Source organism: Pseudoalteromonas sp. ATL1, from assembly GCF_058933015.1.
Genome location: NZ_JBZYXL010000001.1, coordinates 1,202,672 through 2,125,417, shown reverse-complemented (window position 1 = coordinate 2,125,417; position 922,746 = coordinate 1,202,672). Strand labels below are relative to the sequence as shown.

The following is a 922,746-nucleotide window of genomic DNA, read 5'->3' as shown; positions in this document are numbered from 1 at the left end:
TCGCTGATGATCAATCCTGAATCAGCTCTGCGTGCATAATACGAAGCCATTGTGTCCGTCGGTACCAATCCCTCGTCAGCCATACAACGAGTTAAAGGCGCCATTAAAATACGGTTATTCAACGTGAGTGTGTCGTTGAGCTTATATTGCTCAAATAAAACTGCTGTCATAAATCCTCGCTATTGTTCACTGAACAGGTCTTTTTCTTGAATGTACGCTCAAGATACACATTCTTGAATAAACGTTCAAGAAGTATTTTTGAATAAACAATCAAATTAGGTTAAGATCCTCTGAGTAAACCAACTAAACTCCCCCGTATGAGAAGCGCAGAATTCGATAGAGAGCACGTTTTACGACAAGCCATGACGGCTTTTATGCAATATGGCTACAGTAAAACCAGCATGCAAAAATTAACTGAAGCCACTGGACTGCATCCCGGTTCAATTTATTGTGCGTTTAAAAACAAGAAAGGGCTTTTGCTCGCGTCAATTGAGCAATACCAAAAGGATAAGAACGCGCAATTTGAGCAGCTTTTTTCCAAGCATAGCAATTTAAGAACTGCGCTAGATGCCTTTTTGAGTGATATTGCACAGCCTTGCGCTAGCAATGAAGCGACCAAAGTATGCTTACTGACTAAAACCTTATCTGAGATAGACGGGCAAGACGATGAAGTCACCCAAGTTTTGGCGAACAACTTAAGTGCCTTTGAGCAATCATTAGAAAACGTGTTAAGTAAAGCGATAGCATCTGGTGAAATAAGCGCTCAGCCTAGCGCTAAAGATAGAGCCCAGTTTTTAGTGATGGGCATTTATGGATTAAGAACCTATGCCAGTACGAGTAATGACAGTCAAGCGTTGATTGGACTAAGCAAACAGTTACTTGATCATGTATTGAGATAACACAGACAAACTTATGCCAATCCGCTTAACTAAATGATCTATTTTGAGGCAAAAATTTCGTGATTCAGTTGTTCTAAATAATTAACTGTTATTGCGGATTAGTATTAAATTTCAGACACAAAAAAAGCGCTTATTTAGCGCTTTTTTTGATTGCTCAGCAAGCAAAGAATACATGGCGGAGAGGGAGGGATTCGAACCCTCGATAGGGGTTAGCCTATACACGAGTTCCAGTCGTGCGCCTTCAGCCACTCAGCCACCTCTCCGCAAGCACCTAAAGTGCGGGGCTAATACTATGAAAAGCAACACACTTTAGCAAGCTGTTTTTCCAGTTGAGCGCTTAGTTGCTCAACTATCGAACATTATCTTTGTAAATTTGCCGAAAAATCCAACATACGGTTTAATGAGCGAAGTGCACCTTCACGTAATTCCATGTCTACAAACACTTCTTTTCCTGTCGCATCAAGCAATGCTTCTTCGATAGCCTTTAAGCCATTCATAGCCATCCAAGGACAATGCGCACAACTCTTACACGTCGCACCTTCACCCGCCGTTGGCGCTTCAAAGAACTCTTTCTCTGGGCACAACTGCTGCATTTTGTAAAAAATGCCTCTGTCGGTCGCTACAATAAACTTTTTGTTGTCCATTGTTTGCGCTGCTTTGATCAGTTGGCTGGTGGAACCCACTGCATCAGCAAGATCAACGATCTCCGCTGGCGATTCTGGGTGAACCAGCACTGCGGCATCAGGGTGAAGCCCTTTCATGTCTTTTAATGCTTTGGTTTTAAACTCATCGTGAACGATACATGCGCCATTCCACATGATCATATCAGCACCGGTTTTCTTTTGAATGTAAGAACCTAAGTGCTTATCAGGGCCCCAAATGATCTTCTCGCCTTGCTCGTCTAAATGCTCAACAATTTCAAGCGCACAAGACGACGTCACAATCCAATCAGCTCGTGCTTTTACAGCCGTTGAGGTGTTGGCATACACCACCACTTTTCTGTCTGGGTGTTGATCACAAAAGGCTGAAAACTCATCAATTGGACAACCCACGTCAAGAGAGCACGTTGCTGCCAAAGTGGGCATAACAACCGTTTTATTCGGCGTTAAGATTTTTGCCGTTTCGCCCATGAAACGAACACCAGCCACAACGATGATATCGGCATCATGTTTTGCGCCAAAACGCGCCATTTCTAATGAATCGGCAACACAGCCGCCTGTTTCTTCAGCCAAAGCCTGAATTTCAGGGTCAGTATAATAATGTGCCACTAAAACCGCGTTTTTTTCTTTCAACAACGATTTTATACGCGCTTTGTACTCTGATTTTTCTGCATCATTTAAAGGCGCTGGCTTAGGAGGAAAAATGTAATCCTCAGGCATGATTTGTTCAGCTAAACTCATTTCTCGACCACTATAGTCACATTGCATAATTGCGGCGAATTATACGTAAATACGCGCAATAATCCTAGTGAGTGACGGTTATAAGAAGAAATAATTAAGAATATATGAAGGCAAAATATGAATGGTGGGTCATGATGGACTTGAACCATCGACCAATGGATTAAAAGTCCACTGCTCTACCAACTGAGCTAATGACCCGCTCTGAGTAAAAGTGCCATTTAATTCGTCCTGAAGCTTGGGACCGGCTCGTCGTCCTGACTCGCGTTCTCAACACTGCGAAACTTTGTTTCGGTTGTTGCTCACCCAAATGAGCTAATGACTCGCTCTGGAGTATCGATAAAAGAATGAATGGTGGGTCATGATGGACTTGAACCATCGACCAATGGATTAAAAGTCCACTGCTCTACCAACTGAGCTAATGACCCGCTCGGGAATATCGATAAAGTATTGAATGGTGGGTCATGATGGACTTGAACCATCGACCAATGGATTAAAAGTCCACTGCTCTACCAACTGAGCTAATGACCCGCTCGATATCAATAAAATTTGTAAATGGTGGGTCATGATGGACTTGAACCATCGACCAATGGATTAAAAGTCCACTGCTCTACCAACTGAGCTAATGACCCGCTCGGGTTATCCTAAAAACGTTAATAGTGGTGGGTCATGATGGACTTGAACCATCGACCAATGGATTAAAAGTCCACTGCTCTACCAACTGAGCTAATGACCCGCTCTGTAATATCGAAACTCATTGAAGTGGTGGGTCATGATGGACTTGAACCATCGACCAATGGATTAAAAGTCCACTGCTCTACCAACTGAGCTAATGACCCGCTCGATATAAAACGTTTTTGTAAATGGTGGGTCATGATGGACTTGAACCATCGACCAATGGATTAAAAGTCCACTGCTCTACCAACTGAGCTAATGACCCGCTAGGATAACATTTACAAATTAAGTGGTGGGTCATGATGGACTTGAACCATCGACCAATGGATTAAAAGTCCACTGCTCTACCAACTGAGCTAATGACCCACTTAGTGCAGCAGTTTGATTTGAACCAATCGCCTGCTGCGGGCGCTTATAATACTTATTTAAAAAATGAGTGCAACTGAAATACGTAGTTTTTTTCAGTTTTTGTGTCTAAGCGTCTAATTTTAAACCATTGTGACACAAATTCATGCTATTTATATCTTCGCCAAGCGCTCTGTTGCTAATTTAGCAGCAGTTGTACTTGGGTACTCCGCTATTAAAGTATTCAAAATTTGTTTTGCTAAATCTAACTTTTCGAGCTTTTCATACAAAGTGCCTAACTTGAGCATTGCATCTGGACGCTTGTTTGATTCTGGAAACTTCTCTACCACCAGTTTAAAGTGTTCAAGCGCATTTACATCGTCGTTCTTTATCGTCAACAATTGACCAAGCCAGTAATGTGCATTTGGAATATAAACCGATTGCGGGAACGATGTTAGAAAGTTTTGGAATTCTGGGATCGCCGCATCATAACGCTTATCCTGCATGATCAAGGCAACAGCTCTATCGTACGCTTCATTCTCAGATAAATCATCGCTCACAGCTTGTGACGTATCGATTGCACTGGTTGCAGCAACAGATGTGTTGTTTTGCTCGTAAACCTTGGATACACGATTTTCAATTTCTTGATACAGCTCACGCTGGCGTTGCAATACTTTTTCAAGTTTATAGCTTTGTTCTTCAGTTACACCACGAACTTGGCTCACTTCATCTTGTAGTAAGTTAAGCTGTTGCTGCAACTCAATTTGCAACAAGTTACGCGTTTTCATCATACGCTCTAATTGCGCAATACGTTCTTCTAATGTACCTGCGGAGGTATTTGCAGCTTCAGAAACAGGAGCGGGAGCAGCCCAAACATGGGTGCTCCCGCTCAGTAACAGTAGAGCTGCCAAAATAGTATTCGGCTTCATAATCTCTCTTTACTTTATTAGTATACAAGCACCGCTCGACGGTTTTTAGCAAACGCTTCTTCAGTGCGAGACTTAATCATCGGCTTTTCTTCACCATAGCTCACAACAGAAATTTGGCTTGCTGATACGCCTAAGCTTTGAAGATACTTAGAAACAGCGATACCACGGCTCTCACCCAATGCGATATTGTACTCAGGTGTACCGCGCTCATCGGCATGACCTTCAATCAATACTTTTACGCTAGAGTTTTTAACCAAGAAATCTGCGTGTGCTTGTAGAAGCTCAGCATATTGGCTTTGGATTGTCGACTTATCAAAATCAAAGTAAACAATTTGCTCTTGGCGTAGTGCTTCATATTTCTCACGTAGCTTTTCTTCTGCTGATTTTTCACGCGAAATAGTGTTTACATCTACTTGATTGTTTGCGTCAGTTGCAGCTTGGTTGCTTTCATTAGCAGCACCTTCATCAACACTTGATGATGAGCTACATGCAGCTAGCGTCATTACTGGTAAAGCTACCAATAGCGCTTTTAGAGTTTTGTTAAGTTGCATCGAGTATATTCCTATTTGTAAATTTCAAACCAGCAAAATTGTTATAAAAACGGCGACCAAGCCGGTGCCTTAACCTGTCCATTTGATACTGGAAGTCGTGCTTTAAAACGACCGTCCATAGACACTAAAGCTAATACCTGCTTATTATTGTGTAACGTACTATAAATAATCATTGAGCCATTTGGTGCAATACTTGGAGACTCATCTAAACGAGTCCTAGTTAACACTTGAAACAACCCCGATCCTAATTCTTTTTTAGCAATATGATATTTGCCTAATGTTCTATTTACCATCACCAGTTGTTGCCCATCCGGTGTGATTGAACCCGCTAAGTTCATATCGCCGTCAAAGGTAATTCGTTTTGACCTACCAGTTTGTAAATTTAACTTATATATCTGGGCATTACCACCCCTTTCAGACGTATACACAATTTCTTTGCCATTTGGATGCCAAGATGGCTCAGTATCTATGCTACGGTGCTTAGTTAAACGCCTTGTTTGTTTGGTTTTAAGGTCCAGTAGGTAGACTTCTGTTGCACCACCTGCATCTTTGGATAGCACAATCAATAATTGCGTACCATCCGGCGAAAATTGTGGCGCACCATTAATGCCTGGAAAACTCGTCAAGATTTCTCGTTTCCCGGTGTACAGATCTTGCAAAATAATCTGTGATTGACGATTTTCAAACGTGACATAAGCGAGCTTATTACCATCAGGTGACCATGCTGGTGACATTAATGGTTCTTTAGAACGCAACAATACTTGCTCGTTATAACCATCGTAGTCAGCTACCACAAGTTGATATGGCTTTTCTTCTTCCTCGCGTACAATCACATACGCGATTTTAGTACGAAAAGCACCGCGCTCTCCTGTTAACGCCTCATAGACAACATCACTGATTTGGTGTGCATAGCGTCTAAAACCATCGCTGGTAATGATGCTCTGCCTCGCTTCTTGAATATGATCTTGGCTTTTCATAAGCTGACCATTAGTCATCATACGTGTTTCGCCACCGGTAATTTGTGCGCGAATAACGTCAATAAGCTCATACTTTACAAGGTAGCGACCACCTGGCTGTTGCTGAACACTTCCCACAACGATTGCTTCAACGCCTTTAGAAACCCATGCGTTGTAGTCTACATCTTCATCACTGGTTGGCATTTGCGGCATATCAGCCAACGCCAATGGCTTAAATTTACCACTACGCGTCAAGTCTGCAGCAATCACATCGCTTAACTGCGAGGGTACTTGACCAACACCATCATATTGGAAAGGGACAATGGCGATTGGACGTGCGCTATCAACACCTTCTGTGATGACAATCTCAAGCACCGCATGTGCAACGCCTTGCATGCCAAACGCGGCTATTATCAACAAGGTTTTTAGTCGGTTAAACATGAATATCCTTTATAGTTCTGGTTTAATTGTTAGATTTATATTCTTAAGCTTTTCAAACACGTCTTTTTCTTTCGAAACAGGTAACGTATCAGCCATGCGTACTGCTCTTAACGCGGCGTCACACACTATCTTATCGCCACCCAACGAGGTTACACTGGTTACAAGACCGTTAAATGCCAAACGAATATTCACTCGACATTCTTTGCCACGCATTTTCTCATCAGTTAACAAGTTTTGCTGTATACGTTGTGTGATCAATGCTTGATACTTTTCAACTTCTGTCAACACTTGTTGTTGTCTGATGCGATTACGAGCAGCCTGCTCTTTTGCTAACTGTTCCTGAAGCGCTTTTTCTTCAAGTGCTTTTTGTCTCGCTTGTTCAGCCTCTTCAGCTTTACGCTTTTCTTCAGCTTCTCTGCGTTTACGTGCTTCTTCAGCTTTGCGTAACGCATCTTCTTCCGCCTTACGTTTATCAGACGCCGCTTTGGCTGCTTTTTCTGCCGCTAGCTTTTCTTCTTTCGCTTTTTGCGCTTGCTCACGCTCTTTTTTCTCTATTTCTCTGGCTTTTTTCGCTTGCGCTTCAGCTTTGCGTTTCTCTTCTTCTTTTGCTTTACGTTGTTGCTCTAGCTTTTTGATCCTTCTTGCTTCGGCTTCTCGCTCTTTACGCGCTTGTTGAGCGCGCTGCTCAAGATCTCGAATACGCTTCTCTTCCGCACGCTTCTTGGCGTCTTCTTGCTGTTTAAGCTGTGCAATTTTTTTCTCTACCGCTTGCTGATCCACAGAAATAGCCGACACTATTTTTTCACTTTGTTCGTTTTCTGGGACGTTCAGCTTCACTTCCATCACTGTTGGTTTTGACGGTTTAAAAGTAGCAGTAGCGAAAAGAAAACCACCGATTGCCAAATGCAAAAGCAAAGATTTGATTAACCCACTTTGTATCGACTCCATGGTTATTCCTCAAAAGACTTTGTCATTAGGCCAACGGAAGGCACACCGGCATTCTTCAAAAAGTCCATGAGCAGCAAAACTTCTTGATAGGATACTTTGCCTGACCCCTTGATCATTACCGGCGTATCTGGATTTTGTTGTAATTTTAATTTGATAACCGCAGCCACTTCCACGGCATCCATAGGTGCCTCAGGATCTGTGCCCACACTCACGTAGTATCGACCTTGAGCATCAATACTAGCAATGATTGGCGGCGCATCTTTGGTTTCAACCAAATCAGACTCTTGCATCTGAGGCAGATCTACTTTTACGCCATGGGTAATAAGTGGTGCCGTCGCCATAAAAATAATAAGCAATACCAACATCACATCTATATATGGAACAACGTTTATCTCAGCAACTGGGCGACGTTTCTTACGCACATACATATTACTTGCCCTCTACTGAACTCACTTGACGGTGTAAAATGTTTGAGAACTCTTCCATAAAGTTAACGTACTGTGTTTCTGCCTTTTCTACATTTTTTGCATAACGGTTATAGGCCATTACCGCTGGGATCGCCGCAAATAGCCCCATTGCAGTTGCAATAAGCGCTTCGGCAATACCTGGTGCCACCATCTGTAAAGTTGCTTGTTTCACTTCACCCAAAGCAATAAAAGCGTTCATAATACCCCAAACCGTGCCGAATAAGCCGATATATGGACTAATTGAGCCCACTGTTGCAAGAAAAGATAGCCCTGATTCCAGTTTTTCAAGCTCTCGAGATAATGCAACGCGCATGGAACGGTGCGTACCCTCTATCACTAAACCAGTCGATTGAGTATTTTGTTTTTGATGACGAGCAAACTCTTTAAATCCTGCAATAAACATAGCTTCTAGACCCGAAGCTGGTGTGCCTTTCGCATTGAGTTCGCTATACAGTTTGCTTAAATCCATACCTGACCAAAACTTTTTCTCAAAGTCCTTTGCTTCGTTTACAGCGCGTCCAATCGCACCTTTACGTTGAAAAATTATGGCCCAAGAGGCAATCGACATCCCAACTAATGTAAGCATCACTAACTGAACTAGTAAGCTTGCTTTTAAAATAAGATCAATAAAATTGAGTCCCGATTCCACTTTTTAATACTCCTAATATGATGTGTTTCGACTAGTCAGTCTGTAATTCACTAAATTGACTGTAAACGACTCTAAAGGTTCATTTAGTTTACTCACACATGCAGGTGCTTACAATCTCATTCCCATGAATTACGGTTAATTGACGACAAAGCGTGCAAAAAAGTAACAACAGTCTTAATGACTATGAAAAACTAGTTATAAAGAATTAGTTTAATAATTAATCACCAGCCAAAGGGTGCGTATTTATTATTAATAAATGCATAAATCTAGCAGTTTATGCAAAAACACCGAATAAACTCACAAAACCAAATTGGTAAGACCATTTAACAACAAATAAACTAATGGTCACAAAAATACGCAAAAACAAAATAGTTTATATTTTTCATTGTGTTATACAATCATGATGTGTGAATTTTCACCACATTAAAATCATCAAAACATTCTTGATATTAGTTTTTTTAATTTGAAAAAACAATTTTTCTAGTTTGATAGAAATCACAAACCTCTTTAATATACACCCTGTACTGAGCAAGCAGCATGAATCATGCAAAAGCACAGTTATTGGTAATATGATTTCTGATTTGTCGTATTACTTTTGATAGATGAGCTTGGGATAAAACCTAAGTGCATTTATCAGTTCCCTGGATTACTTCCTTCAACTTGTTGTTTTGCCCGCTTTATTAGCGGGCTTTTTTTTGCCTGAAATTAGCCGCAAGTGTACCTCAGTAGTCTTAACGCCCACTGAAAATAGAGGGAAATGGTTGGGTGTTCCGGGTGGTTTAATTAAAAAAAACCCAGTTTTCACTGGGCTTGAGGTGTTAAATTAAAGTGCAGGTAAGCTGCATTTGAGGCAATCCGCCCTCTTGGTGTGCGCTGAATAAACCCTTGTTGGATCAAGAAAGGTTCTATCACATCTTCTATCGTTTCGCGTTCTTCACCAATGGCTGCCGCCAAGTTATCTAAGCCAACAGGGCCACCAGTGAATTTTTCAATAATGGCGAGCAAGTACTTTCTATCCATGTAGTCAAACCCACATTTGTCTACATCGACCATATCCAGTGCCTGTTGTGCGATTTCGGCAGATACTTTACCATCCCCTTTTACTTGGGCAAAATCACGCACACGCCTGAGCAACCTATTAGCAATTCGTGGCGTTCCTCTAGAGCGCTTTGCCACTTCATCTGCACCTTCAGGGCTAATTGTTAAATCTAAATAATAAGCTGAACGAGAGATTATTTTGGATAAATCAGCTACAGAGTAAAACTCTAAGCGCTGCACAATGCCAAATCGATCTCTTAATGGCGATGTCAAAGAGCCTGCGCGAGTCGTTGCACCAATCAAGGTAAATGGCGGCAAGTCTAATTTTATGGAACGCGCAGCGGGCCCTTCGCCAATCATAATATCCAGCTGATAATCTTCCATCGCAGGATATAAAATCTCTTCGACTTGTGGACTTAATCGGTGAATTTCATCAATAAAGAGTACGTCCCCTTCCTCTAGGTTGGTCAGGAGCGCAGCTAAATCACCCGCCTTTTCTAATACCGGGCCTGAAGTCGTTTTAATATTCACTTCAAGTTCGTTGGCAACTATATTCGCCAACGTGGTTTTACCAAGACCTGGCGGTCCAAATATCAACAAATGATCAAGCGCTTCTTCACGAGAGCGTGCAGCCTCAATGAAAATCTCCATTTGTTTTTTAACATGTGGCTGACCCGTATAATCGCTCAGTAACTTTGGCCTTATTGCCCTATCGACAACATCCTCGTTACCTTGTACTTCTGGTTCTATTAATCTATCGGCTTCAATCATAAGGTTACATCATCGATTTTAGGGCTTCTTTAATCAGTGCCTCTGTACTCATATCAGGCTGTGACACATTTTTCACCGCTTTTTGTGCTTGAGCTAGTTTATAGCCTAATGCGAGCAAAGCGGCAACCGCATCATCTGCGGGGGTGTCTGCTACCGTTGGGTTTTGCATTGGCTCAAGCACTGTTGCATCGCTAAACGGGGTTAGTAGATCGTGACCAAAGTCTTTCAGCCTATCTTTCATTTCAAGCACAAGACGTTCTGCCGTTTTCTTGCCTACACCCGGGATCTTAACCAAGGTGGTTGCATCTTCATTGTTTACACAAGAGATGAATTGCTCTGCCGACATGCCCGATAAAATAGCTAAGCCAAGTTTAGGACCAACACCGTTCGCTTTAATCAACTCACGAAACAAAGCTCGCTCTTTTTTATGATTAAAACCAAACAACAATTGTGCGTCTTCGCGTACAACAAAGTGCGTGTATATTGCGGTCTGCTCACCTACATTTGGCAATTCATAAAAACACGTCATCGGCATTTGCACTTCATAGCCAATGCCAGATACGTCTAGTAGTATTTCTGGCGGTTGTTTTTCTAATAGCGTACCACTTAATCTTCCGATCATGCGTTTTCTACCTTAATCTGCGTCGTACGGTTTTCGTTGCGCTACCCGCTAAACGAATTAAATTTTGTTCTGAGTGAGCATGACAGATTGCGATGGCCAGTGCGTCTGCCGCATCAGCTTGAGGGGTACCAGGTAACTTTAAAATACGTTTTACCATTTCTTGCACTTGCGCTTTTTGTGCGCCGCCTGTCCCAACAACCGCTTGCTTGACCTGTCGCGCTGAGTATTCATGAACAGGCACATCTTGCATCGTGGAAGCAACTATCGCAGCACCTCTTGCTTGTCCAAGTTTCAATGCGGAATCGGGATTATGCGCCATAAAGACTTGTTCTATGGCAAAGCTGGTCGGATTAAACTGTTCGATGAGTTGGCTCACACCTTGATAAATCATTTTTAACCGTATTGGGAAGTCATGCTCCCCCAACTTGATACAGCCACTCCCCAAATACCTAAATTTACTGCCTTGGTGTTCTATCACCCCATAGCCAGTAAAACGAGAACCAGGATCTATACCTAAAATAATCGCCAATATAATCACTCATTTATTGGTTTTTTAGCATAATGCCAAAATACTGTATGAATTACCAGTTATATTGTTTATGTGCATCTTGGTATCAGCCCGACACTATGCTGTAATAATTCGTTCTTTCAAGGTTGCTCAAACCCTTCTCTATTTCCCTCAAACAGCTTATCTAGCTCGTCTAAACCGTCCAATGCCATAATGAGCTGTTCTTTTTGTGTTTTGGCGACAAGCTGCCAGCTTTTATCTTCAATGGCCCCCACTAAAGCATAAAGTAAATTCAGACTAGGCGTTGACCCTGTGTGTTGCTTTACTTTTTGAAAAGCACCTATCGCACCTAGCTCTATTAATTCAGTAACGGTACTCACCCCTGCTTCTACAAGCATTTGTTCTGATTTTACGCCAAGTCCTCGCAGCTCTCTTAATTTTTTCATGACTCCACCCAAATTTGGTTTGCTCTTTTCTTCATACTCATGACCAATCTCTAGCACACAATGTTTTGATGACTTACTGATAGGTCGAGCCATCAAAACATTTAAACTATATTAGAAGCCAACAGTAACAGAGATACCTTTGTGCTAATTGCTATCCTCAATCATGACATGCTCCCAAACTTTTAACTTCATCAACCCACCGCTGTTTGACTAATGCTGTCTCAGAAACGACAGAACCAAACATCGCTACATTGGCCTTTTTAACACCACAAAATTGGAGAGTGTAAACATCCAATTGCGCTAAGACAGGCTCTGTTTGACTTTGCATATACTCTTTAGGGGCATCCATGGTAATAATTAACCTTGACGATTTTCCAGTCAGAAGTTGCTGCGGGTAAGGGTTCTCTTTTTCATATTTGAACGCAAAATCGGGTAACAGTGTACGGTCAAACAACCCTTTAAGCTTTGCTGGTAACCCTCCCCACCAAATAGGCAAAACAATCACGATATGCTCAGCCCATAATAGTGCCTTTTGGAACTCAACTAAGCACGGCTCAAGAACTTGCGTTTCATCATATCCATATTCAAGGTTTTGATTAAATTCCATATCATGTAAATCAAAACGCCAAACTTCCGCGCCCTCTTTTGCTGCAATGTGGTAGGTATCTGTCAGCACTGCACAAAAGCTCGATACTTTAGGGTTACCGTTTAAAAGTAGTATGTGTTTCATTGCTATCTTCCTCTATTAATAACAATGAAAGCTTACGGTCTTCCCTTAGGGGCAGAGTCAAGCACTTTTCGGGCATGATTGTATCTCACTCATGCAACGCTCAATTTTCTCAACGTTATTAGTCAAAATTGCGATTTTTGCTTGTTACTCGCTTTTTAGCGCTTCTAAAAATGAATAAACTCTATTCCAATCAATACCTTGGTCTTGATACACAATCACTCCTTGTAGCCTAGATAGTGTCACACCTAGTGATTTTGCTTCTTTTATGAGGGTGAGCACCTCTACATCTGATTTTGAGTAAACGCGATATCTACCATGACGTGCAGGTGGCTTAATTAACCCTTTTTCTTCATAGAGCCTAATCGCCTTCACCGACAATCCTGTTTTTTTGCCTACTTCACCTATGTACACAAGCGACTTCCTTATTAATTGAGTGACTTTGCCTAATTTCTCTTTTTAAACACACAAAAAAGGCGACCTAAGTCGCCTTCTTAAATAGCTTTATTCACTTACTCGCTTTCTAGCTGTGCTTGCTCAACACTAATCGCAAGCTCTTTAAGCGCATCTGGATTTGCAACACTTGGCGCATTGGTCATCAAACATGACGCCTGCGTAGTTTTCGGGAATGCGATAACGTCACGAATGTTATCAGTACCGCAAAGCAACATCACTAAACGGTCTAAACCAAACGCAAGACCTGCATGCGGTGGTGTACCGTATTTCAACGCGTCAAGTAAGAAACCGAACTTGTCTTGTTGCTCTTGCTCATCAATTCCCAAAATTCTGAATGCCGCTTGTTGCATTTCGTTATTGTGGATACGTACAGAACCACCGCCCACTTCATAGCCATTTAGCACCATGTCATAAGCATCTGAGATAGCACCTGCTGGATTTGCTTCTAACTCGGCAGCATTGATATCTTTTGGTGCAGTGAATGGGTGGTGAACCGCGTGCAATGTACCTTCATCGTCTTCTTCAAACATTGGGAAGTCAACAACCCAAAGTGGGGCCCACTTGTTTAAATCAGTCAATTCAAGATCTAAACCTACTTTTAGACGAAGTGCACCCAGCGCTTCATTTACAACATTACGCTTATCGGCACCGAATAGAATGATGTCGCCGGTTTGCGCATTGGTACGCTCAAGCAGCGCAGTGATCACAGCTTCGTTTAAGAACTTAGCGATTGGAGATTGAACGCCTTCAACGCCTGCATCACGGTCATTAACCTTCATCCACGCCAGACCTTTCGCACCGTAAATACCGACAAACTTAGTGTATTCGTCAATTTGCTTACGAGAAAGCTGCGCACCACCAGGAACCGTTAGCACTGCTACACGACCTTTTTCGTCGTTTGCTGGCGCTGATAAAACTTTAAATTCAACGTCTTTAACTAGGTCAGCAACATCGACTAATTCCATAGGGTTACGTAAATCTGGCTTGTCAGAACCAAAACGGCGCATCGCTTCGCTGTATGGCATTACAGGGAATTGACCCAAGTCTACGTTGAGTAGCTCTTGCCACATTTCACGGATCATTTGCTCCGTAATTGCACGCACTTGATCAGACGTCATGAATGACGTTTCCAAATCGATTTGGGTAAATTCTGGCTGGCGATCAGCACGTAAATCTTCATCACGGAAACATTTTACGATTTGGTAGTAGCGGTCAAAACCTGACATCATTAGCAACTGTTTAAATAGCTGCGGAGACTGAGGCAATGCGTAGAAACTACCTTTATGAACGCGGCTTGGTACTAAGTAATCACGTGCACCTTCTGGCGTTGCTTTTGTCAGTACTGGTGTTTCGATGTCTAAGAAATCGTTTTTGTCTAAGAATCGACGCACAAAGCTACTTGCTTTTGCGCGTAACTTAATACGATCGCTCATTTCTAAACGACGTAAGTCTAAGTAGCGATACTTAAGACGGCGCTCTTCTGAGTTTTGCTGGTTGAAATCCAGTGGTAAAGGCTCTGCACGGTTGATGATAGTCAAACCGGTGCCTAAGATTTCCACTTCACCGGTGGCCATATCTTTATTCACTTGGCTCTCAGGGCGAGCTCGAACGACCCCTTTAACCTGAACACAGAATTCTTGACGCAATGTATTTGCTACATCCATCAATCCTTCAACTTCAGGATCAAATACAACTTGCACTAAACCTTCACGGTCACGCAAATCGATGAAAATTAGGCCACCTAAATCACGGCGCTTGTTGATCCAACCGCATAGTTCTACTTCTTGTTCAACGTGGCTTTTGTTTAAGTTTCCGCAATATATTGAGCGCATAGTCTTCCTGTCTCTCAGTTACACCAAGCGGTAACTGGCATTAATATGAAAAATTATCGGCGATTATATAAAAATACCCGACTTGATGTCATCCTTGATCCCGTTTTGTTTCTAAATTTCGTGAACTTTATTACACTGGCGTCATCATTTAAGCAAAACAAGCTCAATTATGTTATACCTTGGCTGCCCACAGTGGAGTTCAGCGCACTGGAAAGGACGCTTTTTTACGACTCACTGCCAAAGCAATAAAATGCTCCAAGAATATGGGCAAATATTCAACTCTGTTGAGGGCAACACCAGCTTTTACGCTGATCCCAAACCTAACACCATTGAAAAGTGGCGAGATGACGTACCTGAGCACTTTCGTTTTACCTTTAAAATTCCTAAGCGCTTTTCCCATGAAATGGCGCTGCAAAACTGTCAGCAAGGCATAAGCCACTGGTTGCAGCTATTTGAACCTATTTTCGACAAACTGGGCATGGTGATGTTACAGCTGCCTAAAGCATGCGGTCCAGAACATTTGCCTAAAATCATCGATTTTTGTTCACTACTGCCTAAAGAGCTGACACTAGGCATAGAAGTTCGTCATTTAGGGTTTTTCGACAAGTCGGATAACGAACGACATTTTAACCAATTTTTAATGGCAAATGGTTACAACCGCATCATGATGGACACACGACCTTTGTTCAGCGAACCTGCAAACACCCCTGCAATCATCGATGCTCAACAAAAAAAGCCGAGAGTGCCGTTACATGTGATAGCAACAAGTAACTCGCCATTGATACGTTATGTTGGTTGTTCAGACTTAGAAGCCAATCGCGCCTTTTACCACCCTTGGCTCAACAAGATAAATCACTGGTTGGATGAAGGGAAAACACCCTATGTGTTTTTCCATACCGCGGATAATTATGACGCCCCTCTTCTGGCACAGCAGTTTGTGAGCGACTTAAACAGAGAAGACATCAGGCTTGGCTTGTTTCCCGCTGACCAGCAACCTCTGCAAAATAGCTTTCTTTGAGCTTTCGCTTTGTCTTTTTAAACTAGTGTCAAAAATTACAGCTTTTTCGATGATTAGAAATACGCACAATGGAGTTGTCTTAAACCAAAAGGAAATAAAGATGCTAAAAATAAACAAGAAAAAGTTAAAAACTCTGTCAGAAGACAAACAAACATTACCTAATAATGCCACTCGCAAAATTGCTGGTGGAATATCTGGAGATCATGTGTGTTGTTTTTCAGAAGATTGCCAGATACAACGTGTTGGCGAAAGTGGAGGTAACTCACGCGCTTCAGATTGTTGTGCGGCGTTATAAAGCCATTTGATCGTGGAGTAAGAGCGTCTCTTGCTCCACTTTTAACACGATAAACACATTTTTCAATAGGTTATTTAACCTCAGCTGCGGATAACAGTTTTGATAGCTCGGCTAGGCTCAAATTCTTCGTAGTGAGGTAAACTTGCATCGAGGTCTTCCCAATTCGCCTTACTGGTAACAAAGTTGTGAGACATAGGTCGCTCAACGATATCCGAGTCTAATATGCCTAATCGTAATCTTAATTTATTTGGTAAATCGTCATTAGAGCTAAACAAAGGTGAAGCGCAGTGCGCACAAAAATGGCGCTTTCGGCCAGGCTTGAATTCAAAAGACTTCACGTGTTCAGCCCCTTTTACCACGTTCAATTCATGCGTATTTACAAATCCATTAGTCGCATAGGCAGTACCGGTAGACTTACGACACAATGAACAGTGGCAGTGGATTATATCGCTAATTTTACCGGTAATTTGTAGCTCAACTTGACCACATAAACAACTCGCCTGATACATCGGCTCTCCTTGAAATTACTCGTGTTTGTTTATTAATGCATTATACTGCTCGACATTATTTGTACCAGAGGTAACCACATTGGATTTCACACGTTATTTTGCTCACTATCCAAGCACCATCCAATCACAAGTTGAACAACTGATTTCCTCAGGGCAAATTAAATCATACTTCGAGCGTAAGTATCCTCACGGCCACCAATTACAAAACGAAAAAGCCCTATATGAATTTACCAATCAGCTAAAACAGCGTTATCTGAAAAATGCGCCAAAACTGAGCAGTGTTAAGTACAAAAAACAACAAGACTTAGTGAAAAATGCACTAGGTACGCATACTTTTAAAAGCCACCAGCACGGCGGAAAACTAAAAGCCAAGCATGAAATTGCCATTGCATCCCAACTAAAGCAGGCGCCTGAAGCACTATTGAAAGTACTGGTTGTGCATGAACTTGCCCATTTCAAAGAAAAAGATCACAACAAAGCGTTTTATCAGCTGTGTTGTCATATGGAACCTGATTATCACCAATTGGAGTTAGAGTTGCGTTTATTTTTGGTATTACAAGAGTTAGATTTGAGCTTTTACTGAGGCTGGCGTCAAACCAAATAAGCAATACACGCTCAGATAACCTTTACGATATACCAAACAAGCCCTTACGCCAGCACCGAGCACAAAACCCAAGCTAAAGGCAATCACTAATCCAATAAGGCCAAATTGCGATTGTAACAACCAGGCTAACAAGACCGTGATAGACGTAGCGATTATCAGGACCCACAAGTTATAAAGCGGCTCACCAATTAGCTTGATAACATTGGTCGTGCACATTCTTAAGGGTGTCACGAGTTGTGACAGCAACAAGATCATCAGCAGGGTGTGGCCTGAGCCGAGTTCTGGCTCTTTATATAAAGCCAATAACGGATATGCAATTAGCATGAGTAGTAACACAAAAACTAAGTTACATAACCAAAACAAGCGCATTAATTGACTGACTTTGTGCTCATCTAATCGCTCTGACAGTAACATTGGCTTTAGCAATATCGCGAAAGCATTCGACAAAATGGCCATCAATCCCGCAATCACAACAGCAGGATAAAACACGCTTACGGCCTTAGGTCCTAACCAGTGATGAACTAACAATACATCTAACTTAGCAACTAACGCAGCCCCTGCACCACTAGCTAACAAGGTGAGTGATGACTTGCACCAATGCTTAGTATGATATGCGGGTTTTTGTTTTTGTAGTAAAGGTAATATCAAGAAAAACTGCAATACGACCACTGTTCCTACGCTAATCACCAGAGATTGGCATACCGTTGCCAAATGCAACTGCCCTTGCTGCCAATACAAATAAGCACACGTTAAAGCGGTCAATATTTCAAATAAACATTGCTGTGTAAGCAAACCTCTGCGTTTTTTATCAAGCGCCAGTAAAAATGCGGCCTGACACTGCATCAGTGCCCCCAAAGGTACAATTAGAAGTAAGTATTCCAAATGCTCCTTGGTCAGTTGATGAGGAGAAAAATAAGCGTAACCTAGCACCACAAAGGCAGCGAAAATAATACCAAAAACTAAAGCGACTGAAAGATAGACGCGTTTGAGGCCTTGCAACATGGCATGTTGCTGATCTTTATAAAGCGGATGCGCTAAGCGCATTAACGATGAAGAAAAACCCATACTGGCAGGTAATAAAAGGACTTCGCACAGAGCGAGTAAAGCTGCAAAGGTACCGAAATGCTCGGCACCCATAAACTTTGCGAGCAGCAAAGTCATAACAACTCGACTTATGTGATTAAGCCCTGTGAATGTGCTCAGTGCTAAAACTTGCTTTAGTACGTCCATGTATCAATGTGAGGTTATAGACCCAACTCCGACATAAAGTCGTCATCAGCCATGTCGTCGGCATTTTCTTGCGCTTTTTTCTCATCCTTTTTAGCATCTTTTGATGCTTGGCTTGCAATGATGGTGTCAGGGTCAACCGACTCAGCAATGTCAAAATCATGCAGCTTAATAAACTCGGTTTTATCCATAGCAAGCTCAAGATAGAAAATGTTCTGATTTTGCGTGGTAAAGGTAACGCGACGAGCCTGAGGTCTGTCCATCGTGGTATCAACTGATATCTGAACCTGTTTATTAATCGCCATCATTTTTGGCTGGTTTTGCGTAATTGATGTGTGCAGTTGTTCACGTACTTTACTTGTAAAATCGCCCACAATTTGGTTCATCAACTCACCCATTACATTGGATACGTCGTCCGATAAATGGCTGTTTGCAATTTCTTCTTCAGGCATGCCCATATTGCGCATGTAATCTTGATATATTTCCATTGCCGCTTGCGCGGTAAAATTAGTTACCACCAACCCTGTAAAACCGCCATCAAATAGCACAAAACACCCAATATCTGGACGCATACAAGTACGGGTGATCTTTTGTACCATTGCTGAATACGCAATTTGATTTCCACTTGCTGATGAGAGTACTTCAGTCACTGAACGACATAATGTTGAAAGTATGTCTTCGGTACTAACCACTTTATTTTTCGTCATTATTTGTCTCTTTGCTTACTTCTTTTTATTAATAGTAGCCAAGCTACTCAATTTATCACTGACTATCCAGCATAAAATGTTAAAATAGCATGATTATTTGGCAAGAGAGACAAAATTGTGACTGGCAAAGACAGTATTTATGCCACTGAGCAACAAGTAAAAGACTTCAGCTTTGATGCCAACGTCGTTGAAGTATTTCCTGATATGATCCAACGCTCTGTTCCGGGCTACGCAACCATCGTCAGCACCATGGGTAAGCTGGCGGGACAATACGCACAAAGTAATTCAAATTTGTATGATTTGGGCTGCTCTTTGGGCGCCGTAACGCTCAGCATGCGCCGTAATATCGCAAAAGAAAGTTGCGAAATCATCGCTGTTGATAATTCGAAAGCCATGGTTGAACGCTGCAAAATGCATTTAGGTGGCTTTAAGTCAGATGTACCTGTCGATGTGCAATTGGGTGACATTACCGAGTTAGACATTGAAAATGCCAGCGTTGTGGCAATGAATTTCACCTTGCAATTTATTCCTAAAGAGCAGCGTGAAGCGGTACTAACGAGCATTTACAAGGGCCTAAAACCGGGCGGCGTTTTACTATTGAGTGAAAAAGTAAAAGGCGAAACCGATCAGCAAGACAATTTGCTCATTGACCTGCACCATGATTTTAAACGCCACAATGGCTACTCTGAGTTAGAGATAAGCCAAAAGCGTACAGCGATTGAAAATGTGATGAGACCGGATAGGTTAAGCACGCACATGGCTAGGTTAGAAAAGATTGGGTTTAAGCAGACCCAAGTTTGGTATCAGTGTTTTAACTTTTGCTCAATGGTAGCAATTAAATAACGGAGCAAAAATGCACTCTTGGTTTAGCGATTTTTACGCAGCGATTGCGAAAAGCCCTCTTAGTCATTGGCTTGATACGCTGCCTGCACAATTAACACACTGGCAAAATGAAGCGCAGCACGGTGATTGGCCGAAATGGGAAAAAGTACTTAAAAACTTGCCAGAATCAACTACTGAGCATATCAACATAAAGGACAAAGTTGAGTTTGGTCTTGCTGAAGAGCTATCTGAAGGCCATATCAAACAGCTGTCGCATTTACTTAAGCGCATGATGCCTTGGCGCAAAGGGCCATTTAATATTCATGGTATTCATATTGATACCGAATGGCGTAGCGATTGGAAGTGGGACCGACTTTTACCACATATCAGTGACTTACACGGGCGAACTGTATTAGACATTGGCTGTGGCTCGGGTTACCACCTTTGGCGTATGCGCGGCGCTGGCGCTAACTTCGTGGTGGGGATTGATCCCTCCGATCTATTCTTATCTCAGTTTCAGGCTATAAAACATTTTAACCCTGATCCTAATGTTCATCTGCTGCCGCTAGGCGTTGAGCAGCTACCACAACTAAAAGCATTCGATACGGTATTTTCAATGGGTGTACTTTATCATCGTCGCTCTCCGATTGATTTCTTGGCACAGCTCAAAGCCCAGTTGCGCACAGGTGGTGAACTTGTGTTAGAAACCTTAGTCATCGAAGGTGATGTAAATACGGTTCTGGTGCCCACTGATCGCTATGCAAAAATGCGTAACGTGTGGTTTATTCCAAGCACCGACGCACTCTCTTTATGGCTAGAACGTGTTGGCTTCAAAAACATCAAAGTCGTTAATAAAGATATCACATCGCTCGACGAGCAGCGCCGTACGCAATGGATGGAAACTGAGTCATTAGCTGATTTCTTAGATCCAAATGACCCGAGCAAAACAATTGAGGGTTATCCTGCACCATTGCGTGCAATTTTGACCGCTCAAGCTTAGTAAAACACAACGCGAAAAGGCCCTCTATTGGCCCTTTCGCACTTTACCTCATATCACTCCTTCACTGAATTTGTCATATTTCAGCTAGCCCCAAATTGGCAATTGTTGTAAAATACGCGCGTTTCTAAGCAACCCATAAATAGCAATTTTGAGGAAAACCTGTGAGCGAACAAAAACAGTCTCTTAGCTACAAAGACGCAGGCGTAGATATTGATGCGGGTAACGCATTGGTAGAACGCATTAAAGGCGTAGTGAAAAAAACTCGCCGTCCAGAAGTCATGGGCGGAATTGGTGGTTTTGGTGCACTATGCGAACTTCCAACTGGTTACAAAGAGCCTGTATTAGTTGCTGGCACTGATGGCGTGGGCACTAAGCTTCGCCTTGCTATTGATTTGAAAAAACACGACACGGTAGGTATCGACCTTGTTGCTATGTGTGTAAATGACCTAATTGTCCAAGGCGCTGAACCCCTATTTTTCTTGGACTATTATGCAACAGGTAAATTAGACGTTGATGTTGCCACGGATGTTGTAACCGGTATCGGTAAAGGCTGTGAGTTATCGGGTTGTGCCCTTATCGGCGGTGAAACTGCTGAAATGCCTGGCATGTACGAAGGCGATGATTACGATATGGCTGGTTTTTGTACTGGTGTCGTTGAAAAGTCAAAAATCATCGACGGCACAAAAGTCGCGTCTGGTGACCAACTTATCGCATTAGCTTCTAGTGGCCCACACTCAAACGGTTACTCACTGATCCGTAAGGTACTTGAAGTATCAGGCGCTGACACAAATGCTGAATTTGAAGGCAAAACGCTCGGTGAGCACCTATTAGAGCCAACGCGCATTTATGTTAAATCGATTCTTGAACTGCTTAAAGATGTGGATGTGCATGCGCTATCTCACATCACAGGCGGTGGTTTTTGGGAAAACATCCCTCGCGTATTGCCTGAGTCTGCAAAAGCCGTTGTAAAAGGTGATAGCTGGGAATGGCCTGCGATTTTCAACTGGTTGCAAGAGAACGGTAACATCAGCACGCATGAAATGTACCGCACATTCAACTGTGGCGTTGGTATGATTCTTGTGGTTCCAGCAGATAAACTGACGCAAAGCCTTGAGATCTTAACTGCACAAGGTGAAAACGCTTGGCACATAGGCGAAATTCAAACTGCCAATGCAGGTGAAGAACAAGTCGAGATCTTAGGTGGAAAAGCCTAATGTCTAATACTCGCTTAGTTGTATTGATCTCTGGTAGTGGGTCTAACCTGCAAGCAATTATTGATGCTTGCCAGAGTAATCAAATAAATGGCGAGGTAGTGGCGGTTATTAGTAACAAAGCCAACGCATATGGCTTAACGCGTGCAGAAAATGCAGGGATAAAAACACAAGTGTTAAGCCATAAAACGTTCGCAACTCGTGAAGATTATGACGTTGAATTAGCGTCTTTAATCGATTCTTTTGATCCAGATTTGGTTGTGTTAGCTGGATTTATGCGTATTCTAACTCCTAGCTTAGTGCAAAAATTTAAAGGAAAAATGTTGAACATTCATCCTTCTTTGTTGCCTAAGTACCAAGGGCTGAACACCCACCAAAGAGCGATAGATGCAAAAGATGACTGTCACGGTGCGAGCGTACACTTTGTAACGGAAGAGCTAGACGGTGGTCCGGTGGTATTACAAGCTAAGGTGCCTATCTTAGCGGACGATACTGCAGACACACTGGCGCAGCGGGTACATGAACAAGAGCATATTATCTATCCTTTGGTGGTCCAATGGTTCAGCGAACAAAGACTAACAATGGAAGCAGATTATGCCGTTTTTGATGACCAACCCCTTCCAGTTCAAGGCGCGAACTACCCACAATAAAAAATTAAGCGCTTGGCTGATTGGCTTGAGCGCTATTTTCTCTTGCTCTGTTTTTGCTAACCCCCTTGTTCCATATAATGCAGAGTATCAAGTGTCTCGTAAAGGTTCAGTGCAAGGCTCAGCTCATCGCGAGCTTAAGCAACTTGACCAAAACACCTATCAATTAAAATACAAAAGCGATATTGAATGGATGATTTTCTCGGATGAACGCGAGGAAACCTCCAAGTTCAATATGCACGAAGATACACCAATCCCACTTGAATACAGCATGGTACGCAAAGGAACTGGGCCTGATCGAGATTATAAAATTACCTTTGATCGTAAAAACCAAGCTGTCATTTCCAACCAAGAAAAGTACCCGTTAGATGTTAAGTGGATTGAGGAACAGCAAGATTTGCTCACCTATCAATTACAACTTAGAAATGAATTAAAAGCTGGCAAACAAAAATTCAGCTATCCAATCATTGATAAAAAAGGTGGGCAAAGAACCTACGACTTTGAAGTAGATGGCAAAGAAACCATCACCTTACCGATTGGCAATGTCGAAACCGTTCGTATCAAGCGTCTTTATGATGACGACAAACGCCAAGTAATGGTGTGGCTTGCACCGGATTACGACTATATCGTGGTGAAAATGTACAAGGGTAAAGAAGGCATAGAGCAGTTTCAAGTTCAGCTCACAAAGTATGAAAAGCACAAACCAATGTAACAAAACAGGTGGGTAGCAAATGCATTTGCTACCCACTTAATCATCTGATTAAATTTTCTCGCCCATTTTAAACAACACAAACTCTCCTGCTGCCATTTTCTGCCATTGCTCGTCATTAGTGAGCGGTCGCGTAGCGATAACCGTAACAACGTCGTTCGGCGTCGTTTCTTTTTGAAAATCAACCACCATGTCCGCATCAATCAGTGTTGCTTTACCAAAAGGTGCACGACGCGTGATCCAATGCAAGTTGTTGGTGCAATAAGCAAGCACAAACACGCCATCTGTTAACAGCATATTGAACACCCCTTTTTCACGCAACGTATCGGCAAGCTTCGCCGCATAGCGAAACACAGACGCCATATTAGAAGGCCGTTTGGGGTATTTTTGTCTGATCTTGTCGAGCAACCAACAAAATGCTAATTCACTGTCGGTATTGCCTACCGGCCGATAGAACTCAGGCTTTAAGTCACTGTAATTAGACAGTTGACCATTATGTGCGTAGGTGATCTCCCTGCCCCATAACTCTCGGGTAAACGGATGCGTATTCTCTAAACACACTCGCCCTCTATTGCCTTGGCGAATATGACTGATCACTGACACACTTTTAATTGGATAGGCTTTTACCAGTTTGGCAATTTCTGATTGGCAGCTTGGCTCTGGATCTTTGAACGTACGACAGCCTTTCCCCTCATAAAAGGTGATCCCCCAACCGTCTTTATGGGGACCTGTGTTACCACCGCGTTCCAACAGCCCTGAAAAACTAAAACAAATATCTGTTGGGACATTTGCAGACATGCCCAGCAATTCGCACATAATAAAATAAACCTATGTCAGTTTGAGTCGTAGGGAGTTGATAGTGACTCATACTTCCCGCCGATTAATCACAAAAGTTCATATTGTTAGGCATATAGGTAAGAAAAACAAGTTGTAAAAGACTGTCAAAATTACAGATCAAATTGATTTTCAATATCTACGGATTAGACAAGCACGACATCATCTAACAGCAGCATAAGACACTAGTTCATTTCACACTAACAACTATTGATTACAAGTGTAATTTTAATTACATTAGATTACACCTGTAATCATCAAATGAAATCATGAAAAACTTTTTATATATACTCATGCCACTTTGGCTTGCGGCTTGCCAGAGCCCGGTCATTCATATCTATGCGAATGATTTGCCTCAATCGAAACAATCACAAATACAAACCTTGCTTGAAGCAGAGCAAATTCGTTATGAATTCACAAATTTACAATCACCTGAACGGTATAACCAACCACATTTGCTGTATCACCCTCAAGACAGCGATCAGGCGCTTATCAGTGCCGTGGAGCGCGTAGTGAAAGGTGTGGGTTATGAAGGTATAAGCGCACAGGTGTTTAGCAAAGATAACCATTACTATACACAAGGTCACATGGGGTTATATTTTCCTGGCAAAAAGCGTGAAGTCACAGTACCTGAGTTATTGTTTACACATGAATGTGCTGACACCGATATGCAAATTCAAATGAAGCGAAGTGGCCAATGGCTCGCCCGAAATCAAACAGATGTAAAAGGTAAATGGCAATATGTGGAACCCTATTTAACTTTGTTTTGGTTTGATGGCACTGGGATGGTACAGCAAGCATATCAAGGTCGAACCCATACTGTTACCACGAAATTGGGGCCAAGAAACGCGGTAACCTTTTCAGTACTTGGTCACCGGAGCTATCCACTTGCCGTATTAAATTGTGACTTGCAGGCAATTTTCATGTAATGAGAAAAATGGGTTAGATAAGCGAAACGCCGTTTAACAAATTAAGGGCACCTCAAGATGCCCTTTTTGTTACGTTAAGCCATAAACAAGAAGCCAACAAATGCGATAACTGCCGCTATCAGTGCGTAAGGTAATTGTGTAACCGCATGGCTAATTAAGTTACAACCAGAGCCTTGCGCTGCTAATACGGTGGAATCGGAATAAAAGCATGCTTGGCTACCGAATGACGAAGCAGATAACAACGCACCAATGACCAGTGGTATATTGGCATCAACCGCCACCGCTAAAGGCATAACAATAGGGATAGTCACCGCAAATATTCCCCAGCTAGAGCCCGTAGCAAACGCTAAAATTGCCATTGAAAGGAATACCATTGCAGGTAATAGTTGCGCCGTCATATAGGGGCTGAGCGAGTCAATCACGTAACGTGGCAGCATGAGCTGATCACAGACATCTTTGAAGATAAATGCGGCGATAACGGTACCGATTGCTGGCAACATGCATTTAAAACCATCAATCATTTGCTCTAACATTTGCGCCAACGTCATGAGTCTTTGCACTAAATAAAAAGGAATAGTTACCGCCAATGTAGCAAGCAACCCTTTCCACACATCAATATCAAAATAAACAGTAAACGCAACCAGTAAAGTAATGGGCACCAAGAAGTTATAGAGCTTGCCTTGTTCATCAGCATGTTCAAACTCTTGTTCAATCGCTTTAGCAGCATATTCGTCAGGCGTTTGTACTTGTTCGAGATCTACTTGTTCCAGCGCTGGCTGGCCTGTTTGAACCGCCAATTCAGCACGCTTCATCGCACCAAATAACGGAATAACCCCCATTACCACCAGTGGCACCATCAACACAGCAACCCACGCATAAAGCATATATGGTATGGCTTGAATATAAGTGCTGATGCCCTGTCCCTGCTCCGCAACGCCGTTATCAACCAGCAAACCACCGAAAAATACCGCCCAGGTTGATAGAGGTACCAATACACAAATAGGCGCTGCTGTTGAGTCAACGACATAGGCGAGCATTTCTCTTGAAATTTTGAACTTGTCGGTAACGCGTCTCATCGTTTCACCAACCGTCAATGCATTGAGATAGTCATCTATAAAAATGACTACGCCCAATAAATAAGTCATCAGTAATGAGGATTTCCTTCCGTGTGCAACCTTGAATGCGCTTCGACCAAAAGCGAGCGCACCACCTGTACGTACTAACAACGCAATCAAAGCACCAAAGCTACCACATACGAGGATCAACCAGCCAATGGTTTCATCCGCCATTACTTTTAATGAGGTTTCCGAAAATTTAGCAAGGACCTCAGCAGGCTCAATTAACGCTAAACCGGTCAGCGCACCAATAACAAGCGCAAGAATTGGGCGACGAAGTAACACGGCAAGGAGTAACACCACAATAGGTGGAATTACGCTTATAACACTAGGCTCTGACATTAGAAATTTCCCAATATTAGATTCAACAAAAAGTTAAAAACGTAACCTAAGGCTACGAATATCTGCTTAATATTGGGTTGACCGTAATGCTGTAGTATGGCCCTTCTTGAAACATCCGCGAAAAAATAAACATGAATTGAGTTTTCGTCAATTTATTTTTTCACAAAATACATCAAGGCACTTCGTCGTGTGTTCATACGGTGCTTTTATCTGTGGCCGTGCCGATAAAGATGCGCACTCTTAGCCTATATTTTCTTATGATTTTATATGGTTAACCTATGAATCAATTAACAAATCGGGGGATCAATTTAAACTTATCAATAATCATTTTATTTGCTCTTTACGAGCAAATAATTTCGTTTTTCATCTATGATTATTTAGTTTAAAAAGTGCTTGTCCAATTAACTTAAGGCAAAAAAAATGAAAAAATCACTTCTTGGTATGGCAACAGTAATCACTTTATTCGCTGCTAATAGCTTCGCAAATGACGTAACTGCTGCACCTCAGGAACTGGTACAAGAGTACACACAAATGTGTGCTGAATGGGCAAGTGACGACGGTGTTGAAGCCAAAGATCTTAAAAAGTACGTACTTGATTGCGTCAATGAAGAATTACAAAGCAACAGCTATCAAACAGTGACATCTGTTGAAATCTAATATATTCGTGATCCTCATTCTCACGAATTAAAAAGCCGGGTTAACCCGGCTTTTTATTTAGTCACTATTTTGTGCTTTATTTTTTCTTTTTACTGGCTTTGTCTTCAACGACCCATTTGCCACTTTCATAAGTTGCTTTCCAGCCAGTCGCTTTCCCCTCTACTTCAGTCATCACATACTGAGTTTTGGTTTTTCTCGAATAACGAACAACAGCCAAATTACCATCGCCGTCCATTTCTGGTGCATCAGCTAAATAATAAAACTTAGGCGAAATCCTGTCTTTAAAGCGTTTTAATTCAGCAACCTTAGGTGCGCGCGTTTCCCGAGATTTAGGGAACGTATGTGCGGCTAAGAAAATGCCTGACGCACCATCACGCAATACAAAGTAAGCATCTGACTTTTCACACTCAAGTTCAGGTAAATGAACAGGATCTTCTTTTGGTGGCGCTGGCTCACCATTCTTAAGTAATTTACGCGTGTTTTTACACTCTTCATTACTACAGCCAAAGTACTTACCAAAACGACCAGATTTAAGCTCCATGTCTGAACCACATTTATCACACTCGATAATTGGTCCATCGTAGCCTTTAATTTTGAAGGTGCCTTTTTCAACCACATAACCTTTACAAGCAGGGTTGTTACCACACACGTGAAGTTTGCGCGATTCGTCAATTAAATACGAGTCCATCGCGGTTTCACAAATTGGGCAGCGCTTCATTTGCATGAGAGTTTCTGTCTCAACGTCTTCCACATCTGCTGTGATTGCTTCATCACCAGAAACCAAGTTCATGGTTGTTGTGCAACGCTCTTTGGGTGGTAGATTGTAACCTGTACAGCCTAAGAAAACGCCTGTTGAAGCTGTTCTGATCCCCATTTTGCGGTTACACGTTGGGCAATCAATATCCGTCTCAACCATGGTATTTTGACGCATACCGCCTTCGGCTTCATCGCCTGCAGCAACTTCTAACTGTGTTTTAAAGTTATCATAGAACTTATCAAGCACTTGCGTCCAAACACGCTCACCTTCGGCAATATCATCCAATCTGTCTTCCATCTTGGCGGTAAAGTCAAAGTTCATTAAGTCATTGAAGTTTTCAACCAAGCGGTCAGTCACAATTTCACCCATTTTCTCGGCGAAGAAGCGACGATTTTCAACGCGTACATAACCACGGTCCTGTATCGTTGAAATAATCGATGCGTAAGTTGACGGACGACCAATACCACGCTTTTCAAGCTCTTTAACTAAGCTTGCTTCACTGAAACGTGCCGGTGGCTTGGTAAAGTGTTGCTTAGGATCAAGTGCAACGAGATCAATCACATCCCCTTCAGCAACAGCAGGCAATGATTGGTCTTCTTCATTTTTCTTACGAACCGATGGCTGAACTCTAGTCCAACCGTCAAAACGCATTACACGGCCTTTGGCTTTTAGTGTGTAATCGTCAGCGGCAACTGTCAGCGTTGTCAAATCGTATTCAGCTGCAGTCATCTGACAAGCAACAAATTGACGCCAGATCAATTCATATAGCTTCTTAGCATCCGCATCAACGCCTTCTACATGACCAGAAAGCACATTCACGTCTGAAGGACGAATAGCCTCGTGCGCTTCCTGAGCGTTACCTTTAGCGCTATATTTTACCGCTTCTTTAGGCAGATATTTATCACCAAACTGGTCTGAAATGTAATCGCGGCACATGGCCACAGCGTCATTTGACAAGTTTGTTGAGTCCGTACGCATATACGTGATGTAACCGGCTTCATACAAACGCTGAGCAAGCATCATGGTTTTCTTAACGCCATAGCCTAAACGTGTACTCGCAGCTTGCTGCATCGTTGAGGTAATAAATGGCGCGCTTGGCTTACTCTTACTCGGCTTTTCTTCAACTTTTACAACGCGATAATCACACTTTTCAAGCACTGAAACAGCCTGCATGGCTTGTGTTTCATTAATCGGCTTGAAGGCTTCGCCCTTGTGTTTTGTCACTTCTAGGCGAATAGGCTGTGTTTTTGCGGTTACGTCTGCATGAATGTCCCAAAACTCTTCAGGAATAAACGCTTTAATTTCTCTTTCACGCTCAACTAACAAACGTACAGCAACAGATTGAACACGACCAGCCGATAAGCCTCGGGCGACTTTTTGCCAAAGCAGTGGCGAAACCATGAAGCCCACAACTCGGTCTAGAAAACGACGCGCCTGCTGTGCGTACACCATGTCCGTGTTTAAGTCACCCGGTGTTTCAAATGCTTGTTGAATGGCATTTTTGGTAATTTCGTTAAATACTACGCGCTTATACTTGTCTTTATCACCACCGATGATTTGCTCAAGGTGCCAAGCGATGGCTTCCCCTTCTCTATCCAAATCGGTTGCGAGATAGATTTGGTCAGCGTTTTCAGCAAGTTTTTTGAGCTCTTGTACAACCTTTTCTTTGCCCGGCAGTACTTCATAGTGTGGTTCCCAGCCTTTCTCTGGGTCAATACCCATGCGAGCGACTAGGTTTGCGTAGTCTTTGTTCTTTTTATATTCGGCTTTTTCTTCAGGCGACATTTTGCGCACTTCAGCGGGGCTTTTCGTTGCCAGCCCTTTTGTCTTACCTGCACCAGAGGTTGGTAGGTCGCGCACATGGCCGACACTGGACTTTACAATGTAGTCCTTACCTAAATATTTATTAATTGTTTTTGCCTTCGCGGGAGACTCTACAATTACTAGCGATTTGCCCATAGCTGCCTATTTTTGACCCATCTTGTCTGAGTTTACTGCCCATCTAGGGCGATTAATATTTATAGGTATATCTACAAACACCTATTGTTACAAGCTTTAAATACAATCTTTTAGCTGATTAATGATTAATTACACAATTACTGTTGCTATTTTATACAAAAAGTACAAAGCCAAATTTGAGCTGCGCAATATAAAGGAATCAATACAAAAATGCCAACCCGAAGGCTGGCATTTTTGGTTTCTCATTAGCCCGCGTCGACTATTTCCAATGTGACTGGCGTTATCACGCCACTCGGAGTAGTGAATATAAACGAAACCTGACCTTGCTTTTTCTGGTTAGGTTCAATTTCACGTGAAATAGTGAATTTTATTCTCGAAGCGGCAACATCATTCTGGCTAGGGATAACCACATCTGATACCCCTGTATATAAACCATTATCCGTGCTGATCGCAATTTCTGTTCCTTGCGGGAGTGGGTTATTGTTGACATCGCTGTAGTATAAATAAACTTCCGCACTGTCAATTAAGCTTGTCTCGTCTTCAGTAGCAAATACAATTTGCGTCACATCACAATAAGTAGAATGACCTGATGGCTCTAAATCTAACGCTTTAACACCATTGACGAAGACGTCTGCACATGAGCTTGGTACCGTTCTACCGTTCCCTAAGGCGCTACCTTTTCTTACTACAAAACGATAAATAGGCACACTACCAGACATAATGATTTCAGCCGTATCAAATACATCGATAATCGATTTGGTACACTGACCGTTTTGCTGCTGAGCAACCGTACAGCTTAAGCCGTTGTATTTGCCATCTCTATCAGTAAATGAGCCATCGCCATTGCCGTCCCATAATTTCTCAAAATGACCAGCATTGGTGTTGGTTGGCGAACAAGGATTAGTTGCACTACTCGGAACGCAATTTATTCCCTCATAATTACCGTTTTCATTGTCATCTCTAAACACCTCTGGCACATCGTAAACTAAACTAAATTCATTTGAATCGAATAAACCATTGCCATTCACATCGTTGAAGTTTTCTTCGCCATCGGTAATGGCTACCAGAGTTGCCCTACCAGCTAAAGGCACGCCATCACTGTGGTGAGCAGCATTAAGAATTCCGTTTATGCAAGGTGCAGAAAGTGGATCATCGGAGTCCTCAAAATACAGATTACAATTTCGAGTGCTTTCAAGCACCGAGGCATTTAACTGATTATTACCTACATTAAGAATTTGCTGATGCGATGGATTAGAGTTACCTTGCCCCACAAGGTATGACTTTTTCGCCGCATAGAGCTTCTTCGGATTATACGAGTCAACGCGATTTCCCCAGTAGTTTGTTGAGCAATTAACCTGATTTGGCAACTCACAATCTACTGGACTACGTGGATCACTTGCGGGTTTGTTCGTCACAAATGGAATAATATTTTGGCTCACCCAAGTAGCGCTACAACGACCATCTGTCGTTTCACATTCTAATTCTGCATTAAACTGCGTGCCATCCACTGTACCCACAGCACCACCTTCAGCACTAATATAAACTTTGGTGCCATCATGCACGAAATTGCCATATCTATCGGCAACATTGACAGTAATCGGAATTTCTTTGTTACTAATATTTAAAGTCTCAGTGTTCAACGTCCCTACCGACAAAGACATCGTTGAGTTAACAGGCAAACCACTGGTCACACTTAAACGGCTAGATACTGACATAATTGCTTGGTCTTGCTGCACGAGTGTGATGGTTCCCGTTGGGCAATCAGCGGGTTTTGAATCGGCTTTGCACGCATCAAAACGTTCCTGCCAACAAGTTACCTCGTCATTACTGTTTGCTGGGATCAAATCATTTGGGATATAACAAGCTTGCACCACAAAGCTCGACGATACGTTCCCTGAACTCACAATCACTTTCGCTTCACCTTGTGAGTCTGTTCTAACACTCGTAGGCACCAATGTGGCGTCACTGTGTTTGGCTCTTAGTCTAAAATCGATACGCTGGTTGGCTGCACCACCGCTTAAACTATTAATTAATTTAAACGACAATTCAGATGATTCTTTTCGTTGTGGCCCACCCGTGCCTTTTAACGCCAATAAGCTTTCACTGGCATTTAAAAACTCTATCGATTGAGGTTTTGCCGGAGAAACAGGAATAACCACTTGTTCAGTTTCCGAATTACCACCTTTAGAGACGGTCACAGAGATGGTATCGCCCATCGCGATATCACAGCCCAAGTTTTTATAAGTTGAATAAGCAATACCACCTACGCTTGTAGATGTGCCATCAACCTGTGCTTTTTCACTCTCAGCACAGCCTGATGAAAATGCCACATCCAAAGGTGTGGTAATCAATTGACCATTTTGATCTTTAATCTGAACAGTTAATAGCGTGGTTTCACCTGCGCCTAATGGGATCGTATTACCTTGACTGTCTTTGCGAAGACCATTATCAATCGTTAAAGACAGATCCTCGGCACCGCTGGTAAATGCAAAGCTGGTAGAGGCATCGTTAAATGTCGCCGTTAATTGACCAGCGCCACCTTGCAGTGGCGGACGATACTTGAACAATGCAAAACCAAAGTTGTCAGTAACACTCTTGTCACCCGACAGAATTGTACCTATATCAGCCGCTAAATTAACTAATACGCCAGATACACCCTGTCCAGATTTGGTACTGGAAGCTCCAACTAACACATCGACTTCTTCAATCGCGTCAATTTTGTTAGAAGTTTGGCAGGCTGATGACAACGTATCTAACGATACATTATCTCTTTCACTTTCCCACCCTGCTGGGCAATCTGTTAATACCTTAATGGTGAGTTTCGTATCGTCATCTTCTGCATCAGCCTCGTCACCAGAAGAGTAAAAAACCGTTTTATCTGTGTAAACAACACCTTCACCATCTGTATAGGTTGCAATTAACTCGCCCCAACCACGGCTTTCACCACTGGCGATTGTGATTGTCGCGATACCTTCAGAATTAGTTGCGCCAGTGCCTGACTCAGGGCTCAAGCGTCCAGCATGATTAACTTGAAATTGAATAAGCTTGCTGGTGATGGCATCGTTGCCTTTTTTAAGTGTTGCCTTGGCTGTACCTTGTCGTTGGCTCGAAATAGGATTGTCTTCGTTCAATGCGTTGCCATCAGCATCGACAACTTGCACGGTAAAAACGATGTCTTTGTCTTGCCCAGTTGTACCATCGGTACCACCATCTGTACTTTTCTCTATCGAACCACCCCCGCCACAAGCGGTGAGTAGCAAGCTTAGCATCATCATGCTGAACCAGCGCATTAAAGGCATTAACCTCTCTCCCTAGCACAATTTGAAGTTGAATTTTTTGTCATCTTACCCTAGAAACTGCTCAAAAATCACAGTTTTTTCGTATTTCTCGGCGAAAATTTTTGCCAAATTAATTTGGCCTGTTAGGCTATGCAGATCATTAGCTATTAATCCAAATTTAGTCATATGCAAAAAAATAACAAAATGAGCCTCACGTCTCGTATTATGCTGGGCATGGTGTCCGGCATTATATTGGGCCTGCTTCTTCAAGCGCTCTTTTCTGGCCAAGAAGAATATTTAATTCCACTGGGGTTGTTCGACTTCCCGGTTAAAAGCTTTATCGTCGATGGTTTATTTCACGTGGGTGGGCAAATTTTCATTGCCAGTTTGAAAATGCTAGTCGTCCCTCTCGTTTTCATTTCTTTAGTCTGTGGTACCTGTAGTCTAAGCGACCCTAAAAAGTTAGGGCGATTAGGCGGAAAATCTATCGCCTTATATCTTGTAACAACTGCGGTTGCTATCACTGTTGCAATCACACTTGCTTTAATCGTCGCGCCCGGCGTAGGTCAAGAGCTACCAACCAATGCCAGTTTTGAAGCAAGTCAGGCCCCTACGCTTGCACAAGTTATCATTAATATGTTCCCAACCAATCCGATTAACGCAATGGCAAATGGAAACATGCTACAAGTTATTGTATTTGCGCTGCTGTTTGGTGTTGCTATGGCGCTCAGTGGTGAACCGGGTAAGCGTGTCGCAAAAGTGTTCGACGACTTAAATGTGGTTGTATTAAAACTGGTTACTTTACTTATGAACTTAGCGCCTTACGGCGTATTCTGTTTAATGGCAAAACTATTTACCACAATTGATGTAGGCCTGATTTTCAGCTTAGCTAAATACTTTTTAGTAGTACTTGTTGCTTTGTTTATTCACGCCTTGGTTAACTATTCAATCATTTTAAAAATGCTCACAGGTTTAAACCCGGTTATGTTCCTGACCAAAATGAAAGACGCGTGTATGTTTGCGTTTAGTACCTCTAGTTCAAGCGCAACAATGCCAGTGACACTTGAAACGGCAACAAAAAAACTGGGTGCGCATAATTCTGTAGCTTCTTTCACTGTACCTTTGGGCGCAACTATTAATATGGATGGCACCGCAATCATGCAGGGTGTTGCAACCGTATTTATTGCCCAAGTCTTTGCTGTTGATTTGACAATCAGTGATTATCTAATGGTTATTTTAACCGCGACGCTCGCCTCAGTTGGTACAGCTGGTGTACCAGGCGTTGGCTTAATCATGCTCGCCATGGTACTAAACCAGGTTGGCTTACCTGTTGAAGGGATCGCAATCATCATTGGTGTGGACCGCCTTCTTGATATGACTCGTACTGCAGTCAACGTAACAGGAGACTGCATGGTCACCTGTATAGTGGCGAAATCAGAAAACGAATTTGATTTAGATGTATTTAACGACCCAAATGCAGCAAAAGAGCTAGAGGAAAAAACTTCTCTCTAAGCACGCGTTTTCACAAATAATAAAGGGAGTCCAAATAGGCTCCCTTTATTATTTCACCCTTATCAAAAAACGATTACCTCTCACTTTGTACATGAGGTTAAACCACATATCTCATAGGTATGTGGTTTAACTTGCGTCATTCATTCCACTGCGCGATAATTGGATAAAAGTCGGATATTTTTCGGAGTAATTATGGCAGTGGAACCAACCCAAACAGAAGTAAGAGTTGCGATTGACGCTAACTTTCTGAAAAACTTGCAAGCAAGGCTGGGTCTAAAGAAATCCAGTGATGTAACACGCGTCGCATTATCTTTATTAGACTGGGCTTCCGACGAAGCAAGTCACGATAGAACCATTTTATCCGCTACAAAAGACGGTAAAGATATACATAGACTGGTAATGACTGAACTATCTAATGTGAGGAAAGTAAACCCAGAGCCATAATATTAAAGGCTATAAGGATATTAAGAATATGAATGGGGATTTAGATTTAACTAAAGCAACGGACACAACCCCCAAAGATGCGCCTGTTAGCGAACCTGAGCCTTTAACTGGTAAAGAAAAAGCCGGAGTCTACCTCACTTGGGGAATTCTAGGCGTATTAATTGGGTTTCTACTCATTATTATTGGCGTATTTGTCTGGGGTGAGCTGGAATTTTTCCGAACAACTTCTGCGCTACACTCTTTAGAAAAAGGCGCTTCAGCAGAGTCATTAGAAAAAGTAGACTCACTACTGTCAAGTGTCGCTTCACAAAGAACTGCATTTAGAACATTCTGGTTTGACACTCTGCAATTAATATTACTTAATGTCCTTTTTCCGACGCTTACAGCATTGCTTGGGTATATTTTTGGCACAAGTCGAAACAACAATTAATACATGCCTATTCACAGAAACTTCGAAAACGCCCACAGCAAAAAGTGGGCGTTTTCATTAAGCTTTAGCAATGAGACGCATATTGTTCTAATGCTTGCTCCAAATCTGCTATCAAATCTTCAACATCTTCCAACCCGATATGCAATCGAATGATAGGCCCTTGAGACCAACCAGTGACACTACGTAGCCCTGCCACACTTTTTGTCGCGGTCACTAAGCTCTCGTAGCCCCCCCATGAAAAACCCATTTTAAAATGCTCTAGACTGTCCAAAAATACATTAATGGCCTTTTGCGTACCACTTTTCATCACAAATGAGAATAACCCGTTACTACCAGCAAAGTCGCGAACGAAATATTCATGTCCCGGACACGAGGCCAGCGCAGGATGTCGCACGTGATCTACCAATGGGTGCTTAGTCAACCAGTTTGCTACTTGCAGTGCCGCTTTTTCATGCTGCGCAAGTCTCACTGGCATGGTACGTAAACCTCGAAGCGCCAAATAGGCATCGTCCGCTGACGTGCACTGTCCGAGTAAATAAGAGTTTTCACGCAAAGTTGGCCAGTGCTGTTCGTTTGCCACTGCAACCCCCATCATCACATCCGAATGACCAACAATATATTTTGTTGCGGCTTGAATACTAATATCTACACCATGATCTAGGGGCTTATAATGCCAACCATTACCATACGTATTATCTAGCATAGTGATCACATTATGCGCTTTTGCAGCTGCAACTAAAGATGGCACATCTTGCACTTCCATCGTGATTGAACCGGGTGACTCTAGAAATAGAACTTTGGTGTTTTCTTGAATGAGAGACGTAATATTTGCACCAATCATTGGATCGTAATAAGTGGTCGATATACCTAACCCTGCCAAGATTTTATCGCAAAAGTCACGAGTTGGTTCGTAAGCCGTATCAACCATCAATAAGTGGTCGCCAGACTTTAAAAATGATAGCAGTGACTGACTAATCGCAGCAGCACCACAGGGATAAAGCGCACAACCGGCACCATTTTCAAGCTCCATAATCGCATCTTGCAGCGCATAATGTGTATTGGTACCACGACGGCCGTAAAACAAAGTACGATTGCCACGCTCTTGCGCAGCTTGCTGCAAGTCTGCCACTGACTCAAATACCACGGTAGATGCACGTTGCACAACGGGGTTAACAACGCCCTGAGTATATTGTGACTTGCGCCCTGAACTCACCAGTTTTGTGTTATTTTTCATTTAGATACCTTTACTTTGCTCGCCAATACTCTACTAGGTAGCGAGATATCGAATCTGTTCGCGTCAACTTGTTACCTGGGCGCTCATCCCCCCACTGACCAAATTGATTTAGCTCTTCTTTACTAAACCATTGAGCATCTTCTAAATCATCCTGATCTATGCTGATATCAGTCGTACTCGCTTTACCAATAAAACCAAGCATCAATGATGAAGGAAATGGCCACGGTTGAGAGGCGATATATTCAACCTCACAGACATCAATGCCCGCTTCCTCTTTCACCTCTCGAATGACAGCCTGTTCTAAAGTTTCACCGGGGTCGACAAAACCAGCTAAAGTTGAGTACACGCCTTCTGGCCAGCTTGCTTGGCGACCCATTAAGCAACGCTCTATCCCATCATCAAAAGTGTGAGTGATCAACATGATAACGGCAGGATCCGTACGTGGAAAAGTCATATGGTCACATTGGCTATTTTCACACTTTCTTGCGTGACCTGCCTCAACACTTACGTTGGTATAACCGCAGCGACCACAAAAACGATGAGTTTTGTGCCAATAACATAAACCTCGCGCTAAAACGCCCACAGACGCCATCTGCTTTTCTAGTTGTGGGCCTATACGACGCATATCTACGAACTCAAGCTGTGTGTCTTGCATCAAACTAATGACTTGTTCAGTGCCGCTTACATCAAGTGCAAAATAACTATGAGCGTCATCCAGCCCTAAAAATATTGCCGTCTTTAAGTTAAATGGTGTGACTTGTTCAAACGAGAGAAAATGCAACTCGTTGCGCTCGATATTGATCAGATTTCTATCTTTATCTATCAAAAGCCACCGGCTGTTTTTGGCCATTTGTTGTTCGATCCACTGCGGATCTTTGCGTTCATTTGAAGCACGGTTGAGGTGCATATGCGTGTAATGCAGCAAAGCCTAATCCTTGTCGAAGTTATTTGCTTAAAGCTACCATATGCAACGCGAAAGCTAAACAGTTTGCCTAACCTCGGACTAAAATGATTATCTTTGAGTGTCTGATTTTGAATAAAAAAAAGCCCTTTCGGGCTTTAAACTATAGTGTAACTCCACACTACAGAGAGGCAAGGTAATCTTGAAGCTTTTGATTTTCAGCTTCAATATGTTGATAAAACTCGATGTCTTTCAGCTTACTCGCTGCGGCCAAATCAATGACAATAACCGCATCTCTATGCATTTGTAGTGCTGATGCTGGACAAGACGCGGTCAGCGGTCCTTCGACCATTGCTTGCACAGCCTCTGCTTTATTCTCGCCGGTCGCGAGCAAAACCACTTTTTTAGCATCTAAAATAGTACCAATGCCCATAGTAATAGAAAGATGAGGCTGATATTCACCTTCTGCAAAAAAGCGTGCATTATCTTCAATTGTTTCTTTTGTGAGTGTTTTAACGCGAGTACGTGAGGTTAAACCTGACGATGGTTCATTAAAACCAATGTGACCGTTACGACCAATACCTAGTAGCTGAACGTCAACCCCACCCGCTGCGCTCATACGCGCTTCATAGTCTTGGCATGCTGTGATTGGGTTTTTAGCATCGCCAGGAGGTACGTGCGTGTTATCAATATCAATGTCGATATGGTTAAACAACTGCTCATTCATAAAATAGCGGTAACTTTGTGGGTGCTCGCCATTTAATCCTAAGTATTCATCTAAATTAAATGTTGTTGCATCTTTAAAGCTTACCAAACCTTCACGGTTACGACGAATAAGCTCTTGATAAAGTGCCACAGGCGTAGAGCCTGTCGCTAAGCCCAATACTGATTCAGCTTTACGTTTAAGCTGAGAAGAAAAAATGTCGGCACCATAGGCTGCGACTTCTGCGGCATCATTCAAAATAACAATTTGCATAGTATTGGCTCAATGTTGATTACTGGAAAAATGGGATCTGAGCCCTACTTCGCGTGCAATCAAAGCAAGGCCAGATCTAACCTAATTGGGATACACTTTATTAGGTATTACCATTATGACAACGCTGTCATTATTATCAGAATAAAAAGTTTTGTAAAGTGAAAGTGAAGAAAAATTTCACTATTTTAACTCCAAAAATACGAAAGCCCACGTATATCGCGGGCTTTCGTTGCTTAAAATAATTTCAACTCAGCGTTAAACACTAACAAAAATCTTGCGTTTATACATCCAGTGCAATACTAAAAGCTGCACTAATAACAAAGCGATAACTGCCAACAAAGGCTGCAAATTGGGTGATGCACTGGCAATAACACCACCAAATACACTTTTGCTAATGTACTGCCAATTAACCAAGGACGAGGCGAGATAAATGATAATAGAGTTAGCACCAATAATCACAAACGGATAGGCCAGTTTTTCACCATTTACAATGTCAACTAGCGCATAAAAAACTGCAAATAATATGGTACTCCAACCGACAGTAACGAGTACAAATGAACTCGTCCACAGCTCTTTATTTACCGGAAAGTGCAAATCCCATACCCAACCCAGTATCACACATGCAACACCAGCAAAAAACAGTGCGGCCACGCTTTTCCACTGCCCGAACTGCTGTGCTTTTGCAATAAATCGACCAGCAAAAACACCTGCGATGGCATTTACTATGGCTGGCAGGCTTGATAATACCCCTTCAGGGTCAACAACTCGGTTTTGATAGCTGATCCCCGGTAGTAGGTATTTATCAAACCATGCGTTCCAACTGCCTGTGGCCGATAAATCACCTGCGACACCGCCCGGCACGGGAATAAAGCACAAAAGTATCCAATAAAACAGCAAGATGCCAGTACCCACTATCGCTTGAACACGAGCCGAGGTATGCCACACGAGTAAAACACAGAAGAACCAAGCAATTGCAATTCGCCCTAAAACACTGGCATAACGAATTTCGTCAAGCGCAGCAGGAATGCCGGTACCCCAACCATGGTTATACAAAATGCCAAGCAAACATAACAACAACAGTCTTTTTAAGGCTTTTTGGTAGTAAGGTCGCCTTTCGTTATAAGGCAAGTGATCGATGCGCTTAGGTGATAGCCCCATAGCGACACCAGACAAAAAGATAAAAAGTGGAAAAATTAAGTCGTAAAAGGTAAAACCATGCCATGGGCTATGCACTGTATGCGCTTCAAAAAGTTTCCACCCCTGCCATCCTGTGAGCACAAACAACGCAGCAAATATCGATTGGCCACCCAAAATCCAGAACATGTCCATACCGCGTAACGCATCTAGCGACGCCAATCTCTTTTTTGTTGTTTTTATTGTCATTTTTACACCTTCTAAAACAAAAAAGCCCCGTTATACTGCAACGGGGTTTTTATTCAGGGAAAATCTAAAGCTTGTAGCCAGCAATATAGGTCGCCGTCGCAAACAAATCGTCATCGAGGACAACAAAGTCCGCGTCAGCACCTTCTAGCAAATGACCTTTGTTATTCAAGCCCAAGTATTGAGCAGGGTAAAGTGACGCCATTCTTAAGCTTTCAGGCAATGCAACATCAAGGTCGCGAACCGTATTTCGAACAGCACTGGCCATATCTAACACACTTCCAGCCAATTCACCGGTTGTGGAATTGAGCCTATCTCCTGTGCGGATCACTTTACGACCATCAAAAAAGTCGAACTCAGTGTCATCCGTGCCGACTGGCGGCATTGCATCCGTCACCAATAGCATTTTACCTCGCTGCTTTGTGCGGATAGCAAGTTTCGCAGACGTAGCGTGAACATGGTGACCATCCACAATCAATCCACACCAGCTGTTGTCGTCCCACAGTGCCGCACCTACTACACCCGGTTCTCGAGACGTAAATGCCGACATTGCGTTGAATAAATGCGTAAACCCGTCAGCGCCAGCTCGAAGAGCTGCATTTGTGGTGTCATAGTCTGCGTTTGAGTGGCCAATACAAACCTTAACACCCAACTCCACTAGGCGTTCAATATCCGCCAGTGGTATCGTTTCTGGTGCTAAAGTCACCATTTTGATACCTAAGTCTTGACGCGCATAAATTGCAAATTCTTCTTCCGTGATAGGACGAATATATTGCTCACTATGAGTGCCTTTTTTGGGATGTGACAGGTGTGGCCCTTCAAAATGAACGCCAACAACCCCCATTTGCTTGCTAGCAATCGCCTCGGCTATCGCATCTGCCGCAGCGTTCATGACTTCAATTTTATCGGTGATCAAAGTAGGCATCAGCGCAGTTGAGCCATACTGCCCATGGGCCAATACCATTTTGTTCAAACATTCAGTGCTTTGGTCCGCGTTAAAAAACGCACCACCACCACCATTGACTTGAACATCAATGAAACCTGGGACAACTAGCCCCTTTAGTTCAACCACATCATTTTCTAGCGGCTTTGATAAAATGCGTACTTTTCCCTGCTCGACCGAAAAAAGTACATTTTCCTTAAACTCATAGCCATCAAATAGACGTTTGGCTCGGTACGTTTGCTTACTCATCAATTGGCCTTAATGTTTTGTTCAATATTTTGAATGGCGTAATAAATAGCACCCATTTCTGGAGGTTGTTTAGGTAACTCTACTTTCGCAGCAACCTCTGGCTCTAACCACTTTTTGAGTGGCTCAGCAAGACCACCAATCATCGACAATCGTGGCGGGTTATTCTCGAGTAAACGTTTAGCAAGGCGGCTAATATAATCAGCGCCTTGAGTTACGATAGCCAAAGCAACTTCATCTTGTTGCTCTGCAGCTCCAAGTACATAGCGCGCTAATTTTGCATATCCGCTTGAAGGTTGACCCGCCATTTGTTCCGCAACCCCCATCGCTGTCGTGGTATTGAAGTGTGTTTTGAACATCTCACTCATCGCCGTCGAAGGGCCTAAGCCATCCAAATCGAGTAAAGCGGCCTTAATCGCTTCAAGACCCATCCACGCACCACTGCCGATATCACCTTGTGCAAAACCATGGCCACCATAATTCACCGATTTACCATCGACAATAGCAAAGCCACATGAACCTGTGCCTGTGATGATCACGGCTCCATCTTCACCCTCGTGGGCACCGATACACGCCGTATGTAAATCAGTCGTTAAAAACATATGCTGAAATGGGTGGTCCCACTGCATAATTTTGTCATACAAGGCAGGCAAATTTACACCCGCTAATCCCATACCCGCATTCAGCTCGTGAACTTGTTCAACTCTCAACCCTGCATCTTGTAAAGCAAGCTGAGTAGACACCATGATTGACTCTAAGGTACGTTCGAGTCCATGAAGAGGATTTGCTGGACCGCCCAGACCAGTACCTAACACACCGTGCTGTTGAGAGTAGATAGTAGCGCGGCATTTTGTTCCTCCGCCATCTATACCTATATATAACTGGTCTTGTTGTACCTGTTTAGCCATCATATAGTGACCTCTATCGATTTGGTTTGGCTCATTTTTATTAGTAATTGCTGAGCATTCAGTCGTGTTGAATTAATGTTACACACAAAATGACAGCGTTGTCATTATTTTTTTTGCCAATTTACTCGACAATGAAAAATTCTAATATTGCACAGAATAGCGAAGTTGTCAGCGAAATTTTGCTAACAATATTGAGTATTTATAAACAAAGGATGTGCTGAAGTAAATGTATATGTTTGTTTTGCATAAAAAAAGCGGCCTAGCCGCCTTTTTTATTTAACACCAAGTTCAGTTAATCGTTCTTGGAGGTAACTATCCGCAGTGTAACGCTCTGACAACACGACGTCTGGTCTTGGATGTAAAAATAACGGTAATGAAATACGCGATTTCGTTGACGCTTTACCCGTTGGGTTGATTACACGGTGAATTGTCGATGGGAAATAACCACCCGACGCTTCTTGCAACATGTCACCTATGTTGATGATCAATGACCCAAAATCACATGGTACATCTAACCAGCCACCATCTTGAGTTTGCACTTGCAAACCAGGCTCATTCGCAGCAGGTAATACAGTGAGTAAGTTGATATCACCGTGCGCCGCGGCACGAATTGCGCCTGGTTCTTCATCACCCGTCATTGGTGGGTAATGCAATATACGCAGTAATGTTTGATCTGAATCTGCAATCATATCTTTTAGATCGATAGAAAACTTAGCGCGTACATCTTCAGGCGCTTGTTCTTGAACCCAACTTAATAATTGCGCTGCAAATTCGTTTGCTAAACGGTAGTATTCACGAACCTCAGCTTCTAATTGTGCAGGTACGCGACCCTTCGGGTAAACGTGAAAGTACTCTTTAATGTCTTTTACTGTGAAACCTTTCGCTACCTCAGATACTTCTGGTGGGAAGTAGCCGTCTTGAGTCTGTTTGTCGTATAAGAACTCGTGCTTTTGCTCAGAGTCAAAAAACTCCTGCCAGTTCTTATAGATAGACTCTACAAGCGATTGAGGAATTGGGTGGTTCTTTAAAACACCGAAACCTGTGTTGCGTAGAGACTCGACAAATTGCGCTGCTGCATCTGGCGCTTGATAATCGACCGTAGGTAATTGTTGCATATTGATTCCACTTGATTATTGCATGAATTCACTTGTACATAAGCAATCGGTATTCAACCCCGCCTATCTAAGTGCACGTACTGTGTAGATAGCTGGCGAGCATAGAGAAATAAGGCTTTTTGGATAAGGACTTTTGTCCTCCCCCACTTTTAGTTACACACTATTTTGAGCCAGATCAAACTTCTTAAAATACGATGCTGCCAAATCTATGAGCAACCCTAAATATAGCACTTGAACGAAAAAGCATGCGCCTTGTGGCGCATGCTTTTAAATACTCTAGGCTCACTGACACATGGGTTTTCGCCCAGCTTGCCAAGCCGCCTGCTTCAACTCATTCGCACTTGCCATGCCCTGCTGTAAATTTGCAATACGGCTTTGTGGTGCTGGGTGGGTTGACATAAATTCAGGTGGACGTTCACCCGATGCGGCTTCCATGTTCTGCCAAAGATCAACAGAACCTTGCGGATCAAATCCCGCTTTAGCCATTAAATCCAAGCCAATAATGTCCGCTTCGCTTTCATGAGAGCGACTAAAAGGCAATGCCACACCAAATTGGGCACCTAACCCTAAACCTTGCATAATGGCGTCGCGATATTGCACATCCCCCATCTGTAATGCCGCATTGCTTGCTTGCAAACCAAACTGCAACAAACTATTTTGCGACATCCGCTCATTGGCGTGCTGAGCAATGACATGCCCAACTTCATGGCCCATTACAGCCGCTAACTGATGTTGATTCTTGGCAACCTCTAACAATCCAGTATGCACACCGATTTTTCCACCCGGTAAAGCAAAAGCATTTGCACTGGGTTCTTTGAAAACCACCACTTCCCATTGTTGATTTGCGTAGTCAGCGGGTAGCTGTGCTATCAACTGATCTGCAATACATTTAACGTACGCATTGGTTTTTTTGTCCGATTCAATGGCTTGTTGCTCTTTCATTTGTTCAAAGCTGGCCACACCCATTTCATTCATTTTCTGATCTGAATAGAGCGCAATTTGCGTGCGCCCAGTTGGTGAGGTTTTACATCCAGATACGGCAAGCGATATCACCACCGCACTTGCTAAAGTCGTCAGTACTCTTTTCATACTGTTAATTCCTAATAACATAAGCTTGCTGCTAGTTTAAAACATCTTTGCGATGACTCAAGAGCAGGCCTTGGCAATTGTGCACATTTGCCTTAAATATTTGCCGTTTAACTATTAACTTAAGCTTAATTTCAGCGCTCACGCTATAATGAGCAAAAGTTCTTATAATGGATCCTCGTGCAACATTCACATTCTTTAGGCCGCTTGTTTTTACCTTTATTGGCTAGCATCGTCGCGCTAACGCCACTGGCGATAGATTTATATTTACCCGCAATGCTCGCCATTGCTGAACAATTAAATACTTCACTAGAACATGTTCAAGTTTCTTTAAGTTGTTATTTAGCTGGATATGCACTGGGCATGCTGGTTTTCGGACCTCTCGCAGACCGATACTCTCGTACGCTACTGGCACGCATTGGTTTATCGGGCTTTGCTATAAGCTCTGTGATGTTAGCTTTAACGACCAATATTGAAATATTTAACCTATTGCGTGTTATACAAGCCTTTTCTGGGGCAGCAGCCAGTGTCGTCGTACCAGGTATCATCAGACATTACTATCAGCAAGATACAGCAAAAGGCATGTCTTATGTGTCAATGATCATGATGCTAGCACCTTTATTGGCGCCCAGTATCGGTGCGGGCCTGATGCTCATTTGGCATTGGAGTGCGATATTCTGGAGTCTGGCAATCTATGGCTTTATCGTATTGGCCTGTTGCTCTGTGAGTAATATCGATGTGCCCAATTTCAACACTAGCAAGCTATCCATCTCGTTTTTCCTGAAAAACTACCACACCGTACTGTCAAATAAAATGAGCCGCTTTGACATACTCACTTCCATGGCTTCATCGTTTGCATTTTTCTGCTTCTTAACCTCGGTGCCTTTTGTATACCTTGATTATTTTGCAGTATCGGAGCAGCTATTTGGTATTCTATTCGCCTTAAACGTCATGGCACTGATGTTTGGCAACTTTTTAAATACACGGTTGGTACCAAAGCTAGGATCTCGGCGAATGCTCTATTTAGGTCTAGCTATCGGCTTAGTTGCTGGCAGCGTTCTGGTGGTTGAAAGTACCATGTCGGTTAATGTTTGGATATTTGCAAGTACGGTAGCACCACTGATGATGAGTTTAGGGATCATCGCCAGTAACGCCGACGCGCTTATTTTACTCGCTTTTGAACAACACACAGGCACAGCCACAGCTGTGATCGGTACACTACGTTTTGGCAGTGGTGCCCTTGTTGGTCCTATATTAGCTTTTATTAAGCCCGCCAGTGCACTGCCCTTCGCAAGTTTAATGCTTGCGGCAGTTTTGCTCAGTGTCGTTTACCAAGTAGTGCAAAAAAACCGCATAAAAAAAGCCGATTAACATCGGCTTTTTCGTCTAAATATCTACTTATTCAGCTTCTTTAGATACCATAACCATCGCAGGTCGTAACAAACGGCCATTTAATGTATACCCTTTTTGCATCACTGCAAGTACGGTATTTGGCGATACATCATTACTTGGCTGAATCGACATAGCTTGGTGTAATTCTGGATTAAACGCTTCACCTTGAGGGTTAACTGTTTCAACGCCAAATTTAGCAACTGCGTCAGAAAAGCTCTTAAGCGTCATATCAATGCCTTCAAGAATAGGCTTCAATGTTTCGTTTTCTTTATCAGAGAACTCAATCGCACGCTCTAGGTTGTCAATAACAGGTAACAGCTCGTTTGCAAATTTTTCTAGTGCAAACTTATGTGCCTTCTCAACATCCTGTGCTGCACGACGACGCATATTTTCAACGTCAGCCGCAGCTCTTACAACACTGTCTTGCTGATCTTTAATCGTTTGCTTAGCCGCTTCTAATTCAGCGTATAAACCCGCAATTTCTTCTTCAGGGCTTAATTCACCTTGTTCTGCTTGTTCTTGCACTTCTTCTTGCACTTCTTCTTGCGTTTGCGCTGCTTGTTCTACTTGATCCACAGCTTCTTGTTCATGTTCAGGGGCATTGGTTTGCTCAGACATGTAAGATTTCTCCAATTCTTTACAACTGTCGCTAATTATGGGGATTGAATTTTTAGTTTCAACCCCTTGATGGACTGATTTGAGAAAATTGTGTGATGATTGCTTCAATCGGCGCATTTGCAGGGCAAATAACGCAAAAGCGACTTTGGTATTCACCACTTTGAAAATAAGGCAAGCTCAAAACAAGCGCTTGTTTAACATTCAATGTGCTTAACTCAGAGCCCATCAAAACCGATAATCCGTTTTTAAACGCTAATCTGTCTTCTACTTGATGTAAAAATGACACCCCAATATTGAGTTCCTTATCGATACCCAAGGCTTGGTACAGGTAACGTTCTCCAACCACAATACTATTATCAGTACCAAGCTGTTGGTTAAGCTCCCGGGTCCATTGCGTCAATTGCTCTCGACAACTTTCAGGCGCACTATGTGCCATGGCGCGCATTCTATGTAGGCCTTCAATCAGCGTTTGCTGGCTAAAAACCGTATTCATCCAAGCGGCAAACAAGTATCTGTGTTTATCGCTGTCATCTGCCGGTTTGTTGATACAGATGTTCTGCGACTGACCTGCTCTATCAATGAGTAAAACTAACCAAGATGCACTGTCAAAAGCGAGTACCTCAACACGAAAAACCAACTGAGAACTCGCCTGCGGTAACCCTACACAGCAACAAACGTTAAATCGTTGGCTCAAGCTATGTGCAAGCTCCACCAACTGGTTTTGCTCAGGCTGCCAATAATTTGCAATATCTGGTAACGAAAAATACTCATCAAGCCAATACCTTAGGCCTGAGTCTGTGGGAACACGTCCGGCTGACGTGTGCGGTGAATACAAAAGCCCTTCTTTTTCCAACCGAGCCATGGCATTGCGAACTGTAGCCGAGCAAACTGCCATTCCTTTTTGCTTGGCAATTTTACTCGAAGCAACAGGATGCCCTTCACCATTACAGTACAAGCTCATTACGGCTGAGAAGATTTGTTGGTCGCGTGCTGTTAATTTCATATTATTTAAGTAGTGACATCATTTGCCAGTTTCAAGTCGTAACTTTTTAAGTTAGTCTTGCGCTATATTTTTCAAGGACACTCAACATGACGACTCCCTTCAAAACCATAGGCTTAATAGGAAAGCCTAACCATGAAGGCGCGGCGTTGACCTTACAACGCTTATATACCTTTTTGCAAGCACTTGGTTACACTGTGCTCGTTGAATCACGCGTTGGTGCACAAATTTCCAATGTTGATAACAATGTACTCACCGAATTGGTTGAACTGGGTAATCTATGTGATTTAGCCATTGTGGTCGGTGGTGATGGTAACATGCTCGGTGCCGCACGTGTCCTTGCCCGATTTGATGTCGCCGTGATTGGGGTTAACCGAGGTAATTTAGGGTTTTTAACCGACTTAAATCCGGAAGGCTTTGAAGCAAGCTTGGAAGAAGTGCTACGTGGTGAATATATTTCAGAATCACGCTTCTTATTAGAAGTCGAAGTGTATCGACATGCTCAGCTTAAAAGCGCTAATTTAGCCGTCAATGAAGCAGTGTTACACGCAGACAAAGTCGCTCACATGATTGAATTTGAAGCATTTATTAATGGGGATTTTGTCTTCTCGCAGCGTTCTGATGGCCTGATTGTATCAACGCCGACCGGCTCAACAGCCTATTCTTTATCTGGCGGCGGTCCTATTCTAACACCTGAACTCAATGCATTGGCGCTCGTCCCTATGTTTCCCCATACCTTATCGAGTCGTCCTTTGGTTGTGGATGCTGATAACGAGGTTCGCCTGAAGTTAAGTATTGAAAATACAGCCAGCTTACAAGTAAGCTGCGATAGTCATGTAGTCTTGGCCGTACTACCGGGTGATGAAGTGGTCATCAAAAAAGCTGATAAGAAGCTGCGTTTGATCCATCCTAAATCTTACTCGTATTACAATGTGCTCAGACAAAAATTAAATTGGGGCAGTAGACTTTACTAATGCCACATTTTTGCCGCAAAATAGGGGCAGATATTTTTCTAATTTAGGAAATTTTAGCATTTATGATCAGTTACATTGTTTTTTTCACGCTCATACTACTTATCACCTTGCTAGGTGTGTATGTAGTTATTGAAAACAACAGAAAAAAAGCACGCGAAGCGGAGAAAAAAATATTCAACGACCGTCTAAAAGAGATCACCACGCATTTTAAAATAAGAACGCAAGAGTACGTGGATGCCAAGATCCTTCGCCCTAAATATGCGCCTAAGATCAATGCCATTGTGGGTAACTTTTTTGTGGTCCAAGCACATACTGAACAAAACTTAAATCAACTCGAGCAAGTGAGCGCACAATTTACTCGCACAGTAGGCGCTGAATTGGGTAAGTGTCATGACGTGGGCCGTCTTGATTTACTTGCTGAACAATTGCAATATTTTGTCGCAGAGCTACCAACGGCCGGTATCGCCTATAACAAAGACTTTTACTACGAAATTTTGCCAGCACTTATCACATTGATCAAAACACCAGACCTACCCGCAGAGCTTCAACAAGAAGATTCCGATGCAGATAGCGAGGAGTCTAGCGATGAAGAAAGTCAGCAGGATATCAACAAAACGCAACAACGAATGAGCGCCGCGAGACAAAGACTGACAACCAGCTAAATTCTCAGCTCACAGTTAAAAATTCAAGTTGCTTTTAATAAGCATACTGTATAGATTAACAGTATAACCACTGTTTGGATGCACAGTATGCTTATTAACTTAGAAATTAAAAATTTTGCTATCGTAAACGCACTTCATGTTGAATGGCATGAAGGTATGACCGCTATTACCGGTGAAACGGGCGCAGGTAAATCCATTGCTATTGATGCCCTATCTTTGTGTCTTGGTGAACGCGCTGACCCATCCGCTATTCGCCCAAATACCGATAAAGCGCAACTTAGCGCCCATTTTGATGTTTCAAAGTTACCCATCGCTCAACAATTTTTAAAAGAACACATGCTCAATAATGAAGAGCACGACTGCATTTTACGCCGTGTGATCAGTAAAAATGGTCGCAGCAAAAGCTACATTAATGGCGTAGCGGTTACCGCAAGCCAGTTAAAAGAGCTTGGCCAGTATCTGATTTCTATCCATGGACAACATGCCCACCAACTGCTGCTCAAACCAGAGCATCAACTGCATTTACTCGATGCTTACGCAGGGCACAGTACTTTACTCAACACCGTAACCGCGCAATACAGCTACTTTAATAAACTGCAAAAAGAGTACAACGAGCTGCAAAAGCAGCAACAAGCGCAAGTTGCCAAGCAACAGTTACTTGAATATCAAGTTGCTGAGCTTGACGAGTTCGCACTTGAAGACGGTGAGTTTGAGCAAATTGAAATGGAACACAGTCGGTTGAGCCACAGCCAAACCATACTCGAAACATGCCAGCGTGAACTGCAACATTTGTATGAGCAAGATGACCAAACTGTACTGAGCCAGTTACAACACAGTGCCCAGCAGTTTTTTCAACTTGCAAGTTACGATGCACAGCTCAACTCCATTGCGCAAATGCTGGAAGAAGCGGCTGTACAAGTTGAAGAAGCGTGCCGTGAAGTACGCAGCTATGGTGAAAATATCGAGCAAGATCCCATGCGATTGCAAGAGCTGGAAGAGCGCTTATCAAAAGCCATGGACTTAGCAAGAAAGCATGCAGTTAAACCCGATGAACTATTTGCTTTTCACCAACAACTTAAATCTGAATTAGATGAGATCAGCTCAGATTCACAAAGGCTAGATGCCTTGGAAGTCGAGATAGCCGATGCTATCCATGCCTACAATATTGCGGCAAAAGGCCTGAGTGAAAGCCGACAAGCGGCCGCAAAAACACTCAATGAGTTGATCACAAAAAGTATGTGTTCGCTGTCGATGGAAAATGGCCAATTCGCTATTGAGCTGTCGCAAAAGCCACAGCAAAAACCCGCAGCTAAGGGCTTTGATGAAATTGAATTTTTGGTAACAACCAACCCAGGGCAACCACTGCAACCATTAGGCAAGGTGGCCTCCGGTGGTGAACTATCGCGTATTAGTTTAGCCATTCAAGTGATCATTGCTCAACGAGTTACCACGCCAACGCTTATATTCGATGAAGTCGATGTGGGGATCTCAGGCCCCACCGCATCACAAGTAGGTAAGCTCTTAAGACAGCTTGGTAAGTCAACTCAAGTCATTTGTGTTACCCACCTACCTCAGGTTGCGTGTAGCGGGCATCAGCAATTTTTTGTCGCAAAGAAAGTCGAAGATGGCGAGACCTTTACCTCTATGAAGACACTCGAACACGATATGCGCGTAGAAGAAATTGCCCGGTTGATTGGTGGTGACAAAATAAGTGCAACCGCCAAAGCCAGTGCACAAGAGCTGCTTTCAGTGCAAAGTGCTTAACGGTTAAATGTAGCATTGATAAACCTTTAGAACAGCTTAAGCTAAGTGCCATCCGACGTGTTAAGTATATTTACGTTAGATGGCGCTGACTCACCGCTTACCCACCCTATTCGCTGTACTTATCAATGACGTAAAAGACACGAAATAAATTGTTTCAAAAGGGAGCTGAAAGACCAATTTACACGGTGTATTTTTAGTGCAAATATTAACCGCCAGCCCCGTTTTGTCAGTCTGTTTGTCGACACTTTGGGAGAGGATTAGCGTTAAACCTAGTAGAAAAGGAAATTATATGAACTCGTTAAGCTATATATTCTCACAGAACGCAAAATACGATGGTATTCGCCCTATTAATATCTACGCGATGCGACTGATTTACACCCTGATGGCAACAATTCTAGCCTTTGATGTTTGGTCGCATATCGTTTCATATGACCAAGCGTGGGACCCTAGTGATGCAATGGACTGGAGCGTATGGGCAGCATTTTCGTTGTTCGCCCTGATTGGCATATTTAAACCGGTAAAAATGATCCCCATTTTGCTGCTAGAAATTGTTTACAAGTGTATTTGGCTTGCACTGGTTGCGCTACCGCTTTATCACGTGGGTACACTCTCTGAAGATACAACCGATGGTATGTTGTTTCCATTTTTGCTGATTGTGTTACCCATCCTTGCTATGCCTTGGGGTTATGTCATTAATACATATTTAAAACCATCAAATAAAAAGCATGCTTAGTGCTTCAAAGCGCTTCGCGAGAGAATAACGAGGCGCAATTCTTTATGCCACGCTGGTAGCACAGCTTATCCAACCTGGCTCAACTCACTTAATCATCGTATGCTTGGTGCTAGAGGTCTCTTTTGAAAATTGCTCATATACTCATAATCATTTTTTTGTCGTTTCCCAAACTCTGTTGGGCCATGTTAGCACCAAGCGAATGGTCTGAACTTGAAACGGAGTCTGAACTTATCGTTTATGCTATTGCAAAAGAGATCAAACTGACAGATTTAGGCGACGGGTACGCAAAGTTAAAAGTTCTAAACAATCTTCGAGGCGAGCACGTTGACAAATATGTTTTCGTCGAATGGACTAACGGGGTACACGACCAAAGGATTTATGAAGCCAACGCGAGATTTATTCTTTTTCTTAAAAAAAGTAACAATGCGCGTTATATCGGCACTTCCTACGGGCGCTCTTTTTGGAAGTTGTCTTACAATTACCAAAATGAAGATAGAAGTTTTATCGATTTAAATGGTCCTTTAGGGCTTATTAAAAATACCCCAAAAAGCATCACTCACTCTTTTTATAAATCGCACTGCGCCATTAAAGAGACTTTTGAAACGCGTCGAATTTATTTAGATGATTTAATCACTTACCTTAATAAACCGCATTAATTTTCACTATACCAACTCACAAACACCGCGTTGGTGGGCATAACCGAAGCGCCATCCGACGTTGTAAATTATAACTCGGATGGCGCTACTTCGCAGCTTAATCAGCCTACAAAGCACACCACTAACCCACTATTCCCTCTTTATTTGCAGAGTTGTTGAAGCGTATAAAACAGCTGTCGTGAAATAGCCGATCTTATTACTCAGCCTAAAACACTAAACGCCAAAAAGTAAAAACTGCATTCGGTACTACACCTTAGCCTCCCTAGCTAAGCCATAACTAAAAAAACAATTGATAACCAAATGTTGCCAGCCTGATAAATTTAGAACTAATATTCAATTGTCTATCTCGCGAGTATAGAAAGCACCGCCCTTTATGGGTACTCATCCTTCACAAAAATAAACACAGCTATGCCAAACCGCATGGCCTAGGGATTTGTATGACTTTTTATAACTCAAAATATGCATGCTGGCTGAAAACACTCGCCAGCTTTGCTTTGTTGCTCCTAAGCTTAGTTGCAAAGGCAAATAATGACTGGATCATTGGCACGGGTATTTACGATATCACCGGACCCGCCGCCGACAGGGGTATGGTCGGCTACGGAGATGTTGCACAAACAACCAAGGGCATACACACAAGGCTCTGGTCTCGTGCGTTTGTAATTGGTACACCCACTAATAACCGATACATTGCCTATGTGAGTGCCGATCTACTAAGCATTACGCAAGGTGTTCACCAAGGTGTGTTAAAAAAAATTGCGAGCGATCCATTACTTGCCCCCCACTTCAACCAAAATAACATCATGCTCAGTGCAACCCATGTCCATGTTGGCCCCGGCGGTTATGATCATAACATTATGCTCAATATGAGTGCGCTGGGTTTTGATAGGGATAACTACAACACTATCGTCAACGGTATTTACCAGTCCATCCGTAATGCTTTCATCAGCAAAGGGTTTGGCAGTATAAAGGTGAATGAGGGGCAACTATCTGGCGCGTCGATTAACCGCAACCCAACAGCATACGGTCAAAACCCAGATGCAGATGATTACGCCAACAACATCAACGAAACCATGACACTACTCAAGTTTGTGAAAAGTAACGGGCAAGAAATCGGCATGCTGAACTGGTTCGGTGTTCACAATGTATCGAGCAGTCAGAGTCAAAGACTCATCACAGGCGATAATAAAGGGCTTGCAGCGCAATTATTTGAAAAGCAAAAAGGCGCAAATTGGCCGCTATCAGGCCAGTTTGTTGCAGCATTTGCTAACAGTGAAGAAGGTGATGTGTCACCGAATGTATGCGGGCAAGAAAATGGATGTGCAGGTAAAGGCAACAATGAAGGCAATGTAGCGCTATCCGCACAAAAGCAATATAGCAAAGCCATGAGTTTATACAATTCTGCGTCTGAAGCATTAAGTGGCCCTTTAGATTTTCGTTTTCAATACGTAAAAATGCCCGGCTATAATGTTTCAAGCCACTATACAGGCGACAGCAACCAAGCGCTTTGCGAAGGTGCCATTGGCTTTTCAATGACCGCAGGCGCAACTCATGATGGCCCGTCTGGTCAAGCAGGCGTATTTGAAGGAATGACGCAAGATAACGAAGGCTCTGCATGGGATCGCAACACAGTAATTGGTGCTGTCAGCGGTGCATTTAAGTTCATCAATGATTTTGGTGGTTTACTTGGATTTGATAAAAACGTGCTGGGCAGTAAAACCCATGAACGCTGCCAGTATCCCAAACCCACCTTTTTACCAATTAAACTCGGCGGTGCCGCACACCTCTACACAGATATTTTACCGTTCCAGTTATTTCAAATAGGCAATATGGCATTAGTGAGTGTCCCTGGTGAAATGACCACCATGGCTGCACGCAGGTTGCGAAATGACCTACAAGCCACACTTGCTACTAAAGGCATAACAAGAGTTGTATTCGCAGGCTTAGCGAACGCATATAGTGGATATATCACCACCAAAGAAGAATACCGTATCCAATATTACGAAGGCGCGCATAATCTTTTCGGTCAGTATACGCTTGCAGCCTACCGTCAAATCTATTCAGGTCTCGCAAGTGCTTTGAGCAGCGGCCAAAGTGTGAACGTAGGCCCTACTCCACTTGATTGGTCAAACAAGCAAAAAGTTCATGCCATTGGTGTGGTTTATGACGACAAACGCTTGTGGGAATCGTTTGGCCAAACTTGGCAAAATGCAAATAGCCATTACAGCCGAGGGAACACGGTAAAGGTCAAGTTTCGCTCTGGACATCCGCAAAATAACTTTAAAACGATGTCAAGCTTTATGGAAGTTCAGCGCTACAGCAACGGTAATTGGACAAATGTTCTAACTGACAATGACTTTAGTACCAAGTTCACGTGGATAAGAGATACTGCGCCCGATTGTTTGGCGTGTTCATTCGCACAACTAGAATGGACCATTGATGCAAATATGCCATCCGGCACCTACCGCATCAAACATCAAGGGCATTGGAAAAGTGGTTGGGATAGCAAAATACGCAGTTATTCCGGCTTCAGTCGGTCATTTTCAGTAAACTAACCAATAACATAAAGAGGCCTAGAATACCTAAGCCTCTTTTTTGCGATATTCTTTTTGCGATATTCTTTTTGCGATATATAGTCAAACCAGAATTAACCGAACATCTATCGCTCATCGTTAAAAGCAAACGGTGCCACAAAATAGGCATTGGCCAGATCCAAACACGCCCCCATGTGCTCTTGCACCATAGTTAAATAGTGAGACTTCTAAACAATTCCATTTATTAAAATAGCACTGTTTTTATAGCCAGTAGTTTGTGATTTGTCCAATAACATTATTACGGCCCGTTTTGTCCGATTTTGACGGTGGCAGTTTTTTAGTGCTGCTTAAGATTTGTTTACATTGAACTTTTTGCGTGAGAAGATTGAAGCACGTAATATAACCCGTTTTGTCGGTATTTATACCGACATTTTGGGAGAGAATAAGCTGTTATGTCTCTAGGAGTTTTTGTCATGTCAATTAGTCCAATTACTGAAAACTCTTGGGATGACATCATAAAAATCCAAGAAGAAGCCTATGTAGATATCGCTCCTGAAGATGTAAATATTCTAAAACATAAATGGCGTTCATCACCTCAAACTTGTGCTATATATTCAGACCATAAAGATAAAGTATTAGCTTACTTATTAGCACACCCATGGGCGAGTGAAATCCCACCAAAGTTAAATGAAAAAATATCTATAACTTACAGCCCTACTTTATTTGTTCATGATCTAGCTTTAGCTATTGAAGGAAGAGGGAAAAATATAGGTAAAAAATTAGTACAGAACCTAATTGATAATGCCCAAGCTCAGAATTTTGTAAGAATACTATTAGTATCAGTTCAAAACACAACTGGCTTTTGGGCTAAGTTTGGTTTTATCAAAATGCCTAGTGAAGATATTTGTTCAAGTTATGGTAAAAATGCACAGCTAATGGTGTTAGAGTTAGAGACATAATCGGGTAGCCGAGGGTATCTAGCCCTCAGCCCCCACAACACCCTGCATGCGGGTCCGCACAGGGCGTTTCATCTAACAGATTACCCGTTTGGGTAATGCACTTTTATCCATCCGTCTCTGAGTGAATATAGTCCCTCATTTTTCAGATAATTTAAGCTTAAAGCCTGTTGAATACCGGGTGTTTTGGAACTGCGCCAAGGTCCTTTACTTGTGATGCCACAGGCAACAGCTGCTTGCACATGAACTCCACGCTTCATCAGGTTTCTTACTTTAGTTCTCGGTTTTCGCCATTGTCGCCAGTAACACATCCTGATCCTGCGCCTTATCCATTGGTCTAGGTCAACACATTGCTGGTATGTGTTCGCAATACCAAAGTAATTGATCCATCCGCTTAGATATTGGCTTAATTTAAACAACTGATATTGCATGCTCACGCCCCAATTACGGTTAGTTAAAATGCGTACCTGTCGCTTAAATTTATGCAGAGTTTTGTCATGCCATTTGATTGCTCCACGTTTAAAGGTAAACCCTAAGAATTTACTTTGTGTGGTGTTAACCACCTGACTTTTATCCGTGTTAACAAGCAATTTGAGTTTAGTTTCAAGGAACCGAGTAACGCTGGCAAGTACACGTTCGCCCGCACGTTTTGATTTTACTAAGATTATAAAATCATCAGCGTAACGGGCAAATTGGTGACCTCGTTGCTCCAATTCTTTGTCTAAATCATCCAACATAATGTTGGATAATAAAGGTGAAAGAGGGCCGCCTTGCGGTACTCCTTCTAAACTCGGAATTAGCGTGCCATAGTCATCAATTCCAGCTCTCAAATAACGGCCAATGAGTTTGAGCAAGCGTTTATCTTTGACATGACGTGATAAATTTCGCATCAATAAGTCGTGATTGACTCGGTCAAAGAACTTTGACAAATCGACATCTACCGCAATATTGCGTTTAGATTTAATAATTTGTTGAACTTGCTTCACTGCTTGTTGGCCGTTACGGTTAGGACGAAAACCAAAGCTGTTATCTGAAAATGTGTTATCAATGATGGGCGATAAAACCTGAGTAATGGCTTGCTGGATAACCCGGTCGACCACTGTGGGTATGCCGAGTTGCCGTTTTCCACCATCGGGTTTATCAATTTCAACGCGTTTGACCGGTTGTGGACGATAAGTCCCATTTTCGAGTTGAGCTTTGCACTGTTGCCAGTGTTGTTTTGCCCAGTCGATAAATTGGTCTATTTTCATACCATCTACACCCGCTGCGCCTTTGTTGGCTTTAACCTGCTTCCATGCGCGTTGAAGATTATCGTTTGATAAAACGTGTTCGAATAAATCAAAGTTGAAGGTTGATTGCACTGCATTACGCTGCATATCAGAACCACAGGGCTGTGGCGTATAGTTATGTAAGTAAGACATGAAGTATTCCTTCGGTTAAATGTTCAGGCCTTCACCGTGTCCCATCCATTACGATGGGTGTTTGGCTACTATGCCGTCTGCTGACTGCTGGATAATCACAAAATAAATTGCTCTAAATTGCGCTGCGTGCGTATCGGTGGGTGTTGCAGTGGTTTCGCTCGTAGTCTATTTCGCAACCAAATAGCACGCCAAGGGGTTGATTGACCAGCCACTTACTGGTATTTTCCGCAGCGATAGCGCAGGCCGCATGTTATCCAGCTCTCCCCGAATAAGAACATTAACTTTCATTGCACAACTGCATCATTTACGGTGGCCGTTAGATCACGTGACTTCGTTATCTTGTGCTAACTCGTCTTCAGCCTACGCCTAGTATGATGTTTTTGTTCATCAGCTCGCAATTTTGCTAGCGGCTTCCTCCATACAACCCCTCGCGGATTTGCACTTGCCATTCGCTAGTAGTTATCGTTTAATAACAATCAGTTATTTAAACGGTGATCTTCCTACAGAGGACTTTCACCTCATTAGTTAATGCCCATGTCGGGCGTACACAAGCTGTTAAACAAGGACAAAATACAGTTGGCTTTTGCTCCTTCGTCGCTTATTCTAGCCAACTATATTTAGCCTGTTAACAGGGCGTTAGAGTACTTATGAGAATTGTCATTGCAACCATCCTTACAATTTGCTCAAGCTCTTGTTCTAGACCATATGATGAAATTATAAATTTTGAATCTGCGTCTAAATATTCATCTGACGTTGGTCATTTTAAATTCATAAATATTGTCCCAAGAACGATTGATGGTAAACCATGCAGTTACCCTGTCAGGAAATATAAAGCGGTTAAAATTTTTAAAGGTTCGTTACGTGTTGGTGACGTAATTGAACTGCATGGTGATGTTGACTCATCTGAGAATATGGAAAGCGAACGTATTCTTTTTATCCGAGAGACTTCTAAAGAAGATACTTTTTCTACGGATAAATGTGACATTGAAATGTTTGAAAATTACAAAGGCATAAATAATTGGTGCTGTAATATCACCACAGATTTAAAAACAAGCAAAAAATTCGCGGTTTTATATAAAATGCTTAACTCAGAGCAGAGAGGCTCAGATATTCTAGTTCCTTTAAACTCTGTTTATAAAGAACTGGAAAGGTTGGAGTAATCGTACTCTAACAAGGCAATTATGTGTGGGACGTCTAAAGCTTGGCTGGCGCTCATTCTTCGCTAATTTTAGCCAAGCTTAATACGCCCCATATTGCGGCGTTAGGAATATGGAGCTCAATTTGAACATTGATGGAATATTGAAAATTAGCTTCATGCCTCGTGACTATAGTGGCGATGAGGCCTATATGCGTAATATAGATATTGAAGCCATTAAACAACTTGCACAATTGTATTCATCAAACATTATTACTTGGGATGAGGTTGAGTATAAGTCAACTATACACTGGGTTACGTTAGTTGAAATTATCGAAGAGAGCTATGATCCAAATGGACGCTTTTATACTGAGATCGACGGAAGTATTTACAAAGTTATAGCAAAAATTAAAACAGATGAAGACAGTAGTGAACTTGCCCCGTTAGAGTTGCCTGTTAAGGTCGCTATTACTGACAATGAAAATCACCATAAAGATATTCTTGCTTTTAAAAAGCTACTAATGGATATTTTTCTGATTGCGAACTTGAGTGTTCCTGGCCTTTTAGATTTTTTTAATGCGCGATTGGAGTTGGATGGAGAAGAGTACAAATTACAACTTTCCAATTTTTATTTCCAACATTCTGTAAATGCAGAGTTCGAAAAGGCTATTGCATTCCCAACTATAATTCAGATTCCTCAAGTAAAGTCTTGGTTTGACAATTTAGATATTGGGTTGCTGATGAAATCTGAACATTCAATTGAACGTTCCCTATTTTCTCTACTACATATATGCAGAATGGATGCAGATATCAGTATGGTTACATGGATTTTCCATGCATTAGAAGCTATTTATGGAACCAAAGCTGGTAGAGGCTTTAATGATATTAAAGAAAAAGCAGTATTTTTATTATCTGTTCCAGTCAATAAACAAAAAGCATTAGGTAAAAAACTCCGCGAGCTTAATGACTTACGAAGTTCATTTGTTCATGGGGGCTATAAGGTTGCGCATCCACTAGACTTTGAAACAGAAGATAGAATTTTCGATTTAACGAATTTTGGTGTTGCATTAATTATATGTAGTATTCAGCAATTGATTTCCAAAGGCTGGGTCGAACTAACTGTTACAGAAGTCTACGGTGGAATAAGTCAAGAATATTCCTAATCGGGTAGCCGAGGGTATCTAGCCCTCAGCCCCCACAACACCCTGCATGCGGGTCCGCACAGGGCGTTTCATCTAACAGATTACCCGTTTGGGTAATGCACTTTTATCCATCCGTCTCTGAGTGAATATAGTCCCTCATTTTTCAGATAATTTAAGCTTAAAGCCTGTTGAATACCGGGTGTTTTGGAACTGCGCCAAGGTCCTTTACTTGTGATGCCACAGGCAACGGCTGCTTGCACATGAACTCCACGCTTCATCAGGTTTCTTACTTTAGTTCTCGGTTTTCGCCATTGTCGCCAGTAACACATCCTGATCCTGCGCCTTATCCATTGGTCTAGGTCAACACATTGCTGGTATGCGTTCGCAATACCAAAGTAATTGATCCATCCGCTTAGATATTGGCTTAATTTAAACAACTGATATTGCATGCTCACGCCCCAATTACGGTTAGTTAAAATGCGTACCTGTCGCTTAAATTTATGCAGAGTTTTGTCATGCCATTTGATTGCTCCACGTTTAAAGGTAAACCCTAAGAATTTACTTTGTGTGGTGTTAACCACCTGACTTTTATCCGTGTTAACAAGCAATTTGAGTTTAGTTTCAAGGAACCGAGTATTTGAATTAAGGTCGCTTGAACAACACGGTAATTCGGGTTGTTTCAAAGTAAATATATAACTTTTTTCGGATGGCGGCACTGCGCGCCTTATACCGACCTACACCAAAAGGTAGGTTGGTTAAGCCGAAGGCGCCACCCAACAAAATTTCAGATTTACGCCTTGAAGCTCCACTTCTGGCACTTTCCAACCCAAAATTCAGCTCCAATTGTCGCTTTTAACCAAGCGTTTAGATAAGTGCTTCACAAAACTCACCTACAAACCCCAACAAAAAAGCCCGCTGTTGCGGGCTCGATGGTCTTACTACTTAGTTTGAAAACTCGTCTTCAGAGTTACTAAACATCCAAATAATCTAAAATACCTTCCGCAGCATTACGGCCTTCGAAGATGGCGGTAACCACTAAGTCGGAGCCGCGCACGGCATCACCACCGGCGAAGATTTTTGGGTTGCTGGTTTGATGGGTAAATTCGCCTTTTTCTGGTGCCTCTATGCCGCCCCAGTGGTTAATTTCCACATCGTATTGCGCTAACCACTCAAGGCTATGTGGTTTAAAACCAAATGCCATCAATACCGCATCCGCTTCTAACACATGCTCAGAGCCTGCCACCTCTTCGGCGCGACGACGACCATTGGCATCGGGCTCACCGAGTTTGGTTTGCACCATTTCAACGCCAGTGACATGACCTTGCTCGTTCACCAAAATACCTTTTGGTTGCAGGTTAAATTTAAACTCTACCCCTTCTTCTTTGGCATTTTTAACTTCGCGACGAGAGCCGGGCATGTTTTCTTCATCTCGACGATAGGCACACACAACCGATGCGGCGTTTTGTCTAACAGACGTACGCACACAGTCCATTGCCGTGTCGCCACCGCCGAGTACCACGACCTTTTTGCCTGCCATATCAATAAATGGCTGTTTTGACTCGTCATAGCCCATCACACGGTTGGTATTGCCAATCAAAAATGGCAGTGCGTCATACACCCCTTGTGCATCCTCATTCGCCAGTCCACCGCGCATGCTTTGATAAGTGCCCACCCCCACGAATACCGCATCGTATTGCAACAACAACTCATCCATGCTGATGTCTTTGCCCACTTCCGTATTCAGTTGAAACTCAATGCCCATTTCTGTGAAGATCTCTCGGCGTTTTTCCATCACCGATTTTTCTAGCTTGAACGATGGAATGCCAAATGTTAACAAGCCGCCAATTTCAGGGTTGCGGTCAAACACGACTGGTTTAACGCCGTTTCTAACCAGAATATCGGCACAGCCTAAGCCCGCTGGGCCAGCACCAATGATCGCCACTTTTTTATCGCTCCACACCACATACGACATGTCAGGCTTCCAGCCTTGTGCAAAAGCCGTATCGGTGATGTATTTTTCGATATTGCCTATGGTGACCGCGCCAAACTCTTCGTTCAACGTACAAGACCCTTCGCACAGTCTATCTTGTGGGCAAACGCGGCCGCACACTTCCGGTAAACTGTTAGTACGATGAGACAGTTCCGCCGCCTCAAAAATACGTCCAGTGCGAATTAACTTCAGCCACTGCGGAATATAGTTATGTACAGGACATTTCCATTCACAATATGGGTTACCGCAATCTAAGCATCGGTCAGATTGCGAGTTAACTTGGCTTTCTGAAAATGGCTCATAAATTTCTACAAATGACTGCTTACGTGTTGAAATCGGCTTTTTACGCGGGTCAACACGCTGCACGTCGATAAATTGATATACGTTCTCGCTCATACTTCCCCCTATTGAGCCTGCACACGAAGCTCAGCGCTACTGCGCGCTCTATGCCCTAATAGGCTTTTTACATCACTAGACTTTGGCTTTACCAATTTGAACATCGGCAGATATAAATCAAAGTTTGCTAAGATCTGCTCAGCTCTCGATGAACCAGTAAAATCAAGATGCTCTGCAATGAGTCCACGTAAATGCTCTTGATGTGAGGCCAGTTCGGTTAACTCAACCACTTCAACCAGCTCCGGGTTGATGCGCTTTTCAAAGTCGCTATTTTCATCCAGCACGTAAGCAAAACCGCCGGTCATACCCGCACCAAAGTTCACACCGATTGAGCCCAGTACGCATACCACACCGCCAGTCATATATTCGCAGCCATTATCGCCCAAACCTTCCACCACGGCTTGAACACCAGAGTTACGAACCGCAAAACGCTCGCCTGCTCGCCCTGCCGCAAACAACTTACCGCCCGTCGCTCCATACAAGCAGGTATTACCCATGATGGTGGCTTGATGACTGGCAAAACTTGAGCCCATAGGCGGACGGATCACCAGCTTGCCACCAGCCATGCCTTTACCGACATAGTCGTTGGCATCGCCAACGAGTGTCATTTCAAGGCCACCGGCGTTCCACACACCAAACGATTGGCCTGCGGTACCGTGCAGCTCTATTGCAACTGGGTCAGCCGCCATCCCTTGGTTACCGTGCAAACTTGCAATATAACCAGAGAGCATCGCACCAACAGAACGGTCGGTATTGCTAATACGATTAACCAATGAAATGCCCGACTTGCTATCAATTGCCTGCTTAGCTTTATCAAGTAGCAACTCGTTGAGTTCCCCTTGGTAATGCGACGTGTTAGGTGCAGAACAATAAACCGTTTCACCCGTTGGATTGTTTGGTTTAGCAAGTAAGCCTGACAGGTCTAGTTTGCTCTGCTTGGCTGTACGCCCTTCGATCATTTCAAGTAAATCAGTGCGGCCAATTAAATCAACTAACTTAGTTACCCCAAGCTCAGCCATTAATTCACGCGCCTCTTGGGCAATAAACTTGAAGTAGTTCATCGCCATTTCTGGTAAGCCGTGATAATGCTTCTGACGCAGTGTTTCGTCCTGCGTTGCGACACCTGTCGCACAGTTGTTCAGGTGACAAATTCGCAGATATTTACAACCCAGCGCTACCATAGGGCCTGTACCAAAGCCAAAGCTTTCAGCCCCCAAAATCGCGGCTTTAACAATATCTAAACCGGTCTTCAAACCACCGTCTGTCTGCAAACGAATTCGATGACGTAAACCGTTTTCCACAAGAGCCTGCTGTGTTTCTACTAGGCCAAGCTCCCACGGGCTGCCCGCATATTTCACCGAGGTGAGTGGGCTTGCGCCCGTGCCACCATCGTAGCCCGCGATGGTGATCAAATCCGCGTAAGCTTTTGCTACACCAGTGGCAATCGTACCCACCCCTGGCTCAGACACCAACTTAACGGAGATCATCGCACTTGGATTAACCTGCTTGAGGTCAAAAATCAACTGAGCCAAATCTTCAATTGAATAAATATCATGATGTGGCGGTGGCGAAATTAAAGTCACCCCCGGTACCGAATAACGCAATTTTGCAATGTAAGGCGTTACTTTTTCGCCAGGTAATTGACCACCTTCGCCCGGTTTTGCGCCCTGCGCCACTTTAATCTGGATCACATCCGCACTTTGTAGGTAATGGGGCGTTACCCCAAATCGACCAGACGCGACTTGCTTGATACGTGAGTTTTTCTCGGTACCAAAACGCAGTTTGTCTTCGCCGCCTTCGCCGGAATTTGAACAACCGCCTAAGCGGTTCATCGCGATCGCCAAAGCTTCATGTGCTTCAGGCGATAACGCGCCAATACTCATGGCCGCAGAATCGAAGCGTTTGTATAACTCAGTGGCGGGTTCAACATCGTCAATGCTAACCGGCGTTTGTTTTTTCAGCGCCAGCAAATCACGCAAGTTGGTGATCGGACGGTTGTTCACCAAGTCAGCGTATTTTATGTAATCGTCGTAATTGCCCGAACGTACAGCCACTTGTAAGGCCTGTACTACATCTGGGTTGTACGCATGGTATTCACCACCATGCACATACTTGAGTAACCCACCATGGCTGAGTAGTTTGCGCTTGCTAAAGGCCAATTTGTGTAATTTAGCTTGGTCTTGCTCAAAGTCTTCAAAGCACGCACCTTGAATGCGGTTTGCAACGCCTTTAAAGCACAGCTCAACCACGTCATTCGACAAACCCACCGCTTCAAACAACATTGAACAGCGATACGACGCGATGGTGCTAATACCCATCTTCGACATGATCTTGTACAAGCCTTTGTTGATGGCGTTACGATAAGCAAGCGTAACTTCACGGTAAGTTTTTTTGATCACCCCACTATCACACATGGCAACGAGTGATTCGTAGGCCAAATACGGATAGATAGCGGTAGCACCAAAGCCAAGCAACACAGCAAACTGATGTGGATCTCGTGCACTGCCCGTCTCAACAATAATGTTCGAGTCACAACGTAAGTTGGTATTCACCAAACGTTGTTGCACCGCCCCTACAGCCATTGCGGCAGGAACTGGTAGCATATCTTCACTGACGTCACGGTCGCTCAAAACAACCATCACACACCCTGCGCGCGCCTTTGCTTCAGCTTCATCACAAATGCGGTTAATTGCAGCTTTTAAACCCTCTTCAGGCGCGTAGTTAAGCGACACTTTACAAATTGAGTAGTGCTCATCATCAGCGTTACGCAATTGCTGCATGTCAGAATACGACAATACCGGCGAATCAAATTGCAAGCGCTTGGCATGCCCTGTCGTTTCGTTAAACACGTTTTGCTCACGACCAATACAAGTGGCCAAAGACATCACATGATTTTCTCGAAGCGGATCAATCGGTGGGTTAGTTACCTGCGCGAACTTCTGTCTGAAATAATCAAACAGTGAACGATAGCCTTCAGAGAGCACGGCAAATGGTGTGTCATCACCCATTGAGCCCGTGGCTTCTTGACCATTTTGTCCCATGATACGAAGCACTTGATCAAGCTCTTCGTTGCTATAGCCAAATAGTTTTTGATAAGTAAGCAGCATGGCATCATCAATGTCACGCCCGCCCGCTTGTGTTTCATCAAGCTGTTCAAAAGGCGTGAGTCGTTTTACGTTTTGCTCAAGCCATGCTTTGTAAGGATGGCGCGCTTTGAGGTCTTGATCGATCTCATCCGATTGCCAGATTTTACCATGTAGGGTATCAACGACTAATAGCTCACCCGGACCAACTCGGCCTTTGTCTATGACTTCATCGGCGGCGTAATCCCAAATGCCCACTTCCGATGCAAGCGTAATAAAGCCATCTTGAGTCAATACATAACGCGCTGGGCGCAGGCCATTTCTATCAAGGTTACAAGCAGCGAATCGACCATCTGACATCACGATACCCGCAGGGCCATCCCAAGGTTCCATATGCATGGAGTTAAAGTCATAAAATGCGCGTAAGTCTTCATCCATTGCGCGATTTTTCTGCCAAGCTGGTGGCACTAACATGCGCATCGCTCTGAACAAGTCCATACCGCCAGATAAAAACAGCTCCAGCATGTTATCCAAACTCGACGAGTCAGAACCTTCTTCATTTACAAATGGCGCAGCCGTTTGCAAGTCAGGTAATAATGGAGACGAGAACTTATAAGCACGCGCTCTGGCCCATTGACGGTTACCCGTAATGGTATTGATCTCGCCATTATGCGCTAAATATCTGAACGGCTGAGCTAGCGGCCAACGCGGTTGCGTATTGGTCGAGAAGCGCTGGTGAAACACGCAAATCGCACTGGTCATACGCATGTCTGCCAAATCCAAATAGAAGTTTGGCAAGTCGGCCGGCATCATTAAGCCTTTATAAACGGTTACAAGACCTGACAAGCTAGAAACATAAAATTGCCTATCATGCTCAAGACGCTTCTCAATTCGACGACGTGCAATATATAAACGGCGCTCTAAGTCTTTAGGACGCCAACCTTCAGGAGCGCTAACAAATATCTGCTCAAACTTGGGTAGCTGCTGCTTGGCAATGGGTCCTAGCATTGACGGTTCGGTAGGCACTTCTCGCCAGCCAACAATAGTCAGCGTTTCTTTTTCGAGTTCTTCATTAACTACTTTTTTGGCGGCGCTTGCCAATTCATGCTCTGCGTTTAAAAACAGATTACCAACCGCATAGTTTTTGCCTAAGTGCCATTGTTGCTCTGCCGCTATTGCACGGAAAAAGCTATCTGGCTTTTGTAATAATAAACCGCAGCCATCACCCGTTTTACCGTCTGATGCAATACCACCACGGTGCTGCATTCGGTCTAAACCTTGAATCGCTGTTCGGATCAATTTGTGGCTGGCTTGGCCGTTGATATGTGCTATCAGACCAAACCCGCAATTATCTTTTTCTAGTGCTGAGTCATATAACATGGACTCCTCCCCTTGCTACAACTGCCTGTTGATTACACTTCTAACGAGATTCTGGCAGATACTCAAAACTAGCGAGGTTTTAAAATGGAGTCAACACAATTATGAATACATATTCACAAACTTGAATATTTCTCATTGGTAAGACAAGTTAGCCTAAAACAATAAAAACACACTAATCGTCGTAATAAAAGCTTAAAAAAGCAACATGACACCAGTGTCATTATGAATAAACAGTAAACAAAATGAACTCGCGATTCCAGTTTACGTAAACGTAAGGGTTGCAAAGATTGAATAATTATTCACTCAACATTCCTGTTTCTATAAGGGTAAGGCAAAGAGGGTTGCATATTATTCAACTCATCGATTGCAAGTTTATCGAAGAAAGGCAAATAAGAGATAGGACATGAGTGACGCGCACGTAATAGGAAATAAGGATGAACCTAATGCTTTTCTTCAGGCAATAAAAAGCCCAGCTTTAAACTGGGCTAATATCAAAATTCAAAAACTCACGAATTATTCCGCTGAGTTTTCTTCTTCCGTTTTGTACTTAGCTGCTGTTTCTTGGATCAGTGGCTGTAACTCACCACGTTGGAACATTTCAATGATGATGTCACAACCGCCAATCAACTCACCTTCAACCCATAACTGTGGGAACGTTGGCCAGTTCGCATAGTGAGGTAGCTCAGCTCGGATATCTGGGTTAAGAAGAATATCAACATAAGCAAATTGCTCACCACAAGCCATTAAAGCTTGAGAAGCTTGTGAAGAAAAACCACAGTTTGGTAATTTAGGAGAGCCTTTCATATATAAAAGAATTGGGTTTTCAGAAATTTGCTGTTTAATTTTATCAATGGTTTCCATCTTTAACCTCAAAGTGACGATAACGTTTGGTCGATGATACTTTCACAAGCTTGATTTATCATCAGTAAGACCATATTTACGAATAGTATTAAGGCAACGCCATTGCTGTTTGCCAAAACTTGAGTAAAATACTCGGGAATTATAGTATCATTATAATGCTAGCAGGTATAGAACAGTAGGCTGCAGTCGACTATGTTTCGTACTCTTGCTGACATTTAAACAACAAAATGGAGATTAAAATGGCATTTGAACTACCGTCACTACCTTATGCAATCGATGCACTTGAGCCACACATTTCTAAAGAAACACTTGAGTTTCACCACGGCAAACACCACAACACTTACGTTGTAAAACTTAATGGTTTAGTTGAAGGCACTGAGTTAGCGAACAAAACCCTTGAAGAAGTAGTATGTAGTTCAGAAGGCGGTGTTTTCAATAACGCAGCACAAATCTGGAACCACACTTTCTACTGGCACAGCCTATCACCAAACGGCGGTGGCGAGCCTACTGGTAAAGTAGCAGAGCTTATCAATGCTAAATGGGGTTCATTTGCGGCATTCCAAGAAGCATTCAATGACAAAGCAGTGAACAACTTCGGTTCAAGCTGGACTTGGTTAGTACAACTTGCTGACGGTTCTTTAGATATCGTTAACACTTCTAACGCAGCAACACCACTAACTGATGCAGGTGTTACACCTATTCTGACTGTTGATTTGTGGGAACACGCATATTATATCGACTACCGCAATGTTCGTCCTGACTACCTGAAAGGTTTCTGGGCACTTGTTAACTGGGAATTTGCAAACGCGAACCTAGCTTAACAATTGATGGTGAAATCACCGTCATTATTATTGCACAAAAAGGCACTTTAGGTGCCTTTTAATTTATCTCATCCCACTCCCCCAAATGCATTAAATATTTGGAATTTTTAGGCAAATTCTAAATATCAAGACTAAGCTTAAAGTAACCTTTTTCCTTTCCTAGATTAAACAGCTTTCTTTAAATAAGCAGGTTACTGGAGGTCGTCATGACGATATTTGAACACTACCAAGCCAGATACGAAGCAGCGCAAGAAGAAGAGTACACAATCGCTGAATTTCTTGAGATCTGTAAAGATGATAAATCGGCTTATGCAAGCGCCCCTGAACGATTGCTCATGGCGATCGGTGAACCTGAAATGGTAGACACAGCCAGTGATGCCCGCTTAAGCCGGATATTTTCTAACCGTGTTATTGGCCGCTACCCCGCGTTCAGCGAATTTTATGGCATGGAAGATGCGATAGAGCAAATTGTCTCTTACCTCAAACATGCCGCACAAGGCTTGGAAGAATGTAAGCAAGTGCTGTATTTACTCGGTCCGGTAGGTGGTGGTAAGTCTTCCATTGCTGAAAAACTTAAGTATTTGATGCAACAGGTACCAATCTACGCTATCAAAGGATCACCCGTTAACGACCACCCTTTGTCACTATTTAATCCAATTGAAGACGCTGAATTACTCGAAAAAGAATATGGTATTAAACCTCGTTATCTAAAAACCGTCATGTCGCCTTGGGCAACCAAACGCTTGCACGAGTTCAATGGGGATATCAGTAAGTTCAAAGTCGTGAAACGTTATCCGTCAATATTGGATCAAGTTGCGATTGCAAAAACGGAACCGGGTGATGAGAACAACCAAGATATTTCAGCACTGGTTGGTAAAGTGGATATCAGAAAACTAGAGCACTATGCTCAAAACGACCCTGACGCATACTCCTATTCGGGCGCTTTATGTTTAGCAAACCAAGGCCTTATGGAGTTTGTTGAAATGTTTAAAGCCCCCATCAAAGTGCTACACCCGCTTCTTACCGCAACGCAAGAAGGCAACTATAACGGGACTGAGGGTATTTCTGCATTACCATTCAGTGGCATGATTTTGGCGCACTCGAACGAGTCGGAATGGCAAACGTTTAAAAACAACAAAAACAATGAAGCATTTTTAGATCGTGTTTATATCGTTAAAGTACCTTATTGTTTGAGAGTGTCTGAAGAAGTTAAGATCTACAATAAGTTAATTGAGAATAGTGAGTTGTCTGTCGCGCCTTGTGCGCCTGGCACGCTCGAAACTTTAGCAAAATTTGTAGCACTTTCTCGTATCAAAGAGCCTGAAAACTCTAGCATTTACTCAAAAATGCGTGTGTATAATGGTGAAAGCCTCAAAGACACCGATCCGAAAGCAAAGTCATATCAAGAATACCGTGACTATGCTGGCGTTGATGAAGGTATGACCGGTCTATCTACACGCTTTGCATTTAAAATACTATCTCGTGTATTTAACTTCGACCATGCTGAAGTTGCAGCCAATCCAGTTCACCTATTTTATGTACTTGAACAACAAATTGAACGTGAGCAATTCAACGCTGAAGTACAAGAGCGTTATTTAAGCCATTTGAAAGGTTACCTCATTCCTCAATATGTAGAGTTTATTGGTAAAGAGCTGCAAACAGCTTATCTTGAATCTTACTCTGAATATGGCCAAAACATCTTTGACCGCTACGTTACGTATGCTGATTTTTGGATCCAAGACCAAGAATATCGTGACCCAGATACTGGCCAGCTATTTGACCGTGCCGCGCTTAATGCAGAGCTTGAAAAAATCGAAAAACCGGCAGGTATTTCAAACCCTAAAGACTTCCGTAATGAAATTGTGAACTTTGTGCTACGTGCCAGAGCGCATCACAATGGTCAAAACCCAGTTTGGACAAGCTACGAAAAACTACGCACTGTGATTGAGAAAAAAATGTTCTCAAATACAGAGGAGTTACTACCTGTCATCTCATTCAACGCAAAAACATCTGCGGAAGATCAGAAGAAACACGAAGACTTTGTTAATCGTATGGTTGAGAAAGGCTATACACAGAAGCAAGTTCGCTTACTCTCTGAATGGTATCTAAGAGTTAGGAAATCACAGTAATACGATTAGAGACTGAGAGGGTGATTTATGGCGCATTTTATAGACCGTCGCCTGAACGGTAAAAATAAGAGCACGCTGAACCGACAACGCTTCATTAGACGCTATAAAAAGCAAATAAAAGAAGCCGTGTCGGATGCGATAAACAAGCGAAGTGTCACCGATGTCAGCAGTGGAGAAAGTATTTCTATTCCGCAACGCGACATCAGTGAGCCTGTTTTCCACCAAGGTAAAGGGGGGGATCGAGAAATGATCCACCCCGGTAATGACCAATTTAGTACAGGGGATAAAATTCAGCGCCCACCTTCTGGCCAAGGTGGTGGTTCTGGCCCTGGTGATGCTAGCGATCAGGGTGAAGGTCAAGACGATTTTGTGTTTTCAATTTCAAAAGACGAGTACCTGGACCTACTCTTCGAAGATTTGGAGCTACCTAATCTACAACAAAGTCAGTTAGACAAGTTAGTGCAAATGAAAACCCATCGAGCTGGCTTTTGTAACGATGGTATGCCGAGTAACTTAGATATTGTGCGTTCGTTGCGCGGCTCTCTAGCTCGAAGAGTAGCCATGTCAGCGTCGAAAAGACGCAGGCTCGCAGAAGCACAAGAAGAGCTGGCCGCATTATTAGAAGAGCCAGTACCTTCACAGCAAAAAATTGAAGAGCTAAAAGCTGAGATTGAAGAGCTTAAACAGAAAATAGCCGCAGTGCCGTTTATTGATAATTATGATTTAAGATTCAGAAATTATGAGAAGCGCCCTCACCCCACCAGTAAAGCTGTCATGTTTTGTTTGATGGACGTTTCAGGGTCGATGGATCAAGCCACTAAAGACATGGCAAAGCGCTTTTACATATTGCTATATCAATTTTTAACTCGCACCTACAAAAACATAGAAGTGGTTTATATACGTCACCACACTCAAGCCAAAGAGGTGGATGAACAAGAATTTTTCTACTCACAGGAGACTGGCGGCACCATTGTATCGAGTGCATTAAAGTTAATGGATGAGATCGTAAAAGAACGATACTCGCAAGGTGATTGGAATATTTACGCAGCACAGGCATCTGATGGTGATAATTGGGCCGATGATTCTCCACACTGCACCGACATTATGACCAATAAGCTACTTAAAGCAGTAAGATACTATGCATATATAGAGATCACAACGAGGGCGCATCAGAGCCTATGGCGCGAATACCAAGCAATCGCTAACACCCATGATAACTTTGCTATGCAGCACATACGTTCGGTTGAGGACATATACCCTATCTTTAGGGAGCTGTTTAAAAAGAACCGTCAACAACAAGGCGCTGCTTAGCGACATCGGAGGGAGCTTATGAGTTATAACCCAATGAATGATGGGCCAGATTGGACCTTTGATTTACTTGAGGAATATCAAGCAGAGATAGCGAGAGTTGCACAGCACTATCGATTAGACACTTATCCAAATCAAATAGAGGTGATCACTGCGGAACAAATGATGGACGCGTATTCAAGTGTTGGTATGCCTATTGGATACAGTCACTGGTCATTCGGGAAAAAGTTCATTGCAACGGAACAAAACTATAAACGCGGACAAATGGGTCTTGCTTACGAAATTGTCATTAATTCTAACCCTTGTATCGCCTATTTGATGGAAGAAAATACATTACCAATGCAAGCCTTGGTGATGGCACATGCATGCTATGGACATAATTCATTCTTTAAAGGCAATTATCTATTCAAAGCTTGGACTGATGCATCGTCCATTATCGACTATTTGGTATTCGCCAAGAACTACATTACGCAGTGTGAAGAAAAGCATGGTATTGATGAAGTAGAAAATCTTTTAGACTCATGTCATGCCTTGATGAATTATGGTGTAGACCGCTATAAACGCCCGCAACAAATTTCAATGTATGAAGAACAAAAGCGTCAAAAGGAGCGCGAAGATTACCTCCAGTCACAAGTGAATGAACTATGGAAAACAATTCCGGTTAGTCAACAAGAAACACAAATGAAAAAAGTGCACTTCCCAAGTGAACCGCAAGAAAACATCCTTTATTTTATTGAAAAAAATGCGCCTTTACTTGAGTCTTGGCAGCGAGAAGTGATCCGTATTGTAAGGAAAATATCGCAGTATTTTTACCCTCAGAAGCAAACCCAAGTCATGAACGAAGGCTGGGCAACATTCTGGCACTACACGATTCTTAATCACCTATACGATGAAGGAAAGGTGTCTGATGCGTTCATGCTGGAGTTTTTACAAAGTCACACCAATGTGGTCTATCAGCCACCATACAATAGCAAGTTTTACTCTGGCATAAACCCTTATGCTTTAGGCTTTAATATGATGGTGGATATACGCCGCATCTGTGAAAACCCAACGGATGAAGACAAAAAGTGGTTTCCTGAATTTGCCGGTAGCAATTGGTTAGACACACTCCACTTTGCTATGGAAAACTTTAAGGATGAAAGCTTTATCAGCCAGTTCTTATCGCCTAAGTTAATTAGAGATTTTAAACTGTTTACGATTGTCGACAAACAAAGCTCAGCACACTTGGAAGTAGGCGCAATACATAACGATGAAGGCTATCAAATGGTACGCTCATCATTATCTGCACAATACAACTTGAGTAATCACGAACCTAATATTCAAGTGTACAACGTTGATATTAGAGGTGACCGTTCGCTGACTCTGAGATATGTACCTCAGAACGGTATTCCGTTGGCAGAATCAAAACAGGAAGTATTAAAACACCTTTACCGGTTGTGGGGGTTTGCCGTCAAATTAGAGCAAGTTGATGACAGTGGGGAAAAACAAATTATTGCTCAATGCCCTAATGAAGATAACAATGCTCAGACAAATTGACTCTTTGTTGCCAATTAAGCCTTCATACGCTTAATTGGCCTTTGCTCTCGCGTGGTTCTTTTTAAGCTCTTCTGTGTATTCACTTACTTGGTTTCGGCCTGTTGTTTTTGAGTGATACAACGCCATATCGGCCGCTTCAATCCATTGTTCATGTTTAGAGAACTCAGGGCTGTAGGTCGCAAAGCCAACACTCACCGTGATTTTTATCTCTTGCTCTTCATAGAAGATTGAAGACTTTTCAATGAGTTTACGTAGCCTTTCAGCAAACACTTTGGCACCTTCAGCATCCGTATCTACCAAGGTCACCGCAAACTCTTCTCCACCATATCGACCTGCGGTATCTGTTTCGCGTAGTGTTTTCTTTAATAGATCAGAAATATGTCGAATCGCTTCATCACCACCGCCATGACCATATTCATCATTGACCTTTTTAAAATGATCAATATCGAACATTAATAATGAACTACAGCCGTTATTTCTGCGAAGACGCATAAATTCGTTTCTCAAACCCGCTTCCCAGTAGCCCCTATTTGCAAGCTGTGTAAGGCTATCTGTGCGACTAATACGTTCCAGTTCGTGATTGGCTCTTTCCAATTCAACTTTGTTCATTGCTTCATCGGTTACATCATAAATGATGATGCATATGTGACCCACATCACCAGTTAACGTTGATAATGGAATGATTGTAGAGTTTTGGTACATATAATCCGCTTTGCCAGTAATAGGCCTGTAGTTTTTGAAGCGAAATATATAGGGTTGCTGCTCCCAGATGGTAAAAGAGCGGTTTTTTAACACAAACACCGCCTCTGCTTTAGAGCGAAACCACTTTTCGTCAATGCTCGGAAAAATATCAAATATATCTTTATCTTTCACTGCGCTCGGTAATAGGCCTGAGTGATTTTCCATAAACCCATTCCAAACACACACTCGGTATTCCCTATCCAACACCACAAGCCCAACGTCAACAGTGTTGAACATGTCCATTAACCAGTGTATTTCGTTCATTTCAAAATCGGCAGCAGGCATAATTCTAATCTTCTAATAAATAAGCAACTTTATATTTTAAAGTTTTCAGCGAGTCTTCTGTAAACAGTAGCATTAAATCGCAATTAATATCATGGTTTTCAATGCCGTAGCTAATTTCGATAGCGAGCGTTCTTTGCCAACGGTTTTTGTTGGCTTTAACCAAATCTGAAACATCACAGTGCTGACCTAATACAACGGGGTGCCCTTGGCTAAATGGCATGTCTAATTGCTTTGACAAGCCAGTCAAAATGGCGCCTATTAGGATGTTACTAATGTCCATCAAAAGCTCTAATTCTACTTTGTCGTTAAGCTCGCCCTGATAATTCATTAGCGAAGCAACTTCTTTAAAACTAGAATCGTTGAGCAGCAACAGCGCTTCGCCAGAAACACCTCCCCCGATAAAGCCCTGACAAACCCCAGATGTACTCGCGTTCGCGTCGATTGCTTGCAGTGCCATGTGAAGTTCGCTCACTTCCAAAACGTTAACATTTGGGATAGGTAACTCAACAAACACATTCAGCAAACGCGCGAGTAAATCGCCCGCTTGGCCCATGGCAACATTGGTTAATTCTTGGTATATATCTCTGATCTCTGGCTCTAATTGCTCGCCCAATTTATGAACTAGGCTCTCTCGGATCGCTCTGTCCCGAATGCCATGATGTTCAATAATTTCGACCAGTTTGTTGGCATCACAAGGCTTCCTAATAAAATCAATCGCGCCCAACTCCATTACGCGTTGATGCGCGTTTGGCTGAATATCACCAGACACTACCACCGTTAATACATTAAGCCCTTGCGTTTGAATCTCTTGTAGTACGCCGTAACCATCTAATTGCGGCATATTAAGGTCGAGGAATAATATCTCTGGAGAGAATTGTTTAATTTTCTCAATACAGTCAATACCGTGCTCTGCAAACTCTACTTTTATGTCCCAGTCACTCGGAAGCGAACGAGCTAATTGTCGTCTCGCTAATTTTGAGTCATCACATATTAAAACCAATGTTGACATAAAAACTCTCTTACATTGACAAACCACAATATTAATGAGATGTTATTAAATGGTTGCATTTATTATTTTTGGCATTTAAGATTTAAAATGCCGGCTATTTTTAACGCACATGTTAATAAAGTCAGCCCTGATTTACAACGAAATTCCCGTCACGTGCTTGGTGCATAGTTAACAGTATAATACACTCTTTAAGATTACGATAACCGACAGTAGGACTTGATTTATGATTAAATCAGCACTTCTCGCAGCGACCCTTTTTACAACGAATCTATATGCACTAGATATGCAAGAGAACCAATTAGACATCGGTAAGGTGATGGCCAATGGCAAACCGGTTACCTTGCTAGGCAATGGTATTAAAGTGGGCGATCAAGCCCCCAGCTTTAAAGTTGTTGATAGCGCATTCGTTCCAGTTTCACTCACTGAATTTGCTGGTAAAGCGGTATTGATCAGCGTAGTCCCTAGCTTAGATACTGGCATTTGCAGCTTACAGACCAAATATTTCAACGAAAAGGTAGCGACTGAATTTAGTGATGTGGTTATGCTCACGATTAGTGCAGATCTGCCATTTGCACAAAAACGTTTTTGCCAAACTGAAAATATAGACAAAATCAAAACCCTTTCGGATTCGGTATGGCACAATTTTGGTGAAAATTATGGCTTGTACATCAAAGATATGGGTCTACTGAGTAGAGCTGTGTTGATACTAGATAAAGATCATAAGGTGATATACAAACAACTCGTTAAAAACTTAGCGACTGAGCCAAACTACGAGAGCGTGATTGAAAAATTAAAGTCACTTTAATAAACGAAGTGTCAGCTAATAGGCTGACACTTTTGTAATGAGAAATAGGGTGCACACTTTCAAAACGATTAAAGCTTGCGAAACTTTAATACACTGCGATCTGTGTTATATCTATTTTCAGGCAAAAATACCGATTTACTTAAATCATCGTTGGGGTTACGTAAAAACTCCCCTTGTGACTCTAACTTAAATCCGGCCGCTTCAATGTCTTTTATCACTGCGCTTGGGTCGACACGATGAATTGACTTACCTATTTTTTCGTTGTCTGCACCGCTCTGTGCATTCGCATCGATCACACCGAATACAGCACCTTTATTTAATTTACTGTAAATGCCTTTTAAGAACTTGTCTTTGTCAATTTTTGGCCAGCCATTTTCAGGGTGGGCATAATATAAATCATGCATGCCTAAAATAAAGACCGCCGCATCATATTGTTCTTTGATTTCTTGCAAGTCTTCAGGTTTTACAATCAGTGTTGAGACGTTTTTCAAACGATTGTCTTTTAACCGCTCATCTACCGCCTTTTGCACAAACTGTTGCCAAGGTTGATTGTTATACATAGTCACATGACCTTTATCAGCGACCACGTAACTCATTAGTTCGGAATAATATCCGCCACCAGCAAATACATCGAGTACTTTCATACCTGGTTTGATCTCGAAAAAGCGCATGACATCGGCTGGCTTGCGTCTTTCGTCTAGTGATTTATCTTTTTCAGAACGTGCTGCATTGTTAACAGCATCATTGTATACATCCGCATAAACGACTGTACTTGCCATTAAAGCTCCGCCAAGCAAAGCACTCAAAAACGTGGTTTTCATTATTGTTCTCCATTTGAGTGAACCAAACAGAGTTATACTAGCGCGAAAAGTAATTTGAGGGTTGTTTATTTTGTAACTAGGTATGACAAGGTGATTAGACGATGTGCTTAATAGAGGATGCTGAGTATGCGCCTTTGAGGCACACACTCAGTTCAGGTAATTAGCCTAGTAGCTCAGCTAATTTTTGGCTTACCGCGTCAACCGCTTGAGTACCATCCAGTTTATGGTACTGCGTGTTACCAGCATCCGCTTCAGCTTGATAGTATGATACCAGTGGCTTAGTTTGGTCGTGGTAAATACCTAAACGTTTACGCACGGTTTCTTCAACGTCGTCATCACGAATGATAAGATCTTCACCTGTTACATCGTCTTTACCTTCAACCTTTGGTGGGTTGTACACAACATGGTAAACACGGCCTGATCCTGGGTGTACGCGACGACCGCCCATGCGCTCAACGATAATTTCGTCAGCAACATCAAACTCAATAACGTGGTCAATGCTGATGCCATTGTCTTTCATTGCATCGGCTTGTGGAATAGTACGAGGGAAACCATCTAAAAGAAAACCTTTAACGCAGTCTTCTTTTGCAATGCGCTCTTTTACTAGGCCGATGATGATTTCATCAGAAACCAATTGGCCAGCATCCATCACTTTTTTCGCTTCTAGGCCTAACGGTGTGCCCTCTTTGATCGCTGCGCGTAACATGTCGCCAGTCGAGATCTGTGGAATACCGTATTTGTCCATTAAAAACTGTGCTTGAGTGCCTTTACCTGCACCCGGCGCGCCTAAAAGGATAATGCGCATAATTATGTTCCTCGTATCGGAGTTTATTTGAAATTGTCTAAATTTTTTCACATGCGCTCAAGATTCTCAAGCGACTTATACTAATTGCTAAGGTTTCTCGGCCATGATATACGAAAAAAGGGGCCTTAGGCCCCTTTTTAGATAAAATTCACTGATTACTTGCTTAAATCAAGCATCAATTTGTTTAAACGAGTTACAAAGCCCGCTGGATCTTTTAAGCTTCCGCGCTCCGCTAGCAAGGCTTGGTCTAATAATACTTCTGACCATTGCGCAAACTTGTCTTCATCTTGCTCAACATTTAAATGCTTCACAAGTTGGTGCTCTGGGTTTAGCTCAAATACAGGCTTTTGCTCAGGAACCGCTTGCCCTACAGATTCCATCAGTTTTTGCATTTGTGAGCTCATATCATGCTCATCAGCAACCACACACGCTGGCGAGTCAGTCAAACGGTGCGTAAAACGTACTTCTTTTACTTTGTCGCCAAGTACTGTTTTAACACGCTCGATAAGACCTTCTACTTCTTTTTCGCTCTCTTCTTGTGCTTTCTTAGTTTCCTCGTCGTCCAAGTCACCTAAGTCTAAATCACCGCGAGTGATTGATTGCAGTTGCTTCTCTGCAAATTCAGTTAAATGACTCATCATCCACTCGTCAACACGATCTGAAAGCAATAGTACTTCAATGCCTTTCTTACGGAAGATCTCTAAGTGCGGAGAATTTTTCGCGGCTTCAAAGCTGTCTGCAACCACATAGTAGATCTTGTCTTGACCTTCTTTCATACGCTCAATGTACTGCTCTAAAGAGACATTTTGCGTGCTTTCGTCAGTGTGTGTTGAGCTAAAACGCAATAGTTTTGCAATTGCTTCTTTGTTTGCAAAGTCTTCCGCTGGGCCTTCTTTCATTACTTGGCCAAACTCATTCCAAAAAGTTTGATACTCTTCTGGTTTGTTTTTACCCATGCGCTCAAGCATTTTAAGTACACGTGATGTACAGCCTTTACGGATAGCTTGTGTGATCTTGTTGTCTTGTAAAATTTCACGGGACACGTTCAGCGGTAAGTCGTTTGAATCTAAAAGACCTTTAACAAAACGCAGGTAGCTTGGCATAAACTGTTCAGCGTCATCCATAATGAATACGCGTTGTACATACAGTTTTAAGCCGCTTTGACGCTCACGATTCCACATATCGAATGGCGCTTTTTTAGGGATGTAAAGTAGGCTTGTGTATTCAGTTTTACCTTCTACTTTATTGTGCGCCCAAGTAAGTGGTTCTTCCCAGTCATGACCAACATGCTTGTAAAATTCTTTGTATTCTTCATCGCTTACTTCAGACTTATCACGCGTCCAAAGTGCCGTTGCGCGGTTAATTGCTTCCCACTCACCAGGCTTTGCTTCAATCTTTTCGCCATCTGGGCCTTCCGACTCAGGTACTGGCTCTTTGTACATTTCTACAGGGATAGAGATGTGATCAGAGTACTTAGTGACGATACCACGCAATCTGAAATCATCTAAAAACTCTTTTTCATCTTCACGAAGGTGAAGAATAATGTCGGTACCACGGCTTTCTTTTTCTACTTCAGCTAGCGTGTATTCGCCTTCGCCTTTCGAGTGCCACTCAACCGCTGTTTTCTCACCCGCTTTACGGGTAACTACAGTAACTGCGTCAGCAACGATGAAAGCTGAATAGAAACCAACACCAAATTGACCAATTAATTGCGAATCTCTTGCTTGGTCGCCAGTCAAGTTTTGGAAAAACTCAGCAGTGCCAGACTTAGCAATCGTACCTAGTGAGCTGATCACTTCGTCGCGCGTCATACCAATACCATTGTCTGAAATGGTAATTGTATTGGCATCTTTGTTTACGCTAACACGAACGCGAAGCTCTGCGTAGCCTTCATATAAATCGCCATTTGAAAGGGCTAAAAATCTGAGTTTATCCGCTGCGTCAGATGCGTTTGACACCAGTTCACGTAAAAAGATCTCCTTGTTTGAGTACAAAGAGTGGATCATCAGGTTTAATAGTTGTTTGACTTCTGTTTGAAAGCCTAATGTTTCTTTTTGAGCTGCGGTCATTGTTCTCTCCGGTATAACCAATTGATGCAGTAATAATATGCTTAGAGATATGGGGCGGAGATTTTTAACTTCAAGGGGAGAGCTACAATTTTTCTTTTTTTGAAAATAAATTTTAACTTTAAGTGACTTATTTTGAGTAAAGCGAAGACTACATCAACCGTTTGTTCTGTCTCTGCCTATTTTAAAAATGCTGCAATTTCTATTACAACATTTTCTATCATGAGAGGCGTTATCTTCGCCAATAATCATAAGTACCAGCAAAGTAATAATACTCTTCTGTTACTTGATAAGTCACTTTGATGTTGCATGCCCCATCCATGTTGTATTTTCTAGAACGTGTTTTAGCAACTGTCAAAAGCTCATCGAAAAAATCGCTGTACGCTTCTTCAAAAGAAATATAGCGTTTACCTTCTTTAGAACGAGTAGTTCCAGCTCGGATCAGCTGCGACTTTGCATATGAGTCCGTGGTGACCAACTTCATAAAACTGTGATCAGGTGGAGATGTTGTGACAAAGACAGAGCGCTCTTCTTTCGCATTTAATAAAAAAGGCGCAATAAATAAGAGAATGAAGCATTTTTTCATACTTAATCCTTGTATTTGATTGTTATTATCCAATGCCGAAGCCAACGTCTTCGGCTTAATCATCAATAATGACTTAACTTAACTCAATTTGCGTCTACCCGAAAACGCGTGCATCAGTGTCATACCATCCACTAAATCAAGCTCTCCACCCACTGGCATACCGTGCGCTATTCTAGAGGCTTCAACCTGATACTTATGACAAAGCTCCCCAATAAAATGCGCCGTTGCCTCCCCTTCAACCGTTGGATTGGTGGCTAAGATCACTTCATCAATATTGCCTTGAGATAGCTTTTGTTCCAATAAATCTAAACCAATCTCTTTTGGTCCAATACCATCAATGGGTGACAAATGCCCCATAAGTACAAAATACAATCCTTGATATTGGCCCGTTTGTTCAATCGCTAACACATCTGTTGGCGACTCAACGATACACAATAAACGGCTATCTTGGCGCTTAATACTTTGGCAAATATCGCAATGCGCATTTTCAGTAAATGTTCTACAAGACTGACAATGACCAATGACTTGCATCGCTTTGGTTAATGACTCACCTAATTGAGTGCCGCCATCTCGATCTCGTTCCAACAGGTGAAAAGCGATGCGTTGTGCCGATTTTGGGCCAATCCCCGGTAAGCAACGTAAGGCTTCGATTAATGCGGTTAAGCTGGGTGATAATTGCATAAAATACGTTCGATTTCCGCTGAATTTTAAATTACATGTACGCTGGTGCGTGATGTGCAAAATTAGCATAACTCATATGCACAGTACACTTAAGATTCCAAACAGCAGTCGAAAAGGCATTTTAAAGCGGAGGTTTTGAGGGTATTAACAACAAAAAGTGGCATGTGTGTGCCACTTCATTTGGTCTGTGATCTACACTCTCGTTGCAGATCACTTGTTATCACGGCTTAGTGAACTTGACAGCCCTTATCATAACAACCAGTACCTGTTGGATAGCCGCCTGCAATTTTTCTTGTCGCATTAACATCAATTTCTACAGGGTTTTGGCTATTTAGTTTTTTTAGATTTTGTTTTTTTAGTTTTAAAGTCATTATTTTTATCCTTTTTATGTGTTTACCCTCTTCTTGGGCCAAATCAAAATCCCAAAGATTAAAAGCAAAGTCAAGCATTTATTTTTAATTTAAAATACTACTGCATATAGCATTTCTATTATTTATAAAATATGGATAAATTAAATTACCTTAAGGTAATTTTTAACAAAAATATAACACCTAGCCGTTGAGCCAATTAGCTTGGCCCAACCTGTATTGAAACGGTTACTGCACCGAGAAGCTCGTTTGTGCCAACAGTGTATAGCCATTGTTTTCAAACACTCTGAGTAAATACTCCCCAGCTAGCAGCCCGTTAAATGTTCGGCTGCCTGATGTTTCACCATTAATATATTGCCAGTCTATGGAATAAACCGAGCCATCACTTGGGTTACCTTTATGATAAATACCTATCCAATCTTTAGCGTTACCTGGGGCGTTATTAAAATTAGCAATAATGTTTTCATTCACGCCATAAACACTTTTTGAAGGGCTAATAGTTACCAGATTGTTTGCATCAAAATCAATAAGGGCTTTGATATCAGACCAACTTAAATTGGCTACTGCATCCACTCTAGGTGATGCACCATTGTTATGAAATAGGCGTAGCTGCACGGTGTTTTTATCTAATTGACTTGCTAAAAAAGACTTGCCGATCACCAACTCATATTGCTCGCCTGCATTTGCCGTTACAGCCACACTGCCACCGTTATAATTTGAAGGGCTGGCGTTATGGGCCGCAGCGTTCACACTGTAGTTGATATTGGTGCCCATAAATTGCTTGTTATCCAGTGTAAACGTCACTTTTAGGTCATTACCCACGGCGCTTAAAGCAACATTGCTGAACTGAGCGTTGTGATCGAGTGATTGAGTGGTGCTTTTATAAAAAGGCGTTTTAACCACAAAGGTGGTTTGATACCACAAATGGTCCGACGGGAAGTCATAAATGCCGTATTCTGGCTCTTGTGTTGTGCTATTGACTAAACGCCCAACATGAGGGTCGTGCCAGCTATAATTGGCGTCTTGCCCGTCTGGGCCTGTAAAGTAGGTGCTAAAACGCGGGCCAACAAACGCGGCGCTTTGCAAGGTCACGTCTTGCGCATGTTTGTTGTAATAAATAAAGTCGATTCTATCTCTGTCATCCAGCGCACGGCTACACTCTTTGTCGTAAGACGCACCTTTGGCCCAGCTATCTTCTTGACGAAATGGCCATGACGCGCCGGGGTGTGTTACTGGGTTGGGATAAAGATCTCTGTAGCTGTCGGTTAGGCCACCAGCGCGAATAACTCGGTGCGATTTATAATCATGAACCGTGCCCTTGTGGTCAAACATATTGGCGGTAGCCGCTGTCCAATCAAGGCCGCTTGGCTCATTGGTGTCGCCCCCGGTGATCACGGGCACGCCTTGCTCAAGGTAAGGCTGTATACTTTGTAGCAAACTCGCTGCCTGCATGGGTCGCTGTGATTTGTCATTTAACGCGTCTAGTTCACCACTGTCACTCACCGCTTGACAATGCTTGCGTGCCGCCCATGTTGTACCGTTGCCACCACGTGCATCGTACGTCACATATTGCGTGTAATTCCAATGATTTGATAACACCAATACATCACGGCCGTTGACATCTAAAACAGCACCAAGATGGCTACCTGTAGCATCGGTATCCAACACTTTTTTAATCGGGAACTTAGATAAAATACCTATTGAGCTGGCTGAGTAATTCCCCTGCCAAAAGTACATACCTAAATCATTCGCCAACCTCGCGTTCACGCCATCTGATTCTTGCGTAAAAATAACATCCGCATCAAGGTGCTTAAACTCAGCCACGCCCACATCGTAATAATGCGCTTTGGCGCTCAAATCATGCCATAAATTGGCACTTACCACTTTTACTTGCGTGTTGTAGCTAAGCTGCGCTGCTTGTAGTGATTGACTGACAATTAAACCCGATAATGCTAGCGCGGCGGCTAGGCTTGTTGAGAGGATGCTATTCATCGTTATTTCTACTTCTGAGTAAATGACTAAAATTAACCAGAAGCGGATGCTACGTTCGTAATATTACCAATTAGGCAACAATCAATGACGAAATGGCGATAGTATGGTTAAGGAATTATGACTGGTTTCAAAAATCTGATAACTGATATTAAATAGCGTCGAATAAAATCGCGTTCAAAATCAGTCTCTCATTTGAGTTAAAAATGTATATCAACGCAATGCCAATGGTTCAGGAGATCCTGACCTTCGTCAGGATGACGGCAGACACATGTTTGAGCGCAGTAGCCTTGCTCATTAGCCCATAATTGAGCCTAGTTCGTCATTCTGAACTTGATTCAGAATCTAACTACCTTAGACAAGTGACGTTATATTTCAACTGATGCGATGCGCCAAACGACGCACCGCACACTTTACTCAAAAAAGATTACTGTTTAGGCCGCAAGTTTTCTATCACTTTGGCATCCACCCAATAGCTTCTACCAACCCAGTTTTTGCTGCCATCTTCTTTACGATGCCAATCACCACGAGAGAAAAACAAATATTTGCCGTCATGGCTCACCCATGGCGCACTCTCATCTAACTCAGTATTAATATGTTCACCCATATTGACTGCGGGTAACCAAGCCCCTTGTTCATTTTTAAAGCTGATATAAATATCAGAGCCACCATAGCCTACATCGCGCACCACATCCCATATTAAATAAGATTCATCAGGCGCAATGTAAGGGTGCGCTATCCACTCACCGGTGTTGATCTGCGGCCCCAGCTTCACAGGGTCTTGGTACTGACCATTTACCTTACGCGAGTAGCCAATATTGCCATGACCATTATCTTGCTTTTTATAAAATGGAAAATAGTAAGTACCGTTTGCTGACACCGACAAACCATGCCCCTGCTCTTGTATAAAAGAGCCTAGGCTTTTTGTCTCAGACCAACCAGTTGCGGTGCGCTCTTTGTATTTTTTGCCAAGGCGCATCACTTTGCCATCGGCAGAAAACTGCGGCCACCTAAGATCCGTTTCAGCTTCTTGACCCCAACAGCCATTTTCATAGCGGATCACAAAAAACGTGCGCCTTTTATACTGGCCATTTTTACGGGTGAAATAGAATTCCGTCATCTCAGGGTTAAACATACCGCTTTCAAAGCGCCCCTCTGGAGCGACTATTTTAGGAGCGAATAATTTGGGGATGAGGCTCGGAGGCTGCTCACCAAAGTAATCTTGCTCTGCCAAACATGGCTTATCTTGAGCCAGACTTTTTGCACTCATCGTGAGCATGCAAAACAATGGCAGAATGGGCATAGCTATATAACGCATCACTTATCCTTTTTATTCGTATGTGTGAATAAGTAGCCAAGTTATATAAATTGATTTTAAAACACCTGACGGCCGTATGGTGTTTTTCTGATTTTGTGCTGAAAGTATCAATAGACGAGCTAACACTGCCTATAAGTTAAAGATAACCATTTGATTTTGAAACTAATAATAAATTAATAAAATGATACAGTGATGCTCACCTCTCCTATACACCCGTCATCCTGACGAAGGTCAGGATCTGGTTATTTGGTACACTAACGCATCAACTGCAAAGACCCAGAGGCAAGTTCAGGGTGACGAATAGGGTTAGATTGGTGATTAGGTTCAGGACCTCGAATAAGTTTGAGGTGCAGTTCCCCCTTCTAGACATCCGTCATCCTGACGAAGGTCAGGATCTTTTATTAATCACTACCCCAAAAAACAGCCATATTCATCTTTCATGACTACTGCAAGCGCAAGCTCAATACTCTTCGCTGTTGGCTCTGGTTCATAGCTATGCCATTTTAGGTTTTGCCTCAACCAATAAATCTTCCAGATTTTTTGCGACTTAACATAAGTGAATTTAACATTCTCAAACTCGTGGTATTGGCTTTGATCACGCCAATCAGGGCGGCGCTCAAATATAAACACCGATTGCTTATCAATACGAAAGCCAATATCACGTTTATTGCGCAGCTCTACTAGCGGACGGCGCTTTTCAACGGCCCCACCCACTACTTTTTCGATTCGTTTTATTTCAAATTCACTGAATGCCATAGGTTTTCTCTTATTCTTTACGACTGGGCTTAGTGCCTCAGTTCACTTACTCTTTAGGTTATCGCTTAAACCCATACAACATATCAAATACCACTTTTGCAAACTGAGCGGTTTTAGATGGGTCAGATAACAACTGCATCATTTGCTCTTGATGAGCTTCATTGCTATCTAAGATGGCATCATCAATTGCTTTTGGAAAATCGCCAAGCATCGCTTGTTCACGGGTATTATTGGCAATTTGACTCATCACCGTTTCGTTTTCAGTCAACTTGTCGCGTACTGTGAAGGCATAATTGATCATGTCTTTGTCAGTGAGATTATCGGTAATAAATACCTCATTCAGGCGAGCAAGAATGTTAGACAAAAACTCTTCTTTTTTGTCTTTGGCCTTTGCACTGCCCACATCACTGCTTGGTTCAAGTTGATACTCCGCCGTGTCTTCTTTGAGCTGAATATCTTGCTGGCGAATTTTAGACAATCGGTAGTGGCTCATTACAACGTTATCAAGGTCGATATCATCTTCTTCAATCACCTTTTCACGTAATAATGGGCGCAGGTGTCGGGCGTATAAGCTTAGCTTCTCCAGCTCTTTATCGTCGTAGTCCACTATCTGCGACATAAACTCATAAAAACGGGTAAAGCTGCCTAAGTCCTTTTTAAATATTTCTAGGCGGTCTTTTTCTTGCTTACACGCTTTAAAGCTATTTTCAGCATTTGCTATCAGCACTGCATCACCCGTTTTTTTGGTGCGCTCAAACATTTCTTTTGCTTGAATGTAGGCTTCTACTGATGAGCTATAGCGCTTTTGCCAACGCTCCACTGCGGGCTTACAAATGTTACTAATAGCCGCATTCGATTTGTTTTTGGTGAAGAACGCTTCAACAAACTGTTCAACCTCATTCCATAAGAAAATGCCGCTGGTTCGCAGCTTTTCAAACAATTCAAACACCACGTCAGGATTTGTCACGTCAGTCAGTTCAGCCGTTTGATAGTAAGGTTGAAATGCCTCTAAAATATCTTGCGGCTCATTATAAAAGTCGAGCACAAAGGTGCCGCTTTGGGCTTTGCCCGGATAAGTACGGTTTAAGCGTGACAGCGTTTGAACACACTCAACACCACCGAGCTTTTTATCCACATACATAGCGCATAGTTTGGGTTGATCAAACCCTGTTTGAAATTTATTCGCCACCAGCATCAATTGATAACTATCAGTATCAAACGCCTCACGCATATCTTGCTTAAGGTCTGTGTTCATGTTTTTTTCAGTAAACTTTTGATCAAGCAAAGCAATTACATCAGGGTCATTTTGGTTAAATTCAACTTCACCTGAAAACGCAACCAAGGCGCGAATAGATTGATAACCGTTTTCAGCCACATATTTATCAAAAGCTAACTTATAGCGTACTGCTTCTTTACGTGAGCTGGTTACCACCATCGCTTTGGCTTGACCGCCCAATAAGCCCATCACGTTATCTTTAAAATGCTCAACAATCACTTTTACCTTTTGTGAAATGTTGTATTCGTGCAAACGTACCCATTGGCTCAATTTCACTTTGGCTTTTTTACTATCTACTTCTTGATCTGCCGCTTCGATTTTTTGCGCAAGTTGATACGCCACTTGGTAGTTTATGTAGTTTTTCAATACATCTAGAATAAAGCCTTCTTCAATGGCTTGGCGCATAGAATAAACATGAAATGCTGCTGGTTTATTCTGTTTAGATGCCGGCAGTTCTGGGTTAGGTAAACGGCCAAATAGCTCAAGTGTTTTCGCCTTGGGGGTTGCTGTAAAGGCATAGTAATTTAAATTGGCACTACCACGTCGAGCGGCTATCGTTGCATCAAGAATATCTTCAGAAGTTAGCTCTGTATCATCGTCAGCTTCGTCTGTCATCAGCACTTCTTTTAACTGACGCGCCGTTGAACCACTTTGCGATGAGTGTGCTTCATCAGCAATCACCGCATAGTTACGGGTTTTTAAACTGGTACTGTTTTCAATCGCACGTAATACATACGGGAAGGTTTGAATAGTGACTATGATTATCGGCTGTGAATTATCTAGTGCTGACGCCAATTTTTCAGATTTAGAGCCATCACCTTCTTTATTATTGATACGGCCAACTACACCATCGGCATGTTCAAATTGATAAATGGTATCTTGTAGCTGGTCATCAAGAACTGTTCTGTCTGTTACTACAATCACAGAGTGAAATTGCTTATTGCCGCTGTCATCATACAAAGTTGATAACTGATGCGCTGTCCAAGCAATCGAGTTTGACTTGCCCGACCCTGCACTGTGTTGAATAAGGTACTTATTACCCGCGCCTTCTTCTATTGCCGCATCAATTAGCTTGGTGACCACATGCCATTGATGATAACGCGGGAATATCAGGGTTTCTTTTTTGCTTTTTAGCCCTTCCCAATCCTCTATTTCTTCAATCTGTAAATGAATAAAACGGCCAATGATATTCAGTAGGTTAGCTGGCGTTAATACCTCATTCCATAAGTAATCTGTGGCATAGCGGTTTAGATCCCTTTCATTAGAGCGCGTTGGTATATCATTTCCCGCGCCACCTTCACTTGTACCTTTGTTAAACGGTAGGAAAAAGGTGTCATCTCCTGCCAATTTAGTTGCCATATACACTTCATATTGGCTTAGCGCAAAGTGCACTAACGCACCACGTTTAAAAGTTAATAGTGGTTCTGGCTTTTTCGTGGCAGGGTCTTTAGGTAAACGAGTACGTTTATATTGCTTAATGGCATTTTCAACTGCTTGCTTAAATTCAGACTTTAGCTCTAAGGTTGCAACGGGCAAACCATTCACAAACAGCACCAAATCAATACGCCACCTTTTTGCCTTTTTACCCGTAGTAGTTAAGTGCGCTTGCGTGGCACTTTCTTTGGAAATATGGGGGCTGTAAATTAGCTCAGGCACAATACGGCAAATATTCTGCTCGTAGCGAGCAAGGGTTTCAGGGTTTAAATCATGCTCTGGCTTAAACTGGCATAATGAAAAACGCGCATTGCGAATTTTTAAGCCATGACGCAACACACCTAAAGTGCCATAGGTGCGGGACACTTTATCGGTGGCATTAATATCAGCCTTTTTTAGCTGAGCAACAAGCGCATCAATAAAGTGGCGCTCAGAGTCAACAGGGTAAACCTTACAAAACTTTTGCCACTCTTTGCCTTGCGTTTCTTTTATAAAGGTCAGTACATCTTGTTCGTACAATGCCAATTCACGATTGTAGTGCTCAGACTGGCCTTGCACCCAACCGTTTGCCACCATTTCCCTGATAATATCGTTCTGGAATTCCTGCTCTTTCGTGCTGTCTGTCATAGTTTTAATCTTTATTGTTATTGGTTTGCGCTATATCTTTATGTACTAAGCGCTGCTTAGCGGCTTGTGTGGCATGTTGCAATCGTGCTTTTAATACCTCAAGTGGCGGCAATACCGTCAAGTACTCTGCCACATGAATACCCGATTTATCCAGTTCAAGTAGCTCAATTTGTTCTTGTTTTTTGCTACTACATAAAATGATACCCAGCGGCGGCAACTCGTCGGCTTCTTGCTCGTGTTTTGCCAACCAACGTAAGTACAACTCCATTTGGCTTTTGTGCGCGTGTTTAAATTTTTCGGTTTTTAAGTCAATGGCTACTAAACGCTTTAACTTGCGGTTGTAAAACAGTAGATCAATATAAAAATCGTCTTCATCTATTTGAATACGTTTTTGCCTTGCTACAAAGGTAAAGCCTGCGCCCATTTCCAGTAAAAACTGTTCAATGTCGCGCAAAATGGCATCTTCAAGGTCTTTTTCTAAATAGCGGTCGTTGAGATCTAAAAAGTCGAGTAAATATGGGTCTTTGAGTAACAAGGTTTCGTTTAACTGGCCTTGCTCTCGCAGGGCTGCCAATTCGGTGGTGATCGTGCTATCGGGTTGCTTTGAAATGGCGGTGCGCTCAAACAGCATCGCGCCAATACGTTCATCTAATATGCGGGTAGACCAACCTTCGGTAATGGCCATTTGGCTATAAAAGTCGCGCTTAAGTGGCTCATCAATATAAATCAAGGTTTTGATATGCGTCCAACTTAATTGTCTCCGCAGTGCAGAGACAATGTGCTCATCGGTATAACACTGTGCAAACTTCATACAATGGCGCAGTTGTTGCGCGCTCCAGCCTTTACCAAATTGCAAAGTAAGCTGCTTTGCTAAGTTAGTGACCACCTGCTTGCCATAGTCTGCTCTGCTGCCCTTGAGCACTTCTTGATTAATACGTTGCCCAATATGCCAATACAGTAAGCTTACTTCACTATTTACCGCCACAGCAGCGCGTTGTTTAGCTTGCTTAATCAGCGCTATGACGTCTTGTTCAAATACAGGGGTTGGCTTGCTCATTTTGGTGCGTCCTTTACCGTTGCTTGGCTTACATTAGCATAAAGTTAAATTCATTAAGCCACGCCCTCTTCTTGTGCCTTGGGTTTTTGCCAACTACGCACATCAATTTTGCCAGTGACTGCGGCTGATATTAGGGCTGTGCGGCGTTCCGTGAGATAATTAACTTGCTTGTTAGCGAGTTCTACCGTTTTGTCTAGTTTTGATAAGGCTTCATTTAAGTAAGCCAAAATTTCTTTTTGCTCTTCCAAAGGGGGAATAAAAGTCTTAACTGCTCTAACTCTTCCAACACTAACCTGCTTTAGAGCAGCCCCTCTAGTTTCAGCTCCTAACTGTGATTCAAATAAGCTAGAACGACATTGTTGATAAAGAAACTCATACAGAACTGTTTCACCGCAATTGATAACACATACGGAGTCAAGAAGAGCAAAGCGAATTCCATGAGGTAAAATCCTCACGGCACCGATAGTTCCTTTTCTAGAAAATGCTATTGAGCCTTCCTGGAAGTTACATCGTTTTTCTTGTTCTAGCACAGTTTCTTCTGCAACACGTCTCGGTGTATTGATCTCGACATTATCAATACCAGTGAACTCAACTGTAGATATAAAAGGAAAGCCGTCATCTGTATATTTAGGATTTCGATGGCTAGGGTTTGGATCAATAACATCCGCTACCCCAGCCAAAGGAGTAACACTCCAATGCGCTGGCACTTCACCTAACCATTCCACTCCTGAGTCTTTCATTGGTGCATCTGGGTTCAAGCCTTTAGTCACCGCATGGCTGATCACCGCTTGGCGCTTTTCTTTTAACAGCTTAATAAGCTGTTGCTGCTTTTCGATTAGGGTATCGATTTGGGTTGTTTCGTAATCTAAAAAATTAATAATCGCTTGGATGTCTTGTTCTTTTTTAGGTATCGCTACCTTGATACCACCAACGGTATCAGTATTTAAATTAAGCTGGGTTCCCATTTTACCCAAGCCCTTATATGCCTGTTCACCTGCAAAGACATAAAATAAGAACTTGTTTGGAATTTTTAGATCTGGGAAATATACAAAACCATCGTGAATGCAGGCTGTAATTTTATTAATACATGGCTTTCCCACCGTACCAGCGATACTCAAAAAAAGTTGATTTGGCTCTAACTTTACGCTCAATGAACTACCGAGTTCAGACATTTTTTGAGTAGTCTGGTAAAGATAGGTATCTGAAGCAGAAACATCCGCTATGCGAACCCATGAATAACCGCCTTCTTCATCAAAATACTTTGGGTCATCAATTGGCCTAGGGGATGCACCTCTCTTTACAGGGCTAAGATGTTTAATTTTTTTAATATCCCAGTCTAAAGGTACTTTTCCTAACCACTCTACTTCAGAGTTTTTATATTCCTGATATTCTTTATACCTACCCATTATGAATGCACCTCTTGAAGCAGCTTCATTATATCGGCACTAACGATATCTAAGTCTTCATCAATCTTTTTTAGAGGTCTAGGCGGAAGGTATTTGTAGAATAGTCCTGTGAGTGGGATTTCATACCCGACCACACCAATTTCACCGTCTTTTTCATCGCACTTAGTAGCATTAATCCAAGCATCGGTCACATGTGGTGCTACTTCTTTGTTAAAGTAAGTTTCGATTAAATCAGATGTGGTGATATTTGGGGTGCTTTGACCTTTTTCATAAGCGCCGCTTAATGGCACGTTTTCGTTATCGCGCAAATCACCATCTTGCTTGTATGCCACCACTTTACCTTGCCACTTTGTGACATTACCTTGATATGCAAACGCGCCGTAAAGTGCATCGGCATCCGTTTTTAGGGCTTTATCCACCACAGGTTCCGCCGCAGGGTTTTTAGTGGTGATAGCCTCTAAAAATTGCTTTGTTTCTTTGACGTCAAATTTTATGTCTAAGGCTTTAAGCGCCTTGCGGTAATCAATATCAAACTGGTTAAAATCATCTGAGCAGTTTGAGCTGCCGCCTAAAATATCCCCTGCCTTTTCATCAAAGTAAGTTTGCAGCTTTTGCGCTTTTTCCATCAGTGCTTTTTGGAATAGCCATGTATTGCTATCGAGCACATCTTTAATTTGCTTTTCTTTAAGCTCACTAAACTGGGCTTTAATCAGTGCGCGCACTTGGCTTTCAACCTCACCTAACTGCCCATAGGTTTCATCTGTCCATGATGAAGCAAAGTCTTGATAAATACGCTGCATCACCGCGTTAAATGGCTTAGGCGCAAAACGCAGCGATGCAATGGCGTCATCAGTGATTTGTGCCGATAGTCTTAGTGGTCGCTCAATGGTAATACGGCGATAGCCAAACTCATAAGTGTTAAAAATTTTGCTGGCAAAGGTTTTTGGTGCCTCTGTTTTAGCAGTCGTTGACTGACGACCACGGTTAGACTTTTCTTGCCCTTGTGAAGAAAGGGGGTTATCTACAGGACGTGCATCTATCACTTCAAAGTTACCAAAGGCTCGGGTGATGGTTTTAATATCATCATCGCTCATTAGGTTACGCTTAGAGCCAAGGGATTTACGCATTTTGCCGCACAAATTAGTGCCATCGATTAACTGTACTTTGCCTTTGCGTTCAGCTTCTTTTTTATTCGACTTTTTATTCGATAAGACCCAAACATACGTGGCGATACCTGTGTTGTAGAACATATCGGTTGGCAAGGCGATAATCGCTTCGAGTAAGTCGGCTTCTAGAATATGGCGGCGGATCTCGCTCTCGCCACTGCCTGCACCACCAGTAAAGAGTGGTGAGCCATTTAAGATAATACCAATACGCCCACCATTACGGCTAATACCATCAACCGCATGGCTGTCGATTGGAGAAACTGGTCGCATTTTGCTGATCAAGTGCATTAAAAACAGCAATGAGCCATCTGATACACGCGGCAAGCCTGCGCCAAAGCGGCCATCAAACCCTTTGAGAAGGTGTTCATCTTTTATATCACCTTCGATCTTTTTCCAATCTACGCCAAATGGTGGGTTAGACAGCATATAGTCAAACTTATCTGCGGGTAGTTGATCGTTCGACAAGGTATTCCCCAGCTTAATGCGGCTGACGTCTTGGCCTTTGATCAACATATCGGCTTTACAAATAGCGTATGACTCAGGGTTTAGCTCTTGCCCAAAGGCACGCATCACCGCTTTTGGGTTTAGCTCATGAACATACTCCATGCCCGATGACAAAAAGCCACCCGTACCCGCCGTTGGGTCGTAAATGGTGCGGATAATACCATCAACGCTTAAGGCATCATCGTCTTCCATAAATACCAACGAGGTCGTTAAACGCACGATATCACGTGGGGTAAAGTGCTCTCCTGCGGTTTCGTTTGAGCTTTCCGCAAAGCGTCGAATTAGCTCTTCAAATACCAACCCCATATCATGGTTTGAAATGGCCTTTGGGCTTAAGTCTGTGTTAGCAAACTTTTCAACCACTTTGTAAAGCAGGTTGGCATCGTTTAGTAAGCCAACAAACTCATCAAATTTAAAGTGTTCAAATATTTCACGGGCATCTTTTGAAAAACACTGAATGTAGTTTTCAAGGTTGGCTTTAATATCGCTTTGGCCCATTTTGCTCAGGTTCATTGGCGAGGTATTGAAAAATGATAATCCATCGGGCTGTACAGGTATTTGCGTAGCGCGCAGCAGGAATTTTTCCTGCGCTTCTTCTGGCAGGTTCATAGCACTAATACGCTGGTATTCTGCAAGTACAGCCTCTTTGCTTGGTTCAAGCACACATTCGAGGCGACGTAACAAAGTAAACGGCAGAATAACGCGCCCATATTGAGATTGTTTAAAGTCACCACGCAGAAGATCTGCAACCGACCAAATAAAAGCAGCAGTTTGAGAGAAATTGTTGTTGGTCATGTTAGTGTTCCAAAAAATAATGATGAGTGACTTTTAAAGGCGCAGCGGCACCATAAATTAAAATAAGATGTTTAGAGAAGATCATTGTTTATTATTTGCGTAAAAACGGTTATCTATATCCCTATTTATCGTGGTGAGAAGCTAGCATTTTTGAGCTGCGTTGTCAGTAGCTTGTAATGGGTACGCAGATTTTATATCAGCCTTTTTAGTCCTCACGTTGTATACGTAGAAAACCTTAAATGGTTTTTCTTCAAGAATTCATGCTCAGATCCAAAGTCCCCTCACCCCAATGAGTAGATTTAAAAAGGCTCTAAACCCACACCCGTCATCTTGACGAAAGCCAGGATCTGATGGTTCGGCGCCCTTATCATTCTATACCCCGTCTTCCTGACGAAGGTCAGGAGCTGATTGTTTGGCACACTAACGCATCAACTGCAAAGACCCTGAAGCAAGTTCAGGGTGACGAATAGGGTTAGGTTGGTGAATGAGTTAAGAGACAAAACCAAACCATTAAATGTAAATGACTTGTTGATTTTCAGTGCTTTTTTTAATATCCTTTCCTCTGCTTGTTTTTAAAGCAGTTATTGTATTCTGCTCAAGCATTGACAACGTTGACATGTCCTTCTCGTTTTAACATCTGCACTTCGTTGTTAACATTATGTATATCTGTAGAAAAATCTCCCCAACAATAAAAAGGATACGGATGTGATAGAGGGTGATGATTTAAAAGCCATGCGAGTCAATGCAGGAATATCCCAAGACGCAATGGCCAAAAAGCTAAAGTGTGACAGAAAAACCATCATAAATTACGAATTAGGTGTGAGTGATATTCGTTCAAAACAGCTTTTTTTGTGGTTTTTATATTGTAAGATAGATGCTGGATCGTTATTAAACGAAATAAAACAGATCCGCGACATCACCAACAGTAAAGAAAAACCCAACTTACAGGATGAAGAACCATGAACAAATTTAGCCTACACCGTGTGTTTAGCTCTATGAATTTATTTATAAAGGCAAATGGAAAGCAAAAGGAAATCGCAAAAAGGGAGTGTGGTTTGGTGTATGGTGGCGCTTTGGCTATTAAGCCTCCTAGAGCTGAAGAAAATGTATCAATACGCTCTCTTCCTAGCAATACTTATGCTTTTGTATTTGGGGGCACTTCTATAAAGCGACCAAGAAACAAAAAACCTATATGCAAGCTTTCTATTAATAACTGCGCTTTAGTGTCTGGTGGCTTACCGATAAAACCTCCTAGAGAAATGATTGCCGGTGCCTGTGCTTTTCCATTATTTCATCAAGGATAGATAATGAAACTTTCAAACTTAATCTTGCTCAGTATTGTATCGATTGCAATATTTTACATACAGCTTTGGGATCATCGCATAGTTATCCCACTTTATTTTTGCTTACTTGCTATTTGTGTCGCCTATGGGACATATACAAATAACCCCAACATGGCTCATATTGCAGGCTTCATTTTTTTCACATACGGTGTAAATTACTTTGTTTTTAAGGCTGGCTTCATAAATTATTTAACACCTGATAACAATAAACTTCTGCAAGGTACACTTATTTACGGTACCCATTTACTGTTTAGTCTAATGCTTGTTCTTGTTTTAATTTTTAGAGTGCAACTATCCAGGCTAATTTCCAAATCAGAAAATATTAAGCTAACGCACTTTGATGGCGTTTTTCATTGGATATATATCTACACATCAATCGTCTACTTATTGGCTTTGCTGGAAAACGTAGCTTGGTCCTATTTTGAGTTGAAATCTTGGACACTCATCTACGACAACTTTGAAGGGCTTATATATATTGCGTGGGCTGTATGCTGCGGCGCATTACTCACCATGATGATTGTTGAAGCCAAAACAAACCATTCAGATAAAGCTAATGCGCTTTAATAAGCGCTTTAGCGTATGACTGAGCAGAATACATGATTGACGGTGATGATTTAAAAGCGGTACGAGTACGCGCCAATATCACGCAACAAATGATGGCGCGAAAACTCAATGTGGATAGAAAAACCATCATAAATTATGAGTTGGGTGTAAGTGATATTCCCGCTAAAAAGCTTTTTCGCTGGTTACAATACTGCAAGTTAGACTTGGCCGTGCTGTTTAGTCAAATTAAGACCATACGTGAAGAAGCAAATAGCAATGGTAAAGCCAAGTTACTCGATATTGTGACCGTTGCATTTATTTTTAGTCAACTTTGGAACGCTAGTACAGTGACCTACATGTATTTATTGCTATTGGGTGGAACCATAGCGGTGAGTACATACACAAAAAACATCAATATGGCACATATATCAGGCTTTATATTGGTGATGACAGGCCTTTCTACCATCATTTTTGAGACAGGTTTAATCAATGTAGTAACACCTGAAGAAAATGCATTACTACAAAGTTCGTTGATCTATGGTACACAGCTGCTACTTAGCCTATTAACGGTTCTAGTACTTATTTTTAGAGTACAACTGTCACGTCTCATATCAACATCAAACCAGATAAAGCACACTCACTATGATGGCATTTTTCATTGGATTTACCTTTATATGGCAACAATTTATCTTCTAGCCTTTACCGAAGATATAGCGTTTATTGTCTTTGACATGACATCTTGGACCCTCATTTATGATAACTTTGAGGCACTAATCTATCTAGCATGGGCACTTTGCTGTGGTGCTTTACTCACCATGATGATTGTTGAAGCAAAGTCGAACCGTTCAGATGAAGCTAGCGCGCTGTAAATTTGCGACTGAAAAGCATCGGCTGGTCGCAATAGCTACCAGCTAAAATCCATTGTCACCACTTTCTAATTCCCTCTCTTTCTTTATTTTCAGTGCTTTAAAACCTGTTCCTACAAATTTATTCGCTTATTTTTTACCGTGTGGAGATTTTTTCACACCATTCTAACCATAATGCTAACTTATCGTAACCAATTAGAGAGAGCACTATGGATGGTATCAACTTACTAAACGGCATAAATGGCACGGTGAAACCAGTGAATGGTTTTAAAAATATTTACATCTATCAAAAGTACAAGCAGGCTGTTTATATTAAACATGTATTTGCTAATAAACTCGCAAGCAACCTAAAACCCAATATGACTGCGCAAGACATTGATTTAATACGTCAACTTGATACGCTTCATCTTCGCTGCTACGTATTGGTACATATAAAAAGCCATAACAGTAAGCAATATGACCTAGCGCTCTTTTTAGATGATTATGAGGCGATACAGGGAGTATCTAGCGAAGTTGTGCAACACAGGGCGATGCCACTTAAACAAGCCGTTCACTTGATCAACACCATTTTGCTTTAAGGAGACGGCGATGAAACACAATACCACTCGCAGACAAGCGGTTGTTACGCAGTTTAAGAATGAGCTGCAAATCATGATACGCAAGCTCAGAAAAGAGCGTGGACTCACACAAAAACAACTCGGGGCTTTACTTGGTGTTGATCAAGCCACTATCAGTAATTTTGAAAGCGGCAAAACGGTTATGAACCTAGTCCAAGCCTATGAAATATATTTGATATTTGGCCGTAATCTGACAAGCTTGCCAGCCTCTAGTGCGACGATTGAAGCTACCCAACTAAAAGAGCAGCAACAAAACTACAGCGCTCAACACACATATTATTAATATGCTAATTCGCTTAATATCCCGTCACAAGCTATAAATTCGCCCCTGATATGGGAAACTGCAAACAAAAAAATAGCGCCATTAGGCGCTATCTTAAAACTCGTTTTATCTAAAACTTAGAACGGCATTTTGAAGCCTGGTGGTAATTGCATACCGCCAGTGATAGCTGCCATTTTCTTTTCAGACTCTTCAGCAACGCGGCGTACTGCGTCGTTTACCGCGGCTGCCAGTAGGTCTTCAATCATGTCTTTGTCGTCTTCCATTAAGCTTTCGTCAATTTCAACACGACGTACGTTGTGGCTACCAAGCATGGTTACTTTCACAAGGCCTGCACCTGCTTCGCCAGTTACTTCTAGGTTTTTAATGTCTTCTTGGGCTTTTTGCATGCGCTCTTGCATTTGCTGCGCTTGCTTCATCATGTTACCCATTCCACCTTTAAACATAATATGCTCTCTTACATCAATTCAATTGGGCTAAAAGATAAGGGCTATTGTACTTGATTACAATGCCTGAACGGTATTTTCATCCACCGTTGCGTCAAATTCTTCTACAAACTGTACCACGTTTGTGTCTTGATTAATTACATCTACCGCCTGCTGATAACGGTCAGCGTCGATTTTTTGCTGTATTAAATACGGTGAGTCAATTACACCCGGTGCAAAACTTATGTCGAGTTGCACTTCGTAACCGTATATCTCGCACAAAGAGGCAGTGAGCCTTTGGCGTAGCATTGGGCTGTCTAAGTGTTGTTGACTTTGATCCACTTCCAATTTAAATGTGTGACCGTCTTTGCTAAAAATGGAGTGCAGCGCAAATTGACGCATGCGACCACCTAACCCCATACGTTTAATTAAGTGCGCCCATTCGTCTTGCTGATGGGCAAATTTGATATCGCTGATCGGGCTACTAAAATCTTCCGGCACGGGAATATTGGGCGCTTGTGGTTCAACGTCTTTGCTTGGCGTTGACGGCGCGATCTGCTCCAATAATTCTGGTGCTAAGTTTTCTTGTTTGGTTTTATGGCGCTCTTTAAAGTCGACCTTTTTTTTAGTCGACGGAGTTGTCTGGCTTGCTGGCGCTTGTTGCGCCTGAGGCTTTTTTGCCTCATCACCCTGCCCTTGCATTAGCTGCCCAGCGCCCGATATTTTGCGATTTTGCAAAATACGCGCAATGGCAGATTGTGCTTGTTTTTCTTTGTCAGCAATGTTGGCCGATTGTGGCTGACTTTGCTCGGCTGGTGCTTGCGGTGCTTGCGGTGCTTGCGGTGCTTGCGGTGCTTGCGGTGCTTGCGGTGCTTGCGGTGCTTGCGGCACAAAACCTTGCTCGCTTGCTTGTGTCAATACCTGTTCGTATTGCTCTGCAAATATGGTTTCTTGCTGCTCATCTGCAAAGTCGTTTTGAGCATGCTGGGCTTGGGCGTCATCTAATTGTGGCTGCAACTGCTCGTTTGCTGGCGCTTGCTGCTGCAGCTGAGCCTCATTTTGAGCAACCATGCGTTGTTCTTGTGGCGACTGTGTTGGCTGCGGCATTTGTTGCACTGGCAGGCTTGATGCTGGCGCATTCGTAATGCTGCTGGTTTGGTTCGATTTATTTAATAACGCCCTTAATCCATCAACCTTTTTGCTAGGTGGCTGTGCTGGTGTGGATTGAGCCGTTGGTGCATTGGCTTGTAAATTGATTTTTTCAAACGCCAATAAGCGCAGCATGAGCATTTCAAAACCCAGTTTTTGCTCTGGCGCCCATTGTAAGTCGCGCTTGCCATTGAGCAACAACTGATAGTACAGCTGTACTTTTTCCGCCCCTATTTGTTCGGCCAGCATAGCCACATCTTGCGGGTCAAAATCACTGAGCCGCGCCGCTTGAGGCACCAATTGCGCAAGCTGCATTGCATGGGTCAGCGCAATTAAGTCATCTAACACACTGACAAAGTTGCCATTTTGCGTGGCGATATTATCAATACTTTGCAATAAGCTATCGGGCTCTTGGCAAATTATGGCTGATAACAAGCGCACAGCATGGGCGCTGTCCATGAGGCCTAACATTTGCTGAATAGCGGTCAACGAAAGCGCGCCATTGGTTTGCGCAATGGCTTGATCGGTCAAGCTTAACGCATCACGCATACTGCCATCCGCCGCTTTTGCTAAGGCTTGTAGCGCCTGCGGCTCAAAACTGACTTGCTCTTGCGGCAAAATGTCACTGAGCTGCGTAATGATCTCATTTTGCGACATGGCATTGAGATTAAACTGTAAGCAGCGAGATAAAATGGTAACAGGCAGTTTTTGCGGATCAGTGGTGGCGAGTAAAAATTTAACATGCAGTGGCGGCTCTTCAAGGGTTTTAAGCAAAGCGTTAAAGCTGTGCTTTGACAACATATGCACCTCATCGATGAGATACACCTTGTATCGACCCCGCGTAGGCGCGTACTGCACGTTATCTAAAATTTCTCGGGTGTCTTCTACCTTAGTACGAGATGCGGCATCAATCTCGATAAGGTCAATAAATTTGCCTGCTTCTATGTCCTGACAACTACTACACTGTCCACAGGGCGTTGAGGTAATGCCTTGATCGCAATTTAAACTTTTGGCAAAAATACGGGCGATGGTGGTTTTACCAACGCCCCGAGTTCCAGTGAACAAGTATGCGTGATGCAATCTCTGTTCATTCAATGCGTTGACTAACGCTTGCTTTACATGCTGCTGGCCAACTAATTGATGAAAAGTTTGCGGACGCCACTTTCTCGCTAGAACTTGATAACTCATATTATTCGCCTTCGAACTCTACGAGTTTCAGTACGTTAATACCCATATCAACGATACGCTTTTCGCCACCTAATTCAGGCAGAGAAACTACGAATGCAGCGTCAGTTGCATTACCGCCAAGGCGTTTAACTAGGTTTGCTGTAGCTTCGATGGTACCGCCTGTTGCGAGTAGATCATCAACCAATAGTACTTTATCGCCTTCTACAATTGCATCTGAGTGAAGCTCAAGTGTGTCTTCACCGTACTCTAATTGATAAGACTGTGAAATTACTTCTCTAGGCAGTTTGCCTGGCTTTCGTACAGGAATAAAAGGAATGCCTAATGCGTAAGACAGTGGCGCACCAAAAATAAAGCCGCGAGATTCAGTACCAATGATTTTGGTAAAACCTTTGTCTTTATATGCAGCTACAAAGCTGTCGATGGTGGCCTTAAACGCTTCTGGATTAGCCATTAGGGTTGTTACGTCGCGGAACATGATGCCCGGTTTTGGGTAGTTCTCAATAGTAACAATACTTTCTTTTATCTTTAACGAATTAACTTGTGTCATTTTGGCACGCTTTGTTAAATAAACTTTCAAAGAAGCTGATTATAACAAGAATGACCAAACATGGAACGGTAGGGAGTGGGATTATGCACGAAAGTGCTCAGAGCGTTGCTAAAATGTACAAAAAAGGCTGCATATGCAGCCCATTACAATCAAGATTAAGCTTATGCAAGTGCAGTTGCCCAACCTAAAATTGCATTTAGGCACCCAATACCAGCAAAAACAGCTAGAAACGCGATAAAGTAAGTTGCGTTGAACGGGTCTTTAAATTCACCTTTAGACATAATTACTACCTTCATTATTAGCACGACAAAACGGCGCACATAATAATCGAAATGCCCGAACGGTTAAAGCCCTATTGCGCTTTTTTGGTTGCGATAATACCCAGTTCAACAAATGCAGCCAACGTTTGTTTGGCACCAGCAAATAACTGTTCTTGGCTAAACTGCGGCAACTGTTGGTGAATGTGTGATACGAGTACGCGTAATTGAATATTCGGTTGTTGTTCTATGGTTTGCAACAGCAAAGCGGTCATTGCATTGGATGAAATAAAGGCCACTTCGTCTTCATCATCACGATATACTAAAAAATAGTGTGGCTGCTCACTCATCTGGGTAGGTTGAAAATCTACGGATATTTGGTGTACAGGAAACTGGTAGCTTAAGTTACGCGCGGTATCTCGCAAGTAAAGACCATCTTGCTCTATGTCCATTAACGTATCGTAGTCGTCGGTGCTTTTACACACGGCAACATCTAACTCTACCCACTCATAGTGCGCAAGCTCGAGCATAAAAGGCGGATCAATTTCGGTTGGTTGATATTGCGTCTGCAAATAACTCAGAAACTCTTGGCTTATCTCTAAAAAGTAAGGTGAAGTACAGTCGTGTTGAATAAAAAACTGTCGTACTAACGCGTACCAATTCTCCTCTTTGTACAAGCTTTTTAGAACCGGAAAGGCCGATGAGACAAATCCTTCAATGTTGTTGAAAAAAAGTTCTCTGTACACATTGAGTCGACGATCTTCAATTCCTAGAGGCTGAGGTGCATTTTCTGGGTCGCGAATATGTGCCATAAATGCATTTTGCACTTCAATAAATGACATTATGCTACCCCTTTTATTGATGTCATAAATGGTTTTTGCAATGCCGCTATATGGGCCATTTCGCTTTCAAGTTCATCCGTTGTGGGAATATTAAAATCTCTTTCTAACAAGGTCGGAAATACGCCGTGATGTTGATAGGCGTTACCGAGTAGCTGCCAAACCGGATCGCACACCGGCGCGCCATGCGTATCAACTAATAAATCTTCTGCTTCTTGATAGTGGCCAGCAACATGTCCGTAGGCAATACGTTGGGTTGGCATGGCTTGTAAAAAGCCTTGCGCATCGTAGCCATGATTAACGCTATTAACGTATATGTTGTTCACATCAAGCAGTAAATCGCAGTCTGCTTCTTCTAAAACCGCTAAAGTAAATGCTTGCTCCGTCATCTCTTGACCAGGAGCTGCGTAGTACGACACATTTTCAACCGCTATGCGCTGTTCTAATATATCCTGAACTTGACGTATTCTCTGTGCAACATGCGTCACAGCCTCTTCAGTAAAAGGGATTGGCATTAAGTCATACATGTGACCCGTACCTGAGCAGTAGCTCAAGTGCTCACTATATAACTTGATGTTATGTGTTTTAAAAAACGATTTGAGTTCTTTTACAAAAGCGACGTCTAAGGGCTCGGGTGAGCCTAAAGACAAAGATAAACCATGACAAATAAACGTGTGTTGCTGGGTGAGTTGCTCAAATTGCTTGCCAAACTTGCCCCCCATTCTCATCCAGTTCTCGGGTGCTACCTCAAAAAACTTGGCTTGTGATGGTGGCGAGACTAAAAACTCGTCTAGCATTTCCCTTCTCAACCCTAAACCAACATTACCCAACTCATTTACTTGCATTGTTTACCTCTAAAGCAATGGAGTAGCCACAGGCTACTCCTTAATCAAAAACTAAAAATTAGTGTGAACCACATTTACCTTCGCCACACTTACCTTCTTTTTTAGCTTTTTTGTCGCCGCCACATTTGCCTTCACCGCACTTGCCTTCTTTTTTAGCTTTTTTGTCGCCGCCACATTTACCTTCGCCGCACTTGCCTTCTTTTTTGCCTTTGTGCTCGCCGCCACATTTACCTTCGCCGCACTTACCTTCTTTTTTGCCTTTGTGCTCGCCACCGCATTTACCTTCGCCGCACTTACCTTCTTTTTCAGCTTTTTTCTCTGCGCCGCATTTACCTTCGCCACACTTGCCTTCTTTCTCAGCCTTTTTTTCACCGCCGCATTTGCCTTCACCGCACTTACCTTCACCACCATCTAGTTGGTAACCAGCAGTCATAGCTTCAAACGCAAATGGGTTAGCTTGCGCATCAGTTGCTGTTAAACCAGCGGTACCAACTACGACAGCGCCTAAAGTTAAAGCGATAGAGTTTTTCTTAATTGTATTCATGATGGTTCTCTCTGTTGAAATAAACGATTCTGTGTACAAGACCAAACTTAGCTTAAAAGTATTTCAACAAAAAATAAAAAAAAGCAAATTTCTACTTAGCATCGTCTAGCTGCTCGTTTAAAATGGCGGCCCTTTTGCACATGAGTCGAGCAGTATGAAACTAGTATTAGCCCCAATGGAAGGCGTCGTTGATTTTAAAATGCGCCAGTTATTAACCGATATTGGTGGCTTCGACTTATGCGTAACTGAATTTATTCGCGTCGTTGATTTAACCTTGCCGCGCAGAGTTTTTATGCGCTATTGCCCAGAGCTATTCAACAAGGGCTACACACGTGCAGGCACGCCCGTAAGAATACAACTGCTGGGCCAAGTTCCGCATGTACTTGCAGCTAACGCAAGAAAAGCCGTTATGCTTGGCTCCCACGGTGTAGACCTCAATTTTGGCTGCCCAGCAAAAACGGTCAATAAAAGCAAAGGCGGTGCAGTTTTACTAAAAGAGCCAGAACAAATCTACCAAATTATCAAGGCCGTTCGAGAGGCTGTGCCTGAAGAACACATTGTCAGTGCCAAAATACGCCTAGGCTTTGACGATGATAGCAACAGTAGTGAAATTGTTGATGCCGTACAAAGTGCTGGCGCATCAAGCTTAGCCATTCATGCTCGCACTAAACGCGATGGTTATAAGCCACCTGCGTACTGGGAAAAAATCCCACCTTTATTAGCGCGTTTGACAATACCGGTTGTTGCCAATGGCGAAATTTGGCAAGTTGAAGATGCGCTATTGTGTCAAAAACGAAGCGGATGTGATGATTTGATGTTAGGCCGAGGTGCGCTGGCGATGCCAGATCTGGCAGCCAAAATAAAAGCTAAGGTTCATAACACGCACCATCAAACTCTGAGTTGGGAAAATGTGATTTATCACATACTTCATTCATCGATGCATCAGGACCCGAATGTAAGTGAAAAGTACTTTTCCGCACGTACTAAGCAATGGTTAGGCTATTTAAAACGTGAATACGCACAAGCGCACACCCTCTTTGATGAGATAAAAACTCTAAAGCGCAAAGAAGATGTTGTTAGTGTGCTCGAGAAATATGCAAAATGTCCGACACTTGATTCAAATCATAATAGCGCTCGTTAAAGCTGATGATAATAGACACTCACAGGAGGGGCTATTATGAATTCAGAACAAACAAGAAACTTTCAAGACCGATTGGAAAATGAGCTTTTACAAGCTCGTAACTCATTTTTGACTGAGTTAAAGCATTCTGGTCATCAATTTGCAGATGAACTTGCACAGCAGTTAGAGCAAAGTTCTCCAACTGATTGGTTGGATATCGCTGCAAACCAACTTAATCCACAGCAATTCCCAAATTTTAAGCGCTTATTAAAGCTAGAGGCTGCATTGTGCCAAATTGATATTGGGCAATTTGGCTATTGTTGTGACTGCGAGACACAGCTAGATCTTGAAGCGCTAAAATCAGATCCCACGATCCAGCGGTGTCATCATTGTTACGACAAAAACCACCACGTTTAGATTTTTGGCAATAACGCTAAAATGCTGGCAGGATGTAAAGCAATCCCTTCAATCAGCTCATATGCTTGTTTGTCTGTCAGCTTTAATCTAGATTGTAGCGTCACTTGTGACTGCTTAAGAGACCACCCCTGATAATGCACACCTAAGTCCACCTCCATCAAAGCTAATACTAAAGCTTGCTCTTTCTTGCTTAAGCGCAGCTCACAGTTTGCCAGTGTCGCGGGGACGTTAGTATAGCCATCCAACCAATTAAGACCTTTTTCACGCGCTTTGCAGCGCATTTGCGTCAACGTTAGAGTCAGGTTGTCTCCCTGCTCTATGATGCGAGCAGCTTCTTCACTCGCATCAACAAACTTATCAGTTAAAGACTGCTGGACGGTGTTAAGTAACTCGCTAGGCGAAGTGGCTTTGGTATAATAAAAATTAAGCTTACTTTGGTACCACTCTTTTCCGTTTGGTAACTGATAAAGGCCAATACCATTTCGTGGTTTATAGTTTTGGAGATACGTTAATAGCGAGGTGCTTTTTGGCTTTCCATCAAGATAACTTGTCAGCCTGGATAGCTCAATGCGAGACAGCGCTATTTTACTCTCTTTTGCTTCTTTTAATTTAGCAACCACATCAGCAAGCCAAGCTTCAATCGTTTGATTATCCAAGTTCAGTAGCGCAGCATTTTTGAGCACATCTACGTGTGCAGGCCACATTATGTATCGCTCAGGGTATCGCTCCTGAATTTTTAAATAGTTGAGTTCGTCCAACTGAGCAGCATTGAGTGATGCGGTGTCGATAAGCTCATAGGTTACGTGTCTTTTCTCTAGATACGCTTCAGAGAATGGCATGATGACATGCTTGTTAGTTATTTCTTGCGGTGCAAGTAACTGATTTACTTCTTTTATCGCTGTTTCAGCTGATTGATAGCTAACGGCTGCTGGCGTATTTGCTTTTTCACAGCCTGCTAGATATAAGGTACTCGCGAAACACAGCGCAAGTTTCAGGAAATTTGAACGGTATATTTGCATATTATGAAAATACTGTAGGTAATAAAAAAGCCCCGATTGGGGCTTTTTTTGTTAGATCTTAACGCCTTTGCGTTGTGCTTTGTCCTTAATGAACGTTGCCCAACCACGTGCAAATTTGCGTGTTCTAGGATCCTCTTGAGCTTTAACAATCGCTTGGTACGCTTGCTTATACTTTTCTTGGTATAGGTAAGCTTCAGCTAAGTCAGAGTACGTTGTACCTTCCTTATCTGTACCAAGTTCAAGTGCTTTGTTTAAACGTTCTACCGCAGCACCGAACTTTTGCTCTGTTAATAGTAAGCTACCTGCTTTTCTATAAAGCTCTGCATCGTTATCGAACTTTGCAGCTTCTTCATAGTATTTTGCAGCAGTTACCAAGTGTTTAGCTTGGTGATAATAACTTGCTGTAGCAGTCACATTTTGCTTAGTACGCTCAACTTGACCCGCTTTTAGCGCCTTTTCGAAAACAACGGCTGCTTTATAAGGGATCTCGTTAAGTGAGTAATAGCTGCTCAAAATCTTGTAATGGTTTTCTTTCTCAAAATAGCCTTTGTTATAAGCTACTTCCATGATAGACAAGCCTTTAGAATAATCTTCAACTTGCATGTAGAAAGAACCCAGTTGAGTCCACATTTTTGGATCTTCTGGGAATAGTTTTACAAGTGTCTCTGCAACTTTTACTGCTTCTCTGTACTTCTTAAGTTCAAAGAACGCACCAATTTTAAGCATGTGGTATTGCTTATTTGGCTCTTTATCAAGCTTGATGGCTTTATCCGCTGGCTCTTCAACTTTGTTGTATTGCTTCAGCTCATAATAACCCTGAGCGATACGAGCGTATACTTTTGCATCTTCTTCACCAGTGAAGTCCATCCAATCGCTATACACTTTAATCGCTTCATTAAACTTACTGGTACCCGCATAAAGGTCACCAAGAAGCTTATATAAGTCAGCTTGATCTTTGAAGTTAAGTGCATCAGGAGCAACAGCTAGGCGAATATATTTAATCGCTTCGGCATACTGCTCTTTTTGTGCGTACATGTTACCTAAGTAACGGTTAACTGTTGCTTTATCAAAATCATCAGAAGGATCTAATTCTTTAAGCAATGCGATTGCTTCGTCTATTTTATCCTCATTGTACAAGTCGAAAGCTTTAACCACTTTCTTACCTGTACGCTCACCCATGATTTTGGTTTTGGCGTTCTTACGTTCTTCAATCTTAGCGTAATCCGGCGCTGCCATAGCTGCACTGCTGTAGATAGTGCCAGATAGAGACATAAGTAGCGCAAGAGCTGTTGCTTTTTTAAACTGCGTCATATTTAGCCTCCTTAACCTTGATTGAGTTTAAAGTCTAACTGAACTGTAATACCCTCTTGTTTCTGAGGTTTCCCATCAACAATCTTAGGGCGATATTTCCACTTACGTAATGCTCGAATGGCTTCACGGTTGAAAATACGCTTTGGTTCAGCATCAATAACTTCTACGTCATCAACACCACCCAGCTCATTGATAGTAAATGAAAGCTGTACCCAACCTTCTTTACCGTCACGTGCTGCTTGAACTGGATATTTAGGTTCAATACGTACAATAGGTGTCGCATCACCATCGCGGCCAAACTCACCAGGACCGCTCAAACCACCTGCTGTACCACCTAAGTCGATGCTAGGCATATTAAAGCCAATTGCACCAGCTGCAGGGTTAGCAGTTTCAGGCTGAGGCGGCTGCGGCTTAGGCGGCTGCTTCGGTGGAGGTGGCGGCGGAGGCGGAACACGCTTCCGCTCCTGCACCTCAGATTCAGGTGGATTCGTCAAAATTTCGACCACAATCTGTTCTTTTTCTTCGTTAGCCCTATCAGCTCCTCCGGAGATTAGATAGGACATGAAAAAGAACAAGCCGAAAGTAACTGCCCCACCTGCAATCAGTGAAAACAGAAAACGAATCATTACTTAGCTCCAGCGATTGAAATCTTCAGGCCATCGTCAGTCGCCTTGATTTGGTCCATTACTTTTACAACCACACCGTGCTTAGCGCCTTTATCCGCTTGGATAATAACAGTCTCAGTTGGTTGTTCAGCAAGAATACTCTCAAGGTTCGCACTTACACGCTCAACATCAACTTGACGCTTATCCATCCAAATTTCGCCATTCTCACGAATTGCGATAAAGACGTTAGCATTCTTCGTTTGTTGAGCTTGAGCAGCCTTAGGCTTCTTAACTTCAATACCAGCTTCTTTTACGAAAGAAGTGGTAACGATGAAGAAGATCAACATGATGAATACGATGTCTAGCATCGGCGTCATATCTACTGCTGCTTCTTCCTCTTCACGAAAACGTTGTTTACGTGCCATATTTATATCTCTCTCTAGTGATGTGGCAAGCTGTCAATCAACTGCTCTTTAGCCATTTTCGCTCTTGCTTCAAGGCGAGTGCTAAAGAATACACCTGACAGTGCCGCAACCATTCCTGCCATTGTTGGTATCGTCGCCATTGAGATGCCTGATGCCATCAAACGTGCATTACCAGTACCTTGAGTAGCCATGGTTTCAAATACTGAAATCATACCTGTTACTGTACCTAGTAAGCCGATTAATGGACACATTGCTACCAATGTTTTGATAATCAACATACGCTCATCTAATTTCTCAGACGCTTCAGAAATCCATGCATCGCGGATTCTGTGTGCGTACCAAGACGTGGTGTCTTGGCGGGCGTCCCACTTAGCGACGATATCCTTTTTCATTTTTGGATATTCGGCTAGTAGGAACCAATAGCGCTCAATCATTAAAACCCACATAATAAAGAGTGCTATCGCGACCACGTATAAAACCTGGCCGCCTGTGCCAACAAAATCCCTGATAGATTCCCAGGTCTCCATCAGGACTAGCATTAGGCTTTCTCCTTCTCCGCATGTGCAGCAACGATACCTGCACTTTGCTCGTCAAGGATGTGTAGTACTGATTTACTACGACCTGAAACGATAGCGTGTAATAGGATTAGAGGTAGAGCTGCAATCAGACCTAGAGCTGTTGTTACAAGCGCTAGAGAGATGTTACCAGCCATGATCTTCGGATCACCAGTACCAAATAGTGTGATTGATTCGAAGGTTAAGATCATACCAACAACCGTACCTAGTAGACCTAGTAGTGGTGCAATAGCAGCCAAGATCTTGATGATGTTGATACCTGCTTCGATACGTGGAGTCTCGCGAAGGATAGCTTCATCAAGTTTCAATTCTAGGTTTTCAACGTCTTGGTTCTTGTTGTCATGGTAAACTTTCAAGATACGACCAAGCGGGTTGTTTGTGTTAGGCGTGTTGATGTTTTTGATTTGCGCCTTGATTTTCGCACCAACCAACATTAGGTCAAGGAAACGAACAAGTGCAAGCAATGCACCCACTGCTAATAGTGCAGTGATGATGTAACCAACCGTGTCACCTTGGTGCCAACGTTCTTCAACAGTTGCACGCTGCGTGTTTAGACGCAAGATTGAACCACGAGTTGGGTCAACATAAAACTTAGTGAAAGACCCTGCTGAAGTACCGATTAGTGAATCAACTGTGTCTAACACGTAACCGTCTGGTTGCTTACCAAGCGGTGTGATTGCTTTGTTAGCTGCATCGTAAAGAACATAGCCATCTTTAGTTACAAGGTTGAAGTTACCAACACGAGTAACCTGCTTAACGTTGATTTCACCGCTAAGTTCAGCAACTTGAGCTTCAAAAGTAGATACTTTTGCAGACTCTGTCATTTCAGTTTGGAATGCAATCCAAAGTTCTTCTAGCTCACGAGTAGTCGGTAGCTCTTTTGCAGCAGCAAGAGAACGAAGTACTTCAGCGCGTCCTGGTTTTTCAGCAGAAACAAGTGATGCTTCGATAGAACCGATAGCTTCAGATGCTGAACGACGTACAACACCGAACATCTCACCTAAAGTACCTGTTGCGTTTGCAAGCTCAACTTCTTTCTCAGCAAGTGTGATTTCGTTTTGCTTGAACTCTTTATTCAAACGCTCGCCACGTGCTTTTTCTGCCGCTAGGTCACTTTTTGCTTTGTTAAGAAGCGATTGTTGATTTGCGCGAGAAGAAAGGAACTCTTGCTCACGTTGCTTGTTGATTTTACCTTCAGAAATACGGTTTTGTTTTACTTCTTGTAGGATTTTATCAAGAGCTGCTGTATTTGCGTGTGCATTTAGCGCGGCACCTGCAGAAACAGATAGTGCAGCGGCTACTGCAAAGCCTTTAAATAGTTTCTTCATTTTCACTTACTCCGCGCCAAAGATTGGTAATGCAACTAGATCTGGGGCAGCCTGACCACGTGCAATACGGATCATATCTTTAACAGGCTTAAGGTATTCTTCACCTAATTCATCCCACTGTTTAGCAGTATTGTTCCAAACCCAAGCATGCTTCAGGTCAAAAGACTGAGCAACGTAAGCAACACGACCAAGACGTGCAAAATCAACGTTGATGTTTTTGCCATTGATTTCTAGAGAGCCTTGTGACGCAGCCATTACTGAGCTGTAATCAGTCTCAATAGTGTATGCTTCAAGCACTTGGCGGAATTTTTCTGAAGTAGTTACTTTAGAATTTGAAAGTAAGTCACGTAGTTTCTCTACGCGGCCCATACGTGTTTCGGTCTCAAACGGAACGTCCGCTTTGATGAATTGCTCAAGCGTATCGATCATGCGATACATCAAAGGCACAACGTCCTGTTTTGTCTTTTCGATTGTTCCGATTTGGCGATCGAATGACTCGATACCAGCTCTTTGGTCAGCGACCAAACGAGCAACGTGGTCGTTATAAACTTTTAGCAGTTCAGTTTCGTCAACAACGCTGCGGTATTCGCCGATCATCTCTTGCGTTTGACCGAAGATGTTGTCGATTTTTTCTTGAGACTTTTTAGCAGCCTTTTGAGTTTGTTGACCTACTTTTTGTACGTCGTTCAAAGGATCTGCAATCACATTGCTGCTTGCAAATGCTGTTGCGCCAAGAAGCGCAGTAGCTACAAGACTCTTTCTGATTTTAACAGACATAGTTCCCAACCAATTAAGTAATGTTACTTTTATAATTTTATCACCCCTTTAAGGGGCAACCCTGATATCTTTTAGCAGATACCAACTGTCCAATAATGCTAAATGCAAGTCGATGTGTCAACTTCACTATCAAAACAAATTTATGAAGCTAAAAAAAATAAACTCGATACAAAACAAAAAATTAACATGATTTTTTAACCTCCCTCTCTATAGCCTTTGATAATAAAGAACTTAATGCAATATGTTTACAATTAATTACAACGCAAGAGATCTTTGTAATAGTCTCTTTAAAACTGCCAACAATTTACGCAAGACAATGAATTTAAAAGAGAATAAAAATTTTACGCACAAAATAATTGTTAATTTTGCATCACTTAAGCAATTTACATCTAATTGCCTATATTTCAACCTCTTAATTTTGTGGTTGACGAAATAACATCCCTAAGTGTAGTCAAAAATTGAGCAACATGAACACCATCAAACAAAGCATGATGCACTTCTATGTTTATAGGCATCATCCCCGTACCTTTATCATATTTGCCAAAAACGAATTTCGGGATCCCCGCACATTGGGCACTATTGTTAGACGCATGAGTAAAGCTACTGAAATTAAACCAAGGCAGTATCGAAACATGTATCTGAGCTACGTGCGTTTCGCGAAGTAAAAAGTTTTCATCCATCAACGTTTGTTCTAAGTAATGCGCTTTTTGCTTTGCACTGTGGAGACAAAATTCGGCGATGCTCTGTTGGGGCTTTAAAGGCACAAAACGAAATGTCTCATCATTGCGTAAAAAAACACAGCTTGCCATTACATCGTTTACTTCTACTGGCGCATCATCAACAATCCTTAACTTCATCGGCTTATATGCATTGACGGCGGTCAATAAGCAATAAAGGTAGCAGTCTGTAAAAGAGTAACCTTTCAATTTTGAGAAGCGATATAAACTAGAAAAGTCTAACGATGTTGTAATGTTGAATTGGGGCTTGTCAAATGAATTAAAAAAACGGAAGTGATCAGCTCGAGGCCAAGTTTTGAGGTCGATTTTCTTCATACTACGAACAAAAACAAAAAAGGGTATGCAAAGCATACCCTCTCAATGTTTTTTCGCGAACTTTTTGCGATTACAAGCCGCGTTCAATGATTTCTTGCGCTAACTCATCGGCGATAATATGCGTCGATTTTTGCTCTGATTCAGAACGAGCGAAAATTTCAGTTAACGTATCATAAATACCTTCAACGTGTTTTGTTGCGTCCGCTTCTTTATAACCTTCAGGCTTAGTCTCATAATACACATTGATGATACCACCTGCGTTAATAACGTAATCTGGTGCATAAAGTACGCCTTTTTCACGTAAAATCTCACCGTGACGAGATTCAGCTAACTGGTTGTTAGCACATCCAGCAATGATAGTTGCTTTTATACGTGGGATTGTATTGTCATTGATTGTTGCCCCTAAAGCACAAGGCGCGTATACGTCAACGTCTAAATCATAGATCTCGTCAATACCCACCGCTGTAGCGCCAAAATCGGTAACAACTCTATCTACTGATGCTTGATTAATATCAGTTACAAATAATTCAGCACCCGCTTCGTGGAGATATTTACAAAGGCCATATGCAACCGCACCTAAACCCTGCACAGCGACCTTCACACCTGATAGTTCTTGATGGCCATGCTTATGTTGGTAAGCGGCCTTAATACCTAAAAACGTACCTAGTGCTGTAAATGGCGAAGGGTTACCACTCTTACCTTCAAGACCAAGTACGTAGTTAGTCTCTTTGTGCATCATCATCACATCACCTGTGGTGATGTTTACATCCTCTGCTGAGTAGTAACTACCACCTAAACGCTCTAGGTGCTTACCAAATGCTCTGAACAAAGCTTCTGACTTAATTTCTTTTGCATCACCGATAATAACCGATTTACCACCACCAAATGGTAAACGTGCAACCGCATTTTTATAGGTCATACCTTTAGACAGACGCAATACGTCATAAACGGCATCTTCATCTTTGGCATAGTTCCAAAGTCTACAGCCACCTACAGCTGGTCCCAGCTTAGTGCTGTGGATAGCGATAATTGCTTTTAAGCCAGATGCTTCATCTGCACAAAATACCACTTGTTCATGATTATCAAATTCAACTTGGTTAAATACAGCCACTTTATAGTTCTCCGAAATGTCTCACCTATGATGGTGTTGATAGCGCTGAAGTTCGCCAAACTCTATCACTAACTTAGCATGCACGCCACAAAATGAGATGATCATCCTACTAAATACAATTAATTTAAATAATTTAGACTTAAAACTTTAATATGCAAAATATAACACCCATTTATAGCTAAAATTAAAGCTAATCTAGTTAAGATATTTTAATTATGGGCAAGGTATGTTTACGTAAACGTAAAGCCTGAGGTGGGTGTACATGTATGATTACAAAAAAGCCGCATATTACATGCGGCTTTTATTTCTAGCGTATAAACCAACTTACTTCAGTTTAGCGTCTAGTTCTTCAATCTTTGCTTTCCAAATAGCAGGGCCTTGATCGTGCGCGTTAGCACCCGTGCTATCAACTGCAACCGTCACAGGCATGTCTTCTACTTCAAACTCATAAATAGCTTCCATACCTAAGTCTTCAAAAGCAACAACACGGGCTTTCTTGATGGCTTTAGCCACAAGATATGCCGCGCCGCCTACAGCCATTAAGTAAATTGACTTATTGTTTTTGATTGACTCAACCGTTGCAGGACCACGCTCTGCTTTACCAATCATGCCAACGATACCTGTATTTTCTAGCATCATATCAGTAAACTTATCCATACGTGTTGCAGTCGTCGGGCCAGCTGGGCCTACCGCTTCGTCGCCTACCGCATCAACTGGGCCAACGTAGTAGATAAATTTATTTTCAAAATCTACGCCTTCAGGTAAACCTTCACCTGAGTTGATCATGTCTTGTAAACGCTTATGCGCCGCATCACGACCCGTTAAGATCTTACCTGATAAAAGTACTGTTTCACCCATCTTCCAATCTTGAGTATCTTCTTTTGTCAGCGTATCTAAGTTAACACGACGAGTATCTTCACCCACTTCCCATGTTACTTCTGGCCAGTCTTCTAACTTAGGTGCTTTTAGATCAGCAGGGCCTGTACCATCCAAAGTGAAATGTACATGGCGAGTCGCTGCACAGTTAGGGATCATCACTACTGGCTTTGATGCTGCGTGCGTTGGCGCTGTTTTGATTTTTACATCAACAACGGTCGTTAAACCACCTAGGCCTTGTGCACCGATACCTAGCTTGTTTGCGCGCTCAAAGATCTCTAAACGTAGCTTTTCTTCAGCAGTCTCTGCGCCGCGCTCAATCAATTCGTGAATATCAACTGGGTCCATCAAAGACTCTTTTGCCAGTACCGCTGCCTTTTCCGCAGTACCACCAATACCTATGCCTAACATGCCCGGTGGACACCAACCAGCCCCCATGGTTGGTAGTGTTTTTTCAACCCATGCTGCTACGTCATCTGACGGATTCAGCATCACCATTTTAGTTTTGTTTTCAGAACCGCCACCCTTAGCGGCAATCATCACTTCCACTTCGGCACCCGGTACCAAATCGATGTGAACAACTGAAGGCGTGTTGTCTTTGGTGTTTTTACGGCTGCCAGCCGGGTCTGCCACAATAGACGCTCGTAGAGGGTTGTCTGGGTTCAAGTACGCACGACGTGTCCCTTCATCAACCATTTGTTGAACCGTTAGATCCGTTTTATCCCATTTAACATCCATACCCACTTTTACAAAACAAGTAACAATACCGGTATCTTGGCAAAGCGGGCGTTTGCCTTCTGCAGACATACGCGAGTTAATCAAAATTTGTGCAATAGCGTCTTTTGCCGCCTTGCTTTGCTCTTTGTGATACGCTTTTTCTAAAGCCTGAACAAAATCCAATGGATGATAAAAAGAGATATATTGCAAAGCGTCTTCAATGCTATCAATGAAGTCTTGCTGACGGATCATACTCATGACGGTTCCTTAGTTTGGTTATTTAACCCGAGGTAAATAACTGAATACATCTAAAAATAGTGACCATTTTAAGCTATAGGCTAAGCCGCTATAGAAAAATAGATAAGTATGATAACCTCCCCGCCCGTTTCGGGCTAGTTTTCAGGTTCAAGTAAATGGGAAATGAACAAATTTACGTCAAAAAATTGAATATTACTTTACCGACAGAAGTGGTATTTGAGCACTTTGCGCACCTACCTAACGCAATTTTATTAGATTCGTGTAATGCAGCCCATGTTAATAGTCATTTTGATATTATCAGTATTGAGCCAGAACACCTTTTAACAGCACAACATGGACACGTTTTTTTAAATGGCTCAGTGCAAAACAAAACCTGCTTTGAGATCATGAAAACGCATCTCTCTGAGCTATCAACCCAAAAGGCCCCAAATGACTTGCCTTTTAATGGTGGTTGGCTTGGCTATTTTGGCTACGATCTAGGTCGTTATATCGAGTTATTGCCTGAACATTCAGAGCAAGATATTGATTTACCAGATTTACACATCGGCTTTTATTTAGACGCGTTGATTTACGACAATCAACTTCGGCAGTGGTATTACATCAGCCAACCTAATGCACAGCGATTTGAATTGTATGAGCGCTTTTTAAATGCCAATGTGACTGACTACAGCAATTTTAAGCTAACAAGTGATTGGCAATCGAATATGAGCCAATCACAATATAATGCGCAATTTGACCAAATTCAGCAGTATTTAAAAAGTGGCGATTGTTACCAAATCAATCTGGCTCAACGCTTCAGTGCAAACTACGAGGGAACTCCGTGGCTGGCTTATAAAAAGCTACGAGCACAAAACAAAGCCCCATTTTCGGCATTTATGAATTTGCAAGATAGTGCCATTTTATCAGTCTCTCCTGAGCGCTTTTTATTGGTCAATGACGGTCATGTAGAAACAAAACCAATCAAAGGCACTTTGCCAAGATTAAGCACCCCAGAAGCCGATAAACAGCAAGCCGAATGCTTAGCAAACAGCAGTAAAGACTGCGCCGAAAATGTTATGATTGTAGACTTGCTACGCAATGACCTAGGTAAAGTAGCCAAACCCGGAAGTGTTGAAGTGCCGAGCTTGTTCGCTATTGAAAGCTTTCCTGCGGTCCATCATCTTGTGAGTACGGTGACGAGCGAGCTGGCAGACGGAAAATGTGCCGTTGATCAGTTGGAAGCCGCTTTTCCTGGTGGTTCCATCACGGGTGCCCCAAAGATCCGTGCTATGGAAATAATCGAAGAACTTGAACCGCATCGACGCAGCGTATACTGTGGTTCAATTGGATATGTGAGTGCCTGTGGCAGAATGGATACCTCAATCACCATTCGAACTCTAGTATGTAACAATAACAAGATACATTGTTGGGCAGGTGGAGGAATTGTCGCGGATTCTAAACCAGAGCTTGAATATCAAGAGACTTACCACAAAGTAAATAAAATACTCCCTATATTGACTAAGTAAGAGCCAAGCTTTGAAACTAGATGACGTGATCACCCGCTTTCATACCAGCGCGATGCAAGTGCAAACGGCACAAGTGCCAATTAAACGCGCGTTTAAGGAAAGCGCGGTACTCATGCCATTGATTGAAACTAACGGGCAGGCTGCCCTACTATTTTGTAAACGCTCCGCCTATTTAAAACATCACCCAGCACAAGTTTGCTTTCCTGGTGGTAAAGCTGAGCCAGAAGATGTGAGCTTAGTTGCGACAGCCATTCGCGAAACGCACGAAGAACTTGGCATTACCCGGAGCAAGATCAAGCCGATTGGCGTATTAAATCAGCATGCAACCTTAACAGGCTTTTCTATCTGCCCTGTTGTAGCGGTGTTACCAAACAATGTGCAGTGGCACACACAAAGTGCGGAAGTAGAGCAAGCCTTTACTCTGCCCTTGGAAACACTGGCGGACCAAATCAACTGGCAAAACTATCAGCTGCAATTAGCGGGACAAGTACGTACTCTCCCCGGATTAATGACCCCGCATGGCCTTTTGTGGGGCGCAACCGCAAGCTTAGTCAAAAACTTTATACAATTAATCAAATCGACATAGTTAATTCATAGCACAACGGGTTACAAGGCACTGTTTTAGCGTTATGATGTGCGCCCGTTCAAAGGCAATGTTGAGTAAAGTATATGATTAGTGCATTTGATATGTTTAGTATCGGTATTGGCCCTTCGTCGTCGCATACCGTCGGTCCAATGCGCGCTTCTAGGCTGTTTGTAAAAGATTTGCAAGACAAAGGTTTGCTATCACAAACAACTGAAGTAAAAGTTGAGCTGTTTGGCTCACTAGGACAAACAGGTATAGGCCACGGCTCAGGTAAAGCCGTCATACTTGGCCTAGCTGGCTATGATCCAGAGAGCATTGACGCAGATGCAGTACCAGATATCTTGGAAAAAATCGAACAAGAACAAGTTATCTATTTGGACCAAAACTATAAAGTTAAATTTCCAAAGCAAGGCGCCATTGTTTTCCATCGCCGTAAAACACTACCTAAGCACTCCAACGCAATGGAGATCATTGCGCTAAATGGCAAAGACAAAATACACAGCCAAGTTTACTACTCGATTGGTGGTGGTTTTATTGTCACTGATGAGCAATTTGAGCAAGAAAAACAAGCGGCATTAGATATTCGTGAACAGAATCCTGCCCCTTATCCGTTCGATAACGCAGAGCAATTACTGAATCTGTGTAAAGAGTCCGGCTTAAGCGTATCGTCATTAATGATGGCCAATGAAAAAACACTCCGTACAGGTGCAGAGATCAAATCCGAGCTATTTAATATTTGGCAAGTGATGAAAGCCTGCATTGAGCGCGGTATGCGTACCGAAGGTATTTTACCCGGTGGCTTGAAGGTAAAACGTCGTGCGCCAAGCCTGTATCTGAAGTTAAATGTAGAGAATAACAACGACCCGCTTCGCGCTATGGATTGGGTTGACCTGTACGCATTGGCGGTTAATGAAGAAAACGCAGCGGGTGGTCGCGTGGTGACTGCACCAACAAACGGCGCAGCCGGTATTCTTCCAGCAGTACTCATGTACTACAACACCTTCATTCGAGAAGTTGACGAAGAAATCGCCACACGTTATTTGTTAACGGCTGCCGCAATCGGTATTTTATACAAAAAGAATGCGTCTATTTCTGGTGCCGAAGTAGGTTGCCAAGGTGAGGTCGGCGTTGCCTGTTCGATGGCTGCGGGCGCACTGACTGAAATTATGGGCGGCAATGTGGTCAACGTTGAAAACGCGGCAGAAATCGGTATGGAGCACAACTTAGGCCTTACCTGTGACCCTGTTGGCGGCTTAGTGCAGGTGCCATGTATTGAACGTAATGCAATGGGTGCCGTAAAAGCGATTAACGCGTCTCGTTTGGCCATGCGTGGTACCGGTGAGCAAAAAGTATCGCTTGATAAAGTGATAAAAACCATGCTCGACACTGGTAATGATATGAAAACCAAATACAAAGAAACCGCTCGCGGTGGCTTAGCGGTAAATATCATCGAGTGTTAATAAACGCGCACATTTAAAGCTTATACCCAAAATAGCTGGGTATAAGCTTTACGTTCAATTTCTCTTATAGCTTCTCGATAAGATCGTTCATCGCAAACACGATGGGTTCCCCGGCTGCATCACTATTGCCAAGCACTGCAAGTATATAACCCTTATCACGATAAATATTTAACTGTGCACTCATACCTAAGTGACTACCGTTGTGCCCTATTACTTGATTACCCGCAGAACCTCGCACAGAAAAGCCATAACCATATCTGGGTGAATGTAACTCAGGCTTTGCCGAGGTCGTCTCTGCAGTCAGTGTTGAATTGAGTAATTGATTATTCAATAAAGCCTGAGCAAAATGGTGTAAATCACCGACCGTTGAATACCCGCCACCTGCTGGACCACCTTTCACACCTTGCATCACTAAGTTTTCGGTAAGCGTTTTAGTGTCTGTCGAATACCAATAACTTCTCGCAGTATTTTTGATTGGCACATCAATGTCGAAGCTACCACTGTTTGTCATGCTGGCTTTTTTGTAGATATGCTGATCGATGTAATCGTAATAACTCTGTTTAGACACAGCCTCAATCACATGACCCAGCATCCTCATTCCAGTACTACTATATTGCCAACGGCTGCCTGGCTCAAAATTCAGTTTTACATCTTTGTATAATGTCAGCGAGTCATTCAGTGTTCGGATCTTTGATTGATGACTAATCATATTCGGAATGCCACCCAACCCTGATGTATGCGTCAGTAATTGTCTTATCGTAATTTTATCAAACTGCCCTTCACCAAAATACTTTCTGTCCATGTACTGAGTCAGTTTGTCTGTGAGTGATAGCTTGCCAGCTTCTACTAATTGCATAATCGCCACGCCGGTAAACATTTTATTCATAGAGCCAATCTGAAATTTTGTATCGATGTTATTTTTGACATCATAACGCCTTGATGCTAGGCCATAAGCTTGTTTAAACAACACTTTATCGCCTTTAGCTAACAACACAGTGCCTGAAAAAGCCTCATTACGCGCAAGGTGTTCTGTCAGTGACTTTAGCGTTTGAAGTACTTCTTCCTCATTTGGCGACTGTACTGCAAATATCCCCAAATTGGTTGGTGTAATATACCAACCGGTGATCTTCAACTCGTCATTGACATTAATCACAAGTGAATACTCTAGCCCCGTTTTAAGAGAAGAAACTTGGCCCGTTATTTGGGTCTGCTGATTATCTTGCGTACGCTTCACATGCTTTAGAGTGAGAGCTTGATGCAACAGGGCTGTATTCATCGTATACCCTATGTAACGTTCCCTGCCCGAATTATCCCAGCGAGCTAAAGCCTCTTTCGTAAAATTTTTATCCACATAGTTCGTAATGCGCTCAAGGCTGTTGCTATTAAGTATATGAATGAACTCTTTAACCAAGCGCTGGTCTTGAGGTAAGGTTGTGCTCTCTTTTGCAAGTGTATGCACACTTATAAAAATAAATAAAAATATCTGTAAGTAACGCATCTAATTCTATTCCTTCTGTCTTTATGTATGATAAAAGTGAGTTAACTTACTGAATTTAATAACGTTCAAGACGACACAAAGCGATGAATTTGCACTTAAAAAATAATTAAGAAAGAATTAAGAAAAAATGAGCTTAAATAACAATAAGTTAAAAAGTGAATTAGACAACAAGCTATTCGCTAATGTGTTTTATATCGGTCAAACATGCGTAAAACCACATACTGGCGAAATTACTGTCGATGGCAAAACACATATTCTTGAACCTAAAGTGATGGACTTGCTCATTGCACTATGTGAGCGCAAAAACACAATTATCAGTGCTGAGAGCCTATTTGAACGTGTTTGGCCGCACTCCATTTACAGTCCAAACTCAGTGAGGCGCAATATCGCACTGCTACGCAAATTGTTAGGTGATGAGGATAAATCTCTAATAAAAACACACCCCAAACGTGGCTACAGTTTACAAGCCACCATCACATTTGAGCAGCATGACACACCAACAAACACCATAAAAGAAACAACACACAAACCCACAATGCATCGTTTAGCCTTAAGCGTAATTGTGCTGAGCATTTTGAGTTTGCCATTCTTTTACTGGCACATGCACAACAGCTCTAACACTACCTTGAGCAACATTAAGCCCATTACTTCTAGTAGCGAACTAGAACACTACATGCGGGTAAGCCCCGATGCCCGTTACATGGCTATCGTACGTAGTCGCGCAGAAAAAGACACTGAGAAACAAATTTTTATTCAAGACTTGAAACTAAACAAAACTTGGCAGGTGAGCGCACTTTCAAAGCCTTACCGGTATTTAGCTTGGAGCGACACACATACCCTTTTGTACTCCAGTTTAAATGGCAGTCATGTTGAGTTTGGGAAAATTGTATTAGACGAGCAGTATCAACACGCGCATCAAGAAGCACTGCGCTTAAGGGATGACATTAATTGGAGCAGTCCCTTCTTTGTCGATAGCGCCAACAATTTATTGTATTTAGCAAATAAAAACGCCTCTGAGCAGAGTCGCAACGTGTCACTTTACAAACACAATCTTAACTCAGGGGAAGTCATTACCTTACTTGCGCCCATCGACAAATTTAAGCCCTACAAAATCAGTCTATCCGATGACCAAAACACGCTTGCTCTGGTTGGCTTTAACGAACAATCAAAATCCGTGGTGAAGCTGCTTGACCTAAATACATTACAACAGCAGCAAATCGCAGAATTAAATCATGACTGGTATTTTTTAACCTGGCACGCAAATACGGGTTCGTTCTTACTGAGCAATGGTAGTCAACTTTCTAAACTAACAATTGATGGCCATTGGTCTATGCTACCTTATAGTAACTACCACTTTTTACAGTATATTCAATCCGTTAATAATAAGCTCTACTTCATTGAAAACCGTATTGACGAGGATGTGTACATTACCTCTCAAGACGACTTTACAAATTTACAGGAAGTCGCAAATTCTAACGGAGCTGACTGGGGCGCTTCACTCTCCCCCGATGAAACAAAAGTCGCTTTCATTTCAACTCGAAATGGCTTTTCTCAACTATTTACACAGCATTTAGGCTCAAAGGCACAAACGCTTATTTTCGAAAACAACGCAAAAGAGCTGGCCATCGCTCCGCCAATTTGGCGAAACAACCACCAACTGATCAGCGCTTTGAATAATCGTCCTTTTTTATTGGATATATCGAAAAATGGTACGCAAGTGACATGGCTCAAAAATATAATTGGTGTGCCACTAGCATGGCTCAACGAAGGCAACGCTATTGTCTATATGGACAAATCTGCGCAAGGTGACAGTTTGCATGAATACAATCTGGCTAGTTCAAAAAGTAGCGCGCTTAACGTACATTTACAAAACCAGCAATTGGGAGTGAACGACAAAAATCAACTTATCATTGCCGCTAATAATGTCATTCAAAACATCAGCACTAAAGCAACGCTCATAAACACCACAGGCTCAAATATACACTTATATACAACGCAATCTGGCATGTATTATCGCGTAAAAGATATAAATGGTTATTACTTGAAATTTTATGACTATCACAGTGGAAAAATTCAAACAACCCAACCTCAGGACGAATTTTGTGAGAAGTACTGTAGTCAACTTACTGAAATCTCAAATAGTTACTATTTATTGACGAAAAAGCAAAGGCAATCTGATGTTTTGTCATTGGATATTCATTGAACAATAACCTAACCGTTGAATCACTCGTTACTGATTCGATAACTTTTAAACTGACGATTTTGGAGCCCGTTGTGACTTTTGATACTTACCTTACTTTATTTAGCGCTATGTTTATTGTCGCTATTGTCCCTGGCCCCGCCGTCTTTGCGATAACCACAGCATCCATGGCAGGTGGTTTTCGCCGTGGTATGTTTATGAGCATGGGTATCGTGCTTGCCGATTATATTTTTATCTTGCTGGCCGTATCTGGTCTTTCTCATCTTTCTGAATATATGGGCAGTGCTTTTATTGCGATAAAATATCTGTGTGCCGCTTATTTGATTTGGATTGGTATCAACTTATTCTTGTCAAAGCCACATGATGCAAAACCAACTATGCTCCCTCAAACACGTAAATTTGATGTCCTTTCAGGCTTTTTACTAACAATGAGTAACCCAAAGGCCATTGTTTTTTATCTCGCCCTATTTCCTGCGTTTGTGAATTTTCAGGACATAACAAACCATGATATTTTAGGGATCCTCCTATGCGCCACTTTAGCATTTGGATCAGTTAACTTGGGATACGCGTATATCTCTTCAAAAGCAAAAACACTGGTATCAAATACTAAGCGTCAAAGCATATTTAACAAACTCGCTGGAACAGTTTTATCTGCGACGGGCGTCGCTATCGCTATGCGAAATTAAAAGGCGTTACGATGAATACAGAGCAGCATTGCTGCTCAATTATCTGAGCGAATGATATGACCAACTGCCCTTATCGACATGGCAATCGCCTGATACGGTAAATAAATAATAAGCTCCAATAACTCATACCAAGCACTCTCTTCTTTTTCACCCTCTGGCCACAAATTCTTTGCACAAATATAGCCAACGGCTGCACTCACTAATACGTAGATATCAAAGTTATTTATTAATAGGTCTAAAGCCAAGTAGCTACTTATCACAAATACAAAAACGGATAAAACCACGCGAAGAGCAATCATACTTCAGCTGTTTTCTCTAAAACGAGGCTTTTTATAAGGCACGCCCCTATTCCTGAACAAAAAAGCGGCAAAGCCCCCACTAATAAAACCAAATAAGTGACTTGAAGCACTGATGTTTTCACCAAACGAGAATAAAGTGCCCAGTAGATTAATTTGAAAATACTGCGTGCCCGCAAGCAGTGCGAGCGCAATCACAAAGCTCCATACATTGCGCCTAAAAATAGCACTGCCCATGATAAAGCCAAAGTAACCCATAACGATGCCAGACGCCCCAACGTGGATTGCATAACTTGCCAATAGCCAAACCAGAATGCCTGTGAGCAAAAAAATAACAGCCGTAGAACGTTTAAAACAAGGTAATTGACTCGCCAAATAGCCACTGACGAGCAAACCCAAGGTATTACCAATTAAGTGCTGCCAGTCGCCGTGTAAAAATGGATAGGTAATTATACCCAGCAAGTGCGATTGACTGTGTGGCACCAAACCGAGCATGTCCAACCTCAAGCCCGTAACAACCTTAAAAACGTGTACCACCCACATCATTGTGAGCATTGCCAAAATGAGCTTAAAATTGCTCATCGCGCTCAAGTAACGTACCAAAACCCTATCTTTTAATGCCATGATTTACTCAAAGTCTATTGCCCAAAACCGTGGAGGTACCTTGCTGAAAACGCCTCGTTTTCTCTAAAAAGGAAAGCGTGAACTTACCCCTTTGGATAAAAACGTCTTGCAGCACGTTAATCCTTTGCGAATGTTAACTGCATAATGTCCGATTCTACATTGTTCCAAAATGAATACACTAAAGTTTGGCAGTTATTCGTTAAATCAAACTTTAAACGCGCCGTTGTAGGCATACTTTTCACCACAGAACGCTCAGCGCTTTGTGTATCATATCGCCAAAGAACGGCCTTTTGATCTTGAGTTAAATAAAAGAGAGAGCCGGTACAAACCGCAAAGTTATCACTTCGACTCACATCAGGCACCACCAAACTCTCTTCCATTGTTAATAAATCTAACTTCCAGATACCCGATTTTCGGTATTTAGTAAAATATATCTCATCTTGATTAAGTGAACGTCGACTTTGATAACCACCTTTTTGTGTTATTTGTTGCGATTTTTTACTTTCCATATCATATCGCCATAGCTGCCAGTCACCGCTTTTGTCTGATGCAAAATAAAATGCACGACCATCATTTGAAAACGCTGGAAAAGCCGCACTCGCCGCACCCAAGCGCAATGCTTGCATCGTGTCTTTTATTACATTTACGAGATATAAACGCTTATCGGCAGAGGCAACCAGCACGTCAACGCCATTTGGTGACCATGAGTAAGTTTCGATCTGAATATCGGATGGCACTGAAGCAATGACCTTAAGTACATCTTGTGTATGTAACCACAATTGCTCTGTACCATTTCGTTTGGATAGAAAAAGCAGCGATTTACCGTCTGGAGAATACGCAGGTTGTTCATCAGAACGGCTTGAGTTTAACGTCAGCTTTTCCCCAACCGCACCCGATATCTTGCTGCCACAGATCCACAGAGGCGCTTTGGGTGGAATAGATAACCTTGCTTTGTGATTTACTGAGTTCTGGGTAATGAATAGGCTGAGGCGACTGATAAAGAGCGGTGATCTCACCCGAATTCACATTCAAGCGTTTTAACTTACCGCCAGAGCGATTATCACTAAATACTATTGACTGTTCATCCGACGTCCAACTAGGATTCCAAGTTAAAAACCGCAACTCGGTAATACGTCGCTCTTGACCAGTCTGAAGATTTTTAACAAATACCTGATTATTCCCCCAATATTTATTGCGTAGAAACAGTAACCATTTTCCACTTGGTGATAATGCCAGTTCATTATCGCCATAGTAGTTGTTTTCTTTGGCTGTTACTTCATCTAATTTTGAGATATTCAAATCGAGGTGAAAGATCTGATAAGGCTGTGCACTATTCTCTCTATCCGTAAAATACAAAGATTGATCATCCACAGACCATTCAACATTGCTATAGTGCTCTATTGCACCACATTCATACACCGTTTCCATCTCTTGTGGCTGTCCATTTGGACTAAGGTGCAAAATGTTTAACTGACAACGACCTTTGCCTTTGCGAAAAAAACCACCTTGCGTTTATCATGGGAAAATGAGGGAGCTCGGTCATCAAACAAAGAGTGTGTAAGCTGTACTATTTGCTGGGAGTTAAGTTTTTTTAGGTATAAATGATATGGCGTGTCAGCCTGTTCTCTATGTCTATAAACAAGCCATTGTTCATCATCAGACAATGATGCATCGTATTCAAATCCGGGCTCACTGGTCAAAGGTTCAAACACGGGTGTATCTATTTTGAAAACTTGCCCGCCACGCGGCAAGTACAAAAACAGTACTGTACTAAACAACAGTACAATCCCCCCAAACCACAACCCTTTTTTTGCATCGTAGCGTCGAATCTTTGGCTTAGGATTCGTTTGTGCAACTGGCGCTCCATCCGTATTCTCAACACGCACAGCCGCAATAAACCGATAGCCCTTTTTGGCAACCGTTTGAATGTACCTTGGCGTTTCTACATTATCCGCAAAGACTTTCCTTAAGATGCCAACCACTCTATTGATGGCACCTTCACTCACTTGCGATGACCAAACATCGGCCATGATTTGCTGGCGAGATAACACTTCACTGGCATGGCTCGCAAAATAGCAAAGCAATGCCATTGCTTGCGGTTCTAAGGTATGCACGTCATTACCCATCACAATTTAATTGAGCGTTTTTTCGACTCTAAATTCACCTACAAAAAACACATTGGGTAATGCATCACTCACAGTTCACACCATTTATTAACTAAATTCAGCTACACAACATAGCATTTAACTCATTGATAATGAATAACATCATAGAATCATCATCAAATAATAAAGAAGATATAGCCACCGAAATCTTGAGATACTTAGGGTAACTGGTCATTAATGCACTTGTTTACTAAACAGGAGCTCATAATGAGAAAAACAATTTTAACACTAAGCTGTTTTGCTGCACTTAATTTACCTTTATTTTGCCAAGCCAATCACTTTGAAAGTGTGCTAAATCAAACTGACAGACCCGCAACCGATAAGTTACGTGATCAGCACAGAAAACCCGAGCGTATTCTTGAACTGGTTGATATACAACCCAACATGACCGTAGTAGATTTTATCGCAGGGCGCGGTTACTACACCGATATTTTTGCTCGAACACTCAATAATTCTGGAAAACTCTTTTCCGTCAAAGCCAAGCTCGCTGAGCGAGATTTGAGTAAATTCAAAAATATTACTGTTTTACAAGAACTTGAACTTGGTGATCTTACAGTTCAGGCTGACAGAATATTCACCGCACTTAACTACCATGACCTTGTTAACAAAGATGAATTAGATCGGCAAAAGCTACTTGCTACTATTTACCAAAAACTCAAAGATGACGGCTACTTTATCGTGATTGATCACAATGCAGCACCGGGCTCGGGTATTTCTTCCACCAAAAAACTACATCGCGTTGAAAACACCTTTGTTTTGAACGAAATACTTGGCGCTGGATTTATCCTAGTGCAGTCATCTAGCGCATTGGCCAACCCTAACGACGACTATCAACAAGATGTATGGCAAACCAGTACAAAAGGCCAAACTGATAGGTTTGTATATAAATTCAAAAAGCCAAAATTGGTAAAATAAGGAGTGATAACAATGAGTCACGTAATTCGACTTATATTATTAGCTGCGGCAATTTACAGTAATGTGATCTTTGCCAGCAGCCACAATCTCCAAGAAAAGACAAACATACTTTTCATTGGTAACAGTTATACTGGCGCCAACTATTTACCTTCCGTGATACAACAAATCGCTAAGGCAAATGGCAAGCAGCTTTCTTTTTCAGCTGAAATAAAAAATGGTACGCCGCGCTATCAGCATTGGCAATTAGGTAATGCACAACAATTGATACTGTCTAAAAAGTGGCACTACGTTGTGCTACAAGATGCCAGTGGTAGTGCATTGGAGCACCCAGAAAAAACCCTACAATATGGTAAACTGTTTGTCGATTTGATAAAGCAACAAGGTGCAACACCTTTGTTATTCAATACATGGGCCTACAAAGGGATACCTAACTGGGTAACTGAGTTACAAGACGAAAGCCTAAAGTCAAAGTTTATACAGTTTATTCCTCATATGGCTGATAAAACTAACGCGCTTTATCAACAGCTTAGTGAGGTATCGGGAGCGACTGTGGTAAAGGTGGGACAACATTGGCAGGCATTGAGTCAAATATCCGCAGATATTCAGTTACACTCGGCGGATAAGTCTCATCCGTCCCCTACAGGTACATATTTCACTGCTATGCTGTTTTACCAAAGCATTTATGGTGAGGCCCCTAGCTCGCTACCAGATAGTATAAAAACACATTATAATCAAACAAAAATGGATCAAATACTGACCATCAATATCCAACGAAACCTGGCTGATTTAATGTTAAACGCCATGGCTAAGCAAGTATAAAACTGCTTTGGTATTTCCTAACACAACAAACCGAGCATTTGCTCGGATTGTTGTTTGTACTTCGCTTTATCATTAGCAATAAGATTAAGGTAGCGGTTGTTTTGGCAACAGCGACTCAACCTCTTTTTGATAACTCTCTTTTTGCTTGTTCAGTGGCTTTTCTTCATTCTCTATTTGATGCGTTTGACTCACCGTTTGCGTACTGTGGCTCTGTACATTTGAGAGTGAATTGAGCAAAGCCATTAGTTGCCCATCACTGACACCCGCCCCAACTGCTTCCGTTTTATTCTTTTGAACTTCAGCAAGTTGCATCACTGCATCAGAAATTGCGCCCAATGCAGTAATACGTGCACTGTCTTGCTCAACCACTTCCTTTGCCCGAGTCTGTTGCTTCAGTGTCTGACCTAATTCTAACGTTAATGCCTGAAGTTCTTGCTTAATATCGTAACCTGACACGGCAGTGGCAATTTTATCCATACTCTGGCTCAGCAAGTGAATATACAGCTTAACCGACTTTCTTAAGGTCTCATTTTGCGCTTTAAGCGCTTTTTCCATTGTTTGTTCTTTGTGCTTTGATGTTGCTTCTACTGACTTACTGATTGCGTGAATCGCACCGGATTGTTGTTCCCTACTTTGGCTAAGTGTTTGCGTGTTTAAGTCAATAGACGCGGCTAACTTGTCAAAGCCACTTTGATATGGGGAGGCGTTCAACTCACTAGCCAAGGTGCGATTTATTTCATCTAGTTTTTCAGCCACATCGTTACTGTTCGACTGTGCAAGCCATTGTTCAAGCTGATGCGTGTAGTCATGACTGAGGTTAGTTTTGCTGAGTTTATTAGCAATACCGCTGAGCGCATCATGTACTAGCCCAAGTTGCTCAACCGCCATCATCACCGGACTGCCCGTACTGTCTAACTTATTGGCGCGATGGTATTCTTGTTTAATTTGCGCCCAGCGCTGCTGCTCTTGCTCGCTCAGCGTGCCACGCAACTCGGCTAATTTTAACAAGTTCTCTTCGCTGCCCTTACTAAGGGTTTGCGCCTCACCTCGGTAGTGATCTTGTAATAAGTTTTCAAGTTCTTGGTCGTTCATCGCCGCAACCACTTTTTCCGCCAACTTATTCATGTTGCGGTAACTTCCTTGCAGCTTAAATGGCGGCTCCTCGCGATACTTGTCGTCTTGGGCCGCCGATGCGATGTACTGTGCATTGACTTTTAGCACCGTATCTCTGAGCCAAGTCAGCTTTTTAAGTACCGCTTTAATCTCGTTGGCTTCCGCTTGAGAGTAGCCATATTCAAGTTCATTAAGGGAAATATCTTCCCCTTCGACCATGCGAATAAGCTTATACAAATCTTGCATATTACGGTTTGCTAACGGTGCCAATACGCGATTAGATGTTAGGCTGTTTTCGATAAAACTCATGGCAAATTCCTGTTCACAACCCGTCAGCGTGTCACCCAAATTGTAGATATCAGCGCGGTTGGCGAGCATGTCTGGAATTTTGAAGCTTTCTCCCGACTCCGTATAAGGGTTACCGGCCATGACCACGGCAAACTTTTTGCCACGTAAGTCATAGGTCTTACTTTGTCCATTCCACACACCATCAATACGACGCGAGCCATCACATAAAGAGATAAACTTTTGTAAAAACTCTGGGTTTGTATGCTGAATATCATCCAAGTACAACATCACGTTGTTACCCATTTCAAAACTTTGGTTTATTTTTAAGATCTCTTTGGCGGCCGTTGCATTGATCGCCTGTGCGGGGTCCAACGACACTTGATCATGACCGATGGATGGACAGTTCACTTTAACAAAAGTCAGGCCCAAACGATTGGCAACATATTCTATCAAGGTGGTTTTACCGTAACCCGGCGGAGAGATCAGTAACAACATCCCCATCAAGTCGGTACGTTTGTTTTTACCTGATGAGCCAATTTGTTTTGCCAAGTTATCGCCAATCAATGGGAAGTAAACCTTATCAATCAATTGGTTTCGGACAAACGAGCTGAGTGGTCTGGCCTTAAATTCATCTAGCTGCAAACGCTGTTTTTGCTCAGCTAAAATATCACTTCTTAGTTGATGGTAACGCTCAAATGCCGGGACTTGCTGCGTGATATATTTTGAAGTACGGGCATTAAATTCCGCATAATCGACTGGCAGAACTTGCGACTCAATAAGGCGATGTTGCCCCATCAAGTTCTCGACTTGACGCGTTGCATTCGCACTCAAGGTGCGAAACTGCGCGCGCTTTAAGTGCTTTAACAACGCATAGTTCGCCGCTTCTACACTGACATGTGTGGTCAGCTGTTGTTGTTTAGCAAATGCGCCAAACCAATTGCAATACAAGGTCGCTTGTTGATCGATATCTGTCAGCGCCTCACATGCACTGATGAGCTGCATTTCAAAGCCTTTTACTTTCGCCTCATTGGCAAATTTTTCGGCATATTCTTTTGCGCTCGCTGACAACACAAAGCTTGCTTGGTTGCCCTCTCCTTGTGCAGCCAACTCATGTAACAAATATTCTGCAGCTAACGAAACACTTAAGTCAGGTAATAGCGGAACATAATTTTTTAAATCACTCACAAACTCATTGAGTTGTGCTGCAAGCTGCGCACAAAATGACTTTATAAAATCACCCGATGCAAAATGTTGTTCCATCAGCAAAGCATTGCGCGCTTGGTGGCACTGCACGGTGAATGTGTTGTCGCACAGTTGCAGCGCATAAAGTTGCGCAACAACACGGCAACTGGCTGGATATATCAATAAATCTAAATGTTTTTTCTGTTCCAAAAGTACCGTTAAAATTGCATAGGCATCGTGGTCGTGAATGCCCTTTTCATAGCCTTCTTGATAACGAGGCTCAGCAAATTTTTGTACCATGCGCAGCAATTCGTCTTGCTCAAGCGCATCAAATAAGTCTTTAAATGTCAGGGTATTATCAGGGTCATTCGCAGCCGCTAAAATCTGCGCTGCCAAATACTCACCGCGATACACCTCATCACTTTCAGACACTAAAGTCTGCTGCCACAAGTGACGTGTTGCCTCTAAAGTTTCTAACGCTGCTTGACCTTTAATTGGCTCAAAATAATCGGTGCCGGTAAGGTGTAGCATCAATTGCTCATCACGGGGCAGCAAGGTTAAATCCAGCACCTGCTTGTTCACACTAAATGCGTGTTTACCAATAGTGACGGTGTTACCACCATCTGTATAAATATCTTGCTTATCACGCAGTGAACGTATGCCTTGATCTTTGCATGCTTTAAGTTTGGCCTGAATGTCTTCAGCGCGAACTTCATCCCCCAATGCTTTGAGTTCGTCGGTCAGTGAACGCAATTTGCTGATCATGGGATCGGCCGCAAAGTAGGTATTTAACGCATCCAACTCGTTAAAGCTGAGTGTACGACGCGCTACCCCCTGCAATATCCGCTCAGCTGCATTTGCTAGATTAAGTGCCCGACGCTGCCTTTGGTCAATCAGGCTTTGTTTATGGGCTTCAAAACTTTCATATACATCGTCACGTTTAGCGACAATTTCCGCTAAAAATTCATCAAAGTCACTAAACTGCGACTCTAACTCTTCAAGTTGGATCAGTAAGCGAGAAAGTTGCTCGTCACAGCTCTCAGGCGTTTTTGCATTGTTTAGCCCATTGGTAATGCTTTGCGAGAAAAGTTTAAAACGCGCTGCAAACTCGGCTTTTGCTTCTACGCTGCCAAGGCTCTTTTGTTTTATTTGAATATTGGCTTTTGCTCGGTTCACCAGCGCATAAACTGCACTAATATCCTCTAAGATTTTGGTGCGAATGCGACTGTCTTCGATTTCTAAATCGAGCATCGTATGATTGAGCAAATCAAGCTCTGCACTTTGCTCATCCAACTCAGACACATACTGCTTTAATTCAGTCACACTATCGCTTTGCTCGCTCAGCTGTTCAAGCTCAGCGAGTTTTTGATGATAAGGTTGCAAGGCTTCATCAGCTTGCAAAAACTTGGCGGTGGCTAAACTTAAAGAGTCAAGTTGCTCATTAATGCCTGACTTAATGGTGTTTAACGCATTTACATCGATGAATTTAACATCTTCAAGGCCAATGACTTTACCTGTCAATAACTTAAGCGCATCTAACCCAGCAACAAACTGTGCCGCATCTTTAAAGCTGTCTGGACGAATATCTCTGCTTATCGATTGATATTCTTTTTCAATGTCGACAACCGCTTGTTTGGCTTTGTCTTGGATTTGAGATATTTTTTCAAATTCATCCAATACCTGCTCGGATGTTTCAAATATTTGATGCAGCGTTTGCTGGATTACTGCAAATGCCGCTTCGCTCAACCAGTGATATCGGTCAAAAATGTTACGTGATAACGAGATCAAATCTTCATAATGATAAGCACTTGGGTTTTGTTCATTGATGGCTTTGTGCACACTGTAAAGATCAGAAAGTCCTCGGACCAAGTCTGGGTTACCTATCTTACCGAGTATTGAGGTCGCAGCCGGCGCATTCGCGGCAAATTCCGCCGACACAAAGGCACTATGCCAAATTTGAATGGGATGAATACGCTCCGGCGCTTCGCTATCGGCTTTGAAGGTGAGCGCTGTACCATTGTCATATAAGCCATAACCATGGCAATAAATTGGATTCTGTAAGTTCTTTTCTATTAAGTTGTAGGCATACAGTGCGTAACGGCCTTCCTGAGGCTCGTAAAACACATACAATACATCTTCTCCATTGGGAGATTTTATCTGTCGATGAAACTCTAAATTTTCAGTTTTGTCATCAAAATAACGCGTTTGCCCCGATTGTAAATAATAGCCACCAGGATAAATAATACCGTGGTCGTCAGGCAAGCTAATACAGGCATCACCGATGGCATCTTGGCGTAGGACTTGGTTAGAACGACTATTAAAAATAAAATATCGCCACGCTTTTTCTCTGTATGGCAGTACTTTGATCAATACAAGCTCACCGAGCAGCGCGTATTCAATGGCACAATCCGCTAACGATTGGTTTTTGTCTTCGACCGGTTCTTGATAAACCCCTTCACCATCTTCAGTATTGTTTTCTACTTTGATGGTCAGGTTTCCGCCTAACGTTTCAACAAACACTTTATCGGCAAGGTTTACGTGAGGAAAGCGCCCCTCTACATGATTTGACCTATCCGTTGAGTGCCACTCAAAGTCATAATCCTGACCTGATTTAATATCTCTTTCACCACGATTATCGATATAGTTAATGGTGTTATCTGGGTCGATTTGCCAACGAAATACTTTAACATCGGTGAGTTTATCGCCAATTTGAAACAGCGCGAACAACTTGCCATTATGCTGATATAAATGCTGTAGTTTTGCTTCTTTATAGTAAGTGTAAAGCTCTTCAAAATCCCTTAAAAAACGCGCGTCGGTTAAAAAGCGAGTTTCCTGAGGATAAGGCTCAATTTCAAAATGTTCTTCTTGCGATATCAGTTTATGAACGCTAAACACGTCGCTGATATGAATGTTTTTCTTTAAGCCAATAAATACGTTGTAGGCAAAAATGACCTTATCGCCCACAATCACAATATCTCGTGGAATACAGTTATGCTCAGTGCGTACGCGTACCCTACCCGCCACTTTTAATTCACTATTGCCAAATTCGGCTACTCGCTGCTTGTTCAGCTCGTCTACGTGTGTTTTTAGCTCAGAACCAAAGTTACTCAAGCGCCTTTTGATCAAGTCATAAGAGCCTTGTTCAAGGGCTTGTTGTTTCGTTGCGTCCGTCATTAGTACATTCCTGTCGTCGATTAGTGATGGGGTTGATTGGCGTGTTGCCACCTAATTACTTAGGTGGCTGTTGAGATAAATGCGATGATCACTCTTTCACTTCAATTGGTTCAGCACCGTTGCTCAAACCACCGTTTACTTTGAGTAGGTTCATCAATTGGCTTTTTTCCGCATCTGTGGTGTTATTTGCAAGTTGACTCAATAACTTGCTCATATTGAGGTTTTTCAAGGTTTCTGCAGAACCATTTGCGCCTGCCAGCAAGCCTTTCATATCCTCAATAAAGTTGCGCTCACCTGATAAGTGACCCTTAAACACTTTTTGTACCGTGTCACTTTCTTCCACAAGGCCATCTATTGATTTACCTAACGTGATAGCCCCCATGAACTGTTTCAAGAACTGGCCGTCACCACCCATGATATTGATATCTGCATTGCTTAGCGCATTGCTCAGTACCTGTGCTTGATGTTCAGCGATGTCTTTGTTTGCACTGATCTGTGCAAGCGTCAACTCTCTTTGCTGATTCAGCTGCATTGTGAAGCTCTCGTAATCACGCGCTTCTTGGTTCATTGCATTAAGTGCTGAAAGCTTTTCTTCTAGACCTTTGGCTTCGGCCGACATTCTACGCTCAAGCGCAGCCGCTTCTGCTTCACCTTGTTTCTCCAAAGCTTCAGCCATCGCCGTTTGGACTTGTGCATCAGCAAGACCAATTTCTCGCTTACCTTGTGCTTCCGCTTCAAGCTTCTTGCGTAACACTTGTGCTTCGGTATCACCATGTGCTGCATTTGCTTCTGCTTTTGCTTTGATCACATCCGCTTCTGCCAAACCTTTCGCCGCGGTTTCAGCTTGCTCCGCTTGCGCTAAAATCTTCTTCGATTCCGCTTTTTGATTGGCTATGCGCAGCTCCGCTTCAGCCATTTTCTCAAGTTCACGGGCCTTAAACTCTGCCGCTTGTTCTTGCGCTTTAGCCGCTTCAATGTCTTTAACCAGCGCTTCTTCTGCTTCTGCTTTTGCACGAATGATTAGGGCTTGCTTCTCACGCTCAGCGGCAGCGATCACTTGCACGTCTTTAATGCGTTCTTGCTCTTCCGTTACCGTCTTTTCAACCATCACGCGGTCACGCATCACATCCGCTATTTCTTTACGTTCAACTTCTAATGCTTTTTCTTTGTTAATGCGTAAAATCTCGGTTTCACGCTCGCGCTCAATCACTTCGATTTCGCGAGAACGCGCTACTTTTTCTTCTTCAATAGCCAAAACACGCAAACGGTTTTGCTCAGCAATGTCTAATTCACGCTGTTTATTTTGCTCTGCAATTTCAATTGCCTGCTCGGTTTGCAAACGTGCTTGCTCTGCTTTCAAACGCTCTTCTTGGCGTACTCGCTCAGCTTCTGCGTGTTCACGTGCTTTGACCGTTTCTATCTCACGCTTTTGACGTGCCATGGCATCTTCTTTTTGGCGTTCAATTTCAAGCGATTTTTCAGTGGCCGCTTGGTTTTGAATTTCAATTTTTGCCCGTTCGTCACATTTTAGCTGGTTGGTTGATACGTTTTGTTCCGCTGTCATTTCTGTAATACGGCGAATACCTTCTGCATCAAGGATATTTTGTGGATCAAGTTTTGTAATAGAGGTTTGCTCTAAGTAATCAATCGCCACATCTTCAAGCGTATAACCTGATAAGTCTTGCCCTATTACTTCCTTTATTTTGTCTCTGAACTCATTACGGTGTGTAAATAACTCAACAAAGTTAAGCTGCTTACCCACTGTTTTTAGTGCTTCAGAGAACTTAGCTTCAAACAGTTCTTGCAGCGTTTCTGGCTCTGATGCACGTGCACAACCTACTTGCTTAGCAACGCGTAAAATGTCTTCTTTATTTTCGTTAACACGGATGTAAAAAGTGATGGCAATATCAGCTCGGATATTATCTTTACAGATCAAGCCACTCTTATCACGACGTTCCAACACCATACGTTTGGTCGAGATATCCATCACTTCCATTTTGTGAATAACGGGGTAGACGATACCACCCGTTGTGGTAACGTCTGGCTCATTTTTCATTTTATTGATGATAAGCGCCTGACCTTGCTCTACCTTGCGATAAAACTTTCCGACCATAAGCACGATTGCAAAAATCACTAATAAGGCGATCCCTGCAACGGTAAAAACTGGCGTTAAATTACTAATAAAGTCCATGTTTTAATCCTAACTAAATTGTTAATTTCAGAATTACGTACAAACTACCAAGGCTTGGCAGCAATCACGTAACTGTGGGTGTCTTTGTTGTGTTCTATCAACAGTGCGGTATCACCGAGAGTAAAAGCTTGTTCATCGTCATCGACTCGCACTTCTATCAACTGTTCAGCACCTTGGAAGGTCAATCGCGCTTGACCAAATGAATTGGTCACTTTCGAGGTAGCAATGATACACTCCATACCAAGCATGTCATTCTTACTGGCTGTTTCTTTACTATCGAAAAAACGACGCAAAGGCCTTGCAAAGATCACCGCGAGTGGCAATGCAATAAATACACTCGCAACTATCATCCCAGCGCCGACTAAATAAAAAACAATGCCATCGCCTAAGAGGTAAGAAAATAGCTTATGTATGTAAATACTAACCAACCAGCTCAGCATTACGACCAAAGACAGTGATACCGTTAGTGGTAAATCGCCAAAACCAAATTTAAATACTGAGTTTGACGAATTAGCGTCTCCATCTGTTGCTTCAACTTCTAGTTCTACATCACCGTCCAGCAAATCAATGTCGGCAAAGCCAAACAGCGTTATTAGCCAGAAAAACAGGACAATAATTAGTAAAACGCTCAAAACAACCGTAGGAAAGGTAAAAGCAGTATTGATATAGTCCATAAATCTTGATTCCTAGTTCCATCTCATTCACTCACTAAACCTTGTGAGGGACTAAGAATTGTACTGAAAATTTCACGCAATGCTAGATAAAATTAGTCGTCGCTCACGACGTCTAATTTTTTGTCAAAGCAACGGTGGAGACATATTATGTCTGTCCCATAAATTCGCACAAAGTCCCATATTGGTCAAGTAAAAGGAGGGCGTTCAGAATTCTGTGTCAGCTAATTTTGGCTAGATATCTAAGACATCATCCAAGCGCCCATCAAAATGAATCGCCAGTTGAGACAATGTCATATTCCAGTTTTGAATTGGCATTGTCCATTTCTTAGAAGCATTCAATATCCCAGCATACAGTAGCTTAAGCAAGCTGTTTTCGTTTGGGAAGCCACCTTTCGTCTTGGTCAGTTTACGGAACTGGCGATGTACAGCCTCAATAGCGTTCGTGGTATAGATGGCCTTGCGAACGTACTCTGGATACTTAAAATAAACGGACAGGTTTGCCCACTTGTTTCGCCAAGAACGGAGCACTATCGGGTAATGTTGACCCCATTTGGACTCTAAACGCTCAAGTTCCATCTCTGCTGCTTCTTTGCTCACAGCGCGGTAAACTGGTTTTAGATCAGCCATGAACTCCTTTTGATGTTTGGAAGCGACGTACTTCATAGAGTTGCGGATCTGATGAATAACGCATTGCTGAACTTCTGTATTTGGGTAAATAGTTGCAATAGCTTCAGGGAAGCCTGTCAGGCCATCCACGCAGGCTATCAGGATATCTTCAACGCCACGGTTATGCAGATCCGTTAGTACAGATAGCCAGTAGTTCGCGCCTTCTGACTCGGATAGATACAGACCAAGCAGCTCCTTCTTGCCTTCGACGTTTAAGCCTAAGATAGTGTACACCGCTTTGCTGACATAGCGGCCATCTTCCTTAATTTTGTAGTGGATAGCATCAAGCCAGACGAACGGATAGAGCGCATCTAATGGTCGTTGCTGCCATTCTTTCAATTCGGGTATCAAACAGTCGGTAACGCCTGTGATGGTAGCCTCAGAAACGTCAATACCATACATATCTTCAACATGGCCGCGGATATCACGATAGCTCATGCCAAGCGAAAACATGGATAAGATCTTGCGGTCGATCTCATCAGTTAACTTAGTCTGGTTTTTCTTAACTAGCTTTGGCTCAAATGAGCCTGCACGGTCACGCGGGGTATCCAGTTCGAAAGTGCCCACTGAAGACTTAACGGTTTTCTTACTAGAACCATTTTTACGGTTAGGCTGCTCGTCATCTACAAGGTGCTGTTCCAGCTCTGCTTTTAAGGCAGCTTCGGTGATCTGTTTGATAAGAGGGGTTAAGAAGCCATCTTTGCCTGTCAGATCTTGCCCTGACTGAAGGGCTTTAATGGCTTGTTCTAAATCGAAGTCTTTGGTCATGTGTCATTCCTGTTTTCTTAATGATACTGAAATGACACAGATTTCTAAACACTACCAGTAAAAGTGGTGTTTGTCTGCGATTTTCGTGTATTCGTCGACACAAAGATTTAAAAACTCTAAGGGCTATTTTTAAATTAAATTGATTTATGGCAATGTGCTTAACTATGAGGTCTATTTTGAGGCAAGAAAACTTTGTCAGTAGCACCGCTATCGCGTCCTGCTAGCGTCAGATTTAACCTCCAAAATGATTAAGTGTTATTACCCATTGGTGTTATGTAGCTCATGTTAAAGACATAAAAAAACCGAGCCTAAGCTCGGTTTTTATCTAAGAAATGAGTAAGTTAAATATACTCAACTTCGATGATTTCAAACTCAACGGTGCCGTTTGGTGTTTGAATGTTAGCGGTATCGTCTAACTCTTTACCAATTAAGCCACGTGCAATCGGTGAGTTAACTGAAATTAAGTTGTTCTTAATGTCCGCTTCATCATCACCAACAATGCGATATTTTACTTCTTCTTCAGTGTCTACATTACAAATAGTCACTGTTGAACCAAAAATCACTTTGCCATTGTTTTGCATTTTAGTTACGTCGATCACCTGAGAGGTTGAAAGCTTTGCTTCTATCTCTTGGATACGACCTTCACAAAAACCTTGTTGTTCGCGCGCCGCATGATATTCAGCGTTCTCTTTTAAGTCACCGTGTTCACGCGCGTCGGCGATATCGGCAACAATTTTAGGGCGAACAACCGATTTTAAATGGTTAAGTTCTTCACGAAGCAACTGCTCGCCTCGTACTGTCATCGGAATTGATTGCATAACTGTCTCACTTGATGCCAAGGCCGAATGGCCTTGGCGTTAGTCCTTAGTTCAATCGTTGGTGTAGCTCTTGTACAGAATTTACTGTGCTTCTGTCATCGGCCGCATGGGCAATACAGTTAGCAAATGCTGCATTAAGCGTGGTGGTATAATTTGTCTTATGCTGCAATGCACCACGACGCAACACCTTCGAGTCTTCGATCGCTTGGCGACCTTCAGTGGTATTTACTATGTAGCTGTACTCGCCATTTTTGATTCTATCAAGAATGTGAGGACGGCCTTCGTATACCTTGTTTACACGGCGTACTTCAATGCCTGCGGCTTCTAGCGCTTTGGCTGTACCATTTGTTGCATCTAGCTCAAAACCAATCTCTCTCATGATTTTAGCGAGTTCAACAATACGTGATTTATCACTATTACGCACAGATAGTAGCGCGCGACCACCGCGTGGTAAAGCGTTACCCGCACCTAATTGGGCTTTTGCGAACGCTTCGGCGAAGTTTTCACCAACGCCCATGACTTCACCCGTTGAACGCATCTCTGGACCACGAAGTGGATCAACACCTTGGAACTTAGCAAAAGGTAATACAACCTCTTTAACACTGTAATAAGGTGGGATCACTTCTGAAGTCACACCTTGGCTTGCCAGTGACTGACCCGCCATACAACGCGCTGCAACTTTCGCTAGTGCAACACCGGTCGCTTTCGATACAAAAGGCACTGTACGTGCTGCACGCGGGTTAACTTCGATTAGGTATACTTGGCCATCTTTTACTGCAAACTGCGTATTCATCAAACCTATTACGCCAAGTTCAAGTGCCATATCAGTCACTTGCTTACGCATAACATCTTGAATCTCTGCAGATAATGAATGTGCAGGCAATGAACATGCAGAGTCACCTGAGTGAACACCCGCTTGCTCGATGTGCTCCATGATACCGCCGATGATCACTTGCTCACCGTCACAAATCGCGTCAACGTCTACTTCGATAGCGTCATCTAGGAAACGGTCTAGCAGTACTGGCGCTTCGTTTGATGCCGATACCGCTTCTGTCATGTAACGACGTAAATCGTCTTCGTCATATACGATTTCCATCGCACGACCACCCAGTACGTATGAAGGACGTACAACCAGTGGGAAGCCGATTTCTTGCGACTTAGCGACCGCTTCTTCAAGTGAAGTTACAGTTGCGTTTTCCGGCTGAAGTAGGTTCAAACGCTCAACCATTTGTTGGAAACGCTCACGGTCTTCAGCGCGGTCAATCGCATCTGGTGAAGTACCAATGATTGGCACACCATTCGCTTCAAGCGCACGCGCTAGTTTAAGTGGAGTTTGACCACCATACTGAACAATCACACCTTTTGGTTTTTCAACACGGACGATTTCTAGGACGTCTTCAAGGGTAATTGGTTCGAAGAACAATCTGTCAGACGTATCATAATCTGTTGATACTGTCTCTGGGTTACAGTTCACCATGATGGTTTCGTAACCGTCTTCACGCATTGCTAATGCTGCGTGTACACAACAGTAGTCAAATTCAATACCTTGACCGATACGGTTAGGGCCGCCACCGATAACCATGATCTTGTCTTTGTCTGATGGATTTGCTTCACACTCTTCATCGTATGTTGAGTACATGTAAGCAGTATCAGAGCTGAACTCAGCCGCACACGTATCAACACGCTTGTACACCGGTACGATGTTAAGTTGGTGACGCTTTTTACGAATTTCTTTTTCAGACACACCCGCAATTTCAGCAATACGTGCATCGGCAAAACCTTTACGCTTCAAGCGGCGTAAGAAGTCTTTGTTAAGACCCGCAAGGCCCACTTCGGCAATCGTTGCTTCGTCTTTGATGATGTCTTCGATTTGAACTAGGTACCAAGGGTCAATTTTGGTCAGTTCAAACACATCGTCTACGCTCATGCCGTGACGCATTGCATCAGCAACATACCAGATGCGCTCTGCGCCTGGCTCACGAAGTTCGCGAATAATGGTTTCTCTTGCTTTGGGGTCATCTAGTGCCACAATTGGATTAAAACCCGTTGCGCCCACTTCCAAACCGCGTAGTGCTTTGTGCAGAGATTCTTGCTGATTACGACCAATCGCCATCACCTCACCCACAGACTTCATCTGTGTTGTTAAACGGTCATTAGCACCCGCAAACTTCTCGAAGTTAAAACGAGGGATTTTCGTAACAACGTAGTCAATTGACGGCTCAAATGACGCCGGTGTTGCGCCACCTGTGATGTCATTTTGTAACTCATCAAGCGTGTAACCAACAGCAAGCTTTGCTGCGATTTTTGCAATCGGGAAACCAGTCGCTTTAGATGCAAGTGCTGACGAACGTGATACACGCGGGTTCATTTCGATGATAACCATACGGCCATCAACTGGGTTAACACCAAACTGTACGTTTGAACCACCTGTTTCTACACCGATTTCACGCAAAACTGCCATCGAGGCGTTACGCATGATTTGGTATTCTTTGTCTGTCAGTGTTTGTGCAGGCGCTACCGTGATTGAGTCGCCTGTATGTACACCCATTGGGTCAAAGTTCTCAATTGAACATACGATGATGCAGTTGTCGTTTTTGTCACGAACCACTTCCATCTCGTACTCTTTCCAACCGATTAAGCTCTCGTCGATTAGCAGCTCGCTGGTTGGCGAAAGATCTAGACCGCGCGCACAGATCTCGTCAAATTCTTCTTGGTTGTAAGCAACACCACCACCGGTACCACCCATGGTGAAAGAAGGACGAATAATACATGGGAAGCCGATGCGCGAAAGTACATCGTGTGCTTCATCCATTGTGTGAGCGATTTCAGCGCGAGGACATTCAAGGCCAATGTTCTTCATGGCCGCATCAAAACGCTCACGGTTTTCTGCTTTATCGATTGCATCAGCCGTTGCACCAATCAGCTCAACACCGTGCTTTGCCAGCACACCATGCTTGTCTAAATCTAGTGCACAGTTCAATGCAGTTTGACCACCCATAGTTGGTAGTACCGCATCTGGCTTTTCTTTTTCAATAATTTTTTCAACAACTTCCCAATGAATTGGCTCGATGTACGTCGCATCCGCCATTTCCGGGTCTGTCATAATCGTTGCAGGGTTAGAGTTAACGAGAATAACTCGATACCCTTCTTCTCGTAGTGCTTTACACGCTTGTGCACCTGAGTAGTCGAATTCACACGCCTGGCCGATCACTATCGGACCCGCGCCTAAGATAAGAATGCTTTGAATATCAGTACGTTTTGGCATTATAACTCCACTCTCAATTAGGCTTTACGCGATTGCATTAGGTCGATGAAATGGTCAAACAGTGGTGCCGCGTCGTGCGGACCAGGGCTTGCTTCTGGGTGACCTTGGAAACTAAATGCAGGCTTATCGGTACGGTGAATACCTTGCAATGTACCGTCGAATAGTGACTTGTGCGTTGCGCGCAAGTTAGCAGGTAAGCTATCTTCATCTGCTGCGAAACCGTGGTTTTGCGCAGTGATCATCACAACATTACGCTCTAAATCTTTAACCGGGTGGTTGCCACCGTGGTGACCAAATTTCATTTTTACTGTTTTTGCGCCCGATGCCAAAGCCAGAAGCTGATGGCCTAAACAAATACCAAAGATAGGGGTGTCTGTTTCGAGGAATGATTTAATTGCTTCGATTGCATAAGTACATGGCTCAGGGTCACCAGGGCCATTTGATAAGAAGATACCGTCAGGATTGAGTGCCAACACGTCTGCAGCGGAGGTTTCTGCAGGCACTACGGTTAATTTACAGCCACGATCTACAAGCATGCGTAAGATGTTTTTCTTCACACCAAAGTCATACGCTACAACGTGGAATTTTTCTTCTTCTGCCGTTAAGGTTTTATAACCTTGTCCAAGTGTCCAACTTGATTCATTAAATGTGTACTGCTCTTTAGTACATACTACTTTAGCTAAATCCATGCCTTTTAAACCTGGGAAAGCTTTCGCCGCTTCCAAGGCTTGATGCTCATCAAGCGAATTACCCGCGATAATACACCCGTTTTGCGCCCCTTTATCACGTAAAATACGTGTTAGTTTGCGAGTATCGATGTCTGCAATACCTAAGATATTGCGAGCTTTTAGGTAATCACTTAATGATTGCTCATTGCGGAAATTACTGGCTAGTAAAGGTAAGTCACGGATCACTAGGCCTTTAGCCCAGATCTGGTCCGCTTCTTCGTCTTCACTGTTAGTGCCGGTATTACCGATGTGCGGGTAAGTCAAAGTTACGATCTGTTCCGCGTATGATGGGTCTGTCAAAATTTCTTGATAACCAGTCATAGACGTATTGAATACTACTTCACCGACTGACATACCGTCAGCACCGATAGCAGTACCGCGAAACACCGTGCCGTCTTCTAGGACTAACAGAGCGGATTTAGTCAAGTTAACCTCCTAATGGTAAAAAACGGGAGCAAGCTTTTACGCTTTTCATCCCGTTCACAAAGCGCTTGGTAACACGCAGTTATTAATTTTTGGCAAATTCGTTATAGTCTACAGCAATTTGATAGATTCGTCTAACCAAAGACACAAAAACATTAAAAATAGTGCCTTTTATAAAAAAATTTCACGAAAGCGCCAAAAAAACACATTTACTTCTTCAAACCAAGCACATCTTGCATGTCATAAAGTCCATTTGGTTTATTTCTCAACCACTTCGCAGCCCTTACTGCACCAGATGCAAACGTGAGTCGAGAAGTTGCTTTATGGGTTAATTCAAGCCTTTCGCCCATAGTTGCGAAGTAAGCTGTGTGTTCACCTACTATGTCACCAGCTCTTAGGACCGAATAACCAATTTCATTTTGAGATTTCGCCTCTTCTACCGACGTTCTGTCGTAACGTGCAACTTGGTCGTGATCCCACCCTTTTGCATCAGCAATTGCTTCACCAATCGCCAGCGCAGTACCCGATGGCGCATCAATTTTATGGCGGTGATGCGCTTCAAAAATTTCAATGTCCATCTCATCTGCAAGTTTTGTTGCCACCGTTTGTACCAGATCTAGGAGTAAGGTTACGCCCACGCTAAAGTTGCGTGCAAAAACAATGGGGATCTGCTTCGCAGCATCACGCAGAATTTGCATGTCTTCGTCTGTTAACCCCGTTGTACCTATCACCATAGGCAGCTTTTTCTCGACCGCTATCGCTAAATGGCTTTTCATGCCTTCAGGCAAAGTAAAATCAATTAATACGTTTGCACCGGTTTGTGCAACATTTGCTTCATCACTGAACAACAGTGCTTGTGACGCACTCGGTTGCTTGTTTGAAACAGGCGTTGCCAATAAATCTGAACTTGAACGCACCGCAGCCGCTGCGATTTGTGTATCTGGCACAAGCGTACAAGCTTCAACTAATGCCAAGCCCATTCGGCCATTAGCACCAAAAATTGCAATATTATCCATGTGTTAACTCAGTATTGAAGGTTAGCGTTTTGTTATGAGCTATAGAGTTTATCAATTCTCTATGCCATAGTCAGTGAAAGAAGACTAATAACAGAATACCATAGACTTTAGACGTCTAAATGTATAAACTTCTCGATTCGCCGATTTACTTATTGCGGGCGTTTGAAGTTTAAATACAGCTAATAATGGATCTCATGGCTGTGGTACATATTTTCGGGGAGCACAATGCAGCCAAACACTCTACATGCGAAGCTTTCGCTTTTACCTTTATTAACCTTTGTGGGCCTTTTTTTGGGAGCAGGTTTATACCTTCAATCTCAAGGAGTTAATTACGCTTTCTACCAATTGCCAGCACCTGTAGCCATTTTACCCGCTATTGTTGTTGCCTTTTTGATAAACAAAGCAAGTATTAATCAAAGCGTCGAAACCTTTATTAAAGGTGCAGGACACAGCAACATCATTACCATGTGTTTAATATACCTGCTAGCGGGTGCGTTTTCTGCCGTAGCCGGTGCAACGGGTGGTGTTGATGCCGTGGTGAATGCAGGTTTATCATTGATCCCTGCATCGTTCTTACTGCCAGGCCTCTTCCTAATTTCTGCCGTTGTGTCTACAGCTATGGGCACGTCAATGGGTACTATCGGTGCGATTGGTCCAATTGCATATGCGGTTTCTTTAAAAACGGGTATCGACCCCGCTCTGATGGCAGGTACCATTGTTTCTGGTGCAATGTTCGGTGATAACTTATCGATTATTTCTGACACCACCATTGCGGCAACACGTACTCAAGGCTGTGAAATGAAAGACAAGTTTAGAGAAAACTTGAAGATTGCCTTACCAGCAGCATTGCTCACCGTTATTTTACTTGTTTTTCTAACGCCAGAGCCTCAAGCCGTTGAAACCAAGCCTTTTGACTGGCTTTTGGTACTGCCTTACATTTTTATTCTCGTATTAGCCGTTGCTGGGTTAAATGTATTTGTTGTGTTGTTTAGCGGCATCGTATTTGCAGCAGCTATGGGCTTTATGGGCAGCTATGAAGTCGGTAGTTTCGCTAAAGATGTATACAAAGGATTTAGCGACATGCAGGAGATCTTTTTACTGTCGATGTTCATTGGTGGCTTGTCGGAATTTATCCGTGTTAATGGTGGCTTAGATTATTTAGCTTCAAAAATACAACGACTGACGGCCGTGATAGCCAAATGGCACCGTAAAGTGGCCGATCAACTTGGTATAGCCGCTTTAGTGCTAACCAGTAACCTATGTATTGCTAATAACACCGTCAGTATTATTGTGGCGGGACCCGTCGCAAAAAAATTGGCGGACGATGGTGGTATATCAGGTAAGCGCTCAGCCAGTTTGCTCGACATTTTTGCCTGCGTGATGCAAGGGTCGCTACCTTACGGTGCGCAAGCATTGTTGCTTGGAGCAACTTTTGAAATCAGTCCTTGGGATGTTTCAACCTCTTCATTTTATTGTTTTATTTTAGCATTTACTGCAATTGCTGTAATTTGTTTGCGAAGAAATAAAGCGTAACCTTCCTTAAAAATGCGCCCTTTCGGGCGCTTTGTCTATACTCGTTACATTGTTGCGCTCAAGGAAATGTAATGATGTATAAAATTAAAGTGGTATTGGCTAGCTTGATAGTCATCACTCTTTCATTTACTTCGCACGCTGCCAATTGGAGCAAAACACAACTTCATATCAATCGAGGGGTTTTCGACCATCCCTTTACCAAGCAAAAAGCCATGACCGATGTGATTTCTCTGCAACACGCATCGTCCAACAATTATGGTGATGTATTCTTTTTCGTTGACTATCTAGATGATGATGTCATCGATGGCTTTAATGATAAGGACTTTTACTCTGAAGGTTATGCCACCTTCAGCGGCAAAGCACTATTTGATTGGCAATATAACTTTTGGCGATTAAAAGATATTGGCTTTGTTATTGGCTACAACGCAGCGGGTGATGCCAAAATGCTCAAATATTTGCCTGGGATAAAATTAAGCTGGGATATCCCCGGTTTTGATTATTTGACCACAGCCGCAACAGCCTATTTCGACGATAGCGCTGGCCTTGCTGAACAAGGTGCGCCGCAAACCAACAATACCTTCATGTTAGATTTAGCTTGGGGATACCCCTACCAACTAGGCAATCAAAAGTTTTATTTTACAGGCCATGCGGAGTATATCGGCTCAAGACGCAATGAAATAGGTGTCTATGTGAACGACTGGATTTTGGCACAAATGGCCTTTCAGTGGGATTTAGGACATGCCCTAGGTAATCATACTGATACACTTATGGCCGGTGTTGAATGGCAAGTATGGCGCAATAAAATGGGTACATCTCACAACGAGTCTGCGACCCAGTTACATATTGTTTGGACTTTTTAAAATGCAAATATTAACAATAAGATATACCGACTATACACAGTCCTAATCAACCAAAACCTTCTGCATATCTTTGCGAATTAAGGAACTCCTGTAATGGTGGGTAATTTCCAAAATGACATATTTAAGCTTATATAAACTTTACCGTTAGCGAATGACGCTAAATTGAATAAATGTCAGATACTCAAAAGGAGAAGGCAATGTCGCATGTATTAGTTAATCAAACCAAACCCGATTTTGATGGCGAGACACTTAAAACATACCGTGAAAGGCAAATGGAGGAAACTCGCTGGGAAAAAGTAGATATAGACGTAGAAGAAATGGATTTTATTAATAATTTCGAATTTTTAAACAGCGCGGTGTTAAATCGTGGTGTGGTGCATAACGTTGCTGGCGTGGAACAACAAGAAGTCTTGATGACCACAACCGGGTTATTTGGGCCTATTCGCCCAGGAACAATGGTCCACCTAAACCCTGATGCTCGAACTAAAGATGACCCAACTCACCTCGTTGAACAAAGTGACTACGCTCCTCCTAAAGAGCAAGAAACCTTAATCGATCGTTTAAACAGATTGCATGACGAAAACACCAATAATCCACCAAAGGACGACTATGTACTCGCTGTCAAAGGTTTTTGGGCCGCAGCAGTCGATGGGGCTGGTATTCCATGTTTGGATGGCTCGTCGAACGTCTTTGGCAGTACCGGGCAATTAATTTGCTACTCTGTGGAAAGTTGTAAAAAAAACGAATGTAACGTGGAAAGCCTCAATTTTCCGTTGCTTCAATACGGTTCAACTGAAGAATCTCAAAAACTTTACCTCAACACCCTTGAATACTATGGTGGTACGCTGTTAAGCCCAAACGAAGAATTTACACTTGGGTTTAGTCAAGACTTGTGGGGGATACAATACGACCAAAAGTTACCTCAATACATTACCGAGTATCAATTTGGCCCAACAAAAGGCGGCGGACTATTTGTAGAGCACCACCCTTTCCCTCATATTTGGCTACCTTCAAAAGGGGAAGATCCAAAGTTTCATAGACAAACCATTTCAAGGATCTTACTTGGCAGAAGAGTGGATACCGCTTTGGAAGATGGCTATTTCCGTACTATAGATAGTCAACTATATCATTTTACCATGTTTGAGATCCCACTTGATGGGAGCGCACTGGCTATCCGTCCACAGTGCATACACAACGATAGTTTTACCAGTGGCGCACAAACCGTATTTTTAGCGAATACGCCAGCAAATACAGTGGCATTACGCCATAGCTTACCCATTAACCAGATGTCTGTTAACAACGTGCCCGTTTCTGACTTACCTAAATAAAGTCAGAGAAAACGTTATAGGAAGCTGAAACTCAAGGATGAGTAATGGTGAATAATGTTAAATGCTTACCAGAATCGCAATATTTGAAATTCTTTTATATGAAAATGAATAAAATGGTGCCCGGGGCCGGACTTGAACCGGCACGCTGTTACCAGCGAGGGATTTTAAATCCCTTGTGTCTACCAATTCCACCACCCGGGCTTCGGGTTGCTTTCGCATGTGGAGAGTGTGATAAATGGAGGCGGAACCCGGAGTCGAACCGAGGTAGACGGATTTGCAATCCGCTGCATGGCCACTCTGCCATTCCGCCTTATTATCTAAAGTTTGGAGCGAGTAACGAGGTTCGAACTCGTGACCTCGACCTTGGCAAGGTCGCGCTCTACCAGCTGAGCTATACTCGCATCACTAAAATGCGTTCTGACTTAGTTGAAATCGATTCTGACGAACTCGCGTCTTATTAATTCCAGCTTAGCTATACTCGCAAACTTTATAAAAAGTTGACCTGATATTTGATTGGAGCGAGTAACGAGGTTCGAACTCGTGACCTCGACCTTGGCAAGGTCGCGCTCTACCAGCTGAGCTATACTCGCATCTCTAAATGCGTTCTTACTTAGTTGAAATTAAATAAGACGAGGTTGCGTCCTTCTAATTCCAGCTGAGCTATACTCGCAATCAAATGGTGCCCGGGGCCGGACTTGAACCGGCACGCTGTTACCAGCGAGGGATTTTAAATCCCTTGTGTCTACCAATTCCACCACCCGGGCATCGGGTCTACAAAAGCGTTAGATTGGAGCGAGTAACGAGGTTCGAACTCGTGACCTCGACCTTGGCAAGGTCGCGCTCTACCAGCTGAGCTATACTCGCATCACTAATGCATTGTTAACTAGTTGAAACCATTAAGAAGCTAGGTCGCGTCTTTCTAATTCCAGCTGAGCTATACTCGCATCGTTTTCTTCAAACGAAGAAAGAGAAAAATCTCTAATCTAAATGGTGCCCGGGGCCGGACTTGAACCGGCACGCTGTTACCAGCGAGGGATTTTAAATCCCTTGTGTCTACCAATTCCACCACCCGGGCATCGGGTTTGCTTTCGCATGTGGAGTGTTGAGAAATGGAGGCGGAACCCGGAGTCGAACCGAGGTAGACGGATTTGCAATCCGCTGCATGGCCACTCTGCCATTCCGCCGGTCTAATTAAAGATTGGAGCGAGTAACGAGGTTCGAACTCGTGACCTCGACCTTGGCAAGGTCGCGCTCTACCAGCTGAGCTATACTCGCATCATTAATGCAATTTTAACGGAGTTGAAACTTTTTAAGACTTGGTAGCGTCTTTCTAGTTCCAGCTGAGTTATACTCGCAATCTTTAATTTCAAAGGCGTGCTGCCCTCTCAACACGGACGCATTCTACAGAAGTTACGAAACGCGTCAACATAAAAAATGAATGTTTTTAATCGTTTGTTCAAAATTTATCTAAACTGCTCTGAATATAAGCACATAGAGCTAAGATTTAGTCAGTTCTGCCTTCGCAGCATACAAATATGCAAGCATTGAGGTGACCGTTAGCAAAGTAGCAATAGCCAAAAGTACATAACTAAGTGTCACCATCCAAGGCGCGTATTGCCAGATTAAGCCGATAATGGCCAGCATTTGCGCAGCTGTTTTAAACTTACCTAATGATGACACCGCCACTTCACTACGTTTGCCTAATTCAGCCATCCATTCTCTCAGTGCAGAGATAACAATTTCTCGACTGATAATGATCACAGCGGCAATCGTAACAAAATAGTTTTGGTAATAGGTTGCCAAAATGACTAATGCAACGCTCACCATCACCTTATCTGCGACAGGATCGAGAAATGCACCAAAAGGCGTTGACTGTTCTAATTTGCGAGCAAGGTAACCATCTAAAATATCGGTCACCGAAGCAAGCCAGAAAATAAATGCAGCAGCAAAAAAAGCCCAAGAGAAAGGCAAATAAAACAAAACTGCAAATACAGGAATGAGAAACAACCTAAATGTTGTAAGCGTGTTTGGAATATTCCACATAACTACTAAGTGAGATCTTTTTCTTTATGTTCGCATGAATGCTTAAGCTTTGTCATGCAAATGATTAAATATCTTTTCAGCCGTTTGCGGGCTGATCCCTGGAACTTGTTTAAGCTGGTGGATATTAGCAGACTTTACGCCTTGCATCCCCCCCAAGTATTTTAACAACGCCTGACGACGTTTGTGACCGACTCCTTCTATTTCCTCCAGCACAGACTGAGTGCGTTGTTTTTGCCTTTTATTACGGTGCCCCGCAATAGCAAAACGGTGAGATTCATCACGAATGTGTTGTATCAAGTGCAGCGCCGGTGAATCGCTATCCAAATTGACCGTTCTTCTTCCGCCGTCGATGAGTAAAGTTTCTAAACCTGGCTTGCGACTGGTGCCTTTAGCAACCCCGACGAGCAATGGTAACTTATCGAGTGACCAATCGGCAAAAAATGCTTCCGCTCTGCCCAACTGCCCTTTACCACCATCAATAAATATCACATCGGGTACTTTGTTTTCATCCTGCAACTTGCCATAACGCTTATTAAGCGCAAAGTCCATCGCCGCGTAATCATCCCCCGGCGTGATCCCCGTTACATTGAAGCGTCGATACTCTTTGTTATTTGGCCCTTGTGCATCAAAAACGACACATGAAGCCACGGTGTTTTCCCCCATGGTATGACTAATGTCAAAACACTCCATGCGCTGAATATCACTCAATTGCAATGCGTCTTTGAGCAAGGCATAGCGTTTGTTAATAGAATCTTGGGCACTTTGTTTTACAGCGATACTATTGGCGGCATTTTTATTCGCCAGCGCCAAATATTGTGCTCGCTCTGAACGTACTTGAGCCTTCAATTGTACTTTTCTATCCGCAACTTCGCTAAGTGCGTCGCTAAGCTCTTGCTGTTCGGTTAAAGCAAATGGAAGAACAATTTCTTTCGCAATACGGCTATTGCTACCACCACTCAAATAATATTGTCCAATAAATGAGGTTAAGATCTCGTCTGTTTGTGAATCTTTCGGTACTTTAGGGAAATAAGTTTTAGTGCCAAGCACCTTATGTTCTCTGATCATCAACATGTGAATGGCACACAAACCATTTTGTTGCACAAAGCCAATCACATCCATTTCCGCAAAGTTACCGGCAACGGATTGCTGCTCTTGCATTTGTCTGAGCAACGCAATCTGATCTCTGTATTTTGCAGCCAATTCAAAGTTCAGTGCCATGCTCGCCGCTTCCATTCTTGCAACTAACGTCGCAATCACCTGCTGTGATTTGCCATTTAGAAATTGACGCACCATATCAACTTGATCTTGATACTCTTCGTCCGTGACTTTATCCACGCATGGTGCTGAACAGCGTTTTAGCTGATACTGTAAGCATGGACGACTACGCGCACGATAATAAGCATCTTCGCATTGGCGTACAGGGAAAATTTTTTGCATTAGACGCAGGCTTTCGGAGACGGCAGCACTACTCGGGAAAGGGCCAAAATATTCCCCTTTGTTTTTTCGCGCACCACGATGAAAAGCAAGCCTAGGGTGTTTATGCCCACTTAAGAAAATATAAGGATACGATTTATCGTCTCTGAGCAATATATTGTATCTTGGCTGGTACTTTTTGATCAGATTGTTTTCGAGTAGCAGCGCTTCTGTTTCTGTGTTCGTTAAGGTGACTTCGATATGCCGGATATTGCTAACCAAAACGATCGTTTTGCTATCAGTCAAATTGCTGCGAAAGTAACTAGAAACGCGTTTCTTTAGATTTTTGGCTTTGCCAACATAAATAACCTGACGTTCATCGTCATACATACGATAAACACCAGGCTCTGTGCTTAGGGTTTTGAGAAATGCTTTGTGATCAAATACGGCCATCAAAATGATAGATTAGTGTGTAGTATCAATGTCTATCATTTTATGACGAATTGCTAAATGTGTTAACTCTACATCGCCACCCACGTTCAATTTTTCAAACATACGATAGCGATAGCTATTGACCGTTTTAGAACTGAGATTCAATCGCTCAGCGATGTCTTGAGCTTTTTCACCTTTGGTGATCATCAACATAATCTGCAATTCACGCTCCGACAAAGTTTGAAACGGATTTTCATCATTACGACCGCTAAATTGCGCAAGAGCTATTTGCTGTGCAATTTCAGGGGCAATATACCTCTGCCCTGCGTTTACCGCTCGAATCGCATTGATCATTTCATCCGGGCCTGCGCCTTTTGTCAGATATCCGTGAGCACCAATTTGCATTACTTTGCTGGGGAAAGGGTCTTCACAATGTACAGTTAAAACTATCACTTTCACATCAGGGCAATAACGACAAATTTTCTTTGTTGCTTCTAATCCGCCAATACCTGGCATGTTCATATCCATTAACACAATATCTGGTTCATTCTGGCGACAAAATGTCACTGCTTCTTCACCAGTTTTAGCCTCACCGACCACTTTGAAGCCACGCACATCGTCCAATATGCGTTTAATACCTGTTCTCACAAGCTCATGATCATCAACTAAAAGTACGTTAATCAATAGCACATCCCCTTACTGTTACATTTGTATATATGGCCCCGAAAAACAACTTGTTCAGAGTACCATATAAATATATAAATTTATAAATATTCATGCACTTAAACGTAATAAATTTACAAAGCAATGACGTGTCTTTGACACGCACTTTACCATTGAGTTTAGTGCAATATTTTAGACTATGCGCGCTGAGAAAAACGATTCACCCATAAAGCAATCACCCCATCACCTGTTACATTACAAGCTGTACCAAAACTATCTTGCGCTAAGTACAGTGCTATCATGAGCGCAACGGCCGCTTCATTAAATCCAAGCATAGAAGTTAACAGGCCAAGTGCTGACATCACCGCGCCGCCAGGAGCGCCAGGCGCGGCAATCATCACAATACCTAACATGAAAATAAAGGGTAACATTTGCACAATTGAAGGCACTGCCATCGAAGGAGACAGTAACATCACTGCCATCGCACAGGTGACGATAGTGATGGTTGAACCTGACAAATGAATAGTTGCACAAAGTGGCACAGAAAAATTGGCTACTTCGTCTTTTACACCATTTGCTTTACTTGCTCGCAGTGAAACTGGAATGGTTGCGGCACTCGACATAGTACCGATAGCAGTAAAATAAGCGGGCAACATATTTTTTATAAGCTCTATTGGGCTGCGTTTAAGGAGTAAACCAGTAACAACATAAAGCACTGTGAGCCATAACCAGTGCATTAAAATTGCCGCGATAAGTACGATGCCGAACGTGCTCAGCGTATCAACAACAGTACCTGCCACCGTCATTTCAGCAAACACACCTGCAATGTAAAATGGCAACGCTGGAATAATCACCTTAGCAAGCAACGCGTCAATCACATCGCGACCTTGATCTGTCACGTCTTTAAGCGATGTAAGATTTAACTGACTGATACCAATACCAAAAATAAACGCACTCACTAGCGCAGTCATTACCCCCATTAATGGAGGGATCTCAAGGTCAATAAATCCTTTTAGCTCTGTTGCCGTTGTTGCTTCATAGCTTATTGCACCATCAAAAAAAGGTATGAAGGCATTGACTAAAAGTACCGCCAGCGTACCAGCAACAATCGTTGAGCCATAGGCAAAACCAACTGTCTTTCCTAATAAATGCCCTGAGCCTTTAGGTAACCCAGCAATACCAGAAGCAATGAAAAATAGAATTATCAAGGGGATAGTAAAGCTGATCAGTTGTCCAATGATAACCTTTGCTGTATATAACAATTCAACCAAAAACGTTGGAAAGTAAAATCCAGCAATGATACCGCCTACAATACCAGCAATAAGTTTAAGAATTAACGACATAATGATTCTCTAACTAAAATGATGCGTTGTTTTATCACGTTTCACTGCGTGATTGCCATAATTAGAGTCGTAACTCGTGTAAACTGTTGTAAAAGCCGCAGCATGTATGGTTAAAATCATTTAACTTGTTAAATAGCAACCTATCGCGAATACTCTATTAACATAAACAATAAATCATTAAAATGGGCGCTAGAGTCGCTGCTATTCAAACTAGAAAAATGATAAAAAAGTTAATATTTACAATAAGCTCAGCATTCTCGCTGGCCGCAAATGCAAATTCACCGATACCAACAACCTCAATCCCATTTGTAAATCATTCAGCAATAATTGATGGCAAGCTAGATGAACCTCACTGGCGTTTGGCAAAAAAGATACCCATCGACAACATTACTTGGCCGCAAGAAAACTTACCCAGCCCAGTCAAAACCACGGCCTATGTTTACGAAAATGGGCAATCTCTTTTTGTGGCATTTGATGCAAGAGATCCCCGCCCCGAGCAAATTAGAGCATTTTTTAGAGACAGAGATAAAGGATGGAATGACGATCTTGTTGGGATCAAAATAGACTCTTTTAACAACGCTAAGAGCGCCTACCAATTTTTCATCAATCCATTTGGTGTACAAATTGACTCCATTGAAAATGAGCTTAACAAAACTGAAGACAATTCTTGGAATGGCATTTGGGGTAGTGCTGGCGAGGTTAACAGTCAAGGATATACTGTTGAAGTCGAAATTCCTCTACGTGTACTCAACTTCAATGATAGCCAGCAAGTTAAAACTATGGCTATGGAGTTTGTACGATTCTTGCCGCGGGATCAGCGCTTGCGTTTATCGAGTATGCAACTCTCGCACGCTAATAATTGTTGGATCTGCCAGATGCCGCAATATTCAGGATTTGAGCAAGCAAAACAGGGGAATAACATTGCGGTGATCCCGTCATTAGTACTGAGCAAGTCGCAAACAAGAGACATTGATGGCAGTAGTATCGAGCCATGGAAAGATGACGATAAAACAGAGCCAGGCCTTGATGTAAAGTGGGCAATAACACCCGACACCACACTCAATGCAACACTCAACCCCGACTTCTCCCAAGTTGAAGCCGACACGGGCCAATTAAGTGTCAATGATAGTTTCAGTTTATTTTTCCCTGAAAAACGCGCCTTTTTCCTAGATAATGCCGATTACTATTCATCACATTTAAACCTCATTCATACCCGTAATATCGCAACACCCGATTACGGCTTAAAATTATCAGGCAGCAAATCAGGTCATACTTTTGGCGCTTTTGTGACGAACGATGAACATTTGAACGTCATGGTCCCAGGCAACTTAGGATCGAGTATTGTGTCTTTAGAGCAAGACAGCAGCAATGCAGCGCTTCGTTATCGCTTTGACATGGATAACACATTATCAATTGGTTCCACCGCTACATTACGTGATAGTGACGGTTATCGTAACCATGTACTGAGTTTAGACAGCAAATACCAGCCCACTGAAGCCGATACATTCAAACTCCAATTTGTTGGTTCAAAAACCACATACAGCGATGCATTTATTAACGAGCTTTGCGACGGAGACGAAGGCGACTGTGCTCAGCCCCCCGCCGAGCGCTGTATTCAAAGTGAAGAGTGTGATTTTAATGAAAGCGTATTGCGCGTTTTGCATAAAGATTCATTGCAAGGCATTGGCTATTTTCTTAATTACGAGCACAACACAAAGCATTGGCGGGCCTTTACGAGCTATCAAAGCTACGATGATCAGCTTCGTACTGATTTAGGTTTTCAATCGCAAGTCGATTTCAATAAATTTCTGACTGGATTTGAATACCGCTGGTATGGTGACAAAAGTCACTGGTGGAACAGAGCCCGCTGGTATACCGACTGGGATATCACCCACAATGACAAAGGTACTTTGTTAGAAAAAGAGATACAAACTAACCTTGCAATCGATGGACCTTTACAAAGCTTCCTAGACTTTGGCGTTGAACACCGAAAGCGCACGGGACTTAGACATAATAAAGCCGATTTAAGCATTGAAAATAACACCGACTTATTCAGCGAAAATACACTATGGACCTATCTTGAGTTCAAACCAATCTCAGGGTTATTTGCTAGCTTGAACCTGCGTACTGGTAATAAGGTGGATTTAGCTAACAATCGAGTAGGACAAATGCGTTTTGCCCGTCCAGTGCTAAATTGGAATTTAGGTAAACATTTTGAAGTCAATCTGCGTCACAGTTACGAAACACTGGATGCCGAAGGCGCCAACGTGTATACAGCCAATCTGACCGACTTAAGGCTGACTTACCAATTCGATATTAATAGCTATCTGCGTATTGCGGTTATCAATACAAAGATTGATAGAAACGTCAGCAACTATTTAGATGAAGTTGATGCCACATACAAAGGCTTGAGTACACAATTACTTTATTCATATAAGTTAAATCCACAAACCGTGTTTTTTGCGGGCTATGCTGATAATGGCTATCAAGATGATGACTTATCAAAAATAACCAAGGACCGGAAAACATTCTTTGCCAAGTTTAGTTATGCGTGGCTTATGTAAAGATATAAAAAAACTTGTTTATATTACATTTGGCTATAAGCTTAATTGATATATCTTATAGCCATTCTTTCCTTCAATTTTGCTATAAGCTAAGTAAAGTGTGATGTTAAGTAAAACCTAGAGCACCTAAGGGAACACAATGTCAAAAGTATTCGCAGATAACAGCCTAAGTATTGGCCAAACTCCGATTGTAAAACTAAACCGCGTTACAGGTGGTAACGTTTATGCAAAAATCGAAGCTCGTAACCCTAGCTTCAGCGTAAAATGCCGTATTGGTGCTTCTATGATCTGGGAAGCAGAAAAAGCTGGCCTACTGACTGAAGGCAAAGAACTTATCGAACCTACGTCAGGCAACACAGGTATTGCATTGGCATTTGTTGCGGCTTCTCGTGGCTACAAGCTCACCCTAACAATGCCTAACACAATGAGCCTTGAGCGTCGTAAGTTACTAAAAGCACTAGGTGCAAATTTGGTACTTACCGAGGGTGCTAAAGGTATGAAGGGCGCGATTGAAAAAGCGAACGAGATCCAAGCAAGCAACCCTGAAAAATACATCTTGTTACAACAGTTTGAAAACCCTGCGAACCCTAAAATTCACTTCGAGACAACTGGCCCTGAAATCTTCGAAGCAATGGAAGGTAAAGTAGACTACTTCGTAGCAGGCGTTGGTACTGGCGGTACAATCACCGGCACAACACGTTACCTTAAGCAAGAGAAAGGCTTAGATGTTAAAGCAATTGCTGTAGAGCCTGTAGACTCTCCAGTTATTACGCAAACCCTAGCAGGTGAAGAAGTAAAACCAGGTCCTCACAAAATCCAAGGTATCGGTGCAGGCTTCATTCCGGGCAACCTAGATCTTGAGTTGATCGATGGTACTGAACTAGTGTCTAACGAAGATGCCATCGCAATGGCGCACCAACTCATGAAAGATGAAGGTATTCTAGTAGGTATTTCATCGGGTGCAGCGGTTGTCGCGGCTAAGCGTATTGCAGAAAAACCAGAAAATGCAGATAAGAACATTGTTGTTATTTTACCAAGTGCAACTGAGCGTTACTTATCTAGCCCACTTTTTGCGGATGAATTTTCTGAACAAGAGTTAGTACAGTAATCATAACTGTTTCGAAAAGCCGGCTAGTCATGCCGGCTTTTTTGTACCCGTATTTACGTGGCAAACTCATCGTGATTCTCTACACTACGGGTATGCATGTTAAAAAAGTGGTGACTCAAACTATGCGATTTGTTCTTGCTCTATTGTGTGTTTTTATCATACCAACCTATGCCAGTGATGTTGTAAACGTCGGCTACTTTAAAGACTCAAGTTATCACCTCGTTCAGGGCAATCCATATAAAAATGGTTATTTGTATAATGCACAAGGCAATAAAACAACATTACATTTGGTAACGCTAGATTGGCCGCCTTATATCGGGCAAGACCTGTGCAACAAAGGCTGGGTCTTTCAATTTTCAGTATCGCTGCTTGCCGATCAAGGCTATCCCGTGTATGTCGAATTTTTACCTTGGGCTCGCGCAGTCAGAGATGTTGAAACAGGCAAAGCCGATATTCTCATGCCCGAGTATTACATTGAAGATTCAGCCCCTTCGGACTACATCAACGGCAAAACCCGCCGAGAGGTGCTCGCGCTTTCCAACTCTTTTCCCGGCGGTGAAATTGGCTTTTTAAAAAGAAAAGGCGATAAAGACCGTTTTGATGGAAATCTGCGCTCTTTAAAAGGCACCAAAATTGGTGTTGTAAGGGGCTATCAAAACACACCCGAGTTTGACGCCATGATGGACAATGGAGAGTTTGTCATTGTAGAAGCCGTGGATGACTTACAACTGGTTAAGTTGTTGGTCGGAAAGCGCGTTGACTTAATCATTGGCGATCCAAAAGTGCTGCGTTTCACCGTTAACTATTCTGATTTATCAAAACCGGACAAAGTCACCCTACTGAGCAACATTGAAAACGAAACTAAGCCTTTGCAATATAACCACCTATATTTTGCTTTAAGCAAGAAAAAAGACAACTGGCGTGAACTACTGGAAGATATTAATCAGAGTCTATACAAATTTAACAATAGCGGTGAAACAAGCAGAATCATCGAAATGGGCAATACCGAATGCTACTAAAAAAGCGCCATTACGGCGCTTTTTTAGTCACTTGTTGCTTTATAATTCTGACTGTACTTTTTTAAATAGAGCAACAATGGGTTCTTTTGGTTCAGACGTCGCCAAGCTGACACTTATAATAGCCAACGTTGATACTATAAACCCAGGGACAATTTCGTAAATAATTGCGCTCAGCGCCTCACCATTCACTGTGATTGGCGCATATATCCATATCAATACCGTTGCAGCACCACTCACCATGCCAGCCAAGGCACCCGCAAAGTTCATACGCTGCCAAAACAGGCTAAGTAAAACTAACGGTCCGAACGCCGCGCCAAAGCCTGCCCAAGCGTTACTTACCAAGCTTAAAATTGAGCTGTCACGATCATACGCCAAATAAATTGCACACAAGGCTACCGCCGCAACACTGATACGACCAACAAGTACAAGCTCTTTGTCTGTCGCGTCTCTACGAACAAAAATTTTGTAGAAGTCTTCCGTTAGAGAGCTTGAACTCACTAACAATTGCGATGAAATAGTACTCATGATTGCTGCCAAAATAGCTGCCAACAAAAAGCCAGCTATCAATGGATGAAATAGCAGCTCTGACAAAATCAAGAATATGGTCTCAGGATCATCAACAACTATGCCTTTTTCATAAGAATAGGCTGCGCCAAACAATCCGGTGCCAACTGCGCCCAATGCTGCGATGATCATCCAACTCATACCAATGCGACGCGCCGTCGGCATATCTTTCACACTACGTACCGACATAAAACGCACGATGATGTGCGGTTGACCAAAATAACCTAACCCCCAAGACATCGCAGAGACAATTCCGATCGCCCCACCCGCGCCAACCCACGTGAGCATATCTGGATTAACCGCATTTAAAGTAGATGATAAAGGCGCATCAAGAAGCGAATACGTAACAACGGGTACCAAGATCAGTGCCACAAACATGATGCACCCTTGTACAAAGTCCGTCAGGCTCACCGCTAAAAAGCCACCAAACAAGGTGTACAACACCACAACACCAGTGGTGATATAAAGCCCAGACTCATAACTCATACCAAACGAGCTTTCGAATAACTTACCACCAGCAACAACACCCGACGAAGTATATAATGTGAAAAATACAATGATGACCAGTGCTGATACAATGCGCAGTGCATTGCCTTTGTCTTCGAAGCGATTTGCAAAATAATCTGGGATGGTGATCGAGTCGTTTGCAAGCTCAGTGTATACACGTAAGCGTGGTGCAACTAAGAAGTAGTTCAACCAAGCACCAATGATTAAGCCTATCGCTATCCATGTACTGCTAAAACCACTCACAAACATAGCACCTGGTAAGCCCATTAAAATCCAGCCACTCATATCTGAAGCACCTGCCGACAATGCAGCAACACTCGGTGGTAAACTACGACCCCCTAACATGTATCCCGATACGTCGCTGGTAGACTTACGATAAGCATATAAACCTATGCCTAACATAACCAAAAAGTACAAGACTAACGAAATAATCGTGCCTAATTCCAAAGTTACCTCCTTCGTTATTGACACTCTACCCAATGACAATTATCCAGACTGCGCTTTTCTTATTGCCATTAAAAAGAGTACCTTATTAGTTTGCCAAAACTATATCATGAATCGTCAGCACACCCCAGCCTAGTCGTAATGACACTAAACATTGTTCAGCTCAAGTACATCATCGTTAGCATAAAAAAGAACCAGCAGTTCGAAGTTGAAATAATGAATTAGAACTAATTTTGACCTATTATTAACATGAGCAAGGTTCGATTTTGTGGTTTTTATGAACTTTTACGCAGCGCGACAACCAATTTTTGATAAGGCCAACAACCCGTTTGGCTATGAAATTTTGTTTCGCAATGGTCCCAATAATGTATTTCCTGGGATCAATGCGGACACCGCGACGTCACAACTGCTTGAGGGAAGCCAATTTTACTTTGAGCTTTCTGAATTAAGTAATAACAAGCCTGCATTTATCAATTTTACCCTGAACACCTTGCTGCTCGGTTATCCATTCATGCTCAAACCCGAGAATATGGTGATAGAAATCATAGAAACAGTTGAGCCCACAAGAAAACTGCTTAATGTCATTAGAGCGTTGCATATTGAACGCTATCGTATTGCGCTAGATCACTACCAACATCAAGCGTCTTGGCGGCACTTTTATCCCTATGTGAAATACCTGAAAATCGACTTAAACACGACGCCTTGGGCAGAAGTCAGCCTGATAAAAAAAGAAATACAAGATTACCCGCATATAAAGCTGATTGCAGAAAAAGTCGAAACCCATGAGCAACTTGAGCTTGCCAAAAAACATGGTTTTGAATTATTTCAAGGTTTCTACTTTGCCAAGCCTGAAATGCTCTCTAGTAAGTTACTGAGCGCTAGCGAAATATCTATCACTCGGCTACTCAGTGAAACCACCAATGAATATGTAGACATTAAAAAGCTGACACCTATCTTTGAACGTGATGTTAACCTGTCATACAAGTTGCTTCGCTATACTAACTCTGCCATTTTCAAACGCAGGGCTAAAGTCAGCACCATAAAACAAGCACTTATCACACTTGGCAATAAAGAGCTTAAAAAGTTTTTGTCATTGATATTCGCGGCACAAATTTCCCCAGAAAAGCCCGCAGAACTGGTTAAATTATCACTTTTACGCGCACGCTTCCTTGAGCTACTGGCCCAAGCAAGTAACAACAAGCGCCTCGAAGGCATGGCCTTTCTCACTGGCATGATGTCTTTGATTGATGCCATTAGAGATGAAGATATGGCATCTATTATGGAAAAGCTGCCACTCGTGGATGATATTAAACAAGCCTTGGTGAATGGCTGTGGTGATTTAGCGCAGCTATTAGCGGTTGCAAAGTGTTACGAACAAGCAAATTGGTATGAAGCACAATTGATTTGCCAAACACTCGACATTGACCCAGAACAACTTGGCGCATTTTATAACGATGCGGTGAGCTGGAGTCACGACCAGATGCAAGTCGTCTCTATGGTATAAAGTGTTCGTTAAATTTAAACATTTAATCAGTTGGCACGTCACATAAAGCGCGAGGTGCGACAATCTGTCACATCCCAACGTATTAGAATCTCTATAAAATTCTTCCCATACTAATTTTTGGGGGAATACATGAAAAAGTCTCTTCTTTACATCGCACTCTTTTGTGCAGGAAGTGCGTTAGCACATGACAATAACTTGGAGCACATCGTTGTGCTCGCACCAATGCAATCACCCATTTATGTGCAGACTGACCCAAAACTGCCCAGACAACCACTACCTGCACAAGACGGCGCAGATCTACTCTCGAGCATTTCGGGATTCTCTCTCATTAAGAAAGGCGGCGCTAGCGCCGACCCTATGTTTAGGGGCATGGCCGGCTCGCGATTAAACATCATTGCCAATGGCGGACCAACTCTTGGGGGCTGCGGCAGTCGCATGGACCCGCCAACGGCGTATATCACTCCTCAATCTTATGACTCGTTGAAAGTAATTAAAGGTCCACAAACTGTTTTATATGGCTCTGGCAACAGCGCGGCAACCGTTGTATTTGAGCGTGAGCAAACACGCATGGATGAGCAGCAAATTGAAGGCTTTGTGAATGTCGTTTTGGGCAGCGCACAAAGACAAGGCATCAATACAGACGTAAAAGCGGGCAATCGTGACTACTATGTACGCGCAACGGGCAATATGACGCATGCAGATAATTACGAAGATGGTAGCAACACCGTTATTCATTCTAATTACAAACGCTGGAATGGCGATATAGAGCTTGCTTATACCCCCGAAGATGACAAAACAGTGAGTGTCACGTATGGCCGAAGTGATGGCGAAGTTGCCTATGCAGATCGCATGATGGATGGCAGCTTATTTGATAGAACACATGCAAACATCAAAGCGGATTGGGCAATTGAAAGCAATTTTATCAACAATATTGAGGCACAAATTTACTACAACTATGTTGACCACATCATGGACAACTATAGTCTTAGAGCATTTTCACCAACCATGATGATGGCAAATCCAACAGCCTCTAACCCAGATAGGTTGTCTCTAGGTGGCAAAGTGATGGTGACCGCTGACGTTCGCAGCAAGCATCACATCATAATGGGTTTGGATAACCACCAAGACCGTCATAGAAACCGCGTGAGCCGCTCACAACTTATATCGCCCGTCGAGCAAATGCCGCGAATTAAAGACGGAGAATTTGAAAAAACAGGTATTTTTGCTGAATATGAATATCAATTAGCGCACGACCAACAAGTTGTGAGTGGCCTACGCATTGATAGATGGCAAACAACAGATCACCGCAACAGCATCGCAATGATGAAAAAAGCCATGCCCAATCCAACCGCAAACCTCACGCGTAAAGAGACACTATGGAGTGGCTTTACACGCTACCAACTGCAATCTTCAGATACGAGCTATTTTGCAGGCTTTGGCTTAACCGAACGCTTCCCAGATTACTGGGAACTGATCGGCGGTAGCCGTCAAGCAGTAGATAGCATTAGCACCTTTAATACACGCGCCGAGCAAACCCGCCAATTAGATTTGGGCCTTACTCATGAAAAGAAACAATGGCTAACCTCAGTCTCTGTGTTTTTTAACCGCATAGAGGACTACATACTCATTGATAATGCTTACGGTTCAGCTGGTATGACAAAGTCTGTGGTGCGTAACATTGATGCAAAAACCTATGGTTTTGAAATAGACAGCAAGTTAAACCTGACCAAAAACTGGATAGCAGGCACCAGCATTAACTACGTCAGAGGCCGCAATTTATCGGATGATGCACCGCTTGCACAACAGCCGCCATTACAAGGGCGCTTTACACTGGACTATCAAGCAAAAAGTTGGCGAACAGGTTTACTTTGGCGACTGGTAGCAAAGCAAGATCGCATAGCGATTAATCAAGGCAATATTGCAGGGCAAGATGTCGGCACATCAGCAGGCTTTGGCGTGTTATCAATTAACGCATCATACAGTCAATCAGACAACTTAGATTGGAGTATCGGTATTGATAACCTGCTCGATAAAACCTATGCAGAGCATTTAAGCCGCTCTGGTTCCATGGTTAATGGTTACGAGCAAATTGCAAAAGTGAACGAAGCAGGCATGACACTTTGGGCAAACTTGAATTGGCGCTTTTAACCGAGTACTTTACAGACCTAAACTCATACTTACGAGTTTAGGTCTCACGTTTTGCTTGCTACAATCAGCCCATTATGGAAATTGAAAGAAACCACATGCAAGACCAACAAGCGTTGATGGATGCCATCAACACCAAGATGCCATTTGGCAAATACGCTGGTACTCCCCTACTTTTGCTCCCAGAGCCCTACGTTGTTTGGTTTAAACAAAAAGGGTTTCCAAGTGGCAAGCTTGGCGAGCAACTGGCGATGATCTACGAAGTGAAATTAAATGGTCTTGAGCAAATGCTCATGCCATTACTGCGCTCACAATAATTAGGGCTCGATTCTATCTTTACTGGCTTGCTTTACGATTTTAGTTTTTGGTAACAAGGACAACATTGCCTGTTTAAACGGCTTTAGATAAATAGCTGCTAACGAATCATGGCCCGCATCGTACTGACCCACGCCAATGTTAATATCTTTAGCCTCTGATGCTTTGATGAGTGAGCCATACATGCGGTCCCAAATCGCCAATGCGGAGCCAAGATTAGTATCAAAATGCGCCGGGTTGTCGCTGTGATGAATTTGATGCTGTGCAGGGCTGATAAACCAACCTTCCAAGCGGTCTCCCCAACTAAAGCGAATATGCGAATGACGCAAATTCGCGCCAAAAATATTAAATAGAAAAACAAAAGCGTTGGCACCGAGAATGTCGTACATGCTTAAACCGGTACCGAACAAGTGATAACCCAGACCCACCACCATGCCCTGAGTAAGCGCCATGCGACATGCATACAAATAACTTTCTACTGGGTGAGAACGATAAATGGTAAACGGCGTTAATACCTTCGCCGAATGATGAACTTTATGAAACTCCCACAAAAAACCCACTTTGTGGAGCAGCAGATGCAAAACAAAGCGGGTTAGGTCGTCGACCAAGAACAGTAAAAAAGTAAAGATAGCAATCACAGAGAACTCTGACCAAGCCAACTGTAAAGGCTGCCCGAAAAACCACTCCAAAAGCTCAGTCGTTGCCATTGCGACAGGTACCATAGTCAATACAATGGGTGCAAACAGCGCAGCTTTAAGTAATACGTTACTCACTAACAGGCAGTAATCTAGTCGCGCGCTTTGACACAACCACACATCTTTGGGGAACAAAAAGCGGATAAAACCCATTAATGAACGTTGATGAACCGCAGCAAAATACACAGGAATGGCCATCAAAACGGCACTGAGCAAATAAGGAATATAGATACGCTTGTTCGCATCCAATAGGTAGCTCGGCAAGGAAATAAAGCTTTGCCACATATTTTCTAGCATGTTTACCTCAAAAAAAGGGCCATAAAATGGCCCCATCGTTTTTTCTAATAGTGTATCGCCTTAGAACTGGTATTTATAACCAAGCGTGACCTGTCTTGGTTTACCAGGGCGCGCACCATATGGACGGCGGCTGACAATTTCTGTTTCATCAAACAAATTGTCAACTTTTGCATAAATACGGCCATATTCTCCCAGTTCATAGCTTGCTGACGCATCTACAACTACGTGAGATGGCACCTTTTTACCCGAAAGTGTCACACCTTGGCCTGCAGCTTCTGACATTGAACCAACGTATTTAAACGCAAATGATAATTTCCAATCAGACGTGGCTAGACCAATGTTAAAGGTTGCTTGATGATTAGGCAAATAAGGTAATTCATCTCCTTTTTCTACCTTGCCCCACTGATCAAAATCGGAATCAAAGCTATGGAGAAATTCACCCTTGGTGTAAGTATAAACAAGGCTATAAGGCATTTCTAAGTTCATACTTAACGGATAGCTCTGTGCGAATTGTGCTTCAATACCATACACATCCACTTCACCACCATTGAACTCTTGATCTATCTGGCTTCCGATACCACAGTTTGACTGACTACAACTCTCTTTTAAGTTGCTGTAATCACTAAAAAAGCTTACTAGTTCAAGCTGAGTTACACCATCATTAAAGCGACCACCAAATTCATAGTTGACACTTTTTTCAAGCTTAACATCATTTTTTTGAGCAGGAGAGAAAGGCACAAAACCTTGGTGTACACCAAATAATAAACCTGACTCTTCGGAAAGTTTGTAAAAACCGCTCACCCCTGGTAACCAAATACGCGTGGTTTTTTCTCGCCAATCAAGCGCATCTTTGTTGTTTTGATAGCGCATGTCCATCAACTCACCGCGCACACCAAGGCCAAGCGTCAGTGCATCTAAGGTCACTTGATCTTCCAAATATACAGACCAAGCGTCGGTCGCTTCAGTGTCTAGCGTGGTAAACGCTTTTTCTTGTCCAGTATTTGCAACAAAACCATTGCTCATTGCATAAACTTGCTCAAAGTGCTTACGCTCAATTTCATCTTCGTGATAACGAACACCCGCAGATACCTTATGCTGTAAGTCAAACCAGTTGAACGTCATTGTGGCATCAACTTGTACACCCTGAGAGAAATACTCACGGTCATTGGTACCCATGATCAAATTGTGTGCGTAGTTTCGTCCTTCAATGCGTGAATCCGCTTGCCCTGAGATAACGGCATACTCATCTGCATAAGTGTTCGGATCAGCCAAAATGGCGGATAATGAGCTAGTACTACTCGTCACCCCATTGAGTTTGCGCCATGCGCGTTCATAATCGTTGCGATACACACGCGTCGTCACTTTGACGTTTTCACCATCAAGATAATGCGAGAACATCACCGTTTGGTGTTTAGTATCCATTAATGCATCTTGAGAAGCGGCATAACGACGGTATGGCGTTTTAGCAAAATCTTCATCTGTTAAGCCAAGATACGTCTCATCCGACTCTTCGTCGGCATACGATAACTTTAAGCCAAAGGTGTGATCAAACGCGCCGGTGCGCATTTTATAATTAAATTTGGCCAACAAATCATTTTTGTTGAATCCAGTATCCCCACCGCCGTCTAAGTCTTTAAAGCCGTCAGCTTTAAGGTTTACACCTTCTAGCAAAAAGCCCACATTGTTCACAACTGAGCCAAAGTAGCCGTGCGCTTTTTGATAACCATCGCTGCCAGCGGCAATATCAATGCCGCCTTCTGTAAATTCTGGCACAGCACGCGTAACCAGGTTAATCGTTCCCGCAACGGTTTGTGGGCCATATTTAATGGCTGCGGGGCCCTTGAATACTTCGACCGCAGTCATTCGTGTGGTGACAGGGAAATAATAAGCCGCAGGCGCAGAATAAGGTGATGGACCAATTAAAACACCGTCTTCTAAGATGGTAATTTTTTTACTACGCTCGGGTGTTACACCACGAAAACCAATATTTGGGCGCAAGCCATAGCCATCTTCCTCACGAATATTGACACCTGGCACGGAAGCTAAAATACGATGAATATCGTCATACTCATACTTGGCAAGCTGCTCTTCAGTTAACAAAGTCGCAGATCCTGCTTCAGTACGGAGTTTGTCGTAATGGCTTAGGATCTGAATGTGCTCTAGCTCATTGTCGTTATCAGCAGCCACAGCCGTCGGCATCGCAATAGCAACCGCCAAAGCTAACAAAGATTTTTGCATAAGTGGTCCTTTAGTCATTGTCACCTGCCGATGTTTTTGGCAGCTCTAAAGCTAATTTATTGATAAAGTCATTTTTTAGCTGATCGGTCACAGCTTTAACGTCACCGTGTGTTTTCTCAACGCCTGCTTTGTCAGCAATCAGTGCCGTTTGTAAGTTGCCTTCAAGGGCATTAGCAGCAGCCTTGGCTTGCGCTATTCCTGCTAACATTTTCTCTTTGGTATCTGATGCTTGTTGTTCATCAAGAAAATCATCAAAGCCAACGTTACCCGCTTCATTGCTACCACCAAGGAAAATCTTCTCAAAGGCATCAATGTTTGCTTTGATATTCTCAATAGAGTGTTTGGCGTAAACTGACTCCACCGCTTCAGGGCAGGCTTCTAGACCACACTGGTTATCAAATAAGCCTAATGGCGTCGCCAGTTTGTAATCTTTTAGCTCTTCCGTCATATAGAAAAGCGCATCCGAGATCTCGTTAACTGCTTTAGTTTCAGTTGCAAATTTATTGCCCGGTTGACCCGCATTTTTTAGCACCTGCGCGTAACCTTGTTCACCTTTCCATTGAGTTAATAAAGTCTGCGCAGACAGATTTAGATCGTTGGCAACTTCAACCGCAAATTTACAACGTGCCACCTTTCTCGGCTGCTCATCACGGATATTCCAATCCGCTAAAATATCGCCAGCAGTCAGGCTACCACAGCTATACGCCAGTTTATCATTGAACAATAGATACTCTAGGGCATCTAAGCCTCGACGCTTATCTGAGCGATCACTGATTTTATAGGGGGTACCGTTAATATTGCCTTGCTCGAAATACACAACATCTTGGTCAACACTACAGGTATTCGCTTTCGGCCACGAGTAAATGTCATTTCTTAAATGCTTGTCATTCTCTAGCAAAGGTCCGACTATCATCAACTCCGCATGCTGCCAACTGACCATCGTATTTCGCCATGCATTTTGTGCTGCGAATAAAGCTTCATCTCGAGCCACTATCGTTGCATCTTCTTGCATCGAAGGGTCAAAGCTCGTTTCCAAATCACAATAGCCTTTCACTGCGCTGGGGAGTGACTGAGCCTGACTTGCAAATGCTTCAAAAGTAGGCGTTATTACATTATCAGTTAGATTAGCGATGAGCTGTTTCTGATCAAACGTGCTCGTGCCTGGCTCTGTCACAGTGCCTGAGTCGCTACCCGTGTCTTTATCCGCATTTGGCCCTGCAGAACTCGATGTACTTTCACCACACCCGCTGAGCAGTGCAGCAATAAGACCTGCTAATGCCAATGGTTTTAATGCTGGTGTCATCAATCACCTCATTTTATTCGATTTTATATACGACAAAAGGCTAGCTTCGAAAAGCTAACCTTTTTTGACAAAGTTTGATTTATACGATTACCAAGCCGCTACAACGGCCGCATCGAAACCATATACTTGTTGTAAAATATCACGTGCCGCTGTTAAGTCAGCGATGTAAGCTTCAACGTCAGCTTGTGCACCTAATACTGGCTTGTTACCCATCAAAGCGTGCATTTGTGCAAACTTGCCTGCATTTTCTGCGATGTTGAATGGCGACTCTGGATTAAACTGAAGATTCAGTGCAAAGCCTTTCATTTCAGACCAGTGTTTAGCAAGCGTTTCAAATTTCGCTGCATCGTACTCGCCGGTTTTCATTTCTTCTAAATCTTTAGACGCATCATTGATGTAGTGTACTACCGTCGCAGAAATTGATTTTTCCCATGCATCAGTCGCTGCAACAGCATAAGCTTTCAATTGCGTTAACTGATCGCCCGTCAGTTCAGTGCCTGCATTATCAGCGATTAATTTACGACCAGCGAAGAACGCATCAAATGCTTCTTTGCTATAATCCGTTGCGCCATCTGAACCTAAATCACGCTTTGCCGCATTGGTTGAGTTACCAAAGTTGTACTCAGCTTTTACGTCGATTTTGCCGTCTGCGTTGTAGTCGTTATAACCTTGCCAGTTGTCACGACCGCCTTTACCTGCAACTTCTTCATCAGAGTAAGCTAGGTAGTTACGCGCAGCACCAAAGTAGCCAAAACCTTCATCCCACTGGTGCTCTAAATCGGTATAAGCACTATCAGTCAGTGCGTTACTCGTATTTAATCCCTTACCAGCGTTTGCATTATCTAGGTAGTCATCAGTGCCTTGAGAAAACGCCACCGCACCATATAGGAACTTTTGAGTAAGCTGCTTCAGATCAACACCACCAGCAGTCACATAATGTGTTTCAACTTCTTTACCGTTTGGTGCCAAAACAGAGGTCTGCTGAACACGTTCAACTAATTGCGCAAATAACGTATTCATTAAACCTTCAGGCGTATTGGTTTCAAGACCTGCCCAGCCTTCAAAGCTATTCGCATCATTCCAGTCTTTATGCTGACCTGTCGCATCATTACCAGCAATCTTGCCGCTTAAGTCTTTATGGCTACCTGAAATATCAGCTAGAGTCGCTTGTTGTGCATTTCCAACAAACGTTAAATTCATATTGCCTGCAATCACTTCATAATCGGCGTCTGAAATCTTGTAGTACTGCATTAATTTAGCAAGTAGCAGATCCGCAGTCATGCTTTGAGCGTCAGTCGCGAAATTACCGCCAATGTAGTTGTATAGTTCTTTGATTAATACGTGGCGCGCGATTTGGCCAGAGTATGATACGCTTGATTCGCCTTGTGCGTTTCTAAAGTCGTAGTCTTTCGAATCAGTCACGTTAAATGTCACTGATTGAGTGAAGGTATTATTTGCGCTGTCTGTTACAGTCACATCTAATGACACTTCTGATTGGCTTTCATAGTCAAAAGTCACTGAATCCTTCAATTTCAGTGTCGTTGCATCAATTTCAAAAAGTTCACTGTCAACAGAGAATGTAAATGTTTCACCGGCATCTGAGTCAGACGCACTCAAAGTACCAATCACTTGGCCTGCCACATTTTCATGAATTTGAGCTTCAACCGCTAACGCAATCGCTGTAGGTTTGCTATTAGTTGTACCGCCATTGTCGGTATCTGGTGTTTTAGGTGCATCATTTGAACTAGAACCACCGCCACAAGCGGTTAAGCCCAATGTTGCAACTAAAATTGAAGTAGCGAGCAGAGACTTTCGTAAAACCATCAATGAGTTCCTTTGAAAATTGTTAAAATTGTATTTCTTTTTCTAGCGCCAAAGTATACACATATCTAAATGACAATCAATATTATTTGCGTTGCCTGCATAAAGTTGAGAATTATTATCACTTTCTTTGACCTGAAACAAATAAGTATTAAAAGCCATAAATAAAGGCTTTCTGGCACATATCGCTGATTTTAGGAATAAAATAATCAAGGGTTACTCAACCAACTGAGTAACAGTAAAGTTGCAATAAACTAAATAAATAACTCTGGTGTCACAAAAATAGTTCTTCCGCTGTCTGCCACAAAGCCTTTACAACAGGGTCATGCAAGCGTTTACTTTTCGTTATCAAACCGATTTCAATGCCTTCCACCTGCTGTGCCGTCTTTAACTGTTGCACCTGCTTTTTAAATGGACTTTGATCTAATACGATTTTTGGCACGCAAGCGACACCAAAACCAAGACTTGCTAATGCCACCATGGCTTCGTGCCCCGACACATGTGCATACACTTTAGGAGTTAAATTCTGTAACAAACAAAAGGCATCCACGCGTTCTTTCAAAACACCGTGCTCTGGCATAATAAATGGTAAGCGAGACCATAACTCAGCTTCAGAGTCGTGAGTGCTAATCAGCTCAGTCAATGGGCAATCCATCACGGGTCCTATAAGCATCAATTCAGTTCGGCCAAGTGGCAAGTACTCAATACCTTGCGGCAAGCTAGCAGGCTTTACTGCAACCGCTAGATCTTCCTTACCCGCTTGCACATGATTTATCGAGAAAGCTGGGTCACCGGTATTAAGGTTAAGCTCAACCGCAGGGAAACGTTTTCTAAATAGCGCAAAAAGTTCATAGGTAAAGCTATAGGTAGCGGTAACAGAGCAATACATACTGAGTTCGCCGCTCAAAGGTTCGTCATCGTTCTGACAACGGCTTTTAAACTGTCTCCATTTCGCCAGCGTTACTTGCGCGTATTCCACGAACGCCTTGCCATGCGCCGTGAGTGCCACGGTTCGGTTGTCACGTAAAAACAAAGTGGTACCAAGCTCCTCTTCCAGTTGCTTGATCTGACGACTTAACGTCGGTGCACTGACGTGACAAAGCTCACTGGCTCTTGCAAAGTGCAATGTTTCCGCCAAAGTCAGGAAGTAGTTGAGTTGCCTATGATCCACAAGTCACCTTTCAAAAAATGAAATACAGTGATTCAAATATATCATTTTACGTAATCAACAACAGCCCGTATGCTCAATTCAAATCATTTTTCTAACGATAACAGAACAATCAAAGGTACTAACATGGCGAACTACTTCAATACTTTACCTCTTAGAGAGCAACTAGCTCAGTTAGCTCAGTGCGAATTTATGGACCCACGCGAATTTGACGACGGTGTAAAAGTTTTAGAAGGTAAAAAATTGGTTATTGTGGGCTGCGGTGCACAAGGTTTAAACCAAGGCCTCAACTTACGTGATTCAGGCTTAGATGTAAGCTATGCACTACGCGAATCTGCAATCTCTGAAAAACGTCAATCATTTTTAAATGCATCCGAAAACGGCTTTACGGTTGGTACCTATGAAGAACTGATCCCAAGTGCTGATTTAGTTTTAAACCTAACGCCAGACAAGCAACATACCTCAGTTGTTAATGCCGTAATGCCACTCATGAAGCAAGGTGCAACCCTAGCTTATTCGCACGGCTTTAACATTGTTGAAGAAGGCATGCAGGTACGTGAAGACATTACCGTTATTATGGTTGCACCTAAATGTCCTGGCACCGAAGTACGTGAAGAATATAAACGTGGTTTTGGCGTACCGACGCTGATTGCTGTTCACCCAGAAAATGATCCAGAAGGCAAAGGTCTTGCACAAGCCAAAGCCTATGCTGCTGGCACCGGCGGACACAAAGCGGGTGTATTGCACTCGTCTTTCATTGCAGAAGTAAAATCTGACCTAATGGGTGAGCAAACTATTTTGTGCGGTATGCTACAGACTGGTTCACTATTGTGTTTTGACAAAATGGTAGAGCAAGGCGTTGACGCTGGCTACGCATCAAAATTAATTCAATATGGTTGGGAAGTGATCACTGAGGCACTAAAACATGGTGGTATCACCAACATGATGGATCGCCTATCAAACCCTGCAAAAGTTAAAGCGTTCGAATTAAGTGAATCACTAAAGACGATAATGCGACCGCTTTACAACAAACATATGGACGACATCATCAGCGGCGAATTCTCAAAAGGGATGATGGCCGACTGGGCAGAAGACGACGCCAAACTTCTTTCATGGCGCGCAGACACCGCTAATACAGCGTTTGAAAAACAGCAAAATACTGAGGCTGAAATCTCTGAGCAGGAGTTTTTCGACAAAGGCATTTTAATGGTTGCTATGGTGAAAGCGGGCGTTGAGCTTGCATTTGAAACAATGACAGCAGCCGGTATTATCGACGAGTCAGCTTATTATGAGTCATTGCACGAAACACCGCTTATCGCTAATACCATTGCACGTAAAAAGCTATTTGAAATGAATAGAACCATTTCAGATACCGCTGAATACGGTTGTTATCTGTATAACCACGCATGTTTGCCACTACTACAACCGTTCATGCGTGATATTAATACTGACGTGATTGGTAAAGGCCTTGATTTACAAAGCAACTATGTAGATAACCAACAGCTGATCCAAATTAATCACGCTATCCGCAATCATCCGGTTGAAAAAATTGGGGAAACACTGCGCGGCTACATGTCTGCAATGAAAAAGATTGTATAAGCCATCAAGGGCAAGTTATTGCATTGTCTTGCCCTGTTTTTAACAGTTCGCTTGTTAGAAACCAAGCCCATTCGCATCTGCAATGGGCTTTTTCGTTATCTCGCACTTTCCTAAAAAGTCCACCTGCCACTATACTGGTTAGAGTATTATATCTATTTAAAAAAGTTGTATAATATATAATCAATTAACATTATTATGTTACTTTCTCGTGGCGTAGAAATAATATACCCCTATTATTGTGTATGCTAAGATAAATAATTCAGTTTGGTAAAAAGATCATTAAATGCAGATGTACAATCTAACTATCACTCAAAGGATCACGCTACTCGGTAGCTTAATCGCGATTGTTGTAGCCAGTTTCATTGGCGCAACAGCGGTTTATAGTGCTAAAACCATGACTGAAAAAAGGATGTTAGAGTCAGAACTACCCGCAAAGGTAGAAAGTATTAATAAATCGATAACCCAGCAAATTTTGCAATTAAAAAGTGCAGCACAACAATTGTCGAGTAATTTGCTTATTATCGATATGGCGAAACAAGGTGCGATGAATGAGCAACTGCTTATCAGCGAACTAAAGCGCATTGCACAGCAATATGATTTAGTTACCGCATCTTGGGCTAACCGTGATACGGCACAATATTGGAACCAAAATGGTTTTTTGAGAGTGCTCAATAAGCAACAAGATGGCTGGTTTTTTGGCTTTACGCAAAGTGGCAATGCATTTTCTATCAGCATTTACCAAGAAGCGCCTGGTGATGTGAAAATGTTTGTAAATCATCAACAAACAAGTGGTATTGGCCTCGCTGGACTTGCCAAGAGCATTGATGATATGCAGCAGATGCTCAGTGACATGAAGATAGAACAAACTGGCTTTGTCTACGTTGTTAATAATCAAGGTAAAGTGCAATTACACCCGGATGCGAGCAAAGTTGCCAAGAGCAGCTTAAGCGACTTCTATGGCAGCGATGCTGCAAGTTTACTCAATGGTCGCGCCTTTAAAGTTGATACCATAAAACTAAAAGGCAAAGACACCATTGTTGCGTCTAGCCCTATTCCTGAAACTGACCTTTTCGTTATTGCACAAGTGCCTGCCAGTGAAGTGTATGATGAGATCAACGCACTACAGTGGAAAATCGTTTTATTTGCCTTAATCACCGCACTCGTTGCAAGTTTTGTAAGCCTTCTAATGGCTAAGAATCTCAGTGCCCCGCTTTCTAATATGGCCCAATTATTTGCGAGCTTGGGCAGTGGTGATGCACGCTTGGATTATCGCGTGCCAAATTCAAACCAACCCGAGCTACAAGCGCTGGCCGATGGCTTCAATCAGTTTATCTCTAAAATTGAATCGGCAATTAAAATGGTGGCCAGTGAAAGTCGCGATATTCGACAAGCCAGTGAACAAGTGTTTGAACAAAGCCACAATAACTCACAAGCATTAGACGATCAAAAATCGCAAACCCTGACGGTTGCCGCTGCGATTAATGAAATGGGTGCTACGGTGCAAGAAATAGCAGGGAGCGCCAACAACTCGGCCAAATTGACTGAACTGAGTAAAGCGTCTTCAGAGCAAAGCCACCACACAGTGCAAAAAAGTCAGGAAACGCTGCAGTCTTTGGCTTCTGACATTGATGCTATGGCAACAGAGGTGGAAACGCTGGCGAACAAAACACAATCGATTGCTAACATTGTTGATGTTATCCGTGGTATCTCAGAACAAACGAACTTGCTTGCGCTCAATGCAGCGATAGAATCAGCAAGGGCTGGAGAACATGGCCGTGGTTTTGCCGTGGTTGCGGACGAAGTAAGAGCACTTGCAAGCCGTACGTCAAAGTCAACCGATGAAATTCAATCGACAATTACAGAACTAACACAATCATCCGATGCGATTGTGGCACAGATTAATCAGTCTAAGCAGCAAGCTGAGCATTGTGTAGATAGCATGCAAACATCCGTTGAATTGATGGCTGATGTGACAGAAACCGCAAATCAAATCAACGATATGACAACGCTCATTGCTGCAGCAACCGAACAACAAAGCAATGTTGTAGCGGATGTTGGACGCAGTATCGAACATATCAGTTCAATCAGTGATGATGTGATGAATGCGCAACTTAATACCGAACAAGCCATTCAAGCACTCGCAGCCTCTGCTAAATCTCTTGATGACCTAGTTGCAAGCTTCGAGAAAGAATAATCCACCCCGCAGCGGTGTCTCACCGCTGCCCCCATCTGCTGTGCAACTTTTTCCTGCACCGAGGAAATATTTCTTCACTTTAAGCGGTCTGCTTTACCAGTGATATGAAATAATTTGTAACTTTTAAATGCGCTTCGGGCACAAAAAATAGGCTATGCTAAGTGTATGTAGCTGTATCAGGAAATAAGTTATGCTGAAATTTAGATTTTTAATTTGTTATGCAACACTCGTCAGCACACTTGCAATTACGGGTTGTAACAGCACTCAAAACTCTGTGCTGGTTGATGAAAGCCTCGCGGAAAACAACGCTTTCAAGCGCCAAGCCGTAGAAAGTGAACACGATGTATTTTATCTAGATACTGATATCACATCTCAACTGGCTAACTACTTTAGAAAAGATACGCCACAGCTAGGTCAAACCAAAGCGCTGATGCAATTTTTAGTGGATAACGGAGAAGCATCTCTGTCTTACCAATCTGATGCAAACCTCACCGCCTCACAAGCCTATTACAATTTAAACGCGAATTGCTTATCGCTTTCCATATTGGCATATAGCATGTCGAAGTACCTTGGCTTTAACGTTCAGTTTCAGCGTGTTCATATTCCTGAGTATTGGGATCAGAGTCAGGGATACAGCTTGTTAACTGGACACGTCAATTTAGTGGTATCGGAAGCCAATCGAACAATAGATAACAGCCAAGTGATGTACACTCGCCCTCGGTCGATAGTAATAGACTTCGATCCGAATAGCCGACGCCAATTTTTCCACACCTCAAACATTAGCAAAAAACGTATTTTGTCGATGTTTTACAGTAATAAAGGCGCAATGGCTCTCGTCAGTGGCAAAGGCGACCTTGCCTACAGTTACTTGTATGAAGCAGTGAAGGCTGACCCTTTATATTCGGGTGCTTGGGGCAATCTTGGGATCCTCTACCGCATGGGTGGGTTTTATGAGCAAGCGGAGAAAACCTACAATCAAGCGCTGGCGCTCAACCCAGAAAATAACAATGTACTCGGTAATCTAGCCATTTTATATAAATTGACAAACCGAGTAGAGGCTGGTGAGCAAATAATCGCGCGCTTAGATGAGAAACGTAAAAACAACCCTTACTATTCAATCGTCAAAGGTAATGAAGCACTCAATAACAACAATCTCACAGAAGCGTTATCACACTTTCGCAAAGCAAGAGATCTTGATAGTAAGTTACATGACAGTTATTTTGGCATGGCTAAAGTATATTTCTTAAAAGGTGACCATGAACGCGCTAAACAATACCTTTCAAAAGCTTATGAGCACTCAGATTTTGAGCATGACCGCAACCGCTATCAAGGCAAACTACAGTGGCTTAACGCTGTGGCTAAAAATTAGTTTCTCGGTTTTATGTTGTGCATCGCCCATGGCGATGTCACAACCGCTTTATGATGATTTGCAAGCGCTAACAAGCGTCAGTCACGCAGGCAGAGAAGCCGGAAGCGAAATACCAAACAAAAGCGCGCAATACCTTTTCGAGCGTTTCAAACAGCTGGGCATCGAAAGCGAATTTCAAAGCTTTAATTTTAAATCTGGCTTTTTTACACAATCTAAGGGGCATAATGTCATTGCCCGTTTGCCATGCAACATGATGTCATGTGGTAAAACAATTGTGATCACTGCCCATTATGACCATTTAGGCCGTAATGGCAGCAAAATTTATGCGGGTGCCAACGACAATGCGTCTGGTACAGCGGCGCTTGTGGCTATTGCAACACGGTTAAAAAACATTCGCCGACAACACGACGTGGTTTTTGTGGCAACTGACGCGGAAGAAAAAGGCCTTTTAGGGGCCAAACATTATACCAGTCTGATCAGTGACAGTACCCAGTATGCGCTCAATATCAATTTAGATATGCTGGCAATAAACAGCAAAAACACCCTGTATGTTATGCATTCCAAAACAGCGGAACCATATACTCAGCAGCTAGGCCAATTAGATAACAAAAGCTTCAAGCTGAAATTAGTCGGCTCACCAAGAAGGATGCAACGCTTACTCAAAGATGACCGCATCGACTGGCTAAAAGCGAGTGATCACTACGCATTTTACCGCGCGGGTATCCCCTATCTTTATTTTGGGATGGGAGACGATAAAAATCATCATAGCGTCAAAGATACACTTGAAGCGATGGACTTTAACAAATATCAACAAGTGGTAATGTTCATCAGTGACTTTATGGTCTCGTTGCTAGAGCGTCCATCAAAATTAACAAGTTGAACTTTTTTGGCTTTTGGCAGTTTCTTTATCTGCCACTCCAATTTACTCGCTTGGCTCTTATCGCCCACTTCATAGCTGTAAACAAGCTTTAAGGGACCTTTACCACGTAAGTTTTTTGCACCTTTACCACTGGAATGTGCTGCAACTCGTGCAGCAACATCAGTGGTTATGCCCGTATACCAATGGCCATGCTTAGTCTCAATAATATAAATAAACCAAGGTGCTCGATTTTGGGCTTGTGCTGTCATATCAAAAACTCTTAATGGAAACTTTTTACTTGTTACATGGTCGAAGTTCGACAAGAAGCTTTACCTTCTGCGCTTAATCAGTATCATGCAAATAACACAAAATAAGGATACACAAATACATGCTGTCTAATAAATCCCTTTCTGTATGGCTCAGTGCTGTTTTAATTACTGTGATGTTATCTGGCTGCTCGAGCTGGGTGTATCGCATTAATGTGCCACAAGGTAACTTTTTAGAGCAGTCAGATGTAGATAAGCTACGTGTCGACATGACTCGCGAGCAAGTTTTGTTCGTACTAGGCACTCCAATCGCAAAAGACGCTTTTAACGAACAACAGTGGCATTATGCCTATGTTTTCAACATTGACCGTCCATCTGAGCAACGTAAATCACTTACTGTGCATTTTGAAGGTGACAAACTAAGCAAAATTACAGGTGACTTTGATCAGCCAGCCGAATTTAACGTGCCACTTGATCAATAAGTGAAACTCAAAAAAAGGGCAATATGGCCCTTTTTTCATTTCTGTTACTTTAAGTGGTAAATTAGCTCAGCGGACGCCCACCCGTTATCTTATTAGCTCGGCCTTCTTCTTTTGCCTTTTCAGCCCTGCGGCGTCTAACATCTTTTGGATCGGCGATCAGCGGTCGATAAATTTCTATTCTGTCCCCTTCTTTCACCACCTGATGATTTTTCACTGTGCGATTCCAAATGCCTAAGGTGAGTGCAGTAGCGTCAATATCAGGACATTTATCTAAAATACCTGACTGCATCACAACTTGTTCAGCCGAGGTTCCTTCAGCGACATCCAACTGTAGACACGTTGCTTTGTGTGGTACTGCATAAACAACTTCCACTTTAATCATTATCGAACTCCGTATACGGTTTTAGCACGTTGCGTAAACGCAGCAACCATGCTCTTAGCAACTTCGTTGAATACCTTTCCAAAAGCCATTTCGATGAGCTTACTGGCAAACTCAAATTCAAGTTTCAAACTTACTTTACAGGCTTGTTCATCCAATTCGGTAAATTGCCAATAGCCATGTAAAGATTTAAACGGTCCGTCAACTAGCTGCATATGCACTGTGTTGCCGTCAAAGCTGTTTTTGGTAGTAAACCATTTTTTAAGACCGGCTTTGGAAATTTCTAAACTCGCGGTCATGTTATCGGCATTTGCTTGAATTATTTTCGCATTTGAACAATGTGGTAAAAAAGCCGGATACGCGTCCACATCATTAACCAAATCAAACATTTCTTGGGTGCTATACATCACCAACGCACTTTTTTCTATTTGTGGCATAGTTACTCCAATTCATTTGCGCCGATTTTAGCAAGCTTTTCAAGAATTATCTTGTGTGCATTCCCTGTGTAAGCGAAAATAAGCGGTAAAATAAAAAAAGCGCTGTTTTCCACCCTCTTTTCTAGGTAAACTAAGCCATTATGGCAAAGAAAAAATCATCAAAATCAACAAGCAATACTATCGCGCTTAATAAAAAGGCGCGTCACGAGTATTTTTTAAACGATAAATTCGAAGCAGGTATTGAACTTCAAGGCTGGGAAGTTAAAAGCATCCGAGCTGGTAAGGTTAATATTTCTGATACTTATATTCACCTAAAAGATGGCGAAGCATTTTTGCTTGGCAGTCAAATTCAACCACTTAATAGCGCCTCCACGCACGTGATTTGCGACCCAATGCGCTACCGTAAGCTGTTGCTCAACAAACGTGAGATTGACCGATTAGTTGGTGCTACCGAACGTGAAGGTTATTCACTGATAGCCACTGCCATGTACTGGAAGAAGTGCTGGGTTAAGCTCGAATTTCATTTGGCCAAAGGTAAGAAAATGCATGACAAACGTGCTGATACCAAAGAGAAAGATTGGTCGAGAGAAAAAGAACGTTTGATGAAACACAAAGCCCGATAAAAAAAGCCTCAATTGAGGCTTTTTATTTATACCAAAAACGTAAAAAGCCCCGCTAATGCGAGGCCTCAATCAGGTGTGACAATTAGCCTTTGTACTTTTGCATGACTAACGTTGCGTTAGTACCACCAAAACCAAAGCTGTTTGACATCACTGTGTTAAGCTCAACATCACGACGCTCAGTCACAATGTCTAAGCCTTTTGCTTGTTCATCCAGCTCATCAATGTTGATAGATGGTGCAACAAAGTTATTTTCAAGCATAAGTAACGAGAAAATCGCTTCATGAACGCCAGCAGCACCCAGTGCGTGACCGGTCATTGCTTTAGTTGCACTGATCGCAGGCGAGTTATCAGCAAACAACTCTTGGATTGCACCCAGCTCTTTCACGTCACCTACTGGCGTAGAAGTACCGTGCGTGTTTAGGTAATCTACCGGGCCTTGAACACCTTCAAGCGCTTGTTTCATACAACGCACTGCACCTTCACCCGATGGGGCAACCATGTCGTAACCATCCGAATTCGCGCCGTAACCAATAATTTCAGCATAGATGTGCGCACCACGCGCAAGGGCATGCTCTAGTTCTTCAACAACCACGATACCGCCACCACCAGAGATCACAAAACCATCACGATTTGCATCATAAGTACGTGATGCCTTTTCTGGCGTTTCATTATACTTGGTAGACAACGCGCCCATCGCGTCAAATTCCATCGCTAAGGTCCAGTGAAGCTCTTCACCACCACCTGCAAAAATCACATCTTGCTTACCTAGCTGGATTTGTTCAACGGCATTACCAATACAATGTGCAGATGTGGCACATGCTGAACTAATTGAATAGTTCACGCCTTTAATTTTAAAAGGTGTTGCTAAGCACGCTGATGCCGTACTACCCATCGTACGAGGAACCATATAAGGTCCAACACGTTTTACGCCTTTTTCGCGCAAAATATCTGCTGCTTCTACTTGGTTTTTTGATGACGCGCCACCAGAGCCAACGATAAGGCCCGTACGCTCATTTGAAACTTGCTCTTCTGTTAGGCCAGCATCTTCGATTGCTTGAGCCATTGAAATATATGCGAACGCTGCCGCATCGCCCATAAAGCGCAGTGCTTTACGGTCAACAAATTGAGCAACATCAATGTCAATGTTGCCAGATACGTGACTACGCATCTTCATGTCAGCAAATTCTTGATTAAATACAATACCGCTTTTGCCTGATTTTAGTGACTCTAGTACTTCTTGCTTGTTGTTACCGATGCTAGAAACAACACCGATCCCCGTAATAACGGCTCTTCTCATGGGTAAATTCCCTTAGTCTTTACTTTATTGCTGCTATTCTACGCTGAAATCAACAACTAAGTGGTCAGCTTTCCAGCGTACACACGTACTCTGAATTAATTTTGCAAAAATTACAACGGACGAAGACATCTAAATCACGTAAAATATAGCAAATATTTTTGCCGTACTGACTTTGTTTTATGATCAAGAATGCACAAATTCACTTCAATGACATGGGCACGCCTGTAGCCGATGACTTTGATGATGTTTACTTTTCGAACGATGATGGCCTTGCCGAATCTCATTATGTTTTTTTTACCCAAAATCATATCGCCGCGCGCTTACAAAATCATGACCAAAAACACTTTGTGATCGCAGAAACAGGTTTTGGTACTGGGCTAAACTTTCTCAACGCTTGGCAACAATTCAACTGTCTTAAACAAACTCAAACGGTGCCTCGTTTGCACTTTATCTCTTTTGAAAAATATCCGATCAGCCTTGAGGATTTAACCAAAGCATTAGCGGCATGGCCGACACTTGCGCATTATGCTCAGCAGCTATGCGCGCAATACCCAATGGCATTGGCGGGTTGCCATAGACTTGAATTTGACAATGGGCAAGTTACGTTAGACTTGTGGTTTGGTGACGTACATGACTCAATTCCGCAGATCAGCTGTCAATCCCAAGGCCTTGTTGATGCTTGGTTTTTAGATGGCTTTGCGCCAAGTAAAAACCCCGATATGTGGCAACAGTCTTTGTTTGATGCCATGGCGAATCTCAGTCGACACAACGCCACATTCGCAACCTTCACTGCTGCAGGTTTTGTACGACGAGGATTGCAGCAAGCTGGGTTTGAATGTAAAAAGGTCAAAGGCTATGGCAGAAAGCGTGAAATGGTGGTAGGTACTTTCACTCACGCGAATGAGTATTGCAATACGCCACGATACTACTCTGTAGAACCAACAAAGCTCGATAACGTTGCTATCATCGGCGGCGGAATTGCCAGTGCCTGCTTAGCATACCAGTTGAGTAAACGCGGTATTACGAGTACGCTTTTTTGCCAAGATGAGGCGCTTGCAAAAGGCGCTTCACATAACCGCCAAGGCGCTGTTTATCCAAACTTACAAGCAGATCATACCCCGTCGAGCGAGTTTTACGCCCACAGCTTTTTATACGCTAAGCGCTTTTATCAAAACATACTTGCCGGTGGTTTTCATTATGATCATCAATGGTGTGGCGTGTTACTCCAAGCAGTCAACGACAAAAAGCAAACCATCCAAAAAAACTTCGTCAGCAAAGGGGTATGGCCAAGTGCTCTCATTACACCGCTTGATAGTCAATCTGCCAGTGAAGCTGCAGGCGTTGACCTCCCCTATCCAGGCTTATTTATTCCAGAAGCGGGATGGGTGAACCCAGCACAACTTACCCAAGCTGTTTATGATGCAGCCAACCAGCAACACAATCTAGATATCCATCTAAATACCGATATTGATAAGTTAGACAAAACTGACCAAGGTTGGATACTGCACAGTGAGCAACAACGTTTTGGTCCGTTCAGCGATGTGTTTATTTGCGCAGGAGAACATAGCGACCGCTTTGAACAAACGCAATCGCTACCGATACAGGGCGTTAGAGGACAGGTGTCACATGTTGAAAGTTCCGACACATCGTCCAAGCTAAAAACGGTGATTTGTCACAAAGGCTATTTCACACCAGCGGACAATGGCTTGCATTGTATGGGCGCTACATTTGAGAAGGACACCAAAAGCAAAACAGTCAAAGAGCAAGACAACGAAACCAACCGAAATCAGCTCAATAAGTTTTACGCTGAAAGTGAATTTGCGCAATCGCTAGGTGCTATCACGGATGCGAAAGCTGCGGTACGATGCTGTTTTGCGGATCACCTCCCCATGCTAGGTCAAGTGCCAGAGTTTGACGACCTAACAACCGCTTACGCAAATTTGCGCAAAGGAAAGCACTATGGTTTTGGCACGCTGACACAACCTAACAAAGGTTTGCATGTGGTCACAGGTTTCGGGGCTCGAGGACTGTGTAGCGCCCCACTGACAACAGAACATTTAGTTGCCAGCTTATGCAATGAGCCTCGCCCATACAGCGAGCGAGTGCATCAAGCACTTCACCCAAATAGGTTCGTGGTACGAGATTTGATCCGAAATAAAGTTTAAGCTCTAATCTTTCAATTTTAAGCAATAAAAAAGCCACATTTTGTTGTGGCTCTTTTTTTTAAGCGAACACTTGTAAGCTTAAGGTCTAGAAATTTGAATAACAACTCGACGGTTTCGGTTTCGACCAATTGCATTGTCATTTGGTGCCACATGGCGTTTCTCACCAAATCCTTCTGTTACTATTCGGTCAGTCTCTACGCCTTTACTGGTCATATAATCTTTTATTGCCTGCGCACGCTTTCTCGACAGCTCCATATTAGTCCAACGCCCACCATGACTATCAGTGTACGCTGAAATATAAATGGACTCGATATTGGCATCATTATTTAAATATTCACCAATCATATCCAAACGTTTTCTAGACGATTTAGTGAGTTCGCTAGAGTTCTTTTTGTAGTTCATCACTGTAAAGGCTATGTCTTCAAAGCTATATGCAAGCAGCTCGTCTCGGCATTGTAAAAAGGCCCAATACGCTTGTTTAAAATTGACTGACGAAAGCGCAACCGAAATTTGGTCTTGGCTATTTTGCCAATCTTTATAATAAAATGTGGGAAAATAGCCCTTTTCCAATTCACTTAACATCTCCCAAGACAGTTGATTATCAAGCTCACCGTCAAATTTTTTGAGCAGTTGCATTTTACCTATGTCTCTTGCCGGAATGCCCGCTCGCCATACAGGTGGTACAGATTGCAAGCCAGCAAAATCATAAGTTTCTGGCCTTACAACCATATCAAGATTGAATGTTAGATCCTTATTTTTACTTGCTGCAACCGAGAAAATCGCATCACCGTAATAAGGCACTTCATGGTGTAGCGTACACTCAAGGCGCTTGTTCTTTTGCAAAGTCCAATTTGACATATCGGCATCGGCGCTATATTGCCGCATTGCCGCATGCGCTTGGCTCATTGCAATCATCAGCAAACTTATTGTTAATAAATAACCTTTTGTACTCACAACCCTACTCCGCTTTGCCAACTTTTTGTCGTGGCCCACAACTCAGTCTTAAAATGCAATAATCATGCCTTGGTAAGGCATGCAAGACTAAACTCCGATTCGCTTATTTACGCTCACCTTGTATAATAGGCGGCTGAAATTTAGCAACCTATAAGATTATGGCAGATCAAGAGCAAACTCTATACTCGAAACGTTTTCGTGGTTTCTTTCCTGTAGTTATCGACGTGGAAACCGCAGGCTTTAATAAAGATACAGATGCCCTCCTAGAAATCGCTGTTACTACCTTAAAAATGGATGATGACGGCATACTTAGTTTGGACCAAACCATACATTTTCATGTTGAGCCATTTGAAGGCGCAAACATTGAGCAATCTGCCATCGAATTCAATGGTATAGACCCATTTTCTCCTCTTAGAGGTGCTGTGGCAGAAGCTGATGCCATTAAAGACATTTGTAAAATGGTCAGAAAAACACAAAAAGCGGCCGGCTGTTCACGCTCGGTTGTGGTTGCCCACAATGCGGCATTTGACCACGGCTTTTTAAATGCCGCAATTGAGCGTAACAATATTAAGCGCACGCCATTTCACCCATTTGTGAGCTTTGATACAACCTCATTGGCAGGCCTTGCGCTAGGTCAAACGGTACTTGCAAAAGCGTGCCGTACCGCAGGAATTGAGTTTGATAACGCACAAGCGCACTCTGCGTTATACGATACTGAACGCACCGCGGAATTGTTTTGTCATATCGTCAACAAATGGCAAGCACTTGGCGGATGGCCGTTGCCTAAACCAGAGCAAGAGGACACTACAGAGTAATTACGTTTCAGTAGTATCAAAAGCACTTTCTATTTTTTAGTTGAAAGTGCTTCACATGCTTTAGCTAAATTGCGTTGACATAAACCCTCATAGAGTTTTCTAGCACGAGCCTTATCAACCTGTACACCGTCTCCGAACTCATACAGCAGAGCCAGTTCAAACTCACTTTTAAGATGGTTTTGCTGAGTCGCCAATTCAAAGTAATAGCGAGCTCTATCATAATTTCGCGCAACATATTTAAAGTATCGACCCAAACTATATTGGCATTTGGCTAGTTTTGAAAGTGCACACATCCCATACCAAGCTACAGCAATCTCATCAGATTCTTTGGCTGGCGAAATGCCATGAAAGTAATATTGTCCTAATTTCCACTGTGCACTAGGGAAAAGTTTATACGCCGCTTTTTCATATTGTTCAAAAGCAGCAACATAATCAGCTTTAGCAAAATAGCCATATTCAAATGCTTCACCTTTAAGATAATACGCATCGGGATGCTGCGATTTAACCGCTTGCTCTATCCAATAATATGCTTGTTCACGTACTCTTTCTTCCCCTTTTTCATCCCAAAGTAATTTTCGTGCAAGCTTCAGTTGAGAAGGCATATGGCCTTGTTCAGCTAGCTTTGTAAGTGTGTTGATTATTTTGTGCGCTTGTTCTGGATCATTATTTTTTGAATCCGTTAATATTATTCTATATTGAGCATCTAGGTTACCTGCCTCTGCTGCTTTTTTTAGGTAGTATTCTTTACGATTTCCGTCAACAATATAATCGACAGTGGCAAGTCTGTACCAAATGTCATTAACTGAACTTCCTTGCTGCGCTAACCGAAAAGCTTCTTTAGATTTAGTGAGGTTTTTGTCAACCGTTAAGCCATTTCCATACATGTAAATTTGCAAGATGTAACCATCTATTAATCCTTGGTTTGCGCTTGCCATCGCATACTCTTCACAACTTTTTGAGAGCACATTTTCCGCAACGCCTTTCAAACAAATCAAACCCAACTTATAGTTAGCTACTGCACTATCTCGCTGTGCTACATCTTCAAAAAGTGAAGCTGCTTCTTGCCATTGTTCTTGTTCTGCAAGCTCGCCCGCTTTTGACATTTTTATAATAGAGTCATCTTTTGATAGAGGGTCTACAACTTTCAGCTCAAGGCTTTTATTTAGCGCCGCAAAGGGAAATGGAATTTCTAATATTCGGTGTAGCAATCGATTATTATCAAAACTAAGTTCTTTTTGTAGCCCTGTCTGTGGCTCATTTACGACAACCTGTAAATAGAGAGCTAGGCTTCCCGTAAATGACTTGGAATAAATATCAACCACTTCATAATCAGATTCCTCCAAAAAATCAAAAGCATCAGTCCAACTCAACACTTCATACGAAGAATATGATTGATCTCCGACACCACTATCTAAAATCCCTTCTTTGATGAACTTAATTGCTTTTTCGTGATACTTTGCGAGTTCTAGATGCCCTGTTGCTTCAAAACAGGATTGGGCTGATAAGTGTGGTTTGATCGAGAAAAAATTATTTGTCGTGTAAAAATGCCAGTCGACTTTGTCGCACTCAAGCTCTCCACGAACAACAGCGTCTAATTGAGCTTGGTATTCTTTATTCAGCTCATCTCTTGAATGAATTAAATCCGATTCTAAATATGCATCAAAAAGCGTTTTGTAAGAAACAGCTCGACTCGCGTCCTTATATTGATCAATTAATCGCGTGAAGTCAGTTTTTTTATCAGCTTCCATAGACGTCGTCGAAGCACAGCTCGATATTAAAAACAAAATTAGGAATATAAACGTTGTATAAAAACTTCTGTGCACCACTAGCCTAACCACTATTCAGAAAAAGGCGCTCATAATAGCACTTCAAAAATCCATGTAACAGGGACAAATAATTTCTACACTAGCCATAACAAAAAAGCCGCTAAACAGCGGCTTTTTTAAATTTTTATGCTTTAACGTATCAATTACAAAAACTGACCTAGCGCTTTTACTTGGTCAATCATACGGTTTGAGAAGCCCCATTCGTTATCGTACCAAGCCATTACTTTGACAAGTTTGCCATCCGCTTTAGTTTGTGACGCGTCAAATACTGATGAAGCTGGGTTGTGGTTGAAATCAACCGATACTAAAGGCAGTTCGTTGTACTCAAGAATACCTGCCATTGAGCCCTCAGATGCAGCTTTTACCACTTGGTTTACTTCTGCAATCGTGGTGTCACGCTTAGCGACGAACGTTAAATCAACCAAAGAGACGTTGATGGTTGGTACGCGTACCGCCATGCCGTCTAGCTTGCCGTCTAACTCTGGTAAAACTAGGCCAACCGCTTTTGCAGCGCCCGTTTTAGTTGGGATCATTGACTGCGTTGCACTACGCGCGCGGTATAAATCTTTGTGATACACATCACATAGGTTTTGGTCATTTGTATAAGCATGAATGGTTGTCATGCTGCCTTGTTCGATACCAATCACATCGTTTAGTGCTTTAGCAATTGGCGCTAAGCAGTTTGTTGTACATGATGCATTTGAGATAATATTGCTTTGTGCGTTCAACACCTCGCTGTTTACACCGTACACAACAGTCGCGTCCATATCAGTACCTGGTGCTGATACGATTACTTTTTTAGCGCCCGCTTCAATGTGCTTTGACGCCGCTTCGCGTGATGTGAACAAGCCTGTACATTCTAAAACGATATCGACGTTCAAAGCTTTCCAAGGCAAGTTTGCAGGATCACGCTCTTGCGTTAGTGTAATTTCATCGTTACCCACAACTAAGGTTGTGTCATGTAAAGAAACAGTTTGATTAAAACGACCATGCACTGAATCAAACTGTGTTAAATGTGCATTTACGTTTGCTGGTGCTAAATCGTTGATGGCAACGATGCGAATCTGTTCGTTTTGGCCTGACTCATAAAGCGCTCGTAAAACATTGCGACCGATACGTCCATAGCCATTAATTGCGATATTGATCATGATGCTATCCCCTTGATTATTTAACTTCACTTGCTTGTTTTGCAAGCGCTTCAATGGCTTGCCAGTCTTTGTTAGCGATAAGCTGTTTATCAAGCATCCAGGTTCCGCCAACACAAATTACGTTGTTAAGCGCCAAGTATTTAGGCGCACTTTCTAGTGTGATCCCACCAGTTGGACAAAACGTTACCTGCGGCAACGGCCCACCAATTGATTTAAGCATTGGCACACCACCGGCAGCCTCTGCTGGGAAGAATTTCAAATATTTAAAACCATGCGAAGCGAGTTTCATCACTTCACTGGGCGTTGCCGCACCAGGTAAAAACGGAATATCCGACGCTTTCGCTAATGCTAAAAGTTCATCGTTAATGCCCGGGCTCACCATAAAGTCGGCACCAGCGGCTACTGACGCTTCAAATGTGGCTTTATCAACCACAGTCCCCGTGCCTACATAAGCCTCTGGCACGGTTTCTTTCATGATTTTTACCGCTTGCGCAGCTACAGGTGTACGTAAAGTAATTTCTAATGCTTTTAGGCCACCGTTGTATAATGCTTGTGCTAAAGGTGCGGCGTCTTCTAAGTTATCAATCACAACCACTGGAACAACTGGTGCTGATGATAAAATTTGTTCAATACTCATATTCGTCCTCATTCCCAATGCTTGTATTATTCTTCTAAACCAAAGGCGCTTGCGCCTAGGTCTGCACTGCTAACAATATTTCTAAATCCGGTAAACAGCTCACGGCCGGTACCGTAAGTCATACCACTTTGAGAAAGCTGCGCATCGCGCGATGCAATTTCTTCATCCGACACATGTACCTTCAACACACCCGCTGGTGCATCTAAGGTGATTAAGTCACCATCATGGATCTTCGCGATAATGCCGCCTTCCACCGCTTCTGGCGCTAAGTGAATCGCCGCTGGCACTTTACCTGAAGCGCCCGACATTCGGCCATCAGTCACGATAGCCACTTTATAACCTTGGTCTTGTAGCGTTGCCATGACCGGTGTCAATTTATGTAGCTCTGGCATGCCTTTGGCCTTAGGGCCTTGCTCTTTGATAACCGCGATGAAATCTTGATTCAGCTCACCTCTTGCAAACGCATCTTGCAATGCACTTTGAGAGCTAAACACCTTCGCTGGCGCACTCACAACGCGATGCTGTTCTTGTACTGCTGATACCTTAATAACCGCTTTACCCAAGTTACCGGTTAATAATTGCAAGCCACCTTGTTTGCTAAATGGATTGCTGACTGGGCGTAATACTTCTTCATCTAGCGAGTTTTCTGGACATGCTATCCATGTCACTTTGCTTGGGCCAGTGCTGTCAGTCATGATGACATTGGCATCATTGGCTAGCCTCGGCTCTTGGGTATACGCATCAAGGCCTTCACCAACAATCGTTTTTACGTCATTGTGCAGGTAACCTGCATCGCGCAGCTCTCGCATTAAGAAGCCCATACCACCAGCGGCTTGAAAATGGTTAACATCCGCAGAGCCGTTGGGGTAAATACGCGTCAGTAATGGCACTACTTCAGACAAGTCAGCCATGTCTTTCCAGTTAATTAGTACGCCTGCTGCTTTCGCCATGGCAACTAAGTGAATCGCATGGTTCGTCGAACCACCGGTTGCTAATAAGCCAACTAAGCCGTTAATCACCGTTTTCTCACTCACTACATCGGCAAGGCAATTAACGTTTTGATTTTGAGTTAACTCTTTGAGCATATGCTCAACTGCATTACCAGTTAAACCATCTCTTAATTCAGTGTATGGGTTAATAAACGAGCTACCTGGAAGGTGCAAGCCCATAATTTCCATCAACATTTGATTCGAGTTCGCAGTACCGTAAAACGTACAAGTACCTGCACTGTGATAAGACGCACTTTCCGCTTCAAGCAATTCTTCACGGCTGACTAAGCCTTGTGCAAACTTTTGGCGAACGCGTGCTTTTTCTTTATTTGGAATGCCCGACTGCATTGGACCAGCAGGTAAAAAGTACACAGGTAAGTGGCCGAAAGACAAGGCTCCAATTAAAAGACCTGGGACAATTTTGTCACACACGCCTAAACAAAATACGCCATCAAATACGTCGTGAGACAATGAAATGGCCGTCGACATGGCGATCACGTCGCGAGAAAACAACGACAACTCCATACCATCACGTCCTTGCGTTACACCATCACACATCGCAGGTACACCACCGGCCACTTGCGCAGTCGCATCGTATTTTTGGGCAATTTGTTTGATTAAATCAGGATATTCTTTGTATGGAACATGGGCTGAAAGCATATCGTTGTATGCATTGATGATAGCTAAATTTGGCTGCTCATCTTCTTTCAGTCTTGCTTTATCTGCACTTGAACACGCCGCCATGACGTGTGCAATGTTGCCGCATCCTAGGCCTGCTCGTACGCGCGTTTGTTTTTTTGCTTGATTTATGCGGTCTAGATAGGCTTGGCGTGTTGCTTGGCTGCGCTCAATAACACGTTCAGTAACTTCTTTAATTCGAGGATGCAACATATATTCGACTCATTTCTCTATATAGGTTAGAGGAAAAAGGCTCAGCGCGACCAAAGACTCCACTCCAATCTTTGCACTGAGCACATTTTGATTTACCCGTTCAAAGGTACGCTGTCAGGTTGTCTCTCACCCCAACCTGACACCGGTGTCACTTTATTAACGCACATCCATGACACCGGTGTCAACCTTTACCCATAAAATTAGACTAAAAAACACAAATGACCAAATAATGACCTAAATTGATTTTTGCTAAGAAATAGCAGAAAAAGTATTGCTGGTTATGCTAGGGCCTTGGTTATTAAGCGGTAATGAAAATACCGCTGTAAAAGAACATGTACCAAGCCTGTATATTGAGAAAATATAATGCTAATTACTGAGCATTAAACTCTTGAGTAATTTTACCTTCGTCCAATTTAACCATGTGAGGAGGATAAATACGGGTAAATTGCTTGCTGTCTTTGGCTATCGTGACTTCAATGCCAGGATGCATTAATTCATTCACTTTGACTCGGCAAGTATGAAGTAAACGAGACAATTTTTGTTGAACTAATTTAATATTGCGCTGGTTACGCTTGTAATGCATGCTGAGTTGCTTCTCACTCGCCTCAAGTTTTTTTAAAAACGCGTCTCTTTGTGTTGATTGAGGTGATTTACATGCTTTTGCTTTCGCTCTTGATAGTTCAAGCACCTTATCGCTCAAACGTTTTTCAAAACTCTTAAATTCTTTTTGCTTTTGTTTTAGCTCATGCCAATTTTGTGCAATCGCGATACGGGTTTTCGTACCTGATGGCGCACCCAACTCACCTGTTTCAATGCGTAATGCATTAAGTACGTTACCACCAATCAATTTACCTCGGGGTAAATCGCCTTTGCCGACTCGGATCAAACGTCCCGCCGAAAGGTCGCAATGCAAAGCTTGACGCTCTATAAACAAGTCTTGTTGAGTTTCGATGTGCGTATATTGCGCATAGCCAATTGAAATCGTGCGCGCTGACTTGATATGACATGAGAATGCGTCATTATCCACACGCTTGCGACCAATCGCACCTTTGATAACCGTCACTGCACTGGCACTTTCCAGAAAAGCACACTCAACAAAACCCAGCACTGTGATATCACCCGTGGCTTTTATGCGCATGCCTTCCTTTACATCACCGCTAACGATCACACTGCCATCAAATTCAATATGACCCGTACTTACGTCCACATCTTGATAGCAAAGTACGTCATCAACACGCATACCGCGAGGCACTGCAACAGGCACACCTTTGGCGTCGGCAACTAAAATATTGGGGTCATTCTCATCAAGTTTAGTACCTTCAAGCACTTGCATTTCGAAGTCACGACCGGGTTTTGGCTCAAGTACGTCACCAAATACGGTATACCCGGTTTCACCTTTCGTTGGCGGAATACGCTTCATTAAGGGTGCACCGGGTTTCACGGTAATGATGGCACCTAAGTCGCGCATATCGACTTTACCACCGTCTTTTTCTTGCGGGGTCAGAACTCTGTCCTGCGCTGTCATGCACAAGCGTACAAATTTGGCATCATCGCCATTTTTCGCGCGTCGTCCATGCGCCACAATCTCACTATAAACTTCGCCTGAAGGAAGCTCTAATTGCTGCGCTAAGAATTTTTCTAACACGGTTTTGTTAATGCCATGTTTAACGCCTGCGTCTTTTAACGCTTGCAAAGCCATGTCCATTGTTACCATATTACCACCACGCGCGGTGCTAATTCTGGCCTCTGCAACCATGTTATTATCATCTACACGAATGGAAATATCGGCGCTAATCGCCATAGCTATGACTAGAGATTCGTTATCAGAATCTTTGCTGGTGAATAATTTTCCTATATTTGCATGAATAATGTCGAAATCGGCATACTCAGATTGCTCAAGCAATTCAACGAGCTGTGAAGCGCTCGCGGGGAAGCCCGATTCTGCTGGGTGCGAAAATAAATAAACCGCGCCCATATCTTTATCAAAACGAAATAACGACATCGACTTTATATCCTACAAAAACAAATCCATTTTGTTATTGACAACGTAACCTCTCCATTTGAGCATAACCTTGTTCGGATGTTAAGCACTATATTCGTATATCAGCATACAAAATATAAACGATTGTAAATGCAATTTGTACAATAATCAGCCAAGCGTTTCATATTTAATGATTTATGCATAAAAGTTCCTTGAGGTGATTGTGCTTGCTGGGCTATACTGGCGCCACTTACTGAATGAAAGTATTCAGGGGCTGATTAGGATTCGACGGGATTCATGAAGCCTAAGGTGCATGTCGAGGTGCGGCTGGCCTCGTAAAAAAGCCGTATTTAAAGTAATCGCAAACGACGATAACTACGCTCTAGCGGCATAATAGCCCGCTAGCACTCCTCCATGAAATGCTTGTGGTTCTGGTTCTGGAGTGTCACCCTACACAAGATCGCTACGGAAACCCTGGCCGGGGTTGAAGGGCTAAAACTAAGCGGCCTCGCCTTTACTTATCGTGTTCGTCCGAGATTTAAAGGTTAACCAATAGACGATACTAAACATGTAGGACCGAAGGTCGACGCTTTCCGGACGGGGGTTCAAATCCCCCCAGCTCCACCACATAGCGAAATAAAAAACCCATCAAATTTTTTGATGGGTTTTTTGTTGCCTTAAGAATTTACGTTTCAATTACTTAGCACTTTACTCGCAAACAATAAGCAGTATTCTTCTGCGTTCGGTTATAGACGTTTACTCTATACAGGATAGTCCAAGGGCAGGTATACATATCTGCCGATGTCTAACCATTAAAACACTGCAAACTGTCGGTGTATGCTGCCTAAACTCACTTTGGCATTACTTGTACATTCATTGATGCTTGCGATCACCACATCGAGCTTAGCTGTTAACCCTTCGACATCTTGCCAATGTTCAAATGCATCTTTAACAAGCTCCACCTCTTTCGCTGAACAGGCTGTCAAAAAGTTATATGGAAACCACTGTAGCTTTTCTTCAGCAATACGCTTTTGAATTCTAACTTTATTGTTTTTAATAAACTCAGCCACAAATGGGCGATGTTTTGGTGTAAAGGCGGGATATTGAAAGCGGTAATCGATCACAAATTCTTGCGTTTGCTCGCTGAGCAGCAACTCATAAAATTGTGTTATTTGCGCTTGAGTTTGCGCATAGCCCAAGGAGTCGAGTAAATCTTCTTTTATGCTGGCGCTGTCGGGGAAACGGGCGAGTAAAGCGCTATATTCTTGATCGTTTGCATTAGCGGCGAGCACTCTAATTACTGATGTGCGGTGTTCTAATTTATCTAATGATGTGCTTGCATACGCATTTTTCGCGGCTTGAATTGCATCTGCGTTTTGCAAATATACGCCATAAAGCTCCATCCATAAGCCACCGTTTTTGTCTTGTAACTTATCTTGCCAATTTGTCACAACCGGGAGCTGCTTTGTTAAGTATTCAACATAGCGCGCTTTTAGGCCTTGTGGGATCAATTGGATAAATGTATTACGGATCACATCTAGTGCGCGTCCGGTTTCTTCGCTGTCACTGGCAAACGTATTAATTTGACTAATTTGTCCTTCTAAATAACGCATGTAATCAAGATAACCTGCGCTGGCTAACGCTGTTTGATTATCAAAGTAAGCTGCTTTCTCTGAGCCTATGAGTTTATCCAATGGAAATGGATGATTACCAGAGTTATCTATGTACCTAAAATATCCAACTCCTCCTGCATCCAAGAACACAGAAGCATCACTGGCTATCTCTTTTAATACCTTACGCGGTTCATCAAGCTGTACCTTGTATTCACTCACCTGCTCGCCTTCTAATACCTTAATATGCAAAGGTATGTGCCACAGTTTACTCGGCCCTTTTAAGAAACTTTGCTGAGAAACAACTAGCTGATTGTCATGCTTTTCAAGTGAAACAAGTGGAAAGCTAGACTGGTCAATAAAAGAATGAACAAACGCTTCAAAGTGAGGGATGTCCGAAAAAGCCGATAAAAACTGCGTAGTTGAGGTATTTCCCTCTGCGACTGAAGCAGCATATTTACGAAAACCTTGCTTAAACGCTTGCTCACCGACGCTTTTCTGCGCCATTTCTAACACCGCGTGCCCCTTTGAGTAAGCCAATCCCCCGATAGACTCAATTTCGCTCTTATACTTCACATCCGCTCTAAGCGCTCTGGACTGATGATTGTCATCACTAAATGCGCTCAATTGAGGTGCATAAGTGCAATTAGCGTTATCGGGGTAATGATGCTGAACAATTTTTGCTGCAAAAAACTCGGCAAACGACTCATTCATCCAATAGTCGTCATACCAAGCAATGGTCATATCATTACCCACCCACATGTGTGCTACTTCATGTGCTATCAATTTTCTAAACCGACAAATATCGTCGTTCGAAGAATGCTGATCAGGTAATTGGTTTTGGTGCACCGCAACAAGGCCTACATTTTCCATACCGGCTAGGGAATCAAACGGCGCCACGAAAAAATCGAGTTTATCGTATGGGAATGGATAATCGAGATAGTCAGTCATAAAGTTGACTGACTTATTCACCAGTTCCGCCATGCCTTTTGGCATGCTGACAGGGCTTTGTTGTGGGAAATAAATTTTAGATTTAAAGCGTGTATTAGCAATTTCAACCTCATCAAAATACCCAACCGCAAGTGCTAATACATCGGTGTTTATTTTTTTCGTTGGTGCAAATTCAATATGCTTTTGCTCACCTGTAATCTGAGTAGAGATGGCTCTGGTGGTATGCAGTGCGCCCATATCTTTTGGAATATTAACACTGAACTTGAAAATTGCTTTTTGGTCAGGTGAATCAAAGCTTGGGAATACACCGCGCGCTTCCATCGCTTGAAATTGGGAAAATAGATAAGGTTGTTGCTGAGCTTTGCCTTGTACAAACAGCCCTGCCACTTTGTTCTTGATGGTCCCTGTATATTTAATTCTGAGGATCGCATCACCTGTGACAGGCTCACTGATGTGATGTTTTACTATATCGAACTCATCCGCCTTTGCAGCCCCTAACGCCTGCACTCTTGCGTTTAGGATAAGTTCCACTGAGCTAATATCCAGTCCGTTTGCATGATAGGCAACGACAGTACTTGGCTTATCAAAACGGATATATAACTGCGTTTGCCCACTGAATTGCGTTTCGAGAGGCGACAGCGAAAGATCAATACTTTGATAATCTAAAGATATGTGTGCTGGCAGGCGGTAAGCAAATACGCTTGGTACAAAGCAAAGAATCGCGCTTAAAAACGTGATAAATAATAGACGATACAACACAGTGTTTGTCCCTAAATTGTTAATTAATCATTCTCAGCGCTCAATAATTTGGCACTAAACCTAACACTCATAGCCATTGCATGTTTCAAACAAAATGTCGTTGTTAGTCAGGCAATTTACATCACCTTATTCTAGACTCTTGGTAAATCACAAGTAAATCTTGAGTCCAGACTATGAGTACGCTCTCTCCTACTATTAAATACTGGGGTAAACTCAGCACGCGCCTGTTTGCCCCTCTCGTTATTGTGCTTGTTGTCGTGCTGATTATTTTGGTGTTTTATGTGCCACGCGTTACCGAAGATAATGCAATCAAAATGGCAATTGCTTCTGCACAAAGTAACGTAAAGCAATATAAAGCAATTCGCGGTTACTATACTGAGAATGTAATTAAAAAAGTATTAAAAACAAGCGAACTAACGCCGCACTTCAACCATAAGAGTAACGAGAATCAAATCCCATTACCTGCAACTTTTATTCACGATATCAGCAGTGAATTTACGAAACAAAATATCGTCTCGCTCAAACTTTATAGCCCTTATCCATTTCCTAATCGTTCGAGCAGGCAACTAGATGGTTTCGCAAAACAAGCTTGGGAAGAACTTAGTAACAATGCCAACAAAAGTTTTTCTCGCGTTGAAACAATCTCGGGGAAAGAAGTTGTTCGAGTCGCAATGGCCGATGTGATGACGGCGCAAGGCTGTGTTAATTGCCATAACACTCACCCTGACACCCCCAAAAAAGGGTGGAAACTTAATGATATTAGAGGCGTACTCGAAGTTCAGGTACCTATCGACGAGCAACTCAGCGCAGCCAATAAATTGAACCTCACCATAGCAATGCTTGTTTCCCTCGCTTTAGTCGCCACGGTTGGTCTACTGTTCTTCTTATTTAGAAAGCTGATCTCCAGTCGGTTACGCCATGTGTATAACGCCTTGTCAGACATTGCCGATGGTGACGGCGATCTGAGACAGCGATTAATTGAAGAACCGAAAGATGAAATTGGACACATTGCCATTGTCTTCAATCGCTTTGTTTCACATTTATCCGTGACGCTATCCCAAATTAAGCAACAAGTAGAGCAGCTCGTAAGTACCACAAGCTCGATGGAGCAAATCACTAAACACACCCAAACAGATGCACATAAACAACATGATGCTACCGCAAGAGTTGCATCAGCCATTCATGCTATGAATCAATCAAGTCAAGAGATGAGAGATATTGCCAGCTCAACCTCAGAGCAATCTCAAACCACCCAGAAATTGGCTGCAAATGGCAATCAAATCGTTGAGCAAAGCTTGACGTCTATCAACGAGCTATCTCAGATGATGCAAAACGTATCGACTGTTGTGAGCAGTTTAGAGTCTGATAGCCAAAACATTGGTGGCGTACTCGATGTCATAAGAGGCATCGCAGAACAAACCAATTTACTGGCACTAAACGCCGCCATTGAAGCGGCGAGAGCTGGCGAACAAGGTCGAGGGTTTGCCGTTGTTGCCGACGAAGTCAGAACGTTGGCCAGCCGCACACAAGAGTCGACCGAAGAAATTAATAAAATGATTGAGCAGTTACAAAACGGCGCTAAAAGTACCGTATCTGCGATTGAACAAAGCCACTCAAGCATCACCACCAGCCAGCAAAAAGCGGATCAAACCAATGATATGATCGCTTCAGTAAGTAAAGCGGTGTCAGAAATTGAAAACAAGAATAACCAATTATCCTCTGCCATTGACTCGCAAGCAGATATCAGTATGGAGATTAACACCAGCATTGATCATATTAATGCCCTGTCAGATGAAACCTCACATAGCGCGGAACAATTGTTGTCGATTGCACAAGACATTAACCAAGCCGTGTTATCAATTAATGAGCAGTTAAAGCGATTTAACATGTATCTTCAGCAAATTTAATTCAACTTATTAATTTATAAATAAGCATATAAATTAATAAGTTGAATCTATCAAAAAGCTATTTGTTCATTTTTATAGTTTTTTGGTAAGACAGTCTCTTGTCAATTTTTGCATGGTGTATAGGCAAATAAAACAAGAGGAAAAACCATGCAGAATAAAACATTAGCACTACCACTAACGTGCCTATTTGCCTTTAGCAGTACATCAGTACTTGCAGGTAAGAAAATGAGCGAGACATTCATCGAGCCTCCTATGGTCGCCATTCCTGCCGGTGAATTTAACATGGGTAGCAAAGATGGTAGAGCCGATGAGCAGCCCGTTCGTAAAGTCACAATGCGTGCCTTCCAAATGGGCAAGTACGAAGTCACCATAGCAGAGTTTAGAAAATTCATTGAAGCCACGGGCTACCCTGCACCACAAAATTGTACGCATCGTATCGGTCAGAAATGGTTTCGAAGTGGTCAAAAAGACGGTAGCTGGGACAATAACACCTATGCGCAAAGCGAATTTCACCCTGTAGTCTGTGTTTCCAGAAAGGATGCGATAGCCTACGCAAGCTGGTTGTCAAAACAGTCTGGTAAACATTATCGCCTACCAACTGAAGCTGAGTGGGAATATGCACTGAGAGGCGGCACTCAAACTCGTTACTTTTATGGCGAAAAACCTCTCAGTGGCCAAGCCTGCCAATACGCCAACTTATCAGATTTATATGCTAAAGCGGAGTCTCCAAAGCAATATAACGCAACGTATTCTGACGGCTACACCATCGAGCCTTGTTACGATTATGAGTTAACCAGTTCCGTCGTTGGCTTATTTAAAGCAAACCCGTTTGGTGTTCATGACATGTTAGGCAATGTGGTTGAACGGCTGGCTGATTGCTATGTCGATAATTACAAAAACGCACCGACTGATGGCACGGCGGTAACCAAAGAAAATTGCGATGCCTACGTGGCCCGTGGCAGTAGCTGGCACTGGGAAGCCAGTACAAGTAGTGAAAGAATGAAAATGAGCGATAGCTTTCTTGCCGCATTAGAGGGGTTTCGCCTCGTACTCGATACAGAAGGTAAAGCACTACCCAGTGATAACGGCAATAAAACGTTTGTTAAGCTGCTGGCTCATGCACAAAAACATGCCAAGAAAAACTGGCTAAAAGTAAGTGCACGCTAACCACTCAGCATTTTAGCGCTTGCGCCTAAAGGTCACTAAATATCTATGTAGGTGTTTACATCAACACCTACATTTTGCAAACGTGCTTTATGTTTTTTTAGCCAACCTGATTTAGCTGTGTTCAAAATATACCTTTTGCTTAGCATGACTTGTGCTGAACTCGCATCGTTTTGATGCAGCTCTAACAAGGCGAGTGCCATATCTAAACCAATCCAATCTATGCCCTGCGTGCGCGCCAAATTAAATGCATTCGCTGCATGCTGTTTTGCTTTTTCAAGCTCTTGCTTAGCAGTATAAATTTGTGTGAGCAAAAATGACTGTCGAGCTGAGTCTGTAATATTTTCAGCAAGCACATGTGCCCGCTCCCAGTTGCGGCTTTCTATCGCTAGCTGGATTAGCTGCTCAGTTACACTAAAAAAAACCCACAGATTGTCAGGCGTAATTGGTCGGCTCAGTACTCGTTCGTAGTGTGATACTTTCTCTAATTGGGTTTGCGCGAATAACGCCCAGTGATAGTCTGTTAGCATGCGATGAGAATCATCAAGCTGATAATCCTCTATCAACAACTCTGCTTGTCGTAAATAGTCATATTTTTCTTTATTGAGTTTAAGCTTCGCGGCTTTAATTGAGAGCAATGTATACGCCCTGACTTCTTGTGTGGGCCGATTAGCCAGTCGCGCTTGACTGGCAGATTGCAGCAGATAACGCTGTATTTGCGCAAAATCTTCTTTGGCAGCAGCGACATCCGCTTGAGATTTACTGACTTCGCTCTGCATTGCCAGTAAGTTTATCCCTTGTAATTTATTTTGTGCCCGCTCTAATTGTATTAACGCTAAGTCATATTGCTCAAGTTCAATGAGTAAAGTGCCTTTCAACCAAAATGCGTAGGCTTCATAAACGGGTTGCGATTGTGCTTTGGCCAGTACGGTGAGCTTTGCAATTTGTGCATCAGCGGTGTCGTAGTTGCTTTGATCGATTTGACGCGCGATCAGATGTTGTAACAAAGTTAAGTTGTCGGGATTTTGATTCACGAGTAACTCAAGCTCTGCGGTAGCTGCAGCTTCCGACGATTCATTGAAAAAATTAGATTTACTTAACGGCTGTAAGTTCTCAACCAATGTGTGTTCTAGTTGCTCGGGTGTTGATCCAAATACATAGCCTTGCCAACGTCGAATTGGCCCTTGGATCACATAATCTAGTACGTATTGCGACTTTCCCTGCTCCTCCCCTTGATTGGCGGGATAAATCACGCCAGAAATCAACACGCTATTTTCAGTTTGCGCCACACTTTGTGCTTTCATGTAAGGAGATGATAAAAATTGCCAAGCGTCATAGATGTAAGAGTCTGACGCAACAGGTTGGAAGTAGCTCTGTAGATTGGCATTTAACTGCGCCAATCGTTCACCTTTCGCTTGCGACTCCCGACTTTGAAAAGGAATAAAATACCAATTCGAAAACATTTGAACATGGCTATTTTGCGTTTCTACAACGCGACTCTGAACGAGGTTATAAATGAGTACACCTGAAACACACAACAACATTATTATTAGAACGATGTTGCGTGAGGCCTCTTGGGCTTTTTTGTCTTCTATGACGGCATTTAGCGAAGGCGTATCACTTAAAGTTACTTGCCATTGATAGCCTCTTTTTGGAAACGTCTTAATCACGTCGTCCCCTAAAATAGCCCTAAGCTGACTAATTGTTTGAAACACAACTTGATCAGACATGATTTTTCTTGCCCAAACTGCCGCAAGAATATCGTCTTTACTTAATAACGTATTTGGGTTTTCTAAGAACAACGCTAGCAGTTTAGCCTGATTAACATTAAGACTCTGTGCTTCCCCATTTTTATAAAGAATAAGCGTTTGTAGATCGAAACTAAAATGAGAAAAATAAAGCATGGAAGTTAAAACTGTGTCATACGGCCAAGCAGTGTAGCCTTATTGAGTTTATTTGCAAACCTGTACCCAAGTACAAATCTAAAAACGCCTATACGTTTGCAAGGTTAGCACGCCTAGCGTACCAACCTCACAGTTCAGGTTAGCTCCGACTATTTAACAAAGTACAGCAGCTGATCTTGATGGTAACGAGAGCTCTCGTCATTGCCATATGGCCAAACATCGAACTTAGTTTTTGAGTTAGGCGCTTGTATTACTGAGGCCCCTTGATAGGTGTAAGTTTCAACACGCGTCGAGTCTTTGTCGCCCAATATCACGCCAGAGAAATCCCTTGATACATCGCAGTTGGTATCTTCATGGTGCCAAATTAAGCCGTAGTCACCTAGCGTGGATAGTTGCGCTAAGTCATCTTCCGTATAGATGTTTCGACAGTTCGCATTTTGTACTTTAGCCTGATAAATTTGACTAATTTTGCCATGTTCATCTTTGAACATCATACCACCCGTTACAGTGGCTCGCAGTGCCTGCCATCGTTCAGCTTTCATAACTGAAAATTCATTAGGTGAAATCAACTCACCCGTCTGGATGTTTTCAATTTCGTCTTTATGGTTTGCAAACAACGTCCAGCCGCCACCTTGGTAATCCATATCACACCATACTTTAAACGCCTGCACGCCAACGTCAGCTCCATCTGGATCGATCAAATAAAACCCGGTTGTCGCTTGAGGTGTCTGCGTAATAATATCTAGGCAGTTGCGGCCTGTAGAAGTAAGCTTATCTTCCAATGCTTGGATACGATCTAACGCAATCAAAAGTTGGTTAGATACAGAATCATATCTATCGTTCAAACTCCCCACATAACCTAAGAGAGTTTGGAACCTTAGATTTAAGGTGTCGTATTGCGCTTTCAGATTGGTATATTGCTCTGATAATTGCTGACTAGAGTCGTGTAGCTCTTGCACCGAACCATCAAGATAACGTTTGGTGACCAAGTGATTATCTTGCAACGGGTCATCCGCTATCGCATTACCTAACACATGTAATGCTTCACTGGGCGAGGTCGTGCCAATACCGATATTTTTACCTGTCACGATGCTACTTGGTTGCTCTATCCATGATGAAACAGTTTCGGCTTGGGCCGATATTGATATCATGCCAAACAAAGTCGCCAAACATACTTGGTTAAACTTATGTTTATCTAATTCCATAACTATCTTCCTAACTTTATATTCTTTAAGTAAAAATGCGCAAATACTCGATAAAGATAATGATATTAAACCATGTAAGTTGCACTATCTAAACTTGTAAAATGCAGGTAAGAACTGTCGAAATGTAAACAAAATTTTGATGAGAGAAGGTCGGATACAAAAAGGTGAAATAAGCCTTTATCAAAGTAGCTTATCTCACCAGCGGAATGCAGCGTTTATGCTGCAACAGGTACGAGAACTCGGGGGCTTGTACTTTGGCTTACACCAAAGTACAAAAAACTGTTGTTGAAGATTAGGCCGATTGCTTTTCTTCCATCATATCTGTTTGTTCAATCAGAGACAGAAAGTTAGGCTTCCCAAAAAGCATCATAATATCAAGAAGTTGACAAGCAGTTAATTCTGTTTTGCCTGATTCCCAATTGGAAATAGTCGCTTGATCAACTGGCGTTACTAAACTCTTGCCCAACTGAGCCTGCGTTAGTTTCATGTCTCGGCGCAACTTACGAATCGTTGCTGGAATATATTGTCTTGCCGCCATGGTTTGCGCTCTGCGCATGCGTTCATTTCTTCGTATCGTATTCATTACATATCCGTATCTGGTAATGATTAGCGCTTGTACAATTACTTGCTACATTACAAATCGCTAATAGCTAAACAATCCTGTCGCCGTGAATGTATTACAAAACAGTTAACACACATCTATTTCACAGCCCCCTTAACCCTATCATTAGACAAGCTTAACTAATTGATGTAGCCTATCTGGGTCAACTGCTGAAATAATTGATCGGATTGGGTCATATGTCAAATAATTTTGCAACAAGATTAAAACAATTACGGATCTCTGTAGATGAATCTCAGGTGAGTTTTGCCGACATGCTTGAAATTCCAGTGCCTTCATACCGCAAGTATGAAAAAGGAGAACGAGAACCGACGCTATCCGTCATCAGTAAATTTTTTGAGCACCCAAAAACTAAATGCTCAGCACATTGGCTCATCACTGGCGAAAACCAACCCAATGCGACCACTAATAACCCAATTAGTCCCTCTCAAACTGTTTCTCAACTCTCTGAGTCTGAATTCGAAGAAAAGTTTACAAAAACAGCAAAAGAAACCTTATTATTTTTATGTCATTTAGGTTGGTTTAAGTCGACCAAGAAAGTGAATTTTGATACCAGTGCGCAGTTACTTTTAAGAGATTTAAAACCTATGCTTGATGGCGCATTTAGAAAAATAAAAAGAGCTTAATCGTATACTTCTGTATAAATTAAAAAGTTCTACAAGGCTTAAACTAGCCACTTCCTAATTAGATTGCCTGGCTAAAAGCTTATTCAGTCGCGTCAGATTATCAGTAACTTAATATAACGTTATCTTTATAAAATATTATAGGCTCACAAACGATAACCTACTCAGGTGTGATTGCTACTAAAGAGGGCTTTCGCCCTCATAATAGATATAAGTGAATTAAGGGAACAACGACCCCGTTGAGCCACAGGGCAAGATCATGAACTTTACCTTGACATAAATTTATGATCTTATACTGCTTTTCAGATTAAACAGCACAATTATGTCAGCCAATAAGTTGTTCGAACACTTTTCTTCAATTGATGACCCACGCCAGCAAGGCAAAGTGCAACATCCATTATTTGATATTCTGTTTCTAACTATCAGTGCCGTGATCGCAGGTTGCCAAGGTTGGGAAGAAATTGAAGATTTTGCCCATGACAAGCTATCTTGGTTACGTAAATTTATAGCACTATCGAACGGTGTGCCTCGGCATGACACGATTGCAAGGGTTATAAGCCGTATCGATATGACCCAGTTTCAAGCCAGTTTTTCTCAATGGATGCACAGCTGTAGTGAACTCACAGACGGCAGTGTGGTTGCCATTGATGGAAAAAGGCTAAAAGGTTCATTTAAACAGCCAGATAGAAAAGATGCGATCCACATTGTCAGTGCGTTTGCCTGTGAAAATGGCGTGACGTTAGGTCAATGCAAGACCGACTCGAAGTCCAATGAAATCACCGCAATCCCAGAGTTGCTACAGTTACTAGAGCTAAAAGGTTGCTTAGTGACGATTGATGCGATGGGCTGCCAAAAGGAGATTGCGAAGCAAATTATAGAAAAAGAAGCAGATTATTTGCTGGCTCTCAAAGCCAATCAAGGCAACTTATTTGAACAAGTGAAACAACTCTTGCAACCAGAAATATCACGCCAGATAGCGACTGATAGCTTATTAAGTGAAGTAGATTATCAACGAGGTCGAGAAGAATTCAGAGCGGCTGTTGTCTGTCATGAAATGGCTCAAATACCCGCAAGAGCTGGCTGGCCCAATTTACAAAGTGTAGGCGTGATAGTGTCTTACCGTAAATCGGATAACCAACAGCAAGGTGAATTAACCTATCGATATTACATAAGCTCAGCGAACTTGAGTGCGCAAAGACTAGCAGAAGCCACGCGAGCACATTGGTATATTGAGAACAGTCTTCATTGGTGTTTGGATGTGGCGATGAATGAAGATGGTTGCCGTATACGCCGTGACGGAGCAGCAGAAGTGTTGGCTGGTGTAAGACATATTGCATTGAATTTATTGAAGAAAGAGACATCCTTTAACAAAGGTGTACGCGCTAAACAGCTAAAAGCAGCTAGAAACGAGAGCTATCTAGAAAAGGTATTGAATAGCAAGTGATTTTTCATGCTCTTGCCCTGCGTTGAGCCACAGTTATTCAAACGCGCATTTTTAGAGTACGAGTCACTAGAAGTACTGCTTCTACGTGTGAAAACCCATGACGCATAAGTCCCATAATCACTGATGTAGAAATCGCTTATATATTCTTTGATGATAATATCCGAATGAGCAACAGAAGTGATTGCTTCAAGCCCAGGATATCGACCATCTAAACACTGTTGGTAGTATGCAACGTCAGAATTACAGGCGCTTCCACAGTTGTTCCCAGCATCCTCAAACTTCCATACGGCTTTGTTGTTTTTGACTTGGAATTCCTTAATAGACTCACTCTCACTGAAGTTACTATCCGCGGTTTGTGTGATTTGTGTGCGATTTGTACCGTTAATATTATTACTATAATAGCTATGGTAAAAACGTGCGGTCGTACCAGAAGAGCCATTATGGTTATAATAGCGCCAAGTTACGTATCCTTTATGCACCTTAAATTCAGTAATTCTACTTCTTGGATTCATAAAAGTCGCAAAATCCTGAGTTACCTTATTACCACCGCACGAGTAATAAGAGCTGCCATTAGTGACTAGTTTACATTCTGGGTTTACATAAACAGTCAAAGTCCTATTACTACCACAACGGCTACCCGCACAAATCTCAAACTTATGCTCACCTACATCATTTAATGTTGGAGATGAATATGTACCGTACGAGCTCAAGTTAGAGGCTATTTTGCTTTTAGAACCATTTGGCTTTGTTAAATAGATATTTGCTATCGGATTAGGATAAAACTGAGATGGGGACCACTCCGAATATGATATTGACACTTTTTGCCCAACAGTTATCGCATCATTATTTGCTTTGAAAGTCTCAACAGCATGCCCAGCAGTTGACATAGAAGCCATTGCAAATAATGGCAAATAGAACTTAAGTTTCATAAATTCCCTTTTATTTATGTTGAAAACATCAACATCAAGTTAATCAATGATCAAAATAAAGTATATTTTGTAGTGGTTTAATTACTTTCCACGTTGTATTTTTGTAATTTATAAATTGTAACTTAAGTAATCTAACGTTTTTGAATAAGTATTTAACCGTTTGAAATTCACACAAAGTGAACATCTATCATTCAAACAGCCTCGATAAATAGGCAAATCAGTGAACTTTTCAACTGAATACACTATTATCCGCGCGCACAATTTGGATAATCAGGACAAATACATGAGTAACTATTCTCAGGTAACAGCTACAGAGATGCCCATATCTCATCCAAGTAGCTGGACAACACATGACACACATTGGGTATTGAGTTTATTTGGTACAGCCGTCGGTGCGGGCATTTTATTCTTACCCATCAACATCGGTATTGGCGGGTTTTGGCCGCTTGTGATCATGACGCTTCTCGCCTTCCCTATGACTTACCTAGCGCACAGAGGGTTAGCTCGATTTGTATTATCATCCAAACAAGCTGATGCTGATTTTACAGACGTTGTAGAAGAGCACTTTGGACCCCGTGCCGGACGCTTAATTTCCTTACTCTACTTTTTTTCCATCTTTCCAATTTTACTTATTTACGGAGTCGGACTAACCAATACCGTTGATAGCTTTATGACTAACCAACTTGGCCTTGCTTCAATGCCTCGTGCCGTTCTGTCAGGCTTGCTCGTCACGGGTATGATAGGCGTGATGCTTGGTGGTGAAAAGTTATTGATGCGTGCTTTTGCGATGTTGGTGTATCCGCTCGTTGCTATTTTGCTGTTCTTATCTTTATATTTGGTGCCAAACTGGCAAATGCCGGTGATTGAAGCCCCCATGGCAGACGATTTAGCCACCACACTTTGGCTGTCGGTGCCTATTGTGGTGTTTTCATTTAGCCATGCAGCTGCAATTTCTAGTTTCGTAAATGTGCAGCGTCGCCATTACAAACAGCGTGCAACACATAAGTCAGAACAGATTTTAAAATACACATCTCTCATACTGATTTTGTTTGTTTTACTGTTTGTTATTTCATGTGTGTTGTCACTTAACCCTGAGCAAATGCAGGCCGCTAAGCAAGCCAACGTGTCTGTTTTGTCTTATTTAGCCAATGAATATGACAACCCATTCATTGCCTTGCTTGGACCATTGGTGGCTTTTATCGCTATCACCTCATCGTTTCTAGGGCACTTTTTAGGGGCCAGAGAGAGCTTTAATGGACTCGTTACCAAACAATTAAATCTACCTCTTGGTAGAACCGATAAGCTCGGTATTGTGGTGATGTTTATCTCGATTTGGCTATGCGCCGTGCTTAATCCAAGTATTTTAGACATGATGGGGGCGATTTCAGGCCCTATTATCGCCATGATCTTATTTATCATGCCGACCATTGCCGTATTTAAGGTACCAGCACTTCAAAAATACCAATTTCACCTTGGCACTTACTTTGTGCTGATGGTGGGTTTGCTGGCAGTATCCGCATTGCTGTATAACATGCTCAGATAAACAACCTAATATAACCTGCGCGAGAAGGCGCAGATTATAGCTTAAAGCGCCCTACAAGGGCCTGCAAGCGATGATACTCTGCTTCCACCTCATCACAACAACCCAACGCTACATGCACACTTTTGCCGTTATTTTCAGCCAAATTACTAATGCTTGTAACTTGGTGCGCCATATCTCGGGCAACCGAACTTTGCTCAGAGGTCGCAGTAGCGACTTGTGAGTTATAGCCATCAATCGCACACACTTGCTCATTTATTTTTTCAAACGAATTCGTTACATGGTTCGTTGTAGTAAAGGTTTGCTCGACACTCGATAAAGCACTTTGCATTGAGTTCACAGTTTGCCCGGAGCCACTTTGTAGTGCTTCTATAATTTTATGTATTTCTTTGGTGGAATCTTGCGTTTTTTGCGCCAGTGCCCTCACCTCATCGGCGACCACAGCAAACCCTCTACCTTGCTCTCCTGCTCTTGCCGCTTCGATAGCTGCATTCAATGCTAATAAATTGGTTTGTTCAGCAATGCCTTTTATCACTTCAAGTACAGAGCCTATCTCTGCACTGTCTTTTGCTACCTTATCAACGTTTTCAGAGGTGAGTGTGATCACATCTTTTAACGCTTTATTGTTTTGTACGTTGGCCTCAACATTGGCTTTCCCTTGTGCAACTTGATCGACCGCTGTACGCGTTGCACTATTAGATTGCTCCGCCGATTGTGCCAGTGACTCTGATGTCTGCGCCATTTGCTCAATTGCCGCTGACAGCTGTAAAGTCATACTCGATTGTTCTGAAGATTGATTTGCTACTTTATTAAAATTGCTCCGTAGCGACGTAACTGAACGATCTAAATTGGTCGACGAATCCGCCACCTCGCACATGGCTTCATTGATACTTTCCATCATAACGTTTAACGAACGACCCACTTGACCAATTTCATCATTATCCGCTTTATCAAACCGCAAGTTGGCACGCAGCGACAAGTCTAAGGTTGTGGCTACTTTCATTACAAAGTCATTGATAGTCAGCACAGGCTTGGCAAGGTAACCACCTAAAACCCACGCAGTAACTAACCCAATCAGGATCAACACCACACTCAACACGATGGCCACCATTAGCATTGAATGCACCAGCTTTTGACTTGCAGCAAAGCCCTCTTTAACACTGATCTCACTAATAATAGCCCAATGTAACCCGACTAAATTAATCGGCGCATATGCTGAGACCACATCAGTGTTCATGTAATTCTTTATTTGCACAACGTCAGTTTGCCCTTGTAGCGCATTGTCAACCGCTTTAGTATCCACCTTAGCCAGCCCTAAAGTTGAATCTTTTGCTTCAATTTGTGACAGTACAGCACTTGAAACCCCCTGACTTTTAAGCTTGGCAAGATACTGGGGCTTGTTCTCTAGAAAAGGACGACTGAGAGAACGCATAAGGCCATCTTCACCAACAAGGTAGGTCTCGCCGCTTGTGCCTAAACCCCTTTGCTGCCACTGCTCAGCATAGTTCATTATGCTGTTAATGTTATCGACGGGCGCTTGAAAGATGAGGACGGCAGTACGCTGAGATTGATTAAAAATGGGGACGGAAATAAACGCAGCAGGTGCGTCATAGGAGGGAACGTAAGGTCTAAAGTCAATCATTGAAACCTCACCTTGCTGAGCTTGCATTGCTTTACGGTATGCATCCCCCAGCCCAGAATCACGATAAGGGCCATTGCGTAAAGAGGTAGCAAAATCAAGTTCCTTGAATACCGAATAAACTACATCACCACTTTGCGCATCGACTATAAAAATGTCGTAATAGCCGAACGCTTCAAGTAGCTGTTTATATGAACTGTGGTACTTAATATGAATATTTGCATAATCACTACCGTCTTTAGCATCATGCAGTTCACTTTTGCTTCCTAATGGATGAGCATTGTGGGCAATATAGGTGTATTGAAGCGCCTTAGCATTGCCAGATAACCCCGATAACAAACGTGATGTATCAATCTCTTTATCATCATTTAAGGTGCGATAAGTAGCCGCAAATTGTTGGCCATAAAACTGGTTCAGCGCCGAGTCAATTTCGTTAGCAGAGGCACCTGATAACTGTTGTTTGTAACGCGCAAAGCTCTGAATAAAACCTTCACTGGCCTCCAGTGTTAAGGCTGAAGACGCTAAGGTCTTTATTTGTTGCTGCATCATTAGAAAGTAGCTTTCGACTTGCTCACTCTTAGCGTCTCGAATTCCAACTAGCCTACTTTGTAATTGTTCTTGTAGTGCGCTGTTGGCTGTAGATTTGGCCAAAGCGGTCAGGATTGAAGCGGTCGCAATAACTGCCACTGCAACAATGATTGCTACATTGAGTATTATCTTACTTTTAATTCTCACAGTGACCCCAAACTACCATAGTGATTAACGGTTATACCGTCTAAACCTAGCAGGTCTGTCGACAAAAACCACTAACTTATATCAATTATTACTTATCAAAAAGCCTAACAAGGTTGTTTATAAATATCAGGCACTGTGATTTGCATAAACGGTGTTGGATCAGTCACTTTCTCAAACTCGAATTGCTCATATAATGAATGGGCATCTCGTGTCGCAAGCATCATTCTGCGCAGCCCTTGCAATTCAGGATGAGACTTTACCGCTTCCATAATACACTTACTTAAGCCCTGTCCTCTAAACTCAGGTAGTACAAACACATCGGCAAGATAACCAAATGTGGCTTTGTCAGTGATCACACGCGCAAAAGCTTGTAAACCTAGCTCGTTATTAATAATTGCGAAATTAACACTATTTTCAATTGCTTTTTCGAGTAAAGCTTTAGGAATATTTTCGGCCCAATAAGACTGGCCGATATAACCATGGATCGTATCTAAATGCTGAAGAATGTCAGAAAGTTGACTGGTAACATGAGGTTGCACATCAGGCTCCTTGCATATGCTTTAAAGTTCATAAAACATACCATAGTTTGGAGCCTGAGCAATTGTGTTTTTGTAAAAAGTTATGAGTTTATATATTCATAACTTGCTTGTAGCCCTAACGGAATATCTAAACCCCAATAAGCTAACAAAAATAAGCTCCAACCGATTAAAAACGCAATTGAATATGGCAACATCATCGCGATAAGTGTGCCTATGCCCGTACCTTTAACATACTTTTGACAGTACACCACCACGAGTGGGAAGTATGGCATCAAAGGCGTAATGATGTTTGAACTTGAATCACCAACACGGTAAGCCGCTTGGCTAAGATCTGGTGAGATCCCAAGCTGCATCAGCATAGGAACAAAGATTGGGCCTAATAGTGCCCATTTCGCTGAACTTGAGCCTACAAAAAGGTTAACAAACGCAGTTAAAAAGATAATACCAACCACGGTTACACCACTTGGTAATGCGAGTGCTTTTAGTACTTCAGCGCCTTTGATAGCCAACAATGCCCCCAAGTTAGATTGTGCAAAAGCCGATATAAACAAAGCACAAAAGAACGCCATAACGATATAGTACGCCATGCTATTCATAGATTTACTCATGGCATCAATCATGTCTTTTGACGTTTTGAACGTACCAACTATGAAACCAAATACCATGCCGGGGATCCAAAACAGTAGGAAAATCAACGGCACAATAGACTGCATCAATGGCGCGCTAAAATCAGTAAGCGAGCCGCTAGGGCTTCTCAGCGCTGAATCTTCACCACTTGCCGCATAAGCTAATAACGCTAATCCTGCTACCATTACCGCACTTGCTATATAAAAGCTTTTCCTCTCTAAATCCGTTACTTCATGGAATTGTGGAAGGCTATCGGTATCTCCATCAACAGGTGTGTTTTTTAATCTAGGTTCAATGATCTTATCTGTAATGTACCAACCTAAAAGAATAATAAAGACACTCGATGCCGAGGTAAAAAACCAGTTATTAAGTGGGTTAACAGATAAAGTCGGGTCAATAATGTGCGCTGCGCTTTGTGTAAAGCTCTGTAGCAACGGGTCGATACCCGATGGTATAAAGTTAGCGCTGAATCCACCACTTACACCTGCAAACGCTGCGGCAATACCGGCTAACGGGTGACGGCCCATGGCGTAATAAATAACCCCAGCGATAGGAATAACCAACACATAACCAGCGTCAGTCGCAGTATGGCTTACAATCGCTATCAAAATAATTGAAGGCGTTAACAAGGCTTGCGGTGTACGCTTTAGCATTAGCTTAAGACCGGCATTAATATAGCCAGAATGCTCTGCGACACCCACACCCAACATAGCAACTAATACAACACCAAGTGGTGCAAAGCCAGTAAACGTTTTAACCATGGATGCTAAAAAGCCAGCTAATGCATCCCCGCTGAGCAAGTTATGCACAACAATGGCTTGCCCCGTTCTTGGGTCTATTGAGTCAAATTGAGTGGCAGAAAACTGCCAAGACAATCCCCATATCAACAACATTGAAAATAAAAATATCATGGCGGGATCTGGCAACTTATTGCCTACCCGTTCAATAAAATTCAAAAATCGAGCCACTGCGCCATTATTTACTTCACTATTCGCTTGTGAGTCCATAATCATTCCTTAGTCAAAAAATTGCCTAACCATACCGCAAGTTTTGCTTTTTGAGCAACTTAGTAAGATGAAGTTATTGTAATAACTTTCTTAACGTGAACTGTTTACCTATAAATCAAAAAAGTGAGCTAAGCTTACAGATAACTCACCAAACATGGCTGACTCAGGGGACTTATGATAGACATAAACGAAGCAGTTATTAATGATTTAAAAAAGGGTTTTAATCTTCCCCCAAAACCGGAATTATTAGAAAAACTGCAATCGGCGCTGCAACAACCTGAACCTGAACTCAATGATATAGCTAATTTAATCGCAACGGATATTTCTACCTCGGCAGCTGTGTTGAAAGTAATTAATTCACCCACCTATGGCATGGCACGTACTATCACAGATATAAGACAAGCTGTGATGATTTTAGGTCTAGACAGTGTCACGCAACTGGTTACTTGCTGCTTATTACAACAGGCATTTGACCAAAATAGCTGCTGTATCAGCCTTGAGCGCTTTTGGGATACATCCACAGAAATTGCCTCAATTGCAACACTCATAGGAAAAAAAATTAGCTCAAAGGTGCCTTCGGAAAACCTGCATATGCTGGGTTTGTTTCATGATGCAGGCATTCCCGCCATGGCGGTGAAATACCCCGAGTATGCCAAAATGCTAGATCTTGCAAACACCAAACATGAAGTGCCGCTCACTAAGTTTGAAGATAAACTTTTCAAAACAAATCATACGGTTGTGGGTTATTTCATGGCAAATAGTTGGCATTTGCCCAAAAACATTTGCCAACTTATTCTGCGCCATCATGACTGTGAGTTTTTATTGGAAGACCACCCTCTAGAGGACCACCTCAGTTTCGCTACCTTAAAAATGGCTGAAAACTTAGTACATATGCAAAAACGTTTTAGCCCTTCCTCAGACTGGCATAAAGTCAAGCAAGAAGTGCTGTATGCTCTGGAACTTAATGAAGACGACTATAACGATATCAAAGAAGACAGCGAGGAGTACTTTCAATCTAAATTTGGCTAAACACAGACCACTTCATCATAAAGCGTTGGAAGCCGACACAATGTAAAATAATTTGTTTGGCTTTTACGTATCAAACGCTACTATGGCACAAAAAATAAAAAGGATATGTTGTGCTATCAGATTTAAAAAATAAATTTAGCTCATTGGGTCCGGGGATCTTAATGGCGACCGCCGCCATTGGTGGTTCCCATTTAGTTGCAGCCACGCAGGCTGGTGCCTTGTTTGGTTGGCAATTACTTTGGCTTATCATTGCCGTCAACTTGTTAAAATACCCGTTTTTTAGGTTTGGCGTTGAATATACGCTGATAAGCAAGCAAAGCCTTGTGCAAGGCTATCATCAACAAGGTAAAGCAATCTTCATTGCTTTTGCCATCCTCAACATTATCGCTGCGGTTGTTAACACTGCTGGGGTACTTTTACTCACGGCAAGTCTATTACATTATGCCTTGCCTTGGTCTATTGATATAACCGTGCTTTGTTTTGGTATTTTAGCCCTGTGTTTACTGATCTTACTGTTAGGTCATTATCGAGTATTAGATAAAGCCAGCAAGCTCATTATGGTCACATTGACTATCTCAACTATCGCAGCTTTAGCCGTTGCAATTTCTCAAGGCGCGGCTAACCCTGCCCCATTGGATCCGCCACAACCTTTTCAGCTCGCAATGCTGGGCTTTTTAGTGGTGTTAATGGGTTGGATGCCTGCCCCTATTGAGATCTCTGCCATCAACTCACTGTGGCTCAAAGCAAAATCTAGAACGACCGAGTTGACACTTAAACAAGGCTTATTTGATTTCAATTTAGGCTACGGGCTCACCGCGTTGTTAGCTGTGGTATTTTTTGCTTTAGGGGTATTGATCCAATATGGCAGTACAACCAAGATTGAACTGGCCGGTATCGCCTTTAGCCAACAGTTGATCAGTATGTACACGCAAACCATAGGGCAATGGTCTCACTCATTAGTCGCCGCAATCGCTTTTTTATGCATGTTTGGCACCACGCTCACAGTGCTTGATGGTTACGCTCGCACACTGAACGAAGCATTACATATCACGCGCAAAACGACCCCAAAATATGTGTTATCAGCACTTATTTTGCTGCAATCAATATTAGGTATGACAGTGGTGCTATTTTTTAAAGCCAACTTGAAGGACATGCTCACGTTTGCCATGACTCTGGCTTTTGTCACCACACCGATTTTTGCATGGTTTAACTATCGTTTGATGAGTGTGATCGACAATCAGCCAAAAGGCTTTATGCAAATCCTAAGTTGGTTGGGTTTGGCTTACTTATTTGGCTTTACGCTACTGTTTTTATATTGGAAATTTTAATCAAGGCATTCAAGTAGCCGACCTATTTGGCGGCTACTTAATTAAGCGGATTTGTATTGCTTTTGAGCTATCTCATCTTGTAAATCATTTTAACCTGTGATTTTGCTTCTACCGCTTGTCCATCCACAAACTTAGGCGCAAACCGCCAATCTTTTACCGCCTCAATAGCACTGCTTACAAACAATTTTCGATCTTTATCAAGTACTTCAACATCATCCACAAACCCTTCTTTTGTGATGGTAAATTCAAGTGCAACCCAGCCCTCTTGTCTAGCCCGAGCCGCACTTCTAGGGTAAGTGGGTGATTTACGATACAAAGGGGTTTGCTCTATGTTGTCTTCCCAAGGTCGCATTTGCGCAATAGCCAAACAATGGCGGGTTGCCTGCTCGCTTTTACCGACGCGCTCATATAAATTAACCAGTCGAGAGTGTGCGATCAGCTCAATAGGATGCTCAAAGTCTAGTTGCTCATCGAATATGGCGACAACCGCCTGAAGCTTCTCTATGGCACTTTCGTACTTCTTTTTACTCGTGAGTAGTTCTGCCATCCAAAGATCGACCGTCAATCGATGAATGGAATTTTTAGGTAAATGCTCTTGGTTGATGCGATTAGATTTGTTTAAGTACTTTTTGACTTTTTGGTAGTCACCCGCGATATTGAACAACTTCGCCGACTCAAAATATACCGTTGATTCAAGCAACTTATCTTTATGGTGGACTGCTATTTCCAGTGCTTTGCTAACAACCTCTCGTGCACCAATACGTTGTGTTGGCAAAAGCAGTTCTATCTTTGTTAAGTAAGGCTCAACCAGCTCTATGCCATGTTCTCCATAATGGCTTTCTAGCACATTAATGGCATCATTAAGAATTGGCAAAGCTAAATCTCTATTCTTTCCACCGACAAGTGCTTTTGCATAGTTAACACCAAGATTCGCTCTGTTGACACTCTGCGCGTCATATATGCCAAGCCCTCTCTCGTAGGCTGTTTTAGCGTACTGCTCAATTTGTACTGGGCTCTCTTGGTTTTCAACGGCTTGTTGATATTGCTGATAAGCGTCAGAAAACTCATTTTTTGCGTTGGCAGCGGCCATTAAAGGGGTGCTACATAGAACACTGGCCAAAACCAGTGCGATTGATTTGACTTTCATTAGGGATCCGTCCTTAATCATTATCTAAGATGATGCGTTTCATCTTAGCGAAGTTTTAGACATTAACTTAGACGACTTCTTTACTACCATCAGAAAAATGTGCAGCTCATACTTAGCTGCACTTGTGAGTATAAATTAGACTAGAGAGAACGCTTATCAAATTCAAAATTCATTCTGAACTTTGTTCTCGCACTCACCGCTTTTCCATTTTCGAATTTAGGAGCATATCGCCACTCTTTCACTACATTCAGTGTTTCTTTTACGAACATTTCGCCATGCGTATCGTCAAGTACTTCAATATCTTCAACACGACCATCCGCAGTAATCGTAAATGCTAGGTCGACCCACCCACCTGTTTGCGCTTGTGTTGCTCGCTCTGGGTATATTGGCATTTTACGATATAACGGCGTTTGTTGAATATCGTCTTTCCACGGTTGCATTTTGGCTATGGCAAGACAGTGACGTGTCGCTTCATCACTTTTGCCTAGTTTTTCATACAAACTGACTAGACGTGAGCGCGCCGTGATCTCCATCGGGTGATCAAAGCCCAAGTTATTTTCGAACACGCTAACAACGTGCGTCAGTCGTTCAATCGCTTCATCATATTGTTTTCGGCCATTGAGTAGCTCTGCATACCACAAATCAACATTTAGACGGTGAATCGCGTTTCTTTCCAAGTGCTCTTGGTTAATACGATCAGCATGACCTAATTAGCTTTTGGTACGAGTATAATCGTTGATCCTATTAAACTTTTGCGCAGCCTCGAAATATACTCTTGACTCAAGTAAATGGTTTTTATGATGCTCTGCCACTTCCACAGCCAAAGTGACATGCTTTCTTGCTTCTCGATTTTTTGCTGGTAGAAGCCTTTCAACTTTGTACATGTAAGGGTCTATCAACTGCAAGGCATGCTCACCAAATTGCTTGCGATAGATGTCAATAACAACGTCCATCGCCGCGATGGCTTCATCACTTTCACTAAACGGCAACGACTTTGCGTAGTTAAACGCAAGGTTTGCGGTGTTTTCACTTTGCTCGCCAAATACTGACTTGCCCTGTTCATAGGCTTTTTTCGCCAACAAGGGGACTTGCTTATAATCCTTATTCTGCAATGCACGTTGATATGCATGATAAGTTTGTGAAAACTCAGTCTGAGCATCCACATCAGCCACCGCAACTGAACACATTAGAGCACTTGTTAAAGCAAGCGCAACACGAGTAATAGACATAACGCGTCCTTTCAAAATAAATTTCCTTTAATAGTAACAAGTACGAGGTTTAAACACGAGATAATTAAACGGTCAGCCCTTTCACTTGTTCCCAAATATCCACAACATGTGCTTTATCTTCTTCGGTCAATTCACCGCTTCGGTATGCTTTTACTAAGCTTTTTTCGACGTTCTCGTTCAGCTCTTCTGCGCTGATAACTTCGCCGTTAACTTGTGCATAACCAACCGCTAAATCAAAGTGACCACGCAAGTAGCCACCTGCAAACAACTCATCGTCGCTCGCTCTGTCGACTAGGTTATCAAAAAACTGCTGAGCAGCATCTACGTATTCTTGAAATGACATAATTATTTCCTAATTCAAATCTGCATGGCCTACGGCATACATAACATGGTCGTTGTAACCCGTTACAACGTTAATATATCCACTGAGTGCTTGGTCGAGTTGCTCATCCCCAGTGTCTGCAATAAGCGGCCTGCCATTGAGTGCCTGCAACTTAGTTTTAGTCGCAATCACAATGATGTTCTCTTTACCTATTTTATTAATCAGTTCGGGGCTGAGTTGCTGGTTGCCACGCCCGAAAATATGCCCTTGCCCACCGATAAGCGTTATCACTAATTTAGTAGGCGCATCATCCGCCCGCTTGAGTAACTCTGCAGCAGTCATATCATTCGCTAACAATTCATGATCTTGGATTAAATCAACGCCTAACAGGGTATTGTTTAAACCCAGCTCTTCCATAATAGCCGCCACTGTGGAGCCCGACCCCATAATATATTGGGTGTCCGAGTCCATTTCACTGATCACGTAAGCAGCAATGTCTGCGAGTACGAGCTCATCACTTTCTTTTCCGCCATTTTTAACGCTCTGAACGTAGCGAAGCTCCGAGGGCACTTGCATTTCGCCATAGCGTTTTGCTTTCACAGTGCCTTGTCTAAATGCCTCTTCATCAATGTCCATCACATCGGCTTCAGAAAGCGTTACCAGCTCACCTGTCACCAACATTTCAACGACTCTACCCGCCGCTTTTGGCGTGATGGCATACACACCCGAATGAATTTTGCAGCCAGCAGGCACACCGAGTACAGGTATGCTGTCATCAATCGCCGCACAAATATTTCTTGCCGTGCCATCACCACCCGCAAACAAAATCATGTCAACACCGTGAGTAAGCAACACTTTTGCCGCTGCTTCAGTATCGTCAGGTGTAGTTGGTTGAGCACTTTGATAAACCACATGCGTGTTAAAACCAAGCTTACGTGCTAAGGTTTCGCCCATGTCGCCATTCACCGTGAAAACCTCAATCTGCTGATGGTGCTTTACTAATTGCTCAAGCGCGAGCTGTGTCCGGGCGTTGGATCTAGGCTCAGCACCCAGTTCAATGGCTTGTTGGGCCGTATCAGCGCCATCGCTGCCTTTTAATGCAACACTACCACCTAATCCAGCAATAGGATTAATGATCAGACCAAGTTTAAACTGCATCGAGAAGCTCCTGCGGACATTGCCAAGTAAAATGTTCTTCAGATAAAGGCCAAGGGGTTTGATAAAATTGACTTAACGCTTTGAGTAGTTGTTCTGTTCTGCTGTTGAAGCCCGTTTTTAATAATGCCAGCACTTTATGATGTACGCGTTGTTGAAAACTAAAACGGCATGTTTGCTCGCCATTTAAGTTATCTACTGACACATTAAATGCAAAACCTGCCGCCACGCTGAGCGCCCATTCAATCGCTTGAGGTTTAACTTCTACATTTTCAAACTCAAACTGCTGCGCTTTACTGCGTCCGTCAGGACAATACCAATAGCCGTAATCTTCTTGTTCTCGCCGTGTGTTGCCTGCTACTAGCCAATGAGCAATTTCATGTAATGCACTGGCGTAAAAACCGTGTGCAAATACCACTTGATGATATTGACAATGCTCATTAGCTGGCAAGTAAATAGGCTCACCATCGCCTTTAATCAAGCGAGTGTTGTATTGAGAAAAGAATTGCGTATCAAAGATCTCGATAAGATCACTAATGTTGTGCATGGATAACGAACAAACTACTTCAAACTAATGGCCGCTGATTGTACGTACTTTTGTTCGTGAAGTAAAAGTAGCTATGTATGAGAATGAACGTTCAAAAAATCGGGTTGATACATAACGGCTTGATTTCTTCCGTTACTTTTTGCTTTGTAAAGCGCTTGATCTGCTTGATCAACACACTCATCCGCTGAAAGTTTATCACTGACAAAATCATAGGCAACCACGCCAATGCTCAACGTGAGGCCATGCTCTGCTTGTTGTGCGTAATGCTCAACTAAGCGTCGAGCAAAACTCATGACACTATGGTGGCCAGTTTCCGGGCAAACGAGTATAAATTCGTCCCCCCCCCAGCGACCAATAATATCCGTGGGACGCGCTGATTCTTTTAAAAACTGGCATAACTGCTTTAAGGCAAGGTCTCCTGCAAGATGGCCTTCATTGTCGTTAAGCGGCTTAAAGTTATCTAAGTCTACGAGTAACACTGATAAAGGCCGATGATAACGATTAAGCCGTGCCAGTTCACGTTCTAATAAATTATACACTTGCCTACGGTTATAAACCCCCGTGAGGTAGTCCAAATGTGCTTTTTCCAATAAAGCTTGTTCTTCGCTTAAATCATGAAAAACCGCAATGTAGAATTCGCCTTCACCAGTAGCAACATTGGTTGCCGTGATCCTAAAGCGCTTTTTTGTGCCATTTTTATGAATGCCTACCACAGTGCTGATGTTCTCTTGCTCACGGTGATATGCATGACTGAGATGCTTCTTAACACTTCGGATATAAGATGCGCCTGTAAAATGATTTGGCAACAAGTCAGACATCGTCATGGTCAGAAACTCCTTTCTTGAATAGCCAAATTGCTTTTCAGCGACTTCGTTTACCTGCCAAATCTTACCGAATTTATTGTAATAAACGATTGCATCAGGGGTGATCTCTATCAGCGCATTACGCTCACGTAATAGCTGCGTCATTAACCACAGCATGAGCATGTTCAGTATTGCCGTTAAACAGACTATCGGTGATAAAAAGTAAGCGCCAAGCTTTATATATAAGGTTGTTTCATCATGTAATTGCGTTTGTTGAGCTAAAGTTTGCTGATAACTAACGTGTAGGCTCTTTCTCAACACATCAAGTGCTTGTTCGGCCGCGCTATCATCTACTTTCACCTCCTTATCTAATTGACCAATGTCTTCTCTATCTTTGTCGACCACTCTGGCATCCAATAGTTTATGCGCATACAACTCAACTGTATTTCGAATGGCATTAATTGCTTGCTGTTCTTGAGTAGATAAATCAAATTGCTTAAAGGTATCGATGTAGCGATAAATGTGAGTAAGCTCGTGCTGAGCACGCCGAAAATAGAGCTCATCGCCGCGCAATACGAAATTTTTGAAGTTGTGAATAAAGCCACCATAGCCCATGCTACGTTCAAGCTTCGCGAGTAAAGAGGCTTTTTCGATGGTGATGTAAGTTTCTTGCTGCCAATTTGCGTTTAGTGCATTCGACTTATCAACTACTTGAGCATTCCAGTAAAACAAAGCCAAATTAATTAATATCGTCAACGCCAATAACGCGCCAAATTGCAGGTAAAATCGCTTGCCCATGACCGAAACTCACTCGCATTCATGGTTAAATTGTAGTCAACAATCTTGTTTGAGCAAAAAAAGCTTGCGTTTCAGAGCTATAAAAAAAGCGCGCCATATGAAGGCGCGCTTTTTATACGAAAATCAATTATTAAACTACTGTGCTTCGCTATGCTCTTCAGTGGGTGTTTCCTCTGAAACCACTTCACTTAGCTGTGCTTTTGGCGCATCGTAAAACTTAGCGCCTTTACTCGCCATCGCCATCAACGACTCAGCCGGCGTAAATACTGCGTTATCGGTTGCATAAGTTGATAGCTCAGAACACACTTTGTTCACGCCTCGTTTGTCCATATAGCTAAATGGACCACCTAGGAATGGTGGGAAGCCAATACCGAAAATAGCACCAATGTCGCCATCTCGCGGACTCGCAATAATGCCTTCATCTAAACAACGTGCCGCCTCGTTAAGCATTTGTGCCACACAGCGACTCGCGATTTCTTGCTTGTTCAAACGAGGGCTGGTGGTGATCCCCAGTAGCTCGTACACTGACTCATCCACTTTCTTACCTTTTTTCTCGTAAGAGTAGAAGCCACGACCCGTTTTACGGCCTAAACGTTTTGCATCAATCATGCGATCAAAAGCATTCGGTGCCTTAAAACGCTCGCCCAGTTCTTTTTCCAAGATAGGCGCAATTTTAGAGCCAATGTCGATCCCCACTTCATCAAGTAAAGCAAGTGGACCCACAGGGAAGCCAAATTCAACCAATGCTTGGTCTATTTTCTCGATTGGCTCGCCTGCAAGCAATAAATTAGCGGCTTCATTTACGTACGGCGCTAGGATACGGTTAACATAAAAACCCGCTTTGTCTTTAACCACAATCGGTGTTTTACCTTGCTTGCGAGCAAAGTTTACCGTGCGTGCAATGGTCTGCTCAGAAGTGCCTGCGTGCGGAATAATTTCAACCAGCGGCATTTTCTCTACTGGCGAGAAGTAATGTAAGCCAATGACATTTTCAGGACGCTTTGCTTGCTCCGCAATTTGTGCAATCGGTAATGATGACGTGTTGCTGGCAAAAATGGTGTTCTCTTGGCAGTTTTGTTCAATATCCGCCACCATGCTTTGCTTGAGTTTTAAGTCCTCAAATACGGCTTCAATCACCATATCGACATGTTTAAAGCCCGAGTAATCCGTACTACCCGTAATGCGATTCATGGTTTGTTGTAGCTCTGCCTTGCTCATAATGCGACGCTTTTGGCGCTTCGACAAAATCTTAAAGCTGTAGTTCATGGCATTGCTAATACCTTGATGCGCGACATCTTTTACGCGAACCAACGCACCTGCTTTCACGGCACTCACATGAGCGATACCCGCGCCCATCAAACCACCACCCAGCACGGCGGTGCGTTCAATCGGTGCCACATCATCATTTTTGTAGTCTTTTTTCATTTCCGTGGTGGCAAAGAAAATACCACGTAATGATTTAGACACATCCGTCATCACCAAGTCAGCAAAACCTTCAGCTTCCGTCTTATATGCTTTAAGCTCATCAAGCTCAATTGACGCACGTACGGCTTTAATGATGCTCAATGGTGCAGGATAATGGCCGCCCGTCTTTTTAAGCACATTTTCTTGCGCTTTTTTGAAGATAATGTTTCGACCAAACGGGTTAGACTCTAATAGCTGACTGATCTTGTCTAAACGAGGCTTACTTACTTTAGCTTTACCTTTGGTGGCCATTTCAGCCGCCACGCGCTCTAAAATGCTGTGTGGTACACAATCATTCACAAGGCCCGCTTTTTTGGCTTGTTTTGCACGTACTTGCTTGCCCGTTAGCATCCATTCCAGCGCTTTTTGAATACCCACTAATTTAGGCAAACGTTGCGTACCGCCACCACCAGGTAATAAGCCCAGTTGCACTTCAGGTAGGCCTAGTTTAGTGATGTCACTGTCAGTACAAACACGATAATCACAGGCTAGTGCAAACTCCAAACCACCGCCCAATGCTGCACCATGGATCGCTGCCACTGTTGGGTATGGCTGCTTTCTCATGGTGAAAAATGCTTGTTGGCACATTTCAGACAGGGCTAATGCGTCTTCACGCGTTTTGGCACTGTCCAACATTTTGATGTCAGCACCGGCAATAAAGTTATCACTTTTGCCGCTGATGAATACCATACCCGTGATGTTGTCATCACGGCCTTGCTTTAAAACTGCTAACAAATCGTCGGCAAAACTGTCACGCAGGGTGTTCATCTTTTCGCCCGGCACGTCAATCGTGACGATAGCAACACGTCTTTCGTTTAATTCATAACTAAATACTGACATTACGCGCTCTCCAATACAAAGGCTGCACCTAGACCACCTGCCGCACAGGCTGTGGTCAATGCTAAGCCGCCGCCACGACGTTTCAACTCATGCAAACTTTGCGTGATCAAACGTGCACCCGTTGCCGCAAATGGGTGACCATATGCCAATGAGCCGCCGTTAACGTTAAATTTATCCATATCAATTTCACCGATCGCTTTTGAACGGCCTAATTTCTCTTGCGCAAACTTATCAGAGCCGAACATCTTCATGTTGGCAAGTGCTTGCGCCGCAAATGCTTCGTGCATTTCGATTAAGTCTAAATCTTTTAAGGTAATACCCGCTCTGTCTAACGCTATAGGCGTTGAATGAGCTGGGCCCATTAACATGTCTTCGTGTACACCAATGGCAGAAAACGCAAAGCTACGTACATAACCTAGAATATCGTAACCTAACGCTTTGGCTTTACTTTCACTCATCATTAACACAGCTGCCGCACCATCAGTCAGTGGAGTTGCATTTGCCGCTGTTACAGAGCCGTGTACTCTATCGAATACCGGCTTCAACTTCGCATAGCCTTCAATTGATGAGTTAGTACGAATATTGTTGTCTTGTTCAATGAATGATTTATAAGGTGGCACATGCGCGGCCATCACCTCGTGAGCTAATAAACCATCGGCCCATGCTTTGGCTGCAAGTGTGTGTGAACGATGTGCCATTGCATCTTGATCAGCACGGCTAATACCGTGCGTTTTGGCCATTTGCTCTGCAGTTTGGCCCATCGATAGACCGGTTGAATACTCAGCTACCGCAGGTGGCACTGGCATTAAATCTTTAAAACGTAATTTAGATAGAATTTTAAAACGCTGACCAAAGGTACGTGCCTTGTTTAAATCAACTAAACTACCCGCTAGCTTTTTGCTTACACCAATGGGTAATACTGAAGATGAGTCTGCACCACCGGCAATACCGACTGTCGCAGAGCCCGCGATAATTGATTCAGCCACGTTAGCAATTGCTTGAAAACTGGTTGCACACGCTCGTGATACCGAGTACGCATCTACAGACACTGGCATGCCAGTACCCAGTACTATTTCACGTGCGATGTTGGGCGCTTCTGGCATTTGCACTACTTGGCCAAACACCAACTGATCGATTTCTTTTTTATCAAAATTTAAACGCTCAAGCATTTCGTTGACGACCAGCTTACCTAAATCTAGTGCTGGTACGTGATGAAACGCCGTCGCTTGCTTCGCGAACGGGGTACGTAAACCACTCACAATCGCGATACGGTCGCCTTTTGTTGTTTTTAGAATGTTTTGCTCAGACATTGATATGCTCTCCCGCTGACAGGTCTGACCTGTTAAATTTTACCTGATTCTAAACAACCCCTTCCACAATGCCAATAGTAAAATCAAAATTGGTTACAAAAGAATCAAACACACACTACCCTAGTTGTTTTTTTGAACACTCGCAAAAGTTATTGAAAAAACTCGGGAACTATTCGACAAACCGAGGTCTAATTATGACGCAAAAATGTCAATCTAGACTTGAACTAACTACACGAGTCCATATAACTTAGAGCACAAATTTGTCACAACAAGGACAAAGCAATGGCAGTAAATGAATTTTCACAATTAAAACGTTATCTTGATACCCAAATTATTGGTCAGCCCGCTTTAACACAAGCACTTCTAATCGCTATTTTGGCCGATGGCCACTTGCTCGTTGAAGGTCCTCCTGGGCTTGCTAAAACGCGTGCAGTCAACGCCCTTGCTAAAGGTATTGAAGGCAGTTTTCAACGCGTACAATTTACACCAGACTTATTACCCGCGGATGTGACCGGCACGGATATATACCGCCAGCAAACTAGCGAGTTTGTTTTTGAAAAAGGCCCTCTATTTCACAACCTCATTTTGGCGGATGAAATAAACCGTGCCCCAGCTAAAGTGCAGTCAGCTTTATTAGAAGCCATGGCCGAGCGCCAGATCACAGTCGGCAAGAATACTTATCCGCTTAGCGACTTATTTATGGTTATGGCCACACAAAACCCGCTAGAGCAAGAAGGTACATACCCATTACCTGAAGCACAACTTGACCGCTTCTTGTTGCATCTGAATATTGACTATCCAGAAGCACAAAACGAATTAGCGATATTGCGACTCACACGCGGTGAAGCGCTTGCGCAACACCAAGAACACTTTAGCCCAATTAGCCAAGCTACTTTATTTGCGGCACGCAAGAGCGTGCTATCGCTGCACTTAGCCGAGCCTTTGGAGCAATACTTAGTACAGCTTATTATCGCCACCCGTCAAGCCGCCAAGCTTGACTCACAATTAGGCGCTTGGATTGAGTTTGGTGCCAGTCCACGTGCCACGATCGCGCTGGATAAATGTGCCAGAGCGCACGCATGGCTACATGATCGTGAGTTCGTAACTCCCGAAGATATTCAAGCGGTGATCCACAATGTATTGCGTCATCGCATTATTTTAAGTTACGAAGCGCAAGCCGATGGCATCAGTAAAGATGAAGTTATCAGCAAAATTGTCGAACTAGTACCAGTACCTTAACAATGCAAAAAGCTCAGTTATCAACCCAAGCTTGGTTAGAGCAATGCCATAGTAATGGCGCACAATTGGGCTTAAAAGAGTTACTTTACTATAAGCCCAAAGCAAATTTGTTATCGCTGAAGCCGCGTGCCCGAGTTAAAAGTGCACAAGCAGGCCAATATCTTGCGCCTCATAAAGGCAGAGGTATGGAATTTGCTGAAGTGCGCCAATATCAATATGGCGATGACATTCGCGCCATCGATTGGCGCGTCACCGCACGCACCGGCGAAGCGCATACCAAGCTCTATCAAGAAGAAAAAGAACGCCCCGTTTTTATATTTACGGATCTGTCTAATAGCATGTTATTTGGCTCGCAGTTATTGCTTAAATCTGTGCAAGCGGCCCATTTGAGTGCCTTAGTTGCTTGGTCTGCGTGCCAACGTGGCGACAGGCTCGGTGGTATTGTGTTTAGCGAGTATGGTCATCACGAATTAAAACCGACCGCGCGAGATAAAGGTGTATTGGCACTTTGCCATCAACTTTGCGATATTCATGAGTTGGCACTAAGCAATCGCGAAAACATCGCACCAAATCGATTTGCAGATAATCTTAAGCGCCTCACACATTTAGCTAAACCCGGCAGTTTAATTTATTTAATCTCCGATTTTAGCAGCTTGGATGATGCCAGTTTCAAACAGCTAGAACGCTTAGCAAGGCACTGCGAGTTGATTGGCTGCCAAGTGAGCGATCCATTTGAGCATCAACTGCCCGCATACAAAGATGCAATCACAGTTGAGGCAGGTAGCAATGCTTGGACTTTACCGCTCATGGATAAGCAGTTTCGGGCCAAATTTGCACAAAAAGCGGCTGATGCATTTGCTCAGCGTTTAGCGCGCTTAAAGCGTGCTGGCATGACAATGCAGTCATTCAGCGCGGCGACCCCTTTAGAATCACAGTTGTCGAGGTATTAACGGTTATGCAAGCTTCTCCTTTAGCGGCATTACATGACGTCATGCCCCCCAATGAAGTGTCATGGTGGCCACTTTCACCAGCTATGTGGTCGCTGATTGTCCTAAGCCTACTGGTTTTGTTAGCCCTAGTTGTATGGCGCTTTAAAGCATGGCAACTACAACGGGCAAAACGTGAAGCCATTGAGCAATGCGAACATATCGCACAAGACCCACAGCAACTGCACATCCTCGTAAAACGGCTAGCCAAGCATTACTATGGCAACCGCGCCGTATCGGGATGTAATACGCAGTGGTCAAAACGACTATCACAACTTAGCGGTCAAGAGTTTGGCGCCAAAGAATTAGAGAGTTTGTACGGTCCAACGCCCAATATTGAGCTGGCCAACAAACTACATACAGCTATTAAAAAGTTTAAATTAAAAGAGGCCATCGATGTTTGAGTTTTCATGGCCATGGGCCTTTTTACTACTGCCGTTGCCTTGGTTAATTGCCAAATTGAAACCCGTGCAACACAGTGCCTCGCAACGACTACGTATGCCCAGTTTTGCCAGTCTTGCTGCTCTTGCACCAAAAGAAACCGTTCAAAGCCGTGGCACAAATTGGCTAGAAATGCTGATTTGGTTACTTTTAGTAGTCGCAGCGGCCAATCCAAAGTGGCTTGATGACCCTATTGCCCTACCCAATGAAGGCCGCGACATTATGCTCGCAGTTGACTTATCAGGCTCCATGACTGAACAAGATATGGAATATCAAGGGCGCTACATTGACCGACTTTCCGTGGTGAAAGCGGTACTGGGCGACTTTATCGAACAACGTCAGGGCGATCGCCTTGGGCTTATTTTGTTTGGTGATACCGCCTTTTTACAAACACCATTAACACGCGACTTAAACACGGTTAGCCAAATGCTCAACGAAGCACAAATTGGCTTAGTCGGGCGCGCAACCGCCATTGGTGATGCGCTTGGTCTCACGGTGAAACGCTTCAGTCAAAAACAACAAAGTAACCGCATTCTCATTTTGCTGACCGATGGTCAAAACACCGCGGGCAATTTAAAACCAGAAGATGCACTGATCCTTGCTCGCGAAGAAGGCATCAAAGTCTACACCGTGGGCGTTGGTTCCGATGGCAGAGGTGGATTTGGCCTCTTTGGCATGGGTGGCCTTGGCGGTGGTGGCAGCATTGATGAAACGACATTGAAACATATTGCCAAAGAAACTGGTGGTTTGTATTTCCGCGCCAAAGATGTCGCGGGCCTACAAAAAATTTATCAAGAATTGGATAAGTTAGAACCAGTTTCTGACGAAGCCCAAACATTTCGCCCGCAACTCGCGCTTTTTTACTGGCCTTTACTTGGCGCACTGGCACTTATCGCACTAGCGCTATTCGTAAAAGCGGCAAAAAATTTAAGCTTAAGACAGGAGGCGTAGCATGGAGTTTATGTTTATTCGTCCCGACTTACTTTGGTTGTTAATCCCGTGGCTTGTGGTGACGAGCATTCAATTTACCAAGCAAGCAAAGCAAAAACAAAGCCCGCTGATCGCACCGCACTTAGCGAATGTCATGCTGAGTGAAAATAAGCAACAGCGTAAACAAGCAAGCCCGTTGCTTATCAGCCTATTTTTACTGGTAGGCATAATCAGTGCAGCAGGTCCTAGCTTTGAAAAGCAACAAGTCCCCGTCTTTCAAGCAAAACAAGCTAGAGTGCTGTTGATGGACATGTCTTATTCCATGTACTCCACTGACATCACGCCTAACCGCCTGACGCAAGCACGCTTTAAGGCACTCGATATGATTGAGTTGTTTAAAGAAGGCGAAACGGCTTTGGTTGCTTACGCGGGTGATGCCTTTACCGTATCACCACTAACCAGCGATGCTGCTACTTTAGCTAACTTAATCCCGAGTTTAAGCCCCGCAATTATGCCAAGCAAAGGTTCAAATGTGCTAGCAGGGATTGCGCAAGCCGTTGAGTTGCTCAAGCAAGCCGGATACGCACAAGGTGAAATTATCTTGCTTACTGACGGGCTTGATCAAGCGGATATAGACGATGTAAACGGTGAGCTTAGCGCTAGTAACTATGCATTGAGTATCTATGGCATTGGCACAGAGCAAGGCGCGCCAATTGCACTGCCTGAAGGCGGCTTTTTAAAAGACAATTCTGGGCAAATCGTCGTTCCTAAGATTAATTTTGCGCGTTTAGATGGGTTAGCCAAGCGTAACAAAGGGCAACTTGTGCGCTACCAAACCAGCGGAAGCGATATTAAAGCCTTTACGCCCAAACTAGCCGACACGCAAGATTTACAGCAATCAGAGCAAAGTCAAACACTGTGGCGCGTTGATGCGGGCCAATACGGCTTGATTTTGCTACTACCTTTAGCGCTGTTAATCATGCGCCGCGCCGGGATCAGCCTGCTCGTTGTGCTGTTTATGTTCAACCCTGCAGAGCAAGCTATGGCTGCTGATTGGCAAAGTTGGTTTAAAAACACCGACCAAAATGCTTTAAGCGCCTATCAAAGTGATGATTATCAACAAGCAACCAGCGCCCAAAATGCGGAGCTTAAAGGCGCAGCCTTTTACAAACAAGGTGACTATAAGCAAGCCGCTCAAGTGCTTGAAAATACCACTTCAGCCATCGGGCAATACAACTTCGGGAATGCGCTCGCGCAGCAAGGTGAGCTGGATAAAGCAATCGAAGCCTATGAGAAGGCATTAGCCGCAGACCCTGACTTTAGCCAAGCAGCCGAAAACAAAGCACTTGTTGAACAACTCAAGCAGCAACAAGATAAACAGCAAGGTGACCAGCAACAGCAAGGCGACCAACAGCAGCAAGGTGACCAACAGCAACAAGGCGACCAACAGCAACAAGGTGACCAACAGCAACAAGGTGACCAGCAACAGCAAGGCGACCAACAGCAGCAAGGTGACCAACAGCAACAAGGTGACCAACAGCAACAAGGTGACCAACAGCAACAAGGTGACCAACAGCAACAAGGTGACCAACAGCAACAAGGCGACCAACAGCAACAAGGCGACCAACAGCAACAATCTGATGGGGAACAAAATAACCAGCCCGACATGCAAAGTGAGCCGAAAACTGAGCAGCAAACGCAGCAAAGTATGAGTGATCAACAAAAAGAGGCTGACGAGCAAGCACAACAGCAAGCAGCCATGGCGCAGCAAGCTCAGCAGCAGCCTAAAGAGGGCGAATCTGAGCAAGGCATGGCACCTATTTCAGCACAGCCTCTTACCCCTGAAGAAAAAGAAAAAGCGCAGCAGCTTAATCAGTTACTTCGAAAAGTACCTGATGACCCTGCCATTTTGTTACGCAATAAAATGCAATTAGAAGCGCAACAACGCGCACAACAACGCCGTCCACAAGGAGTTGAAAAATCATGGTAATACGTTTGTTAGTTTCCGTATTCCTTTTAATGCTTATGCGCCCTGTTTGGGCCTTTGATAATTTAACCGCCAGTGTTGATAAAAACCCCGTATTGGTCGGTGAGTACTTTACGCTCACCATCGAAGCTGATGGTAAAGTGTCTGGCGAGCAGCCAGATACCAGCGTACTCGCTAAACAATTTGTAACAGGCCCTGTGAGCGTTGGCTCTCGTACCAGCATCATCAACGGCAGTGTAAGCAGTCAAACCACATGGCAAATGCAGGTGATGGTACGCTCTGCTGGTACGTTCACCATTCCAGCCTTTGAGGTGGATGGTAAGCAGTCTGCGCCTATCGAGCTAACAGTGGTACCAAGGAGTGACAGTGAGCAAACGCAAAAAGATATTTTTGTCACCGGTGAGCTCAAACCAAGTAACTTATATGTACAACAAGCGGGTCTATACACGGTCAAACTCTACTTAGCAAAAGATCTGCTTGATGGCCAGTTGTCACCACCAGAAATGGAAGATGCGCAGATCACAGCGCTGGGTAAGCAAAAAGAAGGCTACGAGGTTGTGGACGGCCGTCGCTACATGGTGATCACCCGCGAGTATCTAGTACAACCACAAAAAAGTGGTGAGTTTACTATCTCTGCACCGGTGTTTAATGGTCAAGTTCGCGAAAATTACCGTCGCATGGCGGTATCAGCTATGGCCGACAATGTCGATATTAGCGTAAAGCCCATCCCCGATAACTATCAAGGCGCTTGGTTACCGAGTGAGTTGGTGAATTTAAGTGAAGAGTGGCAACCTAGTGGTGAGCAGGTAACGGTTGGCACCCCTATCACGCGTACAATCACACTGACTGCTTTAGGCGTCACGCAAGAGCAATTGCCTGACATCAAATTAGATACAATCACGGGTATTCGTAGCTACCCAGATGAAAGTGAGCGTAATCAACTGGCCAGAGATGGCCGCGTGATCTCACAATTAGTCTCATCATACGCTTTAGTGCCACAAACACCGGGCACGTATACCCTACCGGAAGTCAAGGTGCCTTGGTTTAATACCGTAATCAACAAAGTAAACTACGCCACTTTACCGGCGCGCACAATTACGGTGGTGGCCGATCCAAATCAGCCTCTTACCGCAACACAGCCGGTCGTGCCAAACATGGCAACTCCCGCAGTTGTCGAGCCAGTACCTAGTGTGGTGCCTCAAATTGTTGATACATCTAAAACGCTTACCGATTGGCTAGTTATGGGCTCTGGCTACATTTTATGGCTCATTACATTGCTACTTTGGTGGTTACGAAAACCAAACAAATCTGCGCATGTAACCAATCCAAAAGCGAGCACAAAGCGTCAGGTTCCAAGTGAGTTACTCAAAATCGCAGCCAAACAAAATGATGCAAGCGGCTTTTACCAAGCACTGCGCAGTTACGCTAAACAAGTACAGCCAGAGTCAGGGTTTGATGCATGGCTCGTCCAGCAAGACGAGCCACAGTTAAGTGAAGAAATTGCCGCATTGCAAGCTTCACTGTACAGTAATGCAACGCAAGCAGCTGATTTATCCAAGATATACCAGCTACTTATGTCTGCACAGAAAAAACAAGCAGCCAATAAGAATACCAATCTAGCTCAGCTATACTGAGCTAGATAAAATAAATTGCAAAAAAGATGCAAGAAAACTGCTAACCATAAGGTCTTACTAGCATGACCATAAAACAAAAGCGCTACGAATCTTTGGTACAGGTCTACCATGTCGAACTCTATCGGTTCGCCTACTGGCTTTGCCAAGACCCGACCATTGCCGAAGACTTAGTGCAAGAAACCTTTTTAAGGGCTTGGCGTTCACTTGATTCATTACAAGATGACAATGCCGCCAAGCCTTGGTTGTTAACAATTTTGCGTCGCGAAAATGCGCGCCGCTTCGAACGTAAGCAGTTCGATTACGCCGATGTAGATAACGACACACTGGTAGACAACCAAAGTGTTGAACTTGACGACAAGATGGAACAAACCGTCATACAAAGGCAAATTAGTAAACTCTCTGCTGAGTACCGCGAGCCCCTGCTACTGCAAGTTGTAATGGGTTGCTCGGGTGATGAAATAGCAGACATATTGGAGCTGAACAAAAATACCGTGATGACACGCTTATATCGTGCACGTAACCAGCTAAAAGAAGCGCTGACTGAGCACCAAGAACCACTTAAAGGGGCACAAAATTGATGAATGATTTAGAATTTCGTCGTCGCCTGTTTGCAGATCCACACGATACGGACGTTGCGCAAGAAGCTGCAAAAGACCCTGAACAACAGGCCTTATTGGAAGACTTACAAGCTTTTGACGCCCAGCTCAATGATGCTTTGCAGGTTGAAGTACCTGAAGGCTTGGCTGAGCGCATACTGGCAAAGCAACAGCAAGACAACAGTCATAATGTCCTGCAAAGAAAGTCATGGTTTCGCCGCCATAAAACGCCGTTTGCAACCGCAGCTAGCGCGACGTTTGCATTGGGGTTGTACTTTATGAGCGCCACGCAATCGCCATTGCTTGCCGGTGACCATGCGCTGTCACACGTGCGCCATGAAAAAAGCGCGTTTGCCAGTGACAAAGAAATCGCCATGCAAATAGTGAATGAAAAACTCGCTAAGTTTGGCGCAACGTTGAGTAATCTGCCCGGCAAGGTGACATATGCCACATTTTGCCACTTTCAAGGGCAAGAAAGTTTGCACCTTGTTTTTCAATCAGAATTTGGGCCTATAACGGTATTTATCGTGCCCATCGACAAGAAAAACAGCTTGGGTGGCAACGGTCAATTTAAAGACGAACAGTATTTGGGCATTATCGATCAAGATAAACACGGTGCAACGGTACTGGTGGCGAACTTAGGCTCCCCTGTTGAGCAATACCAAAAGCAGGTAGTCAACGCGCTTAAGTGGTTATAAATTCTGTAAATAAAGCGGTACGTTCACCACGTACCGCTCATCGACTCTAGCCCCCCATCAACCTCATTTGTATTTAACTTAGCGACACCTTTCTTTACAATTTCGTCAGTTTTAGTTCTATAGGAAAGTTATGAAAAACTTTATCGTATTTTTTTCACTGATCTCGCTCTTATTTGTCAGCAGTTTTGACGTTGAAGCCAGAAAAAAGTTTGGCAGTAAATCAACTGGCAAAACCCAGCAAACCAGCACCACGCAACAAAAACAGCAAACGGACACCAAATCGATTGCCCCCACATCATCCGCGAAGCCTAAATCAAGTAAAAAAGGTATTATGGCGGGCGTGTTAGGCGGCTTACTTGCTGGCGGCTTGATCGCGGCAATGTTGGGTGATGATTTTGAAGGCTTCCAATTTTTAGAGATGATTTTACTCGCCCTTGCCGCATTTGTGATTTTTAAATTGATCAAAGGCATGATGCAAAAACGCCAACAACCGCATATGGCGGGTGGCCCACAAATGGGGAACCCTGCAATGGGTGGCCAACCACAGTTTGAACAACCGCAGCAATTCCAAACGCAATCAGCGTCCGCAGGCGGCTTTGCTCAGCAAGACTCTGTGCCTTTTAACCTGCCAAAAGACTTTGATATAAACAGCTTTTTACACGGCGCACGCCAGCACTACCACACGCTACAAGAAGCTTGGAACAACAAAGACTTTGCGACAATGGCAGAATACCTAAGCCCAGAGTTAGTTGAAGAGTTTAAGCGCGAGCGAGAAAGCCATGACGACGTTGCCACTGAAGTGATGTTTATTGACGCACAATTAGTGCGTGCTGATACGCAGCCGGATGTGTGGGAAGTGAGTATTTTATTTAAAGGCAAATACCGCGACCTAGGCGATAAGCAAGAAGAGCCAATTCACGAAATTTGGCACCTAGAGCGTCAAACACAAGGCAATGCACCATGGTTAATCGTTGGCTTGGAAGATTTAGCGGATAGTTAATCGATTAACATTTAAATTGATACGTAAAAGCCGCAGGCACAAACCTGCGGCTTTTTAATGTGCGATGCTTTCTATTTGAATAGAGCCTGTGAAAACACACTCCCCTGCTCGCTTGGCGAAATAGTTTGCATCTGAGGTTTGCTGTAGCTCACTAAAATTTGCCCCAATTCCTTAGGGAAATAGCCACTCAACACTTTGGGTCCATCAGTCATTGGTACAAAGCCATCCACCTCAATTCGCAAATAATTTTGCCTGTCAGCGTGGTGGTTTTTAGCGCCGGGAACAGCGCTTAATATATGCTCGGCGACCTCTGCTTGTAGCAGCTTTTTAAGCTCAGGCGTATTGTGCATTTTCAGCCGTATCGATTGAAGTTTTTTATCTGCCACCGAAAATTGCAACCGCGACTCAAACAACTTAAACAATGCGGAGCGAAATTGCTCAACTTGCTCATCAGGCCCATTGGCAAGGTGGATAATCGATGTGGGTTTTCCTTCATACTCGATTTGCTGATACAACTTCGCGATAGAGGTAGAGATAGTAATAAACACGTAGTTATCTTGTCGCTGCACGATTTGCGCTGTGGTCATCTGCAAGCCGTGAGCTGACGTTACGTCAACCCACAACGATAGCATCACCATAAAAGCAATTTGTAAGCGTTTACAGCTTATTATCCCTTGCGCACTCATCGGCAATGCTCTGAGTAAGTATCATTGGACCCAGCAGTATCTGTGCTATCCAAGCGATATCTAAAGGCATAACAGTTCGCGTTTGGATTGTAACCGCTATCACCTGAAACCAGTTGACGGTACATGAGCAAAGCCGTCTTGCCGCTTGGAATACGGTTGTTGCTTGCACCCGGTGTGACTTCAATAAACTGCCATGTTTTGCCGCCAAAACTCATGGTGTCGTAGTCAGTCAAGGATACATCATTGCCCGTCCAAGAGAGGTCGCGCTCTTGCGTCCAGTGCGGGCCAGCGGGAACAGAGCCAGCCTGATCGGCCTGAGCGCGGAAGCAGCCGATGCTGTATGGCGCATCTGTGGTACTGTAATACACATACTCGCTGCCATCACCGTGCAAGTCATACGCATTACATGCATCCAGCGATTTACTCCCCTGCTGCACGTCTTGCGGCAAATAATTAAGCTCAGCATAACGCCCGGAACCATAATCTGTGCCGCCAGTGGTTTTAACGCCACCACCGGTACCAAAATAAAGCGGTAAACCGTCAAACATGTAAGCCAGAGGTTGTGATGGGTCGTGGCTGTCCATTAAACAAATAGGTGCCATATGGTAGTGATAATCTTCACCGTTACCGGCATGGCCACCACATTGGTCAATTTCACCGAGTAACACGGTATCGCGGTCGCTGTAGTCCTGTCCTAATTGTGCAATTTCATCGGGTTGGCTTTCTTTGGCATAGTGCAAAATCGGCACGCCTTCGACGGAAATGCCTACCGCGTGGTGAATATTGATATTGCTTTGCACAGAAGATAAATAGGTCGGTGTAATCGGCAATGTCCACGTAGCTTGCTCAGGAATAGGCACACGCCCAATCCAAGAACGAATACCGACATTGGCTTTATCGCCATCCAGTTTCGAGCGGTATGGCAACATCGTATTGGTGGTAACACTCAGAGTATTCCCATTACAACTTACCGACACATAATCGCTGTACGGTGCAAACGCAATGGACTTATCGGCGCACGTTTTGGCTACGCTGGATGGGAGATGATCGCTGTTTTTGGGGTTATATCGCTTACGTGTTAAGGTCATCGTTGACGTACCAAGTGTATGTGGTGCGATGGTGTTGCGCAAAGTGACGATGTCCGTTGAACTCCCTGTTAAACCTAACGAGCCCACCCCAGCAGATAGTGCGTACAAGGTGATAGTATATTCGTGCTCACTGGGTCCTGACGAGCAAGGTGCTGAGTATGCTTGTTGATCGTTTACACTATTTATACCAAACACACCCACCGAGGTATCACCCGTTGCAAGGCTTGATGTACTTGCGGGTAAGTCGTACATGGTCCAATACGAATGGGCTTTAGAAAAATCTCCTGCATCATTCGGGTTTGGAAAATGATGCATAGACAGTGCAAATGACTGCGTTCCCGACGGCGCACCAGACCACTCAAGCGGTATGGACATCCCTTGGCTAACTCCATCACAGGTCGCTGAGAACGGGATAACATTGTCACTTTTTACCGCCTTGCTACTCATCGTAAAGCTGCCATTGTTGCCATCATCCGGGGTTGTGCCACCGCTAGAACCAACCGTGCCTCTAACTAATACTTCGTTATCAAGGACGAGGTTAGAACTCCAAATAAACTGTGCATCGTTACTCGCATCATCAAACACATTGGTAAAGTTGGTGTAGGCTTGCTTGTTATCAACGCCCACGGTGTCATTGGTGAATGTATACGCGCTTGGCCAGCTGCTATCATCATAACTTTCACTCATCCAGTTAGCTGGACGCGCCCAATGTATCGCATTCACATTGGCAATATCACTCACCGCTGATGTACTACAGCTTGTTGATAATCGCTCATTACCCGATGTACTTAAGCACGAAGTATCAACAATAGGCGCGGTGTAAAAAGTTTGAGCTTTCCACTGATTGTTTGTCACGCCAATAATTTGCTCATTGCTGTCTTTGAAAACGGCAACCATGCCACCATCACCTGGAGAATAGGCACTGCCTTTGTTATTTTCAGTGCCTGTACCTAATGTTTCTTCCCAATCAACTAAGGCCATAGCAACGGTAAAGGGCTGCTTCACTTTGAAACGAACAATGTTTGAGTTGAACTCGGTAAATGGTACGGGATCTTTTCCAACTGCAACGCCATTTACATACATTTCAAAGTAATTATCCGCAAAAATATACGCAGTGATCACTTCACCGTCGGCATCAATTTCAATGATATCAGTGCCATTAAGCGCCGCTTTTGCACTCGCCGCATCAGCATAATTGTGACCCGCTACATAGTTGTTATATAAATCGGAAGCAAATGGCATGCTAGCGTCTTGGAATAAGTTCTCTGCTGGCACTACCCATGTTTGCTGATCACTATCGGTAATACTCCCTACCGCAGCAACACGGCTGCCCTGAGCGAACAGGTTGCTGATTGTGGTCGTTGCGACCCCTCTCGTCAAAGCGCCTGTTTCGGGGGTTGGATCTGGGTCCGGCGTCGGGTCCGGTGTTGGGTCTGGGTCCGGTGTTGGGTCAGGGTCCGGCGTTGGGTCAGGGTCCGGTGTTGGGTCTGGGTCCGGTGTTGGGTCTGGGTCCGGTGTTGGGTCTGGGTCCGGCGTTGGGTCTGGATTGTTATTACTGTCATCCGTTGGTGTTGTTGTTTGAGCAGAATCTGAACCAGAGCCGCCGCAGCCACTCACTAAAGTGAGCGTAAATAATGCCACAGTTAACGCTGAACAAATGCGCAGAATTAGTTTCATCATGTTGAGCCTCATCTACCTGAGTTAGGTTATTATTGAGCCTAAACATAGATTGTGGATGAATTATGCACAGCCAGCAAAAAAAGCGTCTAACTTATTGATATTAGGTACATGATAAAATACTTCATTTGCAACTCCCTACGTGCATAGTTGCCGAAGAGGCCACCATAAACTCCTTAAATACCCGATACTTTTTGAGTTGCCATTGATCCTTTTTAGCAAGCAAATACAAACGCTTTGTAGGTAAACCATGGTCGCAGAACAGCGACACAAATTGACCGCTCGCCAATTCATTGGATACTGACACATCCAAAAATAGTCCAATACCTAGACTCGCCTGCGTTAGTTGGTAAATGCCTTCAATATCATTACTGTAATGAGCAACTGATTTTCCAAAATCAAAGCGATGCTTATTTAAAAAAGCTTTTAGTTCACCGTTTGGGTTTAACGACGACGGTAATATAAATTGGGCGCTTCCTAAGTCTGAAAAATCAGTTGGCGTGCCATGCTTCTGCAAATATTGCCTTGTGGCACAGGCAACCAATTGAAGATCAGCTAAAGGTTTAGCCACCATGTTACTATCATCTAACTGACCTAGTCTAAATGCAAAGTCAATATCGCTTGCGTATAAATCCGCAAGTTCGTCGCTATAATGCAAATGCAACTGAATTGCAGGAAAATGGTGTGCAAAATCAGCTAGAATGGTCATAAGTTGCGAACGACATAACGATTTTGACAAAGTAACCCGCAACTCACCACAAACCACACTTTGCTCCGAAAGGAGTGCTTCTTCAGCCTGTGACACAGAAGCAAGTATTGCCTTACATTTGGGATAAAACTGTTTACCCATGTTCGTGATGTCTAATTTTTTATGAGCGCGATAGAAAAGCTGAGTTTGCAGGCTCTCTTCTAACTGCGATAGCTGCTTACTTATCGCTGGGACAGACAAATTCAGTACGTTCGCAGCTAGTGTAATGCTCCCTTGCTCAACCACAGTGATAAAAGTCCGATATTGGTTAAATTTTGACACATTTAGTGCCCTCCACTGCTTTCCATTTGGTTAATTAGAATCAAGTTTTAATTCAATTTATTTTAATCACTTACCTTTGTACAGTCATATTTATAAACAAAAACAAGGAGTAGCATAACAATGATTGAACTTAATAAAACCATAGCGACGATTACAGCGCCCGTGGAGTACGTTTTTAAATTCATAACAAATATGGAAAATTATGGCAAATGGTTTCCGGGGGTAGTGGCGATTGATTCTAAAAATGATCTGCCCCACGGTGCTATTGGCAAAACCTATCAAGAAACCCTCATACTCAATGGTGTCGAGCAAGCATTCTGCATTGAAGTAATTCAATGCCAAGAAAACCAACTATTTCTAACCCAAGGAGAGCTAGCAGGCGTCTTACCTCAAATGACCATAAGGTTTACGCAACATTGCGACAATACTTGTGAGATGATATTGCAATACCATAGCCGTTGCACGAGCCTAGATGAGCGTAGTGAATTAATTCAAGCTTTGAAACAAGACTTGCTTGCAAGAGCATCCGAAGGAGTCGCAAATTTAAAAAGGCTGCTAGAACATACTAATGAAACGCACCAATTTGATTATTGACCATACAATTGAGCCAGATGCTTATCTGGCTTAAACCATTTGAGAATCCAAACCACCATATCGACTACACTTACCCAGAGCGGCGATTCTCCATTCTTTAGTGAGTTCATAAAATGACGACAAAAATATCATCTCTTGGTCAACTGGCCATCACAGTGAGCAGCGTGGCACACGCATTATGCTTTTACCGAGAAATACTTGGGATTGAATTTCTATTCTCACCCAGTGATGAATTGGCTTTTTTACAATGTGGTGAAACACGACTGATGTTAAGTACCCCACAAGGCGCAGGAGACATAGGCAAAAACTCCATTCCTTACTTCAAAGTAAAGCACATTGAGGTTTTTTTTAGTGAGGTTATAAACAAAGGGGCCAAAGTCGAAAGAGTCCCTCAACTGGCAGCAAAAATGGAAGACCATGACCTATGGATTGGTTTTTTAAAAGATCCCGACGAAAACTTAGTTGGAATTATGGAAGAGAAGCGATAGCTAAAAGCACCCATTTACCTCAAAAACCCCTTGGCATTTTTTGCCCCTTGCAACACACTAAACACGATAGCGTGTTGATGCTTTAAAAGGAAAATTATGAGAATACCTAACCTCGTGCTAACAGCCTTTGTATGCACAATGATGAGCGCTTGTTCACTCACTCCATCACTCAAGTGTGCTAATGGCTTGCAATCACAAATACAAGAATCGCTGTACTTCGGTACGGGCACACCTGATGGCTTTGTCACCAAAGAACAATGGACATCTTTTTTGCAGAAATCCGTGACCCCTAAATTTCCTGACGGCTTAACTGTGGTGGATGCTTCCGGACAATGGCAGGGAAAAAACGGCGTTATCGTCAAAGAGCCTAGCTATATTCTCACGCTCATTCACAACAATAGCCAACAAAATATCACGAATATTAACGAAATCATCAATACATACAAAACCCAGTTTCAGCAAGAATCTGTGTTGCGCGTGCAATATCAAAGCTGCGTCTCATTTTAACTAGATTGGAGTTTTAAGTGCCATGAAATATCAAGGAAGCTGTCATTGTGGACAAATCAGTTTTGAAGTAGAAGCACCAGAAGTGATTGAAGCCGAACGCTGTAATTGCTCTATTTGCCAAAAATCGGGATTTATCCACCTCATTGTGCCCAAAGATAAATTCAGGTTACTCGACGGTCAGAAAAAGTTAGCCTGCTACACATTCAACACACATGTCGCTCAACATTACTTCTGCAACAAATGTGGTATTAAACCTTTTTACATACCTCGATCCAACCCTAATGGCGTCGATGTTAACGTTAATTGTATTGATACTCAGATCCCAAAGCTCATTATCACTGAATTTGATGGCCAAAATTGGGAACAAAATGCGCATACACTAGCCCATAAAACCGAAACAATTTAAGGATCAAAGATGCATAAAAGCCGCCTTGCCGCACTCGTGATTGACAGTAAAGTAGATGATATTGAACACGCTAACTCATTTTGGGAGCAGGCATTGGGCTATGCTCGCATCGATTCTGATGAAGAATGGTCATCTAGATACACGCATTTAGACACGCCCGATGATCAGCCTCAGGTACTCATCCAAAAAACACAGCACGAAAGCAGAGTGCACTTAGACATTGAAACCGACAACATCCAAGCAGAAGTAGCGCGCCTTGAGGAACTTGGTGCCAAAGTAGTCAAAACCATGGAACGCTGGGTGGTCATGGAAGCGCCGACAGGGCATAGACTTTGCGTGGTGCACCCACAACGCAAAGATTTCGATAACGCTGATAATGTGAATGTCTGGGAGTAATGCTCCCAGGATACAAAACTGATTTAATAGATAAATGACTATTTTAAAATACAATCAAACGTATAAAAAACAATGTATTGAGATATTTGACAGCAACATTGGGCAGTATTTTGCCCAATCTGAACGAGCTGAGTTTCTATGCTTCCTCAATAATGTTTCGAGCAATGATCATTATTATGTTTATCTGCAAGATGAACGGGTGATTGCCTGTGGGGGCATTGAAATACACGATAATATTGGCGGTTTAACTTGGGGAATGGTACATCTAGAATTTCACGGAACAGGTATCGGAAAAGCACTCACCACATACCGATTATCACGCCTTAAAGCCTATAGCACAGTGAAAAGAATTGACATAGACGCGTCACAGCATACGCAAGGATTTTACCAAAAGTTAGGTTTTTCAGTGGTTAAGATCATTACCAATGGCTTTACCGATGGGCTTGACTGTGTCTTCATGCAACAGTTGATCACCTGCTAAGATGTAGCGAGCATTGCCTCCCACCTTTGGAAAACCGCCTTTTGAGCGAAAGTATTAAAGTATGTACTTTGAGGTTCGGCTCATCTCATTGCCGACTGCCTAACAGTACCCACAAGCTAGGCAATAGTTTAGCTGATGTTTTACCAGCATTAATTTTTTATTCTGCCTCCCCCTTACTGTGACTACTTTCTAAACACAATCAACACCTAGAAATCACCAACATTTTATTACACTTTTACAACAGAAACATATCACTAAGGCCACTACACTCTTCCACCAGGCCATCATGACTTATTCACGAGCATTTCCATATCTGCGATGGCCTATTTTGGAAAGCGTTAAACTCAAAAAGGATTAAACATGAGAAACATAGCCGCACTCACATTTTCAATTATTTCATCAGCCTCAGCATGTTGTGCCAGCGCAACGGAAAGTGCCAGTGATAACTTTTATGTGGGTGGATTGTATGGACATCAAAATGTATCTGACACAAGTGTAGACTTTAATACAATCGGTATTCTAGGTGGGTATAAATTCAACGAATATTTGTCTGTAGAATCCAGATATTTAACAGGTACCTCAGGTTACTCAAGGAACTATTATACGCCAGGCTTTTCAGATCAGCGCTACAAAGAAGACCTCGAATGGCAAGCTTCGATAAATTTAAAAGCCTCTTATCACATCTATGACCAACTCAAAGTGTATGGCCTACTCGGATACACCAAAACCCGTCTTGAGTACTCTGGGCTATGGTTTTCTAACTACAACCCTGAAGACGGCACTTATGCTAATGCCCATTCATACTCCAAGCACCGATTTGAAGATGGATTTAACTATGGTGCGGGTATTTCATACTCATTAACCGATACTGTTGAGCTATTTGCTGAATATCAAGTGCTTCCTAAATATTCCCAAAACAGCTGGAGTAATACATCAATTGGTGTTAACTATCACTTTTAATATTAGGTAATCAAGTTGCGCTAAACATCGCCCTGTTTAGCGCTAGTAGATTTTATTACTCATATCACATAGCTATGAACTTTTGCTAATAGGCGCACCATGCTCGACAAACTTTTTAAGTTCCGAGGTGGAGCGAATAATATGCAGCGATTTACCCGCACGAGATAATGCGTTAAGGGTCGTTAGAAAATCGTCATTCCAAAACTTAGGGCAAAGTCGCAGTGTTTGATAGCTTTGGATTGTGCCTTTCAAAATAGAACAACCTTCGGGCCAACCTTCAGGCTTCACAAATAATCCTTTTATAAGCCGCTTTGTTACGAGCCAATAGCTAACAGCATAAGGCAAGTCGATATAAACAAGGGTATCTGCCACTTCAATCCTTTGTTGGAATGAAGCAAGTGGACCCAAGCCATCTATGATCCAGCACTCTGAGCGAATAATTTCATTGTGCGCTTTATCAAATACCTCTCTAGCGACGGAGTTACCCGCTTTGTCGTATTGTAAAGAGTCGAGCTGATATAGTGGAATGCCGGTTTGCGCAGCAATCTGTTTACTCAAAGTCGATTTACCGCTGCCGGGCTTGCCAAACACGGCTATTTTTTTCATAAAAAAATCCTTTTCTTATCTATAGACCTTCAACCTAGCACAAACTATGAGCGATAAACACTACGTATCATCAAACTCGCACATAAACCTATGCGCTGCATTGACGGATATAAGCAGATCACATTTTTTAGGCAGTGACGACATCCCCCATTGAGTTAAACGTTGAAAAAATTTGATAAAATGTTCAACTTGCTGCTCACTCATACCCATTCCTGTTCGCCCAATAAGTTGCCGCTCTTGTTTTAAACGCCACGCAAAAACCCGTTCAAAAGTACCTACATCCAAATAAATAAGTGAGTCAATGTGAGAAAAAAGACGCTGGTAGTCAGCAGCCAAGAACGAATTAACACGTTGCCTAAAAGTACCTTGAGGGTCTAGCTCTCGCTCCAAGTCGTTAATGGGATTATTAAGTCTATTTTTAGGCTCAGGAGATATGCCTACACACCATCCTTCAAAAATCAGTACATCCAATGGCTGTTTATGCGCATGCCAGTACTGTTTTGCAAAAGGCTCATCGCTCGATTTATCAAATCGAGGTATAGTTACGCTCTGACGTTGTTTAAAACGAACCATTAAGCTCGTTGCTAATTCGGTATCATGCGTACCCGGCACGCCTCTTGTCGCAAACAATGGATGATAGCGTTCGGCACGTAGTTTTCGCTCTTGTGAACTCAGATAAAAGTCATCGATTGATACACAATCAGCCCTATAGCCTTCACTTTTCAAATACTCAATCAGGTACTGTGACAACGTTGATTTACCGGAACCTTGCGCGCCATTAATAGCCAAGCAATATGGCTTAGACGAGCCTGAAACAGCTTTGTTTAGCCAGCCTAAAATTGGCTCAGCATCATAAATATACTGCGCGGATAATTGATGTTGATTTATAAACTCTTGTTGCCAAGCGTGCATCACTTTGCTTTCCAGACAAAAAAACGGCCACATAATGTGGCCTTAAACATATCATGTGATAGTTATGCTTGTCTTGCTTCTAACATTAAACGCTTCATATCGCGAACCGCCTTTTCTAAACCATCAATCGCAGCACGAGCAACAATTGCATGACCAATATTCAGCTCATAAATTTCTGGCATCTGCGCGATGGGTTTCACATTGTGATAATGCAAACCATGGCCAGCATTAACGATAATGCCAAGACCATGAGCGTATTGCACGCCGTCACGAATGCGCTCTAGTTCTTGGGCTTGCTCTTTGTCATTTTCAGCATCGGCATAAGCCCCAGTGTGGATCTCAATGTACGGCGCGCCAGTGGCTTTAGCAGCATCAATCTGTGCTTTGTCTGCATCTATGAATAAGCTTACTTTAATGCCCGCAGCGGCAAGTGTGCTTACCGCTTCGGTAATTTTTGCTTGATTACCAATTACGTCCAAACCACCTTCTGTTGTCAACTCTTCACGCTTCTCAGGTACTAAACACACGTATTCCGGCTTAACTTCTTGGGCAATCGCCAACATTTCATCGGTCACGGCAATTTCAAGATTCATGCGCGTTTGGATGGTCTTAGCCATTACGTACACATCTCTGTCTTGAATATGGCGTCTATCTTCACGCAAATGAATGGTGATCCCATCAGCACCCGCGTGCTCGGCAACGCTTGCTGCATGCGCCGGATCAGGATAAGTCGTACCGCGTGCTTGTCTCAGTGTTGCAATGTGATCTACGTTAACGCCCAATAAAATGTCTTTCATAGCCCTACCTTGATATAAATAATTCTCGGCTTTTTAACGCCTTGTTTCCTAATAGAGGTTTTAATAAGTAACGACTCAAATGCTTTGCAGGAGAGCGTACTGTTGCTTTAGCAAAGTCATGCTCTGCCATTGCCAATAAAACGGCACCTGAAAACCCATACTGCGGTGTATCGGTGGGTTCAAAACCCAGTTCAGGCACATATTGATAGCTTAAATTCGCTGTTATCGGCTCACCATTGGCGTCCATATCAAATTCAACACCAAAACCCAAAGCACTGAGCAATTGAAATTCATAACTTCGTAAAATTGGCTCCACATCGGCGTTTTTTGATAACGACATTAAATGTGTTTGATACAACTCAAATACCTGCTCTAAAGGCTCGTTACGCGGCACAATGCGATAAGTCAGCTCATTTAAGTAGAAGCCACAATATAACTGCTTACCTTGCAGTGCTAAAGGATTTTGCGCCAATTCAAAGGAATTTAAATATTTTAAATCGTAACGGCCGTTGTATTGAGCCAAAATGGGGGTGAAGGGTCTGAGGTGAGCGTTATGTTTAAGTGATTGTTTGCCTTTAATGCGGGCGATCATGCTGATATGACCAACTCCTTCGACAAGCATATTCAACATCAGCTGAGAGTCGCTATGGGCTCTACGATGAAGTAAATACACCTGCCGAAAGTCGTTGTGCAATCAGTCTTCTCCGTAACCTAAGCTACGCAGCGCACGCTCGTCATCAGCCCAACCTGATTTCACTTTCACCCAAAGCTCTAAGAATACTTTGTTATCCAACATGTTTTCTAAATCTTTGCGTGCTTCACGACCAATCACTTTGAGCTTTTCGCCTTTGTTGCCGATCACCATACGCTTTTGAGATTCGCGTTCAACTAAGATCAATGCATTTATCTGCCAAACCCCATTGTCTTGCCATTTAAACTGTTCAATTTCTACAGTCACTGAATATGGTAACTCGTCGCCCATAAAACGCATGAGCTTCTCACGCACGATTTCTGCGGCCAAAAAGCGCATTGAGCGGTCTGTAACATAGTCTTCAGGGAAGTAGAATTCACACTCAGGTAAACGAGCGCGCACTTCTTTTTTCACAAGCTCAATGTTTTTGTTCTGCTTGGCCGACACAGGCACGATGCCCACAAAGTCACCTTGCTCAGAAAGCCATTGCATGTGCTTTAGCACATCCTCTTGCTCTTTCACTTGGTCCACTTTGTTCATCACCACCAGTACAGGGCGACCACTTTGCTTAACCTTATTAAGCACCATGTCGTCATCACTGTTCCAAAGCGTCCCTTCAAGCACAAAAATGATCAGTTCAACATCACCGATAGAACTCGAAGCGGCACGGTTCATTAAACGGTTAATGGCGCGCTTTTCTTCAATGTGCAGTCCGGGAGTATCTACATAAACAGCTTGGTAGTTGTCTTCTGTATGAATACCCATAATACGGTGACGGGTAGTTTGCGGTTTGCGTGAGGTGATACTCACCTTTTGCTCTACAATTTTGTTTAGTAACGTTGATTTTCCTACATTAGGGCGACCAACGATGGCAACCATGCCACAGTGTGTGTTAGGCGTCATTTTTTAAAATCTTCAATGCTTTTTCGGCAGCTTTTTGCTCAGCTTTACGACGAGAGCTACCTACAGAAATTATGCTCTCCATACCTTCCACAATACATTCAACCGTGAATGTTTGGTTGTGTGCCTGACCTTTAGTATCAATAACCGTATAACCTGGTAATGGCAACTTACGCGCTTGCAAGTACTCTTGTAACAGCGTTTTTGGATCTTTTTGGTTATGGCCGGGAGAAATAGCTTCTAATCGAGTCGTATACCAAGTAAGGATCAACTCACTACACGTATCAATATCAGAGTCTAAAAATACTGCGCCAATAATGGCTTCAACGGCATCAGCTAATGTTGACTCGCGACGAAAACCACCGCTTTTCAATTCACCAGGGCCCAAGCGAAGATAATCACCTAAACCAAACTCAACACCAAATTCAGCCAGAGTTTGACCTCGAACCAAGGTTGAGCGCATGCGGCTTAAGTCACCTTCACGCGCTTTTGGAAATTTATGATACAAAGCATTGGCAATCACGAAGCTTAGGATTGAATCTCCTAAAAACTCCAATCGCTCATTGTGCTGGCCCTTATGACTACGGTGTGTCATAGCCTGCTCTAACAATGCCTCGTTATTAAATTGATATCCTATCTTACTGTATAATTCTGCTACGTTTCTTTTCATTGTTACTGAATATTACCTAGGCGTCCAAAACGAACACCAGTTGGAACCCAACCTGGAAGCAGGCTATCTGGGCCATTTTCAAAATCAAAACTCATCCATATGAAGACAGCTTTACCGACCAAGTTTTCCTTAGGAACGAATCCCCACATGCGGCTGTCTTGGCTATTATTGCGGTTATCACCCATTGCAAAATAGCTTCCTTCTGGAACGACCCACTCATCACGACGTGTACCTTCTTGCTGGAAGTAGCGTTCAACCATTTCAATCGCTTGCGGGTTAATTAAAATGTCATGTTGTACATCAGGTAGATCTTCCGTTAAGCGCACCAATGGCATAGAGCCTTGCGTAAACTCATCCTGATTCACAATATCAAGCTTTATCTTATTATACTCGCCACACACCAAATTGCCTTGTTGTTGCTCACCCTCAGCACAATTAGGTTTGATGAACAACTGGCGGTTACGATAAACAATATGATCGCCTGGTAAACCAATCACACGCTTAATAAAATCAATTCTCTCATCTAGCGGAAACTTGAAAACCATGACATCGCCACGCTGTGGCGTGCCAACTTCAACAAGCTGTGTGCGCCAAACTGGGTCTTTGATGCCATAAGCATATTTCTGAACCAAGATGAAATCACCATCTAGCAACGTTGGCATCATTGAACCTGAAGGAATTTGAAACGGTTCAAATATAAACGAACGAAAGATGGTGATCGCTGCAATCATAGGAAAGATTGACTTAGCGCCTTCAATAATCGCAGGTTCAGGGGCTATTTGCGCAATAACATCTTCGTCTAAAGGCTGCTCTGAAGAACCTTGAGCCAATGCGATGCGCTCTTTACGCTTTGGTGCATAAACCAAGTGATCAATCAACCACAATAATCCTGATCCCAGTGTTAATAACACCAATAGTATTGAGAAATAGCCTGCCATGAATTAATTCCTGTTATTTTCCAACTTTAAGTATGGCTAAGAACGCATCTTGAGGTACTTCAACATTACCTAACTGTTTCATGCGTTTTTTACCTTCTTTTTGTTTTTGAAGTAGCTTTTTCTTACGGCTTACGTCACCACCGTAACACTTTGCTATTACGTTTTTACGTAATTGCTTTACTGTGGTACGCGCAATAACATGTCCGCCAATCGCGGCTTGAATTGCAATGTCGAACATCTGACGTGGAATAAGTTCTTTCAATGCATCTGCTAGTTGACGTCCGCGGCTTTGCGCACCATCACGGTGTGCAATAATCGCCAAGGCGTCAACACGGTCACCATTGATAAGAATATCAACCCTAACCATATCAGAAGCTTGGAAGTACTTAAAGTTATAATCGAGTGACGCGAAACCACGGCTGGTTGATTTCAGTTTGTCAAAGAAATCCATCACCACTTCTGCCATTGGCAGCTCATACGTTACCGCTACTTGCTTACCGTGATACGCCATCTTCGTTTGTACGCCGCGCTTCTCGATACACAGCGTAATAACGTTACCCAAGTACTCTTGAGGTACCAAGATATTGGCTTCAACAATCGGCTCTCGAATCTCTAGAATATCATTCACCGGTGGCAAGTCTGACGGATTGTCGATCTGGATAGTTCCGTGCTTCGTTTCTATCTCATAAATTACCGTCGGTGCCGTGGTGATCAAATCCATATCGTATTCACGCTCTAAGCGCTCTTGGATGATCTCCATGTGCAACATGCCTAAGAAGCCAACACGGAAACCAAAGCCTAACGCCGTCGAGTTTTCTGGCTCGAAGAACAATGAGGCATCATTTAGACTTAGCTTGTTCAGTGCATCACGGAACGATTCATAATCATCCGATGCGATTGGGAACATACCCGCATATACCTGAGGTTTAATGCGCTGAAAGCCTGGTAAACGCTGCGGTGCAGCATTTTTTGTTAATGTGATTGTGTCACCCACTGGTGCACCATGAATATCCTTGATACCCGCGATCACATACCCTACTTCACCCGTTCTCAATATTCCTGTGTCTTTTTGTTTTGGCGTGAAAATACCCACTTTATCAGCGATATGCGTTTGATCGGTAGACATGATTTTGATCTTGTCACCTTGGCGAAGCTCACCATGTTTGATGCGAACCAAAGACACAACACCTTGGTAAGAGTCAAACCACGAATCGATGATCAATGCTTGCAATGGCGCGTCTGGGTTGCCTTCTGGTGGCGGAACATCACGCACGATGTTCTCTAGCACGTCTTCAATACCAATACCGGTTTTCGCACTACATTGCACCGCATCAAGCGCATCGATACCGACGATGTCTTCAATTTCTTCTGCAACACGAAGTGGATCGGCTTGAGGTAAGTCAATTTTGTTCAAAATTGGAATGACTTCCAAATCCATTTCGATCGCGGTGTAACAGTTAGCCAGTGTTTGTGCTTCTACGCCTTGACCGGCATCAACAACGAGCAACGCACCTTCACAGGCTGCAAGCGAGCGAGAAACTTCATAAGTAAAATCTACGTGTCCCGGGGTGTCGATGAAGTTCAACATATATGTCTCACCATCTTTCGCTGTGTAGTTCAGCGTTACACTTTGTGCTTTGATGGTAATGCCGCGCTCACGTTCGATGTCCATAGAATCCAGAACCTGCTGCTGCATTTCTCGGTCTGTAAGGCCACCGCAAACTTGAATTAGGCGGTCAGAAAGTGTTGATTTGCCATGGTCAATGTGGGCGATGATAGAAAAGTTACGGATATGCTTCATATACTGGATTCTAAACTTCTATAAGTCACTAAATGGATTAAAGCGCCGATTTTACCTTTTATTTATCGCAATCACCATCTATTTGCGTCACGCTCATGCTAATTGGGTAAATTTTTATCACTTTTACATCGTGTCTTAGTCCTTGCACACGCCATTTTGCACTTAAGTAACCGAGAAAACCGCCCAGCGCGGCACTCAGTATTTGCAGTGGTTCACTCAACTCTAGCGCTAATGCACTGACAAACATAAATAAAAATGCGCCTAGTAGCGGTAACATGTAGACATGAAAGGCATTACTCACCACTTTTGAGTCATCTAGGCTCAGTTTGACTTTTTGCCCCACTTGTAGAGGGTGTTCAACTTTGATAGGAAAGGTTTTTTTATGAGTACCAAATAATTTGGCGAAAATTTGTGAGCCGCATTTACCATTGCAACCTTCACAGGCTTTTTTTTGCTCAGATTGCAGATATGCCGTAGTGCCTGAGCAAGACACTACGGTTAGGGTTTGTTCTATCATAACGGTCGTTTAACTGACTCAGCAATACTCTTTGCGGTCATCGCTGGAATATTACCAACCACAGAAACATCATACGCTCCTGAGTTATGTACATATACCGTTGTCGCCCCAGAAGATAGTGCACCATTTGGACGTTGCCCAGGTAGAGGACGTTGCACAAATACGGAAATATCCACTAGACCATCTGAAAACAAGTAGTAATCGGCCAGTTCATTATTTAAATCTAACTTATGTCTGTCCGATTTTAACAGCTTAAAGCCTTCTGGCAACCAACCGATTTGCCAATTGTTTTGCAACTTTTCATTACTGTTCAATTCGATTGTTGGCAATGGTGACGGGAATTCACGCTCTATTAGTTCAAGCAATTGTTCAGCAGGCTCTGGTGTAACGCTAATGTGAGTTAACTGCAGTTGCTCTAATAACTCACCTTGCTGGTTCACGTAAGCTGCTTTTAACAACAAAGATGATTGCGTATCAATCCATAACCAATAGTTATACTTAGAATCATCTTTGGCTTCGACGCGTACTAGCTGAGCTGGTCGCCCCGCTATACGGCCTTTACCACCCAAAACAAAGTCATAGTGCGCCAATAGTGCACTCACATCTTTGAATAATATTTCTGGTATGGGCCCCGCAATTGAGTCTGTTTTTACTGAGTAAGGTGCTGACTGCGGCTCGTAGTATGTAACCAAATCATCAACACGGACAATTTCTAAGCCCGCGCCATTGAGCAAACTCAGTAACTCAAGCTCTTTGTCGCCGTGTTTGGCATGTACCCAGCGATAGGGCTCCATACCCTTTCCCTTCAATACCACAAAGGAAGCATCAAAGTTACGAGTATGAACGGCCGACGCCATGTTTTGTAATAATTGCTTTGCGGAAACAACCTCTTGGGCATGGACGATCGATGCCAAAAATAAACCTAAAATACAGGCAAGTAATCTCATTTAACTACTTCTTTTCCTCTGATTGTTCAGACACTTCTTTATTTTGCTGTTGCAACGCGTAGGCTACGCGAGACTGTCTTTGATGCTCCAATACCAAAGCACCAATGCGCTGTTGCTGCAAGTCACGAATGCCTTGTTCAGCATTTTGCAGAGCTGGCTGTTCTGTTGAGAAGCTCACAGGTGCAACACCACCAGCTAATGGGCGAGATTGCAATACGGGTAATTCATCCCCAGCAGGCGCACTGTTTTGTGGCATCGTGTTAACACCAACCACCGCAACCAATGCCACACTCGCGGCGATTGCAATTTGTGAAAACGGTTTACGCCAATTGCTGAGTTTTACAACTTTACTGCTACCTACGGTTTCTACCGTTGCTTGTGCGTCGCTTTCTACACTGTGGCACGGTTCGTGTTCTAGCGCAGCCGCAACACTCGCGGTAATATCGATACTAAAACCACCTGAATGCCCTTCTCGCATCACATCACCAATTTGGGCATAGCGCGCAAACTTTTCTGCGTCAAAATGACTCAGTGATGATTGTTCAAGCTTCAAGTCTCCATCAATAATTCTAGATGTTACTTCATTTGAAGACTGTATGGGGTTCACTTTTGTCATGTTACGACTCACCTATAAGTGGGTTTAAGTTATTATCTATTGCTTCGCGCGCTCTAAAAATACGAGAACGAACGGTACCAACAGGGCAATCCATCACCACTGCTATCTCGTCATAGCTCATCCCCTCAATTTCTCTTAAGGTGATCGCTGTTTTTAAGTCATCAGGTAAACCATCAATCGTTGAAAATATAACGGCCTTTACCTCATCACTTAGCAATAAATTCTCCGGAGATGCATTCGAGCGTAACTGCTCCGCGCCATCATAAAACTCGGCTTCTTCCGCATCTACATCATTGGCTGGGGGTTTGCGCCCTTGAGCCACCAAATAATTCTTTGAGCAGTTAACCGCAATACGATACAACCAAGTGTAAAACGCACTCTCGCCTCGAAAGTTAGGGAGCGCTCTATACGCCTTGATGAACGCCTCTTGGGCAACATCTGCTACATCGCCTTGATTTGACACATAACGTGAAATCAACGCCGCTACTTTATTTTGATACTTGGCAACTAAAAGGTTGAAGGCGTTTTTATCTCCTTGCTGCACCCGCTTAACCAGTTCTAAATCCAAATCCTGCTCGCTCATTCGAGCCGGTACTCCTCTTTGTTATAGTTATAACTCAATGCTTCGTTGCCATTATTTACAGCTACTCTGACTGAGCCAAGAATAAAAAGTTCTGTTTTTTTGATATTTTTTTTAAAATAACGAAAAAAGTAACGTTTTACACACAGATCACATTGCGTTGAATGCTCGTATAAAGCGCACCAAGTAAATCCAATTTGGGTGTATAATAGCAAACAATGTTACACCTAGCTGTATGTAGCGCATATAAAAGCGAAGATCCAAATACATGAATTCATTAAAACACCATAGCACAGATGTTGTTGTCATCGGCAGCGGCGCCGCTGGCTTAAGCTTAGCTTTATCATTAGCCAATCATTGTCACGTTACTGTGATAAGTAAAGGCGCGTTGAGAGAAGGCTCCACTTTATACGCGCAAGGTGGCATTGCAGCCGTTTTTGATAAAAAGAACGATAGCATTGAATCTCATGTTGAGGATACATTAGCTGCTGGTGCTGGCTTATGCGATAGAGAAGCCGTGCACTACACAGCAAGCAATGCTAAAAACTGCCTTAAATGGCTCATTGAGCAGGGCGTGCCTTTTGATATGGAGTTCGACAGTAAGGGGAAGGAGCGTTTTCATTTGACCCGTGAAGGTGGCCATAGTCACAGACGAATCTTACACGCTGCGGATGCCACTGGTAAAGCAGTACAAACAACCTTGGTGAATCAAACACAAGCGCATAAAAATATCACGTTGCTTGAACAGCACAATGCCATTGACCTTATCGCCGATAAAAGTTCCGATCAAAAGCGCATTAATGGCGTTTACGTCTACAACCGTGACAAGAATCAAGTAGAAACCATCTCAGCCAAGTTTGTAGCATTAGCAACCGGTGGAGCCAGTAAGGTTTATCTATACACCTCCAACCCTGATGTATCGAGCGGCGATGGCATTGCAATGGCATGGCGTGCGGGCTGTCGAGTTGCCAATATGGAGTTTAACCAATTCCACCCAACCAGCTTATACCACCCTGAGCTGCAAAACTTTTTGATCACCGAGGCGATGCGTGGCGAAGGTGCTCATTTGAAGCGTCCAGATGGCACGCGTTTTATGCCCGACTTTGATAAACGTGAAGAACTTGCACCACGAGACATCGTTGCGCGTGCAATCGACTATGAAATGAAGCGTTTAGGTGCAAACTGCGTCTATCTCGATATTTCACATAAAGATAAAGACTTTATCATTGAGCACTTCCCTACTATTTACGCCAAATGTTTGAGTGTTGGTTTAGACATAACCAAAGAAGCCATCCCGGTTGTACCAGCTGCACACTATACCTGTGGTGGTGTTATGACTGACTTTAACGGCAAAACCGACATAGATAACCTCTATGCAGTGGGTGAAGTAGCTTATACAGGCCTGCATGGCGCAAATCGTATGGCCAGCAACTCGTTACTAGAGTGTATTGTCTTTGCGCATGCTGCCGCTAAAGATATTTTGTCAAAAATTAAAGACAGCCCAACACCACCACAATTACCTGAATGGGATGAAAGCCAAGTCAACGACTCTGATGAGGAAGTGGTGATCACCCACAACTGGCATGAGCTCCGCCTATTTATGTGGGACTATGTTGGCATCGTACGTTCAACGAAACGCTTGGAACGTGCACTTCGTCGCGTAGAATTGTTACAGCAAGAAATCCAAGAATATTACGCGCACTTTAGAGTGAGCAATAACTTGTTAGAACTACGTAATTTGGTTCAAGTAGCTGAACTGATTATTCGTAGCGCGCTGGCAAGAAAAGAAAGTCGTGGCCTACATTACACAATTGATTACCCTGAGCAAACGAGCGAGCCAAAACCAACCATACTGCAGCCTTAATCGTTTGCAGCCAAAGCAACTCGGCACAAGCGCGACCACGCCTGTGCCGTTAATGCTGATTGCATAAACATCAGCTTTTTCTTTTCACCTTCATGTGTGCAGATCTCAATACACAAAGTATCCAAAAAGCGATGCGCATTTATGATTTTGCCGTAAAATGCTGTCTGTGCATGTACTTCCAAATAGTGATCTTGATGGCTTAGCAATATATCGCCCGCGAGCGGACAAACTTTTTGACACTGCCTCAAGAGAAATAGATATGCAGCAACGCAGAGGCAACAATTAAGTACAATTGACTCGATGGTAGGAAAAAGAGCGGCTAATACAAATGCCAAGCAAGCAAACAAGACCACAAAGGGTTTGCGGTCTTGTTTATTGTTTTCGAAAGTTAATTTATACGCGAACTCGGTCAAGGATCAATTTCACCATCGCGTTTAGTTCTGCATCTGGACAGGTCTCATGGCCCATAAACCACGCAAATAAATCTGGGTCTTCAACCGCTAATAAACGTTGAAATACAAATTTATCTTCCTCACTCAACGCATCATAAGCTTCATCAACAAACGGCCCTAATAAAACATCTAATTCCAACATACCACGGCGACATGCCCATTTAGTGCGCGATTTAGAATACAGCTCAGCCATTATAATTACCCTTATCACTGATTATTTTAGATTTTACGACGCAATTATATCTCAGTTTATATACAGACTCACGATCCTTCCTGCAAAACTCGCAAATCTCGTGCGTACATTACTTTTGTGTCATTTGGGCGTTTAAGCATTTGCCAATTTGCGATACCATATCAGCACTATTCTTATGCAAGGATTAAGTTATATGCCACTCGCAAGCGCTGTTATGCTGCCCTACCAACTTATTGCCGTTTCAGGTGTTGAACAGCTCAGTTATTTACATGGTCAGTTAACGCAAGACATGAATTTGATTAACGAGCAAACCTTTATGTGGAGCGGCCATTGCAGCCCCAAAGGCAAGCTTTGGGGAATCTTTCGTGTATTTAAGCACCAACAGCAGTTTTTACTTATGGGTTCTGCTGCTGAGGTACTTGCATCAACCAGAGAGCTTAAAAAGTATGGCGTGTTTGCAAAGGTAGACATAGCGCATATTGAAGCGCCAAAACTAGTTGGCATCCAAAGTACACAATTGAACAATGTGTGTGATTTGCTAGGCTTACAATTTACAGATAGCAATGCTTGTGACTTTGGTAACAACAAAGCATTGAAGCTGGATGACAAAAGGCTAGTTTTGTATATCACTGACGATTTTGAATTACCAAGTGAGATTGAGTGCATAGACGACCCTAGCACTTTTATTGAAGCGAGCATCAAAGCTGGTGAACCTCAGCTCAGTGAACAAACCATCGAAGAGTTTGTACCGCAAATGGTTAACTTGCAAGCACTCAATGGGATCAGCTTCAAAAAAGGCTGCTATACGGGGCAAGAAACCGTTGCACGCATGCGCTATCTAGGTAAAAACAAGCGTGCAATGTACATCGTGCAAGGCCAGAGCGAACAAGCCCTTGATGAATCTGAGCTTGAAATACAGCTAGGAGAAAACTGGCGTCGTGCAGGCAAAATAGTGCAGCAAGTCTTTAACAGCGAGAGCAAAACATATAGCGCACTGGCCGTATTACCAAACGATACTGAGCAAGACTCAATGCTACGTGCCAAACATTCGCCTGAGGTAACTTTGTCAATTTTGCCTCTACCTTATTCTCTAGACGACCAATAAACGGGAAATATTATGAAAGTAGCACCAAATAAAGTGGTAACCATGCATTATTCTGTTTTAGATAATGACAAAAACACCATTGATAACTCATTTGATGGTGAACCACTGGTGTTTATCGTAGGCACGGGTTATTTGATCCAAGGCCTTGAAGACGCTTTGCTTGATAAGCAAGCGGGTGACAAATTAAGCGTAACGGTTGAGCCTGAACAAGGCTATGGCGAGCGCCACGATGAGTTAATGCAAGCAGTACCTAAGTCAATGTTTGAAGGTATGGAAATTGAAGTGGGCATGCAATTTCGTGCAACCACAGATGATGGCGACCAAATGGTCATGATCATCGATATTCAAGACGAAGATGTCATCGTTGATGGTAATCACCCACTATCAGGTATTACCTTAAACTTTGATGTGGAAATTTTGGAAGTGCGTGATGCAACAGAAGAAGAGTTAGCGCACGGCCACGTGCATGGCGAAGGTGGTTGTGGTCACCACCACTAATCTCCTGTAAAAACAAGCGCCTATTCGGCGCTTGTTACTTTTTCGTCTAGTGCTTTAAGTAGATTACTTTGATCGTTCGTACCTAATCGGTACTTGGTGCCGTCTGGTAAGCTGACTTCTATCGCTGAAAAGCCCGCAGCCGCATAAACCCAACCATCATGGGTAATACGTATACCCACACCATGACGCAGTGAATTAGTCACCCCTTTCACTTCAACAATGTCATCAAAGTTTAGCGTTTTCTTTGCCACACCTGGCCCAAACCACCAACTTAGTTCGCGCTTATTGGCGTCAACTTTAATGGTCAGCCCATAAAATGCCACAACCAACAAAGCAATCACACCAGAGAAAAACACAACCACGACGTTATACCCAAGTAGCACGGTTGCTAAAATTAAAAAGCTCGCAACCCATGCGAGTATTCCCATGATCACCCATGAAAACTGTGTATGCTGATACATGTTTATCCTCATTAAAAACTGTAGACTAGTGTCGCACCAAGCTCTGTATCGACTTTTTGCTTATTATCTTCCGGCTGAGAGTTATACCGATAGGTATATGAAACTTTTAAAGATATTCCACCACGCACTTGACTCACAATTGCGGTTTCACTGATCATCCTATCATTCAAGCCGGACAACGAAACTTCCATACTCATGTCTTGATTGAAGCGGGTTCTCGTGGAAATAGTACGTTCCCACTGTAGTGCAAGACGCAATAAGTGACCTCGTTTTAGCCTAGACTCCCCTTCAGTGACTTCTATTTCGCTGTCAATCCGTGATAAATACAAACCCGGACCAATGTCAAAATCGACCGTGTTTTTCTTACCCTCGAATAAACGATTACCATAACCTATCGCCACAGTTGTCGTGTATTCATTACCACTAAATTTATCATTGGTATAGTCGCCATACATAAAGAACGACTCATTATCTTGACCAACTTTATAGTTACTCTGACCAGAAATATAATAGCGAGAAGCAGATACTTCATTTTTACCCGAGTCACTATTTTCATCTTCACGGTACAGGGCGTCAATTTTGAATTGATTACGCCACTGTGTAAAATCTTGATAAATATTGCTTTTCAGCTTGAAAGCAGTGTTGTCTGAATTACCTTTGTTGGCAATCAAACCAAACTCGACATCACCGTAAATCAATTCCCCTTGATGGAGCTTATGGATCTCATCATCTGGCAACTCGCCATAATCATGAAAATCTTCAAATGGGTCTTTTGCATGGCTTGCTAAAGAGACAAACAACAATGCATAAAAAAAGTGTCTATACTGCACGACTTACTACTCTTTTTGAAAATTATTCCGACTCAGCTTGTTTCCACAAAATATGGCAAAACGGCGCATCTAAATCACGACTGATCAATATCTTGGCCAACACCTCGTCGCCATCTTCATACTCAATTCCCACAGATACTTGCAAGAACGCCTCGGGTTCAATTTCTAACGCAACAAACTCTTGCCAGCTGTCGTCGGGCTCTGCATCTTCAATAAATCCATATTCTTCATGATGTAAATTGAACTGTGCTATATCTTGCTCAGCCAAGTTATCTGGTGCAAGTTGTTGAAAAATTTCATAGGCTTGATGGGTTGCTTCTTCTACACTACAAAGACGAGCGGACATGATTGTGGTTCTCACTATTTATGTGTTAGCCGTATCATAACAAAATCGTGAAATTGAAGGCTATGCTGATCGGCCAAATAGACAAAAATCTTGGCTGAAATATTTCAATTTGGAGCATATACTCTACAAGATACGTTTTTATAAAAATAACAAGGAACTAAAATGCTATCTCTCGAATATCGCAACAATGTCGCCTGGGTGACTTTAAATCGACCAGACAAACAAAACGCTCTGACATTCGAGATGTTCCTTGCGATAGACAAAACAATAAAAACACTTAAAAAAGATAAAACACTGCGCGCTGTGGTGTTACAAGGTGCGGGCGATAATTTTTGTTCAGGTCTCGATGTAAAGTCAGTTATGAAAAGGCCTTCCGCTATACTGAGATTGCTTTTCAAATGGCTACCTGGCAATGCCAATTTAGCACAGCGAGTGTGCTTGGCTTGGCGACAACTTCCAATTCCCGTTATTGCACTAATCAAAGGAAATTGTTTTGGCGGCGGTATGCATATCGCCCTCGGTGCAGATTACCGTATCGCCCACTCACAAGCGAAACTAGCCATTATGGAAAGCCGTTGGGGGTTATGCCCAGATATGGGTTCGGGTCCATTACTGCCCAGTTTAATGGGCTATGACCAAGCAATGATTTTAAGTATCACAGCGCAGCCCATCGTGGCTGAACATGCTGCAAAAATAGGCTTAGTCAGCAACATCAGTGATGACCCTGAGGCCGACTGTGAGCAACTACTGACGACGCTGTTGCAGCGCTCACCAGATGCATTGGCGGCAATAAAGCGTGTTAATCAAGCCGCTTATGGTATTAACTTGCGCAAAACGCTCGCTAAAGAAACTTGGTCACAAATAAAGCTGTTATTAAATAAGAACACACGTGTTGCGATGCATAACGCGACCAGTGAACAACAAAAAACCTATCAATCCAGAGCAAGATGGTAAATTGGTCCAATTGCTAATTGGTCACTATCGAAATAATGTACTGGCATGGATAACATATAAGAAAATATTGATGCATCTTAAAAACGCGGTACTGTTTGCTCTGTCATTGGGGCTTCTATTTGCTTGTTTGCTAAGCGCCAAATTTATCGTTTTGGTTTTTAACATGTCCCTACCTGCACCATTGCTTGCGATGTTCATGGTGCTTGCTTTACTTTACGCAAACATTATCAAACCACATTGGCTCGCCCCTGCCTGCACGCCCATTTTAAAATATATGGCGCTTTTTTTTATCCCTGCGGGTGTAGGCGTTATTCAATATGGTTCATTACTCACTCAGTTTTGGCCTGCCCTTTTGGCCGTTCTCACCATAGTGCCAACTATCGGTTTAATTTTGGTTGGACTTTTAGCCAACAAAGGGCAATTCCATGACTAGCATGTTACTTGGCTGCCTAGTTGTGATCGGCATATTTGCGTTGAGTCGTCAGTTATATAAAACGTGGTCATGGCCTATTTTTAACCCTCTTTTGATTTCTATTGTTAGTACCGCAACATTACTATCGACACTCAACATCAACTATTCAGCTTTTGCTATCGCCATACAACCTATTCACTTTATGCTTGAAATCGCCGTTGTTGCTCTTGCCTATCCTTTATACGTGCAGTTCCATACTATCAAACGTTACGGTTTACTCATTGCTTTGTGCAGTTTCATCGGCGTCAGTAGTGCAACCATTATTGCATTTTTACTTAGCTGGCTGTTTTCTCTCAACGCATCGGTCAGTGCATCGCTGGCAGCTCTATCCGTTACAACACCTATTACAATTTTGATCAGTGATAGCTTGGGTGGTATAAATGCGCTCGCTGCTATTATGGTCATTTTGGTTGGTGTGTTTGGCGGTATGTTTGGCATCACGCTTTTAAATGCTTGCAAAGTACACTCCGAGCAAGCCAAAGGAATTGCGCTCGGCGTGTCTTGTCATGCTATTGGCACCGCCAGCGCACTGGAACACCACCCAAGTGCAGGCGCGTTTGCATCAGCAGCAATGACCATTAGCATAATTACAACTGCGCTGTGGGTGCCAATACTTTATACTTGGCTTGACACTTTTCGCTAAGGAAGACACTTGTGATCGAACAAGAAATCAAACAATTTGAACACTATTTTAATTTAATCAGAGACTACTTGGTGACTTACAGCATGCAAGTTGTCGGCGCAATTTTGATCTTGTTACTTGGACTGTGGGTATCGAATAAGCTATCCAAAATGGTCGAATCATTAATGTTACGCCACAATATCGACGTCACATTAACCAACTTTGTCAGCAACTTAGTCAAAGTCCTCTTGATTGTCATGTTTGTGATCATTGCGCTTGGCAAAGTGGGCATTAGCGTAACTCCCTTTGTTGCAGCAATAGGTGCCGCCTCTTTAGGCGCTGGCTTGGCCTTACAAGGTATGCTGTCTAACTATGGATCGGGACTTGCTATTATTGCTACCCGACCATTCATTGTAGGTGACACCATTCAAGTAAAAGGTGTCAGCGGTCAAGTTAAAATGATAGAGCTTGGACACACCATTCTCGTCAACGAGGAAAAAGTAGAGATCACCATACCGAACAAACATATTATTGGTGAGATCTTACACAATTCTTTTGAATACTCTTTGGTAAAAGGTGAAATTGGTATTGCTTATAGTACCTGTAGCGACACCGCAATCAACGAAGTAATGAATGTCATTATTAACCATGAATGTGTTGCTAAAAGCCCGCTGCCACAAGTGGGTATCGAACAGTTCGCCGACAGTGCGGTGGTGATTAGTTATCGCTATTGGGTGCCCACCACTCAAATTATTGAAACAAAGTTAGCAATCAACAGGTTGGTTTATAGTGCCATTAAGGCAGCCGATATTGAAATTCCATTCCCACAGCGAGTGGTCACTTTCACTAACAAATAGCCAATAAAAAGGCACCTTTACGGTGCCTAATAGTTGGGAATAAAGCTCAAATGGCCAATGGCACAGCACACTAACAAGTGCACGGGCGACACTTATCAATTTACCGCAGTCTCAGACTTTCCATTGCATTACACTATATTAACTATAATTCTAATTTCAATTTATGCAAAATTAAATTTTAACACTGTCGCAACGCCATTGTGCTCTGCGGAATCATGCTCACATCTAGTCGGCTGATTATTATCATATTAAGCTTCATTTTCGCGAGGTCATGAGTGAGTCATAGCCTATGACAATTTTAAGACAGCACCTTTAAAATCCACTAATTATTCCGTTAATCGACATAATTAACTTACTTCGCGGGAGTGCGAATATGAATATCCCGTTGCGGAAAGGGGATCTCGATATGGTACTTTCTCAACGCGTCATCAATGGCCCACAGATAGTCAGACACGAGCGCCGTTGGTCTCTTTACTTGCTCAGGTTGTACCCATACACCGAGTGTAAAATTCAAACTGCTATCACCAAAACCCGTCATCCATACCGTGGGCTCTCGCCCTTTGCTGCTGAGTGTATAAGGTACATTATCGGCCGCTTCTAATACGGCTTGTTTTACCATCGCTTTATCGCTGCCGTAAGCAACAGAAAAAGAAATGCGAAAGCGCCTGACTCTCTCAGTGAGCGTCCAGTTGGTAACCAGCCCCGATACCAGCTCGGCATTGGGGATCAGAATATCCACATTGTCATTCGTTCTTATTAAGGTTGCACGCATATAAATAGCGATCACTTCGCCCACCACATCATTTGACAACTCAACAAAATCCCCCACCTTGACAGTTTTTTCAAGCAGGAGCACTAAGCCAGAAACAAAGTTATTCACCATGCCCTGCAAACCAAGGCCTATACCAACACCCAAGGCACTGGCGATCAACGCCAATTCCGTCATTTTCATACCAAGTGCGGTCAACGCAATGATGAAGCCAATAAACAGCACTATGTAATGAATAATACGGCCAATTACATAGGCAGATGTATGGGCTATCACCCCCTGTCGTGTTGCAAGACGCTGAAATGCCGCCCGCAATATTCTTGATAAAACAAACGTGCCTAATAACACCAAAAAGAACGACAGTAATTCTCCCACTAACAAAGAAAAGTCACCTACTTTTATAAGCTCTTTATCGAGCCAACTCATATCCATTAATTTTGTCCTCAAAAACAAAAACGCCACACTCATTGAGTGTGGCGTTTGCAAAACCAATTAGCAAATATTTAAGCTTTTCGCCAAGTTGTCTTTCCAGCGCTATCTTCTAACACCACACCCATAGCAGTCAACGCATCACGTGCGGCATCTGCGGCGGCCCAGTCTTTGTTAGCCCGTGCTTCGTTACGTTGCACGATCAAAGCCTCTATTTTAGCCACTTCATCGTTATTCTGATCGCCTTGCAAAAATTGCTCTGGCTGCTGTTGCGCAATACCTAGCACGCTAGCAAGTTTAACCAGCACATAGGCGTGTTCAGCCGCTGCTTTGTCGTCTTTACCTTTAAGTAAGTTCACTTCTTTAGCAAGCTCAAAAATAACCGGCAGCGCTTCAGGCGTATTGAAGTCATCATTCATTGCCGCTTCAAAACGCTTAACATATTCGTTATTTTCCAAAGACACAGCCACAGGCTGAACATCACGAAGTGCAGTATAAATACGCTCTAGTGATGAACGCGCTTGATCTAAGTTTTCTTGAGAATAATTAAGCTGACTACGGTAGTGGCCATTGATCAAAAAGTAACGCACCGTTTCACGGTCATACTGTTTCAATACTTCGCGTACCGTAAAGAAGTTACCTAACGACTTAGACATCTTCTCTTTGTTGACCTGAACCATACCAGTATGGATCCAAGTATTTACGTATTTACCATTGTTTGCGCAGCAAGACTGCGCGATTTCGTTTTCATGGTGCGGGAATTGCAAATCTGAACCGCCACCGTGAATATCAAAAAACTCACCTAAATGCTTAGAGCTCATCGCGCTACATTCGATATGCCAACCAGGTCGGCCTTCGCCCCAAGGAGAAGTCCACGACGGCTCACCCGCTTTGGCTTTTTTCCAAAGTACAAAGTCCAATGGGTCGTCTTTATCGGTGGCTACCTCAATGCGAGCGCCTGCTTGCAACATATCTAAATCTTGTTGCGACAACTTGCCGTATTGCTCAAAGGTCGATACGTCAAACAACACATCGCCACTTTTAGCAACATAAGCGTGCCCTTTTTTAATTAAGGTTTCGATCATAGTGATGATCTCGCCCATATGGCCCGTTACCGTCGGCTCAATATCGGCGGGTAAAATGTTCAGTGACTCAAAGTCTTCATGCATGGCTTTGGTCATTCGAACGGTTAAATCGTTAATGTCTTCGTTGTTTTCTGCTGCGCGCTTAATAATTTTATCGTCAACATCCGTGATGTTACGTACGTAAGTGACATCATAGCCAAGATGACGTAAGTAACGGTTCATAACGTCAAACGATACATAAGTGCGGGCGTGTCCCACATGACAGAAATCATAAATGGTAATACCACACACATACATGTCGACCTTGCCTTCGACTAGAGGTTTAAACGGCGCTTTTTCGCGAGTAAGTGTGTTGTATATCTGTAACATGTAGCGTTATTCCTAAACAAATTTGACATGAGTTGGCATCATATCACTTGCCCAGCCCCCGCTCTATACCCAAATGGGTCCAATTTACATTAAATGCGCCAGTAAAATTGTCAGCTCACCTGCTTGTGCTATAGAATACCTCTTTTATGGTCTAGAGATTAGGAAACCGAGATGGTTGTTCTACACACTAATTTTGGTGAAATCAGCATTAAACTTTTCGCTGAAGACGCCCCAAAAACAGTTGAAAACTTTTTAAACTACGCAAAGTCTGGCTTTTATGACGGCACTATTTTCCACCGTGTTATTGATGGCTTCATGATCCAAGGCGGTGGTTTTGCATCAGGTATGGAGCAAAAGTCTGTACAAGCGCCTATCCAAAACGAAGCAAACAACGGTCTGAGTAATAAAACTGGTACGCTTGCCATGGCACGTACACCAGATCCACATTCAGCAACGGCACAGTTTTTCATTAACGTGAACGACAACGACTTTTTAAACTTCAGCAGCGAAACATCGCAAGGCTGGGGTTACTGTGTATTCGCAGAAGTGGTTGAAGGCATGGACGTAGTCAACAAAATTAAATCTGTTGCTACTGGTTCATCAGGCTTTCACCAAGACGTGCCACTTGAAGATGTGATCATCGAAAAAGTGACCGTAGCTTAATCATTTACTTCAAGCGGGCTTTGCCCGCTTTTTTCTACAAATTGACTTACATGCGCAAAACTTATTTTATCTCCGATCTACACTTAAGTGACGACCACCCCACTATCACACACGCATTTTTCAACTTTCTTGAACAGCACATGACCGCTGATGTTGACGCTTTATACATTTTGGGTGACTTTTTCGAGGTATGGATAGGTGACGATGAACAAAGTGCACTGGCCAACCAAATTGCAGACAAACTCAGCGCTGTGTCAAAAAACGGTATCGACATATACTTTTTACATGGCAATCGTGACTTCTTACTCGGTAAGCGCTATGCCAAACAAGCGAATATGACTCTGTTACCAGAACAACATGTTATCAATTTATACGGTACCCCGACTGTGTTACTACACGGCGATGAAATGTGTATTGACGATATTGCCTATCAGAAATTTCGTAAAAAAAGCCGTGGTTGGTGGTGGCCTAAATTAATTTTGTCCTTGCCGTTAAGTGTGCGCCGTAACATTGCCAAAAATGGTCGTGCAAAGAGTAAAGCCAAGCAAATGAATCAAGCTGCCGAAATTTTAGATGTAACGCCCAGTGCAGTCCTTGATATGTTCGCAAAATACCAAGTAAGCAATATGATCCACGGTCATACCCACCGTCCTGATGTGCATACTTACCAACAAGATGAACAAGCTCTCACCCGTACCGTACTGGGTGACTGGTACAATAAGGGTTCATATTTAGTGGTAAATGAACTCGGTGAGCCAACGCTCATTAAAGATTGCGCTGTCTAGTAAATTGATATTGCCTACACAGCCTTGATACTTGTCTTTAGTTGGCTTTGGGCACGCCACTGTGAAATTTAAAATCTTCATCTGGTGAAGAAATCAGCTCGGCTTCTACTTTGCCAAAATGCGCTATACGCTCACTAATATCTTGTCCGGCAATTTCTTCCGCTAAGGTCAAATAATCTTGATAATGACGTGCTTCAGAGCGCAGTAAAGACACATAAAAATCCCCTAAGCGTTTATCCACATGCGGCGCTAACTTCGCGAATCGTTCGCATGAGCGCGCTTCAATATACGCACCGCAAATCAGTTTATCCGTCAATGTATATGGCTCATGATTGGTAACATGGGTGAGCATACCTTTAGCATAACGACTCGAAGTGATGTTGCGATATTCAATACCGTACTCATCCATGAGCTCTAATACTTGATAAAAGTGATGTAACTCCTCTTTTATCAAAAGCACCATTTTATCGATTAAATCTTGCCCGTAAGGCGTGCCTGACTTTGGTAACATAGCTTTGGTTAGTCGGTTATGTTTAACCAACTCTCGCCAGTCACCTTCTTTTCTGTAGGTATAAGCTTCAAAAGGTTGTAACCAGCTCAGCAGCGCATCACCGCTTTCTTTATCTACCGCATATTTACGAATTAAGTACATGGCACTTTGCGCCGCTTTTAATTCGCACACGAGGTGATCTAACAAAACGACTTCCAAGTTTTCTTTTTTGATTGCTTCGTTGATCCACGCATCGGGCGTTTCACATTGCAAAAAACGGTGAATCGGGGCTAATAGTTCGTCCAACTTTTAAATCTCTTAATGTGTATTGTTACGCTAACCAGCAAAATACGGGTACTCATATTGGGGCATTGTATCACACTCACAATTGGAGTTGCATTTGTACCCATTTAAATTCCAACCGCATAGCTCATGCCTTTTCCTCTATGCTAGTTCTTTGCAATATCAGTATAAAAATGCTCCAATTTAGCTGAACTTGAGTGATACAAAAAGTAGATAAAGGGTACAAATGAAATTACAAATCGATATCGTCGATGCGTTTACAACAACGCGCTTCAAAGGTAACTCTGCGGCTGTTGTCATCACACAGCAGTGGCTTACTGATGATTTAATGCAATCTATCGCGACAGAAAACAACTTGTCAGAAACCGCATTTTTAGTGAGCACTGGTGACGGACATGCAATTCGCTGGTTTTCGCCACTGACCGAAATCGACTTTTGTGGTCATGCAACACTTGCCGCTTCATTCGTTTTATTTGAACGATTCCCCCAACAAACAGAACTCAAGCTCTATGCCCAAGCGGTTGGCGCCATGACTATCGTCAAATCGGATGATGGTAAAATCACCATGGATTTCCCAAATCGTAAACCAGAGCTAGTCGAACATATACCTGAGCCACTGCTCAAAGGGCTATCCATTACGCCCGACAAAGTACTCAAAAATAACCAAGCGTATTTTGCCATTTACAAATCTCATGAAGACGTGCTCGCTGTTCAGCAAGACAAAAATTACCTAACGCAGCTTGGGCCTCTAGATGTTGTGGTAACCGCTTTAGTCGGCGAAGAGCAACAATATGACTTTGTGTCTCGCTACTTTTGGCCTGCCAATGGCGGAGATGAAGACCCTGTTACGGGTTCTATTCATACGGGGTTGGCACCCTATTGGTCTGAAATTCTGAGAAAAGATAAATTAGTTGCGTTTCAGGCTTCGCACCGTGGCGGCTTACTTTACTGTGAAGTTAAAGATAACCGTGTTTTGATATCTGGTCACGCCGTTCGCTACCTTCAAGGGTATATTGAAATTTAACGGCCCTCTTTTGCTGGGTCTATGCATACTACACGGGCCCAGCACACGCGAATTTAAGTGCCAGATCGATACCTAACTATTCAAAGTAAGTAAAAAAGCTATTTATTCCGTTTTACAAACTAATTAACAGATGCATCGCGTTTTCACGCTTTTTTAACTTGCTGTTCCAACAACACTGAACATAGAACACCATGAACCGCTAACTATAACGCTCCTACCCCGTAATTTAGTTGTTTCTGAAATTTTCAATTAGACGAAAGTTTAACCTATTCTTGACAAAAATCGGACCGTCTCTCATAACTAAATTGACGCTGTATAAAAATAACACAACAATTATTATGAGGGGTTACTTATGATTTTAAATCATCTATGGGGCTTATATGCTCACCCACTCGAAGAGTGGCAAACTATCGATAACCGCCATGAAAGCATCAAGTATAGCCTTTCACACATTGCGCTTATCGCCTTGATCCCATGCATTATGGGTTACTACTCTTCGGTTTATTTAGGGTGGAAAATTGGTGCGGGTGATGCAGTTTACTTAACCCATGAGAGCGCCCTGCTTATCGGCGTAGCTATGTACACGGCATTGATCATAGGCATTTTTGCATTATCCTATTTATCTCACTGGATGGCAGTCACATTTGGTGCGAAACCGACTTTTACGCAGACGCTGGAGCTTTCGGCATATACCGCAACCCCCATGTTTATGTCGGCGTTTTCCGCTTTTTACCCTGAGCTATGGTTTGTGGTCAGTGTTGGGTTAGTCGCTTTAGCTTACTCGGTTTACTTGCTTTACACTGGCGTGCCTATTCTCATGCATATACCAGAAGAACGCGGCTTTATTTATGCAAGCTCAGTAGTCACGTGTGGACTCATCTTATTAGTCATCATACTTGCCGCAACTGCGATTTTATGGACCAATGGCATAATTAGCCCGACTTTTAGTTAGTTTCATTTTTTAAACGTCTAAAAACTAAAAAGGAGCGAACCTCGCTCCTTTTTATATTTAAGGTAAAAGGTTACTCACCATCACCCGTTTCTTGATTGTGTAGCTCTAAGCTCGCTGACATCGCTTTTTCACGTGTCGATTTAGCCGAGTCATTACGCAGTGCATCAACGCGATTCAAATAGTTTTGATCAACATCACCTGTGATATACAAACCATCAAACACCGATGTTTCAAAACGTGTGATCTCTGGGTTTTCTTCACGAACTGCGGCAATCAAATCAGGTAACGATTGATAAATCAAACCATCAGAGCCAATGCTATCGTTAATGTCTTCCACTTCACGGCCATGCGCAATTAATTCTGCTGCTGAAGGCATATCAATGCCATATACGTTCGGAAAACGTACTTCTGGTGCTGCTGATGCAAAATATACATTCTTAGCGCCCGCTTCACGTGCCATTTCAACGATTTGCGCAGAAGTAGTACCGCGTACAATTGAGTCATCTACAAGTAGTACATTTTTGCCTTTGAATTCACTATCAATCGCATTTAGCTTGCGGCGCACTGACTTTTTACGCTGCTCTTGACCAGGCATAATGAAAGTACGACCAATATAACGGTTTTTCACAAAGCCTTGGCGGTAAGGTAAGTCAAGCACTGAAGCGATTTCGAGCGCGATATCGCACGAAGTTTCAGGGATAGGAATAACCACATCGATTTCTTTGTCAGCCCACTCTCTTGCGATTTTTTCGCCCAACTTGGTGCCCATATTTACGCGTGTTGCGTAAACCGACATATTGTCAATCACAGAATCAGGGCGAGCAAAATATACAAATTCAAAAATACACGGTGCATGTGCTGTTTTAGCCGCACATAATTGCGAGTAGAACTCACCGTTTTCAGTGACGTAAATCGCTTCGCCTGGTGCAACATCACGCACAAACTCATAGCCATCAATCTTAAGCGCAACGCTTTCCGAGGCAAACATGTACTCCGTGCCTTGTTCAGATTCACGCTTTCCAAATACCAATGGGCGAATACCATTTGGATCTCTAAATGCCAAAATACCGTGACCGATGATCATTGCAATACTTGCGTAGCCACCCGTCACTTGCTGATTAACTTGCTCGATAGCGGCAAACATATCTTCAGGCTCAAGCTTCATCTTTTCTGACTTACCAAGCTCATAGGCCAAGATATTAAGTAAGATCTCTGAGTCAGAAGTGGTATTAACGTGGCGGCGAGCCTGAGTAAATAAGCTTTCTTTTAACGCTTCGGCGTTGGTCAAATTGCCGTTGTGCGCAAGCGCGATACCAAACGGAGAGTTAACATAAAAAGGCTGCGCTTCAGCTGAGCTTGAAGAGCCTGCAGTTGGGTAACGCACATGGCCAATACCGATACTGCCTTGGAGTCGCTTCATATGACGCGTATGGAACACGTCTTTTACTAAGCCGTTTGCTTTGCGCAAACTAAACGTATTGTTGTCAATGGTAATAATACCAGCCGCATCTTGGCCACGGTGCTGCAAAACAGTTAAGCCATCATAAATCGCCTGATTAACAGGAGACTTACCGACTATCCCAACGATACCACACATTAAAATTTCCTCGCCGATTAACGGTTTACTGAATTTATAAAGCTAGAGTTATTTTCCAAATAGGAGAAAAACCACTCGATAACAAAACCAAATTCAGGGATCAAAGTAGACGCTGGCCACCATTGCGTGCTTGGTGCATTGGTGAACGCATCGAGAAAAAACAATAAGGCGCTAACGACCAACACGCCTCGTAACGCACCAAATACTAGACCAAAGATCCGATCGGTACCGGTTAAGCCTGTGCGCTGCACAATCTCACCTAAAATATAGTTAACAAACCCACCTAACAGTAAGGTCGCAAAAAATAATATGGCTATTGCGGCTGCATTTCTTAAAAGGGGTTCTGAAATGGGAGTCAGGAAGGTTGCTAGATATTGATAAAACAAACTGGAGATGAAGAATGCGCCAATCCAAACGGCTAGTGACATCGCTTCTTTTACAAAGCCGCGAATTAACCCGAATAATGTCGAAAGTCCGACAATACCAAGAATTGTGTAATCAACCCAGATCATATTAACCAATAAGTCGTTAATTTGGGGCGCATTCTATAAGAGCTGTGGGCCAATTACCAGATCAATTTGCAATATTGAACTGAGTCAAGCGACCATTAAGCTTGGTTAACTTCTTCAGTTCGGGCAGCTTAGCCTCTAGTTTTTCTTTGCTAAGATCAGGCCCTACAAACACTTTTGTGAGCGTACCGTTGGGTGTTTTGACTGGTCGAGTAAACACATCGAAACCACTTTTTTTCAGCTTTTCAACCAAGGCATCAACATTGGGTTTATGTGAAAAACTGCCCAGTTGTATCACATAAGCCATTTCGGCAAGATTAGAGTTTGGCGATCTTTTGAGTTCCGTTGGGTTATCTTTCTTTGCAGATAACTCAACAGGCTTTTCTTGGGATGCCACATTTGTGGAGACGCTTGAAGACGCTTCATCAACATCGCCCGTTGCACCATCGTTGGTCTGTGCCTCCACGAATTGATGATCATCACTCACGATGTCTTCTATTGGCTCCCCTTTGACTTCTGGCGCCATCTCAACTTTTTGGTCTATGGCAGATTGTAAGTCAACAGTTGTGAATTCAGGACGCTCAGGAATTGCTTTAAACCCTTCTTTGTAGTGAACCTTTTCACCATCAAGAATATTAGGAATAAATATAATGGCCGCCACCACGACAATGCTGGTGCCCACTAAGCGGTTAATAAATCCTGAATCCACGTTACTACTCTCTATTTTTGCCAATATTGAATGGCTTCAGCCACGGTTAAAAAGGAGCCAAATATAACTAATGCGGTGTCATTTGGCTGCGACTGCAAAATATCATCCAATGCAATTGTTACACTTGCATATGCATTACTTGTCTGTTGAGCATGTTGAGACAACAAAGGCTGCAAATTCTCTGCGGTCTCGGCACGAGGACCCGATAAAGAGGCACAAGACCATTGTGTCACTTCATCAGATAGCGCATTGATCACACTCGCTTTATCTTTGTCTGCAAGCATAGCGATTAATGCGTGGATTTTAAACCCTTGAGATTTTAACTGAGCAATTTTTTGTTTTAGGTAACGCGCAGACTCGGGGTTATGCGCCACATCGGTATACACCAGCGGTCGATCGCTGAGCTTTTGGAAACGCCCTTCAACCTGCAGTGCCTTTATGCAATTCTCAATCACACTATACTCAGGTAAAAGATCCAGCTTAGCCAGCGTGGTTAAAGCCGTCGCAACATTCTGCACAGGGATCGCGGGCGTAGCCAACTCTAGACTATGTTCTTGATATTGCCAAACAAAGCCAGATCTAGTCACCTTATGGCTAAAGTCTCTATTGGCAAGTACCATATCTGCGGCAATTTCTTTGCCATAATCAGTTACAGTGTGAGGTATGTTTAAATCCCCCACTATTGCAGGCGTGTTAGGCCTGAATATGCCCGCTTTATCGTAACCAACGAGTTCGCGCGTATCTCCCAAATACTCTTTATGATCTAAATCTATGGTGGTGATCACACTGGCATAAGGTGTGACAATATTCGTGGCATCAAAGCGCCCACCCAGGCCCACTTCAAGCAAAACAAAGTCGACTTGATGACGTTTAAAGATAGCAAGTGCACCCAAGGTGCCATATTCAAAAAATGTGATTTGCGTATCACCACGGCCCTGATCGAGCATGTGAAAGGCATCAATGTGCTCTTGATCATCAACAGTTTTACCATTGATGCGAACACGTTCGTTGTAATGAATTAAATGCGGTGATGCGTAGGTACCGACACTGTAGCCTTGTGCTAGCAGAAGTGATTCTAAGCAACGGGCAGTGGTGCCCTTGCCATTGGTGCCGCCAATAAGAATTATTTTGCTAGACGTATCGAGTAATTGGGTTTGCTGCGCGACCAGTTTTACACGCTCTAATCCCATTTCAATGCTAGCAGGGTGCACCCCTTCAATGTAACAAAGCCAATCATCAAGAGTCGACGATTGGCTTAGTGTTTTTTCAGTCATGAACAAAAACGCTTAAATTATAAAATTTACGCTACTCTATGCTCTTGTTCAGTAGAAGGCAAGTTCATAAACTTCGCCAAAATTCGCGCTAAGGTATCGCGCATTTCACGACGATCGACGATCATATCGATTGCACCGTGCTCTAATAGGAACTCACTGCGCTGAAAACCTTCTGGTAATGTTTCACGCACGGTTTGCTCAATAACGCGAGGGCCAGCAAAACCTATTAGCGCTTTAGGCTCAGCAACGTTAATGTCACCCAACATTGCCAATGAGGCAGAAACACCACCCATTGTTGGGTCAGTAAGTACTGAAATAAACGGTAAGCCACGCTCTGACATCTTTGCTAAAGCCGCACTTGTCTTAGCCATCTGCATAAGTGACATAAGTGCTTCTTGCATACGAGCACCACCTGACGCTGAGAAACAAACAAGTGGCATATCGTGCTCTAAACACTCGTTCACCGCCTCAACAAAGCGCGCACCTACAACAGATGCCATTGAACCGCCCATGAATGCAAATTCAAACGAAACTGCCGCAACAGGCATACCTTTAAGGCGACCTTTCATTGCAACTAACGCGTCTTTTTCACCGCTGACTTTTTGCGCTGCAGTGATACGGTCTGTGTACTTTTTCGAGTCTTTAAACTTCAATACATCTTGAGGTTCATGATGCGCACCTAATTCTTGGCGGTCCGCTTCATCTAAGAACAATTCAAGGCGCTTTCTCGCACTTAAACGCATGTGGTGATCACACTTAGGGCATACGTTTAGTGACTTTTCTAATTCTGCTTTATATAAAATAGAATCACAATCTGTACATTTAGCCCAAACACCTTCAGGGATCTCTTTCTTTCCTGAAGATTTCGTGGTTTTAGGTAAGATTTTTTCTAACCAACTCATTGGTAACTCTCTTAATCGCTAATTCTGTTTTGTTTAGTCTGATCTATACAGACAATTTGATTAATTAAAACATGATTTAGTCATCAACGATATAAAAAACTGGTCTTAGTAGTCTAATAATTTCGCGCACTTAAAGCATGGATTAGCGTGATTATTCAGGTAAAAACAACGGCCCCAACGGAGTTGAAGGTATCTGCCATTTGTCTGGATAATCAACATCAACCAAATACAAACCGTTTGGCTTAGCGGTTGCGCTTGCTTGGGTTCTATCTTTAATTTTCAATAAATGCGCCATCCATTCCGGCGATTCTTTCCCCGTGCCGATATCAAGTAAACAACCCGTAATATTGCGAACCATATGATGTAAAAACGCATTGGCTTTAATATCAATCACTATGTAGTTGCCAACTCTTTCAACACTTAAGTGATGAATATTACGAAACGGCGTATTAGATTGGCAGTGAACCGCGCGGAACGAGGTAAAGTCTTGCTCGCCTATCATCACAGGGCAAGCAGCCTGCATTAAGGTTTCATCTAATGGATGGTGATAATGGGTCACGCCACTGCGCAAAATAGCGGGTCGATAAGGGTGATTATAAATGACATAACGATAGCGCCTTGCCGTCGCACTAAATCGCGCATGAAACTCATCATCAACCGGCTGGGCGTATCGTACGGCAATATCATCGGGCAATTGCGAGTTCATACCCAATGTAAATGCGCTCATATCACGCTCAGCATGTGTATCAAAGTGCACAACTTGACCTGTTGCATGTACACCCGCATCCGTTCTGCCAGCACATACAATTTCTACCGGATGATTACAGATCCGAGACAGCACTGTTTCCAATTCTTGTTGGATGCTATTGACGTGAGACTGCCTTTGCCAGCCGCTATAATTTGCACCGTTATACTCAATGCCCAAAGCTACGCGCATAGTTACTACTTACCATTATTCACAATAGCCGAGCATTTTATGCGATTGGCCGCATGAATAAAAGCATCATCAAGTAAAGGCGCTGGGAATGGATAGTAAAAATGCATCCGATAGCGCTAAGTACGACAACATGCGCAAGCTCTGGTACTCAAACACAAAAAGGATTTAGTTACTCTACATGGGTCACATCAAAGTGCGCTATTTTGTTTCAATTGCGCAATAAATTCGGGCACCTGTGCATCGCTGATTGGTGGGCTGAAAAAATACCCCTGTACGATAAAACAGTTATTTCGTTGTAGAAAATCGATTTGCTCTTGTGTTTCCACCCCTTCAGCTATTACTTGCAGCTTTAACTTTTGTGCCATAGCAATAATCGCAGCGGTGATCTCCATATCATTCGAATCATCAGGAATATCCTGAACAAAAGAACGATCCACTTTGAGCATATCAACTGGAAAACGTTTCAAGTAACTTAAGGATGAATAACCGGTTCCAAAGTCGTCAATTGATAGAGCAATACCTAAGGCTTTGATTTGATGTAATTGCGCAATAGCAGCTTCTACATTACCCATGAGCATGCTTTCGGTGAGCTCTAAATGCAGTAACTCTGGTGGCATCTGGGTTCTATTGAGGACTTCCGATAACGTAGATATTAAGCTGTCGTCTTTAAATTGACGTGCTGAGAGATTAATGGAGACATTGGCAGCTTCACCTTGCTGCTGCATCTGCATTGAAAAACGGCAAGCTTCTTCAATCACCCACTCGCCCAACTCAACGATCAATCCAGTGGTTTCTGCAATATGAATAAACTTATCCGGTGGAATAAAGCCTTTCTCTGGGTGATACCAACGGATGAGCGCTTCGTAACCTATCACTTCCATTGTTCGAATATCAACTTGGGGCTGGTAATGAAGTTTAAACTGCTGCTCTTTTATCGCTAATCGCAGTTCATTTTCAATATAGAGTCGCTCGTTTGCGGCTTCGTTCAGTTCCTGTGAGTAAAAATGGAAAGTATTGCGTCCCTTGGCCTTCGCTTCGTACATCGCCAGATCGGCGTGTTTGAGTAATTGTTCTTCCTCTTGGCTGTCAAAAGGTGCCATCGTAATCCCGATACTCGCACTGACTATGACTTCATTGTTGCCGAGCATGATCGGTTTGTTGATGGTTTTTTGGATCATGTGCGCAACTTCCATGGCATTATCTTTGCTATCAATACCGCTCAATAGCACCGCAAATTCATCACCACCTAATCGTGCTATGGTATCTTCCGCTCTTAATCTATTTTTTAATCTCTCTGCAACCTCTGTCAGTAAATTATCTCCGGCATCGTGCCCCAAGGTATCGTTAATGCGTTTAAACTCATCTAAGTCAAAATAGAACAAAGCAAAAGCATAATGGCCTCGCCCTGCAAGAGCCATGGATTTACGCAGTTGCATTCTAAAAAACGTGCGATTGGCTAAGCCCGTCAAGGTATCAAAGTAGGCCAGCTCTTCCATTTTCTTCTGGCTTTCTTTCACAAATGAAATATCCTGCGCGGAGGCAACGTAACTTGATATGCGTCCGTCTTGCTCTCTAATAGGTGAAATACTCAAACTCACCCAAATAGGATCAGGCCCTTGGCCTGCCAGTAGCGTATCTCCACGCCAATAATTGCGGCTTCTCAAATCAATATCAATGTCATCAATCAAGATGGCCATATCGCTGGAAATAATGCTAAGTAGTGGCGCACCGATAAAATGCTGCGCATCAAACTGCGTCATTTCAACCATCTTGGGGTTTACATAGTCAATTTCAAAATCACCATTTGTAATAGCAACAGCGGTGCCTGAAAAAGATACAGCCTTCGAAAGACGGTTTGCTTGTTTTTCTGCCTTTTCTTTTTCCACAATGCGCTGTTTAAGGCCTTCAACAAGCGTTTTAATTTCACGGCTCATCTTATTGAAAGCTTCATTAAGTAAACCAATTTCATCATTGCTACTGGGTAACAGAGGTGTCTTCCATTGCCCTTTCCCAAAGCCGCTAACCGCCCCGACTAAGGCATTAATCCGAGACAATACTAATTGATATAAAACTTGATGAAGCAGTAAAGCGACAAATGCGGCATACAAAATAAATAAGCCAAAAAATTTCAGTTTTAGGGCCTTAAGTGATGACAGGCTCGTATCCCTTTTTTTGTATGTGCCTATGTACCAACCTAATTTTTTAAGTGCTGTAATATTGATAATATGATGGTGGCCACCGCGCACAAATTCGCCTTGATATTGGTTTAATTTCGCACTCAAAACCGGCGTGATCACCCCTTCTAAGTCGCTTAAAATATCGAGATGAGGTTTTTCTTGGTGTGTTCGTAAATTATCAATATTTAAATTAGGCGCTGAGATCACTCTGCCCTGCGCATCAAATATGATGATCCCTTGTTCATCATTGGAAATCGGTAACTGAGCGATCATTTTTGCAATTTCAACATCAGTGCCAGTAAAACCGACATATTCGTTATCAAAATACATGGGCACATAAACGCTTATCACCCATTTATTCCAGATACCATCAAAATGCACAGGAGACCATAGAGCCTCTCTGGTTGGGTTTAGCTCTTCCCTAAGTAATGGCAATGCATGCGCGGCAAACATTGCATTGTTAGATTGGCTATTGATCAAGGCATTGGGTGGTGCGACGCGGATAAAATTATCAGAGGTCACCACATAAAAGTTAAAGAAGTCTTGTAACGTAACTGGCGCAAGTACATTCCACAGTGATTCTGAGTTTGCGAATAGTTGTTTATGAACGGCACTCAGTTCATCGGTTGCCATGTAGGCTGCCGATAGTCCATTATTAGCAATACTCGAATAAGCACCATGGTCGAAAGTGATTTCAGAACTTCTCTGCGCTTGGGTATTGTACCCACTGCCAAACAACTCGCGTACAACAATGACATTCGCTTGTTCGGCCAGTTTAGTTTTATGCTCAACATACTGATCAAACTGCTTAACGGCTTGTTCACTGGTTTGTTTTAATGCTTCATACTCGCTATTGAGTAGTTGTCTTTCTTCAGATTTCAACATAAGGGCTGCTGCAAATATACCTGCGATCACGCAAACCGCCGAGATAAGAACGGACAACTTAACACTCAGAGAGTGAATTCCAAATCGTGAAGGGGGTCGGCGGTTGACCAAAACTAAGCCCTTATATTAGTTTATTATTTTTGTATACTTAGGATGGCGAATATAACAGAAACTTAACCTATACGCCAAGCTCACATTGTTGCCTAAACCGTAAAACACGCCCATTAAACTATTCCGCGCAAAGTTATGCTTGAATTTAAGAAATAAAGTATGCTACTAATGTAGTCAAGTAATACTACAAACTTACATCATTATGAATTTATCTGTTACTCGCATTTATGGTTTTTTCTTTTTTAGCTTCTTTAGATGAGGAGGCTTAACTGTTTGCGCGTAACACCAAATAGATAAGCCTCCCAACTGGGAGGCTTTTTTTTTGCCAATGGGAATGAGGACCTATGACTGAAACCGCTTTAGATGCTTTGAGAAAAGACATTAGTGAAATTGACTCTGATTTAATGGTGCTGTTAGCAAAGCGCCGTCGAATTAGCCACAGCGTATTGGAATATAAAATTGCCAATAACAAACCTATTCGTGATGAAGAGCGTGAACAAGCGCTGCTAGAAAAACTGATCCGTTATGGCAAATCACTTGGCCTAGATGCTTTTTACGTCAATAACGTCTTTCAAACTATATTGGAAGATTCAGTGTTAAACCAACAGGCACTGTTACAAAAAAGCCTTAACCCAGAGGCCGTTGGTGATACACACCGCGTTGCATATTTAGGGGGGCCGGGCTCTTACAGTCAACTTGCTTGTCACAAATACTTCAGTCGCCGACCTGGTCAAGTGATTGAAATGGGCTGTCAAAGTTTTGAGCAAATCACCGAGCAAGTTGAAAAAGGCCAAGCTGACTATGGTGTACTCCCCATTGAAAATACCAGTTCTGGCAGTATCAACGAGGTATTTGACTTACTGCAGCATGCGCAAGTGTCAATTATTGGTGAAGTCACCCACACCGTTGATCATTGCTTACTCGCACAACCTGATACACAGCTCATGGATATCAAAAAAATCTATGCACACCATCAACCATTTGCACAATGTAGTAAGTTCATTCAGGGACTGGATAACGTGTTACACGAAACCTGTGATTCGACTTCGAGTGCGTTACAGCAAGCATTGAACACGCCAGCAAGCGCAGCCATTGGCTCTGCACAGGCTGGTAAAGAGCTAGGTTTAGAAGTCGTAAAAACGGGTCTTGCGAATCAGGCTGAGAACCACAGCCGTTTCATCATTGTTGCGCGTAAAGCACTTCAAGTCTCAACACAGATCCCCACCAAAACTAGCTTGATCATGGCCACCAAACAACAGGTGGGCTCTTTGGCAGATGCATTAATGGTGTTTAAACAGCACAACATCAATATGGTGAAATTGGAATCTCGCCCAGTGCCTGGCAATCCATGGGAAGAAGTATTTTATGTTGACCTAATTGCCAACCTAGCCTCTGCTGAAGTCCAAAAAGCACTTGAAGCGCTAAAAGATCACACTCAGTATGTGCGTGTACTTGGTTGCTATCAAAGTGAGTCGATGAAGGCGGTTGAGGTACTATAATATTGAACAGGCAAGTTGAGGTATGACCTTAACTTGCCCATCTTAGTCGCTTAATCCAACACCTTGGCGTCATTGGCTTTATTTAATAAGCCACGACTTTGCGATAAGAAATGTTTAGCGCTATCGGAGAAGTAGTGCTTAGCTTGTGAAAACGCCTCAATCAAACCATCTTTATCTGCGTTCTGCAGTTTTTCGATGGTTGCCGCAAAGGTTTCCTGATAACTCGCTAACAACCCTTCCACATCATCAAACTGCGCGAGCATAATGTCTGAATATAACTCGGGTGACTGTGCGAATAACCTACCAACCATCATAAGCTCAAGTTGATAAATGGGTGACGAACAGCTGCGCAATTCATCCAACGTATGGCACTGCTTTGACAAAAACTGCCCATAAACAAACGTGGTTAAATGGCGCATAACCTGAATAATTTGCATTGCTTGGTCATGTTTTTTGGCATCGATCTCTACCAATTGACTCCCCCAAATGACCAACTGCTTGAGCAATCCCTCACAGGCTTCATGATTTCTTCCAGCACACACAACCACGGTTTGCTTCACCCAGTGGGATATGTCTGGGCCAAACATGGGGTGCAAACCAACGACTGGACCACAGTGCTTTGCTAGAAGCACTTTGAGTGGACGCTGTTTAACAGAGGTAATATCAGCCAGAACGCAGTCCTCTGGCAGTGGCGGTAAATCGTTCACGACCTGTTCGAGGGCATTGATCGGCACACTAATGAGCACTAATTTAGCATCTTGTAATAACTGCTCTGCGCGGTCCGCATCTTCTCGATCTATGATCCTGACTTCATAGCCAGAACGTAAAAACTGTTTAGCAAAAAGCTGACCCATTGCACCTTTACCACCCACAATCACAACTGGGGATAATTCAGGTGCGGCACAAGCCAATTTACCTTGCTGGTTTTCGTACGCTTCTCGCATCATACGGCGCAAGATGTCTTCTACCAAGTCGGGGTTTACATTAAGATTTTGCGCTTGCTCGCGTCTTGAGGCTATGAGTGCAGCTTCTCTATCGGGTGCATGTAAAGGCGCGCCCGTCTGCTGCTTGATAATTCCGATTTGTTCGGTCAGCGCACTGCGTTTGGCAAGTAGGTTAACTAATTCTGCATCGCATTGATCGATACCACTTCTCAATTCATTTAAATCCATCAGGCTCGCCATTACTGTAAATTCAGGTTTACATCAGTAAATAATTTAATACAGCCAGTCTATCAAGTTCCTACTGTGGAGAAAAGTGAAAGAAATATATATGTTAGTCAAAAAGTGTAGGACGCCAAACCAAAACAGGCCACTCAATGAGTGGCCTGTTTTTTTAGCGTGGTAAAAGCGCGTATTAGTTAAGTTTCTCTTTAATACGTGCTGATTTACCTGAACGCTCGCGCAAGTAGTAAAGCTTAGCACGACGAACTGCACCGCGACGCTTAACTTCAATGCTGCTAATTAGAGGGCTGTGCGTTTGGAATACACGCTCAACACCTTCACCGCTCGAGATTTTACGAACTGTGAAAGCTGAGTGTAGACCACGGTTACGCTTAGCGATTACAACACCTTCAAAGGCCTGTAGACGCTCTTTTTCACCTTCTTTTACACGAACCTGAACAACAACTGTGTCACCAGCGCCGAATGCAGGTACGTCTTGCTTAAGCTGTTCAGCTTCAAGCTCTTTAATAATATTTTGGTTTACTTTTGCCATTTTATTTCTCACATTCCTAGGTGTAACTGTCTTCTAGCCACAAGCTTTTTGGTACTCGTGCTGAAATTCAGCGAGTAGTGTCGCTTGCTCCTCAGTCAGAGCTAGGTTACGCAACAAGTCTGGACGTCGTAACCAAGTTCTGCCTAACGACTGCTTTGTGCGCCATTTGGCTATCTCTTGGTGGTTTCCACTGAGTAATACAGCAGGTACCTGTTTGCCATCCAATGTTTCTGGCCGAGTATAGTGAGGGCAATCTAACAAGCCATCCGAAAATGAGTCTTGCTCCGCAGATTGATTATGACCTAACACCCCTGGCACTAATCGCGCTACTGCATCAATTAATGTCATGGCTGGTAGTTCACCACCACTGAGGATAAAATCACCGATGGACCATTCTTCATCTACATGAGACTCGATGATCCGCTCGTCTATACCTTCGTAGCGACCAGCTACTAAAATCAATTTTTCTGACTTGGCCAATTCGGCCGCGCCTTGTTGATCTAGTTTTCGCCCTTGAGGGGACATATAAATTACTTTAGCGTCTTCACCTGCCGCCGCTTTGGCTGCAAGTATTGCCTGCTGTAATGGTTCAACCATCATCAACATGCCAGGACCACCACCGTAAGGTCTGTCATCCACAGTTCTATGCTTATCAGTGGCATAGTCTCGTGGATTCCAACAGTTAAAATCGATTAAACCGTTTTTAACCGCGCGGCCTGTAACGCCTTGTTGGGTTATTGCATCAAACATCTCGGGAAAGAGTGAAATCACTCCAACCCACAATGGTTTTTGCTGGCTCATTAAAAGCTTGGATCCCAATCAACAATAATTTGTTTGTCTTCGTGTTTTACTTCTTTAATAACTGAATCAGTTAAAAAAGGAATCAAACGCTCAGATTGGCCAAATGCATCTTTTTTGTTTGCTTTCACAACCAAAACATCATTTGACCCAGTCTCCATCAAGTCATCAACTTGTCCCAAGTCATAACCTTTGTCGGTTACAACAGACATGCCGATGAGATCTCGCCAATAGAACTCCCCTTCAGGAAGCTCTGGCAGTTGCGCAGAATCTACAGAAATTTCCGCATTGGTAAAAGCCATTGCTTGATCTCTGTCGTTTACTTGCGCGAACTTGGCGATAAAGCCCTTGTTGTGGCGACGCCAGTCGCTTACTTCAAGGGTTTGCCATTTACCTTGTTGCCCTATCAACCATGGGCTGAAATCGAAGATCCCTTGGGGATCATCAGTAAATGAATGCACCTTAAGCCAGCCCTTAATACCATAAGGGGCACCAAGCTTACCTACTACAATAATCGAGGTGTTTTCTTGACTCATGGTTACACTTACGCCTATTAAGCCGCTTTACGAGCGTCTTTAACTAACTTAGCTACGCGATCTGTTAGAGATGCGCCTTGACCTACCCAGTGTTCAACACGAGCTAGATCTAAACGGATTTTCTCTTCTTGACCCTGAGCGATTGGGTTAAAGAAACCTACTTTCTCGATGAAACGACCGTCACGCGAGAAACGGCTATCCGCAACCACAATTTGATAGAAAGGACGCTTTTTAGCGCCACCACGTTGCAAACGAATAGTTACCATACCGTCCTCTGAATAGATTGACTGTTTTCATTAATAAGATTTACTTCCCACTATTGGGAAGCTGGGGAATTGTACGAGTTTTTTTCAACAATGCAAGTAAGAATTGAGTTTTCTCGTCTTGTCACTTGAATTCGGCGCATATTAACGATGATTCGTTCATATATCGTGTACAAAACGCCTGCGCCGAGCATTTATGCGTGAAGCGCTTCTTTAAAAGCGCTTCACTATGATACTACAGAGTGTATTTAATGTTTAACGCGAAGTGGCGACCAGGCTGCGTAAACTGGCTTAAATTGGCCTCTACGCTTTGTCCAGCCACATTGTTATATTGTAAGTACTGCTTATCCAATAAGTTGAATACCCCGCCATTAAGCTGCCAGTTACCAAGTTTATATTGTGCAAATAAATCAACAGTACTCCAACCGCTGGTTTTCACGTTGCTCTCATCCGGCACCTTATCCATTTTTTGTGTCGCTTTTAAAGCCGCTGTAAGCGACAGGTCACCTAACTCGTATCTTGCTTTAACATAGCCGTTTAATGGATTGATCGACTCTAAGTAAGTATTGCTCTGCTTATCTTTACCATGCAAGTAGGTAATGCCGCCATCAATCGCAAACTGATCATTCACCCATAGAGTGTAAGTCGCCTCTGCTCCTTCTATTTCTACATCTGACAGGTTGTGATACTGGTAAAAAGCTTTATTCACCCCAGGGATCCGTGTGGCTTCACTTCGCACTAATTTCGACGCAATAAAACCATCAAACTGGGTGTTAAACGTGGTGAGGACAAACTGGTGATTATCAAAGTCACCTCGAATTCCCAACTCAACACCTTTACTATATTCAGGGTCTAAGTTTTCGTTCGGCAGTATTTGATAGAACGGTTCAACGCCATGGCTTTGATATGCCTGATCATGAGGTGGGATCTTAAACCCTTCAGCATATTGCGCATACACACGTAAATTATCAGTGAATGAATACACCAGACCAACTTTTGGCGAGAACGCAGTTTCATCAATGTCTTTAAACGCCACATTATATAAGTCACTTTGTTTCGCTTGCATATCATAGCTATCCCAGCGCAGTGCCACCTGTAGGTCTAGCGTATCTTTAAGTAACGCCATATTGTTTTGCACAAATACGCCTAGCATGTCGGTGTCGGCACCAGGAAATGCTTTTTGCGCTTCATCAGCAAACATGACTTGCCCCGTCACATCAAAACGAGACTTGATGCGCGGTCGAGTGGTGTCGTATCGTTCAAAGTCAAAACCATAAACCAATTGATGTGCAACACTACCGGTTGTGAGTTTTTTATCTAGCACCAGTTTGGTACCCAATATTTGCTGCTCAAAGCGATAGTCGTTGTGATCGACATAAGGACCTGAACGACCGTTACCTGAGCGAATTTGTGCACTCTTTTGCTCAAAGTCTGTCAAGTAGACTTGTGCACTTAAATTGTCGTACAAAGTAGTTGCGTTGCTCGTGTTATAAGCCAAAGAAAATGACACATTGCGGTTCTCATCTAGCGTTTCATGGCTACCAATCGTGATCTGTTGTTCTGTTTCTTGTTCAAAGAAATCTACCGTGGCTAATAATGAGTTTGAGTCATTCAAATCATGTTGTGATTTTAATACTACGGCATTTGAGTGGTAATCCAGCTCAGGTAAGGTTTCATCATAGTTTTGTGTTTCTTTGCCATCACGACGTGTCAGTTGCACAGAGATGGCGTTTTCGCTAAAGCGCTGAGCAAATACCCCTGATAGTGATGTTTCGTCGCTTAAACCGTTAAACCCGGCCTGCACGCTGGCGTATTGATTGGCGCGCTTAAGATAGTCTGTGGGTGTTTTGGTGGTGATCACCACGATGCCACCCAGCGCATCAGAGCCATAAAGCGACGATGCAGCCCCCTTAGCGACTTCGATTTGGCGCACCCCATCAACATCAAGGTAGCCACGACCGATCAATAGTCCTTGTCCACCTTCATATGCATCGTTCATTCGACGACCATCTTTAACATAAACAACACGGTTACCGCCCATGCCACGAATGTTTAACGCCTGCGCTTGGCCTGCGTTACCCGTCGCACTGACACCGGTTTGATAACGAAACGCAGTGTTTAAATCTAGCGCTAGTTCATCTTCAAGATCTTGCTCAGTGACCACATTCACACTGCCAGCAACATCACCCAGCGCCTGCTCGATACGAGAACCGGTGACAACGATCACATCTTTGTTTTTCTCAAACTCTTCAGCCTGCACCTGAGTTGCTCCAGAGCAAGCCGCTAAAATACCCAAAGAAATTGCCGTGTGTCTTATTACCATTTTTTATACCTCAAAAAGGGAGAGCGTGATTTTTTGTGCACTATAAAATCACCTGACCCCAATTGCAAATGAAAATAGTTCGCATTTTTATATTTATGTAGATTTACCCTTTTCGGTTCGGTATTATTCGTCTACTTAACGCATATCTGACAGGTGCTTTGCTCAATCGCCAAGCATCTAGAGAAACTTCTGTGAAAAAATGAGAGACAGCATGAAACTACGTTTATATTTGCTAATCGCCTTACTTGCTCAGAGCTTTGCAGCTCAGGCACAAAGAATTGTGATCGCTGGTGGTACATTAACTGATATTGTGTTTGCTATTGGCGCAGGTGATCAGGTTGTCGCAATCGACACCTCCAGCACATCGCCAAATGACGCACAGCATCTACCTAAAGTGGGCTACTACCGTGATTTGGCTGCGGAGGGCGTATTGTCTCAATCACCTACGCTGATCTTAACACTCGAAGGCAGTGGTCGCCCGGAAGTACTGACTCAGCTAAGAAGTACCGGAGTTCAAGTCAACCACTACCCTAAACCCACGCAAGTGAAAGAGCTGTTTGCTCTCATTGAAAGATTAGGTAGTGACTTGGATAAACAACACAATGCACGTGCACTCATTCGTCAACTACAGCAACAACTCCCTGATAAAAACGCGCCCGTAAAACATAAAGCCATGTTTGTTCTCTCGGCAAGCGAGCGTGGTATTTTGGTCGCAGGAAGTGATACCGTGCCCGATATTCTGTTTCAATATACTGGCGTAGAAAATCTTGCCACTGAAAGCGGTTTTAAACCTTACAATACTGAGTCTATGGTGGCAGCAAACCCAGACTTTATCGTAGCACCAAGTCATACGGTGTATTCACTTGGCGGCAAAGATGCTTTTTGTAAACTGCCCTCACTTGCACTTGTGCCGGCGGCTCAAACATGTCGAGTTTTAGTAATGGACTCTTTAATTTCCATCGGTATGACCTCTCGCTTACCTGAAGCAATCGCCCAGCTTGGGGCTTATCAACAAGAGATGTTATGAACACCTTAGTATCACCATTTATGAATAGCGAGCGTCACATTCAATGGTATTGGATCTGCAGTGCCCTGTTGGGGCTACTTGCGTGGTTATCGCTCAGCAGTGGTGCCATAGGGTGGGATTGGAAAATGCCTATTGTTTGGATGCTACCTGACTCTATGACTCAAGACGTGCAACCGCTGCACCTAACAGTAATGACGCAAATTCGCTTACCCAGGTTAGTGCTGGCAATTTTAGTGGGAGCGGTGCTCGCAAGTGCTGGTGCGGCAACGCAGGCTTTATGCCGAAATCCTTTGGCCGACCCAAGCTTAATGGGCGTCACAGGTGGCGCTGCCGTTGGTGCTGTGTCAGTTATCGCACTTTCAGCACAAGTGAGCTTTATCCACGAAGCCATGGTAGCGCCCGCTGCATTTATTGGCGCTTTTGCGGTGACTGGACTGATTTACAAAATTTCCAACAGCCATGGGCAAATTCAAATTACGACCTTATTACTTGCTGGCGTCGCAATTAACGCCATGGCCATGGCAGTGATTGGGTTGTTTAGTTTCTTTGCTGATGATAGCGCTTTGCGGTTAATGACTTATTGGCAAATGGGCTCTATGGGTGGCGCTAGCTGGTCAACATTACAATATGGCGCACCATTGATATTAGTAAGTATTTACGCACTGTTCATTCGCCGTAAAAAAATCAACGCCTTGATGCTGGGTGAACTGGAAGCGCGCCATTTGGGTGTGAACGTAAAACGTTTAAAGTCAGAAATCGTATTTATTGTGGCATTAGGTGTGGGTGGTGCCGTTGCCATGTCTGGTATGATTGGCTTTGTTGGCCTACTCGTCCCCCATATTGCACGGTTATTAGTAGGGCCAGACTTAAGACGTATGCTACCACTGAGCATGTTATTAGGCTGCTTAGTTATCCTACTTGCTGACTGGATCTCGCGCTTAATTGTTGCGCCATCGGAGCTACCTATTGGTATTGTGACCGCATTGTTTGGCAGTCCATTTTTTGTTTACCAGCTATTAAAACAAAAGCGAGGTTTGCATGCTTAAGTGTGAAAACTTGTCTATTCAACGTGGCAGCAAAGCAATCTTAAGTCATGTTCACTTTAGTGCAAATCAGGGTGAACTAGTTGTGTTATTGGGTGAAAATGGCGCTGGAAAGTCAACGTTACTCAGTGCAATCTGTGGCGATATTCCATTTACTGGAAACATCAAGCTCAATGATCAGCCCATGCAAAGCATGGATGAACACACACTCGCCACGAAACGAGCCGTGCTTTTGCAAAACAATCGGGTAAACTTTTCATTTAGCACCAATGAGCTGATCGCGATGGGCCGCTATCCTTATCACGAACCTATCGCTGAACAGTCACGAGTGGTTGAGCAATTGATTGCACAACTTAACCTAGAAAAGCTTGCACATCGTGATGTCACTAGGCTTTCTGGTGGTGAATTTCAGCGCATACAATTTGCCCGCTGTATGGCTCAGCTAGATGCGCACAAACCAAGTACACAAGGCAAGTTAATGCTACTGGATGAACCCACATCAGCCCTTGATATGCATCACCAACACCTTACTTTAAGCAAGGCGAAGGCATTTGCACAGCAAGGCAATACGGTCATTGCGGTGTTACATGATTTAAACCTGACCTCTTTATATGCTGACCGTGTGTTACTGCTCAGCCAAGGGCAACTGAGCCATGACGGTTCACCCCAAGAGGTGCTACAACCTTCGGTATTACAACCGATTTATAGAACAACGATACAAATAACTACGCATCCAACTTATCAAATACCTATGATATTTTCAGAACCACAACGAGGAGTTACCCATGCGTGAACAAGCTGCTTTTGAAGCACGAACTTTAGTCAGACAATCCAATGTTTGCGTTATTTCAACCATATCCAAAAATTTAGCTGGTTACCCTTTTGGTTCCGTTTCCCCTTTTATGAGCGACAATGAAGGACGTTTAGTTTTTTATATCGCCGGTATAGCGCAGCACTCTCGCAACTTGTCTGAAGACAGTAAAATGTGTGCCACCGTATTTGATGCCGCCGAGCAAGGCGATCAAAATGCCCATGCCCGTGTAACGGTAGTAGGCGATGCAGCTCCTGTTCCAGAGGAAGAGCATGAAGCTTTACTTGAACGTTATGAGCGCCAATACCCCGAAGCTGTTAGCTATCGTCAAGCGCACGACTTCCAGCTATGGCGCATGGAAGTAAAGCGTGTGCGTTATATTGGTGGCTTTGGGCATATTTTCTGGATTGAAAAAGACGAATGGCGCCAAACGCAACCACAATGGGATCTGAATGATGAAGCCCATATGGTTAACCACATGAACGACGACCACAGTAACGCAAACCGCCTAATCTTAAAACTCACTCATGGCATTGAAGCAGACAAGGTTGAAATGACGACCATCGTCAGCGATGGCTGTTACTTGCGTGCTAACGAAAAAAACTACTATGTGCAATTCGAAAAGTTGTGTTTGGATAGCACCTGTGTACGTAAAGAGTTGGTGAGATTAACTAAAGCGGCCAGAGAACAACTCGCTGAGGAAAGTGAAGTAACTACAGAGTAATGCAACCTCAGCTTTAGTAAATTTTAAAGATAAAGCCCGAGCAAATAAACTTGGGTTTTACCTCTTCTTAAGCAATTATGACAACAGCAGCTTACACACCTCATTGCAGTGATAGACTCTGTGCAAAGTTACTTTCCTGTTCATTAAAAAACATAGATTACTTACATCCCTACCACCCATTTTTAAACTTTCCCGTGTAGACTACCCTTCTGATTTATAACGATTCGGTGAGCGATGAAACGTACTCTCTTTACTCTTATTTTCACTGCAACATTATTAAATTTGGGCTGCCATAGCCTTCACAACACCCCAGTGAACTTGCCCCCAAAGACAAACCAACCATCAGAATTGCCACATTTAATGTCAGCATGGAAGCAACCAACTATATCACTGAGCAACACTTAGATGCATCAGGCAATGCTTTAACAAAAGCCTGAATGGGTGGTCAGTTTGAACAAATTAATAATATTGCACAGATCATCCAGCGCACGCGCCCAGATGTGATTTTGCTCAATGAATTTGATTACATCACCAACCCAGAATATGGGATCAACTTATTTCAAAAACTGTATTTAGAAAAGTCACAAAAGGGATATGACCCAATCTCGTATCCTTATGTTTATTAGGCCCCCGTAAACACGGGCGTAAAAACGCCCTTTTCAGACAAAGACGCGCGCTTGACACTCTTTGGCTTTGGCCATTACGCCGGACAATACGGCATGGTTTTGCTATCGAAGTTCCCCATCGATAAACAAAACATACGTACATTTCAACACTTTTTATGGCAAGACATGCCTAATCACTTAATGCCTGTAGAACCGGATGGAGATAGCTGGTACGCGGCGCATGAACGCAAAATCATGCGATTGTCTTCAAAGTCTCACTGGGATGTAGCAATTCAAGTATGTGGCCAATCCATCAATATACTGGCCAGTCACCCAACGCCGCCTGTATTTGATGGACCTGAAGATAGAAATGGTCGCAGACAGAAGCGCTTCTTCTGATCATCGATTAGTGTGGGTAGATATTGAGCTGCCAATGAATGCGCCACAATGCGAATAACCACCAAAAGGATTAATGCGGCGCGGTAGCTTGTCGCTATCGCGCTAGTTTATGCGCTAAAAAATCATAAACAGCTCTAATACGCCTGTTGCTGCGTAGCTCGCGATGGGCAACCAGCCACTGTTCACCAACTAAAGCGGAAGGAGCTTCAGAAGCTGAGAGTTCGACATTGTCTTTAATAGGATCAGATTGCCCTAACGCTGCGAGCGAAAATAAATTGGCAGCTTCGCTCATCGCTTCTACATGTTCAACTCATTTCAACCCAATTGCTGTTAAGCTTAACCCTCTCCCACCCTGTCAAACGATTTAGCGAGCTGCGGGTTGATATACCCCACCTTTGGCAAGATAACGCTGTGACCCTTTTTGCATATGCGTTTCATCATATGTAAAAGTTTGCCTAGCATAACCGCTCCAAGCGTCGTTAACTAAAGTGTCATGTTCATCAGTATTACGCATTTCAATTAACAAGCCGTGCATATTGTAGATAAAGTGAACTTTAGCTACGCCGTCGATGTTGCGCGTTAAATGATTATTTTTGTCATAGTACTCGTGGCGCAATAGCGTTAACCCAGTGGGGTCCCACACTGACACTCGTTTATGATAACCGTACTTCCCGTTAATAGGCTGGCCTTGTGCATCCGTAAACCAACGCTTAGTTAAATTGCCATACTGATCATATTGCGCGTGCCAATGTACCGCCCCCGAATCATGTATTGCAGGTTGCCCGTTAACGCCAAAAAACGTAATTTGGGTCCAAGTGTTATTATCAAACGTATAGTGTTCACCCGCTGTTCCTGTTGGACCTTGCGTGGCCTTTCCTTGTGTATCCAGCACCTCCCAGCGCTCAAATCCCTGACGAGCGTTATAAAAGTAACGATATTGCGCAGCCCCAGAGGCCGATGCTAACAAGTTGTGCTGCTCATCCACGTTCTGCATTAAGCGTAAACTTCCCCGTTCATCAAAAAGCAATCTAATACGCTTAAATTCAAAGCCAGGCCGATGAGGTTTAAGCTCGCCAGATTGGCTTACTCGGGTTTCAACAACACTGCCGTCACCAGGATGCGACCAATGGTAAGCCGCCACCCCCCAGCTGTTTTCAATAGCCTCATTGTCTTTATTAAAGAACTTAAGGCTCAGATAGCGTCCTTTGCCATCTTTTTGATAACGCTTTTCCCACACATCGCCCCATACCGTGACTTGGTTGCCAAACGAATCAAAAAAGCGATGTATTTCAAAGCTATCCTGATAAGAAATTCGAGTGTGAACCGCGTGCACATACAAAGATGGAATGCTTTTATAATGCTTACCCAGCTTAGTTTTGATTTCGACCAAACGATTGAATCTATCATAACCTGCCTGAATATGAATACGCTTTTGTGCATCTGCTTCGCTAAGCGGTGTCGTGCCAATGAAAGGCTGATAAGGCGATTCCCAAAAATGAAAATCAGCATAATACTCAGTGCGATAAGGCTGCGACCAAACATCCGCGCTCAACGTTAAAAAAAGCCAAAAAATGATTCGAAACATGTAAATACTCCGGGTTAAATAGTGCCCTTAACGTAACGCTCTCAAAGAAAGAGGCACAGTCATTTGCGAAATTCGGTCGCCCTTTTGCGGTTTTCGGTTTTTAACCTAAGGCCCTGCGCGCTATGATGCCGTCAGGCCAAGATCATAATGAGGATAATATGTTCACCAGTCTTTTTGTTCGTCGTTTCGTTTGGGGACAATTACTGCTATGGGGAGCGTTAGCGCTGTTAACCCGCTTTACTTGGCTTGATGTAAAACCCCCCGAGTGGATATGGATCTTCAGCTATATGGCGTTAGGTGCGCTTTTTTCATCTTTATTATTCGTTGCTTTCCAGTTAATGCTGCGATGGCACGTAACTGCTCAGCTTGCCATGGCCTTAGCGCTGTCAGTATTAGTTGGGCTCGCTTGGCGAGCTAGCTTCAACGCGCTTGAGTATCATGTACTGGAATCTGCCAATAACCAGTTTCATTTTTGGGGCTATTTTCATAATGGTAAGTCAGCGATCACGCAATTATTACTGTGGAGCTGTGGTTTTTGGCTTTGGCATTATCAAAAACGTACACAACTTCAATCTAAACAGCAGGAGAAGTTACAGCAGCAAACGCGTGATGCGCAGCTAAAGCTGTTACAATTTCAAATCGATCCGCACTTTTTGTTTAACGTGTTGGCAAGTGCAGACACCCTACTACTCAAAAAAGACAGCAACACTGCACGTAACATGTTGAATAAACTCAGCAGCTACCTAAGAGACACTTTGACACTTGAGCCTCCTCTTACTCAACCACTATCAAAAGAGCTAACGCGGTGCAGACACTATCTAGACATTGAAAAAATGCGCTTTGCCGATACCCTCTCGATAGAATGGCACGTACCTGAACCCTTACCACAAGTGACACTACCGACAGGCATACTTCTGCCGCTATTAGAAAACGCGGTAAAACATGGTGCAGCGGCACAAACGGCACACTCAAGCATTGGTATTACACTCGAAACTGAGCCTCATTCCCTTACAATAAAAATGAGTAATCCATGTGCTTCACTCGGCGCAGCCAAAGACATAAATAATATAAGAGGGACAGGCATGGGACTGTATAACACCAAGCAAAGGTTACAGACCTTTTATGGCAATTCGGCAACATTGACATGTGGCCAAGAAGGCGACCTCTTTATTGTGACCATGACGGTGCCACTATGAAGCACCTAAAAGCCTTAATTGTTGACGATGAACCATTAGCCCGTGATGCGCTGCGTTTGCGCCTAGAAGTTACCAACGATATAGAAATAGTCGGCGAGGCTGACAATGGTGAAGACGCCTTATTATTAGCCGCTCAGCAGCAGCCCGATGTGGTATTTCTAGACATCAATATACCCAGGCTCTGTGGCATAGAAGCGGGTGCACTGCTTGCACAGTACTGCAATGCACACATCGTATTTGTTAGTGCCTATCAAGAACATGCTATAAAAGCATTTCGCCTCAATGCAATTGATTACCTGACAAAACCGATTAACGATGAATTTTTTGCACAAACGCTTGATCGTCTAAGACAAAGTCAACTAAATCATCCTGTAAATAAGCAGATAACAACTCCTAGGCACCAGTATCTTAAACGAATAGCATTAAAGGAGGGGAGTGAAACTCGCATGGTAGATACGCAAAGTATTATATCTGTGGAGTCCGCTAATGATTACCTGTGTATCAAAATCGCAAAACAGACCTTAGTAATACGTAAAACCATGAAACAGTTGAGCGCATTGTTAGACCCGCAACAATTTATACGATGCCACCGCTCCCATTTACTGAATATCAGCATGATAGAAAGCCTGCAGCACACAGACGAAGGTGTATATCTGTGTTGCCAAGGACATATGCACCCAGTTAGCCGACGCTATCTTGGGCAGGTCAAAGCAAAATTGAAGGCTTTTTTCCCCTAGTTAACCGGAGATCTGTTTAATAATCAAAGCCGAATAACCTTGATGTGTGGCTCTTTGCCTGTTTCGAGCAAGTGTGCTGCCATTGAGGTATAGAGCACTAAAGCGTTTAGTTCATTTTCTAATGTGCAGCTTAGATTATCCAAGACCTATCTGCGATATAATCGAATCCGTGGGTACGGCTGTGATCTTACCTGCAAAGCTGCCAATCGCCGACAGTGTGGCATTATGATGTGCTCTGATCATCTCACCTGACATATGTTGTTTATCTTGGGTTGTATGTGCATCAGCAACAAGGCTAACGGTATACCCTAAACTCGCTGCTTTTCTCGTCGTTGTATCAATGCAAAACTCAGTTGCATAACCGCACACTATCAAATGCTCAACATCGAGTTCTTTGAGCTGAGCGCCTAAATCGGTTTTCAAGAATGAATCGGGCGTGGTTTTTCTAACAAACCTATCGCCAGCAACTACCGTTAACGAAGATTGCAACTGCCAGCCACTGGTGCCGTATTCAATTGGAGTACCTGCTTGTTCATGCTGAACATAAATAACTGGCACGTTGTTCGCTCTCGCCCACCCCGTAAGTTGATTGATTTTTTCTAACACCAAGTCTCTTTCATAGGGTTGAGGTTCGGGGTCAAACAAGATGCTTTGCACGTCAATAACCACAACTGCTGAATTCATAAACTTCCTTTTTATCTATATCGAAGATTTAACTAAACAGGAAAACGTTTGTACAATAGAAAAAGAACGAAAAGCAATAAAAATCAAAAAAATACATTCATTTTCATTAAACGAGTGTACCTTGTTGTTGAGCGCTTATCTTTCACCATATCGTAGTTTATCTAGGTGAAAGCACTTTCATTCTATAACGATAGAACTACTGTAAGTTTCTAACATCAAGCGTATCACGCTTAATCACTTTGCCGCTCAATATGACACTATCTATGTCATCATAAGCGTCTACGCTTACCAACGGATTACTATTTAATAATAGTAGGTTAGCTTTAAACCCTACCGTTATTTGCCCATATTTGTGGCTCAAGTTATATGCTTTGGCATTGTTAACAGTTGCCGCAGCCAAGAGTCCTACCAGATCCACACCAGCATCATGCATCAACTTGAGTTCTCTATTTGTCGATAAGCCCGGCTGTGAGATGTAAGTCGGTGCAGGTGGAGTATCCGAGCCGAGCAATACTAAACCGCCATGGTTATATACATATGTAAGCGCTTGCTTTGCCTTATTTTGAATACTTTGAACTTTTCTTTTGACTAGTTCGTTGGACTTTACACGCCAACTAGACTGCATTTCTCTGGCAAACCATTGTCCAGCATCAGAACGGTACCAATCTAGCTGAGATGCTGGTACCACAGAGTGGTAGTCTTTGGTTAAAGTATGCTCATTGTTGGAAATTTCTCCCAATGAATACATGACTTCCAAGGTAGGCTGAAATACTATTTTTTGCTCAATAATCTTATCAAGTACTTGTTTTACATCCTGTGGCAATTTGTCACTTAGCTGACTATTGCTATTACCAATCCAATTCCATAGACCATGCCCCATGATGTTTACTCCTGCTTTGACAGCTAGCTGTTGCATGTCCGTCGCATTCGCATGAACCATAATAGGTAACCCCAGCTGCGCTGCATATGACGTAATTACTCGCCCATCGTCAACGGATAAATTTGGAATATCTGACGACTCACCAAAGCCATCTTCATAGTAAATTTTTCCGCAAATTGCACCAGCACTTTTCATCGCTTCAAGCACTTGCTTACTTTGATGTTCATTCGCGATTAACGCTTCTTGCTCACTATCAATAGGATCACTTGGCTGGTACAAAAAATAGGGTTTTTCCTGCTGAAGCACGCCATAACTCCACTCTTGAACGCTATACCCTTTATAAATAGGCATTGCACCGCAAAAATACGCATCAGGACTTAATTCAAATGCATTAAATGCATCAATGCTCGGCTTCGTACTTGACGGGTCAACAACTTGAGTCACACCGTAGTATAAATAGTTACGACCTTGGCGATTCAGAAATTGAGCTTGCATTTGCTCCGCCATGGGACTTTTCGGATCGAGTCCTGGCATAGTACGTAAATGTGTATGGCTATCGGTCAAACCTGGCATTAAGAACTTACCATGAGCATTTAGGTACTTTTTTGCCTTTGGCCTAACGCTAGCGGATGAAACTTCAGTGATCATGCCATTTTTGATAGCAACCCAATGCTTCGTTTTCACATCAATGCTGTGTGCGTCTTTTGCAGAGAGTATCGTTGCATTGTCGATGACTAAATCAACCTGTGCAATGCAACTAAAAGCGTTCATTAATAACGTAAGAAAAGCTGTTCTAAGTGTAAATTTCATTGCGACCTCAAATTTAAATAATCCATATTCCTCGATGACGCCCAATGTAATTAAAACGCAGACAAAGCGTTTGAGACTTGTATAATATAAACTTAAAATTTATTTAAATTATTTTATAAGTATAAAAATCAATGGGTAACAATTTGGAAAGTTATAAAATAGGGAATTGGATTGTTTATCCGTCATTGAATCAGCTAAGCCTTATCTCTGGATCTATTACGCATACCATTACACCCAAGCTAATGCGCCTGCTACTTGTACTTATAGAACATCAAGAACGACCACAAAGTATTGACGAGTTAATTGAACAGATTTGGGCACCCAAGGTTGTGTCTGATCACTCGGTATACCAAGCAATTGCCCAGCTGCGAAAAGTATTGAATGAAGACAGTGAATATAGTGATTATATAGAACGTATTTCAGGGCAAGGCTATCGATTAACCGTCAGTACTGCTAAACCTATTTTTGCACAGCACAAACCCGCAGCCGAAATATATACCCGTTACACATTGAGTGCTGTCATTGCCACTATCATCGCTTTACTCGTGCTCAGTTTATATATTGTGTTCAAGCCGACAGATCAAGGTAAAAACCATACCTCCCTCTATTTTGAGCAAACATCTTTAGCAGATCACTTATTGAATTCCAACAGTATTGAAAAACTACAACGAGCAAAGCAGATTTATTTACAAGTACTCGCACAAGAACCCAACAACCTAGACGCATTGATCGGGTTATGTAACACCTATATGGCATTAACCGAATATGGCGACATGCAAGAAAAAGATCTCAATCCACTATGTAGTTCACTATTAGACCGCGCACGCGAAATCGATACGAATAACGTTAAAGTGCTTGCCGCGATGGGTCGCTTAGCAACGATGGATAATCAATATGAACAGGCAAAAACGCACTTCGAGCGGGCTCTGGAGTTAACTGAGAACTACGCCATGTTATGGCACTGGTATGGGCGATTTCTTCGAAAAACAGCGCAACCCGCAGCCTCATTAAGTGCTCATCGAAAAGCATTCGAATTAATGCCTAATGACCCAATCGTAATGCGTGGTTTAGCCTATGCACATCTAGTTAATAGAGATTTAAAAAATGCGCGAAAATATTTTGAACGAAGTGTAGAAATAGCACCACATCAACGTAATATCGCACTTTACCGACTCGATTTTTACCCTTTTACTGATAACGTGGCCAATGATTACTTGCTTTGGTATAGCAAGAATCATTCAGCTCATGAGGCACTTTTCCCAGCACACAAACTCACCCATGCTTTATTGTTACTGAACTTAGGGCAAACAGAGCTGGCACACGAGCAATTTATTGCCGTATCTAAAAATAACTATATATCAGAAGCATTTAAACTGTACGTTAGCGCGGCTATTGCATGGCAGGAAAATAGCAAACAACACACTGTAGAACAATTAAAACTACGATATCATTTAGCTACGCACGCCAACCATTATGTGATGCCCTATATTATGGCGCTGAGTGCAACTGAACAGGCTGACCTTGCCTTAACATTATTTGCCAAACACTTTCCCGATATTTATACGCTAGACATTGCTCCCGCCAATGCGTCGCCACAATACTTAACGCTCGCACTGTTACTGAAACAAACTGGTGAGAATAATAAAGCAGCGCAAGTGCTCGCACTGTTAAACAACATCCAATTAGAGCCCTCTCAGCTACCATTATGGTTTTCATTAACCGCACAGCCTGATATGGCCAAACAATCGTTAAATGCGTTGCTAGACAATGGGTGGTTGCCAGATAACAATGACAACATCTTTGCTATAAACCTGTATTTTATGTTCTTGAACGATGACATGTTTCAAAAACAGTGGCTATCACGGCTGAAACAACTGCAAAATGAGATCTGGTTAAACAGCGACAGTTGAAACGACTCAACCATCGCCATCAAAACGCTTTGCGTCTTGTGAGTTACTTGATAGCTGCGTTATTTAGCTTTGGTATAATATTCTCTTATATGACTGTTGCCATCGTTACCCGAGCTGCCCATGTATTCCCAATAAGTATTATCATTTTCAAATTGCAGTTTTGAAATGTGTGCTTTTCCATATCTTTCATATTGCAAAACAATGTCTTTATCCGTACAACCTAAAACATTAAAGCGCATTCGCTCTTCTTTTGGGGGAAGGGTTATTGATCTATCACCTACTTTTATCTTTATTTCTGGCGTAGATATACGCATTTCATTTCCTTTGAATACGATGGTTTCATAGCCCTGATTTTGAGACATAAAAGACCATGCTTTTTCTTCTACATTTGCCCATTTTTTATTAAATGACTCAAATTTCTCTTTAGACGAAGACCATGTCCCTTCTAACGAAGGGCATGCAAAGGCAACACTTGGGATCAAAAAAAACAAACCAATAAATAACTTTTTCATACGTCAATTTTCACACTTATATTTGTAATAATATTAACGGCACATAAACTCGACCAGACGTTTTGTGCCCCATAATTTAAACTCTTTTTTACGCTAAAAATCCCCGAATGCATACCAGTCGAAATGTATCTTGAAATTCTCTAACCATTCCACATACAAGTTTGATAACCCGATCGCGCTAAAATTCAGTAACTCTATGGTTTAGAAAGCAAGACCTCAAAATCCTTCACAATTAAGAACTAGTCCATAACTAAAGCAGCTTCATGACCATAACATAATACTGGGGCCCTTAAGCCCCGCTGTGTTACACACTATTTCTAACGTTTCTTCAGTGACAGACAATCTACCAGCGCGCCTTTTTAGCATCTCCCGTTATACCAACATACCTCACTCAAGTGCATGGTAGTTGTATCTGTTTTTTGTACTTGTGACTTTCTAGACTCGCACTGAGCAAATAACGTGGTGCTATATATGACTAACTATGATTTGTAACTCGCCTTCAACGTTTTGAATTGGGCGCTTGACCATGAAAGCGAAGGTATAATTTTTTTAAACTCGGTGGAAGAAGTGGCCAGCCCGCCGTGATCCCTGCATCCGTCCCTATCCAAAATAGATGTTCTACAAAATAAACATCAATATATTCTAATTCTAATTCACTGGCTGTTGTGAGCTTACGCTCAATATAATCCAAATATCTGAGGCCTTTTTCAATGTCGCCTTCATTAAACGCACGAGTCGTTAAATTCGCGAATTCTTCCATATGGGCCGTATACGCTTGCGCATCGTGTTTATCCATTAATGGACACACCTCAGGAAACGATAAACGTATATCCAATAAAAACGCATTAATCCATCAAAAGTGCTGCCTTACAGCACATGTATTAATCTCCGCCACCACTATCACCACCAGAAGAGTCGGAGTCATAAGGGTTAAAGTTTGTCGTTGAGCTAGATGAACTAGTCGATCTGAACGAGCCCCCTTTAGAGGTATCAACAACCATAAAAAAAATACCCACCACTATCAAAATTAACCCGATGGCAAACTCCCCAAAAAAAACTTGATAAAGGCCTAATACTGCACACACAGTAGCCGCGATTATCCGTCCCATATTATTAGCTCCTTTGATTAAAACTGTGGGCTTGGCGGATGAACCAGAAGTTCTGAGTCCCCAATTTATCATTCAGTACATTATATTAAGTGCCGAAATCAAGATACTAATAGATATAACTTAGTTCGCTATCCAATGATGAATAGAGCAATGTCCTCAACTCATCAAAATCCAACCCACCACTTTGATTGGTCATAAAAACAAGCACTTCGTCTTCGCTCATATTTCTATGAATGTATGCTCTAAAACCAACCCAATTCCCAGAATGCGCAACGATAAAAGGCGACTCATCATCAATCGACCAACCAAAGCCATAATAAGAAAGCGAACCGTCGTTTAGCACGGTTGGGGAAAATGCTTCACGCTGCAGAGTCTCAGGTAAAAGTTTATGATCGCGTAACCCGTCATGCCATTTAAGCAAGTTATCCACGGTAGAATATACCGCTCCATCTCCTGTCACCCCTTCTAGGTGATACAAATCTTCTAATTCATCTTTAAACTGCCCATAGACTCTATTTTTAAAATCTTGATTTTTAGATAAAACAGTAAAAATACGCGTATTTTCCATATGTAATGGTTGAAAGATATATTGTTGTGAAAACGCTTCTAATGATTGCTTTGATATTTTTTCAACAAGGTGAGCAAGCACCACATAACCCGTATTGCTGTATTCAAACTGACTCCCAGGGCTGAATTCTAAAGAGGGTGCATGCTTTGCAAATAACACCATCATATCTTGATTGGTAAAATCTCTTTCATCCCAATACTTATCGGTTAATTCCTCATAGTCCACCATACCTGAGGTGTGCGTCAGTAGGTGCCTGATAGTGATATTTTTATAGGGAAATGTTGGTAAGTAATGACTGACCCGTTCATCATAGTTAAGCTTGTCTTGATGATGAAGTAGCATAATCGCCATGGCGGTAAACTGCTTAGATACAGAGCCCAGATTAAAGGCAGAGTGAGCGGCTAACTTGTCGGTTCTACTTGGATGGATTTTACCTATTGTTTTTTTAAATAGTATTTTTCCTTTGCGCGCAAATAAAAAGCTACCACTGACTTGGCCACTATCGCCCAAAACATCCAGCTGTTGTTCTAGTGCCTTTAATTTTTCACGCTCAGTCACTGTGGCAGCAAAACTCGTACTCGAAAAAGCGGATAAATAAAAAAAACATAAAACGACAATGGCCAATACCCGTTGCATACAATCATCCTTGCGATTTAATTCTTAATTTCTCTTATTTTAAGTCGATAAACTACGCAGTCTTTTCATAACTGGCAATAATCGTCGTATTTGCGACGGACGAGTCAAAATACCTTGCCTTTACAGCCATATAATCTGAGTCTGAGAAAAAGCTTTCAGCTTTACTTTGGCTTGGAAAATGAATGGTAAAAACGCGATTAATTGGTGTATCAACCTGAGATAGCAAAACCTCAGACACCTTAAAGTCAAAACCAAACCCACCACCATAGTGACTTAAGATTGGTTTCATTGCAGCCCGGTACTGAGCATAAACTTCATCATTTGACACGTCTAACCCAACTAAAAACTCATACATATATTTCATTCCTTTATTAAAACTAGCTTGCTCAAACTATGCATCTCGTGTCTATATACCACTTTGTTAGCAACATCATAATGGTACGCTCGTTATACGAGGTTTTCACTATTTCAATTAGATACTTGGTTGATTGTCCATCAACTGAATACTCACTGCGATTAAAAACGACAGATTACTTACCTCTCACCCACTTCTTTTTTAAAGTTTCCATGTAAACTATCTCTCCCATTTATTAGAACTCGGTTAGCGATGAAACGTACTCTTCTCCCTGTTATTCTGGCAGCAACATTATTTAACTTAGGCTGTCATAGCCCGCAAGACGAGCTTAGTAAACTAGCCCCAGAGGATAAGCCAACAATAAGAGTGGCTACTTTTAACGTCAGCATGGAAGCAACCAACTACAAATTGGCAAGTGGCCTTGATGCCTCTGGCAATGCTTTAAGCACAGCATTGCAAAGTGGTCAGTTCGAACAAATAAACAATATTGCCCAAATCATTCAACGCGCACGCCCCGATGTGATTTTGCTGAACGAATTTGATTACATTGCCAATCCAGAGCAAGGGATAAATTTATTCAAACAACAGTATCTCGAGGTATCACAAAACGGTTTTGCGCCTATCTATTATCCCTATATGTATCTAGCGCCCGTCAATACTGGCGTTAAAACACCATTTACTGACAAAAATGCTCGCTTAAAACATTTCGGTTTTGGTCATTATTCAGGCCAATATGGTATGGTGGTACTGTCTAAATTTCCTATCCAATCAGAGCAAGTGCGCACCTTTAAGCACTTTTTATGGCAGGATATGCCAAATAACCTCATGCCCACCGATGAAGGTCGCAAACCTTGGTATGCCCAACATGAGCGCGACATTATGAGACTGTCTTCAAAATCGCATTGGGATATTCCTATCAACATCTGCAATCAACAACTCAATGTATTAGCAAGCCACCCGACGCCGCCTGTATTCGATGGACCGGAAGATAGAAATGGACGCCGTAACCATGATGAGATCAGATTATGGAAAGATTACATCAGCACAGCTGGTAATAATTATTTATATGATGATAAAGGACAGTACGGTGGCTTTGAAGGTCAGTCGTTTGTGATTTTAGGTGACTTAAATGCCAGCGCCGTTGATGGTGATGCCCACCCAAATGCAATCAAGCAACTATTAACTCACCCGCGCGTTAATAATTACCCGGCACCAAAGTCACAAGGTGGATTGCTTAATAAGCCAGACAACACCAATGGCCCAACACACACTGCTCATTGGGGAATGAGGGCTGACTATGTCTTGCCATCAAGCGATTTAAAGGTTGTGCAAAGTGGCGTATTTTGGCCGGCCAAATATGAAGATGGCGCAGAACTGGTTAGCAGCAGAGAAGCCTCTTCAGATCATCGTCTTGTTTGGATAGATATTGAATGGCCAAACGCGGGCACACAATGCCAATAAGGTTATGAGATAAAACAGAGGGCCAGCTTAAGTGGCCCTTTGTTTTATACATTCAGATCATAAAGTGTCATCTAGCCACTTAAAGAATTCACGTTGCCAAACAATGCCATTTTGTGGGCTTAGTACCCAATGATTTTCTTCAGGAAAGAATAAAAAACGACTTTTTAAACCGCGTAGTTTTGCCGCTTGGAATGCTTGAAGCCCTTGCTCTAATGGTACACGGTAGTCTTTACCACCGTGGATCACGAACATAGGCGCATCCCACTTATCAACAAAGTTGATAGGGTTAAACTCGGTGTAAATTTTACTCGCAGCCTGATTATCTTTTTCCCAATAGGCACCGCCAAAGTCGTGATTAACAAAAAAGACCTCTTCCGTTGAACCATACATACTGCGGGTGTTAAACATACCACAGTGAGCAATAAAGGTTTTAAAACGCCCATCATGATGGCCTGCCAAATAAAACGCGGAATAACCTCCATAACTTGCCCCCACAGCGCCTATGCGCGCCTTGTCAACATAAGGGGCTTTAGCAACATCATCAATCGCATCGAGGTAGTCTTGCATTACTTTGCCACCCCAATCTTTGCTAATCGCCTCATTCCACGCCACACCATGGCCCGGCATACCACGACGATTAGGGGCAACCACAATGTAACCTTGTGACGCCATAACTTGGAAATTCCAACGGAACGAGTAAAACTGAGAAAGCGCTGATTGTGGCCCGCCTTGTAAATACAATAAAGTGGGATATTGTTTGTTTTTATCAAAGTTAGGTGGGTATATCACCCAAGTCAGCATATCGTGGCCATCTTTGGTTTTGACCATCTGCTTTTTAACGGTTGGTAAATCAAGCTTGGCATATAGCGCATCATTAACTTGGGTAAGCGCGCTCATGCTTCTGTCGCTTAAATCAAAACGATATATCTCCGTTGCACGGTTCATGCTGCTACGGGTGATCACTAAACTATCTTTTTTCGCTGCAACAATCCCCGTCACATCGAACATCCCTTGGCTGAGCTGCTCAATGGTAGGCTTGGATTTACCATTCACTGCAACACGGAATAGCTGAATGGTGCCCTCTGTTGGGGCGACAAAGTAAATATGCTTGCCATCATGGCTCCATTTAAAACTATTAACCGTTCCATCCCAATGTTTGGTTAGGTTGAGCGATTTATTGTTAATTTGCACAATGATGTCGTTTTTGTCAGCCTCATACCCGGCTTCGTCCATCTGTAACCATGCAAGCTGGCCCGTCACAGAAAACGCGGGATATTTATCGTACCCAAGATTGTCTTGTGTCAGATTAGTGGTTTTTTTAGTAGCGAGATTGTAGCGATAGATATCCGTATTCGTGCTGGTCACAGCCTGAGCACCGGTAAGCTTTTTGCTCACATAATAGATATTCTCGCCTTTAGGTCCCCAAATATAATCTTCAGCCCCACCATACGGTTTTGTCGGACTGTCGAAGGGTTCGCCCTTCATAATGTCGATTTTTTGTTCTGTCTCTAGGTCTTGATAAAACACGTGGTTCACACTGCCATCGCGCCATGTGTCCCAATGACGGTAGTTCAAGTCATCAAATACGTAGGCGTTGGCTTGTGCCAAATCTTGGTGCTTATCGGTTGCTAGCACCGTCTCTACCTTCACGGTGTCATCGAATAGCTTTTTACTTCCATCAGGAGAAATATGCGTGTCCGCCAAAAGCCCTTGATAATCGCTTAAGAGCCGAGCTGTTCCACCTTTTAAAGGCACTTGGTACACTTTGCTGTCAAACTTATTGTTCGCAACACTGGGTGTAGTCACTGTATAAATGACGTGTGTTTGCGCTTTGTTTAGACCCAGCGCACTAACACGCTTTACTTGCCACAGCTTTTCAGGCGTCATCACGTCACTGGCCATAGCACCAGCGCTCAGTGATAACACCAGCATGACGGAAAACAAACTTTGTTTCATCGCATTTTCTCTTTGAAATTTTAAACGCGCCTAGATTACATAATTCGAACTTGTCATAAAAGTAATCGCGATAAGAAGTGAAAGGCTGATAATATGGTGTATCTGACAAACTGATTTGCCGCTTCCTTGCTAATCCCATCGTTCACTCTTTGAACTGAGAATTTGAAATGATTTTGAAGAGCTAAAAGCTTAGACAAAACAGCTCAACATGCAAATTGGAATGGATGTCTATTTAAGTTTGGAATGGATGTCCATTTAAGTTTATCGTTATAACTTTAATACCCCTTAACCTTAAGCAACTTGAATGTTTCTTTTGAAAGTCGAGAGTTATCAAACGCTTTATCATCATCTGTTTTAAAAGCGCCTAAAAATGATAAGGTTAACAAGTTTTTACTTATACTTTCAAACCGAGTAAAACTTGGTGCTATACCAAGAATAACCGCAAGAAAATGAGGTGTTATTGAATAATAAGATGACCTATATTTTGCCATTGAAAGTCTAATGTCATCTTGAGCTTTATAGTAACGATTTTTATAGTCCTCGGAATCGTCATAGCGAAGACGAGAGTCGAGCATGTTAGAATAAAAAGTGAGGTGTGTGATTACATCAGCCCTTGCTTTCTTGTACTCAACACAAGGTTCTAAAAAAACCTTAATAAACATTTGGGAACAAACATGTAATAACAACCCACCTAATATCGTTAATGCAGAAGAAATGAGTATTTTGTCTAAATCTGCCATTGCCAAGACAGGAGCTACTTGATTTAAATCTGACACTACACTTCCCTAAAGTTATAACGCTTGCCGTAAACGGCACAAAATAGCAGGCTAAAATTAGCGACGAAGGAGCACAAGCCTGCTGTTTTGTGTCCTTGGTTTTACGGCCTTGATACTTATTGAACCTTCTCCCCGAAGTTTAGCGAACAGCTAAACTTCAAGGCGACCAAACCAAAAGGAGAAAGCTCAATGAAATTCTATACTACTTTTCACAAATATTATTGTGGAATTGACCTGCATGCACGCATTTTATACGTTTGCATTCTTGATGAGCGTGGTAATAAAGTGGTTCATCAGAAAATAAAAGCTGATAAACATGAATTACTTAAACTGATTTCACCCTATCTAGAAGATATTGTTATCGGTGTTGAATGCATGCATTGCTGGTATTGGGTCAGTGATTTATGCGCTGAACATGATATCGGCTTTGTACTTGGTCATGCGCTGTACATGAAAGCCATTCATGGTGGCAAAGCCAAAAACGATAAAATTGATTCTTATAAAATCGCTAGCCTATTGCGTGGTGGCAACTTTCCACTGGCTTACAATTACCCTGCTAATATGCGTTCGACCCGCGATTTACTGCGCAGAAGAACACGACTGGTTCAACATGGCGCACAACTGAAAGCGCATATAGTTAATACAAATAGTCAGAAATACCCTTTGGACAGCCACTTAAAAATAGCAGCAAGTTAACAGTCGAAGCCCCATCGCTCAATGATTCTTCAAGGTTATCGCCAATAAATGTGCTTGATACCGATAATTGCTATCTTAAATCAAACTCTTACGCTCAACCTTTCGGCTTTTAAGCACAACTTTCCCTGCCTAGGTATAAGCATCAAATTTTATGGCCATGCTAGGTTATTGTTAGCTTAATAATGCTTCGCTAGTTTTGATACTTCGTCGTCGTTTGTGCTCTCGTCGTTCACAATAAGCATTCAAATTGTATGATTTACCTACTGCGCCGTGAAATACCTCTTCAAACTGTGTGGTGAGTTTTATCCAGTTTTCTGCCTTGATATTCAATCTCTTAAGAATAGGCGCCTGATTGCTTTCGATATAGCCTCGTTTGTCTGTGCGAATACATTTACCTGTCAACTCCACTAATTCTAAGTAGGATTTAAGCTCAAAAGGCATGCCTTTTGGCATATGTTTTCTTGGGCTTCCAACAAACCGTGCTAGTTGCTTTGGTTGTTTACCTTCTTTTGTCTGTTCACAGCGCTTTTTTATGCTGGTATGGACTGAATTTTCAGGTGTTTTTGCCATCTTGGCCCTGATGGGGTTTAAATCTACGTAGGCCATACATGCCATCAGTGCCGCTTCATCTAAAAGCGCTTGGCTTTTAAAACGTCCTTCCCAAAACCGACCTGTGCAATCATCTTCTCGGTTCGCTTGACGTGCTATCCCTTCGTTCAACACCCGCATAAACCAACTGATACTCGATAGCCGGTTTCGGTATTCTTTTATCTCTTTATTTAAAAAGTAGCGTTGGCCCTTGTCGAGTTGCTCGCCTTTTAAATACCTGTGGGTAAACATCGAGCCTTTGAACAGTTTGCACCAACGTATTAATACTGCTCTATCACTCAGTCTTTGGGCTTTTTTATCATCAATATACAACACAACATGAGTATGGTTACTCATCACAGCATAAGCGCACACATCAATACAAAATACGCTTGCCAAATATAGCAAACGCGCTTCCACCCACCCTCGACGATGCTCATACGACTTGCCCGTTAGTTTATCTTCACCGCACAAAAACGCCCGTCGAACACAACGTGAAACACAGTGATAATAAGGGGTATCTGACAAACTGATTTGCCGCTTCCTTGCTAATCCCATCGTTCGCTCCTTGAACTTAGAATTCGAAATAAATTTGATGAACTAAAAGCTTAGACAAACCAACCCAACATGCAAATTAGAATGGGTGTCCATCGAAGTCTTGTTTGACAAACTGATTTGCCGCTTCCTTGCTAATCCCATCGTTCGCTCCTTGAACTTAGAATTCGAAATAAATTTGATGAACTAAAAGCTTAGACAAACCAACCCAACATGCAAATTAGAATGGGTGTCCATCGAAGTCTTGTTCCATTTTATCTTTCATTACTTCAGTTTCCATACGGACTCATTGCCACATAACGCCGCAAATAAACGGCAAAAATTAGTTGGCTAAAATTTGTGAGTCACGAACAAAGCCAACTGGTTTTTGTCCGCCCTTTTTAATTTGCTTTGTTATGTTGCGACTTTATATTTCTCGTATTTTTTAGCATGCTCAGGACGATTCATTAACGTGGCAGCTTTTATTAAATGCTCCCAAAATAGATGGCCAGGGCTTTTATTGTCCTCCATTACACCATCCAATTCTTCCATAGCTAGACGAAGCTCATTTACGGATAAGTACTCAAGAAAGTCTTCTTCACTATAACCAAAGTCAGATTCTTTGATTTCAGCCGGAAGCAATTTATATGCTGCTTGTAACTCCGCTGATATTAGCTCCCATTTGTCACTGATACTCATAATTTCCCTAGCAACATAACGCCGCCAGAAGCAGCGAGTTTACGAGTCCGACTTGCTGGCCTTGATACTTATTGAACCTTCTCCCCGAAGTTTAGCGAACAGCTAAACTTCAAGGCGACCAAACCAAAAGGAGAAAGCTCAATGAAATTCTATACTACTTTTCACAAATATTATTGTGGAATTGACCTGCATGCACGCATTTTATACGTTTGCATTCTTGATGAGCGTGGTAATAAAGTGGTTCATCAGAAAATAAAAGCTGATAAACATGAATTACTCAAACTGATTTCGCCTTATCTCGAAGATATTGTTATTGGTGTCGAGTGCATGCATTGTTGGTATTGGGTAAGTGATTTATGTGCTGAACATGATATCGATTTTGTACTTGGTCATGCGCTTTACATGAAAGCCATTCATGGTGGCAAAGCCAAAAACGATAAGATTGATTCTTATAAAATTGCCAGTTTACTGCGTGGTGGCAACTTCCCGCTGGCTTACAATTACCCTGCTAATATGCGTTCAACCCGTGATTTACTGCGTAGAAGAACGCGGCTGGTTCAGCATGGTGCACAACTGAAAGCGCATATAGTTAATACAAATAGTCAGTACAACTACCCACCGCTCGAATTACACATGAAAAACAAATGCGTTCGCCAAGAATTCCAAACGCGTTTTGACGATCAAGCCGTTCAACGCAATGTTAACTTTGACTTGGCCATTCTCGATGCCTACGCAGAAGAGCTTAAAAAGCTTGAATATTATTTAGAAAGCAAAGCTAAAAAGCATCAAGCAAACTATTACGCACAGCTGCGTACCATACCAGGTATTGGGCTTATCTTAGCCATGACCATCTTGTATGAAATTGGTGATATTAATCGCTTCGAGTCTGTACAAAAGTTTGCATCTTATTGTCGACTCGTTAAGTGCAAAGCCGAATCTGCTGGTAAAACCTATGGCACCAGTGGCAATAAAATTGGTAATGGTCACTTAAAATGGGCATTCAGTGAAGCCGCAGTGCTTTATTTACGTGGCAACAACAAAGCTCGGAACTACTTAAACAAATTACAAAAGCGCATGAGTAAAGCCAAAGCACTCTCAGTGCTCGCCCATAAGCTCGGGCGCTGTGTTTATTTTATGTTGAAGAATAAAACGGTATTCGATGATGAACGTTTTTTAAAAAGTTAAGTCGCACAATGGGGTGAGCTATACACCTAACTAGATAAGCATGAACAACCATGTACTATTTGTGTTTAAGTCAGCAAAAGCTGAATTTTACAGGTAAGTGTTGTCGAAGTAATAAGCTATTTCGCCTTGATTAGACACCCCATTGCTGCGCATTAATTTAAGCAATGAGTTAAATCGTTTACACCTTAGCTGAGCCTTTAACTAACTGGACGAATGAGCCATCCCCTTGAGTAGCGCCAGATTAAGGTTAACCGATGAATGTCTAGTGGCCCTAAACGATAAGTTGTATCGACTGATTTAGGCAGCGATGAGATCGCATTAAGAGACCCTCAATATGTGTTTGCCGTAAACGATTTTAACGGCTATCCGACATAGCGAAGTGAACAGATTTAAGAATTGCAGATACAAATTAGCTGCTTAAAAGCAGCTAAAAAGAATCATTATGCTTACTTGACCCGAGAAGGTTCATATGTGTTAGAAGCCGCTTCTCCGTTGTTCTTTTAAAGGATCGTGAGGCTTTACATTACCCCCTTGAGTAGCCTTATTTACATACCCTAAGTCAGTTTCAATTTCTACTTGAACTAAGTAGGGTTTGCCTAAAGCTGAGCGCCAGTAATGATATTTTTCCTGATAATCTTGATTAAAGCTAAATTTAGCTGAAATTGATTTCACCCATTCATCGGGTAGCTTATGTGCTGTAAGTATTCGCGTAATTTCAGAGCTCATGTACTGGCACATATCTTCTAATAAGGGTGACCTGATATCGCCTTTACAATTTATTAAATCAAGCGAGATCATATCTACTTCATTCTCTTGAGCCAATAGAAATAGCTGACCTACAGCCCAATAGCCTAAGTAATCATTATTGCGACCACTCAATAATTCAGCGAGGTTATTTACGATTCCTTTAAATTCTCTACGACGAGGCATAAGTTTTCATCGGCTTCTAACGCCGCGCTCTGCGGCAAATTTGGAGCGCAGCGGGAAATTTGGCCGGCAGCAGCGCTTTGTTAGGCATTTTAGATTTTAGAATACCTTTTTCCATAACGACTCGAGCCTTGTGCCAACTATGCCTTTTCCAATGTTATCTAGGCCACGAACCATCACATATAAGCCACCTAATATTTGGATGCCTTCAGTTACTCCCAAACCCGAATAGCTAAATTCTGGGAAGAAAACGTAATAAGACATAATTACTCCAACACAGAACTCGAAAGCACCGTAAGAAAGGCGAAAATTTTCTCTGTACCAAAATAACAACAAGCCTAAAATGGGTAACCCGACCATCGTCCCCCAAACTGTAATTGTAGATATCAGTAGATCTATGTTGGAGTAAACGATGTTAGCGGCTGCCGAAGCAATAACACCAAGTACAAAGCTGGTTATCAGGTAACGCCTTTGAGAGGAAACAACTTTATCAGCTTTTTCTTCTATCTCTTTGTTTAAAGTATCGCCTTTGCTCTCACCGATAAACACAGAGCCAGTAATAGATGTGATATTTCGACTAGAAAGAAAGTATGCCAGCGCCTTATCATTTGTTACAACGCAAGGAGCTTCGACTCCTTGTTGTTCTGCATAAGCGATAGCTATTCGTGCAATATCAAAGTCTGCTCCACTCAAACGCTGAGCATTTCGATCAGATTGAATAAGATCATTTTTTAACTTTTCAGGCGCTTCAACTATGTGCACGCCAGCCGGGATGGACGATGCAACCAAGTCAGCTATATCTGACCATTTGCTGCCTTTGCCTCTATATGAAAGCTCATGCATCACAGCCTTTGGAATAACTATTTTCCGATTTCCAGCTCTGGATAATATCTGTGGATGCTGTAACAGAACACTAGTATCTATTATGTATCTACTTGGCATAAACCTTCCTGATGCCTAACGCCGTAATAAACGGCACAAAATAGCAGGCTGTAATTGGCGACGAAGGAGCACAAGCCTGCTGCTTTGTGTCCCTTGATTAATTACTTTGTTAGGTAATCGATTATTTCACTAATTGAATCTTGAGATGATTGTGTATAACTATTTTCTCTCATAGCGTTAAGAGCATTTTCCCAATCTTTGACTTTTTTAGACTTTATAGCTTTGAGGATGGCAGCTGTAACCGGGGAGTGCTCTTTATACATGCTTGTAAGCTCTAACGTCTTTATAAACTGATCAAGATCAGTTGCTTCATTGGTTTCTACTATGACTTTTAAAGACTTCCCGTTGAGCAATTCATAATATTCAAACCCTCTTTTGGATTTGATTATAAATGCATTCTTATTTTTTACTTGGATTGCATCAGTAGAACCATAAGGAGCAACTATTGATTTCAATGTGATCAAAGCGACTTTTTCTGCAAGAGCTTCAACACTATTTAGATCCTCAGGTGCTAACTTTCCTTTCTCACAGACAATATCATCAGATGAGATATCTAAACTTTTTTTCAGTGCTTCAAAAACGTTACCTTTAAGAATGGATGGTTGCTCAGTATTAAGGTTTTTCAATAGATTTGAATTCAGCATAACTATTTGGCTTTTATATTGCTCATTATCTTCTGTAGAGGAAAAAAGGAGCTCTGGATTTTCACCAAATAAAAAAGCGCTTTCTTCCATATTTCCCGTGACTACAATTGGGATATCAAACCCATCAAATCTAATTTTATCTAAACTTGTAAAATTACCTACTGTGTAGCTAGACCACATTAAATCAGCATTTGATTGAGCTTTTATATTGGCTTTGACTTGTTGGCACTGACTGTAAATATCAGTTGCATTAACAACTTCTGAGAATAGAAGAATACTTAAAATTAAACTACGGAGTCTCATTGATTACCTAACAGCTTATTCTCTCCCAAAATGTCGGAATAAATACCGACAAAACGGGCTATATTACGTGCGCCAATCTTCCCACGTCAAAAGTTCAATGTAAACAAATCTTAAGCAGCACTAAAAAGCAGCCTCCGTCAAAATCGGACAAAACGGGCCGTAATAATGTTATCGGACAAATAACAAAAAACCCGAGCTTGGCTCGGGTTTTTCTCATTCATTACTTATTAAAACTTCGGGCCACCGCCGCCGAACATGCCCGGTGGCATCATGCCTTTCATGCCGCGCATCATTTTCATCATGCCGCCTTTGCCTTTCATCTTCTTCATCATTTTTTGCATTTGCGTGAATTGCTTCAGCAGCTTATTGATGTCTTGCACCTGAGTACCAGAACCTGCTGCAATGCGCTTTTTACGCGAGCCTTTGATAAGCTCAGGGCGAGCACGTTCTTTGGGTGTCATTGAGTTAATAATGGCTTCCATTTGTACAAATGTTTTGTCACCTACTTGGCCTTTCACTGCGTCTGGTAAATTATTCATACCCGGCAGTTTTTCCAACATTGACATCATGCCGCCCATGTTTTTCATTTGGCGCAACTGCTCAGCAAAGTCTTCTAAAGTAAAGCCATCGCCTTTAAATACTTTTTCAGCGACTTTGGCAGCTTTTTCTTTATCAACCTTCATCTCCACTTCTTCGATAAGTGACAAAACGTCACCCATACCAAGAATACGAGACGCAATTCGATCAGGATGGAATGGCTCAAGCGCATCGGTACGCTCACCCACACCCATAAATTTAATTGGCTTGCCAGTAATATGACGAATTGATAAGGCAGCACCACCACGGGCGTCACCATCAGTTTTGGTTAAGATTACACCGGTCAGTGGCAGCGCTTCATCAAATGCTTTTGCGGTATTTGCCGCATCTTGACCCGTCATTGAGTCAACAACAAATAACGTTTCAATTGGGTTGATGGCCGCATGTAGCGCTTTAATCTCGTCCATCATGTCGCTGTCAACGTGCAAACGACCTGCGGTATCCACAAGTACCACATCAATGAATTTTTTCTTGGCGTGACTGATAGCACCCGTTGCAATATCAACCGGCTTTTGTGAAATGTCACTAGGGAAGAACTCTACGTCCACTTCACTCGCTAGCGTTTCAAGCTGTTTAATAGCCGCTGGACGGTATACGTCAGCACTCACTACCAACACTGACTTTTTCTTGCGCTCTTTTAAGAACTTGGCAAGTTTACCCACACTGGTGGTTTTACCCGCACCTTGAAGACCCGCCATCATCACAACGGCTGGCGGCTGCGCCGCTAGGTTAAGCTCTTCATTCGCTTCACCCATGGCTTTTTCAAGCTCTTCACGCACAATTTTAATGAAAACCTGACCTGGGCTTAGGCTTTTTGTGACTTCAATGCCTACGGCACGCTCTTTTACTTGTTTAACAAACTCACGAACTACAGGTAAAGCGACATCGGCCTCAAGTAGCGCCATACGTACTTCGCGCAGTGTTTCTTTTATATTATCTTCGGTTAGGCGGCCCCTGCCGCTGATGTTTTTAAGCGTTTTACCTAAGCGTTCTTGGAGGTTTTCAAACATGTATTAGGTTCCAATAAATCGTAATTGTCGAGCATTATACTGATATGGTCCCGACTAATACAGTGTTCAAGTGCATACAAAGTTTCTTTTTGGAAACTCTTTGCAACGAGCAATGCTTAAAATACAATAGCTTCATAAGGGAAATTTATTATTAGGTCACACTTTGATGTTGATTATTAGCTTGTCTTTGTTCGCCAGCCTATTTTACGTGCTTGCCACTGGCCACGTTTTATCGCGACTATTCCATAAAGAAGGGCCAAATCAAAAGCTCACTATTATTTTGAGCACCTTGGCAATTTTGTCGCACATGTTATTGCTTGTGAACTCGGTATTTACCCATGACGGACAAGACTTAAGCACCGTTAATGTCGCCTTGCTCACTTGTTGGGTCATCGTGGTCAGCGTTACCACCGTGTCCTTAAAATTTCCTGCCACCTTGTTACTCCCTGTTGTGTATGGCTTTGCCGCTATTTTACTCACAGCAAGCCTTTTTATTCCTCATCACATTGTAATGCAAACAATTAACGTTGATTTAGGGTTAGTCATACATATTTCCTTGTCACTGCTGGCCTACTGTGTGCTGATCATTGCCACGCTTTACGCGGTTCAGTTTTACTTTATTGATAAACGCTTAAAGCAAAAAGACTTAGCTATTATGCACAGTCATTTGCCGCCACTTATGCAGGTAGAGCGTCAGCTGTATCAACTACTCACGGTAGGCACAGCATTGCTCACGCTGGCTTTACTCTCTGGCTTTGTGTTTTTAGAAGGCATGTTCGCCAAAGAGTTTATACACAAAACTGTTTTATCTTTAGTTGCTTGGGCTATTTTTGCCGTTGTAGCGGTAGGCCACCACCAGTTTGGCTGGCGGGGTAAAGCCGTTGTTTCGTCAATCATGGGCGCATCCGCACTTATAACGCTGGCTTATTTTGGCAGTCGCTTCATTCAAGAAGTTATTCTGGGTAAGTTTTAGCTTGACTCTTTAGGCTGGCTAACGCTTAATACACGTTCGTAAGAAAGAAAGGGATCCACTGTTGGACGACATATCAACAAGCACCTTATTTATAATATTGGGCTTGCTAATCATGATCTCGGGCTATTTTTCTAGCTCTGAAACGGGGATCATGTCAATCAACCGCATTCGACTGCGTCACCTCGAAAAAGAAAACCACCGTGCAGCAAAACGCGTAAGCCGGCTGTTACGTCGCCCTGACAGGCTCATTGGCCTGATCCTCATCGGTAATAACCTCGTGAATATTGCAGCAGCTCAAGTTGCCACCATTATAGGTTTACGATTATACGGTGATATGGGTATTGCTATCGCAACTTTTGTGTTGACCCTCGTGGTACTTATTTTTGCCGAAGTGACACCCAAAACACTCGCTGCTTTATATCCGGAAAAAGTCGCGTTTCCAAGTTCCATTATCTTAAAAGGCTTGTTAAAAGTACTCTTTCCTTTGGTGATCACTGTGAACTGGATCACAAATGGCATGCTGAAACTATTTGGTATCTCCTCAAAGCAAATTGAAGAACATAGCCTAAGTAAGGAAGAGCTAAAAACCGTGGTGAACGAATCAAGCGCGCTACTGCCGTCTAACCACCAAAACATGCTGACCTCGATTTTAGACCTTGAACAAGTGACCGTTGAAGACATCATGATCCCGCGTAACGAGATCAATGCCATTGATATCAACGATGATTGGAAAGACATTTCAAGAAAGCTCACCAACGCACAACATACTCGCGTATTGTTATATCGTGATCAAATTGATGACGCGGTTGGCTTTATTCACGCCCGTGATGCTTTACGTCTACTAACTAAAGAGCAATTCGACAAGCCGTCACTGCTGCGGGCTGTACGTGAGATTTACTATATACCAGAAGGCACTTCACTGAACACGCAGTTGCTTAAGTTCCAGCAAAGTAAAGAACGTATCGGCTTGGTGGTTGACGAATATGGTGATATTCAAGGCCTAGTAACACTTGAGGATATTCTCGAAGAAGTGGTCGGTGACTTCACCACCACGCAAACTCCAGCCGCTAGCGATGAAGTCGACGTACAAAGCGATGGTTCTGTTTTAGTCGATGGCGCAGCCAACATTCGCGACATCAACAAAGAGATGAACTGGGAGCTGCCAACCGAAGGCCCTAAAACCCTTAGTGGTTTGATTGTAGAGCATTTAGAAGATATTCCTGATGCACCGCTTAGTTTGATCATCGCTGACTACCGTATGGAAGTCGTTGAACTCAAAGAAAACATGGTCAAACTGGTTAAAGTATTACCAGTCAAACGCAAAGCTCAGTAACCCATAGCCCACAGTGTTACGCACTGTGGGTGTTCACCCCACCCGTTAGCCTCTCATTAAAACCCATCGGCTGTGTCACAGTAATATAACCGACATAAAAAAGTAACCCAAAAGTCATCAAGCTATGTTTGACTGTTCCCATTTTTACAGCAATTAAAAAAAGGTTACTCATGTTAAAACGTTCTCTGATCACGCTATCAATTATTTCTGTGCTTTCGGGCTGCTCATTAGATGGCAATGACGGTGCCGCCGGTCCCGCTGGACCACAAGGCGTCGAAGGCAAACAAGGTGAACAAGGCACGAACGGACAAGATGGCAAAGACGCGAATGCACTTTTAGAGATTAACTTGGTTGGCCGTGCTGTATTGAACGCTCAAAGCCCAGAAGGCGCTGCGGAAATTGTTGCATATCAAGCAAGTAAAAAGTGGATTTATGCCATTAACAGCTCAGGCGATAAAGCTGTTGTTAACATCATCCCAGCTACCTCATTCGATACTGCCGCGCTGGCTAAAAACAATGGAGGTGTGATCACCACCACCAACCTGAGCAGTGCCATCACACTTGAACTAAACGAACACACTGCAGGCGATGCAAACAGTATTGCCGTTGATGAAAACAACCAACTTTTAGCTGTTGCTATGGCCGCAGAAAAAACCGGTGATTTAGGTCAAATTGCTTTTTACGATATTTCGGGTGATAGCCCCACGTTTGTTAAAAATGTAACAGTGGGCGCGTTACCTGACATGGTAACCTTTTCACACGATGGCAAAAAAGTCGTGGTTGCTAACGAAGGTGAACCAGCGGGTGATTACAGCGTTGACCCTGAAGGTAGCATCAGCATCATTGATGTAAACGATGGCGCGGTAGCGAACACGGCAACGCAAATTGACTTTAAAGCATTCAACGATAAGCAGGCAGAACTAGAAGCACAGGGCATAGTCTTCGCCAACCCAGCTGGACGCACCATCAATGGTAAGCTCATCAGCACCACAGTGGCCATGGATTTAGAGCCTGAATATGTGACCATTTCTAAAGACAATCGTTATGCGTACGTGTCAATTCAAGAAAACAACGCATTAGCTGTTGTCGATTTAAGCGATAACAGCGTGAAACTAATGGGTTTGGGCTTTAAAGATTGGTCAAACTTAAAAATGGATGCCTCTGACAAGGACGGCAAAATTAACTTGCGCACTTACCCGGGTCTTTACGGCATGTATCAACCAGACACCATATCAAGTTTCACTTGGCAAGGTGCTAACTTCATCGTCACCGCCAATGAAGGTGATAGCAGAGAATACTTTTTTGACGCAACTGACGAAGCTGACTGTACGGCCAAAGGCGGTTTAGAGTTTGACGAAGACGACGGCTGCTTAGCCTACATCGATGAATCGCGAGCAAAGGATCTCACACTTGCAGATAACTTCTCGTACCTGAATAACGATAACGACGATATCGGTCGATTGAAAGTGACCACCGTTAAAGGTGACATCGATAACGACGGCGAATACGAGCAGCTTTATGCCTATGGTGCGCGTTCGTTTACCATTTGGGACAGCAATGGTTTAGTGGTCTTCGACTCAGGCGATGACATAGAACGCATCACAGCATCCATTCACGGTGCGGCATTTAATAACGACGAAGATACTAACGAAGGCGATACACGCTCCGACGCCAAAGGCCCTGAGCCAGAAGCACTTGCACTAGGTAAAGTGGGTGAACGCCTGTTTGCCTTTGTTGGCCTTGAGCGCATGGGTGGCGTCATGGTGTACGATATCACCAACCCTTACAATGTAAAATTTGCTGATTACTTTTACAACCGAGGCTTGATAGAAGGAGCTGATATTTCAGGTGATTTAGCCCCTGAAGGGATGACATTCGTGCCAGCTGAGCAAAGCGCAACAGGTAAGCCGTTACTTATCATAGGTAATGAACTTTCAGGTTCAATCGCTGTGTGGGAAGTGGCAATTAAAGACGCGTAAGCTTTACGCGCAAACTGGCAAAAAACGCGGCCTGAGCCGCGTTTTTTAATTACTAGAATTACGATAAATGACTGCCTTTGAGTAGCTCAATAACCGCCTCTGAGTGATGTTTCTTGGGTAGAGAAATCGCGTAAAAATGTTCATAGGCGTTGGGTAGCTCTTGATACTCCTCCAACACACCACTTTTCAACTCATCTAAGATGACCAAAGGCGGAAGCACTGAGCAGGCCCCACTATCACGACTCAGTAGTCGCAGCATCGCCATATCATCGGCTTGCGCAAGTACATCAGCCTTGTATTGATGAATTGCACAAATGGAGTCAAATGCCGAGCGTATCGCCGTATTGGTAGTTGGTAACACCCATTTCACGCCATCATAGCCAGTTGGAAAGGTGCTCGCAGGCTTTTTACCGTGAGGGCCCACAATGGAGATTGGTTGACGCCTTAACAGTTGATGCTGCCAAATCTGCTGACTGTTTTCATTACCCACTGTGCGATTGGTCAGCACAAAGTCGAATTCATGATTTACTAAACCGTCGAGCAGATTGGCCATCCCTCGTGTGGCAAGCTTCAGTTCAACATTTTGTTGGCTAAGCAGTGGCGCAATAAAACCCTCGACGAAGTTTCGTGACAAATGCGTCAAAACACCAATAGACACCGAGTGTTTAATGGGCACCACTCCCTGCTTAAGTACTTGCTCCAATTCATCGCCCGTGCTGAATATATCTTGCGCATAATTCAACACCCGTTGGCCTGCGTCGGTTAAGCGCAATGTACGCCCCACTCTATCAAAAAGCGCGACTTCATAGCGCTGCTCAAGTGCACGGATCTGAGTCGATAAAGCCGACTGTGACAAATGCAGCTCTTTAGCCACTTGAGTCAAGTTACCTACAACAGCTACGCGCCAAAAATAATACAAATGATGGTAGTTTAGCTTGCTCATAATCGTTCTCTTATATAGAACGTTTAATTAAAATATATGTATTTTATTTTATCAATAGGGCTTAGGCATAATGTGTCGACTAATTAGGAGACACGACATGCTTGACTATCTCATTGCTAGCTTACTGTTAGCCATTCCCATAACCCCTATGTTGACAGGGTTTTGGGCTGGTTGGACATTACAAAGTGACGAGCAAATCGCCAAAAAATCTCTCTCAACCATAGAATTCAGCCTGTGTGCTTTATTGATACTCGCGCTACTTGACCAAGCCTTCTTCGATACTAATATTCCTGCGCTTTTTCGCCTTGCCCCACTAACTTGGTTGATGCTTGTGCTAGTGCTCACCATTGGCTGGGTAGTGACACGATTTAGCCAACAATATATGAATGGAGAGCCTCGCATAGGCTACTTTTATCGCTGGTTGTTGATGACATTATCAGCCGTGTTAACGACGATTATGTCTAATAACCTGCTGCTGCTCTTTATTGGCTGGGTGTTGATCAGCCTGTCATTGCACCGTCTCTTAACATTCTATCCACATCGCCCTCGCACTCAGTTAGCAGCGCATAAAAAGTTCATTATCGCTCGCGTAGGAGAGTTAAGTCTTGCAGGCGCATTTTGGGCGCTTTATAGCTTAACTGGTAGCACCAATATCACAGATATACTCAATGTTCTGTCCGCTGAGTCTGCAAATGACAGCCCGCTCTTTTTACTCGCCACCTGCTTATTAGGCTTTACTGCATTTTTAAAATGCGCTCAGCTTCCTCTTCATGGCTGGCTTATACAAGTGGTTGATGCACCAACACCTGTCAGTGCCTTGCTGCATGCGGGGGTTATCAACCTAGGTGGCTACCTGCTGATTTTGTTTGCACCTATCATGCAGCACGCGCCGGCTGCAAACACCATATTATTGATAAGTGCCGGAATAAGTTTGGTACTGAGCGCGCTTATCATGCAAACTCGCGTTAGTGTGAAAGTACGTTTGGCTTGGTCAACAAGTTCACAAATGGGCTTTATGTTGGTTGAATGTGCGCTTGGTTTTTATGAATTAGCGCTACTGCACTTAATCGCGCACTCTTGCTATAAAGCACATGCGTTTTTGTTCTCTGGCAACGCAGTGCGACAACATCAAGCTAACTTACTTGCTGCTACCAACGAGCCGTCAACCGTCGAAGTTATTGCCAGTGGGCTCATTGTGGCCTTTTTAGTTGGCGCTGCGGTGCATGTCGTACATGGCTCACTAGCATTATGGACTTTGCTAGGTATTGCCATGACCTACTATCTTGCCAACGCAAGACCCAGCATAAAAGTTTATACAGCCGTACTGTGTAACATTGTTCTGATGGTGATATTTATCGCCGCATGGAAGTCATTTGCGCCGGGTTGGTTTATGTTGCCTAAGGTTGCCCCTCCTAGCCTCGTGCTAGAAGCGTTTCTATTTGTATTGGTGTCTGCGCTGACTTTCACTGCATATCGTTTGAATAATCAACGTGCACCACAGTCAAATTCTCAACTTCAGTATGCGCTATTTGCAGGGCTTTATCTTGATGAGTGGTTGACTCGCCTCACGCAGCGCATCTGGCCAGCAGATTTGGTTAAAGCATCGCAACACGCGTCACCCACTCGCGGTCACTAAGGAGCCAACGATGAACCTTGCACAAAATTCCATCTCATTAGCGACTGATAAGTCAAATGCTTTGCTAGACGCTTTAGCGCAGGTCAGCGATTCCGTAGCGCCTAGCTGGCCGCTCGATCAAATGATTGCGGTTAACCCATGTTGGCAAATGCGCGACAAACCCATCACACACGTCGCCGCAAAGCTTAAAACCACCAGCGATATTGATTTGCTGTTACCTTGTCGGCATTACATTGGGCAATTTAGAGATGGAGATATTTCTCGCCAAGCACTCGAGCAAGCACTGGCACAGAGCGATCGCTTTAAAAACTGTTCGATTGACGCCTTTGTCGCACAAAGCGAAAGCTTAGGGGAAATGACCAAACCGACATTGACCGTGGTTAAACAACTCGTGCTGACCAGTAGCCCGTTACAACTGAATATTTGCGATGAAATAAATTCCCATATTAGCCAATTCTGCGCTTGGTATTTTCAGCACCACGATAGCAAGCCAAACGGTAGTACTTCGGGACATTTGTATGAGCAATATCAGACGTTTACTAAGCAAGATCCTGGAATATCGCTGCTGCTCGATAAAAAGGGGCTACATAAAATGTATGCCAAATTGCCTACAGATATTCACGCCCTAATCCAAACCTGCGAGCAAGATTTTGCGCTTTCCATGCAAGCGTGGTCACATTATGCTCACAGTCTTTTGCGCCAACTCAATGGCTGGGCAAGTTGGATAGCCTATTTAAACTGGCAAGCCAATTTATATGGCAAACCCAGTGCCTGGCACCTTGACCTTATCGCCATAAAATTGGGCTGGGAATATGTATTGTTACAACACTTAAAATCAAGCAATGAAGCGCAATACCAGCACACTAAACAACAGTGGATGAGCGAACTTGCGCTAGTTGAACAACGTTTGTCTGTGACACAAACTTACCAAACACATCAGTTCGTATGGTGGCGCGCGAAGGAAATTGAATACCAAACAGATTTACGGGCACAACTTGGTGCTTCAACGGTCAATTCTGCCTCCCCTAACCCACCCCGGATGCAAGCGGTATTTTGTATCGATGTGCGCTCTGAAGTGCTGCGCCGTCATTTGGAACAACAAGATGAAGGAATTGAAACATTTGGCTTCGCTGGATTCTTTGGCCTGCCCATTGAGTTCAACCTAAAAGAAAGCCCACTCAAACGCCCACAATTACCCGGCCTCTTGGCTCCCGTGATCTCGGTATCTCCAATTGGTGATACACATGCGCTTGCATGCGGCCACAAAAAAGGACACTGGGAACAAGTGCACAAGCACCCCACCAGTTCACTGCCCATTGTTGAATCTGCGGGCTGGCTGTCGCTAGTAAAATTACTGAAAAAGTCACTTATGCCCAAAGCGACTAAAACCACATTATCGGATGCATCCAAGGCAAAGCAATGGTTGCTGGAACAAAATAACCAACCATTAACCACGGAGCAAAAAACCGATTTAGCTGAAAAAGTGTTGCACCTGATGGGGATCACACAATTTGCGCCTGAAGTACTGATGGTTGGGCATGCTAGCCACACTGAAAACAACCTACATGCGGCAAGTTTAGATTGTGGCGCATGTGGTGGGCAAAGCGGCGAAGTGAATGTGAGGGTATTGTGTTACTTATTAAATGACGAGAACATACGTGAAGCACTGCAACAACGTGGCATCAATATTCCCAATAGCTGTCAGTTCATTGCTGCACTACACAATACAACCAGCGATGAAGTGCGCTTTCTTGATGACGTATCCGATGAGGTTAGCCTATGGTTTTCAAAGGCGACCACACAGGCGCAGCAAGAGCGCGCTATCAGGGAGCATGAACAATCACCGGAGTCATTAACTCATTGGTCAAAACGCTTAGCCCGTAGACAGGTGGATTGGTCACAAACTCGACCAGAATGGGGCCTTGCCAATAATGCCGCCTTTATCATTGCACCGAGAACTCATACAAAGCATATCGACCTAGCCGGACGCGCCTTTTTACATAGCTATGACGAAACGCTTGACGAGGATGGCTCAACCCTCGAGCTATTGCTAACAGCCCCCATGCTAGTAACAAATTGGATCAATATGCAATACAACACCTCCGTTACCGATCCATTAAAATTCGGTAGTGGTAACAAGGTTCTGCACAATGCCGTTGGCGGCCACATCGGCGTATTTGAAGGTCAAGGGGGTGATTTGCGTATTGGTTTATCATTACAGTCCGTGCACAACGGTAAACGCTGGATGCATGAGCCCATGCGTTTAACGGTGATCGTGCATGCAAAACAAAACACCATACAATCCATCATCAACAAACATCCCGATGTAAAACACTTAATTGAAAATGGTTGGCTGTATTTATGGCAATGGTCTGACGCTGGTATGCATGAGTGGTGTGATGGTAGCTGGAAACGACTGCCATAGCTGTCGTTAACACAACAAAAAAATCTCAGACTTAGGCACTCATTCGGTTCCCGTACCGAGTGCCTATTCATAATCGCCATCAAGTAGTTTCGATTAATAGGACTCAATCAAATCTGTCAATCGCATATGTGACATGAGCGGACTTTCAACGCGTGCACCAGACACTTTGTTGGGTGGCGCCTTCGGCTTAACCAACCTACCTTTTAACGTAGGTCGGATAAGGCGCGCAGCGCCGCCATCCGACTAGAAGCAAACCGACTTGCCGCGTTTAATTTGAACTACCTGATTGATTTGTCGGACTCAAGCAACTCTGTCAGTTGCATATATACCAGCTGCTGACATTCATGTTTAACTTATTTCTGCTCCAAGATGAGTTAACGTAAATGTTTTAAAGGTCTGTTTTGAGCGAGAAGCCGACGTTAATAGAGAGCAAAGTTATGCTGCTTTTATAAAAAGTGCCTGATTTTGTCGTATAACATGAATACTCGCCGTTTTGGGGTAAGTGGAAAACATGAGTTTAACACTGTGTTACACACTTGTTTACAATGGCAATTATTGGTGGAATTATAAAGGTATGTAATATGAGCCGCTTTGGTGTGTTGTAAACTACCAAGTGGGACAGAATAAGCTGTTATACGAATAATTGACTTCAGGAGAAAGTAGTGTCAGATGCATTTAATTTGGCAGGCTTAGGCCCGTTATACAATGAGGCCTTCGAACGGGATGAAAAAACCCTTGCCTTTGAGGTGAAAAATGGTCGAGGTCGTTTTTTATTCTTGATGTTTTTTGATGAAAATGACACTGATACGAATGACCAACTTTTTGTTTATCTCCGTAATATTAGGTCTATGCTGCGGATTAAACTGTACGGAAACCACTCGAAAGGTCAATTTGATTTATATATCAAACCTTGGCAAGAAGAAAAGATTAAGAAAGAACTTGGGATAGAAAGCGGCGGGGTCTCCTCTCCATTTAATATCAAGGATTTTCTTAGTGGCCTGAATGCATCATTCCCTGCTTCGCTCCCATTAAGTGAGAAAATCGAAAATTTACGAAACAACTGGAAGGAGGTTAGGCCCGAATTGCCGAGTCGAATTGTCAGTGAAGAGGATAAAACGGTTTTGATCGGCGAGAAGAGAGTACCTAAAGGTTCTCCTCAAGAGAAAACGCTAAGAAAATTGTATATTCATACTGAAGGCAGTGCCAGCGATATATCTATGCTAATAAAATGCTTAAAAGCAGCTAATATGACAGTGGCATGGACCCAGGGTGAGAGCATACTTCGTTAACAACCATTAACCGAAGATAAGCTCTGCCCTAAATTCATCGTCAAAACTAGCCCGAACGCATTTACCACGTATCGAATCTTTACGGCCTGTGTGCTGTTTTACCAGATTGCGAACAACCCGTCTGAATAGCGCCATATTTTCCGCAGAAATCGGCTCACTTATCTGACAGGCATCTTCTTTAAACACCACGTCCAACACCCAGTGCTGTTGGTTCTCGATGTGCCAATGATGGCGGATGGCTTTTTGCAACATCTGCGCATCTGGCTCGACAGAAGTAACATAAAAGTGCGTATCTATTTTTGTTGTTGAGCCGGACTTGTTGTGTCTTTCAACCGCAACCAGTGAAGTGAGTCCAGGCCATTTTGCTTTTATCTCTTCAGGCAGTTTATCTGCTTTCAGTGCATAAGTGATGCGCGTTTCCTGACGCCCATGACCACTGCTGACTTGTACATCTTCAGGTAAATTCTCCTCTTGGGCAAAGGCAGTTTCAAAACACGAAGTGACTGCTTTATAGAGTGTTTTCTGGTTTGCTTTAACCTGAACCAGATAATCAGCCCCTCGTGAGGTAAGTTTTGATAGCGTCGCTTTTTGACAATGCAACGCATCCAATGTGACGATTGAATCTGAAATATCTAGTACATCCAATAGTACTCTGACTGCGGGAATTTCATTGGATTTATTCTCAACCGTGCGCTGGTATAAGGTTAGGCCGGACTCACAATCAAAGGCGGACACCAAGTGTAAGTTATCCTCACGTTTTTTACTGGCACCGCGCAAGGTTTTACCATCAAACGCAATGATTGGCTTATCAGATTGAGACCGTTGCTCGTTGACCCAACTGAACAAGGCCAAAACCAATGAATCAGTCTCCACTGTTTTAAGAATTCGTGCAATGCTATGTCGCGTTGGAATACCGTGTTTAAAGGCTCTGAACTGTCTGAGCCAAGGGAGTTTACTGTGCCCGAACACTTCAATATCTTTCCAGCCCTCACAACCGGATAAAACCGCCGAGATGATAAGAAACAAAACATCAGTAAGATCATGATGTTGATTGATAGAAGAACGCTTATCTTCAACAAGTTCAAGGTGGCTAAATAACGACATAATTAACAAGTAGATAGTGACAATGTGGGCGTTATTAGATCAGAAAAGAGGCGGGTGTTAAAGCCTTTTTACAAAGTGCGATCCCGCCGTGGGCATGGACCACAGAAGGTAGCGGTATTAGATCGGCAGAAATTAGAGAGTTAATTGGTAGGATTCGTTGAGTAATTATATAACAATCGCGTCAATTAGGACGCTAGCAGCGCGCCTATTACGCGGGTGTTATATTTTCTTCTTATTGGGTAGCATATGAAAATTTTATACAAATATTCATCTTACAGAAAAGGATATTTTGATAATCCAGTGTTGAGAATTACTCAAAGGTGCGCACTAAACGACCCATTTGAGAGTTTGCCACCAGCAGTGCAAGTGGAAAGTTTTATACAAAGTAATTTAGATAACGAAATTGAAATAAATAACTCCAATCATATTTCATTTACAGGTGATTTGGATGCTTATGGTGTCGTTTCTTTAAGTCAAACCTTTGATAACTTGTTGATGTGGAGTCACTATGGAGATCAACATTCAGGCTTCGTTATTGAGTTAGATCATCAAAAAATAGGTTTGAGAAATAGAGTGTTACATAGCTCATATTTAAGTGATGACAATGGGTTGGCTAAACCAGTAATATACTCAAATAACAGGTATGTAAATTGTTATGAGGTAAGTCATAAAGATGCCATTTTTATGAAGTCAGAACAATGGATGTATGAGAAAGAGTATAGAATTGCTGAAAGGTTAATGTTCGCTGATCAGATAAAAATTAAAAACTCAGCTATTGAGGGTTTTGACCGTTTTATAAATACAAATGAACCATATTTTAATTTTATCAAAGATTGTAATAACTATTATATTTTGGAGATTAATAATAACCACCCTACTTGGCTTAATTTTAAAAGTGAAACCTGTCTAAAAAATATTAAAAAGCACTTTTTAATGAATGCTTGCAATAAACTATCTAGATTGAGCGATTCTTTATTTTTGTATCAAATACCCAAGGAAGCAATTACTAAGATAATACTTGGCTGCAATATGAGTTCAGAAAATGAGCAGGAAATAATTACGTCGCTAAAAAATTATGAGCATAGTATCGAGCTTTTAAAAGCTCGACAGCACCCAAATAGATTTGAATTAGATATGGTGCCAATGAAAATATAACAAGCTGTTGTGAATCAATGGGGTCAACTGAATCAATGGGGTCAGAGTTGTTGATTTTAATAAAACTATTTAACGGCTGCTTCTGGCACGCCGCTGTCCTTAGTCTCTAACGCGTTTCTGTCCAAAAGTGAGTTAGAGCAATGTCGGTTAACCGCTTACTTTTGCAACGACGTTAAATCGGCGATTAAATCATCTAACTCTTCGAGTAAATGATTGCGTTGCTTATCGGTTAAGCTGTTGAACAATGCAACGGTAAGTTGATAGTCCAACTGGGCATTATGCGCATTGCGTTGATTTAGCTCATCTGGGCGAAACTTTTCTGGTGCAGTGAGTAATGCCAATAACGGTGTTTTAAGCCCCTCTTGACCAGCTAAATCGGTCAATACGTTTTGCAACTGGGCTTGATAGGTTAAACGGTATTCATACCACAGGTCGGCGGTACTTTGTAACTTGCTGTATTGCGCTTCAACCATGGCTTCTTGCTCATTGGTCAGTTTACCTAGCCACCTTTTCAGCTGCTTCTTGTTGCGCTTCACCCATCGCTGCTGCTTTTTCTCTGCCGATAACTTGGCGCGTTGTTCTGCCCCTTCATCTTCTTGCTGCTTGAGCGACTCAAAGAGCTGGTTCACCTGTTCAGGTTTCAGCATAGGCGCCATGGCTGCCAAGTCGGGTGCTATTTTATCTCTAAAACTTAACCAATGTGAGAACGCTTTTTCGCGGTGATATGCCACCCGTTCAAGGGTGATTTGATTTGTTTGTATATCTGTTTTTAATTCATTGAGATGACTAATGTAATTGCTCAGCTCTTGCGTTCTGTGCCAAGTTAACCACTGTTGTAGGTGTGCATCAAACCGCTTTTCTTGCTCATCCGTCAACTCAATGTAATCATCTAAATACCAATAAACGAGCCAATCCGCGTTGCGATAAGCAAACTTGGTTGAACATCCGGTCATTGCCAGTAGTGCGATCAGGATTATTATTTTTCTCATTGTGGTTCCTATTCGATCTTTGAATACTTATTCTATACGTCTCCTTGCCGATTGAAGATTAAGAAAGTGTCTGAAATTGTTTCAAAATAAATCACAATGTAATTCACGACTTATTTTGCAAAAGTGCGTTTAGTTCCACCATGCTTGGCATAGTGTCATATTGCACACCGTTATCAGCAATGCAGTCCCACTGGGCTTTTGAATCTACATAAAGGTGCGCGACGACCGCGCTGCTGCCTACCTCATCAAGTAAACCGGCAGGCACCCACACTTGTACACCATTTTCCATTAGGTGCGGCACCGTACTGCCACACGTTTTGCAAAAGTCGGAGCGATACCCTGAAGGTAGTTTAAAAGAGCTGATGTTGTTTTGCCCAGCTCGCCAAGAAAACTGCTGCGCATTGAGAAATGTTGCGCTGTCGGATGCGGATCCCGATAATTTTCTACACAACGAGCAATGACATTGATAAAGGTTGGGTAACTCACCACTAATTTCAAACTCAACTGCCCCACATAAACACTGCCCACTGAGCATATACTCTCTCCTTAATTAAATACGCGCCCCTATTTAAGCGCCCTTTATGGTGTAATGTCGAGTCACATTCGCCGTGACTCTTCCCCACTCAGAATTTTTAACTCGGTTTTGATGAAGTTCGAATGCTTGCTTGTCGCTAAATTCTTCGTACACATCAAACCGCAAAGCCTGATGGGCATTTTGCGTCACTTCAAACACCAAACAGCCTGGTTCATTTCGCGTTAGGTTAATATGCGTGTCCAGCACCAACTTTACCGTTTCAAGCTCATCTTCGGGGACAAGAATATAACCCTCGAGCGCAACTAAACTCATCACCACTTCTCCAAAACGAATTAATCAAACTCTTGTAATGCAGCCAAAGCCAATTGTGCTTTATCTTGCTGTATAAAAATATGGTCATGAAAATACCCAGCAACAACATTTGCGCTAAGCCCTTTTTCCGCCAATTTATTCGAAAATGCCGCCGTTAGCCCAACCGCATCCAAGCTTGAATGTACCTCTAATGTAATACAGTTAAACACTGAATCATATCTAAAAGCAAACTGATCAGCCTTGGTCTTGGGGACGATAAGGGTCATGCCTTCTTGCTCTAAATACATACCAATTGGTTCTAGTTCTGTGCCGTCGCCATACCGCCCGTTAGCAAGGGTAATAAAAACGTACTCACCATCCAATAATTTTGGCTGCATTGACTTGAGTAATACGTTTAAATTGGTTTCTCCTGACATGAAAAGTCCTCCTAATTAATGATTGAGCTTTAAGCCAACTATACCTATTAAGATGATGGATAAAAAAACAGCTCTTGTGCGCTTATAGTTTTACCAAGCAACCCATAGTGAATCACCATTACACAAAGAGTACCCGCCTCGAGCCAAATAATATAAGCGAGGGTTGTCGGAATGTCTTTGAGTGATAGAGAAAACAAATATAGGCTAATGGCCATTGAAGCAATCGCCAACAAAACATAGTGGCCGTTTGAAAAGGCTGCAGATTTATCCAAAGCAACTCACAATAGCGCTTCAAAAACACCTGCAACTAGTAAGTAAAACCAAGACATATTCACTCCATCTGTGGGGCCGTCCCCGAATGAGATAGAGCGGTGAGGTCGTCCTCACTTCATTGAAATGAAGTGCAAGGTTAAATGACCAAAAACAAGGTGTCAACAAGCCGAACTTTCAAACATTAATGAGAGTAAGTAAGCACCTAAAACAAGGACAAGTTGTACACGATTTGCTATCATGGCAAAAACTTATTCATTCGAAGCGCCGTATTAAAAATGTTAAATAAATCTTTGCCCCTCGCCCTACTTTTTATCAGCACAATAGCGAACGCTGCATTTCAGCCCGCTGAACTTGCTAAAAATAAGAACTCGACACTTTTGTCGGATGCCAAGAACGGTACTCGTTCAGAAGCGTGGGTCAAAGCGGATTTTATGGTTGATGCTCAAGGTCAACCTACACAGCTTATGTTTGAGACATCCAACCCCGATTATTATTCAGATGCCGAGTCGTACTTGAAACAACTAAGCTACACACCTGCTCAGCTAGATGGCAAAACTCAATCCAGTGCAGCCCATTTTACGGTTAAATTCAATAAAGTGATGGCTGGGGTGAGCAACGATAGCCTGTCTTCAACATACGCTAAGTATTTTGATCAAACTAAAAAGCTCGTGGTTAACGCACAACCACAAGCAAAGCAAGCGCTTGCTGATTTAGCAGAGGATCACACTAAAAATCTCACCGAAAGAGCTTATACGGCATGGCTCTACAGCGTGTACTATTCAAGTGTAAAAGACTGGTACCAATACGGTATTTATGTTGATGAAGCGGCACTCCTGTTTGAGCATTTAACACCCGATTTGGCGCTTATGGCATTGCAAAATTTGATGAATTTACAGGTGTATAATTTACATTTTGCGGACGCAAAAAAAACGCTACTTCAAATGAGTCAGATAAAATACAAAAGTTTATCTCAACAAACGGTTGATCAATTCACGCAGCAATTAGAGCAACTCATGCAAGAGAACCCAAGTATTGAGATTAACGCACGGTTAGTTGGTCACAGAACATGGCGTCATACAGTAAATCGCAACACCATTGCGCTGGCTACAACGCAAGGTAAAGTGAGCGCAGCCACTTTGTACTGCCAAAATGGTTACCACCTTTTCAAACAGCAAACGATTTCTTCGTTTACCGTACCAACTCATTACGGTGAGTGTTACCTTGCCGTACAAGGTGACGCTAACACCCATATCAAATATACCGAAAGCGGAGATTCTCGTTTTGGTATGACACTCTAAGTGTTCAATACATAGGCGCTCAACACTCAAAGAAGAGCGCCCTCTTAAACTCATACTTGAGTTTATATGTTGGCTCTGCACCTACAAACGCATAAAAGAAACAAACGCTTGTGCCGTTTGTTTAGGACTCTCAATCATAGGTAAATGACCAATATTGGGCATGATCACCACCCGAGCCTGTGCAATATTTTTGCTTAAGACTTGCGCACCAGAGACATGTAAAGCCCTGTCGTTATCTCCCCACATTACTAGCACCGGCGCATTAAACGTACCAAGCGCATCCTCTAAAGGCAGTTCCGGTTGCACTCGACCATTTTTAATATAATGAATTTGTTCAAACACCTTTTTATTGATGGGGTTTGCTTTCACTGCTTGCGCAGCAAGGTGCTCAACAACAGCTTTGGGCATATAAGGCGGTTCAACAAACAAAAACTCAAACAGTGCTTTAAATTCTTGCTCGTTACGTGGCAACACCATGGCGTTTTCACCCTTAACTACACGCGCAAACATCTCACTCGTTTGCCCACCGGCAACACCAAATGGATTAAGTAACCATAATGCATCAACTTGCTGCGGGTATTGCGCAGCAAAATGTCCAGCTACATAACCCCCCATCGAGTTACCTGCCAACACAAAATGTTCAAGCTGCAGCGCATCCACAAACTGTTTTAGCCGCTCTACTTGTGAGCTGACATCATAATCCGCTTCCATTGGCTTACTGCTATTTCCAAAGCCAGGCAAATCCAACGCAATCACATCGTAGCTATCGGTTAGATAAGGTGCTATACGATTCCAATTTTCCTTATTGCCACCCAAGCCGTGCAGTAGTATCAAGGTCGTACCTTCTCCACCGCGCTGATACTCAATATCAAAACCATTAATTTGAGTTTGTTGTACTTCAAGACCTGCTATCGTTCGTTCAAGATTAACGATTAAATTGAATAGTTTTTCAGTCGGGGTCAGTGCATATGCAATGTATAAAACTGAGGCCAAAACAACTAAAGCCATGCCCATTTTTTTAATCATAGTTCGCGTTCCTTGTTTCATGTTTAATCACGATTGCGCCAAGCAATGAAGCGAGTAACCAAAAACTATGAAACCTGCAACTTCGATATCCCGAAATCAGGCCATTTAAGCCATGGCGACAAACAACCTACATCGCCCGCATAATATACAAATTAAATTTACAACTTAGCAACCAAAAATAAACACCAAAAACGCGAGTGCACAACGCCAAGACGACTATTTCTAAACATGTGGACACAATAATCATCTATCGTACCCTCCGAAGAGATATGCTCTGCCTGCCATTTTGCACTTGTCAAAATATATGAATCCCTCTATTGTGGCCCGTTGAAAAATAGCAACTTAATTACCACACTCAAGGGAGTTTATATGCGCATCTTGATAGTCGGAGCTGGAATAGCCGGTTGTAGTTTATATCGACGCCTCAAAGAACACACTATTGAAGCCGACATAATAGAAAAAGAAAGCATATTAACAAGTGAAGGTGCCGCTATTTGCTTACCCGCCAACGCGATGTTGGAACTACAAAAATTGGGCCTCAGTGAGCAAATCAAAGAACATGCACATCAAGTCAACGAGATTGAATATGCATTAGCAAATGGTACAACTTTAGCAAAAGCTTCTCTGCACGAGCCGCCACTTAACAAGGCCCCGTTTGTATCATTGAAACGAGACTCGCTGATGAAGGTACTAAGACAAGACATTGAACACGCTATTCAACTTGGCACATGGCTCACCGATTTAACACACACCTCCTCTCATACACAGGTCACATTTAATAACGGTCAGCAAAAAGACTATGACTTAGTCGTTGCTGCCGACGGCATTAATTCTCAAGTTCGCTCTTTTGTGCAGCCCAATACACCATTAATTAAGCCATCGGTTACAAACTGGCGCTTTATCACAACAAAACCTGAAGCGAGCACTGAGCCTGTCTATTACGTTGGCAACGATGCACTATTTATGATTTATCCAATGAGTAATAATGAAGTGTATTGCTATGGTCATATCATTGATAAGTCAGGTAAGTACTATGCAATGTCGCCCAAAAGCGCAATTACACAAGTGTTCTCTAATTACGCACCGCCTGTGTTGCAATGCATTAATACCCTGACCGATGACACACACATTGTCACCGGAGAGCTAAAAAGTGTTGCCTGTACAAACCCTGTTTTTGGCAATGTCGTGTTAATAGGTGATGCGCTGCACGGTTGCCCACCAAGCTTGCAACAAGGCGCTGGCATGGCTTTAGAAGATGTTGATTGTTTGACGAATTTAATCACCAGCGGAGATGATATTCCAAGCATACTAGCGCAATTTAAAAACAAGCGTGAAGAGAGAGTTACTTGGACCGTAAACGAATCAAATAAAATCATTAAACTGGCTAGTTTAGGCCAGACTTTTTTAGGGCGCATTCTACGCAATACTATCATTCGCAACAAAGGACCTGCTAACGTTGTTGGGTGGCGTAAGTTACTGAGTTAAAGAATGAAGTTAGGTGTTATTGGTTTCCCCACAAACACCTACCTCAAATTTTTCGCAGCTCTGTTGCAACCTTGTTCGCTATTAAGCGCGACGTACTTTGAGCACCATCAGCGCGCTGAAGAACAAAATAACAACGCTGATAACTAAAACCAGTATCGCTATCTTGTCGATATCCGCTTTAGGTTTTGCTGGTACTTCGTAACTATCACCAAAGGACAAATTTAATGCTGAGCCAATTGGAAAGCGCATTACTTTACCCTCGCGAGTGCCAAATTCCGCAGAAGTAATTTTAACAACCCCTTCTTGCGCACTAGTTGTCGCTTTAAACTTAACACGTGCAATACGGCCATTACCTGCTACTTCACTGGCAGGCGCAACTTGGCTAACCACATATTCTATGTTGCCCATATTGGGGTCGGCAAAGTTTCTCAATGTGAACAACGTTTCATTCTTGAAAAAATTACCACTCTCAATTTGTACCCCTTCTTTTTTATCGTCTTGATCCAGCACTTCAGTCGCCTTAAAGTCGTACTCCATCTTAAGCTCTACACTATAAAGTTTTGGCAATCCCTCAACTAACACATCAACATAAAACTCACTGCCAGATTTGATTTGCGTACTGGGTGTAGACAGATACACACGCGCTTCTTGCGCCTGAGTAGGCAAAACATAGAAAAGTAATAAAGAAAAAAGAAAGGTAATATTTTTCATAACGTTATTTATACCAATAAAATAAAAAAGGCTCTAATACAGCGTGCATAGAGCCTATTATTAACCACTAAAAATTACCAGCTTTGTATGCCCGATTTACCGTAATTACGACCTAAAATGGTTAAATCTTGAAATTTGCACCAGCCAAGCAAAACAAACGGGATGAAGATACAAAATACACATTAGATAAACTCAAGCTTATAATGCATTAACGGTGAACTCTCCCTTGTCGTATAATTCATGTTATACATTACCCAAGCCACTTCAACGTGAGATGATATGGACAAACTTGAATTCATCCCAAAAAATGAATGCGCACCAAAGCACATCAGGGCCAGTTTATCCAATTTAACGAATATTGTGCTTAGTTATCAACAAGATGAACTAAGCGAGCAAACCGTATTAGAGGCGTTAAACGCGTTAAAAAACACCGAGTACTATCAAGGCTCAGCAAAAAGCTTTGCGACTATGCTATGCATCGACTTAGACGCTGCGTGCTATTTTTGGGAAGAGCCATGGCGCTTTACGCTATGCTGGCCAAGCATCGTTAAACTGATACCGCGTTTAGACTCTTAGGCGAGACAAACAGAAATTGTACTAAGTGTTGTGCGTTGTGTTGTGCGTTTTCTTTTTCCTTGGGAACAGTTTTAACCAAAACGCCGCTTCAAACGCAAAACCCAGCAGAATAAATACAAAAGCCCCTGTTTGCCCACCATGGCTATAACAGGCCAATGCCGCAGCCAGCAGAGCGAGAAGAATTAAGTAGCGATATAATGTTTTCATGTTTTACGACTCCGACGCTTTACACACGTTACAATCAAAATGTTTCTATTTAACTATATTGATAGCAAACAAAGCAGGAGCATGTCTAACGCTACAATGTTACTTAATGTGTATTTTGTGCTTCTATGCGGAGCCGTTGCTCAAATTTCTTTCTATTCTCTTTCGATATAGCAGCGCATATCGGTGAACAAAGGCGCTGCGACAATGGCTACAGAGTTTAAACCTTAGGCCTGAGCTTCTCTATCACTTGCGCATCGACCCAGAATATATCGGTATTATCGGACGTGCCCATATTTCGATCACAGAACAAGTACTTTCCATCTGGCGTTACCTTGGCACCATACTCAGAAAGTGGTGTATTAATTTCATCGCCCAATTTTATGGCTTCACCCCACGCACCATCTTTTTGCCGAAAGCTGATAAATATATCCGCGTTGCGTACCGGGCTATTTCGTTGTCCATCCCATATGATGTATGACTCGTCAGGCGCAATAAAAGGATGTGCGTTATATTCCCCCGTGTTGATGTTTTTACTCAAAGGTGTTGGCGCTTCACGTTTGCCATCAATTAAGCGTGATGACCTGAGCAGGCCCACACCATTTTTCGCTTCATCGAACACGTAAGTGCCTTGCTTCGATACTGTTAAGCTCATGATGCGTATATCAGAAAATGGCGACTCAAGACTTTTTATCTGTGACCAACCCGTTTGTGTACGAGATTGATAATGCTTGCCCAAGTGCATAGTTTGCCCATCCGGTGAGATAAAGGGCTGCCCAATTCGCTCAGACACAACACGCTCATGCCACGTGTTCTCGCTGAGTGTAAATACCACAAATTCTTGCTTGAAGCCGTTGGCTTGCTTAACTGCCCTTATGAAATAGAACTCCGTTAAATCTGGCGAAAACGAGCCCCCATCTCCCATCCTTGCGTTGATACAAAACCTGGCGCAAATGGTTGAGGCACAAGTCCTGGAGGCGTTTGACCATGGTAAGGCCCGCGCAGCATTGAATGTTTATTATTGCCATAACTGACCGAATTCGTACCTAATGCAATCAATAAGGATTTTTTGTCTTTCCCAGATAGCGCTTGATTTAAAAGGTGATATTGGATGGCGTTTACGTTAGAGAACCAGCCATCGCATTACTTGACGTCATGATGACTTTTCGCTGATTTTACCTTGTGCTACAACAAATGGGCATGTTGTAAAAAATATAACGAATTGAATGAAAAGAATAAAAAATAAAAAAGGGCTTGCAAGGCCCTTTTTAAGAAATGCTTGGTTCTAGCCTAATGAGCGGCTTGTGATAAGTTTTTTACAAACTCATCCAGTTCATTCCAAGCTGATTTGGCTACTTCCAAATCAAGCTGCTCTAGAATAATCAATACATCTTCATTGGCGGCTTGGTTAAGCGCATCGATTACCGCTGTGAACTTTTGCTTCACCACTTCCCACTGCTCTAGCACTAAGCTGAATACCTCTTGCACATTGACATTTTCCGTTTGTAGTCCAGTAAATACATCTTGGAGCTGTGCTATTTGAATACACTGTTGATGCGCATCATTGTATTGTGACATAAGTTGCTTTTGTTTATTTTTTAAATCACTGATCTCTTTTTCAATAACTGCAATTGCGATGGGCCCTGCAAGCCACATATAGCTGAGTGATTTCTGCTTTGAGCTTATTTGACTGTTGATGCTGTCAATTTGTGCTTTGAGCGACTTTTCATTGGTTTGGCTATCATTCAGGTAACGCTGAATATCTGCATTGGAGTTATTCAGGCTTTTTTGGTCTTGTTCCAACGATTCATTAAATGCCACCAGTTGCTGTTGAATACTATCAAGCTCACTGACTTGCTGCTCGACTACGCCCAATAACCCGTTAAGTTCATGGCTTAACGCATCTCTTTGTTGCTGTGTTGGTTCACCTTGTTGCTGACGGATTTGTTCCATCGTTGCAATCATCGTATCCGCCGCTTGATTAAATGCCGGTGTTATCTCAATGACCTGATTGGGGAAGGTTTGAACAACTTTCGGGCCTAAATCATTGAGCCAAGTTTTAGCGTGGCTTTGTACTTGATTTAAAACCTGACTCAGCTCTTGATAAAGCGCACTGGGTATAAAGTTTGGGTTTAATTCAATAGCCAAAGCACGAGAGGCATACAAGCTCACTTGGCTTGCGGCGCTCATGGTATTATTGATGGCCTGTTGACTTGCCTTAGTATCAGGCATTAAGGAGAGATGGCTATAATCTGGCATTTTTTTACCTTATTTGATTACCTTGGATTTGCTCGCATTGTTCACGCAACTGCACCAGCTCTTCCAAAGCGATTTTTAATTGTTTTACAACACCACTTAATTCAAATCGATTACTCACTTTAGGCAAGTGATACTTTTGTTCTTCAAATATCTTTATCCATAGCCGCCAGTACATTTCCATACTTTGTAACGCATGCAAACCCGCAACTAAGTGAGCATGTTCCTGCGTTTGCTCTGGAGTATCATCAAGTAGAGATTCTAAATGGCGTGTGATTCTCTGATGGTGCTCAACAAGAGACTCAACTTTTTGCTGTAAACGAGCAAACATCACTAACGCGTTTTCAATGTGCTGCCCATCCAATTGATCGCGCGCGAGCCAATCTATAAAAGTGGGCATATACGCATCAAATTGATTAACTAAATGAATGATAGCTTGGCTCAAATCGACCCGAAAACTGCGGCGCGCCTCTGCCCAATGTGCATTGTGTGCAGTTGTGTTGCCGCGACTTAAAGTGTGATTGAGCTGATTTATCCAAGCTAGGTCGAATACATGCTTTTCTGTACTCATCTTATCTCATTACTTGTCGTAAACACGCCCTAACCCCTGCCACAGCAGAGCTTAGGGCTAATCAGTTAATTAAGCCGCCGATGTCTCTTCTTGCGGCGCATCAATGGTGCCTTGGTTCGTGATCGACAGTGCCTCAACCTTTTCAGCAAACTGTTCCAGTTGACCCCACGCCGTTTGCGCAGACTCAATATCCAGTTTTTGCAAGATGCCGCCCACTTCATCTGCTTGTGCTTGTTCTAAGTCAGAGATAACTGATGTCATCTTCTGGCTCAGCGTTTCATACATGTCTAGAATTTGCGACAACGCCGTTTGCGCAGACTCATTCAGCGTCACCAAACCTTCTACTGTACTAATGATGGTCTGTAGCGCAGAAACCTGAGCTTGCTCCGCATCTAGTTCATTTTGCGCGTCATTAATGTCTTTTAGATCTTGTGTGATGTCATCATTCCAAATGACTGTGCCAGCTATCGCTGCTCCGGTGGCAACCACACCCACAGCACCTACAACTAAAGGCGCTGCCGCCCCCCCCGTTGCGACCGCTAATGCAAAACCCGCAACCGCTAAAAAGATACCCACACCAATGCCAATTTCAGATACTGTTGCAAGGGTCTTATCGTTCGCTAATTTCTGATTAAGCTCGCCAATTTTACCTTGAATTTCAATCACTTTATCTTGATCTTCATGTAATGCCGCAATCGCGCCATTGTTCCCATCAAGCAGGTTATTGTGATCCGTTTGGATGTCTTCTGAGAAAGTCACCAAATCAGATTGCGCTGTGGTGATAGTGCTCTTTTGCTGATCTAAACGCGCCAAAGTCGCCTGTAGTAACTCTATGATGGAGTTTTTCTGTGCATCCGTTGGATTACCACCCGCATCTTTAATAATGCCTAAAATATCATTGGTCGCATTTAAAAACGTGTTGTTATAGTTGATGATTGATTGCGGAATAGTCGCAAATAAACGCGGCCCTAAATCTTCAACCCACGAATCCGCGTGTTCTTTGGCGGTTGTTAGATTGGTTTGCATGGTATCAAACCAATCTGGCTGCGTGTCTAACCCTGGGATTGGGTTAAGTTGTACATTGAGCATGGCATGTGCGTATGCAGTCACAATGGTGTTGGCGTTTAAGTTGTCCGCTAAGTTTTGTTGCGTTTGATCTGTATCTGGAGCAAGTGTGTTAGTTGTATCAGTCATGGTTTTTCCTTAGTTTACTGATGGTTATATTATGAGTATCCACAAAGTGCGTGTTAGTTTGCTGGGGTACTCAAGGTAATTTTTTCTTGGCTTCTTGTAAGTAGTGACTCTTGAGCTTGCGTTGCGAAGGTGATCAACTCTTGCCAATTCGCCTCTGCCGCTTCAAGCGTAAGCAGGTTCGGTATTTTGCTCCACTCATTGCTTGGCTGAGCCAATGCAACAGAAATATTTTGTGCTTCTGCAGACAAGGTTGAGAGCAAAGCCTCAATGGTCGGGAACGCATCTTGATAATTCATGTTTTGGTATAACACCGTGTCAATGGATTGAATGAGCGAGCGCATTGCCATCATTTGGAAAGTCTCGTCGTTCGCTTCAACCATCAGCGCATTGATGGCATCAATATCTTGCTGCACTTCTTTGCTGTTGATCACCTCTTTGATGGTGTTAAATGCCACCTGCACTAAACCCACCGAAATAGAGATAATGGAACCCAATCCACCGGTTGCCGCTATCGTGACTGCAGACACAACAATACCAAACACAGCGGTCGCCGTGCCGACTTCTTCATGATTAAGATCTGACGACAAGCGCGCAATTTTTACTTGCAGTGCGCTGATCTGCGCCTCAATTTGCTGTAATTGTGTTTCGTCGTACTCAAGTACCGCTTCAGCTTCATTAACGGCATTGACAAGCTCCGTACGCGCCGCGGTAAAGTCGCTGATCACCTGGCGTAATTGCGTGTCATAGCCCGCTAACTTAGTGTTCGCTTGGCTACACATTTGACTGATCTCATTGCAGATTGCACTTAAATCAGCAACCTGAGTACTGCTTAATGATGTTGCGCCAGACTGCTTAGCTTGGTTAATAATTGTCTGCATTTCTGAGCAGGTATTAACACAAAAATTGCCTAAGTCCAGGACGCTTTGCGGTACCACGGAAAATATGGCAGGTCCGATTTGCGTTTCCCATGAGGATGCTTGAGTTTGCATGGTAGTAAGTGCTGAAGAAACAGCTGGATACCATGACGGCTCAACTTCTCCAGCATAGGGTAACGACAGTGATTTAACAGCAAGCTCACCCATTCCAACGGCATGTACCGTATTTAGGTTATCGGTAAGCGCTTGCTTGGTTAAAGAATTATTTAGACACAGCATGATGTTACATCCTTGCGAGTTGAGTTGTGGATAATTGGCGCAATCTCGATATGTTTTGTAGCTTCATCGCCTCAAAACACATAACTGCCTATTCAACATGCCAGTAGTATTAGGGCCAGCACGTTGTACCTCTTTCTCTATAAACCACTGACTTAAAATAAAAATTTTAATATCAGTGCATTGGTAAGGAAGAGTCTAGCAGGAATTTGCCATCACGCAATTACACGCAATTACCAATAAATCAACTTTTGATTTACATCACATTTGGCTACTCTAATATTGGATTAAAGTTTTTGCGGGACGCCAATAAAAAAGGCGTTGTAGAAAGTATTGCTGGCCGTTTACGAACTCTCGACTTTCGCCAGAACAACAGCAGATATTAGTTTGAGCACTGCCACCTTCCATTTAATAAGTCTCATCGCCTTAAACGAGTGGCGTTAGCTGTATGCAAAGGGATCACAAGATACGGTCCCTTCACTAGAGCTGTTTGTGAGCAATTTATAACTCGTACTTAAACACTCCCCTGTGATTCAATCACCAATATTCTCGCTTCACCTTTAGGATGCGCAACGTGCTCAGTGCCGACAGACGCATAAAAAATATCGCCAGTATGAAGCAAAGCCGATTCTTCTACTCCATCAACTTTGAAGAACATTTCAACCGTGCCATCTAACACCACAAACACCTCTTCACCATCATTGATATGCCATTTGTAGGGTTGGTCGGTCCAATGCAAACGTGTGGTAATACCATTCATGTTGGCAATGTCCTTTGCACCCCAAGCACGTTCAGCTGTGAATTCTTTACTTCTGATGATTTCCATCCTGTCCCCTATAGTTTGATCCTTAGTTATCCATGTTCTTACTTCGCTATCGTGTCAGTGCTAGTAGATGTTAGATGACAAGCAACATGGCCGTGTGCACGACTCGCGTTTTTAAATAAATATTATACCTAACGCTCGTGCCCAGCATTATTGTCATCCCACTTTGCAAAATACTCTAATAAAAAGTCAATCGCGAGGCGCGCTCTAAGTGGCATAAACTGTTTATTTTGATAGACAATCCAGCTAGTCGCGCCCGAAGTACAAAAAGATTGCAATATTGGAACTACCCTTTGCGCTTTAAGCGACTCGTTAAATGTGCTTTGTGGCATATAAGCAATACCTAAGCCCATTTCACAAGAAGCGACAACCACGTTTGAGTTATTACTTCGCCAGTTACCCGATACTTTTATGCTCTGCTTCGCTCCATCAATATTGAATGTCCAATGATCATTATTGGCAATAATACAGCGATGGCTTTTAAGCTGATTGGGATGATTGGGTGTACCGAACTTTTCTAAATAGTCAGGGCTTGCAACCGCCATCATTGAGCGGCTAATCAATTTACGGGCGATCAAATTTGAATCATTAAGTTCCCCATAACGAATTGCGAAATCAATACCATCTTCCACAAAGTTGACCATTCGACTATTAAAGTCCATATCAATGGTCAGCTCTGGGTGTGCCTTGGCAAACTCCATCAACGCTGGCGCAAGAAAACTCTCTGCAAATCCACCTGCCGCGCTGACTCTAAGCGTGCCATTAAGATTAAATTGTTGCTGATTCAAACGTTCATTTGCTTGTTGTAAACCAGTGACCAATTGCTTGCATTGCTGGTAATAAAATGCCCCATTTTCAGTCAGGTTGATCTGCCTCGTTGTACGAGCCAGCAAAGTACATCCAACACGTTTTTCAAGGCGCGCAATTTGTCTGCTTATGTGGCTAGTGCTGCAATCTAGCTTTTTGGCAGCGGCAGTAAACCCACCACTTTGTGCAACCGCTACAAATTCAAATATCCCTTCAAAACTGTTCATGGTGGCCCTTTGTCTGTATTCAATACAGAAATTATTGCTATTTAGCAAAAGAGTTTACCATAAAATGGTTATTATCATTAATTTGGAAAAGATATAAAGTAGCCCCACTTAAGTTTGCAACAATACAGCACAAGGCAACCATGATGAAAAAAGTTCTTATTCCTGTAACCAATCACGCAACATTGGGCAGCACCAATCAAGCAAATGGCACTTATGCACCAGAGCTCACCCATGTGATCCATGTGCTGAATGAAAACAATATTGCCTATGACATTGCATCAATTAGCGGCGGGAAAGCACCGTTATATGGTACAGATATGGAAAATGATAACGTTAATAATCAGATCCTAGGCGATGAGTCTTTTCAAACTCAAATAAACAACACCATTCCAGTGTCTGATATCAATATACAAGATTACGACGCCATTTTTTACCCAGGTGGTTTTGGCTTGCTTTCAGATTTAGCCAATAATGAAGCCATGGCACAGCTTGCTGCTACACATTTTGAAAACGGCGGTATTATCGCTGCGGTATGCCATGGTCCTGCAGCACTATTACCCATTCAGTTAAGCAATGGCCAAGCATTGATAGCAGATAAATCTGTTACCGCATTTACCCGCGAGGAAGAAATCGATTTTGGCACCATTAACGACATTCCATTCTTACTTGAAGAGGCACTGACACGTAAAGCCCAACAATATCGCAAAGTGCAACCATGGAAAGAGTTTGTCATTGAAGACAAGCGTGTTATCACAGGTCAAAACCCAACGAGTGCACACGCGGTGGGTGTCGCTCTGGCCAAATTATTAGCGTAATAATCGCTGCTATACGTGGTCTTTTTTGACACGAGAAATAACAAACAGAAACTCAAACTGGTTAAAGTATGAATCAAAACCGTAACACTAATCGCCAAATCACTTTGGCATCGCGTCCAAGCGGCGCACCCACTGCTGAGAACTTCAATTTTATCAGCACTGATATTCCCATACCCAATAAAGGTGAGATGCTATTAAGGACTGTCTATCTCTCACTTGACCCATATATGCGTGGACGCATGAATGACGCGAAGTCTTACGCTGAACCTGTCGCAATAAATGGCGTAATGGTTGGTGGCAGCATCTGTCGCGTTGAAGAATCAAATCTGGCCGGATTTGAGCAAGGCGATTTAGTGGTTGCTTTTGGTGGCTGGCAAGACTACAGCGTATCCAATGGTCAAGGCGTAGTTAAACTAGATAATGCCGTGGCAAATCCATCCTATGGTTTGGGTGTGCTTGGCATGCCAGGGCTAACCGCTTATATGGGGTTAATGGACATTGGCCAACCACAGCTGGGTGAAACACTGGTGGTTGCAGCAGCAACCGGTGCGGTAGGCAGCCTAGTTGGCCAAATAGGTAAACTGATGGGTTGTAAAGTCATTGGGATTGCTGGCAGCAGCGAAAAATGTGAGTACGCAGTCAAAGAGCTCGGCTTTGATGCATGTTTAAACCACAACGCCGACAACTTAGCCGAACAATTAGCCAACGCCTGCCCGCAAGGTATTGATATCTATTTTGAAAACGTCGGTGGCAAAGTATTTGATGCCGTCATGCCATTACTCAATGCCAAAGCGCGCATTCCACTGTGTGGCCTGATCTCTCAGTACAACAATACAGAGTTACCACCTGGACCAGATCGTATGTCTTTGCTCATGGGCAACTTGCTGGTTAAACGTATTAAAATGCAGGGTTTTATCGTATTTGACGACTATGGTCATCGTTACAGTGAATTTCAACAAGCTATGATGCCATGGATTCAATCGGGGCAAATTAAATACAAAGAAGACAAAGTCATCGGACTTGAAAACACGGTGTCCGCATTCATTGGCTTATTACAAGGTGAAAACTTCGGCAAGCTCGTCATACAAGTTGGCCCAGAGCATCTAGATTAAGGGGAAAAACCATGTTTAAAGTACATCACCTAAACCAATCTCGCTCTACGCGCGTCTTATGGCTATTAGAAGAATTACACATCCCCTATGAAGTAGAGCATCATCAACGCGACGCTCAAACTCAGCTGGCCCCGGCCAGCTTAGGCAAAGTGCACCCGCTTAGTAAAGCGCCAGTAATTGAACACAACGGCCTAACCCTTTGCGAATCAGGTGCAATAATTGAATATATTCTTGATCAGGATGAGCTTAGTCGACTACGTCCAGAAAAAAGCTCTACTGAATACTACAAATATTTGGAGTGGCTGCATTTTGCTGAAGGTTCTTTGGCTCTACCTGTGATCATACATTTGTTGATGCAAATGGAAGAACGCAACGGCTCACAAGCAATGGATAACTACATATCGAAAGAGTTAAATTTAGACTTTTCATACATTGATAACACCCTAAGCCAACAAACGTACTTTGCTGGCGCACAATTTACCGCCGCAGATATCATGATGACCATCATATTAGAAATTGCTGAACGCTTAGGACTTACGAAAAACAGGCCACATATAGAACGTTTCTTAACTCGCATGAAAGAGAGGGAAGCATATAAAAAAGCCCGTTCACTGGGCTAAAATTTACCCGCTAATAACCAACCATGTAAGCTTTGTATATTCATAAACTGACAAAGCTTACATTTAGCAAATGTGACAGCTTAAACTTAGCCCTCTCGCTAATATAAGTTGTAGAGCCTTTAAAACCCCGCTCTCATGTTTAAGCAGCGCTAGGGTAACCTAATCGAATCAAGCGGTTTTGGAAGCGTGCTTTATCCGCATTAGCTAGCCATAAACCGCTGTAAACGCGGTTTTACCAACAACGACATAAATAAAGAAATTATCAGACCAACAGGCAGCGCGATTAAAAATGCTTGCCACCAAAAAGGCACAAATTCAGACCAAGACGCGTATGTCACGTTATTCAACGTGGTGACAAAAGCCATCACACTTTCCATGATCACCGCCATAGAAATACCGATAACCATATTTTTTACCGCCTCCTTCACCGATGGTAACAATAATCCGACGACTTTACTCACCCCCATCATAAGTAAAAAACCGACGGGTGCAACGGTCAACGCGGACCATAAAGTGGATGATAGCCATTGTGTAAAAAAGCCTTCAGCAAACCCTAAATTTTGATAAGTCATCACAAATGTTAACGTCCCGATAAGTGTAAAAATCAGAGACACCAACGCCAACAGTTTCTTAATCAATTTCATACATCACTCCAAACCAACACTTAGTTGACAAAGTCAACAATAGACAGGGGCAATGCTATTTGCTATTGTTGATAATGTCAACCATTTGGAGTATCAATTTTGTACAAAGAAATGCCTCATACCTTTTTAACGCTCACGTTTAGTTTTAAATCTTTGGTATTTAAAGCGATTAAAGAATCAGGTATTGATGTCGTACCGATGGAGATCCAATCGCTACATTTGATCAACAAAGTAAAAAACTGCACTGCGTCATTCATGTGCGAAAAAATGTTGAGAGATAAAGGGCAGGTAGCACGATTAATTCGAGAACTTATCAATAAAGGTTTGATAGAAAAATTACCCAACCCTGAAGATACGCGTAGTCAACTTATTCGACTCACACAGCATGGGCAGGATGTACTTAGTCATGTGCAAAAAGTTGAAAATGTGATAGTTGCAAAGATGCAAAAAAACATCGCGCAAGATCAGCTAGAAGCATTTAATGAGATCGCTTCAGCGATGATAGGCAACCTCAGAGAAGATGGCTTATCACCCTAAAGCGGTCCAAAAATGTGGCTGTTACGCACCTTTTGGCATGAATACCATTTCCCAATTCACTTCCCAGGTTTTGCCCTCATCCAGTGAAAAAGCTTGCTGCCAGGTTGGCTTTTTTGGATTGGTTGAATTCCAAATAAACCGAACCTTTATGGTGGCGTCATTAAACGTATCATCGGCATAAAAACAGCCGACGCCCTCTTTAAACTGACCAACGACAGGCGTATCTAAAACACTCGGATTGCGGCCATCTAACCACCAAATAGACCACTCGTTAGTTTGTGTATTATAAGAGCGGATAGCTTTGGCACGTACTGAGCCGCTCGGCATGTGTAGATGATTGTCTTCTACATTACCCAGCCCACCTAATGTTTTGACTGTTGACGATTGCCCCTCAAATTCATACCACTCATCTGAGCCGCTTAAGATGTGCTTCAAACGGCGATGTTTAACCACCCAATCACCAATAATAAAGTCAAAGTCTTTAGGTTCATTGGGCTCTAAATGATCTAGCATACATAGTCCTGTTGTATTATTTTTGTAATTTCCCGTAAACACTAACACAAAAACTGTATAAATAAACAGTTAAATTCCTTTGTATACTAAACAAGCCCTCTATGTAAAAACCTGCTTTATCGGTCAATCTGTTTGGCTATCACCAAAGTACTGAAAAACAACAAAACGGGATAGATTAGAAATAGCTCAAAGCGAATATTACAGCCCTCAGGACAAAGGTAACCGTATTTCATCAACACTTCGTACACACCATAGGCAAACCATAAAACAAGGGTCAGCTTAGCTGTTTTTGTGGGGTTGCATTTATGCAAAAAAACATAAATACCGCAAATTAAAAACGCGATAAATGGAAATGGTATGAGTAGTTTGGCCAACAACTCGATTGGGTAAGTCATGATCTCCATATGTAGCATCTAATTTTCCTTCGTTCTGTTCATATCATTCTTGAATCATCGCATTAAATACCATACTGGGCATCTCAAAACCTTTATTTTGAATGAGACAGCGGAAAAGTAAGTACTTACAAAAAATGAAATCGTTTCTTCATCCATGTGTGACTAGTCGTTACTGTTTGTCTTGCTCTTGAGAGCTTGCCCAGAAAACGACACGCCTTGCCAACCAAACTGAATAAAGTTTCGAATGTTGCCGTGATCGCTCCTCTCGGGATTTTGCAATACATCCTCACGATAGAATCGGCCAAAACAATGTAAGGTTGCTTGCTCGGATAAACCATGCAACTTCGCAAATGCTAAGATTTTGCATGATCCTAAGTTCGTACCAGCTTCATTAACTTGCTCGCCATTGCGAAATGCCACGGGCGAAAAGTTATAAAAACGGTCGATCAGTGAAATGGTTTGCTCAAACTCAACATTTTGCCCATTGGTATTAAGCAGTTCAATAAATTGACTGATCTCTGCCTGTTGATTTTGGTTTGTCATTACTGCGCTCTCAATAAAAGAAAATACACTAGCATTTATGAATATTAATGGCGAAGTTTTTTCCATCAATAGCGCTGTTATTTAAACATTTTCATTTACTTAGCCAACCTAGCCCGGTTGACTTGTGCTACAATAACAAGGTCACTAATTCGGAGGTCGAGCATAAGAGTGAGCAGAGCAACATTAAGCCAAGACGAAAACTTATCTTTTAAAATCCACTATCAACTCCTTCCTAAAGAGACAACTCAGCTTGACCTTTATTTTTCCATCCCAACCGACATGGGGATCAATGAAAACACGCTCAATGAAGTAGATTTTTTTAACGCCAACATCAAAAGCCACAGTGCGTACTACTCTGAACAACTGCATTTACCACTCGTTCACAGCCGCTTTATTAGTCAAAATAAAGGGCAAAAAACTGGCTACCGCCTTAATTTAAATCTGTATTGCTATCAAATCCGCATTGCGCTAGAAGCCGATGTAACAGCCACACTGCAACTCAAGGAGCCTGAAGAGTTTTTTCCTGCTGCCGCCTTGTTGGTTGAGCAAACAGACAAATTATTAAAAATGCTTAGACGCTATACACCACCCGACAACAAGCTTAAATCTTACTTTCAAAATGCAGACAACTACTTAAGTTGGCATACTGAACAAGCCTTTTTAAAACTCCTTTCGAGCGGCCCTAAATCAAGTGAGTTTAGTGATGAACGCGCAGTGCTTATCGAGTTTTGCCAGCAAGAAAACCAATACCGAATTGAACAAACGTATAACTCTCAAGTCACGCTGGATGATCCAAACCGGATCACGAATAAGATGAAACTGCTCGAGCGCCTGATCGAATATGGCGTGGTTTTCAATAAACAAACTATTGATTTAACTTTGAATCTAAAGCGTCTGGTCAAAGGGCTGGTTACAGGCGTGATCATGGCATTTGTGATGTTTATCGTGCTCAACGCGCGGTCAAACTTTCAGGAAGTGACCCTTGCCCTTATCGCTTTACTTGGTGTTATTTACGGGCTTCGAGAAACATTTAAGGAAGACCTTACTCAATGGGCTTGGCGACTTATTCAGCGTGGCCGTCCTAAATGGCGCAATAAATTTAAAAGTTCAGTCAGTGATGACATAGTCTGTACACAAACCATATGGCTTGAGCATATTCGTAAAAAAGACCTACCCAAAGAAGCTGTTAAATTGCTCAAACAAAGACGACAGCAAAACAAACAAGCGGCTCATTTGATGCATTTTTGCAGTAAAAACCACGTCCACCTCAGTGAGTTTTTACCGGGGTACGATGAAATACAACAACGCATCACTTTTAATATGGCGTCATTTGTTCGCTACCTAAAAAAAGGCGCGGGTAAGCTTTACACCTTAGATGGCCAAAAGGTGTCAAAAAGATCCGTTGAACGCCGCTATCAAATTAATTTGGTATTGCGCTTTACTAGCAACCAAGATGTGCAATTAGAGCGATACAAGTTAACCATGAACCGCTCAGAAATCGTTGCCATTGAACTGATGGAAGAAGAACTTAAAGAAGCGACGTCTAAGGTTTAATTAACCGTTTACCGACTAAAGTCAGCATAACCCCAGCGCAGAAGCACAATAAGCCAGCAAATTGCAGCCATGCATTTTCTGCTCGCTCACTCAATTTAGGCCCTTGAAAACGATAATGCCTTCTGCCATCTGTGACTGATTCAGTAAATGAACTCCCTTTATACTCTGAAGAAAATACCGTCTTTATATCTAAGCGTTTCGCCATAGCCAGTTCAACCTGGTCAAAAAATTCACGGTTGCTACGCTTATCATGAGGGATAAGATATACCTGCCACCTGCCATACAACTCGACCGGCTCATCCGCTTGCAACACACCTTGGGATTCATATTCAAACAGCTTTTCACTAAAAAATAGCTGTTTGTAACCACTCCAAAATAACCCGACACCAAGAGATACTAACAAAATGGCTAATATTGCCAGTTGTTTAGTTTGCTTTTGTTTTGATTGTTGATTTTGCTTATACCAATATTCGATGTCTGGAATTTGGCTTAACTCTGCGCGTTTACCTTGCACCGAAAGCGTTTTCATACACTCATCTAACGATAAATTGAGTGCTGTCAGTAACTTTCTAAATACCTCGTTGGAAGGTACCGACTTGTCGTTTTCTAGTTTAGATAAATAGCTTTGCTCAACACACATTTGCTCTGCTAACTGTGGTTGGCTTAAGCCTTTTTGTGTGCGGATCTGTTTAATAAAGTGTCCTAATGTCATCACGGTCATCCTCGTTTATTGTTGTTGCGACCCGGCACATTCTTGGGAATTCCTTGATAAATACCAAGGTGAATATTCAGGAATAAGCATGAATATCATAACATTACATAAAAACCATGTCTTACATTGAATGTCCAATCAAAACTTAAAATAGGCAATGAAGATCTAGCTCAGGTCAATACAAGGCTTTTTGACGCAGTCGTGCACGAAACTCACTGGGCGTACACGCTTTCAACGCTTGAAACCGACGATTAAAGTTTGAAATATTATGAAAGCCACATTGATCCGAAATCACACTAATGGGTGACGCGGAACTAATCAGCAGTTTACATGCCTTAGCAATGCGCAGCTGATTAATAAATTCCGTCACCGTCCGCTCCGTGCGCTTTTTAAAGAAGCGGTGAAAGTGATTAGTGCTCATGTGCACCTGCTGCGCAAGCTCATCGGCGCTTAATTTGTCGGTGTAATTATCATAGATATAAGCAATCACTCGATCGAACTTGTCTTTCGCAGGGTCATGGCGCGCATCAAAACGAAAGCCACTACTCGCCAAATGTTGATACTCCGACGTTGTCATCAGCGTTAACATTTCGAGTAGCAGTACAAAGCGCATTAACGGCTCAGCATCCGCTATTTGTTCAAACCACACTTTCGCTTGTTTTGCGACCTCCACAGAAAACTTAACGCCACGGCGGGCTGCATTTAACAATTCAGATAGGCCATGTAATTCAGGATGCTGTGCCACCAAAGACTCCAACCAGTGCGCAGGTATTTGTGCAACATGAACAACATGAGCGGAGTGATCTGAATTAGGTTTTGACTGCCAAGTATGCGGTAAGTCAGGGCCCAATATTACTAAATCCAAATCATCGTAGGGCGCAATATGATCGCCCACATGGCACACACCAACACTATTAAGTGTCAAACAAATCTCATACTCCGGGTGATAATGCCAATTAAACGGGATTTCAGGTAATTGATAAAGACAATAGCGCCATGAACACCCGGGGGATGGCAGTACTTTTTCGTACATCGCTCGCACAGTAATTTCCTTTTACGTTTAGGTCTGATGACGCTTGCTGAAGGTCAACACACCATGTTAAACCTTTTCAAGATCAGAATGTTATAAAATCAAAAGCGAACAGACGTTACACTATTTTGCATATCATGCAAATTCAATCATTCATCAGTATTAATCTATCAGAATATAACGCTTGCCATAAATGCCTTGAAGTATTTCTGCCAAAAAATCATCACTAAAGCGTGAAAAGTATCACTAGTAGATAGAAATATACCGCTTAAAAAACACACAAGGCGATACGCTAGATTCTGCTAATAAAAAATAGGAACAATGGGCAGAACAATGAAAACAACTAAATTGAAACAATTTAAACGCAATAAACTTGCCGCCATCGTAACAGCAAGCACCTTATCACCCGTTTTACTCGCCGCAGCACCATCAGCATTAGCACAGGAGCCAAGCGCAAATGAAAATGTCGAAGTGATTGAAGTAAGAGGCATTCGTCGTTCACTTGAAGCGTCAATGAACACCAAGCGCTTTGCGGATGGTATTGTCGATGCCATCACCTCGGAAGACATTGGTAAGTTTCCAGACAAAAACATTGGTGATGCGCTACAGCGTATTTCAGGGGTCACGGTCGACCGCCAATATGGTGAAGTGAGCGGCGTTACGATCCGTGGTACAGCACCAGAACAATCACGTATTTTGTTAAATGGTCAATCTGTTGCCAGTACCGATTGGTATGATTTAGGTCCAGCAACACGTACTTTTAACATGGAGTTATTATCTGCGGAGCAAGTTTCAGCGGTTAACGTCTACAAAACGCCAGAAGCAAACATTGAGGAAGGCGCACTGGGTGGTACGGTAAATCTTGTGACCCGTAAACCACTCGACTTAAAGGCGCACACGTACATGGTGTCGGCAGAAATGGGCCGCTCCACTTTGTATGATGAAAATGATTTAAGTGGCTCATTTTTAGGCAGCTGGAAAAATGACGATGAAAAGTTTGGTGTTCTAGCGGCTTATTCTATTGAGAACCTAACTTCGGGCCGTCATGTTATTGAGTCCATCGGTGGCTACTATGAATATTTTGCAGCCAATCAAGATACAGGCCAAGCATCCACAGTAGGCGCTTGGGCTATCGGCTCACAAGCATTCAGAGCAGAACGTGAGCGTACCAGCGCGCAACTCACGGCACAATTTGCACCAAGCGATAACACGGAGTTCACGGTTGACTACTTCCGCTTTGAATTTGACAACCCGCATGTAAACCATAACTTTCTTACCGTAAGTGCCCGAGGTGCAGGTACCGTTGATGTGCAAAACAACGCGGCTGGCGGTACGCAGCGTGCACGCATTCTGCCAGCTTATGCGAACATCATATACAACCCAGTTGTGCGTAACGCCGTTAACATGAAAGCCGATGTATTAAACTTAAGCGGTAAATATATTGGAGAAACCTTTGAGGTAAGCGGTGTAATTGGTCACTCCGGATCAGAAGGTGGCACACAGTTTGGCTCATCAAGTTGGTGGATACCGGCTACTGATGAAGGTGGTCGCATTGACGATCCCGCATTCCCTGATGGCCAAAACAGCACCGACGGCGGCTTTACATACGACGCGTCAGGTCCTTATCAAATCTGGTTTGATTCATTAGACCCAACTAATGCGAGCCAATTTAAACACGCTCAAGAAGCTAACTTCCAAACAACGGTACAAGAACACGATGTTAGTTACGCACAAGCAGATGTAAAGTGGACGCTAGATAATGCTTATTTCACTAATATTCAAGCCGGTGTAAAGATAAACCAAAACGAGTTTTCACGTGTTGCGTTGCAGCGTAACCCTGCAGAAATATTAGGCTTTGTACCCAATCCAAACCTTGCCGACTGGAGTAATGGCGTATTTACCGATCTTCATTCACAAACTGGAGGCCACATTCTTAACTCTTACGCTAAGTTAGATGAAGATAAATGGTGGCACTTTATCAAGGGTAAGTATGAAGCGGGTGAATTAGTTGAAGTGAAAGCGCTCGGTAACACGTTTAACGTTGAAGAAGATATGCTCGCTATCTATGTGCAAAGTGACTTCAGCGGTGAAAACTTCCGCGGTAATATCGGCTTACGCTATGTGGATACCGAGCAAAAGTCGCTTGGTTACGTCGATAATCAGAAATTTGCTGAAACCGTTCATTATGATAACTGGCTACCTAGCATCAACTTTGCCTACGATTACAGCGACGATGTTATCATTCGTGCCGCCGCATCTAGCGTTATGTCTCGCACAAATTACAGCGACTTAAAGCCAGGTCTGTCCATTGATGCGAACTTTGGTTCTGCCACAGGTGGTAACCCCAACCTTAAGCCATACGAGGCAGATCAAGCAGATATTGGTGTGGAATATTACTTCACCGAAGCGTCTTTGTTCTCGGCAGCGGTTTTTGTGAAGAAAATTGACAACGTTGTTTTTTCTGCTGAAGCCATTGAATACGTAGACGGATGCGGTACTGATCCATCTAAATATGATCAGTGTCGAGTCACACGTCCACGTAGCAACGGCGATGGTGATGTAACCGGGGTAGAACTTCAGCTTCAACATAGTTTTGATAATGGCTTTGGCTTTATTACTAACTACACCTATGTGGATAGTGAAACCACCACGCCCGAAAATACCAAAGAAATGGTGCCCGGTGTCTCTGAGGACTCATTCAACGGTTCACTGTTTTTCGAAAATGAGCAATTTAGTGCACGTATCGCCTATAACTGGCGTAGTGAATGGATTGGCGTTGGTGCAGCGCAAGCCGTGCGTAATGACAGCTATCAGCAATGGGATGCATCTGTGGTATGGCATGCGACGGAAAATCTGGATGTCAGCTTAGAGGGTGTGAACCTGACCAATGAGGTTATTCAATCTTACGACACCAACTACAACTTAACGCAGAACACCATTGAATTTGGTACTCGTTATTACCTTGGCGCTAGCTATAAGTTCTAACCTTGGAGCCCCAGTCGTTAGACGGCTGGGGTCGTTTGCCTATGAAAAAAATACATTCACTCACCATTCTTGGCGGCGGCACCGCTGGTTGGATGTGCGCAGCCTATCTTGCCAAGCACCAACCCAATTTATCAGTCACGGTGATTGAGTCATCGAGTATTGGCAGAATTGGCGTTGGCGAAGGCTCAACGCCACATTTGCAACTTTTTATGCAAAGTCTTGGCGTAAAAGAGCACGATTGGATGCCTGCGTGCCAAGCAAGCTATAAAACCGGGATCTATTTTGATAACTGGAATGGCGACAATGACCGCTATTTTCATCCCTTTTTCAGCGAAATGGATGCAAAAACGGCGGAAGTCTACTTTGTCAACGCCAATGCCAGACGTCGTGGCAGCGAACGTATAGATAAACCAGAGCATTACTTTTTAGCGGCCGTACTTGCCGACAAGCAACAAGCGCCACTGCCACAAGGCCCGTTACCAAGGGCAATAGAATACGGCTATCACTTTGATGCGCAAAAACTAGCCGATTGGTTAAGAGCATTTAGCCTAGCGCGAGGCGTAAAACATATTCAAAGTACGGTGAGTAGCGTACAGCATCATGCCAAAGAAATTAATGCACTGACACTTGAGTCGGGTGAGCAGGTGAAAAGCGATTTTTACGTTGATGCCTCAGGATTTAATGCACTGTTGATAGAAAAAACACTGAAAGTGCCCTTTATTTCCTTTGCCGACCAGTTACTCAATGATTCAGCTGTCGCGATTGCCGGCGATAAAATAAACCCGCTACCTTCAAGCACTTCAGCTATCGCGATGCCGTGCGGCTGGCGCTGGCAGATCCCACTGCAAGGCAGAACCGGACATGGTTACGTGTACAGCAGCGCACATACCACCCCCGAAGAGGCTGAGGCTCAGCTGCGTCAAGCCGCGCAACTCGATAAAGGGCAAGCTAAACACCTCACCATGAAAGTCGGCATGATGGCACGTAGTGTTGAAAGTAATGTGTTTGCCATCGGTCTCGCACAGAGTTTTATTGAGCCACTCGAAGCCACTGCGCTGATGGTCACAGGGTTTAGCATCGAATTGCTAAATAGGCTGCTTTCGCAGCAACTTGAGGCAGAAGCTATCAATCAACAGCTGTCTGATCTTGTGCTCGGCATCAAAGAGTATGTACTGGCCCACTACGCCACCAGCAAGCGCGCAGATACGCCGTATTGGCAAGATGCAAAAGTCGCAGCGCTGAGTTTGAACGAACTTGATGCGTTACTCTCACACTGGCGTGCTGGCGGCGACTTTGATGCTTGGCTCAACCAACATAGACCAAGGTCACCTTATATTCGTCCAAGTTGGTATTGCTTACTTGGCGGCATGGATCATCGTGATAGCGCCTGCCAAATGCCCTTTGATCAAGCGCCACAGCATATTGAACAAGCGGCAAAGGCCTATCTTGCGAAGCTGTGTGACGAACATTTTATTGCCCATACAACCGCACTGGAACAATTACAGCGAGCAAACGCAATCAGTGCATAACCCAATTGCGGGTGGTGGTGAGATTCCCCTTGATCTTTTTGTTTGTCTGCCCACAAGCGAGATCGCCATACCATCACCCGCTTTTAATTAAAGGTGGAATTACAACATGAAAAAAAGCGACCTAGTGATAGCCTTAGTATTGGCGACTTTTTTCACCGTGTCCTTTATCACCAATATTTTAGGCGCGATTTTTCCTGCATTAATCGAGAGTTACAACATAGGCCTAACGCTCGCGGGGCTATTCCCGTTCGCTTTTTTTATCGCCTATGGTGTGATGTCTATTCCTGCGGGACTGCTCGTTCAGCGCTTAGGTGAAAAAACTGTCATGCAGCTGGCATTTGCCCTTGCAGCGGTTGGTGCAACGACCTTTGTGTTACTGCCAACGTTTATTATCGCCATGATTGCGCTGTTTATGTTGGGCTGTGCCATGGCTTTGCTGCAAGTGGCTATCAATCCACTGTTGAGGGCGAGCGGTGGCTCGGAGCATTTTGCCGTGCTGTCGGTGCTTGCGCAGTTGATGTTTGGTGCAGCCGCAACGCTCGCGCCTCTGGTGTATAGCACACTGCAATCTCAGGTCATCACCTCTGAAGGATTGGGCGGTGCGCTGTCTGCTATTATCCCAACTGATAAAACGTGGCTAAGCATTTATGCCGTCTTCGCGCTCCTGAGCGTGGTTATGCTGTTACTCTCGCAATTTACGCCATTTAGCGCCGTACCTGAGCAAAAAAAGCAGCAACTAAGCTGGTCGCAAAGTATCCGTTTTTTTAGAGATAAAACTGTATTGAAATTTTTTGCTGCCATCGCCGCTTATGTTGCTCTTGAACAAGGCGTTGCCAACCTTATCTCCGTCTTTTTGCTGCAATATCATGACCTAGATCCAACCTCGGAAGGCGCAAAAGTCGTGAGCGAATTCTGGCTATGCTTAACCTTAGGTTGCTTACTTGGGCTAGTACTGCTTAAATTTATTGATGCACAAAAGCTGTTGATTTTATTCAGTCTTGGCGCCGCTATCGCGCTGTTGAGTGCATTATTTGGCACTACCGCAGTGGCGCTTACGGCCTTTCCCGTTGTGGGGTTTTTCCTCTCCATTATGTGGTCAGTTATATTTGCTCTGGCATTAAATTCGTTCAAAACCGGCCATGGCGCAATCACAGGTATCTTATGTACTGGGATCATTGGCGGTGCCTTGATGTCTCCCATCATAGGTTTTGCGGCCGAATTGAGTGACGACTTACAACTGGCTGCCCTACTGTTGCTATTACCACTTAGCTATATTCTGAGTGTTGGTGTATGGGCTAAACCTTTGATTAAGAATAAAACTGTTGGCAATAGCCAAAAGGCGTTATCTCAACCTATCAATGAAAATAATTAAATGACAATGAATCACTCTTTGTTATGCATCGACTTGGGTGGCACCAAAGCCCTTGTGGCGTCTGTTGTGCGTACTCAGGTTGAGCAAGTGCGCCAGTATGCAGTGCCTAATCGAGCTAGCTTCGACCAAGTGAATGCCTTTGTTATCCGCTTAATCGAAGAAAACCTATCGGCTGAAACAACCGGCATTGCGATTGGTGTACCCAGCACACTGGATGTGTACAGCGGCACCGTACTGAATACACAAAATATTCCCCACTGGCAAAATGTGCCTTTAAAGCAATTGTTAGAACAGCGTTTTTCGTTGCCCATTGTCGTGCACAACGACGCGAACTGCTTTGCATTTGGTGAATACTTATATGGTGGCCACCACGCCAAAAACCTGATTGGCGTGAGCCTTGGCACAGGTATTGGTGCCGGTTTTGTGTTAAATGGAAATTTGTATACGGGTAATCATAGTGCCGCCGGAGAGTTAGGTAACTTAAGTTATCTTGATGGTATTATTGAAGATTATGCTTCTGGGCAGTTCTTTGCTCGACAAGGAATTGAAGGAAGAAAGCTGGCCGAGCAAGCACAGTGTGGCGACTCGTTCGCATTACAACAATTTGCGACGTTTGGTAGTCACGTTGGTCATGCGCTCGCTCAAGTTGTGATAGTGCTGAACCCTGATGTTATCGTACTTGGTGGCTCAGTGACACAGTCATATGACTATTTTAAAACCACGCTTGATGCAAAGATGCAGCAGTTGCTTGGTGATACTTTATACCGTTCCGTTCACGTCATGCCAAGCACCTTAAATCATGCGCCGCTTTTAGGGGCATACGGATTGTTTCAACACAATAAAATAAACCACGATAACAAGGAACCAGCCAACGAAATTTAATCGACTGATTCCTCCAATTTTTTGGGGTTGTTGCCCTTTTATTTTCAATCCGTTGAGCGATGTAATTTCATCGCTCAAACTTTAAAATTAAAACTCAAAGTTAACCTGTACTGGGTAGTGATCGGATAATTCATTGTAATAACCATTGTGATAATAACGGCCACTGCTTAAATTCCAGTTCCCTTTCAAATAACTCCAATACCAGTTGTTTGGCGCTTTTGGGTAGCGAACGGCCATGTTTGGGTTGTTTATTGGCTGCTTGTGATCGCGGTGCCAAAATACATAATCAAGTGTGTCGTTATACTCTAGGCTGTACTCAAAATAGTAGGCATTCGCTTTGGTAAACCAGTTGTGCTTTGCTGAATACGAACCTATCTCTGGAGTTGCAAAGTTTAAATTTGCGCGTGCCGTGCTCAGCATCTCGGCAATTTCGCCTTGTTTGCTCCATTCCACATTCATATCACCGCCGATAATCACGGGCTCATTGGCTGGAATGTTTTCTTTCTCAATAAAAGATTGAATTTCGCTTAGCTGCCCCATACGAACACGGTGTTCTTCTTGGGTATTATCATCGTGCGTCGCTTGTAAATGCGTACCAATTAAATGATAGCGCTGTGCCTCTTTTTCAATCTCAACATAAGCAAACCCTTTGTTTGCCATGTGATCCCAGCTACCACTTAAACTGTTATTAAACACATGCGCTTTTTGCGAAATGATCGGGTATTTAGAAATAATTACCACCCCACCACGAATAACAAATGGGCTATTTGAGCAATTACCCGTTAACGCATCCCAGCCGCTACCACTACAGTTTTGCCCCACATTCGGCGTTTGGTAAGGGTATTGTGCCGCCAAAGCTGCCAATGCTTGCTCGCCCTCACTATTAAAAACTTCACTCACCAGAATAACATCTGGGCTGTCACTTAATGATGTAAGCACCGCAGGTAAACGTTCTGCCCTATTATCTTGATCCCAGTCCTGAACACTCAGTTGCATAATGTTATACGCCATCACTTTGAGTGAGTCAGCCATACTGTGTGCACTCACCAACATCAACGAACTTAGCAAGGCGTGCTTTAGTTTTAGTTTCATTTACAGCTCCAATCCAGTGTTATTTTTTTAGTCATCATGGAAAATTCACTCGCGGCAGTACTAACATGGTGCTGTCATAACGAGTAAAAATTAGGAGCTAGAATCTAATGATGAAACGTGTCGGTTTAATTGCGTTAAACCGCACTTTTTATGAAGCTTTTCTTTGATTTATATTGCTTTTTTATGTCTTTTAAAATTGATGAGCATGTATGAGGGAATAAATATTGGCTTGCGAAAAACGCTTTGATAGCAGGTTTTGAGCGATAACAGCTTTCGACAGAAATAACTGCAAAGTGTGACTTGGTGTAAGTTATCGGAAACTAGCAACCGCGTGCTTAGTCATAGCTTTGAAAACCCACACCACCTTAGTTGTTCACGGGTTACGTAATTTTGATGGAACCGCTTTGAACACTTATTTCACTGCGCCTTCGTATCGCTCAACAATGGCGTTGGAAATGTCATTTAACGCTTCCTGCATATCACTAGTTGCTATATTCGTAGCCATAAAAATACCGACTTTTTGTTTAGGGTAAATTGCCAACCAGCTGGAACTGCCCATCGACCCACCACTGTGATAATACATTGGCTCGCTTGAGTTATATTGGTAGGTATTCCAAAAAAAAGCATGCCCATGACTTCTAGCACTTCCAGCAAGCAGTGTTTGGGATAAGGCAATCTCTAGTGAAGAGGTATTTAGTAAATAGCGCATATATTGAGACATTGACGCAACGGTGGAGGTTAACCCTCCTTCAGCTGAGGAATAGCGACTGAGTAACGGCTGTAATTTACCTTGCTCATCCATGCCGACTGTTATCTCACTAATTTCAGGCTCACTAAGGCGAAACTGCGTATCTTGCTCACCCGATTTATTCGTAATAAATTCAGCAACTAGCGCAGGCAGTGGCTTGTTGTAAACCTGTTCTAAAATGTACCCGACAAGCACAGTACCCACATTTGAATACCGATATTCATCTCCAGGTACTGAAGTAAGTTGATATTGCCCTAAATCCTTAAAAAATTGTGTTTTAGAGTACTTAGCAATCTTCTCAAACACCCGACCATTGCGCCTATCTTCATGGGAATAAGCGAAGTCTTGCGGTAAACCGCTTCGATGTGTGGCTAAATGACGCAAAGTGATGGGCGTATTTGAATATTGCATATTGTCATAACCGTCACGCCCCAAGTACGCTCTGATATCGTCATCTAGCTGTACTTTTTTATCTATCACCGCCTTTGCAAGGAGTAACCCAGTATAGGTTTTTGTAATGGAAGCAATTTCATATACAGTATTACTATTAGGCTTTTCGCCATTGGGCAATTGACCAAAATGCGCCTGATAAGTGTGCTCACCACTAACAATGACAATAGCCGCTACCTGCGAGTTTTTGTGCTTTAAAAGATCATTCAGCTCATCAGCAACAAACGACTCTAAGTCTTGCTCAGTGCCATTCTGACACGCGGTTAATAGAGACATTGAAATAACAAAGGCAGTCGCAATGATGGGTTTTATAAAGTGTGGCAGCACGGTCATCCTATTTGTGCAAAATTCAGTTCAATCGCTTGAGCTTAATGCTTTGGCTTTATTAAATAAATGATTATATTGTAAAAATCTATTTCTTCTGCCAACATTCTGCATATTGCGGATGCTTTTTTTTGAGGCCGAGAAAAGTAGTTAATTCAAATAACACGACTGGTTAAAGTTACTCCATCATATTCTAGTTATGACAGAGTAACGAGAGCCCGCTGGCAAGGGACGATATTAGTTAGACCAAGCGATATTGACAGTAAAATAAGTCAGGCGTGAGTTTTTGGTTCTGCATTCATCTCTAGGAATATACGAAGGACAGTCGCTGTTCACTTCAGGGTTTATAACGCGGCTTCTTAGCTCCAGCTCTACATCTCTCAACAACTTGCCATTTGCCAATGCACTTACCCCCGCGCCATTAAGCGGAATGCCTGAGCCACGACGAAATCCCCCGCCTCTTTTAGACTCGTTATAAAATCGATTAGGCGACGTAAAAAAGCCAATCAATATTTCATAATTTGCCACCAGCACCGCTTCTTCAAACGTGTAGCTGTAACTCACGCTATTAATTGTGGCGTTATAAGGTGCCCCTAAATATTTGATACAGTTACTAAAAGGCAAACGGATCCAGTGACCAAATTACACCACCTAAATTAATGAAAACGATATATCAATCGGCGAGCAGTTCTTCATACAAAGAGCTGGTATCACTAAAAGGCGCAAACCATGGGGAAAGTTTAGATCACATGCAATTTCAGCCAACGATTAATGCATTTTTCAAACGTGTGGCAAACATCAAAACGTCACAAGCGGCTGGAAGAGTACTTCGCTAAGCTAGTAGGACTGGCTCAAAATGCACCATCTGCTGAGCACACCTGAACACTTCTGCTGCAAATTGCTGCTCGGGTTGCTGTTCAGCTTGTTCTGATTAAGTTAAACACTCGGAGCGAACGCTACTCAAGTTCTCTATTCTCTAAGAGTGTCTACGTTAATTTTCTGTGCGAGCTGAACAGCGTTAAACAACAAAGCAAATATATCCTCGCTTAATCCACTTGCTCTGTTATTAAATTGTTCCGCAGCTTTCTTCATATAATATTTGATACCACCAGTTTTAGAAATAAAACCGCCATCCTTTGGTGATAGAATGAAAACAAAATCCAAATCGAGTCCTAACAAGTAAACATTATGCTCTAAAAACTCTAATAAGAATGATTGCAAACCAGTTTCATCAATGTAAGCTGAAATACAGCTCGCATTAAATTTCAGCTCTCTACGTTCAAATACTTCAATCTCTCCAGATTCAATACTAATATCACTTAGAGCTATGCTCGAGCCTTGAAACATCGAAAGCAACCTATCCAACAAATACTTAGGAATCGGTTCATAAACTTCATCAATTATAGAAGTTGCAATTACTAATTCATAAGACCTACACAGGGCTATGCTTTGAGGCAACTGCGATAAGTCGATAATTTTTTTCAAGTCAATCATGCCACTTAACCCTCCGTTTTTCTATATTTTCTAACCTGCCCGCCATTACTGCCTTTTGGTCTTGCAATTGTAATAGTTTTAGCTCCACTTCCATCAGAATTTTTTGTCGAAGTTGAACCGTGCGTACCTATATTACCGCCTTCTGCCGTTGCTTTTCGTCCATTTTTTGGCTTTGCCTTGAACATCATCTGCTTTTACACCCGGATTTAATACCCTCACTTTATCATTACCGGATTGTGATTCAGACATCCCATCAAGCTCTTTTACAAATGAGTCAACTTCATCTGCTGTACCTTCATTATCTGACATATCAGTTAAATCGGACGACTCATTCAAAACACTAGCAATTTCGACTGCGGCCTTAGCAAGCATTACCCCTGGGTGCCTAGAAACAGCCATACTACCAGCTTTACCCATCGCAGCTCGGTGTTGACCAACGGATACACCGCCGGGTCGATTTAAGTAGCTTTCTGCTGCTTGGCCATCAGGATCTGTATACTTATACGGATTGTTATTCGCATAAGCATAACGGTTAAAGCTATGTGCATCACGGAATCCGATTGGATCATTCGAATAGAAGCGTCCTATAACTGGATCATAGTATCGTGCCTGCATATAAATTAGTACTGGCTACGATACAAGCATAAACCGCTTAGGTTAAGTTATCGCGTCGCTAGAGTTAGGATTTTGTACAGTGAGTTTAAATTACCGTAATAACCATCGATATTTGCTTGAACCCATTCATCTTTTGATATGTCAGGCTGTTCTGGTCTAATTCAATCGGACACTTAATTTTGAGACAATATCGTCAATAGATTAAGGAAATGATATGAGCCTAAAAAAATCACATAAAAGCTACCCTCAAGATTTTAAGGATGAAGCCGTTTTGATGGTGACAGAGCAAGGTTATAGTGTTGCAGAGGCGGCCAAGTCACTTGGCGTTGGTACCAGCCTGCTTTACAAGTGGAAAGAGAAGTTCGAAGCACAGCAACAAGGTAAAGCTTTAGAAGAATCTGAGCTGGATGAACTTAAACGATTGCGCAAAGAAAACAAACAATTACGCATGGAGAAAGAAATTCTAAAAAAGGCCAGCGCCTTCTTTGCAAAGGAAATGAAGTAAAATTCAGTTTTATTAAAAAACAGTCTGGTCAGTTCCCTGTTATCTTACTCTGTTCCGTTATGGGAGTGAGTAAGTCCGGTTATTATGACTGGCTTAAGCGCCCTGCAACAGTCATTAGCTTGGATACGTTGAAGTTATATCGACGCACCCGTCGCCTTTTTGAAAAAAGCCGTGGCAGCTTAGGGAACCGTGAAATGGTAAAAAGATTGCGCAAAGAAGGCTATCAAGTTGGTCGTTATCTGGTTCGTAAAATTATGCGTCGCTTACGCCTTAAAGTCACACAACGCTTAGCTTACAAAGTGACAACAAAGCGTAAGTACTCCGATTCAGTGGCTAACAATCTACTGAACCAGAATTTCAATCCCACGGCTGCCAACCAAGTTTGGGCGGGCGATGTGACTTACTTAAAAACAGGTGAAGGCTGGATGTATTTAGCCATTGTGATGGATTTATATTCGCGTCGTATCGTAGGTTGGTACGTCGATAACCGCATGACGACAGATTTGATAAGTAAGGCATTAATGAAAGCTTACAATCTGCGACAGCCACCGAAGGGGCTGGTTTTTCACAGTGATCGCGGTTCACAATATACCAGCAAGCAATTCCGTAAGTTGCTAGCGAGCTATGGAATGAGAGCGAGTATGGGGGATGTTGGAGCGTGTTGGGATAATGCCGTTGTAGAGCGCTTTTTTGGCAGTTTAAAGCACGATTGGCTATTCAAAGTTAACCAGCCAACAAGGGAATTTATGAAGCAAGATGTGGCCGCTTACATGAAGTATTACAACATAGAGCGGCTGCATTCAGCTAATGGTGATCTATCCCCAGTGGAGTTTGAAAATTATCAACTAAAAGTGTCCAGTTATGGTTGACCAGAACACATGTCTCATGTTAAGGGAAGTGGACACAATATAAGCATGCTAAACAAGCAGCTGAACATTTGACGCTTGCACGCCTTTTCTACCAGTAATAACTTCATACTTTACAAATGTTCCCTCTTTGCGCTTAACCCAAGGCACTTCACTTAGCCCTGTAACATGCACAAATATATCCCCGCCACAATCTCTATCAATAAACCCATAACCTTTAATATCATCAAACCATCTCAGAGTTCCTTTTTCAGATGTTCCAGCTTTTGGTTCAGGCTCAAGCGCCACAGCATCTTCAGGTATATGTCTAAAGTTCTTTAGTAATATCTCAGTGAACGATTTTAAACGATCTGGTGTATTACCATTCATTCCCGGCTTTGAAGTATGAAGAGCGCTACTAATCACCGAAACTATATTGCAACAAACTTTTGAAAACTCTTCTTCATTCCTAACTTGTTCGATCATCTCCATGCTAATCGGAGTTATTTTATTACTATTCATCTTAGGTATGGCTATACCCATATAGTGCACTCTCAGTAGCATCAAAATATGATAAATGTACTTTCTCATACTCTTCGAAATTACCCTTTTGTTAATCAATCTATTAACCATCACAAAAGCTAAGCCTGCAGCAAAATAGGGAGCTGGTTTATGGTCCGATACAAAAAGCTTACTCTCATATGCTTTCAACAATTCACCATAGTATCTTGGATGACTGTGGGGCTCGTTTAGAAACATTGCAACAAAAGCTTTTGTTTGAGTGGTAAGAGAAACTATATTGTTTTGCGGAATTGGATCAAAATAATACTGTTTTGACCTCCTCTCATAATAAACTCTAGACTCTTTGTTTTGAATAGCCTCATTGGAGTTGTAAAAATCTTCAATATCTTTATGAAATGGAGAGAGCGATTCAAGAGCTTCTGGCATAACAGCTGTTTGCCAATTCGTTGCTTTAATGACTTCAGTAATAATTTCACTATCATTTGTTGCGACAAGTTTAATAGGTATAAATGTCTCAGAAGTGATGGACTCTTTATGCTCAAATAAAACGTGTGTTGTTTGACAACCATTTACAATCTGGAAATCCGAAATTCTAAAATTGTCACCCGTTCTTGTTATATTTCTCGCAACTATAGTTACACCATTATTTAATAGAGGAAATCTTCCTATCGTTTTCCCCCCTATAGTACCTGCAATATCTCTATTTACAGGGTTATCTCCCTGGTAATCTCTCACATTATCGTAAAAAAGGTTTCGGTTTAGCTCCCCATCATCGCTGGTTATTAGTTTTAAATATTCTTTACCACTCAATAAACCCAAATAGGCCTCATCTACTCCATTTATTGATGGAAAAGTAGCAGTCTTGTCGAATCGGATCTCCCTTGAAACCCCCCTTTCTAGCTCTCTATATACTTCTTTGAGCATACTAGCATCTATAGGTACAGCCTCAACATTAGAAAATAAGTTCGTTTGTTGAAGAGTTTCTTGTCCACTATGCAAACGAGCTGAGGGCTCAGGTTCGCTATTCCAGCAACCAGTCGTTACGTAGTACACGTAGCAAGTGGGGTTGTCATCCATTGCTATACTTAGATCGTAAACGTGATTTTTCAAAGTTCTTAGTAATTCAACTTCTTCATTAAATCTGATTTTGGGTTCATTTGAAAAAAACTGTGTTACACCATATAGAAATGTACCTATGCCTCCAGCATCAAACTCAGGTGAGGTTTTGGCTTGAATAAATACGAACTCGAAATTGAGCCTCCTCAGTCGACTATTAAAAAAACGCAAATCTTCAACACTCCTTACAGGACGACCGTTTACTAAAATTGCAATACTGTCAATTCCACCATCATTTCCACCTCCCGTTTTACAGTCTTCAATATCTATAACTTCACACGCGTGAAATTTTTTCAAAACAACCGATGTCGCAAATGCTTCAAAAATTTCAGAACTTTTTTCATTTGCTATGCTTGATGCTTCAGCAAAGCTCTTAACAAACCCATTGAGGACCAAATCTTTCATAAAGGAACTCCTTTTTCACAATTTTATTAACTTTATTCTTGTCAATCAGATTGAATAGTCATTGACATTTTTTGATAAATAACTCTGTATTTCATCTTGCTCTTAACTCTTACACTTATTTTCATATTTGAGCATAAGCCATCTATAACTGCATGGCTTTAGCTCAACTAAATCAGCCTCACGCCTTTCAGCGTTGAGCGTATCAAGCTGCTCAAGAAACAGGTCATAAACCTTTTGATACCTCACCACCGTATGAGTGCGAAGGTATTCATTAATCACGTCATCAATTAGGTCATGTACTTCTTGAGGCAATTGCTTGGTGCGATTGCCTTTGGCTTTATGCCTTGGCATCAGTGCGTGTTTATCCCAGCCGCTTTCCACAAAGGTTTTGTTCCAATGAGCTAGCGTGCGCCATGATGGTGGGCTGCTATCGTTTATCTCCGCCGCCTTTTGGGCAATAAATGGGGTTAACCATTTCTCGGTATAGGCTGGAACGCTTTGCTCAATTGCGCCTTGCACATACTTATAGCGTCGCTCCATTTCTTTTCTGGATGCAACATCTTCGGCAGTTTCAGCTTTTGGCTTTTTAACATTACTGAGTGGTTTAAAGGTTAATTTGGTTGGTAGCTCACGCCGTGCGATGGTTCTGAGCTGGCCGTTTGACACCAGTTGCTCAAGCCTTGGCTTCGCAAAATTAAAACGCCCGCCGCTTTCAATGTCCGTCAACACCACATCAGTTCCCGCAACGCTTTCAACCGCAAAGTAAGAGCATGAGTGTTCTGATAGGCGTTTTACTAAAATCAGGTCGGGGTTTTGCAAGTCCATTGTGATGGCGTTTCCTAAAACAGCGGCAAATCATAGTTCAAATAGCGTATACCCTAATTGAACATCACCAATACCAATTAAAAATGTTCATTTAGGGTGGTTTAAGGCGTTAGTACGCACTATGTTTATTTAGTCTAGATGCTAAATGAACAATTGCCATGAGTAAGATTGGATATGCGCGAGTTTCGACCACAGATCAGTCTTTAGATTTACAAGTAGCCAAACTTGAAGAAGCAGGTTGTGACAAGGTGTTTACCGATATGGCATCAGCGTCGAATACCAAACGCGATGGGTTTCAAGCCCTACTTAGCTACCTTCGTGCTGGTGACACGTTAATTGTGACTCGAGTCGACCGCATCGCTCGTTCCGTACTCGACTTACAAACCTTAGTGAACCTCCTAAAATCCAACGATATTCAGCTACAAGCGCTAGAGCAGCCCATATCAACCGACTCAGCCTCAGGCAAAGCTTTTCTAGATATGCTCGCCGTGTTCGCAGAGTTTGAGCTCAATATCAGAAAAGAGCGCCAGCTCGAGGGTATTGCAGCTGCTAAAAAAGCGGGTAAATACAAAGGCCGCAAGCCAATATCTGAAAATGTAAAACTTGATATCCACCGCTTACACAAGCAAAATCAACCTATTACAACAATCGCTAGAGAGTTAAAGCTCTCTAGGAATACGGTTTATAAAGCTATTAAATCAAAAGAATAGCTTTTAGCGGCAGACAATCATAAGGAAAATTTAGTGATTTCAAGTGTGGGGCAATTCTTAGATCTGATAGCAGACCATGATATCGATTTTTGGTACCGAGGTGTTGGTGATCTAAACTTCAAACCCAGTTCACAAGTTGAATGGCGTGGACTAGATAAGACGAAAGAAGACACTGTTTCATACAGGTTTCTCCGTGATTACGGCAAATACTCAGAAACAGAGAGCCACAACCCATGGAAAGTTTACGCTCTAATGCAACATCATGGTCTGCCAACTAGGCTACTAGACTGGTCACGTTCGCCTCTGGTTGCATTGTTCTTCGCCGTTACCCAAGAGCCTCTATCTGAAAAAGGTCAAAGGGCAATATGGGTTCTTGATCCACACGCCCTAAATAAATTAGTGACAGGATTGAATTTGATATATTGCCCTTCGCAAATGGGCAACAGAAGAGTTTTTAACGCTCATGAAGTAGGAAACCCTGACTATATCGCTGAAGGAGGATTGTTATGGTCTAACTTTGCAAAAAGTGATGACGAAACAACTGATATTGAATCGCACTCTTTAGATGAGTATTTACCATATCCCCTCTTTTTGCTTTCACCATCAAATTCTTTAAAGTCATTTACTTGGGAATATCCGCTGGCAATTGAAGCTAGCTCTTTAGATGGTAGAATGGATTTGCAGCACAGTGCCTTTACGATTCATGGCAATAATAATGAACCATTAGATACGTTTTTAAAAAGGCACAACCGAAGCGATATTTTGAAATGTATACATATTGAAAAAGGGGCTGAACACGCAATCCTAGCTCAGCTAAGCAAATGTGGGATCAATAGAGAAAGCATCTTTCGTGATTTGGATTCCCTGTGCAAAAGAATTATTTCTGATGTTTTATTTTAAGTCAGGAACTGCCTTTTCAAACTGACTTAGTCTAATATTCACAATATATTAGTAAAATCAAAAATTTATATAATGAGAAACGAACGGTGTCATTATGCTACAAATCAATTCAGGGAAGCTGTTTAAAAATGAAGTAGAATATAGAAATAACTTGAGAGGTATGATCTATACAAACCTTCGGTTTCCGAGAGATGTTATAGTAGAAACAGCAGCTGGCAGACTCCTTCCTGCCATAACAGCAGATTCTACAAACGCGCTAGTATATGAGTTAGAGGAGTTGATTGAGAAAAGGGGAGAACAGCGAGGTATTTTAGTTTCGCATTCAATTACTCCCTATGCGTTAGATTTCTCCGTTATAATATCTTTTGCTTTAGATTGTACGGCCTCCCCAAGCAACTTTTTAGTGGAAAGGTTGCTTTCTGAACGCCCGAACCTTTCTACTAGGACAGCCCCCAAAAGTATAGTGAAACGAACTTTTGATTCGAATATATATTGCACTAAAGAAGATATTTCACATTTTACTTGCCTAGTATCAAAGCTTATAGGCATGAAAAGGAAGAGTTATCTAAGCATAATGAAATCATTAAGGTCATACGTGACAGGAATGCAGCGTATAAGTGATGATCTTGAACTTGCTTATACTTTGATCGTCGCATCTATTGAATCTTTGGCTCAGGAATTTGATGGGCACGTCGCTGCGTGGGAAGATTATGACCAATCAAAGAGAAGTAAAATAGACAAAGCCCTCAAAGATGCTTGTCCAGAAGTGTCAAAAAATGTTCAAAACGCTATTCTAGAAATAAACCATACTTCTCTAGGCCGCAGGTTTAAAGATTTTTCACTATCTTATACTAAGCCTTCATTTTATCGCTTAGAAGCAGAGCAAGCTCTCGCTCCAATATCCTCCTTCGATTTATCAGCTTCTTTATCAAATGCTTATCAAGCTCGCTCGCAGTATATCCATAATTTAAGAAAGCTACCCAATGAGGTTACTTCTTCAACTCCATTTGCTGAAACCTGCATGGTAAACAATAAGCCATGGATGACGATTCAAGGACTCTCCAGGCTTGCTCGACACGTGATAACTGAGTTTATTATGAGCCAATCAACAATTGAGCATGAAGACTATGATTACGATCTAGAGCGTGCAGGAGTAGTTCTTCTTCCCTTGGCACCGCAATATTGGATTGGAAATCCCGTTAACTATGAGAATAATGGAACAAAAAAACTAGGAGCATTTCTAACTCAATATGTATCGTATTTAAGACAGTCACCTGATGCGATTGTCACTGATTTGAAAGAGCTGCTCTTAGTTGTCGAAAAGAAAATCTCTGAAATGCACAAAGATGACAAGCGCGCTTATGCGACACTTTACATACTTTATAACTGTTTTGTTGGTACCAACGATAGAATGGCTAACGCGGAGCGCAATTGCTCTGGTTTTGACAAATATATTCCAGAAGATTCTATCGAGTCATTAATTATTTGGTGCCTTTTAGGTCATAAGCCGGATATAGGTGTAGATGTATACTACAAATCACTCATGGAATACTTTAAAACTAGAAATAACAAGCTGACATTAAGAGTTCCAAGCATTATTGAGGCTATATTAGTCTTAGAGCTAGCTGAGTTATATCGCCAATCAGAGCAGATGCAACAAGCAAAGGAAATGATATCTATTGCCATTGAATGTATGCCAGGAAATTCGCAGTTACTAAACCTTGAACACAATTTCATATCTATTGATAATTACGTAATTAACTGGAAAAACACTTTATTTCCTGCAAACAAATTGGAGGGTTAAGTTGTACCAGATTCAAACGAGTTCATCGCCCATTCTACACCACAGTATTACTTTGTAGCTCTTTTAGAAAGAAAACAGAATTAAACCATCTTCCTCAACCCATTCACGTACCCGCGCTTATAAATTTCACTCCCATCAGCGTCTTTGACTTGACCTGTAGGCATAACTTCCCAGCCTTGTTTATTGAAAAGTTCATCCGAAATTGCCGCTTTAATGGCTTCAACTTCCAGCGGTACCAGTTGTTTGTTTTCAATTGTGGTGTTGGTTTTATCGCCTTTGGTTCTGTCTATAAACAAGTCTGAGTTGGCTTTTAGCGTATTAAGTTGGTCACGGTATTTGTTACGTTCGGCAATCAGTGAGCCTACTACGGCTCTAATCACAGGGTCGTCGATGGTATCAAGAATATGTTGGTCATTGCTGTTCAATAACTGCTTTTGGCGCACTGAGAGTGGCTTTTTACATGTTGTGCCTGCATAGGCTGCCCAAGCCTCAATTAATTGCTGAAAATGCTTACCTGTGCGATTACGGATGGTTTGTGTTGATGGGCCGCCTTGCTCTTTGGACAGCCGCCCGATCGTTGCCATAGAAAAGTCGAGAGGCGTTATTCTACTTTGTTGCTCAAGCACAGCATTCAATACCGTTAAAGCATTGGCGGTTCTTGTGGTGGCGCTTGCGCATAGCTCTTGCAGCACTAGGGTTGGGTCAACTGGTTTAGCCATTTTTCTTCACTCCTAAAGTGGCTGTTGCCATGTTTGCTAATGTTCTGATGCTAATGCCTGTGTTACTTTCAATCGCTTGTACACCTTGCTCGAGTAGGCCTGCGTCTTTCAAGTAAGCTTCAGTATCAAGGTAAGTTGAAAGCATTGTCATGGCTTTGCTTTTGTCTGGCTCTTTAGTGGCATTTAGCATGGCATTGACCATCACATTACCAAGCTTAAGCTGCGCTTCGTCGTCGAGCTGCATCAGGATTGGTTGGTAGCCCATGCGCATCAGCATGGTGTTTAGCATGTTTGATCTGTGATTAATGGCCGTGGTTTTCTTTAAATCGTCTTTTAAGTCTGCAAATACTTCTGCGTCATCGCAGATTTGGATCAGCTGCCTAAATTCAGGTTTCGTGTCTAAAAAACTAAAAAATGGTGATATGTCTTGTGCCGAGCCAAGCGCAATCACTTTATCTTTGCGGTCGTGCTCTTCCCTATTTTGCTCAATACTTAGTACCTTACGGATCACCTGAAAACACGCAACTAAGTCTTTACAGTATTCATCGGCTTCAGATTTTTGTCGCTCAATACGCCTGTCTATGCTGTTTAGCTGGTCACGCTTGTTAAATGGTGTGCCATTAACCTCACAGAAATACTCTTCATCCAATAAGCTCGCTTGCTCGCCCTCGAGTTCCGCAGCAATTTTGGCCGCTTCTGTGGCGTGATAACTTAGGTTGTTAAAGTGAGCCGTAAGCGATTGGATGTAGCGAATGCTGGTAATAAACCAGCGGCAGCGAATACAGTTTTCAATACCATGGGGCACTGGCGCGTGTAGATCGGCTTGGTTTCGATTCGCTTTTTTGAGTTTATCTCCGCCATTCCAACACCCAGCAATTGAGGCATGTTCAACCAAGGGCGAGGTGTTGCCTCCAGCTAAACAAATGCCTATCGACTTTTCTTGCCACCCAGCTGGGTTACGCACTCTCAATGCAGTTTGTAGCGATTCAATGTCTTTGAATGCAGCTTGTAAGCCGATTTCTTCAATGGATTTATTGGCCAAGAATGACTGTAAACTATCGTCTTCTTTGTCGATTATTTTGCCTTCGGCCTCGCGCATTTTCTTGGCCATCATCACAGGCGTGAGCTTGGTGTAGTGCAAAGTCATGATCAAACGACTGTGGCCAACCAACAGCTTTGACAATATCGGTGTGGGTATTTCCCCCTCAATGGCGTAGCAAGTGATCAACGAAACGCGTAGTGCATGCAACGGGAATAGCGGCCTTCTGGCATTTTGAGGGTCAACAAAATGCACTTTGGCACCATCTCTTAAAGTATGCTCTTTTTTCGCCACATCGTGCTCGAGTTGGGCAAGCAAAGCCACCCAAAGCGCGTTAACATAACCATCTGTAATTGGCATGCGCCGTTCGCGCTTACGATACGCAGCGGCATTGCGAAACAAAAAGCAAATATCACCAATTTCACTGCGCTGAATTTTGGTCTTGGTGCTGCCAAAGTGTTTGTAATCTAAGTCATAAATAGAAGTTGGCTTGTTGATTGGATTGTACTTTTCTTGCCAGTTTCTGAGCTTTTCTAACCAATACAACACCTCTTCGTGTTGCCATGGGATCACGTATCCCCGAGTTATTTCATCTTTGTTTCTATCTGCGGTTTTATTGGTATTTATGTACATACCCGTCATCACATCACCAATATCTGGCGTAATAATGCGGTGGAATACCCCTTTTTGCCATGGGCGCTTATCGCTGCCTTCAGCAAAATGATGTTGCTCATTCATTCGCCACTCGCCATTGCTGTAACGCCATGTATCAGCCTCGCCCGAATCCAGCATTCGCACTTGAAAAGTTCGCAAAGGTAGCTGCAATTTAAGGTATAAAGCCATGGCACGAACAGGTGACCAAATTAAGTAAATACTGTCACCCTTTTCTAAGGTTCTAAGTGCACCATCTATTCTTATTTGCCGCTGTTTATCTAGCGTGTGTTTTTGCCAAACACAATCGGGGTCTGCTTTGTCTATCACCGACTCATCAACCAAAATCCAGTCTTTTAAAAAGCGAGCGTTGGTGAAGAAGATCTCACTGTAGTCGATGGCCCACTTCCATTGCTTAAAGTGACCCCGAGGCGCGGGGCATAATATGCTGCGCAGTTGCTTAATATAGGCGTAGGGTAAAGCGTTGTAGACAGTCTCCTGTCTTCTTACAGGGCTTTGTTCTTTATCAAAGGGGTTTTGAAATAGCGGCACAAGATCGCCATTATCATCTAGCTCTGAGTAGTAGGTATCAATTATCCAATCAATAAAGCGGCATACATCGTTGTTTTGCCTAACACGGTAGCCTTCGTTCAGCTCAAACGACATAAGAAATTTGTTGTAGTCTTGATCTGCTAGTGTAAATAGCTCAATGGGATCGGTAATAAATCGCGGTACCAGGTATTCATCTAAAAAGCGAGCGATTGCGGCGCGTGAATGATCAATGCCGTATTGCTTTTGTTCAAGCCAAGTTGAGGCCAGTTCCCGCCAAGTCTCCCAGCCAGAACCGTTTTTCTTGATAAACCAATTGAACTCATAATCCTGTGTTTTCATGGTTTATATCTCCTTAATTTAGGGTACTTACCGCTAAATAGCCCATCAGGATCTATATCTTCAAAGCCCGATTCCATCACGTTTTGCCAGCTCACGCTGACGTCTTCTTTAAACTCGGCATAGTGTTGGCCATCAAGGTTTTTTGACGCTCTTTCACATGCCAACGTCACATCTCTAATACTCGGTTGGGTATATACAGCTTGTGATAACAACGAAGCGTGGTGGAGTGCCTTTTTGATCAGCCTTGGATCAATGCCCGCACTCGACATACGTCTGCCATAAGCATGACGATGGGCATGTGGGGTTCGTCCTTCAGGTTTTGATACAACAAGGTTGATACGAGCCATGGCCGCTTTATAACTTTGGTTAAACGCATTTAGGGTAAGCGATTGACCTTCGTGTGTTTGTGAAAACGATACAAATGCGTAAGGGTGCATTCTTGGCAACGGTAATAGGTAAAGTAAGTATTGCTGCCACAACTTGACAAATAGCTCACCGTAAAAGGCTGGAAACCAGTGCAGTTGAATGTAGTTTTCGTCATCATCAACCACTTTGGTTTTCCAGCCAACTCGAGCGGTACCCGTCATGCGGTTACGAGGAATTAAGTTGAAGTTCTCAGCCAAGTACGCTGCGCGTGTTTTTTGTCGTTTGCGGCCAGTCCAATTATTTGGTGCTCTGCCATCTTCAGGATGATACAAGCGTACTATCACACCGCTTGGGTTTTCTGGGTCGTAAAACACATCATCCACCCAAAGGTGCAAAGCATCGCTTTCGCGTACACCAGTGCCATGCATTAGCAACACAATAAGCTGGTCACGCAGTGCCACGCGTTTATCTCTGGCTTTGCCCAAGCCTTGAATAAAAAAAGGTTTAAAGAGCTTTTCTGGAAATGAAATGGCATCACCATCAACCTTGAGCACATCCTTTTTACCGCATACCTTGCGCACTGTTTTAAGCACACTGGGTAAAGGGTTACTTTTGATATGGCCTAAAAAGTTGTACTGATTGCGCTTGTACCATGCAGCATAGTTAAGGCGTTCTTGATGAGAGCTGGCTTGTTCAAATGGATTTAAGCTAGTTGTATTTCTGTTATTGGCGAGCCAATCCGTTAAGCCATTTAGCGCAGATAAAAGTTGATTTACGTTTGCTGTAGAGCGAGGTAACCAATATAAACCCGATGGATCATTCCCCTCAGGACTAATGGTACCCAACGATAAACGCATTACAAATGATTGAAATAACTTACTGGCGTCTGAAAATAACCCTGTGTTGGCTTCCATGTACTCGAGAAAAAGCTGGCAAGCAAACGTAATGCGATTCATCCATGGCAAACTTTTAATGTGCGACTGACTTATAACGTAATCAAGTAAGGGATCGAATACGCCATATTCGCTAAGCAACACAGGTACTTCAATCAATAAACCTGAATTATCTGTTTTAACTTGCGCAAGAACTTTGACTAACACGGTAACTAAACCAATTAGTGCTGAAGAGTTTTAGTAGATTAGTATAAGAAATGCTATTGATCTAATGAACTGAGATCTAGTTTTTTACTTTAAAAAGATAGGAATTAGTATGTTTTAGTATAGTTTTAAGTACTATTAATAAGACTTACACTTCAAACAACAAGAAAAGAATTTGGGTGGTAGTCTTACCAGCCACATCCCGGCACACAAGTCATCCGCTGTGGCTGCTCCCTTCCGGGCCTGACCAGGTTCACGAACTATTGTTGCGAGAGGACCAATAAGACCACCATAGTGGGCCTTGTTCGGCGCGGTGAGGATTATCTCTAGTTTCGCCTTGGGTTGCAAGGGGTAACTCGGTAATTACTGACTGACTGCTTAAACATCAAACAGTCAGTCGTGTTTTTGGGGTTAGTTTAAAGACTTTTTCAAAGCTTCTAAGCGTTGTTTTACTTTTTTCATGTTCTCTGGGCCCATGCGTAAAAACTGCTTTTGTGCTTGAGACAGCTCTTCCCACTCTGGGTATGCATAGCGATAAGTCACGGAGTCTTTAATCAGTGGGATATTGCTTTGTGGGATTGGCGTATCAAGTAACTCATCGATTGCTTCACTTAAAGTTGTATTGAATTCAGCACCTTCGTAGCCAATTTCTTCATACGCTTGTGTAATTAGTGGTTTAAATTGATTCATTAAACGAACAATTTGGGCGGTGCTCATGCTGGAAATCATATCTACATAAGGGGTGTAACGCTCAAAACTATTGGGATCGGTCACGACAATGTCGCCCTCGAGTGCCATAAATGGTTCAGCTGGCTTTGTGACTGGCGTATGCTTTTTGGCTATTTTGCCTTTGGCAAGGTTATCTACAAACACAACGCCACGGCGAACCATGTCATCACTTACAAGCAATGCCAGCGCTTTTTCGCTCATCAATTCTGCAAGGCTTGCTTTTATGGCTGCGTCACTGTCATCAAGCTCTGGTAATTGTGGCTCACTCGGCGCTGCCACAGCCACTGTAACGGGTTGTTCTGTACGTGTGGATTGCTCTGGCATAGTCACAGTTTGAGGCGCTTCTTTCGTTTCTTCCTGTGGCTGTGTTGTTGCCGTGTTTATTTGTTCAGTTGTTTGTGTTTGCTGCGCAACGACATCTTGTGAAAACTTGCTGTTGTTGCTGTGCTGTTGCTCATTTTGTTTTGATAGTACAAAAACCACCACAATCACTAAGGCAACAAGCACAATGGCAGCAAGTAGCATTTGGCTGTGAGAAGGTTTGCTATTAGCGTTGTGCTCTGAACTGGGCTGTGACATAGCTGCTCCATAAAAAATTAGCTTGAAAAACAATATTCTTTTGAATATTTGAAAATTAAAACATAAAGTAAAACTTATAGCACTTATAATGCGATGATAGCAGCGCTAATTTTACTGACGAGCGATTTTTAAAAAAGTTCATTGTTTTTTAGAGGTTTTATGAATTTAAAACAACGCATGGCCAATCAACCCAAAACCGCCTTACTTTTAACAGGTGGTGGCGCTCGAGCTGCTTATCAAGTGGGAGTATTAAAAGCCTTGGCGTTAAGTATGCCGCGTACCGCCCCAATTCCCTTTCAAGTGATCAATGGTACCTCGGCGGGCGCGATTAATTCTGCCGCCTTGGCGTGTTACGCCTCTTGTATGCATTTGGCTGTGCGCAAGGTTGAGTGGGTATGGCGCAACTTTCATTCGCACATGGTGTACCGCAGCGATTTTTTAGGTGCCTTTGGTTACTTGCTGGCGAATGCCATGCGCAGTTTTCAATCGAGTCATATCAATCACCCACCTGCGAGTTTGTTGGACAATGCCCCGTTGCGTAAATTACTCAACGAGGTGTTGGATCTTACGCGTATTGAACGCAATATTCATAAACAGTTTTTAGATGCCGTGTCGGTTACGGTATCGAGTTATTCAACGGGACGCTCAGTGGCTTACTACCAAGCAAAAGATGCACAGCCATGGCAAAGAGCTAAGCGTGAGGGTGTACCTGGGCGAATTTCGCTTGATGTGTTAATGGCATCTAGTGCCATTCCTATGGTTTTTCCGAGTGTGCGCGTTAAACATCATTACTATGGTGATGGCTCTATTCACCAATTATCTCCGTTAAGTCCATCGATTCATTTAGGGGCTGAGAAGATTTTTGTGATTGGTGTCGAGCAGCCCAAAATACGTGCACCACTGGGCTACGAGCCTCATTTTCCGGGTATGTCGGCCGTTGCCGGTCACTTACTAGACAGCGTGTTTAGCGACACCTTGCAGTCCGATCTAGAACGCTTACAGCGGGTTAATCGCACCATTGGCCTATTGCCTGCCAAAGCAAAAGACAAACACAAAGAGCTTAAGCCCATTGAAACGCTGGTTATCAACCCCACAGTTAATTTTAGAGATATTGCCGAGCAGTATTACGACGATATGCCCTTGGCCATTAAGTTACTGCTGCGTACCATTGGTGTTAAACGACACTCATCTTCAAGTTTAACAAGCTACCTCTTGTTTGAGAAAAACTACACTCAACGGTTAATTGATATTGGCTATCAAGATGGTTTGGAACGCCTTGACGAGATCCGCGTATTTTTGGGGCTTGATCAGTAAAGCAAGCAATGCCCTGCCGCTAGGCTAGCCTTTTAATAAAAACTGTTCGGCCCGCTCTACTCTCCTTGGCTTGCCTTTGAGCAATAAAATATCATTTGCTAATAGCACTGTGCTTTTATCTGGAGCTTCAAGCTCTTGGCCGTTTCTGCGTAGTGCTGTGATTGCTACCTTTTGTTTATCTAACTCGAGTTCATCAATGCGTTTATTTACCGCAAACGCAGAGTCTGGCAATGCAATCGCGTGTAAATACTCCAACCTATCTAAGTTGGTTTCACTCGCCTCTTGCTCATCGCCGGCAAAAAAACCATGCAAGTACTCATAACGATTATGCCGCTCTTTACTCACGCGACGAAAGATGCGGCGCATGGGCACACCTGACATGTGTAACACATGTGCCACCAGCATTAAACTCGCTTCCAGTGCTTCTGGTACCACTTCTGTTACACCCAATTCTTTTAGGGCGTCTAAATAACTATCGTCCGTTGAGCGGGCTAAGATTTTTACCTCAGGGGCTACACGCTTAATGGCATCAATCACTTCATGACTTTGGTTAAAATCAGAACACGTTATGATCACTAAACGGGCTTTATCCACATTGGCTAACTTCAGCAGCGCTTGTGATCCCGAGTAACCAAACATCACCGGCTCACCCACAGTTTGTGCTTCTTCTACAATTCTTGGGTTACGCTCAATGGCCACATAAGGAATAGCTTCTGGTTTTAAAAAACGCGCAATGGTTTGCCCAACGCGGCCATAACCTAAAATCACCACATGGTCGGTTAACGTGTCTGTTGGAATCATTGTGCTGTGTTCTTGCCGATAACGCTCCCCATTCACATTCAACTTTTGTAATATTTGTGATGTCCGCTCTATTAAATAAGGTGTGAGTGCCATGGACAGCACACCAAGTGCAATCAAAAATGAGGCACTGTTTAAATCAATTAAGTTATGTTTGCTAGCAAGCGCTACCAGTACAAAACCAAACTCCCCCATTTGCCACAATAAAATACCCGCAGCCAGCGCATCTTTTTTACGCTCTCCCATCAACTGCGCCAGTAATGAAATGATCAGTACTTTAAGGAGTAGCAGCACTGCAAGCGCAAACAAAATGTAGCCAAGCTTGTTCAACACGTAGGAAACATTTAACTGCATGCCCACGGTAACAAAAAATAGCCCCATTAAAATGTCGCGAAACGGCCTGATCTCCGCCTCAAGTTGGTGACGATACTGACTTTCACCCAGCATCATGCCCGCTAAAAAAGCACCTAACGCCATTGATAAGCCAAACAAGTGAGTCAACCCACCGGCACAGAGCGCAACAACTATCGTGGTCAGTACAAATAACTCATCGGTTCTTACCGAGGCTACTTCATTAAAAATTTTAGGTAATAGCCATTTGCCGATTGCCCAAAGCAATAAGCACACAAATGCCCCTTTAGCTAAAGCAAAGGCAAGCGCTCCCACGAGTACCTGATTGTCAAACTGGGCGATCAGCGGTAAGGCAATAAGCAGCGGTACGACCGCAATATCTTGAAACAACAACACCCCAATCGCGAGCTGCCCACGTCTGAGGTTGAGCTTGCCACTTTCTTTGAGCATTTTGACCACCACAGCGGTAGACGAAAGCGCCATTAAGCTGGCAATAATAAAGGCGGTGAGCCAATCGTAGTCCAACGCTTTCACCACAAACATGCCAACAATTGAGGTAATGAGTACCTGTAAGCTGCCTAAACCAAACACCAAGTTACGCATTGCCATCAGTTTGGGCACCGAGAATTCTAGCCCTAAGCTAAATAACAAAAACACGATCCCCAGCTCGGCAATAAAATGCATTTCATAGCTTGAGTTCATCCAGCCAATGCCGTGACTACCCGCAAGTACGCCAGTGACTAAATAGGCCAAAATCGCGGGTAATCCAACGCGTTTGAATAACCACACTAAAACCACGGCGGCAAGCAATAGGGCAAATACCTCGGCAAAAATACTCTGCAAACGGCCTCCAGGGTGTCAAAAACTCGAGAATGGGTGAAAGGTGCTCGTCATTAAATATAGCAAGCAACTGTTTTTCAGCCAGTTTAATTTATTGGCACATTTCTCGCTTATGCAATAACAAAGTAGTAGTTTAGGGGATTGCTAGATGGAAAATGTCCATATTTTGGCTCAGCGAGTATCAACACGCGGCGATTTTTTGCCGTTCGATACCGAGCATTTTATTCAGAGTGATGTCGATCCGATCTTTAAATTAGTTGAGCAACTGCAAACAACGTTGCATCTTGACGAATTACTGACTGTGTTTGCTGATCATGCGCAGCGTATTATTAAGTTGTCAGGCTTGCAATTTCACTCGCCTTTGGGCGTTGCGCAAATGCACAAAAGCGATAACCAGCATACACCATTTAAGTTCGACTTAGAGCTCAACGGTGAGCATCTTGGCCAACTTGTGTATTTTTGCCAATATCAGCTAGGCGATGGCGTTATGGCAAAATTATGCCGCCTGCATAAGGCGCTGCTTTATCCACTGAGAAATGCACTGACCTATAACCGTGTTTTAAAGCTAGCTACAAAAGACGCGCTTACTGGACTCAATAACCGCAGCCAATTTACCGACAACTTAACGCAGTTAATTGAGCGAAACCGTCGTCTGCACAGCAACTTTAGTTTAATGCTGCTAGATCTGGATAACTTTAAGCAGGTAAACGACAAACAAGGGCACAGCGTAGGTGATGAAGTACTGATCAAGTTTGCAGATATATTAAAGCAGTCGGTACGCAGCACGGATACCGTGTTCCGCTTTGGCGGTGATGAGTTTGCGGTGATCATCGATGACCCTCAGTTTACCACCAACAAAGTAATTGCTGAGCGCATAATGAATACGGTGCGTCAGTGTCACTTACTGTCTAAGTATGATGTGACAACCAGTATCGGTTTTACTTTGTCCAACGTGCAAGATTGTGAGAACAGTATTTTCGCCCGCGCAGATAAAGGCCTATACAAGGCCAAAGCGGCAGGCAGAAACTGTGCGCGCACCATCTAAAAGTGACAAACATTGGCTCAGCCTCCCTAGCTGAGCCAATCGTTATTTTTTTAACCAAATAAAGCGATAACCGCTAAGCAGCAGTGCAAACCCTGCAAAAAAACTACTCACCACCAGTAGCAACGCTAAAAAGCTTGGCAGCTCACTCACTACAATTAAAAACAGGGGCATAAGTAACCCTAAAATAAAGAAACTCCCCCCTTTGCCATGCCAATAGCACAGGAGTAGCGTGGCACTGGCACAACCAAACGCAATGGCACTCAATATGTTGCTGTACACAGGCGTGGTATCAACGCCCACTACCACGGCAAGTATGAGAGCGGTAAACAACACAGCCCAAGGGGCTTTGTTTGCTAACGACTCACCGATTTTTTGATTATTCATCACTACATAACTCCCACTTTATGCCATTTTCAGGCTCATAAAGCGTATGTTCAAAAAAGTAACCCACTATTTGTACCAACGTGTCATCATAAAAAACTAAAGGAACATGGTTTCGTCGCCAACTTGGCACACCTGCTTCTTTCAACCAGTGTTTTACGGTATTACGGCCCGGTTTATGACGGGGACGGATCTTCTCATTCAGTAAACCAAACCGAATAGAAACCTTTTGCGCAGGTTCTGGGCGTCTAATACCTTCGCCTTCTAGCATCTCCATGCGCACCTGTTCATTCAGTTGCACTGAGGCTAGGGCAACATTAATTTGGTCTTGAGGTAGGGGCATTTCTTTTACGCAAAACAGTTGCTTGCGAAATCGTCTGATCTGTGCGTTTTTAAACACGATACGAATCTGCGCATCTTCTTTACCCGTCAGCGCTTGATGAAGTAACTGCTCTAGTTGAACTTTCGATGGCATTTCTACCTTGTGCGTTGCCAGCCAAGCGCGGATCACATTGGCTTGTCTTAGCGAACTGAATTGCGACAAACTATCAACATCAATACTGCATTGAAACTTCTGTAAACATTGTTTGAGATCTTGTTCTGTGATTTCGTCAATCAAAGCTTGCTGTTGCTGTAGCAGTTCAATACTGCGCAACGCACTCCCTAAAAAACCATTAAAACGATTTTTCAGTAGTGGCACGACTTGGTTGCGTAAAAAGTTACGATCAAAGCGGTTGTCTTGGTTGGAGCCATCTTCAATATTATTGAGTGCGAATTGCTGCGCAAATGCCTCTATGTCTTGACGACTTACCGACAATAGCGGGCGAATGCATACTCGCCCAGCGTTAAGCACTCGACGCGCACGCATTGCACTTAAACCACTGAGACCTGAACCGCGCTTTAAACGAAGCAAAAAGGTTTCTAATTGGTCGTCACCGTGCTGCCCAAGCACTATCATGCTCACGGGCTGTGCTAGTGCATCTAACGCTCGATAACGTGCTTCTCGTGCTTGTGCTTCAAGGCTATGACGGCTTTTTTGCTCAATGGTCACACGCGTGGTTTTAAATCGAATAGCCAGACTTTCACACAACTGCTCGCAAAACTCTTGCCAACGCACTGAGTCTGCCGACAGCCCATGGTCAACATAAATCGCTTCGAGTTCTAAGCTCGGCTGTTGTTGCCTCAAGGCATGACACAAATGGAGCAACACAACGGAATCGACCCCGCCTGAGAGCGCAATACTCATTGGCGAGTGCTCAGGGTTGAGTGTATTGAGTGCGGCTAAAAACTGCTTATAAAGTGTTGTATTTATCATGGTTCATAACGTAAAAAAGCCGCAAAATGCGGCTTTTTTAGTGTATCACTTTATTAGCAGTAACCAAAAGACATCAGTCTCTGATAACGCTGTTCAAGCATCGTATCAACACCTAGCGCTTCTAAATCAGCAAGGTCGCGCTTTAGCTGTACTTTTAAGTTTTTAGCCATGGTGTCGTAATCACGGTGTGCTCCACCTAACGGCTCATCAATAATATTATTGATTAAGTCGAGTTCTTTAACACGCTGTGCTGATACACCCATTGCTTCTGCTGCCAATGGTGCTTTTTCAGCACTCTTCCAAAGAATTGATGCACAACCTTCTGGTGAAATAACTGAGTAAGTACTGTATTGCAGCATGTTAACGCGGTCACCCACGCCAATTGCTAGTGCACCACCAGAACCACCTTCACCAATAACCGTACAAATGGTTGGCACCTTCAGCGCCGCCATCACTTTTAGGTTACGTGCAATCGCTTCACTTTGACCACGCTCTTCAGCGCCAACACCCGGATATGCACCTGGTGTGTCGATAAACGTGATGATTGGCATTTTAAAGCGCTCTGCCATTTCCATTAAACGCAATGCTTTACGGTAACCTTCTGGTTTTGGCATACCAAAATTGCGCTTAATTTTTTCTGCCGTATCACGACCTTTTTGTTGGCCGATGATCATCACAGGTTTTCCATCAAGGCGTGCTACACCACCAAGAATAGCGGGGTCGTTTGCAAAAGTACGATCACCTGCGAATTCGTCAAACTCGGTAAAAATGCGCTCGATATAATCGCGAGTGTATGGACGAAGAGGATGACGTGCTAATTGAGAAACCTGCCAAGCACCCAAGCCTGAAAAGACTTTTTGAGTTAACTCAACGTTTTTCTCTTTTAAGCGCGTAATTTCTTCTTCAAGGCTCAGATCTAAACTGCCCGAGCGGCTAACATTTTGTAACTCTTTGATTTTTGCTTCCAACTCTGCGATCGGAAGTTCAAATTCAAGATAATTGAGGCTCATGCGCTAAACTACCTGTTTAGTTAAATTCTAATTCTATTTCTTGCGCCGCCAACTGCGATAACCGCGTGAGTAGGTCATCTGTTGGCGTCACACACCATTGGGTTCCCAGCGTTAGCTCAGCTAATGCATCCGGACGCTGATACATGATTTTTATTGGACATGTACCAAATTTATAAGGTTCTAGGACTTTTCGTAAATTATCGAAGAAGTTAGCTTCTATTTGCACCATATTTAGCGTCATTTTTATTGCTCTAATACGTTTTTCACGTGCTTGAGCTATGGTACAGACATCTCTGGCGGTCATTGTAATGCCACCGGAGAAGTTATCAAAGCTGACCTGTCCCGTTATTACCAAGATTTGGTTAATTTGCAGCAATTCTTGGTACATTTCAAACTGTTCGGGGAATAAGCGTACATCAATTCGGGCGCTCTTGTCATCTAAAGTTATCAAGCCCCAACGATTGCCTTTTTTGTTTATTAAGGTTCTTGCATTAATCACCAAACCCGCAGCGGTGCACATCACATCACGGTTTGTTGGTTGTAAGTCAACAAGTCGACCTGATGTGTAGTATTTAAGCTCTTTTCGGTACTGATTGATTGGGTGGCCCGTTAAATACAAGCCGAGCGTTTCTTTTTCCCCGTCTAACCATTGATTATCTGTCAACGGTAAGGCATTGGTAAAAGCTTGTTCAACTTGTTCTGGCTCAACCGCAAGTAAACCAAATAAATCTGATTGCCCTAATGCTTCCGCTTTATGATGTTGCTCTGCTGACTTCATTGCATCCGTCAAGCTGGCTAGCAATATCGCCCGCCCCGGTTGATTTTTCTCTGGCCCAAGCTTATCCATCGCACCTGCATAGATCAGCTTTTCTACAACCCGTTTATTGAGGCGTTTTAAATCAACTCGAGCACAAAAATCGAATAAGTCTTTAAACTCGCCGCCTTGCGCACGCGCTTCTAAAATGGCTTCAACGGGTCCTTCACCCACCCCTTTTATCGCGCCGATGCCATATACGATTTCACCTTGACGGTTCACCGTAAACTTATACAAGCCTGCATTGACATCCGGTGGCAGAAGGGTCATTTTCATGTTTTCACATTCATCCACCAAGGTCACGATTTTGTCGGTATTATCCATATCCGCGGACATTACCGCAGCCATGAACTCGGCTGGATAGTGTGTTTTCATCCACAAGGTTTGGTAAGATACCAGCGCGTAAGCAGCCGAGTGCGACTTGTTAAAGCCATATCCCGCAAACTTCTCTACCAAATCGAAGATTTTCATTGCAAGTTCGCCGTCTACGCCATTTGCAATTGCGCCTTCTTCAAAGGTTGAACGCTGCTTCGCCATTTCTTCTGGCTTTTTCTTACCCATGGCACGACGCAGCATGTCGGCGCCGCCGAGCGTATAACCTGCAAGAACCTGCGCTATCTGCATAACTTGTTCTTGGTACAAGATAATACCGTAGGTCGGCTCTAAGATTGGGATAAGACTATCGTGCTGCCACTGCACATCGGGGTAAGAAAGCTCCTCTCGGCCATGCTTACGGTCGATAAAGTTATCTACCATGCCCGATTGTAATGGACCCGGTCGGAACAAGGCCACCAGTGCAATCATATCTTCAAAGCAGTCGGGTTTAAGGCGGCGAATGAGGTCTTTCATGCCGCGTGATTCAAGCTGGAACACCGCGGTGGTTTCAGCGCGCAGCAACAGCTCGATACTCTTTCTGTCATCCAGCGGAATGGCATTAATGTCGACCGGCTCTTTACCTTCCCTTGCCAAGCGCTCATTGGTCATATCCAGCGCCCACTGCAAAATGGTCAGGGTTCTAAGGCCTAAGAAGTCGAACTTAACCAAACCGGCCGTTTCTACGTCGTTTTTATCAAACTGGGTAACCGGGAACTTACCTTCTTCATCGCAATACAATGCGGCGAAATCAGTGATGGTTGTCGGCGAAATAACCACACCACCGGCGTGCTTACCCGCGTTTCGTGTACAACCTTCCAAGATCCGACACATGTCGATTAGATCTCGAACTTCCTCATCACCATCGTAGGCTTCGGGTAGTCTTGGTTCCACATCAAAAGCTTTGGCGAGCGTCATCCCGGGATCGCCCGGAACAAGTTTAGAAATACGGTCAACAAAACCGTAAGGGTGGCCAAGTACTCGACCAACATCTCGAATTACCGCTTTGGCCGCCATGGTACCAAAAGTGATGATCTGTGATACCGCATCTCGGCCATACAACATGGCAACGTGGTCAATTACTTCGTCGCGTCGGTCCATACAGAAGTCAACGTCGAAGTCGGGCATCGAAATACGTTCAGGATTCAAGAAACGTTCGAAAAGTAAGTCAAACTCCAGCGGATCTAAGTCTGTGATTTTCAGTGCATAAGCCACTAAAGAACCTGCACCCGAGCCCCGTCCAGGACCGACTGGAATATTGTTATCCTTACTCCACTGGATGAACTCCATTACGATCAAGAAGTAACCGGGGAATCCCATTTGGTTAATTACGTCGAGTTCAATCTGCAAGCGATCGTCGTACTCTTTTCGCTTTTCCTGTCGCTCTTGCTCATCAGGGAATAAAAACTGCAAACGCTCTTCTAGACCGTCTCGTGATACTTTGACGAGGAATTCTTCAATTTTTAAGTCGCCAGTTGGGTAATCGGGCAGGAAGTACGTGCCAAGTTGCACCGTAACGTTACAGCGCGTAGCAATTTCAACCGAGTTTTCTAACGCTTCAGGAATGTCACTAAACAATTCCAGCATTTGTTCAGGTGTTTTTAAATATTGCTCTTTTGAAAAACGCTTTGGCCTACGCTTATCTTCTAAGGTGTAACCATCATGGATAGCCACGCGAATTTCATGGGCTTCAAAGTCATGTTCGTGTAAAAACACCACTTCGTTGGTGGCAACAACGGGTAAATCACGTTCGGCGGCCAATGCAACCGCAGCATGTAAATATTCTTCTTCTTGTGCACGCCCAGTACGAATAAGCTCTAGAAAGAAATGATCGGCAAAATGTTGCTCGTAAAAAGCTAGGGTGTCTAAAGCAAGCTGATGGTTACCCTTAAGTAACGCTTTACCCACATCGCCGTCTTTACCACCAGAGAGCAAAATCAAGCCACTTTTATGCTCTGCAAGCCATTGCTTATCAACCACAGGACGATGAAATACATGGCCGCGCTGATAGGCTTTAGAGATCAGCAATGTCAGGTTTTTGTAGCCTTCATTATTTTTAGCCAGCACCACAAGACGGCTAGGCTCATCGGGAAATTCATCACTTTTTAGCCAGATATCAGCACCAACTATGGGTTTGATCCCCGCACCATGTGCAGCGCCATAGAAACGAACTAAGCCACATAAGTTCATTTGATCTGTGATGGCAAACGCAGGGAGCCCAAGTTCTTCCGCACGGGCAACGATTGGCTTCGTTTTCGCTAAGCCATCCACCATAGAAAAATCACTATGAACGCGTAAATGTACAAACTCTGGGGCAGCCATTGTTAGCTTTCCCTCATTGCCAAAATACGTTGTACTGGTTTAAAGCTCTTGCGATGAAACGGCGTAACACCATGTAACTCAAGTGCTTCAAAGTGTGCTTTGGTTGGATAGCCTTTGTGCCCTGCAAAACCAAACTCAGGAAATTGCGCATCTAAGTCTAACATTTCTTGGTCACGGGCCACTTTTGCAATAATTGACGCAGCACTGATCTCAGCAACCAAGCTATCCCCTTTCACCACACTTTGTGCAGGTATTTCGAGCTTGGGTAAGCGGTTGCCATCTACAAAGACAAACTCAGGTTGAATGCTCAAACCTTCCACCGCTCGGCTCATCGCCAGCATCGTCGCATGAAGAATATTAAGCTCATCAATTTCTTCAACACTCGCTCTGGCAATGCAGTAACACAAGGCTTTTTGTTTGATCTCTTCGGCCAGCGCAATGCGCTTTTTTTCTGAAAGCTTTTTCGAGTCTGTGAGCCCGTCGATGGGGTTGTTTGGGTCAAGGATCACCGCGGCCGTTACGACTTCCCCCACAAGCGGGCCTCGACCCACTTCGTCTACACCGGCAATCAGTTTTACATTTGGGCGCTCAATCTGCATTAATTAACTCCTCTACAGCTTTGGCAGCTTGTGTGCTGGCATCTAGGCGAATGTTGTTATGGATTTCATAAAACTTGTTCAAGAGCTGTGTATTGTCACCCTTTAGCATCGGATACAAAGCGTCTGCTAGCGCATCAGCATTACATTCGTCCTGCAAAAACTCTGGTACAAGACGCTGATCAGCTAATAAATTCGGTAACGAGAAATATTTAATATTAAAAGTAAAAAAGTTCTTAAAAATCCAGTAGCTCAATGGTTTGAATTTATAACCAACCACCATCGGCTTTTTATATAGCATGGCTTCCAATGTCGCCGTGCCAGATGCGAGTAACACTGCGTTAGCAGCCGACATGGCGGTGCTAGACTGTCCGTCTAATAAAATTGGCTGAAGATCTGGCGCGACCTGTTGCAAAATGCTTTCGAACTGCGCTCGGCGTTTGGCATTGACCAAAGGAACAAGGATTTTCAGCTGTGGGATTCTATTTTTTAGTCTCACCGCTGTTTGTAGATAAGTTTCGCTCAATAATCCGACTTCTGAGCCACGACTTCCGGGCAATAAAGCCAACACTAATTCATCGTCGCTAAGACCCAATTCCGCTCTTGCTGCGCTGCCGTCATGTTCAAGCGCAATTTCATCTGCCAACGTATGACCAACAAACGTACATGGCACTTCATGTTTGTCATAAAAAGCTTTTTCAAACGGGAGTAGAGACAGCACCAAGTTGGTCGCTTCAGCGATGGTAAATATGCGCTTTTGTCGCCAAGCCCATACCGATGGACTCACATACTGAACCGTTTTAATGCCCGCTTTTTTTAGCGGTTTTTCAACTCGAAGGTTAAAATCGGGCGCATCAATACCAACATACACATCAGGCGGATTATCAATAAAGTACTGTACCAGTTGCTTACGGATCTTAAGGAGTCTGGGTAGTCGGCCAAGTACCTCAACCAAGCCCATAACGGCCAACTCGTCCATATCAAACAAGGTGCGACAACCTGCCGCTTGCATCTTCGGCCCAGCTACCCCAACAAACTCAGCATTTGGATAGGTTTTTTTTAATGCTGCAATTAAGCCCGCACCTAAAATGTCTCCTGATAGCTCACCCGCTACCAAGCCTATGGTCATTTTTTTGTTATTGGTCATTGCACTAATCTATTTATAAATAAAAACGCCATACAAAAAATCTGTATGGCGTTCATCAGCATCTTGCTACCGCAGATATTTTTAACGAATAATACCGCGATCTGAGGTATCTAAAAAGTCTATCATTTGCTGTACAGCAGCAAACTCAGAAGCATCTTGTTGCATTTGCGCAACGGCTTCTTCTAAATTTAAGCCTTTACGATACATGGTTTTATATGCTCGACGCACGGCCATCACTTCTTCACTTGAGAAGCCTCTTCGTTTCATACCTTCCGTGTTGATTGCCGCCGGCTTTGCTGGAGTACCCGTAGTTGTTACAAAAGGAGGAACGTCTTTATTCACACCTGAGTACATACCAATGAACGCATGTGCACCAATTTTACAAAATTGATGAACACCGGTATTACCAGCCAAAATAACCCAATCACCAACATGTACGTGACCCGCCACACTCGCGTTGTTAGCAAAAATAACATTGCTACCAATAACGGCATCGTGTGCGACATGCGTATATGCCATAAATAGGTTATTGCTGCCAATTTTGGTGATACCTTGATCTTGAATTGTGCCACGATGGATCGTTGCACATTCACGTATGATATTGTTATCACCAATAATTAATTGTGTTGGCTCATCCTTGTACTTCTTATCTTGGCAAGCTTCTCCCACTGACGCGAACTGGTATATATGATTACCAGCGCCGATGGTTGAAGGTCCCTTTATTACCACGTGAGATTCGATGATACAGTTATCACCAATCACTACATCATTCCCGATGTAGCTGTAAGGACCCACAGAGACGTTATCGCCTAACTGTGCACCTGATTCAATAATCGCAGTAGGATGGATCACTATTTAAAACTCTCTTCTTGCACACATAAGGTCAGCACTACATACCACTTTGCCATCAACCCTAGCTTCGCCGTAAAACTTCCAGATATCGCGACGCTCTTTCACAAAGTCGATGTGTAGGTGCATCGTATCGCCTGGTAATACAGGTTGCTTAAAGCGCGCATTATCAATTGCTGCGAATAAGTATAGCTCGTTCTCGCTGCGGTTCTCGACTGTTTTAAAGCCTAGTAAACCCGTTGCCTGTGCCATAGACTCTAAAATCATGACGCCTGGGAAAATAGGCTGGTCAGGGAAGTGTCCTGTGAAAATTGGCTCATTCATCGTAACATTTTTAATGCCATGCAAATATTCGCCAGCTTTATAATCAACTACTTTATCTACTAACAACATTGGATAGCGGTGAGGTAGTAACTTTAAGATTTCTTGGATATCAAAACCATTCAGTTCGTTTGCCAAAATAGCGTCCTTTTTTATTCGTCTGTCGTTTTTAGCTGTTCTGTAAGAGACTCTAAAGCTTTCAAACGTTCTTTAAAATCAGAAAGATTGCGTAAATGTGCCATATTACGTCGCCACTCTTTGTTCGTGCTATGTGGCATCCCCGAAGAGTATACACCTGGCGATTTGATTGCTTTGGTGATCATGGACATGCCCGTGATCATCACACCATCACAAATTTCCATATGGCCGTTGATACCAACTAGTCCCGCTATTTGGCAATGTTTGCCTATTTTGGAACTACCAGCAACAACCGTTGCACCAGCTATCGCCGTGCCTTCACCAATCTCAACATTGTGTGCTATCTGGATGAGGTTATCTAGAATCACATTATCATGGATCACCGTATCATCCAGCGCACCACGGTCTATTACCGTGTTTGCACCGACTTCAACACTATCACCTATGATCACGCGTCCCACTTGCGGGATCTTCACCCACTTACCAGCTTGGTTCGCGTAACCAAAGCCGTCACTACCAATTACGGCTCCAGATTGGAACAAACAGTTTTTACCAATTTCAACTTCATGGTAAACACTGACATTTGCCCAAAGTTTTGTGTTCGCACCTATTTTTGCACTGTTACCGATAAAACAACCGGCACCAATTTGAACATTGTCACCAAGTTCTACATTTGCTTCAACGACCGCATTTGCAGCTATCGCAACGTTCTTGCCAAGCACCGCAGACTCATGAACAACCGCACTAGGATGGATACCTTCAGCAGCCTTAGGCGTTGTGTCCATTAATTGTGCAAGTTTGGCATAGGCAATATACGGGTCTTTTACTACCAATTTATTGCCATCAAAATGCTCAGCGTCAGATTCAGATAAAATTACAGCTGCTGCTTCAGTGGTATTTAACTGAGAGCGATACTTACTGTTTGCTAAAAAGCTAATATCTTTATCTGTCGCTTGGATGAGCGTCGCAATTTTTACAATTTGACACTCACCGTCGCCAACTAGCTTGGCATCAATTGATGTTGCTAGTTCGGCTAAACTATAATGTTTGGTCATTATTTCTTGCTTACCGCTTCAACAATTTTGTCAGAAAGGTCCGCTACTTTATCAGGATTGAAGTAAATTGTCGTATCTTTTACTTTCACTTCATCAAACTTACCGCTTTTAGCAACATCTTCAATTGCATCAATAATTAGCTTCTGAACTTTTGCTAATTCTTCATTTTGACGTTGCTTAATTTGCGCCTCTAACGGACGACCTTTTTCAGCAAGTTCTTTTTGCATACCTTGAATTTTGTCGCGTAATGACGTTTTTTGATCATCACTCATTGTTGCGCCTTCGCGTTGGAACTTTTCCATCTCGAAGCGAATATCACCTTGTAACTTCTCAAGTGCTTGGCGAGGCTCTGCAAATTCATTTTTAAGCTGCTGCTCAATTTTTGCCATTTGCGGTAATCTTTTATAGATGCTCTGCATATCGACAACACCCACTTTATGAGCAAATGCGCTTGCTGACGAGCCCATCATAAGTGCAGCCATTAAACCCATTGCCGTTGTTTTTATAAGTTTTTTCACAATTAACTCCTTAGAATGTATTACTGATATTAAAGCTGATTCTCTTCGTTTCGTCGTCGTCCTCTTTTTGTAGAGGGTAAGCAAAACTGATCAGCATTGGGCCCATCGGCGAAATCCACTGGACAGATAAACCTGTCGAAACCCTAAAACGGCTTGGATCAGAATAATCCGATAGTTTTTTGTATTGATCTTCATGTAAGTGTGAATATCTATCCACATCAAATTCAGTGTCCCATACGTTTGCGGCATCCACAAACAAACTAGTGCGCACTGAACTGGTATTTTCTTCATCAAGGAACGGGGTTGGTACAATTAACTCAGCGCCAAGTGTAGCCTTTGCGTTACCACCGATACGGCCACCTGCAACAAGTGAATCAAATTCGGTCTCACCGCCAATATTTCCAGTGGTTGTACCATCTGGCAGCGTAGAACCCGGAATTTCTGTCATGCGACGTTGTACGGCTCGCGGTAAAATGGTGTTTCTTTCAAAACCACGTAACTCATTCTCTGAAATTCGGAAGAACTCTTGGAACGGCAATGTTTGCTCAAAGCCATTTGTTTTTCCGTAACCGTTACCATAAGCAAATGCGGCGCGCGTTGAGAACACCCACTGGTGATCGTTACTGATTGGCCAGTAAAAACGTGAGTCGTAGTCAACTTTAAAGTAATTTAAATCCGAGTTAGGCGTTGTCGCTCTAAGCGTGACACTTTGGCGAGAACCGTCTGTTGGGAACATACCACGGTTTACCGTTACACGTGACCAACCCGCACTTAGTTCATATTTCGTAAAATCATAGGCACCATCAGGGTCTTCTGGATTTAAGAAAGCCAAACGCATAATACGAGTCTGCTCATAGTCAGCAATATAGTCGAGCTTCTCGTCTATCCAACGAGCACCAAAATTAATACGGTTAATCGCATTAACTGGGAAGCCAAAGGTCGTACCCACACCATATTGACGTGAGTCATAACCAATTAGACCGACTTTACCACCATCAAAGCTAGTGTAAAAAATACTACTACCTTGCGATACACCATCCGGTGTGAAGTAAGGGTCGGTGTAAGAAACGCTGTAACTGTCAGAGCTTTTTGACGTACTGATATTAAACGCCAGCTGGTTACCGGTACCAAGGAAGTTAGACTCGCTCACACCCACGTTAAACTGCAAACCACCATATGAGCCATAAGCAACACCGGCTTGGAAGCTACCTGCAGGTTGCTCTTTGACGGTAAAGTCAACATCCACCATATCATCAACGCCCGCCAGAGGCTTCACTTCAAACTCTACTTTTTCCATGTAGGGTAAACGCTGGATTTGCAATTTAGAACGCTCTAGGCTTTGATTTGATAACCATGCGCCTTCTAATTGCGTCATTTCACGACGCACTACTTCGTCAGCGGTGACTTGGTTACCATTCACTAGAATACGGCGCACGTATACACGTTTACCCGGATTCACCGATAGGGTTAGTTGAACTTCTTTTTTCTCATCGTCAATTTCAGGAATGGTACGTACTTCTGCATTGGCATAACCAAAGCGTGCCAAGTAGCCTTTGATAAATTCTTCTGATGAGGTAACAATTGACCCGTTATATAATTCGCCAGAACGCAGTGGGATCACACTTTTGATTAGCTCTTCGCGACCGAGTAAGTCACCAATAAAGTCAAAGCCTTTTACTGTGTATGTATCACCTTCGGTGATATTTGCCGTCACGTAAACAGATTCACGCTCTGGGCTCACTGACACTTGGGTAGAATCAATATTAAAGCGTAGGTAACCTCTATCAAAATAGAAGCTACGGATCTTCTCTAAGTCACCTTCAATTGTTTGCTTTTGGTAGCGGTCGTTTGACATAAACTTCCACCACGGTAAATCTTGCTGTGAATCCACTAACTTTAATAATTCTTCATCAGAAAACAGCTCGTTACCAACCAAGTTTATTTGACGAATTGACGCAGCATCGCCTTCGTCAAACTTCAGCATCAAGCGCACACGGTTTCGAGGCAGTTCAATGATGCTGACATCAATCTTCGCGTTATATTTACCGATACTGTGGAAGAAGTTAATTAAGCCTTTTTCAATGTTATCGATAACCGTTTTATCTAGCGGCTCGCCCGTTCTGATATTTTGCTGATCTAAACTTTCATTGAGCTGCTCATCTTTGATGTCTTTGTTACCATCAAACTCAATGCCAGCAATCGTAGGACGTTCTTGAACCTTGAAAATAACTTGCGCACCATCGCGGTATGCAACGATATTGTCAAAGTGACCAGATTTATACAGGGCTTTAATTGTTTGAGAAATCGTATATTGGTCGACAGAGTCACCAACATTAATTGGAATATGCGTTAACGCTGCACCTAATGCAACACGCTGTAACCCCTCAACTTTTAAATCTTCAACGATAAAGGAGTTTTGCCCCAAAGCGGCAAAACTAGCGCCAAGTAAACTAGTTACTGCAAGATGTTTTTTTATAGGCATTTTATTATCTTTATCCTTTACAACAGTTAGCGCTCTTCGCGCTTTGATGGGCGTCGCTTACGCCATATTCGAGCTACAGTCTCGAGACATCGTTTAATAATGCAAAACAAGTTAAAGCAATAAGGAGTAACGCACCCACCTTAAAACCTAACTCTTGTGTCTTTTCAGAGACTGGTTTTTTGCGAATTAGTTCAATTAAGTAATACATTAAGTGCCCGCCATCTAAGACTGGCAGTGGCAATAAGTTAAAAACACCAAGATTAACGCTGATTAACGCCAAAAAGCTCAAAAATGCAACTATGCCATAACTTACACTGTTTCCAGCGCCGACTGCGATCCCCACTGGACCACTTAAATTTTTTACCGATATTTGGCCTGTGAGTAAGTTACCAATCATATCGAAACTCAAGCGGATCAACTCAAAGGTTTTCTCAGCGCCAAGCACCATACTATCCAAAGGACCATAATGTCTAGTTTCAATGTATCCGTCTGGCCACTTTTCCATCAACGGAATTACACCTAAAAACCCTTGTGTTACACCGTTAGCATTAGCACGACCTTGTGGAGTTATTGTGACATCAAGTTGCTGATTGTCTCTTTTTATACTGAGTAATAAAGGCTTATTAGGCGAGTTTTGTATGATCTTAACAAACTGTTGCCAGTTATTAATCCGTTCACCGTCTAGCGCTTGAAGCGTGTCGTTCACCTGCAAGCCAGCCAGTTGTGCCGCTGAATCTTCTGCAATATGGCCCAACGTAAGCGTCAATGCGGGTCTATATGGAGTAATGCCGACGCTCGTCAATGGTGCTTCATCTTGTTTATCAAGCTTCCAACCATTGAGGTTTATTTCACGTATCGCTATTTGCTGCTGCGCATCTTGCACTTTGACTTCAAGTCGTTGTTCGCCAAGATGACGCATTAGGCTAAACGTAACGTCTTGCCAAGTATGCACCTCTTGACCTGACATAGTTAGGATATGGTCGCCGCTTTGTAAGTATGCTTGCTCTGCACGAGAGCTTGGCTGCACCTCTCCAACGATAGGTTTTGCACTTTGCACACCTATCATGTACATGGCCGCGAGTACTAAAATGGCAAATAAAAAATTGGCGATGGGGCCTGCCGCAACTACGGCAATTCTCGATAATACGGGTTTATTATTGAAAGCGAGGTGGCGTTTATCTAGCGGTACTTCATCTACTCGTTCATCGAGCATTTTCACATAACCACCGAGCGGGATCATCGCAATGACGTACTCGGTGCCTTGTTTATCGTGCCAGCGACAAAGCGGCTTACCAAAACCGATTGAAAAACGCAGCACTTCAACACCCGCACGGCGTGCAACCCAAAAATGTCCATATTCATGTACGGTAACCAAAATACCGAGTGCGAGTATAAATGACGCTAAATTCCAGAAAAACTCAAACATATTTATCCTATACGGTTGACGAACTCATTAGCCAGTTGCCTTGCTTGCCCATCTTGGGCCATGATCTCGTGTACCGAGTTTAAAGAATGTAAGCTCGCTTTTTCAAGTACTTCAGCGTTGACACGATAAATATCAGTAAAGCCTATACGTTTATTCAAAAAAGCCGCAACAGCCACTTCATTGGCCGCATTCACTGTGGTCGTCGCTGCTTGTCCAGCTTTACAAGCATCAATCGCCAAAGCTAAATTCGGATAACGAGTAAAGTCAGGCTTAGTGAAGGTGAAATCAGCAATGGCCGAAAAATCGAGTGGTGCAACGCCTGCATCTATTCGCTCGGGATACGCTAAGCCATAAGCAATGGGCGTGCGCATATCTGGTTGTCCCATTTGCGCAATAATAGAGCCATCAATGTACTGAACCATTGAGTGGATCATGCTCTGAGGATGGATCACCACTTCAATATCATCAGCATCACAGCCAAATAGCCATTTTGCTTCGATAAACTCCAAACCTTTGTTCATCATGGTTGCTGAATCAACAGAGATTTTTTGCCCCATCGACCAGTTGGGATGGGCCACAGCTTCTTCAACCGTCACGTCTTTCAAAGTATTTAATTCACGTGTTAAAAATGGACCACCTGAGCCAGTAAGTAGTATTTTGCTGACACCAAACTTGCCCAATGCTTGATTACTGTTTTGCTGAAGTTGATGAGGCAAGCATTGGTAAATCGCATTATGTTCGCTGTCGATTGGTAGTAAAGTAGCACCGTGACGAGCCACTTTATCCATAAAGATTTGGCCAGACATGACCAAGGATTCTTTGTTCGCGAGCAACACTTTTTTGCCCGCTTCTACCGCGGATAAGGTGGGAATAAGACCCGCCGCACCAACAATCGCAGACATTACAATATCAACATCAACATGGCCCGCAACCTCTGCCATTGCTTTGGCACCCGCCAGTACTTGGGTTGTTTGACCATGTAAGTTGTCATTTAGCTGCTTAGCAGCTTGCTCACAATCCATGATGGCATATTTGGGTTTGTGCTCAAGACACAGTTTAGTCAACAACTCAACATTACGACCTGCAGCCAGCGCAAACACTTGATAGCGTTCACTATTGCGCGCAATCACATCTAGCGTTGATAGACCAATAGACCCCGTCGCCCCTAGGATAACAACTTGAGCTTGATCACTCATAGTGTCACCGTCCAGGCGTAACATAATGCAAATATGGGCGCAGCTGCGGTGAGGCTATCAATGCGGTCCAAAATACCACCGTGACCGGGTAAGCACGAGCCTGAATCTTTTAGACCGACTTCACGCTTAAACATACTTTCAAGCAAGTCACCAATCGCGGAAAATAGTGCGATGAACATCGTCATAAACGCATACACTGGCCAGAGTTTTTGTTCCACTTGCGCAAAATAGCAAAATATAACCACGAATATCATTGCGGTGATCACACCACCAATTAAGCCTTCAATGGTCTTATTTGGGCTCACGTTCGGCATCAACTTATGTTTGCCGAAGTTCTTACCCGCAAAGTAGGCACCAATATCGGCGCTCCATACAATACCCAGCACGACCATTATTAAAGTAGAGCCGTATTGGTGCGCCTGTTGGTACTCCGCGCTTCTCAGTACGTTGAGCGCTAGCCACAGCGGTACCAGTGTTAACAAGCCTGCCACCGCTCGCATAACCACGCCATCACTCCAAGCTTTCGCCATTCGGGGATATTTAAACACAAGGAAGGTTGCGACCAGCCACCAAGCAAAGGCTAAAGTGAACACATAATTGGCATCGGCTTGTAGCAAACCATTTTGCCATAAATGCGTAATAGGCCAATGGACATGAAGTAATAACAACACACCTGCAACAAAAGCGACAAAACCGCCTCGTTGCTTAAACGATGATAGACCCATGAAAGCTGACCATTCCCACGCACCGAGCAACACAATGGCGCCAGCGATGAAACTGAAAAGCGCTAAAGGTGTGTAAAACACCAACAGCAATGCCAGTGGCGCGAGAACCACTGAGGTTAAAATTCGTTGTTTTAGCAAACTAATTTACCTTTAACTTGTTGTGTTGGACGCAGCGAGTAGTTGTTTTATTTGATCGCCGGTGCAGCCAAAGCGCCTTTCTCTAGATACATAACATGCGATGGCTTGTGAAAATGCTTCATCATCGAAATCTGGCCATAAAGTATCTGTAAAGTAAAGCTCAGCATAAGCTGCCTGCCAAAGCAAAAAGTTACTGATCCGGCAATCACCGCCGGTTCTGATAAGTAAATCTAATTCGCTCTGGTTTGCCATTGTAAGATGTTTTGATAATTCATCTTCCGTGATTTGCTCTAATTCCAATGTCCCAGCAGCTACCTGCTGTGCCATTTGCTTAGCCGCCTGAGTAATATCCCAACGTCCGCCGTAATTAGCAGCAATATTAAGTTGTAGTCCAGAATTATTTGCCGTCAACTGGTGCGCGGCCGTCACACGCTCTTGAAGCGAGCTTGGAAAACGCGACAAGTCACCAATCACTGTCAGCTTAACGTTATTTTTATGTAGTTTCTTCACCTCTTTGGTCAATACGAAGAGGAATAACTCCATTAACGTACTGACTTCATCTTCCGGGCGACGCCAATTCTCACTACTAAATGCGAAAAGTGTCAGCGACTCTATGCCCAGCTTAGAACAAAATTGGACCGCGTTACGAACCGAGTCTACACCCTTTTTGTGACCGTAAGTTCTTGGTCGATTACGCGACTGTGCCCAGCGGCCATTTCCATCCATAATGATGGCAACATGCTTAGGCAAAGATTGCTGTGAAATCGTTTCAGCGTTTAAAACCATAATTCCAATTTAGATAAAAAAAAACGCCGCCTAGTATACCCTAGACGGCGTTGCAAAACTAATAAATTTGAATTGCTTAGATTTCCATCAACTCAGCTTCTTTCGCGCTCAATTGTGTATCCATTTCTTTAACAAATTTATCTGTTAGCTTTTGAATTTCTTCTTCTGCTTGACGTGCTTCGTCCTCAGAAATCTCTTTGTCTTTTAGCAATGACTTGATGTCACCGTTCGCGTCACGGCGAATGTTACGTACTGCAACACGGCCACCTTCAACTTCACCACGCACGATTTTGATAAGGTCTTTACGACGCTCTTCCGTTAGTGGAGGAAGTGGAACACGAATAATCGTACCCGCAGACATTGGGTTTAAGCCTAAATCTGAAGACATAATCGCTTTTTCAACAGCTTGCGCTAGAGACTTATCAAATACGCTGATAGTCAATGTACGCGCGTCTTCTGTAGATACGTTAGCCACTTGGTTAAGCGGTGTATCTGCACCGTAGTAAGATACAGTAATACCATCTAGCAATGCAGGGTGTGCACGGCCAGTACGGATTTTTGATAATTGGCTAGCAAGTGCAGCTACGCTTTTTTGCATGCGCTCCTGCGCATCTTTTTTAATATCGTTAATCACAATTCAATCCTAGTCTTGACTGTTTATTCCGAGGCGGCTGAAGAGATCAGAGTGCCCTCTTCTTCGCCCATAATTACGCGCTTCAACGCGCCAGGTTTGTTCATGTTAAATACGCTCAAAGGCATATTATGGTCACGAGCCAGCGTGAAAGCCGCTAAGTCCATCACCTTTAATTCTTGTTCAATCACTTCATTATACGTCAAATGACGGTAAAGTGTGGCGTCTGGGTTTTTCACCGGATCGTCACTAAATACACCATCCACTTTGGTCGCTTTAATCACAGTATCGGCTTCAATTTCAATACCACGCAAACATGCGGCTGAATCTGTTGTGAAGAATGGGTTACCAGTACCCGCTGAGAAAATCACCACGCGGCCAGATTTAAGCAGGCTAATCGCCTCTGCCCAGTTATAAGCATCACACACGCCATTAAGTGGTATTGCCGACATCAAGCGCGCGTTTACAAAAGCACGGTGCAGCGCGTCACGCATTGCTAGGCCATTCATTACTGTTGCTAGCATACCCATGTGGTCACCCACAACACGGTTCATACCCGCTTCAGCTAAAGAACCGCCACGTAAGAAGTTACCACCACCGATAACTAAACCCACTTCTACGTCGAGCTCTACAAGTTCTTTGATTTCTTGAGCCATACGATCCAGTACTTTTGGATCGATACCAAAGCCTTCATCTCCCATTAAAGCTTCACCGCTTAATTTAAGAAGAACGCGTCTAAAAACAGGTTTTCGATTGATAGTCATATTTTCCGGGCCATTTGTGAAAGTGAGATAAAAAATAACCGCGCTTATGATATTCATAAATGCGCGGTTATTTTAAAGAATTTTCAGCATCGACGCAAAAGCAAATCGAGGACCTGCCATCGGTATTTGCTTTTGCTACTGAACAAAATTATTCGCCTTTTGCAGCAGCGATTTGTGCAGCAACTTCAGCAGCGAAGTCTTCTTCTTTCTTCTCGATACCTTCACCAACTTCTAAACGTACGAAGTTAGATACTGTCGCGCCTTTTTCTTTAAGAATTTCGCCAACAGTTTTCTTAGGTTCCATGATGAAAGCTTGACCAGTAAGAGAAACCTCACCAGTGAACTTCTTCATACGGCCAACAACCATCTTCTCAGCGATTTCAGCAGGCTTGCCTTCGTTCATCGCGATGTCGATTTGTACTGCTTTTTCTTTTTCAACTACGTCAGCTGGCACGTCTTCTGGGTTTACGTACTCAGGCTTAGATGCAGCAACGTGCATTGCAACGTGCTTAAGTGTTTCTTCGTCAGCTTCACCTGCAACAACAACACCGATACGCTCACCGTGACGGTAAGTAGCTAGGTTTGCACCGTCGATGTACTCAACGCGACGAACGTTGATGTTTTCACCGATTTTAGCAACTAGTGCAACACGTGCTTCTTCGAACTGTGCTTGTAGGTCTGCAATCGTAGTTTTAGATGCAGCAGCAACGTCTAGTACAGAGTTAGCGAACGCTAGGAAGTTTTCGTCTTTAGCAACGAAGTCAGTCTGACAGTTAACTTCTAATAGTGCAGCGAAACCTTCGCCTTCTTTGATAAGGATTGTACCTTCAGCAGCGATGTTACCCGCTTTTTTAGCAGCCTTTGCAGCACCGCTCTTACGCATGTTTTCAATCGCTAGCTCAATATCACCATTGGTTTCAGTTAGCGCTTTTTTACAATCCATCATGCCAGCGCCAGTACGCTCGCGTAATTCTTTTACTAGGGCAGCAGTTACAGCCATTAGAATATCCTCAAATATGAATTCTGTTTTAGGGAAGCGGTATAACCGCTCTTCAAGAATATCAAGTCTTCATCTCAGTAAGATGAAGACTTGATGACAGCTAATTACTCAGCTTCTACGAAATCGTCGCTTTCTGCTTGAGCAACGATGTTGCTTTCACGACCTTCAGTGATAGCAGCCGCTACAGCGCCAGTGTAAAGCTGGATAGCGCGGATAGCGTCGTCGTTACCAGGTACGATGTAGTTAACACCATCTGGGTTAGAGTTAGTATCAACAACAGCTACTACTGGAATACCTAGGTTGTTAGCTTCGCGGATAGCGATGTGCTCGTGATCAGCGTCGATAACGAAGATAGCGTCAGGAAGACCGCCCATATCTTTGATACCGCCAAGGCTCTTTTCAAGCTTTTCCATTTCACGAGTTAGCATTAACGCTTCTTTCTTAGTTAGTTTTTCGAAAGTACCGTCTTGGCTTTGAGTCTCAAGGTCTTTAAGACGCTTGATTGATTGACGAACTGTTTTCCAGTTAGTCAACATACCACCTAACCAACGGTGATTTACGAAGTACTGATCACTTTGAAGAGCTGCTTCTTTAACTGCTTCGCTTGCAGCGCGCTTAGTACCAACGAAAAGAATTTTACCTTTGTTAGATGCAGTGTTCTGTAAGAACTTAAGTGCATCGTTGAACATAGGAACAGTTTTTTCTAGGTTGATGATATGTACACGGTTACGAGCGCCGAAGATGAAAGGCTTCATCTTAGGGTTCCAGTAACGAGCTTGGTGACCAAAGTGAACACCAGCCTGAAGCATATCGCGCATTGAAACGTTTGCCATTTTAATTTCCTCTAATAGTTAGGGTTAAGCCTCCACATATCCCATAGCACCAACATGCTCAGTAATTGACCGAGACATGCACCCAAGTGTATGTGTCGATATGTGTGTGTGTTAATATGAATAAATGTGTTTGCCTTAACTACAAACAACCCAATAAGATTTATTTGTAAAAAGACGGCGCGCTTTATACCATATAAAAGCGTAGAACTCAACGATAAGTACAAAATTTGTGCGTTGTTGCTAACTTAAAAATACCGACTTGGAGTCTCAATGAGTGCAGTGATTAAAACCCCTGAAGAAATCGAAAAAATGCGTGTTGCTGGGCGTTTAGCCGCAGAAGTATTGGAAATGATTGGGCCTTATGTAAAGCCTGGGGTCACTACAGATGAGCTAAATACAATTTGTCACAACTATATTGTGAATGAACAAGACGCGATACCAGCGCCACTAAATTATCACGGCTTTCCAAAGTCAATTTGTACGTCTGTGAATCACGTTATTTGTCACGGTATTCCAAACGACAAACCGCTAAAAGATGGCGATATTATTAATATCGATGTCACCGTGATCAAAGACGGTTATCACGGTGATACTTCTAAGATGTTTAACGTGGGTACCCCAAACATTCAAGGCAAGCGCTTGAGTGAGATCACGCAAGAAAGCCTATACTTGGCGATTAAAATGGTTAAGCCGGGCGTGCGTTTAGGTGATATTGGTGCAGCGATTCAAAAGTTCGCGGAAGGCTTTAACTATTCAATCGTTCGAGAATACTGTGGCCATGGTATTGGCGCAGAATTCCACGAAGAGCCACAAGTCATGCACTACGGTAAACCAGGTACTGGCGATGTGCTCAAAGCAGGTATGTGTTTAACTATTGAACCTATGGTCAATGCCGGTAAGCGCCATTGTAAGTTATTGAAAGACGACTGGACTGTTGTAACTAAAGACCGTAGTCTATCAGCTCAATGGGAGCACACACTGCTGGTCACTGACAATGGCGTTGAGATCCTGACACTTCGCAACGATGAGTCAATTGACAGAGTGATCGAACACTAGGAGCCTTAGGTGGCACTGCCTAACAAAGTAAAAAAGCTGCTCGATACTGCCGAGCAGCTCCATGATTATAAAGATTGTTCTGCTTATTTTTATAAATGGCTTAACAACGAGTTTTCAAAACAACCCGTTCGTAATTTAATCAATGCCCGCGCCGAGTTTATCGACCGTTTACTGATCAAGCTTTTCAATGATACTGAGCTTTCACTCGTACCTGAAATAGCGCTTATTGCGATTGGCGGCTATGGCCGAGGCGAACTTCACCCCTATTCTGACATCGATTTTTTATTGCTGGTACAAACGCCGCCTGATGAGCAACTCCAGGGTAAAATCGAGGCATTTGTCACCATGTTGTGGGATCTTAATCTTGAAATTGGTCATAGTGTCAGAACCCACGAACAGGTACTTGAACAAAAGCAGCAAGACGTTCACTTCACCACAAGCTTACTTGAAAGCCGTTTGATCTGCGGCAACCACATTGAGTTCGAGCGCTTAAAAAGTCACATCGTTGAGACACCCATTTGGCGCTCCGACGACTTTTTTATTGCTAAAGTGAATGAACAAAAGGTACGCCATAGAAAATGCCACGGTACAGCGTATAACTTAGAGCCGAACGTAAAAGAGAACCCCGGTGGATTGCGCGACTTGCAAACCATTTTTTGGGTGGCCAAAAAGCACTTTCATGCCGAAACTCTGGAAGAGCTGATTAGTCATGGTTACCTGACCCATGAAGAATACCAAGAGTTACTCGAATGTATTGAAAACCTATGGAACATCCGCTTTGCCTTGCATTTAGCTGCTGGGCGAAACGAAAACCGCCTCTTATTTGATCATCAACCAAACGCCGCTGAATTACTGGGCTTTGGTGCCGAAGGTAAAGCGTCTGTTGAACGCATGATGAAACGCCTGTTTCGGATCATGAGCCGCGTGCGGGAAATGAACCAAATGTTGCTGTCGTACTTTGAGCAGAGCATTTTACCCGATGAAGCAGAGCAGGCTGCGATCCCTCTGGATAGAAATTTCGAGCGTGTTGGCAACAAAATTCGCGTAAAGAACCCATCGGTATTTTTTAGGCGTGAACAGCTTTTTGTGTTGTTTGAGCACATTGCAGACAACCCTGAAATCGTCAATATTGATCCCAGCACCATTCGTACTATGCGCCAAGTGCGCCGCCGTTTGTTGGGCGATTTGCAAGACTATGCAGGCTGTAGAGATGCATTCTTACGATTATTAAAGCATCCCAATGGCATGGGACGCGCTTTTACTTTGATGCATAAGCACGGCCTTATTGCTGCGTATTTGCCGCAGTGGCGCAACATTTTTGGGCAAATGCAGTTTGACTTATTTCATGCCTACACGGTGGATGAGCATACTCACAAACTGGTCAAAAACATCTATCAGTATTTTGATAAAACACAGCCGAGCGAATTCCCTATCTGCAGTGAAATTGTCACGCGTATGGATAAACCCGAGCTGCTGTATTTAGCGGCCATTTTCCATGACATCGCCAAGGGGCGTGGTGGTGATCATTCAGAGTTGGGTGCCGTGGATGCCCTCGCATTTTGTAAAATGCACGGTTTTACCACCTCGGATTCTCGCCTTGTTGCTTGGTTGGTGCAAAGTCACTTACTCATGTCGGTCACTGCGCAGCGTAAAGACATCAATGACCCAGATGTGATCAACGAGTTCGCGACGCAAGTAAAAAATGAGCGTCAACTCGATTATTTGTACTGCTTAACCGTGGCGGATATTCGTGCGACCAACGATAACTTGTGGAATGATTGGAAAAACACCCTGCTAAGAGAGCTGTATCTGCATGCGCAACGTGCGCTTCGATTGGGCCTTGAAAACCCGATGGATATGCGTGACCAAATCCGCGATAAAAAGCACCAAGCAAAACAACGCCTGATCAACAAAGGGTTTGATGAAAGCCTGATAGATTTGAGCTGGTCGCGGTTTAAAGCCAACTACTTCACCGCATTTAGTGAGCAACAAATCTCATGGCATAGTGAACACTTGCTTAAGGCCAGCGACTTAAGTAAAGCCAGCGTGGTCGTGAGTGAAAAACCAATGCATGGTGGCACACAAGTCTTTGTTTATAGCCCCTATGAAGCATCCTTGTTTGCCAAGCTAGTGAGCGTTATCGGCTCTAAAAAAGCACAAATTCAACACGCGCAGGTCATGACAACCAAAGACGGTTATGTGGTGTTCAGTTTTGTGATATTGGAAGTGAACGGAAACCCAATCGCCAGTGCTCGCGCCAATTCAATCCACAAAGGGCTTGAGGCGATCTTACAAGATCCAAAGAAAAAGATCCGTCTGAAGAAAAACCGTTCACAAAGGTTTAAAGACTTTAATATCAAACCAAAAGTCATCGTGCGCCCCCATGCGCGCGAAGATAGAAACTTAATTGAAATTCAGGCCATCGATATACCCGGCTTACTGACCAAAATTGCCGAGGTGTTTCAGGCCAATTCACTTCATATTCATGCCGCTCGCATTACAACCGTTGGCGAACGTGCAGAAGATTTCTTTGTTGTATCCGATGATAAGTACAAGGCGTTGAGCGAAGAGCACAAAGCTGGCTTGCATCGTGACTTAATGAAAAAATTAAACGCAGAAACAGAATAAATGAGGACACTATGTCAGATCTTAAATTAATCATTGAACAGGCTTGGGAACAGCGCGATAGCATTACACCTTCTCAAGTATCTGAGCCTGTAAAAAATGCCATTATTCAAGCGTTGGATTTACTCGATTCAGGCGCTGCCCGTGTGGCAGAAAAAATCAGCGGTGAATGGGTTGTTCACCAGTGGCTAAAAAAAGCGGTGTTACTGTCGTTCCGCATTCGTGATAACCAGCCTTTGCACGACGGCGTGAGCCAGTACTTTGATAAAGTACCGCTTAAATTTAGTGATTACACACCAGAGCAATTCCAAAAGGGCGGTATGCGTGTAGTACCTAACGCAGTAGCACGTCAGGGCAGCTTTGTGGGTAAAAACGTGGTGCTCATGCCTTCGTATGTAAACATTGGTGCCTACGTTGACGACGGCACTATGGTGGACACATGGGCGACTGTAGGCTCTTGTGCACAAATTGGTAAAAACGTGCACCTATCAGGCGGTGTAGGTATTGGTGGTGTACTTGAGCCACTACAGGCTAACCCAACCATTATTGAAGACAATTGCTTTATCGGCGCTCGCTCTGAAATTGTAGAAGGCGTGATTGTTGAAGAAGGTGCGGTCATTTCAATGGGTGTGTACATCTCACAAAGTACGCGCATTTATGACCGTGAAACCGGTGAGGTGCACTACGGTCGCGTACCAGCGGGTGCGGTGGTTGTGCCGGGTTCTTTGCCTAGCAAAGATGGCTCACACAGCTTGTACGCTGCCATTATCGTCAAAAAGGTTGACCAACAAACCCGTGAAAAAGTGGGGATTAACGCCCTACTTCGTTCAATCGACGAATAAAGCGCCCCAGCTGAATGCTAGCTGGAGCATTCACTACACATGCTCCAGCTATAAACGAAGCGAGGCCCGGCCTTCTCGCCCCGCTCAATTAGCAATTAATCGCTTTGCAATGCTTGGATAGGATCAAGCTTTGATGCTTTTACCGCGGGAAACACACCAAACACGATACCCACAAACGCACAAATGCTGAACGACAATATGATAGCGCTAAATGACCAAGAAACTGCCCAATTTGAATAAAAAGCAATCACTTCAGAAAGAATAATGCCAAAGATCACGCCCAATAAGCCGCCAAAAATGGAGATGATAAAGCTTTCAGTCATAAACTGTATTTGAATATTTTTTCGTGTTGCACCAATCGCCCGTAACAAGCCAATTTCTTTTGTTCGCTCAAGCACGGTCGCCAACATAATATTCATGATGCCGATGCCACCAACCAGCAGCGAAATACCCGCCACACATGACATGACTATGTTGAAAATCGCCTGAGTCTGCTTTTGCTGCGCCAATAGCGCCGCAGGGACTGTCACTCGGTAATCATCAACCTCACTGTGCCTTATGGATAAAATATTGGTGATAGCATGTGACGCGATAATCGGGCTATGTGTCTTTTCCACTGCAAGTTTAAGTTCCGTGATCTCCGGTGCCAGTAAACCACTATTGAAGCGATTAGTGGCGGTTGACAGTGGAATAAAGATACGGCTTTGCTCACCTCCTAGCGTCACCCCCTGAAACTCTTGCTTGTTGTAATAAGGTGCCGCCAAGATCCCAACCACTTCAAACCATAAATGGTTAACCTTTACCTGCTGCCCAAGTGCATTACCGAGTGGAAATAAAGCTTTTGCCGCATTGGCCCCAAGCAATGCCACCTGTCGATATGTAAGACTGTCATTGTCACTCAACATTCTTCCGCTGCTTAGTTGATAATGTGCCAGCTTAAAATAGTTATCTGTCACCCCGACGGCTTCACCAGCAAAGCTACTAAATTCACTGAACACTTGATAAGTATCTATTAATTTAAGTGCGGCAAAATCACTCACAAACGGGAGCGCATCAACCACAGTTTGACCATCTAATAGGTTCAACCCTTGTGAATGTTTACGCTGTTCTTTGAGGTCTGTATCATCAATATCTTTGGCATGAATAATGACATTACGGATCCCCATTGAATCTATCATCTTAAGTGCTTCACGCTCAGCCCCTTCACCAATATTAAGCATTGCTATAACGGCACCCACGCCAAAGATCATTCCCAGTAACGTTAAAAACGTTCTGAGTTTATGTTGCTTAAGCTGAGCGATTGCGTCTAAAAATAAGTCCATATACTTCATTACCACTCCTGCTTAGTGACTAACGCTATTTCCTGTCCAGCCTCTAACCCAGACAATACTTCAACATGGCTCAAGTTACTCAAGCCCACCGTTATTTTTGTTCGCTCTAGTTGCTGCCCTTTATTCACCAATACAAATGTCTCGTTATTGTCATTGATAAGGCTGTGTTTTGGCACTGTTAAAGCCATTTTCTCATCTTGCACTAACAATGACGCCACCACCTTATTACCCGGTTTGAAATGTGCAGCGCCATTTTCTATGCTGGCGATAATTTCATAATACTTTTGTGGGTCGCCCCGGCTTATCGATTGCGGGTAAGCAGAAATACGCTTTATTTTGCCTTGGTAAGACGTCGCTCTGTCTGATAGCAAAGTCAGCTCAACAGACTGCTCTTCTTTTAAGCCAAACGCTTCTTTTTCATGCACATATAATTTGGCTTGCAACGTCGATACATCCGGTAAACCCGCAATTTTTTGACCAGACCACAATGTTTGCCCCGGTTTTGGCTTATCGCCTCGCCAATCCGCACTGTGCGTCAATAACCCATCATGAGGCGCAACGACCATTAACCCTGACAAATTGGTATCGTACATTTTGATTTTGTCTTCGTGGGCTTTAGATTGGAGTTTTAGCAACTCTATTTCACCGAGTGCGGTGGTAGAAAACTGCTCTGTTTGCCAATCAAAGTAAGCTTCTTTGGCATTCAAATACTCGACATTTTGCAGTTGGTCTAGAATGTCCAACTTCGAGCGGATCCGCTCATCCTCAATCGAAAACTTTTCTGCAAACACTTTTTCTTCATTCACAATGATTTGATCTTGTTCTAAATGAGACTTGCGTGTAACAAGGCCAATATCGGTGACCTTAATGTCTTGCGATACCTTATTTTTATCAAATTCGCTAAAGCGTTTTTGCCGTTGCATATATGTGCCATCAAAACGAGCGATAACATCCCCTTTTTTAACGTGGGAATATTCGGGCATAATCCAAGCTAAAATCTGTGGTCCCCTCGATGAAGTGGGTGCTGAAATCACAGTTTCACTTGCAGCTTCCAATGCGCCCTCGGCACTCACCGTAATAACAAAGGGCTGCTTCTGTACTGTGTATAACAAGTCAGTTTGTTGCTCTTCATCGCTTTGGCAGCCTAACAACAGTGAAGTTAACAATAGCGATACGAGTGTTTTGTTCATAACCTCACCTCCTGACCTTGACTAATACCCGAAGCGATCACCGCTAGCACCGGTGTAGTATGTGATACAGAAACTTCCTGTTCACCATCCGTTGTTTCTAGAAAAGTTTTCCCCTCTTTATGCGTAATCGCAGCTAGTGGTACCGCCAGCGCGTTATCAATTCGCGCGGTGACGATTTCGACTCTGGCACTCATGCCTGGCCGCAGTTTATCGGTATTTACCTCATGCAACTCAATAATGGCATCAACAATATGACTTTTATCTTGATAGGACTTTTCTCTAAATGCTTTGCCTATTTCAACAATTTTGCCCTCAACAACAATACCTTCCGCACTATCAACTATCACTTTCACATCTTGCCCTGAGAAAATACGTCCAAAGTCAGCTTCCTTTATTTGTGCTTTCACCTGCATTTGTTCAATGACCGATAACTCGATGACAGGCTGCCCGAATTGCACCGATTCACCAACACTTGGTTTTTCTCCTTGCCAGTTTGCATGGTAGGCGACTAAGCCATCCATCGGCGCTTTGACTTGAAGCCTTTCTATATCACGCTCTAACTCTTTAACTTCGGCATCAAATCGAGCAACTTTGCTTTTCGCAATTTGAATGCTCAACCCTTTATTATCCACGTGAAATGCTAATTTGCTTTTAGCAAGTTCCAATTCACTGACGGCTATTGAATAGTCTATTTGTGCTTTTTTGCGGTCATTGTCGGAGCGGGAGTTGTCAATGATCTCTGCGCGACGCTTTGCCTTATCAAAATTCATTTTCGCTTCGGCAAGCGCGAGTTTGAGTTCTTCCTCTTTTTTGATGATTTGCGCTTGTTCATTTTCCAGCTCTTTTTTGGCTTGGACGAGCTTTGCTTGTGAGTCCTGCAAGCGCTCACGCACAGATTGGTCATCAAATGCGACTATCACTTGACCTTGTTTCGCAACGGTATTCTCTGGGACCAACTGCTTAATTTTGTACTGCCATATGCGTGTTATCGATGGAGGGGCGATTAAGGCTCGGCGCTTCGACTCTAATTCGCCATTCGCTTCTACCGTGAGTAGTACAACTTGCTCTTTGACTTGGTAGAGCGCTTGTTCCTCAGCGCAACCGCTTAACAACCACATCGTTATCAGGCTAAATAAGATCGCTTTCATTTTCCTTCTCCTTGCATCGTTAAGCTGCCACTCATCCCTGGTAACAAAGGCAAATCAGTATCAGAAAAAGTGAATTTCGCTCTGTAATACATGCCTTGACCCCAACTTTGTCGCTTCTCTGGCTGTGTGGAAAGCTCAACCAACTCACCTTGCAAACGCTTACCACGAAACGCATCAAATTGAAGTGTCGCAACTTGCCCTTGTGCAATGCCAAATGCGTCAACCTCATGAACCCATGCTTCTACATACAGCCCGTTTGTTGAAGGGATCTCAGCCACTTTCCAGCCCGGTTGCACTGTCGCACCCGCAAATAATTTATTACCTTGCCAAGGGTGTTCTGCGTAGAGAATCGGACCACTATTTTGGGCAGTTAAACTCATATTTTTTAACTGCTCTTGGTTGTGTGAAAGGCTTGCTTCAAGGCGCTCGATTTCGAGCTTTTGCTTTTGTGTACTCGCTTTGGCTTGCGTTTGCGCCTGCTGCAAACTTGCTTGTGCTTTATGTTGCTCGATAATGGCCTTTTCCAGCGTTAATTGGTGCTGTTCGTACTCATAATGACTTAAGTTAGTGCTGGGAACACTGGCATCTATTTTTGCTCTAGTAACAAGTAATCGCGCTTTGTGTAATTTGAACTGCGCTTCAAGGATGTTTTGTTCTCCTTCAAGTTTTAGCCGAGTAAACTCATCTTTGGCCGCATCTAATGCAACACGGTCTTGATCTATTAGCGTTGCAATGGCACCTGAGTCATACACCACCACAACATCACCCGCCTTGGCAACTTCGCCTTCCCCCAGCATCCACTGAATTTGCGAGCGCCAGCTGTCGCTCATTGGCGCATAAAAGACTTGCGTTTCTCCAGCCTTAATCACGCCTGAAATGGTTATGGGTTGAGCAATGCTACATCCCGATACGAGTAACGTCATATAAACTAAAGCGCTTCGCATAAATGATCCTCCACTTTCTCCCCATCTCTCATACGTACAACACGTTGCGCATACGCAGCGATATCGCTCTCGTGGGTAACCATCACAATGGTGTGGCCTTGCTCATGCAATTCGCAAAGCAAGCTCATGATCTCGTGGGAAGTTTTGCTGTCCAAGTTACCCGTTGGCTCATCGGCAAAAATAACTTTTGGATGATTGATCAGGGCTCTAGCAATGGCGACTCTTTGCCGTTGGCCACCTGACATTTCGAATGGCTTATGATGCGCACGTTTTTCTAACCCCACTTTTTCAAGCAATGCCAACCCTCGTTGCTGAGCTTGCGCTGCTGAAACGTCACTATACCTAAGCGGCAAAACCACATTTTCAAGCGCGGTGAGCCTAGTAAGCAGATGAAATGTTTGGAAAATAAAGCCTATTTTTTGATTTCTGATAACGGAGAGCGCTTCGTCTTCCATCGTTTGAACTTCCTGCTCAGCCAAGAAGTAAGTGCCTGTCGTCGGTGAATCCAAACACCCTAAAATATTCATCAAGGTCGATTTGCCCGACCCTGAAGAGCCCATTATTGCAACAAACTCCCCTTCATCAACATCCAGTGAAACACCTTTTAATGCCTTCACTTGTGTTTCACCACTGCCATATATACGGCTTAAATTTCTTACCTTGATCATTCGCTATCCATTGCTCCTTTTTCTTATTTTTTATTGAGTCTGCATGTCACCGATCCGCGTGTAACGTACTAACGTAGAGCACAAACTTATTAAATTTGTACCTTTTAAAGGTTTTGAGTGTAACGCCCATTTGTCAATTGGTAAATAGGATAATGTATACCCAACTTTAGGTTATTGTCATATTAAAGACATAACTATCAACAAATCGGAAGCACAAAACATAGGATAAAGGGTGTTCAAAGATAGAATTTTAAATAAATAAATCAAATGGATAAAAATAAACCAGTGCATAAAAGAGACGCTCAGCATAATAATCAGCCAAGTGGAATAACAAACAACCAAATCAATGTATACAATATACCAAAATAATCATAGTATTGTTTCTGCATCTTTCTAAGCAATTGTAGAGACACAGAATGATAAAAATAAAATATACATCGCTCGTACTCACGTTAGGCACGCTACTTAGCGCATGTCAAAGTCCAAAGCCATCTCATGTGCAAACACACAATATGACAGCGACGTTGACCAATAAAGATTACCAACAGGCTGAGCAATTCTTACCTCACAACTTAAAGCCGTTAGTTAAAAATAGCTGGCTCGAAGCACATTGGCTGTCGGAAAAAGCCATGTTTTGGTTTCGCCAGCAAGTTAGCAATAACGGTCATCAGTTCATTCTTGTCGATGCTAAAAACAACCTACAAAAAGCCGCTTTTGATCACTCTAGATTAAAAGAAGAACTAGAAAGGCAAGGTGTTGAAATCAGCTCACCTTTGAGCCTACCACTCGAGCAGCCGAACATTACGCTCGAAGCGATCACCTTTAAGCTCAATGAAAAACAGTGGCAATGTAGCCTCACAAGCTACGCATGCGAGCACAGTGACGAGATTAAAGTTGACGCTAAGCCCGAAGGCATATCACCCGACGGTCAATGGCAAATCAAAGTGGTAAACTATAACTTGGTATTACACTCAATCAATGAGGGCACCGACAAACAGCTCACCCAAGATGGCAGTGAACAACAGCCCTATGCTTTGACTCACCCCAATCCGAGCGCGAGTTTCTACAATAAAACGCCTTTTCCAGAAAACGCGTTCGACGTCAGGTGGTCTGACGATAGCCGCTATGTTATCACCCATAAATTAGACAGAAGTCACACCGCTAAGCTGACTTTAGTCCAAGCAGATACGGGGGAAGGCTTACGCCCAAGAGCAATAAGCTATTATTATCCCATGGCGGGCGATGAGCAACTACCGATGGCTGAACTGGTTTTAGTCGACACGAAATCAGCTAAAGCAACCGTACTCGATGCGCCAGCCGTGATGCAAACCTATTATGGCAGCCCCATTTGGGGGTGGTGGCAAGACAATGGTCGCTTCGTTTACCATCATAGGCAGCGAGGCAATCAAAGCTACTCAATGCGAGAGGTTAACCCAGAAACACAATCTGTACGCACTTTGGTCACAGAGACGGATGATAAATTCATTGACCCTTGGACGCAGCAGTATTGGCATGTTCCAGAACTTGATGCGTTTGTCTGGAGCGCGCAACGCTCTGGCTACCAGCATTTATATCTCTATGACGCAAAAACCGGCGAGTTAAAAAACCCAATTACGCAAGGCGAGATGACCGTGCGTGTCATTCGCGCTATTGATGCGAAAAACGGCCATATTTATTTTGAAGCATCGGGACATGAACCGAATCGAGATCCCTACTACCGACATCTTTATCGTGCCAATTTAGATGGCACCGGTTTAACCTTGCTCACACCTGAAGCGGCAGAGCACAGCACTCAGTTGTCGGAAGATCACAAGTATGTGATAGATACTTACTCCACCCCCACCACCGCGCCTGTCACGGTATTGAGGCATAGCCACAATGGACAAATCATACGTGAATTACAAAAGGCAGATACCAGTGAGCTATTAGCAACGGGCTGGCAGCCACCTAAGCCTTTCACCGTTTTGGCTGGCGACGACAAAACGCCGCTTTATGGATTGATGTATTTGCCATCAAATTTTGACCCGAATAAGCAATACCCAATCATCGACGACATCTACACGGGCCCACATAACTTTTTTACACCCAAATCGTTTTATACCTATGGCTCACAGGCGAATGCACTCGCACAACTGGGCTTTATTGTGATCAAAATGGATGGCCGAGGTACGAGCAAGCGTGGTCGAAAGTTCCACGAATATTCATTTAAAAATTTAGGCGGCGGAGTGGACGACCATGTAGTGGCTATCAAGCGCTTGGCAGAGCAATTTGATTTTATTGATATTGATAGAGTGGGCATCTTTGGTTTTAGTGCCGGTGGTTACGACACAGCTCATGCCATGTTCAAATACCCAGAGTTTTTCAAAGTGGGCGTGGCGGCTTCAGGGAATCATGACTTTAGAGTGGATAAAGCGGGTTGGAATGAAATGTGGATGGGTTACCCTGTGACCACTCACTGGGATGAACAATCAAACCTCAGTATCGCGTCACAGTTGCAAGGTAAATTATTATTAGCCCATGGTGAGCTTGACCCGAATGTTCACCCTGCTGCCACGATGCAACTCGTATCCAAACTTATGCAGGCAAACAAAGATTTTGATTTGATGATTTATCCCAACATGGGACATGTTCTTGATAAAAACCCCTACTTTGTGCGCAAGCGCTGGGACTATTTTGTAGAGCATTTACTACAAGCGACGCCACCAAAAGAATACAACTTATCTTGGTAGTAGGACATAAACAAAAAGGGCCTCATGCGAGGCCCTTTTCAAGATAAGGTGTGCTTATAGCGCAGCGAATACGTCATCTGTTTTAGCCGCACACACAAAGTCGTTTTTGTGTAAGCCTTTAATTGAATGGCTCCACCAAGTCACAGTCACTTTACCCCATTCAGTCAATAAACCTGGGTGGTGGCCTTCTTCTTCCGCCATAGCACCTACTTTATTTGTGAACTCTAGGGCTAGCTTGAAGTTTTTAAATTTAAATACGCGCTCTAACTGCATAATGCCGTCACGTACTTCAGGTACCCAATCAGGAATTTGTTTGATCAGTACCGCTAACTCTCCATCTGACACTTTAGGCGCATCAGCACGACACGCTTCACATTTTTGTGCACTTAAATCAGACATTTAATAAATCCTTAACTTGCTAATTTTTCTTTAGGGGGAAATTTTGGCTCAAACAAGCCTAACTCTTTTGCTTTTTCAACCAACGACATGATATCCATTTGTGAAATATCGAACAAATCATGGATTGAGTTTATGGTGTAGTACACGGGTTGCATAATATCAATGCGATATGGCGTGCGTAGTACATCCTGCACTTCTAACGGTGAGATCTCTGGTTTATCTGAGTAAACATACTGAGTTTCGCCTGGGCTTGATAGAATACCACCGCCGTAAATACGTAATCCGTCTTTGGTTTGCATCAAGCCAAACTCAACGGTAAACCAATATAAGCGCGCAAGATATACGCGGTCTTTTTTCGCAGCAGCATAACCAAGCTGACCATATTTGTGCGTAAACTCAGCAAAGTCAGGGTTTGTGAGCATCGCACAGTGACCAAAGATCTCATGGAAGATATCTGGTTCTTGTAAGTAATCAAACTCTTCACGCGAACGAATAAATGTCGCCACAGGAAACTGCTTGTTCGCTAATAAGCGGAAAAACTCATCAAAATCAATCAATGCAGGCACAGGCGCAACCTGCCAGCCTGTTTCTTTGCCGAGCGCTTCGTTTAACTCGTGCAATTGTGGAATTCGGTCATGGGGAAGATTAATTTTTTTTAGGCCTTCCATATACTCATCACAGGCTTTGCCTTCAATGCATTTGAGCTGACGAGCCACGAGCTCTGACCATATTTGGTTCTCTTCATCACTCCAAGCAATGATGCCATTTGCATCTGGCTGCTTTGAAGTATATTTGCTTGATTTAGCCATTTTAACCTTCTTATTACATCAGTCGACCTAACAAGATCGCACTTCAACTTGTGATCTAGATACTATGTAAAAGTAAGGAAAAGTTTAATAGCAAGCCCAAACAACACCATTGACACACTATGTCAACTCGTAATCTTATATTTACAAATTTGGAGCAAAAACAAAACACCCACCATATAGGCGGGTACGAAGTGCCGAGTGTAACCTTTTCGTTACACTAAAAGGCAGAAAAAGCGTTTTTCAGGTCATCTATGATGTCATCGGCATCCTCAAGGCCCACTGAAATACGGATCAAGCCATCCGATATACCCGCAGCTTGTCGCTCTTCTGGCGTATATGGTGAGTGGGTCATTGATGCAGGATGTTGAATTAACGTTTCTGGGTCACCTAAACTCACAGCAAGGGTACAAAGCTCGGTGGCATTAATGAATGCTTCACCATCTTTCAAGCTGCCAGCAATTTCAAACGCAATCACTCCTCCGGCGCCTTTCATTTGTTCACCGAGAAATTGATAGCCTGGGTGAGACGGCAAACCAGGATAAAACACTTGGCTCACTTTTGGATGACTCTCTAAAAATTCTGCGACTTTTTGCGCACTTTCACAGTGACGCGCCATACGTACTGATAGCGTTTTCAAACCACGATTGATCAACCAGGCATCATGTGGGCTTATCGTTGCACCGATGTCTTTTAAAACGGTGAGTTTTATCAACTCAATGTGTTCTTTACTACCACACACAATACCAGCAACGACATCGCCATGGCCATTTAAGTATTTAGTCGCGCTGTGGATCACAATATCAATGCCAAAGTGCTTTGGTTTTTGTAACAGTGGCGTCATGAAGGTATTGTCGATAACACTCAACAAATTATGCTGCTGCGCGAAAGCACCTAACATCTTTAAATCTAAGACCGTCATATTTGGATTGATGGGCGTTTCCGCAAACAGCATTTTACTGTTTGGCTTAACAGCCGCTTTCAGCTCATCTTCATTGGTCATATCAACAAATGTGACTTCTATACCAAACTTTGGCAGCATGTGCGCAAACAATGCAAAGCTACAGCCATATAACGCACTCGAAGCAATCAGGTGATCGCCTTGCTGCAAAAAGCTCAATACGGATGCCGAGACGGCACCCATACCGGTCGCCGTCGCGGCTGCATCTTCCATTTGCTCAAGCTGTGCCACTTTTTGCTCTAGCTCGCGAGTTGTAGGGTTACCTAAGCGCGTATAAATGTAACCGGCTTCTTCACCTGCAAAGCGCGCCGCCCCCTGAGCTGCGTCTTTAAACTGAAATGTCGAGGTTTGGTATAATGGGGCCGTTAATGCACCGTGTGGATCATTGAAATGCTCAGGGCCGTGAATACATTGCGTGTTGTCATGGTACTTCTTCATAAATTAACCTGTTAACTTATTATTCTTAAATTGATTTATCTAATAAATAAGTCAGCAGGAACAATTTAACAAGCAAGCCAGACGCTAAGACGGCTACCTTAGCAAACTCATACTAAGGTAGGTGTACATAATAGTTGTCACTACTCTTTTGGTTGTTTCACATGCACACGAGTTAGCAAGGTACTAAATACTTGCTCTACCGTTGATTTGAGCAAACTAGGTTGATGCTGGAGTTGTGGCAATGGACGACACAAAGCCATTGTTTTATAACCCAACCGAGCGGTAAACACCCCCGCACTGAGGCCTTGCCCAGCACGCGCTGATAACTTACCTAGCAACTCTGCGCCTAAGCTGGTTGCCGCCAAATCTGAGACAAGCTCTGCAGCCCCCGCAAACACCATTTGCCTCAGCAACATTTTGTACAACGAGATACGGCTTTGATAACCCAGTTTAATGCCATAATGTTTGCTGATGGCTTCAATTAAATGTACGCCACGCCACAAAACAGCCAACATATCTAACAGTGCCATTGGGCTCATTGCCACCAGCATGGCACTGGTTGTGGCATGTTGATTTATGATTTTTTTCGCTTGATTGTCCTGATTTTCAAGTAAAGTCGACTCATATAATTGCAACACTTCTTTGTCGGTGTGATGCGGTTTGATACTGGCTTTAAACGCAGTGACTTGTTGCTTTGGATGACTCACCAGTAAAGGCTTGAGCCACGATTGCGCTTCACCGATTTGCGTGCTGTTTAGCAGTCTTTCACCGTCTTGACGATGGTGTTCATGGCGTTTTAACTGTCTTAATGCCTTGGCTTCTTTGACAAAAAATACGCCCAAACTCGCTATCGCCAAACCCAAAACGGTGCTGTAAAGTCCCGCTAAGAGCCAAGAGTTTTGCAGTGCATCAATAATGCTATAAACCGTTTCTACCAATATCAAAATCACAAAACTGAAAAAGAACAGCTTGGTTAAGCTCCAGCCACCTTTTCGCTTGAAGACACTGTCAAGCTCAACGTTATCCGCTGTTTCAACAACTGACAAATCCATCTGTTCTTCGATAATGTCGCCTTCTAAGCGTTTACCATTTGGCTGATCAAACATCTCTTGTTTTGGCTGTTCATCATCGGTTTTAATGCGTCGGCCCGGCTGCAACTGATTCTGTTCGCTCACGCTAACTTGTCTCCTATCAAAAACTGCAAAGCATGATCCAACCGGACATGTTCTAAGTTACCTTTTTGTGCCTGAGCGGGGTTAAATGACAAAAACTCAAAGCCTTGTTTTGGCCAATTTGCTGCATTCAGGACATGATTTGGTGGCTGTGGTGGCAAATAGGTTGTCCACGTATCCTCACCTAATACCTTGCCATAGATACAGTTAAGCACACTGCCCCCTTCACTGACTTGTTTGGCGTGGGTGCTTTGTACTGACGAAATAGCCATCGTATCAACCTCCACCCCCGCAAATCTTAGATCGTTGTTTGCATGACCTAACATATCATTGAGCAACAACGCCATATTCGCTTGATGATCGGCGCTAACATGATCACATTTATTAGCCGCAAACAATACCTTATCTATTTTTGGCCAAAATAAGCGCTTTAAAAATCCAGACTTGCCATAGTTAAACACTTGCATCACATGCTCTATCGCTTCTCGCTGTGCTTGCAAAGTTTGTGGACCATCATTCAATGCGCTGAGCACATCAACGAGTACAAGCTGCCTATCAAATTGACAAAAGTGCTGCTTATAAAACGGTTGTACAACTTGCTGTTGGTACGCTTCAAAGCGAGATTTTAGCTGCAGGTACTGACTGTGCTCCCCACCTTGCTTCTCCTGTTCAACCGGGAAAAACTGAATAATCGGCGCGCCTTCAAGATCTCCGGGGATCAGCATTCTACCTGGCTGTAACTGAGCCAATTTTGTTTTGTGTTTTAAAGTAACTAACAGCTTTTGATAACTGTGTGCCAACGCATTTAATGCACTCTCATCAACGTCATCTTCGGGATTAAATTGCGCAAGCTGCTCCAAAAACTCATTGCTATATACCCGATAGGCATCGTGTTTCAGTAAAGTAAGTGTTTGCTTACTCCATGCCTGAAAATCCTGTGACAACATGGGTAAATCGACTAGCCACTCACCGGGGTAATCAATTAATTCTAAATACAAAGTGCTAGTTGGCGACAAGTGCTGCTTGATCCCATGGTCCGTTTTGAACTTAATTGCCAAGGTCAGGGTATTGATGCGCTGCGTAGATGCGGGCCACTGGGGATCCGCATCAAGTAAACAGTCTACGGCTTTCGTGTATTCAAAGGTTGGAATATCTAACGCACTTTGTGGCACCTGTTTAGCCGCAATGAGCCGCCCTTCTCGTACCACATCAAAAAAAGGTAAATTTTCACGGTTGGCCTGAGTCGTTAAATGCTTAACCAGTGCAGTGATAAATGCCGTTTTACCACTGCCGCTAAAACCAGTAACAGCCAGCTTAACATGTTTGTCTAAGGTGCGATTGAGCGCTTTTTGAGTGTTAACTTTGAGTGTACTGAGGGCTTTTTGCGTGAGAAACTTTGCTTTCATTTTTATTCTGAGTCCCTCTAGAAATAAGTGAAGCGCTGTGGCGTTAAGACGCCACAATTGCTTATAAAATATGGAGGATTTGTATTACAGCTTATTGATTTCTCGACTCACTGTAAATTCAGCCGATGTGACATACGTTTCCATACTTTGGATGCGATCATCCAAGCGTGTCAATCTGTCTTTTAAATCAAATAATGCACGTCTTGGTGGCTCACCTTTTTGCCATACTTTAAATTTCACCGAAATCGGATCTTCTTCAACCGTCGTATTTGTGTGCGCTGCAGACACCGGCTTTGTGTCTAATATGAACCAGCAAGCGATGTAAGCGACGATAAATAAAGGGCCACCAGATAAAAGCACAGCGGTGATAACCAGTATTCTTACAAGCCAAAGTTCCATATTAAAGTAGTCACTTAGACCTGCACATACCCCCGCTATTTTACCCCGTTTGGGATCTCGATATAGCTCTCGCTTTACGCTGCTCATACTTTACGTCTCCATTCAGGCGCCTCTTGGTCCAACAAACGCTCTAACGTTTCGACTCTTTCAGCCATCTTCTCAGCTTTACTTGCAAGCTCTAAAAGCTGACGGTGTTCATGTTCGCTCAAACCTTGGCTTACCTGTTTTTTGCTACGATAGTGCAAAACTAACCATAAAGGCGCAACAACAATCATAAATATAATGAAAGGCGCAACTAAAAACTCTAAGTCCATAATCTTGTACTCCAAACAGTGGGCAAATGCGGTTCATTGGCATCTACAGGTCAAGTGCTGTAGATGCCACTTAAGTTCACTTATCTTTTGCTAACTTCTTCTTAAGTTCAGCTAGCTCATCATCGATTTTTTCGTTCTTTTGCAGGTCTGCAATTTCATCTGCAAGAGACTTCTTACCCAAATCGTAAGATTCTATCTGAGATTCTAGACCATCAATTTTGCTTTCGTAGCGCTCAAAGCGATTCAACGCGTCTTCAACTTTTGAGCTATCCAGCGCCTTTTTCACTTCCAAACGAGACTCTGCTGAACGCTGACGTAACACAATCGCTTTTTGTCTTGCTTTTGCATCTGCTAGTTTTTCTTGCAGTGTCGCCACTTCTTGTTGCAGCTTTTCAATGTGCGTTTCTACATGCTCAAGCTCAGATTTCACACTTTGCACTGCATCTGCTGACTTTTGCTTCTCAAGCAATGCCGCTCTGGCTAAATCTTCACGCTCTTTGCTCAGTGCTAACTCGGCTTTTTCTTGCCATTCTTGTGTTTGCGCATTGAGCTGCTCAACACGACGCGTTAACTCTTTCTTTTCAGCCAATGTTTTTGCTGATGTAGAACGCACCTCTACCAATGTATCTTCCATTTCTTGGATAATAAGGCGAACCATTTTTTCTGGGTCTTCCGCTTTATCTAAAATGGCATTGATATTAGAATTTACGATATCTGCGAAACGAGAAAAAATTCCCATAATCTTTACCTCTTTTGGTTTATAAATTTAAATAGCTGACAATACTGTAATCAAATTGCTTGCCAACTTTTAAAAACACATAAAACCATTAAAATTCATAAAGTTAACCAAATACAAAAATCCCTTTAGTTCAACCCATTTTTGAAATACACTAACAGTTAGCAAAAATAACTAAGAGTTAGGCAATATGAGCCAATTCCGCCAACAGGATAATTTACTGGGTCAATCTGATAGCTTTTTAGCCGTGTTAGACCAAGTCTCTCAGCTCGCGCCATTAGAAAAACCCGTCCTCATCATTGGCGAGCGAGGAACCGGTAAAGAGCTTATCGCTGCGCGCTTACATTATCTGTCAGAACGATGGGAACAAAACTATATTAAGCTAAATTGCGCAGCACTCAACGAAAACTTATTGGAGAGCGAGCTATTTGGTCACGAAAGTGGCGCATTTACCGGTGCCAGCAAACGTCATGAAGGTCGCTTTGAGCGAGCCAATGGCGGCACTTTATTTTTAGATGAATTAGCCAATACCTCCGCAATGGTGCAAGAAAAGCTGCTTCGCGTCATTGAGTATGGTGAATTTGAACGTGTCGGTGGTAAAAGCACAGTTAAAGTAGATACAAGACTCGTATGTGCAACCAATGAAGACTTACCCTCTCTGGCTGACAATGGTGAGTTTCGCCATGATTTACTCGACCGCTTGGCATTTGACGTGATCACACTGCCGCCGCTTAGATCAAGACAAGAAGACATCATGCTGCTTGCTGAACAATTTGCGATTAACATGGCGCGTGACTTAGATTGGTCATTATTTAGCGGTTTTACCCGTAAAGCCACCGACAAGTTGCTTGAATACGATTGGCCCGGCAATATTCGAGAACTTAAAAATGTGATTGAGCGAAGCTTGTACCGCCACGGGAGTGAAAGTTTGCCCGTGCACAATATTGTTTTAGACCCTTTTGAAAGTCCGCATCGACCAACGCAGCGCGTCAAAGCCCAAGTTCATAGTGCGCCAAAAGTTGTTGCAACACCTGTTGCATCTGATAACAACGACAAAGCTGAAACCATTGAGAGTCGTGCAACAATTCAGTTTCCATGCGACTTAAAAACTCTTTCTAACGAATTTGAGATCGATTTATTACAAAAAGCACTAGAACATAGCCAATTTAATCAAAAGAAAACTGCACAAATTCTTGGTTTGACGTATCATCAGCTACGTGGATATTTGAAAAAATACAATCTATTAGACTCGGGTCAAAAACAAGAGGCATAGGTGTGCGTAATTTGCTGTTGGGTGCGTATTGCATCTACTTGCTAGGCTGTGTAGATGCTAGCCAACAAACCATCAAGAAAACACAAGGGTTGGTGTATTGTGCTGAGGCAAACCCTGTCTCATTCAATCCACAAGTGACGACAACTGGGTCAACGATTGATATTATTGCCAGCCAATTGTACGACACCTTACTGAGCATCGATCCCGAAACAGCAGAGTTTCAGCCAGAGATAGCCGAACGTTGGGAAGTCAGCGACAATGGCAAAGCGGTAACTTTCTATCTGAGAAAAGACGTACAGTTTCATCATACCGATTATTTTGCGCCCACTCGCTACCTTAACGCCGACGACGTGGTGTTTTCATTTAGCCGCTTATTTGATGTGTACAACCCATATCACTTCGTGGGCGATGCAAATTATCCTTACTTTCAGAGTGTTGGACTCGATCAACTGATAAGACAAATTGTTAAAGTAGATGATTACACAGTTCGATTTGAATTATTCAACGCGGAGAGTAGCTTTCTATCTAACCTAGCAACTGACTTTGCGGTGATCTTATCTAAAGAATATGCAGATCATCTTGCCACGTTAGAACAAAAGCCGCTATTTGATATGTACCCTGTTGGCACTGGGCCTTTCAAATATAAAGATTTTTTACGTGATAACCTCATTCGTTACCATCGCAATGACCATTATTGGAAGCATAAAGTCCCCATGCAGCAGCTGGTGTTTGATATAACCACCAATGGCACTAGCCGCATTGCAAAAATGTTAACTAAAGAATGTGATATCACCGCGCACCCAAGCGCAACTCAACTCAGTGTACTGAATGAACGTGAAGACATTCGCGTTGATAAGGCGCCCAATCTCAACATTGGCTATTGGGCTTTCAATACTGAAAGACCCCCCTTTGATAATCCACTTGTTCGTAAAGCGCTGGCCCATTCCGTCGATTTTGAAAAAATCATGCAAGCAGTTTTTTATGGCAATGGTATTCAAGCACGCTCACATTTACCGCCGTCTTCGTGGGCATATCAAGCACAGCCGAATATGCCAACTTACAACCCTGATTATGCAAAACAGCTACTCACTGAAGCGGGTTTTGAAAAAGGCTTTAGCATGACTTTGTGGGCTATGCCCGTGTCACGCATATACAATCCCAATGCTCGGAAAATGGCAGAGCTAATCCAAAGCGATCTCAAGGAGATTGGCATCACGGCGCAAATTGTTGAATATGAGTGGAATACTTTTTTAGAGCGCGTAGGACAACACGAACACGATAGTGTGCTGCTGGGCTGGGCAGCGGATACACCCGATCCTGACAACTTTTTTAGTCCATTACTCAGCTGCACAGCCACGTTTAGTGGTAAAAACCCAGCCAACTGGTGCGATCCTGAATTCGATTTATTGCTGACGCAAGCCCTAGACACAACCGATGTTGAACAGCGCAAAGTGTATTACCAACAAGCACAAGCAATGATCATGGAAAAATTGCCACTTATCCCGATCGCACACGGCATGCGTTATCAGGCAACAAGTACCGATCTTACCGATATCTCATTACGCCCGTTTGGCGGGATTTCTTTGGGTAGAGCGAGGCGCCAATAATGCTATTTGAGTACCTTCTTCGACGCTTTAGCTTACTGCTGTTTATGGTTTTCACTTTAACCGTTTTTACCTTTTCACTTAGTTATCTGTTTCCTGGCGAATTGATTAGTAACGTCAGTGGTATTTTGCATCCAACTTATGAGCAAAACCAAGTACTCACACTAAAATACCACTTAGACGATGGCATTATTATTCAATACGCCGCATTTTTGAACCGAATATTACACGGTGATTGGGGACTCTCGCTATCATCGGGTCAACCTGTGTTTGAACATGTTGCTACGCTATTTCCAGCCACGCTCGAATTATGTGTGTATGCGCTAGCCGTTGCTATCATGTTCGGGATTCCGGGTGGGATCATCGCCTCCGCATACCACAAAAAATGGCCTGAAAAGTTTATTAATGCCATGAGTTTGCTTGGCTTTTCGGTACCAATATTTTGGCTCGCTCTGTTGTTGATTATGGTATTTTGCTTGGGTCTGGGCCTATTTCCTATGTCGGGACGTATTGGCCTACTCTATGAAGTTGAGCCTATCAGCAATTTCATTTTATTGGATATCGTTTTACAGGGCTTCCCTTATCAAGGCTTAGCCTTTGTCGATGCATTGCATCACTTAGCCATTCCAACCGTTGTACTGGCCATGTACCCAACAACTGTGTTGATCCGCTTTACCCGAGATTCCATGCTCGATGTAATGGAGCAAAACTACATCAAAACCGCGCGAGCCAAAGGACTCAATCGGCGTCAATTGGTCATGCACCACGCACTGCGCAATGCTTTACTGCCGGTGATCAAGCAAATAGGTTTGCAGTTTAGTACGTTGATCACGCTCGCCATGGTGACTGAGGTTATTTTTTCTTGGCCGGGTGTGGGCCGCTGGTTAATTGATAGTATTTATCAAAGAGACTACCCAGCGATTCAAGGTGGGCTACTTGCCATCTCTATGTTTGTAATTTTGGCGAATATGTTGGCTGAATTCAGCCATACCCTATTTGACCCATTATCGAGAAATCAGGCCCATGGCAAAGTTTAATTTATTCAGTGAAGAGTCAAACCGCTCTCCGTTATCTCGATTATGGCGTAAGTTTAAATCTAATCACCCTGCTTTAGTTGGGTTATGGGTGTTTGTTGCGCTGACTTTGCTTGCTATCACCGCACCTTTCATCGCACCTTATGGCATCAATCAGCAACATGGTGATGCACTATTGCTGCCCCCTTCATGGCATGAATTGGGGGATGTGCGCTTTATTCTTGGTACCGATGATTTAGGGCGCGACGTACTATCTCGGCTTATGAATGGTGCAACTTACACCTTTGGCTTATCTATCATCGCTGCTTTAGTCACCACCTTAATTGGTGTGATACTTGGCACTTTTGCAGGGATAAGTCGGGGCGTACGCTCTAGTATGCTTAACCATGTTTTAGATATCACCCTTTCGATACCCTCGTTATTATTGGCGATCATTATTATTGCGGTGCTAGGGCCCGGGCTTTTAAATACCGTATGGGCGATTATTTTCGCACTCCTCCCTCAGCATGTGCATTCAGTGCGTAATCTCGTGGTAGAAGAGCTAAGCAAAGACCACATCACGGCATTTCGTTTAGATGGCGCATCACACTGGCAAATATTAACGCGGGGTGTATTGCCCAATATTTACGAGCATATTGTGGTTATTTTTACCATGGCACTGTCTACCGCAATACTGGATATCGCCGCGCTGGGCTTTCTAAAGCTGGGTGCACAACCCCCAACGACCGAATGGGGGGCTATTTTGGCTGAGAACCTAAGCTTAATCTATCTTGCTCCTTGGACAGTTGGTTTGCCTGGGGTGTTACTGTTCATTGCCGTGTTATCAACCAACTTAGTGGGTGATGGTTTACGTCAAGTTCTAAAAGGGCGAAAGGTGGACTAATGCAGTTACTTGATATTCGAAACTTAACCATAGAGCTGCGCACCGAAGATGGCGTGATCAGAGCGGTGGACAAAATTAACTTGAGCCTCAAAGAAGGCGAAGTGCATGCATTGGTCGGCGAATCTGGTTCAGGTAAAAGTTTGATAGCAAAAGCGATTGTTGGAGTGTTAAATCAACGTTGGACGGTAACCGCAGATCGAATGCATTGGCAAGGCGAAGACTTAATGCGCTTAAGTCCCGAGAAGCGCCGTAAAGTAGTCAGCCGTGATATTGCAATGATCTACCAAGAGCCAAGTCGAAGCCTCGATCCAACAGCCAAAATCTACGAACAAGTGGCAGAGTCTCTGCCCGATAATTGTTTCAAAAAAGGCTTTTTCTCCCGTAACCTTGAGCGTAAAGAGAAAGTAAAAGCCCTGCTACACAAGGTAGGTATTCGCGATGATAAAAAGGTCGCCAGCAGCTACCCACACGAACTCTCTGAAGGTGTATGCCAAAAAGTGATGATCGCCATGGCCATTGCGCGTAGCCCTAAGCTACTCATCGCTGATGAGCCAACCACCGCCCTTGAAAGTGTGGCGCGCGCCCAAGTATTCCGCTTGCTGAAAAGTTTTAACCAACTGAAAAACATGTCGGTACTGATGATCTCGCATGAATTAGAAGAGATCACTGATTGGTCTCACGCCATGCATGTGCTGTATTGCGGCCAGATGGTTGAAGCAGGGCCGACAGACAAAGTATTTCACTCACCTAGGCACCCTTATACCCAAGCTTTGGTGAAAAGCTTGCCGGATTACGCACAAGGGCTTGCTCACAAAGAACCATTTTATGCCCTAAAAGGCACTATTCCACCATTACAGCATTTGCCCATAGGTTGCAGGCTTGGCCCTCGTTGCCCGCAAGCACAAAAACAATGTGTTGTAACACCACCACAAAGCCGTGTGCATGGCCACAGTTATGCCTGCCATTTCCCACTCGTTAAGGAGCCAACGAAATGCAACCGCTCTTAAAAGTACAAGCACTCAGCAAATCATTTTGTACCCGTGCAGGCGTGTTTAAACGTAAACATGCGCAAGTACTGCGTGATATTTCCTTTGCGGTGGGCCATGGTGAAACCTTAGCTATCATTGGTGAAACGGGCTCAGGAAAAAGCACCTTGGCAAGAGTATTGGCTGGTGCTGATCATGGAGATAAAGGACAAATTTTATTGGATGGGGATACCATTGAAGACGACGGACTTCGACAAACCCAATGCCGTCATATTCGTTTGATATTTCAAGACCCAACTCGCTCGCTCAACCCAGGTTTAACCATTGGTGATATGCTCGATGACTGCTTAAGTCTTAATACTGAATTAACGCCGCCACAGCGCAATAAAAAAATCAAACATACACTGGTTCGCGTTGGTCTGTTGGCAGAACATTATGACTATTACCCCCATATGTTCAGTGGTGGGCAGTTACAACGTGTTGCGCTGGCACGCGCTTTAATACTCGACCCTAAAGTGGTCGTACTCGATGAAGCTTTATCATCACTCGACCCGTCCGTTCGTGCGCAAACGGTGAACTTACTCTTAGAATTACAACGCGAGTCCAGTCTCAGCTATATTTTGATCACCCACCACCTGAGCCTTGTAAAACATATGTCGGACCAACTGCTGGTACTAAACAAAGGTAAAGTAGCGGAATATGGTGATACGCGCAGTATTTTTGCGTCGCCCAAATCGCGTGTCATGCAAAGACTTTTGAACGTGTAAGTTACAAACGAGCAGCTGTAGTGGCCAATGTCTTTGACCACTACAGCCACTCATGGTTAAACGGTGAGAATAGATTAAAAGCCTGCTCATATTTGCCAGAGACTGGATTCTGTTCAAGGGGCGTAAAGATAGATAGTAGGTGTCACATTGATGACCGCTGCTGCGACTTTAAACGCCTGAACTCTTTGCGCCTCGTCCATGTATTGCTTGTGGCCAAAGGCATCGGCTTTTCATCAATCGCAAAGCTTTGAGTGCCTGCCCTTCATAATTATTCTGCTACCACAGCTTTGAGGATCCGAGCGATGGTATGGCGCTTTGGAATCCCGTTTTTAAATGGCCGATACTGCCGCAACCAATCTTCCTTCGACTCGCCATAGAGCTGAATATCTTGCCAACCTTCAGCACCTGTCATGATGGCACTAATAACAAGGAAAACGACATCAACTAAGTCGTGCTTTTGTTAATATCAGAGCGACTTTCTTCTACAACTGTAAGGTGTTCATTCAGATTCGCGCCTAGCAATGGGATTGTCGCTATTTGATCATAAGTGCGATCCCGCCCTAGGGGCTAACGTCCCCTGTCTCTTGTTAAGGGAAGTGGACATTAGAAACTGCGCCTTGATTTCAAAATTTAATCGAGTCTTTAAATTTAAAAATGCAACAAAGCAATAGATCCAACAAAGCTGGAGCAATAGAGATACGAATAAATTGCGGAAGGATCAGAATTACAATAACAGCACTAGCAAGTCCATATACATCAGTGCCAACGACAGCCATCCATATCATTAATGCGATCCCAGACAATAATGCAATATTCCGTACTGTTGCTAGGGACTTGCTTGATTCTAAACGCACCTCATTTGAAAAAAATCCATTCTCCCAAAAAGCAGTCTTTTTCAGAAATTGAAGCTTTTTACTGAGCTCATACACTTCTAAATATTGGCCCCGAGTAACAGAAAACTCATTGTACTTAGATAGTTTTCCTTGCGTAATTAATGTGCGCTTAAAGTCTTGCCAATAAACAAAGCGCATAAAGTATATACTCGAGTACACTATCAGAATAAAAATAAAAGCAGCACATAAAAATAGCCAGCCATTAAAATAGAAAACTTGAAGCGGATAACTAACGAACCCGGCACAAAAGAATAACTCAAGGAAAAAACGCCAAAATACAATTAGTTTAGACACCGTTTTTAGATAAAAAACACATCCAAATACTGCATAACCAACAAAGTATAAGTAGTATTCTTCCAACAAAAAGTACACTGAACTATTTGGGCTTAAATCTGTGTATGCAATACATGCCAACCACAAAAAAAATAACAACCCAGTCCTTGTTAATATTTGAACCCCAAATCCATTCTCATTATAACTATTGTAATACATTAAAAACCTTCAAAAAAACGCCTCTAGTTAGAGGCGTTTATACTATTAAAATCAAAAAACGTCTTTAAGTTTGTTTCTAGTCCAATCACCACCCCATTCGTCAAACACATGCTCTCCAAATAGGTAGCCTGCAACGAATCCTGCCGCTACGCCAGCTGCGACAACAGGCGCCCCCACGGTTACACCTGCAATCGTCGCTAAACCAACCACTGCCGTGGTTGCAAGTCCACCTACAGCACCAGAAAACCCGCCTTTAACTGTGTCCACTGTGGCATCTATAGCGAAATCTGACGACAAGAACTCTTTTTGGTCATTGAATGTATATTCAATAGCCGTTCCCACTGGCCCCAGTTTCACTCCTATCGCACCACCTCCTTTTAATGCATTGGCAAGAATACCCGTTTTGACCATCGCGTTGGCTGTATTTGGAATCGTTCTGGCTACTTGGTTCGGGTTAACACCCGGCTTTTGATTTCCGTCCAGTACAACCATATTATTTCCCAAGCTAAATACGTCAGCACCTCGATTAGCAAGTGCGCCTATCCCATGAGCCCTAGCATCTTTTATGTCTTTTGCTAAGTAACCCCAAGCAGGAAGTAGCTGAGCTGCACCGATAGGAGTAACAGATTGGCTACTGTATTCTATATAGCGCTCGAACAACGACGGAACTTTTGGTCTAGGTTCTTGAGGTCCATTAGGATCTTTAGGTTCTGTGGGATCAACCGGGTCAACCAAAGTCACTTCTACAGGTTTATCACCGCCCAACAACCACCTGCTTTTAGCTAATGTTTCTTGAACACTAAACATCTGCTGCTGATGCCTATATGTCATATCAGCTAACTCTGTCGCATACTTCTGAGTCATTGCATTAGAGCGTTCGGCAACTTCTAAACTTCGCGCTCGCCATTTAGCCATATCAGCTTCATTTTGGCCGTTCAGACGTGCTAACTCAGCATCTAATTTAGACTGCGTCGTTGCATCCAACTCAGTTGCCATTTGAGCTTGTGCATTCTCAAGGGTTTCATTAAGTTGAGCATCAAGTTTAGCATTCAGCTTTTTGTTTACTTGCTGGTTTAACTTGGCCGACATTTCATCCAGCTTAGCTTGTCTTTCAATGTCTGATTGTGACGGCTTGCTGATCCCTTGAACTATACTGTTACCCAGCGCATTGCCAAATGCATCAACGGCGACATTACCAAAATTCCAACTCGCTTGGTTACCAAATAGCTTATCGGCACCATAGTTCACAGCCGAGTTCAGAATGCCATTGATAGGGTTCAGTGAGCCTTGGCCTGCTTGGCCTGCATCTATACCAATACCGGATGTTAAGGCTGACGCAGCCACATTGCCCCATCTGAAGCTAGCGTCGTTACCCACCAGCTTATTTGCAGCTACTGAACTGATAGACGCTGTTGCGCCCATCACGGCGCGACCTTGCCAAGATAAGTTCTTCAGCTTAGTCATTGCATTGACTGACTCAGAACCTTGGTTTGCCCAACTCGCACCTTGTAAGTACTGTCCTACGCCCGCACTCGCACCCGCAGTTAAACCGGACGCTAACGCATTTTTAAGCGAGAAACTGTCAATTGCGCCAATCGCTTTGCCCACACCTTGCGAAATGACCGACCCCATAAAGCCACCCACCGCAGCTGCGCCAATTCCCGCAACGGCTCCCGCTATAGCTACGCCGCCTATGGTCGCGCCCGTGACGGTTGCGCCACCAAGAACAGCCATGCCCGTAGCCATAGTACCAGACACACCAGCTACAGCCCCGCCCATCGCAGCAACTGCGGCACCCGCTGTCACAATAGTGGCGACGACCGCTACCGCGATCATAATGATCGATGCAACCGCATTACAGCCTGCTTGCGGCGGTGGCGGCACATATGGCATTGATGGATCGGTGTTGCCGATCACTTCACCTAAGTTAATTGGCTTAAAGCTATCATGACTGTTAAAGGAGTTTGCTCTTGATGGTATATCAAGCGTCACGCCTTGCACTAAGTCTGAACCAGCACCTAAACCATTCATATCGGCAATTATGTACCATAGGTCTTCATTACCGTAATACAGCTTAGCAATACCTTTTAATGTATCGCCTGACTGTACTTGGTGTCTCGCCATAACGGTAGAACTGCGACTGTCTGGTGCACTAAAATGCTGCTCTTTAATCGAGTTGGTACCCGACTTGTTGATTTCACCAAGGTAATTGCCACTGCTGTATAAATAGTAGCTGCCCGTTTCACGACCTAGATACGTTGTATCTTCTTTAAAGCCAACATTTTTTGCGACCGTGGTTTGCCAATCAATCACCTCGCCCGTATACGGGTTGTAATAGGTACGCGTGGTATTTAAATCTGCCGCGCTAAGCAACCTTGTTTGCTTACCCGTCACTTTTGAAATGATCTTGCCTTCCGCATCGTAGCGCATATAGCGCGCATTAACGTCTTTATCGCCTTTATAACGATCATCGGTTATGTGCTCTTCTATGCGTGTACGATTGCCGTTCACATCGTAGGTTGAGCGCGTTTCTGCATCTTGTAGATTTTGGCTGTCTTTGTGTGATGCATCACCGCGTCCTGTTGTTAGCTGTTCTAAGTAAGTATCTCGCGCTTCATATTGCTTATTGAAGCGATGGATCAACTGAGTGACACCCGAAGGTAGATCACTCTTTTGATAATAGGCATAAGACTTCACCATGCCCGCACCATCATAGACATAATTTTGCGTTATAGACTGTACTTTTAAGCTCGATTCAGTCCACGGCTCAGACGCATAAATGACGCGAGAACCACCGCCTCCAAATTCAGGCACGTATGACTTTAATTGATCTTTGATATTAAGCTTGAGTGCTTTTTCTTGCACCCAAGTGACTTCACCCGCTGCGTTGTAGCGCGTTTCTGTGTGGTGTTTAATCGCACCACCATAATTAACTGACGCCCCATAGCCTGGATCGCCACCTCGCCCTTCGATGTAAATATAAACCGATGAGTTAGCACCATAGTACTCTCGCTTATCGGTTACACGACCCATAGCATCGTATTCAAACTTACTACTTGAAGTCCAATTAGCATGAGTTGGCGAGTTTGCAAGTGTGGCACGTGAGCCATACAAATCGATGTCGCCCTTGTTCAAATAGCTATCTACAAATGCAACTTGGCCCCAACTATTATATATGAACTGCTCCGCACCTCGATTATTGGCAGAGATAAGCAACGACTGCTGCCCCACTTTGTTATATCCGATGAACTGGCCTTGTGTGCGTGTCGTGATTGTTCCGCTTACTAAGCTACCACCGTCATGTACCACTCGGTTGTTGCCATCATAAGTGAACCAATATTCTTTCACACTGCCATCATTTGAAGTGGCCGAGCTAGTAGCGGTTGCAGTGGTGCTCGCCAAGCTGGCCGTTTGCAGCTCATTATGCGGTGCTAATTTAGCTTCACCTGCCGATACAAGCTCAGGCGATGCCGACAATGAACGCGCCGCCATCATCGGCTCTGGTGCAAAAAACGGCTCTCTGTCTCTTGGATCAAACTCATTCGGCTCGACGTTCAAATAGAGCTTAGTCGTCGCTGTTAACCCTTTAGGATCTTTCGCTGTGATGGTAATGGTAAAATTGCCCATCCTGTTCGATGTGCCACTTAGTCTATTACCGCTAAAGCTCATCCCTGAAGGAAGACCAGTTGCGGAGTATGTCAGCGTATCACCATCTGGGTCGGTAAATGCGTTGCTCGGCACGGTATAACTCATGTATCTACCTTGAAACGCAAACGCATTAAGCGAACGATTAGCAACTGGCGCACGATTGCTCGCTGTTGCGCTGGTCACTGTGATTGTCTTGGTAACCCAGCCACTCCACGCACCATCATCGTCTTTAACGCGCACTTTAACCCACTGGCTACCCGTTGTAAGGCCTTTAATTGTGACTCGGTTACCACTGCCACTTAAGCTTAACCCTGAAGAACGTTGCCATTCGTACTGCTGCACAGAGCCATCTGTATCACTACCTGTTGCTGTAACTGTGATACTGCTTCCACTTTTAACCGAGCTTGCAGCACTCAGTGTCACGGTTGGGGCTTTGTTAGGTACAACATTCGCAATGGTTAACGTAAACTCTCGAGACGCAGAGAGTTTGGTCGACTTCTGCTCTGTCGCTGTTACCACAACCTTATAAGTGCCACTGGTTGTGTAACCCGGTGTGCCACTGAGTACACCCGATGAGCTAAAACTCAAACCTGCTGGTTTTGAAACAAGCTCATACACCCAAGTGCCACCCGCTGCTGCCGTTTCTGTCGATGGCACAGCTTCTAAGCTTTGAATTCTTGATGTCGATTCTAGCTGCAAGAAGCGATCTCTTGGGTCAATCGGATCTGGCCTAAAGACGCGCTTGTAGAACTTCGCCGTATAGGTCAGTGCATCGCCATCTGGGTCTTTAAATTTAGACGCCACATTGTGAGAGAATGCGCTGCCTTCAGACGCTGATTTATTGTCAATACTGCCTGTTGGCGCTCGGTTAGGGGTTTGCGTATCACGCACGATCACACTGTATGTTCTTGTGCCGTAGGTAATATTGCGTTTTAGCTCTGGATCAAACTCACTCACCGTTAATGTGAAAGTATACGCGCCAGAGCGGCCTGCCGTTGCATTAGGGCTAAGTACAATGTACTTCTTATCGCTCGATACCGAAGCCCAAGACGGAGCACCACTCAAGCTTTTATTGATCAAGCTATGTGTGCCACCAAATGAAGCAATATCAATACGATGTGTTTGCCCTTCATTTAAGGTGATGTAATCAACATTTTTCACACTTAACGTGAAGGTCGTGCTGACTTTGATACTACTGTTATTTTTATCAGTGGCATAAACGGTGATTCTATGGCTACCGCCTGTTCCATCTTTCAATGCACCTGAGCTTGAAATCACCCCTGTAGTCGAGTTAATTGTTACCCCACTTGGCAATCCTGTTGCGCTGAAGGTTAATACTCGGCTCGTTGTATCAGGCGTGAAATAACCAGAGACATTGTACGACAAGGTTTGCCCTTCTTCCGCTTGCTTTGTCGGGATCGCTGATGCCGTGATCGGTGGTTTAACATTTTGCACTGTCAGGGTGATTTGCGCCGTTGCGCGGTTTGGTGTGCCGCGTTCAGACTCTACCGCTGTTACATCAACTCGATATGTGCCCGATGCTGAGCTACCCAGCTGACCTTGTAAGTGCCCTGCACTATTAAAAGAGATCCCCTGTGGAGGACTAACCACCACCCAGCGACGCACCAGATTCGGTTCCATTCTATCTTTTGATATATCAACCCATTGCTCTTGGTAGAAGGTTGCCGTGTAAGTGAGCTTATCGTTATCCGGATTAGTGAAATATTTCTTCAGATCTCCATTTGTACTGCTAAGTGATTGCCCCTCTTTAAATGTCAAAGTGCCGTTCTTAGCTGTCAAAGGTTGGTTGGCAACTTTGGTATCAGGTACCAAAATATGATACTCGTAGTCGCCAAGCTTTATTTCTTTCCTGAGTTCAGGCTCATACATGTATTTTGCATATTTAACAATATAAGCTGCCTGCCTACCATCAGAAGCGCTTGGCGTTATCACTAACACATTAGAGCTGTTAATTTGCGCAAAGCTAGGCCCACTGGTTTTTCGTATACGAATTAGGTTGTCAGTGCCAAGACTGATTTCTTTTCGTGTTTCTTCACCAACCGTCACTACAGGCGTATCCGTGATCCGTAAGCTAAACGTTTGTTCACGGCGGATAGCACTATTATTCTTGTCGGTGACCACCACTTTAACACTGTAGGTGTTGGCCGTTGAGTATCCTGGGGTGCCACTAATCACACCCGTGCTACTGTTGTAACTTACCCCTGAAGGCAGACCCGTAACCGTGAACTTCAACTGACGTGAACTTGAGTCCGCAATGAAGTAACTAGCCAAGCTAATGTTAACTGACACGCCCTCTTTACTGGTGTGCGTAGAAATTGGCTTAATCTCAATTGGTGCTACCACATTACTGATATTCAGCTGAATTTCACCCGAGAACGTGCTCGCTGGTGTTTTACTCTTATCTGTTGCAACAACATCAACTCGATAAATCCCCGCAGACTCATACGATGGGGTGCCTGTCAGTTTACCTGTTGAACTAAACGATACGCCCTGCGGCTTATCTATTGCCACCCACTTGCTTGGGTTGGCAGAGTCTTGCTTGTAAAACTTGGCTGTATACTGCAGGTTGGGGATTTGCAAGGCTTCGAAAAAGCTAGCAACATCACCCGTACTATCAGTGAACGCCGTATTTTCAGCCGTGCTGATCGTACCGTAGAACTTGTAAGATGGGTCAACTGACAAGTCTCCAACAATACCATTTTCAACTTTCATACTACGTCGGTTGCCTACCGCGTCGTAGCGGTATGTGACACGAGATAGAATTTTGCCTTCTACCCAGTTTGGCTCACCCGTCGTATTGGTGTTGTTGTACTCTTTGGTTTGCGTCAGCGTTATGCGACCATGGCTATCGTATTGTGTCGTTGTCTCATGACGGATAACGCGTTGTAAGTCATCCCAAGACTGACGTAACTCAAGCGTTCTTCTACCGGCTTTATCATACTCGAAGTACACATAAGCGTCTGTCGCTTCATCACTGATACTCTTCAACCAACCATTTTCATAGTAGGTATATCTAATATCTTGACCGTAATCATTTTGTTTTCTGATCAGGCGGCCAATATCTGTTCTCGTCGTGTTACCACCTACATCGGTTAACGAGCTAACGCTATTGCTCGCCCCCCAACTTCTACCGTAAGTATACGAGAAACCTTTCCCACCCAAATCATTACCAGATTGCAAGTTACCAAAGTCATCGTAAACACGGCTGTTTTTGTGCTTATCAGGTGCAGAGCTGCTATACAAATTGGCATAAGTTTCAAACTTTTGTGCCCCTTCGCTGTTGTATCCATACAACTTTTCTCGGCCCATTTCATCTCGTGCGTATGTCACATTACCGTACACATCAAATTTATATGACTTTACGCCACCCATTGCATCACGTTCATGCGTGCGGTTACCTAGCTCGTCATATTCATAAGAGTTATTGACACGATATTGACCTGCTTGGTTATTGATAACACCAAATTGGCCTGTTTCTGTGACTCTATCCACTTTGTCGTAGCTGGTTGTAAAGGTTCTATTTTCAGCATCTTTGGTGAGTACTTTGCGGCCAAAAATATCGTACTTGTACTGAGTCTGGTTATTTTCCCCATCTTGATAAATGACTTGGTTTCCTCGCCCATCAAACTTAAACGTTTGCTTGTGGTTGTTGCCATCTATCTTTTGTACCAAGTTACCATTTTCATCATAATGATAAATGTTCACTGGGGTAGTGCTACTGGTTTGGCCATTTTCAGCAGTTACAGCAACAAGCGGCAATATTTCTTTCACCACTTTGTTATCATGGTTGTATTGTGCTTGCGTGATAAAGCCTTTTGCATCTTTAAGCTCAATCACATTGCCCCAACGGTCATACTTTTGCTCAAGTTGTGGTCTAATACGCACACCTTTTTGCGTAAAGTAAGGCTGCTTAATTAACACTGCATTACCCAGCGCATCACGCTCAATATCGGTCAGGCCATTGAGGGCATGAACCGTGCTCGTTAACCGACCGGCTTTATCATAACCATGCGTTTTTAGAACACCGTCACCTTTGGTGGTTTTCCAAAGTTGTCCTTCTTTGTTGTAAACATATACACCATCTTTATCGCGTTTTACTTCACCAAATGCGTTGTAATAGGTGTACCAAGTATGCTTGCTAACATCTTGAGTCCCTGTGTTCTGGCCAATCGTTTTGTGGCTAATTTGGCCATTACGATCATAACGGTACTTGATAAAACGCGCCTTAGCGTCATCGTTACCATTATGCGGTAGGCGCCATTCTGCAAAAGCCGTTGCCGTAGTTTGGCCATTTTTGCTACTAAACGAGCGTGTTTGAATTTTAGCGCTATCAGAAGACAAATAGCTGGCATGCAGAGTTATCACTGCAGTGGTATGCCCTTGCGCACCATCATCTGGCCAAAAGTCAAAAATGCGACCGCTTAATTTACCCGATGCTTCATCAAATGAAATACCGGCTGGTAAACCTCTTTGCTCACTCGATGAACCTCGGTATTTTCCATAAGAATCATAGTGGTATAAACGATATGTAAACGAGTATGACTCATTCTCATGGTTCCATTCGTTATATGCTTGACGTGTTTCTTCCAACTGGCCTAACGCATTGTATTTATGTAACGTTTTGTTGCCCAGAGCATCGTACTCAGCAATTAGCTGTCCTCGACTGTTGTATTCATGGCGAGTCAGCCTATCATGTGGACTACTTGGTGGTGCAGAAATGTCTGAAGTTGTGGTATTGAGCGACCCTCTATTTGCGTACTCTTTACGTCTCACTAAGTTACCAAACACATCGTAGCCCAGCTCTGTAACTTGTCGCCCTGTCGCGGTACTCACTGCACCACTTAAACTCTTACTCAAATCAAGTGATGTTGTTGAAACAGAGGCGGTCGCCGTGTTGATCAAGCGCCCAACTGCATCATATTCCCACGCTTGCACATCTGCTGTTGGCAAAGAGAGATTATTCACATTTGAGGTGTTTTCTGCGCTTACTTGTGCTTGAACTGTATTACCCAATTTGTCGTACTTGTAAGCAGTGATCAAATTATTGCGAGTTTGCAGGTTCATGCCTGATGTAAACTCTGCCACTTTAACATTTGAACGTACTTCAAACGTCACTCGACCCATGTTGTCGTAATGATATTCTACAACTCGATTTTGTCCGTATGTATCATTTCCTGCGGTACCATTTGGGATTGAGTTTTCGTTGATAGTACCTGTAAGTGCAACTGCGTACTCGGTTTGGGTATGAACTTGACCAAATGCATTATACGCCACTTTAGTTAAGTACTTGCCAGCATCGACAGAGGCAACTTTCTGCCCAAGCTCATTGTAATAACTATAACTTGTTAGCGCTGTATAGCCCGCTGTAGAGAAGCTACCAGATAATAGTTGCTCCCGCTTAACTTCTTGACCAAACGCGTTATAGGCATACTGAGTACTTTGGTTGCCGATATTAACGAGTACTTTTCTACCCAGTGCGTCATAGCGGGTATCAATACGTCTATCGTTGGTTGATGAAACGTTGAGATTGGCAGAGTTACCAGACTTAATATTGCCGCTTGCATCTACCAGATCTGATAAAACAAGGGCTCGATTTGGCTGCCATGTGGTTTCATCCGCATACTTAATCAGTGTAACTAGCTGGCCCAGAGCATTGTAACGCTTCTCTGAAACATTGCCTTCGCCATCGATTTCAAAACGCACATTACCGACATTGTCGTACACTTTAATTTGCGTAATGCCACCCTTGGTTGAACTGACCGCTCTGCCAAGTGCATCGTATTGTGTAGTCGCTTCGGTTGCTGGTGCATTGGTTGTTGCACTTTGACGCATAGAAATTTGACGGCCAGCATTGTCATATCCAAAGTAAGTAACCGCTTTTGGCACACCGCTGATCCAAGCGTTATTTCTTTGACCACCTTCAGTGATTGAAATAACGTTACCTAAACCATCATAGGCAAAAGCCTTTGTAACACTGACATTGGTCACATCACTTAAGTTGCCGTTAGACCAATTGTAAATCGTGCGGGCAGGGCCTCGTTCATACGCTAAACGACCAGCATTGTCGTAATCGTATTGCCATGTCGCCCCATTTTGATTGGTGTAACTGGCTTTCAAGCCATTATCGTAATAGGTGTAAGACTCGGTGGTGCCATCGGCGTGACGTTGCCATGTTACCCGGCCCATTGCATCATGCTCAGTACTGGTGATCCGTGCACCACTAATCACATTATTACTGTAGTGTGCCTTTAATTCAGAGTACTGTAGCTTACCTGCGGTGAAATTCGCTTTTAATGATGACTCATCATTAATCGATGTTTTGTACTTAACTGTGCTAATGACATCGTTTACCTCGTTATATCGATGCTCAATAACGTAACCTTTGGCATCTATATTGAATCGTAATCGACCCGCATCATCATAATATAAGTGATTAACTCTGTCGTTTGCAGAAGCAACGGCCTTTGCCAACGCACTGGCTTCATTCGTCACTTCGCTATAGTTAACCGTATTGGCGTAGGCTACTGTTTTGATAAGCTGCCCAGCTTTGTCATAAACACTTTCTTTAATGCTGGCTTTGTTGCCTTCGAGTAGCGTTAACGTGAAACGAGCACGGCCATTGGCATCAAATACGGTCTTCACTTTACTGTCAGCGTATACTGGGCCTACTTTGCTCAGTTCTGAAGGCGCTAAGCTACCCGACGCTAGTTTTTGCTGCTGACTTTGATTGAGTGGCGCTACTTTTTGTCCCCACTGAATTAATTCGTTAACACGGCCTTGGGCATCGTACTGCCACTGTGTGACTCCACCTTCTGCATTGATATGTAATGACTTTCTGCCATTGACGTCATACGCTGTGCGCTCTGTGACATACTCTGAGCTATGCCCCTTAATACGAGACACAATTGTACTGTGTTGACTGGTTAAAAAGTCCGCAAGTGAACGTTCATTTGACACAGCTTGTGCATTGATCAGATGAAGCGTATTAACCGCACTGGAGCTGGCTATCAACTGACCATTAGCATTGTAATCAAACTGCTTAACACTACCGTATAGATGTACTTTGTTGGTTACACTGCTTGAAGGTACTAGTGCGGCAGAACTCACTTCGGATGCTGATACCGACATGATCGACGTTGGCGGGTCCACAGGCTCAACCACAATAGGTTCACCACCAAAACTCGCCTGCTCAACCGCAGCGGCTCTGGTACTCACAAACTCATGCGTAACCTGTCCCGCTTCGTTGTAGACGTAATAAGTAACTTTTTGATTGTCGATACCAATCGAGGTGTTTCTATTGTTCTTAACACCGCTACCTAATGATTCAGCTTTAACAATCAAATTGTCATTTGCGTCATATTGATATTGAGTCGTGCTGTTACCAGTTTGCTTAACGCTCAAACGGCCTAATGCATCATAGGTATACTTTGTTGAAATTGCCTTCGCGCCGACACCTTTGATTTCCTCCAGTGCACGACCATCCGAATCATAGCGATATGCAATTTGGCTCTGTAGTTTATTGCCTTGACGCACAACCACAGAAAGCGCTCGACCTGCCCCATCCAATTCGGTTGTGGTTGTCTGTAAGGTACCAGATGTTATGGTACCTCCACTGACGACAGTATTTAAGCGCTGAGTTTTAATGATTTGACCACCATGTTTTGCATAAGCAAACTCGGTGCTAATTCCCAGTCCATCAGGGTCAACAATGGTTGCTTTAACACGGCCAACTGCGTCGTATTGGGTTTCAATTTGTTTGCCATTCGCATCAACCGTGCTCACCAAGCGATTTTCTTTGTCATAATCGTTTAGTGATTGCACCGTGCCATTTGATATAGCTTTAGTAAGATTGCCATTGTGATCGTAATGATACAGCGTCTCACTCACTGATTTACCGTCTTTATCAAAATAAGTCACAGATGCCGTTTTGCCCAACGCATTGCGAATTGTTTTGACTGAACTACTATCCGGCTGTATGACTTTTACGCTGTTTTGCTGCTCGTCATATTCATAGCGCGTTACGTGCCCTAACCCATTTGTGACAGATAAAACGCGGCCAAGCATGTCATATCGCGTCACTACTTCTCTTGTTGTGCCAGCGACAACTTGCGTCGTGGTGACAACTCGACCGATATTGTCTTGTGCCGTATTTAGCTCATGTTTTGTGGAAATAACCTTTTGGTTTGCATCGGTCGTGGTAACAACACGGCCAAACGCATCATAGTCTTTGACTATCGTTTGTGTAACGCCACCCGCACTGCGTGTGGTTGTTTCAAGCAAACCTCTTTCATCATAATCAAAGCTGGTGTGTGTTGTCGTTAATCCAGCCGTACCTTTTGCTTTGTCGGCCGCACTTAAATGTGTTTTCTGAGTTTCTTTAATTAACTGTGCGAACGCGTTATAGGTAAAGGACTTTTCATATCCTTGCGCATCAACTTGGCGTTCCACCTGACCTCTTTGATCAAACTCAACACTGTCACGATATGAACTACCGCCACCAACCAACGCATTCAAATGCGCAGCGACAGTTTGTCCATTAGTGACTTTATTGGTGATCAACCCGCCTTTTAGGCCCGCTTGAGTTATTTGAGCTTCACTTAATTGAGTGTGATAACGAACTACATCAGTACGCTCATTAAAGGCATTATAGATATACTGTTTTACTTGCCCTTGAGCATCGATTTCAAAACGTGTATTGCCCTGAGCATCATAGTAATAAAGCGTTTTTGCACCTTCTTTGTCGGTGTACGACTGCACATTGCCCAGCACATCATATTGAGTGTGATCACCCTGCGCTGTAAACATGCCATCAAAGCGCTCTCGTTTAACCGCCCCCGTTTCATAACCACGATTTTCTAGTTGAGTTTGCGTTAAGTCTGTCAGCGAGACTTGGCCAATTCTACCTGAGCCCCTGACCAACATAGCATTGACATTCTTAATGTCATTATCGGGTTCTACAGATTGCAGGTCGGCAACTAAATCACGTGTGATTGAATACCAATTTCCATCGGTTGTACTTGGTGGCAAAGCAATGTGTGCATACTGGCCACCTAGTGATGATCCGTGTGTACCCGGCGTGTAGGTTAAATATCGATGACCTTTGTTTGTGTCTACACTGATGTACACCGTGTACCCTTCAGTGTATTTCATGTCCCAGCTGATGGTTTTATCCAGTGCATCCCAAGGCGCTAAATTGGGGTTTTGTAAGCGATAACCATTGTTAGTAGCATCACCTTTGAGCTCTACGACTTCCCCACCATATTGCTCATCATACACAGCCGTCATGGTTGCCCCTGCCGGTGTTGGGTCATAAACATCCCAACGCTCAGTATCAACCGGATAATTTAAGTTATTGCCTAGTAACTGATTACCATCCAGCGAAGCAACTTGACGACCGAGCAAATCATATTGATAACGCGTACTACTTAACTCATTACGAGAGCGCATTTTAAAGTTATCAACGTAGACTTCAGTACCTACAGCGCCTGGGCGAGGGTTGTTATAAAATCGCAGGCGTGCCGCACCACTCCAATCTTGGCTTGATACTTTGATTGACGCTGCTTCATGTGGCTTATTTTTTGGGTGTACTGTCAATATCGTATGATCTTGATCAGTTTCCCACTTCACAACGTAAGTGGTATTTGCTTCAATAGACAGCAGTTTTTCACGGCTGCCAGCTTTACCATCTCTGACAACATCCGAGTAAATCGCATTGCCATCAAAATAAACTGCGTGGCGGTCAAGTGAGTTGTCTGACCAAGAGCCTGAGTTATCAATACCGCCATAGAAATAAAGCCCATTTAGGCTCTCACCCGTTGTAACCTCTAAGCTTGTTGTAACATTATCTTTAAAATCAAAAGTTTGTTTAGATACTAAACTTGGCCATTCGCTTTTTTCACTGTTGAGTCGTTGGAAACGAACACGTTTATCAACAACATCGATGGATGTTGCTGAGCCGTTTGAAATGGTAAATGCGTTTGATACATTGGTATCAAAATCATCGCTGCTATAAACTGATTTTGCATCTCTAGCCGATGCAGAGTCGAACGTTTGCTGATGTATGAGGTTACCCATCTCATCATAGCTGTACTTCAACAATGAACCATCTGTGTTCGTTTGCGTTTCAACTTGACCCGTTGCCGTATATGTCCAGCTGACGGTCGTTTTTCCACCACTTGGCAACGTGATAGGTGAGCCGATTGGATGGTTTGCAATTTGCTTATGGTAGCGTGTTTGCGACGATTTCAATCCATCTAGATTATAAGTGTATGTCGTCAGTGCGCCATCAGCAGACAAGGCGGCTGTTAATCGGCCTTGGCCATCATAAAAGTTATGGCTAATTCTGTCTTTGCTCGATTCTGCTATTGAACCTGGTGTACCGGTATTAAAATAGCGACGCTGTGCAATTTCGTTACCCGCTTGATCATAGTAATAGCGTGTCGTGTAACCCGCACCATCTGTCTTATACTCCAATTGGCCGCTGGCATTGTACGCCATTTTTGTGCTTTGAGACGCAGCAGCCGCTCTTTCGTCATTCAGTCCAGATAAGCGTACTTCACCTACTTTACCAGAACCGCGTACTAAGAAAGCATTAATGTTAGTAATGGTTACGTTTGGCTCAACAGCAGATAGATCCGCTTGCAGGTCTCGCGTGATGGTTTGCCACTGCCCATTCGTTGTGGTCGTAGATAAATAATGCTTTGCATACTCGCCACTCAAGTGCGGAGCACTATCACCCGCGTAATAGGTAATATAACGATGTCCGGATGTGGTATTGACACTAACAAAGATGGTATAGGACTCAGCATATTTCATATCCCAAGAAATCGTGCGGTTATCCGATTGCCAATTTGCAGATGTGGTGTTTCTTAAGCGATAACCATTAGACGTGCCACTCCCTTTAAGCACCATGACTTGCCCGCCGTATTCAGCGTCTTGCTCTGGCGTCATCGTGGCCCCAGCCGGATCAGCATCATATACCTGCCAATCACTCGCAACGACTGGGCTATTGAATGCCTGATATGCCACATTACCCAATGGGTCATTGTAGCTTTTTTGCTCTACTAATTGACCTTTGTCATTGTAAATATATTGAGTAACGTACCCCTTACCATCAATTTCATACTCTGTTTGGCCAGCCGCGTTGTACAAAGTACGCGTACTTCTATTATCAACATTTGTCTCACGCGCGCTCATGTCAACCATTAACTGAGCTAATGTTTTAGTCACTTGACCATTGCTATTAAGCCAACTGGCTGTGCTGATCTGCTGTGCATACTGTTTAGTACCTGTCAGTCTACCCGCTGTATCATAGTCAAAACGCGTAATTGATCCTGTGTTACTTACTGTCGCAACTTTTAAGCCCGCAGGATCGTAGAATATATAGCTGCGAGCACCCTGTGCATCTTGTTTTGCGACGAGTCGACCCTGTGAGTCACGGTAAAAGCGCTCAATACCTAAGGTACTGTCAGCCAGCGATGTACCACTTGCTGACGAAACAAGTGCACCCGTTTTGTCGTAATTTTGCGTTTGCCACAGGCCATTGGCGTATTGCGTCGCGATACGTCGGTTTGCATCATCATAGGTAAATATCGTTTGTGCTTTATTTGCATCCGTTTTAGTCAGCACTCGGCCTAAGCCGTCATAACTATATATTGTGGTGTAGTCTTCTGGCGCTGAGGTTTGCACACCACGGGCCGTCGTTTCTTGCAGTAACTTACCCTGTGCATCATACACATACTTGGTTGAACTCGTTTCACTAACGATGCCCCCCTCGGTCGTTGTATATCGCGTTACAAGGTTTAGCTGGCCTCTAAAGTCATAACCATAAGTGCTTTTTTGCTGTTGACTTTGATCTAATGTCGATACGAATTGTTCCAAAGCTGAGAGCGACAAATTACTACTCGTGTACTGCGCCTTGGTATAGACATGCTGGCTAGTGCGTTGTCCTAAACTATTGTAACGATATTCAACAAGCCCATTTTGAGCATTCACGCTAAAGCGTAACCGCTGCTTCGCATCGTAAACAAAGTGAGAAATGTCATCGCCAACTTGCTCTTCAATGACTTGGTTTGCCGCATTATGCTTGCGAATGACGCTCACACCATCCGCATTCGTTTGTTTGGTTAGGTTACCTTTGGCATCGTAGCTGTACGACGTAATATTACCCACACCATCTGTGATGTGTTTCAGTCTTCCAGCACTATCGTAACTATAATTCTGCTGAATAACTTGGTTGTCACCAATTCGCTTAGTACTCACTAAGCGCTTTTGGCTATCAAAGAAATAATCTACATGATTATTGCCGATACTGACTCGAGTATGCGTTGCGCTTAAATATTTGTACTCAGTAAGATTACCTTCTCCATCTGTCAGTGTTTTAACTCTGTAATCACCATTATGACTTTCATAGGCAATCGTGAGCGCCGTGCCGTCAGACTGTTTTATCGTTTCAACACGCTTACTGGTTCCGTGATAGGTATACTTGGTTTCGTAAACCTTACCGTCAGTAATACTATTATCATCGGGCGTCAAATCGACTTTTACTGAAGACAATCGTTTTTGCGAATCATATCCATAATAGACATGAGTATTAGGTGTGTTATTGCCTTGCGCGAAACTCAGCTTTTCCAATAAGCCTTGTGCATTGTAAATTAAGTCGGCTTTTTCTGTGCCTGTCGACGTGGTTGTTAGGATACTTGTAACACGAGTTCCTGAGTACTGTATGCTGGTTTTATGATTGTTGTTATCTGAAATAGTAGTCAGCTTACCAGACGAATTATAATGCTCAGAAATTGTTGAGTCGTCTTGCTTATAAATAGCGCTGCCATCTGTATTAAACTTTAACGTATCATCAGCCCCAGAACCTGATTTGCTGACATATAAGCCTCGAGCAGAGTCATACGAAAATACTTGTTCATAACCATCAGCGGTTGTTCTAACCACCTTACTGCCAGCTTGGTTCGTTTGGCCCTCAAGCTTTATTTGTTTTAAAAAGCCCAAACGCCATTGGTCATTATTATCACCATCGAAGTTACCTAAACTGTTGTAAGTTCTAACAACACCTAGTCCAAGGCCAAGACCTTCTAACTGTTCATCTTTTCCTTGTATAAGCAAGTTACCCGTTGCAGCGTTAACAAAAACACTCTCATTAGATTGACCAAGCGCAGCACCACTTGATTGCTTGCCTAACTGAGACGATAAACTATTAAATAAACCCAATCCATCGTTAGAGATCACAGTACTCATTCTTTAAACCTCATTTCTTTTTATTCTTTGCCTATATACCTCTTCCTGACTTTTCGAAAAATGTTTAATAAAAATTACATTTTTTTTTCATTTTTATCGTTTTCACTCTTCTGACTGTCTGCTATTACTGCGAAAAAGCCACCAACAGAAATTATTAAGCCAATAACATTTAAGGATAATTTTGAGAATTTTCAGTATCAACGAAGAGTTTGCACAGTTTCTTATTAGGGACGTGACTGATAACATAAGTTAGCTAATGGTTTTAAAAGAATGAACTTCAGGTTATGAGGACATATTTAAGTAATTTTGTAGGTTTGACGTTTACGGATTAGCCCTTTAAAAGAACTTACTCATCTGATTTGGGCATATTTGTATTTCTAGAGTCACGTTTAGTGACCAAACAATAAGGAAAATTAACATGAAAACGAAACTATCATTGGCCATGCTATTTCTGGGAGGCGCTCTATCTGCTCAAGCGGCGGAACCAGACAAGTCTAAAGGATATGCAGATGATGATAACTTTAATGCACATGGCACATGTAGTTATAACAATATAGGAATTAATTATGACGATGATTCCAACTACAATTATTTACACCACTTTAAAAATAAAACCTCTCAGTTTGATTACCTGAACTATAAGCCGAGTTTTAACAATCGCGCGCTTCGGGGTAACTGGTACAGCTTAGACAATCAACTTTTTAAAGTTGGCACTCGCAACATCCCAAAATATTCAGGTGAGACCGCCACAGGTTCAGCAAAAGCGGCACCAATGGCAGTTCAACAAGGTGACTGGACATACGTTGTTCTAAACGGTGCACATTCAGATTGTGCGGTTCAAGGCACTCCCCCAAACAAAGGTTATGAAAGATTAGTGGTCGCAGTTTCTGCATATAATCATAAAACTGGCGAAGTTAAAGAGCCAGCGATCATCCATGTAAAAAATACCAGCGATTTCCATGATACCGCTGTAATTAATATGGATAACAATGGCTATTTATATGTGTTTATTTCTGGCAGAAATACGTCTCGTGGCGGATTAATTTACCGCTCTAAATACTCACACTTAAATGGTGCGCAGGATCTAAAGGGGTTTACACTAGTTGATGCCGAAAATAACTTGAGTAAAGAACTCGAACCAAGCACCAACTGTGGCGACACTGAAAAATGTAAATACATTGGTTTTTCATACCCTCAAGCTTGGTGGACACGCGATAAATTTGTCTTACTTAATACCCGCTATATCCAAGTGCCAAGCACGATTAGTAACACATACAGACAAACCACACGACGTCAAATTTACATGACCGAAATCACACCTACTGGTACCTCGGTAAATATTGAAAAAAGCAAAAAGCTAGTCGCTATTAATGATGATGTTGCTTTTGGACACTATGCCGTAAGTACCGAACGCAACGGTGTTATTGCTATGGCCTTTAATGTGCACGTTCCAGATAAATGTACTTTAAACAGAGGGTATGATGATAGTTGTAAAATAGCGGCGGGAAGCCTCGGAGCATCGTTAAACCGTCATTTCCCAAATGATAATCGTACTAACGTTTACTTTATGTACTCTAAAGATGGCGGTGATACCTGGTACAATCGCTTAAATCAAAAGCTAATTGATACTCGATACGGCGATTATATTTCTGACTTCAATACCCTGAACAAAGCGCTACTTTATAAATCAGACTCAAACGTAGACATAGTGAATGGCTATACACCAGAAGAGAATTTGATTCAAAAGCGTGCTTATATGAAAGACATTGACTTTTCGATGGGCACAGACGGCAAACTCGCTGCGCTAAAAGTATTATTTGTCGAAAGTGATGGTATTCACGGCTTTGCCCCTAAGTCAGCGACTGAATCAAAAGCCCTTATCCGCGCTAAAGTCGTTGATGAAAAAGGCACCGCCACTTATGTCGGGTGTTACGATAGTGGTAATTGTGCGACCGATCATGCTTATTCCGCAGGTGCAGTAAGAACAATTAATCGCTATGGCTATAGCGAAATTGCTTTTCCAATGCAGACACAAGGCGACAGCTTAGCGGGTGGTAAAGTACACCTGTATACAAGTCACTTAAAGTATAAAACTGACATTTATGTTTGGAGTTATAATGGCGCTCAGCACTACGCAGATCCGAAAAATGTTAACTTTATTCGTAAAGTGCATAATGCAGCTTGGGGTTGGAGTGGAGAACCTGTGTACTTCTGGTCACAAAGTGCTTCCGACAACAAAGTCGATTTTGTTTTAGCCGGTAAAAGTGGCTCTCAAGTGATCCTGAATGATCACTTTGGTACAAATAAAACAATGAGTTGTCCAACTCAATATCTGTTCAATAAATGCCAATAAGTAACAGCAAATCAGTCTAAGTGAACAACTATTTTAATGTAGCTGTTTAAGAGAAATTAAAAAAATTGGCCCAGTTTTGGGCCAATTTCAAATCAAAATAAACTCAGTTTATCTAGACGTATAAGTCACGTTGTACGTTCCTGTTATTTTCGCTCTGACTTCAAGCACAACATCTCCAGTTGTTTGCTTTAATCTTTAAATCGAACGGGTGCAAAATATGAAACTTTTAATCTTTCTTTTTGAACATGTACACAGAGATTTGAGCATCTCACCAAAATAAAATTAACAACAGTTGATTGTTTGTTAAAACTACGTACTATAAATCGGTAATTGAGGGTCTGACTCTGTCTACATTCAAACACGAAGTCATCGACCTAAACATGGAATGGAACCAAGCGGGTGTCACCCCGCTAAATAAAAGGATTAAAACAATGACATATCGATTAAACTCACAACAACAGCCACTGTACGAGTAGTAACGATGTTGGCTTATTATTTTAAACTTGCGTTTTTGGGGATACGTAAAACCCCTTTATTAAGCTTTTTGATCATTATCATGATAGCGGTTGGGATTGGTGCAACCATGACTACCTATACCGTAAGTTATATGATGTCTAAAGATCCGATCCCCTCAAAAAGTCATACGCTTTTTAATGTGCAATTGGATAGCCTAAGTAAAGAAGAAGCCGCTAAGATGGGTGATAAACTCTACTACACAATCACCTATCAAGATGCTGTTAACCTGCTTAAATCTGACATCCCCCGTTATCAGGCTGCCTTAAATGCAAGTGAGGAAATGCTCTCGAATCCTTTGCGACCTGACGTAATAGCACAAAGCGTGATGGTGAGAACAACCACTCCTGATTTTTTTAGGCTATTTGAAGCGCCCTTTGCTTTTGGCAATGGTTGGGACCAACAAGCAGAAACTGACGCCGCCCAAGTGATTGTGCTGAGTAAAAAAATCAATCAACAATTATTCAATGGTGAAAATTCGGTTGGAAAAACTGTGCGTTTCGCAAACAAGGTATTTACCGTGACAGGCGTTTTAGATCATTGGGTGCCCATTCCCAAATATTACAGTCATGCTTTGGACACATACAACGAACCATTCGATGTCTTCATTCCTTTTAACACACAAATGAAAAACGCGTTCTTCTCCACTTCAACCGCCGATGCCTTTTGTTGGAAAGACCCTGACGATGGCACCTTTGCTGCGTTGTTAGCCTCAGAATGTATGATGATAAATATGTGGGTTGAATTACCGGATGCGCAAGCACAAGCTGAATATAAAGACTTTCTCACCAACTATATGATAGAGCAGCAGCAACTTGGACGCTTTCCAAATAGTACTCGCTCTAAGTTACTCAACGTACAAGAGCGTTTAATTGACGATGAAATGATTTCGAATGACAGCAAGTTGGCCGTATGGCTTGCGGTGCTCTTTCTTATCGTATGCTTACTCAATTGTATGAGTTTGATGATGGCAAAATTCTTCGCTCGCGCCAATGAGATAGGCCTGCGTCGAGCCGTGGGCGCCAGTCAGCAAGCTATTTTTACACAATTTGCCACCGAGTTGGTGCTACTTGGTCTCTTTGGGGGCGTATTAGGGCTTTGTTTGACACAACTTGGACTAAAAGCACTGCACAGTGTGTATTACTATATGCCTGTAGATATTATGCAAATGAGTTTTTCTCTGGCGATAGTTACGCTACTTCTCGCCCTTATATGTAGCTTGTGTTTTGGCCTTTTCCCGGTATTCAAGGCAGCTCAAACAACCCCTTCCAGTCAGCTTAAGAGCCTTTAGGAGCACACGTGAAAGACCTTTACCCCATATTAAAGTCTCTAAAAAAACAAAAAGTTGCCCCCATTCTATTAGCATTACAAGTGGCGATCACCTTTATGGTGCTGGTTAATACCGCCTATATGATCAGTGAACGTAGTAAAAAAATGCAGCGACCCACGGGCCTCGATGAGGCAAATACATTTTATATTTCCGCGCACCTGCAAAGTGAAGGAGAGCAACTGATTGGCGAAAAAAACGAGAACTTGCGCCAAATAAGAGAATTAGATGGGGTTATCAGTGCCACAGCCCTCAATAGCATGCCGCTACTTGGGTGGGGTAATTATCTTGACTTATACCTTGACCCAAAAGGTGAAAGTATTGCAATTGGCGGATATTTTGGCGCAGATGAACATGCTTTAACAGCACTAAACCTAGAGTTAATCGCGGGTGAATGGTTTACCCCCACTGACATAGTACCCACTACCAGTGACGGGACCTTTATCGCAACACAAATTGTTGTCACGCAAACGCTCGCAAAACGGATCTACCCAGATAATTGGCGCGCAATTTTAGGCTCAACACTGTACTACAACGACAGCCCTCACCGGGTTAAAGGCGTTGTTAAAACGCTGCAAAATGCATGGCAATTTTGGCATTCGGTCGATGCAACCGTGATTGCAGCAGTCAACGATGCATCATCCGTTAGTGCGCATTACTATGCCATTCGTACCACCTCAGAGCGACTTGATGACGTGATGGCAAAAACGGTTGATTTATTTTTACAAAAGCCGGGGATTAAAATAGAAAAAGTTGAAACCATGTCCCAAGTTCGACAACGCGCTTACCGTGAAGACCTGTCGAGTAACAAAATACTCACCGCGATTGCCCTTAGTCTGGCTTTGATCACCGGACTTGGCATATTTGGCCAAGCGCGCTACAACGTGAGCCGACGCACTAAGCAAATAGGCACCCGTCGTGCACTTGGCGCCAATAAAACGGATATTGTGCGCTACTTTATGACTGAGAACGCCATTGTGTGTGTCACAGGTGTGTGTATTGGCTGGATAGGCGCGGTGATATTGAACAATCAATTTGTTACTTTGCTCACCATAAACCCAGTACCCATGCACTATTTGTTAGCGGGTACACTGATGATCATCGCTTTAGGCCAACTGGCCGTTGTCTACCCAGCAACCAAAGCAAGCAACGTATCACCCGCGATAGCCACACGAGGGGCTTAAACAAGGCGTTTCACTTATCAAAATCACATAAAAAAGCCACAACACCCGTTGTGGCTTTTTGCATCTGTGTATGCGCTTAAACAATCCTGAGCTTCGTCAGGATGACAAAACCCAGAATCTTTAAGTGCTTTGCACTATTTGAATTACTGTTCGAAGTACATTTTATCGCGTGCTGATTGACCCACTTCATTCATTGTCGCTGCGTCGAATAGACGACCATTGATCATGGTGTAAGTGACCTTGTCGGTATCACGGATATTGCTTAGCGGATCGCCGTCAATGACCACTAAATCCGCCAGTTTACCCGCTTCAATCGAACCTATGTGCTTATCTAAGCCAATATACTTTGCTGAGTCTAGGGTTGCTGCGCGGAGTGCTTCAAGTGAAGACATGCCGCCTTGTGCAAACATCCAAATTTCCCAGTGTGCCGCCAAGCCTTCACGCTGGCCGTGCGCACCAAGGTTCACCAAAATGCCTTGATCTTGCAGCTCTTTAGCTACACGCGCGTTGTTAAAGTGGTTGTAGTGATACTCTGGCGCTTTAGTACGGCGTAACGAGCTTGGTAGTAATTGATTCTTAGGCACAAACTTGCTTAGTCTTGGGTGCTTCCACACGTCTGTTTTGTCGTACCAGTAGTTTTCACCCCAAATACCGCCATAGGCAACACCCAGTGTTGGCGTATAGCCCACTTCAGTTTGTGACCACAGCTGCTTAATGTCGTCATAAATGTTGGCCACTGGAATAGAGTGCTCTACACCAGTATGACCATCCACCACCATGCTTAAGTTATGCTGTAGTAGTGAGCCTCCTTCAGGTACCACCATCATGCCCAGTTGGCGAGCCGCTTCTACCACTTGCTGACGTTGTTCACGACGTGGTTGGTTGTATGACTTAACACTAAACGCACCCACTTTTTGTAAGCGTTCAATATGGAATTTAGCATCATCAAGCGAGTCAATGTGCGCCGTATAACCCGGTACATTGGCACCATACAGAATGGTTCCCGTAGAGAAAATGCGTGGGCCAACAATTTTACCCGCCTTTTGCATTTCGCTTGCCGCAAATACTTCTGTAGTATCGTTAGATGGATCGTGAGTCGTGGTGACGCCTAAAGCAAGCTCTGCCAGGTTACGCCAGTTCTGCTGTGGAATAATTTCTTCACTGCCTTGTCCGCTGTGCGCGTGCACATCCACAAGCCCTGGAATAATCGTTTTGCCAGCTACGTCAATGACTTTTGCATTGGCTGGGATCGTCACCTCAGACGTAGAGCCAACCGCTTTAATGTGTTTACCATCAGTGAGTACCACACCATTTTCAATGACTTTATCACCTTGCATGGTGACGATGGTCGCGCCTTTAAGTGCGATCATGCCTTTCGGCGCATCCATTTTTTGCTTAAAGCCAATGTCAGTGCCGCTTTTCACTTTAAAGTCAGCCTCTTTATCCTGCTTAATGTCAAACATTCCGTCTAGGCTAGCGTGGTAAAGCTCAGGTCCTAAGCTCCAATACAACTTGTCACCTTTTGCACTCCAACTGATGTTCTCACCGGCACGCACTGACAACTGCTCAACTGGGAACTGTTTATCCGTTGGAGAAATTGAGATCTTGCTACCCGCTTTTACAAACGGTGTGACAAATACTTTAAAGCGCTCTGCAAAGGCAAGGTATTTGCCGTCTGGCGACACGCGATATTCCGTTGCATGCTTAGCGTCATAAAGTGTTTTTGACTCTTTGGTGTTCAAATCTATTGAGCGCAGCTCAGGATCTTGACCTTGCGCCATCACGTAAATCGTGTCGTTACTGTCAGCAAATTGCGCTTGGTAACCGTCTTCACTGATAAGCTGTACATCACCGTCTTTACTCGGTACTTGATACAAGCCCGGCTTTAACGACCATTCAGGTGCGAGTAACGAGCTACCGCTGCTCTTACGGAATACCACTGTTTTCCCATCAGGGCTAAAGGTTGGCTCTACATATTTACCCGGCTCTTTTGTAATCGCCTTACCCGTTTTACCACCACCGATAGAGATGACACGCACATCACCTTGCTTGTTGTCATCCCACGTGGTGTAAACCAGTTTTTTGCCGTCGCGAGAAAACTGCGGGAAAAACTCAAAGTGATCATTTTGTGAGGTTAAACGCACTACTTTGCCAGATTCAAGATCGCGCTTGTAAATATGCCCCATGGCTTCAAACACGGCCGTGTCACCGTTTGGTGAAACCTGCACATTACGGAGCATTTTTACGTCAAACTGTTCTTGATCGATATTTTGCGCAAAACGCAGGGCTTTTTGTACTTTTTTGGTGGTGTTGACACTAAATTCAATGGTGTCAATTGACTTGTCAGCCACCTTGATTTGATGAATTTTACCACCCGCCCAGAATACAATTTTTTGGTTATCTGGTGTCCAAGCCATAGTTGGGTATACACCGTGAATAGCCCAAGTTTCCTGCATATCACGCTCTAGGTTGCCGTATAGTTTGGTTTCTTTACCTGACTCTAAATCATACAAATACAAGCTTGATTGGAAATCATCGCGCTTAACATAAGCAAGGGTTTTGCCATCCGGTGATGGCGTGGGGCGGATCGCACCACCCATGCCCGATAAGATCACTTTGATCTCACCCGTTTCACGGTCAAAACGCTTAATTTTGTAAATGCCCGATACAGAATCTTTTGAATAGTGGAAAGTTTTACCCGGTGTCGCGTCTTGTGAGAAGTACACGTAACGGCCATCTGGAGAGAATGCTGGTTCGCCTAAATCTTTTTGATCGTTCGCACGGGCTGTCAGTTTTACGCCTGTGCCACCTGATTTGTGATACATCCATACTTCACCAGCACCTAATGAACGTGTTGCCGTAAAGTGCTTACGCGCCACAATGAAATCACCGTCTGGGCTCCAAGCTGGGCTATTCAACAAGCGGAAAGTTTCGTTGGTCACCGCTTTTTGCTCTGAACCATCGGCCTTCATTAACCAAATATTATCGCCACCGCCCTGATCCGAAGTAAACGCAATGTACTGGCCATCTGGGCTAAAGCGTGGCTGCATTTGCCAACCAATATCGCTCGTGAGTTGTTTGGCTTCGCCACCAGTGATTGGCATGGTGTAAATGTCACCCAATAGGTCAAATGCCAGTGTTTTGCCATCAGGGCTAATATCCACGTTCATCCAAGTGCCTTGTGACACCGAGATTTTAGCGTCAGAAAATTCACCTTGCGGTGCGTCTACTTGCCATTTTTCTGATTTTTCTTCTGCTTGAGCCGTGCCCAAAGCTAATGCAATAGAGAGCGACAGCGCGCTGTAAAACTGTTTTTTCATATTTCTTATTACTCTCAACTTAAAGTGGCCACATCTCAACAAAAAATCAGCTCAGTTACCAGTAAAATGCCATCAATAACGGAATTACGCGGCGATCTTAGGCCGATTAAGCACGATGTTGCCAAGCTGTCGGGTCGAATTGAAAGTAACGAGTCAAAAGGCGAAAGAGTTCTGGATCATAGCTTTTGAGCTGAGTTGGCTTTTCAATAAATGTTTCTGTCAATACCGCAAAAAACTCCGCTTCATTGGTTGCGCCATAACTATGGATCACATGAGGCATTTGGTAAGCAACATGGCTTTTTAAATTGGTAAATGCGCGACTAAATACACGAGACCAATCGGCATAATCCTGCTTAGTTGCTAATTGAGGCGTGCCATTAGTTTGCCCAGTTTGTTGGTCCAATTGATGGGCAAATTCATGAAACACCAAGTTGTGCCCATCTCCAGGTAGGCGATTGCCCTCCAGCACATCATGCCAACTCAACACCAGTGTGCCACCCGGCCAAGACTCTCCTTGACGGATAGACGTATGGTAATTCACAAGGCCTGCGCTGTCAGTGCTGGTTTGTGGTGCGTAGTAACTACTTGGGTAAAGTAGCACTTCTTTGACGTTTGGATACAAAGGCCATGCTTGTTTGAGCACGAGTAGGCAGGCATCTGCGGCCACAATTAGTTCCATCGCGCGATTGACCTTTAAACCGTCACGTCCGATGATACGTTTTTGATCTAAAAACCAAATAATGTGCTTCTCTAACGCAGCTCTATCGGCATCCGTCATTGCTCTGTAAATTGGCATGTAGTTGAGCAGTACGCGCTTATCCTTGTCAGACAAAGCATGGTCTTGATATTTCTTTGCCCACAATATGTTTTGGATGTCTTGCCAGCGCCAATACGTCACCACAAAGGCCACCAGCGCGATCAGTAAAAAACCGTTTATCATATTTGATTACTTATTCATCTTTTTAAACATAGTTGGTACAAACTGCGGCATTTTCAATATAGCTTTGATAATATTTGTGTTTGTTTTACAAACCTGTATTTGAAGTTATGACCTTACCCATTGAAGCCATTAAGTCTGAATTTTTAACCACTCTCGAACAAAACAATATCGTTGTGAGTGCGGCTACAGGCTCAGGTAAATCAACCTGTTTGCCTTTGTGGGCAAATAAACAAGGTAAGGTCTTGGTGATTGAGCCAAGGCGGATTGCTTGTACGTCTTTGGCAGAGTTTTTAGCCGCTCAAGCGGGGCAACGCATTGGCGAAAAAATTGGCTATGCCATTCGATTTGAGCACCATTTTGACGAGCGCACGCAAGTGGTGTTTGCCACGCCCGGTGTTGCATTGCGATGGTACTTTGAAAACCAATTGAGCGACTACCAAGTGGTGATGCTCGATGAATTTCACGAGCGCCGATGGGACATGGACTTACTACTTGCGCTGCTAAAAACGCATGACCAACATCGTTTAATTGTGACTTCAGCGACGCTGAATACCACCCCACTTTTAAACTATTTGCACGCTAAAGCACTGTACAGCGAAGGCAAAATGTACCCGGTTGAAGAGCTATTTATTGCCACGGACACCCGTGCAATGCCAAGCAAATATGATTTAAGCGAACGTATTTGTGAGGCGTGCGACTACGCGCTAGAGAACACCAGTGGTGATATTTTGGTGTTTTTACCCGGCAAAGGGGAAATTCAAGCCGCTGCGGGTCAACTTTCTCATCTAGATGCATTGGTCGTACGCTTATATGGTGGCTGTAGTGCAGAACAACAAAAGTTGGCACTCAATGTTCAAGACAAGCAGCGTATCATCCTAGCGACCAATGTGGCCGAAACCTCGTTAACAATCCCTAATGTCAGTTGTGTGATTGACTCGGGTCTTGAACGTCGCACCCATTTACGCGCGGGAAAAACCGTACTCAATTTAGAGGCCATTGCCAAAGACTCGGCTAAACAGCGTTTAGGCCGTGCTGGACGTACACAATCAGGTTTGTGTATTCGCCTGTATGGTGAACATGCGCCATTGATTGACACGACACCACCAGAAATACATCGAGAAAGCCTCACCGAACTGGTACTTGCCGCGGGTTGTTCAAGCGATGGAGTCGACAGCTTGACGTTTATCGAGCCACTGCCCCAAGCTTCAAAGTCGCAAGCCATTGAAAAGCTGATACGCATAAACGCGATTAATAGCAGTCAAAAAGCAACGACACTGGGCAAAATGCTCTACCCACTCCCCGTCGATGCCGAGTTAGCCTATTTAATCCAAACGATGCCAAGTAAAGCTTTGCAACAAGCGATGGTCGATGCCATTGCTGTACTAAGCGTACCTGCTCGCGTCTATCAATTGCCTAATTCACCAGAACAAGTGGATACTTTAAATAAACAACTGCCAAACCACTGCGATCTTGAATTGGTCATTGCGCTGGTGCGAGATCAGCTAGACTGCGTCAAAGCTGAGCCTGATGCGCTCAACGAGGCGAAACAATTTAGTGACCAATTACGCATCGCATTTGACTTACCCGAACGAAAACACGCCGCAAGTTATGACCGAAACTTGCTTGTTGAAGCCATAGCCAAAGCAAAACCTGATTGGTTATATGTAAAACGCGCCAATCGTCGTGGTGCATTTGGTAACGGTCAAAGCGAAGTTGTGCCTGCTAAAGAAACCCGAATAAATGATCATTGCCAAGCCATGTTGGTGCTCGATACCTATGCACTCGCGGGAAAAGGCACCAAGCAAGCCATGACACTCGCCACCTTAAATGCCCCTGTAAGCTTGAATCTCGTCTCCAATCTTGGCTTGGGCGAGCAACAATTTGTTGATGCATGCTTGATTGATGAGCGAGTCATGGCAAAAATACGCTGCGTTTACGCGGGCCTTGAGTTAAACGAACAGCTTGTTGAAGCATCAGGAAAATTGCTCATCCCCGCCTGCGTCGAACTGATTTTAAAGGGCGAACTGCTTGCGCCAGCTGGCGAGCAAATTATGCAATCTTTAGCCCAACATCAGCTCTATTACCAAGCGCAAAACACACCGTTTGAGGCGCTAACACCAGAGCAATATTTAACGCAAAAGCTGCAAGAGATTGGCATTGCAGATCAGGATGATTTAACACTGATAGAAGCTGTGGATCTGTTTTATCAACAAGTTGAGCCTTGGGAGTTAGACCCGTTTATCGAAAAGCACCCTTTGCAAGTGCAGTTGAACGATATGCTTATGCAGGTGGAATACTCGTTTACCGGTAAACGCATCCTCTTACATCATATTGGCGGGAATAGAAAAGAAGCGCCTAAAAAATGGGAATTGCCCGCATGGTCTGGGTTTAAAATTAGGTATAAAAAAGCCAGTAAAGTGGTTGATGTGAAATAACGGTTTTATAAGGGCTCTACCTTGCTGACTCCGGTTACCTGGGTTGATGATGCGTTTTGCTTGAACTGATAATAAGCCTCAAGCGCCTTTGGTACTGAAATATAAGGGTTCTCTGTATGACTTGCTCCTTCACTATAACTGAACGCAGACACTAAATTGCTGGGCGCTTGCGAACTTAATACCGCCAAGAGGCCTTCAAATGAGCTTGTGATAATATCGTTTTCCGCACCACCTATGCTCAAATATAAAAACCGCGCTGCACCTTCTACATCTTTGATATCATGCTTAAACTTGCGAACTACAACCGAGTCGTCATACCAAGCGGCAGGACTAAAAGCAAAGTAACCAGTAAAAAGTGTCGGTTTTTTGGTAAGTGTATAAAGCACAAAGCTGCCACCAGCAGAAAAACCACTAAGTAAACGGTTGTCATTAATCGCATAGTTTGCTTCAAGGTATGGTAGAAGTTCAGATTCTATGAAACGCAAAAACACATCTGCTTTGCCAAATATCTCAGGCGCATTGTCCGACTCTGGCCTCGCTTGAATTTGCACGTCTTTGCGCGCATACGGCGGAACTAAGTCTCTATTTCTCGTATCTGTCCAAAACAAATTGGGGATCGCAACCAAAATAGAATCATCAACTTTACCTTGTACTGCGTAGTCAGAAATCACTTCATCCCACCTTGATAAATTGAAGTTGCCATCAGTTTTAATTATCAAAGGGTAACGCTGACTAGGGTTATAATTATCAGGTAAACGTATAAAGATTTTTCTGTCTTCATCGAGCTGCTTAGAGTAAATCGTTCGATCAATAAATTGACTGGTATACTCTTTTGTATAGTTTGAATATGTCCTCACAAACACCACCAAACAGACAATTAGCATAACGCCTAGGCACAGCTTTATTCTTAAAGTTCCCATCCAAGCTCCTTTTACTTTTATTGTGTTAGAAAAATCATCCATACTACTCAAAGGAGTGAACAAAAGCATCTCAGCTTTAAGATTTTTTACCCTTTTTAGACCCGAAATTCCCAATACCCCGCCATATTTCTCAATCAAAACTCTAATTACCAGAAAAGACAAGAACATAATATCCTCAACATACAACAAAAATGGAAAATGTATTCAAAAAAGGCACTTGCAGAGAAAAAACGCCCTCTTTTTGGGTTGCCAAATTTAGAAAGTACAATGTATAATGTCCTCCCAATCGAATAGCAGCTTTTCGCTGACCTTTCATTTTTGTAATTGCCGTTAAGTAAAATAAAAATACGTAGCAGTCTCCCATGGATGATTGCGTTTTTTTGCGCGCGCGTTTTACAAAAGAATGGCCAGTGGTTGCATTCACGGTTGGCGAGTTCCCGCACAGCGAGTTTCTTCGCATGAAACCAACACACACGAGATTTAAAAATTTAACCGTTTCTGAGGAACAAATATGAGCATCACTGTACGCAATTTATCCCCTATTGCCGGCGCTTTGGCAGTAGCACTAGCAAGCTTATCTTCTACATCAGTAATGGCAGAAGAAGCACAAGCTGAAAAGTCAAAAATTGAAGCAATCACAGTAACCGCTACTAAGCGTTCGCAAGTAATTTACGAAGTACCGATTGCAATGAGTGCATTTTCTGGTGATGACCTTGATTCTCAAGGTATCTCAGACATCACTGATGTGGGTAAATTTGTTCCAAACCTGAATATCACTGGCTTCTCAGCAGGTCACAACTCTTCTGCAAACCCGTTTATTCGCGGTATCGGTTTACAAGACCACCTTATTACGACTGATCCGGGCGTGAGTGTTTACGTTGATGGTGTTTATCTTGGTCGCCAAGTTGGTCAAAACTGGAACCTAGCTAACATCGAGCGTATCGAAGTATTGCGTGGTCCTCAAGGTACGCTTTATGGCCGTAACTCAATTGGTGGTGCGATTAACATCATCACTAAACAGCCAGATCAAGCAGCCGTAACCAAAGTAAGCGCAGAAGTGGGTACTCGCGGTCGCTTAAAAGGTAGCATCTTCACTAACCAAGCTGTGACTGAAGACCTTGCATTTAACTTTAACATGGGCTTTAACCGCCGTGGTGGCTTAGGTGAGTTTGTTAACTTGCCGAATGCCGAATACGATGTGGGTGAAAACCAAGAATTCCACGGTCGCGTGTCAATTAAGTACAATGCAAGTGAAGACTTACGCTTAGTGTTCACCGCTGATGCAAACGATGGTGAAGGTGGTACACGTCCTTACACTACACTTATTGATGAGTTACCAAATGGCCGTTTATACCAAAATGGCTTGCGCAACGCGGATACCACAACAGATCCGTACGATAACGCAACAAGCACGATGGAAACTGCGACTGTTTCTAACAAAGCCAATGGTATCTCATTAACAGCAGAGTACGACATCACGCCTGATTTTGGCACTAAGTTTATTTTCTCTAAACGTTCATCTGAGTATAAAGCAGGTTTAGATGACGACAGCACTGCAGTTGCACTTGATCATTACCCAGAGCGTGGCACAGCGGATCAAACTTCTGTTGAGTTACAGTTAACTGGTTACTTAGGTCGTGCGGACTTTGTTACTGGTGTGTACTGGTTTAATGAAGAAGGTTCAAACCGTCAAGATTCATCTGAAGCTAGCTTTGATGGTGGCCCAACTAAACTTGAGCTTGACCAAGAAACAACCAGTCGCGCAGTATTTTTCAACCTTGGTTATGACGCAACTGACGACTTACGTATTTCGGGTGGTGTACGCTACACCGAAGACGAAAAGTCTGCGTCAACCAATGTATTTGACCCAGTTGGCACGATTTCTTCAAGCCGTGATTGGGATGAGATCTCTTGGGAATTAGCAACTAACTACACCTTTGAAAACGGCTTAAACTGGTACACGACGGTACAAACGGGTTACCAATCTGGTCAATACCCCGCGCGTCCTTATTTCTTAATTGGCCAGTTCTTCGGTGCTGGTGGCTTTGATAAGCAAGAAGAAGCTGCGGCAGCTGTACGTGCAAACAACGCATTTATGGCCAGCGACAACATCAGTGCTATTAACTACGAAACAGGTTTCAAAGGTCAGTTAACTGACGACTTCAGCATGAGTGTGGCGTTTTTCAACACTGAATATGACGATTTACCATACCAAGTTAACGTAGTAACCGACGCTGGTTTTGATACTAACAACTTGATTGTTGAGCAAACATCACGCGGCGTTGAATTTGAAAGCACTTACTATGTAACAGATAGCTTTACCCTGCACTCAAGCTTTGGCTTTATGGACGTAGACGTTAAAGAGCAAAACGGCGTTAAACCTGTGGCACCGCTAACGCCTGAGTGGACAGCCTCAATCAGCCCATCTTATGAGTTTGAATTAAGCAGTGGCGCAACGGTTAGCGCGCGTATGGATATTTCATACCGTGATGACATGTATGGTGAGCCAAGCTCAGATCCTCGTCGCATGACGCAAATTGACTCACGTACAACCACTAACTTCGACATTACCTATTCACCTATGAATGCCAACTGGGATATCTCTTTGTATGGTCGTAACATCTTTGATGAGCGCTATGATGATGCCCGTTTGAACACAGGCGATTACATCCTAGTGATCAAGAGCAACGACGCCAGCGAGTTTGGTGTACGTTATAAAGCGACGTTCTAAGTTCACTACTCAATGTAAAAATGCCAGCTTCGTGCTGGCATTTTTTTATCTAATTACAATTTCAATAACGATAAAGCCCTTGCTAACGCGGGATCACCGCCTTGCTCATCTCTATCCGCTGAGTCTAAGCGGATATGCGGAACAAAGTCTTCTCTGAAGCTGCCATTAACATGATACAAACGCTCAAACCCTAACTCTAGCCAAGTGTCACTTTGTGCCAGTTGCACCGTCTTAATTCCACCGAGTAAATCAGCCATAGGCGCGCCAATTACGGTTTTAGCACCAATGGCATCAAAACCTATTGTCATGCCCTCTCCCATACTCCCAGTCCAATGACCCGCCAGCACGACAAACGGTTTGCTGTAGTGAGGTAAAGTGGGTTCGACATAGGCGGTGTCCTTATTTGCTTGAGCATAAGGGACACCGATTTGTTGGGTTCGATAACGCTGATATGCCGTTTTTTGTGTTACAAAGTGACCCAAGATAGGTTCAGCTACACCCGTGTTTCCGCCACTTGGTGTATTGCGTAAGTCGATGATTAACGCTTTAGTGTCGATAAGTTCAATTAAAGCTTGTTTAAACTCATCGACAGTTGCCGTATTGCCAAGTGTATTATTGAAACGGATATAACCCAGTTTATCTATTTGCTTAAAGCTGACGGTCGGGCCATCTCTAAAAGCATTTATCGCCTCATAACTTGCTCCAAGACGATATTGTTTACCACCAATTTCATGTTCAATCGTAATTGTACGCGCTACATTTCTAAAACCACCTAGGCTGACATTGGCTGCAAAGTTGACTTGCTCTAACATCAGCTGTGAGATATCGCGCCCAAGTACTTGCTCAACAGCCTGCTCCATAGGTAAACCATTCACCGCTGTCACTCTCATATTTGGGCGAATGCCTGCCATATCAGCGGCAGATCCTGCCTTAACATCAACAACCACAAACTGTTGATTTTGATAGTTCACATAAATATCTGAGCCGGTTGGATATACACTAAAGTCGAGTTCATTATAAGGACCAAGATTCAAGTGCGGGTCGTAAAAGTTGCGCAATAACTGCTGAGCAGTATCGGCAAATGCCTGCTTGGATTGCGCGGCCATGAGCTTTGGCGCAAATAAATCAAATAGCTCACCTTTATCCACCCCGCTTCTATCGAGGTAAGCATATTGTTGCTCTAAGGTAGTGCGCAGCTCCGACCATGCCGCACTTGCATTAAAATCTTGAGATGCGTTTTGTACCGTCGATTGCTGACAAGCGGATAAGCTCAAAGCTAAAAATCCGGCAAAAACTCCGTTTAACATTTTGTTTTTCATTATTCTTTACATCTATATGACGTCAGTGTTCCGATAATTACATATCGGGTAGGTAAAAGAAAACAGATAACACAAAAAGGCTGTTACATTTGCCATTTGCACAACAAACCAAGTTGCCAGCTTTTCAGGCAACTATTACCGAAAGTCAGTGCTTTCCTATAAAATCACTCATTTTGTCTGCTGCTTGGTGCTTTTGAGCACTCATCATAATCGCGTGAGGCATATCACCGAAAACTTCCAGTTGATAGTTTAGCTTTCTTTCAAACAACTTAATGTGTGCTTTAGCACCATCGATGTGAGTTTTTGGGTCTAAGTCACCGTGTAAAATAAGCACAGGCGTATCTGATTTGGGTATTTTTGCAAAGAACTCGTCTCGCTCATAAGTCGGTAGGCTGTTCTGTGCGATGAGTTTTGGCAACGGGCTCGTAAAATATAATGCCGCCTCTTCCTCTTGATGCTGTGCTTTCGTTTTATTTAATCGCAGATTGTTCTCCGATGAGGTGATAACTTGGCTTAACATAATTGACATACCTACATTGGAGAAGTCTCCCGCAAGATTTTGTGACCATTGCGTGTAGTCTGAAATTGCCCGATTTAATGGGGTATAGTTTTTGGCTATTACCCCATCAACAATAGCTGGAATTTGAGCACGCAGAGATTCATTATCCAAAAACAATCCTAACATTTGTGATAAGGGCACTTTTGGCAACTGTGTGTCTGCGTCCGATAACAGCGCGTAGTTACTTTGAAATTGCGTTATTTTGTCCAACACTGACTGACTGTTAGACATGATCCGCGACAAATACGTTTTTCCCACAGAATTGACGACTTGCGAGCGATTTGACAGGTCATGCTTATCATCTAGCTGATGAGGCACAAGAGAGTCAAGCACTCCCCCAGTCAACTTAACTTGCCCTAATTGCATTACACGTAAGGCTAATTGAGTACCATAAGAAACGCCGTAAACATAGGTTTTTCCGGCGCTATAATGTGAAATAAGCTGGCTGACATCATGTGCTGCGTTAGTAACACTGAAGCTTTTTACATAGTCTGGGTTTTTAAATATATGCTCAAAACACTGCGGCCACTCTTGCGCGACTAACTCACCGCCTCCCACCGAGCTAATTTCCTCTTGAGGGCAGATCCGAGAGGAAGCCCCCGTGCCACGGTGATCGGGTATGTAAATGTCTAAATTGGGGAAGGCTTGTCTGTAAAGTGCAATATCATTGTAAAACCCAGCGCCAGACTCCCCCGGTCCACCTGCCAGTAACCAAACAGAGCCTTTTGAGTTTTCTGCCGGAAACTTACGGATAAATAAAGAGAGTGTGTCGTCTGATTTGCCACCATGATGCAACGGCAATTGCGCGGCTGTGCAGACAGAGTTTGCTAATTTGCTATTTGTAGAATCAAGCTCGCATCGACTGAAATTTGGAAAGTCTGCCGCTGTCCCCACACTAAGCGCCGCACTGAATAGAATTGATAGCACTGTGTACCTGATTTATTATTATTTTCACTCAAGTGTACACACCGTAAGTTTAAACTACAACTTGTAAGCATTTGATCTGTAAATAAACTAATGTACAAAAATACTACCAAACCGTTATGCGAAAACCAACTTAACACGCTATGTGCATAGCTACTTTAAAAACAATAACTGAGTGATTTTATTGATGAAACCAGAAACAAAGTGGCCGTCTGCCTCCAAAATGGAACTCCTTACATAGCGTGAATTATCATGTTAGATGGAAATCGGAAAGAACAATATTCATTAACAAGGAAAATAAATAAAATTACAATTAAAAAAGAAAAAGAAAAAGTTAGCGAAACCCTCAAAAGCCTAAAGTAAACAACAAACGCATGATATAGCGGGAGGAACTGGGACGGCGTCACCTAATATCACTGGCGATCCACAGGCCTGCCCAGATTATTATACGCAGGTATGTACTTTCATTTGCTAATTATGCACTGAAAAACATACATAATGATAAGGGTAAACTATCCTGCTTACCCTTCTAAAGTTTCAAAACAATTCAAAATAAACGCCATAAAAACCATAAAGCTTAAGCCAAATTTAACTTATCACAATCCCAACAACTGTTGCTGCAATTCATGAATTTGGTCACGCACTTTGGCCGCCTGTTCAAACTCCAACTCTCGAGCATGCTGCATCATTTTTGCTTCTAATTCACTTATCTGTGCGGCTAACTGTTTAGGATCGTCGCTTGTACTGATGGCATATTTCGAGCCTTTACTTGACTTAGGCTCCGCAACTTTAGCATCAGAGACGTCCTCGCCCACATCCATCACATCGGTGATCTTCTTAACCAGAGCTTGTGGTTTGATGCCATGTTTTTCGTTGTAAGCATGCTGAATTTCGCGACGGCGCTCGGTTTCCTCAATGGCCTTTTTCATCGATTTAGTGATCACATCACCGTATAAAATAGCTTTACCATTTAAATGACGTGCGGCACGGCCTATTGTCTGAATTAAAGAACGCGCTGAACGTAAGAAGCCTTCTTTATCGGCATCTAAAATAGCCACCAACGATACCTCTGGCATATCCAAACCTTCACGAAGTAAGTTAATGCCCACTAACACATCAAATACACCTTTACGAAGGTCACGAATGATCTCCATACGCTCTACGGTGTCGATGTCAGAGTGAAGATAACGCACTTTAACGTCGTGATCGTTGAGGTAATCAGTGAGATCTTCCGCCATGCGTTTGGTCAGCGTAGTAACCAGCACCCGCTCTTGCTTCTCAACACGCAAATATATTTCAGAGAGTAAATCGTCCACTTGCGTAGAAACAGGACGCACTTCCAACTGCGGGTCTAAAAGGCCTGTGGGGCGAATCACTTGCTCGGCCACATCACCATTCGATTTTTCAAGCTCAAAATCACCAGGTGTTGCCGATACATAAATCGTCTGCGGCGCAATGGCCTCAAACTCATCAAACTTTAAAGGGCGGTTATCCATGGCTGAGGGCAATCTGAAACCATACTCCACTAAGTTTTCTTTACGGCTTCTATCACCTTTATACATAGCACCAATTTGCGACACAGTGACATGAGATTCGTCGATGATCATCAACGCGTCATCGGGTAAATAGTCCAATAAGGTTGGTGGCGGCTCGCCTGGTGCCCGGCCAGATAAGTAGCGGCTATAGTTTTCAATACCTGAGCAATATCCAAGCTCGGTCATCATTTCAATATCGTACTGAGTTCGCTGCGCTACGCGCTGCTCTTCTACAAGCTTGTTGTTTTCAAGCAATTGCGCTCGACGGTCTTTAAGCTCTTCTTTGATTCTATCAATAGCACCTAAGATTTTTTCGCGCGGCGTAACATAGTGAGTTTTTGGGTAAATTGTCGCACGGATCAGATGCTTTTCTACCGCGCCTGTGAGCGGGTCAAACATACTGATACGTTCGATTTCATCATCAAACATTTCCACGCGAATAGCATATGAGTCAGATTCGGCGGGGAAGATATCAATAACTTCGCCACGCACTCGGTAAGTGCCTCGACTGAAATCCATGTCATTGCGGGTATATTGCAGCTCTGCTAAGCGACGAAGCATATCTCGTTGGTTAATGGTCTCGCCGACTTTAAGCAACAACATCATTTTCATATATGAATCGGGATCACCCAAACCATAAATAGCAGAAACGGACGCAACAATGATGGTATCGCGCCTTTCTAACAATGCTTTCGTGGCTGATAAACGCATTTGCTCAATATGTTCGTTAATTGAGGCGTCCTTTTCAATAAAGGTATCACTGGCAACCACGTATGCTTCCGGCTGATAGTAATCATAATATGACACAAAATACTCAACCGCATTGTCAGGGAAAAACTCTTTCATTTCGCCATATAACTGCGCCGCCAACGTTTTGTTATGCGCCATAATAATGGTTGGGCGATTCAAATTACTGATGATATTGGCCATGGTAAAGGTTTTACCTGTACCTGTGGCCCCTAATAAAGTCTGGTGCGCAAGGCCGGCTTCTAAGCCTTCGCATAATTGCGCGATTGCAGTCGGCTGATCACCACTTGGAGAAAATTCTGAAACCAGTTTAAATTCATCACTCATTACGCATACTCCCTCGCAGAAGCGTTGTGCATTTTCGCAACACTTGAGTTAAACCAATTAAATGCAACCAAGGCGGTGACAAAGTTGCCAATTGCAGCACCAATAAATAATCCTGTAAGCCCGCCAACCAGCGATCCTGCATACGCAAAAGGTACATAGAAAATAAACAATCTGACGACACTTAATGCCAGCGCATTCATTGGTTTGTGAAGGGCGTTAAAAGAGGAGTTAGATAGAATAATCACGCCTTGTAAGCCGTAGCTCAGCGGCATGATATAGATAAATAGTTCTATTACGCGTACCACTTCCGGTTCATTTCCGAATGTGCGACTGATCAAGCCTGAAAATAATAGCAGAACAAGATAAATGACCAACTGCCAGATCATGACAAACTGTAAGGTCTTTTTGTAGGCATCTTGAACTCGCTCATACTTACCAGCCCCAAAGTTTTGACTCACAAACGGAGGTAACGTCATCGATAACGCCAATACGACCAAACTCGCTATCGACTCAATGCGACTGCCCACCCCAAATGCTGCAACCGCTTCAGGGCCATAGCCTGCAACAATTGCCGTCATCACCGCCATCGCTAACGGCGTAAGCATGTTTGCACCAGCCGCTGGAAAACCAATTTTGAGTATTTTCTTACTGGCACTCAATACCCCTTGCTTACCACTGTGTAAACTCAGCAAACGTTTCTCAATCGCTAATAGGTATAGAATAATCGCCACCGCCACAGACCAAGCTATCACGCTCGCGATTGCCGCCCCTTTTATGCCTAGCTCAGGAAAAGGACCGACACCAAATATCAATAAGGGATCAAGCACTGCATTAATTAACCCAGCAAAGCCCATAATAAAGCTGGGCGTTTTGGTATCACCACTGGCGCGCAATACCGAGTTGCCAATCATAGGGGTGATAAGAAAAACACTACCTAAAAACCAAATTGAAATGTAGTCATAGATATAGGGCATCACTTGCTCATTGGCACCTAATAAATAAAATATAGGTTCAATAAACACGAAGCCAACCGCAGAGAGCGAAAAAACAAATACAGCCGATATCAGCAAAGCGATAGTTGCATCAAAGCGCGCTTCTTCTATATTGTTCGCGCCAAGCGCTTTAGCAATCACCGCCGATGTGCCAATGCCCAAACCAATCGCTAAACTGATCACGGTGAACGTCACTGGAAAAGTAAAACTAACCGCAGCGAGCTGTTCCGTTCCCAACATACTAATGAAAAAAGTATCCACAATATTGAACATCATGAGTGTGATCATGCCGAATATCATAGGAACGGTCATTCTTTTGAGTGTAGCGGCAATGTCCCCGCTTAAAATATCATTCTCTTTACTTGAAGTGTTTGTTGACGACATAGTTGTGACCTTCATTTATGAGCTAGGCATTTTAGATCATCCCAATCTTGAAACCCAGCCAATTTCGTAACGAATTTTAACGGTGTCGAATCTCTATTAAATAAGGCATAAAACACGCGTTACCTTCACTAGACCGGCATATACAGCAAAAACACACCTAAACTCCTTAAATGACAAATTAGTTACATCTTTAACAGATACTCGTATTTTTTTGCACAATAAAAGTGCGTTGTGGTCATAAAAACTTCACTTTTATCAAAAACCACGCCAATTCTACGTCAAATTATTAAACCATTGATTTTAAATGAAAAAAATAATTTAAAGAAACATATTGAAATGCTCGAAGGGCTCTATTTTCATAGCTTTGACACACTTCTCAAATATTAATAAACAATGTTATCCACAGATTCCGTGGATAAGTTGAGAAACACCAATAAAATAAGGGCCTGCAGATAGATCGTTTCTTGTGTAGGAATAATTAATTGATGATCTTGACAAATTCAAAGGCTGGATCACCCTTTTAAAAAGGGTTTTACTGGGACTATACCTCGTCCCAAGCTAGAAACAGCTTTATTCCATTTATAAGAATAAAAGTATAACAATATGTTTTTAAAAGGGTAAATTAAAAAAGTGGAAAATATATGCAAATAAATCGCAATAAATAAGCAGAAGCCGCCCTACAACTCCCATGACGCGCAAGAAAATTAACCTTTTGACTGGCGATCTTTTTATCTGGATCAAATAACCGTCATAATGATCAAAAAGAAAAGCGTGAAAAAATAACAGTTCGCCCAATTTTTAACTTAAACGCTCATTTATTACACTTTTTGTGTTCCATTGAAGATTTCCATCAAGATGTAAATTCACTATAAACATCCGTCAAAGCCAATCTTTTTGGAATAAATTTCAACAAATCGAGTATAAAAGCAGCGAATGACACAGTTTTTTAATTTTATGACGTTTTATTTGTTGACACCTTGCAATGGGGTCATTAATATTTCGCCCCGTTGAGAGACACACGCTTCCCCCTTAGCTCAGTTGGTTAGAGCGACGGACTGTTAATCCGCAGGTCCCCCGTTCGAGTCGGGGAGGGGGAGCCAAGTTTCTTGATGAAAACGATTCCCCCTTAGCTCAGTTGGTTAGAGCGACGGACTGTTAATCCGCAGGTCCCCCGTTCGAGTCGGGGAGGGGGAGCCAAATCGTTTTAGTAATTGTTCCCCCTTAGCTCAGTTGGTTAGAGCGACGGACTGTTAATCCGCAGGTCCCCCGTTCGAGTCGGGGAGGGGGAGCCAAATTACACCACATCTTATTATTGCTCCCCCTTAGCTCAGTTGGTTAGAGCGACGGACTGTTAATCCGCAGGTCCCCCGTTCGAGTCGGGGAGGGGGAGCCAATATCACATTGATATAGACTTTCTCACGCTTTTGCACTACCCTATAACTGCTTGAATACAAACAAAAGTAGTTTGATTTAAGGTAACTTTCTTACCTCATTCACAGATAAATTGATGGCTGAATAATGGCTAGTTTCAAAAAGCTTGTACTATTACAATTTTTTTCTTGGTTGGTGTTTTCACTTTTAGGCATCCTATTTTTTGCAGCGAGCTTTGATTCTGCGATCAGCAAAGCCCAGCAAAGTGCACAGTTAATGGTTACCCATTATATAGAAGATAAAACCATGGCTGGAGTGACACCTCAGCATATTCAGGCAGCCCTTAATGATGGCAACGTGTTTTCTACATTTATTGTTAGAGACTTTAGTGGCGAAACAATACTGAATATTAGCGAGCCAGATCCCCTTCCCTTGCTTGCGCAAATTATAGAATCGTTTGTTAATGCTGTACGACCACAGTTTGCCGTTAATAAAAGCAAAGACATCAAAATTGAGTTTGTTATAAACGCACAAAGCCAAGGGCAACTCCTGCAACAAGCCATGTTATTGACGTTTGCTGTTACTGCCCTGCTTGCATTTATACCCATTTTTTATATGCGCGTGATTTATCAAAGGTTGATCCGCAACGTAAGCACCACAGTTGCTGATGCGGTCGATGTCTACATTACACGCAACCAAGCCAGCAATAACATTGACAGTGAATTTGATACTGAAGAAATGCAATCTTTGGGTGCCGATCTCACACCTTCTTTTAAACGCCTTGCTCACTTCCTTAAAAGCAAAGAACACGATATTAAGAGCGCCGCACAAAGTATTAAACAAGAAGCCTATAAGGATGTCATCACCGGTTTGGGTAACAGAAACATGTTTGTTGAATATTATGAGCATCATGTGGAGGCAGCGACAAAGAAAGCGTTTGGTAGTCTTGCGATGATCCGTTGTAGTGAATTGCAAATCATTAACCAAACCCGTGGTTACCAAAAAGGTGACGAATATATTAAGTCTGTGTCTGATATCATCAAGCATGTCAGTGGCACTTATACGGGTAGTCAGACTTTTCGTTTAAACAGTTCTGATTTTGCAGTTATCTTGCCAAATGTCCCTTCAAAAGAAGCCGAACATTTTGGTGAAACGCTACAAGCGCGTTTTACTCAGTTCCAACAAAACCAAGAGTTAAGCTCGGTAGCCAACACCGGTATTGTCCCTTATGAAACGGGTAAACCACTAGGCGAAATTTTGTCTGTTGTTGATAACGCCATGAGTATGGCGCAAAGTAAACAAGCGAATGCCTGGCACATTCAACGAGAATCAGACCTAGTCAACAATGTGGGTGCTGGATTTGGTAATCAGAACTGGCGCAAAGTGATCACAGAAGTGATCAGCTCGAAGCGCGTCGCGTTGATGATGCAAAATATTATGCCTGTTGGCAAAAACACCAAAGCCTATGCAGAAATTCAAGCGCGTTTTAAAACCGAAGAAAATCAAATGCTGCCAACCGCTTCTTTCTTAGCCATGGCAGAAAAGTTAGAAATGGCTATCGACATCGATAGGCTCATTATTGATACCTCCCTTGAACTCATTAAAACCCGCAATTTTACTGAAAAGTACTTTGGCATTAATGTTACGGCATCAAGCGCCCATAGCGATCAATTTGTGATCTGGCTTGAACGTCGCTTATTAAAAGATGCCAATATTGCGTCAAAACTAGTATTTGAAGTGAGTGAGTTTGGTTTACAACAAAATATTAAAGCCAGCAAGCGCTTTATCGACATGGTTCACCGTGTTGGCGCACGCGTGACCGTAGAGCGATTTGGTGTGGGCCTCACCTCGTTTAAGTTCTTTAGAGATTTAAAACCTGACTTTATTAAAATGGATGCCAGCTATACTCGCGGTTTAGAAGAAGATAAAAACAATCAGTACTTTATGCGCCTGATGGTTGATTTAGCGCATAGGATTGGTGTTAACGTTTTCGCAGAAGGTGTTGAAACACAAGAAGAAAAACATATTGTCGAAACCTTATGTTTAGATGGTGTTCAAGGCTACTACATCGAAAAACCAAAAGAAATCTAACTCTGAGATTTTGCACACGGGGGCATCGAAAAAGCCCCCTGCTTATCTAAAATTCCGAATATCACTTAAGCGTGTCAACAAATCTAAGCAATTACGCAAAGGTATGCTTCGGTAGTTTTGATTTTTACTATGACCTAACGATGAAAACTTGTTAAAATTACCGTCATTTAGCGCACCTTACTCAAACACCTTAGGACTGTAATGACCGAATATATCATGCTGCTTATTGGCACGGTGCTAGTCAACAACTTTGTATTGGTAAAGTTTTTGGGACTATGTCCATTTATGGGCGTATCTGGAAAGCTCGATACTGCTGTAGGTATGTCTTTAGCGACCACATTTGTACTTACCCTCGCTTCCGTTGCCAGCTATTTAGTTTATCAATACATATTGCTGCCGCTAGATCTCACTTTTTTAAGAACCATGAGCTTCATTTTAGTGATAGCCGTTGTGGTTCAATTTACCGAAATGGTCGTGCGTAAAACCAGCCCGACACTCTATCGTTTGCTTGGGATCTTCTTACCACTTATCACAACTAACTGTGCCGTTTTAGGTGTCGCACTGCTCAACATCAATAATGATCACACTTTTATCGGCTCAGCCGTGTTTGGTTTTGGCGCTGCTGTCGGCTTCTCTTTGGTGATTGTTTTGTTTGCGGCGATGCGAGAACGCTTGGCAGCTGCCGATGTACCTACCCCATTTAAAGGGGCGTCGATAGCAATGATCACAGCAGGATTAATGTCACTTGCCTTTATGGGCTTTACAGGATTGGTGAAGTTGTAGTCATGACGGTTTTTTATGCTTTGATAGCGCTGGGCTCACTGGCGCTTATTTTTGGTCTACTACTGGGCTATGCCGCAGTTAAATATAAAGTAGAAGGCGACCCGATCGTTGAGCAAGTAGACGCGATTTTACCGCAAACACAATGCGGACAATGTGGCTACCCTGGCTGTCGCCCTTATGCGGAAGCAATCGCCAATGGGGATGACATAAACAAATGTCCTCCAGGCGGCGAAGCCACCATGAAGAAATTGGCTGATTTAATGGGCGTCGATCCCAAGCCAATTGGTGGTGAGCAACAAGCTGAACCGATAAAAACCGTTGCTTATATTCGCGAAGACGAGTGCATTGGTTGCACCAAGTGTATTCAAGCCTGCCCTGTCGACGCCATTGTGGGTGCGACAAGGCAAATGCATACGGTTATTGAAGCCGAGTGTACAGGGTGCGATCTTTGTGTAGAGCCTTGCCCTGTAGACTGTATTGACATGTTACCAGTCGAACAAACAAAACAAACTTGGAAATGGCAGCTCGATGCCATCGCCGTAAAACAGATAGATTAAGAGGTTTAAGTGGATCCGTTACTCGAACAAATTGAGCGAGGCACCCTGTGGCAGTTTCCAGGCGGCATACACCCACCTGAACAAAAATTCTTGTCTAATCAGTTACCCATTGCACGTTTACCATTACCAGAGAAAATCGTTCTGCCGTTGAAGCAGCACATCGGTGCCAATGGACAATTATTAGTCAACATTGGTGATCATGTACTGAAAGGTCAGCCGTTGACCAAACCCAGTGGCAACTGGTCGTTACCCGTTCACGCACCCACTTCTGGGCAAGTGATTGAGATCAAGCCAATGCCATCAGCACACCCTTCTGCTTTGCCAGAGCTAAGCGTGATCATCACGCCTGATGGCAATGACACATGGTGTGATCTTAGCCCCGTTGAAGACATCTCAACATTGAGCCACCAGCAACTCGTCGATATATTGCATAATGCGGGCATCGCTGGGATGGGCGGCGCTGGCTTCCCGACTTATGTCAAGGCAGACAGCCAGCAACCTATTGAATACTTGGTTGTAAACGGCGTTGAGTGCGAGCCCTATATTACCGCCGATGATTTACTAATGCGTGAACATGCACAAGAGATTGTGCAAGGTATAGAAATTATGCAGCAATTGCTGCAACCAAAGCTGGTGTTAATTGGTATCGAGGATAATAAGCCTGAAGCGATAGCCGCCATGCAGCAAGCATGTGCGCACAATAACGCCTTGCTCGTGCGCTCGGTACCAACCAAATATCCGTCTGGCGGTGAAAAACAGCTTATTCGTATACTCACATCAAAAGAAGTGCCCAGTGCAGGGATCCCAGCCGATATTGGCGTGCTAGTACAAAACGTGGGAACACTGTTTGCGATCAGTGAAGCAATCTTAAAAGGTAAGCCGCTGATTGAGCGTGTGGTAACCGTAACGGGTAATACCATTTCTCAGAAGCAAAATGTCTGGGCTTTGATCGGCACAGAGATTAAACATCTACTTGATAGCCAAGGTTTTACACCCGTTGCTGAACAGCGCGTGGTAATGGGCGGTCCGATGATGGGCTTTACACTGCCAACCGTGCGCATTCCCGTGGTGAAAACCACCAACTGTATTTTGGCACCGGATAGTCAAGAACTGGCAGAGCCGGGAGAAGAAAAAGCCTGTATCCGTTGCAGTGCTTGTGCCGACGCGTGTCCGCAAACCCTACTCCCCCAACAATTACAATGGTTTGCCAAAAGCAAAGAGTTTGACAAGCTCGAAGAATACAACCTGTTTGATTGTATTGAATGCGGCGCTTGTTCTTATGTTTGCCCAAGTGAAATTCCACTGGTGCAGTATTACCGCGTTGCAAAAGCACAGATCCGTGAACAAAAACTCGATCAAATCAAAGCTGAACGCGCCAAAGAACGCTTTGAAGCGCGTAAAGAGCGCCTTGAAAAAGAACAAGAAGAGCGTCAAAACAAACATAAACGCAGCCCATCTCGCGCAGCCAAACCTGACGAAGAAAAAGCCAAGGTGGCGGATGCCCTTGCCCGCGTAAAACAAAAGCAGGGCGATAAATCAGCAGTGCAAGCGGCGATAGAACGTGCAAAAGCGAAAAAAGCCGCCGATGGCAGCTTAGAGCCAGATAACAGCGAAGTTGCACTCGAAAGAGCAAAGCGTAAAGAGCAAGCTCGCCAGTATAAAGAGCAAAAACAAACGAGTGATGATCCTGCTGTCGATAAAAAAGATGCAGTCGCGCAAGCCATTGCCAGAGCGAAAGCTAAAAAAGCAGCCCAAGCAGAGGGTAATATCGAACAGCCAGCTACATCAGATGGCACACAAGACAGTAAAAAAGCCGCAGTTGCAGTCGCAATAGCTCGCGCTAAAGCGAAAAAAGCAGCGAGTCAGTCTGAGTCCGTACCGGATGGGTCTGAACAAGCGAAAAACCAAGACGCCGATAGCGCCGAAGATCCACGTAAGGCGGCCGTCGCAGCAGCAATTGCTCGTGCTAAAGCGAAAAAAGCAGCTCAGCAAGCCGAGCAAGTGTCAGAACAAACAGAGCCTGTGGAAGCGCAAGATACTGAAACAAGCGATGATCCACGCAAAGCAGCAGTTGCTGCCGCCATCGCGCGTGCTAAAGCGAAAAAAGCAGCTCAGCAAGCCGAGCAAGTGTCAGAACAAACAGAGCCTGTTGAAGCGCAAGATACTGAAACGAGCGATGACCCTCGTAAAGCAGCCGTTGCTGCCGCCATCGCGCGTGCTAAAGCGAAAAAAGCCGCTAAGCAAGCCGAGCAAGTAGCAGATGAGCCTGAGCAAATCACAGAGCAAGATGCCGACACCAGCGATGACCCACGCAAAGCGGCAGTTGCAGCAGCGATCGCGCGTGCAAAAGCGAAAAAAGCAGCTCAGCAAGCCGAGCAAGCCGTAGAACAAACAGAGCCTGTTGAAGAGCAAGAAACTGAAACGAGCGATGACCCTCGTAAGGCCGCAGTAGCTGCCGCCATCGCGCGTGCTAAAGCGAAAAAAGCAGCCAAACAAGCTGAACAAGACTCTGAACAAGACGGTCAAAGCGAGCCAGATACATCGCAAACGGGCGAGCCCAAAACACCAAGTGAGCTTACACCAGAGCAAAAGAAACAAGCTGCAATTAAAGCGGCAATAGCCAAAGCTAAAGCCAAAAAACAAGCTAAAGAACAAGAAGGAAATGACCCGTCATGAAATTAACCATGGCCTCATCGCCCCACAATCACAGCCATAAAAGTGTTAGCAAACTCATGCTGACAGTTATTGCTGCGTGTATTCCGGGCATTATTGCACAAGTTTACTTTTTTGGATTTGGCGTCATTGTCCAACTGTTTTTAGCTTTAGTGGTTGCAAGCTTAACCGAAGCCCTGATGTTAAAAATGCGCAACCGCCCTATTTGGCCCGCACTCAGTGACGGCAGTGCATGGCTAACAGCCGTGCTGTTGGCCATTAGTATTCCGCCTTTAGCACCTTGGTGGATCATTGTTATCGGTACTGCTTTTGCTATCGGCATGGTTAAACAGCTATATGGTGGTTTAGGATTTAACCTCTTTAACCCAGCCATGGCGGCCTATGTTTTATTACTGATCTCTTTTCCAGTGCAAATGACGAACTGGGTACCTGTGAGCCAGTTTATCGCTGAACCTATGAGCATGGCCGATCAACTGTCGTTGGTTTTCTTTGAAGTAACCAACAACGGAAGAGACATCTTACTGGCAACAGCATCTATTGATGGCACGACCATGGCTACTCCGTTGGATGAAGTAAAAACCGCCGTGTCACAAAACCTCACAGTATCAGAGGCCATGAATGGCGCACAATTTGGCGAATACGCTGGCATTGGCTGGCTTTGGGTGAACCTTGCATTTTTGGCAGGCGGCCTGTATTTAATCAAAAGCAAAGTGATCAATTGGCACATCCCGGTAGCAATGTTAGGCAGCTTAGCATTTTGTGCGGCTATCGGTTTTATTGTTGCACCAGGCAGCCATGCGGGTAGTATTTTCCATCTGCTCAGTGGTGCAACGATGCTGGGCGCATTTTTTATCGCCACCGATCCGGTATCAGCCTCCACGACCAATAAAGGCCGTTTAATTTATGGTGCATGTATCGGTTTGTTGGTCTATGTTATTCGCAACTACGGCGGTTATCCTGATGCGGTAGCTTTTGCAGTTTTATTAATGAATATGGCCGTCCCTTTAATTGATCATTACACTCAGCCACGTACTTACGGGCAAGGAGCAGCGAAATGATTGCACAGTCTATGTATAAAAATGGTGCCTTGCTGGCTGTATTTGCACTGGTAAGTACCGGGGGGGTTGCTGTGATCCACTCCATGACCGCCGATAAAATCGCCGTCAATGAAAAACAAAACCTGATGCAGTTACTCTCTCAAGTTTTACCGCAGAGCGAATATGACAACAAGCTCTATTTAGACTGTATTAGCAGTAATGCACCGGAACTTGGCCCCAACGGACCACATGTTATTTATCGCGCGATGAAAGACGGTAAGCCATCTGCTTTACTACTTCGCCACATCACACCCCGTGGCTACAGCGGTAATATTGATATTTTAACCGCTGTGAAAGCCGACGGACACATTGCCGGTGTGCGCGTTACACGCCATAAGGAAACACCGGGACTAGGCGATAAAGTTGAACTTGCTAAATCCCAATGGATGTTGACATTTAATGGCACAACTGTGAGTCAGGAAAACGCCAGCCATTTTGCGGTAAAAAAAGATGGCGGCCAATTTGACCAATTTACCGGGGCAACCATTACCCCTCGCGCAGTGGTCGGCTCAGTCAAACAAGCCACACTATATGCCCAAGAGAACTTTGATACCTTATTTGCACGTACCAATGAGTGTGACGGAGATGCGCTATGAGTGACATGAAAACCTTGTTTAAAGACGGCATGTGGACCAACAACCCAGCCCTTGTTCAGCTACTTGGTCTTTGCCCATTACTTGCCGTAACCAGTACCATCACCAACGCGCTTGGTTTAGGGATCGCGACGTTACTCGTACTCGTGGGTTCAAATGTCACCGTATCGCTTGTTCGTCAGTGGGTGCCTAAAGATATTCGTATCCCCGTATTTGTGATGATCATTGCGGCATTTGTGACCGTGATCCAACTGTTGATGAACGCCTATACCTTTGGCCTGTATCAGGCACTTGGGATTTTTATCCCCTTGATCGTGACCAACTGTGCCATTATCGGCCGTGCGGAAGCCTTCGCATCAAAGAATAATGCGCTATTATCCGCTTGGGATGGCATCACTATGGGCTTGGGCTTTACGGTCGTGCTTGTGCTACTGGGCTCGATGCGAGAACTCATTGGTCAAGGTACCCTATTTGATGGCGCTGATTTACTGCTTGGCCCTTGGGCAGCCAGCCTGCGAATCGAAATTTTTAGCTTTGATAGTCAATTCTTGGTGGCAATATTACCACCGGGTGCATTCTTAGGCATGGGCTTACTTATCGCTGCGAAGAATATGATTGATGCGCGTATTAAAGCCAATGCCGCACTAGTAGAAGACACAGAAAAAGCGCCCAGAGCACGTGTCACCAGCTTAGCTTAACTAAAAACAATAACAGTATGAATAAAGCCAAACGTATAGAAATACTCACACGCCTGCGCGATGACAACCCACACCCTGAAACGGAGCTGGAGTACAGCTCCCCTTTCGAACTGCTGGTTGCAGTAACACTGTCTGCGCAAGCCACTGACATAGGCGTGAACAAAGCCACACGTAAATTATTCCCGGTAGCCAACACCCCTCAAGGTATTTTAGATCTCGGACTCGAAGGCCTACGCGACTACATCAAAACCATTGGTTTATTTAATTCTAAAGCCAATAACGTCTACAAGATGTGCCAAATTTTAGTTGAAAAGCACAACAGCGAAGTACCCGAAAACCGCGAAGCCCTTGAAGCCCTACCCGGCGTTGGCCGTAAAACCGCCAATGTGGTACTTAACACAGCCTTTGGCTGGCCCACCATAGCCGTCGACACCCATATCTTCCGCGTTTCAAACCGCACCAAGTTCGCCATGGGCAAGGACGTGGTAGCGGTGGAAAAGAAGCTCGAAAAGGTCGTGCCCAAAGAGTTTAAAGTGGATGTTCACCACTGGCTGATCCTGCATGGCCGCTACGTTTGTACCGCCCGCAAACCAAAATGTGGCAGCTGTATTATTGAAGACTTGTGTGAGTTTAAAGAGAAGACTGATTAGCCTTCTCTTTTTATAGTGCGTTAATTTATTTAAAAAATAATTAATCTATAGCTTCAATTGGCCGATTGATTTTGTCATGGAAGTAACTGAGATAGCTTTCGTTCGGTTGAACTAAAATAAACTCACCTAAATTTGTTTTTATAATATAACCGTTTCCTAAATTTATGACCTCTGAAACGCCCTCTATTTGATTAATACCATTTGAAAAGAAATCTGCATCTAACTCTCTTTCGCTATCATGGTCATAATAAGTCATGAGCTTATCTTCTTTATCCGTAATTAGCATAAAATTGTCTACTAGGTTTACATCTTTAACAGAAGATAATGTCTGTGGATTGTTTTGTGTAATAAGTAAAGCCGAACCATCGTCTTTAACAACTACGCCATTGGAATGCTCTGAAGGAACACTATATGCTATGTTATCAAAAGAAAACTCTGGGAACTGTTCAGGTAAGTATTCGCTCCAATAGCTATCTAAATAATGAATATTACCTTCAACATCCAACAGAACATACATCCAACTAATTTTAAGTAAGTCTTTTACCTTAATCTCAGTGTTTAGACTCGAAACACGGTAGGTTAAACCAGAACCTCTGATTGAAAAGCTACCATCTTTTTTTATCGCAAGAATAGCTTTTGAATCTAAAGGACTGATTATTCGGGCTACATTTTGTAAATCTCCAAACCCTGTAGCATATTCTCCACTTTCTTGAGTAGAAAAAAACGGCTCATTACTGCACGTCCAAACTTCTACATTATCTTGTTCATCAAATATTGCTACAGCATCGTATCCTCCACCACCAGCATAGCTAACAGCTTGTATCTTACTAACACCCGTTTTTTCTACTCGCTTATAACTATGTTGGTGCGAGCCTTCTTTATCCCACCAAAATCCGTCGATAACAAGAAGTCCAGAGTTGTACAGCACTGCTGAAGTATTTGCAGAGCTGCTACAGTCATAAAGTGAATGCAGAACTTGTTTTACATCGTTAAGCTCTGTTTGGGATAATTGGGCTTTACTGTATTCAAAATTACCTGAATCATCGAGAGTGTTATCCCAAGTAATAACTTTTCCATCACCTGTTAAAACGTGCTCACCGTAGAAATCTAACCAGTAACTTTTCACGTTGTTTATTTTTTCTTTTATATCTTCAAAGCTACTTTCTTTTTCATGAGAATAAAACTCTCTGCCGTCACCATATTTAAAAAATTTCCCTTTAGTATCTTGAGCTAAAACAGTCCCCCATACATGTTTTCCATAATAAGCATTAACGAAGTCACTCTTGCCATCTTCCGGCTGTATTCCATTGGTACTATCAAAAATTAGCTCGCCGTTAGACATCAAAATATATTTATCTGATAGGTCTATATTTCCACTGATTGGAGTCGGCTTGATAAAGTCAAATGAAGCCGTTTCACTAACAATTTTATCAATACTAGTCACCTTTGCTTTTATAGTGATTGGTTTATCAAAGTTATTTAATTCTGGTGTAAACGACGCGCCGGTTGCAACTAACTGGTCGCCTATAAACCATTGCATTGATATTGTTTCCGACAAACAATTATCACAGGTAAAATCCGCAAGGGTTGTCGTGTTTGGAGTATGTTTCCCTGTAAGTTCTAGCGATTCGACTTTGGTTTTACGTGAAATAATCTCAGCCTGATAGGAAACTTCATCACTCATCACCTGATCAATACTTGGTACTTGAACCGTGATCACAGCCGTCTTATCCAAATGCTCAAAATCAGGAGTAAATGAACTAGATTGACTCACTACAACATTATCAATTTTCCAGCTATAAATGGCTTCATCCTTCAAACAATCAACACACTCTATTATTGCGCTGGTACTTTGGCCCCTTATCAGTTCAGAGTTTAAGCTGATTTTGTCTATTTTAGTTGTAACTTTAGGTTCATCCGAAGGCGAGCTACCTCCACAAGCTACCAAAAGGAGTGTGGTGATTAATATAATATATTTGGAAAGTTTCATATCTAATAGTCCATTACAGCAAGTAAATAGTGTGCGAATCCGGTTTATATCTTTAAGGCGGTTGAGTGTATATTTTTATTAAAAAGTTGACAATGCTCATACATTTAAACAGGGGATTACGAGCTTAATTATCTACTTTCCTTATACTTTGGCTGGCCAACCATCGCCGTTGACACCCACATTTTCCGCGTTTCCAACCGCACCAAATTCGCCATGGGCAAAGATGTGGTTGAAGTTGAGAAAAAACTCGAAAAGGTCGTGCCCAAAGAATTTAAAGTAGACGTTCACCACTGGCTTATTCTCCATGGCCTCTATGTCTGTACTGCTCGCAAACCTAAATGTGGCTCATGCATGATTGAAGATTTGTGTGAGTTTAAAGAGAAGACGGAATAAAAATATCCTGTGAAGAACGAAAAACAATCGTTCTTCACAAACGCCTCATAAATGAAGTTAGCAATCGCTCTTGTCTGGTATTTGCCTTGCAGCTAAAAGCCGTTTTGCTAATATGCCATCCCCGATAGATTGCTTTACTTGCATATACCAGTTAGTGAATAACACCCTAATTAACCAATAAAAAAGAATGCCTATCATTAAATAGATAAGCGCATTACTATTAATAAAATCGGGCCAACGGTCGGAGGTATTAGCCGAAAAAGACATTACCGCCCCTAATAGCGCATAGCAAGTTCGCCATGCATGTCGAGCGACTCGATGTTTTCCTGACAAGCCACCACGTATGATCATATTGAGATCTAAAAACGCGGCCATCGCTGCGATAGTTGCGTGAATTGTAAATATAGCCTTAAAGGTCAATGGAATGTCGCTTGTGGTAAAAACGAAATAAAACAAGTCTGCGCTTATATAAACAATCAGTAGCATGGCAAGTATGTCAAAAATACCTGTCGAATTCTCTTTTCTTAACACAATGGCCCATGCAGTCACGCCATAATAAAAAGTAAGCAACGCCATCGTTAAACCATCACTTAGCATTGCTGCACTACCCGTCATGAGTAGCATAGAGAAAAAGAAAAGGTTTCCAGACCATCTATGTTTAGTAGAGCCTTTAGTAAAAGCTAACGCACCTACCCCAAATAATAATAAAAATGAACCGGCGATTATATGAAGTATTAGCATTACAACTCCCTGTATCATAAATGAATTCGGTGCTCTTCATAACCGCATCAAGAAAATGGCCCGTGCTCATGGGTCACTGATACGAAAAGCGTTAAACGTCTATCTTTAATGACTGGTTAAAATAGAACACTTTCAATACAACGAAAACAGGTTAATTGTTACAAAGCGTGATAACCAACAATGTGGTTATCCAATTTTTGCTATAACTCTGCCATTGGCCCTTAATTTCGGCCCGTCAGATTGTTGGATGGCGCCTTCGGCTTATCCAACCTACAAATGCATGAGTGTAGGTCGGTTAAGTGGCGAAGCCACGCCACCCGACATAAGCTAACACCTTAGTGACGTTACATTCCAATGCTCGGCCGTTAAGTGCCGAGATGGGGTGACAAGCGGATTGTAAAGCGTCTTTTAAAGCACCAGTCACTTTTATCATATTCTCAATATTGTCATATATTATTCCCGCTCAGTGCTTTGGTACTTTGTCCATACAAGTAATTTACGCTAATCTCAAACCTATTGCTTAAATAAAAAACAACCTAGTTCCCAAAATGGTAAGAATAATATTGGACACTTTGGTGTGTTTAAACACACCACTTTGGGATCTATTAAGCTGCTAGGGCTACATTCAACAGGAGAGTTTACGTTGAAGAACCTTTTTATTGATACAAATGTATTTTTATCTTTTTTTCATCTTAGCAATGACGATCTTGAAGAAATTCATAAACTAGCTGTTTTAATAAAAAATAAAAAGATAAAGCTTTGGCTTACTGAACAAGTAGAAGATGAGTTTCTAAGAAATCGTGAAGTAAAAATACAAGACGCAATAAAAAAACTTAAAGAGCATAAAATTAAAGGCGCATTTCCTCAGTTTTGTAAAGATTATCCTGAATATGAAGAATTAAAAGAACTTCAATCAGCTTATGCCCAGGGCAAGATCATGAACTTTACCTTGACATAAATTTATGATCTTATACTGCTTTTCAGATTAAGCAGCACAATTATGTCAGCCAATAAGTTGTTCGAACACTTTTCTTCCATTGATGACCCACGCCAGCAAGGTAAAGTGCAACATCCATTATTTGATATTCTGTTTCTAACAATCAGCGCCGTAATCGCAGGTTGCCAAGGTTGGGAGGAAATTGAAGAGTTTGCCCATGACAAACTAACTTGGTTACGTAAGTTTATAGCGTTAGCTAACGGCGTGCCGCGGCACGACACGATTGCAAGAGTTATAAGTCGTATTGATATGACCCAGTTTCAAGCCTGTTTCTCTCAATGGATGCAAAGCTGTAGTGAACTCACAGACGGCAGTGTGGTTGCCATTGATGGAAAAAGGCTAAAAGGTTCATTTAAACAGCCAGATAGAAAAGATGCGATCCACATTGTCAGTGCGTTTGCCTGTGAAAATGGCGTGACGTTAGGTCAATGCAAGACCGACTCGAAGTCCAATGAAATCACCGCAATCCCAGAGTTGCTACAGTTACTAGAGCTAAAAGGTTGCTTAGTGACGATTGATGCGATGGGCTGCCAAAAGGAAATTGCAAAGCAAATTGTAGAAAAAGAAGCAGATTACTTGCTGGCTCTCAAAGCCAATCAGGGCAACTTATTTGAACAAGTGAAACAACTCTTGCAACCAGAAATATCACGCCAGATAGCGACTGATAGCTTATTAAGTGAAGTAGATTATCAACGAGGTCGAGAAGAATTCAGAGCGGCTGTTGTCTGCCATGATATGGCTCAAATTCCCGCAAGTGCTAGCTGGCCCAATTTACAAAGTGTAGGCGTGATAGTGTCTTACCGTAAATCGGATAACCAACAGCAAGGTGAATTAACCTATCGATATTACATAAGCTCAGCGAACTTGAGTGCGCAAAGACTAGCGGAAGCCACACGAGCGCATTGGCATATTGAGAACAGTCTTCATTGGTGTTTGGATGTGGCAATGAATGAAGATGGTTGCCGTATACGCCGCGACGGAGCAGCAGAAGTGTTTGCTGGAGTAAGGCATATTGCATTGAATTTATTAAAGAAAGAGACATCCTTTAACAAAGGTGTACGCGCTAAACAGCTAAAAGCAGCTAGAAACGAGAGCTATCTAGAAAAGGTATTGAATAGCAAGTGATTTTTCATGCTCTTGCCCTGGCTTATGCCAAAGCACATTCAAATTTGTTGAAAAAAACGACTGAGGATGCGCTGAAACGCCAATTTAAAGCTGATGAAAAAATTAAAGAGTTATTTGAAGCATCAAAATACATAAAAACTTCTAAAGAAATTCTCAAATCTGCAAAATTAAGGTTGGATGTTGGCAATCCTCCAGGTAAAAATGGTTCTTTAGGTGATGCCATAAACTGGGAAGCACTTCTTTATGAAGTTCCCATAAAAGAAGAGCTACATTTTGTTGCTGATGATAGGGACTACTATTCGGTTTTGAACGAAGATCAGCCAAAAGACTTCCTAGTCAATGAGTGGCAAAAAGAGCAAGAGTCAGATATAACATTTTACCGCCGTTTGTCCCAATTTTTTAAGTTACACTACCCTGATATTAAACTCGCTAGTGAGCTTGAAAAAGAAATAGAGATAAAAGCTTTAGCGAACAGTAATAACTTTGTATCAACACACAATGCAATCGGTCGCTTATCAAAGTTTGGTGAGTTCAGTGTTACTCAGGTAAATCACTTAATTGAAATATGTTTGGATAATAATCAAGTTTGTTGGATTTTTAGTGATGAAGATGTTTATGAGTTTTATTCAAACTTAGTATCCAGTAACAAGAGCAAAATAAACGAAGATTTACTTGAAAAAATAGAGAAACTAATCGATGAACATTCGGAAGATTAGTAGTCCATACAAACTGTTTAAAATCGGACAAAATTCAGTAAGCTGGTTTCGCTCCGCTTCAAATTATAGCCAACCAAATTTTGCCTTTTAACATAGGCGTTATAACTGCCCCATAAACTGGTTCGTCAAAACCAAAAAAACAGCAGCGCCATCCTGCTAAAAGTACAATGAATAAAACATTTTCAAACTATTCATTTCACAACGCTCAACACTTTGTTTATGCTACTGAAAGTCTAATAATTTTAATGCGAACATACCTATGTTACCTATCCTTCGTATCTTATTAATTGAACAAGAACCAACGGTTTTACAAGCGCTTGCAACCAATTTGTCAAAAACGATCCCTAACTTTGAGCGAGAAGATGTGCATATCGATATTATCGAATGTCTCAGCCTTCCTAAGGCCTTGGAACATGTTACGGAAGATGGTGATATTCAGGCGGTGGTACTAAGCTGGGACGTACACAACAAAAGCGGTGAGCAAACGTATAGCCGTTTTATCGATCAATTGAAAAGCATTCGTCTTGAATTACCCGTGTACGTTATCGGCGACGACACCAAGGGACTTGAGATAGTCAACGAATCCGAAGAAATCGAGTCTTTCTTTTTTAAAGATGAAGTGATCTCAGACCCTGAAGCGATTTTAGGTTATATGATCAACGACTTTGACGACCGCTCAGAAACCCCATTTTGGACGGCGTACCGTAGTTATGTGGGCGAAGCGAATGACTCATGGCATACCCCGGGCCATAGCGGCGGCTCTAGCTTTAGAAACTCGCCATATATCAAAGATTTTTATCAATTTTATGGTCGCAATGTTTTTGTGGGTGACTTGTCGGTATCGGTAGATTCATTGGGCTCATTGTCTGACAGCACCAACACCATTGGCCGCGCGCAAGAATCGGCTGCCGCAACATTTGAAGTGAAGCGCACCTATTTTGTTACCAATGGCTCGTCCACCTCAAATAAAATCATTTTGCAGACCTTACTTCGCAAAGGCGATAAGGTGATCATTGACCGCAACTGCCATAAATCTGTGCACTACGGTATTTTGCAGTCTGCTAGCTTTCCCATTTATTTATCAAGTATTTTAAATCCGAAATACGGTATTTTCGCGCCGCCATCCCTTGCTGACATCAAACAGGCAATTGAGCAAAATACCGATGCGAAGTTATTGGTACTCACAGGGTGTACCTACGATGGCCTGTTGAGCGATTTGAAGCAAGTGGTTGATTTTGCCCACCAGCATGGCATCAAGGTGTTTATTGACGAAGCGTGGTTTGCCTACTCGCTGTTTCACCCTAGTTTACGCTATTATTCTGCCATTCAAGCAGGGGCTGACTATGTCACCCATTCGGCGCACAAAGTGGTGTCAGCATTTTCCCAAGCGTCTTACATTCATATTAACGACCCTGATTTCGATGCCGACTTTTTCCGAGAGATTTACAGCATCTATGCCAGCACATCACCAAAGTATCAGCTAATCGCATCACTCGATGTATGCCAAAAGCAATTGGAGATGGAAGGCTATAAGTTACTGAATGCTTTACTGAACCATGTAGATGAATTTAAGCAACAAATGGCCTCGCTCAAGCATATTAAAGTGCTCTCTAAACAAGACTTTATGGAGATATTTCCACACTTTAGTGGCGATAATATGGGTCATGATCCGCTCAAGATTCTTATCGACATCAGCGAATTACCCTATTCATTAAAAGATATACATAAATTCCTACTGGACGAAATCGGGTTAGAGATCGAAAAGTACACCCACAGCACCATCTTAGTGTTACTCACACTAGGCGGCACGCGCTCGAAGATCATTCGTTTATACAATGCGTTAAAGAAACTCGACAGCGGTAAAGTGAAGTTGTCTAAATCGACGCGACGCGCTCGCCTGCCTGAGAATTTACCTGCCATAGATTTGGCGTGTATTCCAAGCGATGCGTTCTATGGCGAGCGAGAGTCAGTGCCTATCGGTAAAGCCAACAAGCGCATTTGTGCCGGGTTAGTCACGCCCTATCCACCGGGCATTCCACTGTTAGTACCCGGTCAGCACATTACGCAAGATCATATTGACTACCTCAAAGAGTTGGCAGGCCAAGGCTTAACAATCCAAGGTAGTTTTGATGGCGAGATCTACGTGCTTAAGAAAGAAGACTGAATGCTCACGCTTTTTAGGTAACTAGCCACTGCCGGATTTTTCCCGCTAAAAAAATCCGGCAAGTTAAATACTTGTGATTCATTTTTTCTTTGTTGGTGGACAGTAACGATCGCCTTTATCAAATATTACTTTCCAGCTGTTATCTGACTCTCTACGCCAAATTGAAGTGTAAGTATGAAAACGCCCCTTGTCATCCCAGACTGGCCCCGTGCTTAAAGCCAGTGTGCCGTTGTCCAACACTTCGACTCGCTCGGGCTTCCAAGCAAATGGTGCTTTCGCGTTTTCAAATAGAGGTGCCCAACTGCTTGCTACCATCTGTTTACCACGATTCACCTTGCTGCCCCCACCCATAAACACCGCATCTTCAGCAACAAACGCAATAAAAGCCTTATGATCACGATCTGCCATAGTTTTAGCAAAGGCCAACTCTGCGTCCCATACCTGCTTTTTTAGTAATTCTACATCTGTTTGCGCCTGTATTGGGGTCATCAAAATACTGGCCAAAAGCAATAGTATTTTTGAGCTTAACTTGGCAACTATGTGAGGTATTTTAATCATTGCAATTCGCTCCGTTTATTTATCTTTACTGACCACTTTTCGATAGTCAATGTGCATAGATTTAATCCACTTATCATTTTTCAGAACGTACATGACGAAATCCCGATGCGATGGGGTTTCATAAACCATTACGTTTTTCCTTTTCTGAATTTGACCCGATGGATCGGTAGTCTGATAAAACAAGGTTAAGGTGTTTGTCTCAAAATCAAAGTCACCATGCATTTGCAAAATTTCAGGCGACATGGAATCGATCCAAGTGCCAACAAATTGTTGCTGCTTAGGGTCATATCCCAAAGTGGCTACGCCTTTATAGGCTTCACCATCCAAATCACCGTATAAGCTACCAATAGACCAAAGCTCACCTAACATAGAATTACTCTCGTGCCATTGGTATTGACGTTGAACCTGACCCTTCGCAAAGAAACTCAGTTTGGCGGACCACTCACCTTCGTCCATTTTCATTACATTATACTCGGGTAACTTCTGCTCACTGGCCATTAAAGCTGTATTGCAGATCAGCAACAGTCCACAACACAATTTGCTAAATATATTCATTTTAATTCCCTATAATTTTGTTAAATTAAAAAACAGTACTCTGAGCGAGATCTAAATGAAATGTACTAACCTTCGACAACTCTTCTCGCGTAGAATCCAGTGAGATAGGTTTGAATGAAAGCTTAGTCAACAACTCAATAGAACGCTGATTGTGAGGCTTTGTAATGGCTAACAGTTCATTTATTTGAAAGCGTTGACGACAGAAATTGAGCACAGCTTTAGACGCTTCCAGTGCAAAGCCTTTTCCTCCATACTGACTTAACAAAGCAAATCCTAAATCAGGATTGCCTAGATAATCTCGCTTGACTAAACCACACAAACCAATCTTTTCACCGCTGGATTTCAATTCCATTACATACAAGCCATAACCATGAGTTTGGTAGCTGGCTTGCAAGTTTTCTCTGATGTATTGCTCTGCAAGTGCTATGTCTGTGAGCCCTTTATCACCAATAAATTCAATACATTCTGGTTGATTAAACAATTCAAAAATAAAACTAGCAGCTTCTATCTGGCATTCATGTAATCGCAAGCGTGGAGTCTCAATCATTTGCATTCCTCAAATAAAGTAAATTTAAAGCAATCGCTTAAACAGTCATTAATTAACATTGACTCTAAACTAGCCGATTCATTATAAATAGTGATATAAAGTCATCACATAATTATAAAAATTAATACTTGAATGAGCCATAAACTGCCCCCACTGAAACCCTTGAAAGTTTTTGAAGTCACCGCAAGACACAAAAGCTTCAGTCGTGCAGCGGAAGAACTGTGTATTACCCAAAGTGCAGTGAGCCATCAAATCAAACAGCTGGAAGACTTCTTTGGTAAACCTTTACTGAACCGAGAAAAAAAACGTACAACTTTGACCCAAGAAGGCGATATGCTTTTAGCTGTGGTGTCAGACAGCTTTCAACGACTTAGCTCAATAACCAGTCATTTGCTTAGCTCTGACAATCTAACCTTAAAAGTGATGGCGCAAACCTCTATTGCGGCAGATTGGCTTTCGCCAAGACTTGCGGACTTTGCCAATCAATATCCCAACCTTGAATTAATCTTAGGAATGGAGTCTTATGCCGCTAATTTTAACGCCAGTGACTACGATATCATCATCGGTACTTGGCCCACGCCAGAGGGTTTTGTCACGCAAAAATTGAGGCATGAATACTGGTTTCCGGTCGGTACGCCTGAATTAATCAATAGCATAGACATTACCAATCCAGAGTCTTTACTAAATTTACCTTTGTACTCTTCAGAAAAGTCTGAAGATTGGAACTTATGGATGCAGCAGCACCAAATTCGCAAACCGGTGAATTTACACATACATACATTTGAGCTTGCTATGCTTGCCGTTAGAGCAGCATTAGGAGGAAAAGGCATTGCTTTAACTTGTGGATTCATGGTGGACGATCTTATCAAACTAGAGCTACTGAAAGCGTTACCCCAGTTCAGCTATGAATTACCTTGGGGGCATTACCATGTTCACTTTCGCTCCAACAGCCTAGCAAGTGATGCTATCGAGAACTTTGTAAAATGGTTAATAGAAAACGTTAAATTCACTTAAGCAATAAAGCTTAAAGCGAAACAGTTATCGGCTTCATTTTGAAAATTCAGCATCACCAGAATTTGATCTAGCAATTAAAAGTGAAGACCTTCGAATCGTTCTATTATTTTATTCAGTGTTTAATTTTTTCGTTTTAAAAAGACCCATTGCTTACCTCTTAACTTATACCCGTTAACTTAAGAGGTAAAAACCAATCAAAGTTAAGGACGTAAAAAATATGTGTCGCTTCATAATTTATAAAGGCAGTGCAATCACTATGAACAAATTGGTGATCGAACCTGCAAACTCTTTGATTGTACAAAGTAAAACTGCCAAAAAACGGGCTATGCCGGTCAATGGTGATGGTTTTGGGGTTGGCTGGTATCCATTACATGACGACCCCGAACCTGCTCGAATCGTCAGCGTCGAGCCTGCATGGAGCAACCAAAACCTGATCCAATTAACCTCTAAGGTAAGCAGCCAGCATTTTTTTGCGCATATTCGTGATGCGTCTGTCGGCATGCCAGTATCACAAAGTAATTGTCACCCATTTACTTCAGGCCGTTACATGTTCATGCATAATGGTCGACTAGACCAATTCCCTAAATTTAAGCGTGATATTTTAAATAGTTTATCTGATAGAGCTTTTAACCTGATAAAAGGCAATACCGATTCTGAATATGCGTTTGCTTTGTTTATGGATACCATTGAGTTTGCAGAGGAATTATCGGCAAAAGAATTAAAACAAGGGCTCTATAAAACCATCAAGCGCATTATTAAGTTTAGAGTGGACAATGATGCCAATACCAATGCGTTCATCAATTTCGCTGTTAGCGATGGCATCAATACCATCGCCACACGTTTTGCAACGGACGCCAATAGCCAACCTGCATCGTTATTTTATACACAAGGCACGTTTAGCTATGATCAACCAAATGACGATATTCAGATCAGCCACGATCCACATGGCGATATTATTATCAGCTCCGAACCACTGAGTGACACCTCTCTTGGCTGGGTTAAGGTCGAACGAAATCATGCGGTAATCATTGGCGAAAACAACACCATCACCGTAGATAAAATTCCAATCCCTTTTCAAAGTTAGCGCGGTATGTTGCCCTCTTAAAAGCACATCATCGTCAGGCGCATTTCAATTATGCTTTTTACTTACGAGTGTGCTTTTTTATCATACGATTTTCGCGCTTTATTAATGGCATCATGATGCTCATCCGCCCAACTAACCAGTTGATATAAAGGTTTGACTATGCCTTTACCCATTGCTGTGAGTTCATATTCAACTCGCGCTGGCACTTCAGGGAACACCGTTCTTTTTACATAGCCTTCTCGTTCTAGGTCACGTAGCGTTTGCGTGAGCATACGTTGTGAGATCCCCAAAATTCGCGACTTTAAGGAGTTAAAACGATCCGCGCCATCGACCAAAGCAAATAAAATCAGCATTGACCATTTATCCCCAATTTGCGCCACCACGTTGCGGATTGGACATGTGTCATCATTATTAAATTTACGCCTTTCTTGATTGCTTTTTGCTGTCATTATTTCACCTTAACCCTATGTAAAACATATAAATATATAACGAGGTGGTTACCTATTAGTAACTAGGGCTGGTTAATGTGCCTAATTGCAAAGGTAGTTACTAATAATTACTATAGTTTCACTTGGTAACCACTTTTAGATTCTAGGAAATATTTATGTTTAAAGCCATCACCTTTTGTTTGTTTGCTTTAATTAGTATGAGTACACTCGCGCAAGGTACTGATAAACCAAGCATTGATTTTAAATCACTGCAGAAATCAAATTGGACAGAGCAAGAGCTAGACAATGCACTTATTATCAAAGACTTTGTACAGAGTCTGATGAATGACCACTATTTTGAGTATGTATTGACTAGATACGACAATAGCGCGTACAAGCAACACAACCGCAACCTACCAGATAAAATGACCGGATTAGTGAGTTTTTTGAAAAACTTTGTAGAGGATTACCCCGAGTATTCTTATGACGTTAAGCGTATTCTGGTCGATGGCGATTTTGTAACCTTTCACTCTCACGCTACTTTGTACAAAGATGATAGAGGCAACGACCAAAAAGGCATGAATATCATTGATACGTGGCGAATTGAAGACGGCCGTATCGTCGAACACTGGGACTCAGTTCAAGCACTAGACGGCTTTATGCGTTTTTATTCACTCATAAGCGGCGGGACGATTCGCAACGACAATGGTGTGTTTTAACGATTAACAGCTTGTAAGTAGAATAGTGAACGCCTAGCTAGCGACTATTCTACTGTTTACCCATCAAATCAAACTTACACACGACACGCTCGCTTAGCCTTTCTTTTTATATGATGCTATAGCAAATAAATGACTTTTCTCTATAAACAACAGGCAAGTTCCCTCTATACTTAGCAGACTCAGTTGAAATATTTGACGGACCTATGCAAGAAAAACTCACATTACTGGAAGAACGAGTTAACCAGCTAGAGAGCCAACTGGCACAGGCGAATGCAGAACGAGCAAAGTATAAAAAGCTATTTGACGTATCCGCAGATGCCCTATCGATCATTGATTTGGATACTGAGCGCTTTATCGAGTGCAATCAAGCAGCTGTGACGCTCCATGACGTCGGAACCGCAGACCATTTTTTAAACCTACATCCATCCGATATATCGCCAAAATATCAACCCTGTGGTCGGCTATCTAAAGAGATGGCCAATGAATATATCGAAAAAACCTTTACTGAAGGACCACAATTATTTCAATGGCTCCACAGTCGTTCTGACAACTCAACATTTCCGTGTTTGGTTTCACTGACCGCCCTGCCTCTGGCAAATCAAAACCTTGTTCTGGCTATTGGTAGAGACATTAGTGAACTGAGCGAAACCCAAACGCAACTAGAAGATGCTGTTTCGGATATAGAACGCTTTCAATCAGCCTACTTAGAAGAAAAAGAAAAGTTTGAGCAGTTCGTCAACTTAGCGCCGGTCGGCATTGCCATTAATCGTTTGTCTGATGGTGTATTTGAATATGTAAACGATGAGTTTAGTCGCTTTACAGGCTATGAAGTTGATGAGCTTAATAACATGGATTATTGGCAACTCACCCCTAAAACCTACGAAGTACAAGAACAACAGGTACTGGAGCTGCTAGTTAAAGACGGTCGCTATGGCCCATATAAAAAAGAGTACGTGCATAAGCAAGGACATACCTACCCTGTTTTGCTACATGGCGTAAAAATCGCTAAAAGCGATGGTACAGAATACATCTGGTCTGTTATTCAAGATATATCCGCTCAACAGCGGATTGAAAAACAGCTGCAAGATACAAAGGACGAAGCTGAACTCAGCGCATTCAGAATGCAACTAGCCAATGATTCTGCTGGCATTGGCGTGTGGGAATGGGATGTGCGTACCAATGAACTGATATGGGATGATTGGATGTACACGCTCTATGGTATCGCTAAAGCCGATTTTTCCGGTGCCTATGAAGCATGGGAAAACAGCGTACATCCAGATGATATTGAACACGCTAAAGCGCTACTATTCGATGCCGTCGAAGGCAAAGGCGTTTATGACCCTGAATTTAGGGTGAATCATCCCGATGGCAAAGTGAGAACCATGAAAGCCAGCGCTGAAGTGATTAGAGATGACAATGGTCAAGCACTAAAAGTCATTGGGGTTAACTATGACATCACCGATAAAGTTAATTCTATCAGTGAGTTAGAACGGGCCAAGCTAGCCGCAGATGACGCCAGTCGGGCCAAAAGTGAGTTTTTGGCCAACATGAGTCACGAGATCCGTACGCCAATGAATGCCATACTAGGTGGTCTGCAGCTATTACAAAACACGCCGTTGACGGATGACCTAAAAACAATACTTTCCAATGCGTCATCTTCGGCCAATTCTTTGCTCACGCTCATTAACGATATACTGGATTACTCAAAAATCGAAAACAACAAATTGGAATTAGAACAACAACCTTTTTTATTTTCTGAGGTGGTAAAATCAGTTCAATTTGACGTCGATGCCTTGGTGAGTAACAAAGGAATTGACTTACTTCGTGTTGTTGATCCGAGCTTTACCGATGGTTGGCTTGGCGATATTGTCCGAGTCAAACAAATACTGCTCAACTTGGTCTCAAATGCTGTTAAGTTTACTGAGCAGGGGCATGTTGAAATAACGCTAGGCTGTATAAAGTACCAAGGCAAGCAAGCCGTCAGTATTCGTGTTAAAGATTCAGGTATCGGCATGAGCGAGACTGCGCAGGCGCGGATTTTTGAGCGCTTTGAACAAGCCGATAGTTCAACGACACGCAAGTTTGGCGGCACGGGTTTAGGCATGTCTATCACCATCAGTCTTGTCAAACTAATGGGTGGCACCATTCACTTAGATAGCCAATTAGGCCATGGCACAACCATAGACGTTGTTTTGCCGTTGGAAAAATCAGATAAAAACATCACTACTCAAGTACATAAAGCCGTTATTGCACCTGATCTGTTCGGTAAAAAAATACTCGTGGCAGAGGATAACCCAATTAATCAGGTGCTGATTAAATCAATGCTCAAAGACACCCAAGCAGATTTAACATTGGTAGACAATGGCAAACTCGCGGTAGAAGCGGTCAAACAAGAGGACTTTGATCTAATCCTGATGGATATCCAAATGCCAGAAATGGACGGCGTAGAAGCTCAACGAGAAATAAGTAAAATAAGTAAAGACATGCCTATCATTGCACTGACAGCCAATGTCATGTCAGCAGACGTCACGCGCTATTTACAACAAGGGTTTGTGGCGCATATTGGCAAGCCAATCGATATGAATAACTTATATGGCGTTTTGACACGTTACCTAAACTCAGAGTTCAACAAAGAGAAAAGCTGAACCGCTCTTTCAAATTGAAAAGGGGATATAATATCCCCCTTTTCCTATCACGCTTTTATTCGCTGGCCAGTGCAAACACAGGCCTTGCATGCACCGCTTTTAGTGCGATAACCAAAATCGTGATGTAGGCGATCGCGAGGCTTAGGAGCAAACTCAAAGCAAATGCGCTGATTGGCAGTTCCATTCGATAAATGAAGTTGTTGAGCCAATCGTTTATTTGCCAAAAAGCGATTGGCAGTGCCAGTATGTTGGCCAATACAATCAATACCGTAAATGGGCTCAGTAACATGACACATAGCTGTCGGTTAGACGCACCCAACACTTTACGTATGGCTATTTCTTTGGTCTTGCGTTGTGTCGTAAATGCAGCTAAGCCCAATAGCCCTATACTTGTCACCATAAATGCCAATATGGTAAATACATTCAGCAGCTTAGTTTGCAATATTTCATTGCGATAAGAAGCCGAAAATAGGTCACTCAACCAGTCATACTTGAACGCCACATTGTTATCCAAGCTTAACCAAATACGCTCAAGACTTTTGACTGTGTCTAAACTGGCATTATCAGTCAAGCGGATAGACAACCAACGTAATGATAGATCTTGAGGCTGCTCAGAAAGCACATAAAGCATCGGTGGCACTTGGTTTTTAGCGTTGATATAGTGGGTATCCTGCGTAACACCAATAATTTGATGAGTATGCAATCCTTCATTACTGGCACCGAGTATTAAACTCTTGCCAATTGCTTGCTCGGCACTCCAACCAAGCGTATTCGCTAACGTTTGGTTGATCACCAATTTACCAGTACTGTTCCCTAGATTCTGTTTATCTTCTTTATACGCATCGTTTACGTAAGCTTTTGAAAAGCCGCGACCTGCAAGTAGCTCAATACCAAAAACCTTAAAGTAGTCGTAGCTAACCGGGTTATTTCCCACCCAAATTTCATTGTCTATCTCACCGAGTTTTCTGACCATATGCGATGTACGAGTTGCTTTTGTCGGCACGGTATGAGACATGGTGACGTCTTCAACCTCGGCCATTTGCATGGCTTGAACCTTAAATGCGTTATATAACTGAGCGCCACCGTTGACCACCAAGACACCAGATTTGTCATAGCCTTGTGGCATATTTTGCACATAGTTCATTTGCCAATTCACCACAAGACTCGTCACCAATAAAAAAGCGGCAACAGAGAATTGCAATACAATTAAACATTGCCTAAAAAGCACGTTACTGCGGCTAGTGTTGACCACCCCCTTCAACACAAGTGCTGCAGGTTGATTACTTAAAAAGAATGCGGGATAACCGCCAGCAAGCACGGATACCAGCGCGCAAATAATCACGAGTTCGAACACTTCTCGGTTGCCAAGCACCAGCTTAATATCAACATTCATTAACTGATTAAACCAAGGCAAACTGGCAGATATTAGCAACAATGCCAATACTGTCGCCACGAGAGTAAGCAAAGTAGACTCGAATAAGTACTGCACGATTAATTGCAGACGGCTCGCGCCAATCGCTTTTCTCACACCCACATCTTTACCCCGGCGCATTGCCGCAGCCGTTGCCAAATTGGTAAAGTTCACACAGGCTAAGAATAAAATGAGTACTGCAATAACGCTAAACGCGGTGACCATCAGCTTGCTCCCTGATGGTACCAGTGAACGAGTGGTTGTATTGTTTAAATACACATCGAGCAGCGGCTCAAACTCCACACGAAAACGTTTATAAGAGGTCAACCCTTTTGCTCTCTCATCGTAAAAGCGACTCACACTGGTATTTAAAAATGAGACATCTTTACTTTGAGCAATTTTGGCAAAGGTAATGGTGGCATTAAAGTTCCATAACTGCGTCCACTGAATATTGGGCAACAAGGTAAAATAGCTTTTGAGCGGCAGCAGCAATGTTTCAGGCAGAGTATGTGGGGTCACACTTTTTTTGATCACACCTGTCACCAAATACTGTTCACCGTTGACTGTTAGCGACTGCCCGATAATGTTCGTCATTCGACCAAAATATTTTTGTGCCAAAGCTTGATGTAGCACCACACTACTTGGTGAATTGAGCGCGGTATAAATATCCCCTTCGAGTAACTCAAAATCAAAAAAAGCAAAAAAGTTACTGTCGACAAATGTGGCTTGCTCAGCGTAAACCCCACCGTTTTGCTTGACTGATACTGAGGATGAAGAAATGCGCGTCACATCTTCTATTTGTTGGAAATTACTCGCCAGCTCGCTTGCCAATCTAATTGGCGTCAACGCCTGTGGTTTATTGTCATCACGAAATAAGTTAATGCGATAAATACTTTCGGCATCTGTAAACTGCGTGTTGTAGCTGTATTGGTGGGCAACATATTGTCCTATCAGTACATAGCAAGCAATCCCTATCACCAAACCAAACAGTTGAATAACACTCGTCAACTTGTCACGATAAAAGTTACGAAAAGCCACCAAAATAAAGAGTTTAAGCATGCAAGCGCTCCTTAGTTGACGTGTTATATGCGTGCTCAACCAAGCAATCTTTTTGTACTTTACCATCAAGCAATTCAATTACTCGTGTGCCAAAGCGTACATGCTCAGGGGCATGGGTCACCATTAAAATAGTGGTACCGTCTTCTTGGTTAAGCTGGCGAAGCAACTGCATCACTTGTGACGAATTATTAGAATCTAAGTTACCCGTTGGTTCGTCGGCTAAAATCAGCTTAGGCTTGCTTACAATGGCCCTCGCGATGGCGACACGTTGTTGCTGTCCGCCTGATAGTTTTGCAGGTAAATGATCGCGACGATGTAAAATATCGACTCGACGCATGACCTCTTCAACACGTGCTTTGCGTTCTTGTTTACCAACCTTGTGGTAAATCAGTGGTAGCTCAATATTTTGTTCAACCGTCAGCTCATCTAACAAGTTAAAGCTTTGGAAGATAAAACCAATATATTGTTTTCTTAAATATGCTTTTTTCGCTTCTCTAAGCTGCTCTACCTGTATATCCATGAACGTGAATTCACCTTCGTCGATGTTATCCAACATACCCAGTACATTCAGCAAGGTTGACTTTCCGCACCCAGACGGGCCTAAAATTGACACAAACTCACCTTGTTCAATGCCCACACTCATGCCGTTTATAGCGACCGTTTCGACCTGCTCTCCAATAAACGAGCGAGAAATATTAGTTAATTTGATCATGATGTTACCTTTTTAATTTTGATTAACGATTGCAAGGTGCTCTGCATCTGCAAAGCTGGCATATGACGAGGTGATCACCCGCTCTTGTGCATTTAAACCTGATAGAACTTCAATGCTCTGAGGGTTTTTTCTGCCTGTGCTGATCAACCGCTTTGTGGCGCGCTGGCCATCTTCTGATAACACAAACACCCAGTTACCCGCGGTGTATTGCATAAATCCACCATTGGCGACTTGTAACTTTGTTTCACTGTCTGAAAGGTTAAATTTGAGCTGCAAACTTTGTCCCAAACGCAGTTGCGACATGACATTTGCGTCGTCAATGTTGAAGTCGATTTTAAAAGTCCCTTGCTCAATACCTGGGTAAATCTTGGCCACTGACAGGGCAATGTCATCTTGACCCAATAAGAAGGTGGCTTTCTGCGCTTTGTTGACACGGCTGACATAAAATTCATCCACCAGCGCTGAAACTTTGTATTTTTCAATTAGATCTACTTGCCCTAAGCGCTGACCATTACTTTTGGATTCGCCGACTTTGGCATCCAAAAAAGTTAATTGCCCAGCTCTTGGCGCTTTGATCACGAGCTTGTCTAAACTTGCCCTTGAAATGGCCAAGTTAGCTTCCAGTGTTTTAATACTTTGCGACAACTGCGCTAATTGCTGAGTCTGCAACAGCGCTTCTTTTTGTTGGCTTTCTTTGACCGTTTCTCGGTACTTGATTTGATATTGCAGTTCGTCTTGGGTTTGCTCAAAGGCTTGCTGTGATAGCAAAGCTTGCTCAGCCAAGCGTTTATTACGCGCAAACTCCTTTTCAAGTTTTAAGACTTCGTAATCTAGCTCAATGACATCACGTTTGAGCTTGAGCTGATTTTGCTCAAGCGCCAAGCGAGTGTTGCGCATGTTGTTGATCTGCTCCGATACCTCCGCTTCACGCGCAAGTACATTAAGCTGCAAATTGGTATTACTTAATTTGAGTAGTGCTTGGCCCTGCTCAACCAAAGCACCTTCTTGTACAAACACCTGCTCCACCCGGCCACCATCTATTGCGTCAATAAAAATAGTGTCTTGTGGCTCAACGATGCCTCGCAAGGGAAGGTACTCCGTAAAAGAGGCTTGTTGAGCCGTGCTCACGGAAATAGAACTTGCAGCTACGTTGTACGTTTTCCCCTGCATTGGTCCATTGCCCGCTAACGTTATTGCGCCATATAAGCCCAGTGCTGCTACGGCAACGCCAGCCAACTTAAAATAAGGCACTGCATTGGTTTTTTTTGAAATTGGCCTATCCATACATCCTCCTGCCAAATTGAATTGGTTAGAGCATGTTGGTGCACAGATAAAAAGTAAGGAAACAAGCGTGATTTAACGATGATTTGTTTGGAAGAAGTTGTGACCAATTACTGGTCACAACTTTTATAACGATAAGTTACAAAGAGTTATATGATTTTGCGGTGTTATTTTTCAGACATTGTGATCATCACATCGGCAATGGCTTGGGTCATTTTGGTCATCAACATACCACGCTGATTGATACTAAAATCAAGTGACTCCGGTTGCACTATCCAATCAGGGCTTGATGGCACACCATCAGGTAGTGCTAATGCGTGTAGCTTTGTTCCATCGCCACTGGGACATAACAGTGTGGTCTCTTCAAATATATGCCCATTGAGTTGTCTTTCACTCAAGGCTGGCGAGCAACTTATTGGCAATGCTTTTAGTCGTTCGCCTTTGTCAGACACTAAAAAGACGGCACCTGTTTGCTGCTCTATCAAAGCGTAATAACCAAACTTGGGCAAATACACACCACCCACATAATCTTGCGCAACGTCAGTCACTTCTTGTGATAAAAGATCATACAACTTGATATGCCAACGATTATTGTTCAATGAGCTAAATAATAATTTACTCTGTGAATGCCAGCTCACGGCCTGAATAGATTGATTGTTCAATGGCAACTGGGTCATATTATGTGTATTGATATCAATAACAAACAATTGATTGTCAGCTAAAACTAACAATTGAGTATCATCTGGTGAAAATGCCAAATGATACAACTTAACGTGGTGATCAAACGAAGAAATAGCAATTGCTTGGCTGTGACCCTGCGCAGTTTCTTTGACCAAGTAAACTTTTGCACCCGTTGAGCGCTTTGATACAAAAGCATAATGCTCCTCGTGGTTGGCAAGCGCGGGTAAATAGTCCATCACCGAAGAATTATTTTCTTCTACCGTCGAAGTCAGTGATTTGTTTTCTCCATCAAGGCCTTGATAAACAAGATCTCGATTAAGCAAGTACGACACAAATACAAAATCCTGCCCATTGTTCACTCGCTGCATATGCTTTACGCGAGAGGTATTACTCGCAACGATTGATAGCTTCCTCCCAGCCAAGGAGCTTTGCCAAAGTTCATAGGCAGGATGTGGAGAGGGGTGCACAATACTTTCACCATCATGGCTAAACACAGCCGAACGCATCAAATAATCGAGCTGTCCCGTTTTAATTAGTTTGGCACCATCCAGAGACAGCGTGTACAAAGCCGTGACTGGCGAAAACTCGCTATTGAGCATCAGCAAAGTGTCACCACTTGGCGAAATATCAAACGCATAATTACCTTTGCCAGCTGTGATGGGCTGATTCAAAATTTCCTTGGTGCCAGTTGTGAGATCTAACTTAAAGATTTGATAGCCATGCGTGGCCACGGTTCTATCGTTGAAAAACAATGTGTGCTCGCGTGGCGAAAAAACGATATGAGGGGTGCTTTTGCGCCCACAAGTAGCTACCTGACGCCACGTTTGTATATCCTCAATTTGTGCAAGAGATGTGAAGTATATACCGCATTCTTGCTCCGATTTAGCTAAAAAGGCAACGTGTTGATTGTCGCTTGCCCAAGCCAAGCGAGATAAACTAAACCCCGGTTTACTCAGCGTAATACGCTCTCCCTGTGCTAAACGCTCAATTACTATCTCTGATTGACTTTCAGCCTTCATTTTAGTGTAAGCAATGCGTGTAAGATCCGGTGACATAGCTGGAAATAGCTCCTGACCAACGTCACGCGTCAGTGGTTTTATAGACAAAGAGTTTGGCGCATTAGGGGCCGAACGCATCACTGAAAATAAACCAACAATGATCAGCACTGACAGCGCCAAGGTGAAGCCCAATACTCGCGGTTTAAATCTAGTCTGACGCAATGACTCACTGTTGTTTTCAGCCTGTTGGTACCTTGGTGAATCACTTGCCACAAACTGTTGTGTTAAGCGATAGCCCCGACGCGGCACCGTAACAATAAACTGAGGCGCTTTAGGATCATCTCCCAACGCCTTTCTGACTTTGACTAAAGTGCGACTAATGGCATTTTCAGTGACAATACTGCCCGCCCAAACATGGTCCATTAATTCGTCTTTGCTAATCACTCTTTGCGAGTTTTGGCAAAAATACAGCAAAAGATCATACACTTTGGGTGCTAGTGTAATTTGTTGACCGGCGCAACTTAGTCGCTGATTATGCGTGTCAATTTCAATATGTCGACAGTGAAGGTAGCGCAATCTCAACCCTTATTATTTTTTTAAACATGACCACTACAGCCGACCTTAGGTGAGAATATAAGGTAGGCGATATTAGCTTTATAGACGCGCCACGAACCAGTTAACCAGCTACCAAACATGGCGCTAAGTTCAAAATGTTTTAGCACGCGTTTTAAAAGAAGCTAACATGCTTTTCACTGGGTATTCAGCTAAAGCTGCACTCGCCAGCAAGTTACACACCCAAGCGCCAAATATATAGATAAACCCCGTTTCATGGTAATCAAAATAGCCTCGAGTCACCAACTCCATCATTAACAGCCACATGTAAGCAAATCGCGTATAAATACAAACTCTCGCCGCTTTAGAAAAAGCATATCCATACATTTTGTGGAATGAATATAAAACCAGCATAAAGATGAAGTGAATTATAATGGTAGAGAAATAAAACAACTTGATTCGATCAACTTGGTCCATCATCAATGATAAAAAGTACATACCCTGCTCTGAAGCAATAATGTGATAGAAAGCATAAAGAGTGGTTGTAACGAAACTCGAGTGCAACGCCTGCTGTTCAAGTGATAAATCATGAGTACGACGCGTAACTAGTTTTGACCATTGAAGCCTTGGGAACTGTGTAATCAAAAACCAAAGCACGAGGATCAACTCAAAACCTTTTAACACCCAGCCTAACCGGTATAAAAATTCATTTAACACGTGCGGTTTTCCTTGCTTTCTTATTTTTGTATCTGAGCTGTTTGTCTCATCATAGCGTGTCTTCTATGTATCATAAAGAGTATATTTTCCCCATAGTTAAAACGCTTAAAGTATCTGATATAAATAGCTTTTAAAAGCACCATGCGATTAAAAAGCTGACAGATTTTATCTTTATAAATAAGGTGAAAGCCTTACGTTGGCACTCACGATTAAGAACTTTTCCGGCATAATGTGGTCTAGAAGCACAGAATTCCTATTCTTGTCAGCTTATTTCTCAAGTTCGTAATAATTGCCCTTTAACTTGTACCGCTTCTAGCGCATAATTTCTGGTCATTCAATTTTATTTATCGCTGAAAGAATAGAGAAAGTAAGCAGACACTTACACAATAGCTAGCATAACTAATAAACTCCTAACGTAGGCAAAATTAAAGTGACGACATTCTTAAAAAATAACGTTAGCCACCTAAAAGATTATCAACTCATGCTATTGGGTTGGGTCGTTGTACTCAGTATCATGTGTTTAAATTGCGCCTTTCATAGCATGTTTATCGCCAACGAGCCTGTTGATTTACTTTCCTCCATTGAATGGTCATTACACAGGTTTGGAGGGTGGCTGTTTATCACGCCAGTTTTATGTAATGCCCTAAATAACATTCCTTGCCAAAACCGCATCAAGCACTTTAGTGTAATTGCCATTTATGCTATTGGCTTTACCTTATGTGTCCATATTCTGCTTGATGTCATTTTAGACTCAGTTACCTGGCAACAAAGCTTATTCTTCAATTGGCATACTCATGTACTTACTTACCTAACCATTGCTTTAGTGTGGCAGGTAAAAGCTTATGTATTTGATAAATGCGATACGCCGAAAAATGAGCCTCAAGAAGAGCAAATATCTACACACGCGCCCAATCATAAATCAACGTCAGACAGCATTACCTTAGATGGCATAAACGTGAATCTTGATGACGTGTTATTTTTTAAGGCATCAGGCAATTACATTGAGATCATGACGCAACATAAAACACTGCTCGTGAGGGCAACCATGAAGGAAGTAGAAAACCTACTGCCTAACTCCCAATTTTTCCGCTGTCACCGCTCTTATTTAGTTAATTTAGCAGTGAGTCAAGGTGTTATTAATGCTCGTTCCGGCCACGGTCATATCGAACTCAAGACTCAGCAACAAATTCCGGTAAGTAAGAGCAAGCGCAAAGAAGCGCACATGCTGATCAGTGCTTAATCCAATGGCTTTGGGACGAATGGCGGATCGAAACTGCTAAACACAAAGTGCCGCCATTCGTCCCAGAGCGCTAGAAATGCTAACAATTGATAAGTAATCTAGCAACTCTAGATCACAAGGAGTTATCAAAATGAGTACACAACCACTTTCCGTAACAACCCGTTTACTACATTGGCTAGTCGGTTTTACCGTGCTGGGATTAATTACCGTGGGTTTTGGCATGGCAAACTTTGAAATTTGGGCACTCTATCCAATTCACAAAGCCTTTGGTGTGCTGGCATTATTACTTATTTTGCCACGCGCAATTTACCGTATAAAAAGCGGCTTTCCAAAGCCCGTAGCAGGCACCTCAGTGAATATGCAAAAAATCGCGTATGTTGCTCACTGTCTACTACTGCTAGGCACCTTAGCAATGCCAATCAGCGGTATGTTATATTCTGGGTTTGGCGGCTATGGCATTGATGTGTTTGGTTTAAGTTTGGTGAATGAACATATCATGGGAGATGAGATAGTGCCTATTAACGAGCAAATATTTATCGTTGCCAAAAATGCTCACAGCCTCATTGGCTACGGTTTAAGTACCCTTATCGTCCTTCACATTGCTGGTGCCATTAAGCATCACATTATTGATAAAGATGAAACACTCAAACGCATGCTGGGCCGAGCGTAATCAACTATTAAAAAATGCATCGCAAAAAGCGCAGATAGTAAAGTAACGCACTTGAAACTTGATGCGCTTTTCAGGACAAAAAAACAGTTCCAATTAAACGAAGTCTTACCCCACCAACATCGTCGATTTCAATGGATAAACAGATCCGGACAAGCGTTCACATTCACGCCAAAGCCATAACGCTAGTGTCTTATCGCTACTCAGTGAACTGGGGCGCTTTATTTTCTTATCTTTAAAGTATGCGCCTGAGGTACTTACATTTTTCTCATCACATAAAAACACGCCTGTTTGCGCCCCCTTTTCAACAGAGCGCGCAATCATCGCTTTTGTAATTGGATACAAAAACGAGAGGTGCTTTGGAAATGCTTGTTTGAGCATAGGCGTATCTACCATGCCTGGGTCAAAGCAGTTTACCAATACTTGGCTATCACTCAGCAACTGTGCCAAATGTTTGGTAAATAAAATCGTGTATAGTTTGCTGTTACAGTATGCTCGTTCAGCGTTAAAGCACGATACTAACTCGATATCTTGTTGATTTATTTTTGCGTCAGAATGCCTAAAAGAAGCCGTATTGACGATGCTTGCACGCTTTGAACGATACAACAAAGGCAGTAATTTCCCTGTTAGATAATACGGCGCTAACACATTCACAGCAAAAGTCAGTTCAATATTGTCGTCTGACAGCTCTAATGCGTCGCCTGGCCATATGCCTGCATTATTCACCAATACATCAATCCGCTCGGCCTGTGAGAAAATATACTGGCAAGCAGCATCAATTGATTTCATCACACTCAGATCACACTCTACAAAGTGCACTGTGCTTGTCAGGCCGTATTGCTGAATAATCGAATGCAGTTTGTTTTTATTTCTTGCAAGCACAAAAAACTCAGCTTGGTGGTTTTTATCAAGCTCCGCCAACCACGCAGCTCCAAACCCAGATGTTACCCCAGATATAACAATTTTTTTCACGCTACTATCCTTAGCCAGTTTAGTGTTGGTCATGTGACTCTAATTTAACCAATTTGGAAACACAATAGCTCTTTTACTGATTTAAAATTGTTCGCTTTGACAACATTACGCACGAACACTATGAACAACTAATGAAATTTAGAGATGAATTGATTCACCAGGCTTGCTTGTGCGGATAGGGAGCCTTGCGTTTGATCAATGGTTTGTAAACCTTTTCTCGCACTATTCAGCGACTCCTCAGCGAGCTGAGAAATACTTTCAGCGTTACTGTTTAGCTCGTTTGAGACGTCCGACATTTCTTCCGCAGCAGTTGCAATTTGATAACTTAGACTTGATATATCCGTCACGATGTCACTTATGCTCGTTAGGCTATGCTTCATCCCCTGTGCTTTGCCCACACATTGCGAAGACTTCTCTACGCCATTTTGAATGGCTGCAACCACAGACTCAGTGCGCAGCTTCAAGTTCGCTACTATCTGATCGATTTCTTTTGTGGACTCCTGTGTTCTCTGAGCAAGCGCGCGTACTTCATCGGCGACAACGGCAAAACCCCTGCCTTGCTCGCCAGCTCTCGCTGCTTCTATCGCCGCATTTAAGGCCAATAAATTGGTCTGCTCAGAAATAGAACGAATAACATCAACAACACTCCCTATATTTGCAGTGTGTTCACTTAACTCTTCAATATCTTTTTGCGTCTTTTGCAGTTCGTGAGACAAGCTTTGATTGGTATGAATATTCTCTTCAACAGCATGATTTCCTTCAGCGACCGATAGTAATGCATTTTCAGTTTGCTCAGCCGCGGACTGTGTGTTGCTTGCAACTTGCGAGATACTGTATGTCATTTGATTTAGAGCCGTTGCCAAAGAGCCTGTTTGAGTTTGCTGTGTTTGTAAGAGCGCAGAACTACCTTGACACTCTGATGCCATGATTGTGGCATCTTGAGTAACTAGCTCGCTGGCGTCTTTCACTCTTCCTAATACAGCCCTTAATTCAGACTCTCTTGCAAATAACGCCAACTCAATTGCACTGATATCATCAACCCTGTTTAAGTATATTTTTTGCATAAGTGGGTTATCGTAGATTTTTCGCGCTTTTTGACTTAAATGATGAATTGGTGCTAACAGCTTGTGGGTCGCGATCGTTATGAAGATCATCAGTAGTGTTTCCAGAAGATATGACCACGGACTCGCCCAATAGGTAACGAGTAAAGTAAGCGCGAAAAAAAACGCTAACATCCCCCAGATTTTTGTTGATAACGACCAAGAACGAATAACGATTTTATCTAACTGAACCCCTTGATTGAGCTGCTGATATACCTTGTCCGCTCTCTCAACAACTGAACGCTCAGGCTTAGTTCTAACCGACTGATATTCGATGGTGTTACCGTGACAATCTTTTATTGGAGTGACATACGCATTGACCCAGTAATAATCGCCATTTTGGCACCGGTTCTTTACCATTCCCATCCAAGATTTGCCCTTAGCTAGATAGGACCATAGATTTTTAAATGCCGCTGCGGGCATATCCGGGTGGCGAACTATATTATGCGGTTGCCCAACTAGATCATGGAATTGATACCCTGCCACCTCACTGAACTGTCGATTTGCGTATGTGATGGTGCCCGTTATATCTGTGGTCGAAAGTAAGTTGTAATGTAGCGGGTAGTCATTCTCTTTACCTGTACAATTTGGTCGCCTATTGCTCATTTATTTTTCTCTAAAAGTAAAAATGCAATAGTAAATTATTAGGTTTTTAAGATGGTTAGAATATTTGCCAAGAACTTGTTTGCGATCAACACAACAATGAAAGTGTTCAAAAAAAGAACATCGGCTTGCATTTCTGAGAAATTAGAAATTGTAGGTAATAAAATGAATAAAAATAATCGGAGATTAAGTAGGAAAATAAAGGGAGAGATAAAAATAAAGTGGCGTCCCCTAGGGGATTCGAACCCCTGTTACCGCCGTGAAAGGGCGGTGTCCTAGGCCTCTAGACGAAGGGGACGCAGAAATTGTTTTGCAAATCTCTGATTCGCTATTTCTGCGTTAGATGAGACCGAGCCTGCGAGGCGAATGGCCTAATTTAAAACAGAAACTTGTTTCTGTGTCACTAGGACTGGCTGTTTTAACTCGCACCATATGAGTTTTTGTACTTTACCTAAAGTAAAGTGGCGTCCCCTAGGGGATTCGAACCCCTGTTACCGCCGTGAAAGGGCGGTGTCCTAGGCCTCTAGACGAAGGGGACGCAGAAATTGTTTTGCAAATCGCTGATTTGCTATTTCTGCGTTAGATGAGACCGAGCCTGCGAGGCGAATGGCCTAATTTAAAACAGAAACTTGTTTCTGTGTCACTAGGACTGGCTGTTTTAACTCGCACCATATGAGTTTTTGTACTTTACCTAAAGTAAAGTGGCGTCCCCTAGGGGATTCGAACCCCTGTTACCGCCGTGAAAGGGCGGTGTCCTAGGCCTCTAGACGAAGGGGACGCAGAATTTGGTCTATTAAACCTCTGTGTCACTAGGACTGGTTGTTTTAACTCGCACCATATGAGTTTTTATACTTTACTAAAAGTAAAGTGGCGTCCCCTAGGGGATTCGAACCCCTGTTACCGCCGTGAAAGGGCGGTGTCCTAGGCCTCTAGACGAAGGGGACGCAGAAATTGATCTATTAAACCTCTGTGTCACTAGGACTGGTTGTTTTAACTCGCACCATATGAGTTTTTATACTTTACTAAAAGTAAAGTGGCGTCCCCTAGGGGATTCGAACCCCTGTTACCGCCGTGAAAGGGCGGTGTCCTAGGCCTCTAGACGAAGGGGACGCAGAAATTGATCTATTAAACCTCTGTGTCACTAGGACTGGTTGTTTTAACTCGCACCATATGAGTTTTGTTACTTTACAAAAGTAAAGTGGCGTCCCCTAGGGGATTCGAACCCCTGTTACCGCCGTGAAAGGGCGGTGTCCTAGGCCTCTAGACGAAGGGGACGCAGAATTTAGTTTATTAAACCTCTGTGTCTCTAGGACTGGCTGTTTTAACTCGCACCATATGAGTATAATATCTAAACACTACTCGAGAGTTTTTAGATAACATCACTTAGCAAAGTAAGTGGCGTCCCCTAGGGGATTCGAACCCCTGTTACCGCCGTGAAAGGGCGGTGTCCTAGGCCTCTAGACGAAGGGGACACTAAAATGTGTTCTAGGACATTGCACTTAGAAATGGTGGAGCTATGCGGGATCGAACCGCAGACCTCTTCGCTGCCAGCGAAGCGCTCTCCCAGCTGAGCTATAGCCCCATTCCTTAACGAACTTAGCAAACAAAACTGTTTAACCGTATCGCTGAGTGCGGGGCGCATTCTATGCAGGCACACAAACAAAGTCAACAATTTTTCACTAACTTTTTGTCAGACGTTTTAAAAATCGTCAATTAGGCGACAATATAACCACATAAAGAGTAATAAACAATAAAAACCCTTGTTTTTGTTCAAAAAAAACACAAACCTTTATGTTGAGGTATTATCAAAGTGCTGTAATTCATTCTGCAATATACGGTTGCCCTGCACCCTACTCGCATTACCCCCTACTTATTCCTCCATTCATGAACAACCTTATTACCTAAATACTGCGATACGCCCTCTCCCATTTTCATGCGAAAGAGGTTGAATTGATATAGAGGAAAGATCAAAACGAAGGGGAATAAGGATGAAAACACAATATTTATCCTATGCCTTTTACCGTTCAAGAATTTTTAGAAGGCAATTTTTTATTTAGGTATATAATGAAGAGCCATTACCTTATTGGTGATAAAATCCGCACCTAAACTAAATTTGTAACTTCAAGTATTGACACTCTTTCAAGTCTCCCTATAATAGCGCTCCACAACGACGCACCAATGTCGTTGAAAAATTTAGATATGGGTCGTTAGCTCAGTTGGGAGAGCATCGCCCTTACAAGGCGAGGGTCACTGGTTCAAGTCCAGTACGACCCACCATTATCTAAAATTCTATATGGGTCGTTAGCTCAGTTGGGAGAGCATCGCCCTTACAAGGCGAGGGTCACTGGTTCAAGTCCAGTACGACCCACCATGTAGAACAATGTTTAGGGTGATTAGCTCAGTTGGGAGAGCATCGCCCTTACAAGGCGAGGGTCACTGGTTCAAGTCCAGTATCACCCACCACTTTTAAGTGATGCAGTTGGGAAAGCATCGCCGTCCTTCATAACGAAAGGCGAAGATAACTGGTTACTTCCAGTATCACCCACCATCATTTTTTGATGGTCTATATCTAAATGGGTCGTTAGCTCAGTTGGGAGAGCATCGCCCTTACAAGGCGAGGGTCACTGGTTCAAGTCCAGTACGACCCACCATTTAGATAATTCTTTGCGGGTCGTTAGCTCAGTTGGGAGAGCATCGCCCTTACAAGGCGAGGGTCACTGGTTCAAGTCCAGTACGACCCACCATTAATTTGGTGACGCAAAGATAGATTACTTGGGGTCGTTAGCTCAGTTGGGAGAGCATCGCCCTTACAAGGCGAGGGTCACTGGTTCAAGTCCAGTACGACCCACCATGTAATCAAATATTACTTTAGTGGAGAGCATCGCCGCCCTCTTTAGACAAAGGCGAAGCTAACAGGCAAAGTCCAGTACGACCCACCATGTAATCAAATATTACTTAGTGGAGAGCATCGCCGCCCTCTTTAGACAAAGGCGAAGCTAACTGGCAAAGTCCAGTACGACCCACCATGTAATCAAATATTACTTTAGTGGAGAGCATCGCCGCACTCTTTAGACAAAGGCGAAGCTAACTGGCAAAGTCCAGTACGACCCACCATGTAATCAAATATTACTTAGTGGAGAGCATCGCCGCCCTCTTTAGATAAAGGCGAAGCTAACTGGTCAAGTCCGGTATTATCCACCATGTAATCATAAAGTAACCTCTTTATATGTGGGTGATTAGCTCAGTTGGGAGAGCATCGCCCTTACAAGGCGAGGGTCACTGGTTCAAGTCCAGTATCACCCACCACATATAAATTCATACTTCTTCCGTCCTAATTTTTTCATTAATTACATTCAAACTAATTTGTCTTACAAATAAAAATGCAATAAGCAAAATATCGCTGCAGATTTATACACAATTTTATCAGTTAGTTGCATCTACACTTAATACAAAAGAATTAGTTTTATATTTTACTAAACTCTCGTCACACAAACCGATGTACGCTCAGAAAACATTTTAAAAACAGCAATTACCGTCTAGACTTGAAAACAAGTTTGTAGTCAAAAGATACTCTAATACGTGGCAATACAACCCTTCGCAAATGCAAAGATCCTGATTATTGAAGAGCAAGCTCTCGCAATGAGTTATATGAAGCGCTCTTTGGAACAGCTCAGTTTTCGAGATATGCAGTTTGCCGAAAATAGCTCGGTCGCGAAGGAACTATGCAAACTCAATAACTTTGAACTAATTATCTGTTCGTTTGACCTAACAAATGGACAAGATGGCTACCAGCTATATGAAGAGCTAAAGCACAAAAAACTCATTAAAAAAAGTACCGCATTTATTTTTGTTTCAGCAGAAACCAGCCCTTCAATCGTTCACAGCATTATTGAACTTAATCCTGATGAGTTGTTAGTTAAACCCTTTTCAATCAAAGAGCTAAAGACTCGCATTGAACGAGTGCTCAAAAGAAAACGCGCCTTAAAAAATATTTACGCACTCATAGATGATGGCAATGACTCAAAAGCACTCAAGTTGATAGATGAAGACCTTGATAAACAAGATCATGCCTACAGCCCTATTTTACTCAAATTAAAAGGCGAAATACTTTTGCGTTTAGCAAAAGCAGTCGATGCCAAACATTTCTATCGCTCCGCATTAGAACTGCAAAAGTTTACCTGGGCCAAAATTGGGCTCGTAGAAGCGCTGGTCATGAATAATGAGGATACGCTAGCACAAAAGATGCTAGCTGAGATGCTAGAACTTCCTGAAACGCGCCTCATTGCCCTCGATTTGTTAAGTAAACTTGAGATAAAGCTGAATCGCCTTGAACACGCTCAAAAAGCCTTGAAAGAAGCATCGGACATTGCACCTCGCAATTTAGATAGACAGAAGTCACTTGGTCGCATCGCGTCTTTGAACCATGATTATGAAGTTAGCTACAATGCAATGAAAGAAATTGCTCAGTACGCAAAGAACTCAATACATGATGGGCCCGATGTATACCTCAATGCCGTGCGCGCTGGGATCGATTTTGCACTCGCCACCGATCAGAGCGACCAAATTCATAAAATCACCAAACAGTCTCAAAAATATCTTGGCGATTTAAAAAAGCAATTTCCAGATGCCGATAACCAAGCACAAATAGACGTATTAAACGCGCGTATACACTATTTAAAAGATGAAAGTAAAAAAGCCAAAAAGCTCATAGAGCAGCTTGATGATGAACCAACAATACGTTCTATTGATGCATCACTCGATAAAGCAAAAGCCTTCCACGAACTCGGCTTTCATAGCAAAGCCCAGAACCTCTTTGGTCAGATAATTGACCACTGTAAACGTCATGATAAGGTAAGTGATCCCATGACGGTGAGATATATCGAGCAACAACAAAGCGAGCGTCGTGATATTACAATGGGCCCTAAAGAGCTTAACAACCACGCGGTGAACCAATATAAAAGAGGCCAACTTGACGTCGCAGTTGAGGCATTTACTCAGGCGTTCAGGATCATGCCAAAAAACCCGAGCATCGCACTAAACTTGTTACAGTGCATGCTCGATCATGCAGGGAAAAGTGGTCAAACGTTTAATTCAGCGCTAGCTAGAAAATGCTATGACACGCTTAGTAACCTACCACTCGATGCGGAGCAACATACCCGATTCGCAAAAATCCTCGCACATATGCAAGAGCTGGGTCTTTCCATTAACTGACCTCAGCTGAGGTTAACTAAGCCTTCACCATTGATAATGCATTTACACAGTAGCGAAGTCCACTTGGAGGCGGACCATCTGGAAACACATGGCCCAAATGTGCATCACAAACATTACAGACAATTTCGACACGCTCCATTCCATGGCTGCTATCTGAAACATAGGCAATTGCATTTGGCTGAGCTGGTTGTGTAAAAGATGGCCATCCAGAGCCACTTTCAAACTTTTCGTCGCCATCAAAAAGCACTTGCTCACAACAGACGCATCGATATTCTCCCGGCTCAAAAACACTGCAACTAGCGCTACTGAAAGGCCTCTCAGTGCCTTTACCACGGGTTATGTAGTAAATCTCATCACTGAGCAATGCTCTCCACTGCTCTGCCGATTTTTCAACTTTAAAGGGAGCTTCAGGGTTTCCCTTGTTCGCAAAATCTAAAATATTCTGCCAAGTAAGCATACGGGTTCCTTTTCATTCAAATTCAGTATCAAGGTTTACTATCACTTTCTGGCTCTGGCCAATCGTTAAAAAAGTGGCCTAGATACTTACTTTTTATCAAATATAATATGACCCAAAGCAGCATCACCATCTGTATCGCAATGTAACTCGAAAATTGATAGTGGCTATGTGCCGCTTGTAAACTCAACCAAGCCAGATCGGCTATTGCCGTCAATAACAAAGGCCAACGCATAAAGCGCCAATACTTTGCAAGCTTGGGTGAACTCGTCGGCCTACGTAGTGAAAATATAATCGTTGGCACTAACGCAACAGCTCCGATGCCCAAAGCAACGAAAAAATGGCTTTTTGAGGGGAAAAACATCGATAGCAAGTCTAAATCAGGACGTCTGGTTACTGCTGAAAATATCCACAACAAATAGGCTCTCAGCAAAACCAATATCGTTAAGTTAAACCCTATTGGGGTTTTATAAACACCGTATTTATCCCAATATTCAGGACCAAACCGCTGCATAAATCTCTCCATTGATGACTCAACTTAGTCACCGAGAATGCGCACTTCATGTAGTGCCCTAATGTACGCTCCTTCCTTCTTCGGATCAATGATTTGAATCCGACTCTATTATTGTGTATGTAAATTTTGTTAAAGACACTTTACAAATACAATATATTTATTGAAAAAAACAACACAAATCATTGTATAAATAATCCATCACTGCATATTATAATTAGAAATAAAGAAACCAAAAATAAAAATAAAACATTATAAAAAACACGCTTGACCATAATAAAAAATGACTATAGTGTGAATTATGACCACCCGGTCAAAATAGATAATTCAACAGGATATGATTATGAAAAATGTAAAACCTTTCGCATTTGCGTCAGCAGATAAAAATACTGTAAAAAATAATAAAAAATGGCAAGCAAACGACAAAGCTGCAACAGCTGGCTGTTCTGGCCCATGGGCTCGTAGCAGTACTCGCTGGGGTCGTGATGATGGCATTTGGTGCTAATCAATAATTAAAAGTAATAAGCGGCCAAAGTGCCGCTTATATTAAAAAATAGTTTAGATACCCTTGAAACTTTTAAACAAATCACTAAAAACCTAATTTCCACCCATATATCTTGATAAAAGACATAAAAATAATGACATATATAAGCAACACTTTTAGAACGCGTATTCTAGTTAAAATCGATTAATAATAAGTTTAAAAATTGTTCGAGCCAGGTCTAGAATTTACCCTACAGAAACCAAATTGGCATGCTATGTAAATTTACTGCATGCGTGACTCGTCATTGAATTTGTTGAAACAGCACTCAAGGAAGGCTAAATGAAAGAAATACTTATCATTAGTCACAGTGAAGATTACCACGTTAATAAAATAATCTCGGTTCTTCAAAAGAAGAAAACCCCTTACTTCACACTTTATTTCGATCATTTCCCCAAAGGCTATGACTTTAGCCAAGTGTTTATTAATGGTTGTGATAAAACTCAATTAAGAAACATTGAAACAAATCAAAAACTCAACTTCAGTGATATTGGCGCTGTTTGGCTGCGAAAACCAGCTCCTTTCTCCTACATTGATGCCGAAATGGATGCTGGGTTTCAAGCATTTTCCGATAAAGAAACCGAGCATGCCTTATTTGGCGCTTTATACGGCTTGCCCTGCTTTTGGATAAGCCACCCTAGAGATTTACGTGCATCAATGTGGAAAGGTGAGCAGTTACAAAGAGCTGCAAAACTTGGTTTGGCCATTCCTGATACTATCATCAGTCAAGATCCAAATGAGATAAGGGCATTTTATCTCGCTCACAAAAAGGTCGTGTACAAGGCAATGTCGAGTGATGTGATCAGTCACTCAAACGGCAATGAACAAGGTATCGCAACCACGTTAATCGATGAAGGCATGCTTGAAGATAGTAATGCGTTAACCTTAACTCCAAATATGTTTCAGGCTTATGTTGAGAAAGCATACGAACTCAGGGTTACTGTTATAAATGGACGGGTTTTTGCCGCGAAACTTGAATCTCAAATACACCCAGAAACACAAATTGACTGCAGAAACCTAAATGTTGATATGCCTATGTCAGCGTACACTTTACCTAAACACATTGAGCAAGCATGTCAAACATTTGTAGCAAGTTATAACTTAAATTATTCCGCCTTGGATTTTATCGTTACCCCCAGTGGAGAATACGTATTCTTGGAAAACAACCCAAACGGTCAGTTTATGTTTGTTGAGGAAAAAGTGCCTGAACTTGGCCTACTCAACGCTTTAGCAAACGAACTTCATAGGGCGTGCCAATGAGAGACATCATAGACAACCATCAAAAAGAATATCTGCATGACAAGTTAAATAAGCTCAAAGCACAGTATTTCTCGCGCATAAATCATCATTGCGAAGCGGATGCGACAATCACCATAGCAGCTTCGCACCTTGATATGGAACTGCTGCCAGAGCTCTATCAGCACTTAACAGAAATAGGACGAGTTGATAAGTTATTAGTCACACTTTTCACACGTGGTGGAGACGTGGATGCCGCACGTAGAATCGCATTATTACTGAGAGATTTTTGCCAACACTTAATTTTGCTCTGCCCTTACTACTGCCAATCTTCAGGTACTCTTTTGGCGCTATCGGCCGATAAAATATATTACACGCCAATAAGCGTTTTCTCTGCTTTCGATCCTTACTTGCATGGTGGTACTGATGGTGAGTCAAGTTCTTTGTCAAGTGCTGATGTAAAGCTATTCAGTACAATGGCCCAAGATTGGTTTAACTGTGACGCATCGGACCAGAGTAATATGTTAGGCATGTTATGTGAGCATATTTTCCCTCCCACCTTAACTTCATTTTATAGAACGGTACGCGAAGTAGAGGCAATCGCACATGAACACTTACGTTTATCATCTCATCCTTATGAAGGAAACGAGGCTGCAATTATCCAACATTTAATGTTTGGTCAGTATAGCCATGAATATGCGCTCACAGGTCAACAACTCAGTACCTTAGGGCTACCTTTCACACAGCAAAACAATCTCAACCAAGCTGCATTAGAAATTGGGCAAATATGTCATGATCATATAGGTGCTGGAAATAGAGCTTCCCTTGATGAAAGTTGGTGCGATGCCATTGTTTTGACCGAACAACGGACAAGCACACGCTGGAAAGAGATGTCGGGCCTTAATCCACAGTGGGCAAAACAGGAGTTGAAACCCTATGGCGCTTCTTAGTACATTTTGTTTGATGATACTCGTTCTAACCTTCGTTTATGCTCCGCTGAGAAAGTTATTTGAGTTGAGTACTTTCTACTCAACATTGGAGCTTTCCTTTAAGTTACCAGCGCAGCTTTCTCGACCCGCTGCAGCCCTTATTATAACGAGTGAACTTGCATTGGGCATCAGCTTACTCATGATGCCTGAGCAAGTTTGGCTACAACTAGCAACACTGTTCATTACTGCTTTATTTTGTGCATTGCCTCTCTATGCTTTGGTCGCTAAAAAAGAAATTCGATGTGGGTGTTTTGGTGAAGAGAGTCTCCTTGGCTGGCATGAACTGGTGAGAAATATCTTACTATTTATATGTAGCTGCGTGCTTTATCTTTACCCAAAAAGTAACCAATTTGATTTATCTCTGGTTATTATCACATTACTCTCCTACTCAACATTTTTAATAATCATTAACTCAAAACAAATTACTTACTTTATAAAAGCACAATAAAATGATTGAAGAAAATATAATAACTATAACGCTAATTTTATCCTGCCTGGTTGCAATCAGCATTTCATTAAACATTTTAACAATTAAAAAAATGGTCAAATCTCGTCAAGAAATGGAGCTAGGTATGCTTCCTATCGAATCTATTCCAGATTTAATGGCGCACAACCTTATTTCAAAAACTGATCAGCTATTAAATAAAAAAGAAGAAAAGGTATACATTTTTTTAGCCACTAACTGCCCAAAATGTAAAAGTAAACTAAACATGCTCGATAAGTTGAGCAAGGCCGCATTACAACATGGTATTTCGCTTTACATTCTGCTACACGACAGGATGCAAAATATTGAGGCATTTTTCCAAGCAACCCAGTTACACAATCAAGTTTGGTTATTGTGCCATAGTGAATACTTACAACTGAATCCAAAAGAAACATCCCCTGCTTATCTATTTATTAACGACGAGAACCAAGTGGAGGGCCAAGGGATGATTGGTGATCAAAATTGGCAGTACTTTACATCACAAGTTTTCGAGGAAGCCGCATGATCAGCTTTGAAAACAAACAACGCTTATCTCTTCTCATTCCCTTCAAGGGTCATTTGGCACTCGCGTTGCTAAGTATGCTCGTCACTGCGATTGCCCAGCTTGCGCTTCCTCAAATAGCCAATTATTACATTGATGGACAAGCTCCCAGCGAGCTACTTTCAACTTTTCATCTCTACGTATTTATATTTGTTGTGGTATTTGCGCTATTGAGCGCTGTACGTTTTTACTTATTTGAAAGTTTAGGCATTAAGGTCATTACGCGTTTGCGATGCACCATACATCATGGTTTGCTAAATAAACCTGCCAGCTATTATGACGAAATTAATGCCGCAGAGTTAACGAGTCGTATAAATGCTGACACGCAAATGCTAAAAGATGTACTGACTACCGATGCAGCCTTATTTCTGCGCTCCTCGGTAGTCGCTTGTGGCTGTATCGTCATGATGATGAGTATTTCGTATGTACTTGCATTGTCGTTATTGCTATTGATCCCTGCTTTTTTTATCGCAACTAAGTTACTCACGAGAAGGATTGAGCAACTTGCTGAACAAGAGCAAACAACATTGGCAAGCACAAATAAAGTCGCGTTTGACAACCTAAACTGCCATACCCTTATCAAATTATACAATTGGTATACCTCTAGCCAGCAGCGCTATATCAAAGCATGTCAGCAATATAGCCAATATGCGAATAAAACAATTACTGCGATAGCTGGATTTCAAGGTTTTTTCAATTTGCTCATTTATAGCTGTTTAATCATCATGCTTGTATTGGGTAGCCACTTGATCCAACAAGGTACGTTAAGCGTGGGAGAACTGACCTCTTTTGTACTTTATTTGGGCATGGCATTTACAAGCTTAAATACCTTGTCGGGCTTTTGGGCCAATTGGAAGCAGTCGATGGGGGCGACAAAATACTTATTTGCACTTGACCGTTCTGAGGATCAAGAGGCAACTCAACAACCCACAACATCCACACAAATGGATGACATTCTTTTTGAAAATGTATCCTTTGCTTATCCTACAAGCCAAGATAAGAATGTGCTTAACGCGCTCTCTTTTAAAATAAAAAAGGGCGAAAAAAACGTTATTGCAGGCCCATCAGGCAGCGGAAAATCCACAATCGCAAAACTCTTGCTCGGCTTCTACACACCAACAAGCGGTCAAATATGCATTGGCAACCAAGTGTTAAATGCAAGTAATATGGCCAGTTTTAGACAAAATATCGCTTATGTTGAGCAAGAGCCGCTCTTCATGTCTTTATCTATCATTGATAACTTACTTCCTGAAGCACTCTCAGCGCCTGATGACGCGCAAATGGAACGCATTATAAATGCCTGCAAACAAGCACATGCCCATGACTTTATAATGCAATTACCACAAGGATATAACACACAAATTGGTGACAGAGGTAGTTTGCTATCTGGTGGACAAAAACAGCGGCTGGCAATCGCTCGAGCGTTACTAAAAAATCCAGAGTTTGTTATTTTAGATGAGTTTACCAGCGCCTTAGATCAAGAGAATAAAGCTAATATTGAGCAGGCACTTAATAACTTGCTGAAAAGTAAAACCGTGTTAATGATATCTCATCAACAAGCGCATATTGAGCAAGCTAATCATTTAATCCAGATCTAGAATCACGCTATGTAAAGGATTTTGCCAACACTACGCAGCATTGGGTGCAGCGTTAACGATCGTTTGAGCTGTTACTCTTTTTTACAACTCTTACCCTGTGAAGAAAAAGCAATACCAAGTGCAGCGCCCAGTGCGATACCGACACCGACATTACCAAAAAGCACTTCGCCAAACACGACGCCTAGCCCTACCCCAATGGCTATCCCCAGTCCTCTATTATTTTTGTTGTCCATATAGTCACTCCTAATGTCACCCAGTTAATTTCGGTGTACAAAATTACACCATCTTTTTGTACCACTTTTTTGGTGTTGTCCCAAAACATTTTTTAAATTGTCGATTTAAATGACTTTGATCGGCAAAGCCGCATTCTAAAGCAATATGTGACCCCGCGTGACCTTGCTCAATGAGAGTGCGGGCTTTTAGGAGTTTCTTTAACAAGAAATAGTGGTAGGGTGTCGTTCCATACAACGACCTGAAATCACGCGTCACTTGCCATTTACTGTAGCTCGCAATGTGTGCCAGTTGATCTAGCGATACCTGTGTTTGCTCAACCAAGCTGCTCGCTGACAAATCGTCTAAATATTCCCTCACTCGGGCAATGGCTGCGTAGTTTTCACGCGTGTGTGGTATCGGCTTGCCCACCAAACATTGTAACTGTGTTGCAAAGCTAAAAATAAGCTCTTGATAGGCTAGCGTTTCAAGTGGTTGGTCAAGCTCAGCGAACATGGCTTGTGCAGTTGCAAGCAACAGCGGATCGGATGTCACGCCCTCTTCGAAAAAAGGCAAACTGCGACCTTGTAAAATCTCCTGCACTTGAACTGGATCGATGAGCATTCCACGATAAGTAAAGTGTGCCTCAGGCAGTGTTGTCCCATCGTGCATTTCATCAGGGTGTAATATTAACACTTGCCCAGGCAATGCATACCTCTGGATTCCCCTATAATGAAAGCTTTGAACACCTCGTAAGGTCATTGCAAAGGCATAAGCTGCATGCTTATGGGGCGCGTAGGCAAAATCATATAAATGTTCTTCGATACGACCAGTACCATCACTCGTACGTTTTACCCAACTTGACCCACTCATCAATACTCAGACCTCTAACTAACACACTTTTATATTCGCCAACACGGCGACTTGGTCATGCACATTTTTGCGCAATATCGTTCAATAAATTCTGATCATCTATTGCTACTATAACCTAAAAAGCCTCGGAGACAGCTATGCAGGAAACTATAAGACTCAATATCATTAAACTTGTCCCTTTAATGGTACTCATTGTGCTGCTCAGTGCTTGCCAAGCAAAAGGTTTACTCAACTTACAAAGTGGTAATGTGCTAGCTTCGCAGCAATGGCAAGGCGTGAGTGACGAGTTTTCGCTCCCATTCGTTTGGCATGATGGGCACATCATCATTGAACTGAGCCTCAATAACAGTGATCCGCTGCGATTTGCCCTTGATTCGGCTGCATCCGCAACGGTTATATTTGAAACCTCTAGAACGCAAGCTACCCCTTTGAAAATTGAAGGCCAACTCGAGCTGAATGGCAAGCAGGTTAATATCGTTAATAACACGCGTGTAGAACTAGGCAATATCACTTTATCTGATCTCACTGTCGTTCATGTGCCGTTATCACAAAACCCATTATTCAGCGATTTTGATAGCGCCTATTTTGATGGTGCAATTGGTTACGACTTGTTTAATCACTACAACATCACAATACACTATGCAGACCAACTCATTGTATTCTCGAAACCAACCACCGACATACAAGTGAGTAAAAAAGATTGGCAGCAGTACCCTATCGCCTTGCAAAGCAGGATCCCATACCTAAAAGCCAACCTGAGTACCCAAAGCGATGCTAACGCAACTTATCAGTTTGCTATAGACACCGGCGCGCCAGATTACATTTATGTAAATGAGCATCTCGCTCAAGGATTTAATTTTCCCAACACAACGTTTCGAAGTCATTTTGAAAACTTTGATGGTGTTCAACAAATTGAAACGGGCCGAATAAAGCAATTTGACTTGTTTGGTGAACGCTTTACGCAAGTCACCGCACACAATCTACCCAAGCTGGAGGATGAGCAAGGCATAGGTTTGGTAGGCAGCGCGCTCTTAAAAAACTTTGATATACACTTTAATTATCAACAAGGTTTTGTCGCTATTCGCAAAAACAAGTTATTTAATACCCGCTCACTACTCGACCGCAGCGGTTTAGTGCTTGAACCACACACCCGAGGTGGCATAGTGAAACAAATCGCGAGCGACTCTCATGCTAAGAATCTGCAATTAAGTGAAGGGAGTATTATCACCCATATTAGCAAGCAAGCCCTTACGGCAAATAACTTTGATGCGTTGCGCAACCTGCTTAGCAGCGAGCAAGCATCCGTTAATATTTGTTGGCTACAAGGACAGCTGCAAAAATGTGCAGATTTACCACTTTACTCACGTATATAAAATGACACTGAGTGAGGTAAGCACGCCTCACTCAATAATTCCTGAAATTAATCACTCATGCTCTGCAAGCAAAGCAATAAGCGCATCTTCATCCAGTACATCAACCCCCAGCTCTTGTGCTTTGGTTAGCTTAGAACCGGCCTTTTCACCCGCAACCAGTGCATGGGTGTTTTTTGAGACACTGCCAGACACTTTCGCACCAAGTGCTTGTAACCGCGCTTTGGCATCATTGCGATTCAGCAGACTCAAAGTACCAGTCAACACGTAAGTTAAACCAGCAAGCGGTTGCTGCTGCTCTGATTTTTTCTCAATTTGTGGCCAATTTAAACCCACTTCAAGTAATGCATTCACCACTTCTTGATTGTGCGGTTCGGCAAAAAATGCATGCAAATGCTTGGCAACGATCACACCGACATCGCTCACTTCCTGTAAGGCATCGACGGATGCAGCCATCACATTATCCAGTGTCATAAAATGATTAGCCAAGTTTTGTGCCGTTGCTTCACCCACTTCTCGAATACCTAATGCATACAAAAACTTAGCTAATGTGGTTGTTTTTGCAGCTTCAAGCGCTGCGACCAGATTTTTGGCCGATTTAGGTCCCATCCGTTCCAGTGACTCAAAGTGACCTTGTTTTAAAATAAACAGATCGGCAGGAGTACGCACTAGCTCACGATCAACGAGTTGCTCTACAATCTTGTCACCTAGTCCATCTACATCGAGCGCTTTACGAGAGGCAAAGTGTTTAATAGCTTGTTTACGCTGCGCCTGACACACTAAACCACCTGTACATCGCGTAACCGCCTCCCCTTCCACGCGTTCCACATGCGATTCACACACAGGACATAACGATGGAAATTCAATCTCACGGGCATCTTCTGGTCGCCTATCCAGTACCACTTGTGTTACTTGCGGGATCACATCCCCTGCACGGCGCACAATCACGGTATCGCCAATTTTTACGCCAAGACGCTCTATTTCATCTCGATTGTGCAACGTCGCATTTGAAACCGTCACCCCGCCTACAAATACAGGCTCTAAGCGAGCAACCGGCGTGATTGCCCCCGTTCGACCTACTTGAAATTCCACATCCAGCAGCTGGGTAATTTCCTCTTGTGCGGGAAACTTAAACGCGATTGCCCAGCGCGGTGCTCTGGCAACAAAGCCAAGTTGCTGTTGTTTATCCTTGTCATTGACCTTAATCACCACGCCATCAATTTCATAGGCAAGGTCTGCACGGCGATTTAAAATATCTTGATAATATGCAAGCACATCTTGTGTCCCTGTCACTAAGCGAGTTTCAGGGCACATTGGGAAACCCCAATCGGTCAGCTTTTTTAGCTGTGCAAAGTGCTCTTGTGGCAGTTCTGCCCCTTGCACAATCCCCAGCGAATAGGCATAAAACATCAATGGACGCTTTGCGGTAATTTTAGAGTCAAGTTGACGCAAGCTACCCGCAGCCGCGTTTCTTGGATTAGCAAAGGTTTTTTCACCTTTGGCCGCAGCCGTTTCATTCAAACGCGCAAATCCAGCACTGTCCATAAACACTTCACCGCGCACTTCCAGTTCTTGTGGAATATCATCGCCACGTAAACGCAGCGGAATATTGCGAATGGTTTTCACATTTTCGGTAATATTTTCACCAACCTGACCATCACCACGAGTCGCGGCTTGTACCAATACGCCGTCGCGATACAAGATTGATACCGCTAAGCCGTCAAGTTTGGGTTCACAACAAAATGTCAACTCTTCAGATTCTAATAGTCGCTCTTTGATACGACGGTTAAATGCGTTGAACTCGGCTTCATCAAACGCGTTATCCAGTGACAACATCGGCACTTGGTGCGTTACTTGCTCAAATTTGCCTAATGCTTGTCCGCCCACTTTTTGCGATGGAGAATCTGGGGTCAAAAACTCTGGATGCTGTGACTCAAGCGCTATCAGCTCACGCATTAAACGGTCATACTCTGCATCAGGAATGCTTGGGTTATCTAACACATAATATTGATAGTTATGCTCTTCTAGCTGCGCTCTTAACCCTAAGATCTGCTCGTTAATTTGCTCTGACATTAAAACCTCTAAAACACAAAAGCCATGAACTTTGATTTAAAGTTCATGGCTTAAAATTAATACTAAGCTGGCCTCATCGCCGCTTAGGCATATTCTCTCACTTTTTCAACATACGCACGTACCGTGTTCACGGAAAGTGGTTCACGCTGGCTATCAAGTACTGTTGCACCAAATTCATCCGCCAGTTTTTTCGCGGCACCATGTAACATGTTAAACGCAGCTAAGCCATCGTCACCTTCACAAGGTAAAGTCATAAATAAACTCACACCAGCGGTGCTAAATTGTTCCATGTTATCAATATCGAATGTACCCGGGTTAAACATGTTTACCAATCGGAATAACACAGGGCCATTACCCGATGGTTCTACATGGCGATTGAAGAACCCTTCTTCTGAATATTTGAAACCTAGGCTTAAAACAGAGGGCAATAAACGTGAGCCCGCCATGCTTAAACCTTCCGGCATTTCGATGTGTAAAATAATAAAATCTTCTGGCTGTGACGCGGCTTTGGGTTCATCCGCCACATCGTCTTGCGTTGCGTCTTTGTCAGTTTCTAATGATGCTTCTGCTGGTACATGTGGCTCATCATCGGTTGCCGCAAAACTTAACTCACCAATTTCTGGTTCATCATCTAAGGCAGAGCGAGTGACCGCAGCCTCACTAGGTTCTGGCTTATTGTCTGGCTGCGTGCCAGCTGGTTGCTCGTCGCTGCCCTTTTTACGCACCGACCATAATCCATGTATCAACAACCCACCAATCACTAATGCGCTGATCACAATTAACGCCCATCTTAATTCTGTGGCCATCACTCACCTTTTTTATTATTACGCTTGTGCCATTTGCACTGCTTGTTCAATATCAACGGCAACCATACGCGAAACACCCGGTTCCGCCATCGTTACCCCCGTCAATCGCCCAGCCATTTCCATTGCTATCTTGTTATGACTGATATAAATAAATTGCACCGTTTGCGACATTTCTTCCACCAAGCGGCAAAATCTGCCCACATTGGCATCATCTAACGGCGCATCGACCTCATCGAGCATACAAAATGGTGCCGGATTGAGTCTAAATATAGAAAACACCAATGATAATGCGGTCAGCGCTTTTTCTCCACCACTTAACAAGTGAATTGTGGAGTTTTTCTTACCTGGCGGCCGCGCCATGATGGTAACACCACTTTCTAACAGGTCATCACTGGTCAATTCTAGGTACGCGCTTCCGCCACCAAACACCTTAGGAAACAGCTCAGCCAAGTCTTCATTGACCTGATCGAACGTTGTTCTAAAGCGTGTTTTAGTTTCCTTATCTATTTTTTTTATTGCCCCTTCCAGGGTCGCGAGCGCCGCAGTTAAGTCATCCAATTGGGCGTCCAAATACTCTTTACGCGCTTTTGCTTGTTCAAACTCTTCAATGGCCGCGAGGTTAACGGCACCAAGCTCGACTAAGCTTTGACTGACTTTGTTTAACTGAGCTTGATGTTTGCTTTGCTCTGCATCGTCGGCCAACTGTTCTAAAACGACTTTCAGATTTTGCTGTAACTCTTGCAAAGGTTCCAAAGCACCCTGTGCTTTGATCATTAAACCTTGTTCGTCGAGTTTAAGCTGTTGAAGTTTCTCGTTAAGTTGTTGAACTTCAGATTGCGCGTTTTTCAAGCTAGCTTGTTTGTTGTGTAGTTGTTCTTTTGCTTTGCTCTGCCCAGCTTGTAAGTCGGTTAATAATTGCTGCTGCGTTTCATGAGTTGCCAACAGTAACGCAATTTTTTCGTCTATTTCAGCTAACGGCTCTTGCAACAGCATTTGTTCTTCTTGCTGCGTATGCAATCGTTCCTGCGCATGATTTTGACTTTGCTCCAAATGCTGCGCTTTGGTTTGGCTTAATTGCCAAGTGCTCGTAGCTTGTTGCTGAATCAACTTTGCGTCATGCCACGCTTGCTGCGCTTGTTGTTTATCTCTGAGCGCGCTCTGTTGCGCTTGCTTGGCCTCAGAAAATTGCGCATTAAAATGCGCATGCTGTTGTTCTAAAGAGGCTAATTGTGATTCTTCCTCCCTTAACAACTGCTGATATTGGGCATATTTTTGACTATCTTGCTGCTGTTTTATCTTACTGGCTTCAAGCTGCTCGTGTAGCGCCTGTTGGTCACTTTGCCATTTTATAATTTGCTCTTGCAGCATATCAATGCGTGTTTTTACACTCGCCATTTCTTGCGCAAGTTGATGTATACACTCTTTATTTTCATTTTGTGACTCTACTAGAGCGGTATGTTTTTGCGTTAGTTGCGTTAATTCACCCTGTGCCGCTGACTGCTGCTCTTCTAGTGTTGGAAGCTGTTGCTCTAACTCTCTCAGTTGTGCATGTTGCAGCAATACTCCCGAACTTTGTTGCTGACTTTTGGCGCTGGCATGCCAGTTACGGCCCATTAAACAGCCATCGCTGTCTATTGCAAACAGCCATTCTTGCGGTTGATAATGTTCTTCTTTTTCAATTAATTGGATTTGGTTTAAAAAATCTGGATAGTTGCCAGATTCAATCACGCTTGCGACTGAGCCCGCTTTACTCGCAGCAGACGAAAGCCAAACAGCATCATGGGCTTTTTCATCGCTTGCCTGTAGGTTAACGATGCCTAACAGCGCTGCTTCAACCCGCGCTTCAAAGCCCTTCTTCACTCGCAATTTGGTGATGAAGCTATCGATGTCTCCCGTTTGCTGTGGCTTGAGTACTTTTAACAATGCATCGATATTTGCGGCACAGCTGGCATACTCAGCTTGTTTTTGCATACAGTCGCTTTGTTGCTCACTGATGTTCGCTGTGCTCAAATCAACTTGGTCACTGAATGTTTTGGCATTGGCCTGCAAACGAGCCATCTCTTGTGCTTTGCGGCTATATTGCCCTTGAAGGTCGGTTAATTCTTGCGTTAGGTCTTGCGCTAATAGTATGTCTAGCTGTGCTTCTATTGCAGTGTATTTTTCTAGATTATGGATCTCGACTTGCTGCGCTTGTGACACATTTTGCTGCGCTTGGTGTACACGCTTTTGCGCCAACGCTTGTTGTTGCTGTAGCTGCGCTTGTTGTGCTTCAAGCGCATGAAATGCGTCAACTAAAGACTGATGTAATTGCTCATACTCTTGAAATTGCGCTTCACACACAAGTGCTTCTTCGGCGCTTAACTGTACCGCTTCTTCATGCTCATTCACGTGTTCTTTTTGCGCCACCAGCAAGTTACTGGCTTCTCGATATGCCTGCTGCTGCTTATCAATATCACTTTGTAACTGGCGAAGCTTGTCTACCAGATGAATTTTTTGCTGTTCACTGCGCGTCAGTTCAGTATGAGTCTGATGAATGCTCTGCTGCTGTGCTGCAATGCCATCACCAAAATGCAACACTTCATTTTCAAGACTAGCCAGCACATCATCGTGGCCACCATGCGCACTATTAAGAAACTCAATTTGTTTTTGTAGCTGCGCTATTTGCTCTGATTTTTGCAGTTGTTTTTGATGAAAACCTTGCCATTTCAATACCGCCAACTCACCTTTTAATGCGCGCTCTTGCGCCTTTAAAGTACGGTAAGATTTGGCATCTTGCGCCTGTGTTGCCAGTTTATCCAGTTGCGCTTGTAGCTCTTGGCGCACATCCAATAGACGTTCTAGGTTCTCGCGGGTACTTTTGATACGCGTTTGCGTTTCTCGACGACGTTCTTTGTATTTAGAAACGCCAGCGGCTTCCTCTAAGAAGATCCTAAGCTCTTGCGGCTTACTCTCAATCAGACGCGAGATCATGCCTTGTTCAATAATGGCATAGCTGCGAGGTCCGAGACCCGTCCCTAAGAAAATATCGGTAATGTCTCGTTTTCGGCATTTACTGCCATTTAAAAAATACAGCGATTGTCCGTCGCGCGTTACCAAGCGCTTAATGGCCACTTGGTTCCTATCTGCTAGTGTCCCGGGTAATCGGCCCGCGGCATTGTCAAACACCAGTTCAACAGAGGCTTGAGAAATGGCTTTTCGATTGGTTGATCCGTTAAAAATAACATCCGTCATGGCATCGCCACGCAGATTTTTCGCAGAGCTTTCACCCAACACCCAACGCACCGCGTCAATCACATTGGATTTGCCGCAGCCGTTCGGACCAACAACACAGGTCATAGGATCGGGAAATGGGATTTTGGTGGGTTCAACAAACGACTTAAACCCGGCCAATTTGATACTGCTTAGGCGCATATTGTTATTTTTATTGGTAACTTAAACAAAACATAGCAAAGCGAGCAGCAAAAATTAACTACCACGTTTGATGTTATCTAAAATAATACCGGTTGCCATCGCCACGTTCAGCGATTCAGCACCACCAAAAGCAGGAATGGTGATTGGCGTATTAACGTATTGTCCCGCTTGTTCACGAATACCGTGGGATTCACTGCCCATTACCAACACACCTTTTTTTGCAAATTCGGTGCTATGTACACTTTGCCCATCAAGGTATGCGCCATAAATAGCACCGTCATACTGCGACAAGAATTCGTTTAATTGAGTACGCACAACATTAACGCGTACAAACGATCCCATGGTCGCGCTAATCACTTTAGGGTTAAGATGATCGGCACAGTCTTCGCTCACCACAATTTGCTTGAGTCCATACCAGTCCGCCACCCGAATAATGGTACCTAGGTTACCGGGGTCCGATACACCATCTAATGCTAACACAAGGCCTGATGTATCAATGGCTTGCGATTCTGGTGTTGGCACAACGGCAATCGCCGCATTGTTACTCACAAGCGTACTCGCTTTAGTCAGGCTTTCTGCATCCGCTTCGACACATGAAATGGCTTTGAGTTTGTCGCTATGCGTTTCAATAAATGCAGCCGTGGCAAATAATTGGCTAATCTCAATGCCCGCAGTGATCAGCTCTAGTACATTTTTTTCACCCTGTACCAGATATAAACCATGTTGCTTACGGTATTTTTTTTGTGCCAAAGAACGTAACAGTTTTAGTTGGTTTTTAGAGATCATAGCCACCCCAGTTTACAGAAGAGGTGATTATACCTGAGGGATTAAAGAATGCGAGAATAAGCCTTTATTTACTGAACCTTGTAAGAAGATTAAAAAAGGGCTCAATGAGCCCTTTTTATGCATCATAAATATTGATTATTCAAAAGAAACCGTTACTTCTTCAGAACAAATATTTTCGCCTACACAAATTTTGTAAATATACTGGTTTTGCGTCGCGTTACGGATGAAATCTCTGTAAGTACCCGTATTAGCCGTCGTGTCAATCTTCGCGCCATCACGGAAAACATCTACCGTATCTGACGATGCGCCTTGGTATGACAACTCAACTCGTGCGTAGTCTAAGCGTGTTTTGTTGGCACGTTTAAGTTTTAGCTCAAGCACGTCCACTGAAACAGTCACAGATTGAACTTTAGTGCTTGTTAAACCGGTTTCGTCTGTGACTGTTAATGTCACATCATATGTGCCAGCCGCTGCAAATGCGTGTACTGGGTTTTGTTCAGTTGAAGTATTACCATCTCCAAAATCCCATGCCCAACTCACAATGTCATTGTTTGCATCAGAGCTTGAATCGCTAAATGTCACATTGAGTTTATCTGCTGCGTACGCAAAGTTTGCTTCTGGTGCACTTGGTGCAACGTCGCCTAAACCTGTTAACGTCAGAGACCACTGATTCAATGTACCTGTATCTTCTGCATAGGTATCTTCTACTTTTAATACCCAATCACCCGTTGCAACTTCGCCATTGAATACATCAGATTCAAACGATTGCTTAATGTCGTCCGCATTACCGCCCGCTTTATTGTGCAATGTTGCTACAGTACCTGCTGGTGAAGTGAGCGTAACCACTAGGTCACCGATGTAAGTATGCGTAATATCTAAGAAAGTGCTTGAACCAAAGATAGTTACTTCATCAGGCACAGTGATCACAGATGTAATACCCGCTGGATCGTTATCAGGAATATCCGCACTCGTGGTATTGCTGTAGTTGAAGTCGTTTAGACCCTGTGGCAACACATATACCGATACTTGCTTGCTCTGAACGAGTTCGCCGCTTGTTGCAGTTACGTTGAATGAGTATTCACCCCAACGCGTATCATCCTCTGTTGCAACTGAAAGCGAGAAGCTTTGACCCGGCTGTACGATATCCGTAGATAAAGTCGCGCCTGGTAAATCACCGTCTACTGTTAGTGCAATTTCACCTGTCCAGTCTGCTACAGACAATACATCAAAGTTATAAGTTGCAGTGTCACCCGCCACAATTTCTTGAGATTGAGGTGTTACTGACATTCTGAAACCTGGCTCTGGATCAGCATATTCAAGTGCTCTTGCTGCGTTCAAACGCTTACCTGATACCACTTTGCCGTTTAATGCTTCGTTTTCATCACCCGAGTCCATCAGCACAGCTTTCAACTCTTCAGTTGTCAATGTTGGATTCACTGACAACGCAAGTGCTGCCACACCAGCAACATGAGGTGTTGCCATTGAAGTACCTGAGTATGTGTCATAGCCACCACCCGGCACGGTTGACAAAATAGCTGAACCCGGCGCGCCCAAGTCAACACTCGTTAAGCCCCATTGTGAGAAGCCTGACATCGCATCTGTGTGTGTGGTACTTGCAACAGACAATATAGACGCATGCTCATAGCTTGATGGATAATGTGGGTTAACATCGTTATCTACCGCGCTGTTACCCGCTGCCGCAACAAACAAAATACCCGCTTCTTCAGACGCTGTTAGGGCATCAGCCATCGCTTGGTTGTAGCCACCGCCACCCCAACTGTTGTTTGACACGCGCACATCAACACCCGCTTCACGTAAACCAACAAGGTAATCGATACACTTGATCGCATCAGATGTAGAACCACTGCCTGATGCATCTAAGAATTTACAACCAACAATAGAAACTTGGTGGTTAACACCCACTACACCCGTGCCATCATTACCTACCGCACCAATAGTACCCGATACGTGTGTACCATGGCCTTGGTCGTCCATAGGGTCGCCCACATTAGTAATCGCATTAATACCGTGAACATCATCAATATAACCATTGTTATCATCATCGATACCATTACCCGCGATTTCATTTGGGTTAGTCCAAATATTTGCAGCGAGATCAGGGTGAGAATGGTCAACACCGGTATCAATAACCCCTACCACAACGTCACGGCTACCTACAGAAATATCCCATGCTTCCACCGCATCAATATCCGCATCCGCTGTACCACCTGTTTGACCAGTATTGTGCAGACCCCATAATTCACCAAATCTTGGGTCATCAGGTGTACCCATCACACTGACTTTGTAATCCGGCTCTGCATATTCAACCGCTGGGTGAGAATTAAGCGCATTCAATGCACCTTTAACGTCTTTGTTGTCGAGTTTGAATTTTGCAAGACGGCCTTTTAGTACATGACGATATGCGTCATCAATTTCATCTTGGTTAAGGTCAGAGATTTTAGCGGCAACTAATTTACGCGCCGAAATACGCTGCGCTTTGGTTGCATCTTTTTTGTATACAACAATTAACGCATCGCTTACAGCTTCAATTGTATTTTGTTTTTCAACGTGAAGCGCCGCTTGCGAAAGGCAAGGAAGAATAGCAAGAGTTAAAGCAGATAATTTTAGTTTCATTTTGTTGGTGTCCATTAAGTTCTTATTAGTTAACAAGCGTACTGACAGCTCGCTTAACCAGATTGTTAGCAGCCACAAAGGAGGCTACTGGCTAATGAATCCCACCAATTTCTATGAGTAAATTACTCCAAACATGCCGCTCACGCACAATGAGGCAACATGCAAAACACTTTATTTAAGCAACGCATTTAGAAAACACTAAAAATAGGTACTCTGCAATAGCCAAATGTTAAAACCATACAAATAGACTAAAAAACCTCATCAACACAAAAAATTAACAATAATGTATGAAAAAACCTTAACCCTGCCCAATGAAAATACTCATACTTTTTAAGTGAATTAATATAACAACCCGTTTCTAAAATCACTATCCATTGATATTAAACAGAAAAATTTTCATTAAAATTTCGTATTCCCTATCAACTCGCTCTTGTCTAATGTGGGGTACAAGGTCGTTTGAAGCAAAAGTGAAACAAAATGCTAACAGTGCAAAGTGTCTTGTGTACCTCTAAAGTTTGTAACATTTGTTCCTCTTTAGGGCTGTTAATTAGCACTTTTTTAGTTAGTTATGAAGTTTTCGCAGGCTCCGTCGACCTAAAAGAGTCCCCCTTGTCTTTGAGTATTAGTCCATCATTGTCTGTGCATGCACACCTGCAGGCAACGATTATGCAAAGCGGAACACTGAATAAAGCAACGATAAACCAAATAGGTGACGAACTAAACTTGGTGTCTCTCGTGCAACTCGGTTCAAACAACTTGGCCGACATTACACAAGCAGGCGCTAATAACAGCGTTAATTTAGTGCAGTATGGTGACAATAACTTTACATCCATAGTGCAACAAGGTGACGCCAATGTCGTCAATTTAACGCAGTTAGGTGAGCAATCCCTCATGATCCAGCAACAAGGTAATGACATGGTGCTCAATATCAGCGTTACAAAAGACCAATGATAAACAAGGAAAATATCATGCTAAGAAAATCTCTCATTACCTGTGCCATTGCAATGGCATTGGGTTATGGCAATGCCGCGCTCGCTGCTGAACAAACCAAGAATACTCAAGGCACCATTCAATCAACTTTCCTAGTGGGTGCAGAACAAAACAAAGTTGAAATTTCTCAGCAATCAACAGGCACTGCTGGAAATGAAATCAACCTGACTCAAGCTGGCCAAACTAATGGGGCTCAGTTATCCGTAACGGGCGATGGCAACCAACTAGTCGGCGAGCAGTCAGGCACTAAGAACCTGCAACTGGCACAAGTAACTGGCGACGGAAACCAAATAAGCAGCTATCAAACTGGTAATGATGCTGCGATGGATCTTAACATTAGTGGTAGTGCTAACATGTTATCGCTTTCACAGAGCGGCGATGCAGGCTCATTTGGCATTCAGAATGAAATCATTGTTAAAGCACAAGGCGATGACAACAGCATTAATGTAACCCAAACCACTGGCGGTCAATGGGCTTTTATTCGCGATCTTCAAGGTAATCGCAACAGCATTACCATTGAGCAAGATGGCGAGTGGGGCGAAGTCAGACTGAAAGAAGTGATTGGAGACGGTAACCAGCTTGAGTTTCAACAAGATGGTTATTGGAATGTCGCAACGGTCGCAGAGCTTGAAGGTAACAACAACACCATAAAAGCAAGCCAAGAAGGTGACCAGAATAATATTCAGCTGGACTTAATCCAAGGCGACTCAAACAATTTTGCGCTGACTCAACAAGGTAACGAAAATGGCGTCGCCGTTGTAGAGTTTACGGGCGAAAACAACACATTGAAGTCAACACAAGCTGGCGACAATAATAGTCTTAATATTGATTTGATCAACGGTGACAGAAATAGCTCAAATTTCGATCAAACGGGCAATGGCAGCACTATCTCCTATGCCGTGGTTGAGGGGGATGATAACTACCTTAGCATGACTCAAAAAGGTGATAACAACACTTTCAAAAGTGGTCTCATTGTAGGTAACCAAAATAGTCAACTCACTGATCAATTCGGTAATGACAACAGCATAGAAATGGATATGGTTGGCAATGGCAACACCATGACGTCACTCCAGTTAGGCAACGAAAATAGCTCGTATGTCGGTGCTATTGGTGACAACAATACGCTTACCAGCCTACAAATCGGCGATAAGAACTCAAGCCATATCGCTAACTTTAATGGCTCGGACAATGACTTCACTTTATTTCAAGATGGTGATGCCAATGTCGCACAGATCCAAAACTCGTACCCTGATACTTCGTTAGACACCTCTTCTAATGATATTTTGCTAATGCAAACGGGTAATGAGAATGAGGCAAGCGTCACGCTCAGTAATAGTGTCGCAAGCCTAGGTAACGATCTATCGCTTACGCAAGTTGGTAACCTGAACGCCATTGATTTAATGGTCGATGGCGCAAACAACAGCATCGATATTGCGCAAAATGGTGATATGAACATGGTGGTTGGTTTGGACCAAGGCGCGTTTGCGGTTGTCGGTAGTGACTTATCGCTTAACATCACGCAAACAGGTACCGGCAACTTAGTTGAAGGCGGTATGTCACAGTTAAATGGTGACGTGTCTATCACTCAGATGGGCGACTACAATACGACTACCGTCGTCCAGCAGTAATTTTAAGTGTGGCGCGTTGTATAGCGCGCCACGTCTTCCATTTTTATCATTCACTATCTCCTATTTTTAGCGATGAAGTCGAGCTGTTTTATGATGACTATATCAATTAAAACCATCACGGTAGCCTTGTTACTGACACTGAGCCCGATTGGCAAAGCAATGGAGATCAGTGGTTTTTTACTAGATCAAAGCATCAGCCGCTCAGGACATGAGTTTTATCGTCAACTCAGCATGCTTTGGCAAGATATGCCTAATACTGAAGGAGTCACCGTCACAATAAGAGAAACACTTATACCAAAAGCGGGTACCGCACTGAGGGTCGACTTAAACAATAAAACTGTTTACACCACCTACTTAGGTCGACGTCTAAAACCCATTGATGATCAGGTGGAGCAAGCAGCCTTAGTGCTTATCGAAGTTCTTGCGAGCAACCGCTTTAGCAAGTTTAGTGATGACTTATCGAGCAGTGGTCTATAACTATGAAAAATATACTTTTTGTTTTTTTGGGACTCAGCTTTGCATCTTCTGCAAGTGAGTTAGTTTACACCCCTATTAACCCGAGCTTTGGCGGCAACCCGCTCAATGCCAGTATGTTAATGAATAAAGCGCAGGCGCAAAATAAACATAAAGCGCATACCGAGCCAAAGAGTTTCTCAGAGAAGATGCAGGACTCATTAGAGCGTGCATTCATTAACCGCATTGTCAGAGAGATCACAGATGAAGTCTTTGGGGAAAGTTCTGATGACACCAATATATTTGACGGAGACTCCATGTTCGTCAGTGGTGATCACCAGATAAGAATGCTCACCAGCAACGCCGACAGTATTACGATTGAGATAACCAACCTTGTCTCGGGAGAAGTCACCACCATTGAAATACCGAGGTATGGTAACAATGCAACACCTTAAAATTATAATTATAACTCTATTTTTCAATATATTAGGTGGGTGCTCACATTTAGCAAAAACACTCCCACCCGATATAAAAACGGCTCAATCATTGGTGCAGACACCCACCTATGAGGAACTCAAGTCTTTGCCTGCTCCCATGGGCAGTATCCCTGTTTCCGTGTATTCATTTCGCGATCAAACGGGCCAATATAAGCCCATTGCCAATGTCAGTTCCTTTTCTACCGCAGTCACACAAGGCGCGACCGCCATTTTAGTACAGGCGCTGAATGAAACAGACTGGTTTGTTCCTGTCGAACGTGAAGGGCTGCAAAATATTCTAACCGAAAGAAAAATTATTCGAGCCGCAAATGAAACCAACGGCGATACCAGTCAACTTCCACCACTGACTACGGCTAAAATCATTTTGGAGGGCGGTATCATCAGTTATGACTCAAACACCAAAACCGGGGGCCTAGGTGCTGAGTACTTTGGCATTGGTACCTCTGAACTATACCGAGAAGACGTTATTTCTATTTATATGCGCGCTGTGGACGTCAGAACGGGCGTCGTATTAACCTCCGTTGCCACCACCAAAACCGTCTTAAGTTATGAAATGCGGGCGGGTTTTTTCAGATATGTGAGCTATAAACGCCTAGCAGAGGCCGAAGGCGGGTTCAGTGATAATGAGCCCATGCATATTTGTGTTAAACAAGCCATTGAGAAAGCCCTTGTAGATTTAATAAACAGCGGCATCAATAAAGGGCTCTGGGCTGCTAAGCGCGCTACTCAGAGTAAGAACGGTGTAACGCATCAGGAAAAAACTGTCTCGCCCAATTAAGTAACTCTATACGGTTTCTTGAGTTAGTTTTTCTAAATGCGCTGTAAAGATGGGTTTTTACCGTATGATCGCTAATATGCAACTTATTAGCGATCTCTTTATTTTGTGCGCCTTCAGCTATTAGTTTAACAATGGTTTTTTCTCGTTTTGTTAGGCTTGAAGTTGCATCCTCTAATTTGGACATACATTTTGGGCTGCTAAAAATAGCATGCTCGCTTAAAAGCTCTGAAAAGGTACTGCTAATAATGCTACGACGAAACCATAACTCCCCTTCTTTCACAGCTTTAATTCCTTTGAGTTGCACGTCAGGCTCATCTTTGGCGTAAATAATCCCTTTAACTCCTGCAAGTAACGCTTGGCGCTCATCTATTTGCCCGTCTACAGCATTAAAAAGTATGATCGATTTCTTTTTAGCAAGCACAGCAACATCTAACGACAACGCTTCTTCCTCGCTATAACCCCCTAAATCGATAAGCACAAGGTGATTATCAGGTAACTCCTGCAATACACTTTGGCTGTGCGCAACAAAGCTCGATATACCTAAAAGCGTGAGTAAGCTTTGCATAAATGCAGTGTGTTTTGATGTGTGATTCATAGTCGGTCGGGTTACGACCGTCGCGTTGATGATCTCTCTGCCCATTGTTATTTCCACTTTACTAGTTGACCGGCACACCCTTGTGCCCGACTTGTTCCCATGAACCTTCAAGCTACACAAATCGCCTTTATATGTAAATATTATGTTTTATAATTAAATAAAAATGTTAAGCGTCAATGAAATAAAAACTTTTATATCAATATGATGTAGACAATAAAAAATTCACAAACAAACTTTATTATTTAACAACTAGTAAAGCGCACCGTTTAATTCGAAGAATAAACTCGATAGAATGGAAAAATAAAATGTAATTGCAGTTAAAGTTATATCGCATGCTGCCGATTTCAAAGCAATACAAAAGTTTTGGTTCTCTACTCGTGGCATGTCCCATTATCGACATCACAATTAATGTAGTAGTCCCCAGTTAGTTACAGGCCAAATTATGGGTATTGAATTTAATGTGATCATATTAAATATGATTGTTTTGAGCACCGCATATGGGCTCATTTACCCCTACTGTGCGAATACACTGAAAAAGATATCAGCACAAGACATGTTGGGTGCAAGTATTTCGTTATGCGTGGTGGGTTCAGTATTTCATGACAGTGATGTCAGGTTTAGCTTTGCTTTGTTCGACGTAAATTGGTTTTGGTTTACGTTAATCACTTACTTGGTTTTGCAGATCCCATTATTTGTTTGGTACGCAAGGCGTTACCATCTACCTTTTTTGAAGTAAAAAAATGCCGAGTTAAACTCGGCATTTTGCATGTATGGCATATAACTTATGGCCGATGTTTTACTGCCCAAAGGTGTAGCAACTCATGAGCGATAGTCGCTGCCGCGATTGCTGTAAGTTCACTTTGGTCGTATGCAGGAGATACTTCAACTACATCCATACCAACCATGTTTACACCTTGTAGTGCGCGTAAAATCTTTAATACTTTATCGCTGGTTAACCCACCACATACAGGCGTACCTGTACCTGGTGCAAACGCGGGATCTAAACAATCGATATCAAACGTCACATACACGGGCAAATCACCCACCGTATTTTTGATATGCTGAGCAATCTGCTCGGCACTCATGTCGTTTGCTTGCATCGCATCAATCACTGAAAACTCATGCCCTTCCTGCGTATACTCGGTTCTAATACCGATTTGTACGGAGTGCTCTGGGCTGATCAATCCTTCCATCGGTGCATGATAAAACATGGTGCCATGATCATAGCGAGAGCCTTGGCTATAGGTATCTGTATGTGCGTCGAAGTGCACTAAAGCCATCTTGCCATGCACTTTGTGGTGTGCACGCAACAGAGGTAAAGTCACAAAATGGTCACCACCTAACCCCAGTAACGCCTTGCCTTGCATCACAATTTGCTGTGCAGCCAACTCGAGCTGTGCAGTAAAGTACTCGGGGTCGCCAACAGGGTAAGTAAAGTCGCCCGCATCTGACACACTGATTTTGTCCCACAGCGTAAACGTCCAAGGGTACTTCTTGCTTTCCCAAGCCAAATGGACAGACGCGCGGCGAATAGCATCAGGGCCAAGGCGCGCGCCAGGGCGACCAGACGTCGCCAAGTCAAACGGCAACCCTAAAACCACCACATCACTATCAATATTGGTCATATCTTTAACCATGGGCTGACGCAAAAACGTCATCCCATTTGAATATAAAGAGTGATCGGTATGATCAAACAACTGGCTCATTTATCAAACATCTTCCAAATACGTGTAACCATCTAAACCTTGCTCTAATTCAGCCAAACAAATTGCTTGCTCATTTTCTGGCAGCTTGCTTTTCACTAAATTTGCAAAATTACTCTTAAACTGAGCAACATCTAAGTGCACATAACGCATCATATCTGCGACCGTGTCACCAACATCAACCTCACTCAGGTTTAGCATGCCGTCGGCATCAAGTGTTGCCATCACGCTATGCGTATCACCAAATAGGTTGTGCATATCGCCTAAAATTTCTTGATAAGCACCGACCAAGAAAAACCCGAGTAAATAAGGTTTATCATTATGAAACTCAGGCACTGGTAAAGTACTTTCAATACCTTGTCCGTCCACATAGTGCTCAATCGTGCCATCTGAATCACAGGTGATATCTAAAAGCACAGCACGTTTTTTGGGCGCTTCAGTTAAACCGCTCAACGGTAACACTGGAAACACTTGTTCAATACCCCATGCGTCTGGCAACGACTGGAATAAAGAAAAATTAACAAAGAACTTGTCCGCTAATTTTGCGCTCAACTCATCAATAATGGGGCGATGAAAGCGGTTTTTATTGTCCATGCGTTGATTTAATTCATAACACACACGCAAATTAGTTTGTTCCGCCCAAGCACGTTGCTCTAGGTTTAATAGACCCATTGCGAATTGACTGTGTACTTCAGCCAAGTCACCTTGCGTGTCGTGGTAAATTTCTATCAAAGCGCGGTCATCGCTTTGTCCACTCAATGCTTGCCATGAAATCCACATATTGTGTAACAACCTTGGTGCATCGTCGCTTGGCGCTGCAACAGCCTCTGGCTGATAGCTTTCAGTCCCGATCACATCCGTTACCAATACCGCATGATGCGCGGTCAACGCACGCCCCGACTCAGAAATGATCCTCGGCATTGGTTGTTCATATTGCTTACACGTATCACCAATGGTGTACACAATGTTGTTCGCATATTCGGCCAAACTATAGTTCATTGAGTTGTGCGACTGACTGCGTGTGCCATCGTAATCAACAGCTAAACCACCACCCACGTCTAAACACTGTAAATTAGCGCCTAAGCGACGCAACTCACAATAGAACCTAGCGGCTTCACCCACACCGAGTCTTACATCTCTGATATTGGCCATTTGCGAGCCAAGATGAAAGTGCACTAGTTGAAGTGCACTTAACATCTGGGCCTGCTCTAGCTGATTTATCACCGTCAGCACTTGTGACGCCGACAAACCAAACTTAGACTTTTCTCCGCCACTGGCTTGCCACTTACCTTTACCTTGTGACGCTAAACGAACTCGCAACCCAAGTCTTGGTGTTACGTTAAGTGCTTTAGCTTGCTCAAGTACAATGTCTAGCTCTGAACGCTTTTCCAACACGATATAAACTTGGTGTCCTAGCTTTTCACCCAGTAATGCCAAACGAACATACTCTTTGTCTTTGTAACCATTACATACGATCACTGCTGACGTTTGCTCGCTTAACGCTAACACCGTTAATAGTTCCGCTTTACTGCCCGCTTCAAGTCCTAATTGTTTTTGTTCTTTATCAACTTGACTGGCGATCAGCCCTTCAACAACTTCTTTTTGCTGATTCACCTTGATTGGGTAAACCAATAAATAGTCTTTTGGATACTGATAGTCGGCAATAGCTTGATTAAATGCATCACAAATACTGTTCACTCTTTGGCTGAGTATTTGAGGAAAGCGCACTAACGCCGGTAGTGTATAACCTTGCGATTTAATTTTTTGTGCAATCTCAACCAAAGTAACAGCATGCTCTGGCTGTGCGAGTTTAGGGGTTGCAGTAACCTCTCCTTGATCATTGATGCCGTAAAAGCCTTGGCTCCAATGGCGCACGTTGTAACATTCGCGTGCTTGTTCAGAGGAGGTGGTATTGGTCATTAAAGTTCCTTAAAAAAATGAATAGTGGGGGTATTTATTTTGCGCATTAGAAATAAATTGTAGGTGTGTGTCTAACGAAAAATATCACTCTTCAAGAATAGAAATATTACTCAAAGTCGATATATTTTTGGCATGAAAAAGGCACCTTTTATGGTGCCTTGGTTTCATTAACTTTATTACTTAGGAGCTTCTAATTATCTTACTCCAAAAGAGCAAAATAACCGGAATTTGGTTAAATCTCGGCGTGGTGCCATAAGCTATCTACAATCTCACTGAATGTATTCGCTTGCTTAACTTGGTTAAGGGGATAACCCACCATCCGACTCATATCAATCAAATCAAAATATCCGCATATGCGCTCGGGTGCTTGACTAACCACCAGCAAATATTCTTGACCCGCATTTTCCATACTTTGTAGCACGTCCCCAACCCGAGCAGTACGCATGGCTAGCTCACCAATGCTGCTCAGTGAAGATAGCGGGATCATGACATCTCGAACCGTAAGGTCCGCGCGATTGACACCTGTTTTAGCGGAAATTTTTAATACATAGCTGCTGGTTAATCTCGCTTTTGAAATAACACCGAGCATATTGTTTTTTTCATCAACAACAAAACTTGTACGCATGTGCGTTTGCTGCATAATCAACAGCGCATCATCGAGGCTTGTACGCTCGTCTACTAACTGAGGAGGTACTTGATGAAAACCACAAGTTGCAGGGCTATCAAGCGACACCGTAACACAGCTATCAAGTGATGTGTTAAAACGTGTATTTAGCGCAGCTGATTGGCTGCGAAGAGTATGATATTTAGACATAACAACACCTCTGAATCCATAAACTGACAACAAAAAACTTTTATTTGTTTAGATAAGTTTATAAAACAGGCGGTGCGCGGATACTTAAGTGGAATGATTTAGAATCTGCAACCGGCGAAACATCGTTCGCGATTGGCTCAGAGACAACCACATCAAAGCTGTATGCAGTTGTGTCAACGATGAGGTCTTGAGGATCATGATCAATCGGATCAGAATCAATAAATACTGATTGCTGCTGCTCGTAGTGGTCTTGTACTTTGGCATAGCTCATCGGCGCGCTGGTTACCGAAAGGAACAGCACACACAAACAAGATATAACAAACCACTTACTTAATCGCATTTGATCTCCAAAAAGTTAGGCACAAAAATTTAAGTACCTAACTTCAGTGTATGGGCATGTTGCGCATTTATCAAGTGCTAAAGTTTTAGCTCGGGGTGTTCATCTTTTACTCTGCTCACCAACAGCTGTTCAACGCGCACACCTTCTATATCAATTGCCTCAAATTTATAACCCGAGCAAAAAATATGATCGGCTCTTTTGGGTAAACGCTTTAAGCGGTAGATCAAAAAGCCTGCGACTGTTTCATATTGGTTTGCTTCTGGCACATCTTCCCACCCAAGTACTTTACACAAATCAACCATAGGCGTACTGCCATCCACTAGCCAAGAATCACTATCACGCTGCACAATTTGCTCTTCACCGTGCACTGTCACTAAGTCACCCATAAAGCTCGTCATGAGATCTTTAATTGTGACAATACCGACTATCAAGGCATATTCGTTCACTACCACGGCAAATTGACCACTGGTTGTTTTAAATGCATTCAACGCCTCTGAAAGTGTGAGCGTTTCTGGCAAGTAAAACACTTCCTTTTCGATGATCTGTTCACTTAAATGAAGCGCTTCACCACGCAACAACTGCTGTAAAATTTGCTTAGTATCGACATAACCCAATAACCTATCGAGATGCCCCTCACAAACCAAAAAATTGTTGTGCGGATTGGCCAGTATTTTTTGGTTAATGGTTTCACTATCATCTTCAATATCGAAATACACAATCGATTCACGCGTTGTCATCGCCATAGGCAACGTTCGACATTCAAGATCTAAAACATTGCCAATAAGTTGATATTCTTGCGCTTGCAAGCTGCCGCTTTGAGCGCCTGCGTCCATGATAGCAACAATTTCTTCGGTCGTTACTTCATCCTTACGCTCAGTGGGCAACCCAAGCAACTTCAAGATTAAATTAGTAACGCCGTTAAAAAATGCCACAAGTGGCTTAAATGCCGTTGTGACACCATTCATTAGCCCGACAATTCTAACTGCCACCGCTTCAGGCATAAGCATTGCAATTCGCTTAGGTAGCAAATCAGCAAATAAAATAAAGAGAGAGGTGATCACCAAAAAAGAGATTATAAAGCTAATTTGCCCTAACATCGGGCCTTGGTAAATCAAACTAACATAAATGCTTATTTGATCGGTTAGCGCTTGCTCACCAAGAATACCACCCAAAATGGCTATCGCATTTAATGCTATTTGGATCATGGCAAAGAATGCACCTGGGTTAGCTTGCAGCTTTAATACCTGCTCTGCGCTATGATGGCCTTCATCTACCATGATTTTAAGTTTAATTTTACGTGCAGCCGCAATCGCTATCTCAGACATAGCAAATAGTGCGCTGATCAAAATTAAACATACAATACCAAGCAATTCGCTCACTCAATTTCTCCAATAGAAAACTGTTTTTTGCTTTTTAAAAATAATAAAAAGTGAGCAATTGTAGCTTAACCTCTTTAGTAAGCAACAAAAACAAGGTATTAAATTTCAACAACTTAAAAAATAAATTATCGAATACCTCAGGTCTCTGGTTTGACGTGCATTTTATTAGTAATAGTTTGTTACTTCTTTGGGTTTATTCGTTATAAGAGCCAGCTTATACTGTGATCAATACAATATTTTCAAAAGAGGTTTTTTGTGCAACTAGGCCAAGGCTTTGAATATTTTTTATCGGGGTTTTCACTTATCACCCAAAAAGGACTAAAACGCTTTGTTTTTATTCCTCTATTTATCAACATTGTACTATTCGGAAGCTCGTTATTCTTTTTGGTAGACTGGCTTACGCAAGGCTTTGACTACTTAAATTCTCTCTTACCCAGCTGGCTAAGTTGGCTCGAATGGTTAATGTGGCCCCTTGCCATTTTGGTTATTCTGTTCAGTTACAGCATGGTATTTACCGTAATAACCAATTTCATTGCGGCACCATTCAATGGTTTATTAAGTGAAAAGGTGGAAATGCACCTCACTGGCCAAAAAATTAATGATGATGGATTTGCTGATCTGATAAAAGATGTTCCCCGAATGATTGGCAGAGAGTGGACAAAACTTTGTTATTATCTACCCCGCGCCATTGGCTTTTTTATCTTGTTATGGATCCTACCAGTGATTGGCCAAGTACTCTGGGTGCTATTTACCTGCTGGATGTACAACGTTCAGTACAATGACTACCCGTTTGACAATCACAAAATTCATTTTAAGCAGATGAAAGAAGACTTAAGATCTAAGCAAGGCTTGTCATACGGCTTTGGCTTTGCCGTCTTTTTATTAACGTCTATCCCTATTGTTAACCTCATTGTGATGCCCGTCGCTGTATGTGGCGCAACCCGTTTATGGGTGGATAACTACCGTTCAAATTACCGCTAGAATACAACAACCCATAAATTAGAGCTGATAACCTAAATCAGCTCTAACCTCTTTAATGTCATAGCCTTATAATATTTTCGTCATTTATTACTGTTAACGTTTGTTTTCCTTTTATAAACAGACGAAGTACTGACATGAAGTTCAAACTATTACTCTCTATGACCGCGTTACTCGCGCTGAGCGGCTGTGATGACGACACCAAAATAAAAGAAGTCACCAAAGAAGTCGTTGTTGAAAAACCCATTACCGTGATCGAAAAAGTAGAAGTACCGGTCATTGTAGAAGTGGCCAAAGGCACAGTAAAAGACATCCAAATTGGTACCCGCGCACAATTTTTGGTTAATCAACTTGAGTCTGGTGCACTTAAAACCAAGTTAGAAGCCTGTCAGGACGGTCCATTTTACAAAACTGATTTCTCGATTGGTCACCGTGGCGCGCCAATGCAATATCCAGAGCACACCAAAGAATCTTATGTTGCTGCAGCAAAAATGGGCGCAGGTATTCTTGAATGTGATGTGACCTTTACCAAAGACAAAGAGTTAGTGTGTCGTCACTCGCAATGTGATTTACACACCACAACCAACATCCTTGCCATTCCTGAGCTGGCTGCAAAATGCTCAGAACCATTTACGCCTGCCGATAAAGCATCTGGCACCCCTGCAAGTGCAAAGTGTTGTACATCTGACATCACGCTTACCGAGTTCAGACAGCTAAAAGGCAAAATGGATGGTGCAAACTCGCTTGCCACCACCATCGACGAATACCTTGCGGGTACACCCAACTTCCGTACCGACCTTTATGCAAGCCAAGGTACTTTGTTGACACACAAAGAAAGCATTGAGCTATTCAAATCGTTAAACGTGAAAATGACGCCTGAGCTTAAATCAGCCAGTGTTGAAATGCCGTTTGATGGGATGACGCAACAGATGTACGCCCAAAAAATGATTGATGAATACAGAACGGCTGGTGTTGATGCGAGCGAAGTTTTTGCCCAATCATTTAATCTTGACGATGTGAAATACTGGATTGGTAACGAAGCTGAATTTGGTGCACAAGCAGTGTATCTGGATGACCGCTATGACGTTGCTGGCTTTAATCCAAACAATCCTGATACTTGGCAACCAACCATGGCAGAACTAAGCAATGATGGCGTGAAGATCATCGCTCCACCTATGTGGATGCTAGTGACGCTAGATAATGACAAGAAAATTGTCCCCTCGGCCTATGCAAAAGCAGCCAAACAAGCAGGATTGAAAATCATAACTTGGACACTAGAGCGCTCAGGCCCTCTCGCTTCTGGTGGCGGTTGGTATTATCAATCAATTACAGATGCAATTGATAGCGATGCCGATGCATTAGTATTACTGGATGTATTAGCACAAGAGGTTGGCGTCATTGGCGTATTCAGCGACTGGCCTGCTACAACCACTTTCTATGCAAGCTGTATGGGCATAACACCGAGTATTTAATAATGTTTGCCGGTAAGGGCCGAATGGCCCTTACAATTTTATACGGTTTAAATATGACTCTCTTTGCATCTATCGTCTGACTTTTTTGCCGCCAATGTCGGAGACAATTTTTCCACGAACTGCCAAGCACTAGAATAATCCACATAGTCAATTCTTTCGACAACATGGCTACCATTTATTTTCAGCACCATCACAAGTTCCATAGTGCCCGTATAAGATTTAGTCGGATGATTTAAAGCGACTTCGCAGGTGGTGACTGTTGAATCAATGTTGGCAATTACAAAAGGGGGTTCAACCAACATTCTGGTGACTTTATTTTTTACTTCCAACACACCATAATCTTTACCCGTCTTTTCAAAAAAGTCAGCAATGTTATCCCCCATTAATATCCCACATTGGGCCGAATTGAGCGGACGTTGGATCTTTAAAGTGCGTGTTTTGAGTGTAAAAAGTGCGTTGCTTGGGATAGTCATTATCAAGCGTTGCGATATATTCAACTGCGACTTGCTGTAGCGCTTGCTTAGTGGGTGGTATTTTCTGGTTGCTATGTGCTGCGCTCGACACTAACACAACGGCTGTCGTGATTAATTGTATTAAACTTCTCATTTCCATTCATTTAACTGATAGTTGATTGTCAAAGCTGTCACCTGTCGGGCAGGTCATCTTAAGATCTCACGGATCTGTGTATAACGCCCTGTTTCCTTTAATCTCTGTAAGGCAAAATTGAAACTATCCCTTAGCTGTTCATCCCGAAAGCCCGCGTAAAACCAAAGCGGATTGTTTTCAACAGGCAACAAAACCTTTCCCCAGTTCCAATTTGCATAGTTTGCTCTCCCCTCCCTGAGTTGCATTAAATGCCAACTCAATAACGTGTCGTCAATCAAGATAACTTCACACTTGCCCGCCAGCCAATCGATAACTTGTTCTTGTTGCTTTGGGTACTCAAAATAATCAGTCTTGCTAGCAAACACCTGTGGCAACGAAAGGTGTTCACGGGCATTTTGCCAAGCACAAACGCTATAGTTCTGCAATTGAGCCATAGTCGTTAATTTAAATTTGGCATGATGGCTATGAACCGCGTAATTGCTGTACGAAATAAAGGGCATAGAGTAATACAGCTTGCTATTTGTTTTTTGCACTTCAACCGCAATATCAACCTTACCTTCGGTCAACAAGCGTTCCATGCGTTTATTCGACACGTAAACGGGTGTATAGCTCCATTTTAATAACTTGGCGACATTATCAAATAACTCGATGCTGATCCCTGATTGATTTTTTTCATCAACATAAGGTGGGCGGCTCTGCCCAAATGCGACAAGCAAGGGCTCATGTTGTGAAGCGCGACAGGGGAAAAAAGTACTCAGAATGAGCGTCATGTATGCCAAACACGCTAATTTACATCGAATAGTAATAACCAACCCCTCGCTTAACGTTATTGTTTACCATTTTAGCACAGACAATCACTTTAAGTGGCCCTCTGATAGCCTAAGAACTGACGTACGCGACCACTTGGCGTGTTTAAAAAGTGATGTTGATATTTGATTGCTAGAACTCAATCATTCACGCTATTAGGCTAGAAAAATCAGTCTTAGTCTAATTTGCAGTAACTGCTAAGTAACTTTTCAAGCTCGTCCATTTTAAATGGTTTACCTAAGTAACCATTCATGCCAGCAATCGTGTACTTGTCAATTTCAGACTCCATGACATTTGCCGTTAATGCAATAATAATTAACGACTCAGGAGAGTATATCTGCCGGATCGCCTTCGTCGCTTCAACGCCATCCATAATGGGCATTTGAATGTCCATCAGTACCAGATCAAATTCCCCTTTATACGCAATTACTGCCTCCACAGCGTCACGTCCATTCACAACTGTCGTGACTTCTACGCCCAAATCACTCAACATTTTTATGGCAACTATTCTATTTATTTCATTGTCTTCCACTAACAATACTTTGCTCTTATTTGAGCGCTGTTTGTTTGGAACTGGTTGCACCATTTGCTTCCCTGCTTCGCCACACTTGCTATGCAGATCACCCTTATTCAATGCGTCCAACAGATCTTTTTTTAGTAACGGCTTAGACAAAACCGGATAATCAACATAATGATTTATCAGCTGATCTGAATGTGCGGTATAGATAAGCACCTGTTCAGGTAATCGTGATACACGCCGTAACGCTTCCAGCAAACTGTCTGCTTCACAGTCTGGTAATACCCAGTCAACTAAAAGCACATCAAATGGCTGAACCGATAATAGGGCTTGTGCACAGGCGCCATTAGAAGCGCCCGTTACTTTATATCCGATTGAGCTGGCAATGTTTGCACTTATCTCCATGTTGATTGGGTCATCTTCTACGATGAGCATTGAACCACGGTCCTTGACCGGACTATCCTGACGGTCATCTATTCCAACTTGCAGCGGTAACTTGACCGTAAACTTAGATCCCTTTTCATACTCACTTTCGACAGCGATCTCTCCCCCCATTAGCTCAATAAGTAATTTGCAAATCGTCAACCCTAAACCAGTACCGCCATATTTTCGTGTTGTCGAAGACTCCGCTTGCGTAAAGCGTTCAAACAAGTGCGTTATCTTTGACGAGTCAATGCCAATACCTGTATCAACCACGGATATATCTAGCCATTCAAAATCAGGCATGTTTCCATGGGGAGTTGTTATGATCTTAAGTGTTACGGAACCTTTTTCCGTAAACTTCACTGCATTTGACATTAAATTCAGCAATATTTGACCGATTCTAACTGAATCCCCAAAATAGAAAGCGTTTAATTTCGGGTCTATATCAAAAATGAGCTTAATGCCTTTGGAGTTTGCGAGCGGGGAGATTAAAGAGCGCACATTGTCCAATAAATCTTCAAACTGAAAGTTGACCCGCTCTATGTGCAACTTTTTCGATTCAATTTTTGAAAAGTCTAGAATGTCATTGATGATTGTTGTTAGTGCATTTGCAGAAAAGCGAATTTTCTCTAGGTAGTTTCTTTGTGTTACCGACAGAGATGTTGAGAGCAATATATCTGTCAGCCCAACGATACCATTCATTGGGGTCCTTATTTCATGAGACATATTCGATAAGAACATAGACTTTGTTTCTGACGCTTGTGTTGCCAATTGATTCGCACGTTTGAGTTCAAACATGAGCCTTAACATGGCGACAATCACTAAAGCAAAAACCAAGACGAAAGATAAAAGTATGTACTTGGTGACATGCCAATATTCTTCGTCCTTGGATTGATTCATCGACTGTATTTCTTGCAAAATAGAGTGAGACAATGTGTTCTCTTGAATCGGTTTAAGCAAGTTTGATGCATGACTCGCATTGGCAATAATAAACTCAATATGCAAGCGCATGACCCTAGCAGTTGGCATGTGTATCTCTATCTTTTCTAGCTCGCTAAGCTGTTTATTTAATTGTGCTTTTACCGTATTGATTATTGATGCTGAATTTGTCACTTGTAAGTTAGAGACCAGCGCAGCACAGCGATGAAGGACATTATTGATTGGACTCTCGGTTTGATTGCTGGTAATACTTTGCTTAGCAACATATCTAAAAGATGTTTTTAGCATTGAGGCCAATTGCATATAGGTATCTACTGCAATTTCAAACTGGGCCATTTGCTGACTCATATGGTCATTGATAAAGCCTTGCTCATTTAATTGTCGAGCAATCTGCTTATACTCAAGTTGTTTTTGCGCATGTTTATCAAAGTGGTATACGTTAGGGTCCATCGCCGACATGGTTTCCAATGACAACTCAGTAGCTAAACGGTTCAATTGCGTTTTTAGTTGCAATTGCGTTTGTAATGAACCCAAGCGAAAATAATGGTCAATGGCCTGATTGCCAAAAAACCAAATCAAAGCCAACAGTGCCACCTCTATTAAATATTTCACTCGCTTAAAGACCTCGGTAGCTTACCTTCAAATGATTGGAACAAAGCGATGATATCGGCCACATCTTCGTCTTTTAAACTCAGCCCTAACTGCCCCGTTGCCATGATCCGAATTGCATCAGACAGCTCATCGACTGAGCCATTGTGAAAATAGGGTCCGGTCAATGTGACATTACGCAGGCTCGGCACTTTAAACACATGTTTATCATGCTCATTTTTTGTTTGATTATACCTGCCCAGATCTGCCAATAACGAGGCTGGAACTGCATCTAACCGGCCAATTTTTTGATACAAGTTTCCCCCAATATTTTTACCTTGATGGCAAGTCACACAACCGAAGTCGACAAACTTTTTGTAACCTCGTTTTTGCTGTTCCGTTAGTGCGGTGTCATCGCCAAGCAAATAGCGATCAATGGGGGTATCTTCCGAGATGAGCGACTCCTCAAACAATACAATGGCTTTAACAATATTACTTATTGTGATCCCATCATTCGAAAGCTGCTTAAAACTGGTTACAAACACAGGCTGGGTTTTGAGCTTATTGATAACCTCTTTCCAGTTAGTGCCCATTTCAATGGGGTTATGAATAGGCCCATGTACTTGCTCGGAGAGGTTGGCACTACGCCCATCCCAAAATTGCCGAAAATTAAACACCGCATTGATCACGGTTGGGGAATTTCGCTCACCAAGTTGCTGTTTTACACCTAAAGAGACTGGAAAACCGTCTTCACCACCGTGATAGAGGTCATGACAGGACGCACAAGACACTGAATTGTCACTCGATAACAATGGGCTTTTGAATAAAGCTTTACCAAGTTGCACCCATTGCTCATCAAACGTTGCCAATAAAGGAAGGGGTTGAATAGCGGCATCAACTTCTCTGGTCACAAATGTGTGGGCTACGAAGCTTGCTTTTTTGCTCATTTCTGGCCAGTTTGCTAGGGAGTCCACTGATTTAAACTGCACCACAAAGCTGATAAAAATACCTAACAATGCACTTAAAACTATCAATACGTATTTGACGCCCATAAGTACTTTGATGCCTAAATTTAGATAGAGCTTGTCATTGAGTATAGTAGACAATGAGATGCTACCAATACGTTAAAAAAATTGCATTTTATGCAACCTCCCACAACTTGTGCCCGTTCACAACGATAAAGCCCGCACAGCGCAAACGCGTGTGTTTACCTGAATTACAGAATATTGAATAATAACGATAATCTCACTCGCAAGAGTTACTGCATGGTTGTTACGTTTAACACATTTCAATTTAACACGCTCACTGGTGTTTTGACGCACCAAGGCCTAGTCATAGAGCTTCAGCCTAAACAGCAAGCTTTACTCGCATACTTTGTCTGTAACCCTGGAACAATACTGAGCAAAGAGCAAATTCTGGATACAGTGTGGCAAGACCGAGTTGTGTCTGAGCAAGTGGTATTTCAAACCATTAGCCAACTCAGGGCTATTTTGGGAGAACGCGCCATTCAAACTTATCCGCGAAAAGGATACCAATGGCGATACCCAATCACGAATAACGACGAACAAGCACCTTCCCCCCCGCTTGTGAATAAGCCAACTAAATCAGTAGGCTATGCAATCAGTGCGGTGTTAATTTTAATACTCATTGCGGGCTATGGTATTTGGAGAGACGCCAGTTATCAGCCATTACAAATATTTTATTTATCGCACGATGACAGCCAGCACGTTTTAAGCCAGTTGCACGACGACACCATGAATTTTGAGCCGCTATCGCACAAGCAAGCCACACCACTTGAATTTATGAACATGCCTGAGCTGGCCTATAAGGAACTCGCGGTAGAAGACAATGCCTGGCTAATAGGCACCCGTGTTTTTCAAACTCCTGAAGGACAATATTTAGAGTTTAAATTACAGAACGACGATATTCTGTGGCATGACTATGTGTTCGCCAAAGACCCCAAGGAACTAGCTTCACAACTGCATAAGCAGCTGCATAAACTTTCGCAAATAGGCTTATTCGATAGGGCTGACCAAGTCAGTCATTGGGTTAACATACTTGAACGCTCTGCTGAATATAACGCCCAAAGTAAAACGCTATTTTTAGCTAGCTACTACCGCCGTCTTGGTCATATTGATGCTGCTTTGGCCCATCTTGATAGTATTGAAAAGCAGCCCATCAGTATACAGAACATGCCTATTCGTATTGAAGCCGCGTTACTAAAAACCTCAATTTACAAGCACAATGGTCAATACACTCTCGCAAAAAGCACGTTAGACAAAGCCGAAAATGAACTCGCACAGAAAATTTGGCCATTACAATTTGAACTAATCAAAAAACAGGCATTTTTGGCCTATGCGATGCGAAACTTGCAGCAAGTTGAAGTACAGTTAAAACGGGGGGCACAACTTGCCCAGCAAAACATTGATGCCGAAGGTCGCTTTCAGCTGCATATTTTGGATTCTATTCTATCGGCAAAGTTAGGATTGAATGAGCGAAAATATCTACAACTCAATGAAGCACAGCAGCTTGCTAACGAAGAGAACCTTCACCCTTCCCATCTCGCATTTGTTTATTTTCACTACGCACTTTTTTCGACTGAGGAGGATATGCAGCAGAAATACTTAAAAAAAGTACTGCCGCTTCCCCGTAGCCAAACAAACTTCTGGGTGATTGACGATGCTTTTGAGCGACTTTTTGATTTATATGTGCAAACGGGCAAATTCAAACAAGCACACACCTTGCTTACAAGCAAGATAGACCACACGGTTAACCGCAACCTACTGCAAGCAAGGTTGCTATTAGCACAAGATCAAACACAACAAGCCATCACTTTTTTAGAAGACGCGTATCAGCAAGCACAAAAAACATTTGATAAAAACGCCAGTATTGATGCCGCTCGAGCGCTATACCTGCATTTGCAGGAACAAAATCAAAACCGGCAGATTTATTATGACTTTTTAAAACGCAGTGGCGAACACCAATGGTTAAAAAATCACGTAAATAATGGCTAGTATGCTAAAAATCACAATGAGAATAGCAGCTGACGCTGCTATTGGATGGAAGGACGATTGGCTAGCCTTCGCGATATATTTTAACGTATACGTGTACCACCTAAAACCTAACGTAGCTTAAACTCCAGCCAGTCAAGTTCAAACCAGCTTGACTGGTCTAGTCGAACTTCTAGCGGCTCATTACTTTTAATTAAAGTGGCCAACCCCTTATGAATCGCAAGCTTATCTCCCGCAGGGATCATGTATCGCCCCACTAAATGTGTGCCTTGCCAAAGCTCAAACCTGCTACCTTGTTCTGATTCTGCTCTGAATGTCAGCTCTGCGATGGTCCCTTTTGTAGCGTCAAACGCTAATCTAAGCCATGCGGGTTTATGAGGTGTAATACCCGTTGGAAAGTGATCAGGGTTGCTACTAAACCCTGCGACGGTTGCTTCATCACGCTTACTTATCCAAGTATAACGTTCACTAAAATAATGTTCGGCCTCTATGCGCTCACCCATTATAAAGGTTTTAGGTTCACCATATGTGACGATGCGACTGCCTAGCCCTTCTCCAATATCGTTATATGAAAATACCTGATATCGTGCAAAGGCACCCGTTGGTACACTTTCGTCGATAAATTCAGGAACACTTAGTTCATCCACTATTTTGGAAAAACGTGTCGCTTGCGCCCCTTTGAAGTCACTTAACGCTCGGTAGACAGTATATTTCACCTTATTACCACTCACTGCTAACCAATTAATTTTGGGGTTTTTATTTTCTAGTAATTGGAGTGTTACGCCTTGCGGAGTCGCAGGGATAGTTTTTAGCTCGGCGTGCACACGACGCTCGCTTTGCTGTGCCTTTTTAAGCTTTTCCAAAAAAGAAAGTGTTTGCTTAGTCATCGGCTCAGCATGTTCCGCTTCAAGGGCAAGTCGAAACCCCTCGATACTCCCTTGAAAGTCAGCTTCTATCCAATCTGGTGTCATCACACCTCTTGGCTGCCAGTGCCAAGCTTCTCCTACGGCAACATATTGCTTGCACGCTTTGGACTCTGAGTCGCTATATGCATGACATGTACGAGTATATTCTCTGACATTCCCCATCATGTCATACAATCCATATTGGTTAGGTCGGTACATACCGACCACGGTGGAATATATCGCACCATCGTTACACTGAGCACTGCGCTTATAACGTACTTGGTGATGTTTTTTCATTCCAGCAATATTGGCGATATCCTCGGTATTTTCGTATTCACATATCTCGCTTTGGTCGTGATCATCGGCAAATGCCATACGTCCGGTTTTACCTGCCAGTGCGGCGTAGCGCCATTGCTCTGCACTCGGTAACTTATAGGCCTTGCCGGTTTTTTCTGATAACCAGTTTGCATAATCAAGCGCCCCTTGCGCACCGACACATACCATTGGACGATATGGGTTTTCAATTAATGCCGGTAAATTCCATTTTGTCGGGTTGTCCGGATCGGGCCAAAGTTCATCTGTAAATGTCATACACTGGTTAGGTAGTTGGTAGCCTGTTTCATTCACAAACTGCATAAACTCAGCCACGGTCACTTCATATTGACCCATATAAAAGCTGGCTAAGTTTGCTTGGTCGCCGACAGGAACCTTTTGTAAAACGGGCTCGATGACACTTGTATCAATGGCGTATGTTATACCACTTATCATAAAGTGGCTGGCTAGAATAATGGATGGGAATTGAGTTTTCATTGTTTGCTCCTCTATGTTTGAGAAGCACTTTAGGTTGGTGAAAACAAATCGTCTTATTTTATCTCTATTTTTAGAGAAAAATAAAAATTAGCTTTTATAACAGTAAATTAAGATACTTTCTATTTTTCTATTTCAATGCCATCGCTGCTAAAACAGCTTAAAAATGACTGAGGCAACAGCACAGCCGCTGACAATAACTCAGTGACTGTGGCTTTCTCGCTTAGCTATATAACTTTTCTGGCACTTTGTTAACCTGAATATGCACGGTCACTTCTTCGCGGTCGTGATATAAGTGTTTTGCCTGTAGCGTATAGTCAATTTCGTACTTTGCTAACTCTTCATGGATCAAGGTTAAGCATTCATAAACACTGTCAAAACGCTTTTTCATAGGTAATTTAAGGTTGAATATCAGTTCTTTAGTGAAAGCATTAACTATCCAATCAAGCATTAAGTTCGTTACCTTCAAAGGCTTTTCAACCATGTCACAGACCAACCAGTTGATGTTGCGCTTTTCAGGTAAGTACTTAAAGCCATCTTCTCGAAAATGCTTCACCTGACCGGATTCCATCAACGCATCGTTCATCGGACCATTATCAATGGCTGCCACAAACATACCACGACGAACAAGTTGATACGTCCAGCCGCCAGGACAAGCCCCTAAATCGACTGCGCGCATGCCTGGTTGCACGCGTTTCTCAACTTCGTCTTTAGGCACAAACACATTGAATGCTTCGTCTAATTTTAAAGTTGAGCGACTTGGCGCATCCGATGGCATTTTTAAACGAGGAATACCCATAAAAAATGGCGAGTTGTTATTGCTAAATGAATAGCCAACATAAGCGGTATCATTGGCTAAGAACAACACATGCAATACCGGTTTAGCTGGTTTGTGATCACGAGTGAGTTTATTTAGTTTTTCTAGACTCTTTGCCAATGGCGTAGAAAACTTCTTACAAAACTTCGACAGCTCTTTACCTTCGTTGGTATCTGGCGTTTCTACGCGTAAGTCGCCACACTGCGGGAACTCACCCACGGCAGCTTTCACTTCACTGACCCTGTCTTCAATAGGCATGTTGCTCAGTAACACACCAGCAAACCATTGCCTCGCAAATACGAGGCTTTTAAAGTCAACTTGCTTAATCAGCCGCTGTGAATCATCAGGCGAAAAACATTCAAAAGTCACAAAGCCCGTATTAGGTTTAGCTTTTACGTAACCTGCTACACCTTGCAAAGCAGCGTGATGATTGATCTCTGCAGCGGCATCATTTTCAAACCCACTACGACAATAAATTACAACACTCGACATCTGTGCTCTCTTTTAAAATGAATGCTTATAAATCTTAACGATGAGTACTACCCATGCGGCAATAAAACACATGCCACCTATCGGTGTAACCGCACCCAACCATTTGATACCCGTCACAGCGAGTAAGTATAAACTACCACTAAATAGGGCAATACCCGCTATTAGCAGCCAACCTGACAGGCTCACTTTTACACCCCATTTGAGTAAAATGGCGACTGCGATTAAAGCAAGGCCATGAGTCATCTGATATTCACTGGCGGTCTTAAAAATACCGAGCGCGTACTCATCTAAGTGCCTCTTTAGACCATGGGCTGCGAATGCCCCCAGTGCGACTGACAACATGCAAAACAGGCTTCCAGTAATTAAAAACAACTTAACCATGACTATGCTCCTGCATAAACTGTGCTGCATGTTTTGCTGCATCGAGTAAATGTTGTTGCTCGCTAAAACCGCTTTTTTTACGCGGTTTGAGTGAGTGATCACCATCGCCAAGCCAAACTAATTTCGGCGCTTTATCAAAAGTCATTTGCGTTATTTCAATTTGATTACCGAAGGTGTCTCGCTCACCTTGTAATATTAAAAAGGGGTATGAAATATCGGCAAAGTGCTCTACTCTGAGCTTATCCGGTTTACCTGGTGGGTGAAACGGATAACCCATCGCAATGACGCCGCGAATTGATATGTCACTTTCTGTGGCTAGCATCGAGGCCATTCTCCCCCCCATTGATTTACCACCAATAAACAAAGGCAGCTGAGGGTCAGCTTGTTTTAGTTGCTCAGCAAAATACGCCAATAGCTTTGGTGCTCTATCGGGTGGGCGTCGCTTATTCAGTGCTTTTGCTTGTTGCATATATTCAAAATCAAACATGCCCACTTGAATATTCAAATCATACAAATGCTTGGCCATGACTTGCATAAAGTCTGAGTCGCTACCCGCACCGGCACCATGGGCAAAAATAAATTGCGCTATCGGCTTTGTTGGTTTCAACCATTGTATTGTCATTATAATTGCTCTTGTTCTACGAGACTGAGCATCCAATCCCTAAATGATACGATTTTACCTAGCTCCGCTTGCGATTCCCTGAGCACAAGGTAATACGCATTTTTACTTTCAAGCACATGATTAAATGGAATAATAAGTCGGCCTGAATCGAGGTCAGGTTTTGCTAATACGCTATTTCCCAGCGCAACACCTTGACCATGTACTGCGGCCTGTAACACCATAGATGAGTGACTGAATATTGGCCCTGTGTTGACTTGCACATTGCGGACACCGGCTGTTTTCATCCACGCCTTCCACGCTCTCCTTGAAGTGTCGTGCAGTAGCGTGTGATGCGCCAAGTCGCTTGGTTGATCGAGTGGCTTAGGGCCATTTAGCAATAAAGGACTACATAAGGGCACAAAATACTCCGTATGGAGTTTATGGGTTTGTACACCACTCCAATGGCCTCTGCCGTAGTAAATCGCCACGTCCACGTCATCGGTCAGCGAGTTTTCGTCATGATCTTGCGCTTTAATCCGCACATCAATTTCTGGATGCAGCTCATGAAATTGACTCAAACGGGGTACCAGCCACTGAATTGCAAAACTCGGCGTTAAACTAACCGTCAACGAGCCTTTTGCGCCTCGCGCCAACAGCTTATCCGTTGCATCAATCAGCTGAGAAAATATTTCTTTTATATCAAGAAAGTAGCCTTGGCCTTCTTCCGTAAGCAACAATGAGCGGTTTTTCCGTAAAAACAGTTTTAAACCTAAATGCTCTTCTAGTATTTTAATTTGATGACTTACCGCAGCTTGAGTTACGTAGAGCTCTTCAGCGGCCTTTGTAAAGCTTAAGTGGCGTGATGCAGCTTCGAATGCTTTAAGCGCGTTGAGAGGAGGAAGTCGTCTAGACATGAAAAAGCGCCTTACAAATTACTTAAGCCCAACCCATGTTGGGCTCAATGTATTGCCTACTATAAATCTGCCGCGCTGGTATCAAGCGCAGGAAAGCTCTTAACCAATTCGTCAACCGCCTTCATTTGCTGTAAGTAACCTTCGAGCTTTGCCAGCGGCAACGCGCAAGGACCATCGCATTTCGCTTCATTAGGATTTGGGTGCGCTTCAATGAATAAACCAGCTAAACCTAAAGCCATCCCACTGCGAGCCAACTCAGCAGCTTGAGCACGACGTCCATCCGCAGAGTCAGTGCGTCCACCTGGGCGCTGAAGTGCATGAGTCGCGTCAAAGATCACAGGTGCCATGTGTTTCATATCATCCATCCCCAGCATGTCGACCACCAGGTTGTTGTAGCCAAAACTGCTGCCACGTTCACATAAAATCACTTGGTCGTTACCCGCTTCATTAAGCTTTTTAATGATGTGACGCATTTCATGCGGCGCTAAGAACTGTGGTTTTTTCACATTGATCACAGCCCCCGTTTTCGCCATTGCCACAACTAAGTCCGTTTGACGCGCTAAAAACGCAGGTAATTGAATAATATCAACGACTTCAGATACAGGCTGCGCTTGATATGGTTCATGTACATCGGTAATAAGTGGCACATTGAAGGTGTTTTTAATTTCTTCAAAAATTTTCAGACCTTCGTCCATACCGGGACCACGGTAAGAGTTGATTGACGAGCGATTCGCCTTATCAAAAGACGCCTTAAAAACGTAAGGAATATTGAGCTTGTTGGTCACTTCAACATAATGCTCGGCAATGCGCATCGCCAAATCGCGAGACTCAAGCACATTCATGCCGCCAAACAGCACAAACGGTTTATCGTTTGCGATTTCAATATTAGCTAAGCTAATTGTTTGTGTATTCATATAATTTCCAAATTAACTACCAACAATGCGCAGCAACTGGCCACACAGCCACGCCATGTATGTACCCAACGCATAGCCAAGTACCGCAAGTAATACACCCACTGGTGCAAGGGCGGGATGAAATGCCGAAGCAACCACAGGTGCCGACGCCGCCCCACCAATATTCGCTTTACTGCCCACAGCCACATAAAACACGGGGGCTTTGATCAACTTCGCGACTAAGAATAGCAAGCCTATGTGGATCAGCATCCAAATTGCACCAATAATCATATATTTCGGTGCTTCAATAATTTTAGCGATATCCATATGCAAACCAATGGTTGCAATTAGAATATATAAAAAGCTAGCACCCACTTTTGACGCACCAACCGCTTCATATTGACGAGCCTTAGTAAAAGATAAACCAAGACCAACCGTTGTGACTAACACAATGATCCAGAATAGTTTGCTATGTAATGAGAATTTTTTCAGCTCGGGATAATTTTCAACAAAAAATGGCACCAGAAGATCTGCGGAGAAATGCGCCAAACCCGTTGCACCAAATGCCAAGGCAAGCATGATCATAAAGTCTTTTAACTCTGGCTTTCGTGCATGTTGCGCTTCAAATTGCTGAACTTTATCAATTAATCGATCAATGGAACTGGTATCCGCGCCCGTTCTTGCGTCAATTTCTTTATGCCTTGCGGCTATCAATAATAACCCCGCCATCCAAAGGTTTGCGACGACGATATCGACAGTCACCATCACAGTGAAAATTTCGCCACCAGCACCGTATATTTCTTTCATGGCGAGCATATTGGCGCCGCCGCCTATCCAACTGCCCGCTAATGCCGCCATCCCACGCCACAACGCGTCAGGTCCACTCACACCGAGCAAATCAGGCATTATCGTCGCGACAATCAATAAGGCGATTGGCCCCCCTATCACAACGCCCACAGTACCGGTTAGAAACATAATGATCGCTTTTTTACCCAAACCAAGAATCGCCTTTAAATCGATACTGAGCGTCAACAGCACCAAACACGCGGGTAATAAAAAGTACTTAGCTACAGTATAAACTTGGTTATTGCTGCCATCGACAACGCCAAAGGTATTCAATAGCGATGGCAAAAAGTAGCACATAAGTAAGGCGGGAACGTATTTGTAAAACTTAGCCCAAAAACCTTGCTTTAAATTTGACGTGTAAAAAACAAATCCCAATATCATCGCCAACAAGCCTAAAATAACGGCATTGTTGGTGATTAAAGCTGACCCTTCTTGCATAGCCATCCTCGTTATTATTATTAGTGGAGTATGTTGTTGTGATCGGCCAGTTCCGCAATTTGATGTTGAATGATCTCAATCGTTGGATCATCCGGGCACTCATCAACGAAAAACTGTAAATCTTCTTTTGCCATTTTAGGGCAATTCAGTTGGTTAAGAAGGTACCCTCTATCACGGCGTTCATACGGGTCATCACCAATCAGGTCCATTAGCAATTCAACACAGCTCAAAGCATGGCTGAATTTATCGACCGCAATAAATGCCCATTTTTGCTGCGCTAGGTATAACTTAACCGCCTCATCGCCAATAACGAGCTCTAGCGGCTCTTCCTCTTTCTCACTCTCGTTTTCAGCTTGAATGAACCATGTTTGCTGACCGCTATTTGGATCAATGAGATAACTTTCACAACCACTCATTGCGACATTGACCATCACCTCGCCTTGGCTGAGCGCCATGTGCGCGTCATAACCTGCTCGTTTCAATAAATGCGTAAGAATAAGAGCCAGTGATGTTGGAGAACCACTACGCATATTCAATGTGTAACATACACTGTTTAAGGCGTGCTCTGGCACGTTTTGATCGCTGCCGCTAAATAACCATAAAGTATAAAATGCATCTAATAATACGTCTAAACGTTCATGTAAGTTGGTGTTTTTAGTGCAAATCTCATCCACTTGCAGTTCTAGCTCTGCAAGTTGGCAGTAACTGGTTTCTAATTTAGCTTGTGCATCCCAGTGTCGCTCTGCATCGATACAGCGCAACAAGGGTTCTTGAGGTATGTAATCTGTACTACCGTCTTGTTCGTTGAACCAGAGATCAGTCATATCCACCGAGTTAGTTTCTGTTTTCCATTAATCGAACAACTAGTTTACCACTTTTTGCTAAAGACCCAAACACCCTTCAAAGCAGCATTTTGGCTGTGGACTGCTTTTTTAGACTTTAGTTAGTCAATCTATTGCAAAAAACAAAAAAGCGCACATGGGTGCGCTCTTTTTTGCGTCAGGTCAAGATTACAATATAAACGCTGACTTGGACCCGGCTAAATAGCCAATCCCCAGGAGAGTAACTGTACCCAGTCCTAAGGTAATTGCTTTTAGCTGACGCGACGTCGCTTTGGCCCCTATAATGCCAAGTGCAATGTAAGCGATCACAAGCACTATTTTTTCAAGTAACCAAGGCTGACCAAGCGGGTTGATACTGCCAACAATGAGTAACGCTGCAGCAGAAATAAGCAATAACGCATCAACACTGTGACCAACAATAAACACGCCTTTGTTCGATGCCAATTTCCCCGTAGCTAGACGAGAGATTGCGCGAGTATAAAATAACAAAATACTAAGTACTACAAACAGCAAATGTGTATGCTTTAAAGCTAAATAATCCATAATTTTTCTTCTTAATGATCCGGGAAGCGCGCCAATATCGCCTCTATATCTTCTATATGTTCATTTAAAATATCAACCAGTTCTGGGTCAAAGTGCTTGCCCTTTTGGTTGTTTATTTCAGCCAGTGCTTGTTCTTTGGTCCATGGTGCTTTGTAACAACGTTGATGGCGTAGTGCATCATAAACATCTGCCAACGCGACGATACGTCCAAACACATGAATATTTTCACCTTTTTTCCCTTCGGGGTAACCCGTACCATCCCATTTTTCATGGTGTTCTTTGGCAATAATAGCCCCAGCGTTGACAATCTCTCGACGAGAATCTTTTAAGATTTTGTAACCCTTGAGTGTATGGGATTTCATCACATTCCACTCATCGTCATTTAACTTGCCGGGTTTATTTAAAATCGCGTCAGGAATCCCCACTTTACCCACATCATGTAATGGTGATGCCATACGGAGTAGTTCTACATCATGATGGCTCAAGCCTTTCTTCGCACCAAATAGCTCACACATATACGCAACGCGCTTGACGTGATTGCCTGTTTCAGTTGAGCGTTGCTCTAGCGCTTCACTGAGTCGGTACACAAGTTCTTGTTGAGTGCTTTCAATCTCGGCTTGAAGCTGGACATTTTCGTATGCCAGTTGCACGTTTTGCGAGAAAATTTTGATCAGGTGCTTTTGCGTATCACTGAGAGACTCTGGTATCCCAGATACAAATAGCATGGAGCTATGATTATATTCGCTCGAGCAGTAGGCAAACAGGTAGTTGTTTTTATAAACAATGCCTTTGTCATGTAGCGCTTGGTTACACGCCTCAAGTTGTTCAGGCGTCAGAACTTCAGTGATGGGCTTACCTTCACAGCGCTCAAACTCGCCACGACCGGTAAACACAACCAATTGCTCATGTTTTTGATTACACTGGTTACTCGCAACCAATGACGTCGCGTACATGGCCTCATCAACGGTACCAAGTAATGACGTAAGTTGCTGCATCACCCCTTGAATAAAGTGCTCGATGGAGTGCGTCGAAAAGATATCGCGAGACGCGCAAATAATTTTCTCAAGTCCCTGACGAGATTGCTCAATGGCGAGAATATCGCGGTAAGAGCGTAAACTCGACATCACCACAGTAAATAGCTTTTGCGCCGTTAGCTCGGTTTTAGATTTGTAGTCGTTAATATCATAGTTAACGATGACTTGACGCTCAGGCGCTTGTCCTGGCTGGCCGGTTCGTAGAATAATTCGGATATGGCCGTTCTTTGCTTCTTCACGAATGAACTTGGCGACTTGTAAACCCGCATCGTCCGTTTCCATTACCACATCAAGCAGTACAATTGCAGCATCTGGATGTTCGTTAATCACTTTGCGCGCTTCTTCGCCCGAATACGCACTTAAAAACTCCAAACGCTTCTTTTGGAATTCAAAGTCACTCAGTGCAAGTTTGGTAACCGCATGAACCTCCGGCTCATCATCAACAATGATTACCTTCCACTTGCCACCTTGCTCAGGTTCAACAACTTCATTGGGTTCATCAGAAAACAAAAAATCATCCATAGAGGGATCCTTCAACTACTTGCCAACTTAAGGTTAAGCGCTATTCACCCTGCCATTGTGCTAAGGTGACTCTATCACAGCCTGCCATATCTTTAATGGTAAGTATATTGTTATACGCCATTTGTGCAAAATACTGCTGTAATTTAGTAGCTTGCCTGAAACCGTGTTCAATCAGTAAATACCCCCCCGGATTTAGGTGTGCTCTACCTTCACAAATAATCGTTTTAATGTCTGCCATACCATCGTCAGCGGCCACCAAAGCACTGAGCGGTTCGAAACGCACATCTCCTTGGGTTAAATGGTGATCATCCTCTTCTATGTACGGCGGGTTGCTCACGATCAGATCAAACTTGTTACCTTGTACCGCTTGATACCAGTTACTTTGTGCAATACTCACATTGTTAAAACCCAGCTTCAACTGGTTCCGTTTTGCCAGCAAAACGGCTTGCTCGGAAAAATCGACGGCGGTAATTTGCCATGCTGGCATTTCTGATGCTAGGGCAAGTGCAATGGCACCTGTACCCGTTCCTAAATCAAGCACGCTAGCATGACTTGGTAATGACAAGCCCAAAGCATATTCCACTAAGGTTTCAGTGTCTGGTCTTGGAATTAAGGTACTTGGATTAACCTCTAAGGGTAAACTCCAAAACTCACGTTCACCCACAATGTGTGCAACAGGTTCACCCGTATGGCGCCTTTGTACAAGCTCATTGAATTGATTACATTGGGCTTTTGTCAATTCGGCATCGGGCCATGCAAATAAATAGCTTTTAGGTTTGTCGATGACGTGAAGGAGAATAACTTCGCTATCAAGTTTTGCGGTGTCGGAAGTGTCTTTAAGAAGTTGAGTAGCCCAAGCGATCGCTTGGGCAACGGTTTGTGTGGTCACAATTATTCTTCACCCATAGCCGCAAGCAAATCAGCTTGATGCTCTAGTAACAGAGGGTCAATAATCGCGTTTAAATCCCCAGCCACAATTTCGTTTAAACGATATAACGTCAAATTGATACGGTGATCGGTAATACGACCTTGAGGGTAGTTGTAAGTACGAATACGCTCCGAACGGTCACCACTGCCCACTAAGTTTCGACGCTCTGACGCTTCTGCCGCTTGACGTTTTTCATCTTCTGCTTGCTGTAAACGCGCACCTAATACCGATAGCGCCTTGGCTCGGTTTTTATGCTGTGAACGTTCATCCTGACACTCTACAACCACACCAGTTGGCAAGTGTGTGATACGAATTGCTGAGTCAGTTTTGTTAACGTGCTGTCCACCGGCACCTGACGCACGGAAAGTATCAATTTTTAAATCAGCCGGGTTTATTTGAATGGCTTCGGCTTCTGGGATTTCTGCCATCACCGCTACCGTACATGCAGATGTATGCACACGGCCTTGAGACTCAGTTTCTGGCACTCGTTGTACACGATGCGCACCCGACTCAAACTTTAATCTGCCATAAACTCCATCACCACTGATGTTTGCGATGATCTCTTTATAACCACCATGCTCGCCTTCATTGGCACTGACCACTTCCACTTTCCATTTCTGCGTTTCAGCATAACGGCTGTACATACGGAACAAGTCACCAGCGAAAATAGCCGCTTCATCACCACCTGTACCCGCTCGCACTTCAAGGAATACGTTGTTGTCGTCTTTGGGGTCTTTTGGCAACATCAATACTTGTAAGTCATCTTCAAGCTGGACGATCGCTGCTTTAGCTTCTTTATACTCTTCTTGCGCCATTTCACGCATATCAGGATCGGAGTCTTTCAGCATTTCTTCTGCTGTCGCAACATCTTCTTGTGCTTGTTGGTATGCCGCAAACGCTTTTACCACATCCTCTAATTCTGAGTACTCTTTTGACAATGCGCGAAAGCGGTTTTGATCCCCAATCACTTGTGGATCACTTAGCATCGCCTGAACTTCTTCATAACGCTCAGCCAATGTTTCTAACTTTCGATATACCGACTCTTTCATTAACGTATTATTCCTGCTCAATTCCTAATGTTTGTTTGAGTTGTGCCAGTTGCTCAACATCCCCTGCTTTCGCGGCCTCTTGAATTGCGCGAGTGGGAGCATGTGTTAAACGATTGGTTAATTTATTGGCCAACTCTAGCAATACCTTGTCTGAAGGTTTGCCTGACTCCAGTTGGCTGAGTGCTTTTTCAACCAACTCTGCTTTAATTTGCTGCGCGCTATCTCGATATTGTCTGATCACATCAACCGATTTAAGTGAACGTTGCCACTGCGCAAATTCTCTCGTTTTCTCTTCGATTATAGCTTGCGCCTGTCGTGCTGCCTGCTCACGAGAGGCCATATTCTCGCTGACTATCGCTTGTAAGTCATCAACAGAATACAAATAGGCGGCGTCTAAATCCCCCACTTGGCTTTCAATGTCGCGCGGCACTGCGATATCGATAAACAGCATGGGCTTGTGACGACGTTGTTTTAGCGCCTGCTCCACCACCCCTTTACCAATGATGGGCAACGTACTGGCAGTGGAAGAAATAACAATGTCTGATTTATGTAACTCTTCGGGTAACTGCGCAAGTGAAATCACGTTGCCTTTTATTTCGGAAGCTAACCCTTGCGCACGCTCAATGGTGCGGTTCGCAACCGTAATTGATTTTGGGTGATGTTGAAACAAGTGTTTAGCAACCAGTTCTATAGTTTCACCAGCGCCAATTAACAACACTCGTGTTTTGTCTAATTGACCATAAATGTGCTTTGCGAGATTCACCGCGGCATAAGCCACAGATACCGCGCTAGCACCGATATCCGTTTCAGTACGCACTTGTTTGGCGACAGAAAATGTCTTTTGGAACAAACGTTCAAAAGTCGGTTTAATGCCGTTGTGGTGCTTAGCAGTATTATATGCCTGTTTGATCTGCCCTAATATTTGCGGTTCACCCAACACCAGTGAATCAAGGCCACACGCCACGCGCATGAGATGATTAACGGCATCTTGATTATGATGAACATACACATTGTCGCTAAGCTGAGCTTCTTCAATTCGATGAAAGTCAGCTAACCACGCGAGAAGCGCTTGGGAATTCTCGCTCTCAAGGCTACAATAGATTTCGGTACGGTTACAGGTAGACACGATAACAGACTCTTTAAATTGGCTAAGATGCGCCAATTGAGTCAGTGCCTCAGAGAGTTGCTCAGGTGAAAAGGCGACTTTTTCGCGTAGTTCTACCGATGCCGTTTTATGATTTATACCAAGTGCTATGATGGTCATAGATGCCTAGAATTGCCCGAGCCCTGTTTTAAAGCTCGCAATTTTACCAAAAATCAATCGAATATGGAAAGTAAGGAACATCAATTGAAACGATTTCATTTGATTTTGCTCATATTTTTTTTATTTCTTAATGGATGTGCGCAAAAAATCTCCCAACCAACATCGCAAAATGACGATTGGAGATCTCAGCTTAAAGCTCAAACGAGTTGGCAGGCAAGTGGAAAACTCGCATTTATGAGCGACAAAGATCGTCAATCTGCCAACTTTAATTGGCACTTTAGTGACAACAAACAAAAATTGGTGCTCACCAGCTTTATTGGCACACGTATTTTATCGCTCACCGAGCAAGATCAATACAGTGAATTAGAGTACGATGGCAAAACCTATATAGATAATAATAGCCAACAACTCGTGAAGCGACTCAGTGGTTTAGACCTGCCCGTTTCACAAGCACCTCTGTGGTTAACCGGTATCGCGGATAACGACAGTAATCAATACGATGCTTTGGGTCGCCTCACATCGGGCACGTGGACCGACAGCACAGGCCAACAGTGGCAAGCAAAATATCAGCAATTTGAACAGGTAAATGGCATGTGGTTGCCAACCCGTATGGACCTAAGACACGATTCATTACGTTTAAAAATTCAGCTCAATTCATGGCAGTTTTAATATGACTTCACTCTCTTTAATGGCCCCCGCCAAACTCAACTTATTTTTGCATATCAATGGCCAACGAGAGGATGGCTACCATGAGTTAGAAACCTTGTTTACGTTTTTAGATTATGGTGACGAGCTTACGTTTACCTTAAGTGATACTGATGGCGTGCGCATTCACGACACCCAATCAGCTATCCCACTTGAAGAGAATCTTATTTATAAAGCAGCCATGGCACTGATGCCTTATCGGCACTCAACACAGGGATTAGACATCAATCTTACTAAAAAATTGCCGATGGGCGGTGGCGTGGGTGGCGGTTCTTCCGATGCCGCGACCACATTGTTGGCAATTAATCAATTATGGCAATGTAATTTGAGTCTCGAAAAACTGGCTGAATTAGGGCTGAAACTGGGCGCGGATGTGCCGGTTTTTGTGAATGGCAAAACGGCTTTGGCACAGGGTGTGGGTGAACAGTTAACGCCCTATACCCTAGAGCAACGCTGGTTTTGCGTAGTTTTCCCTAATGTACATGTGAGTACGGCTCAAGTATTCACACACCCTGAATTAGTCAGAAATACCGCTAAGCTTTCTGACCCGTGGCAACTGTCGCAAACTCGAAATGATTGTGAGGCTTTAGTTAAAAAGCTTTACCCCGAGGTTGAAAAGACCCTAGGGTGGTTGCTAAAATATGGGCCGTCTCGTATGACGGGAACCGGAGCGTGTTGCTTTGTTGAATTAAATTCAGCGGATGCGGCACAGCGTGTGCTCAGTTCATTACCGTCATGCTGGCAAGGGTTTATAGCCCCAAGTACCAATATCTCACCTGCCCATATGCAGCTTGATAGTTGGCTTAAAATGTAGAAGTAAATTTGTTTAAGTTAGCCTGTTTTGACCCTGTCATTGCATGTTAGTCCAAAAATTCAGTGCCTGAGGAACCCTACCGTGCCTGACATGAAGCTCTTCGCTGGTAACGCAACACCTGAGTTAGCTCAAAAAGTTGCAAAACGTTTATTCATTGAGTTAGGTGATGCTGTTGTTGGCCGTTTTAGTGACGGCGAGATCAGCGTTCAAATCAACGAAAACGTACGCGGATCGGATGTTTTCATTATCCAGTCAACTTGTGCCCCTACGAACGATAACCTAATGGAACTTATCGTTATGGTCGACGCGCTACGTCGCGCCTCTGCGGGTCGTATTACTGCTGTTATTCCATATTTTGGTTATGCTCGTCAAGACCGTCGTGTACGTTCTGCGCGTGTACCAATTACAGCTAAGGTTGTTGCTGACTTCCTATCTAGCGTAGGTGTTGACCGTGTACTAACGGTTGATCTTCACGCAGAACAAATCCAAGGATTCTTTGACGTTCCAGTAGATAACGTATTTGGTAGCCCTGTGTTACTAGACGATATGAAAGAGCGTGAATTTGAAGATGTGGTAGTGGTATCACCAGATATCGGTGGTGTGGTACGTGCACGCGCTATCGCAAAGCTACTAAACGACACTGATCTTGCGATTATTGACAAACGCCGCCCACAAGCGAACGTGTCGCAAGTTATGCACATTATTGGTGATGTAGCTGGTCGTGACTGTATCATCGTTGACGATATGATTGATACGGGTGGCACCTTATGTAAAGCCGCAGAAGCGCTTAAAGAACACGGTGCTAAGCGTGTATTTGCCTATGCAACTCACCCAGTTCTTTCTGGTGCAGCAGCTGAAAATCTGCGTAATTCTGTAATTGATGAAGTCATTGTCACTGACTCAATTCCACTTACTGATGAGCTACGTACGCTTGATAACATCAAAGTGTTGACTCTGGCAGACATGCTTGCTGAAACGATCCGTCGTATTAGTAATGAAGAATCCATTTCGGCAATGTTCCAGCACTAATCAGTTGATGTAAATAAGCATCAGCTAAGCAAAAAGCACCTACGGGTGCTTTTTTTGTACTTCTATGTTTTATTTATCAACTAGCAATGGTATAGTGGCGCGCCTTTTTAGGTAGGGTGTTTGGTCGCGAGCACCCTCAACATTAAACTTAAAATATTTTTGGAGACATTATGTCTAACGAATTATACACATTGAATGCCGAAGTACGTGCTGATTTAGGTACTGGTGCGAGCCGCCGCCTACGCCGTGAAGAAAAGGTTCCAGCGATCCTATACGGTGCAGACAAAGAAGCTTTAGCGCTAACTCTTGACCACAACAAAGTAATCAAAGCACAAGAAGATGAAGGTTTCTACAGCCACATCCTTACGCTAAACATTGCTGGTGAGTCTGTTGAAGCTATCCTTAAAGACATTCAACGTCACCCATACAAGCCTAAGATAACTCACTTAGACTTCCAACGTGTTGACGCTAACCACAAAATCCACACTAAAGTGCCTGTACACTTCTTAAACGAAGAAAAAGCAACTAAAGGTGGTAACACTATCGCTCACCACGTTACTGAAATCGACGTAACTTGTTTACCAGCGTCTCTTCCTGAGTTCATCGAAGTAGACGTAGCTGCTCTAGAAGTTGGTGCAACTGTACACCTTTCTGACATCAAACTTCCAGCGGGTGTTGCTTCAGTTGAACTTGCTAAAGGTGAAGGTCACGACCAAGCGGTTGTTACTTTAAATGCACCTAAAGGCGCTGCATCTGAAGAAGCAACTGAAGAAGCTGCAGAATAATTATTAAGGTGTCAGCACCTTGAATAATATTCAAATGCTTGTGGGCCTGGCTAATCCAGGCCCCGAATATCAAAACACACGTCACAATGCTGGTGAATGGTTCATTCTCGAACTCGCCAAACGCTACAACTGCCAACTAAAACCAGACGCTAAACATCACGGTCTTACAGGAAAAGTACTTATCAATAATCAAGAGTTTAAACTTTTGATCCCAACCACCTATATGAATTTGAGTGGTAAAGCGGTAAGTAGTCTCGCTAATTTTTATAAAATTCCCGTGGAAAATATCCTAGTCGCCCATGACGAAATGGATTTAGAGCCTGGTATCGCCAAACTGAAAAAAGGTGGTGGTCATGGTGGTCATAATGGCCTCAAAGACATTATTGCGAAAATGGCCAACAGTAAAGAATTCATGCGTTTGCGAATTGGCATTGGTCACCCTGGACACAAAGATAAAGTGACAGGTTGGGTGCTTGGCAAAGCGCCAAAAGAAGACCAAGAGAAGATTGACGCTGCGGTTGATGAAGCCGTACGTTGCATGGAAATTTTAGCAAAAGACGGTGTGTTAAAAGCACAAAACAGACTACATTCATTTAAGCCGTGATTTAAAGTATATTGCGTTTATCTGAGTCAAATTAGGGTTCAAAACTATGGGTTTTAAATGTGGCATTGTTGGTTTACCAAATGTTGGTAAATCTACCCTTTTCAATGCGTTAACTAAAGCGGGTATCGAAGCCGCCAACTTTCCATTTTGTACTATCGAGCCAAATACGGGTGTAGTGCCGGTTCCTGACAGTCGCCTAAATCAATTAGCCGAAATCGTGAACCCACAACGTATTTTGCCAACAACCATGGAATTTGTTGACATTGCAGGTTTAGTAAAAGGTGCATCTAAAGGTGAAGGCCTTGGTAACCAGTTTCTAGCTAACATTCGTGAAACAGATGCTATTGGACACGTAGTTCGTTGTTTTGAAAACGAAAATATCGTTCATGTTGCAGGTACCATTGACCCTGCCGATGATATTGACGTGATCAACACCGAGCTTGTGCTAGCAGATATGGATGCAGCCGATCGCGCGATTCAGCGCAATGCTAAAAAAGCCAAAGGCGGTGACAAAGACGCTAAATTCCAAAATGTTGTACTTGAAAAAGTGAAAGCCCACTTAGATGAAGGTTTGACACTGCGTTCATTACAGCTAGAAAAAGAAGAAAAAGAAGCAATTAAGCCTCTAAACTTCTTAACTATTAAGCCAACCATGTACATTGCAAACGTCAACGAAGACGGTTTTGAAAATAACCCTCACCTAGATAAAGTACGTGAAATCGCAGCGGCTGAAGATGCCGTTGTGATCCCTGTATGCGCAGCGATTGAAGCTGAGTTATCTGAGCTTGAAGACGAAGATAAGCTTGAGTTTATGGAAGATCTTGGTTTAGAAGAACCAGGATTGAACTTAGTGATCCGTGGTGGTTACGAGCTACTAAAACTGCAAACTTACTTTACAGCAGGCGTAAAAGAAGTACGCGCTTGGACTATTCCTGTTGGCGCAACTGCACCACAAGCTGCTGGTAAGATCCACACCGACTTTGAACGTGGTTTTATTCGTGCACAAACCATCGCATTTGATGATTACATTCAATATCGCGGTGAAAGCGGTGCAAAAGATGCGGGTAAATTCCGCCAAGAAGGTAAAGATTACATCGTAAAAGATGGCGACGTATTGAACTTCTTATTTAATGTGTAACTCATATTAAATTGCAAAAGGGCCTATGTTGGCCCTTTTTTGTTTCTATCGCTCAATGAAATCTAACGGCAAATCAGAATTCATTTTACTGAATCGGTCAAAATAGCAGCGAGCAATGACATTATCATGACCAATTCGGCTATTTAATCTGCAAACAGACACACTTCGGCAGTTTTTTGCAAAAAAGGTGTTGACGACTTTGGGGCATATCAGCATAATACGCCCCGCATCAGCGATGATGAGAAATAAAAAAAGATGGCTATGTAGCTCAGCTGGTTAGAGCACATCACTCATAATGATGGGGTCCCCTGTTCAAATCAGGGCATAGCCACCATGTTTTTTATTGCTACCAAACTCATCAATTTTAGCTGGTCAACCTTGCGGGGGTGGCGGAATTGGTAGACGCGCTGGATTTAGGTTCCAGTATCTTCGGGTGTGAGAGTTCAAGTCTCTCCCTCCGCACCAACTTCTCGATAAGAAGTAAAATAATCAACGCTAAGTAAACGTTGTTGGAGTATCGCCAAGCGGTAAGGCAGCGGGTTTTGATCCCGCCATTCCCAGGTTCAAATCCTGGTACTCCAGCCATCGGCTATGTAGCTCAGCTGGTTAGAGCACATCACTCATAATGATGGGGTCCCCTGTTCAAATCAGGGCATAGCCACCATTTACTTACCTCCTGTGCGGAGTAGAGGAATTGGCCAGATGTTGAATTAGACGCTGGATTTAGGTTCCCCTAGAAAACACAACCTCCTGTGCGGGGGTGGCGGAATTGGTAGACGCGCTGGATTTAGGTTCCAGTATCTTCGGGTGTGAGAGTTCAAGTCTCTCCCTCCGCACCATCTCTTAAAGATGTAAAAAATTAAGAATTAATCGTTGGGTATCGTCTCGCTACGAAGTAGAAGCGGTAAGGAATAAACTTGTTTATTCCCAGATTCAAGTCTCTGACCTAACAATGATTTGAGTTAATCGTTGGAGTATCGCCAAGCGGTAAGGCAGCGGGTTTTGATCCCGCCATTCCCAGGTTCAAATCCTGGTACTCCAGCCACTCTTTCTACCAATAAGAGTGGAAGATTAAAATTAGGATTTATTTAAAATCCCTCTGTGCGGGGGTGGCGGAATTGGCCAGATGTTGATTAGACGCTGGATTTAGATTCTTCTAAAATATGCACAACCTCCTGTGCGGGGGTGGCGGAATTGGTAGACGCGCTGGATTTAGGTTCCAGTATCTTCGGGTGTGAGAGTTCAAGTCTCTCCCTCCGCACCATCTTTTGAAAGATGTAAAACTATCTTCTCTTTAGTTGGAGTATCGCCAAGCGGTAAGGCAGCGGGTTTTGATCCCGCCATTCCCAGGTTCAAATCCTGGTACTCCAGCCATGCGGGGGTGGCGGAATTGGTAGACGCGCTGGATTTAGGTTCCAGTATCTTCGGGTGTGAGAGTTCAAGTCTCTCCCTCCGCACCATCTTTTAAAGATGAAAATTAAAGATTTGAATAATCGACTGTTGGGTATTGCCTCGCTGTGAAACAGAAGCGGTAATAAAGAACAAAGTTCTTTCCCACGATTTTTATTTCTTGCTAAAGATTTGAATAATCGACTGTTGGAGTATCGCCAAGCGGTAAGGCAGCGGGTTTTGATCCCGCCATTCCCAGGTTCAAATCCTGGTACTCCAGCCACTTTATCTACCAATTAAAGTGGAAAGTCGAAATCTGAGTAGTTATTCACTACTCAATTATGCTTACGAGCATATCCTGTGATGCGGGGGTGGCGGAATTGGTAGACGCGCTGGATTTAGGTTCCAGTATCTTCGGGTGTGAGAGTTCAAGTCTCTCCCTCCGCACCATAACTTCAAAAGTACATTTCCTTGTAATACTTCTTATATTTAATCATTCCCTATTTATTTTTTCTACATGTTAACCATTCCATTTTTTACTCATAAAAAAACGGACCTAAGCCCGTTATATTCGTACTTAACTGTACCTTACCAGCCTAAAGCATGTTCCAATACTTTACGTTTGATAGGGCCTGCATTATTTGCCACTTTTAAAATGCCATTTCGTATAAGCTTAAGTGGGGTTATTTCATTTGAGAACCCAAAATAACACGCATCCATCATACTCATCATGGCTAAGTTATCTGATCTGCGCTTACGCTCATAACCCTTCAGCGCTTTGCTGTCACCCAAATCATCTAGGCCCTGTAAACACTCTGCCAACGCTGCAACATCTTTAAAACCAAGGTTGACGCCCTGCCCTGCTAATGGATTAATGGTATGCGCCGCATCGCCAATTAACACTAAGCGCCCTTGGCTGTACTGGTTGGCATGCTGCCGTGCAAGTGGAAATAGCGCTTTTTGTTCTACGCTGAAGTCACCAGGAAGCTCAAAAAAATGCTCTAGTATTTGCTCTTTTAACTGTTCATTTGACAAGCTCACAAACTTGGCAAGGTCTTCAGCATTTTGGTACCAAATTAAATTCGCATAGGGTGCTTGCATAGGCAAAAATGCGATAGGGCCAGATGGCTTAAATTGCTGCCAAGTTTTGTATTGCTGCGGGGCATCGAGTTTGATCAATATCCCCATGCATGCCTGCTGATATTGCCAACCCGTGACACCAATCCCCGCTAGCTGACGTACTTGTGAACGACCGCCGTCGGCCGCAATCAGCAAATCTGCTTGATAGCTTTTCTGTTCGTATCGCAGTGTAATTGAATCCAAGTTTTGCTCAACCGCAATGGGCGTTGAATGTACCGCCTCAACTTCTACTCCATGCTCGGCAAACTGGGCCCATAAACTAGCTTGGATCAGCTTATTTTCGACTAAATGTCCTAAATGAGTTTGTGAGACCTCTGCTCGATCAAACAGTAATGCATTGTTTGCTTGTTCAAACGCTTCGAGTTGGTGGTAAGGTGCGACACGACTTTGACGAAGCAGTGACATAGCGCCCAATTCATCTAACAGGCTTTCTGAAAAGCGATTAATCGCTGAAATTCGAATATCAACTTGCTCACTCGCGAGTATTTCTTGAGGGTCAATCAGGTGTTGCTCAAGCACTGTTACCCGTGCCCCTTGTTTAGCGAGTTTCAACGCAGCTGCAGCACCAACCATGCCACCGCCAACAACCACTACCTTGTTTTTCATATTGTTTGCCCTATCAATTTGGAACCCAGATATTGTATCGCAACTTTAGCATGCTTGTCCGTTTGTAATCGGTGCAATACGCTTCACCTTGATCCACCTTTTTAAAGTTAAAATCTATACTTGGCTAGTGACCTTAGGTCATATAAAATACGCGTCCTTTAAGCTTTGCAATTGCATAGCGAACTTACAATTGCGCGACGTTGTGCATTAAAACCGAATTGAAAACGAGGCAATATTTCAATGAGTAAAAAGTTGCATATTAAAACCTGGGGTTGTCAGATGAACGAGTACGACTCTCAGAAAATGGCTGACCTACTAGATGCCACAAACGGCTATCAACTAACAGAAGAAGCCGAGCAAGCCGATGTTATCTTACTCAACACTTGTTCAATTCGTGAAAAGGCACAAGAGAAAGTATTCCACCAACTAGGTCGTTGGAAGCTACTCAAAGATGACAACCCAGACTTAGTGATTGGTGTGGGTGGCTGTGTGGCATCACAAGAAGGTGACACTATTCGCCAGCGCGCGCCATTTGTAGACATTGTGTTTGGCCCGCAAACACTGCACCGTCTACCTGAGATGATCAAGCAAGTACAAAGCAAGCAAGGCGCCGTGGTTGATATTTCATTTCCAGAAATTGAAAAGTTTGATCGCCTTCCTGAGCCTAAAGCGGAAGGTCCTTCTGCGTTTGTGTCAATCATGGAAGGCTGTTCAAAGTACTGTACTTTCTGTGTAGTCCCTTACACGCGAGGTGAAGAAGTAAGCCGTCCACTAGACGACGTACTGCTTGAAGTTGCGCAACTTGCAGAGCAAGGCGTGCGTGAAGTTAACCTACTTGGTCAAAACGTAAATGCTTACCGCGGTGAAACACACGACGGTGAAATTTGTTACTTCTCAGACTTACTACGTTATGTTGCAGCCATTGATGGTATCGACCGTATTCGTTATACCACATCGCACCCAGTAGAATTTACACCAGACATCATTGAAGCTTATGCAGAAGTACCTGAGCTAGTAGATCACCTGCATTTACCAGTACAAAGTGGTTCTGATCGTATTTTGAACCTGATGAAACGTGGTCACACCGCCATTGAGTACAAATCAACTATTCGTAAGCTACGTAAAATTCGCCCGAATTTGAGTATGTCGTCTGACTTCATTATTGGTTTCCCAGGCGAAACAACAGCAGATTTTGAAGCGACCATGAATCTAATCAACGATATTGGTTTTGACATGAGCTTTAGCTTCATCTATTCAGCACGCCCAGGAACCCCTGCTGCAGATCTACCCGATGACGTATCTGAGCAAGAGAAAAAAGAGCGCTTATACCTTTTGCAAAACCGTATCAACCAAATGGCACAAGACATCAGCCGCAAGATGTTTGATACCGAACAGCGTATCTTAGTGGAAGGCCCTTCGAAGAAAAATCCGATGGAGCTAAGAGGCCGTACCGAAAACAACCGCGTAGTTAACTTTGAAGGCCCACACTCAGTGATCGGTCAGTTTGTTGATGTACGTATTACTGAAGCTTTACCAAACTCTTTACGTGGCGAACTTATTCGTACAGAATCAGAAATGAATTTGCGTAAGGATGTTGCGCCGGCTGATATTTTAAACCGCGCACCAGCAGAACCGGAAGCTGATGAGCTAGGTGTAACCACGTTTACGCCTTAAATCAGATTGATGACGCCAGCCTATGCTGGCGTAATTATTACAGGAAGCTATTTTGAGTAGTCAGTTAAAGAACCTTGAATTTTACCTAGAACCCGCCGACAACAATCGTCTTTCATCATTGTGTGGACCTTTTGATGAAAACATAAAACAAATAGAGCGCCGCTTAGGGGTAGAAGTTGCCCATCGTGACAACTGGTTTAAAATAACGGGTCAGCCGTTACAAGCCAAAGCCGCAATGGACATAGTAAAGTCTTTATACGTTGATACTCAGCCTATTCGTGGTCAGCTTAATGAAATAGAACCTGATCACGTCCATTTGGCCATTACCGAAGCAAACGTACTTGAACAAGATGCGCCTTCGGTATGGGAACAAGAAGTTTACATCAAAACTCGCCGTGGCGTAGTCAAACCTCGTAATCCAAACCAAAGCCAATATGTCGCTAATATTCTTACCCATGATATTTGTTTTGGTGTAGGCCCCGCTGGTACAGGTAAAACTTACCTTGCTGTTGCTGCCGCGGTTGATGCGCTAGAACGTCAAGAGATCCGTCGTATTTTGTTAACCCGTCCTGCGGTTGAAGCGGGTGAAAAGCTGGGATTTCTACCAGGTGACCTCACACAAAAAATTGATCCATACTTGCGACCGCTTTACGATGCGCTATTCGAAATGTTGGGTTTTGAAAAAGTCGAACGACTGATTGAAAAGAACGTCATCGAAGTCGCACCGCTTGCCTACATGCGTGGCCGAACATTAAATGATGCGTTTATTATTTTGGATGAAAGCCAAAATACCACCACAGAGCAAATGAAAATGTTCTTAACTCGTATCGGTTTTAATTCAAAGGCAGTGATCACCGGCGATATTACTCAGGTCGACTTGCCACGCGGAGCCCGTTCAGGCCTTCGCCACGCCATTGAAGTACTAAGTGATGTAGAGGAGATCTCATTTAATTTCTTCCAGTCTCACGATGTCGTTCGTCACCCTGTGGTGGCTCGTATTGTTGAAGCATACGAGAAAAAAGAAGAAGCAGAGCGCAAAGAAAAAGCAGCAAAAGAGCAAGCGTATAAGCTGACTAAACAACAAAAAGAGCAAGAATAATGAGCATAGAATTAGACCTGCAAATTGCCTGTAACTTTGATGATTTACCATCAGAGCAGCAATTTACGCTGTGGGCTGAAAAAGCTCTGCTCCCATACAGAGAGCAAGCTGAGCTTACTATTCGCATTGCAGACGAACAAGAGAGCCAAGAGCTAAACAGTCAATACCGTGGCAAAGATAAATCTACTAATGTGTTGTCATTTCCATTTGAAGCACCACCGGGTATTGAGTTGCCACTTATCGGCGATTTAATTATTTGTCCACAGGTCGTTAAGCGCGAATCAATCGAGCAAGAAAAGCCATTTCATGAGCATTTTGCCCACATGGTGATCCATGGCTGCTTGCATTTGCTTGGCTTTGACCATATAAATGAACAAGACGCCATGGAAATGGAAAGTCTTGAAAAAGAGTTTTTAGCAGAATTGGGGATAAGTGACCCCTATCGTGATGATATTTAAAAACTTATATCACGCATTCTGTGCACAGATTTTTATATTTACGGAGTAAAACACGACAATGAGCGACGATAACTCGCAGAGTAGCCAGGGTTCTTCTGGCAAAACCTGGTTGGGACGCATCACACAGATGCTGCAAGGGGAACCCCAAAACAAAGAAGAGTTGGTAGAGGTCATTGCCGATGCGCAAGAAAGAGCGCTGATCGATCCTGAAACCAAAGACATGATGGAAGGCGTACTGGGCGTATCTGAACTCAAAGTACGAGATATCATGATCCCACGCTCACAAATGATAACGCTTGATGTAGATGAGTCATTAGAGCAACAATTACCGACCATGGTAGAGTCATCACACTCTCGTTTTCCAGTGATCTGCGAAGACAAAGACCATGTTGAAGGTATTTTACTGGCAAAAGACTTATTGCCCCTGATCTTAAATAAAGACGATAGCTTACCCGCGTTGCGCGATTATTTACGTCCAGCGATTGTTGTACCGGAAAGTAAACGCGTCGATGCTCTACTTAACGAATTTCGTCAAAAGCGCTATCACATGGCGATTGTTGTGGATGAATACGGTGGTGTGTCAGGCTTAGTCACCATTGAAGATATTCTCGAAATCATTGTGGGTGAAATTGAAGATGAGCACGATGATGATGAAGATCAGCATGATATTCGTCAATTAGCTAAGCATACCTACACGGTACAAGCGCTTACACCATTAGATGAGTTCAATGAATTCTTCAAAACCGGTTATGACACGCAAGAGGCTGATACCATTGGCGGCATTATTTTACATGCCTTTGGCCACATGCCTAGCCGTGGTGAAACCATTGATATTGAACCATTACAGTTTAAAGTGACGAACTCGGATAATCGTCGTATTATTCAGCTTCAAGTAACTGTACCTAAATCAGAAGATGGCGACGACGAAGCTGAGTAAACTCGCCCTTTTATGCAAAGATAGACGCGCATGGTTGGCTTTATTGTCAGGCTGTGCGCTTACTTTTGCCTACGCACCTTTTAACATCTGGCCGCTGGTATTTATTACCTTAATGTTGGCAAGTTATGTCACCGATACGCCTTCAATCAAACGAGCAGCCAAGTATGGTTTTATTTTTGGCTTTGGCTGGTTTGCACTAGGAATAAGCTGGGTACATGTCTCCATTGCTCAATTTGGTGGCTTACCCTTACCTATTTCATTGCTGTTAATGGCCCTACTGTGCGGTTACCTCGCGCTCTATCCGATGTTTGCCTTTATGCTGGCCAGCAAGTTTCAGCATAGTGCATGGCAGCGAACCGCTATGTTGGTGGTCGGGTTTGCCCTTTTTGAGTGGTTACGTGGCAAGCTATTGACTGGCTTCCCCTGGCTCAGTTTTGGTTATACGCTCACTGATAGCCCCTTAAATATTTTTGCCCCTATTATTGGTGAAGCGGGCCTTACATTATTGTGTGTGTTGGTAGGCGCAGCTCTGTACTACACAATGAAACTAAAAAGCGCCAAGCCTTTCTTACTCTTAACCATCCCATTCGCAGCGCTTTTGTCAACCAACATACTGATTGAAAAACCAAAACAGACTGGCCAACACATTTCAACATTGCTCGTGCAAGGAAATATTCAACAAAGCTTGCGCTGGGAGCCTGAACACTTTTGGCCAACCATGTCTAAGTACCGAGACATGACAAGACCACTTTGGCACGATGTGGACCTTGTCGTTTGGCCAGAAGCGGCAATCCCCGAAATAGAAGATTTTGCCACGCCGTTTTTAAATGACTTAGATAAAGCCGCGGCGTTCAACAACACCGCACTAATCACAGGCATTCCTGACTATCAACTCAATAGTAAAACGGTGTTTAATACCTTAATTGTGTTGGGTAAAAAGAACCGCGAAGACGCACAAGGGCATTATCAGTATTTGCATACCAACCGTTATCAAAAACACCAATTGCTGCCCATTGGTGAGTTTGTCCCCTTTGAAAATATTTTGCGTCCACTCGCCCCTTTATTCAATCTAGCCATGTCGTCGTTCACACGCGGCGAACGTGTTCAAGCTAATTTGATTGCCAATGGATTGCATATACTTCCCGCCATTTGTTACGAAATAGCATTTAGCGAACTTGTACGCGATAACTTTACTGAACACTCTGATATTTTGTTTACGGTGAGTAATGACGCATGGTTTGGAGATTCTCATGGTCCACATCAACACATGCAAATTGCCCGTATGCGTGCTTTAGAGCTACAACGCCCCTTGATCAGGGCAACCAATAATGGCATCACAGGTGTTTATGATCCCATTTCAGGGGAACAGCACGTATTACCTCAATTCGTTGCCGATACATTAAAAGTCGATGTTAATCTCATTCAAGGTTACAGTATTTATAGTCAATATGGACAATCGCCTATATGGGCTTTAGTTGCGCTATTACTGGTGCTTGTGGGCTTAGCGCAAAGCAAAGCTCGGCTGTTAAAACGTATTGAGCGAAACCTACTGTAGTGATTTAATAAACTGATACCGTGCATTACTTTAGTGCAGCAACCTCTGTATTATCCTATTTTTGGTGCAAATCTTCTCAAACAGACCAACAAACCAGAATTAACATTTTGAAAAGTAATAAATTTATTAGTTGGCACACTTCTTCCTTTAAATCTGTCACCCAGTAAATATTTCATCGGTGATCAGTATGTTTCACTTCTATCAAACTCTGTACATGTTATGGCATTTGGACATTAGCATTTGGCAAATTCATGATATTCAGCATCCAGTTAAAGTTGCGGGAGAAAAGCAATGAGAACGCTATCTTTACAACATCCGCTTATGTTAGAGGCGGTACATAAAGTACTAAGTGAGCAGTTTTCAATTTCAGATGCCGCAGAGCAATACGCGCTGCCTAAACGCAGTGTTTATCAAGCTGTTCGCTTGGCTAGTGCAAAACCTAAACAACAAACCAAACGATTAAAAGCGAGCAAACGGTTACTGGAGCAACACCTTTTGGATATCGAACATTCATTAAAAGGACTACAAACTATATGAACTCAGACACGTTCGAAGTTATTGAGCTAGAGAGCATCTCATCATTACATACATCGCTTATCGAGTTACTAGCACTGTGCGTGAACGATGGCGCCTCTTTAGGATTCTATGTTCCTGCTCAATATGAGCTTATCGCAAGTTTTTGGCACAATGTTGAAGCTCAGTTGCAAGCCAAACAGCGTCGTGTATTTGCGATTTTAAACAACCAACATGTTTTAGCTGCTGTGCAATTAGTACCTTGTCAAAAGCAAAATGGTCAGCACAGAGCTGAGATAGAAAAATTGATTGTGCATCCAAAAATGCAAAGAAGAGGCCTTGCACGAGCATTAATGTGCAACTTAGAAACGCACGCGAGACAACAAGGTTTATCACTGTTATTTTTGGATACCCAAACAGGCGATAAATCTGAATTTTTTTACCAAGCGCTCGGCTACCAAAAATCTGGCCAAATCCCCCATTTTGTGACCAATGGCGAAGGTGTTTTTAGTAGCACAAGCTATTATTACAAACAACTTACTACATAGTGCATTCGCTATTAATGTAATGCGCTGTCACGATACTCTAACTTATCGTTTGGTTAATAGCTAAGGCAGGTGAGTTCTTTACCAAACATTAAATAAACTTCGTAAGCTTGGGTGATACTAATGACCGTTTTGCCACTTTCAAAGTTGCTGATAGTGGCCTGATCGACTCCCAATAATGACCCAAGCTGTTTTTGCGTTAAGCCTCTTTCTTTTCTCAACGCGCGAATGCCTGTTTGTAACTCCAATTAAAATTTATCGACGAGTGCTTTTCTACGCTGTGTATTGTTTCTCATAACCGACTCCTACAACAGAAGCGAGTTGATCATGTGAATGGCCATGGGCAAAGGCATCACCCGCTGCGCTGCCACTTCTTGCGTAATGCCCTGTATCGCTTCATAGTCATCTAAAAAGAGCGCCAAATCAAACTGGCTACTGTTAGCACTTTTGATATGTACAAGCACGTAATAGCGTAAATTAAGCCCATCAAGCTGGCGTATAAAATCAATATCACGCGCACTAATCGTAGGCTTAAGGCATTGAGCAACCTTATTGGCAAACACATGTTTAATGTAAACACTTTGCTCTCCCTTTCTGTACACTAAAATATCATTAAATCCGCTAGCAGCCTGCACAGAAGCCTGAAGTCCATTTATCATATTTAATCCATCCATAGCCTTATCTCAAAATTATTACCTTGAGTTAACATTATGCGGACGCCTGTGTGGAAAAATCTCCCCACATCAAAAATTTAGTTAGATATTACTGAGGTAGACGTTTAAGCGCAGCAACTGCTTTAAGGAGAGTATGAAGTGTCACGTTTGAAATAAACGGTGGCTAAAAAGAAACAAGCGTGGCATGTTTCACAATTCACATTATTAATAGCGCTCCTGCATCATCACTTCCCTATTCTTTTTAATTATGGGGAGATTTTTCCACATCGAGATAGACACAATGTTAATAATGTAGAAGAAGCGTTAGCACAATAGATATGTCAACGATATCAATTTTAAAAAAAATACGAGTCTCGGCCATACAAGGCCATGGACTCAAGGATATTTGCAAATACACAAAAAACCGACGCAGCATTTACATCAAACACCTGTACATCCCCAACTTAACTCATTCTTTTAATCCAACGCTTAGTGCAGAAGAACACAGCTTAATGCATGCATTAGATTGCGAATCCGCGAATTGCTATGTGTTAGTTTATGTGCGAGCACAGCATTCAACACAAAAAGACAGCGCCGCACTCATCAGGTATACAGAATTACATGAAGGGCTACATAATCATGATGTAGACGCACGTCTGGGGAGCCTGCAACTAATCGCAAAGACAATTCAGACATTGCTATCGTAACGCTTGAATACAGTACTAATAAGAGGCTTGATCAGCTACTTACCACCAGCAAGATCGATAAAACTCCCGGTCACATAACTGGCTTCATTGCTAAGCAACCAAGCAATCGCGTTTGCAACTTCTGCGCTGGTACCACCGCGTTGCATAGGCAATAGCGAAGCTAAACGGTCAACACGTTCAGGCTCTCCACCATCGGCATGTATATCGGTATAAATACAGCCAGGCCTAACGCAATTAACACGAATTCCACTGCCTGCTAATTCGAGTGACAAACCCGTGGTAAACGAATCAATAGCGCCTTTAGAAGCTGCATAGTCAACATATTCATTCGCACCACCTAAACGAGATGCTGCTGACGACACATTAACAATGGCGCACTGCCGTGGGTCATAATGCGCTCTGAAATGCTTAATGGCTTCGCGAGCACATATAAAGTAAGGCGTCACATTTTGCATTAGAATGCTGTTGATACGCTCGGCCGTCATCTGTTCTACGCGCATTTGCGTTTGTAATACGCCCACATTGTTTACCAAATGGCTCACAGGTCCTAGTCTTTGTAGGATCTGATTAAAAAGGGAAACGACAGCGGCTTCATCACTGATATCAGCTTGAAACAACGCGCCTTCCCCACCCTGTTGTTGAATGTGTGCTAATACATGCTCAGCGGCTTGATAATCTTGTTTGTAGTTAATGGCAATTTTATAACCTTGCTCTGCCAACTTAAGCGCGGTTGCAGCTCCGATTCCTCGACTGCTTCCGGTTACCAACACAACTTTATTCAACATATTTCCTTAATCATTCACTGCTGAAAGTACGCATAACAATAACAGTTAAAATTGATACCTCAAACTTGCTGATACCGCCGCTTCATTTTCTTTGCTGTGTTTATTTTCCCCATAGCCTGCTACAAAGCGGAACTTCCACCCTGCATCTTGGTATCGTTGCGAAAATGAATAACCATAACTGGCACCAGCACCATACACACTGCCCCAATCAAACGCAGACGCTAACGATTTGCCAATCACACATCCCAACGTATCTGTTGCACCAGATTCATTCTCACAGTTCACTTCTGGCGAACCTTCACGAACCCCAACGGCGCCTAGTACCAGCCCTAACGAGTGTTTTTGATTGTCACTGATAACTCTTTCCCAACCAAGGGTCAAGCCAGCGTCAGGACCTTGTCCTGCACTCAAATAAAAGCCGCCTTGACTCGAGTAACTGCCAATCTCGGCATTTAAAAAGTAAGGAACCCCCGTTCCCAAAGCATATCTTATCGTGCTTCCTTCTTCGGCATTAACCTGTGTACTGACTAGATTTGAACATGCGCCAAACAATAAGCCCAACGTGATTAAACGTAAATTCATAAACATCCTTATAAAAAATTAACAGACCAATATAGGTACAAATATAGTAGCGTTTTATTGAGACTACAATCAATTAAAAATCTGTAAAATCAATAAGATTAAAAATTATTTAATATTAATTCTTGCACCATTAAAAAACACACCCTAATATCCATTTGCTTCTTGATGATAGCCAATCCGAGTACATCACACTGCGCGTGTGGCAAGGCGATAGAGCAACTATCCAAGAGTGACTTTGACTGCGTATTTACGCGCTTATTGACGCTCAGCTTTTCAACTTGATTGAAAATAGTTTGGAAAGTTTGTTTCTATTTATTGGAGGCTTTTATGGCTAACTCGGCGTTGGATTTTTCTGCTTTTTCACCTTCAGCTCTTAGCGCTGAACAAGTTCACCTTATCGAAACTTCAGTAGCGCAATTTGGTGCGCCACTACTTTTACTCGACTGTGACATTGTTCGTGAACAATACCGTGCACTTGCAAGTGCTTTACCTAATGTCACCTTACATTTTGCGCTAAAGCCACTTCCTCATGAAGCGGTGGTACGTACATTGTTAGCAGAAGGTGCCTGTTTTGACTTAGCCACCAGCGGTGAAGTGGATTTAGTTGCAAGCCAAGGTGTACCTGCAGATAAAACCATTCACACCCACCCAATTAAGCGCGATAAAGATATTCGTGATGCGCTTGATTACGGCTGCACTGTGTTTGTTGTGGATAATCTCAATGAATTAGACAAGTTTGTTGCCTACAAAGCGCAAGTTGAATTGTTAGTGCGTTTAAGCTTTCGTAACGCAGACGCATTTGCTGACTTATCGAAAAAGTTTGGCTGCAGCCCTGCGATGGCCATTGAAATTATTACTAAAGCACAGCAACTCGGCATTCGCATTAAAGGTTTATCATTTCACGTTGGCTCGCAAACCAGCAGCCCACAAAAATACGTGGATGCTATTTTTGCTTGTAAACACGTTATGGATGATGTGGTGACGCTTGGTTTACCTGCGCTCAGTACGCTGGATATTGGCGGTGGTTTCCCTGTCAGTTACACCAAACAGGTAGCGCCTATCGACGAGTTTTGTGCGCCCATCAACGATGCGCTGGCATTCCTGCCAGAAACGGTGCAAGTGTTGGCTGAACCAGGCCGCTATATTGTCGCCCCAGCGATGATGAGTGTGTCATCTGCCATGGGACAAGCTGAACGCGAAGGTAAAACTTGGTATTACTTGGATGATGGTATTTATGGCTCATTCAGTGGTTTAATGTTTGATGAAGCGAATTACCCGATTGTCACTCTCAATCAAAATGCAAAATGTTATGCGAGCGTCCTCGCGGGTCCAACCTGTGACAGTATTGATGTTGTTGCAGAAAACATCATGTTGCCTAAGCTGGTTAATGGCGACTTGATTGTGGCGCGCATGATGGGCGCATATACAAGCGCCACCGCAACCGACTTTAACTTCTTCAAACGCGCACAGACTGTGGTGCTCAATGAAGCATCTCTGACCGTGCAAAAGCTAGGTTAAGCTTTTTAAGGCAACGTATAACGCATATACGTTGCCAATTGTAATCAACAAGCTCAAGTTCCAAACAAGCTAAAGCACAGCCTCTAAGGTTGAAATATTTCGCACATAAACTTTACACAAGTACCCATTTTATGTAATTTGAATAGGAAATTTATTACAAAAAGGAAACTTATAATGAAAGTACTATTAAAAAAGAAAATGCTAAAGCGTCTTGTGAACAATGATAAGAAATTAGATCAGCGCGCAACACCATTGGTAGGTGGCGGTAATGGTACTTGTCGCGAAAATGGCACAGTGGCAGCTCAGCCACATGACACAATTTCAGATGTAGGAATTACATTTTAATAGCCAATTACAACACCAAAAAGCCTGAAGATACCCTCAGGCTTTTGCAACTGTCGTTAAGACTCAATCGCCAATAACTCTACCTCAAAAATTAGTAACGATCCTGGCTCAATTTTGCCCGCAGCTCTGTCGCCATAACCTAAATCTGGCCCGATGAAAAAGTGGAACTTATCCCCTTCTTTCATTAACTGCACCCCTTCTGTCCAACCTTGGATCACTTGGTTTAAACCAAAACTAATTGGGCTATCACGCAATACTGAGCTGTCAAACACACTGCCATCAAGTAAGGTGCCGTGGTAATGCACTTTTACTTTACTGGTTGCTGTTGGGTGGGCCTCTCCACTACCGCTTTGCAAGACTTCATACTGCAAACCTGAGGCCGTAGTTTGAATACCTTCTTTTGTGGCGTTTTGTGCTAAAAAGTCCTGTGCCGCATTACGATTAAACTGTGCTGATTGTTTTTGCGTTTTAGACTGCTTATACACCAGCCCAGCTAACACCAAAATCACCACTAATAAAATGATATTTGTCGTCGACATTATTCACCTTTTTGTTTTTCGTTGTCTTTATCGTCTTCTTTGTCTTCCCCATTAACCACATTGGCAATATGGGCCAATCGCTCCAGTGCAAGCGCGTTAATGCTACCTTCAGGGTACTCGCCCTCTTTGAGCTGCCCTGCTGGCTTATCCATCAGCAACGTGAGTGCTTCATCAACGCTTTCAACCGCATAAATATTAAATTTGCCATTAGCAACCGCGGCGACAATTTCATCATCCAAAACTAAATTTACTCTGTTTGAATTAGGAATGATCACTCCTTGCTCACCCGTTAAACCACGCATTTTGCACAATTTAAAGAAGCCTTCAATTTTCTCATTCACACCACCAATAGCTTGTACTTCACCATGTTGGTTGATTGAACCTGTTAACGCCAAAGACTGGTTAATAGGTAGTTGAGTAATGGCGGATATGAGACCACACAATTCGGCCAATGAGGCACTATCACCATCGATATAACCATAGCTTTGCTCAATAGCGATATTAGCACTCAAAGTCAGCGCAAAGTTTTGCGCGTATTTATTACCAAGATAACCGGTTAGTAGCATTACCCCTTTTGAGTGAATGGATTTACCCAGCTCAGCTTCACGCTCAACGTCAATCACGCCATCAGCCCCTGCGTACACAGTTGCCGTAATACGTGCTGGCGTACCAAAAGCCGTATCACCGATATGCAGGACGGTTAGGCCATTAACCTTACCCACCGCTTTACCATCAGTGGCTATCAAGGTATGGCCTTCTTGAATATCACTGAGCATATTTTCGCTTAACTGACCTGTGCGATACTGCTTACCGGCGATGGCTTCATCTATATGTTCGGCTTCGATTTGACTGACTTCGTCCTGTTTTGCGTAAAAACTGGCTTCTGCCACTAATTCCAAAACATCCGCAAAGCGTGCTGACAACTTAGTATGATGCTCTGCTTGGCGATAACTAAATTTAAGTAAACGAGCGAAAGCTTCAGCACTGAGCGTACAGTTGAGCGTTTGCTGTGCATACTCTTGCACCTTAGTGACAAATTGGTACTGCATTTTGTCAGAACTTGGCAAGTAATAATCGAAATCAGCCAATACTCTAAACAACTCGCCAAACTCTTCATCGTATTCACCAATGGTGTAATACAAATCACGAGAGCCTAACAAAATGATTTTCACATCCAACGGGATAAGCTGTGGTTTTAGAGTAAAACTGCTGCCCACCGAGTTATCTTGGTACGGTAGGTCATTTTTAATTTGATGCGTTTTAAGCGACAACTTAAGACCATCCCACACTTGTGGATTGGCCAGTACCTTTTCAGCATCCATGATTAAGTAACCGCCATTTGCACGATGCAATGCGCCCGCTTGGATTGAACGGTAACTAGTGATCAGTGTGCCTTGCGATGTGGCATATTCCACCTTGCCAAAAATATTGCCAAAGGTTGGATTTGGCTCATACACCACAGGTGCTGGATCATCGTCTTTATATTCCACCAAAATATTGGGGGCAAAAAAGTCACTCAACATACCTTTGGCATCAAAGTCATCTTTGCTGTCTTCGCTGTTCACATCGTCATCGAGCCATTCAAGTACAGCGTCGACAATTTCTGTGCGTAGATCTTTGAGATAACGCACAACACCAATGTGGCTCGAGTATTTATGCTCTAAGGTTTTAAGTAATGGCTTGGTGGCCATTTCCACCGTCGATTTTTTCAGGTTACGTAGCTTTTCCGACGATTCTCGTTTCCATCGAGGCAACTCTAAAAGTGCTTCAATGAGCGCATCTTCTAGTTGCTCAATGGCGTTAATAAAATGCGCCTGCAAATGTTCATCTAACGCCGCAAATTCATTGTCATCCAACTGTTTACCGTTCACCACGGGAGCAAAACCAACGAGGTTATTTTCTTCAAGCAACGCAACGCTCTTCTCCGCCGCTAATTGCTCTACCGCAGTTAATGCAGCGTTGTACTTGTTGTCAAAATCGCGATCAATAGACTTTTTCTTGCGCTGGTAACCTGGGTTATCAAATGCAGCTGGAAAGGTGTCAGCCACTTCATCTAAAAACTCATCAATATCATCAGCCAGCTCTTTGCTTTGTCCAGCTTGCATAAACATCGCGATTGGTTCACGGTGGTCATCGTAATTGTTCACGTACAACCATTCTTTAGGCGTAGGACGCGTTTTACTATGTGCTTCCAGTTTATCTTTCACCATGGTAAATCGGCCCAGTGCCGCTTCACCCATAACAAACACGTTGTAACCCGGCAGCTCCATGCCCAGCGCAAAATCTAACGCGCTTTGCGCTCGTTGTTGACCAATGAATGGCAGCGCTTCTGGATAGGGGTTATGCATGCAAGATTGAACATGAGTAATGGAAACCGAAGGGGCTAGCGCCTCGGTAGGTAATGGCGATGTTTTTTTGGTCATTCCTAACTTCTTATTTCTAAACACTAACGCTTTATTGGTTAGGTTTTATGGAGATAATGCCTTACGCACGAATTCACCGTGACCACACTCGGAGCAGGGCATAATTTCACTGGCGTAAAATACATCTGTTTTATTGCCACAATTTTTACATACTAATTGGCCCATGGCTATCCATTCTCCCTGCTTGTACGTGCCTCGGTGCTCAAAATCCTGTAATAAGGCATGCCACTCTAGTTGAGTTCTATCTTCTAGCTGTGCTAATTCGTACAACATGCTGGCTTTAAATTCGTTCCATGCCAGATCATCATAATGTTGGTAATTGTCTTTAAGGTGGGCTAAATCTCTTTTTAAGTAACGCTTGTAAGCCGCTAACTTCTCTTGAGATAAATTTTTGAGCGCTTGTTGATGTGCAATAAATTTTTCAACCAGATCATCGATTTCATGTTTTTTAACGTCTTTTAGCCAATCAGTGAATTGACCAAGCCACTTCTGATAATCTGCCATTTCTACACTCCTCATCTCCTGTAACTATTAGTAAGTGTAGACTAGTTATATTATTCAATGTATTGAGGTTTGCTGAACTCGTCCTGCAAACCTCAATTTATTCGCAGCCAATGTAAATAAAGAAGATTACAATTCGCTCTTCAAAATTTATCTACCACCGTGAAACTAATTAAAAGCGATACTTCATACCCAGTGTCACGGTTGTTCCTAGGCCTTTAATATTGTAGCCACCGTAAGTGTATGATTGCGCGCGCGCGGGAAAGTAATCGCTATTGAGTAAGTTCTCAATGCCAACATACCCCTGCCAATGCTGAGAAAACTGGTACTGACCACTCACATTGAGCACATTATAGCGATGCACTGGCGCTTGGTCGCCGATGTATAAGCCCTTTTCATTCACACTGAATCGCTTGCGATCACCCACATGCAACCAACTTAATGCCATTGATAACGCATCACTTGGTTGCCAATTAAGGTTCGCGGTCAATTTTGGAGGACTAATTTGTCGAGAGCCTAAGTACACATCCGCTTCGGTATTTTTGCCTTCTACGTAACTGTATGTCGCCAACAACTTCAGTGTATTGCTAATTTTATAGTCAACAAGCGCTTCATAGCCCCACATTCGCTGCGGAGCACGCACAGGTTCATAGACACCCGTCGTTTCATTAAACTTATTCGTGGTGCCTAGTTCTGAAGTACTGCGATAAACTGCAAACTCAAAACGCAGCTTATCTAGTTGTGAATTAAAACCCGCTTCATAGTTATCGATAATAGATGCTTCAGTCTGAATGAGACCAATATCTTCGACTGTTGCACTGCGTAACAAACGGCCAATGTCAGCAATATCAGACCCTTGTGAATAACTGAAAAACGGGCTGAATTTCTCATTTGCATTGTATTTAATACCGACGTTATATGTCGTCGCATCATAATCAATGGTATCGCCTTTTACACTAAACGGTACTGAACACACATCCACAGAGCGACAAAGCTTTAAGGTGCGATAGTCGGCAACGCCAAGGTCGATACTTTCTTGCCTTAACCCTGCTTTTAAGACGAGACCATCCGCAATAATCCATTTGCTTTGTAAGTAACCTGCAATGCTTTGCATATCCATCTCAGGCACCCAAATACGGCCATCAGCCAAAGGTTGTGAGGTCACATCATTGAGCGCATCAACACCGTAAATCAACGTCGCTTGCACATTGTCAAAGTCGATTTGTGTGTTAAATGTGGCTCGAGCCCCTTTTTTCTCTGATCTGATTATGGATTGGCCACCCGTATAACCTTCATCTAAATTGGCAAGACTGGGTGAATAAAAAAATACATTTTCGATGTCTTGGGCATACGCATCGAGTGTCAGTTGGGTATTTTTGAAAATGGCGTGATCGGTATATTTTAAGGTAAAGTTCTCGTTTCCATCTGGACCCTGTGGTTTACCTCGCTTTTGCAATTCAGCTGGCATGTGAATAGCGTATGACTTCTCTCCAGAATTAATGTCTCCAAATACGTCGCCTAAATCCGTTTTTTGCTGTGAACTATAGAAGTTATAACTAAACTGCAGCTGCTTATTTTCGTCAAACTCATAACCAAGCTTGGTAAAATAGTTTTCTGTGACGGTATCTGATAAGCCGTATTGTAAGCCTAAAATATCGCCCTCGGCGTCACGCTGAACCCCATTTTCTTCATAGCTGGCTGTGACGAGATAACTAAGTTGGTCGATGCGACCTGTCACAGCACCAGCAACACGCGTTCCGGCACTTTCTGCGAGTTTTACAGCACTAAAACGGCTAGATAGACTAACTTCACCCTCAGTTTTTCCATCACTCGCTGCTTGTTTCGTGATGTAGTTAATAATACCACCAGATGCACCATTGCCATAAATCGAGGTTGCGCCTTTGATCACTTCAATACGCGCAATCGCACTCGGATCGAGTGTTTTTATTCCTAATGAACCATTACGCAACGGCGTAGACTGAGGAACCCCATCAATCATAACCAGCGGAGCACGGCCTCGCAGTGATTGCCCCGTATTACTTGAGCTACCTGTGTCTGGTGCCAAGCCTGGCACTATTTGCGACAACAAGCTTTGCAGCTCTGGATTCACCTTTAAGTGTTCTTCGATTTGTTTTTGATTGATAACAGTAATTGACGCGGGCACTTCATCAATGCTTTCAAATACTCGACTTCCAGAAACAACGATGCGTTCAACGTCCAAGACCTGTGATTTTTTAATGCTTGTTTCATCTGCTATGGCTGCTGTACTAACAGACAACGCAATCATACTGAGCGTAGTTTTTAACATGGGTATCCTTGCTGGATTTAGAATAATAGACAACATAAAAACAGCGGCATTGTATGGCCGATTGAACCAAACATCAACACAAATACGAATCAATCTCACTAACATTAACAAAAACATCTCATTCTTTGTCTTGCTTCATGCAACTATAAATCGGGGCAAATACGCAGTTCAGATAAGGTTACTGATGAATATTTAAAGTTTCAGCTGTGTGCTCATTAAGCGGTCTTCCGGTCTTTTGCTTTTCTGTTAGAACGAATAAGTTTTGCAGTCACAACATCAAATTTCGGACAAATTAAGTGCCCATTACCCTACCCTCATGCTAGCTAACATAAGCCAGCAGCTTAATTACCCAAATCGACTAAAATAATTCCGCTTCAGGTGCTGTGATTGCTGGCTAAATTCGGGTATGCTATCGGGCAATTTTCTATCAATTTGCAAGAAGTCTGGAAACGTAGATGCAAGAGCAATATAACCCGCAAGACATTGAGTCAAAAGTCCAACAATATTGGGAAGAGAACAAGACATTTAAAGTCGTCGAAGACGAGAGTAAAGAGAAGTACTACTGTCTCTCTATGTTCCCATATCCAAGTGGTCGTCTGCACATGGGTCACGTTCGTAACTACACCATTGGTGATGTGGTATCACGCTTCCAACGTTTGCAAGGCAAAAACGTAATGCAACCAATGGGTTGGGATGCTTTTGGCCTACCAGCAGAGAATGCCGCAATTAAAAACAACACTGCGCCTGCTAAATGGACCTATGAAAACATCGATTACATGCGTAACCAATTAAAGCAATTGGGCTTTGGTTATGACTGGGACCGTGAAATTGCCACCTGCCACCCTGAATACTACAAGTGGGAACAATGGTTCTTCACTAAGCTATACGAAAAAGGCTTAGTGTACAAAAAAATGTCTACGGTAAACTGGGACCCAGTTGATCAAACCGTCCTTGCCAACGAGCAGGTTATTGACGGCCGTGGTTGGCGCTCAGGTGCTATCGTTGAGCAAAAAGAAATTCCACAATGGTTCATTAAAATCACTGACTACGCGCAAGAGCTACTTGATGACTTAGATAAGTTAGACGATTGGCCTGAGCAAGTTAAAACCATGCAGCGTAACTGGATTGGTCGCTCTGAAGGTTTAGAAATTGACTTCAAACGTGCTGATAACGGCGAAACCTTCACGGTTTACACTACTCGTCCTGATACGTTTATGGGTGTGACTTACGTAGGTATCGCTGCGGGTCACCCAATTGCCCAAGAAGCGGCTAAGAAAAGTGACGCCATCGCTAAGTTTGTTGAAGAGTGCAAAAACACCAAGGTTGCAGAAGCAGACATGGCAACCATGGAGAAAAAAGGCATTGCGACTGGTTTAACTGCGATTCACCCACTAACGGGCAAAGAAGTCCCTATCTGGATTGCAAACTTTGTATTGATGGATTACGGCTCTGGTGCCGTGATGGCAGTACCAGGTCATGATCAACGTGACTTTGAATTCGCCACGGCCTACGGTCTTGAAATCAAGCAAGTAATTGCACCTGAAGCAGGCTCAGATCTGGTTGCTGATTTAGGCAAAGAAGCATTCACAGAAAAAGGCGTGCTAATCAACTCTGGTGAGTTTGACGGCCTAGATTTTGAAGGTGCATTTAACGCCATTGCTGACAAACTAGAAGCGCAAAATGCGGGTAAGCGAAAAGTAAACTTCCGTTTGCGTGACTGGGGTGTAAGCCGTCAGCGTTACTGGGGTTCGCCAATTCCAATGTTAAGCGATGAAAATGGCCAAGAACTTGCTGCCACTGAAGATATGTTGCCTGTACGTCTTCCTGAAGACGTGGTTATGAACGGGGTTACATCACCTATCAAAGCAGACCCTGAGTGGGCGAAAACAACCGTCAATGGTCAGCCTGCTTTCCATGAAACTGATACGTTTGATACCTTCATGGAATCATCTTGGTACTACGCGCGTTATTGCAGCCCTCGTTACGATGAAGGCATGTTAGAGCCGGGCGCAGCAAACTACTGGCTACCTGTAAACCAGTACATTGGTGGTATTGAGCACGCTATCTTGCACTTATTGTACTCACGTTTCTTCCACAAATTATTACGTGACTTTGGCTTAGTAAACTCTGATGAGCCATTTGAGCGCTTACTGTGTCAAGGCATGGTATTAGCCGATACTTTCTATCGTAAAGACGAAAAAGGCGGCGATATCTGGATCTCGCCAACAGACGTACAAACTGAAACAGATGACAAAGGCCGTGTTACTAAAGCGTGGCATAAAGAAGACGGTCAACCGGTGTTCTCTTCGGGCATGAGTAAAATGTCTAAGTCTAAGAATAACGGCATCGACCCGCAAACGGTGATTAAACAGTACGGTGCTGACACCGTTCGTTTATTCATGATGTTTACTGCCCCACCAGAGCAAACGCTTGAATGGTCAGATTCAGGCGTTGAAGGTGCACACCGTTTCCTAAAACGTGTTTGGAAATACGCTGTAGATGTGAACGCTGCTGGCAAGGCTGAGCTAAATATGTCAGCACTTAATAGCAACCAAAAAGCATTGCGCCGTGAAATTCACAAAACAATTGCGAAAGTAACGGACGATTTATCACGTCGTCAAACGTTCAACACCGCCATTGCCGCGATCATGGAGCTATCAAACAAGTTAGCCAAAGCACCGCTTAGCAACGAGCAAGATATTGCTTTAGCCAATGAAGCGCTTAACGCAATGATTATTATGCTTGCGCCAATCACGCCGCATATGTGTCATGAACTTTGGGCTCAATTGGGCAACAACAGCGATATTCTTGACGCTGCGTGGCCTGTCGTTGATGAAGCTGCGTTAGTAGAAGACGAAAAACTCATCATTGTACAAGTGAACGGTAAGCTTCGTGCTAAGTTAACGGTTGCTGCGGATGCTAGCCAAGAGCAAGTTGAAGCGCTCGCGTTTGCTGATGAAAATGTCACTAAGTTCACTGACGATAAAACAATTCGTAAAGTGATCTACGTGCCAGGCAAACTACTTAACGTGGTAGCAAACTAAGATGCGCTTAGCTGCTTTTATCAAACACGGATTAGCGCTTGCGCTAGTCTGTGTTTTGTTATCAAGCTGTGGCTTTCATTTAAAGAAAGCCTCGTATTTATCTGAAGATTTACGCACGCTGGTATTGAGTGCCGATGATGATCGAGCAGCACTGTATGCGCTTTTAGAAAACGACCTAAAAAATGCAAAGGTGACCTTGGTTGAACCAAATACATCAAGCAAGGTCGTGCAATTGCACTTATATCGCGATTCACTTGAAAGACAGACATTGAGCTTGTTTAGAAATGGCCAAGTCGCACAATATCAGCTCACTTATAGCGTGTCTTATCGAGTCACAAAACGAGGCCAAGAGCCTGTTGAGCAAAGCTTTGAACTGTATCGCAACTATCAAGATGACCCTGATAATGCACTTGCTAAAAGCAAAGAGCTTGAAATGCTACTGGGTGAATTACGCCAACTAGCCAGCAAACGCATCATCCGAGAGCTATCACAACTGTAATGCGCTGCTACGCCAATCAACTAAAAGCACAACTTAAGCAATCACTTGCGCCTTTTTACTTGGTGTTCGGTGAAGAGCCGTACCAAGAAGCTAACTGTGTTTTAGACATCAAACTCAGTGCAAAACGTCAGGGCTTTGATGAGGTCATTAAATTTACACTTCTACCTGGCTTTGACTGGCAAGAATTGGTTGCCCAGTACAACAGCATGTCATTGTTCAGCACACGAACGCTGATTGAGCTCGATCTCAATCAACAGAAACCGGGTACACAAGGTAGCCAAGTCTTAAAATCTCTGACCGAACAAACCAATCCTGACGTGATACTCATCGTTAAAGGACAAAAAGCGGGGCTAGACGTTCAGCGTGCAGCTTGGTTTAAAGCACTCGACGCACAAGGCGTCTTCATTCCTTGCTACCCTCTTACGGGTAACCATTTGCAACGCTGGTTTGATGAACAATGCGCCGCACTGAAGCTGAATATCGACCAAGATGCTAAACGTAGCCTATTGGCCGCCACAGAAGGCAACCTGCTTGCCACAAATCAAGAGCTTGAAAAGCTATCGCTACTCTATAAGTCGGAACCCATAGATCAAACAAAGGTACTTACCGGTTTATTAAATCAAGCGAAGTTTGACATTTTTGACTTAATCGATGCGTTGCTCGTAGGTAATACAAAAAAAATCATCAAGGTGATGCTCAAATTGGCGGATGACAATGTGGAAGCCACCAGCATCGTATGGGCGCTAAACAAAGAAGCTCAAACACTTCTTGCGCTTAAACAAGGCATGCAACAAGGTAATACTTTGCCACAACTGTTCAAACAACATGGTGTTTGGAAAAATCAACAAGGTGCGACAACGCAAGCATTGGATCGCCTCACAATCAAACATATTGAACACATTATTGGCTTATTGGCTGAGTTTGACCGTGCATACAAACGAGCAACGATGGTAGCTCCCTATCAAGCATTGGCGCATATCGCGTTGGCCTTTTGCCAACATGTGCCTTTCGATTTACCTTATCAACACTCGAGTCATTAAATTATGATCACCCTATTTGGTGGCACGTTTGATCCTGTTCATCTTGGTCATATCAATATGGCAAATCAATGCATAGAAGAACTTGAATTAGACGATTTGTATTTTCTTCCTTGCGCAATACCAGTCCACAAATCACAGCCGGGTGTCACCGACGAGCACAGGCTAGCGATGCTGTCGCTGGCCATTGAATCGAATCATAAGTTTAAAATTGACCACCGTGAGTTAGTCAGAACTGGACCTTCCTACTCTTTACTGAGTCTGCAAGAATGCCGAGTGGTCAACCCTAATACGCCAATATTATTTTTAATGGGTATGGATTCGTTTAACAACTTACCCCATTGGTTTGAATGGCAAACCATTACACAACTTTGCCATATTGTGGTGTACCAACGACCTGGGGAACAACAGGCGCATTGTCCACGACTTCAAGAGTACCTAACAACATCCCTCACTCACGATAAATTGGCACTGCAACAACAAGCCGCGGGTCTCTGTTATTTTCTAAACGGTACCGAGTTTAATGCGGCATCCAGTGATATTCGTAAACATTTAAAAAATAGAGAAAATACGGAACATTTGCTAGATAACAAGGTCCTAAACTACATTAATGTACATCGCTTGTATGCTGAATAAGCCAGTTCACTGTGTTAGAATCGCCGATTATTTTATTTAGTGAAGAGAAACAAATTTGAATTCTGAACAACTTTTAGACTTTGCACTGGACAAAGTTGACGATATGAAAGCCCGCGATGTAGTAAAACTAGATGTTCGAGGCGTATCTTCGATAACCGATTATTTAGTTATTTGTTCTGGCAACTCAAAGCGTCACGTTCAGTCTATTGCAGAGCATGTTGCAAAAGAAGCCCGCCATGCAGGCGAGGAGCCGCTTGGCCAAGAAGGACAAGATGTGGGTGAATGGGTGTTAGTCGATTTAGGTGATGTGGTTGTACACGTAATGCAAGATCAAACACGTAGCCTATACGACCTAGAAAAACTTTGGGGCTAACCCTTGAAGATCCAACTTGTTGCTGTCGGAACAAAAATGCCCGCTTGGGTTGAAACTGGCTTTAAAGAATACCAACGTCGCTTTCCAAAAGATATGGCGTTGGAATTAATTGAGATCCCCGCTGGTAAGCGGGGTAAAAACGCCGACATAAAACGTATTTTACAAATTGAGGGAGAAAAGACCCTCGCTGCCATACCCAAAGGCAATCGCATTGTTACGCTGGAAGTCACAGGTAAGGCATGGGATACGCATGAGCTGGCAGACAACATGCAAAAATGGCAGCTCGATGGGCGTGATGTGAGCTTACTGATAGGCGGCCCTGAAGGGTTAGCGCCTGAATGTATCGCCGCGTCAGAGCAAAAGTGGTCCTTGTCTAATTTGACTTTGCCTCATCCATTAGTGCGCATCATTGTTGCAGAAAGCCTCTATCGTGGATGGAGCTTGAATAACAATCACCCTTATCACCGAGAATGATTAGTAAACAATGATAAAAAAAAGGCCAACGATCCGAGACCACTCAGCCGAAGCAAACCTCTTTGCGCGTCGTGCCTTTGTTGGCTTTATTTTTGTTGTGTCGCTGATTGGCGTTTTGCTTTTTAATATCTACAACCTACAAATTGTCGATTACGACGCCTATAAAACACGTTCAAATGACAACCGCATCAAAGTGATCCCAATCGCACCGAATCGAGGGCTCATTTACGATAGAAATGGTGTTTTACTTGCCGAAAACCGACCGGTTTACAATCTTGAAGTCGTACCTGAAGAGGTCAAAAACCTTGAGGAAGACTTGCAAAAACTCAGCAAGCTTATTGACATCTCTGAACAAGAAAAAGCAGAGTTTTTAGAGGATATCCGCAACAATCGACGCTTTAAAAGTCAAGTGCTCAAAGCTGGTTTAAACGAAACCGAAGTGGCTGTTTTCTCTGTTAACCAGCATAAATTTCCCGGTTTTAGCGTTGAGGCGCGTTTATCTCGCTACTACCCCTATGGTGATACCCTAACCCACGCACTCGGTTATGTGTCTAAACTCAATAAAAAAGAACTGGCCGAGTTAGAGGCTGCAGAGTTAGCAACGAATTACCGCGCGACCCACGACATAGGTAAGTTAGGCATTGAAAAATATTATGAACAGCAGTTACATGGTAAAGTTGGTTCACAACGGGTCGAAATCAACAACCGTGGCAGAATCTTAAGAACACTCAGCGTTGAACAACCTGAACCCGGTCAAGACCTTGTTTTAACCCTCGATATTGGTTTACAGCAAATTGCGCAGCATGCATTAAAAGATACCCGCGGTGCAGTTATTGCCATCGACCCTAAAGATGGTGGCATATTGGCACTGTACTCAAATCCAAGCTACGACCCAAATATGTTTGTACAGGGCATCAGCTCGCAAGAATATAAAAAACTTCTTAATCAAGATCGTCCGCTGATAAACCGTGTTACTCAAGGACGTTATCCGCCTGCATCCACAATTAAACCTCTGATGGCGATTTTAGGTTTAGAAGAAGAACTGGTCACGGAAGAATCAACAATTTGGGACCCGGGTTTTTTCCAAATCCCCAATGTTGACCACAAGTGGCGAGACTGGCGACCATGGGGACATGGGCACGTCGATATCTATCAAGCGATTGAAGAGTCATGCGATACGTACTTTTATAATATTGCCTACAAGTTGGGGATCAGTAAAATCAGCGATTTTATGGATCAGTTTGGCTTTGGTGACTTATCTGGCATCGATATTCATGAGGAAACCACTGCCATTTTACCCACAGTGGATTGGAAACGCGCTCGTTTTAAAGAAAACTGGTGGCCAGGTGATACTATCTCGGTAGGAATTGGACAAGGTTACTGGACTGCAACCCCCATTCAAATTGCCAACTCATTGGCAATTTTAGTCAACCGTGGCATTTATCGGCAGCCACATTTAGTGCAAGTAGCCAGACAAGAACAAACGGTCACTCAGCTTTTCACAGAAGAAAAACCGCCCATCCAACTGAACAACCCAAAGCACTGGCAAATTGCATTGGATGCCATGCACAATACGGTGTTACGCGGAACCGCCAAAAATGCATTTATCGGCGCAACATACGATCCAGCTGGGAAAACTGGCACGGCTCAAGTGGTTAGCATTGCTCAAGGTGAAAAGTACGATGTTAAAAAGCTCAAAGAGCGTCATAGAGATAACGCCGTTTATACTGGCTTTGCGCCATTCAATGACCCGCAAATCGTGCTAGCAATTGTTGTTGAGAACCAAAAAGCGGGAGGCAGCCACATCGCAGCACCAATCGCAAGACAAATGATGGACTATTACTTTTCAGCCTACCCATTGGAGTCAAACACACCATGACGCCGCTACACCAAAAAAGAACTATTTGGCAAAAAGTACACTTAGATTTGCCTTTGTTGGCTGCGTTAATATTGATGATGATAGGTAGCCTCACTGTTGTATACAGTGCCAGTGGTCAAGATATGAATATGATGGTTCGCCATGGTACGCGTATGGCTGGTGCAGTAGTGGCAATGTTGATCATGGCCCAACTGTCACCTAACACCTTAAAGCGCATTGTGATCCCGATGTATCTAGTGGGTTTAGGCATGCTCGTGGCAGTACTGCTTGTAGGGGTAAGTAGTAAAGGCGCACAACGTTGGCTCGATTTAGGCGTAACACGATTTCAGCCCTCAGAAATAATGAAAATCGCCGTGCCCATGATGGTCGCTTGGTATATCGGTCAAAATCGCCTCCCTCCATCAATGTGGAACTTGTTTTTAGGTTTTACCATTGTGATGGTCCCAACCATTTTAATTAAAGAACAGCCAGACCTCGGCACCGCAATTTTGATTGCCAGCTCTGGTATTTTTGTGCTGTTTTTATCTGGCCTGAGTTGGAAGCTTATTGGCATGCTTGCATTGCTGGCTGGACCCGCTGGATTCGCGTTTTGGCATTACGGTATGCACGCTTATCAAAAGCAGCGAGTGCTTACTTTTTTAAACCCAGAGAGTGACCCGCTTGGCTCTGGTTATCATATTATTCAATCTAAAATAGCCATAGGCTCTGGTGGCGTAGAAGGTAAAGGCTGGTTGCAAGGCACGCAATCACAACTGGAGTTTTTGCCCGAACGTCACACCGATTTCATTTTCTCGGTATTGAGTGAAGAGTTCGGCCTTTTTGGCGTTGTTTTACTGCTTTGCGTGTATTTATTTATTATCGGCCGAGGCTTATATATTGCCGTTAAAGCACAAGAAGCATTCAGTAAACTTTTGGCCGGCGCACTGACACTCACATTCTTTGTCTATGTGTTTGTGAACATCGGTATGGTTTCGGGTTTATTGCCTGTTGTTGGCGTGCCTCTGCCATTGATCAGCTATGGTGGTACTTCAATGGTCACACTGATGGCTGGATTTGGTATTATTATGTCTATTGCAACAGATAAGAGGATGTTACTGAAGTAATGGTGTATACAAAACAATCCATCTACTTATTGTGCATTTTGCTATTGGCTTTATTGAGTGGCTGCACTAGCCGTTATCATATAAAACATGACAAAGCACCACTACGTGCCCCAACAGAGCTTGAAATGCAAGACGCTGTCATAACGGATGAACCAAAAAGTGTCAGTGCAAGTCGCCCCTACACGGTTTTGGGTAAGCACTATACGCCTATGTCGGATGAACATGGTTATCAAGAGCAAGGTACCGCCTCTTGGTATGGAAGAAAGTTTCATGGTTACCATACATCGAATGGCGAAGTATTTAACATGTTTGATATGACAGCCGCCCATAAGACTTTGCCCTTACCCAGCTTTGTACGCGTTACCAACCTTGATAATGGCAAAAGCGTGATTGTAAGAGTGAATGATCGTGGACCCTTTCATGAAGATAGGTTAATCGACCTCTCGTACGCAGCAGCCTATAAACTAGGCTACCACCGAAACGGTACAGCCAAAGTTAAGGTAGAAGCCATTACAATAGATAGGCAAACACCTAGGCTAACTTATATTCAGGTTGCCGCTGGCAGCCAGTTAGACAAAATCAAATTAATGGCAAGTACACTCAAAGAGAAGTTAGCGATTGAGCATGTCATCAGTCATGAAAATGGATTATATAAGCTGCGTCTGGGACCAATGCAAAGTGATGATCATGCCCAGACCATGCTGAATCGTTTGCGAAAAGGTGAATTTGCCCAAGCCTTCTTGCTTTATAGTGAACAACAACTTTAGAATATTGCGGTGACGCTGACTAACTCAATTAAAATTGCGAGCATAATGACTTTATTAAAATCGAAATTTATTACTCAACTGTGTGGATTGGTATGCTCTGCGACAATTTTTGCAGCCAATGCGCAAATCTTACCAGCCCCCCCTCAAGTAAACGCGAAAGGTTATTTCTTAGTTGATTTCACCACTGGCAAAGTCATCGCCGAAGGTGAAGCAGACACGAAACTTGCACCTGCCAGCCTGACCAAAATGATGACCAGTTATGTGATTGGTACCGAGATCAAAGCAGGCAACATCGCTAGTAGTGATATGGTCACAATTAGTGAAAAAGCATGGGCTAAAAACTTCCCAGAATCTTCAAAAATGTTCATCGAAGTTGGCAAGCAAGTAAGCGTAGAAGATTTAAACCGAGGGATCATTATTCAATCGGGTAACGATGCATGTGTGGCGATGGCCGAGCATATCGCAGGCAGTGAAGGTGCTTTTGCAGACTTAATGAATGCGCACGCACAAAAACTGGGCATGACCAATTCTCACTTTATCAACAGCCACGGCTTAGATACAGATGAGCACTACACCACCCCTCGTGATATGGCGACCTTAGGTGCGGCCCTTATTAGAGATGTGCCTGAAGAATATGCCCTGTATAAAGAAAAGTCGTTTACCTATAACGGCATTAAACAGTACAACCGTAATACCTTGTTATGGGATGCAAGCCTTGATGTAGATGGCATCAAAACAGGCCACACATCAGAAGCAGGCTATAGCTTAGTGACATCAGCAACCAAAGACGACATGCGACTTATCGCGGTAGTCATGGGTACCGCTAGCGAGCGTGCTCGTAAAGTTGAGAGCAAAAAGTTACTTAACTATGGCTTCAGATTTTATGAAACAATCACACCTTATAAAGCAGGTGATAGCTTTGCCGATCAACGCATCTGGATGGGTGATAAAGAAACGGTTTCTTTAGGTATTTTACAAGATACGCCAATCACCATCCCTCGCGGACAACGTAAAAATTTAAAAGCGACTTTTGAGCTAGATAAAACGCTTGAAGCACCGCTTGCAAAAGGCAGCAAAGTGGGCACGCTATTTCTACAGATCGAAGGCGAAGAAATCGCTCAATATCCACTTGTTACGTTAGAAGAAGTCGCTGAAGGTGGTTTCTTTAGCAAGATATATGATTATTTACGCTTACAAGTGATGCAGTGAATAACACGACTATAAGTGAACGCCTCCAAGTGAGGCGTTTTTTTTTGCAATAAAAATGATAGAATGCCGCAATAATTCTGGGTTAGTCACGCTAACCTAATGATCAGTACTTGCAGCGAATGCAAGTCAGTGCCAGAAGTGAGGATACCGTTGTGGTAAAGCTAGTAAAAGATACTAAGTTTGACGAGTACTTAGAGTTTCCATGTCCGTTCACCTTTAAGATCATGGGAGTTGCGAATGTAAACCTAACTGATCAGGTGTTGGTTAAACTACAGAAAATTGCCCCAGGTGATTATGCCCCGAAGATCAAACCTAGTAGTAAAGGCACCTACGAATCAATCACTGTCGTTGCGACCGTGACTTCAAAAGAGCATATCGAGCAAATTTACACAGAACTTGGCTCACTAAAAGATGTGCGTCACGTTCTGTAAAGAGCAAGGTAGTAATATGAGCCAGCATACAGTCATTGTTCGCCAACTAGGACGTCGCAGTTACGAGCCTATCTGGCAAGAAATGCAGCAATATACCGATAAGCGTGACGAGACAAGTCCTGATGAGATTTGGTTAGTTGAGCACGAGCCGGTTTTTACTCAAGGCCAAGCTGGGAAAGATGAGCACCTTTTGGCTCCAGGCGATATTCCCGTCATCAAAGTCGATCGTGGTGGCCAAGTCACTTACCATGGCCCTGGACAACAAATGATGTACGTATTGTTTAACTTACGTCGTCTTAAAATTGGTGTACGTGAGCTGGTCACTTGGTTAGAAGAGTGCATCATTGACTATCTTGCAGAGCACGATATCGACGCGTATGCCAAAGCCGATGCGCCCGGTGTGTATGTGAATGACAGCAAAATTGCGTCATTAGGTTTACGCGTTCGTCGTGGCAGCTCATTTCATGGCCTTGCGTTAAACGTAAACATGGATATGTCGCCTTTTTTACGCATAAATCCATGCGGATATGCTGGCATGAACATGGTTCAAACAAGCGAATTAAATGGTCCTGACAACATGAAAGATGTTGGAAATGGGCTGGTGAAACACATGTTAAAGCGACTCAACGCTGAACATGTTGAGCAAACTGAAGGGTTTGAGAACGAATGAGTAAACCAGTAAAAATGGAGCCAGGGGTAAAGCTTCGTGATGCCGAAAAAATGGCATTGATCCCAGTAAAAGTACTGCCAACTGAACGCCAAGAAATGCTGCGTAAGCCTGAATGGCTGAAGATACGTCTACCTAAATCAAGTGAGCGTATTGACGGCATAAAACAAGCGATGCGTAAACATGGTTTGCATTCGGTATGTGAAGAAGCCTCATGCCCGAATCTATCAGAGTGTTTCAACCATGGTACAGCTACGTTTATGATTTTAGGCGCGATCTGTACTCGCCGTTGCCCGTTTTGTGATGTTGCACATGGTCGTCCGTTAAAGCCAGATGCCGAAGAGCCTGAGAAGCTTGCACTTACTATCAAAGATATGAAGTTAAGCTATGTCGTGATCACCTCAGTTGACCGAGACGACCTAAGAGATGGTGGTGCACAACACTTTGCGGATTGTATCACCGAAATTCGTAAGCACAATCCTGACATCACCATTGAAATACTAGTGCCTGATTTCCGTGGCCGTATGGACAGAGCGCTCGAGATATTAACGCAAACACCACCCGATGTGTTTAACCATAACCTAGAAACTGCGCCACGCTTATATAAATTGGCTCGTCCTGGTGCTGACTACAAGTGGTCTTTAGAACTGTTACGTCGCTTTAAAGAAGCCCATCCAAATGTCAAAACCAAATCAGGTTTGATGGTGGGCTTGGGCGAAGAGATGTCTGAAATTGAAGAAGTATTGAGAGACTTACGTGAGCACAACGTTGATATGCTTACTGTTGGTCAATACTTACAGCCTTCAAAACACCACCTGCCAGTAAAACGCTATGTACCACCCGCTGAATTTGATGCATTGAAAGACTATGCAGATGAGATCGGATTTACTCATGCAGCTTGTGGGCCTTTTGTGCGTTCAAGTTACCACGCGGATCAACAAGCCGCAGGCAAAGAAGTTAAATAACTTCGTTTAAGTTAAAAAAGCGCCTAAGGCGCTTTTTTAATGCACTGAAATCAATGGCCCCGTGGTAAGACCATTCTTTTTACCTAAATTTGATACATTGTCGTCTGCAATTACGACTTCGTAAAACATAAATTACAATCGTTAACATTGATTTGTGGCAAAACTATTTCATTTTTTTAGTTGCCAGTATATCTTGCAAAACTCTCTCACACACAAGGGGCAATTTGTGCTTAAAAATAAAACACTGGGGAGTATGCTGATCGTCGCCGGTACCACGATAGGTGCTGGCATGCTGGCCTTACCGATTGCATCGGCTGGGCTCGGTTTCACGACGGCATTAATACTAATCGTTCTTTCTTGGCTACTCATGACTTATACCGCGCTATTGATGCTAGAACTTCATCAATATGCCAGCGCCGAAGCAACACTGAATACACTCGCAAAATCCATTCTTGGTAAACGCGGGCAGATTGTTGCAAACTTTGCCATGGTGTTTTTATTCTACGCCCTTTGTGCCGCCTATATTGCAGGAGGAGGTGCACAACTGCAGGAGAAGCTAAACAGCTTAGTCGGCATGCGTGTCGCGCCACAGGTGGGGTCGATTCTACTGGCATTTATTGTCGCAACGATTGTTACTGCGGGTACCAGTACCGTCGATAAACTCAACAAAATACTTTTTACCGTCAAGATCATCGTGCTGGGTAGTTTATTCTTTGCTTTAAGCCCCTATGTACACGGCCAGCACTTGCTGGATATGCCGATAGAACAAGGCTTGGTATTATCCGCAATTCCAGTAGTCTTCACCTCTTTTGGCTTTCACGGCTCAATCCCATCTATCGTTAAATATGTTGGTTTAGATATTAAGTCATTGCGACGTGTAATGATGTTTGGCGCAGCCCTTCCATTGGTCATCTACGTATTTTGGCAGCTACTTAGCCAAGGTGTAATGAGCCAGCAAAGTTTAATGCAAAGTGGTGGCTTAACGGGATTCGTTAGCAGCATTTCAAATATTGCGAATAATCCAAGTGTAAGTACTTTTGTGACCATCTTTGCCGATTTGGCACTTGCCACATCATTCTTAGGCGTTAGTCTTGGCTTGTTTGACTTCTTCGCAGACGCCTTTAAAAAAGGGAATGGCCGCCTTGATAGAACAAAAACAGCCGTGATCACATTTCTACCCCCTCTGGGCTTTGCGCTTTTCTACCCGCAAGGTTTCATTATGGCGTTAGGTTATGCGGCAATCGCACTCGTGGTGCTGGCTGTATTTTTACCTGTTGCTATGGTTTGGAGACAGCGACGCCAAGGCGAACTGGCCGGCGGCTACCAAGTAAGAGGCGGAGACATGGGCCTGATCATTGCTGCACTGTGTGGCATATTGATCATCGCAGCACAAACACTGCAAATGGCCGGCGTTATCCCCGCTTTGGGATAACCGATTCAAACAATAAAAAGGCCATTAAGTGGCCTTTTTATTGTTGTTTTGTCCCAACTTCAATGGGATCTGATTCTTGTGGCTTACCCTGCAATATAGAAATTTCCACCCGACGATTACGCCTTCTATCTGCGTTGGTTTCATTCGGCACTAACGGGCGAGTATCCGCATGACCCACCACCACTAAACGGTTTTTATCAAAGCCAGGGGCTTTTACCATCTCACTGGCCACAGCAACAGCGCGCGTCGCCGATAAATCCCAGTTATTGCTATATAGCTCGTTACTGACTTGATAATCATCCGTATGTCCTGAGACGGTTATTTCCCCTGGAACGTCTTTGAGCAAGTCCGCTATTTCCAAAATAATGGGCTGAAATTTCGGTTGTAAAAATGCACTACCGGAAGGAAAAGCACCATTTTCTTGAATCCGAATAATGATCTGTTGCCCTAAAGACTCAAGCTCAATCGCACCATCCATAATCTGCTTTTCTAACTGCTGCGCTATCTTTTTAACAAGTTCATTCACTTGTTCTTGCTCAGCAGCAGAAATTGCTTGTGTCATAGCCTGTTCTTGTGAGGTACTTTGTGACTCACCACCGCGCTTGTTACCACGTTGCTCTTGACGACCGCCTGCCGAGCTTTCTTCCCCTGCCTGAAACTCCAGCATCTGCTGCGTCATTTCAACCGTTTGTTGCTGAATTGTCTCAATTGGAGTCGGTTCTGGTTTACCTGGCGTAAACTCCATCGCAATGACGCTAGTCCCTTTTGGGATATCTTTCACTTCAATTTTATTCTGCACACCAAAAGCAAATTTCATGGAGCCCGCAATTTGCTTGAACTTGAGTACATCCATCTCGGAGAAAGCGAGCAATAGTACAAAAAAGCACATAAGAAGCGACATGAGATCAGCAAACGTCCCCATCCAAGCGGGCAAGCCGGGAGGTGGGCATTTACACTCTTTTTCGTCAGACATTCTGCCTATTCCTCTTTCTCATGAGCACGTTTAGATTCGGGCAGGTAATTTTTCAAGATCCCTTCAATCACTTTTGGGTTTTGCCCGTCTTGAATGCCCAAAATAGCATCAAGAATGAGGCGTTGATTAAGCTCTTCTTCGTCTTTTCGAAGTTCAAGTTTTGCTTGAATTGGGATAGCGACTACGTTCGCTAAGAATGCACCATATAAAGTTGTTAAGAGCGCTACCGCCATGGCTGGACCAATGGCCTTTGGGTCATCCATGTTTGATAACATGGCAACCAAACCAATTAGCGTACCGATCATCCCCATCGCGGGTGCAATATCGCCTAAAGTCTTAAATAAAGATGAACCCATTTCATGTCGGCTCGTTGTCAAAGAAATGTCTTTTTGCAAAGTTGCCCGCACCACATCAGCGTCGTGACCATCAACGAGCATATCCACACCCTTGCGCATAAAACTATTCGGTATGTCTGCTTCTTCCAACGCCAAAAAGCCACCCTTTCTGGCAGAATCAGCTAACTCTACCGCTTTTTCAATTAATTCTTCCGGCGTTTCGATTTTAAACATAAATGCCTTGCCAACGACTTTGCCGATTGCAAAAAACTTCGGCATGGAAAAATTAGCCAACACAATAAACAACGAACCACCAAACACGATCACACCTGATGCCGCGTCCGCGAACATGACGATTTCACCGTCACTACTCATGAACATGGACATCACAATCAGACCTATCGCGCCTAGGATCCCAATAACGGTTGCTAAATCCACATACCCTCCAGAGAGTTCTATCTATCGTTCTACTTATAGCCTAAGGTGTTCATCGTTTGTTTTTCAATCAAGATACGTGCCAGTCTTTATTGAAAAGATTACAATGTCTTCGTAGGACATTTCATTATCGGCAAGCTACTGAATATCTTAAGTCAATTATATTAAAAAGCGTCAAAAATGCGAGCGCCAATAACACGCTAGTAAGCCCATTTGATGACAAACATATAACAAAATACGTCCACAAACTTTGACCTTGCGTCGCAATCCCCCTAAAATTGCCCTCTAAATTTTACTTAATGACCAGTCTATCAGGCTACGAGATATCATCATGGCGGCAAAAAAACCAGATAACCTGAGCTTTGAAGAAGCGATGGGTGAACTAGAAGAAATCGTTCACTCTATGGAGCAAGGTTCCCTTAGCTTAGAACAATCTTTGAAGCAATTTGAGCGCGGTATCGCACTGGCAAATGCGTCGAGTAAAAAGTTGCAACAAGCAGAACAAAAAGTATCCATCCTCATGGCAAACGACGCTCAGAGTGAAGCTGTGCCCTTTCAAGGTGATTCGGAATAGATCGTGGATTTAAAAATTCAATTAAAGCGCGCGCAAGAACGTGTTGAAGGCTTTATAAACAATTACTTCGATGCTCCAATTGATACCGAGCAGACCATAAAGCAAGCGACTTATTACAGTATCAGCAACGGGGGTAAACGCCTCAGACCTTTTCTTGTTTATGCAACGGGTGAAATGCTGGGGGCAAATCAAGCCGATCTCGACGTAGCCGCCGCCGCAATTGAGTGCATACACAGCTACTCGCTGGTACACGATGATTTGCCTGCAATGGATGATGACGACTTACGCCGAGGTAAACCGACTTGCCACATTGCCTTTGACGAAGCACAAGCTATCTTAGCAGGCGATGCGCTGCAAACACTCGCGTTTGAACTGTTAAGTGGGCATCACTTTAATGTCCCCGCTACGCAGCAGCTAAAAATGATAAATGTGCTCGCTAGCGCATCAGGTTTGCAAGGTATGGTTGGTGGCCAAGCTCTTGATTTAGCTGGGACCGATAAGGAAATTTCCTTACCTGAGTTGGAGCGCATTCATCGCATGAAAACCGGCGCATTATTAAGCGCGGCTATCGAGCTAGGTGCTTTATGTGCAAGTAATATCAGCGAGAATACTCACTCTGCTTTACAACGTTATGCAAGCAATATCGGCTTGGCATTTCAAGTACAAGATGACATTTTAGACATCGAAGGCGACACCCAAGCATTGGGTAAACCTCAAGGTTCAGATGTTGAAAACAACAAATCAACTTACCCCGCCTTGTTGGGGCTCGACGGCGCTAAAAGTAAAGCCTCTGCATTAATTAAAAGTGCGATTGACGCGCTGGACGATATTGAAGAAAACACCGATGTATTAGCAAGCTTGGCGCACTACATCATTGAGCGAAAGTACTAAACTCGCTCAAATAATCGCTGTTCATGACAAATTAATGGCTAATTTGTATAAATAAATAAAATTAACCGTATCCTTTGTATATAATTGTGCGAAGTTTGCGTAGGACACATAATCGAAACCATGAAATTGGATAGTAGCAAATACCCTTTATTAGCTTTGGCAGATGAACCACAGCAACTGCGACAGTTACCGCAGAACAAACTAACTGCACTCAGTGATGAACTACGAGATTACTTATTAAATTCCGTGTCACAAAGTAGTGGCCATTTTGCTTCAGGTTTAGGCACCGTCGAGCTGACGGTTGCTCTACATTACGTGTATAACACGCCTGAGGATAGACTACTTTGGGACGTAGGCCACCAAGCCTACCCACATAAAATACTCACAGGGCGTCGAGAGAAAATACATACCATACGCCAAAAAGATGGTCTGCACCCTTTCCCATATCGTGAAGAGAGCGAATACGATACATTCAGTGTAGGTCACTCAAGTACCTCTATTTCAGCGGCTTTGGGGATGTCTATCGCCGCACAGAAAGAAGGTAAAGGTCGTAAAACTGTGGCTGTTATTGGTGATGGTGCGATCACTGCAGGCATGGCGTTCGAAGCGATGAATCACGCGGGTGACGTAAAATCTGACATGCTGATCATTCTTAACGACAATGAAATGTCGATTTCCGAGAATGTGGGCGCATTAAACAATCATTTTGCACGCATTCTTTCAGGCAGCTTTTACACAAATATCCGTGAAGGAAGCAAAAAGCTCCTATCCGGCGTACCGCCAGTAAAAGAACTTGCAAGCCGAATGGAAGAGCATCTGAAAGGCATGGTGATCCCAGGTACCTTCTTCGAAGAACTAGGACTCAATTACATCGGCCCAATTGATGGCCATGATGTCAACATGTTGGTCGATACACTGCGTAATATGCGCAATCTGAAAGGCCCACAGTTACTGCATATCAAAACGCAAAAAGGAAAAGGCTACAAACCAGCTGAAGCCGACCCTATTGGCTATCACGCCGTGCCCAAGTTTGATCCTAGCGTTCACAGCTTACCTAAATCCAAGCCAAGTGCTGACACCTTCTCCAAAGTGTTTGGTGATTGGCTATGTGATCAGGCCCAACAGGACAAGCGCTTAATGGCGATTACGCCAGCAATGCGTGAAGGCTCTGGCATGGTTAGGTTTTCAAAGGAATACCCTGAGCAATATTTTGACGTCGCCATTGCTGAACAACACGCCGTTACACTCGGCGCGGGTTTTGCTTGTGAAGGTCTGAAACCGGTCGTGGCTATTTACTCTAGCTTTTTGCAACGCGCTTACGATCAGCTTATACACGATGTGGCGTTACAAAATCTCCCCGTATTATTTGCCATTGACCGCGCTGGCGTTGTAGGTGCTGATGGCGAAACTCACCAAGGGGCTTATGATTTAAGCTTTATGCGCTGTATTCCAAACATGGTGATCATGGCGCCAAGCGACACCAATGAATGCCGTCAAATGCTGCATACCGGCTACCTACACAATGGTCCAGCGGCTGTTCGATACCCTCGTGGTAGTGCTGGCGACGAAAAAATTGAGCAAAACATGCAAGCAATGCCAATCGGTAAGGCCCGTGTTATTCGTGAAGGTAAAAACATCGCTATCTTGAGCTTTGGTACGCTATTACACAATGCGAAACTTGCCGCTGAACAATGTGATGCAACGCTTGTTGACATGCGCTTTGTGAAACCGCTCGATACGGCTCTGTTGCAAGAGTTAGCGAGTACACATACGCAATTCGTGACTATTGAAGATAATGCGATTGCAGGTGGTGCAGGCAGCGCTGTAAGTGAATTCTTTAGCAGCATTGGTGTAACCAAGCCTGTTTTACACTTAGGCTTACCTGATGAGTTTATCAAACACGGAACGCAACAAGAAATGCATCAAGAAATGAGACTCGATGAACAAGGCATTTTGCATTCGCTGAAAAAGTTACTATAAAAAGGAGCATACGCTCCTTTTTTTATACAAATAAAATGGCTAAAAAATTTACTTCGTTTGCTCAGTTCTACCCTTATTACCTACAACAACATCAACACCCTCTTTGTCGAGCATGTCATTACCTAGGTAGTTCATGTGTTTTGGTAAACCTATTTCTTGGCTTGTATTTTAAGTCTGCCGAGATGTTGCTCATGCTACCTATTTTTGGCTACGGCTTTGCGTGGCTTGGGCATTTCCTATTCGAGCGCAACCTCCCAGCCACATTTTCGCACCCTTATTATTCTCTTCTGGCTGATTGGGTCATGTACTTTAGTTGGCTGAGTAAACGCCGTTAACGCATCCAGACTTTGAATTCTGCAAGACCGCTGCTTTGCAATATTTCAATTTGCGCATCAACATTGCTGCTTTGCTCAAATTCGAAGGCGTCTAATTGCTCATCAAAGGTAATAGTTGCTGCACCGTCTCCGCCGCGTTGTTTTACCTGATGCAGTGCAATATCAGCCAAGTTGACTGATGCTTCCCAACCTATGACCTGACCACCCAGCAGTGGCAATGGATAAAACGACCAGCCCATAGATACTGCCATTGTCGTCGGCTTTCCATTGGGTAGCTTAAAGTCAAAATTAGCCACCGCTTTACACAGTTCACTCACATATTGCTCGACTTCATCTCGCTTAAAATCGCGAAGTAATAGTAAAAATTCATCGCCACTCCACCTAACAACATAATCAGAGCCTTGCGTGCGAGCATTAAGCAAGGCGGCCATTTGTTGCAAACAGCTATCCCCACCGATTGGGCCATATGCGTCATTGATTTTACTGAACTTATCGATATTCAAAATGATCAATACCAAACTCTTATTTTGCTGCTGCAATGACTGCGCATTGCGCTGATAGTGCTCAACGTCTTTGGGTAATTGATCAAATAAGAAGCGTCGGCTACGCAGCCCGGTTAATTCATCGGTATGGCTAACAAGCTTAAGCTGAGTGTTCACCTGATTTAACTTGTCATTGGCTTTTCTAAGCTCAGTGGTGCGTTCTGCAACGAGATCTTCAAGTGCTTGTTGTTTACGTCGCTCCTGCGCACGGATAACCCAGAAGATGAGATAGAACAAAAATACAAAACCACAGGTGATCAACAACCTAAAGTACATAGTTTCATCAAAGCGCCTTGGGATAAACACTGTCACATTCTTTTGTGTCGCATCTGTCCAGTCTTGCCCACGCCTTTTAGCTTGCAACTCGAATACATATTCGCCAGGGCTTAAATTAGTATAAATAGCATCTTGGCGATGCTGGGTTTCACGCCAGTCAACGCTTTCCCCCTTGCTCGTCAGCAGACGATATCTAAATTCGACACTCTGAGGCGCATAGAAGTCGATGACAGTAAACTGTAACGTCAGATCTCTTTCTGATGTTTCAAGATAAATATTGCTACCTACTTTCTCAACAGCAATACGACGTTTAGGCGTAAACATCGCTTCAATTTTAAGTGCCAGCTCATCGCTACCAAACAACTGCATATCTTTGGGGATCTTAACCACCCCTTGAGAACTCGGATACCAAATTGCTTGCTCAGTTTCCATGACTGCATCATGTCCAAAACCAGAGCAGCAACGACTCGCCTTACCATCCAATTGCCTATCAAATTGACTGATCACTTGGTCAACTTTTAAGTTGCTGATAGGTCCTGAAAATTGTTGCACAGGCATACGATAAACACCTTTTTTGGTGCTCACCCAAACTTGTTTGAGCAACTTATCAAAATGCAATGAAGCAATTGACCCATAAGGCACGCCATTTGATGCATCAAGTTGATACCAATTACCATCAGGAGTTCTGTAGAAAAGGCCATCGCTCCACGAGCCGACCAATGTCGCAACACCTTGAATATGAAGAATGCTCGTTATATAGGCCGTTTCCAATGACGTGCGACCACCTAACTTTTCAATTCCACGATTATTGTAACGATATGCCCCTTTATTCGTACCAATAAAACCAAACTCTGGAAAATCAACAACAAACGTTACGAATTGGCTGCCAAGAAATGCATTGTAATTAAATGGAGTGAGTTCTGAATACTCTAAACGATATAACCCACGTCCAGTACCAAACCACAAACCACCTTTATTAGATGGACTAATCGAAAAGACCGGGTTTTGACGTAACTCGCGATGCGGTAACGTTTGTAGTGTGCCATCTTTGTAGACCAAGACGCCTCTGTCGGTGCCCATCAGCAAAGCACCATCTTGGAACTCAAGATCATTAATTGCCGAGCGCTGCAACGTTTTCATATCAATCACTGAATGATATTGATTCGCTGAGTCAAACGTGCCCAAACCGTACCGATTAGCAACCCAAATTTGTCCGCTGGGTGACTTAGCCAACGCAGTGATCCCTTGATTCGTATCACGCCCCACCGAAAAACGCTCAACCTTTCCTGCGTGTGCAAACCAGAGCCCTTCGTTGAGACTAGCTAACCAGATATTATTCTCTCTGTCTTTAAAAATGTCAGAAAACCACACGCCTTGTTCGGACTGAACAGGGCGAACCGATTGCCACGGACCACCCACTTCTTTATACATCAAACTGTTTGAGGTCGAGACCCAGATCCCCCCCTCGCCATCACTTAAAAACTTGTAAACCGCAGCGTTGCCGATATCGTTATAGCGACGTAATACCTCGTCAATATCTAAAAAGTAAGCGCCTAACTCGGTCGCCAAGAACAAACGACCATCTATCCACGCAAGATCATGCAAAATGGTTTGCGCAAGTTGTTGAGGTAATGAAAGTCGACTAGACAACTCTAAGCGAAATGAATGTGCTGTCGATGAGCTGGCTTGCTTGATTTTCAGCAAGTGCCGTTCGTTAACGAGCCATATACCATCAGCGGCAAGCGCCATCTTAGTCACAGCACCTACAATTTGGTTTACTTTAACGGCAGTTAGCTTTCGAGGTTGAGAAGCTTCAGGTGTACTCGGTAGGTTAAGATTTGTGTGTGACACATAGTGCAAACCACTGGCTGCAACCCAGATACTACCATGCTCATCCTCCAAGATATCGCGAACGGGGCCAGCAATATCCAACGACTCAACATCCAATGTCTGAGGGTCCAATCTGTGTAAGCCTCGGCGCGTTCCGACCCAGAGCTTACCATCACGACCCACTAAAATTTTATGGATCGCGTTTGTGCGTAAAAAGTGCGTATTTTGCGTCGTAAAATTTGTAAACTTGGTGCCATCAAAGCGACTCAGACCAAACTGAGTTGCCAGCCAAATGTATCCATGATGGTCTTGGGCAATACTTTTGATAGATTGTGAAGGTAGGCCATTTTGTAAGTTCCATTGTTTAACCACATAGTCATTAATCGACGCCTGTACAGGTTGCGCAGTCACTGCAGCTAAAACAATAAATATAAAAGCTATCACTCTATCCATAGTTGACACTATTTCTGCCTAATATCAAACGGTTAAAAACCCAGTTTTAAACAAAGCTTGAATACAAATCAATGAGAAAATGCCAGCGAGAATATCGTCGGCCATAATTCCAAAGCCGCCATGAAGTCGTTTATCAAGCATTTTTATTGGACCCGGCTTTACAATATCAAAAAAACGAAACAATAAGAAACCCACAATCAATGATTTCCAACTAATTGCTGCGCCAAGCATGGTGATATAGAAACCAGCCACTTCATCCCACACAATCGCAGGGTGATCATGCACTTGTACATCTTTTGCAGTCTGTCCACATACCCATAAGCCAAAGATGCTGATCACGACTGCAAACACTATCTGTAACCATAAAGGGTAATTGTAAGTAATAAAAATCAGCGGAAGCGCACCTAAGGTCCCAAATGTACCTGGCGCCACGGGTGATAAACCTAAACCAAACCCTAACCCAAAGAACTGATGAGGTCGTCGAATATCAAACTTATACTGCTTAGCCAAATTGACTCCTAGCTAAAATGTTCAAAGCCAGTTTCTGGAATTGGCCATGGTTTATTGTCATTGAGTAACTCTAATGAGCCATCATTATTTACAATTTGCCCAATGCAAACTGGCTCGACGCCATACTGGCGCAACTTATTCTCTAGTAAATTTTTATTATCGTCAGAAACCGTGTACAGCAGCTCATAGTCATCACCATATGCCAGAGCTAACTTAAAACGAAGCGCTTCATCTTCCAAGCTATTGAGCGCGTCTGAAGTAGGCACCTTATCAACATGAACCACCGCTCCCACTGCAGATTGCGATAATATGTGCGATAGATCCGCAATCAGCCCATCTGAAATATCAATCGCAGCCGTCGCGACGCCTCTTAATACTTGCCCTGCAGCGACACGCGGGGATGGAAAATTAAATCGCTCATTGGCGCTTTTTAGGTGCTCTGGTGCAATAGACCAGTTTTGCTTTCTGGCTTCAATTGCTAAACCAGAATCACCTAACGGACCAGTTACATAGATCCAATCACCATTCTTTGCCCCTGAACGGGTCAGCGCTTTGCCAGTTGGCACAATGCCTTTTGCACACACAGTGATCGTTAACGGGCCTTGTGTTGTGTCACCACCAATGATCTGCACATTGTAGTATTCGGCAATTTCATGCATGCCTTCGGTAAATTCCTCAAGCCAATCTGGATCAATTTTGGGCAAAGTAAGGCCGAGGGAAACCCAGGCAGGTTCTGCGCCCATTGCCGCCAAATCACTTAAATTTACAGCTAAAATACGGTGTCCAAGCGCACGGGGAGGAATATCAGAAAAAAAATGTACGCCTTCAACAAGGGTGTCTGTTGTTACCGCTAATTGACAATTTTCAGGGACACTGACAATCGCACAATCATCCCCAATGCCAAGCGCTACATCACGACGTGAAATACCACGTCCGGTAAAATAGCGATTGATAAGTTCAAATTCCTTCATACACAAAAAAGCCGGCCAATGCCGGCTCTCCAAGTTATTAGCCCTACTTGCGAATGTCTTTTACAGCTTTATCTAAAACGCCGTTAACAAACTTATGGCTATCTTCGGCACCGAATATTTTCGCCAGTTCAATGCCTTCGTTAATCGCAACTTTATAAGGTACGTCTTCTCTGAACTTTAGTTCATATGCACTGACTCTTAATACCGCACGTTCAACTTCATCTAAATCGTCAAATGGACGAGATAAATGTGGCTTCACAATTTCGTCTAATTGCTTTTGGTTTACGGCAACACCACGCGCTAAGTCCTTAAAGTACTCAACATCTACCTTTGATACATCATTTTCGATCAACATTTGTTGCTCGATATCTGCAATCGGGTTGCCACTTAACTGCCACGAATATACGGCTTGTAAAGCCAATATACGTGCTTTACGTCTTGCTGCTGGTTTCACAGAGGATCCTCTTAAATTTGCTCTAGCACGTTCACCATTTCTAATGCGCCAAGTGCTGCTTCGCCGCCCTTGTTGCCCATTTTGGTGCCCGCACGTTCTATGGCTTGCTCAATGCTTTCAGTGGTCAGTACGCCAAAAGCGACTGGGATATCATAATCTAATGAAACGTTTGCCAAGCCTTTGTTTGACTCATTGGCAACCAGATCAAAGTGTGGTGTACCACCACGGATGATCACACCTAGTGCAATGATTGCATCAAACTCTTTTTTCATTGCAATGCGTTTTGCCGCTAAAGGTAACTCAACTGCACCTGGTACATAAACCACAGTGATGTCTTCATCTTTTACACCACCTGTACGCTTTAACTCGTCTACTGCACCTTCTAAAAGTGAACTGCCGATAAAATCGTTGAAACGAGAAATAACGATGGCAAATTTTTTGCCCGGTGCAAACTTGTTACCTTCAATAATGTTCATTAGATGATCCTAATCTTTTAAATACCAATGCTGAAGCATGTACCGAAATATCGGTCCTGCGATTGCCAAATTGGAGCGCATAATAGCACAGTTTTGAGTATCCCCAAACAACTTAAAACGGGCCAATTATCGGCCCGTTAAAATGCTTAGCGTGGCGGTTCGATGTAGTCGACCACTTCTAAATGGAAGCCGGAAAGCGCATGATATTTTTTCGGCATACTCATTAAGCGCATTTTCTGAATACCTAGATCAGCCAAGATTTGTGAGCCGACACCCACAGTGCGCGATGTCCCTTGGAACTTACGAACACTCACTTGCTCGCCTTCATCTTGGGCTGCAAATGCTTTGACCATGGCCTCTATTTCACTACTTTGCTCTTGCTTGCCAAGCACCACTAACACACCATTGTGTTCACTGATATATTCCATTGCGCCGTGCAAACTCCAACTTCTATCAGCACCGCGATCCGATAATAAAATATCGTTAAAGGTGCTTTGTAAGTGAACACGTACTAAAGTGGTATCACCCGATTTAACCTCACCTTTTAGTAATACATAGTGCAGTTGATTATCAATGGTGTCTTTGTAAGTCACCAAGTCAAATTCACCAAATTCGGTGGGCAACTTGCATTTAGCCACTTTTTCTATAGTGGTTTCATTCAAATTACGATATTCGATTAAGTCTGCAATTGTGCCAATCTTAATACCATGTTCTTTAGCAAACACTTCAAGCTCTGGACGGCGCGCCATTGTGCCATCCGGGTTTAATATCTCCACGATCACAGACGCAGGCTCTAATCCTGCTAAGCGGGCTAAATCACACCCAGCTTCCGTATGCCCTGCGCGAGTTAACACTCCACCTGGTTGCGCCATAATAGGGAAAATATGACCAGGCTGCACTATGTCGCTTGGCACAGCGCCTTTTGCGACTGCGGCTTGCACGGTCCGGGCTCTGTCCGCCGCTGAAATCCCAGTGGTTACCCCTTTGGCCGCTTCAATTGACATGGTAAAGTTCGTAGAGAACTGCGCGCCGTTGTTGCGCACCATTAACGGCAAATCTAACTGCTGACAACGCTCTTGTGTCATTGTTAAACAAATCAAACCTCGACCATAAGTCGCCATAAAGTTGATGGCATCTGCCGAGATATGCTCAGCAGCAATGATTAAATCACCTTCATTCTCACGGTCTTCATCATCCATTAGGATGACCATTTTACCGGCTTTAATGTCATCAATGATTTCTTGTGCGCTGTTTAAATTCATAATTTACCTACTAAATTAAGGTTCTGGGGTTATTTTATAAAGCCCGCTTTGGCTAACAAACTGGCTGTGAGAGTAGATTCATTAGCACTGGGTTGTGCGCCTTGAACGAGTCGCTCTAAATAACGGGCAATTTGATCGACTTCTAAATTCACTTTACTGCCAACTTTAAAATCAACAATGGTTGTTTCTTGTGCAGTATGGGGCACGATTGTTAGCTTAAACTGGTCGGCTTTTACTTCATTTACGGTCAGGCTGATACCATCAATGGCAACCGAACCTTTGTATGGAATGTACTTCATTAATTCTGCTGGCGCTTGCAGCCAATACTCTGTTGCGCGCGCATTTGGCTCTATCGCCACAACGGTCGCAATGCCATCCACATGGCCTGATACCAAGTGACCACCTAAACGAGAGATAGGTTGTAGTGCCTTTTCTAAATTGACTTTCTGCCCTTGTTTGTAGTGAGCAAATTGAGTCAACTTAATGGTTTCATTAGATAAATCCGCTTTAAAACCGTCACTGAACTTTTCAACAACGGTTAAACAAACACCATTGGTGGCAATACTGTCGCCCAGTTTCACATCATTCATATCAAGCGTTGAGCTAGTCACTCTCACCACTAAATCACCTTGCGCCGCTTTCAACTCGCTCAGCGTACCTGTCGCTTCAATGATTCCTGTAAACATATTGCCTCTTATTTGCTTGGTTTAGCGATAATACGAATGTCGTCACCCACTTTATCTACATCGACAAATTCAAGTTGGGTAACGTCGTCCATTGCTGTCAGTTCGGGTAAGTTGAATAAGCTTCGTCCAGTCGAGCCAATTATCTTTGGTGCAAGATAAAGTACATATTCATCAATTAATGACTGTTTTGCAAAAACGCCCGCAAGCGTCGCCCCCGACTCTAACCACACATGGTTGACGCCACGCTGTGCTAACGCAACAAGTGCGGCCTGACATGATACTTTGTTTTGCTCTGACTCTATCAATACTTGCTCAACGAAATGCGGCCATTGTTGTTTATTATCAAGATGAGTACGAAAAATTAATATCGGGGATGGCTGTTGAAATAAAGCAAGATCTGGCGTTAAGCGATTTTGAGAGTCAATAATCACACGCAAGGGTTGTCTTAACGTCATCCCTTTTGGTAACTCGATGTCACACTCGCTTTCACGCACATTTAATCTGGCATCATCCATAAGTACGGTATCAGCACCAGTTAAAATTGCACAACTTTGTGCTCGAAAGCGTTGCACATCTTTGCGCGCATCAGGACCTGTGATCCATTTACTCACGCCATTTTTTAACGCAGTTTTACCGTCAAGACTCGCAGCGAGTTTGCAGGTTACGTAGGGTAACCCCTGCTCCATACGTTTTAAAAAGCCTTTATTAAGTGCTTTTGCCGCTTCTTCAAGAAGCCCATGTGCGGTTTCAATACCAGCAGCTTGTAACATTGCGAGGCCTTTTCCTGAAACTTGTGGATTAGGATCAACCATGGCTGCGATGACACGTTTAACACCCGCCTTGATCAAACCTTCTGCACACGGTGGCGTACGTCCGTAATGGCTGCAAGGCTCCAATGTCACATAAGCGGTCGCACCTTGTGCTTCTTCTCCTGCCGCATTGAGAGCATGTACTTCTGCATGCCCTTCACCAGCGCGTTGGTGAAACCCTTGGCCAACAATGTTGCCATCTTTGACAATGACACACCCCACATTCGGGTTTGGGGTTGTAGTGAATCGGCCCTTTTTTGCCAATTCGATTGCCAATGCCATATACGCTTGGTCTTGCTTAGAGAGCATGGTTAATCACCCAGCCTTGCGATTTCTTCGCCAAATTCCCGTATGTCTTCAAATGAACGATAAACTGAAGCAAAACGCACATAAGCCACTTTATCTAATCTTTTCAACGCATCCATGATGCATTCACCAATTAGGTGACTCGACACTTCTCGCTCTCCCGTGGCACGGATTTTTGATTCAATCTCGTGGATCACTTCATCGATTTGTTCTGTACTGACAGGGCGCTTTTCTAATGCTCGAGCGAGACCATTGATCAGTTTATCTTCATTGAATGGCTCACGAGAACCATCTTGCTTGATCACGCGTGGCATAACCAACTCTGCACCTTCAAACGTGGTAAATCGCTCATGACATTCGATGCATTCTCTGCGGCGACGAACTTGATGGCCAGAGCTCACTAAACGAGAGTCGATTACTTTAGTATCTTTTGCGGTACAAAAAGGACAGTGCATATTGGTTCACTTCAGAAGTCATACAAAAAAGGCCGCTATAAAAGCGGCCTTAATCATAACAAAAAATGGCGTTTTTGTGAGTGAAATTATGCGTAAACTGGTAATTTTGCGCAGATAGCTTTCACTTTTTCTCTTACTTGAGCTTGTACAGACTCATCTTCGATGTTGTCTAGTACATCACAGATCCAACCTGCAAGCTCTTTAGATTCTGCTTCTTTAAAGCCGCGGCGCGTGATCGCAGGAGAACCAATACGTAGACCTGATGTTACAAACGGTGAACGAGGGTCATTTGGTACAGAGTTTTTGTTTACTGTGATGTAAGCATTACCCAGTGCAGCATCTGCCGCTTTACCTGTGATGTCTTTATCAATTAAATCAAGTAAGAATAGGTGGTTATCGGTTTTACCAGAAACCACTTTGTAGCCACGCTCTTGCAATACTTCTACCATTGCTTGTGCATTCTTAACAACTTGCTGCTGGTACGTTTTGAATTCAGGCTGTAGAGCTTCTTTAAAAGCAACCGCTTTAGCAGCGATAACGTGACAAAGAGGGCCACCTTGACCACCAGGGAATACCGCGCTGTTTAGCTTTTTGTAGATGTCTTCATCGTTACAAGCTGAAATGATTAAACCGCCACGAGGACCCGCTAGCGTTTTGTGTGTTGTGGTTGTTACAACGTGTGCGTGTGGTACTGGGCTTGGGTATACGCCTGCTGCAACAAGACCTGCCACGTGCGCCATATCAACCAATAAGTAGGCACCTACTTTATCCGCGATTTCTCTAAACTTAGCCCAATCAACAATGCCTGAATAAGCAGAAAAGCCACCGATGATCATTTTTGGCTTATGCTCAAGTGCAAGCGCTTCAACTTGTGCGTAGTCAATTTCGCCCGTTTCTTCATTCAAACCGTACTGCACTGCATTATACGTTTTACCTGAAAAGTTAACGTGAGAACCATGCGTTAAGTGACCACCATGCGCTAGGCTCATACCTAGCACTGTATCGTGTGGCTGTAATAGTGCTTGGAATACCGCTGCGTTTGCTTGAGAACCCGCGTGCGGCTGAACGTTTGCGTAGTTAGAACCAAATAGCTCATTTGCACGGTCAATTGCTAATTGCTCAACCACATCTACGTGCTCACAACCGCCGTAGTAGCGCTTGCCAGGATAACCTTCTGCATACTTGTTTGTAAGCTGAGAACCCTGAGCCTCTAATACGCGTGGGCTACAGTAGTTTTCAGAAGCAATCAGCTCAATGTGTTCTTCTTGACGCTGTGTTTCAAGCGCAATTGCTTTTGCTAATTCAGGATCAAAATCTGCAATATTCATGTTACGTTCTAACATGGGGTCTCCTAGGTGCACGTAAGATAATAAAAGCCGTATTGTACGCTCAAAAGCGCTCAATGCCTATGCTATTGGTATGAGCATATTTAAACAGGGATTGAAATTATTTCACAGTATTAAAGTAATGATATTTTTTTATTTTAACATTTGAAATATTTATGAGTAATGAAGAGTTAAATTAACTATTTAAATATGAGTAAAACAGGTGGCAGTCGAACAACTGCCACCGTAAAACAATTGAATTAAAGTAACTTAGCAAATATTGCAGCCTTTAATTTGTCATAATCGGCAGTCATCGGTTGTGCCAAGCATTCTTGATCTAACGCATCTTGCAGTACCTTAGGCATTTCAATTTGCTGTCCAAGCACTTGCTCTACAGACTCTTTGAATTTTGCAGGATGAGCCGTCGCAAGGAAAATCCCTGTGCGATGTGCTTGTTTATCTTCTGACAGTCCCTCATAAGCAATCGCTGTATGTGGTTCAGCGATATAGCCTTTTGCAGCCACTTCACGCATGACTTCTTGCGTTCTTTGCTCAGACACTGAACTTGAATAAAAATCATGTTTATCGAATTTATCGTTATCCAACATAGATTGCACACGAGGCCAATTATTAGGTTTACTCACATCCATTGCATTGGACAATGATTCAATTGTTTCATTGGGTGCCCACTGCCCTGATGCAATGAAACGCGGTACGGTGTCATTTTGGTTCGTTGTGGCCGACAACTTACTCACCGGTAAACCAATGACCGAAGCAATCATCGCCGCACAAACGTTACCAAAGTTACCGCTTGGTACAGACACATGTACATCCGCTCTTTTCTCTTTAGGCAATTGTGCAAGCGCTTCAAAGTAATAACACACCTGAGCAAGCAGGCGGCTGATGTTAATTGAATTGGCTGAGTTTAAACCCAGCTTTTGCTTTACTTCGTCGTCTAAAAACGCCTGTTTCACTAATGCTTGGCAATCATCAAAGCTCCCTTCCACGGCATAACAATGAATATTTTCACCCAACGTAGTAAACAGCTTTTGCTGCGCTAGCGAGATTTTGCCTTCAGGGTAGAGGATCACCACATCAACATTTGGCTTTTTATAAAAGGCATGCGCGACTGCGGCCCCCGTGTCACCACTGGTTGCAGTTAAAATGGTGACGCGCTCTCCTTGATTGAAAAGGCCGATGCACTCAGCCATAAAGCGACCACCAAAGTCCTTAAACGCAAGCGTGGGGCCATGGAATAACTCTAGGCAATAATTATTTTCGTCAACTTGTGCTAATTTCACAGGGAAATTAAATGCGCGTTCAACCATCGACGCCAACGTGTCTTTAGGTAACTCATCGCCAATAAGGTGTGACAATATTTGCGTGCTACGCGCTACAAATGGCAAGTCCAATAAAGCCTCAACATGACTCATCGCGGTTAAGTCTGTTGGAAAGAACACCCCTTGATTACGACCTAGGCCAGTTTTCACCGCTTCTGTAAAGGATACTTTTTGAGATTCATCTTTTAAATTAACCAATTGCATTGTTATTAAGCTCCTTGAGAAATGGCACGCGTGCCTAAGTTATCGAGTTTACAGATGTGGCTAAAGCCAAGTTCATTAATGTAGTTTTGTTCAAGCCATTGCTGACATTGCTGGGCACTTTCTAGGGTTTTGCAAATAGTGAATAAAGTAGGACCTGCGCCTGAAATACTCACAAGCTCTGCACCATACTGTGGTAATGCCGCTTTGGCATCACTAAACCCAGCGATTAGAGACTGACGATGCGGCTCGGCAATATCATCTTGCATTAACGTCAGCGCTTCATCAAAACGCCCACTTTGTTGCAACAGACAAAAACTGGTGAGGCGTTGAGCAAATACCACAGCGTCATGTGTTGCCAGCTGCGCGGGTAACACGCCTCTCGCCTTAGCGGTATTGAGCGCAAAGCCTGGGTACGCCGCTACATAATACCACTCTTCATTGACTGGTAGCGCCAGCGCCTTGTTCGGTACCACGTCAGCCGTTAACTGCAACCCGCCCAAATAACAGGGGGTGATATTGTCATAGTGACGTGCGCCGCTGACCTTGCCTTCAAAATCGGCCATCAATTCAATCATGGCTTCTTGTGATAAATTCGTTTGCGCGAACTTATCCAAAGCAACAAATGTTGCCACTACTGAGCAAGCGCTTGAGCCAAGCCCCGAGCCAATCGGCAAACGCTTTTCAAGCGTAAGTAGTGCGGCGGGCATATTGGGCGCAACCTGTTCTTTAAAGTGTTCTAAGCATTGAAATGCCAAGTTGTCTTTCGCATCTCCCGGCAACTTATCTGCATATGGGCCAACACACTTAAATGCGTCTTGCTGCGCGGCTTCAATGTGCACCACGTCACCGAGCAATGTGCCATCAATGGGTGCCAGCGCGGCTCCCAAAGAATCAAAGCCAACACAAAAATTTCCGACCGATGCAGGTGCGTAAACAGTGATCATCAATACAACTCCTAGCGTGATAATGTTTTGAGAATGTCTGCGAATACGCCTGCAGAAGTAACCTCTGCACCGGCGCCATAGCCACGAATAACAAAAGGACGAGGTTGATAATATTGGCTCAAAATCGCCAAGGCATTTTCACCATCACGAATATCATAAAGCGCATGCGCCTTATCTACCGCCTCAATACCAACACGGCAATGACCGTTATCGATGCTGCCTACGTAACGAAGTACTTTTCCTTCATTCGCAGCACTTTGTACTTTGTCGGCAAAAGCCGCATCAAGTTCTGGTAAGCGCGCCATAAACTCTTCAACCGAGCTACCCTTTGCAAATTCTGCGGGTACGACGGCTTCAACTTCAATATCACTCAGTTCAAGCTGAAGGCCTGACTCGCGTGCGATGATCAGCAGCTTTCTCGCCACATCTGTACCCGATAGGTCGTCTCTTGGATCTGGCTCTGTAAAACCATTGCTTTTTGCTTTTTCAGTCGCTTGTGACAAAGTTAAGCCATCTTGTAGCGCGCCAAACATATAAGACAATGAACCAGACAGAATACCGTTAAATGACAGTAATTCATCACCCGCACCAAATAGTAGTTGTAGGTTGTCTAACACAGGCAAGCCTGCACCCACGTTGGTTTCATACAAAAATTTGCGCTGCTTTTTTTGTGCCGCAGTCATGAGTGCCTGATAGTATTCATAGCTGCCCGTATTGGCTTTCTTGTTCGCGGCAACAACATGAAAACCCGCGTTTAAGAAATCACAGTATTGATCTGCCAAGTGTTGTGACGAAGAACAGTCAACTAATACAGGGTTAATCAAGTGGTTCGCTTTAACAAATGACTCAACGCGCGCCAAAGAAAACCCTTCCTGCTGCGCTTCAAGTTCTGCCTGCCATGAATCAAAAGGGACACCTTCATCATTGAGGTAAAGTTTACGAGAATTAGCAACACCGTATAAGTTCAGTTTGATATTACGGGCTTCTAACCACGTTTGCTGCTTTTCTAACTGCTTTATTAATTCCTGACCAACTAGACCACAACCTAATAAAAACACGTCGATAGATGGAATATGCGTGAAAAAGTTCTCATGACACACTTTGACTGCGTCATTGCACAGCGCTCCGTCCACCACAGCTGAAATCGCGCTTTCAGTCGAATCCTGTGCAATCGCGACAATATTCACTTGCGCTTGTGCTAAAGAGGCAAAGAACTTGGCTGCTAACCCTTTGTGCGCCTTCATGTTGTCGCCCACGAGTGTGACAATAGCCAACTCTCTTTGCACTTGTACAGGTTCAATTAGACCAGCCTGCGCTTCCAGTTCGAACGCCTGCTCTAATGCATTCAGCGCCAGCTCTAAATCAGCCTCATGTACACAGAAGCTAATACTAAATTCACATGATGATTGCGTGATCAACACAATCGATACGTTATCATTCGCCAATGCACTAAATACGCGAGCGGCCATACCAACTTTGCCTTTCATACCGGGGCCAGACACAGTCAACATCGCAAGTTCTTCTAAGCTAGAAAGCGCCTTAACCGCTTCGTCACCACGACGTTCATTGCTGATCACAGAGCCGGCAACATCTGGATTATGCGTATTTTTGATTTCACAAGGCACTGAGAATTTCGCACAAGGTAAAATAGTTTTTGGATGCAACACTTTGGCGCCAAAGTACGATAACTCCATCGCCTCTTTGTACGATAGCCAATCAACCTTACTGGCTTTTTTAATAAAGCGAGGATCGGCATTATAAACGCCATCTACATCAGTCCAGATCTGACACACTTCAGCCCTCAAGCAAGCTGCTGCAACAGCCGCAGAATAGTCAGAACCATTGCGGCCCAAAGTTGTTAACTCACCGCGTGCGTTACTCGCCGTGAAGCCAGGCATTATGTAATATTTGTTTGGCTTTGCGTTCATTGCCGCTGCAAACTTTGGTTGGCTCAACTGCAGATCTACTTCGGCATCTAGATACCCACCATGGCTAACAATGCAGTCTGTCGCTTCAAGGTAGCTTGCTTGGGATGACCCCAACATGGTTTGCATCAAAGCCACACTGACACGCTCACCAAAACTGATCACATAAGCGCGAACTGAATCTGGACAGCTTTTAAGCAACTGTACACCACGCAACTTGTCAGCTAACTCTGCCAATGAAGGCCAATAAGTCACTGAACCATACAAGCTTTCAACTTGTTCAAGTAGGCCTAGAGCGCGCGCCTCTAATGCTTGCCATTGCGCGTCAAAGCTCAACCCTTGCTCTGCCACATGAGCAAGCTCAACGAGTTGATCCGTCATCCCCCCAGGCGCTGACAACACGATCAGTGCTTCGTCGCCCGCTTGATTTAATATTAAGTTTTGTACTTGTTTAAGACACTCAAAATTCGCCAAAGACGAACCACCAAATTTCAGAACACGCATGATTAATTTTTCCTCATTCCTAAAACGAAAAAAGGCCTGTGTTCGTAGTGAACACAGGCCTTTTCTATTACGCACCGACCTATGCCACTATCCAGATTGGATGGTGGTTGTAATAATGGTCGTAGTGTTAAAATTTGTTTTCATGTTATTTAGCTTGCCCCAAAAACAGGCACCGTGTCAACAATAAAAAACAGCATGTAATATGCAAAAATATCAAGTTAATTATTTCTCAATGAAATAATTATGCAACAAAGTGTAGGGCGGTAATTTTGACGGGCTGAAAAGTTATTTAGATGTAAATGTACTGCTTAACGTATGCCGTATTGATGCAATAGTTTGATCAGCAACTCGCCATGTACAGGCTTTTCAAAAAACTCTATTGCTCCGAGTTGTTTCACTCTCTGCTTCATGGTCGATTGAATGTCTGCTGAAATAACCACAACAAAGGTCTCGATACGGGGGTCTGCTTTCATACTGTGAAGCACCCCAACGCCGTCCATTTTCGGCATTGTGAGGTCTAAGCACAGTAAATCGATAGGCTTATTACGCAAAATTTCTAGCGCCTCAAGTCCGTTACTGGCTTGCTCTATATTTACATCAAGCGCTTTTGTTAGACTACGCATAACTTGCTTGCGGGCAACTACGGAATCGTCACAGACTAAAATTGAATAAGCCATTATTTTTTATATCTATTATTAGCAAAACATACCTCTTATAACATAATTCGTTTGCATCGGTAATCACAATAAGAAACATTTACAGCAATACAGCATTTATCGCTAAAAAGGCAAATATTTATTTATTTTTAAACCTTTATTAGCTAAGTTTATCAATAGCCAGACTACAAAAACCCTAACTTGTGGAGCCAAGGTTCATTCATGCTGCAAAAAAGCCTATCAAAAAAGCTACTCACGAATGTGCTATCGGTTTACTTCCTACTTACGTTTGTCGTAACCTGCGGACAAGTCATTGCTGAGTATGTCAATACTAAAGACTACATTCGCAATGAGCTGACGATGCTACAGAAAACATTTAGCCGCAGCCTTACACGCGCGATTTGGGAGCTAAATACCAAACAAACGGTGACAACCGCCGAAGGGCTATTAGCTATTCCAATGATTGAAGGGATCATTGTTCGTGATGATAGCGGCGAGATCATATCGCAACTAGGCCGTTCGCTAGATATTCACGAACTGTATAGCCAACAGCTCGTGCAAGAAGAAGCCATTATCGAAGATACCCCGTCGGGGTTATTTGGCTACACATTTCCGCTCATATTTGAATTTTCTGGACGCGCGACTCAAGTCGGTGACGTCACGCTTTTTTCGTCACGTGAAGTTGTTTTTAGTCGGATCATGATATCCATCTACTTCTTAATTGGGAACGCGATGATCAAAACCACATTTCTGATCATTCTGTTTTTAATCGCGTTTCGCCGCCTTCTTACCGAACCACTGACCGATCTAACCGATCAAATCGAAGACATTGAACTGGATGATATTGATGGCAGAAAGATTGATATCGGCACCACGGAACGCAATGAGCTAAAAGTGATGGAGGAGGCGTTTAATAAACTGATTGATAAGGTCTCGGAGTACCGAAAACAACTTGATCAAACGCAAAAAGAGCTGCTCATCAGTAATGAAAAGTTGGACCAACATAACTTGCAGTTAGAGCAAGAAGTGGCGCGTAAAACATCCAACTTAAGCCAAGCGATGATGGACTTACAACAGCAAAAATATGAGCTTGAAAAGCAAAAATTAGTGCTAACCGAAGAAGTCGATTTACGTAGTCAAACAGAGAAAGAGTTACTGACAAAACAAAAAGAACTTGAACGCTATGTCGATGAACTTAATATGGCGCAAGAGCGCTTGGTTGGCTCGGAAAAAATGGCTGCGTTAGGGGGCCTTGTTGCGGGTATTACGCACGATATTAACACCCCTGTGGGGATTGGTGTCACCGCAACGTCGTTCTTGCAAGAACGACTCAATAAACTTGAAGAAGCATACCAAAACAAAACGTTATCCCCTAAAGCGTTGGAAGAATTTATCAATGAGGCCAAACAAAGTACAAGCTTGTTAACAACCAACCTTGACCGTGCATCTGAGCTGGTTGCGAGCTTTAAACAAATTGCAGTAGACCAAGCCAGTGAGGCGGTTAGAAAGATTAACTTTAAAGAATATTTGTCTGAAGTAGTGCGTTCGCTGCACCCAAAAATCAAAAAGACCAAACACAGTATTAATATCGACTGTCCTGATGATTTAATCTTAAACTTACCCGCTGGTGCCATTAGCCAAATATTCACGAACCTTATTATGAACTCGTTGATCCATGGTTTTGACGGCATAGATAAAGGCGAAATTGATATCAAAATTACTGATGATCACCAAGATGTTAAAATTGTTTATAAAGACAATGGCCGCGGTGTGAGCCAAGCTCAGCTCGAAAAACTATTCGACCCATTTTTTACCACTAAGCGAGATCAGGGTGGTAGTGGTTTAGGTACTCATATTACGCTGAACTTGGTGAAACAAACACTGAATGGCGAAATAGAAGTCAGTAGTGAAGAAGGCAAAGGACTAACTTACTACATCCAATTCCCCAAAAACATGCAAGCTCCTATGAGTATGTTTGAGTAATCAATTTAGGTGCGAAAAACAAAGTTTGTGTTTCGCACTCCCCTTTGGGCAAAAATTATTGCTATCATGCACCCTTATTTTCAAGCACGGATACTCAATATATGTGGTTTAGTAACCTGATCTGTTATCGATTTAAGCAAGACGTTTCATATAATCAAGAAGACTTTGAAAAAGCGTTAGAGCAAGATGTATTTAGACCTTGCGGCAGTCAAGATATGAGTACATTTGGCTGGACCAAAGCACTTGGCAAACATGGTAATAGCTTGTCGCACTTTTCGCAAAATAGCATTTTAGTCTGCGCCAAACGTGAAGAAAAAGTGCTACCTGCATCCGTCATTAACGACTTAGTTGCTGAAAAAGTGGAACTGATTGAGCGTGAAGAAAACCGCCCGGTGAAGAAAAAAGAAAAGGATGAGCTTAAAGAAAACATTTTAAGCACATTGCTCCCACAAGCATTCAAGAAATCAAGCCTACAGTTTGCTTTCATCGATCAAGAAAACGGTTGGGTTATAGTTAACAGTGCCAGCTTCAACAAGGCCGAAGAACTCCTTGCATTATTACGAAAGTCTCTGGGCACGTTACCGGTTGTACCCGCGTTTGCGAACTATGACTTAGATGTATTCCTGACTGATTGGCTGACAAAATTCGAATCACCTGAAGGGTTTGCCATTGGCAACGATGCCGAATTACAAGAACCTGATGACAACGGTGCACAAGTTAAACTGAAGCAACATGATCTCTCTTCGGAAGAAATTAAAAGCCATTTAGACAATGGTAAGCGCGTTACTAAACTTGCTTTTGATTGGCGCGAGCGCGTTAAATTCATACTGCAAAACGACGGTTCTTTGAAGCGACTCAGTTATGCTGATGCGCTGAAAGAGCAAAACGCGGATATCCCAAAAGAGGACATGGCGGTCAAACTCGACGCCGACTTTATTTTGGTGAGTGAAGAGATTAAAGAGCTGCTTGAAGAACTGACTCAGAGCTTAGGCGATAGCGCTGATATGGAATAAATCAATGGCCAGCCCGGTATACACTACCGTTGCTGGCCTATTTTCATAGTTAAGCGAACATAGTTTTCACATCTTCGAGTATTTCTTGGTACTCATCGGTTGTAAACATATCCACTGAGCGGATAATGCCTTTCTCTTCATACACTTGTAAAGAAGCTGTTTTATCAGACACTTGTAGTATCCCTTCCAAAATCGCCCCCACACGTATGAAATCTACATAGCAATCGTGCTCTGGTTTGTAGTTTGGGTTTGACCAGCTTTCTGCAACTTCAACAAAATCATCGGTAAAGCCCCACTCTCGCATAATCGCTCCACCAATTTTTCCCGCTAACTTTTGTATCGCATGAGCTAGAAAGCTTGGGTTGGCAAACACTTCAGGGTGACGCTCTGCTTCTGTCAAAATAGGCAATACGCCAATGTTAAACACCAAGGATGCCAAGGTAATCGTATCTTTATTTAACGACGTGTGTTTATGCACTCTTAGATAAAACGTCATCGTGGTGATTGCTTGGCAAGCAACTTTCAAGGTTTTTTGCCATGCTTTATCCATATAGGTTTTGATCAATTTATTATTTGATACAAATAGCTGCTCCATCGCCATTGCCGTCGCGATATTTTTGATTTGTCGCAAACCAATGCGAGTCACCGCTTGGTTCAACGTGTTCACCTTCACCGCGCGTCCCATGAAGGCACTATTTGCCACCTTTATCATGCGTGCCGATAACGCCGGGTCATGAGAAATCACATCAGCCATTTGCATCAAATTAACCTCAGGATCATCCGCAGCCTGGCGCACACGCACAGCAACATCGGGCAAGGTAGGTAAAACCAAAGTATCATTATTGATTCTATCGATAAGAATTGTAAGTAAGGCATTCTCTGTTGACATAGACTCTTTCCAAACTCGTTAGGAAGCATTAAATCGTTTTTGTTATATGCCTTTAGTATCGTCTAACATCTCGATAAAGTTAAGAAAATGGGTCAAAAATATTGCTACCAAATCGTGCTCTGAGAAATTTCGCAAAAATGCATCGCGACCTTGCAGAATATTTATCTCGAATAAGGTAAAGTAAGTGCTCTTAAATTTACTCCAATAACAAAAAGAGAGCAGCATGAAACTTTCGAAGATCAGCCTTGCATTCATGGTAGCGGGTACAATGGCACTGAGCGCTTGCTCAGATCCGGCAACTAACACCACCGCTAAAGCTTCAAAACAACAAGAACAAACAACTCAATACACCCTAACGAACACGCCTCAATCACGTTTAGATATTTATACCGAAGTAACGTTAAATACCGACCTTTCGCATTTATCTGACAATCAAAAAAAGATGATTGGTAAACTCATCGATGCCTCTAAAATTATGGACGACCTATTTTGGAAGCAAAGCTTTGGTATGGACAAAGGTACTTTCTTAAGTCGCATTCAAGATAAAAAAGTTCGCACTTACGCTGACATCAACTATGGTCCGTGGGACAGATTAGACGGCGATAAAGTGTTTTTAACTGGCTTTGAAGAAAAAGCACTAGGCGCAGAGTTTTATCCTCATGACCTAAGTAAAGAAGAACTCAATAACGCAGACGTTAAAGATAAAAACGGCCTGTATTCAATCATCAAACGTGATGAGCAAGGTAAATTATATAGCACCCCTTATTCAACGATTTACAGTGATGAACTCAATGCTGCAGCAAACCTGTTGCGTGAAGCAAGTGCCCTAGCAGAAGACAAAGAGTTTGCGAACTACTTAACATTGCGCGCTGATGCACTCGTTAACAACAGCTACCAAACTTCTGATTTCGCTTGGATGGATATGAAAAATAATCCAATCGATGTGGTGATCGGTCCAATTGAAACCTATGAAGATCAATTATTTGGCTACCGTGCAAGCTTCGAATCCTATGTGCTAGTCAAAGACCTTGCTTGGAGTGAGCGTTTGGCTAAGTTCGCAGCTTTCTTACCCGAACTACAAACAGGCTTACCTGTCGATGACAAATACAAGCAAGAAGTACCTGGTTCAGATGCGGACCTTAACGCTTATGACGTGATTTACTATGCCGGTCACTCAAATGCGGGTAGTAAAACAATCGCTATCAACCTACCAAACGATGAGCAAGTACAGCTTGAAAAAGGCACTCGTCGCTTACAGTTAAAAAATGCAATGCGTGCCAAGTTTGACAAAATTATGCTACCAATTGCTGATCAGCTTATTGTCCCAGAACAACGTAAGCACATCACTTTTGATGCATTCTTTGCCAATACGATGTTCCATGAAGTGGCACACGGTTTAGGTATTAAAAATACCATCACCGGCAAAGGCACAGTTCGCCAGTCACTACAAGAGCATGCCAGTGCACTTGAAGAGGGCAAAGCCGATATCTTAGGTCTATACATGGTTGAGCAGCTACTAAACAAAGGTGAAATCACCGAAGGCACCATTGAAGACTATTACATCACCTTCATGGCAGGTATTTTCCGTTCAGTTCGTTTCGGTGCTTCAAGTGCACACGGTAAAGCCAACATGATCCGTTTCAACTTCTTCAAAGAGCAAGGCGCATTTTCTAAAAATGAGCAAGGCCTATACAAAGTAAATATGGATAAAATGGCTGTTGCAATGAAGAATCTATCAAACTTGATCCTCACTCTACAAGGTGACGGCGATTATCAAAAAGTTGACCAGCTGATAGCAACACATGGCGACATTAAAGCAGAGTTACAAGCTGACTTAGAAAAGCTATCACAAGCTAACATCCCTGTAGATGTGACGTTCAAGCAAGGTAAAGACGTGTTAGGACTATAACTCTAAGCACAGTTATCACGCATTAAAAAAGGGCACATTCAGTGCCCTTTCCTTTTTAGTTACTTCATTACAAACAGTAACGCGCAAACAAGCTACTCACTGTTGCCGCTGTTGGCTTGCCATGTTGCCAATCTCCGCCTTCTACACCGCTACCTGCAATGTCCATATGAACATACGGGATCGGTAGCTCAGAGTCACATCCATGCTTATCCAAACCACCCACAATCGCCAAAAACGCCATTGGGAATTGGTGACCTCGAGCGGTCACCGCTGAAGGCGCATTGTTACTTGATAATACGTCATCCGCTAACGTGCGAGGCTTCACAAAGTCATAGTCCTCACGACGGCTGCGCGACAGTTCAGCACCATCAGCCCACAGTTCGCCAATATCCGCCAATTGGCGAGACACTTTTGCCACACGAGCTGGACCATTTTCGACATAAGCACTGTAAGGGCCTACAGCGCGCGCGGCATGACCCGTTAACGTTGCCACCGTAAATAGCTCCGGATTAACTTCGGCTTTCGCTAAGTCTTTCATTTCACTCAACAAGTCACCCATTGCCAAACGCCCTTCCGCATCGGTATTGCCAATACGTACTTTCAAGCCCTCACGACAGGTAATGATTTCATCGGGCACAAAACAATCAGAACCAATTGAGTTACGCACAACAGCAAGATAGGCAATCACTTTCACGCCCTTTGGCTGATAATCAGCAACGGCTTTCATGAACCCCGCAACAGACGCAGCACCGCCTTTATCGCGGCTCATACCCGCCATAAAACCACCTACTTTAAGGTCCGCACCACCGGTGTCGTATACCAAGCCTTTACCAACGAACATCAAAGTGCGAGTCACTTCATCACTCGGTGTATAAATCAACTTAACAACACGCGGATGATGACGCTCGACAGCGTAAGATGCGCGCGCAACGGTGGCAAGCATGGGATAATTTTGCTCAATCACGTTGAGATCTGAAACAACCTCCGTTGTGACATTGGTATTTTTGAATAACTCAACACAATAATCAGCAAACTTAGGTGGTGCCATACGCTCGGGCTCAGTTCCACATAAGTCACGCGCCGCATATTGGCCGGCTGCCAAGGCATTCAATTGCTGGCATTGTTGTTCTGACGCCCCAACCAAACTAATTTCTTTGACAGGTTCAATGCTTTCACCACGATATTCACGCGCTTCTAGTGGTTGCCACAACGCCTGACACATACCTAAATAAGCCACTTCCAAAGCATTTTTGTATCGGCCATCTTCAGGCATACCAACCACTAACAAGGTCGGCGCAGTCACACCTGCCGCTTTCGCTTCAGTGATGGCACTTTTTGCCGCATCAAATACACGACGTACATCATCATAATCGCGATTAAGCGGGCCAGTTGGTGAGACAATCAGACGCTTGCCTGGCAATTCGTCTGCCAACACTAACGATGCCTTACTGGCAATACGCGCATCAACAGCAAGATAAGGCGCGATGGCTTTATTTAGGCGCTCGTCGCCTAAGTTATTAATATCTGAGGTAATAACGATGAGCGCGTCGGATTGCGCATTTAGATAATCGTTACAAGAGAGTGCACGAGGAAAAGACATAATCGAGCCCTTGGTTATCATTGTTAAAGGCCCGATTATGGGGGATCTAAAATCAGTTTGCTAGTAAACGCGCTTATTGTGCTGTTTGCGTTTGTGTACGCTTGTGTTGACTGATCACAGACCATGCTTCAAGCATCACAAGTACGCTTACCACCAACACGATGACATCAAGCCCGACCAACAGCCACTTACTTTGCTGATAATATTCAACCAGTTTAATCAGCCCCGCAAAAAACGCCATGAGCAATACAAAGGTCATGGGGATCAACGTATATTTAGCCGGACGACCTAGCTTAATTAAATACACCGAGATCACCAGTAGCGTTAAACTTGCGAGGATCTGATTTGTTGACCCAAACAGTGGCCAAATGATCATGCCACCACTACCCGATGCGCCACCGGCGCCAAACGCTAATAGCAAACAACAGCCAACCGCAACAAATGTCGCCACAATGCCATTTTTGAGTAAGTTAATTTGATAAATATCACCCCACTCTTGAATAATGTAGCGTTGTAAGCGCACCCCAGAATCCATGGTTGTGCCTGCAAATAACACGACCATCACCGCCAACAAAGTCGCCGCAATTTCAGCAGGAATTCCCCAGCCGCTACTGATCAAATTAGAGCCACCTGTGATAAATGCGCCCACACTACCTGCCCCTAAATGACTGTAGATCTCATGCCATTGCTCAGGCGATACTGCTAACATCACGCCACTGACCGCCACCAGCGTGATCAAGGCCAACGAGCCTTCGCCTACGGCTCCCAAGTAACCCACAAAGCGTCCATCGGTTTCTTTGTTCAACTGTTTTGAACTCGTGCCCGAAGACACAATACCGTGAAAACCCGACACTGCACCACAGGCGATAGTCACAAACAGGAGTGGAATAATACTCGGTGTTTGCGCTGCCACTTGCGTATTAAAGGCAGGGGCCGTGATATCCGGCATCACCACAAACACCGCACCGTAAAGTAGTACTAAGCCCACCAAAAGCTGCATGCCATTAATGAAATCGCGTGGTTGTAGCAACATCCACACAGGCAGCAAAGAGGCCACCGCCGCATAGATAAATAGGATCACTATCCAATTTGCTTTATCCGATAGCCCAAACATTTCCGTTGGCAACGCCAGTGGCATGCCTGATCCCATGTAAATAGTGGCATATAAGATGGCCACACCAACCACACATAACGGAATCAAAGGCACCTGTCGCTTTAACAATTGACCAATAATCAAAGCCACCGCAATCGCTGCCCAAGCAGGGAACACCGCGCTCGGATTAGCAACAAAAGAGTTAGCTATGACCACCCCAAACACAGCGTTAACCATGAGTAAAACAAGAAAAACCACGATCATGAAAAGCGCGCGAGTGCGCTTGCCTATTACACTCTCAGAAAGTGCACCCATTGACTTACCCTTGTGACGAGCACTCGCCCAGAGCGCGCCCATATCGTGTACACCTGCAAAAAAGATGGTGCCTAATACCACCCACAACACGGCGGGGACCCAGCCCCAATAAACGGCAATAGCAGGCCCTACAATCGGCGCAGCGCCAGCAACAGATGTGAAATGGTGGCCCCAAAGTACCACTTTGTTTGTTGGCACAAAATCAACACCATCATTGAGTTCATGGGCTGGAGTGACAAAGTTGTCATCCATCTTGAAGATTTTTTGGGCTATAAATTTGGAATAGACAAACCAGCCAAACAGCATACCGACTAGGCCGAATAGCACTATCATAATTGACTGCATTCAAGGCTCCTGCATTTTATTGTTATATGAATTAACTTTCGAAATTAACACAGTTAACAAATAATGCACTCACCTTTTAGTCGCAATCAAAAAGCCCCAATTGTCCTTGATTGTCTTTTTCTTGTGATAACCCCACATTGATACCGATTAGGCGTACAGGCTTGTGGGGGTAACGCTCTAGCAAATCACACAGCAACGTACACAACATATCCGCATCTAGGTAGGTCAGTTGGCATTCCTTACTCACTACCTGAAAATCAAAAAATTTTACTTTCACCCCCAGCTTGTTCATTCCCCTATCCTGTAAGTAGGATTCAGCTCTGCGAGTCAACTCTGGATACAGCTTTTGTGTGAGTCGCCGTTTAAGTTCTTCAATGTCATTGGTATCTTCACTAAAGGTTGTTTCCACTCCGACAGATTTGCGCACCCGCTCAGTTTCGACTTGCCGTTCATCAACACCATGACAACGCCGCCACAGCACCAAACCAAATTTACCAAAACGTTGATACAAAAAGTCTTCACTACTGGCTTTCACATCGCAACCATATTGCAAACCTAAAGCAAGCAACTTCTGCTGAGTGACTTTGCCAACACCGGGGATTTTCTTCAATGGCAGAGTATCAATAAACTCGTCCACCTCATTAGGTGTTATCACAAACTGGCCATTGGGCTTATTTTCGTCGCTCGCTATCTTCGCTAAGAATTTAATCGGCGCGATTCCAGCCGAGGCCGTCAGACCAGTTTCATTTTCAATGTCGGCTCTAATTTGCTGTGCAATCAGTGTGGCACTGCCGTGGAATAGCTCGCAGTCCGTCACATCTAGATAAGCTTCATCTAGTGAAAGCGGCTCAATTAATTGTGTATAGCGGGCAAAAATCGCTCTAATTTGTTGTGAGATCTCTTTGTACACAGCCATTCGTCCTGGCACTATCACTAAGTGTGGACAAAGCTTCTTCGCTTGATAATTAGACATAGCAGAGCGAACACCGTACTCTCTAGCAAGGTAGTTAGCGGTCGAAAGTACACCTCGATGGCTATTTCCACCAATCGCCATGGGGACATTGGCAAGCTCTGGATTGTCGCGCATTTCAACTGCGGCATAAAAGCAATCCATATCAATGTGAATAAACTTACGCATCACCAATCAACTGTAATTATATACAGTTAAATATCATCATAAATTTAGCGAATGTGCAACTTTTACTCGCGCTCAGGATCAACTAAACTGGGAAAATCTTGGTCAAAACACCAATTAAAATAAAACAAGGATTTAACATGCTATATAGTCGACTAGGCAGCAGCCAAATTGAAGTATCTCGCGTCTGTTTAGGTAGTATGACCTGGGGTTTGCAAAACAACCAGCATGATGCAGATGAGCAAATCAACTATGCCCTTAGCCACGGTGTTAACTTTATCGATACCGCTGAAATGTATGCGGTACCGCCTTCATCAGATACCTATGGAGCCACAGAAAGCATCATTGGCAATTGGTTAAACCGCCATCAAGAAAAAAGAAAAGACATAGTTTTGGCGAGCAAAATTGCGGGCCCTGGACTTAGCTGGGTAAGAAAAGGGGCACCAATTACTGGACAAGCGGTTATCGATTCTGTAGATGCTTCGTTACAGCGCTTACAAACCGATTATATCGATTTATACCAGCTACACTGGCCAAATAGACTTTCACCGCATTTTGCTAAACATTGGCCGGGCATATTGAAGTTCTCTGACGTCGATAAAGCGCAAGAAATAGCATCAATGATCGATATTCTCGAAGCGCTGCAAACTTGTATTCATGCCGGCAAGATCCGTCATTGGGGTTTATCTGATGACACAACTTGGGGGATCAATACCTACCTTCGACTCGCCAATGAGCACAATCTCACCAAGCCTATTTCAATTCAAAATGAATTTAACTTACTACATACCAAAGATTGGCCTTATCTGATTGAAAACTGTGTGCATGAAGACATCGCTTATCTACCTTGGTCGCCGCTGGCGGCTGGTTCACTGACGGGCAAATATCTCAATGGTGCAAGACCAGAAGGCACAAGGTGGAGCATGATGCAGCGTAATGGCCTATTTAGAGATACACCAATGGCGAACCAAGCAATCGCGGCATTCGTTGAACTTGCTCAGGAAGTGAACATTTCTCCCGCGCAGCTCGCTCTAGCTTGGGTTAACCAAATGGATGGTGTCACGTCTACAATAATCGGGGCAACCTCAATGATGCAGTTAAAAGAAAACATGAATGCCTTTAATTTAGAGCTCAACGAGCATCAACTCACTGCGCTGGACACTTGGCTGAGACATTATCCTTCGCCATTTTAAACAAACGTGTTGCTGTGCAGCGCAACCGCAAAGTCGCTGCACAATTCCCCCTACTTTATAGAGCGCTTGTCGCGTATAATGACGATATCAATCACTGACCATAACCCTGAATGCGCCCGCTTAATAATACCCCAGAAAAACCCCAATCCGGAACTTGCTTCACTCGTCACACCGCTCGTGCCATCGTCTTGAATGGCAACCGTATCTTACTGCTTTACACGCAACGATATGATGATTATTCGCTCCCGGGTGGTGGCGTTGATGACAATGAACACATTGAACAAGCCTTAGCAAGGGAACTAAAAGAAGAAACAGGCGTTAAAAGCATTCTCAATGTGACGCCATTTGGCCGCTACGAGGAGTATCGACTGTGGCATAAACCAGAGCACGACTATATTCATATTGTCTCTGATTGCTTTGTTTGCAAAATTTGTGGTCAATTTGATCAGCCGAAAATGGAAGAATATGAAAAAGCCAATGGCATGAAACCTCTCTGGATAGAGATAGACGAAGCAATTGCGCATAACACACGTACTCTCGAACAAAGCGAAAAACAGGGGCAGTCACTGGTTCGTGAATTGTTTTTGCTACAAGAAATCAAGTCTAAGTTATTGTAAATTATAAACTGTGCGCTAGCTTGGACAAGCTATGTGCACAATCCCCATTATTCATATACCTCTGCGCATAATTTATCTACAATGGTTGTTCTCATAACGGAGGGTGTATGTCGTTTAAAAGTATTGTTTGTCTCTTTCTCACTGTATGGGCTTTTCTCAGTACACCCGCGTACGGCCTGACTTTTTATGCCGAAGACTTACCGCCTTATCACTTTAAAAATGCACATGGAAAAACCACCGGCGCGTTGGTCGAAATAGTACAAGAAGCATTAAAAGCGGCACAGCTACACGGCCAGTTTCAAATAGTACCGATGGCCAGAGCCTATAAAGAGTTACAAACAGTACCCGATGCACTAATGATCTCTTTACTCAGAACGCCCTCTCGGGAAACGCAATTTCACTGGCTCGCTCAAACGTATTTTGCCGATGCATATTTGGTTGGGTTAAAAGAAGCTGTGCACGCAGTGGATAGTTTACAAGGGGCGCAAAAATACCGGGTTAGTACCATACGCGGCTACTCTAGCGAAAAATATTTGCGTCAAGTTGGTTTTTCCGAGGACGACACGCTTGTACTGGTGAGCCATTATCAACAGCTTTGGCAACTGTTATTTAAAAAGCGCACTGATTTAGTGATGACAAATACACTGACACTCAATTATGAGGTGCTCAACAGTGGGCTTGACCCCACTTTGCTGGAAAAAAAGCTGCACCTTGACGACTTTCCTTCTGAACTATGGTTAGTCGCCAATCTGAATTTACCTGCCGATATCGCCAAGGCGCTGAGCGCAGGAATGAGTACCATCAAAAGCCAAGGTATCTACACCAAGATCCTTGAACGCTGGCAACTGCCCTTACCTCAGTCAGACAAATAATACTCAACGCTGGTTACAACACGAACCGTTTTAATTTGCGGGTTATTACTGTCTCTGTCGCGAATACTAAATTGTCCTTGTCTCGCTGATTTAATTTTCCCCAACTGCGAGTCTGAGTCTTTTGCAAATTTCATCGCCACTTCTCGCGCTTTTTGTGTCGCTTGTTGGACCATTTTCGGCTTAATGTCATTCAAGCCCGTAAACATGTACTCTACGCGATTTTGATAATCATCTTGTGTAATGGCAATACCCTGTTTAGCAAGCTTGTTTAGTTCAGCTAACGCCAGTTTCACTTTCTCTGGTTGCTTGCTAAAAACCGTTATACCTGACTTTGCCACATACCTAAAGCCACGTTCATTTTGCCCATATTCTTGTGCAAACTTATCGGTAATAGACGGTGCTGACAGGCTCAACTCTTGCTCATTAAAACCATGCAAAGTTAAAAAGGCACGGATCGCTGAATTTTTCTCTTCAATACGTGCGACCAATGCCTCTAAATCATTATCTGCATCTTTATAGAAAACGGGCCAAATGACCGTATCGGCGGCAACTTCTAGCTCTGCCAAACCTTTTACCTCTACAGTACGTTCCATTGATTTCATATCTTTGAGTGTGCCTGAGAGCATCCATGTACTCACAATCGCTCCCAAAGCCAACACACACGCCGCACCAAAATGTTTACTGAACGCCTCTTTCATAGCGTATTACTCCAAGAAAAATAAGTGATGAGATCAAAGTCTCATGCGTTACAACTCGACCATTCGTTAAAAACTGATTAGAGTGTAAGTAGTTGAGTTTTAATATGTTGAATAACTTTTTATGCAAACGATACAGACGGCTCCCTGAACGCATGATGTATACCCTGTTCAACAAATTAACCCCATTACCATCAATTTAGACTGAGTTATCTCGAGTTCAGGTTAGTAGGACATCACATGAGCATAAAGCAAATTGGTCAGTTTTTTAATCCCCGTTCTGTTGCAGTTATCGGCGCCTCGAATACACCGGGGCGTGCAGGCTATGTGGTCATGCGTAATTTGCTGCAAGGCGGATTCAAAGGTCCTATTATGCCCGTCTCGCCTAAACATAGCGCCGTACATGGTGTACTGGCTTATCCAGATATCAATGCCTTGCCCAAAGTGCCCGATCTGGCCGTAATATGTACCAATAAGAACACCCTAGAAAGCCTCATTCATGCGTTAGGTAGCCTAGGTTGTAAGCATGTCATTATTATCGCTTCTGGGTTAAGTAATCAGCAAAAAAATGCGCTACAACACGCAGCTAAACAACACGATATTATCATTTTAGGCCCTAACTGCTTAGGTTTACTGATCCCACATATTGGCCTCAATGCCAGTTTTTCACACACGGTAGCCTCCGTGGGTAAACTGGCTTTCATTTCTCAGTCCGCAGCGGTCTGTTCAACAATTTTAGACTGGGCACAAAACAAACGAATTGGCTTTTCTTATTTTGTGTCCGTTGGTGACTGCCTTGGCATTGATTTTGATGAATTACTGGATTTTTTAGGACGAGACGCCAAAACCAAAGCGATTTTGCTCTATATTGACAACATAGACGATGTACGCCGCTTTATTTCCGCAGCAAGAGCCGCCGCCTTTAGTAAACCCGTGATTGTGATAAAAACAGGTAAAACACTGGCCGGTGCCGAGGCTGCTTACATTCATACTGGCGGAAGAACATCGGATGACGCGGTATACGATGCCATGTTCCAACGTGCAGGCATGCTGCGCGTAAACGATCTAAGAGAGCTATTTGCAGCAACGCAAACCTTGGCACTGCATCCAAAGCTATTGCAAGTTGAGCAACTGACCATACTCACCAATGGTGGTGGCCCGGGGATTATGGCGGTTGATACGCTACTGCAAAACTCAGGTAAGCTAGCGCAACTAGAGGACAAAACCCGAGATGCACTCAATGCCGTGATCCCGCAATCCGATGTGACTTCCAACCCAATTGACTTATTTGGTGACTCATCACCGTCTCGTTATCAAAAAGCATTGGAGATATTACTCAAAGCATCCGAAGTAAGAAATTTGCTGATCATTCATACGCCATCAGCATTGGCACCGAGCGAAGAATACGCACAAATTATTACCGACACTTTGCAAAAAATCCCCAAAATGTCGCGCCCCTTCGTGATGACCAATTTTATGGGCGAACAGGCAGCTTATGCGGCGCGAGATATTTGTGCCGATAATGCCATTCCCACCTATCGCACCCCAGAAGGGGCCGTGGGTGCTTTTATGCATTTAGTTAGTTACCGCCGTAACCAAAAACACTTAACACAAACGCCTGAGTCCACCAGTGATAGCGCAAATATCGACAGCAAAAGTGCCAAACGCCACATTCAAACTTTGTTGAAACAAGGTCACAAACAGCTCTCCACACACCTTGCCAGTCAATTACTCAGTCACTATGAGATCAACTGTATTGAAACGCGGGTGGCCATGACCCCAAGTGAAGCCAAAGAGCAAGCCATTGAACTGGGCTTTCCCGTCGCGTTGAAGTTGCTCAGCCCAACCATAGCGTCAAAATCGGAAGTGGGTGGTGTCGTCTTAAATCTCAACGACGCTGATGAGGTAGAACAAACGGCATTTGCCATGTTACTGCGCATTAAGCAAACCTACCCTGATGCAACCATAGAGGGCTTCTCATTGCAAAAAATGGCACCAAGGGCGGGGGCACAAGAGCTGCGTATTGCGGTTAAAACAGAGGCCAACTTTGGCCCCGTGATCTTGCTCGGTGAAGCAGGAACCGGACTGTCATTTTCACAAGCTGCGGTCGCTTTTCCTCCTTTGAACATGAACCTTGCTAAATACTTGATTGCTGCGGCACAAGACAAAGGCTTTCTTAAAGAGCGCGCCCTTCCTGACAAAGTAGATAAATATAGATTATGTGACTTACTCACGCGGGTGTCACAACTGGTGATAGATCAACCTGATATTGTCAGTCTCGAGCTTAATCCAATCCTAGCCAGTGCAGGTCAGTTTTTAGTGCTAGACGCCAATGTTACATTGGCACCATATCAGCCTCAACTTGGTAAAAAACGACTGGTGATCCGCCCTTACCCGAAAGATTTAGTTAAGCCGATCACCCTTAAAAATGGCAGTCGCGCCGTACTTCGCCCTATTCGTCCCGAAGACGAGCGGGCGCATCAAGAATTTGATCAATCTTTAACTAAAGAAGACAGATACAGGCGTTTTTTTGGCGAACTCCCCCAGTTCAACCATGAGCAGCTAGCAAAAATGACGCAAATAGATTACGACAGAGAAATGGCATTTATTGTCAGCGAACCGCATAAAAGCAGTCACAGAACACTGGGCGTATCACGGATACTCATTGAGCCCGATAAAAGCAGTGCTGAATTTGCGGTCGTCGTGCGTTCTGATTGCCAAGGCTTAGGACTTGGCACAATCCTCATGTCGGCGATTATCGACTATGCTAAACAACAAGGGCTCAAGCTGATCTCTGGCATTACCTTGCCTGAAAATACCGGTATGATTGAGCTATCAAAAAAATTAGGCTTTAGTGTGAGCCGTGACTTCGAAGAAGGCACCGTTAACATGCAACTACAACTAACACCATTATGCTAACTACCCATTGTGAAAAAATGGCTGCACTCTTAGAGGGCAGCGGAAAATATCAAAAACTGGGTCATTACATCGATTTATTTTTGATCACACTCATCATGATCAACGTGGTGGCCATTGTGCTTGAGTCTGTGCCAAGCTTAGCCAAAGAATACCACCAGCACTTTCTTAATTTAGAGTTAGTGTCTGTCAGTATTTTTTCCATTGAGTATCTGCTGCGCTTATGGTGTTGCGTGGATAAAATCGACTATAAGCATTTAGAGTACGGGGCGATTAAAAAGCGCATACATTACTTTTTTTCTCCTTTGGCGTTGATTGATTTAATCGCCATTTTACCGACCTTGCTGATGATGTTTATCACCTTCGATTTACGCTTCTTACGTGTTATTCGTTTACTGAGAATTTTTAAGCTCACTCGGTATTCTCGCGCCATGCAGCTGTTGCTGGCTGCATTTAAAGAAGAAAGCAGCAGTTTACTGGCCGCGTTTTTCATTATGTCAGTGGTGCTGATCATGGCGTCATGTGGTATTTACCTACTAGAACACGACGTACAGCCCGATAAATTTGGCTCAATTCCGCAAGCGATGTGGTGGGCAATGGCAACACTCACAACCGTGGGCTATGGCGATGTGGTTCCGATCACTGCCGCAGGACGCTTCTTTGGTGGCGTGATCACCTTACTCAGTATGGGCATGGTGGCCATTCCGACTGGTCTATTGGCTTCGAGTTTTGCCGACCAGCTACGAAAACGTCGCGATGCGTTTAACGAAGCGGTGCTGCATAGTCTCAGTGATGGGGTGGTGGATGAAGCCGAGCGCGAGCACTTAGAAATGCTGCGCGTCGAGTTAGGATTAAGTCATGCCGAAGCGAACCAGGCCATAAAAATCATGAGTAGCCAACGCGCGCATGCGCTTTATTGCAAACATTGCGGAAACAAGCTCTGATCTGTCCCTGCTCTTGTATTAACTAAATATAGGCTGCCAAGTATTTTCCAACATGGTGGCCACGAGCTCTCCACCTAGGGCCTCGCCAAACAATGGCCCTTGAAAATAATCGCAATCATGCATACGTAAAAAGCGTAGCTGCGCTTTTGTGGAAACGCCTTGTGCCACACACTGCATGCCTAAACTATGAGCGAGTGACAAACTCGAGTGAATAATGACTTCATGCTCTTTATCTACGCCAATATCAACCACAAAGTTATGAGCCACTTTAAGTACGTCAATGGGGAATCGCTTAAGTTGCGTCAATGAGGCATAGCCAGTCCCAAAGTCATCCATAAACAAACGACAACCGAGTACTTTTAACTGATACATTGCTTCAATAACATGCGCGGTATCCCCCATCATCAACGACTCTGATACTTCAAAAGCGACGTATTTCCCCTGCATATCTAAGCGACTGAATAATAAGCCAACTTTCTCTACTAAGTCGGCTTCAAAAAGATCCAAACTAGACAGATTAAGCGATATGTACAACTCTGGGTGAGTACAATGCCACTGTTTGAGTTCAATGAGCGCTCTTTCAAGCGTGTATAAAAAAATATCTTTGCAAAGACCAGTTTGTGCAGCACATAACATCGCATCTTGGCTATTGAAGCGCGCAATTTCAGGCCACTTAATTGACACTTCAAAGCCATCAACCGTCTTGCTCGTACCATTAATGATAGGCTGGTACAAGTTCGAAAACTCGCCTTCATATAAGGCTTGACGCAAGTCTTTTTCTAATACAAAAGTTTTTTGAACCTGCTGATTCATTTCTTGTCTGAAAAAATGCACGCCTGCGCAAGACTGCTGCATCGCATGATTAAGCGCCACCTTCGCATTTTGGCACAACGCAAATGCTTCTACACCATCCTCAGGCGCATACGCGACCCCCACAAAGGACTGTAATGTCAGCGATTGATTTACAATTTTGATGGGTTGTTCAAACTGTTGCAGTAAATTACGAATACATCGTGTTGGGTCTGTTAAATCTTTAAGTTGCTCAAGTAAAATATAAAACTCTTGTCCACCTTCCACACCAATACTGTCTTGCGCACGAAAACATTGACGAATCACTCCCACTAAATGTCTAACCACAAGCGCATATAATTCCGGCGATAGACTTTCTTGATAACGAGATAGTGCGCCAAAGCGTACCGAAACAATAACCACAGGTGCATTCTGTGTACGCTGTGACAAGGCATGTTGAACTCTATCGATAAACAAAACTTTATTCGGCAGCTGTGTGAGTAAATCGTAGTTCGCCAATTGGTACAGTTCTTTTTCCGTCCTCTTTTGAGAGGAGATATCTGTCAGTACGACAACATAGTTCTCTAATTCACCATTCGCGTCAGCCACTGCACTCACCTTAATAAGCACGTAACACACTTCTCCGCTAGGCTGTGTTAGCTGCTCTTCTGAGCTGTAGTGCTCGCCTGGTTTAAGTTCGGTCATCGCACGTAAGTAACGCATGCGTACGTGACGACTCAAACCGAGACTCAGTTTGGTGCTCGATACAGGTTCAGCTTCAATGCCAAATGCTTGCTGCAGTGCGGTGTTACACGCTTGGATTCTCAGGTTTTTATCTAATATAAATACCCAGTCTCGAGTTTGCTCGAAAGCAGCACCAAATAAGCGTGCACGCTCTTCAAAAATACGTTCTCGGGTTAGATTGGTATATGTCCCTGTCACACGTTCAGGTATTGTATCTCGCCACGCCATGACTTTCCCATAGTCCTTATACCAACGCCAGTGGCCTTTATGATGTTGTAATCGATAGGTGCAGTTAAACACCCCTTTATTGGTCGACACAAACTCGAGCCATTCAATGCGAAATAAGGCCCGATCATTGGGGTGAACAATATGGAGGTACTCATCTAATGTCACATTATCATGGGGATAGCCCAATTCAGTGGTCAAGCGCGGCTGATAAATCAAGTGATTGTCTAGCTTCCAATCCCACACCCCTGAACCGCTACTTTCAAGCGCGAGCTTAAGTCGTGCTTCACTGTTCTGTGTTTCTTTGTGCGCGGCAATGATCATCTGCTCTACTTTGTTCTTCCTATACATCCAAAGACTCAGCGAGAACAGGATAAAAAGAACGTAAGCAGCCAATGCCATAGGTGAGCGCCAGATGGGGTACTTAACGTTAATATTGAGCTTAGCTGGCTCTGTGTAGTCACCTGTCAACGGGTCCTTTGCCCACACTTTTAGCTGGTAATGACCAGGATTGAGCTTAGGAAATACCACGCGATTATTATTGCGGGTCAAGGTTTTTTGCCCACCCGATATTTGATATTCAAATACAACGCGGTCTCGGTGGTTGAAGATCATGGCCGAAAATGACACTTCTAGTCCAAGATCATCATGATTTAATTCAATTTCTTCTATAGCCTTTAGGCCATGATGCTCAAGCTTTCTCGACATTAGCTCAACAGAGGTAATATTCACCTGAGACAGCAAAGGTTTAGTTGGCCGATTGACCGAGGGGTCAAAAATGGTGAAGCCCTTTAAAGAACCGTACGCCAAGCGGCCATCATCCAACTTGGTAGACGCCCCCCAATTAAACTCATTCGCGTATAAGCCATCTTCAGTTGTAAATTGCTGCATGTGCAAATTATCAGGGTCTAAGCGCCAAATACCTTTATGAGACGACATCCATACCATACCCTTCTCATCAGAGTGCATCTCATACATGGGGGTATCAAGCTTAAGCTTCTTTAAGTCAATCGTATGTAATACTTCATAGCTTTTCGAGTCTAGGCCTACTAAGCCCATATTCGACATTGCGAGCCACAAAATGCCATTTTTATCTATGGTATAAGACAATAAGTTATCTGGAGAATGCTCATTCGCATTTGGCACGGCATATATTTTATCAAGCTTTTCAGTTTCAGGAACAAATCGATACAAAGTACCACCACTGAAAAACAATGGCTGGCCAGGTTTATCAGGCAGAGGCGTGCGAAATCCAAACGACAAAAATGGGTCCTCGCCTATCAGATCACCCTCTATTTTTTGCAATGATTGGTTTTCAATATTGTAGCGGAAATAGCCCTTATCACTGCTTACAAAATACAGATCACCATTGGGTAACAAAGTGACTCCAAATACGAAATCCTGCACGATTTCTTGGTCGCTTTTTGTCTTTGCATAGGGCCGTCTTATTTCATGTGTTTGTGGATCAAAGACAAATAACCCGCGATTTGTCATAAGCCAAAAGTCATCTTTGTACAAATACAATTGGGCGACGGCAAATTCGGGTAACACGGCTTCCCCCAAATATCCTTTGAGAAAGATGCCGGTCTTGCCTGTTTTGAGGTTGTAACGGGTTAATCCATCATGAGTCGCCGCCCAAATATCCCCTTTGTAATATTGTAGATCCCACACATTACTATGAGAAAATCCGTCCCCCTTTGCCGTTACCGGACTTACATTGGTAAAGTCAGCCTGTATCTTGGGTAAATAAAACGCACCATCCGTTCTTGTTGCGACCCATAAAGAACCTTGTTGGTCTTCAACAAAATCAATAATACTGCTGTCTGTGAGGCTCTTGTAAGTACTATTGGCAATACGCTCGTCTCGATGCAATTTTTTCGTGCCAATATCGTAATACATTAGTCCTTTATTGGTACCCAGCATGAGATATTCACGCTCAATCGCGATTTTCCAGATATTTAAGTCATCTATCAGTGTTTCAAATTGCCAACGGTTTTCTGAATATTCGAACTGCTCTTCTAATTGACTAATATCAACCTGATACAAGCCTTGCACTGCACCTATTAACAATGTTTGCGGATCCAGCAATGCTAATGACTTGGTATGAACCTGATACTCATGTTCTTCAATTTCTAAATGCTGTATTTTTATTAGTTTTTGTTTTTTATCGTGATAAACAAACGTTCCTTCAGAAGTCGCGATGAACAAGTAGTCACCCGAGCTCATAATGTCTCTCACAACGCCCGTTTCTTTACTGATTGGCAGTGGGATCTCTTTGGAAATATTGCCACTGTGAATGTCTAATACGGCGACATTGTCGCCTCGCGCAAGCCATAATTGACGGTCATTTTTCGTGAGCATCCGATTGACCGCTGTTCGCATAAACTCTTGTTCATTGCGCGGCGCATTGATGTACTTGCGAAACTTGTCTTTTTCGGGGTCGTAGCTAAACAAGCCAAAAGCTCGGGATGCGATCCAAATCCTTCCTTTGCTGTCTTGATAAATTCTGTCAATAATGTCTTCATCCAGTATGCCATCGGGTCCTTTGACTGACATAACTTGATAACCATCGTAGCGATTCAGTCCACCTTCCGTAGATAGCCAAAGGAAGCCATTTTTATCAAACATCAATGTGTTGACATAACTTTGCGATAGACCTTCGGCGGGGGATAAGCGCTCAACCTGAGCTGCATTGGCATTGTCTAAAGACACAACGCCCAACAAGATAACTGATAGGAAAAAAGCAATAAACTTGTAAATAATGCGACTCATACTTCTGAACATGAATTATTTGAATAGACACATTGCCACAATATCACGTTTTTGCGCAACATAACTGTTGAAATAGGGCGCTAAGCTTTGCGGAGTATCGCACTCTTGGAACCCTAATTGCTGATAGAATTGACATAAATGCCGATAAGCGAATGTATACACTGTCGTCTGCTGCTCTAGCAGTACTTTGGTTAATAATGCTCTGGCAATACCTTGACCACGATATTGTGGGGCCACTAACACTGAAGATAAAAACAATACCCCAGCTTTTTGCTGAACTCGGCATGCCGCAATAATATGCGGTAATTTAACCACCCAATTTTGATCTTGCTTGGTCGTTCTACCCCGCCCTCGGTACTGCTGATAAAATTTATTCACTAATGGCGTGGCAACAGCGGGAACTTGAGTAACTAACACCCTAGCCCGCGAGCATGATACTTAAGTAATATTCAAAGCGTTGTTTGAGGGTCGCTTGCTCTGACATGGGACGATTATTAATCGCTTCATAAACCGCTTCTCGCGTGTTTTTACCTCGCTTGATTTGATACGCCCAAAACGACGACTCATAATCAAGTTGAATTTGGTATTTTTCTTGTCTTGGCAATTTACACAGGTTGTAGCTCATAACTGTCACATTCAAATCACATGGGAAAGCGAAATTGTATCATAACTCATTGACGAGCGCGGAACATGAGACAAACTAAAAATCGAGTGATTGTTGATCCGTTGGCGTATTGTTTTCACTTTCTTGTTGCTTTTTCTTCGCCAGATAACGTTTGTAGCGCTGCTGGCACAAAGCAATCACTTTACGCTTTTGCGCATTACTGAGCGTATTCCAAGCAAAACGTTCCTCTCGGCTGCGATAGCACCCTTTACAATAACCACGATCATTTACTTGGCAGATCCCCTTACATGGACTGGGGATCTCAAAAATTTCTATTTGTTCCATAACATTCACACGACTTAGCTTCAGTGAGTATAACGCGAATATATGGACAAATAACAAACAAAAAAGCACGTTCCATAAACGTGCTTTTGTTCGTTACTATTTTTACCACTACAAATGGGACGCTTTGCGCTTAAATGGTTCGGCGTACATAGCCAGTACTTGCTCTTTAAGTTCTTCTGGCACTTGCTCTAAGCGTTTTATAAAATCTTGTTGCTCCGTGTCCGAGGCTTTGGCGACCTCACCCGCCGCAATATAGTTTGTTGGGTGAAGGTAGTATTGTCCAACTATCTGCTTATCAATACTCACAGCAAGCTCATCGGGGGTTTCACAACCAGCCTCGATTGGCTCACCAAAAGCAACATGAACATGTCCTTTATCTGTGCGAATACCTTCCAAAATGCTCTCAATATCTTCGCCTTGCGCTTTTACATACTGGCCAAACTCGCGCTTATGAACAAGTTCCTTCGCTTTAGCAACGGCACATGGCTCAAACTGATATGAAATCGAAACAGGCACTATCTTCAATTTACGCACATAGTCGTCAAACGGCATTTTTAGCTTACGCCCATGTAATTGCAGCATTTTTAACAGTGCCGGATCGGTTTTATCCACGCCATCCTTTGCACGCCCTTCTTTTTGCGCAATCCAAATCGAGTGCCCTGTATCTAATGAGTCATAAATGTAACTTGACAGTTCACTCAATGCTTTGAGCATTTCTTTAGGTGCTTTTGCTGAGCGATTCACGATAAAGCTCTTATTAAGTCTCATAAGCTCAGTGATATAGGGAACTTGCAACAGGTTGTCGCCAATGGCGATACGCACCGTATTCATATTATGCTTATGCAGGCCCCAGTTCATTAATGCTGGATCAAGTACGATATCGCGGTGGTTAGAAATAAACAAATAGGCTGCATCGTTGTCGAGTCTTTCTAACCCTGAGTAGGTCACGTTGCTCGTCGTATTATTAATCAGCATTTCAAGATAATAAGCGACCTCGTGCTGAACCTGCTCGACCGTAGAAAACTTGCCCCATTTCACCTTTAAACGAGCACGTACTAATGGACGAGCAACTGTAGACCAACGACTTAGCCACTTTGGTAAGTTATATTTGGCAATAACATCAATAAAGCTGTCATCATCCAATAAACGCTTTAGTGCGGCGGGTACTTCATCATCATTGTAAGGTCTTATTTGTGCGTACTTATCCACTAAACAACTCATTTTTAAAAGGATTAAATTACAAAGCGCGGTATTTTATCGCGCTTATCTTGTTTACGCCAAGATTATCAAGTCTGACCACCTTTGCAACTAGACAGTACCTTATTTGAATTTATTTTTCCCAATATGGAAATAATCACTAATCGAGCCATCAAGGCAAGTAGCAATAAGCCCGCTCCCATGCTTAACCAAGTTGGTAGTACTTCATGATGCATTTGTGTCATCGGCTCTACGGCGAAATCAAATTTAGAGACCAAAAAGTCAGTTAAAAAGCCAAACACGATAGCAACCCCAATCACCCCTGATAAATAGGCTATCACGGCACGTCGCCCCAACTCTTTCGCAACTACCCCTAAAGTGGCAATGTTGGTTGCTGGACCTGCAAGCATGAACACCAAAACCGCCCCGGGTGATACGCCGGCCATCAACAAACCAGCTGCAATAGGCGTGGAGGCTGTGGCACAAATGTACATCGGAATACTCACTAGGATCACCACCAGCATGGCCAGCACACCACTGCCCCATTGACTTAGAAACGATTCAGGCACATAAGTTTGCACCAACGCTGCGAAAAACAGCCCTATCATTAACCAAGTCATAGTATCAGAGAGCAATTTATTTGAACTGTATTTCGTGGCTTGCCATAGCTTGCTGGCTAAAGACACTTGCTCTGACGGGCTATCACTATCGCAACACGCACTTGAAGTTGTTTCACGCTCACAACAGTTATCGGAGGCTATCGATTGCTCGTTCATTGAATCTGGCGCACAACAACTTGAGGTGGTTTGCTGTGCCACTTCCTCTTTACTTGCACAACAGCTAGCTTTGGATTGGCTCTCGGCAACGGGAGCAGCCGCAGAACAGCAACTGCTGGTGCTATCGCTCTTTGCTTCAGAAGCCCTGACATGCTCGTGTTTATCTTCTCGGCCAACCAATACGCCAGCCACAATCGCACTGCAGACCGCTGCGATGGGCCTGATCACGGCCATAAATGGTCCAAGTAATACATAAGATACAGAAATAGAATCGACTCCCGTCTCTGGCGTAGAGACTAAGAATGCCGTTGTCGCGCTTTTTGAGCTTCCGGCCCGACGTAAACCAACGGCTGCGGGGATCACCCCACAAGAGCACAGAGGCATGGGCGCACCAATCAATGCAGCTTTGACCGTTGTCCAAAATCCTTCTTTGCCAAGGTGCTTTTGTAGAAAATCTTTGGGTATGAATACATTGATTAAACCGGCTAAAAGTAGCCCTAGCATGAGCCACGGTGCCGACAGCAAAAATAGCTGCCAAAAGTTATTGAGTAGTTCCATCGATATCCTCCAATGCCGTCAATATTGAGCAAAAATCAGCGCTTTCAGGGCCGCCGCAACAACGCTTTGCTAATTTAGCAAGCGATTGTTCAAAACGTTGTAGCTCCGCGATGCGCTCTCGTACCAGCGCTAATTTTTGTAAGGTGATCGCTTTGACCTCCTCACAACTATGCTGGTGCTTATCAATTTTTATTTCTAACAGTTCTTGAATTTCCTTGAGACTAAAACCGACCTCTTTGGCCCGTAAAATAAATTGCATCTGCTTGAACTGCGCTTCATCGTATACACGGTAGCCAGCATCACTGCGCCCTGAGGGCGTGAGTAATTGATGTTGTTCATAATAACGAAGCGTATCTGTTGATACACCTAATTGCTTTGCTAACACGCCGATTTTCATCATTCTCTCCTAAGTTCATGGTAAAGTATAAACCTTAGAGTAAACACCAAGGTCAAGCTTTTTAGAGAAAAATATGAATATTGTATTATTAGATGCACAAACCCTCGGCGGAGTCTCTTTGGAGCCACTTCAACAGCTAGGACAACTCACAATATACGCACACACACAAAGTGAGGAAGTGGTTGAGCGCTGTCAGAATGCACATGTCATCATTACCAATAAAGTGGTGATCAGTGCACAAGTCATGCGACAGTTACACAATCTAAAACTCATTTGCGTTGCGGCCACGGGCACTAACAATATTGATTTAAACGCGGCCAGCTCACTCGCCATCGCAGTAACGAACGTTGCGGGCTACTCTACTCCTTCAGTGGTACAGCATACTTTTGCACTGATTAGCAACTTACTCGGTAACGTACATCGCTACACACATGATTGCCAAATGGGCGAATGGCAAAAAAGCACGATGTTTTGTCGCCTCGATCATGCGATCACTGAAATTTATGGCAAAAAAATGGCAATTATTGGCTTTGGCACACTCGGTCAAGCGGTCGCTCATGTCGCCGAAGCTTACGGCGTACAGGTGCTGATAGCTGAACAGCGTCAACGCCTCAATACCCGCGCTGGCAGACTGCCATTTGTTGAAGCAGTAAAACAAGCCGACATAGTCTCTATTCATTGTCCACTCACCAGTGATACCGAGAATTTATTTGATCTTGATACGTTCGCACTGATGAAACCATCGGCTATTTTAATTAATACCGCTCGAGGTGGTATTGTGAACGAGCAAGCCCTCGCAGAAGCACTAAGCAAAAACATGATTGCTGGGGCCGCCACCGATGTACTGAGCCAAGAGCCAGCAAGCGCTGATAACCCGCTCATTCAATATCAAGGTGACAACTTGTTGATCACACCGCATGTGGCGTGGGCCAGTAAAGAGTCTATTACTCGACTAGTAACGGGCATTGCTCAAAACATCACTGATTTTTGCAATAAAAAACAGACCAACAGAGTGGTGTAATTTACTAAAAATTGGTATTTTAAGCGAAATTTTAAATTTAAGAACACTGTCAAAAACAATCAAGCTATTGATATTTAAATGATTTCAATAATTGGCAATGTATTTGCTTAGTAACAACTATATTTACGAAGGAAGTTATTATAATGAAAAAATTACTTATTGTTGCTGCGCTCGCTGTGCCTATGTTATCTGGTTGTGTTGTTGCTATCTCTGATGGCGAAGTAGAAAGTGGTTGGGCAAACGACCACAACAACTGGCAAAAAACGCAAAGAGACAATCGTCAAAAAATTTCTCAGCTAAGCATGGGAACCAGTTATCAAGACGTTTTAAATCGATTTAATACCCCTGATTTTACTGAGTTGGTCAAAAAAGGTGACGATGTTTATCAGGTACTATTTTTTGCAACCAACAGCAAACACTCAGATGGTAAAGTAACCAAAGATGAGTGCACGCCTTTAGTATTCAAAAATAATCTACTCGTTGGTTTTGGCGACACCGCAATGACAAATATTTTATAAACCGACAGAATACGCCGCTGACTGCTCGGTTAGCGGCTTTTTAATACCAGCCTTTGTTGATTTGTTTGTGCTTCAGACAAAGCATCATTGACATACTGCAAGCAAGCATTCACATCCGTCCCAGCTTGGCTCGCGATGAAAGCGACGCCAATACTAATACTCACATGCGCGCAAATGGGCGAACGTTGGTGAGGCAATAACAATTGATCAACTGCATCATGCAAAGCATTGGCAAGTTCCGAGACCACCTCATGACTACTACCAATAGCCAGCACGGCAAACCGAACACCATCAAAGCGCGCTAAAAAGCCATTATATTCATTCACGACTCGAGCGAGTGCGTGGGCAACCTTAATTAAGCACTCGTCACCCAAAGCATAACCATAGGCGTCGTTGTAATTTTTAAAAAAATCGATATCAATCAGCATTAAAGTTAGGCTTTGCCCTGATGCGTGACAGGTGCGACAACTTTTGGCTAAGCGCTCATCGAACAAGCGCCGATTAGGTAATTCAGTTAAGCCATCAATAGAGGCTAATTTCTCGAGCAAGTCTCTTTTTTTCTTCAGTGACAAATGGATTTTCACTCTTGCTCTGACAATCAAAGGACTAAAGGGTTTTGTAATGTAGTCAACCGCCCCCATCTGTAACCCTTGCGCTTCATCACTGTAGCTATTGCTGGCTGAGATGATGATCACGGGGATCATATACGTCGAAGGCGCATCTTTGAGTTTTTGCAACAAGACCGTGCCTTGTTGGTCGGTTTGTTTGATATCTGTAATGATCAAGTCAACATGATGCGTAGCAAGAAAGCTCATCGCTTCTTCACTCGACTCGAGCAAAGTTAGGTCACACTCATCGGACAAAGTGTTTTCTAGCACGACTCGGTTCAAGGGATCACTATCAACGACTAATACTCGTCCTTTGTCTTGCATCTATGCTCCTCGATATCTCATAGGTATAAACTGTTTTACCTGATTTAATCGTTTAGCTAATACTTCTTTCAAAGCTGGCTGTTGTAAGGAGCCAAATTCTTTCAAATGCCACTCGAGCGCTTTCGCCGCTTCTGATAGTGCAATAAAACCAATTCCTCCAGCCGCTCCTTTTACACTGTGCGCAATAGTTTCAAGTTGCTTGTCATCACAGTCTCGCTCGAGTTTGGATAAATACTCAGAACACATTAGCGCAAATTTATCTAGCATGCTATCAAGAAATTTATCATTACCCATCATTTGCTGCAAAGCTAATTCACTGTCAAAAAAGACATCCTCGGAATGAATGTAGGTTTGCAATGCCGTATGCAGTTGTGTTTGCGAAATAGGCTTTGTCAAGTAGTCATTCATGCCCACTTCAAGTGCGCGCTCTTTTTCACTCAGCTGTGAATTTGCGGTGAGCGCAATAATAGGACTTTCAAACTCTCGCAATACATCTCTAATGTCACTGGTTGCCTGATAACCATCAACGCCAGGCATATGAATGTCCATCAGTACAATATCGGGCTGCAAAGTGGCAACCAGCTCGGTGAGCGTTTGCGCTGACTGCTGCACAACGACATTGACGTGCAACACCTGCAACATATTGGCTGCAATATCCAAGTTTAAATTATTATCATCTACCACTAAACATAATTTCCCTGCGATCTTATGATCCAAGGTCTGAAATGCCTTAACTTCAAACTTACTACCTAAAAGGCATACCGCGCCTTGCATAAATACATCTGCATTGATAAAAGTAAGTCGCGAATGGGTGAAATGAGCAAGTGAATCTGGGGCGATGATTTGCTCCAAAGTATGCAAAGTAGCATCATGTTCATTTAACAACACAGCAGCATCGGGCATATCTGTCAGTACGAGAGATTTGTAAGCCCCGTGTTTAAGCGCTTGCAATGCTTGATTTGCACTGCAAACGACCTGAATTTGTGGATGTGAAAGAAAAGGCATCACATGCTCTTTTGCGCACAAGCAAAGTATCGGAGCATTGTCGTCAAAAATATGCGTTGGCACTTTATCTAACGACAGCGTGAAGAAAAACTGGCTCCCTTGTCCAAATTCACTTTTCAGCTCAATTTGGCTGCCGAGCAATGCCACTTCATGTTTCACAATAGCCAGCCCAAGCCCGATGCCTTCATGATAACGAGAGAAGGACTCATCACCTTGCGTAAACGCATCAAATAAACGATTTTGATCCTGCGCTTTTATCCCCACACCTGTGTCGCTAACGCAGAAGCAAATGTCCTGCTTTTCATCACTTTCATTGAGTACTTTCATACTCAAAGTGATCTGCCCATGTTCGGTATACTTAACCGCGTTATTCAATAAATTAATCAAAACTTGTTTAATTCTATTTTCATCGCTGTTTAAGGTAGGCCAAACGCGTTCATCAATTTGAGTAGTGAGCTGCAACTGTTTTTTCTCGCTCAATGGCGTGATGAGCTCTAAGCAGTCTTTTACAAGTGTCGCAACACAGAATTCAGCCACACACGGCACCGACACCCGCCCCTCAACTTTGGCATACGACAAAATACTATCAAGCATACTGAGTAGCTGATCCGACGCATGCTCAACCTGACCAAGGTGCACTTGCTGTTGTTCCGTCACGCCCTGTTTTTTAACGATATCCACCAGCCCTTGAATGACATTTAATGGTGTGCGTATCTCGTGGCTAATATTGGCAATAAAGCGGCTTTTCGCCAGCGTCGCACGTTCTGCATCCAGCTTAGTTTGTGTGAGGCTGGTTATATCTTGAAGGTGCAATACGTAGTACTTAGGCGTTTTGTTTTTATCCCAGACGAGTGACGCACTTAAGTGCAGCCACTTAAACGGCTCGGGCTGCGATAAACTAAGCTCGAGTACTTTTTTTGAGTCTTTCAACAGCATGTTGAGCAGATGAGATATTGCTAGATAACTGTCTGAATTAAACATCGACGACAAATGTACATGGGATTCATTATGTTGCTTCCCTAAGTAACGCTTAGCCGCTTTGTTCATTACCAACACGGTTTGCTTGAGCGAGACTAAAATAACCCCATTTGGCGCATATTCCATGGCCGCTTTGAAGTTTTCTTCAGAAGTTTGCAACGCACGCATGGCTCGTTGTTGCTCCGTAACATCCCGGGCAACTCCCAAAGTCCCCAACAACCCCTTTTGTCCATCAAGGAATGGGGCTAGCGTCAGCATGTAGCTTTTCTCATCGAGCTGTAATGTCGTGGTAAATGCATACTGTTGATCACGCATTTTTTGTTCCAGCTCAAGTAGCTCAGGATAGAGATCGGTAACCTCTTGATGTTCGCGTCCAACTAATTGAGCTTTTTCAACACCCAAAAATTGTTCAAAAGCACGGTTACAACCAATAAAAGAGCCATCGATATTTTTGAAATAAATCAGATCTGGCACCGTATCGAGTACTTTATCGAGCAGCGCAGCTTGTCGTTCTTTGGCATCGAGAGAACGAGATAAAGCACGACGTTGCTTTTGTACTTCCTCATCCAGTTCTTCGTTATGTGATTGTAAGCGTGAAAGCAGCGACTCCTTTTGCATGACCACTTGCTTTACCTGTGCAAACCACGGTTGCCAATCAATGGGGATCACATAATCAAAGGTACTTTGCGGCGACTGTTCTTGGTGCGTCAAATAACGGACAAAATAACTCACTGGTTGAATGAAAATACGATGACACAACCAACTGAGCATCATGTAGGTCGCTAACACAAACAGTAAAATAAAAGCAAATTCTAGAATTAGTTCATACACAATGGGTTTACGAAACTGAAATTCTTGCTGCACATACACCAAGTCTAACGGGCGCTGAGATTTAAGCTCATACAGTTCAATGCGCTCAGACCATGGAGCGGCCTCTTGTTGTTGTATGGGTGATTTAAACTCAAATCTCTGTGCATCGAGTATGTTTCGTTTATCTTTATTGATTAACAGCACTTGGCTTTGTGGTAACGATACGCTATCAAGCCAGTCGGCTACGCGCTCAACACTATAAACCAGAATGACATATTCATTGTGCGCACTACCACGCTGTTTAGCGATACTAAAAAATCGCTCGCCATTAATCATAGCCGTACGACTACTGCTAAAATTCGTCATGCTAAAGTCGGGCTCTAGGGCCCCCTCTAACAGTGCACTTAGCATATGGCTAGTATCACTTGCCCTTCTCTTTACAAATGCATAATGTCCCTCTTTTACATAAGCAATCGCCTCAACAGACGACATTAAAGACAATACGGTGTTAAATGCCGGTGCTAACGAGGAAAGTTGACGCCATTGAGATTGCTTCGTTGCCACATTGCTAAAATGTTTAAACCCCACAAATTCGGCACCAGAATGGGGCAGTTTGTGGTAAACATAATCCGCATCCGCATTTTTTTTTGGGTCAATTGACTCAAAAACATCATCAACCGGCGCTTGCTCTAGGCTGAGAAAAATACCATCTATCACACTGCTTGCTTGCGCCATTCTTTGATCAAGTTGCGCATCCAAAGCTTGGAAATGCGCTACGCGTTCCTCATATGCTCGAGTGAGCTTGAGGTGATAAAAATGCAAACACAGAAAAGCCGCGACCAATATCGAAATACACAACCCAATCACGGCTGCTCTGCGATATTTTTTAAGCGGTATGAAGTCGAGAGTCGTGTCCATTAAGATGGCATAGTTATTATGTTATAACGCAAACATTACCAGCAATCTGGCTTATGTCTATCAAAATGAGAGAGCAGGCCACCTTAGTGGCCTGATTGATTACTATAGATTTTCTTCTGCAAAAGAGGCTAAGCGACTGCGCACCACGCCGTTAAGATTGATGGTTGCACTGCCTTCAAAGTGTTTAAAACGTTCAACTAAATAGGTTAAGCCTGAAGTAACAGGGGTTAGATAGTTGCTATCAATTTGCGCTAAGTTACCAGTACAAATTAACTTAGTCCCTTCCCCACAACGCGTAATGATTGTTTTTAGCTGTGATGCCGTTAGGTTTTGACTTTCATCCAAAATCACCACTGCATTTTGGATACTGCGTCCACGCATGAAGTTAACCGACTTAAATTGAATATTCGCCTTTTCCATAATGTAATTGCGACTAGAAATTGGGCTTTCATCATTCTTATGAAGCACTTCTAATGTATCGGTAATTGCCGCCAGCCAAGGCGCCATTTTCTCTTCTTCTGTGCCAGGCAAAAAGCCAATACTTTCTGCTATTTCTGGCGTATTTCGCGTCACGATGACTTTGTCATACACGCCTTTTTCAATGATCATTTCCAGCGCACTGGCCAACGCTAACAGCGTTTTACCACACCCAGCTGGACCCGTTAAAATAACCAGTTCAATGTCTGGATCAAGTAATGCGTCCAGTGCCATTCCTTGATAAATATTCTTCGGTTTAACGCCCCATGCCATTTGATGCATCAATCGCTCTCGGCTTAAATCTTTGAGTGTGATCAGATGCTCATCATAAGCGGACACGCGAGCTGCGAAGTGCTCACCATCGTCTATCAAATATTCATTACAAAACACATCCGGCATTAACGAAGTTGGCACATGATGTACCGTATATCGACCTTGTTGCTCCGAAGTGCAGTCCCCCACGTTTTGCCAAAAATCTCCTTCTATCTTTTTAAAGCCTGTGCTAAGCAATTGAATATCATCAATAAGCTGATCGGTACGGTAATCTTCAACAAACTTTAATCCTGCCCCTTTCGCTTTCAGGCGCATGTTTATATCTTTAGTAACCAGTACCACCTTTTTGTCACTGTACTGCTTTTGCAATTGTACTGCGCAGTTAATAATCCGATGATCGTTCTCATTACCCGGTAAGCCCGAAATGCTATCGGGAAACAAGTGATCGTTCACAATAACCAACTTGCCGCGGGCAAGCGTATCTACCTCTTTACTGGATTGAATACTTGGTAAAAGTACCCCTTCTAACATTTGTTCCGGGGTTGCATCTTTCAATACGCCATCTAGGCTGCGAATTGCCACTCGGGCATCACGACTTACATCGCTCTTTCTATCTTTAATATGATCTAGCTCTTCAAGCACTGTCATGGGAATTACCACGTCATGTTCTTGAAAGGAAAGATAAGCGAGGGGTTCATGGAGTAGTACGTTGGTGTCAAGCACGTACACTTTTCTGTCGAGGTCTTGATCTTTTCCCATAGCGCATTCCTGTCGTTTGCAATGATATATGCTATACCCATTAGATTCATTGATGGTGGCATCAACAACCCTATGGCTATAAACCAAGTTTAGTCTATTTGTCCTGAAAGTCTGTTTCATGACAACTGACTGCGCATTTTTTAGCCAAACCATGGCTTCGATTGCGCGTTTCATATACTGCAAATTCACATTGCCAGATATGCACATTCAACGTCAATAAACAAGATTGAACAACGCCATGTGAACGGGTAACATAGCCGCCTTTTTCTGCTTAGACGAGACAAACATGAACTTTTCTTTAGGTCAACGCTGGATCAGTGATACTGAATCAGATTTAGGATTGGGTACCATCGTGGCTATTGAAGGCCGCCAAGTTACTATATTGTTCCCCGCCAGTGGAGAAAACCGAGTTTATTCAATGCAAGAAGCGCCAGTAACTCGTGTTGTATTCAATCCAGGAGATATCATTCGTCACGTTGAAGAATGGGAACTTCAAGTAGAGACGGTTGAACAACAGGGCGACCTACTTTGTTACCATGGCACTCGTCTAGATACACAAGAAAAAACCACGTTAAAAGAAATGTTTCTTGATCACTTCATCAAGTTCAACAAACCGCAAGATAGACTTTTTGCGGGCCAAGTGGACCGTTTTGACCGTTACACGTTGCGTTACCAAACATGGCAGCACCAATTCAATCGTCAGCAGTCACATTTGAAAGGGGTTGTAGGACAACGTGCCAGCCTTATTCCGCACCAATTGTATATCGCCGATGAAGTCGGTAAGCGTTTTGCACCGCGTGTTTTGTTATCGGATGAAGTGGGTTTAGGTAAAACCATTGAAGCGGGTATGATTTTACACCAGCAGATCTTAACGGGTCGCGCCAACCGTGTGTTGATTGTTGTGCCTGAGAACCTACAACACCAGTGGCTTGTTGAAATGCTACGTCGTTTCAACTTACGCTTTTCTATTTTTGATGAAGAACGTTGCGACGAAGCTTTTGCTGACTCTCCAAATGTGTTTGAAACCGAGCAACTGGTTTTAGTCAGTCTTGAATTTATTACTAAAAAGCGCCGCTGGTTTGAACAAGCAACATTGGCTGATTGGGATCTACTAGTCATCGACGAAGCACATCACTTAACGGTGACTAAAGACAAGCCTAGTACTGAATACATGCGCATGGCTGAGCTAAGCCAAGACATTCCGGGCTTAATCTTGCTCACAGCAACTCCAGATCAACTTGGTCACTACAGCCACTTTGCGCGCTTACAGCTGCTAGACCCTGACAGATTCTACGACTATGACAAATTTGTCGAAGAAGAAAGTCATTACAAAGAAGTGGCCGATGCCGCTAACCAGTTACTGCAAGATGGCGCGTTAGACGACAAAGGCGAAGCCACCATTACACAGCTGCTAAAAGAAACCGACATTTCTGCGTTGTTAAAGCAAGCACAGTCAGGTGACGATGCTGCCAAACAAGAAATCTTATCTATGCTGCTAGACCGTCACGGGACAGGGCGTATCTTGTTCCGCAACAGCCGCAGCGGCATTGAGGGCTACCCTAGCCGTAAATTACACAGCTACCCGGTTGAATTACCAAAACAATACAAAACTGCGATGTCGGTACTTGGCAGTATGGCCGGTATCCAAAGTGCAGAAAAATCCGCATTACGCGCGTTATTCCCTGAAAAAATCTTCCAAGAATTTGAAGGGGCTGGTAGTAGCTGGGCAACGTTCGACCCACGTGTAAATTGGCTAATCGACACGCTTAAAACATTAAAACACGAAAAAGTACTGTTGATCTGTGCTGAAGCACAAACCGCCATCAGTCTTGAACAAGTATTGCGTGAGCGTGAAGCCATTAAAGCCGCGGTATTCCACGAAGGCATGTCAATTGTTGAACGTGACCGCGCAGCGGCGTTTTTTGCCGATGAATACGACAGCGCACAAGTCTTGCTATGTTCTGAAATTGGTTCAGAGGGACGTAACTTCCAATTCTCGCATCACTTAGTTTTGTTTGATTTACCACTCAACCCTGACCTACTCGAGCAACGTATAGGTCGTCTTGACCGTATCGGGCAAAAATTTGATGTGAATATTCACGTGCCATATTTTGAAAATACCGCACAAGAAGTTTTACTGCGCTGGTACCAAGAAGGCTTAGATGCGTTTGAAAGCACCAGCACGACGGGCCAATTGCTTTATAAAGAGTTCTCAGAAGAGTTGTTAGAATTCATTGGTGAGCACAATTGCGACGAAGAGAGCCTAGACCCGCTACTAGAACAAGTGGCTAAGCAAAACCGTGTGCTACGCTCGCAAATGGAGCAAGGCCGAGATCGCTTGTTAGAGTTACACTCAAGCGGCCAAGGTAAAGCACAAAAGCTGGTTGCTGAAATTGAGCAGCTTGATGATGACGTGGTGCTACCTGCATACATGATCAATGCCTTTGATATTTTTGGCGTATCGCAAGAAGATAAAGGCGAAAACACCATTATCTTAAAGCCGACTGAGCACATGCTAAACCCGTCATTCCCTTGTTTAAAAGACGATGGCATTACCGTGACTTTTGACCGTGCGACGGCCTTGTCTCAAGAAGATGCGCATTTCATCAGCTGGGATCACCCTATGGTGCAAGGTACCATGGATATGATCTGCGATGATGATTTTGGTAGCGCTTCTGTTGCCCTGCTGAAAAACAAAAAGCTACCCGCAGGTACCTTCTTCGTTGAATTGATTTTTATCGCCGAAGCGTCAGCACCAAAAGCACTGCAGCTAGGTCGTTTCTTACCACCTACACCTATCCGCATTTTAATGGATAAAGCAGGTAACAACTTAGCAGCTAATGTGGCGTTCGATGCGTTTAACAATCAGTTATCGGCAGTAGGTCGTCAAACGGCGAGTAAACTAGCCAATGCTTTACAAAGCGCAATTCATCCGTTAATCGCCAAAGCCAACGAACTGGCTTCAAGCGAATTGGATAGCATTCAAACGCAAGCTCAGCAAAAGATGCTGAATGTCATGGACGATGAGCAAAGCCGCTTAACCGCGCTCAAAGCCATCAACCCAAACATTCGTGATGAAGAAATCAAAGTATTTGATAAACAAAGAGAAGCACTGACTAGCCACATCGCCAAGGCGCAATTAAAGCTTGATGCAATTCGTTTAATTGTGGTCACACACGAGTAATCATACCTCTTGAGCCGTATGCCAATCACTGGCATACGGCGCTTTCTTAACTGCCATTATTTGCTAATACATAAAACCCCGTTAAAATAGCGCGCTGAGCGATTCAAAGGGCTTTATTGTGCTGTTAAATTATGCGCCACCGCGCGACCCCTATCTAGAGATTTTGTATCAAGACGACCACATGCTAGTGATCAATAAACCAAGTGGCTTGCTCACGGTGCCTGGTAAAGACCCCAAACATGCAGACAGCGCGATCAGTCGAGTCAATACTGTATTTCCAACCGCGCGTATTGTGCACCGTCTAGATATGGCCACCTCAGGCGTCCTGTGTCTTGCTATGAACAAAGAAGCCCATCGATTTTTGAGTATTCAATTTCAAGACAGATTAACGCACAAGCACTATATTGCCCGAGTTTTTGGCAAGCTTGAACAGCCAACCGGGTCTGTCGATTTACCCCTCATTTGCGATTGGCCAAACCGACCTAAACAAATGGTATGCCATGAAACGGGTAAACCTTCACTTACCCACTTTGAGGTACTCAATTACGAGGACAAAGCAACGCGCGTTAAGCTTACGCCAATCACCGGCCGTTCACACCAATTGCGCGTACACATGCTGTCTTTAGGCCATGTGATTTTGGGCGACAGACTATACGCCAAAGACGAAGCGCTAGCTGCGGCTTCCCGTTTGCAACTGCATGCCGAAATGCTGCAAATAAGCCATCCAATAACTGAGCAGTTAATGACTTTCGAGGCTCCAGTGCCGTTTTAACCAGCCGCATTGGATTAAATAATATTGCTGCAAACGTTACGCTTTCGCATTGATTTGGGGCGCCAATTGGTACCCTTGATAGTGATTGAGTCGCTCTAAGAAATGTTCCAGTTTTGCGGTATCCGCTCCACGGGCGCGTTCAAACGCAATTTCTTGTTCAATTTGTGCTAAAAAATTACCGCTTGATTTACCCTTTAGTTCCCCGTTTTCGAGTACAAAATGGTCGACAGGCAGCCGAAAAAGCAAACTGTCATCGCCCGTTTCACGGATCAATGCATTTAGCTCATCAAGGCCAATGTTACGCATATCAATCGCTCGACGACTGCTTTGAACAGCGGAAGGCTCAGAAGGCAAAGTATTGCCTTCTTGGTGAGACAATTTAGCACTACCATAACGGTTAAACATGCCTAAGACGTTAGCTACTTGCATTATCAAAGTCCTTTTGTGAAGTTAAGACATTACAATAAGCAAAATTCATACACAAACGACTTTGCACTGTGCCTTTTAAGCTTACTCAACCTCAGCTGAGGTTACTGATTAAACAACCCCAATGCACTGGTGGTCATCGCTCTGACGCCGGTATGAATAGCTTTAGGATAGTCCGGTGCAAATTTGCTTGAATGCAACGATGGCAGTGTATCCCCATTGTCTTGTGCTTGTTGATACAAATTAGGCTCAACCCCACCTAACCAGAAAATAGTGATAGGCACGTCTTCATCCGTTAAACCATACAAACCAAAGTCTTCACCCGCCATAACTGGCTCCGACTGCCAGACGTTGTTTTCACCCAACTCTTTCTTGATTGACTGGGTTACCTGTTCAGCGAGATTGGGATCGTTGAAAGTTGAAGGAATAGTTTCCTCTTCATGCACATACACCACAGGCGCTAATTCTTCAGGCAAACCCGCACTGAGCGCTATACCCTTGGTAAGACGGTCGAGAGTCGCAATTTGTTGTGCTCTGACTTTCGGGTCGTAAGAACGTAAGGTTAGTTGCAGCTTCACTTCGTTAGAAATGATGTTGTGCTTGGAACCTCCATGAATTGAACCGACTGTGATCACCGATGGCTGCAGCGGCGAAATTTCACGGCTGGTTATCGTTTGCAATGCCAAGACAATACGCGACGCCAATACCACGGGGTCAACCGTCGTATGTGGATACGCGCCATGTCCGCCTTTACCTTTGACGGTGATATCAACCGAGTCGACGTTGGCCAATGCATAGCCTGGTGCAATGGCAACTTTACCGGCAGGCACCGATGCACTCACGTGCAAGCCCAATACATGATCAGGCTTAGCAAACTTGCTAAACAGGCCATCCTTCAACATGGCTTTCGCCCCCGCGCCTACTTCTTCGGCGGGTTGCGCCACCATCATCAAAGTACCCTGCCAGTTATCTTTTTGCGCTGCGAGTTGTTTAGCCGTACCAATGAAACTGGTCATATGAATATCATGACCACAGCCATGCATCACGCCCACTTCGTTGTTGTTTTTATCCAACGTTTTAACCTTTGACGCATAAGCTTTACCGGTTTGCTCGATGATTGGCAAACCATCCGTGTCGGCACGGATCATAACAGTTGGCCCATCGCCATTTTTTAACAAACCCACAACTCCGTGGCCACCCACGTGCTCTGTTACTTCAAAACCAAACGCTTTCAATTCTTTAGCAAGACGCGACGCGGTGTTTTTTTCCTGATACGACAGTTCAGGATTTTGGTGCAAGTGTAGATACAAGCTTTCGAGCGAAGGCATATCAGCCATAACACTGCTGTCTAATGATGATGCATTAGCAAAAAAAGTACTGATCAAAGATAAGGTCAAAAGCGATTTTTTCATTATTATTCTTCAGCTACAAATTAACGAGGCTTCAAGTTAGCAACATCTTCTTTACCGTACAAGCGCCATAACGCTCGACTCAATGCTGGTTATGAATATTTACCAGCAACTTAGCAACCGTTTTGGCGTCATTCGCCGCTTTTTTGTTGCCATTTACATGGGCATCCACAATCGCGCCTTCCATCAACAACATCAGTTGCTTGGTTAAAACGTCGGGTGAAATAAGCTTAGCGCGTTCACACAAACTCAATACCCAATTGGCAATTCGTTGCTTGTGCGCTGCACACAATTGATGGCAAGGATGCTCAAATTGAGAAAATTCACCAGCGGCGTTAATGAACATACAGCCAAGAAAATTGTCTTGGTTAAACCATTCGTCTAAAACATCAAATAAACCGATGAGCTGCATTTTAGGGTATTCACTGTTAGCCACTGCACCGCTCGTTAGAAAATCAAAAAAGTCATTATCACGCTTCTCTAAAACCGCCGCTATCAATGCATCTTTCGATTCAAAGTGGTTATAAAGTGTTTTTTTTGACACCTTGGCAGTGGCGATGATCAAGTCGATACCAGTTGCATGAAAGCCATGGCGATAAAACAGCTCTAAGGCATGCGCAATCAAATGCGCTCGCTTGGAAACCGCGGGCATAACCTCTCCCTATTAAGGTAAACAGATAAGTTTAGTATCAAATTAGATTATCCAACGTCCTTTTCAGAAACTCAACATAAAAAACAGTTGTGAAAGGAAACAGATCTGTATACATTTAAAGGTAAACCAATCTGTATACTATGGAGAAACTGATGACACAACCACTCATCCCCCCGTTCACGCTTGAAACCGCACTGGCAAAAGTCAAAAGAGCAGAAGATTTATGGAACCGTAAAGAGCCCAGTGAAGTTGCACTTGCCTATACCATTGATTCTAAATGGCGAAATCGCGGTGCATTTATTCAGGGACGAGAACAAATCGAATCCTTTTTAGCCCAGAAATGGCGAAAAGAGCACAATTACAAACTGAGAAAAGAATTATTTACCTTCAGTGATGATCGCATTGCCGTTCATTTTCAGTATGAATATCAAGATGAGGCGGGCCAATGGTATCGAGCGTATGGCAATGAGCATTGGCAGTTTGATGCGCAGGGCTTGATGCACACTCGAGACGCCAGCATTAATGAAACCCCTATCACCAGCACAGAGCGGCAGATACTGTAGTTGCGTATGTATGAGTAAATTTATGGTGTGCCAATTGGTTCACCATAATTGATGTGAAAATGCAGATGCTTTGAATCTTGATAATCACCCAAGTTAGTTAAAACACGACAGGCCCCAAAACGCTTTTCTACATCCTGAGCCACAATGCGCACTATCTCGAGTACTTGATGCAACTGCTCTGCTGTGCCTTCCCCAAGATTGGTCAGAGAGGGAATGTGTTGCTTTGGAATGACAACAATATGTACGGGCCAAAATGGTTGAGTATGATGAAATGCCAGCACGTTTTCACACTCATAAACAATATCGATTGGCGTTTTACCACTCAACGCTTGCTCACAGTAAAAGTCACTATTCATCAATGTTTCCTTTAGATTATGCGCCGTACTCTTTTTCAGTTAAGCAGAAAAATTGGCATACAGTAAAAGTAAATTATCACCGAATTACGCATGGGTAAAAAACCACTCAAACCGCATATTTATACCTAACAAGATCTGCAAATAGAATTAAATTACCAAATCAAACCATAACAAAACTCATTTATGCACCCAGAAGGGGAAATATGAATTTTTTATCATTTCAACTTTGACAACTGTTAAATTATGTCTAAATTTGTAAACAGCCTTTAACAAAGGTTAAAAAATCTAATAATTATAAATAGGAACAACATGATGAAAAAATCTCTTCTAACTTTGTCTATCGCTTTTGCTATGTCTAGCACAACTTCATTTGCTCAAGATGCAAGTTTCCAAGGTGCAGCTGCGGATATCGAAATCGCAAATACCTGTATCGTGCGTTTCAATGACGGTATCTCAAAGTTTGATGTGGAAGGAAAAGCACGAGGCATGGTGGCAAAAGCCAATGCGCAAGCCAAACACATTTATAAAAACAGCATCAAAGGTATGGCTGTGAACATGAGTTGTGACAAGGCAAAAGCATTATTTGCCGACAGTGGCGATGTAATGCGCTTTACACCTGATGGTAAAGTGTATGCAAACCCTGCAAACATTCAGGCAAAACCAGATGTTAATATCAGTGCAGCGCAGCAAACGCCATGGAGTGTAACGCGTGTGGGCGGCCCTGTTGATGGCAGCAATCATACTGCGTGGGTTATTGATACGGGTATTGACCTTGATCACGCCGACTTAAATGTCGACGCGAGCAAAGGTTTTTCAGCATTTACAAAAGGTCGTAATGCTGGCATGGATGATAAGAATGGTCACGGTACACATGTTGCGGGCACAATTGCCGCGATAGATAACGGCATTGATGTTGTGGGTGTTGCCGCTGGCGCCACAGTGGTACCCGTTAAAGTACTCGATTCACGTGGCTCTGGCAGCTGGTCTGGCGTATTAGCCGGTATTGATCATGTTGCTGCGAATGCAAGTTCTGGTGATTGTGCGAATATGAGCTTAGGGGGAGGCTTTAATCAGGAGCTAAATGATGCTGTAGAAAATGCAGCACAGCAATCGGGGGCATTTTTTGTCGTGGCGGCAGGTAACGAAAGTCAACATGCAAGCAATGTATCTCCAGCGAGTGCATCACATAATCGCGTATTTACCATTTCAGCTACAGACTCTAACGACAATTTTGCTAGCTTCTCAAACTATGGCAACCCGCCAGTTGATTACGCGGCACCAGGTGTAAGCATTCTGTCAACACGCAGCGGTGGTGGCACAACCACGATGTCGGGCACATCAATGGCATCGCCAGCAGCTTGTGCTGTGATCATGATGAGCAACGGCAACCCTAGCACTGACGGTAAAGCTAACGGTGATCCAGATGGCAATGTCGATAGCATCGTTCATTTATAATCCCCAGTAACACCACGGTGTATCATTATGATACACCGTTTTATGCCAGATCCTTTCCTATCCACACCACCTTACCAATGATTTCAAGTTGCTCTAATTCATGTGGTTGAACATGTTGATCAACATACTCTTTATTGTCACTGATCAGTCTTACCGAACCATCAAGATACTGCTGTAATCGCTTGGCATAGAGTTCTTCTCCTAAACGAACAACATAGATCAAACCTTCGCTGAGCTTTTTATCGGATAGATCCACTAAAATAGTATTATTGTTATGAATGGTTGGCTCCATAGAGTCACCCTTTGCAAACACCACAGCCAACTGGCTTTTATCTAGTCCTTTATAGTCTATCCATTTTTTCCTGAACGCCAGATGCCGTTCGATACGTGCCGCATCATTAAATGCGCCGTGTCCTGTACTCACTGAAATATGATAGCCAGGGACCAAAATAAACTCTTCTTCAAACTCATCGACGCTGACGACGCGCTGGCTTAATAATGGAGAAGTGCCTTGAGTTTGTGCTTCACCCATGCCCTTAACTAGCCACATAAAATCAACACCCGCTTGCTCTGCGATCCGTTCAATCACACTCAGTTTGGGATCTTCACCCTTTAAAATTCTACGCAGAGTACCTTCAGAAACACCAATTTTCGACGCAAATGTACGAATGCTGTCTGGTTTAATGGCCTGCTCAACGCGCGTAGAAAATGATGTTGAACCAGAGTCTGCGCCATCTGCGCTATTGTTTAAATTATCAGACATATCAATTATCCCTTCATATTAGAGAGTAAAAAATTCCGCGCTCTTAGACACCAACCAGATCAAAAAATGGTGTAAAAGTAAAAATAACATTTGAAATGCGTAATTTTTAGATCTAAAATTCAATTTAATACGCACCCATGCAGTTGAGAAATCCATGTATGTCTCCGCAAGCGCGTATTTATCGATGCATTGTACATCAGATAATGTAACTTTTCACTGAACAATCGAAAAATTGCGTAATAAATGAAGGAAATTATAAATTATGCTGTCAAAAGTTGATATTCAATCATGTCGTACGCCTAAAGGGTCTGATATTTTAAAATTTGCGCGTAAATGCCGTGGCTACACACAAGCGGAGTCCGCCGCAAGCTACGGCATTGAAGAGCGTACTTTAAGACGTTGGGAAAACAATGAGTACAATCCGCGCTGGAATGACGTGATCGGTCTGCTCGAAGATGTATACTTGATGAATGTTGCTAATGTTATCTTGGGCATGCAACATGTTGATATGTAAAGTAGCATTTGCAATCTCACTCCATATACTCTGTCCAATGACGATTAAAATAAGAATACAAACATGACGAACATCCCAAAACAAATCCCTCGAACAAACAGTTTTTTAGGGAGAACCATTGGCAATGCCCTACTTAGATTGTTGGGCTGGCAAGTCCAAGGACACTTTCCAGAGCATCGTAAATTTGTCGCGGCAGTTGCCCCGCATACATCAAATTGGGATTTTTTTATCGCCATCGCCGTCAAACTCAGTCTAGATATTGAAATCAAGTTTCTGGGTAAGCACAGCATTTTTGTTGGTCCTGTTGGTTGGCTGCTAAAAAAGTGGGGGGGGATCCCCGTCGAGCGTAGCCATGCGCACGGTATGGTTGGCCAAATCAGTCAGGTATTTACCAGCCAAGAAGCGCTGATCTTAGGCATTGCGCCTGAGGGAACCCGTAAAAAAACAGCGAAATGGAAAACTGGCTTTTTGCATATCGCAAAATCGGCCCAAGTGCCCATTGTGCCTATGGCGCTAGATTATCGCAGCAAGCGGTTCATTATCATGAATGCAATATATATCACCGGTGATATAGACTCTGAACTCGAAAGAGTCACAGCATTATTTGATAAAGAGATGGCCAAATACCCACAACAGGTATCAGGCAGCTAAGCGCATGTTACTTGAGCTTTGTCGCAACTTTGTCACGGTGACTAATTGCTCTCCTATACTGAGCAATCCGATGTAAAAACTAAGAATGAAAAACAATGAAAAAAATACTCTTAACATCATGTGCAACTTTGCTGTTAAACGCCGCCCATGCACAAGCGCAAATGACCGTGCTCAACGCCAGCGCATATATAGATGTAGAAACTGGTAAACGTATTTCCAACCCAAGCGTTGTCATTAAAAACAATCACATTGTTAAAATAACCAAACAGGGACAGATGACCATCCCAAGCGATGCAAAAGTCATTAATCTTTCAGGAAAAACGCTACTTCCCGGCTTGATGGATATGCATGTGCATCTCACCAGCGATCCAACCGACAACTTTTTAGCCGCTAAAAATTATTCAATTCCCAGAAAAACCATTAAAGCGGTTAAAAATGCCCAGACAACGCTGATGGCTGGCTTTACAACCGTGCGTAATTTAGGCGCGCCAGGATACAGCGTTATTGCAGCTAGAGATGCCATTGACGCTGGTGAAGTAAAAGGTCCAAGAATTTACAGTGCCGGACACTCGATCTCGATAACTGGCGGTCATTGCGACGACAACTTCAGTGCGCCAGAGAAAAAATCCGTTGCCGAAGGGGTTGCAGATGGCCCATGGGCAGTGCGTGCAAAAGTGCGTGAAAACATCAAGTATGGCGCCAATACAATAAAAATCTGCGCGACGGGAGGCGTATTTTCCAAAGGGACCAAAGTCGGTGCACAGCAGTTTACCGAACAAGAACTGAGAGCTGCAGCCGAAGAAGCACACCTTCGAGGCCTGATCATCGCAGCGCATGCACACGGTACAAATGGTATCAAAGCTGCGATTCTTGCGGGTGTTGACAGTATCGAACATTGTAGTTTTTTGGATGAGGAAGCCATTGCGCTTGCCAAGCAACATGGTACCTTTTTATCCTGTGATATTTATAATACCGAGTACACCTTAGCGTTTGGTGAAGCCAATGGTGTGCCAGAAGAAAACCTCAACAAAGAACGTCAGGTCTCTGCAGCGCAACGCGAAAGCTTCCGAAAAGCAGTAAAAGCGGGCTTGAAAATGGTCTTTGGTTCAGATGCAGCTATCTATCCTCACGGCGATAACGGCAAACAATTTTCACGTATGGTGGAGTTTGGCATGACACCATTACAAGCTATTCAAGCTGCAACCATTGATAGCGCGACCCTTTTGCAACATCCTAAGTTGGGTAGAATTGCCGAAGGCTACTTGGCAGACATCGTTGCAGTAGAAGGCAATCCATTGGACAATATTGCAACGATGGAAAATGTCACCTTTGTCATGAAAGACGGGCAAATATTCAAACAATAAAATTAAAAGGGCCAGTTTACTCAGGCCCTTTCAGTGTTTGCTTAATGGTTTTGCTAATTATCCGCAGCTTAGGTTAATTACAAGCGCCCAAATCGGTCCATACTTGCCAAGCATTGCCAACATTTGAATACTCTGCTGGGTTCTTATTGATATTCCACCAATTACTTCGATATTTTTTGCCTTGATAAGACACCAAAGTACCTTTAATTGAGTAGGTTTTAGATGCAGACCATGCTTCTAAGCCATCACAGCCACTGTCGGTATTTCCTTCAGATACTGTCACAGTCTTTGCAGCAGTCGCACTCGCCGAACCATTATCTGTCACAGTGAGAGAAACCGCATAACTACCCGATTGTGCAAACTGGTGAGTGACTGTCTGACCTGTGTAGGCTTGGCCCTCAACTTGCCACTCGTAACTCACAATTTGGCCATCAGGATCGGTGCTGTTTCTGGCGTCAAAAGTACAACTTAACGCGTCACAAGATGCGGTAAATGCAGCTTGTGGCAATTGGTTTTGTGTATCACCACCACACCCTTTTGCGTCTAAATAGTCAGAAGCCGCTTTAGCCTGTACCAAGCCATAACCAAATTTGTGGTCGCGACCCGCATCACCCAAATCAATAGCTGTTGCTGTTAAGGCTTGACGCACTTCTACGTTGGAACATTGCGTATGCTGACTCCAAACAAGTGCCGCAACGCCCGCTACATGAGGGCTTGCCATTGAAGTCCCCGACTTTTTGTCATAGTCAGAGATGGCTTCGAGTTGCGCATTGATTTGCTGCCCAAGATACGCTTTCAAACGTTGGCCATCCGCTTGCGAAAGGCCCAGCACTGGTATAGTCACACCGCTGTTGTCGTCACCTAAGGTGCCCGAAAATGCTGCGGCAACATTGTTGTAAATAAGTGCAGCGACGCCACCACCTGATTGACAGTTTTTCGCTTTTTCTGCAAACGATGCACCACCGCGTTCAATCAAACAAATACTCGAAGGCGCTGTGCACACCGCTAATCCATCACCACAGTCACTGAGTGTTGCAGTAACATTGCCTTCAAAAGAGTGCGTCATGCCGCTGGCTTCAAATGTTTGCCCCGCAACACTCACACCAGCAACCACCCCAGTACCTCTAGGTACCGTTGATAAAACGTCACTGCCCGGCGCGGCGATCTCTACCTGCGCATTATATTGAGATGACTCTGATTTTTCTCGTTGCGCGTTAATGTTTGCTACCGACATCACACTATCGTAGCTTGCAGGATAGCTGAGTGACTCATCGCCATCATTACCTGCAGCCGCAATAAGCAAAACACCTTTGTCATAGGCTGCGTTGAGGCGTTCTTCTAAATATTGACTCTTACCAGCTCCGCCTAAACTCATGTTGATCACATCGGCCCCATTTGACACACAGTTATCTACCGCTCGGCCAATTCGTGAGTTATACCCTTTTTTACCGTTATCATCGAATACGCGAACCGCATGAATTGCCACTTTGTCATTTGGTAAAACCCCAATCACGCCTTGCGTGTTGTTGAGCGCTGCAATGGTACCCGCAACATGTGTACCATGGCCGCTGCCATCTCGGTACCAAACACCCACTTCGGCGTCCGCAAAACCCGTGGCATTTTGTGGTAAATCCGGGTGACCTAAGTCATATCCAGAGTCGATGATACATACTTTTAGCAGATCAGCGTTGCTGTCAGACAGTAAATTTGCCTGAACTTCCGCTATTCCATAAGGACTGACTTGCCCCGTAGAAAATGGTTGATATTCGAAATCTTCTTCGATGTATTCAAACTGCCCAGAGTTACGCAATATTTGCGCTTGCTCAGCACTCAAAGTAACAGTACTAATTTCTGCACCCAGCGTTGACGAGAGAGTTTGTAACTTATTGAGTTGAAACAGACTGTCCACTTGTTGCGCCATTGCGCTATGCTGGCCCTGTTGAATTAAATGACTGCGCTTAACAATATACGTTTTTTCTTCGCTTGCTACCGCGCTATTGCTGCTGGCCGCCAAAAGTGAGAGTGCAAGCGCACTCAAGGCAAATTGTTTGTTCATGTTGTATCCAAAGTCGCTGTTAATTATTGTTATAGCACCACTTTATTAGATGCTTGCGTGATAAGTTTTTGGCAGCAATACCCCGCTTTCCAAAAACCCTATACAGGTACAACGTAACGAACGAATTTCAAAAACGCAATATAAATTTAACGAATATTATATAAATAATGACATAAAACTCAGGTAAGCATATGAAAAAGAGGAACAAAGTTTCTCTCGTTTGTTCGAGTTTATTTTCTTATCACTCGTTCACATTAACAACTTGTTCCTTTGCAATGAGTTTGCTAGAAATAAGAGTATATTTAAAAAATTGGGTCTGCTTGTATGCACAAAGATCACGCGCTTGATGACTTTTCTTACACGATGGAGATCCACCACACAATTGGCTATATCCATGTGATCGCCAAAGGCCGCTGCAATCCACAAGACATAGTGACCATGTATGAGTGTATTGCCAACACTACCAAAACAACACAAATCAATCGGTTACTACTTGATGTGACCTTACTTAAGCTGGAATACCACAGTAGCGATGTGCTTAAAGTGCTAAAGCAAGTGCGACGCATGTTTAAAACATTAACACTGGCCAGAATTGTTGACCCTGCTGATTTCAAAAGCGATTTGATTGAAACCTTTGCCATCAAACACAAACTCAATGTAAAAAGCTTCTTTAGTGAACAACCCGCACTTGAGTGGCTTATCGCACAAAATAGTGCGGCACACCCCAATTAAAAAACTCAAATTTAAACAAAAAATTTACATTTAAACCTCATTACCTACACTCTTAAATACACAGCAAATAATAAAAACTGAGAGTGGGTAAATATGGCAAACGTGACTCGTCATCATTCTAAACGATTAGACTCAATCGACATTCTGCGCGGTTTGATCATTATTTTAATGGCATTAGACCACAGCAGAGCATTTTGGAGCGCGACTAGTTTTTCGCCAACCGACCTCACTCAAACCGATTGGAGTTGGTTTTTTACCCGCTGGATCACCCATTTTTGTGCACCTCTCTTTATCTTTTTAACGGGCGTTAGCGCGTTTTTGTATGGCCAGAAAGTCAGAGACAAGACGCAGCTCAGGAATTTTCTTTTTAGCCGGGGTGTATGGCTTATCATCCTTGAGATTGCGATCATCACGCCTAGTTGGCAAATAAGCTACAACCTTTTGATATTACAGGTTATGTGGGCTATTGGCTGGTCCATGATATTGCTGTCATTACTTATTTATCTCAGCAATACTTGGATTTTAATTGTCTCTGTACCATTTTTGCTACTTCACAACGCCTTCGATGATCAGTTGATGATGACACTACTTGGCACTCTGAGCGGGGTATGGACCGTATTACATTTACCCGGCATGCTCACGATCTCCTCGTTGAACATTCAATCCTATGTCGCGTACCCAATCGTGCCATGGTTTTACGTGATGTCTATTGGTTATGTCACGGCACATGTTTACCTGTGGTCGCAGCCACAGCGCATTCAATTCTTAACTCGGCTCGGTATCGCTATCACCTTGCTATTTATGCTATTACGCGCCACCAATTTTTATGGTGACAGCAGCCTATTTGAGATCCAAAATGATGGGATCGGATCAATTATGTCATTCTTAAATACCCATAAATACCCGCCATCATTACAGTATGTGTGTATGACCTTAGGCCCAGGTTTAGTATTACTCGCACAACTCGAACGCTTAGGCGCACATCACTTTTTTTACCGCCACTTATTGTGGCTTAAAGTATTCGGATCGGTGCCACTATTCTTTTATGTTGTCCATGTACCGATTATTAATGTCGGGGCACATCTTTACACCTGGTTGCAATATGGTGAGCCACTCAATCTCTTTTTCGCAAACAACTTACCAAGTAATTATCAAGCCAATCTGATGCTGAGTTACGTGGTTTGGATCTTACTCATCGCAATGCTCTATTACCCTTGTAAGCAATATGCCGAATTAAAGCGTCGCTCTAACAATCTCGTGCTGAGCTATCTGTGAGGAAAAACTAGATACAAAACAGGTAAATTTGATACAAAAAACCACTCAAAGTAAAAAATTTGTAATATTAATAAAAATGATTTAGTGTCTCTTCGATAAAACATTCTAGGATGAATGTTCATAAAAATAATAAGTTACACACGGGAGATCCTATGAAAGCAAGCAATCTTGCTCTAATCATTGCATTAACAACTAGCTCATCGAGCTTTGCCTTTACCCAACTTGGCGGCAGCGGTGTCATGCCTATGGGGCACGAATGGCTCACTCGCACAGCGGCATTGGAAATACTAGATGCTGAACATATCATTGCCCCCGACCCCAACGACCCTCGGATCACTTGGCAAAAGGGGCTCGCGAAAAATACTGATTTGAGCAGTGCTTACAGCGAAATTGAAAAGATCAGCGCACAGGCAAATAGTAATAAACTTTACCAACCCAGATTTGACCGTGTTTATGCAGCAATTGTCGGCGAGCGCTGGGTAGATATTGCTGGGTTCAATGTTTCCAATGCCAGTGTTGACCCAACTGGCCCTAATTGCTTTAGCGCCATCTCCCAAGAACCTGCGGATCTGCAACAAGATCACTTCATGCGACGCTACGATGATGTGGGAGGTCAAGGTGGTGTGGATGCGGCGCAGCGCGCACAACAACGCTTCATCCAGCATTTCATCGATGCTGCGATGGCAGAACAAAAACGTATTAAAGTATGGGATGGCGGCGGTTATTCTGCATTAACAGAGGTTGATCATAACTACTTTTTATTTGGTCGTGCCGTACATTTGTTCCAAGACTCTTTTAGCCCTGAGCACACAGTACGTTTACCCGCAGACAACTACGAAAAGGTGTGGCAAGTAAAAGCCTATTTATGTTCAGAAGGTGCGGAACAGCATAGCCACGATACCAAAGATGTATTGAACTTCATCAGTGGTGATGTCATTTGGAACGAGTCAACCCGCTTAGAAGCTGGCTGGGATAGCTATAAAGCAAGTAGCATGAAGCCCGTTGCACTGGTTGCCCTAGAAGCCAGTAAAGATCTTTGGGCCGCATTTATTCGCACTATGGCAATACACCCTACGCAAAGAGAAAGTGTCGCCCGATCAGAAGCACAGCAGCTGGTCAACAACTGGTTATCTTTTGACGAGCAAGCGATGTTGCACTGGTATGAGCAACAAAATCATCGCGATCATACCTACGTACTTGCACCCGGCGAGTCTGGGGTTGGTAAAACGCTCAGCGAGTGTATGGGCGAGTTGAAGGTCGGAACACTCAGCCAATCAGAGCGCGTCGCACAACTAGAATCTGATCGACGTCAGTGCTTATACAATATTGAGGCACAATCGGGATACCAAGATCTATTCGACCCACACATGAATATGCCTTACAACTGGCGTTGGAAATCACTGACTTGGAAAACACCACCGAGTGATTGGCAGCCGACAGCTCAACCCGCTGACAAAGGACAAGTGATCACCATCCAATCGGCTGTAAACGGTCAGGCGGTTAGCAGCGGATCAGGCTTGAATAATAATGCCAAGCTTTTTGCCGACGACCCACAAGCAACTGAGTTTATTAAAGTTCCAACAGAAGATAATAGCTTTTACTTACGTAGCAAAAATAATCCAGAGTTATTTTTTAGCTATAGCAGTCGCAGTTCGGGCGATGCAAAGCTGGTTGATTCAGCGCGCCAGGCTGCTTATCAACTGATTTATCAAGGAGGTGTATGGAATATCAAAAATACGCATTGGCAACAGTACTTTTGGCTAGATAGCAGCGACAATAGTATTCACCTCAATCGCCATGGTAAGCCAGAAAAAGACTCTGCTAAATGGATAATTACCCAACCCTAAGTCGCTTCCAGTGACTTTGGAGCCAATAGCTTAAACCGCTATTGGCTCGCTTTTTAAAATCTGAGTGAAAATAGCTACTTAATTTCTACTTCTATAGAAGTGCCAATATTACTACCATCGCCAATAGCAGAAATAAAGTACCAGCCTGGTGCCAGTCCATCGAGCCTTAAGTATTCATGATTTCCGATATTTTGAGATGCAAAGTCATAAAAATTACGGCTTGGCCAAAACGGTCCAACATAAATATCAGTGTTACCCAATCCATGATCCGTTCGGATCACAATTTGGCTATTAGGCTGTTCAATTTTGACATAGAAGCTAGCATTTCCGGGCGCAATACACACCGCTTGCTCATCGAACAGTTGTCCGTACCCAATGGGTGGGGAAGATATACAAGCGTTTTCGATAAGTTTTGGTTTTTCGCCAGGCTCTCGTAACGCACTTTCATAGCTTGCTGCCACCATCATTGACTCATAATGATGTGGATCTGACACTGTCAAATAATGAGTGCCTTTGTTCACCGTCACTTTTAATACTTGTTCACCATTAACAGACTTAGAACTTACCTGCACATTTTCAGGAGATGCCCAAGTCTTGGCATTGTAAAGTAAACGCGTACTCGCTTGAGCACCACGGGTACTAAAATATAGCGTGGTATTATCTTGCTCTACCTGTACTTTGAAATACTGCTTCTTACCGCTAATACAGGCTGCTTGATCCAACGCTAAGGTATCGCCAGAACTTGCCGTATCTCCTTCTAAGCAGTTTGCCGGTAAATACAACGGGGCGCCTAACTCATTTTTAGCACGTAATTGTAAACCATCGGGGTCACCCTCTTGCGGTTGCGGTAACCAAGCTTGCAAGCAAGCTGCGTCTTTCACACAAGGATCGGTGAGTGCTTTCATAAAGTTCACCAAGTCGGTCAGCGCTTGCTCGTCTAGCTCTAACGGCACGAGCACGGGTGCACCATCTTGAATTTCAAAATCAACGATCTCAGCCGCTTTTTCGGTATTTATTTCTGCGTCAGGAAACAAGCTTTCACAATCAGCACGGTGCTTAAACTGAGCCTGCTTACACCAACCTTTGTTATCAAAGTAGTCTTGCAGCACTGGGCGATAATCGTTGTAGTGATCCATGACCTCTCTGAGCGTATCGTAATTGCCCGCGTGACCATATGGCCCGGTTACTTCGATATTCAGTAACGTGCCAGAGCGGAAGCTAAAAATGTCAGCTTCACTACCGTTGCGGTGCATTCGACCAAGGTCGTTGGTCTTGGTTTCACCCGAGTTAGTACCGGGTCCAATTTGTGGAAATGCTAGGCGATGATAGTTAGATACTTTGGTTTGCGTAAAACTATCTGTGTTGTGGCAACCAATACATTGGGTTGGTATTTCTTCTGGCGCCTCTCCCCCATCTGACGGCGGCGGTGGCAAGAACAGATACAAGTACGCTCCTCGTTTTTGCGATTCACTAATGGCTGATTTATCACCGCGTACATAAGCAAACCAAGGGTTGTTGGTGAAGTTCATCGACTTCTGATAGGCTGCCAACGCCTTACTGATATTGGCATAGGTTACAACTTCTTCGCCTTCAGGCGTATCTGCGCCATACACGCGCTCAAAATATCCACGCCAGTTATTTTTGAATAACTCCCCTTGCGCAGCACCATAGTTGCCGAACCGTGCAGCTAAGTGTGCACGTACCGCTTCATTTGGTTGCCCTGGCATGAAATCAAAGCCCCGCATTTCAGATCCCGTCACCACGGGAAAACGCGCTTGTGCCGCAAGCAAACTGTCACCAGCATTGGAGTCCGCTTCAAGATACGGCACATCTGGTGTACTGATCCCTTTTTCTGGCGCCAGCCAATCTAAAAACTCGACACGCGCATCTCTGAATAAACTGCGTTTCTCGGTCCAAGCATTGAACAAAGTTGGAGAGTTTCTAGGTACGTAGAATTGTCCTGTCGAGGTTTCTCGACCCGGACCCAATACATCTTGATCTTTGGCGAGCGTACCCACCGGCAGTGCCAAACCATCACCGCCACCTAAATATGGGTGGTGGCAACTAGCACACGCCACATCTTTATTACCGCTCAAGGCTTTTGAGAAAAACAACAGCTTACCGAGTTTGACCTCGGGGTCGTCAACAGAGGGTATATCAGCACCCGTTGTTAAATCTCCTGTTAATCCATGCTGCTCAATCAGTTTGGCTAGCTTTTCATCTAAACTGGGCTCCTCATCTGATGCGGTCACTTTGTTACTTGTGAGAGCAGTTTGAGTATTTTCTATCGCTACAGCGTTACAAGCCAGCATCAGTAAACTTGTACACAAGGCGATCCGTCTTTTTATGGTTGTCATAATCGTTTCCTTTGATCTGTGAGATTGCACTCAAAAAGCAAACTACACCATAAAATTAACATTTGCAAAACACAAAATAAAAACAACCAAAATAAAATGCAACTCGTTGATTTTGTTAAAACAAATAAAAATAAACAAACAGGATAACGCAATGGTTAAGTAGATAATTATACGAAAGGTTAAAAAATGGTTAACTTGGATTTGTTATCTAACTAAATTGACCGTGTTATGTGTACAATCACCGTTTTACTAAGGAGCAAAATATGACAATTTCTCGCCAACATACAAATCAGCGAATGAGTCGAATTGTGACCCACAACAATACAATTTACTTATGCGGACAAGTTTGTAGCGATGCGACTCAAGGTATCACCGAACAAACGCAAACCATGCTCGCGAAGGTAGATGAGTTACTCGCGCAGGCAAACAGTGATAGATACCATTTATTGAGTGCCACCGTTTATATCAGCGATATGAAGTACTTTGCTGATATGAATGCAGTTTGGGATGCATGGGTGCCTGAAGGTCATGCACCGGCAAGAGCCTGTGTTCAAGCTGCGATGGCAAGACCCGAATTGCTCGTAGAGGTGTCGATTGTGGCTGCAGTCAAGCAAGCAGATTGATACCCAAGGGTTAACCCTGAAAGCATTTCTCACGCTTCAGGGTTAACCTTTAAAACTCTTTTTACCGTTTCTTCAATTCTTAAATCTCACTTTATGCAGTTTCAACTTAAAATGCCTTATCGCCACATATGCATCGCTAACAAGCCTATACTTAAACGTATGAAATATTGAGCTTGACGAGTTATTGCACTTGTTTAATCGCATACTATTCATTTGCATATTAAGCTTTCTCTCCTATTATTCTTTGGCTTACAGCAAAGCAAGCGCCCTTACGCCCATCACCTTGGGCACCACCAATGATCACCGAACGCCGCTGTATATAAAAACACAAACCGTGCTCACACAGGCATTTGCCGAATTAGGCTATCAACTAACCATTATTACCCTACCCAACAAACGAAGCTTGAGCTGGGCAAATTCTGGCAAAGTGGATGGTGAATTGTTTAGAGTCAGTGACTTAGATCTGAGCACACTGCCTAACTTACAAAAAGTAGAGCAGCCTATCGCCGTGATCGACCAATCCGTTATTGGTCGGAGCAATTTAGTTGTTGCCGGTTGGCCCAGCATGAAAAATCTCACCATCGCTTATGAAAGAGGCACTGCATTTTTAGACAAAAACCAGAGTCGATTTAAAGATGTCATTCTGGTTGATGATTTTACGCAAGCCATTGAGCTTATTAGTATGGGCCGTGCCGATATTACCATCACCAGCCAATCGACCGCGCGGCGTTTGTTAAAAGAGCTTCCCTATATTGACCCAAACATTCAGGTCTTAACGCCGCCGTTGGTTGAGATTAAGCTACATACTTATATCAATAAAGCACTGCACCCCAAACTAGCCCTAGAGCTTGCTCATAAACTGGAGCAAATGCAGCTTGAAAACCGCTTTGCCCCATAAGCTAACTATTAGCTGTCACCTTATTTTTTAGCCAAGGGAACACACGACGCGAACGGATGATCCAATACAACATAATCAACAAAATGATCAGATCAGCATACTCCACTAATACGAACGATTTGACGGACTCAGGCATACTTTGCAACCCTTGACCAACGAAAGAACCAACAGCAATAAACAGTGCAAAACACATACGCCAGATATGACGAGTCAATCGACTGGCGTAAGAGACGTTGGCAGCCAGCATATATTTCAAGTCAAACACACAGCTCAATAAGGGTAAAACAGCAAACATCCAGTAAGGTTCAGCAGCAAAACCTTGGTAGTGACCTTCTCCTGATTGTGCGACAAGGTAAACACAGTACAAACTATACAATCCGGTTACTAAGGCAAGTGAACTGAGCAAAATGTTCAGCGAGCTTTTTCGTTCATTGGCATACTTAAACACCGCCACGCCAGATACCACCAAGTAACCGCTAAAAATACCCGCGATCACACTGATATCCATCGGCTTGAGATAGGCAACCACAGCACCCGAGATAGCCATTAAGAGCATAGTAACCACATACCAGTTACCCGCTTTGATATGCTTTGATTGACCTTTTTTAGAAAATAATGCGATATAACCTGCCAATACCGCGATAGTGCCAGTTAGAATGTGAAAATAAAGTACCCAAGATTGTGTCATGCTGACTCCCAATTAAATTGTCCGTTCAAGTTAGGCACATGCTAAGCTTAGCGTTATTTTTGATCGTCCACGCCACGTAACTAGGACAAATAAAAAATAAATAAGCTTAAAAATCAATAGAATAAAAACAAGAGAATTTATATGTACAATCTGTGGGAATTGCTTTTTTCGAGTATTGCCTTAGGTATTGGCGCTTTTTCCTGTTTCTTTTTCGCTACTCACTTGCGCCAGTCTGCCTTTTACATTCCATTATTTTTACTTTTATTGGCTTTAACTGTACTCACTATAGGTGGCGTAGTTTTCAACTTATTTGAGCAATATTCATTGATATATATTGCTTTACTCGCGCCGTGCTTTTTAACTTTAGCACCGAGTCTTTGGCTATACAGCAACGCTTTGGTTGCCAATTCTCCGTGGAAGTTTAAACCCAAACACCTCATCCATTATGTTCCCGCGCTATTGTCTTTAAGTCTTTCAGGCGCAATACTTGTAACACCATCCGATACGCTTCACAGCATGTTTTTCACTGATGACTTAGTTGCGAGTTCTTCTTTAGTTATTTTTATCAGCGTAGCAATCATGGCGGTTATCACCTTCTGGTTTGTACAAACCGTGATCTATACCTATCAACTCGTTAAGCTCTGCGCACAATATCATTTCATGCTCAAGCAGGTATTTTGCGATATTCACAGTAAACAATTGCGGTGGCTGTTAGTGATAGCGAGCATTTTTATAGTCAATTGGCTCTGGGCCGTACTAGCACTCGTTTTGGATGAGTTACCCATACCTTTGCTAGAAGCTCAGTGGGGGCAATGTCTGATCTTGTTTACTATTTGGTGGCTCAGTTACTTTGGTATGAAGCAACAACCTGGCTTTGTCACCACCTACCAAGAGATACAAGCACTTGAGCCTGAGCCTTCGCAAAATGAGCTGAGCAACCAAGCACCGAGCTACCAACGTTCAGCATTATCCGATGCCCATGCACAAGTCATTGCTCAAAAAATCCATCATGCGCTGGTTGAAGAGCACCTTTATTTAGAGTCAGACTTAACACTATATAAACTCGCCAAGCATCTGGGTGAACCAAGCCAATATGTGTCCCAAACACTCAGTCAAACTCTTCAAACGTCATTTTTCGAGTGTATTAGTAAAGCCCGAGTTGACGCGGCAAAAGTAAAGCTTTTAACACAAAGTAATACGGTGTTAGAGATTGCCATGTCCGTTGGTTTCAATACCCGCTCCTCTTTTTATAAAGCATTCAAGGCGTTAACAGGCATGACACCCAGCCAGTATCAAAAAATGCATGTTAACTCATAAATAACATATTGATGTGCCTATACTAAGTATAAAAGGTACCTATATAGAAACCGGATACACAATGCATTTTCGAAACAAGCTTGCACGCGCTTGCCATTATGCAATGCTCACTTTAACAACCCCTGCCTATGCAGGAAATGACGTTGACTTGTTTTCACTCGATTTAAATGAGTTACTCAATGTGACAGTTGAAGCTAGAAAAGTATCGGAGGATTTACAAAGCATCCCCATTTCTGTGTCAGTTATGTCAAATGAGTTTCTCAACCAACGTGGTTTGGATAACTTAGTCGATGCGTCCTATTTCATTCCCAATATTGAGATCACCACGGTTGGAGAAAATTCAGGGTGTACGCACTGTGCTGGGATCACGATACGCGGAGTTGGTCAGGTCGACCCTATCCCAACCACCGACCCCAGTGTTGGTTTATACATTGATGGTGTTTATCATGCCCGCGCAGCCGGCTCTATCATGCAATTTTTAGACATTGAACGCATTGAAGTACTCAGAGGTCCGCAAGGCACTTTATATGGTAAAAATTCGATCGGCGGCGCGATTAACGTCTTAACCAATAAAGTCAGCAATGAGCATCTTGCAAAAGTCAGTTTCACAACCGGTGAATACAATCGTTTCGATGCATCGGTGGTTGCCAACACACCTATCAATGACAGTTGGGCCACTCGTGTCGCCATTGCAAAACATACCCGAGATGGGTTTGTAAAACGTCTCAATGGAGAAACTGAAGGGGGGCAAGATGAACTCAGCCTGTTAGCCAAAGCGCGCTATAAACCTTCTAATCAATTGAGTGTTGAATTGAGTATTGATCGTCAACTGCAAAATAATGGCAGTGCGCCTTCGGTTTTAAGCAAAAAAAATGACGATGCCGACTTAATTGCTTTATTCAATTTTATAGCCACCTATTCACCCGCAATTGAGCCAATTCCGAAGTTACAAACGTTTGCTGATCCCTATCTCAATGCGTCCAATGCAGAAAATGAGAATCGCTTAGATCAAATAGGTTATCGTGGCACAGTTGAATGGCATATATCCGATACAATGCATTTAAAATCCATAACAAGTTATCGTGATATGAGCGCCATATATGGGCGCGATTTTGATAATAACCCCGTTAATATTGGCTTCACTCATGACGAGCAATCACAGCGACAATTCAGCCAAGAGTTTAACCTATCTAGTGATAACAAAAATGGCTTTAAGTGGTTGCTGGGGCTATTCGCTATTGACGAGCACATCGATTATGACTTTAGATTTGTCTTCCTCGAAAACCTCTATTTAGGGCTAGAAACAATTCCGGGGCCAATTGACGGCTCACCACTTGAAAACCCAACCAGCATTGGCGGAGCAAACAACCCTTTAAATATTGGCCTTGATTTAGACAACACTTTTAACAATGAGATAGATAATAAAAGCGTGGCCATTTTTGCACATGCAAATTACCAGTTTGCGCCAAAATGGACCCTCACTTTAGGTGGCCGATTGACTTGGGAAGATAAAAAGCAACAGATTGTCACCCATTTAAATGTTGCCGATAAAATAGTCATAGACAGAACCGATGCGAGTACTGATGGTCCGATAGAAAAGAGCTGGCGGGTGTTTTCTCCACTGTTGGGTATACAGTACCGATACTCAGATGACACCATGTGGTATGCCAATGCCTCTCGAGGTTTTAAATCAGGTGGCTTCAACGGTGTAGCCAATACGCCCGTTTCCGCACGTCCTTTTGAACCCGAATTTTTGACCTCTTACGAATTGGGTATGCGCTCTGAGTGGTTTGATAGCAAGCTACGTTTAAACGCGACGGCGTTTTTGATTGACCATAAAGATATGCAGTTAAGAGGCGGTGAGTCGGGCGAAGACTCAGGTGTTGAAATTTTTATTGATAACGTGGGTACAACTAAAACTCAAGGTGCAGAACTAGAACTGGAAGCCTTGATTGCCCATGCCACCAGTTTATCGATGAGCGTATCGTACACGGATGCAGAATTTACCGATGTTGGCACCGCCACAGAAGTAACAACCGACAGTACCTTACTCAAAACACCGCGATGGACAAGTGCAATTAGCATCAAAAAAAGCTGGCAACTCAGCAACGCAAAGACACTCACTACGAGGCTAAGTTGGGCATATCGAAGCGATGTATACAATGATGTGTTCAATAATGAACATGCAAAACAAAGTGATATATCTCTTATAAACTTGTATGCGGATTACCCTATTACAGAGCAACTCAAGGCGTCATTGTTTGTGACCAATTTAACCGACAAATATCATGTCATCGGTGCCAATGATTTTACCGCAGCGTTTGGCGTATCTGAGTATTATTTAGCGCCCCCTCGTCAAGTAGGGTTTTCCCTTAACTATCGCTTTTAGCGTTTTGTTCGATGGGCTTATGGGTGGTATTTTGCTATCACCCACGCTACTATCTGAGGCTTGTTGCCCCAATAACGCCATATTATGTCTTTGATAGTTAGATACTTCCCTGCATTTGCAATCGCTTTAAGCGTGGTTGCCATGATGATACCCAGCTTATTCGTGTCCTTGAAAAGCACGATTATCCCTTTGCTTATGATCATTATGTTGTCTATGGGGTTAACGCTGTCAGCAAAAGACTTTCGACGCGCATTGCAAAACAAAACAGCCATTCTAATTGGTATAGCGCTTCAGTTTAGTGTTATGCCGCTACTTGCATTCGGACTTTCTCAACTGATGTCATTCAATGAGGAGTTACTTATTGGCATGGTTTTAGTTGGCACCGTTGCTGGTGGCACAGCCAGTAATGTGATGTGCTACCTGGCTAAAGGCGATGTCGCCCTATCTATTTCAATGACGGCTATCAGCACCTTGTTAGGCGTGTTGTTCACACCATTACTCACTACGCTTTTCATAGGACAAGTCGTGAATATAGACACAATGGCCATGCTACAAAGCTTACTGCAAATTGTGTTGTTACCCGTAGGACTGGGATTGCTATTAAACACTTTCATGGCCGCTCAAATTAGTAAAGTGAGCCATTACTTACCAACAGTATCTGTGTTTGCAATCACAGTGATCATCGCAATTATCGTATCGCTGAGTCATGACAAATTATTATCGGTGGGCTTGAGTGTGCTAGTTGCTGTGATTTTGCACAATGCCCTTGGACTCTTACTGGGATACCTTGTCCCTAAATTACTCAGGCAGGATGAGAAAACATGCCGCACCATCGCATTTGAAGTTGGCATGCAAAATTCTGGACTCGCCGTTGCATTAGCGATGAAGTTCTTCACCCCCGCCAGTGCCATCGCGGGTACAATATTTTCTATTTGGCATAATGTCAGTGGCTCACTATTGGCGGGTTATTGGAGTAAAAGCTCAGACAAGCCCATAAAATAATGCTAAATTGCTCAATCCATTTACCTTTTTTATGGACAAAAACAATGAGAGTTTTTACGTTAGTCGCGAGCCTAACATTAAGTGCCTGCAGCTCGTTACCTCAGTCTCACACACAAATAGACGCTAACACGCTCGCGACAATGACGTTAATCGCACAAACTGAAGCCGCAGCGCCTAATGCAGTTAAAGGAAAGTTCAGCTTTTTTATCAAAGCGATAGGCCAAAGGCGCGGATACACTTATCTAAATACCGAGCTCGACTATAGAGATAGACGCGCGATCACCATCGAACTAACACCTAAAGCTAAACGCCAATTTATCGAAATGTATGGGCAAGAACCTAAGGACTTTTTGATAAACAAACAGATTGAAGTCACTGGCGAAGCCCAACAGATGAAAATTGATTTTTATTGCCAACATGAGAGAACTGACACGTACTATTTTCAAACTTTTGTAAAAGTGACCGATTTAACGCAGCTTAAAGTGCTTAACTAGCCCAATCACGAAATACAAAAATAGACGACAAAAAAGCCACCCAGAGAGGCGGCTTTGTAAAAATCAACATGAACTAAGGACTTACTTTTTTACTTGCTCTCAAGTAATTTTGACGCACCAATCTCAATCTTACGTGGCTTCAGTGCTTCTGGGATCTCGCGTTCTAAATCAATAAGGAGTAACCCATTTTCAAGTTCAGCACCAACCACTTTTACATGATCTCCAAGCTGGAATTTTCTTTCAAAGTTGCGCTGTGCGATTCCTTGATGGATAAACTTACGCGCCTGTTTGTTATCTTCACTTGATTCTTTATTTTGTTTTTCGCCTTTGACCGTCAACGCATTGCCTTCTGAATGTAGCGACAACTCTTGCTCAGAAAAACCAGCAACGGCCATGGTAATTTGATATTTGTCTTTGCCTAAGGCTTCAATATTGTACGGCGGGAAGCTAGGCTGTTTTTCGCTGCGCGCAGCGGCATCCATTAGTGACGCTAAATGGTCAAAACCAATGAAAGAACGATATAGTGGAGATAGATCAACTGTTTGCATAATTTGTATCCTCATAGAGCAATAACAAATGCTGTTCACTCTTTTAAAAACCAATAAACAGCATATAAAACATTAACTTAAATTAGGTGAGGCCCTGTCGGCGTCCTCACTTTCCTATCTATGGACCGACTCAAATATTTTCAAGGGATTTTTTTGAAATAATTTTTATTCATTTGATTTATATGTATTTTTAAAAGATAAAAAACGACATTATGGGATTTTAAAAAGCTGTTCGTTCACTATGCTAATACGCCCCGCACAACCGCAAGATTGCATTAGCTTAGCCATGCTGAGTATTCAAGTCTGGCTAAACACTTATGCTAAAGAAGGTATCCATACTGAACATTCTTTGTACGCGCGTGAACATTTTTCAGAAAAGGCATTTTTACAATATCTTGCATCAACCAATCAACAGATATTAATTTGCGAGCGAAATGGTGCATTGTGTGGGTTCACCCAAGTGAATCTGGACTCACATTATCAAACCCCTCTTAATGGTTACGAAGTAGAGAAGCTCTATATCCATCCAAACTTTATGGGACAAGGCATTGGTCGAGCGTTATTGAATGAGAACAAAGCGCTGTTTGGTCCACAATTTTGGCTTGTCACTTGGAGCGAAAACGAAGCAAATGGCTTTTATCAACATCTAGGCTTAAGGTGCATTGGTACCACTGAATTTATCTTTGCAGAGTCCACTGTTATTAACAACGTTTATACAACATAACTATCTAAACAGGCGCCCTAAAATATTAATTCCTTCACGGTGCCACTTTGATGTATCGAACGGGACTTTTTGAGCTATATTTTGACTAGGTTTAGTTGCCAAAAAACAAAGCATAATGATTAATTACTTGGATCCAGAATTAAGGATAACCCCCACTTACTTTGTCGAAGAGCTTATCGATATTCCAAAATTAAACGAGCTTTTAGACATGTACTCCAAAGCAACGGGCATGGTAACGGCTTTGTTAGATTTGCGCGGCAACGTTCTTATTGCCACCAACTGGCAAGACTCTTGTACTCAGTTTCATCGGGTGAATAAAAAAACCTGTGCCAATTGTTTAGAGAGTGACACAGCGCTTGCAGGTCAACTCGCCGCAGGACACAAATACAACGTATATCGCTGTAAAAATGGTTTAGTTGATGTGGCCACCCCCGTCATCATTGACGGTCAGCATATTGCTAACCTATTCACGGGCCAATTTTTCTTTGAACAACCCGATCTTGAAGAGTTTCGCCAAAGAGCCCTAGAGTATGGCTTCGACGAGGCGAAATACCTCGATGCAATAAAACGGGTGCCCGTTTACACTGAGTCAGAAATTGAAGCACATTTCGCCTTTTTAGCGAAACTGGCGGATATGATCGCAGAACTTGGTGCCAAAAATTTAAAAATTAAACAGATAAACCAAAAGGTCGTGAAAGAGCATGATATTTTAGCCACTTCCTTTGCCAAATTTATCGAAATGGCACCGATAGGCGTGGTAAAAATAGATGCGAAACAGGGCAACTTCCAGCTCGCCAATGAGGCGTTTTGTCAATTAGTGACTGCCAATAACTCCGAACTCACTCACGTACAGCTCTCATCTTTTATCACACAACAAGATCGCAGTAAGTTTGACGAAGTCATTGCGGACACCGCCATAAACCAAACCTTCGGCGAATTAAAATTACAACTGAGTGCCGCATCAGGCAGAGTCAAAGATGTGTTACTGCACGGCGTACATGCAAAAGAAAGCGCTGGCAGTGAGAGTATTTGGATTATTGTTCTAGATATTACCGAGTCGGTGAACTTACACGCCCATTTGGAAAAGGCTAAAAGCAAGGCTGAAAAGGCTAGTAATGCTAAAAGTGAGTTTTTAGCCAATATGAGCCATGAAATACGCACCCCTATGAATGGCATTTTAGGCTCATTGCAATTATTAGAACAACAGATCAGTGAACCTCATAGCAAGTCACTATTGGATGCATCAATATTTTCGGCTCGCTCATTATTGACCATCATTAACGACATACTCGACTTTTCGAAAATGGAAGCGGGTAAACTCAAGCTCGAATCTATCCCATTATCTCTTCGAAAAGTCATTGATATTGTTGTTTCAGATTTCACACCACTTGCAGACAACAAACACATTAGATTAAAAACCAGTATAGACAAGGACGTATATGACTATTGGGTTGGTGACCCTGTTCGCATACGGCAAGTGCTTATTAATCTTGTTTCCAATGCCATTAAATTCACTCAGCAAGGCGAGGTGACGATAGGCCTGTCTCTGCAATCCTTAGACGGGGGAGAAACGCCCATCATCGAGGTGAAAGATACGGGTATAGGCATGACTAAAAAGTGCATTAAAACCATATTCGAACGTTTTGAACAAGCAGATACCTCAACTACAAGAAGTTTTGGAGGAACGGGCCTGGGTATGACCATCACTAAAAACCTAATTGAGATGATGCAAGGCTCAATTAGTATACAAAGTACCGTGGGGGTAGGAACTCAAGTTCAAATAATATTACCGCTAGAAAAAGATTTAACGAGTAAACGAACAAGCAAGCAACCTGAGCATATCTCAGCGCCGGATCTGTCCAGCAAGAAAATACTAGTCGCCGAAGATAACGATATTAACTGGCTGGTAATTTGTGCCATGCTCAAACAAACCAAGGCGCAAATCATTCATGCAAAGGATGGCCAAATCGCGGTAGAACAGTTTGTGAAGAATAAGCCTGATTTGGTTTTGATGGATATTCATATGCCAAATATGGATGGGATTGAAGCGTGTCATTCAATCAAAAAACTTGATGCATCAGCACCAGTTATCGTTGTGACCGCGAGCATTATGAGCGATGACATCAACCAATATCAACAAGAAGGTTTTGATGACTGGCTGGGTAAGCCAGTCGATATGAACAAACTGTTTAAAAAGTTAGACACTTTTCTCAGCAATAGCTGAGCGACTTAAGAGTGGGTCGTGCTCAGTGGAGCGAATAACCCTAATCGAACTAGACAGGCCTAACTAGACTTACCTAACTAGATAAATGCAACAAAAGCGAAGTCTGATCTTTTTTCGGCATTTTTTTCACAACGAGTAAGTACGAATTATCAATCATACGTTCTATTTCGCCCCGGGGGATAGAACCATCCAGTAACACGGTATTCCACAGGCGCTTATTCATGTGATAACCCGGCAGCACAGAAGGAAAAATATCTCTTAACGCTTGCGCTTCGTCTGGATCGCACTTCAAATTCATACGCCAATGACTGGCATCACTGCCCCCCATGTTATCGCCAAGCGCTAAAGTGGCAAACATCTTATTTTTAACTTTATAAACGTCGACCCCTTCACCAAAAGGTTGGCTTACTGTAGCTTCGGGTTTAGAGATTAAATACTGATGCGCCTGTACATGGTCCATAGTTCATTTCCTTGTAAAATAGCCAGTTTTACTTATTCATACTCACAGTTTGTTGCTGTAACGCTGCTCGCCACTGAACAAAATTAACAGCGGCAAGCGCGGTGTAAAAAACAAATAAAACAACGGTTGGAAAGTACCCCTTATTAACATAAAGGTAAATAGAAACGGCGTCGATCACAACCCAATATAACCAGTTTTCTAACACTTTTTTAGTCAGCAAATAGGTAGTCACAATACCAAAGCATGTTGTGAGTGAGTCTAAATAAGCAAAATCAGCATAGGTATAGTTATCCATAATGTAGCCAACTAAGATAGACATAACCAAGGTGCTGCAAATTAACCATATATGTTTTTTGATCGGCCAGCTCGCTATCGGTAATGAACTTTGCTCAACCAGTGAGAGTTTTTCTCCCAATAAAGCCCCTTGTCGCCATTGCCACCAACCGTATACCGCCATCACTAGATAAAACAAATTCAGTAATGACTCCATGAGCAATGCGCCATTAAAAAACAGCAAAGTATAAATTAGAGTACTGATACCGCCTGCAACCCAGCACCAAGCACTCTGCTTCATCGCGAGCAGCATGTATGCGACCGAGAGCCCTGCAGCCAAATACTCCCAAGCAGACATTGCTTGAAAGCCACTAACCGCTTGTTGAAAAATAGTGGCTAATTCATTCATTTATCGTTTTCTCAGTAAAATTAAGGCCATTGCACTTTCACTAAATTGCTGTTGGCCAACAGTGAATGGGAAACAAGTAGTCGCTAAATAATGTCCATTGGGTGATAACTTGGCGTTGAAGCCTCCATTCCCTGTTACCAACAGAAACGTGATTTGCAGCATACGCTTGTCATTAATTATGAGTATCAATCAACGGCAATCTAATAATCACTTACCCGTATACAACTTTTAATTTAAATTTCAACAAGTTAGATACATTCATTTCATGAGCAAGTCAGTTTAACGTTAAGTTATCTATACGTCCATGCCTGATCATGCACAAAACCTCGATATGATCACTATGATTGGTTTTATCATTCTCATGGGTTTGGTGATCAACAATGCCATTTTACTGGCGAACAAGTTTCAAGCGAATATGAATTTGGGTATGGCTCAGCGAGACGCGATTAGTGATGCGCTAAGCAGCCGTAAGCGTGCGATATACATGAGTACGGGTACCAGTATCTTTGGCATGCTACCTTTGATGCTCAACCCCGGTGAAGGGGCTGAAATTTATCGCGGTTTAGCCGTGGTTACTATAGGCGGAATGACATTTAGCGCTTTGTTTAGCTTAAGCTTTATGGCCGCATTACTGTCATTAAAGTACTTTTCAGGCAAATCAACTACGACCAAGCTAGCCGTGGCAGCATAGTGCAAAAAAACCTTATCTTAAAGCGCGCTTATGCTGCCTTAAGGTAAGGCTCTTGGCCTTTATGTTTTGCGTTACGTTTAAAACTCCCCTTACCTTTTCTCGCCTTTTCAACTTTCGTTTTAAACAGGGGGCTTGTGACTAACGCTTTTAGCGCATTGTCTTTGATCTCGCCACGCTGGTGTGCGTGTGCCATGCGTTTTTTACTCATTTATTGCGTCCTATTAACTGTTCAATTTACCACCAAGTGGTGGTGCGCCATTATGTAGATAGGGAATGTCACACGCAAGCAATTTCTATCGTTTTTTAACGCTAAATATCAAAGACTTTTTAAGCCTTGTTATCAAACTTACACACAGCCATGACTATACTTATTGCTACGATGAGAAACTGGCAAAGACTCGCGTTATTATGCCCACGATCCAAACAAAAGATGGCATTACAATTAACTATCAAGATGAAGGCGCTCCCCAAGCACCTGCAATCATTTTAATTATGGGGTTAGGCGCACAAATGACCGTTTGGCCTGATTCATTTTATTATGGCTTAGTGGATAAAGGTTTTCGCGTCATTCGCTTTGATAACAGAGATACGGGCTTATCTAGCCAGCTTGATCACCATGGTAAGCCAAGCCTCGTAACAACTTGGCTAAAAAGACGCTTAAAACTGCCAGGTACCGTTCCTTACACGCTTGATGATATGGGTAACGACGTGCTGGCGCTGATGGCGGCACTCAAAATCAAAAAGGCACATCTTGTCGGCGCATCGATGGGTGGCATGATAGCTCAGCGGCTCGCTGCACAATATAAAAAAAAGGTACTCAGTCTAACTTCTATTATGTCCTCGTCTTCACCCCCAGGTTTATCTCCCGGTAATTTAAAGCTGATGTTTAAACTGATGCGCTTACAATCTACAGCCAGTTCCCAAGAGGCTGCTGTTGCTTACCTCGTTAAACTCAATCAACTCATCGGCAGCCCCGAATTTCCACAGGATGAACGAGCCTTAACACAGCAAGCCCGTCTCAATGTCGAGCGCGCCCATAATCCAAATGGCTTCAAACGCCAATTGGTTGCATTAACACACGGCGGCGGACGAGAACATTTGATCAGCAAAATCAAGGCCCCCACCTTAGTGATCCATGGGGGTGCAGATCCAATTTTTCCGCTCTCTGCGGGACAAAAAACGGCGCAACAAATACGCAAGGCCAAACTCAAAATTGTGCTCGGCATGGGTCATGATTTCCCACCGGAGGTCATGAAAAAGCTGACCAAATGGATCAGCAAGCACGTTAAAAAAGCTGAACGCAAACGACTAGAAAAAAAATCACGTAAGGCACATAGCGTCGACTTTACCGTTAATTAGACGATGAATTGTCGTTGAGTGCTTGTTCCCACTGTTTTGACCAATCTCGCAAAGGGTCTAGTGTGATCATTAAGGTACGACCTAGTTCGGTTAACTTGTATCCATCTTCATGTTTATCCACCAGCTTAGCCTGTGAGAGTTGTTTTATACGCGTATTGAGTACTGATGGTGACATACCATCGCATTTGGCCTGTATTGCTCTAAAGCTCAAGGGTCCAGACGCATTAAGTTCCCATAAAATTCTCATATTCCATTTACGACCTAGTAGGTCAAAAACAGCCATAATGGCGACACCAGTGGATGAGCCTCGCACTGGATTCTTAGGTAAAGGTGTTGACATAACTCTTGCGCTTCTAAAAAAGTAGCGGTAAAGTACCGCCACATCATGCTACTAATTAAGTAGCACTATACATAAATAAGCAAAAGGAGAAAACTATGTTTTTGGTTGATATGACATTTATGGATGTAGAAAAAATCACGCCAGAATTAACCCAGCAGCATCGCGATTACCTAGCGACACAATATAAAAATAAAAAACTGATGTTTGGTGGGCGAAAAGAGCCAAGAACAGGTGGCATACTTCTATCGCAGCATGCATATGAAGATGAGCTAAGACAGGTACTCAATGGCGATCCGTTTATTCAAAGCGGCCTCGTAGTCTATTCCATTACCGAATTTCATCCCGTGATGGCAAATGACGATTTTATTCAGCTCCTTGCCTAAAACAAAAGCGCCCACCACGTACCAAGCGCTTAAGCTGAAGTATATCAACTTAAGCGCTTTTTAAACTCGTCTTTATAACGGCGAGATAAGCTGAGTGTTTTACCTGTTTTCAAGGTAATTTCACCATCACCACTGGGTTGATAGCTGATATTATCAATGACGTGGTGATTGATGGCGTAACTACGATGAACGCGGCTAAACCCTTGTTCAGCTAAACGTGCACTGAGCTGTCCAAGCGTTGCCCTGAGTGGGTAAATACGCCCTTGGCTATGTAAATTGACATAATTGCCCGCCGACTCGAGCCATTCAATATCGGCCACCTTAATCAGGAATTCTTTATCAAGCTTTTTCACTAAAAAGTGCTCTGGTGCTTTTTGTACTGATTGATTACTTTGCGCATCATCCTCGCTCAACGCAATTTCGCTGGCCTCTCCTTTTAACCTCGCATATCCAGCGCTGACCACATTAAACACCACCAGCCAAAGCACATACCCCCAAGCATCTTTACGGTACTCATACCAAAACTCTCTCGGGAACGGGCCAAAGTTGTAATCGCTTTGTGCCAGAAAATAGATCACCTCTCGCAAACCCACCATTAACCCGATATGTAACGCTGTAAACACAAAACTGGCCAACACATGCAAAACCAGTTGTTTTTTTATGTGATTAAAGCAAAGTGGTACACGTTTAAAAAAGGCAAACATGAGCGGCGCGATCATAAAAAAACTCACCGCACTGGTGTATTCCCATGCAAAAGGTTCCCACATTTGAATACTGGGTTCACCTGAACGAGTATGTTCGCTCCAAACAGATAGCGCGTTAATTCCGTTATTGATAAACAGGTATAAAGCGACGGCTGCATAGATAACTATGCCTTTATGTTTATCAATCTGGTTCAGTTCCACTTTGTTTATCCCTCTATTCCACCGCTTATCACTAAAAGCCTACCAATCATTCACTTAGCTATATTTTAAGGGGGGGTTATTTGCCAAGCTTTGCGCACGATTAAACTCTAATTCAAGGTCACGAGCATGCACAATGAACGACGCTACGACATCGATGCACTTCGCGTTTTAGCATTTGCTGTACTTATTTTATATCACACCGCAATGTATTATGTCGCCGACTGGGGTTGGCATATAAAAAGCGCCACCACCTATGAATGGCTACAAGATGTGATGATACTCACCAACCCTTGGCGCATGTCTTTGCTATTTTTTATCTCAGGATTAGCGCTCGCGTTAACAGCGCATAAATTGACCGCGCTCACACTCATTAAACTCAAAACCGTGCGTTTGTTCATCCCGCTACTGTTTGGCATGTTTGTGATTGTCAGCCCGCAAGTTTATTTTGAGGCGCTCAGTCAAAACCTCATTGAGCCGGGCTTTTGGCAATTTTGGCTCGCGTATATCAACCCAAATACCCATTTGCTTAGAGATCATCACGGTCCAATTGGCTTATTGACTTGGAATCACCTGTGGTTTTTACCTTATGTCTGGGTATATTGCATCATGACCATTGCGATCAAACCGCTGCTTAGCCGTGTTGCACAATTCACAGCAGTAGCTAAAGTGCCGCTGCCAACGATGATCGCAACGTGTATTGCCATGCTTATCTTAGTCTGGTGGCTGTTGCGTACTTCGTTTCCTACCACGCACGATCTCATCAATGATTGGTATAACCATGGTAAGTACTTTTTAGTGTTTATCGTCGGCTATATGTTCGCACTCCAAAAAAGCTGGTGGCAGGGTGTGATCACCCATCATAGAACGATACTCGCTATCGCCTTGCTCTGTTATGCGTTTATTATCGCCGACCGCCATGGAATCTGGTCAACACTCGCCAACCTTTATGATTCCAACGATTTCATAAAGCTATTTTATGCTGTTGTACATAGTACCAACCACTGGCTATGGATTTTTTCTATGGTCGGCATGGCGGGATTTTACCTGAACAAACCAAGTAAGATCTTTAGTTATACCAATCGTGCCATTTTACCGTATTACATGCTGCATCAAACTTTGATCATCGTGATTGCCTGGTTTTTAAAGGCGCAGCAACTACACCCCGCGATTGAGGCATCCATTGTGATTATACTCACTATCAGCACATGTGTACTTAGCTTTGAAGTTATCAAACGTAGCACGCTTTTGTGTGGGCTATTTGGCATAAAAGCGCCCAACACTTTCAGCAAGGTGCAAAAGCCGTTGCAAAAACAAACGGCTTAATCGATGTTGGCATGGCCCATTGCCATGCCAACTTTAAACCTCTAACGCGCGTTAATTTGAATGCGTTTTTATCCATACTTTCACTGGCTCAACCCAGTCTTTTAAAGGGCGATAAAACGCGCCATGTGAGAGGCCTGTATTGATTTCAATCTCTTCGAATGAAGACGTTTGCGTACTTTTTTTATCAAGTGCCGCGCAGCTTTTCGCGTTGTCTGACTTTTCGTATATCGACAGCACATGACCGTAAACTTTAATGTCCGTATGCTTTTTCCAAACGAGGCGCCCGCAGCCTGCTAGAATCACCGTATTGACGCCTAAATCAGATAATTTATCTGAAGTCAGCCCGGTAATAAATGCTCCGCGAGAGAATCCAACCAAAGTGATATGCTCTGGTTTAACGCCCTTTTTAACCAAAGTGCGTACTTGCTTATTTAGCTCATAAGCATAGTCAAAAGGGTCTGTGTTTTTAGCCCGATGGTGTGCGATTAGCGTATAACTGTCATCTGCCAACGCTTGTTTTACGGCAGGAAAATCATACTCTCCCCAACCATTTTTTGTTTCCACGGGCTTTGGGTTATCTCCTTCCACAATGTAGCCATGGGAATAAAAAACAAATTTCTCATTTGCCGATACAGACTCAGGTATGGCATCGAGGATAGTGGCAGCTAAAGTGTTAAATGACGCCATCGCGCCAAGTAAGCCAAAAATAAGTGAGCTGTTTTTCATCTTGTACTTCTTATTGATTATTTTTATAAATCCAATACAAACCTTGTATGGCTGTTGTTGGGAATGCCGTTTCATGATTTGCCTCTGGGATCACCCGTAATTTTGCTTCTAGAGTGCTTATTTTCTTACCCTGTAGCAGCTCATAAAAAGCTTGCGCATCCCCCACCATGTCATTATCCATGTTAGCTTTAGTTTCTTGTGCGCCAACTGCAATAAAAACCTTGGTATGACCCGTTACTCCCTTAATACTGAGCTTTTCAACGTCATTTAAAATGGCTTTATTTTGATACCAAAGGGATGGACTGCCCAACACGTAGCTACTAAATAAACTCGGTTTTATGGCAAAAATATAAGCCCCAAACAGCCCTCCTAACGAGTTACCCACAAAAGTACGCTGCGAAGGCAGTGTTCTAAAGTTTTTATCCATATAGGTAAACACTTGCTGCTCTAAAAAGCGCAGGTGCTGCTTTGCTTGCCCTGTTTCTAACTTCCAGTCGTTTGCTTTGTACGGAGTATAATCTCTCACTCGGCTTTCACTGCCTTTTGACCCTTGAGAGTACGACACACCTACAATAATGGCTTCGGCCATTTTACCGGTATTCATTGGGAAACGTGTTGCACCGGATACAATTTGAAAACTATACCAAGCGTCAGTTAAATAAATAACAGGATAACGCTTGGTTGGGTTTGTTTGATAGCTGCGCGGTAATTTAATGAAAAGCGGATAAACATGCTGTGTTTGGCTGTCTTGCAACTCCACGATATGACTTCTGGGTATTGTAAAAGCTGCCTTATCAATGTTTGTGTTGTTTGCCTGTACACATGAACAGAATAAAGTGAACAGTGGCAATAAAAAAAGGTTAATCCAGCGATTCATTTACTTCCCTATAGGTTATTTTTTCAAAAAAACAGGCTAGCGTGTAGCTAAGCTAGCTTGTGCAAAATAACATATAAGCTTTTAAATTTCTTACTATTGTTATAAAAAATGTGACAACACTTTATCGAGCATTTTGTCAAAATCCTTTTCACACGGCTCATACAAATTGCAATTAAAGAGCATCGTAATGGCCGTTTTCGATTTTGGAAAATAGTAGTCACGCGTCGCATAACCTAGCTCATCTCCCCCATGATAATACACAGTTTGATTTGTTGATTTTTCAGCGATAACGCCCATCCCATAGCGTTTGTTTGGTTGTTGCATATCGACCAGATGGGCTTCGCCAATAAGGTGTTCGCGAACTTGCTCACTCACGCCATCGCCTTCAACAATCATGCGCAATAGTTCAGCCATATCTTTTGCATTGCCGACGATAGGCGCATCTGCAACGCCAATATGACTGTACAATGACAAGGTATTTTCAAGCGCTCCATCCATCAAGAAATACCCGGATGCAATATCTCCTAAAGGCTGCTCTACTGCACCATAACTCATTGATGTCAAACCTAGTGGATCCAATACATAATCACGGAGCGCTATTGAATGATGCTCACCAAGCACAGAGTCCAAGACTAACCCAGCGAGAATGTAACCCGTATTTGAGTATCTCCATCCTTCGCCAGGTTTAAAGTGAGCCGGCTTATCAAGCGCATACTGCAGTGCAAAAACATCTGTGATCTGCTTATTTGGTTCATTTAACACAGCAAAATAAAACTCACCGTTATTATCTTCCAGGTAGTCGAATACGCCACTGGTGTGTGCAAGCAGTTGCCTTGTTGTCATTCGCTTGCTGTATTCAATATGTGATAGTAATTCTGCGGATAAGTAGTCTGAAATAGGGGCATCTAAATCTAAACGTCCTTCTTCATGTAATGTAGCGGCTAGTAGTGCGGTGAGTTTTTTACCTGCACTGCCATTGGGGATCACGGTATCCACTTGCATTGGCGTGTTGCTTTGTTTATCAGCAACCCCTGCCGCACCGTAAAAGTTCACTGTGGGTGAGCTGATATAAAGCACAACCCCCGGTACTTCGGTTTTGACGGTATCTTCAAGTAATTGCTGAAAATCAAACGCAGGGTTCTGTGTTTTAACTGGCTCAGGCGTTTTTGCTGGAATTTTCGGGCTCGCTTTTAAACTCCCACCGCAGCCACTCAGTACAACTGACAGTAATAATGGTGCCATAAGTAATATTGACTTCGTTTTCATTTGTTTTCCTTTTATTCATCATTGATGCCATTGGGGAAAACTGTACGCGTTAACAGGCTTGATAGTTGTAAGCCATACTACCACTATGTATCAAAATGTATCGTTATCTATTATCACCTATGCGTTTCACATTATTTCTCTGGTTCGTTTTGTGGTACGATACACTTTGATACAAGTTGCAAATTCTCGGTACAGTATCCTGCGCCAGAACTTTCTAAGCTGTTAGCAAATAAACCAATAACTAGAAATTGCTATGAAATTAAAATCTGTACTTTTATATATTTGCACTTCGTTAGGTGCTGTCTCTGTTTATGCTGATGACACTACAAATGACGAGTTTGATTATTTTGCCAAACGTCAAGGTGGCGGTTATCTGGCTGCTGAATTTTCGATTACCGAGGGAGCCAGTCTTTATAAAGAATATGACACCCTTTCACTATCGCTAAATGGTGCATACTATTTTGAAAATGGCTTATTTGTGGAGGCCCCAGGAAAATTAAACGAGTTTGATTCGAATTTTGCTCTTGGATACAACCTATTCAATACCCCTGATTGGGAGTTCGATTTGTTGTGGTCGACAGCCCATGGCGCACTGGGCTGGAAAAAAAGCACACGTTATCTTGGCTTAAGAGCATCTGGTGAAATTGCCGGTTTAAACATGCAAGCCATTATTGCGCCCAACGCAGATACCGATACATATAAAAATGGCCTATATGCATCTTTATGGCTCTCTAAAGATTGGCAGTACAAAAACTGGAACTTTTATGGCTCATTCGGTGCGCAATACCGTAACGCCAACATGCTGGATTATTATTACGGGGTGCCGGAGGGCTCAGCCTATTTTGACCCCTATGAAGCAAGTGGTGGCACCAACCTGACCTACAAAATGGGCTTTAGAAAACCGTTTGCTGAAAACTGGCTGTTCGAGGGCAATATTTCATATACCCAATATGCCCAATCAATTTTGGATAGCACTAAAACCAAAACCATCCTAAAAAATCACAGCAATTTGAATGACTACGCTGCCAGTTCTAGCCTATCCATTAGCTATGTATTTTAAGGAGTAAGCTATGACATTCATTCAATCACTTACTCTACAGAGTGCATTTTTAACCGCTCTACTACTTGGTGCACATAGTGCGCAAGCCAACGAAATACAAAACTCGCTGGTACAGCTACATGTTTCTCCAAAACAATGTACCACTTTAGAAAAGGGTCAAGACTGTTATGTCAATCTCAAGGTATCGTGGCAAACCCCGACTAAAGGTGACTTTTGTCTCGCCATGGCCCAACAACCATTACAATGTTGGCATGACCAAAACCAAGGTCAATTTGAACAAGAATTGGTTATCAATAACCCTGTATCCATTACTTTACTTGAAGGTGACAAGATACTGCAGAGCACCTCTATCAAATACGCTTGGTTATATAAAAATCGGATCAGTAAAACAGTTCGTTGGCGAATGTTTTAAGGACTAAAAAATGACAAAGTTGGCGTTAGTTGAAGACGACTTAGAGCTTGCTCAATGGATCTGTGATTACCTCAGCACAAAGCAATATGATGTTGTTGTTTACCATGATGGGCAACAAGCCCTGAATGCCTTGAAGACAAGTGATGTAGAGTTAGTCGTACTTGATGGCATGTTGCCTTCATTAGATGGACTAGAAGTATGTAAACAACTGCGTCAACACTCTAACATTCCCATTTTAATGCTCACCGCACGAGACGAAGAAATCGACGAAATTTTGGGTCTAGAAATGGGGGCCGATGATTACCTCACCAAACCTGTTCGGGGTCGTTTATTAGAAACCCGCATAAAAGCTTTGCTTAGACGTAGTCAACCAATTGATAAACATAAGAGTGCATCTCTCATTGAGTTAGGGAGTTTAGCGCTCAACCAAGCAACCAGAGAAGTGAGTCTCGCTAATGAGTCTATTAACCTCTCTAGCAACGAGTTTGATGCACTTTGGCTGTTGGCATGTAAATCTGGCACCGTGGTTAGCCGCGAAGAACTCACCCAAGCCTTACGCGGTTTTGAATACGACGGTTTTGACCGCTCCATTGATTTGCGTATTTCACGACTGCGTAAAAAGCTCGGCGATAGTGGCACGGAGCCCTATAAAATCAAAACCATTTGGGGTAAAGGTTACCTGCTTGTGAGTGAAGTGTGGTGATGTGGCGTTTTGTTGTTGCTTTACTCATCTTCACCCTATTTGGCAGTATTGGTCTTGGCAAACTTTTCGACACGTTCAATGAAGCATCGCAAGAAAACCAAGATATAAGCCAACAACAATCACTCGCATCACAAGCCCTGTTAGCACAAACCGCATTACAGCTGTTAAACTCTGATCAGCAACAAGCTTTTATAAAACAATCGCAGCAACAATTGCCCAACTATGAATTTGAAGTGCATACCTTGGCAGACTATCCGCTTCCTCAAGCGTTAATATCACAGTTAAAAGTAAAAGCAACTCTGGTGCTTGAAACACAACACTCCTTGCAAGCCTACGCATTACTGCCCAACGACCAAGTTTTGCTACTTAGCACGCCAAAAGAAGCGTTTAACGAGTCTACTAACCTGTTGATGACCATTAGCTTTTACTTGGCACTCATGCTGTTGATCTTGTTGTTTTTAGCGCCATTTATTTTGCGACTAAGGCGACTGAGTGTCGCCACGGCAAAGCTGGGTAAAGGCGATTTATCACAGCGCGTCGCGGTTGGTTCCGTTTGGTACCTCAAAGCACTTGAAACCGATTTTAATGCCATGGCGGCACGCATCGAAGCGCTGGTGAATGACATCAAGCTGCTCGCCAGTGGCCTATCTCATGAGCTGCGTACCCCACTTGCAAGAGTAAGAATGGGCTTGGATACGTTAGTTGAAACCCAAGATGACACACTTAGAGCCGAGTACGAACAACGCGTGAATGCCAACTTAGACACCATGGAAGATTTAGTCAATCAGCTGCTCTCATTTGCAAGATTACAATACATGCTAGAGAGCACCAAAAAAACAATGGTTGATCTAAACCACATTGTGCAAACCATTGAGCATAAGCTGGCAAATTCACACTTCAAAGTGCATTGTTCTGAATCTCCAGCGCTTGTGCAAGGCGACGAGCACTACCTCACCATGTGTATCAATAATCTGGTTAGTAACGCGCTGAAGTACTGCAAACAACAGGTTATGATCGACGTAGCCTGTAAGTCACAACAAGTGATAGTGACGATCAGTGACGATGGCCCTGGTATCCCTATTAATGAGCAAGAAAATATCTTCAAACCATTTGTTAGATTGGATAAGCAAACACATCAAGGTTACGGTATAGGCTTGGCCTTTGTTGATCGCATCGTTACATGGCTCAATGGTGAAGTGCGTGTGGGGGAATGTACAACACTCAAAGGCGCGCAATTTACTTTGCGATTCAATGCGACGAGGTAAAACACGTTCGCTTATAGTACGATGGAGTTACTTTGATAAATAACCGCTTTTCAACGTGAGTAAACGTGATATGTTCGTCAAATCTTCATCTGTGTTGTTAATAACTTTACTATGCCTAACTGGCTGTTTTGATACACAACCACATTATAAAGCGAGTTACAAAGAGGTTGCCCCCTCTGAGTCTCAGAACGAAAATCAAAAAAGTGTAGATAAAGCACTTGTTTTATCGTCAAATAAATTGGCACATGATTATTCTCTGTCGCTAAATAGCGATATGCAAGATTACACAAAACTAACACTCTCTTACGGAGCGCATCAGGTAAGTCTATTAGGCAACGACACTCAATTAACACGTATATGCCAACTAAAAGGTTCACACCAACTCGCCTTTGAGGGCTTTACCTACGATCCTGGTACCGGACTTCCAACCTCTGAAGTTTATATTCATACCGATGAGGGGTTTGATACTTACCCACTGCCGATTGAAGCAAATAGCGAGTTCGAGGATATTCCTTCGCCGAATAGCTATTCTCTGATGTGCGATAAAAGCGATACGCAAAGTTGGCCCAATACATCGCACACTAACATTTCATTTTGCCAATGTGATGTTGCTCAACTGCAAGCCAACTACGCACTGGAAGAGACGCTCGCAAAATACTTGCCAGATACCGATATTAATTTAAACCAAAATTTTGAAGTCATAGGCACGTCATTGCATACCTTAACGCTTCCCAAATTAAACTTAATCAACGAACAAGAGCAATCAGAGTTTGAGTCTTTACTGATCAAAATGGCGCCTCATTTTACGGTCAATCATATTGAAACCACGCAATTTCATTTTGTTCAAGTAACAAGTATCAACCGTCCTTTATATTCTAAATTTGCCTACACCTTTGTAAAACTTGGGCAACAATGGCATCAAGTTTATGCTGCTCAACAATCGTCTAAAGGTTTCTACCCATTACAAGGCATGAAGCAACTTAACAAGGATCAACTTGCAATTGATAATTACTGCTACAACGATTGTGATTGGTGGGGAAAAACAGCCCCAGCAGTGATTGATTTTAAAGCCAAAACCATTCAATTCCTGCCAAGTGAGCATGATTAGAAGCTTGCACCAACAACTAAGCTTGCTAGTATGCACAGACGCCCTCAAGTTGGCCTCGTAAGGACAGAATATGCAAAACAAACAATTCTCCATTAAAACCATGAGCAAAGCAGAACTAGATATAGCGGTTGAGTGGGCAGCACAAGAAGGTTGGAACCCAGGACTCAACGATGCCCACTGTTATTATGCCGCAGATCCCAATGGCTTTTTGATGGGGTATTTGGATGATGAGCCCATTGCCTCTATTTCCGTGGTGAAATACAACGAACACTTTGGTTTTTTAGGCTTTTATATCGTTAAGCCGCAGTACCGTGGCCAAGGCTATGGTTGGCAAATTTGGCAAGCAGGGCTTGAATATCTGAAAGGGTGTAATGTTGGCCTAGATGGCGTTGTGGCGCAACAAGATAACTATAAAAAGTCGGGTTTTAAGCTCGCTTATAGCAATATAAGGTACGAGGGAGTTGGCGGCGGAGCCGCGCCAATCAACCCAAATATCGTACCGTTGTCTGAACTCCCGTTTGAGCAATTAAGTCATTACGAATCCGATTTTTTCCCTGCAAATCGCCCTCACTTTTTACAGCAATGGCTAGCGCAACCAAACAGCCATGCTTTGGGGATTTTGCATGAAGGAAGATTGGCTGGATATGGCATGATACGCCCATGTCGCTCGGGATACAAAATTGGACCTCTGTTTGCCGACACTAATGAGTTTGCCGAGTCTTTATTCTTGGCTTTAACCTCAAAAGTGCCACCGAACGAAGCCGTTTTCCTCGATGTGCCAGCAGTGAACCCAGATGCGGTATCACTCGCTCAGCGTTACAACATGCAACCTTCCTTTGAAACTGCCCGAATGTATACGGGTGAACAACCAGATTTGCCGCTGACTCGTATTTTTGGTGTCACCTCATTTGAAATAGGCTAATCAACTTTCACCTACAAAAAGGCCTTAAACCGCACTTAAGGCCTTAGCAAAGCATTAAACCCAAGCGATTACTCCGACAATGCGTTATACCGCTCACCAAACATGTCTCGCGCTTGACTCTGTCTTTGATTTAGTGGCATAAAACCACGATTTACAACTTCTTTGTCAGAGTTAGAACTTCTGACTACGCTTAACACTGAACAGTTTAAAGCTCAAAAAAAGGTTGCTGAAAATAATGGGATCACAGGAAGACATCACCATAGGCCTGCTTGCTCCTCTCAGTGGTGTAGTTGCACTTTACGGGGAAGAAATATCGAACGCAGCACGGATAGCTTGTGACGAAATTAACGAAACTGGCGGTGTATTGGGAAGACCGCTCAAACTCGTTATTGTTGATGATGGCAGCATCCCTCAAACCGCAGTACCAGCAGCCAAAAGCCTAGTCCATGAACACAACTGTCATGCCATTATTGGCAACTTACTTTCAAGTTCTCGTATTGCCGTTAATTTAGATGTTGCTGAAGTTGAAAAAATTCCTTATCTCAATTTTTCATTTTATGAAGGTTCAATTAAAGGCCGCTACTTTTTTTCATTCGCTGCATTACCAAACCAACAAATAGACAAAATGGTGCCATATATGGCCGAGCGCCATGGCATGAAGTTTTTCTTCGCTGGCGCGAATTATGAATGGCCCAGAGGCTCTATCGATGCGGCAAAACATGCTTTAAATAAAATCTGTGGTGAAATCGTCGGAGAAGAGTATTTACCCCAAGGCAACACTGATTTTCGCTCCATGCTTTATCGCCTTTATACATCCGGCGCAGATGTATTTGTGCCTTACTTTGCGGGGGTTGATCAAATCAACCTGTTAACACAATTCGCTGAAATGGGGCTGAAAGACAGAATAGCGGTGGTCATGGGTCATTTTGATGAAGTGATGGCCTCCGCGATGCCCAATAGTATAAAAAGTAGTTTTTATTCCAGTAACAGTTACTTTATGACGGTGCCAACCGCTGAAAATCAGTTCTACTTAAATAGATTGCAACGTTTGAATACTGTGGATGGTTTATTACCCAATGGCAACGGCGGACTTACCAACTTTGGTGAAGGCACCTATGTCTGTGTCAAAGCGTTTGCCAAAGCCGTAAACCAAGCACAAAGTGTGGAGCCAGAAGCGCTCATACACGCACTTGAAAACATTGCAGTACAAAGCCCTCAGGGGCGAGTCAAAATGGATGCGACTACCCATCATGCGCATATAAATAGCTACCTCAGTCGCTGCAATGACCATGGTGAGTTTGAAATCATTCAATCATTTGGGCAAATTGCCCCCATTATTCCCCCTCGATACAAACATCACTTTGAAAAATCAGAAATCGACCATTTTGTTGTTTCTGATAATCCCAAATTGAATGTCGCTAGCTGGAAGCTTGTACAAATGTACCCAGCAGAATACTTTGTAGAATGTTTGAAGCATCAAGAGCCGATCCAAGAACTCCCTGATTATATTTTTAAGAGTTTAGCCAGTAATCTAGCAGAATTAACGAATCATATCTCCAACAAAGAGCCGCTATATCTCGTTGCCAACTCGAATGATGATTTACAATTTCGCGTTAAGGTAATGCCTTTGTCGGGTAAGGAGAGCATTGACATAGCCATTTATGAGTCAAAGGGGGATTTCATACCACAACTGACCGAACAAGTGCTGGCACAAGCCGATGTTGCCGTTTTAGCAACCGATGAAACAGGGCACATACTGGTTGCCAATGAATCCGCCACCCTATTATTTGGCTATCCCATTGAAGAGCTAATTGGCTTACACATCGTGCACTTGATTCCACCCCGCTATCGAGAAAAGCATGAACTGTATTTTTCTCAGTTTTTACAGTCCAAAGATGTACAAAGAAAAATGGGGTCACGACAAGAAATCTCTGGCTATCGAAAAGACGGATCAGAATTTCCAGCAACGGCTTCAATTGCCAAAACTAACTCTGGTGAAAAAAGTCTACTCACAGTCACCATAGTCGATATCTCTGACCAAAAGGCACAACAAGAGCAATTAGAGTGGCAAGCAAACCACGATACATTAACTCATTTACCCAACAGGTCGTTATTTCATCGCAGACTTTCTGCAGCTTTAAGACGTTCAACCGTGACAAATGCCAAGGTGGCCTTGCTGTTTATTGACTTAGACCACTTTAAATCGGTTAACGATATTTTTGGTCATGACTTTGGTGACATGCTGTTAGTCTCGGCAGCAAGTCGACTGCTCAATACCATTAATCCCGGTAATACCTTATCTCGCTTCGGTGGCGATGAGTTTGTGATTTTATGTGACAACGTGGAAGACGCTGAGCAAGTACAAATGCTCGCATACAAAATCAATCAATGCTTGAAAGAGCCTTTCGAAGTGATGGGGCAAATTATTTATCTCAGTTGTAGCATTGGCTACTCATTGGGTCATGGCGCAACAGAAGCGGCAAACACACTTGTGCGCAAAGCTGATACCGCCATGTATGAAGCGAAAGAAAAGGGTCGCGATGCAATTTTGGCGTATAACCCCCAACTTGATAAGGAAATGAAAAGCAAATTTGATATTGCCTATGAACTTCGTGAAGCAATTAATAACCAAAATTTTTCCATGGTTATCCAACCCATCGTTGACTTGTCCTCCAAAAAAGTGATTGCTGGCGAAGCGCTATTACGTTGTACAACTGCAAAAGGACCTATCTCCCCCGCCGTATTTATTCCCATAGCTGAGTCCATTGGGCTTATTAACATTATTGGACAGTGGGTGCTCAGTCATACCTTTGCGCAACTTAAAGGCATTTCTCATCACATTGAGTCTGGGCGACTCAAATATGTTTCCATTAACATTTCTAACGGGCAGCTGTGCCATCCTGAGTTTTTAGATTTCATCACCACCGAGCTGCGCAAATACGCCATTAACCCTCGCCACATTCTGTTAGAGATCACCGAAACCTCGATCATGAAAAACGAAACGCATGTTAAAGAGATACTCGCTGAACTGGGCAATATCGGCTTTAAAATTGCCATCGACGATTTTGGTATCGGTTATACCTGCTTCAATCAATTGCTTGATTTACCAATCAACTGTTTGAAAATAGATAAAGTTTTTGTTGATAAGCTTGAAGTAGACGAAAACAGTCCAATCCTTATTCACACCATCACAAGCCTTGCCAACTTTTTAGGGTTTGATGTGATCACCGAAGGCGTAGAAACCAAAACACAGCTCAGCACACTTAAATATCTAGGATGCTACAAAATACAAGGCTATTTATTTTACAAACCCATGTCTTTTGAGGAATTTAATACGTTGCTTAGCAGTAACGTTCAAGTTGAACTGCCACACTAATCACATCATTCATAAGTGCTTTTTGCAACTTCTGTAAAGCGCTATTTATGCTCATAAATCTATCGAGTTTATCGATGGCTGCAATCGTTTTAATTCCCAACAAGCGTCAATCAGCACCTCTATACTCTTAAACAATTCATTTACAAGACATTTGTTGTATTTATAGGTAAATATACAGCCAGTGTGCTTGGTTTTAAAACCGCTTACACAAGTTAAGGATCTATACGATGAGTACGCATAGTCACAAAAAGCACGTGCTAACTAGTGCTATCAGCCTATTGTTATTTACGACTACAGCGTTTGCTGACACCCACGAGAAAGCCCAAATCAGCAAACCCAAAGGCGCCATGGGCAGCGGCATGACGCAAATGGGCGAAGCGAAAAGCAATCAGTTTTGGTGGCCCGATCAACTCAACCTGTCACCTTTGCGTGATCACGATACCCGTTCAAACCCCTACGGTGCTGATTTTGACTACGCAAAAGCTTTCCAAGCTCTTGATCTAGATAAGGTAAAGCTAGATATTAACGCGTTACTCACTCAATCCCAAGACTGGTGGCCCGCAGACTATGGCAACTATGGTCCGTTTTTTATTCGCATGACATGGCATAGTGCGGGGACTTATCGTACCCTTGATGGCCGAGGCGGCGCTGATGGCGGTCAACAGCGATTCGACCCGCTCAATAGCTGGCCTGACAACGGCAATTTAGACAAAGCATGTCGCCTACTTTGGCCTGTGAAGCAAAAATATGGTGAAGCATTATCTTGGGCTGATTTAATGGTACTAGCGGGTAATGTGGCACTTGAAAATATGGGTTTTAAAACGTTTGGATTTGCCGGCGGTCGTGCCGACGACTGGGAGCCTGATCTTCTTTATTGGGGTCCTGAAGTGGCGATGCTCGCCAGCGATCGTCATGAAAAAGGAGGTAAGTTACAACGCCCTCTGGGCGCGACACACATGGGTCTAATTTATGTAAACCCTGAAGGCCCTAGAGGCGTGCCAGATCCACTAGGTTCAGCTAAAAATATTCGTGTTGCATTTTCTCGCATGGCAATGAACGATGAAGAAACACTGGCGCTGATCGCTGGTGGCCATACCTTTGGCAAAATGCATGGCGCGCATAAACCTGCAGACTGCGTTGGTAAAGAGCCTGGCGCAGCCGCCATCGAAGCACAAGGTTTAGGCTGGAAAAACAAATGTGGAAAAGGTCATTCTGAAGATACTGTAACCAGTGGTTTAGAGGGCGCTTGGACACAAGCTCCCACCAAATGGACTTCTTTGTACCTCAGTAACCTACTGAACTTTGAATGGCAACAAACGAGAAGCCCAGCAGGCGCAGTTCAATGGATCCCGACGGATGAATCGCTCAAAAATGCGGTACCCGATGCACATGTTGAGGGTAAGTTTCATGCGCCAGTGATGACCACCGCCGATTTGGCACTTAAATACGACCCCGAATATCGTAAAATTGCCGAGCGCTTTTTAGCCGATCCAGAAGCATATCGCCTTGCATTTGCCAAAGCATGGTACAAACTCACGCACAGAGACATGGGACCGGCGAGAAACTTTTTAGGTAAAGAGGTGCCGAACGAGATATTGATCTGGCAAGATCCTATTGATCCGAGCACCACATCTAACATTGATTCTGACGATGTACAGTCGTTAAAAACGAAGATATTAGACTCGGGCATGAGTGTGTCCGAGCTGGTTCGCGTAGCATGGGCATCAGCGGCAAGTTACCGCGCTTCTGATATGCGTGGTGGCGCAAACGGCGCACGCCTTGCCTTAGCGCCGCAAAAGGATTGGGCCATCAATAACCCTGAGGAAGCGGATAAAGTACTCACGACATTAAAAGCAATTCAAGAAGATTTTAACAGTGGCTTTTTTAACAAAAGCCAAGTGTCTTTAGCTGATTTAATAGTACTAGGCGGTGCGGCGGCGATTGAAAAGGCTGCTGCAGATGCTGGGTTTAATATTCAAGTGCCTTTCACACCGGGTCGTGGTGACGCCACACAAACACAAACCGATGTGAATGCATTCAATTTATTAGAACTGCATGCCGATGCATTTAGAAATTACTTTGATAAAGCCAGCAGCTATAAATCTCCAACTCAGATGCTGGTTGATAAAGCGGATCAACTGAACTTGAGTGTACCTGAAATGACCGTGCTGATTGGCGGTATGCGTGCCCTAGATGCCAACTACCAAGGCGCAAAACATGGCGTACTCACCAACAACCCAGGTACCCTTAACAATGACTTTTTCGTCAACTTAATGGATATGTCAACGGTGTGGAAAAAGTCAGCAAAAGAAGGGGTTTATGATGGCTTTGATCGTCAATCCGGTGAACCAAAGTGGACCGCTACTTCCGTTGATTTAGTGTTTGGCTCAAATTCAGAGTTACGCGCAGTCGCAGAAGTCTACGCCTTCGATACATCAAAGCAGAAGTTTGTAGATGACTTTGTCAAAGCTTGGACCAAAGTGATGAACTTAGACAGATAACATCACACGTAATGGGACGCAGAGTGTGCACGCACTCTGCGTTTTTGCATTTACATATCGGCTAATACATCTCGTTATTTTAATGTTCCCTTTCAAACTCCATATTTTTTGCAATTTTCACCTCTAACCTAACGCCATTGAGATTTGCAGTACTCAACAACTCAAAAAACTATTTTAAGGACCAAACAATGGCGTTCAAATTAAACTCTTTGTGTCTTGCCCTATCACTTGGGGCATCAAATTATGTCATGGCATCGTGCAGTGGCATCGGCGATGATGCTTTAGCCTATGTCAGCGGTACTACATTGATCATTAAAGGTTCCAGTGCCAGTGAAAACTTCACACTGACTACTGACGGTGACGATTTGACTGTAACACGCAAACAAGGAAATAGTTCTAGCTGTGATCTGTTTCAAGTTAGCCAGCTTAGTACTATAAAAGCAATGCTAGGCAGTGGTAACGATACCTATGACGGCAGCCAAGTGTCATTAACACAAGAAATATACGGTGATAGTGGCAATGACAACATTACCACCGGAAACCAAAACGACGTATTGTATGGTGGCACGGGTGATGACACCCTCTCAGGTCAAGGTGGTAATGACCAGCTACATGGCGAAATCGGCGAAGATGTTCTGAACGGTGGCTATGACAACGACATTCTCAAAGGCGGCGATGATCACGATAAACTCTTTGGTGATCAAAACGACGACACGCTATATGGTGAAAATGGTGGCGATCTGCTCATGGGCGGCCAAGGCAGCGACACACTATTTGGTGGTAATGATAACGATTATTTAGGTGGCGGCTGTCGCCTGTCTAACGCAGGTAACAGTTACATTTACGAGCTAGCCGGTTGCAACAGCAGCAATGATGGTGGCGATACTTTATATGGTGGCAATGGTCACGATGTCCTAAGCGGTGGCGAAGGCAATGACAAACTATACGGCGAAGATGGTAATGACTACCTTACTGGCAACGGTGGCAGAGAAGATAGGCTTTACGGCGGCAATGGTGACGATGCACTGCTAGAAGCAGGTGATGCCAGTAGAAATAGCATCAAATGGCACAAAGCTTGGGGTAATGGCGGTGACGATCTAATGTTTGTGTATGGCGAAGATTCAGATCAAGAAGGCGGCAGTGGTAACGATGTTATCATTACTTCTTCAACTCAATATGATGCCAAAATAGATGGTGGTAAAAACGGCGACTATATCTGGACGGCGGACTCAGCACCACAAGGCACCTGTGGTAAAGGGGACGACAAAGGCATGGTGTTTTTAAATAGCTGTGAAAATGTCACTTGGGTTAAAGATTACCAAGGCTTACTATCAAAAGTAGATAAAAAGAGTAACTACGATAACCCCTATTACGATGCCGTTAACAGTGTGGTTGAACTTTCAAGCACACATAATGGCTACGATGATGGTTGGCGCAGCTTTGGCTATAAACCAACTGCACTGTATGACATTGTATCTAGCCCAGTTTTTAACCGTTGGTTAGACGATCAAACGACCACACCTTATTCATACCATGAGTGGAAGGTAACCGTTCATATCGGTTCTGGTATTTACGGCACTTACACCAACTGTATGGAAGATAACTTTTCATACAAATGTAAGTACCTGATCCAACAAACTCAACTTTGCTACGATAAATCAGGCGATAGGGTTGACTGTGAATAATATAACATCTTGGTTTATGCAACTTACGCTCACAAAGTAGTGATAACCAAAGATGAGCCAAATATGAGCCCGTTAGCGATAACGGGTTCATATTTGCGCCTTTATGAAACAGACTTGTGGCTAAGTTCGAAGTGTGCGTTTTTGATTTAACCAAAGCGCTGCTGTGATGATTAAACCACCGATACAAAGGCGCACAATATCCGCATCTCGGTTCCAAATAAGCACGTTAACGACAATACCCGCCGGAATCAGCATATTATTCATCACCGCCAACGTGCCCACATCTACTTGTGTCGCGCCTTTGTTCCACGCAAAATAGCCTAAGCCGGATGCAACTATGCCTAGATAAATCAACACACTCCACTGGGTTACAGTCGTTGGTAACCGTGTTGTATCACCAAATAATGCAAAACAACTCACAGCGACAATTGAAGCACCAATAAAAAACCAACCAAATATCGAGTGATGTGGATAGTCATTATTTTGCATCAAACGTTTATAGGCAACTTGGCCTGTTGCAAAGCATAGATTTGCCCCTTGTACCATCAACATTCCCACTATAAAGTCTCCATCTAGCCCTTCATAACGGATAGCAACAGCCCCCACAACGGCAATTAAAGCCACACCTAAAAAACGGGGGTGTATTTGTTTATCTAATAGGTCATTAAGCAAGGTAATGTACAGGGGGGTCATCACGGTAAAGAGCAATACCTCAGGCACACTCAAATACAAAAAAGAGTGGTAATAAAAGCCATACATAGCACCTAATTGTATCGCCCCTACCAACATCAATTTTGCTATCAGTGTTTTTGGCACACGCTTAAATTTCAAAAAGGGAATGAATGCACAGGCGGCGAGTGCTATACGCATTAGTGCACTAAACCAAGCGTCAACTTGGCCAGCAAGGTAGACGCCAATTAGACTAAAAGAAAATGCCCAAAGCAAGGTAACGAAGATCAGGTAAAGCATAGCAAATGAATATTTAGAAAATAGCTATGCTACACAATCATACTTAAATAGGCGAACTTATCCGTTTTCTTGCTCTTTATGCTGTAACAATTTGTATAGAGTGTCTAAGCGTTTATTCACGCGATGGCATTCGTAATATGCCCCTAAACACAGAGGAATAACAAACAGCATTAATAAATAAGGTTCTGTTAAAAAAGTAACATTTGAAAACATCGACGCAACTACAACGTATGACAAAATAGCAATCGTAATACCACGTAAATATGGTTTTGGGCTTTGGGGCGCAGTTGCTCAAACTCTTGTTCTAAACGCTGAATACGAGTCATATGCAAAAATGTCATGTGACTCTCTATTTCGTCCCTGTTCATAACTTATCCTAAAACCCAACCAATAAAACCTATTTAAGGAACAATTTATACATAGATGCCTTCTGCTTTCTAGACTAATTACGTTAAATTTTAAAGATGAAGCAATAAACCTTTATAAAACAAAATAAAACAGAAAAACGCGTTCGAAATACATGTAATAACCAACACAAGATGTAAATTTAAAGATAATAAAATAGATTTTATATTACCTTATTTTTAAACAAACACACAGAATAATTCCAATTTTCACAATTATTTGTTAAGGTTGGTGCGTCGTTAAATACGGCGCTATGGGCAAACCATTCGAAAGGATGGGGCGCAAAGTCACCGGTCTAAGGGGCATAAAGCCCTATGATAGCGGGATTGCTAGCGCAGCCAGCCAACCTTGTCGGCTGCCTATCTTTCCGTTCCAAATGACCAAGTTGTTAATATTTGGAGCAATGAATGAACTTACAAATCAAGAGCAAAGCAGCCGTCTTGTCCGGATGCATTAGCTTGGCACTGTCGTGCGTATTTTTCAGTACGACAACAAGTGCCAATCAAACAGCCTTGCCAGAGCAAGCGATTGATCACCTCCCCGAGGGACGTTTAAAACAAAGCCTTGCAAAGTTGCCACCACAAGCACAACAAAAAGTGCTAGGACAATTAGCTTTGTTGGGTATTCCTGCCATTGATACGCTACTTATTGAAGCGGACGACAGTGGCGAGTTGTTTTACGTTGAAGAAGGTTTAATCGCAGAAGCCGCGACAGAGGATGAAGCTCGCACACTGCCACCTGTCGATGTATTTAAACTGCACAGTAAACCCAACGCGATAAACAAGGTATTTTTAGATTTTGACGGAGGGGCGATCAGTGGACGCGCTTGGGGTGGTGGTGCCAGTTATGACACAGTGCCTTATGATATTGATGGCGATCCGAGCACTTTCAATGATACTGAGCGCGCCCGAATTCATGATATTTGGAATCGCATGGCAGACGATTTTGCCGCTTTTGATATTGACGTAACGACAGAAGCACCAAGCGAGTTTGGTCCTAATATCGGATGGGTTTTATTTACCAAAGACTCGGACTCTCAAGGCACTGCACTCCCCGCTCAAGGTGCGGGTGGTGTTGCCTACGTTGGTGTGTGGGGACGCAGCAACTTTACTTATTATCAACCGGCTTTGGTTTACTACAACCGCTTAGGTAATGGTGTTGCCAGTTATATGGCCGAAGCTGGGTCCCATGAATTAGGCCATAACTTAGGCCTGAGTCATGATGGCACATCAACCACCAACTACTATGCGGGTTTAGGTTCAGACAGCGAGCCAAGTAGCTGGGCGCCAATTATGGGCGTTGGTTATTATAAAAATATCACGCAATGGAGCAAAGGTGAGTACCCTGATGCTAACCAGCAGCAAGATGATATTGCCATCATCGCCGATAAGCTAGGTCTTACGTTTGATACTGAAGGGCAACAGAGCACTCCGACCCAATTATATACAAATAGTACTGGGCAATTTAGCGCAACCAATCGAGAATCCGATCCGAACAATGTGATTACCGACAACAAAGGGACTGTTGGCATCAATGACAGTGACTGGTTTGAATTTAATGCCGGCAGTGGCCCCGCTGAGTTCAATGCTATACCCGCTTGGGACGCGTTTACTCGCACAAGTAGACGTGGCGCCAACTTAGATATAGGTATGCGACTTTACGATAGCAGCGGCCAGTTACTTGCCACCAGCAGTAATAACAGTGATAGCAGTGCTTCACTACAAGTGACCCTAGCACAAGGCATTCATTTATTAGAGGTTTTTGGCGACGCTGGGCCCTATGCAAATGATTATGCAAGCCAAGGACACTTTTATTTGAATGGCAGTATCACGCCAACAACGCCTGATATTACGCCACCCGATCCAAACCCCATGAGCTTTGCGCAAGTGCCTAGAGCACTCAATGATACGCAAATTGAGATGCAAGCAAACATCGCAGTCGACGATTCAGGCGGCACGGTGAGCTACCTATTTACCTGTACACAAGATACCGGTACTTGTGATAGTAGCGACTGGCAAACAAGCCCTATGTACACCACAACCGGATTAACGAGTGCGACTGAGTACTGCTTTAGCGTACAAGCTCGCGACTTAAGTGCCAACATCACACTCGCTTCAGCCCAACATTGTGCTACCACACATGCCGCACAACCGCAGCCAGAGCCACCCACTGCACCGAGTAATTTAACGGTCATGGATGGTCAAAATGGCACGGCAATTTTGTCATGGCAAGACAACAGCAATAATGAACAGTCTTTTGAAGTTCAAAGAGAATCAATGCACAAAAGCGGCCGCTGGCGCGATACACAAGCAGTGGCGACTCTAGACGCTGATATTAACAATTTCGTCGATAACAGTGGCACCGGCACCTTTAGATATCGAGTTCAGGCAACCAATCATGCGGGCGTCTCACCTTGGAGCGCTTGGCTAGAAGTGGTGGTGTCCGATAGCAACGCTGAACCAGATAAGCCCTGCAAAGGTAAAAAGTGCAGTAACTAATTAACAGACACTCCCTTAGAAGTACCAAAAGCAGCTTCGGCTGCTTTTTTTATACGATTCGCGTTACTTTGAAAAAAGTGAAATCATCAAATACAAAGCAATTAACATCAGCATTGTGCCCATTACTTGATTGAAAGCCTTTACCTGCCTTGAAGTATGCAGGAGTAAAGCAATTTTGTTGCCAAGTACCGCCCACGCAAAAATCGATGCGTAACAAATCGCAAAATAAATCCCCACAAACATCAGTAGCTGCATATGAGAACCTGGCAAACTAAATGCAGAAATACCCGCCATACATGCGATCCACGCTTTTGGATTGCACCATTGTAACAACACGCCATGTAAAAATGAGGGAACTGCTTGTTTGTTCACAACCAGCTCGACATGAGCGGTAAATAATCGATAACCCATGTAGAAAATAAACAGGTTACCTACAATACCAAGTATATTTATCCATCCTTCAAGCTGCTGCGCAACAAATTGATAGCTCACACCCAGAACATACAGTAATACGGTAAAACCAAAGGTTGCCCCGCTAACAAATGGCGCACTTCGCACTACACCGTGATTAGCCCCCGATGATAAGGTGATCAGATTCACCGGCCCCGGAGATATAGACATAGAAAGCGAGAACAAACACATAGCTAACAGCAGTGACATAACAATAACCTCAATAGAAAGCGATATGGCATTGTATCGAGGTAGACATTAATGAAACTAGATAGCACAATCAGTTTTAACTGTTCTATTATCTTTCACTATTAAGAGTATGATTGACGACCTACGCGCCCTCGCCATTTTTGCACATACCGTTAAACACAAGTCTTTTAGAGGCGCCGCAACGGTACTTGCGTTATCCCCATCGGTGGTGAGCTATCAAATCAGTCGACTGGAGAAAAAACTTGGTGTCGCTTTGCTGTATCGTTCCACACGGCAACTGACGCTCACCAGTGAAGGAGAAAAACTCTATCAGCACGCACAACACATGCTCGAAGCCGCACAAAATGGCTTAGATGAAATCAACCAGCAGCGCGAACAGTTAAAAGGCAAGCTGACCGTGAGCCTGCCCACGGCGTTAATAAAAGCGCCTATAACGCAAGATTTAGCGCGCTTTAGCCTGACATGCCCAGACATTATGTTGAACGTGCAATACAAAGATGAGCGTAGCGATATTATCGCCGAAGGTATCGATTTGGCAGTTCGCGCAGGCTCCATGCCCGACAGCAATTTGAAGGCAAAAAAAATTGGCGTCATTAAACGCCTAATAGTGTGCTCAAAAACTTACTATCAATCCCAAGTAAAACCCACGCAACTGGAAGATTTGCGCCAGTGGCATTGGATAAGCCTCATGATGCTGCCCCACTCTCGCACTTTACACAGTGACAAAGCGCAAACCTGTCAAATAAACTATCGCAGCAATTTTACCGTAAACAGCGTAGAGGCCATGGCGCAGTTGTGTAAAGAAGGTGTCGGCGTTGCCACTCCGCCTGACTACTTAGTTAAAGACGACATTGCCAATGGTCAACTTGTACACCTATTTCCAAATTGGCAAGTAACCGACATTCCGCTTTATGCCGTGTGGCCAAACAATGTCCCTCAACATGGCTTAGTAAAAAAACTGCTTGAATTTATATCTTAATATCAAAATGTTAGACTTAATCATCAACCAGTCAAACTGGTAACATTGTGCACTTATTTAGAGGCAACACCGACATGTATCCGAGGAAAGAGCGTGAATAGACGAATCATAGAAGTGGTTGATTATCAAAGCACATGGACTGACGATTTCAATCGTGAAAAACAACAGCTAAACACCATAATGAACAATGACAATATATTGGCCATTCACCATATCGGTAGCACTGCGGTGAAAGGCTTATGTGCTAAACCCATTATTGATATATTGCTTGAAGTGAAATGCCTAAAAAATCTAGATAAGGATAACCTAAAGTTCACGACTATTGGTTATGAAGCAAAAGGTGAATATGGCATCCAAGGCAGGCGCTACTTCCAAAAAGGGGGCATTCACAGAACCCACCAAATTCACGCATTTCTACAAGGCTCCCACGCTGCAAAAAGGCATCTTGCTTTTAGAGATTATCTCATCGCCCATCCAAAAGTGGCAACTGAATATGGCACACTAAAACAACAAGGTGCAGCAATCTGTAACCATGATATTGATGTGTATTGCGAGTATAAAGATAGTTTTGTGAAAGAGTATGAAGCGAAAGCGCTAGCGTGGAACGCTGAGAATTATATATAAACAATGGAGCAAACAGCCGTTTGCTCCACACAAAATTAGCGATAGAAAACTTCTACCGTGCCTTTTGTTTTTAACAGTAATGGTTGACCGCGACGGTCAAGCGCTTTTGGTGACGCCACTTTGATCCAGCCTTCGCTGATGCAATATTCTTCTACGTCGTTACGCTCTTTACCGTTAATACGAACACCAATTTCGTGTTGCAATACTTCTTCATTGTAAAAGCGGCTACGTGGATTAATAGACAATTGATCTGGAATGTCTGGTCTTGAAGTTGTGTCTGTCATAATGTCTTTCTTATCTAAATTAAGTGGACGCTATTGTAGGGAATAGTGCTAAAACGCTCAAGCGTAGATTGCATCAGCATTTTTATTATTGTTACACTTTGAGGCACAATCATAACAGGATAAACAATGAATAAATTACCATTGCTATGTGCTTTAACATTAGCAGGATGCAGCAGCAACTATGTAGAAAAATTAACGCCCAAGTCATCTGTCATTAAGCATGCCAGCACGCAAGGCTATGAGGATAGATATACAAACCTTTATAGCAATTTTAAAAACTACCCGATCACCTGCGAAGAAAACTGCTACCCACCAAGCCCCCAGATTTCTTGCGAATCACATATGCAAGATTGCCAATATACAGGCAACAATCCCAAGCTTTCATCCAGCACTGGCTTTAATGTGCAATGGTATGGTCATGCCAGCTTCAAAATTACCACCAGCAATGGCCAGCAGTTTCTATTTGACCCAGTATCAGAGCAGTTCGATTGGCCTGTTAACTGGGCATTTCGCCTAAGAGAAGGTTTTAACCGTCAGGCTCCCGCTACACTGACCGAACTGGAACTGCAAAAAACTGATGCAGTAATGTACTCTCATATTCACTACGATCATTTTAATAAAGATGATATAGCTACTATTGGTAGCCAAACCCAGTTTTTAACGCCACTAGGCTTTGCCGAAAATTTCCCTAGTAATGGCTACAAGGTGACAGAAATGGCTTGGTATGCCAGCAAGCAAATCGGAGACGTTACCGCCCACTTCGTTCCTGCCCATCACTTTAGTAACCGCATATGGGTGCCGTTTTTATATGAAGACAATAACGCCACACTGTGGGGTGGTTGGGTACTGGAATATCAAGGTAAAAAACTATTCTTTGCTGGTGACACTGGCTACTCTCCACACTTTAAAGATATAGCGAACAAGTATGGAAACATGGATATTTGTCTTTTGCCCATCGCGTCTTACTTTAGTGAAGAACATCCAGACTGGTATCGAAAAGTACATACCACACCCGAAGACGCGCTGACCGCTGCCAATGAGCTAGGGTGCAAAGTGATGATCCCATGGGGCTATGGCAATTCAAGCTGGAAAATGGGTGATCGCACTTCACACTCCGCTTTGTTCCGCTTGTTACATATGTATAAAGAAATGGATTCTAAGGTGCCTTTGCATGTGATGAATGAGGGGGATATCGTCGCGCTGTAGCATTCAAAATGTTTCACTATTGATAACTGTGTTCTTTCAACTCAGAATATAGCGTAAATAGAGCATTCAAGGCACGGTTGCTGTATTTCATTGATGCTACACTCAATGGTGAGCTTATCGCTTATACTTTTCAAATAAAGAAGCCGAGTAAAGAAGAAAAACAGTTTTATGAAGATGTGGCCGATCTCACCAACGCGATGGCACAGTTTCAAAGTAAGCTAAAGGAAATACTCAGCAATCTAGATAAAGACTCACCTGCTCGCGCAAAAATCCAAGCAATGCTGCAAAAAACCGCTGTTGCGATAGATCTTCTAAATAGCGGTGCGCAGGCCTTCGCACATGCTTGGCAAGGTGAAGGGGTTGCGCTTGTTGTGGCGGCTGTAACAGGAAAAGCGGTTGATATCGTACTTGCCAATTTAGCGAATAAACACCCCTTCGCAGCTATAGCCGTCGCGACTGGCTCCGTATATCTATCATTAAAAGCTGGCGGAGAAGCTGAAAAGGCGTTTGAAAAAATCATTTTTGACGTGTATTTAAAAGGTGTTATAACCGTTTCTAGTTACTTACAGCAAAAAACCAAAAGAATGTGGGAAACGCTTATCGATTCAGAGTGCTCAATGAGTGTATTAAAACGTTGTAGAAATGAACTGCATAATAGCACCGATCAGCAAGGTCAATATATATTGGCTCTAGATATGGACCACAATGGTATACAATGGCAAACAACAGGTAACGAAAGCGATATTACATTAGGTCAACAAGACGGTTTATTATTTATCGACCGCAACCAATCAAGCACTCTAGATAGCAGCAACGAGCTGTATTTGACTAACATGAATACTCAACTGGACAGTTTGCACTTGCTCGACAGTAATGGTGACCATATCATTGATGCTCAAGATAGCCATTACCATTTACTCAGAGTGTGGCAAGATAAAAATAGCAATGGTACTTCGGAATCTGATGAGACACTCAGTGCTAAGCAATTGGGGCTTGCCTTCTCACTCCCTCACCCCCCCTTGCGTTTAAGTGCAATGATTAATAACACACCAATCGCCATTATGTGAGGGCGTTCAGAATTCTGTGTCAGCTAATTTTGGCTAGATATCTAAGACATCATCCAAGCGCCCATCAAAGTGAATCGCCAGTTGAGACAATGTCATATTCCAGTTCTGAATTGGCATTGTCCATTTCTTAGAAGCATTCAATATCCCAGCATACAGTAGCTTAAGCAAGCTGTTTTCGTTTGGGAAGCCACCTTTAGTCTTGGTCAGCTTACGGAACTGGCGATGTACAGCCTCGATAGCGTTCGTGGTGTAGATGGCCTTGCGAACGTACTCTGGATACTTAAAATAAACGGACAGGTTTGCCCATTTGTTTCGCCAAGAACGGAGCACTATTGGGTAATATTGCCCCCATTTTGACTCTAAACGCTCAAGTTCCATCTCAGCTGCTTCTTTGCTCACAGCGCGGTAAACTGGTTTTAGATCAGCCATGAACTCCTTTTGATGCTTGGAAGCGACGTACTTCATAGAGTTGCGGATCTGGTGAATAACGCATTGCTGAACTTCTGTATTTGGGTAAATGGTTGCAATAGCTTCAGGGAAGCCTGTCAGCCCATCCACGCAGGCGATCAGAATATCTTCAACGCCACGGTTATGCAGATCCGTTAGTACAGATAGCCAGTAGTTCGCGCCTTCTGACTCAGATAGGCACAGGCCAAGCAGCTCCTTCTTACCTTCGACGTTTAAGCCTAAGATCGTGTACACCGCTTTGCTGACATAGCGGCCATCTTCCTTAATTTTGTAGTGGATAGCATCAAGCCAGACGAACGGATAGAGCGCATCTAATGGTCGTTGCTGCCATTCTTTCAATTCGGGTATCAAACAGTCGGTAACGCCTGTGATGGTAGCCTCAGAAACGTCAATACCATACATATCTTCAACATGGCCGCGGATATCACGGTAGCTCATGCCGAGCGAAAACATGGATAAGATCTTACGGTCGATCTCATCAGTTAACTTAGTCTGGTTTTTCTTAACTAGCTTTGGCTCAAATGAGCCTGCACGGTCACGCGGAGTATCCAGTTCAAAAGTGCCTACTGAAGATTTAACGGTTTTCTTACTGGAACCATTTTTACGGTTAGGCTGCTCATCATCTACAAGGTGTTGTTCCAGCTCTGCTTTTAAGGCAGCTTCAGTGATCTGTTTGATAAGAGGGGTTAAAAAACCATCTTTGCCTGTCAGATCTTGCCCTGACTGAAGGGCTTTAATGGCTTGTTCTAAATCGAAGTCTTTGGTCATGTGTCATTCCTGTTTTCTTAATGATACTGAAATGACACAGATTTCTAAACACTACCCATTATGTTGCAAACACAGTAACTAAAAGGAGCCCGATATCACAATCGTGATATCGGGGTATTCGCTATGACATCATTTTCGTTTACTTTTAATAAAACTCAGTTCTTTATTCGGGTGATACTTGCAGCAGGATTTATCGCATGGCTTGGCTATGATGTCTATGACCCTGTTAGCTCGGCACAGAAATTCAAACAAGGTAGTCTGTTAAACAACCCTGATACTCTCTTTTGGTTATCTCTGATAGTAAGTATATTGCTAACTTGCGTCTTGCTCGAAGCAATAGCGACCATGAAATCTAAGCTTATTTTAGATTTGGAAAACTGCACCCTCAGTGTGTCATATCAACTTTATCCTAAGATAAAAACAATCCATTTCGACTCGCTTGATAACCTCGCTGTGTTTCAACATAAATCACATTCAACTCTGTTTGGTGTCTACTGCGCTAAAAAAGCTCATACAGCAAACCGTTATATGATAGTCGATATTTCTATTGGAGCTTACCCAAACAACAAGTAGAGCCATTTATGCAATTAGTTGAGCAACATCAGCTAAATCAAAGAACATTTCCATGGAATTGATATGGGTGACAAAAACAGGCTGTGTCGGATTTATAAGGGGACTAATTTATCTCTGGACGCAATCGTTGTGGGTTGTCATCGCGCTTCACGCCACATTTAATGCATATGCTGTTCAGCTATTTTTTTAGTTAAATCAAAAGCATAAAAAAGCTAAACGATGTGAAGAGCAAGACATGATTATTTACATCGATAAGCTTGCTCTTCCTTTGTTACTAAGTCAGCAGAGTCATACTAATGCGATTTTTTCACCCCATTACGCACTAAATCTTTGCCATTATCGAACACTTCCTGTGTTACCCAGCGGCCCAGCAATAACTGGTGATTATCATCAAGAACAGCAACGAATGGACGCCCATCGCTATTGTTTTTTGCCAGTGCAACGCCTGCCGCATTTTGTAAGCCCAAGCCACCGTTTTCAACCAAACGTAAGAATGACTCAAGTTCTTCTAGAGTATTGATGATGTCGTTATCGTTAATCATGCTCATCGTGTTATTCCAATGAAAGTCAGGATAGTGATTATTTCATATTGTCAGAATCGAAGGCAAAAAAATGCCCCATGCAAATGGCCTATTCATGTTTTTTGTTCACTATGAGCTAAACTTTTATGCAAAGAAAATAAAAGTTTAATACTGACAATGCAGCATACTTTCACGCCTCACCCTACAGAAGCTTGCCAAAGTTTCAACCACTAACTAGGACTCAAAATGCAAAAATGGGACAGCATACTGACTAATAACTATGAACAAATGGTTGGGTACTTGGTGTCGTATGTACCGCAACTGTTAGGCGCGTTGGTGTTGCTGCTCATTGGCTGGGGCGTTGCATTTATTCTCGCCCGAATTGCACTGAGTGCCTTCTCATTACTGATTAAACTCGCCAATAAACTCAGTGCAGCGCTACAACTTAAAACCCCATTAAAGCTACTCCCTCATCACGCCCATGTGATTAGTAAAGCGGTATTTTGGTTTGTCATTATTTTCTTCTGCGCTGCGGCGTTGTCCAGTCTAGGGTTAGAATTTATTGCCACTTGGCTAAGCGAGCTTCTTAGCTATTTGCCCAACGTTTTAGCCGGTGTATTCATTGTGCTTGTCGGTATTCTAATTGGCAGCTTGGGCCGCACTATGACTGAAGCGGCGATGCACAGTGCCGGTATTAAACATGCCAACCGTATTGGTTTAATTGCAAAATGGACCATCGTGGGCATTGGCGTTGTTGTTGGTATTGAGCAACTTGGTATCAAAGTACAATTCATTACAACCCTAGTAGTGGTTGAGGCTGCCGTATTTAGCTTTGGAATTGCGCTTGCTTACGGGCTGGGTAGTCGAGAGTTTGTGCAAAACTTAGTGGGGTCAAGACAAGCGATTAAACACTTAAAAGTGGGTGAGTACATTAAATTAGCCGACTATGAAGGGAAAATATTAAGTTTTACCAGCACAGGCTTGGAGCTTGAATCCCAGCACGGGCGAACATTTATTCCTGCCAAACTTTACAGTGAATATGGCTGTGAAGTCATCACAACTTCTAGCGCTAAAAATTGAAGGCACGAGTGAGAACTTAAAATGAGCATGGACCAAACACAATATGCACTCGTCATGCACTTTATTGAATCCGAAACTGCACTTGCGGCACGTAAACTAGAGTTAATTGACCCTGAGCAATGCGCCTTTTTAATTGCGCAAGTGCCACCGAGCACTGCCATCAAAGTACTTAAATTTATGAACGCTAATTCAGCAGCCAAAATATTTATGTTTTGCGACGAAAACCATCAAAAGACACTCGTGACTGAAATGGAAATAGCGGATCTCTCGCATATGTTACGCCATGTTGATACACCGCTTAGAGCGCAATCTATCGAGAAGCTCTCACCACGCAAGCAAGCCTTATTTAGAATGCTCAGTGCCTACCCCGAGCACTCAATTGGTGCCATGCTCGATACCAATCTTTTAGTCGTCGACAGCCATATGAGTGTGCTTGAAGTGCACATGCGATTAAAATCTCGTCACTATTCCTTCTTACAATGGCTGTTTATAGTCGACCAAAAACGTAAACTGCTTGGCTGTGCATTTATCGGCGATGTTTTACAAGAAGACAGCCAAACACTTATTGCCAAACTAATCACCCATCACGTTGATACCATTAGCGCAAATATGGATATCAACTCAGCGGCTGAGCTGAGTATTTGGCAAAACGAAGATTTTGTTCCAGTCGCAAATAAGCAGCAGGAATTAATCGGTATCTTACACCACTCCAAGCTTCGACAATTTAAAACGACCCATAATCAATTTGTATCTCAACAATCAAGCATTTCAGAAGATTTATTAGGTGTTTACGCAGATACCATAGCCAGCATGGTCGAACTACTACAACCCGACCCTAATTCAAACAACGAGCGCGCATAAAAGGAGCTATCATGCCAACTCATACAGCCAGCATCGACAAGACGTTAGCATTTCTCAGCAAAGATTATATCGCTAACTTTCCCTACAAAAGCGTGCGCTTTATCGAAAACTTACCAAGTAAAGAAGCCGCCGCATTGCTAAATAGTCAGCCGAGTTCAGCCGTTATCAACCTATGGCGCTATATTCCCGCGGGTATCGCAGAAAAGATTTTTGCATGTTTATCCGATGACATGGCCATAGCTGTTTTACTGGGTGTAGATAGCCATATTGCCGTTGCGCTGCTAAGTCGCTTATCTGAGGAAAAAGCTCAGCACTACATGAGCGTTTTTGAGCACCTACATCAAAATGAAGCGAGAGAATATCGCGAGCTTCTCACCTACCCTGAGCGTACTGCTGCTCGCATGATGACCACAAACATCATATGTTTTTATGATGATACCGATGTAAGAGTGGCCTTACAAAAACTACGGCAACGCGATCACAAAGCAGAAGAGGTAATTTATATCATCAATGAACAACAAACTTTGTTGGGTGAAATACCTTTGTCGGAGTTAGTGATCAGTCGTTTGGATGCCAAACTTGCGACCCTGTGCAAACCTGTCAAATCGGTCTTTAACGCACTAGATAGTGATGAAATGGTCATAGAACGTTTTGAAGGTCATCGCTGCAGTGCAATGCCTGTCGTCGATGCTCACGGCCAACTCATTGGCTCAATTCGATTTTTTGACATTTACCAGTCGACAAAGGAAGACTTAGCAACGGACATGCAAACTATGGTGGGGGTTAGTAAAGAAGAACGTGCGCTTTCCAGCAGTTTGTTCGCGGTAAAAAAACGCCTACCTTGGTTGCAAATCAACCTGTTAACAGCATTCGCGGCGGCGGCTGTCGTTGGGGCCTTCGAAGGGCTTATCTCCGAGATCACCGCGTTGGCAATTTTACTTCCTGTTGCCGCTGGCCAATCAGGTAACGCGGGCGCTCAAGCATTAGCTGTCACGATGCGAGGTCTCACATTAAGAGAGATCACCACTCGTCATTTAAACCAAGTGATCATCAAAGAGTTTTTTGCCGGTATATTAAACGGCATTGCCATCGCAATCACCTGCTCCATTGCCGTGTATTTTTGGAGTGGTTCCATCGGTTTATCACTCGTTATTGCATTAGCTATGATCTCTTCGCTTGGCATAGCCTGTACTGCAGGTGCCATTGTACCCATTGCATTAAAAAAGTTTGGCCTAGACCCCGCGCAATCGTCTTCCATTGTATTAACCACCATTACAGACATTGCCGGCTTTATGTCATTTTTGGGAATTGCACTCTTACTATCGGATATGCTTCCGCGTGGTTAACAAGCAACCACGTTTGAACATTATTAGTTGTGAATCCATTAAAAAACTAAAAGCACACTGACATAAGTAAACTTAACTTATTCCACTTATCTGTGTTTTTCGATATTTTTATATCTTTATTTTTCATATAGATAAATTACAAAAGAGATAAAAAACAGACAAATCACAACTATTCATAGCGATTCAAGATTTAACCCCCTCCCTCAGTGTTTAATTTTTGACGTGGTCAATCACAACAAAAGTTTCTAAGCACCCAAGGGGATATCATGTACCGCAATAACAAGAAAAAGCTCGCTGTGTTAATCAGCCAAGCACTAATAAGTTCTAGCCTGATTACACCTATGTATACATTCGCCGCTGAGGATAATAGCCAAGCTAGCGATGCAAACAACAGCGAAGTTGAAGTCATTCAAGTAAGAGGTATTCGCGGTAGCGTCGTCAAATCACTCAATACTAAAAGGTATTCAGACGCGATTGTTGATGCTGTGACGGCTGAAGACATTGGTAAATTTCCAGATCAGAACGTTGCTGAGTCGCTGCAACGTATCACCGGTGTCTCAATCACACGTCAGTATGGTGAAGGTGAGAGAGTCAGCATCCGTGGGACCGGGGAAAGTCAAAACCGTACCTTACTCAACGGTCAAGCCGTTGGCTCTGCCGATTGGTGGACCAACTCAGCCGCCAACCGTGGTTTTAACTATACCATGCTGCCTTCTGAGATCATTTCAGGTCTTGAAGTTTACAAGTCACCCGAAGCCGACATTGATGAAGGCTCTATCGGGGGTACCGTTATCGTTCGCACACGTAAACCACTTGATTTAGATGCTAATAAAATCGCCGGTTCCATCATAGCTCAGCACAGTGAAATTTCTGGCAAGACCGATCCTCAACTGTCAGCCATGTACAATTTCAAAACTGACGATGAATCTTTTGGCGCACTCATTTCTGTTGTACGCCAAGAGCGAAATCTGCGTCGTGATGGTATTGAGGCATGGTCGTGGACATACCGTGATATTACTTTAGAAGATGGCACAGAACACAAGCACGTCTATAGCCCGGGCGGTGGTGGCTCCGCCATATTTACCCAAGAGCGGGTCCGTACAGGCGTGAACCTCGCGCTACAATACCGCCCTAACGATAATTTAGATGTCGCGTTTAATGCCTTAGATTCAACATTGGAAGCCAACAATACTAACCAGAACTTTCTTTGGCTTCCTGAAAATAACAACTCAAAATATCGCGATATCACCATTATTGACCACAACTCAGTCGGCAAATTAGTGACTGGTGGCACAATGGGCTTATCTCCAGATGGTAATAATATTCTCGATGAAACCAAAATTCGCGACTCAGAAATAAAAACCAAATCCTATGATCTGAAAGTCGATCATCAAGGCGAGCTATGGTCATCGTCATATCATGTTGGTTACACCGAAGGCACCGGGGGCTCTCAGGCCGATCGCTCAGTCGGCTGGGTAGGAAACTATATACACAGCTTTGATGCATCGAGTGTTGAAGACATACGCACGAGTTACAACGCCGATCCAAACGATGGTAAAAAGTGGAACCTAGGCTTTTTGCGCTACGACTCTAATGATGCAAAAGACGATGAGACCTACTTTCAAGCCGATTTTAAACGGCCTATTGATGTCGCCATTTTTAGTCAACTTAAAATGGGCGTAAAATACCGCGACCACAGCCGTTTTAATACCAAACACACAACAGACAATCGCACTGACTTAAACTGGAACTTAGCCGATTACGCGCAAACAATGCCATCAGATTACCTCTCTGGTCTAGGCTCAAATGGCACAACGCGCAGCTATGCAATCACAGATGCGAATAAAGTTCGCCAGCAAGGTGATGCCTTAGGCTGGAATTATCGCGTGCTCAAAGCCAGTACCTTCGACATCAATGAGAAAATTACCGCCGCTTATGTCAAAGCAAACCTTGATGCAGACGGATTACGCGGTAATTTAGGCGTTCGCCTAGTTAACACCAAACAAACGTCTTCTGCGTATGCCGGTGAATCTGGTGCTGAAATCTGGACAACACAAGAAAAAGACTATTTTGATGTTTTGCCAAGCATCAACTTAGCGATTGATTTAGATGACGACTTACTCATGCGTTTTTCCGCTGCGCGAGTCATATCTCGTCCAGATTATGCCGATATGACGGCCTCAACATCTTACAACCTTGAAACGCAAACTGGCACAGGTGGTAACCCAAATATAGACCCGCATCGAGCAACGCAGTTTGATGCTGGGATTGAATGGTATTTCAGTGATGCTGGCTTATTCTCAGCAGTATTTTTCTACAAAGACATTCAATCATTTATAGAAAGCCAACCGGCACTTGAAGTTCATGAAGGTAAAGAGATCCTGATAAGCCGCCCTGTAAATGGTAAAGCGGGTCGCATTCAAGGTTTAGAGTTTGGTTATCAACAGGAACTTTATGAAGGCTTTGGCGTGGCCGCCAACTACACGTATGTCGATGGCGAAGCCAAAGACAACGAAGGCAATGATATTACGATACCTGGTAACTCAGAGCACACTGTAAATGTGAGCACTTACTATGAAAACGAATTCATTAGCACGCGCATCTCATACAACTTCAGAACCGGGTATGATACTGGCCGAGATTGGCCTGGCTACATCGATGATTATGGGCAAGTGGATGCAAACTTCACCTACAATTACAATGAAAACATCGCATTTGTTATTGAAGCCATCAACCTAACCGACGAGCATATTTTTAGCTATCAAAAAGAAGGCGTCGAACAAGCACTGACGAGTGTTTATGCTGATGGAAGACGTTACAGTGCAGGTATCAGATTTAATTTCTAATACTTAGGACTTTTAACAATGAAACTTTCACGTAAGCACAGAGTCTTTAATTGTATCGATTTTGACAAAAGTGAACGTGTCATTATACAGGTTTAAGTCGCATCCATGCTAACACAGGTTCGACTTAATACACTCCCTGCCCGGAGTGGTCAAAGCTGATAGCACTTGCTATCAGCTTTCTTAATTTCGCCTACACACACAAATGCGCGCCAGTGTAAGGACACAGTTTAATGGCACATGTATTGTTTTAATTCTGCTGATAGTATGGTTATATAACCCCCTAACTCCATCATATTCAAAACGATACAAGCCACAGGATGAGCCATTACAAAATGCTAAACAACCTCATTACACGGCTTATTTGTTTCTTACTTGTTAGTTTAAGCCCCTTTGCTCGTGCAGACTTGTATAGCGCGACACTTGCTTATCAAAATGAAGATTTCACCACTGCTTATCAACAATTTAACCGCCTTGCTCAGTTCGGCAATGCGGATGCCATGTTTAACTTAGGCGTTATGCACCTGTATGGTCAAGGCATCGAAAAAAGCATCACTGATGCCTTTGTTTGGTTATCGCTGGCGAGCGAATTCGGTATCGAAGAAGCGTCACAAACTGCACACCTTGTATTTCAGCAATCAAGCTCGCCCAAACAATTAAAAGCGGCCCTCAAAGCACGAAAAGCGCAATTGCAAGCAACCTATGCCTTGACTCCCACCCTGAGCCTGCTCGCTCATAAACAGAGTCCCTCTGTTCTAACAAAAATACACGATGTGCAACCTGACTACCCGCAAGAAGCTGTACGTCAAGGCATTGAAGGATGGGTCTGGCTAGAATTTGACGTGGATGGCAGTGGTAAAGCGACCAATATTGAAGTGATAGATAGTTATCCAAAACACGTTTTTACCGCCAGCTTACTGAACGCTGTGGAAAAATGGCGCTATAGCGGCCAAAAACAAAACCATACTTTGATTTATCACTTCACCACCTATAAAGGTAAACAATACAAAGAAACACTCGCAATACAAAAAAAGAGTTATGAATCTGAACTAAAACAAAGTATCAGCGCGGCAGAGCAAGGTATTGCACAGGTGCAATATAAAATAGCCAATTGGCTCAGCATGAAAGATTACAATGCTTATCAACTCTTACGCTACCACTGGCGCTCTGAGCACCCTGCCAATGTTCTTTTACTAGCCGCAGCTAAAAACGGCTCACCGCTCGCTCAGTATCGTATCGCAAATCAGCTACTCAACACGCAAGCGCACACTTTAGCAACGTTATGGCTAGAGCACGCCTCTGAGACAATCAATGTGGCAAAATACCGGCTTGCCACTGTGTTGCTTGAAAAAAACAACACAGTATCACGCACTAAAGCCATTAAGCTTCTTGAAGAATCCGCTTCTGAGGGTCATTTACGTTCAATTATCGCACTGGTGAATACGCACTTTTCAGATACTAAACGTTCGTCACAGGCGACTATCTGGCTTGAAAAAGGATTGCAAGTGGACGCAAAGCACCCACATTTACTGTTTCTATCCGCAAAACTTGCACCGTCTAGCGAGCAAGCTAAAACGCTGGCCACCCAAGCTCTGAACTCTGCTAAAGCAAGAAACTGGGACACCCAAGAAATTAGTACTTTTTTAAATGCATTGAATAAAATAAATGAAACTGTAAAAAGCGATTCAGATTAGTCAAACTACTCATATTCCAGTAACACAATGTCACTTTCTACGTTGTTAACTCGATTAAAAATGACCTTCTGTCCATCTAAACTCGCCAAGACCTGTAACTGTGTCATTCCCGAGTATAGGTTTAGCCCGATAGGCTGCACCCTTTGCGCCCGATGTTCACTATATATATAACGATAAAGAACAAGTTGATGGCCATTTTTAAGAACGAAATAGATCCCATGTTGATAAACTGCGGGTTGATATAAGGCTAAAGAAACGCGTAGCTGCTCTACATCAAATTGATTTGCCAGTGCAGATACCAGCATGTCTTGTATTTGAGATTGATAATCTATAAAACTCGCGTTTTGCATGACCAAATCTTTCACCAGTTGGTGCGTACTCAGCCCGACTTGCTCACTCCGCCCTTGTGATAAATCAAATTGCCAATTTTGCCAATCATCATCACTTATCACCTTGGCTGTGTAAAACAGCGCCTTGCCATCCTCCGCCCAATAAATGTTGGCAACTTGCTCAAAACCATCAATCACTTTTTTTACTTCTTTTGTAAATGCGCTAACCAAAAATACTTTTTTCGAATTTGACAATACGGCTAAAAAGTCATGATTAGGCGACATCATCAAAAGCGTCGGAATTTCACCTTTAGGTAGCACGCCAAGTAAGCTAGAAGTAGGACGAAAAGCGGGTTTATGCCATAGTTCATATTGGTGAGTTGCCATATTATTGGTGTTCACAGAAGCATATACGAAGTCACGGCCATCCTGCGACAGTGTCGCCACTACGTCCATTCTTGCAGGCGACGTTAGTTGCTTTTGCGTGTTTGGTTCTGGTTGAGTAAGGTCAAGCTCAAAAAAGTTCACTTCCGCCACCCCCTCAGTATGTGCCGATATACGTTTTTGGGGACTGACGTCTAATTCAGAGATTGAGCCATAACCTTCATAAAACACTTGTTCATTGTCACCTTGCAACAATGCAACGTGTTGCCCCGCAACCATAGCGGTATTTTTTAGGTAACCTTGACTTATCGCCGCATGGCTTTGTTTTGAAATTTTTTTCGTAACCTTATCAGCTTGCTCTAACTTATTGAGGCTGACTTGATATACGCCTTGTTCTTGTGTTTGGTAAAGCAAGTTATTGTGGTTGATGTGATACTGCGTGATGCCTCTTAACGGCAATGGTTTCTTATCGATAATACGCGGCATACTCTGTTCAAAGGATAACTGCACAGACTGCAAATAAGACCCGTGCTTGTCCCATGCTTTTGTTACAAAACGGCCAGCTTGATATTCAAGCCATGGCGCAGAGTCTTGTGCACTATTACAACTATCTAACACCCAATCTTTGGCTAAACGCCAAGTTTCAATTGGGCCTTTGGTGTTTAAAGCACGTACCTCACAAGATACCGGATCAGAGCGAGAGTAAATTAACCACTTACCATCCGCCGACCAGCTCGCTGACTCTTCACTGTAACCGCTACTTTTGACGGTGTGAGTCACTTTGGTTTCGATGTCATACACAGCTAAATCAAATTGGTCCGCACCTTCAGCCAGATAACTGTAAACCAAATACTTGCCATTGGGAGAAAAACGAATAAATACTTCAGCCCCTGGAGAAGACGTCACCCGTGTTGCACTTAAATATTTAAATTCTGAATGGCTTTGCCAGTAATTTATGGCTATGACACACATCAACGTTATCGCAAATCCACTTAGAAAGCCCAACAAAGCAAACTGCAGGCCCCTACCCCGTGACAGTAGCTCAACCTTCTCTAACAAGGTCGGCGCATTTTCAACCAGAGCAATACACTGATAGCCCAAGCGAGGCACCGTTTTTATAATTTGTGGTGTGGAGGAGCTATCGTCTAACAAGCGACGAAGCTGTGTGACTAGTTGACTCACGGAATTATCGCTCACCACAACACCCGGCCAAATGGAGTCGAGTATTTCTTCTCGCGTCACCACCCGCCCTTTATTGAAAATCAATAGGCGCAACAAGGCGGCATGCTTCGCTTCGATGCTTCTGGCTTGTCCATCAACTTGCAATGATAAATTATCCAAGTCGACAACTATTTCATTGATTAAAAAGCGATTACTTAGATTCTCAACCATCAATAATTAAAACTGTGTCTAACTGTGGTTAGGCTTGTAATAAAAGCGTATTATGAGTATCAACTAAAGGTAACTAGCGTGTATTTTAAGTTGAACAGTATGTCAAAATTTCTATTTAGAACAATTTCTTGTAGCGCAATTGTTATGACGAACTCTTGTTTTGCGACTGAGCAAAACCAAAGTACAGAAAATACACTTGAGCGTATTGAAATTCGTGCCTTTAGTGACAGCGTTGTCAAGTCTCTCAGCATTAAACGCCACACGCAACAAGTATCCGATACTATCAGTGCTGAAGATATAGGCAAGTTTCCAGATAAAAATGTTGCCGAAGCGTTACAGCGTATTACTGGGATTTCTCTATCCCGAGCACAAGGTGAAGGAGAGCGCATCGGGGTAAGAGGAACAACGCCTGAGCAAAACAGAACCTATTTAAATGGCCAGTATCTTGCTTCTGCCGATTGGTGGATCTCAAGTCTCCCCAGCAGAGGGTTTAATTTTACCTTATTACCCAGCGAAATCGTTTCCGGCTTAGAGGTATTTAAAACACCACAAGCATCACAAGATGAAGGGTCCTTAGGTGGTGCAATCAATATCAAAACGCGCGATCCGCTACTCACGCCATCTGGCTACGGTGTTGTAACTGGCGAGCTGCAGTATAACGATTTAAGTGACAAACTCGATCCACAGCTTTCCGCCATTTATAACTACCACGGAAACAACGGCAATTACGCACTACTATTTACCGCAACTCGCCGAGAGCGTAGCCTTCGAAGAGATGGTTTAGAATCTTGGGGTTGGCATGACAGAACGCTCTATCAAAGCGATAATGGAGACTGGTTTGCCGCCCCACAAGCAGATAACAGTCCACATCAAACCTTATGGTTTCCAGGTGGCGGGGGGTCAGCGGTATTCCAACAAAAAAGAGAGTTGCAGGCCTACACACTGGATGGCGCTTTTCAACTTACAGCACGCTGGCGACTCAATACTCACCTACTTTATTCTCGCCTTGAAGCAGACAACACCAATCAAAACTTTTTATGGCAAAGCACGAAATCGATTGATTTAGGTGGGGCCATAAACAATTTAAGCGTGCGAGACAATACCCTAGTCAGTGCTCAGTACTTAAGGGTCGATAACGCCTTTAATACCAGTATGGAAGCCATTTGGCGTGACTCCCAGCTCAGTACCAACAGCGTACACTTTGATTTGGTGTATGATGGCATATATTGGTCGAGTCAATTTCAAGCTGGTGTTAGCCAAGGTGAAGGCGGCACAAAATCAGATATCACCTCACAATTTTCTGCCATGACTGAGTTTAACGTCGATACTTCCCACAAACGTAACATCATTGCCAATTACGCAACTTCCCCCTTAGAAGCAAGTAGCTGGCTTCTGACGCAAGCCAGAAATGACAGCCAAAATGGAGAAGACAAAGCCTACTTTGCGCAAGCCGATTTTACTGCCGATCTTAACTATAAAAAGATTGAAAGCGTTAAATTTGGTATCAAACTTAAAGATCACCAACGAGATTTTGTTCGCCACCGCTCAATGAATGAGGGACTGGAAGGCCTTGCAGGTCAATTAGGCTCAACATTGGCAGACTACAGGGCTCCGTTTGTAGCGCATTATCTAGATGACATCGGCAATGAACAAACCTTAAAGCAATACAGCTTTGCCGACATCAATGCCCTTGCTCGTGATTTTGATACATTAGATTTCACACAACAAGTTGAGAAAGCAAGTCGCTTTAATATCAGCGAGCAAACGTGGGCAAGCTATGGTCAATTGCAATTATCAGGAACGCAATTTGCTGCGAATATCGGTGTACGTGTAGTTAGAACCAACCAAGATTCTGCCGCATTTAAACGAGTCGCCTCACCCATTGAAGCGCCTGATAGTTACGAATGGCATCAAGAATCAAGAAGCTATACAGATATTCTACCCAGTGCCAACATTAAAATTGATATTAATGATGAACTCGTCGGCCGTTTTGCTATGGCACGAGTTATGTCTAGGGCACAATTCCACCACTTAATGCCATCAACCAACTACAACGTCACACAAGCACAAGGGCAAGGTGGTAATGCCAACCTTGACCCCTATCGTGCCGCTCAGTTCGATGCCAGTTTAGAATGGTATTTTGCCGATACGGGCCTTACTTCTATTGCGGTTTTTAACAAAGATGTTGAGTCATTCATTGAGTTTGAGCGCAAGTTAGAGCATCACGAAGGTATTTTAATGTCTATCGACAGACCCAATAATGGCGCGGGTGGTAGCATTAGAGGTGTCGAGCTTAGCTATCAACAAGCCCTCGCTTACGGATTTGGTATTATCGCCAATTATACCTTTGTTGATGGTGAGCGTGATCACGCCACCAGTCATTTAAAAAACAAAGTGCCCGGCACGTCAAAACACAGCACCAACCTAACCGCTTACTATGAAAATCATTTAATTAGTACGCGTTTAAGTTATAACTACCGCACGCGATTTGCCACCGGTGTGGGCGAAACCATGATGGACGATTATGGACAACTGGATGGCAGCTTTACATTCAAACTGACTAACCAAATCAATGCTCAGTTTGAGCTAATTAATATGACCAATGAACAGGTCTATACCTTTGACAGAAATGAATATGCGCCAACTGGGCTCTATTTAAATGGCAGACGTTATTATGCGGGGCTGAGGTATCAGTTTTAAGGGCTGCTTTCACAGCCCTTTGCAGTATTTATTGTGGTGGAATACACACACTTCCGCTACCTAAGCTATATGTTCTAGATGGTTGCGTGCCATTACCACCACCAGTCGCACCCATAACCTTTTTCACTTGTTTAGCGTCAATTGATTTAAAGTGGCTTCTTTTTGATTTCATATTATTTCCTTATCGTTAATTTAAAAACACCTAAAAAAATCTAACTTAGGTACATATAAATTTGTTAATAGGCCCGATATTCAATCGGATAAAATAAATTAAGCTAGATAACCAATACTATTAACAACACTTGGCTAACCCCGCATACCTTTACACATATTGAATCACGCTTATTCTCTGCTATCTTTTCTAAGTACCTTATTTCTAGATAATTTATATGCCCGAACCATCAAGACTTCTACCTTCTTTACTGATAGGCACCGTGCTAATTAGTAGCCAAGCTTTGGCAGACGACGACTCGTCTGCGCTTTTTGAGCTGTCTTTGGAAGACTTGCTCAACATGCCGCTCACCACCGCCTCAAAGCAAGCCGAATCATTACGTGATACCAATGCCAGTGTATCCGTCATTTCTCGTCAGCAAATTGAACAATTCGGCGCACAAAGCCTGTTTGAAGTACTTGAACGTATCGTGTCCGTGAATAGCAATTATGGTGTACTTACCGCAATCACTACCAGAGGAAGCAAGCCTTGGACAGGCTTGTTGCAACATTTGGGGCTGATCAATGGTAGACCCTTTGGTAACCTTTCTGGCGCGCACAACCTCTATACGTCCGTACCGTTATCATCAATTGAGCGTATCGAATATATTCGCGGACCAGGCTCTGTGCTTTATGGTACCAACGCCTATCAAGGCGTATTTAATATCATCACCCGTAAACCAACTAAAGAAGGCTGGGAAGCAGAGCAAAATATCACATGGGGTAGTTACGGCACCCAGCAACTTGATGGCAGTTACCTATACCAACAGAATGAATTTAAAGCCGCAATACATCTACTGTATAGCGATATTGATGGCTGGGATGCAAAAACCACCGATCCAATCACTCATGCCATATTCAGTAAAAAAGCATTTCAAGAAGATAAAACAATTCACGTGAATTTAGATTATCAAGAGCTGTCACTTTCTCATTTTAGAAACGTACAAGATAAGTTTGCCAACTTTTGGGATGCACCCGAGGCGCGATATATTCCTTGGTCAAAACGCCATCCATCCACTTTTTCTAATTTAAGCTATCGATATCAAATTAATGATAATTGGCAACTAAATAGCCATTACACCAATATCAAAAAAATCATGGAATGGAGCAGCAACGGTGTTGCCGATAATGTGATCCGAATTCGCTCGCCGCTGAACATTCGGCTGCTTGAGTTCAACCTAACGGGCAGCCTCACCGAAAACACAACATTACTCCTCGGTGGCAATTATGAACACCGCCGCGTTTACGATGCCAGCACGATTCCAGATGCCAAAGAACGCTATGCCAGTCTTTACGGGCAAATAAAATATGATGTAACACCGCAATTTAGCGTAGAACTTGGCGGGCAGTATGTCACTTCTTTGAAACTTATCAATGATATAGACAATCAAGCCGATTTCATCCCTAGACTTGGATTAACCTATCATCTAGATGACGATTGGAGCGTCAAGTTACGCCATGCCAAAGCGTTTCGTCACCCCTCCTCTGGTGAGCGCACCATTGAAACACCGGGCATTCAAAAAGGTACTCCTGATTTAAACTCGGAAACCATTAACACAACAGAAGCGCAGCTGTTTTATCAAACCTCTGAACGGCTTTTCACCGCAACTGTATATAGAAATAAAGAGTATGATTTGATCTTACTCAGACCTTCAGATGACCCAAATTTCGCACTCGAAAATAAAAACAGTGGGGAAATTACATCTTATGGTGTTGAATTAGAATATAAACACCAACTCACCACCAATTGGTACACGGAGTTATCAGCAAGCCACCAGCGTAATGAAGATAAAGCGAGTACTCACAATACCAATTTATCACCCAATAATAGTGTTAAGCTCGGCTTAGCTTATGATGACACTCGCTGGCAAGTGGGTGCTTACTTGCTCAGTTATTCCAAGTATCACGACAACATCGTATTTGATCCAAACCGAGAGCTGGTCAATCCACCAGCCAATGGTTACGATTGGCTAACGCTCAAAGTTACGCGCAAGTTTGTGCTTAGTAATAACGATACGCTTAGCGTCTCATTTGAACTCAAGAACCTGCTTAATGAACAGGTTTACCAGCCTAACGATACGCCTGTGTTTTACCCTCTTAACACACTGCCAGCTCGAGAGCAAAGAGGGGCTTTTTTGTCTCTGAACTATAAATTTTAAAATGAAGCTATCCACAGAATCAGGCTAGCTCAGTCTGATTCAACTCTCGATAAAACCACAGTTCAAGTGCTCACACATGTCCCATATTTACATCATGATCAGCCTTTACGTGGCTTGCCTGTTACCCGAATAAGGCAAATAGAGGCAAACAATACGAATAAAATATAAAAATGAAATTTACCCAAATTAGATTCACAACCAAAACTTTTGGCTGATTGCGCAGCGCTATCTTGCAAATTAGAATAATGATGCTGTACTTAAATGGCAGGGGGGATGCCATGAACACTCTACTAAAACCACTACTTGCTGTTTGTGCAATCATTTCATTGCCAGCGATCTGCGCTGTGACAGATACCACTACAAATGAAGCTAAGTTTTCTTTTGAAGGAACGGTAGAGCCAACCTGTAAAACCTACAGCGGTACAAACGCAATCAATGGATTAGACCTCAGCGCTTCTGCGCAAACTCAAGATATCGGCACGTTAAATGTTTGGTGTAACACGGGTGAAAATGCCACCACGAGATATACTTCGGCTAATGGTGGCTATTTAGTGTCGGACAATGCACAAGGTAGCAAATTAGCATATACCCTAAATATCGGCGATACATCCGGTATTGATCTACAAACAGGTGCGTATACTCACCTAAAAGCTACTTCGGCAGGCACAGGCGTGACAGGTGATACCAAGGCAACATCTCTTAAAATTACCCCACAGACAAATGGCTTGAATGATGCGGGCACCTATTCCGATACGATTACGGTGACAGTGAGTTCGAATTAACCTTACGATTGCAATTCCACAATTCAGATTTGCACTTTTAACGCGTCCACTACCACTATCCATACCTTCAAACGCTCGGTTATAATCTCCTTTTATAAAAATCTTATGCCCTTAATTTGGAACACTCATGAAGAAGCTGTCTAAAGTTCAACAAAAACAACAAACTCTGGTACTCGATGTTGCCGGTATGCTTGAAGAACAAGCACGCGCTGAAATTCCGGGCATGCTACAGTGTTGGTTTGATGTGGAATATCACCTATTCCCCGGCTCACTGCTTTTGTGTTTTCAATTTGAAAATGAACAAGTATTAGAAAGCGCCAAGCCTGATTTACTCAAATGGCAAAAGCGTTTAAGCGCCGCCATGCTTAAAAAAGGCGTGATTTTAAAAGACATGCGTAAGCACCTCACCTTTACCCTGCAAGGGCCTGAAGATTAAGATGATATAGGTCGGCATAAGGCGCGCAGCGCCGCCATCCGACAGTTGAGAAGCTCCTTTTACACTTTTGTTGGAAAGCGCTTCTGGCTTTTACAAGCAACGTTTTAAGATTCAATCCCTCTGCACACCAATATGGATAATAAACACCCCGCTCTACTGCTTTATGAAAACTCGAATACGGCCACTCAACAACACGATTAACCAAATCATGTTTCATAGGGTTGAAGTGAACATACGTCACATGGTGCCAGAAAATCAATGGGGTCACCCATTGATCAAAATTCGGGGTTGTCTGTATTTGAGTTAAGCAAGCTATCGCCATTTGAGATCTTAGATTTATCAGGGGAGATTAAAAACCACAGCACTAGCTTAGCAAAATTGGCCCTCTTTTACGCCAAAAACCAGCTAACCGAAGATGCCATCAATACCTACAAAAGAGCAATAAATGTGCTCAAAAGTAACAACCCAACCGTTGAAGCGCGCTACCAAAAAAAGATAAATTTGCTAGTAAACCCAATTGTAATAAGCAAACAACAACAGCAAAGTTATACCGCTGAATATTCATCTGAGAGATTAAACTTATTCATACTGCTGAGTGAAAATGAGTACAGGTTACAAGTAAAATTACCGGGCAAACCCGCGTTTACGCTGTATCCTGACTCAAAAAACACCTTTTTTATCTATGGAGTTGACGTAAAGTTTGAATTTGTAAAACCGCCTGTTCTGCCAACATATTTGGCCAAAGGTTTGAATTAAATAAAAGCTAAATTGTTGCTTTTATTAGCGCCTTAACACCTTTTTTATAAGGCGTTATGGGCTGTTCTGTATAAGCCACTGCCTTGGTGACATACCAGTTTGCGTTTTAAAGGCGCGCGACAATGCGGCCTCACTTTTATAGCCTGCTTCTTCGGCGATTAACTTAAGTGGCATACCATTTTTTAGCCATTTTTGTACTAAACCTATGCGCCAACTTTGTAGGTACTTTGCAGGCGTTTCGCCGATTGTTTCACGAAATAAATTGGAAAATACACTACGAGACATATGCGCCTCAGACGCTAAGCTCTCAACGGTCCAATCTACTTCAGGTTTTTCATGCATCGCGACAATGGCCCTGCGCAGATTTTGGTGAGCTAGCCCCGCCAACATACCAACTTTAATCACTTGGTTTTCCATCAACTCTCTAAGTAGTTGAACTAAAAGCACCTCCACAAGCCTATCGAGCAACACTTGACGGCCGCAGTAACAGGCCTCGGCCTCTTCAAATAACAATGATAAGACCTGTTCGCAATTGGGTAGTGATGTCAGCGACAAGCACAAACTATCGGGCAGCGCATTGGCGATGGGGTTTACATCATTCCCCTCAAACGACACATTGGCACATAAAAACTGTGCTTGCGAATCTTGCGCAATCACAAAATGCCGTTTAAGCGGACGTGGATAAAACAACAAACTCGGCTCAGTAATACGATATGCCTTAGTGCGACCATGCCACACCTCCACGCTACCTTCTCGAATTAGATGCAATTGCCCACAAGATACATCGGTTACAACAGGGTTAGTACCACATAACGGACCAGACTGAAAGGTATGTGCACTTAACGAAAAGTGCTCAAACAAAGAAGCAAGGCGATCTACCATAAAATACGATCTGCAATGTTTTTAAGAGTATCTGTAATAAATAGTATCGCAAAGGGGTGCACAATAACACCCATCAACAGAGTAAAGAAACAAAGCGCACAATAAGCGAAAATACCATTTAATGCATTGGAGATAGATTATGAAAAACCTCACGACCTTAGTAAAAGCCACGATTTTGAGCAGCATATTGGCATTATCTAGCGCAGCAGCACAGGCTGATACCTTTAACCGCACCGCAAGCACTATAACCACCAGCGATAACGTGCAGCTATATTACAAAGATTGGGGCCCTAAAGATGGCGAAGTGGTGACTTTCAGCCACGGCTGGCCACTAAATTCAGACAGCTGGGAATCGCAAATGCAATTTTTGGCTGACAAAGGCTATCGCGTCATTGCCCATGACCGCCGCGGTCACGGCCGCTCAAGCCAGCCTTGGGAAGGCAACGACATGGACCATTATGCTGACGACTTAGCTGCCGTGCTTGACGCATTAAAGTTAGACAAAGTCACATTAGTTGGCTTTTCAACTGGCGGCGGTGAAGTAGCCCGCTACATTGGCCGCCATGGTACAAAGCGCGTAAATAAAGTTGCCTTAGTCAGCGCTGTGACACCTTTGATGGTAAAAACCGAAACCAACCCAAATGGCATAGAAAAAGCACTATTCGATGGCATACGCAAAGCATCTAATGGCAATCGCTCACAGTTATACTTGGATATTGCATCTGGCCCGTTTTACAGCTTTAACCGACCAGGGGCAAAGGTTTCACAAGGCTTAATTCAATCATTCTGGAGACAAGGCATGATGGGCGGCGCGAAAAATACCTATGACTCAATTGCCGCATTCTCAGCCACTGATTTTCGTCCTGATTTGGCAAAAATTGATGTACCAACCCTCGTGATACACGGTGATGATGACCAAGTGGTGCCGATTGAAGTCTCGGGTGAAGTATCAGCCAAGTTAATTAAAGGTTCAAAGTTTATCATCTACAAAGGCGCACCACACGGCCTTGCAGATACCCATAAAGAGAAACTAAATCAAGACCTACTTAACTTCTTGCAAGAGCAATAAGCCTTCTTAAAACAACAAAAATCAAGGAATCAATGGGGTCGAATCAATGGGGTCAGAGTCATTGATTCTCTATTTTCGAGAGTTAATAAATAACACCGACTTCCTATCACCCCCTTTCGGTAATGGTGATGCCCGCCTACCAGCCATTACCTCTACTTGCTTTTTGAACTTATCGTTGCCAAGCACCCACATTTTATCAGTTGCAGTTTTGATTTCATCAACCGTCATCGAGGGAATTTCATCATCGAATAGTGCGCTATATCGGGCTTGCCTATCCAGTTTATCTTTACCTAATTGCATATAAAGCGAATGTTCGGTAATTAGCCCAATGGTTTTGCCTACTGCATTGTGTTGATAGCTAGACCAAATATATTCGGCTGGGTGCTTAACCATGCCCGCTCTAACAGGATTTAGTTCAATGTAGCGACTCACCACTAAAAAATAATTATCACTATCAACCAGTGTCGATTTAAAGCGCCCTTCCCAAAGGGTACCCGTGCGTTTATACGCTTGGTTAAAATACCTAACGTAATAGCGCCCAAGCGACTGCATCAGCTTACTTACACCATTTGGTGTGGTTGGTGTAGCCAATAAATGTACATGATTTGTCATAAGCACGAATGCATGAACTTTAACGTTGTACTCTTTGGCGTAATACTTTAGCTTTTCGAGATAAATGACATAGTCATCAGGTTCAACAAAAGTAATTTGCCTATTATTACCACGTTGAACAATACGCTGCGGTATATTCGGAAGGTTTAATCGAGGTAAACGTGCCATAACTTAAACTAGTCCATTAGTTTATCGTTATATCAGTATAGCTAAGCTTATCAAAAATAAGCGGAATCAAAATCAACGACTCTGACCCCATTGATGGACCCCATTGATGTGACCCCATTGATGGACCCCATTGATGGATTTTTGTACGCCAGCGAGCGAAGCGCCACACCGGCGGATTTTAACGGATGTGTTACTCGAGTGGGATCAGATTTTGATCGCTTAATCTTGCCAGCAGCTTTTGCCCTTTGGCTATTTTGTAGCGGCCGTAAGCATACATCAACCCGTACCAGAATATTGACCAGCCAGCGGCAAACAGCCAGTCGTTTAACTCGTGCAGCAGAGGGCGATTAAACACCAGGTGCTCCAATACAACCAACAACAGAATAGAACCCATAACTATATGATCGGCAAATATAAAACGTCGCCCGATTTTGATATGTCCTTTGGCGGTGTTTTCCAGGTAGGCGTTGTAATCGGACGTAGCCTGGGTAAGTGAGTAGATGCTTTGACTGCGAATACGATAAAAATACCAGCTCAAATAGAGACCAAACAGCAGAGAAGCGCCGAGCCAGAGCAATACCAGCCAGGAAAACTCCATACGGTAAGCATGAAAGAGTATCCAGCCCAGTACGCCGTTGGCGGCGATATCGCCGGTGGTGATAAGGTGATTTTTCAGTCGTTGACGCCTGGCCTTGCGAGCGACCTTGTCTGGATCCAGCGTCGGACCCTGGATCTCCTGCCAAATAGCCTGTAAATCGTCGTCATTGGTCATGATTTAAATACTCCGTTAATTTGTGCTTGGCGCGGTTGATCATCACACCAACATGGTTAAGTTCAATGCCGGTGACATCGGCTATATCTTGGTAGCTTAATCCTTCGAACAGCAGCGCCAAAACCTGGCGCTGGTTTATCGGTAGGCGATACATGGCACTGAGCAGAGCTTGCTGGCGGGCGTTGTGCTGAGCTGGTGCCGAGGCAACCAGAGTATCGAATTCGGTTTCGTTTTGGGTCGGTAGCCGAACCTCGCGACTGACATGATCGACCGCCTTATTATGAGCAATGCGCAGAACGAAGTGTTTTAGCTTTTGTTGTTCCTTACATTGCCCGAGCGCCTGCCATACAGCCAAGGCGATCTCCTGCAGCAGCTCTTCACGCTTATGCTCGTTGCGCTCATAGCTGGCCGCCAGTCGGGTAATTGCCGGCGCGTATTCGCGCCATACTGCGTTAAATTCCATCCAGGGTTCAGGATCCTACGTGGTTTGTAACAAAAAGTACCGCCACGATAGCAAGGCTGGCCTCCAGCAGTAAATAGGCGGCACCGGCTTTAGTAACGCGACGACCCCATTTGTTGTCCATTAATTTTTGTATCAGTTGTTTCATGTTCATTCTCCTGTTGGTGTTTGTTGTTATAAGTCTTTGCAAAAATACTTTTCTTACAGCTGTGTGAAAAAAATTTTAGGATCCGGTTGGGCTTGTGAAAAAAACGATGGCTATCAGGGCCTGGCTTGTTGGTTGTTGTACTCGTTGTTGCATTTGTATTTTCCTGTTGGTGTTTGTTGTTATCAGTCGTCGTATAAAAAATTTTCTTACAGCTGTAAGAAAAAAAATTTTTTCACGACTAAAGGAAGTGACAGCAGAAATTAATCAGGAGAATTGTTATGGGTGAAAAAATGTTGTTTTTAATTTTGTTCTTTGTTTTGTTTGCGATTTTGGCTTTTCTCGATAAGCGCTTTAACCTGAGACTGATGCAAGAGCCGCTAACGAAAGGTACTGACGATTTGGACGCTTTAAAAAAGCGGGTGATTACGTTGGAAAAAGTGGCGACGGACCCGGGAGAAAGATTGAAACGAGAAATCGACGCCTTGTAATCAAAGGGGTCAGAGTCATTGATTCTCTATTTTCGAGAGTTAATAGATGACGCTGACTTCCTATCGCCCCCTTTCGGTAATGGTGATACCCGCCTACCCGCCATTACCTCTACTTGCTTTTTAAACTTATCGTTGCCAAGCACCCACATTTTGTCGATTGCGGTTTTGATTTCATCAACCGTCATCGAGGGAATTTCATCATCGAATAGCGCTCTATATCGAGCTTGCCTATCAAGTTTATCTTTACCTAATGAAATCAACGACTCTGACCCCATTGATTCCCATGCCCCATTGATTCGAAACGAGTGCTATCTAGAAAGGGGTATTGAATAGCAAGTGATTCTTCATGCTCTTGCCCTGCCATTGATCCTTTTGATCCCTTTAGTCGTTATATCAGTATAGCCAAGTCAAAAATAAGCGTAATAAAAATCAATGACTCTGACCTCGTTGATCATAATAAGTTAATAACCTATCTCCTTCCTCGGGATTTACGCGGGAAATAGCCTCAAGCATATTCCGCAACACTTTTCTATCGTAGTGATTATATATATTTCTATTTATATCGCTTATAATTGCATATAAATAGCGATATACCTCCTCGCTAACCAACCCTTTACCACCAGTAAAAAACAGCATATTTTTAAATGCTTCCAATATGTTTTCCATCACAAAAGCATCCCCTCTTGCATAATGCCTAATCGGTGTGAAATTATCATGCAACAGTTCATTTATTGAAATTTCATGAAAAAACAATCTACATTTTACATTTTTTTGCATACTAGAAATGCTAATGTCTTTCAATTCCATACGTTTAATTAATAATAGACTCAACATGTCAATGGCTTTAACTGCAGAGCCCGGATCGTTAATACCCGGACTCATTGCTTTAACAGCAATTTCAGATATTTGTGTCATACCATAGCTATAATGATCACTAATATATTCTTCTACATAAAAAATGAAGCAAGATAAAATTTCTTCAACTAGTTGTGTGTCATTTTTTATTGGCTTATTACAGCGCAGAAACGGGTAACCTTTAACCGTAAAGTATCCCTGCTTTACACAAACATAAAGAGATAACTCTTCACGCGCCAATATACTACATAGCAGCTTAGCCTTGACCCCTTTATAGTATCCGCTGGTGTTACTTTGTAGTTCATGCCACTTTTCAAACGTACTTGAACTCACCTCATCTTGATTTTGGTGCAGTTCAGCCAACGCATTCATTTCACACTTTGTTTTAGAAAATAGACTATTTAATACACTGTCCACTTGAATAGTTTGTGAAATAGAGTGAATAAAATACACAAAACATACTAGGGATGCTAGCCCCTGTAAAAGTGAAAATAAAATACCTAAAGCGGGAATATCTAAAATGGTATTATTACTTGATACATCATCAATGTTTATCAGTATGATTGTGGAATAAATGATACTACCCAAATAAAAACCTAACACCAATTGATGTGATTTCTTTGATATAAGCCCAGGTACAAGACGTGGCGAAAGATTCATACTGGCAGTATTAAGTACAACCATCACCATTGAAAAGCTAAAAACGGTGAGTGATATAATACTGCCGATTAAAATACTTAGAATCGTACGGGCATTTTCGACACTATCAACAAGAACAAAAGAGAAATGCAGTTCAAACTGTTTAACTGGTTCCAAATACTCAAAAAACAATGTAATTAACGCAAAAATTAAAAATATCATTGCAATTAAAGAGGGGTAAAATGCAATGCTGTTAATAACTTTGCGATATGATTGATTTAGGCTATGAAGTTTTATCATTTTTATCCTTATGTTTATAAGGTTCAAGTAATTGAAAAACCAAGTACCCAACGGCGCTTAGCACCAACGCAATTTCATAACGACTATACGCAACCGAAATCCCAATAGCGCCAGTGAGCCAAATTCCAGCAGCCGTTGCCGTACCCTCAATATGTGCATCGCTTTTGTAAATGGCCCCACCACCAATAAATCCAATGCCAGTAATAATCCCGTACACGACCCTTGCTTGCGCATCATCTGCAGAAAAAACATCAATACCAACCAATACAAACGCACAGCAGGAAATGGCAACTAATGGAAATGTTCTTAAGCCTGCACTATCGGACTTATATTCGCGGTTAATCGCCAATGGTAAAGTTAACAAAAAAGCAGTCGCAATCTGTATAAGATGAAATAACACTAAGGCGATGTTGATTTCGAAGTCTATCATTTACTAATCAGCTTAATCTTTACTCAAGGTATACAGTAAAAGCAAGTTTAGTTCCAATTCCACTTAATGGCATGAAAACTGCTTTAACTTAAGTACAACTTAACACATAAGGAATCCTAATGGACTTAATTCGAATCATCTTCTCAATCTTATTACCACCGCTTGGTGTGTTCTTACAAGTAGGCCTTGGCGGGGCTTTTTGGCTGAACATTATTCTCACGTTATTTGGCTACCTTCCTGGAATAATTCACGCAGTTTGGATTATAGCGAGAAGGTAAATAACTTCTCCGCTTTGGATAAGTGAATATGTCTAAACCTGAGGTTAAATAAGTTATTTGGAGTAAAATTTACCGTGTATGCTTTACTGTACTGTGTAAATCTTACTCCCTACACTGAACGACTCATTAATTTACGGTGTTGTTTCCTAAATTATGGAACTTCTCAGACTTAGAGCGATCTGATCATCCAACACACCTGTCCAACGATTAATGATCAATGTGATCAATGGGGTCACCCATTAGTCAGCCGTTGTAAAGTACACGAGTGAATTTCTGCCGAGTTATTTTCAGCATAAAACATTAGTCACTCAATCTTCACTCGCGCCCGTTTTTTCTTTAGTTTGATGTCGGATAATCATCCGCACTAGTCACCCATCTGGTTCTAGGTAAGTTGCCTTACCCCAAGCGTTCGCTCCACAAAATACTCGGTGCCAGCAGCGTGTCCATATATAAATAACAGAAACTATGGTTCAATTTAATGACCAACCTTTTAGTGGCTCATGTGCTGGGCGAATGATTAAATTAAGTGGCCGATAAACCCATCCAATCAGAGTCTAGTGGTTCATACCAACCCCATTACTGGCTTGGGTCTATCAGCCGAACGCTTTGCTAACGTCAAACGGTTCATTGTTTTTCATCATATAATAAGCAGCTCTTGCCAATTTGTGAGCTACCGCTCTAATCGCAACGATACCATTCTTCTTTTGGTATTTGCGGTCATAAAATGCTTTTACTTTCGGCTCGTAGCGCACAGCCATGTGTGCTGCTTGTGAGAATGCCCAAGAAAGATATTTATTACCGCTTTTTGCATTACCTTCACCTTTTTTCTTGTTGTTACTCTCACGTAAACTTTGTACGCAGCGGCAATAGGATGCGTAGTCACCTACTGTTTCAAATCGCGTTGTAGTGCCCGTTTCAAGTAGGATGGTAAGCCCAAGTATGGGGCCAATTCCCGTCATGGTTTGCAATAATTCGAGCTGTTTCGGTGCTTCGACGGCTTTTTCAACTTCCTCTTCGAGTAGCTTTATTTCAGACTGGATTGAGCGATAAATACGTAAGTTAGTGTCAGCAGCCGTTTTTAAGTGATGTCTTAATAAAGTCACTTCAAAAGATTTTTTCTTGATTTGACTGCTACTGACCCGAATACCAGAACTACGCCAAATCTGGTTTTGAATAGACAGCAATTGCTTACTGGCTAACTGCACAAGCTGCATCCTTCTGCGTAGCATATCGCGCACCGCACGCTGCTCTTTGGGGTAGATGTATCCCGTAGGCAAAATCCCTAGGCGCATCAAGTGGGCAAGATGAAACGCATCTTTAAAATCACCAGAGTATTTAAGCCCTTCGTATTGTTTAACAGCCGCAGTGTTAACCAAGCGCATCTTAAACCCTTGCTCTGCTAAACCATCAACCAACCAATACCAATTGAACGTTGACTCTACAGCAACCCCAACTAATTGTTCTTTGAAGGGCGTTAAATACTTCAAGCACAATGAAATATCATTGGCGATGCGTTTTGAAAAAACAGTTTGATCGTTCTCATCATTAATAACAATGACGTGATTATTTGAATGTAAGTCGATACCACAGTAAAGTGCCATAACAGCCTCCGGTCAGTCTTGGTTTCAGCACCTGTTAGCATAGCTAACGAAGGCCCCGGAGACTGACTAGAGGATTATCAGAGTCATTGATTCTCTATATTTCGAGAGTTAATAAATGACGCTGACTTCCTATCGCCCCCTTTCGGTAATGGTGATGCCCGCCTACCTGCCATTACCTCTACTTGCCTTTTGAACTTATCGTTGCCAAGCACCCACATTTTGTCTGTTGCGGTTTTGATTTCATCAACCGTCATCGAGGGAATTTCATCATCGAATAGTGCGCTATATCGGGCTTGCCTATCCAGTTTATCTTTACCTAATTGCATATAAAGCGAATGTTCGGTAATTAGCCCAATGGTTTTGCCTACTGCATTGTGTTGATAGCTAGACCAAATATATTCGGCTGGGTGCTTAACCATGCCCGCTCTAACAGGATTTAGTTCAATGTAACGACTCACCACTAAAAAATAATTATCACTATCAACCAGTGTGGATTTAAAGCGCCCTTCCCAAAGTGTACCTGTACGTTTATACGCTTGGTTAAAATACCTGACGTAATAGCGCCCAAGCGACTGCATCAGCTTACTTACACCATTTGGTGTGGTTGGTGTAGCCAATAAATGTACATGATTTGTCATAAGCACGAATGCATGAACTTTAACGTTGTACTCTTTGGCGTAATACTTTAGCTTTTCGAGATAAATGACATAGTCATCAGGTTCAACAAAAGTAATTTGCCTATTATTACCACGTTGAACAATATGCTGCGGTATATTCGGAAGGTTTAATCGAGGTAAACGTGCCATAACTTAAACTAGTCCATTAGTTTATCGTTATATCAGTATAGCTAAGCTAATCAAAAATAAGCGGAATAAAAATCAACGACTCTGACCCCATTGATCCGATGGGTTTATCGGCCACTTAATTTAATCATTCGCCCAGCACATGAGCCACTAAAAGGTTGGTCATTAAATTGAACCATAGTTTCTGTTATTTATATATGGACACGCTGCTGGCACCGAGTATTTTGTGGAGCGAACGCTTGGGGTAAGGCAACTTACCTAGAACCAGATGGGTGACTAGTGCGGATGATTATCCGACATCAAACTAAAGAAAAAACGGGCGCGAGTGAAGATTGAGTGACTAATGTTTTATGCTGAAAATAACTCGGCAGAAATTCACTCGTGTACTTTACAACGGCTGACTAATGGGTGACCCCATTGATCTAAAATAAGCGGAACCAAAATCAACGACTCTGACCCCATTGATGTGACCCCATTGATGTGACCCCATTGATGTGATGCATTGATGTGATGTGTTTACCTAATGAAATCAACGACTCTGACCCCATTGATCTTCATTGATCTTGGCCTGTGGTATTTTGACCGAATAATTAGTCGATGAAGTTGGTGGTGAGTGTGGCCAAGTAGCTTATTCCCTCAGCCTAGTATGTTGTTCTAGTAAAGTCTAAAAAAATCTTACGCTTTAGTCGGTTCAACTCGCAACAACCCCTTTCTATCAGCTTCCCTAAGATAAGCTGATTTCAAGAACGCAGCTTCTACCCACGGTGATTCGTTACAGGCAATTAGTTCTGCTTCCAAAGCTTCTTCAGGTGTGCGTTTATAGTTCTGGCATTCAATTTTTATTCGGTTCATCCAAGCAGTTCTTGTCGCATTTGAGCAGCACTTAGCCGATAGCCGCTTTTTAATTTTATAAAGGTGATTCCAAGTTTCAAGTTCTTCCTCGTAACCTATGCATTCAATATCAACCACAACCTCAGAGGCTTGCTGCGGAAGTCGTGAGAGCGACAAAAACTGAAGTGATATTTCTATATCATATCTACTTTTTGAATACGGGAAGAACGCCCTTCTTGGATTACCGGCATCATCTAATAAGGGATCTTTAGCACCTTTATTTTGCGAGTTACATTTGTAGCATGAAGGAGCGAGGTTTTTTAAGTTTACGGAATTAAATGGGTAAACACTTGAGGGTAAGTAGTGATCGTAAGCTTCACGCGTAGGGTCGTACTCGTTGTCCATCGGCTGCAACCCACAGAACGGGCAACAAGGCAGATCATTTTCTTTTGCAAAATCATTGTAATGGTCATGCAAGTTAGCCCCAATTGTATCCCTGACAAGTTTCAAATTAAAAAATCCGCAGCTATACAGTTTAGAGAAAAAGCTCTGAATTTTTTTATCAAGTTCAGTTTGAGCAGCAGAAGAATAACGAACGGGGTTAGTGGACCCTTCACATAAGGCTTGGATGTTGTTATTTGCTAAAAACTGTTTTTTTAGTGCTTTTAATTCAAGCGGCTTCAATGCTTTAAATTCGTTGAAAATACTATTCACGTATTTGTAGAAAAATGCACCTGCACCATCTTCTTTGCCTGCTTTGTCTTGGCGGTCTAGCTCTTCCATTATTACATACAGCTTGGGCATGCCACTGAATAGATCCAGACTGTATTCGACCGTACCAGCTCGGCACCACACTCTAGCAAAAATATAAGCTATAAAACCATGCATGTAGCGCATTTTGTGAGGTAGTTGAATATAAGGAAATAACATTAATCGCCCTTATTAGAGTGGTTAGTTTGCTCGCCCCTAGCTAATACTTCTTGAATGGCCATTGAGCGCTCAATCGAGTCACCAAGAATATCAATAATCAATTTTGCTAACTTATGCGGTTCAGTTTCCTTAAACTCGCTGGATAGCAAGTGTTTGAGAATGTCTTTTGCGTAGGCGCCAATCGTTTCCTGTTTGTTGAACGTTTCCATGGTGATCAAATTAATTGATGCACCCAGCGTATTGTATTCCGGCTTATGAATACTAACTTCGCGCGTGACTTCATCTTTGTTAAAGACCAGTACCTTGTCCAGCTTGCTGTCGGAGATTAAAAACGGGGAATGAGTGGTGATTAGCATTTCCTGGCTAGCGTTGCCATCCTTCATGAAACACTCGCGCAGGCGACTGATAAAATTAGCACGCCAATTGGGGTTAAAGTGAGTTTCTGGCTCATCAAGTAAAAACAGGCTATTGGTATTTCGGAATAACAAGCACAGGCCAAGGCTGTGCAGCAATTGATGCTCGCCGTCCGAAAGTTCTTTAAGAAGCATTGGCTGATCGACGCCTTGCTTTGTGAAGTAAAAATTTTTAAAACGCATAATGCGCTCATCTGAAGCCAGTGTCGGTACTGTTTCGCTCACATAGTAGCTGCTGCTCTGATACAAATCAGCTTTCAGTTTGTCATTGACGGTGTAGAGATTAAGAGCCAGTAGCACCTGAAAAGCTTGAAACAACGTAAGTGGATCATTGCTGAAGCTTTCACGAAAAGCCTGTTTGGTGGCGTCGTTTACCCAATAATCAAGTACCAATGTATCGTCAGAATCGTCTTCATAGCTCAATGTGGCACAACGTCTTAAGCGCTCTAATATTGGGTCTATTTTTTCATTCGAATCCTCTGTTTTATCAATGTTATACAAAAGATTTAAGTAGTAACGCTCTCTTTGCTCTTCTTCATCATAGAAGGAGCTGAGAGCCCCATTGCGCTGAGTAACGGCGTCAACCGATTTTTCATTTTCTAACGCAAAGGTCTCAAACTGTTCGGCTGTTAATTCTATCCTGCGGCGCAGAATAATGCGAAACTCCTTTAGTGCTTCAATGCCCACATCCTCGCCAAAGGGTTGCAGGGTATCATCACTCAGAAACAACAAATTACATAGTAAAATGGCTTGGCTAAAACTATTATCCATATATGCCATACGGGTTTCCGGGTAGCCGGGGTAAGACAACTGTTGTATTAGCGCATTCCAGTACTCATCAAACTGGATAAAACGCATTTTAAAAAATGGCAGACTTAAAATCTCATTTTCGCCAGAAGAATAACCTAGTACATATTGGGGCAGAATAATATCAGCATAGCCACTGCCGAAGATTTCATTGATGTTGGTATCAAAATCGCCCTGGTTCTCCCACATAAACCGAACCGTTTCACCCGCTTTTTTCCAAACGCCCACCTTGGCCCATTCCTGGCTGTCTGGTCCGCGGTATTCTTTAGGAACACGAATCAGGTAATCCAATTCAAAGGCGGTGGGTGAAAGATCCTGTTCATCACCTTGCAGTGCTTCGGGTAAAAAACTGCGCCTTACCCGCTGAATTTCCAATTGATAAAAAATCGCGGCCAACACCTCCAGTAAATTTGATTTACCACTGCCATTGGGCCCGGCGCAGACAAATGGTGCAAAGTCGTTGGTATTGGCCAGCTCTTCTTGCAAGGTCTGTTTATTGCGAAAGTGGTGCTCAAAGCCAGAAGGTAGGCTACGAAAACCTCTCGGGTCATTGATTTTCAGGCGCACAAGTTTCATGCAGACTTTCCCGTAGTCAATCGAAGGCAGTTTTTTGCTTCATCAAAGTTCTGAAATAACTTTTTAGAAGCTAATGCTTCGAATACCCAGTTTTTTACTATGTCGTAATCGCCCATGCCTAGCTCAAAATCATTATCAGGGTGCAATTCGGCAATACGGGTTTGAGCAGTTGCTAAAAATTTGTCTATCGAAAATTCAGCTCTACCTATTTGTTGGTAAAAACTTTCCAACCACTCATTCAGTAAACGTTCGCGCAGTGACACATCCGTTAGCGCATCTAACAGATATTCGGTATCAGGAAAGTTGATGGAAACATCTTCTGCCTCTGATATTTCGACCACTTCAGAGTGGTTTGCTTCTGCTACCTCATCCCTAACATCAAATAAAGACACTTGCGATAAATTCAGCTCGCCTTTAAACGCTTGTTGGCTAAATGCACCATAGAGAGATTCGAGCTCTAACAGGCTTCGCTGATAACTGTGCTTAACTTCATCAACCTTTTCATGAATAGTTGCAAAATTATCCTGAACTTCAATTGGAGGACGTTTAAGTTTTGTTTCTTTGATAATTCCTAGGTTTAGGCCGCTCATAATTGCACCACGACTTTTACTTTTGAACTGGTCCAGAATGTAAGGGCTAGAATGTATCGAATACGAAACAAATATTGGATTCGCTATATTTTTGTTAAGAGTGATCGCGGCCAAATGCTTGGTATTGATCGCCAATGGAATGTCATTAGGTATTACTGCTGAGCGTCCTATAGTGCCCATAATTGTTACTATTACATCGCCTGGATATATTCGGTAGTTTTGAAGTTCTTGATACTTTTCTTGGGTAATATAGCGTCGCTCTCCCCACATAAACCTGTTTTGCACAGCATTATCTATACCTAACACAGATACATCACCGTCTTCAGTAAATTCGCTGTGGAGTAAATTCGATCCAAAGGGGCCTGTGCGCATTGCCCCTTTATGTTTTTCAGCCAGATCTTTGATTTCAACTAATGGCCAGTCGTGATATCCAACTGATGACGGCGAAAACATTTCCAAAAACACACTTTTGAGTAAATCGTCGAGCTGTTGCAGGTGTTGTTTGCGCTGAACTATCAGTCTTTCCACTTTGCCAAGTAGATGAGCGATACGGATTTGGTCGTGAAGCTCAATTTTTGGCAAAGGGATGCCTTCAAGAGCTTTTCGATTGATGTGTGGAATAGTCGCACCTGTCGCAGTTTTACGTAAGTAATCAAACTGGGACTTTAAAAAGAGGCCTAAAAACGGGGGATATAGTTTTGATTCAGGCTTAATTCGCAACCGAGCAATTGTGCTTCCAATGTAACCATTCTTTCCATAACCGATTGTTCCTGCATTAGCGCCATCCCACGCAATAAGAACATCATCTGGAACAGCCTCCACACCCTTTTTATCATCTGTGTAGCGTAGAAGATCGTCATTTCGAAGATCATCAATACCAATTAGGCGTTTCGCAGCGCTAGAGGGTGATTCATTAATTTCATGCTTCTTTCCCTTTGATATGGTGATTGCTGAACCTAGAGACTGTGTCATCCCACCATCCCCTTTAGCTCTAGCAACTCACGCACAATCCCGCTTTGCACAATGGCTAAATCTGCGTCTTCCAAGTCACCCACTTCCGCCTGAATCAAGCGTTCTAAAATCACGCCGGGCGCGTCGTAGTGCACCTCTTCAAATACATCTTCTTTGTAGCGGCTTAGCGACAGGTCATAGCCTTCCGCTTCAATCTCACTGCGTGGCACCATAAAGTATTTGGCGGTGCGGTCATTCTCTTGTTGAGAGTCTTTCTCCGCATTACGGGTGTGGTACTTTTCGATAATGTCCTGCAGGTCGCCCCAGCTGTCTTTGCCATCAGGGGTCTTTTGTTTTGTTCTTTTGTCATCCAGCGAATAACCATCGGCAGCCATTTCGTAGAACCAGACGTTGTCGGTCGCAGGTTTATCAACCTTGTCTTTTGGCCCCCAGACTTTGGTGAATAACAAAATGGCGGTGCTGACCCCGGCATAAGGTTTAAACACGCCGCTTGGCAGGGTGATAACGGCTTTTAAATCGCACCGCTCCACTAATATTTTGCGTAAATCCTTAAAGGCTTTGCCGGAACCAAACAGCACGCCCTGCGGCACAATTACGCCTGCGGTGCCGCCTTTTTTCAGCAGACGGTAGATATTCTCGACAAACAGCAGTTCCGATTTGGTAGTAGAAAGTTGCAGGTTTTCGTTGATGTCGCCTTTATCGATGCTGCCGGTAAAGGGTGGGTTGGCCATGATGATGTCGTATTCGGCTTCTTGGTTGTAACTTTTACTGAGGGTATCTTTGTAGTCGATATTGGGCTCGTCGATGCCGTGCATCATCAGGTTCATTAAACCCAAACGCACCATAGTACTGTCGATGTCGTAACCCCAGAGCGAGGCACTTAAAATCGCTTGCGCCTTGTCGGTCAGGGTTGAAGCAACGGATGTACGTATAAAACCATCTTCATCGGGTACCAAATCTTTTTTACCCGATTTTTTGGCCAGCTCAGTAACAATGTATTGATAAGCGCCCAGCAAGAAGCCGCCAGAACCACAGGCCGGGTCGGCTATTTTATGGCCCAGTTGTGGTTGTACTAAATCGGCCAGCAGTTTGATGATATGACGCGGGGTGCGGAACTGGCCGTTTTTACCGGCGGTGGCAATTTCTGAAAGCAGCATTTCATAGACATCGCCCTGAATATCCTGAAAGGCTTGGCCTTTTTCTTCGGAATCTTTCTCCATGACGGTAAAGATCTCGTCGATAGTTTTTACCGCTTCGACCAACAGTGCCGGTTTAGGGATAATAAACACGGCGTTTTTCATGTGGTGGGTAAAATTGCTTTCGGCCCCGTTTAAGTCTTTTAAAAACGGGAACACTTTGCCTTGCACGTGTTGCAGCATCTCTTCGGCCTGCATGCGTTTGAATTCACTCCAGCGCAGGGTGCGTTTTTCAATGGCGTATTTTTTTTCTTCTTCAAGTTTTTTCGCCCAATCTGCGTCAGTATCCTTGTCTTCTCTGCGCGCTCGATATTCCGGTGGAATCCATTGGCCTTCAAACTTGGAGGTATAAGCTTCTTCTGTCCATTCAGCATCGGCCTGTCGTTTTAAATCCAGCTCATCAAGGCGTTTCATAAACAGCAAGTAGGTGATTTGCTCAATAGCAGTCAGCGGGTTACTGATGCCGCCGCTCCAGAATTTATTCCACAGCTGGTCGATTTTGATTTTGAGTTCGGGGTTGTTTTGTAACATGGCTTTACCTTGTTAAGCGGCCAGCGTTTGAGCTAGCTGCAAAATGTCGTTGATTTCGCTAGGGCTGAATACCCCGCGTATCCCCTGTGGATGAATCACCGTAAAGGGGGCGTTGATTAAATCTTTTTTCTCAACTTTTTCGCGTTCAATAATGAAGTTTTTCAATAGGTTCAAAAACTCCAACTGGCGGCTGTTGAGCGTGGTATGGGCACGAATAAACTGATCAAAGGCCGAGCTGACTTCATCGGGGAAGCTTTTTAATACTTCCATGCCCAGAATGTGGCGAATAAACTGGATAAAACGGGCCTTGCGGTTTTTATATACCTGACGCAGCAGGTTTTCGGTAATGTGAGGGTGTTCTTCATGTAGCAGTTCGGCCAGTTGTTGGGCTTCGTCGCTGTTTACCGCTTCGCCATTTTTGATCTTTTGCAATATGGGGTTATGGTCGGTAAGTTCGGCGATCAGGCTTTCGACCATTTCACGGTAACGGGTGACGCTCACCGCTTCGTTTTGCGGGCCAAACTCCACCCATTCTTTTTTGTGCAACTCATCCATTAGATCAAGATGGATTTGCTCTTGCCCGCTATCTTGCTCGCGGAACTTCATGAGCGAGCCAAGTTTTGCCACCATCTCATCAAAGCGATCTTCGTCGGCCTTGCTCCAATACAGCGGTGTTTGCGCGGCGCGGATCAGTTCCTCTTCGATTTTGACAAACGGCACCGATAACGGCAGTTCGCTGATTTTCTCAACGATGCCTTCTTTAATGGTTTCGGCCTGTTCTTTTTCTTCCCTTATCACTGCCAGCGAGTATTCCAGCACATCGCGTTCAAAACGCATGGCTTTGAAGTCGGCTTCAGAGACGGTGCGGAACAGCGGTTTGATGTAGGTACGCAAAAATTCGATTTTATCGTGGTTGAGCGTGAGCCAGAAGTTGTCATCACTGAGACGCGCCAGTTGTGCGGCAGCTTCTTTAATGACCACAGAATTTTGTGGTAAGGTGGCAATTTGGTTGCGTAGTTTTACCACTTCACGTGCGGCGATATCGCCAAAGCCAGCGTCATTGGCTGCTTCGATTTTATCCAGTCGTAAGCCGGCTAATTTAACGGGCAGCGGTAACTGGGGTTTGAGTTCTTTCCCTTTGGGGTTGAGCTTGAAGTATTCGAAGTTATCCCAGCAGTCGAGAATCAAAAACACGTCTTTTTCTAAACACCAGGGTTTAGGTTTACTGGCTTCTAGCAAACGTGTACCACGGCCAACCATCTGCCAGAATTTGGTGTAGGAGTATACGGGCTTGGCGAATACAAGGTTTACAATTTCGCGCACGTCGATACCGGTATCGAGCATATCCACACTGATGGCAATGCGCGGCATATCGTCATTGGTAAACTGGTCGAGCAGGCCGCCTTTGCCGTAAACACGTGGGTCATCCGATACTAGTACCTTGGCCAGCTCGCCGTGGTATTGGGGGTAGAGCTTATCGAAGATTTCTTCCATACGGCGGGCGTGAGCTTTGGTGGCGCAGAAAAAAATGGTTTTACCGGGCAACACGCCGTTGGCGTCTTTAATGGCTTCTTCCATAAATTCGCGCACGATCAGGGTGTTGGTGCCCTTGTTGACCACCTGTTTTTCCAGCTGGGTGCCTTCGAAGTTGATGTCTTCGACTTCTTTGCCTTGCAGGATCAGTTTTTTCTGGTCTTCTAATGAAATTGTGCGCTTGCTAATGCCTTCCATTTGGAACTTGGTCTGAATTTTCATCACCTGAAAATTGCAGAGGTAGGGCGGCACGTTGTTAACAGCTTCTTCGTAGGTGTAGGCAAAGGTGGGGATACCATCTTCGCAGTGAAACAGCTCAAAGGTGTTGTGGTCGATAATGTCGGTCGGTGTGGCCGTTAAACCCATGGTGATGGTTTTAAAATAATCGAGCACTTCACCAAAAGTGTTATAGATGGAGCGGTGACTTTCATCGACCACGATAAAATCGAAAAAGTGTGGCGAGAGATGTTGTGACTCATCGCGGATGATATTGAGCATGGTCGGGTAAGTAGCGACATACACGCGCCGGTCTTTGGCGATTAACTTTTCGCCCACATTGGGCCAACGCGGTTCGTTGGGCATGTGCTCTTTAAAGGCGGCCAGGGCTTGTTCGCGCAGCGCGATGCGATCTACAAGAAACAACACTTTTTCCGCATGGCCGGCTCGCATCAGTACATCAGTAAGGGCGATACAGGTGCGTGTTTTACCAGTGCCGGTTGCCATTACCAGCAGAAAGTCTCGCTTCTTTTGTTCGATACCTTCGAGCACGGAACGAATGGCACGGATTTGGTACTCGCGCCCGGCAATGGACGTATTGATAAATTCTTGCGTGAGTGGCTTACGATTACGGCGAATGTAAGCGAAGCGTTCTAAATCATCCCGCGTAGGAAAGCCAACGACTTTGCGCGGCGGGGCATTCTCCAAATCCCAAAAGTAAAGTTCGTGCCCATTGGTGTAAAAGCAGAATGGCAGCTCGCCACTCAATTGCTTTTGGATGTTGTAGCAGTATTGTTTGGCTTGCTCGCGGCCAATGGCGGCGTCTTTTGACGTTTTTTTGGCTTCGACTACGGCTAGTGGTTTGCCATTTTTCCCTAGAAGTACATAGTCACTGAATTGATGGCCTTCGTACTTGGTGCGCGGCTCGGCTAGACCTTCGGGCAAGTCAGTCACAATGTCGAATTCTTCAACAACTTGAGTTGGGTCTTTTCCGTTCCAGCCTGCGAGCGCCAGCTGTTGGTCGATAAGTGCTGACCGGGTTTGTGCTTCGGTTTTGCTCATTTGCTACTGCGCTCCTTGCTTGCCAATCTGCTCTTCATCTGCCCCACCAGTACGTACCCATTCATCCACCTCAGATAGCTGAAACTTCCAAAGGCGACCGATTTTATGTGCGGGCAGGCCTTTGCGTTCGCGCCAGCGGTAGACAGTATCTTTGGCGATGCCTAAGTGTTGAGCAACTTCGAGGGCTGTAACCCAGGATTCGGTGGACATGGTTTTAGCACCCGATAAAAGACTAAAGTCGTTTAAAATCGTCAACAGTCTACCCAATTAACCTTTAAATGACTATATCAAATTACATAGCACGGTACTTTTCATGCTGACGTTTTGGCATTTAATTGCCGTTAAAGCAGAATGAAAACATCATATTTAATTGCGTAAAGGCCCAAAGGCGCATGTTCGGCATAGGTGCATTCAAAGCGATATTTATGATTCCATGAAATAAGCTATCGGAGTTCCCTTAATACTTCCAAAACGAATATAGAACAAGATCAAAGAGGGTCTAGCCTGAAGCACTAAATGTGTTTTCATCTAAAACAAAAAAGCGAACCAACTGGTTCGCTTTTTCATTTTTGATAACCTCAAAATTCAACTATCGGTTGCAAACTTTATTTGAGTTGCAAACTTAATTCAGATAGTTGCATTCTTTATTCGAGATCGACACCCAAAACTTACTCAGCGTAAGTCTCTACCGCTGGGCATGAACAAATTAGGTTACGGTCGCCGTATACATCGTCGATACGGGTTACTGTTGGCCAGAATTTGTCTTTTGCTACGCTTGGTACTGGGAATGCAGCATAGAAACGGTCGTATGCGCGATCCCACTCGTTGCCAAGTACGTCAGCTTGCGTGTGCGGTGCAAAAACCAGTGGGTTGTTTTCGATTGACCACTCGCCTGAGATGATCTTGTCGATTTCACCCTTGATTGACACCATCGCTTCGATAAAGCGGTCAATTTCAACCTTAGACTCAGATTCCGTTGGCTCAATCATCAAGGTGCCAGCTACTGGGAACGACATAGTTGGTGAGTGGAAGCCGTAGTCTTGTAGACGTTTAGCTACATCCATTTCAGTGATGCCAGAGGCTTCTTTGATTGGACGTAAGTCAACGATACACTCGTGCGCAACGCGGTTGTTTTGACCACGGTACAAAATTGGGTAGTGTTCGCTTAACTTTTCAGTTAGGTAGTTAGCGTTCACAATCGCCATTTCTGTTGCTTGCTTTAAGCCTTCGCTGCCCATCATGGCAATGTATGCCCAAGAGATAGGTAGAATTGCCGCTGAGCCGTAAGGCGCTGCTGAAACCGCACCGTTACCTTCTGTCGTGCCTGCAACGTTGATCACGCTGTGGTTAGGCATAAATGGCGCAAGGTGTGATTTAACACCGATAGGGCCAACACCTGGGCCACCGCCACCATGTGGAATACAGAATGTTTTGTGTAGGTTAAGGTGCGATACGTCTGAGCCGATTGAACCTGGGCTTGTTACACCAACCTGTGCGTTCATGTTTGCGCCGTCCATGTAAACCTGACCACCGTACTGGTGTACGATGTCACACACTTCTTTGATGGTTTGCTCGTAAACACCATGCGTAGATGGGTAAGTAACCATGATACAAGACAGGTTTTCAGCAACATCTGCCGCTTTCGCGCGTAGGTCTTCCATATCAATGTTACCGTTCTTATCACAGCCAACCACCACAACTTTCATGCTGGCCATTTGCGCAGACGCTGGGTTAGTACCGTGCGCAGAGCTTGGGATCAAACAGATGTTACGGTGACCTTCGCCACGTGACTCGTGATATTTACGAATAGCGATAAGACCTGCGTATTCCCCTTGTGCACCTGAGTTAGGCTGTAGTGATACCGCATCGTAGCCTGTGATGTTTACTAACCAGTCATGCAACTCGTTGATCATCACTTGGTAGCCTTGTGCTTGATCAAGTGGGCAGAACGGGTGTAGCTCTGCAAACTCAGGCCAAGTCACTGGGATCATTTCCGCAGTCGCGTTTAGCTTCATGGTACATGAACCTAACGAGATCATTGAGTGGTTAAGCGCTAAGTCTTTATTTTCAAGGCGCTTGATGTAACGCAGCATTTCAGTCTCGCTGTGGTACGAGTTGAAGTTAGGGTGCGTTAAAATTTCGTCATCGCGAACTAGGCTTGCAGGAATACCTGTAATGTCATCTTTGCTAACTTGTGTATCTAACGCGTCAACGTCTAAGCCGTGGCCTTCGCCTAGGATGATGTCAAACAACTGTGCAACGTCTGCACGTGTGGTTGTTTCGTTTACAGAGATTGAGTATTCACCTGCGTGGTTTGTTGCAAAGTTAACCTCTGCTGCAATAGCGCGTGCGATTACGTCGTCTTTGTTATCCGCTACAACCGTTAACGTGTCGAACCATGTGTCATGCTTAAGCGCAACGCCTTTAGACTTAAGACCCGTCGCTAGAATGCTTGCAAAACGGTTAATACGCTGAGCAATTGTTTTTAGGCCCTGTGGACCGTGGTACACCGCGTAGAATGCGGCCATGTTAGCGAGCAATACTTGCGCTGTACAAATGTTTGAGTTGGCTTTTTCGCGGCGGATGTGTTGCTCACGCGTTTGCATTGCCATACGTAGTGCATCGTTACCTAAACGGTCTTTTGAAACACCAATGATACGACCTGGTAGTGAACGCTTGTACGCATCACGTGTTGCAAAGAAGGCCGCGTGTGGACCACCGTAGCCCATCGGCACACCAAAGCGCTGTGCAGAACCAAGTACTACGTCAGCACCTAGTTTGCCCGGTGCTTTAAGTAGCATTAAGCTCATAATGTCAGCAGCAACGCAGGCAATTGCCTTTTTGCTTTGTACTTGTGCGATTAGCTCTTGTACGTCAACCACTTCACCCGTTGTGCTTGGGTATTGGAATAACGCACCAAAAATGTCGTGGTTTGCTGCGTCACTTGCAGGGCCTACTACCACTTCAAAACCAAACTGCTCGGCACGCGTTGCCACTACGTCGATAGTTTGTGTGTGTACGTCATCAGCAATGAAGAAAATGTTCGCTTTTTTCGCTTTAGCAACACGCTTAGCAAGCGCCATTGCTTCTGCCGCTGCTGTTGCTTCATCAAGTAGTGAAGCTGAAGCTAGGTCTAAGCCTGTTAAGTCAATCGTAAGAGTCTGGAAGTTTAGTAATGATTCTAAACGGCCTTGTGCGATCTCTGGCTGGTATGGAGTGTATGCCGTGTACCAACCTGGGTTTTCAAGTACGTTACGTAAAATCACGTTTGGTACATGCGTTGGGTGGTAACCCTGACCAATGTACGACTTGAATACTTTGTTTTGGCTTGCAACTGATTTTAGGTAGCTAAGCGTTTCAACTTCAGTACGGCTTTCGCCGATGTTTAACCCTTGCTCTAAACGGATAGCCGCAGGTACAGTTTGACCGATCAGCTCTTCAACACTCGATACCCCAAGAGCGTTTAGCATGTCAGTTACTTGCGCCGGGCTTGGGCCGATATGGCGACGAATAAAATCTTGCTTTTGCTCTAACTGTTCAAGAGATTTGGCGTTTGACATTAGTCCAGATTCCTATGATCCAAATTAAAAAGTGTGTTTGTCACAAATGGCCTTGGTAACGGCAGAGTAACAAAACTAAATCAGCCCATGCGATATGGCACATGGGCCAAAAAATTTCTACGATAACAATAAAAGCCCCAATAAATGGGGCCTTTAAAAAGACGTAAAACGATTAGTCTTCGTCGATAGTGTTAGCGTAATCTTCAGCGCTTAGAAGATTTTCAAGCTCTGACTCGTCAGACGCTTTGATGCGGAATAACCAACCGTCGCCGTATGCGTCGCTGTTAACCGTCTCAGGTGCATCTTCTAGCTCTTCGTTGATAGCAACGATAGTGCCTGAAATTGGTGCGTAGATATCAGAAGCGGCTTTAACCGACTCAGCTACCGCGCAGTCTTCACCAGCATCTACTTCGTCGTCTACTTCTGGTAATTCTACGAATACCATGTCGCCTAGAAGTTCTTGAGCGTGCTCAGTGATACCTACAGTGTAAGTGCCATCGCCTTCAGCGCGAACCCACTCGTGTGAAGACGCGTACTTTAACTCGCTAGGAATGTTGCTCATCTTTTTGTTCCTTTGGTTCGGTGTTTAGGGCGGTTAAGCCACCCTTTTTTTAATATTAAATAACTGCTTTGCCGTTACGTACGAAGCAAGGCTTCACTACTTTAACGTCAACAAGCTTTTTGCGCATTTCAACTTGGGCTGTGTCACCTGTAGAGCGTGGTACACGCGCTAGTGCAACACTAAAGCCTAAAGTTGGCGAGAATGTACCAGAAGTGATAACACCTTCGCCACCTTCTACGATAACTTTAGAGCCGCCACGAAGTACACCTTTGGTTTCTAAAACTAAACCAACCAATTTGTCGGTGCTCTTGTTAGCGCGTTGTTGCTCAAGCACTGAACGACCAATAAAATCGCGATCTTCTGGCTCCCAAGCGATAGTCCACGCCATGTTAGCAGCCAGTGGTGATACAGACTCATCCATATCTAAACCGTACAAGTTCATGCCCGCTTCTAAACGTAGCGTATCACGCGCGCCTAAGCCAGCAGGAGCCACGCCTGCCTCTAACAATTTTTGCCAAAGATCTGCTGCGTCGTCGTTATGTACCACAATTTCGTAGCCGTCTTCACCGGTGTAACCCGTTGTAGCGATGAATAAGTTACCCGCTTGAACACCAAAGAAAGGCTTCATGCCTTCAACAGCAGCTTGTTGCTCGTCGCTTAATACCGCCGCAGTTTTTGCTTTCGCGTTTGGACCTTGTACAGCAATCATTGCGTACTCAGGGCGCTCTGTTACTTCAACTGCGTAACCTTCAGATACTTTAGCAATGTGCGCTAAGTCTTTTTCACGGGTTGCTGAGTTTACAACTAAACGGTAGCTCGTCTCTGAGAAGAAGTAGATGATAAGGTCATCAATCACACCGCCCTGCTCATTCAGCATGCCGGTATAAAGTGCTTTGCCAGGAACTTTTAACTTTGCAACGTCGTTTGCTACCAGTTTACGCAAAAATGCTTGTGCATCATCACCTGCAACATCAACAATTGTCATGTGAGAAACATCGAACATGCCTGCATCATTACGTACCGCGTTGTGCTCTTCAATTTGTGAACCATAGTTGATTGGCATTTCCCAACCGTGAAAATCCACCATTTTCGCGCCAGCTTCAAGATGCTTAGCATGTAACACTGTTTTAGAAGTCATATCAGTCCTTCACTTATCAATACTCAGTAAGCACGCTTACTGAACTGTACCTCTTAAGAGGCGGGGTTAATTCAATAGCAACAAGGGCGCTCTGAAATAGAGTGCCCTTGTTATTTTGATTTAGTTTAGGTTAAAGCCTTGCGCTTGCAATGCAGCTTGCCACTTATCTAGTGTTGGCTGTTGCGCAATGAGTTGATAACGCTGCTCACCTTCCTCTAATAAAGAGGTAACGAATACTTCACCGCTTTGTCTGCCGTAGCAAACAAGTTCATCTGACAGTCTTAAGCCCGGTGTTAGCTCAAAACTTGAAATCAATGTATCAAATGCTTGGCGACCGGATAGTGTGGTAATGGCTAGGTCATCACGTACCACCAGCTCAATATCGTAGTCTTCCACATGATTTGCAACAAACTGCTCAAGGGTGGTCACCGTGCTGCTTTCAACGACAAATCGGTAGGCTGTTTCACTGAAGTAATACACGGTAAACGCCGCCCCGCTGTCTAATGCGCCTTTAATACCAAGGCCAGGTGCCATCAGCTTATTGAGGTTTAACCCCATTTGCTGATTTAAAAAAGGTGTCGCTTCAAAGCCACTGAAGTCCAACACAGTCAAACTTTGGGTTGCCACCATGCAATTATGCGCTGGAGTTGTACCTTGACGGTGCTTAGCAAACATTGTGGGTGCAAAAGTCATTGATGACACCTTAATTAAATTTCGATAAGCACAGAGTATATTGATGGCAAAAGCCAACAACAAATTGTAATTATTTATCCATTGATAAATAATACTTATGTAATTAGCTTTGTTAAATAGTATTTATTAATATGAAGAACTTATCCATTGATGGCTTGCGTACTTTAGTGACGGTGGTTGAAGTCGGCGGCTTTGCCAAAGCTGGCGAGCTACTCGGTCTTTCGCAACCCGCTGTATCACTGCAGATCAAGCGCCTTGAAGATATGCTTAACTGCAAACTGTTTAAAAAACAGGGGCAAAGACAAGTACTCAATCAGTATGGCGAGTTGTTACTGCCACTTGCAAAGCAAATGTTGCAGCAAAACGATGCCATTATTCAGCAGTTCACCTCAGAGAGCGTCACCGGTAAAGTGCGCTTAGGCATACCCAGTGAATTTGCAGCGCGTATCCTGCCAGCCATCATTGGCGACTTCGTGTCTTTATATCCCGATGTATCGCTCGAAGTGAAATCGCGTTTAAGTAAGCACCTGCTGTCAGCTTCTCGGCAAGATCAATTCGACTTAGTATTGGCGCTTAACGAGCAGTTAGACTCTGCACAGCATCCTATTTTTATGCAAGACCAGTTGGTGTGGGTGGGCGACTTATCCAAAGCCGAAGGGCAACTGGTGACCTTAGTTACTGCGCCAGAAGGCTGTATTTATCGCCGCCGCGCCATTGAGGCGCTACAACAAGCGGGCATTAAACACCGAATTATTTACAGCAACGCCGACTTAACCGGGCTTATCGCCGCACTCAAAGAAGGTTTAGGGATCACCGTACTAGCAAAAAGCACCGTGCCTGCCGACTTGAACTACCAAAGTCATACCACCAATTTGCCTGAGCTGGGGCAAATTGGTATTTGTTTGGTGAAAAACTCCGCCGAGTCCTTACACGCGGTAGATAAACTGGCAGAGTTTATCGCGCTGCGCTTAGGTTAACTTGCGTGCGGAAAGTCAAACTATGATAACAATAAATGACAAACAATTAGACTTAACGACTGGTGAATTACATCAAAACAATCAAGTCACCCAGCTAGAGCCTAAAGTCTTGGCAGTGTTTATTGCATTGTACCAAGCCAAAGGTCAATTGGTGACCCAACAAGCTTTACTTGAGCAAATTTGGCCTGAGAGTATCGTCGCACCAAATGCGCTACAACGCTGCATTACTCAACTACGCAAACATCTTGGTGATACCGACAAAAGCCTGATCCAAACCTTTCCTAAAAAGGGTTACCGCTTGTGTCTTGGTAACAATGCTCAAGCACATACTAAACAGATTAATAAACCCCGCGCCTTAGTGCTCATGTTATTGTTGGCCGTGTGCACCATCAGTGCGATTGCACTTATTTACTCCCTAAAAGTGCCTAAGCAACAACCAAGTATTGCAAGCATTAGATCTATCACCTACGCAAAACAGCCACAATTTTTAGGCCGACATACAAAAGGGTATTATGCGTATGTAGAGCGCACTGACGAGAGCGAACAGCTGCAACTTTTTCACATTACAAGCCAACACACCAAAACCTTACTTAAAAAGCCTCATTTTTATAGTGCGCCTAGTTTTAGCCCAAATGGCAAAACAATCGCAATAAGTATACAAGCCACGCATTCGAACAAAACAAAATGCAGCCAAGTTACTATCATACATATACCAACACATGCTCAGCAAAATAAGGGACCTTGCACAGCCCCCTTTACACAGCAAGTGCATTGGTTAAATGACGAGCTGCTGCTATTAAGGTCTGGTAACCAGCTACATACATTAGCTATCAACTCAGGGGATCACCTACCCATATCACTACCTACGCGCATACACACACTTACGAGCGTACAAAAAATAACACACGATACACTGCTTATTGCTGGGTATGATGCGAATAACAAATCACGAGTTTGGCAAGTAGCGCTTGAACATAACAACGCCCAGATCACTCATATACTGGAACTAGCTTATGATGCACAGCACACTTCAATGATTGTGTTAGATAAACATCATCAGATACATAGCGCGAACAATACACTGTATTTTTATCGTGACTTTAAATTGGTTAGCCAACAAACAGTACATGGCTACAATAAAATTACATTAGAGGATGTAATACACGAGCGGGCCCTGCTCGCCACGCAATCGTATCAAGATTTTGATATTATTGAGCGGCATTTTAAAAATGAGTACCCAGAGCAATTTGACGATATCACACATGCTAGCAGTGAATTTATTGAGCAAGATGGGCAATACCAGCCAAATGGACAACACATTGCTTTGCTGTCATCTCGCTCTGGCAACATGCAAATTTGGCTTACGGGTGAACAACCTCACCAACTGACATTCGCACAACCCGTTGACAACTTTGTTTGGCAGCAAGATGGCAGCGCGCTGTGGTTTTTAAGCGAGCAAACACTCAATAAGGTTACTTTGGATGGTCGGCTCATACACTTTCCTATGGATGTCTCACTATCACAGTTATTTCAACATCGTATTCACAATGGCGAGCACTACTTACTTGCTGCAGAGCTTTCAACAGGTCACCTTCTGCAAGTTAATCTTAATACAGGCAAGAGCACTAAACTGCTCGCCGACAAGACCGATTGGGCGCAACAAAGCAGTACCGGGCAGTTATTTGTAGCCATTAATGGTATTGGCAAATTAAAACAGTTACTCAATCACTCACTCAATGATGTACGCAGTTTTTCGGATAAGCAGTTGCAGTGGCGCTTTTATTATCGAGAAGGTTTGCTCCTGGTACCAACCAAGTCAAAGGCTATTTGGGCATATAACCCAAAGAGCCAACACCTACAGATAGTAGGCTACTTTGATAAAGCAACTTACTTAGCAAGCGATATAACCGCCCAACCGTTTAGTATGCTTACAACTTCACCGAGTGAGCATCGAGCTAACTTAGTTAAAGTGTTGCTCAACTAAGCGCGTGATATAACCCTGCGCCTCAGCGTTATTTTGCACTTCAGCCAGTGCTAGTGCTTTTTGCAATTGTGGTTTTGCTAACGCAGCTTGCTTGGCATTTAATAAGGCTTGGCCGTACCTAAGGCGATAAATAATATTGTTTGGGTTGTTTGAAGTAAGGTATTCAAACACTTCTTTACCTTTTTCTTTACGCTTTTGTGCGAAATAGTAATTGGCCAAATCGAGCAACTTTTGATCGGCCGGCATGTCGTAACCATATTTTTTATTTGCTATTTGTTGTTGCTCAAGTACGCCGTGGATCCCCAGCTTTGCATAGGGCTCAAAGTTGTCGATATACATATCGGAAAATACAGCTTTTGCCCCGCGCTCAAAGGATAATATTGGGCCTGACATATAGTTTTGCTCACTCAAATCGTCAAAAACGGTTTCTCCAACATGTTGGTACTGTGCTTTAAGTTGCTCAAAGTAAACTCGATTACCGGCAAAGTTTCCTAGTGACAAATATAAAAACCGCCCCTTCAGTGTACTACCTAAACTCTTATGCAAAGATTGATGCCACGCGTTTGGCGCCACTTCTAGCGCAGGACTTGCGATCACCGCAGCTTGATATTCAAGGGGATGCATGGCAAATAATTCAAGCGCAAGATTCCCTCTACTAGAAAAACCTTCAATCACGGTATAAGGCGCTACTCGGTAGCTTTTTCGAATGAGAGGATACACCTCGCTATGCAGCACCTTCGCAAATAATTGTGTATGACCTCCCTGCGCTACTTGCTCCTTGCTGCTTTGCTCAATATCAGGCAGCTGTACCATTATCATTTGTGGCATAGGGCCAAAATCAACATGCGTTAACCAATCAAGCTGCGCTTGCACCATGATCATACGACTTGACCCCGCACTGGTAACAAGTAAAGGGTATTGCTTAGTATTGTTTTCATCGTAATTGAAAGGAAGATAAACATTGAACGTTAGGTCGTGCCCTAACTCTTTGGATTGAATTGTGAGTGCTTGTTTTGATGAGGTAATTGCAAATGCATATTGGCTCGAAAGCCACATCAAAAAAATAAAAGTGAATACGCTTCTCATTAGGTGCTCCAAAAACATAAAAGGAGCTAAACACTAACCAATCAGGTGTCACTAAGCTTGATCATGCTTTGATAAATACCTGATCTTTTTCTGACTAAAACAAAAAGCTTAACTATCAGCAAGTTAAAAACTGCAGAGCAAACAGTGTTACCACTTTGTTTGCTCCAGATATTTTTTTGTCTGTTGGATAGGTCGTATTATTTACCAATGGCTTCTTTTGCAAATAAGTTTTTGATTGGCCCTAAGTTATCAACCAAGTTTAAGCCCATACCTCGGAGTACTTTTTTCAATGGGTGGGCACCTTCAAATAGCTCTTTTAGCCCTTGCATCATGGCGATGTGTTTTTGTGCATCGAGTTTACGCGTACGCTCATACTCACGAAGTATTTTTCGACTAGCAAACTCCTCTCCCTTACTATCTCTAAGTAAGTCGATGAGTAAAGCCGCGTCTTTTAACCCTAAATTCATACCAAGTCCAGCCAGTGGGTGAATGGTATGCGCCGCATCACCCATTAACACAACTTTGTTGTTTAGCCACTGTTTTGCATAACGCATACGCAATGGGAAGACCGCTCTGTCTTGTGCTACTTCACACAAACCACACAGGCCATCAATTGCCGCGTTTAATTCCTTATTGAAATCTTGTTGCGATAACGACATTAAGCGCCTCGCTTCGTCAGGTGATGTAGACCAAACAATCGAGTGGTGATACTCGTCGGCTAATGGCAAAAACGCCAGAGGACCTGTCGGCAAGAAAACCTGTCTTGCCGTTGTATCATGCGGTAATTGTGTTTTTACCGTTGCCACAATGGCATGGTGATCATAATCCCAAAACGTCAGTGGTAATTTAAACTGCTCTCGTATTGCTGAATTCGCGCCATCAGCCGCCACCAACAATTTGGCCATGACCGGTGTGCCATCATCTAGGGTGATCAACACATCGGTGTCAGTTTGGTGGATACTTTGGTAACGCGTATTAAATACCAAATTCGCATTAGGCGTTGCCTTGAGCTGAGTAAACAAACCATAACGAATAGCATCATTTTCAATGATGTGACCCAGTTCTGGTAAATCTAAGTCGTTACTATTAAATGCAATTTTACCAAAACTGTCTTGATCGCGAACATCCATATAATGATATGGCGCGGTACGAGCAGCACAAATATGCTGCCATACTCCCAAGCGCTGAAACAGCGTTTGACTTGCTAAGCTAATAGCACTCACTCTATTAGCAAACTGTTCGGTCAGTGGCTGAGGTTCGTTGCCACTGTCAATAACGAGTACACTAATATTGGCCTGCGCTAAACCTAGAGCGAGTGTGAGTCCAACGGCACCGCCACCAACGATGCACACTTGTACTTGCTGCATTTAATTACTTCCTTTGATCACATGGCCCATTAGCTGTTTCGCCAAAGGAGCCTTTAAATCTTCAGACAAAGCCATTGCAAATAAGCCACAGCTACGCCCAAACGCCATTAATCTTGATGAATTAGAAAAAAGCCTAACTAAAGAGTCAGTTAAAGTCATGACTGTGCCGATGTCTTTTTCTCGCGCCAACTCATAACTGCGTGTAAATGAATAACTACCAAGCTTGTCAGCGTCTGTACATGTTAATTGCTTAATCAAACACTGAATATCGCGTACGCCTAGATTAAAACCTTGCCCCGCAATTGGGTGGATTGCATGCGCAGCATTACCAATTACAACGGTACGGTGATGGACTAATTTATCAACTCGACCCAACACCAAAGGGTAAGTAGCGCGTGTGCCGGCTTGAGTAAAGAGCCCAGCTCGATAACCAAACGCCGCCTGTAGTTGTTCAATAAACTGTGCGTCACTCATGTGTTGATATTGCACAAGTTTGTCATTATTCATGCACCAAACTAATGAATATCTGTCATCGCTCATTGGTAGTAGCGCCATAGGCCCTTGCTCAGTAAAGCGCTCAAAGGCTTGGCCCTGATGACCACCTTGCACTTTCACATTAGCGATCAGCGCGCCTTGCTCATAAGTAGTATGACTAAATGACAGATTGAGCATGCCACGAGAGGGGGATTTAGCACCATCAGCTATAACGAGTAACTTTGCACTTAACTGCTTTCCATCACTCAGTACAACGTTCACTTGCTCTGCCTGTTGAGCAACGTCACTGATTGTTGCTGGACACATCAGTGTAATGCCAGCTTCGTGCAACTGCTGATGCAAAAAAGCGCCATACGGGTTAACTTCAACAACATATCCTAAAGCATCACATTGATAATCTTTATGGTGAATATGTGTTTTACCAAAGTGCCCTCTGTCTGAGACATGTACTTGTTTAATAGGCTGTGTGAATGACCAATCTGACTTAAACAAACCCAATTGACTTAAATAAGTGACCGATTGATTTGCAAGTGCAATGCTGCGGTCGTCAAAGCTTGGGTGAACATTATCCATCGGCTCAAAAGCTTCAACAACGGCAATACGATAGTTTGGGCATTGCTTGCTAATTGCCAGCGCGGCAGAAGCCCCCGCCATACCTCCGCCAACAATAAGAATGTCAAATTGGTGCAAACTATTCTCCTACTGTTGCATCAACGCTTCAATATCTGCAATGGCTTTTGGCACAGCAGCGGTCAAGTTCTCAAACCCATCTTTAGTAACCAGTAAATCGTCTTCAATACGAATACCGATCCCTTTAAATTGCGCTGGAACTTGCGCATCTTCATCAAAGTAAAGACCCGGTTCAATCGTGAGTACCATACCAGGCTCGAATGGGCGATCGGCCTCATCCAATTTGTATTCACCGACATCATGCACATCCAAACCAAGCCAATGACCTAAACCATGCATGTAAAACGCTTTACATGCCTGACTTTCCATCAGTGTATCTAATTCACCGGCTAAAATACCGAGCTGGATCAAACCTGAGGTCATTACTTTCATTGCTGCTTGGTTGGCTTCAACCAAAGTGCCGCCAGGCTTAACGTGTGCAAATGCGGCTTGCTGCGCTTGTAACACTAACTCGTAGAGTTGCTTTTGTGGCTCAGAAAATTGACCAGAAACGGGAAAAGTTCGAGTAATATCAGCTGCATACCCTTCAAGCTCACAGCCTGAATCGATCAATATCAAATCACCGTCTTTAAGCTCATCGCTATTTTCGGTGTAATGCAAAATGTTGGCATTGTTACCTGAACCCACAATTGTACCGTATGCAGGATGGCGAGCGCCTTGCATTGCATAGTGATGATGGATCTCAGCTTCTAACTGATATTCAGTCGCGCCAGCTTTGGCAAAACGCATGGCCCTTTTATGTGCTTCGCAACTGATTTTTGCTGCTTTGCGCATGACCGCTATTTCAGCATCTGACTTAAACAAACGCATTTCATGAACTAAAGGTCGAATATCTTTGATGATCTCGGGTGCGCGATAGCCTTTTTTAGGCGCACCACGCAACATATTCAGTAGTGACCATACTTTGTCATCAAATGCACTGTATGTACCTTGACCATAGTAAAGTACGCGCTTGGTATTCACGAGCAATGCAAGCTGTTCGTCCAGCTCACTCAATGGATAGGTGTGATCAAATAAGTACTGCGCTTTTGCTTGTTCGAAACCAACACGGCGGCCATGCCAGATCTCAGCAACTTTGTCTTTATTCCTACAAAACAAATGGCTTTGTACATTTTCTTCTTTGTCTTTACATAAAACCAAAACCGCATCAGGCTCTTTAAAACCTGTTAAATAGAAAAAGTCACTGTCTTGGCGAAAAGGAAACTCAGTATCACGACTACGAGTAAGCTCAGTCGCAGCAGGAATAATCGCAACAGCATTTTTATCAAGCTGTGCGAGCAAACGCGTACGGCGCGCTAAAAATTCTGTTATTTCAATCATTAGTGTATAGTCTTTGAGGTTGTTCTTGTGTCTTTGCCCATTTCGGCAAAACAAAGTAATGCGGATACTCGGATATATTCAACAATTTCATGAAAGGCTTGTTGATCTTCTTCAGTATCATCAAAGTGGGTATCTAGTTTAGTGATCTCAGTAAAGTCACCGATCACCTCTTTAACGTCAGCAGATAACTTGCCATAGTCTTTTCTTTTTAAACCAAAACCGAGTAAAAAGCCTGATACCCATGCCACCAAAGCATTTGCTTGATCGATTAATGATTCGTCTTCACTCGGTAAAAACAGCTCAAAATGAAATTCACTGTCGTTAAAGTGCTCTACGACATGTTTATACATAGCGGCAAAAAACTGCTTAAGCGCTTCACTAAAGCTTTGCCCTTCATTAAATACGTCGCTCAGTAGCCCTAAGTATTCTTTTTCTTCAATATTTAAGCCACATGCCAACAGGCCGCTGATAGCACCATGCACTTCAGCCGGGGCAACATAAATATCGTGTTTTTCAAGCAAAAGCTGTGCTTGTGTGTAGTCTTTAAGTTCGCTCATTTAAGTCACTTTTCTCGCGCTATATGGCTTTATGCTAACACTGCAAGTATAGCAACTCCAAGCAATTGTATCCTATGGATTAAAAATCGCACACTCTGCTCAGTTAACTGTCACTAGCGTACAAAAACCTAGCGATCGAACAAGATTTTTTGATTTATGGTTTAAGCTTGTGATGATGTTATATATACTGAACTAGTTCCCTAGCTCGTAGGACCGCAGATTAAGTCCCTGAGCCGATAAACTTTATTTAGGAATGTAGTTTGCTTGCTATTGAGCATGCTTGGCAAGTACCGAGAAGCCTACGGTGAGCTGTTGCATTCCGCCTTGAACCTCAGGGTTCAAGGGCTGACATCCGCATCCGCGCCGCCGGGGAACACCACCTCAAACCAACACATTTCTCAAGATTCATTAGATACAAAAAAACCCCACATTTGTGAGGCTTTTCTTTACTCTTTGAACTCAGCTATTTGCACATATTTGAGTTCAAAAATCAGGATTAGTTACCTGCGCGTTCTTTAATGATCGCAATTAAAGGTGAACCACCGTGGCCATTGCCCTCAGCCCAAGCGATGTCTGCACCATCTTCTAACATGCTTTTAGGTAAGTTTTTAACTATGTACTCACCTGTGTCTGTTGCATTGCTAACAATTGCATGACGTAGTAAGTTGTTGCCATTACACAGCACAGCATCAAAAATATTACGAATTTTCACACGTGAGCTTTTTAGTTTCTTACGCAAGCTACCTTTGTCATTAGCTGCAACATACTCACATAAAGATACTGCAAGTTGTTCATCAGCACTTGCACTGTGACTAAATGTTAAAGACGCTGCACATAAAGAAACAGAAACCAGCACGGTAGTTAATTTCATCTCAAAACCCTTCTAATACTTTGTTCGTACCCCAATTTGTTCGCCATTTTAGCAAGTTGCGCAAAAATTAGCAATAAACTCATAGTTTTTTCTGTAAAGTTACGAACTTATGATTATGTGGATTTTGCTCGTCGGCTGCACAAGATTGCTCAGACGTGACCTGCCAACTCGCAACTTTTGTATAGTCAGGAAAGCAAGTGTCTCCCGCTACATCCAGCTCAATAAACGTTAAGTATAGACGCTGACAAAGAGGAAGAAACTGTTCATAAATATTTCCTCCGCCAATGATCATCACTTCTTCTGCATCATGAACTAAGGTTAAAGCCATATCTAGAGATGCAACAACCTCAACACCATCAACAGCGTATTGCTCATTTCGAGTAATAATAATATTGCGACGACCCGGCAATGGGCGACCAATTGATTCAAAGGTTTTACGGCCCATAATCACAGGTTTGTTTAAAGTAACCCGCTTAAAGTGCTTTAAATCTGCTGGCAAGTGCCAAGGCATTTGATTATCTTGGCCTATTACTCGATTATTTGCCATTGCCGCTACCATGGAAATTATCACACTCTACCCCACTCATCATTTTGTATTAAAAAAGGGCCAAATAGCCCTTATTATGCAATAATGTTTATACTACCGCTCGTAGATAACTTCAACATCATAGTCGTCATCATCCCAATCTTCGTCCCAATCATCGTCATTGCTTTCTTGGGTTGCTTTACGGTGATACGTATCCCACTTAAATTCAACTTCTTCTTGCTCTGTTTCAACCTCAAACTTATCTTTTGGCATACTTTCAAGCAGCGTCATGATGTCATAACACAACGGCTGAGTATTCTGCTTATTAATTGCAGAAATGCGGTACACTTTCTCAGCATCTAGCTCTTGTGCAATGCGCTCACAGACTTCGTCAGCTTCGTCTTCAGGCAATAAGTCAATCTTGTTTAACACTAGCCAACGTGGCTTGTCTGCAAGTTTAGGACTGTATTGGTGCAGCTCGTTAATAATAGAAAACGCATTGTCGACAGGGTCGGTACCATCAATTGGCATCACGTCAATAACATGTAATAAAACGCGGCAGCGCTCAAGGTGCTTTAAGAAACGAATACCAAGGCCCGCACCGTCAGATGCGCCTTCAATCAAACCTGGAATATCAGCAATTACGAACGATTTGCTTGCTTCAGGTCTCACTACGCCGAGGTTAGGAACCAATGTTGTAAATGGGTAATCTGCCACTTTAGGCTTAGCTGCTGACACACTACGGATAAAAGTAGATTTACCCGCATTTGGTAAACCTAGTAAACCTACGTCAGCGAGCAATAATAGCTCTAGTTTTAAGTTACGAACTTCACCCGGTGTCCCCAGTGTTTTTTGACGAGGTGCACGATTCACACTTGATTTAAAACGTGTATTACCTAAGCCGTGAAAGCCACCTTTAGCAACCAATAGCTTTTGCCCATGCTGCGTTAAGTCCCCCAAAGACTCTTCTGTGTCAACATCGGTTACTCGAGTACCAACAGGAACCTTTAAGAAAAGGTCATTACCCTTTTTACCGGTACAGTTACGTGATTGACCGTTCGTACCACGCTCAGCACGGTGAAAACGTTCAAATTGATAGTCAATCAAGGTATTCCAGTTTTCGTCTGCAATTAGGTATACACTGCCGCCATCACCGCCATCGCCACCGTCAGGGCCACCATCGGGGACATATTTTTCACGACGAAATGACACTATGCCACTACCGCCATCGCCCGCTTCTGCGCGAATTTCAACTTCATCGACAAACTTCATGGTTACTCTCTTTTGACTTTTGAATGGGGGATTCTAATACCGAAGTATAATACCTTTACCAATAAAGCTTTAGTCATTATTGCGTTGAGCAATAAAAACCACCTTTAGTTGATAAAGCTTTGCTTTAGACAAACAAAAAACCCCGCCGTAGCGGGGTTTTTTTAATCTTTTACCGATTACTCAGCAACGATGCTAACGTATTTACGGTTTAAAGGACCTTTTTGTTCAAAAACAACTTTACCGTCTGCTTTTGCAAAAATTGTGTGGTCTTTACCGATACCTGCGTTAGTGCCAGCGTGGAACCTAGTACCACGTTGACGAACAATGATGTTACCCGCTAATACTGATTCACCACCGAAACGCTTAACACCTAAACGTTTACTTTCTGAATCGCGACCGTTACGAGTACTACCAGCTGCCTTCTTATGTGCCATCTTTCTGTACCTCTAAATTAAGCGCTAATGCCAGTGATTTTAACTTCAGTGAACCATTGACGATGGCCCATCTGCTTACGAGAATGCTTACGACGTCTAAATTTAACGATCTTAATCTTCTCACCACGACCGTGTGAAACAACCTCAGCTGTCACTTTACCACCGTTTACGAACGGTGCACCGATCTCGATTTTCTCACCATCAGCAACTAGAAGTACTGAATCGAATTCAACTGCTGCACCAGTTTCAACGTCTAATTTCTCTAGACGAATTGTTTGACCTTCAGTCACACGGTGCTGTTTACCACCACTTTGGAAAACCGCGTACATAATTAACTCCGTCTGTGCGCCCTCAAATCGACGCAACTTAATATTCTTCAATAGGGCGCGAAGTTTACGCTAATGCTTTACTACAAGCAAGCCTATTTTTGTAGAAAGTGAATAAAAAATAACTGCGACGAGGGCGAATCATTATTTTTCGCTAGTTTATCCAAAAATGCGCATAAACCAAAGCGCTTTTTTACACTTTTAAGACGTGATGCAAAGGTTTTGAGCTGACTCTTAATCTGTCCAAAAAATCAACAAGATAAAATCATAAGTTATTTTTTTAAGCTGATTAAGACAAAATATCGAGCTAGTTAAATTTTTGTAGTACACTCGCACTGTATTTCGTAATTTACCTTTGGCTTGGAGCACAATGGATATCAAAACTATCCAGACGTTAATCGAACCTGACATGCTTAACGTCAACCAACTAATTCACGCGCAAATGCAATCTGATGTTGCGTTGGTTAATCAACTTGGACTGTATATTATCAACAGCGGTGGTAAGCGTATCCGCCCTATGCTGACTTTGCTTGCAGCCAAAGCGCTTAATTGCTCTGATGAGAGACATATCACTCTTGCAACTATAATAGAATTTATCCACACGGCTACGTTGCTCCATGACGATGTTGTTGATGAGTCGGCACTGCGTCGCGGCGAGCCTACTGCAAACGCCGAGTTTGGTAATGCGGCAAGCGTATTAGTGGGTGATTTTATCTATACACGCTCTTTCCAGCTTATGGTTGGCCTTAATAATATGAAGGTAATGGAAATACTCGCAGATGCCACCAATGTGATTGCCGAAGGTGAAGTTTTACAGTTGATGAATTGTAACGATCCAGACACAACCGAACAAAGTTATATGCAGGTTATCTACAGCAAAACTGCCAAGCTTTTTGAAGCCGCAACACTGTTACCAGCGGTTGTTCTTGAGTACTCAAAAGAGACGCAAGAAGCCTTAAAATTATACGGAATGCATTTAGGCACAGCCTTTCAATTGGTAGACGATGTACTGGATTACAGCGCAAACGCTGAGCAGATGGGTAAAAATTTGGGCGATGATTTAGCTGAAGGTAAGCCTACTCTGCCACTTATTTATGCGATGCGACATGGCACAGCAAACCAAGTTCAGCAGATAAGAGAAGCGATTGAGTCTGGTAATGGCATGGATTACCTGCAAGATATTTTAGCGACATTAGAACAAACCAAAGCGTTAGAATTTGCAATGGACAAAGCGAGAAGCGAAGCCAATAAAGCAATTGAGTATTTATCAGTGCTTGAGGAGTCTCCTTATAAGCAAGCGCTGATTGCGCTGGCCGAACTCTCCGTTGCCCGCGATCATTAATATAAATTGACACTAAAAATAAGGCCGCGATATGCGGCCATATTTTTATCAAACACTTCGAACTACTTCTGTTCTGGTGGACGGTAGCCTTCAATTTCTACTTCTTTATCTTCAAATAAAAAGCCCACCATTTGCTCTTCCAGCAGCGCTCTATGCTCAGGGTCCATCATATTTAAGTGCTTTTCGTTGATGAGCATAGTTTGCTTGTGTTGCCACTGTTGCCAAGCCTCTTTTGAAATATTGTTGAAAATTTTCTCGCCGATTTCACCCGGATATAATTGAAAGTCTAAACCCGGTGCTTCTTTTTGTAACTTTTGACAAAATACTGTACGTGCCATCTTGGTTTCCAAATCTGTTTAACAAGTTAATTGCGACTAGTTTAACCTAATGTGCTGAGTTCTTTAACCAACTTTTTGGTCGGTGCAGCAAGCCCTACTTCAGCATGATCATTCAAGTCATACCAGATAATTGGCCGTTCATGGGCAAAATCAGGGATATGGTCAAGTTTTAATAATTGCGGGTGAAGAGTTAATTCAAAGTGCGTAAATATATGCGTAAACGACTCAAGTGATGATATTCGCCCTTTCAAACCTTGCTGAGCGACAAACTCCTCTACCTCTTGAAAAGACTGAAACTCAAAAAAGCCAAACAAACCACCCCAAATACCAGAATTTGGCCTTTTTTCCATCAGTAATTTATTGTCTGCTGAAACAATCAAATGATACGCCTGTTTTTTGGGTTTTTCTTTTTTCGGTTTTGAATTTGGAAATGCTTTTACTTGCTTATGTTGGTACGCCAAGCATTGGCTAACCAAAGGGCAAGCTTCACAACTAAAATTACTTCTTGAACACAAACTAGAGCCTAAATCCATCATTGCCTGATTAAACTGGGCAACATTATCAGACGGTGTAATATCTGTACTTAACTGCCAAAGTTGGTTCTCAACTTTTTTAACTCCATACCAGCCCTCAACCATAAAAAACCGCGCTAAAACGCGTTTCACATTGCCATCTAAAATGGGATGATGTTGACCAAGCGCCAGCGATAATATTGCCCCAGCCGTTGAGCGTCCTATACCCGGTAAAGACATCATGTCTTCTAACTTGGTTGGAAACTCACCGTGATACTTTTCTGTGATAATTTTTGCCGTTTTGTGCAGATTTCTGGCTCGGGCGTAATAACCGAGCCCAGTCCAGTGATGCAATACTTCATCTTCGGGTGCTTGAGCAAGAGCTTCAACGGTTGGAAAGCGCGCCATAAAGCGTTCAAAATAGGGGATCACCGTGACAACTTGCGTCTGCTGCAGCATCACTTCGGATACCCAGACTTTATAGGGCGTTTTAGCTAACTGCCAAGGCAGTGTTTTACGCCCATGAAGGTGATACCAATTAACAACTTGCTCGGCAAACCACTGGGCTTGCTGTTTTGTAACCTGCATTATCTGCTACTACTTGCTTGTTTCTTAATGGCTCGCCAGTGTAGAGCGCTTTTAAAAACAGTCAAGCTATTGTACTTGCCGCGTCGAACAGGGATAATATGCGCCCGTTTTTTAGACCAATGAATTGATTATGAATGAATCGAGCAAAACTGCGCTAGAACAAGCTGAGCAAGAAGGTAAATATATTCGCAAAGTACGTAGCTTTGTAAAACGCGAAGGCCGTTTGACGAAAGGTCAAGAAGCAGCGATTGAAAAGTGCTGGCCAACCATGGGCTTAGTACATGAGCAAGGTATGCTCGATTTTTCACAAGTATTCGGCAATGATAATGGCGTTGTACTTGAAATTGGCTTTGGTATGGGTAAGTCATTAGTTGAAATGGCTAAAAATGCCCCAGAGTTAAACTTTATCGGTATTGAAGTGCACCGCCCTGGCGTGGGTGCTTGCTTGATGGATGCTGATGAACAACAAGTCACTAACCTTCGTGTATTTGAACACGATGCAGTTGAAGTGTTAGCCGACTGTATTCCTGATGGCAGTTTAACTACCATGCAGTTATTCTTCCCAGACCCTTGGCACAAAAAACGTCACCATAAACGTCGTATCGTACAACCTGAGTTTGTAGAAAGCCTACGTAAAAAGCTAAAAATTGGTGGCGTCTTCCACATGGCTACTGACTGGGAAAACTACGCAGAACACATGTTAGAAGTGATGCAAGCTGCACCTGGATACGAAAACCTATCAGAAAACAAAGACTATGTTCCACGTCCTGACAACCGCCCTTTGACCAAGTTTGAGGCCAGAGGTCATCGTCTAGGTCACGGTGTTTGGGATCTTATGTTTAAACGCGTTGATTAATTCCCGCGCATTTTAACTCTTCAACTAAGGGCCTAATATGGCCCTACTACCGAGCTTTTATGACTAAGTTATCAAATCCAAGTTTACTGTTACTGCGCAATGAAGAAGAGCTGCAAGGCAATAACATTTTAGTGATCAACACCAATCGAGATGGCTTTTTAACGGAGCTTAAAAAGCTCAATCCAAACAGCACGATTAACGCTTTTAGCTACAATGTGGCCGATCAACACGACTCGGCAAAGCACGCTGGTGTAAATAGCTTTGTAAGTCACAGTTTACCTGCTTTAGAAAACCTTGACTTAATCATTTACTATTACCCAAAATCAAAACCTGAAGCACTGATGATGCTCGACAATATCAGAGCTTTAGTCAATGAACATACCCGTTTACTTGTAGTTGGTGATAACAAAGGGGGCGTAAAGTCAGTTGAAAAGCAGCTAAAACCTTACGCTGAACAATTTTATAAACTAGAGAGTGCAAAACACTGTGTTTTGTATGAGTTTGGCAAACTGACACAACTGGATAATTTCGACATTCAAAGTTATCAAAGTGCGTTTAAAGTTAAAGTTGCAGAGCTTGAATTTGATGTTATCAGCGTACCAGGCGTTTTCAACCACGGTAAGTTGGATGTAGGTACAAAATTACTGCTTGAAAATATCCCTGCGCCTTATAAAGGCAAAGTACTCGATTTTGGATGTGGCGCTGGCATCATCGCTACTTTTCTCGGTTTACAGCAAGCTGACTTGTCCCTATTTTGTTTAGATGTGAATGCGTTAGCCTTGTATGCGACAGAGCAAACACTTGCAATCAATAATCTAAGCGCGGAGCTAATATTAAGCGATGGTCTCAATGAAGTAACGGGCCAATATCACCTAATTATTAGTAACCCTCCTTTTCATACTGGCATCGCCACCGACTACGGGATCGCTGAACGCTTTTTAGAGCACAGTAAGCGCTTCTTGAAGTTAAATGGACAAATACAGATAGTGGCAAATAACTTTTTAAAGTATCCGCCCATTTTAGAACAACAGTTTGGTCAGTTTGAAATTCTTGCAAAAAACAACAAATTTACGGTTTACCAAGCAAGTAAGTAAGCTTGTCTATTTAGTACGCGCTTTTTGAAGTCTGTAATTGGATAAAATAACATGCAAAATCAGGGATTTTTTTGTTATTTTATTCAATCTCTTTGCTACACTAGAATGGTGTTCATACCATTACGCCTTGGTTTTGCTTTGCATACATGATAAAGCTAACTAAATCACTTCCGGTTGATTTAGCTCTCATTTCGGCTTTACGTGTGGTTATCAAAGTATGGCGAAAAAGTGGTGGGTATTCGGGTAGATCAAGGCGACTAATGACAAAGCAGGCATCTAAAACAAGTATAAGAAAAGTCTTAATCAGCGCAGTTATGCTGGTAACCGCACTTTGCCTATCTTTATCTATTTCCATTTCAACCTACTTAGACATCAAAGAGCAGCGTCAACTTATCGTTAATAAACTCGATATGATCGCAGAAATTGTGTCATTTAACGCACAAATCACACTCATATTCGAAGATAGAAAAACGGAAGAAAAACGTTTAAAGTCATTCAAGGAAGTCGATTTAGTCAAAAATATTCATATTTATGACATCGATGACGTGACGAACAAACCGGTATTTTTCACCAGTTACAATGCCAGTAAAACACCTCCCGTCCCATTAAAAGTCAACAGTATTGAAGAGCTTAAAGAGCCAAAAATCACCGAGGACTATGTTGAACTCATAAAGCCTGTGATATATGAAGACAAAATAGAAGGCTACGTCTACATTCGTGGCGGTCTGGAACGATTAAATCAATATATCAATACGAAAATTCTGGTCGATATCACGTTGACCTTATTCGTACTGTTGCTGGTGTTACTCGTTGCTCGCGGGATCCAAAGGCGTATCGCGCAACCTATTGAAGAGCTTTCAACCCTACTACAAGATGTGTCCAAGAATCATAATTACAGCACTAGAGCGTCAGACAGCCATATAGAAGAAATCAATATTCTTGCCAGCAGTCTTAATATCATGCTTACCCGCACTCAAAACCAAATTGAGCGCCACCAGGCTGACAAGCTAGAGATCAAAAAGCTCAATCAAAGCCTAGAAGAAAAAGTGAATCAGCGTACTATTGCGCTGCGAGAAGCAAACCAAGAACTTCTTAACACCTTAGAGCGAATGCACCAATACCAGAATCAAATTGTTGAAAATGAAAAAATGGCATCGCTTGGGCAAATGGTGGCAGGTGTCGCCCATGAAGTTAATACACCAATAGGCTTAGGTGTTACAGGCTCTACTTTATTACGAGACAAGCTTGCCGATATTAAGTCCGCATTCGAACAAAAGAGTTTAACGTCAAAGCAACTTGAGCGCTTCATTAATGAGGGTATCGAAAATCTTGACTTAATTTATCGTAATTTGAACCGTGCTGCAGATTTGATTTCCAGCTTTAAACGAGTGGCCGTTAGTCAGGATCTTGAATTAAGCTCAGACGTCAATGTGGCGTCTTTGCTCGACAATATTCTCAAAGCAATGAAGCCCGATCTCGCAAGTAAAAACCCAAATATTAACATTGAATGCGCACCAGACATGGTGATCAGCAGTAAATCGGGTCCTCTACAACAAATTTTTGAACAATTGATATCAAACTCATTGCTACATGGCTTCAATGACCCACAAAACAATGAGATCAATATCAAAATCGAAAAAGACGCCAATCAGCTCATGATTGATTACAGCGACAATGGTTGTGGGGTACCAAGTGCAATCAAAAAGCGTATTTTCGACCCCTTTGTAACAACACGACGTGGGGAAGGCGGCAGTGGTTTGGGTATGCACCTTGTATATAACCTCATTACCCAAGCATTACACGGCAACATATCACTCGATGAAAATTATAACGACGGTGCTCGATTTGTGTTAACTCTGCCTTTAGGTGAGGTTAACTGATGAGAGCGTTATTCATTATATTTGCTTTTATGCCCTTATTTTGTTTTGCCAAATCACCAGATCAAGTTCGTTCCGCCTTTTTATACCAAATGGCTAAGTTTATTGAGTTCCCGGATCAACAAACAAAAACTGCCACTCGGTTTTGCTTTTATAATATCGAGCAAGGCCCCGGATTAATATTGTCGGGAAATCGCAGTTTAAAAATTAAAAACTTGCCGATTGAAATAATTAAAATTGAAAAACAAGCAAAAATAACTGAACTTTCAGAGCGATGTGATATCACATACGTTGATGAAAGTGATGAAGATGCTATACTTGCGACTTGGACCGATACGAGTCCCTTAAACACAGTATTTGTGGGAGAAAGCATCGAGTTTCTCGAAGGTGGCGGTGTAGCATCTTTAGTCCAAGAAGGGAGTAAGATCCGACTGTATATTAATAAGCAACAAGTTTCACAACACAACTTTAAAGTGTTATCAAGATTGCTTGCAGTTTCTAAGTTTCATCCAAATTAATTTTACTTGTTAACAATTAGATATACTCCTATAATCGTAAATATTCGGTTTTATTAGATAGTACCGAATTTCATGTAAATAATATATTCCGAAAAGGTTAATTAATAATGCAAACGCCAGTCATTCTGATTGTAGAGGATGAAGACGTAACTCGCCTGAACCTCGTTAGTTTATTTGAAGCGGAAGGTTACAAAGTAATTGAAGCCATAGATGGCGATGATATGCATGACAAACTGACAGCGCATGACGACGTCAACCTAGTTGTTATGGACATCAATCTTCCGGGTAAAAACGGCCTAATTCTCGCTCGTGAATTACGTCAAAAGAAAAATATTGGTCTTATTTTCCTAACAGGCCGTGACAACGATGTCGATCGTATTCTTGGATTAGAAATTGGCGCTGATGACTACATCACTAAGCCATTCAATCCTCGTGAATTAACGATTCGTGCTCGTAACTTAATCTCTCGCACAGGTTCATCAAGTGAAGATTCTGCGATAGATTCTAACGGTGTGATCACGTTTAATGGCTGGGAATTAGATGAAAACAGTCGTTGTTTGACTTCACCAGCAGGTGAATCTAAACGTCTTCCTAAAGGTGAATATAGAGCGTTACGCCTAATGCTTGACTCTCCTGGCCGTATCTTTAGCCGTGAGCAGCTGATCAAGCATATGACGGGCCGTGAGCTTCGTGCCAATGACCGTACTGTAGACGTAACAATCCGTCGTATTCGTAAACACTTCGAAAGCGACAGCAACACATCTGAATTGATCAGCACCATTCATGGTGAAGGCTATCGTTTTATAGGGAAAATTGATAGCTAAGAAGATCTGGTTTCAGGGAGTTTTGCAATTATTTAAGATAAGGGGCATTGCCCCTTATTTTTTTGCCTCAATTTATGATGTTACACAAACTTAGCTTACGCGAGTAGTTCAACCACCTCGCCAAGCAATACTTGGCCCGTACTTATTTTCTCTTCCAGTTCAACTACCCAATCGTTTAGAGCATCATTACTAGCTTGCGCTGCATCCAACTCCATCTTTTTCGCTTGCAGTTGCACAAGCTGTAAGCCAACTGAACCCGCCGCGCCTTTAAGCTTATGAGCAACAGACGAATACTCGTCAATATCATCATTAGCAAGCGCCGCTCTCAATTCTTCGCAGTATTTCGGGTTCAGTTTCTCAAACAACTGAGTACTTCGCTTAAATGCATCAACGCCCATTGAGTCCATAAAATCAGTAATCGTTTCAATGTCTAGCTCAGCCTTATGAGCTTCACTCAAGGCAACTTCGTGGTGATGTTCTTGGCTACTAGTTTGTTTTGCATCAATACCAAACAATTCTGCAAGCATTCTATCCAAACGCGTTGTGTTAATTGGTTTAGCGAGTGCCCCCTGAATATTAATGCCTTGTAGCTCTTGTTCTGCACTCCTGACATTTGCAGTTAGCGCAACAATAGGCAGGTTATCATAGTGACTATCGGCTCTAATTTCTCGTGCTACCTGATCACCATTTATATCTGGTAGCTGCATGTCTAGTAAAATAAGATCCAACTCATCTTCTGTTGCCACCATAGATAACGCGTCTTCACCCGTTTCAGCCCAAATAACTTCGTGACCACGCTGTTCAAGTAAATTAGTCGCAATTTCCGCATTTAACGGCACATCTTCAACCAACAAGATATAAAGGCTGCGACCTGCATAGCTTTGTTCTTTCGGGGCATGACATAAAGTCAATGGTATTTCGACATCAAAACGACTGCCCTGCCCTTCAATGCTACTCACTCGAATTTGCCCCTTCATTGCGAGCACAAGCGCCTTAGTGACCGCTAATCCTATGCCGGAACCTATCGCGTTGGCACCGGTTAAATCCGGTGCTTTATAATACATATCAAAAATTCGTTCTTGCTGATCACTTGGGATCCCCAAGCCAGTGTCAATAACACTAATCGTCAGCCAAGCACCTGATTCACGATTTTCTCGACGACACTCCAAGGTGACACCACCTTTGTGTGTAAACTTCACGGCATTATTGATGAGGTTCCACAATACTTGGCGCAATCGAGTAGGATCGAGCAGTGCATAAACATCCAGCATGCCTGTGCGATTAATTGTGAAGTCTAGGCCTTTTTGATCGGCGATCAGTCCTGCAAAGTTAACCACATCATTAATAAAATCGGATACATTGATACTGTCAGTCGCAATGTCCAACTGCTCCCTATCAATCTTATCTAAATCGATAATGTCGTTAAATATATTACCGAGCGTTTCGGCACTTGAGAAAATTGTGTTACACCAGCTTTTTTGCTGTTTAGATAATTCTGTATCAAGCAACATGCGTGTTAACCCCACGATTCCGTTCAGTGGCGTTCTCAGTTCATGGCTTAATGTAGCAATAAACTTACCTTTGTCTTTATAAGCTGTTTCCAGTGCTTGCTCAGCTTCTTTACGACTGGTGATATCACGACCGAAAGCCAACAAGCCGATGTATTTACCATCATCATTAATAAATGGCAGTTTGCGCATTTCAAACCAACGCTTTTCATCGTTAACGGGGTACTCAACATCAAGCGTAATTGGCTTGTGGGTTGTCGCTACCTCATTATCGGTACGCAACACTTCGGGCAGGTAGCTTTGTGGGTAGATCTGTTCGACTGAATGGCCAATCAATTCATTACTCGACTTGCCGATGACCAACTCAAACATCTTATTACAACCAGCAAAAACCCCATTTTCATCACGGTAATAAAATAAGTCAGGTGACGAGTCGACAATTGAACGCAACAGCATGCCTTGCTGTGCAAGTTCTTGCTGTGTTTTTTTACGCTCTGCTATCTCTTTACGAAGCTCTTCAATAGCACGATGCTTTGCATGTAGAGCCATTTTTCGCTCATCGATTTCATTATTTAAGCGATTAATGTTGTCTTTAAGTGTTTGGTTAAGCAATTTCTCTTGTTGGGTTGCTGATTCCAGATAAGTTTTAGAGTCTTCTAGCTGACGAATTGAATGAATAGTAACCGAAATAAGTACCGGAGAAGCGACTGCAGAAAAAAACATGACAGATAACACATCAACAATTTTTATCTCACCCAGTGCAACATAGTAAAACATGCAGGCTAGAATAGACGTGATTAGTAGCACGAAAATATAGCAAATAAAGCTGGCTGTTTTTGCGCCGTATTTATTCACTAAATTTGATAGTACACGGGCCCAAGGGCCAAAAGAAGATTCAACCATAATTACCAAATACCCATTTAACGCCTTCATTATACGCAAGCTAATGCAAGAAGCGAATCATCCTTTTTATTAACTGATACGCAATGAAACTGTATTCCCTAATGCACATTTTTGAATTTACAACTCACTAAGACATACGCAAATAGGCGCAACCTTGGCGATTATAGTGTAATATGCGCTCCTTTAATTGTCGTGATTATGAGGGTTTAAATGCAGACCATAATGCCAGATATTGCCGATACAGCTAAAGCATTGCAAACAGGAACATTAAATTGGGTTGGCATGGGTAATATCGAACTACCGCTTCTATTCGCAAGTTATGGTCTTAACGAGACCCCTGTCACCGCGAAGGTTGACGCGTTTGTTAATTTGCATGATGAACATGCGAAGGGCATTCATATGTCACGGCTGTTTCTCGCATTAGATGAGTTATCATGCGAGCAAACCCTTACACCAATCACGATAAAGCGCGTGTTAGAACAGTTTATAGCAAGCCATCAGGATATTAGTAATGCAGCCAAGCTGGTTTTTCATTTTGAGCTGCCACTGCGTCGACAATCACTGCTAAGCCAGAAGCTTGGATGGAAAAACTATCCAGTTACCATCACCGCAAGTCTTGTAGAACAACAATATCGATTAGAAGTTGCGTGTGATGTCACTTACTCTTCAACGTGCCCTTGTTCTGCAGCTCTTGCTCGTCAACTTATTCAACAAGCATTTAACGATAAATTTGCAGGCCAAGCTCTAAGTTATGAACAGGTGCACGAATGGCTTGGTACAACCCAAGGAATTGTCGCTACGCCACATTCACAGCGCAGTATCGCCAACATAAAAGTGATGCTGCCAAACGACAGTCAAGAGTTTGACGTATTGGCGCTTATTAATAGTGTTGAGAATGAACTAAAAACACCAGTACAAGCAGCGGTAAAGCGTGAAGATGAACAAGAGTTCGCACGTCTTAACGGACAAAATCTGATGTTTTGTGAAGATGCGGCAAGAAAATTGAAAGCACTGTTTGAAGCGTCTCATTACCAAGACTACTACGTCAAAATTAACCACTATGAATCACTGCACGCCCATGATGCAGTAGCCTATGCGGTAAAAGGGCTACCAAACGGCTACCAAGTTTAAAGATAAAAACATCAAACACTCCAAGTTAGGCATGACTTTTGCTTTTGATATGTAAATTGTCAAAATGTTGTTTTGGAGTGTTTTATGGAATTTGCTTTGTTATCAATACTTGCACTGGTTGTTGTTGCGTCAGTGGTATTGTCAAAATATACCGACAATGGTGGCAACCCGTATCCATTTAATAAAAAAGATTCTGTATTTACTGCCGTAGAAGCGTCTTTTCTTACGCTGCTAGAGCGTGCGGTAGGTGACAAGTTTAAAATAGTTAGCCGTGTTAAGCTTATTGATCTGATTGAGTGCAAACCGGGTGTATCTGACAAAGCACGCCGTGCGGCGCTGATCAAAGCCAAAAACAAACAACTCGATTATGTATTAGTGGATAAAGAAACACTGAAAATTGTTGCTGCGGTCGATCTTGTCAACAATGCCAATAAAGGCGGCCATAAAGCACAACGGGACTGGTTTGTTAATGGTGCACTAGAATCAGCGGGCATTCCACACATCCGTATGAAAGTGAAGGCTGGTTATAAAACCGCAGAAGTACGCAGTGCTATTTTGTTTAAGATAGGCAAACAAGCACAAACTCCAAGACGTGTGCGTAACCGCACCGAAAAACCTGCGGTATTATCACCTTCTCAAGCGAAAGCACAGTCAACACAATTAGCAGAGATTTAATCTCATTCTAACAACATATAAAGCGGGTACAGGCACATGGCTTACCCCGCTTTTTTGTGCTCATAGGTACGTAGAATTCGCATTTAAAACTTGCTCAGGTATACTAATGCACAAATTTTTTTAGGAATTTAAATCATGAATGTTGGCATTATTGGCGCGATGGAGCCAGAAGTAGCGATCTTACGTGATGCACTACAAAACAAACAACAAATGACTAAAGGTGGCTTCACTTTTTATACTGGTGAATTAGCTGGCCACACCGTTACACTCGTACAATCGGGTATTGGTAAAGTTGCAGCAACCGTCGCAACAACCTTACTTATAGATAATTTTAAGCCTGATTGCGTGATCAATACGGGATCAGCTGGCGGCTTTGAACCAAGCTTAAATGTAGGCGATGTGGTGATCTCTACTGAAGTTCGTCACCATGATGTGGATGTGACCGCATTCGGTTATGAAATGGGTCAGGTGCCACAAATGCCTGCGGGTTTTGCAGCTCACGCGGCATTGATTGAGGCAGCCGAGCAAAGTGTGGCAAGCCTTGAAAACACTCAAACTATGAAAGGCTTGATCTGTACCGGTGACTCATTCATGTGTGATCCTGTACGTATCGACAAAGCACGTGCTGATTTCCCAACCATGCTAGCAGTAGAAATGGAAGGTGCTGCAATTGCACAAGCGTGTCACGTGTTAAACACGCCGTTTGTGGTGATCCGTTCATTATCAGACATCGCTGGTAAAGAGTCGCCACAATCTTTCGAAGAATATTTAGAAGTTGCCTCTATTAACTCATCTAAGCTAGTTACAGCTTTGCTTGAGAAGTTAACGAGCGTTTCTCTGTAAGATGCTGCTTGAATTCATGCAAGCCCAGCAGGGCTTGCTGATCTTCATACTATCGCTTCTAGCGGCGCACTTTTTGCCGCTACAAAGCAGTTATCACCCTAACACTATCTTCACTTTAGCTTTCAAAGGTATCGCACAGCGCGTTTATCAAAGCAGTGGAACTCCCAATTACCAAACCCTCAGCGGTACGTTGGCCTTTTTGCTACCTATCGCCACTATCTTAATCTTATGTGTTGCATTAGCGCTATTTGCTTACTACCCACAGTGGTTAGGTGGACTGGTACTGTATTTATGCCTAGACACGCGCACCACTACACGGGCGAAACGTATTGCCGTATTGCTACGACAAGGGCAAAAATCAACGGCGAGGCAATTGCTCAAAGGTATGGTTTCTCGCGATGTTGACAAGCTATCAAGTGTTGGTATCGCCAAAGCGGCAATAGACAGTACTGCGCTGCACACCATACGCCACTACTACGTTGTGATATTACTTTATTTGCTATTTGGCCCACTCGTAGCGCTTACTTATAAGCTTTTATTGCTATGTGATCACGCTTGGCGCACCGTAATACTACCCAATAGCCGTTTTATGTCGCCACTGAGAAAGACAATTTACCTCATTGAGTGGCTGCCACTGCGTGGTTTTATCTTATCTATGGCGAGCATGCTGCACTTTAAACAAGTACTGCATTATTTGAAAACCTACGCACGTTATTTTTATCAAAAAAATAGTGGTTGGATACTGTCATTATTTGCTGCCAACCTCAATGTGCAGTTAGGCGGGCCGTGTTTTTACCTAGGGCAGCGTTTTGAGAAAATGCGCTTGGGCGTGCAACGCCACCCGGAGCCAAATGATATTGATGCTTTACTGATTTTATTGAATCGTATTCACACCTTCTTTTTGCTACTGATATTACTGCTTTGGATAGCCGTTATCTGTGCTTTCACCTTGCTCAAAATCTAGCATTTTTATATTTGACGAATGAAAAAGCCAGCATACAGCTGGCTTTTTTAGCAAACTGACTCGTGATGATTAGTTCACAGTCACTTTGGCAAATTTACGCTTGCCTACTTGATAAATTGCAGTACTGCCTTTTTCAATGGCAAGTTTGCTATCTGTTACTTTTTCTTCACCATTGAGCTTAACGGCGCCTTGCTTAATCATACGCATCGCTTCTGAAGTACTGGCAACTAACCCAGCTTCTTTTAGCAAGTTAGTGATAAACGTTGATGGTTCATCAATCACAATGCTTACTTCAGGAATATCATCTGGCAAAGCATTCTTTTGGAAGCGTTTGATGAAATCTTGATGCGCTGCCTCAGCATCCTCTGCACTATGGAAACGTGCTATCATCTCTTTGGCAAACTCAATCTTAATATCACGCGGGTTACGACCACCTTCAACTTGTGCTTTAAGCTCGGCAATTTCCTCTAACGACAATGCGCTCAGCAGCTCATAGTAACGCCACATTAGTTCATCAGAAATCGACATCACTTTACCAAACATGTCATTTGGTGCATCCGTAATACCAATGTAGTTACCCAGCGACTTTGACATTTTTTGAACGCCGTCAGTCCCTTCCAGCAATGGCATCATCAGCACTGTTTGTGGTGCTTGGCCTTCTTCTTTTTGCAGCTCACGGCCCATAAGAAGATTAAAGCGTTGATCCGTGCCACCAAGTTCTACATCGGCTTCCAGTGCAACTGAATCCCACCCTTGTACAAGTGGATATAAAAACTCATGAATGGCAATTGACTGGCCACCAGCATAACGCTTTTTAAAATCATCACGTTCTAGCATGCGAGCCACAGTTTGGCGCGCTGCTAACTTGATCATGCCCGCACTGCCTAGTTTCTCCATCCAAGTAGAGTTGAAAGCAACGGTGGTTTTTTGGGGATCAAGAATTTTAAAAACTTGTTCTTTATAAGTTTCTGCGTTAGCAAGCACATCTTCTTTAGTCAGTGGCTTACGTGTTACATTTTTACCGGTTGGATCGCCAATCATTCCAGTGAAGTCACCAATTAAGAAAATAACCTCGTGACCTAAATCTTGGAATGTCTTTAGCTTATTGATGAGAACAGTGTGACCTAAATGTAGATCCGGTGCCGTTGGATCAAAACCCGCTTTGATCTTTAATTTTCTACCAGACTTAAGCTTTTCCTTTAAGTCATCTTCAATAAGAATTTCTTCTGCACCGCGTTTTATCTCGGCAAATGCAGTCTCTAAGTCCACCATTCATCGCTCCAAATATTCAGTTTATCGGGCGATTCTAGCCTATATTTGAATGAGTTTAAATGCACAAAATACTGGTATTGCCGCTTTATTGCGTATATCCTGCAATATTATTAACATATTTTCTTGACAGCAGAAAAGGCGCGTTATGGTTCACGTGGTGCATAAGCTCCCTAAAAAACACAAACTGCTTATTATTAGTCTCCTTTCCTTGATGCTGATTGTTGCGTTATGGCCATCAGAAAAAGCCACGGCGTCTAAAGATCATGACAAAAAAGCGCTTGAGGTTGGTAAACGTTATGAATTACCAGTAAAAATAAGCGAAACACCCGAGCACATTACTGAACTCAATGCTGCAAGTGAGCCTCTAGAGCCACAAAAAGCAGAATATAGCTTCATTGATCATGAAGTTAAATCAGGTGATAGCCTTGCCATTATTTTTAAAAGAGCGGGTTTTAGTGCACAAACACTCCATCAGTTGGTAAATACCAATGCTGAAACTCGTAAGCTTACCAATATTCACCCTGGTGAGATCTTAAGCTTTGCAAAAGATGAAAGCGGCGAACTAGTACAATTAAAATATATACTGTCAAAAACCGACACATTGTTTGTGACTCGTAATCAAGATGGCCAATACGACAGTGCTATTCAAAGTAAAGAAATTGAAACCGTCGCTAAGTCAGCGGGCGGTGAGATCAGTTCAAGCTTCTGGACAGCAGGGATCAGTGCCGGTTTATCTGAGCGTCAAATCATGAACTTTGCTGATATCTTTGGTTGGGATGTGGACTTTGCCAATGATATTCGTAAAGGCGATAGCTTTGCCATTATCTATGAGTCTCACTTCGTCGACGGTGAAGAGATTGGCACAGGCAAAATCATTGCAGCTGAGTTTATCAACCAAGGTGAGCGTTACAGCGCAATACGCCACAGTGATGACAATTTCTATACGCCAGAAGGGCGCAGTATGAAAAAAGCTTTCTTACGTGCACCCGTTAACTTTAAGTATATTAGTTCTAACTTTAACCCACGCCGTAAACATCCAGTAACCGGCCGTGTTACCGCACACCGAGGTATAGACTACTCTGCACGTACAGGCACACCCGTTGTGTCATCGGGTAATGGTAAGGTCATTAAATCAAGCTATAACCGCCTAAATGGTAATTACGTGTTTATTCAGCACGGTAGCCAGTATGTGACTAAGTACTTACATTTGAATAAGCGTATGGTGAAAACTGGCCAGAAAGTGAAGCAAGGCCAAAAGATTGGCACTGTCGGTGCTACGGGTCGAGTGACTGGTGCGCACTTACACTATGAGTTTTTGGTTAATGGCGTGCACCGTAATCCAAAAACGGTCGACTTACCAAAGTCTGAACCGCTACCAAAATCAGAGCTTGCAAAGTTCAAACCCATCGCAGATGAGTTGTTGGTTAGACTTGAGCGTAATCGCGAACTACAGCTTGCGTTAAATAAGTAACCTCACGATTACGATTAAGGCCTTGCTTAGAGGCCTTTTTAATGCCTGAGTCTCAAAGACACCTAAAATAACAGACATAAAAAAGCCCGCATAAGCGGGCTTCTTAAATCTTTAAGGCTTACTTAGCCATAAAGTCGATGCCTTCTTGGATATCTTTGTTCAGCGTTTCTAGCATGTCTTCTTTTGCTTTTTGCTCAAATGCGCTTAGCTCGCCGTAAGAAAGGATTTCTTCAACGCCGTTTTGACCAAGACGTACTGGGTGTGCAAAGTAAGGTGCATCGCCGTTTTCAACAGCAACATACGCGTAATCAACAACGTTGCTTTCGCCTTGTAAGCCTTTCACTAGTGAGAAGCAGAAACGTGCTGCTGCTGCACCCATTGAAAGTGTTGCTGAACCACCGCCCGCTTTAGCATTTACTACTTCAGTACCAGCATTTTGGATACGTGGAGTCAGTGCTGCAACTTCTTCGTCAGTGAAAGTAACACCAGGTACTTGAGAAAGTAGCGGTAGGATAGTTGTACCTGAGTGACCACCAATAACTGGTACTTTAACTTCAGATACGTCTACACCTTTAAGCTCAGCAACAAACGCTTCTGAACGAATAACGTCAAGTGTTGTTACACCGAATACGCGTGAAGCTTCGTAAGTACCCGCTTTTTTGAATACTTCAGCAACGATTGGTACTGTGCCGTTTACTGGGTTTGTGATCACACCTACAAGTGCTTTAGGACAGTTTTTAACAATACCTTCAGCCAATGTTTTGATGATGCCCGCATTTACGTTAAATAGATCAGCACGGTCCATACCTGGCTTACGAGGCATACCAGCTGGGATAAGCACGATATCAGCGCCAACTAACGCAGCATCTAAATCATCAGCGCCAAAACCTGCAACTTTAACTGCAGTTGGAATGTGAGAAAGATCAACAGCTACACCTGGAACAACTGGTGCAACATCGTATAGTGCTAGCTCAGAGCCTGCAGGCAAGCCATTTTTAAGTAAAAGCGATAGAGCCTGACCGATACCGCCAGCGGCACCTAATACAGCAACTTTCATGTGAATTCTCCATAATTTGAAGGTGGAATTGAATGAGCAGTAAAGATAATGAAAAGCGCCGACAAAGACAAATTAATCCGAGTTATTTTCATGATTTTTTCGACTATAGTTGTAAAGCTTTTGTCACTTTTACCTTTACGCTCACTCTGAACATACTTAAGCTTACCGTTAACTCCTCGTAATATTGCGAAAATTTGGGTAACCCTCAAGTTTTGTGTAAAATCCATTTATTCGCTAAATAAAAGAATGAAACGTTATGCAGCCGCAAGAAAAACAAGAAGCTTTAATCAAAGCCTTTAAGGCCCTATTAAAAGAAGAAAACTTTGGCTCACAAGGGGAAATTGTTGACGCATTAAAAGAACAAGGTTTCGACAATGTGAGTCAGAGTAAAGTTTCTCGTATGTTGAGTAAATTTGGCGCGGTGCGCACACGTAACGCCAAACAAGAAATGGTGTATTGTTTACCAGCGGAGATGGGCGTACCAACGGCAAAAAGTCCTCTGCGCCAACTTGTTATCGACATTATGCATAACGAAATGATGATCATCATTCGTACCAGCCCAGGGGCTGCGCAACTAATCGCCCGTTTGCTTGACTCTTTAGGCACTGCGGATGGTGTATTAGGCACCATCGCTGGCGACGATACTATTTTTATTGCACCTGCGAAGATCTCGGAAATTGACGCAACTTTAGAGCGTGTAAAAACCTTATTTGATAACGTGTAACTATCGTATTGCGAAACAGCGCTTCACTGTTTCGCTTTACTGCTGCTCACACATCTTCGCCATGTCATTTAAAAACTGTACTGACGGTGCAAAAAATGCGGCTCCCATATCGGCTTGGCTGTAATCAAGCAAAGGGTCGTAACACTGGGCGTTACCAAGCCTAGACTTCAATACCCGCTCAAATGCCAACCCAGATCCTGAACAACTAAGCCACAAACTCCCCTGCTCAAACACATCACCAAATGGCATACTTTGGTCTAGCAGCAATGGCTGACCTTGCTCATTCTTAAGCTCTGTAAGCGTTGCATGACTATTGGGCTCTTTTGGCTCGATTAAAATATTGTCTAAGCGAGTGCGGCCCATCAGTTGTTCTTGATCTTCCAGTGACAAGCGTTGCCATGCATCAATATCAAACTTCACTCGTTTAACATGAATATAGCTACCTTGGTCGTCGGCCCTTTGCGGTTGATTCACTAACGCTACTTGGCGCTTAAAGCGACCATGCGGGCCATGCCCCCCATATACGAAACCATTAAAGTCTCGTCCATCCAAAAAGCGAAAGCCTCGAACATGGGCAACCAATTCAACTGAGGGAGCCAACATATGTAGTACACTTTGCGCGAACAAATGGTTCACATCTTCTCTATCGGAGCGGATAACATACAAAAGATCAAAAGGCTGACTATGCACGATATGTTCAGCGCTGGTGATATTAGGAAAGCTTTTAAGCTCACTGGGTATAAACTCTGGATAAATATGTGGCCAGTACTGAGCCCCAATGGCCACAAAGCTTGAAACCATTGACTCAGAAAATCGATCACTTAATTCGTTTTGTAAACGTTCACAGTTAGCGAGCGCAGCACGTACGGCTTCATCTTGGCCTTCCAGTACATTAAAAAACAAATGTAGCCCGTGTAAATTTGCTTCAGCACAGACCCCTGATTGTGCTTGCGCCATGCGTTATCCTTGTATTCATCTGCTGTTAAGAAAAGAAATTTACCGCATGCGCTTTGATTTTTAAAGAGACAGGTTTATTTGTATCTAATATTTGTTCAGCGGGTGCCGGTACTTCGAGCTGTTGCTCTGCCACCTTTATATGATAGACGTAATCTGTGCCAACAAATCGCTGTTGTAGCACTTCTACATCCCCTTTTACATCATTAACCAACTCAATATGTTGAGGGCGGACGTAGATCTGCCCAGATTCAGCTTCATTTGGCAGCTCAATCAGTGAGTGTACATCGCCAAAGTGCGTTGCTACGCTGGCACCATTGTAACGTTTCGCATCGAGGTAAATCCCCTGTCCCAAAAATTCTGCGACCGCTTTACTTTTTGGGCGTTGGAACAATGCTTGTGCGTTATCAATTTGTGCAATTTTACCTTGATGCATGATGGCCAGTTTATCAGCAAATGCAAAGGCCTCATCTTTAGAGTGGCTGACAAAAATAGCCGACACTTGTTGGTCTTTAATGATACTGCGAATATCACTAATGAGCTGATAGCGAACTTGAGTATCAATGTTTGAAAATGGTTCATCTAACAACAGTAAATTTGGCCGATAAGCCAACGCTCTAGCAATGGCAACACGTTGTTGCTGACCACCAGACAGCTCATGCGGATAGCGCTTTTCCAAGCCAGCTAAACGCACCAGCTCAAGCATTTGTGATACTCGCTGAGCGCGTACTGGTTTATCCAATTTAGCCAAACCAAATGCGATATTTTGCGCCACATTCAAGTGTGGAAACAATGCATAGTCTTGAAACATCATGCCGATATTTCGATACTGTGGTGCCATAAAAAAATGGCCATCACTCACACATTGTCCGTGAATGACTATACGTCCTTGCTGAGGTTTGATAAGACCTGCGATGGCTTTAAGTGTTGTTGTTTTACCGCAACCACTAGCGCCCAACAAGCAAATGATTTCATCATGAGCCACGCTCAAATCAAGATTAGAAATAACCGCTTGTTGCTGGTATCGATAAGAGACATTCTCAAGTACTAAACTACTCATTGACTGTGTTGTTCCATTGAACGATTAACAAAATATAGCGGCACTAGGCCCACCAAAACAATAAATAGCGCCGAAATAGAGGCAAGCTCTAACTGTTCATCACTAACATATTGAAAAACATGGGTTGCCAAGGTTTCATAATTAAATGGGCGTAACAACAATGCCGCGGGGAGCTCTTTCATACACTCAATAAAGACCAATAACGCAGCGGTCAATATACCTCGCCTCAATAAAGGAAAATGCACCAAGCTCAGTGTTTGTAGCAAGTTTTTGCCCATACTTTGGCTTGCCATATCGAGTGACGGGCTAATTCTCACGTAGCTGGCTTCCACTGCACCATGCGCAATGGCGTAAAATCGCACCACATACGCAAATATCATGGCAAAAATACTGCCGCTTAACAGTAGGCCCGGTTCAAAGCTTGACCCTGCAAACCACTCGTTAAGGGTGTTATCCATTAAGGTGAGTGGTAATAGTACCGCAATAGCAAGCACCGTCCCCGGCAGTGCATATCCCATACTAGCGAAACGTCCTGGAATATGTTTAGTTTGCTGCTCACCAATACGTTGCGAAAACACCACTAGTAAGCTTAACAAGACCGCTACACCGCTAACCCAAATTGCTATTTTCAAGCTTTGCCACGCATAGATAAAAAACTCGCTTTGCCATGCTTGGTCAAAGTAATCAAAGGCATAACCCAGGAGCACAAGCACAGGTAAAATAAATGCCACTGTTAAAATAAATAAACAATAACCAGTAGCCAGTACTGCGTACTTTCCTTCAAGTTGGTAAAGCGTCTCGATGTTAACGCTAAGTTGACGTTCATGCACCACGTTGTTCTTGCGACTAAGACGCTCTAACAATAAAGATACGAATAAAAACAGCAACATAATACCTGATATTTTAGCCGCGGCAGTTAAAGAATAGTAACCCAGCCAAGTATCATAAACAGCGGTCGTGAGCGTACTGACGGCAAAATAATGTACCGTAGCAAAGTCCGCCATGGTTTCCATACTGATCAAAGCGAGCGCGGCAACCACGGCTCCTCGAGCAAGCGGCAAACTGACTTTGAAAAAGCTTTGCACCGGGCTCAACCCCATAAGTTGGCTTGCTTGTACCAATTTAAATGATTGTTCACGCAAAGCGGTTTTAAAGATAAGAAATAAATACGGATATAAAACCAATGCAATCATGACCACCGCACCGGGTAAGGTGCGAATGTCAAAAAACCAATAATCGTCTGGAGAGCGCCAATCAAACCAATTTCTCAGGGTAACTTGCACTGGGCCTGCATAATCGAATAAATCAGTATAAATATAAGCAATGATATAGGTCGGCATGGCAAGTGGTAACATCATGGCCCACTCGAATATGCGTTTACCGGGGAATTGGCAATACGCAGCCAACCAACCAAGTGGCAAAGCGATCAAACAGCTAAGTAACAATACGCCTGCAATTAACAGCACGGTATTGATGATGTAATCCCACAATACCGTGTTCCATAAATGACTAAAAACATCGGAATCGCCTTGCAAGGATTCAAAAATCAAAAATGCCAGTGGGGCTGATAGGCATAAACCTATCAGCCACGCACACACTTGCCATCTAGACAAAAATTAACTCCCTGTATTACAAGTCAAACTTAACTTCGTCTATTAGCTTAAGGGCCACAGGTCGATACTTTGCAATTTGCGCAAGTGGTAACGCATCTTCTTTAAAAGTGCCCCACGATTCAACCAATGGCGACAATTTTACACCTAGCTTGACTGGGTATTCCATATTGACCGACGCATACATGTTCTGCGCTTTATCACTGGTCATAAATTCAATCAGTTTTAATGCATTATCTGCGTTTTTCGCATACTTGGTCATCACCACACCCGATACGTTTAAGTGCGCGCCTCGGTCAGCTTGATTAGGGAAATTAATATAAACAGACTCGGCCCATGCTTTTTGTTTTTCATCGGTCAACATCTTGCCAAAGTAATAGCTGTTACCTAGTGCCAAATCGCATAGCCCTTCTTTTACCGCCTTAACTTGTGCTCTATCGTTACCTTGAGGTTTACGCGCCAAGTTTGCTTTAACATCGGTTAGCCATTTTTTGGTGTATTCTTCGCCATGGTGCGCCACCATCGACGCCACTAATCCTAAGTTATAAGGGTGCTTACCTGAGCGCGTACATATTTTGCCCTTGTATTTAACGTCAGCAAGATCTTCGTAACTAAGTGTTTTAAGTTCACCGAGTCGCTCCTTGGATGAGTAAACATTACGTACACGCTTAGTTAAGGCAACCCAATCACCTTGCGGATCACGAAACGCACTGGGTACATTACTATTGACTTGCTCGCTTTTAATCGGCTGGGTGAGGTCTAATTCTTCTAGTTGGATCAAGGCACTAAAATTAGAAGTCAGTACTAAATCGGCACGACTATGCTTACCTTCACGTTTTACTCGCTCGATGAGTCCTTTTTTTGCAAAAACCACATTGGTCTTAATACCCGTTTGGGCTGTAAAGTCATCCAAAATCGGCTGGATCAAAAAAGGTTGGCGGAAAGAGTAAATATTGACTTCGCCGTTTGCGAATGCAGATAAACTCGTTACAGAGGCCAAAAGAACAGCTAGTGCGCGCTTCATAATTAAGCTCCATTCAAAGGTTATTATTCAGGCAGTTTTAACCTGTAATTCAGTATTATACACAGGATTATCCTAAGAGTTCAGTTCATCTTAAGGTAATCCATGAGGCAGAATGGAATTACCGTGTGAGACATCTCTCACCAAGCGATAAGCAATGGTGGAATCGACCGACGACTTAACGCCAAAAACAACCTCAATACTATGAAATTACAATAAAAAATAAAAGCAGCTTCATTTTCAACCAAGTCACATTACTTTTAAACACTGGTTCTAAATCCTCTCTCAATTATACTTTTACACAAGTTCAGGACGATACAGTATTTAGCAAGCTGTCACCTTGGAATGGATAACCAAGCCACGGGATGTGGAAATAAAGGACAACGACGCAAATCGGACGCTTTTTAAGTTGCAGGAGCAACCAAGGATAGACTAAAGGATAAAGAAGCACACTGGACGCGCAGTAAATCGGATTTATGGGAAGTAGACAGGAACTGAGCTGGATGGCTCATAAAATGGATTCAAAAGGAATTTGGTAAAGGAAACACAGCTGGATGCTGTTATCAATGGAAGGAGCGCATGGAGCACAAGGAAGAAGGGGACCTTAGCAGGATGCTAGATTTCGCAGAACCATAACGCTAAGCGAAACCAAGGAGCTGGACGATTTAGGGAGTTGATATTTATCAACATAGCAGGACGCTATAAAAGATTCCGTCAGCGCGACTCATTGAGTCGCGCTTCTTTATTTCTGGACTACCTAATTTTCAGCTCACTTAATGACTAATAAGCACTAATTTAGCTTTTTTTACGTTTACCTTTTAAGTAGGCATCACGAAAGTCAATAAAATGCTGAGTGAGTAATTCAGCCGCTTGCGGTTCGTCATTTTGTTCAAACACCACACAGGCAACCTCAGCGGTACCCAACTGATGAGCATGTGGCGCCACACGTAATTGGTAATCTGACAGTGATTGCGGCGATATTGACAGCACAGGTAAGGCGTCGAGATACGGGCTTTTTCGAAACATTTTTTTGGCTTCACGCCAAGTGCCATCTAAAAATATGAATAAAGGGGTTTTGTCTGATTCTCGTGTAACCTGTGAGATCACTCGTTCGGGTTCGACATTTTCAGCAGGGAACACAATAATGGGTTGATAACTCGGATTTTCAATTAGTGCAATTAATGCTGGTTCAGGGTCTGTTCTATCCCATCTAAACGCATGATTATCAGGAATAACATCGGCAATTAAACGCCCTGTATTGGATGGCTTAAAACTCTCATTATGGTACATTAGCAAGCAAACCGCACTTTGGCAGTGCTCAGCCGTTTGTACAGTCTCGCAAATACATAAACTTTGTGCGAGTAAACATGTTTCACAACGCGAGAGTTTTGACCCTCTTGCTTTGTATTCACGTTTTGCCGCGGCGATTTGTTGCTGGCGTAACGCCAATACCGAGTTATTCAACGAGTTATTCAAAGTCTGCCCCCATACAAATTAGGCGCGCATTGTAATCAATTTCATCATTAAAAGCAGTAAGGAGTGACTATGAAAGTAGCAAGTTCAGAGCGATTGAGTTTTCGATTAATGAATGAAAATGACGCACCGCTATTGTTTGAACTCGATCAAGATCCAGCGGTTATGAAGTACATTAACGGCGGTAAGCCCAATTCAATGGACGATATCTTAAATACCTTTATTCCCCGCTTAAACGCTTTCACTAATCAAGAAAAGGGTTGGGGACTATGGCAAGTCAATATTACGCAAACCAATGAATTTATTGGCTGGGTATTGGTGCGTCCTATGGGCTTTTTTGGTGATGATCGAAACGATACTGATCTAGAATTAGGTTGGCGCTTCAAGCAAGCAAGTTGGGGTAAAGGGTATGCAAGCGAAGCTGCGAAGCAAGTAGTTAATATGTTGGAGCAAGATAAAAGCATAAAAGCGTTGTCGGCTACAGCATTACCCGACAATCAAGGTTCCATCAATATCATGAAAAAACTTGGAATGGCGTACATAAAAACCTACATGCACCAAGACCCTTTAGGCGAATGCGAAGCAGTTTTATATCGCAAAAACCTCAACTAATGTAAAACCTAACTAATATAAAATTAGTGTCATTAAATAGAATTAGGAGATCACCATGACAGACTCCCTCAGCCCAGACCATATAAAATCCATGCTCAATAAAGATAATGTGCAACGCTATAAGTATCTTGTTAAAGAAGTCACAAAAACCGAAGAAATTTGGATACTCACCGATGAGCATGGCTGTGTGATGCTCAATACCGATAGCGAAGACTGTGTACCCGTTTGGCCAAATGAAGAGTTTGCAAAATTGTGGGCCACGGGCGATTGGCAAGACTGTGTTCCAATGTCCATTAGCTTAAAAAAGTGGCACGCAAAATGGACAGATGGCTTGGCTGATGACGAGCTTGCCATTGCCGTCTTCCCTATTCCTGAAAAAGAGGGACTCGTTGTCGACCCTGACGAGTTTGACTATGAGTTGATGCAATACCGAAAAGCGCGTTAAAAAATTTCATATTGTATAATTGGGGCGGTTAAATCAGCCCCTTCCACTCATATTAAACACACCAAGCTAGAGTATTCACCTCCCAAAATATCCCAACTACAATTATTGCAATAAAATCACAAAATTATTTACTTTCACCTTTTTAACAAACTTGTTTCTCATTAAAGAGATATATTTCACCCGCAAAAATACGTATGTCAAACTCCCTCCTTAAAACCAACTAAAAAATAAGATAGTCAGTGCACATTCACTCCATAATTCGGTTGTTTAATAGCGCACCTCAATATTGCAACCTGCAACACCATTTGAAAACAACATGTAAAAATTTAACAAATTTGCAGGTTATAAAAATTTCATAAGACGCAAAAGTACCTTTTATGTATACTAAACCCCATTTGGGGTACCTTTCGATTATTAGCAATTATGTCTACCAATGAGGGTACAGGGCATGTATACTATGTGGCGCTTTAAGGGACTTAGGTAAAGTAAGTTACTGCGTCACGGAGGATTTTCATGGGCACATCACAGTTTAGATTAGATATGTATGCAGGATCGGTTCTTTACCGATTCATTGATTATTTTATCATTGCCGCCTCTTTATTTTTGGCGAGCATGCTCTATGGCATCAGTTTTGATAAAGACTACGTACTACTTCTAACACTTTACATGGTGCTGTACAGCTATACTGGTGAGTCACTCCAGCTATACCGCTCATGGCGTGTGGGCAAATTCACACAAATGTTGTACCTATTGATGTTTGTACAGTTTCTCGCATTTACGTTGCTCATTGTCGGCTTATTCCTACTCAAACAAAGTGAAACCTATTCCCGTGTTGTGGTTATTACGTGGACCGTGCTTTCAACCTGCTCGCTTTTAAGCTGGCGCGTCACCGCAAGACAAATCAAAGCCTACAAACGCAAACGTGGTATTGGTGTACAACCCGTCGCTATTATCGGCATGAACAGCAGCGCAATGCGTTTATACCAAGAGCTGAATGCCCATAGCGAGCTAGGTCATAACTGCATTGGTATTTTCGATGATAGAGCAGCTGATCGCTTAGGCGAGTTTGATACTAGTTTGCTCGCTGGCACAGAAGCGGATGCCATCGAAATGGCCCAAACCCGTAAAATTACCAAATTATATATTTGCTACCCCATGGTAGCCGAAGGTCGTATTCAAACATTACTTAATAAGCTGGGTGATACCACTATTGATGTATTGTTACTACCGGACTTTATGCTCAAAAACCTAATGCATGCCCGCATCGGTGCAGTCGGTAATTTAGATACCATCAGTGTCTTTGAATCCCCCATGTTTGGGGTGCGTGATTTTTACAAACGCACCTTTGATATTGTATTCAGTGCCAGTGTTTTATTGCTCATATCACCACTCTTATTAGTTATTGCTGCTGCAGTTAAAATCACCTCAAAAGGGCCCGTTTTATTTAAACAAGCGCGCTATGGTCTTGACGGAAAAAGAATTTCTGTGTACAAGTTCCGCTCAATGACAGTGATGGAAAATAGTGACAAGGTGACGCAAGCCACCAAAGGTGATAAACGCATCACTAAAGTGGGCTCCTTTTTAAGGCGTACCTCGTTAGATGAGCTACCACAGTTTTTTAATGTGTTATTAGGCAGTATGTCAGTGGTTGGGCCTCGCCCCCACGCGGTTGCCCATAACGAAGAATACCGTAAACAGATCAGTTATTACATGTTACGCCATAAAGTAAAACCCGGCATTACCGGCTGGGCGCAAGTCAATGGCTGGCGTGGTGAAACAGATACCTTGTACAAAATGGAAAAACGCATTGAGTACGACCTGGATTACATCAATAAATGGTCATTATTTTTTGATATAAAAATTATCTTTTTAACTTTATTTAAAGGCTTTACAGGCAAGAACGCTTACTAATTATTGAGGACTATAAGCAAATGAAATTTAAATTGGCGCTGCCATTTTTGGCGATCAGTGTATGCTCAGCAGTACAAGCAAATGAAGCAACCGATTCAGGCGTGATCAAAACAGCTTACGGCATTGATTTAATTCCTAGCTTGTACACCGCGTTAAAGCACGACAGCAACATTGCCCGTACTAGCAACAATGAAAAATCAAGCTCTATTTTAGAAGTAGCGCCGACGCTGAATGCGCAACTTGAGCAAGGTGCCAACAAGTACACAGGTCAAATCGGCCTTGCTTCAGGTACTTACTTTTCGAGCAGCGATGATAACTACCTTGATTTCAACGCGTCAGGTGAAGCAGCAATTGAGCTAAACCAAAACCACAGTTACAACCTTAAAGCGGGCTACCAAAATGCGCACGAAGACCGTGGTACGGGTATCTCTGAAGGTTTAGGTGGCGCACAAAACGATGTGACTAAATTCCGCGTTGCTAATTTTGGTGCAAGCTACCAATATGGCGCACAGTCAACGCCTGCACGCCTTCAGCTATCGGCAGATGTGTCCTTCAAGGATTACACAAACTTTGAAGCAATTTCAAAGTTCCGTGACGTGGCAACAACCACATTAGGTTCTACATTTTTCTACGACACAGGCGCATTCACAAGCCTAGTTGCTGAAATTAAATCGGAAGACGCTGAGTACGACGTTTTTAATGCCAGCGATGTTCGCGGTTCAAAAGACTCATCTTCAATGTTTTACCAGGTGGGTGCGCAGTGGCAAGCAACAGCCATGACCAGCGGTAATGTGCGCATTGGTTATCAAGACAAAGACTTTGACTCAGCGGCACGTGAAGACTTCAGCGGTTTATCGTGGAGCGCTGGTGTGACTTGGCAACCTCTGACATACACGTCGGTAGCATTCAATACGTCACGTATTGCACGCGACCCAAGCACCATTGGTGACTACATCCGTGATACTAATTATGGCGCAACTTGGACACACACTTGGAATGAGTTTGTAAGTACTGACATAGGCTACAGCCATAAGTCAGAAAACTACGCCGGTATCACCAACCGTAAAGACACCACTAAGTCATACACAGTGGCGGCGAACTACGACCTAAGACGTTGGATTGACTTAAAAGCAGGTATCGACTTCCAAGACAAAACATCGACACAACAAAATATCGACTTTGACAAGTTAGTGGTATTTGTAGGTGCCACCTTCACACTATAAGAGCTTATGAAATATAAAGTATTTTTAATACTAAGCTTGTTATTAACTTTCGGAAGCGCTTATGCTTCCGAAAGTGTTTACAGGCTTGGCCCAGGCGATAAAGTTATTATCAAAGTATTTGGCCATCAAGACCTCGAGCTTGAAACCCAATTAACCGATAGTGGCAGTATTAACTACCCATTTTTAGGCGTTGTAAGCCTAAACAACCTCACCATTAAAGAAGCCGAACAGCTAATTTATGATGGTTTAAAAGGCGACTACCTAGTACAACCAAATGTGTTTGTGGGTATACAAGAATACCGCCCCTTTTACATTCATGGTGAAGTGAAAAAGCCCGGTGGTTACCCTTATCAACCAGGTATGACGGTTAACCAAGCGGTTGCACTGGCAGGCGGTTTAACCGAACGTGCGTCTCGCGAGAAGATATTCATTAGCCGCGAAGGCACCAAAAGTGAAAAAGAGCAAGGCTCATTAGCCGCGCGTATTAAAGCCGGTGACACCATAACCATTGAACAGAGATTTTTCTAATGACAGCAGTACATAACGCGCTTCAACCGACTGAAAATCAGCAAGAAGAAGTGATCGATTTACGTCATTATTTTACCGTGATCATGCGAGCCAAATGGCGCATTTTAATGCTGGCCATTTTAACATCGGTGATCGCGGTATTTGTGGTTTTGAGCTTGAAACCTGTGTTTCGCTCAACCGCGACATTATTAATTGAGGCAGAGCAAGCTCGCGCGATTAAAATAGAAGAAGTGTATGGCATTAACTCGTCACAACAAGAGTACTACCTCACTCAATTTGAAATACTAAAGTCACGCTCCATTGCAGAGCGCGTGTTTGAGCAATTAAATCTTGCTGATCACCCAGACTTTCAATCAAAGCCATCCATGGTGCAAAACCTGCGCAGCAAAATCACATTTTTGCCCTCCGCAGACGCAGAGTTAGATGAAGCAACCATTGCAGCCGCAAAAAAACGTGGTCAAATTGATTTATTTATGTCGCGTTTATCGATTGAGCCTGTGCGTAAAACCCAACTCGTTAAAATAAGTTATGAAACGCATGATTCAGCACTTGCCGCACAAGTTGCCAATGCGGTGGGTGATGCCTATATCAACTCTCAACTTGAAGCCAAATTGGGCATTACGCAAAAAGCCAATGCTTGGTTAGGCAGTCGATTAGGTGAGTTACGTACTCAATTGGATGAGTCTGAGCGCCGTTTAGAAGCTTATAGAAAAGAGCATAACCTAGTCGACGTTGCCGGTATTACCTCGCTAGATGCCCAAGAACTAGAAAATTTAAATAAAGAGCTAGTTACTACACGCTCTCGCGCAGCGGAAGCGGAAGCGTTTTTAAAGCTGGTGCAAAAATATGGTAAAAATGACATCGCTCGTTTAGAAAGCTTGCCTGAAATCACCTCTCATAGCTCCATCCAAAATGTAAAACGTGATGTTATTTCTGTCGAAAGAAAAGTTTCTGAGCTGTCTAAAGTATATGGCCCTAAGCACCCGAAAATGATTGCAGTTCAGTCAGAGCTTAGCGCTGTAAAAGAAAGCCTACGCGCACAAATTCAACGCTTGGTACAAGGTATTGAAGACGAAGCACGTACCGCATCACAAAACTACGAAGCGTTAAAACGCCAGTTTGAGCAAGCACGCAGCAGCTTTAGCCAGCTAAGCTCGGTTGAAACCGAGTACCGCCGCTTACTCCGCGAGGTTGAAACTAACAGACAGTTATTTGATAACTTCCTTTCACGTCAAAAAGAAACCGCAGTAACAGGTGACTTTGACTCCCCTGTGGCACGTTTTACCGATAGAGCCATTGTTACCTCTGATCCAGTAAAGCCTAAAAAATCATTGATTGTGATCTTAGTATTTGTTGCCACCATAGGGTTTGGTATTGTGATTGCGCTTGTGCACGACAGCCTAAACGACACCATTAAATCAAGCCACGATGTAGAAACAAACCTTGCGCAACGTGCGCTGGGTTATATTCCTTTACTTGATAAAAAAGCGGCTGAGCAGCGTGATGACGCCTTCTTCGATAAAGATCAAAAGATGTTTGCCGAATCAGTGCGTTCAATTCGTACCTCCATGAGCTTGTTGGCGCTTGATAGACCCATGAACGTGATTGAAGTCACCTCTTCTTTCCCCGCGGAAGGTAAAACGTCAACAACAATGAATATGGCCTATGCGTTTTCGGCCCTTGAGCGTGTGTTGATCATAGATGCGGATATGCGCAAACCGACTCTGGGTAAGCGCCTTGGTTTGCCAACTTATCAAGCCGGCCTAGCAAACTACCTAGCTATGACAGACTCTATTGATGATTGTATTGTTAATGAGGTAAAACCGCATGTAGATGTGATGCCTGCGGGCTCAATTCCGCTTAACCCGTTAGAGTTACTCGCACAGCCTCGCTTTAAAGAGCTTTTGACTGAGCTACAGCGTCGCTACGATAAAATCATTATCGATACCCCGCCGGTACAGGCCGTGAGTGATGCTTTGGTTATATCTCCTGCTGCTGATGCCGTGGTAATGGTTGTGAAAGCCAATTCGACTCGTACTGCTTTAATCAAAAATAGTTTAGCAAAGCTAAATCAGGCACATGCAAAGGTATTTGGTGTAGTACTCAACCAATTTGATACCAAAGATGCGCAAAGCTACTATGGCCAATATGGCTATTATCAAGCATATGAGCAAAGTGACAGTGATAAAAGCGCTTAGCTTGTATTAGCTAATACCAGAAGTCTTAAAAAGCGCGAATTTCTAGTTCGCGCTTTTTTATTTTCAGCCTACCCACTCCTGTATAGTGTTCACTTTAAATTGTCGGTACAATCACGCCTACAATAAACTGCGCTTATGATGAACAACGGCGAATTTAGCTAGGCCTTAAAAATGATAGATTTACACTGCCATATACTCCCCGGTATTGACGATGGTGCAAAAACAATAAAAGACTCCATTTTGCTGATCGACGCAGCTGTAAAGCAGGGCATCACCCATATCGTAGCAACCCCCCATATTCACTTTGGCACCTTTGATAATTGCAAGCGGACAATTGCCAATGCATTAGGCGAAGTCACACACGCACTGAGTTACTCTTCATTGGATATAAAAATAAGTGCGGCCGCAGAAGTCAGAATTGGCACAGAGATGCTCACCTTATTACCACAAAATAAGCTGCCGTTTTTGGGTGAATATCAAGGTAAAAAAGTGCTGTTATTAGAAATGCCTCATAGCCAAATACCCGCAGGGGCCGACAAGCTCGTTAAGTGGTTACTGAGCAACAATGTAGTACCTATGATAGCGCACCCCGAACGTAACCGTGAGCTACAGCAATATCCTGAAAAAATTAAGCAATTCGTTAATATGGGCTGTTTATTTCAGTTAACCGCCGCTTCAGTGCTGGACGATATGGGCAGTAAACCCAAAGCACTCGCGGAATACTGGTTACAGGAAAAACTATTTAGCATAGTGGCCAGTGACAGCCACTCAATGCACCGCCGCCCACCGAAGATGGCAGAAGCAAGAGAGAAAATAGCAGCGCTTTGTGGTGATGAGTATGCGCACCAGCTCACTTACACGATGCCTAAAGACATTGCCAAAGCGCACTTTTCATTTGATTAATACAGGTTGTAGGCTTGAAAAATAACAATAACCCAGTTCAAAATCGCTATGTGCAATATATAGCTTTAGCTGCCATAGTACCGCTGTGCATATGGTTAATTGCGAAAAGTTACCACTTGGCCTTAGGGAGCGCCTATCACTTTAAAACTAAGTACTACTTAGACCAATGGCAAAAAGGTAAGCCTGTAATAGAGCTTGCGTACAAAGATGCAAAACAAGCTGCTGAAACATCTCTGGCCTTCGATTCAACGCAAAGTTACTACCAAGTCACCCAAGCCAAACTATTAGAATGGGGCCGTGCATCTCAATTTGAAGCGCAACCAGATGGTACAATTGCTGATTTATATAGCCAGTCGATAAACTCACGCCCCGCTTGGCCACAAACCTATGCCGACCTTGCCCACCAACAGGCATTTTTTACATATGACGTAGAGCAAGCGTGGCACACGCTAGAATTGGCTCATCAGTTTGGCCCATACACATGGCAAGTGCTCAACCAAACCGTGATGATAGGATTAGCCTATTGGCCTGAACTTACCGTTACTCAAAAGCAGCAAGTTTTTAAAAGTGCCGAGAAAATGAGTTTATTTAATGGTGGTAGGTTAACAATGCTTATTGAAACAGCACGCTTCTATAATAAGCAACATCTGCTATGCACCTACTTTAAGTTTTCAAAGCAACCGGAAGATAAAAAGCGCAGAGAATATTTATTGAAAAAGCTGTGCTAACTTGAACTGTATTTTATAGTTGCAAGATCCTGACATTCGTCAGGATGACGGTATGTTAGCTATTTGAACGCATTTTATCTTTCTAAATTAACTAACTCAGGTTCATGTACCCTAAGTCAATTGGCTCAGAATTACATTCACCTCAGTTACGTCACCCTGAATTTATTTCAGGGTCTTCTAAACGTATTAAAAAACCCCAGAAACCTTTGCTAATACATTTGAAACAATTCCTTGTGCCTGAGGCTCAGATTGACTTTCAGCATAACCGCGAAGTTCTGGCGCGTTCCCTGAGGGGCGTAAGTGAACGACATCTCCAGAGCTGAGTGTTAGCCTTAGTCCATCTGTAATATCAACATGCTCAACAATTCCCTCAATCCCCAATTTTTCCAGCAGGGCTGCGGGATCAGCTTTGCCTTGTTCTATGATTGCTTGACTGCGTGTTGTAGCAAACTCTTTGATTCGATCGCTATGCGTAAAACGTTGTGGCAGTTTGTTTAGTAGCTGACTTATCGATTCCGATTTTGCTGCAACGAGCACACATAAAGCAGGCAAAACTGCATCACGCGTCGCCAGTTGTTGCATGGTATTGTTGTTTAGCTGTAAATCACTGGCTAATAAAAAGCCGCCATTGGCTTCAAAACCAGCAACGCTTACATAGGATTTAGCAAGTTCAGAAAATGCTTCAATCACATACGGTGAGCCGATTTTAGTGCGTACAACTTGTTTAAAACTGTTTGTAAGCTCAATGGCTGTATTACAACTAACAGGCACAGCAAGCGCTTCAATACTTAAGTATTGTGCGGCTAACAAGCATAGAATATCACCTCTTAGGTACTCACCATTTTCGTCGGCCAATAAAGGTCTATCACCATCCCCATCGGTAGAGAAAATGGCATCCAATTTATACTCTTTGGACCAAGCTCTTGCCTGCTGTTTATCTTCTTCTGTAACCGCCTCAGTATCAATAGGCACAAATTCATCACTGTAACCCAGTTCGACAACCTCAGCCCCCAAAGCTTTAAATAGCACTGGGTATAACGCTCTTCCCGCGCTTGAATGTAGATAAATGCCAACACGTTTATCTGCAAGCGGTTGACCTGAGAATACATTCAAGTAACGGGCTAAATACTGTTGATGTGCAAAACTGTCGACTGTGGGCAACTCAGTCAAATCACACATTTCTACAATTACTTGGCTGTTTAAAATAGCTTGCTCATCCGCCTTAGTTATTTCCCCATCAGTGCGGTAGAACTTTAAGCCATTTCTATCAAAAGGAATGTGGCTGCCCGTTACCATGATCGCAGGGATCTGCTTAAGCTGCGCTGCATAAGCAAGCGCTGGCGTAGGTACTATGCCATAATACTCCACATCAATATTGAGCGCCTTCAGTGCTGCAATACAGCCCTGTGCAATCGCAGGGCTGCTTGGACGGTTGTCAATGGCAATCGCGACTCGCGCTACTTCAGCCTGGCTCGCCACAAAAGCACTGGCGAACGCACCGCATACTTGCGGGGTAAACTGGCTTACTAAGCCCCTTGCGCCGCTGGTACCAAAACTAATCCCGCTTTGCTTAATGATTTCGCATACTTGCATATTATGCCCGTCCGTATTTGTCTTCAAAGCGCACAATGTCATCTTCACCCAAGTAAGAGCCTGACTGCACTTCAATCAACTCTAAATTAACTTTACCGGGGTTTTCTAGCGCATGAACCTGCGTGATAGGAATATATACTGACTCATTCTCTGTGACATACTGCTCAGTATCACCAATGAGTACTTTTGCAGTGCCTGAAACCATAATCCAATGTTCTGCTCTATGGTGATGCATTTGCACTGAAAGCTTTGCGCCCGGTTTAACCGTGATACGCTTAACCTGAAAACGTTCACCATTATCGATAGAGTCATACTTACCCCAAGGACGATACACTTCTCGATGAAAAGTCACTTCAGGGCGATTTTCAGCTTTTAATTCATTCACAATGGCTTTAACTTGCTGTGACTTAGCTTTATGAGCCACCAAAACCGCGTCTTTGGTGTTGATAACCACTAAGTCTTCAACACCGACAGTAGCCACAAGCTTATCTTCGCTAGAGACAAAGGTATTTTTAGTATCGACCGCTTTTACATCACCACGAAATGCATTGCCGTTCTCATCTTGCTCTGACACATCCCAAAGCGCAGCAAAACCACCAACATCACTCCAACCTGCATCAAGCGGTACTACCACAGCATGCTCGGTTTTTTCCATTACTGCGTAATCAATGGAATCATCAGGGCAAGCTTCAAACTCTTGTTTATTTATGCGAATAAAGTCTAAATCAGGCGTTTGCTCACCCAACGCTAATTCACAGGCTTTATAAATTTCAGGTTGAAAACACTTTAGCTCATGTAAATAGCGACTGGCTTTAAACATAAACATGCCACTATTCCAATAGTAATCACCACTGTCTAAATATTGTTGAGCGCGAGCCTGATCTGGCTTTTCTACAAACTGAACAACGGCATAACCATGGTCATCAACACTATTGCCACGCTTAATATAACCATATCCTGTTTCAGGGTGGGTAGGCACAATTCCAAACGTAACCAAGTGCCCAACACTAGCCAAGTTTGATGCCTGTTCAATCGCTAAATGAAATGCCTTACTATCTTTAATTACATGATCGGCTGCCAGTACCAATAATAACGGGTCTTCCCCCAGCTCAATAGCCTTAAAAGCTGCTAATGCAATAGCTGGTGCGGTGTTTCTGCCCACAGGCTCAAGAATTATCTTGCCATCATTCACATTCATTTGGCGTAACTGCTCAGCAGCAATAAAACGGTGTTCTTCGTTACAAATAAGCAAAGGTGCTTGCTGAGCGAGTCCCTCTAAACGTAGCAAGGTTTGTTGCAGCATGGTCAGTTTGCTTGAGCCAAAACTGTGAAATTGTTTGGGGTACTTTTCGCGAGAAATTGGCCACAACCGACTACCAATCCCTCCTGCAAGAATTATGGGAATAAACATCAAATTCACTTTAGCTTGTCATCTACAAGCATACTCTTATAAAACTTGATTAGAGCTTCATTAGTTCTAAATATTCAGTTAAGTATACAAATAATAAACCAACGCCTACCAAAGAGGCCAAAATCCAAGCCGTTTACGTACCATTATCAGTGTCCCCAAACTTTGTATAGTAAACCCAATTGCAGTAGCAATTGCTGCTCCCAAAACGCCATAACTTTGAATCAAAATCCAAGATAACAAAACTGTTAATGGTCCAGCCAAAAAAGTTACGCGACGGAAGTCACGCTCATGACCACTCATATTTAGTAAATAAGCTGTAGAACCAGCCACTACGGTGGTAAGATGGCCAACAGCCATAATACTTAATAAAGAAGCCCCCTTTTCATATCCATCACCAAAAAGTGCCATAATATACTCAGAACAAAAAATCAGAGTGAAAACCATAGGTAACGCAAGAATGAGCATACCGTAGGTTGAGCGCTTTGCTAACCACTTGATATTAGATAACTCACCATCATGCCATAACTTAGCATAACGAGGGGCTACTACAATATTAACCACCATTAACACAAAGCTAGTCAAGGTTGCCGTTCGTTGAGCAACAGATAGATAAGCAATATCGCTCGCCGAAACTAAAGCTCCCGCAATCAAAATTCCCGCCCATTGAACAGTTAAATTCATACTGGTCGCAGCCCACAAGTTTGAACTGGCTTGCCATAATCCCCTATCTTTCAACCTGATTCTTCCCCAATTACCTTGGACTTGTTTATGCCAAATAAACAGAGCACAAATCAAAATTACGACAGCGCTCAAGAGGTATACCTTGATTGCTGTCACAGCCGATATAATATTTGGAAAGAAGTACCATAGGGCACCAAAGCAAACCATAAATAGACAAGAAATGCCTAAGTTTTGAAACACAGTGGTTAACACAACTCGATGAAAAGCCTGAAACCCCATAGAAATTAGCGTAAAAATTGCAACAATAGGTATTGCCCATACAGCAAACGTCAATACGGGTCCAAATTCAGGTTTTGATAAAACATGAGTAGAAATACTATCTGCAAATATCGTAACTAAGATTACCACAGGCAAAGTACTTGCAAGTATCCATAATAACCCCGTTGTCAGTGCCGCTTGGCTATTTTCTCTACCTTGCCTAGAACTAATTATTCGCAACACAATATTATCAAGTCCTAAACGAAAAAACACAGTTGCAGCACCAAGTACCGCTATAGCTAACAAAAAAAGCCCTGATTGTTCTGCATTTAAACTGTGCGTGACTAAAAGTGTCATACAGAAAGCCACGAGCACCGCTGAGCCTTTTGTAATTGCCGATAAACCTGTTTTTATCAAGAGTACCTTAGCTTTCATAATCTATTTCTTGAATATCCCTACAACCATGTCTTCTTTACAAGGATCTGTTACAAGAAGGGACGATATAGAATGCTTTTCCATAAGCTGATAAGCATCTTCAATTCGAGTCCCTATGGATACTCCTATAGGCTTACCGGACATTAAATCAGCTGCAGTTTGATGAAATATAGCCTCTTGATACTTTTCAATAGCGCGTCTCAAGTCGCCATCAGTTATAATGTGCTGACCACTTTTGGTCATTACAATCGCCAACCCTAGCCCACCTTCAGTAATACGATGGATTACTTCTACAGCGCTATCATCCGGAGAAAGAAGAGGTAAATTATCACTTACCATCTCGCTTTCAACACACATTAAAAGTTTTCTTCCTAAGAATCCTCCAGGATGAAAACGGGCAAAGTTTTCAGGCTTGAACCCTCTAGACTCCATTAGCGCAACAGTCAATGCATCTCCCATAGCAAGTGTTGCTGTTGTCGATGCCGTTGGCGCCAACTGTAATGGACAAGCCTCTTCTGGTACACCAACGTTTAAATGAAAATGTGCGTTTTGAGCAAGTGTAGAGTGGGGATTACCAGTCATTGCAATGATGACATTTCTGTTATCTCGCAAATATGGGAGCAGTTTTAAAACTTCGTCTGTTTCACCGCTATTTGAAATAGCAATAAATACATCATCTGCGGTAACCATGCCTAAGTCACCATGGAATGCTTCCCCAGGATGCATAAAAAAGCTCGGCGTACCTGTGCTAGCAAAAGAGGCTGCTATTTTCTTCCCTATAATACCTGACTTCCCCATACCACATACAATAGCGCGGCCTTTGGAAGTCAAAATACTAGTAACCGCTTGCTCAAAATTAGCATCAAGATGACTGGAGATATAATTAAGACCACTTGCTTCAATCTTAAAGACCTTCTTTGCTACTTCAAGAATATTCATTCTTACCCTCCATAATGCTTTTGATTTTCTTAAAATCTTCTTCTACATCAATACCGTGTGGTATATCTTGGTCATATTTAATAACACCAATCGTATAACCTAAAGATAGTGCTCTTAATTGCTCAAGGTTTTCTATTCGCTCTAAAAGTGACATTGGGTGATTGCAAACTTTTCTTAAAACTTTGACTTTATACGCGTAGATCCCGATATGGCGATAACAACTTCGTAAACTTGATTGCTCGTCACGGTTAAACGGAATGGCTGCTCTCGAAAAGTAAAGAGCACGCCCATCCTCAGCAAGAGCGACTTTTACAATATTCGGGTTAGACAACTCGATTAAGTTCTTAATGCGAACAACTGCTGTTGTTATATCGAACTCCGGGCTACCTATTGAAAATTTATTTAAACTTTTAATTAATGTTGTTGGGATTAGCGGTTCATCGCCTTGAACATTAATTACAACTGTTTCATCAGACCACCTGAGCTGCTCGCAAACTTCATTAATTCGATCCGTGCCACTGTCATGTTCAGAGTTTGTCATGACAACATTTAAACCAAGTGTTCTAGCTAAATCAAAAATTTCAGAGTGATCGGTTGCGATATAAATGTCTGACAATGCAAAACCAGCCTCTTTTACTCTCTGATGCACATGCCAAAAGATAGGTTTTTCGTTTATTTCTAACAATGCTTTTTGAGGTAGACGAGTTGAGCCGTACCTAGCTGGTATTACAACTTTAACAGAGTTCATCATTGCTCAACTCCAGATAACTCACCTTCTGTAATTTTATTTGTTAGCGGCTTATAAACTTCTTCGAAACTACCTAACTTAGCAAGTAACACCATATCAGCTACTTCTCTTGCAACACCTGCCCCACCAACTACATCTAGGATATAATCACAGTTTTGTATAACATGTTTATGGGCATCAGCTGGCGCAATACCCACCCCACTTTCTTGCATGATTGGTAGATCTATAACATCGTCACCAACAAAGCAAACCTCGTCGAAAGAAAGGCCAAAATCTTCACATATTTCAGTTAGCTTAGGTAATTTATACTTACACCCTGTAATGCATATATCGAGTTTTAACTGCTCTACTCTTTTATCAAGTCCCGCACTAGACTTACCAGAAATAATACCAATTTTGATCCCATGGCAGCGTAACAACTCAATTCCTAAACCATCTTTTACATTAAATGATTTAAAAAACTCTCCATCTTGACTAATAAAAATTGAGCCATCAGTTAAAACACCGTCTACATCAAACAAAACAAGTTTTATTTTAGCCAACTTTCTTTTTAATAACTCTTTATCCATTGCTTAAACAATCTCAAGTTTGGGCTGAGATTTGATTAAATCATCAAGTTCTTTTATCTGATTTAAAAAAGGCTCTAGCATCGAGAGCGGCAGTGCACTGGGCCCATCACATTTGGCATTATCCGGATCTGGGTGAGATTCAAGAAACAAACCTGCGATACCAAGCGATATTCCAGCTTTTGCAAGTTCAAGCACTTGTGATCTTCGACCACCTGAGGCTTCACCGAGTGGATCTCTCTGCTGTAAACTATGTGTTACATCAAAGATAATTGGTGCATTATCTGTTACTTTTTTCATTTGAGAAAAGCCAAGCATGTCTACCACTAAGTTATCATAACCAAAACAGCTACCTCGCTCACAAACAAGTACATCATTATTTCCCGCTTGCCTGCATTTATTCACAATGTGCTTTACTTGTGTAGGGCTCATAAACTGAGGCTTTTTAATATTAATAGGCTTTCCTGCTTTAGCCATCGCTACAACAAGATCCGTTTGTCTAGCTAAAAATGCCGGTAATTGAAGAATATCGACGACTTCAGCAACTGGTTTAACTTGAATGATTTCATGTACATCTGTAATTACCTTAACGCCAAATTCTTTTTTGACGCTTTCGAAGATGCGAATCCCCTCATCTAAACCAACGCCTCTATATGAATCAACAGATGAACGGTTAGCCTTATCAAAAGAGGCCTTAAATACAAAAGGGATATTTAGCTTATTAGTTACTTCTACATATTTTTCACAAGCTGAAAGAGTTGAATCAAGGTCCTCTAGAACATTAACTCCTCCAAAAAGTGTAAAGCAATTTTCATTCAATATATTCATCATTATCCTAATTTAACATGCATCTTTTGAAAAGCCGTAATACAAGCGTTTCAAGCTTGATGACAGCTCTTTATTTGTATGATATCTATTGATAAGTTCTTTGTTATTCAGTGCTTTATTTATTTGTTTTGGCTCGTCATTAGCAATAGCTCTCAATGCTGAAGCCATATCCTCGGGGTGAGAAAGACAGTAAAGGTTTTCCATTGCAAAAGGAGCTATGTTTCTAAGTACGATTGGTTTATCTAATGCAGCCGCTTCAAGTACAGAAATAGGAAAACCTTCCCAAGCAGCAGTGTGACAATATACATCTAACTCTCTCAACTCTAAGAGTACCTGTTCTCTATTTAACCACCCTGTAACTTTGACGCCCATAGAATTATACAGTGCTTTATAATGACTATCTCCACCGCCAATCCAAACAAGCTCTATATTCGGCTCATTATTCAATAGGGTCGCAAGGCGTAAAAAATATTCATCTCCTTTTTGTGGAGAGATCCTCCCAATCATACCAATGCGCACCTTACCTTTGCTCCTGTTAAAGCTCGCCTCCGAACTCTTATGGAGTAACTTTTCAGAGCATATATTTACGATCTCATGGGTTGGCAGGCCCTGACGGAGAGCTTTAGCTTCAGAGACTTCAGCTTTACTGCAGCCTGCGATACAAGCAGTCCGATAACTTAATAAATACTCTACAATTCGATAAAAGGATACGCGAATAAAAGAATCATCTCGATTAAAAGAAAAACCATGTGGAGTGTATACTACCTTTCTAGCTTCGATGAAAGGTAGAAGCCTACAAACAAAACCCGCAAAAGAGCTATGTAGATGAACTACATCCGGCTTAATTTCATTGTACCTCTTTTTTATTAAAAATATAGCTGAGAGACTGCGCTGAACAAGTAATATTGAACTAAATTGTCCATCTCTTTCTGCGCCTGTTGCATCAGCTTCTCTTATTGTCGCAATCAAGTGATGTTCATACTGAGAAGAGTTTTCAATATATGAATTAATTGCGCTTGTAACGCCACCACCAAAAGATTCTGTAATATGTAATATATTCAACAATAAACACCCATGTCATTTACAAAAAATAGAATAAAAAAGTCTAGCTACTTTTATTTTCCTGTCGAAACTTATTAGATAAAAAACTAATTATAAGCAATAAAAACAACTCTGGCCCCGTAACAAAGTCATTAAGTAGCGCATAGTACATATTAACACCTACAAATAAAGCTAGTGTATTTTTAGCTACTATTTTTAATAAGTAAAGTGACACTAAAAACAAAAGAGTCGTAGTTAATAATCCATATCTATATGTAGATCTCAAAAAGGCATTATGTGGCCGATGCTCAAGTAAGCCATCGAATGAGCTACCATTCCCATAAAATATGTAATGCCCCTCATAAATTCTATCTAGAATGTCCAGGTTAGCTAATGCTCTAGAATAATTAGAACCATCTATTACATTAAAAACCCTAGCACTCCCTCCCCCTAATGTTTCATGGATTACCCCGATATTCACAATTAAATGTGAGATTCCTATTACAAAAATTAGTAAAGAAAAGAAAAAAACATAACTATTCTTAAAAAAATCAAGAATAAAATTACAATAACCTCTCACTTGAACAAATAAAATAAATTCAAAAACAAAAACCGCCAATATAAGATTCCTGCTTAACGTTAGCATTGAAATAAACAGGGTTAAAACAGCCAAAAATTTTAGCTCAGCATATCTAAAAAACGCATAAGCAAGAAAGAGATAATAACCAGAAATATTAGGATCTAGAAAACTAGATACAACTCGACCACCGGCTCTATAAAAAAGAAATTGAAGTAGATAGCAAGAAAATATAAAAACCACAAGACTCTTATATCTCGCATTTATTTTTATATCATTTTTTTTATATTGGCAAAATAAATATGAAGCAAACAAACAGCAGTACGCATAAAAAAAAGTATAATCTCCTACATAAACAGATGGAAGAGAAAGAACAAGAAACGCCCCAGAAATGATCATGAGTGTTATTGACCATGTCGCATTAAGAAAAAAGACAACACAATAAATAAATAAAACAAGAAGCAATAAATAGCGTTGTAAAAACCAAGGCCCTAAAAAAAACACAAACTCTCTAAAGTCTCCCCCCGCATCAAACTGAAAGGATTTTGGAGCGACATAGTATATTGCCAAAACAAACAGGCAAAAACACATGAAAACATGACTTTTTTTAATCACTTTTCTTTCCTATTTTGCACTCAAAATATGTAAAAAGCTGCTTTAAATTCTTCAATATAAAAGGCTCAAATTTATATGACACCAAAAGCACAATAAGAAGTACGATAGAAATAGTAACCGACAAGTTTAAAAGAGGGTGCATCTCAAAACCATGAAATATATTAATCAAAATATAACCAACATTTTGATGCAAAAGATAAAGTGGGTAACTCAACAAAGCAGAAATAGATGATATTTTTATGAAAAGATTATTTTTTATGTTAACAGGATTAACTACAACAATAAAAAATAACAGAATCAAAAAAACAATCAAAATTGTCGATATTAATGGATTTATGTCGACATCACTATGCAAACCTTTAATATATGCCTGCTCATACGCTTGGGACATGCACATCAACATCACTGGAATTATTATTAATTTAAGAAACAAGCTCTTCCTTTCCTTGGTTAAATAAAAAAACAACATACCAATTACAAAGTACGGAATGAACTTCCCACCAAAAAACACTGAATAATACTCTAAACTATTCAAAGAGTTCAAAATCCATGAAAAAACTAAAAGTGTGAGAAAACACTCTAACAATTTTTTTCTAAAGAAAGTAAAAAAAACAAGAAACCAAAAATAAAATATTAACTCATAAATCAAAGTCCAATATGCACCATCAACAAACGGAACTCCAAACATCTTGGAAATCATTATGTAATTAAAAATGGCGTCCATCGGCTCAATGTAAAAGGTACTTCCCCCAAATTTATAAGTAAAAAATAGAGTTATCGATAAACAAATAAAATAGGCTGGATATAGCCTTAAAACTCTTGCCTTAGCAAACTGATATGCTGTGCGACTCAGAGCTGTTTTTGCAATCATAAATCCGCTGATCATGAAAAAAAATTGCACGCCTACATATCCATACTTGAAAAAGCCGTTATAATTATAAAAGCTCTCTACCGTAAATTCGTTTGTCACCCAGCCTCTATATAGATAGTGGTAGAGAACAACAGCTATAGCCGACAACCCTCGAAACAGGTCTAAAATAACGTTTCTATCAACTACATTTGAAGAAGTATTTACTCCTGAGGTAGAATTACTCATCATTAATAACTTAAACTCACTTGACATATTAAAGTTACCTAGCCCTTGATAATATATCTGTTACTTTTTCGGAACAAATGCTTTTTTGAGATTGGTAGTCAACTTCTATCAGGTAATCATTTAAATATTTAGCTATATGCTGATTTCCAAGGCTCTTATATAGGCTATCCCCCAGAAATGTAACTTTATTATTATTCATTAACCCTTCAAGACCCACTGTCGAATTGACAGTTACAACTTCATTAATCTCGTTGATTACAGTAGAAACATGATCATTTATCCAATAATACCTTACACCTGAAGAATTACACATTCTTGTAACAGCATCTTTAATTGTTCTTTTATTATGTTCACCAGGATGCTCTTTCAATAAGATAATCTTACTTCTTTCTTTTGCCATTAATATTACTTCTTCAATTGCGGCCTCAATAGAACCCCCACTATAATTCAGTAAAACTTGTTGATCTGTACTAACCTGTAATGGAAAAAAAATACAATCATCAGACTTCAACTTCAAATTTTCTAGCTTCAAAGCCAAAGGTTTTTTTTCTTTCTCCGGCTCTATTTTAGGCTTAGTTATTCGCCTTCTATCAGAATAGATAGAAAAAACCCTTTGCAATATAAACTCAACAAAAAAAACAACTTCTTTTGCCTTTTTATTAATATAGCCACCAGATGCCTGAGGGATAACTTTCTGTTTATTTTTTAAATCTAAAAACTTAGAAAAAATACTTTCTATTTCTAATTCTGTGTAGTTACTTGGTTTAATTTCATCTAAGACTTTTAAATTATTATAAATTGATGAATTCCTATCAGTCCCCTTACTATCGAAAATAGTATAACCTGGAAAATTACCATAATTTATAAATAACTTTTTATTACCATTAAAAACCGAAAAGTCACGTATAGCCCATTGATGAACTTGACGACCGCTAGGTATCATAAAAACATCATCTTGCTTTATATTCAACCGCTCTAATAATGAATATGTTGCAGAATAAGCTGCCAATGCTTCTCGCTCATTAAGTCTACCACTAAGGACATTAAATGACTCCGAAACATCAACCTCCTTCCTCATTTTTTCATGGTATAACGGTATATAATTTTTAAACCTCAAGAACACAGATGAGTATATATATGTAATTATATTTGTATGTATTAATTTAACATTAAAATCAACTGAAGAAGTAAACCTTTTAACAAATTTGACATCTTCAATTGTTGATATAGACCAGTAAATATTCATATATTAAAAGTTTATTTGTATAAGATGGTTTTTAGAAATAAATATAAATAATAAAAGCTACTACTTAGTTAGATACATCTTACTATTTTAAGCACCTATGTGCCTTAACTAATATCCAATGACTCTTTTATTTTGGCTCGAGGAAAACAGCATTTGATAAGCCTACGTACCCAAGTACCAACTACTGCTATTTTCATTTACTGTCACCTTGTCAGCATAAACATGTTATGCGTTCACAACTTCCTTGCTACTTACATTACTTGCTGCGACTAAAGTTATAGCTTGAACATGCGCCTTAAAATCGTCACCCAAATTTGGGCAACGCAGTCCATATTCCAAATTCGCGATCATATACCCCAATTTGCTGCCACAATCGTGTGATTTACCAACAATTTCATAAGCTTCGATTGGCTCCATCAGCAATAGTTGGTGCAAGGCGTCGGTAAGCTGTACTTCGTCACCAGCTCCGGGTGGCGTGTATTCCAAAATGTCCCAAGTGTTGTGCGAAAGCACATAGCGGCCTGTGATGGATAAGTTGCTTGGTGCGCTGTCTATATCTGGCTTTTCAACCATATCTTTTATCGGAGCAGTGTTACCCGCAGCAGGCTCTTGGCCGTTTAAATCCACAATACCGTATTGGTTTACACGCTCATGAGGCACTGGCTCGACCATAATTTGGCTGATACCGGTGTTGTTGAAACGCTTGATCATGGCGGCAAGGTTATCTTGCTTTAGGTCGCTGTGATACTGGTCGATGATCACATCCGGTAACATCACCACAAATGGGGCCTCACCTACTACTGAACGCGCACATAAAATGGCATCGCCTAGCCCTTTTGCTACTGGCTGGCGTACAGAGATCACAGTCACATTTTTTGGCACTATGGCACGTACTTCTTCAAGCAATTGACGTTTAACACGCTTTTCAAGCGTGGCTTCTAGCTCAAAGCTGGTATCAAAGTGGTTTTCAATGCTGTTTTTTGACGAATGGGTAACGAGTACTATTTCTGTAATACCCGCTGCAACCGCTTCAGCAACCACATATTGAATAAGTGGCTTATCAACCAAAGGCAGCATTTCTTTTGGAATGGCTTTGGTTGCAGGTAACATACGCGTGCCAAGCCCAGCTACGGGGATCACGGCTTTAGTTACTTTAGGCATGTTTGAAGATTGCTGCGTGCTGGCAACATTATTTTGGGCAAAACTATTCACGTTACGTCCCTTTAAAAAAACTACTCCACCGTTATGTAAGCTTATGAGTTACATAACAAACTTACTTTGGTAAGTAGACTAAATGAAGAATTGGGTACAAATTTATTTACCAAAGCGCGACAATTGTACCTAGAAAAACACCGCTATAGCAAGCAAACTCAGTCATTTTTCTGAGTGAAAATTTCGCACGGAAATAAAGGTTGTTCCCTTATTAGCTGCATGTTTAAATAACAAACACAAGCTTACAAAGCTCTTGCTCTTTAACAAGCAACATGTTGGAAACAAGCGGCTATTAAAACCGCCAATTATGGATAAAAAAAGGATAAAGCCGTATTTTTTGCGCACAAGGGTGATATTTGCTAGTCTTTGTGCACTTAACCCCCGTAAATGTTACAAAAATGCGACCATTCAAAGCTTATTACCTTGTCGCTGCGCTCATACTGCCATTTGTTATTTTGAGCGACGACAGCCAATATATTGATAAGCTTTTTGAACAGCAGATTTTAACTCAAGCTAAAACACACTATAGCGAACAAGCGCAAACTCGTTTTCAAGCGTGGCATAAGTTAATAAACACACACATACAAGAATCAACGTGGCAAAAGCTCAATGTGGTAAACAGCTTTGCTAATAAACACATTCAATACTTAAGCGATCAACAACACTGGCAAGCGAATGACTATTGGGCCACGCCAATTGAAAGTTTGGGCACAGGTTATGGTGATTGCGAAGACTATGTGATATTTAAATATATGACACTAAGAGCCTTGGGTATTGCACAAAATAAAATGCGCTTAATGTATGTTAGGATAGCCAAAAGCAATGAACCCCATATGGTTTTGGTGTATTACGATAAACCGAACGAAGTACCTATGGTGCTGGATAACACAATAAATAAAATTTTATCGGCGAATCGGCGAACCGATCTCAAGCCTGTGTATGCCTTTAATGCAAAAGGGCTTTGGCAAGCTCGCGCCCATGGTGTGGGCAAAAAGTTATCGGATGCCGCGCGTATGACGCATTGGAGCGCCATGCTCGCAAGAATAGAAACAAGCAACTAAACCTCAATTCAATTAAAAGGACTTAACGTGCGCCATTTACTCTCAATTAAATCTCTTATGCTTAGCACGCTGTTAATTGTGTTTATTGTGCTAACGTCGGTGACTTTTATCAAGGACCTCAAAGTCACTAAGCAATATTTAGAAAACGAATTAACCCACCAAGCGCAAAACACCGCGACGAATTTGGGTATGTCTATAGCGCCTTATATATCAAGCGATGAAATTGTACTTGCACAGACCATGGTCAAGGCGCAATTTGATTCAGGCTATTATGCCAATATAACTTTTGAAGCGAACGACCCTACGCTCAGTTTTACATTTGAAGTAGAACAGCAGCCACAAGATGTCCCCGTCTGGCTAATAAATCTTGTTGATTTAAATACCCCAAGCGTCTCGCAAGAAGTCTCCAATGGTTGGAATATCGCAGGAATACTGCATATTCAAGCACACTCGGGGTCGGCTTACTCAGCACTCTATCAGCAACTGAAAATCAATATACTCAATGCGTTTGGAATCGTCGTTTTATTGGCATTGGCGTTTTTTGTATTGGGTAAAGTGTATAGGCAGTTTATTAGTGAGATAGAAAACCACAGTGCAAATAAAAATAGTGATACGCTTGAGCAGTTCAACTCTACATCACGCCTTTTTGAGTTGAACGCGATCACCTCTGCGGTTAACGGTTATATTCAACACGCACAAAACCTTTTGAGCAATCAAAACAAAAAAATTGAGTTGTTACGCCAAGAGGTGTACACCGATGAACTTACGGGGCTTGGCAATCGAAAGGCACTACAGAGGGATTTTGACTCGCAATTTGATGCAATTCAAGCGCGCGAAGATGAGTTCTACTTTGGCCTAGTCACGCTAAGCGAATTGCGTACTATTAATCAAAATGAAGGCTATGCCAAGGGTGACGCATATTTAACACACTGTGCAAAATTGATACTGCAAACCACAGAATTATACGATGAATTAAAAGTGTACAAACTTTCCGGCTCAGAGTTTGCGCTGTTTGGTAAACTAACCGCAAAACAAGCTGGCTTTTTAATTGACCAGCTTCGCCAATCATTCAGTGCTTTATCCATCGCCCAGCAAGGTACACAAATATCTAAACCAGTGTTAGTTAAAGTAAGAAAAAATGAACGTATTCAAGCGTTATTGATGCGTGTTGATGCGCACATCAGTAAAGAAAAGCATTTTGATCAAGTCATGCCCTTGGTTGATGAAACCATTTCAGGTAAAACCAAAGATGAGTGGCACAGCATTCTCACTGAGTACACCTCACTCATTGATATTATTGAAGTGGCTACCCACTTCTCAGATACTTTGCTGGATGAATCACTGAATGCCTATGAGCAAATTTTTGATATTTCAATACAACCTGTGATGAGGGCAAATGATGAGGTTGAATATCAAGAGCTGTTTATTCGTTTTAAACATAACAATGAGTTTTTAAGCACCTCAGATGTATTTGCTATGGCGGAACGATACGGTTTTGTACTCAGTTTAGAGCGTGCTGTGGTGTCTTATATTTTGCAAAAGATCAAAGCAATAAAACACACGCCGGTTGCCATCAACATCAGTAACTGCTCATTATACGACCATGACTTTAACGACTGGCTATTTGATATTTTACCCGAGGTTCAGCACCAACTGCCGCCGCTTATTTTTGAAGTGAATGAATCTGCATTAGTTTATTCAGCCAAAGTGTGCCGTGACTTTATTAATCGCGCAAAAGATCACAACATCAAAATCACTTTAGATAGATTTGGCACGAGCTTTAGTAGTTTTCAATATATCCAGAATTTACGGGTTGATTACGTGAAAATTGACGGCAGTTTAATTAAAAACTGTGACCAGACCGATTATCGCTTTTTTATAAACACTGTTACTACGCTTTGTCATGGTATCGACATAAAAGTCATTGCAGCCCATGTTGAAAGTCAAGATGCCGCAAATTTATGTCTTACAATGAAAATTGATGCCCTTCAGGGGCTAGGCGTTGTTCCTGTTTCCAGTTATACTGAGTACACTGAAAGGAAAAATGGCACGGTTTGCCACGAAGCAAGCAGTGCAAGTATTTAAATGATCATACCCATGAGGAATAGTATGAAAAACTTAAAGGCAGCTTTATTGCTTTCTTCGTTCTTGAGTGTTGGTAGTGCCATGGCAGCGGATACTGCAGCCTTACCTGAAAATATCGTACAACAAATTGCACAAGCTCAAGCAGAAGGCCAAGATGTTGCAACTGTTATTAGGCAACTGATTGCTGCAAACCCAGAGCTTGCTCAAAGCATTGTAACAGCGGCCATACAAACTGTTGGTGCAGATAACGAAGCAGTTGTCAGTGCTGTTGTTCAAGCTGCAATTGAATCTGTCGGTGCGGATAACGACGCAGCGTCAAGCCAAGTTATTGCAGCTGCTATTGAAGCCGTTGGTGCAGACAATACAGCGGCCGTAAACCAAGTCATGTCCGCGGCAACTCAAGCTAATGTTAATACAGAAACTGTACAAACAGTTGCACTAGCGAGCGGTGTAGCACAAGACACGGTACAATCTAACCTTGATTCAGCACCAGCAGCGCAAAATACAGTTGCGGCAGTACCTGCGCAAAACAATGCAAATGTACCGACCAACCCACAAGCGGGTGCCGGCACGCCTGACACTGGCGGTGGTAGCGGCACGGCATCAGGTAACTAATTGAGTTTTAGACTCAGTATTTAGTATTGAAAGCTTCCAAATTTGGGAGCTTTTTTGTTTATGTCACCGTCATTCATTGCCATTATGCGTCCGAGTGAGTACTCTAGCGCCTAAATTATCCCTATTACATCTAATTGTTATTTGTTACCGCCTAAGTTACGAGAATACAATGACTTCACTGCGTTTTTCATCCATCATGCTTTTTATGCTTGCCGCTATTGTTGTGCTGGTACCCGTTCCCTTAGCAAGCAATCGAATTTGGGCATGGTCGATATTTGTATTTTGGACAAGTTTGTTAGTACTTGCCCACTGTTTGTTCTGTGTATGGAGAGGTAAAACACTGGTGCGTTATAAATGGCAATGGGGATTACTCGGCCCACTGCTGGCATTTGCGGGCTTTCAATTACTGCAATTGCTCAACCCATACACCGCAAACGAACTGATCGCTTTTAAAAACGCCACTGATTTTAGCTCGGTGTTTCGACTAGGTTCAATCGATGCCTATATGACGCAAACCATGCTGGTTAAAACGCTGATGTACACTGGGTTTGTTTGGCTTGTGACCCAATACTGTACGGGGCAAAAAGCACTCAAAATACTATTGTTTGCCGTTGTGCTAGCAGCCTGCTTACAAGCCTTTTATGGTTCGGTGCTGAACCTGCTTAATTTCAGTCATTCACCTGTATTTGGCTACCCGGAAGGCAATCGAGCCAGAGGCACCTTTGTTTATCAAAACCATTTTGCCAACTTTTTAGCCATTAGTTTGTCGTTAGCCATAGGCTGGCTGGTCTCTGAGCTAAAAACCTCAAAACAGCGCTTTAAATTCAAAACCTTTATCAGTGATGCAATGCAGACCATACTTAGCTCAAAGATGTTACTGCGTTTGGCCATTATCATTATGATCATTGGCCTTATCTTAAGCCGCTCTCGTATGGGTAATGCGGGATTTTTTACCGCACTTATGATCACGGGTGTATTGGCCTTATTTGTTTATAATCGCCCACCGACTATGTTAAAACCGCTGCTCATTAGTATATTTGTACTTGATATGGTGATTGTTGGCTCTATCTTTGGTTTAGAGAAGCTGCAACAACGTATTGAAGACACCAGCTTTGCCTCAGAAACCCGCGATGAAGTGGTAGTTGATAGCATTCCTCTAATACAGCAAAACTGGTTAACTGGCACAGGTTCAGGTACTTTTTATACTGCTTTTCCGCAAGCTCAACCAGCTCCGTATCACTTTTACTATGATCATGCGCATAATGAATATATTCAGTTTATGGTTGAACTTGGCGTGCCCGTTACACTACTTTTGGGTGTTTGGGTGCTGTATTGTTTGTGGTTAAGCATTCGCACCATGCAAAAACGTAACAGCAAACTTCTCAAAGGTGTGGCGTTTGGCTGCTGTATGGCGATATTACATATGCTCCAGCACAATACCGTTGATTTTAACTTACAAGCTCCCGCTAATACCCTGCTGTTTTTATTAGTATTGAGTTTTTGTTTTATCATTAAAAATATGCCGGAGCAGAATAAGTATAAAAAGCTTCGAGGCTAGTTACGCTCGTTTACAAAACAGCCTCCTAGCAAGAGGCTGTTTTATTGCCTTTCTCTTCGTTCCCATTAGAATACGCCCTCCCTAACTATTTGGAAGAAGTACATAATGGAACTTAAAAAATTCGCTTTCGCAGCAGCAGCCCTTGCAAGCACACAAGCTTTCGCAACTGAAACAGCAACAAACCAAGAAACTTTCAACCCACTTCACTTTTCAGTGTATGCCGGTTTTACCCATGGCGGTGATAAGTTGGTAGAAATTAAATATGACGGTCGTTCTGATCAAGATATTCGTGCAGGTGGTGCGATTAACTTAGGTGCGGGTTTAAACTACCAATTCAATGGCAAATGGTCTTTACAATCAAACTTGGGTTACCATTTTGACTCTGATAATGCCAACAATGCCGACATTACTTTCTCGCGTTGGGCTCTAGATGTTATCCCTTACTACAAGTTAAACGACTCATTTAAAGTGGGCGTGGGTATCACTTACCACTTAAACACCGAGTTAGAAATGGATATGAACAACACTAACAGTACCGTTTCATTTGATAATACAGCAGGCTTAGTTGCATCATTAGGCTACCAGTTTGAAAACCACAACGGTTGGTTAGAGGCACGCTATGTAAACATTTCATACGATGCAGATAAAGTGAGTGTTGGTAAAGTTTGGGGTATCAACGTGAATGAATCAGCAGACGTACATGGTGCACCAAGCATTGGTGGGAACCATATCGGTATCTCATATCACTACGTATTTTAAGCCTTAGTTACCTGAGTTTTTATAGATTTTGAATCAAGTCCTGAATGACGAGCGGTTCCACTAATCACACGTCATTACGAAGGTCAGAATCTTATTTACTCTCTTGTGACTTTGATAGATTCTGAAACAAGTTCAGAATGACGAGCGGTTCCACTGATCGCACATAGTTAAGTCATCCTGACGAAGTCAGAAGCTATTAAACAAAAAACCAGCCGAAGCTGGTTTTTTAATATCAGTCAAAGTAATGAATTACTTTTTCTTCACTGCTTTTTTGTTTGGTAGGTCTGTGATTGAACCTTCAAAGATTTCAGCAGCAAGACCAATTGACTCATTCAGAGTTGGGTGAGCGTGAATAGTCAGCGCTAAGTCTTCACCATCTGCACCCATTTCAACCGCTAGGCCAATCTCACCTAGCATTTCACCAGCGTTGATACCAACCATAGCACCACCGATCACACGGCCAGAATCTTTATCAAAGATAAGTTTTGTTTGACCTTCAGTGCGTGCTGAAGCAATTGCACGGCCAGATGCTGCCCACGGGAATACCGCTGTTTCAACCTTAAGGCCTTGCTCTTTCGCTTCTTTCTCAGTTACACCAACCCATGCAATCTCTGGATCTGTGTAAGCGATTGAAGGAATACATTTAGGGTCGAAGAAATGCTTTTTACCCGAAATAACTTCAGCCGCAACGTGTGCTTCATGTACCGCTTTGTGTGCAAGCATTGGTTGGCCAACGATATCACCAATCGCATAGATGTGGTTTACGTTTGTCTTCATTTGCTTGTCAGTGCTGATAAAGCCACGCTCATCAACATTAACGCCCGCTTTTTCAGCGTCAAGTAGTTTACCGTTTGGCGTACGGCCAACAGCAACCAATACTTTGTCGTAACGTACAGGCTCTGCAGGTGCATTCTTACCTTCGAATGTCACGTATAAGCCATCATCTTTCGCTTCAACCGCAACAACCTTGGTTGAAAGCATCACGTTGAACTTGTCTTTTACGTAGCGTTGGTAGATTTTGATAACGTCTTTGTCAGCCGCTGGTACTAATTGATCAGCAAACTCAACGACGTCGATTTGTGAACCTAGTGCACGGTAAACAGTACCCATCTCAAGACCGATGATACCACCACCTAGTACAAGTAGCTTCTCTGGTACGTCTTTAAGCTCAAGTGCACCAGTTGAATCAATTACACGCTCGTCTTGCGGGATGAAAGGTAAGTTAACTGGCTGAGAGCCCGCAGCGATAATAGCATTATCAAAAGTAACGGTCGTCGTGCCTGACTCGCCTTCAACAGCAATGGTGTTCGCGCCTGTAAATTTACCGTAGCCATTCACTACTTTCACTTTACGCATTTTCGCCATGCCGTCTAGGCCGCCAGTTAGCTGACCAATTACAGACTCTTTCCAAGAGCGAATTTTGTCTAGGTCAATTTGTGGTGCACCAAAAGTTACGCCGTGTGATGCCATTTCAGACGCATCATCAATTACTTTAGCAACGTGTAAAAGTGCTTTTGAAGGGATACAACCTACGTTCAAGCACACACCACCTAGGGTATTGCGAGACTCGATAAGTGTAACTTCTAAACCTAAATCCGCAGCACGGAATGCTGCTGAGTAACCACCAGGACCACCGCCTAGTACAACAACTTGAGTTTTGATTTCGTTGCTCATGTTATTACCTTAACTATTATTCGAACGGGACTGTACTCTTTTGAGTATCCGCACCCAAAAATGCCTGCCGCATACGTAAATTCAGGTACATGGCAGAGAGAGTTTTTAAGTGTGCGAAAGTGTATCATCCGCACAAAAAGATGTCCCGCCTAAATAGTAGGCGGGACAACAAATTACATCACTAACTGGCGAATATCGCTCAAGTAGCTTGCAAGCGTTACAGTAAACTTCGCTGCCAACGCACCATCAATAACTCGGTGGTCGTATGAGCAGCTTAGCGGCACCATTAAGCGCGGCTCAAACTCTTTACCATTCCACTTTGGTTTCATCTCAGATTTAGACACACCTAAGATGGCTACCTCTGGTGCATTCACGATTGGTGTAAACGCTGTACCACCAATGCCACCTAGGCTTGAAATAGTGAAACAACCACCTTGCATGTCAGAAGACGTGAGCTTGCCATCACGCGCTTTAGCTGAAATTTCCATTAACTCGCGAGACAGCTCAATAATGCCTTTTTTGTTCACATCACGCACCACTGGCACAACCAAGCCATTTGGCGTGTCTACCGCGATACCAATGTGTACATACTTCTTCAGGATTAAGCTTTCGCCATCTTCAGACAGCGACGAGTTAAACGTTGGGAAGTCTTCCAGTGCTTTCGCCGCCGCTTTCATCACGAATACTAATGGCGTGATCTTCACGCCCATTTTCTTCTTCTCAGCCAAAACATTCTGCTCTTTACGGAATGCTTCTAGGCCAGTGATATCAGCTTCGTCAAACTGGGTAACATGTGGGATCTGTACCCAGTTACGGTGTAAGTTAGCACCAGATAGTTTTTGGATGCGAGAGAGTTTCTTCTCTTCCACTTCACCAAACTTGCTGAAGTCTACTTTTGGCCAAGGAATAAGACCCAGTTCACCACCACCCGTGTTAGAACCCGCGACTTTGCCAGACTCAACTTGCTTCACTAATTCTTTAACGTAGTTTTGTACGTCTTCTTTGATCACACGACCCTTACGGCCCGTGCCCTTAACACGAGCAAGGTTTACACCAAACTCACGAGCTAAACGGCGAACTACAGGAGAAGCATGCGCGTACGATGAGTTTGCTTCAAAGTCTTCTTTCACGCTAGAAGCCGCGGGTGTTGCAGCTTTAGCCGCCGGCGCAGGCCTTGCTGCTGGTGCAGATGCTGGAGCCGCCGCAGGGCTTGAAGCAGCTATTGGCGCACTGCCCGCCACTTCAAATACAAACACCAATGAACCGGTAGATACTTTACCGCCAACTTCCACCTTCACTTCTTTGACGGTGCCCGCAAATGGCGCAGGTACTTCCATGGCTGCTTTGTCACCTTCCACGTTTAAGATTGATTGGTCAGCAGCTACCGTGTCACCTACCGATACCATCACTTCCGTGACTTCAACTTCGTCACCACCGATGTCAGGTACATGTACTTCTTTAAGCTCAGCCGCAGCAGGCGCTGCCGGTGCAGGCGCCGCTTCAGAAGCAGCCGGAGCTTCAGTAGCGCCAGTTTCAAATACGAATACTAAAGAGCCCGTTGACACTTTGCCGCCCACTTCAACTTTGATCTCTTTAACGGTACCTGCAAATGGCGCAGGTACTTCCATTGCAGCCTTGTCGCCTTCAACATTTAAGATTGATTGATCAGCCGCAACCGTATCGCCCACTGATACCATGATTTCAGTGACTTCAACCTCATCACTGCCGATGTCTGGTACGTGTACTTCTTTCAATTCAGTGGCACCCGATGCTGCGGGTGCTGGCTGTGCAACTTCAGCTACTGGCGCGTCTTGCGCGCCAGAACTTGCTTCAAAAATCATGATAAGTGAACCCGTTGATACCGTGTCACCTTCTTTGATTTTAATTTCTTTAACAGTACCCGCTTGTGCAGCAGGTACTTCCATTGATGCTTTATCGCCTTCAACAGTAATAAGCGACTGCTCTTCACTGACTGAATCTCCGACTTGTACGAGGATCTCAGTTACTTCAACCTCATCAGCACCAATATCTGGAACATGAATTTCGATAGTCATTCGTTCGGCCCTTTATGCGTAAAGTGGGTTAGTTTTAGTTGTATCGATATCAAATTTCTTGATAGCTTCAACAACAACTGACTTGTCTACTTTGCCTTGCTTCACTAATTCAGTTAACGCGGCTACAACCACATAGCCCGCATTGACTTCAAAGTGACGACGCAGGTTTTCACGGCTATCTGAACGACCATAACCGTCAGTACCCAGTACCTTGTATGATGCGCTTGGCATAAACGCACGTACTTGCTCTGCGTAGTTTTTCATGTAGTCCGTTGCGGCAATCGCTGGTGACTCACCCAGTACAGACGTGATGTAAGGTACTTTCGCGTCTGCTTCAGGGTTAAGCATGTTGAAGCGCTCAGCGTCTTGACCGTCACGCGTAAGCTCGTTGAATGACGTCACTGAGAATACATCCGATGCAATGCCGTACTCTTCGCTTAGAATAGCACCGGCTTTACGTACCTCGTTCAAGATAGTACCAGAGCCCAATAGCTGAACATGTGCTTTGTCGCCCGCGTTGCTTTCAAGCTTGTAGATACCCTTACGAATACCTTCTTCAGCGCCTTCTGGCATCGCTGGTTGATGATAGTTTTCATTCATCAATGTTAGGTAATAGAACACGTTTTCTTGATCAGGGCCGTACATGCGACGAATACCGTCTTGCATGATAACCGCGACTTCATAACCAAACGTCGGGTCATAAGAGATACAGTTAGGTACAGTACCTGCTTGAATGTGTGAGTGGCCATCTTCGTGCTGCAGACCTTCACCATTAAGTGTTGTACGACCTGCAGTAGCACCCAGTAAGAAACCACGCGCTTGTTGGTCACCCGCCATCCACGCCATGTCACCAACACGTTGGAAACCAAACATTGAATAATAGATGTAGAAAGGGATCATCGGTAAATCGTTGGTGCTGTATGACGTTGCCGCGGCAACCCATGACGACATTGCACCTAATTCGTTGATGCCTTCTTGCAGTACCTGACCCGATGTTGCTTCTTTATAGTAAGAAACGATGTCACGGTCTTGAGGCGTGTAGTTCTGGCCATGCGGGTTATAAATACCGATTTGACGGAACAAGCCTTCCATACCAAAAGTACGCGCTTCATCAGCAATGATTGGCACGATGTTTTGGCCAATATTTTTGTCTTTTAGTAGTACGTTTAGCGCGCGAACAAACGCCATTGTCGTTGAAATTTCGCGCTTTTGCTCTTCCAGTAACGGTGCAAACGCATTGACTTCAGGTAACGTCAGTGCTTTCGTGAAGTTAGGTAAACGCTGTGGTGTGTAACCATGCAGTGCTTTACGACGAGCGTGTAAGTATTCGTACTCTTTTGAACCTTCTTCAAGCTTCAAGTAAGGTAAGTTAACTAACTCTTCGTCTGCTACCAAATCTTGTAAACCTAGACGTGAACGTAAGTGCTCTACGTGTGTCATGTCCATTTTCTTAACTTGGTGCGCAATGTTCTTACCTTCAGCCGCTTCACCCATACCATAACCTTTTACGGTTTTAGCTAGGATCACCGTTGGACGGTCTTTGGTTTCTTGCGCTGCTTTAAACGCCGCGTATAACTTCGAAGGCTCATGACCACCACGCTTAAGTGCGAAGATCTCTTCGTCAGTCATATCAGCAACCAATGCTGCCGTTTCTGGGTAACGACCAAAGAAGTGCTCACGTACGTAGGCACCGTCTTTTGCTTTATAAGTTTGGTAATCTCCGTCGATGGTTTCGTTCATCAACTGTAGTAGCTTACCTGTCGTATCTTTTGCTAGTAGTTTGTCCCAACCTGAACCCCAAACCACCTTAATGACGTTCCAACCAGCACCTCTAAATAGGCCTTCAAGCTCTTGGATGATTTTACCGTTACCCATTACTGGGCCATCTAAACGCTGTAAGTTACAGTTGATCAGGTAACATAGGTTATCGAGTTTCTCACGCGCAGCAAATGAAATTGCACCACGTGATTCTGGCTCATCCATTTCACCATCACCTAAGAATGCGTATACACGCTGGTTCTTAGTGTCTTTCAAGCCACGGCCATCTAAGTATTTTAAGAAACGCGCTTGGTAGATAGACGCGATTGGGCCTAAGCCCATAGATACCGTTGGAAATTGCCAGAATTCAGGCATAAGTTTTGGATGTGGGTATGAAGAGATACCTTTGCCGTCTACTTCTTGGCGGAAGTTATCTAGCTGCTCTTCACTCAAGCGACCTTCTAAGAAGGCACGAGCATAGATCCCCGGAGAAATGTGACCTTGATAGTAAACCAAATCACCACCGTCAACGTCATTAGGCGCACGGAAGAAATGGTTGAAACACATTTCATAGAACGCTGCTGACGACTGATAAGATGCCATATGTCCGCCAAGTTCTAAATCTTTCTTCGACGCACGTAACACGATCATGATGGCATTCCAACGGATAATTGAACGAATACGACGCTCAATATTTACATCACCAGGATAAGCTGGTTCTTGATCTGCTGGAATAGTATTCACATAGTTAGTAGTGGTGCCCGTTGGCATATCAACGCCGTCTAAACGGGCTTGCTCAAGCACTTGCTCTAACAAAAATTGCGCGCGCTCTACACCTTCTTCTTTCACTACCGACTCAAGCGCTTGTAACCACTCTTGGGTTTCTAACGCGTCTACGTCAAATTTATTGACTTCAGACATATGGAATTTTCCTTATGTTTAAAATACGAATTTATTATTCAGTTTTAATGTAACCAGCACGCTTACTGCTGCTTTGTTCGACGCAAGCTACGTTCGATTCGTGAACGCTCTTTGCCCGCTTCGAGTAATGCTTCTTCGATAAACGCTAAGTGCGCATTACTTGCTAATCTTGCTTGCTCTGGGTTGCCGTTGATCACGGCTTCCAAAAGCACTTTTCGGTGCTCAGCCAGTTGTTCACTCACTTCTGACTTTTGCACCAATACCGTTAAATTTTGCAGCACATTTTGCTCAAGCAATGATTGCATGCCTCTGACTAAATGCAGCAACACCACATTGTGCGAGGCTTCTGCCACCGCAAAATGAAAGGCATTAATTGCCGCAGCCGTCTTGGCGAGCTCACCTTGTGCTTGTGCAATGCTATCAAAGCTTTGTTGTACCTTTTCGAAATCGGTATCGGTACCGCGCAGCGCTGCATAATACGCGGCGATGCCTTCAAGGGCATGACGAAACTCAAGTAAATCAAACTGTGATTCAGGATGCTTGCTGATCAAATCAAATAATGGATCAGTAAGGCCTTCTTCCAACTGATTTTTTACATAAGTACCACCACCTTGACGACGTGTTACTAGCCCTTTTGCTTCGAGTTTTTGAATTGCTTCACGTAATGAAGGTCTTGAAACTTCAAATTGCTTTGCAAGCTCTCGCTCTGGGGGTAACTTTGCACCCGGCATTAAAGAGCCCTCGAGGATCATATTCTCAAGTTGCTCTAAAATAACATCGGATAACTTCGCTGCTTTTATCTTTAAAGACATTGATCTAACGCCGATTTTCAGTGTACTGCCAATCGCTGCTTACAGTGATTTGCTGTGTCATTAAAACCAAAAGGTAAATTGGTCATACCAAATTTAGGCAATACGTTACCAAAATCAAGGAAAGCTGTCAAAATTCTGCGTATAAATGCCATACAAAGTACACACACAAAGTCTAAACTTTATACAAAAAAATCGAATTGCAAAGGAATAGATAAAAGGTCTGACCAGATAACATCAAGATAAAAGCTATCGACTTAATGAAATTATTGTAACTTAATCGACCAAAGTCGGATTTTCCGGGTTGATGCCCGAATAGATGTCGAGCACCACTTTTATGAATTATTGTGGAATAGCCAAATAGTACAAAACTTGTAACAATGAGCCTTCACAAACGGCCACATCGGCTTGCTCTACCACTTTGGGTTTGCCATGTACGGCGATCCCGAGACCCGCTTCTTGCATCATGAGTAAGTCATTTGCTCCGTCCCCCATAGCAACCGTCTGCGCTTTATCTAAAGAAAACTGCTCGGCTAACGTGGTTAGAATTTGTGCTTTTTTCTGAGCATCAACAACATCACCTAGTACTTTTCCAGTTAAATGGTTATTTTCAATTTCTAGTGTATTGGCATAACACCCATCAAGTTGAAGGGGCTCAATAAGCGCCTGCGCAAACCAAGTAAAGCCGCCTGAGGCAATATATAAAAGCCAATTGTGCTGTTTTAAATATGCACATAGCGTTTGTACACCGTCCATAAGGGGTAAGTTATCTTTGAGTTGCTGGATCAAGCTAAGCTCAATACCCGCTAGTTTGCTTACTCGCTGATGCAAACTGTCGCTAAACGCTAATTTTCCAGCCATTGCCTGTGCAGTCACGGACGCTACTTCATCATAAACATCAGCTAGACGCGCTATTTCGTCAATACACTCTATCTTTATCGCCGTAGAATCCATATCCATCACCAGCAAACCGGGTTTTGAGGTCGTTGGCGGCGCGGCCAAAATGCCTGTTTGTAATGCTAAAGAATGCGCGGCCACTCGAAGTGCTTTTTTAAGTTGCTCTGTGATATTTCCAACCGATTCGTTATCAGCATATAACGCGATAGCTTCGGGCAATGCAGGGTGAGGATGGTAGTAACAAATTGCCGAAACATTTAATTCGGAATTATGTAAGTAATCGAGAAAATTTTGCAATTTCGCCGTGGTTAATGTTTCGCCAAACAAAGTAATAAACACCCCAAGCTGCTTATCTGGTACAACTTTACTCAAGCGGTATTCACCGTTTTCAATTTGATACCATTTTGCTAGAGTGAAGATATGTGACAGGTCATGATCGGGTAATAGCGCAAGGCTTGAGGTTGGCATACAAAAGCTCCTAGATAACAGACTCGCCCTTTTTAACATCAATCAGTGGTACTGTCAGCAACCAACGCAGGGTTTATGAAAAATACGCAAGCAATTGATTTAATAAAGTCATCTCAAGGTCGTCGATTGATCCGTCTGTTTGTGGCTGCCGTTTGCTTTATCACTTTAACTTGGCTTGCCTTTAATACCAGCTTTCAGTCACATCAGCTATTGCACAAGCAAGCCGATTTAGGTGCTCGCAGCCTAGTTGCGCAACTTGCGCTTAATGCTATAAAGCCGATACAAAATGAAGACATAGCACGTTTAAAAGAGCTGTGTGATCATTTAGAAGGTGATGAACATATGCTAAGCGTGGCGATTTATAACCAAGCTGGACATTTACTCACGGCTGGTGACAACTTCGCAGAAAGCCCATCGATTTATGGTTTGCCAGATGATGTTCCAGGGGTAAGCCAGCTTAAAAATGCCATTGTCGTGCCCATTATCGATAACGATGAACCGCTGGGTTTTGTCAGCACCGTGTACCTTACACAGTCGGCCATGAGCCAAAGTCATTATCATTTCCACGAATTAGGCCGTATGGTGTTACTCATGCTATTGATCACTTGCGCGTTTACATGGCAAATAGGTCGAGCTTTAAAAAGCTGGGAAGTAAAACGTCAAATACGAAAGAGCGCACGCGAAGAAGAATAAAGCTGCGTAGCAATTTGTTTAGGGCTTTCGGTACGTAGTTCACATAAATAGTCAAACACCTCCACCAGCCTTTTAGGTACATTTGCTTGACCTTGATAGCCTGACAATGGCATTGACGGGGCATCGGTTTCTAGCAGTAAGCTGTCTAATGGCAGTTGTGAAAATACCTGTTTGGTTTTGCGTGCACGTTCATAACTTATCGTGCCACCCACACCCAGTTTAAAACCCAGTTTAATATAGTACTGAGCTTGCTGAAGTGAACCAGAAAAAGCATGGATCACCCCACCAAAACGCGGCGGTACTTTTTTAAACACTTGAGCAATTAAATGGTGACTTTGCCGATGATGAACAATTAAAGGCAGCTCAAGTTCATTGCTCAGTTGAATGTGTTGAATAAATAACAGCTGTTGAAAATCAAGGTCACCACAAGTGCCATCAATACCACATTCACCAATTGCGGCAATGTCATGTTGGTGCTCAATTGCTAGGGATTTTAGTTGAGCAAACGACGCTTCATCATGATGGGCAATAAAATACGGATGTAAACCAAAGGCTATTTTGCACTGCGGATATAACTGAGCAAACGCGACCAACTGCTGACTCTGCGCTAACGTCACGCCCGGCACAACAAAGTGTGTTACCCCTAGCTTGTTTGCTTGGGCAATATGCTCACTCAGCGCATCTTGCAGTTCAAAAAAGTCTAGGTGACAGTGGCTATCAATAAATTGCATCACGCTTACAGCCCGCTGTTTAGGAATGCGCCATAAAGCGCATTCGCAGCATTACGGATTGAGTCGCTCGATAAGCCATGAGCCATCACTTTGTTTTACGTACATAAAGCGGTCGTGTAAGCGATGCTCTCCGCCTTGCCAAAATTCAATTTTGGTTGGCTCAACACAATAGCCACCCCAAAAGTCTGGCAATGGTATTTTACCTTTGGCAAATTTGGCTTTCATTGAATGAAATGTTTCCATCAGTGCCTTTCGAGAAGAAACTGGGCGCGATTGTTGCGAAGCCCATGCCGCCAGCTGACTTTCTTCAGGGCGTGATAAAAAGTACTTTGCCACCGCGGCGGTTGAGAGAGGTTTAGCCTCACCATACACAATCACTTGGCGCTCGATTTCATGCCAAGGAAAGTGCAAACATACCTTGTCGTTGCCTTTTATTTCTTGTGCTTTGCGAGAGCCCGTATTAGTAAAAAACACAAACCCTTGCGCATCGAGGTGCTTTAACAACACTATACGTTGTGATGGTTGACCATGCTCATCAACTGTGGCGACCACCATCGCGGTTGGATCGGTAAACTTGGCGTCAACCGCTTGCTTTAACCAAGTTTCAAACTGGGAAATAGGACTATCGGCAAGCATCTCTCGACGCAAACCACCTTTGCTATATTCTCGGCGAATATCTTCAAGCTGCATGATTTTTCCTTACTAAAAAGCCGCATAAAACGAGGTTTGATGCGGCTTTTAGACTAACACGTCTGTGCGCGTGAGTAACTAGTCAAATGTGGAATTACATTTGCTCCATCACTTCAATACCTAGCAGGTCAAGGCCTGTACGTAAGGTATTAGCAACTAGGTTACACAACACTAAACGGCTATCGCGTACATCTTGTGCCACATCATCTTTAAGAATTGGACAGGCTTCATAGAATGTCATGTATAAGCTTGCCAATTCATATAAGTATCCACATAGTACGTGCGGCGTGGCTTCATTGATCATCAGATCAAGTACTTCTTCTAGCTGAAGTAATTTAAGCGCCAATGCTTTTTCTTGTGGCTCAACAATGTTCACCGCAGCATTTAACGTTGTGCTATCGATACCGGCTTTACGGAAGATACTGCGCACGCGTGTGTAAGCATATTGCAGGTAAGGTGCCGTCGCACCTTCAAAGCTCAACATGCTATCCCAGTTGAAGATATAATCGCTGGTACGGTGTTTTGATAAATCGGCGTATTTAACCGCGCCAATACCGACTTTACGGGCAATTTCACTGCGCTCTTCATCCGACAAACCAGAATCACGGTTGGCTAATTTTTCAGTTGCGCGACTCACTGCTTCTTCTAGTAAATCAGCTAACTTAACGGTACCACCCGTACGGGTTTTAAATGGCTTACCATCATCCCCCATCATGGTGCCGAATGGACAAAACTCATAACTGGTTTCATCTCGTAACAAACCCGCTTTACGAGCAGTTAGCTCAACTTGATTGAAGTGTAAGCTTTGACGTGCATCCACAAAAATCAAAATACGATCTGCGCCTAGCTTGTTCGAGCGGTGGTCGCAGGCAGCCAAATCGGTGGTTGCATACAAGAAGCCACCACCTGATTTTTGCACGATAAATACTGAAGGCTCACCGTCTTTATTGGCAAGTTCATCAAGGAAAACAACTTGCGCACCTTGGTCTTCAACAGCAATGCCTTTGTCTTTTAACAAGTTGATGATGTTGTTAAGTTCACTGTTGTACGCACTTTCCGCCATGATGTCGTCACGTGTGAGTGTCACATTTAAGTGCTTGTATACTTCTTCGGAGTGCTTCACTGAGGTATCAATGAATAGCTGCCATAGTTTTTCACAGTGCGCATCACCGCTTTGCAACTTAACCACGTAATCACGGGCTTTATCTGCAAAACCCTCTTCATCGTCAAAGCGTTTTTTCGCATCGCGGTAGAAAGATTCTAGATCGGCCAGTGCAACTGATTCTAAATCAACACCTTGGTTTAACAAGTCTTCTAGGTGAGCTATCAACATACCAAATTGTGTGCCCCAGTCACCCATGTGGTTTTGACGTACTACACTATCACCACGGAACTCTAACGCGCGTACCACTGAGTCACCAATAATAGTTGAACGCAAGTGCCCTACGTGCATTTCTTTCGCTAGGTTCGGTGATGAATAATCCACAACCACTTTTTGTGATTGTGCGTGCTCTGCAACCCCTAATTTCTCATCTTTATTTGCCGCTTCAAGGCTTGCAGATAAAAACTCAGGCTTTAAATGAATATTGATAAAACCCGGACCTGCAATTTCAGTCTGCGTGGCAATATCGCTCACATCAAGGTTATCAATAATTTTTTGTGCCAACTCTCTAGGATTGGTTTTCAGTGCTTTTGCGGCGCCCATCGCACCGTTAATTTGATAGTCACCAAACTGTGGGCGTGTGCTTTGTGTTACCGCAGGGTTACTACCTTCTGGGATCCCGGCAGCTAGCATAGCCGCATTCGCTTTTTCAATTAGAATCGTTTTAATATTCATGCTTTATCCTTTCTCTGCGGCTTAGTGTTCACGTGTATGATGGAACTCAACGTCTGGGTAGCGCTCCATTGACAAGTTTAAGTTAACACGGCTTGGCGCGATGTAGGTGAGGTTATCACCGCCATCTAGTGCTAAGTTTGCTTCGCACTTGCGTTTAAATTCAGCCATTTTCTTTTCATCAGAACAGCTAACCCAACGCGCCGTTTGTACATTCACACTTTCGTAAATCGCATCAACGTTATATTCCGCTTTTAAGCGCGCTACCACCACGTCAAACTGTAGAACACCCACAGCACCTACAATTAAATCGTTGTTGATCAGTGGTCTAAATACTTGCACAGCCCCTTCTTCAGATAACTGAACGAGGCCTTTTAGCAATTGCTTTTGTTTAAGTGGATCTTTTAGACGAATACGACGGAACAACTCTGGCGCAAAGTTAGGAATACCACTGAACTTAAGCTTTTCGCCTTGAGTGAACGTATCACCAATTTGAATGGTACCGTGGTTGTGTAAACCAATGATGTCACCTGCAAACGCATCTTGCGCACGTTCACGGTCGCCGGCCATAAAAGTAACCGCATCAGAAATACTCACCTGTTTACCAATACGCACGTGGCTCATCTTCATGCCTTGGCTGTATTTACCCGATACGATACGCATAAACGCGATACGGTCACGGTGTTTAGGGTCCATGTTCGCTTGGATCTTAAACACAAAGCCTGAAAAGTTGTCTTCTTCTGCTTTTACTTCACGCTCTTCAGTTTGACGTGGCATCGGTGCTGGCGCCCATTCTGTTAGGCCATCAAGCATATGGTCTACGCCAAAGTTACCAAGCGCTGTACCGAAGAAAACTGGCGTTAACTCACCTTTTAAGAACAACTCTTGGTCGAATTCATGGGATGCACCAATCACCAACTCCAGCTCTTCACGTAGCTGCTCAGCCTGTTCAGCGCCTACGGCTTCATCCAACTCTGGGTTATCTAGGCCCTTTACTACACGCTTTTCTTGAATGGTGTGGCCTTGGCCGGTTTGGTACAACACCGTTTCATCACGGTGAATGTGATACACACCTTTGAACTCCTTACCACAACCGATCGGCCATGAAACAGGGGCGCAAGCAATGTTTAACTCAGTTTCAACTTCGTCTAGCAATTCCATTGGATCGCGAATATCACGGTCCAATTTGTTCATAAACGTCACGATTGGCGTATCACGCAAACGCGTTACTTCCATCAATTTACGGGTACGGTCTTCTACACCTTTTGCCGCATCGATCACCATCAAACATGAATCAACGGCTGTCAATGTGCGGTACGTATCTTCAGAGAAGTCTTCGTGTCCCGGCGTATCAAGTAAGTTCACCAACGCATCATTGTATGGAAACTGCATCACAGACGTGGTTACCGAGATACCACGCTCTTTTTCCATTTCCATCCAGTCTGACTTTGCGTGTTGATTCGAACCACGGCCTTTTACGGTACCCGCTTTTTGCAGGGCCTTTCCGAATAACAATACTTTTTCGGTGATGGTTGTTTTACCCGCATCCGGGTGCGAGATAATCGCGAACGTGCGTCGCTTTTGAATTTCATTGACAATATTTGACATGTAAGCAGCTTTTGCCCTGTGTAATCGCGACTTCAATCGCGCAAACAAATTAAAATTTTGCCGATTATACCTGTTTTACACTGGGCAAAAAAGCCGCCATATTAAGTTATTCCTATCGATTTATGCCACGGGTAAGCTTACTGGCGTGAATGTTTACTTGCCTGCTGTTCAATCCAATTGCCTAAGTCAGGTAAAAAGTTCGGATGAAACGCATCTCGTCCCATGAGTATCATTTTTAGCCATCCCCAAAATGGCGATGTAATGTGACTGAACTCATCTGTCTTCAACATCGAATGCAATGTATTGTTGTAAAGTTCATAACTCAATTGGCTGGGTCGAGATTTGAAGATTGCTTGGTAGCGTTCTAAATTGGCCTTTACGTCGATATTCAAGTCATCCTCTCCTAACAAAAGGTATATGGGTTGCTTTACCTCTTGTAATTTAGCGGTCGAATCCGAGGAGATATTTTTCTGAATAAATTGGTATCGCGTTTTGTCAACGACAGGTGTGCGATGTGCTTCTGGTGTGACGCGAGTGTAAAAATCAACAAACTCCTCATAAGCCATACCCGCCATGATCTGCTCATTATGCATCGCTTCATACTTTAAGCGCTCTGCAATAAACGCCTCGTCATACCCTTCTAGCGTGAGACGCACCACCGTTAAATACTCACTTTGTGCCAACCAATTGATTGGCGTAGACACAAATGCAGCAAAGGCAATTTTACGCTCGCGTATCAACACGTTAGGCATAACCCAAGCCGCTTGAGAAAAACCCACTAACCCAACCGAAGGACAATTCAGATCGGTGTTAGATACCAACATGTCGTAGGCCGCAAGCACTTCATCGGCTCTATCATCCATAGACTGCTCAAGCCAATTCCCTAAGTTATGGTCTACGCCTGCCTTATCCCAAGAATACGATGCAATACCTCGGCTGGCCAATTCATCCCAAATAGGCTCATAGAAACCATCTGCATAGCTGTTGGTATCACCATCACCGTGAACAAACAGTACACACGCTTTTAATGGCTGCGCAGAGTTGGGTAAGCTCAAAACTCCGCGGCGTACTTGCTGATCGACTTCAAAATTCAAGCGTGTCTGTTTACTTCCATCACTCATTGCTTCACAACTGATAATTGAAAAACAAAACAGCAAAGTGGTGGTTTTAACCAAGTTTCTTATGTAATGCATTACTATTCCCTTATTGTAAAATATCGTTTAAGTGTTGTGTTTTAAGCAAAATAAAACAGTTATCTGTGATTTACTGCAAAGAAGTGTAATGACTTTGTATTTTGGCTGTTTACCAGTGGCTCTGGGAGCGGGATCATGCTGTTAACTTGAGAATATTCGAACACTTGCATAGGCTGTACTAAAATGAGGTTTTAATACACATCGTTTCATGCCATAAGGACATCATACCGCCCATGAAAATAAGCAAATTAAGCTTAAAGCTTTTGGTTTACATCTCACCTTTGGTGATATTACCGCTGCTATTTTTAGGGGGCTTAACGCAAACCAGCGTCACCAACTCTACTGAAAAGCAAGTTAAGCTCACTGTGAGCCGCTTTGTAGAGCAACAGCAGCAAAAGGTTTTAAATTACATAAGTACTTATCAATCAACAACCAAGCTACTATCCAGCTCACCGGTTCTGTTTGAATTTTTATCTAATACTGAAAAGAGTAACAATGCGCAAAAGCGCCGCGCGCTGCTTGATGTGTTTGCAAGCTATGAAGAAGCGTACCCTGATATTTTGAATATTAACTTAGTCGATCACCTGGGTGGAAGTCTGGCGTTTTATGCAAGTAATTTAAATCAACCACCCAGTTTTTATCCATTTTTCGAACAAGTTTTATCAAGTAATTTGCATCAATTATACTTTATGGAATCGGCGCTCAACAGCACCACGCACTTGTACTTTGTGCAAGAGGTGTATAGTCCTGAGTTATCTACGCCCAGTCACTACATCATCATTAAAGTTGATCCTTCAATCATTAATTACAGTATTTTACAGTCTCCCTATGAAAACACACTCAATGTACTCGTGACTGGAAACGGGAAGGTACTCTTTAGTTCTGACCCACAGCTAAAAGCTAAAAAGCTGACAGAACATGAAACCAGCATCATTGAGCAAGCCGCCGACCAAGATAAGTTGGCCGCTATCGCTTTACCGACGCTCTACAGTCAAGAACGCATAGGCTACTCAGTGCAACTCAGTGATGATTACTTCTATCTCTCCGCTTATCCAAAAGAACTTCTTAATGAAGCTGGTAAGGCAATAAAAAATCTCACTTTTTTAATCGTTTTTCTTTCGATATTCGCATTACCGTTATTCATACTCATCGTCGTGAAAAAATTTCTTATTACGCCGATAGAGCTACTTGGAGAAGCCAGCCACCGAGTCGGAGATGGAGACTTGTCTGTCTACTTACCCACACAAAACAAAGATGAAATTGGCAAATTGTTCAGAGACTTCAATGAAATGGTCACACAGATCAGAGATGCTCGCGATCTGCTGGAAGACTATAAACATAATTTAGAAAAGAAAGTCTCTAATCGAACATTTGCTTTGGAAAGAACGAATAAAGAACTGGCAGCGGCATATACACAAGCAGAACAAGCAAATGAGTTAAAAAGCCGGTTTTTAGCCAATATGAGTCATGAGATCCGCACACCACTGACTGCCATTATTGGCTTTACAGAACAGCTACTTGAGCAAGGTAATAGCGAGCTAAGTCAACGTCATCTTGAGACTATGCTTCGCAATTCCAGACATTTACTCGAACTTATCAACAATATTTTGGACTTATCCAAAATCGAAGCGGAAAAGCTGGCGGTTGAACAACACGAGGTGGATGTACAATCGCTCATTGAAGATGTGGCGCAGATCATTCAACCGATGGGCGAGAAAAAAGGTTTGTCGTTTACACTAGATTACCTCTTTCCGCTTCCAGAAGTTTTATACAGCGATACCACCAGATTAAAGCAAATTCTCATTGATATCTGTAGTAACGCTGTTAAGTTTACCGAGCAAGGTGGCATTACTATTCGTATCGCATATTTAACCTCCGGCCAACAATTTGAGTTTCAAATTGAAGACACTGGCATTGGTATGTCTAGCGAAGCAATAAATCGCATATTTAAACCTTTCGAGCAAGCAGATACCACCACAACAAGACGCTTTGGCGGCACAGGGTTAGGTTTATGCATTGCTAAAAATTTGGCCATTTTGTTAGGGGGCGATGTCACCGTACAAAGCGAACAAGGTAATGGTAGCCGCTTCACTGTGACCATTGCAGGTAACTATCACGACATACAGCCGACAATGATAAATGAGCTCTCCGCATCCGTACCGGAAAAAAGCATATCTCAAGGGTTTGCCGAAATGCAGTTTGATGCTCGAATTTTACTGGCTGAAGATAACCCTGATAATCAAGAGCTTATATGTCTACTCTTGCAAGCTTGGGGGATCACACCAGATGTGGTCAGTGATGGCGCACAAGCCGTCGAAAAAGCGTTAGTGAACGACTACCAACTCATTTTAATGGATATGCAAATGCCCGTAATGGGAGGCCTAGAAGCCATTGAGATGCTCCGCCATGCAGCCTACGATGGACCTATCATCGCATTAACCGCAAATGTCATGAAGCACGATATTGAAGTGTATTTAAAAGCGGGCTGCGACGCGACGCTAGGCAAACCAATCGATAGAGTGCAATTGGGTAAGGTATTACTAAAACACCTACAGTTGCAAGCCGCCAGTGATTCCAAGTGGGACTCTTTGCTCAAAAGCGAAAAGTTCGAACAGATCACCCAAAACTATACGCAAAAATTACCTGACTACATGCGAGAGCTAGAAACTTACTATCAAGCAAGCGACTGGGAATCACTTAGAGCACTCGCACATAGCCTAAAAGGCAGTGCTGGATGCTTTGGTTTGATGAATATTCACAGTGCGGCTGATCTATTAGAGCAAACATTAACAAGCAATGACAGCAATAAGCGACAGTACGCCATGCTATCGCTCATTGAAGCCATTAAGTACACCATTCAAAGACAAGGTGCTACTGCTCCTGCGTAATGGCCCCACCAAAGTTCAGCGTCATAGCCATCAATATTGCGTCTTCATTACCATTATCACTTGGGTAGTAGTTTTTACGAATACCCACCTCACTAAAACCCGCCCATTGATAAAGTGCAATTGCCCCGCTATTTGATGCTCTCACCTCAAGAAATAAGTTTTCCGCGTTAGCAGCTTCACTCACTTCAATGAAATCACTGAGTAACGCTTTGGCGATGCCTTGACGTTGAAATTGAGGTGCGACACAAATATCCATCAAAGTATGATCAGGACCTGCCACCTCGCCAATATAGAATCCTTGTAACTGGCCTTGTGAAATCACTGCTCCATTAAAATAGCGGCCTTGTAAGCAAGATTGCATGGTGCTTTGCGACCAAGGAAATGCGTGGCAAGCGTTTTCAACTGACATTAACTCTGCCAGAGATAAATCAGCCAGTTTATTTCTGATAATTTCACGACTAGTCACAAAGTAATTCCCACAATTGGCGTTTTTGCTGAGCTGTTAAATTTTGAGATGGTAAAAATAGCGACTCTGCTTGAATGGCTATTTCGCGAGCCTGAAAAACCTGTGTTAACTTTTGCTCAGAAGCTTGTTGAATATCGGCCCAGAATTGTTCGTTCAATGACAAAGCCGTTAATTCATCCGCAGCGTTATCAACAATATCTGAATCATGTGCGCAATAATGGCCGTTGAGCTTTAATAAAGTAACATCGAAAATATCGGCGTACAGTGGATGCATAGTAACCTGAACTACAGACTGTTATTTAATGGGAAATATAAAGGTTTACAGAATATAAAGCAAAAGTAAGGAAGTGGCAGGGGCGGCAGGACTCGAACCCGCAACCATCGGTTTTGGAGACCGCTGTTCTACCAATTGGAACTACGCCCCTGCAATGTCGACGCATTATAAAGAGGTTTTTGCAAAGGTAAAGCAAAATTATAAAAAACGCGTTTAACTGCTTTTAAAATAAGCAAAAGGGCGAATTTTTAACTATTCGCCCTTGGTTTGAATACTTTTTATCAGCTATTTGCCGTTATTCCCATTCAATCGTCGCAGGTGGTTTACCTGAAATATCATACACCACGCGAGAAATACCATCGATTTCATTGATGATACGGTTCGATACCTGACCTAGGAATTCGTAAGGTAGGTGTGACCAGCGCGCCGTCATGAAATCAATCGTTTCAACACAACGTAATGATACAACCCAGTCATACTTACGCGCATCACCCATTACACCCACCGAACGTACCGGCAGGAATACGGTAAATGCTTGCGATACTTTGTGATATAAATCTGCTTTGTGTAGCTCTTCAATGAAGATAGCATCGGCACGGCGCAGCAGATCACAGTATTCTTTTTTGATTTCACCTAGTACACGTACACCTAAACCTGGACCCGGGAATGGGTGACGGTATAGCATGTCGTAAGGTAAGCCTAATTCTAAACCAATCTTGCGTACTTCATCTTTGAATAGTTCACGTAATGGCTCGACTAGGCCCATTTCCATATCGTCTGGCAAACCGCCTACGTTATGGTGAGACTTGATCACGTGTGCTTTACCAGTTGCAGATGCCGCCGATTCTATCACATCAGGGTAAATAGTGCCTTGCGCTAACCATTTCGCATTTTTAAGCTTCCCAGCCTGCTCATCGAATACTTCAATGAATGTATGACCGATAGACTTACGCTTTGCTTCCGGCTCATCAATGCCTTCAAGTGCTTTTAAGAATCGCTCTTCAGCATCCACTTTGATGATGTTTAGGCCAAACTTATCGCCAAACATGTCCATCACCTGCTCACCTTCGTTTAAACGAAGTAAACCGTTGTCTACGAATACACACGTCAGCTTGTCACCAATAGCACGGTTAATCAGCATAGCAACCACTGATGAATCCACACCACCCGATAAACCAAGGATCACTTCATCATCACCCACTTGCTCTTTAATACGAGCAACTGCATCTTCGATAATTTGCGCAGGCGTCCACAGTTTTTCACAGCCACAAATGTCAATCACAAAGCGCTCTAACAAACGCTGACCTTGCTGTGTGTGCGTTACTTCAGGGTGGAATTGAACACCGTAAAAACGCTTTTCTTCCCATGACATCGCTGCATGTGGGCAAGTATCCGTTTTAGCTGTCGTGACGAACGTCTCTGGAATTTCAACCACTTTATCGCCGTGGCTCATCCACACGTCTAAGAAATCTGCACCATCTTCAATATGGTCTTGAATTTGGTCAAACAACTTACAGTTGCCAACTTTTTCAACGCGCGCATAGCCAAATTCTTTTTTATCTGAGCTATGTACTAATCCACCTAACTGCATTGCCATGGTTTGCATACCGTAACAAACACCTAATACTGGCACACCCGCATTAAACACGTACTCTGGTGCTCTTGGGCTATTTTCTAACGTGGTTGACTCAGGGCCACCAGAAAGAATAATACCCTGCGGATTGAATTCACGGATCTGCTCTTCGGTAACGTCCCAAGCCCAAAGCTCACAGTACACACCAATCTCACGGATACGACGTGCGATTAACTGTGTATATTGCGAACCAAAGTCTAAGATCAAAATGCGGGAATCGTGGATATCTTTGCTCATTGATAATCTCGTTAGTTAGTAAACGACTAATTCAGTAAAGCATAAAATGCCGCTTTACTTAAAATTAAGAAGGGCCAGCAAACGCTAGCCCCGTTTTGATGTTAGCCCAAGCGGTAGTTAGGGGCTTCTTTGGTGATCTGCACGTCGTGAACGTGAGACTCACCCATACCCGCAGATGTGACACGTACAAACTGCGGTTTCGTATTTAGCTCTTCAATGGTGGCACAGCCTGTTAAGCCCATTGCACTGCGGATACCACCCACCTGCTGGTGAATAATCGTCGCAATTGGACCTTTGTAAGCAACGCGACCTTCAATGCCTTCCGGTACAAGCTTGTCAGCTTGGTTTGATTTTTGGAAGTAACGGTCAGATGAACCTTCTTTTTGATTCATTGCACCTAAAGACCCCATACCACGGTAAGATTTGTAGTAACGGCCTTGGTATAGTTCAACTTCGCCCGGTGCTTCTTCGGTACCCGCAAGCATTGAACCCACCATCACACATGATGCACCTGCTACCAAGGCTTTTACGATATCACCAGAGAAACGGATACCACCATCAGCAATCACTGGAATATCGCGGCCTTTTAAGCCTTCAACTGCATCAGAAATCGCGGTGATCTGAGGCACACCACAACCAGTTACGATACGTGTCGTACAGATTGAACCTGGGCCAATCCCCACTTTAACCGCGTCAACACCGGCATCAGCTAGTGCAATTGCACCTTCAGCTGTAGCGACATTACCCGCTACGATTTGTAAATCAGGGTATGCTTCACGTGTTGCTTTAACACGGTCAATTACACCTTGAGAGTGACCGTGAGATGTATCAATCAACAATACATCAACACCAGACGCAACCAATGCCGCAATACGCTCATCAGTGCCAGGACCAACACCAACCGCAGCACCAACACGTAAACGGCCTTGCTCGTCTTTACATGCGTTCGGCTTTTCTTGTGCTTTTTGGTAATCTTTTACTGTGATCATGCCTTTGAGTTTAAACGCATCATCAACCACTAGAATTTTCTCAATGCGGTGTTCGTGCATCAGGCCCAAAATCTCCTCACGAGATGCACCTTCTTTCACCGTCACTAGGTTTTCTTTTGTCGTCATTACGGTTGAAACAGGCTGATCCAGCTTAGTTTCAAAACGCATATCACGACTTGTTACAATCCCTTCTAGTTGGTTATCAGCGCCTGTTACTGGGAAACCTGAAAAACCTTTTTCTTCTGCTAATGCATTTGCTTGTGCAATAGTTAAATCAGCAGAAACGGTAACTGGAAAAGTAACAATACCCGCTTCGTATGCTTTTACTTTGCGTACGTTGCGTGCTTGCTCTTCAATCGTCATGTTTTTATGGATAAACCCGATACCACCTTCTTGCGCAAGCGCAATAGCAAGGCGAGCTTCAGTCACTGTATCCATAGATGCAGATACCAAAGGCAGGTTTAAGTTAATACCACGCGTCAATCGCGTTGATAGATTTGCTGTATGAGGTAAAACAGTAGAATGTGCTGGAACGAGTAGCACATCATCAAAGGTTAGGGCTTCTTTTGCAATTCTTAGCATGGTTGCGGTTTCTCTCAATTGGAACTGAGTATAAGGAATTGCGGCGAAATTTTATCAGCGTTCCTTATGCGAGTAAATAAAATTTATCAAAAAATATGATAAAGTAACCGTGAATTTTTTATGGAGCGACTTATGTCATTGAACAGCTTTGCATCTTCAGCGAACGCAACTTATACAGTTTCACGACTAAACAGGGAAATTCGTGCCATTTTAGAGCAAGGTTTTGCATCAATTCGCTTAACCGGAGAAATTTCCAATTTTGTCGCGCCCGCTTCAGGACATTGGTACTTTTCGTTAAAAGATGACAAAGCCCAAGTTAAAGCTGCCATGTGGCGAGGTAACAATCGCTATTGCCAGTACCGCCCCACCAATGGTGCACAAGTGGAAGTGCAAGCGCGTGTATCCGTTTACGAGCCAAGAGGCGATTATCAGCTGATTGTTGAGCAAATGCAGCCTGCAGGAGAAGGCTTGTTGAAACAACAGTTTGATGAACTCAAAATGCGCTTAGCTGCGGAAGGGTTATTCAGTAGCGCCCATAAAAAACCGTTACCAGCAAACATCAATAAAGTGGGTGTGATCACCTCTGCCACGGGCGCAGCCATCAAGGACATATTGACCGTTTTAAAACGCCGAGCACCGCAACTAGAAGTCATCATCTACCCTGCTCAAGTACAAGGTAAAGAAGCGCACCTGCAACTTATCGAAAAACTGCAGTTGGCCAACCTAAGGGCCGAAGTGGATGTCATTATTCTTGGTCGTGGTGGCGGCTCCTTAGAAGATTTATGGTGCTTCAATGAAGAACAGCTTGCCCGCGCCATTTTTGCAAGTACTTTGCCTGTAATAAGCGCCGTAGGCCATGAAATTGACACCACCATGAGTGATTATGTGGCCGATATTCGAGCGGCAACCCCTTCTGCCGCCGCGGAGTTAGTGAGCCCAGATCAGCAAGCGCTTGCACAACATCTAGCGCAATATAAACGCACCTTGGCGACTCAAGCACTACAAGCTATCAAGCATGCAAAAAACTACTGTGCGTCTTTGGAGCAAAGGCTCAAACTACAGCACCCTGAAAACCAGCTTTTTCAGCAACAACAACGCATCGATGAACTTATAAACAGACTCGCGCGCGCTTACCTACAATTAAACGCAAAACGAAACAACACCCTGATGCTCATGCAACAACGCCTTGGCCACCAGCACCCAAAAAAGCGCCTGACTGACAGCGAACAACAAATAAAATATTTGAAAAACGCGTTATTGCAAGCAATGCAGAAACAGCAGCAAAAAAGACAAAGTGCGCTGGCTTTATGTGCCGCACGGCTAGACAGTATTAGCCCCCTCAATGTGCTTTCAAGAGGCTACAGCATCACCAAACAAAAAGATCATGTAATAAAGTCAATTAACCAAATTACGGCACAAAACACGCTTGTTACGCAATTACATGATGGTGAGATACATTCACAAGTAATTGAATTAAAACCAAATTATTAGGGCAATTAGTCTTTCGTTTGGCGTGTGCTGAGTAACATCACCATACGCGCGTCGTTACTGCTGGAAGTCGCAACGGAAAAGTACTTGTACCAACTTTGTTTAAATACTTTGCTACGGACTAATTCCCAAGTACTGTGATCAAAGTTTTCTGCGTTTCCCAGCGGTACCATTTCGACCTTACATACCGTTTGCTTACAGCCGTAATGACGTAACTCAACAAGATGGCTGAAATTATTTTGATATAAAAAGTCAGCAATTTGTAATTCGACTTCATCTGCCCAAGGGGCTCTAATGTCTTCTTGCTCATATTGATGTGTTAACAACGAATTTAAATCTGTATTTGGCAAGTTTAAATCTGGCTCAAGAGGTTTGCGTTGAGCTTCAAGTTGTTGTTTAAGTTTGCGGTTTTCTAGCTCCAAGCGAGCGAGGTTTTGCTGTACTGCAGACACTGTATCTTCTACCGCGCCACCTTTGTTTGAAGGCGCTGTAGTACGACTGCCCTCTTCTGTATATGGGATCTGTGGTGGTAAAGAGAGTGCATGGGGTGGCTGTGATTGAACAATAACTTGAGGTTCATTAAATAAAGCACTCAACCACAAACGTTCCGCAACGATACCGGATGCAAAGGCCAACAAAACAAGTATCAGCAATGCTAGCCCTCGCATAATAAACCCTAAATCATTGCGCTGGTATGCGATTCATTTTCAGCATCAGTACTGTCGTCCAAAAAGTTTTGGTTCATACTTTCAGCCGGACAAGGACTGCAAGGCTTACCCACAACTTTGGCCGGGATCCCTACCACCGTTGTATGCGGTGCTACAGGGCTTAAAACTACGGAACCCGCACCAATTCTCGCCCCTTCGCCGACTTCGATATTGCCCAAAACTTTAGCGCCTGCGCCAATAAGTACGCCTGCACGAATTTTCGGGTGACGATCCCCTTGCTCATTACCGGTACCGCCTAGCGTCACTGATTGCAAAATAGAGACGTTATCTTCTATCAGTGCGGTTTCACCAATCACAATGCCGGTTGCATGGTCAAACATGATGCCATGACCAACTTTACACGCTGGGTGTATATCCACGCCAAATACTTCCGACGTTCTGCTTTGAATAAAGCGAGCAAGTTCTTTTCTATTTTGACGCCATAAACAATGCGCTAAGCGGTGCGCTTGAATGGCATGGAAGCCTTTCAAATTAAGAATAACGGTCAGGTAGCTATCGGCCGCGGGATCTCGATCTTTTACCGCCTTAATATCATATGCAACATGGGTGAGCATATGATCGCAATCCACAAAGGCTTGATCAAACAATTCGCGAATAGTAAACGCCGATACTACAGCGTCAGCTAGCTTATTTGCCACAATAAAGCTCAATGCGGCACCTAAACATTCATGATTAAGCACACTTGAATAGACATGGCTAGCTAACAAAGGCTCGTGGTTAACTAACTCTTTTGCTTCAGTGCGAAGCTGTTGCCATATTTCATGACGCATAGTAGTTCCTTGATTCATATAGACACCTAGAATTCTAACCAGAAAACACCGCCAGTGTTACCTGTAAAAAAGAACAATATTGTAATTAGTTATAACAAAGCGCTATTTGTTGTGCAATTCACGAACAAGAAAGTTGTAGCTATCAAAAAGCCGCGCAGTGCGCGGCTTTGTTTACACATCGATTTTATTTACTCGAATACAGATTTCACGTCGAGTAGTTCAATGTTTTTCTTAGGAATATTGAGTTTATAAGTCGCTATTTGCTTATCTTCATCAAGCAGCTCTGCTGGTTTTTCAGAGTTGTACTTTAACGGAGACGGTGTTTCACTGGCTAAACGTTGTTGCATATCTTTGCCATCACCCGTTACAAATACATACTGAATGTTATCTGTTTGCAGGTTTTCACTAATAACACGGTTTACGTCTTCTACGCTTAAGCTCGCCAATTGCGAACGCACATAATCGGCAAAATTATCAATATTGTAGAATTGACTATCCATCGCATAACCTAGCTGACGGTCTTGGCTTGCTACTAGCTGTGCCACATAATTGGTCAGGAAGTTACGTGTTGCCGTAAAGTCTTGCTCACTCATACCGTCAGAGATCAATTTGTCTAGCTCGTACAGTGCAACGCGCGTTGCAAAATGTGCGTCATTGTTCGAACGTAATGGACGCAGCCATACTTGGAAAATTTGCTCAGAACGACCTAAGTTAGCATCAGGTTGTGTTTGGAACATGCCACGCGGGAAGTATTCAATGTACGCGTAATCACCATAGTTCATACCTCGTGTTTCACGGATACGCTGATAAAGGTAACTATTCGAATTTCTATGCTCACCAAAGTAAGAGCGAACAAGCCAAAGGGCCGTCCAGTCTTTGCTGCTACGGATAGTATCAATTGGGAAACCAAAAGAAACCGCGGTTGATTTCGCGCTTTTCTCAACGATTGTCGCGTGATGACCTTTTAGTTCTGGCGCATCAGGAATAGCTAAACGAGACTCTTCCCCTTTCGGTAAAGCAGATAAATCAGCAAAAAGCTGTGCCTTAACTTCTTTTGGCATCGCCCCTGTAATACCCACATTGAGTTTCGCTTGTGTGAACTGCTGCTGGTAGAACGACTTCACGTCATCCAACGTTAATGACTCAAGGTCTGACAAGTCACCTAGGTTGTAGCTTTCATAGGGGTGACCTTGATATAACTTGTGATAAAGCACTTCTTTGCCAAGCTCTTCATCGTTTGACGATTTTAAGCTCGCTTTAATGGCATCCAACATTTCTTTTTTCAAACGCTTGAAGTCATCTTCTCTAAACCCAGGCTCCAACAGTTGTTCACTGATTAAGCTATACCATTGCTGGGCATTGTCTTTATGCACACGGCCGCGCAGAGATAACATCTCTTTATCGATTTGATAATTAAAAGTACCCGAAATCGGATAGAGTGCTTTTTGAATTTCTTTGTACGTTTTATTTTGCGACCCGCCCTTTGCGATCATCGCGCCAGTCATGGCAGCGAGACCTTTTTTACCCGCAGGATCAGCAGCTGCGCCCGTATAGAAGAGCAAGTTAACGTCGATCAGTGGCGAGTTATTGGTTTTATCCAACACGTTAAAGTGACGTTCTGCCGGTTTATTTGCTTTTGCTACCAGCTCAGTGAGTGATACTTCTTTATCAAATCCAGATACCGATTCCAGCGCAGACATAGTGACTGTACTGCGGCTCTCATCCACAAAATACTTATTGGCGATGTCACGGATATCTTCGGCCGTCACGGCATCAGCGGTTGCGTACAACTGATTGATCACCTCAGGATCACGCTCAAAGTGCATGTATTGAGCGAGTGTCGAAGCAATCGCTTGGGAAGAGTCTAAGTTATTAATAAACGAGTATTTACGGTTTGATTTCAGCGCTGCCAACTTCTCTGCATCAACCAACTCAGTGCGTGCTTTCGCGTACGTTTCATTAATCGCATCACGCACAACCGCGAGATCTTGCTCATTTTCAACTTTCACAAACACATGTAACAAACCGGGATCTTTTGTCTCAGGATTATAAGTGAACATTTGGCTTGCGATTTGTTGGTCTACAACCAGCTTTTGATATAATTCTGAGTTTTCAGAGAAATAAAGGTCTGAGATCAGATCCAGTGCAGCACGGTCTTTACGCGTAGGCTGCCACGCTGTGCCTTTGTATGAGACAAGTAACCAGTGACCCGGTAGACCTTCCGATTGCTTATGCACATATTTAGGCGCTTGTTGTTTAGGCTCTTTAGGGATATCAGCAACATAGTCGCCTTTTTTCCAACTGCCCCAATGCTGCTTCACCATTTCCATGGTTTCTTTTGGATCTACATCACCGACAATCACCAATGAAACATATTCAGGGTGATAGAAACGCTCAAAGAAGGTTTTACCGTAATTCATTTGATCTGGCATCGCTTCGATGTCTTCAAAAAAGCCCATCGTCGTATGCTTATAAGTGTGCTTTTCGAACGCTTCTTCCCTGACAGTAGTCAGTAACTGGCGTATTGGGTTGGCGTTGTTTTTTAAATACTCACCTTTTACTGTCAGCGCTTCGGTGCGAAATTGCGCTTCTGTATAAGTCAGGTTTTGAAAAATATCCGCTTCAATTTCTAGTACTTTGTTTAGATGTTGTTTTGAGAAACTCAGGTAATAGTTTGTGTAGTCGTTCGTCGTGTACGCGCGGTTATCTACACCAGAGTTTTTCAAAATATCCGCATACACATCTTGTGGGTACTTTTCAGAACCTTTAAACATCATATGTTCAAAAAAGTGAGCAAAACCCGTTTTACCTTTTTCAACTTCATTTCTTGAACCAACGGATACCGGGATCTGTACTGACACCACATCAGGGTAATCAGTTTTCACCACCATCACGCGTAACCCGTTATCTAACTCTTCTAATAGGTAATCTTGAGAAAATACTTTGTTATTTGTTTGAGCTGATTGCGCCGATGTTGTGTGTTGCACACTATTACTGACACATCCAGTTAGCGCGAGGGTTACTGCAAGACTCGTTGCGAGTAATTTAAATTTCATAGTGTTCCCTGAATAAGTTATTAGTTATGTATGACAATGCTCAGCAAGAGCAGCCTTTTATCACTGTCATTATGCAATAAATTGAGTGCTCACAACCATGTGACAGATAAAAATAATGTAAGAAAATATAATCATATTTATCAATCCCCCAGCCACTAACCTGAATAAAATTCATAGTTATTGAGTAACTTTCAAGAAAAAAGATCTATCTAGACGTCTAAATGGCTGCTATATTATACCCAAGAACAGATACCGGGCTGGGAATGAGGACCATGGCATTATCACTACAAGAGAAAATATTAGACCCTAAACAAGGGGTTTATTTGATTGGTACCACACCACCAAAAATCGGCACAGATAAAGCCAAGCTCGAAACCATCGCGAATAAACTACTTGGTCGTTTACACGAGATTGAGTATGACGGTGTAGTTATCTATGACATTCAAGATGAAAGCAGCCGAACTCAAGTACCTAGGCCGTTTCCGTTCAAACATACCGTGGATCCGTGCGAATACAGTCAATTAATCAAACAACTGTCAGATTTAGATGTCATCACCTATAAAAGCGTCGCACAGCGTGAAGCTGCTGAGTTCAATAACTGGCTTGACCAAACCAAAAACGAATATGGCCTTAAAAACCTAGTGCTCGTTGGTAGTCCATCTTCAGCGGGAGATATCAAACTAAACTTAGCTGATGCATATCAAACACTATCGGCGCGTCAGGATGAGTTTTTTCTAGGTGGCGTGACCATCGCAGAACGTCATGCTAACAAACGTAATGAACATGAAAGGTTGCTTGATAAGACCGCACAAGGCTGCGAATTTTTTATCTCTCAGGCAGTTTACAACGCGCAAGCGACTGTTGATCTGATCACCAGCTATGCTCGCTCATGCCGCCAACAAGGTATTGCGCCAAAGCGCATTATTTTGACCTTTACACCATGCGGTGGTGAAAAAACACTTGAGTTTATGGAGTGGCTAGGGATCTCAGTACCAGAGGCTACTAGATGGCGCATACTCGATGCACAAAACTCACTTAGCGAGTCGATTAGAGTGTGCCGTGAAAACTTAGATTTAATCTTAAAAAATTGTGCGCATTTAGACGTGCCATTAGGCCTGAACATTGAGAGTTTAACTAATCGAAAAGAAGAGATTGATGCGTCCATCAACCTATACCGATTACTTAAAGCAACCATGGAACTCACGCTCGCAGAAAAACAAATCGCATAGCGCCACCAAGTAAAGCGCAAAAAAGCACCAAGTGGTGCTTTTTTACTTTTAATTCATTGTCTAACGCCTGCGTGATGAGCGCTTGTTCATGACGCGCTTTTTATCTCGTTGCTTACGTGCTTTATTGGTATTTTTGCGATTATCTTTAGGCTCTTTGGTTAAATCAGGTTCATAACCCGGCAACCACTGGGGTGTTAAGCGCTCATCTAACAGCACTTCAATCTCTTCTAATAGCCATTGCTCATCAATACTCACCAATGAAATAGCATGTCCTGTTTTACCCGCGCGTCCGGTACGGCCAATACGATGCACGTAGTCTTCAGCAACATAAGGTAACTCTGCGTTGATCACATAATCCAAATCAACAATGTCGATGCCTCGTGCAGCCACATCTGTGGCAACAAGTACACGGGTTTTACCCTCTTTAAATTGGCTCAGCGCTTTGTCTCTTGCCCCTTGAGATTTATCTCCATGGATCGCCAACGTGGCTAAGCCATCTTTATTCAATTCTTTGGCTAAGTTATCTGCCATATTTTTCGTACGCGTAAAGATCAACACCTGCTGCCAGTTGTTTTTACCAATGAGATGCGACATCAACTCACGTTTTCTGTCTTCATCCACTGCATAAAAAGTTTGCCCAATTTTTTGTGCTGCACTGTTTTGTTTATCAACCGAAATGCGCTTAGGCTCTTTAAGCCACTGCTTAACCAAGCTTTGTACTTGATCATCGATGGTTGCTGAAAACAGTAACGTCTGACGCTCGGCAGGTAAACGGCGCATGATGCGCTTTATTTCACCGATAAAGCCCATATCCAAAATGCGATCCGCTTCATCAAACACAAGATGTGTGACATTTTCCAGCGATAATGTGCCTTTGATCAGGTGATCTATTAAACGCCCAGGCGTTGCCGCAACAACATCAACACCCGCTTTCAACGCTTTTTCTTGAGGACCAATATTCGCGCCCCCATACAAACAAGCCACTTTCAATGAGGTGAACTGCGCGTAGCTTTGCGTGCTTTTTGCCACTTGCTGTGCCAACTCGCGCGTGGGGGTAATAACCAATGCCCTTGCGACCCCTTGTTGCGCCTCTGAAGCACTCAGTTTTTGTAAAATGGGCAACATAAATGCCGCCGTTTTACCCGTGCCCGTTTGTGCAGTTGCAACAACATCATGACCCGCTAGCACCAACGGAATACTTTGCTGTTGGATCGGCGTGGGTGTATCAAAATTAAGAGTTGCTAGAGCTTTGTTAAGTGGTTCAATAAGCGAAAGAGCGGCAAAAGACATGATTAAACTGACTAATAAATATTAATGCAGTCAGTATAACAAAAGCGCGCAGGGGATGCGCGCTATACCTTACAAACTAAAGTGTTGCCTTACGATTGTTATAATACTCAATGAGGTCATCAACCATTTGCTGACAATATTCTCGAATACCAGATACCAGCATATGCTTTTCACCGCGGCCCACCTTTTGGCCCTCGCTAAGTAAATTAAAGCGCAAGATGATTTTGCCACGCTTGCCTTCAAAGCTGAACTCTGGCTTATCCGCCTCTAGTTCTAAGGTTTTAACATCCAATGTATCCAGATGAATAGCCATTGACTCGTAAATCACCATTGGGCGAGCTGGGTTGATCATCACCTCTTGCTCCCCCATCAATGGAATGATCACATGTGGGAAAGTCATGCCTGAGAATTCAACGTAGTTTTTCGTTAAACTTTCTACCAAGCTTGGGCATTTGTTATTTGCGCCATGTTGCTTCACAGACAACATCACTTTGCCATCAGAGGTCACATCAAACTCTGGCGCATCTTCTGGGAATTCCAGCTTTGATGTTTCATCCACCATACCAGAAAAAGTAAAATGCATATTTTCACTTACACCGTAACGTGCAAGTACAAGAGAGAAAAGTAAATCCCCCGGCACACAAAACTTCTTCGCATCGATGTCATGTAACGGGTTGAAATCGTCCGCAACGCGCTTTGCAAATTCACTGCCCTGCTCGCGACTGATCACGACACACTCACCATCTTGTTGGAAAAATTGACTTAACATAAACCTTTTCTTTCACGACTATAAAACCGAGCTATGTTAGCAGAATATGACTAAAGAGAGGTCATATCTGTTGATTTTTATGCAAAATAAAAAGCCGCACATTGAAATGTGCGGCTTTTCTTTTTATAAATCATAAAGATGACTTAAGATTCTGTGTATTCGCGGTATGCTTTTTCAAGCTTTTTCGCTTGCTTTTTCGATACGCCAATGTGCGCAAGTGCAACACGTAAACGAGCACGAGATAAATCTGAACCTAAAATCTCCATCGCATCAATCACCGATGTAGAAGATTGCTTACCGGTAATCGCAACGAAAATTGGCTCTAGGAAATCTTTGATTTTCAACTCATGGAACGTGGCAACAGCCTTTGCAATTGCAAAAATCTCTGATTTATTCCAAGTGCGTAGCCCTTCCAATTGCCAAATAAAGAACTGCAGCGCTTGACGAACAGTCTCTTCATCCGCCTTACCCGCCGTTAAAAGGGTAGGATCATATTCAGGCAAACCAGCTACAAAGTGCCCAGCAAGGTCAACTAGGTCAGACAGAGTATTAATGCGCGTTTTCGCTTCAGGTAAAATACGGCTCAATGTTTGCGCGTTAAACTTCCAATCAACAAAGCGCTGGATCAGCTCTTCGTCGGTTAAGTTTTCACGGATCCACAGGCCATTCAACCAACTTAATTTGTCTACATCAAATACTGGACCACCTAAAGATACACGCTTCATGTCAAAGTGTTCGATCATCTCTGATAATGTAAACTTCTCACGCTCATCCGGCATCGACCAACCCATGCGGCCAAGGTAGTTTAATACTGCCTCTGGTAAAAAGCCTATTTCTTTGTAGTAGTTAATCGATGTTGGGTTCTTACGCTTTGATAGCTTTGATTTATCTGGGTTTCGTAACAGTGGTAAGTGACCCAGTACCGGCGCTTCCCAACCAAAGTCTTCATACAACTTTAATAATTTAGGCGCGGAGTTGATCCATTCTTCGCCACGGAAAATGTGGCTGATCTGCATATGATGATCATCCACTACGTTCGCTAAGAAGTACGTTGGGAAACCATCCGCTTTAAGCAGAACCTGCATGTCTACGTTTTCCCACGGGATCTCAATGTCACCACGAAGATAATCGTTAAACTTAAATGTGCCCTCGCTTGGGATGTTCATACGGATCACATACGGCTTACCTGCTGTAAGATTTGCTTTAACTTCTTCTTCACTTAGCAATAAACCACGACCGTCGTATTTTGGACGTAAGCCTTCCGCCATTTGCTGCTCACGCATTTCATCCAGCTCTTGCGCTGTTGCGAAGCAGTAAAATGCTTTACCTTGATCAACTAACTGGTGCGCATATTTTTTATAAAGTTCACTGCGTTCAGATTGACGATAAGGACCGAATTCACCACCCACATCAGGACCATGATCCCAGTTAAGACCTAACCAACGTAGGCTATCCATAATCGCTTGTTCAGATTCTGGTGTACTACGCACTTGGTCAGTATCTTCAATACGTAACACAAACTCACCACCTTGCTGTTTAGCAAAACAGTAGTTAAATAGGGCAATATATGCGGTACCTAAATGCGGATCACCCGTTGGTGATGGGGCAACACGAGTACGGATAGTCATGGTGTTTCTCTTTAAATTTCTGACAATAGATGATGGGCGGTTATGCTAGCACAATCGCCCTGTAACTGGAACGCTCGAGTGCGTTTCAACGCCTTTAATTAGGCTGCTTTATCAAGCTGTTGTAGGTAGCTCACAATATCACTTGATTCATACAACCAAGTAACAGTACTGCCCTCTTCAATACGTAAACACGGCACTTTCACTTTTCCGCCTTGTTCAGCAAGCTCTTGACGATATTGTGCGTTGTTTTTCGCATCACGCACTTCAATGTTTAAGCCTTCACGCTTAATAGCTCTGCGCACTTTTACGCAGAAAGGGCATGCTTTGAATTGATATAGTTTCAGCTGATCAGTTTGTTTATCTAACTTAACTTGCTCTTCAGACGGACGCTTTTTACTACGAGGTGTAAAAATAAAATCTAACAACAAGATAATGCGACCCAAAAACCAACGTACAAACTTCATGCTTGCTCCCAACAATTATTTTTCATTGGGCGCGATATTATCACAAGCTAGAATATTTCAATATCATCTGAATAAGGATTATTGGGGTCATCTTGAATGCTTGAATAAGCAGTTACTCTGTTGCGTCCAAGTTGTTTTGAATGATAAAGCGCTTTATCCGCTTTGTTCACAAACTGTGTGACCTGAGCTGCATCTTTTAGCTGCGCAAATCCAATGCTGATTGTCACATTTTTCACCTGTGGAAACCGAGTTGATGCGATTGTCTCACGAACACGATCAAGCATACTCCAAGCCGCATCTTCATCATCACATGGAAACAAAATAGCGAATTCTTCGCCACCATATCTGAAAATATAATCCTCAGCGCGAAAGCTGCTTTTAAGTAATTGAGCAACCAATAAGATGACTTCATCCCCAATAACATGGCCATAGCTATCATTTACTTTTTTAAATAAATCGATATCAGCCATACCTATATACCATGTTCTAACTTTATTTTCCTTACGCTTAAACCAAGATTCGTTACCCGAGACAATATCCATCACTTTTTCATCAAATGTCTGACGATTTAATAGCTGGGTCATGGGGTCGACGCGCGCATAATGTAGGGTGGCAAGTTGATGAACATACACATTCAGCACATGCATTAAAACACTGATGATGTTGGTAGGAAGGAGCTGTTTAATATGAAGCTCTAAAAAGCCAAGTACAAGACCTTGATAACGAATAGGTATAACTTGTCGGTCAGACAAAAATAACATTTCTACATCATGATTAAGCTTCGCTAAACGCTCAACTAAAGCGACAACCTCCTGCTCCGGTATCTCTTGTAAATTATCGTCATCATAAAACTGATTGTAATTACTCAGCATTAAGCAAGGCACTTGTTTTATTGATAAACTTTTACTGAAGTACAGACTAAAAACGCCTTCTTCGCGGAGCAAGTCACTCAAGATAGCACTTAAGCAACTGTCTAGCAGGTTATCATTATTTTGCGAAATGAGTTGGAGCGTCCACTCATAACCACATGATGAGCGCTTTTTCATTCTCTTCCTTATTCATGTCAATGAACTTGACTAAAGTTTAGACTAACTCACTCATTTTGCATGAAAACTTAAGCTAAACTGTCGCTTAAAACAAAACCATATCATCACGATGAACAACAACGTTTGATGCTTGATAGCCTAGCGCTTCGGCAATTTGTGAACTATGGTGACCTTTAATCGCTTGTAGCTCGTCATCCGAAAAACAACATAGTCCTTTTGCAACCAACTGCCCTTGTTTGTTGATCACACTCACCAAATCACCGCGCGTAAAACTTCCTGCGACGTAAGTGATCCCTTTGGCGAGTAGGCTAGCACCTTGCGTAACCAACGCCTCACAGGCTCCGTCATCCACAGTGATAGTGCCGGTTGATTTAGGTGCAGACAATAACCACTTTTTACGTCCTTCCAAGGGGGCATCAAATCGCATAAAGGTGGTGCTTTGCGCTTCTTTATTCATAACTTTCAGAATGATATCGGCTTCACTCCCCTTGGCGATGACCGTTTCAATGCCTGCACGTTGAGCAATGTCAGCGGCTTGAAGTTTGGTTGCCATTCCACCTGTGCCTAAAGATGTACCACTGCCCCCAGCCAGAGCCCGTAAATCATCATCAATTTTGTGTACTTGAGAAATCAGCTCGGCTTGTGGATTGGTGCGGGGATCGGCTGTAAACAAGCCCACTTGATCGGTTAGCAAAACGAGTTTGCTGGCGTTTGCTAAAATCGCCACCATTGCTGATAAATTATCATTATCACCTACTTTTATTTCGGCGGTTGCGACCGCATCATTCTCGTTGATGATGGGCACAACTTGATGCTTGAGCAATTGCGTGAGTGTATCTCTGGCGGTGAGATAGCGCTCTCGATGTTCTACGTCGGCCCGGGTAAGGAGCATTTGCGCGACGGGAATGTCATACAATGCAAATAACGTTTGCCAAAGATGGATCAGTTGCCCTTGCCCAATCGCGGCGAGCATTTGTTTTTCAGAGATTGAGTCACCACAAGGCTTTGCTAACTGTGAGCGACCGGCCGCAACGGCACCACTGGAAACTAAAACAATTTGATGGCCTTGTTTTTTGAGCGCCGCACACTGGCGTACCAATTCTACCATTCTGGGTTTGTTTAAATGTATCTCACCTGCGGTTAATACACTCGTGCCCAGTTTTATAACAATTGTCTGTTGTGCCATTACTCATTCTCACAGATAAAAAAACCGTTATAACAAAGACAATAAATAGCACAAGTTAATTTTGTTCATCACTTCAGTCGATGCTAAAATCGCGCCGCAATGAGTTAAGCAACGACACGAATCGCTGCAACGTGATCGGTATCAATATTTTAAATGTGGTAACAAGGCAAACTCATTTATCTAACGTCTGCCAATTGAAATGAGGAACAACAATGAAAGCACACTCCAAACGTAAAGAGTTGATCATGCTTCCTTTGCTTTTTGTGACTATCTTGTTGTGTATTGGTGGTCACTTTATCTTGCAACCTAATTACCAAGATAGTCACGTTGCAAAATACGCGTTGGCAGCCTTACCATTTATTATGTTTGCGATTGTGTTGGTTGCCATCAAGTTAGCCATTAAGGCTGATAAACAAGAATAAATGCCTTTTCGCCTTAAAGAATGTGATAGCCAAACCAATCTGGTTTGATTTCTTGCGTATTACCGCTGGGCGTTAGTTCGATGAAGTACTGCTCGTCTAACAAATCAATCGCAAAACAATCATCCACATCATGCAAATTATCTTTGTGTAAGTGACTCATCCCGCCAAGCAGCGCTTGCTTCGCTTTTTCTTTGGCTTCAAATTCATCTTTAGCCACAAACAACGCAAAATCATGTTGCTCGGCCAAACGCTCAGGCACATACGCGCCCATATTCACAAAATAAAGCTTATGTGGTGTTGCTGGTTTTTCGTGGACAAGTTTCACGTCAAATCCATCCGCGTGTTTTATCACAACATAGGAGTCCATATGCACATTTGCTTTGTCACCCACCCATTGCGCTTTCAACTTCTGATAGCAATCTTCTATTTTTTCCCCTATGACAAAACGAACGTCGTGCATTTCTATGTGACAGCCTGTGACTCGTCCCCCTAAATACACCATAAATAACTGCATAAAAGTTCCCTATTTAAAAACAAAAGAGCTTAAGATTCATTAGTTTGAGATAGTAATCAAACTAAGTTATTGTGAAATCTTCAGCATAATAACAAACAGGGACAACACAATGAAAGCTCTAGCCTGTGCGGTGCTTTTTCTCAGTGCTATTACGCAAGCACAAACAACCGCCATATTTAACGTCAAAGGTTACACCCCAACACTACAAGGGAATATAGACTCATTTTCAACCTTGGTATTCAAAAATGGTAAGGTGGTCAAAATCGGTGATGACTCTATTTTGGCGCAATTTCCTAAAGCGACTAAAATCGATGGCCAAGGTAAAACCATGCTACCTGGCCTTATCGATGCCCATGGTCACGTAATCGGCTTGGGTAATAACTTGCTGCGCTTGGATGTACGCGGAAGCGAATCGATCCAAGCCGTTGGTGAAAAACTGCAAGCATATGCCAAGCAAACGCCAGATGGATGGCTTATTGGCCGAGGCTGGGATCAAACTTTGTGGCCAAACAAACAATTTCCAACGGCTAAAGACTTAGATAAATATGTCAATGATCGCCCTGTTGTCCTTACTCGCGTTGATGGCCATGCTATATGGGTCAATAGCAAAGCTATGGCACTGGCTGGCATCGACAATAAGATTCAAGCGCCTGAAGGCGGTGAAATTATTAGGCTTGCGAATAAAGCGCCAAGTGGCGTATTTATTGACAAAGCTGAACAGCTCATAAAAAGCCATATTCCTCCACAATCCGATACCGCGAGACAACGCGCATTAAATAAAGCAGGGGAACACTTGCTCAGTTTAGGCATTACTTCAGCGCATGACGCTGGCATAGAGTTTGATACGTGGCAGCTTTATCAAGCGCGCGCTCAGCAACAAGCGCTTCCTGTTAGAATTTATGCCATGCTCAGTGCCACCGATACACACTTACCACAAATGTTAAAACAGGGAGTGATCAAAGAAAAAGATGACATGCTCCTCATTCGTAGTATTAAAATTTATGCCGATGGCGCTTTGGGAAGTCGTGGCGCAGCTTTGCTTGATGACTACCACGATAGACCCAACTACAAAGGCCTCATGCTGGAGACGCAAAACCAGTTAGAAAGCCTTCTTAAACAAGCATTCAAAAGCGGCTATAGCGCGCACACCCATGCCATTGGTGACAGAGCCAACCGAATTGTACTCGATAGCTACGAGAACATGTTTAAGCAAGTCGGCGGTAAATTACTGCGTAATAGAATAGAGCATGCGCAGATTGTGCACCCAGATGATATCCCCCGTTTCAAACAACTGGCCATCATCCCATCCATGCAACCGGTGCATGCAACCTCTGATATGCATATGGCAGAAAAACGTTTAGATGGAAAACAATTACGTGGCGCTTACGCATGGCAAACATTTTTAAAACAAGGCAGTAAAATCGCCGCAGGCTCAGACTTTCCAGTGGAATTGGCAAATCCATTTCACGGACTATACGCAGCCGTAACTCGGATGTCTCGCACACAACAACCCGATGGCGGCTGGCGCGCCCAAGAACAGTTAAGTAAGGAACAAGCACTCATCGCTTTTACGCTTGATGCTGCTTACGCGGCATTTCAAGAACATAAAGTGGGTAGTTTAGAACAAGGTAAGTGGGCTGATTTTATCTTAATCGATAGAGATTATTTTGCTGTTCCAAGTGCTGAAATTGACGACATCGAGGTGTTGCAAACTTGGCTGGCAGGCAACCTAGTCTACCAACACCCATAATCAATCGCGCTTAGACAGCGCGTTACTTGGTACGGTGTAGACTTATACAAGTGATATATATTTACCACCGCTAAAAGGCCATTGGTGAGTGCCACTGGCCATACTTGTATCATTACGCCGTAAACGGTAAAGCAGACGCAACCGGTTAAATTAAACCAAAGTAATTTAACCACATTACTCATCATCAGTGAGATAACTAAAAAACTGAGGCAATATAACCTAAATATTCCCAAGTCATTTGTTCTCTCCTGTGAGTTGAGTTAGCATAGTGGGTCGTGAAAACGACAGGTATAAGATATAGCCTAGAAGAAAAAAACTAACTCACAAACCCCTTTAAATTAGTACCCTAGTAAGCTCTAACACGGGATGGGGGCTAAACGAGGAAAACCTCAATAGCAGGTGTGAGTTAGCGTAAAATCAATGTCTTCATGCTATCTTTATTCAATATCAATAAATAGGACAAATGTCCGAAGAGCTATCTAGATGTTTCAATATCATTTTTCAACTAACCTCGTTGAGCAGTTATTAAGCTTCGCTGGTAACGCGTTTACGCACAGCAAAAAAGAAGTATTAATTCACCAGGACGAACCGTTAACTAAGTTAATTTTGGTTCGCAGTGGTACTGTTTCATTCAGTTATGATGTGGGAAATGGGCGTCGATTATTATTGGGCCAACTAGATTGTAATAATACGCTTATTGGCGAAATAGAAGCGCTTAACAATCAACCTTGTATTTACACGGTTACTTGCTTGAGCGAAGTACTATATAACCTGATCGAATTAAAGCACTGGCGACAATTATTACTCGACCAGCCAGCGCTTAGTTTGTATACCGCACAAACCATCGCTGCTAAGTTTGCAGAAAACCAAAAGATAAACTTAGATAAGCTGCTACTGCCTTTAAGCTACAACATTGCTAAAGATTGCTTGCTTCGAGCAGAAAATAACAACCCTACCTTGTTGCGGGCTTACCCTACAGTCAATGCCGAAGCCGAGCGCTTTGCCACAACAGAACGTGCATATAGGCGCGTAGTGACCGAGCTGGTTGAAAAAGGGCTGATCGTGAGAAGTAGTGAAGGTTTAAAACCTGTTGATTTAGATGCTTTGTCTGATTTTGTAGATAGCTTTGCGCAGGTGTAAATAAGCTGACTTGAGAAGTCAGCTTATTTTGAATTTGATTGCTTACTTGAGCAACAAATCGTGAATATTGCGTAAGTCAGATTTACCTTCAATGATCTCATCTGGCGTCAACCCAGAAAGCTCATGCGGGAATACTAACCATTCATCTGACTCATGAATAAAGTAATCCGGCGTCATTGGCACCTTCTTATTCTTTGGCTTGTAGTACGGACAAGCAACACGAATATCTTTTGGTAAATTTAAGCGCATTAGCTCAGCGAGCTTTTCTTTTAACGCATAAATACTGCGACCAGAGTCAAATACATCATCAACGACCAGCAGCGAATCTCCCGCATTGGCGTTTTCAATAATATAGTGCAAACCGTGCACTTTAATTTCTTTTGATTGCTTACCGATACCGTAATAAGAAGACGTTCGCACAGCTATGTGATCCGTTTCAATCCCTTTGTAGTCATAATATTCTTGCACCGCGATGCCAATCGGCGCCCCTCCTCGCCAAATACCTATAATAAAGTCTGGACGGAAACCATCATCATATACTTGTGCTGCTAGGCGAAACGAATCTTCAAGCAACTGCTGTGCGGTGATATAGCACTTATCTGACATACAATAAACCCCGTAAATACCGAATAATGTCGAATATTATGTGTCTTTGCTAATCACGTTCAGACGCGCCCATTAACAAAGCAACATAAGTTATAACCGCTCATTTTAGCTCAGTTAAATATAAAATGCTTGTGATTATGGTTTTGCATGTAACTTTTTAGATATGGACAGACAATCCATTGTATCACTTTCAATATATAATGGCGGTGACAATCCCACTTCGGTATGCAGAGCCTGGTTTTCACGCTTAGTGAAACGTACACCGGGTTTTTCATCTTTAATGTAGTGTAAAACCCATGATTCAAGTGCTTGCGGTATATCTTTTAGATGCTTAAAAAACAACTCCATTTGCAGCATTAACGCCTTATTATTATTAGTTTCGTCATTATTTTGTATTTTGTCTGCATTTATTAGCAACCCATTGAGCTTAATAACTCTTCCGAGCTCCTTAAAAACCAACTTCCGGTAATCACTATCCCAGTTATGAAACACCCAACTGGAGCAAACAAAATCAATCGATTCACTTTCTTGAGCACATAACCAAGAATATATATCTTCCGATACGAAGCTAAAACCCGCTTTATTTCTTGTGAGAAATGCTTCTTTAAAACCAATTGAGCTATCGACCCCTATAAGTTCAACGTTATCAACTTCCTCTGTAAGTTTTTCCAGTAAAAAGCAAGGCCCACACCCCAAATCGACTAGCTTTGCCCCATTGATATCGCCACAATTGATTGAAACCAGCTCACACATTCTAGATAAATATTTATCATAATGAGGTATTAGTGTTTTCACGTGTAGGTAATTACCTATTGTTTCGTCACCATAAATGTTCGACATAGTAATTACGCATACTCCAAGAAAGTATTTAACCGCTCACTTTCACTCTGCCTTAACTCGGAGGTCAGTCCTGTCACAATTACCCGCTGCCTGTCAATAAAAACATAACGATCAGATATTTTTTCCGCAAGTCCAATATGATGAGTTATGAACAAGATTCCTACACCACTGCCTTTCAACTCCAACAAAACATCTGCAACAAACCTTATTTGCTCCACGTCTAATGCTGATGTTATTTCATCCAAAAGTAATATATCTGGTCCAAGGACTATCGCCCTAGCAATCGCAACTCGCTGCTTTTCTCCGCCTGACATTTCATGAGGGTACTTATTAATGAGTGATATAAGATTAAAGCGTCTTATTATATGTTCTATTCTCCCTAATTTTTCCTGCTCTGTTATGTCCAAGTTTGCTACAACAAGCTCTAGATTTTGTAGAGAAGTCAAATGAGGCCATAAATAGCCTCCCTGAAAAACAGGTATTAATCTGACACCTGGACTCACATCTATAAAGCCTGAACAAAGCCCAATAACTCCACTTATTGCTCTAAGTAAAGTTGTCTTCCCTGAACCGTTCGGCCCTAAGAGGCACACAATCTCACCGGGTTTAATTTCTAAGGTGATATCGCTCAAAATCAACTTCGAATCAAGTTTTATTGATACGGAATCTAACTTAATCACTAATTTTCCTCAACAAATTTTGACCCCTTCAACCTGTTTGAAATTAACGTAATTGGGATACTAATTACCAGAAAAAATATTGCTAAAATACTATAAACCTCAACAGGTTTATATATTACAGAGTTAATTTGCTGGGACACTCTAAATAACTCCTCAAAAGATATCAAACTAGCAAAAATAGTCATATGGAGAACTGCTAGCTGTGCGGTCAAAATAGATGGGAGTATATTCCGCAATACCATAGGTAATAATATTTTTATAACTATTTGTTTTTTTGTGACCCCGTAGCAGTCAGCAACTTCCAAAAAACCTCTGTGAACTTGAGAAAATCCATGCTCAACAATTACTGCTACAGAAACCACATTTATAAAGGAAAGTACATATAAAGATGTATAGAATGGATCTACTGCCACCTGAAAAATTGCTTGAGCTGGATAATGAAACCAAAACAATAGAACAACAACTGGCGATGCAGATACTATTAGACTCAATAACTTTATTACATTTGATATAACAACTTTTCCAAAGAAGCTAATTGCACCAATGAAAGAACCCAAAAGCAACCCAATGAGCCAAGTAGCGCCTGCTAACTTAAGAGTTCCCACAAGCCCTCTAAAGTAAGCTTCATGATATTGAAGTATTATATCTATCATTTTCTACTTTGCTACCTTATCAGGTACGGCTTAGCTGGCAGATAAAAACTAGACGTTGTTCCCGTATATTTTACAAGCAACCTTTCTACATTCCCCGAATTTATTTGTTCATCAATAGCTATATTCAACATCGATTTTAAGTCATTTTCGCTTTTATTTATCATATAACTATTAGCAAAAATTCTAATTGGATTTTTTTCCGCAATGTTAACTAAGTCACTATCATTACCTTTGATATATATATTTGCGAGATAAGGCTCAACAAAAGTCACATCAGCTTTACTCGTTTCAACTTCCAACAACATCTGAGATACATCACTTAATTGAGGAAGTGCAACTTGAGCCGCTAATGGGAAGTCACTATCTGCAATTATTTTCGACATTTCACCATCTATTGTTGATACCTTAACACTCTTATCATTTATGCGTGTGAGGCCCTCTTCAAATCGCGAGTCGCTTTTTCTTACATAAGCTCCAATTCCCGACAAATATAATGGATTAGTGAAATCTGCAACCTTTCCTCGAGTCGAATTAGCCCAAACAGGTGAACCTATTACGTCATACCGATTTGATTTAAGTCCTTCAATCATAGTTCCCCAGGTAACCTCTTCTACCCAACGAACCTTAATTCCCATCGATTTACCTATAGACTCAAGCGTGTCATAAAATATACCGGATAGCTCCCCTGTATTTGGGTCCTTTATTAAACCTGGAGGGTATGGCACGTAGCCAACTTTAAGCTCTTGTGTTTCAATCACTCTCTCATATGCAGACTGTTTTTTGTTTGCATTCGTGCTACCAGCTTGACCACATCCGGTCAAACTAAAGGTAAGTAGTAGCAAGGCTATTCTGAAGAATATAATTTTCATTTTTCTTTACTCTCTAATTAGATTTAAGGCTTTCAATAACTTTTTTTAGCTCTGGATTGTTTATCATGTTCAACTGATTTTCCAATTTATCCACAAAATAAAGCTTAACTTTAGCGACGTATTCTTTATAATCAGGCTTAATTAATTCAGAGTTTCCGTCTAAAAGATACAACCTTTCCAACATACGTAGCCAATATTCCTTTGGAAAGTTTGAAGCTGTTCTAGTTAAACTAACAGCTTCCATATTAGTTTTTACATCTCGACATAATAAATTCATATATGCACCTGCAGTAATACTTAATGCATTGTTAAACAACTCATGCCTTTGGCAATAATCCAGTATATCAGGCTTTAACTTCTCGCTTTTCTGGCTCACAGCTATGCCTACTCTGTAACTAGGTGCTGTTTTACAATCGAAATACCCTGTGCGGTATGACTCTTTTAAATTTTTTAAACCCAATTCACTGTAGCTTGAATAAATATCAAAGCTTTTATCTCTTGTTCTTAAGTGATTCAGCACACCTTTGAGCGTACCTTTCTCAACAATCAAAGGATGGAATACTTCAGAATCTCCATTAAAGTAGTTTAGGTTGTATGTAATGTATTTCTCTGCTAACTCTTCCAGCTCAAACGTATCAAGAAAGCAATCTCCATCATCATATCGAACCCCGCAAGCGCCAGCTACAAATGAGTAACTTACATCATCTTTAATTACAAGCGGTTTAATATTTTCATTTTGGGCACCAAATGCTTCAAAAAGATGCTCCCAAGTCGTAATTTTTTTTGCCGGACACAATGCACCAAGCTTTATTTCCAAACCTGGTAAGGGCACAAAATCCACTCCTTCAAAAATTCTTGATGGCGTTTCATACAAACCAAAAATAAGGTCAAGGTGCTCTTTGGACTTTCTTTCATCTTTCTGTAATTGCTTTATGGATTTTCCTAAATCCTCTACAGATTCAGTTTCCAATTCAAGGTCTGGCTTTATTGTTTTTACTAAGCGCTCAACGTATCTGTATGCCCATGTATTTTCACATACTTTATCATCGTAAAACGGTTCCCATGTGCATAAACCCACTCTTAAACTATTGAGTGACTCGTTGTCAACTAACAACTCTTGTTCAACATCTCTGACTATTTTTTTAAGCTCATCATTCGAGAAGCCAAGTGAATAATGGCTTAGCTCATCTATGGCATCAATTCTTGCATAATTACATAGCTTTATGATTGACTGAGCAAACCCCTTTTTCTTACGCAAAGTCCACTTTTCAATATTCTCTTTATTTAGCCATTCATTTTTTTTCCCTACAGGCTCAGGGTCAAGAATTCTAGTGATCGTCGCTGTTGAAACTTTCGCTTCTATTGCGGTCTTTCTAACAGGGTTTTTTCTCAGGTATTCATGCAGCAAACTTTCAGACATTTTTAGTACCGACCAAACATAATTTAAGTGAGACTTTATAAAACTCATGATGAATTTGCAAAAAAACACATCAAAAAAAACAAAAACATCACACCATTTCAAAAACGGTATGATGATATCACAAAAAAAAACTTGTTGACACCCATTTCAACTTACTCTAAATTCAAATTGTGATGTTTACAAACCGTTCGAAAACATCACAAGGTTCATCGTTTTGTAATTTAATCTTTTTTGAAGGAATTTAAAATGGTAATTAGAGACACAAAACCAGGAAAATCAATTTCCGAGCATAAAAAACATGAATTAGAGCAAGTTCACAACATACTGTATTCAGCATCTACTGGCTGTAACAAAGCCATCGCTGAAAAGCTTATAAAATCAGGAATCAAAACTATTTCTGAGGACTTACTTAAGGAACTTATCGAATTACTGCTTGGCATCACTCCTTCAGATTTTGCAGAAGGCTATGTAGAGAAGCTGCTCACTACGATAGCAAGCCGGTCATACCTCCATGGTAATAATTTCTTAAAAATAGTCCTATGCCAGATAGGTGATACGAAACTCAGACTTCATTACTGGAATGGGAGCGGAAGTAGCGAAGAAAATGTTCATTGCCACGCATGGCCCTTACACAGCCAAATATTATGTGGGACTCTCAATAGTGAAATCTATGAAGAAGATAGTTCCTTGGGTTCTCAAAGCTACCCATGCAGCATATACAGAAAGGACCTTAAATCAGGAAAAGAAGCTTTAGATATTGGTGAAATATACTTACGCAAAGTTTCAGGGGTGTCACAAACCAAAGGAGATTTCTACAGCATGTACCCAGGACAAATGCACAAAGTCGTTGGTACCAACGGAAGCCCAGCCGCGACTCTAATGTTTCAATCAAAATCAACAAAGAAGTTTAACTGCTTAGTACGTACTAAAGACATAAAACCCGAACTAAACCCTAAACCTCTATCCATTGAAGAGCTTAAAGAAGCTCTCGCTGAAATTTACAAATTGATCTACATACAGGAGGCTAAAGGTGAACTATTACATGACTCATGAAGGTTTAAGAGCTCATAAGAATCAACTTGCAAAAAAAGAGGAAGAATATAGAGAGATCTGCAATGAGCGAAAAGTAGCCCATGACCTATCTGGTGATGGTTGGCATGACAACCCTCACTTTAATCGCCTTCAGCAACTTGAAGCAAACAAAAATGCAGAGATTAAGGAGTTACAAGATGTAATTCGATCGGCAAAAATCATCGAGGTAGACAAACAAAAGCAATCAAGGGCTTGTATTGGCTCTTTGGTAAAGTTGAGTATCTACTTTCCTAGTTCAGGCGAAGAGCGAACGGAAAGCTGGGAAATAACGGGTTACGGTGAGTCAGATGTCAAAGCTGGTAAAATTGCTTACACAACTCCTTTAGCCCAATCAATTCTTGGACTCAGAGTTGGGGAGGAGAGCGAGTGCCATATGCCTGCAGGAACTGCTTTTATCGAACTGCTTTCGCTGAATTAGATTTAAATACAGCTTATAATGAGTAAACCAAAAATCCACTGTTCAACCATCTAAGACAAAAAGAGGGCGTTCAGAATTCTGTGTCAGCTAATTTTGGCTAGATATCTAAGACATCATCCAAGCGCCCATCAAAATGAATCGCCAGTTGAGACAATGTCATATTCCAGTTTTGAATTGGCATTGTCCATTTCTTAGAAGCATTCAATATCCCAGCATACAGTAGCTTAAGCAAGCTGTTTTCGTTTGGGAAGCCGCCTTTAGTCTTGGCCAGCTTACGGAACTGGCGATGTACAGCCTCGATAGCGTTCGTGGTATAGATGGCCTTGCGAACGTACTCTGGATACTTAAAATAAACGGACAGGTTTGCCCATTTGTTTCGCCAAGAACGGAGCACTATCGGGTAATGTTGCCCCCATTTGGACTCTAAACGCTCAAGTTCTATCTCTGCTGCTTCTTTGCTCACAGCGCGGTAAACTGGTTTTAGATCAGCCATGAACTCCTTTTGATGCTTGGAAGCGACGTACTTCATAGAGTTGCGGATCTGGTGAATAACGCATTGCTGAACTTCTGTATTTGGGTAAATGGTTGCAATAGCTTCAGGGAAGCCTGTCAGCCCATCCACGCAGGCGATCAGGATATCTTCAACGCCACGGTTATGCAGATCCGTTAGTACAGATAGCCAGTAGTTCGCGCCTTCTGACTCAGATAGGTACAGGCCAAGCAGCTCCTTCTTACCTTCGACGTTTAAGCCTAAGATCGTGTACACCGCTTTGCTGACATAGCGGCCATCTTCCTTAATTTTGTAGTGGATAGCATCAAGCCAGACGAACGGATAGAGCGCATCTAATGGTCGTTGCTGCCATTCTTTCAATTCGGGTATCAAACAGTCGGTAACGCCTGTGATGGTAGCCTCAGAAACGTCAATGCCATACATATCTTCAACATGGCCGCGGATATCACGATAGCTCATGCCAAGCGAAAACATGGATAAGATCTTGCGGTCGATCTCATCAGTTAACTTAGTCTGGTTTTTCTTAACTAGCTTTGGCTCAAATGAGCCTGCACGGTCACGCGGGGTATCCAGTTCGAAAGTGCCCACTGAAGACTTAACGGTTTTCTTACTAGAACCATTTTTACGGTTAGGCTGCTCGTCATCTACAAGGTGCTGTTCCAGCTCTGCTTTTAAGGCAGCTTCGGTGATCTGTTTGATAAGAGGGGTTAAGAAGCCATCTTTGCCTGTCAGATCTTGCCCTGACTGAAGGGCTTTAATGGCTTGTTCTAAATCGAAGTCTTTGGTCATGTGTCATTCCTGTTTTCTTAATGATACTGAAATGACACAGATTTCTAAACACTACCGACAAAAAGCAAATCTATATAGTTATCACCTGCTATATAGATTTGTCTTAGGCGGACGCCAACTCATTACACGGCCAGATCTATTCAACACGCCGTAACCTGAACGCAAGTTCACATGCCTAACTGTCAAATACAAGCCTAAATAAATTGTTTATGCCGTTTCAATTTTTCAAAAGCCATACATTCACAGTTACTTTATTAGACACCTAAAGTACAACCTAGCTATTACTACTGTCGGTATGAAATAACGTCCCGCCCAATATTATGGCGATTAAGCGCTTAATAACTTTATTAGGATTGTTAAGTAAGCAACATCAAAGAAGAAAAACTCGAAATAGCTTTCTACTGTACCACCAATCCCAGTCAGTATTGTTTGAAACTCGGATGCAGCGCTTATGCTTATGCGCAAATACACTAGCAATAAATTACGGACATAAAAAAACCCTAACCATTTGGTTAGGGTTATAAAAAGTGGTACCAGTGGGCGGACTTGAACCGCCACGCCCGAAGGCAACGGATTTTGAATCCGTCATGTCTACCAATTCCATCACACTGGCATAATTTTTCTTTCATCTTCTAAACAAGAGAAAATAAAGAAAAACCACTTTGAGCTAGGGCTTTGTTTATACTGCCTTCGTCTCTATGCTTTGCATTATACAAACATCGCTTAACTCGGCAAGTAGTTTTTTTATGTCAGCGTGTTAACTGCTTGGTATTTGTACAAAGCGCGTATAAAACTGCCGTTTATAATGCTTTCGCCATTGTTGCTACCTTTGTGTAGAATACGAATAAGTTAATCTGATTGCTAAAAATGAAGAGTTTATAAATGTCTGAATTCCCAACGGCTGGATTTTTCCGCCGATTTGCCTCTCTCATATACGATGGCTTAGTAGTGATTGCATTCGCAATGCTCACTACGGTTGTTTACTTGCTAATTGTGCAAGGCTTTATCTCCACAGGAATACTAGAACTTGGCGCACACCCTGATGTGTCAGCTTATATCCAAGCATCACCAATTCTCTATGCCATCAGAGCAATGTTGTTGGTGTTGGTCAGTTTAGTGTTCTTTGCGTATTTTTGGACTAAAAGCGGACAAACGATCGGTATGAGGGCCTGGCGCTTACGGGTTGAAACTAACTCAGGTGAGCTGCTTTCATGGCCCAAAGCAATGCTTCGCAGTCTCGTTGCACTAGGCGGCCTTGGTAATCTGCTTGTACTTGTGGATTTTAAACACCACCGCGCGCTGCAAGACTTATTATGCAACACACGTGTTATCGTGTTATCAAAAGAAGAGAATAAAAAAGTTTACAACAACTTAGACTAAATGTACTGCGCCCAGTCTCACAGAAACTGGGCAAAAAGTTTATCGATTACGTTTGAGTAAAAAACTGGCAACTCCAATAAACAACAAGCTTGGCATCACAGCGCCAATTGCTGCAGGTACGTTATAAACCATCACTATTGGGCCAAATATTTCATTACTCAGATGAAAAGCAAGCCCCGTCACCACGCCCATGATAATACGTGCCCCCATGCTCACTGAGCGTAATGGACCAAAAATGAACGACAAGGCCACCAGCAGCATAACCGCTATCGTTAGAGGTTGCATGACCTTACGCCACAGCGCTAAATCATAGCTACTGGTATCTTGTTCGTTTTGCTCAAGATACGATAAGTAAGACCAAATACCTCTAAAGGAAAGCGCTTCTGGGTCAACAGACACCACATCAAGTTTTTCCGCGGTGAGTTGAGAATTGTAGATCTGTGACTCGCGATAATATGTCGAGATCTTGTCATCACCTAGATTCACTTCTTCTACACCATTAAAAATCCAGCCTTGCGGCACACTTTTACCTTGCAGCACTCGGGTCATTTTGGTTAGTTCAAGCTCATCATTAAAGTGGTAAATACTGACATTTTTGAGATCGCCCGACTTTTCTATGTTGCCAATATTAATGAAGTTATTACCGTCTTTCGCCCATACACCTTGTTGCGCATTGAACACTTCGCCACCAAAAATAGCGTTATTGCGCAATTGCTTAGCCGCTCTTTCAGCCTGCGGCACGCCCCACTCTCCCAACGCCATCATACATAAAGCCAATACAATGGCCGTTTTCATCACAGAACCAATAATTTGTAAGCGAGACATCCCCGCGGCTTGCATCACGACTAATTCACTACTCGACGCAAGTGCACCAAGACCCGTTAATCCACCGATCAGTGCCGCCATTGGGAAAAACACCACGATATCCCCAGGCATGCTGTACAAGGTATATAACATGGCATCCGCCATATCGTAGCTGCCACGACCTACTGACTTAAGCTGTTCAATATATTTGATCAGCGTGTTGATACCGACAAACACCAGCAGTGCAAACCCTGTCGTTTGCAATATACTTCGACCTAAGTACCAATCTAATGTTCTCATCATGCTGCTGCCGCTCGCTTAGTTAGTAATGATCGAACCCAAACGCCAAACGGACGTCCTTTTGCAATGAGGTATGCACCAATAAACAACACGCTTAAATGGATCCACCATAACCCGACTGCAGGCGGAATTTTTCCCTCTGCAACCAAAAACTTACCTGCATTAAGCAAGATGAAATAACCCAAATACAAAGAAATAGCAGGCACCAATTTAGCAAACTTGCCTTGTCGCGGGTTAACCACACTCAATGGCACGGCAAGCAGAGTAAGAAGCATAATCGAAATCGGCACTGACAAACGCAATTGGAACTGAGCCGCCGCTTCCGGTGTATCCATATCCAATAATTGTAAGGTTGGAATTGCTTCTAGTTTTCTACGTTGATGTTCAATCACTTGCTCACGAATTTGCACCTGATAGCTCGAAAACTCAGTTTTGTTGAGCGCCTGACTGAGCCCATCGGTTTCATAGCGCTTACCATTATTCAGCACCAATTGTTGCTCACCCGATTCTTGCTCTATCACGCGCCCTTTTTGGGCATAAACTATACGCGCGGCTTGATTAGAGTCTTTGTTAGGCAACTGAGCAACAAACACTTTATCCAGCTCCGTCCCTTGCTCCAAAATATTGTGAACAAATACCACTGCTTTTTCATTACCGGTTTGTTGAAAACGACCAGCACGCAAAGCCGATAAACCGGACTCTGCCTCTGCGCGTTCTTTTAACTGATACTCTTTTTCTGACGCCCATGGGGAAATATATAAACTGACGGCGCCAGCTAAGAGTGCAAAGAAGAAACTTGAAACTAAAGTAACACGAACCACATACCACTCACTCACGCCACACGCCCTAAGCACCGTCATTTCGCTGTCTGCGTAAACACGGCTATAAGCTAAAATAATGCCCAAAAACAAACTCAATGGCAGAATATAAACAGCCAATTGTGGGAGTTTTAACAACAATACGGAAGCCACCAACTGTGCGGGAATATCACCATCCGATGCATCACTTAGAATCCGAACAAACTTCTGCGAGAGAAAAATCGTCATCAATGTCAGAAACACAGCGATCTGTGATTTTAATACCTCTGCGGTTAAATAACGAAAAATTAGCAATGTTTGCCCCTATAAAACTTCGTGTTTCACTGGAATAGTGGGAGATTTTGAGTAAACTGGTTATTTTAGTCAGTTTATTATATGCCATCAAATTTAATTAGCATACCTACACGCCAGATATAATAGCGTATTTAGGTATTGATAATCTCATAGGCATAAAGTTCAAAAAGACATAACTTAGACTCAGGAGTCGCAATGGAATTCAGCGTAAAAAGTGGTAGCCCAGAGAAGCAACGCAGCGCCTGTATTGTCGTCGGTGTATACGAACCGCGTCGTTTATCTCCAATCGGTGAACAGCTGGATAAAATCAGTGATGGCTACATCTCAAATTTATTACGTCGTGGTGATTTAGAAGGCAAACCAGGACAAGTACTATTGCTACATCACGTACCCAATGTGTTGAGTGAAAGGGTTTTGTTAGTTGGCTGCGGTAAGGAACGTGAGCTAGATGACAAGCAATATAAACAAATTATCTCAAAAACCATCAATACATTAAATGACACGGGTTCAATGGAAGCCGTTTGCTTTTTAACGGAGCAGCACGTCAAGGGTCGCGATACGTATTGGAAAGTACGTCAAGCTGTTGAAACAACACAAGATTGCTTATACACATTTAATCAACTAAAAAGTAAGAAAGTCGATCCTCGCCGTCCACTGCGTAAAATCGTATTCAACGTACCAACACGTCGTGAACTTACCATTGGCGAAACCGCGATTGAACATGGTCTTGCTATCGCTTCAGGCGCCAAACTGTGTAAAGACGTGGCGAATATGCCACCGAATATTTGCAACCCACGCTATCTTGGCGAGCAAGCCAAGTCTTTGGAAGAATTCGACAATGTGTCGGTTAACTTAGTCGGCGAAAAGGAAATGGAAGAACTCGGCATGCATTCTTACCTTGCGGTAGGTCGAGGCAGCGCCAATGAATCCGTAATGTCAGTGATCCACTACAACGGTGGAGCTGATGATCAAGCCCCCATCGTGTTTGTTGGTAAAGGCCTGACTTTTGACTCAGGCGGTATTTCTATCAAGCCAGGCGAAGCCATGGATGAAATGAAGTACGACATGGGCGGTGCCGCCGGCGTATTAGGCTTAATGCGTTCATTGGCGGAAATGCAATTACCCATTAACGTAATCGGGGTGCTGGCAGGCTGTGAAAACATGCCAAGCTCAAACGCTTATCGCCCTGGCGATATTCTGACGACCATGTCAGGTCAAACCGTTGAAGTGCTCAATACCGACGCAGAAGGCCGATTAGTTCTGTGTGATGCGCTGACCTATGTCGAAGCATTTGAACCAGAAACCGTAGTGGATGTAGCGACATTAACCGGTGCATGCATTGTTGCGCTGGGCGCGCATGCAACTGGCCTATTGTCCAATCACAACCCATTGGCTCACGATTTGCTGAAAGCGGGTGAGCAAAGTGGCGACCGCGCATGGCAACTACCGCTTTGGGATGATTATCAAGAACAACTTGAAAGCCCATTTGCGGATTTTACCAACTTAGGTGGTCGAGCAGCTGGTACTATCACGGCAGCATGTTTCTTATCTAAGTTCACCAAAAAATATAATTGGGCGCACTTAGATATCGCCGGCACGGCTTGGCGCAGCGGTAAAAACAAAGGTGCCACAGGGCGACCTGTACCTATGTTAACTCAGTACTTGCTAAATAGAGTCGATACCAGCGATACGCAGCAAGATTAACCACGTTACATTGATTGATGGCATGGGGTTTATGTGTCAAAATGCGGGTTTATTTTGAACGCTGAGTTTTGCCTGTAGAAATACGGCGTAACCGCCCACAATGAAGTCAACGCCATGACCATCAATGCACAGTTTAATGTGTTAAAGCATGACAATGAGCCGGACGCTAATTTACCGGCTCATTTTGATCTCGCCGCTCAAATTGCCGCAAAGCAATATCGAGCTGGTCAACGTGTGTTTATTTATGTTGAATCGCTCGACGATGCGCATGTCATTGACGAGCATTTATGGTGTTTCGACGCTGACAGTTTTGTACCACATAATTTGCAAGGAGAAGGCCCCAAAGGCGGTGCTCCTGTGGAAATTGGACAAACGCCCCCTGTGGGCAGACGCACCGTACTTATCAACCTTGCAACCAAACTGCCGGATTTTATTCGTCGCTTTGCACAAGTGATTGATTTTGTACCAACTGAGCCGCAAGCCACACAAGCAGCCAGAGAGCGGTTTAAGTATCTACGCCAACTTGGTGCCAATATTTCAACCAAAGAAATTGAAAGTTAAAGTATTTATTAAGGTTCTGTGAAATGGATAAAACCTATAATCCACAAGATATAGAGCAGTCTTTATACCAAGACTGGGAAGAGAATGGCTATTTTAAGCCATCAGGCAAAGGCGATGCATATTCAATCATGATCCCACCGCCAAATGTCACAGGTAGCCTACACATGGGCCACGCGTTCCAAGATACTATCATGGACACGCTTATTCGTTATAAGCGCATGAAAGGTAACAATACTTTATGGCAAGTTGGTACTGACCACGCGGGTATTGCCACACAAATGGTGGTAGAACGTAAGCTGGCAGCCGAAGAGAACAAAACTCGCCATGACCTAGGCCGTGATGCCTTTATAGACAAAATTTGGCAATGGAAAAACCAATCAGGCGGCACCATCACTAAACAACTTCGTCGTTTAGGTGCCTCTGTAGACTGGGATCGTGAACGTTTTACTATGGACGAAGGTTTATCTGAAGCCGTTAAAGAAGTATTCGTACGCCTTCATAAAGAAGATCTGATCTATCGTGGTAAGCGCCTAGTAAACTGGGACCCGAAATTACACACCGCCATTTCAGATTTAGAAGTTGAAAATAAAGATAAGCAAGGCCACATGTGGAACTTGCGTTATCCACTTGCTGATGGCGTTAAAACACTGGATGGCAAAGATTACATCGTGGTTGCCACCACGCGTCCAGAAACCATGCTGGGTGATACCGGTGTTGCGGTAAACCCAGATGATGAGCGTTATCAAAACCTGATTGGTAAAGAAATTTTACTGCCTATCGTTAATCGCCGTATTCCAATCGTTGCCGATGAGCACGCAGATATGGAAAAAGGCACAGGCTGTGTAAAGATCACTCCTGCACACGACTTTAACGATAACGAAGTAGGTAAGCGTCATGAGCTACCTATGATCAACGTATTCAATAAAGATGCGGCAATCTTAACTTCAGGTGAAAGCTACACTTTTGATGGCAAACCACTTGAATTAGACGCACCTATTCCAGAGCGTTTCCACGGATTAGATCGCTTTGACGCGCGTAAGCAAATCGTTGCAGAGTTTGAGCAAGCAGGTCTTTTGGAAAAAATTGACGACCACAGCTTAACGGTACCTTATGGCGACCGCTCAGGCGTAGTGATCGAGCCTCTACTGACCGATCAGTGGTATGTACGTGTTGCACCGCTTGCTAAAGTCGCCACCGAAGCGGTAGAAAATGGCGAGATCCAATTCGTACCGAAACAGTACGAAAACATGTATTTCTCTTGGATGCGTGACGTGCAAGATTGGTGTATCTCGCGTCAACTATGGTGGGGTCACCGTATCCCTGCTTGGTACGATGCCGAGGGCAATGTATATGTAGGTCGCGATGAAGCAGAAGTGCGCCGCGACAATAATATTACCGATGATGTTGCTCTCAACCAAGACGAAGACGTATTGGATACTTGGTTCTCGTCAGCACTATGGACTTTCTCAACTCAAGGTTGGCCTGAAAATACGGAAGATTTGAAAGTCTTCCACCCGTCTGACACGCTAGTTACGGGCTTTGATATTATTTTCTTCTGGGTGGCGCGTATGATCATGATGACCATGCACTTCATCAAAGATGAAAATGGTAAGCCACAAGTGCCTTTTAAAACGGTATATGTAACCGGCCTTATTCGCGATGAAAATGGCGATAAGATGTCAAAATCGAAGGGTAACGTACTTGATCCTCTCGATATGATCGATGGTATCGATCTTGAAAGCCTCGTTGAAAAGCGCACTGGTAACATGATGCAGCCACAACTGGCGAAAAAGATTGAGAAAAATACACGTAAAACTTTTGCTGAAGGCATCGAGCCACATGGTACCGACGCACTGCGCTTTACTTTAGCGGCAATGGCGTCAACGGGTCGTGACATCAACTGGGATATGAACCGTCTGGAAGGTTATCGTAACTTCTGTAACAAGCTATGGAACGCAAGTCGTTACGTGCTGATGAATACCGAAGAGCAAGATTGTGGCTTTAACGACGCAGCTAAAGAATATTCTTTGGCAGATCGTTGGATCTTAGGACAGTTCCAGAGCACGGTAAAAACCTTCAGTGAACATTTAGATAACTACCGCTTCGACTTAGCGGCAAACACTATCTATGAATTCACATGGAACCAATTCTGTGACTGGTACTTAGAGCTGACGAAACCGATTTTATTCAAAGGTAACGAAACGCAGCAACGTGGCACACGTCATACTCTGATCACGGTATTAGAAGGTCTATTACGTTTAATGCACCCGCTTATGCCATACATCACGGAAACAATCTGGAAGCGTGTGGCACCGCTTGCAAACATTGATGCGAAAACCATCATGCTAGAAAGCTTCCCTGAGTTTGATCAGAGCCAAGTAGATGAAACTGCGATGGCTGACCTTGAATGGGTGAAGCAATTTATTCTTGCTATTCGTAATATCCGTGGTGAGATGGATATTAGCCCTAACAAGCCACTTAACGTGTTATTGGCTAAAGCTGACGAGCAAAACTTGCGTCGCTTAGAAGATAACAAAGCGTTCTTGAGTGCGCTGGCGAAACTTGAAAGCTTCCAAGTGCTGGACAGCGCGGATGAAGCGCCTGCAAGTGCAACCGCATTTATCGGCAACCTGGAGATCATGATCCCAATGGCAGGTTTGATAGATGTTGAAGCCGAACTCGCACGTATCGCAAAACAGCTTGAAAAAGCACAAAAGGGCCTAGAGCAGGTAGAGAAAAAGCTTGCTAACGAAAAGTTTGTCAGCAATGCCCCAGAGGCTGTATTGGCTAAAGAGAAAGAGAAACTTGCTGAGTTCTCTGATGCTAAGGCGAAACTACTTGAGCAAAAAGCAAAAATAGAAAGCTTATAATTTTCAAGCTTCACAAAAAAGGGCACATGATGTGCCCTTTTTTAATTGTTGTTTAACCCGTTTAAACTCGCTATTAAAAGCTTAGGTTATATTGCATACCAACAATCGTTGCATGGCCTTTAGATTCAAAACCCCATTCCTGACCTAAGTTATCTTTCTCAATAAAGTTTTGAGTTTTACCGCGTAAAATACTTAGACCGAAATCGACTGAACTGTGCTTACTAAAGCTGTATTCAGCACCTAGGGAATACCACATACGATCGGTATCAGGAATTGAGATAGATAAATGGTATTCATCCGCTGGCGATTCGTCATACGCAATGCCCGCTCTCAATTTCAATTCAGCGCTATACTGGTGGTCCATACCCACGGAATAACGCAGCGAGTTAGAGAAGTTCTCATCTTTGCTAAATACGGTGCCACGCCCTTCGACTTGCGCCTCAAGCGTTTTAAAACTGCTCCAGCCGGTCCACAGCACGCTATAATGTAGCGTATTTTGCTCATCAACTAAATGAGAGCCAGAAAACTCCGCAATCGCAGGCAAAGTTAGCTCTACAAAACCTGGAAGAGCTTGACCTTGCGTTCCATAGAATGGCGCACCGGCTGGTAGTTGATTACTAAACTCTCCATCAAAACGAATATCTGTTTCGCTACGATAATGAAAACCAAAGCGGCTGTTGTCATCCAGTTGATAACTTAAACCAAGATTCCAGCCATAGCCCGTGTCATCCCCTTCCAAGTGAACCGCTTGGGTCTGCGCTGGCACCGGCAATGGAGAAGCCCCAAATGTGCGAATAATCTTAGCATCGGCATACACATGATTGATGCCCAAAGCAACAGTCAGTGCGTCTGACACTTTATAAGATGCACTTAGGTTGGCATTGACGGTCACAATTTCAGTTTCACCCGCAAGCTGTCCAGCAGCGTAATCATTTGCAAACTCTGTGGCCAAACCAAACTGAGAATACACACCCATACCCACTGAAACTTTATCTGTGAGCGGTGTTGTAAAATAGGCGGCAGGTACAATTGCGTTTGGCGCAATACTAGATTCATCTAACGCACTCGGAGACACGCCATTATTTGTAGATGTACCACGTAAGCTGACATCTGGCTCCACGAACATCGCACCGATACTGACCTGTGCAGTATCAAACTGACTCATTAAAGCCGGATTGCGTGCAACAACAGACGCATCATCAGCGGCAGATGCTTCACCAGCATAAGCACGACCTAGACCTGACACATTTTGCTCAGCCAGTTGAAAAGCAGCAGCAAAGGCATGCGAAGAAACTAACATCAAGCTGGATGCTAAAACAGTTTTCTTAAATACAGACATTTTTCAATCCCATGTGTAAATTCACATTTTAAAAACGCTGACACACTACCTAAAACTCATAAAAAAAGCTTTAAATTAGAGATGTAACTCTAATTAAATGAACAATTTTCAATCACGAACAGGTAAAATGTTTTCATTTTGGGTAAAAAACCAAGCCAAAAGCACATTTGATATTAATTCTCATTTGCATTGACTCTAATTATGCTATCCCCTAAACTGTCTTTATCAAGCTTAATGGTCATTCAATCATGTTACTTCTGATACTCAATGCGCTGCTATTTTCTGGTATAAGTGTTTACTTTTGGTGTAAGGCAACATACTGCGCTTGCCATAACGCAGGTCAATGTGACAACCCCATCAGTACATATTGGCTAGGCTGTATTTTGGGAGCACTGGCTTCTTTAGCAAGTTGCTGCTTTGCACTGCACTCAGAGAAAGGTAGTTTACTGTGGTTGGCATTAACGATGAGCTGTTTATTTGGTGCTATGATGTCACAAAAATTGCAAAAAAACGCACAATGTAAAAAACCTAAACCAACAAGTGGTCTTTTAATAAACGAGATAAATTAATTTGATAATCAAGTGGTCGAACACTTGCGACAATTTTCACATCATTGTCCGAACTACTTAAATCTAATTCTTTAGCTGTAATATGATGCATATGCTTGGCGTTATAAAACACCCGAACATGGGGTGAAGTTGGTGCTTTTTGGTTACCTTCCAGTACCAATGCTAAACGCTCATTGGTTAACTTAACGATGCTCCCCACTGGGTGAACGCCCAAACATTTAATGAAGCGCTGCACTAGCTCAGGATCAAACTTCTCTTTATTTGATAATAAATAGCGCAGTGCATGTACAGGCTCATCCCCTTGCTGATAGGGTCGTTCCGAAGTCATCGCATCATAGACGTCAACTATCGCCATGATCCTTGCTGCTTTGCTGATCTGCATTCCCTTCAAGCGTCTAGGATAACCACTGCCATCTAATCGTTCATGATGGTTGACAACCATATCCATGATCATAGGTGTGACGCCAAACTCGCCTTTTATAAGCCCAAGAGAATGTACAACGTGCTTTTTAACAGATTTATATTCTAGTTCATTCAATGTGTCTTGTTTATTTACTAGACCTTGAGGCAGTTTAGCGTGGCCAATATCATGTAACATTGCTCCCGTTGCTAATTGTTGGATCAGGGATAAAGATAAACCCAAGTACTTGCCAAATACACTGATCAAGATGGCGCAGTTGATCATGTGACGCCAGTTATAACCATCTTTATCCTGTAACCGTGTCAGAATCGCCATCGCATTTGAGTTGCGAAACACAGATTCAACGATCTCTTTACTGATCTCATTGATCAAACCGACGTCGATTTTCATGCCCGATGTAATGTCACCATACAGGCCTTGTATCTTTCGGTTGTAAAGCTCAAAAGCTTGGCTGGCAAAGGCAAATTCTTTTTCAAGAGAGGCCGGTTCATCATTTTTTTGCGCTCGGCGAGATCTCGGTTTGTTTTGCCCTTCTTGTTGAGCTCGACTACGACGTCTTAGTGGCGAATCGCGAGTAACAGACTGTGGTTTGGTACGCGCTTTTTTCTCAACTTGTGGTTGGTATTTTTCGGGGATAGCAATTTCACTCAGGGAGAAATCAATATTGAGTTCTAACACGCCCTCTGCAGACAACTTATCTATGATGTCGTGATCTCGTACCATACCACGAGACTTAATTTTTACACCCGCATCCGAACGCTGTTTATGAACACTGTCCACAAACATGCCAGGTTTTAGCTCAGAAATTGGCAATGTAACTCGCATAGCAGGATCAATTTAAGACGACAACAAGTACGATTAATAGCACTTTTTGACCCTTAGAGTCTATATTTTACCAATTAAATAATGATTAACTACTAGAAAGGCGAAAGAAAACTGTTAAGTGCAAAACGTTATTTGCACTTAACATCAATGTATTGGGTGAGATTATTCTTGGAAGTAAGTACCCCAGCCATCATATTCAACACCATGCTCTAAAGCCAGTGCTGCAAGCTTATCAACATCTTCCATAATGACGTCGGCGTCAAGCTCAGCTTCAACCACAACGTCAAAGCCCCAAATCTTAGAGCCATCTTCCAACTCAAGCTCTGCAGGGTCCTCTACATCGTAACCCAATTTAAATGCTGCCAGAGCCGCATTTTCTAGCTTTTTGAAGTCTTCACAAACAAAGTGGTGCTCCACTTCATAGAGCTTATCCGTCGTAGAGCCATCTTCAATAAGCGACTCTACGATGTCTTCACTAATTTCGCGCCAGTTTTCCATTATTTTCTCTCACTTTCACATCAAGTTGAGCGATGCGTTCCGCCATTTGAGTGTGGACCGTTTTCGCGTGCTCACGCGCACTGCTCTCTTTATCAAGATGTACAGGCGCCAAAATATCAATGTAGATTGTACCATTATCCCAGCGGTTTAGTTTAATACAATCACTGGTACTATTCATACACACAGGCACTATTGGCACCTCAGCGTTCATTGCGGTGTGAAATGCACCGGTTTTAAAGGGTAATAAGCCGCGACCGTAGCTTCGAGTTCCCTCTGGGAACATCCAAATAGACAGACCTTTTTGCTTAATTTTCAACGTCGATTTACCGAGCGTGCCCATCGCTTTCGTGCGATTACTGCGGTTGATCAAGATATTACCCGACAACCAATACAGCTGACCGAAGAATGGGATCCACTTCAGGCTCTTTTTACCCATACTTACTGTTTTCTCAGGCACCACTGCCGGTAAAGTGAAAAGATCATAGTTATTTTGATGGTTGGCTACATACACGGCAGGGCCAACATTAACGCAGTCAGGATGACGTGTCACTTGAAGTTTAACGCCTATCACACGTGACATTTTTCCAAACCAACTAGCTATCGTGTGTACATTATTAGGATGAAAAGGGCGGACTAAGCAAAGCAACAAGCCGAATATACAGCTGAAAATAATAAACAATGCCATTGCTATCACGCGTAATACTGCTAACAAAATGTCGTCTCCTCATAATTGAAGGCGCATTATAATCAAACTAGCGAACACTTGTAAGCTCAAAATATATGACAGGCACAAAAAAGCCGCTAACAAATTAGCGGCTCTTGCAAAAAAATCTGGAAGCTAGCTCATGGCTGTTTGCAGCTTTTTCATTGCTGACTTTTCTAATTGCCTAACACGTTCCGCAGACACATTATACTTAGCAGCAAGATCTTGCAAAGTTGCTTTATCATCGGCTAACCAACGCGCACTGATAATATCTTGCGAGCGTTCATCCAATGTTTTTAATGCTGAGAACAAACGGTTTTGAGACTGCTCTTGCCATTGCTCTTCTTCAACAACATCAGCTAAATCACCGCTTGCATCTGTTAGATATTGAACAGGTGAAAAGCTGGTTGATGGTGCATCATCATTGTCATCTTGGCTCAGATCAAAACCCATGTCTTGACCACTCATACGTGACTCCATTTCACGTACTTCTTTTTCACTCACACCAAGTTCATTTGCGACCGTCGCAACCTCTTCTTGGTTAAACCAACCCAAACGCTTTTTGTTTTTGCGCAGGTTAAAGAACAATTTACGCTGTGCCTTAGTTGTTGCCACCTTAACAATACGCCAGTTTTTCAATACGTACTCGTGAATTTCAGCCTTAATCCAATGCACTGCAAAAGAAACTAATCGAACACCGACTTCAGGATTAAAACGTTTAACAGCCTTCATCAAGCCAATATTACCCTCTTGGATAAGGTCCGCTTGTGGTAAACCGTATCCAGCATAACCTTTTGCAATATGGGCTACAAAGCGAAGGTGAGAAACGATGAGTTGTTTAGCTGCTTCCAGATCCCCTTCTTGTTGAAGGCGAGTGGCCAACACCTTTTCCTGCTCAGCATCAAGCATAGGTATAGCGCTTACTGTTTGTAAGTAACCATCTAAACTTGCGCTTTGCTGGCTTGTTGTCAGTGCTAATGCATATAAATCTTTACTCATTTTTCACCTCAGTGATAAATCATTCAGTCCATTTTAGCACTCTTCAAGTAAGAGTGCTAACGTGACTATAGTATTTTTCTCGAAGAAAAAGCAAGCTTTTTCTAAAATTTTTTATCGTAAATTTAAACAGTTGATTTTTATTAAATAATTATTAGAAACGATGAGAGCACATCCTGATATCCACCGAATAGTAATGCGCTCGTATGACTTAATTATGACAAAACGCAAGCATGTAAAAAGGTAAATATTGACCTTTCATCAATGATAAAGCCGCACGGTCAAACCTTATCAGGCTCTATGTCTTTGATATAGCGGTGAACTGATAAAAATGATCCCCCAAACCCCAACACAATTGCTAACAGCAAAAGAATTAAAAGTTCATTGGCATTCAAACCAAGCAATACAAAAGAGCTTTGATAAACCCCGGCTACCATAGCAACTGCCGACTCCAGCCACCAAAGCATTAAAGCAACACTTATAAAGGCAACCAAGCCACCAACGATGCCATACCATATCCCAGTCCAGATAAATGGTGTATGAATAAATGTATTGGTTGCACCCACCAGTTTAAGCACTTGGATCTCTTCTTTCTTATCCATTATCGATAAACGTATGGTATTACCGATAATTAAAATCACAGCGCTGAGCAGTAACAGTGCGATAGTAACGACACTTTCTTTTAGCAAGCTCAAAAGTGCATTCAGTCGCTCTAACCACTCAATGTCGAGTTTGCCAAATTCCACCTCACGCTCTTTTTCAAGCTTGTCCAGCAATTGCTGTGCAGCTTGTGGTTTGCGATAACGACTGGTAGGTGTAACCAATACAACATTGGGTAGCGGGTTTTCCTCTAAATAATCCAACGCTTGGCCAAACCCAGAAACTCGCTTGAATTCATCCAGTGCTTGCGATTTAGAAATCAGTTTCACCTGCTCCACTTCTGGATAGAGTCCTAAACGTTTCACCAGCGTTTGTGTTTGCTGTTCAGTCATGGACTCTTTTACAAATAGCGAGATCTCAGCTGCGTCGTTAAATCCGCTACTGACTTGCTGGACATTTTTTACCACTATATATAGGGTTGCTGGCAAGGTTAAACTCAAACCCAGCACCAAAATTGTCATTAAAGACGCCATAGGCGTTCGCCACATTTCACCTAAGCTGTTGATACCTTGTCTTAGCACCGTCAATACAAAAAAGTAGGTTTTCATCAGCCAAGACTTATTTTGGCTACTGGTTTGTGCATCTCGGCCTTTGAATAACAAACTCATATCCCTGCCTCCTTCAAAGGATCTTGGCTCATGCGGCCATGACTCAGCGTTAAGCTGCGATATTTCATGCGTGCAATCAATCCTAAGTCGTGGGTTGCAATGAGCACAGCCGTGCCGTGTCGATTGAAGTCTTCAAACAAGCGTAAGATCTCCATCGATAACTCTGGATCTAGGTTACCCGTTGGTTCATCAGCAAGCAGTAACGGAGGAGAGTTCACTATCGCACGCGCAATACCGACACGTTGCTGCTCCCCCCCCGATAAAGTGCTTGGCTGGCAGCGCACCTTATCCAATAAGCCCACTTTATCCAAAGCGGCATGCACACGTTTAGCAATATGCTTGTGGTGCATTCCTTCAATCACCAAAGGCAACGCCACATTATCAAACACGTTGTAGCGTTCGAGTAAGCGGTGATTTTGAAAAATAATACCAATATCTCGGCGAACATACGGGATCTGGCGATTGCTCACCGTATTTAAATCAACACCATTAATAGAAACACGTCCCGCGGAAGGACGCTCCATAACACTGATCAATTTCAGTAATGTACTCTTACCCGCGCCACTGTGGCCGGTCAAAAATGCTAGCTCACCATTGGCTAATTCAAAGTTCACTTTTTCAAGTGCTCTGTGGCCACCAGGATAGGTTTTACTGACTTGCTCAAATTTGATCATGTTAGGCCTGCTTATAATTGTTTTTTAGACCAAAGAAAGGGAGTATACACTCCCTCAATTTCTTACTCATCGTCGTTACTAAATAACGCGTCTATAAAATCATCGCTTTTAAATGTACGCAGATCATCAATGCCTTCACCCACACCAATGTAACGAATAGGTACCTGGAATTTGTCTGCAACAGCAAAGATAACCCCACCTTTTGCCGTACCATCTAGCTTAGTTAGTGTGATCCCCGTTAAACCCACAGCTTGGTTAAATAAGTTCACCTGACTAATGGCATTTTGCCCCGTACCCGCATCAATCGTTAACATCACTTCATGTGGCGCATCAGGGTCAAGCTTTTTCATTACTCGCGCAATTTTTTCAAGCTCTTGCATTAGATTGTCTTTGTTCTGCAAACGCCCCGCCGTATCGGCAATCAATACGTCTACGTTGCGTGCTTTTGCCGCTTGGAACGCATCAAATACCACAGACGCACTATCAGCACCTGTATGCTGAGCTACAACAGGAATATCATTACGCTCGCCCCACACTTGTAACTGCTCAACAGCCGCCGCTCTAAAGGTGTCGCCCGCTGCCAGCATGACCGATTTACCCTGCTGTTGGAATTGTTTGGCAAGTTTACCTATGGTCGTTGTTTTACCCACGCCATTCACACCAACCATTAAAATAACAAACGGTTTTTTATCTTCGGGAATAACCAATGGCTGCTCAGCTTCTTTTAGCATTTCAGCCATTTCTTGCTTCATCAACTCATATAACGCATCCCCATCTTTTAACTGCTTACGATCGGCCGCATCCGTTAGACTATCAATCAGCTTCATAGTGGTATCAACACCAAGATCAGCAGTGAGTAACTGAGTTTCAAGCTCTTCAAACAAATCATCGTCAATTTTCTTACCTTTGAAGATTGACGCAATACCCGAACCTAGGTTGACTTTAGTTTTCAGTAACCCTTTTTTTAGACGAGAAAAGAAGCCTTCTTTTTTAGGTTTTTCTTTTGACGCTTGTTCAGCAGCGTCTTGTTCTGCTTGGGCTTTCGCTTCGGCTTCCGCCGCCAAACGCTGGCGTTCTGCTTCTTCACGGGCCGCTTGTTCTGCCGCTTCTTTTTCTGCTTGTGCCTTAGCTTCGGCTTCTGCCGCTAAACGCTGACGTTCTGCTTCTTCACGGGCCGCTTGCTCTGCAGCTTCTTTTTCTGCTTGGGCTTTCGCTTTGGCTTCTGCCGCTAAACGCTGACGCTCTGCTTCTTCACGGGCCGCTTGCTCGGCAGCTTCTTTTTCTGCTTGGGCTTTCGCTTCGGCTTCCGCCGCCAAACGCTGACGTTCTGCTTCTTCACGGGCCGCTTGCTCTGCCGCTTCTTTTTCTGCTTGGGCTTGGGCTTTCGCTTCGGCTTCCGCTGCTAAACGTTGATGCTCAGCTTCTTCGCGGGCAGCTTGCTCTGCCGCTTCTTTTTCTGCTTGTGCCTTAGCTTCGACTTCCGCCGCTAAACGTTGATGCTCAGCTTCTTCGCGCGCCGCTTGCTCGGCTGCTTCTTTTTCTGCTTGTGCCTTAGCTTCGGCTTCCGCCGCTAAACGCTGACGCTCTGCTTCTTCACGGGCCGCTTGTTCGGCTGCTTCTTTTTCTGCTTGTGCCTTAGCTTCGGCTTCTGCCGCTAAACGCTGACGTTCTGCTTCTTCACGGGCCGCTTGCTCGGCAGCTTCTTTTTCTGCTTGTGCCTTAGCTTCGGCTTCCGCCGCTAAACGCTGACGCTCTGCTTCTTCACGGGCCGCTTGCTCTGCGGCTTCTTTTTCTGCTTGTGCCTTTGCCTCGGCTTCTGCCGCTAAGCGTTGACGCTCAGCTTCTTCACGGGCCGCTTGTTCCGCTGCATCTTTTTCTGCTTGGGCTTTCGCCTCAGCTTCCGCCGCTAAACGCTGACGTTCAGCTTCTTCACGCGCCGCTTGCTCTGCCGCTTCTTTTTCTGCTTGGGCTTGCGCCTCGGCTTTCGCTGCTAAACGTTGATGCTCAGCTTCTTCGCGCGTCGCTTGCTCTGCAGCTTCTTTCTCAGCTTCTTCGCGCGTCGCTTGCTCTGCAGCTTCTTTCTCAGCTTGTTGTTGAGCTAGAAGTTCTGCCTCAGCCTGTTGCTTTGATTGCTCTGTGTCTTTCTTGCCAAATCCAAACCAAGACAGAAATTTATTCTTTTTTCCCATGCTCGCTAAGTACCGTGTTATTAAATCTGATAAACTAGAGGCGGCTCTATAAAATCGTTTAACGTAAAATTACGAACCACAAAATTGAGTTGCATTAAAGCCCGGAAATAAAAACCGTATCTTTAGTGCCAAAAATAATCCAAATTGATGCGCAGTGTACCATGTTCCGTAAGGATGAAAAATGCGACGTTGTGATTTATCTAAGTGAAAATATTAAGATTCAGTGAATAGTTACACTCATGAGAAAAAAGACCACCGCAAAAAATAGCCAAAATGATGGTGTGATCCGTATTATTAGCGGACAATTTAGAGGTCGAAAGTTACCTGTAAAAGACGTCCTTGGCCTACGGCCAACGACCGACAGAGTTAAAGAAACATTGTTCAATTGGCTAATGCAAGATACTCGCGACGCAAACGTACTTGATTGCTTTGCTGGCTCCGGAGGTTTGGGGTTCGAATGCTTGTCACGATTTGCAAATAATGCGTGTTTTATTGAGTTGGATAAAGGCGCAGCCAATCAACTAATCAGTAACATAGCAACGCTGAAATTAAACAACGCACAAGTGATCAATGCCAACACGTTAGACGTTTTACAACAAAGCAACACAAACGAAGCATATAATTTGGTTTTTGTTGACCCGCCATTTAGAAAAGATCTGGCAAAGCCATGCTGCACACTGTTAGAAGCAAATAATTGGCTCACAAAAGACGCGTTAATCTATGTCGAAATAGAGAATGAATTGGATTTTTCAGCACCCGAAAACTGGCAAGTTATTAAAGAAAAGCAAGCGGGACAAGTGTTGTGTAGACTTTATCAACGCCAAGAATAACACTCTTTGCAATTAGCTATAATTTAAGCTTTACATCATGACTTGCTTCGGATTACAATACCGCACCATTTTTGAACCACTTGATCAACATTTGATCAGCGTGAGCTATGCTCATTAATTAGGTAGGTGAATTTTTAATGCCAGTAATCAAAGTAAGAGAAAACGAACCGTTTGACGTTGCACTTCGTCGTTTCAAGCGTTCATGTGAAAAAGCAGGTATCCTTTCAGAAGTTCGTCGTCGCGAGCACTATGAAAAGCCAACAGCTGAGCGTAAGCGTAAAAAAGCTGCAGCGGTTAAGCGTCACATGAAGAAGCTTTCTCGCGAAAACGCACGTCGCGTTAAATTATACTAATCGGTTTCGGTCTTGTATAAATGAGCCTTTTAACTAAGCTAAAAGACGCGCAAAAAGATGCTATGCGAGCTAAAGACAAAATCAGTCTTGGCGCTATCCGCATGGTGCTTGCTGAAATTAAACAGCGTGAAATTGACAATAGAACAACACTTGATGATGCAGGTATTACCTCAGTTCTAGTGAAGTTAGTTAAGCAACGCCGTGATTCTTTCACCCAGTATAAAGATGCTGGTCGCGACGATTTAGCTGAAATTGAAGCCAGAGAAATCGATGTGTTAGAAACTTTCTTACCTCAGCCTTTGACTGAAGAAGAAATTATCGCATTAATCGATGCTGCTATTGCCGATTCAGGCGCAGCAGGTATGCAAGACATGGGTAAAGTTATGGGTGTAATCAAGTCTAAAGCTGAAGGTCGTGCCGATATGGGCAAGATCTCAGGTTTAATTAAACAACGATTAAGCGCATAATCCCACATACAGATTGTATGATAAAGTGAACCGAGCCCTCGCGCTCGGTTTCTTCGTCTAGGCACAAAGGAATTTCGTTAGAATAAATATGGCTGGAAAGATCCCAAGACAATTTATTGATGATTTGCTTGATAGAACCGACATTGTCGATTTAATCGATTCTCGTGTTGGACTCAAAAAAGCAGGAAAGGACTATCAAGCATGCTGTCCTTTTCATAACGAAAAATCCCCCTCTTTTACCGTATCGAGAGACAAACAGTTCTATCATTGTTTTGGTTGTGGTGCCAATGGCAATGCCATCTCCTTTATGATGGAGTACGACAAACTAGAGTTCGTTGATGCCATTGAAGAACTTGCAAGCCTTCTCAACCTAGAAGTACCACGTGAACAAAGCTCGGGTAAACCTGAGCGAACCGTTGAACAAAAGCGTTCTGACTATGATTTGATGATGCAAACAGCCAAGTTTTATCAGCATCAACTAAAACATCATGCTAATGCTAGCCAAGTCATTGAATATGTTAAAGGTCGCGGTTTATCAGGTGAAATAGTCAAGCAATATATGATTGGCTATGCACCGCCCGAGTGGGAATCGCTGTGCCACCAAGTAGGCCGCAATCAACAGCAAAAACAGCAACTTCTTGAGTTAAAACTCGCTTCGGAAAAAACACCTGGCCGACAATTTGACTTTTTCCGCGACCGCCTCATGTTCCCTATCAGAGATAAGCGTGGCCGCGTTATTGCCTTTGGCGGTCGAGTCATGGGCGACAGTCAAGGGCCGAAATACCTAAACTCACCAGAGACTCGAATTTTCCATAAGGGCTTTGAACTTTATGGCTTATTTGAAGCCAAACAGGCCAATGATAAGCTCGATAGCATTCTGATTGTTGAAGGCTATATGGACGTGGTTGCGCTGGCCGAACACGGTATTACCTATGCAGTCGCGGCGCTCGGTACGGCCACAACGGCTGAGCATATGCAAACCTTGTTCAGGACCACAGATACCGTTATTTGCTGTTATGACGGAGACCGCGCTGGTCGAGATGCGGCTTGGCGAGCACTCGAACATGCCTTGGCATTTTTAAAAGATGGAAAATCTTTAAAGTTTGTCTTTTTGCCCGATGGCGAAGATCCGGACTCTTTGGTCCAAAAAGAAGGCAAACAAGCATTTGAAGCACGCTTAACACAGGCTGACGATTTTTCTAAAGTCTTGTTTGAGAAGCTATCACAAAGTTGTGAGCTGACCAGTGATGCCGGTAAAGCTAAGCTTATGAGTGAAGCTTTGCCACTCATTAGTAAATTGCCCAGTGATTTTTATCAAGAAAGTCTGTTAGAAAAACTCGCACGGCTGATTGGGCGAACACGAGAACAACTGTCAACTAAGCTCACGACGCCAAAACAACAGCATAGTATTGAACGTAAATTCAAAGTAACACCCATGCGCCGAGCTATTGGCTTACTTATTCAACATCCGGCGCTGGCATCAAGCATTGAACATTTGCCTGAACTGGCACAAATGAGCATTCCAGGTATCGAATTGTTTTTAGAGCTGCAGTCTGTTTGCTTGCAAAATTCGAACTATACTACCGCACAATTGTTGGAGTATTTTCGAGAAACGCCTCAATATGAAGCACTAAAAAAACTCGCTATTTGGCGACATGATATAAACGAACAGGCTTTAACCGCTGAGTTTCAAAATACTTTTCAATTTATCGAAGATCAGTGTTTAAATTTTAGGTTAGAGACCCTATTAATAAAAGACAAAACCGAGGGCCTAAATAACGAAGAACGCCTTGAATGTGCGCTATTGACGCAAGCTTTAAAGCGGTAGAAGAACTAGTCAAGACAACTTTTTGCTGTTATAATGTTCTATTCACTGCGTCATGCAAATTTCGGTGTTTTTCGCTGGCGCCTGTTGTATCAATTTATCAGAGTGGAAGCATAAATCTCTATGGATCAATCTCCTCAGTCACAACTAAAACTTCTGATTCAGAAAGGTAAAGAGCAAGGTTACTTAACTTTTGCAGAAGTTAACGATCACCTTCCACAAGACATAATCGACTCAGATCAGGTAGAAGATATCATCAGTATGATCAACGATATGGGTATTCAGGTTGCGGAAAGCGCGCCAGATGCCGATGAGTTGATGATGCAAGAAACAACGACCGATGAAGATGCAGCCGAAGCTGCAGCTGCTGCACTTGCAACAGTGGAAAAAGAGATCGGTCGTACTACTGATCCAGTGCGTATGTATATGCGTGAAATGGGTACTGTTGAGCTACTGACTCGCGAAGGCGAAATTCAAATCGCAAAGCGTATCGAAGAAGGTATCAACCAAGTACAGATTTCTGTTGCTGAATACCCTGAGGCAATCACTTACTTACTTGAGCAATGGGATAAGTTTGAAGCTGAAGAGATGCGCTTAAGCGACATCGTTTCAGGCTTTTTCGATCCAAATGCCGAAGAAACTCAAATCTCTGCCACGCACATCGGTTCAGAGCTAAGTGATGAAGACTTAGCAGATGAAGACGATGAAGATGATGAAGACAGCGATGATGAGGAAGATGCAGATACAGGCCCAGATCCTGAAGAAGCACGCGTACACTTTGAACAGCTTCGTACTTTATATAACAAAGCTCGCGAAGTGTTTGAATCAAAAGGTCGCGCACACCCAGATTCTCAAGCTGCCATCCACGAGATTGGTGAGCTATTCCGTACCTTTAAGCTAGTACCTAAACAGTTTGACCGCATGGTGAACAACATGCGTGAAATGATGGATAGAGTTCGTGTACAAGAACGCATCATCATGAAACAAGCTGTACAAATTGCGAAGGTACCAAAGAAGACATTCGTTAAACACTTCGCTAATAATGAAACCGATATGGCTTGGATCGACGCTGAAATTGCAGCGGGTGAAAAGCACTCGGATAAACTTGCTGAAGTGAAACCTGAAATTGAACGTTGCGTCAATAAGCTTAAGGCGATTGAAGAAAGCACAGGTTTAACTGTAGAACGTATTAAAGATATCAACCGTCGTATGAGTATTGGTGAAGCAAAAGCTCGCCGTGCGAAAAAAGAAATGGTTGAAGCGAACTTACGTCTTGTAATTTCAATTGCGAAAAAGTACACCAACCGTGGTTTACAGTTCTTGGATTTGATCCAAGAAGGTAATATCGGTTTGATGAAGGCGGTAGACAAATTCGAATACCGCCGTGGGTATAAGTTCTCGACTTATGCAACATGGTGGATCCGTCAGGCAATTACACGATCAATTGCTGACCAAGCACGTACTATTCGTATTCCAGTACACATGATTGAGACTATTAACAAGCTGAATCGTATTTCTCGTCAAATGCTTCAGGAAATGGGCCGCGAACCTAACCCTGAAGAATTGGCTGAACGTATGATGATGCCTGAAGATAAGATCCGTAAAGTGCTGAAGATTGCCAAAGAGCCAATCTCTATGGAAACACCGATTGGTGATGATGAAGATTCGCACTTAGGTGATTTCATCGAAGACACCACCATTGAATCGCCAATTGACTCGGCAACAATGGAAAGCCTTCGCGGTGCAACCAACGAAGTCCTCGCAGGCTTAACAGCACGTGAAGCTAAAGTACTCCGTATGCGTTTTGGTATCGATATGAACACCGACCATACTCTGGAAGAAGTAGGTAAGCAATTTGACGTAACACGTGAGCGTATTCGTCAGATCGAAGCAAAGGCACTGCGCAAGCTGCGCCACCCTTCTCGCTCAGACTTACTGAAGAGCTTCTTAGACGTTAAAGGGTAATCGCCTTTTTAACTCAAAAGACTTAAATAAAGGCCGCTACTTGCGGCCTTTTTACTAACTTGAAAATTTAGGAACAATCATGGCTTGGATCCAAATCCGCATTCACGCTAATAAAGAAACCGCCGACCAATTAAGTGACTTACTCCTTGATGTTGGCTGTCCATCCGTCACCTTCGTTGATGGCAGTAATAACCCGGTATATGAGCCTAAGCCGGGTGAAGTGATTTTATGGCCTGATACAACGGTGATTGGCTTATTTGATGCCGCACACGATATGGACGTTGTGGTCGCTTATTTACAGTCAAACAGCGAAGAGAAATTAACCTATAAGATCGAACAACTCGAAGATAAAGATTGGGAAAGAGAATGGATGGATAACTTCTACCCAATCCAGTTCGGAGAACGCCTGTGGATCTGTCCAAGCTGGCGCGATATTCCCGATCCAGATGCCGTTAACGTACTACTCGACCCAGGTCTTGCATTTGGCACTGGCACGCATGCGACTACGGCATTGTGCTTAAAATGGCTTGAAAGCATAGATTTAACCGGTAAAACCGTAGTCGATTTTGGTTGTGGTTCAGGTATTTTAGGGATCGCAGCCATTAAACTTGGCGCTGAGCGCGTAATTGGTATCGATATTGACCCGCAAGCGCTTGCTGCGAGTTTAGATAATGCGCAGCGCAATGGCGTGGCAGATCAATTAGAAGTCTATTTGCCTGAAAACCAACCAGAATTCAGCGCTGACGTAGTTGTGGCCAATATTCTTGCACAACCGCTTCGCGAGCTCCATGAAATCATTTTGGGCTTCTTGAAACCCAATGGACAACTTGCGATGTCAGGCATCTTAGAAGAACAAGCACAATCGGTTGCTGACGTTTATGCGCCTTTTGTTACACTTGATGATATTGCACAAGAAGGCGAGTGGACACGCGTCAGTGGCGTTAAGAAATAACCCACATCACACACATCTCAGTTAGTAACTTGTAACAGCTAAAGCCTGTGTTTAACAGGCTTTACTGTTTTTTCACAGCCTTATTCTCGTATCAAAAATAACCGACCAACTCGTAATTTGATTAAAAACCAAGCAAATAAACCAGCGACTCAAAATGTTATAAAAAGTCAACCCAGAAAGTTCAAAAAAAAAGCAATAATGTTCAATTTATAGCCTTTGATTTTTGCAAAAAAAACCGTAAACTTAGCGCCCCTTGAAAAGAGGCAATTGAACTACTGTGCGTATTGGTCCATACCAACTTGAAAACAACATTATTGTCGCGCCAATGGCGGGCATAACCGATAGACCTTTTCGACAACTCTGTCGTCGTTTGGGTGCAGGCTTAGCCGTATCGGAAATGATGTCGTCGAATCCGAAAGTATGGAAAACAGATAAATCGATGAACCGAATGGATCATAGTGGTGAATCTGGAATTCGTTCAGTGCAAATAGCTGGAGCTGATCCTGAATTGATGGCTCAAGCGGCACAGTTCAATGTAGCAAATGGGGCGCAGATCATAGATATCAATATGGGCTGCCCTGCAAAGAAAGTGAACAAAAAACTGGCAGGCTCTGCTTTGTTGCAGTATCCACAGTTAGTGGAACAGATAGTTCAAGCTGTCGTGAATGCGGTTGAAGTACCTGTAACACTCAAGATACGCACCGGTTGGGATACAGACAACCGCAACGGCGTAGAGATTGCCAAAATAGCTGAACGTAATGGCATCGCCTCACTGGCAGTGCATGGTCGTACTCGAGCATGTATGTATAAAGGTGAAGCGGAGTACGCCACTATTAGGGATATTAAACGTTCAGTATCAATTCCTGTGGTTGCGAATGGTGATATTACATCACCAGAAAAAGCGAAGCAGGTACTGGATTATACGGGCGCAGATGCCATCATGATTGGTCGAGCCGCCCAAGGTCGCCCCTGGATATTCAGGGAAATAGACCACTTTTTGCGAACTGGAAAACATCTACCCGCCCCAGCCGTGTCTGAGGTACGTAGTATTTTGATGGAGCACTTAGTTAACCTCCATCAGTTTTACGGTGAGCCAATGGGAGCGCGCATCGCACGCAAGCATGTGTCTTGGTATTTGCAAACCCATGACCAAGCAGGTCAGTTTAGGCGAGTATTTAATGCTCTTGAGACGCCAGATGAGCAGATCGAGGCATTGGAACAATACTTTAAAACACTAGCAGCTAACTAAGAAAGAAAGAGACATAATGATGTTCGAACAAAATGTGACTTCTCCATTTATCACTAACGCTCATGTTCAGTCACAAGAGAAACCGCAACCTTTACGCGATGCAGTAAAAAAAGCTGTTCATCACTATTTAAAGCAGCTTAACGGTCAAGATGTACAAGACGTTTACGATCTTGTTCTTTCAGAGCTAGAAGCACCGTTACTAGAAGAAGTAATGACTTACACTCGTGGTAACCAAACTCGTGCAGCGATCTTACTAGGTATCAACCGTGGTACTTTACGTAAAAAGCTTAAAAAATACGGCATGAACTAATCCCAATTAGTTTATTCTGTTAAAAAAGCACCTTCGGGTGCTTTTTTAGTTTCAGTCGCCGCTTCCCCCTTGCTCACCAAGGCTAACGTCTTGCTTGAAAAGTAAAATCACAAATTCTCAAGCGCTCAAGGCGGTTTATGATCGTTTTCTTACGGATTTTAGGCTAAAATAGCGCCCTTCTAAGCTAGCCCCTTAACTTATCTTGAGGAAACCTAAACCATCATGGATATACATCGTCCAATTCGTCGCGCACTTTTAAGTGTGTCAGATAAAACCGGTATCGTTGAATTTGCCCGCGCACTAAGCGCTCAAGGCGTAGAGCTACTTTCTACAGGCGGTACATTTAAGCTATTAACGGAAAATGGCGTTGCCGCTACGGAAGTATCTGACTACACAGGTCACCCTGAGATCATGGATGGTCGCGTAAAAACCCTTCACCCCAAAGTTCATGGCGGTATTCTTGCTCGCCGTGGTCAGGATGAAGATGTAATGGCAGAAAACAATATCTCTGCGATTGATATGGTTGTGGTTAACTTATACCCCTTTGCACAAACTGTTGCAAAAGCTGACTGTAGCCTAGAAGACGCGATTGAAAACATCGATATTGGTGGTCCAACTATGGTGCGCGCAGCGGCTAAAAACCATAAAGACGTTACGATTGTTGTTAATGCCAGCGACTACGACCGTGTTATTGCTGAACTTAAAGAGAACAATGGTTCTACAACCTACAACACACGTTTTGACTTAGCGATTGCTGCTTATGAACACACTGCAGCGTACGATGGTATGATCGCCAACTACTTTGGTAAAATGGTGCCTGACTACACAGAAGAAGCCGCCGTTGAAACTAAGTTCCCGCGCACTATCAATATGCAATTTACTAAGAAGCAAGATATGCGTTACGGTGAAAACTCCCACCAAGATGCTGCTTTTTACGTTGAAAACGACTTACAAGAAGCGTCGGTTGCTACGGCAAAACAATTGCAAGGTAAAGCGCTATCGTTTAACAACATCGCAGACACTGACGCAGCGCTTGAGTGCGTAAAAGAATTCGACGCGCCTGCCTGTGTGATTGTAAAACATGCCAACCCTTGTGGTGTTGCCGTAGACGAAAACATTCTTGCAGCCTATGACCGCGCCTTCAAAACCGATCCTACTTCAGCGTTTGGCGGCATTATTGCCTTTAACCGCGAGTTAGACGGTGACACGGCAGAAGCTATTGTGTCTCGCCAATTTGTTGAAGTGATCATTGCGCCAAGCGTCTCTGAAGAAGCCGCACAAATTGTTGCAGCAAAGAAAAATGTCCGCCTTTTAGAGTGTGGTCAGTGGAACAACAAAACCACGCAAGCAGACATTAAACGCGTTAATGGTGGCATTCTAGTACAAGACCGCGATCAAGGTATGGTGACATTAGCCGACTTAACTGTGGTTTCTAAGCGTCAACCGACCGAACAAGAGCTCAAAGACCTACTGTTCTGCTGGAAAGTCGCCAAATTTGTTAAATCAAATGCGATTGTTTACGCACGCGATGGCATGACCATTGGTGTCGGTGCAGGCCAAATGAGCCGCGTATACTCAGCTAAAATCGCCGGCATTAAAGCCGCTGATGAGAACTTAGAAGTTAAAGGTTCAGTCATGGCATCTGACGCTTTCTTCCCATTCCGTGACGGCATTGATGCCGCTGCAGAAGCAGGCATTACTGCTGTTATCCAGCCAGGCGGTTCAATGCGCGATGAGGAAGTCATCGCCGCTGCTAACGAAGCGGGTATGGCAATGGTGTTTACCGGTATGCGCCATTTCCGTCACTAAATCTCATAGCGCGAACCGTTTAACGTTTCGCGCTTTTTGTTTGTGCTAGTTTCAAGTATTCTGCTTAAAACACAATCACAAAAGTGAAGGAACAGAAAATGAAATTTGGTTTAAAAACACTACTTGCTGCAACCATTGTCACCGCAATTTCTGGCTGTAATGCGACAAACGACACCACTGCATCAGTAAAAAGTTCATCCGCACTTGTGTCTGCGACACAAAGTGGCGAACGCTCTGAAGCAAACCGTGCTCGTGATCAATATCGCAATCCAGTAGAAACACTAGAGTTCTTTGGCTTAGAAGACGGTATGACCGTAGTAGAAATTGCCCCTGGTGGCGGTTGGTACACGGAAGTATTAGCACCGGCACTAAAAGGCCATGGTACTTATTATGCGGCACACTTTCCTGCTGACTCAGAAATTGGTTACTACCAACGTTCTTTAGCTGGCTTTAAAGAGAAAGTGGCGAACGATACACGTTTCAGCGAAGTAAAAATTACCGAATTTGCACCTGTGACTCACAATGATATAGCGCCTGCTAGCAGTGCAGATATGGTGCTCACTTTTCGCAATGTGCACAATTGGTACATGCAAAAAGATCATCAAGGTGTGCTAAGTGCTTTTAAAGCTTTTAATAAAGCGCTTAAACCGGGCGGCATTTTAGGTGTAGTTGAACACCGCTTGCCGGAAAACAGAGAAGATGCAGATCAAAAACGCTCAGGTTATATGAAGCAAAGCTATGTGATTGAAGTAGCTAAACAAGCAGGTTTTGAATTAGTGGCACAAAGCGATATTAACGCCAACCCAAAAGATACAGCTGATCACCCTAAAGGTGTGTGGACACTACCACCGCGTTTAGCGCTAGGTGACGAGCAAGCTGACAAATACAAAGCTATTGGGGAAAGCGATCGCATGACTCTAAAATTTAAAAAGCTTTAAATAGGAACCAAACGCCATGAATGTACTAGTCATTGGCAGTGGCGGCCGTGAACACGCACTTGCGTTCAAAGCCGCTCAAAACCCATCGGTAAAAACAGTATTCGTAGCACCAGGTAATGCTGGTACGGCTCTAGAGCCAAAACTAAGCAACGTTGCCATTGGCGTTGAAGATATTGAAGCCCTTGTTGCTTTCGCAAAAGACAACAAAGTTGAACTGACTATTGTTGGCCCTGAAGCGCCACTGGTCATTGGCGTTGTTGACCGTTTCCGTGAGGAAGGGTTAGCTATTTTTGGCCCAACAGCCGCAGCAGCACAACTGGAAGGGTCGAAGTCATTTACTAAAGACTTTTTAGCTCGCCACAACATTCCAACGGCTGAGTACCAAACTTTTGAACAAGTCGAGCCCGCATTGGCATACTTGAAAGAACAAGGTGCGCCGATTGTTGTAAAAGCAGATGGATTAGCAGCAGGAAAAGGCGTGATCGTTGCCATGACTGAAGCTGAAGCCGAAGAAGCTATCCGCGATATGCTGGCAGGCAACGCCTTTGGTGAAGCGGGTAGCCGAGTGGTTATCGAGGAATTCCTTGAAGGTGAAGAAGCCTCTTTCATCGTGATGGTTGACGGTAAAAATGTGCTGCCATTTGCCACAAGCCAAGATCACAAGCGTGCATACAATGGCGATGAAGGTCCAAACACAGGCGGTATGGGTGCATACTCACCGGCTCCTGTGGTGACTCCACAGATCCATCAACGTATTATGGATGAAGTGATCAACCCGACGGTTGAAGGCATGGCGAGCGAAGGCAACCCATATACTGGATTTTTATACGCTGGACTGATGATCACCGCCGATGGTACGCCAAAAGTCATTGAGTATAACTGTCGTTTTGGTGATCCTGAAACACAGCCTATCATGTTACGCTTGCAATCAGACTTAGTTGAATTAATTGAAGCGGCAAATCGAGAAGAGCTTGATAAATTTGATATCAAATTCGACCCTCGTGCAGCTGTTGGCGTGGTACTCGCCGCTAAAGGTTATCCAGGCAATTACCCGAAAGGCGATGTGATCACCGGCTTACAAGTAAGCTACCCTGAAGGGGAAAAGGTGTTCCATGCTGGGACTAAACAAGACGGTGAAGATGTTGTGACAGCCGGTGGTCGCGTACTGTGTGCAACTGCATTAGGCCATTCGGTGACTGAAGCGCAAAAGCGTGCTTACTCACTGGTCAAAGACATTCACTGGGAAGGCGTTGAGTATCGTACAGATATTGCTTATCGCGCCATAGCCAGAGAGCAATAACAATTTATACTCTGCTAGGCCAGCATTCGCTGGCCTTATTTCCTTCGCATTAATCTCAAACCCCTCATAACACATTCGCAACATATAAAAATTTCGGTATACTCAAAGCATTAGCAGTGTTTAAGGAAGGCATCATGTCGCAAACGTACCGCGTTGCATTTGTATCAGTTGAAGAAAGTACCTCAACAGAGCAAGCCGTTAAAAGATTAATGGCAAAGTTAAATATTACGGCACAAAAAGCAGATGCATTCTTAGCTGGTAAACCTTTATTTGCACCCGCAGACAAAACCAAGTGTATGAAGCAGGCTAAACTGCTCGCCAGTCTGGGCATAAAGTCGAAATTAATTTCTATCGAAAGCAACAACGCCAGTTCAGCGCAAAGTCAGCGTGATGAACGCATTTTTGAAGCGCTAGACTACATCACCAGCAGCTTGATCCGCATCGAAGAACGCCTAGAAGACCTAGAACAACGCTTACCCGAGATTGAAATACAAACCAATGACGATCCCGAACAATCTTGGCAAGAAGATGAGTTTCTGGAAGATTACGATTTGGATATTGAACCCAATAAACAACCACCCACACGGAAGTTACTGTATATACTTGCCAGTGTGTTGGTGGTACTGCTTGTTGTACTTGCGGTCGCTATCATGTATCCGCAATGGTTTAACATGTAAGCGTGAATACTCATGACAATAACGAACGAAACTCCAACACTTTCTCGTGCAGAAATTCGAAAGAAAATAAGAAAAGCTAGAAATAACCTTAGTGAATTAGAACAAGAACAGGCCGCGAAAAAAATTAATATTAATTTTTTTCAACACAAAAAACCACCTAAAAACGCCCGAATTGGGCTCTATTTAAGTAATGATGGAGAACTTGACACTTTCAAACTAATTCAATCGCTTACATCAAAAAAACACCAAGTTTACCTCCCCGTAATTCACCCCTTCAATGGCACTACTTTGCTCTTTCAGAAATATGAAGAAAATTCACCCATGAAGCTTAATCGCTATGCTATCTTGGAACCACAGTTGAATTGCAGTCATATTTGTCCGCTTTACGAACTTGATTACCTGCTTATGCCACTAGTCGCGTTTGATGAACAAGGTAACCGGCTGGGTATGGGCGGCGGATACTATGATAAAACATTGGCAAGATACTACAAAGAAGCCATGTGCAAACCCGAGTTAATCGGCCTTGCCCATGATTGTCAGAAAGTAGAACAACTGCCAACTGAAGCTTGGGATGTACCTTTGCAGCAAATAATTACACCCAGCAAATTTTATCATTGGTAAGGCACAAACAAACTCATTTTAGATGCACAATTACGATATACTGGCGCTGTTCTTTTTGACAACACAGTGAATTACGTAATGACCCAAGATGAAATGAAAAAAGCGGCGGCATGGGCTGCTCTACAATACATAGAAAAAGACACCATTGTTGGTGTTGGTACAGGCTCTACCGTTAACCACTTTATTGATGCATTAGGCAGCATTAAAGAGCAAATAAAAGGCGCGGTATCCAGCTCTGAAGCGTCAACAGAAAAATTAAAAGCGCTTGGCATTGAAGTGTTTGAGCTAAACGATGTAGACGCGCTTGATGTGTACGTTGACGGCGCAGATGAAATCAACGCCAGCAACGATATGATCAAAGGCGGTGGCGCAGCATTAACCCGAGAAAAGATCGTGGCCGCTGTCGCTAAGAAATTTATTTGTATTGTAGACTCGAGTAAGCATGTTGAAACCTTGGGCGCATTTCCACTGCCAGTTGAAGTGATCCCGATGGCACGCAGTTATGTTGCGCGAGAGCTACTGAAGTTAGGTGGTGATCCAGTTTATCGCCAAGGTGTTGTGACAGATAACGGCAACGTGATTCTTGATGTACATGGTTTGCAAATACAGTCACCTAAAGAACTGGAACAAACAATTAATCAAATTGTTGGTGTTGTGACAAACGGGCTATTTGCCCAACGCGGCGCTGACATAGTTATTACTGGCACCGAGCAAGGGCCAAACATTAATTAACAGGAAAATGTCATGAGTAAGGTATCGTTAGCAAAAGATAAAATTAAGATCTTGCTACTGGAAGGTGTGCATCAAAGTGCTGTAGAAACGCTTAAGCGTAATGGCTACAGTAATATTGATTATGTCAAAACTTCCTTACCTGAAAGTGAGCTGCAAGAGCGTATTAAAGACGCCCACTTTGTGGGCATTCGTTCACGCACCCACCTGACTGAGTCTGTGCTTGATGCCGCTGAAAAGCTAGTTGCCATTGGTTGTTTTTGTATTGGTACTAACCAAGTCAATTTGCAAGCAGCCAAAGAGCGTGGTATCGCCGTATTTAATGCGCCGTTTTCTAACACGCGTTCTGTTGCTGAATTAGTGCTTGGCGAAATCCTTTTACTATTGCGTGGTATTCCACAGCGTAATGCCATGGCACACCGTGGTGAGTGGTTTAAGTCAGCCATCGGCTCTTATGAAGCGCGTGGTAAAACGCTGGGGATCATCGGTTACGGTCATATCGGTACTCAGCTCGGTATCATGGCTGAAAACATTGGTATGAAAGTGGAGTTTTACGATATTGAAGACAAACTCACTTTAGGTAATGCACAGCAGATCCAAAATATGACTCAGTTATTACAACGCGCTGATGTTGTGAGCTTGCATGTACCGGAAACCTCATCGACTAAAAATTTGATTGGCATGGCTGAGCTAGAGGTCATGAAGCAAGGTGCAATCCTAATCAATGCATCTCGTGGCACAGTCGTTGACATTGACGCATTGGCTGAGTCGCTTAGAGATAAAAAATTAGCTGGCGCCGCCATTGATGTATTCCCTGTTGAGCCAAAATCAAACGATGAAGAATTTGTTTCACCATTAAGAGAATTTGATAACGTCATTTTGACACCGCACGTTGGTGGTTCGACACAAGAAGCACAAGAAAATATTGGTATTGAAGTCGCGGGCAAAATCGCGAAATACTCTGATAATGGCTCAACGCTCAGTGCGGTCAACTTCCCTGAAGTTGCCTTACCAGAACTTGCCAATCGCAGTCGCTTACTACACGTACACCAAAACCGCCCTGGAGTGCTCACACAAATTAACCAAGCCTTTGCACAGCATGGTATTAACATCGCAGCACAGTATCTACAGACTGACGATACCATTGGTTATGTGGTTATTGATGTGGATAGCGACCACTCCGAAGTGGCATTAAAAGAATTGAGTGCCGTTGAAGGTACGATCCGCGCAAGGATCTTACACTGATCCTAATGCTATAGCTCAGATCTAAAAAGCCGCTTTATCGCGGCTTTTTATTTTGGACATTATCGCCTAGCTAGATATAGCAATGTAATAATGTAGATCCGCAGAGCACTATATTCTGCACGTTAGAAAAGTGCGTCAAGCGCCTCACTTAGGCTGTTCACCGCGATTACTTCCATGCCCTCTATCAACTCTTTCGGTTTATTGGCACTGGGCACAATCGCGCGCTTAAAGCCGTGCTTTGCAGCTTCTTTAAGTCGCTCTTGACCCGATGGCACGGGACGGATCTCTCCCCCTAACCCCACCTCTCCAAATACCACCAGCTGACGATCTAATGCATAATTTTTAAAGCTTGATACCAGCGCTACTATCAGTGCTAAATCGGCACTGGTCTCAGACACCTTTACGCCACCCACCACATTCACAAACACATCTTGATCCGCCACCTGTAAACCACCATGGCGATGCAATACCGCAAGTAACATAGCTAAACGATTTTGCTCTAAGCCTACCGTCACCCGCCGTGGATTAGCTAATTGCGAGTAATCCACTAAGGCCTGCACTTCAACCAATAATGGACGAGTGCCTTCCCAGATCACCATAACTAGCGATCCCGGCGTTTGCTCTTCCCCTCTATTTAAGAATATAGCTGAGGGGTTACTGACTTCTTTGAGGCCCTGCCCGGTCATGGCAAACACACCAAGCTCGTTTACCGCGCCAAATCGGTTCTTATTCCCGCGTAAAGTACGAAAACGACTATCGGAGCTGCCTTCTAGTAAAATAGAACAGTCAATACAGTGTTCGAGCACCTTTGGTCCGGCTAAAGTGCCATCTTTAGTCACGTGGCCGACCATAAAAATAGCAACCTGATTTTGTTTTGCAAAACGCGTCAAATAAGCCGCACTTTCACGCACTTGCGACACACTGCCCGGCGCGGATTGCACATCACTCATATGCATCACCTGAATTGAGTCGATGACCATAATGCTGGGCTTTTCTTGCAAAGCAAGCTGGCAAATCGTCTCGACATTGGTTTCCGCTAACGTTCTGAGTTTATCGGTTGGCAATCCTAAACGATGGGCACGCATTGCGACTTGTTGCAATGATTCTTCTCCGGTGACATACAAGGTATTCATGCTTTGCGCCAATAAACACATTGTTTGTAAAAGCACGGTGCTTTTACCCGCTCCCGGTGAGCCGCCAATCAAAATGGCACTGCCCGGCACGACACCGCCGCCAAGTACGCGGTCAAACTCTTTAAAACCCGTGCTAAAACGTGGCAAACTTTCTAAATTAACTTCGTCTAACGTTTGTACCTTCGCCTCGACCAAACCGGCATAACCAGCCATTGCAGAACTACGCGGTGGAGCTTTCACTGAAGGCACGCGAAATTCTGTTACTGTATTCCATGCTCGACACTCTGAACACTGCCCCTGCCATCTGGCAAATTCAGCGCCACAATCACTACATACGAAGGCTGTTTTCTTTTTTCCCATAAGTTGAGGCACACTTTTTGCTTGTAATAAAAGTTACTTAATCACTAGGTAATATGGCTGCCTTTTTAGCAGCCCTAGCACTTTAAGTTAACAGAATTGTTTAGATTAAATTAACTATGCTTTAATATTGTCATAGTTTTGACTTGATATAACTATAATAACGAATAAGCCCAACGGCTTGAATAGAGAAAAAACAATGGGTCATTATGCCTGAAGATAAGCTACAACAATATCAGCCTTTGATCAAAGAGCTTAAATCACAGCTAGGTTCGCCTGACTTTGATAAGTTTTTTGATCAAATGACTAAAGATATTTCCAAGCCAGATAGATTCTTGCTGAAAATGGAAATGTCTCGCTTATCACAACCTATTGCTCGCTTCATCGACTTGCGTGGTCAGGTCGCTGGTGACGTAAAACCTTATGAGTATGAAGGTAAACAACACTTTATGGACGATGTAGCCATTGAAGTGTTTGAAAGAGAAATTGCTCGTTATGGCAAATACACGCTCGCAGTATATGAAGAGGTAATGCAAACCGAAAATAACTATCGGGTTATGCAGAAAAAAGCACAAAGTGAAGAGACAATCACTGACGACATTGTGCCCGAATTGCCAAATCATGCAAAACTGGTGAGATTTGCTTCCTACGAAAGCCGCATTGAAGAGCGTATGAACTACTCAATCAAAATGTCGATTGAGTTAGATAAAGGACATACAGCCAGTGGCACGACTTCAGATATTTCCCTGAGCGGTGCAAAGATTAAAATCCCCGCAAACGAAAGAGTTCAACCGGGACAGCTAGTCATTGTTCGGTTAATTGGTCTGGAACAAGAGTTTGAGCTGGGTTTGAAAAATGGTATTCAGTACGAGGTAGTAGCCACTGAGCCTGTCGCAGGAAAAAACCAGCATGTACGCTTAAAAAGAACGTTTGTAGAGAACAGTAGCTCTTTTGATGAATTCTTAAATAGCTTTATCCATGGCAACAAACGCCGTTACAAGGTCAATCTGGATAACACCATGGATGCCATTGTTTGCAAAGGCTATGAGCAATATTATCAACCTCGTGTTTGTTCTCTATTCGTGTTTTTCTCACAAATTGGCGCTCATCTAATACCTAGACTGGCTTTGACCAATGAGAATAACGCCTTTATCAATTACTATTTTGAAGATGAAAGCAAAAACTCTTGTCTATACCAAGTGTTATCTCAAAGCCGCATAAATAACTTACTCGCACTTCCCAATGCAGTCAAAGAAGCGACCTTGTACTGCTTTACGCATATCAAAAGTGGCAAAATATATCATTACTCTGCATTTGATTTTGAACTCGCAAAACAATCAGAGTTACGCGCATTATTCATTGGCTACGGCGCGCAAAAAAATAGCTGGCGCACTTTTAAAGTTCAGCTCATGCCCAGCCATCATGAAGACGCGTTTATACCGCTTTCTTTACCTGCCAATGCCAGTAAAAACATAGAAAAGCTCAATAAGCGACCGACTCCGAGAGTGCAAGGGCTTATCCAAGATGTGAAATACTTGGTGCTTTTGACTGACATCACCACTAAGCACCAAACAGAAGCCTACGCGCAAACAAAATTCAACAAAGCGCTCGTTAACCAGCTAAAAGTTTTTGGCAAAGGCAAAGCAAGTTCCCCCCCAAAATTAGAAGTCATTTCACTAGAGTATGTGAACTTACGTGCGCACAAACGCTATTTATATAAAACAGGTGTGGTCATTCATGACGAGCATCAAAGCGAAGCACGTGGGCATACTTTAGATTTTTCTCAAATGGGATTACAGGTCGAATTAAGCGAACCTACCACCTTGAAAAAAGGGGATATTATTCATCTCAATTTGCCCGATCTACAAAAAATTACCAAGCAATATGAGTTGAAGCACTTACGCTACGAAGTGGTCGCGGTCAGCAAGGCAAAAACCATCATCAATTTGAAGGTCAGCAAACTAACAGACTTGCCGCAAGTGGCCAGTGAATTTTTCAAAGTGCTTATTGAAAGTAATAAAGACAAACTCACACCTTGTAAAGAGGCCCCCAGAATTCCGGGCCTTTCTACCGCACTTAGAAATATGGTGACGAAAAGTGTCTGCCAATTTCCGTTTTACTTGCACAAAGAAACCTCTTATTTTACGCTCGGTGCCGTGGGTATTGGCTTATATCCAACCCCCATCCACAAAGTGTTAATGTATTACCACCAAGGTAAAAAAGAGCAGCTTAATATTAAACCTCTCTTTCCAAGTGGTTTTGTTGAAAGCCATTTAACCGACGTGTTACGCAAGCATAGCCGCAACAGTAAACCACTCAAATACACCCTATTTGTGAGCTTTGATCCCAATGAAGCAAACCTGACATCTGCAATCAAAAGTTACTGTATTGAGCAGGGCGAATCCCATGAGTCATTACATTTGTTTTTGAAAAAAGCGGTGACCAAACAGATGTTGTTTGTCTTCCACTTACATGTTTCAAAAACAGGCCGCCCTGATACCGACTACTTAGCCAATGAACTGCGTTATGTCAGCCATTATGCCATGCATAAAGCCAAAGAGTTGGAAGAAGCGCTCTGGGCCGTCACAGGTGTATGTGACTTAATTGATATTACCGATGAGTACGTGCGTACCATGGACGTAGACAATAAATTGGTAACGGCCATGCGCCTACGTAAACAAAATTGGCTAAAAGATCTCATTAACTAAAAAAGAGCGCCATATGCGCTCCTTTTTAGTTAAAATAACTCACTATTAAGCTAGATTGCCGAACAACGTAAGTAATGCAATCAACACCAAATAAAACAAAATATTACGCTTAACAAGGCGCATCATACAGGTGGCTTCATAAGTACAGCCGTAATATTGTTGCTCAATTTGCTCAGCAGCCAACGCCGTTGATGTAACAACGCATCTATTAGACACTTTGAAATCAAACACATATTTAATCCAACAGCTGGTGCCTTTGGAAAAATTGCCAATAATTAAATAACCAAAACTGGCGATTCTTGCTGGTAGCCAATCAAGACTATGCATCAACCTGTTTAAGCGGCTTTGATGGCTTGATAAAGCATGTTCTTTATCTGCCATATCATCCAATAATGTGCGTGTAAGCGCATATAGCACTGCGCCTGGCGCACCTAAAATCACAAACCAAAACAGTACCGCACAATAGTGACGAAAGTTGATCCAGACTAATGTTTGGCCAAACCACTCGCCATTTTCCTCTGTCTCTGTATGTTTTTGTCCCATTTGTAGCGCATATAAAGTGGCCGCTTCATTATCGCCACGCGTTAAGGCATTTAAATACCCTTTGTAACGCGCTCTTTGCTCTGCACAACCAAAACAAATGAGCAAAATTGCCACATTCAGCAACAACTGAGGTAATAAAAAATCAACCCACTCGTAAAGAAAAGCAACGGCAATACTGGGCAATATCAGCCACACAAGCAATCCGACTCCTGAACTAAACAACGATTTAAGAAGCGAAAGCTGGCTGCTATGCGTGAGGTAACTATGCGCATAATGGCTCATTTGCCAATATTTACCACGTGCAGCTAAGCGCTCTATGGCAAGTGCTAAAATGATAGAAATTAAAATCATGTTCCTTGGCTCTTTATTCTACTAATTGATCTAAAAACTGTGACCACTGAAATGCTTGTCCGGGATCTGTTTTACGTTCTGGCGCAATATCACAATGACCGACAATACGTTGAGGCGTAATGGCAGGATAAGCTACCATCAATTGCTTTGTTACTGCCACTAAGGCGCGATATTGTTCACTCGTATAGGCAATATCATCCGTGCCTTCCAATTCAATACCAATGCTAAAATCATTACAATTCGCTCGACCATCAAAGCAAGAGCCCCCCGCATGCCAAGCCCGTTGGCTGAACGGTACATACTGTAAAATCTCACCATTTCGACGAATAAAACAATGCGCAGATACTTTCAATCCTCGCAAATCACTAAAACTTTCATGCGCGGTACAATCTATATTGCCTGTAAACAAATCGTCCACATAAGCGGTGCCAAATTCACCGGCAGGTAACGAAATGTTGTGTACCACCAATAAGGAAATAACTTCACGCTCAGGCCGTTTGTCGTAAAAACTGCAAGGCCTTGGCGTTGCATCAGCTAACCAATCTAGCGACATATCTAAAAATGCACTCTAACTTTCATACTGTTACCATATCAAGCTTGCTATAAATTCACTAGCGACGATTGTGTAAAAGCGTACAACACAGTAAAATTCGCACTCTCACCAAAATAGCCGATACAAGTGACAAAACAATGCAAAGCCAACTTATCTCTGATGAATTAATTAGCCTATTGGTTAAACAAGCACTTAATGAAGATCTAAACTACCAATCAGCAGCCGACGGCGATATTACTGCACAATTAATACCTGAAGATGAACAAGCCAATGCCTATGTGATCACCCGAGAAGACTGTGTTTTTTGCGGCAAAGACCTTATTTTAGAAGTGTTTAAACAAGTTGACCCACAAGTCAAAGTGAATGTGCTAGTCAACGACGGTGACGTGGTCAGTGCCAACACAAAACTATTTACCGCAACAGGCTCAGCACGCGCTATCTTAACCGCAGAGCGCACCGCCTTGAACTTTGTGCAATCGTTATCTGGTACTGCCACTACAACAGCCCACTACGTAAAAGCCTTAGCTGGCAGCCAAACTCAGCTGTTAGATACCCGTAAAACTATCCCAGGGCTACGCGCATTACAAAAATACGCGGTAACATGTGGCGGCGGTAAAAACCATCGTATCGGCCTATTCGACGCGTTTTTAATCAAAGAAAATCACATTGCAGCGTGCGGCGGTATTGCTGCTGCCGTGAGCAAAGCCAAGAGTAATCATCCGAATAAACCTGTTGAAGTCGAAGTTGAGAATCTGGATGAGTTAAATCAGGCACTTCAAGCGGGTGCCGATATTATCATGCTAGATAACTTCAGCGTGGCGGATATTCAACTAGCGGTAACATTGACCCAAAACAAAGCCAAACTGGAAGTGTCTGGTAATATGACCCTTGAAACATTAACCACTTACGCGCAAGCGGGTGTAGATTTTATTTCAAGTGGTGCATTGACCAAAAACTTACAGAGTATCGATTTATCGATGCGTTTTGCGGCGCAATAAGTCATTCGTTTCTTTCTCGTTTTTAGCATTAATTATTTGACACAAAAGCAATAAAAACGTTAAATACGACAAAAGTACGACCAATGGTTAACTCGTTATGTCTGAGTGCCTTGCAAAATAAGGTACTTGGGCATAAATAGCCTATACTTAAGGTCAATATTCACGCAAATTGATAAAGATTTTAATATCCTTCTAACTTACAATACACAAAGTTAGACAACTTTCTTCAGGAGACACATCATGGCAAAACGTAATCAGGGTGGTTTTACCCTTATAGAATTAATGATAGTAGTCGCTATCATCGGTATTTTGGCAGCAGTCGCGCTGCCAGCGTATCAAGATTATGTAGCAAGAGCACAAGCTGCTGAGGCTGTTTCGCTCTCTAGTGGCGCAAAAACGGCTATTGCTGAGTACTACCAAATTAATGGAGGTTACCCCACGGCATCAACAACTCCATCGTTGAGTGATTTAGCCGCGACAGGAACATATTCTGCACTTGCTGTAGCGGCAGATGGTAAAATTACTGTTACAATGAGCGCGGCTTCAGCCATCTCAGGTAAAAAGTTTAGTTTTTCACCCGATGCAACTAACAATGCATTCAAATGGACTTGTGTCAGTGATGCTGATGCCGACCACCTGCCAAAAGGCTGTACTGTAGGTACACCATAAAATGATGGTTTAAGAGGTTGCGCTCTATGTAACCTCTTAGTTTTGATGAGCCTTTTGCAACAGAGTGCAAGCAATGGATAAAAGCCCAAGTGATAACCTCGACACCTTCCAATGGGTAGGCGTTAGTACCCGAGGGAAACGCCTTGAGGGGGAAATGACGGGCACCAGTGTTGCGCTGGTCAAAGCTCAGTTGCGTAAACAAGGGATCACCCCTTCAAAAGTTAAGCGCAAACCCAAAGCCATTTTTGGCCTCAATCGTAGCCCAAAAATCACCCCCAAAGATATTTCAGTGACCACTCGGCAGATCTCCACCATGCTGGGGGCGGGTGTGCCACTTATTCAAGTGTTGGATATGATTGGTTCGGGCATTAATAATAAGAGCCTCAAAAAGCTCATTACCAGCATTGCCGATGAAGTCCGTGCCGGTCAGCCGCTATCAAAATCACTACGCGCCTATCCGCGTCATTTTGATGATTTGTATTGTGACTTAGTGCAATCTGGTGAGCAATCAGGTTCCCTCGACCATGTGTTTGAGCGTATCGCCATTTACAAAGAAAAGGCCGAAGCGCTTAAATCAAAAATTCGCAAAGCCTTGTTCTACCCTATTTCCGTGATTGTGGTGGCACTCATAGTCACCTCGATACTACTTATTTTTGTGGTGCCGCAATTTAAAGACATCTTTGCTGGGTTTGGTGCTGAGCTTCCTGCGTTTACACTCTTTGTGATTGCCATCTCCGAGATGATGCAAAAGTTTTGGTGGATCATTTTAAGCATTATCTTAATTGGTGGTTACACCTATAAAGAAATGCTGTTTCGCTCCAAACCGCTGCGCAACTTTAACGACCGTTTATTGCTCAACCTCCCCGTTGTGGGCAATATTTTACACAAAGCCGCTGTGGCCCGCTTTGCTCGTACTTTATCCACCACATTTGCGGCAGGTGTGCCCTTGATTGATGCGCTAGAGTCAGCAGCGGGCGCCTCTGGTAATGCCATTTTTAGAAATGCGATTTTAGAGATAAAAACCGAGGTCAGTACAGGTAATCAGATGAACTGGGCAATGCGTAATACCACCGTATTTCCTGATATGGTGATCCAAATGGTGGCCATTGGCGAGGAATCGGGCTCACTCGATAGCATGTTAGCCAAAGTCGCCAATATTTTTGAACAAGAAGTCGACGACCTAGTGGACGGTTTATCAAGCCTATTAGAGCCCATTATTATGGTTGTGCTAGGTGTATTGATCGGCGGTTTGATCATTGCCATGTACTTACCCATATTCCAACTTGGCTCAGTGATTTAAACTGAGCTTCAATAATAAGAATTAGATATGTCTGACGTGTTTCAACTCATGCAAACCACGCCATGGTTTTTCTTTCTAACTGTGGCCCTCACTAGCTTGTGTATCGGTAGCTTTTTAAATGTGGTTATTTATCGTCTGCCAAAAATGTTGCAACAACAATGGCGTAACGAATGCACCTTACTATTGAATGACCAGCAAATCGATGATCCGAACAATGAGTCGATAAATGAAGAGACGCCCTTTAATCTTGCAAAACCAGCCTCGCATTGCCCAAGCTGCAACAACAAGATTAAGCCTTGGCACAATATCCCGTTGCTGAGCTGGCTATGTTTAAGAGGCCGTTGCGCCAATTGCAAAACGGCCATCTCCATTCGCTACCCCTTGATTGAGTTGGGGACTGCTTTAGCATCCCTCTTAATTGCCCAGCACTTTGGACCAAACCTAAGCACGCTTATCTACCTCATCATCACTTGGGGATTAATTGCGCTGATCTTTATTGATATCGATCATATGTTATTGCCCGATCAACTGACCTTGCCTTTGCTTTGGCTCGCGCTCCTCGCCAGCTGCTTTGAACTCACATTGCCGCCCAATGAAGCCATTATTGGTGCCGCTGTTGGGTATTTAAGTTTATGGAGCGTGTACTGGCTGTTTAAGCTTATGACAGGCAAAGAAGGCATGGGCTATGGTGATTTTAAGTTGCTGGCAATATTTGGTGCTCTGCTCGGTTGGCAAGCTATTTTAACCATCGTGTTGTTATCAAGCCTAGTGGGGGCAATCATTGGCAGTATTCAACTCGCTGTGCAAGGCAAAGATAAGAGTACGCCGATTCCCTTTGGCCCTTACTTGGCTATCGCCGGATGGCTCACTTTGCTATATGGCGAAGCAATTAATACTTGGTATTTTGGTTTAATTCTACAGTAGGTAACTATGCGCAATTGGGTACTTGGGTTAACAGGCGGTATTGGTGCAGGAAAAACAGCGGTCAGCAATGCGCTGGCCGAAAAAGGCATTACCATTGTTGATGCTGACGTGATTGCCAGAGAAGTGGTAGCGATAGGGAGCAAGGGGCTTAAAGCCATCATCGAGCAATTCGGAACACAGATACTGCAAGCAGATGGCTCTTTGGATAGAGCAAAGCTGAGAGCTATCATTTTCGCTAACGCCAAGAGCAAAATGTGGCTTGAATCACTACTTCACCCGCTGATCAGAAACCAAATTATTCACCAACTAGAGCAAGCGCAAGGTCCCTATGTGGTGCTCTCCGCGCCGCTCTTATTTGAAAACAATCTCGACCAGTTATGTGATCATACGCTGCTCGTTGACGTGCCCGTCGAAGTACAAATTGCACGAACCGCAACACGAGATAATGTCTCGACAGAGCAAGTAGGTAAAATCATCGCCGCACAAATGTCACGCGCAGATAAGCAAGCAAGGGCAAAAACGGTACTAAATAATGATAAATCATTAACTAAAATGTATAATGAGTTAGAAATATTGCATCAACAGTTTGTCTCTTTAGCATCACAAAATGCTATGAATGGCCAAAGTTAAGGCTTTATTTTTTAGAACTTTGTATCGAGTCAAATCGTTAATCTCATTATTGATGCTACCAAGCAGTTAACACGTCTTATTCTGAGGGCTTATGGAACATCATTCACCGCTACTTCGAAAGTTTATTACGCTTGGCCGCGTTACCCCTGAGCAAATCAAGAAAAAGCAACATGAAGCACAATCGACAGCCGAGCTTATCTGCTTATGTAGCGGGATCAGCAGCGCAGAACTCGCACAGCAATGTCTTGATTTATTTCGAGTTCCACTGTTCGACCTGACGGAGTTTGATGTTACTCATATCCCAGAAGAACTAGTAAAAGAAAAGCTGATCCGTAAGCACCTTGTACTACCCCTGGTCAAAAAAGGCCGAAAGCTTTTTATTGCCGCTTCTGATCCCACCGATTACGGGGCTTTTGAAAACTTTGAATTCAGTACTGGCCTACAGTGTGATGTGGTCGTGGTGGATCACAAGCAGCTTGAGAAGAAAATTGATCAACTGTTTGATTCAACGGGTGCTTTGTCTTTAAGCGACGATGAATTTCAGGAATTTGCCAATCTCGATATTGAAGACGATCAGAAGTCTCAGCAAAATCAAAATGATGCAAAAGACAAAGATGATGCGCCAATCATTGTCTACATCAATAAGATACTTATGGATGCGATTAAAAAAGGCGCCTCAGACCTTCACTTTGAGCCCTATGAGCACAAATATCGTATCCGCTTTCGCATTGATGGCATATTACATGAAATGGCCAGCCCACCCACCACGTTGTCCACCAGACTATCCGCTCGTATCAAAGTCATGTCCCGCTTGGATATTGCCGAAAAACGCAAGCCACAAGATGGCAGAATAAAACTGAAGATCTCTGAACGTAAAAGTATCGATTTTCGTGTCAGTACCATGCCAACCATGTGGGGCGAGAAAATCGTAATGCGTATTTTAGACTCGTCCAGCGCCATGATGGGTGTGGATTTACTCGGCTACGAGCCAGAACAAAAACAAATGTATTTAGAAGCCCTAGATCAACCGCAAGGCATGATCTTAGTGACAGGCCCAACGGGCTCGGGTAAAACGGTTTCTCTCTACGCAGGCTTGAACATTTTAAACAAGCCTGAGCGCAACATCAGCACTGCAGAAGATCCGGTAGAGATCAATTTAGAAGGGATTAACCAAGTCCAGATCAACCCCAAAGCCGACATGACCTTTGCCAATGCGTTGAAAGCCTTTTTGCGTCAAGATCCCGATGTGATCATGGTTGGTGAGATCCGAGATTTAGAAACTGCTGAAATTGCTATCAAAGCCGCACAAACGGGTCACTTGGTGATGAGTACGCTGCACACCAATTCGGCACCAGAAACACTCACTCGTTTACTGAATATGGGCGTGCCCGCCTATAACGTTGCCAGCTCGGTCAGTTTAATTGTGGCGCAGCGTTTAGCGCGACGTTTATGCAAAAACTGTAAAGAGCCAGAAACTTTACCTAAAGAAGAACTGCTCAAGCAAGGGTTTAGCCATGACCAGCTAGACAGCGTTACTTTGTTCACCCCGAAAGGGTGCGAACATTGTACCGATGGCTATAAAGGCCGTGTTGGCATTTATGAAGTTGTTAAGATCACTCCAGAGATCTCCAACCTGATCATGTCAGGGGGTAATTCAATGGAAATAGCACAAATTGCGCAAAGGCTTGGTTTTGCCAACTTACGGACATCGGGCCTTAAAAAAGCAGCCAGCGGTCTCACCTCACTGAAAGAGGTAAATCGGGTCACAAGTTACTAACTAGCTTCTCGGCCTAAATTTAATTACACTGTGGGCAAAACACGCTAAGGGAGCCGTTTAATGCCCACAGTTGTAAAATGTCCAACCTGCCAAGCCGATGTGGTTTGGTCTGAGCAAAGCCCTAACCGCCCATTTTGCTCAAAGCGCTGCCAGTTGATTGATTTAGGTGAATGGTCGTTTGAGAACAACAAAATCTCAACTGCAATTACATCCAATACGCAATTAAGTCCGCAAGAGCAGCAAGAAATGATTGAAGAAATTGAAGCCATGATGGCGCAAAATGAAGAATCATTTTTTAAAGAGTAACCTTATCTTAAGTTGAAAATGAGCGACCCAAAACACGGCTGTTTAATGTCGCTCTTCATAATAATTAATGACTACGTTTTCTTTTATGATGCTCGATTTTTGCGAGCTTCTCACGCTGTTCTTGGTCCAATACCTGCCAAATTTGCTGCTTACTTTTCAACTTTGCAAGTAATGCTTTGTCTTTTGCTGCACTGCTCTTGGCGATCAATGCTTTTGCTTGTTGCTCATCAAAATAATCATTTTCTACCAGTGCTTTAAACTCGTCTTTGCTGTCTTTTCGCACCTCTTTTAACGCCACCATCGCGGTTTTTTTCTCTTTTAAAATATCGGCTATTTTACTTTGCTGCTCTTTCGTCAAATTGAGCTTAACCGCGGCTTTTTCGCTCAGTAAAAAGTGTGTTTTTTGATGGCCGCCCTGTCCCGCCTGAGATACAGCGCTAACCAACAGTAAACCTGATAATGTACATGTTGTTAGTAAGTTTGATAATTTCATTGTCGTTGTCCTTTGGGTTGTAATGTTTGTTCATGGTTAGCTTAGAGGACTGGATGCAAAGTAACGCAAAGCAATGTAAAGGCTGTGTAAAGTTCTGCAATTTAGTTTTTGCCGAGGTACACTGAGCACAGTGGTAAGTTGAAAAGTAGAGTTATGAGCAAACTGTTATTAATTGAAGATGACCGCGCATTAAGCGATTTACTCGCCGAATACCTGTCCAGCCAAGGCTGTCATATCACCCAAGCTTTTGATGGAGAACAAGGCCTAAATCTTGCCACCACACAGTCGTTTGATGTGATCTTGCTTGACATTATGCTGCCTAAGTTAGATGGCTTTGAAGTCCTCAAAAAGCTCAGAGCGACGCACCTAACGCCCGTGATCATGCTTACCGCCAAAGGCGATGACTTTGACCGTATTTTCGGTCTTGAGCTCGGCGCTGATGATTACTTACCAAAACCCTTTAATCATCGAGAACTACTCGCGAGAATAAATGCCATTGGTCGGCGCATTGATTACGTCAAACAAGAACATAAGCATGTAAAAGAGCTAACGATTAATCAAGTAACTTTAAACGAATCCGCAAGGCGCGTTCATGTATGTGAGCATGAACTTACTCTGACAGGTACTGAGTTTGAGGTACTCTATCAACTTATGACTCAAGTGGGTGAAGTAGTCAGTAAAGACGCACTAAGCCAACAGGTACTTGGCCGAAGGCTTGCGCCTTTTGATCGCTCGATTGATGTTCATGTCAGTAACTTGCGAAAGAAAATCGCAAAATATAATGACGCCAACTGTATTCAAACCGTTCGCGGTAGTGGCTACGTATTTTTAGCCGAATGAGATGCATAAATTGAAAAAAACACTGACGTTGCTCAAACCTTCAGGTTTGTTTTTTCAGGCCTTTTTTAGCTTTTGGCTGACCATTGCCAGTATCTTATTGCTGCTAGTCGTGCTCAGCCAGTTTCAACCTGAGCGTCTTGAAAGCAAACCATTAAAAGGGCACTTGCTCAATGCGCTCAATCACCTACAGCACAATATTGAGCGGCTGGTGAATGTGAAAGGCAAGACAATAGAAAAAGTACTGAAACACTCTCGTTTTACTGAAAACAAATGGCTTTACCTCGCCCATGAAAATATCGAGCAAAGCATCAGTTCGCAACATAATAAGCTCTCGCTCGACTTGTCTTTACTACACATAGATGAGCCGACACAGCCGCAGTTTATTGTCACTGAACGCTACTACGCCTACGGACCCTTTCCCATCACACTTGGACAAGAGCAATATCAACTATTTCAAGTCAAACCCCTGCGCGATCCGCCACTGCTCACAAAAATGAAAATGCTACCATTTTGGTTAAAAGCATTGGCGATAATGCTGCCGTCGATTGCATTAAGTATCTTGTTCAGCCGCCGCTTGGTTTCACCTTTAACTGCATTAGGACACAGCGCAAAGAAACTGGCTTCAGGTACGCTCACAGCGCGGGTAACCGTGCCTAAACACCGCAATGATGAAATCACAACACTGATGCATGATTTCAACCATATGGCCGACAAACTTGAACAGAGCGTGATGATCCACAAACAACTTTTAGCGGATGTGTCACACGAATTACGCTCACCGCTTACGCGCTTAACACTCGCTAATGCTTTAGCGTCAGAACTGGCTAGTGACGAGCAAAAAGCCTACTTGGCTCGCATCGAAAAAGAAGCGCACTGTTTAGATAAAATGCTCTCCGACGTATTAACCCTGTCGCGCCTAGAGCATGGCCAGCAAGCGTTGCATATGCAACCGACCAGTTTAAATGCATTATTAGATAATGTGCTTGCCGATGGCAAATTTGAAGCCGAACAAATGTCCAAACAACTCACGCTTAATGAGCTGCCTGATCTTTCATTGAATTGCGATGGTGAATTACTCAGCAGTGCCATTGAAAATGTACTACGCAATGCCATTCGCTATGCCGAAAAAACGATTTATATTACCTTTAAATACAGCGCTCACACTGTGACAATCGAAATTAAAGATGATGGTGAAGGCGTATCAGATGAAGCGCTCAAACAGCTTTGCCAGCCTTTTTATCGCACCAGCCAATCTCGAAATAGAGATAGTGGTGGCATTGGGTTAGGTTTAGCAATTGCCAAGCGCGCGGTTTTCGCGCACCATGGTACTTTAGAGTTTGAACACAATCAGCCTCAAGGGCTGAAAGTTAAAATAACATTTCCAATATGACCTTTTACAGCCAAAGTACACAACTCGCTCAACATCAGAGCCAAATAGAGCAACATTGGCAAAAATGCCAGCACGGTTATTTTGAAGGCATGCGTGGTCGTCTATTTTATACGTATCATGTGCCTGCTGCTGCGAAATACAGTGTTGTTCTAGTCAATGGTCGTATTGAATCCGCTTGGAAATATCAAGAATTGTTATGGGAGTTTAGCCAAAATAACATCGCCGTATTTACCTTTGACCATATTGGCCAAGGATTATCGCAACGCCTAACCAGTAATCCGCAAATTGGTTATGTTCCGCATTTTTCTGACTATGCCGATGATCTTCACCAATTTGTTGAGCAACTCGTCAAAACGCAAGTGAAAGGACCGCTGTTTTTGCTCGCACATTCCATGGGCGCTGCGATTTCTTGCGATTATTTATCTCGCTACACTCATCCATTTGAAGGTGCTTTTTTATCAGCGCCCATGTTGGATATTCAAACTCATAACACGCCCTATGCCCTTGCAAAATGGGCGGCTCGAATTGCATGTATTATCGGTTTCAAAAAACACTATGCCTTTGGACAAAATGATTATGATCCCGTCACCTTTGCCGACAATCAACTTACCCATTGTCAGACCCGGTATCAGCGTTTTCGTGCTTTGTATCAAAAAGAAACAGAGCTGGCGCTCGGCGGCGTCAGTTTTGGTTGGCTCAATCAGGCCTTTAACTTTATTGAAAAGGTCCCAAACCTAAACATACATTGCCCTATTTACATTGCCAGTGCCGAACAAGACGAGATTGTCGATAATCAAGCGCAATTCAACTTTGCCAAACGAGTGAATGTGCAATTACAAACGTTCAAAAATGCGAAGCACGAACTTTTATGTGAGCAAGACGATATTCGCTTCGAAGTACTCTCTCAGTTTTACGCATTTTGTGACGCATTGGCTTTTAGCGCTAAAGACACAGGATCTTGATGGATTAGGATATCCAACTCCCCCTCAAACGCTTGTTTAATAATGACGACCACTTCGTCAGCCACTGCGTGAGCCCGCATCAAAGGCATGTGATCATCAAGCTCTAAGTGCAGCTGGATAAACTTCACCTTACCACTTTGTCGTGTGCGCAAGTCGTGCACGCCATACACATCTTCGTGGCTCGACGCTAACATGACGATTTCTGCTTTTTCTTCATCCGGTAACTCTTTGTCCATTAAGTGCCCGGCACTTTCTTTGGCAATGTCCCAACAGTTGTAAAGTAAATATCCGGCAACCCCAATCGCAAAGATAGGATCGGCATACGCCACGCCATAGTAAGACAGCAAAATGGCCAGTAGCACGGCAAGGTTAAGTAGAATATCTCCTTTGTAATGGAGTGAATCCGCTTTTACAGCCACAGACTGCGTGCGTTTAACGACTTGGTGCTGAACCGCAACCACCAGCAAGGTGCACACAATGGCAAATAAACTTACCCATACGCCCAGCAGTGAATGCTTTAAGTCGACTGGATTGATCAACCGTTCAATGGCATGAAATGCCAATAGGCTCGCTGAGCCCGCGATAAATGCAGCCTGACCGAGTCCTGCCAGCGCTTCCGCTTTTCCGTGACCAAAACGATGGTCATCATCCGCAGGGCGCAATGCATAACTGAGTACCAGAAAGCTCATCATCGAGGCGCTGATATCTAAAAGAGAGTCTGTCAGTGAGCCAAGCATTGAGGCACT

General features: G+C 43.1%; 800 protein-coding genes, 50 tRNA genes, 3 other RNA genes, 5 pseudogenes and 1 riboswitch (2 of these 859 only partly in view). Of the genes and pseudogenes, 370 read left to right on the top strand and 488 right to left on the bottom strand.

The genetic code is table 11. The features are described 5' to 3' along the window. Window positions 1-170: the 5' portion of an alkene reductase gene (locus AC5FX4_RS09615; protein WP_493606189.1), read on the bottom strand. Its footprint begins 874 nt before the window's first position; the window shows 170 of its 1,044 coding nt (coding positions 1-170); the start codon lies at window positions 168-170; the stop codon falls past the left edge of the window. Between the two features lie 147 nt (window positions 171-317). Here AC5FX4_RS09615 and AC5FX4_RS09610 point away from each other — a divergent pair, with 147 nt between their 5' ends. Then, a complete protein-coding gene (locus tag AC5FX4_RS09610) occupies window positions 318-899 on the top strand; it encodes a TetR/AcrR family transcriptional regulator (protein WP_493606188.1) in 582 nt (193 codons plus the stop codon). Window positions 900-1,072: 173 nt separating this feature from the next. On the opposite strand, the gene AC5FX4_RS09605 is transcribed toward AC5FX4_RS09610, so the two are convergent. The 23 genes from AC5FX4_RS09605 to aspS form a co-directional block, all read right to left on the bottom strand. Next, window positions 1,073-1,162 (bottom strand) — tRNA-Ser (locus AC5FX4_RS09605). Between the two features lie 96 nt (window positions 1,163-1,258). After that, entirely contained in the window at window positions 1,259-2,299 is a 1,041-nt protein-coding gene (gene nadA, locus AC5FX4_RS09600) for a quinolinate synthase NadA (RefSeq protein ID WP_493607800.1), read from the bottom strand. A gap of 122 nt (window positions 2,300-2,421) precedes the next feature. Beyond that, window positions 2,422-2,497: transfer RNA gene (locus tag AC5FX4_RS09595), tRNA-Lys, on the bottom strand. A 151-nt stretch (window positions 2,498-2,648) separates the two neighbouring features. Next, a tRNA-Lys gene (locus AC5FX4_RS09590) sits at window positions 2,649-2,724 on the bottom strand. Between the two features lie 27 nt (window positions 2,725-2,751). Beyond that, window positions 2,752-2,827: transfer RNA gene (locus tag AC5FX4_RS09585), tRNA-Lys, on the bottom strand. A 25-nt stretch (window positions 2,828-2,852) separates the two neighbouring features. Next, window positions 2,853-2,928, bottom strand: a tRNA-Lys gene (locus AC5FX4_RS09580). Between the two features lie 28 nt (window positions 2,929-2,956). Then, window positions 2,957-3,032, bottom strand: a tRNA-Lys gene (locus AC5FX4_RS09575). Window positions 3,033-3,059: 27 nt separating this feature from the next. Then, window positions 3,060-3,135: transfer RNA gene (locus tag AC5FX4_RS09570), tRNA-Lys, on the bottom strand. 25 nt (window positions 3,136-3,160) lie between these two features. Then, window positions 3,161-3,236: transfer RNA gene (locus tag AC5FX4_RS09565), tRNA-Lys, on the bottom strand. A gap of 25 nt (window positions 3,237-3,261) precedes the next feature. Then, window positions 3,262-3,337: transfer RNA gene (locus AC5FX4_RS09560), tRNA-Lys, on the bottom strand. A gap of 152 nt (window positions 3,338-3,489) precedes the next feature. After that, window positions 3,490-4,245: a tol-pal system protein YbgF gene (gene ybgF, locus AC5FX4_RS09555; RefSeq protein ID WP_493606187.1), complete on the bottom strand. Its 756-nt coding sequence runs from the start codon at window positions 4,243-4,245 to the stop codon at window positions 3,490-3,492. A 17-nt stretch (window positions 4,246-4,262) separates the two neighbouring features. Beyond that, window positions 4,263-4,796 (bottom strand): peptidoglycan-associated lipoprotein Pal, encoded by a 534-nt coding sequence (pal, locus tag AC5FX4_RS09550; protein WP_493606186.1) that lies wholly within the window; start codon window positions 4,794-4,796, stop codon window positions 4,263-4,265. Between the two features lie 41 nt (window positions 4,797-4,837). Next, window positions 4,838-6,193 (bottom strand): Tol-Pal system beta propeller repeat protein TolB, encoded by a 1,356-nt coding sequence (tolB, locus tag AC5FX4_RS09545; RefSeq protein ID WP_493606185.1) that lies wholly within the window; start codon window positions 6,191-6,193, stop codon window positions 4,838-4,840. A gap of 9 nt (window positions 6,194-6,202) precedes the next feature. Then, entirely contained in the window at window positions 6,203-7,132 is a 930-nt protein-coding gene (gene tolA, locus AC5FX4_RS09540) for a cell envelope integrity protein TolA (protein ID WP_493607799.1), read from the bottom strand. Between the two features lie 11 nt (window positions 7,133-7,143). Beyond that, window positions 7,144-7,569, bottom strand: a complete 426-nt coding sequence (gene tolR, locus AC5FX4_RS09535) for a protein TolR (protein ID WP_476292881.1) — start codon at window positions 7,567-7,569, stop codon at window positions 7,144-7,146. Between the two features lies 1 nt (window position 7,570). Beyond that, window positions 7,571-8,257 (bottom strand): protein TolQ, encoded by a 687-nt coding sequence (gene tolQ, locus AC5FX4_RS09530; protein ID WP_493606184.1) that lies wholly within the window; start codon window positions 8,255-8,257, stop codon window positions 7,571-7,573. 801 nt (window positions 8,258-9,058) lie between these two features. Continuing rightward, window positions 9,059-10,066: a Holliday junction branch migration DNA helicase RuvB gene (ruvB, locus tag AC5FX4_RS09525; RefSeq protein WP_493606183.1), complete on the bottom strand. Its 1,008-nt coding sequence runs from the start codon at window positions 10,064-10,066 to the stop codon at window positions 9,059-9,061. Between the two features lie 4 nt (window positions 10,067-10,070). Beyond that, window positions 10,071-10,688, bottom strand: a complete 618-nt coding sequence (gene ruvA / locus AC5FX4_RS09520; protein ID WP_493606182.1) for a Holliday junction branch migration protein RuvA — start codon at window positions 10,686-10,688, stop codon at window positions 10,071-10,073. Between the two features lie 7 nt (window positions 10,689-10,695). Next, window positions 10,696-11,217 (bottom strand): crossover junction endodeoxyribonuclease RuvC, encoded by a 522-nt coding sequence (gene ruvC, locus AC5FX4_RS09515; RefSeq protein ID WP_493606181.1) that lies wholly within the window; start codon window positions 11,215-11,217, stop codon window positions 10,696-10,698. Window positions 11,218-11,336: 119 nt separating this feature from the next. After that, complete coding sequence (locus AC5FX4_RS09510; RefSeq protein ID WP_493606180.1) at window positions 11,337-11,642, bottom strand: TfoX/Sxy family protein; 306 nt, start codon at window positions 11,640-11,642, stop codon at window positions 11,337-11,339. A 157-nt stretch (window positions 11,643-11,799) separates the two neighbouring features. Next, window positions 11,800-12,372, bottom strand: coding sequence for an NAD(P)H-dependent oxidoreductase (locus tag AC5FX4_RS09505; RefSeq protein WP_493606179.1), 573 nt, complete (start codon window positions 12,370-12,372; stop codon window positions 11,800-11,802). 144 nt (window positions 12,373-12,516) lie between these two features. Further along, window positions 12,517-12,783, bottom strand: a complete 267-nt coding sequence (locus AC5FX4_RS09500; protein WP_493606178.1) for a MerR family transcriptional regulator — start codon at window positions 12,781-12,783, stop codon at window positions 12,517-12,519. A gap of 98 nt (window positions 12,784-12,881) precedes the next feature. Next, on the bottom strand, window positions 12,882-14,657 hold the full coding sequence (gene aspS / locus AC5FX4_RS09495; RefSeq protein ID WP_493606177.1) for an aspartate--tRNA ligase: 1,776 nt from the start codon (window positions 14,655-14,657) through the stop codon (window positions 12,882-12,884). 169 nt (window positions 14,658-14,826) lie between these two features. On the opposite strand from aspS, the gene AC5FX4_RS09490 reads away from it, so the two are divergent. Continuing rightward, window positions 14,827-15,675 (top strand): DUF72 domain-containing protein, encoded by an 849-nt coding sequence (locus AC5FX4_RS09490; RefSeq protein ID WP_493606176.1) that lies wholly within the window; start codon window positions 14,827-14,829, stop codon window positions 15,673-15,675. Between the two features lie 100 nt (window positions 15,676-15,775). Continuing rightward, window positions 15,776-15,970, top strand: a complete 195-nt coding sequence (locus AC5FX4_RS09485) for a hypothetical protein (protein ID WP_493606175.1) — start codon at window positions 15,776-15,778, stop codon at window positions 15,968-15,970. 80 nt (window positions 15,971-16,050) lie between these two features. Here the strand turns inward: AC5FX4_RS09485 and AC5FX4_RS09480 are convergent, their stop codons facing one another. Next, the gene (locus AC5FX4_RS09480) at window positions 16,051-16,479 is read right to left on the bottom strand and encodes a GFA family protein (protein WP_493606174.1); all 429 of its coding nucleotides are present in this window, start codon (window positions 16,477-16,479) and stop codon (window positions 16,051-16,053) included. A 79-nt stretch (window positions 16,480-16,558) separates the two neighbouring features. On the opposite strand from AC5FX4_RS09480, the gene AC5FX4_RS09475 reads away from it, so the two are divergent. Beyond that, window positions 16,559-17,062 carry a M48 metallopeptidase family protein gene (locus tag AC5FX4_RS09475; protein ID WP_493606173.1) on the top strand — a complete coding sequence of 168 codons (504 nt, stop codon included), beginning with the start codon at window positions 16,559-16,561 and terminating at the stop codon, window positions 17,060-17,062. Here AC5FX4_RS09475 and AC5FX4_RS09470 read toward each other — a convergent pair. Together AC5FX4_RS09470 and AC5FX4_RS09465 are read right to left on the bottom strand one after the other, a co-directional pair. Then, window positions 17,042-18,313 carry a lipopolysaccharide biosynthesis protein gene (locus AC5FX4_RS09470; RefSeq protein ID WP_493606172.1) on the bottom strand — a complete coding sequence of 424 codons (1,272 nt, stop codon included), beginning with the start codon at window positions 18,311-18,313 and terminating at the stop codon, window positions 17,042-17,044. The genes AC5FX4_RS09475 and AC5FX4_RS09470 overlap by 21 nt on opposite strands. A gap of 14 nt (window positions 18,314-18,327) precedes the next feature. After that, window positions 18,328-19,017, bottom strand: coding sequence for a DUF3334 family protein (locus AC5FX4_RS09465; protein WP_493606171.1), 690 nt, complete (start codon window positions 19,015-19,017; stop codon window positions 18,328-18,330). Between the two features lie 117 nt (window positions 19,018-19,134). Here AC5FX4_RS09465 and cmoA point away from each other — a divergent pair, with 117 nt between their 5' ends. The 5 genes from cmoA to AC5FX4_RS09440 all read left to right on the top strand — a co-directional run bounded on the left by cmoA (window position 19,135) and on the right by AC5FX4_RS09440 (window position 23,409). Then, window positions 19,135-19,860 carry a carboxy-S-adenosyl-L-methionine synthase CmoA gene (cmoA, locus tag AC5FX4_RS09460; protein WP_493606170.1) on the top strand — a complete coding sequence of 242 codons (726 nt, stop codon included), beginning with the start codon at window positions 19,135-19,137 and terminating at the stop codon, window positions 19,858-19,860. 10 nt (window positions 19,861-19,870) lie between these two features. Further along, the gene (gene cmoB, locus AC5FX4_RS09455; protein ID WP_493606169.1) at window positions 19,871-20,839 is read left to right on the top strand and encodes a tRNA 5-methoxyuridine(34)/uridine 5-oxyacetic acid(34) synthase CmoB; all 969 of its coding nucleotides are present in this window, start codon (window positions 19,871-19,873) and stop codon (window positions 20,837-20,839) included. A 161-nt stretch (window positions 20,840-21,000) separates the two neighbouring features. Beyond that, complete coding sequence (gene purM, locus AC5FX4_RS09450; RefSeq protein ID WP_493606168.1) at window positions 21,001-22,053, top strand: phosphoribosylformylglycinamidine cyclo-ligase; 1,053 nt, start codon at window positions 21,001-21,003, stop codon at window positions 22,051-22,053. Then, entirely contained in the window at window positions 22,053-22,700 is a 648-nt protein-coding gene (purN, locus tag AC5FX4_RS09445) for a phosphoribosylglycinamide formyltransferase (protein ID WP_493606167.1), read from the top strand. Before purM ends, purN begins: the two co-directional genes overlap by 1 nt. Then, the gene (locus AC5FX4_RS09440) at window positions 22,657-23,409 is read left to right on the top strand and encodes a DUF3108 domain-containing protein (RefSeq protein ID WP_493606166.1); all 753 of its coding nucleotides are present in this window, start codon (window positions 22,657-22,659) and stop codon (window positions 23,407-23,409) included. The genes purN and AC5FX4_RS09440 overlap by 44 nt, the downstream gene beginning before the upstream one ends. A 48-nt stretch (window positions 23,410-23,457) precedes the next feature. On the opposite strand, the gene AC5FX4_RS09435 is transcribed toward AC5FX4_RS09440, so the two are convergent. Beyond that, window positions 23,458-24,222: a class II glutamine amidotransferase gene (locus AC5FX4_RS09435; protein WP_493606165.1), complete on the bottom strand. Its 765-nt coding sequence runs from the start codon at window positions 24,220-24,222 to the stop codon at window positions 23,458-23,460. A gap of 287 nt (window positions 24,223-24,509) precedes the next feature. On the opposite strand from AC5FX4_RS09435, the gene AC5FX4_RS09430 reads away from it, so the two are divergent. Next, window positions 24,510-25,169 carry a hypothetical protein gene (locus tag AC5FX4_RS09430; protein WP_493606164.1) on the top strand — a complete coding sequence of 220 codons (660 nt, stop codon included), beginning with the start codon at window positions 24,510-24,512 and terminating at the stop codon, window positions 25,167-25,169. A 74-nt stretch (window positions 25,170-25,243) separates the two neighbouring features. On the opposite strand, the gene AC5FX4_RS09425 is transcribed toward AC5FX4_RS09430, so the two are convergent. Then, complete coding sequence (locus AC5FX4_RS09425; protein WP_493606163.1) at window positions 25,244-26,626, bottom strand: Na+/H+ antiporter NhaC family protein; 1,383 nt, start codon at window positions 26,624-26,626, stop codon at window positions 25,244-25,246. Between the two features lie 420 nt (window positions 26,627-27,046). Between AC5FX4_RS09425 and AC5FX4_RS09420 the strand changes: the two genes are divergently transcribed. Next, complete coding sequence (locus AC5FX4_RS09420) at window positions 27,047-27,283, top strand: hypothetical protein (protein ID WP_493606162.1); 237 nt, start codon at window positions 27,047-27,049, stop codon at window positions 27,281-27,283. A gap of 76 nt (window positions 27,284-27,359) precedes the next feature. Here the strand turns inward: AC5FX4_RS09420 and topA are convergent, their stop codons facing one another. Together topA and AC5FX4_RS09410 are read right to left on the bottom strand one after the other, a co-directional pair. Then, window positions 27,360-29,999 (bottom strand): type I DNA topoisomerase, encoded by a 2,640-nt coding sequence (gene topA, locus AC5FX4_RS09415; protein ID WP_493606161.1) that lies wholly within the window; start codon window positions 29,997-29,999, stop codon window positions 27,360-27,362. Between the two features lie 245 nt (window positions 30,000-30,244). Next, a complete protein-coding gene (locus AC5FX4_RS09410) occupies window positions 30,245-33,298 on the bottom strand; it encodes a hypothetical protein (RefSeq protein ID WP_493606160.1) in 3,054 nt (1,017 codons plus the stop codon). Between the two features lie 165 nt (window positions 33,299-33,463). Between AC5FX4_RS09410 and AC5FX4_RS09405 the strand changes: the two genes are divergently transcribed. The 3 genes from AC5FX4_RS09405 to AC5FX4_RS09395 all read left to right on the top strand — a co-directional run bounded on the left by AC5FX4_RS09405 (window position 33,464) and on the right by AC5FX4_RS09395 (window position 35,663). Then, the gene (locus AC5FX4_RS09405) at window positions 33,464-34,789 is read left to right on the top strand and encodes a dicarboxylate/amino acid:cation symporter (protein ID WP_493606159.1); all 1,326 of its coding nucleotides are present in this window, start codon (window positions 33,464-33,466) and stop codon (window positions 34,787-34,789) included. Between the two features lie 192 nt (window positions 34,790-34,981). Next, window positions 34,982-35,233: a hypothetical protein gene (locus AC5FX4_RS09400; protein WP_493606158.1), complete on the top strand. Its 252-nt coding sequence runs from the start codon at window positions 34,982-34,984 to the stop codon at window positions 35,231-35,233. Between the two features lie 28 nt (window positions 35,234-35,261). Then, window positions 35,262-35,663 carry a hypothetical protein gene (locus AC5FX4_RS09395; protein ID WP_493606157.1) on the top strand — a complete coding sequence of 134 codons (402 nt, stop codon included), beginning with the start codon at window positions 35,262-35,264 and terminating at the stop codon, window positions 35,661-35,663. Between the two features lie 64 nt (window positions 35,664-35,727). Here AC5FX4_RS09395 and AC5FX4_RS09390 read toward each other — a convergent pair whose 3' ends face one another. The 8 genes from AC5FX4_RS09390 to AC5FX4_RS09355 form a co-directional block, all read right to left on the bottom strand. Then, window positions 35,728-36,897, bottom strand: a complete 1,170-nt coding sequence (locus AC5FX4_RS09390; protein WP_493606156.1) for a cystathionine beta-lyase — start codon at window positions 36,895-36,897, stop codon at window positions 35,728-35,730. Window positions 36,898-36,907: 10 nt separating this feature from the next. Continuing rightward, window positions 36,908-37,804 carry an NAD(+) diphosphatase gene (gene nudC, locus AC5FX4_RS09385; protein WP_493606155.1) on the bottom strand — a complete coding sequence of 299 codons (897 nt, stop codon included), beginning with the start codon at window positions 37,802-37,804 and terminating at the stop codon, window positions 36,908-36,910. Between the two features lie 175 nt (window positions 37,805-37,979). Beyond that, window positions 37,980-38,774, bottom strand: coding sequence for a glucosamine-6-phosphate deaminase (gene nagB / locus AC5FX4_RS09380; protein WP_493606154.1), 795 nt, complete (start codon window positions 38,772-38,774; stop codon window positions 37,980-37,982). Between the two features lie 255 nt (window positions 38,775-39,029). Then, window positions 39,030-40,157, bottom strand: coding sequence for a transmembrane glucosamine N-acetyltransferase NagX (nagX, locus tag AC5FX4_RS09375; RefSeq protein WP_493606153.1), 1,128 nt, complete (start codon window positions 40,155-40,157; stop codon window positions 39,030-39,032). A gap of 64 nt (window positions 40,158-40,221) precedes the next feature. Continuing rightward, window positions 40,222-41,346: an N-acetylglucosamine-6-phosphate deacetylase gene (gene nagA / locus AC5FX4_RS09370; RefSeq protein WP_493606152.1), complete on the bottom strand. Its 1,125-nt coding sequence runs from the start codon at window positions 41,344-41,346 to the stop codon at window positions 40,222-40,224. Further along, entirely contained in the window at window positions 41,346-42,254 is a 909-nt protein-coding gene (gene nagK, locus AC5FX4_RS09365; RefSeq protein WP_493606151.1) for an N-acetylglucosamine kinase, read from the bottom strand. The genes nagA and nagK overlap by 1 nt, the downstream gene beginning before the upstream one ends. A 269-nt stretch (window positions 42,255-42,523) precedes the next feature. Then, window positions 42,524-43,366 carry an isopenicillin N synthase family dioxygenase gene (locus AC5FX4_RS09360; protein WP_493606150.1) on the bottom strand — a complete coding sequence of 281 codons (843 nt, stop codon included), beginning with the start codon at window positions 43,364-43,366 and terminating at the stop codon, window positions 42,524-42,526. A gap of 282 nt (window positions 43,367-43,648) precedes the next feature. Continuing rightward, window positions 43,649-44,455, bottom strand: a complete 807-nt coding sequence (locus tag AC5FX4_RS09355) for a M48 family metallopeptidase (RefSeq protein WP_493606149.1) — start codon at window positions 44,453-44,455, stop codon at window positions 43,649-43,651. Between the two features lie 177 nt (window positions 44,456-44,632). Between AC5FX4_RS09355 and AC5FX4_RS09350 the strand changes: the two genes are divergently transcribed. After that, on the top strand, window positions 44,633-45,823 hold the full coding sequence (locus AC5FX4_RS09350; RefSeq protein WP_493606148.1) for a Bcr/CflA family multidrug efflux MFS transporter: 1,191 nt from the start codon (window positions 44,633-44,635) through the stop codon (window positions 45,821-45,823). 27 nt (window positions 45,824-45,850) lie between these two features. On the opposite strand, the gene grpE is transcribed toward AC5FX4_RS09350, so the two are convergent. After that, the gene (grpE, locus tag AC5FX4_RS09345) at window positions 45,851-46,462 is read right to left on the bottom strand and encodes a nucleotide exchange factor GrpE (protein ID WP_493606147.1); all 612 of its coding nucleotides are present in this window, start codon (window positions 46,460-46,462) and stop codon (window positions 45,851-45,853) included. Window positions 46,463-46,520: 58 nt separating this feature from the next. Continuing rightward, a complete protein-coding gene (locus tag AC5FX4_RS09340; protein ID WP_493606146.1) occupies window positions 46,521-47,465 on the bottom strand; it encodes an HrcA family transcriptional regulator in 945 nt (314 codons plus the stop codon). Between the two features lie 86 nt (window positions 47,466-47,551). Between AC5FX4_RS09340 and nadK the strand changes: the two genes are divergently transcribed. The 7 genes from nadK (at window position 47,552) to AC5FX4_RS09305 (ending at window position 55,741) form a co-directional block, all read left to right on the top strand. Continuing rightward, window positions 47,552-48,436, top strand: a complete 885-nt coding sequence (gene nadK / locus AC5FX4_RS09335; protein WP_493606145.1) for an NAD(+) kinase — start codon at window positions 47,552-47,554, stop codon at window positions 48,434-48,436. A gap of 65 nt (window positions 48,437-48,501) precedes the next feature. Further along, entirely contained in the window at window positions 48,502-49,098 is a 597-nt protein-coding gene (locus tag AC5FX4_RS09330) for a hypothetical protein (protein ID WP_493607798.1), read from the top strand. Window positions 49,099-49,185: 87 nt separating this feature from the next. Further along, window positions 49,186-50,862, top strand: a complete 1,677-nt coding sequence (gene recN / locus AC5FX4_RS09325) for a DNA repair protein RecN (protein ID WP_493606144.1) — start codon at window positions 49,186-49,188, stop codon at window positions 50,860-50,862. A gap of 289 nt (window positions 50,863-51,151) precedes the next feature. Continuing rightward, window positions 51,152-51,595 (top strand): hypothetical protein, encoded by a 444-nt coding sequence (locus AC5FX4_RS09320; protein ID WP_493606143.1) that lies wholly within the window; start codon window positions 51,152-51,154, stop codon window positions 51,593-51,595. A 182-nt stretch (window positions 51,596-51,777) separates the two neighbouring features. Beyond that, window positions 51,778-52,251, top strand: a complete 474-nt coding sequence (locus tag AC5FX4_RS09315; protein ID WP_493606142.1) for a hypothetical protein — start codon at window positions 51,778-51,780, stop codon at window positions 52,249-52,251. 437 nt (window positions 52,252-52,688) lie between these two features. Further along, window positions 52,689-54,803, top strand: coding sequence for a neutral/alkaline non-lysosomal ceramidase N-terminal domain-containing protein (locus tag AC5FX4_RS09310; protein WP_493606141.1), 2,115 nt, complete (start codon window positions 52,689-52,691; stop codon window positions 54,801-54,803). Window positions 54,804-55,255: 452 nt separating this feature from the next. Further along, window positions 55,256-55,741 (top strand): GNAT family N-acetyltransferase, encoded by a 486-nt coding sequence (locus AC5FX4_RS09305; protein WP_493606140.1) that lies wholly within the window; start codon window positions 55,256-55,258, stop codon window positions 55,739-55,741. A gap of 80 nt (window positions 55,742-55,821) precedes the next feature. On the opposite strand, the gene ltrA is transcribed toward AC5FX4_RS09305, so the two are convergent. Beyond that, complete coding sequence (gene ltrA / locus AC5FX4_RS09300; protein WP_493606139.1) at window positions 55,822-57,159, bottom strand: group II intron reverse transcriptase/maturase; 1,338 nt, start codon at window positions 57,157-57,159, stop codon at window positions 55,822-55,824. Between the two features lie 647 nt (window positions 57,160-57,806). On the opposite strand from ltrA, the gene AC5FX4_RS09295 reads away from it, so the two are divergent. Both AC5FX4_RS09295 and AC5FX4_RS09290 read left to right on the top strand, forming a co-directional pair. Beyond that, window positions 57,807-58,319 carry a hypothetical protein gene (locus tag AC5FX4_RS09295; RefSeq protein ID WP_493606138.1) on the top strand — a complete coding sequence of 171 codons (513 nt, stop codon included), beginning with the start codon at window positions 57,807-57,809 and terminating at the stop codon, window positions 58,317-58,319. 121 nt (window positions 58,320-58,440) lie between these two features. After that, window positions 58,441-59,457 (top strand): hypothetical protein, encoded by a 1,017-nt coding sequence (locus AC5FX4_RS09290; protein ID WP_493606137.1) that lies wholly within the window; start codon window positions 58,441-58,443, stop codon window positions 59,455-59,457. An 80-nt stretch (window positions 59,458-59,537) separates the two neighbouring features. Here the strand turns inward: AC5FX4_RS09290 and AC5FX4_RS09285 are convergent. From AC5FX4_RS09285 to AC5FX4_RS09270, 4 genes and pseudogenes are all read right to left on the bottom strand, one after another. Next, window positions 59,538-60,083, bottom strand: a pseudogene (locus AC5FX4_RS09285) (group II intron maturase-specific domain-containing protein); the annotation flags it as partial. Window positions 60,084-60,406: 323 nt separating this feature from the next. Next, complete coding sequence (locus AC5FX4_RS09280; RefSeq protein ID WP_493606136.1) at window positions 60,407-61,822, bottom strand: FAD-dependent oxidoreductase; 1,416 nt, start codon at window positions 61,820-61,822, stop codon at window positions 60,407-60,409. A gap of 8 nt (window positions 61,823-61,830) precedes the next feature. Beyond that, window positions 61,831-66,285, bottom strand: coding sequence for a glutamate synthase large subunit (gene gltB, locus AC5FX4_RS09275; RefSeq protein WP_493606135.1), 4,455 nt, complete (start codon window positions 66,283-66,285; stop codon window positions 61,831-61,833). A 513-nt stretch (window positions 66,286-66,798) separates the two neighbouring features. Next, complete coding sequence (locus AC5FX4_RS09270; RefSeq protein WP_476291377.1) at window positions 66,799-67,146, bottom strand: Grx4 family monothiol glutaredoxin; 348 nt, start codon at window positions 67,144-67,146, stop codon at window positions 66,799-66,801. A gap of 239 nt (window positions 67,147-67,385) precedes the next feature. Here AC5FX4_RS09270 and AC5FX4_RS09265 point away from each other — a divergent pair, with 239 nt between their 5' ends. The 4 genes from AC5FX4_RS09265 to AC5FX4_RS09250 all read left to right on the top strand — a co-directional run bounded on the left by AC5FX4_RS09265 (window position 67,386) and on the right by AC5FX4_RS09250 (window position 72,940). Further along, on the top strand, window positions 67,386-67,967 hold the full coding sequence (locus tag AC5FX4_RS09265) for a superoxide dismutase (protein ID WP_476291379.1): 582 nt from the start codon (window positions 67,386-67,388) through the stop codon (window positions 67,965-67,967). Between the two features lie 206 nt (window positions 67,968-68,173). Beyond that, on the top strand, window positions 68,174-70,096 hold the full coding sequence (locus AC5FX4_RS09260; RefSeq protein WP_493606134.1) for a PrkA family serine protein kinase: 1,923 nt from the start codon (window positions 68,174-68,176) through the stop codon (window positions 70,094-70,096). Between the two features lie 27 nt (window positions 70,097-70,123). Continuing rightward, the gene (locus AC5FX4_RS09255; RefSeq protein WP_493606133.1) at window positions 70,124-71,407 is read left to right on the top strand and encodes a YeaH/YhbH family protein; all 1,284 of its coding nucleotides are present in this window, start codon (window positions 70,124-70,126) and stop codon (window positions 71,405-71,407) included. 18 nt (window positions 71,408-71,425) lie between these two features. Then, window positions 71,426-72,940, top strand: coding sequence for a SpoVR family protein (locus AC5FX4_RS09250; RefSeq protein WP_493606132.1), 1,515 nt, complete (start codon window positions 71,426-71,428; stop codon window positions 72,938-72,940). A gap of 30 nt (window positions 72,941-72,970) precedes the next feature. On the opposite strand, the gene AC5FX4_RS09245 is transcribed toward AC5FX4_RS09250, so the two are convergent. Both AC5FX4_RS09245 and AC5FX4_RS09240 read right to left on the bottom strand, forming a co-directional pair. Continuing rightward, complete coding sequence (locus tag AC5FX4_RS09245) at window positions 72,971-73,966, bottom strand: GGDEF domain-containing protein (protein ID WP_493606131.1); 996 nt, start codon at window positions 73,964-73,966, stop codon at window positions 72,971-72,973. Window positions 73,967-73,970: 4 nt separating this feature from the next. After that, complete coding sequence (locus AC5FX4_RS09240; protein ID WP_476291389.1) at window positions 73,971-74,975, bottom strand: response regulator; 1,005 nt, start codon at window positions 74,973-74,975, stop codon at window positions 73,971-73,973. Between the two features lie 283 nt (window positions 74,976-75,258). On the opposite strand from AC5FX4_RS09240, the gene tpx reads away from it, so the two are divergent. Next, window positions 75,259-75,780 carry a thiol peroxidase gene (gene tpx, locus AC5FX4_RS09235; protein WP_493607797.1) on the top strand — a complete coding sequence of 174 codons (522 nt, stop codon included), beginning with the start codon at window positions 75,259-75,261 and terminating at the stop codon, window positions 75,778-75,780. Between the two features lie 68 nt (window positions 75,781-75,848). Here the strand turns inward: tpx and AC5FX4_RS09230 are convergent, their stop codons facing one another. The 13 genes from AC5FX4_RS09230 to AC5FX4_RS09170 all read right to left on the bottom strand — a co-directional run bounded on the left by AC5FX4_RS09230 (window position 75,849) and on the right by AC5FX4_RS09170 (window position 93,435). Further along, window positions 75,849-76,601 (bottom strand): class I SAM-dependent methyltransferase, encoded by a 753-nt coding sequence (locus AC5FX4_RS09230; protein ID WP_493606130.1) that lies wholly within the window; start codon window positions 76,599-76,601, stop codon window positions 75,849-75,851. Between the two features lie 160 nt (window positions 76,602-76,761). Next, window positions 76,762-77,406, bottom strand: a complete 645-nt coding sequence (gene adk / locus AC5FX4_RS09225) for an adenylate kinase (RefSeq protein ID WP_476291393.1) — start codon at window positions 77,404-77,406, stop codon at window positions 76,762-76,764. A 155-nt stretch (window positions 77,407-77,561) separates the two neighbouring features. Continuing rightward, complete coding sequence (htpG, locus tag AC5FX4_RS09220) at window positions 77,562-79,475, bottom strand: molecular chaperone HtpG (RefSeq protein ID WP_493606129.1); 1,914 nt, start codon at window positions 79,473-79,475, stop codon at window positions 77,562-77,564. 229 nt (window positions 79,476-79,704) lie between these two features. Further along, window positions 79,705-80,058, bottom strand: coding sequence for a hypothetical protein (locus AC5FX4_RS09215; protein WP_493606128.1), 354 nt, complete (start codon window positions 80,056-80,058; stop codon window positions 79,705-79,707). 78 nt (window positions 80,059-80,136) lie between these two features. Next, window positions 80,137-80,739, bottom strand: a complete 603-nt coding sequence (gene recR / locus AC5FX4_RS09210) for a recombination mediator RecR (protein ID WP_493606127.1) — start codon at window positions 80,737-80,739, stop codon at window positions 80,137-80,139. Window positions 80,740-80,966: 227 nt separating this feature from the next. Further along, window positions 80,967-81,188 carry a hypothetical protein gene (locus AC5FX4_RS09205; RefSeq protein WP_493606126.1) on the bottom strand — a complete coding sequence of 74 codons (222 nt, stop codon included), beginning with the start codon at window positions 81,186-81,188 and terminating at the stop codon, window positions 80,967-80,969. Between the two features lie 147 nt (window positions 81,189-81,335). Then, complete coding sequence (locus tag AC5FX4_RS09200; RefSeq protein WP_493606125.1) at window positions 81,336-83,099, bottom strand: endonuclease/exonuclease/phosphatase family protein; 1,764 nt, start codon at window positions 83,097-83,099, stop codon at window positions 81,336-81,338. Between the two features lie 424 nt (window positions 83,100-83,523). Beyond that, the gene (locus AC5FX4_RS09195) at window positions 83,524-84,414 is read right to left on the bottom strand and encodes a hypothetical protein (RefSeq protein ID WP_493606124.1); all 891 of its coding nucleotides are present in this window, start codon (window positions 84,412-84,414) and stop codon (window positions 83,524-83,526) included. A 408-nt stretch (window positions 84,415-84,822) separates the two neighbouring features. Beyond that, on the bottom strand, window positions 84,823-85,170 hold the full coding sequence (locus AC5FX4_RS09190) for a DUF3024 domain-containing protein (protein WP_493606123.1): 348 nt from the start codon (window positions 85,168-85,170) through the stop codon (window positions 84,823-84,825). A 58-nt stretch (window positions 85,171-85,228) separates the two neighbouring features. Beyond that, window positions 85,229-88,507: a type I restriction endonuclease subunit R gene (locus tag AC5FX4_RS09185; protein WP_493606122.1), complete on the bottom strand. Its 3,279-nt coding sequence runs from the start codon at window positions 88,505-88,507 to the stop codon at window positions 85,229-85,231. 4 nt (window positions 88,508-88,511) lie between these two features. After that, a complete protein-coding gene (locus AC5FX4_RS09180) occupies window positions 88,512-89,564 on the bottom strand; it encodes a PDDEXK nuclease domain-containing protein (protein WP_493606121.1) in 1,053 nt (350 codons plus the stop codon). Between the two features lie 53 nt (window positions 89,565-89,617). Then, the gene (locus AC5FX4_RS09175) at window positions 89,618-90,970 is read right to left on the bottom strand and encodes a restriction endonuclease subunit S (RefSeq protein WP_493606120.1); all 1,353 of its coding nucleotides are present in this window, start codon (window positions 90,968-90,970) and stop codon (window positions 89,618-89,620) included. Further along, complete coding sequence (locus AC5FX4_RS09170) at window positions 90,970-93,435, bottom strand: type I restriction-modification system subunit M (RefSeq protein ID WP_493606119.1); 2,466 nt, start codon at window positions 93,433-93,435, stop codon at window positions 90,970-90,972. The genes AC5FX4_RS09175 and AC5FX4_RS09170 overlap by 1 nt, the downstream gene beginning before the upstream one ends. A 705-nt stretch (window positions 93,436-94,140) precedes the next feature. On the opposite strand from AC5FX4_RS09170, the gene AC5FX4_RS09165 reads away from it, so the two are divergent. The 6 genes from AC5FX4_RS09165 to AC5FX4_RS09140 all read left to right on the top strand — a co-directional run bounded on the left by AC5FX4_RS09165 (window position 94,141) and on the right by AC5FX4_RS09140 (window position 97,087). After that, window positions 94,141-94,398 (top strand): helix-turn-helix domain-containing protein, encoded by a 258-nt coding sequence (locus AC5FX4_RS09165; protein WP_190363934.1) that lies wholly within the window; start codon window positions 94,141-94,143, stop codon window positions 94,396-94,398. Further along, window positions 94,395-94,739: a hypothetical protein gene (locus tag AC5FX4_RS09160; protein WP_493606118.1), complete on the top strand. Its 345-nt coding sequence runs from the start codon at window positions 94,395-94,397 to the stop codon at window positions 94,737-94,739. The genes AC5FX4_RS09165 and AC5FX4_RS09160 overlap by 4 nt, the downstream gene beginning before the upstream one ends. A 3-nt stretch (window positions 94,740-94,742) precedes the next feature. Then, window positions 94,743-95,342 carry a hypothetical protein gene (locus AC5FX4_RS09155; RefSeq protein ID WP_493606117.1) on the top strand — a complete coding sequence of 200 codons (600 nt, stop codon included), beginning with the start codon at window positions 94,743-94,745 and terminating at the stop codon, window positions 95,340-95,342. Between the two features lie 32 nt (window positions 95,343-95,374). Continuing rightward, window positions 95,375-96,190, top strand: a complete 816-nt coding sequence (locus AC5FX4_RS09150; RefSeq protein ID WP_493606116.1) for a helix-turn-helix domain-containing protein — start codon at window positions 95,375-95,377, stop codon at window positions 96,188-96,190. Window positions 96,191-96,396: 206 nt separating this feature from the next. Beyond that, window positions 96,397-96,765, top strand: a complete 369-nt coding sequence (locus AC5FX4_RS09145; protein WP_493606115.1) for a hypothetical protein — start codon at window positions 96,397-96,399, stop codon at window positions 96,763-96,765. A 10-nt stretch (window positions 96,766-96,775) separates the two neighbouring features. Continuing rightward, the gene (locus tag AC5FX4_RS09140) at window positions 96,776-97,087 is read left to right on the top strand and encodes a helix-turn-helix transcriptional regulator (protein ID WP_493606114.1); all 312 of its coding nucleotides are present in this window, start codon (window positions 96,776-96,778) and stop codon (window positions 97,085-97,087) included. Window positions 97,088-97,203: 116 nt separating this feature from the next. Here the strand turns inward: AC5FX4_RS09140 and AC5FX4_RS09135 are convergent, their stop codons facing one another. The 6 genes from AC5FX4_RS09135 to AC5FX4_RS09110 all read right to left on the bottom strand — a co-directional run bounded on the left by AC5FX4_RS09135 (window position 97,204) and on the right by AC5FX4_RS09110 (window position 102,878). Then, window positions 97,204-97,530: a YbaB/EbfC family nucleoid-associated protein gene (locus AC5FX4_RS09135; RefSeq protein ID WP_493606113.1), complete on the bottom strand. Its 327-nt coding sequence runs from the start codon at window positions 97,528-97,530 to the stop codon at window positions 97,204-97,206. 57 nt (window positions 97,531-97,587) lie between these two features. Beyond that, window positions 97,588-99,846: a DNA polymerase III subunit gamma/tau gene (gene dnaX, locus AC5FX4_RS09130; RefSeq protein ID WP_493606112.1), complete on the bottom strand. Its 2,259-nt coding sequence runs from the start codon at window positions 99,844-99,846 to the stop codon at window positions 97,588-97,590. A 1-nt stretch (window position 99,847) separates the two neighbouring features. Further along, entirely contained in the window at window positions 99,848-100,393 is a 546-nt protein-coding gene (gene apt / locus AC5FX4_RS09125; RefSeq protein ID WP_493606111.1) for an adenine phosphoribosyltransferase, read from the bottom strand. A gap of 352 nt (window positions 100,394-100,745) precedes the next feature. Further along, the gene (locus tag AC5FX4_RS09120) at window positions 100,746-101,492 is read right to left on the bottom strand and encodes an HvfC family RiPP maturation protein (protein WP_493606110.1); all 747 of its coding nucleotides are present in this window, start codon (window positions 101,490-101,492) and stop codon (window positions 100,746-100,748) included. Next, a complete protein-coding gene (locus AC5FX4_RS09115; protein ID WP_493606109.1) occupies window positions 101,492-102,334 on the bottom strand; it encodes an HvfB family MNIO-type RiPP peptide maturase in 843 nt (280 codons plus the stop codon). The genes AC5FX4_RS09120 and AC5FX4_RS09115 overlap by 1 nt, the downstream gene beginning before the upstream one ends. 58 nt (window positions 102,335-102,392) lie before the next feature. Next, window positions 102,393-102,878, bottom strand: coding sequence for an HvfA family oxazolone/thioamide-modified RiPP metallophore (locus AC5FX4_RS09110; protein WP_493606108.1), 486 nt, complete (start codon window positions 102,876-102,878; stop codon window positions 102,393-102,395). 154 nt (window positions 102,879-103,032) lie between these two features. Here AC5FX4_RS09110 and AC5FX4_RS09105 point away from each other — a divergent pair, with 154 nt between their 5' ends. Together AC5FX4_RS09105 and AC5FX4_RS09100 are read left to right on the top strand one after the other, a co-directional pair. Continuing rightward, on the top strand, window positions 103,033-104,019 hold the full coding sequence (locus tag AC5FX4_RS09105) for a tRNA-dihydrouridine synthase (RefSeq protein ID WP_493606107.1): 987 nt from the start codon (window positions 103,033-103,035) through the stop codon (window positions 104,017-104,019). 36 nt (window positions 104,020-104,055) lie between these two features. Continuing rightward, window positions 104,056-104,415, top strand: coding sequence for a conjugal transfer protein TraR (locus AC5FX4_RS09100; protein ID WP_493606106.1), 360 nt, complete (start codon window positions 104,056-104,058; stop codon window positions 104,413-104,415). Here the strand turns inward: AC5FX4_RS09100 and AC5FX4_RS09095 are convergent. The 10 genes from AC5FX4_RS09095 to AC5FX4_RS09050 all read right to left on the bottom strand — a co-directional run bounded on the left by AC5FX4_RS09095 (window position 104,412) and on the right by AC5FX4_RS09050 (window position 114,469). Further along, window positions 104,412-105,434 carry a hypothetical protein gene (locus tag AC5FX4_RS09095; protein ID WP_493606105.1) on the bottom strand — a complete coding sequence of 341 codons (1,023 nt, stop codon included), beginning with the start codon at window positions 105,432-105,434 and terminating at the stop codon, window positions 104,412-104,414. The two genes, AC5FX4_RS09100 and AC5FX4_RS09095, sit on opposite strands and share 4 nt — an antisense overlap. Before the next feature lie 51 nt (window positions 105,435-105,485). Next, window positions 105,486-106,745, bottom strand: a complete 1,260-nt coding sequence (locus tag AC5FX4_RS09090; RefSeq protein WP_493606104.1) for a tetratricopeptide repeat protein — start codon at window positions 106,743-106,745, stop codon at window positions 105,486-105,488. 11 nt (window positions 106,746-106,756) lie between these two features. Next, on the bottom strand, window positions 106,757-107,371 hold the full coding sequence (locus AC5FX4_RS09085; protein WP_493606103.1) for an energy transducer TonB: 615 nt from the start codon (window positions 107,369-107,371) through the stop codon (window positions 106,757-106,759). After that, a complete protein-coding gene (locus AC5FX4_RS09080; RefSeq protein ID WP_493606102.1) occupies window positions 107,371-107,775 on the bottom strand; it encodes an ExbD/TolR family protein in 405 nt (134 codons plus the stop codon). The genes AC5FX4_RS09085 and AC5FX4_RS09080 overlap by 1 nt, the downstream gene beginning before the upstream one ends. Window positions 107,776-107,789: 14 nt before the next feature. Next, window positions 107,790-108,314, bottom strand: coding sequence for a MotA/TolQ/ExbB proton channel family protein (locus AC5FX4_RS09075; RefSeq protein WP_493606101.1), 525 nt, complete (start codon window positions 108,312-108,314; stop codon window positions 107,790-107,792). After that, a complete protein-coding gene (locus AC5FX4_RS09070) occupies window positions 108,314-109,678 on the bottom strand; it encodes a MotA/TolQ/ExbB proton channel family protein (protein WP_493606100.1) in 1,365 nt (454 codons plus the stop codon). The genes AC5FX4_RS09075 and AC5FX4_RS09070 overlap by 1 nt, the downstream gene beginning before the upstream one ends. A gap of 6 nt (window positions 109,679-109,684) precedes the next feature. Next, complete coding sequence (locus AC5FX4_RS09065; RefSeq protein ID WP_493606099.1) at window positions 109,685-110,455, bottom strand: DUF3450 domain-containing protein; 771 nt, start codon at window positions 110,453-110,455, stop codon at window positions 109,685-109,687. Window positions 110,456-110,859: 404 nt separating this feature from the next. Beyond that, entirely contained in the window at window positions 110,860-111,507 is a 648-nt protein-coding gene (locus tag AC5FX4_RS09060) for a CatA-like O-acetyltransferase (RefSeq protein ID WP_493606098.1), read from the bottom strand. A 70-nt stretch (window positions 111,508-111,577) separates the two neighbouring features. Further along, window positions 111,578-112,618, bottom strand: coding sequence for a Leu/Phe/Val dehydrogenase (locus AC5FX4_RS09055; protein WP_493606097.1), 1,041 nt, complete (start codon window positions 112,616-112,618; stop codon window positions 111,578-111,580). Window positions 112,619-112,942: 324 nt separating this feature from the next. Next, a complete protein-coding gene (locus AC5FX4_RS09050; protein WP_493606096.1) occupies window positions 112,943-114,469 on the bottom strand; it encodes a fumarate hydratase in 1,527 nt (508 codons plus the stop codon). Between the two features lie 155 nt (window positions 114,470-114,624). Between AC5FX4_RS09050 and pabB the strand changes: the two genes are divergently transcribed. The 3 genes from pabB (at window position 114,625) to AC5FX4_RS09035 (ending at window position 118,020) form a co-directional block, all read left to right on the top strand. Beyond that, on the top strand, window positions 114,625-115,974 hold the full coding sequence (pabB, locus tag AC5FX4_RS09045; RefSeq protein WP_493606095.1) for an aminodeoxychorismate synthase component I: 1,350 nt from the start codon (window positions 114,625-114,627) through the stop codon (window positions 115,972-115,974). A gap of 10 nt (window positions 115,975-115,984) precedes the next feature. Then, complete coding sequence (locus AC5FX4_RS09040) at window positions 115,985-116,560, top strand: NUDIX hydrolase (RefSeq protein ID WP_493606094.1); 576 nt, start codon at window positions 115,985-115,987, stop codon at window positions 116,558-116,560. A gap of 83 nt (window positions 116,561-116,643) precedes the next feature. Further along, the gene (locus AC5FX4_RS09035; protein ID WP_493606093.1) at window positions 116,644-118,020 is read left to right on the top strand and encodes an L-serine ammonia-lyase; all 1,377 of its coding nucleotides are present in this window, start codon (window positions 116,644-116,646) and stop codon (window positions 118,018-118,020) included. Between the two features lie 64 nt (window positions 118,021-118,084). Here AC5FX4_RS09035 and AC5FX4_RS09030 read toward each other — a convergent pair whose 3' ends face one another. Next, complete coding sequence (locus AC5FX4_RS09030) at window positions 118,085-119,518, bottom strand: serine hydrolase domain-containing protein (RefSeq protein WP_493606092.1); 1,434 nt, start codon at window positions 119,516-119,518, stop codon at window positions 118,085-118,087. Between the two features lie 127 nt (window positions 119,519-119,645). Between AC5FX4_RS09030 and AC5FX4_RS09025 the strand changes: the two genes are divergently transcribed. Both AC5FX4_RS09025 and AC5FX4_RS09020 read left to right on the top strand, forming a co-directional pair. Beyond that, on the top strand, window positions 119,646-121,721 hold the full coding sequence (locus AC5FX4_RS09025; RefSeq protein ID WP_493606091.1) for a winged helix-turn-helix domain-containing protein: 2,076 nt from the start codon (window positions 119,646-119,648) through the stop codon (window positions 121,719-121,721). Between the two features lie 71 nt (window positions 121,722-121,792). Continuing rightward, window positions 121,793-122,404, top strand: a complete 612-nt coding sequence (locus AC5FX4_RS09020) for a LysE family translocator (protein ID WP_493606090.1) — start codon at window positions 121,793-121,795, stop codon at window positions 122,402-122,404. Window positions 122,405-122,439: 35 nt separating this feature from the next. Here the strand turns inward: AC5FX4_RS09020 and AC5FX4_RS09015 are convergent, their stop codons facing one another. The 5 genes from AC5FX4_RS09015 to AC5FX4_RS08995 form a co-directional block, all read right to left on the bottom strand. Further along, on the bottom strand, window positions 122,440-122,703 hold the full coding sequence (locus AC5FX4_RS09015; protein ID WP_493606089.1) for a hypothetical protein: 264 nt from the start codon (window positions 122,701-122,703) through the stop codon (window positions 122,440-122,442). Between the two features lie 3 nt (window positions 122,704-122,706). Next, the gene (locus AC5FX4_RS09010; protein ID WP_493606088.1) at window positions 122,707-123,282 is read right to left on the bottom strand and encodes a rhomboid family intramembrane serine protease; all 576 of its coding nucleotides are present in this window, start codon (window positions 123,280-123,282) and stop codon (window positions 122,707-122,709) included. A gap of 158 nt (window positions 123,283-123,440) precedes the next feature. Further along, entirely contained in the window at window positions 123,441-124,103 is a 663-nt protein-coding gene (locus tag AC5FX4_RS09005) for a TolB family protein (protein ID WP_493606087.1), read from the bottom strand. A gap of 70 nt (window positions 124,104-124,173) precedes the next feature. Then, window positions 124,174-124,752: a TolB family protein gene (locus AC5FX4_RS09000; protein ID WP_493606086.1), complete on the bottom strand. Its 579-nt coding sequence runs from the start codon at window positions 124,750-124,752 to the stop codon at window positions 124,174-124,176. 38 nt (window positions 124,753-124,790) lie between these two features. Then, the gene (locus tag AC5FX4_RS08995; RefSeq protein ID WP_493606085.1) at window positions 124,791-125,450 is read right to left on the bottom strand and encodes a winged helix-turn-helix domain-containing protein; all 660 of its coding nucleotides are present in this window, start codon (window positions 125,448-125,450) and stop codon (window positions 124,791-124,793) included. Window positions 125,451-125,696: 246 nt separating this feature from the next. On the opposite strand from AC5FX4_RS08995, the gene AC5FX4_RS08990 reads away from it, so the two are divergent. Both AC5FX4_RS08990 and AC5FX4_RS08985 read left to right on the top strand, forming a co-directional pair. Beyond that, window positions 125,697-126,404: a class I SAM-dependent methyltransferase gene (locus AC5FX4_RS08990; protein WP_493606084.1), complete on the top strand. Its 708-nt coding sequence runs from the start codon at window positions 125,697-125,699 to the stop codon at window positions 126,402-126,404. Window positions 126,405-126,416: 12 nt separating this feature from the next. After that, window positions 126,417-127,223 carry a hypothetical protein gene (locus AC5FX4_RS08985; RefSeq protein WP_493606083.1) on the top strand — a complete coding sequence of 269 codons (807 nt, stop codon included), beginning with the start codon at window positions 126,417-126,419 and terminating at the stop codon, window positions 127,221-127,223. An 84-nt stretch (window positions 127,224-127,307) separates the two neighbouring features. On the opposite strand, the gene AC5FX4_RS08980 is transcribed toward AC5FX4_RS08985, so the two are convergent. The 8 genes from AC5FX4_RS08980 to dapB all read right to left on the bottom strand — a co-directional run bounded on the left by AC5FX4_RS08980 (window position 127,308) and on the right by dapB (window position 143,529). Then, window positions 127,308-132,980 carry a DNA repair ATPase gene (locus AC5FX4_RS08980; protein WP_493606082.1) on the bottom strand — a complete coding sequence of 1,891 codons (5,673 nt, stop codon included), beginning with the start codon at window positions 132,978-132,980 and terminating at the stop codon, window positions 127,308-127,310. A gap of 88 nt (window positions 132,981-133,068) precedes the next feature. Beyond that, entirely contained in the window at window positions 133,069-135,171 is a 2,103-nt protein-coding gene (locus tag AC5FX4_RS08975) for a flotillin family protein (RefSeq protein WP_493606081.1), read from the bottom strand. A gap of 44 nt (window positions 135,172-135,215) precedes the next feature. Beyond that, window positions 135,216-135,845: a DUF1449 domain-containing protein gene (locus AC5FX4_RS08970; protein WP_493606080.1), complete on the bottom strand. Its 630-nt coding sequence runs from the start codon at window positions 135,843-135,845 to the stop codon at window positions 135,216-135,218. A gap of 231 nt (window positions 135,846-136,076) precedes the next feature. After that, window positions 136,077-137,279 carry an IS256 family transposase gene (locus AC5FX4_RS08965; RefSeq protein ID WP_493605020.1) on the bottom strand — a complete coding sequence of 401 codons (1,203 nt, stop codon included), beginning with the start codon at window positions 137,277-137,279 and terminating at the stop codon, window positions 136,077-136,079. Between the two features lie 341 nt (window positions 137,280-137,620). Further along, the gene (gene greA / locus AC5FX4_RS08960) at window positions 137,621-138,097 is read right to left on the bottom strand and encodes a transcription elongation factor GreA (protein ID WP_493606079.1); all 477 of its coding nucleotides are present in this window, start codon (window positions 138,095-138,097) and stop codon (window positions 137,621-137,623) included. A gap of 46 nt (window positions 138,098-138,143) precedes the next feature. Continuing rightward, a complete protein-coding gene (gene carB / locus AC5FX4_RS08955; RefSeq protein ID WP_493606078.1) occupies window positions 138,144-141,362 on the bottom strand; it encodes a carbamoyl-phosphate synthase large subunit in 3,219 nt (1,072 codons plus the stop codon). A gap of 17 nt (window positions 141,363-141,379) precedes the next feature. Continuing rightward, on the bottom strand, window positions 141,380-142,516 hold the full coding sequence (gene carA, locus AC5FX4_RS08950) for a glutamine-hydrolyzing carbamoyl-phosphate synthase small subunit (protein ID WP_493606077.1): 1,137 nt from the start codon (window positions 142,514-142,516) through the stop codon (window positions 141,380-141,382). A 206-nt stretch (window positions 142,517-142,722) separates the two neighbouring features. Beyond that, window positions 142,723-143,529 carry a 4-hydroxy-tetrahydrodipicolinate reductase gene (gene dapB / locus AC5FX4_RS08945; protein WP_493606076.1) on the bottom strand — a complete coding sequence of 269 codons (807 nt, stop codon included), beginning with the start codon at window positions 143,527-143,529 and terminating at the stop codon, window positions 142,723-142,725. A 225-nt stretch (window positions 143,530-143,754) separates the two neighbouring features. Between dapB and AC5FX4_RS08940 the strand changes: the two genes are divergently transcribed. From AC5FX4_RS08940 to AC5FX4_RS08930, 3 genes are all read left to right on the top strand, one after another. After that, window positions 143,755-145,062, top strand: coding sequence for a Na+/H+ antiporter NhaC family protein (locus tag AC5FX4_RS08940; RefSeq protein ID WP_493606075.1), 1,308 nt, complete (start codon window positions 143,755-143,757; stop codon window positions 145,060-145,062). A 71-nt stretch (window positions 145,063-145,133) separates the two neighbouring features. Then, complete coding sequence (locus AC5FX4_RS08935) at window positions 145,134-145,922, top strand: nucleoside-binding protein (RefSeq protein ID WP_493606074.1); 789 nt, start codon at window positions 145,134-145,136, stop codon at window positions 145,920-145,922. A gap of 197 nt (window positions 145,923-146,119) precedes the next feature. Continuing rightward, the gene (locus tag AC5FX4_RS08930) at window positions 146,120-147,250 is read left to right on the top strand and encodes a hypothetical protein (RefSeq protein WP_493606073.1); all 1,131 of its coding nucleotides are present in this window, start codon (window positions 146,120-146,122) and stop codon (window positions 147,248-147,250) included. A 114-nt stretch (window positions 147,251-147,364) separates the two neighbouring features. On the opposite strand, the gene AC5FX4_RS08925 is transcribed toward AC5FX4_RS08930, so the two are convergent. From AC5FX4_RS08925 to AC5FX4_RS08865, 13 genes are all read right to left on the bottom strand, one after another. Continuing rightward, window positions 147,365-147,451, bottom strand: a tRNA-Leu gene (locus AC5FX4_RS08925). Window positions 147,452-147,486: 35 nt separating this feature from the next. Next, window positions 147,487-147,560 (bottom strand) — tRNA-Cys (locus tag AC5FX4_RS08920). Between the two features lie 15 nt (window positions 147,561-147,575). Then, window positions 147,576-147,651: transfer RNA gene (locus tag AC5FX4_RS08915), tRNA-Gly, on the bottom strand. Window positions 147,652-147,764: 113 nt separating this feature from the next. Next, a tRNA-Gly gene (locus tag AC5FX4_RS08910) sits at window positions 147,765-147,840 on the bottom strand. Window positions 147,841-147,927: 87 nt separating this feature from the next. Beyond that, a tRNA-Leu gene (locus tag AC5FX4_RS08905) sits at window positions 147,928-148,014 on the bottom strand. A gap of 24 nt (window positions 148,015-148,038) precedes the next feature. After that, window positions 148,039-148,114: transfer RNA gene (locus tag AC5FX4_RS08900), tRNA-Gly, on the bottom strand. A 124-nt stretch (window positions 148,115-148,238) separates the two neighbouring features. Beyond that, a tRNA-Leu gene (locus AC5FX4_RS08895) sits at window positions 148,239-148,325 on the bottom strand. A 35-nt stretch (window positions 148,326-148,360) separates the two neighbouring features. Continuing rightward, window positions 148,361-148,434 (bottom strand) — tRNA-Cys (locus tag AC5FX4_RS08890). Window positions 148,435-148,449: 15 nt separating this feature from the next. After that, window positions 148,450-148,525 (bottom strand) — tRNA-Gly (locus AC5FX4_RS08885). 222 nt (window positions 148,526-148,747) lie between these two features. Then, window positions 148,748-149,293, bottom strand: coding sequence for a CDP-diacylglycerol--glycerol-3-phosphate 3-phosphatidyltransferase (gene pgsA, locus AC5FX4_RS08880; RefSeq protein WP_493606072.1), 546 nt, complete (start codon window positions 149,291-149,293; stop codon window positions 148,748-148,750). 42 nt (window positions 149,294-149,335) lie between these two features. Next, the gene (gene uvrC, locus AC5FX4_RS08875; protein WP_493606071.1) at window positions 149,336-151,159 is read right to left on the bottom strand and encodes an excinuclease ABC subunit UvrC; all 1,824 of its coding nucleotides are present in this window, start codon (window positions 151,157-151,159) and stop codon (window positions 149,336-149,338) included. Window positions 151,160-151,171: 12 nt separating this feature from the next. Then, window positions 151,172-151,822: a UvrY/SirA/GacA family response regulator transcription factor gene (uvrY, locus tag AC5FX4_RS08870; protein WP_476291501.1), complete on the bottom strand. Its 651-nt coding sequence runs from the start codon at window positions 151,820-151,822 to the stop codon at window positions 151,172-151,174. A gap of 176 nt (window positions 151,823-151,998) precedes the next feature. Beyond that, the gene (locus AC5FX4_RS08865) at window positions 151,999-153,144 is read right to left on the bottom strand and encodes a dicarboxylate/amino acid:cation symporter (RefSeq protein ID WP_493606070.1); all 1,146 of its coding nucleotides are present in this window, start codon (window positions 153,142-153,144) and stop codon (window positions 151,999-152,001) included. A gap of 218 nt (window positions 153,145-153,362) precedes the next feature. Here AC5FX4_RS08865 and AC5FX4_RS08860 point away from each other — a divergent pair, with 218 nt between their 5' ends. From AC5FX4_RS08860 to AC5FX4_RS08850, 3 genes are all read left to right on the top strand, one after another. Further along, window positions 153,363-155,708 carry a carbohydrate binding family 9 domain-containing protein gene (locus AC5FX4_RS08860; RefSeq protein ID WP_493606069.1) on the top strand — a complete coding sequence of 782 codons (2,346 nt, stop codon included), beginning with the start codon at window positions 153,363-153,365 and terminating at the stop codon, window positions 155,706-155,708. A gap of 139 nt (window positions 155,709-155,847) precedes the next feature. After that, the gene (gene cysK / locus AC5FX4_RS08855) at window positions 155,848-156,816 is read left to right on the top strand and encodes a cysteine synthase A (RefSeq protein WP_493606068.1); all 969 of its coding nucleotides are present in this window, start codon (window positions 155,848-155,850) and stop codon (window positions 156,814-156,816) included. A 122-nt stretch (window positions 156,817-156,938) separates the two neighbouring features. Next, entirely contained in the window at window positions 156,939-157,835 is an 897-nt protein-coding gene (locus AC5FX4_RS08850) for a substrate-binding periplasmic protein (RefSeq protein ID WP_493607796.1), read from the top strand. A gap of 39 nt (window positions 157,836-157,874) precedes the next feature. On the opposite strand, the gene putP is transcribed toward AC5FX4_RS08850, so the two are convergent. Further along, window positions 157,875-159,353 carry a sodium/proline symporter PutP gene (gene putP, locus AC5FX4_RS08845; RefSeq protein ID WP_493606067.1) on the bottom strand — a complete coding sequence of 493 codons (1,479 nt, stop codon included), beginning with the start codon at window positions 159,351-159,353 and terminating at the stop codon, window positions 157,875-157,877. A 274-nt stretch (window positions 159,354-159,627) separates the two neighbouring features. Here putP and AC5FX4_RS08840 point away from each other — a divergent pair, with 274 nt between their 5' ends. The 3 genes from AC5FX4_RS08840 to AC5FX4_RS08830 all read left to right on the top strand — a co-directional run bounded on the left by AC5FX4_RS08840 (window position 159,628) and on the right by AC5FX4_RS08830 (window position 163,316). After that, a complete protein-coding gene (locus AC5FX4_RS08840) occupies window positions 159,628-160,854 on the top strand; it encodes an EAL and HDOD domain-containing protein (RefSeq protein ID WP_493606066.1) in 1,227 nt (408 codons plus the stop codon). Between the two features lie 129 nt (window positions 160,855-160,983). Beyond that, complete coding sequence (locus AC5FX4_RS08835) at window positions 160,984-163,002, top strand: TonB-dependent copper receptor (protein ID WP_493606065.1); 2,019 nt, start codon at window positions 160,984-160,986, stop codon at window positions 163,000-163,002. A gap of 74 nt (window positions 163,003-163,076) precedes the next feature. Beyond that, window positions 163,077-163,316: a DUF3820 family protein gene (locus AC5FX4_RS08830; protein ID WP_493606064.1), complete on the top strand. Its 240-nt coding sequence runs from the start codon at window positions 163,077-163,079 to the stop codon at window positions 163,314-163,316. Here the strand turns inward: AC5FX4_RS08830 and AC5FX4_RS08825 are convergent, their stop codons facing one another. From AC5FX4_RS08825 to ilvY, 5 genes are all read right to left on the bottom strand, one after another. Further along, on the bottom strand, window positions 163,317-164,306 hold the full coding sequence (locus AC5FX4_RS08825; protein WP_493607795.1) for a sterol desaturase family protein: 990 nt from the start codon (window positions 164,304-164,306) through the stop codon (window positions 163,317-163,319). It abuts the gene before it with no gap. A gap of 60 nt (window positions 164,307-164,366) precedes the next feature. Beyond that, on the bottom strand, window positions 164,367-166,562 hold the full coding sequence (locus AC5FX4_RS08820; RefSeq protein WP_493606063.1) for a TonB-dependent receptor family protein: 2,196 nt from the start codon (window positions 166,560-166,562) through the stop codon (window positions 164,367-164,369). Beyond that, window positions 166,555-167,847 (bottom strand): imelysin family protein, encoded by a 1,293-nt coding sequence (locus AC5FX4_RS08815; protein ID WP_493606062.1) that lies wholly within the window; start codon window positions 167,845-167,847, stop codon window positions 166,555-166,557. Before AC5FX4_RS08815 ends, AC5FX4_RS08820 begins: the two co-directional genes overlap by 8 nt. 87 nt (window positions 167,848-167,934) lie before the next feature. Beyond that, window positions 167,935-169,671, bottom strand: a complete 1,737-nt coding sequence (locus AC5FX4_RS08810; protein ID WP_493606061.1) for a DUF4856 domain-containing protein — start codon at window positions 169,669-169,671, stop codon at window positions 167,935-167,937. Between the two features lie 271 nt (window positions 169,672-169,942). Next, entirely contained in the window at window positions 169,943-170,839 is an 897-nt protein-coding gene (gene ilvY / locus AC5FX4_RS08805) for an HTH-type transcriptional activator IlvY (protein WP_493606060.1), read from the bottom strand. A 123-nt stretch (window positions 170,840-170,962) separates the two neighbouring features. Between ilvY and ilvC the strand changes: the two genes are divergently transcribed. The 4 genes from ilvC (at window position 170,963) to AC5FX4_RS08785 (ending at window position 176,878) form a co-directional block, all read left to right on the top strand. Beyond that, window positions 170,963-172,435, top strand: a complete 1,473-nt coding sequence (ilvC, locus tag AC5FX4_RS08800) for a ketol-acid reductoisomerase (RefSeq protein ID WP_493606059.1) — start codon at window positions 170,963-170,965, stop codon at window positions 172,433-172,435. A gap of 283 nt (window positions 172,436-172,718) precedes the next feature. Next, window positions 172,719-174,629 (top strand): methyl-accepting chemotaxis protein, encoded by a 1,911-nt coding sequence (locus AC5FX4_RS08795; protein ID WP_493606058.1) that lies wholly within the window; start codon window positions 172,719-172,721, stop codon window positions 174,627-174,629. 190 nt (window positions 174,630-174,819) lie between these two features. After that, the gene (locus AC5FX4_RS08790) at window positions 174,820-175,998 is read left to right on the top strand and encodes a tetratricopeptide repeat protein (protein WP_493606057.1); all 1,179 of its coding nucleotides are present in this window, start codon (window positions 174,820-174,822) and stop codon (window positions 175,996-175,998) included. Further along, window positions 175,940-176,878, top strand: a complete 939-nt coding sequence (locus AC5FX4_RS08785; protein ID WP_493606056.1) for a M28 family peptidase — start codon at window positions 175,940-175,942, stop codon at window positions 176,876-176,878. The genes AC5FX4_RS08790 and AC5FX4_RS08785 overlap by 59 nt, the downstream gene beginning before the upstream one ends. On the opposite strand, the gene AC5FX4_RS08780 is transcribed toward AC5FX4_RS08785, so the two are convergent. Further along, complete coding sequence (locus AC5FX4_RS08780) at window positions 176,806-177,126, bottom strand: GIY-YIG nuclease family protein (protein ID WP_493606055.1); 321 nt, start codon at window positions 177,124-177,126, stop codon at window positions 176,806-176,808. The genes AC5FX4_RS08785 and AC5FX4_RS08780 overlap by 73 nt on opposite strands. A 119-nt stretch (window positions 177,127-177,245) precedes the next feature. Between AC5FX4_RS08780 and AC5FX4_RS08775 the strand changes: the two genes are divergently transcribed. Beyond that, the gene (locus tag AC5FX4_RS08775) at window positions 177,246-177,605 is read left to right on the top strand and encodes an outer membrane protein assembly factor BamE (RefSeq protein ID WP_493606054.1); all 360 of its coding nucleotides are present in this window, start codon (window positions 177,246-177,248) and stop codon (window positions 177,603-177,605) included. 61 nt (window positions 177,606-177,666) lie between these two features. On the opposite strand, the gene AC5FX4_RS08770 is transcribed toward AC5FX4_RS08775, so the two are convergent. Then, the gene (locus tag AC5FX4_RS08770) at window positions 177,667-177,987 is read right to left on the bottom strand and encodes an RnfH family protein (RefSeq protein WP_493606053.1); all 321 of its coding nucleotides are present in this window, start codon (window positions 177,985-177,987) and stop codon (window positions 177,667-177,669) included. Beyond that, window positions 177,987-178,421, bottom strand: coding sequence for a type II toxin-antitoxin system RatA family toxin (locus tag AC5FX4_RS08765; protein ID WP_493606052.1), 435 nt, complete (start codon window positions 178,419-178,421; stop codon window positions 177,987-177,989). The genes AC5FX4_RS08770 and AC5FX4_RS08765 overlap by 1 nt, the downstream gene beginning before the upstream one ends. A gap of 140 nt (window positions 178,422-178,561) precedes the next feature. Between AC5FX4_RS08765 and smpB the strand changes: the two genes are divergently transcribed. After that, entirely contained in the window at window positions 178,562-179,044 is a 483-nt protein-coding gene (gene smpB, locus AC5FX4_RS08760; RefSeq protein ID WP_070984725.1) for an SsrA-binding protein SmpB, read from the top strand. Between the two features lie 82 nt (window positions 179,045-179,126). On the opposite strand, the gene fabB is transcribed toward smpB, so the two are convergent. Then, window positions 179,127-180,341 (bottom strand): beta-ketoacyl-ACP synthase I, encoded by a 1,215-nt coding sequence (fabB, locus tag AC5FX4_RS08755; protein WP_493606051.1) that lies wholly within the window; start codon window positions 180,339-180,341, stop codon window positions 179,127-179,129. A 179-nt stretch (window positions 180,342-180,520) separates the two neighbouring features. On the opposite strand from fabB, the gene mnmC reads away from it, so the two are divergent. Next, on the top strand, window positions 180,521-182,506 hold the full coding sequence (gene mnmC / locus AC5FX4_RS08750; protein WP_493606050.1) for a bifunctional tRNA (5-methylaminomethyl-2-thiouridine)(34)-methyltransferase MnmC2/FAD-dependent 5-carboxymethylaminomethyl-2-thiouridine(34) oxidoreductase MnmC1: 1,986 nt from the start codon (window positions 180,521-180,523) through the stop codon (window positions 182,504-182,506). 78 nt (window positions 182,507-182,584) lie between these two features. Here the strand turns inward: mnmC and AC5FX4_RS08745 are convergent, their stop codons facing one another. Beyond that, window positions 182,585-183,421, bottom strand: coding sequence for an OmpA family protein (locus tag AC5FX4_RS08745; RefSeq protein ID WP_493607794.1), 837 nt, complete (start codon window positions 183,419-183,421; stop codon window positions 182,585-182,587). A 197-nt stretch (window positions 183,422-183,618) separates the two neighbouring features. On the opposite strand from AC5FX4_RS08745, the gene rnt reads away from it, so the two are divergent. Then, window positions 183,619-184,275, top strand: a complete 657-nt coding sequence (rnt, locus tag AC5FX4_RS08740) for a ribonuclease T (RefSeq protein WP_493606049.1) — start codon at window positions 183,619-183,621, stop codon at window positions 184,273-184,275. Between the two features lie 29 nt (window positions 184,276-184,304). Here rnt and AC5FX4_RS08735 read toward each other — a convergent pair whose 3' ends face one another. The 5 genes from AC5FX4_RS08735 to AC5FX4_RS08715 form a co-directional block, all read right to left on the bottom strand. Further along, the gene (locus AC5FX4_RS08735) at window positions 184,305-186,023 is read right to left on the bottom strand and encodes a tetratricopeptide repeat protein (protein ID WP_493606048.1); all 1,719 of its coding nucleotides are present in this window, start codon (window positions 186,021-186,023) and stop codon (window positions 184,305-184,307) included. Between the two features lie 221 nt (window positions 186,024-186,244). After that, window positions 186,245-187,249, bottom strand: coding sequence for a type I glyceraldehyde-3-phosphate dehydrogenase (gap, locus tag AC5FX4_RS08730; protein ID WP_493607793.1), 1,005 nt, complete (start codon window positions 187,247-187,249; stop codon window positions 186,245-186,247). Between the two features lie 16 nt (window positions 187,250-187,265). Then, a complete protein-coding gene (eda, locus tag AC5FX4_RS08725; RefSeq protein WP_493606047.1) occupies window positions 187,266-187,886 on the bottom strand; it encodes a bifunctional 4-hydroxy-2-oxoglutarate aldolase/2-dehydro-3-deoxy-phosphogluconate aldolase in 621 nt (206 codons plus the stop codon). A 26-nt stretch (window positions 187,887-187,912) separates the two neighbouring features. Continuing rightward, a complete protein-coding gene (edd, locus tag AC5FX4_RS08720) occupies window positions 187,913-189,766 on the bottom strand; it encodes a phosphogluconate dehydratase (protein ID WP_493606046.1) in 1,854 nt (617 codons plus the stop codon). A gap of 370 nt (window positions 189,767-190,136) precedes the next feature. Then, complete coding sequence (locus tag AC5FX4_RS08715) at window positions 190,137-191,768, bottom strand: flagellar assembly protein A (protein ID WP_493606045.1); 1,632 nt, start codon at window positions 191,766-191,768, stop codon at window positions 190,137-190,139. Between the two features lie 249 nt (window positions 191,769-192,017). Here AC5FX4_RS08715 and ssrA point away from each other — a divergent pair. Next, window positions 192,018-192,374, top strand: a transfer-messenger RNA (tmRNA) gene (ssrA, locus tag AC5FX4_RS08710). A 185-nt stretch (window positions 192,375-192,559) separates the two neighbouring features. Here ssrA and AC5FX4_RS08705 read toward each other — a convergent pair. Continuing rightward, window positions 192,560-195,067: a M1 family aminopeptidase gene (locus AC5FX4_RS08705; protein ID WP_493606044.1), complete on the bottom strand. Its 2,508-nt coding sequence runs from the start codon at window positions 195,065-195,067 to the stop codon at window positions 192,560-192,562. Window positions 195,068-195,240: 173 nt separating this feature from the next. On the opposite strand from AC5FX4_RS08705, the gene AC5FX4_RS08700 reads away from it, so the two are divergent. Continuing rightward, window positions 195,241-196,974, top strand: a complete 1,734-nt coding sequence (locus AC5FX4_RS08700; protein WP_493606043.1) for a methyl-accepting chemotaxis protein — start codon at window positions 195,241-195,243, stop codon at window positions 196,972-196,974. A 147-nt stretch (window positions 196,975-197,121) separates the two neighbouring features. Continuing rightward, window positions 197,122-198,141, top strand: coding sequence for a formylglycine-generating enzyme family protein (locus AC5FX4_RS08695; RefSeq protein ID WP_493606042.1), 1,020 nt, complete (start codon window positions 197,122-197,124; stop codon window positions 198,139-198,141). Between the two features lie 35 nt (window positions 198,142-198,176). Here the strand turns inward: AC5FX4_RS08695 and AC5FX4_RS08690 are convergent, their stop codons facing one another. The 3 genes from AC5FX4_RS08690 to AC5FX4_RS08680 all read right to left on the bottom strand — a co-directional run bounded on the left by AC5FX4_RS08690 (window position 198,177) and on the right by AC5FX4_RS08680 (window position 201,830). Continuing rightward, entirely contained in the window at window positions 198,177-200,042 is a 1,866-nt protein-coding gene (locus AC5FX4_RS08690) for a winged helix-turn-helix domain-containing protein (protein ID WP_493606041.1), read from the bottom strand. Between the two features lie 149 nt (window positions 200,043-200,191). After that, a complete protein-coding gene (locus AC5FX4_RS08685; RefSeq protein ID WP_493606040.1) occupies window positions 200,192-201,247 on the bottom strand; it encodes a fibrinogen-like YCDxxxxGGGW domain-containing protein in 1,056 nt (351 codons plus the stop codon). 292 nt (window positions 201,248-201,539) lie between these two features. Beyond that, window positions 201,540-201,830, bottom strand: a complete 291-nt coding sequence (locus AC5FX4_RS08680) for a helix-turn-helix domain-containing protein (RefSeq protein WP_476291565.1) — start codon at window positions 201,828-201,830, stop codon at window positions 201,540-201,542. A 215-nt stretch (window positions 201,831-202,045) separates the two neighbouring features. On the opposite strand from AC5FX4_RS08680, the gene AC5FX4_RS08675 reads away from it, so the two are divergent. Together AC5FX4_RS08675 and AC5FX4_RS08670 are read left to right on the top strand one after the other, a co-directional pair. Continuing rightward, entirely contained in the window at window positions 202,046-202,492 is a 447-nt protein-coding gene (locus AC5FX4_RS08675) for a helix-turn-helix domain-containing protein (protein ID WP_493606039.1), read from the top strand. 319 nt (window positions 202,493-202,811) lie between these two features. Next, window positions 202,812-203,933 (top strand): ISAs1 family transposase, encoded by a 1,122-nt coding sequence (locus AC5FX4_RS08670; protein ID WP_493606038.1) that lies wholly within the window; start codon window positions 202,812-202,814, stop codon window positions 203,931-203,933. On the opposite strand, the gene AC5FX4_RS08665 is transcribed toward AC5FX4_RS08670, so the two are convergent. Beyond that, the gene (locus AC5FX4_RS08665; RefSeq protein ID WP_493606037.1) at window positions 203,903-204,862 is read right to left on the bottom strand and encodes a hypothetical protein; all 960 of its coding nucleotides are present in this window, start codon (window positions 204,860-204,862) and stop codon (window positions 203,903-203,905) included. The two genes, AC5FX4_RS08670 and AC5FX4_RS08665, sit on opposite strands and share 31 nt — an antisense overlap. Window positions 204,863-205,145: 283 nt before the next feature. Here AC5FX4_RS08665 and AC5FX4_RS08660 point away from each other — a divergent pair, with 283 nt between their 5' ends. Continuing rightward, complete coding sequence (locus AC5FX4_RS08660; protein WP_493606036.1) at window positions 205,146-206,405, top strand: aromatic amino acid transport family protein; 1,260 nt, start codon at window positions 205,146-205,148, stop codon at window positions 206,403-206,405. Window positions 206,406-206,439: 34 nt separating this feature from the next. Here AC5FX4_RS08660 and AC5FX4_RS08655 read toward each other — a convergent pair whose 3' ends face one another. From AC5FX4_RS08655 to AC5FX4_RS08645, 3 genes are all read right to left on the bottom strand, one after another. Further along, complete coding sequence (locus tag AC5FX4_RS08655) at window positions 206,440-208,776, bottom strand: methyl-accepting chemotaxis protein (RefSeq protein WP_493606035.1); 2,337 nt, start codon at window positions 208,774-208,776, stop codon at window positions 206,440-206,442. 104 nt (window positions 208,777-208,880) lie between these two features. After that, window positions 208,881-209,315: a GNAT family N-acetyltransferase gene (locus AC5FX4_RS08650; RefSeq protein ID WP_493606034.1), complete on the bottom strand. Its 435-nt coding sequence runs from the start codon at window positions 209,313-209,315 to the stop codon at window positions 208,881-208,883. Between the two features lie 80 nt (window positions 209,316-209,395). Beyond that, the gene (locus AC5FX4_RS08645) at window positions 209,396-210,949 is read right to left on the bottom strand and encodes an AbgT family transporter (protein WP_493606033.1); all 1,554 of its coding nucleotides are present in this window, start codon (window positions 210,947-210,949) and stop codon (window positions 209,396-209,398) included. Window positions 210,950-211,123: 174 nt separating this feature from the next. On the opposite strand from AC5FX4_RS08645, the gene AC5FX4_RS08640 reads away from it, so the two are divergent. Both AC5FX4_RS08640 and AC5FX4_RS08635 read left to right on the top strand, forming a co-directional pair. After that, window positions 211,124-211,978 carry an HDOD domain-containing protein gene (locus AC5FX4_RS08640; protein WP_493606032.1) on the top strand — a complete coding sequence of 285 codons (855 nt, stop codon included), beginning with the start codon at window positions 211,124-211,126 and terminating at the stop codon, window positions 211,976-211,978. A gap of 161 nt (window positions 211,979-212,139) precedes the next feature. After that, the gene (locus AC5FX4_RS08635) at window positions 212,140-213,306 is read left to right on the top strand and encodes an NRAMP family divalent metal transporter (protein WP_493607792.1); all 1,167 of its coding nucleotides are present in this window, start codon (window positions 212,140-212,142) and stop codon (window positions 213,304-213,306) included. Between the two features lie 67 nt (window positions 213,307-213,373). Here the strand turns inward: AC5FX4_RS08635 and AC5FX4_RS08630 are convergent, their stop codons facing one another. The 9 genes from AC5FX4_RS08630 to fadI form a co-directional block, all read right to left on the bottom strand. Further along, entirely contained in the window at window positions 213,374-214,453 is a 1,080-nt protein-coding gene (locus AC5FX4_RS08630) for a TonB family protein (protein ID WP_493606031.1), read from the bottom strand. 140 nt (window positions 214,454-214,593) lie between these two features. Further along, window positions 214,594-215,130, bottom strand: coding sequence for a TonB family protein (locus AC5FX4_RS08625; RefSeq protein WP_493606030.1), 537 nt, complete (start codon window positions 215,128-215,130; stop codon window positions 214,594-214,596). Window positions 215,131-215,163: 33 nt separating this feature from the next. After that, on the bottom strand, window positions 215,164-215,682 hold the full coding sequence (locus AC5FX4_RS08620; RefSeq protein ID WP_493606029.1) for a hypothetical protein: 519 nt from the start codon (window positions 215,680-215,682) through the stop codon (window positions 215,164-215,166). Between the two features lie 64 nt (window positions 215,683-215,746). Next, entirely contained in the window at window positions 215,747-216,025 is a 279-nt protein-coding gene (locus AC5FX4_RS08615; protein WP_493606028.1) for a YfcL family protein, read from the bottom strand. A gap of 9 nt (window positions 216,026-216,034) precedes the next feature. Beyond that, window positions 216,035-217,162, bottom strand: coding sequence for an ATP-NAD kinase family protein (locus AC5FX4_RS08610; protein ID WP_493606027.1), 1,128 nt, complete (start codon window positions 217,160-217,162; stop codon window positions 216,035-216,037). Continuing rightward, on the bottom strand, window positions 217,152-217,706 hold the full coding sequence (locus tag AC5FX4_RS08605) for an elongation factor P hydroxylase (RefSeq protein ID WP_493606026.1): 555 nt from the start codon (window positions 217,704-217,706) through the stop codon (window positions 217,152-217,154). Before AC5FX4_RS08605 ends, AC5FX4_RS08610 begins: the two co-directional genes overlap by 11 nt. A gap of 71 nt (window positions 217,707-217,777) precedes the next feature. Continuing rightward, entirely contained in the window at window positions 217,778-219,307 is a 1,530-nt protein-coding gene (locus AC5FX4_RS08600; protein ID WP_493606025.1) for a diguanylate cyclase, read from the bottom strand. A gap of 135 nt (window positions 219,308-219,442) precedes the next feature. Next, window positions 219,443-221,611: a fatty acid oxidation complex subunit alpha FadJ gene (fadJ, locus tag AC5FX4_RS08595; RefSeq protein WP_493606024.1), complete on the bottom strand. Its 2,169-nt coding sequence runs from the start codon at window positions 221,609-221,611 to the stop codon at window positions 219,443-219,445. Next, window positions 221,611-222,921 carry an acetyl-CoA C-acyltransferase FadI gene (gene fadI, locus AC5FX4_RS08590; RefSeq protein WP_493606023.1) on the bottom strand — a complete coding sequence of 437 codons (1,311 nt, stop codon included), beginning with the start codon at window positions 222,919-222,921 and terminating at the stop codon, window positions 221,611-221,613. The genes fadJ and fadI overlap by 1 nt, the downstream gene beginning before the upstream one ends. Before the next feature lie 282 nt (window positions 222,922-223,203). Between fadI and AC5FX4_RS08585 the strand changes: the two genes are divergently transcribed. The 9 genes from AC5FX4_RS08585 to AC5FX4_RS08545 all read left to right on the top strand — a co-directional run bounded on the left by AC5FX4_RS08585 (window position 223,204) and on the right by AC5FX4_RS08545 (window position 232,432). Beyond that, entirely contained in the window at window positions 223,204-224,160 is a 957-nt protein-coding gene (locus AC5FX4_RS08585) for an AAA family ATPase (RefSeq protein WP_493606022.1), read from the top strand. Between the two features lie 2 nt (window positions 224,161-224,162). Next, on the top strand, window positions 224,163-225,110 hold the full coding sequence (locus AC5FX4_RS08580; RefSeq protein WP_493606021.1) for a DUF58 domain-containing protein: 948 nt from the start codon (window positions 224,163-224,165) through the stop codon (window positions 225,108-225,110). Between the two features lie 5 nt (window positions 225,111-225,115). Further along, the gene (locus tag AC5FX4_RS08575) at window positions 225,116-225,550 is read left to right on the top strand and encodes a DUF4381 domain-containing protein (RefSeq protein WP_493606020.1); all 435 of its coding nucleotides are present in this window, start codon (window positions 225,116-225,118) and stop codon (window positions 225,548-225,550) included. Beyond that, on the top strand, window positions 225,543-226,538 hold the full coding sequence (locus AC5FX4_RS08570; RefSeq protein ID WP_493606019.1) for a vWA domain-containing protein: 996 nt from the start codon (window positions 225,543-225,545) through the stop codon (window positions 226,536-226,538). The genes AC5FX4_RS08575 and AC5FX4_RS08570 overlap by 8 nt, the downstream gene beginning before the upstream one ends. Window position 226,539: 1 nt before the next feature. After that, window positions 226,540-228,507 carry a vWA domain-containing protein gene (locus AC5FX4_RS08565; protein WP_493606018.1) on the top strand — a complete coding sequence of 656 codons (1,968 nt, stop codon included), beginning with the start codon at window positions 226,540-226,542 and terminating at the stop codon, window positions 228,505-228,507. Further along, entirely contained in the window at window positions 228,501-230,138 is a 1,638-nt protein-coding gene (locus tag AC5FX4_RS08560) for a BatD family protein (protein WP_493606017.1), read from the top strand. The genes AC5FX4_RS08565 and AC5FX4_RS08560 overlap by 7 nt, the downstream gene beginning before the upstream one ends. Window positions 230,139-230,200: 62 nt before the next feature. Next, complete coding sequence (locus tag AC5FX4_RS08555; RefSeq protein WP_493606016.1) at window positions 230,201-230,716, top strand: sigma-70 family RNA polymerase sigma factor; 516 nt, start codon at window positions 230,201-230,203, stop codon at window positions 230,714-230,716. After that, window positions 230,716-231,432, top strand: coding sequence for a DUF3379 family protein (locus tag AC5FX4_RS08550; RefSeq protein WP_493606015.1), 717 nt, complete (start codon window positions 230,716-230,718; stop codon window positions 231,430-231,432). Before AC5FX4_RS08555 ends, AC5FX4_RS08550 begins: the two co-directional genes overlap by 1 nt. Before the next feature lie 130 nt (window positions 231,433-231,562). Continuing rightward, window positions 231,563-232,432, top strand: coding sequence for a Tim44 domain-containing protein (locus AC5FX4_RS08545; RefSeq protein ID WP_493606014.1), 870 nt, complete (start codon window positions 231,563-231,565; stop codon window positions 232,430-232,432). A gap of 71 nt (window positions 232,433-232,503) precedes the next feature. On the opposite strand, the gene AC5FX4_RS08540 is transcribed toward AC5FX4_RS08545, so the two are convergent. The 3 genes from AC5FX4_RS08540 to AC5FX4_RS08530 all read right to left on the bottom strand — a co-directional run bounded on the left by AC5FX4_RS08540 (window position 232,504) and on the right by AC5FX4_RS08530 (window position 236,913). Further along, on the bottom strand, window positions 232,504-233,118 hold the full coding sequence (locus AC5FX4_RS08540; protein WP_493606013.1) for a hypothetical protein: 615 nt from the start codon (window positions 233,116-233,118) through the stop codon (window positions 232,504-232,506). Next, on the bottom strand, window positions 233,115-235,886 hold the full coding sequence (locus AC5FX4_RS08535) for a YbhB/YbcL family Raf kinase inhibitor-like protein (RefSeq protein WP_493606012.1): 2,772 nt from the start codon (window positions 235,884-235,886) through the stop codon (window positions 233,115-233,117). The genes AC5FX4_RS08540 and AC5FX4_RS08535 overlap by 4 nt, the downstream gene beginning before the upstream one ends. Before the next feature lie 121 nt (window positions 235,887-236,007). Next, window positions 236,008-236,913, bottom strand: a complete 906-nt coding sequence (locus AC5FX4_RS08530) for a LysR family transcriptional regulator (RefSeq protein WP_493606011.1) — start codon at window positions 236,911-236,913, stop codon at window positions 236,008-236,010. Between the two features lie 120 nt (window positions 236,914-237,033). Here AC5FX4_RS08530 and AC5FX4_RS08525 point away from each other — a divergent pair, with 120 nt between their 5' ends. From AC5FX4_RS08525 to AC5FX4_RS08495, 7 genes are all read left to right on the top strand, one after another. Next, window positions 237,034-237,507: an SRPBCC family protein gene (locus AC5FX4_RS08525; protein ID WP_493606010.1), complete on the top strand. Its 474-nt coding sequence runs from the start codon at window positions 237,034-237,036 to the stop codon at window positions 237,505-237,507. Window positions 237,508-237,620: 113 nt separating this feature from the next. Next, a complete protein-coding gene (locus AC5FX4_RS08520; RefSeq protein WP_493606009.1) occupies window positions 237,621-237,995 on the top strand; it encodes a VOC family protein in 375 nt (124 codons plus the stop codon). A gap of 96 nt (window positions 237,996-238,091) precedes the next feature. Then, on the top strand, window positions 238,092-238,502 hold the full coding sequence (locus AC5FX4_RS08515; protein WP_493606008.1) for a DUF3574 domain-containing protein: 411 nt from the start codon (window positions 238,092-238,094) through the stop codon (window positions 238,500-238,502). A 22-nt stretch (window positions 238,503-238,524) separates the two neighbouring features. Beyond that, window positions 238,525-238,908, top strand: a complete 384-nt coding sequence (locus AC5FX4_RS08510; protein ID WP_493606007.1) for a GFA family protein — start codon at window positions 238,525-238,527, stop codon at window positions 238,906-238,908. Window positions 238,909-238,917: 9 nt separating this feature from the next. Next, window positions 238,918-239,304: a VOC family protein gene (locus tag AC5FX4_RS08505; RefSeq protein ID WP_493606006.1), complete on the top strand. Its 387-nt coding sequence runs from the start codon at window positions 238,918-238,920 to the stop codon at window positions 239,302-239,304. A 34-nt stretch (window positions 239,305-239,338) separates the two neighbouring features. Next, on the top strand, window positions 239,339-239,785 hold the full coding sequence (locus AC5FX4_RS08500) for a GNAT family N-acetyltransferase (RefSeq protein ID WP_493606005.1): 447 nt from the start codon (window positions 239,339-239,341) through the stop codon (window positions 239,783-239,785). A gap of 360 nt (window positions 239,786-240,145) precedes the next feature. Continuing rightward, entirely contained in the window at window positions 240,146-240,745 is a 600-nt protein-coding gene (locus AC5FX4_RS08495; RefSeq protein ID WP_493606004.1) for a porin family protein, read from the top strand. A gap of 72 nt (window positions 240,746-240,817) precedes the next feature. Here AC5FX4_RS08495 and AC5FX4_RS08490 read toward each other — a convergent pair whose 3' ends face one another. From AC5FX4_RS08490 to rpoE, 12 genes are read right to left on the bottom strand one after another with little or no spacing between them, the layout of a single operon-like run. Continuing rightward, window positions 240,818-241,351 (bottom strand): AAA family ATPase, encoded by a 534-nt coding sequence (locus tag AC5FX4_RS08490; RefSeq protein WP_493606003.1) that lies wholly within the window; start codon window positions 241,349-241,351, stop codon window positions 240,818-240,820. A gap of 60 nt (window positions 241,352-241,411) precedes the next feature. After that, window positions 241,412-242,296 carry a P-loop domain-containing protein gene (locus AC5FX4_RS08485; protein WP_493606002.1) on the bottom strand — a complete coding sequence of 295 codons (885 nt, stop codon included), beginning with the start codon at window positions 242,294-242,296 and terminating at the stop codon, window positions 241,412-241,414. A gap of 29 nt (window positions 242,297-242,325) precedes the next feature. Further along, window positions 242,326-243,060: a pyridoxine 5'-phosphate synthase gene (gene pdxJ / locus AC5FX4_RS08480; protein WP_493606001.1), complete on the bottom strand. Its 735-nt coding sequence runs from the start codon at window positions 243,058-243,060 to the stop codon at window positions 242,326-242,328. A gap of 4 nt (window positions 243,061-243,064) precedes the next feature. After that, window positions 243,065-243,754, bottom strand: a complete 690-nt coding sequence (gene recO / locus AC5FX4_RS08475) for a DNA repair protein RecO (RefSeq protein ID WP_493606000.1) — start codon at window positions 243,752-243,754, stop codon at window positions 243,065-243,067. After that, window positions 243,755-244,654, bottom strand: coding sequence for a GTPase Era (gene era / locus AC5FX4_RS08470; protein ID WP_493605999.1), 900 nt, complete (start codon window positions 244,652-244,654; stop codon window positions 243,755-243,757). Further along, window positions 244,644-245,321: a ribonuclease III gene (gene rnc, locus AC5FX4_RS08465; protein WP_493605998.1), complete on the bottom strand. Its 678-nt coding sequence runs from the start codon at window positions 245,319-245,321 to the stop codon at window positions 244,644-244,646. Before rnc ends, era begins: the two co-directional genes overlap by 11 nt. Before the next feature lie 2 nt (window positions 245,322-245,323). Further along, window positions 245,324-246,259, bottom strand: coding sequence for a signal peptidase I (lepB, locus tag AC5FX4_RS08460; protein ID WP_493605997.1), 936 nt, complete (start codon window positions 246,257-246,259; stop codon window positions 245,324-245,326). Window positions 246,260-246,272: 13 nt separating this feature from the next. Further along, a complete protein-coding gene (gene lepA / locus AC5FX4_RS08455) occupies window positions 246,273-248,060 on the bottom strand; it encodes a translation elongation factor 4 (RefSeq protein WP_493605996.1) in 1,788 nt (595 codons plus the stop codon). 58 nt (window positions 248,061-248,118) lie between these two features. After that, a complete protein-coding gene (locus AC5FX4_RS08450; protein WP_493605995.1) occupies window positions 248,119-248,577 on the bottom strand; it encodes a SoxR reducing system RseC family protein in 459 nt (152 codons plus the stop codon). Beyond that, on the bottom strand, window positions 248,574-249,524 hold the full coding sequence (locus AC5FX4_RS08445; protein ID WP_493605994.1) for a MucB/RseB C-terminal domain-containing protein: 951 nt from the start codon (window positions 249,522-249,524) through the stop codon (window positions 248,574-248,576). The genes AC5FX4_RS08450 and AC5FX4_RS08445 overlap by 4 nt, the downstream gene beginning before the upstream one ends. 4 nt (window positions 249,525-249,528) lie before the next feature. After that, complete coding sequence (locus tag AC5FX4_RS08440; RefSeq protein ID WP_493605993.1) at window positions 249,529-250,140, bottom strand: sigma-E factor negative regulatory protein; 612 nt, start codon at window positions 250,138-250,140, stop codon at window positions 249,529-249,531. Between the two features lies 1 nt (window position 250,141). After that, window positions 250,142-250,723 (bottom strand): RNA polymerase sigma factor RpoE, encoded by a 582-nt coding sequence (rpoE, locus tag AC5FX4_RS08435; protein ID WP_493605992.1) that lies wholly within the window; start codon window positions 250,721-250,723, stop codon window positions 250,142-250,144. 265 nt (window positions 250,724-250,988) lie between these two features. On the opposite strand from rpoE, the gene nadB reads away from it, so the two are divergent. Then, a complete protein-coding gene (gene nadB / locus AC5FX4_RS08430) occupies window positions 250,989-252,584 on the top strand; it encodes an L-aspartate oxidase (RefSeq protein WP_493605991.1) in 1,596 nt (531 codons plus the stop codon). Here nadB and AC5FX4_RS08425 read toward each other — a convergent pair. Continuing rightward, entirely contained in the window at window positions 252,581-252,790 is a 210-nt protein-coding gene (locus AC5FX4_RS08425) for a hypothetical protein (protein ID WP_493605990.1), read from the bottom strand. The two genes, nadB and AC5FX4_RS08425, sit on opposite strands and share 4 nt — an antisense overlap. Window positions 252,791-252,977: 187 nt before the next feature. Continuing rightward, window positions 252,978-253,229, bottom strand: coding sequence for an FAD assembly factor SdhE (locus AC5FX4_RS08420; protein ID WP_476293981.1), 252 nt, complete (start codon window positions 253,227-253,229; stop codon window positions 252,978-252,980). 193 nt (window positions 253,230-253,422) lie between these two features. On the opposite strand from AC5FX4_RS08420, the gene ygfZ reads away from it, so the two are divergent. Both ygfZ and AC5FX4_RS08410 read left to right on the top strand, forming a co-directional pair. Next, entirely contained in the window at window positions 253,423-254,334 is a 912-nt protein-coding gene (gene ygfZ, locus AC5FX4_RS08415; protein WP_493605989.1) for a CAF17-like 4Fe-4S cluster assembly/insertion protein YgfZ, read from the top strand. A 12-nt stretch (window positions 254,335-254,346) separates the two neighbouring features. After that, a complete protein-coding gene (locus tag AC5FX4_RS08410; protein ID WP_493605988.1) occupies window positions 254,347-254,832 on the top strand; it encodes an FKBP-type peptidyl-prolyl cis-trans isomerase in 486 nt (161 codons plus the stop codon). Window positions 254,833-254,852: 20 nt separating this feature from the next. Here AC5FX4_RS08410 and AC5FX4_RS08405 read toward each other — a convergent pair whose 3' ends face one another. Genes AC5FX4_RS08405 through AC5FX4_RS08395 form a run of 3 tightly spaced genes read right to left on the bottom strand, consistent with a single transcriptional unit; the run spans window position 254,853 to window position 256,469 of the window. Next, entirely contained in the window at window positions 254,853-255,293 is a 441-nt protein-coding gene (locus AC5FX4_RS08405) for a hypothetical protein (protein ID WP_493605987.1), read from the bottom strand. Window positions 255,294-255,304: 11 nt separating this feature from the next. Further along, window positions 255,305-256,123, bottom strand: a complete 819-nt coding sequence (locus AC5FX4_RS08400; RefSeq protein WP_493605986.1) for a DUF481 domain-containing protein — start codon at window positions 256,121-256,123, stop codon at window positions 255,305-255,307. Between the two features lie 22 nt (window positions 256,124-256,145). Then, window positions 256,146-256,469, bottom strand: a complete 324-nt coding sequence (locus AC5FX4_RS08395; protein WP_493605985.1) for a DUF440 family protein — start codon at window positions 256,467-256,469, stop codon at window positions 256,146-256,148. Between the two features lie 162 nt (window positions 256,470-256,631). Between AC5FX4_RS08395 and AC5FX4_RS08390 the strand changes: the two genes are divergently transcribed. Genes AC5FX4_RS08390 through AC5FX4_RS08375 form a run of 4 tightly spaced genes read left to right on the top strand, consistent with a single transcriptional unit; the run spans window position 256,632 to window position 259,374 of the window. Next, window positions 256,632-257,423, top strand: coding sequence for a crotonase/enoyl-CoA hydratase family protein (locus tag AC5FX4_RS08390; RefSeq protein WP_493605984.1), 792 nt, complete (start codon window positions 256,632-256,634; stop codon window positions 257,421-257,423). Then, a complete protein-coding gene (locus tag AC5FX4_RS08385) occupies window positions 257,383-257,856 on the top strand; it encodes a CidA/LrgA family protein (protein ID WP_493605983.1) in 474 nt (157 codons plus the stop codon). The genes AC5FX4_RS08390 and AC5FX4_RS08385 overlap by 41 nt, the downstream gene beginning before the upstream one ends. Beyond that, window positions 257,849-258,538: an LrgB family protein gene (locus tag AC5FX4_RS08380; RefSeq protein ID WP_493605982.1), complete on the top strand. Its 690-nt coding sequence runs from the start codon at window positions 257,849-257,851 to the stop codon at window positions 258,536-258,538. Before AC5FX4_RS08385 ends, AC5FX4_RS08380 begins: the two co-directional genes overlap by 8 nt. Window positions 258,539-258,549: 11 nt before the next feature. Beyond that, complete coding sequence (locus AC5FX4_RS08375; protein WP_493605981.1) at window positions 258,550-259,374, top strand: mechanosensitive ion channel family protein; 825 nt, start codon at window positions 258,550-258,552, stop codon at window positions 259,372-259,374. A gap of 352 nt (window positions 259,375-259,726) precedes the next feature. On the opposite strand, the gene AC5FX4_RS08370 is transcribed toward AC5FX4_RS08375, so the two are convergent. Beyond that, window positions 259,727-260,575, bottom strand: coding sequence for a mechanosensitive ion channel family protein (locus AC5FX4_RS08370; protein WP_493605980.1), 849 nt, complete (start codon window positions 260,573-260,575; stop codon window positions 259,727-259,729). Between the two features lie 71 nt (window positions 260,576-260,646). Then, complete coding sequence (gene cysS / locus AC5FX4_RS08365) at window positions 260,647-262,026, bottom strand: cysteine--tRNA ligase (RefSeq protein ID WP_493605979.1); 1,380 nt, start codon at window positions 262,024-262,026, stop codon at window positions 260,647-260,649. 171 nt (window positions 262,027-262,197) lie between these two features. Between cysS and ppiB the strand changes: the two genes are divergently transcribed. Then, entirely contained in the window at window positions 262,198-262,689 is a 492-nt protein-coding gene (ppiB, locus tag AC5FX4_RS08360) for a peptidylprolyl isomerase B (RefSeq protein WP_476293994.1), read from the top strand. Window positions 262,690-262,739: 50 nt separating this feature from the next. After that, window positions 262,740-263,474 (top strand): UDP-2,3-diacylglucosamine diphosphatase, encoded by a 735-nt coding sequence (locus AC5FX4_RS08355; protein WP_493605978.1) that lies wholly within the window; start codon window positions 262,740-262,742, stop codon window positions 263,472-263,474. A gap of 37 nt (window positions 263,475-263,511) precedes the next feature. Here AC5FX4_RS08355 and miaE read toward each other — a convergent pair whose 3' ends face one another. Further along, the gene (gene miaE, locus AC5FX4_RS08350) at window positions 263,512-264,270 is read right to left on the bottom strand and encodes a tRNA isopentenyl-2-thiomethyl-A-37 hydroxylase MiaE (protein WP_493605977.1); all 759 of its coding nucleotides are present in this window, start codon (window positions 264,268-264,270) and stop codon (window positions 263,512-263,514) included. Window positions 264,271-264,493: 223 nt separating this feature from the next. Between miaE and AC5FX4_RS08345 the strand changes: the two genes are divergently transcribed. Both AC5FX4_RS08345 and AC5FX4_RS08340 read left to right on the top strand, forming a co-directional pair. Continuing rightward, window positions 264,494-265,291, top strand: coding sequence for a PhzF family phenazine biosynthesis protein (locus AC5FX4_RS08345; RefSeq protein WP_493605976.1), 798 nt, complete (start codon window positions 264,494-264,496; stop codon window positions 265,289-265,291). A 352-nt stretch (window positions 265,292-265,643) separates the two neighbouring features. Next, window positions 265,644-266,243: a Yip1 family protein gene (locus AC5FX4_RS08340; RefSeq protein WP_493605975.1), complete on the top strand. Its 600-nt coding sequence runs from the start codon at window positions 265,644-265,646 to the stop codon at window positions 266,241-266,243. A 70-nt stretch (window positions 266,244-266,313) separates the two neighbouring features. Here the strand turns inward: AC5FX4_RS08340 and purF are convergent, their stop codons facing one another. The 7 genes from purF to AC5FX4_RS08305 form a co-directional block, all read right to left on the bottom strand. After that, a complete protein-coding gene (gene purF, locus AC5FX4_RS08335; protein ID WP_493605974.1) occupies window positions 266,314-267,840 on the bottom strand; it encodes an amidophosphoribosyltransferase in 1,527 nt (508 codons plus the stop codon). Between the two features lie 17 nt (window positions 267,841-267,857). Then, on the bottom strand, window positions 267,858-268,352 hold the full coding sequence (locus AC5FX4_RS08330) for a CvpA family protein (RefSeq protein ID WP_476294003.1): 495 nt from the start codon (window positions 268,350-268,352) through the stop codon (window positions 267,858-267,860). Between the two features lie 61 nt (window positions 268,353-268,413). Further along, a complete protein-coding gene (locus AC5FX4_RS08325; RefSeq protein WP_493605973.1) occupies window positions 268,414-269,058 on the bottom strand; it encodes an SPOR domain-containing protein in 645 nt (214 codons plus the stop codon). Window positions 269,059-269,069: 11 nt separating this feature from the next. Next, window positions 269,070-270,332, bottom strand: a complete 1,263-nt coding sequence (gene folC / locus AC5FX4_RS08320; RefSeq protein WP_493605972.1) for a bifunctional tetrahydrofolate synthase/dihydrofolate synthase — start codon at window positions 270,330-270,332, stop codon at window positions 269,070-269,072. Between the two features lie 26 nt (window positions 270,333-270,358). Next, window positions 270,359-271,234: an acetyl-CoA carboxylase, carboxyltransferase subunit beta gene (accD, locus tag AC5FX4_RS08315; protein ID WP_493605971.1), complete on the bottom strand. Its 876-nt coding sequence runs from the start codon at window positions 271,232-271,234 to the stop codon at window positions 270,359-270,361. Window positions 271,235-271,385: 151 nt separating this feature from the next. Continuing rightward, window positions 271,386-272,171 (bottom strand): tRNA pseudouridine(38-40) synthase TruA, encoded by a 786-nt coding sequence (truA, locus tag AC5FX4_RS08310; RefSeq protein ID WP_493605970.1) that lies wholly within the window; start codon window positions 272,169-272,171, stop codon window positions 271,386-271,388. 188 nt (window positions 272,172-272,359) lie between these two features. Continuing rightward, on the bottom strand, window positions 272,360-275,344 hold the full coding sequence (locus AC5FX4_RS08305) for an EAL domain-containing protein (RefSeq protein WP_493605969.1): 2,985 nt from the start codon (window positions 275,342-275,344) through the stop codon (window positions 272,360-272,362). A 344-nt stretch (window positions 275,345-275,688) separates the two neighbouring features. On the opposite strand from AC5FX4_RS08305, the gene AC5FX4_RS08300 reads away from it, so the two are divergent. After that, entirely contained in the window at window positions 275,689-276,843 is a 1,155-nt protein-coding gene (locus AC5FX4_RS08300; protein ID WP_493605968.1) for a chorismate mutase, read from the top strand. Window positions 276,844-276,893: 50 nt separating this feature from the next. Here the strand turns inward: AC5FX4_RS08300 and tyrA are convergent, their stop codons facing one another. The 6 genes from tyrA to AC5FX4_RS08270 form a co-directional block, all read right to left on the bottom strand. Continuing rightward, complete coding sequence (gene tyrA, locus AC5FX4_RS08295) at window positions 276,894-278,027, bottom strand: bifunctional chorismate mutase/prephenate dehydrogenase (protein WP_493605967.1); 1,134 nt, start codon at window positions 278,025-278,027, stop codon at window positions 276,894-276,896. A 172-nt stretch (window positions 278,028-278,199) separates the two neighbouring features. After that, window positions 278,200-278,559, bottom strand: coding sequence for a 50S ribosomal protein L19 (rplS, locus tag AC5FX4_RS08290; protein ID WP_493605966.1), 360 nt, complete (start codon window positions 278,557-278,559; stop codon window positions 278,200-278,202). A 33-nt stretch (window positions 278,560-278,592) separates the two neighbouring features. Continuing rightward, window positions 278,593-279,360 carry a tRNA (guanosine(37)-N1)-methyltransferase TrmD gene (trmD, locus tag AC5FX4_RS08285; protein ID WP_493605965.1) on the bottom strand — a complete coding sequence of 256 codons (768 nt, stop codon included), beginning with the start codon at window positions 279,358-279,360 and terminating at the stop codon, window positions 278,593-278,595. After that, window positions 279,360-279,893, bottom strand: a complete 534-nt coding sequence (gene rimM / locus AC5FX4_RS08280; protein WP_493605964.1) for a ribosome maturation factor RimM — start codon at window positions 279,891-279,893, stop codon at window positions 279,360-279,362. Before rimM ends, trmD begins: the two co-directional genes overlap by 1 nt. Before the next feature lie 17 nt (window positions 279,894-279,910). Beyond that, the gene (gene rpsP, locus AC5FX4_RS08275; protein ID WP_010362251.1) at window positions 279,911-280,159 is read right to left on the bottom strand and encodes a 30S ribosomal protein S16; all 249 of its coding nucleotides are present in this window, start codon (window positions 280,157-280,159) and stop codon (window positions 279,911-279,913) included. Window positions 280,160-280,391: 232 nt separating this feature from the next. Next, a complete protein-coding gene (locus AC5FX4_RS08270; RefSeq protein ID WP_493605963.1) occupies window positions 280,392-282,479 on the bottom strand; it encodes a TonB-dependent hemoglobin/transferrin/lactoferrin family receptor in 2,088 nt (695 codons plus the stop codon). Between the two features lie 211 nt (window positions 282,480-282,690). On the opposite strand from AC5FX4_RS08270, the gene AC5FX4_RS08265 reads away from it, so the two are divergent. The 6 genes from AC5FX4_RS08265 to AC5FX4_RS08240 all read left to right on the top strand — a co-directional run bounded on the left by AC5FX4_RS08265 (window position 282,691) and on the right by AC5FX4_RS08240 (window position 287,088). Next, a complete protein-coding gene (locus AC5FX4_RS08265; protein WP_493605962.1) occupies window positions 282,691-283,506 on the top strand; it encodes a heme/hemin ABC transporter substrate-binding protein in 816 nt (271 codons plus the stop codon). Beyond that, on the top strand, window positions 283,503-284,552 hold the full coding sequence (locus AC5FX4_RS08260; protein ID WP_493605961.1) for a FecCD family ABC transporter permease: 1,050 nt from the start codon (window positions 283,503-283,505) through the stop codon (window positions 284,550-284,552). Before AC5FX4_RS08265 ends, AC5FX4_RS08260 begins: the two co-directional genes overlap by 4 nt. Next, entirely contained in the window at window positions 284,545-285,342 is a 798-nt protein-coding gene (locus AC5FX4_RS08255) for a heme ABC transporter ATP-binding protein (protein ID WP_493605960.1), read from the top strand. Before AC5FX4_RS08260 ends, AC5FX4_RS08255 begins: the two co-directional genes overlap by 8 nt. Next, window positions 285,335-286,084 (top strand): HugZ family pyridoxamine 5'-phosphate oxidase, encoded by a 750-nt coding sequence (locus AC5FX4_RS08250; protein ID WP_493605959.1) that lies wholly within the window; start codon window positions 285,335-285,337, stop codon window positions 286,082-286,084. The genes AC5FX4_RS08255 and AC5FX4_RS08250 overlap by 8 nt, the downstream gene beginning before the upstream one ends. Before the next feature lie 437 nt (window positions 286,085-286,521). Then, on the top strand, window positions 286,522-286,710 hold the full coding sequence (locus AC5FX4_RS08245; protein WP_493605958.1) for an endonuclease/exonuclease/phosphatase family protein: 189 nt from the start codon (window positions 286,522-286,524) through the stop codon (window positions 286,708-286,710). Window positions 286,711-286,761: 51 nt separating this feature from the next. Next, window positions 286,762-287,088, top strand: coding sequence for an endonuclease/exonuclease/phosphatase family protein (locus AC5FX4_RS08240; protein ID WP_493605957.1), 327 nt, complete (start codon window positions 286,762-286,764; stop codon window positions 287,086-287,088). 94 nt (window positions 287,089-287,182) lie between these two features. Here the strand turns inward: AC5FX4_RS08240 and AC5FX4_RS08235 are convergent, their stop codons facing one another. Beyond that, on the bottom strand, window positions 287,183-287,380 hold the full coding sequence (locus AC5FX4_RS08235) for a hypothetical protein (RefSeq protein WP_493605956.1): 198 nt from the start codon (window positions 287,378-287,380) through the stop codon (window positions 287,183-287,185). Between the two features lie 72 nt (window positions 287,381-287,452). Continuing rightward, window positions 287,453-288,673 carry a hypothetical protein gene (locus AC5FX4_RS08230; RefSeq protein ID WP_493605955.1) on the bottom strand — a complete coding sequence of 407 codons (1,221 nt, stop codon included), beginning with the start codon at window positions 288,671-288,673 and terminating at the stop codon, window positions 287,453-287,455. A gap of 158 nt (window positions 288,674-288,831) precedes the next feature. Between AC5FX4_RS08230 and AC5FX4_RS08225 the strand changes: the two genes are divergently transcribed. After that, window positions 288,832-289,869 carry a sensor histidine kinase gene (locus AC5FX4_RS08225; protein ID WP_493605954.1) on the top strand — a complete coding sequence of 346 codons (1,038 nt, stop codon included), beginning with the start codon at window positions 288,832-288,834 and terminating at the stop codon, window positions 289,867-289,869. Then, on the top strand, window positions 289,866-290,606 hold the full coding sequence (locus AC5FX4_RS08220; RefSeq protein WP_493605953.1) for a LytR/AlgR family response regulator transcription factor: 741 nt from the start codon (window positions 289,866-289,868) through the stop codon (window positions 290,604-290,606). Before AC5FX4_RS08225 ends, AC5FX4_RS08220 begins: the two co-directional genes overlap by 4 nt. 135 nt (window positions 290,607-290,741) lie before the next feature. Here the strand turns inward: AC5FX4_RS08220 and AC5FX4_RS08215 are convergent, their stop codons facing one another. Further along, on the bottom strand, window positions 290,742-291,290 hold the full coding sequence (locus AC5FX4_RS08215; RefSeq protein ID WP_493605952.1) for a cysteine hydrolase family protein: 549 nt from the start codon (window positions 291,288-291,290) through the stop codon (window positions 290,742-290,744). Window positions 291,291-291,486: 196 nt separating this feature from the next. Next, on the bottom strand, window positions 291,487-292,980 hold the full coding sequence (locus AC5FX4_RS08210) for an amidohydrolase family protein (protein ID WP_493605951.1): 1,494 nt from the start codon (window positions 292,978-292,980) through the stop codon (window positions 291,487-291,489). A gap of 131 nt (window positions 292,981-293,111) precedes the next feature. Between AC5FX4_RS08210 and AC5FX4_RS08205 the strand changes: the two genes are divergently transcribed. Beyond that, on the top strand, window positions 293,112-294,890 hold the full coding sequence (locus AC5FX4_RS08205) for a winged helix-turn-helix domain-containing protein (protein WP_493605950.1): 1,779 nt from the start codon (window positions 293,112-293,114) through the stop codon (window positions 294,888-294,890). A 59-nt stretch (window positions 294,891-294,949) separates the two neighbouring features. Here AC5FX4_RS08205 and AC5FX4_RS08200 read toward each other — a convergent pair whose 3' ends face one another. The 5 genes from AC5FX4_RS08200 to AC5FX4_RS08180 form a co-directional block, all read right to left on the bottom strand. Beyond that, on the bottom strand, window positions 294,950-295,402 hold the full coding sequence (locus AC5FX4_RS08200) for a hypothetical protein (RefSeq protein WP_493605949.1): 453 nt from the start codon (window positions 295,400-295,402) through the stop codon (window positions 294,950-294,952). A 499-nt stretch (window positions 295,403-295,901) separates the two neighbouring features. Beyond that, window positions 295,902-296,237: a DUF7674 family protein gene (locus AC5FX4_RS08195; RefSeq protein ID WP_493605948.1), complete on the bottom strand. Its 336-nt coding sequence runs from the start codon at window positions 296,235-296,237 to the stop codon at window positions 295,902-295,904. 46 nt (window positions 296,238-296,283) lie between these two features. Next, on the bottom strand, window positions 296,284-296,511 hold the full coding sequence (locus AC5FX4_RS08190; RefSeq protein WP_493605947.1) for a hypothetical protein: 228 nt from the start codon (window positions 296,509-296,511) through the stop codon (window positions 296,284-296,286). A gap of 106 nt (window positions 296,512-296,617) precedes the next feature. After that, entirely contained in the window at window positions 296,618-297,715 is a 1,098-nt protein-coding gene (locus AC5FX4_RS08185; protein ID WP_493605946.1) for a serine hydrolase domain-containing protein, read from the bottom strand. A gap of 52 nt (window positions 297,716-297,767) precedes the next feature. Continuing rightward, window positions 297,768-298,070 (bottom strand): DUF1330 domain-containing protein, encoded by a 303-nt coding sequence (locus AC5FX4_RS08180; protein ID WP_493605945.1) that lies wholly within the window; start codon window positions 298,068-298,070, stop codon window positions 297,768-297,770. A gap of 252 nt (window positions 298,071-298,322) precedes the next feature. On the opposite strand from AC5FX4_RS08180, the gene AC5FX4_RS08175 reads away from it, so the two are divergent. After that, a complete protein-coding gene (locus AC5FX4_RS08175) occupies window positions 298,323-299,531 on the top strand; it encodes an endonuclease/exonuclease/phosphatase family protein (protein WP_493605944.1) in 1,209 nt (402 codons plus the stop codon). 57 nt (window positions 299,532-299,588) lie between these two features. On the opposite strand, the gene AC5FX4_RS08170 is transcribed toward AC5FX4_RS08175, so the two are convergent. Continuing rightward, on the bottom strand, window positions 299,589-301,487 hold the full coding sequence (locus AC5FX4_RS08170; RefSeq protein ID WP_493605943.1) for a S9 family peptidase: 1,899 nt from the start codon (window positions 301,485-301,487) through the stop codon (window positions 299,589-299,591). Between the two features lie 275 nt (window positions 301,488-301,762). Further along, complete coding sequence (locus tag AC5FX4_RS08165; RefSeq protein ID WP_493605942.1) at window positions 301,763-302,263, bottom strand: hypothetical protein; 501 nt, start codon at window positions 302,261-302,263, stop codon at window positions 301,763-301,765. A gap of 189 nt (window positions 302,264-302,452) precedes the next feature. Here AC5FX4_RS08165 and AC5FX4_RS08160 point away from each other — a divergent pair. Beyond that, window positions 302,453-302,917 (top strand): annotated as a pseudogene (locus AC5FX4_RS08160) (IS110 family transposase); the annotation flags it as partial. A 213-nt stretch (window positions 302,918-303,130) separates the two neighbouring features. Here the strand turns inward: AC5FX4_RS08160 and AC5FX4_RS08155 are convergent. Together AC5FX4_RS08155 and AC5FX4_RS08150 are read right to left on the bottom strand one after the other, a co-directional pair. Beyond that, window positions 303,131-304,105: a transposase gene (locus AC5FX4_RS08155; RefSeq protein ID WP_493605941.1), complete on the bottom strand. Its 975-nt coding sequence runs from the start codon at window positions 304,103-304,105 to the stop codon at window positions 303,131-303,133. 390 nt (window positions 304,106-304,495) lie between these two features. Continuing rightward, entirely contained in the window at window positions 304,496-304,780 is a 285-nt protein-coding gene (locus tag AC5FX4_RS08150) for a hypothetical protein (protein WP_493605940.1), read from the bottom strand. Window positions 304,781-304,921: 141 nt separating this feature from the next. On the opposite strand from AC5FX4_RS08150, the gene AC5FX4_RS08145 reads away from it, so the two are divergent. Continuing rightward, window positions 304,922-305,965, top strand: coding sequence for an IS110 family RNA-guided transposase (locus AC5FX4_RS08145; RefSeq protein ID WP_493605939.1), 1,044 nt, complete (start codon window positions 304,922-304,924; stop codon window positions 305,963-305,965). Between the two features lie 474 nt (window positions 305,966-306,439). Here the strand turns inward: AC5FX4_RS08145 and AC5FX4_RS08140 are convergent, their stop codons facing one another. From AC5FX4_RS08140 to ffh, 4 genes are all read right to left on the bottom strand, one after another. After that, window positions 306,440-306,895 (bottom strand): hypothetical protein, encoded by a 456-nt coding sequence (locus tag AC5FX4_RS08140; protein WP_493605938.1) that lies wholly within the window; start codon window positions 306,893-306,895, stop codon window positions 306,440-306,442. Window positions 306,896-306,991: 96 nt separating this feature from the next. Continuing rightward, window positions 306,992-307,834, bottom strand: a complete 843-nt coding sequence (locus tag AC5FX4_RS08135; protein WP_493605937.1) for a PIN domain-containing protein — start codon at window positions 307,832-307,834, stop codon at window positions 306,992-306,994. Window positions 307,835-307,935: 101 nt separating this feature from the next. Next, window positions 307,936-308,781: a hypothetical protein gene (locus AC5FX4_RS08130; protein WP_493605936.1), complete on the bottom strand. Its 846-nt coding sequence runs from the start codon at window positions 308,779-308,781 to the stop codon at window positions 307,936-307,938. A gap of 227 nt (window positions 308,782-309,008) precedes the next feature. After that, window positions 309,009-310,388 (bottom strand): signal recognition particle protein, encoded by a 1,380-nt coding sequence (gene ffh, locus AC5FX4_RS08125; RefSeq protein WP_493605935.1) that lies wholly within the window; start codon window positions 310,386-310,388, stop codon window positions 309,009-309,011. Window positions 310,389-310,554: 166 nt separating this feature from the next. Here ffh and AC5FX4_RS08120 point away from each other — a divergent pair, with 166 nt between their 5' ends. The 3 genes from AC5FX4_RS08120 (at window position 310,555) to AC5FX4_RS08110 (ending at window position 314,673) form a co-directional block, all read left to right on the top strand. Beyond that, window positions 310,555-311,361: a cytochrome C assembly family protein gene (locus tag AC5FX4_RS08120; RefSeq protein WP_493605934.1), complete on the top strand. Its 807-nt coding sequence runs from the start codon at window positions 310,555-310,557 to the stop codon at window positions 311,359-311,361. A 61-nt stretch (window positions 311,362-311,422) separates the two neighbouring features. Continuing rightward, window positions 311,423-312,694 carry an HlyC/CorC family transporter gene (locus AC5FX4_RS08115; RefSeq protein WP_493605933.1) on the top strand — a complete coding sequence of 424 codons (1,272 nt, stop codon included), beginning with the start codon at window positions 311,423-311,425 and terminating at the stop codon, window positions 312,692-312,694. Between the two features lie 170 nt (window positions 312,695-312,864). Next, window positions 312,865-314,673, top strand: a complete 1,809-nt coding sequence (locus tag AC5FX4_RS08110; RefSeq protein ID WP_493605932.1) for a choice-of-anchor I family protein — start codon at window positions 312,865-312,867, stop codon at window positions 314,671-314,673. A gap of 58 nt (window positions 314,674-314,731) precedes the next feature. On the opposite strand, the gene AC5FX4_RS08105 is transcribed toward AC5FX4_RS08110, so the two are convergent. Next, window positions 314,732-315,616 carry a LysR family transcriptional regulator gene (locus AC5FX4_RS08105; protein ID WP_493605931.1) on the bottom strand — a complete coding sequence of 295 codons (885 nt, stop codon included), beginning with the start codon at window positions 315,614-315,616 and terminating at the stop codon, window positions 314,732-314,734. A 97-nt stretch (window positions 315,617-315,713) separates the two neighbouring features. Here AC5FX4_RS08105 and AC5FX4_RS08100 point away from each other — a divergent pair, with 97 nt between their 5' ends. From AC5FX4_RS08100 to AC5FX4_RS08090, 3 genes are all read left to right on the top strand, one after another. Beyond that, window positions 315,714-317,252 (top strand): NADH-quinone oxidoreductase subunit L, encoded by a 1,539-nt coding sequence (locus AC5FX4_RS08100; RefSeq protein ID WP_493605930.1) that lies wholly within the window; start codon window positions 315,714-315,716, stop codon window positions 317,250-317,252. Between the two features lie 10 nt (window positions 317,253-317,262). Continuing rightward, a complete protein-coding gene (locus AC5FX4_RS08095; protein ID WP_493605929.1) occupies window positions 317,263-319,677 on the top strand; it encodes a YbcC family protein in 2,415 nt (804 codons plus the stop codon). Window positions 319,678-320,339: 662 nt separating this feature from the next. Next, window positions 320,340-320,966, top strand: a complete 627-nt coding sequence (locus AC5FX4_RS08090) for a hypothetical protein (protein WP_493605928.1) — start codon at window positions 320,340-320,342, stop codon at window positions 320,964-320,966. Window positions 320,967-320,972: 6 nt separating this feature from the next. Here AC5FX4_RS08090 and AC5FX4_RS08085 read toward each other — a convergent pair whose 3' ends face one another. Then, on the bottom strand, window positions 320,973-322,070 hold the full coding sequence (locus tag AC5FX4_RS08085) for an ISAs1 family transposase (RefSeq protein WP_493605927.1): 1,098 nt from the start codon (window positions 322,068-322,070) through the stop codon (window positions 320,973-320,975). A 246-nt stretch (window positions 322,071-322,316) separates the two neighbouring features. On the opposite strand from AC5FX4_RS08085, the gene AC5FX4_RS08080 reads away from it, so the two are divergent. Next, entirely contained in the window at window positions 322,317-323,225 is a 909-nt protein-coding gene (locus tag AC5FX4_RS08080; RefSeq protein WP_493605926.1) for a DUF2971 domain-containing protein, read from the top strand. Between the two features lie 155 nt (window positions 323,226-323,380). On the opposite strand, the gene AC5FX4_RS08075 is transcribed toward AC5FX4_RS08080, so the two are convergent. The 5 genes from AC5FX4_RS08075 to AC5FX4_RS08055 all read right to left on the bottom strand — a co-directional run bounded on the left by AC5FX4_RS08075 (window position 323,381) and on the right by AC5FX4_RS08055 (window position 325,749). Further along, window positions 323,381-324,214, bottom strand: a complete 834-nt coding sequence (locus tag AC5FX4_RS08075; RefSeq protein WP_493605925.1) for a DUF6279 family lipoprotein — start codon at window positions 324,212-324,214, stop codon at window positions 323,381-323,383. A 103-nt stretch (window positions 324,215-324,317) separates the two neighbouring features. Continuing rightward, window positions 324,318-324,749, bottom strand: coding sequence for a GFA family protein (locus tag AC5FX4_RS08070; RefSeq protein WP_493605924.1), 432 nt, complete (start codon window positions 324,747-324,749; stop codon window positions 324,318-324,320). 33 nt (window positions 324,750-324,782) lie between these two features. Beyond that, window positions 324,783-325,061, bottom strand: a complete 279-nt coding sequence (locus AC5FX4_RS08065; protein WP_493605923.1) for a putative quinol monooxygenase — start codon at window positions 325,059-325,061, stop codon at window positions 324,783-324,785. A 20-nt stretch (window positions 325,062-325,081) separates the two neighbouring features. Then, a complete protein-coding gene (locus AC5FX4_RS08060) occupies window positions 325,082-325,477 on the bottom strand; it encodes an ACT domain-containing protein (RefSeq protein ID WP_493605922.1) in 396 nt (131 codons plus the stop codon). Between the two features lie 47 nt (window positions 325,478-325,524). Beyond that, complete coding sequence (locus tag AC5FX4_RS08055) at window positions 325,525-325,749, bottom strand: SMR family transporter (protein WP_493605921.1); 225 nt, start codon at window positions 325,747-325,749, stop codon at window positions 325,525-325,527. A gap of 276 nt (window positions 325,750-326,025) precedes the next feature. Between AC5FX4_RS08055 and AC5FX4_RS08050 the strand changes: the two genes are divergently transcribed. Continuing rightward, window positions 326,026-327,048 carry a hypothetical protein gene (locus AC5FX4_RS08050; RefSeq protein ID WP_493605920.1) on the top strand — a complete coding sequence of 341 codons (1,023 nt, stop codon included), beginning with the start codon at window positions 326,026-326,028 and terminating at the stop codon, window positions 327,046-327,048. 81 nt (window positions 327,049-327,129) lie between these two features. Here the strand turns inward: AC5FX4_RS08050 and AC5FX4_RS08045 are convergent, their stop codons facing one another. After that, on the bottom strand, window positions 327,130-328,074 hold the full coding sequence (locus tag AC5FX4_RS08045) for an alpha/beta fold hydrolase (protein WP_493605919.1): 945 nt from the start codon (window positions 328,072-328,074) through the stop codon (window positions 327,130-327,132). Window positions 328,075-328,443: 369 nt separating this feature from the next. Between AC5FX4_RS08045 and AC5FX4_RS08040 the strand changes: the two genes are divergently transcribed. Beyond that, complete coding sequence (locus AC5FX4_RS08040; RefSeq protein WP_493605918.1) at window positions 328,444-329,559, top strand: FAD-dependent monooxygenase; 1,116 nt, start codon at window positions 328,444-328,446, stop codon at window positions 329,557-329,559. A gap of 81 nt (window positions 329,560-329,640) precedes the next feature. Here AC5FX4_RS08040 and AC5FX4_RS08035 read toward each other — a convergent pair whose 3' ends face one another. Further along, a complete protein-coding gene (locus tag AC5FX4_RS08035; RefSeq protein WP_493605917.1) occupies window positions 329,641-330,270 on the bottom strand; it encodes a cohesin domain-containing protein in 630 nt (209 codons plus the stop codon). A gap of 279 nt (window positions 330,271-330,549) precedes the next feature. Between AC5FX4_RS08035 and AC5FX4_RS08030 the strand changes: the two genes are divergently transcribed. After that, a complete protein-coding gene (locus AC5FX4_RS08030) occupies window positions 330,550-330,846 on the top strand; it encodes a hypothetical protein (RefSeq protein ID WP_493605916.1) in 297 nt (98 codons plus the stop codon). A 21-nt stretch (window positions 330,847-330,867) separates the two neighbouring features. On the opposite strand, the gene AC5FX4_RS08025 is transcribed toward AC5FX4_RS08030, so the two are convergent. The 8 genes from AC5FX4_RS08025 to AC5FX4_RS07990 form a co-directional block, all read right to left on the bottom strand. Beyond that, entirely contained in the window at window positions 330,868-331,053 is a 186-nt protein-coding gene (locus tag AC5FX4_RS08025) for a hypothetical protein (RefSeq protein ID WP_493605915.1), read from the bottom strand. 217 nt (window positions 331,054-331,270) lie between these two features. Further along, the gene (locus AC5FX4_RS08020) at window positions 331,271-331,975 is read right to left on the bottom strand and encodes a TolB-like translocation protein (protein WP_493605914.1); all 705 of its coding nucleotides are present in this window, start codon (window positions 331,973-331,975) and stop codon (window positions 331,271-331,273) included. Window positions 331,976-332,340: 365 nt separating this feature from the next. Then, entirely contained in the window at window positions 332,341-333,309 is a 969-nt protein-coding gene (locus tag AC5FX4_RS08015; RefSeq protein ID WP_493605913.1) for an HBL/NHE enterotoxin family protein, read from the bottom strand. 4 nt (window positions 333,310-333,313) lie between these two features. Continuing rightward, complete coding sequence (locus AC5FX4_RS08010; RefSeq protein WP_493605912.1) at window positions 333,314-333,877, bottom strand: hypothetical protein; 564 nt, start codon at window positions 333,875-333,877, stop codon at window positions 333,314-333,316. 69 nt (window positions 333,878-333,946) lie between these two features. Then, a complete protein-coding gene (locus AC5FX4_RS08005; RefSeq protein ID WP_493605911.1) occupies window positions 333,947-335,071 on the bottom strand; it encodes an HBL/NHE enterotoxin family protein in 1,125 nt (374 codons plus the stop codon). 53 nt (window positions 335,072-335,124) lie between these two features. Next, on the bottom strand, window positions 335,125-336,225 hold the full coding sequence (locus AC5FX4_RS08000) for a hypothetical protein (RefSeq protein WP_493605910.1): 1,101 nt from the start codon (window positions 336,223-336,225) through the stop codon (window positions 335,125-335,127). Window positions 336,226-336,736: 511 nt separating this feature from the next. Continuing rightward, on the bottom strand, window positions 336,737-337,048 hold the full coding sequence (locus AC5FX4_RS07995; protein ID WP_493605909.1) for a cupin domain-containing protein: 312 nt from the start codon (window positions 337,046-337,048) through the stop codon (window positions 336,737-336,739). Between the two features lie 128 nt (window positions 337,049-337,176). Then, entirely contained in the window at window positions 337,177-338,079 is a 903-nt protein-coding gene (locus tag AC5FX4_RS07990) for a LysR family transcriptional regulator (RefSeq protein WP_493605908.1), read from the bottom strand. A 143-nt stretch (window positions 338,080-338,222) separates the two neighbouring features. Here AC5FX4_RS07990 and AC5FX4_RS07985 point away from each other — a divergent pair, with 143 nt between their 5' ends. From AC5FX4_RS07985 to AC5FX4_RS07975, 3 genes are all read left to right on the top strand, one after another. Next, a complete protein-coding gene (locus AC5FX4_RS07985) occupies window positions 338,223-338,894 on the top strand; it encodes a type 1 glutamine amidotransferase domain-containing protein (RefSeq protein ID WP_493607791.1) in 672 nt (223 codons plus the stop codon). A gap of 68 nt (window positions 338,895-338,962) precedes the next feature. Beyond that, entirely contained in the window at window positions 338,963-340,006 is a 1,044-nt protein-coding gene (gene curA, locus AC5FX4_RS07980; RefSeq protein WP_493605907.1) for an NADPH-dependent curcumin/dihydrocurcumin reductase, read from the top strand. 11 nt (window positions 340,007-340,017) lie between these two features. After that, a complete protein-coding gene (locus AC5FX4_RS07975) occupies window positions 340,018-340,626 on the top strand; it encodes a glutathione S-transferase family protein (RefSeq protein WP_493605906.1) in 609 nt (202 codons plus the stop codon). A gap of 200 nt (window positions 340,627-340,826) precedes the next feature. Here AC5FX4_RS07975 and AC5FX4_RS07970 read toward each other — a convergent pair whose 3' ends face one another. After that, window positions 340,827-341,270 carry a DUF2798 domain-containing protein gene (locus AC5FX4_RS07970; protein ID WP_493605905.1) on the bottom strand — a complete coding sequence of 148 codons (444 nt, stop codon included), beginning with the start codon at window positions 341,268-341,270 and terminating at the stop codon, window positions 340,827-340,829. 99 nt (window positions 341,271-341,369) lie between these two features. Between AC5FX4_RS07970 and AC5FX4_RS07965 the strand changes: the two genes are divergently transcribed. Next, entirely contained in the window at window positions 341,370-341,807 is a 438-nt protein-coding gene (locus AC5FX4_RS07965) for a MarR family winged helix-turn-helix transcriptional regulator (protein ID WP_493605904.1), read from the top strand. A 21-nt stretch (window positions 341,808-341,828) separates the two neighbouring features. On the opposite strand, the gene AC5FX4_RS07960 is transcribed toward AC5FX4_RS07965, so the two are convergent. The 3 genes from AC5FX4_RS07960 to AC5FX4_RS07950 form a co-directional block, all read right to left on the bottom strand. After that, a complete protein-coding gene (locus AC5FX4_RS07960) occupies window positions 341,829-342,320 on the bottom strand; it encodes a DUF1579 domain-containing protein (protein WP_493605903.1) in 492 nt (163 codons plus the stop codon). Window positions 342,321-342,436: 116 nt separating this feature from the next. Continuing rightward, complete coding sequence (locus AC5FX4_RS07955; RefSeq protein ID WP_493605902.1) at window positions 342,437-342,733, bottom strand: hypothetical protein; 297 nt, start codon at window positions 342,731-342,733, stop codon at window positions 342,437-342,439. Between the two features lie 144 nt (window positions 342,734-342,877). Beyond that, window positions 342,878-343,258, bottom strand: a complete 381-nt coding sequence (locus AC5FX4_RS07950) for a HopJ type III effector protein (RefSeq protein WP_493605901.1) — start codon at window positions 343,256-343,258, stop codon at window positions 342,878-342,880. Window positions 343,259-343,426: 168 nt separating this feature from the next. Here AC5FX4_RS07950 and AC5FX4_RS07945 point away from each other — a divergent pair, with 168 nt between their 5' ends. Continuing rightward, complete coding sequence (locus AC5FX4_RS07945) at window positions 343,427-344,812, top strand: hypothetical protein (RefSeq protein WP_493605900.1); 1,386 nt, start codon at window positions 343,427-343,429, stop codon at window positions 344,810-344,812. On the opposite strand, the gene AC5FX4_RS07940 is transcribed toward AC5FX4_RS07945, so the two are convergent. Continuing rightward, complete coding sequence (locus AC5FX4_RS07940; protein WP_493605899.1) at window positions 344,802-345,524, bottom strand: helix-turn-helix domain-containing protein; 723 nt, start codon at window positions 345,522-345,524, stop codon at window positions 344,802-344,804. The genes AC5FX4_RS07945 and AC5FX4_RS07940 overlap by 11 nt on opposite strands. Before the next feature lie 175 nt (window positions 345,525-345,699). Next, entirely contained in the window at window positions 345,700-346,566 is an 867-nt protein-coding gene (locus AC5FX4_RS07935; protein WP_493605898.1) for a helix-turn-helix domain-containing protein, read from the bottom strand. A gap of 321 nt (window positions 346,567-346,887) precedes the next feature. Between AC5FX4_RS07935 and AC5FX4_RS07930 the strand changes: the two genes are divergently transcribed. From AC5FX4_RS07930 to AC5FX4_RS07915, 4 genes are all read left to right on the top strand, one after another. Then, window positions 346,888-349,539, top strand: a complete 2,652-nt coding sequence (locus tag AC5FX4_RS07930; RefSeq protein ID WP_493605897.1) for a TonB-dependent receptor — start codon at window positions 346,888-346,890, stop codon at window positions 349,537-349,539. Window positions 349,540-349,580: 41 nt separating this feature from the next. Further along, window positions 349,581-351,068, top strand: coding sequence for a tryptophan halogenase family protein (locus AC5FX4_RS07925; protein ID WP_493605896.1), 1,488 nt, complete (start codon window positions 349,581-349,583; stop codon window positions 351,066-351,068). Between the two features lie 106 nt (window positions 351,069-351,174). Next, the gene (locus tag AC5FX4_RS07920; RefSeq protein ID WP_493605895.1) at window positions 351,175-352,440 is read left to right on the top strand and encodes an MFS transporter; all 1,266 of its coding nucleotides are present in this window, start codon (window positions 351,175-351,177) and stop codon (window positions 352,438-352,440) included. Next, the gene (locus AC5FX4_RS07915; RefSeq protein ID WP_493605894.1) at window positions 352,441-353,322 is read left to right on the top strand and encodes an ROK family protein; all 882 of its coding nucleotides are present in this window, start codon (window positions 352,441-352,443) and stop codon (window positions 353,320-353,322) included. Window positions 353,323-353,409: 87 nt separating this feature from the next. Here the strand turns inward: AC5FX4_RS07915 and AC5FX4_RS07910 are convergent, their stop codons facing one another. The 3 genes from AC5FX4_RS07910 to AC5FX4_RS07900 all read right to left on the bottom strand — a co-directional run bounded on the left by AC5FX4_RS07910 (window position 353,410) and on the right by AC5FX4_RS07900 (window position 356,500). Continuing rightward, window positions 353,410-354,414 (bottom strand): sphingomyelin phosphodiesterase, encoded by a 1,005-nt coding sequence (locus tag AC5FX4_RS07910; RefSeq protein ID WP_493605893.1) that lies wholly within the window; start codon window positions 354,412-354,414, stop codon window positions 353,410-353,412. A 412-nt stretch (window positions 354,415-354,826) separates the two neighbouring features. Further along, on the bottom strand, window positions 354,827-355,888 hold the full coding sequence (locus tag AC5FX4_RS07905) for a serine hydrolase domain-containing protein (RefSeq protein ID WP_493605892.1): 1,062 nt from the start codon (window positions 355,886-355,888) through the stop codon (window positions 354,827-354,829). Window positions 355,889-356,173: 285 nt separating this feature from the next. Continuing rightward, window positions 356,174-356,500 (bottom strand): hypothetical protein, encoded by a 327-nt coding sequence (locus AC5FX4_RS07900; RefSeq protein ID WP_493605891.1) that lies wholly within the window; start codon window positions 356,498-356,500, stop codon window positions 356,174-356,176. 95 nt (window positions 356,501-356,595) lie between these two features. On the opposite strand from AC5FX4_RS07900, the gene AC5FX4_RS07895 reads away from it, so the two are divergent. Further along, complete coding sequence (locus tag AC5FX4_RS07895; RefSeq protein WP_493605890.1) at window positions 356,596-356,772, top strand: hypothetical protein; 177 nt, start codon at window positions 356,596-356,598, stop codon at window positions 356,770-356,772. Between the two features lie 133 nt (window positions 356,773-356,905). On the opposite strand, the gene AC5FX4_RS07890 is transcribed toward AC5FX4_RS07895, so the two are convergent. Further along, window positions 356,906-357,430: a hypothetical protein gene (locus tag AC5FX4_RS07890; RefSeq protein ID WP_493605889.1), complete on the bottom strand. Its 525-nt coding sequence runs from the start codon at window positions 357,428-357,430 to the stop codon at window positions 356,906-356,908. Between the two features lie 132 nt (window positions 357,431-357,562). After that, window positions 357,563-358,045 (bottom strand): RHS repeat-associated core domain-containing protein, encoded by a 483-nt coding sequence (locus tag AC5FX4_RS07885; protein ID WP_493605888.1) that lies wholly within the window; start codon window positions 358,043-358,045, stop codon window positions 357,563-357,565. 214 nt (window positions 358,046-358,259) lie between these two features. On the opposite strand from AC5FX4_RS07885, the gene AC5FX4_RS07880 reads away from it, so the two are divergent. Next, window positions 358,260-359,419 (top strand): IS3 family transposase gene (locus AC5FX4_RS07880; RefSeq protein WP_493605887.1). Its coding sequence is split into 2 segments (ribosomal slippage): window positions 358,260-358,509 and window positions 358,509-359,419, totalling 1,161 coding nucleotides; the frame shifts between segments, so codons are not numbered across the junction. A 48-nt stretch (window positions 359,420-359,467) separates the two neighbouring features. Here AC5FX4_RS07880 and AC5FX4_RS07875 read toward each other — a convergent pair. Both AC5FX4_RS07875 and AC5FX4_RS07870 read right to left on the bottom strand, forming a co-directional pair. Beyond that, complete coding sequence (locus tag AC5FX4_RS07875; protein WP_493605886.1) at window positions 359,468-361,438, bottom strand: AIPR family protein; 1,971 nt, start codon at window positions 361,436-361,438, stop codon at window positions 359,468-359,470. A gap of 102 nt (window positions 361,439-361,540) precedes the next feature. Continuing rightward, a complete protein-coding gene (locus tag AC5FX4_RS07870; protein ID WP_493605885.1) occupies window positions 361,541-362,263 on the bottom strand; it encodes a hypothetical protein in 723 nt (240 codons plus the stop codon). 158 nt (window positions 362,264-362,421) lie between these two features. On the opposite strand from AC5FX4_RS07870, the gene AC5FX4_RS07865 reads away from it, so the two are divergent. The 3 genes from AC5FX4_RS07865 (at window position 362,422) to AC5FX4_RS07855 (ending at window position 365,677) form a co-directional block, all read left to right on the top strand. Then, a complete protein-coding gene (locus tag AC5FX4_RS07865) occupies window positions 362,422-362,973 on the top strand; it encodes a recombinase family protein (RefSeq protein WP_493605884.1) in 552 nt (183 codons plus the stop codon). A gap of 33 nt (window positions 362,974-363,006) precedes the next feature. Next, complete coding sequence (locus AC5FX4_RS07860) at window positions 363,007-363,873, top strand: FRG domain-containing protein (RefSeq protein WP_493605883.1); 867 nt, start codon at window positions 363,007-363,009, stop codon at window positions 363,871-363,873. A gap of 94 nt (window positions 363,874-363,967) precedes the next feature. Further along, entirely contained in the window at window positions 363,968-365,677 is a 1,710-nt protein-coding gene (locus AC5FX4_RS07855) for a hypothetical protein (protein ID WP_493605882.1), read from the top strand. Window positions 365,678-365,757: 80 nt separating this feature from the next. Here the strand turns inward: AC5FX4_RS07855 and gmtX are convergent, their stop codons facing one another. The 5 genes from gmtX to AC5FX4_RS07830 form a co-directional block, all read right to left on the bottom strand. Next, on the bottom strand, window positions 365,758-366,396 hold the full coding sequence (gmtX, locus tag AC5FX4_RS07850; protein ID WP_493605881.1) for a gamma-mobile-trio protein GmtX: 639 nt from the start codon (window positions 366,394-366,396) through the stop codon (window positions 365,758-365,760). Next, window positions 366,389-368,977: a gamma-mobile-trio integrase GmtZ gene (gmtZ, locus tag AC5FX4_RS07845; RefSeq protein ID WP_493605880.1), complete on the bottom strand. Its 2,589-nt coding sequence runs from the start codon at window positions 368,975-368,977 to the stop codon at window positions 366,389-366,391. The genes gmtX and gmtZ overlap by 8 nt, the downstream gene beginning before the upstream one ends. After that, window positions 368,974-370,443, bottom strand: coding sequence for a gamma-mobile-trio recombinase GmtY (gmtY, locus tag AC5FX4_RS07840; RefSeq protein WP_493605879.1), 1,470 nt, complete (start codon window positions 370,441-370,443; stop codon window positions 368,974-368,976). Before gmtY ends, gmtZ begins: the two co-directional genes overlap by 4 nt. A 183-nt stretch (window positions 370,444-370,626) precedes the next feature. Further along, window positions 370,627-370,723: signal recognition particle sRNA small type (gene ffs / locus AC5FX4_RS07835), an RNA gene on the bottom strand. Window positions 370,724-370,851: 128 nt separating this feature from the next. Beyond that, the gene (locus AC5FX4_RS07830; protein ID WP_493605878.1) at window positions 370,852-371,748 is read right to left on the bottom strand and encodes a DUF3014 domain-containing protein; all 897 of its coding nucleotides are present in this window, start codon (window positions 371,746-371,748) and stop codon (window positions 370,852-370,854) included. Window positions 371,749-371,907: 159 nt separating this feature from the next. On the opposite strand from AC5FX4_RS07830, the gene AC5FX4_RS07825 reads away from it, so the two are divergent. Next, entirely contained in the window at window positions 371,908-373,062 is a 1,155-nt protein-coding gene (locus AC5FX4_RS07825) for a patatin-like phospholipase family protein (protein ID WP_493605877.1), read from the top strand. 24 nt (window positions 373,063-373,086) lie between these two features. On the opposite strand, the gene AC5FX4_RS07820 is transcribed toward AC5FX4_RS07825, so the two are convergent. Continuing rightward, a complete protein-coding gene (locus AC5FX4_RS07820) occupies window positions 373,087-375,054 on the bottom strand; it encodes a monovalent cation:proton antiporter family protein (protein WP_493605876.1) in 1,968 nt (655 codons plus the stop codon). Window positions 375,055-375,199: 145 nt separating this feature from the next. Between AC5FX4_RS07820 and AC5FX4_RS07815 the strand changes: the two genes are divergently transcribed. Next, entirely contained in the window at window positions 375,200-376,096 is an 897-nt protein-coding gene (locus AC5FX4_RS07815; protein WP_493605875.1) for a GGDEF domain-containing protein, read from the top strand. Window positions 376,097-376,138: 42 nt separating this feature from the next. Here the strand turns inward: AC5FX4_RS07815 and AC5FX4_RS07810 are convergent, their stop codons facing one another. The 19 genes from AC5FX4_RS07810 to rpsB form a co-directional block, all read right to left on the bottom strand. Continuing rightward, window positions 376,139-376,480 carry a hypothetical protein gene (locus AC5FX4_RS07810; RefSeq protein WP_493605874.1) on the bottom strand — a complete coding sequence of 114 codons (342 nt, stop codon included), beginning with the start codon at window positions 376,478-376,480 and terminating at the stop codon, window positions 376,139-376,141. After that, window positions 376,473-377,792 carry a tRNA lysidine(34) synthetase TilS gene (gene tilS, locus AC5FX4_RS07805; protein ID WP_493605873.1) on the bottom strand — a complete coding sequence of 440 codons (1,320 nt, stop codon included), beginning with the start codon at window positions 377,790-377,792 and terminating at the stop codon, window positions 376,473-376,475. Before tilS ends, AC5FX4_RS07810 begins: the two co-directional genes overlap by 8 nt. A 53-nt stretch (window positions 377,793-377,845) precedes the next feature. Continuing rightward, window positions 377,846-378,802, bottom strand: coding sequence for an acetyl-CoA carboxylase carboxyl transferase subunit alpha (gene accA / locus AC5FX4_RS07800; protein ID WP_493605872.1), 957 nt, complete (start codon window positions 378,800-378,802; stop codon window positions 377,846-377,848). A 16-nt stretch (window positions 378,803-378,818) separates the two neighbouring features. Then, window positions 378,819-382,310, bottom strand: coding sequence for a DNA polymerase III subunit alpha (dnaE, locus tag AC5FX4_RS07795; RefSeq protein WP_493605871.1), 3,492 nt, complete (start codon window positions 382,308-382,310; stop codon window positions 378,819-378,821). 2 nt (window positions 382,311-382,312) lie between these two features. Further along, window positions 382,313-382,909: a ribonuclease HII gene (rnhB, locus tag AC5FX4_RS07790; RefSeq protein ID WP_493605870.1), complete on the bottom strand. Its 597-nt coding sequence runs from the start codon at window positions 382,907-382,909 to the stop codon at window positions 382,313-382,315. After that, a complete protein-coding gene (lpxB, locus tag AC5FX4_RS07785; RefSeq protein ID WP_493605869.1) occupies window positions 382,899-384,053 on the bottom strand; it encodes a lipid-A-disaccharide synthase in 1,155 nt (384 codons plus the stop codon). Before lpxB ends, rnhB begins: the two co-directional genes overlap by 11 nt. 81 nt (window positions 384,054-384,134) lie before the next feature. Further along, window positions 384,135-384,905, bottom strand: coding sequence for an acyl-ACP--UDP-N-acetylglucosamine O-acyltransferase (gene lpxA, locus AC5FX4_RS07780; protein WP_493605868.1), 771 nt, complete (start codon window positions 384,903-384,905; stop codon window positions 384,135-384,137). A 3-nt stretch (window positions 384,906-384,908) separates the two neighbouring features. Then, a complete protein-coding gene (fabZ, locus tag AC5FX4_RS07775; protein ID WP_493605867.1) occupies window positions 384,909-385,361 on the bottom strand; it encodes a 3-hydroxyacyl-ACP dehydratase FabZ in 453 nt (150 codons plus the stop codon). 14 nt (window positions 385,362-385,375) lie between these two features. Beyond that, entirely contained in the window at window positions 385,376-386,416 is a 1,041-nt protein-coding gene (lpxD, locus tag AC5FX4_RS07770) for a UDP-3-O-(3-hydroxymyristoyl)glucosamine N-acyltransferase (RefSeq protein WP_493605866.1), read from the bottom strand. Continuing rightward, window positions 386,416-386,934, bottom strand: coding sequence for an OmpH/Skp family outer membrane protein (locus AC5FX4_RS07765; protein ID WP_493605865.1), 519 nt, complete (start codon window positions 386,932-386,934; stop codon window positions 386,416-386,418). The genes lpxD and AC5FX4_RS07765 overlap by 1 nt, the downstream gene beginning before the upstream one ends. Window positions 386,935-386,944: 10 nt before the next feature. Then, window positions 386,945-389,416: an outer membrane protein assembly factor BamA gene (gene bamA / locus AC5FX4_RS07760; RefSeq protein WP_493605864.1), complete on the bottom strand. Its 2,472-nt coding sequence runs from the start codon at window positions 389,414-389,416 to the stop codon at window positions 386,945-386,947. 73 nt (window positions 389,417-389,489) lie between these two features. Further along, on the bottom strand, window positions 389,490-390,842 hold the full coding sequence (gene rseP, locus AC5FX4_RS07755) for a sigma E protease regulator RseP (RefSeq protein ID WP_493605863.1): 1,353 nt from the start codon (window positions 390,840-390,842) through the stop codon (window positions 389,490-389,492). A 2-nt stretch (window positions 390,843-390,844) separates the two neighbouring features. Beyond that, window positions 390,845-392,038, bottom strand: coding sequence for a 1-deoxy-D-xylulose-5-phosphate reductoisomerase (gene ispC / locus AC5FX4_RS07750; RefSeq protein ID WP_493605862.1), 1,194 nt, complete (start codon window positions 392,036-392,038; stop codon window positions 390,845-390,847). Continuing rightward, entirely contained in the window at window positions 392,035-392,901 is an 867-nt protein-coding gene (locus AC5FX4_RS07745; RefSeq protein ID WP_493605861.1) for a phosphatidate cytidylyltransferase, read from the bottom strand. The genes ispC and AC5FX4_RS07745 overlap by 4 nt, the downstream gene beginning before the upstream one ends. A 12-nt stretch (window positions 392,902-392,913) precedes the next feature. Further along, window positions 392,914-393,687 carry an undecaprenyl pyrophosphate synthase gene (gene uppS / locus AC5FX4_RS07740; RefSeq protein ID WP_493605860.1) on the bottom strand — a complete coding sequence of 258 codons (774 nt, stop codon included), beginning with the start codon at window positions 393,685-393,687 and terminating at the stop codon, window positions 392,914-392,916. A gap of 76 nt (window positions 393,688-393,763) precedes the next feature. Continuing rightward, window positions 393,764-394,321, bottom strand: coding sequence for a ribosome recycling factor (gene frr, locus AC5FX4_RS07735; RefSeq protein ID WP_493605859.1), 558 nt, complete (start codon window positions 394,319-394,321; stop codon window positions 393,764-393,766). Between the two features lie 23 nt (window positions 394,322-394,344). After that, on the bottom strand, window positions 394,345-395,082 hold the full coding sequence (gene pyrH / locus AC5FX4_RS07730; protein ID WP_493605858.1) for a UMP kinase: 738 nt from the start codon (window positions 395,080-395,082) through the stop codon (window positions 394,345-394,347). A gap of 148 nt (window positions 395,083-395,230) precedes the next feature. Further along, window positions 395,231-396,082 (bottom strand): translation elongation factor Ts, encoded by an 852-nt coding sequence (gene tsf, locus AC5FX4_RS07725; protein WP_152086568.1) that lies wholly within the window; start codon window positions 396,080-396,082, stop codon window positions 395,231-395,233. Between the two features lie 104 nt (window positions 396,083-396,186). Further along, complete coding sequence (rpsB, locus tag AC5FX4_RS07720; RefSeq protein ID WP_493605857.1) at window positions 396,187-396,915, bottom strand: 30S ribosomal protein S2; 729 nt, start codon at window positions 396,913-396,915, stop codon at window positions 396,187-396,189. Window positions 396,916-397,185: 270 nt separating this feature from the next. On the opposite strand from rpsB, the gene map reads away from it, so the two are divergent. From map to dapD, 3 genes are read left to right on the top strand one after another with little or no spacing between them, the layout of a single operon-like run. After that, a complete protein-coding gene (gene map / locus AC5FX4_RS07715) occupies window positions 397,186-397,971 on the top strand; it encodes a type I methionyl aminopeptidase (protein WP_493605856.1) in 786 nt (261 codons plus the stop codon). Between the two features lie 9 nt (window positions 397,972-397,980). Then, the gene (gene glnD / locus AC5FX4_RS07710; RefSeq protein WP_493605855.1) at window positions 397,981-400,599 is read left to right on the top strand and encodes a [protein-PII] uridylyltransferase; all 2,619 of its coding nucleotides are present in this window, start codon (window positions 397,981-397,983) and stop codon (window positions 400,597-400,599) included. A gap of 11 nt (window positions 400,600-400,610) precedes the next feature. Beyond that, complete coding sequence (dapD, locus tag AC5FX4_RS07705) at window positions 400,611-401,438, top strand: 2,3,4,5-tetrahydropyridine-2,6-dicarboxylate N-succinyltransferase (RefSeq protein WP_493605854.1); 828 nt, start codon at window positions 400,611-400,613, stop codon at window positions 401,436-401,438. A 95-nt stretch (window positions 401,439-401,533) separates the two neighbouring features. On the opposite strand, the gene AC5FX4_RS07700 is transcribed toward dapD, so the two are convergent. The 5 genes from AC5FX4_RS07700 to AC5FX4_RS07680 are packed head-to-tail and all read right to left on the bottom strand — an operon-like array spanning window position 401,534 to window position 406,719. Continuing rightward, window positions 401,534-402,769, bottom strand: a complete 1,236-nt coding sequence (locus tag AC5FX4_RS07700) for an ABC transporter permease (protein WP_493605853.1) — start codon at window positions 402,767-402,769, stop codon at window positions 401,534-401,536. Then, entirely contained in the window at window positions 402,769-403,959 is a 1,191-nt protein-coding gene (locus AC5FX4_RS07695; protein ID WP_493605852.1) for an efflux RND transporter periplasmic adaptor subunit, read from the bottom strand. The genes AC5FX4_RS07700 and AC5FX4_RS07695 overlap by 1 nt, the downstream gene beginning before the upstream one ends. Beyond that, complete coding sequence (locus AC5FX4_RS07690) at window positions 403,956-405,107, bottom strand: efflux RND transporter periplasmic adaptor subunit (RefSeq protein WP_493605851.1); 1,152 nt, start codon at window positions 405,105-405,107, stop codon at window positions 403,956-403,958. Before AC5FX4_RS07690 ends, AC5FX4_RS07695 begins: the two co-directional genes overlap by 4 nt. After that, entirely contained in the window at window positions 405,104-406,051 is a 948-nt protein-coding gene (locus AC5FX4_RS07685) for an HlyD family secretion protein (protein WP_493605850.1), read from the bottom strand. Before AC5FX4_RS07685 ends, AC5FX4_RS07690 begins: the two co-directional genes overlap by 4 nt. After that, window positions 406,036-406,719, bottom strand: coding sequence for an ABC transporter ATP-binding protein (locus AC5FX4_RS07680; protein ID WP_493605849.1), 684 nt, complete (start codon window positions 406,717-406,719; stop codon window positions 406,036-406,038). Before AC5FX4_RS07680 ends, AC5FX4_RS07685 begins: the two co-directional genes overlap by 16 nt. Window positions 406,720-407,135: 416 nt before the next feature. On the opposite strand from AC5FX4_RS07680, the gene AC5FX4_RS07675 reads away from it, so the two are divergent. Further along, on the top strand, window positions 407,136-409,448 hold the full coding sequence (locus AC5FX4_RS07675) for a S9 family peptidase (protein ID WP_493605848.1): 2,313 nt from the start codon (window positions 407,136-407,138) through the stop codon (window positions 409,446-409,448). A gap of 54 nt (window positions 409,449-409,502) precedes the next feature. Here AC5FX4_RS07675 and AC5FX4_RS07670 read toward each other — a convergent pair whose 3' ends face one another. The 8 genes from AC5FX4_RS07670 to pspA all read right to left on the bottom strand — a co-directional run bounded on the left by AC5FX4_RS07670 (window position 409,503) and on the right by pspA (window position 416,082). Next, window positions 409,503-409,847, bottom strand: coding sequence for a 4a-hydroxytetrahydrobiopterin dehydratase (locus AC5FX4_RS07670; RefSeq protein ID WP_493605847.1), 345 nt, complete (start codon window positions 409,845-409,847; stop codon window positions 409,503-409,505). 11 nt (window positions 409,848-409,858) lie between these two features. Next, the gene (phhA, locus tag AC5FX4_RS07665; protein ID WP_493605846.1) at window positions 409,859-410,656 is read right to left on the bottom strand and encodes a phenylalanine 4-monooxygenase; all 798 of its coding nucleotides are present in this window, start codon (window positions 410,654-410,656) and stop codon (window positions 409,859-409,861) included. Between the two features lie 217 nt (window positions 410,657-410,873). After that, window positions 410,874-412,052, bottom strand: a complete 1,179-nt coding sequence (gene megL / locus AC5FX4_RS07660; protein ID WP_493605845.1) for a methionine gamma-lyase — start codon at window positions 412,050-412,052, stop codon at window positions 410,874-410,876. Window positions 412,053-412,192: 140 nt separating this feature from the next. Further along, a complete protein-coding gene (locus AC5FX4_RS07655; protein ID WP_493605844.1) occupies window positions 412,193-413,227 on the bottom strand; it encodes a TIGR01620 family protein in 1,035 nt (344 codons plus the stop codon). Continuing rightward, window positions 413,224-414,630 carry a YcjX family GTP-binding protein gene (locus AC5FX4_RS07650; protein ID WP_493605843.1) on the bottom strand — a complete coding sequence of 469 codons (1,407 nt, stop codon included), beginning with the start codon at window positions 414,628-414,630 and terminating at the stop codon, window positions 413,224-413,226. Before AC5FX4_RS07650 ends, AC5FX4_RS07655 begins: the two co-directional genes overlap by 4 nt. An 84-nt stretch (window positions 414,631-414,714) precedes the next feature. Beyond that, window positions 414,715-415,116 (bottom strand): envelope stress response membrane protein PspC, encoded by a 402-nt coding sequence (gene pspC / locus AC5FX4_RS07645; protein WP_493605842.1) that lies wholly within the window; start codon window positions 415,114-415,116, stop codon window positions 414,715-414,717. Beyond that, the gene (pspB, locus tag AC5FX4_RS07640) at window positions 415,113-415,346 is read right to left on the bottom strand and encodes an envelope stress response membrane protein PspB (RefSeq protein ID WP_493607790.1); all 234 of its coding nucleotides are present in this window, start codon (window positions 415,344-415,346) and stop codon (window positions 415,113-415,115) included. Before pspB ends, pspC begins: the two co-directional genes overlap by 4 nt. 73 nt (window positions 415,347-415,419) lie before the next feature. Next, window positions 415,420-416,082: a phage shock protein PspA gene (gene pspA / locus AC5FX4_RS07635; protein WP_493605841.1), complete on the bottom strand. Its 663-nt coding sequence runs from the start codon at window positions 416,080-416,082 to the stop codon at window positions 415,420-415,422. Between the two features lie 187 nt (window positions 416,083-416,269). On the opposite strand from pspA, the gene pspF reads away from it, so the two are divergent. The 6 genes from pspF to AC5FX4_RS07605 are packed head-to-tail and all read left to right on the top strand — an operon-like array spanning window position 416,270 to window position 422,626. Beyond that, entirely contained in the window at window positions 416,270-417,352 is a 1,083-nt protein-coding gene (gene pspF, locus AC5FX4_RS07630; RefSeq protein WP_493605840.1) for a phage shock protein operon transcriptional activator, read from the top strand. A gap of 2 nt (window positions 417,353-417,354) precedes the next feature. Continuing rightward, complete coding sequence (locus tag AC5FX4_RS07625; RefSeq protein ID WP_493605839.1) at window positions 417,355-418,959, top strand: ABC transporter substrate-binding protein; 1,605 nt, start codon at window positions 417,355-417,357, stop codon at window positions 418,957-418,959. Continuing rightward, window positions 418,959-419,993 carry an ABC transporter permease gene (locus tag AC5FX4_RS07620; RefSeq protein ID WP_493605838.1) on the top strand — a complete coding sequence of 345 codons (1,035 nt, stop codon included), beginning with the start codon at window positions 418,959-418,961 and terminating at the stop codon, window positions 419,991-419,993. The genes AC5FX4_RS07625 and AC5FX4_RS07620 overlap by 1 nt, the downstream gene beginning before the upstream one ends. After that, window positions 419,980-420,873 (top strand): ABC transporter permease subunit, encoded by an 894-nt coding sequence (locus AC5FX4_RS07615; RefSeq protein ID WP_493605837.1) that lies wholly within the window; start codon window positions 419,980-419,982, stop codon window positions 420,871-420,873. Before AC5FX4_RS07620 ends, AC5FX4_RS07615 begins: the two co-directional genes overlap by 14 nt. Next, window positions 420,873-421,880 (top strand): peptide ABC transporter ATP-binding protein, encoded by a 1,008-nt coding sequence (locus AC5FX4_RS07610; RefSeq protein ID WP_493605836.1) that lies wholly within the window; start codon window positions 420,873-420,875, stop codon window positions 421,878-421,880. Before AC5FX4_RS07615 ends, AC5FX4_RS07610 begins: the two co-directional genes overlap by 1 nt. Next, window positions 421,865-422,626: an ATP-binding cassette domain-containing protein gene (locus AC5FX4_RS07605; RefSeq protein ID WP_493605835.1), complete on the top strand. Its 762-nt coding sequence runs from the start codon at window positions 421,865-421,867 to the stop codon at window positions 422,624-422,626. Before AC5FX4_RS07610 ends, AC5FX4_RS07605 begins: the two co-directional genes overlap by 16 nt. A gap of 271 nt (window positions 422,627-422,897) precedes the next feature. Here AC5FX4_RS07605 and AC5FX4_RS07600 read toward each other — a convergent pair. The 3 genes and pseudogenes from AC5FX4_RS07600 to AC5FX4_RS07590 form a co-directional block, all read right to left on the bottom strand. After that, a pseudogene (locus tag AC5FX4_RS07600) lies at window positions 422,898-423,133 on the bottom strand (transposase family protein); the annotation flags it as partial. A 116-nt stretch (window positions 423,134-423,249) separates the two neighbouring features. Beyond that, the gene (locus AC5FX4_RS07595; protein ID WP_493605834.1) at window positions 423,250-424,011 is read right to left on the bottom strand and encodes a hypothetical protein; all 762 of its coding nucleotides are present in this window, start codon (window positions 424,009-424,011) and stop codon (window positions 423,250-423,252) included. 51 nt (window positions 424,012-424,062) lie between these two features. Beyond that, entirely contained in the window at window positions 424,063-440,928 is a 16,866-nt protein-coding gene (locus AC5FX4_RS07590; RefSeq protein WP_493605833.1) for a putative Ig domain-containing protein, read from the bottom strand. A gap of 418 nt (window positions 440,929-441,346) precedes the next feature. On the opposite strand from AC5FX4_RS07590, the gene AC5FX4_RS07585 reads away from it, so the two are divergent. From AC5FX4_RS07585 to AC5FX4_RS07575, 3 genes are all read left to right on the top strand, one after another. Then, window positions 441,347-443,281: a hypothetical protein gene (locus AC5FX4_RS07585; protein WP_493605832.1), complete on the top strand. Its 1,935-nt coding sequence runs from the start codon at window positions 441,347-441,349 to the stop codon at window positions 443,279-443,281. 481 nt (window positions 443,282-443,762) lie between these two features. Continuing rightward, the gene (locus tag AC5FX4_RS07580) at window positions 443,763-445,085 is read left to right on the top strand and encodes an ABC transporter permease (RefSeq protein ID WP_493605831.1); all 1,323 of its coding nucleotides are present in this window, start codon (window positions 443,763-443,765) and stop codon (window positions 445,083-445,085) included. Window positions 445,086-445,093: 8 nt separating this feature from the next. Continuing rightward, window positions 445,094-446,305, top strand: coding sequence for an ABC transporter permease (locus AC5FX4_RS07575; protein WP_493605830.1), 1,212 nt, complete (start codon window positions 445,094-445,096; stop codon window positions 446,303-446,305). A 143-nt stretch (window positions 446,306-446,448) separates the two neighbouring features. Here the strand turns inward: AC5FX4_RS07575 and AC5FX4_RS07570 are convergent, their stop codons facing one another. Continuing rightward, window positions 446,449-449,625 carry an amidohydrolase family protein gene (locus AC5FX4_RS07570; protein WP_493605829.1) on the bottom strand — a complete coding sequence of 1,059 codons (3,177 nt, stop codon included), beginning with the start codon at window positions 449,623-449,625 and terminating at the stop codon, window positions 446,449-446,451. A 106-nt stretch (window positions 449,626-449,731) separates the two neighbouring features. Continuing rightward, a complete protein-coding gene (locus AC5FX4_RS07565; RefSeq protein ID WP_493605828.1) occupies window positions 449,732-450,565 on the bottom strand; it encodes a M90 family metallopeptidase in 834 nt (277 codons plus the stop codon). 107 nt (window positions 450,566-450,672) lie between these two features. Here AC5FX4_RS07565 and AC5FX4_RS07560 point away from each other — a divergent pair, with 107 nt between their 5' ends. Beyond that, window positions 450,673-453,000, top strand: a complete 2,328-nt coding sequence (locus AC5FX4_RS07560) for a helicase-related protein (RefSeq protein ID WP_493605827.1) — start codon at window positions 450,673-450,675, stop codon at window positions 452,998-453,000. Window positions 453,001-453,005: 5 nt separating this feature from the next. Here AC5FX4_RS07560 and AC5FX4_RS07555 read toward each other — a convergent pair whose 3' ends face one another. Next, on the bottom strand, window positions 453,006-453,920 hold the full coding sequence (locus AC5FX4_RS07555) for an alpha/beta hydrolase (protein WP_493605826.1): 915 nt from the start codon (window positions 453,918-453,920) through the stop codon (window positions 453,006-453,008). 511 nt (window positions 453,921-454,431) lie between these two features. Between AC5FX4_RS07555 and AC5FX4_RS07550 the strand changes: the two genes are divergently transcribed. Then, complete coding sequence (locus AC5FX4_RS07550) at window positions 454,432-456,651, top strand: TonB-dependent receptor (protein ID WP_493605825.1); 2,220 nt, start codon at window positions 454,432-454,434, stop codon at window positions 456,649-456,651. Window positions 456,652-456,704: 53 nt separating this feature from the next. On the opposite strand, the gene AC5FX4_RS07545 is transcribed toward AC5FX4_RS07550, so the two are convergent. The 4 genes from AC5FX4_RS07545 to AC5FX4_RS07530 all read right to left on the bottom strand — a co-directional run bounded on the left by AC5FX4_RS07545 (window position 456,705) and on the right by AC5FX4_RS07530 (window position 463,438). Then, a complete protein-coding gene (locus AC5FX4_RS07545; protein WP_493605824.1) occupies window positions 456,705-457,958 on the bottom strand; it encodes a S41 family peptidase in 1,254 nt (417 codons plus the stop codon). A gap of 157 nt (window positions 457,959-458,115) precedes the next feature. Next, a complete protein-coding gene (locus AC5FX4_RS07540) occupies window positions 458,116-459,456 on the bottom strand; it encodes an alpha/beta fold hydrolase (RefSeq protein ID WP_493605823.1) in 1,341 nt (446 codons plus the stop codon). A 593-nt stretch (window positions 459,457-460,049) separates the two neighbouring features. Then, window positions 460,050-462,062, bottom strand: coding sequence for an excinuclease ABC subunit UvrB (gene uvrB, locus AC5FX4_RS07535; protein ID WP_493605822.1), 2,013 nt, complete (start codon window positions 462,060-462,062; stop codon window positions 460,050-460,052). Beyond that, entirely contained in the window at window positions 462,062-463,438 is a 1,377-nt protein-coding gene (locus AC5FX4_RS07530; RefSeq protein WP_493605821.1) for an MATE family efflux transporter, read from the bottom strand. The genes uvrB and AC5FX4_RS07530 overlap by 1 nt, the downstream gene beginning before the upstream one ends. 1,023 nt (window positions 463,439-464,461) lie before the next feature. Between AC5FX4_RS07530 and AC5FX4_RS07525 the strand changes: the two genes are divergently transcribed. The 12 genes from AC5FX4_RS07525 to nth all read left to right on the top strand — a co-directional run bounded on the left by AC5FX4_RS07525 (window position 464,462) and on the right by nth (window position 473,951). After that, a tRNA-Asn gene (locus tag AC5FX4_RS07525) sits at window positions 464,462-464,538 on the top strand. A 20-nt stretch (window positions 464,539-464,558) separates the two neighbouring features. Continuing rightward, window positions 464,559-464,635: transfer RNA gene (locus AC5FX4_RS07520), tRNA-Asn, on the top strand. Window positions 464,636-464,653: 18 nt separating this feature from the next. Further along, window positions 464,654-464,730, top strand: a tRNA-Asn gene (locus AC5FX4_RS07515). Window positions 464,731-464,754: 24 nt separating this feature from the next. Continuing rightward, a tRNA-Asn gene (locus AC5FX4_RS07510) sits at window positions 464,755-464,831 on the top strand. Between the two features lie 125 nt (window positions 464,832-464,956). Next, window positions 464,957-466,900, top strand: coding sequence for an EAL domain-containing protein (locus AC5FX4_RS07505; protein WP_493605820.1), 1,944 nt, complete (start codon window positions 464,957-464,959; stop codon window positions 466,898-466,900). A 201-nt stretch (window positions 466,901-467,101) separates the two neighbouring features. Next, window positions 467,102-467,683 (top strand): electron transport complex subunit RsxA, encoded by a 582-nt coding sequence (gene rsxA, locus AC5FX4_RS07500; protein WP_493605819.1) that lies wholly within the window; start codon window positions 467,102-467,104, stop codon window positions 467,681-467,683. Between the two features lie 2 nt (window positions 467,684-467,685). Continuing rightward, entirely contained in the window at window positions 467,686-468,240 is a 555-nt protein-coding gene (gene rsxB, locus AC5FX4_RS07495) for an electron transport complex subunit RsxB (protein WP_493605818.1), read from the top strand. A 9-nt stretch (window positions 468,241-468,249) separates the two neighbouring features. Next, a complete protein-coding gene (gene rsxC, locus AC5FX4_RS07490; protein WP_493605817.1) occupies window positions 468,250-470,916 on the top strand; it encodes an electron transport complex subunit RsxC in 2,667 nt (888 codons plus the stop codon). Beyond that, entirely contained in the window at window positions 470,913-471,971 is a 1,059-nt protein-coding gene (gene rsxD / locus AC5FX4_RS07485) for an electron transport complex subunit RsxD (RefSeq protein ID WP_493605816.1), read from the top strand. Before rsxC ends, rsxD begins: the two co-directional genes overlap by 4 nt. Further along, the gene (rsxG, locus tag AC5FX4_RS07480) at window positions 471,968-472,606 is read left to right on the top strand and encodes an electron transport complex subunit RsxG (protein WP_493605815.1); all 639 of its coding nucleotides are present in this window, start codon (window positions 471,968-471,970) and stop codon (window positions 472,604-472,606) included. The genes rsxD and rsxG overlap by 4 nt, the downstream gene beginning before the upstream one ends. Next, window positions 472,603-473,301 carry an electron transport complex subunit E gene (locus AC5FX4_RS07475; RefSeq protein WP_493605814.1) on the top strand — a complete coding sequence of 233 codons (699 nt, stop codon included), beginning with the start codon at window positions 472,603-472,605 and terminating at the stop codon, window positions 473,299-473,301. Before rsxG ends, AC5FX4_RS07475 begins: the two co-directional genes overlap by 4 nt. A 17-nt stretch (window positions 473,302-473,318) precedes the next feature. After that, a complete protein-coding gene (gene nth / locus AC5FX4_RS07470; RefSeq protein ID WP_493605813.1) occupies window positions 473,319-473,951 on the top strand; it encodes an endonuclease III in 633 nt (210 codons plus the stop codon). A gap of 40 nt (window positions 473,952-473,991) precedes the next feature. Here nth and AC5FX4_RS07465 read toward each other — a convergent pair whose 3' ends face one another. Beyond that, window positions 473,992-475,941 (bottom strand): hypothetical protein, encoded by a 1,950-nt coding sequence (locus AC5FX4_RS07465; protein ID WP_493605812.1) that lies wholly within the window; start codon window positions 475,939-475,941, stop codon window positions 473,992-473,994. 141 nt (window positions 475,942-476,082) lie between these two features. On the opposite strand from AC5FX4_RS07465, the pseudogene AC5FX4_RS07460 reads away from it, so the two are divergent. Further along, window positions 476,083-476,334 (top strand): annotated as a pseudogene (locus AC5FX4_RS07460) (endonuclease III); the annotation flags it as partial. 57 nt (window positions 476,335-476,391) lie between these two features. On the opposite strand, the gene AC5FX4_RS07455 reads toward AC5FX4_RS07460, so the two are convergent. Together AC5FX4_RS07455 and AC5FX4_RS07450 are read right to left on the bottom strand one after the other, a co-directional pair. Continuing rightward, the gene (locus AC5FX4_RS07455; RefSeq protein ID WP_493605811.1) at window positions 476,392-477,075 is read right to left on the bottom strand and encodes a hypothetical protein; all 684 of its coding nucleotides are present in this window, start codon (window positions 477,073-477,075) and stop codon (window positions 476,392-476,394) included. A gap of 295 nt (window positions 477,076-477,370) precedes the next feature. After that, entirely contained in the window at window positions 477,371-477,508 is a 138-nt protein-coding gene (locus AC5FX4_RS07450; protein ID WP_493605810.1) for a hypothetical protein, read from the bottom strand. Between the two features lie 144 nt (window positions 477,509-477,652). Here AC5FX4_RS07450 and AC5FX4_RS07445 point away from each other — a divergent pair, with 144 nt between their 5' ends. From AC5FX4_RS07445 to AC5FX4_RS07430, 4 genes are all read left to right on the top strand, one after another. Then, window positions 477,653-478,033: a PIN domain-containing protein gene (locus AC5FX4_RS07445; protein WP_493605809.1), complete on the top strand. Its 381-nt coding sequence runs from the start codon at window positions 477,653-477,655 to the stop codon at window positions 478,031-478,033. A 42-nt stretch (window positions 478,034-478,075) separates the two neighbouring features. Continuing rightward, the gene (locus AC5FX4_RS07440) at window positions 478,076-479,197 is read left to right on the top strand and encodes an ISAs1 family transposase (protein WP_493605808.1); all 1,122 of its coding nucleotides are present in this window, start codon (window positions 478,076-478,078) and stop codon (window positions 479,195-479,197) included. Next, window positions 479,194-479,913, top strand: coding sequence for a hypothetical protein (locus AC5FX4_RS07435; RefSeq protein ID WP_493605807.1), 720 nt, complete (start codon window positions 479,194-479,196; stop codon window positions 479,911-479,913). Before AC5FX4_RS07440 ends, AC5FX4_RS07435 begins: the two co-directional genes overlap by 4 nt. A 259-nt stretch (window positions 479,914-480,172) precedes the next feature. Further along, complete coding sequence (locus tag AC5FX4_RS07430; RefSeq protein WP_493605806.1) at window positions 480,173-482,077, top strand: aminotransferase class V-fold PLP-dependent enzyme; 1,905 nt, start codon at window positions 480,173-480,175, stop codon at window positions 482,075-482,077. Between the two features lie 78 nt (window positions 482,078-482,155). Here the strand turns inward: AC5FX4_RS07430 and AC5FX4_RS07425 are convergent, their stop codons facing one another. Genes AC5FX4_RS07425 through AC5FX4_RS07415 form a run of 3 tightly spaced genes read right to left on the bottom strand, consistent with a single transcriptional unit; the run spans window position 482,156 to window position 483,737 of the window. Further along, the gene (locus AC5FX4_RS07425) at window positions 482,156-482,635 is read right to left on the bottom strand and encodes a YybH family protein (protein WP_493605805.1); all 480 of its coding nucleotides are present in this window, start codon (window positions 482,633-482,635) and stop codon (window positions 482,156-482,158) included. Window positions 482,636-482,650: 15 nt separating this feature from the next. After that, the gene (locus AC5FX4_RS07420) at window positions 482,651-483,190 is read right to left on the bottom strand and encodes a DUF1579 family protein (protein WP_493605804.1); all 540 of its coding nucleotides are present in this window, start codon (window positions 483,188-483,190) and stop codon (window positions 482,651-482,653) included. A gap of 25 nt (window positions 483,191-483,215) precedes the next feature. Then, the gene (locus AC5FX4_RS07415) at window positions 483,216-483,737 is read right to left on the bottom strand and encodes a GNAT family N-acetyltransferase (RefSeq protein ID WP_493605803.1); all 522 of its coding nucleotides are present in this window, start codon (window positions 483,735-483,737) and stop codon (window positions 483,216-483,218) included. Window positions 483,738-483,869: 132 nt separating this feature from the next. On the opposite strand from AC5FX4_RS07415, the gene AC5FX4_RS07410 reads away from it, so the two are divergent. Both AC5FX4_RS07410 and AC5FX4_RS07405 read left to right on the top strand, forming a co-directional pair. Beyond that, window positions 483,870-484,751, top strand: a complete 882-nt coding sequence (locus AC5FX4_RS07410) for a LysR family transcriptional regulator (protein ID WP_493605802.1) — start codon at window positions 483,870-483,872, stop codon at window positions 484,749-484,751. A gap of 256 nt (window positions 484,752-485,007) precedes the next feature. After that, the gene (locus tag AC5FX4_RS07405; protein WP_493605801.1) at window positions 485,008-485,835 is read left to right on the top strand and encodes a class II glutamine amidotransferase; all 828 of its coding nucleotides are present in this window, start codon (window positions 485,008-485,010) and stop codon (window positions 485,833-485,835) included. Window positions 485,836-485,897: 62 nt separating this feature from the next. Here the strand turns inward: AC5FX4_RS07405 and AC5FX4_RS07400 are convergent, their stop codons facing one another. Further along, window positions 485,898-486,284, bottom strand: a complete 387-nt coding sequence (locus tag AC5FX4_RS07400; RefSeq protein WP_493605800.1) for a winged helix-turn-helix transcriptional regulator — start codon at window positions 486,282-486,284, stop codon at window positions 485,898-485,900. 155 nt (window positions 486,285-486,439) lie between these two features. Between AC5FX4_RS07400 and AC5FX4_RS07395 the strand changes: the two genes are divergently transcribed. Both AC5FX4_RS07395 and AC5FX4_RS07390 read left to right on the top strand, forming a co-directional pair. Further along, on the top strand, window positions 486,440-486,982 hold the full coding sequence (locus tag AC5FX4_RS07395; RefSeq protein WP_493605799.1) for a nuclear transport factor 2 family protein: 543 nt from the start codon (window positions 486,440-486,442) through the stop codon (window positions 486,980-486,982). A 203-nt stretch (window positions 486,983-487,185) separates the two neighbouring features. Next, on the top strand, window positions 487,186-489,627 hold the full coding sequence (locus AC5FX4_RS07390; protein ID WP_493605798.1) for a PAS domain-containing hybrid sensor histidine kinase/response regulator: 2,442 nt from the start codon (window positions 487,186-487,188) through the stop codon (window positions 489,625-489,627). Between the two features lie 55 nt (window positions 489,628-489,682). Here AC5FX4_RS07390 and AC5FX4_RS07385 read toward each other — a convergent pair whose 3' ends face one another. From AC5FX4_RS07385 to AC5FX4_RS07365, 5 genes are all read right to left on the bottom strand, one after another. Continuing rightward, window positions 489,683-492,097 (bottom strand): ABC transporter permease, encoded by a 2,415-nt coding sequence (locus AC5FX4_RS07385; RefSeq protein ID WP_493605797.1) that lies wholly within the window; start codon window positions 492,095-492,097, stop codon window positions 489,683-489,685. Then, window positions 492,090-492,809, bottom strand: coding sequence for an ABC transporter ATP-binding protein (locus tag AC5FX4_RS07380; RefSeq protein ID WP_493605796.1), 720 nt, complete (start codon window positions 492,807-492,809; stop codon window positions 492,090-492,092). The genes AC5FX4_RS07385 and AC5FX4_RS07380 overlap by 8 nt, the downstream gene beginning before the upstream one ends. A gap of 12 nt (window positions 492,810-492,821) precedes the next feature. Then, the gene (locus AC5FX4_RS07375) at window positions 492,822-494,093 is read right to left on the bottom strand and encodes an efflux RND transporter periplasmic adaptor subunit (RefSeq protein ID WP_493605795.1); all 1,272 of its coding nucleotides are present in this window, start codon (window positions 494,091-494,093) and stop codon (window positions 492,822-492,824) included. Window positions 494,094-494,257: 164 nt separating this feature from the next. Next, the gene (locus AC5FX4_RS07370) at window positions 494,258-496,345 is read right to left on the bottom strand and encodes a winged helix-turn-helix domain-containing protein (RefSeq protein WP_493605794.1); all 2,088 of its coding nucleotides are present in this window, start codon (window positions 496,343-496,345) and stop codon (window positions 494,258-494,260) included. Window positions 496,346-496,474: 129 nt separating this feature from the next. Then, complete coding sequence (locus tag AC5FX4_RS07365; RefSeq protein ID WP_493605793.1) at window positions 496,475-497,038, bottom strand: hypothetical protein; 564 nt, start codon at window positions 497,036-497,038, stop codon at window positions 496,475-496,477. Between the two features lie 430 nt (window positions 497,039-497,468). On the opposite strand from AC5FX4_RS07365, the gene AC5FX4_RS07360 reads away from it, so the two are divergent. Further along, window positions 497,469-498,278 (top strand): LytR/AlgR family response regulator transcription factor, encoded by an 810-nt coding sequence (locus AC5FX4_RS07360; RefSeq protein WP_493605792.1) that lies wholly within the window; start codon window positions 497,469-497,471, stop codon window positions 498,276-498,278. Between the two features lie 130 nt (window positions 498,279-498,408). Further along, window positions 498,409-498,948 carry a cytochrome b gene (locus AC5FX4_RS07355; RefSeq protein ID WP_493605791.1) on the top strand — a complete coding sequence of 180 codons (540 nt, stop codon included), beginning with the start codon at window positions 498,409-498,411 and terminating at the stop codon, window positions 498,946-498,948. 105 nt (window positions 498,949-499,053) lie between these two features. On the opposite strand, the gene AC5FX4_RS07350 is transcribed toward AC5FX4_RS07355, so the two are convergent. The 10 genes from AC5FX4_RS07350 to AC5FX4_RS07305 form a co-directional block, all read right to left on the bottom strand. Next, window positions 499,054-499,950 (bottom strand): SDR family NAD(P)-dependent oxidoreductase, encoded by an 897-nt coding sequence (locus AC5FX4_RS07350; protein WP_493605790.1) that lies wholly within the window; start codon window positions 499,948-499,950, stop codon window positions 499,054-499,056. 95 nt (window positions 499,951-500,045) lie between these two features. Beyond that, a complete protein-coding gene (locus AC5FX4_RS07345; RefSeq protein ID WP_493605789.1) occupies window positions 500,046-501,623 on the bottom strand; it encodes a methyl-accepting chemotaxis protein in 1,578 nt (525 codons plus the stop codon). A gap of 219 nt (window positions 501,624-501,842) precedes the next feature. Next, window positions 501,843-501,918 (bottom strand) — tRNA-Glu (locus AC5FX4_RS07340). Between the two features lie 164 nt (window positions 501,919-502,082). Continuing rightward, window positions 502,083-502,158 (bottom strand) — tRNA-Glu (locus AC5FX4_RS07335). A 164-nt stretch (window positions 502,159-502,322) separates the two neighbouring features. After that, a tRNA-Glu gene (locus tag AC5FX4_RS07330) sits at window positions 502,323-502,398 on the bottom strand. Between the two features lie 90 nt (window positions 502,399-502,488). Next, window positions 502,489-502,564, bottom strand: a tRNA-Glu gene (locus AC5FX4_RS07325). Between the two features lie 90 nt (window positions 502,565-502,654). Next, window positions 502,655-502,730 (bottom strand) — tRNA-Glu (locus tag AC5FX4_RS07320). A gap of 89 nt (window positions 502,731-502,819) precedes the next feature. After that, window positions 502,820-502,895, bottom strand: a tRNA-Glu gene (locus AC5FX4_RS07315). A gap of 121 nt (window positions 502,896-503,016) precedes the next feature. Next, a tRNA-Glu gene (locus AC5FX4_RS07310) sits at window positions 503,017-503,092 on the bottom strand. Between the two features lie 34 nt (window positions 503,093-503,126). Beyond that, window positions 503,127-503,202: transfer RNA gene (locus AC5FX4_RS07305), tRNA-Ala, on the bottom strand. 619 nt (window positions 503,203-503,821) lie between these two features. Here AC5FX4_RS07305 and AC5FX4_RS07300 point away from each other — a divergent pair. The 8 genes from AC5FX4_RS07300 to AC5FX4_RS07265 all read left to right on the top strand — a co-directional run bounded on the left by AC5FX4_RS07300 (window position 503,822) and on the right by AC5FX4_RS07265 (window position 506,831). Continuing rightward, window positions 503,822-503,897: transfer RNA gene (locus AC5FX4_RS07300), tRNA-Val, on the top strand. An 18-nt stretch (window positions 503,898-503,915) separates the two neighbouring features. Beyond that, window positions 503,916-503,991: transfer RNA gene (locus AC5FX4_RS07295), tRNA-Val, on the top strand. A 16-nt stretch (window positions 503,992-504,007) separates the two neighbouring features. Beyond that, window positions 504,008-504,083: transfer RNA gene (locus AC5FX4_RS07290), tRNA-Val, on the top strand. Between the two features lie 112 nt (window positions 504,084-504,195). Next, a tRNA-Val gene (locus tag AC5FX4_RS07285) sits at window positions 504,196-504,271 on the top strand. A gap of 17 nt (window positions 504,272-504,288) precedes the next feature. Continuing rightward, window positions 504,289-504,364: transfer RNA gene (locus AC5FX4_RS07280), tRNA-Val, on the top strand. Window positions 504,365-504,395: 31 nt separating this feature from the next. Beyond that, window positions 504,396-504,471 (top strand) — tRNA-Val (locus AC5FX4_RS07275). A gap of 379 nt (window positions 504,472-504,850) precedes the next feature. Next, window positions 504,851-504,926 (top strand) — tRNA-Val (locus AC5FX4_RS07270). Between the two features lie 273 nt (window positions 504,927-505,199). Further along, entirely contained in the window at window positions 505,200-506,831 is a 1,632-nt protein-coding gene (locus AC5FX4_RS07265) for a response regulator (protein WP_493605788.1), read from the top strand. Window positions 506,832-506,847: 16 nt separating this feature from the next. Here the strand turns inward: AC5FX4_RS07265 and msrB are convergent, their stop codons facing one another. Together msrB and AC5FX4_RS07255 are read right to left on the bottom strand one after the other, a co-directional pair. Further along, window positions 506,848-507,288: a peptide-methionine (R)-S-oxide reductase MsrB gene (gene msrB, locus AC5FX4_RS07260; protein WP_493605787.1), complete on the bottom strand. Its 441-nt coding sequence runs from the start codon at window positions 507,286-507,288 to the stop codon at window positions 506,848-506,850. A 28-nt stretch (window positions 507,289-507,316) separates the two neighbouring features. Beyond that, entirely contained in the window at window positions 507,317-507,799 is a 483-nt protein-coding gene (locus tag AC5FX4_RS07255) for a DUF2919 domain-containing protein (RefSeq protein WP_493605786.1), read from the bottom strand. Between the two features lie 340 nt (window positions 507,800-508,139). Here AC5FX4_RS07255 and AC5FX4_RS07250 point away from each other — a divergent pair, with 340 nt between their 5' ends. From AC5FX4_RS07250 to AC5FX4_RS07225, 6 genes are all read left to right on the top strand, one after another. Beyond that, complete coding sequence (locus AC5FX4_RS07250) at window positions 508,140-508,301, top strand: hypothetical protein (protein ID WP_493605785.1); 162 nt, start codon at window positions 508,140-508,142, stop codon at window positions 508,299-508,301. A 318-nt stretch (window positions 508,302-508,619) separates the two neighbouring features. Beyond that, the gene (locus tag AC5FX4_RS07245; protein ID WP_493605784.1) at window positions 508,620-509,597 is read left to right on the top strand and encodes an MvdC/MvdD family ATP grasp protein; all 978 of its coding nucleotides are present in this window, start codon (window positions 508,620-508,622) and stop codon (window positions 509,595-509,597) included. Beyond that, window positions 509,594-510,523, top strand: coding sequence for a hypothetical protein (locus AC5FX4_RS07240; protein WP_493605783.1), 930 nt, complete (start codon window positions 509,594-509,596; stop codon window positions 510,521-510,523). The genes AC5FX4_RS07245 and AC5FX4_RS07240 overlap by 4 nt, the downstream gene beginning before the upstream one ends. Further along, a complete protein-coding gene (locus AC5FX4_RS07235) occupies window positions 510,510-511,010 on the top strand; it encodes a MauE/DoxX family redox-associated membrane protein (protein ID WP_493605782.1) in 501 nt (166 codons plus the stop codon). The genes AC5FX4_RS07240 and AC5FX4_RS07235 overlap by 14 nt, the downstream gene beginning before the upstream one ends. 91 nt (window positions 511,011-511,101) lie before the next feature. Beyond that, window positions 511,102-511,551, top strand: a complete 450-nt coding sequence (locus tag AC5FX4_RS07230) for a hypothetical protein (RefSeq protein WP_493605781.1) — start codon at window positions 511,102-511,104, stop codon at window positions 511,549-511,551. After that, the gene (locus tag AC5FX4_RS07225; protein WP_493605780.1) at window positions 511,548-513,185 is read left to right on the top strand and encodes an ABC transporter ATP-binding protein; all 1,638 of its coding nucleotides are present in this window, start codon (window positions 511,548-511,550) and stop codon (window positions 513,183-513,185) included. Before AC5FX4_RS07230 ends, AC5FX4_RS07225 begins: the two co-directional genes overlap by 4 nt. 71 nt (window positions 513,186-513,256) lie before the next feature. Here AC5FX4_RS07225 and AC5FX4_RS07220 read toward each other — a convergent pair whose 3' ends face one another. Continuing rightward, window positions 513,257-513,418: a glycine zipper domain-containing protein gene (locus AC5FX4_RS07220; RefSeq protein WP_493605779.1), complete on the bottom strand. Its 162-nt coding sequence runs from the start codon at window positions 513,416-513,418 to the stop codon at window positions 513,257-513,259. Between the two features lie 43 nt (window positions 513,419-513,461). Then, window positions 513,462-514,268: a helix-turn-helix domain-containing protein gene (locus AC5FX4_RS07215; protein ID WP_493605778.1), complete on the bottom strand. Its 807-nt coding sequence runs from the start codon at window positions 514,266-514,268 to the stop codon at window positions 513,462-513,464. Window positions 514,269-514,405: 137 nt separating this feature from the next. Between AC5FX4_RS07215 and AC5FX4_RS07210 the strand changes: the two genes are divergently transcribed. Further along, window positions 514,406-515,641 carry a hypothetical protein gene (locus AC5FX4_RS07210; protein WP_493605777.1) on the top strand — a complete coding sequence of 412 codons (1,236 nt, stop codon included), beginning with the start codon at window positions 514,406-514,408 and terminating at the stop codon, window positions 515,639-515,641. Between the two features lie 51 nt (window positions 515,642-515,692). Here the strand turns inward: AC5FX4_RS07210 and ligA are convergent, their stop codons facing one another. From ligA to AC5FX4_RS07185, 5 genes are all read right to left on the bottom strand, one after another. Further along, window positions 515,693-517,711 carry an NAD-dependent DNA ligase LigA gene (gene ligA, locus AC5FX4_RS07205; RefSeq protein WP_493605776.1) on the bottom strand — a complete coding sequence of 673 codons (2,019 nt, stop codon included), beginning with the start codon at window positions 517,709-517,711 and terminating at the stop codon, window positions 515,693-515,695. A gap of 83 nt (window positions 517,712-517,794) precedes the next feature. Beyond that, window positions 517,795-518,517 carry a cell division protein ZipA gene (gene zipA / locus AC5FX4_RS07200; protein WP_493605775.1) on the bottom strand — a complete coding sequence of 241 codons (723 nt, stop codon included), beginning with the start codon at window positions 518,515-518,517 and terminating at the stop codon, window positions 517,795-517,797. Between the two features lie 18 nt (window positions 518,518-518,535). Next, a complete protein-coding gene (locus AC5FX4_RS07195) occupies window positions 518,536-521,928 on the bottom strand; it encodes an AAA family ATPase (protein ID WP_493605774.1) in 3,393 nt (1,130 codons plus the stop codon). Between the two features lie 54 nt (window positions 521,929-521,982). Beyond that, window positions 521,983-522,714, bottom strand: coding sequence for a TrmH family RNA methyltransferase (locus tag AC5FX4_RS07190; protein ID WP_493605773.1), 732 nt, complete (start codon window positions 522,712-522,714; stop codon window positions 521,983-521,985). Window positions 522,715-522,849: 135 nt separating this feature from the next. After that, the gene (locus AC5FX4_RS07185; RefSeq protein ID WP_493605772.1) at window positions 522,850-525,348 is read right to left on the bottom strand and encodes a S8 family serine peptidase; all 2,499 of its coding nucleotides are present in this window, start codon (window positions 525,346-525,348) and stop codon (window positions 522,850-522,852) included. 609 nt (window positions 525,349-525,957) lie between these two features. Between AC5FX4_RS07185 and AC5FX4_RS07180 the strand changes: the two genes are divergently transcribed. From AC5FX4_RS07180 to AC5FX4_RS07160, 5 genes are all read left to right on the top strand, one after another. Then, window positions 525,958-526,299, top strand: coding sequence for a hypothetical protein (locus tag AC5FX4_RS07180; protein WP_493605771.1), 342 nt, complete (start codon window positions 525,958-525,960; stop codon window positions 526,297-526,299). A gap of 17 nt (window positions 526,300-526,316) precedes the next feature. After that, window positions 526,317-527,966, top strand: coding sequence for a hypothetical protein (locus AC5FX4_RS07175; RefSeq protein ID WP_493605770.1), 1,650 nt, complete (start codon window positions 526,317-526,319; stop codon window positions 527,964-527,966). Window positions 527,967-528,056: 90 nt separating this feature from the next. Further along, complete coding sequence (locus tag AC5FX4_RS07170) at window positions 528,057-528,443, top strand: CsgE family curli-type amyloid fiber assembly protein (RefSeq protein ID WP_493605769.1); 387 nt, start codon at window positions 528,057-528,059, stop codon at window positions 528,441-528,443. A 2-nt stretch (window positions 528,444-528,445) separates the two neighbouring features. After that, window positions 528,446-528,874 (top strand): curli assembly protein CsgF, encoded by a 429-nt coding sequence (locus AC5FX4_RS07165; RefSeq protein WP_493605768.1) that lies wholly within the window; start codon window positions 528,446-528,448, stop codon window positions 528,872-528,874. Continuing rightward, window positions 528,861-529,694 (top strand): CsgG/HfaB family protein, encoded by an 834-nt coding sequence (locus tag AC5FX4_RS07160; protein WP_493605767.1) that lies wholly within the window; start codon window positions 528,861-528,863, stop codon window positions 529,692-529,694. Before AC5FX4_RS07165 ends, AC5FX4_RS07160 begins: the two co-directional genes overlap by 14 nt. Here AC5FX4_RS07160 and AC5FX4_RS07155 read toward each other — a convergent pair. Continuing rightward, window positions 529,639-530,334: a helix-turn-helix transcriptional regulator gene (locus AC5FX4_RS07155; RefSeq protein ID WP_493605766.1), complete on the bottom strand. Its 696-nt coding sequence runs from the start codon at window positions 530,332-530,334 to the stop codon at window positions 529,639-529,641. The two genes, AC5FX4_RS07160 and AC5FX4_RS07155, sit on opposite strands and share 56 nt — an antisense overlap. Before the next feature lie 397 nt (window positions 530,335-530,731). Between AC5FX4_RS07155 and AC5FX4_RS07150 the strand changes: the two genes are divergently transcribed. Then, window positions 530,732-531,025, top strand: coding sequence for a hypothetical protein (locus AC5FX4_RS07150; protein WP_493605765.1), 294 nt, complete (start codon window positions 530,732-530,734; stop codon window positions 531,023-531,025). Between the two features lie 46 nt (window positions 531,026-531,071). On the opposite strand, the gene speB is transcribed toward AC5FX4_RS07150, so the two are convergent. The 5 genes from speB to paeA all read right to left on the bottom strand — a co-directional run bounded on the left by speB (window position 531,072) and on the right by paeA (window position 536,445). Then, window positions 531,072-531,995, bottom strand: a complete 924-nt coding sequence (speB, locus tag AC5FX4_RS07145; RefSeq protein WP_493605764.1) for an agmatinase — start codon at window positions 531,993-531,995, stop codon at window positions 531,072-531,074. Window positions 531,996-531,998: 3 nt separating this feature from the next. Next, complete coding sequence (gene speA / locus AC5FX4_RS07140) at window positions 531,999-533,912, bottom strand: biosynthetic arginine decarboxylase (protein ID WP_493605763.1); 1,914 nt, start codon at window positions 533,910-533,912, stop codon at window positions 531,999-532,001. Between the two features lie 232 nt (window positions 533,913-534,144). Next, window positions 534,145-534,726 (bottom strand): CBS domain-containing protein, encoded by a 582-nt coding sequence (locus AC5FX4_RS07135; RefSeq protein WP_493605762.1) that lies wholly within the window; start codon window positions 534,724-534,726, stop codon window positions 534,145-534,147. 58 nt (window positions 534,727-534,784) lie between these two features. Continuing rightward, window positions 534,785-535,066, bottom strand: coding sequence for a hypothetical protein (locus tag AC5FX4_RS07130; RefSeq protein ID WP_493605761.1), 282 nt, complete (start codon window positions 535,064-535,066; stop codon window positions 534,785-534,787). 77 nt (window positions 535,067-535,143) lie between these two features. Next, a complete protein-coding gene (gene paeA, locus AC5FX4_RS07125; protein ID WP_493605760.1) occupies window positions 535,144-536,445 on the bottom strand; it encodes a polyamine export protein PaeA in 1,302 nt (433 codons plus the stop codon). Window positions 536,446-536,700: 255 nt separating this feature from the next. Here paeA and cysZ point away from each other — a divergent pair, with 255 nt between their 5' ends. Both cysZ and AC5FX4_RS07115 read left to right on the top strand, forming a co-directional pair. Further along, window positions 536,701-537,426 (top strand): sulfate transporter CysZ, encoded by a 726-nt coding sequence (cysZ, locus tag AC5FX4_RS07120; RefSeq protein WP_493605759.1) that lies wholly within the window; start codon window positions 536,701-536,703, stop codon window positions 537,424-537,426. Window positions 537,427-537,560: 134 nt separating this feature from the next. Further along, entirely contained in the window at window positions 537,561-538,895 is a 1,335-nt protein-coding gene (locus tag AC5FX4_RS07115; RefSeq protein ID WP_493605758.1) for a glycerophosphodiester phosphodiesterase family protein, read from the top strand. Between the two features lie 47 nt (window positions 538,896-538,942). Here AC5FX4_RS07115 and AC5FX4_RS07110 read toward each other — a convergent pair whose 3' ends face one another. The 5 genes from AC5FX4_RS07110 to AC5FX4_RS07090 form a co-directional block, all read right to left on the bottom strand. Continuing rightward, window positions 538,943-539,278, bottom strand: coding sequence for a hypothetical protein (locus AC5FX4_RS07110; protein WP_493605757.1), 336 nt, complete (start codon window positions 539,276-539,278; stop codon window positions 538,943-538,945). Continuing rightward, a complete protein-coding gene (locus AC5FX4_RS07105) occupies window positions 539,268-539,501 on the bottom strand; it encodes a hypothetical protein (protein ID WP_493605756.1) in 234 nt (77 codons plus the stop codon). The genes AC5FX4_RS07110 and AC5FX4_RS07105 overlap by 11 nt, the downstream gene beginning before the upstream one ends. A gap of 53 nt (window positions 539,502-539,554) precedes the next feature. Next, complete coding sequence (locus AC5FX4_RS07100; RefSeq protein WP_493605755.1) at window positions 539,555-540,271, bottom strand: substrate-binding periplasmic protein; 717 nt, start codon at window positions 540,269-540,271, stop codon at window positions 539,555-539,557. Between the two features lie 212 nt (window positions 540,272-540,483). Continuing rightward, entirely contained in the window at window positions 540,484-542,799 is a 2,316-nt protein-coding gene (locus AC5FX4_RS07095; protein WP_493605754.1) for a response regulator, read from the bottom strand. Further along, window positions 542,796-543,881: a cytochrome-c peroxidase gene (locus tag AC5FX4_RS07090; RefSeq protein ID WP_493605753.1), complete on the bottom strand. Its 1,086-nt coding sequence runs from the start codon at window positions 543,879-543,881 to the stop codon at window positions 542,796-542,798. Before AC5FX4_RS07090 ends, AC5FX4_RS07095 begins: the two co-directional genes overlap by 4 nt. Window positions 543,882-544,040: 159 nt before the next feature. Between AC5FX4_RS07090 and AC5FX4_RS07085 the strand changes: the two genes are divergently transcribed. Next, window positions 544,041-545,789: a winged helix-turn-helix domain-containing protein gene (locus tag AC5FX4_RS07085; RefSeq protein WP_493605752.1), complete on the top strand. Its 1,749-nt coding sequence runs from the start codon at window positions 544,041-544,043 to the stop codon at window positions 545,787-545,789. Window positions 545,790-545,896: 107 nt separating this feature from the next. Here the strand turns inward: AC5FX4_RS07085 and AC5FX4_RS07080 are convergent, their stop codons facing one another. The 13 genes from AC5FX4_RS07080 to hemA form a co-directional block, all read right to left on the bottom strand. Further along, complete coding sequence (locus AC5FX4_RS07080; RefSeq protein WP_493605751.1) at window positions 545,897-547,501, bottom strand: formylglycine-generating enzyme family protein; 1,605 nt, start codon at window positions 547,499-547,501, stop codon at window positions 545,897-545,899. Between the two features lie 220 nt (window positions 547,502-547,721). Beyond that, the gene (rlmM, locus tag AC5FX4_RS07075) at window positions 547,722-548,807 is read right to left on the bottom strand and encodes a 23S rRNA (cytidine(2498)-2'-O)-methyltransferase RlmM (protein WP_493605750.1); all 1,086 of its coding nucleotides are present in this window, start codon (window positions 548,805-548,807) and stop codon (window positions 547,722-547,724) included. A gap of 12 nt (window positions 548,808-548,819) precedes the next feature. After that, window positions 548,820-549,188, bottom strand: coding sequence for a DUF423 domain-containing protein (locus AC5FX4_RS07070; RefSeq protein WP_493605749.1), 369 nt, complete (start codon window positions 549,186-549,188; stop codon window positions 548,820-548,822). Beyond that, entirely contained in the window at window positions 549,181-549,810 is a 630-nt protein-coding gene (locus AC5FX4_RS07065; RefSeq protein ID WP_493605748.1) for an alpha/beta fold hydrolase, read from the bottom strand. Before AC5FX4_RS07065 ends, AC5FX4_RS07070 begins: the two co-directional genes overlap by 8 nt. Next, entirely contained in the window at window positions 549,810-550,703 is an 894-nt protein-coding gene (locus AC5FX4_RS07060; RefSeq protein ID WP_493605747.1) for a transcriptional regulator GcvA, read from the bottom strand. Before AC5FX4_RS07060 ends, AC5FX4_RS07065 begins: the two co-directional genes overlap by 1 nt. Before the next feature lie 59 nt (window positions 550,704-550,762). After that, window positions 550,763-551,617, bottom strand: a complete 855-nt coding sequence (kdsA, locus tag AC5FX4_RS07055) for a 3-deoxy-8-phosphooctulonate synthase (RefSeq protein ID WP_493605746.1) — start codon at window positions 551,615-551,617, stop codon at window positions 550,763-550,765. A 12-nt stretch (window positions 551,618-551,629) separates the two neighbouring features. Then, window positions 551,630-552,880, bottom strand: coding sequence for a DUF819 family protein (locus AC5FX4_RS07050; RefSeq protein WP_493605745.1), 1,251 nt, complete (start codon window positions 552,878-552,880; stop codon window positions 551,630-551,632). 20 nt (window positions 552,881-552,900) lie between these two features. Further along, the gene (locus AC5FX4_RS07045) at window positions 552,901-553,704 is read right to left on the bottom strand and encodes a tetratricopeptide repeat protein (RefSeq protein ID WP_493605744.1); all 804 of its coding nucleotides are present in this window, start codon (window positions 553,702-553,704) and stop codon (window positions 552,901-552,903) included. Between the two features lie 186 nt (window positions 553,705-553,890). Beyond that, window positions 553,891-554,265: a SirB2 family protein gene (locus AC5FX4_RS07040; RefSeq protein ID WP_493605743.1), complete on the bottom strand. Its 375-nt coding sequence runs from the start codon at window positions 554,263-554,265 to the stop codon at window positions 553,891-553,893. An 11-nt stretch (window positions 554,266-554,276) separates the two neighbouring features. Continuing rightward, entirely contained in the window at window positions 554,277-555,821 is a 1,545-nt protein-coding gene (locus AC5FX4_RS07035) for a DUF3369 domain-containing protein (protein ID WP_493605742.1), read from the bottom strand. A 40-nt stretch (window positions 555,822-555,861) separates the two neighbouring features. After that, a complete protein-coding gene (gene prmC, locus AC5FX4_RS07030) occupies window positions 555,862-556,710 on the bottom strand; it encodes a peptide chain release factor N(5)-glutamine methyltransferase (RefSeq protein ID WP_493605741.1) in 849 nt (282 codons plus the stop codon). A gap of 2 nt (window positions 556,711-556,712) precedes the next feature. Continuing rightward, window positions 556,713-557,798, bottom strand: coding sequence for a peptide chain release factor 1 (prfA, locus tag AC5FX4_RS07025; protein WP_493605740.1), 1,086 nt, complete (start codon window positions 557,796-557,798; stop codon window positions 556,713-556,715). 7 nt (window positions 557,799-557,805) lie between these two features. Next, a complete protein-coding gene (gene hemA / locus AC5FX4_RS07020; RefSeq protein WP_493605739.1) occupies window positions 557,806-559,062 on the bottom strand; it encodes a glutamyl-tRNA reductase in 1,257 nt (418 codons plus the stop codon). Here hemA and lolB point away from each other — a divergent pair. From lolB to AC5FX4_RS06935, 17 genes are all read left to right on the top strand, one after another. After that, window positions 559,033-559,731, top strand: coding sequence for a lipoprotein insertase outer membrane protein LolB (lolB, locus tag AC5FX4_RS07015; RefSeq protein WP_493605738.1), 699 nt, complete (start codon window positions 559,033-559,035; stop codon window positions 559,729-559,731). The genes hemA and lolB overlap by 30 nt on opposite strands. Window position 559,732: 1 nt before the next feature. Then, window positions 559,733-560,581, top strand: a complete 849-nt coding sequence (gene ispE / locus AC5FX4_RS07010) for a 4-(cytidine 5'-diphospho)-2-C-methyl-D-erythritol kinase (RefSeq protein WP_493605737.1) — start codon at window positions 559,733-559,735, stop codon at window positions 560,579-560,581. A gap of 81 nt (window positions 560,582-560,662) precedes the next feature. Further along, window positions 560,663-561,610 carry a ribose-phosphate pyrophosphokinase gene (locus tag AC5FX4_RS07005; protein WP_476293212.1) on the top strand — a complete coding sequence of 316 codons (948 nt, stop codon included), beginning with the start codon at window positions 560,663-560,665 and terminating at the stop codon, window positions 561,608-561,610. Between the two features lie 170 nt (window positions 561,611-561,780). Continuing rightward, a complete protein-coding gene (locus AC5FX4_RS07000) occupies window positions 561,781-562,395 on the top strand; it encodes a 50S ribosomal protein L25/general stress protein Ctc (RefSeq protein ID WP_493605736.1) in 615 nt (204 codons plus the stop codon). A 19-nt stretch (window positions 562,396-562,414) separates the two neighbouring features. Then, window positions 562,415-562,999, top strand: coding sequence for an aminoacyl-tRNA hydrolase (gene pth, locus AC5FX4_RS06995; protein WP_493605735.1), 585 nt, complete (start codon window positions 562,415-562,417; stop codon window positions 562,997-562,999). Window positions 563,000-563,045: 46 nt separating this feature from the next. Continuing rightward, entirely contained in the window at window positions 563,046-564,137 is a 1,092-nt protein-coding gene (gene ychF / locus AC5FX4_RS06990) for a redox-regulated ATPase YchF (RefSeq protein WP_493605734.1), read from the top strand. Window positions 564,138-564,394: 257 nt separating this feature from the next. After that, window positions 564,395-564,471, top strand: a tRNA-Met gene (locus AC5FX4_RS06985). Window positions 564,472-564,517: 46 nt separating this feature from the next. Beyond that, window positions 564,518-564,602: transfer RNA gene (locus tag AC5FX4_RS06980), tRNA-Leu, on the top strand. Between the two features lie 45 nt (window positions 564,603-564,647). Further along, a tRNA-Gln gene (locus AC5FX4_RS06975) sits at window positions 564,648-564,722 on the top strand. A 2-nt stretch (window positions 564,723-564,724) separates the two neighbouring features. Continuing rightward, window positions 564,725-564,801: transfer RNA gene (locus AC5FX4_RS06970), tRNA-Met, on the top strand. A gap of 90 nt (window positions 564,802-564,891) precedes the next feature. After that, window positions 564,892-564,976: transfer RNA gene (locus AC5FX4_RS06965), tRNA-Leu, on the top strand. 131 nt (window positions 564,977-565,107) lie between these two features. Continuing rightward, window positions 565,108-565,182: transfer RNA gene (locus AC5FX4_RS06960), tRNA-Gln, on the top strand. Window positions 565,183-565,316: 134 nt separating this feature from the next. After that, window positions 565,317-565,401, top strand: a tRNA-Leu gene (locus AC5FX4_RS06955). A 35-nt stretch (window positions 565,402-565,436) separates the two neighbouring features. After that, window positions 565,437-565,511: transfer RNA gene (locus AC5FX4_RS06950), tRNA-Gln, on the top strand. Between the two features lies 1 nt (window position 565,512). Next, window positions 565,513-565,597, top strand: a tRNA-Leu gene (locus AC5FX4_RS06945). A gap of 137 nt (window positions 565,598-565,734) precedes the next feature. Further along, window positions 565,735-565,809 (top strand) — tRNA-Gln (locus AC5FX4_RS06940). A gap of 82 nt (window positions 565,810-565,891) precedes the next feature. Further along, window positions 565,892-565,976 (top strand) — tRNA-Leu (locus tag AC5FX4_RS06935). 138 nt (window positions 565,977-566,114) lie between these two features. Here AC5FX4_RS06935 and AC5FX4_RS06930 read toward each other — a convergent pair. Next, window positions 566,115-567,272, bottom strand: a complete 1,158-nt coding sequence (locus AC5FX4_RS06930) for an FAD-dependent oxidoreductase (protein ID WP_493605733.1) — start codon at window positions 567,270-567,272, stop codon at window positions 566,115-566,117. Between the two features lie 240 nt (window positions 567,273-567,512). Between AC5FX4_RS06930 and miaB the strand changes: the two genes are divergently transcribed. From miaB to AC5FX4_RS06895, 7 genes are all read left to right on the top strand, one after another. Beyond that, window positions 567,513-568,946 (top strand): tRNA (N6-isopentenyl adenosine(37)-C2)-methylthiotransferase MiaB, encoded by a 1,434-nt coding sequence (gene miaB / locus AC5FX4_RS06925; RefSeq protein ID WP_493605732.1) that lies wholly within the window; start codon window positions 567,513-567,515, stop codon window positions 568,944-568,946. 52 nt (window positions 568,947-568,998) lie between these two features. Then, window positions 568,999-570,045 (top strand): PhoH family protein, encoded by a 1,047-nt coding sequence (locus tag AC5FX4_RS06920; protein ID WP_493605731.1) that lies wholly within the window; start codon window positions 568,999-569,001, stop codon window positions 570,043-570,045. After that, window positions 570,045-570,503, top strand: a complete 459-nt coding sequence (ybeY, locus tag AC5FX4_RS06915) for an rRNA maturation RNase YbeY (RefSeq protein WP_493605730.1) — start codon at window positions 570,045-570,047, stop codon at window positions 570,501-570,503. Before AC5FX4_RS06920 ends, ybeY begins: the two co-directional genes overlap by 1 nt. A gap of 58 nt (window positions 570,504-570,561) precedes the next feature. Then, window positions 570,562-571,440 carry a CNNM family magnesium/cobalt transport protein CorC gene (gene corC / locus AC5FX4_RS06910; protein WP_493605729.1) on the top strand — a complete coding sequence of 293 codons (879 nt, stop codon included), beginning with the start codon at window positions 570,562-570,564 and terminating at the stop codon, window positions 571,438-571,440. Then, complete coding sequence (gene lnt, locus AC5FX4_RS06905) at window positions 571,418-572,995, top strand: apolipoprotein N-acyltransferase (protein WP_493605728.1); 1,578 nt, start codon at window positions 571,418-571,420, stop codon at window positions 572,993-572,995. The genes corC and lnt overlap by 23 nt, the downstream gene beginning before the upstream one ends. Window positions 572,996-573,286: 291 nt before the next feature. Further along, entirely contained in the window at window positions 573,287-573,532 is a 246-nt protein-coding gene (locus AC5FX4_RS06900; protein WP_493605727.1) for a hypothetical protein, read from the top strand. Continuing rightward, the gene (locus AC5FX4_RS06895; protein ID WP_493605726.1) at window positions 573,529-574,056 is read left to right on the top strand and encodes a GNAT family N-acetyltransferase; all 528 of its coding nucleotides are present in this window, start codon (window positions 573,529-573,531) and stop codon (window positions 574,054-574,056) included. The genes AC5FX4_RS06900 and AC5FX4_RS06895 overlap by 4 nt, the downstream gene beginning before the upstream one ends. 53 nt (window positions 574,057-574,109) lie before the next feature. On the opposite strand, the gene AC5FX4_RS06890 is transcribed toward AC5FX4_RS06895, so the two are convergent. Continuing rightward, window positions 574,110-574,301 (bottom strand): helix-turn-helix transcriptional regulator, encoded by a 192-nt coding sequence (locus tag AC5FX4_RS06890; protein ID WP_493605725.1) that lies wholly within the window; start codon window positions 574,299-574,301, stop codon window positions 574,110-574,112. A 57-nt stretch (window positions 574,302-574,358) separates the two neighbouring features. After that, entirely contained in the window at window positions 574,359-574,712 is a 354-nt protein-coding gene (locus tag AC5FX4_RS06885; protein ID WP_493605724.1) for a hypothetical protein, read from the bottom strand. Window positions 574,713-575,044: 332 nt separating this feature from the next. Here AC5FX4_RS06885 and AC5FX4_RS06880 point away from each other — a divergent pair, with 332 nt between their 5' ends. Next, window positions 575,045-575,413 (top strand): hypothetical protein, encoded by a 369-nt coding sequence (locus AC5FX4_RS06880; protein WP_493605723.1) that lies wholly within the window; start codon window positions 575,045-575,047, stop codon window positions 575,411-575,413. A gap of 35 nt (window positions 575,414-575,448) precedes the next feature. Here AC5FX4_RS06880 and AC5FX4_RS06875 read toward each other — a convergent pair whose 3' ends face one another. Then, the gene (locus AC5FX4_RS06875; RefSeq protein ID WP_493607789.1) at window positions 575,449-576,195 is read right to left on the bottom strand and encodes an SDR family oxidoreductase; all 747 of its coding nucleotides are present in this window, start codon (window positions 576,193-576,195) and stop codon (window positions 575,449-575,451) included. A 48-nt stretch (window positions 576,196-576,243) separates the two neighbouring features. Further along, window positions 576,244-576,780: a hypothetical protein gene (locus AC5FX4_RS06870; RefSeq protein WP_493605722.1), complete on the bottom strand. Its 537-nt coding sequence runs from the start codon at window positions 576,778-576,780 to the stop codon at window positions 576,244-576,246. Window positions 576,781-577,107: 327 nt separating this feature from the next. Between AC5FX4_RS06870 and AC5FX4_RS06865 the strand changes: the two genes are divergently transcribed. Together AC5FX4_RS06865 and AC5FX4_RS06860 are read left to right on the top strand one after the other, a co-directional pair. Further along, window positions 577,108-578,298, top strand: coding sequence for a type III PLP-dependent enzyme (locus AC5FX4_RS06865; RefSeq protein ID WP_493605721.1), 1,191 nt, complete (start codon window positions 577,108-577,110; stop codon window positions 578,296-578,298). 174 nt (window positions 578,299-578,472) lie between these two features. Further along, a complete protein-coding gene (locus AC5FX4_RS06860; RefSeq protein ID WP_493605720.1) occupies window positions 578,473-578,643 on the top strand; it encodes a hypothetical protein in 171 nt (56 codons plus the stop codon). A gap of 56 nt (window positions 578,644-578,699) precedes the next feature. Here the strand turns inward: AC5FX4_RS06860 and AC5FX4_RS06855 are convergent, their stop codons facing one another. From AC5FX4_RS06855 to AC5FX4_RS06840, 4 genes are all read right to left on the bottom strand, one after another. Then, on the bottom strand, window positions 578,700-579,182 hold the full coding sequence (locus tag AC5FX4_RS06855) for an FKBP-type peptidyl-prolyl cis-trans isomerase (protein WP_493605719.1): 483 nt from the start codon (window positions 579,180-579,182) through the stop codon (window positions 578,700-578,702). Beyond that, window positions 579,182-581,605, bottom strand: a complete 2,424-nt coding sequence (locus AC5FX4_RS06850; RefSeq protein ID WP_493605718.1) for a Lon protease family protein — start codon at window positions 581,603-581,605, stop codon at window positions 579,182-579,184. The genes AC5FX4_RS06855 and AC5FX4_RS06850 overlap by 1 nt, the downstream gene beginning before the upstream one ends. Window positions 581,606-581,650: 45 nt before the next feature. Continuing rightward, window positions 581,651-582,109, bottom strand: a complete 459-nt coding sequence (locus tag AC5FX4_RS06845) for a zinc ribbon-containing protein (protein WP_493605717.1) — start codon at window positions 582,107-582,109, stop codon at window positions 581,651-581,653. A 169-nt stretch (window positions 582,110-582,278) separates the two neighbouring features. After that, window positions 582,279-584,414, bottom strand: coding sequence for a TonB-dependent receptor (locus tag AC5FX4_RS06840; protein WP_493605716.1), 2,136 nt, complete (start codon window positions 584,412-584,414; stop codon window positions 582,279-582,281). Window positions 584,415-584,869: 455 nt separating this feature from the next. Between AC5FX4_RS06840 and leuS the strand changes: the two genes are divergently transcribed. The 14 genes from leuS (at window position 584,870) to AC5FX4_RS06770 (ending at window position 598,930) form a co-directional block, all read left to right on the top strand. Beyond that, window positions 584,870-587,458 (top strand): leucine--tRNA ligase, encoded by a 2,589-nt coding sequence (gene leuS, locus AC5FX4_RS06835; RefSeq protein WP_493605715.1) that lies wholly within the window; start codon window positions 584,870-584,872, stop codon window positions 587,456-587,458. Window position 587,459: 1 nt separating this feature from the next. Continuing rightward, complete coding sequence (locus AC5FX4_RS06830; RefSeq protein WP_493605714.1) at window positions 587,460-587,957, top strand: LPS-assembly lipoprotein LptE; 498 nt, start codon at window positions 587,460-587,462, stop codon at window positions 587,955-587,957. After that, on the top strand, window positions 587,957-588,997 hold the full coding sequence (holA, locus tag AC5FX4_RS06825) for a DNA polymerase III subunit delta (protein WP_493605713.1): 1,041 nt from the start codon (window positions 587,957-587,959) through the stop codon (window positions 588,995-588,997). The genes AC5FX4_RS06830 and holA overlap by 1 nt, the downstream gene beginning before the upstream one ends. A gap of 3 nt (window positions 588,998-589,000) precedes the next feature. Then, window positions 589,001-589,630, top strand: a complete 630-nt coding sequence (gene nadD, locus AC5FX4_RS06820) for a nicotinate-nucleotide adenylyltransferase (protein ID WP_493605712.1) — start codon at window positions 589,001-589,003, stop codon at window positions 589,628-589,630. A 55-nt stretch (window positions 589,631-589,685) separates the two neighbouring features. Then, on the top strand, window positions 589,686-590,003 hold the full coding sequence (gene rsfS, locus AC5FX4_RS06815) for a ribosome silencing factor (protein WP_493605711.1): 318 nt from the start codon (window positions 589,686-589,688) through the stop codon (window positions 590,001-590,003). 3 nt (window positions 590,004-590,006) lie between these two features. Next, entirely contained in the window at window positions 590,007-590,477 is a 471-nt protein-coding gene (rlmH, locus tag AC5FX4_RS06810; RefSeq protein ID WP_493605710.1) for a 23S rRNA (pseudouridine(1915)-N(3))-methyltransferase RlmH, read from the top strand. A 10-nt stretch (window positions 590,478-590,487) separates the two neighbouring features. Beyond that, on the top strand, window positions 590,488-592,356 hold the full coding sequence (mrdA, locus tag AC5FX4_RS06805; protein WP_493605709.1) for a penicillin-binding protein 2: 1,869 nt from the start codon (window positions 590,488-590,490) through the stop codon (window positions 592,354-592,356). Beyond that, window positions 592,353-593,459 (top strand): rod shape-determining protein RodA, encoded by a 1,107-nt coding sequence (gene rodA, locus AC5FX4_RS06800; protein ID WP_493605708.1) that lies wholly within the window; start codon window positions 592,353-592,355, stop codon window positions 593,457-593,459. The genes mrdA and rodA overlap by 4 nt, the downstream gene beginning before the upstream one ends. Continuing rightward, complete coding sequence (locus AC5FX4_RS06795) at window positions 593,459-594,226, top strand: septal ring lytic transglycosylase RlpA family protein (RefSeq protein WP_493605707.1); 768 nt, start codon at window positions 593,459-593,461, stop codon at window positions 594,224-594,226. Before rodA ends, AC5FX4_RS06795 begins: the two co-directional genes overlap by 1 nt. A gap of 45 nt (window positions 594,227-594,271) precedes the next feature. Further along, the gene (locus AC5FX4_RS06790; RefSeq protein WP_493605706.1) at window positions 594,272-595,435 is read left to right on the top strand and encodes a serine hydrolase; all 1,164 of its coding nucleotides are present in this window, start codon (window positions 594,272-594,274) and stop codon (window positions 595,433-595,435) included. A 152-nt stretch (window positions 595,436-595,587) separates the two neighbouring features. Continuing rightward, a complete protein-coding gene (gene ybeD, locus AC5FX4_RS06785) occupies window positions 595,588-595,866 on the top strand; it encodes a DUF493 family protein YbeD (RefSeq protein ID WP_493605705.1) in 279 nt (92 codons plus the stop codon). Window positions 595,867-595,882: 16 nt separating this feature from the next. Next, window positions 595,883-596,536, top strand: a complete 654-nt coding sequence (gene lipB, locus AC5FX4_RS06780; RefSeq protein WP_493605704.1) for a lipoyl(octanoyl) transferase LipB — start codon at window positions 595,883-595,885, stop codon at window positions 596,534-596,536. Further along, complete coding sequence (gene lipA, locus AC5FX4_RS06775; RefSeq protein ID WP_493605703.1) at window positions 596,533-597,498, top strand: lipoyl synthase; 966 nt, start codon at window positions 596,533-596,535, stop codon at window positions 597,496-597,498. The genes lipB and lipA overlap by 4 nt, the downstream gene beginning before the upstream one ends. A 226-nt stretch (window positions 597,499-597,724) precedes the next feature. After that, window positions 597,725-598,930, top strand: a complete 1,206-nt coding sequence (locus AC5FX4_RS06770) for an aromatic amino acid transport family protein (RefSeq protein WP_493605702.1) — start codon at window positions 597,725-597,727, stop codon at window positions 598,928-598,930. Between the two features lie 37 nt (window positions 598,931-598,967). Here AC5FX4_RS06770 and AC5FX4_RS06765 read toward each other — a convergent pair whose 3' ends face one another. Next, window positions 598,968-599,903 (bottom strand): flagellar motor protein MotB, encoded by a 936-nt coding sequence (locus tag AC5FX4_RS06765; protein ID WP_493605701.1) that lies wholly within the window; start codon window positions 599,901-599,903, stop codon window positions 598,968-598,970. 5 nt (window positions 599,904-599,908) lie between these two features. After that, the gene (pomA, locus tag AC5FX4_RS06760) at window positions 599,909-600,676 is read right to left on the bottom strand and encodes a flagellar motor protein PomA (RefSeq protein WP_493605700.1); all 768 of its coding nucleotides are present in this window, start codon (window positions 600,674-600,676) and stop codon (window positions 599,909-599,911) included. Window positions 600,677-601,004: 328 nt separating this feature from the next. Between pomA and AC5FX4_RS06755 the strand changes: the two genes are divergently transcribed. From AC5FX4_RS06755 to AC5FX4_RS06740, 4 genes are all read left to right on the top strand, one after another. Continuing rightward, window positions 601,005-601,247 carry an exodeoxyribonuclease VII small subunit gene (locus AC5FX4_RS06755; protein ID WP_493605699.1) on the top strand — a complete coding sequence of 81 codons (243 nt, stop codon included), beginning with the start codon at window positions 601,005-601,007 and terminating at the stop codon, window positions 601,245-601,247. A gap of 3 nt (window positions 601,248-601,250) precedes the next feature. Beyond that, window positions 601,251-602,138 (top strand): (2E,6E)-farnesyl diphosphate synthase, encoded by an 888-nt coding sequence (gene ispA, locus AC5FX4_RS06750; RefSeq protein ID WP_493605698.1) that lies wholly within the window; start codon window positions 601,251-601,253, stop codon window positions 602,136-602,138. A gap of 120 nt (window positions 602,139-602,258) precedes the next feature. Then, a complete protein-coding gene (gene dxs, locus AC5FX4_RS06745) occupies window positions 602,259-604,118 on the top strand; it encodes a 1-deoxy-D-xylulose-5-phosphate synthase (RefSeq protein WP_493605697.1) in 1,860 nt (619 codons plus the stop codon). A gap of 35 nt (window positions 604,119-604,153) precedes the next feature. Then, window positions 604,154-604,453, top strand: a complete 300-nt coding sequence (locus AC5FX4_RS06740; protein ID WP_493605696.1) for an Mpo1-like protein — start codon at window positions 604,154-604,156, stop codon at window positions 604,451-604,453. On the opposite strand, the gene AC5FX4_RS06735 is transcribed toward AC5FX4_RS06740, so the two are convergent. The 14 genes from AC5FX4_RS06735 to AC5FX4_RS06670 form a co-directional block, all read right to left on the bottom strand. Continuing rightward, the gene (locus AC5FX4_RS06735) at window positions 604,450-607,545 is read right to left on the bottom strand and encodes a diguanylate cyclase domain-containing protein (RefSeq protein WP_493607788.1); all 3,096 of its coding nucleotides are present in this window, start codon (window positions 607,543-607,545) and stop codon (window positions 604,450-604,452) included. The two genes, AC5FX4_RS06740 and AC5FX4_RS06735, sit on opposite strands and share 4 nt — an antisense overlap. Window positions 607,546-607,578: 33 nt before the next feature. Then, a complete protein-coding gene (locus AC5FX4_RS06730) occupies window positions 607,579-608,064 on the bottom strand; it encodes a phosphatidylglycerophosphatase A family protein (protein ID WP_493605695.1) in 486 nt (161 codons plus the stop codon). An 8-nt stretch (window positions 608,065-608,072) separates the two neighbouring features. Further along, window positions 608,073-609,035: a thiamine-phosphate kinase gene (thiL, locus tag AC5FX4_RS06725; RefSeq protein ID WP_493605694.1), complete on the bottom strand. Its 963-nt coding sequence runs from the start codon at window positions 609,033-609,035 to the stop codon at window positions 608,073-608,075. A gap of 43 nt (window positions 609,036-609,078) precedes the next feature. Continuing rightward, complete coding sequence (gene nusB, locus AC5FX4_RS06720; RefSeq protein WP_070993250.1) at window positions 609,079-609,489, bottom strand: transcription antitermination factor NusB; 411 nt, start codon at window positions 609,487-609,489, stop codon at window positions 609,079-609,081. An 11-nt stretch (window positions 609,490-609,500) separates the two neighbouring features. After that, window positions 609,501-609,965, bottom strand: coding sequence for a 6,7-dimethyl-8-ribityllumazine synthase (gene ribH / locus AC5FX4_RS06715; protein ID WP_493605693.1), 465 nt, complete (start codon window positions 609,963-609,965; stop codon window positions 609,501-609,503). Window positions 609,966-610,111: 146 nt separating this feature from the next. After that, a complete protein-coding gene (gene ribBA, locus AC5FX4_RS06710) occupies window positions 610,112-611,227 on the bottom strand; it encodes a bifunctional 3,4-dihydroxy-2-butanone-4-phosphate synthase/GTP cyclohydrolase II (RefSeq protein ID WP_493605692.1) in 1,116 nt (371 codons plus the stop codon). 29 nt (window positions 611,228-611,256) lie between these two features. Next, window positions 611,257-611,913 carry a riboflavin synthase gene (locus AC5FX4_RS06705; protein ID WP_493605691.1) on the bottom strand — a complete coding sequence of 219 codons (657 nt, stop codon included), beginning with the start codon at window positions 611,911-611,913 and terminating at the stop codon, window positions 611,257-611,259. Between the two features lie 8 nt (window positions 611,914-611,921). Further along, the gene (gene ribD, locus AC5FX4_RS06700; protein ID WP_493605690.1) at window positions 611,922-613,031 is read right to left on the bottom strand and encodes a bifunctional diaminohydroxyphosphoribosylaminopyrimidine deaminase/5-amino-6-(5-phosphoribosylamino)uracil reductase RibD; all 1,110 of its coding nucleotides are present in this window, start codon (window positions 613,029-613,031) and stop codon (window positions 611,922-611,924) included. 2 nt (window positions 613,032-613,033) lie between these two features. Further along, entirely contained in the window at window positions 613,034-613,483 is a 450-nt protein-coding gene (nrdR, locus tag AC5FX4_RS06695) for a transcriptional regulator NrdR (protein ID WP_493605689.1), read from the bottom strand. Between the two features lie 86 nt (window positions 613,484-613,569). Then, window positions 613,570-614,826 (bottom strand): serine hydroxymethyltransferase, encoded by a 1,257-nt coding sequence (glyA, locus tag AC5FX4_RS06690; protein ID WP_493605688.1) that lies wholly within the window; start codon window positions 614,824-614,826, stop codon window positions 613,570-613,572. A gap of 242 nt (window positions 614,827-615,068) precedes the next feature. Next, complete coding sequence (thrC, locus tag AC5FX4_RS06685; protein WP_493605687.1) at window positions 615,069-616,352, bottom strand: threonine synthase; 1,284 nt, start codon at window positions 616,350-616,352, stop codon at window positions 615,069-615,071. Between the two features lie 5 nt (window positions 616,353-616,357). Continuing rightward, window positions 616,358-617,296, bottom strand: a complete 939-nt coding sequence (gene thrB, locus AC5FX4_RS06680) for a homoserine kinase (protein WP_493605686.1) — start codon at window positions 617,294-617,296, stop codon at window positions 616,358-616,360. Window positions 617,297-617,307: 11 nt separating this feature from the next. Beyond that, complete coding sequence (thrA, locus tag AC5FX4_RS06675; protein ID WP_493605685.1) at window positions 617,308-619,725, bottom strand: bifunctional aspartate kinase/homoserine dehydrogenase I; 2,418 nt, start codon at window positions 619,723-619,725, stop codon at window positions 617,308-617,310. 308 nt (window positions 619,726-620,033) lie between these two features. Beyond that, window positions 620,034-620,402 carry a response regulator gene (locus AC5FX4_RS06670; protein ID WP_493605684.1) on the bottom strand — a complete coding sequence of 123 codons (369 nt, stop codon included), beginning with the start codon at window positions 620,400-620,402 and terminating at the stop codon, window positions 620,034-620,036. Window positions 620,403-620,603: 201 nt separating this feature from the next. Here AC5FX4_RS06670 and AC5FX4_RS06665 point away from each other — a divergent pair, with 201 nt between their 5' ends. Then, a complete protein-coding gene (locus tag AC5FX4_RS06665) occupies window positions 620,604-622,364 on the top strand; it encodes a sensor histidine kinase (RefSeq protein WP_493605683.1) in 1,761 nt (586 codons plus the stop codon). A 101-nt stretch (window positions 622,365-622,465) separates the two neighbouring features. After that, window positions 622,466-623,377, top strand: coding sequence for a recombination-associated protein RdgC (gene rdgC, locus AC5FX4_RS06660; RefSeq protein ID WP_493605682.1), 912 nt, complete (start codon window positions 622,466-622,468; stop codon window positions 623,375-623,377). A gap of 49 nt (window positions 623,378-623,426) precedes the next feature. On the opposite strand, the gene AC5FX4_RS06655 is transcribed toward rdgC, so the two are convergent. Then, window positions 623,427-624,266, bottom strand: coding sequence for an HDOD domain-containing protein (locus AC5FX4_RS06655; RefSeq protein WP_493605681.1), 840 nt, complete (start codon window positions 624,264-624,266; stop codon window positions 623,427-623,429). Between the two features lie 223 nt (window positions 624,267-624,489). Here AC5FX4_RS06655 and AC5FX4_RS06650 point away from each other — a divergent pair, with 223 nt between their 5' ends. Then, window positions 624,490-626,175 carry a DUF8614 domain-containing protein gene (locus AC5FX4_RS06650; protein ID WP_493605680.1) on the top strand — a complete coding sequence of 562 codons (1,686 nt, stop codon included), beginning with the start codon at window positions 624,490-624,492 and terminating at the stop codon, window positions 626,173-626,175. 67 nt (window positions 626,176-626,242) lie between these two features. Here the strand turns inward: AC5FX4_RS06650 and AC5FX4_RS06645 are convergent, their stop codons facing one another. The 3 genes from AC5FX4_RS06645 to dinB all read right to left on the bottom strand — a co-directional run bounded on the left by AC5FX4_RS06645 (window position 626,243) and on the right by dinB (window position 630,666). After that, window positions 626,243-627,775 (bottom strand): M17 family metallopeptidase, encoded by a 1,533-nt coding sequence (locus tag AC5FX4_RS06645; RefSeq protein WP_493605679.1) that lies wholly within the window; start codon window positions 627,773-627,775, stop codon window positions 626,243-626,245. Between the two features lie 73 nt (window positions 627,776-627,848). Beyond that, window positions 627,849-629,528 carry a carbon starvation CstA family protein gene (locus AC5FX4_RS06640; protein WP_493605678.1) on the bottom strand — a complete coding sequence of 560 codons (1,680 nt, stop codon included), beginning with the start codon at window positions 629,526-629,528 and terminating at the stop codon, window positions 627,849-627,851. 76 nt (window positions 629,529-629,604) lie between these two features. Beyond that, a complete protein-coding gene (gene dinB, locus AC5FX4_RS06635; protein WP_493605677.1) occupies window positions 629,605-630,666 on the bottom strand; it encodes a DNA polymerase IV in 1,062 nt (353 codons plus the stop codon). 137 nt (window positions 630,667-630,803) lie between these two features. On the opposite strand from dinB, the gene AC5FX4_RS06630 reads away from it, so the two are divergent. The 3 genes from AC5FX4_RS06630 (at window position 630,804) to AC5FX4_RS06620 (ending at window position 633,345) form a co-directional block, all read left to right on the top strand. Beyond that, a complete protein-coding gene (locus AC5FX4_RS06630) occupies window positions 630,804-631,856 on the top strand; it encodes an aldo/keto reductase (protein ID WP_493605676.1) in 1,053 nt (350 codons plus the stop codon). A gap of 110 nt (window positions 631,857-631,966) precedes the next feature. Further along, window positions 631,967-632,473 carry an NUDIX hydrolase gene (locus tag AC5FX4_RS06625; protein WP_493605675.1) on the top strand — a complete coding sequence of 169 codons (507 nt, stop codon included), beginning with the start codon at window positions 631,967-631,969 and terminating at the stop codon, window positions 632,471-632,473. A 107-nt stretch (window positions 632,474-632,580) separates the two neighbouring features. Beyond that, entirely contained in the window at window positions 632,581-633,345 is a 765-nt protein-coding gene (locus tag AC5FX4_RS06620; protein ID WP_493605674.1) for a substrate-binding periplasmic protein, read from the top strand. Here the strand turns inward: AC5FX4_RS06620 and AC5FX4_RS06615 are convergent. After that, window positions 633,330-634,043 (bottom strand): SIMPL domain-containing protein, encoded by a 714-nt coding sequence (locus AC5FX4_RS06615; protein WP_493605673.1) that lies wholly within the window; start codon window positions 634,041-634,043, stop codon window positions 633,330-633,332. The genes AC5FX4_RS06620 and AC5FX4_RS06615 overlap by 16 nt on opposite strands. 237 nt (window positions 634,044-634,280) lie before the next feature. On the opposite strand from AC5FX4_RS06615, the gene AC5FX4_RS06610 reads away from it, so the two are divergent. Both AC5FX4_RS06610 and AC5FX4_RS06605 read left to right on the top strand, forming a co-directional pair. Further along, window positions 634,281-636,959 (top strand): bifunctional acetate--CoA ligase family protein/GNAT family N-acetyltransferase, encoded by a 2,679-nt coding sequence (locus AC5FX4_RS06610; RefSeq protein ID WP_493605672.1) that lies wholly within the window; start codon window positions 634,281-634,283, stop codon window positions 636,957-636,959. Continuing rightward, entirely contained in the window at window positions 636,953-637,900 is a 948-nt protein-coding gene (locus AC5FX4_RS06605; RefSeq protein WP_493605671.1) for an ion transporter, read from the top strand. Before AC5FX4_RS06610 ends, AC5FX4_RS06605 begins: the two co-directional genes overlap by 7 nt. An 18-nt stretch (window positions 637,901-637,918) precedes the next feature. On the opposite strand, the gene AC5FX4_RS06600 is transcribed toward AC5FX4_RS06605, so the two are convergent. From AC5FX4_RS06600 to zntR, 7 genes are all read right to left on the bottom strand, one after another. Next, complete coding sequence (locus tag AC5FX4_RS06600) at window positions 637,919-642,430, bottom strand: EAL domain-containing protein (protein ID WP_493605670.1); 4,512 nt, start codon at window positions 642,428-642,430, stop codon at window positions 637,919-637,921. 15 nt (window positions 642,431-642,445) lie between these two features. After that, window positions 642,446-642,847, bottom strand: a complete 402-nt coding sequence (locus tag AC5FX4_RS06595) for a GNAT family N-acetyltransferase (RefSeq protein WP_493605669.1) — start codon at window positions 642,845-642,847, stop codon at window positions 642,446-642,448. Window position 642,848: 1 nt separating this feature from the next. Beyond that, the gene (locus AC5FX4_RS06590) at window positions 642,849-643,055 is read right to left on the bottom strand and encodes a DUF3283 family protein (protein WP_493605668.1); all 207 of its coding nucleotides are present in this window, start codon (window positions 643,053-643,055) and stop codon (window positions 642,849-642,851) included. Between the two features lie 75 nt (window positions 643,056-643,130). Then, complete coding sequence (locus tag AC5FX4_RS06585; RefSeq protein ID WP_493605667.1) at window positions 643,131-643,379, bottom strand: DUF1289 domain-containing protein; 249 nt, start codon at window positions 643,377-643,379, stop codon at window positions 643,131-643,133. 108 nt (window positions 643,380-643,487) lie between these two features. Beyond that, entirely contained in the window at window positions 643,488-644,600 is a 1,113-nt protein-coding gene (locus AC5FX4_RS06580) for a lysophospholipid acyltransferase family protein (protein ID WP_493605666.1), read from the bottom strand. 65 nt (window positions 644,601-644,665) lie between these two features. After that, window positions 644,666-645,910 carry an SO_0444 family Cu/Zn efflux transporter gene (locus AC5FX4_RS06575; RefSeq protein ID WP_493605665.1) on the bottom strand — a complete coding sequence of 415 codons (1,245 nt, stop codon included), beginning with the start codon at window positions 645,908-645,910 and terminating at the stop codon, window positions 644,666-644,668. Continuing rightward, entirely contained in the window at window positions 645,894-646,310 is a 417-nt protein-coding gene (gene zntR, locus AC5FX4_RS06570) for a Zn(2+)-responsive transcriptional regulator (RefSeq protein ID WP_493605664.1), read from the bottom strand. The genes AC5FX4_RS06575 and zntR overlap by 17 nt, the downstream gene beginning before the upstream one ends. Before the next feature lie 70 nt (window positions 646,311-646,380). On the opposite strand from zntR, the gene AC5FX4_RS06565 reads away from it, so the two are divergent. Further along, entirely contained in the window at window positions 646,381-647,328 is a 948-nt protein-coding gene (locus AC5FX4_RS06565; RefSeq protein ID WP_493605663.1) for a D-2-hydroxyacid dehydrogenase, read from the top strand. Between the two features lie 143 nt (window positions 647,329-647,471). Beyond that, window positions 647,472-647,846, top strand: coding sequence for a DUF3192 domain-containing protein (locus tag AC5FX4_RS06560; RefSeq protein WP_493605662.1), 375 nt, complete (start codon window positions 647,472-647,474; stop codon window positions 647,844-647,846). 29 nt (window positions 647,847-647,875) lie between these two features. Here the strand turns inward: AC5FX4_RS06560 and AC5FX4_RS06555 are convergent, their stop codons facing one another. The 3 genes from AC5FX4_RS06555 to AC5FX4_RS06545 form a co-directional block, all read right to left on the bottom strand. Further along, entirely contained in the window at window positions 647,876-648,778 is a 903-nt protein-coding gene (locus AC5FX4_RS06555; RefSeq protein WP_493605661.1) for a GGDEF domain-containing response regulator, read from the bottom strand. Then, window positions 648,779-652,489 carry a response regulator gene (locus AC5FX4_RS06550; protein ID WP_493605660.1) on the bottom strand — a complete coding sequence of 1,237 codons (3,711 nt, stop codon included), beginning with the start codon at window positions 652,487-652,489 and terminating at the stop codon, window positions 648,779-648,781. Window positions 652,490-652,591: 102 nt separating this feature from the next. Beyond that, entirely contained in the window at window positions 652,592-653,998 is a 1,407-nt protein-coding gene (locus tag AC5FX4_RS06545) for a PhoH family protein (RefSeq protein WP_493605659.1), read from the bottom strand. A gap of 286 nt (window positions 653,999-654,284) precedes the next feature. On the opposite strand from AC5FX4_RS06545, the gene rapA reads away from it, so the two are divergent. Both rapA and rluA read left to right on the top strand, forming a co-directional pair. Beyond that, window positions 654,285-657,182: an RNA polymerase-associated protein RapA gene (rapA, locus tag AC5FX4_RS06540; RefSeq protein ID WP_493605658.1), complete on the top strand. Its 2,898-nt coding sequence runs from the start codon at window positions 654,285-654,287 to the stop codon at window positions 657,180-657,182. 118 nt (window positions 657,183-657,300) lie between these two features. Further along, the gene (rluA, locus tag AC5FX4_RS06535) at window positions 657,301-657,954 is read left to right on the top strand and encodes a bifunctional tRNA pseudouridine(32) synthase/23S rRNA pseudouridine(746) synthase RluA (RefSeq protein WP_493605657.1); all 654 of its coding nucleotides are present in this window, start codon (window positions 657,301-657,303) and stop codon (window positions 657,952-657,954) included. Between the two features lie 36 nt (window positions 657,955-657,990). Here the strand turns inward: rluA and AC5FX4_RS06530 are convergent, their stop codons facing one another. The 3 genes from AC5FX4_RS06530 to AC5FX4_RS06520 form a co-directional block, all read right to left on the bottom strand. Next, window positions 657,991-658,383: a hypothetical protein gene (locus tag AC5FX4_RS06530; protein ID WP_493605656.1), complete on the bottom strand. Its 393-nt coding sequence runs from the start codon at window positions 658,381-658,383 to the stop codon at window positions 657,991-657,993. 101 nt (window positions 658,384-658,484) lie between these two features. Further along, complete coding sequence (locus AC5FX4_RS06525; RefSeq protein WP_493605655.1) at window positions 658,485-659,792, bottom strand: amidohydrolase; 1,308 nt, start codon at window positions 659,790-659,792, stop codon at window positions 658,485-658,487. Between the two features lie 79 nt (window positions 659,793-659,871). Continuing rightward, complete coding sequence (locus AC5FX4_RS06520; RefSeq protein ID WP_493605654.1) at window positions 659,872-660,441, bottom strand: TetR/AcrR family transcriptional regulator; 570 nt, start codon at window positions 660,439-660,441, stop codon at window positions 659,872-659,874. 152 nt (window positions 660,442-660,593) lie between these two features. Here AC5FX4_RS06520 and AC5FX4_RS06515 point away from each other — a divergent pair, with 152 nt between their 5' ends. Next, a complete protein-coding gene (locus AC5FX4_RS06515; protein WP_493605653.1) occupies window positions 660,594-661,004 on the top strand; it encodes a nuclear transport factor 2 family protein in 411 nt (136 codons plus the stop codon). Window positions 661,005-661,024: 20 nt separating this feature from the next. Here AC5FX4_RS06515 and AC5FX4_RS06510 read toward each other — a convergent pair whose 3' ends face one another. Next, window positions 661,025-661,360, bottom strand: a complete 336-nt coding sequence (locus AC5FX4_RS06510) for an HIT family protein (RefSeq protein WP_493605652.1) — start codon at window positions 661,358-661,360, stop codon at window positions 661,025-661,027. Window positions 661,361-661,669: 309 nt separating this feature from the next. Here AC5FX4_RS06510 and AC5FX4_RS06505 point away from each other — a divergent pair, with 309 nt between their 5' ends. Then, a complete protein-coding gene (locus tag AC5FX4_RS06505) occupies window positions 661,670-662,815 on the top strand; it encodes a S8 family serine peptidase (protein ID WP_493605651.1) in 1,146 nt (381 codons plus the stop codon). Between the two features lie 40 nt (window positions 662,816-662,855). On the opposite strand, the gene AC5FX4_RS06500 is transcribed toward AC5FX4_RS06505, so the two are convergent. Continuing rightward, entirely contained in the window at window positions 662,856-663,578 is a 723-nt protein-coding gene (locus AC5FX4_RS06500; protein ID WP_493605650.1) for an XRE family transcriptional regulator, read from the bottom strand. Window positions 663,579-663,840: 262 nt separating this feature from the next. Between AC5FX4_RS06500 and AC5FX4_RS06495 the strand changes: the two genes are divergently transcribed. From AC5FX4_RS06495 to AC5FX4_RS06485, 3 genes are all read left to right on the top strand, one after another. Next, window positions 663,841-664,092, top strand: a complete 252-nt coding sequence (locus AC5FX4_RS06495) for a helix-turn-helix domain-containing protein (RefSeq protein WP_493605649.1) — start codon at window positions 663,841-663,843, stop codon at window positions 664,090-664,092. Window positions 664,093-664,155: 63 nt separating this feature from the next. Next, complete coding sequence (locus tag AC5FX4_RS06490) at window positions 664,156-664,743, top strand: lysophospholipid acyltransferase family protein (RefSeq protein WP_493605648.1); 588 nt, start codon at window positions 664,156-664,158, stop codon at window positions 664,741-664,743. A gap of 95 nt (window positions 664,744-664,838) precedes the next feature. Next, on the top strand, window positions 664,839-666,107 hold the full coding sequence (locus AC5FX4_RS06485) for a Xaa-Pro dipeptidase (RefSeq protein ID WP_493605647.1): 1,269 nt from the start codon (window positions 664,839-664,841) through the stop codon (window positions 666,105-666,107). A gap of 73 nt (window positions 666,108-666,180) precedes the next feature. Here the strand turns inward: AC5FX4_RS06485 and AC5FX4_RS06480 are convergent, their stop codons facing one another. Next, entirely contained in the window at window positions 666,181-668,163 is a 1,983-nt protein-coding gene (locus tag AC5FX4_RS06480) for a S8 family serine peptidase (RefSeq protein ID WP_493605646.1), read from the bottom strand. A 324-nt stretch (window positions 668,164-668,487) separates the two neighbouring features. Here AC5FX4_RS06480 and AC5FX4_RS06475 point away from each other — a divergent pair, with 324 nt between their 5' ends. The 3 genes from AC5FX4_RS06475 (at window position 668,488) to AC5FX4_RS06465 (ending at window position 672,017) form a co-directional block, all read left to right on the top strand. Further along, window positions 668,488-668,895, top strand: a complete 408-nt coding sequence (locus tag AC5FX4_RS06475) for a hypothetical protein (protein WP_493605645.1) — start codon at window positions 668,488-668,490, stop codon at window positions 668,893-668,895. Window positions 668,896-668,988: 93 nt separating this feature from the next. Beyond that, entirely contained in the window at window positions 668,989-670,170 is a 1,182-nt protein-coding gene (locus tag AC5FX4_RS06470) for an acetyltransferase domain-containing protein (protein WP_493605644.1), read from the top strand. A gap of 152 nt (window positions 670,171-670,322) precedes the next feature. Continuing rightward, on the top strand, window positions 670,323-672,017 hold the full coding sequence (locus AC5FX4_RS06465; protein WP_493605643.1) for a hemolysin D: 1,695 nt from the start codon (window positions 670,323-670,325) through the stop codon (window positions 672,015-672,017). 74 nt (window positions 672,018-672,091) lie between these two features. Here the strand turns inward: AC5FX4_RS06465 and AC5FX4_RS06460 are convergent, their stop codons facing one another. Further along, window positions 672,092-674,374 (bottom strand): cytochrome c peroxidase, encoded by a 2,283-nt coding sequence (locus AC5FX4_RS06460; protein ID WP_493605642.1) that lies wholly within the window; start codon window positions 674,372-674,374, stop codon window positions 672,092-672,094. A gap of 263 nt (window positions 674,375-674,637) precedes the next feature. Between AC5FX4_RS06460 and AC5FX4_RS06455 the strand changes: the two genes are divergently transcribed. Both AC5FX4_RS06455 and AC5FX4_RS06450 read left to right on the top strand, forming a co-directional pair. Next, complete coding sequence (locus AC5FX4_RS06455) at window positions 674,638-674,997, top strand: RidA family protein (protein WP_493605641.1); 360 nt, start codon at window positions 674,638-674,640, stop codon at window positions 674,995-674,997. 244 nt (window positions 674,998-675,241) lie between these two features. Then, window positions 675,242-675,895 carry a substrate-binding periplasmic protein gene (locus AC5FX4_RS06450; RefSeq protein WP_493605640.1) on the top strand — a complete coding sequence of 218 codons (654 nt, stop codon included), beginning with the start codon at window positions 675,242-675,244 and terminating at the stop codon, window positions 675,893-675,895. 1 nt (window position 675,896) lies between these two features. Here the strand turns inward: AC5FX4_RS06450 and AC5FX4_RS06445 are convergent, their stop codons facing one another. Further along, window positions 675,897-676,583, bottom strand: a complete 687-nt coding sequence (locus tag AC5FX4_RS06445; RefSeq protein WP_493605639.1) for a hypothetical protein — start codon at window positions 676,581-676,583, stop codon at window positions 675,897-675,899. 141 nt (window positions 676,584-676,724) lie between these two features. Here AC5FX4_RS06445 and AC5FX4_RS06440 point away from each other — a divergent pair, with 141 nt between their 5' ends. From AC5FX4_RS06440 to AC5FX4_RS06425, 4 genes are all read left to right on the top strand, one after another. Beyond that, entirely contained in the window at window positions 676,725-677,900 is a 1,176-nt protein-coding gene (locus AC5FX4_RS06440; protein ID WP_493605638.1) for an AraC family transcriptional regulator, read from the top strand. A 61-nt stretch (window positions 677,901-677,961) separates the two neighbouring features. Beyond that, complete coding sequence (locus AC5FX4_RS06435) at window positions 677,962-680,289, top strand: TonB-dependent receptor (protein WP_493605637.1); 2,328 nt, start codon at window positions 677,962-677,964, stop codon at window positions 680,287-680,289. An 84-nt stretch (window positions 680,290-680,373) separates the two neighbouring features. After that, the gene (locus AC5FX4_RS06430) at window positions 680,374-681,291 is read left to right on the top strand and encodes a bile acid:sodium symporter family protein (protein ID WP_493605636.1); all 918 of its coding nucleotides are present in this window, start codon (window positions 680,374-680,376) and stop codon (window positions 681,289-681,291) included. 44 nt (window positions 681,292-681,335) lie between these two features. After that, window positions 681,336-681,785: a hypothetical protein gene (locus tag AC5FX4_RS06425; protein ID WP_493605635.1), complete on the top strand. Its 450-nt coding sequence runs from the start codon at window positions 681,336-681,338 to the stop codon at window positions 681,783-681,785. An 89-nt stretch (window positions 681,786-681,874) separates the two neighbouring features. Here the strand turns inward: AC5FX4_RS06425 and AC5FX4_RS06420 are convergent, their stop codons facing one another. Beyond that, entirely contained in the window at window positions 681,875-682,333 is a 459-nt protein-coding gene (locus tag AC5FX4_RS06420; protein ID WP_493605634.1) for an Hsp20 family protein, read from the bottom strand. A 241-nt stretch (window positions 682,334-682,574) separates the two neighbouring features. On the opposite strand from AC5FX4_RS06420, the gene AC5FX4_RS06415 reads away from it, so the two are divergent. Then, complete coding sequence (locus tag AC5FX4_RS06415) at window positions 682,575-683,057, top strand: GNAT family N-acetyltransferase (RefSeq protein WP_493605633.1); 483 nt, start codon at window positions 682,575-682,577, stop codon at window positions 683,055-683,057. Between the two features lie 115 nt (window positions 683,058-683,172). Continuing rightward, complete coding sequence (locus tag AC5FX4_RS06410) at window positions 683,173-685,281, top strand: PocR ligand-binding domain-containing protein (RefSeq protein WP_493605632.1); 2,109 nt, start codon at window positions 683,173-683,175, stop codon at window positions 685,279-685,281. Window positions 685,282-685,354: 73 nt separating this feature from the next. On the opposite strand, the gene AC5FX4_RS06405 is transcribed toward AC5FX4_RS06410, so the two are convergent. Continuing rightward, window positions 685,355-685,741, bottom strand: a complete 387-nt coding sequence (locus AC5FX4_RS06405; RefSeq protein WP_493605631.1) for an MmcQ/YjbR family DNA-binding protein — start codon at window positions 685,739-685,741, stop codon at window positions 685,355-685,357. A gap of 28 nt (window positions 685,742-685,769) precedes the next feature. Next, entirely contained in the window at window positions 685,770-686,423 is a 654-nt protein-coding gene (gene pnuC / locus AC5FX4_RS06400; protein ID WP_493605630.1) for a nicotinamide riboside transporter PnuC, read from the bottom strand. A 331-nt stretch (window positions 686,424-686,754) separates the two neighbouring features. On the opposite strand from pnuC, the gene AC5FX4_RS06395 reads away from it, so the two are divergent. Beyond that, window positions 686,755-687,114: an efflux RND transporter permease subunit gene (locus AC5FX4_RS06395; RefSeq protein WP_493605629.1), complete on the top strand. Its 360-nt coding sequence runs from the start codon at window positions 686,755-686,757 to the stop codon at window positions 687,112-687,114. Window positions 687,115-687,142: 28 nt separating this feature from the next. On the opposite strand, the gene AC5FX4_RS06390 is transcribed toward AC5FX4_RS06395, so the two are convergent. Next, window positions 687,143-687,322 carry an alternative ribosome-rescue factor A gene (locus AC5FX4_RS06390; protein ID WP_493605628.1) on the bottom strand — a complete coding sequence of 60 codons (180 nt, stop codon included), beginning with the start codon at window positions 687,320-687,322 and terminating at the stop codon, window positions 687,143-687,145. A 200-nt stretch (window positions 687,323-687,522) separates the two neighbouring features. Here AC5FX4_RS06390 and AC5FX4_RS06385 point away from each other — a divergent pair, with 200 nt between their 5' ends. Continuing rightward, the gene (locus AC5FX4_RS06385; protein WP_493607787.1) at window positions 687,523-688,473 is read left to right on the top strand and encodes an alpha/beta fold hydrolase; all 951 of its coding nucleotides are present in this window, start codon (window positions 687,523-687,525) and stop codon (window positions 688,471-688,473) included. On the opposite strand, the gene AC5FX4_RS06380 is transcribed toward AC5FX4_RS06385, so the two are convergent. Further along, complete coding sequence (locus tag AC5FX4_RS06380) at window positions 688,466-688,813, bottom strand: winged helix-turn-helix transcriptional regulator (RefSeq protein WP_493605627.1); 348 nt, start codon at window positions 688,811-688,813, stop codon at window positions 688,466-688,468. The genes AC5FX4_RS06385 and AC5FX4_RS06380 overlap by 8 nt on opposite strands. 95 nt (window positions 688,814-688,908) lie before the next feature. Between AC5FX4_RS06380 and AC5FX4_RS06375 the strand changes: the two genes are divergently transcribed. Next, the gene (locus AC5FX4_RS06375; RefSeq protein WP_493605626.1) at window positions 688,909-689,196 is read left to right on the top strand and encodes a YciI family protein; all 288 of its coding nucleotides are present in this window, start codon (window positions 688,909-688,911) and stop codon (window positions 689,194-689,196) included. Between the two features lie 44 nt (window positions 689,197-689,240). Here the strand turns inward: AC5FX4_RS06375 and AC5FX4_RS06370 are convergent, their stop codons facing one another. Next, the gene (locus tag AC5FX4_RS06370; protein ID WP_493605625.1) at window positions 689,241-690,101 is read right to left on the bottom strand and encodes a LytR/AlgR family response regulator transcription factor; all 861 of its coding nucleotides are present in this window, start codon (window positions 690,099-690,101) and stop codon (window positions 689,241-689,243) included. Between the two features lie 126 nt (window positions 690,102-690,227). Here AC5FX4_RS06370 and AC5FX4_RS06365 point away from each other — a divergent pair, with 126 nt between their 5' ends. Then, the gene (locus AC5FX4_RS06365) at window positions 690,228-691,424 is read left to right on the top strand and encodes an acyltransferase family protein (RefSeq protein WP_493605624.1); all 1,197 of its coding nucleotides are present in this window, start codon (window positions 690,228-690,230) and stop codon (window positions 691,422-691,424) included. A gap of 51 nt (window positions 691,425-691,475) precedes the next feature. Here AC5FX4_RS06365 and AC5FX4_RS06360 read toward each other — a convergent pair whose 3' ends face one another. The 3 genes from AC5FX4_RS06360 to AC5FX4_RS06350 all read right to left on the bottom strand — a co-directional run bounded on the left by AC5FX4_RS06360 (window position 691,476) and on the right by AC5FX4_RS06350 (window position 694,293). Continuing rightward, complete coding sequence (locus AC5FX4_RS06360; RefSeq protein ID WP_493605623.1) at window positions 691,476-692,150, bottom strand: alpha/beta hydrolase; 675 nt, start codon at window positions 692,148-692,150, stop codon at window positions 691,476-691,478. 10 nt (window positions 692,151-692,160) lie between these two features. Next, window positions 692,161-693,027 carry an alpha/beta hydrolase gene (locus AC5FX4_RS06355; protein WP_493605622.1) on the bottom strand — a complete coding sequence of 289 codons (867 nt, stop codon included), beginning with the start codon at window positions 693,025-693,027 and terminating at the stop codon, window positions 692,161-692,163. A 99-nt stretch (window positions 693,028-693,126) separates the two neighbouring features. Further along, a complete protein-coding gene (locus tag AC5FX4_RS06350) occupies window positions 693,127-694,293 on the bottom strand; it encodes a serine hydrolase domain-containing protein (RefSeq protein ID WP_493605621.1) in 1,167 nt (388 codons plus the stop codon). A gap of 253 nt (window positions 694,294-694,546) precedes the next feature. Here AC5FX4_RS06350 and AC5FX4_RS06345 point away from each other — a divergent pair, with 253 nt between their 5' ends. From AC5FX4_RS06345 to AC5FX4_RS06305, 9 genes are all read left to right on the top strand, one after another. After that, window positions 694,547-695,353, top strand: a complete 807-nt coding sequence (locus tag AC5FX4_RS06345) for a MipA/OmpV family protein (RefSeq protein ID WP_493605620.1) — start codon at window positions 694,547-694,549, stop codon at window positions 695,351-695,353. 10 nt (window positions 695,354-695,363) lie between these two features. Continuing rightward, a complete protein-coding gene (locus AC5FX4_RS06340) occupies window positions 695,364-695,765 on the top strand; it encodes a DUF3019 domain-containing protein (RefSeq protein WP_493605619.1) in 402 nt (133 codons plus the stop codon). A 10-nt stretch (window positions 695,766-695,775) separates the two neighbouring features. Then, the gene (locus AC5FX4_RS06335) at window positions 695,776-696,468 is read left to right on the top strand and encodes a response regulator (protein ID WP_493605618.1); all 693 of its coding nucleotides are present in this window, start codon (window positions 695,776-695,778) and stop codon (window positions 696,466-696,468) included. Next, entirely contained in the window at window positions 696,468-697,733 is a 1,266-nt protein-coding gene (locus AC5FX4_RS06330; protein ID WP_493605617.1) for a sensor histidine kinase, read from the top strand. Before AC5FX4_RS06335 ends, AC5FX4_RS06330 begins: the two co-directional genes overlap by 1 nt. Window positions 697,734-697,788: 55 nt before the next feature. Then, the gene (locus AC5FX4_RS06325) at window positions 697,789-698,841 is read left to right on the top strand and encodes a hypothetical protein (RefSeq protein WP_493605616.1); all 1,053 of its coding nucleotides are present in this window, start codon (window positions 697,789-697,791) and stop codon (window positions 698,839-698,841) included. A gap of 70 nt (window positions 698,842-698,911) precedes the next feature. Next, a complete protein-coding gene (locus AC5FX4_RS06320; RefSeq protein WP_493605615.1) occupies window positions 698,912-699,763 on the top strand; it encodes a GNAT family N-acetyltransferase in 852 nt (283 codons plus the stop codon). Between the two features lie 235 nt (window positions 699,764-699,998). After that, window positions 699,999-703,139, top strand: coding sequence for an ABC transporter substrate-binding protein (locus AC5FX4_RS06315; RefSeq protein ID WP_493605614.1), 3,141 nt, complete (start codon window positions 699,999-700,001; stop codon window positions 703,137-703,139). 227 nt (window positions 703,140-703,366) lie between these two features. Then, entirely contained in the window at window positions 703,367-705,640 is a 2,274-nt protein-coding gene (katG, locus tag AC5FX4_RS06310; RefSeq protein WP_493605613.1) for a catalase/peroxidase HPI, read from the top strand. A 188-nt stretch (window positions 705,641-705,828) separates the two neighbouring features. Continuing rightward, the gene (locus tag AC5FX4_RS06305) at window positions 705,829-707,325 is read left to right on the top strand and encodes a calcium-binding protein (protein WP_493605612.1); all 1,497 of its coding nucleotides are present in this window, start codon (window positions 705,829-705,831) and stop codon (window positions 707,323-707,325) included. A gap of 120 nt (window positions 707,326-707,445) precedes the next feature. Here AC5FX4_RS06305 and AC5FX4_RS06300 read toward each other — a convergent pair whose 3' ends face one another. Beyond that, on the bottom strand, window positions 707,446-708,294 hold the full coding sequence (locus AC5FX4_RS06300) for a DMT family transporter (RefSeq protein WP_493605611.1): 849 nt from the start codon (window positions 708,292-708,294) through the stop codon (window positions 707,446-707,448). 651 nt (window positions 708,295-708,945) lie between these two features. Beyond that, window positions 708,946-709,033: riboswitch (cyclic di-GMP riboswitch) on the top strand. 73 nt (window positions 709,034-709,106) lie between these two features. Between AC5FX4_RS06300 and AC5FX4_RS06295 the strand changes: the two genes are divergently transcribed. Next, window positions 709,107-711,197 (top strand): zinc-dependent metalloprotease family protein, encoded by a 2,091-nt coding sequence (locus tag AC5FX4_RS06295; RefSeq protein ID WP_493605610.1) that lies wholly within the window; start codon window positions 709,107-709,109, stop codon window positions 711,195-711,197. A gap of 63 nt (window positions 711,198-711,260) precedes the next feature. Here the strand turns inward: AC5FX4_RS06295 and AC5FX4_RS06290 are convergent, their stop codons facing one another. Then, entirely contained in the window at window positions 711,261-711,857 is a 597-nt protein-coding gene (locus tag AC5FX4_RS06290; protein WP_493605609.1) for a LysE family translocator, read from the bottom strand. 109 nt (window positions 711,858-711,966) lie between these two features. Between AC5FX4_RS06290 and AC5FX4_RS06285 the strand changes: the two genes are divergently transcribed. After that, window positions 711,967-712,836, top strand: a complete 870-nt coding sequence (locus tag AC5FX4_RS06285; protein ID WP_493605608.1) for a LysR family transcriptional regulator — start codon at window positions 711,967-711,969, stop codon at window positions 712,834-712,836. 93 nt (window positions 712,837-712,929) lie between these two features. Continuing rightward, window positions 712,930-713,460 (top strand): GrpB family protein, encoded by a 531-nt coding sequence (locus tag AC5FX4_RS06280; RefSeq protein WP_493605607.1) that lies wholly within the window; start codon window positions 712,930-712,932, stop codon window positions 713,458-713,460. A 35-nt stretch (window positions 713,461-713,495) separates the two neighbouring features. Here the strand turns inward: AC5FX4_RS06280 and AC5FX4_RS06275 are convergent, their stop codons facing one another. Further along, entirely contained in the window at window positions 713,496-713,744 is a 249-nt protein-coding gene (locus AC5FX4_RS06275) for a DUF3297 family protein (RefSeq protein ID WP_190363438.1), read from the bottom strand. A 126-nt stretch (window positions 713,745-713,870) separates the two neighbouring features. On the opposite strand from AC5FX4_RS06275, the gene AC5FX4_RS06270 reads away from it, so the two are divergent. Together AC5FX4_RS06270 and AC5FX4_RS06265 are read left to right on the top strand one after the other, a co-directional pair. Further along, window positions 713,871-714,950: an MBL fold metallo-hydrolase gene (locus AC5FX4_RS06270; protein ID WP_493605606.1), complete on the top strand. Its 1,080-nt coding sequence runs from the start codon at window positions 713,871-713,873 to the stop codon at window positions 714,948-714,950. Window positions 714,951-715,027: 77 nt separating this feature from the next. Then, window positions 715,028-716,017: an SPM autocatalytic domain-containing protein gene (locus AC5FX4_RS06265; RefSeq protein WP_493605605.1), complete on the top strand. Its 990-nt coding sequence runs from the start codon at window positions 715,028-715,030 to the stop codon at window positions 716,015-716,017. 33 nt (window positions 716,018-716,050) lie between these two features. Here the strand turns inward: AC5FX4_RS06265 and AC5FX4_RS06260 are convergent, their stop codons facing one another. Further along, complete coding sequence (locus AC5FX4_RS06260; RefSeq protein ID WP_493605604.1) at window positions 716,051-717,253, bottom strand: IS256 family transposase; 1,203 nt, start codon at window positions 717,251-717,253, stop codon at window positions 716,051-716,053. A gap of 123 nt (window positions 717,254-717,376) precedes the next feature. Between AC5FX4_RS06260 and AC5FX4_RS06255 the strand changes: the two genes are divergently transcribed. Together AC5FX4_RS06255 and AC5FX4_RS06250 are read left to right on the top strand one after the other, a co-directional pair. Beyond that, window positions 717,377-717,826, top strand: coding sequence for a hypothetical protein (locus tag AC5FX4_RS06255; protein WP_493605603.1), 450 nt, complete (start codon window positions 717,377-717,379; stop codon window positions 717,824-717,826). 52 nt (window positions 717,827-717,878) lie between these two features. Beyond that, on the top strand, window positions 717,879-718,016 hold the full coding sequence (locus AC5FX4_RS06250) for a CPBP family glutamic-type intramembrane protease (RefSeq protein ID WP_493605602.1): 138 nt from the start codon (window positions 717,879-717,881) through the stop codon (window positions 718,014-718,016). Between the two features lie 103 nt (window positions 718,017-718,119). On the opposite strand, the gene AC5FX4_RS06245 is transcribed toward AC5FX4_RS06250, so the two are convergent. Next, window positions 718,120-718,368, bottom strand: coding sequence for a hypothetical protein (locus tag AC5FX4_RS06245; RefSeq protein WP_493607786.1), 249 nt, complete (start codon window positions 718,366-718,368; stop codon window positions 718,120-718,122). Window positions 718,369-718,593: 225 nt separating this feature from the next. Here AC5FX4_RS06245 and AC5FX4_RS06240 point away from each other — a divergent pair, with 225 nt between their 5' ends. The 5 genes from AC5FX4_RS06240 to AC5FX4_RS06220 all read left to right on the top strand — a co-directional run bounded on the left by AC5FX4_RS06240 (window position 718,594) and on the right by AC5FX4_RS06220 (window position 726,171). After that, complete coding sequence (locus tag AC5FX4_RS06240) at window positions 718,594-719,427, top strand: mechanosensitive ion channel family protein (protein ID WP_493605601.1); 834 nt, start codon at window positions 718,594-718,596, stop codon at window positions 719,425-719,427. A gap of 27 nt (window positions 719,428-719,454) precedes the next feature. Then, window positions 719,455-720,288: a magnesium transporter MgtE N-terminal domain-containing protein gene (locus AC5FX4_RS06235; protein WP_493605600.1), complete on the top strand. Its 834-nt coding sequence runs from the start codon at window positions 719,455-719,457 to the stop codon at window positions 720,286-720,288. 11 nt (window positions 720,289-720,299) lie between these two features. Then, window positions 720,300-721,634, top strand: a complete 1,335-nt coding sequence (locus AC5FX4_RS06230; protein WP_493605599.1) for a magnesium transporter — start codon at window positions 720,300-720,302, stop codon at window positions 721,632-721,634. Between the two features lie 266 nt (window positions 721,635-721,900). Then, window positions 721,901-724,480, top strand: a complete 2,580-nt coding sequence (locus tag AC5FX4_RS06225) for a TonB-dependent receptor (RefSeq protein WP_493605598.1) — start codon at window positions 721,901-721,903, stop codon at window positions 724,478-724,480. Window positions 724,481-724,812: 332 nt separating this feature from the next. Then, entirely contained in the window at window positions 724,813-726,171 is a 1,359-nt protein-coding gene (locus AC5FX4_RS06220; protein WP_493605597.1) for a TonB family protein, read from the top strand. A gap of 5 nt (window positions 726,172-726,176) precedes the next feature. Here AC5FX4_RS06220 and AC5FX4_RS06215 read toward each other — a convergent pair whose 3' ends face one another. Next, complete coding sequence (locus AC5FX4_RS06215; protein ID WP_493605596.1) at window positions 726,177-728,276, bottom strand: winged helix-turn-helix domain-containing protein; 2,100 nt, start codon at window positions 728,274-728,276, stop codon at window positions 726,177-726,179. A gap of 144 nt (window positions 728,277-728,420) precedes the next feature. Between AC5FX4_RS06215 and AC5FX4_RS06210 the strand changes: the two genes are divergently transcribed. After that, a complete protein-coding gene (locus AC5FX4_RS06210) occupies window positions 728,421-730,976 on the top strand; it encodes a TonB-dependent receptor (RefSeq protein ID WP_493605595.1) in 2,556 nt (851 codons plus the stop codon). A 28-nt stretch (window positions 730,977-731,004) separates the two neighbouring features. Here the strand turns inward: AC5FX4_RS06210 and AC5FX4_RS06205 are convergent, their stop codons facing one another. Beyond that, entirely contained in the window at window positions 731,005-731,148 is a 144-nt protein-coding gene (locus AC5FX4_RS06205; protein WP_493605594.1) for a hypothetical protein, read from the bottom strand. A gap of 217 nt (window positions 731,149-731,365) precedes the next feature. Here AC5FX4_RS06205 and AC5FX4_RS06200 point away from each other — a divergent pair, with 217 nt between their 5' ends. The 4 genes from AC5FX4_RS06200 (at window position 731,366) to AC5FX4_RS06185 (ending at window position 735,319) form a co-directional block, all read left to right on the top strand. After that, entirely contained in the window at window positions 731,366-733,345 is a 1,980-nt protein-coding gene (locus tag AC5FX4_RS06200; protein WP_493605593.1) for a TonB-dependent receptor plug domain-containing protein, read from the top strand. Window positions 733,346-733,623: 278 nt separating this feature from the next. Then, window positions 733,624-734,127, top strand: coding sequence for a hypothetical protein (locus tag AC5FX4_RS06195; RefSeq protein WP_493605592.1), 504 nt, complete (start codon window positions 733,624-733,626; stop codon window positions 734,125-734,127). Between the two features lie 127 nt (window positions 734,128-734,254). Further along, window positions 734,255-734,563: a hypothetical protein gene (locus AC5FX4_RS06190; RefSeq protein ID WP_493605591.1), complete on the top strand. Its 309-nt coding sequence runs from the start codon at window positions 734,255-734,257 to the stop codon at window positions 734,561-734,563. Between the two features lie 258 nt (window positions 734,564-734,821). Continuing rightward, window positions 734,822-735,319, top strand: a complete 498-nt coding sequence (locus AC5FX4_RS06185; RefSeq protein WP_493605590.1) for a hypothetical protein — start codon at window positions 734,822-734,824, stop codon at window positions 735,317-735,319. Between the two features lie 54 nt (window positions 735,320-735,373). On the opposite strand, the gene AC5FX4_RS06180 is transcribed toward AC5FX4_RS06185, so the two are convergent. Beyond that, a complete protein-coding gene (locus tag AC5FX4_RS06180; RefSeq protein WP_493605589.1) occupies window positions 735,374-736,201 on the bottom strand; it encodes an AraC family transcriptional regulator in 828 nt (275 codons plus the stop codon). Window positions 736,202-736,340: 139 nt separating this feature from the next. Here AC5FX4_RS06180 and AC5FX4_RS06175 point away from each other — a divergent pair, with 139 nt between their 5' ends. Beyond that, on the top strand, window positions 736,341-737,270 hold the full coding sequence (locus AC5FX4_RS06175) for an alpha/beta fold hydrolase (RefSeq protein WP_493605588.1): 930 nt from the start codon (window positions 736,341-736,343) through the stop codon (window positions 737,268-737,270). Between the two features lie 69 nt (window positions 737,271-737,339). On the opposite strand, the gene AC5FX4_RS06170 is transcribed toward AC5FX4_RS06175, so the two are convergent. The 4 genes from AC5FX4_RS06170 to AC5FX4_RS06155 all read right to left on the bottom strand — a co-directional run bounded on the left by AC5FX4_RS06170 (window position 737,340) and on the right by AC5FX4_RS06155 (window position 739,430). Beyond that, the gene (locus tag AC5FX4_RS06170; protein ID WP_493605587.1) at window positions 737,340-738,050 is read right to left on the bottom strand and encodes a transposase; all 711 of its coding nucleotides are present in this window, start codon (window positions 738,048-738,050) and stop codon (window positions 737,340-737,342) included. Between the two features lie 190 nt (window positions 738,051-738,240). Beyond that, window positions 738,241-738,822: a hypothetical protein gene (locus AC5FX4_RS06165; RefSeq protein ID WP_493605586.1), complete on the bottom strand. Its 582-nt coding sequence runs from the start codon at window positions 738,820-738,822 to the stop codon at window positions 738,241-738,243. Further along, window positions 738,812-739,285: an RNA polymerase sigma factor gene (locus AC5FX4_RS06160; protein ID WP_493605585.1), complete on the bottom strand. Its 474-nt coding sequence runs from the start codon at window positions 739,283-739,285 to the stop codon at window positions 738,812-738,814. Before AC5FX4_RS06160 ends, AC5FX4_RS06165 begins: the two co-directional genes overlap by 11 nt. Window positions 739,286-739,292: 7 nt before the next feature. Then, a complete protein-coding gene (locus AC5FX4_RS06155) occupies window positions 739,293-739,430 on the bottom strand; it encodes a hypothetical protein (RefSeq protein WP_493605584.1) in 138 nt (45 codons plus the stop codon). 278 nt (window positions 739,431-739,708) lie between these two features. On the opposite strand from AC5FX4_RS06155, the gene AC5FX4_RS06150 reads away from it, so the two are divergent. Further along, window positions 739,709-739,918 (top strand): hypothetical protein, encoded by a 210-nt coding sequence (locus tag AC5FX4_RS06150; RefSeq protein ID WP_493605583.1) that lies wholly within the window; start codon window positions 739,709-739,711, stop codon window positions 739,916-739,918. A 26-nt stretch (window positions 739,919-739,944) separates the two neighbouring features. On the opposite strand, the gene AC5FX4_RS06145 is transcribed toward AC5FX4_RS06150, so the two are convergent. From AC5FX4_RS06145 to AC5FX4_RS06135, 3 genes are all read right to left on the bottom strand, one after another. Further along, entirely contained in the window at window positions 739,945-740,193 is a 249-nt protein-coding gene (locus AC5FX4_RS06145; RefSeq protein WP_493605582.1) for a hypothetical protein, read from the bottom strand. 154 nt (window positions 740,194-740,347) lie between these two features. Further along, a complete protein-coding gene (locus AC5FX4_RS06140; protein ID WP_493605581.1) occupies window positions 740,348-741,712 on the bottom strand; it encodes a DUF2254 domain-containing protein in 1,365 nt (454 codons plus the stop codon). After that, the gene (locus tag AC5FX4_RS06135) at window positions 741,696-742,142 is read right to left on the bottom strand and encodes an MgtC/SapB family protein (RefSeq protein WP_493605580.1); all 447 of its coding nucleotides are present in this window, start codon (window positions 742,140-742,142) and stop codon (window positions 741,696-741,698) included. Before AC5FX4_RS06135 ends, AC5FX4_RS06140 begins: the two co-directional genes overlap by 17 nt. A gap of 119 nt (window positions 742,143-742,261) precedes the next feature. Between AC5FX4_RS06135 and AC5FX4_RS06130 the strand changes: the two genes are divergently transcribed. Beyond that, window positions 742,262-742,420, top strand: a complete 159-nt coding sequence (locus tag AC5FX4_RS06130; RefSeq protein ID WP_171625015.1) for a YqaE/Pmp3 family membrane protein — start codon at window positions 742,262-742,264, stop codon at window positions 742,418-742,420. 593 nt (window positions 742,421-743,013) lie between these two features. Here the strand turns inward: AC5FX4_RS06130 and AC5FX4_RS06125 are convergent. The 12 genes from AC5FX4_RS06125 to AC5FX4_RS06070 all read right to left on the bottom strand — a co-directional run bounded on the left by AC5FX4_RS06125 (window position 743,014) and on the right by AC5FX4_RS06070 (window position 760,434). Continuing rightward, a complete protein-coding gene (locus AC5FX4_RS06125) occupies window positions 743,014-744,021 on the bottom strand; it encodes an IS110 family RNA-guided transposase (protein ID WP_493605579.1) in 1,008 nt (335 codons plus the stop codon). An 83-nt stretch (window positions 744,022-744,104) separates the two neighbouring features. Further along, complete coding sequence (locus AC5FX4_RS06120) at window positions 744,105-744,827, bottom strand: transposase (RefSeq protein ID WP_493605578.1); 723 nt, start codon at window positions 744,825-744,827, stop codon at window positions 744,105-744,107. A 672-nt stretch (window positions 744,828-745,499) separates the two neighbouring features. Beyond that, a complete protein-coding gene (locus tag AC5FX4_RS06115; RefSeq protein WP_493605577.1) occupies window positions 745,500-746,438 on the bottom strand; it encodes a hypothetical protein in 939 nt (312 codons plus the stop codon). Between the two features lie 146 nt (window positions 746,439-746,584). Further along, window positions 746,585-748,381, bottom strand: coding sequence for a restriction system-associated AAA family ATPase (locus AC5FX4_RS06110; protein WP_493605576.1), 1,797 nt, complete (start codon window positions 748,379-748,381; stop codon window positions 746,585-746,587). Then, window positions 748,378-749,943, bottom strand: coding sequence for a restriction endonuclease subunit S (locus AC5FX4_RS06105; protein WP_493605575.1), 1,566 nt, complete (start codon window positions 749,941-749,943; stop codon window positions 748,378-748,380). The genes AC5FX4_RS06110 and AC5FX4_RS06105 overlap by 4 nt, the downstream gene beginning before the upstream one ends. After that, entirely contained in the window at window positions 749,940-751,670 is a 1,731-nt protein-coding gene (locus AC5FX4_RS06100; RefSeq protein WP_493605574.1) for a type I restriction-modification system subunit M, read from the bottom strand. Before AC5FX4_RS06100 ends, AC5FX4_RS06105 begins: the two co-directional genes overlap by 4 nt. A gap of 12 nt (window positions 751,671-751,682) precedes the next feature. Next, window positions 751,683-754,481 carry a type I restriction endonuclease subunit R gene (locus AC5FX4_RS06095; protein WP_493605573.1) on the bottom strand — a complete coding sequence of 933 codons (2,799 nt, stop codon included), beginning with the start codon at window positions 754,479-754,481 and terminating at the stop codon, window positions 751,683-751,685. 3 nt (window positions 754,482-754,484) lie between these two features. Beyond that, window positions 754,485-754,736, bottom strand: a complete 252-nt coding sequence (locus AC5FX4_RS06090; protein WP_493605572.1) for a helix-turn-helix domain-containing protein — start codon at window positions 754,734-754,736, stop codon at window positions 754,485-754,487. 413 nt (window positions 754,737-755,149) lie between these two features. After that, window positions 755,150-758,041 carry an aminomethyl-transferring glycine dehydrogenase gene (gcvP, locus tag AC5FX4_RS06085; RefSeq protein ID WP_493605571.1) on the bottom strand — a complete coding sequence of 964 codons (2,892 nt, stop codon included), beginning with the start codon at window positions 758,039-758,041 and terminating at the stop codon, window positions 755,150-755,152. Between the two features lie 172 nt (window positions 758,042-758,213). Continuing rightward, entirely contained in the window at window positions 758,214-758,603 is a 390-nt protein-coding gene (gene gcvH / locus AC5FX4_RS06080; RefSeq protein WP_493605570.1) for a glycine cleavage system protein GcvH, read from the bottom strand. Window positions 758,604-758,658: 55 nt separating this feature from the next. Beyond that, complete coding sequence (gene gcvT, locus AC5FX4_RS06075; RefSeq protein WP_493605569.1) at window positions 758,659-759,741, bottom strand: glycine cleavage system aminomethyltransferase GcvT; 1,083 nt, start codon at window positions 759,739-759,741, stop codon at window positions 758,659-758,661. A gap of 120 nt (window positions 759,742-759,861) precedes the next feature. Beyond that, window positions 759,862-760,434 (bottom strand): hypothetical protein, encoded by a 573-nt coding sequence (locus tag AC5FX4_RS06070; RefSeq protein WP_493605568.1) that lies wholly within the window; start codon window positions 760,432-760,434, stop codon window positions 759,862-759,864. 131 nt (window positions 760,435-760,565) lie between these two features. Here AC5FX4_RS06070 and AC5FX4_RS06065 point away from each other — a divergent pair, with 131 nt between their 5' ends. Both AC5FX4_RS06065 and AC5FX4_RS06060 read left to right on the top strand, forming a co-directional pair. Then, on the top strand, window positions 760,566-761,411 hold the full coding sequence (locus AC5FX4_RS06065; protein WP_493605567.1) for a LysR family transcriptional regulator: 846 nt from the start codon (window positions 760,566-760,568) through the stop codon (window positions 761,409-761,411). 22 nt (window positions 761,412-761,433) lie between these two features. After that, on the top strand, window positions 761,434-763,395 hold the full coding sequence (locus AC5FX4_RS06060) for a winged helix-turn-helix domain-containing protein (protein ID WP_493605566.1): 1,962 nt from the start codon (window positions 761,434-761,436) through the stop codon (window positions 763,393-763,395). Here the strand turns inward: AC5FX4_RS06060 and AC5FX4_RS06055 are convergent. The 5 genes from AC5FX4_RS06055 to AC5FX4_RS06035 all read right to left on the bottom strand — a co-directional run bounded on the left by AC5FX4_RS06055 (window position 763,372) and on the right by AC5FX4_RS06035 (window position 768,910). Then, complete coding sequence (locus AC5FX4_RS06055; protein ID WP_493605565.1) at window positions 763,372-764,481, bottom strand: alpha/beta hydrolase-fold protein; 1,110 nt, start codon at window positions 764,479-764,481, stop codon at window positions 763,372-763,374. The genes AC5FX4_RS06060 and AC5FX4_RS06055 overlap by 24 nt on opposite strands. 197 nt (window positions 764,482-764,678) lie before the next feature. Next, window positions 764,679-765,848, bottom strand: coding sequence for an FAD-dependent monooxygenase (locus AC5FX4_RS06050; RefSeq protein ID WP_493605564.1), 1,170 nt, complete (start codon window positions 765,846-765,848; stop codon window positions 764,679-764,681). Then, a complete protein-coding gene (gene ubiH, locus AC5FX4_RS06045; protein ID WP_493605563.1) occupies window positions 765,849-767,033 on the bottom strand; it encodes a 2-octaprenyl-6-methoxyphenyl hydroxylase in 1,185 nt (394 codons plus the stop codon). A gap of 9 nt (window positions 767,034-767,042) precedes the next feature. Then, window positions 767,043-768,353, bottom strand: a complete 1,311-nt coding sequence (pepP, locus tag AC5FX4_RS06040) for a Xaa-Pro aminopeptidase (protein ID WP_493605562.1) — start codon at window positions 768,351-768,353, stop codon at window positions 767,043-767,045. Continuing rightward, window positions 768,353-768,910, bottom strand: a complete 558-nt coding sequence (locus tag AC5FX4_RS06035; RefSeq protein ID WP_493605561.1) for a UPF0149 family protein — start codon at window positions 768,908-768,910, stop codon at window positions 768,353-768,355. Before AC5FX4_RS06035 ends, pepP begins: the two co-directional genes overlap by 1 nt. Before the next feature lie 194 nt (window positions 768,911-769,104). Here AC5FX4_RS06035 and ssrS point away from each other — a divergent pair. Continuing rightward, window positions 769,105-769,287, top strand: a non-coding RNA gene (gene ssrS, locus AC5FX4_RS06030) — 6S RNA. 119 nt (window positions 769,288-769,406) lie between these two features. Here the strand turns inward: ssrS and AC5FX4_RS06025 are convergent. The 5 genes from AC5FX4_RS06025 to rplU form a co-directional block, all read right to left on the bottom strand. Then, window positions 769,407-769,781: a DUF3718 domain-containing protein gene (locus AC5FX4_RS06025; RefSeq protein WP_493605560.1), complete on the bottom strand. Its 375-nt coding sequence runs from the start codon at window positions 769,779-769,781 to the stop codon at window positions 769,407-769,409. Window positions 769,782-769,860: 79 nt separating this feature from the next. Beyond that, window positions 769,861-770,352: a type 3 dihydrofolate reductase gene (folA, locus tag AC5FX4_RS06020; protein WP_493605559.1), complete on the bottom strand. Its 492-nt coding sequence runs from the start codon at window positions 770,350-770,352 to the stop codon at window positions 769,861-769,863. 69 nt (window positions 770,353-770,421) lie between these two features. After that, window positions 770,422-771,579, bottom strand: a complete 1,158-nt coding sequence (gene cgtA, locus AC5FX4_RS06015) for an Obg family GTPase CgtA (protein ID WP_493605558.1) — start codon at window positions 771,577-771,579, stop codon at window positions 770,422-770,424. Window positions 771,580-771,755: 176 nt separating this feature from the next. After that, entirely contained in the window at window positions 771,756-772,013 is a 258-nt protein-coding gene (gene rpmA / locus AC5FX4_RS06010) for a 50S ribosomal protein L27 (protein ID WP_125253289.1), read from the bottom strand. A 17-nt stretch (window positions 772,014-772,030) separates the two neighbouring features. Next, complete coding sequence (gene rplU, locus AC5FX4_RS06005; protein WP_070985693.1) at window positions 772,031-772,342, bottom strand: 50S ribosomal protein L21; 312 nt, start codon at window positions 772,340-772,342, stop codon at window positions 772,031-772,033. Between the two features lie 367 nt (window positions 772,343-772,709). Between rplU and ispB the strand changes: the two genes are divergently transcribed. Continuing rightward, window positions 772,710-773,681, top strand: coding sequence for an octaprenyl diphosphate synthase (gene ispB / locus AC5FX4_RS06000; RefSeq protein WP_493605557.1), 972 nt, complete (start codon window positions 772,710-772,712; stop codon window positions 773,679-773,681). 62 nt (window positions 773,682-773,743) lie between these two features. Here ispB and AC5FX4_RS05995 read toward each other — a convergent pair whose 3' ends face one another. Continuing rightward, window positions 773,744-774,019 (bottom strand): oxidative damage protection protein, encoded by a 276-nt coding sequence (locus AC5FX4_RS05995; RefSeq protein WP_493605556.1) that lies wholly within the window; start codon window positions 774,017-774,019, stop codon window positions 773,744-773,746. 41 nt (window positions 774,020-774,060) lie between these two features. Beyond that, window positions 774,061-775,122, bottom strand: coding sequence for an A/G-specific adenine glycosylase (mutY, locus tag AC5FX4_RS05990; protein ID WP_493607785.1), 1,062 nt, complete (start codon window positions 775,120-775,122; stop codon window positions 774,061-774,063). 127 nt (window positions 775,123-775,249) lie between these two features. Between mutY and trmB the strand changes: the two genes are divergently transcribed. The 5 genes from trmB to arcA all read left to right on the top strand — a co-directional run bounded on the left by trmB (window position 775,250) and on the right by arcA (window position 780,288). After that, entirely contained in the window at window positions 775,250-775,975 is a 726-nt protein-coding gene (gene trmB, locus AC5FX4_RS05985) for a tRNA (guanosine(46)-N7)-methyltransferase TrmB (protein WP_493605555.1), read from the top strand. Between the two features lie 59 nt (window positions 775,976-776,034). Next, complete coding sequence (locus AC5FX4_RS05980; protein ID WP_493605554.1) at window positions 776,035-777,069, top strand: methyltransferase; 1,035 nt, start codon at window positions 776,035-776,037, stop codon at window positions 777,067-777,069. A 260-nt stretch (window positions 777,070-777,329) separates the two neighbouring features. Further along, window positions 777,330-778,949: an ATP-binding protein gene (locus AC5FX4_RS05975; RefSeq protein ID WP_493605553.1), complete on the top strand. Its 1,620-nt coding sequence runs from the start codon at window positions 777,330-777,332 to the stop codon at window positions 778,947-778,949. Continuing rightward, complete coding sequence (locus AC5FX4_RS05970) at window positions 778,949-779,464, top strand: YfiR family protein (RefSeq protein WP_493605552.1); 516 nt, start codon at window positions 778,949-778,951, stop codon at window positions 779,462-779,464. Before AC5FX4_RS05975 ends, AC5FX4_RS05970 begins: the two co-directional genes overlap by 1 nt. A 107-nt stretch (window positions 779,465-779,571) precedes the next feature. Further along, window positions 779,572-780,288 (top strand): two-component system response regulator ArcA, encoded by a 717-nt coding sequence (gene arcA / locus AC5FX4_RS05965; protein ID WP_493605551.1) that lies wholly within the window; start codon window positions 779,572-779,574, stop codon window positions 780,286-780,288. A 95-nt stretch (window positions 780,289-780,383) separates the two neighbouring features. Here the strand turns inward: arcA and arcB are convergent, their stop codons facing one another. After that, window positions 780,384-782,699 (bottom strand): aerobic respiration two-component sensor histidine kinase ArcB, encoded by a 2,316-nt coding sequence (gene arcB, locus AC5FX4_RS05960; protein ID WP_493605550.1) that lies wholly within the window; start codon window positions 782,697-782,699, stop codon window positions 780,384-780,386. Window positions 782,700-782,909: 210 nt separating this feature from the next. Between arcB and folE2 the strand changes: the two genes are divergently transcribed. From folE2 to AC5FX4_RS05940, 4 genes are all read left to right on the top strand, one after another. After that, on the top strand, window positions 782,910-783,830 hold the full coding sequence (gene folE2 / locus AC5FX4_RS05955; protein ID WP_493605549.1) for a GTP cyclohydrolase FolE2: 921 nt from the start codon (window positions 782,910-782,912) through the stop codon (window positions 783,828-783,830). A gap of 84 nt (window positions 783,831-783,914) precedes the next feature. Then, window positions 783,915-784,505, top strand: a complete 591-nt coding sequence (locus tag AC5FX4_RS05950) for a DUF2726 domain-containing protein (protein WP_493605548.1) — start codon at window positions 783,915-783,917, stop codon at window positions 784,503-784,505. A 135-nt stretch (window positions 784,506-784,640) separates the two neighbouring features. Further along, on the top strand, window positions 784,641-785,348 hold the full coding sequence (mtnN, locus tag AC5FX4_RS05945) for a 5'-methylthioadenosine/S-adenosylhomocysteine nucleosidase (protein ID WP_493605547.1): 708 nt from the start codon (window positions 784,641-784,643) through the stop codon (window positions 785,346-785,348). Window positions 785,349-785,364: 16 nt separating this feature from the next. Further along, complete coding sequence (locus tag AC5FX4_RS05940) at window positions 785,365-786,312, top strand: cobalamin biosynthesis protein CobD/CbiB (RefSeq protein WP_493605546.1); 948 nt, start codon at window positions 785,365-785,367, stop codon at window positions 786,310-786,312. A 69-nt stretch (window positions 786,313-786,381) separates the two neighbouring features. Here the strand turns inward: AC5FX4_RS05940 and tyrS are convergent, their stop codons facing one another. Next, entirely contained in the window at window positions 786,382-787,581 is a 1,200-nt protein-coding gene (gene tyrS / locus AC5FX4_RS05935) for a tyrosine--tRNA ligase (protein ID WP_493607784.1), read from the bottom strand. A 148-nt stretch (window positions 787,582-787,729) separates the two neighbouring features. Here tyrS and AC5FX4_RS05930 point away from each other — a divergent pair, with 148 nt between their 5' ends. Next, window positions 787,730-789,055, top strand: coding sequence for a peptidoglycan DD-metalloendopeptidase family protein (locus AC5FX4_RS05930; protein ID WP_493605545.1), 1,326 nt, complete (start codon window positions 787,730-787,732; stop codon window positions 789,053-789,055). Between the two features lie 118 nt (window positions 789,056-789,173). Here AC5FX4_RS05930 and mdh read toward each other — a convergent pair whose 3' ends face one another. Beyond that, window positions 789,174-790,112 carry a malate dehydrogenase gene (gene mdh, locus AC5FX4_RS05925; RefSeq protein WP_493605544.1) on the bottom strand — a complete coding sequence of 313 codons (939 nt, stop codon included), beginning with the start codon at window positions 790,110-790,112 and terminating at the stop codon, window positions 789,174-789,176. Between the two features lie 256 nt (window positions 790,113-790,368). On the opposite strand from mdh, the gene argR reads away from it, so the two are divergent. Further along, window positions 790,369-790,836, top strand: coding sequence for a transcriptional regulator ArgR (gene argR / locus AC5FX4_RS05920; RefSeq protein WP_493605543.1), 468 nt, complete (start codon window positions 790,369-790,371; stop codon window positions 790,834-790,836). Between the two features lie 36 nt (window positions 790,837-790,872). Here argR and AC5FX4_RS05915 read toward each other — a convergent pair whose 3' ends face one another. The 5 genes from AC5FX4_RS05915 to AC5FX4_RS05895 form a co-directional block, all read right to left on the bottom strand. Further along, a complete protein-coding gene (locus AC5FX4_RS05915; protein WP_493605542.1) occupies window positions 790,873-791,793 on the bottom strand; it encodes a Dyp-type peroxidase in 921 nt (306 codons plus the stop codon). A gap of 25 nt (window positions 791,794-791,818) precedes the next feature. Next, the gene (locus AC5FX4_RS05910; protein ID WP_493605541.1) at window positions 791,819-792,850 is read right to left on the bottom strand and encodes an ABC transporter ATP-binding protein; all 1,032 of its coding nucleotides are present in this window, start codon (window positions 792,848-792,850) and stop codon (window positions 791,819-791,821) included. After that, entirely contained in the window at window positions 792,847-794,463 is a 1,617-nt protein-coding gene (locus AC5FX4_RS05905) for an ABC transporter permease (protein WP_493605540.1), read from the bottom strand. The genes AC5FX4_RS05910 and AC5FX4_RS05905 overlap by 4 nt, the downstream gene beginning before the upstream one ends. Before the next feature lie 16 nt (window positions 794,464-794,479). After that, window positions 794,480-795,484, bottom strand: coding sequence for a Fe(3+) ABC transporter substrate-binding protein (locus AC5FX4_RS05900; protein WP_493605539.1), 1,005 nt, complete (start codon window positions 795,482-795,484; stop codon window positions 794,480-794,482). A gap of 792 nt (window positions 795,485-796,276) precedes the next feature. Then, the gene (locus tag AC5FX4_RS05895) at window positions 796,277-796,945 is read right to left on the bottom strand and encodes a tRNA-uridine aminocarboxypropyltransferase (RefSeq protein WP_493607783.1); all 669 of its coding nucleotides are present in this window, start codon (window positions 796,943-796,945) and stop codon (window positions 796,277-796,279) included. Between the two features lie 75 nt (window positions 796,946-797,020). Between AC5FX4_RS05895 and AC5FX4_RS05890 the strand changes: the two genes are divergently transcribed. The 8 genes from AC5FX4_RS05890 (at window position 797,021) to AC5FX4_RS05855 (ending at window position 805,502) form a co-directional block, all read left to right on the top strand. Further along, complete coding sequence (locus tag AC5FX4_RS05890; RefSeq protein ID WP_493605538.1) at window positions 797,021-797,566, top strand: GNAT family N-acetyltransferase; 546 nt, start codon at window positions 797,021-797,023, stop codon at window positions 797,564-797,566. Between the two features lie 55 nt (window positions 797,567-797,621). Then, window positions 797,622-798,011, top strand: a complete 390-nt coding sequence (locus AC5FX4_RS05885; protein ID WP_493605537.1) for a DUF2750 domain-containing protein — start codon at window positions 797,622-797,624, stop codon at window positions 798,009-798,011. A gap of 513 nt (window positions 798,012-798,524) precedes the next feature. Then, complete coding sequence (locus AC5FX4_RS05880; protein ID WP_493605536.1) at window positions 798,525-799,922, top strand: undecaprenyl-phosphate glucose phosphotransferase; 1,398 nt, start codon at window positions 798,525-798,527, stop codon at window positions 799,920-799,922. 20 nt (window positions 799,923-799,942) lie between these two features. Then, window positions 799,943-801,145: an outer membrane beta-barrel protein gene (locus AC5FX4_RS05875; protein ID WP_493605535.1), complete on the top strand. Its 1,203-nt coding sequence runs from the start codon at window positions 799,943-799,945 to the stop codon at window positions 801,143-801,145. 6 nt (window positions 801,146-801,151) lie between these two features. Continuing rightward, window positions 801,152-801,673, top strand: coding sequence for a polysaccharide biosynthesis/export family protein (locus tag AC5FX4_RS05870; RefSeq protein ID WP_493605534.1), 522 nt, complete (start codon window positions 801,152-801,154; stop codon window positions 801,671-801,673). Next, the gene (locus AC5FX4_RS05865) at window positions 801,673-803,871 is read left to right on the top strand and encodes a GumC family protein (RefSeq protein ID WP_493605533.1); all 2,199 of its coding nucleotides are present in this window, start codon (window positions 801,673-801,675) and stop codon (window positions 803,869-803,871) included. Before AC5FX4_RS05870 ends, AC5FX4_RS05865 begins: the two co-directional genes overlap by 1 nt. Window positions 803,872-804,042: 171 nt before the next feature. Further along, window positions 804,043-804,774: a tyrosine-protein phosphatase gene (locus AC5FX4_RS05860; protein WP_493605532.1), complete on the top strand. Its 732-nt coding sequence runs from the start codon at window positions 804,043-804,045 to the stop codon at window positions 804,772-804,774. A gap of 14 nt (window positions 804,775-804,788) precedes the next feature. Next, the gene (locus AC5FX4_RS05855; protein ID WP_493605531.1) at window positions 804,789-805,502 is read left to right on the top strand and encodes a hypothetical protein; all 714 of its coding nucleotides are present in this window, start codon (window positions 804,789-804,791) and stop codon (window positions 805,500-805,502) included. 186 nt (window positions 805,503-805,688) lie between these two features. On the opposite strand, the gene AC5FX4_RS05850 is transcribed toward AC5FX4_RS05855, so the two are convergent. The 12 genes from AC5FX4_RS05850 to galU all read right to left on the bottom strand — a co-directional run bounded on the left by AC5FX4_RS05850 (window position 805,689) and on the right by galU (window position 818,697). After that, window positions 805,689-807,095, bottom strand: a complete 1,407-nt coding sequence (locus tag AC5FX4_RS05850) for a phosphomannomutase (protein ID WP_493605530.1) — start codon at window positions 807,093-807,095, stop codon at window positions 805,689-805,691. 1 nt (window position 807,096) lies between these two features. Beyond that, window positions 807,097-808,506 (bottom strand): mannose-1-phosphate guanylyltransferase/mannose-6-phosphate isomerase, encoded by a 1,410-nt coding sequence (locus AC5FX4_RS05845; RefSeq protein ID WP_493605529.1) that lies wholly within the window; start codon window positions 808,504-808,506, stop codon window positions 807,097-807,099. A gap of 105 nt (window positions 808,507-808,611) precedes the next feature. After that, window positions 808,612-809,880, bottom strand: a complete 1,269-nt coding sequence (locus AC5FX4_RS05840) for an oligosaccharide flippase family protein (protein ID WP_493605528.1) — start codon at window positions 809,878-809,880, stop codon at window positions 808,612-808,614. A gap of 3 nt (window positions 809,881-809,883) precedes the next feature. Continuing rightward, window positions 809,884-810,819 (bottom strand): KpsF/GutQ family sugar-phosphate isomerase, encoded by a 936-nt coding sequence (locus AC5FX4_RS05835; protein ID WP_493605527.1) that lies wholly within the window; start codon window positions 810,817-810,819, stop codon window positions 809,884-809,886. Then, complete coding sequence (kdsB, locus tag AC5FX4_RS05830; protein WP_493605526.1) at window positions 810,806-811,570, bottom strand: 3-deoxy-manno-octulosonate cytidylyltransferase; 765 nt, start codon at window positions 811,568-811,570, stop codon at window positions 810,806-810,808. The genes AC5FX4_RS05835 and kdsB overlap by 14 nt, the downstream gene beginning before the upstream one ends. After that, complete coding sequence (locus AC5FX4_RS05825; RefSeq protein ID WP_493605525.1) at window positions 811,567-812,136, bottom strand: KdsC family phosphatase; 570 nt, start codon at window positions 812,134-812,136, stop codon at window positions 811,567-811,569. The genes kdsB and AC5FX4_RS05825 overlap by 4 nt, the downstream gene beginning before the upstream one ends. A 3-nt stretch (window positions 812,137-812,139) precedes the next feature. Continuing rightward, complete coding sequence (gene kdsA / locus AC5FX4_RS05820) at window positions 812,140-812,961, bottom strand: 3-deoxy-8-phosphooctulonate synthase (RefSeq protein ID WP_493605524.1); 822 nt, start codon at window positions 812,959-812,961, stop codon at window positions 812,140-812,142. Window positions 812,962-812,973: 12 nt separating this feature from the next. Further along, window positions 812,974-814,023 (bottom strand): glycosyltransferase, encoded by a 1,050-nt coding sequence (locus AC5FX4_RS05815; protein WP_493605523.1) that lies wholly within the window; start codon window positions 814,021-814,023, stop codon window positions 812,974-812,976. 43 nt (window positions 814,024-814,066) lie between these two features. Continuing rightward, window positions 814,067-815,194, bottom strand: coding sequence for a hypothetical protein (locus tag AC5FX4_RS05810; protein ID WP_493605522.1), 1,128 nt, complete (start codon window positions 815,192-815,194; stop codon window positions 814,067-814,069). Then, window positions 815,187-816,317 (bottom strand): acyltransferase family protein, encoded by a 1,131-nt coding sequence (locus AC5FX4_RS05805; protein WP_493605521.1) that lies wholly within the window; start codon window positions 816,315-816,317, stop codon window positions 815,187-815,189. Before AC5FX4_RS05805 ends, AC5FX4_RS05810 begins: the two co-directional genes overlap by 8 nt. 7 nt (window positions 816,318-816,324) lie before the next feature. Further along, window positions 816,325-817,536: a capsular polysaccharide export protein, LipB/KpsS family gene (locus AC5FX4_RS05800; protein WP_493605520.1), complete on the bottom strand. Its 1,212-nt coding sequence runs from the start codon at window positions 817,534-817,536 to the stop codon at window positions 816,325-816,327. 225 nt (window positions 817,537-817,761) lie between these two features. Then, window positions 817,762-818,697, bottom strand: coding sequence for a UTP--glucose-1-phosphate uridylyltransferase GalU (gene galU, locus AC5FX4_RS05795; RefSeq protein WP_493607782.1), 936 nt, complete (start codon window positions 818,695-818,697; stop codon window positions 817,762-817,764). A 449-nt stretch (window positions 818,698-819,146) separates the two neighbouring features. Here galU and AC5FX4_RS05790 point away from each other — a divergent pair, with 449 nt between their 5' ends. From AC5FX4_RS05790 to AC5FX4_RS05770, 5 genes are all read left to right on the top strand, one after another. Beyond that, entirely contained in the window at window positions 819,147-819,809 is a 663-nt protein-coding gene (locus AC5FX4_RS05790; RefSeq protein ID WP_493605519.1) for a transglutaminase-like cysteine peptidase, read from the top strand. 27 nt (window positions 819,810-819,836) lie between these two features. After that, on the top strand, window positions 819,837-821,894 hold the full coding sequence (locus AC5FX4_RS05785) for a bifunctional diguanylate cyclase/phosphodiesterase (RefSeq protein WP_493605518.1): 2,058 nt from the start codon (window positions 819,837-819,839) through the stop codon (window positions 821,892-821,894). Between the two features lie 24 nt (window positions 821,895-821,918). Next, a complete protein-coding gene (locus AC5FX4_RS05780; RefSeq protein WP_493605517.1) occupies window positions 821,919-822,509 on the top strand; it encodes a hypothetical protein in 591 nt (196 codons plus the stop codon). A 169-nt stretch (window positions 822,510-822,678) separates the two neighbouring features. Continuing rightward, window positions 822,679-824,067 carry an O-antigen ligase family protein gene (locus AC5FX4_RS05775; RefSeq protein WP_493605516.1) on the top strand — a complete coding sequence of 463 codons (1,389 nt, stop codon included), beginning with the start codon at window positions 822,679-822,681 and terminating at the stop codon, window positions 824,065-824,067. Between the two features lie 105 nt (window positions 824,068-824,172). Beyond that, a complete protein-coding gene (locus tag AC5FX4_RS05770) occupies window positions 824,173-824,826 on the top strand; it encodes an outer membrane beta-barrel protein (RefSeq protein ID WP_493605515.1) in 654 nt (217 codons plus the stop codon). Between the two features lie 249 nt (window positions 824,827-825,075). On the opposite strand, the gene lpdA is transcribed toward AC5FX4_RS05770, so the two are convergent. From lpdA to serB, 5 genes are all read right to left on the bottom strand, one after another. Next, window positions 825,076-826,500 carry a dihydrolipoyl dehydrogenase gene (gene lpdA, locus AC5FX4_RS05765; protein ID WP_493605514.1) on the bottom strand — a complete coding sequence of 475 codons (1,425 nt, stop codon included), beginning with the start codon at window positions 826,498-826,500 and terminating at the stop codon, window positions 825,076-825,078. A gap of 173 nt (window positions 826,501-826,673) precedes the next feature. Further along, on the bottom strand, window positions 826,674-828,554 hold the full coding sequence (aceF, locus tag AC5FX4_RS05760; protein ID WP_493605513.1) for a pyruvate dehydrogenase complex dihydrolipoyllysine-residue acetyltransferase: 1,881 nt from the start codon (window positions 828,552-828,554) through the stop codon (window positions 826,674-826,676). 12 nt (window positions 828,555-828,566) lie between these two features. Continuing rightward, entirely contained in the window at window positions 828,567-831,233 is a 2,667-nt protein-coding gene (gene aceE / locus AC5FX4_RS05755) for a pyruvate dehydrogenase (acetyl-transferring), homodimeric type (RefSeq protein WP_493605512.1), read from the bottom strand. A 62-nt stretch (window positions 831,234-831,295) separates the two neighbouring features. After that, window positions 831,296-832,045 carry a pyruvate dehydrogenase complex transcriptional repressor PdhR gene (gene pdhR, locus AC5FX4_RS05750; RefSeq protein WP_493605511.1) on the bottom strand — a complete coding sequence of 250 codons (750 nt, stop codon included), beginning with the start codon at window positions 832,043-832,045 and terminating at the stop codon, window positions 831,296-831,298. Window positions 832,046-832,384: 339 nt separating this feature from the next. Then, entirely contained in the window at window positions 832,385-833,407 is a 1,023-nt protein-coding gene (gene serB, locus AC5FX4_RS05745) for a phosphoserine phosphatase SerB (protein ID WP_493605510.1), read from the bottom strand. A 75-nt stretch (window positions 833,408-833,482) separates the two neighbouring features. Between serB and AC5FX4_RS05740 the strand changes: the two genes are divergently transcribed. Further along, window positions 833,483-834,100 carry an AhpA/YtjB family protein gene (locus AC5FX4_RS05740; RefSeq protein ID WP_493605509.1) on the top strand — a complete coding sequence of 206 codons (618 nt, stop codon included), beginning with the start codon at window positions 833,483-833,485 and terminating at the stop codon, window positions 834,098-834,100. On the opposite strand, the gene AC5FX4_RS05735 is transcribed toward AC5FX4_RS05740, so the two are convergent. The 5 genes from AC5FX4_RS05735 to AC5FX4_RS05715 form a co-directional block, all read right to left on the bottom strand. Then, window positions 834,067-834,831 carry a TatD family hydrolase gene (locus AC5FX4_RS05735; RefSeq protein ID WP_493607781.1) on the bottom strand — a complete coding sequence of 255 codons (765 nt, stop codon included), beginning with the start codon at window positions 834,829-834,831 and terminating at the stop codon, window positions 834,067-834,069. The two genes, AC5FX4_RS05740 and AC5FX4_RS05735, sit on opposite strands and share 34 nt — an antisense overlap. Window positions 834,832-834,882: 51 nt before the next feature. Next, the gene (gene pdxH / locus AC5FX4_RS05730; RefSeq protein ID WP_493607780.1) at window positions 834,883-835,524 is read right to left on the bottom strand and encodes a pyridoxamine 5'-phosphate oxidase; all 642 of its coding nucleotides are present in this window, start codon (window positions 835,522-835,524) and stop codon (window positions 834,883-834,885) included. Window positions 835,525-835,615: 91 nt separating this feature from the next. Beyond that, window positions 835,616-837,358, bottom strand: a complete 1,743-nt coding sequence (argS, locus tag AC5FX4_RS05725) for an arginine--tRNA ligase (RefSeq protein WP_493605508.1) — start codon at window positions 837,356-837,358, stop codon at window positions 835,616-835,618. A 21-nt stretch (window positions 837,359-837,379) separates the two neighbouring features. Then, the gene (gene prfC / locus AC5FX4_RS05720; RefSeq protein ID WP_493605507.1) at window positions 837,380-838,963 is read right to left on the bottom strand and encodes a peptide chain release factor 3; all 1,584 of its coding nucleotides are present in this window, start codon (window positions 838,961-838,963) and stop codon (window positions 837,380-837,382) included. A gap of 137 nt (window positions 838,964-839,100) precedes the next feature. Next, window positions 839,101-840,156 carry an alpha/beta hydrolase family protein gene (locus tag AC5FX4_RS05715; RefSeq protein WP_493605506.1) on the bottom strand — a complete coding sequence of 352 codons (1,056 nt, stop codon included), beginning with the start codon at window positions 840,154-840,156 and terminating at the stop codon, window positions 839,101-839,103. Window positions 840,157-840,389: 233 nt separating this feature from the next. On the opposite strand from AC5FX4_RS05715, the gene AC5FX4_RS05710 reads away from it, so the two are divergent. Next, window positions 840,390-843,044, top strand: coding sequence for an ATP-binding protein (locus AC5FX4_RS05710; protein ID WP_493605505.1), 2,655 nt, complete (start codon window positions 840,390-840,392; stop codon window positions 843,042-843,044). Here AC5FX4_RS05710 and rimI read toward each other — a convergent pair. The 5 genes from rimI to guaB all read right to left on the bottom strand — a co-directional run bounded on the left by rimI (window position 843,028) and on the right by guaB (window position 847,225). After that, window positions 843,028-843,453 carry a ribosomal protein S18-alanine N-acetyltransferase gene (rimI, locus tag AC5FX4_RS05705; protein ID WP_493607779.1) on the bottom strand — a complete coding sequence of 142 codons (426 nt, stop codon included), beginning with the start codon at window positions 843,451-843,453 and terminating at the stop codon, window positions 843,028-843,030. The two genes, AC5FX4_RS05710 and rimI, sit on opposite strands and share 17 nt — an antisense overlap. A gap of 49 nt (window positions 843,454-843,502) precedes the next feature. Beyond that, the gene (locus AC5FX4_RS05700) at window positions 843,503-843,784 is read right to left on the bottom strand and encodes a hypothetical protein (protein ID WP_493605504.1); all 282 of its coding nucleotides are present in this window, start codon (window positions 843,782-843,784) and stop codon (window positions 843,503-843,505) included. A 74-nt stretch (window positions 843,785-843,858) separates the two neighbouring features. Continuing rightward, window positions 843,859-843,935: transfer RNA gene (locus tag AC5FX4_RS05695), tRNA-Trp, on the bottom strand. Between the two features lie 144 nt (window positions 843,936-844,079). Further along, entirely contained in the window at window positions 844,080-845,654 is a 1,575-nt protein-coding gene (guaA, locus tag AC5FX4_RS05690; protein ID WP_493605503.1) for a glutamine-hydrolyzing GMP synthase, read from the bottom strand. Window positions 845,655-845,755: 101 nt separating this feature from the next. Further along, the gene (gene guaB / locus AC5FX4_RS05685) at window positions 845,756-847,225 is read right to left on the bottom strand and encodes an IMP dehydrogenase (protein ID WP_493605502.1); all 1,470 of its coding nucleotides are present in this window, start codon (window positions 847,223-847,225) and stop codon (window positions 845,756-845,758) included. Between the two features lie 132 nt (window positions 847,226-847,357). Between guaB and xseA the strand changes: the two genes are divergently transcribed. Beyond that, entirely contained in the window at window positions 847,358-848,716 is a 1,359-nt protein-coding gene (gene xseA / locus AC5FX4_RS05680; RefSeq protein ID WP_493605501.1) for an exodeoxyribonuclease VII large subunit, read from the top strand. A 5-nt stretch (window positions 848,717-848,721) separates the two neighbouring features. Here xseA and AC5FX4_RS05675 read toward each other — a convergent pair whose 3' ends face one another. From AC5FX4_RS05675 to AC5FX4_RS05665, 3 genes are all read right to left on the bottom strand, one after another. Beyond that, window positions 848,722-849,381 carry a hypothetical protein gene (locus tag AC5FX4_RS05675; protein ID WP_493605500.1) on the bottom strand — a complete coding sequence of 220 codons (660 nt, stop codon included), beginning with the start codon at window positions 849,379-849,381 and terminating at the stop codon, window positions 848,722-848,724. Between the two features lie 8 nt (window positions 849,382-849,389). Then, window positions 849,390-850,211: a serine O-acetyltransferase gene (gene cysE / locus AC5FX4_RS05670; protein ID WP_493607778.1), complete on the bottom strand. Its 822-nt coding sequence runs from the start codon at window positions 850,209-850,211 to the stop codon at window positions 849,390-849,392. Between the two features lie 188 nt (window positions 850,212-850,399). Further along, complete coding sequence (locus AC5FX4_RS05665) at window positions 850,400-853,267, bottom strand: M16 family metallopeptidase (protein WP_493605499.1); 2,868 nt, start codon at window positions 853,265-853,267, stop codon at window positions 850,400-850,402. A gap of 272 nt (window positions 853,268-853,539) precedes the next feature. On the opposite strand from AC5FX4_RS05665, the gene AC5FX4_RS05660 reads away from it, so the two are divergent. Continuing rightward, window positions 853,540-854,496 carry a methylenetetrahydrofolate reductase gene (locus tag AC5FX4_RS05660; RefSeq protein WP_493605498.1) on the top strand — a complete coding sequence of 319 codons (957 nt, stop codon included), beginning with the start codon at window positions 853,540-853,542 and terminating at the stop codon, window positions 854,494-854,496. A 60-nt stretch (window positions 854,497-854,556) separates the two neighbouring features. Here the strand turns inward: AC5FX4_RS05660 and AC5FX4_RS05655 are convergent, their stop codons facing one another. The 6 genes from AC5FX4_RS05655 to proB form a co-directional block, all read right to left on the bottom strand. Beyond that, window positions 854,557-855,786 (bottom strand): DEAD/DEAH box helicase, encoded by a 1,230-nt coding sequence (locus tag AC5FX4_RS05655; protein ID WP_493605497.1) that lies wholly within the window; start codon window positions 855,784-855,786, stop codon window positions 854,557-854,559. 76 nt (window positions 855,787-855,862) lie between these two features. Continuing rightward, the gene (locus AC5FX4_RS05650) at window positions 855,863-856,555 is read right to left on the bottom strand and encodes a DUF3581 family protein (RefSeq protein ID WP_493605496.1); all 693 of its coding nucleotides are present in this window, start codon (window positions 856,553-856,555) and stop codon (window positions 855,863-855,865) included. A gap of 143 nt (window positions 856,556-856,698) precedes the next feature. After that, entirely contained in the window at window positions 856,699-858,183 is a 1,485-nt protein-coding gene (gene gltX, locus AC5FX4_RS05645) for a glutamate--tRNA ligase (protein WP_493605495.1), read from the bottom strand. A 98-nt stretch (window positions 858,184-858,281) separates the two neighbouring features. Next, complete coding sequence (locus AC5FX4_RS05640; protein ID WP_493605494.1) at window positions 858,282-858,647, bottom strand: glutathione S-transferase N-terminal domain-containing protein; 366 nt, start codon at window positions 858,645-858,647, stop codon at window positions 858,282-858,284. Between the two features lie 47 nt (window positions 858,648-858,694). Beyond that, window positions 858,695-859,693, bottom strand: coding sequence for a GGDEF domain-containing protein (locus AC5FX4_RS05635; RefSeq protein WP_493605493.1), 999 nt, complete (start codon window positions 859,691-859,693; stop codon window positions 858,695-858,697). A gap of 85 nt (window positions 859,694-859,778) precedes the next feature. Then, the gene (gene proB, locus AC5FX4_RS05630) at window positions 859,779-860,879 is read right to left on the bottom strand and encodes a glutamate 5-kinase (protein ID WP_493605492.1); all 1,101 of its coding nucleotides are present in this window, start codon (window positions 860,877-860,879) and stop codon (window positions 859,779-859,781) included. 212 nt (window positions 860,880-861,091) lie between these two features. Between proB and AC5FX4_RS05625 the strand changes: the two genes are divergently transcribed. Next, on the top strand, window positions 861,092-861,301 hold the full coding sequence (locus AC5FX4_RS05625; RefSeq protein WP_493605491.1) for a hypothetical protein: 210 nt from the start codon (window positions 861,092-861,094) through the stop codon (window positions 861,299-861,301). Between the two features lie 13 nt (window positions 861,302-861,314). On the opposite strand, the gene AC5FX4_RS05620 is transcribed toward AC5FX4_RS05625, so the two are convergent. After that, a complete protein-coding gene (locus AC5FX4_RS05620; protein ID WP_493605490.1) occupies window positions 861,315-861,815 on the bottom strand; it encodes a DUF1543 domain-containing protein in 501 nt (166 codons plus the stop codon). A gap of 109 nt (window positions 861,816-861,924) precedes the next feature. Between AC5FX4_RS05620 and AC5FX4_RS05615 the strand changes: the two genes are divergently transcribed. Then, complete coding sequence (locus AC5FX4_RS05615) at window positions 861,925-863,565, top strand: amidohydrolase (RefSeq protein ID WP_493605489.1); 1,641 nt, start codon at window positions 861,925-861,927, stop codon at window positions 863,563-863,565. On the opposite strand, the pseudogene AC5FX4_RS05610 reads toward AC5FX4_RS05615, so the two are convergent. Continuing rightward, a pseudogene (locus tag AC5FX4_RS05610) lies at window positions 863,550-863,803 on the bottom strand (uroporphyrinogen decarboxylase). The gene AC5FX4_RS05615 and the pseudogene AC5FX4_RS05610 sit on opposite strands and share 16 nt — an antisense overlap. A 245-nt stretch (window positions 863,804-864,048) precedes the next feature. Here AC5FX4_RS05610 and AC5FX4_RS05605 point away from each other — a divergent pair. Beyond that, window positions 864,049-864,705 carry a Crp/Fnr family transcriptional regulator gene (locus tag AC5FX4_RS05605; protein WP_493605488.1) on the top strand — a complete coding sequence of 219 codons (657 nt, stop codon included), beginning with the start codon at window positions 864,049-864,051 and terminating at the stop codon, window positions 864,703-864,705. A gap of 42 nt (window positions 864,706-864,747) precedes the next feature. On the opposite strand, the gene AC5FX4_RS05600 is transcribed toward AC5FX4_RS05605, so the two are convergent. The 6 genes from AC5FX4_RS05600 to AC5FX4_RS05575 all read right to left on the bottom strand — a co-directional run bounded on the left by AC5FX4_RS05600 (window position 864,748) and on the right by AC5FX4_RS05575 (window position 869,821). Beyond that, window positions 864,748-865,311: a phosphoribosyltransferase gene (locus AC5FX4_RS05600; protein ID WP_493605487.1), complete on the bottom strand. Its 564-nt coding sequence runs from the start codon at window positions 865,309-865,311 to the stop codon at window positions 864,748-864,750. Window positions 865,312-865,446: 135 nt separating this feature from the next. Then, window positions 865,447-866,106: a class I SAM-dependent methyltransferase gene (locus AC5FX4_RS05595; RefSeq protein WP_493605486.1), complete on the bottom strand. Its 660-nt coding sequence runs from the start codon at window positions 866,104-866,106 to the stop codon at window positions 865,447-865,449. A gap of 50 nt (window positions 866,107-866,156) precedes the next feature. Then, a complete protein-coding gene (locus tag AC5FX4_RS05590) occupies window positions 866,157-866,831 on the bottom strand; it encodes an ATP-binding cassette domain-containing protein (RefSeq protein ID WP_493605485.1) in 675 nt (224 codons plus the stop codon). Next, complete coding sequence (locus tag AC5FX4_RS05585) at window positions 866,831-867,484, bottom strand: ABC transporter permease subunit (protein ID WP_493605484.1); 654 nt, start codon at window positions 867,482-867,484, stop codon at window positions 866,831-866,833. Before AC5FX4_RS05585 ends, AC5FX4_RS05590 begins: the two co-directional genes overlap by 1 nt. An 11-nt stretch (window positions 867,485-867,495) precedes the next feature. Then, complete coding sequence (locus AC5FX4_RS05580; RefSeq protein ID WP_493605483.1) at window positions 867,496-868,353, bottom strand: transporter substrate-binding domain-containing protein; 858 nt, start codon at window positions 868,351-868,353, stop codon at window positions 867,496-867,498. Window positions 868,354-868,366: 13 nt separating this feature from the next. After that, complete coding sequence (locus AC5FX4_RS05575; RefSeq protein WP_493605482.1) at window positions 868,367-869,821, bottom strand: hypothetical protein; 1,455 nt, start codon at window positions 869,819-869,821, stop codon at window positions 868,367-868,369. 198 nt (window positions 869,822-870,019) lie between these two features. Between AC5FX4_RS05575 and AC5FX4_RS05570 the strand changes: the two genes are divergently transcribed. Both AC5FX4_RS05570 and AC5FX4_RS05565 read left to right on the top strand, forming a co-directional pair. Beyond that, window positions 870,020-870,826, top strand: coding sequence for a hypothetical protein (locus AC5FX4_RS05570; protein ID WP_493605481.1), 807 nt, complete (start codon window positions 870,020-870,022; stop codon window positions 870,824-870,826). Beyond that, entirely contained in the window at window positions 870,816-871,283 is a 468-nt protein-coding gene (locus tag AC5FX4_RS05565) for a GreA/GreB family elongation factor (RefSeq protein WP_493605480.1), read from the top strand. Before AC5FX4_RS05570 ends, AC5FX4_RS05565 begins: the two co-directional genes overlap by 11 nt. A 97-nt stretch (window positions 871,284-871,380) precedes the next feature. On the opposite strand, the gene AC5FX4_RS05560 is transcribed toward AC5FX4_RS05565, so the two are convergent. Together AC5FX4_RS05560 and AC5FX4_RS05555 are read right to left on the bottom strand one after the other, a co-directional pair. Beyond that, window positions 871,381-872,583 (bottom strand): IS256 family transposase, encoded by a 1,203-nt coding sequence (locus AC5FX4_RS05560; RefSeq protein WP_493605479.1) that lies wholly within the window; start codon window positions 872,581-872,583, stop codon window positions 871,381-871,383. A 528-nt stretch (window positions 872,584-873,111) separates the two neighbouring features. Further along, window positions 873,112-873,196: transfer RNA gene (locus tag AC5FX4_RS05555), tRNA-Leu, on the bottom strand. Between the two features lie 269 nt (window positions 873,197-873,465). Here AC5FX4_RS05555 and AC5FX4_RS05550 point away from each other — a divergent pair. Beyond that, window positions 873,466-873,963 (top strand): RDD family protein, encoded by a 498-nt coding sequence (locus AC5FX4_RS05550; protein ID WP_493605478.1) that lies wholly within the window; start codon window positions 873,466-873,468, stop codon window positions 873,961-873,963. Between the two features lie 39 nt (window positions 873,964-874,002). On the opposite strand, the gene lptG is transcribed toward AC5FX4_RS05550, so the two are convergent. After that, complete coding sequence (gene lptG / locus AC5FX4_RS05545) at window positions 874,003-875,070, bottom strand: LPS export ABC transporter permease LptG (protein ID WP_493605477.1); 1,068 nt, start codon at window positions 875,068-875,070, stop codon at window positions 874,003-874,005. Then, a complete protein-coding gene (gene lptF, locus AC5FX4_RS05540) occupies window positions 875,067-876,179 on the bottom strand; it encodes an LPS export ABC transporter permease LptF (protein ID WP_493605476.1) in 1,113 nt (370 codons plus the stop codon). The genes lptG and lptF overlap by 4 nt, the downstream gene beginning before the upstream one ends. A 195-nt stretch (window positions 876,180-876,374) precedes the next feature. On the opposite strand from lptF, the gene pepA reads away from it, so the two are divergent. The 3 genes from pepA to AC5FX4_RS05525 all read left to right on the top strand — a co-directional run bounded on the left by pepA (window position 876,375) and on the right by AC5FX4_RS05525 (window position 881,314). Next, a complete protein-coding gene (pepA, locus tag AC5FX4_RS05535) occupies window positions 876,375-877,883 on the top strand; it encodes a leucyl aminopeptidase (protein WP_493605475.1) in 1,509 nt (502 codons plus the stop codon). A gap of 114 nt (window positions 877,884-877,997) precedes the next feature. Further along, entirely contained in the window at window positions 877,998-878,444 is a 447-nt protein-coding gene (locus AC5FX4_RS05530) for a DNA polymerase III subunit chi (protein ID WP_493605474.1), read from the top strand. 23 nt (window positions 878,445-878,467) lie between these two features. Continuing rightward, window positions 878,468-881,314 (top strand): valine--tRNA ligase, encoded by a 2,847-nt coding sequence (locus AC5FX4_RS05525; RefSeq protein WP_493605473.1) that lies wholly within the window; start codon window positions 878,468-878,470, stop codon window positions 881,312-881,314. A 73-nt stretch (window positions 881,315-881,387) separates the two neighbouring features. Here the strand turns inward: AC5FX4_RS05525 and AC5FX4_RS05520 are convergent, their stop codons facing one another. From AC5FX4_RS05520 to ftsY, 8 genes are all read right to left on the bottom strand, one after another. Continuing rightward, complete coding sequence (locus AC5FX4_RS05520) at window positions 881,388-882,653, bottom strand: outer membrane protein transport protein (protein WP_493605472.1); 1,266 nt, start codon at window positions 882,651-882,653, stop codon at window positions 881,388-881,390. A 528-nt stretch (window positions 882,654-883,181) separates the two neighbouring features. Continuing rightward, a complete protein-coding gene (locus AC5FX4_RS05515) occupies window positions 883,182-884,468 on the bottom strand; it encodes a cyclic di-GMP phosphodiesterase (RefSeq protein WP_493605471.1) in 1,287 nt (428 codons plus the stop codon). A 162-nt stretch (window positions 884,469-884,630) separates the two neighbouring features. Further along, window positions 884,631-884,966, bottom strand: a complete 336-nt coding sequence (rraB, locus tag AC5FX4_RS05510) for a ribonuclease E inhibitor RraB (RefSeq protein WP_493605470.1) — start codon at window positions 884,964-884,966, stop codon at window positions 884,631-884,633. Beyond that, window positions 884,944-885,678, bottom strand: a complete 735-nt coding sequence (locus tag AC5FX4_RS05505; protein ID WP_493605469.1) for a 1-acylglycerol-3-phosphate O-acyltransferase — start codon at window positions 885,676-885,678, stop codon at window positions 884,944-884,946. The genes rraB and AC5FX4_RS05505 overlap by 23 nt, the downstream gene beginning before the upstream one ends. Before the next feature lie 126 nt (window positions 885,679-885,804). Next, window positions 885,805-886,668 (bottom strand): RNA polymerase sigma factor RpoH, encoded by an 864-nt coding sequence (rpoH, locus tag AC5FX4_RS05500; protein ID WP_493605468.1) that lies wholly within the window; start codon window positions 886,666-886,668, stop codon window positions 885,805-885,807. Between the two features lie 278 nt (window positions 886,669-886,946). Further along, a complete protein-coding gene (gene ftsX / locus AC5FX4_RS05495) occupies window positions 886,947-887,933 on the bottom strand; it encodes a permease-like cell division protein FtsX (protein ID WP_493605467.1) in 987 nt (328 codons plus the stop codon). Further along, on the bottom strand, window positions 887,930-888,607 hold the full coding sequence (ftsE, locus tag AC5FX4_RS05490; RefSeq protein ID WP_493605466.1) for a cell division ATP-binding protein FtsE: 678 nt from the start codon (window positions 888,605-888,607) through the stop codon (window positions 887,930-887,932). Before ftsE ends, ftsX begins: the two co-directional genes overlap by 4 nt. 62 nt (window positions 888,608-888,669) lie before the next feature. Beyond that, a complete protein-coding gene (ftsY, locus tag AC5FX4_RS05485) occupies window positions 888,670-890,796 on the bottom strand; it encodes a signal recognition particle-docking protein FtsY (RefSeq protein ID WP_493605465.1) in 2,127 nt (708 codons plus the stop codon). A gap of 239 nt (window positions 890,797-891,035) precedes the next feature. Between ftsY and rsmD the strand changes: the two genes are divergently transcribed. The 15 genes from rsmD to serA all read left to right on the top strand — a co-directional run bounded on the left by rsmD (window position 891,036) and on the right by serA (window position 906,066). After that, complete coding sequence (gene rsmD / locus AC5FX4_RS05480) at window positions 891,036-891,626, top strand: 16S rRNA (guanine(966)-N(2))-methyltransferase RsmD (protein WP_493605464.1); 591 nt, start codon at window positions 891,036-891,038, stop codon at window positions 891,624-891,626. A gap of 137 nt (window positions 891,627-891,763) precedes the next feature. After that, complete coding sequence (rpsU, locus tag AC5FX4_RS05475) at window positions 891,764-891,979, top strand: 30S ribosomal protein S21 (protein ID WP_010362466.1); 216 nt, start codon at window positions 891,764-891,766, stop codon at window positions 891,977-891,979. A gap of 20 nt (window positions 891,980-891,999) precedes the next feature. Beyond that, window positions 892,000-892,446, top strand: a complete 447-nt coding sequence (locus AC5FX4_RS05470) for a GatB/YqeY domain-containing protein (protein WP_493605463.1) — start codon at window positions 892,000-892,002, stop codon at window positions 892,444-892,446. 88 nt (window positions 892,447-892,534) lie between these two features. Further along, window positions 892,535-894,274 carry a DNA primase gene (gene dnaG / locus AC5FX4_RS05465; protein ID WP_493605462.1) on the top strand — a complete coding sequence of 580 codons (1,740 nt, stop codon included), beginning with the start codon at window positions 892,535-892,537 and terminating at the stop codon, window positions 894,272-894,274. Between the two features lie 120 nt (window positions 894,275-894,394). After that, window positions 894,395-896,236, top strand: coding sequence for an RNA polymerase sigma factor RpoD (gene rpoD / locus AC5FX4_RS05460; protein ID WP_493605461.1), 1,842 nt, complete (start codon window positions 894,395-894,397; stop codon window positions 896,234-896,236). 79 nt (window positions 896,237-896,315) lie between these two features. After that, window positions 896,316-897,188: a 50S ribosomal protein L11 methyltransferase gene (gene prmA / locus AC5FX4_RS05455; protein WP_493605460.1), complete on the top strand. Its 873-nt coding sequence runs from the start codon at window positions 896,316-896,318 to the stop codon at window positions 897,186-897,188. Window positions 897,189-897,465: 277 nt separating this feature from the next. Further along, complete coding sequence (gene dusB / locus AC5FX4_RS05450) at window positions 897,466-898,437, top strand: tRNA dihydrouridine synthase DusB (protein WP_493605459.1); 972 nt, start codon at window positions 897,466-897,468, stop codon at window positions 898,435-898,437. 19 nt (window positions 898,438-898,456) lie between these two features. Then, window positions 898,457-898,747, top strand: coding sequence for a DNA-binding transcriptional regulator Fis (gene fis, locus AC5FX4_RS05445; protein WP_005491017.1), 291 nt, complete (start codon window positions 898,457-898,459; stop codon window positions 898,745-898,747). A gap of 222 nt (window positions 898,748-898,969) precedes the next feature. After that, entirely contained in the window at window positions 898,970-900,556 is a 1,587-nt protein-coding gene (gene purH, locus AC5FX4_RS05440) for a bifunctional phosphoribosylaminoimidazolecarboxamide formyltransferase/IMP cyclohydrolase (RefSeq protein WP_493605458.1), read from the top strand. 98 nt (window positions 900,557-900,654) lie between these two features. Then, a complete protein-coding gene (locus AC5FX4_RS05435; RefSeq protein WP_493605457.1) occupies window positions 900,655-901,494 on the top strand; it encodes a class I SAM-dependent methyltransferase in 840 nt (279 codons plus the stop codon). A gap of 16 nt (window positions 901,495-901,510) precedes the next feature. Then, complete coding sequence (purD, locus tag AC5FX4_RS05430) at window positions 901,511-902,794, top strand: phosphoribosylamine--glycine ligase (protein ID WP_493605456.1); 1,284 nt, start codon at window positions 901,511-901,513, stop codon at window positions 902,792-902,794. A gap of 134 nt (window positions 902,795-902,928) precedes the next feature. Further along, a complete protein-coding gene (locus AC5FX4_RS05425; protein WP_493605455.1) occupies window positions 902,929-903,471 on the top strand; it encodes a hypothetical protein in 543 nt (180 codons plus the stop codon). A 12-nt stretch (window positions 903,472-903,483) separates the two neighbouring features. Continuing rightward, window positions 903,484-904,092, top strand: a complete 609-nt coding sequence (locus AC5FX4_RS05420) for a 5-formyltetrahydrofolate cyclo-ligase (protein ID WP_493605454.1) — start codon at window positions 903,484-903,486, stop codon at window positions 904,090-904,092. Window positions 904,093-904,170: 78 nt separating this feature from the next. After that, on the top strand, window positions 904,171-904,824 hold the full coding sequence (rpiA, locus tag AC5FX4_RS05415) for a ribose-5-phosphate isomerase RpiA (RefSeq protein WP_493607777.1): 654 nt from the start codon (window positions 904,171-904,173) through the stop codon (window positions 904,822-904,824). A 12-nt stretch (window positions 904,825-904,836) separates the two neighbouring features. Next, window positions 904,837-906,066 carry a phosphoglycerate dehydrogenase gene (serA, locus tag AC5FX4_RS05410; protein WP_493605453.1) on the top strand — a complete coding sequence of 410 codons (1,230 nt, stop codon included), beginning with the start codon at window positions 904,837-904,839 and terminating at the stop codon, window positions 906,064-906,066. 122 nt (window positions 906,067-906,188) lie between these two features. On the opposite strand, the gene radA is transcribed toward serA, so the two are convergent. Continuing rightward, entirely contained in the window at window positions 906,189-907,559 is a 1,371-nt protein-coding gene (gene radA / locus AC5FX4_RS05405; RefSeq protein ID WP_493605452.1) for a DNA repair protein RadA, read from the bottom strand. Window positions 907,560-907,765: 206 nt separating this feature from the next. Between radA and AC5FX4_RS05400 the strand changes: the two genes are divergently transcribed. Next, on the top strand, window positions 907,766-910,264 hold the full coding sequence (locus AC5FX4_RS05400) for a PilZ domain-containing protein (RefSeq protein ID WP_493605451.1): 2,499 nt from the start codon (window positions 907,766-907,768) through the stop codon (window positions 910,262-910,264). A gap of 45 nt (window positions 910,265-910,309) precedes the next feature. Here the strand turns inward: AC5FX4_RS05400 and ampE are convergent, their stop codons facing one another. Both ampE and ampD read right to left on the bottom strand, forming a co-directional pair. Then, a complete protein-coding gene (gene ampE, locus AC5FX4_RS05395) occupies window positions 910,310-911,158 on the bottom strand; it encodes a beta-lactamase regulator AmpE (protein ID WP_493605450.1) in 849 nt (282 codons plus the stop codon). Between the two features lie 13 nt (window positions 911,159-911,171). Continuing rightward, window positions 911,172-911,711, bottom strand: coding sequence for a 1,6-anhydro-N-acetylmuramyl-L-alanine amidase AmpD (gene ampD, locus AC5FX4_RS05390; RefSeq protein ID WP_493605449.1), 540 nt, complete (start codon window positions 911,709-911,711; stop codon window positions 911,172-911,174). Between the two features lie 137 nt (window positions 911,712-911,848). Here ampD and nadC point away from each other — a divergent pair, with 137 nt between their 5' ends. The 7 genes from nadC (at window position 911,849) to yacG (ending at window position 918,315) form a co-directional block, all read left to right on the top strand. After that, window positions 911,849-912,709, top strand: coding sequence for a carboxylating nicotinate-nucleotide diphosphorylase (gene nadC, locus AC5FX4_RS05385; RefSeq protein WP_493605448.1), 861 nt, complete (start codon window positions 911,849-911,851; stop codon window positions 912,707-912,709). A 240-nt stretch (window positions 912,710-912,949) separates the two neighbouring features. Then, window positions 912,950-913,378, top strand: coding sequence for a pilin (locus AC5FX4_RS05380; RefSeq protein ID WP_493605447.1), 429 nt, complete (start codon window positions 912,950-912,952; stop codon window positions 913,376-913,378). 73 nt (window positions 913,379-913,451) lie between these two features. After that, entirely contained in the window at window positions 913,452-914,678 is a 1,227-nt protein-coding gene (locus AC5FX4_RS05375) for a type II secretion system F family protein (protein WP_493605446.1), read from the top strand. Window positions 914,679-914,705: 27 nt separating this feature from the next. Then, entirely contained in the window at window positions 914,706-915,602 is an 897-nt protein-coding gene (locus AC5FX4_RS05370) for a prepilin peptidase (RefSeq protein WP_493605445.1), read from the top strand. A 6-nt stretch (window positions 915,603-915,608) separates the two neighbouring features. Further along, window positions 915,609-916,232 (top strand): dephospho-CoA kinase, encoded by a 624-nt coding sequence (gene coaE / locus AC5FX4_RS05365; protein ID WP_493605444.1) that lies wholly within the window; start codon window positions 915,609-915,611, stop codon window positions 916,230-916,232. Between the two features lie 91 nt (window positions 916,233-916,323). Further along, window positions 916,324-918,009, top strand: a complete 1,686-nt coding sequence (gene pilB / locus AC5FX4_RS05360; RefSeq protein ID WP_493605443.1) for a type IV-A pilus assembly ATPase PilB — start codon at window positions 916,324-916,326, stop codon at window positions 918,007-918,009. 60 nt (window positions 918,010-918,069) lie between these two features. Continuing rightward, on the top strand, window positions 918,070-918,315 hold the full coding sequence (gene yacG, locus AC5FX4_RS05355; RefSeq protein ID WP_493605442.1) for a DNA gyrase inhibitor YacG: 246 nt from the start codon (window positions 918,070-918,072) through the stop codon (window positions 918,313-918,315). A gap of 64 nt (window positions 918,316-918,379) precedes the next feature. Here the strand turns inward: yacG and AC5FX4_RS05350 are convergent, their stop codons facing one another. Next, window positions 918,380-918,808, bottom strand: coding sequence for a Spy/CpxP family protein refolding chaperone (locus AC5FX4_RS05350; protein ID WP_493605441.1), 429 nt, complete (start codon window positions 918,806-918,808; stop codon window positions 918,380-918,382). A 153-nt stretch (window positions 918,809-918,961) separates the two neighbouring features. Here AC5FX4_RS05350 and AC5FX4_RS05345 point away from each other — a divergent pair, with 153 nt between their 5' ends. The 3 genes from AC5FX4_RS05345 to AC5FX4_RS05335 are packed head-to-tail and all read left to right on the top strand — an operon-like array spanning window position 918,962 to window position 922,000. Continuing rightward, window positions 918,962-919,648: a response regulator gene (locus tag AC5FX4_RS05345; RefSeq protein WP_493605440.1), complete on the top strand. Its 687-nt coding sequence runs from the start codon at window positions 918,962-918,964 to the stop codon at window positions 919,646-919,648. A 1-nt stretch (window position 919,649) separates the two neighbouring features. Beyond that, the gene (locus AC5FX4_RS05340; protein WP_493605439.1) at window positions 919,650-921,038 is read left to right on the top strand and encodes an ATP-binding protein; all 1,389 of its coding nucleotides are present in this window, start codon (window positions 919,650-919,652) and stop codon (window positions 921,036-921,038) included. After that, a complete protein-coding gene (locus AC5FX4_RS05335) occupies window positions 921,035-922,000 on the top strand; it encodes an alpha/beta fold hydrolase (RefSeq protein WP_493605438.1) in 966 nt (321 codons plus the stop codon). Before AC5FX4_RS05340 ends, AC5FX4_RS05335 begins: the two co-directional genes overlap by 4 nt. On the opposite strand, the gene AC5FX4_RS05330 is transcribed toward AC5FX4_RS05335, so the two are convergent. Then, on the bottom strand, window positions 921,949-922,746 hold the 3' portion of the coding sequence (locus AC5FX4_RS05330) for a cation diffusion facilitator family transporter (protein ID WP_493607776.1). The gene runs 66 nt beyond the window's last position; only the last 798 of its 864 coding nucleotides appear in the window; the start codon falls outside the window, past its right edge; it ends in the stop codon at window positions 921,949-921,951. The genes AC5FX4_RS05335 and AC5FX4_RS05330 overlap by 52 nt on opposite strands.

What these genes read in the sequence shown, in the direction of transcription:
- AC5FX4_RS08445 (WP_493605994.1), bottom strand. Translation starts at nt 249,524, where the DNA reads ATGAGATTACTTGCCTGTATTTTAGGTTTATTTTTGGCATCGATCGTC.
- AC5FX4_RS08580 (WP_493606021.1), top strand. Translation starts at nt 224,163, where the DNA reads ATGCAAAAAGCTCAGTTATCAACCCAAGCTTGGTTAGAGCAATGCCAT.
- AC5FX4_RS06180 (WP_493605589.1), bottom strand. Translation starts at nt 736,201, where the DNA reads ATGGTAGATCGCCTTGCTTCTTTGTTTGAGCACTTTTCGTTAAGTGCA.
- lepB (WP_493605997.1), bottom strand. Translation starts at nt 246,259, where the DNA reads ATGGCAGGCTATTTCTCAATACTATTGGTGTTATTAACACTGGGATCA.
- AC5FX4_RS08010 (WP_493605912.1), bottom strand. Translation starts at nt 333,877, where the DNA reads ATGAGTACAGAAAAGCATGTATTCGACCTAGCTTGGATAAATCAGCTC.
- AC5FX4_RS09405 (WP_493606159.1), top strand. Translation starts at nt 33,464, where the DNA reads ATGCAAAAAAATAACAAAATGAGCCTCACGTCTCGTATTATGCTGGGC.
- AC5FX4_RS05520 (WP_493605472.1), bottom strand. Translation starts at nt 882,653, where the DNA reads ATGTCTGTATTTAAGAAAACTGTTTTAGCATCCAGCTTGATGTTAGTT.
- AC5FX4_RS08080 (WP_493605926.1), top strand. Translation starts at nt 322,317, where the DNA reads ATGAAAATTTTATACAAATATTCATCTTACAGAAAAGGATATTTTGAT.
- AC5FX4_RS07170 (WP_493605769.1), top strand. Translation starts at nt 528,057, where the DNA reads ATGATGACTATATCAATTAAAACCATCACGGTAGCCTTGTTACTGACA.
- AC5FX4_RS08550 (WP_493606015.1), top strand. Translation starts at nt 230,716, where the DNA reads ATGAATGATTTAGAATTTCGTCGTCGCCTGTTTGCAGATCCACACGAT.
- AC5FX4_RS06605 (WP_493605671.1), top strand. Translation starts at nt 636,953, where the DNA reads ATGCTAACTACCCATTGTGAAAAAATGGCTGCACTCTTAGAGGGCAGC.
- dnaE (WP_493605871.1), bottom strand. Translation starts at nt 382,310, where the DNA reads ATGGCTGCCCCAGAGTTTGTACATTTACGCGTTCATAGTGATTTTTCT.
- AC5FX4_RS09505 (WP_493606179.1), bottom strand. Translation starts at nt 12,372, where the DNA reads ATGAAACACATACTACTTTTAAACGGTAACCCTAAAGTATCGAGCTTT.
- rpsP (WP_010362251.1), bottom strand. Translation starts at nt 280,159, where the DNA reads ATGGTAACTATTCGTTTGCAACGTGGTGGCGCTAAAAAGCGTCCTTTC.
- AC5FX4_RS06705 (WP_493605691.1), bottom strand. Translation starts at nt 611,913, where the DNA reads ATGTTTACAGGAATCATTGAAGCGACAGGTACGCTGAGCGAGTTGAAA.
- AC5FX4_RS09425 (WP_493606163.1), bottom strand. Translation starts at nt 26,626, where the DNA reads ATGTCAGAGCCTAGTGTTATAAGCGTAATTCCACCTATTGTGGTGTTA.
- AC5FX4_RS05650 (WP_493605496.1), bottom strand. Translation starts at nt 856,555, where the DNA reads ATGTTAAGTCAATTTTTCCAACAAGATGGTGAGTGTGTCGTGATCAGT.
- AC5FX4_RS06485 (WP_493605647.1), top strand. Translation starts at nt 664,839, where the DNA reads ATGAAAAAAATACTCTTAACATCATGTGCAACTTTGCTGTTAAACGCC.
- AC5FX4_RS09065 (WP_493606099.1), bottom strand. Translation starts at nt 110,455, where the DNA reads ATGTCTGTTAAAATCAGAAAGAGTCTTGTAGCTACTGCGCTTCTTGGC.
- AC5FX4_RS05635 (WP_493605493.1), bottom strand. Translation starts at nt 859,693, where the DNA reads ATGAAAAAGCGCTCATCATGTGGTTATGAGTGGACGCTCCAACTCATT.
- AC5FX4_RS06345 (WP_493605620.1), top strand. Translation starts at nt 694,547, where the DNA reads ATGAAATTAAAATCTGTACTTTTATATATTTGCACTTCGTTAGGTGCT.
- AC5FX4_RS05910 (WP_493605541.1), bottom strand. Translation starts at nt 792,850, where the DNA reads ATGAGTAGTTTAGTACTTGAGAATGTCTCTTATCGATACCAGCAACAA.
- AC5FX4_RS05380 (WP_493605447.1), top strand. Translation starts at nt 912,950, where the DNA reads ATGGCAAAACGTAATCAGGGTGGTTTTACCCTTATAGAATTAATGATA.
- AC5FX4_RS08500 (WP_493606005.1), top strand. Translation starts at nt 239,339, where the DNA reads ATGACTATTTTAAAATACAATCAAACGTATAAAAAACAATGTATTGAG.
- AC5FX4_RS05470 (WP_493605463.1), top strand. Translation starts at nt 892,000, where the DNA reads ATGAGCCTTTTAACTAAGCTAAAAGACGCGCAAAAAGATGCTATGCGA.
- AC5FX4_RS07570 (WP_493605829.1), bottom strand. Translation starts at nt 449,625, where the DNA reads ATGAAAAAACAGTTTTACAGCGCGCTGTCGCTCTCTATTGCATTAGCT.
- AC5FX4_RS08575 (WP_493606020.1), top strand. Translation starts at nt 225,116, where the DNA reads ATGCAAGCTTCTCCTTTAGCGGCATTACATGACGTCATGCCCCCCAAT.
- AC5FX4_RS08770 (WP_493606053.1), bottom strand. Translation starts at nt 177,987, where the DNA reads ATGATTAAAGTGGAAGTTGTTTATGCAGTACCACACAAAGCAACGTGT.
- AC5FX4_RS08370 (WP_493605980.1), bottom strand. Translation starts at nt 260,575, where the DNA reads ATGGATATGAGTTGGCTCGATAAAGAGCTTATAAAAGTAGGTGACTTT.
- AC5FX4_RS07380 (WP_493605796.1), bottom strand. Translation starts at nt 492,809, where the DNA reads ATGATCAAATTAACTAATATTTCTCGCTCGTTTATTGGAGAGCAGGTC.
- AC5FX4_RS08490 (WP_493606003.1), bottom strand. Translation starts at nt 241,351, where the DNA reads ATGAAAAAAATAGCCGTGTTTGGCAAGCCCGGCAGCGGTAAATCGACT.
- AC5FX4_RS07930 (WP_493605897.1), top strand. Translation starts at nt 346,888, where the DNA reads ATGAAAACAACTAAATTGAAACAATTTAAACGCAATAAACTTGCCGCC.
- AC5FX4_RS07440 (WP_493605808.1), top strand. Translation starts at nt 478,076, where the DNA reads ATGTCAGCCAATAAGTTGTTCGAACACTTTTCTTCCATTGATGACCCA.
- AC5FX4_RS05345 (WP_493605440.1), top strand. Translation starts at nt 918,962, where the DNA reads ATGAGCAAACTGTTATTAATTGAAGATGACCGCGCATTAAGCGATTTA.
- AC5FX4_RS08865 (WP_493606070.1), bottom strand. Translation starts at nt 153,144, where the DNA reads ATGTCGTTAATTCTTAAACTTATTGCTGGTATTGTAGGCGGTATCATT.
- AC5FX4_RS08715 (WP_493606045.1), bottom strand. Translation starts at nt 191,768, where the DNA reads ATGTCGTTATTTCGTTTTGATAAAGATATGGGCGCGGTTTATTTATTT.
- AC5FX4_RS07430 (WP_493605806.1), top strand. Translation starts at nt 480,173, where the DNA reads ATGTTACCTATCCTTCGTATCTTATTAATTGAACAAGAACCAACGGTT.
- AC5FX4_RS06335 (WP_493605618.1), top strand. Translation starts at nt 695,776, where the DNA reads ATGACAAAGTTGGCGTTAGTTGAAGACGACTTAGAGCTTGCTCAATGG.
- AC5FX4_RS05585 (WP_493605484.1), bottom strand. Translation starts at nt 867,484, where the DNA reads ATGATAGATATAATACTTCAATATCATGAAGCTTACTTTAGAGGGCTT.
- AC5FX4_RS06520 (WP_493605654.1), bottom strand. Translation starts at nt 660,441, where the DNA reads ATGCCCGCGGTTTCCAAGCGAGCGCATTTGATTGCGCATGCCTTAGAG.
- pspA (WP_493605841.1), bottom strand. Translation starts at nt 416,082, where the DNA reads ATGGGAATTTTTTCTCGTTTCGCAGATATCGTAAATTCTAATATCAAT.
- AC5FX4_RS07975 (WP_493605906.1), top strand. Translation starts at nt 340,018, where the DNA reads ATGTTTAAAGTACATCACCTAAACCAATCTCGCTCTACGCGCGTCTTA.
- AC5FX4_RS08225 (WP_493605954.1), top strand. Translation starts at nt 288,832, where the DNA reads ATGTTCACCAGTCTTTTTGTTCGTCGTTTCGTTTGGGGACAATTACTG.
- AC5FX4_RS08250 (WP_493605959.1), top strand. Translation starts at nt 285,335, where the DNA reads ATGCGTGAACAAGCTGCTTTTGAAGCACGAACTTTAGTCAGACAATCC.
- AC5FX4_RS06295 (WP_493605610.1), top strand. Translation starts at nt 709,107, where the DNA reads ATGAACTTACAAATCAAGAGCAAAGCAGCCGTCTTGTCCGGATGCATT.
- AC5FX4_RS07355 (WP_493605791.1), top strand. Translation starts at nt 498,409, where the DNA reads ATGAGTACACAACCACTTTCCGTAACAACCCGTTTACTACATTGGCTA.
- AC5FX4_RS05995 (WP_493605556.1), bottom strand. Translation starts at nt 774,019, where the DNA reads ATGGCACGTACAGTATTTTGTCAAAAGTTACAAAAAGAAGCACCGGGT.
- AC5FX4_RS06420 (WP_493605634.1), bottom strand. Translation starts at nt 682,333, where the DNA reads ATGCAAACAGTTGATCTATCTCCACTATATCGTTCTTTCATTGGTTTT.
- AC5FX4_RS05875 (WP_493605535.1), top strand. Translation starts at nt 799,943, where the DNA reads ATGAAATTTAAATTGGCGCTGCCATTTTTGGCGATCAGTGTATGCTCA.
- rplS (WP_493605966.1), bottom strand. Translation starts at nt 278,559, where the DNA reads ATGGCAAAAGTAAACCAAAATATTATTAAAGAGCTTGAAGCTGAACAG.
- nagX (WP_493606153.1), bottom strand. Translation starts at nt 40,157, where the DNA reads ATGACAATAAAAACAACAAAAAAGAGATTGGCGTCGCTAGATGCGTTA.
- speB (WP_493605764.1), bottom strand. Translation starts at nt 531,995, where the DNA reads ATGAGCCAGTTGTTTGATCATACCGATCACTCTTTATATTCAAATGGG.
- AC5FX4_RS06440 (WP_493605638.1), top strand. Translation starts at nt 676,725, where the DNA reads ATGTACAATCTGTGGGAATTGCTTTTTTCGAGTATTGCCTTAGGTATT.
- AC5FX4_RS05790 (WP_493605519.1), top strand. Translation starts at nt 819,147, where the DNA reads ATGCGACCATTCAAAGCTTATTACCTTGTCGCTGCGCTCATACTGCCA.
- AC5FX4_RS09260 (WP_493606134.1), top strand. Translation starts at nt 68,174, where the DNA reads ATGACGATATTTGAACACTACCAAGCCAGATACGAAGCAGCGCAAGAA.
- aspS (WP_493606177.1), bottom strand. Translation starts at nt 14,657, where the DNA reads ATGCGCTCAATATATTGCGGAAACTTAAACAAAAGCCACGTTGAACAA.
- AC5FX4_RS08620 (WP_493606029.1), bottom strand. Translation starts at nt 215,682, where the DNA reads ATGTCTATTACTCGTGTTGCGCTTGCTTTAACAAGTGCTCTAATGTGT.
- AC5FX4_RS06235 (WP_493605600.1), top strand. Translation starts at nt 719,455, where the DNA reads ATGGACCAAACACAATATGCACTCGTCATGCACTTTATTGAATCCGAA.
- AC5FX4_RS09150 (WP_493606116.1), top strand. Translation starts at nt 95,375, where the DNA reads ATGATTGACGGTGATGATTTAAAAGCGGTACGAGTACGCGCCAATATC.
- AC5FX4_RS09410 (WP_493606160.1), bottom strand. Translation starts at nt 33,298, where the DNA reads ATGCCTTTAATGCGCTGGTTCAGCATGATGATGCTAAGCTTGCTACTC.
- leuS (WP_493605715.1), top strand. Translation starts at nt 584,870, where the DNA reads ATGCAAGAGCAATATAACCCGCAAGACATTGAGTCAAAAGTCCAACAA.
- AC5FX4_RS08555 (WP_493606016.1), top strand. Translation starts at nt 230,201, where the DNA reads ATGACCATAAAACAAAAGCGCTACGAATCTTTGGTACAGGTCTACCAT.
- rpsU (WP_010362466.1), top strand. Translation starts at nt 891,764, where the DNA reads ATGCCAGTAATCAAAGTAAGAGAAAACGAACCGTTTGACGTTGCACTT.
- AC5FX4_RS06230 (WP_493605599.1), top strand. Translation starts at nt 720,300, where the DNA reads ATGCCAACTCATACAGCCAGCATCGACAAGACGTTAGCATTTCTCAGC.
- AC5FX4_RS07855 (WP_493605882.1), top strand. Translation starts at nt 363,968, where the DNA reads ATGCTACAAATCAATTCAGGGAAGCTGTTTAAAAATGAAGTAGAATAT.
- holA (WP_493605713.1), top strand. Translation starts at nt 587,957, where the DNA reads ATGCGCTGCTACGCCAATCAACTAAAAGCACAACTTAAGCAATCACTT.
- AC5FX4_RS08440 (WP_493605993.1), bottom strand. Translation starts at nt 250,140, where the DNA reads ATGACAAAAGTGAACCCCATACAGTCTTCAAATGAAGTAACATCTAGA.
- AC5FX4_RS07215 (WP_493605778.1), bottom strand. Translation starts at nt 514,268, where the DNA reads ATGAGTGGGTCAAGTTGGGTAAAACGTACGAGTGATGGTACTGGTCGT.
- AC5FX4_RS05335 (WP_493605438.1), top strand. Translation starts at nt 921,035, where the DNA reads ATGACCTTTTACAGCCAAAGTACACAACTCGCTCAACATCAGAGCCAA.
- AC5FX4_RS06470 (WP_493605644.1), top strand. Translation starts at nt 668,989, where the DNA reads ATGGCAAACGTGACTCGTCATCATTCTAAACGATTAGACTCAATCGAC.
- AC5FX4_RS08050 (WP_493605920.1), top strand. Translation starts at nt 326,026, where the DNA reads ATGTTAAATAAATCTTTGCCCCTCGCCCTACTTTTTATCAGCACAATA.
- AC5FX4_RS07080 (WP_493605751.1), bottom strand. Translation starts at nt 547,501, where the DNA reads ATGAAAACTCAATTCCCATCCATTATTCTAGCCAGCCACTTTATGATA.
- AC5FX4_RS05340 (WP_493605439.1), top strand. Translation starts at nt 919,650, where the DNA reads ATGCATAAATTGAAAAAAACACTGACGTTGCTCAAACCTTCAGGTTTG.
- AC5FX4_RS09145 (WP_493606115.1), top strand. Translation starts at nt 96,397, where the DNA reads ATGGATGGTATCAACTTACTAAACGGCATAAATGGCACGGTGAAACCA.
- AC5FX4_RS07045 (WP_493605744.1), bottom strand. Translation starts at nt 553,704, where the DNA reads ATGACTGATCTCTGGTTCAACGAACAAGACGGTAGTACAGATTACATA.
- zipA (WP_493605775.1), bottom strand. Translation starts at nt 518,517, where the DNA reads ATGGCCACAGAATTAAGATGGGCGTTAATTGTGATCAGCGCATTAGTG.
- AC5FX4_RS06375 (WP_493605626.1), top strand. Translation starts at nt 688,909, where the DNA reads ATGTTTTTGGTTGATATGACATTTATGGATGTAGAAAAAATCACGCCA.
- AC5FX4_RS06380 (WP_493605627.1), bottom strand. Translation starts at nt 688,813, where the DNA reads ATGTCAACACCTTTACCTAAGAATCCAGTGCGAGGCTCATCCACTGGT.
- guaA (WP_493605503.1), bottom strand. Translation starts at nt 845,654, where the DNA reads ATGAGCAAAGATATCCACGATTCCCGCATTTTGATCTTAGACTTTGGT.
- AC5FX4_RS07955 (WP_493605902.1), bottom strand. Translation starts at nt 342,733, where the DNA reads ATGCTACATATGGAGATCATGACTTACCCAATCGAGTTGTTGGCCAAA.
- AC5FX4_RS07590 (WP_493605833.1), bottom strand. Translation starts at nt 440,928, where the DNA reads ATGAGTACTGTGATCTCTAACGATGGATTGGGTTTATTTAATAGTTTA.
- AC5FX4_RS05860 (WP_493605532.1), top strand. Translation starts at nt 804,043, where the DNA reads ATGATAGATTTACACTGCCATATACTCCCCGGTATTGACGATGGTGCA.
- xseA (WP_493605501.1), top strand. Translation starts at nt 847,358, where the DNA reads ATGTCATTGAACAGCTTTGCATCTTCAGCGAACGCAACTTATACAGTT.
- AC5FX4_RS07670 (WP_493605847.1), bottom strand. Translation starts at nt 409,847, where the DNA reads ATGTCTGATTTAAGTGCACAAAAATGTGAAGCGTGTCGTGCTGATGCG.
- AC5FX4_RS07065 (WP_493605748.1), bottom strand. Translation starts at nt 549,810, where the DNA reads ATGACAATACAATGGTTGAAACCAACAAAGCCGATAGCGCAATTTATT.
- AC5FX4_RS09470 (WP_493606172.1), bottom strand. Translation starts at nt 18,313, where the DNA reads ATGGACGTACTAAAGCAAGTTTTAGCACTGAGCACATTCACAGGGCTT.
- AC5FX4_RS08230 (WP_493605955.1), bottom strand. Translation starts at nt 288,673, where the DNA reads ATGTTTCGAATCATTTTTTGGCTTTTTTTAACGTTGAGCGCGGATGTT.
- aceF (WP_493605513.1), bottom strand. Translation starts at nt 828,554, where the DNA reads ATGACTATCGAAATTCATGTTCCAGATATTGGTGCTGATGAGGTTGAA.
- AC5FX4_RS08110 (WP_493605932.1), top strand. Translation starts at nt 312,865, where the DNA reads ATGTTAAAACGTTCTCTGATCACGCTATCAATTATTTCTGTGCTTTCG.
- nagK (WP_493606151.1), bottom strand. Translation starts at nt 42,254, where the DNA reads ATGATGGCTAAACAGGTACAACAAGACCAGTTATATATAGGTATAGAT.
- nth (WP_493605813.1), top strand. Translation starts at nt 473,319, where the DNA reads ATGAATAAAGCCAAACGTATAGAAATACTCACACGCCTGCGCGATGAC.
- AC5FX4_RS06155 (WP_493605584.1), bottom strand. Translation starts at nt 739,430, where the DNA reads ATGAAACAACTGATACAAAAATTAATGGACAACAAATGGGGTCGTCGC.
- AC5FX4_RS08185 (WP_493605946.1), bottom strand. Translation starts at nt 297,715, where the DNA reads ATGCAACGGGTATTGGCCATTGTCGTTTTATGTTTTTTTTATTTATCC.
- dxs (WP_493605697.1), top strand. Translation starts at nt 602,259, where the DNA reads ATGAAATTGGATAGTAGCAAATACCCTTTATTAGCTTTGGCAGATGAA.
- bamA (WP_493605864.1), bottom strand. Translation starts at nt 389,416, where the DNA reads ATGCCTATAAAAAAACATCTTGCAGTAACTAGTTTACTTGGCGCTAGT.
- AC5FX4_RS07585 (WP_493605832.1), top strand. Translation starts at nt 441,347, where the DNA reads ATGAAAACGAAACTATCATTGGCCATGCTATTTCTGGGAGGCGCTCTA.
- AC5FX4_RS08535 (WP_493606012.1), bottom strand. Translation starts at nt 235,886, where the DNA reads ATGATGAAACTAATTCTGCGCATTTGTTCAGCGTTAACTGTGGCATTA.
- AC5FX4_RS06895 (WP_493605726.1), top strand. Translation starts at nt 573,529, where the DNA reads ATGAACTCAGACACGTTCGAAGTTATTGAGCTAGAGAGCATCTCATCA.
- AC5FX4_RS09025 (WP_493606091.1), top strand. Translation starts at nt 119,646, where the DNA reads ATGAGCTTAAATAACAATAAGTTAAAAAGTGAATTAGACAACAAGCTA.
- AC5FX4_RS05970 (WP_493605552.1), top strand. Translation starts at nt 778,949, where the DNA reads ATGAGAGCGTTATTCATTATATTTGCTTTTATGCCCTTATTTTGTTTT.
- serB (WP_493605510.1), bottom strand. Translation starts at nt 833,407, where the DNA reads ATGCCAACCTCAAGCCTTGCGCTATTACCCGATCATGACCTGTCACAT.
- AC5FX4_RS06355 (WP_493605622.1), bottom strand. Translation starts at nt 693,027, where the DNA reads ATGAATCGCTGGATTAACCTTTTTTTATTGCCACTGTTCACTTTATTC.
- gmtX (WP_493605881.1), bottom strand. Translation starts at nt 366,396, where the DNA reads ATGGCTAAACCAGTTGACCCAACCCTAGTGCTGCAAGAGCTATGCGCA.
- mdh (WP_493605544.1), bottom strand. Translation starts at nt 790,112, where the DNA reads ATGAAAGTTGCTGTATTAGGTGCCGCTGGCGGTATCGGTCAGGCTCTA.
- ygfZ (WP_493605989.1), top strand. Translation starts at nt 253,423, where the DNA reads ATGCCACTCGCAAGCGCTGTTATGCTGCCCTACCAACTTATTGCCGTT.
- AC5FX4_RS08410 (WP_493605988.1), top strand. Translation starts at nt 254,347, where the DNA reads ATGAAAGTAGCACCAAATAAAGTGGTAACCATGCATTATTCTGTTTTA.
- AC5FX4_RS08645 (WP_493606033.1), bottom strand. Translation starts at nt 210,949, where the DNA reads ATGGACTCACAAGCGAATAGTGAAGTAAATAATGGCGCAGTGGCTCGA.
- AC5FX4_RS07830 (WP_493605878.1), bottom strand. Translation starts at nt 371,748, where the DNA reads ATGTCACAGCCCAGTTCAGAGCACAACGCTAATAGCAAACCTTCTCAC.
- AC5FX4_RS08405 (WP_493605987.1), bottom strand. Translation starts at nt 255,293, where the DNA reads ATGTATCAGCATACACAGTTTTCATGGGTGATCATGGGAATACTCGCA.
- AC5FX4_RS08995 (WP_493606085.1), bottom strand. Translation starts at nt 125,450, where the DNA reads ATGGGTAATGACGTGCATACCTTAGAACCGCAAGCAATGGCATTGCTT.
- uvrB (WP_493605822.1), bottom strand. Translation starts at nt 462,062, where the DNA reads ATGAGTGATGAATTTAAACTGGTTTCAGAATTTTCTCCAAGTGGTGAT.
- AC5FX4_RS09485 (WP_493606175.1), top strand. Translation starts at nt 15,776, where the DNA reads ATGCTAAAAATAAACAAGAAAAAGTTAAAAACTCTGTCAGAAGACAAA.
- AC5FX4_RS06190 (WP_493605591.1), top strand. Translation starts at nt 734,255, where the DNA reads ATGAAGAAGCTGTCTAAAGTTCAACAAAAACAACAAACTCTGGTACTC.
- AC5FX4_RS07225 (WP_493605780.1), top strand. Translation starts at nt 511,548, where the DNA reads ATGATCAGCTTTGAAAACAAACAACGCTTATCTCTTCTCATTCCCTTC.
- AC5FX4_RS05605 (WP_493605488.1), top strand. Translation starts at nt 864,049, where the DNA reads ATGTTTCAATATCATTTTTCAACTAACCTCGTTGAGCAGTTATTAAGC.
- AC5FX4_RS06445 (WP_493605639.1), bottom strand. Translation starts at nt 676,583, where the DNA reads ATGACACAATCTTGGGTACTTTATTTTCACATTCTAACTGGCACTATC.
- dnaG (WP_493605462.1), top strand. Translation starts at nt 892,535, where the DNA reads ATGGCTGGAAAGATCCCAAGACAATTTATTGATGATTTGCTTGATAGA.
- AC5FX4_RS06050 (WP_493605564.1), bottom strand. Translation starts at nt 765,848, where the DNA reads ATGCAGCAAGTACAAGTGTGCATCGTTGGTGGCGGTGCCGTTGGACTC.
- AC5FX4_RS07060 (WP_493605747.1), bottom strand. Translation starts at nt 550,703, where the DNA reads ATGTCTAGACGACTTCCTCCTCTCAACGCGCTTAAAGCATTCGAAGCT.
- gmtZ (WP_493605880.1), bottom strand. Translation starts at nt 368,977, where the DNA reads ATGAAAACACAGGATTATGAGTTCAATTGGTTTATCAAGAAAAACGGT.
- smpB (WP_070984725.1), top strand. Translation starts at nt 178,562, where the DNA reads ATGGCAAAGAAAAAATCATCAAAATCAACAAGCAATACTATCGCGCTT.
- AC5FX4_RS08765 (WP_493606052.1), bottom strand. Translation starts at nt 178,421, where the DNA reads ATGCCACAAATAGAAAAAAGTGCGTTGGTGATGTATAGCACCCAAGAA.
- AC5FX4_RS05565 (WP_493605480.1), top strand. Translation starts at nt 870,816, where the DNA reads ATGACTCATGAAGGTTTAAGAGCTCATAAGAATCAACTTGCAAAAAAA.
- gcvP (WP_493605571.1), bottom strand. Translation starts at nt 758,041, where the DNA reads ATGTCAAACGCCAAATCTCTTGAACAGTTAGAGCAAAAGCAAGATTTT.
- AC5FX4_RS08495 (WP_493606004.1), top strand. Translation starts at nt 240,146, where the DNA reads ATGAGAAACATAGCCGCACTCACATTTTCAATTATTTCATCAGCCTCA.
- AC5FX4_RS09075 (WP_493606101.1), bottom strand. Translation starts at nt 108,314, where the DNA reads ATGCTAGTCCTGATGGAGACCTGGGAATCTATCAGGGATTTTGTTGGC.
- tpx (WP_493607797.1), top strand. Translation starts at nt 75,259, where the DNA reads ATGCAAGAGAACCAATTAGACATCGGTAAGGTGATGGCCAATGGCAAA.
- AC5FX4_RS08130 (WP_493605936.1), bottom strand. Translation starts at nt 308,781, where the DNA reads ATGAGACTCCGTAGTTTAATTTTAAGTATTCTTCTATTCTCAGAAGTT.
- AC5FX4_RS07150 (WP_493605765.1), top strand. Translation starts at nt 530,732, where the DNA reads ATGGGTATTGAATTTAATGTGATCATATTAAATATGATTGTTTTGAGC.
- katG (WP_493605613.1), top strand. Translation starts at nt 703,367, where the DNA reads ATGAGTACGCATAGTCACAAAAAGCACGTGCTAACTAGTGCTATCAGC.
- rpmA (WP_125253289.1), bottom strand. Translation starts at nt 772,013, where the DNA reads ATGGCACATAAGAAGGCAGCTGGTAGTACTCGTAACGGTCGCGATTCA.
- AC5FX4_RS09120 (WP_493606110.1), bottom strand. Translation starts at nt 101,492, where the DNA reads ATGTCATTTATTGAAGTGCAAAATGCATTTATGGCACATATTCGCGAC.
- AC5FX4_RS08105 (WP_493605931.1), bottom strand. Translation starts at nt 315,616, where the DNA reads ATGAGCAAGCTAAACTACCATCATTTGTATTATTTTTGGCGCGTAGCT.
- ilvC (WP_493606059.1), top strand. Translation starts at nt 170,963, where the DNA reads ATGGCGAACTACTTCAATACTTTACCTCTTAGAGAGCAACTAGCTCAG.
- AC5FX4_RS06460 (WP_493605642.1), bottom strand. Translation starts at nt 674,374, where the DNA reads ATGACAACCATAAAAAGACGGATCGCCTTGTGTACAAGTTTACTGATG.
- pspF (WP_493605840.1), top strand. Translation starts at nt 416,270, where the DNA reads ATGAGCCAATTCCGCCAACAGGATAATTTACTGGGTCAATCTGATAGC.
- AC5FX4_RS07885 (WP_493605888.1), bottom strand. Translation starts at nt 358,045, where the DNA reads ATGCAGGCACGATACTATGATCCAGTTATAGGACGCTTCTATTCGAAT.
- pnuC (WP_493605630.1), bottom strand. Translation starts at nt 686,423, where the DNA reads ATGAATGAATTAGCCACTATTTTTCAACAAGCGGTTAGTGGCTTTCAA.
- nagB (WP_493606154.1), bottom strand. Translation starts at nt 38,774, where the DNA reads ATGCAAATTGTTATTTTGAATGATGCCGCAGAAGTCGCAGCCTATGGT.
- AC5FX4_RS05880 (WP_493605536.1), top strand. Translation starts at nt 798,525, where the DNA reads ATGGGCACATCACAGTTTAGATTAGATATGTATGCAGGATCGGTTCTT.
- AC5FX4_RS05655 (WP_493605497.1), bottom strand. Translation starts at nt 855,786, where the DNA reads ATGTCTTTTGCCGCTCTTTCGCTTATTGAACCACTTAACAAAGCTCTA.
- arcB (WP_493605550.1), bottom strand. Translation starts at nt 782,699, where the DNA reads ATGGTTGAATCTTCTTTTGGCCCTTGGGCCCGTGTACTATCAAATTTA.
- AC5FX4_RS08235 (WP_493605956.1), bottom strand. Translation starts at nt 287,380, where the DNA reads ATGAGCGAAGCTGCCAATTTATTTTCGCTCGCAGCGTTAGGGCAATCT.
- argS (WP_493605508.1), bottom strand. Translation starts at nt 837,358, where the DNA reads ATGAATATTAAAACGATTCTAATTGAAAAAGCGAATGCGGCTATGCTA.
- AC5FX4_RS09360 (WP_493606150.1), bottom strand. Translation starts at nt 43,366, where the DNA reads ATGCAACAATTACCTACGGTCGATTATCAAGCGCCAGATGCAGCAGCG.
- AC5FX4_RS06290 (WP_493605609.1), bottom strand. Translation starts at nt 711,857, where the DNA reads ATGTCACTGCTGTTAGCTATGTGTTTGTTCTCGCTTTCTATGTCTATA.
- AC5FX4_RS07475 (WP_493605814.1), top strand. Translation starts at nt 472,603, where the DNA reads ATGAGTGACATGAAAACCTTGTTTAAAGACGGCATGTGGACCAACAAC.
- AC5FX4_RS07905 (WP_493605892.1), bottom strand. Translation starts at nt 355,888, where the DNA reads ATGTCTCTATTAACCGCGTGTCAGAATGGCACTGAGCAAGACTTAGAG.
- AC5FX4_RS08095 (WP_493605929.1), top strand. Translation starts at nt 317,263, where the DNA reads ATGAACCTTGCACAAAATTCCATCTCATTAGCGACTGATAAGTCAAAT.
- AC5FX4_RS06195 (WP_493605592.1), top strand. Translation starts at nt 733,624, where the DNA reads ATGAACACTCTACTAAAACCACTACTTGCTGTTTGTGCAATCATTTCA.
- AC5FX4_RS07555 (WP_493605826.1), bottom strand. Translation starts at nt 453,920, where the DNA reads ATGGGAACTTTAAGAATAAAGCTGTGCCTAGGCGTTATGCTAATTGTC.
- AC5FX4_RS09305 (WP_493606140.1), top strand. Translation starts at nt 55,256, where the DNA reads ATGTCAATTAGTCCAATTACTGAAAACTCTTGGGATGACATCATAAAA.
- AC5FX4_RS09195 (WP_493606124.1), bottom strand. Translation starts at nt 84,414, where the DNA reads ATGCGTTATATAGCTATGCCCATTCTGCCATTGTTTTGCATGCTCACG.
- AC5FX4_RS08560 (WP_493606017.1), top strand. Translation starts at nt 228,501, where the DNA reads ATGGTAATACGTTTGTTAGTTTCCGTATTCCTTTTAATGCTTATGCGC.
- AC5FX4_RS06120 (WP_493605578.1), bottom strand. Translation starts at nt 744,827, where the DNA reads ATGGCACGTTTACCTCGATTAAACCTTCCGAATATACCGCAGCATATT.
- AC5FX4_RS08145 (WP_493605939.1), top strand. Translation starts at nt 304,922, where the DNA reads ATGAAATTCTATACTACTTTTCACAAATATTATTGTGGAATTGACCTG.
- AC5FX4_RS06550 (WP_493605660.1), bottom strand. Translation starts at nt 652,489, where the DNA reads ATGGACACGACTCTCGACTTCATACCGCTTAAAAAATATCGCAGAGCA.
- AC5FX4_RS05775 (WP_493605516.1), top strand. Translation starts at nt 822,679, where the DNA reads ATGACTTCACTGCGTTTTTCATCCATCATGCTTTTTATGCTTGCCGCT.
- AC5FX4_RS08975 (WP_493606081.1), bottom strand. Translation starts at nt 135,171, where the DNA reads ATGGACTTTATTAGTAATTTAACGCCAGTTTTTACCGTTGCAGGGATC.
- AC5FX4_RS06930 (WP_493605733.1), bottom strand. Translation starts at nt 567,272, where the DNA reads ATGAAAAACAAGGTAGTGGTTGTTGGCGGTGGCATGGTTGGTGCTGCA.
- AC5FX4_RS05770 (WP_493605515.1), top strand. Translation starts at nt 824,173, where the DNA reads ATGGAACTTAAAAAATTCGCTTTCGCAGCAGCAGCCCTTGCAAGCACA.
- AC5FX4_RS05675 (WP_493605500.1), bottom strand. Translation starts at nt 849,381, where the DNA reads ATGCGAGGGCTAGCATTGCTGATACTTGTTTTGTTGGCCTTTGCATCC.
- AC5FX4_RS07615 (WP_493605837.1), top strand. Translation starts at nt 419,980, where the DNA reads ATGGCAAAGTTTAATTTATTCAGTGAAGAGTCAAACCGCTCTCCGTTA.
- AC5FX4_RS06665 (WP_493605683.1), top strand. Translation starts at nt 620,604, where the DNA reads ATGCTGCAAAAAAGCCTATCAAAAAAGCTACTCACGAATGTGCTATCG.
- curA (WP_493605907.1), top strand. Translation starts at nt 338,963, where the DNA reads ATGAATCAAAACCGTAACACTAATCGCCAAATCACTTTGGCATCGCGT.
- AC5FX4_RS05700 (WP_493605504.1), bottom strand. Translation starts at nt 843,784, where the DNA reads ATGCATCCACTGTACGCCGATATTTTCGATGTTACTTTATTAAAGCTC.
- nadK (WP_493606145.1), top strand. Translation starts at nt 47,552, where the DNA reads ATGACGACTCCCTTCAAAACCATAGGCTTAATAGGAAAGCCTAACCAT.
- AC5FX4_RS05740 (WP_493605509.1), top strand. Translation starts at nt 833,483, where the DNA reads ATGAAAAATACGCAAGCAATTGATTTAATAAAGTCATCTCAAGGTCGT.
- rodA (WP_493605708.1), top strand. Translation starts at nt 592,353, where the DNA reads ATGACGCCGCTACACCAAAAAAGAACTATTTGGCAAAAAGTACACTTA.
- purH (WP_493605458.1), top strand. Translation starts at nt 898,970, where the DNA reads ATGGATATACATCGTCCAATTCGTCGCGCACTTTTAAGTGTGTCAGAT.
- AC5FX4_RS09230 (WP_493606130.1), bottom strand. Translation starts at nt 76,601, where the DNA reads ATGAAAACCACGTTTTTGAGTGCTTTGCTTGGCGGAGCTTTAATGGCA.
- AC5FX4_RS08200 (WP_493605949.1), bottom strand. Translation starts at nt 295,402, where the DNA reads ATGAAAAAGTTATTTATTGGTTTGTTTTTTTTGATCCCAAGTGTTGCC.
- AC5FX4_RS05615 (WP_493605489.1), top strand. Translation starts at nt 861,925, where the DNA reads ATGAAAGCTCTAGCCTGTGCGGTGCTTTTTCTCAGTGCTATTACGCAA.
- AC5FX4_RS05530 (WP_493605474.1), top strand. Translation starts at nt 877,998, where the DNA reads ATGACCATCAATGCACAGTTTAATGTGTTAAAGCATGACAATGAGCCG.
- ispB (WP_493605557.1), top strand. Translation starts at nt 772,710, where the DNA reads ATGGATATCAAAACTATCCAGACGTTAATCGAACCTGACATGCTTAAC.
- phhA (WP_493605846.1), bottom strand. Translation starts at nt 410,656, where the DNA reads ATGGCTAAATCAAGCAAATATACTTCAAAGCAGCCAGATGCAAATGGC.
- AC5FX4_RS09185 (WP_493606122.1), bottom strand. Translation starts at nt 88,507, where the DNA reads ATGACAGACAGCACGAAAGAGCAGGAATTCCAGAACGATATTATCAGG.
- lipB (WP_493605704.1), top strand. Translation starts at nt 595,883, where the DNA reads ATGAGCCAGCATACAGTCATTGTTCGCCAACTAGGACGTCGCAGTTAC.
- kdsB (WP_493605526.1), bottom strand. Translation starts at nt 811,570, where the DNA reads ATGATGAACTCTGTTAAAGTTGTAATACCAGCTAGGTACGGCTCAACT.
- AC5FX4_RS09480 (WP_493606174.1), bottom strand. Translation starts at nt 16,479, where the DNA reads ATGTATCAGGCGAGTTGTTTATGTGGTCAAGTTGAGCTACAAATTACC.
- AC5FX4_RS06795 (WP_493605707.1), top strand. Translation starts at nt 593,459, where the DNA reads ATGGTGTATACAAAACAATCCATCTACTTATTGTGCATTTTGCTATTG.
- AC5FX4_RS05825 (WP_493605525.1), bottom strand. Translation starts at nt 812,136, where the DNA reads ATGGATAAAGAGTTATTAAAAAGAAAGTTGGCTAAAATAAAACTTGTT.
- AC5FX4_RS07105 (WP_493605756.1), bottom strand. Translation starts at nt 539,501, where the DNA reads ATGAGAAGTTTAATACAATTAATCACGACAGCCGTTGTGTTAGTGTCG.
- AC5FX4_RS08330 (WP_476294003.1), bottom strand. Translation starts at nt 268,352, where the DNA reads ATGATCTGGGTTGATTACACAATTCTTGGTATTGTCGGACTTTCGACA.
- AC5FX4_RS09205 (WP_493606126.1), bottom strand. Translation starts at nt 81,188, where the DNA reads ATGCTTGACTTTGCTTTTAATCTTTGGGATTTTGATTTGGCCCAAGAA.
- AC5FX4_RS07230 (WP_493605781.1), top strand. Translation starts at nt 511,102, where the DNA reads ATGGTCAAATCTCGTCAAGAAATGGAGCTAGGTATGCTTCCTATCGAA.
- AC5FX4_RS07185 (WP_493605772.1), bottom strand. Translation starts at nt 525,348, where the DNA reads ATGAAACTAAAATTATCTGCTTTAACTCTTGCTATTCTTCCTTGCCTT.
- pdhR (WP_493605511.1), bottom strand. Translation starts at nt 832,045, where the DNA reads ATGTCTTTAAAGATAAAAGCAGCGAAGTTATCCGATGTTATTTTAGAG.
- AC5FX4_RS07890 (WP_493605889.1), bottom strand. Translation starts at nt 357,430, where the DNA reads ATGATTGACTTGAAAAAAATTATCGACTTATCGCAGTTGCCTCAAAGC.
- AC5FX4_RS06240 (WP_493605601.1), top strand. Translation starts at nt 718,594, where the DNA reads ATGCAAAAATGGGACAGCATACTGACTAATAACTATGAACAAATGGTT.
- AC5FX4_RS09175 (WP_493606120.1), bottom strand. Translation starts at nt 90,970, where the DNA reads ATGGGTAGGTATAAAGAATATCAGGAATATAAAAACTCTGAAGTAGAG.
- AC5FX4_RS08060 (WP_493605922.1), bottom strand. Translation starts at nt 325,477, where the DNA reads ATGTCAGGAGAAACCAATTTAAACGTATTACTCAAGTCAATGCAGCCA.
- AC5FX4_RS08980 (WP_493606082.1), bottom strand. Translation starts at nt 132,980, where the DNA reads ATGACGGACGCAACGAAACAACAAGCCCTTGAACAAGGCTCTTATGAC.
- serA (WP_493605453.1), top strand. Translation starts at nt 904,837, where the DNA reads ATGAGTAAGGTATCGTTAGCAAAAGATAAAATTAAGATCTTGCTACTG.
- nadB (WP_493605991.1), top strand. Translation starts at nt 250,989, where the DNA reads ATGAATTCATTAAAACACCATAGCACAGATGTTGTTGTCATCGGCAGC.
- AC5FX4_RS08000 (WP_493605910.1), bottom strand. Translation starts at nt 336,225, where the DNA reads ATGCTGTGTCTAAATAATTCTTTAACCAAGCAAGCGCTTACCGATAAC.
- pabB (WP_493606095.1), top strand. Translation starts at nt 114,625, where the DNA reads ATGGGAAATGAACAAATTTACGTCAAAAAATTGAATATTACTTTACCG.
- AC5FX4_RS09395 (WP_493606157.1), top strand. Translation starts at nt 35,262, where the DNA reads ATGAATGGGGATTTAGATTTAACTAAAGCAACGGACACAACCCCCAAA.
- AC5FX4_RS07940 (WP_493605899.1), bottom strand. Translation starts at nt 345,524, where the DNA reads ATGACATTAGGACACTTTATTAAACAGATCCGCACACAAAAAGGCTTA.
- AC5FX4_RS08615 (WP_493606028.1), bottom strand. Translation starts at nt 216,025, where the DNA reads ATGTCATTTCAAGAATACGTAGATGCTGCTCAGCAGTTTTTTGATAAC.
- lpxD (WP_493605866.1), bottom strand. Translation starts at nt 386,416, where the DNA reads ATGACCAAACATTATAGTTTAGCCGAACTAGCAACATCAATTGATGCC.
- cysK (WP_493606068.1), top strand. Translation starts at nt 155,848, where the DNA reads ATGTCAAAAGTATTCGCAGATAACAGCCTAAGTATTGGCCAAACTCCG.
- mrdA (WP_493605709.1), top strand. Translation starts at nt 590,488, where the DNA reads ATGATAAAAAAAAGGCCAACGATCCGAGACCACTCAGCCGAAGCAAAC.
- msrB (WP_493605787.1), bottom strand. Translation starts at nt 507,288, where the DNA reads ATGCTTACTTGGCAGAATATTTTAGATTTTGCGAACAAGGGAAACCCT.
- cgtA (WP_493605558.1), bottom strand. Translation starts at nt 771,579, where the DNA reads ATGAAGTTTGTCGATGAAGTTGAAATTCGCGCAGAAGCGGGCGATGGC.
- AC5FX4_RS07165 (WP_493605768.1), top strand. Translation starts at nt 528,446, where the DNA reads ATGAAAAATATACTTTTTGTTTTTTTGGGACTCAGCTTTGCATCTTCT.
- AC5FX4_RS06515 (WP_493605653.1), top strand. Translation starts at nt 660,594, where the DNA reads ATGACACAACCACTCATCCCCCCGTTCACGCTTGAAACCGCACTGGCA.
- AC5FX4_RS08840 (WP_493606066.1), top strand. Translation starts at nt 159,628, where the DNA reads ATGAACTTTTACGCAGCGCGACAACCAATTTTTGATAAGGCCAACAAC.
- AC5FX4_RS07385 (WP_493605797.1), bottom strand. Translation starts at nt 492,097, where the DNA reads ATGCTTAAACTCTTTATTTTGGTGGCTTTTCGTAACTTTTATCGTGAC.
- AC5FX4_RS05865 (WP_493605533.1), top strand. Translation starts at nt 801,673, where the DNA reads ATGACAGCAGTACATAACGCGCTTCAACCGACTGAAAATCAGCAAGAA.
- AC5FX4_RS05845 (WP_493605529.1), bottom strand. Translation starts at nt 808,506, where the DNA reads ATGTTTATTCCCATAATTCTTGCAGGAGGGATTGGTAGTCGGTTGTGG.
- AC5FX4_RS06215 (WP_493605596.1), bottom strand. Translation starts at nt 728,276, where the DNA reads ATGGTTGAGAATCTAAGTAATCGCTTTTTAATCAATGAAATAGTTGTC.
- AC5FX4_RS05420 (WP_493605454.1), top strand. Translation starts at nt 903,484, where the DNA reads ATGACAATAACGAACGAAACTCCAACACTTTCTCGTGCAGAAATTCGA.
- AC5FX4_RS07425 (WP_493605805.1), bottom strand. Translation starts at nt 482,635, where the DNA reads ATGATTAAAATACCTCACATAGTTGCCAAGTTAAGCTCAAAAATACTA.
- AC5FX4_RS06590 (WP_493605668.1), bottom strand. Translation starts at nt 643,055, where the DNA reads ATGAGCTACAACCTGTGTAAATTGCCAAGACAAGAAAAATACCAAATT.
- AC5FX4_RS07545 (WP_493605824.1), bottom strand. Translation starts at nt 457,958, where the DNA reads ATGTTAAACGGAGTTTTTGCCGGATTTTTAGCTTTGAGCTTATCCGCT.
- AC5FX4_RS08700 (WP_493606043.1), top strand. Translation starts at nt 195,241, where the DNA reads ATGAGTACGCTCTCTCCTACTATTAAATACTGGGGTAAACTCAGCACG.
- AC5FX4_RS09280 (WP_493606136.1), bottom strand. Translation starts at nt 61,822, where the DNA reads ATGAGCGAGAACGTATATCAATTTATCGACGTGCAGCGTGTTGACCCG.
- AC5FX4_RS05550 (WP_493605478.1), top strand. Translation starts at nt 873,466, where the DNA reads ATGTCTGAATTCCCAACGGCTGGATTTTTCCGCCGATTTGCCTCTCTC.
- cysS (WP_493605979.1), bottom strand. Translation starts at nt 262,026, where the DNA reads ATGTTACAGATATACAACACACTTACTCGCGAAAAAGCGCCGTTTAAA.
- AC5FX4_RS08420 (WP_476293981.1), bottom strand. Translation starts at nt 253,229, where the DNA reads ATGGCTGAGCTGTATTCTAAATCGCGCACTAAATGGGCATGTCGCCGT.
- nadC (WP_493605448.1), top strand. Translation starts at nt 911,849, where the DNA reads ATGCAAAGCCAACTTATCTCTGATGAATTAATTAGCCTATTGGTTAAA.
- dapB (WP_493606076.1), bottom strand. Translation starts at nt 143,529, where the DNA reads ATGGATAATATTGCAATTTTTGGTGCTAATGGCCGAATGGGCTTGGCA.
- rnt (WP_493606049.1), top strand. Translation starts at nt 183,619, where the DNA reads ATGGCAGATCAAGAGCAAACTCTATACTCGAAACGTTTTCGTGGTTTC.
- AC5FX4_RS06620 (WP_493605674.1), top strand. Translation starts at nt 632,581, where the DNA reads ATGTCGTTTAAAAGTATTGTTTGTCTCTTTCTCACTGTATGGGCTTTT.
- prmA (WP_493605460.1), top strand. Translation starts at nt 896,316, where the DNA reads ATGGCTTGGATCCAAATCCGCATTCACGCTAATAAAGAAACCGCCGAC.
- ychF (WP_493605734.1), top strand. Translation starts at nt 563,046, where the DNA reads ATGGGTTTTAAATGTGGCATTGTTGGTTTACCAAATGTTGGTAAATCT.
- AC5FX4_RS06315 (WP_493605614.1), top strand. Translation starts at nt 699,999, where the DNA reads ATGGGATCACAGGAAGACATCACCATAGGCCTGCTTGCTCCTCTCAGT.
- AC5FX4_RS06845 (WP_493605717.1), bottom strand. Translation starts at nt 582,109, where the DNA reads ATGGCAGATTATCAGAAGTGGCTTGGTCAATTCACTGATTGGCTAAAA.
- AC5FX4_RS06650 (WP_493605680.1), top strand. Translation starts at nt 624,490, where the DNA reads ATGAAACTTTCGAAGATCAGCCTTGCATTCATGGTAGCGGGTACAATG.
- AC5FX4_RS06670 (WP_493605684.1), bottom strand. Translation starts at nt 620,402, where the DNA reads ATGGCTTATTCAATTTTAGTCTGTGACGATTCCGTAGTTGCCCGCAAG.
- AC5FX4_RS07415 (WP_493605803.1), bottom strand. Translation starts at nt 483,737, where the DNA reads ATGATTGAGACTCCACGCTTGCGATTACATGAATGCCAGATAGAAGCT.
- ppiB (WP_476293994.1), top strand. Translation starts at nt 262,198, where the DNA reads ATGGTTGTTCTACACACTAATTTTGGTGAAATCAGCATTAAACTTTTC.
- AC5FX4_RS06220 (WP_493605597.1), top strand. Translation starts at nt 724,813, where the DNA reads ATGCTAAACAACCTCATTACACGGCTTATTTGTTTCTTACTTGTTAGT.
- AC5FX4_RS05375 (WP_493605446.1), top strand. Translation starts at nt 913,452, where the DNA reads ATGGATAAAAGCCCAAGTGATAACCTCGACACCTTCCAATGGGTAGGC.
- dapD (WP_493605854.1), top strand. Translation starts at nt 400,611, where the DNA reads ATGTCAGATCTTAAATTAATCATTGAACAGGCTTGGGAACAGCGCGAT.
- tilS (WP_493605873.1), bottom strand. Translation starts at nt 377,792, where the DNA reads ATGATAAATACAACACTTTATAAGCAGTTTTTAGCCGCACTCAATACA.
- AC5FX4_RS07875 (WP_493605886.1), bottom strand. Translation starts at nt 361,438, where the DNA reads ATGAAAGATTTGGTCCTCAATGGGTTTGTTAAGAGCTTTGCTGAAGCA.
- prfA (WP_493605740.1), bottom strand. Translation starts at nt 557,798, where the DNA reads ATGAAAGAGTCGGTATATCGAAAGTTAGAAACATTGGCTGAGCGTTAT.
- htpG (WP_493606129.1), bottom strand. Translation starts at nt 79,475, where the DNA reads ATGACCGCAGCTCAAAAAGAAACATTAGGCTTTCAAACAGAAGTCAAA.
- AC5FX4_RS06530 (WP_493605656.1), bottom strand. Translation starts at nt 658,383, where the DNA reads ATGCAAGTAGCTAACGTCTTAGGCATGTTTAACCGTTATGGTAGTGCT.
- AC5FX4_RS09315 (WP_493606142.1), top strand. Translation starts at nt 51,778, where the DNA reads ATGTTAGCACCAAGCGAATGGTCTGAACTTGAAACGGAGTCTGAACTT.
- purD (WP_493605456.1), top strand. Translation starts at nt 901,511, where the DNA reads ATGAATGTACTAGTCATTGGCAGTGGCGGCCGTGAACACGCACTTGCG.
- rpoH (WP_493605468.1), bottom strand. Translation starts at nt 886,668, where the DNA reads ATGAGTAAAGATTTATATGCATTAGCACTGACAACAAGCCAGCAAAGC.
- ftsE (WP_493605466.1), bottom strand. Translation starts at nt 888,607, where the DNA reads ATGATCAAATTTGAGCAAGTCAGTAAAACCTATCCTGGTGGCCACAGA.
- AC5FX4_RS08680 (WP_476291565.1), bottom strand. Translation starts at nt 201,830, where the DNA reads ATGAATACGATACGAAGAAATGAACGCATGCGCAGAGCGCAAACCATG.
- AC5FX4_RS09140 (WP_493606114.1), top strand. Translation starts at nt 96,776, where the DNA reads ATGAAACACAATACCACTCGCAGACAAGCGGTTGTTACGCAGTTTAAG.
- AC5FX4_RS09270 (WP_476291377.1), bottom strand. Translation starts at nt 67,146, where the DNA reads ATGGAAACCATTGATAAAATTAAACAGCAAATTTCTGAAAACCCAATT.
- dnaX (WP_493606112.1), bottom strand. Translation starts at nt 99,846, where the DNA reads ATGAGTTATCAAGTTCTAGCGAGAAAGTGGCGTCCGCAAACTTTTCAT.
- AC5FX4_RS08025 (WP_493605915.1), bottom strand. Translation starts at nt 331,053, where the DNA reads ATGAAAACATTATATCGCTACTTAATTCTTCTCGCTCTGCTGGCTGCG.
- recN (WP_493606144.1), top strand. Translation starts at nt 49,186, where the DNA reads ATGCTTATTAACTTAGAAATTAAAAATTTTGCTATCGTAAACGCACTT.
- purF (WP_493605974.1), bottom strand. Translation starts at nt 267,840, where the DNA reads ATGTGTGGTATCGTTGGGATAGTCGGTAAGTCTCCTGTTAATCAGGCG.
- AC5FX4_RS08390 (WP_493605984.1), top strand. Translation starts at nt 256,632, where the DNA reads ATGCTATCTCTCGAATATCGCAACAATGTCGCCTGGGTGACTTTAAAT.
- rimM (WP_493605964.1), bottom strand. Translation starts at nt 279,893, where the DNA reads ATGAGTCAAGAAAACACCTCGATTATTGTAGTAGGTAAGCTTGGTGCC.
- AC5FX4_RS07160 (WP_493605767.1), top strand. Translation starts at nt 528,861, where the DNA reads ATGCAACACCTTAAAATTATAATTATAACTCTATTTTTCAATATATTA.
- ampE (WP_493605450.1), bottom strand. Translation starts at nt 911,158, where the DNA reads ATGATTTTAATTTCTATCATTTTAGCACTTGCCATAGAGCGCTTAGCT.
- nadA (WP_493607800.1), bottom strand. Translation starts at nt 2,299, where the DNA reads ATGAGTTTAGCTGAACAAATCATGCCTGAGGATTACATTTTTCCTCCT.
- AC5FX4_RS05575 (WP_493605482.1), bottom strand. Translation starts at nt 869,821, where the DNA reads ATGAGTTTTATAAAGTCTCACTTAAATTATGTTTGGTCGGTACTAAAA.
- AC5FX4_RS08380 (WP_493605982.1), top strand. Translation starts at nt 257,849, where the DNA reads ATGACTAGCATGTTACTTGGCTGCCTAGTTGTGATCGGCATATTTGCG.
- AC5FX4_RS06255 (WP_493605603.1), top strand. Translation starts at nt 717,377, where the DNA reads ATGACATCATTTTCGTTTACTTTTAATAAAACTCAGTTCTTTATTCGG.
- AC5FX4_RS06790 (WP_493605706.1), top strand. Translation starts at nt 594,272, where the DNA reads ATGACTTTATTAAAATCGAAATTTATTACTCAACTGTGTGGATTGGTA.
- ribD (WP_493605690.1), bottom strand. Translation starts at nt 613,031, where the DNA reads ATGCTCTCTAAGCAAGACCAAGCGTATATGGCATTGGCAATCGAATTG.
- yacG (WP_493605442.1), top strand. Translation starts at nt 918,070, where the DNA reads ATGCCCACAGTTGTAAAATGTCCAACCTGCCAAGCCGATGTGGTTTGG.
- AC5FX4_RS06870 (WP_493605722.1), bottom strand. Translation starts at nt 576,780, where the DNA reads ATGAATTTACGTTTAATCACGTTGGGCTTATTGTTTGGCGCATGTTCA.
- AC5FX4_RS08215 (WP_493605952.1), bottom strand. Translation starts at nt 291,290, where the DNA reads ATGAATTCAGCAGTTGTGGTTATTGACGTGCAAAGCATCTTGTTTGAC.
- AC5FX4_RS06830 (WP_493605714.1), top strand. Translation starts at nt 587,460, where the DNA reads ATGCGCTTAGCTGCTTTTATCAAACACGGATTAGCGCTTGCGCTAGTC.
- AC5FX4_RS09420 (WP_493606162.1), top strand. Translation starts at nt 27,047, where the DNA reads ATGAAAAAATCACTTCTTGGTATGGCAACAGTAATCACTTTATTCGCT.
- AC5FX4_RS07560 (WP_493605827.1), top strand. Translation starts at nt 450,673, where the DNA reads ATGACCTTACCCATTGAAGCCATTAAGTCTGAATTTTTAACCACTCTC.
- AC5FX4_RS07685 (WP_493605850.1), bottom strand. Translation starts at nt 406,051, where the DNA reads ATGCGAAGCGCTTTAGTTTATATGACGTTACTCGTATCGGGATGTAGC.
- AC5FX4_RS06185 (WP_493605590.1), top strand. Translation starts at nt 734,822, where the DNA reads ATGGGGTCACCCATTGATCAAAATTCGGGGTTGTCTGTATTTGAGTTA.
- ribH (WP_493605693.1), bottom strand. Translation starts at nt 609,965, where the DNA reads ATGAACATTATTGAAGGTAACAAGTTTGCACCGGGCAAAAAATTTGCC.
- AC5FX4_RS06175 (WP_493605588.1), top strand. Translation starts at nt 736,341, where the DNA reads ATGAAAAACCTCACGACCTTAGTAAAAGCCACGATTTTGAGCAGCATA.
- AC5FX4_RS06115 (WP_493605577.1), bottom strand. Translation starts at nt 746,438, where the DNA reads ATGGAAGAGCTAGACCGCCAAGACAAAGCAGGCAAAGAAGATGGTGCA.
- ruvB (WP_493606183.1), bottom strand. Translation starts at nt 10,066, where the DNA reads ATGATTGAAGCCGATAGATTAATAGAACCAGAAGTACAAGGTAACGAG.
- AC5FX4_RS07675 (WP_493605848.1), top strand. Translation starts at nt 407,136, where the DNA reads ATGATAAAAATAAAATATACATCGCTCGTACTCACGTTAGGCACGCTA.
- era (WP_493605999.1), bottom strand. Translation starts at nt 244,654, where the DNA reads ATGACGCCTAACACACACTGTGGCATGGTTGCCATCGTTGGTCGCCCT.
- gltX (WP_493605495.1), bottom strand. Translation starts at nt 858,183, where the DNA reads ATGACTATCCGTACTCGTGTTGCCCCATCACCAACGGGTGATCCGCAT.
- AC5FX4_RS07190 (WP_493605773.1), bottom strand. Translation starts at nt 522,714, where the DNA reads ATGATCTCTAAAAACCAACTAAAACTGTTACGTTCTTTGGCACAAAAA.
- galU (WP_493607782.1), bottom strand. Translation starts at nt 818,697, where the DNA reads ATGCCTAAAGTAACTAAAGCCGTGATCCCCGTAGCTGGGCTTGGCACG.
- AC5FX4_RS06060 (WP_493605566.1), top strand. Translation starts at nt 761,434, where the DNA reads ATGATAACAATAAATGACAAACAATTAGACTTAACGACTGGTGAATTA.
- AC5FX4_RS08985 (WP_493606083.1), top strand. Translation starts at nt 126,417, where the DNA reads ATGAGTCACGTAATTCGACTTATATTATTAGCTGCGGCAATTTACAGT.
- gap (WP_493607793.1), bottom strand. Translation starts at nt 187,249, where the DNA reads ATGATCAATATCGCAATTAATGGCTATGGACGTATCGGTCGCAATGTT.
- AC5FX4_RS07620 (WP_493605838.1), top strand. Translation starts at nt 418,959, where the DNA reads ATGCTATTTGAGTACCTTCTTCGACGCTTTAGCTTACTGCTGTTTATG.
- AC5FX4_RS07910 (WP_493605893.1), bottom strand. Translation starts at nt 354,414, where the DNA reads ATGAAACTAAAACTAAAGCACGCCTTGCTAAGTTCGTTGATGTTGGTG.
- AC5FX4_RS05425 (WP_493605455.1), top strand. Translation starts at nt 902,929, where the DNA reads ATGTCGCAAACGTACCGCGTTGCATTTGTATCAGTTGAAGAAAGTACC.
- AC5FX4_RS08635 (WP_493607792.1), top strand. Translation starts at nt 212,140, where the DNA reads ATGGCGACCGCCGCCATTGGTGGTTCCCATTTAGTTGCAGCCACGCAG.
- AC5FX4_RS07100 (WP_493605755.1), bottom strand. Translation starts at nt 540,271, where the DNA reads ATGACGCTCATTCTGAGTACTTTTTTCCCCTGTCGCGCTTCACAACAT.
- zntR (WP_493605664.1), bottom strand. Translation starts at nt 646,310, where the DNA reads ATGATGAAAATCGGCGTGTTAGCAAAGCAATTAGGTGTATCAACAGAT.
- AC5FX4_RS08120 (WP_493605934.1), top strand. Translation starts at nt 310,555, where the DNA reads ATGTTGATTATTAGCTTGTCTTTGTTCGCCAGCCTATTTTACGTGCTT.
- cmoB (WP_493606169.1), top strand. Translation starts at nt 19,871, where the DNA reads ATGCACTCTTGGTTTAGCGATTTTTACGCAGCGATTGCGAAAAGCCCT.
- eda (WP_493606047.1), bottom strand. Translation starts at nt 187,886, where the DNA reads ATGAGTATTGAACAAATTTTATCATCAGCACCAGTTGTTCCAGTGGTT.
- AC5FX4_RS06160 (WP_493605585.1), bottom strand. Translation starts at nt 739,285, where the DNA reads ATGGAATTTAACGCAGTATGGCGCGAATACGCGCCGGCAATTACCCGA.
- AC5FX4_RS06415 (WP_493605633.1), top strand. Translation starts at nt 682,575, where the DNA reads ATGCTAATACGCCCCGCACAACCGCAAGATTGCATTAGCTTAGCCATG.
- AC5FX4_RS06505 (WP_493605651.1), top strand. Translation starts at nt 661,670, where the DNA reads ATGATGAAAAAATCTCTTCTAACTTTGTCTATCGCTTTTGCTATGTCT.
- AC5FX4_RS08175 (WP_493605944.1), top strand. Translation starts at nt 298,323, where the DNA reads ATGAAACGTACTCTTCTCCCTGTTATTCTGGCAGCAACATTATTTAAC.
- carB (WP_493606078.1), bottom strand. Translation starts at nt 141,362, where the DNA reads ATGCCAAAACGTACTGATATTCAAAGCATTCTTATCTTAGGCGCGGGT.
- AC5FX4_RS09240 (WP_476291389.1), bottom strand. Translation starts at nt 74,975, where the DNA reads ATGTCAACATTGGTTTTAATATGTGATGACTCAAAATTAGCGAGACGA.
- rpoD (WP_493605461.1), top strand. Translation starts at nt 894,395, where the DNA reads ATGGATCAATCTCCTCAGTCACAACTAAAACTTCTGATTCAGAAAGGT.
- AC5FX4_RS08245 (WP_493605958.1), top strand. Translation starts at nt 286,522, where the DNA reads ATGGGTGGTCAGTTTGAACAAATTAATAATATTGCACAGATCATCCAG.
- tsf (WP_152086568.1), bottom strand. Translation starts at nt 396,082, where the DNA reads ATGGCTGTAACTGCTGCCCTAGTAAAAGAATTACGCGAGCGTACTGGC.
- AC5FX4_RS08790 (WP_493606057.1), top strand. Translation starts at nt 174,820, where the DNA reads ATGCTGAAATTTAGATTTTTAATTTGTTATGCAACACTCGTCAGCACA.
- AC5FX4_RS07865 (WP_493605884.1), top strand. Translation starts at nt 362,422, where the DNA reads ATGAGTAAGATTGGATATGCGCGAGTTTCGACCACAGATCAGTCTTTA.
- nadD (WP_493605712.1), top strand. Translation starts at nt 589,001, where the DNA reads ATGATCACCCTATTTGGTGGCACGTTTGATCCTGTTCATCTTGGTCAT.
- apt (WP_493606111.1), bottom strand. Translation starts at nt 100,393, where the DNA reads ATGACACAAGTTAATTCGTTAAAGATAAAAGAAAGTATTGTTACTATT.
- AC5FX4_RS09430 (WP_493606164.1), top strand. Translation starts at nt 24,510, where the DNA reads ATGAAAAACTTTTTATATATACTCATGCCACTTTGGCTTGCGGCTTGC.
- AC5FX4_RS09310 (WP_493606141.1), top strand. Translation starts at nt 52,689, where the DNA reads ATGACTTTTTATAACTCAAAATATGCATGCTGGCTGAAAACACTCGCC.
- AC5FX4_RS09435 (WP_493606165.1), bottom strand. Translation starts at nt 24,222, where the DNA reads ATGTGCGAATTGCTGGGCATGTCTGCAAATGTCCCAACAGATATTTGT.
- map (WP_493605856.1), top strand. Translation starts at nt 397,186, where the DNA reads ATGAGTGCAGTGATTAAAACCCCTGAAGAAATCGAAAAAATGCGTGTT.
- AC5FX4_RS08180 (WP_493605945.1), bottom strand. Translation starts at nt 298,070, where the DNA reads ATGTATGAGTTTTTAGTTGGGTTAGACGTGTCAAATGATGAAGTTTAT.
- AC5FX4_RS08525 (WP_493606010.1), top strand. Translation starts at nt 237,034, where the DNA reads ATGATTGAACTTAATAAAACCATAGCGACGATTACAGCGCCCGTGGAG.
- AC5FX4_RS08640 (WP_493606032.1), top strand. Translation starts at nt 211,124, where the DNA reads ATGATAGACATAAACGAAGCAGTTATTAATGATTTAAAAAAGGGTTTT.
- AC5FX4_RS08515 (WP_493606008.1), top strand. Translation starts at nt 238,092, where the DNA reads ATGAGAATACCTAACCTCGTGCTAACAGCCTTTGTATGCACAATGATG.
- AC5FX4_RS06150 (WP_493605583.1), top strand. Translation starts at nt 739,709, where the DNA reads ATGGGTGAAAAAATGTTGTTTTTAATTTTGTTCTTTGTTTTGTTTGCG.
- purN (WP_493606167.1), top strand. Translation starts at nt 22,053, where the DNA reads ATGTCTAATACTCGCTTAGTTGTATTGATCTCTGGTAGTGGGTCTAAC.
- rsxB (WP_493605818.1), top strand. Translation starts at nt 467,686, where the DNA reads ATGACGGTTTTTTATGCTTTGATAGCGCTGGGCTCACTGGCGCTTATT.
- AC5FX4_RS06655 (WP_493605681.1), bottom strand. Translation starts at nt 624,266, where the DNA reads ATGTCAACAGAGAATGCCTTACTTACAATTCTTATCGATAGAATCAAT.
- AC5FX4_RS09085 (WP_493606103.1), bottom strand. Translation starts at nt 107,371, where the DNA reads ATGATTCGTTTTCTGTTTTCACTGATTGCAGGTGGGGCAGTTACTTTC.
- thrC (WP_493605687.1), bottom strand. Translation starts at nt 616,352, where the DNA reads ATGCAATTGGTTAATTTAAAAGATGAATCTCAAAAAGTATCCTTTACA.
- AC5FX4_RS09115 (WP_493606109.1), bottom strand. Translation starts at nt 102,334, where the DNA reads ATGCAAGTAAATGAGTTGGGTAATGTTGGTTTAGGGTTGAGAAGGGAA.
- AC5FX4_RS08830 (WP_493606064.1), top strand. Translation starts at nt 163,077, where the DNA reads ATGGAAATTGAAAGAAACCACATGCAAGACCAACAAGCGTTGATGGAT.
- megL (WP_493605845.1), bottom strand. Translation starts at nt 412,052, where the DNA reads ATGAAGAAGTACCATGACAACACGCAATGTATTCACGGCCCTGAGCAT.
- AC5FX4_RS07085 (WP_493605752.1), top strand. Translation starts at nt 544,041, where the DNA reads ATGGTTGTTACGTTTAACACATTTCAATTTAACACGCTCACTGGTGTT.
- AC5FX4_RS07050 (WP_493605745.1), bottom strand. Translation starts at nt 552,880, where the DNA reads ATGCAAGAAGGGTCAGCTTTAATCACCAACAATGCCGTTATTTTAGGC.
- AC5FX4_RS06410 (WP_493605632.1), top strand. Translation starts at nt 683,173, where the DNA reads ATGATTAATTACTTGGATCCAGAATTAAGGATAACCCCCACTTACTTT.
- aceE (WP_493605512.1), bottom strand. Translation starts at nt 831,233, where the DNA reads ATGTCTGAAGTCAATAAATTTGACGTAGACGCGTTAGAAACCCAAGAG.
- miaB (WP_493605732.1), top strand. Translation starts at nt 567,513, where the DNA reads ATGAGTAAAAAGTTGCATATTAAAACCTGGGGTTGTCAGATGAACGAG.
- AC5FX4_RS05400 (WP_493605451.1), top strand. Translation starts at nt 907,766, where the DNA reads ATGCCTGAAGATAAGCTACAACAATATCAGCCTTTGATCAAAGAGCTT.
- AC5FX4_RS06480 (WP_493605646.1), bottom strand. Translation starts at nt 668,163, where the DNA reads ATGAACAAACAATTTGCCTTGAGTGCGCTTGCACTCTCACTTTTGGCG.
- AC5FX4_RS05625 (WP_493605491.1), top strand. Translation starts at nt 861,092, where the DNA reads ATGAAAGCACACTCCAAACGTAAAGAGTTGATCATGCTTCCTTTGCTT.
- rnc (WP_493605998.1), bottom strand. Translation starts at nt 245,321, where the DNA reads ATGAAAAGAAACGTAGCAGAATTATACAGTAAGATAGGATATCAATTT.
- AC5FX4_RS08170 (WP_493605943.1), bottom strand. Translation starts at nt 301,487, where the DNA reads ATGAAACAAAGTTTGTTTTCCGTCATGCTGGTGTTATCACTGAGCGCT.
- AC5FX4_RS06490 (WP_493605648.1), top strand. Translation starts at nt 664,156, where the DNA reads ATGACGAACATCCCAAAACAAATCCCTCGAACAAACAGTTTTTTAGGG.
- AC5FX4_RS08605 (WP_493606026.1), bottom strand. Translation starts at nt 217,706, where the DNA reads ATGCACAACATTAGTGATCTTATCGAGATCTTTGATACGCAATTCTTT.
- AC5FX4_RS06245 (WP_493607786.1), bottom strand. Translation starts at nt 718,368, where the DNA reads ATGATTAACGATAACGACATCATCAATACTCTAGAAGAACTTGAGTCA.
- AC5FX4_RS08450 (WP_493605995.1), bottom strand. Translation starts at nt 248,577, where the DNA reads ATGATAGAACAAACCCTAACCGTAGTGTCTTGCTCAGGCACTACGGCA.
- uvrC (WP_493606071.1), bottom strand. Translation starts at nt 151,159, where the DNA reads ATGGCCGTATTTGATCACAAAGCATTTCTCAAAACCCTAAGCACAGAG.
- AC5FX4_RS06430 (WP_493605636.1), top strand. Translation starts at nt 680,374, where the DNA reads ATGTCTTTGATAGTTAGATACTTCCCTGCATTTGCAATCGCTTTAAGC.
- AC5FX4_RS07580 (WP_493605831.1), top strand. Translation starts at nt 443,763, where the DNA reads ATGTTGGCTTATTATTTTAAACTTGCGTTTTTGGGGATACGTAAAACC.
- AC5FX4_RS07240 (WP_493605783.1), top strand. Translation starts at nt 509,594, where the DNA reads ATGAGAGACATCATAGACAACCATCAAAAAGAATATCTGCATGACAAG.
- AC5FX4_RS07395 (WP_493605799.1), top strand. Translation starts at nt 486,440, where the DNA reads ATGTTTAAAGCCATCACCTTTTGTTTGTTTGCTTTAATTAGTATGAGT.
- AC5FX4_RS07565 (WP_493605828.1), bottom strand. Translation starts at nt 450,565, where the DNA reads ATGATAAACGGTTTTTTACTGATCGCGCTGGTGGCCTTTGTGGTGACG.
- lnt (WP_493605728.1), top strand. Translation starts at nt 571,418, where the DNA reads ATGGCGACGACGAAGCTGAGTAAACTCGCCCTTTTATGCAAAGATAGA.
- AC5FX4_RS09190 (WP_493606123.1), bottom strand. Translation starts at nt 85,170, where the DNA reads ATGGCATTCAGTGAATTTGAAATAAAACGAATCGAAAAAGTAGTGGGT.
- AC5FX4_RS09340 (WP_493606146.1), bottom strand. Translation starts at nt 47,465, where the DNA reads ATGAAATTAACAGCACGCGACCAACAAATCTTCTCAGCCGTAATGAGC.
- AC5FX4_RS05580 (WP_493605483.1), bottom strand. Translation starts at nt 868,353, where the DNA reads ATGAAAATTATATTCTTCAGAATAGCCTTGCTACTACTTACCTTTAGT.
- AC5FX4_RS06285 (WP_493605608.1), top strand. Translation starts at nt 711,967, where the DNA reads ATGATTGACGACCTACGCGCCCTCGCCATTTTTGCACATACCGTTAAA.
- greA (WP_493606079.1), bottom strand. Translation starts at nt 138,097, where the DNA reads ATGCAATCAATTCCGATGACAGTACGAGGCGAGCAGTTGCTTCGTGAA.
- AC5FX4_RS08670 (WP_493606038.1), top strand. Translation starts at nt 202,812, where the DNA reads ATGTCAGCCAATAAGTTGTTCGAACACTTTTCTTCAATTGATGACCCA.
- AC5FX4_RS07255 (WP_493605786.1), bottom strand. Translation starts at nt 507,799, where the DNA reads ATGCAGCGGTTTGGTCCTGAATATTGGGATAAATACGGTGTTTATAAA.
- AC5FX4_RS07375 (WP_493605795.1), bottom strand. Translation starts at nt 494,093, where the DNA reads ATGGATAGGCCAATTTCAAAAAAAACCAATGCAGTGCCTTATTTTAAG.
- AC5FX4_RS08735 (WP_493606048.1), bottom strand. Translation starts at nt 186,023, where the DNA reads ATGGAAGCTGATAAAAAAACTGACTTCACGCGATTAATTGATCAATAT.
- AC5FX4_RS06210 (WP_493605595.1), top strand. Translation starts at nt 728,421, where the DNA reads ATGACGAACTCTTGTTTTGCGACTGAGCAAAACCAAAGTACAGAAAAT.
- AC5FX4_RS09050 (WP_493606096.1), bottom strand. Translation starts at nt 114,469, where the DNA reads ATGAGTATGATCCGTCAGCAAGACTTCATTGATAGCATTGAAGACGCT.
- AC5FX4_RS08190 (WP_493605947.1), bottom strand. Translation starts at nt 296,511, where the DNA reads ATGGGACGGATAATCGCGGCTACTGTGTGTGCAGTATTAGGCCTTTAT.
- AC5FX4_RS09465 (WP_493606171.1), bottom strand. Translation starts at nt 19,017, where the DNA reads ATGACGAAAAATAAAGTGGTTAGTACCGAAGACATACTTTCAACATTA.
- AC5FX4_RS08205 (WP_493605950.1), top strand. Translation starts at nt 293,112, where the DNA reads ATGGGTAACAATTTGGAAAGTTATAAAATAGGGAATTGGATTGTTTAT.
- AC5FX4_RS07690 (WP_493605851.1), bottom strand. Translation starts at nt 405,107, where the DNA reads ATGAAAGCGATCTTATTTAGCCTGATAACGATGTGGTTGTTAAGCGGT.
- AC5FX4_RS05950 (WP_493605548.1), top strand. Translation starts at nt 783,915, where the DNA reads ATGGAATTTGCTTTGTTATCAATACTTGCACTGGTTGTTGTTGCGTCA.
- AC5FX4_RS08150 (WP_493605940.1), bottom strand. Translation starts at nt 304,780, where the DNA reads ATGAGTATCAGTGACAAATGGGAGCTAATATCAGCGGAGTTACAAGCA.
- folE2 (WP_493605549.1), top strand. Translation starts at nt 782,910, where the DNA reads ATGCAGACCATAATGCCAGATATTGCCGATACAGCTAAAGCATTGCAA.
- ybgF (WP_493606187.1), bottom strand. Translation starts at nt 4,245, where the DNA reads ATGAAGCCGAATACTATTTTGGCAGCTCTACTGTTACTGAGCGGGAGC.
- AC5FX4_RS06140 (WP_493605581.1), bottom strand. Translation starts at nt 741,712, where the DNA reads ATGATAAAACTTCATAGCCTAAATCAATCATATCGCAAAGTTATTAAC.
- AC5FX4_RS06600 (WP_493605670.1), bottom strand. Translation starts at nt 642,430, where the DNA reads ATGAGTCGCATTATTTACAAGTTTATTGCTTTTTTCCTATCAGTTATC.
- rseP (WP_493605863.1), bottom strand. Translation starts at nt 390,842, where the DNA reads ATGTTTGAGTTTTTCTGGAATTTAGCGTCATTTATACTCGCACTCGGT.
- AC5FX4_RS08610 (WP_493606027.1), bottom strand. Translation starts at nt 217,162, where the DNA reads ATGCAGTTTAAACTTGGTCTGATCATTAATCCTATTGCTGGATTAGGT.
- thiL (WP_493605694.1), bottom strand. Translation starts at nt 609,035, where the DNA reads ATGAAGGAATTTGAACTTATCAATCGCTATTTTACCGGACGTGGTATT.
- AC5FX4_RS05885 (WP_493605537.1), top strand. Translation starts at nt 797,622, where the DNA reads ATGACAGACTCCCTCAGCCCAGACCATATAAAATCCATGCTCAATAAA.
- AC5FX4_RS06525 (WP_493605655.1), bottom strand. Translation starts at nt 659,792, where the DNA reads ATGAAAAAATCGCTTTTGACCTTATCTTTGATCAGTACTTTTTTTGCT.
- AC5FX4_RS05350 (WP_493605441.1), bottom strand. Translation starts at nt 918,808, where the DNA reads ATGAAATTATCAAACTTACTAACAACATGTACATTATCAGGTTTACTG.
- AC5FX4_RS08970 (WP_493606080.1), bottom strand. Translation starts at nt 135,845, where the DNA reads ATGGACTATATCAATACTGCTTTTACCTTTCCTACGGTTGTTTTGAGC.
- AC5FX4_RS07400 (WP_493605800.1), bottom strand. Translation starts at nt 486,284, where the DNA reads ATGACAGCAAAAAGCAATCAAGAAAGGCGTAAATTTAATAATGATGAC.
- AC5FX4_RS06455 (WP_493605641.1), top strand. Translation starts at nt 674,638, where the DNA reads ATGACAATTTCTCGCCAACATACAAATCAGCGAATGAGTCGAATTGTG.
- AC5FX4_RS09255 (WP_493606133.1), top strand. Translation starts at nt 70,124, where the DNA reads ATGGCGCATTTTATAGACCGTCGCCTGAACGGTAAAAATAAGAGCACG.
- AC5FX4_RS06565 (WP_493605663.1), top strand. Translation starts at nt 646,381, where the DNA reads ATGAATATTGTATTATTAGATGCACAAACCCTCGGCGGAGTCTCTTTG.
- AC5FX4_RS09390 (WP_493606156.1), bottom strand. Translation starts at nt 36,897, where the DNA reads ATGAAAAATAACACAAAACTGGTGAGTTCAGGGCGCAAGTCACAATAT.
- rpiA (WP_493607777.1), top strand. Translation starts at nt 904,171, where the DNA reads ATGACCCAAGATGAAATGAAAAAAGCGGCGGCATGGGCTGCTCTACAA.
- AC5FX4_RS06070 (WP_493605568.1), bottom strand. Translation starts at nt 760,434, where the DNA reads ATGACTTTTGCACCCACAATGTTTGCTAAGCACCGTCAAGGTACAACT.
- AC5FX4_RS07245 (WP_493605784.1), top strand. Translation starts at nt 508,620, where the DNA reads ATGAAAGAAATACTTATCATTAGTCACAGTGAAGATTACCACGTTAAT.
- AC5FX4_RS07695 (WP_493605852.1), bottom strand. Translation starts at nt 403,959, where the DNA reads ATGAACAAAACACTCGTATCGCTATTGTTAACTTCACTGTTGTTAGGC.
- AC5FX4_RS06575 (WP_493605665.1), bottom strand. Translation starts at nt 645,910, where the DNA reads ATGGAACTACTCAATAACTTTTGGCAGCTATTTTTGCTGTCGGCACCG.
- AC5FX4_RS05915 (WP_493605542.1), bottom strand. Translation starts at nt 791,793, where the DNA reads ATGGCGCAAGCACAATCAGGGGTCTGTGCTGAAGCAAATTTACACGGG.
- pepA (WP_493605475.1), top strand. Translation starts at nt 876,375, where the DNA reads ATGGAATTCAGCGTAAAAAGTGGTAGCCCAGAGAAGCAACGCAGCGCC.
- AC5FX4_RS07505 (WP_493605820.1), top strand. Translation starts at nt 464,957, where the DNA reads ATGGCTAGTTTCAAAAAGCTTGTACTATTACAATTTTTTTCTTGGTTG.
- AC5FX4_RS05900 (WP_493605539.1), bottom strand. Translation starts at nt 795,484, where the DNA reads ATGAAGCGCGCACTAGCTGTTCTTTTGGCCTCTGTAACGAGTTTATCT.
- AC5FX4_RS06350 (WP_493605621.1), bottom strand. Translation starts at nt 694,293, where the DNA reads ATGAAAACGAAGTCAATATTACTTATGGCACCATTATTACTGTCAGTT.
- AC5FX4_RS07130 (WP_493605761.1), bottom strand. Translation starts at nt 535,066, where the DNA reads ATGCGATTAAGTAAGTGGTTTGTTATATCTTGTTTGTGTGTGCTGTTC.
- dinB (WP_493605677.1), bottom strand. Translation starts at nt 630,666, where the DNA reads ATGCGTAAGTTTATTCACATTGATATGGATTGCTTTTATGCCGCAGTT.
- AC5FX4_RS07210 (WP_493605777.1), top strand. Translation starts at nt 514,406, where the DNA reads ATGCAGGAAACTATAAGACTCAATATCATTAAACTTGTCCCTTTAATG.
- AC5FX4_RS08825 (WP_493607795.1), bottom strand. Translation starts at nt 164,306, where the DNA reads ATGCTAGAAAATATGTGGCAAAGCTTTATTTCCTTGCCGAGCTACCTA.
- nudC (WP_493606155.1), bottom strand. Translation starts at nt 37,804, where the DNA reads ATGCACCTCAACCGTGCTTCAAATGAACGCAAAGATCCGCAGTGGATC.
- lipA (WP_493605703.1), top strand. Translation starts at nt 596,533, where the DNA reads ATGAGTAAACCAGTAAAAATGGAGCCAGGGGTAAAGCTTCGTGATGCC.
- AC5FX4_RS06365 (WP_493605624.1), top strand. Translation starts at nt 690,228, where the DNA reads ATGCACAATGAACGACGCTACGACATCGATGCACTTCGCGTTTTAGCA.
- AC5FX4_RS06385 (WP_493607787.1), top strand. Translation starts at nt 687,523, where the DNA reads ATGCCCACGATCCAAACAAAAGATGGCATTACAATTAACTATCAAGAT.
- topA (WP_493606161.1), bottom strand. Translation starts at nt 29,999, where the DNA reads ATGGGCAAATCGCTAGTAATTGTAGAGTCTCCCGCGAAGGCAAAAACA.
- lepA (WP_493605996.1), bottom strand. Translation starts at nt 248,060, where the DNA reads ATGAAGCATATCCGTAACTTTTCTATCATCGCCCACATTGACCATGGC.
- rsxA (WP_493605819.1), top strand. Translation starts at nt 467,102, where the DNA reads ATGACCGAATATATCATGCTGCTTATTGGCACGGTGCTAGTCAACAAC.
- ispC (WP_493605862.1), bottom strand. Translation starts at nt 392,038, where the DNA reads ATGAGTGATCAAGCTCAAGTTGTTATCCTAGGGGCGACGGGGTCTATT.
- AC5FX4_RS06585 (WP_493605667.1), bottom strand. Translation starts at nt 643,379, where the DNA reads ATGGAACAAATAGAAATTTTTGAGATCCCCAGTCCATGTAAGGGGATC.
- AC5FX4_RS09265 (WP_476291379.1), top strand. Translation starts at nt 67,386, where the DNA reads ATGGCATTTGAACTACCGTCACTACCTTATGCAATCGATGCACTTGAG.
- AC5FX4_RS07350 (WP_493605790.1), bottom strand. Translation starts at nt 499,950, where the DNA reads ATGACCAACACTAAACTGGCTAAGGATAGTAGCGTGAAAAAAATTGTT.
- AC5FX4_RS08355 (WP_493605978.1), top strand. Translation starts at nt 262,740, where the DNA reads ATGCGCAAAACTTATTTTATCTCCGATCTACACTTAAGTGACGACCAC.
- AC5FX4_RS09295 (WP_493606138.1), top strand. Translation starts at nt 57,807, where the DNA reads ATGAGAATTGTCATTGCAACCATCCTTACAATTTGCTCAAGCTCTTGT.
- arcA (WP_493605551.1), top strand. Translation starts at nt 779,572, where the DNA reads ATGCAAACGCCAGTCATTCTGATTGTAGAGGATGAAGACGTAACTCGC.
- AC5FX4_RS08100 (WP_493605930.1), top strand. Translation starts at nt 315,714, where the DNA reads ATGCTTGACTATCTCATTGCTAGCTTACTGTTAGCCATTCCCATAACC.
- AC5FX4_RS06055 (WP_493605565.1), bottom strand. Translation starts at nt 764,481, where the DNA reads ATGAGAAGCGTATTCACTTTTATTTTTTTGATGTGGCTTTCGAGCCAA.
- AC5FX4_RS07070 (WP_493605749.1), bottom strand. Translation starts at nt 549,188, where the DNA reads ATGGTTAAGTTGTTTTTAATTACTGGAAGCCTGTTTTGCATGTTGTCA.
- AC5FX4_RS06435 (WP_493605637.1), top strand. Translation starts at nt 677,962, where the DNA reads ATGCATTTTCGAAACAAGCTTGCACGCGCTTGCCATTATGCAATGCTC.
- AC5FX4_RS05660 (WP_493605498.1), top strand. Translation starts at nt 853,540, where the DNA reads ATGGCATTATCACTACAAGAGAAAATATTAGACCCTAAACAAGGGGTT.
- AC5FX4_RS08690 (WP_493606041.1), bottom strand. Translation starts at nt 200,042, where the DNA reads ATGCTTTATTTTTCTCATTTTAGTTTCGATCTACAAACGCTTATTCTT.
- AC5FX4_RS06860 (WP_493605720.1), top strand. Translation starts at nt 578,473, where the DNA reads ATGAAAGTACTATTAAAAAAGAAAATGCTAAAGCGTCTTGTGAACAAT.
- AC5FX4_RS06615 (WP_493605673.1), bottom strand. Translation starts at nt 634,043, where the DNA reads ATGAAAGAGGCGTTCAGTAAACATTTTGGTGCGGCGTGTGTGTTGGCT.
- AC5FX4_RS08570 (WP_493606019.1), top strand. Translation starts at nt 225,543, where the DNA reads ATGTTTGAGTTTTCATGGCCATGGGCCTTTTTACTACTGCCGTTGCCT.
- rapA (WP_493605658.1), top strand. Translation starts at nt 654,285, where the DNA reads ATGAACTTTTCTTTAGGTCAACGCTGGATCAGTGATACTGAATCAGAT.
- tolR (WP_476292881.1), bottom strand. Translation starts at nt 7,569, where the DNA reads ATGTATGTGCGTAAGAAACGTCGCCCAGTTGCTGAGATAAACGTTGTT.
- AC5FX4_RS08020 (WP_493605914.1), bottom strand. Translation starts at nt 331,975, where the DNA reads ATGGGAGATGGGGGCTCGTTTTCGCCAGATTTAACGGAGTTCTATTTC.
- AC5FX4_RS08585 (WP_493606022.1), top strand. Translation starts at nt 223,204, where the DNA reads ATGGCAGTAAATGAATTTTCACAATTAAAACGTTATCTTGATACCCAA.
- AC5FX4_RS09215 (WP_493606128.1), bottom strand. Translation starts at nt 80,058, where the DNA reads ATGAAAAAATGCTTCATTCTCTTATTTATTGCGCCTTTTTTATTAAAT.
- AC5FX4_RS08340 (WP_493605975.1), top strand. Translation starts at nt 265,644, where the DNA reads ATGATTTTAAATCATCTATGGGGCTTATATGCTCACCCACTCGAAGAG.
- ampD (WP_493605449.1), bottom strand. Translation starts at nt 911,711, where the DNA reads ATGTCGCTAGATTGGTTAGCTGATGCAACGCCAAGGCCTTGCAGTTTT.
- AC5FX4_RS07815 (WP_493605875.1), top strand. Translation starts at nt 375,200, where the DNA reads ATGGAAAATGTCCATATTTTGGCTCAGCGAGTATCAACACGCGGCGAT.
- prfC (WP_493605507.1), bottom strand. Translation starts at nt 838,963, where the DNA reads ATGTCAAATATTGTCAATGAAATTCAAAAGCGACGCACGTTCGCGATT.
- AC5FX4_RS08810 (WP_493606061.1), bottom strand. Translation starts at nt 169,671, where the DNA reads ATGGTTTTACGAAAGTCTCTGCTCGCTACTTCAATTTTAGTTGCAACA.
- AC5FX4_RS06135 (WP_493605580.1), bottom strand. Translation starts at nt 742,142, where the DNA reads ATGATAGACTTCGAAATCAACATCGCCTTAGTGTTATTTCATCTTATA.
- AC5FX4_RS06580 (WP_493605666.1), bottom strand. Translation starts at nt 644,600, where the DNA reads ATGAGTTGTTTAGTGGATAAGTACGCACAAATAAGACCTTACAATGAT.
- AC5FX4_RS09250 (WP_493606132.1), top strand. Translation starts at nt 71,426, where the DNA reads ATGAGTTATAACCCAATGAATGATGGGCCAGATTGGACCTTTGATTTA.
- AC5FX4_RS08775 (WP_493606054.1), top strand. Translation starts at nt 177,246, where the DNA reads ATGCTGTCTAATAAATCCCTTTCTGTATGGCTCAGTGCTGTTTTAATT.
- AC5FX4_RS07595 (WP_493605834.1), bottom strand. Translation starts at nt 424,011, where the DNA reads ATGTATTACAATAGTTATAATGAGAATGGATTTGGGGTTCAAATATTA.
- AC5FX4_RS06610 (WP_493605672.1), top strand. Translation starts at nt 634,281, where the DNA reads ATGAGCATAAAGCAAATTGGTCAGTTTTTTAATCCCCGTTCTGTTGCA.
- AC5FX4_RS09100 (WP_493606106.1), top strand. Translation starts at nt 104,056, where the DNA reads ATGAATTCAGAACAAACAAGAAACTTTCAAGACCGATTGGAAAATGAG.
- AC5FX4_RS08990 (WP_493606084.1), top strand. Translation starts at nt 125,697, where the DNA reads ATGAGAAAAACAATTTTAACACTAAGCTGTTTTGCTGCACTTAATTTA.
- AC5FX4_RS06555 (WP_493605661.1), bottom strand. Translation starts at nt 648,778, where the DNA reads ATGCAAGACAAAGGACGAGTATTAGTCGTTGATAGTGATCCCTTGAAC.
- pspC (WP_493605842.1), bottom strand. Translation starts at nt 415,116, where the DNA reads ATGAGCAGCGTAAAGCGAGAGCTATATCGAGATCCCAAACGGGGTAAA.
- AC5FX4_RS07950 (WP_493605901.1), bottom strand. Translation starts at nt 343,258, where the DNA reads ATGACAAACCAAAATCAACAGGCAGAGATCAGTCAATTTATTGAACTG.
- AC5FX4_RS08265 (WP_493605962.1), top strand. Translation starts at nt 282,691, where the DNA reads ATGAAACTACGTTTATATTTGCTAATCGCCTTACTTGCTCAGAGCTTT.
- ffh (WP_493605935.1), bottom strand. Translation starts at nt 310,388, where the DNA reads ATGTTTGAAAACCTCCAAGAACGCTTAGGTAAAACGCTTAAAAACATC.
- AC5FX4_RS07700 (WP_493605853.1), bottom strand. Translation starts at nt 402,769, where the DNA reads ATGAAGTATATGGACTTATTTTTAGACGCAATCGCTCAGCTTAAGCAA.
- AC5FX4_RS06105 (WP_493605575.1), bottom strand. Translation starts at nt 749,943, where the DNA reads ATGACACAGTCTCTAGGTTCAGCAATCACCATATCAAAGGGAAAGAAG.
- AC5FX4_RS06840 (WP_493605716.1), bottom strand. Translation starts at nt 584,414, where the DNA reads ATGTTAAAAACTACGCTCAGTATGATTGCGTTGTCTGTTAGTACAGCA.
- AC5FX4_RS08600 (WP_493606025.1), bottom strand. Translation starts at nt 219,307, where the DNA reads ATGGGCAAGCGATTTTACCTGCAATTTGGCGCGTTATTGGCGTTGACG.
- mtnN (WP_493605547.1), top strand. Translation starts at nt 784,641, where the DNA reads ATGAATGTTGGCATTATTGGCGCGATGGAGCCAGAAGTAGCGATCTTA.
- AC5FX4_RS05835 (WP_493605527.1), bottom strand. Translation starts at nt 810,819, where the DNA reads ATGAATATTCTTGAAGTAGCAAAGAAGGTCTTTAAGATTGAAGCAAGT.
- AC5FX4_RS07040 (WP_493605743.1), bottom strand. Translation starts at nt 554,265, where the DNA reads ATGGATTATTTAGCTTTAAAGCATACACATTTGCTGTTTGTAGTACTT.
- AC5FX4_RS06270 (WP_493605606.1), top strand. Translation starts at nt 713,871, where the DNA reads ATGAATAAATTACCATTGCTATGTGCTTTAACATTAGCAGGATGCAGC.
- AC5FX4_RS08820 (WP_493606063.1), bottom strand. Translation starts at nt 166,562, where the DNA reads ATGACTAAAGGACCACTTATGCAAAAATCTTTGTTAGCTTTGGCGGTT.
- edd (WP_493606046.1), bottom strand. Translation starts at nt 189,766, where the DNA reads ATGTTGCATCCTCGAATTAAAGAAGTTACTGAACGTGTTATTGAGCGC.
- AC5FX4_RS07135 (WP_493605762.1), bottom strand. Translation starts at nt 534,726, where the DNA reads ATGTCTAAATATCATACTCTTCGCAGCCAATCAGCTGCGCTAAATACA.
- AC5FX4_RS05980 (WP_493605554.1), top strand. Translation starts at nt 776,035, where the DNA reads ATGACTAAGTTATCAAATCCAAGTTTACTGTTACTGCGCAATGAAGAA.
- AC5FX4_RS08675 (WP_493606039.1), top strand. Translation starts at nt 202,046, where the DNA reads ATGTCAAATAATTTTGCAACAAGATTAAAACAATTACGGATCTCTGTA.
- pepP (WP_493605562.1), bottom strand. Translation starts at nt 768,353, where the DNA reads ATGATTGAAATAACAGAATTTTTAGCGCGCCGTACGCGTTTGCTCGCA.
- ftsX (WP_493605467.1), bottom strand. Translation starts at nt 887,933, where the DNA reads ATGAGTTTGTTATTCAAAGGCCGAGATGCACAAACCAGTAGCCAAAAT.
- AC5FX4_RS05570 (WP_493605481.1), top strand. Translation starts at nt 870,020, where the DNA reads ATGGTAATTAGAGACACAAAACCAGGAAAATCAATTTCCGAGCATAAA.
- AC5FX4_RS06765 (WP_493605701.1), bottom strand. Translation starts at nt 599,903, where the DNA reads ATGTCTGACGAAAAAGAGTGTAAATGCCCACCTCCCGGCTTGCCCGCT.
- AC5FX4_RS06225 (WP_493605598.1), top strand. Translation starts at nt 721,901, where the DNA reads ATGTACCGCAATAACAAGAAAAAGCTCGCTGTGTTAATCAGCCAAGCA.
- AC5FX4_RS08695 (WP_493606042.1), top strand. Translation starts at nt 197,122, where the DNA reads ATGCAGAATAAAACATTAGCACTACCACTAACGTGCCTATTTGCCTTT.
- AC5FX4_RS07550 (WP_493605825.1), top strand. Translation starts at nt 454,432, where the DNA reads ATGAGCATCACTGTACGCAATTTATCCCCTATTGCCGGCGCTTTGGCA.
- AC5FX4_RS08030 (WP_493605916.1), top strand. Translation starts at nt 330,550, where the DNA reads ATGGACAAACTTGAATTCATCCCAAAAAATGAATGCGCACCAAAGCAC.
- AC5FX4_RS09090 (WP_493606104.1), bottom strand. Translation starts at nt 106,745, where the DNA reads ATGACGCAGTTTAAAAAAGCAACAGCTCTTGCGCTACTTATGTCTCTA.
- AC5FX4_RS08850 (WP_493607796.1), top strand. Translation starts at nt 156,939, where the DNA reads ATGCGATTTGTTCTTGCTCTATTGTGTGTTTTTATCATACCAACCTAT.
- AC5FX4_RS08155 (WP_493605941.1), bottom strand. Translation starts at nt 304,105, where the DNA reads ATGGGATTAGCAAGGAAGCGGCAAATCAGTTTGTCAGATACCCCTTAT.
- AC5FX4_RS07995 (WP_493605909.1), bottom strand. Translation starts at nt 337,048, where the DNA reads ATGGAAATCATCAGAAGTAAAGAATTCACAGCTGAACGTGCTTGGGGT.
- AC5FX4_RS07220 (WP_493605779.1), bottom strand. Translation starts at nt 513,418, where the DNA reads ATGGACAACAAAAATAATAGAGGACTGGGGATAGCCATTGGGGTAGGG.
- AC5FX4_RS07810 (WP_493605874.1), bottom strand. Translation starts at nt 376,480, where the DNA reads ATGAATAATCAAAAAATCGGTGAGTCGTTAGCAAACAAAGCCCCTTGG.
- AC5FX4_RS06625 (WP_493605675.1), top strand. Translation starts at nt 631,967, where the DNA reads ATGCGCCCGCTTAATAATACCCCAGAAAAACCCCAATCCGGAACTTGC.
- uppS (WP_493605860.1), bottom strand. Translation starts at nt 393,687, where the DNA reads ATGGTTTTAAACGCTGAAACGATTTCACAGCAATCTTTGCCTAAGCAT.
- pgsA (WP_493606072.1), bottom strand. Translation starts at nt 149,293, where the DNA reads ATGTGGAATATTCCAAACACGCTTACAACATTTAGGTTGTTTCTCATT.
- AC5FX4_RS07825 (WP_493605877.1), top strand. Translation starts at nt 371,908, where the DNA reads ATGAATTTAAAACAACGCATGGCCAATCAACCCAAAACCGCCTTACTT.
- AC5FX4_RS05780 (WP_493605517.1), top strand. Translation starts at nt 821,919, where the DNA reads ATGAAAAACTTAAAGGCAGCTTTATTGCTTTCTTCGTTCTTGAGTGTT.
- ribBA (WP_493605692.1), bottom strand. Translation starts at nt 611,227, where the DNA reads ATGAATTTAAACAGCGCACAAGAAATCATTGATGACATTAAAGCCGGT.
- AC5FX4_RS07465 (WP_493605812.1), bottom strand. Translation starts at nt 475,941, where the DNA reads ATGAAACTTTCCAAATATATTATATTAATCACCACACTCCTTTTGGTA.
- AC5FX4_RS06260 (WP_493605604.1), bottom strand. Translation starts at nt 717,253, where the DNA reads ATGACCAAAGACTTCGATTTAGAACAAGCCATTAAAGCCCTTCAGTCA.
- AC5FX4_RS09320 (WP_493606143.1), top strand. Translation starts at nt 51,152, where the DNA reads ATGAACTCGTTAAGCTATATATTCTCACAGAACGCAAAATACGATGGT.
- AC5FX4_RS07605 (WP_493605835.1), top strand. Translation starts at nt 421,865, where the DNA reads ATGCAACCGCTCTTAAAAGTACAAGCACTCAGCAAATCATTTTGTACC.
- rlmM (WP_493605750.1), bottom strand. Translation starts at nt 548,807, where the DNA reads ATGTCGAGTGTTGTAATTTATTGTCGTAGTGGGTTTGAAAATGATGCC.
- corC (WP_493605729.1), top strand. Translation starts at nt 570,562, where the DNA reads ATGAGCGACGATAACTCGCAGAGTAGCCAGGGTTCTTCTGGCAAAACC.
- AC5FX4_RS08260 (WP_493605961.1), top strand. Translation starts at nt 283,503, where the DNA reads ATGAACACCTTAGTATCACCATTTATGAATAGCGAGCGTCACATTCAA.
- AC5FX4_RS05640 (WP_493605494.1), bottom strand. Translation starts at nt 858,647, where the DNA reads ATGAAGTTTGTACGTTGGTTTTTGGGTCGCATTATCTTGTTGTTAGAT.
- AC5FX4_RS07450 (WP_493605810.1), bottom strand. Translation starts at nt 477,508, where the DNA reads ATGATAAAAGTGACTGGTGCTTTAAAAGACGCTTTACAATCCGCTTGT.
- ispE (WP_493605737.1), top strand. Translation starts at nt 559,733, where the DNA reads ATGACTTCACTCTCTTTAATGGCCCCCGCCAAACTCAACTTATTTTTG.
- AC5FX4_RS05870 (WP_493605534.1), top strand. Translation starts at nt 801,152, where the DNA reads ATGAAATATAAAGTATTTTTAATACTAAGCTTGTTATTAACTTTCGGA.
- AC5FX4_RS07035 (WP_493605742.1), bottom strand. Translation starts at nt 555,821, where the DNA reads ATGGATGATTTTTTGTTTTCTGATGAACCCAATGAAGTTGTTGAACCT.
- argR (WP_493605543.1), top strand. Translation starts at nt 790,369, where the DNA reads ATGCAGCCGCAAGAAAAACAAGAAGCTTTAATCAAAGCCTTTAAGGCC.
- AC5FX4_RS05370 (WP_493605445.1), top strand. Translation starts at nt 914,706, where the DNA reads ATGTCTGACGTGTTTCAACTCATGCAAACCACGCCATGGTTTTTCTTT.
- AC5FX4_RS07420 (WP_493605804.1), bottom strand. Translation starts at nt 483,190, where the DNA reads ATGAATATATTTAGCAAATTGTGTTGTGGACTGTTGCTGATCTGCAAT.
- AC5FX4_RS07390 (WP_493605798.1), top strand. Translation starts at nt 487,186, where the DNA reads ATGCAAGAAAAACTCACATTACTGGAAGAACGAGTTAACCAGCTAGAG.
- AC5FX4_RS06200 (WP_493605593.1), top strand. Translation starts at nt 731,366, where the DNA reads ATGCCCGAACCATCAAGACTTCTACCTTCTTTACTGATAGGCACCGTG.
- trmD (WP_493605965.1), bottom strand. Translation starts at nt 279,360, where the DNA reads ATGAGCCAGCAAAAACCATTGTGGGTTGGAGTGATTTCACTCTTTCCC.
- AC5FX4_RS08785 (WP_493606056.1), top strand. Translation starts at nt 175,940, where the DNA reads ATGACCGCAACCGCTATCAAGGCAAACTACAGTGGCTTAACGCTGTGG.
- proB (WP_493605492.1), bottom strand. Translation starts at nt 860,879, where the DNA reads ATGGCACAACAGACAATTGTTATAAAACTGGGCACGAGTGTATTAACC.
- AC5FX4_RS08135 (WP_493605937.1), bottom strand. Translation starts at nt 307,834, where the DNA reads ATGCCAAGTAGATACATAATAGATACTAGTGTTCTGTTACAGCATCCA.
- nrdR (WP_493605689.1), bottom strand. Translation starts at nt 613,483, where the DNA reads ATGCACTGTCCTTTTTGTACCGCAAAAGATACTAAAGTAATCGACTCT.
- AC5FX4_RS06645 (WP_493605679.1), bottom strand. Translation starts at nt 627,775, where the DNA reads ATGTCTTTTCCTCGTGCACTCTCTTGTAACGATTATCTAAATGCGCAA.
- AC5FX4_RS09000 (WP_493606086.1), bottom strand. Translation starts at nt 124,752, where the DNA reads ATGGAAACGGTGTATGAATGTGGTGCAATAGAGCACTATAGCAATGTT.
- trmB (WP_493605555.1), top strand. Translation starts at nt 775,250, where the DNA reads ATGAATGAATCGAGCAAAACTGCGCTAGAACAAGCTGAGCAAGAAGGT.
- AC5FX4_RS09245 (WP_493606131.1), bottom strand. Translation starts at nt 73,966, where the DNA reads ATGCCTGCTGCCGATTTTGAAATGAACGAAATACACTGGTTAATGGAC.
- AC5FX4_RS05850 (WP_493605530.1), bottom strand. Translation starts at nt 807,095, where the DNA reads ATGCAAGTATGCGAAATCATTAAGCAAAGCGGGATTAGTTTTGGTACC.
- AC5FX4_RS06275 (WP_190363438.1), bottom strand. Translation starts at nt 713,744, where the DNA reads ATGACAGACACAACTTCAAGACCAGACATTCCAGATCAATTGTCTATT.
- pdxJ (WP_493606001.1), bottom strand. Translation starts at nt 243,060, where the DNA reads ATGAAAGACATTTTATTGGGCGTTAACGTAGATCACATTGCAACACTG.
- AC5FX4_RS08665 (WP_493606037.1), bottom strand. Translation starts at nt 204,862, where the DNA reads ATGAAACTTAAGTTCTATTTGCCATTATTTGCAATGGCTTCTATGTCA.
- AC5FX4_RS08070 (WP_493605924.1), bottom strand. Translation starts at nt 324,749, where the DNA reads ATGCTCAGTGGGCAGTGTTTATGTGGGGCAGTTGAGTTTGAAATTAGT.
- lpdA (WP_493605514.1), bottom strand. Translation starts at nt 826,500, where the DNA reads ATGAGCAACGAAATCAAAACTCAAGTTGTTGTACTAGGCGGTGGTCCT.
- AC5FX4_RS05940 (WP_493605546.1), top strand. Translation starts at nt 785,365, where the DNA reads ATGCAAGCCCAGCAGGGCTTGCTGATCTTCATACTATCGCTTCTAGCG.
- AC5FX4_RS07680 (WP_493605849.1), bottom strand. Translation starts at nt 406,719, where the DNA reads ATGATCAAGGTAAGAAATTTAAGCCGTATATATGGCAGTGGTGAAACA.
- AC5FX4_RS05840 (WP_493605528.1), bottom strand. Translation starts at nt 809,880, where the DNA reads ATGAAAGCTAAGGTACTCTTGATAAAAACAGGTTTATCGGCAATTACA.
- AC5FX4_RS07960 (WP_493605903.1), bottom strand. Translation starts at nt 342,320, where the DNA reads ATGCTAGATCATTTAGAGCCCAATGAACCTAAAGACTTTGACTTTATT.
- AC5FX4_RS09015 (WP_493606089.1), bottom strand. Translation starts at nt 122,703, where the DNA reads ATGATTGCTCTTCGCGTGGTTTTATCCGTTTTTGTATTTGTGATAAGT.
- AC5FX4_RS08540 (WP_493606013.1), bottom strand. Translation starts at nt 233,118, where the DNA reads ATGAGTGCGCAAGGGATAATAAGCTGTAAACGCTTACAAATTGCTTTT.
- AC5FX4_RS08940 (WP_493606075.1), top strand. Translation starts at nt 143,755, where the DNA reads ATGCAGCCAAACACTCTACATGCGAAGCTTTCGCTTTTACCTTTATTA.
- AC5FX4_RS06755 (WP_493605699.1), top strand. Translation starts at nt 601,005, where the DNA reads ATGGCGGCAAAAAAACCAGATAACCTGAGCTTTGAAGAAGCGATGGGT.
- AC5FX4_RS06320 (WP_493605615.1), top strand. Translation starts at nt 698,912, where the DNA reads ATGCAAAACAAACAATTCTCCATTAAAACCATGAGCAAAGCAGAACTA.
- AC5FX4_RS06390 (WP_493605628.1), bottom strand. Translation starts at nt 687,322, where the DNA reads ATGAGTAAAAAACGCATGGCACACGCACACCAGCGTGGCGAGATCAAA.
- AC5FX4_RS08965 (WP_493605020.1), bottom strand. Translation starts at nt 137,279, where the DNA reads ATGACCAAAGACTTCGATTTAGAACAAGCCATTAAAGCCCTTCAGTCA.
- speA (WP_493605763.1), bottom strand. Translation starts at nt 533,912, where the DNA reads ATGACCAATACCACCTCCTCTGAACAAGCACGCGAATGTTACAACGTG.
- AC5FX4_RS07915 (WP_493605894.1), top strand. Translation starts at nt 352,441, where the DNA reads ATGACAATGAATCACTCTTTGTTATGCATCGACTTGGGTGGCACCAAA.
- ltrA (WP_493606139.1), bottom strand. Translation starts at nt 57,159, where the DNA reads ATGTCTTACTTACATAACTATACGCCACAGCCCTGTGGTTCTGATATG.
- AC5FX4_RS07195 (WP_493605774.1), bottom strand. Translation starts at nt 521,928, where the DNA reads ATGCGCCTAAGCAGTATCAAATTGGCCGGGTTTAAGTCGTTTGTTGAA.
- AC5FX4_RS08040 (WP_493605918.1), top strand. Translation starts at nt 328,444, where the DNA reads ATGCGCATCTTGATAGTCGGAGCTGGAATAGCCGGTTGTAGTTTATAT.
- AC5FX4_RS08505 (WP_493606006.1), top strand. Translation starts at nt 238,918, where the DNA reads ATGCATAAAAGCCGCCTTGCCGCACTCGTGATTGACAGTAAAGTAGAT.
- rpoE (WP_493605992.1), bottom strand. Translation starts at nt 250,723, where the DNA reads ATGAGCGAGCAGGATTTGGATTTAGAACTGGTTAAGCGGGTGCAGCAA.
- AC5FX4_RS05435 (WP_493605457.1), top strand. Translation starts at nt 900,655, where the DNA reads ATGAAATTTGGTTTAAAAACACTACTTGCTGCAACCATTGTCACCGCA.
- AC5FX4_RS09105 (WP_493606107.1), top strand. Translation starts at nt 103,033, where the DNA reads ATGAAACTAGTATTAGCCCCAATGGAAGGCGTCGTTGATTTTAAAATG.
- AC5FX4_RS07175 (WP_493605770.1), top strand. Translation starts at nt 526,317, where the DNA reads ATGCTAAGAAAATCTCTCATTACCTGTGCCATTGCAATGGCATTGGGT.
- AC5FX4_RS07920 (WP_493605895.1), top strand. Translation starts at nt 351,175, where the DNA reads ATGAAAAAAAGCGACCTAGTGATAGCCTTAGTATTGGCGACTTTTTTC.
- AC5FX4_RS08565 (WP_493606018.1), top strand. Translation starts at nt 226,540, where the DNA reads ATGGAGTTTATGTTTATTCGTCCCGACTTACTTTGGTTGTTAATCCCG.
- AC5FX4_RS08140 (WP_493605938.1), bottom strand. Translation starts at nt 306,895, where the DNA reads ATGCCTCGTCGTAGAGAATTTAAAGGAATCGTAAATAACCTCGCTGAA.
- AC5FX4_RS05515 (WP_493605471.1), bottom strand. Translation starts at nt 884,468, where the DNA reads ATGCGAGTTACATTGCCAATTTCTGAGCTAAAACCTGGCATGTTTGTG.
- AC5FX4_RS05600 (WP_493605487.1), bottom strand. Translation starts at nt 865,311, where the DNA reads ATGTCAGATAAGTGCTATATCACCGCACAGCAGTTGCTTGAAGATTCG.
- AC5FX4_RS09510 (WP_493606180.1), bottom strand. Translation starts at nt 11,642, where the DNA reads ATGAAAAAATTAAGAGAGCTGCGAGGACTTGGCGTAAAATCAGAACAA.
- cysE (WP_493607778.1), bottom strand. Translation starts at nt 850,211, where the DNA reads ATGCGTCATGAAATATGGCAACAGCTTCGCACTGAAGCAAAAGAGTTA.
- AC5FX4_RS06395 (WP_493605629.1), top strand. Translation starts at nt 686,755, where the DNA reads ATGATCACTATGATTGGTTTTATCATTCTCATGGGTTTGGTGATCAAC.
- AC5FX4_RS08630 (WP_493606031.1), bottom strand. Translation starts at nt 214,453, where the DNA reads ATGAAAGTCAAATCAATCGCACTGGTTTTGGCCAGTGTTCTATGTAGC.
- glyA (WP_493605688.1), bottom strand. Translation starts at nt 614,826, where the DNA reads ATGTTAGAACGTAACATGAATATTGCAGATTTTGATCCTGAATTAGCA.
- gcvT (WP_493605569.1), bottom strand. Translation starts at nt 759,741, where the DNA reads ATGACTTCTAAAACAGTGTTACATGCTAAGCATCTTGAAGCTGGCGCG.
- radA (WP_493605452.1), bottom strand. Translation starts at nt 907,559, where the DNA reads ATGGGAAAAAAGAAAACAGCCTTCGTATGTAGTGATTGTGGCGCTGAA.
- AC5FX4_RS06170 (WP_493605587.1), bottom strand. Translation starts at nt 738,050, where the DNA reads ATGGCACGTTTACCTCGATTAAACCTTCCGAATATACCGCAGCGTATT.
- AC5FX4_RS09155 (WP_493606117.1), top strand. Translation starts at nt 94,743, where the DNA reads ATGAAACTTTCAAACTTAATCTTGCTCAGTATTGTATCGATTGCAATA.
- AC5FX4_RS09035 (WP_493606093.1), top strand. Translation starts at nt 116,644, where the DNA reads ATGATTAGTGCATTTGATATGTTTAGTATCGGTATTGGCCCTTCGTCG.
- fis (WP_005491017.1), top strand. Translation starts at nt 898,457, where the DNA reads ATGTTCGAACAAAATGTGACTTCTCCATTTATCACTAACGCTCATGTT.
- mnmC (WP_493606050.1), top strand. Translation starts at nt 180,521, where the DNA reads ATGATCAAGAATGCACAAATTCACTTCAATGACATGGGCACGCCTGTA.
- thrA (WP_493605685.1), bottom strand. Translation starts at nt 619,725, where the DNA reads ATGCGTGTTCTGAAATTTGGTGGTTCGTCTTTGGCGAATTTTGAGTGT.
- AC5FX4_RS07895 (WP_493605890.1), top strand. Translation starts at nt 356,596, where the DNA reads ATGAAAACGATATATCAATCGGCGAGCAGTTCTTCATACAAAGAGCTG.
- AC5FX4_RS06300 (WP_493605611.1), bottom strand. Translation starts at nt 708,294, where the DNA reads ATGCTTTACCTGATCTTCGTTACCTTGCTTTGGGCATTTTCTTTTAGT.
- AC5FX4_RS05975 (WP_493605553.1), top strand. Translation starts at nt 777,330, where the DNA reads ATGACAAAGCAGGCATCTAAAACAAGTATAAGAAAAGTCTTAATCAGC.
- AC5FX4_RS09080 (WP_493606102.1), bottom strand. Translation starts at nt 107,775, where the DNA reads ATGGCACGTAAACAACGTTTTCGTGAAGAGGAAGAAGCAGCAGTAGAT.
- AC5FX4_RS07985 (WP_493607791.1), top strand. Translation starts at nt 338,223, where the DNA reads ATGAAAAAAGTTCTTATTCCTGTAACCAATCACGCAACATTGGGCAGC.
- AC5FX4_RS08210 (WP_493605951.1), bottom strand. Translation starts at nt 292,980, where the DNA reads ATGAAATTTACACTTAGAACAGCTTTTCTTACGTTATTAATGAACGCT.
- AC5FX4_RS06630 (WP_493605676.1), top strand. Translation starts at nt 630,804, where the DNA reads ATGCTATATAGTCGACTAGGCAGCAGCCAAATTGAAGTATCTCGCGTC.
- AC5FX4_RS06025 (WP_493605560.1), bottom strand. Translation starts at nt 769,781, where the DNA reads ATGAAATTAACTACCGTGCTGGTTTCTGTTTCTTTATGTGCAGCGTCT.
- AC5FX4_RS07345 (WP_493605789.1), bottom strand. Translation starts at nt 501,623, where the DNA reads ATGAGCAATAGGCGACCAAATTGTACAGGTAAAGAGAATGACTACCCG.
- AC5FX4_RS06500 (WP_493605650.1), bottom strand. Translation starts at nt 663,578, where the DNA reads ATGTCTGATAATTTAAACAATAGCGCAGATGGCGCAGACTCTGGTTCA.
- AC5FX4_RS08835 (WP_493606065.1), top strand. Translation starts at nt 160,984, where the DNA reads ATGAAAAAGTCTCTTCTTTACATCGCACTCTTTTGTGCAGGAAGTGCG.
- AC5FX4_RS08270 (WP_493605963.1), bottom strand. Translation starts at nt 282,479, where the DNA reads ATGGTAATAAGACACACGGCAATTTCTTTGGGTATTTTAGCGGCTTGC.
- AC5FX4_RS09180 (WP_493606121.1), bottom strand. Translation starts at nt 89,564, where the DNA reads ATGAGCAAGCCAACCCCTGTATTTGAACAAGACGTCATAGCGCTGATT.
- AC5FX4_RS07610 (WP_493605836.1), top strand. Translation starts at nt 420,873, where the DNA reads ATGCAGTTACTTGATATTCGAAACTTAACCATAGAGCTGCGCACCGAA.
- AC5FX4_RS05715 (WP_493605506.1), bottom strand. Translation starts at nt 840,156, where the DNA reads ATGCATTACATAAGAAACTTGGTTAAAACCACCACTTTGCTGTTTTGT.
- ftsY (WP_493605465.1), bottom strand. Translation starts at nt 890,796, where the DNA reads ATGGGAAAAAAGAATAAATTTCTGTCTTGGTTTGGATTTGGCAAGAAA.
- AC5FX4_RS06165 (WP_493605586.1), bottom strand. Translation starts at nt 738,822, where the DNA reads ATGACCAATGACGACGATTTACAGGCTATTTGGCAGGAGATCCAGGGT.
- AC5FX4_RS08485 (WP_493606002.1), bottom strand. Translation starts at nt 242,296, where the DNA reads ATGTGGCCGTTTTTTTGTCTGGAAAGCAAAGTGATGCACGCTTGGCAA.
- rpsB (WP_493605857.1), bottom strand. Translation starts at nt 396,915, where the DNA reads ATGGCAAACGTTTCAATGCGCGATATGCTTCAGGCTGGTGTTCACTTT.
- AC5FX4_RS08045 (WP_493605919.1), bottom strand. Translation starts at nt 328,074, where the DNA reads ATGATTAAAAAAATGGGCATGGCTTTAGTTGTTTTGGCCTCAGTTTTA.
- AC5FX4_RS08345 (WP_493605976.1), top strand. Translation starts at nt 264,494, where the DNA reads ATGAAATTACAAATCGATATCGTCGATGCGTTTACAACAACGCGCTTC.
- AC5FX4_RS06855 (WP_493605719.1), bottom strand. Translation starts at nt 579,182, where the DNA reads ATGTCGACGACAAATATCATTTTATTAGTGGTGATTTTGGTGTTAGCT.
- AC5FX4_RS06495 (WP_493605649.1), top strand. Translation starts at nt 663,841, where the DNA reads ATGCTGTCAAAAGTTGATATTCAATCATGTCGTACGCCTAAAGGGTCT.
- AC5FX4_RS06405 (WP_493605631.1), bottom strand. Translation starts at nt 685,741, where the DNA reads ATGGACCATGTACAGGCGCATCAGTATTTAATCTCTAAACCCGAAGCT.
- AC5FX4_RS06340 (WP_493605619.1), top strand. Translation starts at nt 695,364, where the DNA reads ATGACATTCATTCAATCACTTACTCTACAGAGTGCATTTTTAACCGCT.
- AC5FX4_RS05525 (WP_493605473.1), top strand. Translation starts at nt 878,468, where the DNA reads ATGGATAAAACCTATAATCCACAAGATATAGAGCAGTCTTTATACCAA.
- AC5FX4_RS06145 (WP_493605582.1), bottom strand. Translation starts at nt 740,193, where the DNA reads ATGGGGTCAGAGTCGTTGATTTCATTAGGTAAAGATAAACTTGATAGG.
- ybeY (WP_493605730.1), top strand. Translation starts at nt 570,045, where the DNA reads ATGAGCATAGAATTAGACCTGCAAATTGCCTGTAACTTTGATGATTTA.
- AC5FX4_RS07235 (WP_493605782.1), top strand. Translation starts at nt 510,510, where the DNA reads ATGGCGCTTCTTAGTACATTTTGTTTGATGATACTCGTTCTAACCTTC.
- AC5FX4_RS06125 (WP_493605579.1), bottom strand. Translation starts at nt 744,021, where the DNA reads ATGGCACTTTACTGTGGTATCGACTTACATTCAAATAATCACGTCATT.
- fadI (WP_493606023.1), bottom strand. Translation starts at nt 222,921, where the DNA reads ATGTCTGAGCAAAACATTCTAAAAACAACAAAAGGCGACCGTATCGCG.
- AC5FX4_RS08930 (WP_493606073.1), top strand. Translation starts at nt 146,120, where the DNA reads ATGTCGCATGTATTAGTTAATCAAACCAAACCCGATTTTGATGGCGAG.
- AC5FX4_RS06865 (WP_493605721.1), top strand. Translation starts at nt 577,108, where the DNA reads ATGGCTAACTCGGCGTTGGATTTTTCTGCTTTTTCACCTTCAGCTCTT.
- AC5FX4_RS06095 (WP_493605573.1), bottom strand. Translation starts at nt 754,481, where the DNA reads ATGAGCAAAACCGAAGCACAAACCCGGTCAGCACTTATCGACCAACAG.
- AC5FX4_RS06205 (WP_493605594.1), bottom strand. Translation starts at nt 731,148, where the DNA reads ATGAAATCAAAAAGAAGCCACTTTAAATCAATTGACGCTAAACAAGTG.
- AC5FX4_RS06250 (WP_493605602.1), top strand. Translation starts at nt 717,879, where the DNA reads ATGGAATTGATATGGGTGACAAAAACAGGCTGTGTCGGATTTATAAGG.
- AC5FX4_RS08935 (WP_493606074.1), top strand. Translation starts at nt 145,134, where the DNA reads ATGATGTATAAAATTAAAGTGGTATTGGCTAGCTTGATAGTCATCACT.
- AC5FX4_RS08075 (WP_493605925.1), bottom strand. Translation starts at nt 324,214, where the DNA reads ATGAGAAAAATAATAATCCTGATCGCACTACTGGCAATGACCGGATGT.
- AC5FX4_RS08255 (WP_493605960.1), top strand. Translation starts at nt 284,545, where the DNA reads ATGCTTAAGTGTGAAAACTTGTCTATTCAACGTGGCAGCAAAGCAATC.
- AC5FX4_RS06360 (WP_493605623.1), bottom strand. Translation starts at nt 692,150, where the DNA reads ATGAAAAACAGCTCACTTATTTTTGGCTTACTTGGCGCGATGGCGTCA.
- AC5FX4_RS08065 (WP_493605923.1), bottom strand. Translation starts at nt 325,061, where the DNA reads ATGAGTTTAGTTGCGCTCGAGGGTTATATTCTTGTCCCCGAAGATGAG.
- AC5FX4_RS08510 (WP_493606007.1), top strand. Translation starts at nt 238,525, where the DNA reads ATGAAATATCAAGGAAGCTGTCATTGTGGACAAATCAGTTTTGAAGTA.
- AC5FX4_RS07410 (WP_493605802.1), top strand. Translation starts at nt 483,870, where the DNA reads ATGAGCCATAAACTGCCCCCACTGAAACCCTTGAAAGTTTTTGAAGTC.
- AC5FX4_RS08795 (WP_493606058.1), top strand. Translation starts at nt 172,719, where the DNA reads ATGCAGATGTACAATCTAACTATCACTCAAAGGATCACGCTACTCGGT.
- AC5FX4_RS06900 (WP_493605727.1), top strand. Translation starts at nt 573,287, where the DNA reads ATGAGAACGCTATCTTTACAACATCCGCTTATGTTAGAGGCGGTACAT.
- AC5FX4_RS07455 (WP_493605811.1), bottom strand. Translation starts at nt 477,075, where the DNA reads ATGCTAATACTTCATATAATCGCCGGTTCATTTTTATTATTATTTGGG.
- AC5FX4_RS08545 (WP_493606014.1), top strand. Translation starts at nt 231,563, where the DNA reads ATGAAAAACTTTATCGTATTTTTTTCACTGATCTCGCTCTTATTTGTC.
- AC5FX4_RS06640 (WP_493605678.1), bottom strand. Translation starts at nt 629,528, where the DNA reads ATGCAGTCAATTATGATAGTGCTATTCGGCCTAGTCGGTATGCTGTTT.
- AC5FX4_RS06740 (WP_493605696.1), top strand. Translation starts at nt 604,154, where the DNA reads ATGGCTAAAAAATTTACTTCGTTTGCTCAGTTCTACCCTTATTACCTA.
- AC5FX4_RS09060 (WP_493606098.1), bottom strand. Translation starts at nt 111,507, where the DNA reads ATGAAGAAAATCGACCTCAAAACTTGGCCTCGAGCTGATCACTTCCGT.
- AC5FX4_RS07925 (WP_493605896.1), top strand. Translation starts at nt 349,581, where the DNA reads ATGAAAAAAATACATTCACTCACCATTCTTGGCGGCGGCACCGCTGGT.
- AC5FX4_RS08685 (WP_493606040.1), bottom strand. Translation starts at nt 201,247, where the DNA reads ATGGAATTAGATAAACATAAGTTTAACCAAGTATGTTTGGCGACTTTG.
- AC5FX4_RS06560 (WP_493605662.1), top strand. Translation starts at nt 647,472, where the DNA reads ATGAAAAAATTACTTATTGTTGCTGCGCTCGCTGTGCCTATGTTATCT.
- AC5FX4_RS06035 (WP_493605561.1), bottom strand. Translation starts at nt 768,910, where the DNA reads ATGAGCGAACTTAAAGACTACACACAAGCACAGCTTTTGCTTGAAAAA.
- AC5FX4_RS08520 (WP_493606009.1), top strand. Translation starts at nt 237,621, where the DNA reads ATGACGACAAAAATATCATCTCTTGGTCAACTGGCCATCACAGTGAGC.
- ruvA (WP_493606182.1), bottom strand. Translation starts at nt 10,688, where the DNA reads ATGATCGGAAGATTAAGTGGTACGCTATTAGAAAAACAACCGCCAGAA.
- truA (WP_493605970.1), bottom strand. Translation starts at nt 272,171, where the DNA reads ATGCGCGTAGCTTTGGGCATTGAGTATAACGGTGCAAATTATAGCGGC.
- AC5FX4_RS05620 (WP_493605490.1), bottom strand. Translation starts at nt 861,815, where the DNA reads ATGCAGTTATTTATGGTGTATTTAGGGGGACGAGTCACAGGCTGTCAC.
- AC5FX4_RS05710 (WP_493605505.1), top strand. Translation starts at nt 840,390, where the DNA reads ATGAAAATAAGCAAATTAAGCTTAAAGCTTTTGGTTTACATCTCACCT.
- rsxG (WP_493605815.1), top strand. Translation starts at nt 471,968, where the DNA reads ATGATTGCACAGTCTATGTATAAAAATGGTGCCTTGCTGGCTGTATTT.
- AC5FX4_RS08660 (WP_493606036.1), top strand. Translation starts at nt 205,146, where the DNA reads ATGAGTAACTATTCTCAGGTAACAGCTACAGAGATGCCCATATCTCAT.
- AC5FX4_RS09030 (WP_493606092.1), bottom strand. Translation starts at nt 119,518, where the DNA reads ATGCGTTACTTACAGATATTTTTATTTATTTTTATAAGTGTGCATACA.
- AC5FX4_RS09170 (WP_493606119.1), bottom strand. Translation starts at nt 93,435, where the DNA reads ATGACCAACAACAATTTCTCTCAAACTGCTGCTTTTATTTGGTCGGTT.
- tyrA (WP_493605967.1), bottom strand. Translation starts at nt 278,027, where the DNA reads ATGGCGAGCCTGATGGATTTAAATGAATTGAGAAGTGGTATCGATCAA.
- AC5FX4_RS06330 (WP_493605617.1), top strand. Translation starts at nt 696,468, where the DNA reads ATGTGGCGTTTTGTTGTTGCTTTACTCATCTTCACCCTATTTGGCAGT.
- AC5FX4_RS09110 (WP_493606108.1), bottom strand. Translation starts at nt 102,878, where the DNA reads ATGAATACAATTAAGAAAAACTCTATCGCTTTAACTTTAGGCGCTGTC.
- AC5FX4_RS08220 (WP_493605953.1), top strand. Translation starts at nt 289,866, where the DNA reads ATGAAGCACCTAAAAGCCTTAATTGTTGACGATGAACCATTAGCCCGT.
- AC5FX4_RS05800 (WP_493605520.1), bottom strand. Translation starts at nt 817,536, where the DNA reads ATGAATATTTACTGGTCTATATCAACAATTGAAGATGTCAAATTTGTT.
- accD (WP_493605971.1), bottom strand. Translation starts at nt 271,234, where the DNA reads ATGAGTTGGTTAGAAAAAATCTTACCTAAAACCACGAAATCTTCAGGA.
- AC5FX4_RS05735 (WP_493607781.1), bottom strand. Translation starts at nt 834,831, where the DNA reads ATGCAATTTATTGATAGCCACTGTCACCTAGACTTTTTTGAACTGCAA.
- AC5FX4_RS08015 (WP_493605913.1), bottom strand. Translation starts at nt 333,309, where the DNA reads ATGCCAGATTATAGCCATCTCTCCTTAATGCCTGATACTAAGGCAAGT.
- AC5FX4_RS08005 (WP_493605911.1), bottom strand. Translation starts at nt 335,071, where the DNA reads ATGACTGATACAACTAACACACTTGCTCCAGATACAGATCAAACGCAA.
- AC5FX4_RS09070 (WP_493606100.1), bottom strand. Translation starts at nt 109,678, where the DNA reads ATGAAGAAACTATTTAAAGGCTTTGCAGTAGCCGCTGCACTATCTGTT.
- AC5FX4_RS07870 (WP_493605885.1), bottom strand. Translation starts at nt 362,263, where the DNA reads ATGGACTTGCAAAACCCCGACCTGATTTTAGTAAAACGCCTATCAGAA.
- AC5FX4_RS08815 (WP_493606062.1), bottom strand. Translation starts at nt 167,847, where the DNA reads ATGACACCAGCATTAAAACCATTGGCATTAGCAGGTCTTATTGCTGCA.
- AC5FX4_RS06545 (WP_493605659.1), bottom strand. Translation starts at nt 653,998, where the DNA reads ATGGGAAAAGATCAAGACCTCGACAGAAAAGTGTACGTGCTTGACACC.
- AC5FX4_RS06475 (WP_493605645.1), top strand. Translation starts at nt 668,488, where the DNA reads ATGCACAAAGATCACGCGCTTGATGACTTTTCTTACACGATGGAGATC.
- rplU (WP_070985693.1), bottom strand. Translation starts at nt 772,342, where the DNA reads ATGTACGCGGTTTTCCAAAGTGGTGGTAAACAGCACCGTGTGACTGAA.
- pal (WP_493606186.1), bottom strand. Translation starts at nt 4,796, where the DNA reads ATGCAACTTAACAAAACTCTAAAAGCGCTATTGGTAGCTTTACCAGTA.
- lptG (WP_493605477.1), bottom strand. Translation starts at nt 875,070, where the DNA reads ATGATGAGAACATTAGATTGGTACTTAGGTCGAAGTATATTGCAAACG.
- AC5FX4_RS08085 (WP_493605927.1), bottom strand. Translation starts at nt 322,070, where the DNA reads ATGTCGTTATTTAGCCACCTTGAACTTGTTGAAGATAAGCGTTCTTCT.
- AC5FX4_RS09355 (WP_493606149.1), bottom strand. Translation starts at nt 44,455, where the DNA reads ATGAAAAGAGTACTGACGACTTTAGCAAGTGCGGTGGTGATATCGCTT.
- AC5FX4_RS08395 (WP_493605985.1), bottom strand. Translation starts at nt 256,469, where the DNA reads ATGTCCGCTCGTCTTTGTAGTGTAGAAGAAGCAACCCATCAAGCCTAT.
- AC5FX4_RS07155 (WP_493605766.1), bottom strand. Translation starts at nt 530,334, where the DNA reads ATGGGCAGAGAGATCATCAACGCGACGGTCGTAACCCGACCGACTATG.
- AC5FX4_RS07110 (WP_493605757.1), bottom strand. Translation starts at nt 539,278, where the DNA reads ATGGGGGATAACATTGCTGACTTTTTTGAAAAGACGGGTAAAGATTAT.
- AC5FX4_RS06425 (WP_493605635.1), top strand. Translation starts at nt 681,336, where the DNA reads ATGAGAGTTTTTACGTTAGTCGCGAGCCTAACATTAAGTGCCTGCAGC.
- AC5FX4_RS09095 (WP_493606105.1), bottom strand. Translation starts at nt 105,434, where the DNA reads ATGCAAATATACCGTTCAAATTTCCTGAAACTTGCGCTGTGTTTCGCG.
- adk (WP_476291393.1), bottom strand. Translation starts at nt 77,406, where the DNA reads ATGCGCATTATCCTTTTAGGCGCGCCGGGTGCAGGTAAAGGCACTCAA.
- lpxB (WP_493605869.1), bottom strand. Translation starts at nt 384,053, where the DNA reads ATGACCAATAACAAAAAAATGACCATAGGCTTGGTAGCGGGTGAGCTA.
- pyrH (WP_493605858.1), bottom strand. Translation starts at nt 395,082, where the DNA reads ATGACTATCAATCGAAAACCTGTTTTTAGACGCGTTCTTCTTAAATTA.
- AC5FX4_RS09490 (WP_493606176.1), top strand. Translation starts at nt 14,827, where the DNA reads ATGTTATACCTTGGCTGCCCACAGTGGAGTTCAGCGCACTGGAAAGGA.
- fabB (WP_493606051.1), bottom strand. Translation starts at nt 180,341, where the DNA reads ATGAGAAGAGCCGTTATTACGGGGATCGGTGTTGTTTCTAGCATCGGT.
- thrB (WP_493605686.1), bottom strand. Translation starts at nt 617,296, where the DNA reads ATGATCACTGTTTACGCACCTGCATCGGTCGGAAATTTTTGTGTTGGC.
- rsxD (WP_493605816.1), top strand. Translation starts at nt 470,913, where the DNA reads ATGAAATTAACCATGGCCTCATCGCCCCACAATCACAGCCATAAAAGT.
- AC5FX4_RS06885 (WP_493605724.1), bottom strand. Translation starts at nt 574,712, where the DNA reads ATGATAAATGGACTTCAGGCTTCTGTGCAGGCTGCTAGCGGATTTAAT.
- AC5FX4_RS09610 (WP_493606188.1), top strand. Translation starts at nt 318, where the DNA reads ATGAGAAGCGCAGAATTCGATAGAGAGCACGTTTTACGACAAGCCATG.
- AC5FX4_RS09400 (WP_493606158.1), top strand. Translation starts at nt 34,982, where the DNA reads ATGGCAGTGGAACCAACCCAAACAGAAGTAAGAGTTGCGATTGACGCT.
- rdgC (WP_493605682.1), top strand. Translation starts at nt 622,466, where the DNA reads ATGTGGTTTAGTAACCTGATCTGTTATCGATTTAAGCAAGACGTTTCA.
- AC5FX4_RS05930 (WP_493605545.1), top strand. Translation starts at nt 787,730, where the DNA reads ATGGTTCACGTGGTGCATAAGCTCCCTAAAAAACACAAACTGCTTATT.
- fadJ (WP_493606024.1), bottom strand. Translation starts at nt 221,611, where the DNA reads ATGTCAGTATTTAGTTATGAATTAAACGAAAGACGTGTTGCTATCGTC.
- AC5FX4_RS09135 (WP_493606113.1), bottom strand. Translation starts at nt 97,530, where the DNA reads ATGTTTAAAGGTGGAATGGGTAACATGATGAAGCAAGCGCAGCAAATG.
- AC5FX4_RS07530 (WP_493605821.1), bottom strand. Translation starts at nt 463,438, where the DNA reads ATGTCGTCAACAAACACTTCAAGTAAAGAGAATGATATTTTAAGCGGG.
- guaB (WP_493605502.1), bottom strand. Translation starts at nt 847,225, where the DNA reads ATGCTAAGAATTGCAAAAGAAGCCCTAACCTTTGATGATGTGCTACTC.
- AC5FX4_RS09200 (WP_493606125.1), bottom strand. Translation starts at nt 83,099, where the DNA reads ATGAATAGCATCCTCTCAACAAGCCTAGCCGCCGCGCTAGCATTATCG.
- AC5FX4_RS05665 (WP_493605499.1), bottom strand. Translation starts at nt 853,267, where the DNA reads ATGAAATTTAAATTACTCGCAACGAGTCTTGCAGTAACCCTCGCGCTA.
- AC5FX4_RS06305 (WP_493605612.1), top strand. Translation starts at nt 705,829, where the DNA reads ATGGCGTTCAAATTAAACTCTTTGTGTCTTGCCCTATCACTTGGGGCA.
- AC5FX4_RS05560 (WP_493605479.1), bottom strand. Translation starts at nt 872,583, where the DNA reads ATGACCAAAGACTTCGATTTAGAACAAGCCATTAAAGCCCTTCAGTCA.
- AC5FX4_RS08300 (WP_493605968.1), top strand. Translation starts at nt 275,689, where the DNA reads ATGACTGAAACCGCTTTAGATGCTTTGAGAAAAGACATTAGTGAAATT.
- AC5FX4_RS06065 (WP_493605567.1), top strand. Translation starts at nt 760,566, where the DNA reads ATGAAGAACTTATCCATTGATGGCTTGCGTACTTTAGTGACGGTGGTT.
- AC5FX4_RS07650 (WP_493605843.1), bottom strand. Translation starts at nt 414,630, where the DNA reads ATGAAAGCAAAGTTTCTCACGCAAAAAGCCCTCAGTACACTCAAAGTT.
- AC5FX4_RS06130 (WP_171625015.1), top strand. Translation starts at nt 742,262, where the DNA reads ATGGACTTAATTCGAATCATCTTCTCAATCTTATTACCACCGCTTGGT.
- gcvH (WP_493605570.1), bottom strand. Translation starts at nt 758,603, where the DNA reads ATGAGCAACATTCCTAGCGAGTTAAAGTACGCGTCTTCACACGAGTGG.
- rnhB (WP_493605870.1), bottom strand. Translation starts at nt 382,909, where the DNA reads ATGCAGATTGAGCGCCCAAATGTAAAACTGATTGCCGGTGTAGACGAA.
- AC5FX4_RS07115 (WP_493605758.1), top strand. Translation starts at nt 537,561, where the DNA reads ATGAAGTTCAAACTATTACTCTCTATGACCGCGTTACTCGCGCTGAGC.
- AC5FX4_RS07405 (WP_493605801.1), top strand. Translation starts at nt 485,008, where the DNA reads ATGAACAAATTGGTGATCGAACCTGCAAACTCTTTGATTGTACAAAGT.
- AC5FX4_RS08780 (WP_493606055.1), bottom strand. Translation starts at nt 177,126, where the DNA reads ATGACAGCACAAGCCCAAAATCGAGCACCTTGGTTTATTTATATTATT.
- AC5FX4_RS06110 (WP_493605576.1), bottom strand. Translation starts at nt 748,381, where the DNA reads ATGAAACTTGTGCGCCTGAAAATCAATGACCCGAGAGGTTTTCGTAGC.
- AC5FX4_RS08035 (WP_493605917.1), bottom strand. Translation starts at nt 330,270, where the DNA reads ATGAAAAATATTACCTTTCTTTTTTCTTTATTACTTTTCTATGTTTTG.
- AC5FX4_RS07990 (WP_493605908.1), bottom strand. Translation starts at nt 338,079, where the DNA reads ATGAACAGTTTTGAAGGGATATTTGAATTTGTAGCGGTTGCACAAAGT.
- pilB (WP_493605443.1), top strand. Translation starts at nt 916,324, where the DNA reads ATGGAACATCATTCACCGCTACTTCGAAAGTTTATTACGCTTGGCCGC.
- AC5FX4_RS07970 (WP_493605905.1), bottom strand. Translation starts at nt 341,270, where the DNA reads ATGAAATTGATTAAGAAACTGTTGGCGTTGGTGTCTCTGATTTTTACA.
- AC5FX4_RS06850 (WP_493605718.1), bottom strand. Translation starts at nt 581,605, where the DNA reads ATGACCAAAAAAACATCGCCATTACCTACCGAGGCGCTAGCCCCTTCG.
- AC5FX4_RS07250 (WP_493605785.1), top strand. Translation starts at nt 508,140, where the DNA reads ATGAAAAATGTAAAACCTTTCGCATTTGCGTCAGCAGATAAAAATACT.
- rsmD (WP_493605464.1), top strand. Translation starts at nt 891,036, where the DNA reads ATGAGAAAAAAGACCACCGCAAAAAATAGCCAAAATGATGGTGTGATC.
- AC5FX4_RS06880 (WP_493605723.1), top strand. Translation starts at nt 575,045, where the DNA reads ATGTCAACGATATCAATTTTAAAAAAAATACGAGTCTCGGCCATACAA.
- ligA (WP_493605776.1), bottom strand. Translation starts at nt 517,711, where the DNA reads ATGTCAGAGCAAATTAACGAGCAGATCTTAGGGTTAAGAGCGCAGCTA.
- accA (WP_493605872.1), bottom strand. Translation starts at nt 378,802, where the DNA reads ATGAGCCTCAATTATCTTGAATTTGAACTTCCGATCGCAGAGTTGGAA.
- grpE (WP_493606147.1), bottom strand. Translation starts at nt 46,462, where the DNA reads ATGTCTGAGCAAACCAATGCCCCTGAACATGAACAAGAAGCTGTGGAT.
- gltB (WP_493606135.1), bottom strand. Translation starts at nt 66,285, where the DNA reads ATGTTATATGACTCAGCACTAGAAAAAGATAATTGCGGGTTTGGTCTG.
- nagA (WP_493606152.1), bottom strand. Translation starts at nt 41,346, where the DNA reads ATGAGTAAGCAAACGTACCGAGCCAAACGTCTATTTGATGGCTATGAG.
- recR (WP_493606127.1), bottom strand. Translation starts at nt 80,739, where the DNA reads ATGCAATTATCACCCAGCTTAACCGCATTAATCGAAGCCTTACGTTGC.
- AC5FX4_RS08860 (WP_493606069.1), top strand. Translation starts at nt 153,363, where the DNA reads ATGATAAAAAAGTTAATATTTACAATAAGCTCAGCATTCTCGCTGGCC.
- AC5FX4_RS06465 (WP_493605643.1), top strand. Translation starts at nt 670,323, where the DNA reads ATGAAAGCAAGCAATCTTGCTCTAATCATTGCATTAACAACTAGCTCA.
- kdsA (WP_493605524.1), bottom strand. Translation starts at nt 812,961, where the DNA reads ATGAATATATTGAATGAAAATTGCTTTACACTTTTTGGAGGAGTTAAT.
- AC5FX4_RS08745 (WP_493607794.1), bottom strand. Translation starts at nt 183,421, where the DNA reads ATGATTGCAATGAGCCAAGCGCATGCGGCAATGCGGCAATATAGCGCC.
- tolB (WP_493606185.1), bottom strand. Translation starts at nt 6,193, where the DNA reads ATGTTTAACCGACTAAAAACCTTGTTGATAATAGCCGCGTTTGGCATG.
- lolB (WP_493605738.1), top strand. Translation starts at nt 559,033, where the DNA reads ATGATTTATACCAAGTGCTATGATGGTCATAGATGCCTAGAATTGCCC.
- hemA (WP_493605739.1), bottom strand. Translation starts at nt 559,062, where the DNA reads ATGACCATCATAGCACTTGGTATAAATCATAAAACGGCATCGGTAGAA.
- AC5FX4_RS09010 (WP_493606088.1), bottom strand. Translation starts at nt 123,282, where the DNA reads ATGAGCAATTTTAAGCTCATTTTGGCAATGCTCACAATGATGTGGGTG.
- rraB (WP_493605470.1), bottom strand. Translation starts at nt 884,966, where the DNA reads ATGGAAAACTGGCGCGAAATTAGTGAAGACATCGTAGAGTCGCTTATT.
- kdsA (WP_493605746.1), bottom strand. Translation starts at nt 551,617, where the DNA reads ATGAATACACAAACAATTAGCTTAGCTAATATTGAAATCGCAAACGAT.
- AC5FX4_RS06100 (WP_493605574.1), bottom strand. Translation starts at nt 751,670, where the DNA reads ATGTTACAAAACAACCCCGAACTCAAAATCAAAATCGACCAGCTGTGG.
- AC5FX4_RS05805 (WP_493605521.1), bottom strand. Translation starts at nt 816,317, where the DNA reads ATGTCAAGTGAGTTTAAGTTATTAATGATGAGTAATTCTACCTCAGGA.
- coaE (WP_493605444.1), top strand. Translation starts at nt 915,609, where the DNA reads ATGCGCAATTGGGTACTTGGGTTAACAGGCGGTATTGGTGCAGGAAAA.
- AC5FX4_RS06510 (WP_493605652.1), bottom strand. Translation starts at nt 661,360, where the DNA reads ATGAATAGTGACTTTTACTGTGAGCAAGCGTTGAGTGGTAAAACGCCA.
- AC5FX4_RS09440 (WP_493606166.1), top strand. Translation starts at nt 22,657, where the DNA reads ATGACCAACCCCTTCCAGTTCAAGGCGCGAACTACCCACAATAAAAAA.
- rimI (WP_493607779.1), bottom strand. Translation starts at nt 843,453, where the DNA reads ATGTCAGTTGAAAACGCTTGCCACGCATTTCCTTGGTCGCAAAGCACC.
- AC5FX4_RS09160 (WP_493606118.1), top strand. Translation starts at nt 94,395, where the DNA reads ATGAACAAATTTAGCCTACACCGTGTGTTTAGCTCTATGAATTTATTT.
- folC (WP_493605972.1), bottom strand. Translation starts at nt 270,332, where the DNA reads ATGACTGAAAAAACACTAAGCCAATCGTCGACTCTTGATGATTGGCTT.
- AC5FX4_RS07000 (WP_493605736.1), top strand. Translation starts at nt 561,781, where the DNA reads ATGTCTAACGAATTATACACATTGAATGCCGAAGTACGTGCTGATTTA.